864 protein-coding genes, 13 tRNA genes, 6 other RNA genes, 17 pseudogenes and 1 other annotated feature (2 of these 901 running past the window's edge) are annotated in these 907,586 nt (G+C 55.6%); of the genes and pseudogenes, 469 read left to right on the forward strand and 431 right to left on the reverse strand.

From position 1 onward, the window contains the following. Positions 1 to 54, forward strand: partial view of an APC family permease gene (locus EGY08_RS25625; RefSeq protein WP_004122426.1) — the 3' end only. Its footprint begins 1,305 nt before the window's first position; only the last 54 of its 1,359 coding nucleotides appear in the window; its start codon lies beyond the left edge, outside the window; the stop codon is at positions 52 to 54. Between the two features lie 73 nt (positions 55 to 127). Here EGY08_RS25625 and EGY08_RS25630 read toward each other — a convergent pair whose 3' ends face one another. From EGY08_RS25630 to nifL, 4 genes are all read right to left on the reverse strand, one after another. Next, a complete protein-coding gene (locus tag EGY08_RS25630; RefSeq protein WP_004122425.1) occupies positions 128 to 631 on the reverse strand; it encodes a nitrogen fixation protein NifQ in 504 nt (167 codons plus the stop codon). After that, on the reverse strand, positions 631 to 2,037 hold the full coding sequence (gene nifB, locus EGY08_RS25635) for a nitrogenase cofactor biosynthesis protein NifB (protein ID WP_004122424.1): 1,407 nt from the start codon (positions 2,035 to 2,037) through the stop codon (positions 631 to 633). Before nifB ends, EGY08_RS25630 begins: the two co-directional genes overlap by 1 nt. Before the next feature lie 164 nt (positions 2,038 to 2,201). Further along, positions 2,202 to 3,776: a nif-specific transcriptional activator NifA gene (gene nifA / locus EGY08_RS25640; protein WP_004122422.1), complete on the reverse strand. Its 1,575-nt coding sequence runs from the start codon at positions 3,774 to 3,776 to the stop codon at positions 2,202 to 2,204. Further along, complete coding sequence (nifL, locus tag EGY08_RS25645; protein ID WP_123829122.1) at positions 3,773 to 5,260, reverse strand: nitrogen fixation negative regulator NifL; 1,488 nt, start codon at positions 5,258 to 5,260, stop codon at positions 3,773 to 3,775. The genes nifA and nifL overlap by 4 nt, the downstream gene beginning before the upstream one ends. 321 nt (positions 5,261 to 5,581) lie before the next feature. Here nifL and EGY08_RS25650 point away from each other — a divergent pair, with 321 nt between their 5' ends. Next, a complete protein-coding gene (locus EGY08_RS25650) occupies positions 5,582 to 6,112 on the forward strand; it encodes a flavodoxin (protein ID WP_112167177.1) in 531 nt (176 codons plus the stop codon). Positions 6,113 to 6,135: 23 nt separating this feature from the next. Here EGY08_RS25650 and nifM read toward each other — a convergent pair whose 3' ends face one another. The 14 genes from nifM to nifH all read right to left on the reverse strand — a co-directional run bounded on the left by nifM (position 6,136) and on the right by nifH (position 19,407). Then, positions 6,136 to 6,936 carry a nitrogen fixation protein NifM gene (gene nifM, locus EGY08_RS25655; RefSeq protein ID WP_004122413.1) on the reverse strand — a complete coding sequence of 267 codons (801 nt, stop codon included), beginning with the start codon at positions 6,934 to 6,936 and terminating at the stop codon, positions 6,136 to 6,138. Then, positions 6,933 to 7,379 (reverse strand): nitrogen fixation protein NifZ, encoded by a 447-nt coding sequence (locus tag EGY08_RS25660; protein WP_087828818.1) that lies wholly within the window; start codon positions 7,377 to 7,379, stop codon positions 6,933 to 6,935. The genes nifM and EGY08_RS25660 overlap by 4 nt, the downstream gene beginning before the upstream one ends. Continuing rightward, positions 7,376 to 7,636, reverse strand: a complete 261-nt coding sequence (locus EGY08_RS25665; RefSeq protein ID WP_004122407.1) for a nitrogenase-stabilizing/protective protein NifW — start codon at positions 7,634 to 7,636, stop codon at positions 7,376 to 7,378. The genes EGY08_RS25660 and EGY08_RS25665 overlap by 4 nt, the downstream gene beginning before the upstream one ends. Further along, positions 7,636 to 8,778 (reverse strand): homocitrate synthase, encoded by a 1,143-nt coding sequence (nifV, locus tag EGY08_RS25670; RefSeq protein WP_123829123.1) that lies wholly within the window; start codon positions 8,776 to 8,778, stop codon positions 7,636 to 7,638. Before nifV ends, EGY08_RS25665 begins: the two co-directional genes overlap by 1 nt. A gap of 14 nt (positions 8,779 to 8,792) precedes the next feature. Next, entirely contained in the window at positions 8,793 to 9,995 is a 1,203-nt protein-coding gene (gene nifS, locus EGY08_RS25675; protein WP_004122403.1) for a cysteine desulfurase NifS, read from the reverse strand. Positions 9,996 to 10,025: 30 nt separating this feature from the next. Then, complete coding sequence (nifU, locus tag EGY08_RS25680; protein WP_004122401.1) at positions 10,026 to 10,850, reverse strand: Fe-S cluster assembly protein NifU; 825 nt, start codon at positions 10,848 to 10,850, stop codon at positions 10,026 to 10,028. A gap of 195 nt (positions 10,851 to 11,045) precedes the next feature. Then, positions 11,046 to 11,516, reverse strand: a complete 471-nt coding sequence (locus EGY08_RS25685) for a NifB/NifX family molybdenum-iron cluster-binding protein (protein ID WP_004122400.1) — start codon at positions 11,514 to 11,516, stop codon at positions 11,046 to 11,048. Next, positions 11,503 to 12,888, reverse strand: a complete 1,386-nt coding sequence (gene nifN, locus EGY08_RS25690) for a nitrogenase iron-molybdenum cofactor biosynthesis protein NifN (protein WP_087828815.1) — start codon at positions 12,886 to 12,888, stop codon at positions 11,503 to 11,505. Before nifN ends, EGY08_RS25685 begins: the two co-directional genes overlap by 14 nt. Positions 12,889 to 12,898: 10 nt before the next feature. Beyond that, positions 12,899 to 14,272, reverse strand: a complete 1,374-nt coding sequence (gene nifE / locus EGY08_RS25695) for a nitrogenase iron-molybdenum cofactor biosynthesis protein NifE (protein ID WP_123829124.1) — start codon at positions 14,270 to 14,272, stop codon at positions 12,899 to 12,901. A 239-nt stretch (positions 14,273 to 14,511) separates the two neighbouring features. Then, positions 14,512 to 15,174: a NifB/NifX family molybdenum-iron cluster-binding protein gene (locus EGY08_RS25700; protein WP_123829125.1), complete on the reverse strand. Its 663-nt coding sequence runs from the start codon at positions 15,172 to 15,174 to the stop codon at positions 14,512 to 14,514. A 10-nt stretch (positions 15,175 to 15,184) separates the two neighbouring features. Then, complete coding sequence (gene nifT / locus EGY08_RS25705) at positions 15,185 to 15,403, reverse strand: putative nitrogen fixation protein NifT (protein ID WP_004122392.1); 219 nt, start codon at positions 15,401 to 15,403, stop codon at positions 15,185 to 15,187. Between the two features lie 39 nt (positions 15,404 to 15,442). Further along, entirely contained in the window at positions 15,443 to 17,005 is a 1,563-nt protein-coding gene (gene nifK / locus EGY08_RS25710) for a nitrogenase molybdenum-iron protein subunit beta (RefSeq protein WP_004122390.1), read from the reverse strand. 55 nt (positions 17,006 to 17,060) lie between these two features. Then, the gene (gene nifD / locus EGY08_RS25715; protein WP_032741895.1) at positions 17,061 to 18,509 is read right to left on the reverse strand and encodes a nitrogenase molybdenum-iron protein alpha chain; all 1,449 of its coding nucleotides are present in this window, start codon (positions 18,507 to 18,509) and stop codon (positions 17,061 to 17,063) included. 16 nt (positions 18,510 to 18,525) lie between these two features. Next, positions 18,526 to 19,407: a nitrogenase iron protein gene (gene nifH / locus EGY08_RS25720; protein WP_004122384.1), complete on the reverse strand. Its 882-nt coding sequence runs from the start codon at positions 19,405 to 19,407 to the stop codon at positions 18,526 to 18,528. 404 nt (positions 19,408 to 19,811) lie between these two features. On the opposite strand from nifH, the gene nifJ reads away from it, so the two are divergent. Next, entirely contained in the window at positions 19,812 to 23,327 is a 3,516-nt protein-coding gene (gene nifJ, locus EGY08_RS25725) for a pyruvate:ferredoxin (flavodoxin) oxidoreductase (protein WP_004122378.1), read from the forward strand. Positions 23,328 to 23,334: 7 nt separating this feature from the next. On the opposite strand, the gene EGY08_RS25730 is transcribed toward nifJ, so the two are convergent. Continuing rightward, complete coding sequence (locus EGY08_RS25730) at positions 23,335 to 23,646, reverse strand: ArsR/SmtB family transcription factor (protein WP_004122375.1); 312 nt, start codon at positions 23,644 to 23,646, stop codon at positions 23,335 to 23,337. Positions 23,647 to 23,884: 238 nt separating this feature from the next. Between EGY08_RS25730 and fusA the strand changes: the two genes are divergently transcribed. Then, complete coding sequence (gene fusA / locus EGY08_RS25735) at positions 23,885 to 25,987, forward strand: elongation factor G (RefSeq protein WP_049112948.1); 2,103 nt, start codon at positions 23,885 to 23,887, stop codon at positions 25,985 to 25,987. A 105-nt stretch (positions 25,988 to 26,092) separates the two neighbouring features. On the opposite strand, the gene sbcB is transcribed toward fusA, so the two are convergent. Beyond that, positions 26,093 to 27,517, reverse strand: a complete 1,425-nt coding sequence (sbcB, locus tag EGY08_RS25740; protein ID WP_123829126.1) for an exodeoxyribonuclease I — start codon at positions 27,515 to 27,517, stop codon at positions 26,093 to 26,095. A gap of 180 nt (positions 27,518 to 27,697) precedes the next feature. Between sbcB and dacD the strand changes: the two genes are divergently transcribed. The 7 genes from dacD (at position 27,698) to cobS (ending at position 33,926) form a co-directional block, all read left to right on the forward strand. Then, entirely contained in the window at positions 27,698 to 28,864 is a 1,167-nt protein-coding gene (gene dacD, locus EGY08_RS25745) for a serine-type D-Ala-D-Ala carboxypeptidase DacD (RefSeq protein ID WP_004122363.1), read from the forward strand. Positions 28,865 to 29,017: 153 nt separating this feature from the next. Beyond that, entirely contained in the window at positions 29,018 to 30,454 is a 1,437-nt protein-coding gene (locus EGY08_RS25750) for a capsule assembly Wzi family protein (RefSeq protein WP_123829127.1), read from the forward strand. Positions 30,455 to 30,580: 126 nt separating this feature from the next. After that, positions 30,581 to 31,054, forward strand: a complete 474-nt coding sequence (gene sbmC / locus EGY08_RS25755; protein ID WP_123829128.1) for a DNA gyrase inhibitor SbmC — start codon at positions 30,581 to 30,583, stop codon at positions 31,052 to 31,054. A 102-nt stretch (positions 31,055 to 31,156) separates the two neighbouring features. After that, on the forward strand, positions 31,157 to 32,215 hold the full coding sequence (locus EGY08_RS25760; protein ID WP_004122357.1) for an FUSC family protein: 1,059 nt from the start codon (positions 31,157 to 31,159) through the stop codon (positions 32,213 to 32,215). Positions 32,216 to 32,383: 168 nt separating this feature from the next. Next, positions 32,384 to 32,719 (forward strand): DUF496 family protein, encoded by a 336-nt coding sequence (locus EGY08_RS25765; protein ID WP_004103624.1) that lies wholly within the window; start codon positions 32,384 to 32,386, stop codon positions 32,717 to 32,719. A 193-nt stretch (positions 32,720 to 32,912) separates the two neighbouring features. Continuing rightward, a complete protein-coding gene (locus EGY08_RS25770; RefSeq protein ID WP_123829129.1) occupies positions 32,913 to 33,146 on the forward strand; it encodes a bifunctional adenosylcobinamide kinase/adenosylcobinamide-phosphate guanylyltransferase in 234 nt (77 codons plus the stop codon). Positions 33,147 to 33,185: 39 nt separating this feature from the next. Further along, complete coding sequence (cobS, locus tag EGY08_RS25775) at positions 33,186 to 33,926, forward strand: adenosylcobinamide-GDP ribazoletransferase (RefSeq protein WP_004122352.1); 741 nt, start codon at positions 33,186 to 33,188, stop codon at positions 33,924 to 33,926. Positions 33,927 to 34,181: 255 nt separating this feature from the next. On the opposite strand, the gene EGY08_RS25780 is transcribed toward cobS, so the two are convergent. Continuing rightward, positions 34,182 to 35,291 (reverse strand): adenosylhomocysteinase, encoded by a 1,110-nt coding sequence (locus EGY08_RS25780; protein ID WP_087829196.1) that lies wholly within the window; start codon positions 35,289 to 35,291, stop codon positions 34,182 to 34,184. A gap of 185 nt (positions 35,292 to 35,476) precedes the next feature. Between EGY08_RS25780 and EGY08_RS25785 the strand changes: the two genes are divergently transcribed. Further along, positions 35,477 to 36,208: an HPP family protein gene (locus tag EGY08_RS25785; RefSeq protein ID WP_004122344.1), complete on the forward strand. Its 732-nt coding sequence runs from the start codon at positions 35,477 to 35,479 to the stop codon at positions 36,206 to 36,208. Between the two features lie 49 nt (positions 36,209 to 36,257). On the opposite strand, the gene EGY08_RS25790 is transcribed toward EGY08_RS25785, so the two are convergent. After that, positions 36,258 to 36,647 (reverse strand): tautomerase family protein, encoded by a 390-nt coding sequence (locus EGY08_RS25790; protein ID WP_123829130.1) that lies wholly within the window; start codon positions 36,645 to 36,647, stop codon positions 36,258 to 36,260. 114 nt (positions 36,648 to 36,761) lie between these two features. Between EGY08_RS25790 and EGY08_RS25795 the strand changes: the two genes are divergently transcribed. Then, the gene (locus tag EGY08_RS25795; RefSeq protein WP_004122339.1) at positions 36,762 to 37,679 is read left to right on the forward strand and encodes a LysR family transcriptional regulator; all 918 of its coding nucleotides are present in this window, start codon (positions 36,762 to 36,764) and stop codon (positions 37,677 to 37,679) included. On the opposite strand, the gene EGY08_RS25800 is transcribed toward EGY08_RS25795, so the two are convergent. After that, complete coding sequence (locus tag EGY08_RS25800; RefSeq protein WP_123829453.1) at positions 37,672 to 38,403, reverse strand: lipoyl protein ligase domain-containing protein; 732 nt, start codon at positions 38,401 to 38,403, stop codon at positions 37,672 to 37,674. The genes EGY08_RS25795 and EGY08_RS25800 overlap by 8 nt on opposite strands. Before the next feature lie 9 nt (positions 38,404 to 38,412). Continuing rightward, a complete protein-coding gene (gene shiA, locus EGY08_RS25805; protein ID WP_004122334.1) occupies positions 38,413 to 39,747 on the reverse strand; it encodes a shikimate transporter in 1,335 nt (444 codons plus the stop codon). 303 nt (positions 39,748 to 40,050) lie between these two features. Between shiA and EGY08_RS25810 the strand changes: the two genes are divergently transcribed. The 4 genes from EGY08_RS25810 (at position 40,051) to EGY08_RS25825 (ending at position 43,369) form a co-directional block, all read left to right on the forward strand. Continuing rightward, positions 40,051 to 40,548, forward strand: a complete 498-nt coding sequence (locus tag EGY08_RS25810; RefSeq protein ID WP_004122319.1) for a molybdopterin-dependent oxidoreductase — start codon at positions 40,051 to 40,053, stop codon at positions 40,546 to 40,548. 10 nt (positions 40,549 to 40,558) lie between these two features. Then, positions 40,559 to 42,484, forward strand: coding sequence for a putative bifunctional diguanylate cyclase/phosphodiesterase (locus EGY08_RS25815; RefSeq protein ID WP_004122317.1), 1,926 nt, complete (start codon positions 40,559 to 40,561; stop codon positions 42,482 to 42,484). A 205-nt stretch (positions 42,485 to 42,689) separates the two neighbouring features. Then, complete coding sequence (locus EGY08_RS25820) at positions 42,690 to 43,022, forward strand: DUF1971 domain-containing protein (protein WP_004122313.1); 333 nt, start codon at positions 42,690 to 42,692, stop codon at positions 43,020 to 43,022. 8 nt (positions 43,023 to 43,030) lie between these two features. Further along, entirely contained in the window at positions 43,031 to 43,369 is a 339-nt protein-coding gene (locus tag EGY08_RS25825; RefSeq protein WP_117076140.1) for a DUF1869 domain-containing protein, read from the forward strand. An 85-nt stretch (positions 43,370 to 43,454) separates the two neighbouring features. Here the strand turns inward: EGY08_RS25825 and EGY08_RS25830 are convergent, their stop codons facing one another. Then, positions 43,455 to 44,153: a GntR family transcriptional regulator gene (locus EGY08_RS25830; RefSeq protein ID WP_123829131.1), complete on the reverse strand. Its 699-nt coding sequence runs from the start codon at positions 44,151 to 44,153 to the stop codon at positions 43,455 to 43,457. Between the two features lie 257 nt (positions 44,154 to 44,410). On the opposite strand from EGY08_RS25830, the gene EGY08_RS25835 reads away from it, so the two are divergent. Both EGY08_RS25835 and EGY08_RS25840 read left to right on the forward strand, forming a co-directional pair. Beyond that, complete coding sequence (locus tag EGY08_RS25835) at positions 44,411 to 45,946, forward strand: PTS transporter subunit EIIC (protein ID WP_123829132.1); 1,536 nt, start codon at positions 44,411 to 44,413, stop codon at positions 45,944 to 45,946. 11 nt (positions 45,947 to 45,957) lie between these two features. Further along, positions 45,958 to 47,286, forward strand: coding sequence for a 6-phospho-alpha-glucosidase (locus tag EGY08_RS25840; protein WP_004122302.1), 1,329 nt, complete (start codon positions 45,958 to 45,960; stop codon positions 47,284 to 47,286). Between the two features lie 38 nt (positions 47,287 to 47,324). Here EGY08_RS25840 and EGY08_RS25845 read toward each other — a convergent pair whose 3' ends face one another. The 10 genes from EGY08_RS25845 to EGY08_RS25890 form a co-directional block, all read right to left on the reverse strand. Beyond that, complete coding sequence (locus EGY08_RS25845; protein WP_228712761.1) at positions 47,325 to 48,800, reverse strand: EAL domain-containing protein; 1,476 nt, start codon at positions 48,798 to 48,800, stop codon at positions 47,325 to 47,327. Next, complete coding sequence (locus tag EGY08_RS25850) at positions 48,787 to 49,692, reverse strand: fimbrial protein (RefSeq protein WP_004122295.1); 906 nt, start codon at positions 49,690 to 49,692, stop codon at positions 48,787 to 48,789. Before EGY08_RS25850 ends, EGY08_RS25845 begins: the two co-directional genes overlap by 14 nt. Before the next feature lie 17 nt (positions 49,693 to 49,709). Continuing rightward, positions 49,710 to 50,213, reverse strand: coding sequence for a fimbrial protein (locus tag EGY08_RS25855; protein WP_123829133.1), 504 nt, complete (start codon positions 50,211 to 50,213; stop codon positions 49,710 to 49,712). 12 nt (positions 50,214 to 50,225) lie between these two features. Further along, positions 50,226 to 50,753 carry a fimbrial protein gene (locus EGY08_RS25860; protein WP_004122289.1) on the reverse strand — a complete coding sequence of 176 codons (528 nt, stop codon included), beginning with the start codon at positions 50,751 to 50,753 and terminating at the stop codon, positions 50,226 to 50,228. A 10-nt stretch (positions 50,754 to 50,763) separates the two neighbouring features. After that, positions 50,764 to 53,391, reverse strand: a complete 2,628-nt coding sequence (locus EGY08_RS25865; protein ID WP_123829134.1) for a fimbrial biogenesis usher protein — start codon at positions 53,389 to 53,391, stop codon at positions 50,764 to 50,766. Positions 53,392 to 53,466: 75 nt separating this feature from the next. Next, a complete protein-coding gene (locus EGY08_RS25870) occupies positions 53,467 to 54,177 on the reverse strand; it encodes a fimbria/pilus periplasmic chaperone (RefSeq protein ID WP_004122277.1) in 711 nt (236 codons plus the stop codon). 46 nt (positions 54,178 to 54,223) lie between these two features. Next, entirely contained in the window at positions 54,224 to 54,760 is a 537-nt protein-coding gene (locus EGY08_RS25875; protein WP_004122275.1) for a fimbrial protein, read from the reverse strand. A 72-nt stretch (positions 54,761 to 54,832) separates the two neighbouring features. Beyond that, entirely contained in the window at positions 54,833 to 55,378 is a 546-nt protein-coding gene (gene fimA, locus EGY08_RS25880) for a type 1 fimbrial major subunit FimA (protein ID WP_004122273.1), read from the reverse strand. A 39-nt stretch (positions 55,379 to 55,417) separates the two neighbouring features. Next, complete coding sequence (locus tag EGY08_RS25885; protein ID WP_032741891.1) at positions 55,418 to 55,918, reverse strand: helix-turn-helix domain-containing protein; 501 nt, start codon at positions 55,916 to 55,918, stop codon at positions 55,418 to 55,420. A 1,056-nt stretch (positions 55,919 to 56,974) separates the two neighbouring features. Continuing rightward, positions 56,975 to 57,050 (reverse strand) — tRNA-Asn (locus tag EGY08_RS25890). A gap of 330 nt (positions 57,051 to 57,380) precedes the next feature. On the opposite strand from EGY08_RS25890, the gene nac reads away from it, so the two are divergent. The 3 genes from nac (at position 57,381) to ldtA (ending at position 60,375) form a co-directional block, all read left to right on the forward strand. Next, positions 57,381 to 58,298, forward strand: a complete 918-nt coding sequence (gene nac / locus EGY08_RS25895; RefSeq protein ID WP_004122265.1) for a nitrogen assimilation transcriptional regulator NAC — start codon at positions 57,381 to 57,383, stop codon at positions 58,296 to 58,298. Positions 58,299 to 58,404: 106 nt separating this feature from the next. Then, the gene (cbl, locus tag EGY08_RS25900) at positions 58,405 to 59,355 is read left to right on the forward strand and encodes an HTH-type transcriptional regulator Cbl (RefSeq protein WP_004122262.1); all 951 of its coding nucleotides are present in this window, start codon (positions 58,405 to 58,407) and stop codon (positions 59,353 to 59,355) included. A gap of 111 nt (positions 59,356 to 59,466) precedes the next feature. Further along, complete coding sequence (gene ldtA, locus EGY08_RS25905) at positions 59,467 to 60,375, forward strand: L,D-transpeptidase (RefSeq protein WP_211172156.1); 909 nt, start codon at positions 59,467 to 59,469, stop codon at positions 60,373 to 60,375. A gap of 120 nt (positions 60,376 to 60,495) precedes the next feature. Here the strand turns inward: ldtA and EGY08_RS25910 are convergent, their stop codons facing one another. After that, entirely contained in the window at positions 60,496 to 61,101 is a 606-nt protein-coding gene (locus EGY08_RS25910) for a glutathione S-transferase family protein (RefSeq protein WP_224325809.1), read from the reverse strand. Between the two features lie 216 nt (positions 61,102 to 61,317). Here EGY08_RS25910 and EGY08_RS25915 point away from each other — a divergent pair, with 216 nt between their 5' ends. Further along, a complete protein-coding gene (locus tag EGY08_RS25915) occupies positions 61,318 to 62,265 on the forward strand; it encodes a LysR substrate-binding domain-containing protein (protein WP_123829135.1) in 948 nt (315 codons plus the stop codon). 14 nt (positions 62,266 to 62,279) lie between these two features. Here EGY08_RS25915 and EGY08_RS25920 read toward each other — a convergent pair whose 3' ends face one another. Next, positions 62,280 to 63,278: an aldo/keto reductase gene (locus tag EGY08_RS25920; RefSeq protein ID WP_004122254.1), complete on the reverse strand. Its 999-nt coding sequence runs from the start codon at positions 63,276 to 63,278 to the stop codon at positions 62,280 to 62,282. Positions 63,279 to 63,378: 100 nt separating this feature from the next. Between EGY08_RS25920 and EGY08_RS25925 the strand changes: the two genes are divergently transcribed. Next, on the forward strand, positions 63,379 to 64,293 hold the full coding sequence (locus EGY08_RS25925; protein ID WP_004122253.1) for a LysR family transcriptional regulator: 915 nt from the start codon (positions 63,379 to 63,381) through the stop codon (positions 64,291 to 64,293). A 156-nt stretch (positions 64,294 to 64,449) separates the two neighbouring features. Here the strand turns inward: EGY08_RS25925 and EGY08_RS25930 are convergent, their stop codons facing one another. The 3 genes from EGY08_RS25930 to EGY08_RS25940 are packed head-to-tail and all read right to left on the reverse strand — an operon-like array spanning position 64,450 to position 66,456. After that, positions 64,450 to 65,217, reverse strand: a complete 768-nt coding sequence (locus tag EGY08_RS25930; RefSeq protein ID WP_004122251.1) for a molybdopterin-dependent oxidoreductase — start codon at positions 65,215 to 65,217, stop codon at positions 64,450 to 64,452. After that, positions 65,207 to 65,815 (reverse strand): cytochrome b/b6 domain-containing protein, encoded by a 609-nt coding sequence (locus tag EGY08_RS25935; RefSeq protein WP_049114669.1) that lies wholly within the window; start codon positions 65,813 to 65,815, stop codon positions 65,207 to 65,209. The genes EGY08_RS25930 and EGY08_RS25935 overlap by 11 nt, the downstream gene beginning before the upstream one ends. 14 nt (positions 65,816 to 65,829) lie before the next feature. Next, positions 65,830 to 66,456, reverse strand: a complete 627-nt coding sequence (locus EGY08_RS25940) for a hypothetical protein (protein ID WP_112166276.1) — start codon at positions 66,454 to 66,456, stop codon at positions 65,830 to 65,832. Between the two features lie 139 nt (positions 66,457 to 66,595). Between EGY08_RS25940 and EGY08_RS25945 the strand changes: the two genes are divergently transcribed. Both EGY08_RS25945 and EGY08_RS25950 read left to right on the forward strand, forming a co-directional pair. After that, positions 66,596 to 67,267, forward strand: a complete 672-nt coding sequence (locus tag EGY08_RS25945) for a heavy metal response regulator transcription factor (RefSeq protein WP_004122240.1) — start codon at positions 66,596 to 66,598, stop codon at positions 67,265 to 67,267. Beyond that, positions 67,264 to 68,682, forward strand: coding sequence for a heavy metal sensor histidine kinase (locus tag EGY08_RS25950; RefSeq protein WP_004122238.1), 1,419 nt, complete (start codon positions 67,264 to 67,266; stop codon positions 68,680 to 68,682). The genes EGY08_RS25945 and EGY08_RS25950 overlap by 4 nt, the downstream gene beginning before the upstream one ends. A 49-nt stretch (positions 68,683 to 68,731) precedes the next feature. On the opposite strand, the gene EGY08_RS25955 is transcribed toward EGY08_RS25950, so the two are convergent. Next, a tRNA-Asn gene (locus EGY08_RS25955) sits at positions 68,732 to 68,807 on the reverse strand. Positions 68,808 to 68,813: 6 nt separating this feature from the next. Here EGY08_RS25955 and EGY08_RS31460 point away from each other — a divergent pair. The 3 genes from EGY08_RS31460 (at position 68,814) to EGY08_RS25965 (ending at position 70,659) form a co-directional block, all read left to right on the forward strand. Beyond that, on the forward strand, positions 68,814 to 68,993 hold the full coding sequence (locus EGY08_RS31460) for a DUF5951 family protein (protein ID WP_220676329.1): 180 nt from the start codon (positions 68,814 to 68,816) through the stop codon (positions 68,991 to 68,993). An 8-nt stretch (positions 68,994 to 69,001) separates the two neighbouring features. Beyond that, the gene (locus EGY08_RS25960) at positions 69,002 to 70,459 is read left to right on the forward strand and encodes an EmmdR/YeeO family multidrug/toxin efflux MATE transporter (protein ID WP_123829136.1); all 1,458 of its coding nucleotides are present in this window, start codon (positions 69,002 to 69,004) and stop codon (positions 70,457 to 70,459) included. Between the two features lie 124 nt (positions 70,460 to 70,583). Further along, positions 70,584 to 70,659: transfer RNA gene (locus EGY08_RS25965), tRNA-Asn, on the forward strand. 824 nt (positions 70,660 to 71,483) lie between these two features. Here the strand turns inward: EGY08_RS25965 and EGY08_RS25975 are convergent. Continuing rightward, a complete protein-coding gene (locus EGY08_RS25975) occupies positions 71,484 to 72,938 on the reverse strand; it encodes an AMP nucleosidase (RefSeq protein WP_004122234.1) in 1,455 nt (484 codons plus the stop codon). A gap of 131 nt (positions 72,939 to 73,069) precedes the next feature. Further along, positions 73,070 to 73,327 carry a histidine kinase gene (locus EGY08_RS25980; RefSeq protein WP_004122231.1) on the reverse strand — a complete coding sequence of 86 codons (258 nt, stop codon included), beginning with the start codon at positions 73,325 to 73,327 and terminating at the stop codon, positions 73,070 to 73,072. A gap of 177 nt (positions 73,328 to 73,504) precedes the next feature. On the opposite strand from EGY08_RS25980, the gene EGY08_RS25985 reads away from it, so the two are divergent. Next, positions 73,505 to 75,040 carry an alpha/beta hydrolase gene (locus EGY08_RS25985; RefSeq protein ID WP_369893779.1) on the forward strand — a complete coding sequence of 512 codons (1,536 nt, stop codon included), beginning with the start codon at positions 73,505 to 73,507 and terminating at the stop codon, positions 75,038 to 75,040. Here the strand turns inward: EGY08_RS25985 and EGY08_RS25990 are convergent. Continuing rightward, the gene (locus tag EGY08_RS25990; protein ID WP_004122226.1) at positions 75,032 to 75,964 is read right to left on the reverse strand and encodes a nucleoside recognition domain-containing protein; all 933 of its coding nucleotides are present in this window, start codon (positions 75,962 to 75,964) and stop codon (positions 75,032 to 75,034) included. The genes EGY08_RS25985 and EGY08_RS25990 overlap by 9 nt on opposite strands. A 227-nt stretch (positions 75,965 to 76,191) precedes the next feature. Here EGY08_RS25990 and pagP point away from each other — a divergent pair, with 227 nt between their 5' ends. Beyond that, a complete protein-coding gene (gene pagP / locus EGY08_RS25995; RefSeq protein WP_004122223.1) occupies positions 76,192 to 76,767 on the forward strand; it encodes a lipid IV(A) palmitoyltransferase PagP in 576 nt (191 codons plus the stop codon). A gap of 166 nt (positions 76,768 to 76,933) precedes the next feature. On the opposite strand, the gene EGY08_RS26000 is transcribed toward pagP, so the two are convergent. The 3 genes from EGY08_RS26000 to EGY08_RS26010 are packed head-to-tail and all read right to left on the reverse strand — an operon-like array spanning position 76,934 to position 82,043. Beyond that, positions 76,934 to 77,857 (reverse strand): acyltransferase, encoded by a 924-nt coding sequence (locus EGY08_RS26000; RefSeq protein ID WP_162626068.1) that lies wholly within the window; start codon positions 77,855 to 77,857, stop codon positions 76,934 to 76,936. 38 nt (positions 77,858 to 77,895) lie between these two features. Further along, positions 77,896 to 80,958, reverse strand: coding sequence for an efflux RND transporter permease subunit (locus EGY08_RS26005; protein ID WP_004122215.1), 3,063 nt, complete (start codon positions 80,956 to 80,958; stop codon positions 77,896 to 77,898). Further along, positions 80,958 to 82,043 (reverse strand): efflux RND transporter periplasmic adaptor subunit, encoded by a 1,086-nt coding sequence (locus EGY08_RS26010; protein ID WP_004122212.1) that lies wholly within the window; start codon positions 82,041 to 82,043, stop codon positions 80,958 to 80,960. The genes EGY08_RS26005 and EGY08_RS26010 overlap by 1 nt, the downstream gene beginning before the upstream one ends. Before the next feature lie 532 nt (positions 82,044 to 82,575). On the opposite strand from EGY08_RS26010, the gene EGY08_RS26015 reads away from it, so the two are divergent. The 4 genes from EGY08_RS26015 (at position 82,576) to EGY08_RS26030 (ending at position 88,540) form a co-directional block, all read left to right on the forward strand. After that, a complete protein-coding gene (locus tag EGY08_RS26015; RefSeq protein WP_004122209.1) occupies positions 82,576 to 83,007 on the forward strand; it encodes a universal stress protein in 432 nt (143 codons plus the stop codon). A gap of 50 nt (positions 83,008 to 83,057) precedes the next feature. Continuing rightward, positions 83,058 to 85,745 carry a cation-transporting P-type ATPase gene (locus EGY08_RS26020; RefSeq protein WP_049123287.1) on the forward strand — a complete coding sequence of 896 codons (2,688 nt, stop codon included), beginning with the start codon at positions 83,058 to 83,060 and terminating at the stop codon, positions 85,743 to 85,745. A 168-nt stretch (positions 85,746 to 85,913) separates the two neighbouring features. After that, the gene (locus tag EGY08_RS26025; protein WP_123829138.1) at positions 85,914 to 86,843 is read left to right on the forward strand and encodes an alpha/beta hydrolase; all 930 of its coding nucleotides are present in this window, start codon (positions 85,914 to 85,916) and stop codon (positions 86,841 to 86,843) included. Positions 86,844 to 87,352: 509 nt separating this feature from the next. Continuing rightward, positions 87,353 to 88,540, forward strand: a complete 1,188-nt coding sequence (locus EGY08_RS26030; protein WP_004122201.1) for an OmpP1/FadL family transporter — start codon at positions 87,353 to 87,355, stop codon at positions 88,538 to 88,540. A 980-nt stretch (positions 88,541 to 89,520) separates the two neighbouring features. On the opposite strand, the gene EGY08_RS26040 is transcribed toward EGY08_RS26030, so the two are convergent. Further along, positions 89,521 to 90,618, reverse strand: a complete 1,098-nt coding sequence (locus EGY08_RS26040; protein ID WP_004122194.1) for a GGDEF domain-containing protein — start codon at positions 90,616 to 90,618, stop codon at positions 89,521 to 89,523. 813 nt (positions 90,619 to 91,431) lie between these two features. Here EGY08_RS26040 and EGY08_RS26045 point away from each other — a divergent pair. Next, on the forward strand, positions 91,432 to 93,063 hold the full coding sequence (locus EGY08_RS26045) for a mechanosensitive ion channel family protein (protein ID WP_123829139.1): 1,632 nt from the start codon (positions 91,432 to 91,434) through the stop codon (positions 93,061 to 93,063). 10 nt (positions 93,064 to 93,073) lie between these two features. On the opposite strand, the gene EGY08_RS26050 is transcribed toward EGY08_RS26045, so the two are convergent. From EGY08_RS26050 to mtfA, 11 genes are all read right to left on the reverse strand, one after another. Further along, complete coding sequence (locus EGY08_RS26050) at positions 93,074 to 94,075, reverse strand: HAD family hydrolase (protein WP_123829140.1); 1,002 nt, start codon at positions 94,073 to 94,075, stop codon at positions 93,074 to 93,076. Continuing rightward, positions 94,072 to 95,085, reverse strand: a complete 1,014-nt coding sequence (locus tag EGY08_RS26055; protein WP_123829141.1) for a BatD family protein — start codon at positions 95,083 to 95,085, stop codon at positions 94,072 to 94,074. The genes EGY08_RS26050 and EGY08_RS26055 overlap by 4 nt, the downstream gene beginning before the upstream one ends. After that, the gene (locus tag EGY08_RS26060; RefSeq protein ID WP_123829142.1) at positions 95,082 to 96,599 is read right to left on the reverse strand and encodes a VWA domain-containing protein; all 1,518 of its coding nucleotides are present in this window, start codon (positions 96,597 to 96,599) and stop codon (positions 95,082 to 95,084) included. Before EGY08_RS26060 ends, EGY08_RS26055 begins: the two co-directional genes overlap by 4 nt. Further along, entirely contained in the window at positions 96,596 to 97,573 is a 978-nt protein-coding gene (locus EGY08_RS26065; protein WP_004122177.1) for a VWA domain-containing protein, read from the reverse strand. Before EGY08_RS26065 ends, EGY08_RS26060 begins: the two co-directional genes overlap by 4 nt. Next, on the reverse strand, positions 97,566 to 98,006 hold the full coding sequence (locus EGY08_RS26070; RefSeq protein WP_049114544.1) for a DUF4381 domain-containing protein: 441 nt from the start codon (positions 98,004 to 98,006) through the stop codon (positions 97,566 to 97,568). Before EGY08_RS26070 ends, EGY08_RS26065 begins: the two co-directional genes overlap by 8 nt. Then, positions 98,007 to 98,912: a DUF58 domain-containing protein gene (locus tag EGY08_RS26075; RefSeq protein ID WP_123829143.1), complete on the reverse strand. Its 906-nt coding sequence runs from the start codon at positions 98,910 to 98,912 to the stop codon at positions 98,007 to 98,009. It abuts the gene before it with no gap. Continuing rightward, complete coding sequence (locus EGY08_RS26080; protein WP_123829144.1) at positions 98,912 to 99,910, reverse strand: AAA family ATPase; 999 nt, start codon at positions 99,908 to 99,910, stop codon at positions 98,912 to 98,914. Before EGY08_RS26080 ends, EGY08_RS26075 begins: the two co-directional genes overlap by 1 nt. Further along, positions 99,907 to 101,202, reverse strand: coding sequence for an anaerobic sulfatase maturase (locus tag EGY08_RS26085; protein WP_123829145.1), 1,296 nt, complete (start codon positions 101,200 to 101,202; stop codon positions 99,907 to 99,909). Before EGY08_RS26085 ends, EGY08_RS26080 begins: the two co-directional genes overlap by 4 nt. Positions 101,203 to 101,293: 91 nt before the next feature. Then, positions 101,294 to 102,886, reverse strand: coding sequence for an arylsulfatase (locus tag EGY08_RS26090; RefSeq protein ID WP_004122160.1), 1,593 nt, complete (start codon positions 102,884 to 102,886; stop codon positions 101,294 to 101,296). A gap of 784 nt (positions 102,887 to 103,670) precedes the next feature. Beyond that, positions 103,671 to 103,746 (reverse strand) — tRNA-Asn (locus EGY08_RS26095). 100 nt (positions 103,747 to 103,846) lie between these two features. Beyond that, positions 103,847 to 104,647, reverse strand: coding sequence for a DgsA anti-repressor MtfA (mtfA, locus tag EGY08_RS26100; protein ID WP_004122158.1), 801 nt, complete (start codon positions 104,645 to 104,647; stop codon positions 103,847 to 103,849). Positions 104,648 to 104,737: 90 nt separating this feature from the next. Between mtfA and EGY08_RS26105 the strand changes: the two genes are divergently transcribed. Further along, positions 104,738 to 104,827: transfer RNA gene (locus EGY08_RS26105), tRNA-Ser, on the forward strand. A gap of 442 nt (positions 104,828 to 105,269) precedes the next feature. Here EGY08_RS26105 and EGY08_RS26110 read toward each other — a convergent pair. From EGY08_RS26110 to EGY08_RS26125, 4 genes are all read right to left on the reverse strand, one after another. Then, entirely contained in the window at positions 105,270 to 106,727 is a 1,458-nt protein-coding gene (locus tag EGY08_RS26110; RefSeq protein WP_004122156.1) for a glucosyltransferase domain-containing protein, read from the reverse strand. After that, positions 106,724 to 107,716 (reverse strand): glycosyltransferase family 2 protein, encoded by a 993-nt coding sequence (locus EGY08_RS26115; protein WP_112166245.1) that lies wholly within the window; start codon positions 107,714 to 107,716, stop codon positions 106,724 to 106,726. The genes EGY08_RS26110 and EGY08_RS26115 overlap by 4 nt, the downstream gene beginning before the upstream one ends. Next, complete coding sequence (locus tag EGY08_RS26120) at positions 107,713 to 108,102, reverse strand: GtrA family protein (RefSeq protein ID WP_032741888.1); 390 nt, start codon at positions 108,100 to 108,102, stop codon at positions 107,713 to 107,715. Before EGY08_RS26120 ends, EGY08_RS26115 begins: the two co-directional genes overlap by 4 nt. Positions 108,103 to 108,710: 608 nt before the next feature. Then, positions 108,711 to 109,781: a porin gene (locus tag EGY08_RS26125; RefSeq protein ID WP_004122148.1), complete on the reverse strand. Its 1,071-nt coding sequence runs from the start codon at positions 109,779 to 109,781 to the stop codon at positions 108,711 to 108,713. Positions 109,782 to 110,406: 625 nt separating this feature from the next. Between EGY08_RS26125 and drpB the strand changes: the two genes are divergently transcribed. From drpB to EGY08_RS26145, 4 genes are read left to right on the forward strand one after another with little or no spacing between them, the layout of a single operon-like run. Then, positions 110,407 to 110,688, forward strand: a complete 282-nt coding sequence (drpB, locus tag EGY08_RS26130) for a cell division protein DrpB (RefSeq protein WP_123829146.1) — start codon at positions 110,407 to 110,409, stop codon at positions 110,686 to 110,688. A 42-nt stretch (positions 110,689 to 110,730) separates the two neighbouring features. Then, complete coding sequence (locus EGY08_RS26135) at positions 110,731 to 111,426, forward strand: phosphohydrolase (protein ID WP_123829147.1); 696 nt, start codon at positions 110,731 to 110,733, stop codon at positions 111,424 to 111,426. Between the two features lie 56 nt (positions 111,427 to 111,482). Next, on the forward strand, positions 111,483 to 112,916 hold the full coding sequence (locus EGY08_RS26140) for a DNA cytosine methyltransferase (protein WP_177447593.1): 1,434 nt from the start codon (positions 111,483 to 111,485) through the stop codon (positions 112,914 to 112,916). Next, entirely contained in the window at positions 112,897 to 113,391 is a 495-nt protein-coding gene (locus EGY08_RS26145; protein ID WP_004122141.1) for a very short patch repair endonuclease, read from the forward strand. The genes EGY08_RS26140 and EGY08_RS26145 overlap by 20 nt, the downstream gene beginning before the upstream one ends. Here EGY08_RS26145 and yedA read toward each other — a convergent pair. Further along, a complete protein-coding gene (yedA, locus tag EGY08_RS26150) occupies positions 113,366 to 114,277 on the reverse strand; it encodes a drug/metabolite exporter YedA (protein ID WP_004122140.1) in 912 nt (303 codons plus the stop codon). The genes EGY08_RS26145 and yedA overlap by 26 nt on opposite strands. Positions 114,278 to 114,461: 184 nt before the next feature. Between yedA and EGY08_RS26155 the strand changes: the two genes are divergently transcribed. The 3 genes from EGY08_RS26155 to dgcQ all read left to right on the forward strand — a co-directional run bounded on the left by EGY08_RS26155 (position 114,462) and on the right by dgcQ (position 117,403). Then, positions 114,462 to 115,373 (forward strand): DUF808 domain-containing protein, encoded by a 912-nt coding sequence (locus EGY08_RS26155; protein WP_123829149.1) that lies wholly within the window; start codon positions 114,462 to 114,464, stop codon positions 115,371 to 115,373. A 75-nt stretch (positions 115,374 to 115,448) separates the two neighbouring features. Continuing rightward, complete coding sequence (locus tag EGY08_RS26160; protein WP_004122136.1) at positions 115,449 to 115,628, forward strand: YodC family protein; 180 nt, start codon at positions 115,449 to 115,451, stop codon at positions 115,626 to 115,628. A gap of 107 nt (positions 115,629 to 115,735) precedes the next feature. Further along, positions 115,736 to 117,403, forward strand: a complete 1,668-nt coding sequence (gene dgcQ / locus EGY08_RS26165) for a cellulose biosynthesis regulator diguanylate cyclase DgcQ (protein WP_004122134.1) — start codon at positions 115,736 to 115,738, stop codon at positions 117,401 to 117,403. A gap of 329 nt (positions 117,404 to 117,732) precedes the next feature. On the opposite strand, the gene yodD is transcribed toward dgcQ, so the two are convergent. After that, on the reverse strand, positions 117,733 to 117,948 hold the full coding sequence (yodD, locus tag EGY08_RS26170; protein ID WP_004122130.1) for a YodD family peroxide/acid resistance protein: 216 nt from the start codon (positions 117,946 to 117,948) through the stop codon (positions 117,733 to 117,735). Positions 117,949 to 118,080: 132 nt separating this feature from the next. Between yodD and dsrB the strand changes: the two genes are divergently transcribed. Beyond that, complete coding sequence (gene dsrB, locus EGY08_RS26175) at positions 118,081 to 118,269, forward strand: protein DsrB (protein WP_004122127.1); 189 nt, start codon at positions 118,081 to 118,083, stop codon at positions 118,267 to 118,269. A gap of 41 nt (positions 118,270 to 118,310) precedes the next feature. On the opposite strand, the gene rcsA is transcribed toward dsrB, so the two are convergent. Beyond that, positions 118,311 to 118,934 (reverse strand): transcriptional regulator RcsA, encoded by a 624-nt coding sequence (gene rcsA, locus EGY08_RS26180; RefSeq protein ID WP_004122124.1) that lies wholly within the window; start codon positions 118,932 to 118,934, stop codon positions 118,311 to 118,313. Between the two features lie 456 nt (positions 118,935 to 119,390). Here rcsA and yedD point away from each other — a divergent pair, with 456 nt between their 5' ends. Next, entirely contained in the window at positions 119,391 to 119,804 is a 414-nt protein-coding gene (gene yedD, locus EGY08_RS26185; protein ID WP_123829455.1) for a lipoprotein YedD, read from the forward strand. Between the two features lie 51 nt (positions 119,805 to 119,855). On the opposite strand, the gene amyA is transcribed toward yedD, so the two are convergent. Next, on the reverse strand, positions 119,856 to 121,343 hold the full coding sequence (gene amyA / locus EGY08_RS26190; protein ID WP_049114928.1) for an alpha-amylase: 1,488 nt from the start codon (positions 121,341 to 121,343) through the stop codon (positions 119,856 to 119,858). 201 nt (positions 121,344 to 121,544) lie between these two features. Between amyA and tcyJ the strand changes: the two genes are divergently transcribed. The 5 genes from tcyJ to sdiA all read left to right on the forward strand — a co-directional run bounded on the left by tcyJ (position 121,545) and on the right by sdiA (position 125,871). Then, positions 121,545 to 122,345, forward strand: a complete 801-nt coding sequence (gene tcyJ, locus EGY08_RS26195) for a cystine ABC transporter substrate-binding protein (RefSeq protein WP_004122115.1) — start codon at positions 121,545 to 121,547, stop codon at positions 122,343 to 122,345. Between the two features lie 95 nt (positions 122,346 to 122,440). Continuing rightward, positions 122,441 to 123,427 carry a D-cysteine desulfhydrase gene (gene dcyD, locus EGY08_RS26200; RefSeq protein WP_123829150.1) on the forward strand — a complete coding sequence of 329 codons (987 nt, stop codon included), beginning with the start codon at positions 122,441 to 122,443 and terminating at the stop codon, positions 123,425 to 123,427. 15 nt (positions 123,428 to 123,442) lie between these two features. Then, complete coding sequence (gene tcyL, locus EGY08_RS26205; RefSeq protein WP_004103458.1) at positions 123,443 to 124,111, forward strand: cystine ABC transporter permease; 669 nt, start codon at positions 123,443 to 123,445, stop codon at positions 124,109 to 124,111. Further along, positions 124,108 to 124,860, forward strand: coding sequence for an L-cystine ABC transporter ATP-binding protein TcyN (gene tcyN, locus EGY08_RS26210; protein ID WP_004122108.1), 753 nt, complete (start codon positions 124,108 to 124,110; stop codon positions 124,858 to 124,860). The genes tcyL and tcyN overlap by 4 nt, the downstream gene beginning before the upstream one ends. Positions 124,861 to 125,148: 288 nt before the next feature. Next, positions 125,149 to 125,871, forward strand: coding sequence for a transcriptional regulator SdiA (sdiA, locus tag EGY08_RS26215; RefSeq protein WP_004122106.1), 723 nt, complete (start codon positions 125,149 to 125,151; stop codon positions 125,869 to 125,871). A 66-nt stretch (positions 125,872 to 125,937) separates the two neighbouring features. Here the strand turns inward: sdiA and EGY08_RS26220 are convergent, their stop codons facing one another. After that, positions 125,938 to 126,162 (reverse strand): DUF2594 family protein, encoded by a 225-nt coding sequence (locus EGY08_RS26220; RefSeq protein ID WP_004122104.1) that lies wholly within the window; start codon positions 126,160 to 126,162, stop codon positions 125,938 to 125,940. A gap of 462 nt (positions 126,163 to 126,624) precedes the next feature. Between EGY08_RS26220 and uvrY the strand changes: the two genes are divergently transcribed. The 8 genes from uvrY to EGY08_RS26265 all read left to right on the forward strand — a co-directional run bounded on the left by uvrY (position 126,625) and on the right by EGY08_RS26265 (position 131,968). Next, positions 126,625 to 127,281 carry a UvrY/SirA/GacA family response regulator transcription factor gene (uvrY, locus tag EGY08_RS26230; protein ID WP_004122102.1) on the forward strand — a complete coding sequence of 219 codons (657 nt, stop codon included), beginning with the start codon at positions 126,625 to 126,627 and terminating at the stop codon, positions 127,279 to 127,281. Continuing rightward, the gene (uvrC, locus tag EGY08_RS26235; protein WP_004122101.1) at positions 127,278 to 129,110 is read left to right on the forward strand and encodes an excinuclease ABC subunit UvrC; all 1,833 of its coding nucleotides are present in this window, start codon (positions 127,278 to 127,280) and stop codon (positions 129,108 to 129,110) included. The genes uvrY and uvrC overlap by 4 nt, the downstream gene beginning before the upstream one ends. A 57-nt stretch (positions 129,111 to 129,167) precedes the next feature. Then, on the forward strand, positions 129,168 to 129,716 hold the full coding sequence (pgsA, locus tag EGY08_RS26240; RefSeq protein ID WP_004122100.1) for a CDP-diacylglycerol--glycerol-3-phosphate 3-phosphatidyltransferase: 549 nt from the start codon (positions 129,168 to 129,170) through the stop codon (positions 129,714 to 129,716). 151 nt (positions 129,717 to 129,867) lie between these two features. Then, a tRNA-Gly gene (locus tag EGY08_RS26245) sits at positions 129,868 to 129,943 on the forward strand. A 38-nt stretch (positions 129,944 to 129,981) separates the two neighbouring features. Further along, positions 129,982 to 130,055 (forward strand) — tRNA-Cys (locus tag EGY08_RS26250). Between the two features lie 13 nt (positions 130,056 to 130,068). Then, positions 130,069 to 130,155 (forward strand) — tRNA-Leu (locus tag EGY08_RS26255). A 190-nt stretch (positions 130,156 to 130,345) separates the two neighbouring features. Then, a complete protein-coding gene (locus EGY08_RS26260) occupies positions 130,346 to 131,233 on the forward strand; it encodes a dihydrodipicolinate synthase family protein (RefSeq protein WP_004122098.1) in 888 nt (295 codons plus the stop codon). A gap of 66 nt (positions 131,234 to 131,299) precedes the next feature. After that, positions 131,300 to 131,968, forward strand: coding sequence for a YecA family protein (locus EGY08_RS26265; protein WP_004122096.1), 669 nt, complete (start codon positions 131,300 to 131,302; stop codon positions 131,966 to 131,968). 32 nt (positions 131,969 to 132,000) lie between these two features. Here EGY08_RS26265 and tyrP read toward each other — a convergent pair whose 3' ends face one another. Beyond that, a complete protein-coding gene (gene tyrP / locus EGY08_RS26270; RefSeq protein ID WP_123829151.1) occupies positions 132,001 to 133,212 on the reverse strand; it encodes a tyrosine transporter TyrP in 1,212 nt (403 codons plus the stop codon). 195 nt (positions 133,213 to 133,407) lie between these two features. Between tyrP and EGY08_RS26275 the strand changes: the two genes are divergently transcribed. Further along, positions 133,408 to 133,647, forward strand: a complete 240-nt coding sequence (locus tag EGY08_RS26275) for a YecH family metal-binding protein (RefSeq protein ID WP_004122091.1) — start codon at positions 133,408 to 133,410, stop codon at positions 133,645 to 133,647. Between the two features lie 36 nt (positions 133,648 to 133,683). Here EGY08_RS26275 and ftnA read toward each other — a convergent pair whose 3' ends face one another. Beyond that, a complete protein-coding gene (gene ftnA / locus EGY08_RS26280) occupies positions 133,684 to 134,181 on the reverse strand; it encodes a non-heme ferritin (protein ID WP_004122089.1) in 498 nt (165 codons plus the stop codon). A 422-nt stretch (positions 134,182 to 134,603) separates the two neighbouring features. Between ftnA and EGY08_RS26285 the strand changes: the two genes are divergently transcribed. After that, entirely contained in the window at positions 134,604 to 135,242 is a 639-nt protein-coding gene (locus EGY08_RS26285; RefSeq protein ID WP_123829152.1) for an RpiB/LacA/LacB family sugar-phosphate isomerase, read from the forward strand. A gap of 52 nt (positions 135,243 to 135,294) precedes the next feature. Here the strand turns inward: EGY08_RS26285 and EGY08_RS26290 are convergent, their stop codons facing one another. Continuing rightward, positions 135,295 to 136,716, reverse strand: a complete 1,422-nt coding sequence (locus EGY08_RS26290) for an MFS transporter (protein ID WP_123829153.1) — start codon at positions 136,714 to 136,716, stop codon at positions 135,295 to 135,297. A 209-nt stretch (positions 136,717 to 136,925) separates the two neighbouring features. Here EGY08_RS26290 and azuC point away from each other — a divergent pair, with 209 nt between their 5' ends. Together azuC and EGY08_RS26300 are read left to right on the forward strand one after the other, a co-directional pair. Continuing rightward, positions 136,926 to 137,009 (forward strand): stress response protein AzuC, encoded by an 84-nt coding sequence (gene azuC, locus EGY08_RS26295; protein WP_004136622.1) that lies wholly within the window; start codon positions 136,926 to 136,928, stop codon positions 137,007 to 137,009. 78 nt (positions 137,010 to 137,087) lie between these two features. Beyond that, entirely contained in the window at positions 137,088 to 137,339 is a 252-nt protein-coding gene (locus EGY08_RS26300; protein ID WP_004103438.1) for a DUF2766 family protein, read from the forward strand. 46 nt (positions 137,340 to 137,385) lie between these two features. On the opposite strand, the gene EGY08_RS26305 is transcribed toward EGY08_RS26300, so the two are convergent. Next, positions 137,386 to 138,897 (reverse strand): MFS transporter, encoded by a 1,512-nt coding sequence (locus tag EGY08_RS26305; RefSeq protein ID WP_177447596.1) that lies wholly within the window; start codon positions 138,895 to 138,897, stop codon positions 137,386 to 137,388. A gap of 303 nt (positions 138,898 to 139,200) precedes the next feature. Then, on the reverse strand, positions 139,201 to 139,704 hold the full coding sequence (locus tag EGY08_RS26310; protein ID WP_049115023.1) for a non-heme ferritin-like protein: 504 nt from the start codon (positions 139,702 to 139,704) through the stop codon (positions 139,201 to 139,203). A gap of 537 nt (positions 139,705 to 140,241) precedes the next feature. Between EGY08_RS26310 and EGY08_RS26315 the strand changes: the two genes are divergently transcribed. From EGY08_RS26315 to otsA, 6 genes are all read left to right on the forward strand, one after another. Beyond that, on the forward strand, positions 140,242 to 140,814 hold the full coding sequence (locus tag EGY08_RS26315) for a DJ-1/PfpI family protein (RefSeq protein ID WP_004122083.1): 573 nt from the start codon (positions 140,242 to 140,244) through the stop codon (positions 140,812 to 140,814). 273 nt (positions 140,815 to 141,087) lie between these two features. Beyond that, on the forward strand, positions 141,088 to 142,068 hold the full coding sequence (locus EGY08_RS26320) for an arabinose ABC transporter substrate-binding protein (protein ID WP_024359886.1): 981 nt from the start codon (positions 141,088 to 141,090) through the stop codon (positions 142,066 to 142,068). 61 nt (positions 142,069 to 142,129) lie between these two features. Beyond that, the gene (gene araG / locus EGY08_RS26325) at positions 142,130 to 143,644 is read left to right on the forward strand and encodes an L-arabinose ABC transporter ATP-binding protein AraG (RefSeq protein ID WP_004122081.1); all 1,515 of its coding nucleotides are present in this window, start codon (positions 142,130 to 142,132) and stop codon (positions 143,642 to 143,644) included. 14 nt (positions 143,645 to 143,658) lie between these two features. Continuing rightward, positions 143,659 to 144,639, forward strand: a complete 981-nt coding sequence (gene araH / locus EGY08_RS26330) for an L-arabinose ABC transporter permease AraH (RefSeq protein ID WP_123829456.1) — start codon at positions 143,659 to 143,661, stop codon at positions 144,637 to 144,639. 158 nt (positions 144,640 to 144,797) lie between these two features. Beyond that, on the forward strand, positions 144,798 to 145,601 hold the full coding sequence (otsB, locus tag EGY08_RS26335; RefSeq protein ID WP_004122079.1) for a trehalose-phosphatase: 804 nt from the start codon (positions 144,798 to 144,800) through the stop codon (positions 145,599 to 145,601). Then, positions 145,576 to 147,000: an alpha,alpha-trehalose-phosphate synthase gene (otsA, locus tag EGY08_RS26340; protein WP_004122078.1), complete on the forward strand. Its 1,425-nt coding sequence runs from the start codon at positions 145,576 to 145,578 to the stop codon at positions 146,998 to 147,000. The genes otsB and otsA overlap by 26 nt, the downstream gene beginning before the upstream one ends. A 28-nt stretch (positions 147,001 to 147,028) precedes the next feature. Here the strand turns inward: otsA and uspC are convergent, their stop codons facing one another. Both uspC and EGY08_RS30825 read right to left on the reverse strand, forming a co-directional pair. Beyond that, positions 147,029 to 147,457, reverse strand: a complete 429-nt coding sequence (gene uspC, locus EGY08_RS26345; RefSeq protein ID WP_004122077.1) for a universal stress protein UspC — start codon at positions 147,455 to 147,457, stop codon at positions 147,029 to 147,031. A 129-nt stretch (positions 147,458 to 147,586) separates the two neighbouring features. Further along, positions 147,587 to 147,745: a hypothetical protein gene (locus tag EGY08_RS30825; RefSeq protein WP_157261974.1), complete on the reverse strand. Its 159-nt coding sequence runs from the start codon at positions 147,743 to 147,745 to the stop codon at positions 147,587 to 147,589. 76 nt (positions 147,746 to 147,821) lie between these two features. Between EGY08_RS30825 and EGY08_RS26350 the strand changes: the two genes are divergently transcribed. Then, the gene (locus EGY08_RS26350) at positions 147,822 to 149,393 is read left to right on the forward strand and encodes an MFS transporter (RefSeq protein WP_123829154.1); all 1,572 of its coding nucleotides are present in this window, start codon (positions 147,822 to 147,824) and stop codon (positions 149,391 to 149,393) included. A 16-nt stretch (positions 149,394 to 149,409) separates the two neighbouring features. After that, a complete protein-coding gene (locus EGY08_RS26355; RefSeq protein ID WP_123829155.1) occupies positions 149,410 to 150,549 on the forward strand; it encodes a glycoside hydrolase family 88/105 protein in 1,140 nt (379 codons plus the stop codon). A gap of 118 nt (positions 150,550 to 150,667) precedes the next feature. On the opposite strand, the gene argS is transcribed toward EGY08_RS26355, so the two are convergent. Continuing rightward, positions 150,668 to 152,401 (reverse strand): arginine--tRNA ligase, encoded by a 1,734-nt coding sequence (gene argS / locus EGY08_RS26360; protein ID WP_004122074.1) that lies wholly within the window; start codon positions 152,399 to 152,401, stop codon positions 150,668 to 150,670. Between the two features lie 230 nt (positions 152,402 to 152,631). Between argS and EGY08_RS26365 the strand changes: the two genes are divergently transcribed. Further along, positions 152,632 to 153,201 carry a VOC family protein gene (locus EGY08_RS26365; protein ID WP_123829156.1) on the forward strand — a complete coding sequence of 190 codons (570 nt, stop codon included), beginning with the start codon at positions 152,632 to 152,634 and terminating at the stop codon, positions 153,199 to 153,201. 76 nt (positions 153,202 to 153,277) lie between these two features. Continuing rightward, positions 153,278 to 154,021 carry a copper homeostasis protein CutC gene (cutC, locus tag EGY08_RS26370; protein ID WP_004122072.1) on the forward strand — a complete coding sequence of 248 codons (744 nt, stop codon included), beginning with the start codon at positions 153,278 to 153,280 and terminating at the stop codon, positions 154,019 to 154,021. 222 nt (positions 154,022 to 154,243) lie between these two features. On the opposite strand, the gene cmoB is transcribed toward cutC, so the two are convergent. The 5 genes from cmoB to EGY08_RS26400 are packed head-to-tail and all read right to left on the reverse strand — an operon-like array spanning position 154,244 to position 157,864. Continuing rightward, positions 154,244 to 155,254, reverse strand: a complete 1,011-nt coding sequence (gene cmoB / locus EGY08_RS26380; RefSeq protein WP_123829157.1) for a tRNA 5-methoxyuridine(34)/uridine 5-oxyacetic acid(34) synthase CmoB — start codon at positions 155,252 to 155,254, stop codon at positions 154,244 to 154,246. Further along, a complete protein-coding gene (gene cmoA, locus EGY08_RS26385) occupies positions 155,251 to 155,994 on the reverse strand; it encodes a carboxy-S-adenosyl-L-methionine synthase CmoA (RefSeq protein WP_004122069.1) in 744 nt (247 codons plus the stop codon). The genes cmoB and cmoA overlap by 4 nt, the downstream gene beginning before the upstream one ends. Positions 155,995 to 156,033: 39 nt before the next feature. Next, positions 156,034 to 156,429: an MAPEG family protein gene (locus EGY08_RS26390; RefSeq protein WP_004122068.1), complete on the reverse strand. Its 396-nt coding sequence runs from the start codon at positions 156,427 to 156,429 to the stop codon at positions 156,034 to 156,036. A gap of 53 nt (positions 156,430 to 156,482) precedes the next feature. Continuing rightward, positions 156,483 to 157,301, reverse strand: a complete 819-nt coding sequence (locus EGY08_RS26395) for a DUF72 domain-containing protein (RefSeq protein WP_004122067.1) — start codon at positions 157,299 to 157,301, stop codon at positions 156,483 to 156,485. Continuing rightward, positions 157,298 to 157,864: a hydrolase gene (locus EGY08_RS26400; protein ID WP_004122066.1), complete on the reverse strand. Its 567-nt coding sequence runs from the start codon at positions 157,862 to 157,864 to the stop codon at positions 157,298 to 157,300. The genes EGY08_RS26395 and EGY08_RS26400 overlap by 4 nt, the downstream gene beginning before the upstream one ends. Before the next feature lie 268 nt (positions 157,865 to 158,132). Between EGY08_RS26400 and aspS the strand changes: the two genes are divergently transcribed. The 6 genes from aspS (at position 158,133) to ruvB (ending at position 163,522) form a co-directional block, all read left to right on the forward strand. Next, positions 158,133 to 159,920 (forward strand): aspartate--tRNA ligase, encoded by a 1,788-nt coding sequence (aspS, locus tag EGY08_RS26405; RefSeq protein WP_087829004.1) that lies wholly within the window; start codon positions 158,133 to 158,135, stop codon positions 159,918 to 159,920. Between the two features lies 1 nt (position 159,921). Next, entirely contained in the window at positions 159,922 to 160,365 is a 444-nt protein-coding gene (gene nudB, locus EGY08_RS26410) for a dihydroneopterin triphosphate diphosphatase (RefSeq protein ID WP_123829158.1), read from the forward strand. Between the two features lie 28 nt (positions 160,366 to 160,393). Beyond that, positions 160,394 to 161,134 (forward strand): YebC/PmpR family DNA-binding transcriptional regulator, encoded by a 741-nt coding sequence (locus EGY08_RS26415; protein WP_004122063.1) that lies wholly within the window; start codon positions 160,394 to 160,396, stop codon positions 161,132 to 161,134. Positions 161,135 to 161,288: 154 nt separating this feature from the next. Then, positions 161,289 to 161,810: a crossover junction endodeoxyribonuclease RuvC gene (gene ruvC / locus EGY08_RS26420; RefSeq protein ID WP_004113791.1), complete on the forward strand. Its 522-nt coding sequence runs from the start codon at positions 161,289 to 161,291 to the stop codon at positions 161,808 to 161,810. Positions 161,811 to 161,891: 81 nt separating this feature from the next. Continuing rightward, the gene (gene ruvA / locus EGY08_RS26425; protein WP_004103390.1) at positions 161,892 to 162,503 is read left to right on the forward strand and encodes a Holliday junction branch migration protein RuvA; all 612 of its coding nucleotides are present in this window, start codon (positions 161,892 to 161,894) and stop codon (positions 162,501 to 162,503) included. A gap of 8 nt (positions 162,504 to 162,511) precedes the next feature. Beyond that, on the forward strand, positions 162,512 to 163,522 hold the full coding sequence (gene ruvB, locus EGY08_RS26430) for a Holliday junction branch migration DNA helicase RuvB (RefSeq protein ID WP_024359878.1): 1,011 nt from the start codon (positions 162,512 to 162,514) through the stop codon (positions 163,520 to 163,522). A gap of 145 nt (positions 163,523 to 163,667) precedes the next feature. Here the strand turns inward: ruvB and znuB are convergent, their stop codons facing one another. Next, positions 163,668 to 164,453 (reverse strand): zinc ABC transporter permease subunit ZnuB, encoded by a 786-nt coding sequence (gene znuB, locus EGY08_RS26435; protein WP_004122061.1) that lies wholly within the window; start codon positions 164,451 to 164,453, stop codon positions 163,668 to 163,670. After that, a complete protein-coding gene (znuC, locus tag EGY08_RS26440) occupies positions 164,453 to 165,205 on the reverse strand; it encodes a zinc ABC transporter ATP-binding protein ZnuC (protein WP_004122060.1) in 753 nt (250 codons plus the stop codon). The genes znuB and znuC overlap by 1 nt, the downstream gene beginning before the upstream one ends. 78 nt (positions 165,206 to 165,283) lie before the next feature. On the opposite strand from znuC, the gene znuA reads away from it, so the two are divergent. The 3 genes from znuA to lpxM all read left to right on the forward strand — a co-directional run bounded on the left by znuA (position 165,284) and on the right by lpxM (position 168,670). Further along, positions 165,284 to 166,228 carry a zinc ABC transporter substrate-binding protein ZnuA gene (znuA, locus tag EGY08_RS26445; protein WP_004122058.1) on the forward strand — a complete coding sequence of 315 codons (945 nt, stop codon included), beginning with the start codon at positions 165,284 to 165,286 and terminating at the stop codon, positions 166,226 to 166,228. Between the two features lie 15 nt (positions 166,229 to 166,243). Then, entirely contained in the window at positions 166,244 to 167,566 is a 1,323-nt protein-coding gene (gene mepM, locus EGY08_RS26450; RefSeq protein WP_004122057.1) for a murein DD-endopeptidase MepM, read from the forward strand. A 117-nt stretch (positions 167,567 to 167,683) separates the two neighbouring features. After that, positions 167,684 to 168,670 carry a lauroyl-Kdo(2)-lipid IV(A) myristoyltransferase gene (gene lpxM, locus EGY08_RS26455; protein WP_123829159.1) on the forward strand — a complete coding sequence of 329 codons (987 nt, stop codon included), beginning with the start codon at positions 167,684 to 167,686 and terminating at the stop codon, positions 168,668 to 168,670. 26 nt (positions 168,671 to 168,696) lie between these two features. Here lpxM and dcuR (EGY08_RS26460) read toward each other — a convergent pair whose 3' ends face one another. The 3 genes from dcuR (EGY08_RS26460) to EGY08_RS26470 all read right to left on the reverse strand — a co-directional run bounded on the left by dcuR (EGY08_RS26460) (position 168,697) and on the right by EGY08_RS26470 (position 172,173). Further along, positions 168,697 to 169,413, reverse strand: coding sequence for a two-component system response regulator DcuR (dcuR, locus tag EGY08_RS26460; protein ID WP_112166229.1), 717 nt, complete (start codon positions 169,411 to 169,413; stop codon positions 168,697 to 168,699). 64 nt (positions 169,414 to 169,477) lie between these two features. Continuing rightward, positions 169,478 to 171,163 (reverse strand): NAD-dependent malic enzyme, encoded by a 1,686-nt coding sequence (locus tag EGY08_RS26465; protein ID WP_123829160.1) that lies wholly within the window; start codon positions 171,161 to 171,163, stop codon positions 169,478 to 169,480. A gap of 62 nt (positions 171,164 to 171,225) precedes the next feature. Continuing rightward, a complete protein-coding gene (locus tag EGY08_RS26470; protein ID WP_004122045.1) occupies positions 171,226 to 172,173 on the reverse strand; it encodes an AEC family transporter in 948 nt (315 codons plus the stop codon). A 412-nt stretch (positions 172,174 to 172,585) separates the two neighbouring features. Here EGY08_RS26470 and EGY08_RS26475 point away from each other — a divergent pair, with 412 nt between their 5' ends. Continuing rightward, entirely contained in the window at positions 172,586 to 173,920 is a 1,335-nt protein-coding gene (locus EGY08_RS26475; RefSeq protein WP_123829161.1) for a 2-hydroxycarboxylate transporter family protein, read from the forward strand. A gap of 50 nt (positions 173,921 to 173,970) precedes the next feature. On the opposite strand, the gene pyk is transcribed toward EGY08_RS26475, so the two are convergent. Together pyk and EGY08_RS26485 are read right to left on the reverse strand one after the other, a co-directional pair. Continuing rightward, positions 173,971 to 175,413, reverse strand: a complete 1,443-nt coding sequence (gene pyk / locus EGY08_RS26480; protein WP_004122043.1) for a pyruvate kinase — start codon at positions 175,411 to 175,413, stop codon at positions 173,971 to 173,973. Between the two features lie 125 nt (positions 175,414 to 175,538). Continuing rightward, the gene (locus EGY08_RS26485; RefSeq protein ID WP_162626063.1) at positions 175,539 to 176,444 is read right to left on the reverse strand and encodes a MurR/RpiR family transcriptional regulator; all 906 of its coding nucleotides are present in this window, start codon (positions 176,442 to 176,444) and stop codon (positions 175,539 to 175,541) included. 319 nt (positions 176,445 to 176,763) lie between these two features. Here EGY08_RS26485 and zwf point away from each other — a divergent pair, with 319 nt between their 5' ends. The 3 genes from zwf (at position 176,764) to EGY08_RS26500 (ending at position 180,950) form a co-directional block, all read left to right on the forward strand. Further along, positions 176,764 to 178,239, forward strand: coding sequence for a glucose-6-phosphate dehydrogenase (zwf, locus tag EGY08_RS26490; RefSeq protein WP_004122041.1), 1,476 nt, complete (start codon positions 176,764 to 176,766; stop codon positions 178,237 to 178,239). Between the two features lie 220 nt (positions 178,240 to 178,459). Further along, positions 178,460 to 180,271, forward strand: coding sequence for a phosphogluconate dehydratase (edd, locus tag EGY08_RS26495; RefSeq protein WP_123829162.1), 1,812 nt, complete (start codon positions 178,460 to 178,462; stop codon positions 180,269 to 180,271). 37 nt (positions 180,272 to 180,308) lie between these two features. Continuing rightward, positions 180,309 to 180,950, forward strand: coding sequence for a bifunctional 4-hydroxy-2-oxoglutarate aldolase/2-dehydro-3-deoxy-phosphogluconate aldolase (locus EGY08_RS26500; protein WP_123829163.1), 642 nt, complete (start codon positions 180,309 to 180,311; stop codon positions 180,948 to 180,950). Between the two features lie 45 nt (positions 180,951 to 180,995). On the opposite strand, the gene purT is transcribed toward EGY08_RS26500, so the two are convergent. Further along, positions 180,996 to 182,174, reverse strand: coding sequence for a formate-dependent phosphoribosylglycinamide formyltransferase (purT, locus tag EGY08_RS26505; RefSeq protein ID WP_123829164.1), 1,179 nt, complete (start codon positions 182,172 to 182,174; stop codon positions 180,996 to 180,998). Positions 182,175 to 182,309: 135 nt separating this feature from the next. On the opposite strand from purT, the gene EGY08_RS26510 reads away from it, so the two are divergent. From EGY08_RS26510 to ptrB, 3 genes are all read left to right on the forward strand, one after another. Continuing rightward, positions 182,310 to 182,669: a YebG family protein gene (locus EGY08_RS26510; RefSeq protein WP_004122033.1), complete on the forward strand. Its 360-nt coding sequence runs from the start codon at positions 182,310 to 182,312 to the stop codon at positions 182,667 to 182,669. A 151-nt stretch (positions 182,670 to 182,820) separates the two neighbouring features. Then, entirely contained in the window at positions 182,821 to 183,501 is a 681-nt protein-coding gene (locus EGY08_RS26515; RefSeq protein ID WP_123829165.1) for a tellurite resistance TerB family protein, read from the forward strand. A 133-nt stretch (positions 183,502 to 183,634) separates the two neighbouring features. Further along, entirely contained in the window at positions 183,635 to 185,695 is a 2,061-nt protein-coding gene (ptrB, locus tag EGY08_RS26520; protein WP_032741886.1) for an oligopeptidase B, read from the forward strand. Positions 185,696 to 185,701: 6 nt separating this feature from the next. Here the strand turns inward: ptrB and exoX are convergent, their stop codons facing one another. Both exoX and EGY08_RS26530 read right to left on the reverse strand, forming a co-directional pair. Next, positions 185,702 to 186,361 carry an exodeoxyribonuclease X gene (gene exoX / locus EGY08_RS26525; protein ID WP_004122030.1) on the reverse strand — a complete coding sequence of 220 codons (660 nt, stop codon included), beginning with the start codon at positions 186,359 to 186,361 and terminating at the stop codon, positions 185,702 to 185,704. 78 nt (positions 186,362 to 186,439) lie between these two features. Beyond that, positions 186,440 to 186,670: a DNA polymerase III subunit theta gene (locus EGY08_RS26530; RefSeq protein WP_004122029.1), complete on the reverse strand. Its 231-nt coding sequence runs from the start codon at positions 186,668 to 186,670 to the stop codon at positions 186,440 to 186,442. Positions 186,671 to 186,805: 135 nt separating this feature from the next. On the opposite strand from EGY08_RS26530, the gene yobA reads away from it, so the two are divergent. Genes yobA through EGY08_RS26545 form a run of 3 tightly spaced genes read left to right on the forward strand, consistent with a single transcriptional unit; the run spans position 186,806 to position 188,409 of the window. Beyond that, positions 186,806 to 187,180 (forward strand): CopC domain-containing protein YobA, encoded by a 375-nt coding sequence (gene yobA / locus EGY08_RS26535; RefSeq protein ID WP_123829166.1) that lies wholly within the window; start codon positions 186,806 to 186,808, stop codon positions 187,178 to 187,180. Between the two features lie 4 nt (positions 187,181 to 187,184). Further along, the gene (gene copD, locus EGY08_RS26540) at positions 187,185 to 188,054 is read left to right on the forward strand and encodes a copper homeostasis membrane protein CopD (protein ID WP_087828997.1); all 870 of its coding nucleotides are present in this window, start codon (positions 187,185 to 187,187) and stop codon (positions 188,052 to 188,054) included. A 16-nt stretch (positions 188,055 to 188,070) separates the two neighbouring features. Beyond that, on the forward strand, positions 188,071 to 188,409 hold the full coding sequence (locus EGY08_RS26545) for a YebY family protein (RefSeq protein ID WP_004122026.1): 339 nt from the start codon (positions 188,071 to 188,073) through the stop codon (positions 188,407 to 188,409). Positions 188,410 to 188,794: 385 nt separating this feature from the next. Here EGY08_RS26545 and EGY08_RS26550 read toward each other — a convergent pair whose 3' ends face one another. The 7 genes from EGY08_RS26550 to EGY08_RS26575 all read right to left on the reverse strand — a co-directional run bounded on the left by EGY08_RS26550 (position 188,795) and on the right by EGY08_RS26575 (position 195,754). Continuing rightward, positions 188,795 to 189,754 (reverse strand): spore coat U domain-containing protein, encoded by a 960-nt coding sequence (locus EGY08_RS26550; RefSeq protein WP_123829167.1) that lies wholly within the window; start codon positions 189,752 to 189,754, stop codon positions 188,795 to 188,797. 14 nt (positions 189,755 to 189,768) lie between these two features. Beyond that, positions 189,769 to 192,099, reverse strand: coding sequence for a fimbria/pilus outer membrane usher protein (locus EGY08_RS26555; protein ID WP_123829168.1), 2,331 nt, complete (start codon positions 192,097 to 192,099; stop codon positions 189,769 to 189,771). Positions 192,100 to 192,101: 2 nt separating this feature from the next. After that, positions 192,102 to 192,866: a molecular chaperone gene (locus EGY08_RS26560; protein WP_123829169.1), complete on the reverse strand. Its 765-nt coding sequence runs from the start codon at positions 192,864 to 192,866 to the stop codon at positions 192,102 to 192,104. Positions 192,867 to 192,884: 18 nt separating this feature from the next. After that, the gene (locus tag EGY08_RS26565) at positions 192,885 to 193,403 is read right to left on the reverse strand and encodes a spore coat U domain-containing protein (RefSeq protein WP_004122022.1); all 519 of its coding nucleotides are present in this window, start codon (positions 193,401 to 193,403) and stop codon (positions 192,885 to 192,887) included. A 22-nt stretch (positions 193,404 to 193,425) separates the two neighbouring features. Beyond that, on the reverse strand, positions 193,426 to 193,977 hold the full coding sequence (locus EGY08_RS26570) for a spore coat U domain-containing protein (RefSeq protein ID WP_123829170.1): 552 nt from the start codon (positions 193,975 to 193,977) through the stop codon (positions 193,426 to 193,428). 577 nt (positions 193,978 to 194,554) lie between these two features. Further along, positions 194,555 to 194,698 carry an Ecr family regulatory small membrane protein gene (locus EGY08_RS30665; protein ID WP_142445585.1) on the reverse strand — a complete coding sequence of 48 codons (144 nt, stop codon included), beginning with the start codon at positions 194,696 to 194,698 and terminating at the stop codon, positions 194,555 to 194,557. 111 nt (positions 194,699 to 194,809) lie between these two features. Beyond that, a complete protein-coding gene (locus EGY08_RS26575) occupies positions 194,810 to 195,754 on the reverse strand; it encodes a VirK/YbjX family protein (protein WP_004122018.1) in 945 nt (314 codons plus the stop codon). A gap of 165 nt (positions 195,755 to 195,919) precedes the next feature. On the opposite strand from EGY08_RS26575, the gene pphA reads away from it, so the two are divergent. Beyond that, complete coding sequence (gene pphA, locus EGY08_RS26580) at positions 195,920 to 196,573, forward strand: protein-serine/threonine phosphatase (protein ID WP_123829171.1); 654 nt, start codon at positions 195,920 to 195,922, stop codon at positions 196,571 to 196,573. On the opposite strand, the gene EGY08_RS26585 is transcribed toward pphA, so the two are convergent. The 5 genes from EGY08_RS26585 to yebS form a co-directional block, all read right to left on the reverse strand. Further along, positions 196,570 to 196,761: a YebW family protein gene (locus EGY08_RS26585; RefSeq protein WP_004122014.1), complete on the reverse strand. Its 192-nt coding sequence runs from the start codon at positions 196,759 to 196,761 to the stop codon at positions 196,570 to 196,572. The two genes, pphA and EGY08_RS26585, sit on opposite strands and share 4 nt — an antisense overlap. Before the next feature lie 97 nt (positions 196,762 to 196,858). Further along, positions 196,859 to 197,098, reverse strand: a complete 240-nt coding sequence (locus EGY08_RS26590) for a YebV family protein (RefSeq protein WP_004103329.1) — start codon at positions 197,096 to 197,098, stop codon at positions 196,859 to 196,861. A 115-nt stretch (positions 197,099 to 197,213) separates the two neighbouring features. Continuing rightward, positions 197,214 to 198,647, reverse strand: a complete 1,434-nt coding sequence (rsmF, locus tag EGY08_RS26595; RefSeq protein WP_123829172.1) for a 16S rRNA (cytosine(1407)-C(5))-methyltransferase RsmF — start codon at positions 198,645 to 198,647, stop codon at positions 197,214 to 197,216. Positions 198,648 to 198,725: 78 nt separating this feature from the next. After that, a complete protein-coding gene (locus EGY08_RS26600) occupies positions 198,726 to 201,359 on the reverse strand; it encodes a PqiB family protein (protein WP_004122010.1) in 2,634 nt (877 codons plus the stop codon). After that, positions 201,328 to 202,611 carry a membrane integrity lipid transport subunit YebS gene (gene yebS / locus EGY08_RS26605; RefSeq protein ID WP_032741884.1) on the reverse strand — a complete coding sequence of 428 codons (1,284 nt, stop codon included), beginning with the start codon at positions 202,609 to 202,611 and terminating at the stop codon, positions 201,328 to 201,330. Before yebS ends, EGY08_RS26600 begins: the two co-directional genes overlap by 32 nt. Positions 202,612 to 202,743: 132 nt before the next feature. Here yebS and EGY08_RS26610 point away from each other — a divergent pair. The 4 genes and pseudogenes from EGY08_RS26610 (at position 202,744) to htpX (ending at position 207,209) form a co-directional block, all read left to right on the forward strand. Then, positions 202,744 to 203,257: pseudogene (locus tag EGY08_RS26610) on the forward strand (GAF domain-containing protein). An 81-nt stretch (positions 203,258 to 203,338) separates the two neighbouring features. Continuing rightward, on the forward strand, positions 203,339 to 204,022 hold the full coding sequence (gene proQ / locus EGY08_RS26615; protein WP_004122005.1) for an RNA chaperone ProQ: 684 nt from the start codon (positions 203,339 to 203,341) through the stop codon (positions 204,020 to 204,022). A gap of 19 nt (positions 204,023 to 204,041) precedes the next feature. Beyond that, positions 204,042 to 206,090 (forward strand): carboxy terminal-processing peptidase, encoded by a 2,049-nt coding sequence (prc, locus tag EGY08_RS26620; protein WP_004122004.1) that lies wholly within the window; start codon positions 204,042 to 204,044, stop codon positions 206,088 to 206,090. Positions 206,091 to 206,327: 237 nt separating this feature from the next. Continuing rightward, positions 206,328 to 207,209 carry a protease HtpX gene (gene htpX, locus EGY08_RS26625; protein WP_004122003.1) on the forward strand — a complete coding sequence of 294 codons (882 nt, stop codon included), beginning with the start codon at positions 206,328 to 206,330 and terminating at the stop codon, positions 207,207 to 207,209. A gap of 74 nt (positions 207,210 to 207,283) precedes the next feature. Here htpX and EGY08_RS26630 read toward each other — a convergent pair whose 3' ends face one another. Beyond that, positions 207,284 to 208,657, reverse strand: a complete 1,374-nt coding sequence (locus EGY08_RS26630; RefSeq protein ID WP_123829173.1) for an MFS transporter — start codon at positions 208,655 to 208,657, stop codon at positions 207,284 to 207,286. Between the two features lie 177 nt (positions 208,658 to 208,834). Between EGY08_RS26630 and kdgR the strand changes: the two genes are divergently transcribed. Further along, complete coding sequence (gene kdgR / locus EGY08_RS26640; RefSeq protein ID WP_004122001.1) at positions 208,835 to 209,626, forward strand: DNA-binding transcriptional regulator KdgR; 792 nt, start codon at positions 208,835 to 208,837, stop codon at positions 209,624 to 209,626. Positions 209,627 to 209,670: 44 nt separating this feature from the next. Here kdgR and EGY08_RS26645 read toward each other — a convergent pair whose 3' ends face one another. Then, on the reverse strand, positions 209,671 to 209,910 hold the full coding sequence (locus EGY08_RS26645) for a YobH family protein (protein WP_004122000.1): 240 nt from the start codon (positions 209,908 to 209,910) through the stop codon (positions 209,671 to 209,673). A gap of 159 nt (positions 209,911 to 210,069) precedes the next feature. Between EGY08_RS26645 and mgrB the strand changes: the two genes are divergently transcribed. From mgrB to rlmA, 6 genes and pseudogenes are all read left to right on the forward strand, one after another. Next, entirely contained in the window at positions 210,070 to 210,213 is a 144-nt protein-coding gene (mgrB, locus tag EGY08_RS26650) for a PhoP/PhoQ regulator MgrB (RefSeq protein WP_002911375.1), read from the forward strand. 74 nt (positions 210,214 to 210,287) lie between these two features. After that, positions 210,288 to 210,578, forward strand: a complete 291-nt coding sequence (locus EGY08_RS26655) for a YebO family protein (protein WP_004121996.1) — start codon at positions 210,288 to 210,290, stop codon at positions 210,576 to 210,578. Positions 210,579 to 211,194: 616 nt separating this feature from the next. Then, positions 211,195 to 211,340, forward strand: a pseudogene (locus EGY08_RS26660) (DUF2627 domain-containing protein). Between the two features lie 12 nt (positions 211,341 to 211,352). Further along, positions 211,353 to 211,562, forward strand: coding sequence for a transcription antiterminator/RNA stability regulator CspE (cspE, locus tag EGY08_RS26665; protein WP_001062678.1), 210 nt, complete (start codon positions 211,353 to 211,355; stop codon positions 211,560 to 211,562). Positions 211,563 to 211,752: 190 nt separating this feature from the next. After that, positions 211,753 to 213,498 (forward strand): peptidoglycan glycosyltransferase FtsI, encoded by a 1,746-nt coding sequence (gene ftsI, locus EGY08_RS26670; protein WP_004121995.1) that lies wholly within the window; start codon positions 211,753 to 211,755, stop codon positions 213,496 to 213,498. Between the two features lie 60 nt (positions 213,499 to 213,558). Next, positions 213,559 to 214,353, forward strand: a complete 795-nt coding sequence (rlmA, locus tag EGY08_RS26675; RefSeq protein WP_123829174.1) for a 23S rRNA (guanine(745)-N(1))-methyltransferase — start codon at positions 213,559 to 213,561, stop codon at positions 214,351 to 214,353. 3 nt (positions 214,354 to 214,356) lie between these two features. Here the strand turns inward: rlmA and mntP are convergent, their stop codons facing one another. The 5 genes from mntP to manX all read right to left on the reverse strand — a co-directional run bounded on the left by mntP (position 214,357) and on the right by manX (position 218,552). Continuing rightward, positions 214,357 to 214,923 (reverse strand): manganese efflux pump MntP, encoded by a 567-nt coding sequence (gene mntP, locus EGY08_RS26680; RefSeq protein ID WP_087828993.1) that lies wholly within the window; start codon positions 214,921 to 214,923, stop codon positions 214,357 to 214,359. Positions 214,924 to 215,346: 423 nt separating this feature from the next. Then, a complete protein-coding gene (locus EGY08_RS26685) occupies positions 215,347 to 215,805 on the reverse strand; it encodes a DUF986 family protein (RefSeq protein WP_123829175.1) in 459 nt (152 codons plus the stop codon). A gap of 53 nt (positions 215,806 to 215,858) precedes the next feature. Then, complete coding sequence (locus tag EGY08_RS26690) at positions 215,859 to 216,710, reverse strand: PTS mannose transporter subunit IID (protein ID WP_004103307.1); 852 nt, start codon at positions 216,708 to 216,710, stop codon at positions 215,859 to 215,861. 12 nt (positions 216,711 to 216,722) lie between these two features. Continuing rightward, positions 216,723 to 217,523 carry a PTS mannose transporter subunit IIC gene (manY, locus tag EGY08_RS26695; RefSeq protein ID WP_004121991.1) on the reverse strand — a complete coding sequence of 267 codons (801 nt, stop codon included), beginning with the start codon at positions 217,521 to 217,523 and terminating at the stop codon, positions 216,723 to 216,725. 60 nt (positions 217,524 to 217,583) lie between these two features. After that, positions 217,584 to 218,552, reverse strand: coding sequence for a PTS mannose transporter subunit IIAB (manX, locus tag EGY08_RS26700; RefSeq protein WP_004138485.1), 969 nt, complete (start codon positions 218,550 to 218,552; stop codon positions 217,584 to 217,586). Positions 218,553 to 218,998: 446 nt separating this feature from the next. Between manX and yoaE the strand changes: the two genes are divergently transcribed. Then, entirely contained in the window at positions 218,999 to 220,558 is a 1,560-nt protein-coding gene (gene yoaE / locus EGY08_RS26705; protein WP_004121989.1) for a CNNM family cation transport protein YoaE, read from the forward strand. A 36-nt stretch (positions 220,559 to 220,594) separates the two neighbouring features. Here yoaE and EGY08_RS26710 read toward each other — a convergent pair whose 3' ends face one another. The 4 genes from EGY08_RS26710 to pabB form a co-directional block, all read right to left on the reverse strand. Continuing rightward, a complete protein-coding gene (locus tag EGY08_RS26710; protein ID WP_004121988.1) occupies positions 220,595 to 222,160 on the reverse strand; it encodes an EAL domain-containing protein in 1,566 nt (521 codons plus the stop codon). Positions 222,161 to 222,291: 131 nt separating this feature from the next. After that, positions 222,292 to 223,656: an L-serine ammonia-lyase gene (gene sdaA / locus EGY08_RS26715; protein WP_004121987.1), complete on the reverse strand. Its 1,365-nt coding sequence runs from the start codon at positions 223,654 to 223,656 to the stop codon at positions 222,292 to 222,294. A gap of 162 nt (positions 223,657 to 223,818) precedes the next feature. Then, entirely contained in the window at positions 223,819 to 224,397 is a 579-nt protein-coding gene (locus tag EGY08_RS26720) for a CoA pyrophosphatase (RefSeq protein WP_123829176.1), read from the reverse strand. 3 nt (positions 224,398 to 224,400) lie between these two features. Beyond that, positions 224,401 to 225,756, reverse strand: coding sequence for an aminodeoxychorismate synthase component 1 (pabB, locus tag EGY08_RS26725; protein WP_049114351.1), 1,356 nt, complete (start codon positions 225,754 to 225,756; stop codon positions 224,401 to 224,403). A gap of 90 nt (positions 225,757 to 225,846) precedes the next feature. Here pabB and EGY08_RS26730 point away from each other — a divergent pair, with 90 nt between their 5' ends. After that, complete coding sequence (locus EGY08_RS26730; RefSeq protein WP_004103292.1) at positions 225,847 to 226,026, forward strand: YoaH family protein; 180 nt, start codon at positions 225,847 to 225,849, stop codon at positions 226,024 to 226,026. Position 226,027: 1 nt separating this feature from the next. On the opposite strand, the gene EGY08_RS26735 is transcribed toward EGY08_RS26730, so the two are convergent. Continuing rightward, entirely contained in the window at positions 226,028 to 228,058 is a 2,031-nt protein-coding gene (locus EGY08_RS26735; protein WP_112166200.1) for a heparinase II/III domain-containing protein, read from the reverse strand. Beyond that, positions 228,058 to 229,296, reverse strand: a complete 1,239-nt coding sequence (locus tag EGY08_RS26740; protein ID WP_123829177.1) for an alginate lyase family protein — start codon at positions 229,294 to 229,296, stop codon at positions 228,058 to 228,060. Before EGY08_RS26740 ends, EGY08_RS26735 begins: the two co-directional genes overlap by 1 nt. 525 nt (positions 229,297 to 229,821) lie before the next feature. Here EGY08_RS26740 and EGY08_RS26745 point away from each other — a divergent pair. From EGY08_RS26745 to EGY08_RS26765, 5 genes are read left to right on the forward strand one after another with little or no spacing between them, the layout of a single operon-like run. Continuing rightward, the gene (locus EGY08_RS26745) at positions 229,822 to 231,111 is read left to right on the forward strand and encodes an ABC transporter substrate-binding protein (protein ID WP_049114342.1); all 1,290 of its coding nucleotides are present in this window, start codon (positions 229,822 to 229,824) and stop codon (positions 231,109 to 231,111) included. A gap of 11 nt (positions 231,112 to 231,122) precedes the next feature. Next, positions 231,123 to 232,064 carry a carbohydrate ABC transporter permease gene (locus EGY08_RS26750; RefSeq protein WP_004121980.1) on the forward strand — a complete coding sequence of 314 codons (942 nt, stop codon included), beginning with the start codon at positions 231,123 to 231,125 and terminating at the stop codon, positions 232,062 to 232,064. 9 nt (positions 232,065 to 232,073) lie between these two features. Continuing rightward, positions 232,074 to 232,913, forward strand: a complete 840-nt coding sequence (locus EGY08_RS26755) for a carbohydrate ABC transporter permease (RefSeq protein WP_004121979.1) — start codon at positions 232,074 to 232,076, stop codon at positions 232,911 to 232,913. A 10-nt stretch (positions 232,914 to 232,923) separates the two neighbouring features. Next, complete coding sequence (locus EGY08_RS26760; RefSeq protein ID WP_004121978.1) at positions 232,924 to 234,018, forward strand: ABC transporter ATP-binding protein; 1,095 nt, start codon at positions 232,924 to 232,926, stop codon at positions 234,016 to 234,018. Positions 234,019 to 234,025: 7 nt separating this feature from the next. Continuing rightward, positions 234,026 to 235,165, forward strand: a complete 1,140-nt coding sequence (locus EGY08_RS26765; protein ID WP_123829178.1) for an alginate lyase family protein — start codon at positions 234,026 to 234,028, stop codon at positions 235,163 to 235,165. Between the two features lie 171 nt (positions 235,166 to 235,336). Here the strand turns inward: EGY08_RS26765 and EGY08_RS26770 are convergent, their stop codons facing one another. Continuing rightward, positions 235,337 to 235,681, reverse strand: a complete 345-nt coding sequence (locus EGY08_RS26770; RefSeq protein ID WP_004113724.1) for a RidA family protein — start codon at positions 235,679 to 235,681, stop codon at positions 235,337 to 235,339. Between the two features lie 132 nt (positions 235,682 to 235,813). Here EGY08_RS26770 and EGY08_RS26775 point away from each other — a divergent pair, with 132 nt between their 5' ends. The 5 genes from EGY08_RS26775 (at position 235,814) to rnd (ending at position 242,206) form a co-directional block, all read left to right on the forward strand. Beyond that, positions 235,814 to 237,724: an ATP-dependent DNA helicase gene (locus EGY08_RS26775; RefSeq protein WP_049114344.1), complete on the forward strand. Its 1,911-nt coding sequence runs from the start codon at positions 235,814 to 235,816 to the stop codon at positions 237,722 to 237,724. A gap of 67 nt (positions 237,725 to 237,791) precedes the next feature. Further along, complete coding sequence (tsaB, locus tag EGY08_RS26780; protein ID WP_004121974.1) at positions 237,792 to 238,487, forward strand: tRNA (adenosine(37)-N6)-threonylcarbamoyltransferase complex dimerization subunit type 1 TsaB; 696 nt, start codon at positions 237,792 to 237,794, stop codon at positions 238,485 to 238,487. A gap of 43 nt (positions 238,488 to 238,530) precedes the next feature. After that, the gene (locus EGY08_RS26785) at positions 238,531 to 239,115 is read left to right on the forward strand and encodes a Slp family lipoprotein (protein WP_004121973.1); all 585 of its coding nucleotides are present in this window, start codon (positions 238,531 to 238,533) and stop codon (positions 239,113 to 239,115) included. Positions 239,116 to 239,323: 208 nt separating this feature from the next. After that, complete coding sequence (gene fadD, locus EGY08_RS26790) at positions 239,324 to 241,009, forward strand: long-chain-fatty-acid--CoA ligase FadD (protein ID WP_087828987.1); 1,686 nt, start codon at positions 239,324 to 239,326, stop codon at positions 241,007 to 241,009. 81 nt (positions 241,010 to 241,090) lie between these two features. Next, complete coding sequence (gene rnd / locus EGY08_RS26795; RefSeq protein ID WP_177447598.1) at positions 241,091 to 242,206, forward strand: ribonuclease D; 1,116 nt, start codon at positions 241,091 to 241,093, stop codon at positions 242,204 to 242,206. Between the two features lie 66 nt (positions 242,207 to 242,272). Here rnd and minE read toward each other — a convergent pair whose 3' ends face one another. Genes minE through minC form a run of 3 tightly spaced genes read right to left on the reverse strand, consistent with a single transcriptional unit; the run spans position 242,273 to position 244,080 of the window. After that, positions 242,273 to 242,542 carry a cell division topological specificity factor MinE gene (gene minE, locus EGY08_RS26800; protein WP_002910902.1) on the reverse strand — a complete coding sequence of 90 codons (270 nt, stop codon included), beginning with the start codon at positions 242,540 to 242,542 and terminating at the stop codon, positions 242,273 to 242,275. Between the two features lie 3 nt (positions 242,543 to 242,545). After that, positions 242,546 to 243,358 (reverse strand): septum site-determining protein MinD, encoded by an 813-nt coding sequence (minD, locus tag EGY08_RS26805; RefSeq protein ID WP_123829180.1) that lies wholly within the window; start codon positions 243,356 to 243,358, stop codon positions 242,546 to 242,548. Positions 243,359 to 243,381: 23 nt separating this feature from the next. Next, complete coding sequence (gene minC, locus EGY08_RS26810) at positions 243,382 to 244,080, reverse strand: septum site-determining protein MinC (RefSeq protein WP_004121969.1); 699 nt, start codon at positions 244,078 to 244,080, stop codon at positions 243,382 to 243,384. A 126-nt stretch (positions 244,081 to 244,206) separates the two neighbouring features. On the opposite strand from minC, the gene EGY08_RS26815 reads away from it, so the two are divergent. The 3 genes from EGY08_RS26815 (at position 244,207) to EGY08_RS26825 (ending at position 245,705) form a co-directional block, all read left to right on the forward strand. Beyond that, complete coding sequence (locus EGY08_RS26815; protein ID WP_004121968.1) at positions 244,207 to 244,488, forward strand: YcgL domain-containing protein; 282 nt, start codon at positions 244,207 to 244,209, stop codon at positions 244,486 to 244,488. 16 nt (positions 244,489 to 244,504) lie between these two features. Further along, positions 244,505 to 245,164, forward strand: coding sequence for a fumarylacetoacetate hydrolase family protein (locus EGY08_RS26820; protein ID WP_004121967.1), 660 nt, complete (start codon positions 244,505 to 244,507; stop codon positions 245,162 to 245,164). A gap of 94 nt (positions 245,165 to 245,258) precedes the next feature. Then, complete coding sequence (locus tag EGY08_RS26825) at positions 245,259 to 245,705, forward strand: YcgN family cysteine cluster protein (protein ID WP_004121966.1); 447 nt, start codon at positions 245,259 to 245,261, stop codon at positions 245,703 to 245,705. 8 nt (positions 245,706 to 245,713) lie between these two features. On the opposite strand, the gene EGY08_RS26830 is transcribed toward EGY08_RS26825, so the two are convergent. The 3 genes from EGY08_RS26830 to nhaB all read right to left on the reverse strand — a co-directional run bounded on the left by EGY08_RS26830 (position 245,714) and on the right by nhaB (position 248,388). Further along, positions 245,714 to 246,058, reverse strand: coding sequence for a DUF1971 domain-containing protein (locus EGY08_RS26830; RefSeq protein WP_123829181.1), 345 nt, complete (start codon positions 246,056 to 246,058; stop codon positions 245,714 to 245,716). 116 nt (positions 246,059 to 246,174) lie between these two features. Continuing rightward, a complete protein-coding gene (gene dsbB, locus EGY08_RS26835) occupies positions 246,175 to 246,705 on the reverse strand; it encodes a disulfide bond formation protein DsbB (protein WP_004121964.1) in 531 nt (176 codons plus the stop codon). Positions 246,706 to 246,834: 129 nt separating this feature from the next. Beyond that, the gene (nhaB, locus tag EGY08_RS26840; RefSeq protein WP_032742139.1) at positions 246,835 to 248,388 is read right to left on the reverse strand and encodes a sodium/proton antiporter NhaB; all 1,554 of its coding nucleotides are present in this window, start codon (positions 248,386 to 248,388) and stop codon (positions 246,835 to 246,837) included. A 245-nt stretch (positions 248,389 to 248,633) separates the two neighbouring features. Between nhaB and fadR the strand changes: the two genes are divergently transcribed. Then, a complete protein-coding gene (fadR, locus tag EGY08_RS26845) occupies positions 248,634 to 249,353 on the forward strand; it encodes a fatty acid metabolism transcriptional regulator FadR (RefSeq protein ID WP_004121962.1) in 720 nt (239 codons plus the stop codon). A 58-nt stretch (positions 249,354 to 249,411) separates the two neighbouring features. On the opposite strand, the gene EGY08_RS26850 is transcribed toward fadR, so the two are convergent. Then, on the reverse strand, positions 249,412 to 250,944 hold the full coding sequence (locus tag EGY08_RS26850) for a SpoVR family protein (protein WP_004121961.1): 1,533 nt from the start codon (positions 250,942 to 250,944) through the stop codon (positions 249,412 to 249,414). Positions 250,945 to 251,265: 321 nt separating this feature from the next. Here EGY08_RS26850 and EGY08_RS26855 point away from each other — a divergent pair, with 321 nt between their 5' ends. Beyond that, positions 251,266 to 252,564: a D-amino acid dehydrogenase gene (locus EGY08_RS26855; protein WP_004121958.1), complete on the forward strand. Its 1,299-nt coding sequence runs from the start codon at positions 251,266 to 251,268 to the stop codon at positions 252,562 to 252,564. A 12-nt stretch (positions 252,565 to 252,576) separates the two neighbouring features. Then, complete coding sequence (gene dadX, locus EGY08_RS26860; protein ID WP_123829182.1) at positions 252,577 to 253,647, forward strand: catabolic alanine racemase DadX; 1,071 nt, start codon at positions 252,577 to 252,579, stop codon at positions 253,645 to 253,647. Positions 253,648 to 253,663: 16 nt separating this feature from the next. On the opposite strand, the gene EGY08_RS26865 is transcribed toward dadX, so the two are convergent. Beyond that, positions 253,664 to 255,397, reverse strand: coding sequence for a potassium/proton antiporter (locus EGY08_RS26865; protein WP_123829183.1), 1,734 nt, complete (start codon positions 255,395 to 255,397; stop codon positions 253,664 to 253,666). A 92-nt stretch (positions 255,398 to 255,489) separates the two neighbouring features. Next, positions 255,490 to 256,404, reverse strand: coding sequence for a muramoyltetrapeptide carboxypeptidase (gene ldcA / locus EGY08_RS26870; protein WP_004121949.1), 915 nt, complete (start codon positions 256,402 to 256,404; stop codon positions 255,490 to 255,492). A gap of 95 nt (positions 256,405 to 256,499) precedes the next feature. Here ldcA and emtA point away from each other — a divergent pair, with 95 nt between their 5' ends. Then, a complete protein-coding gene (emtA, locus tag EGY08_RS26875; RefSeq protein ID WP_009651970.1) occupies positions 256,500 to 257,111 on the forward strand; it encodes a membrane-bound lytic murein transglycosylase EmtA in 612 nt (203 codons plus the stop codon). Between the two features lie 93 nt (positions 257,112 to 257,204). Here the strand turns inward: emtA and EGY08_RS26880 are convergent, their stop codons facing one another. After that, positions 257,205 to 258,953: an alpha,alpha-trehalase gene (locus EGY08_RS26880; RefSeq protein WP_123829184.1), complete on the reverse strand. Its 1,749-nt coding sequence runs from the start codon at positions 258,951 to 258,953 to the stop codon at positions 257,205 to 257,207. Between the two features lie 515 nt (positions 258,954 to 259,468). Between EGY08_RS26880 and EGY08_RS26890 the strand changes: the two genes are divergently transcribed. The 7 genes from EGY08_RS26890 to EGY08_RS26920 all read left to right on the forward strand — a co-directional run bounded on the left by EGY08_RS26890 (position 259,469) and on the right by EGY08_RS26920 (position 269,425). Next, positions 259,469 to 260,827, forward strand: coding sequence for a glycoside-pentoside-hexuronide (GPH):cation symporter (locus EGY08_RS26890; RefSeq protein ID WP_004121943.1), 1,359 nt, complete (start codon positions 259,469 to 259,471; stop codon positions 260,825 to 260,827). A gap of 102 nt (positions 260,828 to 260,929) precedes the next feature. After that, positions 260,930 to 262,321 (forward strand): carbohydrate porin, encoded by a 1,392-nt coding sequence (locus EGY08_RS26895; protein WP_123829186.1) that lies wholly within the window; start codon positions 260,930 to 260,932, stop codon positions 262,319 to 262,321. A gap of 83 nt (positions 262,322 to 262,404) precedes the next feature. Continuing rightward, positions 262,405 to 265,185, forward strand: a complete 2,781-nt coding sequence (locus EGY08_RS26900; protein WP_123829187.1) for a beta-glucosidase — start codon at positions 262,405 to 262,407, stop codon at positions 265,183 to 265,185. Positions 265,186 to 265,479: 294 nt separating this feature from the next. Then, positions 265,480 to 266,919, forward strand: a complete 1,440-nt coding sequence (locus EGY08_RS26905) for a circularly permuted type 2 ATP-grasp protein (protein WP_004121936.1) — start codon at positions 265,480 to 265,482, stop codon at positions 266,917 to 266,919. Continuing rightward, positions 266,913 to 267,842: an alpha-E domain-containing protein gene (locus EGY08_RS26910; RefSeq protein WP_004121935.1), complete on the forward strand. Its 930-nt coding sequence runs from the start codon at positions 266,913 to 266,915 to the stop codon at positions 267,840 to 267,842. The genes EGY08_RS26905 and EGY08_RS26910 overlap by 7 nt, the downstream gene beginning before the upstream one ends. After that, complete coding sequence (locus EGY08_RS26915) at positions 267,839 to 268,654, forward strand: transglutaminase family protein (protein ID WP_004121934.1); 816 nt, start codon at positions 267,839 to 267,841, stop codon at positions 268,652 to 268,654. The genes EGY08_RS26910 and EGY08_RS26915 overlap by 4 nt, the downstream gene beginning before the upstream one ends. An 18-nt stretch (positions 268,655 to 268,672) precedes the next feature. Continuing rightward, positions 268,673 to 269,425 carry a proteasome-type protease gene (locus EGY08_RS26920; RefSeq protein ID WP_004121932.1) on the forward strand — a complete coding sequence of 251 codons (753 nt, stop codon included), beginning with the start codon at positions 268,673 to 268,675 and terminating at the stop codon, positions 269,423 to 269,425. Here EGY08_RS26920 and EGY08_RS26925 read toward each other — a convergent pair. Continuing rightward, positions 269,410 to 270,177: an AraC family transcriptional regulator gene (locus tag EGY08_RS26925; protein ID WP_087828981.1), complete on the reverse strand. Its 768-nt coding sequence runs from the start codon at positions 270,175 to 270,177 to the stop codon at positions 269,410 to 269,412. The two genes, EGY08_RS26920 and EGY08_RS26925, sit on opposite strands and share 16 nt — an antisense overlap. 94 nt (positions 270,178 to 270,271) lie before the next feature. On the opposite strand from EGY08_RS26925, the gene EGY08_RS26930 reads away from it, so the two are divergent. Next, entirely contained in the window at positions 270,272 to 271,411 is a 1,140-nt protein-coding gene (locus EGY08_RS26930; protein WP_123829188.1) for a Bcr/CflA family efflux MFS transporter, read from the forward strand. Between the two features lie 121 nt (positions 271,412 to 271,532). Here EGY08_RS26930 and EGY08_RS26935 read toward each other — a convergent pair whose 3' ends face one another. Both EGY08_RS26935 and EGY08_RS26940 read right to left on the reverse strand, forming a co-directional pair. After that, positions 271,533 to 271,853 (reverse strand): AzlD domain-containing protein, encoded by a 321-nt coding sequence (locus EGY08_RS26935; protein ID WP_049113028.1) that lies wholly within the window; start codon positions 271,851 to 271,853, stop codon positions 271,533 to 271,535. 1 nt (position 271,854) lies between these two features. Beyond that, positions 271,855 to 272,598 carry an AzlC family ABC transporter permease gene (locus EGY08_RS26940; protein WP_004121919.1) on the reverse strand — a complete coding sequence of 248 codons (744 nt, stop codon included), beginning with the start codon at positions 272,596 to 272,598 and terminating at the stop codon, positions 271,855 to 271,857. Between the two features lie 129 nt (positions 272,599 to 272,727). On the opposite strand from EGY08_RS26940, the gene EGY08_RS26945 reads away from it, so the two are divergent. Continuing rightward, positions 272,728 to 273,552 (forward strand): AraC family transcriptional regulator, encoded by an 825-nt coding sequence (locus EGY08_RS26945; RefSeq protein WP_123829189.1) that lies wholly within the window; start codon positions 272,728 to 272,730, stop codon positions 273,550 to 273,552. Here EGY08_RS26945 and EGY08_RS26950 read toward each other — a convergent pair. Both EGY08_RS26950 and EGY08_RS26955 read right to left on the reverse strand, forming a co-directional pair. Continuing rightward, on the reverse strand, positions 273,549 to 274,235 hold the full coding sequence (locus tag EGY08_RS26950; protein ID WP_123829190.1) for an RluA family pseudouridine synthase: 687 nt from the start codon (positions 274,233 to 274,235) through the stop codon (positions 273,549 to 273,551). The genes EGY08_RS26945 and EGY08_RS26950 overlap by 4 nt on opposite strands. Positions 274,236 to 274,294: 59 nt before the next feature. Then, positions 274,295 to 275,188, reverse strand: a complete 894-nt coding sequence (locus EGY08_RS26955; RefSeq protein WP_004121910.1) for a LysR substrate-binding domain-containing protein — start codon at positions 275,186 to 275,188, stop codon at positions 274,295 to 274,297. Positions 275,189 to 275,503: 315 nt separating this feature from the next. On the opposite strand from EGY08_RS26955, the gene pckA reads away from it, so the two are divergent. Further along, a complete protein-coding gene (gene pckA / locus EGY08_RS26960) occupies positions 275,504 to 277,144 on the forward strand; it encodes a phosphoenolpyruvate carboxykinase (ATP) (RefSeq protein WP_123829191.1) in 1,641 nt (546 codons plus the stop codon). A 230-nt stretch (positions 277,145 to 277,374) separates the two neighbouring features. Continuing rightward, positions 277,375 to 277,860 (forward strand): hypothetical protein, encoded by a 486-nt coding sequence (locus EGY08_RS26965; RefSeq protein ID WP_004121904.1) that lies wholly within the window; start codon positions 277,375 to 277,377, stop codon positions 277,858 to 277,860. Between the two features lie 96 nt (positions 277,861 to 277,956). Here the strand turns inward: EGY08_RS26965 and EGY08_RS26970 are convergent, their stop codons facing one another. Next, the gene (locus EGY08_RS26970) at positions 277,957 to 278,484 is read right to left on the reverse strand and encodes a lipocalin family protein (RefSeq protein WP_004121901.1); all 528 of its coding nucleotides are present in this window, start codon (positions 278,482 to 278,484) and stop codon (positions 277,957 to 277,959) included. A gap of 238 nt (positions 278,485 to 278,722) precedes the next feature. Between EGY08_RS26970 and uraH the strand changes: the two genes are divergently transcribed. After that, complete coding sequence (gene uraH, locus EGY08_RS26975; RefSeq protein ID WP_004121899.1) at positions 278,723 to 279,133, forward strand: hydroxyisourate hydrolase; 411 nt, start codon at positions 278,723 to 278,725, stop codon at positions 279,131 to 279,133. Positions 279,134 to 279,212: 79 nt separating this feature from the next. Here the strand turns inward: uraH and EGY08_RS26980 are convergent, their stop codons facing one another. Both EGY08_RS26980 and EGY08_RS26985 read right to left on the reverse strand, forming a co-directional pair. Further along, the gene (locus EGY08_RS26980; RefSeq protein ID WP_004121893.1) at positions 279,213 to 279,647 is read right to left on the reverse strand and encodes a PTS sugar transporter subunit IIA; all 435 of its coding nucleotides are present in this window, start codon (positions 279,645 to 279,647) and stop codon (positions 279,213 to 279,215) included. Then, positions 279,644 to 281,083: a sugar porter family MFS transporter gene (locus EGY08_RS26985; RefSeq protein ID WP_123829192.1), complete on the reverse strand. Its 1,440-nt coding sequence runs from the start codon at positions 281,081 to 281,083 to the stop codon at positions 279,644 to 279,646. The genes EGY08_RS26980 and EGY08_RS26985 overlap by 4 nt, the downstream gene beginning before the upstream one ends. 1,005 nt (positions 281,084 to 282,088) lie before the next feature. Between EGY08_RS26985 and EGY08_RS26990 the strand changes: the two genes are divergently transcribed. From EGY08_RS26990 to EGY08_RS27000, 3 genes are all read left to right on the forward strand, one after another. Beyond that, entirely contained in the window at positions 282,089 to 285,301 is a 3,213-nt protein-coding gene (locus EGY08_RS26990) for a molybdopterin cofactor-binding domain-containing protein (RefSeq protein ID WP_123829193.1), read from the forward strand. Between the two features lie 12 nt (positions 285,302 to 285,313). Continuing rightward, a complete protein-coding gene (locus EGY08_RS26995; protein WP_004121880.1) occupies positions 285,314 to 285,772 on the forward strand; it encodes a (2Fe-2S)-binding protein in 459 nt (152 codons plus the stop codon). Between the two features lie 65 nt (positions 285,773 to 285,837). Then, complete coding sequence (locus EGY08_RS27000) at positions 285,838 to 286,443, forward strand: CTP--molybdopterin cytidylyltransferase (protein ID WP_049115019.1); 606 nt, start codon at positions 285,838 to 285,840, stop codon at positions 286,441 to 286,443. A gap of 64 nt (positions 286,444 to 286,507) precedes the next feature. Here EGY08_RS27000 and fdhF (EGY08_RS27005) read toward each other — a convergent pair whose 3' ends face one another. After that, positions 286,508 to 288,655, reverse strand: a complete 2,148-nt coding sequence (gene fdhF, locus EGY08_RS27005; protein ID WP_123829194.1) for a formate dehydrogenase subunit alpha — start codon at positions 288,653 to 288,655, stop codon at positions 286,508 to 286,510. Positions 288,656 to 288,791: 136 nt separating this feature from the next. Next, positions 288,792 to 290,264 carry a nucleobase:cation symporter-2 family protein gene (locus tag EGY08_RS27010; protein WP_004121868.1) on the reverse strand — a complete coding sequence of 491 codons (1,473 nt, stop codon included), beginning with the start codon at positions 290,262 to 290,264 and terminating at the stop codon, positions 288,792 to 288,794. Positions 290,265 to 290,899: 635 nt separating this feature from the next. Between EGY08_RS27010 and ygfT the strand changes: the two genes are divergently transcribed. After that, a complete protein-coding gene (gene ygfT, locus EGY08_RS27020; RefSeq protein ID WP_123829195.1) occupies positions 290,900 to 292,840 on the forward strand; it encodes a formate-dependent uric acid utilization protein YgfT in 1,941 nt (646 codons plus the stop codon). Next, positions 292,837 to 293,313: a 4Fe-4S dicluster domain-containing protein gene (locus EGY08_RS27025; protein WP_004121863.1), complete on the forward strand. Its 477-nt coding sequence runs from the start codon at positions 292,837 to 292,839 to the stop codon at positions 293,311 to 293,313. Before ygfT ends, EGY08_RS27025 begins: the two co-directional genes overlap by 4 nt. A gap of 100 nt (positions 293,314 to 293,413) precedes the next feature. Here EGY08_RS27025 and ssnA read toward each other — a convergent pair whose 3' ends face one another. Both ssnA and ygfK read right to left on the reverse strand, forming a co-directional pair. After that, entirely contained in the window at positions 293,414 to 294,751 is a 1,338-nt protein-coding gene (gene ssnA, locus EGY08_RS27030) for a putative aminohydrolase SsnA (protein ID WP_123829196.1), read from the reverse strand. Then, positions 294,748 to 297,852 carry a putative selenate reductase subunit YgfK gene (gene ygfK, locus EGY08_RS27035; RefSeq protein WP_004121859.1) on the reverse strand — a complete coding sequence of 1,035 codons (3,105 nt, stop codon included), beginning with the start codon at positions 297,850 to 297,852 and terminating at the stop codon, positions 294,748 to 294,750. The genes ssnA and ygfK overlap by 4 nt, the downstream gene beginning before the upstream one ends. A 533-nt stretch (positions 297,853 to 298,385) precedes the next feature. Between ygfK and EGY08_RS27045 the strand changes: the two are divergent. Beyond that, a pseudogene (locus EGY08_RS27045) lies at positions 298,386 to 299,162 on the forward strand (XdhC family protein); the annotation flags it as partial. Positions 299,163 to 299,274: 112 nt separating this feature from the next. On the opposite strand, the gene arcC reads toward EGY08_RS27045, so the two are convergent. The 5 genes from arcC to ygeW all read right to left on the reverse strand — a co-directional run bounded on the left by arcC (position 299,275) and on the right by ygeW (position 305,399). After that, positions 299,275 to 300,207: a carbamate kinase gene (gene arcC, locus EGY08_RS27050; RefSeq protein WP_004121856.1), complete on the reverse strand. Its 933-nt coding sequence runs from the start codon at positions 300,205 to 300,207 to the stop codon at positions 299,275 to 299,277. A 12-nt stretch (positions 300,208 to 300,219) separates the two neighbouring features. Next, a complete protein-coding gene (gene hydA, locus EGY08_RS27055) occupies positions 300,220 to 301,626 on the reverse strand; it encodes a dihydropyrimidinase (protein WP_004121850.1) in 1,407 nt (468 codons plus the stop codon). 50 nt (positions 301,627 to 301,676) lie between these two features. Further along, entirely contained in the window at positions 301,677 to 302,888 is a 1,212-nt protein-coding gene (locus EGY08_RS27060) for a YgeY family selenium metabolism-linked hydrolase (protein ID WP_004121846.1), read from the reverse strand. A gap of 63 nt (positions 302,889 to 302,951) precedes the next feature. Beyond that, on the reverse strand, positions 302,952 to 304,151 hold the full coding sequence (dpaL, locus tag EGY08_RS27065; protein WP_004121843.1) for a diaminopropionate ammonia-lyase: 1,200 nt from the start codon (positions 304,149 to 304,151) through the stop codon (positions 302,952 to 302,954). Between the two features lie 60 nt (positions 304,152 to 304,211). Beyond that, entirely contained in the window at positions 304,212 to 305,399 is a 1,188-nt protein-coding gene (gene ygeW / locus EGY08_RS27070; protein ID WP_004121840.1) for a knotted carbamoyltransferase YgeW, read from the reverse strand. A gap of 489 nt (positions 305,400 to 305,888) precedes the next feature. Here ygeW and EGY08_RS27080 point away from each other — a divergent pair, with 489 nt between their 5' ends. Further along, complete coding sequence (locus EGY08_RS27080) at positions 305,889 to 307,673, forward strand: sigma-54 interaction domain-containing protein (protein WP_123829198.1); 1,785 nt, start codon at positions 305,889 to 305,891, stop codon at positions 307,671 to 307,673. A gap of 72 nt (positions 307,674 to 307,745) precedes the next feature. Here EGY08_RS27080 and ychF read toward each other — a convergent pair whose 3' ends face one another. Together ychF and pth are read right to left on the reverse strand one after the other, a co-directional pair. Next, complete coding sequence (ychF, locus tag EGY08_RS27085) at positions 307,746 to 308,840, reverse strand: redox-regulated ATPase YchF (protein WP_049113556.1); 1,095 nt, start codon at positions 308,838 to 308,840, stop codon at positions 307,746 to 307,748. 117 nt (positions 308,841 to 308,957) lie between these two features. Then, the gene (gene pth, locus EGY08_RS27090) at positions 308,958 to 309,542 is read right to left on the reverse strand and encodes an aminoacyl-tRNA hydrolase (RefSeq protein WP_004121831.1); all 585 of its coding nucleotides are present in this window, start codon (positions 309,540 to 309,542) and stop codon (positions 308,958 to 308,960) included. Positions 309,543 to 309,813: 271 nt separating this feature from the next. Between pth and ychH the strand changes: the two genes are divergently transcribed. Both ychH and EGY08_RS27100 read left to right on the forward strand, forming a co-directional pair. Further along, positions 309,814 to 310,089, forward strand: a complete 276-nt coding sequence (gene ychH / locus EGY08_RS27095; RefSeq protein WP_004121828.1) for a stress-induced protein YchH — start codon at positions 309,814 to 309,816, stop codon at positions 310,087 to 310,089. A gap of 210 nt (positions 310,090 to 310,299) precedes the next feature. After that, on the forward strand, positions 310,300 to 311,346 hold the full coding sequence (locus tag EGY08_RS27100) for a MerR family transcriptional regulator (protein ID WP_123829199.1): 1,047 nt from the start codon (positions 310,300 to 310,302) through the stop codon (positions 311,344 to 311,346). On the opposite strand, the gene dauA is transcribed toward EGY08_RS27100, so the two are convergent. The 4 genes from dauA to lolB form a co-directional block, all read right to left on the reverse strand. Continuing rightward, positions 311,347 to 313,026 carry a C4-dicarboxylic acid transporter DauA gene (gene dauA / locus EGY08_RS27105; RefSeq protein WP_029669642.1) on the reverse strand — a complete coding sequence of 560 codons (1,680 nt, stop codon included), beginning with the start codon at positions 313,024 to 313,026 and terminating at the stop codon, positions 311,347 to 311,349. A gap of 249 nt (positions 313,027 to 313,275) precedes the next feature. Next, positions 313,276 to 314,223 (reverse strand): ribose-phosphate diphosphokinase, encoded by a 948-nt coding sequence (prs, locus tag EGY08_RS27110; protein ID WP_004103157.1) that lies wholly within the window; start codon positions 314,221 to 314,223, stop codon positions 313,276 to 313,278. A gap of 182 nt (positions 314,224 to 314,405) precedes the next feature. After that, complete coding sequence (gene ispE / locus EGY08_RS27115; RefSeq protein ID WP_162626066.1) at positions 314,406 to 315,254, reverse strand: 4-(cytidine 5'-diphospho)-2-C-methyl-D-erythritol kinase; 849 nt, start codon at positions 315,252 to 315,254, stop codon at positions 314,406 to 314,408. Then, on the reverse strand, positions 315,254 to 315,865 hold the full coding sequence (gene lolB / locus EGY08_RS27120) for a lipoprotein insertase outer membrane protein LolB (RefSeq protein WP_004103154.1): 612 nt from the start codon (positions 315,863 to 315,865) through the stop codon (positions 315,254 to 315,256). Before lolB ends, ispE begins: the two co-directional genes overlap by 1 nt. Before the next feature lie 273 nt (positions 315,866 to 316,138). On the opposite strand from lolB, the gene hemA reads away from it, so the two are divergent. The 6 genes from hemA to kdsA all read left to right on the forward strand — a co-directional run bounded on the left by hemA (position 316,139) and on the right by kdsA (position 321,667). Then, a complete protein-coding gene (hemA, locus tag EGY08_RS27125) occupies positions 316,139 to 317,395 on the forward strand; it encodes a glutamyl-tRNA reductase (RefSeq protein ID WP_004121817.1) in 1,257 nt (418 codons plus the stop codon). Between the two features lie 43 nt (positions 317,396 to 317,438). Next, complete coding sequence (gene prfA, locus EGY08_RS27130; RefSeq protein ID WP_123829200.1) at positions 317,439 to 318,521, forward strand: peptide chain release factor 1; 1,083 nt, start codon at positions 317,439 to 317,441, stop codon at positions 318,519 to 318,521. Continuing rightward, complete coding sequence (prmC, locus tag EGY08_RS27135; protein WP_087828966.1) at positions 318,521 to 319,360, forward strand: peptide chain release factor N(5)-glutamine methyltransferase; 840 nt, start codon at positions 318,521 to 318,523, stop codon at positions 319,358 to 319,360. Before prfA ends, prmC begins: the two co-directional genes overlap by 1 nt. Further along, positions 319,357 to 319,749, forward strand: a complete 393-nt coding sequence (sirB2, locus tag EGY08_RS27140) for an invasion regulator SirB2 (RefSeq protein WP_004121807.1) — start codon at positions 319,357 to 319,359, stop codon at positions 319,747 to 319,749. Before prmC ends, sirB2 begins: the two co-directional genes overlap by 4 nt. Positions 319,750 to 319,752: 3 nt before the next feature. Continuing rightward, positions 319,753 to 320,565: an invasion regulator SirB1 gene (gene sirB1 / locus EGY08_RS27145; RefSeq protein ID WP_004121806.1), complete on the forward strand. Its 813-nt coding sequence runs from the start codon at positions 319,753 to 319,755 to the stop codon at positions 320,563 to 320,565. Between the two features lie 247 nt (positions 320,566 to 320,812). Continuing rightward, on the forward strand, positions 320,813 to 321,667 hold the full coding sequence (gene kdsA, locus EGY08_RS27150; RefSeq protein WP_004851877.1) for a 3-deoxy-8-phosphooctulonate synthase: 855 nt from the start codon (positions 320,813 to 320,815) through the stop codon (positions 321,665 to 321,667). A 90-nt stretch (positions 321,668 to 321,757) separates the two neighbouring features. Here the strand turns inward: kdsA and chaA are convergent, their stop codons facing one another. Further along, the gene (gene chaA / locus EGY08_RS27155; RefSeq protein WP_004121802.1) at positions 321,758 to 322,858 is read right to left on the reverse strand and encodes a sodium-potassium/proton antiporter ChaA; all 1,101 of its coding nucleotides are present in this window, start codon (positions 322,856 to 322,858) and stop codon (positions 321,758 to 321,760) included. A 265-nt stretch (positions 322,859 to 323,123) separates the two neighbouring features. On the opposite strand from chaA, the gene chaB reads away from it, so the two are divergent. Next, on the forward strand, positions 323,124 to 323,354 hold the full coding sequence (chaB, locus tag EGY08_RS27160) for a putative cation transport regulator ChaB (protein ID WP_123829201.1): 231 nt from the start codon (positions 323,124 to 323,126) through the stop codon (positions 323,352 to 323,354). Positions 323,355 to 323,504: 150 nt separating this feature from the next. Then, positions 323,505 to 324,185, forward strand: coding sequence for a gamma-glutamylcyclotransferase (locus EGY08_RS27165; protein ID WP_004121796.1), 681 nt, complete (start codon positions 323,505 to 323,507; stop codon positions 324,183 to 324,185). Between the two features lie 35 nt (positions 324,186 to 324,220). On the opposite strand, the gene EGY08_RS27170 is transcribed toward EGY08_RS27165, so the two are convergent. Next, on the reverse strand, positions 324,221 to 324,463 hold the full coding sequence (locus EGY08_RS27170; RefSeq protein ID WP_002910387.1) for a DUF1883 domain-containing protein: 243 nt from the start codon (positions 324,461 to 324,463) through the stop codon (positions 324,221 to 324,223). Between the two features lie 238 nt (positions 324,464 to 324,701). Next, positions 324,702 to 325,055 carry a DsrE/DsrF/TusD sulfur relay family protein gene (locus EGY08_RS27175; RefSeq protein ID WP_123829202.1) on the reverse strand — a complete coding sequence of 118 codons (354 nt, stop codon included), beginning with the start codon at positions 325,053 to 325,055 and terminating at the stop codon, positions 324,702 to 324,704. Between the two features lie 68 nt (positions 325,056 to 325,123). On the opposite strand from EGY08_RS27175, the gene nasR reads away from it, so the two are divergent. The 7 genes from nasR to EGY08_RS27210 all read left to right on the forward strand — a co-directional run bounded on the left by nasR (position 325,124) and on the right by EGY08_RS27210 (position 337,666). Then, positions 325,124 to 326,314 carry a nitrate regulatory protein NasR gene (gene nasR, locus EGY08_RS27180; protein ID WP_123829203.1) on the forward strand — a complete coding sequence of 397 codons (1,191 nt, stop codon included), beginning with the start codon at positions 325,124 to 325,126 and terminating at the stop codon, positions 326,312 to 326,314. 248 nt (positions 326,315 to 326,562) lie between these two features. Continuing rightward, positions 326,563 to 327,819, forward strand: coding sequence for a CmpA/NrtA family ABC transporter substrate-binding protein (locus EGY08_RS27185; RefSeq protein ID WP_049122879.1), 1,257 nt, complete (start codon positions 326,563 to 326,565; stop codon positions 327,817 to 327,819). Between the two features lies 1 nt (position 327,820). Continuing rightward, entirely contained in the window at positions 327,821 to 328,705 is an 885-nt protein-coding gene (ntrB, locus tag EGY08_RS27190; protein WP_049111984.1) for a nitrate ABC transporter permease, read from the forward strand. Between the two features lie 10 nt (positions 328,706 to 328,715). Then, entirely contained in the window at positions 328,716 to 329,504 is a 789-nt protein-coding gene (locus EGY08_RS27195; RefSeq protein ID WP_004121766.1) for an ABC transporter ATP-binding protein, read from the forward strand. Between the two features lie 9 nt (positions 329,505 to 329,513). Further along, positions 329,514 to 333,584, forward strand: a complete 4,071-nt coding sequence (gene nirB, locus EGY08_RS27200) for a nitrite reductase large subunit NirB (protein ID WP_123829204.1) — start codon at positions 329,514 to 329,516, stop codon at positions 333,582 to 333,584. Next, positions 333,584 to 336,184, forward strand: a complete 2,601-nt coding sequence (locus tag EGY08_RS27205; RefSeq protein ID WP_123829205.1) for a nitrate reductase — start codon at positions 333,584 to 333,586, stop codon at positions 336,182 to 336,184. The genes nirB and EGY08_RS27205 overlap by 1 nt, the downstream gene beginning before the upstream one ends. Positions 336,185 to 336,346: 162 nt before the next feature. Continuing rightward, the gene (locus EGY08_RS27210) at positions 336,347 to 337,666 is read left to right on the forward strand and encodes a YchO/YchP family invasin (RefSeq protein ID WP_123829457.1); all 1,320 of its coding nucleotides are present in this window, start codon (positions 336,347 to 336,349) and stop codon (positions 337,664 to 337,666) included. On the opposite strand, the gene narL is transcribed toward EGY08_RS27210, so the two are convergent. Both narL and narX read right to left on the reverse strand, forming a co-directional pair. Further along, on the reverse strand, positions 337,663 to 338,313 hold the full coding sequence (gene narL, locus EGY08_RS27215) for a two-component system response regulator NarL (protein WP_004121757.1): 651 nt from the start codon (positions 338,311 to 338,313) through the stop codon (positions 337,663 to 337,665). The genes EGY08_RS27210 and narL overlap by 4 nt on opposite strands. Before the next feature lie 10 nt (positions 338,314 to 338,323). Further along, positions 338,324 to 340,102, reverse strand: coding sequence for a nitrate/nitrite two-component system sensor histidine kinase NarX (gene narX, locus EGY08_RS27220; RefSeq protein WP_004121755.1), 1,779 nt, complete (start codon positions 340,100 to 340,102; stop codon positions 338,324 to 338,326). A 311-nt stretch (positions 340,103 to 340,413) separates the two neighbouring features. On the opposite strand from narX, the gene EGY08_RS27225 reads away from it, so the two are divergent. The 5 genes from EGY08_RS27225 to narI all read left to right on the forward strand — a co-directional run bounded on the left by EGY08_RS27225 (position 340,414) and on the right by narI (position 348,858). Beyond that, a complete protein-coding gene (locus tag EGY08_RS27225; protein ID WP_123829206.1) occupies positions 340,414 to 341,802 on the forward strand; it encodes a NarK family nitrate/nitrite MFS transporter in 1,389 nt (462 codons plus the stop codon). A gap of 396 nt (positions 341,803 to 342,198) precedes the next feature. Further along, a complete protein-coding gene (locus EGY08_RS27230; RefSeq protein ID WP_004121749.1) occupies positions 342,199 to 345,942 on the forward strand; it encodes a nitrate reductase subunit alpha in 3,744 nt (1,247 codons plus the stop codon). After that, positions 345,939 to 347,474, forward strand: a complete 1,536-nt coding sequence (gene narH, locus EGY08_RS27235) for a nitrate reductase subunit beta (protein ID WP_112166095.1) — start codon at positions 345,939 to 345,941, stop codon at positions 347,472 to 347,474. The genes EGY08_RS27230 and narH overlap by 4 nt, the downstream gene beginning before the upstream one ends. Next, complete coding sequence (gene narJ / locus EGY08_RS27240) at positions 347,471 to 348,181, forward strand: nitrate reductase molybdenum cofactor assembly chaperone (protein WP_123829207.1); 711 nt, start codon at positions 347,471 to 347,473, stop codon at positions 348,179 to 348,181. Before narH ends, narJ begins: the two co-directional genes overlap by 4 nt. After that, a complete protein-coding gene (gene narI / locus EGY08_RS27245) occupies positions 348,181 to 348,858 on the forward strand; it encodes a respiratory nitrate reductase subunit gamma (RefSeq protein ID WP_123829208.1) in 678 nt (225 codons plus the stop codon). Before narJ ends, narI begins: the two co-directional genes overlap by 1 nt. On the opposite strand, the gene EGY08_RS27250 is transcribed toward narI, so the two are convergent. After that, entirely contained in the window at positions 348,855 to 349,751 is an 897-nt protein-coding gene (locus tag EGY08_RS27250) for a DMT family transporter (protein ID WP_087828933.1), read from the reverse strand. The genes narI and EGY08_RS27250 overlap by 4 nt on opposite strands. A 107-nt stretch (positions 349,752 to 349,858) precedes the next feature. On the opposite strand from EGY08_RS27250, the gene EGY08_RS27255 reads away from it, so the two are divergent. Further along, entirely contained in the window at positions 349,859 to 350,302 is a 444-nt protein-coding gene (locus EGY08_RS27255) for an Lrp/AsnC family transcriptional regulator (RefSeq protein WP_032721858.1), read from the forward strand. A gap of 104 nt (positions 350,303 to 350,406) precedes the next feature. Here EGY08_RS27255 and EGY08_RS27260 read toward each other — a convergent pair. The 9 genes from EGY08_RS27260 to EGY08_RS27300 all read right to left on the reverse strand — a co-directional run bounded on the left by EGY08_RS27260 (position 350,407) and on the right by EGY08_RS27300 (position 352,987). Beyond that, a non-coding RNA gene (locus tag EGY08_RS27260) (RtT sRNA) lies at positions 350,407 to 350,537 on the reverse strand. 44 nt (positions 350,538 to 350,581) lie between these two features. Further along, positions 350,582 to 350,712: non-coding RNA, RtT sRNA (locus EGY08_RS27265), on the reverse strand. A gap of 45 nt (positions 350,713 to 350,757) precedes the next feature. After that, positions 350,758 to 350,888, reverse strand: a non-coding RNA gene (locus EGY08_RS27270) — RtT sRNA. 44 nt (positions 350,889 to 350,932) lie between these two features. Continuing rightward, a non-coding RNA gene (locus tag EGY08_RS27275) (RtT sRNA) lies at positions 350,933 to 351,063 on the reverse strand. A 44-nt stretch (positions 351,064 to 351,107) separates the two neighbouring features. After that, positions 351,108 to 351,192: transfer RNA gene (locus EGY08_RS27280), tRNA-Tyr, on the reverse strand. 34 nt (positions 351,193 to 351,226) lie between these two features. After that, positions 351,227 to 351,358, reverse strand: a non-coding RNA gene (locus tag EGY08_RS27285) — RtT sRNA. Between the two features lie 43 nt (positions 351,359 to 351,401). Continuing rightward, positions 351,402 to 351,486 (reverse strand) — tRNA-Tyr (locus EGY08_RS27290). A gap of 157 nt (positions 351,487 to 351,643) precedes the next feature. Next, entirely contained in the window at positions 351,644 to 352,486 is an 843-nt protein-coding gene (gene purU, locus EGY08_RS27295) for a formyltetrahydrofolate deformylase (protein WP_004121732.1), read from the reverse strand. Positions 352,487 to 352,528: 42 nt separating this feature from the next. Further along, a complete protein-coding gene (locus EGY08_RS27300; protein WP_004121730.1) occupies positions 352,529 to 352,987 on the reverse strand; it encodes a YchJ family protein in 459 nt (152 codons plus the stop codon). A 112-nt stretch (positions 352,988 to 353,099) separates the two neighbouring features. On the opposite strand from EGY08_RS27300, the gene rssA reads away from it, so the two are divergent. From rssA to galU, 3 genes are all read left to right on the forward strand, one after another. Then, on the forward strand, positions 353,100 to 353,999 hold the full coding sequence (rssA, locus tag EGY08_RS27305; RefSeq protein WP_004121728.1) for a patatin-like phospholipase RssA: 900 nt from the start codon (positions 353,100 to 353,102) through the stop codon (positions 353,997 to 353,999). 89 nt (positions 354,000 to 354,088) lie between these two features. Then, a complete protein-coding gene (rssB, locus tag EGY08_RS27310) occupies positions 354,089 to 355,102 on the forward strand; it encodes a two-component system response regulator RssB (protein ID WP_004121725.1) in 1,014 nt (337 codons plus the stop codon). 197 nt (positions 355,103 to 355,299) lie between these two features. After that, positions 355,300 to 356,202, forward strand: a complete 903-nt coding sequence (gene galU / locus EGY08_RS27315) for a UTP--glucose-1-phosphate uridylyltransferase GalU (RefSeq protein WP_004121722.1) — start codon at positions 355,300 to 355,302, stop codon at positions 356,200 to 356,202. A gap of 134 nt (positions 356,203 to 356,336) precedes the next feature. Here galU and hns read toward each other — a convergent pair whose 3' ends face one another. Next, positions 356,337 to 356,744: a histone-like nucleoid-structuring protein H-NS gene (gene hns / locus EGY08_RS27320; RefSeq protein WP_004121719.1), complete on the reverse strand. Its 408-nt coding sequence runs from the start codon at positions 356,742 to 356,744 to the stop codon at positions 356,337 to 356,339. Between the two features lie 556 nt (positions 356,745 to 357,300). Between hns and tdk the strand changes: the two genes are divergently transcribed. Next, positions 357,301 to 357,918: a thymidine kinase gene (gene tdk, locus EGY08_RS27330; protein WP_123829209.1), complete on the forward strand. Its 618-nt coding sequence runs from the start codon at positions 357,301 to 357,303 to the stop codon at positions 357,916 to 357,918. A gap of 175 nt (positions 357,919 to 358,093) precedes the next feature. On the opposite strand, the gene adhE is transcribed toward tdk, so the two are convergent. Next, positions 358,094 to 360,769 (reverse strand): bifunctional acetaldehyde-CoA/alcohol dehydrogenase, encoded by a 2,676-nt coding sequence (gene adhE, locus EGY08_RS27335; protein WP_004121712.1) that lies wholly within the window; start codon positions 360,767 to 360,769, stop codon positions 358,094 to 358,096. Between the two features lie 478 nt (positions 360,770 to 361,247). On the opposite strand from adhE, the gene EGY08_RS27340 reads away from it, so the two are divergent. From EGY08_RS27340 to EGY08_RS27370, 7 genes are all read left to right on the forward strand, one after another. Further along, positions 361,248 to 361,895 (forward strand): YchE family NAAT transporter, encoded by a 648-nt coding sequence (locus EGY08_RS27340; RefSeq protein ID WP_004121708.1) that lies wholly within the window; start codon positions 361,248 to 361,250, stop codon positions 361,893 to 361,895. Between the two features lie 746 nt (positions 361,896 to 362,641). Beyond that, positions 362,642 to 364,273, forward strand: a complete 1,632-nt coding sequence (gene oppA, locus EGY08_RS27345; protein ID WP_004134042.1) for an oligopeptide ABC transporter substrate-binding protein OppA — start codon at positions 362,642 to 362,644, stop codon at positions 364,271 to 364,273. A gap of 88 nt (positions 364,274 to 364,361) precedes the next feature. Beyond that, the gene (oppB, locus tag EGY08_RS27350) at positions 364,362 to 365,282 is read left to right on the forward strand and encodes an oligopeptide ABC transporter permease OppB (RefSeq protein ID WP_004121700.1); all 921 of its coding nucleotides are present in this window, start codon (positions 364,362 to 364,364) and stop codon (positions 365,280 to 365,282) included. A 14-nt stretch (positions 365,283 to 365,296) separates the two neighbouring features. After that, positions 365,297 to 366,205, forward strand: a complete 909-nt coding sequence (gene oppC, locus EGY08_RS27355; protein ID WP_004121697.1) for an oligopeptide ABC transporter permease OppC — start codon at positions 365,297 to 365,299, stop codon at positions 366,203 to 366,205. An 11-nt stretch (positions 366,206 to 366,216) separates the two neighbouring features. Then, on the forward strand, positions 366,217 to 367,230 hold the full coding sequence (locus EGY08_RS27360; protein ID WP_004121695.1) for an ABC transporter ATP-binding protein: 1,014 nt from the start codon (positions 366,217 to 366,219) through the stop codon (positions 367,228 to 367,230). After that, complete coding sequence (gene oppF / locus EGY08_RS27365) at positions 367,227 to 368,231, forward strand: murein tripeptide/oligopeptide ABC transporter ATP-binding protein OppF (RefSeq protein WP_004121693.1); 1,005 nt, start codon at positions 367,227 to 367,229, stop codon at positions 368,229 to 368,231. Before EGY08_RS27360 ends, oppF begins: the two co-directional genes overlap by 4 nt. Before the next feature lie 44 nt (positions 368,232 to 368,275). Further along, positions 368,276 to 369,112, forward strand: a complete 837-nt coding sequence (locus EGY08_RS27370) for an ion transporter (protein WP_004121691.1) — start codon at positions 368,276 to 368,278, stop codon at positions 369,110 to 369,112. Positions 369,113 to 369,179: 67 nt separating this feature from the next. Here EGY08_RS27370 and EGY08_RS27375 read toward each other — a convergent pair whose 3' ends face one another. Together EGY08_RS27375 and cls are read right to left on the reverse strand one after the other, a co-directional pair. Next, positions 369,180 to 369,509, reverse strand: coding sequence for an HI1450 family dsDNA-mimic protein (locus EGY08_RS27375; RefSeq protein ID WP_004103097.1), 330 nt, complete (start codon positions 369,507 to 369,509; stop codon positions 369,180 to 369,182). 34 nt (positions 369,510 to 369,543) lie between these two features. After that, complete coding sequence (cls, locus tag EGY08_RS27380; protein ID WP_123829210.1) at positions 369,544 to 371,004, reverse strand: cardiolipin synthase; 1,461 nt, start codon at positions 371,002 to 371,004, stop codon at positions 369,544 to 369,546. Between the two features lie 143 nt (positions 371,005 to 371,147). On the opposite strand from cls, the gene EGY08_RS27385 reads away from it, so the two are divergent. Then, the gene (locus EGY08_RS27385; RefSeq protein ID WP_004121687.1) at positions 371,148 to 371,321 is read left to right on the forward strand and encodes a YciY family protein; all 174 of its coding nucleotides are present in this window, start codon (positions 371,148 to 371,150) and stop codon (positions 371,319 to 371,321) included. Between the two features lie 58 nt (positions 371,322 to 371,379). Here the strand turns inward: EGY08_RS27385 and EGY08_RS27390 are convergent, their stop codons facing one another. Continuing rightward, on the reverse strand, positions 371,380 to 371,676 hold the full coding sequence (locus EGY08_RS27390; RefSeq protein WP_004103089.1) for a YciI family protein: 297 nt from the start codon (positions 371,674 to 371,676) through the stop codon (positions 371,380 to 371,382). A gap of 220 nt (positions 371,677 to 371,896) precedes the next feature. On the opposite strand from EGY08_RS27390, the gene tonB reads away from it, so the two are divergent. Further along, on the forward strand, positions 371,897 to 372,625 hold the full coding sequence (tonB, locus tag EGY08_RS27395; RefSeq protein ID WP_200483169.1) for a TonB system transport protein TonB: 729 nt from the start codon (positions 371,897 to 371,899) through the stop codon (positions 372,623 to 372,625). A 19-nt stretch (positions 372,626 to 372,644) separates the two neighbouring features. Here the strand turns inward: tonB and EGY08_RS27400 are convergent, their stop codons facing one another. The 3 genes from EGY08_RS27400 to pfkB all read right to left on the reverse strand — a co-directional run bounded on the left by EGY08_RS27400 (position 372,645) and on the right by pfkB (position 374,933). Then, on the reverse strand, positions 372,645 to 373,517 hold the full coding sequence (locus EGY08_RS27400; protein ID WP_004121683.1) for a fructosamine kinase family protein: 873 nt from the start codon (positions 373,515 to 373,517) through the stop codon (positions 372,645 to 372,647). A gap of 106 nt (positions 373,518 to 373,623) precedes the next feature. Further along, positions 373,624 to 373,908, reverse strand: coding sequence for a type V toxin-antitoxin system endoribonuclease antitoxin GhoS (ghoS, locus tag EGY08_RS27405; RefSeq protein WP_117076020.1), 285 nt, complete (start codon positions 373,906 to 373,908; stop codon positions 373,624 to 373,626). A 92-nt stretch (positions 373,909 to 374,000) separates the two neighbouring features. After that, positions 374,001 to 374,933, reverse strand: coding sequence for a 6-phosphofructokinase II (gene pfkB, locus EGY08_RS27410; protein ID WP_004121677.1), 933 nt, complete (start codon positions 374,931 to 374,933; stop codon positions 374,001 to 374,003). 288 nt (positions 374,934 to 375,221) lie between these two features. Between pfkB and EGY08_RS27415 the strand changes: the two genes are divergently transcribed. From EGY08_RS27415 to btuC, 11 genes are all read left to right on the forward strand, one after another. Continuing rightward, positions 375,222 to 375,980, forward strand: coding sequence for a DUF481 domain-containing protein (locus EGY08_RS27415; RefSeq protein ID WP_004121674.1), 759 nt, complete (start codon positions 375,222 to 375,224; stop codon positions 375,978 to 375,980). Positions 375,981 to 376,250: 270 nt separating this feature from the next. Further along, positions 376,251 to 376,484 (forward strand): hypothetical protein, encoded by a 234-nt coding sequence (locus tag EGY08_RS27420; protein WP_004121671.1) that lies wholly within the window; start codon positions 376,251 to 376,253, stop codon positions 376,482 to 376,484. A gap of 449 nt (positions 376,485 to 376,933) precedes the next feature. Beyond that, positions 376,934 to 378,862, forward strand: a complete 1,929-nt coding sequence (gene thrS, locus EGY08_RS27430) for a threonine--tRNA ligase (RefSeq protein WP_004102966.1) — start codon at positions 376,934 to 376,936, stop codon at positions 378,860 to 378,862. A 3-nt stretch (positions 378,863 to 378,865) separates the two neighbouring features. Continuing rightward, positions 378,866 to 379,408: a translation initiation factor IF-3 gene (infC, locus tag EGY08_RS27435; protein ID WP_071830666.1), complete on the forward strand. Its 543-nt coding sequence runs from the start codon at positions 378,866 to 378,868 to the stop codon at positions 379,406 to 379,408. 96 nt (positions 379,409 to 379,504) lie between these two features. Next, a complete protein-coding gene (gene rpmI, locus EGY08_RS27440; RefSeq protein WP_001124225.1) occupies positions 379,505 to 379,702 on the forward strand; it encodes a 50S ribosomal protein L35 in 198 nt (65 codons plus the stop codon). A gap of 50 nt (positions 379,703 to 379,752) precedes the next feature. Beyond that, positions 379,753 to 380,109, forward strand: coding sequence for a 50S ribosomal protein L20 (gene rplT, locus EGY08_RS27445; protein WP_004102963.1), 357 nt, complete (start codon positions 379,753 to 379,755; stop codon positions 380,107 to 380,109). A 118-nt stretch (positions 380,110 to 380,227) separates the two neighbouring features. After that, positions 380,228 to 380,353, forward strand: a sequence feature (Phe leader region). After that, a complete protein-coding gene (gene pheM / locus EGY08_RS30830; RefSeq protein ID WP_001386830.1) occupies positions 380,233 to 380,277 on the forward strand; it encodes a pheST operon leader peptide PheM in 45 nt (14 codons plus the stop codon). It overlaps the preceding feature by 45 nt. A 154-nt stretch (positions 380,354 to 380,507) precedes the next feature. Beyond that, entirely contained in the window at positions 380,508 to 381,491 is a 984-nt protein-coding gene (gene pheS / locus EGY08_RS27460) for a phenylalanine--tRNA ligase subunit alpha (RefSeq protein ID WP_004119126.1), read from the forward strand. A 15-nt stretch (positions 381,492 to 381,506) separates the two neighbouring features. After that, positions 381,507 to 383,894: a phenylalanine--tRNA ligase subunit beta gene (pheT, locus tag EGY08_RS27465; RefSeq protein ID WP_004119127.1), complete on the forward strand. Its 2,388-nt coding sequence runs from the start codon at positions 381,507 to 381,509 to the stop codon at positions 383,892 to 383,894. Positions 383,895 to 383,898: 4 nt separating this feature from the next. Further along, on the forward strand, positions 383,899 to 384,198 hold the full coding sequence (gene ihfA, locus EGY08_RS27470) for an integration host factor subunit alpha (RefSeq protein ID WP_004102960.1): 300 nt from the start codon (positions 383,899 to 383,901) through the stop codon (positions 384,196 to 384,198). A gap of 96 nt (positions 384,199 to 384,294) precedes the next feature. Then, complete coding sequence (gene btuC, locus EGY08_RS27475; RefSeq protein ID WP_123829212.1) at positions 384,295 to 385,281, forward strand: vitamin B12 ABC transporter permease BtuC; 987 nt, start codon at positions 384,295 to 384,297, stop codon at positions 385,279 to 385,281. Positions 385,282 to 385,305: 24 nt separating this feature from the next. On the opposite strand, the gene EGY08_RS27480 is transcribed toward btuC, so the two are convergent. Then, a complete protein-coding gene (locus EGY08_RS27480) occupies positions 385,306 to 386,106 on the reverse strand; it encodes a MetQ/NlpA family ABC transporter substrate-binding protein (protein ID WP_004119129.1) in 801 nt (266 codons plus the stop codon). A 224-nt stretch (positions 386,107 to 386,330) separates the two neighbouring features. Here EGY08_RS27480 and EGY08_RS27485 point away from each other — a divergent pair, with 224 nt between their 5' ends. The 4 genes from EGY08_RS27485 to selO all read left to right on the forward strand — a co-directional run bounded on the left by EGY08_RS27485 (position 386,331) and on the right by selO (position 389,747). Continuing rightward, entirely contained in the window at positions 386,331 to 386,882 is a 552-nt protein-coding gene (locus EGY08_RS27485; RefSeq protein ID WP_123829213.1) for a glutathione peroxidase, read from the forward strand. Continuing rightward, on the forward strand, positions 386,882 to 387,631 hold the full coding sequence (gene btuD, locus EGY08_RS27490; RefSeq protein WP_049114189.1) for a vitamin B12 ABC transporter ATP-binding protein BtuD: 750 nt from the start codon (positions 386,882 to 386,884) through the stop codon (positions 387,629 to 387,631). Before EGY08_RS27485 ends, btuD begins: the two co-directional genes overlap by 1 nt. An 81-nt stretch (positions 387,632 to 387,712) precedes the next feature. Further along, positions 387,713 to 388,177 (forward strand): C40 family peptidase, encoded by a 465-nt coding sequence (locus EGY08_RS27495; protein WP_004119135.1) that lies wholly within the window; start codon positions 387,713 to 387,715, stop codon positions 388,175 to 388,177. Between the two features lie 127 nt (positions 388,178 to 388,304). Next, complete coding sequence (gene selO / locus EGY08_RS27500; protein ID WP_123829214.1) at positions 388,305 to 389,747, forward strand: protein adenylyltransferase SelO; 1,443 nt, start codon at positions 388,305 to 388,307, stop codon at positions 389,745 to 389,747. A 34-nt stretch (positions 389,748 to 389,781) separates the two neighbouring features. On the opposite strand, the gene hemP is transcribed toward selO, so the two are convergent. The 3 genes from hemP to EGY08_RS27515 all read right to left on the reverse strand — a co-directional run bounded on the left by hemP (position 389,782) and on the right by EGY08_RS27515 (position 392,161). Beyond that, on the reverse strand, positions 389,782 to 389,961 hold the full coding sequence (gene hemP / locus EGY08_RS27505; RefSeq protein ID WP_176690148.1) for a hemin uptake protein HemP: 180 nt from the start codon (positions 389,959 to 389,961) through the stop codon (positions 389,782 to 389,784). A 165-nt stretch (positions 389,962 to 390,126) separates the two neighbouring features. Beyond that, positions 390,127 to 391,173 carry a 3-deoxy-7-phosphoheptulonate synthase AroH gene (gene aroH, locus EGY08_RS27510; protein ID WP_004119140.1) on the reverse strand — a complete coding sequence of 349 codons (1,047 nt, stop codon included), beginning with the start codon at positions 391,171 to 391,173 and terminating at the stop codon, positions 390,127 to 390,129. 154 nt (positions 391,174 to 391,327) lie between these two features. Further along, positions 391,328 to 392,161 carry a pyruvate, water dikinase regulatory protein gene (locus tag EGY08_RS27515; protein WP_004119141.1) on the reverse strand — a complete coding sequence of 278 codons (834 nt, stop codon included), beginning with the start codon at positions 392,159 to 392,161 and terminating at the stop codon, positions 391,328 to 391,330. A gap of 342 nt (positions 392,162 to 392,503) precedes the next feature. On the opposite strand from EGY08_RS27515, the gene ppsA reads away from it, so the two are divergent. Next, on the forward strand, positions 392,504 to 394,882 hold the full coding sequence (gene ppsA / locus EGY08_RS27520) for a phosphoenolpyruvate synthase (protein WP_049114193.1): 2,379 nt from the start codon (positions 392,504 to 392,506) through the stop codon (positions 394,880 to 394,882). 81 nt (positions 394,883 to 394,963) lie between these two features. Here ppsA and rprA read toward each other — a convergent pair. Together rprA and ydiK are read right to left on the reverse strand one after the other, a co-directional pair. Then, positions 394,964 to 395,071: antisense sRNA RprA (rprA, locus tag EGY08_RS27525), an RNA gene on the reverse strand. 212 nt (positions 395,072 to 395,283) lie between these two features. Further along, complete coding sequence (gene ydiK / locus EGY08_RS27530; RefSeq protein ID WP_004119143.1) at positions 395,284 to 396,405, reverse strand: AI-2E family transporter YdiK; 1,122 nt, start codon at positions 396,403 to 396,405, stop codon at positions 395,284 to 395,286. A gap of 203 nt (positions 396,406 to 396,608) precedes the next feature. Between ydiK and EGY08_RS27535 the strand changes: the two genes are divergently transcribed. From EGY08_RS27535 to EGY08_RS27545, 3 genes are all read left to right on the forward strand, one after another. Beyond that, on the forward strand, positions 396,609 to 399,665 hold the full coding sequence (locus EGY08_RS27535; protein ID WP_087828235.1) for an FAD-binding and (Fe-S)-binding domain-containing protein: 3,057 nt from the start codon (positions 396,609 to 396,611) through the stop codon (positions 399,663 to 399,665). Further along, positions 399,662 to 400,072 (forward strand): 1,4-dihydroxy-2-naphthoyl-CoA hydrolase, encoded by a 411-nt coding sequence (gene menI / locus EGY08_RS27540; protein ID WP_049114196.1) that lies wholly within the window; start codon positions 399,662 to 399,664, stop codon positions 400,070 to 400,072. Before EGY08_RS27535 ends, menI begins: the two co-directional genes overlap by 4 nt. A gap of 337 nt (positions 400,073 to 400,409) precedes the next feature. After that, positions 400,410 to 400,658: a GlsB/YeaQ/YmgE family stress response membrane protein gene (locus EGY08_RS27545; protein WP_004102935.1), complete on the forward strand. Its 249-nt coding sequence runs from the start codon at positions 400,410 to 400,412 to the stop codon at positions 400,656 to 400,658. A gap of 531 nt (positions 400,659 to 401,189) precedes the next feature. On the opposite strand, the gene EGY08_RS27550 is transcribed toward EGY08_RS27545, so the two are convergent. Both EGY08_RS27550 and EGY08_RS27555 read right to left on the reverse strand, forming a co-directional pair. Beyond that, positions 401,190 to 401,819: a helix-turn-helix domain-containing protein gene (locus EGY08_RS27550; protein ID WP_004119146.1), complete on the reverse strand. Its 630-nt coding sequence runs from the start codon at positions 401,817 to 401,819 to the stop codon at positions 401,190 to 401,192. Positions 401,820 to 401,897: 78 nt separating this feature from the next. Then, on the reverse strand, positions 401,898 to 402,557 hold the full coding sequence (locus tag EGY08_RS27555) for a winged helix-turn-helix transcriptional regulator (RefSeq protein ID WP_004119148.1): 660 nt from the start codon (positions 402,555 to 402,557) through the stop codon (positions 401,898 to 401,900). Positions 402,558 to 402,989: 432 nt separating this feature from the next. Between EGY08_RS27555 and EGY08_RS27560 the strand changes: the two genes are divergently transcribed. The 12 genes and pseudogenes from EGY08_RS27560 to ldtE all read left to right on the forward strand — a co-directional run bounded on the left by EGY08_RS27560 (position 402,990) and on the right by ldtE (position 415,373). Further along, the gene (locus EGY08_RS27560; RefSeq protein WP_049114198.1) at positions 402,990 to 403,520 is read left to right on the forward strand and encodes a fimbrial protein; all 531 of its coding nucleotides are present in this window, start codon (positions 402,990 to 402,992) and stop codon (positions 403,518 to 403,520) included. Positions 403,521 to 403,578: 58 nt separating this feature from the next. Next, positions 403,579 to 404,256 carry a molecular chaperone gene (locus tag EGY08_RS27565; protein WP_112166907.1) on the forward strand — a complete coding sequence of 226 codons (678 nt, stop codon included), beginning with the start codon at positions 403,579 to 403,581 and terminating at the stop codon, positions 404,254 to 404,256. A gap of 44 nt (positions 404,257 to 404,300) precedes the next feature. Next, entirely contained in the window at positions 404,301 to 406,844 is a 2,544-nt protein-coding gene (locus EGY08_RS27570; RefSeq protein WP_123829215.1) for a fimbria/pilus outer membrane usher protein, read from the forward strand. 2 nt (positions 406,845 to 406,846) lie between these two features. Next, positions 406,847 to 407,794, forward strand: a pseudogene (locus EGY08_RS27575) (fimbrial protein). An 11-nt stretch (positions 407,795 to 407,805) separates the two neighbouring features. Then, entirely contained in the window at positions 407,806 to 408,318 is a 513-nt protein-coding gene (locus EGY08_RS27580) for a fimbrial protein (protein WP_123829216.1), read from the forward strand. A gap of 442 nt (positions 408,319 to 408,760) precedes the next feature. Next, positions 408,761 to 409,138, forward strand: coding sequence for a Fe-S cluster assembly scaffold SufA (gene sufA / locus EGY08_RS27585; RefSeq protein WP_004119171.1), 378 nt, complete (start codon positions 408,761 to 408,763; stop codon positions 409,136 to 409,138). 2 nt (positions 409,139 to 409,140) lie between these two features. Further along, positions 409,141 to 410,628, forward strand: a complete 1,488-nt coding sequence (gene sufB, locus EGY08_RS27590; RefSeq protein WP_004119173.1) for a Fe-S cluster assembly protein SufB — start codon at positions 409,141 to 409,143, stop codon at positions 410,626 to 410,628. Positions 410,629 to 410,644: 16 nt separating this feature from the next. After that, positions 410,645 to 411,391 carry a Fe-S cluster assembly ATPase SufC gene (gene sufC / locus EGY08_RS27595; protein ID WP_004119176.1) on the forward strand — a complete coding sequence of 249 codons (747 nt, stop codon included), beginning with the start codon at positions 410,645 to 410,647 and terminating at the stop codon, positions 411,389 to 411,391. Beyond that, positions 411,366 to 412,640 carry a Fe-S cluster assembly protein SufD gene (gene sufD, locus EGY08_RS27600; RefSeq protein ID WP_087828230.1) on the forward strand — a complete coding sequence of 425 codons (1,275 nt, stop codon included), beginning with the start codon at positions 411,366 to 411,368 and terminating at the stop codon, positions 412,638 to 412,640. Before sufC ends, sufD begins: the two co-directional genes overlap by 26 nt. Next, positions 412,637 to 413,857, forward strand: a complete 1,221-nt coding sequence (gene sufS / locus EGY08_RS27605; RefSeq protein WP_123829217.1) for a cysteine desulfurase SufS — start codon at positions 412,637 to 412,639, stop codon at positions 413,855 to 413,857. The genes sufD and sufS overlap by 4 nt, the downstream gene beginning before the upstream one ends. 11 nt (positions 413,858 to 413,868) lie before the next feature. Beyond that, entirely contained in the window at positions 413,869 to 414,285 is a 417-nt protein-coding gene (gene sufE / locus EGY08_RS27610; protein WP_004119181.1) for a cysteine desulfuration protein SufE, read from the forward strand. Positions 414,286 to 414,386: 101 nt separating this feature from the next. Then, a complete protein-coding gene (gene ldtE, locus EGY08_RS27615) occupies positions 414,387 to 415,373 on the forward strand; it encodes a L,D-transpeptidase LdtE (protein WP_004119182.1) in 987 nt (328 codons plus the stop codon). A 64-nt stretch (positions 415,374 to 415,437) separates the two neighbouring features. Here the strand turns inward: ldtE and lpp are convergent, their stop codons facing one another. Beyond that, the gene (gene lpp, locus EGY08_RS27620) at positions 415,438 to 415,674 is read right to left on the reverse strand and encodes a murein lipoprotein Lpp (RefSeq protein ID WP_003029373.1); all 237 of its coding nucleotides are present in this window, start codon (positions 415,672 to 415,674) and stop codon (positions 415,438 to 415,440) included. Positions 415,675 to 415,985: 311 nt separating this feature from the next. Further along, positions 415,986 to 417,398, reverse strand: a complete 1,413-nt coding sequence (gene pykF / locus EGY08_RS27625; protein ID WP_004119183.1) for a pyruvate kinase PykF — start codon at positions 417,396 to 417,398, stop codon at positions 415,986 to 415,988. A 509-nt stretch (positions 417,399 to 417,907) separates the two neighbouring features. Here pykF and fumD point away from each other — a divergent pair. Beyond that, positions 417,908 to 418,120, forward strand: coding sequence for a fumarate hydratase FumD (gene fumD / locus EGY08_RS27635; RefSeq protein ID WP_004119184.1), 213 nt, complete (start codon positions 417,908 to 417,910; stop codon positions 418,118 to 418,120). 26 nt (positions 418,121 to 418,146) lie between these two features. Here the strand turns inward: fumD and EGY08_RS27640 are convergent, their stop codons facing one another. After that, positions 418,147 to 418,785: a TetR family transcriptional regulator gene (locus EGY08_RS27640; RefSeq protein WP_123829219.1), complete on the reverse strand. Its 639-nt coding sequence runs from the start codon at positions 418,783 to 418,785 to the stop codon at positions 418,147 to 418,149. Between the two features lie 126 nt (positions 418,786 to 418,911). Here EGY08_RS27640 and EGY08_RS27645 point away from each other — a divergent pair, with 126 nt between their 5' ends. The 3 genes from EGY08_RS27645 to EGY08_RS27655 all read left to right on the forward strand — a co-directional run bounded on the left by EGY08_RS27645 (position 418,912) and on the right by EGY08_RS27655 (position 423,024). Beyond that, positions 418,912 to 420,765 (forward strand): bifunctional sugar phosphate isomerase/epimerase/4-hydroxyphenylpyruvate dioxygenase family protein, encoded by a 1,854-nt coding sequence (locus EGY08_RS27645; protein WP_123829220.1) that lies wholly within the window; start codon positions 418,912 to 418,914, stop codon positions 420,763 to 420,765. A gap of 79 nt (positions 420,766 to 420,844) precedes the next feature. After that, complete coding sequence (locus EGY08_RS27650; protein ID WP_004119189.1) at positions 420,845 to 422,164, forward strand: MFS transporter; 1,320 nt, start codon at positions 420,845 to 420,847, stop codon at positions 422,162 to 422,164. A gap of 23 nt (positions 422,165 to 422,187) precedes the next feature. Then, positions 422,188 to 423,024 carry a shikimate dehydrogenase family protein gene (locus EGY08_RS27655; protein WP_004119191.1) on the forward strand — a complete coding sequence of 279 codons (837 nt, stop codon included), beginning with the start codon at positions 422,188 to 422,190 and terminating at the stop codon, positions 423,022 to 423,024. 51 nt (positions 423,025 to 423,075) lie between these two features. Here the strand turns inward: EGY08_RS27655 and EGY08_RS31170 are convergent. Together EGY08_RS31170 and EGY08_RS27660 are read right to left on the reverse strand one after the other, a co-directional pair. Further along, a pseudogene (locus EGY08_RS31170) lies at positions 423,076 to 423,225 on the reverse strand (hypothetical protein); the annotation flags it as partial. Between the two features lie 96 nt (positions 423,226 to 423,321). Further along, complete coding sequence (locus EGY08_RS27660) at positions 423,322 to 424,128, reverse strand: DNA-binding transcriptional regulator (protein ID WP_087828227.1); 807 nt, start codon at positions 424,126 to 424,128, stop codon at positions 423,322 to 423,324. A gap of 191 nt (positions 424,129 to 424,319) precedes the next feature. On the opposite strand from EGY08_RS27660, the gene EGY08_RS27665 reads away from it, so the two are divergent. The 9 genes from EGY08_RS27665 (at position 424,320) to EGY08_RS27705 (ending at position 434,206) form a co-directional block, all read left to right on the forward strand. After that, positions 424,320 to 425,984, forward strand: a complete 1,665-nt coding sequence (locus tag EGY08_RS27665; protein WP_123829221.1) for a bifunctional 3-(3-hydroxy-phenyl)propionate/3-hydroxycinnamic acid hydroxylase — start codon at positions 424,320 to 424,322, stop codon at positions 425,982 to 425,984. Position 425,985: 1 nt separating this feature from the next. Further along, positions 425,986 to 426,930: a 2,3-dihydroxyphenylpropionate/2,3-dihydroxicinnamic acid 1,2-dioxygenase gene (gene mhpB, locus EGY08_RS27670; protein WP_123829222.1), complete on the forward strand. Its 945-nt coding sequence runs from the start codon at positions 425,986 to 425,988 to the stop codon at positions 426,928 to 426,930. 17 nt (positions 426,931 to 426,947) lie between these two features. Beyond that, on the forward strand, positions 426,948 to 427,814 hold the full coding sequence (mhpC, locus tag EGY08_RS27675) for a 2-hydroxy-6-oxonona-2,4-dienedioate hydrolase (protein ID WP_123829458.1): 867 nt from the start codon (positions 426,948 to 426,950) through the stop codon (positions 427,812 to 427,814). A gap of 9 nt (positions 427,815 to 427,823) precedes the next feature. After that, a complete protein-coding gene (gene mhpD / locus EGY08_RS27680) occupies positions 427,824 to 428,630 on the forward strand; it encodes a 2-keto-4-pentenoate hydratase (RefSeq protein WP_004119203.1) in 807 nt (268 codons plus the stop codon). Next, positions 428,623 to 429,573 carry an acetaldehyde dehydrogenase gene (gene mhpF / locus EGY08_RS27685; protein ID WP_004119206.1) on the forward strand — a complete coding sequence of 317 codons (951 nt, stop codon included), beginning with the start codon at positions 428,623 to 428,625 and terminating at the stop codon, positions 429,571 to 429,573. The genes mhpD and mhpF overlap by 8 nt, the downstream gene beginning before the upstream one ends. Continuing rightward, positions 429,570 to 430,586 carry a 4-hydroxy-2-oxovalerate aldolase gene (gene mhpE / locus EGY08_RS27690; RefSeq protein ID WP_123829223.1) on the forward strand — a complete coding sequence of 339 codons (1,017 nt, stop codon included), beginning with the start codon at positions 429,570 to 429,572 and terminating at the stop codon, positions 430,584 to 430,586. Before mhpF ends, mhpE begins: the two co-directional genes overlap by 4 nt. Before the next feature lie 74 nt (positions 430,587 to 430,660). Beyond that, a complete protein-coding gene (gene mhpT, locus EGY08_RS27695; protein WP_087828223.1) occupies positions 430,661 to 431,857 on the forward strand; it encodes a 3-(3-hydroxy-phenyl)propionate transporter MhpT in 1,197 nt (398 codons plus the stop codon). Positions 431,858 to 431,997: 140 nt separating this feature from the next. Beyond that, complete coding sequence (locus tag EGY08_RS27700) at positions 431,998 to 432,732, forward strand: polyphenol oxidase family protein (RefSeq protein WP_087828222.1); 735 nt, start codon at positions 431,998 to 432,000, stop codon at positions 432,730 to 432,732. A 70-nt stretch (positions 432,733 to 432,802) separates the two neighbouring features. Continuing rightward, positions 432,803 to 434,206, forward strand: coding sequence for a DUF7594 domain-containing protein (locus EGY08_RS27705; RefSeq protein WP_004119215.1), 1,404 nt, complete (start codon positions 432,803 to 432,805; stop codon positions 434,204 to 434,206). Between the two features lie 197 nt (positions 434,207 to 434,403). Here EGY08_RS27705 and EGY08_RS27710 read toward each other — a convergent pair whose 3' ends face one another. Then, positions 434,404 to 435,984, reverse strand: coding sequence for a rhodanese homology domain-containing protein (locus EGY08_RS27710; RefSeq protein ID WP_123829224.1), 1,581 nt, complete (start codon positions 435,982 to 435,984; stop codon positions 434,404 to 434,406). A gap of 1 nt (position 435,985) precedes the next feature. Next, the gene (locus EGY08_RS27715) at positions 435,986 to 436,582 is read right to left on the reverse strand and encodes a cysteine dioxygenase (RefSeq protein ID WP_004119221.1); all 597 of its coding nucleotides are present in this window, start codon (positions 436,580 to 436,582) and stop codon (positions 435,986 to 435,988) included. Between the two features lie 313 nt (positions 436,583 to 436,895). Here EGY08_RS27715 and EGY08_RS27720 point away from each other — a divergent pair, with 313 nt between their 5' ends. From EGY08_RS27720 to EGY08_RS27750, 7 genes and pseudogenes are all read left to right on the forward strand, one after another. Continuing rightward, on the forward strand, positions 436,896 to 437,789 hold the full coding sequence (locus EGY08_RS27720; protein WP_087828254.1) for a LysR family transcriptional regulator: 894 nt from the start codon (positions 436,896 to 436,898) through the stop codon (positions 437,787 to 437,789). Positions 437,790 to 437,934: 145 nt separating this feature from the next. After that, positions 437,935 to 439,036 (forward strand): annotated as a pseudogene (locus EGY08_RS27725) (LLM class flavin-dependent oxidoreductase). 37 nt (positions 439,037 to 439,073) lie between these two features. Next, positions 439,074 to 440,162, forward strand: coding sequence for an acyl-CoA dehydrogenase family protein (locus EGY08_RS27730; protein WP_123829459.1), 1,089 nt, complete (start codon positions 439,074 to 439,076; stop codon positions 440,160 to 440,162). An 11-nt stretch (positions 440,163 to 440,173) separates the two neighbouring features. Beyond that, entirely contained in the window at positions 440,174 to 441,148 is a 975-nt protein-coding gene (locus EGY08_RS27735) for an ABC transporter substrate-binding protein (protein ID WP_123829225.1), read from the forward strand. Further along, positions 441,145 to 442,182, forward strand: coding sequence for an ABC transporter substrate-binding protein (locus EGY08_RS27740; protein ID WP_004119236.1), 1,038 nt, complete (start codon positions 441,145 to 441,147; stop codon positions 442,180 to 442,182). Before EGY08_RS27735 ends, EGY08_RS27740 begins: the two co-directional genes overlap by 4 nt. After that, positions 442,163 to 443,158 (forward strand): ABC transporter permease, encoded by a 996-nt coding sequence (locus tag EGY08_RS27745; RefSeq protein WP_049115191.1) that lies wholly within the window; start codon positions 442,163 to 442,165, stop codon positions 443,156 to 443,158. The genes EGY08_RS27740 and EGY08_RS27745 overlap by 20 nt, the downstream gene beginning before the upstream one ends. Beyond that, positions 443,152 to 443,940 (forward strand): ABC transporter ATP-binding protein, encoded by a 789-nt coding sequence (locus EGY08_RS27750; protein ID WP_004119243.1) that lies wholly within the window; start codon positions 443,152 to 443,154, stop codon positions 443,938 to 443,940. Before EGY08_RS27745 ends, EGY08_RS27750 begins: the two co-directional genes overlap by 7 nt. 136 nt (positions 443,941 to 444,076) lie before the next feature. On the opposite strand, the gene EGY08_RS27755 is transcribed toward EGY08_RS27750, so the two are convergent. Next, a complete protein-coding gene (locus EGY08_RS27755) occupies positions 444,077 to 446,149 on the reverse strand; it encodes a TonB-dependent siderophore receptor (protein ID WP_123829226.1) in 2,073 nt (690 codons plus the stop codon). A 505-nt stretch (positions 446,150 to 446,654) separates the two neighbouring features. On the opposite strand from EGY08_RS27755, the gene EGY08_RS27760 reads away from it, so the two are divergent. The 8 genes and pseudogenes from EGY08_RS27760 (at position 446,655) to EGY08_RS27795 (ending at position 453,808) form a co-directional block, all read left to right on the forward strand. After that, entirely contained in the window at positions 446,655 to 447,476 is an 822-nt protein-coding gene (locus tag EGY08_RS27760) for an ABC transporter ATP-binding protein (RefSeq protein WP_004119255.1), read from the forward strand. Further along, entirely contained in the window at positions 447,473 to 448,498 is a 1,026-nt protein-coding gene (locus EGY08_RS27765; RefSeq protein WP_123829227.1) for a FecCD family ABC transporter permease, read from the forward strand. Before EGY08_RS27760 ends, EGY08_RS27765 begins: the two co-directional genes overlap by 4 nt. Next, positions 448,495 to 449,547: a FecCD family ABC transporter permease gene (locus tag EGY08_RS27770; RefSeq protein WP_112164807.1), complete on the forward strand. Its 1,053-nt coding sequence runs from the start codon at positions 448,495 to 448,497 to the stop codon at positions 449,545 to 449,547. The genes EGY08_RS27765 and EGY08_RS27770 overlap by 4 nt, the downstream gene beginning before the upstream one ends. Continuing rightward, positions 449,538 to 450,511: pseudogene (locus EGY08_RS27775) on the forward strand (ABC transporter substrate-binding protein); the annotation flags it as partial. The gene EGY08_RS27770 and the pseudogene EGY08_RS27775, both read left to right, overlap by 10 nt. Next, entirely contained in the window at positions 450,508 to 451,407 is a 900-nt protein-coding gene (locus EGY08_RS27780; protein WP_004119261.1) for a MurR/RpiR family transcriptional regulator, read from the forward strand. The pseudogene EGY08_RS27775 and the gene EGY08_RS27780, both read left to right, overlap by 4 nt. A gap of 95 nt (positions 451,408 to 451,502) precedes the next feature. Beyond that, on the forward strand, positions 451,503 to 452,270 hold the full coding sequence (locus EGY08_RS27785; RefSeq protein ID WP_004119265.1) for a basic amino acid ABC transporter substrate-binding protein: 768 nt from the start codon (positions 451,503 to 451,505) through the stop codon (positions 452,268 to 452,270). 64 nt (positions 452,271 to 452,334) lie between these two features. Further along, positions 452,335 to 453,102: an amino acid ABC transporter permease gene (locus EGY08_RS27790; protein ID WP_004102832.1), complete on the forward strand. Its 768-nt coding sequence runs from the start codon at positions 452,335 to 452,337 to the stop codon at positions 453,100 to 453,102. Next, complete coding sequence (locus tag EGY08_RS27795; protein WP_004119268.1) at positions 453,086 to 453,808, forward strand: amino acid ABC transporter ATP-binding protein; 723 nt, start codon at positions 453,086 to 453,088, stop codon at positions 453,806 to 453,808. Before EGY08_RS27790 ends, EGY08_RS27795 begins: the two co-directional genes overlap by 17 nt. Before the next feature lie 105 nt (positions 453,809 to 453,913). Here EGY08_RS27795 and EGY08_RS27800 read toward each other — a convergent pair whose 3' ends face one another. Beyond that, entirely contained in the window at positions 453,914 to 455,119 is a 1,206-nt protein-coding gene (locus EGY08_RS27800; protein WP_123829228.1) for an MFS transporter, read from the reverse strand. Positions 455,120 to 455,402: 283 nt separating this feature from the next. On the opposite strand from EGY08_RS27800, the gene EGY08_RS27805 reads away from it, so the two are divergent. Then, positions 455,403 to 456,554, forward strand: a complete 1,152-nt coding sequence (locus EGY08_RS27805; protein ID WP_004119279.1) for a M20 aminoacylase family protein — start codon at positions 455,403 to 455,405, stop codon at positions 456,552 to 456,554. Positions 456,555 to 456,729: 175 nt separating this feature from the next. On the opposite strand, the gene fdhF (EGY08_RS27810) is transcribed toward EGY08_RS27805, so the two are convergent. Continuing rightward, on the reverse strand, positions 456,730 to 458,880 hold the full coding sequence (gene fdhF / locus EGY08_RS27810; protein WP_004119282.1) for a formate dehydrogenase subunit alpha: 2,151 nt from the start codon (positions 458,878 to 458,880) through the stop codon (positions 456,730 to 456,732). 237 nt (positions 458,881 to 459,117) lie between these two features. Continuing rightward, the gene (locus EGY08_RS27815; RefSeq protein WP_049122887.1) at positions 459,118 to 460,200 is read right to left on the reverse strand and encodes a malate/lactate/ureidoglycolate dehydrogenase; all 1,083 of its coding nucleotides are present in this window, start codon (positions 460,198 to 460,200) and stop codon (positions 459,118 to 459,120) included. A 496-nt stretch (positions 460,201 to 460,696) separates the two neighbouring features. Between EGY08_RS27815 and EGY08_RS27820 the strand changes: the two genes are divergently transcribed. The 3 genes from EGY08_RS27820 (at position 460,697) to EGY08_RS27830 (ending at position 464,689) form a co-directional block, all read left to right on the forward strand. Further along, a complete protein-coding gene (locus tag EGY08_RS27820) occupies positions 460,697 to 461,785 on the forward strand; it encodes an ABC transporter substrate-binding protein (RefSeq protein WP_004119286.1) in 1,089 nt (362 codons plus the stop codon). A 71-nt stretch (positions 461,786 to 461,856) separates the two neighbouring features. Further along, positions 461,857 to 463,626: an ABC transporter permease gene (locus EGY08_RS27825; protein WP_049114481.1), complete on the forward strand. Its 1,770-nt coding sequence runs from the start codon at positions 461,857 to 461,859 to the stop codon at positions 463,624 to 463,626. Then, on the forward strand, positions 463,619 to 464,689 hold the full coding sequence (locus EGY08_RS27830) for an ABC transporter ATP-binding protein (RefSeq protein WP_004119295.1): 1,071 nt from the start codon (positions 463,619 to 463,621) through the stop codon (positions 464,687 to 464,689). The genes EGY08_RS27825 and EGY08_RS27830 overlap by 8 nt, the downstream gene beginning before the upstream one ends. 56 nt (positions 464,690 to 464,745) lie before the next feature. On the opposite strand, the gene EGY08_RS27835 is transcribed toward EGY08_RS27830, so the two are convergent. Genes EGY08_RS27835 through budA form a run of 3 tightly spaced genes read right to left on the reverse strand, consistent with a single transcriptional unit; the run spans position 464,746 to position 468,009 of the window. Next, a complete protein-coding gene (locus EGY08_RS27835) occupies positions 464,746 to 465,516 on the reverse strand; it encodes a (S)-acetoin forming diacetyl reductase (protein ID WP_004119299.1) in 771 nt (256 codons plus the stop codon). Positions 465,517 to 465,539: 23 nt separating this feature from the next. Continuing rightward, on the reverse strand, positions 465,540 to 467,219 hold the full coding sequence (gene alsS, locus EGY08_RS27840; protein ID WP_049122890.1) for an acetolactate synthase AlsS: 1,680 nt from the start codon (positions 467,217 to 467,219) through the stop codon (positions 465,540 to 465,542). A gap of 10 nt (positions 467,220 to 467,229) precedes the next feature. Further along, on the reverse strand, positions 467,230 to 468,009 hold the full coding sequence (gene budA / locus EGY08_RS27845; protein WP_123829229.1) for an acetolactate decarboxylase: 780 nt from the start codon (positions 468,007 to 468,009) through the stop codon (positions 467,230 to 467,232). 106 nt (positions 468,010 to 468,115) lie between these two features. Between budA and EGY08_RS27850 the strand changes: the two are divergent. Beyond that, positions 468,116 to 468,987, forward strand: a pseudogene (locus tag EGY08_RS27850) (LysR substrate-binding domain-containing protein). 48 nt (positions 468,988 to 469,035) lie between these two features. Here EGY08_RS27850 and cspF read toward each other — a convergent pair. Together cspF and EGY08_RS30910 are read right to left on the reverse strand one after the other, a co-directional pair. Continuing rightward, a complete protein-coding gene (gene cspF / locus EGY08_RS27855; protein WP_071988214.1) occupies positions 469,036 to 469,248 on the reverse strand; it encodes a cold shock-like protein CspF in 213 nt (70 codons plus the stop codon). Positions 469,249 to 469,424: 176 nt separating this feature from the next. Further along, complete coding sequence (locus EGY08_RS30910) at positions 469,425 to 469,595, reverse strand: YnfU family zinc-binding protein (protein WP_216356110.1); 171 nt, start codon at positions 469,593 to 469,595, stop codon at positions 469,425 to 469,427. A 447-nt stretch (positions 469,596 to 470,042) separates the two neighbouring features. Here EGY08_RS30910 and EGY08_RS27860 point away from each other — a divergent pair, with 447 nt between their 5' ends. Then, the gene (locus EGY08_RS27860) at positions 470,043 to 471,230 is read left to right on the forward strand and encodes a trans-sulfuration enzyme family protein (RefSeq protein WP_049114246.1); all 1,188 of its coding nucleotides are present in this window, start codon (positions 470,043 to 470,045) and stop codon (positions 471,228 to 471,230) included. Further along, entirely contained in the window at positions 471,223 to 472,641 is a 1,419-nt protein-coding gene (locus EGY08_RS27865; RefSeq protein ID WP_087828217.1) for a Na+/H+ antiporter NhaC family protein, read from the forward strand. The genes EGY08_RS27860 and EGY08_RS27865 overlap by 8 nt, the downstream gene beginning before the upstream one ends. 92 nt (positions 472,642 to 472,733) lie before the next feature. Here EGY08_RS27865 and EGY08_RS27870 read toward each other — a convergent pair whose 3' ends face one another. Both EGY08_RS27870 and EGY08_RS27875 read right to left on the reverse strand, forming a co-directional pair. Continuing rightward, positions 472,734 to 474,071 carry a serine dehydratase subunit alpha family protein gene (locus EGY08_RS27870; protein ID WP_087828216.1) on the reverse strand — a complete coding sequence of 446 codons (1,338 nt, stop codon included), beginning with the start codon at positions 474,069 to 474,071 and terminating at the stop codon, positions 472,734 to 472,736. Between the two features lie 277 nt (positions 474,072 to 474,348). After that, complete coding sequence (locus tag EGY08_RS27875; protein WP_004102786.1) at positions 474,349 to 474,489, reverse strand: hypothetical protein; 141 nt, start codon at positions 474,487 to 474,489, stop codon at positions 474,349 to 474,351. A 305-nt stretch (positions 474,490 to 474,794) separates the two neighbouring features. Between EGY08_RS27875 and EGY08_RS27880 the strand changes: the two genes are divergently transcribed. Further along, positions 474,795 to 475,703, forward strand: a complete 909-nt coding sequence (locus EGY08_RS27880) for a DUF535 family protein (RefSeq protein WP_004119326.1) — start codon at positions 474,795 to 474,797, stop codon at positions 475,701 to 475,703. Between the two features lie 86 nt (positions 475,704 to 475,789). Here the strand turns inward: EGY08_RS27880 and EGY08_RS27885 are convergent, their stop codons facing one another. Then, on the reverse strand, positions 475,790 to 476,461 hold the full coding sequence (locus tag EGY08_RS27885; protein WP_049114254.1) for a helix-turn-helix domain-containing protein: 672 nt from the start codon (positions 476,459 to 476,461) through the stop codon (positions 475,790 to 475,792). A 402-nt stretch (positions 476,462 to 476,863) separates the two neighbouring features. Here EGY08_RS27885 and EGY08_RS27890 point away from each other — a divergent pair, with 402 nt between their 5' ends. After that, positions 476,864 to 477,415, forward strand: a complete 552-nt coding sequence (locus EGY08_RS27890; RefSeq protein ID WP_004119335.1) for a tyrosine-type DNA invertase — start codon at positions 476,864 to 476,866, stop codon at positions 477,413 to 477,415. Between the two features lie 37 nt (positions 477,416 to 477,452). On the opposite strand, the gene EGY08_RS27895 is transcribed toward EGY08_RS27890, so the two are convergent. From EGY08_RS27895 to EGY08_RS27920, 6 genes are all read right to left on the reverse strand, one after another. Continuing rightward, a complete protein-coding gene (locus EGY08_RS27895; protein WP_004119337.1) occupies positions 477,453 to 477,980 on the reverse strand; it encodes a fimbrial protein in 528 nt (175 codons plus the stop codon). A 44-nt stretch (positions 477,981 to 478,024) separates the two neighbouring features. Further along, positions 478,025 to 479,029, reverse strand: a complete 1,005-nt coding sequence (locus EGY08_RS27900; protein WP_123829230.1) for a fimbrial protein — start codon at positions 479,027 to 479,029, stop codon at positions 478,025 to 478,027. A 15-nt stretch (positions 479,030 to 479,044) separates the two neighbouring features. Further along, complete coding sequence (locus tag EGY08_RS27905) at positions 479,045 to 481,615, reverse strand: fimbria/pilus outer membrane usher protein (protein ID WP_004119344.1); 2,571 nt, start codon at positions 481,613 to 481,615, stop codon at positions 479,045 to 479,047. Between the two features lie 60 nt (positions 481,616 to 481,675). Then, positions 481,676 to 482,365, reverse strand: a complete 690-nt coding sequence (locus EGY08_RS27910) for a molecular chaperone (RefSeq protein WP_004119345.1) — start codon at positions 482,363 to 482,365, stop codon at positions 481,676 to 481,678. 100 nt (positions 482,366 to 482,465) lie between these two features. Then, entirely contained in the window at positions 482,466 to 482,984 is a 519-nt protein-coding gene (locus tag EGY08_RS27915) for a fimbrial protein (protein WP_123829231.1), read from the reverse strand. 455 nt (positions 482,985 to 483,439) lie between these two features. Then, positions 483,440 to 483,988 carry a tyrosine-type DNA invertase gene (locus EGY08_RS27920; protein WP_004119352.1) on the reverse strand — a complete coding sequence of 183 codons (549 nt, stop codon included), beginning with the start codon at positions 483,986 to 483,988 and terminating at the stop codon, positions 483,440 to 483,442. Positions 483,989 to 484,381: 393 nt separating this feature from the next. Here EGY08_RS27920 and EGY08_RS27925 point away from each other — a divergent pair, with 393 nt between their 5' ends. Then, positions 484,382 to 486,787 (forward strand): membrane-bound PQQ-dependent dehydrogenase, glucose/quinate/shikimate family, encoded by a 2,406-nt coding sequence (locus tag EGY08_RS27925; RefSeq protein ID WP_123829232.1) that lies wholly within the window; start codon positions 484,382 to 484,384, stop codon positions 486,785 to 486,787. Between the two features lie 76 nt (positions 486,788 to 486,863). On the opposite strand, the gene EGY08_RS27930 is transcribed toward EGY08_RS27925, so the two are convergent. From EGY08_RS27930 to EGY08_RS27960, 7 genes are all read right to left on the reverse strand, one after another. Then, positions 486,864 to 487,829 (reverse strand): ABC transporter ATP-binding protein, encoded by a 966-nt coding sequence (locus tag EGY08_RS27930; protein ID WP_123829233.1) that lies wholly within the window; start codon positions 487,827 to 487,829, stop codon positions 486,864 to 486,866. Next, positions 487,826 to 488,806, reverse strand: coding sequence for an ABC transporter ATP-binding protein (locus EGY08_RS27935; RefSeq protein ID WP_004119358.1), 981 nt, complete (start codon positions 488,804 to 488,806; stop codon positions 487,826 to 487,828). The genes EGY08_RS27930 and EGY08_RS27935 overlap by 4 nt, the downstream gene beginning before the upstream one ends. Continuing rightward, a complete protein-coding gene (gene opp4C / locus EGY08_RS27940) occupies positions 488,803 to 489,750 on the reverse strand; it encodes an oligopeptide ABC transporter permease (RefSeq protein WP_004119359.1) in 948 nt (315 codons plus the stop codon). Before opp4C ends, EGY08_RS27935 begins: the two co-directional genes overlap by 4 nt. Further along, entirely contained in the window at positions 489,750 to 490,709 is a 960-nt protein-coding gene (locus EGY08_RS27945) for an ABC transporter permease (RefSeq protein ID WP_049114367.1), read from the reverse strand. The genes opp4C and EGY08_RS27945 overlap by 1 nt, the downstream gene beginning before the upstream one ends. Before the next feature lie 42 nt (positions 490,710 to 490,751). Next, positions 490,752 to 492,455, reverse strand: coding sequence for an ABC transporter substrate-binding protein (locus tag EGY08_RS27950; RefSeq protein ID WP_123829234.1), 1,704 nt, complete (start codon positions 492,453 to 492,455; stop codon positions 490,752 to 490,754). A 279-nt stretch (positions 492,456 to 492,734) separates the two neighbouring features. After that, positions 492,735 to 493,373, reverse strand: a complete 639-nt coding sequence (locus EGY08_RS27955; protein WP_049114371.1) for a CatA-like O-acetyltransferase, family 1 — start codon at positions 493,371 to 493,373, stop codon at positions 492,735 to 492,737. Between the two features lie 30 nt (positions 493,374 to 493,403). Further along, complete coding sequence (locus tag EGY08_RS27960; protein WP_004119372.1) at positions 493,404 to 493,787, reverse strand: VOC family protein; 384 nt, start codon at positions 493,785 to 493,787, stop codon at positions 493,404 to 493,406. 93 nt (positions 493,788 to 493,880) lie between these two features. Here EGY08_RS27960 and EGY08_RS27965 point away from each other — a divergent pair, with 93 nt between their 5' ends. Then, a complete protein-coding gene (locus EGY08_RS27965; protein WP_004119375.1) occupies positions 493,881 to 494,651 on the forward strand; it encodes a DeoR/GlpR family DNA-binding transcription regulator in 771 nt (256 codons plus the stop codon). 13 nt (positions 494,652 to 494,664) lie between these two features. Here EGY08_RS27965 and EGY08_RS27970 read toward each other — a convergent pair whose 3' ends face one another. Continuing rightward, positions 494,665 to 495,294 (reverse strand): LysE family translocator, encoded by a 630-nt coding sequence (locus tag EGY08_RS27970; RefSeq protein WP_004119378.1) that lies wholly within the window; start codon positions 495,292 to 495,294, stop codon positions 494,665 to 494,667. A gap of 226 nt (positions 495,295 to 495,520) precedes the next feature. On the opposite strand from EGY08_RS27970, the gene EGY08_RS27975 reads away from it, so the two are divergent. Then, positions 495,521 to 496,156 carry a carbonic anhydrase gene (locus EGY08_RS27975; RefSeq protein WP_004119381.1) on the forward strand — a complete coding sequence of 212 codons (636 nt, stop codon included), beginning with the start codon at positions 495,521 to 495,523 and terminating at the stop codon, positions 496,154 to 496,156. An 87-nt stretch (positions 496,157 to 496,243) separates the two neighbouring features. Then, positions 496,244 to 497,050 carry an MBL fold metallo-hydrolase gene (locus EGY08_RS27980; RefSeq protein WP_123829235.1) on the forward strand — a complete coding sequence of 269 codons (807 nt, stop codon included), beginning with the start codon at positions 496,244 to 496,246 and terminating at the stop codon, positions 497,048 to 497,050. Positions 497,051 to 497,068: 18 nt separating this feature from the next. Here EGY08_RS27980 and EGY08_RS27985 read toward each other — a convergent pair whose 3' ends face one another. Further along, the gene (locus tag EGY08_RS27985) at positions 497,069 to 497,953 is read right to left on the reverse strand and encodes an SDR family oxidoreductase (RefSeq protein WP_123829236.1); all 885 of its coding nucleotides are present in this window, start codon (positions 497,951 to 497,953) and stop codon (positions 497,069 to 497,071) included. A 372-nt stretch (positions 497,954 to 498,325) separates the two neighbouring features. Between EGY08_RS27985 and EGY08_RS27990 the strand changes: the two genes are divergently transcribed. Next, on the forward strand, positions 498,326 to 498,718 hold the full coding sequence (locus EGY08_RS27990; protein WP_004119392.1) for a YdeI family stress tolerance OB fold protein: 393 nt from the start codon (positions 498,326 to 498,328) through the stop codon (positions 498,716 to 498,718). A gap of 21 nt (positions 498,719 to 498,739) precedes the next feature. Continuing rightward, positions 498,740 to 498,889 carry a hypothetical protein gene (locus EGY08_RS30840; protein WP_004119395.1) on the forward strand — a complete coding sequence of 50 codons (150 nt, stop codon included), beginning with the start codon at positions 498,740 to 498,742 and terminating at the stop codon, positions 498,887 to 498,889. Positions 498,890 to 498,916: 27 nt separating this feature from the next. Here EGY08_RS30840 and EGY08_RS27995 read toward each other — a convergent pair whose 3' ends face one another. From EGY08_RS27995 to EGY08_RS28015, 5 genes are all read right to left on the reverse strand, one after another. After that, positions 498,917 to 500,527: an FAD-NAD(P)-binding protein gene (locus tag EGY08_RS27995; RefSeq protein WP_049113545.1), complete on the reverse strand. Its 1,611-nt coding sequence runs from the start codon at positions 500,525 to 500,527 to the stop codon at positions 498,917 to 498,919. 181 nt (positions 500,528 to 500,708) lie between these two features. Continuing rightward, positions 500,709 to 502,283, reverse strand: a complete 1,575-nt coding sequence (locus tag EGY08_RS28000; protein ID WP_123829237.1) for a carbohydrate porin — start codon at positions 502,281 to 502,283, stop codon at positions 500,709 to 500,711. Positions 502,284 to 502,401: 118 nt separating this feature from the next. Continuing rightward, the gene (locus EGY08_RS28005) at positions 502,402 to 503,799 is read right to left on the reverse strand and encodes a PTS transporter subunit EIIC (RefSeq protein WP_123829238.1); all 1,398 of its coding nucleotides are present in this window, start codon (positions 503,797 to 503,799) and stop codon (positions 502,402 to 502,404) included. A 7-nt stretch (positions 503,800 to 503,806) separates the two neighbouring features. Next, positions 503,807 to 505,471, reverse strand: coding sequence for a glycoside hydrolase family 13 protein (locus EGY08_RS28010; RefSeq protein ID WP_004119417.1), 1,665 nt, complete (start codon positions 505,469 to 505,471; stop codon positions 503,807 to 503,809). Positions 505,472 to 505,516: 45 nt separating this feature from the next. Beyond that, positions 505,517 to 506,515, reverse strand: coding sequence for a LacI family DNA-binding transcriptional regulator (locus EGY08_RS28015; RefSeq protein WP_004119421.1), 999 nt, complete (start codon positions 506,513 to 506,515; stop codon positions 505,517 to 505,519). Positions 506,516 to 506,873: 358 nt separating this feature from the next. Between EGY08_RS28015 and EGY08_RS28020 the strand changes: the two genes are divergently transcribed. The 4 genes from EGY08_RS28020 to EGY08_RS28035 are packed head-to-tail and all read left to right on the forward strand — an operon-like array spanning position 506,874 to position 509,378. Beyond that, complete coding sequence (locus EGY08_RS28020) at positions 506,874 to 507,377, forward strand: hypothetical protein (RefSeq protein WP_123829239.1); 504 nt, start codon at positions 506,874 to 506,876, stop codon at positions 507,375 to 507,377. A gap of 9 nt (positions 507,378 to 507,386) precedes the next feature. Then, positions 507,387 to 507,833: a DUF421 domain-containing protein gene (locus EGY08_RS28025; RefSeq protein WP_049113549.1), complete on the forward strand. Its 447-nt coding sequence runs from the start codon at positions 507,387 to 507,389 to the stop codon at positions 507,831 to 507,833. A gap of 12 nt (positions 507,834 to 507,845) precedes the next feature. Continuing rightward, entirely contained in the window at positions 507,846 to 508,364 is a 519-nt protein-coding gene (locus EGY08_RS28030; protein ID WP_004119430.1) for a 2-oxo-tetronate isomerase, read from the forward strand. Between the two features lie 24 nt (positions 508,365 to 508,388). Further along, positions 508,389 to 509,378, forward strand: a complete 990-nt coding sequence (locus EGY08_RS28035; protein WP_004119433.1) for an SDR family oxidoreductase — start codon at positions 508,389 to 508,391, stop codon at positions 509,376 to 509,378. On the opposite strand, the gene EGY08_RS28040 is transcribed toward EGY08_RS28035, so the two are convergent. The 12 genes and pseudogenes from EGY08_RS28040 to mdtK form a co-directional block, all read right to left on the reverse strand. After that, complete coding sequence (locus EGY08_RS28040) at positions 509,375 to 511,000, reverse strand: alpha-amylase family protein (RefSeq protein ID WP_112164840.1); 1,626 nt, start codon at positions 510,998 to 511,000, stop codon at positions 509,375 to 509,377. The genes EGY08_RS28035 and EGY08_RS28040 overlap by 4 nt on opposite strands. Positions 511,001 to 511,008: 8 nt before the next feature. Continuing rightward, positions 511,009 to 512,019 (reverse strand): cytochrome d ubiquinol oxidase subunit II, encoded by a 1,011-nt coding sequence (cydB, locus tag EGY08_RS28045; protein WP_123829240.1) that lies wholly within the window; start codon positions 512,017 to 512,019, stop codon positions 511,009 to 511,011. Continuing rightward, on the reverse strand, positions 512,019 to 513,422 hold the full coding sequence (locus EGY08_RS28050; protein ID WP_004119441.1) for a cytochrome ubiquinol oxidase subunit I: 1,404 nt from the start codon (positions 513,420 to 513,422) through the stop codon (positions 512,019 to 512,021). The genes cydB and EGY08_RS28050 overlap by 1 nt, the downstream gene beginning before the upstream one ends. Positions 513,423 to 513,494: 72 nt before the next feature. Beyond that, a pseudogene (locus tag EGY08_RS28055) lies at positions 513,495 to 513,776 on the reverse strand (manganese catalase family protein); the annotation flags it as partial. Continuing rightward, a complete protein-coding gene (locus EGY08_RS31465; protein ID WP_075208535.1) occupies positions 513,766 to 513,885 on the reverse strand; it encodes a manganese catalase family protein in 120 nt (39 codons plus the stop codon). The pseudogene EGY08_RS28055 and the gene EGY08_RS31465, both read right to left, overlap by 11 nt. Positions 513,886 to 513,904: 19 nt before the next feature. Continuing rightward, positions 513,905 to 514,411 carry a ferritin-like domain-containing protein gene (locus EGY08_RS28060; RefSeq protein ID WP_004119445.1) on the reverse strand — a complete coding sequence of 169 codons (507 nt, stop codon included), beginning with the start codon at positions 514,409 to 514,411 and terminating at the stop codon, positions 513,905 to 513,907. A 32-nt stretch (positions 514,412 to 514,443) separates the two neighbouring features. Next, on the reverse strand, positions 514,444 to 514,941 hold the full coding sequence (locus EGY08_RS28065; protein ID WP_123829241.1) for a ferritin-like domain-containing protein: 498 nt from the start codon (positions 514,939 to 514,941) through the stop codon (positions 514,444 to 514,446). A gap of 89 nt (positions 514,942 to 515,030) precedes the next feature. Further along, positions 515,031 to 515,216 (reverse strand): general stress protein, encoded by a 186-nt coding sequence (locus tag EGY08_RS28070; RefSeq protein WP_004136767.1) that lies wholly within the window; start codon positions 515,214 to 515,216, stop codon positions 515,031 to 515,033. Between the two features lie 442 nt (positions 515,217 to 515,658). Continuing rightward, positions 515,659 to 515,735, reverse strand: a tRNA-Val gene (locus EGY08_RS28075). Positions 515,736 to 515,739: 4 nt separating this feature from the next. Next, positions 515,740 to 515,816, reverse strand: a tRNA-Val gene (locus EGY08_RS28080). Positions 515,817 to 515,820: 4 nt separating this feature from the next. Then, positions 515,821 to 515,897, reverse strand: a tRNA-Val gene (locus EGY08_RS28085). 198 nt (positions 515,898 to 516,095) lie between these two features. Next, the gene (mdtK, locus tag EGY08_RS28090) at positions 516,096 to 517,469 is read right to left on the reverse strand and encodes an MdtK family multidrug efflux MATE transporter (protein ID WP_004119451.1); all 1,374 of its coding nucleotides are present in this window, start codon (positions 517,467 to 517,469) and stop codon (positions 516,096 to 516,098) included. A gap of 230 nt (positions 517,470 to 517,699) precedes the next feature. On the opposite strand from mdtK, the gene EGY08_RS28095 reads away from it, so the two are divergent. Beyond that, positions 517,700 to 518,341 carry a riboflavin synthase gene (locus tag EGY08_RS28095; protein ID WP_004119454.1) on the forward strand — a complete coding sequence of 214 codons (642 nt, stop codon included), beginning with the start codon at positions 517,700 to 517,702 and terminating at the stop codon, positions 518,339 to 518,341. A 30-nt stretch (positions 518,342 to 518,371) separates the two neighbouring features. Here EGY08_RS28095 and cfa read toward each other — a convergent pair whose 3' ends face one another. Further along, positions 518,372 to 519,523, reverse strand: coding sequence for a cyclopropane fatty acyl phospholipid synthase (gene cfa, locus EGY08_RS28100; RefSeq protein ID WP_004119456.1), 1,152 nt, complete (start codon positions 519,521 to 519,523; stop codon positions 518,372 to 518,374). Positions 519,524 to 519,821: 298 nt separating this feature from the next. After that, complete coding sequence (gene punC / locus EGY08_RS28105) at positions 519,822 to 521,006, reverse strand: purine nucleoside transporter PunC (protein ID WP_112164842.1); 1,185 nt, start codon at positions 521,004 to 521,006, stop codon at positions 519,822 to 519,824. A gap of 111 nt (positions 521,007 to 521,117) precedes the next feature. Between punC and punR the strand changes: the two genes are divergently transcribed. Beyond that, on the forward strand, positions 521,118 to 522,029 hold the full coding sequence (gene punR / locus EGY08_RS28110; RefSeq protein WP_004119464.1) for a DNA-binding transcriptional activator PunR: 912 nt from the start codon (positions 521,118 to 521,120) through the stop codon (positions 522,027 to 522,029). Between the two features lie 18 nt (positions 522,030 to 522,047). Here punR and purR read toward each other — a convergent pair whose 3' ends face one another. After that, positions 522,048 to 523,073, reverse strand: a complete 1,026-nt coding sequence (purR, locus tag EGY08_RS28115; RefSeq protein ID WP_004119465.1) for an HTH-type transcriptional repressor PurR — start codon at positions 523,071 to 523,073, stop codon at positions 522,048 to 522,050. A 296-nt stretch (positions 523,074 to 523,369) separates the two neighbouring features. On the opposite strand from purR, the gene EGY08_RS28120 reads away from it, so the two are divergent. Together EGY08_RS28120 and EGY08_RS28125 are read left to right on the forward strand one after the other, a co-directional pair. Then, positions 523,370 to 523,459 carry a YnhF family membrane protein gene (locus EGY08_RS28120; protein WP_049082851.1) on the forward strand — a complete coding sequence of 30 codons (90 nt, stop codon included), beginning with the start codon at positions 523,370 to 523,372 and terminating at the stop codon, positions 523,457 to 523,459. A gap of 164 nt (positions 523,460 to 523,623) precedes the next feature. Next, positions 523,624 to 524,790: an MFS transporter gene (locus EGY08_RS28125; RefSeq protein ID WP_004119466.1), complete on the forward strand. Its 1,167-nt coding sequence runs from the start codon at positions 523,624 to 523,626 to the stop codon at positions 524,788 to 524,790. Between the two features lie 56 nt (positions 524,791 to 524,846). Here the strand turns inward: EGY08_RS28125 and sodB are convergent, their stop codons facing one another. Together sodB and EGY08_RS28135 are read right to left on the reverse strand one after the other, a co-directional pair. Continuing rightward, positions 524,847 to 525,428, reverse strand: coding sequence for a superoxide dismutase [Fe] (gene sodB, locus EGY08_RS28130; RefSeq protein ID WP_004119467.1), 582 nt, complete (start codon positions 525,426 to 525,428; stop codon positions 524,847 to 524,849). A 121-nt stretch (positions 525,429 to 525,549) separates the two neighbouring features. Beyond that, a complete protein-coding gene (locus EGY08_RS28135) occupies positions 525,550 to 526,404 on the reverse strand; it encodes a C40 family peptidase (RefSeq protein WP_004119468.1) in 855 nt (284 codons plus the stop codon). A gap of 339 nt (positions 526,405 to 526,743) precedes the next feature. Between EGY08_RS28135 and grxD the strand changes: the two genes are divergently transcribed. Beyond that, the gene (gene grxD, locus EGY08_RS28140) at positions 526,744 to 527,091 is read left to right on the forward strand and encodes a monothiol glutaredoxin 4 (RefSeq protein WP_004119469.1); all 348 of its coding nucleotides are present in this window, start codon (positions 526,744 to 526,746) and stop codon (positions 527,089 to 527,091) included. A gap of 51 nt (positions 527,092 to 527,142) precedes the next feature. On the opposite strand, the gene rnt is transcribed toward grxD, so the two are convergent. The 4 genes from rnt to EGY08_RS28160 form a co-directional block, all read right to left on the reverse strand. Then, a complete protein-coding gene (gene rnt / locus EGY08_RS28145) occupies positions 527,143 to 527,787 on the reverse strand; it encodes a ribonuclease T (protein WP_004119470.1) in 645 nt (214 codons plus the stop codon). A 106-nt stretch (positions 527,788 to 527,893) separates the two neighbouring features. After that, positions 527,894 to 528,301 carry a lactoylglutathione lyase gene (gloA, locus tag EGY08_RS28150; RefSeq protein WP_004119471.1) on the reverse strand — a complete coding sequence of 136 codons (408 nt, stop codon included), beginning with the start codon at positions 528,299 to 528,301 and terminating at the stop codon, positions 527,894 to 527,896. 79 nt (positions 528,302 to 528,380) lie between these two features. Then, the gene (locus EGY08_RS28155; protein ID WP_087828204.1) at positions 528,381 to 529,478 is read right to left on the reverse strand and encodes an alkene reductase; all 1,098 of its coding nucleotides are present in this window, start codon (positions 529,476 to 529,478) and stop codon (positions 528,381 to 528,383) included. 53 nt (positions 529,479 to 529,531) lie between these two features. Continuing rightward, complete coding sequence (locus EGY08_RS28160; protein ID WP_004119473.1) at positions 529,532 to 530,131, reverse strand: TetR/AcrR family transcriptional regulator; 600 nt, start codon at positions 530,129 to 530,131, stop codon at positions 529,532 to 529,534. Positions 530,132 to 530,252: 121 nt separating this feature from the next. On the opposite strand from EGY08_RS28160, the gene EGY08_RS28165 reads away from it, so the two are divergent. The 3 genes from EGY08_RS28165 to sodC are packed head-to-tail and all read left to right on the forward strand — an operon-like array spanning position 530,253 to position 532,039. Further along, on the forward strand, positions 530,253 to 530,513 hold the full coding sequence (locus EGY08_RS28165) for a DUF1289 domain-containing protein (protein WP_162140793.1): 261 nt from the start codon (positions 530,253 to 530,255) through the stop codon (positions 530,511 to 530,513). 48 nt (positions 530,514 to 530,561) lie between these two features. Further along, positions 530,562 to 531,458 carry an aldo/keto reductase gene (locus tag EGY08_RS28170; protein WP_123829242.1) on the forward strand — a complete coding sequence of 299 codons (897 nt, stop codon included), beginning with the start codon at positions 530,562 to 530,564 and terminating at the stop codon, positions 531,456 to 531,458. Between the two features lie 59 nt (positions 531,459 to 531,517). Beyond that, the gene (gene sodC, locus EGY08_RS28175; RefSeq protein ID WP_123829243.1) at positions 531,518 to 532,039 is read left to right on the forward strand and encodes a superoxide dismutase [Cu-Zn] SodC; all 522 of its coding nucleotides are present in this window, start codon (positions 531,518 to 531,520) and stop codon (positions 532,037 to 532,039) included. Here the strand turns inward: sodC and EGY08_RS28180 are convergent. The 3 genes from EGY08_RS28180 to EGY08_RS28190 are packed head-to-tail and all read right to left on the reverse strand — an operon-like array spanning position 532,032 to position 535,199. Further along, positions 532,032 to 534,056 carry an FUSC family protein gene (locus tag EGY08_RS28180; RefSeq protein ID WP_049114145.1) on the reverse strand — a complete coding sequence of 675 codons (2,025 nt, stop codon included), beginning with the start codon at positions 534,054 to 534,056 and terminating at the stop codon, positions 532,032 to 532,034. The genes sodC and EGY08_RS28180 overlap by 8 nt on opposite strands. After that, complete coding sequence (locus EGY08_RS28185) at positions 534,056 to 534,952, reverse strand: HlyD family secretion protein (RefSeq protein WP_123829244.1); 897 nt, start codon at positions 534,950 to 534,952, stop codon at positions 534,056 to 534,058. Before EGY08_RS28185 ends, EGY08_RS28180 begins: the two co-directional genes overlap by 1 nt. 10 nt (positions 534,953 to 534,962) lie before the next feature. Continuing rightward, the gene (locus tag EGY08_RS28190) at positions 534,963 to 535,199 is read right to left on the reverse strand and encodes a DUF1656 domain-containing protein (protein ID WP_123829245.1); all 237 of its coding nucleotides are present in this window, start codon (positions 535,197 to 535,199) and stop codon (positions 534,963 to 534,965) included. A gap of 171 nt (positions 535,200 to 535,370) precedes the next feature. Here EGY08_RS28190 and slyA point away from each other — a divergent pair, with 171 nt between their 5' ends. After that, positions 535,371 to 535,811, forward strand: a complete 441-nt coding sequence (slyA, locus tag EGY08_RS28195) for a transcriptional regulator SlyA (protein ID WP_029669661.1) — start codon at positions 535,371 to 535,373, stop codon at positions 535,809 to 535,811. Positions 535,812 to 535,851: 40 nt separating this feature from the next. Here the strand turns inward: slyA and EGY08_RS28200 are convergent, their stop codons facing one another. Then, entirely contained in the window at positions 535,852 to 537,204 is a 1,353-nt protein-coding gene (locus EGY08_RS28200; protein ID WP_049114141.1) for a GGDEF domain-containing protein, read from the reverse strand. A 225-nt stretch (positions 537,205 to 537,429) separates the two neighbouring features. Continuing rightward, positions 537,430 to 537,897 (reverse strand): outer membrane lipoprotein SlyB, encoded by a 468-nt coding sequence (gene slyB / locus EGY08_RS28205; protein ID WP_002907749.1) that lies wholly within the window; start codon positions 537,895 to 537,897, stop codon positions 537,430 to 537,432. A 269-nt stretch (positions 537,898 to 538,166) separates the two neighbouring features. On the opposite strand from slyB, the gene anmK reads away from it, so the two are divergent. The 5 genes from anmK to pdxY all read left to right on the forward strand — a co-directional run bounded on the left by anmK (position 538,167) and on the right by pdxY (position 542,870). Further along, positions 538,167 to 539,291, forward strand: coding sequence for an anhydro-N-acetylmuramic acid kinase (gene anmK / locus EGY08_RS28210; protein WP_004119512.1), 1,125 nt, complete (start codon positions 538,167 to 538,169; stop codon positions 539,289 to 539,291). Between the two features lie 92 nt (positions 539,292 to 539,383). After that, positions 539,384 to 539,707 (forward strand): C-type lysozyme inhibitor, encoded by a 324-nt coding sequence (gene mliC, locus EGY08_RS28215; RefSeq protein WP_014229593.1) that lies wholly within the window; start codon positions 539,384 to 539,386, stop codon positions 539,705 to 539,707. 57 nt (positions 539,708 to 539,764) lie between these two features. Further along, positions 539,765 to 540,421, forward strand: coding sequence for a pyridoxamine 5'-phosphate oxidase (pdxH, locus tag EGY08_RS28220; protein WP_004119519.1), 657 nt, complete (start codon positions 539,765 to 539,767; stop codon positions 540,419 to 540,421). A gap of 252 nt (positions 540,422 to 540,673) precedes the next feature. Next, positions 540,674 to 541,948, forward strand: coding sequence for a tyrosine--tRNA ligase (tyrS, locus tag EGY08_RS28225; RefSeq protein WP_004119522.1), 1,275 nt, complete (start codon positions 540,674 to 540,676; stop codon positions 541,946 to 541,948). Positions 541,949 to 542,009: 61 nt separating this feature from the next. Continuing rightward, on the forward strand, positions 542,010 to 542,870 hold the full coding sequence (gene pdxY / locus EGY08_RS28230) for a pyridoxal kinase PdxY (RefSeq protein ID WP_049114137.1): 861 nt from the start codon (positions 542,010 to 542,012) through the stop codon (positions 542,868 to 542,870). A gap of 47 nt (positions 542,871 to 542,917) precedes the next feature. On the opposite strand, the gene gstA is transcribed toward pdxY, so the two are convergent. The 13 genes from gstA to blr all read right to left on the reverse strand — a co-directional run bounded on the left by gstA (position 542,918) and on the right by blr (position 554,755). Next, on the reverse strand, positions 542,918 to 543,523 hold the full coding sequence (gene gstA / locus EGY08_RS28235; RefSeq protein ID WP_049114135.1) for a glutathione transferase GstA: 606 nt from the start codon (positions 543,521 to 543,523) through the stop codon (positions 542,918 to 542,920). Between the two features lie 108 nt (positions 543,524 to 543,631). Further along, entirely contained in the window at positions 543,632 to 545,137 is a 1,506-nt protein-coding gene (dtpA, locus tag EGY08_RS28240) for a dipeptide/tripeptide permease DtpA (protein WP_049114134.1), read from the reverse strand. Positions 545,138 to 545,734: 597 nt separating this feature from the next. Next, the gene (gene nth / locus EGY08_RS28245) at positions 545,735 to 546,370 is read right to left on the reverse strand and encodes an endonuclease III (RefSeq protein ID WP_123829246.1); all 636 of its coding nucleotides are present in this window, start codon (positions 546,368 to 546,370) and stop codon (positions 545,735 to 545,737) included. Between the two features lies 1 nt (position 546,371). Continuing rightward, positions 546,372 to 547,070 (reverse strand): electron transport complex subunit E, encoded by a 699-nt coding sequence (locus EGY08_RS28250; RefSeq protein ID WP_004119536.1) that lies wholly within the window; start codon positions 547,068 to 547,070, stop codon positions 546,372 to 546,374. 3 nt (positions 547,071 to 547,073) lie between these two features. Beyond that, a complete protein-coding gene (gene rsxG / locus EGY08_RS28255) occupies positions 547,074 to 547,694 on the reverse strand; it encodes an electron transport complex subunit RsxG (protein ID WP_004119539.1) in 621 nt (206 codons plus the stop codon). A 10-nt stretch (positions 547,695 to 547,704) separates the two neighbouring features. Beyond that, positions 547,705 to 548,757 carry an electron transport complex subunit RsxD gene (gene rsxD / locus EGY08_RS28260; protein ID WP_123829247.1) on the reverse strand — a complete coding sequence of 351 codons (1,053 nt, stop codon included), beginning with the start codon at positions 548,755 to 548,757 and terminating at the stop codon, positions 547,705 to 547,707. Then, positions 548,758 to 550,947, reverse strand: a complete 2,190-nt coding sequence (gene rsxC / locus EGY08_RS28265) for an electron transport complex subunit RsxC (protein ID WP_123829248.1) — start codon at positions 550,945 to 550,947, stop codon at positions 548,758 to 548,760. Further along, positions 550,940 to 551,518 carry an electron transport complex subunit RsxB gene (gene rsxB, locus EGY08_RS28270; protein ID WP_004119550.1) on the reverse strand — a complete coding sequence of 193 codons (579 nt, stop codon included), beginning with the start codon at positions 551,516 to 551,518 and terminating at the stop codon, positions 550,940 to 550,942. Before rsxB ends, rsxC begins: the two co-directional genes overlap by 8 nt. Beyond that, positions 551,518 to 552,099, reverse strand: a complete 582-nt coding sequence (gene rsxA / locus EGY08_RS28275) for an electron transport complex subunit RsxA (RefSeq protein ID WP_004102633.1) — start codon at positions 552,097 to 552,099, stop codon at positions 551,518 to 551,520. The genes rsxB and rsxA overlap by 1 nt, the downstream gene beginning before the upstream one ends. 77 nt (positions 552,100 to 552,176) lie before the next feature. Beyond that, on the reverse strand, positions 552,177 to 552,617 hold the full coding sequence (locus tag EGY08_RS28280; protein ID WP_004119552.1) for a DUF2569 domain-containing protein: 441 nt from the start codon (positions 552,615 to 552,617) through the stop codon (positions 552,177 to 552,179). Positions 552,618 to 552,696: 79 nt separating this feature from the next. Further along, the gene (ydgT, locus tag EGY08_RS28285) at positions 552,697 to 552,912 is read right to left on the reverse strand and encodes a transcription modulator YdgT (RefSeq protein WP_004134363.1); all 216 of its coding nucleotides are present in this window, start codon (positions 552,910 to 552,912) and stop codon (positions 552,697 to 552,699) included. 219 nt (positions 552,913 to 553,131) lie between these two features. Next, positions 553,132 to 554,502: a GH1 family beta-glucosidase gene (locus tag EGY08_RS28290; protein ID WP_123829249.1), complete on the reverse strand. Its 1,371-nt coding sequence runs from the start codon at positions 554,500 to 554,502 to the stop codon at positions 553,132 to 553,134. A 103-nt stretch (positions 554,503 to 554,605) separates the two neighbouring features. Then, positions 554,606 to 554,755 (reverse strand): division septum protein Blr, encoded by a 150-nt coding sequence (gene blr, locus EGY08_RS28295; RefSeq protein ID WP_004119556.1) that lies wholly within the window; start codon positions 554,753 to 554,755, stop codon positions 554,606 to 554,608. Positions 554,756 to 554,932: 177 nt separating this feature from the next. On the opposite strand from blr, the gene EGY08_RS28300 reads away from it, so the two are divergent. Next, entirely contained in the window at positions 554,933 to 555,973 is a 1,041-nt protein-coding gene (locus EGY08_RS28300) for an oxidoreductase (RefSeq protein WP_123829250.1), read from the forward strand. A 69-nt stretch (positions 555,974 to 556,042) separates the two neighbouring features. Here EGY08_RS28300 and add read toward each other — a convergent pair whose 3' ends face one another. After that, positions 556,043 to 557,044 carry an adenosine deaminase gene (add, locus tag EGY08_RS28305; protein WP_004119571.1) on the reverse strand — a complete coding sequence of 334 codons (1,002 nt, stop codon included), beginning with the start codon at positions 557,042 to 557,044 and terminating at the stop codon, positions 556,043 to 556,045. A gap of 272 nt (positions 557,045 to 557,316) precedes the next feature. Between add and metQ the strand changes: the two genes are divergently transcribed. Beyond that, on the forward strand, positions 557,317 to 558,129 hold the full coding sequence (metQ, locus tag EGY08_RS28310) for a methionine ABC transporter substrate-binding lipoprotein MetQ (RefSeq protein ID WP_004119573.1): 813 nt from the start codon (positions 557,317 to 557,319) through the stop codon (positions 558,127 to 558,129). A gap of 76 nt (positions 558,130 to 558,205) precedes the next feature. Here metQ and yedF read toward each other — a convergent pair whose 3' ends face one another. From yedF to malX, 5 genes are all read right to left on the reverse strand, one after another. After that, positions 558,206 to 558,439, reverse strand: a complete 234-nt coding sequence (gene yedF / locus EGY08_RS28315; RefSeq protein WP_004134369.1) for a sulfurtransferase-like selenium metabolism protein YedF — start codon at positions 558,437 to 558,439, stop codon at positions 558,206 to 558,208. Further along, the gene (gene yedE, locus EGY08_RS28320; RefSeq protein ID WP_123829251.1) at positions 558,436 to 559,647 is read right to left on the reverse strand and encodes a selenium metabolism membrane protein YedE/FdhT; all 1,212 of its coding nucleotides are present in this window, start codon (positions 559,645 to 559,647) and stop codon (positions 558,436 to 558,438) included. Before yedE ends, yedF begins: the two co-directional genes overlap by 4 nt. 188 nt (positions 559,648 to 559,835) lie before the next feature. After that, positions 559,836 to 560,039: a putative selenium delivery protein YdfZ gene (ydfZ, locus tag EGY08_RS28325; protein WP_123829252.1), complete on the reverse strand. Its 204-nt coding sequence runs from the start codon at positions 560,037 to 560,039 to the stop codon at positions 559,836 to 559,838. A gap of 313 nt (positions 560,040 to 560,352) precedes the next feature. Then, positions 560,353 to 561,531, reverse strand: coding sequence for a MalY/PatB family protein (locus EGY08_RS28330; RefSeq protein ID WP_032741816.1), 1,179 nt, complete (start codon positions 561,529 to 561,531; stop codon positions 560,353 to 560,355). A 48-nt stretch (positions 561,532 to 561,579) separates the two neighbouring features. Beyond that, entirely contained in the window at positions 561,580 to 563,172 is a 1,593-nt protein-coding gene (gene malX, locus EGY08_RS28335) for a maltose/glucose-specific PTS transporter subunit IIBC (protein ID WP_004119586.1), read from the reverse strand. Positions 563,173 to 563,346: 174 nt separating this feature from the next. Here malX and EGY08_RS28340 point away from each other — a divergent pair, with 174 nt between their 5' ends. Further along, entirely contained in the window at positions 563,347 to 564,375 is a 1,029-nt protein-coding gene (locus tag EGY08_RS28340; RefSeq protein ID WP_024357992.1) for a Mal regulon transcriptional regulator MalI, read from the forward strand. Between the two features lie 26 nt (positions 564,376 to 564,401). Here the strand turns inward: EGY08_RS28340 and EGY08_RS28345 are convergent, their stop codons facing one another. Then, entirely contained in the window at positions 564,402 to 565,964 is a 1,563-nt protein-coding gene (locus EGY08_RS28345) for a YdgA family protein (RefSeq protein WP_049113699.1), read from the reverse strand. Between the two features lie 98 nt (positions 565,965 to 566,062). After that, positions 566,063 to 567,241: a mannose-6-phosphate isomerase gene (manA, locus tag EGY08_RS28350; protein WP_123829253.1), complete on the reverse strand. Its 1,179-nt coding sequence runs from the start codon at positions 567,239 to 567,241 to the stop codon at positions 566,063 to 566,065. Positions 567,242 to 567,438: 197 nt separating this feature from the next. On the opposite strand from manA, the gene fumA (EGY08_RS28355) reads away from it, so the two are divergent. Continuing rightward, positions 567,439 to 569,085: a class I fumarate hydratase FumA gene (gene fumA, locus EGY08_RS28355; RefSeq protein ID WP_004119598.1), complete on the forward strand. Its 1,647-nt coding sequence runs from the start codon at positions 567,439 to 567,441 to the stop codon at positions 569,083 to 569,085. 142 nt (positions 569,086 to 569,227) lie between these two features. Further along, complete coding sequence (gene fumC, locus EGY08_RS28360) at positions 569,228 to 570,628, forward strand: class II fumarate hydratase (protein ID WP_004119601.1); 1,401 nt, start codon at positions 569,228 to 569,230, stop codon at positions 570,626 to 570,628. Here fumC and tus read toward each other — a convergent pair. Together tus and rstB are read right to left on the reverse strand one after the other, a co-directional pair. Then, positions 570,618 to 571,550: a DNA replication terminus site-binding protein gene (gene tus, locus EGY08_RS28365; RefSeq protein WP_123829254.1), complete on the reverse strand. Its 933-nt coding sequence runs from the start codon at positions 571,548 to 571,550 to the stop codon at positions 570,618 to 570,620. The genes fumC and tus overlap by 11 nt on opposite strands. A gap of 73 nt (positions 571,551 to 571,623) precedes the next feature. Beyond that, positions 571,624 to 572,925, reverse strand: a complete 1,302-nt coding sequence (rstB, locus tag EGY08_RS28370) for a two-component system sensor histidine kinase RstB (RefSeq protein WP_024357998.1) — start codon at positions 572,923 to 572,925, stop codon at positions 571,624 to 571,626. 349 nt (positions 572,926 to 573,274) lie between these two features. Here rstB and EGY08_RS28375 point away from each other — a divergent pair, with 349 nt between their 5' ends. Next, positions 573,275 to 573,631, forward strand: a complete 357-nt coding sequence (locus tag EGY08_RS28375; protein WP_123829255.1) for a TOBE domain-containing protein — start codon at positions 573,275 to 573,277, stop codon at positions 573,629 to 573,631. Here EGY08_RS28375 and EGY08_RS28380 read toward each other — a convergent pair. From EGY08_RS28380 to iraM, 3 genes are all read right to left on the reverse strand, one after another. Next, a complete protein-coding gene (locus EGY08_RS28380) occupies positions 573,553 to 575,325 on the reverse strand; it encodes a GGDEF domain-containing phosphodiesterase (protein WP_004119614.1) in 1,773 nt (590 codons plus the stop codon). The genes EGY08_RS28375 and EGY08_RS28380 overlap by 79 nt on opposite strands. Positions 575,326 to 575,709: 384 nt before the next feature. Then, on the reverse strand, positions 575,710 to 576,426 hold the full coding sequence (rstA, locus tag EGY08_RS28385; protein ID WP_004119615.1) for a two-component system response regulator RstA: 717 nt from the start codon (positions 576,424 to 576,426) through the stop codon (positions 575,710 to 575,712). 350 nt (positions 576,427 to 576,776) lie between these two features. Next, the gene (gene iraM / locus EGY08_RS28395; RefSeq protein ID WP_004119619.1) at positions 576,777 to 577,124 is read right to left on the reverse strand and encodes an anti-adapter protein IraM; all 348 of its coding nucleotides are present in this window, start codon (positions 577,122 to 577,124) and stop codon (positions 576,777 to 576,779) included. Positions 577,125 to 578,112: 988 nt separating this feature from the next. Between iraM and EGY08_RS28400 the strand changes: the two genes are divergently transcribed. Then, positions 578,113 to 578,448 carry a GlpM family protein gene (locus EGY08_RS28400; RefSeq protein ID WP_004119621.1) on the forward strand — a complete coding sequence of 112 codons (336 nt, stop codon included), beginning with the start codon at positions 578,113 to 578,115 and terminating at the stop codon, positions 578,446 to 578,448. Here EGY08_RS28400 and folM read toward each other — a convergent pair. The 3 genes from folM to ydgH all read right to left on the reverse strand — a co-directional run bounded on the left by folM (position 578,445) and on the right by ydgH (position 581,719). Beyond that, entirely contained in the window at positions 578,445 to 579,170 is a 726-nt protein-coding gene (folM, locus tag EGY08_RS28405; protein ID WP_004119623.1) for a dihydromonapterin reductase, read from the reverse strand. The two genes, EGY08_RS28400 and folM, sit on opposite strands and share 4 nt — an antisense overlap. A gap of 36 nt (positions 579,171 to 579,206) precedes the next feature. Further along, on the reverse strand, positions 579,207 to 580,589 hold the full coding sequence (locus EGY08_RS28410) for an amino acid permease (RefSeq protein WP_004119624.1): 1,383 nt from the start codon (positions 580,587 to 580,589) through the stop codon (positions 579,207 to 579,209). 179 nt (positions 580,590 to 580,768) lie between these two features. Beyond that, complete coding sequence (gene ydgH / locus EGY08_RS28420; protein WP_004119625.1) at positions 580,769 to 581,719, reverse strand: DUF1471 family protein YdgH; 951 nt, start codon at positions 581,717 to 581,719, stop codon at positions 580,769 to 580,771. Positions 581,720 to 582,241: 522 nt separating this feature from the next. On the opposite strand from ydgH, the gene pntA reads away from it, so the two are divergent. From pntA to EGY08_RS28440, 3 genes are all read left to right on the forward strand, one after another. Next, on the forward strand, positions 582,242 to 583,771 hold the full coding sequence (pntA, locus tag EGY08_RS28430; protein ID WP_004119626.1) for a Re/Si-specific NAD(P)(+) transhydrogenase subunit alpha: 1,530 nt from the start codon (positions 582,242 to 582,244) through the stop codon (positions 583,769 to 583,771). 10 nt (positions 583,772 to 583,781) lie between these two features. Further along, the gene (gene pntB, locus EGY08_RS28435; protein WP_004119627.1) at positions 583,782 to 585,170 is read left to right on the forward strand and encodes a Re/Si-specific NAD(P)(+) transhydrogenase subunit beta; all 1,389 of its coding nucleotides are present in this window, start codon (positions 583,782 to 583,784) and stop codon (positions 585,168 to 585,170) included. Positions 585,171 to 585,315: 145 nt separating this feature from the next. Further along, positions 585,316 to 585,504, forward strand: a complete 189-nt coding sequence (locus EGY08_RS28440) for a YdiH family protein (protein ID WP_004102581.1) — start codon at positions 585,316 to 585,318, stop codon at positions 585,502 to 585,504. 127 nt (positions 585,505 to 585,631) lie between these two features. Here EGY08_RS28440 and uspE read toward each other — a convergent pair whose 3' ends face one another. The 25 genes and pseudogenes from uspE to EGY08_RS28555 form a co-directional block, all read right to left on the reverse strand. Then, positions 585,632 to 586,582, reverse strand: a complete 951-nt coding sequence (gene uspE, locus EGY08_RS28445; RefSeq protein WP_004119628.1) for a universal stress protein UspE — start codon at positions 586,580 to 586,582, stop codon at positions 585,632 to 585,634. A 138-nt stretch (positions 586,583 to 586,720) separates the two neighbouring features. After that, positions 586,721 to 587,473: a fumarate/nitrate reduction transcriptional regulator Fnr gene (gene fnr, locus EGY08_RS28450; protein WP_004102577.1), complete on the reverse strand. Its 753-nt coding sequence runs from the start codon at positions 587,471 to 587,473 to the stop codon at positions 586,721 to 586,723. A gap of 194 nt (positions 587,474 to 587,667) precedes the next feature. Continuing rightward, positions 587,668 to 588,183, reverse strand: a complete 516-nt coding sequence (gene ogt, locus EGY08_RS28455; RefSeq protein WP_004119629.1) for a methylated-DNA--[protein]-cysteine S-methyltransferase — start codon at positions 588,181 to 588,183, stop codon at positions 587,668 to 587,670. A 454-nt stretch (positions 588,184 to 588,637) separates the two neighbouring features. Beyond that, positions 588,638 to 589,090: pseudogene (locus EGY08_RS28460) on the reverse strand (AbgT family transporter); the annotation flags it as partial. Between the two features lie 123 nt (positions 589,091 to 589,213). After that, positions 589,214 to 589,477 carry a pyocin activator PrtN family protein gene (locus EGY08_RS28465; RefSeq protein WP_071057016.1) on the reverse strand — a complete coding sequence of 88 codons (264 nt, stop codon included), beginning with the start codon at positions 589,475 to 589,477 and terminating at the stop codon, positions 589,214 to 589,216. 7 nt (positions 589,478 to 589,484) lie between these two features. Further along, positions 589,485 to 589,631 (reverse strand): hypothetical protein, encoded by a 147-nt coding sequence (locus EGY08_RS30845; protein WP_185762658.1) that lies wholly within the window; start codon positions 589,629 to 589,631, stop codon positions 589,485 to 589,487. After that, positions 589,621 to 589,968 carry a phage protein NinX family protein gene (locus EGY08_RS28470; RefSeq protein WP_123829256.1) on the reverse strand — a complete coding sequence of 116 codons (348 nt, stop codon included), beginning with the start codon at positions 589,966 to 589,968 and terminating at the stop codon, positions 589,621 to 589,623. Before EGY08_RS28470 ends, EGY08_RS30845 begins: the two co-directional genes overlap by 11 nt. Continuing rightward, a complete protein-coding gene (locus tag EGY08_RS28475; protein WP_228712762.1) occupies positions 589,968 to 590,285 on the reverse strand; it encodes a ClpX C4-type zinc finger protein in 318 nt (105 codons plus the stop codon). Before EGY08_RS28475 ends, EGY08_RS28470 begins: the two co-directional genes overlap by 1 nt. Then, complete coding sequence (locus EGY08_RS30850) at positions 590,282 to 590,515, reverse strand: hypothetical protein (protein WP_185762665.1); 234 nt, start codon at positions 590,513 to 590,515, stop codon at positions 590,282 to 590,284. The genes EGY08_RS28475 and EGY08_RS30850 overlap by 4 nt, the downstream gene beginning before the upstream one ends. Positions 590,516 to 590,745: 230 nt before the next feature. Further along, positions 590,746 to 590,958: a hypothetical protein gene (locus tag EGY08_RS28485; RefSeq protein ID WP_123829258.1), complete on the reverse strand. Its 213-nt coding sequence runs from the start codon at positions 590,956 to 590,958 to the stop codon at positions 590,746 to 590,748. Continuing rightward, on the reverse strand, positions 590,955 to 591,179 hold the full coding sequence (locus tag EGY08_RS28490; protein WP_123829259.1) for a hypothetical protein: 225 nt from the start codon (positions 591,177 to 591,179) through the stop codon (positions 590,955 to 590,957). Before EGY08_RS28490 ends, EGY08_RS28485 begins: the two co-directional genes overlap by 4 nt. After that, positions 591,179 to 591,739 carry a hypothetical protein gene (locus EGY08_RS28495; protein WP_032425689.1) on the reverse strand — a complete coding sequence of 187 codons (561 nt, stop codon included), beginning with the start codon at positions 591,737 to 591,739 and terminating at the stop codon, positions 591,179 to 591,181. The genes EGY08_RS28490 and EGY08_RS28495 overlap by 1 nt, the downstream gene beginning before the upstream one ends. After that, on the reverse strand, positions 591,736 to 592,563 hold the full coding sequence (locus tag EGY08_RS28500; protein ID WP_228712763.1) for a Rha family transcriptional regulator: 828 nt from the start codon (positions 592,561 to 592,563) through the stop codon (positions 591,736 to 591,738). The genes EGY08_RS28495 and EGY08_RS28500 overlap by 4 nt, the downstream gene beginning before the upstream one ends. A 1-nt stretch (position 592,564) precedes the next feature. Further along, entirely contained in the window at positions 592,565 to 592,804 is a 240-nt protein-coding gene (locus EGY08_RS28505) for a hypothetical protein (protein WP_123829260.1), read from the reverse strand. 12 nt (positions 592,805 to 592,816) lie between these two features. After that, positions 592,817 to 593,335 carry a hypothetical protein gene (locus EGY08_RS28510; protein ID WP_123829462.1) on the reverse strand — a complete coding sequence of 173 codons (519 nt, stop codon included), beginning with the start codon at positions 593,333 to 593,335 and terminating at the stop codon, positions 592,817 to 592,819. Between the two features lie 43 nt (positions 593,336 to 593,378). Next, entirely contained in the window at positions 593,379 to 593,810 is a 432-nt protein-coding gene (locus EGY08_RS28515; RefSeq protein ID WP_117077245.1) for a hypothetical protein, read from the reverse strand. Continuing rightward, complete coding sequence (locus tag EGY08_RS31175) at positions 593,807 to 594,025, reverse strand: hypothetical protein (RefSeq protein WP_123829261.1); 219 nt, start codon at positions 594,023 to 594,025, stop codon at positions 593,807 to 593,809. Before EGY08_RS31175 ends, EGY08_RS28515 begins: the two co-directional genes overlap by 4 nt. Next, a complete protein-coding gene (locus EGY08_RS30855; RefSeq protein WP_020803898.1) occupies positions 593,997 to 594,161 on the reverse strand; it encodes a hypothetical protein in 165 nt (54 codons plus the stop codon). The genes EGY08_RS31175 and EGY08_RS30855 overlap by 29 nt, the downstream gene beginning before the upstream one ends. A gap of 48 nt (positions 594,162 to 594,209) precedes the next feature. Next, complete coding sequence (locus EGY08_RS28525) at positions 594,210 to 594,569, reverse strand: hypothetical protein (RefSeq protein WP_228712764.1); 360 nt, start codon at positions 594,567 to 594,569, stop codon at positions 594,210 to 594,212. Continuing rightward, on the reverse strand, positions 594,547 to 594,741 hold the full coding sequence (locus EGY08_RS28530) for a hypothetical protein (RefSeq protein ID WP_020803893.1): 195 nt from the start codon (positions 594,739 to 594,741) through the stop codon (positions 594,547 to 594,549). The genes EGY08_RS28525 and EGY08_RS28530 overlap by 23 nt, the downstream gene beginning before the upstream one ends. A 142-nt stretch (positions 594,742 to 594,883) precedes the next feature. Next, complete coding sequence (locus EGY08_RS28535; RefSeq protein ID WP_032425693.1) at positions 594,884 to 595,147, reverse strand: hypothetical protein; 264 nt, start codon at positions 595,145 to 595,147, stop codon at positions 594,884 to 594,886. Between the two features lie 62 nt (positions 595,148 to 595,209). Continuing rightward, positions 595,210 to 595,446, reverse strand: coding sequence for a hypothetical protein (locus EGY08_RS28540; protein WP_123829263.1), 237 nt, complete (start codon positions 595,444 to 595,446; stop codon positions 595,210 to 595,212). Continuing rightward, positions 595,400 to 595,624, reverse strand: a complete 225-nt coding sequence (locus tag EGY08_RS28545; protein ID WP_123829264.1) for a hypothetical protein — start codon at positions 595,622 to 595,624, stop codon at positions 595,400 to 595,402. The genes EGY08_RS28540 and EGY08_RS28545 overlap by 47 nt, the downstream gene beginning before the upstream one ends. Continuing rightward, complete coding sequence (locus tag EGY08_RS28550) at positions 595,621 to 595,833, reverse strand: hypothetical protein (RefSeq protein WP_228712765.1); 213 nt, start codon at positions 595,831 to 595,833, stop codon at positions 595,621 to 595,623. The genes EGY08_RS28545 and EGY08_RS28550 overlap by 4 nt, the downstream gene beginning before the upstream one ends. A gap of 219 nt (positions 595,834 to 596,052) precedes the next feature. Beyond that, positions 596,053 to 596,757 (reverse strand): LexA family protein, encoded by a 705-nt coding sequence (locus EGY08_RS28555; protein ID WP_123829265.1) that lies wholly within the window; start codon positions 596,755 to 596,757, stop codon positions 596,053 to 596,055. Positions 596,758 to 596,851: 94 nt separating this feature from the next. On the opposite strand from EGY08_RS28555, the gene EGY08_RS28560 reads away from it, so the two are divergent. The 6 genes from EGY08_RS28560 to EGY08_RS28585 all read left to right on the forward strand — a co-directional run bounded on the left by EGY08_RS28560 (position 596,852) and on the right by EGY08_RS28585 (position 602,028). Further along, complete coding sequence (locus EGY08_RS28560) at positions 596,852 to 597,100, forward strand: Cro/CI family transcriptional regulator (protein WP_123829266.1); 249 nt, start codon at positions 596,852 to 596,854, stop codon at positions 597,098 to 597,100. 124 nt (positions 597,101 to 597,224) lie between these two features. Next, positions 597,225 to 597,509, forward strand: coding sequence for a hypothetical protein (locus tag EGY08_RS31180; RefSeq protein WP_123829267.1), 285 nt, complete (start codon positions 597,225 to 597,227; stop codon positions 597,507 to 597,509). A 310-nt stretch (positions 597,510 to 597,819) separates the two neighbouring features. Continuing rightward, on the forward strand, positions 597,820 to 599,466 hold the full coding sequence (locus EGY08_RS28570; RefSeq protein WP_123829268.1) for a DEAD/DEAH box helicase: 1,647 nt from the start codon (positions 597,820 to 597,822) through the stop codon (positions 599,464 to 599,466). A 1-nt stretch (position 599,467) separates the two neighbouring features. Beyond that, positions 599,468 to 600,430 (forward strand): DUF7146 domain-containing protein, encoded by a 963-nt coding sequence (locus tag EGY08_RS28575; RefSeq protein WP_117085565.1) that lies wholly within the window; start codon positions 599,468 to 599,470, stop codon positions 600,428 to 600,430. Further along, positions 600,427 to 601,242 carry an antitermination protein gene (locus EGY08_RS28580; RefSeq protein ID WP_117077236.1) on the forward strand — a complete coding sequence of 272 codons (816 nt, stop codon included), beginning with the start codon at positions 600,427 to 600,429 and terminating at the stop codon, positions 601,240 to 601,242. Before EGY08_RS28575 ends, EGY08_RS28580 begins: the two co-directional genes overlap by 4 nt. A gap of 216 nt (positions 601,243 to 601,458) precedes the next feature. Then, positions 601,459 to 602,028, forward strand: coding sequence for a hypothetical protein (locus EGY08_RS28585; protein ID WP_064385971.1), 570 nt, complete (start codon positions 601,459 to 601,461; stop codon positions 602,026 to 602,028). Here the strand turns inward: EGY08_RS28585 and EGY08_RS30860 are convergent. Next, positions 602,009 to 602,158, reverse strand: coding sequence for a hypothetical protein (locus tag EGY08_RS30860; RefSeq protein WP_176394010.1), 150 nt, complete (start codon positions 602,156 to 602,158; stop codon positions 602,009 to 602,011). The genes EGY08_RS28585 and EGY08_RS30860 overlap by 20 nt on opposite strands. A gap of 331 nt (positions 602,159 to 602,489) precedes the next feature. Between EGY08_RS30860 and EGY08_RS28590 the strand changes: the two genes are divergently transcribed. The 4 genes from EGY08_RS28590 to EGY08_RS28605 all read left to right on the forward strand — a co-directional run bounded on the left by EGY08_RS28590 (position 602,490) and on the right by EGY08_RS28605 (position 604,484). Further along, positions 602,490 to 602,834: a phage holin, lambda family gene (locus EGY08_RS28590; RefSeq protein WP_064349622.1), complete on the forward strand. Its 345-nt coding sequence runs from the start codon at positions 602,490 to 602,492 to the stop codon at positions 602,832 to 602,834. Further along, a complete protein-coding gene (locus EGY08_RS28595) occupies positions 602,818 to 603,267 on the forward strand; it encodes a lysozyme (protein ID WP_123829269.1) in 450 nt (149 codons plus the stop codon). The genes EGY08_RS28590 and EGY08_RS28595 overlap by 17 nt, the downstream gene beginning before the upstream one ends. Then, positions 603,264 to 603,725, forward strand: a complete 462-nt coding sequence (locus EGY08_RS31270) for a lysis protein (RefSeq protein WP_123829270.1) — start codon at positions 603,264 to 603,266, stop codon at positions 603,723 to 603,725. Before EGY08_RS28595 ends, EGY08_RS31270 begins: the two co-directional genes overlap by 4 nt. Positions 603,726 to 603,863: 138 nt before the next feature. Further along, positions 603,864 to 604,484, forward strand: a complete 621-nt coding sequence (locus EGY08_RS28605) for a terminase small subunit (protein ID WP_123829271.1) — start codon at positions 603,864 to 603,866, stop codon at positions 604,482 to 604,484. Between the two features lie 260 nt (positions 604,485 to 604,744). Here EGY08_RS28605 and EGY08_RS28610 read toward each other — a convergent pair whose 3' ends face one another. Next, positions 604,745 to 604,936: a YegP family protein gene (locus EGY08_RS28610; RefSeq protein ID WP_123829272.1), complete on the reverse strand. Its 192-nt coding sequence runs from the start codon at positions 604,934 to 604,936 to the stop codon at positions 604,745 to 604,747. A gap of 94 nt (positions 604,937 to 605,030) precedes the next feature. Here EGY08_RS28610 and EGY08_RS28615 point away from each other — a divergent pair, with 94 nt between their 5' ends. The 27 genes and pseudogenes from EGY08_RS28615 to EGY08_RS30865 form a co-directional block, all read left to right on the forward strand. Further along, entirely contained in the window at positions 605,031 to 606,647 is a 1,617-nt protein-coding gene (locus tag EGY08_RS28615) for a TerL protein (protein ID WP_123829464.1), read from the forward strand. Between the two features lies 1 nt (position 606,648). Next, on the forward strand, positions 606,649 to 608,118 hold the full coding sequence (locus tag EGY08_RS28620; RefSeq protein WP_123829273.1) for a DUF1073 domain-containing protein: 1,470 nt from the start codon (positions 606,649 to 606,651) through the stop codon (positions 608,116 to 608,118). Between the two features lie 55 nt (positions 608,119 to 608,173). Next, entirely contained in the window at positions 608,174 to 608,722 is a 549-nt protein-coding gene (locus EGY08_RS28625) for a phage minor head protein (protein WP_123829465.1), read from the forward strand. Positions 608,723 to 608,977: 255 nt separating this feature from the next. Further along, positions 608,978 to 609,172, forward strand: coding sequence for a hypothetical protein (locus tag EGY08_RS28630; RefSeq protein WP_123829274.1), 195 nt, complete (start codon positions 608,978 to 608,980; stop codon positions 609,170 to 609,172). 9 nt (positions 609,173 to 609,181) lie between these two features. After that, the gene (locus tag EGY08_RS28635) at positions 609,182 to 610,456 is read left to right on the forward strand and encodes a DUF2213 domain-containing protein (RefSeq protein ID WP_104460114.1); all 1,275 of its coding nucleotides are present in this window, start codon (positions 609,182 to 609,184) and stop codon (positions 610,454 to 610,456) included. An 11-nt stretch (positions 610,457 to 610,467) separates the two neighbouring features. Beyond that, positions 610,468 to 610,971, forward strand: a complete 504-nt coding sequence (locus tag EGY08_RS28640) for a structural cement protein Gp24 (RefSeq protein WP_104460115.1) — start codon at positions 610,468 to 610,470, stop codon at positions 610,969 to 610,971. Between the two features lie 10 nt (positions 610,972 to 610,981). Next, a complete protein-coding gene (locus tag EGY08_RS28645; RefSeq protein WP_123829275.1) occupies positions 610,982 to 611,929 on the forward strand; it encodes a DUF2184 domain-containing protein in 948 nt (315 codons plus the stop codon). Positions 611,930 to 611,976: 47 nt separating this feature from the next. Further along, positions 611,977 to 612,333, forward strand: coding sequence for an STY1053 family phage-associated protein (locus tag EGY08_RS28650; protein ID WP_104460116.1), 357 nt, complete (start codon positions 611,977 to 611,979; stop codon positions 612,331 to 612,333). After that, complete coding sequence (locus EGY08_RS28655; RefSeq protein WP_104460117.1) at positions 612,302 to 612,712, forward strand: DUF4054 domain-containing protein; 411 nt, start codon at positions 612,302 to 612,304, stop codon at positions 612,710 to 612,712. Before EGY08_RS28650 ends, EGY08_RS28655 begins: the two co-directional genes overlap by 32 nt. Continuing rightward, positions 612,709 to 613,212, forward strand: coding sequence for a hypothetical protein (locus EGY08_RS28660; protein ID WP_104460118.1), 504 nt, complete (start codon positions 612,709 to 612,711; stop codon positions 613,210 to 613,212). Before EGY08_RS28655 ends, EGY08_RS28660 begins: the two co-directional genes overlap by 4 nt. Then, positions 613,212 to 613,598: a head-tail adaptor gene (locus tag EGY08_RS28665; RefSeq protein WP_123829276.1), complete on the forward strand. Its 387-nt coding sequence runs from the start codon at positions 613,212 to 613,214 to the stop codon at positions 613,596 to 613,598. Before EGY08_RS28660 ends, EGY08_RS28665 begins: the two co-directional genes overlap by 1 nt. Continuing rightward, positions 613,591 to 614,133, forward strand: coding sequence for a hypothetical protein (locus tag EGY08_RS28670; RefSeq protein WP_241866319.1), 543 nt, complete (start codon positions 613,591 to 613,593; stop codon positions 614,131 to 614,133). The genes EGY08_RS28665 and EGY08_RS28670 overlap by 8 nt, the downstream gene beginning before the upstream one ends. A 3-nt stretch (positions 614,134 to 614,136) precedes the next feature. Beyond that, on the forward strand, positions 614,137 to 615,282 hold the full coding sequence (locus EGY08_RS28675) for a DUF3383 family protein (protein WP_123829277.1): 1,146 nt from the start codon (positions 614,137 to 614,139) through the stop codon (positions 615,280 to 615,282). A gap of 9 nt (positions 615,283 to 615,291) precedes the next feature. Continuing rightward, positions 615,292 to 615,735, forward strand: coding sequence for a DUF3277 family protein (locus EGY08_RS28680; protein WP_123829278.1), 444 nt, complete (start codon positions 615,292 to 615,294; stop codon positions 615,733 to 615,735). A gap of 3 nt (positions 615,736 to 615,738) precedes the next feature. Beyond that, a complete protein-coding gene (locus tag EGY08_RS28685) occupies positions 615,739 to 616,164 on the forward strand; it encodes a phage tail assembly chaperone (protein WP_123829279.1) in 426 nt (141 codons plus the stop codon). Between the two features lie 35 nt (positions 616,165 to 616,199). Beyond that, entirely contained in the window at positions 616,200 to 616,352 is a 153-nt protein-coding gene (locus EGY08_RS28690) for a DUF6889 family protein (RefSeq protein ID WP_064364859.1), read from the forward strand. Continuing rightward, the gene (locus tag EGY08_RS28695) at positions 616,342 to 618,264 is read left to right on the forward strand and encodes a hypothetical protein (protein WP_123829280.1); all 1,923 of its coding nucleotides are present in this window, start codon (positions 616,342 to 616,344) and stop codon (positions 618,262 to 618,264) included. The genes EGY08_RS28690 and EGY08_RS28695 overlap by 11 nt, the downstream gene beginning before the upstream one ends. Further along, entirely contained in the window at positions 618,264 to 618,839 is a 576-nt protein-coding gene (locus EGY08_RS28700; protein WP_123829281.1) for a phage baseplate protein, read from the forward strand. The genes EGY08_RS28695 and EGY08_RS28700 overlap by 1 nt, the downstream gene beginning before the upstream one ends. Then, positions 618,840 to 619,142 carry a phage baseplate plug family protein gene (locus EGY08_RS28705; protein ID WP_123829282.1) on the forward strand — a complete coding sequence of 101 codons (303 nt, stop codon included), beginning with the start codon at positions 618,840 to 618,842 and terminating at the stop codon, positions 619,140 to 619,142. Positions 619,143 to 619,144: 2 nt separating this feature from the next. After that, positions 619,145 to 620,209 (forward strand): hypothetical protein, encoded by a 1,065-nt coding sequence (locus tag EGY08_RS28710; RefSeq protein WP_123829283.1) that lies wholly within the window; start codon positions 619,145 to 619,147, stop codon positions 620,207 to 620,209. Then, positions 620,209 to 620,541: a hypothetical protein gene (locus EGY08_RS28715; RefSeq protein ID WP_123829284.1), complete on the forward strand. Its 333-nt coding sequence runs from the start codon at positions 620,209 to 620,211 to the stop codon at positions 620,539 to 620,541. Before EGY08_RS28710 ends, EGY08_RS28715 begins: the two co-directional genes overlap by 1 nt. Positions 620,542 to 620,629: 88 nt before the next feature. Next, positions 620,630 to 621,859 carry a GIY-YIG nuclease family protein gene (locus EGY08_RS28720; RefSeq protein WP_032419941.1) on the forward strand — a complete coding sequence of 410 codons (1,230 nt, stop codon included), beginning with the start codon at positions 620,630 to 620,632 and terminating at the stop codon, positions 621,857 to 621,859. A gap of 61 nt (positions 621,860 to 621,920) precedes the next feature. Next, the gene (locus tag EGY08_RS28725; RefSeq protein WP_123829285.1) at positions 621,921 to 622,577 is read left to right on the forward strand and encodes a Gp138 family membrane-puncturing spike protein; all 657 of its coding nucleotides are present in this window, start codon (positions 621,921 to 621,923) and stop codon (positions 622,575 to 622,577) included. Beyond that, complete coding sequence (locus EGY08_RS28730; RefSeq protein ID WP_123829286.1) at positions 622,574 to 622,927, forward strand: hypothetical protein; 354 nt, start codon at positions 622,574 to 622,576, stop codon at positions 622,925 to 622,927. The genes EGY08_RS28725 and EGY08_RS28730 overlap by 4 nt, the downstream gene beginning before the upstream one ends. Further along, positions 622,927 to 624,126 (forward strand): baseplate J/gp47 family protein, encoded by a 1,200-nt coding sequence (locus EGY08_RS28735; RefSeq protein WP_049073642.1) that lies wholly within the window; start codon positions 622,927 to 622,929, stop codon positions 624,124 to 624,126. Before EGY08_RS28730 ends, EGY08_RS28735 begins: the two co-directional genes overlap by 1 nt. Further along, on the forward strand, positions 624,123 to 624,899 hold the full coding sequence (locus tag EGY08_RS28740) for a DUF2612 domain-containing protein (RefSeq protein WP_123829287.1): 777 nt from the start codon (positions 624,123 to 624,125) through the stop codon (positions 624,897 to 624,899). The genes EGY08_RS28735 and EGY08_RS28740 overlap by 4 nt, the downstream gene beginning before the upstream one ends. Continuing rightward, positions 624,899 to 625,156: pseudogene (locus EGY08_RS30865) on the forward strand (hypothetical protein); the annotation flags it as partial. The gene EGY08_RS28740 and the pseudogene EGY08_RS30865, both read left to right, overlap by 1 nt. A 47-nt stretch (positions 625,157 to 625,203) precedes the next feature. Here EGY08_RS30865 and EGY08_RS28750 read toward each other — a convergent pair. Further along, positions 625,204 to 626,405 (reverse strand): IS3 family transposase gene (locus EGY08_RS28750; protein WP_096913407.1). Its coding sequence is split into 2 segments (ribosomal slippage): positions 625,204 to 626,090 and positions 626,090 to 626,405, totalling 1,203 coding nucleotides; the frame shifts between segments, so codons are not numbered across the junction. 733 nt (positions 626,406 to 627,138) lie between these two features. On the opposite strand from EGY08_RS28750, the gene EGY08_RS28755 reads away from it, so the two are divergent. From EGY08_RS28755 to EGY08_RS28775, 5 genes are all read left to right on the forward strand, one after another. Continuing rightward, the gene (locus EGY08_RS28755) at positions 627,139 to 627,324 is read left to right on the forward strand and encodes a hypothetical protein (RefSeq protein ID WP_075209411.1); all 186 of its coding nucleotides are present in this window, start codon (positions 627,139 to 627,141) and stop codon (positions 627,322 to 627,324) included. Positions 627,325 to 627,352: 28 nt separating this feature from the next. Further along, the gene (locus tag EGY08_RS28760) at positions 627,353 to 629,341 is read left to right on the forward strand and encodes an SGNH/GDSL hydrolase family protein (protein WP_228712766.1); all 1,989 of its coding nucleotides are present in this window, start codon (positions 627,353 to 627,355) and stop codon (positions 629,339 to 629,341) included. Between the two features lie 5 nt (positions 629,342 to 629,346). Beyond that, on the forward strand, positions 629,347 to 630,147 hold the full coding sequence (locus EGY08_RS28765; protein WP_123829288.1) for a hypothetical protein: 801 nt from the start codon (positions 629,347 to 629,349) through the stop codon (positions 630,145 to 630,147). Between the two features lie 116 nt (positions 630,148 to 630,263). Further along, a complete protein-coding gene (locus EGY08_RS31345; protein WP_123829289.1) occupies positions 630,264 to 630,503 on the forward strand; it encodes a hypothetical protein in 240 nt (79 codons plus the stop codon). Continuing rightward, the gene (locus EGY08_RS28775) at positions 630,503 to 630,829 is read left to right on the forward strand and encodes a hypothetical protein (RefSeq protein WP_123829290.1); all 327 of its coding nucleotides are present in this window, start codon (positions 630,503 to 630,505) and stop codon (positions 630,827 to 630,829) included. Before EGY08_RS31345 ends, EGY08_RS28775 begins: the two co-directional genes overlap by 1 nt. Before the next feature lie 54 nt (positions 630,830 to 630,883). Here EGY08_RS28775 and EGY08_RS28780 read toward each other — a convergent pair whose 3' ends face one another. The 4 genes and pseudogenes from EGY08_RS28780 to EGY08_RS28795 form a co-directional block, all read right to left on the reverse strand. Then, positions 630,884 to 631,984 (reverse strand): tyrosine-type recombinase/integrase, encoded by a 1,101-nt coding sequence (locus EGY08_RS28780; RefSeq protein WP_094963460.1) that lies wholly within the window; start codon positions 631,982 to 631,984, stop codon positions 630,884 to 630,886. 163 nt (positions 631,985 to 632,147) lie between these two features. Beyond that, positions 632,148 to 633,239: pseudogene (locus tag EGY08_RS28785) on the reverse strand (AbgT family transporter); the annotation flags it as partial. Between the two features lie 110 nt (positions 633,240 to 633,349). Continuing rightward, positions 633,350 to 634,795 carry a M20 family metallopeptidase gene (locus EGY08_RS28790; RefSeq protein ID WP_004119635.1) on the reverse strand — a complete coding sequence of 482 codons (1,446 nt, stop codon included), beginning with the start codon at positions 634,793 to 634,795 and terminating at the stop codon, positions 633,350 to 633,352. Then, positions 634,795 to 636,105: a M20 family metallo-hydrolase gene (locus EGY08_RS28795; protein WP_087828188.1), complete on the reverse strand. Its 1,311-nt coding sequence runs from the start codon at positions 636,103 to 636,105 to the stop codon at positions 634,795 to 634,797. The genes EGY08_RS28790 and EGY08_RS28795 overlap by 1 nt, the downstream gene beginning before the upstream one ends. 166 nt (positions 636,106 to 636,271) lie before the next feature. Here EGY08_RS28795 and EGY08_RS28800 point away from each other — a divergent pair, with 166 nt between their 5' ends. Both EGY08_RS28800 and smrA read left to right on the forward strand, forming a co-directional pair. Beyond that, on the forward strand, positions 636,272 to 637,180 hold the full coding sequence (locus EGY08_RS28800; RefSeq protein ID WP_004119644.1) for a LysR family transcriptional regulator: 909 nt from the start codon (positions 636,272 to 636,274) through the stop codon (positions 637,178 to 637,180). An 82-nt stretch (positions 637,181 to 637,262) separates the two neighbouring features. Continuing rightward, positions 637,263 to 637,826, forward strand: coding sequence for a DNA endonuclease SmrA (gene smrA, locus EGY08_RS28805; protein ID WP_049112153.1), 564 nt, complete (start codon positions 637,263 to 637,265; stop codon positions 637,824 to 637,826). Here the strand turns inward: smrA and EGY08_RS28810 are convergent. Beyond that, positions 637,823 to 638,629 (reverse strand): IclR family transcriptional regulator domain-containing protein, encoded by an 807-nt coding sequence (locus tag EGY08_RS28810; RefSeq protein WP_004119646.1) that lies wholly within the window; start codon positions 638,627 to 638,629, stop codon positions 637,823 to 637,825. The genes smrA and EGY08_RS28810 overlap by 4 nt on opposite strands. Positions 638,630 to 638,796: 167 nt before the next feature. Between EGY08_RS28810 and EGY08_RS28815 the strand changes: the two genes are divergently transcribed. From EGY08_RS28815 to pcaC, 6 genes are read left to right on the forward strand one after another with little or no spacing between them, the layout of a single operon-like run. Further along, the gene (locus EGY08_RS28815; protein ID WP_087828187.1) at positions 638,797 to 639,483 is read left to right on the forward strand and encodes a 3-oxoacid CoA-transferase subunit A; all 687 of its coding nucleotides are present in this window, start codon (positions 638,797 to 638,799) and stop codon (positions 639,481 to 639,483) included. A gap of 10 nt (positions 639,484 to 639,493) precedes the next feature. Further along, positions 639,494 to 640,150 carry a 3-oxoacid CoA-transferase subunit B gene (locus tag EGY08_RS28820; RefSeq protein ID WP_004119648.1) on the forward strand — a complete coding sequence of 219 codons (657 nt, stop codon included), beginning with the start codon at positions 639,494 to 639,496 and terminating at the stop codon, positions 640,148 to 640,150. Positions 640,151 to 640,160: 10 nt separating this feature from the next. After that, on the forward strand, positions 640,161 to 641,363 hold the full coding sequence (pcaF, locus tag EGY08_RS28825) for a 3-oxoadipyl-CoA thiolase (RefSeq protein ID WP_049115851.1): 1,203 nt from the start codon (positions 640,161 to 640,163) through the stop codon (positions 641,361 to 641,363). 9 nt (positions 641,364 to 641,372) lie between these two features. Next, complete coding sequence (locus EGY08_RS28830) at positions 641,373 to 642,725, forward strand: 3-carboxy-cis,cis-muconate cycloisomerase (protein WP_049123315.1); 1,353 nt, start codon at positions 641,373 to 641,375, stop codon at positions 642,723 to 642,725. Further along, positions 642,715 to 643,482, forward strand: a complete 768-nt coding sequence (pcaD, locus tag EGY08_RS28835; protein ID WP_123829292.1) for a 3-oxoadipate enol-lactonase — start codon at positions 642,715 to 642,717, stop codon at positions 643,480 to 643,482. Before EGY08_RS28830 ends, pcaD begins: the two co-directional genes overlap by 11 nt. Further along, complete coding sequence (gene pcaC, locus EGY08_RS28840; protein WP_004119652.1) at positions 643,472 to 643,855, forward strand: 4-carboxymuconolactone decarboxylase; 384 nt, start codon at positions 643,472 to 643,474, stop codon at positions 643,853 to 643,855. The genes pcaD and pcaC overlap by 11 nt, the downstream gene beginning before the upstream one ends. An 83-nt stretch (positions 643,856 to 643,938) precedes the next feature. Here the strand turns inward: pcaC and fumA (EGY08_RS28845) are convergent, their stop codons facing one another. Beyond that, positions 643,939 to 645,594 carry a class I fumarate hydratase FumA gene (gene fumA / locus EGY08_RS28845; protein ID WP_123829293.1) on the reverse strand — a complete coding sequence of 552 codons (1,656 nt, stop codon included), beginning with the start codon at positions 645,592 to 645,594 and terminating at the stop codon, positions 643,939 to 643,941. 54 nt (positions 645,595 to 645,648) lie between these two features. Further along, positions 645,649 to 647,154, reverse strand: a complete 1,506-nt coding sequence (locus tag EGY08_RS28850) for an anion permease (protein ID WP_004119654.1) — start codon at positions 647,152 to 647,154, stop codon at positions 645,649 to 645,651. A 627-nt stretch (positions 647,155 to 647,781) separates the two neighbouring features. On the opposite strand from EGY08_RS28850, the gene EGY08_RS28855 reads away from it, so the two are divergent. Then, positions 647,782 to 650,559, forward strand: coding sequence for a flavocytochrome c (locus tag EGY08_RS28855; protein WP_123829466.1), 2,778 nt, complete (start codon positions 647,782 to 647,784; stop codon positions 650,557 to 650,559). Positions 650,560 to 650,626: 67 nt separating this feature from the next. Beyond that, complete coding sequence (locus tag EGY08_RS28860) at positions 650,627 to 651,577, forward strand: FAD:protein FMN transferase (protein WP_004119657.1); 951 nt, start codon at positions 650,627 to 650,629, stop codon at positions 651,575 to 651,577. On the opposite strand, the gene dcuR (EGY08_RS28865) is transcribed toward EGY08_RS28860, so the two are convergent. The 3 genes from dcuR (EGY08_RS28865) to EGY08_RS28875 all read right to left on the reverse strand — a co-directional run bounded on the left by dcuR (EGY08_RS28865) (position 651,558) and on the right by EGY08_RS28875 (position 654,896). Next, positions 651,558 to 652,277, reverse strand: a complete 720-nt coding sequence (gene dcuR, locus EGY08_RS28865) for a two-component system response regulator DcuR (RefSeq protein ID WP_123829294.1) — start codon at positions 652,275 to 652,277, stop codon at positions 651,558 to 651,560. The genes EGY08_RS28860 and dcuR (EGY08_RS28865) overlap by 20 nt on opposite strands. After that, positions 652,274 to 653,893 carry a sensor histidine kinase gene (locus EGY08_RS28870; protein WP_123829295.1) on the reverse strand — a complete coding sequence of 540 codons (1,620 nt, stop codon included), beginning with the start codon at positions 653,891 to 653,893 and terminating at the stop codon, positions 652,274 to 652,276. The genes dcuR (EGY08_RS28865) and EGY08_RS28870 overlap by 4 nt, the downstream gene beginning before the upstream one ends. 106 nt (positions 653,894 to 653,999) lie before the next feature. Continuing rightward, positions 654,000 to 654,896 (reverse strand): LysR family transcriptional regulator, encoded by an 897-nt coding sequence (locus EGY08_RS28875; protein ID WP_123829296.1) that lies wholly within the window; start codon positions 654,894 to 654,896, stop codon positions 654,000 to 654,002. 107 nt (positions 654,897 to 655,003) lie between these two features. Between EGY08_RS28875 and EGY08_RS28880 the strand changes: the two genes are divergently transcribed. The 4 genes from EGY08_RS28880 (at position 655,004) to EGY08_RS28895 (ending at position 659,956) form a co-directional block, all read left to right on the forward strand. Further along, entirely contained in the window at positions 655,004 to 655,744 is a 741-nt protein-coding gene (locus EGY08_RS28880) for an SDR family oxidoreductase (RefSeq protein ID WP_004119667.1), read from the forward strand. Between the two features lie 222 nt (positions 655,745 to 655,966). Then, positions 655,967 to 656,872 (forward strand): N-acetylmuramic acid 6-phosphate etherase, encoded by a 906-nt coding sequence (locus tag EGY08_RS28885; protein WP_112164881.1) that lies wholly within the window; start codon positions 655,967 to 655,969, stop codon positions 656,870 to 656,872. A gap of 331 nt (positions 656,873 to 657,203) precedes the next feature. Further along, positions 657,204 to 658,814, forward strand: a complete 1,611-nt coding sequence (mqo, locus tag EGY08_RS28890; protein ID WP_267285420.1) for a malate dehydrogenase (quinone) — start codon at positions 657,204 to 657,206, stop codon at positions 658,812 to 658,814. 215 nt (positions 658,815 to 659,029) lie between these two features. Next, a complete protein-coding gene (locus tag EGY08_RS28895) occupies positions 659,030 to 659,956 on the forward strand; it encodes a LysR substrate-binding domain-containing protein (RefSeq protein WP_004119671.1) in 927 nt (308 codons plus the stop codon). Here the strand turns inward: EGY08_RS28895 and mdcH are convergent. The 9 genes from mdcH to EGY08_RS28940 all read right to left on the reverse strand — a co-directional run bounded on the left by mdcH (position 659,946) and on the right by EGY08_RS28940 (position 668,350). Further along, positions 659,946 to 660,848, reverse strand: a complete 903-nt coding sequence (gene mdcH / locus EGY08_RS28900; protein ID WP_123829298.1) for a malonate decarboxylase subunit epsilon — start codon at positions 660,846 to 660,848, stop codon at positions 659,946 to 659,948. The two genes, EGY08_RS28895 and mdcH, sit on opposite strands and share 11 nt — an antisense overlap. Continuing rightward, positions 660,845 to 661,465 (reverse strand): malonate decarboxylase holo-ACP synthase, encoded by a 621-nt coding sequence (locus tag EGY08_RS28905; RefSeq protein WP_087828182.1) that lies wholly within the window; start codon positions 661,463 to 661,465, stop codon positions 660,845 to 660,847. Before EGY08_RS28905 ends, mdcH begins: the two co-directional genes overlap by 4 nt. Positions 661,466 to 661,467: 2 nt before the next feature. Beyond that, a complete protein-coding gene (locus EGY08_RS28910) occupies positions 661,468 to 662,427 on the reverse strand; it encodes an AEC family transporter (RefSeq protein ID WP_004119674.1) in 960 nt (319 codons plus the stop codon). Between the two features lie 130 nt (positions 662,428 to 662,557). Continuing rightward, a complete protein-coding gene (mdcE, locus tag EGY08_RS28915) occupies positions 662,558 to 663,358 on the reverse strand; it encodes a biotin-independent malonate decarboxylase subunit gamma (protein WP_004119676.1) in 801 nt (266 codons plus the stop codon). Further along, positions 663,358 to 664,191, reverse strand: coding sequence for a biotin-independent malonate decarboxylase subunit beta (locus EGY08_RS28920; protein ID WP_123829299.1), 834 nt, complete (start codon positions 664,189 to 664,191; stop codon positions 663,358 to 663,360). Before EGY08_RS28920 ends, mdcE begins: the two co-directional genes overlap by 1 nt. Beyond that, positions 664,184 to 664,483, reverse strand: coding sequence for a malonate decarboxylase acyl carrier protein (gene mdcC / locus EGY08_RS28925; protein WP_004119678.1), 300 nt, complete (start codon positions 664,481 to 664,483; stop codon positions 664,184 to 664,186). The genes EGY08_RS28920 and mdcC overlap by 8 nt, the downstream gene beginning before the upstream one ends. A 17-nt stretch (positions 664,484 to 664,500) precedes the next feature. Next, the gene (locus EGY08_RS28930; protein WP_123829300.1) at positions 664,501 to 665,343 is read right to left on the reverse strand and encodes a triphosphoribosyl-dephospho-CoA synthase; all 843 of its coding nucleotides are present in this window, start codon (positions 665,341 to 665,343) and stop codon (positions 664,501 to 664,503) included. Then, positions 665,343 to 666,998 carry a malonate decarboxylase subunit alpha gene (gene mdcA / locus EGY08_RS28935; protein ID WP_123829301.1) on the reverse strand — a complete coding sequence of 552 codons (1,656 nt, stop codon included), beginning with the start codon at positions 666,996 to 666,998 and terminating at the stop codon, positions 665,343 to 665,345. Before mdcA ends, EGY08_RS28930 begins: the two co-directional genes overlap by 1 nt. A 317-nt stretch (positions 666,999 to 667,315) precedes the next feature. Continuing rightward, a complete protein-coding gene (locus tag EGY08_RS28940; RefSeq protein WP_004119683.1) occupies positions 667,316 to 668,350 on the reverse strand; it encodes an AI-2E family transporter in 1,035 nt (344 codons plus the stop codon). 525 nt (positions 668,351 to 668,875) lie between these two features. Between EGY08_RS28940 and mdtJ the strand changes: the two genes are divergently transcribed. The 3 genes from mdtJ (at position 668,876) to EGY08_RS28960 (ending at position 671,816) form a co-directional block, all read left to right on the forward strand. Beyond that, a complete protein-coding gene (gene mdtJ / locus EGY08_RS28950; protein ID WP_004119684.1) occupies positions 668,876 to 669,238 on the forward strand; it encodes a multidrug/spermidine efflux SMR transporter subunit MdtJ in 363 nt (120 codons plus the stop codon). Next, positions 669,225 to 669,554 carry a multidrug/spermidine efflux SMR transporter subunit MdtI gene (gene mdtI / locus EGY08_RS28955; protein WP_004119685.1) on the forward strand — a complete coding sequence of 110 codons (330 nt, stop codon included), beginning with the start codon at positions 669,225 to 669,227 and terminating at the stop codon, positions 669,552 to 669,554. The genes mdtJ and mdtI overlap by 14 nt, the downstream gene beginning before the upstream one ends. Positions 669,555 to 669,659: 105 nt before the next feature. Then, positions 669,660 to 671,816, forward strand: coding sequence for a putative bifunctional diguanylate cyclase/phosphodiesterase (locus tag EGY08_RS28960; protein WP_123829302.1), 2,157 nt, complete (start codon positions 669,660 to 669,662; stop codon positions 671,814 to 671,816). Positions 671,817 to 671,820: 4 nt separating this feature from the next. Here the strand turns inward: EGY08_RS28960 and EGY08_RS28965 are convergent, their stop codons facing one another. Continuing rightward, complete coding sequence (locus EGY08_RS28965; RefSeq protein ID WP_004119687.1) at positions 671,821 to 672,633, reverse strand: trypsin-like serine peptidase; 813 nt, start codon at positions 672,631 to 672,633, stop codon at positions 671,821 to 671,823. A gap of 578 nt (positions 672,634 to 673,211) precedes the next feature. Beyond that, entirely contained in the window at positions 673,212 to 674,135 is a 924-nt protein-coding gene (locus EGY08_RS28970; protein ID WP_004119689.1) for a LysR substrate-binding domain-containing protein, read from the reverse strand. Positions 674,136 to 674,251: 116 nt separating this feature from the next. Between EGY08_RS28970 and EGY08_RS28975 the strand changes: the two genes are divergently transcribed. Further along, on the forward strand, positions 674,252 to 674,857 hold the full coding sequence (locus EGY08_RS28975) for a LysE family translocator (protein WP_004119690.1): 606 nt from the start codon (positions 674,252 to 674,254) through the stop codon (positions 674,855 to 674,857). Here EGY08_RS28975 and EGY08_RS31275 read toward each other — a convergent pair. From EGY08_RS31275 to EGY08_RS28990, 3 genes are all read right to left on the reverse strand, one after another. Then, a complete protein-coding gene (locus tag EGY08_RS31275; RefSeq protein ID WP_255256974.1) occupies positions 674,854 to 674,988 on the reverse strand; it encodes a hypothetical protein in 135 nt (44 codons plus the stop codon). The two genes, EGY08_RS28975 and EGY08_RS31275, sit on opposite strands and share 4 nt — an antisense overlap. Positions 674,989 to 675,006: 18 nt before the next feature. Continuing rightward, positions 675,007 to 675,432: an acid resistance repetitive basic protein Asr gene (gene asr, locus EGY08_RS28985; protein ID WP_004135622.1), complete on the reverse strand. Its 426-nt coding sequence runs from the start codon at positions 675,430 to 675,432 to the stop codon at positions 675,007 to 675,009. A gap of 174 nt (positions 675,433 to 675,606) precedes the next feature. Continuing rightward, positions 675,607 to 677,094, reverse strand: coding sequence for a carboxypeptidase M32 (locus tag EGY08_RS28990; RefSeq protein WP_004119693.1), 1,488 nt, complete (start codon positions 677,092 to 677,094; stop codon positions 675,607 to 675,609). Between the two features lie 292 nt (positions 677,095 to 677,386). On the opposite strand from EGY08_RS28990, the gene EGY08_RS30915 reads away from it, so the two are divergent. Further along, positions 677,387 to 677,479, forward strand: coding sequence for a KPN_01571 family protein (locus tag EGY08_RS30915; RefSeq protein ID WP_004119695.1), 93 nt, complete (start codon positions 677,387 to 677,389; stop codon positions 677,477 to 677,479). Between the two features lie 33 nt (positions 677,480 to 677,512). On the opposite strand, the gene EGY08_RS28995 is transcribed toward EGY08_RS30915, so the two are convergent. Beyond that, the gene (locus EGY08_RS28995; protein WP_049112564.1) at positions 677,513 to 678,763 is read right to left on the reverse strand and encodes an MFS transporter; all 1,251 of its coding nucleotides are present in this window, start codon (positions 678,761 to 678,763) and stop codon (positions 677,513 to 677,515) included. Between the two features lie 118 nt (positions 678,764 to 678,881). On the opposite strand from EGY08_RS28995, the gene EGY08_RS29000 reads away from it, so the two are divergent. The 3 genes from EGY08_RS29000 (at position 678,882) to bioD (ending at position 681,952) form a co-directional block, all read left to right on the forward strand. After that, entirely contained in the window at positions 678,882 to 679,775 is an 894-nt protein-coding gene (locus EGY08_RS29000; RefSeq protein WP_004119698.1) for a LysR family transcriptional regulator, read from the forward strand. Between the two features lie 133 nt (positions 679,776 to 679,908). Further along, the gene (mlc, locus tag EGY08_RS29005) at positions 679,909 to 681,129 is read left to right on the forward strand and encodes a sugar metabolism global transcriptional regulator Mlc (RefSeq protein WP_004119699.1); all 1,221 of its coding nucleotides are present in this window, start codon (positions 679,909 to 679,911) and stop codon (positions 681,127 to 681,129) included. Between the two features lie 127 nt (positions 681,130 to 681,256). Then, the gene (bioD, locus tag EGY08_RS29010; RefSeq protein ID WP_004119700.1) at positions 681,257 to 681,952 is read left to right on the forward strand and encodes a dethiobiotin synthase; all 696 of its coding nucleotides are present in this window, start codon (positions 681,257 to 681,259) and stop codon (positions 681,950 to 681,952) included. On the opposite strand, the gene clcB is transcribed toward bioD, so the two are convergent. The 6 genes from clcB to EGY08_RS29040 form a co-directional block, all read right to left on the reverse strand. Next, complete coding sequence (clcB, locus tag EGY08_RS29015) at positions 681,905 to 683,200, reverse strand: voltage-gated ClC-type chloride channel ClcB (protein WP_050545206.1); 1,296 nt, start codon at positions 683,198 to 683,200, stop codon at positions 681,905 to 681,907. The two genes, bioD and clcB, sit on opposite strands and share 48 nt — an antisense overlap. Before the next feature lie 136 nt (positions 683,201 to 683,336). Then, a complete protein-coding gene (dmsD, locus tag EGY08_RS29020; protein WP_004119702.1) occupies positions 683,337 to 683,945 on the reverse strand; it encodes a Tat proofreading chaperone DmsD in 609 nt (202 codons plus the stop codon). A 40-nt stretch (positions 683,946 to 683,985) separates the two neighbouring features. Next, a complete protein-coding gene (locus EGY08_RS29025) occupies positions 683,986 to 684,843 on the reverse strand; it encodes a DmsC/YnfH family molybdoenzyme membrane anchor subunit (protein WP_004119704.1) in 858 nt (285 codons plus the stop codon). 1 nt (position 684,844) lies between these two features. Continuing rightward, positions 684,845 to 685,462 (reverse strand): DMSO/selenate family reductase complex B subunit, encoded by a 618-nt coding sequence (locus EGY08_RS29030; RefSeq protein ID WP_123829303.1) that lies wholly within the window; start codon positions 685,460 to 685,462, stop codon positions 684,845 to 684,847. Between the two features lie 10 nt (positions 685,463 to 685,472). Further along, on the reverse strand, positions 685,473 to 687,908 hold the full coding sequence (gene ynfE, locus EGY08_RS29035; protein ID WP_123829304.1) for a selenate/tellurate reductase subunit YnfE: 2,436 nt from the start codon (positions 687,906 to 687,908) through the stop codon (positions 685,473 to 685,475). Positions 687,909 to 688,056: 148 nt separating this feature from the next. Next, positions 688,057 to 688,308, reverse strand: coding sequence for a DUF1161 domain-containing protein (locus EGY08_RS29040; RefSeq protein ID WP_004119709.1), 252 nt, complete (start codon positions 688,306 to 688,308; stop codon positions 688,057 to 688,059). 102 nt (positions 688,309 to 688,410) lie between these two features. Between EGY08_RS29040 and EGY08_RS29045 the strand changes: the two genes are divergently transcribed. Next, the gene (locus EGY08_RS29045) at positions 688,411 to 689,121 is read left to right on the forward strand and encodes a YnfC family lipoprotein (RefSeq protein WP_123829305.1); all 711 of its coding nucleotides are present in this window, start codon (positions 688,411 to 688,413) and stop codon (positions 689,119 to 689,121) included. Here EGY08_RS29045 and speG read toward each other — a convergent pair. Both speG and EGY08_RS29055 read right to left on the reverse strand, forming a co-directional pair. After that, positions 689,115 to 689,675 (reverse strand): spermidine N1-acetyltransferase, encoded by a 561-nt coding sequence (speG, locus tag EGY08_RS29050; RefSeq protein ID WP_004119712.1) that lies wholly within the window; start codon positions 689,673 to 689,675, stop codon positions 689,115 to 689,117. The genes EGY08_RS29045 and speG overlap by 7 nt on opposite strands. A gap of 60 nt (positions 689,676 to 689,735) precedes the next feature. Further along, positions 689,736 to 690,077, reverse strand: coding sequence for a DUF1283 family protein (locus tag EGY08_RS29055; RefSeq protein WP_004135642.1), 342 nt, complete (start codon positions 690,075 to 690,077; stop codon positions 689,736 to 689,738). Between the two features lie 136 nt (positions 690,078 to 690,213). Here EGY08_RS29055 and EGY08_RS29060 point away from each other — a divergent pair, with 136 nt between their 5' ends. The 6 genes from EGY08_RS29060 (at position 690,214) to EGY08_RS29085 (ending at position 696,810) form a co-directional block, all read left to right on the forward strand. Further along, positions 690,214 to 690,540, forward strand: a complete 327-nt coding sequence (locus EGY08_RS29060) for a YnfA family protein (RefSeq protein ID WP_123829306.1) — start codon at positions 690,214 to 690,216, stop codon at positions 690,538 to 690,540. A 207-nt stretch (positions 690,541 to 690,747) separates the two neighbouring features. After that, the gene (rspA, locus tag EGY08_RS29065; RefSeq protein WP_004119717.1) at positions 690,748 to 691,962 is read left to right on the forward strand and encodes a starvation-sensing protein RspA; all 1,215 of its coding nucleotides are present in this window, start codon (positions 690,748 to 690,750) and stop codon (positions 691,960 to 691,962) included. A 13-nt stretch (positions 691,963 to 691,975) separates the two neighbouring features. Continuing rightward, on the forward strand, positions 691,976 to 692,992 hold the full coding sequence (locus EGY08_RS29070) for a Zn-dependent oxidoreductase (RefSeq protein WP_004119718.1): 1,017 nt from the start codon (positions 691,976 to 691,978) through the stop codon (positions 692,990 to 692,992). Positions 692,993 to 693,038: 46 nt separating this feature from the next. Then, positions 693,039 to 694,415: an MFS transporter gene (locus EGY08_RS29075; protein WP_004119720.1), complete on the forward strand. Its 1,377-nt coding sequence runs from the start codon at positions 693,039 to 693,041 to the stop codon at positions 694,413 to 694,415. A gap of 224 nt (positions 694,416 to 694,639) precedes the next feature. Further along, positions 694,640 to 696,103: a mannitol dehydrogenase family protein gene (locus tag EGY08_RS29080; protein WP_123829307.1), complete on the forward strand. Its 1,464-nt coding sequence runs from the start codon at positions 694,640 to 694,642 to the stop codon at positions 696,101 to 696,103. Positions 696,104 to 696,378: 275 nt separating this feature from the next. Continuing rightward, complete coding sequence (locus EGY08_RS29085) at positions 696,379 to 696,810, forward strand: universal stress protein (RefSeq protein WP_004119728.1); 432 nt, start codon at positions 696,379 to 696,381, stop codon at positions 696,808 to 696,810. A gap of 51 nt (positions 696,811 to 696,861) precedes the next feature. On the opposite strand, the gene EGY08_RS29090 is transcribed toward EGY08_RS29085, so the two are convergent. Together EGY08_RS29090 and ydfG are read right to left on the reverse strand one after the other, a co-directional pair. Then, positions 696,862 to 697,548 (reverse strand): GntR family transcriptional regulator, encoded by a 687-nt coding sequence (locus EGY08_RS29090; protein WP_004119730.1) that lies wholly within the window; start codon positions 697,546 to 697,548, stop codon positions 696,862 to 696,864. 90 nt (positions 697,549 to 697,638) lie between these two features. Next, entirely contained in the window at positions 697,639 to 698,388 is a 750-nt protein-coding gene (gene ydfG, locus EGY08_RS29095; protein ID WP_004119732.1) for a bifunctional NADP-dependent 3-hydroxy acid dehydrogenase/3-hydroxypropionate dehydrogenase YdfG, read from the reverse strand. 172 nt (positions 698,389 to 698,560) lie between these two features. Between ydfG and dcp the strand changes: the two genes are divergently transcribed. From dcp to EGY08_RS29120, 5 genes and pseudogenes are all read left to right on the forward strand, one after another. Next, positions 698,561 to 700,603, forward strand: a complete 2,043-nt coding sequence (gene dcp, locus EGY08_RS29100) for a peptidyl-dipeptidase Dcp (RefSeq protein ID WP_004119735.1) — start codon at positions 698,561 to 698,563, stop codon at positions 700,601 to 700,603. Positions 700,604 to 700,756: 153 nt separating this feature from the next. Next, a pseudogene (locus tag EGY08_RS29105) lies at positions 700,757 to 701,704 on the forward strand (DNA cytosine methyltransferase); the annotation flags it as partial. 521 nt (positions 701,705 to 702,225) lie between these two features. Beyond that, positions 702,226 to 703,440 (forward strand): mechanosensitive ion channel family protein, encoded by a 1,215-nt coding sequence (locus EGY08_RS31470; protein WP_032742112.1) that lies wholly within the window; start codon positions 702,226 to 702,228, stop codon positions 703,438 to 703,440. A gap of 1,097 nt (positions 703,441 to 704,537) precedes the next feature. Next, entirely contained in the window at positions 704,538 to 704,831 is a 294-nt protein-coding gene (locus EGY08_RS29115; protein WP_049113092.1) for a hypothetical protein, read from the forward strand. Between the two features lie 418 nt (positions 704,832 to 705,249). Beyond that, positions 705,250 to 705,456, forward strand: a complete 207-nt coding sequence (locus tag EGY08_RS29120; RefSeq protein WP_032741822.1) for a DinI-like family protein — start codon at positions 705,250 to 705,252, stop codon at positions 705,454 to 705,456. Positions 705,457 to 705,973: 517 nt separating this feature from the next. On the opposite strand, the gene EGY08_RS29135 is transcribed toward EGY08_RS29120, so the two are convergent. Then, a complete protein-coding gene (locus EGY08_RS29135) occupies positions 705,974 to 706,360 on the reverse strand; it encodes a hypothetical protein (RefSeq protein WP_049113090.1) in 387 nt (128 codons plus the stop codon). A gap of 406 nt (positions 706,361 to 706,766) precedes the next feature. Between EGY08_RS29135 and EGY08_RS29140 the strand changes: the two are divergent. The 3 genes and pseudogenes from EGY08_RS29140 to EGY08_RS29150 form a co-directional block, all read left to right on the forward strand. After that, a pseudogene (locus EGY08_RS29140) lies at positions 706,767 to 707,096 on the forward strand (recombinase family protein); the annotation flags it as partial. A gap of 263 nt (positions 707,097 to 707,359) precedes the next feature. Beyond that, entirely contained in the window at positions 707,360 to 707,779 is a 420-nt protein-coding gene (locus EGY08_RS29145; protein ID WP_123829309.1) for a translesion error-prone DNA polymerase V autoproteolytic subunit, read from the forward strand. 1 nt (position 707,780) lies between these two features. Further along, positions 707,781 to 709,046 (forward strand): Y-family DNA polymerase, encoded by a 1,266-nt coding sequence (locus EGY08_RS29150; RefSeq protein ID WP_123829310.1) that lies wholly within the window; start codon positions 707,781 to 707,783, stop codon positions 709,044 to 709,046. 87 nt (positions 709,047 to 709,133) lie between these two features. On the opposite strand, the gene EGY08_RS29155 is transcribed toward EGY08_RS29150, so the two are convergent. Next, on the reverse strand, positions 709,134 to 709,883 hold the full coding sequence (locus tag EGY08_RS29155) for an SDR family oxidoreductase (protein WP_172880010.1): 750 nt from the start codon (positions 709,881 to 709,883) through the stop codon (positions 709,134 to 709,136). Between the two features lie 167 nt (positions 709,884 to 710,050). Beyond that, positions 710,051 to 710,728 (reverse strand): SOS response-associated peptidase, encoded by a 678-nt coding sequence (locus EGY08_RS29160; protein ID WP_123829311.1) that lies wholly within the window; start codon positions 710,726 to 710,728, stop codon positions 710,051 to 710,053. 277 nt (positions 710,729 to 711,005) lie between these two features. Between EGY08_RS29160 and EGY08_RS29165 the strand changes: the two are divergent. Beyond that, positions 711,006 to 711,251 (forward strand): annotated as a pseudogene (locus EGY08_RS29165) (M3 family metallopeptidase); the annotation flags it as partial. Positions 711,252 to 711,671: 420 nt separating this feature from the next. On the opposite strand, the gene EGY08_RS29170 reads toward EGY08_RS29165, so the two are convergent. The 3 genes from EGY08_RS29170 to EGY08_RS29180 all read right to left on the reverse strand — a co-directional run bounded on the left by EGY08_RS29170 (position 711,672) and on the right by EGY08_RS29180 (position 713,731). Further along, positions 711,672 to 712,283 (reverse strand): hypothetical protein, encoded by a 612-nt coding sequence (locus EGY08_RS29170; protein ID WP_004119758.1) that lies wholly within the window; start codon positions 712,281 to 712,283, stop codon positions 711,672 to 711,674. Positions 712,284 to 712,600: 317 nt separating this feature from the next. Then, a complete protein-coding gene (locus EGY08_RS29175) occupies positions 712,601 to 713,077 on the reverse strand; it encodes a cold-shock protein (RefSeq protein WP_004136265.1) in 477 nt (158 codons plus the stop codon). A gap of 114 nt (positions 713,078 to 713,191) precedes the next feature. After that, entirely contained in the window at positions 713,192 to 713,731 is a 540-nt protein-coding gene (locus EGY08_RS29180; RefSeq protein ID WP_004119762.1) for a DUF2058 domain-containing protein, read from the reverse strand. 163 nt (positions 713,732 to 713,894) lie between these two features. Here EGY08_RS29180 and EGY08_RS29185 point away from each other — a divergent pair, with 163 nt between their 5' ends. Further along, positions 713,895 to 714,206, forward strand: coding sequence for a hypothetical protein (locus EGY08_RS29185; RefSeq protein WP_123829312.1), 312 nt, complete (start codon positions 713,895 to 713,897; stop codon positions 714,204 to 714,206). 61 nt (positions 714,207 to 714,267) lie between these two features. Here the strand turns inward: EGY08_RS29185 and EGY08_RS29190 are convergent, their stop codons facing one another. Next, a complete protein-coding gene (locus EGY08_RS29190) occupies positions 714,268 to 714,540 on the reverse strand; it encodes a DUF883 family protein (RefSeq protein ID WP_004136268.1) in 273 nt (90 codons plus the stop codon). A 381-nt stretch (positions 714,541 to 714,921) separates the two neighbouring features. On the opposite strand from EGY08_RS29190, the gene EGY08_RS29195 reads away from it, so the two are divergent. The 3 genes from EGY08_RS29195 to EGY08_RS29205 all read left to right on the forward strand — a co-directional run bounded on the left by EGY08_RS29195 (position 714,922) and on the right by EGY08_RS29205 (position 716,656). Next, positions 714,922 to 715,176: a hypothetical protein gene (locus EGY08_RS29195; RefSeq protein WP_004119770.1), complete on the forward strand. Its 255-nt coding sequence runs from the start codon at positions 714,922 to 714,924 to the stop codon at positions 715,174 to 715,176. A gap of 28 nt (positions 715,177 to 715,204) precedes the next feature. Next, positions 715,205 to 715,465: a hypothetical protein gene (locus tag EGY08_RS29200; RefSeq protein WP_032742114.1), complete on the forward strand. Its 261-nt coding sequence runs from the start codon at positions 715,205 to 715,207 to the stop codon at positions 715,463 to 715,465. A 102-nt stretch (positions 715,466 to 715,567) separates the two neighbouring features. Further along, positions 715,568 to 716,656 carry an AAA family ATPase gene (locus tag EGY08_RS29205; protein ID WP_004119778.1) on the forward strand — a complete coding sequence of 363 codons (1,089 nt, stop codon included), beginning with the start codon at positions 715,568 to 715,570 and terminating at the stop codon, positions 716,654 to 716,656. Positions 716,657 to 716,718: 62 nt separating this feature from the next. On the opposite strand, the gene EGY08_RS29210 is transcribed toward EGY08_RS29205, so the two are convergent. Together EGY08_RS29210 and EGY08_RS29215 are read right to left on the reverse strand one after the other, a co-directional pair. After that, positions 716,719 to 717,969: an MFS transporter gene (locus EGY08_RS29210; RefSeq protein ID WP_004119781.1), complete on the reverse strand. Its 1,251-nt coding sequence runs from the start codon at positions 717,967 to 717,969 to the stop codon at positions 716,719 to 716,721. A 55-nt stretch (positions 717,970 to 718,024) separates the two neighbouring features. After that, a complete protein-coding gene (locus tag EGY08_RS29215; RefSeq protein ID WP_123829313.1) occupies positions 718,025 to 721,132 on the reverse strand; it encodes a beta-galactosidase in 3,108 nt (1,035 codons plus the stop codon). Between the two features lie 209 nt (positions 721,133 to 721,341). Between EGY08_RS29215 and EGY08_RS29220 the strand changes: the two genes are divergently transcribed. After that, the gene (locus tag EGY08_RS29220; RefSeq protein WP_004119785.1) at positions 721,342 to 722,412 is read left to right on the forward strand and encodes a LacI family DNA-binding transcriptional regulator; all 1,071 of its coding nucleotides are present in this window, start codon (positions 721,342 to 721,344) and stop codon (positions 722,410 to 722,412) included. Between the two features lie 178 nt (positions 722,413 to 722,590). Here EGY08_RS29220 and EGY08_RS30870 read toward each other — a convergent pair whose 3' ends face one another. Continuing rightward, complete coding sequence (locus EGY08_RS30870; protein WP_162625994.1) at positions 722,591 to 722,755, reverse strand: hypothetical protein; 165 nt, start codon at positions 722,753 to 722,755, stop codon at positions 722,591 to 722,593. 43 nt (positions 722,756 to 722,798) lie between these two features. Here EGY08_RS30870 and EGY08_RS29225 point away from each other — a divergent pair, with 43 nt between their 5' ends. Then, a complete protein-coding gene (locus tag EGY08_RS29225) occupies positions 722,799 to 723,233 on the forward strand; it encodes a GNAT family N-acetyltransferase (RefSeq protein WP_004119786.1) in 435 nt (144 codons plus the stop codon). 139 nt (positions 723,234 to 723,372) lie between these two features. Next, the gene (locus EGY08_RS29230) at positions 723,373 to 724,599 is read left to right on the forward strand and encodes a diguanylate phosphodiesterase (protein ID WP_004119787.1); all 1,227 of its coding nucleotides are present in this window, start codon (positions 723,373 to 723,375) and stop codon (positions 724,597 to 724,599) included. A gap of 171 nt (positions 724,600 to 724,770) precedes the next feature. Here the strand turns inward: EGY08_RS29230 and iraP are convergent, their stop codons facing one another. Next, positions 724,771 to 725,082 carry an anti-adapter protein IraP gene (gene iraP / locus EGY08_RS29235; protein ID WP_004119795.1) on the reverse strand — a complete coding sequence of 104 codons (312 nt, stop codon included), beginning with the start codon at positions 725,080 to 725,082 and terminating at the stop codon, positions 724,771 to 724,773. 593 nt (positions 725,083 to 725,675) lie between these two features. On the opposite strand from iraP, the gene EGY08_RS29240 reads away from it, so the two are divergent. Both EGY08_RS29240 and EGY08_RS29245 read left to right on the forward strand, forming a co-directional pair. Continuing rightward, positions 725,676 to 726,653, forward strand: a complete 978-nt coding sequence (locus EGY08_RS29240) for a DUF1852 domain-containing protein (protein WP_049115148.1) — start codon at positions 725,676 to 725,678, stop codon at positions 726,651 to 726,653. A 27-nt stretch (positions 726,654 to 726,680) separates the two neighbouring features. Continuing rightward, positions 726,681 to 727,712, forward strand: a complete 1,032-nt coding sequence (locus EGY08_RS29245; RefSeq protein ID WP_123829314.1) for a methionine synthase — start codon at positions 726,681 to 726,683, stop codon at positions 727,710 to 727,712. A 144-nt stretch (positions 727,713 to 727,856) separates the two neighbouring features. Here EGY08_RS29245 and EGY08_RS29250 read toward each other — a convergent pair whose 3' ends face one another. Then, the gene (locus tag EGY08_RS29250) at positions 727,857 to 728,135 is read right to left on the reverse strand and encodes a hypothetical protein (RefSeq protein ID WP_004119801.1); all 279 of its coding nucleotides are present in this window, start codon (positions 728,133 to 728,135) and stop codon (positions 727,857 to 727,859) included. A 335-nt stretch (positions 728,136 to 728,470) separates the two neighbouring features. Here EGY08_RS29250 and EGY08_RS29255 point away from each other — a divergent pair, with 335 nt between their 5' ends. Then, positions 728,471 to 729,274: a hypothetical protein gene (locus tag EGY08_RS29255; RefSeq protein WP_200483175.1), complete on the forward strand. Its 804-nt coding sequence runs from the start codon at positions 728,471 to 728,473 to the stop codon at positions 729,272 to 729,274. A gap of 78 nt (positions 729,275 to 729,352) precedes the next feature. Continuing rightward, positions 729,353 to 729,658 (forward strand): DUF596 domain-containing protein, encoded by a 306-nt coding sequence (locus tag EGY08_RS29260; protein WP_117077365.1) that lies wholly within the window; start codon positions 729,353 to 729,355, stop codon positions 729,656 to 729,658. A 276-nt stretch (positions 729,659 to 729,934) separates the two neighbouring features. On the opposite strand, the gene mgtS is transcribed toward EGY08_RS29260, so the two are convergent. Together mgtS and ftrA are read right to left on the reverse strand one after the other, a co-directional pair. Continuing rightward, complete coding sequence (mgtS, locus tag EGY08_RS29265) at positions 729,935 to 730,030, reverse strand: protein MgtS (RefSeq protein ID WP_049089018.1); 96 nt, start codon at positions 730,028 to 730,030, stop codon at positions 729,935 to 729,937. Between the two features lie 135 nt (positions 730,031 to 730,165). After that, positions 730,166 to 731,176 (reverse strand): transcriptional regulator FtrA, encoded by a 1,011-nt coding sequence (ftrA, locus tag EGY08_RS29270; protein WP_123829315.1) that lies wholly within the window; start codon positions 731,174 to 731,176, stop codon positions 730,166 to 730,168. Between the two features lie 67 nt (positions 731,177 to 731,243). Between ftrA and EGY08_RS29275 the strand changes: the two genes are divergently transcribed. From EGY08_RS29275 to urtE, 7 genes are all read left to right on the forward strand, one after another. Beyond that, the gene (locus tag EGY08_RS29275; protein WP_123829316.1) at positions 731,244 to 731,636 is read left to right on the forward strand and encodes a rhodanese-like domain-containing protein; all 393 of its coding nucleotides are present in this window, start codon (positions 731,244 to 731,246) and stop codon (positions 731,634 to 731,636) included. 148 nt (positions 731,637 to 731,784) lie between these two features. Next, the gene (locus EGY08_RS29280) at positions 731,785 to 732,888 is read left to right on the forward strand and encodes a cobalamin-independent methionine synthase II family protein (RefSeq protein WP_123829317.1); all 1,104 of its coding nucleotides are present in this window, start codon (positions 731,785 to 731,787) and stop codon (positions 732,886 to 732,888) included. A 176-nt stretch (positions 732,889 to 733,064) separates the two neighbouring features. After that, positions 733,065 to 734,336 (forward strand): urea ABC transporter substrate-binding protein, encoded by a 1,272-nt coding sequence (gene urtA, locus EGY08_RS29285; protein ID WP_004136305.1) that lies wholly within the window; start codon positions 733,065 to 733,067, stop codon positions 734,334 to 734,336. An 84-nt stretch (positions 734,337 to 734,420) separates the two neighbouring features. Further along, positions 734,421 to 735,995 carry an urea ABC transporter permease subunit UrtB gene (gene urtB / locus EGY08_RS29290; protein ID WP_123829318.1) on the forward strand — a complete coding sequence of 525 codons (1,575 nt, stop codon included), beginning with the start codon at positions 734,421 to 734,423 and terminating at the stop codon, positions 735,993 to 735,995. Beyond that, a complete protein-coding gene (urtC, locus tag EGY08_RS29295) occupies positions 735,995 to 737,068 on the forward strand; it encodes an urea ABC transporter permease subunit UrtC (protein WP_004119822.1) in 1,074 nt (357 codons plus the stop codon). The genes urtB and urtC overlap by 1 nt, the downstream gene beginning before the upstream one ends. Beyond that, the gene (gene urtD, locus EGY08_RS29300; protein WP_004119825.1) at positions 737,068 to 737,865 is read left to right on the forward strand and encodes an urea ABC transporter ATP-binding protein UrtD; all 798 of its coding nucleotides are present in this window, start codon (positions 737,068 to 737,070) and stop codon (positions 737,863 to 737,865) included. The genes urtC and urtD overlap by 1 nt, the downstream gene beginning before the upstream one ends. Positions 737,866 to 737,874: 9 nt before the next feature. Continuing rightward, positions 737,875 to 738,573 (forward strand): urea ABC transporter ATP-binding subunit UrtE, encoded by a 699-nt coding sequence (gene urtE, locus EGY08_RS29305; RefSeq protein ID WP_049115158.1) that lies wholly within the window; start codon positions 737,875 to 737,877, stop codon positions 738,571 to 738,573. Positions 738,574 to 738,705: 132 nt separating this feature from the next. On the opposite strand, the gene EGY08_RS29310 is transcribed toward urtE, so the two are convergent. Further along, complete coding sequence (locus tag EGY08_RS29310) at positions 738,706 to 739,176, reverse strand: helix-turn-helix domain-containing protein (RefSeq protein WP_004119829.1); 471 nt, start codon at positions 739,174 to 739,176, stop codon at positions 738,706 to 738,708. A 117-nt stretch (positions 739,177 to 739,293) separates the two neighbouring features. Then, positions 739,294 to 740,487 (reverse strand): efflux MFS transporter YdeE, encoded by a 1,194-nt coding sequence (gene ydeE, locus EGY08_RS29315; protein WP_004119832.1) that lies wholly within the window; start codon positions 740,485 to 740,487, stop codon positions 739,294 to 739,296. A gap of 192 nt (positions 740,488 to 740,679) precedes the next feature. Between ydeE and eamA the strand changes: the two genes are divergently transcribed. Continuing rightward, positions 740,680 to 741,579, forward strand: a complete 900-nt coding sequence (eamA, locus tag EGY08_RS29320; RefSeq protein WP_004119834.1) for an O-acetylserine/cysteine exporter — start codon at positions 740,680 to 740,682, stop codon at positions 741,577 to 741,579. Between the two features lie 31 nt (positions 741,580 to 741,610). Here eamA and marB read toward each other — a convergent pair whose 3' ends face one another. The 3 genes from marB to marR are packed head-to-tail and all read right to left on the reverse strand — an operon-like array spanning position 741,611 to position 742,692. After that, on the reverse strand, positions 741,611 to 741,829 hold the full coding sequence (gene marB, locus EGY08_RS29325) for a multiple antibiotic resistance protein MarB (RefSeq protein ID WP_004119836.1): 219 nt from the start codon (positions 741,827 to 741,829) through the stop codon (positions 741,611 to 741,613). A gap of 30 nt (positions 741,830 to 741,859) precedes the next feature. Then, the gene (marA, locus tag EGY08_RS29330) at positions 741,860 to 742,240 is read right to left on the reverse strand and encodes an MDR efflux pump AcrAB transcriptional activator MarA (protein ID WP_004102351.1); all 381 of its coding nucleotides are present in this window, start codon (positions 742,238 to 742,240) and stop codon (positions 741,860 to 741,862) included. Between the two features lie 17 nt (positions 742,241 to 742,257). Beyond that, complete coding sequence (gene marR / locus EGY08_RS29335) at positions 742,258 to 742,692, reverse strand: multiple antibiotic resistance transcriptional regulator MarR (RefSeq protein ID WP_004102349.1); 435 nt, start codon at positions 742,690 to 742,692, stop codon at positions 742,258 to 742,260. 260 nt (positions 742,693 to 742,952) lie between these two features. Here marR and EGY08_RS29340 point away from each other — a divergent pair, with 260 nt between their 5' ends. Further along, on the forward strand, positions 742,953 to 743,621 hold the full coding sequence (locus tag EGY08_RS29340) for a MarC family NAAT transporter (RefSeq protein ID WP_004119839.1): 669 nt from the start codon (positions 742,953 to 742,955) through the stop codon (positions 743,619 to 743,621). A 73-nt stretch (positions 743,622 to 743,694) separates the two neighbouring features. Here the strand turns inward: EGY08_RS29340 and EGY08_RS29345 are convergent, their stop codons facing one another. Continuing rightward, positions 743,695 to 744,894, reverse strand: a complete 1,200-nt coding sequence (locus EGY08_RS29345) for a sugar transporter (RefSeq protein WP_004119840.1) — start codon at positions 744,892 to 744,894, stop codon at positions 743,695 to 743,697. Between the two features lie 203 nt (positions 744,895 to 745,097). Between EGY08_RS29345 and EGY08_RS29350 the strand changes: the two genes are divergently transcribed. Then, a complete protein-coding gene (locus EGY08_RS29350) occupies positions 745,098 to 745,889 on the forward strand; it encodes a PhzF family phenazine biosynthesis protein (protein WP_123829319.1) in 792 nt (263 codons plus the stop codon). 9 nt (positions 745,890 to 745,898) lie between these two features. Further along, positions 745,899 to 746,687, forward strand: coding sequence for a PhzF family phenazine biosynthesis protein (locus EGY08_RS29355; RefSeq protein ID WP_123829320.1), 789 nt, complete (start codon positions 745,899 to 745,901; stop codon positions 746,685 to 746,687). Between the two features lie 142 nt (positions 746,688 to 746,829). Here EGY08_RS29355 and EGY08_RS29360 read toward each other — a convergent pair whose 3' ends face one another. From EGY08_RS29360 to EGY08_RS29385, 6 genes are all read right to left on the reverse strand, one after another. Continuing rightward, positions 746,830 to 748,110: an SLC13 family permease gene (locus EGY08_RS29360; RefSeq protein ID WP_004119848.1), complete on the reverse strand. Its 1,281-nt coding sequence runs from the start codon at positions 748,108 to 748,110 to the stop codon at positions 746,830 to 746,832. 19 nt (positions 748,111 to 748,129) lie between these two features. Further along, positions 748,130 to 748,600, reverse strand: coding sequence for a YhcH/YjgK/YiaL family protein (locus tag EGY08_RS29365; protein WP_004119856.1), 471 nt, complete (start codon positions 748,598 to 748,600; stop codon positions 748,130 to 748,132). Further along, on the reverse strand, positions 748,597 to 749,769 hold the full coding sequence (locus EGY08_RS29370) for a sialidase family protein (RefSeq protein ID WP_004119874.1): 1,173 nt from the start codon (positions 749,767 to 749,769) through the stop codon (positions 748,597 to 748,599). The genes EGY08_RS29365 and EGY08_RS29370 overlap by 4 nt, the downstream gene beginning before the upstream one ends. Before the next feature lie 28 nt (positions 749,770 to 749,797). Further along, entirely contained in the window at positions 749,798 to 750,559 is a 762-nt protein-coding gene (locus tag EGY08_RS29375; protein WP_004119877.1) for a TerC family protein, read from the reverse strand. Positions 750,560 to 750,670: 111 nt separating this feature from the next. Further along, positions 750,671 to 751,555 carry a dihydrodipicolinate synthase family protein gene (locus EGY08_RS29380; protein ID WP_123829321.1) on the reverse strand — a complete coding sequence of 295 codons (885 nt, stop codon included), beginning with the start codon at positions 751,553 to 751,555 and terminating at the stop codon, positions 750,671 to 750,673. A gap of 18 nt (positions 751,556 to 751,573) precedes the next feature. Then, on the reverse strand, positions 751,574 to 752,719 hold the full coding sequence (locus EGY08_RS29385; protein ID WP_049115654.1) for an iron-containing alcohol dehydrogenase: 1,146 nt from the start codon (positions 752,717 to 752,719) through the stop codon (positions 751,574 to 751,576). Between the two features lie 176 nt (positions 752,720 to 752,895). On the opposite strand from EGY08_RS29385, the gene dtnK reads away from it, so the two are divergent. The 3 genes from dtnK to EGY08_RS29400 are packed head-to-tail and all read left to right on the forward strand — an operon-like array spanning position 752,896 to position 755,876. Beyond that, complete coding sequence (dtnK, locus tag EGY08_RS29390; protein WP_123829322.1) at positions 752,896 to 754,134, forward strand: D-threonate kinase; 1,239 nt, start codon at positions 752,896 to 752,898, stop codon at positions 754,132 to 754,134. Continuing rightward, positions 754,127 to 755,113 (forward strand): D-threonate 4-phosphate dehydrogenase, encoded by a 987-nt coding sequence (locus EGY08_RS29395; RefSeq protein ID WP_049115657.1) that lies wholly within the window; start codon positions 754,127 to 754,129, stop codon positions 755,111 to 755,113. Before dtnK ends, EGY08_RS29395 begins: the two co-directional genes overlap by 8 nt. 1 nt (position 755,114) lies before the next feature. Further along, entirely contained in the window at positions 755,115 to 755,876 is a 762-nt protein-coding gene (locus EGY08_RS29400; RefSeq protein ID WP_004119899.1) for a DeoR/GlpR family DNA-binding transcription regulator, read from the forward strand. 13 nt (positions 755,877 to 755,889) lie between these two features. Here the strand turns inward: EGY08_RS29400 and EGY08_RS29405 are convergent, their stop codons facing one another. Beyond that, positions 755,890 to 756,834: an L-lactate dehydrogenase gene (locus EGY08_RS29405; protein ID WP_112164915.1), complete on the reverse strand. Its 945-nt coding sequence runs from the start codon at positions 756,832 to 756,834 to the stop codon at positions 755,890 to 755,892. Between the two features lie 145 nt (positions 756,835 to 756,979). Here EGY08_RS29405 and EGY08_RS29410 point away from each other — a divergent pair, with 145 nt between their 5' ends. Then, a complete protein-coding gene (locus tag EGY08_RS29410) occupies positions 756,980 to 757,462 on the forward strand; it encodes a GNAT family N-acetyltransferase (RefSeq protein WP_004119929.1) in 483 nt (160 codons plus the stop codon). Here EGY08_RS29410 and ptrR read toward each other — a convergent pair. Beyond that, positions 757,416 to 758,294, reverse strand: coding sequence for a putrescine utilization regulator PtrR (ptrR, locus tag EGY08_RS29415; protein ID WP_123829323.1), 879 nt, complete (start codon positions 758,292 to 758,294; stop codon positions 757,416 to 757,418). The two genes, EGY08_RS29410 and ptrR, sit on opposite strands and share 47 nt — an antisense overlap. Before the next feature lie 105 nt (positions 758,295 to 758,399). Between ptrR and sad the strand changes: the two genes are divergently transcribed. The 7 genes from sad (at position 758,400) to EGY08_RS29450 (ending at position 765,753) form a co-directional block, all read left to right on the forward strand. Then, a complete protein-coding gene (sad, locus tag EGY08_RS29420) occupies positions 758,400 to 759,785 on the forward strand; it encodes a succinate-semialdehyde dehydrogenase (protein WP_123829324.1) in 1,386 nt (461 codons plus the stop codon). A gap of 219 nt (positions 759,786 to 760,004) precedes the next feature. Then, on the forward strand, positions 760,005 to 760,931 hold the full coding sequence (gene glsB, locus EGY08_RS29425; protein ID WP_004119937.1) for a glutaminase B: 927 nt from the start codon (positions 760,005 to 760,007) through the stop codon (positions 760,929 to 760,931). After that, on the forward strand, positions 760,931 to 761,305 hold the full coding sequence (locus tag EGY08_RS29430; protein WP_004119940.1) for a DUF4186 domain-containing protein: 375 nt from the start codon (positions 760,931 to 760,933) through the stop codon (positions 761,303 to 761,305). Before glsB ends, EGY08_RS29430 begins: the two co-directional genes overlap by 1 nt. A gap of 106 nt (positions 761,306 to 761,411) precedes the next feature. Continuing rightward, positions 761,412 to 762,824: a GGDEF domain-containing protein gene (locus EGY08_RS29435; RefSeq protein WP_172879987.1), complete on the forward strand. Its 1,413-nt coding sequence runs from the start codon at positions 761,412 to 761,414 to the stop codon at positions 762,822 to 762,824. 90 nt (positions 762,825 to 762,914) lie between these two features. After that, complete coding sequence (locus EGY08_RS29440; RefSeq protein WP_004119951.1) at positions 762,915 to 763,445, forward strand: GNAT family N-acetyltransferase; 531 nt, start codon at positions 762,915 to 762,917, stop codon at positions 763,443 to 763,445. Positions 763,446 to 763,556: 111 nt separating this feature from the next. Beyond that, positions 763,557 to 765,008, forward strand: a complete 1,452-nt coding sequence (locus EGY08_RS29445) for a tagaturonate reductase (RefSeq protein ID WP_123829325.1) — start codon at positions 763,557 to 763,559, stop codon at positions 765,006 to 765,008. A 304-nt stretch (positions 765,009 to 765,312) separates the two neighbouring features. Beyond that, complete coding sequence (locus EGY08_RS29450; RefSeq protein WP_004119957.1) at positions 765,313 to 765,753, forward strand: GNAT family N-acetyltransferase; 441 nt, start codon at positions 765,313 to 765,315, stop codon at positions 765,751 to 765,753. Between the two features lie 245 nt (positions 765,754 to 765,998). Here the strand turns inward: EGY08_RS29450 and tam are convergent, their stop codons facing one another. Continuing rightward, a complete protein-coding gene (gene tam, locus EGY08_RS29460; RefSeq protein ID WP_004119963.1) occupies positions 765,999 to 766,751 on the reverse strand; it encodes a trans-aconitate 2-methyltransferase in 753 nt (250 codons plus the stop codon). Positions 766,752 to 766,935: 184 nt separating this feature from the next. On the opposite strand from tam, the gene EGY08_RS29465 reads away from it, so the two are divergent. From EGY08_RS29465 to EGY08_RS29490, 6 genes are all read left to right on the forward strand, one after another. Beyond that, positions 766,936 to 767,736: an MBL fold metallo-hydrolase gene (locus EGY08_RS29465; RefSeq protein ID WP_123829326.1), complete on the forward strand. Its 801-nt coding sequence runs from the start codon at positions 766,936 to 766,938 to the stop codon at positions 767,734 to 767,736. Between the two features lie 240 nt (positions 767,737 to 767,976). Then, positions 767,977 to 768,396: a hypothetical protein gene (locus EGY08_RS29470; protein ID WP_123829327.1), complete on the forward strand. Its 420-nt coding sequence runs from the start codon at positions 767,977 to 767,979 to the stop codon at positions 768,394 to 768,396. A gap of 72 nt (positions 768,397 to 768,468) precedes the next feature. Further along, positions 768,469 to 768,837 carry a copper-binding protein gene (locus EGY08_RS29475; protein WP_117085658.1) on the forward strand — a complete coding sequence of 123 codons (369 nt, stop codon included), beginning with the start codon at positions 768,469 to 768,471 and terminating at the stop codon, positions 768,835 to 768,837. A 13-nt stretch (positions 768,838 to 768,850) separates the two neighbouring features. Next, a complete protein-coding gene (locus tag EGY08_RS29480) occupies positions 768,851 to 770,098 on the forward strand; it encodes a TolC family protein (RefSeq protein WP_004119973.1) in 1,248 nt (415 codons plus the stop codon). Beyond that, the gene (locus EGY08_RS29485; RefSeq protein ID WP_123829328.1) at positions 770,098 to 771,567 is read left to right on the forward strand and encodes an efflux RND transporter periplasmic adaptor subunit; all 1,470 of its coding nucleotides are present in this window, start codon (positions 770,098 to 770,100) and stop codon (positions 771,565 to 771,567) included. The genes EGY08_RS29480 and EGY08_RS29485 overlap by 1 nt, the downstream gene beginning before the upstream one ends. Beyond that, on the forward strand, positions 771,564 to 774,677 hold the full coding sequence (locus tag EGY08_RS29490; RefSeq protein WP_123829329.1) for an efflux RND transporter permease subunit: 3,114 nt from the start codon (positions 771,564 to 771,566) through the stop codon (positions 774,675 to 774,677). The genes EGY08_RS29485 and EGY08_RS29490 overlap by 4 nt, the downstream gene beginning before the upstream one ends. A 35-nt stretch (positions 774,678 to 774,712) precedes the next feature. On the opposite strand, the gene EGY08_RS29495 is transcribed toward EGY08_RS29490, so the two are convergent. Further along, positions 774,713 to 775,003, reverse strand: coding sequence for a hypothetical protein (locus EGY08_RS29495; RefSeq protein ID WP_004119983.1), 291 nt, complete (start codon positions 775,001 to 775,003; stop codon positions 774,713 to 774,715). A gap of 300 nt (positions 775,004 to 775,303) precedes the next feature. Between EGY08_RS29495 and EGY08_RS29500 the strand changes: the two genes are divergently transcribed. Genes EGY08_RS29500 through EGY08_RS29510 form a run of 3 tightly spaced genes read left to right on the forward strand, consistent with a single transcriptional unit; the run spans position 775,304 to position 776,537 of the window. After that, on the forward strand, positions 775,304 to 775,750 hold the full coding sequence (locus EGY08_RS29500) for a VOC family protein (RefSeq protein WP_004119986.1): 447 nt from the start codon (positions 775,304 to 775,306) through the stop codon (positions 775,748 to 775,750). Further along, the gene (locus tag EGY08_RS29505) at positions 775,750 to 776,325 is read left to right on the forward strand and encodes a GNAT family N-acetyltransferase (RefSeq protein WP_004119988.1); all 576 of its coding nucleotides are present in this window, start codon (positions 775,750 to 775,752) and stop codon (positions 776,323 to 776,325) included. The genes EGY08_RS29500 and EGY08_RS29505 overlap by 1 nt, the downstream gene beginning before the upstream one ends. Continuing rightward, entirely contained in the window at positions 776,319 to 776,537 is a 219-nt protein-coding gene (locus EGY08_RS29510) for a DUF7661 family protein (protein WP_004119990.1), read from the forward strand. The genes EGY08_RS29505 and EGY08_RS29510 overlap by 7 nt, the downstream gene beginning before the upstream one ends. A 15-nt stretch (positions 776,538 to 776,552) precedes the next feature. Here the strand turns inward: EGY08_RS29510 and EGY08_RS31200 are convergent. After that, positions 776,553 to 776,657 (reverse strand): annotated as a pseudogene (locus EGY08_RS31200) (VOC family protein); the annotation flags it as partial. Between the two features lie 6 nt (positions 776,658 to 776,663). Further along, a complete protein-coding gene (locus tag EGY08_RS29520) occupies positions 776,664 to 777,005 on the reverse strand; it encodes a hypothetical protein (protein WP_123829330.1) in 342 nt (113 codons plus the stop codon). A 401-nt stretch (positions 777,006 to 777,406) separates the two neighbouring features. Between EGY08_RS29520 and EGY08_RS29525 the strand changes: the two genes are divergently transcribed. Both EGY08_RS29525 and EGY08_RS29530 read left to right on the forward strand, forming a co-directional pair. After that, a complete protein-coding gene (locus EGY08_RS29525; protein ID WP_049113836.1) occupies positions 777,407 to 778,639 on the forward strand; it encodes a multidrug effflux MFS transporter in 1,233 nt (410 codons plus the stop codon). 4 nt (positions 778,640 to 778,643) lie between these two features. Continuing rightward, entirely contained in the window at positions 778,644 to 780,905 is a 2,262-nt protein-coding gene (locus EGY08_RS29530) for an ATP-binding cassette domain-containing protein (protein ID WP_112164929.1), read from the forward strand. 87 nt (positions 780,906 to 780,992) lie between these two features. Here EGY08_RS29530 and EGY08_RS29535 read toward each other — a convergent pair whose 3' ends face one another. From EGY08_RS29535 to EGY08_RS29555, 5 genes are read right to left on the reverse strand one after another with little or no spacing between them, the layout of a single operon-like run. Next, positions 780,993 to 782,507: a 4-hydroxyphenylacetate 3-hydroxylase family protein gene (locus tag EGY08_RS29535; RefSeq protein ID WP_049080284.1), complete on the reverse strand. Its 1,515-nt coding sequence runs from the start codon at positions 782,505 to 782,507 to the stop codon at positions 780,993 to 780,995. Between the two features lie 38 nt (positions 782,508 to 782,545). After that, positions 782,546 to 784,501: an anthranilate synthase family protein gene (locus EGY08_RS29540; RefSeq protein ID WP_227627578.1), complete on the reverse strand. Its 1,956-nt coding sequence runs from the start codon at positions 784,499 to 784,501 to the stop codon at positions 782,546 to 782,548. Between the two features lie 23 nt (positions 784,502 to 784,524). After that, positions 784,525 to 785,157 carry an isochorismatase family protein gene (locus tag EGY08_RS29545; RefSeq protein WP_004120000.1) on the reverse strand — a complete coding sequence of 211 codons (633 nt, stop codon included), beginning with the start codon at positions 785,155 to 785,157 and terminating at the stop codon, positions 784,525 to 784,527. 18 nt (positions 785,158 to 785,175) lie between these two features. Then, on the reverse strand, positions 785,176 to 785,961 hold the full coding sequence (locus tag EGY08_RS29550; RefSeq protein ID WP_087828151.1) for a 2,3-dihydro-2,3-dihydroxybenzoate dehydrogenase: 786 nt from the start codon (positions 785,959 to 785,961) through the stop codon (positions 785,176 to 785,178). Next, entirely contained in the window at positions 785,951 to 787,120 is a 1,170-nt protein-coding gene (locus EGY08_RS29555; protein ID WP_071988216.1) for a 3-deoxy-7-phosphoheptulonate synthase, read from the reverse strand. The genes EGY08_RS29550 and EGY08_RS29555 overlap by 11 nt, the downstream gene beginning before the upstream one ends. A gap of 456 nt (positions 787,121 to 787,576) precedes the next feature. Here EGY08_RS29555 and EGY08_RS29560 point away from each other — a divergent pair, with 456 nt between their 5' ends. The 5 genes from EGY08_RS29560 (at position 787,577) to EGY08_RS29580 (ending at position 794,806) form a co-directional block, all read left to right on the forward strand. Next, a complete protein-coding gene (locus EGY08_RS29560) occupies positions 787,577 to 789,097 on the forward strand; it encodes an amino acid adenylation domain-containing protein (protein WP_004120003.1) in 1,521 nt (506 codons plus the stop codon). Between the two features lie 2 nt (positions 789,098 to 789,099). Further along, positions 789,100 to 789,330, forward strand: coding sequence for an acyl carrier protein (locus tag EGY08_RS29565; protein WP_004120004.1), 231 nt, complete (start codon positions 789,100 to 789,102; stop codon positions 789,328 to 789,330). Positions 789,331 to 789,395: 65 nt separating this feature from the next. Then, a complete protein-coding gene (locus EGY08_RS29570; protein ID WP_004120007.1) occupies positions 789,396 to 793,766 on the forward strand; it encodes a non-ribosomal peptide synthetase in 4,371 nt (1,456 codons plus the stop codon). Between the two features lie 35 nt (positions 793,767 to 793,801). Next, positions 793,802 to 794,197 (forward strand): nuclear transport factor 2 family protein, encoded by a 396-nt coding sequence (locus EGY08_RS29575; protein WP_004120009.1) that lies wholly within the window; start codon positions 793,802 to 793,804, stop codon positions 794,195 to 794,197. Positions 794,198 to 794,308: 111 nt separating this feature from the next. Further along, a complete protein-coding gene (locus EGY08_RS29580; RefSeq protein WP_004120012.1) occupies positions 794,309 to 794,806 on the forward strand; it encodes a MarR family winged helix-turn-helix transcriptional regulator in 498 nt (165 codons plus the stop codon). 578 nt (positions 794,807 to 795,384) lie between these two features. Here EGY08_RS29580 and EGY08_RS31475 read toward each other — a convergent pair. Continuing rightward, entirely contained in the window at positions 795,385 to 795,642 is a 258-nt protein-coding gene (locus EGY08_RS31475; protein ID WP_375167257.1) for a hypothetical protein, read from the reverse strand. A gap of 166 nt (positions 795,643 to 795,808) precedes the next feature. Between EGY08_RS31475 and EGY08_RS29590 the strand changes: the two genes are divergently transcribed. Together EGY08_RS29590 and EGY08_RS29595 are read left to right on the forward strand one after the other, a co-directional pair. After that, a complete protein-coding gene (locus EGY08_RS29590; RefSeq protein WP_004120018.1) occupies positions 795,809 to 796,429 on the forward strand; it encodes a LysE family translocator in 621 nt (206 codons plus the stop codon). A gap of 194 nt (positions 796,430 to 796,623) precedes the next feature. Continuing rightward, a complete protein-coding gene (locus EGY08_RS29595) occupies positions 796,624 to 797,811 on the forward strand; it encodes a YbfB/YjiJ family MFS transporter (RefSeq protein ID WP_004120021.1) in 1,188 nt (395 codons plus the stop codon). On the opposite strand, the gene EGY08_RS29600 is transcribed toward EGY08_RS29595, so the two are convergent. Next, positions 797,794 to 798,630 carry a LysR family transcriptional regulator gene (locus EGY08_RS29600; protein WP_004120023.1) on the reverse strand — a complete coding sequence of 279 codons (837 nt, stop codon included), beginning with the start codon at positions 798,628 to 798,630 and terminating at the stop codon, positions 797,794 to 797,796. The two genes, EGY08_RS29595 and EGY08_RS29600, sit on opposite strands and share 18 nt — an antisense overlap. Before the next feature lie 92 nt (positions 798,631 to 798,722). Between EGY08_RS29600 and EGY08_RS29605 the strand changes: the two genes are divergently transcribed. Continuing rightward, a complete protein-coding gene (locus EGY08_RS29605) occupies positions 798,723 to 799,769 on the forward strand; it encodes an NAD(P)H-dependent flavin oxidoreductase (protein WP_123829331.1) in 1,047 nt (348 codons plus the stop codon). A 31-nt stretch (positions 799,770 to 799,800) separates the two neighbouring features. On the opposite strand, the gene EGY08_RS29610 is transcribed toward EGY08_RS29605, so the two are convergent. The 4 genes from EGY08_RS29610 to EGY08_RS29625 all read right to left on the reverse strand — a co-directional run bounded on the left by EGY08_RS29610 (position 799,801) and on the right by EGY08_RS29625 (position 803,245). Next, the gene (locus tag EGY08_RS29610) at positions 799,801 to 800,460 is read right to left on the reverse strand and encodes a methionine ABC transporter permease (RefSeq protein WP_177447603.1); all 660 of its coding nucleotides are present in this window, start codon (positions 800,458 to 800,460) and stop codon (positions 799,801 to 799,803) included. Then, a complete protein-coding gene (locus tag EGY08_RS29615; RefSeq protein ID WP_123829333.1) occupies positions 800,457 to 801,248 on the reverse strand; it encodes a methionine ABC transporter ATP-binding protein in 792 nt (263 codons plus the stop codon). Before EGY08_RS29615 ends, EGY08_RS29610 begins: the two co-directional genes overlap by 4 nt. Beyond that, on the reverse strand, positions 801,245 to 802,051 hold the full coding sequence (locus EGY08_RS29620) for a MetQ/NlpA family ABC transporter substrate-binding protein (protein WP_004134110.1): 807 nt from the start codon (positions 802,049 to 802,051) through the stop codon (positions 801,245 to 801,247). Before EGY08_RS29620 ends, EGY08_RS29615 begins: the two co-directional genes overlap by 4 nt. Positions 802,052 to 802,216: 165 nt before the next feature. After that, positions 802,217 to 803,245 carry an isopenicillin N synthase family dioxygenase gene (locus EGY08_RS29625; RefSeq protein ID WP_123829334.1) on the reverse strand — a complete coding sequence of 343 codons (1,029 nt, stop codon included), beginning with the start codon at positions 803,243 to 803,245 and terminating at the stop codon, positions 802,217 to 802,219. 270 nt (positions 803,246 to 803,515) lie between these two features. On the opposite strand from EGY08_RS29625, the gene EGY08_RS29630 reads away from it, so the two are divergent. Beyond that, positions 803,516 to 803,791, forward strand: a complete 276-nt coding sequence (locus tag EGY08_RS29630; protein ID WP_004120037.1) for a VF530 family DNA-binding protein — start codon at positions 803,516 to 803,518, stop codon at positions 803,789 to 803,791. 41 nt (positions 803,792 to 803,832) lie between these two features. On the opposite strand, the gene EGY08_RS29635 is transcribed toward EGY08_RS29630, so the two are convergent. Together EGY08_RS29635 and EGY08_RS29640 are read right to left on the reverse strand one after the other, a co-directional pair. Continuing rightward, positions 803,833 to 804,021, reverse strand: coding sequence for a hypothetical protein (locus EGY08_RS29635; protein WP_123829335.1), 189 nt, complete (start codon positions 804,019 to 804,021; stop codon positions 803,833 to 803,835). A 203-nt stretch (positions 804,022 to 804,224) separates the two neighbouring features. Beyond that, positions 804,225 to 804,434: a YdgH/BhsA/McbA-like domain containing protein gene (locus EGY08_RS29640; RefSeq protein ID WP_004120044.1), complete on the reverse strand. Its 210-nt coding sequence runs from the start codon at positions 804,432 to 804,434 to the stop codon at positions 804,225 to 804,227. Between the two features lie 334 nt (positions 804,435 to 804,768). Between EGY08_RS29640 and EGY08_RS29645 the strand changes: the two genes are divergently transcribed. From EGY08_RS29645 to EGY08_RS29675, 7 genes are read left to right on the forward strand one after another with little or no spacing between them, the layout of a single operon-like run. Continuing rightward, positions 804,769 to 805,509 (forward strand): amino acid ABC transporter ATP-binding protein, encoded by a 741-nt coding sequence (locus EGY08_RS29645; protein WP_049115624.1) that lies wholly within the window; start codon positions 804,769 to 804,771, stop codon positions 805,507 to 805,509. A gap of 8 nt (positions 805,510 to 805,517) precedes the next feature. Beyond that, positions 805,518 to 806,216, forward strand: coding sequence for an amino acid ABC transporter permease (locus tag EGY08_RS29650; RefSeq protein ID WP_123829336.1), 699 nt, complete (start codon positions 805,518 to 805,520; stop codon positions 806,214 to 806,216). Positions 806,217 to 806,225: 9 nt separating this feature from the next. Next, the gene (locus tag EGY08_RS29655; protein ID WP_123829337.1) at positions 806,226 to 806,978 is read left to right on the forward strand and encodes an amino acid ABC transporter permease; all 753 of its coding nucleotides are present in this window, start codon (positions 806,226 to 806,228) and stop codon (positions 806,976 to 806,978) included. After that, positions 806,968 to 807,810: a transporter substrate-binding domain-containing protein gene (locus EGY08_RS29660; protein WP_032741830.1), complete on the forward strand. Its 843-nt coding sequence runs from the start codon at positions 806,968 to 806,970 to the stop codon at positions 807,808 to 807,810. The genes EGY08_RS29655 and EGY08_RS29660 overlap by 11 nt, the downstream gene beginning before the upstream one ends. A gap of 4 nt (positions 807,811 to 807,814) precedes the next feature. Next, positions 807,815 to 808,345, forward strand: a complete 531-nt coding sequence (locus EGY08_RS29665; RefSeq protein WP_123829338.1) for an L-2-amino-thiazoline-4-carboxylic acid hydrolase — start codon at positions 807,815 to 807,817, stop codon at positions 808,343 to 808,345. Further along, positions 808,342 to 809,097, forward strand: coding sequence for a VOC family protein (locus EGY08_RS29670; RefSeq protein ID WP_123829339.1), 756 nt, complete (start codon positions 808,342 to 808,344; stop codon positions 809,095 to 809,097). The genes EGY08_RS29665 and EGY08_RS29670 overlap by 4 nt, the downstream gene beginning before the upstream one ends. A gap of 12 nt (positions 809,098 to 809,109) precedes the next feature. Then, positions 809,110 to 809,898 carry a pyrroline-5-carboxylate reductase family protein gene (locus EGY08_RS29675; protein WP_123829340.1) on the forward strand — a complete coding sequence of 263 codons (789 nt, stop codon included), beginning with the start codon at positions 809,110 to 809,112 and terminating at the stop codon, positions 809,896 to 809,898. On the opposite strand, the gene EGY08_RS29680 is transcribed toward EGY08_RS29675, so the two are convergent. Then, positions 809,895 to 810,851, reverse strand: coding sequence for an AraC family transcriptional regulator (locus EGY08_RS29680; RefSeq protein ID WP_087828144.1), 957 nt, complete (start codon positions 810,849 to 810,851; stop codon positions 809,895 to 809,897). The genes EGY08_RS29675 and EGY08_RS29680 overlap by 4 nt on opposite strands. 108 nt (positions 810,852 to 810,959) lie before the next feature. Here EGY08_RS29680 and EGY08_RS29685 point away from each other — a divergent pair, with 108 nt between their 5' ends. Beyond that, complete coding sequence (locus EGY08_RS29685) at positions 810,960 to 812,159, forward strand: MFS transporter (RefSeq protein WP_112164959.1); 1,200 nt, start codon at positions 810,960 to 810,962, stop codon at positions 812,157 to 812,159. A gap of 198 nt (positions 812,160 to 812,357) precedes the next feature. Here EGY08_RS29685 and EGY08_RS29690 read toward each other — a convergent pair whose 3' ends face one another. From EGY08_RS29690 to celB, 3 genes are read right to left on the reverse strand one after another with little or no spacing between them, the layout of a single operon-like run. Next, positions 812,358 to 813,815, reverse strand: coding sequence for a leucyl aminopeptidase family protein (locus tag EGY08_RS29690; RefSeq protein WP_123829341.1), 1,458 nt, complete (start codon positions 813,813 to 813,815; stop codon positions 812,358 to 812,360). 3 nt (positions 813,816 to 813,818) lie between these two features. Beyond that, positions 813,819 to 814,772, reverse strand: coding sequence for a N(4)-(beta-N-acetylglucosaminyl)-L-asparaginase (locus EGY08_RS29695; RefSeq protein WP_123829342.1), 954 nt, complete (start codon positions 814,770 to 814,772; stop codon positions 813,819 to 813,821). Positions 814,773 to 814,776: 4 nt separating this feature from the next. After that, the gene (celB, locus tag EGY08_RS29700; protein WP_004120071.1) at positions 814,777 to 816,096 is read right to left on the reverse strand and encodes a PTS cellobiose transporter subunit IIC; all 1,320 of its coding nucleotides are present in this window, start codon (positions 816,094 to 816,096) and stop codon (positions 814,777 to 814,779) included. A gap of 154 nt (positions 816,097 to 816,250) precedes the next feature. Here celB and EGY08_RS29705 point away from each other — a divergent pair, with 154 nt between their 5' ends. Further along, on the forward strand, positions 816,251 to 817,072 hold the full coding sequence (locus EGY08_RS29705; protein ID WP_123829343.1) for an XRE family transcriptional regulator: 822 nt from the start codon (positions 816,251 to 816,253) through the stop codon (positions 817,070 to 817,072). Between the two features lie 110 nt (positions 817,073 to 817,182). Here EGY08_RS29705 and EGY08_RS29710 read toward each other — a convergent pair whose 3' ends face one another. After that, a complete protein-coding gene (locus tag EGY08_RS29710; RefSeq protein WP_004120075.1) occupies positions 817,183 to 817,512 on the reverse strand; it encodes an NIPSNAP family protein in 330 nt (109 codons plus the stop codon). Positions 817,513 to 817,800: 288 nt separating this feature from the next. Here EGY08_RS29710 and EGY08_RS29715 point away from each other — a divergent pair, with 288 nt between their 5' ends. The 6 genes from EGY08_RS29715 to ompC all read left to right on the forward strand — a co-directional run bounded on the left by EGY08_RS29715 (position 817,801) and on the right by ompC (position 824,120). Further along, positions 817,801 to 818,610, forward strand: coding sequence for an ABC transporter ATP-binding protein (locus EGY08_RS29715; RefSeq protein WP_123829344.1), 810 nt, complete (start codon positions 817,801 to 817,803; stop codon positions 818,608 to 818,610). Between the two features lie 24 nt (positions 818,611 to 818,634). Next, entirely contained in the window at positions 818,635 to 819,591 is a 957-nt protein-coding gene (locus tag EGY08_RS29720) for an ABC transporter substrate-binding protein (protein WP_123829345.1), read from the forward strand. Then, positions 819,588 to 820,595 carry a FecCD family ABC transporter permease gene (locus EGY08_RS29725; protein ID WP_004120081.1) on the forward strand — a complete coding sequence of 336 codons (1,008 nt, stop codon included), beginning with the start codon at positions 819,588 to 819,590 and terminating at the stop codon, positions 820,593 to 820,595. The genes EGY08_RS29720 and EGY08_RS29725 overlap by 4 nt, the downstream gene beginning before the upstream one ends. A gap of 431 nt (positions 820,596 to 821,026) precedes the next feature. Next, positions 821,027 to 821,533, forward strand: coding sequence for a hypothetical protein (locus EGY08_RS29730; protein WP_049115219.1), 507 nt, complete (start codon positions 821,027 to 821,029; stop codon positions 821,531 to 821,533). A 326-nt stretch (positions 821,534 to 821,859) separates the two neighbouring features. Further along, a complete protein-coding gene (locus EGY08_RS29735; RefSeq protein ID WP_004120085.1) occupies positions 821,860 to 822,336 on the forward strand; it encodes a WbuC family cupin fold metalloprotein in 477 nt (158 codons plus the stop codon). A 698-nt stretch (positions 822,337 to 823,034) separates the two neighbouring features. Next, positions 823,035 to 824,120 (forward strand): porin OmpC, encoded by a 1,086-nt coding sequence (ompC, locus tag EGY08_RS29740; RefSeq protein WP_004120086.1) that lies wholly within the window; start codon positions 823,035 to 823,037, stop codon positions 824,118 to 824,120. A 123-nt stretch (positions 824,121 to 824,243) separates the two neighbouring features. On the opposite strand, the gene EGY08_RS29745 is transcribed toward ompC, so the two are convergent. The 13 genes from EGY08_RS29745 to EGY08_RS29800 all read right to left on the reverse strand — a co-directional run bounded on the left by EGY08_RS29745 (position 824,244) and on the right by EGY08_RS29800 (position 838,218). After that, positions 824,244 to 825,506 (reverse strand): PTS galactitol transporter subunit IIC, encoded by a 1,263-nt coding sequence (locus EGY08_RS29745; protein ID WP_004113196.1) that lies wholly within the window; start codon positions 825,504 to 825,506, stop codon positions 824,244 to 824,246. A gap of 89 nt (positions 825,507 to 825,595) precedes the next feature. Then, positions 825,596 to 826,591 carry a 2-hydroxyacid dehydrogenase gene (locus EGY08_RS29750; RefSeq protein WP_004120090.1) on the reverse strand — a complete coding sequence of 332 codons (996 nt, stop codon included), beginning with the start codon at positions 826,589 to 826,591 and terminating at the stop codon, positions 825,596 to 825,598. A 16-nt stretch (positions 826,592 to 826,607) separates the two neighbouring features. Further along, a complete protein-coding gene (locus tag EGY08_RS29755; protein ID WP_004120092.1) occupies positions 826,608 to 827,369 on the reverse strand; it encodes an SDR family NAD(P)-dependent oxidoreductase in 762 nt (253 codons plus the stop codon). Positions 827,370 to 827,380: 11 nt separating this feature from the next. Next, positions 827,381 to 828,919, reverse strand: coding sequence for an FGGY-family carbohydrate kinase (locus EGY08_RS29760; RefSeq protein ID WP_004120097.1), 1,539 nt, complete (start codon positions 828,917 to 828,919; stop codon positions 827,381 to 827,383). A 20-nt stretch (positions 828,920 to 828,939) separates the two neighbouring features. After that, entirely contained in the window at positions 828,940 to 829,491 is a 552-nt protein-coding gene (locus EGY08_RS29765) for a glycerol-3-phosphate responsive antiterminator (protein WP_004120104.1), read from the reverse strand. Between the two features lie 14 nt (positions 829,492 to 829,505). Beyond that, on the reverse strand, positions 829,506 to 830,297 hold the full coding sequence (locus EGY08_RS29770) for a class I fructose-bisphosphate aldolase (protein WP_004120106.1): 792 nt from the start codon (positions 830,295 to 830,297) through the stop codon (positions 829,506 to 829,508). A 314-nt stretch (positions 830,298 to 830,611) separates the two neighbouring features. Then, positions 830,612 to 830,752, reverse strand: coding sequence for a hypothetical protein (locus EGY08_RS30875; RefSeq protein ID WP_004120108.1), 141 nt, complete (start codon positions 830,750 to 830,752; stop codon positions 830,612 to 830,614). Positions 830,753 to 830,994: 242 nt separating this feature from the next. Continuing rightward, positions 830,995 to 831,915 carry a carbohydrate kinase family protein gene (locus EGY08_RS29775; protein WP_049115222.1) on the reverse strand — a complete coding sequence of 307 codons (921 nt, stop codon included), beginning with the start codon at positions 831,913 to 831,915 and terminating at the stop codon, positions 830,995 to 830,997. Further along, a complete protein-coding gene (locus EGY08_RS29780; protein ID WP_049115224.1) occupies positions 831,915 to 833,282 on the reverse strand; it encodes a hypothetical protein in 1,368 nt (455 codons plus the stop codon). Before EGY08_RS29780 ends, EGY08_RS29775 begins: the two co-directional genes overlap by 1 nt. Before the next feature lie 76 nt (positions 833,283 to 833,358). Further along, positions 833,359 to 834,378 carry an ABC transporter permease subunit gene (locus EGY08_RS29785; protein ID WP_004120114.1) on the reverse strand — a complete coding sequence of 340 codons (1,020 nt, stop codon included), beginning with the start codon at positions 834,376 to 834,378 and terminating at the stop codon, positions 833,359 to 833,361. Next, the gene (locus EGY08_RS29790) at positions 834,365 to 835,897 is read right to left on the reverse strand and encodes a sugar ABC transporter ATP-binding protein (protein ID WP_123829346.1); all 1,533 of its coding nucleotides are present in this window, start codon (positions 835,895 to 835,897) and stop codon (positions 834,365 to 834,367) included. Before EGY08_RS29790 ends, EGY08_RS29785 begins: the two co-directional genes overlap by 14 nt. A gap of 66 nt (positions 835,898 to 835,963) precedes the next feature. Then, positions 835,964 to 836,917, reverse strand: coding sequence for an ABC transporter substrate-binding protein (locus EGY08_RS29795; protein WP_004120119.1), 954 nt, complete (start codon positions 836,915 to 836,917; stop codon positions 835,964 to 835,966). 281 nt (positions 836,918 to 837,198) lie between these two features. Continuing rightward, complete coding sequence (locus tag EGY08_RS29800; protein ID WP_004120121.1) at positions 837,199 to 838,218, reverse strand: LacI family DNA-binding transcriptional regulator; 1,020 nt, start codon at positions 838,216 to 838,218, stop codon at positions 837,199 to 837,201. A gap of 366 nt (positions 838,219 to 838,584) precedes the next feature. Between EGY08_RS29800 and EGY08_RS29805 the strand changes: the two genes are divergently transcribed. Both EGY08_RS29805 and EGY08_RS29810 read left to right on the forward strand, forming a co-directional pair. After that, positions 838,585 to 839,211 (forward strand): DUF1062 domain-containing protein, encoded by a 627-nt coding sequence (locus EGY08_RS29805; protein ID WP_004120131.1) that lies wholly within the window; start codon positions 838,585 to 838,587, stop codon positions 839,209 to 839,211. Positions 839,212 to 839,419: 208 nt separating this feature from the next. Beyond that, the gene (locus tag EGY08_RS29810) at positions 839,420 to 840,022 is read left to right on the forward strand and encodes a DJ-1/PfpI family protein (protein ID WP_004120134.1); all 603 of its coding nucleotides are present in this window, start codon (positions 839,420 to 839,422) and stop codon (positions 840,020 to 840,022) included. A 195-nt stretch (positions 840,023 to 840,217) separates the two neighbouring features. On the opposite strand, the gene EGY08_RS29815 is transcribed toward EGY08_RS29810, so the two are convergent. The 3 genes from EGY08_RS29815 to EGY08_RS29825 all read right to left on the reverse strand — a co-directional run bounded on the left by EGY08_RS29815 (position 840,218) and on the right by EGY08_RS29825 (position 841,916). After that, on the reverse strand, positions 840,218 to 840,610 hold the full coding sequence (locus EGY08_RS29815) for a VOC family protein (protein WP_004120137.1): 393 nt from the start codon (positions 840,608 to 840,610) through the stop codon (positions 840,218 to 840,220). 134 nt (positions 840,611 to 840,744) lie between these two features. Further along, positions 840,745 to 841,317: a DUF1349 domain-containing protein gene (locus EGY08_RS29820; RefSeq protein WP_123829347.1), complete on the reverse strand. Its 573-nt coding sequence runs from the start codon at positions 841,315 to 841,317 to the stop codon at positions 840,745 to 840,747. Positions 841,318 to 841,334: 17 nt separating this feature from the next. Then, the gene (locus EGY08_RS29825) at positions 841,335 to 841,916 is read right to left on the reverse strand and encodes a dienelactone hydrolase family protein (protein ID WP_123829348.1); all 582 of its coding nucleotides are present in this window, start codon (positions 841,914 to 841,916) and stop codon (positions 841,335 to 841,337) included. Positions 841,917 to 842,123: 207 nt separating this feature from the next. Between EGY08_RS29825 and EGY08_RS29830 the strand changes: the two genes are divergently transcribed. The 5 genes from EGY08_RS29830 (at position 842,124) to EGY08_RS29850 (ending at position 846,126) form a co-directional block, all read left to right on the forward strand. Further along, the gene (locus EGY08_RS29830; protein ID WP_004120145.1) at positions 842,124 to 843,032 is read left to right on the forward strand and encodes a LysR family transcriptional regulator; all 909 of its coding nucleotides are present in this window, start codon (positions 842,124 to 842,126) and stop codon (positions 843,030 to 843,032) included. Positions 843,033 to 843,130: 98 nt separating this feature from the next. Beyond that, positions 843,131 to 843,727 carry an NAD(P)H-dependent oxidoreductase gene (locus tag EGY08_RS29835; protein WP_004120149.1) on the forward strand — a complete coding sequence of 199 codons (597 nt, stop codon included), beginning with the start codon at positions 843,131 to 843,133 and terminating at the stop codon, positions 843,725 to 843,727. Between the two features lie 21 nt (positions 843,728 to 843,748). Further along, positions 843,749 to 844,549 (forward strand): carboxymuconolactone decarboxylase family protein, encoded by an 801-nt coding sequence (locus tag EGY08_RS29840; RefSeq protein WP_123829349.1) that lies wholly within the window; start codon positions 843,749 to 843,751, stop codon positions 844,547 to 844,549. A 4-nt stretch (positions 844,550 to 844,553) separates the two neighbouring features. After that, on the forward strand, positions 844,554 to 844,988 hold the full coding sequence (locus EGY08_RS29845; RefSeq protein ID WP_049115236.1) for a cyclophilin-like fold protein: 435 nt from the start codon (positions 844,554 to 844,556) through the stop codon (positions 844,986 to 844,988). Positions 844,989 to 845,289: 301 nt separating this feature from the next. Next, positions 845,290 to 846,126 (forward strand): alpha/beta fold hydrolase, encoded by an 837-nt coding sequence (locus tag EGY08_RS29850; protein ID WP_004120157.1) that lies wholly within the window; start codon positions 845,290 to 845,292, stop codon positions 846,124 to 846,126. Between the two features lie 44 nt (positions 846,127 to 846,170). Here the strand turns inward: EGY08_RS29850 and EGY08_RS29855 are convergent, their stop codons facing one another. After that, on the reverse strand, positions 846,171 to 846,395 hold the full coding sequence (locus EGY08_RS29855; protein ID WP_004120160.1) for a YdcH family protein: 225 nt from the start codon (positions 846,393 to 846,395) through the stop codon (positions 846,171 to 846,173). A gap of 146 nt (positions 846,396 to 846,541) precedes the next feature. Between EGY08_RS29855 and EGY08_RS29860 the strand changes: the two genes are divergently transcribed. Then, a complete protein-coding gene (locus EGY08_RS29860; protein WP_004120163.1) occupies positions 846,542 to 847,435 on the forward strand; it encodes an oxidoreductase in 894 nt (297 codons plus the stop codon). Between the two features lie 36 nt (positions 847,436 to 847,471). Here the strand turns inward: EGY08_RS29860 and EGY08_RS29865 are convergent, their stop codons facing one another. Beyond that, complete coding sequence (locus EGY08_RS29865) at positions 847,472 to 847,720, reverse strand: hypothetical protein (protein ID WP_004120166.1); 249 nt, start codon at positions 847,718 to 847,720, stop codon at positions 847,472 to 847,474. Between the two features lie 360 nt (positions 847,721 to 848,080). Between EGY08_RS29865 and EGY08_RS29870 the strand changes: the two genes are divergently transcribed. Genes EGY08_RS29870 through EGY08_RS29900 form a run of 7 tightly spaced genes read left to right on the forward strand, consistent with a single transcriptional unit; the run spans position 848,081 to position 853,385 of the window. Continuing rightward, entirely contained in the window at positions 848,081 to 849,052 is a 972-nt protein-coding gene (locus EGY08_RS29870) for a phosphotriesterase family protein (RefSeq protein ID WP_004120170.1), read from the forward strand. A gap of 9 nt (positions 849,053 to 849,061) precedes the next feature. Beyond that, a complete protein-coding gene (locus tag EGY08_RS29875; RefSeq protein ID WP_004120173.1) occupies positions 849,062 to 849,802 on the forward strand; it encodes a creatininase family protein in 741 nt (246 codons plus the stop codon). Further along, a complete protein-coding gene (locus EGY08_RS29880; protein ID WP_049115240.1) occupies positions 849,795 to 850,238 on the forward strand; it encodes a PTS sugar transporter subunit IIA in 444 nt (147 codons plus the stop codon). Before EGY08_RS29875 ends, EGY08_RS29880 begins: the two co-directional genes overlap by 8 nt. Before the next feature lie 25 nt (positions 850,239 to 850,263). Beyond that, positions 850,264 to 850,551 (forward strand): PTS sugar transporter subunit IIB, encoded by a 288-nt coding sequence (locus tag EGY08_RS29885; RefSeq protein ID WP_004120180.1) that lies wholly within the window; start codon positions 850,264 to 850,266, stop codon positions 850,549 to 850,551. Beyond that, positions 850,548 to 851,858 (forward strand): PTS ascorbate transporter subunit IIC, encoded by a 1,311-nt coding sequence (locus EGY08_RS29890; RefSeq protein ID WP_004120183.1) that lies wholly within the window; start codon positions 850,548 to 850,550, stop codon positions 851,856 to 851,858. The genes EGY08_RS29885 and EGY08_RS29890 overlap by 4 nt, the downstream gene beginning before the upstream one ends. Positions 851,859 to 851,874: 16 nt before the next feature. Next, positions 851,875 to 852,615, forward strand: coding sequence for a sugar isomerase domain-containing protein (locus tag EGY08_RS29895; protein WP_049115241.1), 741 nt, complete (start codon positions 851,875 to 851,877; stop codon positions 852,613 to 852,615). Positions 852,616 to 852,629: 14 nt separating this feature from the next. Continuing rightward, complete coding sequence (locus EGY08_RS29900; protein WP_004120189.1) at positions 852,630 to 853,385, forward strand: GntR family transcriptional regulator; 756 nt, start codon at positions 852,630 to 852,632, stop codon at positions 853,383 to 853,385. Here EGY08_RS29900 and EGY08_RS29905 read toward each other — a convergent pair. The 6 genes from EGY08_RS29905 to EGY08_RS29930 all read right to left on the reverse strand — a co-directional run bounded on the left by EGY08_RS29905 (position 853,382) and on the right by EGY08_RS29930 (position 857,666). Beyond that, a complete protein-coding gene (locus EGY08_RS29905) occupies positions 853,382 to 853,588 on the reverse strand; it encodes a helix-turn-helix domain-containing protein (RefSeq protein ID WP_004120193.1) in 207 nt (68 codons plus the stop codon). The genes EGY08_RS29900 and EGY08_RS29905 overlap by 4 nt on opposite strands. Before the next feature lie 2 nt (positions 853,589 to 853,590). Next, entirely contained in the window at positions 853,591 to 854,124 is a 534-nt protein-coding gene (locus tag EGY08_RS29910) for a DUF2975 domain-containing protein (protein WP_004120198.1), read from the reverse strand. Positions 854,125 to 854,151: 27 nt separating this feature from the next. Further along, on the reverse strand, positions 854,152 to 854,496 hold the full coding sequence (locus tag EGY08_RS29915) for a hypothetical protein (protein WP_004120199.1): 345 nt from the start codon (positions 854,494 to 854,496) through the stop codon (positions 854,152 to 854,154). Beyond that, positions 854,493 to 855,596 carry a serine hydrolase domain-containing protein gene (locus EGY08_RS29920; protein ID WP_123829350.1) on the reverse strand — a complete coding sequence of 368 codons (1,104 nt, stop codon included), beginning with the start codon at positions 855,594 to 855,596 and terminating at the stop codon, positions 854,493 to 854,495. Before EGY08_RS29920 ends, EGY08_RS29915 begins: the two co-directional genes overlap by 4 nt. Positions 855,597 to 855,605: 9 nt before the next feature. After that, positions 855,606 to 856,412, reverse strand: coding sequence for a MipA/OmpV family protein (locus EGY08_RS29925; RefSeq protein WP_112164986.1), 807 nt, complete (start codon positions 856,410 to 856,412; stop codon positions 855,606 to 855,608). 198 nt (positions 856,413 to 856,610) lie between these two features. Continuing rightward, positions 856,611 to 857,666, reverse strand: coding sequence for an SDR family oxidoreductase (locus EGY08_RS29930; protein WP_123829351.1), 1,056 nt, complete (start codon positions 857,664 to 857,666; stop codon positions 856,611 to 856,613). A 96-nt stretch (positions 857,667 to 857,762) separates the two neighbouring features. On the opposite strand from EGY08_RS29930, the gene EGY08_RS29935 reads away from it, so the two are divergent. Next, positions 857,763 to 858,650 carry a LysR family transcriptional regulator gene (locus tag EGY08_RS29935; RefSeq protein ID WP_004120203.1) on the forward strand — a complete coding sequence of 296 codons (888 nt, stop codon included), beginning with the start codon at positions 857,763 to 857,765 and terminating at the stop codon, positions 858,648 to 858,650. Between the two features lie 74 nt (positions 858,651 to 858,724). Beyond that, on the forward strand, positions 858,725 to 859,393 hold the full coding sequence (locus EGY08_RS29940; protein WP_004120206.1) for a class I SAM-dependent methyltransferase: 669 nt from the start codon (positions 858,725 to 858,727) through the stop codon (positions 859,391 to 859,393). A gap of 113 nt (positions 859,394 to 859,506) precedes the next feature. On the opposite strand, the gene EGY08_RS29945 is transcribed toward EGY08_RS29940, so the two are convergent. Continuing rightward, positions 859,507 to 859,743, reverse strand: a complete 237-nt coding sequence (locus EGY08_RS29945; RefSeq protein WP_004120210.1) for a tautomerase family protein — start codon at positions 859,741 to 859,743, stop codon at positions 859,507 to 859,509. Positions 859,744 to 859,804: 61 nt separating this feature from the next. Here EGY08_RS29945 and EGY08_RS29950 point away from each other — a divergent pair, with 61 nt between their 5' ends. The 3 genes from EGY08_RS29950 (at position 859,805) to map (ending at position 861,364) form a co-directional block, all read left to right on the forward strand. Next, positions 859,805 to 860,272: a winged helix-turn-helix transcriptional regulator gene (locus EGY08_RS29950; RefSeq protein ID WP_112164990.1), complete on the forward strand. Its 468-nt coding sequence runs from the start codon at positions 859,805 to 859,807 to the stop codon at positions 860,270 to 860,272. A 113-nt stretch (positions 860,273 to 860,385) separates the two neighbouring features. Beyond that, complete coding sequence (locus EGY08_RS29955; RefSeq protein ID WP_004102160.1) at positions 860,386 to 860,604, forward strand: ParD-like family protein; 219 nt, start codon at positions 860,386 to 860,388, stop codon at positions 860,602 to 860,604. Further along, entirely contained in the window at positions 860,585 to 861,364 is a 780-nt protein-coding gene (gene map / locus EGY08_RS29960) for a type I methionyl aminopeptidase (protein WP_112164992.1), read from the forward strand. The genes EGY08_RS29955 and map overlap by 20 nt, the downstream gene beginning before the upstream one ends. A gap of 56 nt (positions 861,365 to 861,420) precedes the next feature. Here the strand turns inward: map and EGY08_RS29965 are convergent, their stop codons facing one another. After that, complete coding sequence (locus EGY08_RS29965; RefSeq protein ID WP_123829352.1) at positions 861,421 to 862,743, reverse strand: NAD(P)/FAD-dependent oxidoreductase; 1,323 nt, start codon at positions 862,741 to 862,743, stop codon at positions 861,421 to 861,423. 309 nt (positions 862,744 to 863,052) lie between these two features. On the opposite strand from EGY08_RS29965, the gene EGY08_RS29970 reads away from it, so the two are divergent. The 12 genes from EGY08_RS29970 to EGY08_RS30025 all read left to right on the forward strand — a co-directional run bounded on the left by EGY08_RS29970 (position 863,053) and on the right by EGY08_RS30025 (position 874,993). Beyond that, on the forward strand, positions 863,053 to 863,952 hold the full coding sequence (locus EGY08_RS29970; protein WP_004120223.1) for a hypothetical protein: 900 nt from the start codon (positions 863,053 to 863,055) through the stop codon (positions 863,950 to 863,952). 68 nt (positions 863,953 to 864,020) lie between these two features. Continuing rightward, positions 864,021 to 864,425, forward strand: a complete 405-nt coding sequence (locus tag EGY08_RS29975) for a nuclear transport factor 2 family protein (RefSeq protein WP_004120225.1) — start codon at positions 864,021 to 864,023, stop codon at positions 864,423 to 864,425. Positions 864,426 to 864,489: 64 nt separating this feature from the next. Beyond that, positions 864,490 to 866,073 (forward strand): ABC transporter substrate-binding protein, encoded by a 1,584-nt coding sequence (locus EGY08_RS29980; RefSeq protein ID WP_049115281.1) that lies wholly within the window; start codon positions 864,490 to 864,492, stop codon positions 866,071 to 866,073. 120 nt (positions 866,074 to 866,193) lie between these two features. Continuing rightward, positions 866,194 to 867,156: an ABC transporter permease gene (locus tag EGY08_RS29985; protein ID WP_004120231.1), complete on the forward strand. Its 963-nt coding sequence runs from the start codon at positions 866,194 to 866,196 to the stop codon at positions 867,154 to 867,156. 9 nt (positions 867,157 to 867,165) lie between these two features. Next, complete coding sequence (locus tag EGY08_RS29990; protein WP_004120233.1) at positions 867,166 to 868,134, forward strand: ABC transporter permease; 969 nt, start codon at positions 867,166 to 867,168, stop codon at positions 868,132 to 868,134. A 12-nt stretch (positions 868,135 to 868,146) separates the two neighbouring features. Beyond that, on the forward strand, positions 868,147 to 869,130 hold the full coding sequence (locus EGY08_RS29995; RefSeq protein WP_049115251.1) for an ABC transporter ATP-binding protein: 984 nt from the start codon (positions 868,147 to 868,149) through the stop codon (positions 869,128 to 869,130). Next, the gene (locus tag EGY08_RS30000) at positions 869,127 to 870,161 is read left to right on the forward strand and encodes an ABC transporter ATP-binding protein (protein ID WP_004120237.1); all 1,035 of its coding nucleotides are present in this window, start codon (positions 869,127 to 869,129) and stop codon (positions 870,159 to 870,161) included. Before EGY08_RS29995 ends, EGY08_RS30000 begins: the two co-directional genes overlap by 4 nt. Next, the gene (locus EGY08_RS30005; protein ID WP_123829353.1) at positions 870,162 to 871,352 is read left to right on the forward strand and encodes an amidohydrolase family protein; all 1,191 of its coding nucleotides are present in this window, start codon (positions 870,162 to 870,164) and stop codon (positions 871,350 to 871,352) included. Next, positions 871,352 to 872,842 (forward strand): chlorohydrolase family protein, encoded by a 1,491-nt coding sequence (locus tag EGY08_RS30010; RefSeq protein ID WP_004120241.1) that lies wholly within the window; start codon positions 871,352 to 871,354, stop codon positions 872,840 to 872,842. Before EGY08_RS30005 ends, EGY08_RS30010 begins: the two co-directional genes overlap by 1 nt. After that, positions 872,835 to 874,061: an amidohydrolase gene (locus tag EGY08_RS30015; RefSeq protein ID WP_049115254.1), complete on the forward strand. Its 1,227-nt coding sequence runs from the start codon at positions 872,835 to 872,837 to the stop codon at positions 874,059 to 874,061. The genes EGY08_RS30010 and EGY08_RS30015 overlap by 8 nt, the downstream gene beginning before the upstream one ends. An 18-nt stretch (positions 874,062 to 874,079) precedes the next feature. Next, the gene (locus EGY08_RS30020; RefSeq protein WP_004120246.1) at positions 874,080 to 874,778 is read left to right on the forward strand and encodes a GntR family transcriptional regulator; all 699 of its coding nucleotides are present in this window, start codon (positions 874,080 to 874,082) and stop codon (positions 874,776 to 874,778) included. A gap of 113 nt (positions 874,779 to 874,891) precedes the next feature. Next, positions 874,892 to 874,993, forward strand: coding sequence for a hypothetical protein (locus EGY08_RS30025; RefSeq protein ID WP_232391415.1), 102 nt, complete (start codon positions 874,892 to 874,894; stop codon positions 874,991 to 874,993). 238 nt (positions 874,994 to 875,231) lie between these two features. Here EGY08_RS30025 and ttrA read toward each other — a convergent pair whose 3' ends face one another. From ttrA to ttrB, 3 genes are read right to left on the reverse strand one after another with little or no spacing between them, the layout of a single operon-like run. Further along, entirely contained in the window at positions 875,232 to 878,297 is a 3,066-nt protein-coding gene (ttrA, locus tag EGY08_RS30030) for a tetrathionate reductase subunit TtrA (RefSeq protein WP_123829354.1), read from the reverse strand. Continuing rightward, entirely contained in the window at positions 878,290 to 879,312 is a 1,023-nt protein-coding gene (ttrC, locus tag EGY08_RS30035) for a tetrathionate reductase subunit TtrC (protein WP_123829355.1), read from the reverse strand. The genes ttrA and ttrC overlap by 8 nt, the downstream gene beginning before the upstream one ends. After that, positions 879,313 to 880,041 carry a tetrathionate reductase subunit TtrB gene (gene ttrB, locus EGY08_RS30040; RefSeq protein ID WP_004120250.1) on the reverse strand — a complete coding sequence of 243 codons (729 nt, stop codon included), beginning with the start codon at positions 880,039 to 880,041 and terminating at the stop codon, positions 879,313 to 879,315. It abuts the gene before it with no gap. 177 nt (positions 880,042 to 880,218) lie between these two features. On the opposite strand from ttrB, the gene ttrS reads away from it, so the two are divergent. From ttrS to EGY08_RS30060, 4 genes are all read left to right on the forward strand, one after another. Next, on the forward strand, positions 880,219 to 881,991 hold the full coding sequence (gene ttrS / locus EGY08_RS30045; protein ID WP_123829356.1) for a tetrathionate respiration histidine kinase TtrS: 1,773 nt from the start codon (positions 880,219 to 880,221) through the stop codon (positions 881,989 to 881,991). After that, positions 881,966 to 882,553, forward strand: coding sequence for a tetrathionate respiration response regulator TtrR (gene ttrR, locus EGY08_RS30050; RefSeq protein WP_004120256.1), 588 nt, complete (start codon positions 881,966 to 881,968; stop codon positions 882,551 to 882,553). The genes ttrS and ttrR overlap by 26 nt, the downstream gene beginning before the upstream one ends. A gap of 168 nt (positions 882,554 to 882,721) precedes the next feature. Beyond that, positions 882,722 to 883,780 carry a YncE family protein gene (locus EGY08_RS30055; protein ID WP_049115258.1) on the forward strand — a complete coding sequence of 353 codons (1,059 nt, stop codon included), beginning with the start codon at positions 882,722 to 882,724 and terminating at the stop codon, positions 883,778 to 883,780. A 15-nt stretch (positions 883,781 to 883,795) separates the two neighbouring features. Next, on the forward strand, positions 883,796 to 885,784 hold the full coding sequence (locus tag EGY08_RS30060) for a TonB-dependent receptor domain-containing protein (protein ID WP_004120262.1): 1,989 nt from the start codon (positions 883,796 to 883,798) through the stop codon (positions 885,782 to 885,784). A 51-nt stretch (positions 885,785 to 885,835) separates the two neighbouring features. Here the strand turns inward: EGY08_RS30060 and tolA are convergent, their stop codons facing one another. The 7 genes and pseudogenes from tolA to EGY08_RS30095 all read right to left on the reverse strand — a co-directional run bounded on the left by tolA (position 885,836) and on the right by EGY08_RS30095 (position 892,569). Then, positions 885,836 to 886,258 (reverse strand): cell envelope integrity protein TolA, encoded by a 423-nt coding sequence (tolA, locus tag EGY08_RS30065; protein WP_004120265.1) that lies wholly within the window; start codon positions 886,256 to 886,258, stop codon positions 885,836 to 885,838. 146 nt (positions 886,259 to 886,404) lie between these two features. Beyond that, positions 886,405 to 887,548: pseudogene (locus EGY08_RS30070) on the reverse strand (M20 family metallopeptidase). Next, entirely contained in the window at positions 887,548 to 888,303 is a 756-nt protein-coding gene (locus EGY08_RS30075; protein ID WP_123829357.1) for a glutamine amidotransferase, read from the reverse strand. Before EGY08_RS30075 ends, EGY08_RS30070 begins: the two are co-directional and overlap by 1 nt. Before the next feature lie 13 nt (positions 888,304 to 888,316). Further along, positions 888,317 to 889,396, reverse strand: coding sequence for a phosphotriesterase family protein (locus EGY08_RS30080; RefSeq protein ID WP_004120289.1), 1,080 nt, complete (start codon positions 889,394 to 889,396; stop codon positions 888,317 to 888,319). A gap of 3 nt (positions 889,397 to 889,399) precedes the next feature. Then, the gene (locus EGY08_RS30085; RefSeq protein WP_162625997.1) at positions 889,400 to 890,401 is read right to left on the reverse strand and encodes an ABC transporter permease; all 1,002 of its coding nucleotides are present in this window, start codon (positions 890,399 to 890,401) and stop codon (positions 889,400 to 889,402) included. 18 nt (positions 890,402 to 890,419) lie between these two features. Further along, on the reverse strand, positions 890,420 to 891,166 hold the full coding sequence (locus tag EGY08_RS30090) for an ATP-binding cassette domain-containing protein (protein ID WP_177447605.1): 747 nt from the start codon (positions 891,164 to 891,166) through the stop codon (positions 890,420 to 890,422). A gap of 380 nt (positions 891,167 to 891,546) precedes the next feature. Next, the gene (locus EGY08_RS30095; protein WP_004120296.1) at positions 891,547 to 892,569 is read right to left on the reverse strand and encodes a LacI family DNA-binding transcriptional regulator; all 1,023 of its coding nucleotides are present in this window, start codon (positions 892,567 to 892,569) and stop codon (positions 891,547 to 891,549) included. Between the two features lie 345 nt (positions 892,570 to 892,914). Here EGY08_RS30095 and EGY08_RS30100 point away from each other — a divergent pair, with 345 nt between their 5' ends. Beyond that, a complete protein-coding gene (locus tag EGY08_RS30100) occupies positions 892,915 to 893,868 on the forward strand; it encodes a substrate-binding domain-containing protein (protein WP_049115270.1) in 954 nt (317 codons plus the stop codon). A 1-nt stretch (position 893,869) separates the two neighbouring features. On the opposite strand, the gene EGY08_RS30105 is transcribed toward EGY08_RS30100, so the two are convergent. Then, the gene (locus tag EGY08_RS30105; RefSeq protein WP_123829359.1) at positions 893,870 to 894,742 is read right to left on the reverse strand and encodes a PfkB family carbohydrate kinase; all 873 of its coding nucleotides are present in this window, start codon (positions 894,740 to 894,742) and stop codon (positions 893,870 to 893,872) included. Positions 894,743 to 894,768: 26 nt separating this feature from the next. Between EGY08_RS30105 and EGY08_RS30110 the strand changes: the two genes are divergently transcribed. The 3 genes from EGY08_RS30110 to EGY08_RS30120 all read left to right on the forward strand — a co-directional run bounded on the left by EGY08_RS30110 (position 894,769) and on the right by EGY08_RS30120 (position 896,907). After that, positions 894,769 to 895,614 carry a BtpA/SgcQ family protein gene (locus tag EGY08_RS30110; protein ID WP_049115273.1) on the forward strand — a complete coding sequence of 282 codons (846 nt, stop codon included), beginning with the start codon at positions 894,769 to 894,771 and terminating at the stop codon, positions 895,612 to 895,614. Further along, positions 895,614 to 896,258, forward strand: a complete 645-nt coding sequence (locus EGY08_RS30115) for a TenA family protein (RefSeq protein ID WP_123829360.1) — start codon at positions 895,614 to 895,616, stop codon at positions 896,256 to 896,258. Before EGY08_RS30110 ends, EGY08_RS30115 begins: the two co-directional genes overlap by 1 nt. A gap of 88 nt (positions 896,259 to 896,346) precedes the next feature. Next, positions 896,347 to 896,907: a nucleotidyltransferase family protein gene (locus EGY08_RS30120; protein ID WP_123829361.1), complete on the forward strand. Its 561-nt coding sequence runs from the start codon at positions 896,347 to 896,349 to the stop codon at positions 896,905 to 896,907. A 28-nt stretch (positions 896,908 to 896,935) separates the two neighbouring features. Here EGY08_RS30120 and EGY08_RS30125 read toward each other — a convergent pair whose 3' ends face one another. Further along, positions 896,936 to 897,469 (reverse strand): cysteine hydrolase family protein, encoded by a 534-nt coding sequence (locus EGY08_RS30125; RefSeq protein ID WP_123829362.1) that lies wholly within the window; start codon positions 897,467 to 897,469, stop codon positions 896,936 to 896,938. Between the two features lie 455 nt (positions 897,470 to 897,924). On the opposite strand from EGY08_RS30125, the gene lysM reads away from it, so the two are divergent. Next, on the forward strand, positions 897,925 to 898,374 hold the full coding sequence (lysM, locus tag EGY08_RS30130) for a peptidoglycan-binding protein LysM (RefSeq protein WP_004120310.1): 450 nt from the start codon (positions 897,925 to 897,927) through the stop codon (positions 898,372 to 898,374). Positions 898,375 to 898,535: 161 nt separating this feature from the next. On the opposite strand, the gene fyuA is transcribed toward lysM, so the two are convergent. The 5 genes from fyuA to irp1 form a co-directional block, all read right to left on the reverse strand. Continuing rightward, on the reverse strand, positions 898,536 to 900,557 hold the full coding sequence (gene fyuA, locus EGY08_RS30135) for a siderophore yersiniabactin receptor FyuA (RefSeq protein ID WP_112165036.1): 2,022 nt from the start codon (positions 900,555 to 900,557) through the stop codon (positions 898,536 to 898,538). 129 nt (positions 900,558 to 900,686) lie between these two features. Further along, complete coding sequence (ybtE, locus tag EGY08_RS30140) at positions 900,687 to 902,264, reverse strand: yersiniabactin biosynthesis salycil-AMP ligase YbtE (RefSeq protein ID WP_123829363.1); 1,578 nt, start codon at positions 902,262 to 902,264, stop codon at positions 900,687 to 900,689. A gap of 3 nt (positions 902,265 to 902,267) precedes the next feature. Further along, on the reverse strand, positions 902,268 to 903,071 hold the full coding sequence (locus EGY08_RS30145; protein WP_049114802.1) for a thioesterase II family protein: 804 nt from the start codon (positions 903,069 to 903,071) through the stop codon (positions 902,268 to 902,270). Further along, positions 903,068 to 904,165, reverse strand: a complete 1,098-nt coding sequence (locus EGY08_RS30150; RefSeq protein WP_123829364.1) for a Gfo/Idh/MocA family oxidoreductase — start codon at positions 904,163 to 904,165, stop codon at positions 903,068 to 903,070. The genes EGY08_RS30145 and EGY08_RS30150 overlap by 4 nt, the downstream gene beginning before the upstream one ends. After that, a protein-coding gene (gene irp1 / locus EGY08_RS30155) for a yersiniabactin polyketide synthase HMWP1 (RefSeq protein ID WP_123829365.1) crosses the window boundary here: on the reverse strand, positions 904,162 to 907,586 show its 3' portion. Its footprint extends 6,052 nt past the window's final position; the window shows 3,425 of its 9,477 coding nt (coding positions 6,053–9,477); its start codon lies off the right edge, out of view; the stop codon is at positions 904,162 to 904,164. The genes EGY08_RS30150 and irp1 overlap by 4 nt, the downstream gene beginning before the upstream one ends.

Below are 907,586 nucleotides of genomic sequence, written 5' to 3' on the forward strand. Positions count from 1 at the left end.
TGCGTGACTAAAAGCTTCCGCAACCCGGTACCGCAGTACGAAGACGTCGCGTAATCACGTTTGATGATGTGAAAAGCCGGAGGGAAACCTCCGGCTTTTTTGTTTGCAGTCTCCCTTCGGGAAACGGCTACTCAAAACAGGCGCTGCGTTCCCAGCACTCGTCGCAGCTTGGCGAACGGCAGATAACTTCTCCCTGCTGCAGCAAACAGCGCTGACGATAAAAGAACTTTTTCCAGCGCATATTGTGTTCGTTCATCACCACCAGCTGCGGAAAGCAGTCGCTCATCAGCAGGCGTAATTCGGCGCGCGACGCCAGACCAAGATCCTGCCAGAGATGGTTAAACGCCAGCGAAACCTCGGCGATAATCTGCGCCATCGGCCCGGCATCCTGCTGCATCCAGCCCGCCAGCCACGCGCCCAACTGCTGGCGCTCCTCTTCGCGGGTGGCGTTGAGCTCCGCCATCAGGCGGCGGCGGGTGAGCGTCTCGCCGTCGAGCGGCGTCTCAGCCTCGCCCAACCGCCGGCGCAGCGCCTGCCAGTCGCGCGGGCTAAGACCCATGCGCAGAGGAAAGCTGCCTTGACCCGCGTGATACAGCAGCCATAAGCGCCTCAACCAGTCGAGCGGCGGCATCAGGCGACCCCCTTATGCGGTAACGCGGCAGGCCAGCTCCCCCGACGCTGTTGCCACCACGCGGGCAGCACTTCGGAGACCGGCCGCCACGCGCCGTCAATGCACGGTTCAATGCCTTCCTGTTCCAGCTGTTGCCACGGCGTATGGCCGATACGTACGCAGAATACGGCTTTAACGTCCGCCAGCAGTTCGAGGATCGCCGCAAACCGGGCTGCGTTATCCTGCGGCTCGCAGTCATCGCGCCCCTGACAATATTTGGGCGTAAAGCGCTCGTTGACCAGCACCATGCCGGCGGCCGAGAGGCTGTAAATGTAGAACCGGTCGGCGTGGCCAAAGTGACAATCAATGACGTCCCCGCGGCTTGACGCCACGGCGACCAGGCAGGCGTCATCGGCTTCAGATTCGCCGCGGGTCGCAATGCTGGCGTGCAGCTGCGCGCGCTGGTGGAGGATCGGCAGCCAGGCCGGGAGGCTCTCTGGCGCCGGCAGCTGGGTAAACTGCTGGCTGCGGTCTTCGCCGAGCATCCCGATGGCGTCGGCGCGACACTGGTGGCAGTGGGTCATCTGCGGCATCACTTCGCCGCACCGGCTGCGGGTGGCGGCGAGCGTCTCGGCGTCCGGCTCCGGCTGGCCGTTGAGGCCAAATACCGTGCCGTGCTCCGGCCTGGCGATCAGCGGCATAATATTATGGATAAACGCGCCGCTGGCCCGCAGCGCGCGGCTCACGTCGGCCATGCCGCTATCGTTGATGCCGGGGATCAGCACTGAATTTATTTTCACCAGCACGCCTTTGGCGGTCAGCCTGCGTACGCCCTCAAGCTGACGGGCAATCAGGATCTCTCCCGCTTCGCGCCCGCTGTACCGTTCGCCGTCCAGCCATAGCCAGGCGTAGATTTGCGCGGCAATCTCCGCGTCGAGGGTGTTAATGGTGACCGTGACGTGGTCAACGCCGACATCCAGCAGGCGGTCCACCGCGTCAGGCAGCATCAGTCCGTTGGTCGACAGGCATAATTTCAGGTCCGGCAGCTGTTCGCGGATCAGCTCCAGGGTACGAAAGGTGCGGGCGATATTGGCGAGCGGATCGCCGGGCCCGGCGATGCCCACCACCGAAAGCTGCGGGATCGCCTGCGCGACCTGACGCACTTTCACGACCGCCTGTTCAGGCGTCAGCAGCGTTGACGATACCCCGGGGCGGGACTCGTTGCTGCAATCGAATTTGCGGTTACAGTAGTTGCACTGCAAATTGCAGGCAGGCGCAACGGGCAGATGCATCCGCGCGAAACGGTGATGCCCATTGCGAGAGTAGCAGGGGTGCGCGGCAGCTTTATCGGCCACAAGCGGCGTCAATGCGCTGTCATCCGCCGGGCGGCAGGCTTTGCCGCCAGAAAAAGAGGAGCAGGAAGTCATGGTCGTACCTTCGTGGTTGGGCGATACCTTCCTGCTGCAAATGCTGTACCAGAGGTCAATTTCGCAACCGCATGAAAAATAGACTCTTTAACCGGCAACCCGCGTCCCTGAATTGTCGCAATTCCGCCGCGCTGGCGACAATGTCCTGAATCTCACATAAGGCTTCACAGTCGCGGCATGGTGATATCCATAATCTGAATGCGATACGCCACCTGGCGCGGGGTCATGCCGAGCAGCCGCGCCGCTTTGGCCTGCACCCAGCCCGCTTTTTCCAGGGCGGCAATCAGCCGCTGGCGCTCGTCGAGGCTGTTATCAAGCCAGCCGTCCTCCGCCGGACCGCTGCTGGCGAGCGCTTTCGGCGGGTTATCGCGATGGTTGAACAGAATCACGTCCCGGTCAATCAGGCCGCTTTCCGACAGCACCGCCGAACGTTCGAGACAGTTTTCCAGTTCGCGCACGTTCCCCGGCCAGCTGTACTCCATCAGCAGGCGAATCGCCCCATCGCTGATGCGCAGCGTTCGCCCCTGGCTGTGGGCGATTTTTCGCACCAGAAAGTGCGCCAGCTCGGCGATATCCTCCTGGCGTTCGCGCAGCGGCGGCAGCGCGATAGGCATTACGTTCAGGCGGTAGTATAGATCCTCGCGAAAATGACCCAGCCGCACTTCCTCTTCCAGATGGCGGTTGGTCGCCGCAATAATGCGCACGTTGACGCGCAGGGTTTCGTCGCCGCCGACGCGCTCCATCTCCCCCTCTTGCAGAATACGCAGCAGCTTAGCCTGAAACGAGGCGCTGCTTTCGCCGATCTCATCGAGGAATAATGTGCCGCCGTCCGCCAGCTCAAAGCGGCCTTTCCGCTGGCGCACCGCGCCGGTAAATGCGCCTTTCTCATGACCAAACAGCTCGCTCTCCAGCAGGTTGTCCGGCAGCGCCGCGCAGTTAAATTTGACGAACGCCGCGGCGGCGCGCGGAGAATTATGGTGGATGGCGTTGGCGATGAGCTCTTTCCCGGTGCCGCTCTCGCCGCGTACCAGCACCGTGGTATCCCAGCGGGAAACCTGACGAATAATATCCATAATTTGCCGCATCGCCGGGCTTTTACCGACCATATTCTCCAGGCCGAAACCGCGCGAAGAGGTACACGCCCGCGGGCGCTCTACTCTAGGGCTCTGCTGCGGCGGCTGCGCGGCGGAGGTCGGCAGGATCATCAGGCGAATCGTCTGGGCGATCAGATTGGCGACGGTTTCGAGAAAGCGCGTGCAGGCGGGCAGCCGCTCTTCCTGACGCGCCATCGGCTGCGCCGCCAGTACGCCGATGGGCCGGGAGTGGGGGCCCATCAGCGGAACGGCGATAAACGGCAGGTCATAGTCGTACAGGCTCAGCCGATCGAGAAAACGCTGGTCGTCGGCGACGCGTGGCAGCACCAGCGACTGGCCCTGCGCCAGTACGGTACCGACTAATCCTTCCCCCGGCCGGTAGCGAATTTGCGTACTGCCGGGCAGCGTCTGGTTTTCCGTTTGCTGCAGCGCTTCGATGCTCAGGATCTCCTGCTGGCTGTCGTACAGGCAAATCATCCCGTGCTGCATAAACGCATCGTTATGTAGCACGCTCAGGACCTCCTGCAGGGTTTTGCTCGCTTCGGTGGCGCGGCTCAGCACCACGCTTATCCGCTGCATGGCGGTAAACTGCTGGGAGAGATCGAAACGTCTGACGGTGGTGTCCGAATCGGATTTATGGATCATTGCTCACCTCCGGTCAGGGTATTAAACAGCGGGAAACGCAGAACCAGGCTGGTGCCTCCCTGGGGTCGCGAAGCCAGTTCAATCGCGCCGCTGTGGTAGGCGACCAGCGTTTGGATCAGCCGCAGCTCCATCCCTTTGCCGGGAGAGTTTAAGGCATCCGGGGAGTGGGCGTAGCGCACCTGCAGCAGCGGGACATTGTCGTTGAGATAAAAAGAGAGCCAACCCTCGTCCTCTTCGGCGTAAAGTTCGATCTCCAGCGGTACAGAGGGCAGCTCGGCGGCGAGGGCCAGCGTCCGGTCGAGCCATAAACTCAAGCAGGCCAGCAGTTGGGTACGCTGGCCGAAGCCGACCAGATGCGGCGATGCCATGTCCACCTGCAGCCGCGCGCGATCGTCAAAGCGGGTGCGGTAAAGGGCGTACAGGTCGTCAAAAAAGGGCTGAAGCGGCCAGACGGCATTGCTTTCCAGCTCAAGCGAAGGACGGCAGCGCTGCAGGCGCGCCATGGCCTCTTCACCTTCGCGCCACGCCGCATCCAGCGCCACGTTGCCGCTGCCTTCGCCGTTCAGCCGGCGGGCCGCCGCCAGCATGTTGATTGGGCAATTAAGCTGAATCAGCGCCGCGTCCAGCGACTCGCGAATCGCGGCCAACAGCTTACCGGCGGTCATCTGCTGTTTCAGACGGTCGAGCCGGCCCTGTTCCTGCTGCTGGCGCTGCTGGGTGCAGTCGGCGATCACCACCAGCGTGCGCGCCGGGGCGCTGTCGACGAAGTAGCGGCTGGCTTCTTCACTCACGCCGGGCAGCGCCCAGCAGGTCACCGATAGCCAGCGGACCGCGCCGCGAACCACCACCGGCAGGATTTGCTCCGCGCCGGGCCCCATTTTGCGCGGTGAAACCTGGAGCTCGACCAGCAGCTCTTTCCCACCGCAGTCCGCGCAGAACGTTTTGTAGGCGAGATTATCCATCACCACCCGATCCTGCTCATCCACCACGACCACGGCGGCGGGGATGTTATTGAGCACCGCTTCCATTAGCGTCATATGATTGCGCAGCCGCTGTTCCAGGGTATAGCTGACGCTAATATCCCGCTGCATCGCCAGATAATGCTCCAGCTCGCCCTGCGGATTCAGCACCGGCGTGATATCGATATCCACCAGATACAGGCCGCCGTCGCGGCGCTGATTAATCAGCTGACCGCGCCACGGCTGGCGCTGGAGCAGGGTTTGCCACATCTCCTGGTAGATCTCGCGCGGCGTCTGGCTGCTGGCCAGCAGACGCGGATTTTGATTGAGCAATTGCGCCAGCGAGTATCCAGTCTGGCGGCAAAACGCCGGGTTGGCGTAGATGATATTCGCCCGGGCATCGGTGAGGGAAATCGCTACCGAAGCCTGTTCGACCATTGTAAAAAACAGCCCCGGATGTTGTTGAGTCAGCGCACCGGCAATCGCCTCGGGTACGGCGTTATCGAGCATCATATTCAGGGTCATCGCAAACTCCTGTGTCGCAGTTATGACAATTTGTCCGACACCGTGACAGGGACGCCGCGGTGTTTTCCGAACGGTGATAACCATGCAAACCGTGCGCCCTTATCGGCGTAATAAGCAGAAACATTGATCCGGTAGGGGAAAAGCAGGCGCTTTTTGCATTTCAAGCGCCCCGCCAGCCCCGCTGCGTGCGGCGGGAGGGGGCTAAAGCGATCGTTTTGGGGCAAGGATGGGCCGCGGTAGTGCAAAGAAACCTGGCACAGCCTTCGCAATACCCCTGTGAGAACGCGTGTTTTCAACCCCCTTTTCTGACAGGAGCGCAACATGGCGAACATTGGTATTTTCTTTGGCACCGATACCGGTAAAACCCGCAAAATCGCGAAAATGATCCACAAGCAGCTGGGCGAGCTGGCTGATGCCCCGGTCAACATTAACCGCACGACGCTGGACGACTTTATGGCCTATCCGGTGCTGCTGCTGGGCACGCCGACGCTCGGCGACGGCCAGCTGCCGGGGCTGGAGGCCGGATGCGAAAGCGAATCATGGAGCGAATTTATCAGCGGCCTCGACGACGCCAGCCTGAAAGGAAAAACCGTGGCGCTGTTCGGCCTCGGCGATCAGAGAGGCTATCCGGACAACTTCGTCAGCGGGATGCGCCCGCTGTTCGACGCCCTGAGCGCGCGGGGAGCGCAGATGATTGGCAGCTGGCCAAATGAGGGTTATGAATTCAGCGCGTCCTCGGCGCTGGAAGGCGACCGTTTTGTTGGGCTGGTGCTGGATCAGGATAACCAGTTCGACCAGACCGAAGCGCGTCTGGCGAACTGGCTTGAGGATATTAAACGCACCGTGCTGTAGGCGTTAACGGGTAGCCGCTGAGGCTACCCGCACAGTCCCGGCTGACGGGAGATCATCTGTTCCAGCCACTGGCGCTGATGGCGCTGCTGGCTCTGCTGCCAAAGATAATCGCGCGCGCTCTCCAGCGCCTGCTGCGGCTCCATGGGCGCGGCGGGGCGAATCGCTTCGCACCATAAAAGATGCCACCCCAGCTCGCTGGCGATGGGAAGGCTTAGCGCGTTTTCCGCCAGTGAAAACAGCGCGGTCTCGAGCTGCGGATAGAGCAGGCCGCGGCTAATCCAGCCTAAACGACCCTCTTCCAGGGCGCTTGGGCAGTGGGAATGGCGGTGGGCCAGCGGAGCGAAAGCGTCCCGCGAGGCGTTGATTTGCCGGTACAGACCGAGGATCCGCTGGTGCACGGCTTCGCGGTCGCCATCGACCGTCAGCAGCAGGTGGCGGGTCAGACGCTGTTCCGGGCGCATAAACTGCGTCTGGTGGCGCAGATACCACGCCTGTACCGTGGAGAGGTCCGGCTGCGGCGCCTGGCGGGCAATATCGGCGAAGGCGAGTTCCAGCCGGGCGTGATGGCGCACGATGGCAGCGCGTTCGGGCTGAGTAAAATCCCCCTCGTCGAGCCAGATGGTAAGGGAGGCGGCGATATTCTCCAGCAACGCCTCCGGAACATCGCCTTCAGGGACCCGCGCGACGATCGCTTGCTCCATATGGCACTGGCGTTGCCAGGCCTGTTCAAAAGCCGGCGTATCGGCTGGATCCAGGGCCGCCGGATCGCGATTCCAGCGGCTGCGCGCCAGCCGCTGCCGGGCAAAACGTTGCCATGGGTTCATTCTTCTCTCTCCTCTGCAAGGGCGATGGCCTGCGCCGGGACTCTGAACCAGCGGCCGCTAAAATCGACGGTGTAGCTATCGCCGAGCTCTCCCCGATCGGTAGCCTCAATGCGTCCCCGCTGGCCGGCGCTCACGACCACATCACCGTTGACCGCGAGCGCCATCTGGCAGGTCACGCTATCCCCGTATTGCAAGTTTCCTGCCAGCCACGGCTGGGTGATGGGGATCAGCTCCTGTTCGCGGCAGCCGATGATCCGATCGGTTTCCGGAAAGTGGATCTGGTAGATAATCTGATCCTGCAAAAAAACGCCCCAGTCGCGGACAAAGCCGGTGCTGCCGCGCCTGACCAGCAGCGCGCCGGGCGCGAAGCCCGCCACGGTGCCGTCGTTACGAATAGCGCGTACGACGCGGACCTCTTCGCTAAAGGTGAATTTTGGTCTCATGTTCCGCTCTCCTGAAACTGTTGCTGATAGCTCTCCGCGAGCAGTCTTCGCGCCAGCAGCCAGGGCGCGCGGTCGTTATCCTCGAGCCGGTTTTGCAGCGGCACCTCCGCGCGGAGTTTGCGATGAAACGTTGCCAGCACCGGCAGGCTGCAGCGGCCAAGCAACTCGGGCTGATAGGGGACGGCGAAAAACTGAAAAAAAGATTCGGCGGAGCGAAGTTCGTCCACGCCGGGAATTTGATAAAACCACTCCATCATTACCCCCTCGCCCGCAGGGCGGATTCACCGCACAGCTCATCGTAGATAGCCACCAGCTCGTAATCTTTCGGGCTGCGCTTCCAGTTCTCGGCGAAGCGGCGGATGGCGGGCAGCAGCTGGTTAATCTGCGCGGCGTTGAGGTGATAGCCCATCTGGTCAAAAACGCCGTTGACCGCCTGACGCCCTGAGTGTTTGCCCAGCACCAGCCGGTAGCTGCGGCCCATCAGGGAAGGGGCGATGGACTGGTAGCTCTCGCTGTCGCGCAGCAGCGCCGCCACGTGGACACCTGACTCATGGGTAAACACCAGCTCGCCGACCAGCGGCTGCTGCGGATCGATGGCGCGCTGGGCGGCTTCCGCGACCCTCTGACAGAGCGCGGGCAGCGCCGAAAAATGCACGCCGGTCTCCACGCCCAGACAGCGTTCAAGGCCCAGCGCGACGGTTTCCAGCGCCGCGTTGCCCGCCCGCTCGCCGAGACCGAGTACCGTCGTATTCACGCTGGTGGCCCCGGCGCTTACCGCCGCCAGCGTATTGGCGGTCGCCATGCCCAGATCGTTATGGGCATGCATTTCGATCTCGCCGGACCAGACTTCGCGCAGGGCCGAGATTTGCGCCGCGGTGGTAAAAGGGTCGAGCAGGCCGACCGTATCGGCATAGCGCAGGCGGGCGGCGGCGCATTGCTGCGCGACCCCGGCGATAGCGCGCAGGGTCTGGCCGCTGGCCCGCGAGGCGTCCTCGCAGCCGATGCATACCTTCAGGCCGAGGCTATGCGCAAGATGGATAAACATCGCCAGCCGTTCCAGCAGCACCGCCAGCGGCTCGCGCAGTTTGTACTGCCGCAGCTTATCCGAAGCCGGAATCGAGATATCCACCCAGTCGATGCCGAGATCGGCGCTCTGGCGGATTTCCAGCGCGTTCATCCGACACCAGGTCATCAGGGTTGCGTCGGGCAACTGGCGACGCACCAGCTGGATCCGCGCGATCTCCTCGTCGCCCATCGCCGGGGTGCCGACCTCCATCGCCGTTATTCCTGCGGCGTAAAGCGCCTCGGCAATGGCGACCTTTTCGCTGGTGCGAAAGGCGACGCCGGGGCTCTGCTCGCCGTCGCGCAGGGTGGTATCGTTAATCAGCACGCGTTCCATCAGCCACCTCCGCCTTAGCCGTAAACCGGCGCGAATACGGCGTCCGCCGGGCGCGGCTTACCGTTCTGCCAGTAGGGCGACAGCGCGCGCAGCCGGTCGATAATCGGCGGCAGCGTGGCGACGACGTAATCGATCTCTTTCTCCCGGGTGTAGCGCGAGAGAGAAAAGCGGATGGTGCCGTGGGCGGCGGTATAGGGAATATTCATCGCCCGCATCACGTGGGAGGGTTCCAGCGAGCCTGAGGTGCAGGCGCTGCCGCTGGAGGCGGCGATCCCGGCCTGGTTTAACAGCAGCAGAATGGCTTCACCTTCAATAAACTCAAAGGCCAGATTCACCGTGCCGGGCACCCGCGGCTGGCCGCCGCCCATCACCATGACCGACGGTACGCTGGTCAGCAGGCGATGCTCCAGCCTGTCGCGCAATTGGCCGATATGCGTCATTCCCGGCAGATGGATATTCGCCAGCTCGCAGGCCGCGCCCATGCCGACGATTCCGCAGATATTTTCCGTTCCGGCTCGCCGGCCGTACTCCTGGTGACCGCCGCGCAGCAGCGGGCGAAAGCGCGTTCCCCGCCGCAGATAAAGACAGCCTACGCCTTTTGGTCCGTGGAACTTATGCGCCGAGCAGGAGAGCATATCGATGCGGGTCTGGCCCACGGCGATCGGTATTTTCCCGACCACCTGCACCGCATCGCAGTGAAACAGCGCCCCTTGTTCATGGGCCAGCTCCGCCATTTCGCCGATCGGGAAAAGCACCCCGGTTTCGTTATTCGCCCACATCACGCTGACGAGCGCCACGCGCGGGCTGAGCGCCGCGCGGAACTGCGCCATGTCCAGCGCCCCCTCGCTATCCACCGCGATGCGATGAATCCGGTAGCCCTGGCGCTCCAGGTGCTCGCAGGCCGCCAGCGTCGCCGGATGTTCGACCGCGCTGGTGATGATTTCGCGACGCTCAGGCAGCAGGGCGATCGCCGAGGCGATGGCGGTGGCGGTGGCTTCGGTGGCGCAGGAGGTAAAGATGATCTCGCTGGGATACTCCGCGCCCAGCAGCGCCGCAGCCTGCTGATGCGCGCGTTCCAGAGCCGCCTGGGCCGGAATGCCAAAATCGTGTATCGACGAGGGGTTGCCGTAAAAATCGGTCAAAAAGGGCATCATCGCTTCCAGGACCATCGGGTCCAGACGGGTGGTGGCGTTGTTATCGAGATAAACCTGTTTCATCTTGTCCCCCTTGGGTCAGTTAACCGCGGCTCAGGCCGCCACCACTTCCATATAACAGCCGGTACGTTCCATCAGTTTTTGCTGCAGCCAGGCCAGGGTCATATCGGTCATCATGCAGCCGCTACAGCTGCCGGAGAGGCTGACGGTCACCTGGTGGTTGGCGACGCTGAGTAGCGCCATGTCGCCGCCGTCGGCCTGAATATGCGGGCGCAGTTCGGCGATGGTATCGACGACGCTCTGCCAGTGCGGATCTTTGCCGCTGGCCACGGCTGGCGTCGTCTGCGGCTGCTGGGCGAGGATCTCCGCCAGCGCCAGCTCAATTTTTTCGTGGCAAGAGGTGCAGCCGCCGCCCGCTTTGGTGTAGTTGATCACCTCGGCAAGGGTGGTCAGCCCGTTGTTCTGTACTGCGCGGCGAATATGCCCTTCATCGACGCCGAAGCATTTGCAGATCAGCTTGCCTTCGTCGTGCTCCTCCTCAAGGCTTTCGCCGCGGAAGTTGGCGATGGCCGCGCGCAGGGCCTCCTGGCCCATCACCGAGCAGTGCATTTTCTCCGGCGGCAGTCCGTCGAGATAATCGGCAATCTGCTGATTGGTTATCTGCCCGGCTTCGGCGAGGGTATGGCCGATAATCAGCTCCGTCAGCGCGGAGGAGGAGGCGATGGCGCTGCCGCAGCCGAAGGTCTGGAAGCCCGCCTCCTCAATGATTTCGCTTTGCGGGTCGACGCGCAGCATCAGGCGCAGCGCGTCGCCGCAGCTTAACGAACCGACGTCGCCTACCGCGTTGGCGTTGTCCACCACGCGCGCGTTGCGGGGGTTAAAAAAATGGTCTTTCACTTTCTCGGAGTAATTCCACATGCTGTCAGCTCCAGGGATGAGGACGGAAAACGCCGGGGCGCGGTTCACCGCGAAAGCGCGGTGGCGATAACGAACTAGCAATTGCGATACCAGAGAATAAAATTAATATTTTTCAAATTGTTGTGTATTTTTCCTGACAAGGTTGGTCCGACAGTGTCGCGATGTTTTGTGGGCTTTGTCACAGAAACGACACGGCTAGCGGCGCGGGTCCGGATCCCCATGCCACTCCTGTTCCTGCAGCAGACGGGTAAAGCGCTCCGGGTCGCGCTGGCGCGTATTTTTGCGCTGCCCTTTATCGTACCAGTAGAGCTGGATCTCCTGCAGTAAGCCGACGATGGTGGTGTCGGCGGGAACGCGTTCGGCGCGCACGCCAACCTGCAACAGCTGGCGAAAAACCGCGTCGCCAATCGCCACGCAGAACAGCGTGACGCAATCCTCCAGAGCGTGGATCCGCCTGGCGATCTTCTCCGTCTGGTGGCCGTTCTCGACCGAGAAATCAACCACCCGGATTAGAGTGACCCGGTCCGCCTTGACGCCGTACACCACCAGCCGCGGGGTGGCGCCGAAGTGCTGATCGACGTGACGATAGTCAGAGCTGGCGAAGGCGACCTTCATAGACCACTCATCGGAGTGGACCATATCAAACTGACGGTTAATCGGCGGCATAAGCGCCTCCTGTGGAGAGTGACGATTCGGGGTTCTGGCGAAGCGGCGATCGGTAGTGGGCGAGGTGGTGGTGACGCTCGCGCATCAGGTTTGCCAGCTCAAACAGCGTATCGCGCATTCCGCTATATCCCTGGCGCACCCGGCGGAATTCGCCGAGTTTGTCAAAGAGCGGAAAACCCGCGCGCACCAGCGGCAGCGCAAACTGCTCCGCCAGGTCGCGGGCGTGCGAGTTCGCCACCAGCAGGTCGGCGGGATGCGCGCACAGCAGGGTTTGCAGATCCTCCAGATCCCCCGGCACCACCTGTTCTACCGGCAGCTGGCGCAGGCTGGGATGACCGGTAGGGGCCACCAGCGGGCCGGGCTGCATCCCCTGGCTGTTGGCGAAGTCACACCACGCCGCCAGCAGATCGCCTTCCGCCGCTATCGCCATGCGCTGGCCCTGGAGCCACATATGGCAGTCGATCATCGCATCCTGTAGCTGTCCGCGCTGGCGTTCCAGCCACTCGGGAACGGCGCGTCCGGAAATTTTCGCCAGTTGATGAATAAAGGCGTCGCAGCGTTCGAGGGTCATCAGGTGCGGCAGGGCGATAACCTCGCCGCGGCAGCGCGGGGCCAGCAGCGATGAGGCGCGATGAAGGGAGACGCCAATGGCGAAGCTACACAGGCTTTGCCCCATCTGCTCTATCTGGCGCAGCGGCGTCCCGCCCTGGGTTAACGGTGAGAAATCGCCCTGCGCCAGGTGGCCGTCCATCGACTGCGCCAGGTCCGGCAGGATTACCGGCTGCAGGCTGAACGCTTCGACGCATCGGCGCAGCCACTCGATATCGCCCGGCGAACAGAGGTGGCTGACCAGCAGATTGACCCGGCGATTGCGCTGAGCCGGTCGCGGCGCCGGCGGCACCCACTGCTCAATGACGCTCTCTAGCACCGCGCTGAAGCCGTTCTCCATGGAGCCATAAAAATCCGGCGTGTTAACCGTCAATATCGCCACGCCCTTATGCCGGGGATACTCTTCGCGAAACTGGCGAACCACGCGGGAAATATCGCTGCCCTGGGCCTCTGACAGCCCGGTGCTGAGCAGTACGATAGCCTGCGGATTGTTGCGCTGGCAGAGGGTATCCAGGGCGGTAAAAATATTGCCGTCCGCGCCCATAATCGTCGACGTGGGGTCCATCGCCGTCGACTGCAGGGGAACCGGGTCGTGGAAATGTTGAATAAAAAAGACTTTGGCGAAGGCGCTGCACCCCTGCGCGCCGTGGACCAGCGGGATGCTGTGTTCGATCCCAAGGCTCGCGAGGATCGCGCCGAGCGGCTGGCCGGTTTTGATAGGGCTGACCGCCAGCGGTTTATCGGTGCGGAAAATGTCTGCCATGATGAGCTCCTTAGCGCCACGGGGCGCGAGAATGGGTTTGCGGCCAGATGGGGCTATTGATGGTCTGACACAGCTGGCGGGCGAGGGTGACGATCCCCTGATAGCCAGCGAAGGCGTGTTCGCGCTCCTGATTGATATCGAGAAACGGCAGCCTGGCTTTATAGGCGGTATACATATTGCGTCCGCCGGCAATCATCAGGTCGGCCTGATAGCGATAGACCACATCCAGCAGCGTGCGGGCGTTGCCCTCTTCCAGCATTACCGCTTCTTCGCCCATCAGCTCGCGGATCCGCTGTTTATCCTCTTCGGTGGATTTACGCGTGCCGGTTGCCACCACGGTCATGCCCAAATCCTGAAGCGCCGATACCACCGACCAGGATTTCACCCCGCCGGTATAGAGCAGCGCTTTGCGGCCGCGCAGCTGTTCGCGCCACGGCTGTAGCGCCAGTTCCGCCACCTGTTCCTCCCGCGCAATCAGCGCTTCGGTGCGCTGACGAAGGTCGTCGTCGCCCAGCAGCGCCGCCAGCTGGCGCAGGGCGTCAGAGGTGGCGCGGATCCCGTAAAAGCTGCCTTCGAACCACGGCGTGCCGTAGCGCTGCTCCAGGGCTCGGGCGACGTTGATTAACGCCCGCGAGCAGACCAGCATATTGGCCTGCGCCCGGTGCATGGTCTGGATCTCGGCGAAGCGGCCATCGCCGGAGAGGCTGCCGAGCACGCGGATCCCCAGTTCGTCGAGCAGCGGCTGAATATGCCAGAACTCACCGGCAATATTGAATTCGCCAATCAGGCCAATATCGTGACGCTGCTCCGGGGCAAAGGGCGTGCTCTCCGGCCAGGGCGCGGGCTCGCGCTGGCCGATAACCCGTTTGACCATGACGTCGCCCGCCAGCCGGTTACCGAGATTTTTACTGCCGTAGAAACCGGCGGCGTCAATGGCGATAACCGGTACGCCGGTGGCGGTCTGCGCGGCCTCGCATACCGCTTCGAGGTCATCGCCCTCCATGGCCGGTACGCAGGTGTTATAGATAAAGACCGCCGCCGGGTGATAGCGGGTGACGATATGGCGCACGGCGTGAAACAGGCGGCGTTCGCCGCGGCCCATAATCACGTCCTGTTCGTTGAGATCGGTGGTGAACCCGAGCCGATTAAGGGTGGGGCCGGAGCTGGCGCTGCCGCGGTTATCCCATGAGCTTCCGGCGCAGCCGATAGGACCGTGGACCAGATGCGCCACGTCGGCGATGGGCAGCAGGGTTATCTGCGCGCCGTCGAACGCGCAGCCGCCGGCGGTGGCGCCGGGTTTGGGCGCGCTGCAGCCGGATTTTTGTTTATGGTTGTGTTCACAAGCCGGTTCATCCAGCAGCGCCAGAATTTCATTTCCCTTCATAGTGACCTCGTTGACGGTGGGGGATGAGGGGGAAGATGCAATTCGCGCTCCATAAGCGGTGCCTTGATATTTAAAGAAAAAGGGTTGTTGGCTTTGCGACAAAGCCAACAATCAGACAAGGGGATGGCGGGGCGTGTCTTGTTTTGGCGAATAATCTTCCCCTGACCGTAACGTGGGGAATGCGTCCATACGCGAAAAAAAGCCCGCGGGGTCAGCGGGCAACAAGCACAAAACAGGGATTAAAAAACGCGTTCTTCCAGAGGATTATCCCTGTTAAGCCGCTTCGCCAGCCACGGCGGCAAACGGCCGGCCAGCAGCGTATTGATCGCCTCGCACTGCGCCTGAATCGTCGTCCCGGGCTGCGCTTTCATCGGGTGGATGCGATGGCGGATCAGCCGCGCGGCGGCGGGCCCGCCGATCTCCTGGCAAAACAGCAGCTGACAGTCCTCAATAAGTCGGGCGCGCACTTCGTTGGCCTCCTGCTGGTGGGGCGCGGAGGGGTAGCGGCGCAGATCGTACAGCCAGCCGCCTTGCTCATCGAACGCGTAGATAAAAAACAGTCGTCCCTGGCCGAAATGGCCGTTAATCATCAGCCCATCCTGAGAGCAAAATGCCGCCAGCAGCTGCGGCGTGCGCTGGGCAGGGCGAACGATGCGTAAATGGGCGGGCAGCTCGCCCTGCAGGCTCGCCATCACCCGCGACCAGCGAGCGGGGGACATCACCGCCGTCGCGGAGGGAAAGCTGGCGGCCAGCTGCGGCTGGGTCAGGGTCGCCAGACGCGCTGGCGTCAGCGTCTCGCCGCTCTCCTGCGCCAGCCAGTCGACGATTTGCGCCGGCTGTAGGTCCGGCAGGGACTGAAACAGCGCCAGCATACGCCAGAATAGGGTATCGTTGTCGGACATCACCAGCTCCTTATATCAAGGTATTGCGCGTCGCGCGCAGGCTTATCGGGAAGACGGGACGCCCCGGCTGCGGATGTACGTAGTAGCGGCGTCCCCCCTCCAGCGAAATCGCGCCGCCCCAGCGTTCAGCGTCGTTATGCTCAATCTGGATCACTCGCGCTTCCAGATCCTGTTTCGCGATATAGGCGTACAGGTCCGCGCCGCGCTCACGGAAAATCACGATGGGCATACTTCCTCCTGGCCCCGCATGACGCGGGGCACCTGATGGTTAACGGACGAGATCGAAGCTGTAATCGGTTTTGCCCAGCTGGCTGGTATCGCTATCCAGTTTCTCCAGCACGGCGTTCACCAGCGTCGTCACAATGTTCATCGCGCCTTCATAGCCCCAGGTTGTCTGGCGGTGCAGATGGTGGCGGTCGAACAGCGGAAAGCCGAGGCGGATAAGCGGCACTTCAAAGGCTTTGCCCTTCGCCAGGGTATCGCGCTGGATAAACTTGCCGTAGGAGTTGCCGATCATAAAGTCCGGCTGACGGGTGAACATCAGCGAACGGAAGTGCCACAAATCGCAGTTGATAAACACTTCGCTATCTCGCCCGTACGGCGAGGCATCGAGCATTTTCTTCATCGCTTTTTGCCAGCGTTTGTTGGCGTTATGGCTCAGGATCACCGTCGGCTCGCAGCCCAGCTCCAGCAGGAAGCGGGTGAGGCCCATCACGAAGTCCGGATCGCCGTACAGGCCAAACTTCTTGCCGTGCAGCCAGGTGTGGGAGTCGAGCATCATGTCAACCAGCCTGCCGCGCTCAATGGTGAGGGCGTCGGCAATTGGCTTGCCGCTAAGCTGGCTGACGGTCATCAGCAGTTCATCGGTGGCGGCCAGTCCCAGCGGAATGGCGACCTCGGTGGCGGGCTGGTTCCACATCTCCTGCACCACTTTTTTGCTCTTCAGCAGCTGCCACGGCTGCAGGAGTAGCGTATCGATGGCGTCAGGGGCTTCTTTCATCTCCTGCTGCGTGGTGCCGCCGGAATACATCCGGTAGTGGCCGTCGGCGGGCGTGTCGAGAACTTCCGACGGATCGGAGAGCAGGCTGCACGGTACCGCCATCTGTTCCATCATCCGCTTTAATACGCGGAAGTTGCCGAGATAGGTTTCAAAGCCGGTCACCAGATTGAGCTTCGGCAGTTTGCCCGGCTGCCCCTGGTAGTCCGCGGTGAAGGTTTTGGCGAAGCCTTCAAACATGTTATCCCAGCCGGTGACGTGGCTGCCGATAAAGCTTGGCGTATGGGCATGGGGCACGGCGATGCTGCTGTCGACGAAGCCATCTTTTTTGGCGTTGGCGATAAACGCCTGCAGGTCATCGCCGATAACTTCCGCCATGCAGGTGGTGGACACCGCAATGATCTCCGGTTTGTACAGTGCGCTGGCGTTCTGCAGGCCCAGGTTCATATTGTTGTTGCCGCCGAAGACTGCCGCGTCTTCGGTCATCGAGTCGGAGACGCAGGCGATCGGCTCTTTGAAATGGCGGTTAAAATAGGTGCGAAAGTAGGCCACGCACCCCTGAGAGCCGTGCACATACGGCAGGGTGTTGGCAAATCCCAGCGAGCAAAGCACCGCGCCAAGCGGCTGGCAGGCTTTCGCCGGGTCAACGGTCAGCGCCTCGCGCTGGAAGTTCAGCGCTTCATACTCGGCGGTGGTGGTCCAGTCAAAGACCTCCTGCACGCGCTGCGCATCGTGCGCCTCTTCCAGCTGCCGCTTATTGCGAAACAGCTCCTGGTATTCATCCTGTTCGAATAGCGGATAACAGCTATTAATTTTATCAATCGTTTGGCTCATGGTGTTCTCCTCCCGCGCCACAAATCGGTGAACAGACGGGACAGTGAGTGGGCAATCACGCAGACTTCAGCCACGGGGCGGTCAGTTCGTTCCACGCCGGGTTGTTCAGGGTCATATCCATATCGCGGGCGAAAATGGCGAAACCATCGTAGCCGTGGTACGGGCCGGAATAGTCCCACGAGTGCATCTGGCGGAACGGTACACCCATTTTCTGGAAGATATATTTTTCCTTGATGCCGGAGCCGATAAGGTCGGGCTTCAGCGCCTTGACGAACGCTTCCAGCTCGTAGCTGCTGGCGTCATCGAACAGCAGTGTGCCCTCTTTGAGATCCGGCAGGGTGCGGTCGTAGTCATCGTTATGGGCAAACTCGTACCCGGCGGCGATGATCTCCATGCCGAGATCCTCATAGGCGCCGATGACGTGGCGTGGTCGCAGGCCGCCCATATAGAGCAGCACCTTACGCCCCTCCAGGCGCGGGCGATATTTGGCGATAATCGCCGCCATCTGCCCCTCATATCTGGCGATCACCGCTTCGGCGTTCGCGCGAATGGTATCGTCGAACTGGTCGGCGATTTTGCGCAGCGATTCGGCGATTTTGGTCGGCCCGAAGAAGTTGTACTCCATCCACGGAATCTGATGTTTCTCCTCCATATGGCGGGCGATATAGTTCATCGAACGGTAGCAGTGAACCAGGTTCAGCTTGACGAATGGGGTGTTCTCCATCTCCACCAGCGTGCCGTCGCCGGACCACTGCGCGACCACCCGTAGCCCCATCTCTTCCAGCAGAATGCGTGAGGCCCAGGCGTCGCCGCCGATGTTGTAGTCGCCGATGATCGCCACATCGTAAGGGGTGGTTTCAAACGGCTGCCCTTCGCGATTGTTAAGGATCCAGTCGCGCACCACGTCGTTGGCGATATGGTGCCCCAGCGACTGCGACACGCCGCGAAAGCCTTCGCAGCGTACCGGGATCACCGGTTTATCCAGCGCTTTGCTGCTGGTGTTGGCCACCGCGCTAATATCATCGCCGATCAGCCCCACAGGACATTCCGATTGAATGGTGATCCCTTTGGTGAGCGGGAACAGCAGCTCCATCTCTTCAATCAGCTTGCTGAGTTTTTTATCGCCGCCGAAGACAATGTCGCGCTCCTGAAAATCAGAGGTGAAGTTCAGCGTGCCGAAGCTATCGACGCCGCTGACCCCGGTGTAGTAATTGCGTCGTCCGGCGCGGGAATACTGGCCGCAGCCGACCGGTCCGTGCGAAATGTGGGCCATATCCTTGATCGGCCCAAATACCACCCCTTTGGAACCGGCGTAGGCGCAGCCGCGTACGGTCATCACGCCGGGTTGTGACTTGCGGTTAGAGATAATGCACTTGCCGACGCTCTCCATTTCCGGATCGCTGACCATCATGTGCTTTCTGCGCTCTTTTCGCGCGGTTTCCGGGAACACTTCCAGGACTTCCTGGATGAGCGCCAGATTACGTTCGCCCGTTGCGTTGGTCATCATAATTGTCCTGTGCTCAGGCCGCGTTTTCTTCGGCGGCGGTTTTACCAATGATGCTGGTGTCTTCCTCTTCCATGATGCCGAACTCCATCAGCAGCGACTCCAGCTCATCCATGGTGCAGGGCGTCGGCACCACTTTCATGGTGTTGTTGACGATCTTCTGCGCCAGGGTGCGGTATTCGTTGGCCTGTTTGCAGGCGGGGTCGTACTCGATAACCGTCATGCGGCGGATCTCCGCGCGCTGCACGATGTTGTCGCGGGGCACAAAGTGGATCATCTGGGTACCGAGCTTTTCCGCCAGGGCAATAATCAGTTCGTCTTCACGGTCGGTCTGACGGGAGTTACAGATCAGGCCGCCGAGGCGCACCTTGCCGGATTTGGCGTATTTAACGATCCCTTTGGAGATATTGTTGGCGGCGTACATCGCCATCATTTCACCGGAGCAGACGATGTAGATCTCCTGGGCTTTGTTTTCGCGGATCGGCATGGCGAAGCCGCCGCAGACCACGTCGCCGAGCACGTCATAGAACACGAAATCGAGATCGTCCTCGTAGGCGCCTTCTTCTTCAAGAAAGTTGATCGCCGTGATCACGCCGCGTCCCGCACAGCCGACGCCTGGCTCCGGGCCGCCGGATTCCGCGCAGCGCACGTCGCCGTAGCCAATTTGCAGAACGTCTTCGAGTTCGAGGTCCTCGACCGAGCCGACTTCCGCGGCCATCTCCATAATGGTGTTCTGTGCTTTGGCGTGCAGGATCAGACGGGTGGAGTCCGCCTTCGGATCGCAGCCGACGATCATCACTTTCTTACCCATCTCCGCCAGCGCGGCGACGAGGTTCTGCGTGGTGGTGGATTTACCGATACCGCCTTTACCGTAAATAGCGCATTGACGCATGGTCATGGTGACTTCTCCTGTTGTTGAGTGTTTGCCAGCAGAGAAGTGCAGGGAACATACCAGCCGTGCCTGTTTATGTATTTGTTTGATTTTTATGCATTTATTAATTCATTGTCGCGCAGGGCGTAAAACAAAACGGCACAATAAGGCGACCAAATGTGGGAAACAGAACAATTCCGTCTGCCGGGGCCATTGTGGCGGTTTGTCGCCTGTTCAACAGCTTGTCGCCCCCTGTGTCTTATTCCACGCAATCTCTTTGCGCGCTGCGCGACGACGCTCTTCATAACGCGTTGAATTCGCGCCAACTATTCTGTCATCCGCGAGCTGGCACAGGCTGTGCTTGAGGCAACAACTGGGTTTGCCGCTTATTTGAGGCGGCGAAGATGCCTCTCACCTTCGAGGATTGAACAATGTCCGGAAAAATGAAAACAATGGATGGCAACGCCGCGGCGGCCTGGATCTCTTATGCCTTTACCGAGGTCGCGGCGATTTACCCCATTACCCCCTCCACGCCGATGGCGGAAAACGTCGACGAGTGGGCGGCGCAGGGGAAAAAGAACCTCTTTGGCCAGCCGGTGCGCTTAATGGAGATGCAGTCGGAAGCCGGCGCGGCAGGCGCGGTACACGGCGCGCTGCAGGCCGGGGCGCTCACCACCACCTATACGGCCTCCCAGGGGCTGCTGCTGATGATCCCCAACATGTACAAAATCGCCGGTGAACTGCTGCCGGGCGTTTTTCACGTCAGCGCCCGGGCGCTGGCGACCAACTCGCTGAATATTTTTGGCGATCACCAGGACGTGATGGCGGTTCGCCAGACCGGCTGCGCGATGCTGGCGGAGAACAACGTGCAGCAGGTGATGGATTTGTCGGCGGTGGCGCATCTGGCGGCGATTAAGGGACGCATCCCATTTGTTAACTTCTTCGACGGTTTTCGCACTTCGCACGAAATTCAAAAAATCGAGGTGCTGGAATATGAGCAGCTGGCGACGCTGCTGGACCGGCCTGCGCTCGACAGCTTCCGCCGTAACGCGCTGCATCCGGATCATCCTGTCATCCGCGGAACGGCGCAGAACCCGGATATCTACTTTCAGGAACGGGAGGCGGGCAACCGTTTTTATCAGGCGCTGCCCGACATTGTCGAAAACTATATGGCGCAAATCAGCGCGCTCACCGGCCGGGAGTACCATCTGTTTAACTATACCGGCGCGGCGGACGCCGAACGGGTGATTATCGCGATGGGATCGGTCTGCGATACCGTTCAGGAAGTGGTGGATACGCTGAACGCGGCGGGAGAGAAGGTCGGGCTGCTCAGCGTGCATCTGTTTCGCCCTTTTTCGCTGGCCCACTTCTTCGCCCAGCTGCCGAAAACCGTGCAGCGTATTGCCGTCCTGGACCGCACCAAAGAGCCCGGCGCTCAGGCTGAACCGCTGTGCCTGGATGTGAAAAACGCCTTCTATCATCACGACGATGCGCCGTTAATCGTCGGCGGCCGCTATGCGCTTGGCGGTAAGGATGTTCTGCCCAACGATATCGCGGCCGTCTTTGATAACCTCAATAAACCGCTGCCGATGGACGGGTTTACCCTCGGGATTGTCGATGATGTGACCTTTACTTCGTTGCCCCCGCGCCAGCAGACGCTGGCGGTCTCGCATGCCGGCATCACCGCCTGTAAATTTTGGGGCATGGGCTCGGACGGCACCGTGGGGGCCAATAAAAGCGCGATCAAAATTATCGGCGATAAAACACCGCTCTACGCGCAGGCCTACTTTTCCTATGACTCGAAAAAATCCGGCGGCATTACCGTTTCACATTTGCGCTTCGGCGACCGGCCGATCAATTCGCCCTACCTGATCCATCGGGCCGATTTTATCTCCTGTTCGCAGCAGTCCTACGTTGAGCGCTACGATCTGCTGGACGGATTAAAGCCGGGCGGGACCTTTTTACTCAACTGCAGCTGGTCCGATGCGGAGCTGGAGCAGCATCTGCCGGTTAGCTTCAAACGCTATCTGGCGCGGGAAAATATCCATTTTTATACCCTGAACGCCGTGGATATCGCCCGCGAGCTCGGACTGGGCGGGCGCTTTAATATGCTGATGCAGGCGGCGTTCTTTAAGCTGGCCGCGATTATCGACCCGCAGACCGCGGCGGATTACCTCAAGCAGGCGGTTGAAAAAAGCTACGGCAGCAAAGGGGCGGCGGTGATTGAGATGAACCAGCGGGCAATCGAGCTGGGCATGGCCTCGCTGCATCAGGTGACGATTCCGGCGCACTGGGCGACGCTGGATGAACCCGTGGCGCAGGCTTCAGCTATGATGCCGGATTTCATCCGCGATATTCTGCAGCCGATGAACCGCCAGTGCGGCGACCAGCTACCGGTGAGCGCGTTTGTCGGTATGGAGGACGGGACGTTTCCTTCGGGCACCGCCGCCTGGGAAAAACGCGGGATCGCGCTGGAAGTGCCGGTCTGGCAGCCGGAGGGCTGCACGCAGTGTAATCAGTGCGCCTTTATCTGCCCACATGCGGCGATCCGCCCGGCGCTGCTCAACGGCGAAGAGCATGACGCCGCGCCGGTTGGGCTGCTGAGCAAACCCGCGCAGGGAGCGAAGGAGTATCACTACCATCTGGCTATCTCGCCGCTGGATTGTTCCGGCTGCGGCAACTGCGTGGACATCTGTCCCGCGCGCGGCAAGGCGTTAAAAATGCAGTCTCTCGATAGCCAGCGTCAGATGGCGCCGGTCTGGGACTATGCGCTGGCGCTGACGCCGAAGAGCAATCCGTTTCGTAAGACGACGGTCAAAGGCAGCCAGTTTGAAACCCCGTTGCTGGAGTTTTCCGGCGCCTGCGCGGGGTGCGGAGAAACGCCTTATGCCCGCCTGATAACCCAGCTGTTTGGCGACCGGATGTTGATCGCTAACGCCACCGGCTGCTCTTCTATCTGGGGGGCCAGCGCGCCGTCGATTCCCTATACCACCAACCACCGCGGCCACGGCCCGGCATGGGCGAACTCGCTATTTGAGGATAACGCGGAGTTTGGCCTCGGCATGATGCTCGGCGGTCAGGCGGTGCGTCAACAAATCGCCGATGATATGACCGCCGCGCTGGCGCTACCGGTCAGCGACGAACTTAGCGACGCAATGCGCCAGTGGCTGGCGAAGCAGGATGAAGGCGAGGGCACCCGCGAGCGCGCGGACCGGCTCAGCGAACGGCTGGCGGCGGAAAAAGAGGGGGTGCCGCTGCTGGAGCAGCTGTGGCAGAACCGCGACTATTTTGTTCGTCGTTCGCAGTGGATTTTCGGCGGCGACGGCTGGGCCTACGATATCGGCTTCGGCGGCCTCGACCACGTGCTGGCGAGCGGGGAAGATGTCAATATTTTGGTGTTTGACACCGAGGTTTACTCCAATACCGGCGGCCAGTCGTCTAAATCGACCCCGGTGGCGGCCATCGCGAAGTTTGCCGCGCAGGGTAAACGCACGCGGAAAAAAGATCTCGGCATGATGGCGATGAGCTACGGCAATGTGTACGTGGCCCAGGTCGCGATGGGCGCTGATAAAGATCAGACCCTACGGGCGATCGCCGAAGCCGAAGCCTGGCCGGGACCGTCGCTGGTGATTGCCTACGCCGCCTGCATTAACCACGGGCTGAAAGCTGGTATGCGCTGCAGCCAGCGCGAGGCGAAACGGGCGGTTGAGGCGGGATATTGGCACCTGTGGCGCTATCATCCGCAGCGGGAAGCGGAAGGCAAGACGCCGTTTATTCTCGATTCCGAAGAGCCGGAGGAGAGTTTCCGCGACTTTTTGCTTGGCGAAGTGCGCTACGCCTCGCTGCACAAAACAACGCCGCATCTGGCGGATGCGCTCTTTAGCCGAACCGAGGAGGACGCTCGGGCCCGCTTTGCCCAGTATCGGCGGCTGGCCGGCGAGGAGTAGCAGGCCTTTAGTTCTCCAGCTGCATGACCTTAAGCAGCGTCTCCAGCAGGCCGGGAAAGCGCGCGTCTAAATCTTCCCGGCGCAGCGAAATCAAGTTCTCCCGCCCCTGTGGCCGCTGCCAGATCACACCGCTGTCGCGCAGGACGCGCCAGTGGTGGGTCATAGTCGACTTTGCCACATCTTCATGACGCAGGGCGTTACAGCTCTGCTCGCTGCCGTCGGCAAGGATGCGGATAATCTCAAGCCGTAGCGGGTTACCGAGGGCGAAAAGGACATTTTCGAGGCGAATTTGTTCACGTTCGGGGTGATTGGCGATCATACTATTCCTGTGTCGGCGGTTGCGCTGCCTTACGAGCAGCGGCCCGTATCGGCGGCTGGCCGGTAATATACCCAAACTGCTTTTCTAAAGCCACGCGCGTCGTCGCAGCTTCACCAATAGTAACGATAGCAAAAATAGTTCGAATATACTCGTACAGTTGTACTATAATAGATGCCGTTATATGAACGGCGGCCAATTCCGGCCGCCTGCTGACAGTCAAAATGACTAAGGACGCATCATGCCCCGACCCATCCCCCTCGAACGTTATCGCAACATCGGTATCTCCGCGCATATCGATGCCGGCAAAACCACCACCACCGAGCGCATCCTGTTTTATACCGGGATGAGCCACAAGCTGGGGGAAGTACACGATGGCGCGGCAACCACCGACTGGATGGCGCAGGAACAGGAGCGCGGGATCACCATTACCTCTGCGGCGGTGAGCTGCTTCTGGCCCGGCATGGACCGCAGCTTTGAGCCGCACCGGATAAACATCATCGATACCCCCGGGCACGTGGATTTCACCATCGAAGTGGAACGTTCTATGCGCGTACTGGACGGCGCGGTGATGGTTTACGACTCCGTCGGCGGCGTGCAGCCGCAGTCGGAAACCGTCTGGCGGCAGGCGAATAAATACCACGTTCCGCGGCTGGCCTTCGTCAACAAGATGGACCGCCCCGGCGCGGATTTTTTCCGCGTGGTGCAGATGATGACCGATCGCCTGAAGGCCAATCCGGTACCGATTGTGATCCCGGTTGGCGCCGAAGAGCACTTTACCGGGGTGGTGGATCTCATCAAAATGCGCGCTATTTTGTGGGACGACGCCACCCAGGGGATGACCTTCAGCTATGCCCCTGTGCCTGACGATCTCATGGAAACCGCCCGGCTGTGGCGGGAGAAAATGGTCTCGGCGGCGGCCGAAGCCAGCGACGAACTGATGGATAAGTATCTCGAAACCAGCGAGTTGAGCGAGGCGGAAATCGTTGCCGGACTGCGCCAGCGCACGGTGAAGGGCGAAATCCAGGCGGTGCTGTGCGGTAGCGCGTTTAAAAACAAAGGCGTGCAGCGGATGCTTGATGCGGTGGTTGAGCTGATGCCGTCGCCGCTGGATATCCCGGCTATTCAGGGCGTGGATGAGAAAGGGCAGTCCGCGGAACGTCACCCGAGCGACGACGAACCGTTCTCGGCGCTGGCCTTCAAGCTGATGACCGACCCCTATGTCGGACAGTTAACCTTTATCCGCGTCTATTCCGGGACGTTGAAAAAAGGCGATGCGGTGTGGAATCCGGTGAAAGGTAAGAAAGAACGCATCGGACGCATCGTGCTGATGCAGGCCAACGATCGCCATGAGGTGGACGAACTGCACGCCGGGGATATTGCCGCCTGCGTCGGCCTGAAGGATGTCACTACCGGCGACACGCTGTGCGACCCGGATGCGGTGATTACCCTCGAACGGATGGAGTTTCCGGAGCCGGTGATTTCACTGGCGATTGAACCGAAAACCAAAGCCGATCAGGAGAAAATGGGTATCGCTCTGCAGCGGCTGGCGGCGGAAGATCCGTCGTTTCGTCTGCATACTGACGAGGAGTCCGGCCAGACGATCATTTCCGGGATGGGCGAGCTGCATCTGGAGATTATCGTCGACCGCATGAAGCGCGAGTTTGGCGTTGAGGCGAATATCGGGCGTCCGCAGGTGACCTATCGCGAGACGATCCGCAAAACGGTCAAAGAGGTGGAAGGCAAGTTTGTCCGCCAGTCCGGCGGGAAAGGGCAGTACGGCCATGTGGTGTTGACCCTTGAACCGCTGGAGCCTGGAAGCGGTTTCGTGTTTGAAGACGCGACCAAAGGCGGCGTGGTGCCGCGCGAGTACATCCCTTCAGTGGAAAAAGGGCTGCGCGAAGCGATGGGCGCTGGCGTGCTGGCGGGCTATCCGGTAGTGGATATCAAGGCGACACTGACGTTTGGTTCGTATCATGACGTCGACTCCTCGGAGATGGCTTTCCGCATGGCGGCGATATTTGGCTTCAAGGAAGGGGCGCGCAGGGCCGACCCGGTAATTCTTGAACCGGTGATGCACGTGGAAGTGGAGACCCCGGAAGAGTATGCCGGGAATATTATGGGCGATCTCTCCTCCCGTCGCGGAATGGTGCAGGGGATGGAAGAGCGCTTCGGCAGCCAGATTATTCGCGCCGACGTGCCGCTGGCTGAGATGTTTGGCTATTCCACCACGCTGCGTTCAATGTCCCAGGGCCGGGCGACCTACAGCATGGAGTTCCACCACTACGCGGAAGCCCCGCGCAACGTGGCTGAGGCGATTATCGCCAGCCGCGCCAAAGGCTAAGCAACGTTCCCGGGTGCGACGCGAGCTGTCTTACCCGGGCTACGAGCCCTGCCATCGTTTGTAGCCCGGGTAAGGCGTTAGCCGCAACCCGGGAATTTCCTCCCATCAAACAATATCCTGCGCGTACTGCCACAGCGCCTTCAGCTGCGCCAGCTTCTCTTTATCATCCGCATGCTGCTGATACAGCATCTGCAGCTCATCGGCGTAGGCCTGTAAAAACTCTGGCGTAAACACCTCACGACGGTGTTCTAACCAGCGCTGCTGCTCGGCTTCATCGAGCGTACCGGGATAGTTGCGCGCGCGATAGTTGAAAAGCAGACGCTCAATACGCTTATCGGCAAAGGTAATATCCAGCGCCGGCAGGTTATGCGGCTCGGTCTCAAGCACGATTTTCATTGCCGCGCGGTCGGCATCGCTGAAAAAGCCGTTATACAGCTGGGCATCGACGTTATCGGAAGGCACAAACGGCTCCGCTTCGGCAAAAATCGCCACCACTTTTTCGCGCACCTGCGGATTGGCCCGCAGCAGCTGGGCGTTATCCAGACAGCGCTGGATATTGATGCCCAGCCGGTCGGCATCCTGCGGACGCAGAGTGTTTTGCTGCGCCAGCACCGGGCATTTATTGAGGTGAACCAGCTTAATCGGCACCGCGGGCAGGTCGCCCAGCTCGCTTTTCGGCGTATACAGCCGCTCGCGCAGGGTGTCGGCATCCAGATCCAGCAGGGGAGCGATATCCCCGGCCAGGTCGACCATAATCACCGCGTTACGGTTGTCAGGGTGCCACGCCAGCGGGGCCACCAGGCTGGTGTTGCCGCGCGCCGCGCCAAACATGCCGGAAACATGCACCAGCGGTTTGATTTGCGGCACATCGATCAGCGTCGCCAGCTTGCGTTTGTTGCGATAGGTATATAGATAGTCAAACAGGCGCGGCTGCTGGGTTTTCACCAGTTTTGCCATCGCGATGGTGGCGTAAACGTCGGCCATCGCGTCGTGGGCGTTGCTGTGCTCAATGCCGTTGGCGACGGTCAGATGCTCGAGGCGGAAGCTCGGTAAGCCCTCTTCGTTTTCCGGCCAGTTGATCCCTTCCGGGCGCAGCGCGTAGCAGGCGCGCATCACATCCAGCAGATCCCAACGGGAGTTGTCGTGTTGCCAGCTCCAGGCGTAAGGATCGTAAAAATTGCGATAAAAGATATTGCGCGTCACTTCGTCATCGAAGCGCACGTTGTTGTAGCCGACGATGCAGGTTTTTGGCACCGTGAACAGATCGTGAACGCGACGGGCAAAGGCGGCTTCGCTGTCGCCCTTGGCGTTCGCCTCCTGCGGCGTTATCCCGGTGACCATGACCGCCTGCGGCTGCGGCAGATAGTCATCGGCGATCCTGCAGTAGAACACTTCAGGTTCACCGACGATATTGAGGTCTTCATCGGTACGGATGGCGGCAAACTGCGACGGTCGGTCGAGCGAAGGGCTGGTGCCGAAGGTCTCGTAATCGTGAAACAAAAATCCGGGCTGGTTGGCGCGATCTTGCATAATCTGTTCATTATCCCTGGTGGCGAGCAGCCATCATGGTAAACGATTTGCCGGGCCATCAGAAGGGTATCCCCTTTGTCCTGCGTCGGCGATGTCATATTTTCTTGCAATTAAACCCTGATTTGAAACGAGAAGTTCCGTAAAAAGGACGGCGAATCTGTCAATTTAGAGGATATGCCGTTGAAAGGCCGTTTGTTTATTGCTGTATCTTTGCTCGCTGCGAGCGTTTCCTGCGCATTTGCCGCCAATGATTTTCCCGTCAACGTGACGCCTCCTTCTATTCAGGCCGGTTCCTGGGTGCTGATGGATTACACCACCGGTCAGATCCTGACCGCCGGTAACGAGCATCAGCAGCGCAATCCCGCCAGCCTGACCAAACTGATGACCGGCTACGTGGTCGATCGCGCCATCGACAGCCACCGCATCACCTTTGATGACATCGTCACCGTCGGTAAAGACGCCTGGGCGCAGGGTAACCCGGTCTTTAAGGGTTCTTCGCTGATGTTCCTTAAGCCCGGCGATCGGGTCAGCGTACGCGACTTAAGCCGCGGACTAATCGTTGACTCCGGCAACGATGCCTGCGTGGCGCTGGCGGACTACGTCGCCGGCGGCCAGCCCCAGTTCGTCGCGCTGATGAACAGCTACGTGGAAAAACTGCATTTGCAGGATACCCATTTTGAAACCGTCCACGGTCTGGATGCGCCGGGTCAGCACAGTTCGGCCTACGATCTCGCCGTGCTCTCGCGGGCGATTATTCACGGCGAACCGGACGTCTACCATATGTACAGCCAGAAGAGCCTGACCTGGAATGGCATTACCCAGCAGAACCGCAACGGTCTACTGTGGGATAAGACCATGAACGTCGATGGTCTGAAGACCGGCCACACCTCGGGCGCCGGCTTCAACCTGATTGCCTCCGCGGTGGACGGCCAGCGCCGGCTGATTGCGGTGGTGATGGGCGCCGACAGCCCGAAAGGGCGTGAACAGCAGGCGGCGAAGCTGCTGCACTGGGGGCAGCAAAACTTCGATACCGTCCAGGTCCTGCAGGACGGCAAGCAGGTCGGCGTTGAGCGAATCTGGTATGGCGATAAAGAGCAGATTAAGCTGGGGACCGATCAGGACTTCTGGCTAGCGCTGCCGAAGCCGGAAGTCGCGCGCATTAAGGCCAAATACGTGCTGGATAACAAAGTGCTGGAAGCGCCGATTGCCGCCCACCAGCGGGTGGGCGAAATCTCCCTTTACGATGGTGATAAAGTGGTGGCCCACTGGCCGCTGGTGACGCTGGAAAGCGTTGGCAAGGGCGGCATGCTGTCGCGCTTTAGCGATTACCTGCATCAAAAACTGTAACTGTCCCGCCGCTCCGCCCGGAGCGGCATTTCGTAGCTGTTTGATTATTATGCCGCTTCGGTTGGCGCTTCGTTTACTTTCACTCCATTACCTTACCCGGTCACCCTTCAGGAAAAAGCCTGGCGTTTCTGCGCCATAAATGGAGCTGGGAAGATGAAATATTTTGCGCGTAGTGCGCTTTCTCTGGGACTTATCGCCGTTTTTAGCACCTCCAGTTTTGCCTCTGGCCTCGTTCTGGCCGATAACGAATTTCGCAATGATTTAGCCTGGTTATCCGACCGTGGAACCCTCGCGTTAAGCCTGTCGACCTGGCCTCTGAGCGAAGAGGAGATTAACCGCGCGCTGGCCAATGCCCATCCGACAACCTCAGCAGAGCGGGTCGTGTTGAACCGGGTGAATCAGCGATTAAGCGCGCTGAAAGCCGATGTGCGCATCACTGGCTACAGCGCAACCGACAAGCCGGGCACGCCGCAGGGGTTTGCGCAGTCCTATCCCGCCGACCAGTCGCTTTCTCTCGCCCTGAACAACAGCGGCGAATGGTGGGATCTGCACCTACAGGGCAATGTTGAAGGCGACAAGCGTATCAGTAACGGTTCGAACGTGAACGCCAACGGGGCATACGGCGCGGTAAAGCTGTGGAACCAGTGGCTGGCGTTCGGGCAAATTCCGCAGTGGTGGGGGCCGGGCTACGAGGGCAGCCTGATTCGCTCCGATGCCGCGCGACCGATGACCGGTTTTCTGCTGCAGCGTGCCGAACAGCGCGCGCCGGAAACCTCCTGGCTGAGCTGGATTGGCCCCTGGCAGTATCAGCTTTCCGCCAGCCAGATGAGCCAGTATGCCGCCGTACCGCATACCAAAATCTTCGGCGGTCGCCTGACTTTTTCGCCAATCTCCTCGCTGGAACTGGGGGCCTCGCGCATCATGCAGTGGGGCGGCGAAGGGCGACCTTCATCATTCAGCAGCTTCTGGGATGGTCTGACAGGTAATGACAACACCGGCGAATCGGCCGACGATCCCGGCAACCAGCTGGCCGGTTTTGATTTTAAGCTGAAGCTGGCGCCCACACTCGGCTGGCCGGTGAGCATTTACGGCCAGATGATCGGCGAGGACGAAGCCGGATATTTACCCTCGGCGCATCTCTATCTTGGCGGCGTGGAAGGGCATCACCAGTGGAACAGCAATGCGGTTAACTGGTATCTGGAAGCCCACGATACTCGTTCGAACATGGGGCGCACCAACTACATCTATAACCACTTCATCTATAAAGACGGCTACTACCAGCAGGGCTATCCGCTGGGCGACGCGATGGGCGGCGATGGGCGTCTGTATGCCGGTAAGGTGGAGCTGGTAACCGAAGAGAATCAGCGCTGGAGTGCGCGTCTGGTCTACGCTGAGGTCAATCCGAAGAACCAGCGAATCAATAAAGCCTTCCCGCGCGCCGATACGCTGAAGGGCGTACAGCTGGGCTGGAGCGGCGATGTCATGCCGACGGTACGCCTGAATACCTCCGTGTGGTACACCGACGCTAACCACAGCGCCAGCGACGATGTCGGGGCCAGCATCGGCGTTGAGCTGCCGTTCAGTTTATAACCGGACGGCGGTGGTTTTTTACTCTTCTTGCCGCGCGGATTTGTGAATTGCCGCACATACTATGGCTGATAGTACTGCTAATTTATGTGTATATATATACAGTATTTTATCAACGGTGGAGGCAGCATGGAATATAACGTTAAGTCCGTGGGCAAGAAGAAAATTGCCGGGTTTCATCTGGTCGGGCCCTGGGAGCAGACGGTTAAACAGGGGTTTGAACAGCTAATGATGTGGGTTGATAACTGCCAGGTTCCGGCGCAGGAGTGGGTGGCCGTTTACTACGACAATCCTGATGAGGTCCCGGCGGAAAAGCTGCGCTGCGCGACCGCCGTCACGGTGGCGGAAGACTACTCAATCCCCGCCAACAGCGAAGGCGTGATGATGACCGATATCGCCGGCGGAGAGTACGCGGTTGCTCGTGCCAGAGTCGAGAATTATGACTTTGCAACGCCGTGGTATCAGTTCTTCGAGAGCCTGACGCAAAGCAAAACGCACCAGATGGCGATGAAACCCTGCTTTGAAGTCTATCTTAACGATGGTAACCAGGACGGCTACTGGGATATTGATATGTATATCGCGGTTGAGCCTGCGGTGAAGTAAATCGAACATTGTCCCTTCGCTGGACAAGGTTTATTACATTCGCGTGATGCTTGCGGCGAAAAAGCAGTTACAATTGGCCTTTTCGTTGTGTCGGAGTAGGTTGTGCGCGCGGATAAATCACTTAAGCCATTTGAAATTCGGCTGTATCGCCATTACCGCATCGTCCATGGCGTGCGAATAGCATTGGCCTTTGTGCTCACCTTTGTGCTGGTGCGCCTGCTTAACGTTCCTGAAGGCACCTGGCCTCTTATCACCCTGGTTGTGGTGATGGGGCCAATCTCCTTCTGGGGAAACGTCGTACCGCGCGCGTTTGAACGCATCGGCGGCACGATCCTCGGCTCGGCGCTCGGGCTGGTGGCGCTTAAGCTGGAGCTCATCTCGCTGCCTATCATGCTGCTGTGGTGCGCGGTGGCGATGTTCCTGTGCGGCTGGCTGGCGCTGGGCAAAAAGCCTTACCAGGCGCTGCTGATTGGTATCACCCTGGCGGTGGTTGTCGGCGCGCCGCCGGGCGATATGACGACCGCGCTGTGGCGAAGCGGCGATGTTATCTTCGGTTCCCTGCTGGCGATGCTGTTCACCGGTATCTGGCCGCAGCGAGCCTTTCTGCACTGGCGCATCCAGATGGCCAACTACGTCACCGCCTTCAATCGGCTTTATCAGGCCGGCTTCTCGCCGAACCTGGTCGAGCGTCCGCGTCTGGAAAAGCACCTGCAAAAGGTCCTCAACGACGTGGTGAAAATGCGCGGATTGATTACGCCCGCCAGCAAAGAGACGCATATCCAGAAAGCCATCTTTGAGGCGATCCAGACCGTTAGCCGTAACCTGGTGTGCATGCTGGAGCTGCAAATCAACGCTTACTGGGCGTCGCGTCCCGGCCACTTCGTGATGCTTAATGCCCATACGCTGCGCGAAACCCAGCAGATGACTCAGCAAACGCTGCTGACTATCGCCCACGCCCTGTATGAGGGCAACCCGCAGCCGATCCTGGCCAACAATGAAAAGCTCAACGAAATCGTTGCCGAACTGCGCCAGCTCATCAAAGAGCAGCAGGACGACAATTTCTCCGAAACGCCTATTCATGGTTATGTGTGGTTAACTATCGAGCTGGCGCGCCAGCTTGAACTGCTGTCGCATTTAATCTGCCGGGCATTGCGTAAATAAAGACCAGACTCGCGTGGTTTTTCCATCGCTTGCTTCGATTCAGCAGCGTTTAGGGTTATGATAACGGCAAAGGAAAAAACATTGTCATCAGCGGCTGCTAACAGTTATGTTAGCCCTATGTAGCAGTCGCTTTAGCGAATCCGAATCTCAAATATTAGGGGTATAAAAATGGAAACAACTAAGCCTTCTTTCCAGGACGTACTGGAGTTTGTTCGCCTGTACCGTCGTAAGAACAAACTGCAGCGTGAAATTCAGGACGTTGAGAAAAAGATCCGTGATAACCAGAAGCGCGTCCTGCTGCTGGACAACCTGAGCGACTACATTAAGCCGGGCATGAGCGTTGAAGCTATTCAGGGCATCATTGCCAGCATGAAGAGCGATTACGAAGATCGCGTTGACGATTACATCATCAAAAACGCCGAGATCTCCAAAGAACGTCGCGACATCTCTAAAAAGCTGAAAGCAATGGGCGAAGCGAAAGTAGAAGATAAATCTGCCGAGTAATGCCCGTTTAAGCGCTCTGGCGGCGCTCGCTGCCGGAGCTCCTCTTCTTTCTCTTGCGCCATCTCGCAAATCCTTCGCAAAACAGCCTCTGCAACGCTGAATCTTTCCCCAGGAATTTGGTATACTTCCGCGGTAAACATATTGATATCGGAAGGGTTTATCTCATGCTGTCCCTGCAACAGGTGCCGCCGCGATGATACTGATGACCGGCGACGCGCTTAGCGGCCAACGCCGCGACGCCGAATCTTTACTCAACTCTTTCGTTTCGGCGATCTACATCGCTACCTCCCGGATATCCGACAATCAAATCGCTGCGCGCATTCAACACCACCGTGATACCCGGCTTGCCCACTGGCGGCTGGAAGAACGCGGCCGCGCTAAAGCCGCTCGTACAAGTCAGGTTACGGCCGACGGCGGAGGTGCATAACCGCTGGCCGCAGGGTTTATCGACAGGAGTCCTCTCTCAATGATTAAGTCTTTTTTTGCCGCATTATCGTTTATCAGCCGCCTGCCGGTCCCGGCGCGTTTATCCCAGGGGCTGGAAATTGAACAATATCAACGCAGTATTGTTACTTTTCCCTTTGTCGGCCTGCTGCTGGGGGCGATTGCCGGCGCCGTCGTGATGCTGCTCCAGCCGTGGTGCGGCGGCCCGCTTGCCGCGCTGCTCGGCGTGCTGGCGCTGGCGCTGTTGACCGGCGGTTTCCATCTTGATGGGCTGGCGGATACCTGTGATGGCATCTTCTCCGCCCGCCGCCGCGAACGGATGCTGGAAATTATGCGCGACAGTCGGCTGGGCACTCACGGCGGGCTGGCGCTGATTTTCGTGCTGATGGCTAAAGTGCTGGTGGTCAGCGAGGTGGCGCTGCGCGGTACGTCGGCGCTTGCCGCGCTGGCGGCCGCCTGCGCCATCGGTCGAGGTATGGCGGTGCTGCTGATGTATCGCCAGCGCTACGCCCGCGAAGAGGGGCTGGGCAATCTGTTTATCGGCAAAATAACGCTGCGTCAGTCGCTGATTACCATGGGGATCGCCCTGGCGCTGGCGACGCTGCTGCTCGGGGTCAACGGTCTGCGGGCGGCGCTTATCACGCTGGTACTGGTCTGGGCGTTAGGTCAGGCGCTGAAGCGTACCCTGGGCGGGCAAACCGGCGACACACTAGGCGCGGCGATTGAGCTGGGCGAAGTCATATTTCTGCTGGCTCTGCTGTAGGATTGGTTTTCATCCCGGCTCGCGCTGCGCTTAGCCGGGCTACGGGTTAGCAGCAGTCTGCGGGCCGGTAGCCCGGACAGGCGCATCGCGCCGCCTCCGGGGAATATGGCGGGGTAACGGATCGGCGTGGCTTCTCCCGGCTCGCGCTGCGCTTAGCCGGGCTACGGGTTAACAGCAGCCTGCGTGCCGGTAGCCCGGACAGGCGCATCGCGCCGCCTGCGGGAAATGTGCCGGGATATTATCCGGCACTTATGCCTATAGCGCTTTTTGCCATACGCTCTGCGGCAGGAGATAAACGTCCGCCGGTGCCGTCATGCCGTCGGTCACAATATGCTGAATGCCGCTGGCCATCACCGCCAGGGTGACGTCAAAGGCGTTCAGGCTATCGCCAAAGCCCGCGGTCAGGTTGAGCATCGAACCGTTCGCCATCAGATAAACGGTTTTATCGCCCATCCGGTAAGCGTTGATATAGGGCATGACCTCTTCATGACTGAACTGGCGCAGGTACTCGCAATCAATCTCTTCCGCCACGTGACCCACGTTGAGAATAAACACCCCATCTTTGGACTTATCCAGCGCCTGGCGGTTAACGACTTTTTTGCCGCCGGTCGCCGTGGCCACCACGTCCGCCGAGGCGATAGCCTCCTGTAATTCAACGACGTGCCAGCCGTCATAGGCCGCCTGTAATCTCCGTGCTGGGTCGATTTCCGCTACCATCACCTGGCCGCCGAAGGCCTTCGCCGCCGCCGCGACGCCCTGACCGACCAGACCATAGCCGATGACCAGCACTTTTTTCTCATGCAGGGTCAGGTGGGTCGTCTGGAAAAAGGTATGCCACGCGGTCAGGCCGACCATATGACGGTTGTGCAGGCCTTCCTTAACCGGCAAATCATCCCAGTTAAAAATCGGATAGCCAGGACGAATATCGCCCAGACGGCTCACGCCCGAACCCGTCGCTTCAAGCCCGGCGACAACGTTGCCAAACTCCCCGCGCTGATGCAGTAGGGTAGTAATGTCCGCGCCCATTTCGCACAGATGCGTCGGCTGCCAGGCAATCGCTTTTTCCCACGACTGCTGCCAGTCGGCGTCGCTCATATCGCGCCATGCGCAGGCCTCCGCGCCGCGTTCTACCAGCCAGGCGACAACCTCATCCTGTACCGTGGTTGGGTTACAGGTGGTGAGAAAAACCTTCGCGCCTTTCTCCAGGATCCCCTGCACCAGCGGGATCATTTTCATATCGAGATGCATACAGCAGGCCAGACGCACCTCGCTGAGATCGGGCAGGGCGGCGACCTGACGCAGGGTGCGCGGCATATTCTGACTGGCCCATGCGATTTCTTTCTCTAATTTTATTTTGTTATTCAACGTGTTTGACCTTCAATCCATAGAATGCTGATACCCAGAGGTGAGGGGATTTTAACGTAGCGCGCGCCGTTTTTATATTCACAAAATGAATGGCCAAAAGCCACGAAAAAGACATGGTTGTTAAAATAAGGTTAAAAAAAGAAAATGAAGCATAAGTTTTTACGATGACGTAAGCGAGCAGCAGGATGTTAAGCGTATTACCCGGATCGCTCTTTTCGCGGATCCGCATTTTTCTCGGTCGCCTGAAGCCACACGCTTTACCGGTCGCCAGAAAACATATTGTTCTGGCCTCGATCGGCGCCGGGACCGGCCTGGCGGTGACCAGTTTGTTCAGCCACTGGCTGTTAGGCGAGGTTAATATCTGGTTTATCGCCCCCATGGGCGCCTCGGCGGTACTGCTGTTTGGCGTCCCAAGTAGCCCGCTGGCCCAGCCGTGGTCGATAGTCGGCGGCAACGTGCTCTCGGCGCTGATCGGCGTGACCGTGGGCATAGCGATCCCGAACCTGGCGCTGGCCTGCGGCGTGGCGGCAGGGCTGGCGATCGCCGGTATGTACTTCCTGCGCTGCCTGCATCCGCCGGGCGGAGCGGTGGCGTTAACGGCGATCCTCGGCGGGGCGGGGGTACAGAGCGAGGGCTACCACTTTGTTCTGACCCCGGTATTACTCAATTCCCTGATGCTGGCGCTGCTGGCTATCGTCTTCAACAACCTGGTCGGACGACGCTACCCGCACCCGCTGGCCGCGGAAGAGGTGAAGGATAAAGCGGTACCGCTGGGCCTGTCGGTGACCCGCGATGATATTCACGCGGCCCTGCTGGACGGCCAGTTTCTCGACATCGATGAAGACGATGTGCAGGAGCTGCTGGAAAATATAGAACAACAGGCCAGACTGCGGATTGCCGGCGCCCGCCGATCCTGATTTTCCCACCACCCGCAGGGCGATGCGGCGAGCCGCATCGCCGCCAGGGCTAAAGTTCGCCGATAACGTACTGCGCCACGCCGCGGCCAAAACTCCAGTCCCCTTTGTGGTTGCTGATGAGCGAGATCATCAGGTCGTCGCCGCTCAGCCCGCACTGCTCCTCAAGCTCAGCCTGCAGGGTGGCATAAAAAAGCTGCTTCTGCGCTTCGCTGCGCGGGCTGGTATAAACCCTCACCACCACTACGTCCCGGCTTCGCGTCAGCCCCAACCCGGTATCTTCAATAATCATATGGTGAGCTTTGTTTTCGTGAACAATCTGGTAGCGGTCGCGCTCTGGCACCTTGAACGCCCGCACCACGGCGCGATGTGCCGCATCCAGCAGGGTTTTGATCTCGCTCTCGCTGCGTCCTTCAATGATATCAAACGTCAGTAATGGCATAGCAGATGATCCTTATTGTCGGGTTAGCGGTCTGTGAATGTGATGCTAACCAATGCTGATGACGGCAAAAACCGCTATATTTGAACGCATTGTTTTTCTCTGTGAACAATCGATATGCGCGAGTTACGCCCGGAAATTTACTGGACCCATCTGTACTGGCTTACGGTGCTGGAGGAGCAAAAAAGCTACACCCGCGCTGCGGAAAAGCTGGCGGTCAGCAAATCCGCCATCAGCCAGAAAATTAGTGAACTGGAGCGGGTCACCGGGAAAACGCTGGTGCACCGCACCACCCGCAACGTGACCCTAAGCGAAGATGGCCTGCGGCTGGTGGCGGAACTGAACGAGCCGTTTGGGCAGATCCGTGAGATCTTTACCGGCACCTGCGACGAAGAAGGCGGCCCGCTACGCGGCACCCTACGCCTGACCGCGCCGGTGGCATTCTCACGTCAGCAGCTGGTCCCGGCCATTACCCCTTTTCTGCATCAGCATCCGCAACTTCATCTCCAGCTGGAGGTGACCGATCGGCTGGTGTCACTCGCCAGCGAGGGGTTCGACCTCGCCATTCGCCACTGTCGTCGCGAGCTGCTGCCGGAGACCCACGTGGCCTGGCCGCTGTGCCGTACGACCACTCTGGTGGTCGCCTCGGCGGACTATATTCGCCGCTTTGGCCGTCCCGATTCGCCTGACGCGTTGCGTCAGCATCAATGCCTGACCTACCCGCGCGGGCCGCAAAGCCCGCACTGGACCTTTGAGCGCAACGATGAGCGGGTGAGCGTTAAGGTGCAGGGGCCGTTTGCCACCAATAACAGCGAATCCCTGCGCGACGCGGTGCTGGCGGGGCTGGGCATTGCCTTACTGCCGGATTTTAGCGCCAGGGAGGCGATTGGACGCGGGCTGGTACAGGAACTGCTGCCGGGATGGCGGTCGGTGGATGTGTTTGCGGAAAGTCTCTACGTCATTCGCCCCTACACGCCGCGCGTATCGCGGGCGGTAGAGACCTTTAGCCGCTATCTGAAGGCGACCTTCAGCTGATATTATCCAGCTGCTGCGCCAGCGCCTCGCGAAAGCGCGGCAGCAAATCGGCCCCGTCTGAAATCAGCTCCGCCAGGGTCACGGTTTTATCGGCGCGGTAAACCCGCCCGCTGCCGAGCCGGGCTTCAAAATCATTGGCTGCCCGGTGAGCCTCGGCCAGGTCGGCATCCAACAACACCACCGCGTGCGCGAGAACCACATGGCCTTGACCTTCGGCCATCGGTCGCCAGTACTGTGCCGTGCCGGCTATTTTTCGCGCACCCCCGCCCTCGCCGCAGGCCAGATTGTAGCGACCATCGCAAAATGAACCCTTGACCGCCTGAAAGTGGCTTGTCACCCCGAAAGCCGCCAGCGTGCGCTGCAGCAGCGCGCAGAGGGAAAGATAAATCGGCTCTGCGGCTTCGCCCAGCGACTGATAAACCGGCCAGGCCAGGCTGAGATTAACAATTCCCGGCCCCTGCGGCACCAGCCCGCCGCCGGAGCGGCGCAGCCAGACCGGCCATCCCCGTCTGGCGAACTGCTCGCTCGTCGCCGGGAGTTCAGCAAATTTCCGATAGCTTCCCGGCACCACAAACCCCTGCGGGGCCTCCCAGAGCTGAGCCACCGCTTCCCCGTCGCGAGCCTGATCAAACAGCGGCTGCTCGGCCAGCGTTGGGTCTGCGCAGTAACGAACCGGCAGCTGCTGGTGGTTAAAACGCAGCGGCCAGCAGGGATCCTGAGTCATCATTTCTCCTTACAGATGTTCTTCGTCATGGCGGCTGGGTTTCATCAGCATCGCCGTGAGGGCGGAGAGCAGGCAGCCCGCGGTCAAGTAGATAGCGACGCTATGCCAGGCGCCGCCCGATAAGGTGACCAGGGCGGCGGCGATAAACGGCGTAAAACCGCCGCCGACGACGCTGGCGACCTGATATCCCACTCCGGCACCGCTGTAGCGATAGCTGGCGCCGAACATTTCGGTAAACATCGGCTGCTGTACACAAACCACCATGTCGTGCGCGATATTCGCCAGCATGAGCGCGAAAAACAGGATCCAGAAGTAAGACTGGCTTTCGAGCGCCATAAAGAATGGGAAGCCGCTGAGGGTACCGATCAGGGCGCCGGTGATATAGACGCGGCGTCGGCCGAAGCGGTCCGCCAGCCAGGCGAAGCAGGGGATCGTCAGGCAGCTGATGGCGCCGACGAGCAAGCCAATATTCAGGAACAGCTCGCGCGGCAGACCGAGGTTTTGCGTCGAATAGTTGAGCGCAAAGGCGGTCACGATATACATGGTTAGCAGTTCGCACAGGCGCAGACCGATAATCATTAAGAACGCGCCCGGATGGCGGAGTAGCGCTTCCACGACCGGCAGACGCTTTTTCTTTGGCTGCTGCTGCTGTTCGCGCTGCTGCTGTTCAAATTCGGCGGATTCCGCCATACCGTTACGGATCCAGAGCGCCGCCAGCACCAGCACGACGCTAAACAGGAACGGCAGACGCCAGCCCCAACTGAGGAACTGTTCATCGGTGGTGCAGGAGCTTATCAGCGATACCAGCCCGGTAGAGAGCAGCAGCCCGACGCCGTAGCCCACCTGCACGCCGCTGCTGTAAAATGCTTTCTTATTTTTCGGCGCACTCTCTACCGCCAGCAGCGCCGCGCCGCCCCATTCACCGCCCACCGCAAACCCCTGGACGGCGCGCAGCAGGACCAGCAGAACCGGCGCCCACCAGCCAATCTGGCTGAAGGAGGGAAGCAGACCGATACAGGCGGTGGCGATCCCCATCATCCACACCGTCAGCATCAGCATGCGTTTGCGGCCGAGGCGATCGCCAAAATGGCCAAAGATAATGCCGCCGAGAGGGCGGAACAGGAAGCCGACGCCGAAGGTGGCAAACGCGGCGAGGGTCCCCATTGCCGGGCTGATTTGCGGGAAAAATTCCCGGTTAAATACCAGCGCGGCGGTGATACCGTAGAGAAGAAAGTCGTACCAGTCGACCACGGCCCCGGCGAAGCTGCCCCAGGCCGCTCTGCGGGCGCGGTTGAGTGAGCATGCCTCCTTGCCGGGGCGTTGAGAAATTAACGTTGAGTCCATACCTGTCCTGTCTGTTGCTGAGTTTCTAATTATTGGAATGAGACGCTTTTCGGATCCGCGCCAGACTTGAGACTACCGCGCGGACGGTTAAGAGAAAAGATTTTTACCTTCTCTGCGCGTTTAAAGGCATAAAGGGTTTGCTTAACCAGGCGCGGGACGTCCTTGCGACGCGTTCAGAATGTGAGCTTCGGAGTCCGCTTATTGTTTTAAATTTTAATTTTTGAACTCAATGGGGACACCTTTTAAGAAATGACTTAAATGGTTTACAATTAACAAGTCTCCAATTTCGGAAGGGTGAGTTAAATGCGTTTAATTTTTGCAGCTTTATTTTGTGTTATGGTTTCCCCTTTCGCTTTTGCAGAAAAACTGCCAGCGCCGGTGGGCAAACCCGTTTTAACTATTTCCGGCCTGATTAGTAATACGAATGAGGGTGATACCGCCGTTTTTGATGTCGCGGCATTAGAAAAACTGGGGATGGAAACGGTGATCACAACCACGCCGTGGTACTCGGGAAAGGTGCGCTTTGACGGCATTTCCCTCAGTAAACTCATGGATTTAGTTGGCGCCAAAGGTAAGTCGGCGCGGGTGCTGGCGCTGAACGATTACACTACCCTCGTCCCCATTGATGATTTTCATAAATTTCCGGTAATTTTGGCTTTAAAAATGAACGGCGAATATATGCGCATTCGCGATAAAGGGCCTTTATTTATTGTTTATCCCTACGACAGTAGCCCGGAATTGCAGAATCAGATTTATTATTCCCGTTCGGCATGGCAGGTTTCGAAGATTATAATTGAGTAAGGGTTTGATCTTGAATCGAATACTCACTGCCATTATTTTGTTGCTCTTCCTTGTGACCGGTTACATTACTTATCTGGTGCATGAGAGGCAAATTGAGCTGCAAAAATTAACGCGTTATACCGATTCGTGGTCAGTTTCCCAGATAGTCTCCGAGTATATGCGCCTCGAGGCGCGGCTAAGCGCGATGGGGCTGGAGGTGAAGGGAAGCGATCACGACGAGGTACGCCTGCGCCTGGAAATTATGATGAGCCAGATCGCGCTGCTGCAGCAGGGTGATTTGGGAAAGTTTATCGGCAAAGATCCTCACCGTAAGGCGATAGTAGACCGCCTGATCGATATTTTGGACCGGCTGGATAAGCAGTTGGATACCATGTCGACAGCGCAGCTGAAGCTGATGCTGCAGGAGATGAGCACCCTCGACGGGCCGTTGACCTCACTTGCGTCAACTTCGCTCGCCCAGGATTTTAATCTTGTTAATCTGACCCACGATAAAATACAGAACCTGTATTACATCTATTCGGCTATTTCTATTCTGCTGATTATCCTGTGTATCACTCTTGGGCTGTTGATGCTGAAGCAGAATAACACCCTGCGTCGCGCCCACGTGCGGATGAAATTACTGGCAACCGATCTGCAGGCTTCAAAAGAGAAGCTTCAGGTGCAGAACCGTCGGCTGCAGTACGATGCCTATCATGATTCGCTGACGGGTATGCCCAACCGGCTCTCTTTCTGGCAACGTCTGCAGGAGGTCGTCAATCAGGTTCGGCCCTATAACGGCTCGGCGGTCGTCATGCTGTTTGATCTGGATAATTTTAAGGACGTCAACGATACCCAGGGGCACGATGCCGGGGATAAGCTACTGCAGGATTTGGCCAGCCGTCTCTCCTTTTTTCGCAAATCGTCAGAAACGCTCTACCGGTTGGGAGGGGACGAGTTTGCCCTGGTTTCGCACGATCTCAACGAGGAAATGGCGCTGGAGCGGGCGGAGGCGATCCGGGAAAAGATCAGTCAGCCATATCAGATTTACGATACGCTGATCCAGATTGGCGCCTGTATCGGGATTGTGATCTCTGACGGGGAAAGTCGCACCGACTATTTATATAAATGCGCCGACCTGGCGCTGTATGAAGCGAAAAAAGAGGGGTCCGGTAAAGTCCAGGTATACCGCCCTGGGTTGCTTCAGCGCCAGCAGGAAAATAAATCCTTCGAAGATGATCTCATCCAGGCGCTGAACAAAGGTGAGTTCAGGGTTTACTACCAGCCGATAGCCGACACCATGAACGGTGAAATCTACGGCTACGAAGCGCTGGTGCGCTGGTTCCATCCGCTGCGCGGCAGCGTTCCGCCGACCGAATTTATCCCGGTCGCGGAGAAGATTGGGCTGATTAATCAATTGGGCGAATGGGTGTTGAGAACCGCCTGCGAAGCGGCCGCCAGCTGGTCGTCGCCGCTAAAAGTGTCGGTTAACGTATCGCCCATTCAGCTGATTAATAGCTCGCTGACCGATACCGTGGTGGCCATATTAAGAAGCACCGGGCTTGACCCGCATCGTCTGGATCTGGAGATCACCGAATCTGACGTCTTTAACGAAAATACCCGCTCTTTAGAGATCCTCAGCCAACTGCGCGAGCTCGGGGTACAGATCTCCATTGATGATTTTGGTACCGGCTATTCTTCGTTATCACGCTTAAGCTACTTCCCCTTTGATAAGATAAAAATCGACCGCTCTTTTGTCATTAATATTCCTGACCAGAAAGATGACCTCGATATCGTCAGGCTGATTATCAGCATGGGTAAAAGCCTGCATATGCGTATCGTGGCCGAAGGGGTCGAAACAGAAGCGCAGCTGCAGTCGTTACGAAAATTAGGCTGTGACCTGGTACAGGGTTATTTGATCGGTAAGCCGGGGCCGCTTAATTCACCCGAGAACAGGTAATTCATCTCTCAATACGGGCGATATTAATTTACCGGATATCGCCCGTATTTATTTTTAAATTGCTGTAATCCCTAATAGGTATAAATAGGGGTAGAGATTCGTGTCGTTAAAAAATAATACCCTTAGCGAACGAAAGGGGTATATCATATGCAACATATTTTCCTGGTTCCGACCGTATATGCGGTGCGTTAAGAGAGGCAAAATCATGCAGCGAATCATTATTCCTACCCACTATGTGCATACCCGGAGCACGCCGCTGTGGACCAAACAGACGGCGCCGGCCTCAATCTGGAAGCGGCACCTGGATGCCGGTACCCGCCAGGGCGTCTATCCGCGTCTGTCGGTAATGCGGGGGGCGATCCGCTATTTTGGATATGCTGATGAGACCAGTGCGGATCCGCTGGAAACCCTGACCATTGCCGAAGGCGAATTTGGCGTCTTTCCCCCTGAGAAATGGCACCGCATCGAGGCGTTAACGGAGGATACCGTTTTTAATGTCGATTTTTACGTTGACCCCAAAATTCTGATCGAAGGATAGACATTATGATGAACAGTGAAAATAAAGGTTATGCGTTAGCGGTTATCAACGGCAACAATAAAGAGAAAAAAGAAAAAGTCTATCTTAAGCCGATGGCTCTTTATGTACCTGATATCGCCGCCCAGGCCGTGTCTGAACTTATTTCTACGCTGTCGACGGATAACGCCGGAGAAAAAGGATTTATATTAACGGTGACCAATAATAATAACGGCGTGTCGGTCGATAGCGAATTTGCTACCCTGGCCGGGCTGCAGGATCCGCAGATGGCTGCCGACGCGGTAAAAGACCTGATTAATATTGTCCGCGGCTACGAGTCCGACGAAGAGACTAACGTCTGCGGCTGGTAGCCGTATGCCGAAGGAAAACCGTTAGCTGACGCTGGGCGCCTCGCGTTGACCCGCGCGCCGTTGGCGTCAGCGGTAGTCAGCGGTTTTAGCGGCGAGTGATGTGTTTGACATTGTATTTATTAGTATTTTGGTAAATATCGGATAAATCGACAATGGTATTGTTATGCGCATAGCTAATCGACTGCACCCGTAGCAAAAGGCTGTTTTGCGGAACCTGCAAAAGCTCCGCCTGTTCGCGGGTGGCGAGAACCGGGGTATAGCTGCGGTGGCTCTCCAGAATGGTGATATTGCACTCTTTCTTGAAATAGTTAAATTTCGATCTTTCCAAATTTCCGATGCTTAACCAGGGAAAAATCGCCACCGGTATATAGCTGTTCTCAATCAGAATAGGCGTGTCGTCAATCATCCGGATGCGTCTGACGTAATAGACCTTTTCACCCGGCTCAATTTTTAACTGTTGTGCTATCGCCAGAGGCGCATCGATCATCGTGAACTCAATGACCTTGTTACGATAGTTGGTGACGCCGCCGATGTGCATCTGGTAGTTGAACCCGTCAAGTTCCCCACCGTGATAATTGCTCTTACGCGCCACGTATGAACCGCTGCCGTGACGCTTGACGATCAGTTTCTCACTCTCCAGCAGCGCGAGCGCCTTACGGATGGTCATCACTGAGACCTGCAGCTCCCCGGCCAGCGCTTTTTCACTCGGGAGCGCATCTCCGACCGCAAACTCATCGCTATTGACGCGACTTTTTAGCCTGTCGGCAATTAATTTGTATATCACTTATAGATGTCTCCGGGCGGTGCTTTTTAGTGAATTTTGTTTATATATTATTGATTTTAAAAGTTTATTTATTTTTATTGGCTTTCTCATTATAGCTGTCATCTATTTATTTGATTTTATTTATATATCTATTACCTCAAGAGATATATGACTTTCATCACAGATGACGATTTAACTCCTCTGATTTATTTCCGTCGACGCATAGGCTGAATCGCATGTTTCGAGTGCTGATGGTCGATAAGCAGTACGGGGGGAGAATGATCGGGGTAAAAAAATTACAGGATTTTTCGAAGGCCATGATTGGGCCTGTGTTGTATTTGCCGGTGATTGGACTGTTGATTGCGTTGCTCAGTATGACAACCAATAAAATTTGGCTAGCGGAAGACAGCTCGCTTTATCTGCTGGGGAAATACGTTTCCAGCATGCTGTGGGCAGTCATGAACAACCTTGGCTTCTTTTTTTGCCTCGGGCTGGCGGGGGGGCTGGCTAAAACCCGCAAAGCGGAAGCGGCTTTTGTTGCCGCAATGACCTGGTTTATGTACCTGGCGGCGAATAATAGTTGGCTAACTTTGACCCAGCGCCTCGCCGCCGGCGCCAGTAATGCGCAGCTTTACGGCAGCGGACAAACCTATATTTTTGGTTTCCAGGTCATTGATATGGGTGTCTTTCTTGGCATCATTCTTGGCTGTGCGGTCGCTTTTGTTCATAACCGGTTTGTCGAGATTGAGTTCCGCGGCGCATTCTCTATTTATGGCAACAGCAAGCTGGTCCTGATTATCATGATCCCGCTGGTCGGCGTATTTGCCATCGCCACGGTGTATCTCTGGCCGATCGTGGAACACGGCATTTCGGCGCTGACCGGGGTGATGAAAACCTTCGGGGCCGCGGGCGTTTTTCTATATGGTTTTCTCAATCGTTTTCTTATTCCGACCGGATTACACCACCTGATTTGGTCGCCGTTTGTGTTTACCTCCATTGGCGGACAGCTGTTGATTGATGGCCAGACGGTGGTGGGGGCAAAACCCATTTTCCTCGCGGAAATCGCCAATAACACCGGGGAGGCGTTAAGCGACTCGGCGCGATTTCTCACCTACGGTATGGTGAAAATATTCGGTACCGCCGGAATGGCGCTGGCCTTTTATAAAACCGCCCGGCCCGAAAATAAGCAAAAGTTGAAAATCACGCTTATTCCTTTGATTGTGACCTCGTTCCTGGTGGGCATAACCGAACCTTTTGAGTTTTTATTTATCTTTACCGCACCGCTGCTGTGGCTGGTTTATTCGCTGTTGGACGGTTTTTTCCAGATGCTGGCGTGGCTGCTTGATGTACGGGTCTGCGCCACCAACGGCATTATCGACTTTATTGTTTACAACATTCCGGCGGGAGCGCATCTCACGCGCTGGCCTGTGTTTGTCGCGCTGGGGCTAATGGAAACAGCGGCGATGTACTATGTCGGTAAGTTTATGATTATCCATTTCAAAATGCGCACGCCCGGCCAGGAACAAGAGGCTGCCGTGGTTAATCAATCGGCAAGCGCAGGTTCGCCTGACGCGGCCTCAGGGGAGCAGGTCATCCTCGGTCTTGGCGGCAAAGAAAATGTCTGTTCTGTCGATAATTGTTTTACGCGACTTCGGGTTGACGTGCGGGACCCTGCATTGATTCAGGAACATATTCTGAAGACCAGCGGCGGTACCAGCGTCATTATTAAAGGTCATCACGTTCAGGTTATTTATGGTTTAGGGGTTAATAAAATCCGTAACGCCGTGAATCGCTATTTAGATGTGCATGAATAATGAGGTGGAAGATGAAAAATAAATTTGTTGTGACTATTGCAGGCGGCGGCAGTACCTATACGCCGGGAATTGTGATGATGCTGCTGGAAAATATGGACAGGTTTCCACTGAGCGAAATTCGTCTCTATGATAATCATCGCGATCGGCAAAGCGTTATCGGTGAAGCCTGTGCGATTCTGGTAGCTGAACGCTATCCGCAAGTCGCATTTAGCTTCACCACCGATCCGCAGGAAGCCTTTACCGGCGTCGATTTTGTGATGGCCCATATTCGCGTAGGCCTTTATGAGATGCGCGAAAAAGACGAGAAAATCCCGCTTAAGCATGGCGTGATTGGCCAGGAAACCTGCGGACCGGGCGGTATCGCTTATGGTATGCGCTCTATCGCCGGCGTCCTTGAACTGGTTGACTATATGGAAACGTACTCACCCGGTGCGTGGATGCTTAACTATTCTAATCCGGCGGCTATCGTTGCCGAGGCCACGCGTCGACTACGCCCAACGGCCAAAATTATCAATATTTGCGATATGCCGGTGGCCATCGAAGGGTTATTTGCCGATATTCTCGGACTTAAATCGCGTAAAGAGATGAACGTGCGTTATTTCGGCCTGAACCATTTCGGCTGGTGGACCAGCATTACCGACAAGGCCGGTAACGATCTCATGCCGGCCTTAAAAAATCACGTTGCCGAACTGGGCTATTGCAGTCCGAAAGAGGATTTTCAGCATAAAGCGCCGAGCTGGATTGAGACTTTCAAAAAGGTGAAGGACGTCTTTGCGCTGGATACCGACACGTTGCCCAACACCTATCTGAAATACTATTTTTATGCCGATTATGAGGTGGCCCATTCGGACCCTGACTTTACTCGCGCCAACGAGGTTATGGCGGGGAGAGAGAAGGAGGTGTTTGATATGGCCAGAGAAATCGTCGCCCAGCAGAGCGGCAAAGCGGCACATTTCCATGCCGGGGCGCATGCGACCTTTATCGTCGACCTCGCCTGCGCCATCGCCTTTAACACCCAGGAGAGAATGCTGCTGATTGTGGAAAACAACGGCGCTATCGCGAATTTTGACGATACCGCGATGGTCGAAGTGCCTTGCCTGGTGGGCGTTAATGGCCCCGAGCCGCTGGCGATGGGTAAGATCCCGCTGTTTCAAAAGGGGATGATGGAGCAGCAGGTGGCGGTTGAAAAACTGGTGGTTGATGCCTGGGTTGAAGGAAGCTATCAGAAGCTTTGGCAGGCGATGACCCTGTCCAAAACCGTACCGAGCGCTTCGGTGGCAAAAGCGATCCTTGATGAACTGATTGTGGCCAACCGCGGCTACTGGCCGGAACTGCGCTAAAGCGCCGTCAGCGCCCGATGTCTCCCGTCGGGCGCTGTCTATACCGCGACGCCGGACTGCGGCTCCGTTTCGCCTGAGAGCTCCGCTATCATCTCCGCCACGTTTTCCCTGCCTACCGGCGCAGCGATGGCGTCCCCCTGAAAAGAGTCGACGCCAAGCGCTTTTAGTTTGTTAAATTTATCCCGGCTGTCCACGCCTTCCGCCAGACAGCGGCAGTCGGTCAACTGGCAGTAGTGGATGAGGCTTTTAATCAGGGCGATCGCGTGCGGATCGCGCTGCATATCATTGACGATGCTCATATCCAGCTTATAGGCGTTGAATCTCACCGTACGTACCGGAAACATCACGCTGCTTTGCGAGAAGCAGCCATCGAGCATGATACGAAAGCCGCGCTTTTGCAGGCGGGCGATATTGTCGGCTATTTTGCCGTGGCGGTTGAGGTCGCTGTTTTCAGCGAACTCGAGCACCAGCCTCTGCGACAGCTGAGGCTGACGCAGCTGCTGGCGCGCGGTCTCCATCATGCGAAGCAGGTTATCATTACTGGCGACGGCGGCGGGAATATTCACGGCGAAATAGCATTCGCCAGAATGCCGGTTGATATTCTGTACCGCTTCCTGAAGCACAAAAGCGGTGAGCGCCAGCCAGGCATATTCCGCGCCTATTTGCGGTAAAAACTCATCGGCAAGCAGCACGCTGCCGTTTCGGTTCCAGCGGGAGAGGATCTCTATCCCCTTTATTTGCCGGCGTTCATCGGCAATGGCCTGGAAAACCGGGAAGATATGTCGGGTGTGGATCGCATGGACGAGTTCGCGCTCGAATGCGGAAAGGGCGGCGATGGGCCCGCTTTTCTGTTCTCGTATCTGGCTGCCGGGAAAGCCGGGGGCCATTTCTGGATGGTGTTCCACCATTTTTTTCAATCCTGTGGTTCTTTGATTGTAGAGCGTTTTGTGGCTGATGCCGCGGCGTTTCGCCTGAGCGCTGGCGCTGTAGCCGCAGAGTAAACCGAGGATGGCGTCCAGCTCCGGCCGGGTGAGCCCGGCGGGGCGCTTGCCGAAAGCTCGCATCTCTTCCTCTGCCAGCTGTTCAAGGGAAGGATACCCGTCGAGTATGGCGTCGCGCAGTAGCGCCGCCAGGCTGGGGACCGGCAGATCGGATGCGGCGGCCCGCACGGCTGAAAGCAGGCGACGGTCGGCGACCTGATGCAGTAGGGTGGGCCACAGCCAGCTCGCCGGGCTGCGGCTGAGAAACAGCATGGGAAGCGGCGTGGCGGACCGATCCAGCAGCGCGGCGGCCCGCTTCAGGGTGGCGAGAAGCCGGGCGGGAGCTTCAGGGAGAAAAACCACTACGCGGCGAACGCCAGCCGGTAGGGCCGACGACTCTGACGGTAGCACGACGGGCCGGGTTCCCCCTTCCTCTATTATCCGCATCAGCCCCTCGGCGGCCAGCGAACAGGGCGACAGGATGCAGTCGACCTGTCGCTTGCCGCCAGGGGGAAGGGGGTTATTCGTAAACAAAGGTTACTCCGATAATTGACTGCACGTTACCGGCGGTCACCTGGCCGCTGGTGCGCGCGTAGTTAGCGGTTAATCCGAGGCTGACAGCCGAGGTTCCGACGTTGCCTAACGACACCGTGGTGTTGGCGGGAACGACGCTGCCGTTACGGGTCAGCTGAATGCCCACCCCCCGGGCAGGGGAGGCCGAGGCGGTATTGGTAAATATCGAATTGGCGGCGTTCTCGGTGGTGCCGGAGAGGTAGTAGCCCAGATTCTGGTTTTGCGCGCAGTAAACCGTCAGCGGTATGGCGGCGGACGCGGGATATTCCGGCAGCGTCACCGTCACATCGCGAGCGGAAACGTCACAGCCGCCGGTTGGCACCACGACGCTGTTGTTGGCGTAAATGTTCCATATGAACTGGAAGTCGTCGTTATCCTTGTTGTTGGTCTGGCGCAGGATCAGGACCGCGATTAACGAACCGGCGGAAATCGCGACGCCGCCCGCGCTGCTCATGGGGGTCAAATAGAGGACGGTGGGCCAGGGTCTATCAACAATGGAATTGTAGGTCATGCGCGCCGTTTCGCTGGTGGTCGGGAACGGGTAGCTGACGCCGTTATACCTGACGGTGCCGGAAAAACTCGACAGTAAGCCGCCGTAGGCTGAACCGCGCTGTAGCGTCACATAGTCGATCATAGTTTCCGGGTAATCGTTATGGCAAAAAATCTGCGTCGAGAGATCCACCACCAGGTTCTGCCCGACGCTGACCGCCGGCGCGAGGTTCACGTAAACGTTCGCCGAGCCGCCGCCGATGGGGATTGTCACCCCGGCGGCGGTTTTACAGGCGAACGACCAGGCGTTGAGCGACCAGCCCGCCAGCAGCAGTGTTAACAACAGGGTGACTATTTTTTTCATTCCTCTTTTCTCCTGGCTCAGGCGTAGGTATAGGTGACGTTAATCACCGCCTGGATCGTTCCTTGCGTCGCGCCGCCGTTGACTGTTAGCGCCCTGACCTGGAGCGGGAAGCTGGCTGACTGGCTTGCGTCATCCACCTGCACCTCCTTTCTCGCACCGGTATTCAGCCTGGTACCCTCGGCATCCTGGAGCTCGAGCTGGATATTCCCGGCGGTACCCTGGTTTTTGTAATAGCCGGTGGCATCCGCCGTGCCGCTGAAGCTGGCGGTAACCCGCGACGTGCCGACCGGGCAGTTGCTCAGGTTGAGCGCCACGCTGTGCCAGGGCGACGAAGAGCCGGCGGACACCAGGCTAAAGGTATAGAGATCGCCGAGATCGACGGTGGCGTTAACGGTGGAAACCGTACAGGGTTTGGCCACCACTTTGCCGTTAACGGTAATGGTGACGTCGGCGGCCTGTAGCGTCGAGGAGGACGCCGCCAGCATCGCGGCCAGCAGCCATCCGAAATAGGTCGGGTTCATCAGCGCCTCCGGTTACTGAAATTCAAGCGTGAAGGTTGCGGTTGCATTAACGTGTCCGGCGGTCACCGGCACCTGGGTGGCCATCAGTCGGGCGTAAAAGTTCAGCGTGTTGGTCTGGCTGGGGGTCAGCGTGGTCCAGGCGATCGCTGACGACGCGGCGTTGAGCGGCAGCGCCGTTTGCCGCGCGTCAAGGATCTGCACGCCCATGCCTGCCGCCGCTGAAGCCCCGCCGTCGAGCTTTAACAGTTCGGTATTGCTGCTATCTGCAACGCCAACAAAGCCGACCTTGACGGCGGTGACCGAGCTGCCGCAGGGCGATAGCACAATGCGAAACGGCACCAGCGGCGTGGTCGCCCCAACCGCATGGAGTTGCCTGGCGGCGTTATTCATCAGGTCGACGGTAAAATCTTTCGATTCACCGGCCACGGCGCAGGCGTTATCGCGGACGTAGCCGCTGATGGTGATGGTGCTGTCCGCCGCGCTGGCGTTGTTGACCGCCAGTGACACGAGGGCGCTCAGCAGGTAGCGTTTTTTTCTCATCATGGTTTCCTTAGCGGCACTCGGCGGACAGCGAGATCAGCATCTGGCTCTGTTTTTCCGGCGGCAGGCTGTAGTTCGCCTCGCAGCTGGCATTCGGGCCTTCACCCCATTTCGCCTGTACTTTGCCGACCAGCGGCATCCCGCTCAGATAAACCTGGCCGTTATCGGCGACGATGCTGCTGCCCTGGCTACCGACAGAGGTGACCAGCGCGCCGAAGGGAACCGGCTTACCGTTATAGATGAGCGACATCAGCAGCTTGAGCCCTACGTGGGCCTTAAACTCCGCGCGAACTATCGCGCCGTGGGTCGGCACTACGCTGGCCACCGCGTCGTCCAGATCGACGTTATCGGCCAGGCTGTTGGTGTTCAGCGCCACCCGGTTTTCCCGGTATTCGGTGGCGTAGGGCAGAACGGCGTAGCCGCGCCAGTCGGTCTGGACCCCGGTCTGGTTTTCTACTTTTACATTGTCTGCGCCGGGGGCTTTGATCAGCACCACCGTGTCGTTCATCGGCTGGCTCAGGGTGATGCCGTCGGCGTGGGCCAGTACGCCGCCGCTCAGGCCGTAGTACAGCTGTTTGATGCCGTCGCTGCGGCTGTAGCCGACGTTGGCGTTGCCGTAGCCGCCGCGGTAGTTCAGCGCCGCGTAGCCGGTACCGCCGCTGTTGCCCTCACCGCCGCCGGCGTAGCCGGTCTGCATGCTGTAGCTCAGGTTGTTGTCCTCCAGCAGCGTGCCGTACAGCCCCGCCAGGCTGGTGGTCCTGCCGTTCAGATCGTTGGACATGCTGTAGCTGGCGCTGGCGTGTCGCCAGGCCGACTTGCTGTCGGAGCGCATCCAGTGGCTGAACGGAATATTGACGTTGACGGCCAGCATCTGGTCACGACCCTGCTGCCAGGCGTTTTTGGTCAGGCTGTAGCTCAGGGTCCAGTTGATATCGTCCACGGCGGCATTAAGCCCGGCCTGGAGCTGCCGGTCGGACTTGCTGGTCTCCCAATAGGTCTGGTGGCTGCCGCTCAGGTAAAGCGTGGCGGTGCGTCCCAGCTGCTGGGTGACGCTGAGCTGCACTTTGCCGCGCTTGTTGTACGCGAGGTTGTAGTAATCGGTGAACTTCGGCTTTACCTCAATCACCCCGTCCTGGGTCTCGACGTTGTAGCCGCTCATCCGGCTGTAGGTGGTGTCGGCGAAGCTGAAATAGCCGCGCGTCGAGTAGCGGTAGCCCACCAGCTGGATGTTGGTGCCGGTATCCGTCAGCGACTTGTTATAGAGGAAACGTACCGACTGGCCCTGACGATCGCTGTCATCGGGCAGGGTGGCGTTGGCCTGGGTGATATCCAGCGACAGCGCCCCCAGCTCCCCCATATTTTTGCCGACGCCGAGGTTAAAGGCGCGGTAGCGGTCCGCCAGCTGGGTGCCGCCGTACAGCGTCCAGCCCGCCGGGAGACCGCGCAGCAGAGTCCCCTGGAAGAACTTCGGTTTTTCCTGCTGATTGCTGCCGCTGCGGTACTCTCCGGCGGTGACGGCATAGCGGGTATGGCCCTCGCGCTGGAGCACCGGAACGGACGAGTAAGGGACGGTGAAGACCTGGCTGCTGCCGTCGGCCTCTTTGATGGTCACCTGCAGATCGCCGCCATTGCCGGCGGAGTAGAGATCGTTGATGGTGAACGGGCCGGGCGGTACCGTGCTCTGGTAAATCTCATAGCCGTTCTGTTTCACCGATACCTGAGCGGTGCCGCGGGCAATGCCGTGAATGACCGGGGCAAACCCTTTCTGGCTGTCCGGCAGCATATTGTCATCGGAGGCAAGCTGCGCGCCGCGGAAGTTGATGCCGTCGAAGACGTCGCCGTTGGTGTAGCTGTCGCCGAGGGTCAGGCGCGAGCGCAGCAGCGTAATATCACGTTCAAGCCAGGTATTGATGTGCTGCCACTTGTTTTCATTGGTCGACGAGCTGCCGCCGCTGCTGTAGCTCCAGGTGGTGTTGTCGCGCAGGCGCCAGGCGCCGAGGTTGAGCCCGCTCTGCAGGTTCAGGTACGCGTAATTGCTGCTGCCGCCAACGTCGTTGTGCACGTTGTTGCCGGTGAAGTTGTAGTTCAGCAGGCCGGCGTTAATCCCGTGGTCCCACAGTTCGGGGGGAATATAGCCGCGGGCGCGGTTGCCCATAAACGCCTGGGGTACGGTCAGATACAGCCGCTGCAAACCGACATCGAAGCGGGTAGTGGCGTCCTTGATGGTTTCGGTTAACGGTACGCAGGCATCGGATGCCAGAGCGCCGATCCCTTCAATGGATAACGTGTTGACACCCATCCCGGCCAGCTGCCCGCGCGTCAGGCAGGGGGCCAGACCGTGGCCTTTTTCACCGGCATTAAACGTGACATCGCGGGTGGTCATATATCCGTCATTCAGATAGATATCGGCGCGGTAGGTGCCCGGCGGCAGCTCCTGGCCCTTTTCAAAGCCGGACAGATCCGCCACTGCGGCGGGATCGTCCGCCAGAAAGCGTGGGTTGAAATAGAGCTCCGCCTGGGCGTAAAAAGCCGGCGAGGCGAGTAAAAGAGCTAAGGGGATCTGCGCGAATGCGCGCGCAGATCCTGGAGTCATACGCCGGGAGCTCACGTGGTCGAGTCCATATTTCAGATGTGACATAGTCCCTCCGGTCCAAAGTCGCCCGGCCATCGTTATTTTTTTAGTTCAGGGGGGAGAGCGCGGCTCCCCGATTCATTACTGCATGACGCCTTTCATTCGCGGGGTGAGTGCGCCGTAGTCGTTAATCGTCCGGTATGTAATCTCGCGACCTGCATCGGACGGTAAACTGACGCTGGTTTCGCCCATCGGCGGGACCAGCGCATTTTTCAGCACCCGGGTGCCGGCGTTGAGTTCGGTGACCGTCAGGTAATAAGGGGTTGGGTTAATCAGCGTGAGCGCATTTCCGCTGCGGCGAAACTTCAGCTTTTCCGCGGCCTGATCCGGCGGCAGCGCCAGTTTAGCCGGGCGGTAATAGAGCTTAATGCGGCTGATAATCGCCAGTTGGAGAGTGTTATCGCTGAGCTTTGATTTATCCATCGACGGGATCGCCTTGACGTTCATCCAGAACAGCGTTTCCCGATCCTGCGGCAGCTGGTTATTGGTGGCATCGAGGATGCGCAGGGTATTCTCTTTCTTCCCCTGCATAGCGAACAGCGGCGGGGTGATAACAAAGCTTCCGTCCTTCGCGCCGTCGGCATTCTCTACCCATGACTGGATCAGATAGGTGTTGTCATCGTTATTCGTTACCGCCAGCTGCGCCTGTTTCTGCCCCGCCGGATAAATTACGCGGGTGGCGCCCAGCGCCACGCCGGCCTGCGACTGAGTCGAAAAACCGGCGGTGGCGATCAGTAAAAGTCCCGCCAGTAAACCGCGCATCCCGCGCGTGGTAGCCAGTCTATTTTTCATCTTTATCTCTTTCTTTCTCACGGTGATTTCCTGTTACCGGCGCTGATTACTGGTAGGTCAGGGAGAACCAGGCCTGCGCATTCGCGGCTCCTCCGGTGACCTGACTCCCGGTGGAACGATATTTAGCGACAAAATGCAGCGTGGTTGGCCCGGTGTGCAGCTGCGCCCATGCCCCTGCTGGCGCGTTGAGTGGGATCTGGCTGCCGGTTTTATCAAACAGGGCAACGCCAATGCCGGTAGCGATCCCCGGTCCCTCGCCAACCGAGAGGACATCCGGGTTTTTACCATCGGCGACGCCGTGAAAGGCCACGCCAACGCGCTGGCTCACGGCGGTACTGCACTCCTGCAGATGAATATCGAAAGGGACGGGATTGGTGTCTTCCCCGGCCGAATGAAACCGATTGCTGCTGATTTGCCCCATCTTGACCGTCATTTGCTGGTCTCCCGCTTCAACGCGGCAGGACTCAGCAATCACTATCCCCTGGAAGCGCATGTTCCCGCCGGGCAACATCACCTCCCAGTTACCGGCCAGCGCCAGCGGTGGTAGCAAAAATATCAACAGACCCGACTTCATCTTTTGCATCGTTATCACCCTCAGTCTTATTCGGATAACGGGCCATCCTGGCCCGATGCGCCTCCTTGCCTGATGAAGAAATTACTCGTACTGCACTTTAAAGGTCGCGTCCGCGTTGGCCGTACCGGCCGTCGCGACACCGGTCGCAAAGTAGCGAGCCTGGAACGGAATAACGTTGGTACCATTGCTGAGGGTGGTTTGCGCGCCGAAAGTCGCGCCATCCAGCGCCAGCGGGGTACCGGTACGGTCAAGGATCTGTACGCCGACGTTAGTCGCGCCGCCCGCGGCAGAACCCTGCAGGGCCAGAACGGTTGGGTTAGTGCTGTTAATCGCCGTGCCAGCAAATGCAATCGCGGCCTTCTCGGAAACGGTGATATCGCAATCATTCAGCTGGATGTTGAAGCCCACGGGAGCACTGGTGTTGCCTGCGGCGGCGAGTTTCGCTGAACGAACCTGGCCTAACTGAACGGTCTGGTCGAGAGAACCGGCATCCACTGCGCAGGCCGCATTCACCACTTCACCTTTAAAATGTACCGTGCCGCCGTTCACCGTAACGGGATCGGCTGCCAGGGCTGCAGTAGCGCTCAGGGACAGTGCTGAAAAAACGATAACGGCTAATTTGTTCATGGTAAAACTCCTGTTTATGAATAATCCTGAAGCGATGCTTCACTTAAAAAGACATTTATTGTTGAAAAATAATTTTTGAAACGTAATCCTATTTTTACAGCCTAATTTATTCATCAGGTTGCGACGGTGGGTATAAATAGTCTTAAGTTTCACGCCAAACTCTTCTGCGATCTCCTGGTTGCTTTCCCCTCTGCTCAACATGCTTAACATCTGCTTTTCACGCAGACTCAGCTGGAACTTGGTATGATAATTTCCTGCGGTTTCTTTCTTTAAAAAGAAATTCAGAATACTTCTGGTGTTGCTCTTTTTGTCAAGTACCGTTACTTTGCCAAATAGCTCGGACTTATAGAACGCTAAGTCGCTGGATGCAAAGGCGACAATGTTCTTATTCGAAAAATAAATCCACTCCGAACCGGGAAGGTCGTTAGAGTCCAAATCTATAATCAAAAAGAAATTGTCAATAAACTCTTCTCCAAGCAATTCAATCAGGCCCAGAGTAAAATATTTATCCTTAGATAAAATATTAGTTGATTGATTCATATCTGAACGCGATCTCATCCTTGGGTTGACCTTTAACTCAGCGTTAATAAAACCATTCAGCGAATTGAGGGTAATCTAACATTGCCCACCTCAATGAGACATGTCGCTAACGCTCTAAAAGATATAACAGCCGCTAAGTTGTTTGTTCGTGGTTTTTTAATTTGTATTTTTATTTTTTATTGGTGTGAAATTTTGTGATTAAATTTATTCTTGGTTTTTTATAAAACAAAATTGATAGGGGAGGGTTATCATTAAAGCTTGAACAATAGCCCTGCTCTTTGTATTGGAATTTTCTTAGGGAATATTCCTTGTTAAAGGCGTTGGATTTTCTATCTTCAGCGCAGAAAAAATTTTTAAGGGCTTCTGAAGAGCCCTATAGAGGTGGCCCGAGTATACCTTTTCCGCTCGCATCAGAACGCTAATTCTGCGGGGGAAAATAGCATCGTATTTATTCAGAAGCGATGACGGAGGGCTATGGCTAGATGGTGAGTCGCCCGGGAGCATTGCTGTTTGTGTGGTCAGTACCTTCAACGCGATTGCGGTTGCTCCGCAAATTTGAGCATTGTATTAGCTCTTTTGGTCTTGATGCGCACCTTAAAATATTGTTACTGAGGCGGAGGACATAACCGCGGCTATTTTGCCATCTCCGGGAGATGATGGTTGATAACGTCAAGTACAACGGCAAAAGATCGTATCATTTCATCTGTGCAAAGGAAGCTAATAACATTTACCTCGGAACGCAAACTACCGCCCTGAAGAGAAGGCCGGCAGTATAATTGAGGAAATGATGCAAAAAGTCTTTCTTAACCTGGCTACGGATTCGGAGCGTGATATTAAGATACAAGGGCTGAAAAGCATGGGGGGTCTGTCGCAGCCTGTGCTCACCCTCGTTTGTCTGGGTAATGAATTGATATTAATGTGCTATGGCGTTTTTTGTCTACGATAGCCCGGGGGGACGCCGTTGCAAAACGCTTGCGGGGTTATCAAAGAAGGCGGTATAGCTGCCCGGAGAGAGTAAAAAGCAAAAAGCCTGCTCGAAAGCAGGCTTCTTAAATTTGGCTCCTCTGACTGGACTCGAACCAGTGACATACGGATTAACAGTCCGCCGTTCTACCGACTGAACTACAGAGGAATCGTGTGAACGGGGCGCATATTAACGATGACCATCCCCCTTGTCAAAGCCTGAATCACCTGCGCTTGTTCGTTTGCTGACAATTTCAACAGTGTGCCTGTTTTTCCGGCATTGACCGGCCTGGTGCACCGTTGCAGTGCATTTATACCTCTAATGGGGCATACCGCAATCCGCTTACCGGGCAACAAAATCGCAGTTTGCTATCAGTATCCCTTATTACGCGGCCTGCAGCGGCATTTGCGTCTCTAAAAAAAAGCTGGCAAGCAAATTGCAAAACCTTCTGCATCTAAACGGCCAGTGTTGGTACTGGTGTTCCTTACAGGAGGCAAAATGAACTTAAGACGACTGAAGTATTTTGTGAAAATCGTCGATATCGGCAGTCTGACCCAGGCCGCTGAAGTCTTGCACATCGCACAACCGGCGTTAAGCCAGCAGGTTGCGACCCTGGAAGGCGAGCTGGACCAGCAGCTGTTGATCCGCACCAAGCGCGGCGTCACGCCGACCGAAGCGGGCAAGATCCTTTACACCCACGCCCGCACTATCCTGCGCCAATGCGAGCAGGCGCAGCTGGCGGTCAACAACGTCGGTCAGACGCTAAGCGGCCAGGTATCAATCGGCCTGGCACCGGGAACGGCGGCTTCAGCCATTACCATGCCGCTGCTGCAAACGGTGCGTAATGAGCTGCCGGAAGTGATGGTCTATTTGCAGGAAAGCAGCGGAACGATCCTTAACGACAAGCTTATCGACGGTCAGCTGGATATGGCCGTGCTTTACGAACGCTCGCCGGTTGCCGGGATCGTCAGCCAGCCGCTGCTGAAAGAAGATCTCTACCTGGTCGGCACCCGGGATTGTCCGGGGCAGAGTGTGGATTTGACGGCGGTTGCGGAGATGAATTTGTTCCTGCCGCGCGATTATAGCGCCGTCCGCGCGCGGGTCACCGAAGCCTTCACCCTGCGTCGCCTGTCGGCAAAAATTATCGGCGAAATTGAATCCATCACCACCCTGACGGCGGCCATTGCCAGCGGCATGGGCGTCACCGTGCTCCCTGAATCCGCCGCCCGTTCGCTATGCAGCGCGGCTAATGGCTGGATGGCGCGCATCAGCACGCCGTCAATGAGCCTGTCGCTGTCGCTCAATATGTCGGCTCGCGGCAGCCTGTCACCGCAGGCGCAGGCGGTGAAGGAAATTTTGATGTCGCTGGTGAGTCGCCCGTCGCTGGAAAACCGTGAATTATTGTTAGTCAGTTAGGCTATATTCCTGGATGGAATAAGTTGCTGGTTTTTATTATTTGTTAGCAGGGACAACAGACTTTAACAATAGCGCCTATGTTATGTCTGATAGCCCGGAGGAAAGGGTGAACTTCCAGCAACTCAAAATTATTCGTGAAGCGGCCCGTCAGGATTACAACCTGACGGAAGTCGCCAATATGCTCTATACATCGCAATCGGGCGTCAGCCGTCATATTCGTGAACTGGAAGAAGAACTGGGGATCGAAATCTTTATCCGCCGTGGCAAACGTCTGCTGGGGATGACGGAGCCGGGCAAAGCGTTACTGCTGATTGCCGAGCGTATTCTTAATGAAGCCAGCAATGTTCGCCGCCTGGCTGACCTGTTTACCAACGATGCCTCCGGCGTCTTAACCATCGCCACTACCCATACTCAGGCGCGCTATAGCCTGCCGCCGGTGATTAAAGCCTTCCGTGAACTCTTTTCCGACGTGCGTCTTGAGTTAGTTCAGGGAACGCCGCAGGAAATTGAAGCGCTGCTGCACAACGGCGGCGCGGATATCGGTATCGCCAGCGAGCGCCTGAGCAACGATCCGACGCTGGTGGCTTTTCCCTGGTTCCGTTGGCACCACAGCCTGCTGGTCCCCAAAGATCATCCGCTGACCCAGGTGACGCCGTTAACCCTCGATGCCATCGCCCGCTGGCCGCTCATTACCTATCGTCAGGGAATTACCGGCCGCTCGCGTATTGACGAAGCTTTTAACCGTAAAGGACTGATGCCGGATATCGTATTAAGCGCTCAGGACTCCGACGTCATCAAAACGTATGTCGAACTGGGGCTGGGAGTTGGGCTGGTAGCGGAACAGTCAGGAGACGCGCGCGAGTCTGATACCTTTACGCGTCTCGATACCCGCCATCTGTTTGACGCCAATACCGTCTGGCTGGGCCTGAAGCGTGGGCAGCTGCAGCGAAACTACGTCTGGCGCTTTATTGAACTGTGCAACGCGGGGCTGTCGCTGGAGGAAATTAAACGCCAGGCGATGGAGCCGGAAGAGGCGGCGATTGATTATCAGATTTAGCAGGATGATAAATCAGATATGAGATAGCAAACGAAGCTATAATTTATCCACGATTATCGCCACAAAGGAAGGGAAATTGTGCGGCGTGTGAAACTGCTTTGTTCTCTTATTATGATCCTCACCAGCCAGAGCGCTCTGGCGGTGAGCTACCCGTTGCCGCCGGAAGGAAGCCGCCTGGTGGGCAGTCCGCTGACCATCACTATTCCGCAACAAAATACCCAGCCGCTGGAGGCCTTCGCCGCTCAGTACGGCCAGGGTCTGAGCAACATGCTTGAGGCCAACCCCGGCGTCGATGTGTACCTGCCGAAGTCGGGTTCCACGCTGGTGGTGCCGCAGCAGCTTATTCTGCCCGCCACGGTACGCCAGGGCATTGTGATTAACGTGGCTGAAATGCGTCTCTACTATTATCCACCTGAAGGCACAACCGTTGACGTTCTGCCAATTGGAATTGGTCAGGCAGGACGCGAAACTCCGCGTAACTGGGTCACCGCCGTGGAGCGTAAGCAGGAGGCGCCAACCTGGACGCCAACCGCCAATACCCGTCGTGAATACGCCAGCCGGGGCGAAAGCCTGCCCGCGTTTGTGCCCGCCGGGCCGGATAACCCAATGGGGTTGTACGCGATTTACATCGGCCGGCTCTACGCGATTCATGGCACCAACGCCAATTTCGGTATTGGCCTGCGCGTGAGCCAGGGCTGCATCCGCCTGCGTAACGACGATATCAAATACCTGTTTGATACCGTTCCGGTCGGGACGCGCGTGCAAATCATCGATCAGCCGGTGAAATATACCGTCGAGCCGGACGGCAGCCGCTGGGTTGAAGTCCACGAACCGTTATCGCGCAACCGCGCGGAGTATGAATCGGACCGTAAGGTGCCGCTCCCGGTCACGCCAGCGCTTCAGGCCTTTGTGAAGGGGGAGGGCGTGGATGTGAATCGCGCCGAGCAGGCGCTTGAGCGCCGCTCCGGTATGCCGGTGGACATTGGGCATTCAGCTATGCCGGCAGGTAGCGGATTTTAATCTTTTCCGCCACGCTGAAGGGTTTCTGCCATCGCGATAAGGCGCCCGCGGTTGCCGGGCGCTATTGGTCGTCGTGGAGAGTCATTTTGGGTATTTAGCTTCATCTCATTGAGTGATGCCTTAACCAAAGGGATGTTTTTTAAATGCTGCATGGGCTTCATATAATTCAGCAGCGGATTGAATATGAGTAAAGTCTCCCGCATGAACCACGTGGGGGATCATCGACTGAATAAAGGTCCAGATAACCGTACTCGTTACTGCCACCTGATCGGGGACCGCGGCCGCCGGACGGTTTTCCAGCAGGGTATTCCACTCCCTGCAGGCCGCCAGCAGCTGAATCGTGATGCGCTCTATCCACGGATTATGCTGCTTTTCCGCCGGGCGCAGTTTGTGTTCATACACGTTCTGCACCGCCTTTTCACCCGCGGCGAGAATAAAACCCAGCGTTTGCAGATCGCTTGCCTGCGCCAGTGGATCGGCCGGCAGCAGCTTGCGCGCCGGGGAGGCAAGGCCTTCAAAATAGGCCAGTATCAGCGACGAGTCCATCAGACGAATTCCGTTATCCAGCACCAGCGTCGGCGCTTTTACCGCGGGATTGATGCGGGAAAACGCGTCAAAGCTGCTGAATACCGACAGCGGGTGACTTTCAAACTCGACCCCGTAGAGTTCAAGAGAAATCGCCACACGCCTGACATAAGGCGAATCCATCATGCCGATAAGTTTAATCATGATTCCTGTTTTCCTGTCTCTGTGAAATGACGCATCTCAATTCATTGCTACGAATGGCGACTCAATAGCGGCTGGTTAACGCTTCATCACCGGTAGTGAACAGACATTACAATAAAATGTGCATAGCGAATATCATCGGTATCTAACGGATCGGGTTAGTATTACTGACAGGTTGTTGGTCACGTATATTGAGTTAATCTGCGGGAGTGAAGCATGTCGGATTTTCCACCTATTGCCAGTTTGCGTAGTTTTGAAGCCGTGGCCCGGCTTGGCAGCGTGACGTTGGCGGCGAAAGAACTTCACGTTACGCATTCAGCCATCAGCCAGCAGATTAAAGTGTTGGAGGAGATGGTCGGTTTAAAGCTGTTTATCCGTCACGGTCGCGGCGTGCAGATTAATGAAGACGGGCGGCTCTATGCCTTACAGGTCCGCGAGGCATTGCATCATATCGCTGATGCCACCCGGCTGGTGCAGGTCAAACCGCGAAGGCAGGAGCTGACGCTGGCGATGGTACCCTCCTTTGGTAGCCACTGGTTAGTGCCGCGACTGGAGCGGTTTCGGGCGACATATCCCCATATCTCGCTGCGCATACAGGCAAGCCTGGCGATCGCCAGCATGCAGCAGGAAGGGATTGATATGGCGATCCGTATGGGCAAAGGCGACTGGGAAGGAATGGAAAGCCATTATCTTTTCGCCGATGAGCTTATCGTCGTGGCCGCGCCATCCTATAACGACGGCGTGCTTCCCCAAACACCGTCAGAGATAGCGAAGAATAAAATTATCTTCTCGATGGAGTCGTGGAAAACATGGTGCATTAATGCGGGGCTTGAAAGAGAGATTGTGCCCGGCGGTTTGTGCATCAACGACTCGAACCTGGTTCTGGAGGCCGTCCGGCTGGGAAAAGGTATCGCGCTGGAACGCCGCTCTTTAGTTCAGGATGCGCTCTCCAGAGGCGAACTGGTACAGCTTACGCCTTTCACCGCCCCTTATCCCTGGCCTTACTGGCTGGTGTCGCCGCAGGCCGCTGAACAGAAAACCGAAGCCGTTCTGTTTAAGGCCTGGCTTGATGAGGAGGTTGCTGCATGGGGTCAACAAACTGGCGCGCTGGAAGAGAAACATGCGCGAGACGGAAACCGTAGCACCCGCCCGGAGGCGGGATAATTTAGAGTAGGATGTTACTTATCGATTAAATTAAAATCATCCTGGTTATATCTTAATCCGTGAACATGGTCAGGAGTAAAGATAAGATCAATGGCTTTAATATCAGCATCGGAAATGTCCAGGCTGACTGCGCCGGCATTATCCCGCATATGCGCTATTTTCCGCGCGCCGGGAATAGGGACGATATCATCGCCTTTACTCATCACCCATGCGAGTGCGAGTTGGGCCAGGGTACAGCCATATTTATCGGTTATCTCCCGCAGTTGACTGAGCAGCTGCTGGTTTTTTTGCAGGGCATCGTTCTGGAAGCGAGGGAGATTGCGACGAAAATCATCATCGGCGAAGCCGGACCGGTCGGTGATTTTTCCCGTTAAAAATCCGCGCCCCAGTGGGCTATAGGGCACAAATCCTACCCCTAATTCGCGGCAGGCTTTGAGAATGTTTTCTTCCGGTTCGCGAGTCCAGAGAGAATATTCAGTCTGAACGGCGGCGATCGGATGAACTTCACAGGCCCGGCGTAAAGTATCGGCAGAGACCTCGGAAAGTCCGATGTGGAGAACTTTCCCTTCCTTGACAAGTTCTGCCATTGTGCCCACCACGTCTTCAACGGGAACGGTGGGATCAACGCGGTGCTGATAAAGGAGATCAATCGTGTCGACGTTGAGACGTTTAAGCGAGCCTTCTACCGCTTCGCGGATATGTTCAGGGCGGCTGTCAACGCCGGCCATACGCTCAAGCCCGTGGCCGCCAGGAAGAATGTGGAAACCAAATTTGGTCGCGATTTGTACCTTGTCACGAATTCCTTTGATGGCTTTCCCGACCAGCACTTCATTATCAAATGGTCCATAAACTTCCGCCGTATCAAGGAAAGTAATCCCCAAATCAACCGCAGCATGAATGGTGTTAATTGCCTGCGACTCTTCGGCGCCACCATAGGCAAAACTCATCCCCATACAGCCCAGACCTAATGCCGACACCTGAAGTTTGTTCTTTCCCAGATAACGTGTTTTCACCTTATTTTCCTCATTTGCCAAGTGTGCTTAGATATATACTTCCAATTTACATTCACAACAATTAATCTCTCTCTAATGCAGTATTTTACGGATGTTAACAATGAAAAATATTCCCGAATTGCAACATGTAGAAATGCTTATTCTTATTGTGAAACATGGAAGTTTTCGTCAGGCAGCAAAAGAGTTGAATATTTCTCCACCAACGTTAACCATCGCCATAAATAATCTGGAAGAGAAACTGGGCGCGAGGCTTCTAAATCGTTCTACGCGCAGTCTTTCTCTGACCGCTATCGGCCAGGAATTTCTGAATGACGTTACTCCTGTGCTCAATGACTACAGGCGGGTGATTGATAACCTTAATGAGCACAGGGCAAAGCCGGAAGGGGTGGTGAGAGTAAATTTGCCGCGAGTCGTGCTGGATCTCTTCTTTCAACGCTATTTCGTGCAGTTCAAAAAAGATTATCCAGATATTAAACTTGAATTATTCACCACCGACAGGAAAATAAATATTATCGATTCAGGGTTTGATGCGGGGATTCGCTACACGCAAGATGTGCCGAAGGATATGATTGCAGTACCCTTTGGAGAAGAGCTCTCTCTTATTGCAGTGGCGAGTCCAGATTTTATAAAAAAGTCAGGGGTACCCTCCTCACCGAAGGACCTCGTGAATTTCAGATGCATCAATCGTTGCTTTCCTGGCGGGCAGCTTTATCGTTGGGAGTTTCTCAACGCTGAGGGCGATAAAACGGAAGTTGCTGTTAAAGGCGATCTTGTTATTGATTCCGATGCGGCAATGATACAGGCTGCGGAATCCGGATTAGGGATTGCTTTTGTGTATGAGAATCTGGTTAAGGTTCAAATTAAAGAAGGCAGTCTTATCCGCCTGCTTTCTGATTATTATTACCCCGCCGATCGTTTTACTATTTATTATCCGAGCCGCAAACATATCCCCGTGCCGCTGAGAACATTTATAACATGGGTGATGTCGATGAATAAAAATATTCTCCAGCAATAGAATGTGAAAAGGCGGGTGAAAATAACCTGGCTTAAAACCGATCCTATCACCCTCTTTTGTCTTGTCGTACTCCGGATGCCTCTTCGGTTTGTCGTCCGGTCGCGATCCCGCGCCATTAACGCTGCCCGATTCCGTTTTACCGGCGCAGCGCGGGCGCTAAATACCGCTAAACCAGTTATAGCCCTGATCCTCCCAGTAGCCTCCAGGGTTGGTATCGCTGACGAAAATGGCGGCGATATGCTTAGCGTTTTTGAACCCCAGCTTGGTCGGCACCCGCAGTCGTAGCGGAAAACCATACTCCGCCGGCAGCGGCTGACCTGCAAAATCCAGCGCCAGAATGGTTTGCGGGTGCAGCGCGGTGGCCATATCAATACTGGAATAATAGCGATCCGCGCACTTAAAGCCGACATAGCGCGCGTTGAGGTCGGCGCCGACGTGTTGCAGGAATAGCTTGAGCGGTACGCCGCCCCATTGACCAATCGCGCTCCAGCCTTCAATGCAGATCAGCCGGGTGATCTGGCTCTGTTGCGGCAGACGCTGTAGCTGTTCCAGCGTCCACGGCGCTTTTTTCTCCACTTTACCGGAGACTTCCAGACGATAGTCGAACAGATCGACTTCCGGCGCGTTATATTCCGGATAAAAAGCGTTAAACGGAAAGGGGTGGGTAATTTGGTCCGGACGGTAAGTCTGGGCCAGGCGCTGGCCGCTGAACAGCCAGGACTGGACCCGATCGTTCCAGCGCGACATAGCCCACAGCACTTTGTCGACTTGATCGCCATCCTGCATGTTGCATCCGGTCAGCATCGCCACGCCTCCCAGCGTCAGCCCGGATCGCAGAAGTAATCGGCGCTGCACATTTACCAGCTGTTTTTTCTGATCCGGCTCGAGCGCGGGCGCGCGGCGAGTTGGCGCTTTACCCTTCATGTTTACCTCCTGACAGCATGGCCCACAGGGTGGAAGGTACGATTAACACCATCAGCACATGGATAACGACGAACAGTCCGATACCTGCCATGGCGCAGAAGTGGACATAGCGCGCGACAGGAAAACCGCCGAACAGCGCCACCAGCCAGTAGAGCTGTACCGGTTTCCAGATAGCCAGCCCGGAGAGCACCAGCAGCAGGCCGAGCGCCATAACGCCGAGGTACATTAGCTTTTGAATCGCATTGTAATGGCCGAGGCGATGGTTCAGCCGCAGCGTTAAGGTCAGCCAGATATCCTGCCGGAGCGCGGACAGACGTAGCGGCAGCAGGTCGCGGCGTAGATGGCCGCTGAACAGACTCCACAGCAGGTAGCAAACAGCGTTAACGATCAGCAGCCACATGACCGCCAGGTGCCAGCCAATCGCGCCGCCCAGCCAGCCGCCCAGGGTGAGGGAGGGCGGAAAGCGGAAGTCGAACAGCGGCGAAGCGTTGTAGATTTCCCAGCCGCTCATGAACATTCCGATCATGGCGACCAGATTCACCCAGTGGGTGAGCCTGATCGGCCAGCGATGTACTGGCCGCGACGCGTTGGTTTTCATGCACGTCTCCTGGATTACATCGGCGGTACGGTACCGTCTTTTCCGGCGGAAATGCGGGTGGCGACGCGCTCGCCTTTATCGTTAGTGGCGGAGAACAGCACGATATGCGTACCGGGCTTCAGCAGGCCGCGATCGCCGGGATTGATGGTCACCACCGGCGTATCGTCAGGGACGATGACGTTTTTTTGCCGATCGCCGTATTTAACGGTTAGCGTGCGGCCGTTGGCGTTTACCAGCTTGCCGATGGTGCCGTTGGTCATGGTGTTGATTTTACCGTCGGCGGACTCCCACGGAGAGTGTCCTTCGCCCGTGCCGCGAAGGCTGGCGGCAAACACGTGTACTTCCAGCGCCTTCAGGCTACCGTCGGCCTGGGGGACCGCTGCGGTGCCGATAAAGCTGTCCGGCTTGATATCGTCGATCGAACCTTTGGCGACGCTAAAAACCTGCGTTTTGTCGTTGAGCTTTACGTCGACCTTTTCCCCTTGACGGTTGCTGATTTGCAGATCGGTATCCGAGACCTGGGCGATGGTGCCGCGCAGCGGCGCGATAGCTTTAGCCGGCGCCTGCTCTGCAGCGGCGATGCCGCTGCAGAGCATCAGGGTGGACAACAGTAAACCGGCAATACGATGGCGTGTATGCATGACATTCTCCTGTAATGGTTTGCCGGTTAAGCATGGCCAGGCGATCGGGACAACACCATGTCCGTTTGATGACATTAATGTCATCAAGACGCGGCGCAGAAACTGTTAATCTGTCCGCAGACGTGAAGAGGTGTTAAGCATGCGCATATTGGTGGTGGAAGATGATATCGGAACCGGTAATTACCTGAAGAAGGGGTTAACGGAGGCCGGATACGGCGTTGATTTGGCGCGCGACGGTACCGACGGCTTATTTCGGGCGCTGGAGTATGGTTACGATGCGATTGTGCTCGACGTCATGCTGCCCGGGCTTGACGGCTGGCAGATTATTGATGTTTTACGCAAGAAAAGCGATGTGCCGATACTGTTTCTTACCGCCCGCGACGAGGTGCAGGACCGTATTCATGGCCTGGAGCTGGGGGCGGACGATTACCTGGTCAAACCTTTCTCCTTTACCGAACTGGTGCTCAGGTTACGTACGCTGTTGCGCCGCGGAACCGTACGGGAATCCGATCGCTATGACATTGCCGACCTGCATATTGATGTGCTGCGGCGCAGAGCCACCCGTCAGGACACCGTAATACCGCTGACCAACAAAGAGTTTATGTTGTTGCATCTGCTGGTCCGGCGTGAAGGAGAGGTGCTGTCGCGCACCATGATCGCCTCGCAGGTATGGGATATGAATTTCGACAGCGACACCAACGTGGTGGATGTGGCGATCAAACGCCTGCGCGCCAAAATCGACCGGCCGTTCGATATCAAACTTATTCATACCGTACGCGGCATCGGCTACGTTTGCGAGGTCCGTTCATGAAGGTGCTGGCCCGGCGCTGGCAGGCGACATCGTTGACGCTGCGAAGCGCCGTTCTGTTTGCCCTGGTTGCAGCGCTGGTGGTCAGCGCCGCCGGGGGTTACTTATATCACGCCATGCGTCAGGAGATGATTCATCGTAGCGATCTGCAGGTGACCGGGCGCATAGAATATTACCGAAACGTCCTGAGTAAACGCTTTCCGCTGGAGCGGCTGGTGGCGAACACCGGGATGTTCGAAAACATGTTGGGTAACGAGCAGGACGTTTTAATCTTTCGTATTCCGGGACAGGCTCCGTTAATTAAGGTGAATCCTGCCAGGATTCAATTACCGTCGGTGACGCCGACGCCGGCGGATCGTCCGCAGCGCCTGAATGAGGTACAGGGCGGGATGACCGGGCAGGGGGTTCCGCTGCGTGTGGCGTCGGGGCTGGTGACGCTGGAAGATGGCAGGGTACTGCAAATTTCTGTCGCGCATGTGATGGTAAATGAACAGAAAATGCTGGCGCGCTACCTGTGGCGCGTCATCGCGGCGGTGGCGGCGGCTTTTTTGGTGATTGCGCTGCTGGGCTACTGGGTGATGCGTCGCGAGCTGCGGCCATTAAGGCGTATGGCCGCTGAGGCGGCGGTCATCACGCCCAGTACGCTGGCGACTCGCCTGAGCGAACAGGACGCGCCGCAGGAGCTGCAGCAGCTGATTGTCTCCTTCAACGCCATGCTCGACAGGCTCAACGAAGGCTATCAGCGCCTGACGCGGTTTTCCGCCGATCTGGCCCACGAGATCCGCACGCCGGTGGGGGCGCTAATGGGCCAGTGTCAGGTGGCGCTGTATCAGCCTCGCAGCGTGGAGGAGTATGAAACGTTGCTCTCCAGCAACATGGAGGAGCTGGAACGCATTTCACGCATGGTGGAAAATATTCTATTTCTGGCGCGCGCCAGCCATGCGCAGTCGGTGCTGAACTGCCGGGAACTGGATATTGCTCAGGAGCTACAGCGTGTCGCGGATTATTTCGAGGGGCTGGCGGAGGAGCGCGATATTCAGCTGATTTGCGAAGGTGAAGGGCAACTGCGGGCCGATGCGATGCTGTTTCAGAGGGCATTAAGCAACCTGGTGGCCAACGCGGTTCGCTATGCCGATGAAGCGAGCCAAATCATCTTACGAGCCGGCATGGAAGAAAACCGACAGATTATTCAGGTGATTAATCAAGGCCCGCCGATTGCGCAGGTACATCTGGAAAAGCTGTTTGAGCGTTTCTATCGTGCAGACGCCGCGCGCAGTAGCCACGCCAGCGGGCTGGGATTGTCGATCGTACGCGCAATTATGACTCTGCACGGCGGTGAGGCCCGCGCTCAGTGCCTGCCGCAGCAGCCGGGCGCGCAAATCGTTTTCAGCCTGATTTTCCCGAAACGCTCAACGTAGCGGTAAACAAAAAGCCCGCTTAAGTTTCCTTAAGCGGGCTTTTCAAATTTGGCTCCTCTGACTGGACTCGAACCAGTGACATACGGATTAACAGTCCGCCGTTCTACCGACTGAACTACAGAGGAATCGTTGTGGAGTCGTATCTTAGCGGCGAAAAAACTTTTGTCAAACATCTATTCGCCGTCTGTTGTTCAACTGGCGCATCCATCAACAAATTGTCGCCATTATCGACAATTTATCGGGAAAAATGCTTTGCAGGATTAGCTTTTCTCTATCATCATTTGAAATGTAGTTTCAACTTTTCTCACTAAGGTCTCCCTTGAACGTCACCGCCGCCTTACGCCAGTCCGTCGAACGCACGTCCTGGTTTAAAAAACGCAAGAGCTATCGCGTCCTCTACTGGCGTGAAATCAGCCCGCTTGCGGTCCCGATTTTGCTGGAAAACGCCTGCGTACTGCTGATGGGCGTGTTGAGTACTTTCCTGGTCAGTTGGCTCGGTAAAGAGGCCATGGCGGGCGTTGGCCTGGCCGATAGCTTCAACATGGTGATTATGTCCTTTTTTGCCGCCATCGACCTCGGTACGACCGTGGTGGTGGCGTTTAGCCTGGGAAAACGTGACCGGCGGCGGGCAAGGGCGGCAGCGCGCCAGTCGCTGGCGATAATGACCCTGTTTTCGATTATTCTCGCGGCCGTTATCCATGCTTTTGGCGCGGAAATTATTAATTTTGTCGCCGGAGATGCGACAGAAGAGGTGAAAGGTCTGGCGCTCACCTACCTTGAACTGACGGTATTGAGCTATCCGGCCGCAGCCATCGCCCTGATCGGCAGCGGCGCGCTACGCGGCGCTGGAACCACTAAAATTCCGCTGTTGATCAACGGCGGGATGAATATTCTCAATATTATCATCAGCAGCATCCTGATTTACGGCATTTTCTCGTGGCCCGGCATGGGATTCGTCGGCGCCGGTCTTGGATTGACGATTGCCCGCTATATTGGCGCGGTGGCCACCATTTGGGTGCTAATGATCGGTTTTAACCCAGCGCTGCGCATTTCGCTGAAGAGCTATTTTAAGCCGTTTAACTTCGCCATTATCTGGGAAGTGATGGGTATCGGTATTCCCGCCAGCATTGAATCGGTCTTGTTTAACGGCGGCAAGCTGCTGACGCAAATGTTTGTCGCCGGGATGGGGACCAACGTGATTGCCGGCAACTTTATCGCCTTCTCGGTTGCCGCGCTGATCAACCTGCCGGGGAATGCCCTCGGTTCGGCGTCGACCATTATTACCGGCCGACGTCTCGGAAAAGGGCAGATTGGCCAGGCGGAGCGTCAGGCGTGGCATGTCTTCTGGCTGTCGACCATCATTTTGACGGTGATTGCCTGGGGAACCGCGCCACTTGCCGGTCTGATTGCCTCGTTCTATACCAGCGAAGAAGATGTCAAAGTGGTGGTAAAAGAGCTGCTGTGGCTGAACGCCTTCTTTATGCCGATTTGGGCGATGGCATGGACGTTGCCGTGCGCCTTTAAAGGGGCGCGTGACGTGCGCTACACCATGTGGGTCTCCATGCTGGGTATGTGGGGATGTCGCGTGGTGGCGGGCTATACGCTGGGGATTGTACTGGGGATGGGTGTTATCGGCGTTTGGCTCGGGATGGTGCTTGACTGGGCGGTGCGCGGCGTTCTTTTTTACTGCCGAATGGTTAGCGGGCGCTGGCTGTGGAAGTATCCGCGAACGAAAGTGCGGGCCGATGAGACCCGCGCGCAGGTTGAAGAAACGTAACATGCGGTGGGCAAACGGGACTTTTTGCCCAAAGTGGAGAATTATTCGGCAAACGGTTTGAAATGTGAAAACAGCCTTTGACAAGGTGGGGCGCCATCGATAATATGCGCCCCGTTCACACGATTCCTCTGTAGTTCAGTCGGTAGAACGGCGGACTGTTAATCCGTATGTCACTGGTTCGAGTCCAGTCAGAGGAGCCAAATTTAAGAAGCCCGCTTAAGGAAACTTAAGCGGGCTTTTTGCTTTCTATTCCATAGACACGAGGGTGGCGACGACGGGGCACAGAAGAACATACCCTGCGTACCATCAGGTTTTTAAAACCAGGATACAATAAGGGAAATTAGCCCGATCGCGACCGTCCAGAAAAAAAGAGTTGCTAATATAATAAACAGGCGGATATTCCCTACGGTTAATTTCATAAAGCTGTCTTCCCTACTTTTACGAAAATAGTACATTGCCGATCGCGATTGATAAGCGTATCCATGGTTGCTTACAGTCGACATGCGCAATTTTATCTCTGGTAATGTCGTAACAAGATGTTTGTTGCAAGTAACCTGTCGCTATTAAAGGATAATTCCAGGGTAGAGTAGCGCCCATAGATAACTCTTTGATTATTTTGATCTCTCTTTGGTGCTGTCTATTTTGTATGGTTGTTTTATAACCTGTAAATTTCTGTAATCAATTTAAAGGGTTACGAGACTCCATACAAGTGTTAAGCAGGCCACGGCTGGGCGTTTTATGGCTACGGGAAAAATGATATCGAAGTGTTAATTGAATGTTTGTTTTTTTAATCAGCGTAGCGGGTTTTTAATTGCGGCAGTTTGGTAATAATATTTCGCGGGTAGGCAATATGGGCGTGTTCTGCGGAATTTTTACCACAAAAGAAAATAAATCCTTTATTTTATAACGGCAGGAGAGTGTCTATTGACCCTCTGCCGAATGACTCTTCTTGGCTAACGCTCAGTCCGGAAAGTGTAAATATTTCACGCCATCCGGACTGAGTTTATTCTGCGCGTATTAGCGCTTAGCGGAACGGCGGTTCGTTGAAGGTTCTCAGCTTGCGCGAATGCATGTGGTCACCTTCGGCACGCAGCAGGTCAATCGCCCGGATACCAATCTGCAAATGTTCGGAGATAGCCCCTTCATAGAAGCGGTTCGCCTGGCCCGGAAGCTTAATTTCGCCGTGCAGCGGTTTATCGGAGACGCACAGCAGGGTGCCGTAGGGGACACGGAAGCGATAGCCCTGGGCGGCAATAGTCGCGCTTTCCATATCGATAGCCACCGCGCGGCTGAGGTTAAAACGCAGCGCCGAGGCCGAGTAGCGCAGCTCCCAGTTACGATCGTCGGTGGTGACCACCGTTCCGGTACGCAGCCGCTGTTTAACTTCTTCACCGGGCATGCCGCTGACCTGCTTCGTGGCATCGTAGAGCGCGCGCTGAACTTCGGCAATGCTCGGAATCGGGATATCCGGTGGCAGCACCGCATCCAGCACATGGTCGTCGCGCAGATAGGCGTGGGCCAGCACGTAGTCGCCGATATTCTGGCTTTCACGCAGGCCGCCGCAGTGGCCAATCATCAGCCAGACGTCCGGACGCAGCACCGCCAGATGGTCGCAGATATTTTTGGCATTCGCCGGGCCGACGCCAATATTAATCAACGTGATCCCCTGGCCGTCTTTGGTGATCAGGTGCCAGGCGGGCATCTGGTGCTTTTTCCACGCCAGATCGGAAATCGCCTCTTCCGGCGCCTCCGTGTCCGCTGTTATCCAGATCCCCCCCGCGCAGGAGAGGGCGATATAGGGACTCTCGGGATCGAGAATTTGGCTACAGCCCCAGCGCACGAACTCATCGACGTAGCGGGTGTAGTTGGTAAACAGCATATACGGCTGGAAATGATCAACCGGCGTGCCGGTATAGTGACGCAGGCGCGCCAGCGAGAAATCGACTCGGCGGGCGTCGAAGTGCGAAAGCGGATAGTATTCCGTCGAATGAAACAGGCCATCGGCGGTTTCATCGCCAATTTGCGACAGTTCGGTGGTGGGGAAAAAACGCGTCAAGCCGGCGCTCATTGAACGGTCGAGCGTAAGCTCTGAGCCATCAATGACGTACGGATAGGGGATCTCATGCTGCGATAGCCCGACGGTAATCGCGGCATCGTAATCCTGATACAGCATGGTGAGCTGTTCCAGCAGATAGGCGCGAAACAGTTTAGGGTTAGTAATAGTGGTGGTATAGCAACCGCTATGGGTAAAACGACCCCAGGCCCGGGTTTTTAACGCTTTATGTTCCGCTCCGTCCCACGATACCGACAGCTGCGGGTAAACGAACAGCCCTTCCGCACGGGCGCTATTCTCGGGAAGGATATTGTGGTGGATATAGTCGCCGATGGCTTTACGCAGCGCATTGACCGATTTTTCATAGAGCGCTTCGAGTTGCGTAAGCGCCTGTTCTGGGGTCAGCCTGGCGGCTTGCTGGTTCATGACTTACTCCTTGTTTCTGCTCTGCTGACGTTTTGCTTAGTATGTCACAGGCTGAACCAGGCGTAGGACAATTTCACCCGCTGAGTTGAGAAAGTACTGAAATTAGAACCGGTTGAGGCTGAGTACGTTGCTTAATGCGCGGTGATATTCATGATGGCCCCCCAGCGTTCAGCGCTGAAATGCGTGGCGTTGAGCACTTTAATCGTGATCGATTTATCGCCATTGATGCAGTACAGCGCGTTAGCCAACGGCGTGAGCTTATCGCCTTCCTGTAAACGTCGGCCGCAGGGCGTGAGTTCGGCAATGATCGTTAACTGGCCGCTTTGCAGAACCGCGTGGGCATGTGTAGACGTCGAGGTCTCGCGTAGTTTCTTAATCCACCATTCCATTTGTTTATTCCTGACCTGTTACACTCCGGCGATAATTCATGTTTGCTCCTCATCTGACAATAAGAACAGGCGGTTGGTTTAGTCTATGTTTAATAAGTGAATCGCAGGATCGGATTCGCTCTGAGTAATACCACCCGCCCTGGCAGTTAAAGAGATAATTCGGACAGAAATATGGCAATGATGCGTTTTACCCGCCTGCTGAATAAGTCGGGCTTAAGAATGGTCTCAGTGGCGAAAAAAGCCATCATTGGGCTGCTGGTGGTCGTGATAGTCTTTTTTATTGGCCGTATTTACGAGTCGCAGCGCGGCCCGGCGCTGCACCGCTGGCATACCTGGACGGCGAATGAAATGACCGCCAGCGAGATTGACCACGCCACTTTTGCTGAATACCAGGCGCGGGAAGCGGCGATCTTCCGCGATATGAAAAGCAAAATTACCGATACGCTGAGCGACGATGAAAAAACGGCCATTAACCGCTTTTACGCGCAAAGCCTGGTCTATCCGGATAAGTTTCATCCCGACTGGAACCGCTCCTTTATTCTGCTGCCGCAGGGCAAACCGCGCGGCGCGGCGGTGCTGCTCCACGGCCTGACGGATTCGCCCTACAGCGTACATTATCTGGCGCAGCGCTATCAGCAGCTGGGATTTGTCGCCGTCGCGCCGCGTCTGCCTGGACACGGGACCGCCCCCGGCGCGCTCACCGCGGTGGACCGTGAAGAGTGGATAGCGACGACCCGGCTTGCGGTGCGCGAAGCGACGCGGCTGGCGGGGGATGACGCGCCGCTGCACGTGGTTGGCTACTCCAACGGCGGAGCGCTGGCGCTGAAGTACGCCCTCGATAGCCTTGAGGATAAATCGCTACGCCGGCCGCAGCAGGTCATCCTGCTGTCGCCAATGATTGGCGTGACCGCATTTGCCCGTTTCGCCGGGTTGGCCGGTTTACCCTCTGTGTTTCCGGCCTTCGCCCGCGCGGCATGGCTGAACATCGTGCCGGAATTTAACCCCTATAAATACAATTCGTTCCCGGTGAAGGCGGCAAGGCAGTCGTGGCTATTGTCGCAGGCGCTGCAGCAGCAAATCGTGCAGGAAGCGCAGAGTAAGCGGCTTTCTGAACTGGCGCCGGTATTAACTTTCCAGTCGGTGATGGATTCTACGGTCAGCACCCGGGCGGTGGTGGATTCGCTCTATCGCTATCTACCGGATAACGGTAGCGAACTGGTAATTTTCGATATTAACCAGGCGGCGAATTTGCGCGCGTTATTCCGTCCGTCGCTCTATTCGGCGGTGAATACGTTATTGCCGCCGGCGCCGCGGCCCTACGGCACCACGGTGATCACCAACGCCGCGCCCGACACCTACGAGACGGTGGCCCGCACCACGCTTGCCGGGACGCGAAGCGAAACCGTGACGCCGCTGCATATCGCCTGGCCGCAGGATATGTACTCCCTGTCGCATGTGGCGGTGCCGTTCCCGCTGAGCGATTCGCTCTATGGCCGCGAACCGGCGGAGAAAAATCGCTACGGGATCAGCATCGGGACGATCTCGTTGCGCGGAGAAACCGCCACGCTGAGCGTCGGGTTGGATACGCTGATGCGCGTCACGTCCAACCCCTTTTTCCCGTGGATGATGGTGAGAATTAACCATCATATCGCCTGTAGCGATCGGGCTGATATCGCTGCCTGTCTTCGCCCAGAGTCGGCAGCGTCAGAATAGCGTAAGATGCATCACGGTACGGATGGCGATCCCGGCGATTGCGCCGGTCGCGGCGAAGCGGAACAGGCGTACGAAGCGCGAGCTGACGCCCAGAAAGATGCCGATGCCGGGGAGGTCGAAGGTCTGCACCAACAGGCCCGCCGAGGCGTTGATCTGGCTTACGGTCACTTTACCCTGCTGAACGAGCTCGGAGACCACGCCAAAGTAGGCCGTACCGCCGGCCACGCATTTGACCAGCGCCGGCAGCACGAAGTTAACCGGAATATTCAGCCACAGCAGCAGCGGCATCAGCAGGCGCTGGAGCATCTCAATCAGGCCCGCCGCCTGCATGAAACCGACGATAGCCAGCGACAGGATCAGCATGGGCACCGCGCCGAGGGCCAGGCGAATGGCGTCGGCGCCGGCGCTGTTGATAACGGCGATAATCCCCTGGTTATTTTGCTCGGCCTCAGGCAGCGCTTCGGCCCGCGCGTTTTCAACCATTGACAGCCTGCGGCCGGTGATATGCCAGGTGACCGCGGCGGCGCACAGTCCGCCGACAATCGAGATGACGATAGAGGCCAGCCAGTGCAGGCCGAAGGGCGTTAACGGATAAAACACGTTGCCTTGGCCCATGGCGAAAAGCATCGCCAGCGTGGCGGCCATCTGCCGATCCGAAGCGCCGCGTTTATCCATAATCGCAAGAGTCGCCAGCGGGGCGGCGAAGCTGACAAAATTCATCTGAATCAGGGCAAACGCGCTCATCCCGGTTAAGCCGAACGGCTTAAGCAGCGGGGCGAGCCAGCGAACGATAACGTCCAGTACCCCGCGTACCTCGAGATATTTCATCACGATGAGCATGACGACCATGATTGGCAACAGCGTATAAAGCGCCACATCGACGGAGGTTTTCCCCGCCGACATAATAATGCTGATGAAGTCCATCTATTTCTCAATCACTACGGACAGAAAGGATAATTAGCGCCATCATAATCCCAGCGGCAAGGAATTGAAATCGCCGTGGCGGTTCTCACTGTCCTGAAATGGGCGCTTAACTGGACTTGCATTTAGCCCCTGGCCGGTGCAGAAAATTTCTTTGCCGATATTTGCAAAGCCTGTTTTTTGTTCCCAAACTGAATGAACACCGGGCGACTTTCTTTAAGGATAAAACTATGCAACGTTGTCTGCGGGTAGCGTGGGGAATTGTGTTTATTTTCGCCTTTTCAGTACAGGCTGAAACTAAAATATACGGCGAGCAGCGCGTCAGCGGCTGGTGGAACTGGCTAAAAAACGATGTCTCTCAGACCTGGAATGAGCCGCAAAACTACGATCTTTATCTGCCGTTTCTCAGCTGGCACAACCGCTTTATGTACGATAAAGAGAAGACCGATAACTATAATGAAATGCCGTGGGGCGGAGGATTTGGCGTGTCCAGATATAACCCGGAGGGGAACTGGAGTTCGCTCTACGCCATGATGTTCAAGGATTCGCACAACGAGTGGCAGCCGATTATCGGCTACGGCTGGGAGAAGGGCTGGTATCTTGATAGCCGCCGTGATTTTCGCCTTGGTCTTGGCGTCACTGCCGGCATCACCGCCCGTGATGACTTCGCCAACTACGTGCCGCTGCCGATTATTTTGCCGCTTTTCTCTGCCAGCTATCGCCGTCTGAGCGTGCAGTTCACCTATATTCCCGGCACCTATAACAACGGTAACGTGCTGTTCGCGTGGCTGCGCTACGGTTTTTAAATGCGTGGGCGGCGGTGGCCTGAACCTTTATCAGGCAGGGGTTTGGTTTTATGTCGGGGGGCGGATGCCGCCTTACCCGACCTACAAAGATCGGCTCCAACCTGAAGTTGAATCCTTCCCCTCGGTCCGGTAAGGCGGCGTCCGCGCGGCCAGAAATCAAAGATCGTCAAATCGTAATCACTTTTTTGACCACCGAATTGGAGAGCGCCAGCATCGAAATCAGCACCGAAGTAATAAACGTGAGGACAATCAGCATTAATTTTGTCCCCAGCGAGTTAATCGGGATAAACGCAGTGAGCAGGTGAAAAACGGAGTAGTGGAGAATATAAACGCCGGTCATCGTTTTGCTAATGGTAGCGAGAAGAGTCTCTTTAAACTCGCTGTTTTTACGAAAACGCACGCCGTTGGCCGCAATAACCAGTGCAACAACCAGAATATAAATTTGTGAACCAGTCAGAATGAACGCATTTCTGTCGGCCTTAAACAGGGCGAAAAAGAAATGCCGCTCGTAAAACCAGGTGAAAAGATAAATAAACGGAATGGCGATCATCGCACCTTTGACCACTTTTTCACGCCTGAGCCAGTCGGCGACCAGCGGGTCGCTGAACAGCTGACCGGTCAGATAAAATAGCAGCCAGGTCCACAGGCGGTACTGCGGCGCCAGGCTTAGCGGATGAATATCAGGGTACAACGCGGATAAAAGATCGTAACCATACGAGAACAGCAGCAGGGAGAACACCGTGGCAAAGAACGCTGCGCGTCTTTGGCTGAGCCACTCGATAACCGGGTGAAAGGTGTAAATGACGATAAACGCAAACACAAACCATGGCTGGATAAGATAGCCGCGCTGGTAGGGCTCCCAGAGATAGTACACCGTCATCCAGAACAGAAAGACGATCACCACGCTCTTGATTTTGCCCAACTGCCATTGTGAATCATGGCGAGACTGCGAATCCAGATAGCCCGCTACCACAAAAAACAGCGGCGTGGCGATAGTCGAAATAAACGTCAAAAACCCGAGGATCCAGTGATAGTCATAATCATAGCTATCCCAGGTGTTGTAAATGGTGAAGAAAGTCACCGCCGTCATGCATCCCAGCGTTTTAATAATATTTAAACCGGTACTATTCATGGTTGTCGCTTCATGTCCTTATTGTGGAAACAGGCGTAAATCACCGGCAGAACCAGCAGCGTCAGAATAGTAGCAAAACCCAGACCAAACATGATAACAACCGCCATGCTCTGGAAGAAAACGTCCAGTAATAGCGGCGCCAGGCCGAGCACGGTGGTAAACGCCGTCAGCAGGATCGGGCGCAGACGCGAAGTGGCGGCATAGATAATGGCCTCCTGTTGCCCTTTCTCCTGCTTCTGCTGTTCAATCTCTTCTACCAGCACGATGCCGTTACGGATCAGCATGCCGCTCAGGCTCAGCAAGCCGATTAACGCCATAAAGCCAAAGGGGATGCCGGTAAGCAAGAAGCCCGGCGTTACGCCAATCAGCGCCAGCGGTACGGTCAGCCAGATCGCCACCGCGTTTTTCAGTGAGCTGAACATCAGCACGGTAATCACAAACATCACCAGGTAACCCAGCGGCAGGGTAGTGAACAGACCCTGCTGCGCCTCGCTGGAGTTCTCCGCATCGCCGCCCCACTCAATGCTGTAGCCGTGCGGCAAAGCGATCGCATCAATCTGCGGCTTCACGCGGGACAGGATATCCCCCGACGTCTGGTTGCTAAGCGGATCGGGATCGGTCTGCACCGTCAGCACGCGGCTGCGGTCGCGGCGCAGGATAAGCGGATCTTCCCATTCGAGGTGAAAACCGCTAACCACGTTACTGAGCGGAATATACTGCTGGCGGCTCTGGCTCCAGACCAGCACGTTGTTCAGGTGATTCGCGTCCTGGCGCTCAGCGGCCGGGGGGCGGACGACCACTGGCAGCAGGTCGGCTCCCTCGCGGTACAAGCCCGCGCGGCTGCCGGAGAAGTTCATCTCCAGCGCGTTATCAATATCCTGTTTATCTACCCCCAGCTCGCGCCCAAGCGAGGTGGAGTACTGCGGGCGGATAACTTTGCTGCGGTTTTGCCAGTCATTCCGGACACCATCGGTAGCCGGATCTGCGGAGAGAATATCGCCAACCTGGCTGGCGAGCAGGCGCAGGCGGTCGGGGTCCGGACCTTTAATCCGCACCTCAATGGCGCTGTCGCCGGAAGGACCGAACATTACGCGTTTCGTGCTGGCGTTTACCTGCGGGTAGTTGCGCGCAATATAGCGATCAACATGTTGCGTCAGGGCGGCAATATTGCGCTGATCGTCCATGCGCACCATGATTTGCGCATAGTTGCTGTACTGCCGTTGTCCGCTATAGGTGAGGATAAACCGCATGCTGCCCTGGCCAACGGTGGCCACGGTGGTGACCACCCCGGGCTGGCCGTTAATGGTGGTCTCAATATCGCTGGTCATCTTTTCGGTGGTCGCGATATCGGTACCGTACGGGAGCCAGAGATCGACAAAGAAAATCGGCGTATTTGACGAGGGGAAAAAGTTTTGCCGCACCGATCCAAACCCCCAGATAGCGGCGGCCAACAGCGCCGCCATGACGGTCAGGGTGAGGGTTTTGCGCAGCAGAAGGGCTCGCAGAGCCTGCTGATACAGGCGGTAAAAGCGCCCGCCGTACGGGTTGGCGTTGGCCTGCGCTACCGGCTGCGATTGATTTTTAAACAGCCACCATTTGATTAGCACCGGCGTGATGGTCAGCGCCGAGAACCAGCTCAGCATGAGCGAAATCAGCAGCACCTGGAACAGCGATTTACAGTATTCCCCGGTCGAGTCCTGCGACAGGCCAATCGGCGCAAAGGCGAGAATGGCAATCACCGTGGCCCCCAGCAGCGGCAGCGCCGAACGGCGGATCACATAATTTATCGCCGTAAGCAGCGTAGACCCCTGCTGGCGGGCGATCAGCACCCCTTCAACGATGACGATGGCGTTATCAACCAGCATACTGAGGGCGATAATCAGCGCCCCCAGCGAAATGCGCTGCAGCTCGATGCCCCACAGATACATGATCAGCAGCGTGCCGAGCACGTTGAGCGCCAGCGACAGGGCGATAATAATGCCGCTGCGCACGCCCATAAAGATCAGCAGGACCCCAACTACAATCGCCAGCGCCATCAGGAAGTTAGTGATAAAACCGTTGACCGAGTGGGCGACTTCCGCCGCCTGATCGTAGAACAGGTCAATGCTGATCCCGGCCGGCTTTTCCGCCGACATTTGCTCCAGCTTGCTCTCCAGCGCGCGGCCAACATCAATCACGTTAACCCCGGGAATAAACGATACCCCCATGGTGACCGCCTGGCGGCCATTGGCATGGTAGATGCTGGCGGGCGTTTCGCTCAGCCCGCGCGATAGCGTGGCGATATCGCGCAGCCGCGTCGCCGTTCCCGAACCGTGCGGGCTGATTAACAGGTCGCCGAGCTCATCGAGATTGGCAAATTCCCCCGTCGGGTGCAGGCGGATCGACTCGCTGCCGGATTTAATCTCGCCGGCGTTAGAGACCACGTTCAACCGGCTGAGGATAGCCGCCAGCTGGTTGAGCGTGATGCCGCGGGCGGCCATTTTCGCCAGCGAGATATCGATGTTGATTTGCTGAGGGATCGCCCCGCCGATAGCGACTTTACCGACGCCGGGAACCAGCACCAGCTCGCGGCGCAGCTGCTCGGCGTAGCGAACCAGTTCAGGATTGGTAAAGCTCTCGCCGGAGATAGCAAAGAAGAAGCCAAAGACATCGCCAAAATCGTCATTGACAAATGGGGAGGAGACCCCGGGAGGAAACTGACGGGCGGCGTCGCCCACACGGCGGCGCAGTTCATCCCAGATTTGCGGCAGCTCGCTGGAGTGGTAGTGCGAGGCGATATTGACGGTGATTTGCGACAGGCCGTTGGAGGAAATTGAACTGACGTTGTCGAGATATGGCAGCTGCTGCAGCGCGTTCTCGAGCGGCAGGGTGACTTCTTCTTCAACCTGCTGCGCCGACGCGCCGGGATAATGGGTGATCACCACGGCGGTTTTAATAGTAAACGCCGGGTCTTCCAGGCGGCCAATATTCAGCAGGGCGAAGATCCCCCCGATGCCCAGCAGCAAAATAGTCAGCCAGACGCGGATCGGGTTGTTAATAAACTGGCGGGAGATATCCATTACAAACCTCGTTCACGCGTCCAGATACGAACCGGCTGTTGCGCATGCAATTCGCTGACGCCTGCCGCCACGACACGCTCGCCGACGCTGAGCCCTTCGGTGATCACCACGCCCTGAGAGGTGACCTGACCAACGCCGACTTTTCTCTCTTCCAGCTTAAGCTGGTCGCCGCTGCCCTGAACGACCCAGACGTGGGGGTCATTGCGCGGGCGATTATCCGGGTTAAACACCGCTTCGACCGGCACCACCACCGCATTTTTACCGGCGCTGGCGGGCAGGTTCGCCAGGTTGATTGTCACCGTTCCGCTCACGCCGCCCACCGCGGGAAAGTCGGCCGGTCGCGGCATGGTCAGGATGATTTGCCAGGTGAGCGTATTGCTGTCGCTGCTGCCGGTGTGCTCTTTATATTCAGCGGTAAACTGGCGGTCCGGCATGGCGTTAATTTTGACGACCGGACGATACTGCGCGTTGCGAATATCGAGCGCGGTAAAGAGATTTTCCGGAACGCTAAACACCACGTCGAGCAGATCGGTTCGCGTCAGGGTCACAATTGGCTGCCCGGCGGCAACCACCTGATGGTTACGTACCGGGACGTAAGCGGCAACGCCGCTGAAGGGGGCGGTCAACGCCATTTGCGACAGCTCTTCGCGGGCGATTTTCAGCGCGGCGTTGGCAGCGTCGCGGTTGGCCCGCTGGATATCCATTTCCGCCTTTGAAATCGCCTGGCGACCGGCCAGCGTCTGGAAACGATCGAACTGCCGCTGGGCGAGGGTAGCGGCGGTCTGCCGTTCATTCACGCGCTGCTGCGCTTCCCGTGCGCTGAGGCGGGCAAGGGTCTGCCCCTGAGTAATAGCGGCTCCCTGACGCACATCAAGCGATTCAATCTGCCCGCCGCGTTTAAAAGATAAATCGGTGGAGTCCCCGGACTCAATGCGGGCGGGGAATACGCGCTGCTGTGAATCACCGATGGCAACCACCTCGGCGACTTTAACCATCCGCGGTAGCGGGGTAATTTGAGGTGCTTTCCGATCGCAAGCCGTTGTTATTAAAATAACAAGCGGAATGAGAGAAAAATAACGGTTCACTGTATTCCCCTCGGAGTTAAAGGCTATGTTTTACATATTGTTCACAATCGCTGGTTTTATTCAGCGAGCGCCGAGACAACGAAATAGGTAATTAACCCGGTAGCCGTACAAGCGATTATTGCCAGGGCAATAAACAGGCTCAGGCGAAACAGACTGTAACCGAACATCGTTCCTCCTTTAGCTTAAATAGCTGGCTAAGTAAATTCTTATCTTAATAATTATTGTGGGGCGCCAGAAAACGAGCAAGCCACTGATAATGAGGATAGTCGTAGTAAAACGGAAATGTTAAAAAGAGCAAAAATTATGGCGATGTCGACGATTTTACCGGGTTTGTAGTCGAATTGTCTGGCGGTGCCAGGCTCTGTGATATTTTTCAATATATTAATTGGCTGCTTAATAATGTTAACTGTGGTGTGCTACGTTTAATTATAACCACGCATCTAACAGATCTTGTTCTTGAGATTGCTTCCTCAGCGCCATTGCCTGGGCTGTTGTCACCACCTTTTTTATAGGTAATAAAAGGATTGTCTCTATGTATAAAAATATCCTCGTGCCGGTTGATGTGTTTGAAATCGGTCTTGCCGACAAGGCCATATCTCACGCCCGATTCCTTGCGCAAAGCTCTGCTGGAAAGATTCATCTCCTGCACGTTATCCCCGCTTTTTCCCCGATACTGACGCGCGGTTTTATTTCCGATGCACGGAAAATGGAAGACTATCTGGTTAATACATCTAAAGAAAAGCTGGATGAGCTCAGTAAAAAACTCTCGCTGGCGGAAAACGATATCGAGATTCATATACGCAGCGGCAACATTCGCGATGAAGTGACCAAACTGGCCGATGAGCTGAAGGCGGATGTGGTGATCGTTGGTTCGCGCAATCCCAATATTCAGACCCATCTGCTGGGGTCAGAGGCGGCAGGTATCGTTCGTTATGCCCATGTTCCGGTTTTTGTGGTGCGTTGAGGACGGCCTGAGGCTGTCCTGATTTCCGTTACAGGAGTGAGGAGATAACTATGAATACAGAAAAACCGGGCGGCCCGTTTTATCAGCTCTCCGTAGAAGAAACGCTGACCAGCACCAACAGCACCCCGGAAGGCATCAGCGGTGCCGAGGCATCGGCGCGCTTGCAGCAGTATGGTGAAAATGCGTTGCCGCAAAAGGCCGGGAAGCCGGCGTGGCTGCGCTTTCTGGCGCATTTTAATGATGTGCTGATTTACGTCCTGCTGGCGGCGGCGCTGCTGACGGCGGTCATGGGCCACTGGGTAGATACCCTGGTGATTCTGGGCGTAGCGGTGATTAACGCGCTGATCGGCCATATCCAGGAGAGCAACGCGGAAAAATCGCTCCAGAGCATTCGCAACATGCTTTCCAGTGAGGCGGTGGTGATTCGTCAGGGTAATCATGAAACGATCCCGACTACCGCTCTGGTTCCCGGCGATATCGTGGTGATCCGCGCGGGCGATCGAATACCTGCCGACCTGCGGGTTATCGAAGCGCATAATCTGCGGGTGGAAGAGGCGATTCTGACCGGTGAATCGACGGTGGTGGAAAAAAGCACCGAGGCGCTTAGTGGCGAACTGCCGCTTGGCGATCGCACGAATTTGCTGTTTTCCGGCACCACGGTGAGTTCGGGCGGCGGAAAAGGTCTGGTGGTGGCGACCGGCGGCGATACCGAGCTGGGCCACATTAACCAGATGATGTCGGATATCGAAAAACACCGTACTCCGCTGCTGGTGCAGATGGATAAGCTCGGTAAAGCCATTTTTATCATCATTCTGGTGATGATGGCCGCGCTGTTTGTCTTCAGCCTGCTGTTCCGCGATATGCCGGTTTCCGAGCTGATGCTGTCATTGATTAGCCTCGCGGTGGCGTCGGTGCCGGAAGGGCTACCGGCGATTATCTCGATTATCCTCTCGCTTGGCGTACAAACCATGGCCCGGCAGAAGGCGATTATCCGCAAACTGCCGACCGTGGAAACCCTCGGCGCGATGACGGTGATCTGCTCGGATAAAACCGGGACGCTGACCATGAACGAGATGACGGTCAAAGCCGTTATCACCGCCGATAAGGTTTATCGGGTGGAAGGCGACAGCTACGAGCCGGTAGGGAATATTCATCCGATCGATGAACCCGCCCCGATAACCGTTGCTCCAGGCACGCTGCTGGAACGCTATCTGCGCACCATCGATCTGTGTAATGACAGCCAGCTTATCAAAGATGAAAGCGGGCTGTGGAAAATTACCGGCGGCCCGACCGAAGGGGCGCTGAAGGTGCTGGCGGCGAAAGTCCCGCTCCCGGCGGTCAACACCGAGCTGCGCAGTAAAATACCTTTCGATTCACAGTACAAATATATGTCGACGCTGTACCGCATTGGCGATGAAGAGATGATTTTGCTTACCGGCGCGCCCGATGTCCTGTTTCGCCTGTGTCAGCATCAGCAAACCGACCATGGTCTGGAGCCGCTCGACCAGCCTTACTGGGAAGCGAAAATCGAAGAGTACGCGCGGGAAGGGCTGCGGATGGTGGCGGCGGCGTGGAAACCGGCAGCCAACGGACAAACGGAGCTTGGCCATCAGGATTTACAGCAGGGCGTCATTCTGCTGGGGATCGCCGGGATGATGGATCCGCCGAGACCGGAGGCGATTACGGCGATCGGCGACTGCCTGCAGGCGGGGATCCGCGTGAAGATGATCACCGGCGACCACCCGCAAACCGCCATGAGTATCGGCAAGATGCTGGGGATCGGCAATGCGGAAAACGCCATTACCGGACGCGAGCTGGAGGTGATGGATGATATTCAGCTTAGTGAAGCGGCGCAGAAATTTGATATTTTCGCGCGTACCAGCCCGGAAGATAAATTCCGCCTGGTCCAGGCGCTGCAAAGCAGGAAAGAGGTGGTCGGGATGACCGGCGATGGCGTGAACGATGCCCCGGCGCTGAAGCAGGCCGATGTCGGGATCGCCATGGGGATTAAGGGCACCGAAGTGACTAAGGAGGCCGCTGATATGGTGCTCACCGATGATAACTTCGCCACCATCGCCAGCGCCGTCAGAGAAGGGCGTCGGGTATACGATAACCTGAAGAAAACCATTCTGTTTATCATGCCGACCAACCTGGCGCAGGGACTGTTAATTATTATCGCGCTGCTGGCGGGGAATTTAATACCGCTGACGCCGGTGCTGATCCTGTGGATGAACATGGCGACCTCCGCCACGCTGTCGTTTGGCCTGGCGTTTGAAGCCGGAGAGAAGAACATCATGCGGCGTCCGCCCCGCGATCCTAAGCTGCACGTAATGGACGGCTTTGCTATCTGGCGGGTAATTTTTGTCGGTTCGATGATTGCCGTTAGCGCCTTTGTGCTTGAGGCCTGGCTGCAGCCGCGCGGCTATTCGCCTGAGTTTATTCGCACGGTGCTGTTGCAGACGCTGGTCACCGCCCAGTGGTTCTATATGCTTAACTGCCGGGTTGCGGATGGCTTCTCATTGAGTAAAGGGCTGCTGGCGAATCGCGGGATCTGGATTGTCAGCGGGGTGCTGCTGGTGCTGCAGCTGCTGATTATCTACGCGCCGTTTATGCAGATGCTGTTTGGTACCGAAGCGCTGCCGTTCCGCTACTGGGTGATCACCTTTATTATCGGTTTTGTCATGTTCCTTATTGTAGAGGTTGAGAAACCGCTGACCCGGAGATGGCGCACCGCCTGATCCTTACCCTGAGGCGCTGCTGCGCACCTGTCCTGGCTACCCGTAAGATGATGATTGGATAGCCGGCCAGGTGCAAGGCGCCGCCCTGGGATACCCCCCTCAGCTTGCAATTGAGATTGATATTGGCAATCATTATCATTAATGATGGTGTGCTGGAAAAATCAATCGATGTTAATCCGTAAGTTTTGTTCTGCTTATCCGCCTAAAGGGCGAATTTTTATCGCCGCGCTGGTCTTCGCGTTTTACGGTATTAATGCTGACGCCAAACCGGATATGAGGCCATTAGGGCCGAATATCGCCGACCGCGGCTCCGCGTATTATCACTTCAACGTTGCTTATTTCGATTCCCTTGACGGCGAACGGCATTATAAGGTCTGGACCGCGATACCGAACGCGGCGCCGCCAGCAGAGGGGTATCCGATTCTCTACGCTCTGGATGGCAACGCGGTGATGGACCGGGTCTCCGACTCGCTGCTTGCGCAGCTTACGCAAAAAACGCCGCCCGTGATTGTGGCCGTGGGCTATCAAACGGCATTGCCCTTTGATCAGAACGCCAGAGCCTATGACTACCGGCCGGCCGTCAAGGAGGATCCTGCCGATAGCGGGTGGGACGCGCGCAAAAGCGGCGGTAGCGAGGCATTTCGCCTGCTATTACAGAATACAATCGTGGAAAACGTTGAGCGCGGGATGAAGATTGACCCGCAGCGACGGGCGATCTGGGGGCACTCCTACGGAGGATTATTTATTATTGATTCCTGGCTGGCATCATCCCGCTTCCGGATCTATTTTTCTGCCAGTCCTTCCCTGGGACGAGGCAATACCTCGTTGTTAGATAAAATGGCCGAGGCAAAAGCCGATGCGTTTAGCCGGAAGTCCCTGTACCTGATGGAAGGGGCGGTTGCGACGCAGCGGGTCTCTTCCGCAGAGGAAGAAGAGACCCGGGGCAACGTCCTGCAGACGGTTTCTCTGCTCAAGAAAAAGGGCGTGGCGGTCAACTGGTGGCCTTATCCCGGGCTGACTCACGGGGAGATGTTTAACGCGTCGTTGCAAAGCGCGCTGCTGACGATGAGCGGTTATCCGCGGGGAACGGGCAAGTAGCCGAGCGTTACTTTCGTATGCCGCCGAAAGCTAGCATGAAGGTAGTGAATGACGTTCAGATGATGTGGCCATCGTTTGCCGCATAGCCTGAGCGCATCGCGCAGGATTCATTCACCCGGGCCGACAGCATCTTCCGGCGGCGTTTACCCTGGTGGTCGACGCGCTGCGCTGGCGTCACAAAGGCTAAAATTGGCCTCCATGAATCTCTTCAACTTATTTGCTGTTTTTATTTTGTGTTGGCATGCTGTTCCTGAATTCCACAGAAGACGTATCCGCTTAAGCTGGGTATTTATTATCGTCCCTGTGGATATTCGGACGCCTGGTCGCAATATTTAATATTAGACAAAACTTACAGAGACCTGAGTAACGCGGTTGTTTATAATATTAGGTCATTTAATAGTCTGCTTATATGCAAAATAGATAGCAAGTTCTAAAATTATACAGGACAAGAAAATAGACTTTTTTGCAAAAAAATAGCTCATCGTTTTATTCAAGTGGTAGGTAACATAATGAGAAAAAGTATAATTATTATCTGTGGGTTATTTTTTTCCGCAGTAAGTCATGCGAGCGCGCTCTATTTTTACGAAGTGGGTACGGAAGATGCTGCGCTGGCCGGAGCGGGGCAGGCTGCACGCGCGCAGGATGCGTCAACGCTTTTAACTAATCCGGCAGGAATGACGCGATTACCCGATCATATGCTGACGGGGGGAGTACAGGCTATGGGAGGTGATATATCCTATAAACTGGATAATGAATCGAGCGGGCGTCAAAGTCCGGGCAATGTCATGAACCTGTTTCCTAATGCCAGCGTGTTCTATACGCAACGGCTGAATGATTCCGTGTCCGCGGGACTGGGCCTGTACGGTAACTATGGACTTGGTATTGATTTTGGCAACTGGGCAGGCGATCGACTCATCAAAAAAAGTACAATGGTAGCGATGACGCTCAGCCCGGCAATTGCCTGGAAACTCAGTGATAACGTTTCCGTCGGCGCCGCTGTAGGACTTAATTACGGCTACCTTTCTTTAACCCGGAATGTTGATAGCCGTGATGAACGACAAAATGACCACGATTGGGCAATGAACTACCGCCTGGGCATATTGATGGATCTCACCGACCAGACTCGAGCGGGAATAACCTGGACAAGTAAAACTGACTATCACTTTAGTATTGACGGCAAGGCACGTTTTCCGAACTTGCCAAACGTCGAGTACGATCTACCCGTGGCGGCTCAAGTCCGCGCACCTCAGCAGGTCATGCTGAGTCTGGTTCATGATGTAAATAAATATTGGTCGGTCATGGGCGATCTTGGTTGGCAGGACTGGAGCCAGTTTGGTAGCCCGGATATTACGATTAATGGCCAATCGGGCAATAGAAACAACCGGTTAAAAGATACCTGGCATACGGCATTAGGCGTTCAGTTCCGGCCTGACGAGCGATGGCGCCTTAACGCGGGTGTCGCTTTTGACAGCACGCCATACAACACCCAAAGCGATGTCGCTCTGACTCTACCTACCGGTGATGAGTGGCGTTTTGCGACCGGGGCGCAATATCAAATGACATCGGCGAGTAATATCGGATTTGCGGTTGAATATCTGCATATGCAATCATCTCAGGTGAATTCCGCAGCCTTCGCTGGAGAATATAATAAACCCTGGCTATGGTTCGCCAGCGTAAACTACAGCTATCAGTTCTGATCTGTAAACCAGGCGTTTAGTTTTGGCTAGCATGACGATAGGCCTGCAGTGGCAGTCGTGGCTGCAACCGGCTAAAAGAACGGCGCAGATGGTCACCGGCTATCGCTATCGTACCGGCGGCGCTGGAGATAGGTGACTAAAAAAGCCTCCTTAAATTCCCATAAGGAGGCTTTTTTTAGTCTTCAATAATGGTATTCAGTAATTCGCTCAGCGTACGCAGTCCCGAAATATTCTTCTCTTTCAGATAACGATTGTTTATGACGTTTATCTTGTAAAGCCTGACCAAAGAACAGTATGCCTGATAGGTCTGACTCTGGGTATCGACCAGTTCATCGATATGGCTTTTCTGCAGGTGTTCTTTTTTTAGCTGGCGATATATCTTTTTGAGCAGAGACTTATTTTTATCATGTAGTGAGGCATAGCTCGTTGAGTCTACCGGTGACCCCCGGTGCTTATTGTAGATGATAGGTATCTGTATTACATGTAGTTTGCGTAAAATACCCGGAGGTGATGTTTTGCAGGGGGCAACGACGCCCGAGAGTATAATTTGATGGAGCTTCCGCATTATTCTACCTGTGTTATGAGTGAGATGTATTAATTATCACGCTACGCATTGTGGGTGCAAATTCAATTAGTTTAAAATTAAATGTTTTGCGGGTTAATATTTAAAAGGCAATATTAATGTATTTTATTTTGCAATGTATGTTATGAGCATGTCATAAAGATAATAATGACTTCCTGTCAGGCATGCTGCGGGGACTGCGTTAATGCGCCACATCAGTTACCCCTTGTATATGACTTAGGTCATTGGTGTGCTCAATTTGAGAGAGGGGGGCTTATTCAATGGCAGTGATTAAATACTTAAAACCGCGCGTAGCGGTATTTTTTTGCGAACACTAAACGCGCCGTTGGTTGATATAGGGCGATGAATACTGGAATTATGTACTGGCGTCAGCAGGGCACTTTTTGCCGCGACATGATCATCTTTTTGCTGCGGAAACCTGGTTACGTCCGGCCTGTTTTGCTTTGTAGAGCTCCTTATCGGCTTTTTCTGCCAGTACGGCAAATGAATAACCCTTGACCCATTGAGCAACGCCAAAGCTGGCGCTGAGCCAGGGCGAAAGTTGAGAACCCCGATGTGGGATCTTCGCTTTTTGAATATTGGTACGAATGCGTTCTGCAATCATCACGGCTTCAGCCATTTCATTGCAATGAGTCAATATGACAAACTCTTCTCCGCCAAAGCGAAACGCAGTGTCAGATGTTTTACGTAATGACTGGTTGATGCATTTCGCAACGCTTAATAAACATTCATCACCGGCAATATGCCCATATAAATCGTTATATTGTTTGAAATAGTCGATATCCATTATGATCATGAATAAATTACCACCTGAGTGCGGCAGTCGTTGTGCCTGTTCCTCAAAATGGGTTAACAGGCTGCTTTTATTTAACAATCCCGTTAAGGCGTCACGATGAGCAAGGTGGGTGAGTTTTTTAATGAGTAGATTCTTTGCGTATTCACTTTGTTGGGTTCGGGTGTACCATTCAAGCAATATGTAGCGAGCGGTTATCACGACAATGAAAATAATGACAGAACCAGACAGTTGCAGAAAGTTAAATTTATCATAAGCGGTGATTTCGCTTAACAGCATGGCGATGCTGATCGGTACGCTAAATAATAGCAATACAGTGCCGGAGATATAAAAGGAGATGGTGGCGGGTAACAGCGTGCTGATGAGCAATGAAAGCGTTAATGAAGGGTTATTGTAATGTTTGACCATCATATAGAACATGGCGCCCCAGAGGATGCCTTGTAGTAGCGCGTATGTCGGTAGCAACCTGGCGAGATATTTTCTGGAGATCAACGCCTTTAACGTAAATCCCAGCGCTGAAAAAAGCGTGGTTGCTATACATAGCATATTCATCACCTCCCGATAAAAGTCATTCGGGGTATGTATAAAATTGTTCAAAATCAACCACAAGCAAAAAACGATGTTAAGGCTCAGGAACCAGACCAGGTTCCATGAGTTAACAATATCCAGGTTTTTATGGTTTTCATTCGTCGTATTAATCATGAACCGATCTCGGTGGCGCAGAAGAGAATAATGTCTATATCCGTCATATCTTCAAATTACCTGTGCGTTGGCTTTGTTACTCAGCTTATCCATGAGCCTCGGCCTTACGGGGCGCCATGACACAGCGTTCAAATCTGTTCCAGACAGATTTGTCATTCGCCCCAGCACGTAGTTATCTATGCTCCAGGTGACTAATGAGAGGCTCCTGCCTCTCACCGACTTCCAGCCTTCGCTGGTCAAATTTGTTGCCGACGAATTTGTCACTTCAATGCCGCCTTTAAGCAACGCGAATTATTTAGGGTATAAATATAACCAGTTATGGCCCGGATGGCGAATCTCGTTCGTTGTTGAAATCCAATAATAAACATATTTTTATTATAAAACTCACGCCATCCTGATTAACTGACGATGACGGCGTCAACTACCCTCACACAGGGGATTATTCTGCAACGCTTACCGTGAGTATCACTATGACTTTGGTGGAAATGAGTTAATACCTCTCATATTTAACGGAGTCCCTTGCCTTTAAAGCGAAAGAGGTCATCGTTAAACGGACAGAAGATCTGTACTTTATCAAACCAGGGCAATCACCGTCTGTCTGGCTGCTGACGGGACTTTTGGGTTAAGGTAAATCGTAAAGTACGGATAATGAATATTGGTAGAGATATATTATTTAATTTCCAGGTTGCGTATCTGAAACGCAAAAAAGTGACGTGTTCTTGAATTCACGCCGCACTGGTCTAAGCTCAAAAAGGCGAAAGCGTGTCGGGTTGTTGTAGCATAAAACAATAAATCTCTCTGTAGGTGAAGGTCATGAACAGGGCAATTTCCCGGGTAGTTCTGTGGTTTTTTGTTTTGATGGCTTATCCTCTACAGGCCGCGGAGCCACGTCAGGCACCTTCAGCGCAAGAACGGGCCCGAACGGTTTATGTTTTCCACCAGCCGATAGTGATGCTTCAGGCGAAGTTTGGCTTAACCACGCCGGAAGAGCGCGTACTGCGCATTCGCAATACCCTGCGCGGCTTTAGCCGTGAAGACGTGGCAAAGCCCCTGACTATTGTCCCGGTGACTCGATATAACCAGGCGGGACGCCTGATCGTGATGAACGGCAAACCGGTGATGCTGCTGGTGGAGGCGGATCTCGACGAAGGCGACGATCTCACCCTCGACCAGGCGGCATCTCGTGTCTTAACCCGGCTGGAAGCCCAGCGAAAGGCGCTAAGAGACCAGTACGATCACCGCAGTCTGGCGCTTTCCGCACTAAAAACCACCGTTGGCGTGGCGGCGTTACTGGCGCTCTGGTTCGTTCAGTACCGATCCTGGCGCTGGGTGCGCCGGGTTTATCGGCGCAAAATAATCGATAATAAAGGGCTTATTCCCCAAACCTGGCGACGCTTTTTAGGTGAGGTTGAAAGCCGTCTGTACGCGCTACTGATGCTAATGCTGGGTATCACCGCGATCTATGTTTTGCTCCGCTGGGCCTTCAGCCTGTTTCCCTGGACGCGCGTCTGGGGCGAGTCCCTGGGCGACTGGTCGATACGTATCGTCAGCCAAATCTCTTACTCCATCGTCTCAGCGCTGCCGGGACTGCTGGTGGTGCTTATTATCTTTGTGATGACCTCCGTCATCCTGAAAATCCTCAAAGTGGTGCTAAACCAGGTTGCCACGGGACGCCTGTATATTCCCGGCCTGCATCCGGAAACGGTGGGGGCCACGCGCAAGCTGATTGCGGTAATCGTCTGGCTGTTTGCGCTCTCCGCTGCGTATCCCTTCCTGCCGGGGGCCAACTCGCTGGCGTTTAAAGGCATTAGCGTCTTCTTCGGTCTGATGCTCACGCTGGGGTCCGCGGGGGTAATGAATCACGCTATGAGCGGGCTGGTGCTGATTTACTCCCGGGCGCTGCGCAAAGGCGATGTGATCCGCATTGCCGAAAACGAAGGGCGGGTGACCGAAGTCGGGATGCTGGCGACCAAAATTGTAACCCGGGAAAACTACGTTATTACGCTGCCCAATGCGGTAGTGGTCAGCGGCAAAATTACCAACCTTAGCGTGCAAAACCCCGACGGCAGCGTCAACCTGACGCTCAACGTGACGATTGGCTACGACACCCCGTGGCGGCAGGTGCACAGCATGCTGGAGCTGGCGGCGCGGCGGGCGAAGTGCGTCGATCAATCCATCGCGCCGCGGGTGCGCCAACTGGCCTTAATGGACTGGTACACCTCCTACGAGCTGCAGGTCAGGCTGCTGCCGGTTGAGCAGAACGGTCCGGGTGATGGCCTGATGGCTGGGGCGCGCACCGAGATGCACAGCCTGATTCAGGACGTATTTAACGAATTTAACGTGCAAATTATGTCGCCAAACTTTGTGCTGCAACCCAATGAACCGGTGATGGTGCCCAAAGAGAAATGGTTTACCGCTCCCGCACAGCCGCCTGGAGAGGGGTAAACCTGATGGATTACTGCGCGGTTTTCGCCGGGCACTGCGCCGGGTCGAATACCGTTTTCCAGTCTTTTTGCATATCGACCACCACCCAGCCTCTCTCTTTGGCCTCTTTTAAGCCTTCCACCAGTTTACCGCTGGCCGGTGGATGGCTGTCGTAGGCGTATTCGCGCGCCGCATCGGTATGGTGCACCAGCAGCCCGAAGGTTTTGTAATCCGGGTTGCTGGCGGTGTACTGCATCATCGCCAGGTCGCCATCGCTGTTGCCAAAAGCCGCTACCGGGCGCTGACCCATAAACAGATGGATCGCCACCGGTTTGTTCGCCGCATCGTCATTAAAGGCACCCTGCATAGTTTTGCGTATTTGCGAGCCATCTTTGGTCAACGAGAACTCGCCCAGGGCGAACGAACCGACGACCTGTTCCGGCGGAATGCCGTACATCTTCTCAGACAGCACGCGCATAAAATCGATGCCGCCGCCGGAGATAATCCACGTCTTAAAGCCATTTTCGCGCAGGTAGTCCAGCAGCTGACGCATAGGCTGATAGCCCAACTGGTTGTACTGACAGCCAAACCGCGGGTCTTTGTGCGCATCGACCCAGCTGGCGACGCGTTGAGTGAACTCGTCGGTGGTGATATCGCTGTGGGTCAAGGCCAGCAGCTTGAGCAAGCCTTTTTCGCCCGCGGCCGCCACCGTTTTCAGATCGTTTTTCAGCGCCGCGCTGACCAGCGGATCGTTTTGCCATTCAGGATGTTCAGGCGCAAGACGCTTAACCTCATCCAGCACGAACTGGATCTGGAAGGTCATCGGCGCTTCTGGCCACAGGGTGCCGTCGTTATCAAACACCACGTAGCGCTTTTCCGGCGGGATAAAAGAGTGGCTGTTGGCATCGGTGGCATTGTGCACCCAGGTTTCTATAGCCCGTTTAGCCGCCGTGTCGTTCCAGGCGGAAAGCGGAGCCGCCGCAGCGCCGCCGCACAGGCTCACTAATAACATACCGATCAACGTACGCTTCATCGAGAACTCCTTTTTTCAGGGACCAGATCCGGCAGCGATGTGGGATGCCAGAAACGGTGCCATTGGTGAAAAACATACCGGGCGCTCTGCGACAGCGTACGGCGAAACATAAACAGCAGCGCGACCGTCGCAGCCAGCACCGCGACCCACAATGACAGCAGACCCCACGAGGTTGGTGCCTGGCCTTTGAGCGCCGCTTCCGCACCCGCGTTCGGCGCCGGGGCAATCTTGTACTCACTGCCCGGCAGTTCGGCGGTTTGCCACTGCTGATGGGCGGTATCCCACCAGCGTAATTTTATCGGCGGAAGGGCAACGGTACCGGCTTCCACCGGCAGATAGCGCAGCGTTTCGACGCGTTGGGCGCCGTGGATATCGCCGCGACCTGCCGTCACCAGAGTATTTTGCGGCGATAAACGTTGGGTGTGCGTGCCGGGAATGGCGTACAGCAGCGGCGGGATCTGCGTTGCAACGGCGTCGTCGGCGACCACCGTTACCACACGCTCAATCACATCTCCGGCGCGCAATTGTCCATCATCGCCGCTGTGGAACAGGGTAATTTTTTGGCTCAGCGACAGGCTGGCGGCGGGCAGGAAATGGTCCGGCTGTTGTACATCGTCAGGCCAGCTTACCGCCTTATCTAACGCCGGCAGTTTTACCGTCACCGGCGCTTGTCCGGCTCCGGTAAGCGTCAGCTCAAAGGCAGGAATATGCAGCTGCCCCTGATCCCAGGCCGTTACCTGACGTTCCATACGAATACCGCTCCAGCTGGTGCCGCCCTCATGACGGGTGAGCAGCTGATTGGGTTCGGTGGTGGTCAACAATGCGCCATTTTCAACAGGGAAATCAGGCCACTGCGGCGGCGGGTTAAACCAGCTATCGGTCCAGAAGGTCACGGCGATGCGCACCGGCTGACCGGGAGCAACGTGCTCTGGCGCGATAAGCTCGCGCGAAACCGTCATGGCCGCCTGACTGGGCAGCGTGGCAATCAGTAATAACCACAGCAGCTTCATTGTTGATCTCCTGACTGGGTGCGATAGAGGTTTTCCAGCAGGCCGGAAGGCGAAACGCTGAGATTCTCATACCACTGGTTCACCTGCGGGTTGCCTCCGACCTGCGGCTGAATATCTTTTTGCTCAACGCCTTCCTCGGGTTTGAGATCGTGTTTGATCTCATCCGGTTTATAGTCCTGCTCCTCGCTCTGCGCCGACTGGCGGTCGCGCTCTTTTTGCCGCAGCTGCATGATGATGGCGGCAATCTTCGCCCGGTTGCCCTGCGCCAGCTGCCAGTCAGGCCGCAGGCTGAGCGCCCGGTCATAGCTGTTGAGCGCCTGCTGCCACAGCTTTTGCTGCGCGTAGCTGTTACCGGTCCACAGCAGCGCTTCTGGCGTTTGTTCCGCCTGATGGAAAGCGGCGGTGGCGGCGGGGTAGTTCTCCGCCCGATACCAGGCGATCCCCTGCCGCAGCGGGTCGGTAAAACGCTGCGCGGCGGTGGTGTAATCCCCGCGTGCGAACGCCTGTTGCCCTTGAATATCGGGGCTGATCCACGCATCCAGCCATGACGCGGCGTGCCCGGCGGGCTGCCACATCAACAGCGGCGCGATAAGCAGCCAGCAAAAAAGCTGGCGTCGCCACAGCAGTATGATGATCAGCATGGGAATGACCGCCAGCCAGCCGCTGTTGCGCCAGTGTAGATCGATGCGCGCGTTGTTTTGCGCGCTGACGGACTGCTGTATATGGCTGCGGATCGCCGAAAAATCGCTGTCGTCCGACGTCACCAGGGTGACCGGAATACCGCCATCGCGGATCTGCTCAAAGCGCGCGACGTTAAGCCGGGTATCGGTGCCGCGACTGGCATACTTCTCCGGCAGCGTCCCGCCGTGGGCGGTGCCGGGAACCCAGATTTGCAGCGGTAGCGACTGTTTTGTCAGCCAGCGCGCATCGCGCTCATCGATATTATCCGCCACCAGAATGATGCTGCGCGGCGGCGAGGGCATATTTTTCATCGCCAGGGTCAGGGCCGCCTGTAGCCCTGATCCTTCACCTGCCGGAAGCAGGGCCGGGGACTGGGCATGCAGGAACAGAGCGTAAAAATCCTGATCGACGGTCAGCGGCGTGGTGAGCCACGCGCCGGACTGATACACCACCAGGCCAAAGCGGGTGCCGGGCATCTGCGCCATCAGCGACAGGATTTTACTTTGCATCCGCTGGTGACGGCTTGGCGCCAAATCGCTTGCCAGCATGGCGTTATCCTGCTGCAACACCACCATCACATTACTTTGCGGGGTTAACGCCGCGGGAAGCTGACGCTGCCAGGCAGGACCGGCGAGGCCGATAATCCCTGCCATCATCAGCCACGGCAGCGCGCGGGTTATTTTTCGTGGCTGATTGACGATAAGCGCACGGGCAAGCGGCTTATCCATCATACGTACCCAGGCGCTGCGTCCGGCGGACGGCAGCCACCACAGCGCGAGGCACAGCGGTAACAGCACTAAAAACCAGGGGTGTAAAAAGTGGAAGTCGCTCATGCGCTTTCCTCCCTGAGGACGCGATAAAGGGCGAACGCCAGCAGCAGCAACAGCGCGGCGGCAAGCGGCCAGCCAAACAGCGGCTCGCGCCAGGACCAGCCGATACTTTTAACCTGCACCGGCGTGATAGCGTCAATTTCCTGCCATACGGCGTCCAGCGACGCGCCGCTGCTTTCGGCAGTCCACGCGCGTCCACCGGTCATCTGCGCGATTTCGGCGAGCAGCGGCAGGTCGACTTTATCGTCCCCGGTGCTGTTCACGTCGCCAAAAGCGATGGTGTGCACCTGTACGTGATGCGCGGCGGCCAGTTTGGCGGCAAGACGCGGCGTCAGCTGTGAAGCGGTATCATTGCCGTCGGTGAGAATAATCGCCAGCTTACTGGCGTCGGCGTTTTGCGCGGAATCGAACAGTTTCACCGTGACTCCCAGCGCGTCGCCGATCGCCGTCTGCTGCCCCACCATGCCCGGCGATAGCTGGTTGATTCGGGTTTCCAGCGCCTGTTTATCTTCGCTAATTGGCGCGAAGGGCCATGCGCCGTTAGCAAAAATCACCAGCCCAATTCGGTCGGACGGGCGGGCGGCGACAAATTTTTTCACCGAGGCCTGTACAGCTTCCAGACGGGTACTGCCTCCGGCGACATCGTTTTTCGCCATCGAACCAGAGACGTCTAAAATCAGCATGATGTTACGCATCGGTTTTTCAATATGCTGCGGCGGGGTGAGCCATTCCGGACGCGCCATGGCGCAAACCAGCAGCCCCCACACCAGCCAGAACACCACGGCGGCAAGCTTACCGCTGCGCACAGGCTGGCTGTTGGGCTGGATCTCGTGGATAAGCGCGGGTAAAAACGGCACGCGCACGTATTCCTTTAGCGGCCGCGCTTTAGCCATAAAAAAGCGGCCCACCAACGGCAGCAGCAGCAGCAGCCAAACCCAGGGCCAGACAAAGTCCACGCGTGAGAGATATTCAGACATAGGGTAATCGCTCTATCCATGCATGTAACTGCGCACGCAGACGCGCGTTATCGTCGTCATTCAACTGGTTTTCACGCTGGCAATAGCGCAGGCTAAGCTGTTCGCGCAGCGCGTCGTCCAGCGGCACCTGTTGCAGGCATTGCGTCGGGTTGGACGCGGCGCTTATCGCTTCGCGCGGGTGATGAACCAGCAAAATGCGTTTAATCAGCAGCAGCCAGCTATCGGCGGTATGCGGCTGCGACAGGGCGCTTAGCGCCTGGCGACGCCAGACATTCCGCCGCCAGCGGGCGTAGCGAAACAGGGCGACGGTCAGCCCGGCAAGCAGAACCAGGATGCCGAGCACAACCCAGCCCGGCGGCAGCGGAAACCAGGAGGGTGAACCGGGCAGCGCCGGCTCCGCCAGATGGGGGACGGTAAAACCTTTCTCCAGCATTCAGACACCTCGCTGTAGCTGTCGCAGGAGATCGCGGGTGACCACGATTTGATTGACCCGCACGCCAAGCCGGGCAAGACGCGTCTCCTGCTGCGCCAGCCGGGCGGTGACGCTATGCACGATCTCGTCGCGGCGGGAGGGGGAAAGGGAGAAGGTTGCCTCCTGGCCTTCGTAACGCGCGGCAAGCTGGCCGTGGGTCGGCAGCCGCAGATGGAGATCGTCGAGCGTCACAAAGGCGCTGATCTCCCCCCGGCGGCGCAGCGCGGCCAGCAGGGCATCGCACTGGCTATCCAGATCGTGAAAATCGCTTATCACCGCAACCCAGCTCCCGGTAGGGATCAGCGGCAGGCTGTGGCGCAGCATATCGGCCAGCGACAGCGGATTTGGCGCTTCATGAGGATAGGCCTCGGCGACGGCGTGGTTATACTCGACGATGTCGTCCAGAAAGTGGGGCAGGGTCGCGTTCGGTGGACGACAGGCGCGCAGCGCGTAGTCTTTGTCGCCAAACACCGCGCCGCCCAGACGGTCACCGTCGTGCCAGCTGCGCCATGCCAGCAGCGCGGCAATTTTTGCCGCCGCCACCGATTTGGTCTGCACGCGGGTGGAAAAAAACATATCCCGACGCTGATCGACAAGCAAAAAGACCGGCCGCTCTTTTTCTTCATTGTACAGGCGGATCCACGGCGTACGCATACGCGCGGTGGTCTGCCAGTCCATCAGACGAACGTCATCACCGGGCTGGTAGCGGCGCAGACTGTCAAAATTAAGCCCGCGACCTTGCTGGCGCGAAATGCGCTCTCCGGCCAGCGCGTTGGGCGGGATTTGCCCTGGCGGATTGATAATAGAACGCGCCTGCGCCGCCAGTTTTAGCAGGCTACCACGCGAGACGCGGACGGCATCGCTCATTACGCCACCACCGCGTCGAGCAGCATTTGCACCGCATCGTCCGGGGTGCAGTTGTCGGCATTGGCCTGGTAGCTCAGCATCAGACGGTGACGTAGCACCGCAGGGGCTATCTTTTTGATGTCTTCCGGCATAACGGCGTCCCGGCCTTCCAGCCACGCCTGGGCGCGGCCGCAGCGCTCCAGCGCCAGCGTCCCGCGTGGACTTATCCCAAAGGTCAGATAGCTTGCCAGGGTATCGCTGACGTTATCAGGGTGACGACTGAGATCCACCAGATTGACGATATAGTTTTCAATGGTTGGCGCGACGTGAACATGGGCAATCGCCTGCCAGCACTCGGCAATCTCCTGCTGCGTCAGCATCAGGGTTTCGGCGGCGGCGCTCGGCTGGTTTTGGCTCAACTGCTGGTATTTTTGCTGCTGCTCGGCGCGAACCAGCTGCATCACCTTCTGTTCATTCTCTTTCGAGGGATAGCTCACCAGTACTTTCATCAAAAAGCGGTCAAGCTGGGCCTCCGGCAGGGGCCAGGTGCCTTCCTGATCTACCGGGTTTTGCGTGGCGAGAACCATAAACACCCCCGGCAGCGGCCAGGTTTTGCCCGCCACGGTCACATGGCGTTCTTCCATCGCTTCCAGCAGGGCAGACTGAACGCGGGCGGAGGCGCGGTTGATTTCATCGGCCAGAATCAGGTTGCCAAACACCGGGCCGGGACGGAACGTAAACTGATCCTCCTCGCGGGTGGCATTTTGCTGATAAATCTCGCTGCCGGTGATATCAGAAGGGAGCAGATCGGGGGTGAACTGAATGCGCCGATACTCGCCCTCCACGCGGCGGGCGAGTTCGCGCACGGCGCGGGTCTTCGCCAGCCCCGGCAGCCCTTCCAGCAGAACGTGTCCATCGCAGAGCAGGGCGATTATCAACATGCGCACCAGCTCTTCCTGACCCAGCACCTGCTGGTTCATTTTCTGCTCAAGTTCTAATAGCTTCTCGCGCTGCATCATCGTTTTAATCCTGAATAGTCACGTTTGATTAAGGTGGCTAATCCCACCAGCATCGGCTCGGCGTAATTGAAGAAGGCTTTGATGCCCGGGCACAGATAGTTGAGACCCGTTTCGCCGTCCGGCGCGCGCACGATGCGGTTTTTCGGACACTCGCCCCAGCACATTTTTAAATACGGGCAGGCCTGGCAATATTTCGGCAGCGTATCGCGCTTGCCCATGCCAAAGGCTTTCTGCCGCTCGGAGAACGCCAGGTGTGACAGTTTCGTATTAGCGATATTGCCTATCTGGTATTCCGGGTAAACGTAGTGGTCGCAGGAGTAGATATCACCGTTTTTTTCAATCGCCAGCCCTTTGCCGCAGAATTCGGAGTGGGTGCAGATTTGCGCGGGCATGCCCAGCGTTTGCGCCACCGCCGTTTCAAACAGATTGACCTGAACGCGGCCTAAATCGTTGTTAACCCACTCCTCGAACACCGCAATCAGGAAGTGGCCCCAGTCATCCGGGTCAACCGACCAATCGGTCACGACAGAGTCGAGATCGCCGGGGCGAACGCGGCGGCTACCGGTCAGCGGAATGGTGTCATCGCGCCAGAACTGCGGGGCGGTCTGTTTAAAATCAACCGGTTCCACGCACGGGTTAAACTGTACGTAGGTCGCGCCCAGTTCCTGGGTCATAAAGCGATAGACTTCAAGCGGGTAGCGGGCATTGGTGCGGTTGACGGTTACCAGGGCATTAAACGGTACGCCGTGACGCTTAAGCGCCCCAACCCCGGCCATCACCTTATCAAAGGTCGGTTTGCCGCTACGCGTGACGCGGTAGCGGTCATGAAGTTCCCGTGGGCCATCAATCGACAGACCCACCAGAAAATGATGTTTTTTGAGAAATTCAGCCCATTTATCGTTCAGCAAAACACCATTTGTTTGTAAGTCGTTCTCGATGCGCTGGCCGGATTTTTGGTACTGCTTTTGAAACTTAACCACTTTTTCGAAAAATTCGAGCCCCATCAGGGTCGGTTCGCCGCCCTGCCAGGAGAAGACCACCTGCTCACCGTCTTGCCCTTCAATATACTGGCGAACGAACTGTTCAAGCGTCTCATCGCTCATGCCGGTATGCCTGTCCTGGTGCAGCAGATCTTCTTTGTGCAGATAGAAACAGTAGGAACAGTCAAGGTTACAGGTCGAGCCGGTAGGCTTGGCCATTACGTGGAAGCGACGCTTATATTCAGGGCCTTTGCCGTTATATTTCTCGGCAGACGGTAATGCGGTAACGGGTAGTGTTGTGCTGTACTTCATCGTATGCCCCTGAGAAGTGATAACAAAAAGGTGAACTGATTTTTATCATCCAAAGCGGACAGGCTGCTTTAGCAACCTGTCCGAGGTGGCGTTATTTATTAATACCGGAACCCTGCTCAAGCATGGCTGAAGCATCGGAAATGGTGAACGAACCTGGTTTCTGACGCGGTGGGAACTCTTTGAAGGTGGCCAGCATCTCTTTGGCATATTTCTGCGCACCGCCCATCAGGAACAGACGATCGTAGAACCATGAGTTGTAGCCCATACCGTCGCTGCCTTTCTCCAGCGGATCGATCTCCAGATCGAAGATCATTGGCGTACGCAGTTTGGTGAACGGATATTTCCACAGATCCAGACCGGTGTGCTCCTGAATCATAAAGTGCGCTTTCCAGCGGCCATAGCGCATCGCCAGCAGGTCGCCGTCATCACTCCAGTAGAAGAATTCTTTACGCTGGTTGTCGCCTTTACCCTGCAGGAAGTCGAGCTGGTTATAACCATCCAGATGTACCTTGTAGGTCATCGAGGTCGTCTTATAGCCTTTCAGCAGTTCATCTTTGATGTTAGCGTCCCCGGCGGCTGCGACCAGCGTTGGGAACCAGTCGTAGCTGGCGAACATGCCGTCAATGATGGTGCCCGGCTTAATATGCCCCGGCCAGCGAACCATGGCAGGTACGCGGAAGCCGCCTTCCCAGCCGGTGTTTTTCTCACCGCGGAACGGCGTCTCACCCGCATCAGGCCAGGTGGCGGTCATCGGGCCGTTATCGGTGGTGTAAACGAGAATGGTGTTATCTTCGATGCCGAGATCTTTAATTTTCTGCAGCACTTCACCGATCATGGCATCGTGTTCAACCATACCGTCGGCATAGGTCCCCAGACCGGTTTTACCGATGCTGCCGTCTTTCAGGTGGGTTTTGTTGTGCATACGGGTGGTGTTAAACCAGGTAAAGAATGGCTTACCGGCTTTTACCTGACGTTCCATAAAGTCGTTATTGGCAGCCAGCGTCTCTTCATCGACCGTGCCCATACGTTTCACGGTCAGCGGACCGGTATCTTCAATCTTGCCGTCTGCGGTGCTCTTAATTACGCCGCGCGGACCGAATTCTTTACGGAAGGCCGGGTCTTTTGGATAGTCCGGGTTCTCCGGTTCTTCTTCGGCGTTCAGGTGATAGAGGTTGCCGAGGAATTCATCAAAACCGTGCGCGGTAGGCAGGAATTCATCGCGGTCGCCGAGGTGGTTTTTACCAAACTGACCGGTGGCATAACCGAGCTGTTTAAGCGCCGTGGCAATCGTAATGTCTTCTTTTTGCAGACCCTGCGGCGCGCCAGGCATCCCAACTTTACTCATGCCGGTACGGAACGGCATCTGGCCGGTAATAAACGCAGAACGGCCGGCCGTTGAACTTTGCTCAGCATAATAGGAGGTAAACTTAGCGCCTTCTGCGGCAATGCTATCAATATTCGGCGTTTTATACCCCATGGTGCCCTGGTTATAAGTGCTCAGGTTCCAGTAACCAATATCATCACCAAAAATAACGACAATATTCGGTTTTGAGGTATTTTGTTTGGGGGCATTTTCTGGTGCGGTGGCTGTCGCTGGTGCCGCATAAGCGCTGGACACTGCGCCGGCTGCTAAGGTTAACAGGCTGGCGAGCATTGTCCTTTTGAAAGGCACTATATATTGCATTGGGTGAGCTCCGTTATTAGGAAAGCGATTTAAGTATAGACATGGCGGCGATTCTGCAATTTCAAATATCAATAAAAAGACCTGCTGCGGATGGGTTAGGCCAACGTCCTACGTTAGATATCTGAAGTCTTAGCTTAAATTGCTGAAGATTGTGTTTTTTGAGATTATGGGTTTTCGCAGATCAAAGCGACTGCTCATTTATTTATTAATAAATTTGATAATTTAATATTCCAGCAAAACGTTTGAGGGACGAAGATCGTGCGTCTTGTCGAAGCGGTAGCCCTTAGCATGTTTTATGTTGCTGGTGGGAAAGCCAGAACTGCTGATGTTGATAGTCCGGTTTATATGAGATCTGGTAAACCATAACGACTATTATGATGACGTATTGTTATAGCATGATGACTGTCGCTTTTGGCTTTATTTATCTCCAGCGTATATCGTGTTATGGCTTTAATATGCTTTTCTGTGGTGCGGCTAGTTTATTAATTTGTTAGTTGTTCAGTGTGATGACTTTTTGGAGAAAGGTTTTTATGTCCCGCAGGGACGTTGCGTACAGCGCTAGCGGGGAAAGATGCCTGGTGTTGTTATTTTTTGCTTAGAAGTGGGATACCGGTTGAAAAGTCGCTATCGTGCTGAATGGGCTGCAGAGGCTGTCACAGGTTGCGCTAAAGGCGGTGATGATGAGTTAATATTTTCATTGAGATATAAACAGTAGTGCATGCCCGAATCCCGGGACGGACAGCAAAAAGCCCGCTTAAGTATCCTTAAGCGGGCTTTTTAAATTTGGCTCCTCTGACTGGACTCGAACCAGTGACATACGGATTAACAGTCCGCCGTTCTACCGACTGAACTACAGAGGAATCGTGTGAACGAGGCGAATACTACTGGTCTCGGATTTTTGTGTCAACACTAAATTTAACTTGCTGATTCAAATGGCTAAATTTAGCGCAGGTCGTTGTTTTAGTGTACTACCGGGTTATCACTATCATCTGGCGGGCTATTCTCACGTAATCTCGCGAGCGGATCCTGACGATAAAAAAGGCAGAAACGCTGCCAAAGCGCGGGAAAGCGGGGAGCAAATAGCTCTGGTGCGCTGAAGAAGTATTCAGAGAGCACGGCGAAACATTCTGCAGGATCGGTGGCTGCATACGCATCGATACTCGCGGCGCTTTCACCGACCAGGTCTATCTCATCCTGAATATTGTTCATTGCAGCATGGAGATCGTGTTCCCAGCCCGCCACCTCGCGCAGGGGGATGAAGGGCACGCCGCTTGCGCGATCGCCATTGCGGGTATCCAGTTTATGCGCTACTTCATGGACTATCAGATTGAAACCGGACGCATCGAAGGAGTCCTGAATATCCAGCCAGTTGAGAACAATCGGCCCCTGCTGCCAGCTTTGACCTGATTGTACGATTCGCTGGTTATGCACCAGGCCGATTTCATCTTCCCATTCGTCGTCGACGACGAACGGGGCAGGGTAGATAAGCACTTCGTGAAAGCCATCTAACCATTCGATACCCAGTTCGAGAACCGGCAGGCAAAACAATAGCGCGATACGAGCGCTGTGCAGGGGAGTAAGCTCAAGCCCCTGTAAGGCAACCAGACGCTTTTGTTGCAAAAAGCGGGAAGCCATCTGCACCAGCTGCTGCTGCTCATGTTCGGAGAGGTTGGCTAATACAGGAATGGCAAGCGCCTTTTCCCAGGGGATTTCCGCGTTGCCGGACTCTTCATCTACTTTCCAGGGCCATTTAAATATCATATTGCTCGCAAAGTCGTCACTTGAACTGAATTAAAGAGACAGGAACTATTAAAATGCCAAAGAACCTGGCATTATAGCAACCTCAACAGCGGAGAGATGCCGGAGCGGCTGAACGGACCGGTCTCGAAAACCGGAGTAGGGGCAACTCTACCGGGGGTTCAAATCCCCCTCTCTCCGCCAATTATTTAGAAAAATCAATAAGTTGAATGTCGCTTTTAATTTTTCTCTGCAAAATCCCCGCATTAAAATTTCTTTCTATCGCTCTGTTTTCCCATCCCTAATGCTGTCTTTTTTACCATGTTGCCTCTTGTTGGGCATCCACTTTTATCTTCTTTAGTTCACAAGCTCACATTCTTAACAACAACATAGCCCGTCTTGCATCCCTGATAACAAAGCAGTCAACTGCCCTTGCTACACATAGATTCTGTAGAAGTATCTTAAAGAGAAGGGATGATGGATGGAAAGGAGCGAACTCAGGAAAGCACTGGAGCAGGGATTGTTGTCAAGTGAGCGCATGAGGTGATAGAGAAACTTATGACCCTGACCTGAGCTGCCGGGATAAAAAGATCCCGTGCGGATCTGGCGCGGGATCATCTTTCTGCATGCCGGGGGGCGAAAAGATTCAATAGTTGGAGGTTGAACTCCTCATGGCATCGCCCGTTTTTATAATGATGCAATCAGTGGTGCATTGCTCCTTTGCCGTCAGAATAACATTTTCTGGAAGCCTGAAATGCATGGACTTGCTGATTAAGATTTGCTCCGCCATCCCCTTGATAGCCCAGGGGGCCGCAAGTGAAATATTGCCAAACTCGTCATAACGTTGTGTTTTAGTAAAGGCATTATAGGCGGGATCTTGAATGTCAAAAAGAACATCCCCTGTAAATGTTTTTCCCACCTTGTAGGAAAGTGCGCTTGCTAATGCGTTTAACTCTGATTTTTGTGGGATAATGAAACCATTAAAGATATTGTATGAGGCAGCGATCATCGCGAATACCGTCAATATGGGGAGCGCTTTTTTTGCAATATTGAGTTTGCTAGTCAAGGCATCCACCCCAATAATGATAAGAGCGCACGTGAAAAATTCCAGTGCTATCAGTGACCTATATGCAGCCCAGTTTTCCTTGACTAATAAGTTTGGAGAGTAGGCGCCAATCCCCATGATAATAAACATGAGCACCTTAATAGGTCCTGATTTGCCTTTTATTATTGAAAATAAACCTATTGCGCAAATTATTAATGACAGCGTTGTGAATAAGGTGCCAGGGGTTATATTAAAGTTGTTGATGGCGTTAATCAATGGTTCTTTGACAAACCATCGTAATTTCTCAAGTGGATTATTCGTTAACTCGGCACGTGCAATTGAACTGCCATATAACCATACAGGTATAAATTTTGAAAATAGCAGACTAGCAAGCATGCCGATAAATAAAACTGCGCCACTGATTAAAACAATGCTGATGGAAAATGGTTTGTCTTTTTTCAGGCAGTTATCAAGCATGACGAAAAATAAAAATGCCATCGCCGTTGGTTGATATATGGCAAATGCAAACCATAAAATAATGACGGATGCTGCAAATCTTATAATTGTCGTTTTTTTATTGGTGGGCTTTAATGTCGCATAACTTATTCCGGCAAGGAGTATAGATAGTACAAAAGGGAAACATGTCGCCCAGGAGTTATATACTTGTATGGCGGGTGCCAAACATATTAATAAAGGGAAGGTGATCGTTGTTATGTTACGCTTGAATATGTTTCTTTTTTCTATAAATAAAAAGAGGAACAAACAAAATATAAAAACCGTTATTATGGTGAAAAATCTAAGATAGGCAAGGTCATCGATATTGTGAACTAGCGTAAAGGCAAGTCGTCTGGCAATGGCATACAAGGGCCTGCCGGATTGCATATCCCATTGAAATGGAGAACCTTTCCCTGAAAAAACATCAGAAAGTGTCGACCAATCATCTGAAAATGCGTAACTAAATATAATGGTTGGGCTGTAAACTAAGAAAATTGCCGCGAGGTAAAGCATTGCAATAACTCTTTTAGTGTAGGGCGTCATTCGTTCATCCATGGTGTTCATTGCTCGCCTCTCATTTCGTATTTTGCTACCTCTTCGATAAAATATTTTGGCCGGTTTTTGGATTCCATGTATATTTTTCCAACGTATTCACCAATTATCCCTAAAGAAAGCATCTGGACGCCGCCAAGGAAGAAAATCGCAATCATAACAGATGTCCAACCCGCAACGGTATTTCCCTGGATCTTCTCAATGAGGGCATAGATTGCAGCTATTGTAGATAGAAGGCATGTGGTAATCCCAGTGGCGGCGATCATCCGTAATGGGGTAATTGTCAGAGACGTTATTCCTTCTAACGCCAGTGCTACCATCTTTTTCAAGGGGTATTTTGACTCGCCTGCAACCCTTTCATCTCTGCTATAATAAACGCGGGTAGACTTATAACCCAACAAAGGGATTAGCCCCCTTAAGTATAAGTTTTGTTCTTTAAAATCCTTTAATGCTGTCAACGCTGTCCGGCTAAGAAGCCTGAAGTCCGCATGGTTAGGAACCTGATTGACACCCAGCCTTGACATCAGAGAATAGAATTTATTGGCTGTTGTCCTTTTGAATACTGAGTCGCTACTTCTGTTGTCGCGTACGCCATAAACAATCTCAAACCCTTCATTATATTTGTCTATCATTTTCTCAATGCAACTTATATCATCCTGTAAGTCTGCATCTATACTTACAGTAACGTCCGTATCCGCGTTTGCTAACCCCGCCAGCAGGGCTATCTGATGGCCCCGGTTCCGTGATAATTTCAAACCGCGAACGAACGACTTTTCCTGCGATGTGGATTTGATTTGTTCCCAGGTGTTGTCTTTACTGCCATCATCGACAAAGAGGATATAACTATTTCGAGCGATTTTTTCTTTTGCAAGGAGGTTTTTTAATACAGTGGCAAGCCCCTCCACGCAGTATGGAAAGGCGTCTTTTTCATTATAACAAGGAACAACGATTGCTAACGAAGGTATTTCACTCCTCGTGCGGTTTATATTTATTTCTTTCATTTCATTGACCAGTGTTTGTTTATAATAAAACCAGCTGTTGTGTAAATAATCATTCCTACAACTTGTGCTGTATAGATAGCATTAGGTATAACGATGAAAAAAACTTTCATTGCTATTATATTTAAAATATAACAAAAAACACATGTGGATACGAATTTGATAAATCTCAGGGGGTTTAAGGTCGTTGAGAAAGTGAACTTCGCATTCATTATAAAGCTGAAAATAATGCCAACGACATAACCTGCTGCATTTGAAGGGTAGACACCCGCACCGGCATGCATAAGGCCAAATATAACAACTGCGGTTATTGCTGTATTTGCCAGGCCAACGATAATGTACCTGACCGCTTCTCTGGATGTGTTTTTTTTCAAGGTATGATTAATCATTTATTGATTTACATCAATTTTATAAAAGGAAAATTAAGAGATTAAATGCGCGATCGATATAAGCAATAAGCTCCCGTATGATAAATATTTGACGCCAACTCGTGGTCTGTGTCAACCAGGGTTTTTATCACAGTAGACATATTCCTCGACGGATGTTGTTTACGCTTCTCCACCCGAGTTTGTTTGGACGTGATTATGCCGAATAGAGACTATAAAAGCGGGAAAGCTATCGGGGGCATGAGTTCTGGTGCGGTCATTACCAGGCAGTCCTGCGGGATTAACAGTGTCTACTGTAGCGGTAACGATATTTATGCGCGTAATTTGTTTGGCTTACGGAGAAAAACAGGTTAAATCTACCGGATAGGGCGGAAGGTAAAAGTATTGTGAATACCCTGTTTTTTATTGTTGATTTCATGGTTTAAATGATTAAGTTAAAATCTCGAAAACCGGAGTAGGCGCCACGCATCCGGGGGAAATCTCCTCTTCATAGTTTACTGCATATAGATCGCAACACTCTATTTTTCTGCCATGTAGCGATACAGGATGACTATCCGTTGGTAAAAACGAAAAAACCCGCACAAGGCGGGTTTTAGAGTAGCTATACAATCTTAAAACTGGTAGGTGATACCCACAGCGAACTGATCGTCGGTGGCTGCGCCACTTACCGCCGCGTCTTCATCATCCATCAGATTGAATTTGTATGCGGTGTAAACGTTGAAGTTTTTGTTGAAATAGTACCAGGTACCCAATTCAACGTAGTTCATGATATCCGCATTGGTGTCTTCTTTGGCGCCCAGGTCTTTACCTTTCGCGTAGACATAGCCCAGGGACGGACGCAGGCCGAAATCAAATTGATATTGCACAACGGCTTCGATGTTTTGCGTGTGATTGGCAAAACTGCCAAAAGTCGTTTTCTCCAGCGGAGTCATGTTACGGGATTCACCATACATGACTGATGCATACAGATTATTTGCATCGTATTTAGCCGCCAGGTTCCAGACTTCAGCTGTCTCGCCCCGCTTGTCCGCTGCTTGCTCATCAGTACGATCGGAGTTGCTGTAAGCGCCAACGAAACCGAAGCCGTCGATGTTGTAGTTAACGGAGAAACCGAAACCGTCGCCGTTTGATTTTTTCGCGGTGGTGTCGTTGTTTTTACCCTGATACTGCAGAGCAAAATTCAGACCATCCACCATGCCGAAGAAGTCGGTGTTACGATAGGTTGCTACGCCGTTGGTACGGCCGGTCATGAAGTTATCGGTGTAAACCAGACCGTCACCGCCCCACTCAACGAGCATATCGGTGTAACCCGCCGCGTCATAAACCACGCCGTAGTTACGACCATAATCGAATGAGCCGTAATCGCTGAATTTCAGACCAGCGAATGCTAAACGGGTAGCGCTGCCCTGCTGACCTTCCGGTTTGTCCGCTTTGATGTTGTATTCAAACTGGCCATAACCGGTCAGTTCGCTGCTAATCTGGGTTTCGCCTTTAACGCCGAAACGCGCATAGGAGGTATCGTCAGAATTGTTGTTGTCGCCATCATGGGTCATGATGTGTTCGCCAACCATTTTGCCGTAGAAATCCAGTTTGTTGCCGTTCTTATTATAGATTTCTGCTGCATTAGCCGCGCCAGCGACTAATAAAGCTGGAACCAGAATTGCCAATACTTTTCTTTTCATTATATATTCCCTTTTAATCATAATTAATATGAATTGTGTCATTCCTTCCGGGGTGACTATTTGATATTAGCGATTAAGTTCATTTTTCTTTAAATCAAATATGTAACTAAATTATATCTAACATTACAAAATGTTTCAGTTATATTCTTTATATTAAAATTGTATTGTTTTGTGATAAATTATTTTCCGTGTTTATAGCTTTTAATAACATGGGCTTATGGTTGTTCATCGATTGAATTTTGTCTTTGATGGGTTTCATGCGTTCTATGTGTCATTATTTAGTATTGATTTTATGAATAATTATTTGCACGTGTTTAAACGTGGAGTTTTCTTTCAGAGAGTGGTCTGAGTAAGAGTGGTTGATGGTGAAATGAGGGGCAGGGGAGGGGGAGTGGGAAATGGCCAGAAATTAAATGCCATTCATTAATTTGTATTATTTAAAAATGGAATAAATTCATTGAGTATATATAGCCGGTATTATGACAATGAAGCCGGTTGATGCACAGAAATGCATCGGGCAGAGAGAAATGCTGTCTTGCAAGAATTTTCGCTATATAATGTGATGGATATCACTATTTTTGACTGGCAAGTGATGTTGCTTGTTGAGTACATGGAGAGCAAATGAATGGAAGATAAAGCGAAAAGAAGTCCTGGTGGAAAACTGGCGCTGTGGGCATTTTATGCTTTTTGTGGTTATTTTCTGTGGGCGATGGCGCGGTACTGGTGGGTTGTCGGGCAGATTCAAAGCGTGCCCGGCGCAACGATTGACGGTGAACTTGGTTCAACGAGTGGGAAGTGGATTGGTGCCCTGTTGGGGTTTCTGGTGTTAGGTATCGTGGGGGCCATTCTTGGTGCAATTGCGTGGTACACGCGCCCCAATCCGCAGATCTATGAACATCACGAATAAAGTTGCTATGCTCGTTGCTGGCCTGACACCTAAGGAACATGCATGGACCTTTTTCACTGGCAGCAACGATTTGAAACCTGGCTAACCGAACATCACGCGCAAGGGGATGCGGCTCATGATATTTCGCATTTCCGCCGCGTTTGGGCCACTGCGCAGCGACTGGCCGAAGATACGGATGCTGACCGTCTGGTGATCCTGACTGCCTGCTACTTTCATGACATCGTCAGCCTGGCGAAAAACCATCCTGAGCGTAGCCGCTCTTCTGCGATGGCGGCGGAAAAAACGCTGGCTATCCTCCAGTCAGCTTTCCCTGATTTCCCCGTCGAACGCTACGCGGCGGTTTTACACGCTATTGAAGCGCACAGTTTTAGCGCGGCGATTGCTCCGCAAAGCGAAGAAGCGAAAATCGTCCAGGACGCCGATCGACTTGAGGCGTTGGGGGCGATTGGCCTGGCGCGCGTTTTTGCCGTGTCCGGCGCGTTGAACAATATCTTGTTTGATGCCAGCGATCCCTTTGCCGACCGGCGGGAATTAAATGATAAAACCTACGCGCTGGATCATTTCCAGTGCAAGCTGCTGCGTTTACCGCAAACGATGCAGACCGAAAAGGGCAGGGCAATGGCGATACACAATGCGCGCTTTCTGGTGCAGTTTATGGCCAAGCTCAGCGCGGAGCTTCGCGGAGACCCGATGGCTATTGATGACGAGGTTTTGCAGCGCTTTAACCCACTCGCGTAAAACTGGCTGCGCTATTTATGGTAACCTCTGCAAAAATAGTCGGGCTGGTTGAGGTTATGGCGCAAAATTTATCCAAGGAAAATCCCCCGTCTTTGAAGGTTGAACATACCGGAGAAGACGCGCAGGCGCTATTGCGCCAGCTGATGGCGATATACGATGTCAAAACGCTGGTCGCGCAGCTGGTCGCCGTCGGCGAGCAGCACTGGAGCCCGGCTATCCTCAAGCGCGTTGCGACGGTAGCGCGCGCGGCAGGTCGCATATCCCACCAGGAGCAGGCCCACCTGCGTACGCTCCTGCCGCAGCCGCCTGCGCATCATCCGCATTATGGATTCCGCTTCGTCGACCTGTTTGCCGGTATCGGCGGCATTCGCCACGGTTTTGAAGCGATTGGCGGGCAATGCGTGTTTACCAGCGAGTGGAATAAACATGCGGTGCGCACCTATAAAGCCAACTGGTACTGCGATCCTAAGCAGCATCGTTTCAATGAAGATATCCGCGATGTGACTTTAAGCCATCTCCCTGAGGTGAGCGATGAAGACGCGGCGCAGCATATACGCCAGACTATCCCGCAGCATGACGTACTGCTGGCCGGCTTTCCCTGCCAGCCGTTTTCACTCGCCGGCGTGTCGAAGAAGAATGCCCTTGGTCGCGCTCACGGCTTTGCCTGCGAAACGCAGGGGACGCTGTTTTTTGACGTGGTCAGGATTATCGCCGCCCGTCAGCCGCCGATTTTTGTTCTGGAGAACGTCAAAAACCTGAAGAGCCACGATAAGGGGCGGACGTTTCGTATCATTATGCAGACGCTGGATGAGTTGGGTTATGAGGTTGCTGATGCGGCTCATACTGGAGCGGATGATCCGAAAGTGATCGACGGGCGTCATTTTTTACCTCAGCACCGGGAACGCATTGTGCTGGTGGGTTTTCGGCGTGACCTCAAGCTGCATGAGGGATTCACCCTGCGTGATATCGCCACTCTCTATCCCTCCGTTCGCCCGACTTTCGGCGAGCTGCTGGAACCCGCCGTTGATGACAAATTTATCCTCACCAGAGTGCTGTGGAAATATCTCTATCGCTATGCGCGCAAGCATCAGGAGCGAGGGAACGGCTTTGGCTACGGGCTCGTTGACCCAACGAATCCGCACAGCGTGGCGCGTACGCTGTCTGCCCGCTACTACAAAGATGGTGCGGAGATCCTTATCGATCGCGGTTGGGATCGGCCTTTAGGCGAAAAGTCTTTTGACGATCCTGAAAACCAGCTTCGGCGGCCGCGTCGGTTGACTCCCCGCGAGTGTGCGCGTCTGATGGGATTTGAAGCGCCGCAGGGGTATCATTTTCGCATTCCGGTATCGGATACCCAGGCCTATCGCCAGTTTGGCAATTCGGTTGTTGTGCCGGTCTTTGCGGCGGTAGCGAAGCTGCTGGCGCCGCGTATTGCAAGAGCGGTGGCTTGCCGTGAGCAAAAGATTGACTATGGCCGACGTCCACGATAAAGCCACCCGCAGTAAAAACATGCGCGCGATCGGCACCCGCGATACGGCGATTGAAAAACGGCTGGCGGGACTGTTGGCGCGTGCGGGATTTTCCTTTACCGTGCAGGATGCCGCGCTGCCCGGCCGCCCGGATTTTGTGGTGGCCGAGTATCAGTGCGTTATCTTTACCCACGGTTGCTTCTGGCATCATCATAATTGCTACCTGTTTAAGGTCCCCGCGACGAGAACTGAGTTCTGGCTGGATAAAATAGCCAAAAATGTGGCGCGCGATCGTCGGGATATCGGCATCCTGGCGGAGCAGGGGTGGCGGGTGCTGGTGGTCTGGGAGTGCGCGCTGCGCGGGCGCCAGAAGCTTAGCGACGAAGCGCTGGGGGAACGGCTGGAAGAGTGGATCTGCGGCGGTGGGAACTGCGCGCAGATCGATACGCAAGGTATAGGTCTGTTAGACGTTACTTCTCCGCCTTACAGGAGGTGACATCGCGGCGAGCCGGGAGCAGGTACTTGCCGAGCGTGACCAGAACGACGGCGAAGATGATGATTCCCAGCGCCAGCCACTCTACGGCGGATAGGCTTTCGCCGGCAAAACCGGTGCCTAATAGCACGGCGACCACCGGGTTAACGTAGGCGTAGCTGGTCGCTACCGCCGGTGTTACGTTGCGAATCAGATACATATAGGCGTTGATGGCGATAAGCGAACCAAAGATCGCCAGATAGGCGACGGCAAAAATGCCGGACCACGACGGCATCTGGGTTAATTTTTCTCCAGTTAGCGAGGAGGCGATCATAAGTACGATGCCTGCCGCCAGCATCTCAATGGCGCCCGCCATCATCCCCGTCGGTAGCTCGATTCGCGAGCCGTAGACGGAACCAAACGCCCAGCTCATTGAACCGATAAGTATCAGCAGCGCGCCCCAGGGGTTACCGTTCAGGTTGCCGCCGCTGTTGAGCAGTACGATCCCCGCGAGACCAATAGCGATACCCAGCCATTCAAGTTTGCGGGTCGCAATACCAAAAAAGCGGCTAAAGCACAGGGTGAACAGCGGCACGGTTGCGACCATGACCGCCGCAATACCGGAGGGCACGTGCTGGTGCTCGGCGAGAGTGACAAAACCATTACCCACGGCCAGCAGTAACACGCCAATCAGCGCCGCGTTGAGCAGCGGCTTTCGCGCAGGGAGCTTATGGCCGGTTGCCAGTAGCCAGGCGGTCAGCAGTGCGCCTGCGGAAAGGAAGCGCACGCCAGCCATCATTAGCGGGGGCCAACTGGCGACGCCGACGGCGATAGCGAAATAGGTGGAACCCCAGATGATATACAGCGCAAACAACGCCCCGATGAGCGGTAACAGCTGACGGGTAGACATACTTCCTCACGACGGTACAGAGACAGAAAGGGGGAGATATAGTAAACGTGAAAACTCTCGTGCTGGCGAGCGCTTTAATTCGCCTGCTATGGTTAAATTTTTGTTGACTATGGACACTGGTGGGCGAAAAAGCGCTTTTGCTTCATACTTCAGGAGGAACAACCATAAATGAAGGAATGCAATTTTGGCGGGAAGTAGTCTATTAACCTTATTGGATGATATTGCCACGTTACTCGATGATATTTCGGTCATGGGGAAACTGGCAGCAAAAAAAACGGCAGGCGTATTGGGAGACGATTTATCGCTTAATGCTCAACAGGTCACCGGCGTGCGGGCCAACCGCGAATTGCCGGTCGTTTGGGGGGTAGCTAAAGGCTCATTGATCAATAAAGTGATCCTGGTGCCGCTGGCGTTGTTGATCAGCGCCTTTATCCCGTGGGCGATTACCCCGCTGCTGATGGTGGGGGGCGCGTTTCTCTGCTTCGAAGGCGTCGAGAAGGTGCTGCACAGTCTGCAGGCGCGGAAGCATAAAGAGGATCCGCAGGTTCGCCGGCAGCGGCTTGAGGCCCTGGCGAACCAGGACCCCATGGCTTTTGAACGGGATAAGGTGAAAGGGGCGATACGCACCGATTTTATTCTGTCAGCTGAAATTGTCGCGATTACGCTGGGGATTGTGGCTGAAGCGCCGTTATTAAATCAGATCCTGATTTTATCCGGCATTGCGCTGCTGGTGACGGTGGGGGTTTACGGTCTGGTGGGGATCATCGTCAAGCTTGATGATATGGGCTACTGGCTGGTGGAGAAAACCAGCTCGCTGGCGCAGTGGTCAGGTAAAGCTTTGTTGGCAATTGCGCCCCGCCTGATGAAAGTATTGTCCATCGTTGGCACGCTGGCGATGTTCCTGGTCGGCGGCGGTATTGTGGTCCACGGTATTACGCCGCTGCACCATGCCGTTGAAAATCTGGCCCATGGGCAGAATGCGGTGATTGCCTCGCTGTTGCCAACGGCCGCCAACCTGGTGCTGGGATTCATCATTGGCGCCATCGTGTTGGCTGGAGTGAAAGCGATTGCCGCTCTTCGTCGTCCGGCGAAGTAAATGTGCTCCTGCTCATGCAAAGTGGTTCAGCTTCGTCTAAGGTAAATCTGTTTCTTCCTGATACCGGAGGCAAAAATGGTCTTGTTGGTCAGTGATGAAGTGAGGCGAAAAAACGGCGGCCCTCGTATGGTCGTTACCGGGTTCGCCAGCGGCATGGTGGAGTGCCGCTGGTATGACGGTTACGGCGTTAAGCGCGAGGCGTTTCGTGAGGATGAACTTATTCGCGGAGGGGGAGGGAAGTCGAATCGCACCTGACCCTTTATCAGCGCCCGGCATTCGTCGGGCGTTTTCATAATAGTGATTATTTTACAAACAGGGAGCGTGGATGACGTTTGCTTCTTTAACCGTGCTGCGAGAAAACGATGGATAAGCTGATATGGGTGGAAAAATTGCGTCAGATTTTAAGCCCCGGATATGTGGTTAATCTCTGTTTTTTTATCGTCTTCTGCTTCTCCACGCTGCTGATATGGCGTGAGATCAAGGTCCTGGAAGAGGCCTACGTCGCAAACCAGCGCAATAATCTTGAAAACGTGGCCCATGAGTTCGACAGCCTGCTGCAGTTTAATATCGACAGAATGATTTTTTTTCGTAACGGTATGCAGTCGGCGCTGGGTACGCCGTTGGATTTTGCCGCGCTGCGTAAGGCCGAAGAGGATTACTTAACAAAGCGGCACGATCCCATATGGTCGGTTGAGATCCATAACCGCCGGACGCTGCCGATCTACGGCGTTGCGGATGCCTTTGTCGATGGCGACGCGCTTCTTTCCCGTGATAATCCCTTTTCCGGCAATGAGCTCATGGCCACACTGGAGTTGGGTTATATGTTGCGTCTGGCCAATAACAACCGTGGATTTGCGAAACGCATGCTGTACGTGTCGCGCAGCGGTTTTTTTACGACGACCGAGCTGCCGAAAAATTCAACGCAGGCGCTGGCCCTCTATTCGCGGGCAACAGGCGCTGCATGGTTTACCCGACAAACGCAGCGGAATAATCCTGCCCGCGGAATTGTGTGGCAAACGTTCCCCGATGATGAATCGCAGCGCGAAATGCAGGTGGTAACGGCATCTATTCCGCTTGATTTCCAGCGCCACTGGCTCGGCGTTCTGGCGATGGATTTCTCGGTTCAGGAGATGAAAACGTTTCTGGTCAATGCGATAAAAACGGGCGAGGAAGGCGAGTACCAGCTTTATGATAATCGACTCAATTTAATTGCCTCTTCTGCGCCGGGCAACGTGCTGACGCTGCTGTCGCCGCGTGAACAGGAGATGCTAAGCCGCGCGTCCTCCCATGAGAATCAGGGCGGGATTCGCCTGGTAACGCGTTATATTAGCTGGGAAAATTTACGCAATTTTGATGGAGTGCTGATCCGTATCCATACTATCCAGGAAGGGGTCCGCGGTGATTTTGGCAGCATCACCATTGCGTTGATGCTGATGTGGTTAATGTTTACTTTTATGCTGCTGATCTCCTGGCTGGTCATTCGTCGAATGGTGCGCAACATGAGCGTGCTGCAGACCTCGCTGGAATGGCAGGCCTGGCATGATGCGCTGACCCGTTTATTAAACCGCGGCGCGCTGTTTGAACGCGCTATTGCGGAAACTCGTCTGAGCGAGCGTCTGAAGCGACCTGTGGCGGTGATTCAGCTCGATCTGGATTATTTTAAAAGCGTTAACGATCGCTTCGGTCATCACGCGGGGGATCGCGTACTGTCGCTGGTGGCCAGCACTATCGCCAGCCATATTCGGCAAGGCGATCTGGCGGGGAGGGTTGGCGGGGAGGAGTTTTGCATTGTGCTGCCGAATACCCCATTAAAAGAAGCGAAGGTGATTGCTGAACGGATTCGTATCCGCATCAATAGTCGCGAGATTTTGCTGGGAAACAGCACCTCTTTGCGCATTACCGCTTCGCTAGGGGTGAGCGCCAGCGATGATACCGGCGAATATAACTTCGAAAATTTGCAGTCAGTTGCCGATCATCGCTTGTATCTGGCCAAGCAGGATGGGCGCGATCGGGTCTGCGCTGAAGGGTGAAAGAAATTTCTTTTGTGAATAAATTGAATTGAAATCATCCACTGTGGTTATTTTAGTGAGATTATTCTTAAAAATCGTTTGGCGGCAGTCGGACGTTCGTGGAAGAACGAAGTGTTGGAGTCCTTGCCTGGCGAGCTTTGCCAGCGTGACGATGAAGCTAAGTCACTTTTTTCAATAATTTGCCTCATGAATGTTTGTTGTCATGCAAAATAATTGAGGGTAATGTTTGTAGCGCATCGGATATCCTGATGTAACGAATTTTCAAGTGCTTCTTGCATTAGCAAGCTTCATCCCGACTCCTGCGAGTCGGGATTTTTTTCGCGCAGAATTCAGCGGTTGGCTTCGGTGACGCTGAAGTCATGGATATCGAGTTCAAAGGCCTCAGCCAGCTCGCGCCAGGTATGGTAATCCCGGCCATCAATACTGACGCGGTGGGGATCGTCTTGCGTACGCTGCACTTCACTTTCGCTGATTTCATTAATCGCCGCCAGCAGGGCGTCAACATCAACGCCGCCTGCGCCTTTATTTTCTTTGGCGGTTTTCATTTCGGCTACCTCGCTTAACTCAGATAGGGCCACTTAAGTATAGACGGTCTAGAAAAACAGCAGTTACCGGGCTGGACACTGCGCGATCGGCTGTTTTGTTCTACACTGGCTCAAAAATAGAGGAGATGAGTTATGCAGGTAAACGATCGTGTCACGGTGAAGACCGATGGTGGCCCACGTCGATCGGGTGTTGTGCTGGCGATAGAGTCGTTTAGCGAAGGGGTAATGTATCTGGTATCGCTGGAAGATTATCCGCTCGGCATATGGTTTTTTAACGAGCACGGGCATCCTGACGGTATTTTCGTTGAGCGGGACGAGTGACTTGCCGCAAGTGAACTGGCGGCAGCGGCCGCCAGCGTCTTTCAACGCAGGTTGACATGAATTCCGGACGTGATGTTTTCAGTCAGTCGTACTATGTGATAAATCACCTGTTTATTGTGGGTGTGAATTTTCTTTTTAATATTGCCCTTGTGCGATGAGACGGTCTTCGCCTTAATGTTCATCTGCGCTGATATGTGCGAGGTTCCGTGACCAGCCATCCACATCTGCAGCATATTTGACTCGGTCTGGCTTAAGGTCAGCGTGGGGATATTAAGCCGGGTAGCGCGATAGTTCTCATATTTTAGGCGGATGGCGAGAATGTCATCCAGGTCTTTTTCGGTGAGAGATTTAGAGCAAATAAGTAAGTTTTTACGTACCAGCAGGTAATGGTCGAAATGAATATTCGCCAGCGACATAAAGATCACAAATAGCGTTGCAGGATACTGGCTAATGATTTGCCGGATAAGCTGGTTGCTGTCTTCATGATGAATAAAGCAATCTTCGTTGATAAATACCACTGAAGGGCGGCTGGCCTCGCAGAGGGTTTTCAGGCTTTGAGCACTGTGAACTTCAGTGATATCTCGCTTCCTTACCCCCCTGCCAGTCAGGTACCCGGTTAATCCCAGCCGGGTGAAGCTGCACAAATCCATAATAATCGTTGACATGACCCATCCTCAATCAACACGTAACGATAATTTATTCCTCGCCGATAAGCGATGAAGTCCATTTTGTTAGCAATAAAAACGACTGCTGCCATGGAACCATTAGGCAGCCTGAACTATTTCGTAATAAGCCCCATAATTTGCCAGGAATATTCTCAAAGTAAAGGCTACAAATCGCTATGTGGAGGAAATAAAAACATTCAATACCCGTCATATACAGGATGGTCATTTTTGTGGTTTTTTAAAATAGGATTATCCTTATATTGAATGGTTAAAATAACATCTTCTCATTTATTGGTTTTATAAGATAAGTAAGAATAACTTAACATTCGAAGGCAAATTTTAGCCATATTGGTTGAGGACGGCGGCGTCTTGCTGCGCTGCTCCCCGATCCGGGAAGGGTGGCGAGCTTAACGCTTTAATGCCACAATGTTTTTTTATCGGTTTGTGGGATGGATGATGAAAAAGATAGTGTTTGCTGGTGCTCTGCTGACCCTCGCCGGGTGCGTTCAGGTTGATAGCTACAGCGATGTTGTTAAAGCGCCAGCGCCGACAGGGCTGGAAGGATACTGGCAATCGGCAGGCCCGCAGAGAGAAATGATGAGCCCGGAGGCGATCGCCAGCCTGATTGTGACCAAAGAGGGTGACACGCTTGACTGTCGTCAGTGGCAGCGGGTCATTGTCCTGCCGGGGAAATTAATGAAGCGTGATGACGCGGTTTATAACGTCACCTCCGCTTTGGATGTCTATCCGATTGAGCGCGAAGGTGATACCTTGAGCTACGATCGGATGACGCTTAAAAGGGTGAATCGTCTCACTCCGGAATGTGAACTGGCATGGAAAAAAGCGTCAGCGGATAAAAGCGGACAATAAGCTTTTTGCGGGCTGAAAACCTTCTCAGCCCGCGGCGTTTCCCCCCGTATTTTACAGCACCTCTTCAATAACCCACACGCTCACGCTGCCGCCGTTACAGGTAAAAATGCCGTTTCCTTCATCGTCGGTTTCAACGATTTCCTCGCGGTTGCCGAGAAAATCCCTCCAGCGTTTATTACGGTAGTTTTCGCCCAGAGGCAGCGTTTTTTCGCCGTCGTCGCCGTTGGAAAGCACGACCACGCAGCCCGGATCGTCCTCGGTGCCGCTTCGGCTGAAGGCGATACAGTTCGGGTGATCGAACCACAGCGTTTGTACGCCGTGAGCAAAACGCTGACGGGCATCGATCAGCTCATGTAATTGCTCAATCACCGGCATCTCAATGGCGTAGGTCTCGCCGTCGCCGCCGGTGTCCTCATAGCTTGCGCCGAACAGATCGGCATAAAAGACTGACGGAACGCCGTTCTCACGTAACAAAATCAGCGCATAGGCCAGCGGCTTGAACCAGGCCTCAACTGGCGCCTCCAGCGCCTGCAGCGGCTGGGTGTCGTGGTTAGTCACCAGAGTCACGGCGTGGAACGGGTCGGCTTCCACCAGCGTGCCGCTAAAAATCTGGCTCATGTCGTAGTCGCGACCCTGCCGCGAGGCTTCATGGAATTTCATCTGCAGGGGGGCGTCGAAGAGCATCGTCTTGCCGTCAACCATGGCGATATACTGCTGGAGTTTATCGACTTCGTGCGACCAGTATTCCGCGACGATAAACAGCGGTTTTGTCGCGACCTCCTGGACGTGGTCGATCCACTCTTTATAAAACCAGGCGGGGATATGCTTAACCGCATCGAGGCGAAAGCCGTCGCAGCCGGTTTGTTCCATCACCCAACGCGCCCAGTACTTAATCTCCTCGGTCACCGCCCGATTACGAAAGTCGATATTTTCGCCCATCAGGTAGTCGAAGTTACCCATTTCATCATCGACCTGATCGTTCCATCCCTCCCCGGTGTAGTCGTTGACGATTTTAAACACGCCATCTTCGTCGGGATTCTCGATATGATCGATGCCGCTGAAGCACTTATAATCCCAGATGAATTCAGAGTATTGACCGGCCCGTACCGGAAAGGTGTAGCGTGTCCAGGCTTCACACTCGATAATCTCATCGGCGATTTGCGTGCGGTCGTTTTGATCAACACGCTGAATGCGTACCGGCTCTTTCTCATCCGCCCCCATTTTGTGGTTGACCACCACGTCGAGCAGCACGGCGATATCGTGCTCGCGCAGCGCGGCGATGGCGGCCAGTAGCTGGGTTTTATCGCCGTATTTCGTGGCGACAGACCCCTTTTGATCGAACTCGCCGAGATCAAACAGATCGTAGCAGTCATAACCGACCGAATATCCTCCGGAAGCACCCTTATAAGCTGGGGGCAACCAAATCATATTGATACCGATTTCATTGAGGTTCGGCGCCAGGGCCTCGACTTCACGCCATAATTCGCCGCCGGTGGGGTAGTACCAGTGAAAGCACTGCAGTAACGTGGGGTTTTTCATCTTCCATGCTCCAGACGTCATCAAGCTGACTATTGCAGTATGAGAGATATCCAGCAAAATGCAGACGTTTCGCCTACGTTTTCCCTATGCCCTAAAAGGCATCATATATAATAATTTGGAATAAGATGTAGCGTATCGATGTTGGTGACCAGGGCTAAACGCCTTACACTATTGCAAAATATCACTCTGTTAGGGGTATCTATGAAATTAGCACTTCTGGGTCGTCAGGCGCTGATGGGCGCAATGGCTGTTGTATTAATGGCTGGCGTCAGCGCAAAAACCTTTGCGGCTGAAAATCTGCTCAATCAGGTTAAAGAGCGCGGCACGCTACGCGTTGGCCTGGAAGGGACTTATCCGCCATTCAGCTACCAGGGAGATGACGGTAAGCTGACCGGTTTCGAGGTGGAATTTGCTAACGAGCTGGCAAAACACCTTGGCGTGAAAGCTGACCTTAAACCTACCAAGTGGGACGGCATGTTGGCTTCGCTGGACTCAAAACGTATTGATGTGGTGATTAACCAGGTCACTATTTCCGATCAGCGTAAGAAAAAATATGACTTCTCAACGCCGTACACCATCTCCGGGATTCAGGCGCTGGTGAAGAAAGGTAACGAAGGCGTGATCAAAACCGCTGCTGACCTGAAAGGTAAGAAAGTTGGCGTTGGTCTGGGCACCAACTATGAAGAGTGGTTGCGCCAGAACGTACAGGGCGTCGACATTCGTACCTATGATGATGACCCGACGAAATATCAGGATCTGCGCGTAGGTCGTATCGACGCTATCCTGGTTGACCGCCTGGCGGCGCTGGATTTGGTGAAGAAAACCGGCAATACCCTGGCTGTGACCGGGGAGGCCTTCTCCCGTCAGGAGTCCGGCGTTGCGCTGCGTAAAGGTAATGAAGACCTGCTGAAAGCGGTTGATGGCGCCATTGCGGATATGCAAAAAGACGGCACCCTGAAGGCGCTGTCGGAAAAATGGTTTGGCGCTGACGTGACGAAGTAACGGCTGGCGATGAAAAAAGGCGCTCTTGATAGCGCCTTTTTTTATTTCGAGCGCCATAGCGTGCATAATCAAGGATAACTCAGTCAGGAGGTCTTATGTCACTGCAAAATTTAACCCTTTTCCCGCGTCTGGAACTGATTGGCGCGCCGACGCCGCTTGAATATCTGCCGCGCTTGTCCGATTACCTTGGCCGCGAAATCTTTATCAAGCGTGATGATGTGACCCCGCTTGCGATGGGGGGCAATAAACTGCGTAAGCTTGAGTTCCTGGTGGCTGATGCGCTGCGGGAGGGGGCGGATACGCTGATTACCGCAGGGGCTATCCAGTCCAACCACGTGCGCCAGACGGCGGCCGTGGCCGCAAAACTGGGCCTGCACTGCGTTGCGCTGCTGGAAAACCCAATCGGCACCCGGGCCGAGAACTACCTGACTAACGGTAACCGTCTGCTGCTTGACCTGTTTAATACTCAGGTCGAAATGTGCGACGCACTGACCGATCCGAATGCGCAGCTGGAAGAGCTGGCGACCCGTATCGAGGCTCAGGGCTACCGTCCGTACACGATCCCGGTTGGCGGTTCGAACGCGCTTGGCGCGCTGGGCTACGTGGAAAGCGCGCTGGAAATTGCTCAGCAGTGCGAAGGGGCGGTTGAGCTCTCCTCCGTGGTCGTCGCGTCCGGCAGCGCCGGTACGCATGCGGGTCTCGCCGTGGGGCTTGAGCAACTGATGCCCAATGCCGAACTTATCGGCGTGACTGTGTCGCGCAAGGTGGCCGACCAGCTGCCAAAAGTGGCTGCGTTGCAGCAGGCAGTGGCCAATAGCCTGGAGCTTGAGGCAAAGGCCGGGATTCAGCTGTGGGATGACTACTTTGCGCCGGGTTACGGGACGCCGAACGACGAAGGGATGGCCGCGGTGAAGCTACTGGCGCAGCTGGAAGGTATCCTGCTGGATCCGGTTTATACCGGGAAGGCGATGGCTGGACTGATTGATGGCATTAGCCAGAAACGCTTTAAGGATGAAGGCCCAATACTGTTTGTTCACACCGGTGGCGCCCCTGCGCTGTTCGCCTATCATCCTCATATCTAATGCAGAACACATAGAATGCAAGAAAGTATCCAACTGGTGATCGATTCTGCGCCTTTTCTGCTGAAAGGTGCGGTATTTACCCTACAGCTCAGCATCGGCGGCATGTTTTTTGGCCTGGTGCTGGGGTTTATTCTGGCGCTGATGCGCATGTCGCCCGTCTGGCCGATTAAGTGGCTGGCGCGGATGTATATTTCCATCTTTCGCGGAACGCCGCTGATAGCGCAGCTGTTTATGATCTATTACGGCTTACCGCAGTTTGGTATTGAGCTGGATCCCATTCCCGCGGCGATGATCGGCCTGTCGCTTAATACGGCGGCCTACGCGGCGGAAACGCTGCGCGCAGCGATTGCCTCGATTGATAAAGGGCAATGGGAGGCGGCAGCGAGTATCGGGATGACGCGCTGGCAGGCGATGCGCCGCGCTATTCTTCCCCAGGCCGCGCGCGTGGCGCTACCGCCGCTGTCCAACAGTTTCATCAGCCTGGTGAAAGATACGTCGCTTGCGGCTACGATCCAGGTGCCGGAACTGTTCCGCCAGGCCCAGTTGATCACTTCCCGAACGCTGGAGGTTTTCACCATGTACCTGGCCGCTTCGCTTATCTACTGGGTAATGGCGACGGTGCTTTCTACGCTGCAGAACTATTTTGAAAATCAGCTGAACCGCCAGGAGCGAGATCCAAAATGAGTGCGATTGAAGTCAAAAACCTGGTGAAAAAATTCCATGGACAAACGGTGCTCCACGGTATTGACCTTGAGGTTCAACAGGGTGAAGTGGTGGCGATCATCGGTCCCAGCGGTTCGGGGAAAACGACGCTGCTGCGCAGCATTAATCTCCTGGAGCAGCCGGAAAGCGGCACGATTCGCGTAGGCGACGTGACGATTGATGCCGCGCGCAGCATTAACCAGCAAAAAGCGGCGATTCGTCGTCTGCGTCAGCATGTGGGCTTTGTGTTTCAGAACTTTAATCTGTTTCCCCATCGTACGGTGTTGGAAAACATTATCGAAGGGCCGGTCATCGTCAAGGGGGAGGATAAAAATGAATCCATTGCCCGGGCGCGTGAACTGCTCACGAAAGTTGGGCTTACTGGTAAAGAGAATAGCTACCCGCGCCGTTTGTCCGGCGGGCAGCAGCAGCGCGTGGCGATTGCTCGCGCGCTGGCGATGCGTCCCGATGTTATTCTGTTTGATGAGCCAACGTCGGCGTTAGACCCGGAGCTGGTCGGTGAGGTTCTCAATACCATTCGTCAACTGGCGCAGGAGAGGCGCACGATGGTTATCGTGACCCATGAAATGAGTTTTGCCCGCGACGTAGCGGACCGCGCTATTTTTATGGATCAGGGGCGCATCGTTGAACAGGGAGAAGCGAAATCCCTGTTTGCTAATCCTCAGCAGGCGCGTACTCGACAGTTCCTCGAAAAATTCCTGATGCAATAATCTCCTTGCGCTGGCCGCATTCGCTCAGGCGGATGCGGCAGACCGCGAAGAATTTCCGGTTGTTCAGCAAAAAAGCCTCCCCAGATATTGGCGCTCATCAACGACGATACCTCTGTCAAGGTTTTGTGCCACATCAATTGGCATAATTTTTTAACGCGTCTGGCGCTTTTGCCAACCGCAGTCTAATAAATGCGGTGGCTACCATTTTTTATACATATAAGCAGGATTTATGTGTTAGCTTTATGTATTTATAATAATGATTATCACTCAGGAGTTATTTGGTCAGTTATGAGGGACAATGATTTTTTCAGCTGGCGGCGGGAAATGCTGCAACAATTTCAGTCAGTTTCTGTAGGTGAGGGGGTTTTTCATCTTCTCCAGCAGCAGGCAAAAGGGCTGGAATATGACTACTTCGCACTCTGCGTAAGGCATCCTGTGCCTTTTACTCGCCCCAGGGTCACGCTGCAATCAACTTATCCGCAGGCCTGGATGGCGCATTATCAAGCCGAGAATTATTTTGCGATCGACCCGGTACTGCGTAAGGAGAATTTTCTTCGTGGCCATTTGCCCTGGAACGATAAGCTATTCAACGATACGCCTGAATTATGGAACGGCGCGCGCGACCATGGATTACGCAAAGGCGTGACGCAGTGTCTGACCCTGCCTAACCATGCTCAGGGATTCCTGTCGGTTTCAGGCGCAAGCCATAGCCAGGGCCCCTTTGCGGAAGACGAACTGGAGATGCGCTTAAGAACCCTAACCGAATTGAGCCTGCTGACGCTCTTGCGTCTGGAGGACGAGATGGTTATGCCGCCGGAAATGAAATTTAGTCGACGTGAACTGGAAATTTTGAAATGGACAGCAGAAGGGAAAACCTCGGCTGAGGTCGCAATGATTCTGTCTATCTCAGAAAATACCGTCAATTTCCACCAGAAGAATATGCAGCGAAAATTCAATGCGCCAAACAAAACCCAAATTGCCTGCTATGCCGTGGCGACGGGCCTAATTTGATCTCATTGGTGTTCTGCGTGCCAGACGTAAGACCGGCTGTTAGTAATACCTTCAGCCGGTAAATGATTACTGACGATATGCCTGTTTAATTTGCTTAACGGTGCTGGAGAATACGGCAGCCTGAGCCTCATCTTCCATCTGCGCGATTTGCTTTTCCATTTTTATAATCACGCGGCCTGCATCAGCCTGACCCATGGCCTGCAGCATCAGCGTTATCATTGCTTTCAGACACGAAACTTCCTGTGCCAGTTCTTGATTATTTTCCGCAGTGGAAAAATCTGGTGTGCTCATCGATATCCTCGGTTGCTTTCTGCGCAAATGCGCATGACTAAAAGTGAAGGCGGCGCAGTATACCACAAGCAAAGGAAAAAAAAGGAGTGCTGGATTTCCGTTCTTTCATCCGAATGGTGAATGATTTAATTGACTGAATAATACGTATTCATGAGGGCTAAGCGGGTTAATTTTTTCATGGCGCTGTTTTCGTGTTAATAATTGTTACATATTCAGGCGTTTATTTATGGCCTACGCATTGTGTTGTGTTTTTACGTAATCTGTATGATGAATGTTAAAAAATAACTATTGCACAACTCTATGTTATGTATGGCTTTCCAGCAGGTGTGCAGACAAATTTCCATCGCTGCGTAAGAAATCTTTCCCAGAACATTTTTTGGCTTTTAAAATTAGGTTAAAACCCGGTAATATGTGGGAGATAAGCTATCAGTAGCGTTATCCCTAATTCTGGAGAATATTCCTTTGATCAACGTCCTTCTTGTTGATGACCACGAACTGGTGCGCGCAGGGATACGACGCATTCTGGAAGATATAAAAGGGATTAAAGTTGCCGGCGAGGCCTGCTGCGGTGAAGATGCCGTGAAATGGTGCCGCGCGAATCCCGTAGATGTAGTCCTGATGGATATGAACATGCCGGGTATCGGCGGCCTCGAGGCTACGCGAAAAATTGCCCGTTCCGTTGCTGATGCCAAAGTGATTATGCTTACCGTGCATACGGAAAACCCGCTGCCGGCAAAAGTGATGCAGGCCGGTGCTGCTGGCTACCTTAGTAAAGGCGCCGCGCCGCAGGAGGTCGTGAATGCAATTCGCTGCGTGGCATCGGGCCAGCGTTACATCGCCTCTGATATCGCCCAGCAGATGGCTCTCAGCCAGATCGAACCGGAAAAGGCGGAGTCGCCGTTTGCCAGTTTGTCTGAGCGAGAATTGCAGATTATGCTAATGATTACCAAAGGTCAGAAGGTCAACGAGATCTCAGAGCAGTTGAATCTGAGTCCGAAGACCGTGAACAGCTACCGTTACCGCATGTTCAGTAAATTGAATATTCATGGTGACGTGGAGCTGACGCACCTGGCAATTCGCCATGGCCTGTGCAATGCGGAGTCGTTAGCAAGTCAGTGAGTGATGTTTTTGACGCAAAAGCTTTCCTGAAAACAGTGACCAGCCAGCCGGGCGTCTATCGGATGTATGATGCTGGCGGTACTGTCATCTATGTAGGCAAAGCGAAAGACCTGAAAAAGCGGCTTAGCAGCTATTTCCGTAGCAACCTGGCTTCGCGTAAAACCGAAGCGCTGGTGGCGCTTATCGCCCAGATAGACGTCACGGTGACCCACACCGAGACGGAAGCGCTGCTGCTTGAGCACAACTACATCAAACTATACCAGCCGCGTTACAACGTGCTGCTGCGCGATGATAAATCCTATCCCTTTATTTTCCTTAGCGGCGATACGCATCCTCGCCTGGCGACGCATCGCGGGGCGAAGCACGCTAAAGGTGAATATTTTGGCCCATTCCCTAACGGTTACGCGGTTCGCGAAACGTTAGCGTTGCTGCAAAAAATCTTCCCCATCCGCCAATGCGAGAACAGCGTCTATCGCAACCGTTCTCGGCCGTGCCTGCAGTACCAAATTGGCCGCTGTCTGGGGCCGTGCGTCGCCGGACTGGTGAGCGAGGAAGAGTATGCCCAGCAGGTCGACTACGTGCGTCTGTTCCTTGCGGGTAAAGACGATCAGGTGCTGACCCAGCTGATTGCCCGTATGGAAAAAGCGAGTCAGGCGCTGGAGTTTGAAGAGGCGGCGCGGATCCGCGACCAGATTCAGGCCGTACGCCGGGTAACGGAGAAGCAGTTCGTCTCCAATACCGGGGACGATCTGGACGTTATCGGCGTGGCGTTTGATGCTGGAATGGCGTGCGTCCACGTGCTTTTTATACGCCAGGGGAAAGTTCTTGGTAGCCGCAGCTATTTCCCTAAAGTGCCCAATGGCACCGAGCTGGGTGAAGTGGTGGAAACGTTTGTCGGGCAGTTCTATTTACAGGGCAGCCAGATGCGTACGCTACCGGGCGAAATCCTGTTGGATTTTAACCTCGGCGACAAAACCCTGCTGGCGGATTCGCTCTCGGAACTGGCCGGGCGGCGGGTTAACGTACAGACTAAACCCCGCGGCGATCGCGCCCGCTACCTGAAGCTGGCGCGAACTAACGCCGCGACCGCGCTGACCACCAAACTTTCCCAGCATTCGACGATTACCCAACGCCTGCGGGCGCTGGCGACATTGCTCAAGCTTCCTGCCGTCAACCGGATGGAATGCTTTGATATCAGCCATACGATGGGTGAACAAACGGTTGCGTCATGCGTGGTTTTTGATAGCAACGGACCGCTACGAGCGGAGTATCGCCGCTACAATATCACCGGCATCACGCCGGGAGATGATTATGCGGCGATGAACCAGGTTCTGCGTCGTCGTTACGGCAAGGCAATAGAAGAGAATAAAATCCCCGATGTCATTCTGATCGACGGCGGTAAAGGCCAGCTTGGGCAGGCGAAAGCGGTTTTTGCCGAACTTGATGTGCCGTGGGATAAAAATCATCCTCTACTATTGGGCGTGGCAAAAGGCAGCGATCGTAAAGCAGGGCTGGAGACGTTATTCTTCGAACCAGAAGGCGAGGGTTTTAGCCTGCCGCCGGATTCTCCCGCGCTGCATGTGATTCAGCATATTCGCGACGAGTCGCACGATCATGCCATTACCGGCCACCGTAAGAAACGGGCAAAAGTAAAAAGCACCAGCACGCTGGAAACCATTGAGGGCGTCGGACCCAAACGCCGACAGATGCTGCTGAAATATATGGGCGGTCTGCAGGGGTTGCAGAAAGCCAGCGTCGAAGAAATTGCGCAAGTACCGGGTATATCTCACGGTCTGGCAGAAAAGATCTTCTACTCGTTGAAACATTAGGGGCTCTGTAGCAACATAGGGCTAATTTTTACTTACAACAGATAGTTACCCGTTACTATGCAATTTAATATCCCTACATTGCTTACCCTGTTTCGCGTCATTCTTATTCCTTTCTTTGTACTGGCGTTTTACCTGCCGTTTACCTGGGCGCCTTTTGCCTGCGCGCTGATTTTCTTTGTTGCCGCCGTGACCGACTGGTTCGATGGTTACCTGGCGCGTCGCTGGAATCAGAGCACCCGTTTCGGTGCCTTTCTCGATCCGGTTGCCGATAAAGTTATGGTTGCCATTGCGATGGTCCTGGTTGCCGAGCATTATCATACCTGGTGGGTGACGTTACCGGCCGCCACGATGATCGCTCGTGAAATTATTATCTCCGCACTGCGCGAGTGGATGGCTGAACTGGGCAAGCGCAGCAGCGTTGCGGTATCCTGGATAGGCAAAGTAAAGACCACCGCGCAAATGGCGGCGCTGGTGTGGATGCTGTGGCGGCCAAATATCTGGGTCGAGTGGGCGGGAATTGGTCTGTTTCTCGTGGCGGCAGTGCTGACGCTATGGTCTATGCTGCAATATTTGAACGCGGCGCGCGGCGATTTGCTTGATCAGTGATCGTTTCGGCGCAATTTTCAGCAAACAACACAAGGTTTTAAAAAATATCGTTGACTCATTGCGCCAGGTAAGTAGAATGCAACGCATCGAACGGCAGCACAGTCTGGCAGACGATAACAAAATCAAGTAATTAGCAAATTAGCTTGATGATGCGGGAATAGCTCAGTTGGTAGAGCACGACCTTGCCAAGGTCGGGGTCGCGAGTTCGAGTCTCGTTTCCCGCTCCAGTTTAGAACATCGGCAGTTGCGGGTGTTAAAGCATTAAGGCGCGTTAGCAAAGCGGTTATGTAGCGGATTGCAAATCCGTCTAGTCCGGTTCGACTCCGGAACGCGCCTCCAATTTCTATCCCGAGCCCGGATGGTGGAATCGGTAGACACAAGGGATTTAAAATCCCTCGGCGTTCGCGCTGTGCGGGTTCAAGTCCCGCTCCGGGTACCATTGGGATAAAGCAGAATAATCAAAGCAATAAGCAGTGTCGTGAAACCACCTACGGGTGGTTTTTTTGTTTTTCCACCATGTCCCTTTAGTCCCTCAACGTCACCTCACTCTATTTTGTCATAGGACAAAACAAATTTCTGTTGCTACTATTTGCCAGCACTCGATCATTATCTCAATAAGTGGGGATGAAATGTTTACTGGCCTTTGCGCTTTTCCTCTGACTCCGTTCAATCATCACGTCGTTGATGAAACCGCTTTTGCTCGCATTGTTACTCATCTCGTTGACGCTGCTGTCGATTCGCTCGGCGTGCTCGGCTCGACGGGAAGCTACGCATACCTCAGCCGTGAGCAGAGAATGCAGGTTGTCCGACAGGCAAAATCGCATGCCGGCTCGGTGCCGCTGATGGTAGGGATCGGGGCGGTGGGAACCGATCAGGTTCTTCGTCTGGCAGACGATGCCCAGCGGGCAGGTGCGAACGCGCTACTCCTGCCGGTGATGGCTTATCAGCCCCTGTCAGATGAGGAAATTTTAACTTTTTACCAGACCGTTTGTCGCCATGTCTCAGTACCCGTTTGCGTTTACGACAATCCAGTTACTACCCATATTTCTCTGTCCGATGAGCTCAAAAGCGCGATAGCCGCGCTGCCGGGAATTGCCTCAATTAAAATACCCGGACCTGCCAGCCATGAAGTCGCGCAACGTGTGCAGAGCCTGCGGCGACAGCTCCCGGACGGGGTGTCTATTGGGATTAGCGGAGACGCCTGTGCGGCCGATGGGCTGAACGCCGGCTGTGCAGTATGGTATTCCGTGTGCGGCGGACTTTTTCCGAACGTTGCCCAAGAGATAGTGGCAGCCGCGACGCGGGGCGAGGCCCAGCGGGCGATGGCGATAAGCGCCAGGCTGGAGCCGCTGTGGATGCTGTTCCGCAAGCATGGCGGAAGCCTGCGGGTCATTGCCGCCGCAGCGACGATCCTCGGTATTTGCGCTGAGGATTGCTTACCGCGCCCGCTGTTACCGCTCTCGCCGGAGGCCTTTAGCGAGATTGCTGAGACGCTGCGCAGCCTGAACCTTCAGTAGCCGGGTGGTTTTCTCTCGCTATTTCCGCTACTGTAAGCGCCATTTTTTACGACGATGAGCCTGTTTATGAAAACTGGACCCCTGAACGAAAGCGAAGTTGAATGGCTGGATGATATCCTGTCGAAATACGCGGTTGAAGGCACTATCATGGACGTTGCCGAGCTTGATGGGCTGCTGACGGCCATTCTCTCCGGGCCGACGGAGATTGAGCCTGCGCAGTGGCTGATGGCTATCTGGGGCGGAGCGGATAACGTGCCGCGCTGGGCCAACGATCGCGAACGGGATCGTTTTGTGAACCTGACGCTGCAGCAAATGAGCGATATTGCCGAGCGTTTAAGCGATTATCCCGATCAGTTCGAGCCGATGTTTGGCAGCCGGGAAGAGGAAGGGCAGGAGCTTACGATTGTTGAAGAGTGGTGCTTCGGCTATATGCGCGGAGTAGGATTGAGCGACTGGTCCGCGCTGCCGGCAGCGCTGCAGCCGGAGTTGGACGTCATCGCCCTGCACGGTACCGAGGAGCGATTCGAGGCGCTTGATGAATTATCCGCCGAAGCGTTTATTGCCAGCGTTGAGCGAATTCGTCCTGCGGCCCTGGCGCTATACAACTACTGGACTGAGCACGCGCAACCGGCGGAAGTTCAGCAGCCCATCAGAAATGAGGCGAAGATTGGGCGCAACGATCCTTGCCCGTGCGGTAGCGGTAAGAAATACAAGCAGTGCTGTTTAGTGAAATAAAAGAAGGGGGCTAAATCGGCCCCCTTCTTTTTTTACCCCACCGCGGGCAGCAGGCCTGCGACTATCGCAAACTGAATCGCGACAATACCGATTCCGCATAGTAGAACAAGCCATAGCGCGGGAGAACCGCCCGCCACTCGCCATGCGGCATTGGGGTGCTGCTGACGGCTCTTCATGACCAGCAGCGAAGGCAGCATGAGCGCGAGCACGGCCAGCGCGACGCCCGCGTAACCTAACGCCATCACGAAGCCGCGTGGATAAAATAGCGCGAAGGCCAGAGGAGGCAAAAAGGTAATCAGACCGCTCTGTATCCGTCCTGCGGCGCTGTTCTGGCGTTGAAACAGATCGGCCAGATAGTCGAACAACCCAAGTGCCACGCCGAGGAACGACGTCGCCAGCGCCAGATCGGCAAACAAATGTACCGCCAGTTCAACGTGCGCAGAGGCAACCACTTCACGGATCGCTTCCAGCAGGCCATTAAGCCCGGCATTTTTTGCCAGCAGCGCGGTAAATACCGGGGAGTCAATACTGCCAAGCGTCGCTAGCTGCCAGAAAATATAGGCGACCAGGGGAATAAAGCTCCCGATGACAAATACCCGGCGCAGCTTGCGAATATCTCCGCCCAGATAACTCACAATACTGGGTATGCTGCCGTGAAAACCAAAGGAAGTAAAAATCACCGGAATGGCCGATAGCGCCAGTCCTTGCTGTAGTGGCAGAGTCAGCAGATTTATCTGGTGAATATGCGGCAGGAGAAGAGCCAGCATAATGGCGAGAAAGATAATTTTTGCGCTGAATAAAAAGCGGTTAAAAAGATCGACCAGCGAGGTCCCGATGCACACTACCGTTCCGCCGATCCCGGTAAAAATCAGGACACCTGCCGCGGGAGGCAGGCGCCAGTCCAGCCACTGATTGAGGCTTGCAGCCAGCAGCTCGCCAGCGCCGCTGATATAGGCAGCGGTGAGCGCGTACAGCAGAAACAGCATGCAAAAACCGGTGGCCCACTGCCCGTAACGCCCCAGATAGCGAGCCGCCAGCGAACCCAGCCCCATATCCGCCGGCACGTGTTGATACACTTCCAGCAGCAGTAAAGCGGTGTAACACATCAGCGCCCACAGCGTTATCAGCAAACCTAACGTGACGCCGAAACCGACGCCCGCCGATGCCAACGGCATTGCTAACATCCCGGCGCCGATGGTGGTGCCGGCAACGATTAAAATACTACCCAGAGTGCGGTTCTTCACGCTTTTCTCTATCCATCACGGAATACACAATAAATTATGCCGCGCAGAGTATGTGAAATCAGTGAGTTCGTCAAATGAGGGTTACAGATGGTGTAATGATAAATTTACAATCTCAAAGGGGTTGCGCTAAAGCTGCGCTGGCGCAATAACCTGCCGCTGCGGCTGGTTTACTCTTCGGTGTTTACGGGAGGGGTTATGCCATCAATACATGGTCACGAAGTGCTGCAAATGATGATTTCATCAGGCGAGTCTTACACTGTTGCAACGCTGGAAGCGGCGATTATCGTCCGTTTCGGGAAAGAGGCTCGATTCCATACCTGCTCGGCGGAAAATCTGAGCGCGGCGGAGCTGGTGGCGTTTTTGCAGAAAAAAGGCAAGTTTATTGCCGCTGATGAAGGCTTTAATACGCACGAAAGTAAAATTTGCCGTCATTAATCTGGCAGCGAGCGCTGAGCCTCGCTGCCGTATTTATTAATTTTGCGTATCGAGCGTTGCCAACTCTTTATCAATAAAATACAGACCTTCGCCGCTTTTGCCGGCGAGGGACAGTTTATCAATAACGGATTTAAACAGTTTTTCTTCTTCGTGCTGTTCAGCAACGTACCACTGCAGGAAATTAAATGTTGGATAATCCTGACTGGTCATCGCCGCATGGGCCAGTTCGTTAATTTTCTGCGTAATCAACTGTTCATGTTCATAGGTCGCGCGAAACAGCTCATCCAGAGAGGTATATTCTGCAACCGGCGAAGCGATAGCGGTGATGCTGGGCAGGCTACCGGTATCGGTCAGGTAGTCGAACAGGCGCTGCATATGGGTCATCTCTTCCTGTGCGTGGCGGCGCAGAAACGCGGCGGCGCCTTCAAAACTGTGGTAGCTGCACCAGGCGCTCATTTGCTGATAAAGCAGAGAAGAATAAAGTTCAAGGTTCATCTGCGCATTCAGCTTATCGATCATTTCAGTTTTTAGCATCAGGCTGCTCCGGGAAAATAGAGTTAAGGATTATTGTGCGCTCACTATAATTTGTTATTAATTTATTTGCAAAAAGTAAATTAATAAAATTATTTATTAATAATGCAAATGGGAATAACACGCATTGGCGATTTAAAAATAATGAGAATGGTTTTAATTTAATATTTCATGTGAAAAAACGGCGAGCCAAATTTAGCGGTAAAAATAGACGCGCCCGGCGGCCGCGGCCGGATTCCTATGACGCGGATAAGTAAGGGGGGCGCCTTACCGCCAGGGGATGGAAGTCAAAAGTGTGAGGCGAAATGCAGTTTCTAAAACAACTTTTCATAAAATTTGAAAGTATGTTCGTAAGGTAGTATTGTTCTTAGCAACGCTAACGAACTATCGCGGGAGTATCCGCACAGCATTCAGGAGAGTAAAGCATGAAAATCGCACTGATGATGGAAAACAGCCAGGCAAACAAAAACGCCATCATCCTCAATGAATTAAAAGCCGTTGCTGACGAGAAAGGTTTCCCGGTTTACAACGTCGGGATGAGCGATGAAAACGACCATCACCTGACCTATATCCATCTGGGTATCATGGCCAGCATCTTGCTGAATTCGAAAGCGGTCGACTTTGTCGTGACCGGCTGCGGCACGGGCCAGGGCGCGCTGATGTCGCTGAATATTCACCCGGGCGTGGTTTGCGGCTACTGCATCGATCCTGCGGATGCTTTCCTGTTTGCGCAGATCAACAACGGTAACGCGCTTTCTCTGCCGTTTGCGAAAGGGTTTGGCTGGGGCGCAGAGCTGAACGTCCGCTTTATCTTTGAAAAAGCCTTCACCGGCCGTAATGGCGAAGGCTATCCGCCGGAGCGTAAAGAGCCTCAGGTGCGTAACGCCGGGATCCTGAACACGGTCAAAGCTGCGGTTGTTAAGGAGAACTACCTGGATACGCTGCGCGCCATCGATCCGGAGCTGGTAAAAACTGCCGTTTCTGGCCCTCGTTTCCAGCAGTGTTTCTTTGAGAACTGCCAGGATAAAGAGATCGAAGCGTTCGTTCGCCAGATCGTCGGTTAATATCCGGTCAGTATGAAATTTGCCAGGCCAGCGCTGCTGGCCTTTTCTTTCGTTATTTCTTTTTGTTCGACACGCTGCTACCCGCCTCTCTGTTCAGATGCAGGCTATCAATCATTCCTACCAGGCAAATCAGCGCAATAAAAATAAACGACAGGCGGAAGCTGATGCCCGGCAGATGAGAAAGCATAAACCAGTCGCTCAACGCTTCCCCAAGACGAATACCAATCGCGCCGAGCGTGATCCCAAGCCCAACGGCCAGCTGTGAAGCGGTGCTGAACAGGGTATTGGCATAGCTCATTTGCGTGGCAGGTACATCGGCAAACGCGAGCGTGCTGATGCCGGTAAACTGGATAGAACGGAAGACCCCGCCGAGATAGAGAATCACAACGATCAGCCAAACCGGCGTTTGCGGGGTTAAAAAGGCGCAGGCCAGCAGCGACAAAACGTTTAATGCGCCGTTAATCAGCAACAGTCGGCGAAAGCCCAACCAGCGGATCAGCGGCGTTGTGAGGGGCTTGATGGTTAAGTTGCCGACAAACACGGCCAGCACCAGCAGCCCCGAGTGGAAAGGGTCCATACCAAATCCGACCTGGAACAGCAGCGGCAGCAGAAACGGCACGGCGCTAATGGAAGCGCGGAACAGGGAACCGCCGTACATGGTGACCCTGAAGGTGGGGATCTGTAGGGCATCAAGGCGCACCATTGGCCACGTGGTTCGACGGAAATGCCGCAGCGAGAAGAGCATGCAGCCAAGGCCTAACGCCAGCAGCGCCAGGGTCTGCCAGCCCAGAGGCTGGCGCTCGCCGAGAAGCTCCATGGCGGCAACCAGGCTAACCATCGCCACCGAGGTGGCAAGAAAGCCCGACAGATCGAAAGGGCGTCGCTCATCTTCGCGAATATTGGGAATGATGCGCAACGACAGGGCGATAGCGATAAGCCCGAGCGGAACGTTAATAAAGAATATCCAGTGCCAGCTGGCGTAGCGGGTAATAAATCCGCCCAGCGGCGGGCCAATAATTGGCGCGACCAGCGCCGGCCAGGTCAGGGTAGCAATCGCCTTAATCAGCTGATGCTTCGGTGTGGTACGCAGCACCGCCAGCCGGCCAACGGGTACCATCAGCGCGCCGCCTACCCCTTGAAGAATGCGCATCGCGACGAACACATCAACATCGGTCGACAGCCCGCAAAACACCGAAGCCAGGGTAAATATCGCCAGCGCCAGAGTAAAGATTTTCCGCGCGCCGAAACGATCGGCGATCCAGCCGCTGGCCGGTATCAGGACCGCAAGGGTAATAAGATAGGCGCTAATCCCGATATTGAGGTCGACCGCTGTCACGCCAAAATCTTTCGCCATGTCGGGCAGGGCGGTGGCAATCACCGTGCCGTCAAGAAACTCCATAAAAAACGCGCCAGCCACCAGCAGCGCAGGTGCTGAAAAAGAACGTTCATCCCTGGAAGAGGTGTTTGTACTCATTATTGTGTCGCTGCCATAGCAAAGAGAGCGCAGACTTGTCCGGAGCGTTCAGTGCTTAACTCTCCGATTTCGCTCAGTGTTGTTTAATAATTAAATTATTTTTGTAAAAAATGGGTGATTTATCGCACGTTCTGATTGATTTTTGTGATGTGAGTCATATTATAGCCGTAAAGACATTAACACCTGCATAACAAAAAATGGAGTCAACCATGAAGCTGCGCAAAATCCTGAAAAGCATGTTTGAAAACTACTGTAAAACCTTCAAAGACGTACCGCCTGGCGGTATGTTCTGATAAAAAACCTGCTGCGGCAGGTTTTTTTATATTTCACGATTTAGGTTACTATTACGCTCCTGAAAAAAGGAGTGAAAAATGTCTCAACATCTTACCGAACACGACGAGCTGGTCTCTGACGTGGTTGCCTGCCAGTTAGTCATCAAACAGATCCTCGATGTCATTGATATTATCGCCCCTGTCGAGGTGCGCGAAAAAATGACCACCCAACTGAAAGCGATCGATTTTGCCAGCCACCCGGCGTCGGCTGACCCGGTGACCCTGCGGGCGGTACAAAAGGCCATCGCGCTGATTGAACTGAAATTCACCCCGCAGGAAGAAGCGCACTAGCTGCGTCAGCCCCGTCATCATTGTGATAGCGGGGCGTTATAACGGTTTAGTGGGATACTGCGGTTTGAATGGCGCCTTCCTGCGTGTCTTTAAACAGCTTGCTGTTGCCCCAGCACTCTTCGTAGCGATGGCCGACTAAATCTTCCACGATAAGGCGAACGTCCGGCGCGATATCGCCAATCTTACCACCTGCCTTAATGCGCGCGACTTCCTGCAATACCACCAGGTGCGCCTTGCGATCGAGTTTCATCTGCTTACTGAACACAATGGCTGCCAGCGCCAGCAGAATCACGCCCGCGCAGAACACCACCGCAATCGCAGTGACCGCGCTTTCAGGCTGCGTATGCGCCTTCGACTGGAATCCGTAGAAGCTGAGGATCGCCCCCATGGAAAAGACGATGATAGAGCGCAAAATTTTACCGGAGAAGGTCATGGCTCCCGCATAGATCCCTTCGCGGCGACGGCCGGTATAGATTTCATCGACATCCGCCAAAAAGGTGTAAACGGTCCAGGGAATATAGTATACGCCGCCGGTGCCCAGGCCGAAGAGTACGGTAATACCAAACATCAGGATGGTGGCCAGATGTGCCGGCAGATGGAAGAACCACAGCGAGGTGTAGAGCAGAACGGCAAAAATAACCACGCTCAGCGCCAGAATATACGGTTTACTGAAACCTTTCTTCACGCAAAGGCCAATAAACAGGGCGGTTGATACCAGCTGCAGGATGGAGTTCAGACTGTTGAGCCCGGCCACCATCGCCGGATCGTGCTGCAGCACGAAGATAACGAAGTAAGTGAAGATCGAGGCAAAAAGCCACTCGGCACCGAAGCCGCAGAGATACATGCCCAGGTGTTTGCGGAATACGCGCAGGTAAAATGTTGAGCGCATATCTTTCGCCAGCATGAGCAGAGTATTGAACAGCCCCTTTTTCTCTCCCTTGCTTATCTCCTCTTCGCGGGGACGCTCCCAGCTGCAGCACCACAGGCAGGAGATGGCCACGATAAGAATAACGCCGTAGGTCAGCCCGGTGAGAAAAAACGGGGTGGCGGATTCTTTACCATACAGGAGGATGAATTGTCCGGGGATAAATGCCGCGAGAAAGTTGGCCAGTTTGCCGAAAATCGCTTTGTAACCGGTCAGTTTCGAACGCAGTGAGAAATCGTCAGTCATTTCGGTCGCCAATGTTTCATAGGGGACCATAATCGATGTATATATGATTTCAAAGACGACGTAGGTGCACAGGTAGTACCAGAAACCGAGGCCTTCTACCCACAGCAGCGGGTAGAACATCATCAGCGGAATGCCAATCAATAAAAAGAAGCGGCGACGACCGAAGCGTTTACCCAGCCGCGTTTTGCCAAAGTTATCGGTGAGATAACCCATAAGCGGGTTACTAATCGCGTCAATAATACTGGCGACGGAAAAGATAAAGGAGGCTTCGATCAGCGTCAGCCCGCAGAAGGTTGTATAAAAATAGAGCAGCCATGCGCCGCTTATCGCCAGTGCGCCGCTTCCCAGTAAATTCCCGCCGCCGTAGGCTAACTGATGGCGTAACAAAATCGGTCTTCCCTGCAGCCCCTGCGGGGCTGAAGCCGTATATCTTGCCATTAAAATAAACTCCGTGTTTTAAATTTTTGAAACACTATTTTTATATTATTAACTCGTAGCTTTAAACGTGATCCAGATCACCAATGCCTTGCTAATTCCACCGGCTGAGCGGGAATGAGATCTGGTTAAAACTTTTTAATGCTTTTCAGGAATAAAAAGCGGCGCCGAAGCGCCGAAAAAGATGGTGAGCAGGGGAGGTAGGATAAAGCGAGTGCGGGTGTGAACAGGTGACATATCCCCGGCAGTATGGGGTTAACCTCGCTGGTTGCTGACCAGACCGAGCAGGTGACGATCGGTTTGTTGTTCGCTGGTCCCGACTTTTTGCGCATGGCGTACTTCGTCAAGAATCGTCTCCAGCAGCATGCCATCCTGATTCTGTTGTTCCGCAAGCAGGGTCAGAAAGCGCAGGGTTGGCGCATCGCTTTGTGTCTTCGCCTCCTCAGCCAGGCCGGAGAGTATGCTGCTGCGCTGCTGATAATCTTCGACGGTTTTGCTAAAGAGATCTTCCAGGGACGAACATTCAGTGCTGTAGGTTCCTTCCGCTTTCACAACGGGCCAGGCGCCTGATTTTTTCATAAAATCAAAGACCCGCATCATCTGCGTTATGCTGGCTTGCGCTCGGTTACGGAGAAAAGTGGCGGTACCGTTCAACCGGTGCTGAGTACACCATTCGCTCAAATGTAGATATAAATTTGAGGTATGGAACTCAAGATTCATCTGGTTATTCAGCTTTTGAACCATTCCTGGAACGACCATATAAATATCCTTATTCTCTTTGGAGGGGCTGGCGTCATGTCCTGACGCATCTGTATCAGGGCTGCGTAGAAATTATTGGACACATGAAGATAGCTCTGAATAATAATATTCAGTCTTCCTGCATATGCCTGTCTATTAAATTTCTTATCTCAAGGGATATAGAATAGCGCTATGTCTCAATTGAGAAAACTCTCAATGCCTGATATTTACATTAAGTTACAGCATCGGTAGATATCTTTATATAATGATTTTTTGTCAGGTAAAACGCTAAGGTTTTAGCAGCATATTTAAATTTATCTGGATGATTATATGTATTTTTATCTCGATCGATAATTAATTAATAGTAGAGCTAATTATGTTAATGAAATTGCGTTTTAAAAATAGTGATTAATAGTTCTTTTTTGTGATAGCCTGCGAGTAAGAAAATCAGCGGGGTCGTTTGGTCTCATGTAACAAAGAGCAGATGATGACGTTAATTTAAAAAACGCTGTGTTTGTAAACACATTATTGCTACCAGGCTATCAGAAGGAGACGGAAATGAAAAAAGTTGCGGTGCTGCTGGCGCCGGGTTTTGAGGAAGGCGAAGCGATTGTGGTCATTGATATTCTTCGTCGCTTGCACCTCGATGTTGAACTACTCGCCTGCGCCGAGTCGCGCGCGGTGGTGAGCTACCATAATATCCCCATGGTGGCGGACAGCACGCTAACGGAACGCGCCGGCACGCTATACGACGCGGTGGTTCTGCCTGGCGGTCCGCAGGGAAGCGTGAATCTGGCCGCCAGTCGGGACGTCGTGACGTTTATCTCGGCCCACGATAAAGCGGGAAAGCTGATCTGCCCAATCTGTTCGGCGGCCGCGAGAGTCCTCGGCGGCAACGGTCTGCTGAAGGGGCGTCGCTACGTCTGTTCGGGAGAGTTATGGCAAGACGTCTCCGACGGCGAGTACGTTGACCAGGCGGTGGTGGAAGACGGGAATTTGATCAGTGGTAAAGGGTTAGGGCACGTATTTGATTTTTCGTTCACCGTCGCCGCCCGTTTATTGGGGGACGAGGCGCCTGTTCGCCTTCATGCGGAGCACATTTATTGCCAATGGCGATCTCTCCAGGGATAACTCTGCTGATGATATAGAGAATATTGCTACGGCCTGCGCTAATTGTCTGACAATTAGCGCTTTTTTTATGTCTTTTTTCGCTGTTTATATGTACGCAATTACTGTAATTCCGCGATGTGATTGGGCTCTCGTATGGAGAAATAATTTCCGGTTAATACTATTTAAACAACGGCACTCATGGTTGACATTTTCCTAATGCCTTGTTTTTCGTCCGATAAAAATTTTAAGTCATATTTTTCCCTACATAAAAGCGAATTAAAGCTGGAGTTTACCATGCACAAATTTACTAAAGCGCTGGCGGCGATTGGTCTTGCCGCAGTTATGTCACAATCAGCTATGGCTGAGACGCTTAAGCTGGGTTTTCTGGTGAAACAGCCTGAAGAGCCATGGTTTCAAACAGAGTGGAAATTTGCCGATAAGGCCGGTAAAGATTTAGGTTTCGATGTGATTAAAATCGCGGTTCCCGACGGCGAAAAAACCCTTAACGCGATTGATAGCCTGGCAGCCAGCGGAGCCAAGGGCTTCGTCATTTGCACCCCGGACCCGAAACTCGGGGCGGCTATTGTCGCCAAAGCACGCGGCTATGATATGAAAGTAATTACCGTCGATGACCAGTTCGTCAACGCCAAAGGCAAACCGATGGACAGCGTACCGCTGGTAATGATGGCGGCCAGCGAAATCGGCGCGCGTCAGGGGCAGGAGCTCTATAAAGAGATGCAAAAACGCGGTTGGGATGTAAAAGACACAGCGGTTATGGCTATCACTGCCGATGAGTTGGATACCGCCCGCCGCCGTACCACCGGATCTATTGATGCGCTGAAAGCCGCCGGTTTCCCGGAGCAACAAATCTATCGCGTACCAACCAAATCTAACGACATCCCCGGCGCCTTTGACGCCGGTAACTCCATGCTGGTTCAACATCCTAATGTTAAGCACTGGCTTATCGTCGGCATGAACGACAATACCGTGCTGGGCGGCGTGCGCGCGACCGAAGGCCAGGGCTTTAAAGCCCCTGACGTTATCGGTATCGGTATTAACGGCGTTGATGCGGTGAACGAGCTTTCTAAAGCACAGGCCACCGGTTTCTACGGCTCTCTGCTACCAAGCCCGGATATTCACGGCTATAAAACCAGCGAGATGCTTTACAACTGGGTAACGAAAGACGTTGAACCGCCGAAATTCACCGCGGTAACCGACGTGGTGCTGATTACCCGCGACAACTTTAAAGAAGAGCTGGCGAAAAAAGGGCTGTAAGGCCGGTTGACCGGGCCTCTCGCAGTGCGCGAGGGGCTCCGTACAGAAAAGCGGAGTCGTTATGCAACAGTCTACCCCTTATCTCTCATTTCACGGCATTACCATGACCTTCCCGGGCGTTAAAGCGCTGTCCGACATTAGCTTTGGCTGCTATGCCGGACAGGTTCACGCCCTGATGGGAGAAAACGGCGCCGGGAAATCCACGCTGCTGAAAATTCTCAGCGGCAACTATATACCGACGGCCGGCAGCCTGCAGATCCGCGGTCAGCAGATGACGTTCAATCACACCACCGAGGCGCTGAACGCCGGGGTGGCGATTATCTATCAGGAGCTGCATCTGATTCCGGAAATGACCGTGGCGGAAAATATCTACCTCGGCCAGTTGCCGCATAAAGGCGGGATTGTGAATCGGTCGCTGCTGAATTATGAAGCAGGCCTGCAGCTTAAACATCTGGGGCTCGATATCGACCCGGAAACGCCGCTCAAATATCTCTCTATTGGCCAGTGGCAAATGGTGGAGATCGCCAAAGCGCTGGCGCGTAACGCCAAAATTATCGCCTTTGATGAGCCGACCAGCTCCCTTTCGGCGCGAGAAATTGAAAACCTGTTTCGGGTGATCCGCGAGCTGCGCCAGGAAGGACGGGTCATTATTTACGTTTCCCACCGCATGGAGGAGATCTTTGCGTTAAGCGACGCCATTACGGTATTCAAAGATGGCCGCTACGTACGCACCTTTGACAATATGCAGGAGGTTAACCACGACGCGCTGGTCCAGGCGATGGTGGGGCGCGAACTGGGCGATATCTACGGCTGGCAGCCGCGTGAATATGGCAAAGAGCGTTTGCGTCTTGAGCAGGTGAAGGCGCCCGGCGTGCGCCAGCCCGTCAGTCTGTCGGTGCGGAGCGGAGAAATCGTCGGTCTGTTTGGGCTGGTCGGCGCCGGGCGCAGCGAGCTGATGAAAGGCTTATTCGGCGGTAACAGAATAACCGGCGGTCAGGTTTATATCGACGGCGAGGCCATTGATATTCGTAAGCCGGCCCAGGCGATTCAGGCCGGGATGATGCTCTGCCCGGAAGACCGTAAAGCGGAGGGCATTATTCCGGTCCATTCGGTGCGCGACAACATCAATATCAGCGCTCGCCGCAAGCATATTCTCGCCGGCTGCGTTATCAACAACGCCTGGGAAGCGCAGAACGCCGACCAGCACATTAAATCGCTGAATATCAAAACGCCCGGCGCAGAACAGCTGATTATGAACCTCTCCGGCGGCAATCAGCAGAAGGCGATCCTTGGCCGCTGGCTGTCGGAAGAGATGAAAGTCATCCTGCTTGATGAGCCAACGCGCGGTATTGACGTAGGCGCTAAGCATGAAATCTACAACGTTATCTATGCATTAGCGGCATCTGGCGTCGCGGTGGTTTTTGCCTCCAGCGATTTACCGGAAGTTCTCGGCGTTGCCGATCGCATCGTGGTTATGCGCGAGGGTGAGATTGCCGGAGAACTGCTGCATGAACATGCGAATGAACAGCAGGCATTGAGCCTTGCGATGCCAAAAGTGAGCCAGGCGGTCGCCTGAGTAAGGAGTCTATGATGTCATCAGTTACTACTTCAGGTACTACCCGGTCAGCTTTTAGCTTCTCCCGCGTCTGGGATCAGTTCGGCATGCTGGTTGTTTTTGCGGTGCTGTTTATTGGCTGCGTGATTTTTGTGCCTAATTTTGCCTCATTTATCAATATGAAAGGCCTGGGGCTGGCTATTTCTATGTCCGGAATGGTGGCCTGCGGGATGCTGTTTTGCCTGGCATCCGGCGATTTTGACCTGTCGGTGGCCTCGGTTATCGCCTGCGCCGGGGTGACCACGGCGGTGGTGATTAACATGACAGAGAGCATGTGGATTGGCATCGGCGCCGGTCTACTGCTCGGGGCGCTAAGCGGTCTGGTAAACGGTTTTGTGATTGCACGCCTGAAGATTAACGCCCTGATCACCACCCTGGCGACCATGCAGATCTTTCGCGGTCTGGCTTATATTATCTCTGACGGTAAGGCGGTAGGGATTGAAGACGAGCGCTTCTTTACCCTCGGATATGCCAACTGGTTTGGTCTGCCTGCGCCTATCTGGCTGACCGTAGCCTGCCTGATTGTCTTCGGCCTGTTGCTTAATAAAACCACCTTTGGCCGGAATACCCTGGCGATTGGCGGCAACGAAGAAGCTGCGCGTCTGGCGGGCGTGCCGGTGGTGCGGACCAAGATCATTATTTTCGTCCTTTCCGGCCTGGTTTCTGCCGCGGCAGGCATTATCCTTGCTTCCCGTATGACCAGTGGTCAGCCGATGACCTCGATTGGCTATGAGCTGATTGTTATCTCGGCCTGCGTGCTGGGGGGCGTATCGCTGAAGGGCGGGATAGGTAAGATCTCCTACGTGGTGGCCGGGATCCTGATCCTGGGGACGGTGGAGAACGCGATGAACCTGCTGAACATTTCGCCGTTCTCGCAGTACGTCGTTCGCGGCGTGATTTTGCTGGCGGCGGTTATCTTTGACCGCTACAAACAGAAAGCGAAGCGCGTCGTTTAATCCGGCCAACTTTTCAGTTTAATCCTAATCCATTGCCAGCGCTCGTTCCGCTGGCAATGACTATCAAAAATGGCGAGGCTGGTCACACTGTCTATACTTACATGGCTACAATAAATTAACACCCAGCATGTTGCTGGCCATGATAAGGAGGAAACAGGGTGGCTGACCAGATTTATGTACCGCCTGCGTTAACCGGAAACTACGCTTTTTTCTTTGACCTCGACGGTACCCTTGCCGGTATCAAACCCCATCCCGATCAGGTGGTTATTCCTGCCGATGTTCTGCAGACGCTGCGCCAGCTCGTGCAGCAGCATAGCGGCGCGGTGGCATTGATTTCAGGGCGCTCAATGGTTGAGCTGGATGAGCTTACCCGTCCTTACCGGCTGCCGCTTGCCGGTGTACACGGGGCTGAACGCCGTGACATCAATGGTAAAACGCATATTGTCTCTTTACCTGATTCCCTCCTGAAGGCGCTGTCGGCGGAGCTGACCGCGGCGCTGGATGCGTTGCCGGGATGCGAACTGGAAAGTAAGGGGATGGCTTTTGCGCTGCACTACCGTCAGGCGCCTGAGCATCAGCACGCGGTGCTGGCGCTGGCGCAAGCTGTCGTGCAGCGCCATCCCATTCTGGCTTTACAGCCGGGTAAATGCGTGGTGGAGATCAAACCGCGCGGAGTGAATAAGGGTGAAGCGATAGCCGCTTTTATGCAGGAAGCTCCATTCAGAGGGCGCAAGCCGGTATTTGTCGGTGATGATTTAACCGATGAAGCGGGTTTTAGCGTTGTCAATCAACTGAGTGGCGTATCGGTCAAAGTGGGCGGCGGCGAGACTCAGGCGCACTGGCGCCTGCCGGATGTCGCCGCTGTTCATCTTTGGATTAGTAACATCGCGAATCATGGGCAACAACCAGATGCGCTAACCGACAGGAGAGATGGCTATGAGTCGCTTAGTCGTAGTATCTAATCGTATTGCCCCGCCGGACGATAAAAAGGCCAGCGCCGGTGGCCTTGCCGTGGGGATTATGGGGGCATTAAAAGCAGCCGGAGGATTGTGGTTCGGCTGGAGTGGTGAAATCGGTGATGACCAGCAGCCGCTAAAGAAAGTGACTCAGGGAAATATAACCTGGGCCTCTTTCAACCTTAGCGAGCAGGATCACGACGAATATTACAACCGCTTTTCCAACGCCGTGCTGTGGCCCGCATTCCATTATCGTCTTGACCTGGTCGATTTTCAGCGTGAAGCCTGGGAGGGCTATCAGCGGGTCAACGCGAAGCTGGCCGATAGGCTACTGCCGCTGATCGAACCTGACGATATTGTCTGGATCCACGATTACCACCTGCTGCCGTTGGCCAGCGAACTGCGCCAGCGCGGCGTCAATAACCGCATCGGCTTCTTTTTACATATTCCTTTCCCGACGCCGGAAGTCTTTAACGCGCTGCCGCCGCATGCGGAGCTGCTTGAACAGCTTTGCGATTACGATTTACTGGGCTTCCAGACCGAGAGCGACCGATTGGCGTTTCTTGACTGCGTATCGATGCAGACCCGCCTGACGACGCGCGGCGGAAAAAAACATGTGGCCTGGGGCAAACCTTTCCAGACCGAAGTCTACCCAATCGGTATCGATCCGGAAGAGATAGCGCGCAGCGCAAAAGGGCCGCTGCCGCCCAAGCTGGCGCAGCTGAAAAGCGAACTGAAAAGCGTGCAGAATATCTTTTCCGTCGAGCGACTGGATTATTCGAAGGGGCTGCCGGAGCGTTTTCTCGCCTACGAGGCGCTGCTTGAAAACTATCCCCATCATCACGGTAAGATTCGTTATACCCAGATTGCGCCGACGTCGCGCGGCGATGTTCAGGCCTATCAGGATATTCGTCACCAGCTCGAAACCGCAGCCGGACGCATTAACGGCCGGTATGGTCAGCTGGGCTGGACCCCGCTCTACTACCTGAACCAGCACTTTGAACGCAAGCTGCTGATGAAAATCTTCCGCTACTCGGACGTCGGGCTGGTTACGCCGCTGCGCGATGGGATGAATCTGGTGGCGAAAGAGTATGTTGCCGCGCAGGACCCGCAAAATCCGGGCGTGCTGGTGCTGTCGCAGTTTGCCGGCGCGGCGAACGAGCTCCCGACTGCCTTAATCGTCAATCCTTACGATCGCGACGAGGTCGCCGCAGCGCTGGACCAGGCGCTAACGATGCCGCTGGCCGAGCGTATAGCCCGTCATTCGGCCATGCTGGCGGTGATTAAGGATAACGATATCCATCGCTGGCAGGAGCGGTTTATTGCCGATCTAAAGGAGATTGAGCCGGGCAGTGAGGAGAGCCACTTAGCGCGTAAGGTCGCGACCTTCCCCAAACTCGCCTGATGCAATGATGGTTAGCGCTTCCTCGGCGCTAACCTTTTTCCAGACACACCAGCAGCACGTCAACGCCGCTGCTGCCAACGATATCTTTCGCCGAACAGGTCGCGCGAGAAAACAGGCTCTGGTTGTGGTTACCGCAAATCACCAGGTCAACGCGATGCTGCCGACAAAAATCCTTCACGTGATGAGCAATCCCGCCGCTGGCGATGGTCATTTTTTCGATAGGGTAGTCGGCGTGACGGGCGAGCTCGGCCAGAAAGCCGCGCGTCTCTTCCTGCATGACTTCGCGTAAATTTTCCATCATCGGCGCCGCAAACTGATTGTACAACTCCGGATCGGTTGCCAGCGTGATCAGGCTGACTTTCGCATTAACCGGACGGGCGATAGAGACGGCTTTCTGAATGAGAACCCGGCTTTCCGGGGTTGGCGCCACGGCGACCAGTAGATGTGAGTAGGGCATCAAGCCTCCTTGAGATACGCGAAATAACCCTTTTCTATTGTCTTTACTCCGATTCCTTAGCTTTCGCAAGGTTTATCCGCGGCGAAAAATAACGCGCAGGTTTTGCCCGTTGCAGGGCCTTTTTGATTGTCACTTCGCAACTTTTGGTCCGATCTTTTGTATTAAAAGAAACGCTGTTTTATAAATCAGTGAGGCGCGTTCATCGACTCTTTGTGTTTTTGCCAGTGAACGCTTTTGGCTGGCAAAAATGAAAAGGTAACGCCGTTCCCATGTTCTTAATGTAGCCATGTATCAACCCTCTTTTGGCTGAATGGGCCAAAAAGCGGTTCGGAGTTCTCTAAAAAAAGACACAGGATTTACGGCGATGAAAACACGTAAAATCGGTTTGGTTAACTACCTTGCCTATGGATCGGGCGATTTCCTTGGTGCGGGAACGACCGCACTCACAGCAGCATGGCTGCTCTACTTCTACACCACTTTTTGCGGTCTTTCCCCTATCGAAGCGACGCTTATTTTTGCCACCGCCAGGGTTCTGGATGCGGTAATCAGTCCGCTGATGGGCTTCCTGACGGATAACTTTGGCTCGACCTGGCTGGGGAAACGTTTTGGCAGACGCAAGTTCTTCATCCTGCTCGGTATCCCCTGCGTATTTAGCTACTCCATCATGTGGGTAGGGGATATGGGGTTTTGGTACTACCTGCTGACCTATCTGCTGTTTGATATTGTCTACACCATGATTCTGGTGCCGTATGAAACGCTGGTGCCGGAAATGACCGATGATTTTAAACAGAAAACAAAATTCTCCGGCGCGCGTATTTCAATGGCGCAGATGTCGGCGATTCTGGCTTCGTTCCTGCCGGGCGTGCTGCTGACTATCTTCGGTAAGGATAACGCGGTTTCTTTCTTTTACGCGAGCCTGGTGTTCTCGGTGCTGTGCGCGATGATGCTGACCTTCGTCTGGTTCTTTACCTGGGAACGCCCGCGTGAAGAGTGGACGGAGGCCGCGCTGCGCGCCGAAGAAGAGAAACAGAACCTGAGCCTGTCTCAGAGTCTTAACCGCCTGTTTATTGAGTTAAGTTCGACCCTGCGGATTAAAATATTCCGTCAGCATCTGGGTATGTATCTGGGCGGCTATATCGCCCAGGACGTGTTCAATGCGGTCTTTACCTACTACGTGGTATTTGTTCTGATGCAGGAAGCGTCGATGGCCTCCAACCTGCTCGGTACCATGGCAATCTTCCAGTTTATCGCGGTTATCGCCATGATCCCGCTGTGCATTCGCTTCGGGCCGGCGCCATCGTACCGCATGGTGGTGGTGCTGTTCGGCCTGAGTTCGCTCTCCTACGCGGTGTTGTACTACGCTGGCCTCAGCGATGTCTATTCGCTGCTGCTGCTGATATCCGCGGTGGCGGGCCTGGGGCGCGGCGGCATCAACTATGTTCCGTGGAACACCTACACCTATATTGCCGACGTGGACGAAGTGATCACCGGCCAGCGCCGCGAAGGCATCTTCGCCGGGATTATGACCCTGACGCGTAAGGCATCCCAGGCCGGCGCGGTGATGCTGGTGGGGATCATCATGCAGATGTCGGGCTTTGTCTCCGGGCAGAAAACGCAGCCCTATGAAGTGAGCCATACCATTCTGCTGATCCTCAGCGTCGGTACCTTACTGGTGCTGGCCTGCGGTTTCCTCGTGTCCCTGCGCTTTAAGCTCAATCTGCAAACCCACAGCGTCCTGCGTGCGGAAACGCTGAAAATGCGTGAATCAGGCCGCGCTCAGCCGGAACTGGCCAGCGCCGAGGATCGTGAAGTGGTGGAGATGCTGGCCGGGATGCCGTACGACGCCCTGTGGGGAAACAACAATATTGGTTATCTGAATCGGAATAAACCCGCCGCGCCAGCGCTGAAGCAGCGTTCAGCCATGAATTCGACATAGAACAGAGGTTAAGGATATGAAAGTTTGGCCTGTCAAACATAGCCCACTACTGCGCCAGCCGGAGCGTTTTATCGCCCGCAATGAACTGCAGGCGCTGATTCAGAAGGTGACGCACAATCTGGTCAACATTAAGGACGAAAGCGGGCAATTTTTACTGCGGCTGGACGACGGACGCGTTATCGACACCAAAGGATGGAACGGCTGGGAGTGGACTCACGGCGTCGGCCTGTACGGTATTTATCAGTATTATCAGCAGACCGGCGATACGGCAATGCGCGACATTATCGATAGCTGGTTTACCGACCGCTTTGCCGAGGGCGCGACCACCAAAAACGTCAACACCATGGCGCCGTTTCTCACCCTGGCATACCGCTACGAAGAGACGGGCAACTCCGCGTATCTGCCCTGGCTCGATAGCTGGGCGGAGTGGGCAATGAACGAAATGCCGCGCACTGAATCTGGCGGCATGCAGCACATCACCCTGGCGGAAGAGAATCATCAGCAGATGTGGGACGACACGTTGATGATGACGGTTCTGCCGCTGGCGAAAATCGGCAAGCTGCTTAATCGTCCGGAATACGTAGAGGAGGCGGTGTATCAGTTTCTGCTGCACGTGCAGAATCTGCTGGACCGCGAGACCGGCCTGTGGTTCCACGGCTGGAGCTACGAGGGGCGGCATAATTTCGCCCACGCTCGCTGGGCGCGTGGGAATAGCTGGCTGACTATCGTGATTCCGGATTTTCTGGAACTGGTGGATTTACCCGAGAGCAGCGCGGTACGTCGTTATCTGGTGCAGGTGCTGAATGCGCAGATTGCGGCGCTGGCCGGCTGTCAGGACGATAGCGGCCTGTGGCATACGCTGCTTGACGATCCCGGCTCCTATCTTGAAGCGTCGGCGACCGCCGGTTTTGCTTATGGGATCCTCAAAGCTGTGCGCAAGCGCTACGTGAGCCAGGCGTATGCGGAGGTTGCGGAAAAAGCGATTCGTGGCATCGTGCAGAATATCTCACCGCAAGGGGAGCTGCTGCAAACGTCGTTCGGTACCGGAATGGGTTCGAATCTTGATTTTTATCGCGACATTCCGCTGACGTCGATGCCGTATGGTCAGGCGATGGCGATCCTGTGCCTGACGGAGTATCTGCGGAAGTATTTCTGAGAAGGGGGAATTCCCCGGTGGCGCTTACGCTTACCGGGGCTACAATGATGTTGCAGGTCTGATGAGCGTGGCGCCATCAGGCGTTATAAAACAAACCCGGCTTTCGCCGGGTTTGTTTTTACATCCGTTCTACGGTTTCGATACCCAGGGTATCCAGACCCAGCTTCAGCGTTTTTGCGGTCAACAGTGCCAGCTTCAGGCGGCTGTTGCGCGTCTCTTCGCTTTCGGCGCTCAGGATCGGGCAGTGCTCGTAGAATCCGGAGAACAGGCCAGCCAGATCGTACAGATAAGAGCACATGACGTGCGGCGTGCCTTCACGGGCGACGACGGTCAGGGTTTCTTCAAACTGCAGCAGACGGGCTGCCAGCTGGGCTTCACGGTCTTCGGTGATGACCACCGGCGCCGCCGCCAGCGCGCTTTCATCGGTATCCGCTTTGCGGAACACGGAGAGCACGCGGGTATAGGCATACTGCATATAAGGCGCGGTATTGCCCTCAAAGGCCAGCATGTTGTCCCAGTCAAAGATGTAGTCGGTGGTGCGGTTTTTAGACAAATCGGCGTATTTCACCGCGCCAATTCCGACCGCGTTCGCCAGTTTCTCCAGCTCGTCGGCGGGCATATCCGGGTTTTTCTCCGCCACCAGACGACGGGCGCGTTCCAGCGCTTCGTCCAGCAGGTCGGCGAGCTTCACGGTGCCGCCGGCGCGGGTTTTAAATGGTTTGCCGTCCTTGCCGAGCATCATGCCGAACATGTGGTGCTCCAGCGGGACGGAATCCGGTACGTAGCCGGCTTTACGCACAATGGTCCACGCTTGCATCAGGTGCTGATGCTGGCGAGAGTCGATGTAGTAAAGGACGCGGTCTGCATGCAGGTTTTCGTAACGGTATTTTGCGCAGGCGATATCGGTAGTGGTGTAGAGATAGCCGCCATCCTTCTTCTGGATAATCACGCCCATCGGTTCGCCTTCCTTGTTTTTATACTCATCAAGGAACACCACGGTCGCGCCTTCGCTTTCTACCGCCAGACCTTTGGCTTTCAGATCGGCAACGATACCCGGCAGCATCGGGTTATAGAGGCTTTCACCCATTACGTCGTCGCGGGTCAGGGTGACGTTGAGGCGGTTATAGGTAAGCTGGTTTTGCGACATGGTAATGTCGACCAGCTTGCGCCACATTTCGCGGAAGTACTCGTCGCCGCCCTGCAGCTTAACGACGTAGCTGCGCGCGCGCTCGGCGAAGGCTTCATCTTCGTCGTAGTGTTTTTTCGCTTCGCGATAGAAACCTTCGAGGTCGGCCAGCGCCATCTCGCCGGCGTTTTCCTGCTGCTGCTTTTCCAGGTACGCGATCAGCATGCCGAACTGGGTGCCCCAGTCACCCACGTGGTTCGCGCGGATCACTTTATGCCCGAGAAACTCCAGCGTACGCACCGCGGCATCGCCAATAATGGTGGAGCGCAGGTGGCCTACGTGCATCTCTTTCGCCACGTTCGGCGCGGAGTAATCAACCACCACCGTCTGCGCCTGCGGCTGAGCCACGCCCAGACGTTCGGATTTCAGCGCGCTGCTGACGTTTTCCGCGAGGAAAGCCGGGTCGAGGAAAATATTAATAAAGCCGGGACCGGCGATTTCGACCTTACTGGCAATGCCGTTCAGGTCGAGATGAGTCAGGACCTGCTCTGCAAGTTGTCGCGGCGCCATGCCCAGTTTTTTGGCTACGGCCATCACGCCGTTGGCCTGATAGTCGCCGAACTGGACTTTTGCTGACTGGCGGACCTGAGGTTCGCAATCGGCAGACGCGCCTGCCGCGATCAGGGCCTGACTGACTTTTTCTGAGAGAAGAGCCTGAATATTCACCGAAATACCTTACGTTTAACACGCCGTCACCCAGAAGGGGCGGCGCAGGAATGTGGACAAATTAGGGCGGGAGTATACTGCATTTGCGCCCACGCGTCAGCACCGCGCAGAGGTTGCTAAGCCTCGCGCTCAACGAATAACCGTTCACTGGGGGCTGCCGACGATTGTCGGTTGGTAGGGCGCGGGAAACGCGATAAATTAACTCTTTTTAGCGAGTACCGAGGCTTACGATGGCGAACTGGCAGCAGATTGATGAACTGAACGATATTTCCGCGGACCTGCCGCGCTTTACCGAGGCGCTAAACGTGCTTGCTCACCGACTCGGTCTTGATATTACGCCCCATGACGCCGACCATATTTCCCTACGCTGTCACCAGAACGCCACGGCGGAGCGCTGGCGTCGCGGCTTTGAACAATGCGGTACTCTGCTGTCGGAAAATGTCATTAACGGTCGACCCATCTGCCTGTTCAGGCTGGATGAGCCGGTGGTCGTGGCGCATTGGCGTTTTCACATTGTTGAGCTACCGTGGCCGGGCGAAAAGCGCTATCCGCATGAGGGCTGGGAACATATTGAAATCGTACTGCCGGGCGAGCCTGAAACGCTCAATACCCGCGCGCTGGCGCTGCTGTCCGATGACGGGCTGAGCCAACCGGGCATTTTTGTGAAGACCAGCGCGCCGAAAGGCGAGCGTGAGCGTTTACCGAATCCGACCCTGGCGGTAACCGATGGCAAAGTGACGATTAAATTTCACCCGTGGTCGATTGAGCAAATTGTCGCCAGCGAACACGCTGAACGATGACAGTGTGACGTTACGCGGCGTCTGGCGGGAGAAATCGTGCCATTCTGGCGTGCCTGCTCAATCTACGGAGAGAAGAATGACCTTACTGGAAGTTTGCTGTTACAGCATGGAGTGCGCGCTGGAGGCCCAGCGCCGCGGCGCCGACCGCATCGAACTATGCGCCGCGCCGCAGGAGGGAGGGCTGACGCCTTCGCTGGGCGTACTGAAATCGGTACGTGGAGCGGTGACCATTCCCGTCCATCCGATTATTCGCCCGCGCGGCGGTGATTTTTGCTATACCGCGGGCGAGTTTGCCGCGATGCTGGATGATGTCGCCGCGGTGAAAGATCTCGGTTTTCCCGGCCTGGTAATCGGTATTCTGGACGCCGATGGGCGGGTGGATGGCGGGCGAATGAAAAAAATAATAGCGGCGGCGGGAACCTTGGCCGTCACCTTTCATCGGGCCTTTGATATGTGCGCCAACCCGCGCCAGGCCAGCGCTGAGCTGGCTGAACTCGGCGTTCAGCGTATCCTGACTTCGGGCCAGCAGGCGTCTGCCGAAAAAGGAATTTCATTAATCAGGGAACTTATTTCCCAAAGCGATACTCCTATTATTATGGCCGGTGCAGGAGTGCGCGCCGCCAACCTGCCGCTGTTTTTACAGGCGGGGGTAAAAGAGGTGCATACCTCGGCAGGCCAATGGTTACCGTCTCCGATGCGCTTTCGCAATCCCGGATTGTCGATGTCTACGGATGCAGAAGCAGATGAATACTTACGCTACGCCGTCAATGGCGAAGCGGTAGCGGAAATGAAGAAGATTATTTCCGCACAGAGAGATTAAAACCCTAAATAATTCGAGTTGCGAGAAGGCGGCGATGCAGGGAATCCCCTGGAGCTTACTCAAGTAGTGACTGGAGGGAGCGAGGAAAGCCAACGTACATGCAACTTGAAGTATGACGGGGATAAACCGTTTTTTGCTGCACATCATGTCGCCCAATATGATGATTGCCCGTACCAGGCCCCTGCCCATTAAACAGGGGCCTTTTTTTATCCAGAATTCGCTCTAGCCGCGGGCTTTTTTCGCCGCTAACGACTGCTGCGTTTCCGGTTTACTGGCAATAATCACCGCGCGTAGCGGGGCAGGATAGCCTTCGAGAGTTTTGCTGCTATCGTGCGGATCGAGGAAATCGGCCAGCGACTCGGTGGTCATCCACTCGGTGCGGCGCTGCTCGTCGGTCGAAGTGACGCACGCATCGACAATACGCACATCGACAAAGCCGCACTTCTCCAGCCACTGCTTCAGCGCGGCGGCGGACGGGATAAAGTAGACGTTGCGCATTTGGGCATAGCGGTCGCCCGGCACCAGCACGGTATTTTCGTCGCCTTCAACGACCAGCGTCTCCAGCACCAGCTCGCCGCCGGGAACCAGCTGATCTTTGAGCTGCCACAGGTGATCGAGCGGAGAGCGGCGATGATACAGTACGCCCATCGAAAAGACGGTATCAAAGGCGTTGAGCGCGGGAAGCTGCTCAATACCCAGCGGCAGCAGATGCGCGCGCTGATCGTTGCCCAACAGTTTTCGCACCGCTTCAAACTGGCACAGAAACAGCTGGGTAGGGTCGATGCCCACCGCCAGATGAGCGCCGGCGCCAATCATGCGCCACATGTGGTATCCGCTGCCGCAGCCGACATCAAGGATGGTACGCCCGGTCAGGTCGGAAAGGTGCGGCAGTACGCGCTCCCACTTCCAGTCGGAACGCCATTCGGTATCGATATTCACGCCGTAAAGGGAGAAGGGCCCTTTACGCCACGGCATCAGATTCTTCAGCAGGTTTTCAATCCGCAGGCGCTGGCCGTCACCGAGCGGCGTTTCGCTCTCGGCGGTGACGCTATGCAGCAGATCCAGACGGTAGGGCGCAAACTCGGGCAGAAACTCGACGGCCCGTTCCCATTCCCGGTATTTGCCGTGCAGCGCGTCGCGCTGCCATGCCGCCACCTGGGCTGGCAGCGTCTCCAGCCAGTGCGAAAGCGGGCTTTTGGCAATCAATTGATAAAAGTTGCTGAAATCAATCATGCCGGGTCCCCGGATTTTACGGCGATTAACGATCCGAAGTTAAAGCACTGGAACCACAGCTCGGCATGTTCGAAACCGGCCTTACGCAGGCGCGCTTTATGGGTTTCCACGGAATCGGTGAGCATTACGTTTTCCAGCATGCTGCGCTTTTGGCTGATTTCCAGCTCGCTGTAGCCGTTAGCGCGTTTGAAGTCGTGATGCATGTTGAACAGGAGTTCGCCGACGTTGTCATCTTCGAAACTGAATTTTTCCGACAGCACCAGCGCGCCGCCCGGGTTCAGCCCCTGATAGACCTTGTCCAGAATGGCCTGACGTTCGCCGGGTTCGAGAAACTGAATGGTGAAATTCAGCACCACCATCGAGGCGTTTTCTATCGTGATGTGGCGAATATCGCCTTCAATCACCTCGACCGGCGTCGGCGCCTTATAGGCGTCAATATGGCGACGGCAGCGTTCGACCATCGCCGGCGAGTTATCGATGGCGATGATTTTGCAGCCTGCATGCGCAATATTGCGGCGCACGGACAGCGTGGCTGCGCCAAGCGAGCAGCCGAGATCGTAAACCTGGGTATCCGGCTGAACGAAACGTTCCGCCAGCATGCCGATCATCGAAATGATATTGGAATAGCCGGGAACAGAGCGCTGGATCATATCCGGGAAGACTTCAGCAACCCGTTCATCAAAGGTCCAGTCGCCGAGACTGGCAATCGGCGCGGAAAAAAGCGTATCGCGGTGAGACATAACGTTAAACCCGAAAAATCGAAAACGGCGTATTGTGCGCTAACGGACGGAGAAAACCAACTCCCAGGGCATATACCAGAAGTTCGCCAGCACCATCAGCAACAATGAACACCACGTCGCGCTCATGCCGGAACGACGCCAGCGGTAGAGACGATGATGAAAGCCATACGAGTGCATCAGGCGCCCGGCAATCAGCAAAATACCGCAGACGTGGACCATCCAGGTCTGTGCGCCGTTCATCTCCATAAACAGCAGCAAGATCAGACCAATGGGAACATACTCCACCGCGTTCCCGTGCACGCGAATAGCAACCTGCAGCTCGCTAAAACCGCCATCGCCGTAGCCAACGCGATATTGCGTTCTCAGGCGTACGACGTCCCAGGAAAACTTAATAAGCAATAACGCACCTAAGACCGCATACAGCGCGCTGACCATACTCAAAACTCCCTTTTATCGCTTCCGGTGGCTCAATTGAGGATAGCAGGATATCAGAAAAGAGAGGTTTGCTGCGGAATTGACGGCGCATTCCCTATTTCCGGTAGGGCGGTACGCAGATCGCTCCAAAGGGTATCGACCAGTTCCGGCGCCTGGGCGATATCCGGCGTATGGAGAAACAGGTACGGCGTGGCGGTCTGCGTCCATTTTGGCAGCGTGCGAATCCACACGCTAAAAAGCTCGCGATTCTGCGTCATATCATCGCTGCCGATAAAACGCACCATCGGATTATGGGCCGTCACCAGTGCATGGACAGGGACTTTAGGCTTCTTCTTCTGCGCCTCGATCATCGCCGGGCTGCGGGCGACGGCGCTATGAACCGGACGGCTATCCAGGATCACGCGATTGACGTTACGCTGATGCAGGCCGCGATTGAGCTGCTGTTCCGCTTCCCCTTTGGCGAAAAATTCCGGATGCCTTACCTCAACGCCGTAGCGGAATTCGCGCGGCAGGCTGTCGAGGAACGGCCAGAGGGCGGTGAGGTCCCGAGGGCCGAACGTCGCCGGCAGCTGGAGCCAATACTGGCCGATGCGCGAAGACAGCGGCGCCAGACGGGTAAAAAACTCATGGCTTAAGTCGTCGCAGTTGCGCAGCGCCGCCTGGTGCGAAATGGTGGCCGGAAATTTGAAGCAGAAGCGAAAATCGTCGTGGGTTTGTTCATACCAGCGGCTGACAATCTCCGCTTTTGGTAAAGCGTACAGGGTGGTGTTGCCCTCCACGCAGTTGAAGTGGCGGGCATACTCTTCAAGGCTGGTGATACCCAGCCGCACCCACTTCGGGTGCGCCCACTGGGGAAGCCCTATATAAATCATAATGCGGCAAGCACCTCCTCGGTACTGCGCACGCGGGCAATCCGCGGGAAGATGTGCGTCATGCTGCTAAGATGCTGTTCCGCCGTCGCCGCGCTGCAGGCGTCTTCGACAAGAATGAGGTTAAAGCCCAGCTCCCAGGCGTTGCGCGCCGTCGATTCGACGCCGATATTCGTGGAGATACCGCACAGAATAATCGTATCGATACCGCGACGGCGAAGCTGCAGCTCCAGGTCGGTGCCGTAAAAGGCCCCCCACTGGCGTTTGGTGACTTCGATATCGCTCGCCTGTTTTTCCAGCGCCAGCGGATAGGACCACCAGTTTTCGGGTAGCGTTGGCGCGCCTGCCTGGGCATCGACCGGCTGTTTCAGCGCTTCGGCGAAATCCGCCGACCAGCCAACGCGAACCATGACCACCGGGGAACCCTGCTGGCGGCACTTTTTGGCCAGACTCGCGGCGCGCTCAACCACTTCGTCAGCGCGATGCGGGCCGCCGGCAAACGGTAAAATGCCTTCCTGCAGGTCAATAACCACCAGCGCGGTCTTTTTTGCATTGAGTTCTAACATGATATCCCCGTATCTTCTTTTGTTGTCAGGCCGCTACAATACCGTTGCCGATCTCGCCCGAGGGTAACAAATTTTGTTAATTTTTGTGAGTACAAGCAATAAGCGCGTAGCAAAGCAACGCAGCGCGCTGCGCCGGGCTTATCGTGCGCCATAATTTCCAGTATAATAGCCGCCTTTTTTCATTCAGTTGTGACATCAGCTAAAGCTGCGACCTCGTCGCCTGCAAGGCAGGCAACAATCCGCCTGCGGCTAAGTTAAGGGATATCTCATGCGTACAGAATATTGCGGGCAGCTTCGTCTGTCCCACGTAGGGCAGCAAGTGACTCTGTGTGGTTGGGTCAACCGTCGTCGTGATCTTGGTAGCCTTATCTTTATCGATATGCGTGACCGCGAAGGCATCGTGCAGGTGTTTTTCGATCCGGATCGCGCCGACGCATTAAAGCTGGCCTCTGAACTGCGTAATGAGTTCTGCATCCAGGTCACCGGCACCGTGCGTGCGCGTGACGAAAAAAACGTTAATAGCGATATGGCCACCGGCGCCATCGAAGTGCTGGCATCCGACCTGACCATTATCAACCGCGCGGAAGCGCTGCCGCTGGACTCCAACCACGTCAATACCGAAGAAGCGCGTCTGAAATACCGCTACCTGGATCTGCGTCGTCCGGAAATGGCGCAGCGCCTGAAAACGCGAGCGAAGATTACCAGCCTCGTTCGTCGGTTTATGGACGACCACGGTTTCCTCGATATTGAAACGCCGATGCTGACCAAAGCTACGCCGGAAGGCGCGCGCGACTACCTGGTGCCTTCACGCGTGCATAAAGGTAAATTCTACGCGCTGCCGCAGTCTCCACAGCTGTTCAAACAGCTGCTGATGATGTCCGGTTTTGACCGCTACTATCAGATTGTGAAATGTTTCCGCGACGAAGACCTGCGTGCCGACCGCCAGCCGGAATTCACCCAGATCGACGTCGAGACCTCCTTTATGACCGCCGAGCAGGTGCGTGAAGTCATGGAAGCGCTGGTGCGTAACCTGTGGCAGGAAGTGAAGGGCGTGGATCTGGGCGATTTCCCGATCATGACCTTCGCCGAAGCCGAGCGTCGCTACGGTTCCGATAAACCAGACCTGCGCAACCCGATGGAGCTGGTGGATGTCGCCGATCTGGTGAAAACGGTGGAATTCGCCGTCTTCGCAGGTCCGGCTAACGACGCCAAAGGCCGCGTTGCCGCCCTGCGCGTACCGGGCGGCGCTGCGCTGACCCGTAAGCAAATCGACGAGTACGGAAAGTTTGTCCAGATCTACGGCGCAAAAGGCCTGGCCTATATTAAAGTCACCGAGCGGGCGAAAGGCCTTGAAGGTATCAACAGCCCGGTAGCTAAATTCCTTAACGCCGATATCGTTGAAGCGATCCTTGAGCGCACCGGCGCGCAGGATGGCGACATGATCTTCTTCGGCGCGGATAACAAAAAAGTGGTCGCCGACGCGCTCGGCGCGCTGCGTCTGAAGCTGGGCAAAGACCTGAACCTCACCGACGAAGCCAAATGGGCGCCGCTGTGGGTTATCGACTTCCCGATGTTTGAAGACGACGGTGAAGGCGGTCTGACCGCGATGCACCATCCGTTCACCTCGCCGAAAGATATGTCCGCCGCCGAGCTGAAGGCCGCGCCGGAAGACGCGGTGGCCAACGCCTACGATATGGTCATCAACGGCTATGAAGTCGGCGGCGGTTCGGTGCGTATTCACAGCGGTGAAATGCAGCAGACCGTGTTCGGCATTCTCGGGATTAACGAACAAGAGCAGCGCGAGAAGTTTGGCTTCCTGCTGGACGCGCTGAAATACGGTACTCCGCCGCACGCGGGCCTGGCTTTCGGTCTTGACCGTTTGACCATGCTGCTGACCGGTACTGATAATATCCGTGACGTTATTGCTTTCCCGAAAACTACCGCCGCCGCTTGCCTGATGACCGAAGCGCCAAGCTTCGCTAACCCGGCATCGCTGAGCGAACTGGGCATTCAGGTGGTGGCGAAAGAGGCAAAAGAGTCTCTGGAGAATAAGTAAGATGTCATTCAAGCTCCCCGTTTCCGTACTGGTGGTGATTTACGCCAAAGATACGAAGCGGGTGCTGATGTTGCAGCGGCGCGACGATCCCGCGTTCTGGCAGTCGGTTACCGGCAGTCTGGAAGAGGGAGAGACCGCGCCGCAGGCTGCCGCGCGTGAAGTTATGGAAGAAGTCGCCATTGATGTCGCCAGCGAGCAGCTGGAGTTGGTTGACTGTCAGCGCACGGTAGAGTTCGAGATATTTTCTCATTTACGTCATCGCTATGCGCCGGGCGTTGAGCGTAATACGGAATTTTGGTTCCGTCTTGCGCTCCCCCATGAACGCCAGATTGTCTTTACGGAACATCTGGATTATCGCTGGGTTGATGCGGCGGAAGCCGCCACGTTGACCAAGTCCTGGAGCAACCGGCAGGCGATTGAAGAATTTGTAATTAACGCCGCCTGAAAGGGCGCGCTTTTTTGGAGAGTTTTTTATGGCAGGTCATAGTAAATGGGCCAACACCAAACACCGCAAAGCGGCACAGGATGCCAAGCGCGGTAAGATCTTTACGAAAATTATTCGCGAGCTGGTCACCGCCGCGCGTCTGGGCGGCGGCGACGCAGGCTCTAACCCGCGTTTGCGCGCGGCAATCGACAAAGCGCTGAGCAACAACATGACCCGCGACACCCTGAACCGTGCTATCGCGCGTGGCGTGGGCGGCGATGATGATGCGAACATGGAAACCATCATCTATGAAGGTTATGGTCCTGGCGGCACGGCGGTGATGGTTGAATGTCTGTCAGACAACCGTAACCGTACCGTTGCTGAAGTACGTCATGCCTTCACCAAAACCGGCGGTAACCTGGGGACCGACGGTTCCGTTTCCTACCTGTTCAGCAAAAAAGGCGTTATCTCCTTCGAGAAAGGCGACGAAGATGCGATCATGGAAGCGGCGCTGGAAGCGGGCGCGGAAGACGTTGTGACTTATGACGACGGCGCGATTGACGTTTATACCGCGTGGGAAGAGATGGGCGCGGTACGCGATGCGCTGGAAGCCGCCGGCCTGAAAGCGGACGCCGCTGAAGTCTCGATGATCCCGTCAACCAAAGCGGATATGGACGCGGAAACTGCGCCGAAACTGCTGCGTTTGATCGATATGCTGGAAGATTGCGACGACGTGCAGGAAGTTTATCACAACGGCGAGATCTCTGATGAGGTCGCCGCAACCCTGTGATACCCGTAATCTTTCAGCCCACAGCGGTGTTGGCTCTCCTCGCTTACCCCGGTCACGTAGTGAATCTACGCTCCCGGGGATGCGCTGCGTGGCCGCCTGGCTGTGAACTGAAATCTTTAGGGTCTCACGGGCTAGTTATGACCGGAGGCGCGTGATGGCCATTATTCTCGGCATTGACCCGGGGTCGCGCGTCACTGGTTATGGCGTTATCCGCCAGGTTGGACGCCAGCTCAGCTATCTGGGCAGCGGCTGTATTCGCACGAAAGTGGATGATTTACCGTCTCGCCTGAAGCTTATCTATGCGGGCGTCACGGAAATTATCACCCAGTTCCAGCCTGACTATTTCGCCATCGAACAAGTGTTTATGGCGAAGAACGCCGACTCGGCGCTGAAGCTCGGCCAGGCTCGCGGCGTGGCGATTGTCGCGGCGACGAATCAGGACCTGCCGGTCTTTGAGTACGCCGCCAGGCAGGTAAAGCAGACCGTTGTCGGGATCGGCAGCGCGGAAAAGAGTCAGGTGCAGCATATGGTGCGCACCTTGCTCAAGCTGCCGGCTAACCCGCAGGCGGATGCGGCGGATGCCTTAGCGATTGCCATTACCCACTGCCACGTCAGCCAGAACGCCGCCCAGATCAGCGAAAGCCGCCTGAATCTGGCGCGCGGACGCTTACGATAACCTGAAATCAGGCTGGATATCTATCCAGCCTTTTTTTATGATACCGCATTAGACTTTCAGCCCTTAATCCAGGAGCTCCACGTGATAGGCAGACTCAGAGGCATCATTCTCGAAAAACAACCCCCGCTGGTTTTACTCGAAACGGGAGGCGTAGGTTATGAGGTTCATCTGCCGATGACCTGTTTCTACGAGCTGCCGGACGTGGGCAAAGAGGCGATCATTTTTACCCACTTTATCGTGCGCGAAGATGCCCAACTGCTGTATGGCTTTAACAACAAGCAGGAGCGCACGCTGTTTAAAGAGCTGATTAAAACCAACGGCGTCGGTCCGAAGCTGGCGCTGGCGATCCTTTCCGGCATGTCGGCGCAGCAGTTTGTGAATGCCGTTGAGCGCGAGGAGCTGGCGGCGCTGGTGAAGCTGCCGGGAATCGGTAAGAAAACCGCGGAACGCCTGATTGTCGAAATGAAAGACCGCTTTAAAGGGCTGCACGGCGATCTGTTTACGCCGGCGGCAGATCTGGTGCTGACGTCTCCAGCCGGTCCTTCTGATGATGATGCTGAACAGGAAGCGGTTGCCGCGCTGGTGGCGCTGGGCTATAAACCTCAGGAGGCCAGCCGGATGGTCAGCAAAATCGTACGCCCGGATGCCAACAGTGAAACGCTAATTCGCGAAGCGCTCCGCGCCGCGTTGTGAGGTAAGGGATGATTGAAGCAGACAGGCTGGTATCGGCGGACAGCAGCGGTTTTGAAGAGGCGGCCGACCGCGCCATTCGCCCTAAATTGCTGCAAGAGTATGTGGGCCAGCCACACGTCCGTTCGCAAATGGAGATTTTTATCCAGGCGGCGAAGCTGCGCGGCGACGCGCTCGATCACCTGCTGATTTTTGGCCCGCCGGGGCTGGGGAAAACCACCCTGGCAAACATCGTCGCCAACGAGATGGGCGTGAACCTGCGCACCACCTCTGGCCCGGTGCTGGAAAAGGCGGGCGATCTGGCGGCGATGTTGACCAATCTTGAACCCCACGACGTTCTGTTTATCGACGAGATTCATCGCCTGTCACCGGTTGTTGAAGAAGTTCTCTATCCGGCAATGGAAGATTATCAGCTGGATATCATGATTGGCGAAGGGCCCGCGGCGCGTTCGATAAAAATCGATCTGCCGCCGTTTACCCTGATTGGCGCGACGACTCGCGCAGGTTCATTGACTTCGCCGCTGCGCGACCGTTTTGGCATCGTCCAGCGCCTGGAGTTCTACCAGATCCCGGACCTGCAGCATATTGTCAGCCGCAGCGCCCGCTATATGGGGCTGGAGATGAGCGAAGAGGGGGCTCTGGAGGTCGCGCGTCGCGCGCGCGGCACGCCGCGAATCGCCAACCGCCTGCTGCGCAGGGTGCGCGATTTTGCCGAGGTTCGCTACGACGGGCGTATCTCTGAGGATATTGCCGCGCAGGCGCTGGATATGCTCAACGTGGATGCGGAAGGCTTTGATTATATGGACCGTAAGCTGCTGCTGGCGGTCATCGATAAATTCTTTGGCGGGCCGGTCGGGCTGGATAACCTGGCGGCGGCCATTGGCGAAGAGCGGGAAACGATTGAAGATGTACTGGAGCCGTATCTGATCCAGCAGGGCTTTTTACAGCGTACCCCGCGCGGGCGAATGGCGACGGTGCGGGCCTGGACCCACTTCGGCATTACACCGCCGGAGATGCCTTAAACGTTGTCCGGCGATAAAACAGCAGACCGCAAGAACCAGTAGCCCGGCTAAGCGGAGCGCAAGCCGGGAAAATAGCTGAGCGGTGGATGTCCCGGCTTACGGCATGAACGCCTTAGCCGGGCTACAACGTACGCGGAGCATAGCGTCAGGCGGCCGATTTCTTGCTCATGCTGATGATAAACAGCAGCGCGGCGCATAGTACCACGGAAGGCCCCGCCGGCGTGTCGTAGAACGCCGAGAAGGTCAAACCGCCGGTCACGGCAATCATTCCCACTCCAACCGCTACCCCCGCCATTTGTTCAGGCGTACGGGCAAAGCGACGGGCCGTTGCGGCGGGAATAATCAGCAGCGATGTGATAATCAGCGCCCCGACGAACTTCATCGCCACGCCGATCGTCAGCGCGGTGACCAGCATCAGAAGCAGTTTCACCCGCTGGAGCTTAACGCCATCAACAAACGCCAGATCTGGGCTAATGGTCATCGACAGCAGGTTGCGCCACTGCCAAAGCAGGATCGCCAGCACGATAACCACGCCAATAGCGATAGCTATCAAGTCTTCCGGCGTCACCGCCAGCAGATCGCCGAACAGATAGGCCATCAGGTCGACGCGCACGTTTGACATCAGGCTGACCACCACCAGACCCAGCGACAGCGCGCTGTGCGCCATGATGCCGAGTAGCGTGTCCACCGCCAGGTGGGGACGTTTTTCCAGCCATACCAGCCCGCCCGCCAGCAACAGCGTCACCGCGATGACCGCATAAAACGGGTTAACGTTCAGCAGTAAACCAAAAGCGACGCCAAGCAGAGAGGCGTGGGCGAGGGTATCGCCGAAGTAGGACATTCGCCGCCAGACGACGAACGATCCCAGCGGACCCGCGGCACAGGCGAGCATCATTCCGGCCAGCCAGCCGGGGAGCAGTAATTCAATCATTAACGGTCATTTCCCCGACGCAGTACAATCCGCCCCTGCAGGTCATGGCGGTGATTATGATGATGGCGATAAATACCCAGCTGTTCCGCGCCGCGCTGGCCGAACATCGAGATAAATTCCGGGTGCATAGAAACCACTTCCGGCGCGCCGGAGCAGCAAATATGCTGATTGAGACACAGCACTTCGTCGGTTTTGGCCATCACCAGATGCAGGTCATGAGAAACCATCAGCACGGCGCAATCAAGCTCCTGGCGCAGTTGGTTAATCAGATCGTAAAGCGCCACCTGGCCGTTGACGTCAACGCCCTGCGTTGGCTCGTCGAGCACCAGCAGCTGCGGCTTATTGAGCAGCGCCCGCGCCAGCAGTACCCGCTGGGTCTCGCCGCCGGAAAGTTTCTGCATTGGGGCGTCGATCAGATGCCCGGCCTGTACGCGCTTCAGCGCCGGCAGAATATCGCGCTTGTGGGTTCCCGGACGTAAAAGCATAAAGCGGCTGACGGTCAGCGGCATCGTGGCATCAAGATGCAGCTTTTGCGGGACATAGCCGATCCGCAGATGTCCCTCGCGTTTGATAACCCCTTCCGAAGGTGCTACCAGTCCAAGAACTACCCTTACGAGGGTCGATTTACCGGCGCCGTTTGGCCCCAGTAAGGTTAAAATTTTGCCCGGCTTTAGCGTTAGCGAAATGTCAGACAGCACGCGCCTTTGGCCATAAACGACCGCGACGTTTTCCAGCGTTACAAGATTTGTCATATCAAATTAGAGGTTGCACAAGCCAGTGAATGTTATAATATCACATCTTTCTCATTCTATACGATGATTAGACGCATTATGTTACATAAAAATACGCTTCTTTGCGCTGGACTTAGCGCCGCTTTTTTGTTCGCCCATGCGCCGTTGGCTAGCGCCGCCGTTGTCACCTCCCTTAAACCGCTGGGCTTTATCGCTTCCGCTATCGCGGATGGGGTCACGGAGACCCAGGTACTGCTGCCAGACGGGGCGTCCGAGCACGATTATTCGCTACGGCCATCGGATGCAAAACGCTTACAGAACGCAGACTTAGTGGTCTGGATTGGACCCGAAATGGAAGCGTTTATGGATAAGTCAACGCAAAGCATTGCGCCAAACAAAAAGGTGACGATTGCCGAGCTTGACGGCGTGAAACCGTTACTCATGAAAGGCACCGACGACGACGATGACCATCATGGTCACGACCATGGCGCAGGGGAAAATAGTGACGACGATCACCATCACGGCATCTATAACATGCATCTGTGGCTTTCCCCAGAGATAGCGCGCCTTTCGGCGGTTGCAATCCACGATAAATTATTGGAACTTATGCCGCAGAGTCGAGCCAAACTTGACGCCAACCTGAAGGATTTTGAGGCAAAATTAGCCGCAACCGACAAGCAGGTTGGGACCGAGCTGGCACCGCTGAAAGGGAAGGGATATTTCGTTTTTCATGACGCCTATGGCTACTTTGAAAAACACTACGGTTTGACCTCACTGGGTCATTTTACTGTTAACCCTGAAATCCAGCCTGGTGCGCAGCGTTTACACGAAATCAGAACACAGCTGGTTGAGCAAAAAGCAACTTGCGTTTTTGCTGAGCCACAGTTCAGGCCAGCGGTCATAGAAGCTGTTGCCAGGGGAACGTCCGTGCGCATGGGAACCCTGGATCCACTTGGAATCGGAATTAAGCTGGGTAAAGAGAGTTATCCGCAATTCCTGAGCCAGATGGCGAATCAGTATTCAAGCTGCCTGAAAGGAGAATAACGAGGAAGTGAATACGTGCAACAGATAGCCCGCGCTGTCACTCAGGCATTTAACAATCTGCCACGACCTCACCGCGTTATGCTGGGGTCGCTTAGCGTTCTTACCTTAGCGGTCGCCGTCTGGCGACCTTACATTTACCACCATCCTGAAACGGCTCCCATCAGCAGAACCATCGAGCTTGAGCAAAGCGAAATTCGTTCTCTGCTGCCAGAAGCCTCGGAACCTATCGATCAGGCACCTCAGGAAGAGGAGGCCATCCCTCAGGATGAGCTGGATGATAAAGCGGATGGCGATTCCGGCGGCCACGAATATGTGGTGTCGACCGGCGATACGCTCAGCAGCATTCTCAATCAGTACGGCATCGATATGGGCGATATTGCCCGGCTCTCCTCGGTAGATAAAGAGCTGCGTAATCTGAAAATTGGTCAACAGCTCTCCTGGACCCTGACGGCGGACGGCGACCTGCAAAGCCTGACCTGGGAAATGTCGCGCCGCGAAACCCGCACCTACGATCGAGTCGCTAACGGTTTCAAAATGAGCAGCGAGCTGCAAAAAGGCGACTGGGTCAACAGCGTACTGAAAGGTACCGTTGGCGGCAGCTTTGTCGCCAGCGCTCGTGATGCCGGCCTGACCAGCACCGAAATCAGCGCGGTGATCAAGGCCATGCAGTGGCAGATGGACTTCCGTAAGCTGAAAAAAGGCGATGAATTCTCCGTGCTGATGTCGCGTGAAATGCTCGACGGTAAGCGCGAGCAGAGCCAACTGCTTGGCGTGCGCCTGCGCTCGGATGGTAAAGACTACTACGCGATCCGCGCTGAGGATGGCAAATTCTACGACCGCAACGGTACCGGCCTGGCGAAGGGGTTCCTGCGTTTCCCGACCGCACGTCAGTTCCGCGTCTCTTCGAACTTTAATCCACGTCGTTTGAACCCGGTGACCGGCCGCGTAGCGCCGCATCGCGGCGTCGATTTTGCAATGCCGCAGGGCACACCGGTGCTGTCGGTAGGGGATGGCGAAGTGGTGGTGGCTAAACGTAGCGGTGCGGCCGGTTATTACGTCGCCGTCCGCCATGGCCGCACCTATACCACCCGCTATATGCACCTGCGTAAGCTGCTGGTCAAACCCGGGCAGAAGGTCAAACGCGGCGATCGCATTGCGCTGTCGGGCAACACCGGCCGTTCTACCGGCCCGCATCTGCATTATGAAGTGTGGATTAACCAGCAGGCGGTCAACCCGCTGACGGCGAAACTGCCGCGTACGGAAGGGCTCAGCGGTTCCGACCGTACCGATTATCTGGCGCAGGCAAAACAGGTTATTCCGCAGCTGCGGTTTGACTAACCTTCCGTCAGTTAAAGCCGGCGCCAGCTGTGCGCCGGCTTTTTCTTTTGTACGTTACTCAACGTATCGCTAAACTAACTCATTATCTTTATTGAGCGGAACGTCTGCGGATTAGGCATGGAAACGAAAAAAAATAATATTGAATTTATTCCAAAATTTGAAAAATCCTTTTTACTGCCGCGCTACTGGGGCGCTTGGTTAGGGGTTTTTGCCTTCGCCGGTATCGCTCTGACGCCAGCGTCTTTCCGCGATCCGATTCTCGGCAAACTGGGGCGTTTTGTGGGTCGCCTGGCAAAGAGTTCGCGCCGTCGGGCGCAGATTAACCTGCTGTACTGTTTCCCGGAAAAGAGTGAGCAGGAACGAGAAGACATTATTGATGCAATGTACGCCTCCGCGCCGCAGGCGATGGTCATGATGGCGGAACTAGGCCTGCGCGACCCGCAGCGCATTCTTTCCCGCGTCGACTGGCAGGGCAAAGAGATCATCGATGAGATGCAGAGGAACAACGAGAAAGTGATCTTTCTGGTTCCTCATGCCTGGGGAGTGGACATTCCGGCGATGCTGATGGCGTCGGGCGGGCAAAAAATGGCGGCGATGTTCCATAATCAGGGCAACCCGGTCTTTGATTACGTCTGGAATACCGTCCGCCGACGTTTCGGCGGACGTATGCACGCGCGCAACGACGGGATCAAACCGTTTATTCAGTCGGTGCGTCAGGGCTACTGGGGCTACTATCTACCGGATCAGGATCACGGCGCCGAGCACAGCGAATTCGTTGATTTCTTTGCCACCTATAAAGCGACGCTGCCGGCGATTGGCCGTTTAATGAAAGTGTGCCGCGCCCGCGTCGTGCCGCTGTTCCCGGTCTATGATGGCGAAACGCATCGCCTGACGGTGCTGGTGCGCCTGCCGATGGACGATCTGCTGGAGGCGGACGATACCACTATCGCCCGGCGGATGAACGAAGAGGTGGAAGTGTTCGTGAAGCCGCATACCGAGCAGTACACCTGGATCCTCAAACTGCTGAAAACGCGCAAGCCGGGTGAAATCGAGCCGTATAAGCGTAAAGAGCTGTACCCGCGAAAGTCGTCGCGCCAGGGTTAATAATCGCAGCCAGTGGGCTTCCGGGTTCATTGGCTGTATTGTTTGAGTAGCGCCAAATGGTCGACAACGAGCCGGTAACGATATTCTGGACGACCGGTGATGCCGTAATGATTGGTGGTGTAGAGAATATGTAGCTGCTCAAGCCAAATCAGGTATTTACGGCATGAAACTCTGGATATCTGCAATGCCGCAGCCAGCTCATTGGTCGAAAAATCACGTTCCTGCCAGGCGTCAATCCACTGGCACACCAGACGAAGCGTCTGCGGCGTAAGTCCTTTTGGCAAGCGGCGCGCGCCCTCGTGTCGTTGAACCCCGCTGCGCAACAGGCTGTCGACATCGGCTTGAGCGTAGCAGGATTTCGCGTTTTTCAAATCGCGCTTTTTACGCCATGACAGCAGCGCCTCCTCAAAGCGCGGAAACTGAAACGGTTTTATCAGGTAATCGACCACGCCGTAATGCAGCGCCGTCTGAACCGTTACCCTATCGGCGGCGGAGGTAATCATAATGACATCAATATTGCGCGCATCGGCGCGTAGCGCAGGCAGCAGTTCCAGCCCATTATCCTGCTGCATATAGACATCCAGCAGCACCAGATCGATCTGCGGCAAATGGCTAAGCATCTCCCTGGCTTCGCGGACCGTCGGGGCTACGCCGCAGCAGTGAAAATCAGCCACCCGGCTGAGAAACAGCCGGTTCAGTTCGGCCACCATCGAATCATCATCGACAATCAGCACATTAATCATGCGTGGGTTCTCGCTTCGGCGGGAAGCAGGGCGCTTCCCGCAGTGTTCACCCGGCAGCGGGCGTTTAAAATGGCGAGCGTTTATACGCGGTGTAGCGCGCTCGCCAGAAGGTGCGATCGATATTCTCGGCCAACTGGGCTTCGCTGATAAGCGGCGCGACACCGTCCTGCTGAGCCGCGCGAGCGACATCTGCGGCAATCGCCCGGGAAATCATCTCAATCTCTTCGACCGGCGGCAGCAATCCGCCGGCTTCGCGGGTAGCTAAAGGCGAGTGGGCGGCGAGGGTTTTACTACAGGTGATAAGCATTGCCTCGGTAACGCGTTCCGCTTTACTGGCCAGAATTCCCAGCCCCAGGCCGGGGAAGATATAGGCGTTGTTGCACTGGGCGATATCGTAGGTCTTACCGTCATAGCAGACGGGAGCGAACGGACTACCGGTGGCAATCAGCGCGTTCCCCCGGGTCCATTCCAGCAAATCCTTCGGCTGGGCTTCAGCGCGGGACGTCGGGTTAGATAAGGGCATAATAATCGGGCGCGGGCAGTGCTGATGCATCTCTTTGATGATCTCTTCGCTGAACAGTCCCGGCTGGCCTGATACGCCGATCAGCACGGTGGGGTGGACGTTGCGTACAACATCCATCAGCGACAGGTGGGCCGCGTCGGTATCCCAGTGGGCAATATGTTTCTGCGGCGTCACGTGGCTGCGCTGAAAATCCAGCAAATTGGGCATCTCATCGGTTAACAGACCAAAGCGGTCAACCATAAAGATCCGATTGCGCGCTTCCTGCTCTGACAGCCCGTCATCAACCATCAGGGCCATGATTTTTTCCGCAATCCCACATCCGGCGGAACCGCTGCCGAGAAACACCACGCGCTGGTCGCGGATCCGCGTACCGGCCGCAGCGGCGGCGGCAATCAGCGTGCCAGAGGTCACGGCCGCCGTGCCCTGGATATCATCGTTGAAACAGCAAAGCTGGTCACGATAGCGGTTAAGTAACCGGGTAGCATTTTTTTGCGCAAAATCTTCGAACTGCAGTAACACTTGTGGCCAGCGCTGACTGATGGCATGCACAAACATGTCCATAAATTCCATGTACTGCTCGTCGCTAATACGTGGATGACGCCAGCCCATATACAGCGGGTCCTCCAGATGCTGGGCGTTGTTGGTGCCCACATCCAGCATAATGGGCAGCGTTGATGCCGGATGAATCCCCCCGCAGGCGGTATATAACGAGAGTTTGCCGATCGGGATCCCCATGCCGCCAATCCCCTGATCGCCGAGACCCAGGATGCGCTCGCCGTCGGTCACGACAATGACTTTGATATCGTTGCGGGAGAAGCCCTGCAGCATCTCGTCAATATTGTGGCGGTTAGGCCATGAAATAAACAGGCCGCGCCCCCGACGATAAATTTCTGAGAAGTGTTCACACGCTTCGCCTACCGTTGGGGTATAAATGATCGGCAGCGTTTCTTTCATATGGTTGCGCAGCAGATTATAGAATAGGGTCTCGTTAGTATCCTGTATATTTCGAAGATAAATATGCCGCGATATATCCCGTTTAAACTGGCAAAATTGCCCCCAGGCGCGCGCGGTTTGTTCTTCAATAGTTTCAACATTATGCGGCAGCAGCCCCTGAAGATTAAATGCGGACCGTTCACCTTGAGTAAAAGCGAGACCTTTATTTAATAACGGGTTTTCCAGCAGGACGGCACCGTTATAAGGCGTGTATAAGGTTTCTGTGGCTAACATTGGATGACTCCTGAATATGATATCAAATAATTGCCGGGATTCTTCCGGCTTTACTTCAGTGATTATGAGATTAAATAAATCATAATTCCTTCGGTAACGACGCCGATGGCGGTGCCCAGCAAAATAGAGGATGAGGCGGGCTCGATATAGGTATCGCTGCGCAGGGCAAACATCCCTGCCGCAATGGCGGAAGGCGTCGCGCCGATGATAATGACCTGCTGCATCAGGCTATGGCTGAGGCCAAAGGCTAAACCAGCCACGGCCATCATTGCCGGTTGGATCAGGTTTTTAATACTGATATTGGTACAGGTTTGAATATTGACCGTAGGACGCTCACCGTAAAAGAGCAGCCCAAGGGCGAACAGGGAGAGGCCGCCCGCCACTTTTCCCACCATCTCAATAGGCATACTGAGCATATGCGGCAGCTGTACCCCCGCGAGGCTGAGCAGCACGCCGGAAATCGGGATCCAGACTATTGGGTTTCTGACGGCTTTAAACAGGTTTTGCAGGATAAGCTGCAGCGCATCAGGCTGTTGTAGATCAGCGTAGGCGCGCTTATCTCCCATGCGAATCAGAATGATGGTCAAGGGGATCATCAATACGCTGGTCACCAGGTTGCCGATAAGCACCCCGAGAAAGCCCTCGGGGCCAATCAGCACCGCAAGCACGGGGGCGCCAAAGTAGGCCATATCGGGGAAAGCGCACACCAGGGACTGAATTGCGCTGGTTTTTATATCATGGCGAAAAACGTAGCGTGAGATCAGTAGCGTGAGGAAATACGATCCCATAAGACCGATGACCAATACCGCCATAAAGGTGAAGTTTTTAATCTTATCGGGATGGGTATTCAATGCGCCGATAAACAGATGGAAGGGAAGTGCAAAACGAATAACCACCGTGGCCAGCACGGACGCGTCCTCGCGGCGGCTGTAGCCCAACTTGCCGCTTAGCCATCCGAGCAGCATGATAAACACCAGGGGAAAAAGGGATTCTAAAAGCAGTGAAGGCATAGGATGTCCTGAAAATATATTATCGGCGACGTTGTATTTTTTTAATCTAACGATCCCTCGGTATTTAAAAGGTGATAGTCATCACAGTCGCCGGGCTTTAAATAATTTCGCCTTGACTACTTTACTTACAAATAGGGAAAAGAGGGTGGGATCATCAACTTATATCCCAGGCATTCAATTATTGCGACGACGCTAACTTTAGTTTCGTGGTGATAAATTAAATTACTTAAAATGAATTTTGTGGTTTAGTCACAAAGTAGAACAGCGAAATTTGGATCTCGTTTTTAATTTTAAATTCCTGTGCTAACGTTTTTTTGTTTTATTGGCATTGTGGCTGGTGCTCTTTTTTAATTTTATTACGCAGTTTTAATATTGCGTCGATACCCTACGTCATCATAATTCAGGTAAAAATATGGAAAATAATTCTCTGAACCACCCGATAGATAAAACGCTGCCGAGCAGGCCGTCGGTACGACTTTTATCCAATATTGAGGTCGGCGCCGTACCGTTGACGCTCTTTATCGGGATAGCGACGATTGTGGCTATCTCTGCAACCGCAGGTCTGCTGCCGAAGAATATGATTGGCGGCCTGGCGGTGATTATGACCCTGGGGTTCGCGTTGGCTAAAATTGGCCGAATGGTGCCGATCCTCAAGGATATAGGCGGCCCGGCCATTTTGTGCCTGATGGTGCCGTCGGTGCTGGTCTATTTCGGCATGTTTGAAGCGCATACCCTCGATACCGTGCATTTGCTGATGAAGGAGGCCAATCTCCTCTATTTCGTTATCGCCTGCCTGGTCGTCGGCAGCATACTGGGTATGAACAGAACTATCCTGATTCAGGGAATGGTCCGTATGTTTGTCCCGCTGGTCGTAGGGACCGGGGCGGCAATCTTAACCGGCCTGCTGGTGGGCAGTTTATTTGGCTACAGTTTCTACCACACCTTTTTCTTTATTATCGTGCCGATCATCGGCGGCGGCATCGGTGAAGGGATCCTGCCCCTGTCGCTGGCCTATTCAGCCATTCTCGGACAAACGCCCGATGTTTACGTTGCGCAACTGGCGCCGGCCGCCGTGGTGGGCAACATTTTCGCCATTATTTGCGCCGGTTTTCTGGCGCGCATGGGCGCGCGACGCCCTTCGCTTTCCGGCAACGGGATGCTGATCCGCAGCCATGAAGATAATAGCGTCTTTGCGCAAAATCAGAGCGCGCAACCCACGGATTTCCAACTGATGGGGGCCGGGCTTTTAATGATTTGCGCGTTTTTCATCGTCGGCGGTCTGTTGGAAAAGGTGGTGCATATTCCGGGGCCGGTACTGATGATCCTGGCTGCGGTGTTCTGTAAATACACTAAAGTTATCCCGGCGGCGATGGAGCTGGGGGCGCACAGCTGCTACAAGCTCGTGTCGGCTGCGCTGGTTTGGCCGCTGATGATTGGTCTGGGAATGCTGTATGTTCCGCTGGAAAGCGTGGTTGCGGTATTTTCGGTGGGCTACGTGGTGGTTTGCGGCTCCATCGTCATGGCAATGGCGCTGAGCGGCTTCCTTATCGCTTCACGTCTGAATATGTACCCTGTTGAAGCGGCTATCGTAACCAGTTGCCATAGCGGGCTGGGGGGGACGGGGGATGTGGCTATTCTCTCGGCGTCGAACAGAATGGGGTTGATGCCTTTTGCTCAGATTGCGACTCGTATCGGCGGCGCATCAACGGTAATTACCGCTACGCTATTGTTGAGCTGGCTTGTGTAGTTTATCGGATATACCTGCCAGCTGCGGCGCTGGCAGGTAGACGGAGAGGCTTACTCTACGGTCAGAATACGGGTGGTGTTGGTGCTACCGATGGTGCTCATGACATCGCCCTGAGTGACGATAACCAGGTCGCCGGTCACCAGATAGCCTTTGTCGCGCAGCAGCGTTACCGCATCGTGCGCAGCGGCTACGCCATCATTTACGCTATCGAAATGAACCGGCGTCACGCCGCGATACAGCGCAGTCAGGTTCAGCGTGCGCTCGTGGCGAGACAGGGCGAAAATCGGCAGGCCGGAGCTGATGCGTGAAGTCATCAGCGCGGTCCGACCGGATTCGGTCATGGTAATGATAGCGGTGACGCCCTTGAGGTGGTTCGCCGCATACATGGCGGACATCGCAATGGCTTCTTCCACGTTATCGAACTGAATGTCCAGACGGTGCTTGGAGACGTTGAGGCTCGGGATTTTTTCCGCGCCGAGGCAGACGCGCGCCATCGCGGCAACGGTCTCAGACGGATACTGGCCCGCGGCGGTTTCAGCCGACAGCATTACGGCATCGGTCCCATCCAGCACGGCGTTCGCCACGTCCATGACTTCGGCGCGGGTAGGCATCGGGTTGGTGATCATCGACTCCATCATCTGCGTCGCGGTAATGACCGAGCGGTTCAACTGACGGGCGCGGCGGATCAGCGCTTTCTGGATGCCGACCAGCTCCGGATCGCCGATTTCCACGCCGAGGTCACCGCGGGCCACCATAACAACGTCCGAGGCGAGGATCACGTCATCCATCGCGTCCTGATCGCATACCGCCTCGGCACGCTCGACCTTGGCGACGATTTTGGCGTCGCAGCCGGCATCGCGCGCCAGGCGACGGGCGTAGTTTAGATCTTCGCCGCAGCGCGGGAAGGAGACGGCCAGATAGTCGACGCCAATTTTGGCGGCGGTGACGATGTCCGCTTTGTCTTTTTCCGTCAGCGCTTCTGCAGAGAGGCCGCCGCCCAGTTTGTTGATGCCTTTGTTGTTAGACAACGGGCCGCCGACGGTGACTTCGGTGAACACCTTCATGCCCTGAACTTCGAGGACCTTCAGCTGCACGCGGCCGTCGTCCAGCAGCAGGATATCGCCCGGAACCACGTCAGCCGGGAGTCCTTTATAGTCGATGCCCACTTTCTCTTTGTCGCCTTCGCCTTTACCCAGGTTCGCGTCGAGGAGGAATTTGTCACCGATATTGAGGAAAATTTTCCCTTCTTTGAAGGTGGATACGCGGATTTTCGGCCCCTGTAGGTCACCGAGAATCGCGACATGACGGCCCAGTTTTGCCGCAATCTCACGGACTTTATCCGCACGGATCTGATGATCTTCCGCGGTACCGTGAGAGAAGTTCATACGTACCACGTTAGCGCCTGCGGCGATAACCTTCTCAAGGTTGTTATCGCGGTCGGTAGCCGGGCCTAAGGTGGTAACGATTTTGGTTCTGCGAAGCCTTCTGGACATGTAATACTCCGTTGACTGAAACATCTTTGGTGTTGCGTGAACATGGATTCGGTAGCGCCGATGAGCAAAGTCGCTATACCGGAACGATACCGACGGTGTAATAGGATAGTGCTTTGTTTCTACTTTTATTGGTCATTGCTGTGTACGATGAGCTCTTTATCAAACCGCGATTCCTTAAGCGCTTCCTTGACCCTCTTCAAGTTATCTCTGAATTTTGCGCCCCGCCGCAGGGTGAAGCCGGTCGCCAGTACATCAATCACCGTCAGCTGCGCTAAGCGGGAAACCATCGGCATATAGATATCGGTATCTTCCGGCACATCCAGGGTAATAGCCAGCGTTGCCTCTCGGCAAAGCGGCGTACCGGGTGAGGTAATGGCGATCACCATCGCATCGTTTTCACGTGCCAGCTGCGCCAGCTCCACCAGGCTTTTAGTCCTGCCGGTGTGCGAGATGATCACTACCACGTCATCGTCATTACAGTTCATACAGCTCATGCGTTGCAGGACGATGTCGTCGGAATAGATCACCGGTACATTAAAGCGGAAAAATTTGTTCATCGCGTCGTGGGCGACGGCGGCCGAAGAGCCAAGGCCAAAAAAGGCGATTTTCTTCGCCTGCGTGAGCAGGTCAACCGCGCGATTGATCGCCGACATGTCGAGAGAATGATGGACCTGATCTAAACTGGCCATGGCGGATTCAAATATCTTTCCCGTATAGGACTCGACGCTGTCGTCTTCATCGACGTTGCGGTTAACATAGAGGGTACCGTGCGCCAGGCTTTGCGCCAGATGCAGTTTAAAATCGGGGAAACCGCGGGTTTCCAGACTGCGGCAGAAACGGTTAACCGTGGGCTCGCTGACGCCGGCTTCCAGCGCCAGGGCGGCAATACTTGAATGGATGGCCTGCGCGGGGGTTGCAAGGATGACTTCCGCCACTTTGCGTTCAGATTTGCTAAGGTGTTCCAGCCGGGACTGGATTTTTTCCAGCATGTTCATGGGTAATCGGGCGCTCATCAATGGAAGCGATTTCATTAATGGGTGAAATCATCAGGCGTTTTAGCAAGAATATACCCCTCCGTTGTCGGAAACGGTGAGGAATGACCTTAAAATATGTTGTTTTTTTTCATTACATGATCAGAGTCGTATTTTACTAACTGAGAATCGGTCGAAACAACGAACAATATTAGCCGCATGCCCAAAATCTCAGCGCCTGTTTTCCACCCTGTGCGATTTAGCTGCGGGAACCGGCGCTGAGGGTTTCGGGAAATTCGTAAACACAGTACGATGCAGTGAAAGAAAATTACAAATATAGCCTGGCACAAGCACCAGTCTATCAACTAAGGAGAATGACATGGCGGTAACGCAAACGGCCCAGGCATGCGATCTGGTCATTTTCGGCGCGAAGGGTGACCTGGCGCGACGTAAATTGCTGCCTTCCCTGTATCAGCTCGAAAAAGCTGGTCAGATCCATCCTGACACCCGCATCATCGGCGTCGGCCGTGCCGACTGGGATAAAGACGCTTACACCAAAGTTGTGCGTGAAGCGATGGAAACCTTCATGAAGGAAAAAATCGATGAAGGTTTGTGGGAGACCCTGAGCGGGCGTCTGGATTTCTGTAACCTTGATGTCAACGATACCAAAGCGTTTACCCGCCTGGGCAAAATGCTCGATCAGAAAGAGCGGGTGACCATTAACTATTTCGCCATGCCGCCAAGCACCTTTGGCGCGATTTGCAAAGGTCTGGGCGAAGCGAAGCTGAACGCGAAACCGGCGCGCGTGGTGATGGAAAAACCGCTGGGGACTTCCCTGGAAACCTCCCGCGAGATCAACGATCGGGTAGGCGAGTTCTTTGAAGAGTGCCAGGTCTACCGTATCGACCACTATCTGGGTAAAGAGACGGTGCTGAACCTGCTGGCGCTGCGCTTTGCCAACTCGCTGTTCGTTAATAACTGGGACAGCCGTACCATCGATCACGTTGAGATCACCGTGGCGGAAGAGGTGGGCATTGAAGGCCGCTGGGGCTACTTCGATCAGGCCGGGCAGATGCGCGATATGATCCAGAACCACCTGCTGCAAATTCTGTGCATGATTGCCATGTCTCCGCCGTCAGATTTGACTGCCGATAGCATCCGCGATGAAAAAGTGAAGGTGCTGAAATCGCTGCGCCGCATTGACCGCACCAACGTGCGTGAAAAAACGGTGCGCGGCCAGTACACCGCCGGCTTCGCGCAGGGTAAAAAAGTGCCGGGCTACCTCGAAGAAGAGGGGGCCAACAAGTCCAGCCATACTGAAACCTTCGTGGCGATCCGCGTGGATATCGACAACTGGCGCTGGGCGGGCGTACCGTTCTACCTGCGTACCGGTAAGCGACTGCCGACCAAATGTTCCGAAGTCGTGGTTTACTTTAAGACACCGGAACTGAACCTGTTCAAAGAGACCTGGCAAGAGCTGCCGCAGAATAAGCTGACCATTCGTCTGCAGCCGGATGAAGGGGTGGATATCCAGGTGCTGAACAAAGTCCCGGGGCTAGACCACAAGCATAACCTGCAGATCACCAAGCTGGACCTGAGCTACTCGGAAACCTTTAATCAAACCCATCTGGCGGATGCCTACGAGCGTCTGCTGCTGGAAACGATGCGCGGTATTCAGGCGCTATTCGTGCGTCGCGACGAAGTGGAAGAGGCGTGGAAGTGGGTCGACTCCATCACGGAAGCCTGGGCCGCCGATCGCGATTCGCCGAAACCTTACCAGGCGGGCACCTGGGGGCCGGTTGCCTCCGTGGCGATGATCACCCGCGATGGTCGTTCGTGGAACGAGTTTGAGTAATCGCCATCTCCTCCGTCAGAGTTATTTTACCGGTAACATGATCTGACGCAGCAAGTCGTGTAATTTTTAATCTTTTAAGCCCCGGAGGATTCACCCCCGGGGCTTTTTTTATTACACTGCCTACAGATATTTTGCCCCTGAGCCCCAGTACAGGTGCCTTAAACACCGAAAAGTATCGTTAAAGCGCTGCGGCCGGACAGATAAAATTTGAGGAGCCTTTATGAATTCAGAAATGTTACGGGTAACAAATCGCATCATCGAACGCTCGCGCGATACCCGCGAAGCCTACCTCGCCCGGATTAACCAGGCCAAAACCGATACCGTGCATCGCGCCCAACTGGCGTGCGGTAACCTGGCCCACGGCTTCGCCGCCTGCCAGGCGGATGACAAAGCCTCACTGAAAAGCATGCTGCGCAATAACATCGCCATCATTACCTCCTACAACGATATGCTCTCCGCCCACCAGCCCTATGAGCGTTATCCGGACATTATCCGCAAAGCGCTGCACTCCGCGAACGCGGTGGGCCAGGTCGCCGGCGGCGTTCCGGCGATGTGCGATGGCGTGACGCAGGGGCAGGACGGGATGGAGCTGTCGCTGCTCAGCCGCGAAGTGATTGCCATGTCCGCCGCGATTGGCCTGTCGCACAACATGTTTGACGGCGCGCTCTATCTTGGCGTCTGCGATAAAATTGTCCCGGGCCTGGCGATGGCTGCGCTGTCGTTCGGCCATCTGCCGTCCATCTTTATTCCTTCCGGCCCGATGGCCAGCGGCCTGGCGAATAAAGAAAAAGTGCGCATTCGTCAGCTCTATGCGGAAGGAAAGGTGGATCGCATGGCGCTGCTGGAGTCCGAGGCCGCGTCTTACCATGCGCCCGGCACCTGTACCTTCTACGGTACCGCCAATACCAACCAGATGGTGGTTGAGTTTATGGGGATGCAGCTGCCCGGATCGTCATTCGTGCATCCGGATGCGCCGCTGCGCGAAGCGCTGACCGCCGCCGCCGCCCGCCAGGTGACCCGTCTGACCGGCAACGGTAACGAGTGGATGCCGCTGGGTAAAATGTTTGATGAAAAAGTAGTGGTCAACGGGATTGTCGCGCTGCTGGCAACCGGCGGGTCCACCAACCATACCATGCACCTGGTGGCCATGGCGCGGGCGGCAGGGATTATCATTAACTGGGATGATTTCTCCGATCTCTCTGACGTGGTGCCGCTGCTGGCGCGCCTCTACCCGAACGGCCCGGCGGATATTAACCACTTCCAGGCCGCGGGCGGCGTACCGGTGCTGGTGCGCGAGCTGCTGAAAGGCGGCCTGCTGCATGAAGATGTTCACACCGTTGCCGGTTTCGGCCTCTCTCGCTACACCATGGAACCCTGGCTTAATAACGGTGAGCTTGACTGGCGCGAAGGAGCGGCCGCTCCGCTTGATGAAGCGGTTATCGCCACGTTTGACAAGCCGTTCTCTCGCCACGGCGGCACCAAAGTGCTGAGCGGCAATCTCGGTCGCGCGGTGATGAAAACTTCCGCTGTGCCGGTTGAGAACCAGATTATCGAAGCGCCGGCGGTGGTTTTCGAGAGCCAGCATGACGTGCTGCCCGCCTTTGAAGCGGGGCTGCTCGATAAAGATTGCGTGGTGGTGGTCCGTCATCAGGGACCAAAAGCGAACGGCATGCCAGAATTACATAAACTTATGCCGCCACTTGGTGTATTATTGGACCACCGTTTCAAAATTGCGCTGGTGACCGATGGTCGACTCTCCGGCGCATCAGGCAAAGTGCCGTCGGCTATTCATGTGACGCCCGAAGCGTACGATGGTGGTCTGCTGGCGAAGGTACGCGATGGCGACATTATTCGCGTCAACGGCCAGACGGGCGAGCTGACGCTGCTGGTCGATGACGCCGAGCTGGCTGCCCGTCAGCCGCATATTCCTGACCTGAGCGGTTCGCGCGTGGGAACCGGCCGGGAGATGTTCGGTGCGCTGCGTGAGAAACTCTCCGGAGCAGAACAGGGCGCAACCTGCATCACTTTTTAAGACGATTCGATTTGTAGATCTGGCGAGAGAAAATCTAATGAAAAACTGGAAAACAACTGCAGAAGCAATCCTCACCTCCGGCCCGGTTGTACCGGTAATCGTGGTGAAAAAGCTGGAACACGCTGTGCCAATGGCGAAAGCGCTGGTTGCGGGCGGCGTACGCGTGCTGGAAGTGACTCTGCGTACCGAGTGCGCGAGGGACGCTATCCGCGCGATCGCCAAAGAGGTCCCGGAAGCGATTGTCGGTGCCGGTACCGTCACCAACGTTGAGCAGCTGAAAGAAGTGACCGAAGCGGGCGCGCAGTTTGCTATCAGCCCGGGCCTGACCGAATCCCTGCTGAAAGCGGCGACCGGCGAAGGCACCATTCCGCTGATCCCGGGGATCAGCACCGTATCCGAGCTGATGCTGGGTATGCAGTATGGTCTGAAAGAGTTCAAATTTTTCCCGGCAGAAGCTAACGGCGGCGTGAAAGCGCTGCAGGCGATTGGCGGCCCGTTCGCGCATATTCGCTTCTGCCCGACTGGCGGTATCTCTCCGGCGAACTATCGTGATTATCTGGCGCTGAACAGCGTGCTGTGCATCGGCGGCTCCTGGCTGGTTCCGGCGGATGCGCTGGAAGCCGGTGATTACGACCGTATCACCAAACTGGCTCGTGAAGCGGTAGAAGGCGCGAAGTAATTATCGCGCGCTCACCAGAGGCCCGGTCTGCGACCGGGCTTTTTTTTATCCCGCAACCATGACTGCCGAAGCCGCCGCTTTGGCGCGTGCAACCGCGTCCTCAACGTTATCGGCTATTGCCAGCGTGACGCCCAGGCGACGCGAACCGTCGATTTCCGGCTTGCCGAACAGACGCAGTTGCAGTCCCGCGCCGACCGCGGCCTGAATATTGCTGAAGGTGACGTTCTGGCTGGTCAGCTGCGGCAGGATCACCGCAGAGGCCGCCGGGCCGTACTGGCGGATCGCGCCAATCGGCAGTCCGAGGAAGGCGCGAACGTGCAGGGCGAACTCCGATAAATCCTGCGAAATCAGCGTGACCATACCGGTGTCGTGCGGGCGCGGCGAGACTTCGCTAAAAATCACCTCGTCGCCGCAGACGAACAGTTCGACGCCGAACAGGCCGTAGCCGCCCAGCGCCAGCACCACTTGGCGGGCGATCTCCTGCGCGCTTTCCAGCGCCAGCGCGCTCATTCGCTGCGGCTGCCAGGATTCACGATAGTCGCCATCCTCCTGGCGATGACCGACCGGCGCGCAGAAGTGTACGCCGTCCGCGGCGCTGACGGTGAGAAGGGTGATCTCGAAATCAAAATTCACCACGCCTTCAACGATAACGCGTCCGGCTCCGGCGCGGCCGCCCTGCTGCGCATATTGCCAGGCGTCAGCCAGCTGTTCGCTGGAACGAATAAAGCTCTGGCCTTTACCCGATGAACTCATTACCGGCTTGACGATGCACGGCAGGCCTATCTCGGCGACGGCTTCGCGGAAGGCGGGTTCACTGTCGGCAAAATGGTAGGCGGAGGTCGGCAGCTTCAGCTCTTCAGCGGCCAGGCGGCGGATCCCTTCACGATTCATGGTGAGCTTTGCCGCGCGGGCGGTGGGGACGACTTTCTGCCCGGCCTGCTCCAGGTCGACCAGGGTGTCGGTGGCGATGGCCTCGATTTCCGGCACGATAAAGTCAGGCTTTTCCTGCTCAATCAGCGCCTGCAGCGCTTCGCCATGCAGCATATTGATGACGTGCGAACGGTGTGCGACCTGCATGGCCGGGGCGTCAGGGTAACGATCGACGGCGATGGTCTCAATTCCCAGACGCTGGCATTCAATGGCCACCTCTTTACCCAGTTCGCCGGAACCTAACAGCATTACCTTTGTTGCCGCAGGGCGCAGCGCCGTACCTAATACAGTCATAACTCTCTTCCGCAGTAAAAAAACATGCGCCGCATTATAAACGAAAACGTTTGCGCATGTCTTTATGCGCGTCATTTGAGTTCGGGGAAGAAATTTGATATACTGTATAAAAATACAGTGCTGAGAGGCTGCATCATGGCGGTTGAAATTAAATATGTAGTGATTCGCGAAGGTGAGGAAAAAATGTCTTTTGCCAGCAAAAAAGAGGCCGATGCTTATGACAAAATGCTCGATCTGGCGGAAGTACTGAACGACTGGCTGGTTGAGTGCCCGCTAACGCTTGACGAAGAGCAGCGCGATAGTATGGCGATGTGGCTGGCCGAGCGCAAAGATACCCTCAACCATATTTTGCGTTCCGGTAAGCTGCCGGAAGCCGAGGGCGCCGCCGAGGCGTCAGCCGATAGCGCAGAAGCAGAAGAGGGCGATAAGACTGACGACGTCATCGAATCTGAAGCCCCGGCGCCGGCGAAGCCGCGCAAAGCGAAAGCGGCCTGAGTTACGCTTTACGCTGCCGCCGCCAGCAGTTCTGGCGGCAGGCTCCCGCGCTTCCCGGCGCGGAATTTGCGCATCTTTAGCTGTCGATAACGTTTCCTGACGTCGCGTCGGTTAGGCTGGTGGTATCGCTTATCGCGCAACGAGGAAATGTATGGCTAACTGGCTTAATCAACTGCAGTCTCTGCTGGGTCAGCAGGGGCGGTCTTCTTCATCTGACGATCAACCAAGCGGCAAAAATTTACTGCTGCCGGGCGCTCTCGGCGGGCTGGCAGGTCTGCTGGTGGCCAGCAAATCATCGCGCAAGCTGTTAGCCAAATACGGTACCGGTGCGCTGCTGGTGGGCGGCGGCGCGGTTGCGGGCAGCGTGTTGTGGAATAAATACCAGCAGAAAATGCGCGCCAGCGCGCAGCCGGCATCGGCAGAGGCTGTGCCCGTTCAGGCGCCATCTTCCGCACCGGCCGAACTCGACGCCCGCAGCGAACGGCTAATTATGGCGCTGGTCTTCGCCGCCAAAAGCGATGGACATATTGACGATCGCGAGCGGGCAAATATTGAAGAGCAACTACGTGCGGCAAATGTCGACGTCCAGGGCCGAGTGTTAATTGACCGGGCGCTGGCGCAGCCGCTTGACCCGCAGAGCCTGGCGCAGGGTATCAGCAGCGAGCAAGAGGCGCTTGAAGTTTACTATATCAGCTGCGCGGTCATCGATATTGACCACTTTATGGAACGTAGCTACCTCAATGCCCTCGGCGAAGCGCTGAAGCTCCCGCAGGAAGTGCGTGAAAATATCGAACGGGATATTCAGGCGCAAAAACAGGCCGTAACGGCTTAAATCCGCACGTTTCGCTTGCATCGCTGGCGACTTTTGCCACCCTTATATATTGTGTAGTCACGTTACCCTTCAGGCTGCTTTGAGGCAGCCTGAAAATTTTACTACCCAATACAAGCCGCAGAAGAATAAGCAGATGCCACCAAAAGCCAAACGGATCCCCCATGCCATGACCTTACATGGCGACACGCGAATCGATAATTACTATTGGCTGCGCGATGACGATCGCTCGCAGCCGGAAGTGCTGGATTATCTGCGCCAGGAAAATGAGTACGGCAAAAAAGTGATGTCTTCGCAAAGTAGCCTGCAGGATAGGGTGCTCAAGGAGATTATCGACCGTATTCCGCAGCGCGAAGTGTCGGCCCCCTACAGCAAAAATGGCTATCGTTACCGTCAGGTCTACGAGCCGGGCTGCGAGTACGCGATTTATCAACGCCAGCCGGTAGTCAAAGAGGAGTGGGACGAATGGGACGTCCTGCTTGACGGCAACCAGCGTGCGGCCGGTAGCGAATTTTATACCCTCGGCGGATTAGGCGTTTCGCCCGACAACAGCCTGATGGCGGTGGCGGAAGACTATCTCTCCCGACGCCAGTATAGCCTGCGCTTCTTTCCCTTAAACGACGACCGACAATTTGCGGAAGTGCTGGAGAACGTCTCACCTGATTTTGCCTGGAGTAACGATTCGCAGACTCTGTGGTACGTGCGTAAACACCCCACCACGCTGCTGCCGTATCAGGTCTGGCGCCACCGTCTGGGTACGCCGGCCAGTGCGGATGTTATGGTGTATGAAGAGCAGGACGACACTTTTTACGTCAGCGTACACAAGACAACATCCCAGCAGTTTGTGGTGATCTACCTGGCCAGCGCGACCACCAGCGAAGTACTGCTGCTCAATGCGGAAATGACCGACGCCGAACCGGTCTGTTTTCTACCCCGGCGTAAAGATCATGAATATAGCCTCGATCACTATCAGCACACTTTCTATCTGCGCTCTAATCGTGAGGGTAAGAACTTCGGCCTTTATCGCAGCACCCTGCGCGATGAGCAGGAATGGGAGACCCTGATAGCGCCGCGTCACGAAGTGATGCTGGAAGGTTTTACCCTGTTTACCGACTGGCTGGTTGTGGAAGAGCGCCAGCGCGGGCTAACCAGTCTGCGCCAGATCAACCGTAAGACAAGAGAATCGCAGGGGATCGCGTTTGACGATCCGGCCTACGTAACCTGGCTTGCCTATAATCCGGAGCCGGAAACCTCGCGCCTGCGCTATGGCTACTCCTCCATGACAACCCCGGATACGCTGTTCGAGCTGGATATGAATACCGGCGAGCGGCGGGTACTCAAACAGCAGGAAGTCAAAGGATTTGATGCCAGCCACTACCGCAGCGAGCATCTTTGGATCAACGCCCGCGACGGCGTGGAAGTCCCGGTCTCGCTGGTCTACCGTGATGAATATTTCCGCAAGGGCGCCAGCCCTCTGCTGGTGTACGGCTACGGCTCCTATGGCGCCAGCATGGATGCGGATTTCAGCGCCAGCCGACTGAGCCTGCTCGACCGCGGCTTTGTCTTCGCTATCGCCCATATTCGCGGCGGTGGCGAGCTGGGCCAGCAGTGGTACGAAGACGGTAAGTTTTTGTGCAAGAAAAATACCTTCAACGATTATCTCGACGTCTGCGATGCGCTACTGGCACAGGGTTACGGCAATCCGCGTTTTTGCTACGGCATGGGCGGCAGCGCCGGCGGTATGCTGATGGGCGTAGCGGTGAACCAGCGGCCGGAGCTCTTCCACGGCGTGGTGGCCCAGGTTCCATTTGTGGATGTCCTCACCACCATGCTCGATGAGTCGATCCCGCTGACCACCGGCGAGTTTGAAGAGTGGGGTAATCCTCAGGATGAAGAATACTATCGCTATATGAAAAGCTACAGCCCGTATGACGGCGTTGAGGCTCAGGCCTATCCGCATCTGCTGGTCACCACGGGCCTGCATGATTCGCAGGTACAATACTGGGAGCCAGCAAAATGGGTGGCGAAACTGCGCGAGCTGAAAACCGACGATAACCTGCTGCTGCTGTGTACCGATATGGATTCCGGCCACGGCGGTAAATCCGGCCGTTTTAAAAGCTATGAGGGCGTGGCGCTGGAGTTTGCGTTTCTGATTGGTCTGGCGCAGGGGACGCTGCCGGGCCAGGCGGAGGTATAGCGCCGATTACTCCCCGAGATAGTGCTTCAGCGTCAGGCGCAGCTCGGGGCTCATGCGATCCAGGTTATTGAACAGCCAGCGCAAATAGCCGGGATCGTTTTCCGCAACCTCGGAAACCGGCTTGCCGCGATATTTGCCGAAGGTAAAGGTGGAGAGCAGCGCCGGGCGGCCGGTAATGGTCGCCATCTCCTCAGGCGTCCAGCCGGAGGTGTTGATGATATCGAGCAGCAGGGCCGCGGTGATATAGCAATCGTACAGCGCCCGGTGATGATGCAGTCCCGGTGGCGTCGCGACGCTGAGCTTGCGCGATTTATACAGCCCCATATTGCTGTACTTGATGCCTGGCCACAGGCGGCGCGCCAGCTTCATCGTGCAGATCCACTCACCCTGCATTTCCGGTAACACCCGGCGGTCAAAGCTAGCGTTATGGGCGACATACCACGGACTGCCCATATACAGCGGCACAATCTCCTCGATCCATGGCTTATCGGCAACCATCTCTTCGGTGATGTGGTGAATCGCCATCGCCTGTGGGCTGATAGGACGATCGGGGCGAACCAGATGGCTCATGGGATTGGTGATTTGTCCGTCGATGATATCTACCGAGGCGATTTCAACAATGCCTCCCTGCAATCCGCAGGTTTCTGTATCGATTACGCGCAGCATGGCTCGCTCCAGGCCAAAGAAACCAGCGTAATGGAATGCGCAGGTCTTGCCAACTCGGATGTCCGCAGAGGACGGGAATTATTTCTGTTTCGGTTCATAGGGCAGGCGAGAGAGCGAAACGGAGGCCAGCCGATGGGCAATCAGACGCTCGCGAAACCAGCTGCGCAGATGCTCGGGCTGTTCTCTTTCGACTAAATCAGCCACCACCGGCATATTGTAGCGTTCTTTAAAGGCGACACCAGCCGCGGCGAGATCGACATTCACTTTGTCCATCTCCTCCTGGGATAGTTTAGCCAGGTTGTTTTCCATCGGTTTCTCCTCTGATAATGCCGCAAAAAGTACTAAGCACGCGGCAAAAAGGCAAGTCTCAGACGCTTAGCTCGACTGCGCCATTATACAGGGTTATTCTCTGTGCTACATACATAACAAAAAGGAATGACAACTATGCCAATCATCGCCGGACGCGCCCTGCGTCTGTCTCTGTTTCTCGCCGGTTGCCTGACCTCCGCAGGCGCATTTGCCCACGCCCATTTGCAACAACCGCTGCCGGCTGCCGGTAGTGAGGTGGAGGCGTCACCGCAGGCGCTGACCCTGAACTTCTCCGAAGGCATCGAAACGCAGTTTAGCGGCGTAACCCTCACCGGGCCGCAGCAGAAGCCCATCACCCTCGGTAAACCCGTCCGCAGCGACAGCAATAAGGCTCAACTGACGGTACCGGTTGAGCAGGCGTTGACGCCGGGCGAATATACCGTTGACTGGCACGTGGTCTCCGTAGATGGCCATAAGACCAAAGGGCAATACACCTTTACCGTGAAGTAAGCCGATGCTCAGTGCCGTCTATGTCAGCTTACGCTTTATCCATTTCATTTCGCTGATCGTCGCTTTCGGCTGCCTGCTTTACGGCGCGTGGTGGGCGCCAGCGGCCTTGCGCCGTCTGATGATGCAGCGTTTTTATCCGCTAATGCGTCATTTACTACTGGCTAGCGCGCTGTCGGCGCTGCTGATGCTGATGGCGCAGGGCGGCCTGATGGGCAACGGCTGGTCGGATGTCTGGCAGCCGGCTATCTGGCAGGCGGTGGCCGGGACGCAATTTGGCGGTGTGTGGGTATGGCAAATTTTACTCGCCTTTGTGGCGTTGGCAGTGGTTTGGCTGAAGCCCCGGCGACCGGGGCGTTTACTGCTGGTGCTGTTTTGCGCCCAGTTGCTGCTGCTGGCGGGCGTCGGACATGCCGCGATGAACGATGGCTTGCTGGGGATAGTGCAGCGAACCAATCATGCGCTTCATCTGTTTTGCGTGGCCAGCTGGTTTGGCGGTCTGCTGCCGTTTATCTACTGTCTTCGCCTGGCGCACGGTCGCTGGCGGCAGGCGGCGATTTTCACCATGATGCGGTTTTCGCGTTACGGACATCTGGCGGTTGCCGGCGCCATCGCCAGCGGGGTGGTAAATGCGCTGCTGATCCAGGGCGAACTTATCAGCGCCTCGCCCTGGGGGCGTATGCTGTTGTTGAAATGTGCGCTGGTAGCGGCAATGGTGGCAATTGCGCTGGTGAACCGGTATGTTCTGGTGCCACGCATGTCGGCAGGCGGAACGCGAGCGGAGCAGCTCATCGTGCGCACCACGCAGATAGAAATTGCGTTGGGAGCGCTGGCGCTGTTTGCCGTCAGCCTGTTTGCCACCTGGGAACCTTTCTGAATAAACTGGTTAAATCATGAAAAAAATCGTTCTGACAATGTTGTTATTGGCAAGTTCTGGCGCTGCGCTGGCGGCGCCGCAGGTGATTACCGTGAGCCGCTTTGAGGTGGGTAAAGAGAGCTGGGCGTTTAACCGTGAAGAGGTGATGCTGACCTGCCGTCCGGGCAATGCGCTGTTCGCCATTAATCCGAGTACCCTGGTGCAGTACCCGCTAAACGACATCGCCGAACAGCAGATGAAAGACGGTAAAACCAACGCGCAGCCGATTTCCGTGATCCAGATTGACGATCCGCAACGGCCGGGACAAAAAATGAGCCTGGCGCCCTTTATTGAGCGCGCGCAGAAACTCTGCTGATCGCCGCCTGCATCCCGCTGTATTTACATGAAAAAAAACCGCCATCCCCCAATACCGGGCATGGCGGTTTTTTGTTGATATCAGCAATTTTGAGACGAATTATTCGTCCACTTTTGTCACGGACTGGAAAACCTGACACGGTAAACTATTCTTATAAGGCAAGGCGACTTAGCCTGCATTAATGCCAACTTTTAGCGCACGGCTCTCTCCCAAGAGCCATTTCCCTGGACCGAATACAGGAATCGTGTTCGGTCTCTTTTTATCTATTTTTCACAAATCGCAGATTCCCTTGCAAAACCCCATTCACTTTTTTCGGGGCTTTTTTCTTATACCACAACAATAATTTCCCAAACATTTCTTTTACAAAAAATCGTCTGCTAACGTTTTAGTAGCTAACGGTCACCAGTACGGTATCGGTATAGGTTCCGGCAGGCTGGTTACTCTGGGTCGGGTTTATTTTTAGGGTGTAGTTTGCGGGCTGCGCGGCGCCGGATCCGGCCACGCTGAGATTGTTATTTTCCGTCCATGCGCTGCCGTTGGGCTGGTAAAATTGGTACTGCAGCCAGGCGGTAGGCTGGTTCGCGATGGGTTGGCTCATCTGCCGCCAGTCGCCGACGCTGGCGTTAGTGCTGGTGAGGTTGATGGTGTAGGCCGCGTTTTTCGTGCAGCGGATGGCAAGCTGGCCGCTGTAGTTGCTAAAACCGGACGGAAGGGCGGCAGAGGTAAATTCGACGTCTGGCGCGCTGTCGATATAGCAAACATTGATCACCTTCACCGACACATTGACCGTAGAGGTCAGCGTTCCGTTATTCGGAATACATATCTTAATGCCCAGCAGATCGAGCCCGACGTAGCAGAATCGGTACACCCAGGTGATGGTTAACACATCGGTATAGGTACCGGCGGGGACGTTGGCGCCCGGGGTGGTTCTGAAATAGAGCGGCATGGTGCCATCGCTTGAGTTAAATAAACCCAGCAGTTCGAGCAGCGTTGTTCTGGACCAGCTAATCACGCCGCCATCCAGATAGGCCGGCGAGCACGAAGCGTCAGAACAGACGCTGTAAGGGATGGCGTCGCCCGCGCCATTAAGCAGCCGCGGAATACCGTTGCTCTTGTTGGCCGACGACAGGGTGGCGCTTAATGTGTTGGTTGAGTTCAGCGCCACCAGCTCCGGGGTGCAGTAAAACCCCGCGCCGGCCATCACGCCCTGAGGCGCGCTGTTGAGAGCAAAGGAATCCACCGGGCCGATAACCGGCGCGCTGGTTTTGATGCTGCAGGCGGCCAGCGCGTTGCTTGTTAGCCCAAGGAGCAAGAGCAGCGCGCAGATCGGGAGGATACTTTTCAACTTGATCTCCACTGTTATGGGTGACAGCTAACCGGACCTATCCGTTGCGGAACCGGCGTTGTTTCCGGGAGCGCAAAGCGCACGCGGCATTGAAACTCCCCGGTGTTGACTATGACTTTATTGTCGCGCGTGAGATGCGAGAACCAGGCGACGCCGTCGTAGCCCACCAGACCGCGCTGTTTGCTGTTCACTTCCTCGACGGGCGTACCGACCGGCAGCGGCTGTCCCTGAGCATCGACGAAGACAATGGTTGCCGAACGCACGCGGTTAACCGGGAATTCAACCAGCGCGCCGCTGCCTTCGCGCACGGCGATGCGTTTCTCCACCATCAGCGCTTCGGTGTCCGTTGGCAATGGCAGCGTATCGAGGGTAATTTTTCCCGGATACCACGCCGTCGCCCACGGGATCAGCAAATGGCCGTTTTTATCCGTCACGCCGACTTTGCGGTTTTCATAGCTCACCGCAATGTTCGGGTAGTTACCGGTGGAGACAACGATAAACGCGTCGTTAATCTGCCGGGCGAAGAACAGACTGTTATCCATCAGCACCACCGATCCCGTGGCTTCAAACCAGCTGTGACGATCGTTGCGTGAGCCGTAGTAGCCTCCGCTCAACGTCGACACGCGGTTGATCCAGGTCAGATCCGCCTGGCTATAATTATCGCCGCCCACCGAATGGGCGAGGTTCCAGCCAAGCCCGCCTTCTGCCGGGGCGGAGCGGTTGAGGCTGATATTTTCGCCCCATTGACCGGAGCTGGCGCGCTGGCCGCTTAACTGCATAGAGCTTTGCGAATCGAAAGGGATGATTATCTGCAGCATGCTTGAGTAGCTACCTTCCTGCAGATCGCGGTTTACGCTCAGGTTGAGGCTGCTGCTAAGCCACAGGCTACGGCTCCAGGAGAGGTTCAACAGGCGGGTGCGCGAACGATCCTCGGCCTGGATATCAAAGTAGCCAATGCTAAAAGAACCGAGGGTTCTTCCCCACGGGCTCAGGCTCAGCGTGGCCTGGTCTGACTGACGGCTGAGCGTGGCGCTAGAGCCATAGGTGCTGAGGTTGTCGTAGCTGGCGCTGCGGCGGATATGCTGATAGTTCACTCCCCAGCTATTGCCATAGTAGGAGTAACCCGAGGTGAGCTGGTTTCCGTCTCCTTCGCCGCGGCTGGCGCTGCCCGACAGGCTGAGGGTGCCCAAATTTCCTACCCCAATATCGCCGCCTATCCCGGCATTAGCTAATCCCTGGCGGTCTTCGGTATGCGCCGAGAGCGCAAGCCAGTGGGTTAATCCATAGCGATAAATCGCGCTCACCGCCCCGGCGCCATAATCGGCATTCTTGATGCCGTAGTTGTTGCGCAGGGCGCCAAGGGTGAAATCAAAATCGCTCAGGCCTTCCCGCAGGAGGGTATTAGAGACATAAAAAGGAACGCTGGTAGAGACCTGGCGGCCAAGGGCGTCGGTAGTCACTACGGTCGCTTCGCCGGCGCCGCTGATCCACGGAACGTTGGTCAGCGTATAGGGGCCGCCATTAACCTGCGACGAGCTGGTTTTATAACCGTTAATAAACAGGTCGACGCTTGAAGGGACCGCCGCGCTGCCGGATAAGTTAAGCAGCGGATATGTCACCAGATCCGGGCGCACGCTGAAGTTACGGCTTACGCGTAGCCCACCCATGCGCACGGAACTGCTCCAGGTCAGAGCGTTACTGACCACGTCGCCGGCCTGGTAGCTTATCATCTGTTCGCTATCGCTGTATTTCCACAGGGTGTCGTAGCGCATATAGCCCTGTTGTTCATAGCCCGACGAAGACCAGTTTTGCCGGATCGCGGCGTTATTGGAAAGGACGCCCGGCGGGCCAAAAAGACGCGTTTCGGTGAAGGTGCTGGTGGTTTGCGTGCCGCCTGATGAAAAGAGGCTGTAAGCGTCGTAGTTAAATAAAATCCCCGGACTGCCGATCGCGGCCTGGTATTGTTGTCCCGTGGTTTCCCCGATGCGCTGTTCGGGGAGCCACTGGTCCGGAACCTGAAGCTTAAGCACTTGCCCCGGCTGGTCATATTCGACCTTAACCGAGGGGAGCGCCGTGACATCCACCAGCGCATCATGGGTTTGCAGGGGAATATGCGCTTGCCGTAGAACGCTGGCCGCAACCCAGTAGTGACCAGCATTGACCTTGACCGGAACGGCGCCGGCAAGAATATTGCCATTGACCGATAAGCTGAGGTACAGCTCATACTCCTGCCTTTCGCCGTAGGATGCCGCAGGCGCAGGCAGGGAATCATAGGTCGCGGCGCAGGCCGTCACCGACGCCACCGCCAGCAGCCCCCCGGACGCCGTTCTTTTCAGATCTCTCATTTTTAACGATTCGCCGGAATTTCCACCGCCTGACCGTTATCCGTTAACTTCGCGAACAGATGTATTCCTGATGGCGCGGAAGCGTTTCCGGCGTTCGGGAAACAGGCCTTTTTCTGCGCCAGAACGTAGCCGAGAAGGCCATTAGCCACGGGAATTTTGCCGTTGCCGCTCGCGTTCGCCCAGTAAACCGTACTGAGCCGCGCATGTTGATTGCCTCTATTATCGATGCATAGCGTCTGGCGGTTATTTTGCTGCGCGAGCGACCAGCGCAGCGTCGTCCTTACCGATTCGACTGAACCCGCGTTCTTTAACGGCGTGAGCCCCTGCCCATAGGTAAACAGCGGCAGGACATAGCGCATGCGCATTTTCAGCCCGGCGGAGTTCTGTTCCGTCTGCGTTACCGGCTGCGCGGCAGGGATCTCATCGATAACAATGCGGTAGGACTGCTCTTTGCCATTGGCGATAGGGGCAACGCGCATGAGCCTCACCAGTTGCCGCTGCCCCGGCGCTACCGTGGTAAAAGGGGGGCTGGCGACAACATCGCGCTGGTCGGCGTAGACGTCCGCTGACCCTTTTTGATCCCAGGCAAAAACGCGCAGCTGCAAATTAACCGGCGAACTGCCGCGATTCTCCAGCCACAGTTCAGAACCTTTTTCGTGGCTTTCGATAGTTTGAAAGATCGGCCATACCAGGACGGAGCTTGCGGCCAGAACCGATGAGGGAAGAGATAAAGCGAATATAAACGGCGCAAATCTACAGCGAATCATAGTTAACCTGTGGATTATCTAATAGGTCAGCGTGACGGTGACCGTGTCGGTATAGGAGCCCACCGCCGGGAAGCCATTCGTGGCAAAAAGGCGGCCATAAACCGTGTAGGTTTGCGTGGTGCTCGGAAATGATGCGACGCTCAAGGCCTGCGTACTGTTGCCCCAAACGTTAGCGCGGTTGGCGTCCTGATAAAGCTGATACGCCAGGGTGTTGTTGTTGCCGTTCGACATATAGCGCTGGCTGGCTGAGCCGCCGTTGACGCCATAGTCGAGGGCGATTGAAATAGCGGTGCCGGGCGTGCAGGTGACGATGATTGAGCCTGCGCCGGAGGTACTGGCGACATCAACGTTGTTGTAAAGCGATGACAGGGTGCCAAAACTCAGGGTACCGAAATCCGTCGTTTGGGAGCCATCTCCGGCGCCAAGCGCGCAGCCTGCTGCGATCTGCGCGGAGACTTTGAACGTCTTCTGGACAACGGCGGCATGGGCGCCTGAGGTAAAAAACAGAATTAATGTAAGCCACTCGGGTCGAAGCATGACGCCCATTTTCCTTATGCGATTACCAGGTTAACGTCGCAGTGACGATGTCGTCATACACATCGGCCGTCGGCGCATTGACGCTCTGGTCTTCGGGGCGGATTCGGGCAAAAACTGGAATAGCCTGGGGATTGCCGGTGCCAACGATAGATATCGTGCCGCCGGGCAAAATTTCATTACTGCGGCCGGCATCCGAATAGAGTCGATAGGCAATCTGCTGGGTGCCGGCGGCGTTTTTCATATAGCGCAGCGCTGCATCGCCAGACTGGCCGCCGTCCAGTGTCAGGGTCGAGTCAAGGTCCTCGGTGCAGGTCACTGTTAGCGCGCTTCCGCCGCCGCTGCCGGTGACTTCCGCATCAATGGAGTTGGCTAAATCGCCATAGGCGCCGAAATTAATGTTGCCCCAGCGGTTATTCTCGCCATTGCGGACGTTCGATACGCTGCACCCGCTGCCGAGCGTCACCTGGACGCCAATCTGGCCGCTTAAGGTTCCCGCTGCGAAAGCCGGTTGACTAATAACGATGGCGCTCAGTAAGCCGCCCAGCACACTGCGCGAGATGGTTTTGACGTTCATAGAGAACCTCTCAGTGGAAAGCCGCTGAAGATAAACAACAATGTAGCGATAGACGTTGGTCACCGAGTAACTGCCGCGGTTTTGTTGGTTAACGTATAACTACTCCTGCAGAATATGTGTAATTGTATATTTCTGACTGATTATTATCTTTTTATTGGATTTTTATTCGGTTTTCATGCTTTTTATTTGGAGTTAGATTCTTTATGTTAATTGATTGTTGGTTTTATGTTTTCTTTTTGCTTTTCAAAGGGGGCGTAAAAATAAGGGGATTTTTTTAAAATCACAATCTGGTGCAAACTTTGCAACAAAAAATCTGGACAAAAAGCCGGGTGTAGACACTGGGTGACTTTCAGAGAGGGAAAGGAGAAAACACCTGCACGAAATCAGGCCCATAGTGCAGGTGAAATGTACGGGCCAACATCGGAAGAGACTCAGTATACACATTTGTATGACAAATGAAATAATAGACAAGATACGGCTTTAAGTTTTTTAGCGGGTATTTATCTGACCGCCTGACGGGTTATTAGCGGATGAAAGGAAAACCGTAACTTGCGGGATAAAAATAATCGGTAAAGATTTATTCCGGCGCGACGAAGGAGGGATACAACCATGTTTCCAGAAAGCTCACCAGGAACCATATTTGTCCGCTAAAAATGAACCACAAAGCAGCGGCCAAAATAATCAGCAGGATAGCCAGCAGGAGTGTTTCAGTTTTGCTCATAACTTCATTAGCCGTCCGCAAGGAGTACAACGAAGTTATGATAGTAACTAAAGCGCCGCAGAAGATGCAAACGCCGTCGTGCTAAACGGCGTTGGCGAAGCGGCTGGAGAGCTACTCCATGAGTATCTCCATCTTAGCGGCCATATCATCCAGAAGCTGAAAGCGGCGACGATATTCAGCGCGCTTCTTGCTGGCGATGCTCTCAAGCGTCTTTCTTTCCAGCTGGAGCGGTAAGCGCCAGCGCCAGGCGCCGTCGGCGACGCCATCGATAGATTGCCAGAACTCATCATAGCTGGCGTGAAAATGACGTCCCTTGCTCAACCGATAGCGCAGCGCGCGGAAGACGTGGCCGTTGTCGCTGACCCCGTAAATGTGATTAATGTTGCTGCGCGCCGCCATTAACCAGATAAATTCCATCAGCAGGCGTTTCGGGAACAGGCCGTAACAGGCGCGGGTCGCTCGTTTAATCACTTCGTGCGGAACAGTGCTGCGCGGCCCCTGTAGACCGCCGATGGTCAACTGCCATTGCTCCTGCTGGCGGGTGACGCTAAAGGTCGCGCTGGCCAGTACAATCTCATCGCTATCGCGCAGCCACAGCGTCGTTTCTCCCTCGCGTTCGGCTTTGCCCGCCGAGGAGGCGGAGAGCGTAAACCGGCTGTCGTCTTTGCCCGTCAGCTCAAGCAGCGGTACATCTTTCGCTGCGGTCATGGCCCCGGCGAGGCACGAGCCTCCCAGAGAATCGACAAACTGGTAGTGGCTGATAATGGCCTGCGCGCGCTGGCTGGCGTTTAATCCGCGGGTCAAATACTGGCGATGAACTTTGCCCGGCAGCGTCACCTGAGCGGCCAGCAGCTGATTGAAGTCCGCACGCGCCGCCAGGCTTTCCAGCATGCTGCGCGTTGGCGCATAAAATAATGCTGTGCGCAGTAAAAACTTAAGCCGGTAATGACGTTGTTGCCAGATGGGGGCTGGGGTGAGCCGACCCATCACCAGATCGGCAATAAGATTTGGGCGTCGCTCAACTACGCTGGCTGAATGCAGGCTGTTATCCGTCACGATGAATACCTCGGAGTTATTTAGCCTCTATTCTATGGATATATCGTGGAGAGCTTAATGCCCCGCCGGACTATATTTGCCTTTCGTTTAAAGTCGATTGAGGTGTCCATATTACGGGCGTTGAAGTGGCGGATTTTTCCTATAATTGTGCGAGGAGGACATAATATGTATCAGCGCATTAACGGTTCCGCCTGGCGTAATATCTGGCTGGTGGGCGATCTGCACGGCTGTTTCGGACGCCTGATGGCGGCCCTTCGCGAGCACAGGTTTGACCCTTATCAGGACCTGCTTCTCTCGGTGGGCGATCTGATCGATCGTGGACCACAAAGCGCGCAATGCCTGGATTTACTGCGCTATCACTGGGTTTGCGCGGTACGTGGAAACCATGAGCAGATGGCGCTGGAGGCGCTTGCGGGCAGCGATATGCGGCTCTGGGAGATGAACGGAGGCGACTGGTATACGCAATCTCCGCAGAACCAGAGGCGGCGCCTTACGGAGCTTATCGCCCGCTGCCGCGACCTACCGCTGATTATCGAACTCCACAGCGGTGGGCAGGTGCACGTCATTGCCCATGCTGATTACCCCGCCGCGGTTTATTGCTGGCAGCGCGCTGTCGATGAGCATCAGGTGTTGTGGCGTCGGCAGCGGCTTGCCGACCATTTCGCCGGGCGTCACGGCGCGATTGCCGGCGCCGATCATTTCTGGTTCGGCCATACGCCGCTCAAACGGCGCTATGACAGCGATAACCAGCATTATATCGATACAGGGGCCGTATTTGGTGGAGCGCTAACCCTGGTGGCGCTACAGCTGGCGGGCTAAAAATCGCTGTATTCTCGGGCGGGGAGCCAGAAACTGTCGATAAAATCTTCTACCGGAAAGCAGCCGCCGTGGCGTATCCGCTGATCGTCCATGGCCGTTGTGCACTGCCGCTCGTTATCGTAAACATCGACAACGATATCTTCACAGCCGCCGTCCAGGTAACAAATAAACAGTACTAAGGCAAACATCCTGGCCTCATATCCTGAAAAACATATTGTTAAGTGTAGGAGATGTCAGAAAAGCGGGGAAATAAATAACCCGTCTCAGGCGACGGGTTCATTGGAATCAGGCGAGGCGCATGATCCAGGCATCGGACTGGCGATCGTAGTGCTTACGGTAGAGGACGGAATGTTCACCATCAAGTATGGCGGGCACGCTGGTGTCCGCGTCCCATGCATCAAGCTGCATGCATAAATCCGGATCGGATTTGCAGGGGATACTTAACGTTCGCTCTCCCTGCTGTTCGCCGTGCAGTTCGGCGTCGTCTATTTCAAACGCGCCGATACGTACGCTAGTTTTACTCATAAATTCACCCCGTTTGTCTGCTGATTTGTGGTACGACCAGTTGAGGCCGACATTTTTGAGCGTAGACAAACGGGCGTAAAGTGCCAGTGAAAAAGTGCTGTTTTTCGAGGCACCATCACGCTTTTTTGCTAAAAAGCTTACCGTCACGCACCAGTTCGCGGGGATAGCTGTTTTTTAAACGCGACCCGACTTTTTTCGCCAGCCCGAGCGGCGCGCCCTGATAGGTGACAATCGCATCATCCTTCTCCGGGAGCGTTTCCGGATAGACGTCGCGGCCGCGGTACCACTCTTCCGCTTCTGCCTGAGTCAGCGCAAAGGGCGCGGCCGGGGCGGCAAGCGCAATCACCGCTTCGTGCTGCCAGCGATAGCCTTTGTTGTGGGTTTCGGCGAGCCGGATCCCGATGCGTGAAAAACGCACTTTACCGAAGAGCGCTTCGAGCGCCTGTGGGAAGAGCCAAATTTCTTTATCACGCTGCCAGAGCGTATGGTCGGCGGTCCACTGCAAACCGACGGCGGCAGCGGCGGCAATAACGGCGGCGGATTCGCGGGTTTTAAGCGGCGTGAAGGGGAATTTCCCGACTTTATAGCCCGGCGCCGGGAGCGGCTTGATGGCGGCGGTTTTGCGTAAGCGGGCGACGAAGAACCCTTCGCAGTCAAAAATCTGCGGGAAGACGTGCAGGAAACCCTCGTCGGTCAGCGCTTCGCTGGCCTGGGGGAACAGCGAGCCGAGCGGCAGTACTTCCACCGCCTGCGGGTAGCGCGCTAGCAGCCCGTTGACCACCTCTTCGTTTTCTTGCCGGTTCAGGGTGCAGGTGGAGTAAACCAGCGTTCCGCCGGGGCGAAGGGCGTGAAACGCGCTGTCGATAAGTTCGCGCTGGGTAAGCGCGATCTCCGCGTTGCTTTCCGGCGACCAGTTTTTCAACGCATCGGGGTCTTTACGTACTACCCCTTCGCCAGAGCAGGGGGCGTCGAGCAGGATCGCGTCAAAGCATTCCGGTAGCGCGGCGCCGAATACCCGGCCATCGAAATGGGTTAACGCCACGTTGCTAATTCCGCAGCGGCTGATATTGGCGTGCAGGACTTTAACCCGGCTGGCGGAATATTCATTGGCCAGAATGCCGCCTTCATTGCCCATGCGCGTGGCGATTTGCGTGGTTTTAGATCCCGGCGCGGCGGCGACATCCATCACCCGCTGCGGCGTTTCACCGCCGGCAAACAGCGCGGCGACGGGCAGCATGGAGCTGGCTTCCTGAATGTAAAACAGCCCGCTAAGATGCTCGGCCGCGCTGCCCAGCGGCAGGTCGTCTTCGTCTTCACGCTCGATCCAGAAACCCTCTTCGCACCACGGAACCGGCGTGAGCTGCCAGCGATAGGGGGCGACCAGCTGCAAAAAATCAGCCACCGTGATTTTCAGCGTATTGACGCGAATGCTCCGCCGCAGCGGGCGCTGGCAGGCGGCGATAAAGTCGTCGAAAGAGAGATGCGTCGGCATTGCCGCACGCATTTGAGCGAGGAATTCTTCAGGAAGATAGACAGCGTTTTGAGCCATGGGGAGCGCACCACAACGAAAAAAGGGGGCGTAGTTTACCACAAAGGCTCCGGCGGCGGACACCGGAGCCTTTTACGCTTAGCGCGGCAGGGCGGTGCCCCATTCGCGCCACTCTTTCGGTTCGCTCTCCAGCAGCAGGAAGTGTTTGCCATCCTGCGCTTTCGGCGCCAGCGGCGTACCCGGAGGCGTCGCAAACGCGATGCCGCCGCGAATGAACTGATTAAAGGTACCGGTTTTCACCACCCCGCCAATCAGGCCAAAGTCGAGGCTATAGCCGGAAGCCAGCCAGAACACCGAGTTGTTGCGCACCAGATACTGATAACGCTTGCTGATACGCAGCTGTACCATCACGCGATCCGACATCGAACCGAGCATCAGACCGGTCACCGTGCCGACTTCGAGCCCGCGGAACAGCACCGGCGTGCCGATACCCAGCGAACCCGCTTCCGGTACTTCGACGATAATGCTCAGGCCGTCGATATAACGTGAATCGCTGATCGTGGTTTCCTGAATTTCGAAATCACGGCGCGGTGAACCGCGTCCCGGCTCGACGTTGATATAGGCCTGGAAAAGGGTATCCAGATGTTCAACGCCCGCCGCGGAAATCTGCGGCGTAATCACCGAGAAACGCGTCCCGGCGCGGGCAAAGGTATTGACGTATTCCGGGTAGAGCACCGCTTTCGCCTGCACTTCGTTTTTCGCGGTAATTAAATTCAGCGACTGGATCTGGCCAATATCAATCCCCAGGTAGCGAATCGGCATCCCTTCGGCGATTTTACCGGCGTCGAAGGCGTGGAGGGTTATCTGCCCACCCACCGCGCGGGCAGCGGTTTCCGAAGCATACAGCACGCGTTTATTATCGATCCGCGCGCTAGCGCTGGCGCCGCTGAGGTTATCAAAGCTAATCGCGCCCTTCAGCGCGCGGGAAAGCGGGGAAGCCTGCACCGTCAGACCGCTACCGTTAAGCTGCACTTTGGCGCCGCCTTCGGCCCAGAACACGCTGTTGCTGGTCAGCAGATGGCGATATTCCGGCTTGATATGAATATTGATTTCAAAGGCGTTTTTGCGCGGCTGCACGGTGATGATTTCCCCGACCGCAAATTTACGGTACAGCACCACGGAGCCGGCCTGCACGTCCGGCAGCGTCTCGGCTGAGAGCGTAAGCGTGGTGGTCGGCAGATCGCTCATGCTGTTTTCCAGCGCCTTTTCCTGGTTCGCATACAGCGGATAGCGGCTTTGCATCGCCCCCTTGTCGCCCGGAATAATGCGGATCCCGCCGTTGACCCATTCGCTGGCGCTGGCGCCGAGGAACTGCACGCCGTCGATGCCGACTTTGACGTCAATCCGGCTGTTGACCACGAATTTGCTATCGCCGCGAACCAGTGAACGGTACTCCGGCATAATCGCTACCTGGAACGTGACGCCATCGGCATTCAGCTTGCGCTCCAGAACCTGGCCAATCTGGACGCCGTGCAGAATTAGCGGCTGCCCGGCGTCGATACCGTAGCTCTCCGGCGCGGTGAGCGTGACGGTCGCCACATCCGGTTCTTCCAGAATGGATTTATCGGCAGGCAGCACCGCAAACTGGTTACGCGGCTCACCTTCACCGGGGACCAGTTCAAAGGTGGTGCCGGTCAGCAGGGCGCTGACGCTGGGGTTATCCAGAGAGATTTTCGGCTTCTTCATCTGAATCAGCGTCTTCTCACGCAGCAGGCTGACGACGCTCGGATCGACGGTCATTTCGCCGGTCACTTTCCCGTCGGAATTGAGATTCATCTTGCTGAGCTGGCCAACCTCGAGTCCCTGGTACATCAGCGGCGTAGAGCCGGCTTTTAAGCCCGCGCCGTCGGGAAGATCCAGTTTGACCACCACCCCACGCTGACTGTGCGCCAGGTCTTCATATAAGTGATAATCCGTGTTCTGCTGAGCCTGCGCAGAGTCATCGGGGGAATCAAAGGCAATAGCGCCGTTCACCAGCGCTGAGAGGCTATCGAGCTGGACCTTCGCGCCGCTCAGGCTGACATCCGCTTTTACGCCGGAGACGTTCCAGAAACGGCTCTCTTTTTTCACCAGGTTCGTGAAACGGCGCTCGATCAGTACGTCAATGGTGACGCCCTGATTGTTCGGATTAATTGCGTAGTCATACACCCGGCCGACCGGAATTTTGCGGAAATAGACCAGCGAGCCGCTGGTTAACGAGCCCAAATCCGCAGACTTGAGATGAATCATTAGCTCGCCGTTATTAATGTGATACTTCGGCTGGGTGTCGAGAGCGACAAAGTGATCTTCAGGCTCGCCCTGACCGGGCATCATGCCGATATAGTTGCCGCCAACCAGCGCATCGAGGCCCGACACGCCGGCGAGAGAAGCTTTCGGCGTCACCAGCCAGAACTGCGTCTCCTTGCGCAGCGCATCTTTCATATCGCCTTTGACGCTGGCTGAAACCTCAATTTTGCTCAGATCTTTACTCAGCGAGATATTCTCGACCGTACCGACTTCTACTCCCTGATAGCGGATGGGCGTGCGCCCAGGAACGATACCGTTGGCCGACTGGAAGTCGATAACGATCGTCGTACCGCGATCCTGATAGCTGGTCCATATCAGCCAACCGGCAATCAGTAGCGCAATGACCGGCAGCAGCCAGAAGGGCGAGATGCGGCGTTTAGTTTTAATTTTGGCTTCAGTCGGCGAAGCGGGCGTTTCCTGACTCATGTGCGTCCCAAAGTAAGCGGCTGTCCAGCCATTCAACAGCAAGGATAGTTAATATTACCGCGGCGCCAAAATAGACCGCGGCGGGCCCCATCGTAAACGCGAGGAGCTGATCGCGGTTGATCAGCGACATGGTTAATGCGATGACAAAAAGATCCAACATAGACCAGCGGCCGATCCAGGTAATCAGCCGCAGCAGCAGGATGCGGGTACGTAACCCCTGTTCACACTTGAATTGTATGCTGACCAGCAGGGTAAACAATACAATAACTTTGGTGAATGGGACCAGAATACTGGCGATGAACACCACTCCGGCGATGGCCACGTTGCTGCTGGCCAGCGACATAATGCCGGAAAGAATAGTGTCGTCCTGGCGCGCGCCGTTGACGTAAATAATCGAGATTGGCAGCAGGTTGGCAGGCAGCAGGAAAACCATCGACGCGATCAGCGCGGCCCAGCTCTTTTGCAGGCTTTGGCGACGTCTGTGGCGCAGAGGCGTGTGACAGCGGCGGCAGCGCCCGCGGGAATCACGATGTCCGGTATAATGACAGCCGAGACAAACCTGGAGATTATTATCCGGCCGCAGCGCCGGGCGCTGGGGATAAAAACGCTCCCACAGCTCCTCAACGTTCATATGGATAAGCGTCAGGATGCTGAGCAGGGTGAGCGCGATATAGGCAATAAGCCCGATGCCGGGCTGCAGAAAGGCGTAATCTTGTACTTTGATGGAGGCGACGCCGATACCGACCAGGTAAATATCCAGCATCACCCACTCTTTGAGCCGCTCCAGCATCAGCAGTATCGGGCGCAGATTCATGCCCAGCACGTTACCCAGCCACAGGTAGGCGATTGAGACGACCAGCAGCACTGGCGCGACGACCGCGCAAAACAGCACCATCGCCGCCGTGAGCGGATCGCCCTGGCCGGTCATTTGCCAGATGCCCTGAAGGACGTTAGCGTCGATGCGTACGCCTAAGAGATGTAAACGCAGAAGCGGTTCGCTCCAGGCAAAAGGCATCAGCAGCAGCATCGCGATCGCCATACTGCCCAGTCGGGTAAGCGACCAGTCACGGCCATCGCGCACTTTGGCATTGCAGCGAGGGCACCAGGCGCTCTGATTCTTTTTGAGGACCGGTAAACGAAACAGCAGATCGCACTGCGGGCAGCGCTGATAGTGAGCGTGCGCAACAGGCGCACTGACCGAGTAGACGATCATCTTTTTTGCTGGCGTAACCCTGGGTGTTTTTAGTGGCATTTATAGCTTACAGAAATGAGTGTATCTCTCTATCTTAACTCAGGAATGAATTCATCTTGAGCATGAATGCATTTAAAGCTTATTTTATTAGGCTGTAAGTGTAAGGTAGTAAGACAACTAAGCGAATAAATAATGAACAAACAAGAATTCTACGCGGATCTGAACCGCGATTTTCAGGCGTTAATGGCAGGCGAAACCAGTTTTCTGGCCATGATTTCAAATACCAGCGCGCTGCTGTTCGAGCGGCTGGCTGAAGTGAACTGGGCCGGTTTTTATCTCCTGGAAGGCGACACGCTGGTCCTTGGCCCGTTCCAGGGCAAGCTGGCCTGCGTGCGTATTCCGGTAGGGCGCGGCGTATGCGGCGCTGCCGTCGCGCAGAATCGCGTGCAGCGGGTAGAAGACGTTCACGCGTTTGATGGTCACATCGCCTGTGACGCCGCCAGTAATTCGGAAATTGTCTTCCCGTTGCGGGTGAACGATCGAACTATCGGCGTCCTGGATATCGATAGCACAGCCTATTCCCGCTTCACCGCTGAAGATGAGCAGGGGCTGGCAGAACTGGTCGCGCATCTGGAAAAACTCATTTCTGCGACTGATTATCAAAAAATATTCACCCGCGTCGCAGGATAATCAACGGATAACGTAGCATTTACCGATGACGTCATTATAATGACGCCTGTTCATGCCTGCGGCTTGTTGGCTACGTCCGTTGTAATCAGGAAATTTCATGGAAAATCAACCTAAGTTGAATAGCAGTAAAGAAGTCATTGCGTTTCTGGCCGAACGCTTCCCTCAGTGTTTTAGCGCTGAAGGCGAAGCTCGCCCCCTGAAAGTCGGTATTTTTCAGGATCTCGTTGAGCGCGTTGGCGGAGAGATGAATCTCAGCAAAACCCAACTTCGCGCTGCACTGCGTCTTTATACTTCGAGCTGGCGCTACCTGTACGGCGTTAAGCCTGGCGCAGTCCGCGTTGACCTCGACGGCAACCCGTGCGGCGAGCTGGAAGAGCAGCATGTTGCTCACGCCCGCCAGCAGCTTGAAGAAGCAAAAGCCCGCGTTCAGGCGCAGCGTGAAGCGCAGCAAGCGAAAAAACGCGAAGCCGCCGCCGCCGCTGGCCAGCCGGAAGAGGGGGCTCGTCGCGAGCGTAAACCTCGTCCTCAGGCTCAGGCGCGTCGTAAAGAAGGCGCTGAGCAGCGTAAACCGCGCCCGGCACCAGCAGCCAAAGCGCCGCGCGAAGAGCGTCATACCCCTGTATCAGATGTGTCTGTATTGACCGTTGGCCAGGCACTGAAGGTGAAAGCAGGTAATAATGCAATGGACGCCACTGTCCTGGAAATCACCAAAGATGGCGTTCGTGTACAGCTGACTTCTGGTATGTCAATGATTGTACGCGCAGAACACCTGGTGTTCTGAAACGGAGGCCGGGCCAGGCATGAACAAATTCTTTAAGCTCACCGCGTTGGCGGGTCTGCTGGTAATCGCAGGCCAGTCGTTCGCCGTGGACGATATAACCCGGATTGATCAAATCCCCGTGCTGAAAGAAGAGCCGCAGCACGCAACGGTGAGCGAGCGCGTGACATCGCGCTTTACCCGTTCCCACTACCGCCAGTTCGATCTCGACAATGCCTTTTCGGCAAAAATTTTCGATCGTTATCTGAACCTGCTGGATTACAGCCATAACGTGCTGTTGGCCAGCGACGTGGCGCAGTTTGCCGCGAAAAAGAATCAAATCGGCGATGAGCTGCGCAGCGGGAAGCTGGACGTTTTTTACGACCTGTATAATCTGGCGCAGAAACGTCGTTTCGAGCGTTATCAATATGCATTGAAAGTGCTGGAACGTCCGATGGACTTCACCGGCAATGACAACTTCAACCTTGACCGCAGCAAGTCGCCCTGGCCGAAAGATGAGGCCGAGCTGAATGCGCTGTGGGATGCCAAGGTGAAGTTCGATCAGCTCAGTCTCAAGCTGGCTGGCAAAGATGATAAAGAGATTCGCGAGACCTTAACCCGTCGTTACAAGTTTGCCATTCGCCGTCTGGCGCAAACCAACAGCGAAGATGTTTTCTCGCTGGCGATGACCGCCTTTGCGCGTGAAATCGACCCGCATACCAACTATCTCTCACCGCGCAATACTGAACAGTTCAATACCGAAATGAGCCTGTCTCTCGAAGGTATCGGCGCGGTATTGCAGATGGATGACGACTACACGGTGATCAATTCACTGGTGGCCGGTGGGCCTGCGGCGAAGAGCAAAGCCATCAGCGTGGGTGACCGTATCGTTGGCGTTGGCCAGCCGGGTAAGGCCATGGTCGATGTGATCGGCTGGCGTCTTGATGATGTGGTAGCGCTGATCAAAGGTCCAAAGGGCAGCAAGGTTCGCCTGGAGATACTCCCGGCGGGTAAAGGCGCGAAAACACGGATTGTGACCCTCACGCGCGAACGTATTCGTCTTGAAGACCGCGCGGTTAAGATGTCAGTCAAAACCGTCGGCAAAGAGAAGGTTGGCGTGCTGGATATTCCAGGTTTCTATGTTGGCCTGACGGATGACGTGAAGGTTCAACTGCAGAAACTGGAAAAACAGAACGTTAGCAGCATCGTTATCGATCTGCGCAGCAACGGCGGCGGGGCGCTGACCGAAGCGGTTTCGCTTTCTGGCTTGTTTATTCCATCCGGTCCGGTTGTTCAGGTGCGCGATAACAACGGTAAAGTGCGCGAAGACAGCGATACCGATGGCGTGGTGTACTACAAAGGCCCGCTGGTGGTGCTGGTCGACCGTTTCAGCGCGTCGGCTTCTGAAATTTTCGCCGCCGCGATGCAGGACTACGGTCGCGCGCTGATCGTCGGGGAGCCGACCTTTGGCAAGGGGACCGTCCAGCAGTACCGTTCGCTGAACCGTATCTACGATCAAATGCTGCGCCCTGACTGGCCGGCGCTGGGCTCCGTACAGTACACCATTCAGAAATTCTATCGCATCAACGGCGGTAGTACTCAGCGTAAGGGTGTGACGCCGGACATCATGATGCCGACCGGAACGGAACAGCGTGAGACCGGCGAGCAGTATGAAGATAACGCGCTACCGTGGGACAGCGTCAATGCGGCAACCTACGTGAAATACAGTGACCTGACGCCGTTTGGGCCTGAGCTGCTAAAACGCCACGATGCGCGTATCGCTAATGATCCTGAATTCCAGTACATCATGAAGGACATTGCTCGCTATAACGCGATGAAAGACAAACGCAACATCGTCTCCCTGAACTACGCGCAGCGTGAAAAGGAGAACGAAGAAGATGATGCGATTCGTCTGGCTCGCGTTAACGATCGCCTGAAACGCGAAGGCAAGCCGTTGCTGAAGAAACTGGAAGATCTGCCGAAGGATTACCAGGAGCCCGATCCGTATCTTGATGAAACGGTTCATATTGCGCTCGATCTGGCCCATGAGGAAAAGGATCGGCCAGCGGTAGAGCCCCCGGCCAGTAAATAAATCCCCAACGGGCACACTAATTTGTGCCCGTTTTCTTTTCTGTTCTTGCGCAACTTTGCCGGCCTGAATTCAACAAAATGTCAACGCTATTGCCCAGCGTCAGCAATATGCTACAAAATGTAAAGTTGTGTCTTTCTCGTGACTTAGCGGGGCCTGATGGTTGAAAATTGGCGCTCTACCCATACCATGTGGGTAATCGCATAGTGCGTTTTGTTAAATCGAGGTTAAAAGAAAATTATGATGCGAATCGCGCTTTTCCTGCTGACCAACCTGGCAGTGATGGTGGTGTTCGGGCTGGTGCTAAGCCTGACGGGAATTCAGTCAAGCAGCATGACCGGGCTGCTGATCATGGCGCTGTTGTTTGGTTTCGGCGGTTCAATCGTTTCGCTGCTGATGTCGAAATGGATGGCGCTGAAATCGGTGGGTGGGGAAGTCATTGAGCAGCCGCGTAATGAAACCGAGCGCTGGCTAATGAATACCGTCGCGCAGCAGGCGCGGCAGGCGGGCATTGGTATGCCGCAGGTGGCTATCTACCATGCGCCGGATATTAACGCCTTCGCGACCGGCGCGCGCCGCGATGCGTCGCTGGTGGCCGTCAGCACAGGGCTGTTGCAGAACATGAGCCGTGATGAAGCGGAAGCGGTCATTGCGCATGAGATTAGCCACATTGCCAACGGTGACATGGTTACCATGACGTTGATTCAGGGGGTGGTGAATACCTTCGTTATCTTTATCTCGCGCGTTATCGCGCAGATTGCGGCGGGCTTCCTCGGCGGCAATCGGGATGAAGGTGAAAACAGCAACGGCAACCCGCTGATCTATTTTGCGGTCGCTACGGTGCTGGAGCTGGTGTTTGGTATTCTGGCGAGCATTATCACCATGTGGTTCTCCCGCTACCGCGAGTTCCATGCCGACGCCGGTTCAGCAAAACTGGTCGGGCGTGAGAAAATGATCGCCGCGCTGCAGCGCCTGAAAACCAGCTATGAGCCGCAGGAAGCCAGCAGCATGATGGCGTTCTGTATTAACGGTAAAGCGAAATCCATGAGCGAGCTGTTTATGACTCACCCGCCTCTGGATAAGCGTATTGAAGCCCTGCGCAGCGGCGAATATCTGAAGTAACGCTCCGTTCCCGGCTGTAAAAAAATAAAAATCCGCAACCTTCGGGCTGCGGATTTTTTTATGTCGATTAAGGGCTACAGCCTGGCGCGCGGCTGCGTGACGCGCAGCCCGCTGACGGCCGCGGCGACAACGGCAAGGATCCCTGCCAGCATAAGAGCGGTGTGGGTTCCGCTATTCCCTGACAGATTAAACAGCAGCGCCACCAGCGCGGCGCCGGTACTCTGCCCAAGCAGGCGCGCGGTACCCAGCATGCCGCTTGCGCCGCCGCTACGATGAGCCGGCGCTGAAGAGACGATGGTGTGATTGTTGGGCGACTGGAACAGACCAAAGCCCGCGCCGCAGAGCGCCATTCGCCAGATAATATCCAGATCCGTGGGGGCGGAGGGCAGTAAAGCCAGGCCGAACAGGCCACAGGCCATGACGAGAAGGCCAATCGCGCCCAGCAGCCCGGCGTGAACTTTCTCAATCAAATAGCCTGCCAGCGGCGCCATCACCATTGTGGCCAGCGGCCACGGCGTCAGGAGCAGACCGGTTTCCACCTCGCTGCGTCCCATCATTGACTGCAGGAAGAACGGCAGCGAAACCATGGCCAGCATCTGGGCGCAGAAGGAGCATATGGAGGTACAAATTGAAAGAGAGAACAGCGGGATACGCAGCAGGTCAATCGGCAACAGGGGGACCGGCATCCTGAGCTGACGACGGACAAAAAAGAACCCGACGACCAGCATGGCAACGATCTCCGCCGCAACCAGTTCGCCGGACTGGCCCTGGGCGAAACCGCCGAGAGCGGTAATCAGTAAGCCAAAGGTTAAGGCATTCATGATGGCGCTCGGCAGGTCGAAGCGGGTGACCTTGCTGCGGCCCACGTTGGCGGGCAGATAGCGTAACGCGAGAAGCAGGGAAATAATGCCCAGCGGAACGTTAATCAGAAACAGCCATTGCCATGAAGCCATCGAGAGAATCGCGGCGGCGATGGTCGGACCCGCCGCGGAGGAGACCGCCACCACGAAAGAGTTGATCCCCATTCCGCGGCCGAGAAAACGCTGGGGATAAATCAGGCGAATAAGCGCGGTGTTAACGCTCATCAGTGCCGCGCCGCCGAGGCCCTGCGCCACGCGCGCCAGGGTCAGCATTTCCAGGCTTGTGGAGAGGGCGCAGGCCAGCGACGTGAAGGTAAAAAGCGCCAGGCCGATTTTATAAATACGCCGATAGCCGACCATATCGCCGAGGAAAGAGAGCGGCAGCAGGGCGATAACAATGGCGATTTGGTAGGCATTCACTATCCAGATAGAGGATGCCGGGGAGGCGTTTAAATCGCTGGCGATGGTCGGTAGGGCGACGTTGGCGATCGCGCCATCCAGCACCGCCATCGACAGGCCTAATACAATGGTCAGAATGGCGCCGTAACGCTGCGGCAAAGGTAACCCATCGGAGAGGTTTTTATCCATGTGAGGTCTGTATCTTATCGGGGACTATTAACTGGGTAATAATTTTAGCATTGATTATTCAGCGGCATGTCGCAGATTTGTAACGAATAGGCAGAAGAACGATTGCGGGTCGCGGGATGCGAATTTATAATAAAAACCGGTTCTAATTTTTATAAAACAGTTGCGATGAGGTGATAAATGGCAGTTGCAGATTTGGATAAACAGCCAGATTCTGTCTCTTCGGTATTGAAGGTTTTTGGCATTCTGCAGGCGCTTGGCGAAGAGCGTGAAATTGGCATTACCGAACTGTCCCAGCGCGTCATGATGTCAAAGAGCACCGTTTATCGCTTTTTGCAGACCATGAAATCGCTGGGGTACGTAGCTCAGGAAGGCGAATCCGAGAAATATTCTCTGACCCTCAAACTCTTCGAACTTGGCGCGCGGGCTTTGCAGAACGTTGATTTGGTACGCAGCGCTGATATTCAGATGCGCGAGCTTTCGCGTCTGACGAAAGAGACCGTCCACCTGGGGGCTTTGGATGAAGACAGCATCGTTTACATCCACAAAATCGACTCAATGTACAATTTGCGCATGTACTCGCGCATTGGGCGTCGTAACCCGCTGTACAGCACCGCGATCGGTAAAGTGCTGCTGGCCTGGCGCGATCGTTCCGAGGTTGAACAGATTCTGGAAGGCGTGGAGTACAAACGCAGCACCGACCGGACCATCACCAGCACCGAAGAGCTGCTGGCGGTTCTGGATCAGGTCCGCGAGCAGGGGTATGGCGAAGATAACGAAGAGCAGGAAGAAGGGCTGCGCTGCATTGGGGTGCCGGTTTTCGACCGCTTCGGCGTGGTTATCGCCGGACTGAGTATCTCTTTCCCGACGCTGCGTTTCTCGGAAGAACGCCTGAACGAGTATGTCGCGATGCTGCACACGGCGGCACGTAAAATTTCCGAGCAGATGGGCTATAACGATTATCCGTTCTGATCGGGTGCGTGAAGCGGGCTACAGAATCTGTAGCCCGCTCGTGACTAGCCGTTATCAACAACCGTGGCGCTTTTACGCAGAATAGGGCAATCGGTGATGCCGATAATACCGCTGCTGGAATGAACATATTGTGCGGTACTGATGCCGCGAGCCGTGAGATATTTACACTGCAATCCCAGCCCTCCTGCGTTCTCACTGCTGCCCATTAATACACCATAACCGCTTAATAACACGCCAATCCACAAGATAGCCAGCACCACAATGGTACGAATGATCAATCGCATTGTTGCCTCATTATTTGTATTATCCTTGCGTCCATTCTGGCATGAACACCAGTTGAAACAAGTCTATGATTCCTAAACTTGCCTTTCGTATTACAGTTAGCCGCGGTTTAAGAAGGTCATGTTATCCTGGCGACATCTGATACTGATGCGGAGTGTGGAGTGAAAAAATTACGGTGGGTTTTGCTGATAGTCATCATTGCAGGTTGCTTACTGCTATGGACTCAGATGCTTAACGTAATGTGCGATCAGGATGTACAGTTCTTCAGCGGCATCTGCACTATCAATAAATTTATTCCCTGGTAAGACATTTTTAATATGATTGATTTTCTTCTGCTGCGCGGGTGGTAGAATAAGCGCCTTCTCTTTGAGGTGGTGAAATGAGTGAGTTACTAAATCCTGGGATTGTAAGCCTGGCATCCGTGGCGCTATCTGTTGTGCTGCTGCTTGTCGGCCTGTTGTTATGGTTTTTTGTTAATCGCGCCAGTTCGCGCGCCAATGAGCAGATAGCGCTGCTGCAGGCGCTGCTGGATCAGCAAAAGCGGCAAACCGCGCTGCTGCGTCGTCTCTGTGAGGCCAATGCGCCTGAGAAGGAGAGCGCCGCTGAACCTTCAGTAGCCGAAAAGGGAAAAGGCGACGACGATTTTATCCGTCTTGTTGCAGAGCGCTGATCCGACCGACAGGTGTGCACGTTTGCGGTGTGCGCCTGTATCTCACCCGGCTGTATAACTTAATCTTATCTATAAACCTCTTCAGCTTTTTCCGCGCGCACGGGCCAGCGGAAGCGGCTTTACCACGCCGCCTTATATTGCTTTGTTTAATTAATCAAATAAAAGAATAGTTGGACTTAACTGTCATCAGCTCTTCATTATTGTCGTGGAATATCAGTATAGACAATATTTTAAGCTCTTCAATTTACGTGTTTTGATATTATGAAATGCCCGCATTAAAGCAATTTTTCGTCTATCGTTATGAGCTTTTATATGCATCTTTATGCAGTGGTTTTTGTCTCCCCCCTAAAATTGGCGGTTTCACTGCGGCCGTGGGTGGGAGCACTGAAGTTGTTGAGCTGTGACGGATAAGTGGCCGCCAGAGAGGATATCCTGGGGGGGCAAGCAGGGCGCGATAAGGATAAGCCAGAGCGAGCAAAGTCGCATAAATGTGCAGGCGATCAAATGATTCCCTTATAATCTGTGCGAGCGATCGAGACCCGTCTAAAAATGGCTTGCCATTATTTACGTAGTATGTGATAACACGTTTCGGGTTAAACGAGGTACAGTTCTGTTTATGTGTGGCATTTTCAGTAAAGAAGTCCTGAGTAAACACGTTGTCGTTGAATACCGCTTCTCTGCCGAACCTTATATTAGTGCCTCATGCAGTCATGTGTCAGTTTTATCTATGTAAGCGCCCTACGGGCGAAGAAAACAGTCTAAGGAATTTTGCAAATGGCAAAGATTAAAGGTCAAGTTAAGTGGTTCAACGAGTCTAAAGGTTTTGGCTTCATTACTCCGGCTGATGGCAGCAAAGATGTGTTTGTACACTTCTCCGCTATCCAGGGTAACGGTTTCAAAACTCTGGCTGAAGGCCAGAACGTTGAGTTCGAAATTCAGGACGGCCAGAAAGGTCCAGCTGCAGTTAACGTAACTGCTATCTGATTTAAGACCACTGAATCTTGTAAGAAAGCCTCGCAACTGCGGGGCTTTTTAGTATTTATTGCAAAACATGTCCATTTACCACCCTCCGTTGCGCTTTGTTGCAAATCAACACCATTATTAGCACTGTTTAGCAACCTGTTTTGTCTATTTCTGTTAAATCAGATGCTTGCAAAACAATGATGGAGCTAAGGTGCAAAAGAACAAACTCAAGTCAGCCGCCAACTTTACCCCGCTTAGGTTTGGGTTGTTGTGCGTGGCGATTCTTTGCTGTATGGGACTGCTGTTGGTCCGGGTCGGCTGGCTACAAATTGTCTCCCCTGACAATCTGGTTAAACAAGAGGACATGCGATCCCTGCGCGAGGAGCCTATTGATGTGCAGCGCGGCACGATTAGCGACCGCGAGGGCCGACCGCTGGCGGTCAGCGTGCCGGTGAGCGCCGTCTGGGTCGATCCGCAAACCACGCTCGAAAAGGGGGGCGTCGGCTACGGTCCGCGCTGGCAAGCAATGGCGCAAGCTTTACATCTCAACCTTAGCGAGCTGGCCCACCGCGTCGAAGCGCACCCTCACGCGCGGTTTCTCTACCTGGCGCGCCAGATCAATCCGGAGCAGGCGGAGTGGATTGATAAGCTTCATCTGCCGGGGATCAATCTGCGCGATGAGTCGCGCCGCTTTTATCCGGCGGGGCACGTTGCCGCTAACCTGCTGGGTTTTACCAATATCGATAACCAGGGTATTGAAGGCGTTGAGAAAAGCTTTAACGTTCAGTTGACCGGTCAGCCCGGGCGTCGCCTGGTGCGCAAAGACCGGCACGGCAACGTCATCGAAAATATCACCGAAGTCCCGGCGGTTCCGGCCCACAATTTACAGCTCAGTATCGATGAGCGCCTGCAAACGGTGACAGAGGACGCGCTGGATAACGCTGTTCGCTGGAACAAGGCGGAATCAGGAGCGGCGGTATTAATTAAAATCGATACCGGGGAGATTCTGTCGATGGCCAGCTACCCGGACTTCAACCCGAACAATCGCGATGATGCGAAGCTGGATGATTTTCGCAATCGCGCCATTAGCGATACTTTCGAGCCGGGGTCGACGGTTAAACCGCTGGTGCTGATGACCGCGCTCCAGCAGGGCATTGTTCAGCCGGATAGCGTGGTGGATACTCATCCGTTTGTCCTCGATGGCCACCGTATTCGCGACGTGGGTTACTATCCCGAGCTCTCCCTCACCGGTATTCTGCAGAAATCCAGCGATACCGGGGTTTCACATTTGTCGCTGGCGATGCCAATTCAGCATCTTATCGATACCTATAAAGCGTTCGGTTTTGGCGACTCTACTGGCCTGGGATTGACCGGGGAGAGCGCCGGGTTGATGCCGCAGCGCCGCTATTGGGGCCAGTTGGACCGGGCGACATTCGCCTTCGGCTACGGCCTGATGGTCACGCCGCTCCAGCTGGCGCACGTGTATGCCACTATCGGCAGCTACGGTATCGAGCGTCCGCTATCAATAACCCGTATTGATCCGCCGGTGATGGGTACTCGGGTAATGCCGGAGCAAATCGTGCATGAAGTCGAACATATGATGGAGAGCGTCGCCTTACCGGGCGGCGGCGGGACCAAAGCGGCGGTACGCGACTATCGGGTGGCGGTAAAAACCGGTACCGCCAAAAAAATTGGACCGGATGGTAAATATATCGATAAGTACGTTGCCTATACCGCCGGCGTTGCGCCCGCCAGTAACCCGAAATTCGCGCTGGTGGTAGTGATGAACGATCCCAGCAACGGTTCGTATTACGGCGGAGCGGTTTCGGCGCCGGTATTCAGCCAGATTATGGGCGATGTGCTGCGCCTGGAAAACGTCATGCCCGATGGGATGCCGCAGGGGGCGGAAAATCTTATCGTGATGCATCGTGACGGAGCCCCGTCGCCTGCGCTGTAACGGTGGCCTGGAGGGGCGAATAGCGTTACACTTTCGCCCTTTCAGCACACCGGAGTTGTCATGTCTTACAGTTGCCCCCTTTGCCACGCGCCGCTTGAGCGCCGCGATAATAGCTATATCTGCCCGCAGCGGCATCAGTTCGATCTGGCGAAGGAAGGGTACGTCAATTTGCTGCCTGTGCAGTTTAAGCGCTCCCGCGATCCGGGCGACAGCGCTGAAATGATGCAGGCCAGGCGCGCGTTCCTTGATGCGGGGCATTATCAGCCGCTTCGCGAAGCTATCTGCGCTTATCTGCAAACCTTCGCGCCGATGGATTTATTGGATATTGGCTGCGGAGAAGGCTACTACACGCACGCTTTTGCCGCCATCGCGGCCCATAGCTGGGGCCTGGATGTGTCGAAATCGGCTATCCGCGCGGCGGCAAAACGTTATCCGCAGGTCAGCTTTTGCGTCGCTTCCAGCCAGCGTCTGCCGTTTGAGAACGCGAGCCTGGATGCGATAGTACGTATTTATGCTCCCTGTAATGCCCTTGAACTGGCGCGCGTTGTCAGGCCCGGCGGCTGGGTTATCACCGCGACGCCGGGACCTCGCCACCTTATGGAGCTGAAAGGGTTGATCTACGACGACGTGCGCTTGCATGAGCAGAGCAGGGAAGAGATGGAAGGATTTACGTTACGTCACCAGCAGCAGTTGACCTATCCGATGCAGCTTAACGGCAGCGAGGCGGAAGCTTTACTGCAAATGACGCCGTTTGCGTGGCGGGCGAAGCCGCCGGTGAGGGAAGCGCTGCGCCAGCAGGCGCTGTTTGACTGCCAGACCGATTTTGCTATTCACTGCTGGCAGCGCGATGCCTGAGGATTAGCCAGCGAAATGGCTCCAGAGGATCTGGGCGCCAATGCCGATCAGCACGATACCGCCAAGGATTTCCGCCCGTTTGCCGAGCAGCGGGCCGATAAAACGTCCTACCATTATGCCCAGCGTCGACATCATCAACGTGGCGCAGCCGATAGCCAGCGCGGTGGCGATAATATTGACCTGCAGGAACGCCAGGCCAACGCCGACGGCCATCGCATCCAGGCTGGTGGCGAAAGCGGTGGTCACCAGTAGCCAAAAACCATGACGGCGTGGAGCTTCGCCCTCATCGCTATCGCCGCCGCGTAACCCTTCGATAACCATTCGACCGCCGAGAAAAACCAGCAGCACAAAGGCAATCCAGTGGTTCCATTCGAGTACGAACTGGCTGGCGAGCATCCCCAAACCCCAGCCGACAAGCGGGGTGAGCGTTTCGATAGCGCCAAAGATCAGACCCGTCCGCAGGGCTTCAGAAAATTTAGGTTTATGGAGGGTCGCGCCTTTTCCAATAGAGGCCGCAAAGGCGTCCATGGACATGCCGAAGGCAAGAAGAATTGTAGCGGATACATTCATGAGAGCGTCCTGACCGGGGATAATCCATATGACACATCGCTGCCCCCAGTAAAAATACGCAGCACACCTAATGATAAAGTGCTGCGTACAGCAGTGATGCGTCTATGGTCTCGCCTGATTGAATACGTTCTGCTTCAACCCGCACGTGCCACGTTTTGCAACGAGTATGTTGACACGGACATTTTCTGCCAGGCAGAAAATTGGCTACTCCCCAACGACGGGCGCAACCTTAACATAATTTTAGAATATAAAACAATAACAGGACGCGGTTATTTTTCCAATCAAATGATAACGATTTTCATTTCAATTTATAGGTAAATGATTAGTTAATAAATATCGTTGAAGTGAACATCTGGAATATAGCCGTGGCTATATTCCAGACGTGGGGGAAGGGGTAAATATAGCGTTGGCTATATTTTTAAGCTATTGATTGGAAACGAGAAGTTTGTATATCCTTTCCAGATCGTCGATATTTCGTACGCGAATAAGCAGGCGCCGTTGTTCTAATTGCATGACCAGTACGCCATCTTCCGATAAATTCATCTCTTTAATACGCTTATATTCGATCCAGATATTGGCGAAAAAAAAGCCCTGCTGCTTGAAAATGATTTTGGGTGAGCGGATCCAGAACAGATATAACCCCATTAAGGCCAGGGCAGATAATAACCAGGTGGTGATAAGTTCGCCGTGGTTGGCAATATTGTTATAAATCAGGATAGCTATGAGGCCGACGAAGATAATGCCATCGACGCGGTTGCGGCGGAGCAGGGGGATAGCCAGTAAAACTGGGCCATTACGGCGCGGCATGATGAACTGGTCGTAAACCGCAAACGCGAGCAAAACGAGAATAAACAGGATTAACACCAGGTCCGTGATTGTCATCCATCCTCCAAATAAAAAAGCCGGGGGCAAGCCCCCGGCGCACAACGTGTTGATTACTGACCCAGCAGTCCGACAGCGTAGCCGGCGATACCGATGACGAAGAAGCCCACGATGATCCACAGGGCGTTAACTTTCTTACGCAGCAGCCACATACAAGCGAAGGTCAGCAGCAGCGGTACCAGGCCCGGCATCAGCTGGTCAAGGATCGTCTGCACGGTAGTGACGCGAGTCTGGCCATCCTGACCGGTGATGGTGGAAACCACCAGCGGGATGTTCACGTGCGTCCACTTGTTAACCAGCGCCCCCATGACAAACAGGCCGAGAATTGACGCCCCCTCGGTCAGTTTCTGCAGGAAGCCGCCGCCCATATCTTTAACGATGTCGATACCTTTACGGTAACCGTAAGCGACGCCGTAATAGCGGGTCAGCAGACGCACCGCGTTAAACAGGATAAAGAACAGCAGAGGGCCGAGCAGGCTTCCGCTCATGGCGATACCTGCGCCCAGTGCGGCGAATACCGGACGAACGGTACCCCAGAAGATCGGGTCGCCTACGCCGGCCAGCGGGCCCATCAGACCAACTTTGATACCGTTGATGGCGCCATCGTCGATTTCTGCGCCGTTAGCACGCTGCTCTTCCATCGCCAGCGTTACGCCGAGAACCGGAGCCGCAACGTAGGGATGGGTGTTAAAGAACTCAAGGTGACGCTTAATCGCCTGTTTGCGCGCATCGTTGTTCTCCGGATACAGGCGACGAATAGCCGGTACCATGGAGAAGCAGAAGCCCAGCGCCTGCATACGTTCGAAGTTCCATGAACCCTGGAACAGGTTAGAACGAATGAACACGCCACGAATATCACTCTGAGTGAGTTTTTTCTCGGTGGTATTTTTAGTCATATCAACCATTTCGCTCACCTGTTAGTCCAGTTCGTTGTCGAGATCGTTATTACCAGCAGCCTGCGCAGGCGCACCCGCGACGCGGTTATATTTCGGGCTCAGCTGAATGTAGAGGACAGCCATTACCGTACCAATCACACCCAGAGCAACCAGGTTGAAATCGGTGAACGCGGCGGTAACAAAGCCAAGGTAGAAGAACGGCATCAGGTAGCCGGCGCGCATCATATTGATGACCATCGCATAACCCACTACCACGATCATGCCACCCGCGATGTTCAGACCGCCGGTAACCACTTCAGGAATGGCGTTCAGCAGACCTTGTACTTCGCTGGTACCGACGGAAATCGCCACGATAACCGCAGGAATAGCGATACGCATCGCCTGCAGGAACAGTGACGAAACGTGCAGCCAGGAGATGGCCGTCAGGTTGCCATTTTCCGCCGCTTTATCCGCAGCGTGCTGGAAAGCAACGGTAATGGTACGGACGATAATGGTCAGCACCTGGCCCGCTGCCGCCAGCGGAATTGCCAGCGCGATACCGGCACCGATGCTTTGGTGGCCCGCGATAACCAGAACGGTTGAGATGATGGATGCAAGCGCGGCATCAGGCGCAACGGCGGCGCCGATGTTCATCCACCCCAGGGCGATCATTTCCAGGGTACCACCGATGATAATACCGGTTTTCATATCCCCGAGAACGGCGCCAATCAGCGTACAGGCCACCAGAGGACGGTGGAACTGAAATTCATCAAGTACCGACTCCATACCCGCAATACACGCGACGATGAACACCAGCACAATCTGAAGAAGGGTAATCTCCATTGTACTTCTCCTGTTGATTAAGTCTTAAGTTGAAAATTGAGTTGCGATCCGCAGAGAGGCTTATTTCACCTTGCCGATCAGATCCATCATTTTCAGTTTCTGGTCGGTGGAAACTTTGCGGGCTTCCAGTTCGATACCGCGGGCGTTCAACTTCTTGAACGCTTCAATATCTTTCTCATCGACCGAAATGGCGTTATTCACCTGCGTTTTGCCCTGACGGAAAGCCATGCCGCCGATGTTGACGCTGGTGATTTTCACACCGCCTTCAACAACACGTTCAACGTCCGTTGGGTTAGTGAACAGCAGCATAATGCGCTCGCCTGCGTATTTGGGGTTGTTATAGACGCGAATCATCTTCGCCACGTCTACTACGTGGGCGGTAACGCCCGGAGGAGCAACCTGGGTCAGCAGCGTTTTACGCACGGTATCCGCCGCCACTTCGTCGCTGACGACGATAATGCGCGAAACATTGGTCTCTTTGGTCCAGCGAGTGGCGACCTGGCCGTGAATTAAACGGTCATCGATACGCGCCAGCCCAATAACCATGTAGTCGTTTGGACCCATTGGCTTCAATGGCGCTGCCGCTTTCGGTGCCGCAGCCTGAACCGGAGCAGGGGCGGCCTTTTCCACCGGCTTCGCTTTCAGTGCCTTCACGCCTTCACGACCGGTTTCCACCGCCAGGGCGACCAGTTCATCAAACGAGGGGTTGTCGTCGCGCGCCATCAGCGTTTCGACCAGCATCGGGATATTGACGCCCGCGATGACTTCATAATGTTCTTTATCGACGACAATACGGCTGGCCGCGTTAAACGGGCTGCCTCCCCATGTATCGACGAGAAATAACACGCCTTTAGCCGTATCCAGCTTTGCCAACTGAGCGTTGTACTTCTCGATTAACGTTTCTGCGTTTTCGCCAGGAACGAAATCGATCCAGCCAACGTTTTCCTGTTCGCCCAGCAGCATTTCTGCCGTTTTTAACAGCTGTTCTGCAGCCCAACCATGTGTGCCTATTACAATAGCAATCGTCACTTGCTACCTCCTTTATAATCGTGAATGCATCATCTGTTGTGATACATCCTGAATCACTCTTGCGAACAAAATCGATTCAGTAAGGGTGTAAGATATAAAGTAATTACTACAGCGAATTATTTTAGACAGTGAAAAAATAATTAATGTGATGAAGCTCCGCTAATTATGCATCGGGTGCTAATTATTTTGCAGCGCAAAAAATAGCCTTAACTATTGCAAAGACAGGTAAATTTTTTCCAATAATGCTCTATATTTTGCTATGTTTACGTTCCGTTTAATTACTCAGGAGTATAGGGCATAGCCCGCTATATGGACCGTCACCGACGTCATTTCACCTTCCGGCACGCGCGTGCCGCAGTCACCTGCTACGTCTTTTCACCAGCAACAAGTGTCTCGTCTGTGCATGACACAGCGATGACTATGCCTGTCGTTAACTGGAGCTGCTCATGGAATTCTTAATGGATCCCTCTATTTGGGCCGGTTTGCTGACGCTTGTCGTCCTTGAAATCGTACTGGGTATCGACAACCTGGTGTTTATCGCCATCCTTGCCGACAAGCTGCCGCCAAAGCAGCGCGATAAGGCGCGCCTGATCGGCCTTTCGCTGGCGCTGTTTATGCGTCTGGGGCTACTGTCGGTCATTTCGTGGATGGTGACCCTGACGAAACCGCTTTTCAGCGTTGCCGATTTCTCGTTCTCCGGGCGCGATCTTATTATGCTGCTCGGCGGGATATTCTTGCTGTTTAAGGCGACCACCGAACTGCATGAACGGCTGGAGAACCGCCAGCATGACTCCGGTCATGGTAAAGGATATGCCAGTTTCTGGGTGGTGGTACTGCAAATCGTCGTACTTGACGCCGTGTTCTCGCTGGATGCCGTGATTACTGCGGTCGGGATGGTTAACCACCTGCCGGTGATGATGGCGGCGGTTGTGATTGCGATGGCGGTGATGCTGCTGGCCTCGAAGCCGTTGACTAATTTTGTCAACCAGCATCCGACGGTGGTGGTGCTCTGCCTGAGCTTCCTGCTGATGATCGGCCTGAGCCTGGTGGCGGAAGGATTTGGTTTCCATATACCGAAAGGTTACCTGTACGCCGCGATTGGCTTCTCGATAACCATCGAGTTCTTTAACCAGGTTGCGCGCCGTAACTTTATTCGCCATCAATCGACCCTGCCTCTGCGCGCGCGTACTGCCGATGCGATCCTGCGCCTGATGGGCGGGCGGAAGCAGAGCGCCCCGGCGCACGATAGCGACAGCTCGTCCGTGGTGCCAATACCGGAAGGCGCGTTTGCGGAAGAAGAGCGCTATATGATTAATGGCGTACTGACCCTGGCCCAGCGTTCGTTGCGCAGTATTATGACCCCACGCGGGGAAATTAGCTGGGTGAACGCAGAGCAAAGCGAAGATGAAATTCGCCGCCAGCTGCTCTCTTCCCCGCACAGCCTGTTCCCGGTCTGTCGCGGCGAGCTGGATGAAATCATCGGTATCGTACGGGCAAAAGAGATGCTGGTGGCGCTGGAGGCGGGTGACAACGTTGCCGCGCTGGCTTCCGCCTCGCCGGCGATTGTGGTCCCGGAAACGTTGGACCCTATCAACCTGCTCGGCGTGCTGCGCCGCGCCCGCGGTAGCTTTGTCATCGTCACTAACGAGTTTGGCGTGGTGCAGGGGCTGGTTACGCCGCTGGACGTACTGGAGGCGATTGCCGGTGAGTTCCCGGACGCCGACGAAACGCCGGAAATTGTCATCGATGGCGATGGCTGGCTGGTGAAAGGTTCAACCGACGTGCATGCGTTGCAGCAGGCGTTGGGCGTAGACGATCTGGTCGATGAGGACGAAGATATCGCCACGGTTGCCGGCCTGGTGATTGCCGTCAACGGCCATATTCCTCGTCCGGGCGACGTGCTTGAACTGTCGCCTCTGCAGTTCACCATCATTGAAGCCAACGACTACCGTGTCGATCTGGTGCGCGTTGTCAAGCTGCGTCAGTACAACGACGAAGAAGAGTAACGTTGATGCCCGCCGGCCTCATGCCGGCGGGCATTTTTAGGCGTTCATTTCCCGCCGCTTTTCCGCCGCCAGCCACTGCGGAAAGTCCTCTACCGGCATCGGCCGGGCGTAATAAAACCCCTGCAATAAATCAACGCCGTTGCCGCGCAGATACTCTTCCTGATCCTGGGTCTCGACGCCTTCCGCGACGGTAACAATTTTCAGACGATGGGCGAGAGCAATGATCATGTCGGTCACCGTCGCATTAACGCTATCAATCCCAATTGCGCTGGTAAACGATTTATCAATTTTCAGGACATCAGGGCGCAGCTTTTCCAGCCACGAAAGGGAGCTGTTGCCGGTACCGAAATCATCGATAGCCAGCTGGACGCCTTTGAAATGAAGATGCTCGGCCATATGGTGGTCGCCATCCTGCAGTACGTCACGTTCGGTGAGCTCAACGATCAGTTGCTGTATGGGATGGGCGCTAAACCAGTAGTGATGCAGATCGCGCAGCAGCTCGCCGTTGGCAAAATGGCGGGCGGCGACGTTAATGCTGATGTGAAAATGTTTGTCCTGAGGGAAGAGGGATAATTTGTGCGCTGTTTGCGAAATGACATAGCGGGTCAGGGGGACAATCAAATTATATCTTTCCGCGATGGGTATAAAAACATCTGGTGAGATAGTCCCTCTGCGCGGATTATTCCATCGCAGCAAAATTTCCACGCCACAGCATTGTCGGGTGCGTAAGTTCTGCTGGGGCTGACACCAGAGGGCGAACTCGTGCGCGGCAATGCCGAGATTAATTTCGCGGGAAAAGCTCATTCTTCCGGCGGTCGCCAGCCAGGCGATGCCGGTCATTAACAGGCTGATTACCAGCGCCAGCGGAAGCTCGGCCGGTAGTTCATTAAGGGCGACCGCCGAGGCTCCTGGCCCGCTGACGCTAATGGTAAAGGGAAACTCGGTCGACGGCTGGCGGTAGATGATTTGCTCGCCCGGTAGGGCTTCCTGTTTACTCAGCCCTGAACCGCTAATAAAGCTTTTTTCGCCTACGCTAAGGCCAATTCCGCTGATTAGCGCTGATTTTGCGTTGAAAATTAACTCGCCCAGCAGCTCAATGTTGATCACCAGCAGCACGCCGTCAGCGCCGCTAAGCGACGCGGGATACCACTGGATAAGTACCGGCGTCCCTTTGAGCAGCGAGGAGTCGTAGCTGAAGGTGAGCAGGGGATGATGGGTTGGTAATGCCGGCTGTAGCTGGTGTATTGGAATATTGCGTTGGCCAAAAATACTCGAGCAGTACAGCAGGTTCGACTGGACCAGCGCAATTGAACGCACCGTTTGCAGCGATGCCGCCAGCTTACGTAACGTGAGGTGGACGTCCTGACAAGGCTGATTGACTAGATGCAGTAGCGCAACGTGCTGGGCCGCCAGAGGCCGCAGGATATTATCCATAGCGGCCACCATCTTGTTGGTGCTCATCTGAACGCGTTGCTGATTTAAGCTACGCTGCGAAATAAATCGTATTACTAAGGTTGTTGTCAGCGTCAGTAGTGCGACCAGCAGGCAAACCAGAATGCGTTTCCGGCGATAGGTTGTGATGACTTTTTGTGCAGTCTGCATGCGCGACGCCCTGTCGGCTAAAAGTGTTAATGAGAGTAACAGCCGTTATAGAGCAAGTGTAGAGGGCGCAGATAATAATATAGAGCGGAAAAAGGAGAATGCGCCCTTAGGCGCATTCTGTTGAGTAATGTTTAGTCGCACTGAACTTTGATAGCCAGGCCGCCGCGCGACGTTTCCCGGTATTTGGCGTTCATGTCTTTACCGGTTTCATACATGGTCTCAATAACCTTATCCAGTGAGACGCGCGGCTCGCTGGTGCGGCGCATTGCCATTCGGCTGGCGTTAATCGCTTTGACGGAGGCAATCGCGTTGCGTTCAATGCACGGAACCTGTACCTGTCCGGCCACCGGGTCGCAGGTCAGTCCCAGATTGTGTTCCATGCCGATTTCCGCCGCCACGCAGACCTGCTCCGGGCTGGCGCCAAGGATTTCAGCCAGGCCCGCGGCCGCCATTGAGCAGGCTACGCCCACTTCGCCCTGACAGCCCACTTCCGCGCCGGAAATGGAAGCGTTCATTTTGTACAGCGTGCCAATAGCCCCTGAAGCCAGGAAATAACGAATATAGATATCCGGACTGACGGGCTCGATAAAGTGGTCATAGTAGGCCAGCACCGCCGGAACGATGCCGCAGGCGCCGTTGGTGGGGGCCGTCACCACCCGGCCACCGGCGGCGTTTTCTTCGTTGACCGCCAGCGCAAACATATTGACCCAGTCCACCACGTTCATCGGGTCGTTAGAGAGCTTATCGCTGGCAACCAGCATCCGCCGCAGCGCCGAGGCGCGACGAGGAACGCGCAGCGGACCAGGCAGGACCCCTTCGGTATTCATCCCACGATCGATACAGGCGCGCATGGTCTGCCAGATATTGGCAAAATAGTCTTCAATCTCTTTTTTGCTGTGCAGCGCCAGCTCATTCTGCATCACCATGCCGGAGAGCGACATGCCGGTCTGTTTGCAGTAGCCCAGCATCTCCTGAGCGGATTTAAACGGATACGGAACGGCGAGTTCGCTGGCGCTCTCTTTGCCGAAATGTTCTTCATCGACGATAAAACCGCCGCCAATAGAATAATACGTTTTACTGTAGATCTCTTTCTCGCCAGCCCAGGCGTGAATGGTCATGCCGTTTTCATGCAGCGGCAGGTTGTCGCTACGAAAACGCATGCCGTCATTTTTCGGGAAGTCGACTTCATGTTGCCCTTGGGCCAGCAGCAGGCGTCCGCGCTCTTCAACGTCGCGGATAAACGCCGGAATCGCGTCGATATCGACCGTATCGGGCTGATTGCCCGCCAGCCCCATAATAATGGCGATATCCGTGTGGTGGCCTTTGCCGGTTAATGACAGTGAGCCGTAGACGTCAACCGCCAGGCGAGTCACTTCATTAAGCAATCCCTTTTCGACCAGGTCATCGACGAACTGTTTACCGGCCTTCATCGGGCCTACAGTATGGGAAGATGAGGGACCGATCCCCACCTTGAACATGTCGAATATACTAATCACGCTAACACTCCTGACAGGGTTGCCGCGGGTGCGGCAACGATGTAATAACTGCGCATAGTGTAAGAGGGAACCGGGCCATCAGCTTAAGTATTCACATGAATTAAACTAATGGGTAACCATGGATTTACTAATGCTGAGAACGCCGTCTCAGTTTTAGTATAGCTAAGGGCGGGAGCCTATCTGTAGCGCCAGTTCACGGATAATGCCGGCGGTCATTCCCCAGACAAAATAATGCTGATACCAGGATAGCCAGACGCGATGCGAATTGCCGCGGCGATGGATATCCAGCGGGTGGTAGCGTCCCAGGCGCAGCGCTTCGGCCAGCGGCATTTCGAAGACCGCGGCGACTTCATCCTGGCTGGCGTGATAGTGCAGGTCAGGCGGAATAATGCCCACTACCGGGGTGACCTGAAAACCGGTTACGCTATCGACCGGGGGCAGAACGCCGATCACCTCGACCGACTCCGGCGGGATCGCCACCTCTTCGTGGGCCTCGCGCAGCGCGGCGGCGATCAGGGTCGCATCGCTGTTATCCACCGCGCCGCCGGGGAAGGCGACCTGACCCGCGTGCTTGCGCATCAGCGGCGAACGCTGGGTCAGCAGCAGCCCCGGCTGCGGGCGGCGCACAATCGGTACCAGCACCGCCGCCTGACGCTGGTTGAGCGCGTGGCGCGTCGGCTGCGGGTGCAGGAGCTGAAAACGCGAAAGGAAATCGTCAAGTTCGAGGGCGCTGTCCGCCATGTGCTAGCTCTCCAGTTGATGCAGAATACGATTAACTTTATCAAAAGTTTCCTGATATTCCGCCGCCTCTTCGCTATCGGCCACAATTCCGCCGCCGGCGGAGCAGTAGATCCGCCCCTGGCAGGCCGTCAGCGTACGGATGGTAATGCTGGTATCCATATTGCCGCAGAAGCTGAGATATCCGATGCTGCCGCACCACGCATTGCGCCGCTGCGGCTCCAGTTCATCGATGATCTCCATCGCTCTGACCTTCGGCGCGCCGGTGATTGAGCCGCCGGGAAAGGCCGCGCGCAGCAGGTCGGCGGCGTGCAGATCAGCGGGCAATCGGGCGGCCACGGTGCTCACCAGATGATGCACGGCAGGGAAGGGCTCCACCACAAACAGCTCAGGAACGCGAACGCTACCGGGGACAGCAACCCGGCCAATATCGTTACGCATTAAATCGACGATCATCAGGTTTTCGGCGCGGTCTTTTGCTGAGTTCGCCAGCTTTTGCGCCTGCAACGCATCCTGCTCAGGATCGGCCAGCCTGGGCAACGTCCCCTTAATGGGCCGGGTTTGAATTTCGCCTTGCCGGAGCTGAATAAAACGCTCGGGCGACAGGCTTAATATGGCGCCCTCCTGGAGGCGAATAAAGGCGCTGAACGGTGCGCGATTGACGCGGTTTAGCTGACGGAAGGCCTGCCACTCATCCCCGCGATAGCTCGCCGTAAACCGCTGCGCCAGGTTAACCTGATAGCAGTCGCCGCTGTGCAGATAAGCCTGAACCTGGCGAAACTTCTTGCCATACTCCGCGCGGCTCATATTTGAGCGCCACCCTGAGGTGAGGGCAAAGGGAGCAGCGGCAGGCTCAGCCTGCGCTTCCAGCCACGTCAGCCGCGCCTGCGGGTCGTCATAGCTGAATAACGACACTTCCCGACGCTGATGATCGACGACTAACGCCCAATCATAAATGCCTACCGCCATATCCGGCAGATCGATATCCGCCTCGGCCTGCGTCGGCAGATTTTCAAAGCGGCGACCCAAATCGTAACCGAACAGCCCCAGCGCCCCGCCGAGAAACGGCAGCTGCGGATGAGCGTGCGGCTGCAGGTTAAAGCGCGCCAGCTGTTGATGCACGAGGGTGAGCGGATCGGCGGCAGAGGTTGAGAGGGTATCCCCTTCGTTTATGAAGGTCATATCGCCGCGAGTCACCAGCGTTGCGCGCGGCTGGGCGACAACAATGTCAAAACGATTATGCGGATGTTCGGCAAAACCGGAGTGCAGCAGCATCGCCCAGGGCTGTGAACTTAATGGGCTAAAATAGTATTCAGCGGCATCCGGACGCCAGGGCAGGGAAATCATAGCGGGGGACAACATGGTCTTCATTAATCCTGATCGTGACCGCCCGCTGGTATACGAGAGGACGGCGTGAAATAATTACGCCCCACAATGTAGCAGGAGTAAGTGATGTTTGCAGGTTTACCTTCGCTGAGCCACGAGCAACAGCAAAAAGCAGTTGAACGAATTCAGGAGCTGATGTCGCAGGGCATGAGCAGCGGCCAGGCCATCGCTTTGGTGGCAGATGAACTGCGCGCCTCACATACCGGCGATCGGATTGTGGCGCGCTTTGAGGATGAAGACGAGTAAATTACTCTGCGTACTGAGGTGAGACGCCGCTTTCCGCGAGCGGAAGGATCGCATCAGGTCGTTTTCCTGGCTCGTCGTATAGCGTCACGTGCGTCACGCGATCGCCGCGCCAGAAGGTAATTTGCGTACCGACTGGCGTATGATGCACGTTCACTTCCGTCAGCGGCGCGCTGTTTGCCAGATCCCACAGACACACAAAACGCGCCTGCGGCAGGTGATTACGTATTACCAGATAGCTAAGATTGCGAATCGCCGGGTTATCGGGCGCCAGCCCTTGCCAGAGTTCACCATCACCGGATAGCCAGAGCGCAACGGTATCGCCGCCGCGCGCAAAGTGGCGCGGCTGACAGCCGTTCAGCGGCGTCACGGTTGCTTCGGTCATTCGCCGCAGCGGCCCGCTGAGCGAAAAAGGTTGGGCCAAGCCGCTCTGGTCCAGCGCCTGTGCCGCCAGATGCAGCGTCCAGTCGAGCTGCTGGCGATGCGGGTTCTCCACGGAGGACAGATCGATCAGCACATCTTCAAGCCACAGCAGGCGACGGCGGAAGCGCACGTCCCGCCAGGCCGTATCGTCCCACTCGACGCGGCTATGGCTGTTGAGCTCCGGCGGCGGTTTGCCCCAATCAACCTCGCTATCCAGCCACAGAAAGTCGTCATCCATATGCCAGCCCAGCACCTGCGGGTTGGCCGGAGGCTGGTTGCTCTGATTAACGCAAAGCGTATTGTGGGTGGCGCTGTTTTTGTAATAGTCGTAGTGCATTTTCGCGCCGTATCCTGTGGTGCCCATATCCGTGAGCAGCCAGCCGTCGCGATGCCAGAGCATCAGCCCCAGCCGGTCGTAATGGTCGTGCTCGCCGCCCCAGGGACTGTGCTTAATCAGCAGCGCCTGCTGCGGCCGTCGCCATAGCGTCAGACCCGCGCCCGGCGCAAACAGCGACTGCCGTGGGATGAGCGGCAGGCGGGATTCCGGCAGAGGCCGTTCGCGCCATAGCAGGGTTTCACGCTCATCGGGTGCCGTTTCGGTAAACTGCAGGACCGCGGCGTACTGCGGGTCACGCCAGATAAACCAGGCGAACTCGTACAGATCCCGGTGATGGAGTTTCTCCTGCCCGGCGAGGCAGTCATTAAGCCGGGGGAAAGTGCCGTCCGGCAGCAGCAGCGACAGTGGGAACTTCAGCATCGCCTGATACCAGGGACCGTCCAGCAGGCTCCAGCGGCTGCCGCGCGCCAGCTTTTCGAAGGCAAAAAAACCCTGCAGCGCGTAATAGTGGTAGTGAATCGAACCTTCAAACCAGATCCCTTCCGCCAGCAGGCCGTTTTCCAGCTGCCAGCGCAGGCCATACGGCTGGTTAACGGCAAACTCCAGCAGGGTTTCATCTTCGAGGACGAAACCCAGTACGCCAAGCGCCGCGCTGATTTTGACCTCATGGTTATGGATCTGCGGACTACGATGGTCGCGCAAAAACGTGGCCGCACAGCGCAGCAGGTTTTCACTGATATGCCGCTGTTCGCCGGGCGTCAGGCTGTCGCGAATAAAGTCATAACCCAGCGCCATTTCCAGAATGCAGTTGGCTTCGCACAGCGTCTGGGCGTTCATCTTTCCCGGTCCGTTGTTGGGAATATCGCCGTGAATCTCATAGCCGGGATAGACATCCGCGTAACCCATCAGCAGCGTGCGAACTTTATCGCGATACGCTGTTTCGCCGGTCAGCCGCCAAAGCAGGCCAAGCTGCTGACAGGCGCTGGCGTTTCGGCCATTCATCTCGCGCCACCAGGCGCCGTCCCACGGTTCGCCGCTAAATAGTTCCCCATCGACCGGGCAGGCATGCTGGTGGGGCGTATCCGCCCGCCACGTCAGGCGTACGCCGTGGCGCGGACAAAAGTAGTAGAGATTCCAGCTGGCGATGCCTGACTGCGGAATGCGAACCGCTGCCTGAAGTACCGGCTGCGCATCTTTCACCAGCCGCTCAAGCAGTCCGCTATTCGCGGCTGCGCGTCCGACAATGTCGGGCCAGAGCCCAGAAAATTGTTTCATTAGCGGTTATCCCTGACCTCTGACGATGCGGAAAGCGGGGCGATGAGCGTCGTGATATCGTCGGGATACTTCGCCCGCAGCCACTGCGCTTTGTCACGGAACAGCGGATCTTCCGGCCAGGCGTGCGCGGCGGTGGCGATATTGCGCAGCGCTTTCTTGTCATCCATTTTCTCGAGATCTTTCCAGGGCCATGGCGTATCGCTGTTAATAAACCCGGCGATGTACTGATAGCCTTTGCGCAGGCTATGGTCGTCGAGGGTGAAGTTCCAGATATCGACGCCCGCTTTTTCGCCCAGTCGCCCGAGGCGGTTGTAGGCTTCGAGGTTGAAATTGCTGTAGTGCCACGGACGCGTGCGTTCCAGTTCGGCCATCTGGCGTCCTTCAATATCAAATTGTCCCGCAATACGCCGCAGCTGGGTGATGTACAGGCGCTTTTTCGCCTCGTCGATTTTACCGCTGAACAGGGCGAAGGCGGTAGCCTGCATATCAAAATAGCTGCCGTGATTGTTATGCCAGTTCTCTTCTTCAAAGCCGTTCTGGCTGGTGGTCATCCAGTGGTAATAGTCACCAAACCACTGCTTTAAAGCGCTAACGTCGTTATCGTTCAGCGCAGCTGAGGATTGCAGCAGGGCGATCGCGTCAACGACGTCAACCAGCGCGCGGCTATCAATAATGCCGATACCGCGTCCGGTATTAATACCGGGAATGGCCTGGGCATGCTGCAGGTTGGGGGTCATGCGCGTTTTGGGATCGAGAAACCAGCGCTTTAACTGCGCCGCCGCTTTTTGCGCGTAGCGATCGTCGTGAGAGAAGTACCACGCCAGCGCCAGCGTTGACACGTCGTTACTCATCTTCACCAGCCGGTTCTTATCGGTAGCGTCGCTATTGGCGTCAGGGTTGGTTTGCCCATCTTTGCGGATATAGGGAAGCCCGTCCTGGGTATCAGGGTTTGGCCACCAGTAAGGTGGAAAACTGTAGTAGTCGTGCTTGTTGCCGCTGGCGGCGACCAGCGTTTTATCCATCACCGAGAACAGCGGATGCTTGAGCGCCAGGTCGGCTTTTTTTAGCAGAGCCGCTTGCGCCTGAACAAATAGCGGGTCTTTCGCGGCAATCTGCTGGCGGCTGAAGGCTAAATCCTTTCCGTCTAGCGTGTACGGCTCAGCGGCATATGAGGAGGCGCTCAGGCCGGAACAAAACAGCGCAATGCCTAACAAACCTCGGCGAGGTATTGAGTTCATCGTGATAACCCTTCTGCAAATATGAGAAAAGATAACAAAAAAATTATACCTGACGCGTATTTAAAGGACGCGAAAAACAGGCGGTGTAATTAAAAGCAATATATTTAAATATTCGATGGCGAGCAGTGTAAAAGACAAAGTGATTTTTTTTGTGACCTCCTTCAAGTTTAACGCCCTGGATAAATAATGACGCTATTAATGCAGTGTGCATCACGTATTTTGCCATTTTTCTATACTTTTTGATTTTTTTAACAAAAACAGTAAATTTATAAGTTGTTGATTTTTGTTATTATTAATTTTTGGTCACTTTTATTGTCACTTTTTGGTGTGATCTGTCTCAATTTTCTGATTTTTGAAACGCAATTTCTTTTTTGCATGGTTGTATTGGGAAATACATTTCTATCTAATGAATGGAAATATTTCTTGCGTCAGCTGTATTAACGCCTGAGCGATATTCAAATTTCTTTTTATGTATTAATTGAGAATTTAATTACCTTTGTGCCCTACAATAAAGGATATGCCATCATGTCTGCCAATAAATTGCGTTCATTGTTACTTCTTACCGCGCTCGGGCTCGGCGTTAGCCAAAGCTACGCCGCGACTACGCTCAACGTCTGGATCCGCGCCAGCAATGACTCGAAGAATATCTACAAACAAGAGGCGGAAAAGTTTGAAGAAAAAACCGGTATCAAAATTGAGTATTTCAACGCCACTACCGACTTTGAACAGCGACTGGCGCGCGCTACGGCGGGAAACGCCTTACCCGATCTGATTTTTAACGATGCGGCGTCGCTGGGGCAGTTTATCCAGTTGGGTATTGCTGAAGAAATTGACCCGCAGGCGATCGCGGGCGGCGACCAGCTATTCCAGACGGCATGGAAGAGTACCCGCTATATCGACGGTAAATACTATGGCGTACCGACCTCCGCGCAAACTTTCGCCCTGTTTGTGCGCAAAGACTGGCGGGAAAAACTGGGGCTGCCGCAGCCGAAGAGCTGGGATGATATTCAGGCCCTGGCAAAAGCCTTCACCACCCAGGATCCCGATGGCAACGGTAAAAATGATACCTACGGATTTATCGTTCCCGCCTCCACGACGCGCGGCTACGCCAGCTGGTTTATGAGCAGCTTTATCTGGCAGGCGGGCGGTGATTTCGTGACGGAACGCAGCGGAAAATTCAGCGCCTCGCTCAATACGCCGGAAGTGGCTCAGGCGATGAACTTTATGCGCACTATGATGTGCGACAAAGTCACGCAGCCGGGTGCGATTAACGCCACTACCGCCGACGTTATTCCCTCCTTCCGCTCCGGGCAAAGCGGCATGTTCTTCAGCGGCCCGTACCATATCGCGCTGTTCGATAAAGACCCTGGTAAAGACAACTTTGAAGTGATTCCGGTGGTGGGGCCGAAAGGTGAGGCCACCCTCGCCGAGGGCACCACGGTCTTTATGATGAAGAGCAGTGTACAGAAAGAGGCGGCGCGTCAATTTATCGAATTTATGATCTCCCCGGAAGGTCAGGAAATCGGCATGGGTAAAGGCAGCCAGCATATACCGGTGGTGCGCCTGCCGGTGAATAAGAACGTCGACGTCAAAGCCGTTTATCAGGACGCGCGCTGGGAGACTTTCGCCCGACTTTACAATGAACAGGGGCGCTACGTACCGCAAATTCCCAACTGGACGCCGGTACGTCAGGTGGCAGCCGAAGGCTTTAACCGCATTTTTGCCGACTGCGGCAGCGATATTGCCGCTGAGCTGAAGACGCTCGACGGCAAGGTGAACGCTGAGCTGAAAAAACAAAATGTGCTGGCTAACTGAGGACATAGGTTATGACGCTGCATGAGACGAAGTCCTCGCCGATAAAGCAGGCCGCTTCGCCTGACTCGGCCGGATGGCTGAGCGCAAAGCGTAAGCGGGCGCTGATCCCGTGGCTGTTTTTAGCGCCTGCGCTAATTATTTTCAGCTGGTTTAAGTTTATCCCGATGATTCAGGGTCTGGTGATGAGCTTTTACAAAGTCAACTTTAATCAGCCGAACGAGTGGGTAGGGCTGGATAACTTCACCCGCGCTTTTGCCGACGCCGAGCTGCACGCGGCGGTGGTGAACACGCTGCTGTACGTTGTGGTAACGATGTTCGCCGCGGCTATCCTGGCCTTTTTTCTCGCCATGTTGCTGGAAGGCCCGGCGCGCCATCTGCGTTTTATTCGCACCGCCATCTTTTTACCCGCGGTCACCAGCGCAGCGATCGTCGCCGAAATGTGGCGAATTTTATTCAACCCAACGCCCAACGGCGTGGTTAACCACATCCTGAGCTGGTTTGGCGTCGCCGACCAGGGCTTTCTTGCTAGCTCCGATCAGGCGTTGGGGGTCATCATGCTGCTGCATATCTGGAAGGCGGTGCCTTACAACATGGTGATTTTTATTGCCGGCCTGGCGGGGATCAGCCGCGATTTATACGATGCGGCGAACGTCGACGGCGCCAGCTGGTGGAACCGCCTGCGCTACGTCACGCTGCCTGGCATGATCCCGGCGCTCTCGGTGGTGCTGATGCTCTCCTTTATTCGTGGTTTTCGCGTGTTTGCCGAGGTGTATGCCACCACCGGCGGGGGACCGTCTAACGCCACGGAAATGGTCATGACCCACATCTATAAATTGGGTTTTGAGCAGTTTGACTATGGCTACGCTTCGGCGGTGTCGTTTCTGCTGTTCACCTTCACGGTGTTGTTAACCATTTGTCATCTGACGCTGAAAAAACGTATCGCCCGTTACTAAGGAGCCGCGATGTTAAGTAAACGTTGGGATACCGCAGGACGCTGGTGCATCTACGCGCTGCTGCTGATTGTCTTTGTCGGTCCGTTCTGGGGCATCGTCGCCACGGCATTCAGCGGTGCGCCGGTGAAACCGGGCGAACTGCTGGCCTGGCCGAATCAGTTCTCATTTGAAAACTTCATCTTTGCGTGGATGGATATTGGCGTCTGGCAGTATCTGCTGAACTCCATTCTGGTGGTGTTCTTCGGCACCGTTCTGCAGGTGTCGGTCAGCGCGCTGGCGGCCTATGCGCTGGCGCGTAAGAAGTTTCGCGGCGTGGCGCTGGTGAGCCTGGTGATTTTGTCCACCATGATGCTGCCGGAAGAGGTTATCGCCATTCCGCTGTACATGATTATTAACTGGCGGCTGCCGTTCATCGACGCCTCGCTGTACAACAGCTACCTCGGGATGATTTTACCGGTTGTCGGCTGGGCGTTTTCTATCTTTGTCCTGACTGAATTTATGTCGGCGATTCCGAAAGAGCTGGAGGAGGCGGCGCGGATTGATGGCGCTAACGAGTGGCAGATTTTCTTCCACGTCATCCTGCCGCTGGTGAAACCGGCGCTCGGAACGGTGGTGACCTTCGGCTTTATTATGATTTGGGACCAGTACCTGCTGCCGCTGATCGTGGTCAACCAGGACAGCCTGAATACCATTCCGGTGATCCTTGGTACGCTGCGTACCGATGAGAGCATCACGCCGAACATTTTTATCGCTATAACGCTGCTGGCGATGCTGCCCAGCATCATCGTCTACCTGGGTCTGCAAAAACATTTCAATCGCGGGATTATGTCCGGCGCGGTCAAAGGATAAGGAGTTACCGATGGGATCTGTTGTACTGAATAGCGTCCGTAAATCGTATGGTGATGCGCACGTGATTAAAGACGTGTCGTTGACAATCCCGGACGGCGAGTTCTGTGTCCTTGTGGGGCCCAGCGGCTGCGGAAAGTCAACGCTACTGCGCATGATCGCCGGACTGGAGGAGATCTCCGGCGGGGACGTGCACATCAACGAGCGTAACGTCACGGAAGTGGAGCCGAAGCTACGCGACATTGCGATGGTGTTCCAGAGCTATGCGCTCTACCCGCAGATGACGGTGCGTGAAAATATGGGCTTTGCCCTGAAGATGGCTAAACTGCCAAAAGCGGAGATCAATCAGAAGGTTAATGAAGCGGCGGCGCTACTGGGGCTGGAGCCGCTACTGGAGCGCCTGCCCAAAGATCTCTCCGGCGGCCAGCGCCAGCGCGTGGCGATGGGGCGGGCGATCGTGCGTAAGCCGCAGGTGTTTTTATTCGATGAACCGCTCTCCAACCTGGACGCCAAGCTACGTACCCAGGTGCGCGGCGAGATCCGCGAACTGCATCGTCGACTGAAAACCACCTCGGTGTACGTTACCCACGATCAGATTGAGGCCATGACCATGGGACAGATGATCGTCGTCCTGCGCGATGGGCGAATTGAACAGGCGGGTACCCCGCTGGAGCTGTACGACCGGCCGGCGAATCTGTTCGTGGCCGGATTTATCGGTTCGCCGGAGATTAACCAGCTTCCCGGCGAGGTTGTGCTGAACGGCAACGCGACCAGCTTGCGTCTGAAAGATGGCTCGCTGCTGGCGTTGCCTGCGGGTTTACGGGTGATCGACGGCCAGCAGGTGGTGTACGCCATTCGCCCCGAGCAGGTCAACGTGGTCCATGAAGCGCGCGACGATGCGCTGGCGGCGACGGTGACGGCGGTGGAGAACACCGGTTCGGATATGCAGCTGTTCTGCGATACCGGCGGCGGGGCGTTTACCTCGGTGTTCAAACAGCGTCTGGCAGTAAAAGAGGGGGATAAGATCTGGCTACAGCCGAAACTCTCGGGCGTGCACCTGTTCGATGCGCAAAGCGGTCAACGCATAGCGTGCCGGGAGGTAAATTAAGGTGGCGATGAAGCTGTACACCCTTGATGAAACCTGCCTGGAAAACGCCCGGGCGGGCTTAAAACAGCCGTTTTCGCCGCTGCAGCTGGCGCTGAGCAAGCTGGTGTCGGAGGCTGACATTCTGCGCCGTGAAGCGCCGGAAAGCGTGGTGCACAAAAAACTGCGCCCGGCGAGCGGCGATGCGCACGATTACTACAGTCTGGGGACCTACTGGTGGCCAAACCCGCGGCGTCCCAACGGGTTACCCTATATTCGCCGCGACGGGCATATTAATCCGCAGTGTGAGAACAACGATACCGACACCTCGCGCATTATCCGCATGTGCGAACGGTGTCTGACCCTGGGACTGGCGTGGTACTTCACCGGCCAGCGCCAGTACGCGCAGGCGGCGGCCGCGCAGATCCGCTGCTGGTTCCTCGATGCCGACATGCGAATGAATCCGCATCTGAACTATGGCCAGGCTATCCCGGGGATTGTTTCCGGCCGCGGCACCGGGCTGATTGACACCCGCTTAATGTGGATGGTGGTGGACACCATCGGTTTGATTAACACGGCGAGTGTGCTTGATACCGACGATATAATCGGCCTGCACCAGTGGTTCCGCGATTTTAACCACTGGATGTACTACAGCGACATCGGCCACTCAGAGTACGTCTGGCACAACAACCACGGCACCTGGTACGACGCCCAGCGGACGGTTAACGCGCTTTTCTATGGCGATAAAGGGCTGGCGGCGCGGATCATCGAGCAGGGGATCACCCAGCGGATGGCGGCGCAGATTGATCAGGATGGCAAACAGACCATGGAGCTCGAACGTACCATCCCTTTCCACTACTCGTTGTTTAACCTGGAAGCGCATCTGCTGCTCAACCGCTATGCCGAGCACGTCGAGTTTGACCGTTGGAACGCCATCCGCGATGGGCGAGGCGTGAAGCAGGGGATCGATTACCTGGTGCCGTTTATTCGGGAACCGGATCTCTGGCCCTACAGCGACCTGCAGGGAATCGTGTGGGATAGCGCGCTGCGCGTGCTGCTGCAGTCAGTGAGGGGCTACGCAAAACAATCTGCCAGCTATCGTGAAGCGCTGAAATGTGTGCCGCAGGAGACGCTGCAGCTGAAGGAACAGCTCATGTGGTGTCCGGGCTGATAGAACAATGCTTCTTGCCTCCTGACGGCGCCGTGGCTGGTCGGCCTGGCTGGTATGTAGCCCGTAAAAGGCGTTTACGCCGCTATCCGGGGAATGCGCCGGATAGCGGCTTTGGCGCGGCTTCTTCCCGGGCGGCGCTACGCTTGCCCGGGCTACGGGGCCACGGCTGTCTTACACTGCGGCGATGATTTTAATCTCGACTTTGTACTTAGGATTCATCAGCTTCGCCTGTACCGTACAGCGCACCGGGGCATGACCGGCGACGACCCACGCATCCCACGCCTGGTTCATCGCCGCAAAGTCTGCGCCATCGGCAAGGAAAATCGTCGCATCAAGAATACGCGACTTGCTGCTGCCCTGTTTCTCCAGCACCGCGTCAATCTGCGCCAGGGTATCGGCGGTTTGCGCGCAGGCGTCGGCATCCAGGTTGGACGGCACGCCGGTGTAGTACAGCGTCTGGTTGTGGATCACCACATCAGACCAGCGGGCTTCGGCATCAATACGCGTAATGGTCATGTTTATTTCCTCTTTGTTCCGGTTCATTAAGCTGCGGCAAGACTGCCACAATGTTGCACCTGCGTCACTACCTGCACTGGCGAAAACCCCTCCACCCTGACATAATCACTGTCCAAATAACCAGGGGGTAATGTGATCGACGATTTTGCAGCAGACGGCCAGCTGGCCAGCGCGATTGCGGGATTTAAACCGCGCGAGCCGCAGCGCCAGATGGCTTTTGCCGTCGCCAGCGCGATTGAAGAAACCCGTCCGCTGGTGGTTGAAGCGGGCACTGGGACCGGGAAAACCTACGCCTACCTGGCGCCGGCGCTGCGCGCCAACAAGAAAGTCATTATCTCCACCGGCTCGAAAGCGCTACAGGATCAGCTCTACAGTCGCGATTTGCCGACCGTCGCCAAAGCGCTGAAGTACACCGGCAAGCTGGCCCTGCTGAAAGGGCGGTCGAACTACCTGTGCCTTGAGCGTCTGGAGCAGCAGGCCCTTGCCGGGGGAGACCTGCCGGTGCAAACCCTCAGCGACGTTATTCTGCTGCGTTCATGGTCTAACCAAACCGTCGATGGCGATATCAGCACCTGCGTTAGCGTCGCCGAAGATTCCCAGGCCTGGCCGCTGGTCACCAGCACCAACGACAACTGCCTCGGCAGCGACTGCCCGTTATATAAAGACTGTTTTGTAGTTAAGGCGCGGAAAAAGGCGATGGATGCCGACGTGGTCGTCGTCAACCATCATTTGTTCCTCGCCGATATGGTGGTCAAAGAGAGCGGCTTTGCCGAGCTGATTCCCGAAGCGGAAGTGATGATCTTCGACGAAGCGCATCAGCTACCGGATATCGCCAGCCAGTACTTTGGGCAATCGCTCTCCAGCCGCCAGCTGCTGGACCTGGCGAAAGATATCACGATTGCTTATCGTACCGAGCTCAAAGACACCCAGCAGCTGCAGAAGTGCGCCGACCGACTGGCCCAGAGCGCGCAGGATTTTCGCCTGCAGCTAGGGGAACCAGGCTATCGCGGCAATCTGCGCGAACTACTGGCTGACCACAACATTCAGCGCGCGCTGCTGCTGCTTGATGATGCGCTCGAACTCTGTTACGACGTGGCAAAGCTGTCGCTGGGCCGCTCGGCGCTGCTTGATGCCGCCTTTGAGCGGGCAACCCTTTATCGCGGCCGCCTGAAGCGGCTAAAAGAGATCAGCCAGCCGGGCTTTAGCTACTGGTATGAGTGTACTTCACGTACCTTCACCCTGGCGCTGACCCCGCTGACGGTGGCGGATAAATTTAAAGAGGTGATGGCGCAAAAATCGGGAAGCTGGATCTTTACCTCGGCGACGCTCTCGGTCAATGACGATTTACGTCATTTCACCGATCGCCTGGGCATCGGCGAAGCGCAAACGCTGCTGCTGCCCAGCCCCTTTGATTATGCCCATCAGGCGCTGCTGTGCGTGCCGCGAAATCTGCCGTTACCCAACCAACCTGGCGCGGCGCGGCATCTGGCAGCGATGCTCAAACCGCTGATTGAGGCCAACGACGGGCGCTGCTTTATGCTGTGCACTTCCCACGCCATGATGCGCGATCTGGCGGAGCAGTTTCGCGCCACCATGACCCTGCCGGTGCTGCTGCAGGGGGAAACCAGTAAAGGTCAGCTTTTACAGCAGTTCGTCAGCGCCGGAAATGCGCTGCTGGTGGCGACCAGCAGCTTCTGGGAAGGCGTGGACGTGCGCGGCGATGCCCTCTCGCTGGTGATTATCGACAAACTGCCGTTCACCTCACCGGACGATCCGCTACTCAAAGCGCGGATGGAGGATTGCCGTCTGCGCGGCGGCGATCCCTTTGATGAGGTGCAACTCCCGGACGCGGTGATTACTCTTAAACAGGGCGTGGGGCGTCTGATCCGCGATGTTACCGATCGTGGGGTACTGGTTATCTGCGACAATCGTCTGGTGATGCGTCCCTACGGTGCGACCTTCCTCGCCAGCCTGCCGCCCGCGCCGCGCACGCGCGACATCCGCCGGGCGGTACGCTTTCTTGCGGTGCCGCCGGCGAGGTAATCCGACGCAAAATGTGGTAAGCTGCGCGCCATTTTGTCAATCTGCTAGAGCGAGAGCGCGACAACCCATGCGAATTTTAGCTATCGATACCGCCACGGAGGCCTGCTCCGCGGCGCTGTGGAATGATGGCACCCTCAGTGCTCATTTTGAAATCTGCCCCCGTGAACATACCCAACGTATCCTGCCTCTGGTGCAGGAGGTCCTCAATGAAAGCGGCACGCAATTAACCGACCTTGACGCGCTGGCCTTTGGCCGCGGGCCGGGGAGCTTCACCGGCGTGCGTATCGGTATCGGTATCGCCCAGGGGCTGGCGCTGGGAGCCGAGCTGCCGATGATCGGCGTGTCCACGTTGGCAACCATGGCGCAGGGCGCGTGGCGCAAAACCGGCGCAACCCGCGTACTGGCGGCCATCGACGCCAGAATGGGCGAGGTCTACTGGGCGGAATATCAGCGCGATGAGCAGGGCGTCTGGCACGGCGAAGAGAGTGAAGCGGTGCTTAAGCCGGAAGCGGTTCGCGAGCGTCTGCAGCAGCTGGAAGGCGAGTGGGCCACCGTTGGCACCGGCTGGCAGGCGTGGCCGGATCTGGCTAACGGCTGCGGTTTAACGCTCGCCGATGGCGCTATTCAGCTGCCTGAAGCGCAGGATATGCTGCCGCTGGCCTGCCACCTGTTTACGGCGGGAAAAACCGTGGCCGTCGAACACGCTGAACCGGTTTATTTACGTAATGAAGTGGCGTGGAAGAAACTTCCTGGCCGCGAGTGAATCTCAGTAACTATAAGTCTGAGAAGAAGGAAGGGGTCGCGTCATGGCGGGGCAAAAAAGGGTAGTGCGTTGGTTAGTCGCGGCGGCAGTGGTCGCTGCGCTGAGCGGGTGTGCTTCGGTACCGGATGCCATAAAGGGCACCACTCCGACGCCGCAGCAGGATTTAGTCCGGGTGATGAACGCGCCGCAGCTGTATGTCGGTCAGGAAGCGCGTTTTGGCGGCAAGGTGGTTAGCGTGCAGAACCAGCAGGGTAAAACCCGCCTGGAAATTGCCACCGTTCCGCTCGACGGCGCCGCGCGCCCGGAGCTGGGCGAACCGTCGCGTGGGCGTATTTTTGCCGACGTGAACGGCTTTATCGACCCGGTGGATTTTCGTGGGCAACTGGTCACCGTGGTTGGCCCCATCGTCGGCGTCGTCGACGGCAAAGTGGGGAATACGCCGTATAAATTCATGCTGATGAATGCGACCGGCTACAAGCGCTGGAACGTTGTGCAGCAGGTGGTCATGCCCCCGCAGCCAATGATGGACCCGTGGATGTTCGGCCCGCGCCCTTGGGGCTACGGTTACGGCGGCTGGGGCTGGTATAACCCGGGCCCTGCCGAAGTCAGAAACGTCGTAACAGAATGATTTTGTAGATATTGTAAGCAAAAAGAAACAGCGGCTGGTCCGCTGTTTCTTCGTTTTCAGTCAAATAAGAAAAATAATTAGTGACGCGCTTCGCAACCTGTACAACGCCTAATTAATAAACTGGTACGCTGAGTTAATATAATGTTAACAAAATGTTTGTTGATCAGGGGCTGTGATGACGACGAATAACTATTTCAGAGGTGATGCAGTGAAAAAGGTTTGGCTAAACCGTTATCCCGCGGACGTTCCTGCGGAGATAAACCCTGACCGCTATCAATCCCTGGTTGAACTGTTTGAACACGCCGTGCGCCGCTATGCCGACCAACCGGCATTTATCAATATGGGCGAGGTGATGACCTACCGTAAGCTGGAGGAGCGCAGCCGGGCGTTTGCCGCTTACCTTCAGGAAGGGTTGGGCCTGCAAAAAGGCGACCGCGTCGCCCTCATGATGCCGAACCTGCTGCAATATCCGGTGGCGCTGTTTGGTATCCTGCGCGCGGGGATGATTGTGGTGAACGTCAATCCGCTCTACACCCCACGCGAACTGGAGCACCAGCTCAACGACAGCGGCGCCGCCGCCATCGTGATTGTCTCTAACTTCGCGCATACCCTGGAAAAGGTGGTCGATAAAACCCAGGTTAAGCACGTGATTTTAACCCGTATGGGCGATCAGCTTTCCCCGGCGAAAGGCACTCTGGTTAACTTTGTGGTGAAGTACATCAAACGGCTGGTGCCAAAATACCATCTGCCGGACGCCATTTCGTTTCGCAGCGCGCTGCAGCACGGCTACCGTATGCAGTACATCAAGCCGGAAATCGTCTCTCAGGATCTCGCCTTTCTCCAGTATACCGGCGGAACAACCGGCGTGGCGAAGGGGGCGATGCTGACGCATCGCAATATGCTGGCGAACCTTGAACAGGTCAACGGCACCTACGGACCGCTGCTGCATCGCGGCAAAGAGCTGGTCGTTACCGCGCTCCCGCTGTATCACATTTTTGCGCTGACCATGAACTGCCTGCTGTTTATCGAGCTGGGCGGGCAGAACCTGCTGATCACCAACCCGCGCGACATTCCGGGCCTGGTCAAAGAGCTGGCGAAATATCCCTTCACCGCGATGACCGGGGTCAACACCCTGTTTAACGCGCTGCTCAATAACAAAGAGTTTCAGCAGCTCGACTTCTCCTCCCTGCATCTCTCCGCCGGCGGCGGCATGCCGGTGCAGCAGGTGGTGGCCGAACGCTGGGTTAAGCTGACCGGGCAGTATCTGCTTGAAGGCTATGGCCTGACCGAGTGTGCGCCGCTGGTGAGCGTCAACCCGCACGATATTGACTATCACAGCGGCAGCATCGGTCTGCCGGTGCCCTCCACCGAAGCGAAGCTAGTGGATGACGACGATAATGAAGTGCCGCCGGGGGAGCCGGGGGAGCTGTGCGTGAAAGGGCCGCAGGTGATGCTGGGATACTGGCAGCGTCCTGATGCCACCGCGGAAATTATTAAGGACGGCTGGCTGCATACTGGCGACATCGCGGTGATGGATGAAGAGGGCTTCCTGCGCATCGTTGACCGCAAAAAAGATATGATTCTTGTCTCGGGCTTTAACGTCTATCCGAATGAAATCGAAGATGTGGTAATGCAGCACGCCGGGGTACAGGAAGTGGCCGCGGTAGGTGTGCCGTCCGGCAGTAGCGGTGAAGCAGTGAAAATTTTCGTGGTCAAGAAAGACCCGACGCTGACGGAAGAGATGCTGATTACCTTTTGCCGTCGGCAGCTAACCGGCTACAAGGTCCCGAAGCTGGTGGAGTTTCGCGATGAGCTGCCGAAATCTAACGTCGGGAAAATTTTACGTCGAGAACTGCGTGACGAAGCCCGCGCTAAAGTAGACAATAAAGCCTGAGCTAAGAGTGAATCGCCAGACGCCGGCTAAGCCGGCGTTTTTTATGGGCGCAAGTTAAGAGAGTATGATTTGAACTATCAGATGATCACCACCAACGATGGCCTTCGCGCCGTCTGTGACGCGGCAAGCGCGGTTTCCGCCATTGCGCTGGATACGGAGTTTGTCCGTACTCGCACCTACTACCCACAGCTCGGTCTGCTCCAGCTGTTCGACGGCAACCAGGTTTCGCTGATCGACCCGCTGGTCATCACCGACTGGGAACCGATGCGCGAACTGCTGCTGAATAAGGACGTGACCAAATTTCTGCACGCCGGTAGCGAGGATCTGGAAGTATTCCTTAATGCCTTTCATCTGATGCCGCAGCCGCTGATCGATACGCAAATTCTGGCCGCCTTTTGCGGTCGCCCGATGTCCTGGGGCTTTGCGTCGATGGTGGAAGAGTTTACCGGCGTGGCGCTGGATAAAAGTGAATCCCGTACCGACTGGCTGGCGCGTCCGCTAACCGAACGCCAGTGCATTTATGCCGCCGCCGATGTCTGGTACCTGCTGCCGATTGCCGGAAAGCTGATGGCCGAAACCGACAGCGCAGGCTGGCTCTCCGCCGCGCTGGATGAGTGTCAGCTGATGCAGCAGCGTCGCCAGGAGGTGCAGGATCCTGCCGAGGCGTGGCGCGATATCGGTAACGCCTGGCAGCTGCGGACTCGCCAGCTGGGCTGCCTGCAGCTGCTGGCGGACTGGCGTTTGCGTAAAGCGCGGGAGCGCGACCTGGCCGTCAACTTTGTCATTCGAGAAGAACATTTGTGGAACGTGGCGCGCTATATGCCTGGCAGTCTGGGGGAACTTGATAGCCTGGGACTGTCGGGCAGCGAAATTCGTTTCCACGGCAAGACGCTGATCGGCCTCGTCGAGAAAGCGCAGGCGCTGCCGGAAGAGGCGCTGCCTGAGCCGCTGCAGAACCTGATCGATATGCCGGGCTACCGCAAGCTGTTTAAAGATATTAAAGCGATTGTGCAGACCGTGAGCGCCGAGAAAGGCGTCAGCGCCGAGCTGCTGGCCTCAAGAAGGCAGATTAACCAGCTGCTGAACTGGCACTGGGGATTAAAAAGCGGCAACGGGCAGCCTGAGCTGGTTTCCGGCTGGCGCGGCGCATTAATGGCCGATCGCCTGAATGCGCTATTAAGCGAGTACCCGCGCTAGCGTGTAGTCTGCAAAGTAAAAAACCGGCTACGCATCGCGTTGCCGGTTTTTTTAACGCTTACAGGCTCAGGATTTCGACTCTTCAGTTTCCGGCAGGGTCACGTTCAGCTCCAGAATCGAAATATCACCGTCTCTCTGCTCAAGCTGCACGCTGACCATCTCCGGGTCGATTTGCACATATTTGCAAATCACTTCAAGAATGTCTTTACGCAGCTGCGGAAGATAGTGCGGTTCCGCGTCGCCGCGACGGCGCTCCGCGACGATGATTTGCAGGCGCTCTTTCGCAATGTTGGCCGTGTTCTTTTTCCGCGAGAGAAAAAAGTCGAGTAATGCCATAATTTATCCTCCGAACAGGCGTTTGAGGAAACCTTTCTTCTCTTCTTCTACGAAGCGGAAAGGACGTTCTTCTCCGAGCAGACGTTCAACGGTATCGGCATAGGTTTTGCCCGCGTCCGAGGTATCATCCAGAATAACCGGTTCGCCCTGGTTAGACGCGCGCAGGACGGACTGATCTTCCGGAATCACGCCCACCAGATTGATGCGCAGAATTTCCAGCACGTCTTCCATGCTCAGCATGTCGCCTTTGTTGACGCGGCCTGGGTTATAGCGGGTCAGCAGCAGATGCTCTTTAATCGGATCTTCACCTTTTTCCGCACGGCGGGATTTAGAGGCCAGGATGCCGAGGATACGGTCGGAGTCGCGAACGGAGGAGACTTCCGGGTTGGTGGTGATAATGGCTTCATCAGCGAAGTACAACGCCATCAGCGCACCGGTTTCGATGCCTGCAGGGGAGTCACAGACGATAAAATCAAAATCCATTTTTTTCAGTTCTTCGAGAACTTTGTCTACGCCTTCACGGGTCAGGGCGTCTTTGTCACGCGTCTGGGAGGCCGGGAGGATATAGAGGTTCTCCGTGCGCTTGTCTTTGATAAGCGCCTGGTTCAGCGTGGCATCGCCCTGGATGACGTTGACGAAGTCATAAACGACCCGGCGTTCACAGCCCATGATCAGGTCAAGGTTACGCAGGCCGATGTCGAAGTCGATAACGACCGTTTTCTTTCCCTTCTGGGCCAAACCAGTAGCGATGGCCGCGCTGGAGGTGGTCTTGCCAACGCCTCCTTTACCCGAAGTCACAACAATAATGCGTGCCATAGAAATTCCTTGTTAAAAAGGGATTAATTCAACGATTGAATCGTCAAAGCGCTATCGTCTAAACGTAGACGTGCCGCTTTGCCATAAAATTCGGCCGGAATGTTATCACTCAGCCAGTATTCCCCGGCGATGGAAACCAGTTCCGCCGAGAGGTTCGTACAAAATATTTGGGCTTCTCTGTCGCCGCCAGCGCCGGCAAGCGCTCGTCCCCGCATCATGCCATATACATGGATATTACCATCGGCAATAAGTTCAGCCCCGGCACTCACATGGTTTGTAACAATTAGATCACAGTGTGGCGCATAAATACGCTGACCGGAACGTACCGGCTGATCAATCAAACGCGTTTTTGTGATCTGATTAACAACTGGCGGCGGTGCGACAGGTTCTGGCGGGGCCTGACGGGTGGTTTTTTCTTTCCCTTCGGTTAATAACGGTATCCCGGCGCGGTCAATTTCGGTTTTCAACCGAGGAAGTTTACATCCGCTTACGCCCATAATACGCAGCCCGGTGGCCGCAATAGCTTCATGGAGAGGGCGCCAGTCGACGTCATCTTCAATGCTGCTGATATTCACTACCACGGGGGCATGACGTAAAAAGGCGGGAGCCTGGGCGATTTTGTCTTCTAACGCCTGACGAATAACCTCGGGATTTGCATCGTGCAAATGAACCACAGATAAGGTGAAGCTACTGCCCTTAAGTTCGATTGGCGTATTTGACATCCTGGCCTTACTCAATTTGCTGTTTATCACTCGCTGAAGTGCGGTGATATTCCGAAGACTAAAAGGCATGTTATAGTCACTCATATATAGAGGCAAGTGACCGCAGGTCTAATTCCGAGTAAAACTATGTTTTGTGTGATCTATCGAAGTACTAAACGTGAACAAACCTATTTATATGTCGAAAAAAAGGACGATTTCTCCCGCGTTCCTGACGAATTAATGTATAGCTTCGGTACGCCTAAACTGGCAATGATTCTGCCGCTTGATGGACGAAAAAAACTCATCCACGCCGATTTGGATAAAGTGAAGCAGGCGCTGACCGATCAGGGCTATTACCTTCAACTCCCTCCGCCATCTGAAAATTTACTCAAGAAACACCTGGCGGAACAGGGGAATAAATCTGATTAACCCACAGAGGTAAAAAATGTACCAACATCATAACTGGCAGGGTGCGCTACTGGATTATCCGGTAAGCAAAGTGGTTTGCGTGGGCAGCAACTATGCAAAACACATCAAGGAGATGGGCAGTGCGACGCCGGAAGAGCCGGTGCTGTTTATTAAACCTGAGACGGCGCTATGCGATATCCGCCAGCCGTTGGTGCTTCCTGAGGGCCTGGGTTCGGTGCACCATGAAGTTGAGCTGGCGGTGCTGATTGGCGGCACGCTGCGTCAGGCGACGGAAGATCACGTGCTCAAAGCCATTGCCGGCTATGGCGTGGCGCTGGACCTCACCCTGCGCGATCTGCAGGGTAAACTGAAAAAGGCCGGTCAGCCGTGGGAAAAGGCGAAAGGCTTTGATAACGCCTGTCCGATTTCCGGGTTTATTCCCGCCGCCGAATTTCATGGCGACGCGCAGAATACGCCGCTGAGCCTGAAGGTAAATGGCGAGGTGCGCCAGCAGGGCACCACGGCCGACATGATTCATAAAATTGTGCCGCTGATCGCCTATATGTCGCGCTTCTTCACCCTGAAAGCCGGTGATGTGGTGCTGACCGGTACCCCGGAAGGCGTGGGGCCGCTCGCCAGCGGCGACGAGTTGGAAGTGGGTTTTAACGGCTTATCGCTGACCACCCGCGTACTGTAACGACCCCTTGCCGCCATCTCCGGGCGGCAAAACTTGCAACGGCGTGCCAGACTGGTTATAAGGTGCACCCTGAATTGCAATGACGGACATCCCAATGAGCGAACAACCTTTCTGGCAACAAAAAACACTGGATGAAATGAGCGATGCGGAGTGGGAATCACTTTGCGACGGCTGCGGACAGTGCTGCCTGCATAAGCTGATGGATGAGGATACCGACGAAATCTATTTCACCAACGTCGCCTGCCGTCAGCTGAATATCAAAACCTGCCAGTGCCGTAACTATGAGCGCCGTTTCGAATATGAACCGGACTGCATTAAGCTAACCCGCGACAACCTGCCTACGTTTGAATGGCTGCCGCCGACCTGCGCCTATCGTCTGCTGGCGGAAGGTCAACCGCTGCCGCACTGGCACCCGCTGTTAACCGGTTCGAAGGCGGCGATGCATGGCGAACGCATCTCGGTGCGCCATATTGCGGTGAAAGAAGCCACCGTGGTTGACTGGCAGGATCATATTTTAAATAAACCAGACTGGGCGCAGTAGGCGCTCAGTTAGCCTTTCTTCGCGTGGAACAGCCCGCTCTCACCGTCGGTGTCGTCAGCAACCCAAAAGTTAATATTGAACTGCGCGTCGTCGCTGAGCTCAATGCGGTGCCAGTACTGCGGCGGGCTGGTTGCGAACTGCCCGGCGTTGATCACCACTTTTGCCTCCGGTTCTGTCGCCTGTTCATCGGCGAAACCATAGTAGGTTACCGTGCCTTCCATCACGCAAAGCTGGCCGAAAACACCCGCAGCGGTGTTGTGATGCGTCAATAGAGCGGCAGGGACAGTCTGTTTGGTAAAGAATGGCGTGGAGCGTTTTACTTTCCAGCTAGCGGGAATACGCAGATGAGACATGATTTGCTCCTTGGTTGATATCTATAATATGCATTTAATATGCATCTTTATCTAACTGACGTCAACGCGCGGGCAAAAAAAACGCTCCCGGAGGAGCGTTTTATCAGCAATCGTTTTTAGCGACCGAACAGATCGCGTTTTTTAGGTTTAAACGGCTGAGCGATAAGCACCAGCGCGCCGACAACCAGATAGGCGGCGAAGATGCCGACCAGCCACTGCGGCATTTCCAGCGTCAGGAATTCCCACTGGCGCACGGAGCAGTCGCCGGTCGCGACGAAGACCTGAGGCAGCCATTTATCCAGCGGCAGCCACGTTGGGAAACGGGCCGCGAAATCGCAGGTCTGGAAGGGGGAAGGGTGAAGCTGAATCATGGTGTGTTCCCATGCTAGCTGCAGTCCGCGCACGGCGCTGTAGAGCCAGATAATTATCGCCACATAGCGCAGAGGCGATTTCGGCGCGATGGCGCCAACAATGCCCGCCCCCATAATGCCAAATAGCGCACAGCGTTCGTAAATACACAGTACGCAGGGTTGCAGCAGCATGACGTGCTGGAACCACAAAGCAACCAATTCAAGAATAAACGCGGTTAGCGCCATCAGGAGCCAGGCACCGCGTCCCCTTGAGCACTGGTTTAAATATCGCAACATAATCATTTCCCTGGAACATGCTAAATCATGGCAGTGTAAACGAAAACCGAAGCGACGCCAGCAGCTAGTCTGAAAATATTACGTAAGCGAATATAGAATACCCGGGTTTTTGATCCGGGCATTGCTTTTTTATTTGAGCAACTGAGGCGTCACCAGCCAACCATGCTCCAGCATCCACTGGGTAGCCGGCATCAAGGTAAACTCGACGCATGCCAGTCCGACCAGGGTCAGAACGATGGTATACGGCAGCGCCATCCACACCATACGGCCGTAGGAGAGACGAATCAGCGGGGCCAGCGCGGAAGTCAGCAGGAACAGAAAAGCGGCCTGACCGTTCGGCGTGGCGACCGATGGCAGGTTGGTGCCGGTATTGATTGCGACTGCCAGCAGCTCGAACTGCGACAAACTGATGGTTCCCTGCTCCAGCGCGGACTTGACCTCGTTGATATAGACGGTGCCGACGAAGACGTTATCCGAAATCGACGACAGCAGGCCGTTAAACAGGTAAAACAGCGACAGCTGGGCGTGCGGCGAGGCCTGGAGAACAAATTCGATCACCGGCGCAAACAGGTGTTGATCGATAATCACCGCCACAACGGCGAAAAAGACCGTCAGCAGCGCGGTAAACGGTAGCGCTTCGGTAAACGCTTTGCCGATGGCGTGTTCATCGGTGACCCCGGAGAACGTGGTCGCCAGAATGATAACCGACAGGCCAATCAGGCCGACTTCCGCAAGGTGTAGCGCCAGGGCGATGATTAGCCAAACGCCGATAACCCCCTGGGCGATAAGACGCAGGCGATCCTGACGGCTGCGGCTCAGACGGCTACGATCGTCAAAATCCTGGAGGACTTTACGCACCGTTGGCGGCAGCGGTTCGCCGTAGCCAAACAGGCGGAATTTCTCAAGCATCATGCAGGTGAGCAGGCCACCGAGCAGCACCGGTAAGCTTATCGGCAGCATCCGCATGAAAAATTCGCCGAAGTGCCAGCCCGCGGCTTTGGCGATAATGAGATTCTGCGGTTCGCCGACCATCGTCATTACGCCGCCGAGCGCGGTGCCGACCCCGGCGTGCATCATCAGGCTGCGCAGGAAGCCGCGAAACTGCTCCAGGACATCGCGATAGTGCTGCTCAATATGGCTGTCGTCGAGCATATTGTCATCGTCCGGCCGCGCCGAAGCGACTTTGTGATAAATACCGTAGAAACCCACGGCAACGCTGATCACGACCGCGACAACGGTCAGCGCGTCGAGGAAGGCGGAGAGGAAAGCGGACGCGATGCAAAACGCCAGCGACAGCAGCATTTTGCTGCGGATGCCAAGCAGCAAACGGGTGAAGATGAACAGCAGCAGTTGCTTCATGAAGTAGATCCCCGCCACCATAAACATCAGCAGCAGCAGGACTTCAAGATTAGCGGCAACTTCTTCGCGAATATGCCCGGGCGTGGTCATCCCGATAAATACAGCTTCGATTGCCAGCAGGCCGCCCGGCAGCAGCGGATAACATTTGAGCGCCATCGCCAGGGTGAAAATAAACTCGATAACCAGCAGCCATCCGGCAAAAAACGGATGAAGATAAAAGACCAGCGGATTAACGATTAAGAAAATGATAAGAGTGAGTTTGTACCAGTCCGGGGACTGACCAAGAAAATTGCGCCACAGGGCGCGGCCATACGACATTTCCACGACAGACATCCTTTCTCCGCCAAATTCTGAAACATGATTTTATGCGTAACTATACGCAAGATTACCAGTTGCGCAAAACAGGGCGCAACTTTCTTCGCATCACATTCTTTAGCCGTAGATAGTGTGAAATGAAAAGTTGAAAATGAAACGGCGATCCCTTTTTAATTACTTTCTGGCGCTATCTGCCTTATGGCCGCTCTGGTATGATGAGTCGAATAGCAACGCTGTGTAATGGAAATCTTATTATGGTCATTAAGGCGCAAAGCCCTGCGGGTTTCGCTGAAGAGTACATCATTGAAAGTATCTGGAATAACCGCTTTCCTCCTGGTTCAATTCTTCCCGCTGAACGTGAACTTTCTGAACTGATTGGTGTTACCCGTACAACCTTACGTGAAGTGTTGCAGCGTCTGGCGCGCGATGGCTGGTTAACCATTCAGCACGGTAAGCCTACCAAGGTGAACAACTTCTGGGAAACTTCAGGCCTGAATATTCTCGAAACCCTGGCGCGTCTCGATCATGACAGCGTACCGCAGTTGATTGATAATCTGCTGTCCGTACGAACCAATATTTCGACGATTTTTATCCGTACCGCTTTCCGCCAGCATCCTGACAAGGCGCTGGAAGTTCTGGCGAGCGCGCGTGAAATTGAAGATCACGCCGACGCTTTTGCTGAACTCGATTATAACATTTTCCGCGGTCTGGCCTTTGCTTCAGGAAATCCCATTTACGGCCTTATCCTCAATGGAATGAAAGGCTTATACACTCGGATTGGCCGTCACTATTTTGCCAACCCGGAAGCGCGTAGCCTGGCGCTCGGCTTCTATCACCAGCTGGCGAAGGTATGTGAAGAAAAGCTTCATGAACAGGTTTATGAAATCGTGCGCCGCTACGGGCATGACAGCGGTGAGATCTGGCACCGTATGCAGAAGAATTTGCCGGGTGACCTGGCGATTAATATGCGCTAGACCCGCCAATGAATAAAAAACGCCCGGCGCTATCACCGGGCGTTTTGCTTGTCAGGCGCTACAGCGGATTGGGCCGCGGCGGCGTGCGTTCTAGCAGCTCAACGCTACCATCGGCGTTTTGCTGCTCAAGAAGAACGTCAAACCCCCACAGGCGGTGGACGTGTTTAAGCACCTCGCGACGACCTTTATCCAGCGGCACGCGGTTATGCGGCACATAGCGCAGGGTGAGCGAGCGGTCGCCGCGCAGGTCAACGTTCCATACCTGAATATTCGGCTCGAGGTTGCTCAGGTTGTACTGCGCTGAAAGCTTCGAACGAATCTCACGATATCCCTCTTCATTATGAATAGCGGATATTTCCAGATAGTTGTTGTGATCGTCATCGAGCACGGTAAAGAAGCGGAAATCACGCATGATTTTCGGCGACAGGAACTGGCTGATAAAGCTCTCATCTTTGAAGTCGCGCATCGCGAAGTGTAGGGTTTCAAGCCAGTCTGAACCGGCAATATCCGGGAACCAGTATCGGTCCTCTTCCGTCGGCGACTGACAAATACGTTTGATATCCTGGAACATGGCGAAACCCAGCGCGTAGGGGTTAATGCCGCTGTACCACTGGCTGTTATAGGGCGGCTGGAACACTACGTTGGTGTGACTGTGCAGAAACTCCAGCATAAAGCGCTCTGTCACTTTTCCTTCGTCATAGAGATGATTAAGGATGGTGTAATGCCAGAAGGTCGCCCAGCCTTCGTTCATGACCTGAGTCTGCTTCTGCGGATAAAAATACTGGCTGACCTTGCGCACGATGCGCAGGATTTCACGCTGCCAGGGTTCCAGCAGCGGCGCGTTTTTCTCCATAAAATAGAGCAGATTTTCCTGCGGCTCTGAAGGATAGCGGCGCGCCGCCTCAATCGTCCTTTCCTCTTCGCGCTTTGGTAGGGTGCGCCACAGCATATTCACCTGACTCTGGAGATACTCTTCCCGGCTTTTTTGCCGCGCCTTCTCCTCCTGCAGGGAGATTTTCTGCGGACGTTTATAGCGGTCAACGCCGTAATTCATCAGGGCGTGGCAGGAGTCGAGCAGCTTCTCGACTTCATCTACGCCATAGCGCTCTTCACATTCGGTGATGTATTTCCGCGCGAAGATGAGATAGTCGATGATTGAACTGGCGTCGGTCCAGCTGCGAAAGAGGTAGTTATTTTTGAAAAACGAGTTATGCCCGTAACAGGCGTGCGCCATGACCAGCGCTTGCATGGTGATGGTGTTCTCTTCCATCAAATAGGCGATACAGGGGTTGGAGTTAATGACGATTTCATAGGCCAGCCCCTGTTGACCGTGCTTATAGGCCTGTTCGGTCTCAATGAATTTTTTACCGAACGACCAGTGCGGATAGTTAATCGGCATCCCGACGCTGGAGTAGGCATCCATCATCTGTTCAGAAGTAATGACTTCGATTTGGTGCGGATAGGTGTCAAGACGATACAGCTTCGCCACCCGGTCGACTTCTGCCAGATAGGTCTCCAGCAGCTCAAAAGTCCAGTCGGGTCCATCGCTTAAACGGGTTGTGTCCTTGTTCATGGAATCAATCGTAGCCATTAGCGCGCCCTCGTTGTTGATGGTTCTCTCTGTACGGAAAACCTCTTAACAAGCATAGAACACGGCGTCGCAAACTGCGTCCATCCGCATTTTCTTTTCTTCGCGATTTCACCATCTGAAACGCGATATTCCACGATTTAAACAGAATTTTATTCTGTAGAAAAATGAGGCGCAGCAGGAGATGGTAAACCGACGGGGGCTGCGCTGGCGCAGAACCCTGTGAGATAAGTCACCATAAATAAAGCGTATGTTGAATAATATTTTCATCTGAGTTATCAATTTGTAATCAGATGATTGTTCTTTAACGATTACGGAGCCGCTATGCGCGTCGTCATACTGGGAAGTGGGGTAGTAGGAGTCGCTAGCGCCTGGTACTTAAGCCAGGCAGGACATAAAGTGACGGTTATCGATCGTCAGCCGGGGCCGGCCGAAGAGACCAGCGCCGCTAACGCCGGGCAGATCTCTCCCGGCTATGCCGCGCCGTGGGCGGCGCCGGGCGTACCTTTGAAGGCGATAAAGTGGATGTTCCAGCGCCACGCGCCGCTGGCCATCGGGCTGGATGGCACCCCGTTCCAGCTGAAATGGATGTGGCAGATGCTGCGCAACTGCGACACTCGCCACTATATGGAAAATAAAGGACGCATGGTGCGCCTGGCGGAGTACAGCCGCGACTGCCTGAAGGCGCTGCGCGAGAGTACCGGTATCCAGTATGAAGGCCGGCAGGGCGGCACGCTGCAGCTTTTTCGCACCAACAAGCAGTTCGAAAATGCCACACGCGATATCGCGGTGCTGCAGGATGCGGGCGTGCCTTATCAGCTGCTGGAGGCGAACCGCCTGCTGGAAGTTGAACCGGCGCTGGCTGAAGTGAGCCACAAGCTGACGGGCGGTTTACGCTTACCCAATGATGAAACCGGCGACTGCCAGCTCTTCACCACGCGTCTGGCCCGGATGGCGGAACAGGCGGGCGTGACCTTCCGTTTTAATACCCCCGTGGATGAACTGCTCTATGAAGGGGATCTCATCTCCGGTGTGAAGTGCGGCGCTGAAATCATTAAAGCCGACGCGTACGTGATGGCGTTCGGTTCATATTCGACGGCCATGCTGAAAGGGCTGGTGGACATTCCGGTTTATCCGCTAAAAGGCTATTCGCTGACCATACCGATCGCTGAAGAGGACGGCGCGCCGGTATCGACTATCCTTGATGAAACGTACAAAATCGCCATCACCCGTTTCGACAGGCGTATTCGGGTTGGCGGAATGGCGGAAATTGTCGGTTTTAATAAAGAACTGCTGCAGCCGCGGCGTGAAACCCTGGAGATGGTGGTGCGCGATCTGTTCCCGCGCGGCGGTCACGTTGAACAGGCGACCTTCTGGACCGGACTGCGTCCGATGACCCCGGACGGTACGCCGGTGGTGGGCCGCACGGCGTATAAAAATCTGTGGCTGAATACCGGCCACGGTACGCTGGGATGGACCATGGCCTGTGGTTCAGGGCAACTGATTAGCGACCTGATCTCCGGGCGTACGCCGGCGATCCCGTATGACGATCTTGCCGTCGCCCGCTACGGCCGCGGCTTTACGCCGGCCCGCGCTCAGCATCTGCATGGTGTCCACAATTAACAAGGAGCTTTCATGTCTCGTCCTGTAAAGGCCAGCATTGATATGTCAGCCTTACGCCAGAATCAGCACATTGTTCGTCGCGCGGCACCTGGTTCGCGCCTGTGGGCGGTGGTCAAAGCCAATGCTTATGGCCACGGTCTGGCGAGGGTCTGGAACGCGCTTAACGCCGCGGACGGTTTCGCGATGCTGAATCTTGAAGAGGCGATCCTGCTGCGCGAGCTGGGCTGGAAAGGGCCAATACTGATGCTGGAAGGCTTTTTCCACGCCGATGAGCTGGCCCTGTTTGATAAGTACCGTTTGACCACCAGCGTGCACAGTAACTGGCAAATCAAGGCGCTGCAGCAGGCGAAGCTGCACGCGCCGCTCGATATCTACGTCAAGGTGAATAGCGGGATGAATCGGCTGGGGTTTATGCCGGATCGTCTGCATGTCGTCTGGCAGCAGCTGCGAGCGCTGCATAACGTCAGTGAAATGACGTTAATGTCACATTTTGCCGAAGCGGAAAACCCGGACGGCATCGTGGAGCCGATGCGGCGTATTGAGCAGGCGGCGGAAGGACTGGATTGCCCGCGCTCGCTGGCGAATTCGGCGGCCACCCTGTGGCATCCGGAGTCGCATTTTAACTGGGTGAGGCCGGGGATCGTGCTGTACGGCGCTTCGCCTTCCGGCCTGTGGCAGGATGTGGCCAACACCGGGCTGAAGCCGGTGATGACGCTAAGCAGCGAAATTATTGCCGTACAGAACCTGAAAGCCGGTGAAGCGGTCGGCTACGGCGCAACCTGGCGTACGGCGGAGGAGCGGCGCATCGGCATCGTTGCCTGCGGCTACGCCGATGGCTACCCGCGTCTGGCGCCAAGCGGTACGCCGGTGCTGGTTGACGGCGTTCGCACCGCGACGGTAGGGCGCATCTCGATGGATATGCTGGCAGTGGATTTGACTCCCTGCCCGCAGGCAGGGATCGGTGCCCCGGTCGAGCTGTGGGGCAAAGAGATTAAAATCGACGATGTCGCATCCGCCTGCGGCACCGTCGGGTATGAGTTAATGTGCGCGCTGGCGCCGCGCGTACCGGTTGTGACGGTGTAACATGTGCTGAGGCGGATCACTCCGCCTCATCTCCCGCCATACGTACGCCCACCCTCAGGACATGATCCTCTTCTTTTTCCGCCACCGTCCACACCATGCCGGCAAATTCCACCTGGTCGCCGACGACCGGCGCGGCGCCCAGCAGCTGTTGCACGACATCACCCAGCGACTGCTGGCGATCGCGGAACTCCTCTCCGCCATCGATGCCGTAAATCTGCGCGACGTCGGCGAACTTGGCATTAGCGTCAAGGATAAAATCACCAAAGAAGCGCTGATCGAGCGCGACCGGCGGGGACTGGCTGAACAGTTTACCCAGCGCGGGTAAATCGCGCTCGCGGCCGATAACGCAGAGAATATCGCCCTCCAGCAGGCGGGTGCTGCCGGTAGGATGCAGGAGTACGTTGTCGCGGAACAACGCGGCAATCCGCGTTTCCGGCGGCATATGCAGGTCGCGCAGCGCTGCGCCGACGCACCATTTTTCGGCGCTAAGCTGGTAAATGAACTGCTCCCACGGGTTTTCCGGGTGAATATCCAGCCCGACGCGAGAGATGGGCGAGCCGACCGGCGGCACCACCACTTTGGCTTTCTTCGCCGCCCAGGAGAGCGAGGTCCCCTGTAAAAGCAGCGACACCAGCACCACGAAGAAAGCCACGTTAAAGAACAACCGCGCATTGTCCAGACCGGCCATCATCGGAAAAACGGCGAGAATAATCGGTACCGCGCCGCGCAGGCCCACCCAACTGATAAATATCCGTTCGCGCAGGTTAAAGCCGCGAAACGGCAGCAGGCCGGCAAATACCGACAGCGGACGGGCGATAAAGATCATCCACATCGACAGAATGAGCGCCGGGATAGCGATAGGCCACAGGTCGGACGGCGTCACCAGCAGCCCGAGCACAAGGAACATGGCGATCTGCGCCAGCCACGCCAGGCCGTCGAAGTTTTGCAGGATGCCGTGGCGGTTGCGAATCGGCCGGTTGCCGAGCAGGAAGCCGCACAGGTAGACCGCGAGAATACCGCTGCCGTCCAGCGAAGTGGTCGCGGCAAAAATCATGATCCCGCCGCTCAGCGCCAGCAGCGGGTAAAGCCCGGCCGGCAGCACAATGCGGTTAATCATCTGCAGCAGTAGATAGCCCCCGCCGAGGCCGATAGCGATACCCAGACCGAACTGCTGCACGATATGCACCGCGAACATCCAGCTCAGGCCGGTCTCATGCTGCTGAATCATCTCGATAAGGGTGATGGTCAGGAACACCGCCATCGGGTCATTGCTGCCGGATTCAATTTCCAGCGTTGAGCCGACGCGTTCATTCAGCCCTTTACCGCCGAGCAGGGAGAACACCGCCGCCGCATCGGTCGAGCCGACGATAGCGCCGATCAGCATTCCTTCGATCAGGTTGAGATGAAACAGCCAGGCCGCCATCAGTCCGGTCAGGGCGGAGGTGATCAGCACCCCGACCGTGGCGAGCGACAGCGCGGGCCATAGCGCTACGCGAAAGGAGCTGGCCTGAGTGCGCATCCCGCCGTCGAGCAGGATAACCGCCAGCGCCAGGTTACTCACCATATAAGCGAAAGGGTAGTTGTCGAACGGAATGCCGCCAATACCGTCAATGCCCGCCAGCATCCCGATCGCCAGGAAGATAACCAGAATCGGGATGCCGAGGCGTGAGGAAAAGGAACTTAATAAGATGCTACAGGTTACTAAAACAGAACCCAGGATAAACAGACTGATGACCGCAGCGGCGTCCAATGTTGACGTACTCCTTACCGGCGTGAAGATAAATTAAAAACTACACCATTTTAACAATCCGACGCCGATCGGGATATGCGTTAGAGGAATTTTTATTCTGCCAGAACCGGGTGGCCGCTGATGCTTAACGTGGTGATGGATGCGTTGTTGACCAGCAATGCTCTGGCGCCTAGCGGCAGGGTGACAGTACGCTGTTCGTGGCCAAAATCCAGGCCGCTGATGACCGGAATGTTAAGCTGCTGGCGAAGGTAGTCGTATACCATCGGCAGATCGTAACCGGCATCGTAATCGTTAGCATTGGCGCCGGTGAAACTGCCGAGGATAATCGCCCGCTGGCGCGCCAGAATACCGCTGCTAAGCAGCTGTAATAGCATTCTTTCCACGCGGAACGGGTGTTCGTTAATATCTTCCACCACCAGAATTCCGTCGCTAATTTGCGGCATCCACGGGGTGCCGATAAGCGAGGTCAACATCGCCAGGTTACCGCCCCACAGGGTGCCATCGGCGCGGCAGTCCGGGCCTTCGCCGTGCCATTCGAGGGTAAACGCCGGGTCGCGCAGCGCCTGCCAGAAATGGTGTTCAGTAAATTCGTTCAGCGTTTCGGCGCCGAAGTTTCCGGCCAGCATCGGCCCGCTAAAAGTGATTATGCTACCCTTTGCCAGCAGGCCCATCTGAACGGCGGTGAAATCGCTGTGGCCGCAAATAAGCAGCGGATCCTGCTGCTGGCGGGCGATCAGCGCCTGCCAGTCAATGTGCGGCAGCAGGCGAGTCGCGCCGTAGCCGCCGCGTACCGCCAGCACGATACGGTTTTTGCCGTCGAGGGCGGCGAGCTGGTTGATATCGTCAAGGCGTTCATTCTCAGTTCCGGCAAACCGCAGCGCCCGGCGGGGAATGACCTGCTGGTGCGCGACCTGATGCCCGGCCTCCTGCAGACGCTGCACGCCGCGGTACGCCGCCTCTTGGTTGATGCAGTAACCGGAAGGGGCGATGAGATAAAACTGAGACATGACAATTCCTTGCTAAGAATGAAAGGGTTATCATGCCGCCTGGAGCGTTTATTGTCATCTCCGTGCGGCAAACTTCAGCCAATAAGGATAGATGTGTGAAATTGAGATGGTGTGTTTTTTTATGTGTATTGTTGGCCGGTTGTAGTTCAAAACACGATTATCGTAACCCGCCGTGGAACCCGGAAGTCCCGGTTAAGCGGGCGATGCAGTGGATGCCAATCAGCGAAAAAGCCGGTGCGGCGTGGGGCGTTGACCCGCAGCTGATTACCGCGATCATCGCCATTGAGTCTGGCGGCAACCCGACGGTGGTCAGCAAATCCGGCGCGGTTGGCCTGATGCAGCTGAAGCCCTCGACCTCCGGTCGCGATGTTTACCGGCGGATGGGCTGGAGCGGGGATCCTTCGGTGAGCGAGCTGAAAAATCCCGAGCGTAATATATCCATGGGGGCCGCTTATTTAAGCATTCTCGAAAACGGTCCGCTGGCGGGAATTAAAGACCCGCAGGTGATGCGCTACGCGGTGGTCGTCTCCTATGCCAACGGCGCGGGCGCGCTGCTGCGGACGTTCTCGTCCAATCGCCAGGATGCGATCGAGGAGATTAACGATATGGACGCCGATGATTTTTTTGAGCATGTCGTGAAGAAACACCCGGCTCCGCAGGCGCCGCGCTATATCTGGAAGCTGCAAAAAGCGCTGGACGCGATGTAAGGGGGCTCTCACCCGGCATCGTTTGCCGGGGAGTCATCAGCTTACACGTATAAGATGAAGAAAGATGCGCGGCGGGGCCCGCCGCGCAAAGGTTTACCGGGTGGCTTTTTCATCCCCAGGCGCAACAGGATCGTTGGCCGCGGGCTGAGCCGCCTTATCTGTCGCCTTACTGGTATCGTCATTCGCTGCCGGGCGGGTGGCTGGAACCGAATCACAGGGGTTCTCTTTCGGGCACACCAGGTCCAGCATCTTCAGGGTGACGCCGTTGGTCCAGCCAAAGCCGTCCTGTAGCGGATACTCTCCGCCACCGCCGCCGGTTCCGGTCGAGCTGACATCATATTTTTCCACCAGCTTCTGTTCGCTGTTGTAGGTATGCTGAACGTTGCTGAGGAAACGCCAGCTCACCTCCATTGCGATCTTCTGCTGGCCATACTTTTGCAGGCCTTCAGCGGCGACCCACTGCAGCGGCGCCCAGCCGTTCGGCGCATCCCACTGCTGGCCGCTATTGACGGTCGTGGTGGTCAGGCCGCCGGGTTTGAGCAGGCGCGCTTCGGTGGCGGCGGCGACTTTAGCGGCGCGCTCGCTGGAGGAGGCGTTGACGTACAGCGGGAACAGCGCCGCGGCGGTTAGCTGATTGCGCACCTTATGACTTTTCAGATCGTAATCGGCGTACCAGCCCTCTTTATCGTTCCACAGGTATTTCTCCAGCGCTTTCTGTCGGGCGTTGGCCAACGCGTCGTACTGCGCGGCTTTCGCGTTATCGCCAGCTGCTTTACTGGCGCGGGCGATGGCTTTTTCCATATGGAACATCAGCGAGTTGAGGTCGACCGGTACAATCGAGGTGGTGCGGATGGTGCCGAGCTGCTGCGGATTATCCATCCAGCGGGAGCTGAAGTCCCAGCCGGATGCTGCGGCGGAGCGCAGATCGCGGTAGATTTCAGTGGCCGGGCGGTTGGGATTGTTTTTAGCGGTGGTGACATCGTCCAGCCAGGATTCCGGACGCGGCGTGTCGTTATCATCCCAGTAGCGGTTCAGCAGCGAACCATCGGCCATACGCACCACGCGCTTACTGGCGCCGCCGGGCTCAAGCGCTTCGGCGCCATCCATCCAGTACTGGTACTCTTTCTCCATCTGCGGCAGCCATTTTTTGAGCGCCTCATCGCCATCGTGCGTGGCCAGCAGTTCGACCATAAACGGGAAGAACGGCGGCTGCGAGCGGCTCAGATAGTAGGTACGGTTGCCGTTGGGAATATGGCCCCAGGCATCGATTTCCGCGGCAAAGTTAGTCACCATATCTTCAATTTTATCCCAGTGGCCGCTCTCCGCTAGTCCTAGCATCGTGAAGTAGCTATCCCAGTAATAGACTTCGCGAAAGCGTCCGCCGGGCACCACGTAGGGTTTTGGCAGCGGCAGCAGTGAATCCCACTTTTCCACCTCGACGGTGCTGCGGGTCAGCACCGGCCATAAACCGTTGATATGCTGGCGCAGCGTTTGTCCTTTTGGCGGAACGTACTGGTCGTTTTCGCGGGGCAGGGTAAAGTTGAGCTCGACGAAGTGCCGCAAATCAAAGCTGGTCTGACTTTTCTGCATACGATAATCGGCCAGGATCATCAGCGGGTCGCCGTTAGGGATGGCGTCGGCAAACGTCTTCTGGTCGGAAAAAAGTTTTGCGCTTTGCACATCGTTAAATAGCGGACCAAGCAGAATATCGGGTGATTGCGGGATTGGGCGGGTTTCTTCAGCCTGAGCCGTCAGCGTCGCCAGGGCGACAAACGCGCCCCCCAGCGCAAGACGAAGAGCATAGGGCAGGGTGGCTGGACGACGGGAAACGGGACTCGTCATAGGTTGTTCTCCTTATCATTGCAGACTATGTGCCACTGCATTCGGCCATCAGAAAACCTTAGACGAATATCCGCCGCTGCGCGTGTCGAAGCTAACATTTTGCAGTAAAACAGAGAAATTACCTGCCTCGGAAGACACCCGGGAGGCCATATCCTGAACAGTACAATATTATATTTTTAATTATATGAAATCAGGTGGTTTATATTTGCGGTGTGAATATTTTTGTATAAATAAAAAACGCCCTTTCTGCCTCAAGTGAAAAATAGAGAACGGGCTGGTGTTTATATATACGGGTGCTGTTTTCACTTGTCGCGTATTAAAAAATGCGCAAAGGAATAAAAGCTGTGATCTGTCAGGCAAAAAGCCTCGGGATAATACGGCTGAAGGTTGACCGGATCACATAAATTAAAAAACATAAATAATTAATAAAAAAACATAATGGCGCCAGCATAGCGGATAAGTAAAAAATGCAGACATGACCGAAACCGGTTTCATTTTACATAAAGGAGTGGTGTATGTCCGCTGGCGACAAAATTTCAGTCAGAGAAAAAGTAGGCTATAGCCTCGGGGACGCGGCAAGTCACATCGTGTTTGACTCGTCCGTGGCTATCCTCGCTTACTTTTATACCGATATTTATGGCCTGCCGCCCGCCGTAATGGGGACAATGTTTTTGCTGGTTCGTCTGCTGGATGCGATTACCGATCCGATCATGGGGGCGATTGCTGATGCCACCTCTACCCGCTGGGGACGCTTCCGTCCGTGGCTGCTGGCGATCTGCGTGCCCTTTGCGGTGAGCTGCGTGCTGGTGTATTCCATTCCGTCCTTTTCCGACTCGGGGAAAATTGTCTACGCCGTTGCGGCTTATATATTCATGACGTTGATGTATACGGCGATTAATATTCCTTATTGCTCGCTGGGGGCGGCCCTGACCTCCGATCCGCGCGAGAGCCTCTCTCTACAATCCTGGCGTTTTGCCATTACTCCGATTGGCGGCGCGCTCGGTACCGCGTTTATTTTGCCACTGGCTGATTTTCTCTATCCTGGCGACCGCGCTACCGGTATTCAGGTCTCCATGGCGTTATTCGGCGTGATTGGCTGCCTGATGTTTGTTACCTGCTTTGCCACCACCAAAGAACGCGTGCAGCCGATCAAAGAAGAGAACCTGAATATCGCTCGCGATGTGAAAATTCTTTTTCGTAACGATCAGTGGCGTATTCTTTCCGTTTACAACTTTATGATGCTGGTTGCCGTGGTCATTCGCGGCGGTGCGGTGGTGTATTACGTTAATAACGTGCTGAATAAAGGCTCGGACGTTATTACGATATTCATGCTCGGCGGCATGTTTGCCTCAATGCTGGGGTCGGTGCTGGCCAAACCATTCGGTACCCGTTTCTGTAAGGTCAGATTTTCGTTCTGGATTAATCTGCTCACCGCTGCGCTGGGCGTCGTATGCTTTATGCTGCCGGTGCAATACTGGATTGCGGTTCTCGGCGTGCATATTCTGATTTCCATCATTCAGGGCGGCAACGGCGCGCTGCAGTGGTCGATGATTACCGACGTCAATAACTATGGCGAATGGAAAACCCAGCGGCGTATAACCGGTATGAACGTCGCGGCAAATATCTTTGTCATTAAGCTGGGCGTGGCGGTCGGCGGGGCGATTCTTGGCTGGGTGCTGGCCTATTACCACTACGCCGCTAATACCGCGGCGCAGCCAGCCTCAGCCATCCAGGGCGTGGTGCTGTTATTCACGTTAGTCCCTTCCGCTTTTTATGTTCTTACCGCTATCTCTATTAAATTTTATGGCTTAACGGAAAATAGAATGAACGGCATCGTTGATGACTTGAAACACGGAACCTTCGCCGAATCCTGATAATTCAACGCTGTATTAAAAGGGCTATGCAGGTTATTTCCCTGGATAGCCCCGGTTATACCCAGGATGAAACAAATAATAATGTAATTAGGGATGTTAATCATGAAAGTAAAATATATAGCTCTGGTTATTAGTGGCGTATTCTCCTCTGGTCTTTTGGCAGCGACAAATTATCAATCTGCGGATATTGAAAATCGGTTAGCCCAACTGGAACAGCGTTTAATGAACGCTGAGCAACGGGCGGCCGATGCGGAAGCGAAAATCCAGACGTTAACCCGGCAGCAGGCCGTCGCGGCGAAAAGCGCGCCAACGGTGAAGGTGCAGTCCGCGGAGCCTGCCGCACCGGGCGCTGAGCCGACGAAACTGACGCTCTCCGGCTACGGCGATATCAAGTTTTATGGCGATGTCGAATTCAATATGGACGGCGCCAGCAGCAGCGGAAGCCTGACCTCGGTAAAAACCACGGCGAATAAAGACTGGGCGCCGGGCAATAACGAACGCTGGGATATTAACGGCCGACTGCTGTTAGGTTTTGACGGCATGCGCAAAATGGATAACGGCAATTTCGCCGGTTTTTCCGTCCAACCGCTGGCGGACCTGAACGGCAAAATGAACCTTGATGATGCGGTGTTCTTCTTTGGTCAGGAAAATGACTGGAAGGTGAAGGTTGGGCGCTTTGAGGCTTACGATATGTTCCCGCTGAACCAGGATACGTTCGTGGAATACTCCGGGAACACCGCCAACGATCTTTACAGTGACGGCTACGGCTATATCTACATGATGAAGGAAGGGCGCGGCCGTAGCAGCAGCGGCGGCAACTTCCTGGTCAGCAAAACCCTTGATAACTGGTATTTCGAACTCAATACCTTGTTGGAAGACGGCAGCACGCTGTTCCAGGATAAGCAGTATCACGGGACTGAGTTGGAAAATGAGAAAAATGTGGCCTATTTGCGCCCGGTCGTCGCGTGGAACAGCGGGCGCTTCTCCACCGCCATCGCGATGGAAAGCAACGTGGTCAATAACGCCTATGGCTATCACGATGCGAAAGGGCACTGGGTCGATCAGTCCAGCCGTACCGGCTATGGCTATACGATGACGTGGAACGGGCAAAAAACCGATCCGCTGGATGGCGTGGTGAGCAACCTTAACTTCGCCTGGATGGATGCCGAGGATGAAACCGACTTCACCGTGGGGGTGAATTCTCTGTGGCGCGGCTTCGAGCTTGGCTACATTTACGCGCATAACAAGATCGACAGCTTTAACACCGCTAATTTTATCGCTGACTGCGACGATAGCTGCTGGATCGCCGATCCGGGCAAATACAATATCCACACGATTCATGCGTCGTACCTGTTCCCGAACGTCATGAATATGAAGAACTTCAACATCTATCTTGGCGCCTACGCCTCGTGGATTGAATCCAATCCGACCAGCGGCGATGGTCAGGAAGACTCCCGCTACGGCGGTCGTCTACGCTTCAAATATTTCTTCTGATCAAAGCAGAGCCCGCATCGTGCGGGCTCTGTTCATTATGTGATTAAGCCTCCCGCAGAGGCATGAGTTAACAGGACAACACCATGTTTGACAGTAAAGCGGGGACCCCGCTGGAAGGGTTTGCCGAATTTGCCGCCGCCGCTGCCGCCGAAGGCGCGGTGCTGCTGAGAAACGATCGCCAAATGTTGCCGCTCGATCCCGAGCAGCCGGTTTCGTTGTTTGGCCGTACGCAGATTGACTACTATCGCAGCGGCACCGGGTCAGGCGGGGCGGTTAACGTGGTGAGCCGGACAACCCTGCTGCAGGCGATGCGCGCGCGAAACGGGAAGAGGCTGAATGAGCAACTGGCCGGGCTCTATGAACGCTGGATTGCGCAGCATCCTTTTGACAACGGCGGGGGAGCCTGGGCCGCCGAGCCCTGGCATCAGCAGGAGATGCCGCTTAGCGACCAGCAGATTCGCCAGGCGCGCGCCGTCTCCAGCCAGGCGGTGATTGTGCTTGGCCGTACCGCGGGGGAGGACCAGGACAACGCCGATGTAGAAGGCGGCTATCGGCTAACCGCAGACGAGATAACGCTGCTGCGCCAGGTCTGCCGCGAGTTTGATGACGTGGCGGTGGTGCTGAATACCGCCGGGCTAATCGATATCTCGTGGGCTGACGATCCTCTGTTGCGTAAACGCGTTCGTGCGCTGCTGTACGTCTGGCACGGCGGCGCCGACGGCGCCCGGGCGGCTGCATCGCTGCTGTACGGCGATGTAACGCCGTCCGGTAAGCTGGTGGGCAGCATTGTCGCCTCCCTGGACGACCACCCGGCATCGCCCTGCTGGGGAGCACAAGCGCAAAACCTCTATCAGGAAGATATTTACGTCGGCTATCGCTACTTCGAAACCTTTTGTCCCCAGCGCCTGCAGTATCCTTTCGGATTTGGTCTCTCATACACCCGCTTCACCCTGTCATCGGCGCGGGCGCAGGCCTTCGGCGATCGGATCAAGGCGACCGTTACCGTCACTAACCGCGGCGACCGCTTTGCCGGCAAAGAAGTGGTGCAAATCTACCTCCAGGCGCCGCAGGGAGCGCTCGGCAAACCGGCCCGGGCACTGATGGCCTTCGCTAAAACCTGCCTGCTGCAGCCGGGTGAAAGCGAAACCTTAACGCTATCGATCCCGCTGGAGCGTTTTGCATCCCTGGACGATAGCGGGGCGACAGGTCACCCGCATTGCTACGTGATGGAACCCGGCCTTTACCGTTTGCTGATCGGCAACAGCGTGCGCGAACTGCAGCCGTTACCGATTGACGGAGAGGCGGGGTATTCGCAAAAGACGCTGCGGGTGCTGTCCCGTCACCAGCAGGTGCTGGCCCCGACGGTGCCTTTTGTCCGTATTAAACCGGTTGCCGATGGTGACGATGGCCGCTATGAGATCGAATGGGAAGACGTGCCGCGCCGGGAGATTAATCTGCGCTCAAGGGTTGAGGCGCGCCTGCCGGAGACAATTTCCCTCACCGGCAACCAGGGGCTTACCCTCAGCGACGTTGCTGAAGGGCGCGCCACGATGAATGCCTTTATTGCTCAGCTGTCAGTGGAGGAGCTGGCCTGCCTGGTGCGCGGAGAAGGTATGTGCAGCCATAAAGTCACCCCCGGCGTCGCGTCGGCCTTTGGCAGAGTGGCCGATAGCCTGCTGGAAAAAGGGATCCCGCTGGCGTCCACCGCCGATGGGCCTTCCGGCATCCGTATGGATAACGGCGCGAAGGCCACACTGCTCCCCAGCGGGACGCTGCTGGCCTCCAGCTGGGATCCGATCCTCGTTGAGCGTTTATACGTGATGGAGGGAAAAGAGCTACTGCGCAACGGTATTGACCTGCTGCTGGGGCCGGGGATGAACATCCAGCGCCATCCGCTCAACGGGCGTAATTTCGAGTACTTTTCCGAAGACCCGCTGCTTACCGGAATGATGGCGGCGGCGGTGGTTCGCGGCATTCGCAGCGGCGGCGGGATAGCGACCCTTAAGCACTTCGCCTGTAATAATCAGGAATTCGCCAGAGCCAGGGCGGACTCGGTCGTATCGGAGCGCGCGCTGCGCGAAATCTATCTGAAAGGTTTCGAATACGCGGTGAAAACCGGCGGCGCCAGCGCGGTGATGACCGCCTATAACCCGCTCAACGGCTACCATGCCGCATCCAACTACGATCTCACCACCACCGTACTGCGCGAGGAGTGGGGCTTTCGCGGAGTCGTCATGACCGACTGGTGGGCTACGATGAACGACCCCATCGATGGCGGGGCGGCGAGTACCCACAACACCGCGGCGATGATACGCGCGCAGAACGATCTCTATATGGTGGTCAACAATAACGGCGCGGAGATTAACGCGGCCGGGGATAATACTCTTACGGCGCTGGCGAAAGGTGAACTGACGCTCGGCGAACTGCAGCGGTGCGCGGCAAACATCCTCAATTTTATGCTGCAGACCCAGGTGTTTAAGCGCGGGGAGAAGCCGCGCGCGGATATCATTCGTCTGGCGGCGGAACCGGGCTGCGTCGCAGACTGCGAGGGGGCGATAAAAATCGCCGAGCAATCGCGTCTGCGCTGCGACGAGGATCTGGTGCTAAGCGTTGAGCAGGCCGCGCGCTACGATGTTCTGGTCAATGTACACGCTAACGGCGCGCCGCTGGCGCAAACCGCCTGCAATCTGCTGCTCAATAACCAGTTTGTGGCGACCATTCAGACCAACGGCACTCTTGGCCGTGAGAGCGTGCAGAAGCTGTGTCGGATCGAGCTGCAGCCGGGGAAATATCGGGTGGGCTTTGATTTTATCAAACCGGGTCTGGTGGTGCATTGGCTGGAGCTAAGGCATGTTAACGACTGACCGCAGCTGATGTTTGGCCAGAGTAGCGCCTTTTGCCGGATGGCCCGACGGGTGGGGTACTCTCGGCGATGTGGGACGGGCGCAGGCGGCAAAGCCGAAACGGACGCCCCATATTGGTGCATTTCGGGCGTCCAACAAACCATAAATAAGCAAAGCATCTGGTTGTTTTTTATTCAATTCGGCGCGGCGGCGCGATAACGTTACGCCCCATCGCCGCGCTGCGCTACCTGGCATAATTAATGCTTATCTCTTACCGGGATTACCTCAAAGTGAGTACAACCGGAGGAGACGGCCATGATAAAAATAACGCTTCCTGACGGGCATTATTATGATGAGATGCTTACCGCACAGGGAGAGCAGCGTCAGCACTATAACGCCTGGTGGCAATGGTTTCGCAGCACCGATCAATTCTCTATCCGGCAGAAAAAAGAGCAGGCGGAGCTGCTCTTTCACCGTATCGGCATCACCTTTAACGTCTACGGTGAGGATGAGGGCACCGAACGACTGATCCCTTTCGACAGCGTGCCGCGCATTATTCCCGCCGGCGAGTGGCAGCGGATTGACCGCGGCATCCGCCAGCGGGTGAAAGCGCTCAACGCTTTCCTTTATGATATTTACCACGATCAAAACATCCTCCGCGCCGGGCTGATCCCGGCCGAGCAGGTGCTGGCTAACGAACAGTATCAGCCCTGTATGCAGGGGATAAATTTACCCAATAACACCTATGCCCATATCACCGGGGTCGATATGGTGCGCAACAGCGACGGCCAGTATTACGTGCTGGAGGATAATCTGCGCACGCCTTCCGGCGTCTCCTATATGCTGGAAAACCGCAAAATGATGATGCGGCTGTATCCTGAAATGTTTGAACAGCACCACATTGCGCCAGTCGAACGCTACCCCAGTTATCTGCTGCAAACGCTGCGTGAAAGCTCGCCGGTGGACGATCCGTGCGTGGTGGTGATGACGCCAGGACGATTTAACAGCGCCTATTTTGAACACAGCTTTTTGGCCCAGCAGATGGGCGTTGAGCTGGTGGAAAGCGCGGATCTGTTTATTAAAACCGGGGCGGTGTACATGCGTACCACCGAGGGGCCGCGGCGGGTGGACGTCATTTACCGGCGTATCGACGACGCGTATCTTGACCCGCTGGCCTTCAAGGCCGACTCCATGCTAGGCGTTCCGGGCCTGCTGTCGGTATATCGCGCTGGGGGCGTGGTGCTGGCCAACGCCATCGGCACCGGCGTCGCCGACGATAAATCGATCTACCCCTTCGTGCCGGAGATGATCCGCTTCTATCTGGGCGAACAGCCGATCCTGAGCAATATTCCCACCTGGCAGTGCCGTAAAGCGGAGGATCTCAGCTACGTGCTGAGCAATCTTGAACTGATGGTGGTGAAGGAGGTTCACGGCGCGGGCGGCTACGGCATGCTGGTCGGTCCGCGCTCGACTAAAGAGGAACGCGAAGCGTTCCGCCAGCGCCTGCTGGCGAATCCGGCCAACTATATTGCCCAGGACACCCTGGCGCTCTCGACCTGCCCAACCTTTGTCGACGAGGGGCTGGCGCCGCGCCATATCGATTTACGTCCCTTCGTGCTCTCCGGCCAGGAGATCCGCCTGGTTCCCGGCGGCCTGACCCGGGTGGCGCTAACCGAAGGCTCGCTGGTGGTGAACTCGTCGCAGGGCGGCGGCACCAAGGATACCTGGGTGATGGAGGATGATGAATCATGTTAAGCCGCACAGCGAGTGAACTCTTCTGGATGGCGCGCTACCTTGAGCGCGCGGAAAGCTATGCCCGGGTGCTGGACGTGACCTGGAAGCTGTCGATGATCCCCCGCCACAGCCAGCAGTCGCGGGATTTAGCCTTACCGCTCAATTTGTCGCTGACTCACGAGCTGTTTCAGGCGCGCCACGCGCGTTTCACTATGAGCAACCTGCTCAATTTTTTCGCCCTCGACGGCAACAACCCGTACAGCATTTTCAGCTGCGTCGAGATGGCGTGGAACAACGCCCACGCGGTGCGCGGCAGCCTGTCGGCGGAGGTGTGGGAAAGCATCAACGCCACGCGTATTGAGCTGCGGAAACTGCGCCAGCAGGGGATCGGCGAGCTGGGCAATGACGCTTTTTTTGAATGGGTCAAAGAGCGGGTGCATCTGTTTCGCGGGGCGATTCTCGGTACGCTGCTGCGCAATGACGCCCTGAGCTTTATCGGCATCGGGACGCTGATCGAACGGGCGTCCGCCACCGCGCAGCTGCTGTTGATTAAGGATCAGCAGTTGACCAGCGATCCTGACCCGGTACGCGAGTACTACCGGCTGGATACGCTGCTCAACGCGGTCAGCGCCCGCGAGGCCTATAACAGCATCTACCGCCAGCCGGTAAGCCGCGAGACGGTAATGGAACTGCTGATCCTGCGCGACGATGTACCGAGATCGCTAAGAGCGAGCATCTCCGACCTCGTCGGGCAGCTGGAGCAGATTGCCAACGATCGCTCGCACCTGCCGCTGCGCCTGGCGCACCAGCTGAACGTCGACCTGCGCTTCAGCACCCGTGACGATCTGGCGCAGGCCGATTTACAGATCACCCTTAATGCACTGCTGGCGCGGATTAACGCGCTTTCTGACAGCATCAGACAAACCTATCTGGAGGCGTTATGAAACTGGTTATCGATCACCTGACCCGCTACGGCTATGATGAAGAAGTGAAGTTTTCGACCCAGTATCTGCGCCTGACGCCGCGCAGCACCGGCCGCCAGAAGATCACCGCCTGGTCATTGACCTTGCCGGACGGTTCCGCCGTCGCTACCACCGACGCGTGGGGCAACGTGCTGCACGTGCTGACGCTGGATAATCCGCATAAAGAGATAACCATTCGCGCCAGCGGGATCGTCGATATCGCGGAAGAGGGGGACGATATCGGCGCGGAGCCGCAGGAGCTGCTTTCGCCGCTGGTTTTCTTGCGCTGTACGCCGCTTACGCGCGCTGACGGCCCGATCCGCGAATTCGCCCAGCGCTGGTATCAGCCCGAGGCGCAGGAAGAGAGCCTGAACCAGTTAATGGGCGAACTACTGTTGAGAATGCCCTATTCGCCGGGCGCCACGCAGGTGCAGGATTCCGCCGCCGATGCCTTTGCGCGCGCGAAGGGCGTTTGCCAGGATCACACCCATGTGTTTCTCGCCTGCTGCCGGGCGCTGGAGATCCCGGCGCGCTACGTCAGCGGCTACGTCTACAGCGATAATGCCGAGCACGTCGCCATGCACGCGTGGGCCGAAGTATGGCTCAACGAGCGCTGGCAGTCGTTTGATATCACCAATAACACGCGCAGCCTGAATCAACATTTGCGGCTGGCGACCGGGCTGGACTATCTTGATGCGTGCCCGGTTCGCGGCACCCGCCTCGGCGGCGGGGGAGAAATCATGTTAACTAACGCTGAAGTGCGCGAGCATTCGCAGCAGGCGCAGCAGCAATAACGGCAGGAACGAAAAACGATGACCTACTGTGTGGCCATGTGTTTGTCAGATGGACTGGTATTTGCCTCAGACTCCCGCACCAACGCGGGAGTGGACCATATTGCAACGTTTAAAAAACTGCACGTTTTCCATCAGGATGGCGAACGGGTCATGGTGCTGCAGTCGGCGGGAAACCTGGCCACCACGCAAAGCGTGATTAGCCTGCTCAGCGGCCGCATTCGTACCCAGCAGGAGCCCAATCTGATGCAGGTGACCTCGTTATACGACGCGGCGATGCTGATCGGTAAAACCTTGCAGGAGGTGATTCAGCGCGACAGCAGCAATCAGCAGAACTGCGGCAATACCAACTTCAACTGCAACCTGCTGCTCGGCGGGCAGATCGCCGGGGAAACGCACCGGCTGTTTCATATCTACCCGGAAGGCAACTTTATCGAAGCCACACGCGACACGCCCTATTTCCAGATTGGCGAGAGCAAATACGGCAAGCCGATCATCGATCGGGTGTTGACCATCGATACTCCGCTGGAGCAGGCGATGTGCTGCGCGCTGATTTCGATCGACTCCACCCTGCGCAGCAATCTTTCGGTGGGGCTGCCGCTGGACACGCTGCTGTACCGCAGCGGGAGCCTGAGCAGCGCCGAACAGCATCGGATCACCGAAAGCGATCCCTATTTCAATACCATTCGCAAAGCGTGGTCCGAGGGGCTGCAAAGCACCTTTCTCAAGCTGCCGCCGTTTACGCCGGGCGGCCAGAATCAGGCGGAAAAATAACGCCCCGGCGTCATGCCGGTCATGGTGCGGAAAAAGTAGATAAAAGCGCTATCGCTGGCGAAGTCGAGCGCCTGCGCCGTATCGGTGATGCGCTCCCCGGTTGCCAGCATCTCGACCGCTTTCATTAATCGCCACTGTTGTCGCCACTGCTGGTAGGTCATCCCGGTATCGCGGCGGAACAGGCGGCTGATGGTTTTTTCGCTGGCGCCGCAGCGGGCAGCGAGCGCCCCAAGCGCCGGCGGCAGCGCGTCGCCGCAAAGGCTTGCCAGCCGTTTATCCTGCGGCAGCGCGAGCATCATCGGCTCCTGGGCCGCGAGGCGAATTTCCGCCTGGCACAGGGCGGCAAGATGCCGCGCCGGTTCGGCTTCCCAGTCGGTATCCCAGGGGCTGGCGCTGATGCGTTCTAATAGTTCGCGCAGCAGCGGCACCACGTTGAGTATCGCCGACTGTGTTGGCAACTGAGGGTAACGCTGCGGCTGAAACCAGACGGAACGATAATCGACAATGTTTTTCATCTCCGCGCGATGGCTGACTTCAGCGGGGATCCAGGCCGCGCGTCCCGGCGGAAGCAGGCACAGAAGGGCGCCATCGTTGAGGGTCAAACGAACGCATCCCTGACGGGTAAACAGGATCTGCGCCATCTTATGCCGGTGGCTGCCGGAATCGTGATCCCCTAACGCCGACTGTACGCCAATCAGGCGAGTTTTTAAGGTATCCGGATCGAATGCGGCATCAGCGTCAAGCCAGGCCATAATGTCTGATTTCCGATATTTAAAGTCATTATGTTTATAATGTTCGAAAAACGGCCTGCCTACAATAGCGCCTCTTGTTTATCCGGAGGTGGATATGTTGGGACGTGCCGCGCTGGTGCTGGTGACCGCGCTACTGATGTTTCCGCAAATAGCGGAAACGATTTATAGCCCGGCGTTGACCGATATCAGCGCCCAATTTTCCGTGAGCGCGCCGCAGGCGGCGCAAACCCTCTCCGTCTACTTTATCGGTTTTGCCGTCGGCGTACTGCTGTGGGGCGGTTTCAGCGATCGCTACGGCCGGCGTCCGGCGCTGCTGGCCGGGCTGGGCGTTTATGCGATGGGATGCCTGATGGCGCTGTGGGCTGCGGATTTTTCGTTGCTGTTGGCGGCACGGATAGTGACGGCTATTGGCGCGGCAACCGGCTCCGTAGTGACGCAGACGGTCCTGCGGGACTGCTATAGCGGGCGGCAGCTGGCGGGGATTTTTTCGTTTATCGGCATGGCGCTGGCGGTGAGTCCGGCCGTCGGAGTCTATATCGGCGGCGCACTGACCGCCATCTGGGGGATGCGCGGCGTCTTCAGCGCGCTGGCGCTTCTGGCCGCCGCGCTCCTGCTGGGCTGCCTGCGGCTGATGCCGGAAACGCGTCCGCAAAATCGCGCTGGGGAACCGTTTCTTCGCGTGATGCGGCGGATGGCGGGGGATAAATATGTCGCGCTGGCGGCAATACTGGTGGCGGCATTTAACGTCAGCCTGTTCAGCTACTACAGCCTGGCCCCGTTTCTGTTCGCCCGATTCAATCTTGATGCCCTGGCCTTTGGCTACAGCGGCGTGGCGCTTGCCGCCGGTTCGCTGCTCGGCGCGCTGCTTAACCGCCTGCTGCTGCGTCAGCATGTCCCACTGGGCCGAATACTGTCGATTGCCTGCATTCTGCACTTCGTCGGCGGCGTCGCGGTGTACGTGCTGCGGGAATCGATCTGGTTTGTGGCGCCAGTGGTGCTGGTGACCCTTGCCTATGCCATGGCGATCCCGCTGGTGCTGGGGTCGGCGCTGAGCGCCTACGGCGACTGTCGGGGCACCGCTGGCGCCTTTTTCGGCCTGTTTTATTATGTGCTGATTGGCGCCGGTCTGCTGGCGGCCGGGTGGGGGCAATCGCTGGGAGCGTCGCTGCTGGTTTGCGCAGGCGTGAGCATTTTTGCCGGGTGGCGCTATATCACCGTGTTCGACAGAGAATAAGGTCAGTTTCTGGCAAAGCTAAGCGATTTAACTTCTTTGTTATTTAACGCGATATCTCACACTTCGGGGGAGTAAAACGGTTAACGCGAAAAGGCAGTGGCAGATGACCACTGCCCGGAGGCTAGAGCAGGAAATAGCTGAAGGATGAAAAGGCTACCATACCAACGATCACGGTGGCGAAAAGACTGCGCGTGATCAGCCCAACAAGCGTCGCGGCAAGAGCGGCCAGCGCTGAAATACTGATACCCGATGGGGTTAATACCGGCTTGCCAACCAGTTCTGCCGTCACAATAGCCGCCATAATGGCAGATGGAATAAAGCTAAGCCATTGCTGCTGAGCCGATGGCAGACGAAAGCGTGAAAGGAGAAGAATCGGCGCCGTACGCATGAGCGCCGTTACCAGCGCTGAAGCAAGAATGGCCAGGATAATATTGCGATCCATTTTATTTCTCCTCTTTGTTACTGAACAGATACAACCCAGCGGTAGCCAGCGTTGCCGCTACAGAGGCTGCGGCGATAACGACGAGACTCATATCGATATGTCCAGAGGTAAATAGCGTGATGAGGACCGCGATACTAATGCTGAACAGTTCCAGCATTTTACGTTGGCTGGCAAACCACAGGGCCAAAACCAGGCCGATGAACATCGACACCAGACTAAAGCTCAATCCTTCCATCAACGATGATGGAAGCGCTGAGGCTAATACGGCGCCTGACACGCAGGCGAGGATCCAGTTTAACCATGCAGTCAGATTGAGTCCGAGCATCCATGGGTAAGTGATACTGTTTTTCCCTCCACCATGTTGTACCGCTACGCCGAAGGTTTCATCCGTCAGCAGCAGTCCGCTGATGATTTTTTGCAGCACCGTGTAGGGACGAAAGAAGATGCTTATGGCTGAACTCATCAACAGATAGCGCAGGTTAACCAGCAGTATGCTTAACACAACGGATGCAATTTCTGCACCGGTCGCCCAAAGCGAATAAAACAGGAACTGCGCCGAACCTGCATACAGGGCGCTGGCCAGCAGCGCTGTTTGAAGAGTGGAAAAACCGGATAGTGTCCCGATAGCGCCGGCGGCGAAACCGATGCTCCAGTAACCGGGAATGGTGGGGAGACAAGCGATGACGCCCTCACGGAATTGCGCTGATGCCCCATTCTTTGCCGAAGTTTTGATTGTAATTAACATTGATGACTTCCATTTTATGCGTTGCTGAATGGTAATCTTAAGAATTGGCCAGGGGCGCGATAGTAAAATCCTGCGCATTTGCGCAACGATCACGATATATATGGGAAAGGTACAAACTGGGGAGATGAGATGCGTGACGATATCAAACTCTGGCGGGACAGCAAACTCCACGGTGGTATGGAGATCCTGCGAGCATCCTGCTATGAACATAGCTATCCGCCGCATTTCCATAATGAATATGTGATCGCTGCTTTTGCACGCGGCGCACAGCGTACCCGTATTTGCCGTGAACGAGGCGTTGCGGCTGCGGGTACGGTGATGGTCATCATGCCTGGCGAGGTGCATACCGGTGAAGCAGTGCAGCGCGATGAGGGGTGGGATTACTGCGCTTTTTATCCCTCCGCAAGCCTGATTGACGAAGTCGCGGAAACGGTGATGGGTGGAAAGGGAGAAGTCAATTTCGGTGGTGAAGGAATGCGATACGATCCGCTTATGGCACGGAGCGTACTTAAGGCTTCCGCCGTGCTAGGCGCCAGCCGCGATTCACTGGAAAAAGAGTGCACTCTCTATCAGGTGCTTAATCAACTAGTGGGGCGCTATGCCAAACGCAGCGTGCGCGGAGGGCGACGACCCGCTGTGAGGGCTGATATTCGTCGGGCGATAGATTTTTTGCACTGCGCATATCAGCAGTCGCTGTCGGTCAAAGAGATCGCAACGGTCGCCGGGCTGAGCGAGTTTTATTTTATGCGCACTTTTCAGGCGCAGACGGGGTTATCGGTGCATCAATATTTGACCCAACTGCGACTGGTCAGAGCAAAAGGATTATTAGCGAAAGGTGCAGGTGCTGCGCAGGTCGCAACGGAGGTCGGTTTTTATGACCAAAGTCATTTGATTAAGTACTTCCGCTTGCATTTTGGCACCACTCCGGGCCTCTTCGCCGCCGCGTCTATTTAAAACCCGCTGGAACTTATCGCATCGATCCGCTCTCCGCTAACCGGATGTACGAAATGCAGTTCGCTGGCGTGTAGCATCAGGCGCGGCGCCTGTTCTGTTCCCGGAAGTAGCAGACCGCCGTACAGGTCGCAGCCCAGAATAGGGTGGCCAAGCTGCTGGCAGTGAATACGCAGCTGGTGGGTGCGGCCGGTTTCCGGCGTCAGTTGGACCCGCGTCACCGGCACGCTATCTTGATAACGCAGGCGCTCAACCACCCGATAGCCGGAACGGGCTGGCTTGCCGCGGCGCGGGCAAATCGTCATCAGCGGAAACAGCGCCGGATCTTTGGCTATCGGGGTGTCAATGGTACCTTCATCGTCCACCAGATGCCCGCACAGCAGCGCGCTGTAAACTTTGCTCACCGTACGCTGGCTGAACTGCTGGCAGAGGGCGGCGTTGATGGCCTTGTTGCGCGCAATCACCATCAGCCCGGAGGTGCCGAAATCAAGACGATGCGCCAGAGTGCAGCCGGGAAACTGCTGTACCAGCCGATAATGTACCGAGTCGAGATTGCGCGGGTTTTTCCCTGACAGGCTGAGCAAGCCTGCGGGTTTATCGATCAGCAGCAGATGCTCATCCTGATAGAGAATGTCAATTTCAGCGTGGCACGGCGGGGCGATAAAGGTATCGATAATCGTAGACATCAGGCTGCGCGAATAGTAAGTGGAGGCGGATGATAGCGAATTTTCCACCGCCAGGCGAATTATGCGCTCACGGCGCTCGTAGACTTAATATGCTGCCAGAAACGCTCGGCGGACTGATTAAGCCGCGCGCCGGAGCGATAGATGTAGGCGCCGATGGGCAGCGAGAGGCTCTCATCCATGATCGCCAGGCGGCCTTCCTCAAGCTCACGTTTGATCGAGTACTGCGGCAGCCAACCCACCCCGTCGCCGTTGAGGATCATGCGTTTTAATAGCTCGCTCATGGAGGATACGAAGGTCAACGAGAAGGTAATCTCCGGCTTGCGGTCGATAACCTGGTTCACCTGGCGACCCATATAGCTGTCGTTGGCATATTTCATCAGCGGCAGCACCCCGCGGTGCAAATTAAAAAGCGGCCTGCCGTGTTTATCACAGGGGGAGACGAGATGCAGCGCCGAGTCGAATATTTTGTGATTGATAAACGGATAGTTCATCAGTTCTTCATTATAAAACGACAGGATAAAATCACTCTTGCCTTCTTTCAGATTGAACACGGCGTCGTTAACGTTAATCGATTCAACATGAAAAGTTTTATTCTTTCTGTCGGTATAACCGGCGATAATTTCGGGGAGCAATAAAACGGAAAGCGAAGGCGCCGCGTCGATTCTTATTTTCTGGGTCGTGTTGTTCAGCCCTTTAATTCGGCTGATCTGGAAATCCATATCATCGAGCATATTACGCGCATAGCCGACAAATATCTTCCCGCGGTTGGTGAGCTGGAGCGGGTTCGCCGAGCGGTCGAAGATGCTGAAGCCCAGCGAGGCCTCAAGCGCCTGAATCCGGCGGCTGAAGGAGGATTGTGAGATATTCCGGCTTTTTGCCGCCAGCGTAAAGCTTCTGGACTCCTCAAGGGCAATCACATCGTAAAGCCATTTTACTTCAAGATTCGCCAGCACAGACTCTTTCCCCACCCCTGCAATAATAGCTATGCAATTTTAGCATAACGCATAGAAACTATGCAATTAACATAATTATCTACAGGTGTTAACATTTTTTGCAGAGTTAGCTTATGACTTATTCGTGCAAGCGATATTTCTAAAGTACAGGCGACACCCTACACGAGCACGATTTTACATCGCCGGCTCTGGTCTTCTCATCCTGTTTATTTAATTTTACGATGGTTTTTTTATTAAAATAAATCCATCCGTTTCACTGACAGGTTGAAATAGCCTAATAGCATCTTATCCAGCCAATAGTTTGTCAGGAGTGCCATGTCACGTATTGAATCAGTAAAAGACGCTCTTCTTTCGCTCGGTATTCAGGAGAGCAGCGAGCTGTTTTATAACCCCGATTACGACTTGCTGATTACGCATGAAACCAGCCCGGAATTAACCGGCGCGGCGCGCGGCGTCATGACCGAGTCCGGGGCGGTTGCTGTGGATACCGGGATCTTTACCGGGCGCTCGCCGCGCGACAAATATATCGTCAGAGACGAGCTGACGCGTGATACCGTCTGGTGGGCCGATTCCGGTCTGGGTCGCAACGATAATAAGCCGCTGAGCCGCGAAATCTGGGCTGACCTGAAGGCGCTGGTCGCCGGGCAATTGAGCGGCAAGAAACTTTATGTTGTTGATGCCTGGTGCGGCGCCAGCCCGGCGACGCGGCTGGGCGTCCGCTTTGTCACCGAGGTGGCCTGGCAGGCGCACTTTGTGAAAAACATGTTTATTGCGCCGAGCGCAGAGGAACTGGCTGAATTTACGCCGGACTTCGTTGTCCTCAACGGCGCCGGCTGCACCAACGATAAATGGCAAGAGCAGGGGCTTAACTCCGAAAACTTTGTCGCGTTTAACCTGAGCGAAAAAATTCAGCTGATCGGCGGCACCTGGTACGGCGGCGAGATGAAGAAAGGCCTCTTCTCGGTGATGAACTATCTGCTCCCGCAGCAGGGAATCGCCTCGATGCACTGCTCGGCGAACCGCGGCGAAGCGGGCGACGTGGCGCTGTTCTTCGGCCTTTCCGGCACCGGTAAGACCACGCTTTCCACCGATCCGCTGCGTCAGCTGATCGGCGATGACGAGCACGGCTGGGATGATGATGGCGTGTTCAACTTCGAAGGCGGTTGCTATGCCAAGACCATTAATCTTGACCCGCAGGCCGAGCCGGAAATCTATCGCGCGATTCGCCGTAACGCGCTGCTGGAAAACGTGGTGGTCAGAGCCGATGGCAGCGTGGATTACGCCGACGGCAGTAAGACTGAGAATACCCGCGTCTCTTATCCGTTATCGCATATTGAAAACATCGTGAAACCGGTGTCGCGCGCTGGCCATCCGTCGAAGGTGATTTTCCTCGCCGCCGATGCGTTTGGCGTGCTGCCGCCGGTATCCCGCCTGACGACCGATCAGATGCAGTATCACTTCCTGTCCGGTTTCACCTCGAAGCTGGCCGGCACCGAGCGCGGCATTACTCAACCGACGCCGACGTTTTCCGCCTGCTACGGCGCGGCGTTCTTGCTGCTGCACCCGACGCAGTACGCCAGCGTTCTGGCGGCCAAAATGGCGGAGGCCGGCGCTGAAGCCTGGCTGGTTAACACCGGCTGGAACGGCGAAGGCAAGCGTCTTTCGCTGCGTGATACGCGCAATATCATCAGCGCGATTTTAAACGGTACCACCGGCAAGCTGCGTGAAGAAACCGTGCCGGTGTTCGGTCTCGCTATCCCGCAAAGCGTGCCTGGCGTCGACAGCACGCTGCTCGACCCGCGTAGCGGCTGGCCTTCTGCCGATAAATGGCAGGAGAAGGCCGAGAGCCTGGCGCAGTTGTTTATGGATAACTTTAAGCAATATAGCGATACCGACGCCGGGGCCCGGCTGGCGCTAGCCGGCCCGACGCTGGTCAAATCCGCCGTCTCCGCATAAGCTATTTTTTCCGCGTACAAGCCCGGGCAGCCGCCCGGGTTTTTTTATATCCGCAGCGTCCCTGGACCAGGAACTTGACTCTGCCTGGTTAGCGATTATAAATAAAGGGATGCGGGGTTAAGTATTGGGGGCTAAATAACTTCATGGCACAATTGTCATGAGAATTATCCTGGCAATCCTGCTGCAATGCTCTCCCCGCTACGGGGATACGGATAAATAAAGGAATGACTATGAAACTCTGGAGTAAAACGCTGATCGCTTCTGCCGTATGCTTATTTCTTGCAGGCTGTGATGATTCATCAAAAGTTGATGCCAATCTGGATAAAGCTAAAGATAATGCGCAACAAATTAAAGAGGCGGCGGCCGATAAAGCCGAGGCAATTAAGGATCAAGCCGATAAACACATCGACGCGATAAAAAAACAGGCGGCGGACGAGGCGAACAGTCTCAGCAGCCAGGCCTCCAGCATCAAGGCGGAAGCGGATAAAAAAGCGGAGGCTATAGCCCAGCAGGCGCAAGCTCAGGCTGATGCGGTTAAGCAGGATGCCCGACAGAAAAGCGACCAAATTGTCCAGGAAGCGGGAAAAATTAAAGACAACGCGATTGTTGACGCGAATAATCTTGCCAGCGACGCCGCGAATAAAACCAAAGAGATTAAAGAGAGTATCGCTCCCGCGAAAAGCGCTGACGATGCGACTGCAACTCCCCAACAATAACTCTGTCATTATCACCACCTTTTACGACATTATCTTCAGACCTCAGGTTGGCTGAAGATAATGTTCGTAAAAGAGGCCCGCGAACTATCCCCGGCGTTATCGATGATTCACCCAGACGAGCTTTTCGACCGGGAAACCGAGTTCCCGCGCAATGCTGAGATACTCCTGCTTCACGGATTCCGGGATGGTCGGCGTGCGCGACAGGATCCATAAATAGCCGCGATCGGGGCCGCTGACCAGCGCATATTGATACTGGCTATCCAGCGCAATCACGTTGTAGCCGCCGTAAAACGGACCAAAAAAGGAGACTTTCAGCGCGGCAGTGGTCGGCGCGCCGGTGAAATACGCTTTACCTTCGCTCTCGCTCCATTTCTGTTTCCGCGGATCGTAACCGCGGTTGAGAACGCTGATTCCGCCGTCATTCCGTTGACCGTAGGTTGCGGTTACCCGTTCCAGGCCCCGTTCAAAGCGGTTTTCAAGCCGGGCAATCTCATACCATTTCCCCAGATAACGGCTCGCGTCAAAGTTATTTATCGGCTGAACGCCCTTGGGCGGCGTAGGGGATTTACAGGCGACGAGCGTTAATGCAATAGCAACACCCGTCAGAACAGGCCATATCTTCATGAGAAGTCCTTTTGTGAACGCGGAGGAAAATAAGTATAGCGCAAACGAGCGGGCCTTTATTCACGCCCCGGGAATGCACATTATATTCAGATAATTCTATAACTTCGAATGGGCTGTTGCCCTGCTCGCTATTTTCCTCGTCCTGCTTTCGTTAAGGTGATTATCACAAAAAGTTGAATATATTTTAGCGGCCCAGGTGCTAACGTTTGAACGTTATTATTCACAACGGGAAAACATCGTGAAAAAATTATCCAGTTTGATTCTGTTATCTGCTATGTCTGTCGCTCCAGCCGCGTTTAGCGCCCCTGTCGGGACGCTCAGCGTGCATATTCTCAATCAGCAGACGGGGCTGCCTTCGTCGGGTGTGACCGTTACCCTCGAAAAACAGCAGGCGGATAAATGGACGGCGCTGGCGAGCGCCGTCACGGATAATGATGGACGTATTAAATCGCTGTATCCAGCAGAAGGGGATATGCAGCCGGGGATTTATAAAGTGACCTTTAAAACCGGCGATGATTTCAGCAAACAGAAGCTGGCGACGTTTTTCCCTGAGATCCCGGTACTGTTTACCGTGACGCGTACCAATGAAAAGCTGCATATTCCGCTGCTGCTCAGCCAGTACGGCTACTCCACCTACAAAGGCAGCTAATCGCTACGTCCATCCTGAATAAGCAAAAGCCTGCGCGAAAGCAGGCTTTTATCGGGCGACTATCGGGAGAGAGCCGTGCTTAGTGATTCTGCTGGAGGATCCTTAAAAAATCCTCTTTATTGGCAATCAACGACAGCGCTCTGGCGATGACTTCGTCGCTAAAGATCGACGCCACCTCTCGCAGCACATCAATATGCTCACTCTCTTTGGCGATCACGCCAATGGCAATAAACATAACGTTATTTCTGTCCCAGATCACACCGTCAGGGAACTGATAAATCTCCACTCCCGTTTTGACAATGATGCTGGTGGCTGATTTAGGCAGATGCGGTAGCGTAATGCCGTTACCTAAAAAGGTGGAGACCTGGCGCTCTCTTTCGGCAAGAAACGCCACGCAATCTTCGCTGACATACCCTCTGGCTTTGAAGTCCGCGCCGATCATGGCCAGCACTTCCGCTTTATTTTTCGCCCGGCACGACAGATGGAGATTATCCTGCGTAATAGTATCGATCATAATCCGCTTTCCTTGGTGGCCGTATTGAATCCTGCAGTAGATTTATTTGCCGACAGCTCCTCTTCCAGCTGCTCCAGCGATTTATTCGATGTTTCTGGCAGCGCCGTTATCACAAAAATAATCGCCAGGTAGTTGATCGCGGCAAAAATCAGGAAGACCGGACCTAAACCGAGCTTGGCCTGCAATAATGGGAACAGATAGCTGACGATGGCGTTCATCACCCACATGAAAAATACCGATATGCCCATCGACAGTCCGCGAAACTTCAGCGGGAAAAGTTCCGCCAGCACCACCCAGGTGATAAAGCCCATGGTGCCCTGCATCACGCCAACGAACATCGCGCCGAGCAGCCAGATTGCCGTTGCTTTGATGTCGCCGACCAGCGTGTAGTCTACACCGGCAATGATAAGGTGCAGGGTGGCCATCAGCGCGAAACCATAAATAATGATGGTTTTACGTTTAAAACGGTCAACGAGGAACAGCACCCCAAAGAGCATGCCGCCGACGGAGAACACGCCATTGAGTACGTTGCAGATTAAGGACGTTCTTTCTGAGAAGCCGGCGCTGCTGAGGATCTCAGTACCATAGTACATGATGACGTTGACCCCGGTAGTTTGCTGCAGCGCCGCCCAAATCACGCCGACCAGCAGGAGTTTCAAAATCCACGGCGTCTGGAGAATGGTGATAAAGGCGTTCTGGGAATGCAGCTTTTTGTCCGCTTCGGCCTTAATCAACGTGGTGATATCGTTGAACTCTTTGGTTGCACGTTCAAGCGGGCGGATTTGTTTTAATATTTCCAGCGCTTCTTCATGGCGGTTTTTACTGATTAGCCAGCGCGGGCTTTCCGGCGACCGCAGCATACCGATAAACAGGCAGATGGCGGGGATTGTCTGCACCATCAGCATATAGCGCCAGACGTCCGGTAGATGGCCCCAGAGAATGCCAATAATGGCGTTGATGGCAAAGGCGGCGAGCTGTCCGATAACAATGGCGACTTCGTTTAAGCCGGTCAGCTTACCGCGCATTTCGGTGGGCGCCACTTCAGAAATAAAGGTGCGGGCGGTGACCGAGGCTCCGCCAACGGCATAGCCGAGGATGAAGCGTGAAATCAGCAGTACGGTAATGTCCGGCGCCAGCGCGGACATTAAGGCGCCGATGAAAAAGATGAAAGATAAAAAGAGCAGGTACTTTCTTCTGCCAAAGAAATCCGCGAATTTTCCGCCGAAAACGCTACCTAGCGCGGCGCCGATCAGCAACACGCTCATGACCAGGCCTTCTGTGGTTGGGGTCAAGGCCATATATTGTTTCAGTGAAGAAAATGCGCCATTAATAACGCCGGTGTCATAACCGAATAACAGGCCACCGAATGTCGCTACTAAGGTTATTTGGTGTAGTCGCTTTCTCTGCTGTAGGTTCAGATTCATAATAAGAGACATTTTTATACCTTTTGTTTTGATTAACGGCACGAGATAAAAATGTGTCATCCCATCCCAACCACGCTCTGTCTTTTCGCTTTATGAAGCCTGGCTGACATAAAATGGTTTTTTGCCCTGAGTGCTCCTATCCAGCGCGATTGCAGCGCGCTAAATAAAACCGGTTAAAGAGGTTTCTTTTTGATGAATGAGGAATCATCGGTATACGCGGGGTTTTGTCCTCCGGGATGGGTGAGGTTCAACATGTCCCGGGCAGCGTTGTGGTATGAACGGATGGTATGGCATGGGCCAACATAAACGGTTCTGATAACTCCTGATCTCACTTCCTTCATTGCATCCTCCGGGGTTAGGATTTCTGCTGCACCATCAAGGTGGTCAGGGTGCGTTTAGTGAGAAGGTATTATTACCGCTGCAACTGAAACAAAAATACAAACAGATCACATTTTGAAAGTTTTATTTCGATTTGTCGTTGTGGCTTATCTGTAACATCTATGTGTCTATAATAGCTATTTTTATAATTAACTGATATATAAAGTAATTTTTAGGATTGATTATGGCCTTTAACGGCGATGGCAGGGAAGTGAATTGTTAAAATTATGATATATATCACATTTGTTAATATGCCTGGTTATGGAATTTAAATTTCATTATTGAGTTTATTTTATTTTTTATTCGAAATTTGAGAGGTGCAGCGGTAAGGGAAAATTTCAACGCATCGCGCCATCTGCGCGCTTTTTGACGCCGGTTGATGGGGTGAATAATACTTATGGTCAATATCTGGCGGTAGACCCCTCTGAGTAATACCATCGAGAAGCGCCAATTATCATTGTGATACGCACGCTCTCTTTTTGATAATCCCTCTGACGATATCATCCGCCTTCGATGGTTTAACCTGCCGCTATTTTTAGAGACGCCTCACATAACTCAGCCTGAAATAACCCTTTATTTATAGATGGCATAGCCATTGCTTGATTCCGTTATCTTTCTTTGTGAGTGGAGACTGAAAATATGGATACATTGCTAGTTGGCAGTGAGGTGCCCCGCGTCGATGGGCTCGCCAAGGTGACGGGTAAAGCGGTCTATGGCGATGACATTATTATGAACAATATGCTATATGGCGTATGCCGCTACGTGGATATACCCGCCGGGCGCATCGATGCGCTCGACCTGTCGGAGGCGGAAAAAGTGCCCGGTGTCGTGCGTATTGCCACCTGGAATGATATCCCCGGCCAGCGCAAACTGGGGGCGATCGTTCCCGATCATCCGCCGATTATCGACAAGGAGATCGCCTATCGCGGCGACGTGGTTGCCGTGGTGGCGGCGGAAACCTACGAGGCAGCCTGCATCGCGGTCGATAAAATCAAAATCACCTACACCCCGTGGGAGCCGATTACCTCCCCGGAAGAGGCGATGAAGCCCGGGGCGCGCCTTATTCACAGCGAACTCGATAGCAACATCATTAACCGCCACCATACGGCGAAGGGCGATATCGACGCCGGATTCGCCGCCTCCAGCCATATTTTCGAACGCGAGTATGAGGTGGGTTTCCAGGAGCACGGCTATATTGAGCCGGAATCGATCACCGCCTACCTGGATAATAATGAACAGATAATGACCATCGAGGGGTCGATTCAGAATGCTCACCGTACCCGGGCGGTGATTGCCAAAAACCTCGACCTGCCCCAGGCGAAGGTGAACATTAAGCGCTCCGTGCTGGGCGGTTCCTTCGGCGGCAAGGATGACATTATTGATAACGTCTCCTGCCGCGCGGCGCTGCTGGTGCACCTGACCGGGCGGCCGGTTAAGATCTCATATAACCGCGAACAGTCGATGCGCGAGAGCTACAAGCGCCACCCCTATAAAATGAAATACCGCATTGGCGTGGACGACGACGCGCACATTCAGGCGATTAAAATCGACATTATCGCCGATGGCGGCAGCTACTGCGGCCAGACGGTGTTTGTCACCTGGCGCAGTTCCGTGCAGGCCGCGGGCCCCTACAACATTCCTAACGTACGCGTCGATCTGGTGGGCGTTTACACCAACAACAACTACACCTCGGCCTACCGCGGCTACGGCGCGCCGCAGGTCATTTTCGCCAACGAATCGCTGATGGATGAGGTGGCGGGCGAACTGGGCCTGTCGCCCGTCGAATTCCGCCTGCGCAACATACTGAAGCAGGGCGATACCAGCATGGCCGGACAGGTCTTCAGCGAGCATACCGTCTCCGCGCAGGAGGTGCTGGAGAAAACGCTGCTCAAGGCCGAATACGAGGCCAAACGCGAGCACTACAAAAAGCTTAACGCGGAAGGCGGCCCGATCCGCTACGGGATTGGCTTCGCGCTGAGCCACCGCGGCTGCTCTCTGGGGGCCGAGGGGCTGGATGCGTCCTCGGCGCTGATTCAGGTGAATGCCGACGCCAGCGTCAACATCTCTACCTCGGTATCCGAGAACGGGCAGGGGCTGCAGACCACCATGTCGCTGCTGGCGGCGGAAGCGTTCGGTATTGCGCTCGATCGGGTAATGTTTAGCGAACCGGCCACGGCGATGATCGCTGACGGCGGCTCAACGGTCGCTTCGCGCGGTACCCTGATGGGTGGCCAGGCGATTCTGAGCGCGGCGAACAAAATTAAACAACGCATGGCGGACGCCGTGAGGGAAACGCTGAAAGCGCAGAGCCTCGACGATATCGCCTGGCAAAATGGCAAAGTGTTCAACCGTCACAGCCCGGCACTTAGCCTCAGCTTCCAGCAGGTGTGCGATATGACCCGGGCTACCGGGGCAAACCTCTCCGCCTACGGCTGGCACGTGGCGCCGAATATTCACTGGGATGAGGAGAAGGGTTGCGGCAGCCCCTATTTCACCTGGGTGTACGGCTGCCAGTTGGCCGACGTGGCGGTGGATACGCGCACCGGTAAAATCACCGTCAATAACGTCGTCGCCACCCACGATGTCGGTAAAGTCATTAACCCGGTTGGTTTTAGCGGCCAGGTTTACGGCGGCGTGCTGCAGGGGATGATCGGTTACGGCATGCTGGAGGATTTCAACACCGAGCACGGCGTGGTGAAATCGGAAAACTTCGATACCTATCTGCTGCCGACCATCAAGGATATGCCGCACATCGATATCATTGCGGTGGAAAACTACGATCAAGCGGGGCCAATGGGGGCGAAGGTTATCGGCGAACCGGTACTGGAACTCGGCGCCGCGGCCCTCAACAACGCGGTGAGTTTCGCCATCGGGCGGCCTAACCGGACCCTGCCGCTAACCCTCGAGCAGGTTCGCCTGGGTTACAACCTCAAAAAACCGGAGCGCCAGAGCGAGCAGATGCTGGAGTCGGGTGATAAGAAACAGGTTCATCGCCTCAATACCCTGTCGCTGAGCGTACCGCAAACCCTGAAACAGGCCCTGACGCTGATGGCCGAGAAGGGGGCGATGCCCATCGCCGGCGGCACCGATGTGCTGGTGCAGGCGCGGATGCTGTCCGGCGAGGTGCCGCTTGTCAATATCGCCGGGCTGGCGGAGCTGAAGGAGGTCTTTGACGTGGAGGGCGGCGTCTCGATTGGCTCCGGTGTCTGCTTTACCGACCTGGTTAAGCATCCGTTGATTCAGCAGCGCTATCCGCTGCTGGTTACCGCCTGTAAAACCGTCGGCTCCCTGCAGCTGCGCAACCGGGCGACAATCGGCGGCAATATCGTTAACGCCGCCCCGTGCGCGGACTCCATGCCGCCGTTGATTATTTACGAGGCGGAGGTGGAGCTGCGCAGCGCGCGCGGAACGCGCCGGATGCCGGTCAGCGAATTTGTCGTGGGCGGCTATCGCACCCTTCTTGAGCCCGATGAGCTGGTTGTCCGCTTTATCCTGCCGGCGCCGACGCAGCAGCCGCTGATCAATCGCTATCTGCAGCTTGGCCGGCGCAATGCGTTGAACATTACGCGCCAGAGCCTGACCGGGCAGTTTATGGTCGATAAAGGCGTGGTTCGCCTGTGCCGTCTGGTGGATGGCGCGCTGATGGCCAAACCGCAGCGCCTGCTCGAGGTTGAGCAGGCGCTCATCGGCCGGACGCTGGACGCCGCCACCATTGACTATGCGGCCGGGGTGCTTCACGACAAGGTAGAGAAAGCCATCGGGGGACGCTGGTCAGCGCCTTATAAGGTCCCGGTATTTATCGATATGTTCCGGCAGATGCTGCAGGAAGTTATGACAGAGCAGAAAAAATAAGGAGCCATGAACATGAACCATATTGAGCTAAAAGTGAATGGCATCCGCATTGCCCGCGATGTGAAAGACAATGTCCGCCTGATCGATTTTCTCCGTGAAGATCTCAAGTTAACCGGCACCAAAGAGGGCTGCTCGGTGGGCGAGTGCGGAGCCTGCACCGTCATTATGGACGGCAAATCCGTCTGCTCCTGCCTGCTGCTGGCCGCCCAGTGTAACGGGGCGGAGGTTACCACCGTCGAAGCGCTGCATCACGATCCGGTCGGTAAAAAATTGCAGAACGCCTTTATTCGTCACGGCGGCGTTCAGTGCGGCTTCTGCACGCCCGGCGTGTTGATGAGCGCCAAGGCGCTGCTGGATGCTAACCCTAATCCCAGCGACGATGAGTTGAAAGAGGCGCTGGAGGGGAATATCTGCCGCTGTACGGGATATCAGCCGATCATTACCTCGATTAAAGCGGTGCTGAAACCCTGATCGCCGCAAGCGCCGCCGTCGCCAGCCGACGGCGGCGCTTTTTCGGCTGCAGGAGGAGGATGACGATGAGCAAAAAAATGGATAAACAGTGCATTATGCTGGCCGCTGGGCTCTCCAGCCGGATGGGGAAATGGAAAATGATGCTGCCGTGGAGCGAAGGAACGATTCTGGATAGCGCCCTTGCCGGCGCCCTGGCATTCTGCGATCGGGTAGTGCTGGTGACGGGGTTTCGCGGCGATGAGTTGGCCGCATGCTATCAGGATCATCCGGGCGTAGAGGTGGTCTTTAACCCGCGATATCAGGACGGCATGTTCTCTTCGATTCAGTGCGGGGTGGGCCATATCAGCGCTTCGCGTTTCTTTCTGGCGCTGGGTGATATGCCGGAGGTGACGCCGGGCGTCTATCGCCGGCTGTGGGATAACGCCGACGCCGAGAGCTGTCTTATTCCGGCCTACGAGCGCGGCAAAGGCCACCCGGTTCTTCTGCCGAAGCGGGCGATCTCGCTGATTCGTCGCGCCCCGCAAGGGGCCACCCTGCGGGACGTTATCGGTCAGATGGCGGTGCGCGTTATTCCCGTGGCGAGCCAGGGGATTCACTGGGACGTTGATACTCCGCAGCAGTATCTTGAGGTCGCGCGACGCTGCCGTAAGGATCAGGTCGCTGTCGGTTAGCGTTGGAGAAGGGAATAAGAAGAGACAATATCGCCCCGGGGTGCGCGCCGCGGGGCGATATTTTTTACCCCGCGGCGCTTTCGCGCAGGCGGGTTTTCAGCTGGTTGTATTGATCAATAACGTACCGTTCGGCGGCTTGCCGATCGGCAATGCGCTCAACGTTAACCGCGCAGTACTTGTACTCGGGGGTTTTGGTTATCGGGCTGAGATTCTCGGTGACCAGCTCGTTGCAGGCGCCGATCCACCACTGATAGGTCATATAAACCGCCCCTTTATTCGGCCTGTCGCTGACCTTCGCCCGGGAAATCACCTTGCCTTTGCGCGAGTTAACCCACACCAGTTCTTCGTCCTCAATGCCGAGCCGTTTGGCGTCGGCGGTGTTGATCTGGATGTAGCCCGGTTCGTCCGCCAGTTTGGCCAGCGCCGCGCAGTTGCCGGTCATCGAGCGGCAGGAGTAATGGCCCACTTCGCGCACTGTGGAGAGCACCAGCGGATACTCGTCGCTCAGGGTATCGATCGGCGCCTGCCATTCGCAGGTGAAGAACTGCGCCAGTCCGTTTGGGGTGGAGAAGCGCTCCGCAAACAGATACGAAGTGCCCTGATCCGCCTCGGACTCGTCGCGGCACGGCCACTGCACGTAGCCCAGCTCTCCCATCTTCTCATAGGTCGCGCCGAAGAAGTTGGGGCACAGCTGGCGGAGCTCATCCCAAATCTGCTGCGTGTTGTCGTACTTCATCGGATAACCCATGCGGGTGGCGATCTCGCAGATGATCTGCCAGTCGGTCTTCAGATCCCACTTCGGCTCAACCGCCTTGAAAAAACGCTGGAAGCCGCGGTCCGCTGCGGTATAGACGCCCTCATGCTCGCCCCACGAGGTCGAGGGCAGAATCACATCGGCCGCCGCGGCGGTTTTGGTCATGAAAATATCCTGGACGATAACCAGTTCCAGATCCTCGAAGGCCTGACGCACGGCGGAAAGCTCGGCGTCGGTCTGCAGCGGATCTTCCCCCATGATATATGCCGCCCGCACTTCACCGTGCGCCACGCGGTGTGGCAGCTCGCTGATGCGGTAGCCGGGGTTCTCCGGTAGGCTCTCGACGCCCCAGGCGTTGGCGAACTTTTCCCGGTTTTCCGGGAATTTCACATACTGATAGCCCGGAAAGGTGTCCGGCAGCGCGCCCATGTCGCAGGCCCCCTGAACGTTGTTCTGACCGCGCACCGGGTTAACGCCGACGTGCGGTTTCCCCAGGTTGCCGGTAAGGATCGCCAGGCTGGTCAGGGAGCGTACCGTTTCGACGCCCTGCCAGAACTGTGTCACCCCCATTCCCCACAGAATCATGGCGTTTCCTGCGGTGGCGTACAGCCGCGCGCATTCGCGAATCTGCCCGGCGCTGATGCCGGTGATGGCTTCCACCGACTCCGGCGTATAGCCTTCGACGATGTTGCGATACGCTTCGAAGCCTTCGGAACGCCCGGCGACGAAGGGTTTATCGTACAGATCCTCTTCGATAATGACGTGCCCGAGGGCGTTGAGCAGCGCAATATTGGAACCGTTTTTCAGGGCAAGGTGCAGATCGGCAATGCGCGCGGTTTCGATTTTACGCGGATCGCAGACGATAATTTTCGCCCCGTTGCGTTTGGCGTTGAGGATATGATTCGCCACGATAGGGTGCGAATCCGCCGGGTTATAGCCGAAAATAAACACCAGATCGGTATCATCGATCTCGGTGATAGCATTACTCATCGCGCCGTTGCCGACCGACTGGTGCAGACCTGCAACCGAAGGGCCGTGTCAGACGCGTGCGCAGCAGTCGACGTTATTGGTACCAATAACGGCGCGCGCAAATTTTTGCATGATGTAGTTGGTTTCATTGCCGGTGGCGCGCGAAGAGCCGGTGGTCTGAATCGCGTCCGGGCCATACTTCTCTTTAATGGCGCTCAGACGGGTGGCGACGTAATCGAGCGCCTCATCCCAGGAGACGGATTCTAGCCTGCCGCCGCGCTGGCGGCGGATCATCGGGGTTTTCAGGCGCGGCGTGAGGATCTGGGTATCGTTAATAAAATCCCAGCCGTAGTAGCCCTTCAGGCACAGGGTACCCTGATTGTTTTTTCCCATAGCGGCATCGGCGCGGGTAATCTTTCCCTCTTCTACCGTGAGCTGCATTTTGCAGCCGGAGGCGCAGTAGGGGCAGACGGTCGTTACTTTCTTCATAGTAAGGGTCCTTAATCTTAGAACAGCAGGGCAAAACTAAAGCGGCCGTTCAGGCCCTGCGCGATCCCCTGCTGTACGACGGGGATCGCCAGCAGCAGAAGGGTTAGCAATGCGAACAGGAGTCTGGTGAGCATCGTTACCCCTCCTGGGCTTCTTCCGGCTGTTTCTCCTTTTGAACTTTGCGCAGCAGGAGCCACATTCTGACGGTTCTGACGGCCATGTTGCGTGCCGCCGAACTTGGCGGGGCCGGATCGGGGACCGGCGTTTCGTGGTTAACGCGCAAAGGCACGCTGCCGTTGAGGGTGAGGTTGGCGACAATAGCCGTCAGGGTACCGATCGTAATCCCGCTGTGCAGAAACAGCTGAACCATCGGCGGAAACTGGGTGAATAAGTTGGGCACCAGTACCGGCATCATGCCGAGGCCGAGCGTTAATGCCACCACCATACCGTTATTATTGTTGCGGTAGTTGACCTGTCCCAGGGTACGAATACCAGACACCGCCACCATACCGAACATGACAATGCCTGCGCCGCCGAGGATCGGTTTCGGTATCAGCACCACCAGCGCCGCCATCCTCGAGAACACGCCCATCAGAATCAGAATGATGCCGGAGACCGACACCACAAAACGGCTGCGCACCCCGGTTAAACCGATCAGGCCGACGTTCTGCGCGAACGCGGCGTAGGGAAACAGATTGAAGAAGCCGCAGATGGTGGTCGCGATACCGCAGGTGTTGAGGCCGTTGCGCAGCATCTTCGCGTCCACCTTTTTCCCGACGATATCCCCGGTCGCCATCATCGAGGACATGGTTTCCACCATCACCACTACCATCACCATCGACAGCAGGGCGACGGGGATAATATGAAACTCAGGTTTGGCGAAGGGCATCAGGGTCGGCAGATGGAGCCAGGGAGTGGCGTGGACCAGACTGAAGTCGAGAGGCTTAAAGCAGCTCCAGAGTACGGTGCCGATAATAAGACCGATCAGCACCGACGTGTTTTTCACGACGCCGGAGGCGAAGGTGTAAATATTGAGAATAATCACCAGCGTAATCGCCGCCATCAGCAGCGAGAAGGGGGCGCCAAAGCCGCTCATTTCGCTGCTGCCGCCACCAATCCACCCGCCTGCCACCGGCATAATTGACATGCCGATAAGCGTGACGATACTGCCCATCACCACCTTGGGAAAGAAGCGGATAAGCTTACTAATCCACGGCGCGCAGCAGAGGATGAATATACCGGACACGATCACCGCCCCGGAAATACCGCCGATCCCGTACTCCTTACCGATCAGCACCATCGGAATCAGCGCCGCGAAGGTACAACCCTGGATAAGCGGCAGCCGGCAGCCGAGCCATTTACCAACCCCCAGCGACTGCACGATGGTGGCCGCGCCGCAGATAAACAGGTCGGCGCTGATGAGTAAAATAATGTGTTCCGGCGGGAGCCCTACTGCGTTGCCCACTACCAGCGGAACCGCCACGGCGCCGGCGTACATCACCAGCACGTGCTGTAGCCCATAAAGAATCATTTGCGTAACGGGTAAAACTTCATCGACCGGCGCGGTCGAGCTCCCGTTTCGTGAGGCGGAATTGGCGATATCTTTCATGAAGTTGTTATCTCCTGTACGACTTCACTCCGTATATACCCTTCATACTTCAAGTTGCTTGTGCGTTGGCTTTCCTCGCTCACCCCAGTCACTTACTAGAGTAAGCTCCTGGGGATTCGCTGTGTCGCCGCCTTCCTGCAACTCGAATTATTTTGGGTATAAGCGTGAACAGAGCCGAAGTTACGATTCGAAGGCCGCTGCCTCCCTGAGCTGATGCGTTCACCAGCGTGTTGCGCGCACGTTGAGTGATATGCGTAAGCTGTGCCAAAAATAAACATCCGGAGAATCGAAGAGGAATTGTGTGAAATAACTCACGGGAAAAAGGGCGGAATATCTCTCTGAGGGCAATATCTTTAAATAAGACGCGTTGGCAAAAAATGTGCGCTATCACATTGAGATAGGGACAATCTCATTTTGGTATTACGCACGATACGTTGAATTATCAACATGATTAAATCCAGAACGCAGCGAATAATCTTCGCTCAGCGCGCGTGGATAATTATCTCGCCGTTACGCTGAGGGGCACTTTTTTTTGAGGTGGCTCGCAAAAATGAGCAGCATATGAATACCCTGAAAAAAATCGCCTGATTATTGCATCGCTTCCCGGTGAGTCCTGAAATAATAAAGGGAAGCAAATGAATAAATTTATCGTTGCCGATTCTGCAAACTGTATTGGCTGCCATGCCTGTGAAGTGGCCTGCGTCACCTCTCATCGCCAGGACCGCTGGCCCCAGCAGCGCAGCGACTTTCTTCCACGCATCCGCGTGTTCTTCAACCGTAAGGCCAGCAGCGCGACGACCTGCCGCCACTGCAACGACGCGCCCTGCGTCGGCTCCTGTCCGACCCAGGCGCTGCGCGTGGCGAACGACAGCGTTCAGTTTACAGAGGCGCTGTGCATCGGCTGTAAAAACTGCGTCATCGCCTGTCCCTTTGGGGCCATTGAGATGGTGGCCAACGATGACGACGCGCCGCAGCTGGCGCAGAAGTGCGATCTTTGCAGCCAGCATCCTTCCGGTCAGCAGGCGTGCGTGGCTAGCTGTCCAACCCAGGCGCTGCGCCTGATGGATGAGGCTGCCGTTAACCAACTGCGCAACGCGCGGCAGATCCGATCCGCGCTGGAAAGACCGCTGAAGGGCGTTCGCGGCGCGAGACGTAACGCGATACTCAATAAACCTCCGCGCGTTGGGGCGAAAAAAGTGCCCGCCGATGACCGCCTGCGGCATTTCGGCGAAATCTATCAACCGCTGGGCGAGCGTGACGCGGAATATGAGAGCGAACGCTGCCTCTACTGTGCACAGAAGGCGTGGTGCAACTGGACCTGTCCGCTGCATAACCACATTCCCGATTTCATCCGCCTGGTGAACGAAGGCAAGATTATCGAGGCGGCGGAACTGTGTCATCAGAGCAGCTCCCTGCCGGAGATTTGCGGCCGCGTCTGTCCGCAGGACCGGCTGTGCGAAGGGGCCTGTACCTTAAAGAACGAGGGCGGCTCGGTCGCCATTGGCAATCTTGAGCGCTATATCACCGATACCGCGCTGGCGATGGGCTGGCGACCGACAATCGACAACGTGGCCCCGCGCCGGAAGCGGGTGGCGGTGATTGGCGCCGGGCCCGCCGGACTGGGCTGCGCCGATATTCTCGTGCGCGCGGGCGTGCACGTTGACGTCTTTGATCGCCATCCGGAAATCGGCGGCCTGCTGACTTTCGGTATCCCGCCGTTCAAGCTGGATAAAAAGGTGCTTGAGATGCGCCGCGACATTTTTAGCGCCATGGGCGTCAATTTTCATCTCAACCAGGAGGTGGGTCGCGACGTGGCCTTTGCCGATCTGCTGAAAAACTATGACGCGGTTTTCCTCGGCGTGGGTACCTACGGTCTGATGGCCGCCGGTCTGGCGGGAGAGAACGCCCCCGGCGTGATTCAGGCGCTGCCGTTTCTGATTGCCAGCACCCGCGAGGTGATGGGGCTTGAAGAGAGCGCCGAGTATCCGCTGACCGACATTAAGGGGAAACGGGTGGTGGTGCTTGGCGGGGGAGATACGGCGATGGACTGTCTGCGTACCGCCGTTCGCCGCGGCGCAGCGAGCGTGACCTGCGCCTACCGTCGCGATGAGCTAAGCATGCCCGGGTCGAAAAAAGAGGTGGTGAACGCGCGGGAAGAGGGGGTGAAATTTGAGTTTAACGTGCAGCCGCAGCGCATTCAGCTCAACCGTAAGGGGCAGGTCTGCGCGGTAGAGATGATCCGCACGAAGATGGGCGAGCCGGGCCCGGACGGCCGCCGTCGGCCGCAGCCGATCCCGGATTCCGGGTTTGAACTTAAAGCCGATGTGCTCATTATGGCGTTTGGCTTTCAGGCTCACGAGATGCCGTGGCTGCGCGGCCACGGGATTAAGCTGGACCGCTGGGGGCAGATAGTGACCGGTGGCAAAGGGCGCGGAACGACGCAAACCAGCCATGACAAAATTTTTGCCGGCGGCGATGCCGTGACCGGGGCGGACCTGGTGGTCACCGCCATGGTTGCCGGGCGGCAGGCGGCCAGCGAGATGCTGACGCAATTCACGGCCCGGGAGGAGATATGACCCGTTTTATCGTTGCCAGTTCGCAGGCCTGCATCGGCTGCCGGACCTGTGAGGTAGCCTGTGCGCTGGAACACGTGGCGCCGGGGGCAGAGTTTCACCCCCGCCTGAAAGTGATGCGCCTCGACGATGTTAGCGTGCCGGTGATGTGTCATCAGTGCGAGAACGCGCCCTGCGTGGGCGCCTGTCCGACCGGGGCGCTAAGTATGGGGGCGGAGAAGGTGGAAGCTGACGGCGGGCGCTGCATTGGCTGCCAGAGCTGCGCGATCGCCTGCCCGTTTGGGGCGATTACCATCGAGGTGAAGGCCGGTCTGACGCCGGTTATCGTTAAGTGCGATCTTTGCGGTACCCGCGAGCGCGGCCCCGCCTGCGTTGACGTCTGCCCGACGGCGGCGCTGAGTATCATGACCGAAGAACAGCTTAACGCGCTGCAAAAGCAGCGCAATATCGCCACCGCCGCGCTGCTGTCGCTGTAAACGTTGCGCCCGGCGGCGCAGAAGCCGCCGGGCAATTTCACGCGCGTTCTGTCAGCAAAAAAAAACCGGCTTGCCAGCCGGTTTAGCATTTTTACGCGGGCTACGCGGGGAGCGCATCCATTCGCGCCCACATTTTTTTCGCCACTTTCTGCGCTTCGCGGAATATCGACTCGCAGTCAAAGCTGAACTGGCGATCCTCGTAGATCATCACGCCGTTCACCATGACGCTGCGCACGCTGTTTGCCCCAAGGCCGAAGGCGATATGTCCGGCGATGTTTTCCGCGATCAGCGGCGTCGGCGCCATATAGTCGCAAATAGTGAGGTCCGCTTTATAGCCCGCCTCAAGGCGGCCAAAGTGGGCGTTGAAGTTGCGATTCAGCAGTTCGTTGCCGTTGCTCAGCGCCTTCGCGAAGCTGTCCGGCCACAGCGGCCCGCCGGCGTCGCGGTGTTTAAAGAAGGCAAACTTCATCTCCTCGAACATGTCGGAACCGATGCCGTCGGTGCCGAGCGCCAGATTGCGCATCTGCGGCAGGCGGGGGTTGTAACCGACGTGGTTGTTCATGTTGGAGCGGGCGTTGTGCACCAGGAAGCCGTCCTGCGCGTTGAGCAGCTCGACGTCGGCATCGGAGATGTACAGGCCGTGGGCAATCAGCGTTTTACTGTTGATAAGGTCGAACTCCACCAGCCGCACCAGCAGGTCCTTGCCGTAAAGGTGATGGCTGTGAGAGACATCGTAGCGGTCTTCCGCCGCGTGAATATGCAGGCCGCGGCCGGTGGCTTTTAGCGCTTCGCGCAGCATCGCCAGACCTTCATCCGGCACGGTGAACGGGGCATGGGCGCCGATATGGGCCTCGACCAGATAAGGCTGGTCGCCCTTTTCACGCGCGGCGTCGATCTCTCTGGCGAAGCGAATGTTCTCCTCAACGCTGTCGCGCAGCTCGCGGCTGCCAAAGTTGCGGTCGGTGGTTTCGAAGCAGGTCATTCCGCGCAGCCCGATTTTGAGGAAGGCGTTGCGCAGCTGGCTCAAGGAGCCCGCAATATAGTGAGGCGACGCATGATGATCGATCACCGCCGTACAGCCGCTGCGCACGGCCTCCATGGCGCAGATCAGCCCGCTGTAGTAGAGCGACTCCTCGTCCAGCGCCCGGTCAAGGCGCCACCACAGGTTTTTCAGCGTGGAGATAAAGTCCGGGCTGGGGGCGATATTGGCCTGAATCCCCCGGGACAGGCCGGAATAAAAGTGATTGTGGGAGCAGACCATGCCGGGCATCACCAGCTGCCCGCGCATCTCTTTCACCTGCGCCTGCGGATAGCGCTGGCACAGGCCGGGGCCGACAGCGAGAATTTTATCATTCTCAATGGCGATATCGACGTTCTCCCACACTTTCGCCGGATAGATCTGCGCGGCGGTGGCATTTTTCAGGATCAGGACACTCATACTTCAACGCCTCCCAGAAGATAGCTTTGGTGCTGATGAATGTGGCTTATGATGCGGCACATGGCGTCCAACTGGGCCGGTACCTCGCTAAACTGGCCGCGGTCGTTTATTTCCAGCTGCCACGTCTGGTCGTCCTGACGCACTTTGACACTGGCGCCCGCGACGAAGAAGCCTGGATTGGTGCTGTTGACAAAATCCTGCTCCAGGCTGAACACGGTGATTTTGTCTTTATACGGTTTTCCCTGCCATGGGCAGAACTGAGCGCAGTTGCCGCATTCGTTGCAATAAGCGTCCAGATGCAGTGTCTGGAAGCGATTCTGGAAGCCCGGCACGGCCACGGAAATATTGGCGCGGTTCGGACAGACGTCGACGCACTTGCTGCACACGTAGTTACACTCCAGGCAGCGGCTGGCTTCCTGCTCGACAAAAGCCTCGCGCTGGTTTTTATCCACCAGGGTGACGGCGATAGCGCCTTTACGCTGGTACACCTTCGCCGGATCGACATTGTTCCAGACTTTGTTTCCGTAGCGGCTGGCGATATTTTCCCGGGCCAGGATCGCGTCCGTGGCCCGTCGCGCGTTGCCGATAGCGGAGACGATAGATGAGGGGCCGCGCTGAACGTCGCCGATCAGGAAGACGTTCGGCTTGCTGGTCTCGCCATCGGCGTTGACCACCGGCCAGCCCTGTGGGTCGAGCGGGATCCCCATTGCCGACAGCGCTTCGCCGTCCTGCTGCTCGCCGATGGCGGTAATCAGAGAGTCGACTTGCAGGGTGCGAATCTCATCGGTTTCCACCGGGCGGCGGCGGCCTTTCTCATCCGGCTCGCCGAGCTTCATGACGCGTACGACGAGCGTCCCGTCGGCGTTAAACTGTTCCGGGTTACATAGCCACTCGAAGTCGACGCCGTCGAGCAGCGCCTCATCGTACTCTTCGCGCCAGGCGGGCATCTCTTGCTGCGAGCGGCGATAGACGATGGTCGCGCTCTGCACGCCCGGTACGCGCAGCGCCGCGCGGGCGCAGTCCATCGCGGTATTGCCGGCGCCGACCACGGCCACATGTTTGCCCAGATTCAGCTCGGCGCCGCGGTTAAACTGGCGCAGGAACTGCAGCGATTTATGCACGTTCTGGTTGTCGCCGCCCAGCTTCACGCCGCTGTTTTTATCGGTACCGGTGCCGACCAGCACGTAACGAAAACCTTTCGCCTGCAGTTTTTCCACGCTCAGATGCGGATCGCAGCCGTACTCAATTTTGACGCCGTGGGCGACGACAAAATCGATATCGTGCTGAATAAGCTCGCCGGGAATGCGGAACTGCGGAATGATATTTTGCACCACGCCCCCGGCGTTGGCTTCGCGTTCAAATACCGTGACCGGATGCCCGGCGCGGGCGAGGAAGTAGCCGGCGGCGAGACCGGCAGGGCCTGCGCCGATCACCGCTACCGGGTGCCGGGAGCCGGATCCCGCGGGCTTATGCCAGCGGCTACGGTACTCGTCCCAGCCTTTCTCCAGCGCCACTTTTTTCAGTTCGCGGATGTTGAGCGCGCTGTCGTAATCCAGCCGCGTACAGTTGTACTGGCACTGGTGATCGCAGATATGGCCGGTGATGGCCGGTAAAGCGTTGCGCTGATAGATCAGCTCCAGCGCGTCGGCGTAGCGATGCTCGCCCAGCAGGCGGATATACTCCGGAATATCCTGCTTGATAGCGCAGGCCGTCACGCAGGGGGCGACGTAGCAGTCCAGCAGCGGCAGCGGCTCGCCGGTATCAATGCGCTCTTCCGGCTTCCACTGTTTCTGGGTGTAGTCCATGCTCACCGCTTTTTCCGCCAGCGCGTTGAGGCGCTCGACGTCGATCTGCGTCATGTTCCAGCCGTCGGCTTTCTCCAGCTCGCGCATGCACTCGCTCAGGCGCAGATATCCTCCCGGCTTCAGCAGGTCGGTGGCCATGGTGATAGGGCGAATGCCGGTGTCGAAAATCTCGCGAATGTTGAGCTGGCTGGCGCCGCCGGAGTAGGAGATCGGCAGCTTGCCGTCAAACGCCCGCGAGAGCAGGGCGGCCACGTTGATAGAGAGCGGGAACAGCGCGCGCCCGGACATATACATTTCCTCTCCCGGCAGCGCGCCTTTGTTGTTGATGGTGCCGAGGGTGTTGGTCAGCTTGACGCCAAAGCCGAGGCTGCGCGCTTTCGCCAGCGCCATCAGGCGCGTCAGCATCTCCAGCGCCCGGTCGATCTTAAGGTCGTGGTCAAACGACGCTTCGCTAAGGCCGATATAGCCGAAGCCGCAGGCGTCGAGGATCTCGCGCACGCGCGGATAGCCGAGCAGGGTTGGGTTGAGCTTCACAAAGGTATTGAGGTTTTTCTCCGTCAGCATATAGCGACAGATGGCTTCGATCTCGTCCGGCGGGCAGCCGTGCATCGTCGAGAGGGTGACGCCCTGGACCAGCCTGGCCGGTATGCGCTGCGCCAGGTTGTCCAGCCCGTCTTTGCGCGCGCAAGTTGGCAGGCTGTCAATAAAGGGTTTATTTTGCAGCCAGCGGTTCAGCGTGTCGCGGTACTGGGCGAATTTAGGATGGGCGGAGGCGTCCATCATGTTGTCGATAAATTCCTGCATTGGCGGCTGCTTAATACCATCAAGGTTGTAGCCGACGCTCATATTGAAAATAAACGACTTGCTCTCTTTATTCGTCGCCAGCGGAAAGATCTGCTCCAGCAGATGCAGAGCGAACCAGGCTTTCAGGTACTCATCCCAGGCTTTTTTCAGGGTAAATTCAGTGGACCACTCGGTATTGAAGCACTCATCTTCCGCGTCGATACAGGGCTTTTCCAGCTCCAGACGATCAAGGATCTGTACGGTTTTCAGCTCGATAAACCGCCCGCCGGTTAGCCAGGCGGTAATGATGTTTTGCGCCAGCTGGGTATGCGGCCCGGCAGCGGGGCCGAGAGGCGTGGCGCAGCTTTCGCCAAATACGCCGATCGAACGCTGCGCCTGCGGCGAATAAAACTGTTGTTCAGGAATGCCAAAAATAGATCCCTGACTCTGATACTCATCGAAAATGCGCGTTAACAGCTCCTCAAACGGCACGGGACGCATTATATCTCCCATAACCCTCTCCTTAGATATCATTGTAAGATCGACATTGCCGGTGGTAATAATCCCGACGGATAAAGAAAGAGGAGCAACAATCACACCAGTTATTCAAACGGCGGCGGCGGAATAATTAATTTGTGAACCAGGTCGAAACTCAACGCCGCGGCGTGAATAATTCCATAGCGGGTAAATGAGAACTCAAATCAATACGCTTTATCATTCGGCGAGATTTCTCAAAATCAGATCCGGAATATCAGAATGATAATTTATGTCGGCTATTCGGCGGTGATTTCAGCGGGCGGTGGGAATTTGGCCCGGTGGTTGACGAAATAATCGGCGCGATAGCCCAATTTCAACGTCGCCAGGGCTAACAAAATGACCTGATTCACAATTCGCGATAAAAAACGGCGGGGCAGTATAAATATTGCATAGCCATAATCGGTCGCTGCGACGGTATTTTCAACGGAGGGTGAGCTCTCAAACTGAGAAGCCGGTCGACATCGCAGACAATCCCCAAAACCGTAAAAGAAATTGCCTTTGAGGTTGGTATGAATATTTTCGCAGAAGCAGCACGGCTTGAAGAACAGAACTGCCCCTTTGCCCTCGCGCAGATTGTCGAAAGTCGGGGCTCCACCCCCCGACACGCCGCTCAGATGCTGATCCGTGAGGACGGTTCGATTGTGGGCACCATTGGCGGCGGGATGGTGGAACGTAAAGTTATTGATGCGGCGCAGGCGGCGCTGCGCGAGCGGGAATCGCGAATGTTTCACGGCCGCATGGCGCGCACCGGCAGCGACGCCGTGGGCTCCGACTGCGGCGGCGCGATGTCGGTATACATCAGCGTTCACGGCCTGCGCCCGCGCCTGCTGCTGGTCGGCGCCGGGCACGTTAACCGCGCGGTTGCCCACGCCGCGGCGCTGCTGGATTTTGATATCTGCGTCGGCGATACCTACGCCGCAAGCCTCTGTCCCGATGCTTTCCCCGCTTCGGCGCGGCTGGCGCATGCTGCCAGCTTCACGGATGTGGTGGACGCGATGGCGGTACGGCCGCAGGATTTCGTGCTGATTGCCACCAACAACCAGGATCGCGAGGCGCTGGACAGGCTGATAACCCAACCGGTGGCGTGGCTGGGGCTGCTGGCCAGCCGGCGAAAAGTGCAGGCCTTTGTACGTCAGATGCGGGAGAACGGCGTGCCGGAAGCGGATATCAGCCGCCTGCGGGCGCCGATTGGCTATGACATCGGCGCCGAGACGCCAAACGAGATCGCCATCAGCGTGCTGGCGGAGATCCTGCAGGTGAAAAACGGCGCGCCGGGGGGGCTGATGAACCAGGTTAAACAGGCGGGTCGGCAGGAATATGCCGTGGAGGCGGCGGAAATCTGAGGTTCTGCCAGGGGAAATGTTGCCGGGAGGTTCCCGGCAACCCGTGGCGTACAGCTTACTGGCTAATCATGGTGCCGGTTTTCCCTTCAATGCCCTCTTTGGCTTTGCTTAACATGGTGATCAGCGCCTGGCGTCCCGGCCGGGAGCGGGCGAAGGCGGCGGCGGCTTCCACTTTTGGCAGCATTGAGCCTTTGGCAAAGTGACCCTCTGCGATAAAGCGTTCGGCATCGCGCAGGGAGAGGTTATCCAGCCACTGCTCCTCAGGTTTACCGAAGTTGATCGCCACCTTTTCCACGGCGGTGAGAATGATCAGCAAGTCGGCGTCGATCATCTCCGCCAGCTTCGCGCTGGCCCAGTCCTTGTCGATAACCGCGCTGGCTCCGCGCAGATGGTTACCCTCGCGAATCACCGGAATGCCGCCGCCGCCGACGGTGATCACCACGTGGCAGTCATCCATCAGCGCTTTTACCGTTTGTTTCTCGATAATATCTACCGGCATGGGCGACGCGACGACGCGACGGTAGCCGCGCCCGGCGTCCTCTTTCATGATGTAGCCGTTTTGGCTCAGCTTTTCGGCCTCTTCTTTGCTGAAGAACGAGCCGATGGGCTTGGTCGGATTAAGAAATGCCTTATCGTTAGCGTCCACTTCCACCTGGGTTATCAGGGTCGCCACTGGAATATCCAGCTGGCGCGACAGCAGCTCTTCGCGAATCGCGTTCTGCAGGTCGTAGCCGATGTAGCCCTGGCTCAACGCCACGCAGACCGACATCGGCAGCATCGGCGTGTGGGCCTCGGTTTTGGCCGCGGCTTCAAAGGCCTGGTTGATCATGCCCACCTGCGGGCCGTTACCGTGAGTCACCACCACCTGATGGCCAAGGGCGATAAGATCGACGATCGTCCGCGCGGTGTGCCGTACGGCCTGCATCTGTCCGGCGAGATCGTCGCCCAGCGCATTCCCGCCGAGAGCGAGAACAATTTTTTTACTCATAGCATCCTCTCATTACGTTTCTGTTCCGCTGACGGCCAGGTGAGCGGTGGAAAAGGGTTGTCGGCGTAAAAAACGGCCCTGACCGGCGGTGCCAGTAAAAGTGCCGTTATCAAAAATCACCCTGCCGTGGGAGAGCGTCTGGCGAATCGCGCCCTGGCAGATAAAGCCCTCATAGGGTGAATAGTCAGCGTTGTCGTGCAGCATGTCGTGGCGAATGGTGGTGGTGCGTTTGGGGTCGATGATGACCACGTCGCCATCGGCACCGGGCGCCAGCAAGCCCTTCTGCGGCCATAGGCCAAACAGCTTCGCCGGATTGGTGCTGGTGAGCGCCACAAAGCGCTCGGGGGTGATGCGTCCGGTCATGACCCCATGCGAGAACAGCAGCAGCAGGCGGTTTTCCACTCCCGGCAGACCGTTCGGGCAGCGGCTAAAGTCGCCGCCGGAGATCTGCCTGCGCTGCTGCGCAGAGAACGCGCAGTGGTCGGTGGCGACCGTGTCAATGTCGCCATTGCTGATGCCGCTCCAGAGGGCGTCGTTGTTGCTGGCGTTGCGCAGAGGAGGGCTGAGCAGATAGTTAAGCGCGTCTTCGCGCTCGTAGCAGCGCTCGTCCAGCAGCAGATACTGCGGGCAGGTCTCCACCCACACCGGCTGGTGGCGTCTTCTGGCCAGGCGTAGATAGTCCAGACCCAGGGCGTTGGAAAGATGCACGATATACAGCGGCGCGTTCCCCGCCAGCTGCGCGAGATTGATGGTTCGGGCGATGGCTTCCGCCTCGCACTCCAGCGGGCGGCTCAGGGCGTGATAGCGCGGCGCGGTTTTACCGGCGTTGATAAATTCCGCCCGGCGCTGGGCGATGGCGGCATCGTTTTCGGGATGAACGGTGGTTAGCGCGCCGGCGCGCTGGAGGTGGCGCATCGCCTGCAATATCTCATCATCGCTGAGTTTGTACTGGTAGGTCAGATAGAGCTTAAAGCTGCTGATGCCGCTATCCACCATCATCGGAATCTCGTCGAGAATGCCGTGGTTAACGTGCTGGATAACGCCGTGAAAACTGTAGTCGATAACGGCTTTATAGGCGGCGTAGCCGCGATAGACCTCGAACTGGTGGCGCAAATGGCAGCCGACGGGCCCGAAGCCCATATGATCAACAATGGTGGTGGTACCGCCGCAGGCCGCGGCCCGGGTGCCGGTAAAGAAATCATCGCAGCTGCGGGCGAGACCCACGTCAATATTGAAATGGGTATGAACGTCGACGCCGCCGGGCATCACGTAGCAGCCCTCGGCGTCAATTACTTCGCAGGGTTGTTCGGCCTCAATTGAATCGGCAAGGCGCTTGACGAGGCCATCTTCGATAAGCAGGTCCTGCTTCACCTGGCCGTCGGCGTTGACGACGAGGCCATTTTTAATCAGTACGCGCATAGAAACCTCAATATGCCGCCGCAGGACGCAGCGGCAGACAGGACGAACGATTACTCCGTGGCCAGCCAGCTCAGCGGGATGGCGGCATACATCGCGGCGCAGGTCACCAGATGCGATTTCCAGGTTTTCTCATTCGGCGCATGCGCTTCCGGCTCTTTCCCTGGCCCAAAGCCGATAACCGGAATGCCGTGGCGGCCCATAATGGAGACGCCGTTGGTGGAGAAGGTCCACTTATCCACCACCGGCGCTTTGCCGAACAGCCCTTCATAGGCGTTGCTCAGGGCGCGGACGGTAAAGTGGTTCTCTTCCACTTTCCAGGTCGGGAAGTAGCATTCGGTCGGGTAGACCAGGCCAGTCCAGGAGGGACGCTCGTAGTTGTACATCGAGACCACCGCGGCGGCTTTTTTCACTGCCGGCAGCGCGCGGATCTCATCCAGCGCGCCTTCCCAGGTTTCGCCCCAGGTCAGACGGCGGTCAATGGAGACGGCGCAGCTATCCGCTACCGCGCAGCGGCTCGGCGAGGTGAAGAAAATCTCGGAAACGGTCAGGGTGCCTTTGCCGAGGAATTCGTCATCGCCCAGCTTGTGCGAAAGCTGTTCCAGCTCGGTGAGAACGGGCGCCATTTTGAAGATGGCGTTATCGCCGCGCTCCGGGGCGGAGCCGTGGCAGCTGACGCCCTGAACTTCCACGCGGATCTCCATACGCCCGCGCTGGCCGCGGTAAATCTGGCAGTCGGTGGGTTCGGTGCTGACGACAAATTCAGGACGAATGCCGGATTGTTCAATAATGTACTGCCAGCACAGGCCGTCGCAATCCTCCTCCTGAACGGTACCGGTCACCAGCAGGGTATATTCATCTTCCAGGCCCAGATCTTTAATGATTTTACCGGCGTAAACCATGGAGGCCATTCCGCCCTCCTGGTCAGACGCGCCGCGTCCGCCGATCAGCTCATCGGTCTCCATACCTTCGTACGGGTCAAAGTTCCAGTTTTTGATATTGCCAATACCGACGGTATCAATGTGCGCATCCATTGCCAGCAGACGCGGACCGTGGCCGATGTAGCCCAGCACGTTGCCCATCGGATCGATTTCAACTTTATCGAAGCCGACTTTTTCCATCTCTTCTTTAATGCGGTGTACCACGCGCTTCTCATCGCTGCTTTCGCTGGGGATAGCGATCATATCGCGCAGGAAACGGGTCATCTCTTTTTCGTACTGTTTTGATTTTGCCAGGATTGCGTTGAACGGAATTTGCTTAGCCATAACGATGTTCTCCAGTTCTGAATACGGACTTCCCGCGCGGCGGGAGGAATTTTGCTAAGTCGGCTATTGCGCCGCCGGATGCCTGCCTTCCCAGACGACTTCGCGATAGTGCTTAACGTCGGTGTCGCCTTCGGTGCTAATCACCAGCACCACGGAGCGGCTGTCCAGCTTGAGCTTGTGCATCAGGGCTTCGCGCTGCGGATGGAAATGAATCGCCGCCAGCAGGCCGAGACCGACGGCGCCGGATTCGCCGGAAATAATGCGCGGATCCTGGCCCGCCGGGTTTCCCAGCACCCGCATGCCGAGGGCGGCGACGGCGTCCTGACAGGAGACGAACTGCGTGGCGCAGTTGCGCAGCACTTCCCAGCCCAGCGGGTTAGGCTCACCGCAGGCAAGGCCGGCCATAATGGTGGCCATATCGCCGCTGACGTTGACCATCTGGCCCTTCAGCGCAGAGCGATAGAGGCAGTCGGCTAGCTCCGGCTCGACGATAATGGAATGGAGATGCTTTGCGCCGTAGACGTCGGCCAGATAGCCCAACACGCCGCCGGCCATCGCCCCCACGCCGCCCTGCAGGAGCACGTGCGTCGGACGAGCGATACCCATTGAGGAGAGCTGTTCTACCGCTTCATCAGCGAGGGTGGCGTAGCCCTGCATAATCCAGGTCGGAATTTTTGTGTAACCTTCCCAGGCGGTGTCCTGTACCACCTCCCAGCCGTTTTTCTGCGCGGTCTGCATGGTAAAGCGGACGGTGTCGTCGTAGTTCATGTCGGTGACGATGCATTCCGCGCCGAGGCGCAGAATGGCGTCAACCCGCTCTTGCGCGGAGCCTTTCGGCATATAGATCACCGCGTTCTGGCCTAACTGGCGGGCCGCCCACGCCACGCCGCGGCCGTGGTTGCCGTCGGTGGTGGTGGCGAAAGTCATCTTCTCTTTAATGCTGGATTTAAGCGTTTCGAAGGAGAGATCGTTGATATCTAAATGATATTTTTCACACAGCAGCCGGGCGATGGCGTAAGAGCCGCCGAGCATTTTGAAGGCGTTGAGGCCAAAGCGCCGGGATTCATCTTTAACGAGGATTTTTTGTACCCCAAACAGCGCGGAAAGTTCGTTCAGCGCCACCAGCGGCGTAGGCTTATAGCCGGTAATCTTTTGATGAAAGCGGCGAGCCTGCTGCGCCTGCTGGCGTGAAAACAGCGGTGAAGTCTCCGCGTTAAAAAAACGGTTTTCGGCAATATCCATTTTCAATGAGAAAGCAGACATACTCGATCCTTATCCTTTATTTCGACAGTCGTGGGGCTGGCCCGCGGGCCAGCCGGGAGATTATTTGATGCGTTTCTGCGCGTCCTTGAGCAGTTGCTCCAGCACCTTGCCTGGGTTCGCGTATTTGCGGCAGACGATCATCGCGGCGATGATGTACGGCTTCCAGCTTGCCTCTTTGTAGGTCGGGATCCGGTACTTCTCGAAGACGCCTTCGGTGACTTCGCCCGCCTCGCAGGAGACGCCGGTGATATCCGCCGGCAGACAGTGCATGTACAGCGCTTCGCCGTCACGGGTATGCTTCATCATCTCTTCCGTACAGTGCCAGTCTTTATGCCCGGCGTTCTGCGCCAGGCAGGCTTTCTCCAGCGCCTTCAGCCCTTCGTGGTCGTTAGCGCGCAGCAGTTCGGTGCGTTTTTCCATCACTTTGTACGGCGCCCAGGATTTCGGATAGACGATATCGGCGTCTTTAAAAGCTTCCTCCATGCTGTTGACCTGGCGGAAGCTGCCGCCGGAGGCCTGGGCGTTGTTTTTCGCCACTTCGATAACGTCCGGGATCAGGTCGTAGCCTTCCGGGTGGGCGAGGGTGACCTCCATACCGAAGCGGGTCATCAGGCCGATAATGCCCTGCGGCACCGAGAGGGGTTTGCCATAGCTCGGCGAATAGGCCCAGGTCATGGCGATCTTCTTGCCTTTCAGGTTCTCCAGCGAGCCGAAGTGCTCGCGCAGCCAGGCGAGGTCCGCCATGGACTGCGTTGGGTGGTCAATATCGCACTGTAAATTGATCAACGCCGGACGCTGCGGCAGAACACCCTGTTTGTGACCGTCATCCAGCGCTTCGCCGACTTCGCGCATATAGGCGTTGCCCGCGCCAAGGAACATGTCATCGCGAATGCCGATGGCGTCGGCGCAAAAGGAGATCATGTTGGCGGTTTCACGCACCGTTTCGCCGTGGGCAATCTGCGATTTCCCCTCATCCAGATCCTGCTGCGCCAGCCCTAACAGATTGAGGGCCGAGGCATAGGAGAAGCGGGTACGGGTTGAGTTATCGCGGAACACGGAAATGCCCAGGCCGCTGTTAAACACTTTGGTGGCAATATTTTCAGCGCGTAGCGTTTTCAGCGCGGCGGCGACGTCCAGCACCTGTTTCAACTCATCCGGCGATTGTTCCCAGGTCAGCAGAAAGTCTTTCTCACTGAGATGCGAGTTAAGTTTATTGATATCCTTAATCAGTTCGTTAACAGTTTTCATGTTTCAATCCTGGTCGTGAATGACGGCTTATTGATTGCTGTGCGGTCGGATATGCAGAGTTGCCGAATTAGCGACTGCCAGCGCTGTATTACCACTAACAATAAGCGTGCCAAATCCTCCGGGAGAGGCGGCGGAGAGGATTGAATAGTTAAGATTATGCCAGGTCTATCACGAATTCAGGCGAGTTATTACGAGAAAGGAAAGGTGAAATTTCTCCCCCGCCGTCCATTTCAACGAGACAGGCGCGGGTTGCCGCCGCAAATAATGCGATTATCATCTTCACATTGCGCCAATATGATAAAAATCGCTGCAAATTTATCATAATGATAAGAAATTGTGATAGCTCTTGCATATTTAAGATAAGGTGGGGGAATTGGCCCTATCTATATCAACGCGGGTAGCTAGAAGGAGTGTTATCATTCCCCGGAGATAAATAAAGCCGCTTCGCTTGACGCCGAACAGGTGAGCAATAATAGAAGGCCGATAGACATGATACCGTCCAAAGCACCCTCCATTTTAATGCAGATTCAGCCTACAATTCAAAAGTTTGCAAGGATGTTATCCAGCGTGCTGCAGCTGGAGGTCGAGATTGTTGATAACGAATTATACCGGGTCGCCGGAACCGGCGCCTATAGTAAACAGATTGGCTATAAATTAAATTCCAATTCGCGGCTTCTTCGTTACATTATTGAAACACAGACCGAGAAAGTCGTCACCCATTCCCGCTTCGACCCCCTCTGTAAAGACTGTAGCAATAAGGAGAAATGCGAGGAGAAAACGTTTCTTGGCACGCCGGTGATGTATCACGACCGCTGCGTCGGCGTTATTAGTCTGGTTGCGCTGACGCGCGAGCAGCAGGAACGTATAAATGCGAATATCCAGGAGTTTTCTGATTATGTTCGTCATGTCTCAACCATATTCGTTTCCCGCTTTTTGCAAGAGCGGGCGGTCGGCGACAATATCCATAAAATATTTTTAACCATGATCGAAAATATGGATCAGGGCGTGCTGGTGATGGGCAACGATCAAAGAGTCAAATTTGCCAACCAGGCCGCATTGAAAATAATGAACGTCACTCAGGGGCAGGTGATTGGTAAGTCAATCCAGTTTCAGCCGTTGACCTTCGAAGATAATTTCAAGCACGGACATATGCAGCACATTATCTCCTTTGACGATCGCAAGGAGCTCATTATCGGTCAGCTGCACGCGGTGCAGGATCAGTGGTTATTTTTAATGGCGTTCCATCAGTCGCACTCTTCGGCCGATTTCAGCTGCGGGCAGGAAGGGCCGCAGATTGAGGCGATGGTGGGAGAATGTCGACCTATGCGGCAGCTTAAAAAGCTGATCAGCCGCGTGGCCCCGAGCCCATCCAGCGTGATGATTGCCGGCGAGAGCGGCACCGGCAAGGAGGTTGTTGCCCGCGCAATCCACAAACTCAGCGACCGCCACGCAAAGCCCTTTATCGCGATTAACTGCGCCGCGATCCCCGAGCAGCTGTTAGAAAGCGAACTGTTTGGCTACGTGAAGGGGGCGTTTACCGGCGCATCGGCGAACGGCAAGACCGGCCTGATTCAGGCGGCCAATAGCGGCACGCTGTTTCTTGACGAAATTGGCGATATGCCGCTCACTCTGCAGGCCAAGCTGCTGCGGGCCATTGAGTCACGTGAGATTCAGCCGGTGGGCGCCAGCCATCCGGTCCAGGTCGATATTCGTATCATATCGGCGACTAATCAAAACCTGGAACAGTATATCGCGGAAGGGAAGTTCCGCGAAGATCTCTACTATCGTCTGAACGTGATTCCGCTGCGCCTGCCGCCGCTGCGCGAACGTCAGGACGACATTGAGCTGCTGATTCACTATTTCCTGCATCTGCATACCGGTCGCCTCAATCTGGTATATCCTGGCGTGGCGCAGGACGTGATCGATTTCCTTAAACGTTACCGCTGGCCGGGCAACATTCGCGAGCTCAGCAACCTGATGGAGTACCTGGTCAACGTGGTGCCGTCGGGAGAAATCATTGATATGTCGCTGCTGCCGCCCAATTTGCTGAGCAGCAGCGAGCTGGCGAGTCAGCCGCCGTCTTCTGCTTCCGCGGCAGCGCCCCTCGCTCAGGAGGAGAACGTGACGGCGCTAGAAGAGATGGAGCGGCAGATGATCCGCGATGCGCTCTCGCGCTACAGTAATAAAAAACAGGCGGCGGACGAGCTGGGGATTGGTATCGCCACGCTGTATCGCAAAATAAAGAAATATTCGCTGGCGGCGGGTCAGAACTGACGGCAATGGCGGGCAATAAAAAATCCACGCGAGTGCGTGGATTTTATGAATGATATTTCTGCGAAGGAGAGCTTAGACGTTAAACAGGAAGTTCATCACATCGCCATCTTTCACGATGTAGTCTTTACCTTCAGCACGCATTTTCCCGGCTTCTTTGGCACCCTGCTCACCTTTATAGGTAATAAAGTCTTCATAAGCGATGGTCTGCGCGCGGATAAAGCCTTTTTCGAAGTCGGTGTGGATTTTACCCGCGGCCTGCGGGGCAGTGGCGCCGACCGGGATGGTCCATGCACGGACTTCCTTAACCCCTGCGGTGAAGTAGGTCTGCAGGTTCAGCAGCTCGTAGCCGGCGCGGATAACGCGGTTCAGGCCCGGCTCTTCGAGACCCAGCTCGGCCATAAACTCATCGCGGTCGGCATCGTCCAGCTCGGCGATGTCGGACTCAACGGCGGCGCAAACGGCGACCACCACGGAACCTTCGGCGGCGGCGATTTCGCGAACTTTATCAAGATAAGGGTTGTTCTCAAAACCGTCTTCGTTGACGTTGGCGATATACATGGTCGGCTTCAGGGTCAGGAAGCTCAGGTATTTAATCGCTGCTTTGTCTTCGTCGGTCAGGTTTTTCAGCGCACGCAGCATACCGGCGTTTTCCAACTGCGGCAGGCATTTTTCCAGCGCCGCCAGTTCGGCTTTCGCGTCTTTATCGCCGCCTTTGGCTTTCTTCTGCACGCGGTGAATGGCGCGCTCGCAGGTATCCAGGTCAGAGAGCGCCAGCTCGGTGTTGATCACCTCGATATCGTCAGCCGGATCCACTTTATTGTTAACGTGAATGATGTTGTCGTTTTCGAAACAGCGTACCACGTGACCGATAGCTTCGGTTTCGCGGATGTTGGTCAGGAACTGGTTGCCCAGGCCTTCACCTTTCGACGCGCCTTTAACGAGGCCGGCGATATCAACGAATTCCATCGTGGTCGGCAGAATACGCTGTGGTTTGACGATTTCAGCCAGTTTGTCCAGACGCGGATCGGGCATCGGCACGACACCGGTGTTCGGCTCAATGGTACAGAAGGGGAAGTTGGCCGCTTCAATACCCGCTTTGGTGAGCGCATTGAACAGGGTGGATTTGCCGACGTTGGGCAAACCGACGATACCGCATTTGAATCCCATGATTTAAATCACCTTAATCTTTGGATAATCAACCTGTTACAGTGAACAGATTGCAGAAAAGTAAATAGCTTCGCCTATTATACACGGTGCGTGACAAAAATTCCGCACGCCAACCGGTTATTGCGCTTTAAAAGCGTGTAAACGGTTGGTCGCTTTCGTCAGGCCATCTTTCAGCCACACCTCAGTGCAGCGTGCCGCTTCGTCAACGGCCTCATCAATCAGCTTCTGTTCGCTGGCGGGCGGTTTACCCAAAACAAAACCGACAACTTTATTTTTATCGCCCGGATGGCCGATTCCCACGCGTAAGCGGTGAAAGTTCGGGTTATTGCCCAGCTTACTAATGATATCTTTCAGGCCATTATGGCCGCCGTGTCCGCCGCCCAGCTTGAACTTCGCCACGCCTGGCGGTAAGTCGAGCTCATCGTGGGCGACGAGGATTTCGTCCGGGTTAATACGAAAGAAGGTCGCCATCGCGCCGACGGCTTTGCCGCTCAGGTTCATAAAGGTGGTCGGCACCAGCAGGCGGACATCTTCGCCGGCAAGGTTTATCCGCGAGGTGTAGCCGAAGAATTTGCTCTCTTCGCGCAGCGGCGCACGGTGGCGTTCCGCCAGTAAATCCACGTACCAGGCGCCAGCGTTATGTCGGGTCGCTGCGTATTCAGCGCCGGGGTTCGCCAGGCCGACAATTAATTTTATGCTCACTTTTTTATCCTGCTTGGTCGTTCTCTGGCGCGTAGTGTACTGTCTGAGCGCGCGGTTGACAAAGTTCTGCCAGCGAAGCGCGGCTGACAGAGATAATAACAGGTTTGAATAATTAGAATTTGATGTTGTTCAGAGGGTTATTTGTAAACTTTTGTTGGCAAGATGTTCGCTTCTGTGATCCTTCACGCAATCGGTATATTGCTCATTGTCTATACTACACCTATAAGATTTGGGGATATTCCCATGCAACCCAAGGTTCCGGAGGTGACATATGAAACGCAGAAACGCTTCGTTACTCGGTAATGTGCTGATGGGGTTGGGGTTGGTCGTCATGGTTGTCGGCGTTGGTTATTCTATTTTAAACCAGCTTCCGCAGCTTGACCTGCCGCAGTTTTTCGCGCACGGCGCGATCCTGAGTATCTTTGTCGGCGCTGTGCTGTGGCTGGCAGGCGCTCGCGTCGGCGGTCATGAACAGGTTAGCGACAGATACTGGTGGGTTCGTCACTACGACAAACGCTGCCGCCGCGATCAGCATCGCCACAGCTGAGTGAATTCCATACCACCAGCCGTTGTGAACGGCTGGTGCGTTTTAATGCCGTCCGTTCAGGCCGCCCGCATGTTGTTGTCTCAAATCCTCCTTATCTCTCTTCATCTTTCATCGGCACAGTCTGCCTAATACAATTCGCGTACTGAGCGCTTGACCCTGACGTAACGTCAGGCTGCAGAGTGGCGCCACTGGTCGATGAAAGGAGCAATCATGTTAATTCAGGTGGGAGAACTGGCGAAGCGCGCCGGAATGACCGTCCGTACGCTACATCATTATGAACAAACGGGATTGCTGACGCCTTCGGCCAGAAGCGCGGCGGGTTACCGGTTATATAATCTGGCGGCCGTAAAGCGGCTGCATATGATCAAAGCGCTGGCACAGGCCGGGCTGGAACTCGCCACTATCAAGGACTATCTCGACCGGGACGCTTTCTCGCTGTCCGACCTGCTGGTTAAGCAGATAACCACCCTCGACCGGCAGCTACAAACTCTCTCAACGTTGCGCCAGCGCCTGGCGCTGCTGCGTGAAGAGCTGGACAGCGGAGGCGAACCCGACCTGGAGTCCTGGCTACAAACGCTGGAGTTAATGAAAATGTACGATCGCTGGTTTAGTCAACAGGAGTTACAGGTGCTGCCGTTCGCGGAGCAGGATGAGCAGCGCAATCAGACCTGGCTGGAGCTGGTTAGCGAAGCGCAGCAGCTCATGCGCCAACGCTGCCCGGCAGACGCGCCGCAGGCAATGGCGCTGGCAACCCGCTGGATGGAACAACTGGAGCAGGATACCGCCGGAAGGCCTGAGTTTCTGACCCGGCTGAATGAAATGCACGCCGCTGAGCCGCAGATGCGCGAGCAAACCGGAGTGACTGCGGAAACGATTGATTTTATTACCCATGCCTTTGCGGAAAGCAAGCTGGCCATCTGGGCGCGCTATCTGAATGCAGAAGAGCTGGCGTTTACGCGGCAGCACTATTTCGATCGCCTGATGGAATGGCCTGCGCTGGTGGCCGACCTGCATCGGGCCTGTCGTGAAAAGCAGGACCCGGCATCCGTGGAAGGTCAGCAGCTGGCGCAGCGCTGGCTGGGGCTATTCCAGTCATATGCGGGAACGGATCCTCATACGCAGCAGAAGTTTCGTTATGCCATGGAGCGGGAGCCGCATTTGATGAAGGGAACCTGGATGACGGCGGAGGTGCTTGGCTGGCTTCAGCAGGCGATTGGCGTGATGATGCGGCAGGCATCAGGGCCTGCCGCCGGGTAATTAAATATCCGCCAGCGCGGCGTTGCGGTCCGGGTAGAAGCTCAGACGGCCCGGAATCGGTTTAACGCCTGCCCGCGCCAGGGTGCGCAGCGGCTGAAATTCCAAGTTCGACACGCGCAGCTCACAGCCTTCCGGCAGCTTCTTCACGAAACGCTGGAAGGCATCCAGTCCGCCGGCGTCCAGCACCGGCACCGCATCCCATTTCAGCACCACAATACGCTTGCCTGCGACCCGCGTTTCCAGATCGGTAAACAACCCTTCCGCGGCGGCGAAAAACAGCGGACCAATGACGCGCAGCACCAGCACATCATCCGGAACCTCAACGTTGACCGGCGCCAGACGGGTCATCCGCGCGATCCGGCGCATAAACAGCAGGGAAGCCAGCACGATGCCGACACTAATCGCGATGACCATATCAAACAGTACGGTCAGCGACATGCACATCAGCATGACGATAATGTCGTCTTTCGGCGCATAGCGCAGCAGGTTAACGACCTTGTGCGCTTCGCTCATATTCCATGCCACCATCAGCAGCAGCGCCGCCATCGCGGAAAGCGGCAGCCAGGAGAGCAGAGGGGCAAGCACCAGCAGCGCCATAATCACCAGTAGCGCATGGATCACGGCGGAAACCGGCGAGGTCGCGCCAGCGCGGACGTTGGCCGCCGAGCGGGCGATGGCGGCGGTGGCAGTAATGCCGCCGAAGAACGGCGCCACGATATTGCCGAGCCCCTGGCCAATCAACTCGCTATTGGCCTTGTGTTTGGTGCCGGTCATGCCGTCCAGCACCACAGCGCACAGCAGGGACTCAATCGCCCCGAGCATGGCCATGGAAAACGCCGCCGGCAGCAGCGCCTGCAGCGAAGACCAGCTGAGGGTGAAGTCTGAACCCGGCATATCCCACGGCAGCACCAGCTGCGGCAGCAGCTGCGGAATACCGTTGCCCTGGCTGCCGTCGGCGAGAATATAGTGGAACTGAGAGCCAATAGTAGCGACGTGCCCGCCAAGCAGGTTGACCACGCCCATCACCGCGCAGCCCGCCAGCAGGGCCGGGAGGTGGCCCGGCAGACGAATCCCCAGACGCGGCCAGATAATCAGCGTGCCCAGCGTGACCACGCCGATGGCGGCATCGCCGGGATTAATGGTCGGCAGCGCCATCGCCAGCGCGCCGACTTTTTGCAGATAATGTTCAGGCACGTGCGCCATCTGCAGGCCGAGAAAATCTTTAATTTGCATGGTACCGATGGTGATACCGATCCCGGAGGTGAAGCCGAGAGTGACCGATAGCGGAATATACTCAATCAAGCGGCCAAAGCGCGCCAGGCCGAAAAGAATCAGGAAGATCCCCGACATCAAGGTGGCGACCAGCAGCCCGGCAAGTCCGAACTGCTGCGAGACTGGGTAGAGGATCACCACGAAAGCGGCGGTAGGCCCGGATACGCTGAAGCGTGACCCGCCGGTTAACGCAATGACGATCCCCGCCACCGCTGAGGTATAGAGACCGTACTGCGGCGCCACCCCGCTGCCAATTGCCAGCGCCATCGCCAGTGGGATAGCGATAATTCCGACGGTAATCCCGGCAATCACATCACGAGTAAACCGCGAAGCGGTATATTTTTCTTTCCAACAAGCGTCGATGAGGGCGCGGAAAGGCATCACATGTGAGGAAAATAATCTGTTCACAATAATGTTTCATCCATGAGCGCATCATCTGTCAACTAAATGGCAGGTGAAGGAGGCATCGGTCATTTCCACGTCATCCTTCGGGATGCCTCTGCGTTGGCTGCGTTCATTGACCCCGATCCTGTACTGCCTGTACGTTGCCGGAGATTCATTCACTTGCCGCCATGACGCATGCCGAATGATTTTGTGGAGAATAAAAGGTTTAGAGACAAAAAAACCCGCCGCAGCGGGTTTTTGTGCCGGGCTCGATTAATGTTCGAACATAGCAGAGATAGATTCTTCGTTGCTGATACGACGAATCGCTTCGGCCAGCATACCAGACAGCGTCAGGGTACGGACTTTTTCCAGCGCTTTGATTTCCGGCGTCAGCGGAATAGTATCGCAGACGACGAATTCGTCAATCACTGAGTTCTTGATGTTCTGGATAGCATTGCCGGAGAAGATCGGGTGCGTCGCGTAGGCGAATACGCGTTTAGCGCCGCGCTCTTTCAGCGCTTCAGCCGCTTTACACAGGGTGCCGCCGGTATCGATCATATCGTCAACCATTACGCAGTCGCGACCGGCGACGTCACCGATGATGTGCATCACCTGAGAAACGTTAGCGCGCGGACGGCGTTTGTCGATGATAGCCATATCGGTATCGTTCAGCAGCTTGGCGATAGCGCGAGCGCGAACTACGCCGCCGATGTCCGGAGAAACCACGATAGGGTTGTCCAGGTTCAGCTGCAGCATGTCTTCCAGCAGGATCGGGCTGCCGAATACGTTATCAACCGGAACGTCAAAGAAGCCCTGAATTTGTTCTGCGTGCAGGTCAACGGTCAGAACGCGGTCGACGCCGACGCTGGACAGGAAGTCAGCAACCACTTTCGCGGTGATAGGCACACGAGCAGAACGAACACGACGGTCCTGGCGAGCATAACCGAAGTAAGGGATAACAGCGGTGATACGACCTGCCGAAGCACGACGCAGAGCATCAACCATAACAACCAGTTCCATCAGGTTGTCGTTGGTGGGAGCACAAGTGGACTGGATGATGAAAATATCACCACCGCGTACGTTTTCATTGATTTGTACGCTGACTTCACCGTCGCTAAAACGACCTACGGCGGCGTCGCCAAGAGAAGTGTACAGGCGGTTGGCAATACGTTGTGCTAGTTCCGGGGTGGCGTTACCAGCAAAAAGCTTCATATCAGGCACGAGAAGAACCTCAGGCATGCGTCCAGTGGTGGATGAAATGGGCCAAAAACTGTGCGGGTGGGCACGATTTCATCCAGGCGGTGTATTAAAGAGCCCGATGCAACGTCTGGAACAGGGTGACGTTGTCACCGTAACTCAGTTTCCCCGGCGTTTTCGCCAAATTTGCTATAGTTTAGCAGAACTTAGCGCAGCGCCTGCTTGAGCGGAGAGATGTTAACACCTCGCGCCACGAAGCCATGCAGCCATGCCGGGGCTTTTTCAAGCACCTGACGAGCGGCGGATTCAGTGTCAAATTCAGCAAATACACATGCACCGGTGCCAGTCAGGCGCGACGGCGCATATTCTAACAGCCAGGAAAGCGCCGCATCAACCTCACGAAAACGTTTTCTTGCGATAACCTCGCAATCATTGCCGAATTTACATTTTAATAACGTATTAATTGACCTGACCGGGGTATCGCGCGGCAGTTGCGGATCGCGAAAAATGATCGGCGTTGGAATGCTGACTCCCGGATGCGCCACCAGATACCATTTTTCCTCCGGTTCGGCCGGGGTCAGAATTTCCCCAATACCTTCGGCAAAGGCCGCGTGCCCGCGAACGAACACCGGCACGTCGGCGCCCAGCTGCAGACCCAAAGCCGCCAGCTGATCTTCCGAGAGATGGCAGCCCCATAAGTGATTCAGCGCCACCAGAACGGTTGCGGCGTTGGACGAGCCGCCGCCGAGGCCGCCGCCCATCGGCAGCACCTTGTCGATGCTGATATCGGCGCCGCTGCCCGGGGGAAGCGTCCCGGCCTGCGCTGCGGCCTGCATTAATAGCCTGGCCGCGCGGATGATCAGGTTCTCTTCATCCGGCACGCCTTCAACCGGCGTCAGCAGACGCAGTTGACCGTCATCGCGCGGTTCAATCGTCAGCGTGTCGCCATAATCCAGAAATTGAAACAGCGTCTGCAGCGTGTGGTAACCGTCGACGCGCCGCCCGGTAATGTACAAAAACAGGTTCAGCTTTGCGGGAGAGGGCCAGCGGGTCATCATTTCACAATCCAGTTATCCATTTTCAGCTTGATGCGCTGGCTGCCGTCGTTAAGCTCCATATTGGCCGGCAGCGACGGTTTTGTGTCGGAGGTGTAACCGCCCCAGGTGACGTGCCAGGTCTTGCCGTTTTGCGTGTAATTCAGTTCGCGCAGGCGGTACTGGTCATCAAGCGAGTAGTCGGTGGCTTCGCCAGGCAGGCCAATAATCCACTGGCGCAGGCTATTGAGCGGAATCGGCATGCCGGTCAGCCGGCCAATCATCTCTTCGGCATCGGTCGCCGTGTAGGTCTGTCCTTTATTATCAATCAGCTGCACGTTGCCCGGCTGGGCGGTTAACGACAGCTCGGTGCTACCGAGCGGGTTAGTCAGCAGCAGGCGATAGCGGTCCTGGCCGGTTTGCTGCCAGAAGAAGCGGGCATACACCTTTTGCTCATCCGAAAGATAAGCGAAAGCGCCGCGCGTCTGAAACTGATTGAGATTGCGGACATCTTGCTGGTGCTGACGCCACTGTGGAGAATCCGGGCTTTTACCCGGCCCTTTCGGAGCATTAATCGCACAGGCGGTCAGGACGAGGCTTGCCAGCGGCAACAGGCGGAACAGTCGATTCATAATGATGACAAATCCTTGATGTCTACAGTGAAATGCGGCAAATGAGAGTAACAGCTGGCCGATTTGTGTAGCGGGTTACAATAATAACCATTAATGCTAGCGTTGCCGGGCGGTAGCGTCTACGTTCAAGTTGTCTGAAATCAAAAAATTACCGTTAATGGCTATTACAGATTAGCTATTACTCCAAAAGGGGAGCCTCTCTTTTATTGATTACGCGCATCCTGTATGATGCCTGCAGACTAACCTTAGCAACGCTGGTACTACTCCCTCACAATGACGCTTTTAGCTCTTGGCATTAACCACAAAACAGCTCCTGTAGCGCTGCGAGAACGCGTAACGTTTTCGCCGGACACGCTCGACCAGGCGCTGGAGAGCTTGCTGGCTCAGCCAATGGTGCAGGGCGGGGTGGTGCTGTCGACCTGTAACCGCACGGAACTCTACCTCAGCGTCGAAGAGCAGGATAACCTTCAGGAAGTTCTTATCCGCTGGCTGTGCGATTACCACGGCTTAAATGAAGACGACCTGCGCAAAAGCCTCTACTGGCATCAGGACAACGATGCGGTCAGCCATCTGATGCGCGTCGCCAGCGGTCTTGATTCGCTGGTGCTGGGCGAGCCGCAGATCCTCGGGCAGGTAAAAAAAGCCTTTGCTGATTCCAGCCGCGGGCATCTTAACGTCAGCGAGCTGGAGCGCATGTTCCAGAAGTCGTTCTCAGTGGCCAAACGCGTGCGTACCGAAACCGATATCGGCGCCAGCGCGGTCTCCGTGGCCTTTGCCGCCTGTACTCTGGCGCGGCAAATCTTTGAATCCCTCTCCAGCGTTACCGTGCTGCTGGTTGGCGCCGGTGAAACCATTGAGCTGGTGGCCCGCCATCTGCGCGAGCATAAGGTGCGCAAAATGGTGATTGCCAACCGCACCCGCGAGCGCGCTCAGGCGCTGGCCGATGAGGTTGGCGCGGAGGTGATCGCCCTGAGCGACATCGACGAGCGGCTTAAAGAAGCGGATATCATTATTAGTTCTACCGCCAGCCCGCTGCCGATTATCGGTAAAGGGATGGTGGAGCGTGCGCTGAAGGCGCGCCGCAACCAGCCGATGCTGCTGGTCGATATTGCCGTTCCGCGCGATGTCGAACCGGAGGTTGGCAAACTGGCGAACGCCTATCTCTACAGCGTTGACGATCTGCAAAACATCATTCAGCACAACCTGGCGCAGCGTAAAGCCGCGGCGGTGCAGGCAGAAACCATTGTTGAGCAGGAAGCCAGCGAATTTATGGCCTGGCTGCGCGCCCAGAGCGCCAGCGAGACTATCCGCGAATATCGCTCCCAGGCCGATCAGGTCCGCGAGGAGCTGACGGCTAAAGCGCTGGCGGCGCTCAATCAGGGCGGCGATGCGCAGGAAATTATGCAGGATCTGGCGCGCAAGCTGACTAACCGCCTGATCCACTCGCCAACCAAATCTCTTCAGCAGGCCGCCCGTGACGGGGATGATGAACGCCTGCATATTCTGCGCAACAGCCTCGGGCTGGAATAGCGCACCTTTCTCTCTTTTTTTAGGACAGGGTGAATTCACGCCTATGAAGCCTTCTATTGTTGCCAAACTGGAAGCCCTTTACGAACGCCATGAGGAAGTTCAGGCGCTACTCGGCGATGCCGCGACTATCGCCGATCAGGATAAGTTTCGCGCGTTATCCCGCGAATACGCGCAGCTGAGCGACGTCGCCCGCTGCTATACCGACTGGCGCCAGCTGCAGGATGATATCGAAGCCGCGCAGATGATGCTCGATGACCCGGAAATGTGCGAAATGGCGCAGGAAGAGCTGCGCGAAGCGAAAGAGAAGGGTGAACAGATGGAGCAGCAGCTGCAGGTTCTGCTGCTGCCTAAAGACCCGGACGACGAGCGTAACGCGTTTGTTGAAGTTCGCGCCGGTACCGGCGGCGATGAAGCGGCGCTGTTCGCGGGCGATCTGTTCCGTATGTACAGCCGTTACGCGGAATCGCGCCGTTGGCGCGTGGAAATCATGAGCGCCAACGAAGGCGAGCACGGCGGCTTTAAAGAAGTGATCGCCAAAATCAGCGGCGACGGCGTTTATGGTCGGCTGAAGTTCGAATCCGGCGGCCATCGCGTACAGCGCGTACCGGCCACCGAATCCCAGGGACGTATTCATACCTCCGCCTGCACCGTGGCGGTGATGCCAGAGTTGCCGGAAGCCGAAATGCCGGACATCAACCCGAGCGATCTGCGCATCGATACCTTCCGTTCCTCCGGCGCGGGCGGTCAGCACGTTAACACCACCGACTCGGCGATCCGTATTACTCACCTGCCGACCGGCATTGTCGTCGAGTGTCAGGACGAACGTTCTCAGCACAAAAACAAAGCGAAAGCGCTGTCGGTGCTTGGCGCGCGCATCCGCGCCGCCGAAGTCTCCAGGCGCCAGCAGGCGGAAGCTTCCGAGCGTCGTAACCTGCTGGGCAGCGGCGATCGCAGCGATCGTAACCGCACCTATAACTTTCCGCAGGGCCGCGTGACCGATCACCGCATCAACCTGACGCTCTACCGTCTGGACGAAGCGATGGAAGGCAAACTGGATATGCTGATTGAGCCGATCGTTCAGGAATATCAGGCCGATCAGCTGGCCGCCCTTTCCGAGCAGGAATGATGACTTTTCAGCAGTGGCTGATCCAGGCTATCGCCCGCCTGAGCCAAAGTGAAAGCCCGCGCCGGGATGCCGAAATCCTGCTGGGTCACGTGACCGGCAGAGCGCGAACCTATATTCTCGCCTTTGGCGAAACGGCGCTGACCGCGGCGCAGGCCGCAGAGCTGGAAACGCTACTCAGCCGTCGCGCCAGGGGCGAACCGGTAGCTCACCTGGTGGGCCAGCGCGAATTCTGGTCGCTGCCGCTGTTCGTCTCTCCCGCGACGCTGATTCCGCGTCCGGATACCGAGTGCCTGGTTGAACAGGCGCTGGCGCGCTTACCCGGTGAGCCGTGCCGCATTCTCGATCTCGGCACCGGCACCGGCGCGATCGCTCTGGCGCTGGCCAGCGAACGCCCGGACTGCCGCGTCACCGCCGTCGACGTGATGCCCGATGCGGTCGCGCTGGCCGCGCGCAACGTTGAACATCTCGCTATGCCTAACGTTAGCGTGCTGCAAAGCGACTGGTTTAGCGCGCTCGCCGGGCAGCAGTTCGACATCATCGTCAGCAATCCGCCCTATATCGACGAAACTGACCCGCATCTGGCGCAGGGCGATGTCCGCTTTGAGCCGAAAACGGCGCTGGTCGCCGCCGATGGTGGTCTGGCCGATCTGGCGCATATCATCCGCGAAGGCCGCCGCTATCTTGCTGCCGGCGGCGTGATGCTGCTGGAACATGGCTGGACGCAGGGCCTGGCGGTGCGGGAGCTCTTTCGCGAGGCGGGTTATGGTAATATTGCCACCTGCCGCGATTATGGAGACAACGAGCGCCTGACGCTCGGGCATTATCAGGGAGAGGTATGAATCTGTTTAACGCGGTACTGTATTTGCATATCGCCTGCGTAGTGGTCTCGGTCAGCCTGTTCGTGCTGCGCTACTGGTGGAGCTGGAGCGGGAACCGCCTGCTCGACCAGCGCTGGGTCCGCATTGCGCCGCACTGTAGCGATACGCTGCTGTTTCTCAGCGGCGCGGGATTAATGGCAATAACGCACTATCTGCCGTTTACCGAAGAGGGTACATGGCTGACTGAGAAGCTGTTTGGCGTTATCATTTATATCGCATTGGGATTTATCGCGCTGGGCCGTCGTCGCTCGCGCAGTCAGCAGAGCCGGTTTGTCGCCTTTCTGCTGGCCCTGGTGGTGTTGTTTATCATTATTCAACTCGCCATCACAAGAATACCGTTATTGGGGTAAGGCATGAGGTCGTTAGCTGATTTCGAATTTAATAAAGCGCCGTTATGTGACGGCATGGTCCTCATTTCTGAATTAATCCGCGACGATTTTCCGACGCACTATGTGCAGGATGAGCTGGAGCGGCTGCTGGCCCTGGCGCAGGAGGAGATTGCCTCTTCCTGGGACCAGGAACGTCAGATAGAGCGTCTGCTGGAGCTGTTCTATCACGACTGGGGCTTCAGCGATTCACGCGGCGTTTACCGTCTGTCCGATGTGCTCTGGCTTGATAAGGTCCTCAACAACCGTCAGGGTAGCGCGGTGTCGTTAGGCGCAATCCTGCTGTGGATCGCTCAGCGTCTGGCGCTGCCGGTGGTTCCGGTTATTTTCCCGACCCAGATGCTGCTGCGCGCCGATCCGCAAGAGAGCGAAGAGATGTGGCTCATTAATCCGTTTAACGGCGAAACGCTGAACGAGCATATGCTGGAAGTGTGGCTGAAGGGTAATATTAGCCCGGTCGCCGAGCTGTTTAACGAAGATCTCGACGAAGCCGATAACGCGGAAGTGATCCGTAAGCTGCTCGACACCCTGAAATCGGCGCTGATGGAAGAGCGGCAGATGGAGCTGGCGTTACGCACCAGCGAAGCGCTGCTGCAGTTCAACCCGGAAGATCCGTACGAAATTCGCGATCGCGGGCTGATATACGCCCAGCTCGATTGCGATCACGTGGCGTTGCAGGACCTCAGTTACTTCGTTGAACAGTGCCCGGAGGATCCCATTAGCGAGATGATCCGCGCGCAGATCAACACCATTTCGCACAAACAAATTACTTTGCATTAAAGCCAATCCCAGCAGGCGCTCCTGGCGCAGCCAGTTTGGACACGGACAGCGCTTCGATCCCGGAGCGTACACGTAGTACGTGAGGATTGACTCGCGACGCTCGCCCTCCGGGCCGCCCTGAAGGGCGTTCAAAATACTTTCGTATTTTGTCGAGCACTGCCCAGGTCCAAAATGGCAAGCAAAATAGTCCTGATTGGATAGGCTTTAGTCTGAAACCATTCCGGTTACACCCTGATAAGGCGAACTTATGAAACAAAAAGTGGTTAGCATTGGCGATATCAACGTAGCAAACGACCTGCCATTCGTGCTGTTTGGTGGCATGAACGTGCTCGAATCCCGCGACCTTGCGATGCGTATCTGCGAACACTACGTGACTGTCACGCAGAAGCTGGGTATTCCTTACGTGTTTAAAGCCTCTTTTGATAAAGCTAACCGTTCTTCCATCCACTCCTATCGCGGGCCGGGGCTGGAAGAAGGGATGAAGATTTTTCAGGAGCTGAAGCAGACTTTCGGCGTGAAAATCATCACCGACGTTCACGAAGCCAGCCAGGCTCAGCCGGTGGCTGACGTGGTTGACGTTATTCAGCTGCCAGCGTTCCTCGCCCGCCAGACCGACCTGGTTGAAGCGATGGCGAAAACTGGCGCGGTGATCAACGTGAAAAAACCGCAGTTCGTGAGCCCGGGCCAGATGGGCAATATCGTCGATAAGTTCATCGAAGGCGGCAATGACAAAGTCATTCTTTGCGATCGCGGCGCGAACTTCGGCTACGATAACCTGGTGGTCGACATGCTGGGCTTCGGGGTGATGAAAAAAGCCTCCAATAACTCACCGGTTATCTTCGACGTTACCCACGCTCTGCAGTGCCGCGACCCGTTTGGCGCCGCGTCCGGCGGACGCCGCGCGCAGGTTGCCGAGCTGGCGCGCGCCGGGATGGCGGTGGGTATCGCTGGCCTGTTTATTGAAGCGCACCCGGATCCGGAACACGCGAAATGCGACGGTCCGTCCGCGCTGCCGCTGGATAAACTGGAGCCGTTCCTCAAGCAGATGAAAGCCATCGACGATCTGGTCAAAGGTTTTGATGAGCTGGATACCAGCAAGTAACCGCGCCTGAAATGACAAAAGCCTGCCCGTTGCAAAACCGGCAGGCTTTTTTTATCTCCCCGGCAGAGGTATACGCCGCCGGGGGGAGGCTCAGGCAAAAATGGTCATCAGGTAGGCGGCGAACAGCGCCAGGTGCGCCGCGCCGTTCAGCACGTTGGTGCGCCCGGTAGAGAACGAAATCTGGCACAGCAGCAGGGAGGCAACCATCACCACCATTTCCGGCGCGCCAAGGCCAAAGCGCAGTTCATTGCCGGTGAGGAAGGCGATAAGCGTTACCACCGGCACCGTCAGAGAAATGGTGGCCAGCACGGAGCCGAAGAACAGGTTCATCGCCCGCTGGACCTGATTGTTCAATACCGCTTTCAGCGCGCCAAGGCCTTCCGGAGAGAGGATCAGCAGCGCGACCAGGAAACCGGTAAAGGCCACGGGGGCGTTCATGCTGGTCAGCAACGTCTCAAGCGGATTAGCGTTCATTTTGGTTACGGCGATTACCGCAACCAGGTGTACCAGCAGCCAGGCGGTATGCCACTTGCTGCTATGCGCCGACGGTTTTCCGTGGTGCGGGTCATCGTCGTCGCCGTCATCTTCATGCTCGTAAACAAACAGGCTCTGGTGTGTTTTAGTTTGAATTAGCAGGAACACGCCGTACATGGCGGCGGAAATCAGCGCAACCAGCAGCGCCTGGCCGGTGGTGAAGTTAGCCCCGGGCAGCGCCATCGGGAAGACCAGCACGATAATCGCCAGTGGAAAAAGGGCGATCAGGTACTGTTTAAGGCCGAACAGATTCATATACTGGGTGGCGAATTTGCGCCCGCCCAACAATAAAGAAAAACCTACCAACCCGCCGGTGACAATCATGATGATTGAATAAAGCGTATCTCGCATCAGGGTCGGCGCGGCGTCGCCGGTGGCCATTAATGCGGAAATCAGGCTGACTTCGAGTATAACCACTGAAAGGCTTAAAATTAATGAGCCGTAGGGTTCGCCAAGGCGGTGCGCCAGAACGTCGGCGTGGCGAACAACGCTGAACGCGCTGCTCAGAATCCCGACCAGCGCCAGGATATTAATGGCAACGACCACTGGCAGTGACTGGCTGCTTCCCCAGAAAAACAGCACCGCCAGCGCCAGAACCGGAAAGGCGAGGGTGGTCTCCTTGTGGCGGGTTTTCACCGCCTCATGTGCATCGGTCATGAATTATCTCCAGGTATGCAGGTGTTATAATTATAGATACTGTAAGTTAATAAAATAACAGACATTGCGGGGACTATTTTGTTTTTTTACTTAAATTTACTACTCTGGCTCTATAAAAGTGGTAGATTGCCATAAAATGCGGTTACTATTTTTTTGTATTTATTATTCAGATAATTACTAAAACATCTTTCTCATTTATCTGTCGCCTTGCCAGCCGATTGAACCTCTACCAGACTCACTATTCACCCTTAAACCGGAGGTTGCCATGCCCTATAGAAACAAAAGTGAATTGCCCGACAGCGTTCAGCACGTTCTCCCCGCGCATGCCCAGGAGATTTACAAGGAAGCCTTTAACAGCGCCTGGGAACAGTATAAGCATAAAGAAGACCGACGCGATGACGCCACCCGTGAAGAGACGGCGCACAAAGTCGCCTGGGCGGCGGTGAAAAATGAGTACCAAAAAGGCGATGATGATAAGTGGCATAAGAAGAAGTAATCGCTCATGATACGCTCTCTGCTGCCTGAACCCTTGCCCGCGGCTCGTTCATTGCTTATTGTCGAATAAAGCTGGATAATAATTCGGCAATACTTCACGGATGGCACCAGATCATCGCCGGGAAGCGGGCAGTGGCGGAGGTAGTAGAAAGTGTTAACTCGTGATTTCTTACTGAATGCGGATTGTAAAACAGCGTTTGGCGCTATTGAGGAATCGCTTCTTTGGTCGGCAGAGCAGCGGGCAGCCTCTTTAGCGGCGACCCTGGCCTGTCGTCCGGACGATGGCTCGGTGTGGATCTTTGGCTACGGTTCGCTGATGTGGAACCCGGCGCTGGAGTATCGTGAATCCTGTACCGGTACCCTACCGGGCTGGCACCGCGCGTTTTGCCTGAGGCTCACCGCCGGGCGCGGTAGCGCAACTCAGCCTGGCCGTATGCTGGCGTTAAAAGAGGGCGGGCGTACCACCGGCGTCGCCTATCGCTTGCCTGATGAAACCCTGGAAGAAGAGCTGACCCTGTTGTGGAAGCGGGAGATGATCACCGGCTGCTACCTGCCGACCTGGTGCAAGCTGGATCTGGACGATGGCCGCACCGTCAACGCATTAGTTTTTATTATGGACCCGCGCCATCCGCTGTTTGAAGCCGATACCAGCGCGCAGGTCATTGCGCCGCTAATTGCACGCGCCAGCGGGCCGCTTGGCACCAACGCTCAGTATCTGTTCTCGCTCGATCAAGAGCTGCGGAAGCTCGGTATGCATGATGCCTGCCTCGACGATTTAGTCGGCAAGGTGCGTCATCTGCTAGGGGAAAGCAGCCAGCCCGGGCTGGCTTAAGAGTAGATCGCCCGGGTTTCCCCGGGCGTTTGCTATCAGGCGGGAACGTAGCTTATCGAGTGCTCCAGCGACTGGCTGTGGCTGTCGATAAGAACGTTCCAGGTGCCGCTGTAAGGCACGGTCAGATACGCGCTATCTCTGTCCTGTACGCTCAGAATATCCGCATGACTATCGCCAGGCACTTTGGCGCTCATCAGGTGAATGTGGCAGCGTTCGGAACAACGTACCACCAACGTATCACCGCCAAACAACGTTAAACTTGCTTTTACCATTGCCATTTAATCTTAACCCCGTTTCTGTCTACAGCATCCTGCCAGCCCATTAATCCGCGTGATATTGTTCACACTTTGCTCTGTGCATAACACCAAAGGGGAGGGAGGCGGATGCTGATTTTGATCAAAAAAAAGAATAAAGATTAAACAAAAATGACGTTGTTCCTGAAAGCTTTCAGCTGGCATTGTTTTCGGTCGCTAAACGCCGCCAGTTTGATATTTAATCCCGTTGAACGGGACATATTTAGAAGGTCAGGACTTTATCTGCCGCCAGCGTCCACTGCGCCAGCTCGACGAGGGTACTAATCTCCACGCCGTCAATCAGCGGCAGCGCGCCGACTCCCCGGCCATCGGCGCAGGTTTTACACAGCTTCACCGGCACGTTTTGCGCGGTGAGGATCTCCAGCATCTGCTGAATGTTGTAGCCTTCCGCAGGCTTCTGGCCGCGCAGGCCGGCGGTCACCGCATCGGACATTAAAAACAGCTTCAGTTCGAGGTCTGCCTGCTGCTCGCGCAGGGCGATAGCCAGGCGCAGGCTATTAAACAGGGATTCACTGCCGTAGGCGGCACCGTTCGCGATAATCACAATACGTTGCATAAGGACTCCTTCTATAAGGCACGGTTATTGCTTGGCTGAAGTATAAAGCGTTAAGCCGGGAGAGGGGTATGAATAATATGGCGAGCAATCCGCCTGAGGTGGTCGACTGGTTTGCGCGCGCGCGTCGCTTACAGAAGCAGCAGCTGCACCAGCTGGCGCAGCAGGGGGCGCTGGCAGGACAGATAAGCGCGCTGGCGCATATGCTGCAGTGCGAGCGCGGCGCGTCAAATATCTGGCTGTGCTCGGGCGGTAGACTGTATGCGGCGGAGTGCCGGGCGGGCGCGGCGCTGGTCGATGAGCAGCTCACGCGGTTTTATGCGGCACTGGAGCCTGCACGCGATGCCGCCAGCAGCGCGCTATGTTGGCGCATTGCCTGCGCGGTGTGGTATCTGCCCCAGCTTGCGGCGCTGCGTAAACGCGTGCGTGACCGGGAGATTGCCGCCGAAGAGGCCACCGGGCAGTTTAGCCGCATTATCCGCCACCTGTTGAATATCATTCCGCAGCTCAACGACAGCATCGACGATCCGCAAATCGCCGGACGCATGGTTGCGCTTTATAGCTTTATGCAGGGAAAAGAGCTGGCCGGTCAGGAGCGCGCGCTGGGCGCGCTGGGCTTTGCCCGCGGGCAGTTCAGCGACGATCTGCGTCAGCAGCTGGTGGACCGCATCGACGGCCAGCAGCCCTGTTTCGACAGTTTTCAGGCCCTGGCCCAACCGCCGCAAACCGCCCTGTTCGCTGAACAGTGCCAGGCCAGCCTGGAGATTGAACAGCTACGGCGGATTGCCTGCACCCGTCAGCCGCCGGCGGACGAGGGAGAAACGGCGCTGCGCTGGTTTTGCGCTCAGACTCAGCGCCTCGAACAGCTGCGCGGCGTGGAAGAGCTGCTGATCGCTGATTTGCTTAATGCGGCGGACGCGCTGCTCGAGGGCGAAGCGCCGGAGGCTCAGCTGCCGCCCGCTGACTGGCAGGAGGAGAGTATTGCCCTGCGGCTGGATAAGCAGCTGTTGCCGCTGGTGCGCCAGCAGGCCCATGAGCTGCAGCAGCTCTCCGGCCAGCTTGCATCATTAAAAGATGCGCTTGAAGAGCGCAAGCTCATTGAAAAGGCCAAAAGCGTGCTGATGACCCACCAGGGAATGCAGGAGGAGCAGGCCTGGCAGGCGCTGCGTAAAATGGCGATGGACAAGAATCAGCGCATGGTTGAGATAGCCCGCGCGCTGCTGACGGTGAAGTCGCTATGGCGCGTAACCCCAAAGGAGTAGATGCACAATCAGCGGGCATTTATTGCCAGCCGACGGTGCATTTTTCGCTTTAAACGCGCCCGGGTAGTGAGCCAGGGCGCGTGAAATGGACTTCTGCAAAACTGGCATTAGCTTTGCATTAGATAAAATGAGTGAATAAAAGGTTTTGGGCAGCGCGCCAATGGCGGCGCGTATGTCCAGGGATAAAGGCGTCCAGCGGTGCGTAAGCACCGCCGGGCGCTTTTTTTTTGCGCGTTTCTGGAGTGGTTATGGGCGATAAGTTTTCGATTTCACGGCGGCGTTTATTACAGGCGGGGGCGGCGCTGGGCGGCGCGATGCTGCTCCCCGGCCTAATGCAGGCGGCGTGGGCGGCAGGGTCGGATAAACCAGAACAGACCACCGTGCGGGTGGGGTTTATTCCGCTAACCGACTGCGCTCCCTTAGCCATTGCCTCCCTGAAGGGGTTTGATAAAAAGCACGGTATTACCCTCGTGCCGAGCAAAGAGGCCAGCTGGGCGGCGGTGCGCGACAAGCTGGTCGCCGGAGAGCTCGATGCGGCGCACATTTTGTACGGCATGCTCTACGGCCTCGAGCTGGGTATCGCCAGTAAACCGCAGGCGATGGCCAACCTGATGACCCTTAACCGCAACGGCCAGGCGATTACGCTCTCCAGCGAGCTGCAGGAACAGGGTGTCACCGACCTGAGCGGACTAAAAAAACGGATCGGCCAGCAAGCGCCGGGCAGCTACACCTTCGCCCACACCTTTCCCACTGGTACCCACGCGATGTGGCTTTACTACTGGCTGGCGAGCGGCGGAATTAATCCCTTTGAGGATGTGCGCACCGTGGTAGTGCCGCCGCCGCAAATGGTGATGAACATGCGTATCGGCAATATGAGCGGCTTTTGCGTCGGCGAGCCGTGGAACGCGCGCGCCATTAACGATCGTATCGGCTTCACCGCCGCCACTTCTCAGGATATCTGGCCGGAGCACCCGGAAAAAATTCTCGGCACCCGCAGCGAATGGGTTACGCGTCATCCAAACACCGCGCGCGCGCTGGTGGCGGCGCTGATGGAGGCCCAGCGCTGGATTGAAGCCTCCGCCGACAACACCCGCGAAACGGCGCGTCTCCTTGCCAGACGCGCATGGCTGAACACCAAAGAGCAGTACCTCACCGGACGCATGCTCGGCGAATACGACAACGGTATCGGCCGCCGCTGGCAGGACGCGCACCCGATGCGCTTCTATGAACAGGGGGAAGTGAGTTTTCCGTGGCTCTCGGACGGCATGTGGTTTTTGACCCAGTTCCGCCGTTGGGGATTGCTGAAGTCGGCGCCGGATTATCTGGCGGTGGCCCAGCGCATTAACCGGATTGACGTCTGGAAAGAGGCCGCCCAGGCGGTCGGCGGCATCAGCGCGCCGACGCAGGCGATGCGCAGCAGTACGCTGATCGATGGCAAGGTCTGGAATGGGGTCGATCCGGAAGGTTACGCCCGCAGTTTCGCGATTCAACGTAAGGGGGCATGAGATGAAACACGCATATAAACCGCAACCGCCGGCCAGTGCCGATAAAGCGCCCGGCGAAATCATTACCCTGCCGCCGCTGCAGGTGCGCAAAACCACGCCTCCGCTCAGCCGCTGGCTGCGCGATGTTATCCAGCGTCTTCTGCCGCCGCTGCTCGGGCTGGGATTACTGCTGCTGGGCTGGCAGCTGGCGGCGATGAACAGCAAAGGTTTCCCGACCCCGCTTAGCACCCTGGATTCGGCGTTGACCATTTTTGCCGATCCGTTTTATCAGGACGGGCCCAACGATATGGGCATCGGCTGGAACGTGCTGGCGTCGTTGCAGCGGGTGGCGGTGGGATTTGGACTTGCCGCGCTGGCGGGAATTCCGCTCGGCTTCCTGATTGGCCGCTCACTGTTTTTCGCCCGGATGTTTAACCCGCTTATCGCACTGCTGCGCCCGGTGAGCCCGCTGGCCTGGCTGCCCATTGGTCTGCTGCTGTTCCAGAAAGCGGAACCGGCCTCCAGCTGGACCATTTTTATCTGCTCGATCTGGCCGATGGTGATTAACACCGCCGAGGGCGTGCGGCGTATTCCTGAGGATTACCTCAACGTCGCCCGGGTGCTGCAGCTTTCCGAATGGACGGTGATGCGCAAGATCCTCTTTCCGGCGGTATTGCCGGCGGTGCTGACCGGGGTTCGTCTCTCCATCGGTATCGCCTGGCTGGTGATTGTCGCCGCCGAAATGCTCACCGGCGGCTTAGGGATCGGCTTCTGGATCTGGAACGAGTGGAACAACCTCAACGTCGAAAACATCATCATCGCCATCGTCATTATCGGCGTGGTCGGGCTGCTGCTGGAACAGGGGCTAATGCTGCTCGCCCGTCGTTTTAGCTGGCAGGAAAAATAAGGAGTCGCAGATGAAACCATTAATTCAGGTCCAGGGCGTCAGCCAGCGTTTTAACACCGCCAGCGGCGAATTCCTGGCATTGCAGAACGTCTCCTTCGACATCTACGAAGGGGAAACCATCAGCCTGATCGGCCACTCCGGCTGCGGTAAATCAACCTTGCTGAATCTGATAGCCGGGATAGCCCTGCCGACGGAAGGCGGCCTGCTGTGCGACAACCGCGAAATCGCCGGGCCGGGGCCGGAACGCGCGGTGGTGTTTCAGAACCACTCCCTGCTGCCGTGGCTGACCTGCTTTGACAACGTGGCGCTGGCGGTGGACCAGGTCTTTCGCCGCAGCATGAGCAAAGGCGAGCGCCAGGAGTGGATTGAACACAACCTCGAGCGGGTACAGATGGGCCACGCCCTGCACAAGCGTCCGGGGGAGATCTCCGGTGGGATGAAGCAGCGCGTTGGCATTGCCAGGGCGCTGGCGATGAAACCGAAAGTGTTGCTGCTGGATGAACCCTTTGGCGCCCTTGATGCCCTGACGCGGGCGCATTTACAGGACGCGGTGATGCAGATCCAGCAATCATTGAATACCACCATCGTCATGATTACCCATGATGTGGATGAGGCGGTGCTGCTTTCCGACCGGGTGCTGATGATGACCAACGGACCGGCGGCGACGGTCGGGGAGATCCTCGACGTCAATCTGCCGCGACCGCGCAATCGCGTGCAGCTGGCGGACGACAGCCGCTATCACCATCTGCGCCAGCAGATCCTGCACTTCCTCTATGAAAAACAGCCGAAAGCGGCATAGGGGGCGGCGATGACGCGGCAACTGGTGATTATCGGCAATGGCATGGCGGCCACGCGTCTGGCGCAGGCGCTGGTGGAGCGGGATGCGCGGCGGTTTAGCATCACCATTATCGGCGATGAACCTTGCCAGGCCTATAACCGCATTCAGCTGTCGCCGGTGCTTGGCGCGGAGAAAACCGCAGGCGCGACGCGACTGCTGCCCGCAGAGTGGTATTCGCAACAGAACGTCACGGTACGTGCCGGTGAAACGGTTACGGCGGTGGATATGGCGGCGCGTACGCTGCAAACCAGCGCATGCGAACTTGGCTGGGATGAACTGGTGTTTGCCACAGGTTCGCTGCCGTTTCTGCCGCCGCTGCCGGGCATCACGCTGCCGCACGTTTTTGCTTTCCGCACCCTGGCGGACGTTGAGGGCATCCTGGCCATCGACGGCCCGGCGGTGGTTATCGGCGGCGGCATTCTCGGTGTGGAGGCCGCCGCGGCGCTACGCCGTCATGGTGACAGTGTCACTTTACTGCACCGCGGAAACTGGCTGATGGAGCAGCAGACTGATGCCTTTGCTGGCGAACAGCTGCAAATACTGCTCGCCGAGCGTGGGATCGGCTGCGTGATGGAGAGCCGTATCGCCGCCATTGATGAACGTCAGGTACTGCTGGAGGACGGGCGCGCGTTTGCCGCCTCGCGGGTGGTACTGGCGACCGGCGTGCAGCCGAACAAAGGGCTGGCCGAGCGCAGCGGGCTGGCGTGCGGTCGCGGAATTCTCGTCGATCGCCGGCTGGCAACCGCGCAGCCGGGGGTTAGCGCCCTCGGCGAGTGTTGTGAAATCGACGGTCAGACCTGGGGGCTGGTGGCGCCGTGCCTGCGTCAGGCGGAGGTGCTGGCGGATCGCCTGTGCGCGATCCCTGGCGAGGATTTCAGCTGGCAGGATAGCGGCACCCGCCTGAAGGTCACCGGCATTGAACTGTTCAGCGCCGGCGCGCTGCGGGCCGATGAGCAGGATGACGTATATACCAGTTGGGATCCGCTGGACCGCCACTACCGTCGCCTGCTGCTGCGCGACGGCAAGCTGCGCGGCGTACTGCTGCTCGGTGATTGCAGCAGCGCCGCGCCCCTGACCGCTCTGCTGGGGGCGCATGCGCCAGCGCCGGCAGAGTGGCTCTTCAATCCCTCTTCAACGATGCAGCCGCGCGCTGCGGGACAAACGACGATGACAAAACCTGTATTAGTGCTGGTCGGACACGGTATGGTCGGCCACCATTTTCTTGAGCAATGCGTCAGCCGTGACCTTCACCAACAGTACCGGATTGTGGTGTTCTGCGAGGAGCGCTATGCCGCCTACGACCGGGTTCATCTGACGGAATATTTCGCCGGACGCAGCGCGGAATCCCTGTCGCTGGTGGAAGGGGATTTTTTTACTCAGCACGGTATTGAGCTGCGCCTGAGCGAATCGGTCGCCAGCATCGACCGCGAAGCGCGGGTGGTGCGCGATGCCTTCGGCCACGAAACCCACTGGGATAAGCTGGTGCTGGCGACGGGCTCTTACCCGTTTGTTCCGCCGGTGCCGGGCCATAATCTTGAGGGCTGTTTTGTTTACCGTACGCTGGACGACCTCGACCAGATTGCCGCCCGCGCCGCAACCGCCCAACGGGGCGTGGTGATCGGCGGCGGCCTGCTCGGGCTGGAAGCGGCCAACGCGCTGAAGCAACTGGGGCTGGAAACTCACGTTGTCGAGTTTGCGCCGAACCTGATGGCGGTGCAGCTGGACAACGGCGGCGCGGCGATGCTGCGGGAAAAAATTAGCGAGCTGGGCGTCGGAGTGCATACCAGCAAGGCGACGACGGAAATTGTTCGCAATGAGCAGGGGCTGCAGCTGAACTTCGCCGACGGCAGCTCGCTGGCGACCGATATGCTGGTGTTCTCCGCCGGTATTCGCCCGCAGGACGCGCTGGCGCGCAGCGGCGGACTGAGCGTAGGCGAACGCGGCGGGATTTGCATCGACAACCAGTGCCGCACCTCCGACCCGGACGTGCTGGCGATCGGCGAATGCGCCTTGTGGGACAACAAAATTTATGGTCTGGTGGCGCCAGGCTATCAGATGGCGCGCGCCGCGGCGGCTACCCTGGCGGGCGAAGCGGGCAGCTTTAGCGGCGCGGATATGAGCACTAAGCTGAAGCTGCTTGGCGTTGATGTCGCCTCGTTCGGCGACGCCCAGGGGCGTACCCCGGGCTGTCAGAGCTATCAGTGGACTCACGGGCCGCAGCAGATCTACAAAAAAATCGTGGTCAGCGCGGATGGCAAAAACCTGCTAGGCGGAGTGCTGGTCGGGGATGCCAGCGACTACGCCACGCTGCTACAGATGATGCTTAACGGGATGGCTTTACCCAAACACCCGGAAAGCCTGATCCTTCCAGCGCTGGAGGGTGCCGCGCCGAAGGCGCTCGGAGTCGCGGCGCTGCCGGACGGCGCGCAGATTTGCTCCTGTCACAACGTCAGCAAAGGCGATATCTGCCAGGCGGTGAGCGGCGGCGCGGGCGACATGGCGGCGATAAAAAGCTGCACCAAAGCGGCGACCGGCTGCGGCGGCTGTAGCGCGCTGGTGAAACAGGTGATGGAGTACCAGCTTGCCGAGCAGGGCGTCGAAGTCAAAAAGGATATCTGCGAGCACTTTCCGTGGTCGCGCCAGGAGATCTATCACCTGGTACGCGTCAACCATATCCGCACCTTCGAACAGCTGATTGCCCGTTATGGACACGGCCACGGCTGTGAGGTCTGTAAACCTCTGGTGGCTTCGGTGCTGGCCTCCTGTTGGAATGAATATCTGCTGAAGCCGGCGCATCTGCCGCTTCAGGACACCAACGATCGCTACTTCGCCAATATACAGAAAGACGGCACCTATTCGGTGGTACCGCGCATGGCGGCAGGAGAGGTGACGCCCGACGGTCTGATTGCGATCGGCCAGATCGCCAAACGCTATCAGCTGTACAGTAAAGTGACCGGCGGTCAGCGTATCGACCTGTTCGGCGCGCGCCTGGAGCAGCTCCCGGCAATCTGGCGCGAGCTGGCCGAGGCGGGATTTGAAACCGGCCACGCCTACGGCAAATCCCTGCGGACGGTGAAATCCTGCGTCGGTTCGACCTGGTGCCGCTACGGCGTCCAGGATTCCACCGGCCTGGCGGTCACCCTCGAACATCGCTACAAGGGGCTGCGCGCGCCGCACAAAATTAAAATGGCCGTCTCCGGCTGTACCCGCGAATGCGCGGAAGCCCAGGGGAAAGATATTGGGGTTATCGCCACGGAGAAGGGATGGAACCTGTACGTTTGCGGCAACGGCGGCATGAAACCGCGCCATGCCGACCTGTTCGCCAGCGATCTTGATGAAGCCACGCTTATCCGCAGTATTGACCGGCTGCTGATGTTCTACATCCGTACCGCCGATCGCCTGCAGCGCACCAGTACCTGGATGGATAACCTTGAAGGCGGGGTCGACTATCTGCGCGAGGTGATCCTCGAAGACAGCCTTGGCATCGGCGAAGAGCTGGAGCAGGAGATGATGCGGGTGGTCGAGAGCTACCAGTGTGAATGGCAAACCACCCTTAACGATCCGCAGCGGCTGGCGCTGTTCCGCTCCTACGTGAACAGCGATGAGCCGGACGAAACCGTACAGCGGCAAACCCTGCGCGGCCAGCCGCAGCTGGCCCCCTTCGCGGCGCAGGGCGAACCGACGCTGCCGTCCCGCCCGTGGCAGGTTATTTGCGATCTCGACGCCATCCCGCAGCAGGCGGGGATTGGCGCGCGGCTCGGCGAGCGGCAGATTGCGTTGTTCCGCTTTGGCGATCAGGTGTATGCCCTTGATAACCTCGAGCCTGGGAGCGAGGCCAACGTTCTGTCGCGCGGTCTGCTTGGCGATGCGGGCGGCGAACCGATCGTGATTTCGCCTCTGTATAAGCAGCGTATCCGTCTGCGCGATGGCCGCCAGTGCGACGGCAGCGAACAGGCGGTGCGCGCCTGGCCGGTTAAAGTGGAGAACGGCAAGGTGTGGGTTGGCAACCAGCAGCTGCTGGCGCGCGCGGAGGCCTCTTGATGACGGAAACAAGAACCACATGCCCCTATTGCGGAGTTGGCTGCGGGGTTATCGCCAGTAGGGGACCTTACGGTCAGGTGACCGTGCGCGGCGATGAGCAGCACCCGGCAAACTTTGGCCGCCTGTGCGTTAAGGGAGCGGCGCTGGGCGAAACCATCGGCCTGGAGGGGCGAATGTTATTCCCGGAAGTCGACGGCGAACGCGCGACCTGGCCGCAGGCGCTGGCGGCGGCAGGTTCGCGCCTGCGGGAGATTCTCGATCGGCACGGGCCGCAGGCGGTGGCGTTTTACGCCTCCGGCCAGTTGCTGACCGAGGACTACTACGCGGCGAATAAGCTGATGAAGGGGTTTATCGGCGCGGCGAATATCGATACCAATTCGCGGCTGTGTATGTCTTCAGCGGTGACCGGCTACAAACGGGCGCTGGGCGCTGATGTGGTGCCGTGCAGCTATGAGGACGTGGAAAACAGCGATCTGGTGGTGCTGGTCGGGTCGAACGCCGCCTGGGCGCATCCGGTGCTTTATCAGCGACTGGCGCAGGCGAAGCGCGACAATCCGCAGATGCGGGTAGTGGTCATCGATCCGCGTCGGACCGCCACCTGCGATATCGCTGACCGACATCTGGCGCTGGCCCCCGGCAGCGACGGCGGGCTCTTTGTCGGCCTGCTGAACGCCATTGCCGCCAGCGGCGTCATCAGCGACGATTTTAGTGATGCCCAGCGGGCGCTGGCCATCGCCCAGGACTGGGACCTCGACAAAGTGGCGCAGTTCTGCGGCCTGCCGCGACAACAGATCGCCGATTTCTACCGCGAGTTTATCGCCGCCCCGCGCGCCATCACGCTCTATACCATGGGAATCAATCAATCCGCCAGCGGCAGCGATAAATGTAACGCTATCATCAACGTACACCTGGCCTGCGGTAAATACGGGCGTCCGGGCTGCGGACCGTTTTCGCTGACTGGTCAACCCAACGCCATGGGGGGGCGCGAAGTGGGCGGCCTGGCGACCATGCTGGCGGCGCATATGAACTTTGAACCCGATGATTTACGGCGCCTGGCGCGATTCTGGGGCAGCGAACGTCTGGCGCAAACGCCGGGGCTGACGGCGGTGGATCTGTTCGCCGCCATTGGCCGCGGCGAGGTAAAAGCGGTGTGGATTATGGGCACCAATCCGGTGGTGTCGCTGCCGGACAGCCACGCGGTAAGCGAAGCGCTGGCGCGGTGTCCGCTGGTCATCGTTTCCGACGTCGCCGCCGCTACCGATACCGGACGCTTCGCCCATATCCGTTTTCCCGCGCTGGCGTGGGGAGAGAAGAGCGGCACGGTGACCAACTCCGAACGGCGGATCTCCCGCCAGCGTGCTTTCATGCCGCCGCCGGGAGAGGCCAGGGCCGACTGGTGGATCGTCGCCCGCGTGGCCGAGGCGCTGGGCTTCGGTTCCGCCTTTGCCTGGCAGCATCCGCACGAGGTGTTCAGCGAACACGCCGCGCTTTCAGGATATGAAAACGATGGCCAGCGGGCGTTTGATATCGGCGGACTGGCGGATCTTAGCCGCGAAGCGTGGGATGCGCTGGAACCGGTGCGCTGGCCGGTGAGCCGCAGTGAAGCAGCCTGGAGTGTGCATAAGGGCTGGCATCGCGACGGTAAACTGCGGATGGTGCCGGTCGCACCGCAACCTACCCGAGCGACCACCGATGCGTTCTATCCGCTGATCCTCAACAGCGGGCGGATTCGCGATCAGTGGCACACCATGACCCGCACCGGCGCGGTGCCGCGTCTGATGCAGCATATTAACGAGCCGGTGGTGGAGGTCGCGCCGGCGGACGCGGAGCGCTATCACCTGCTGGAAGGCGAACTGGCGCGGGTCCGCTCACCGAATGGGGTGATGGTAGCAAAAGTGACGATCGGCGACGGTCAGCGGCCCGGATCGCTGTTTGTGCCGATGCACTGGAATAATCAGTTTGCTCGCCAGGGACGGGTGAATAACCTGCTGACGGCGGTCACCGACCCGCACTCCGGGCAGCCGGAAAGTAAACAGACGGCGGTGGCGATAGCCGCCTGGTTGCCGGCGTGGAAAGGCGAGTTTTTTTCACGCCAACCGGTTCCGCTCCCCGCTTCGCTGCACTGGCGGCGGCGGGCAGCGCAGGGCATTATCCATCTTTCGCTGGCGGGGGATATCTGCTCCCGCGACTGGCTGGTGGAGTGGTGCCAGCAGCAGGGATGGCAGATGCAGGTAGCCGAGGGCGGCAAGGTCTGGAACCTGTTGGCGTGGCGGAAGGGAGAGCTGATGCTCGGCTGGTGGAGCGACGCCAGCGAGCCGCCTATCGATGCCGAATGGATTTACGCTGCGTTTCACGTCCCGCCGCAGAACGCCGTCCAGCGCCACGCGTTATTAAGCGGCAGAAAGGGCGGCGATGAGATGCCGCGCGGGCGTATCATTTGTAGCTGCTTTAGCGTGGGCGAACGGGCGATAGGCGAAGCGATTGCCGGCGGCTGCCGTACGCCCGGCGCGCTGGGGGGGAAACTGAAATGCGGCACCAGCTGCGGCTCCTGCATCCCGGAACTGAAAGCGCTGCTGGCGGCGAAGCTGGCGCAGGCCTGAGATTCAGCATATTCCTGGAATCGTCCTCAGGGCTGCGGGGGAGCGCAAAAAACGATAAACTCATGTTTTGCCGCCACCACTTCGTGAGTAGACGTAACCGATTTGAGCTCTCTGCCGTTCCGCGTAACCCCGTTTTTACCGCTTCTCCTGCTGCTGACAGGCATGCCCGCCCGCGCGCTGCAGGATAACCAGGCATTCTCTAAGGGTCCTGAGACCTTACCCGACCTCGGCCTTGCGCCGCAGGTGGATGATGACGCAAAGCACTTTGCCGAGATGGCGAAAAAATTTGGCGAAGCCAGTATGAGCGATAACGGGCTGACAACCAGCGAACAGGCGCGAGTATTTGCCATCGGTAAGCTGGGGAACGAGGTCAGCCACCAGCTGGAGAATTGGCTTTCGCCATGGGGCAACGCCAACGTCGATCTGCTGGTCGATAAAGAGGGAAATTTTACCGGCAGTAAGGGGAGCTGGTTTGTCCCGTTGCAGGATAACGGCGACTACCTTACCTGGAATCAGTACTCGGTCACCCAGCGGGATACGGGGCTGGTCGGCAATATTGGTCTCGGGCAGCGCTGGCGGATGGGCTCCTGGCTGCTGGGCTACAACTCTTTCTACGATAAAGCCCTGGACGATCGCATGGCGCGCGGCAGCGTCGGGGCCGAAGCCTGGGGCGAGTCGCTGCGCCTGTCGGCAAACTACTACCAACCGCTCGGCGGCTGGCAGCAGGGGAGTAGCCTGACCCAGCAGCAGCGTATGGCGAGCGGCTACGATGTGACCGCCCAGGCGCGGCTGCCGTTTTATCAGCACATTAATACCAGCGTCAGCGTGGAGCAGTATTTTGGCGATAGCGTCGATCTGTTCCATTCGGGTACCGGCTACCACAACCCGGTCGCGGTGTCGGTGGGGCTGAATTACACTCCGGTTCCGCTGGTGACGGTGACGGCTAAGCATAAGCAGGGCGAGAGCGGCATCAGCCAAAATGATGTCGGGCTGAAGCTGAACTATCGCTTCGGCGTCCCGCTGAAGCAGCAGCTGGCGGCCGATGAAGTCGCCGTTAGCCGATCGCTTCGCGGCAGCCGCTACGACAGCCCGGAACGCGATAACCTACCGGTAGTTGAATATCGCCAGCGTAAAACGCTGTCGGTTTATCTGGCGACGCCGCCCTGGGATCTTCAGCCGGGGGAGACGGTGCAGCTGAAACTACAGATTCGTAGCCTGCACGGCATTAAGTCGCTGAGCTGGCAGGGGGATACCCAGGCGCTAAGCCTGACTTCACCGATTGAAGCCAACAGTACGGACGGCTGGACCGTGATTATGCCGCGCTGGAGCAGCGAAGCCGGGGCGAGCAACCGCTGGCATCTTTCGCTGGTGGTGGAGGATAAAACGGGTCAGCGCGTCTCATCCAATGAGATCGCACTGGCGCTGACGGAGCCGTTGGTACACGTACCGGCCGAGGGCGTTTCGTGGCCGCAACAGCCCTAGAATACCCGTTCCTGATGGACCCAAACCGCCGCTTCCACGCGCGATTTTAGCTTCATTTTCTTCAGCATATGCTTAACGTGCACTTTGACGGTGCTTTCGGTGATATCCAGACGGCGGGCGATCATTTTATTCGGCAGGCCCTGGGCAATCAGCTTGAGAATGTCGCGCTCGCGCGGGGTCAGCTGGCTGATGTCGCGGTCCGAGGTGGCGCGATTGGCGCGCAGGCTGGCCGCCAGTACCGGGGTTAACGCTTCGCTGAGCACCATTTCGCCCGCCGCCGCCTGCTGCAGCGCTTTCAGCAGATCTTCCGGTTCCATATCCTTCAGCAGATAGCCGTCGGCGCCGCGTTTCAGGGCGGTCACCACATCTTCTTCATGATTGGAAACGCTAAATACCACCACGCGGCCGGAAAGCGTCTTCTCGCGCAGCTTGTCGAGGGTTTCCAGACCGTTCATGCCCGGCATATTGAGATCCAGCAGAATTAAATCCGGATCTAAGGCTTCCGCCATCGCAATACCCTGCTCGCCGTTGCTGGCTTCACCGATCACCTGGATATCCGGCGCCATGCTGATCAGCTGTTTGACGCCGGTGCGCAGCATGGGGTGGTCGTCGATGAGAAGGATGGTTGCCCGTTCCTGTTGACTCATGGAGTTCTCCTTATTGAATTGAAAACGATTTTTCAGGGATAAAAGTGACCACCACTTCGGTTCCGCCGGTTTCCCGACGCCGGACCTGGCAGTCCCCGCGCAGGCTCTGCGCGCGATCGCGCATGATAATCAAGCCGTAGTGGTTGCTGCGTTCCGCGTGGTCCGGCACACCGCGGCCGTTATCGGCGACCACCAGGCGGACCTGATTGTCCCGCAGCGTCACGCTGACGCTGACCTCAGTGGCGCTTGCGTGCTTCAGCGCGTTGCTAAGCGCTTCCCGGGCGATTTGCAGCAGATGAATGGCCTGGTGTGACGGCACAAAACGCGGCGGCAGCTGGTAATCCAGGCGCACCGTAAAACCGAAGTGGGCGCTGTATTCCTGGCAACTGGCCTCCAGCGCCGGGCGCAGCCCCGGCTCGGTGAGCTGTAGCCGGAAGGTCGTCAGCAGTTCGCGCAGCTGGGCCCAGGAGGTATTGAGTTCATTTCGAATTTGCCCCAGCAGCTGGCGACTCGCTTCCGGCAGATCGTCGCCCTGCATCTGCAGGCAGCTGACCTGCATTTTCATACAGGAGAGCGACTGGGCGATGGAGTCGTGGAGTTCCCGGGCGATGGTGGCACGCTCCTCCATGACGATAAGCTGCTGCTGGCGCTCCTGATGCCGGTCAAGGGCGAGGGTGCCGGTGAGTTGCTCCACCAGCGTATCCACCAGCTGCTGCTGATCGTGGCTCAGATGCCGCCCGGCGGGCAGGGTGGCCAGCAGAATACCGTACTGATTATGGGCATCCGACAGCCGCCATTTTAAGGTGGTGCCGGTATCTGGCAGCGGCGGCAGGTCGCGCGGGCAGAGGTAGCAGCCTCTGTCGTCACACTGAATATCGGAGTGGCAGGAAAACTCCTGATGATTGTCTTCATCTTCGAGGTCGTAAACGCGAACTTCAATATCGCGCAGCAGGGTTAACCCCTGCAGCCCGTTCAGAACCGGAGAAATGCGCTCGCAGAGCGGCGCGTTCGAGTGCAGACGGCGGTTGGCTTGCCACAGGAAGGCGAGGATCTCGTTTTTCTGCTCCAGGCCCGCGGTTTTTTCCTGCACCCGGCGTTCCAGCACCGAATAGCTCTCTGCCAGCTCTTCAGACATATTGTTCAGCGCCATGCCGAGCGTCGCCATCTCGTTGCGCCCGCTAATCTGCGCGCGCTGGGTAAAATCGCGTCGGCTTACCGCGCGGGCCATACCCAGTAGCTGTTTCCACGGGCGCAACAGGCGCGCGCGCAGCCAGACGATGGTGAACACCAGCAGCAGCGCCATTCCTACGGCCATGATGCGCTGGATCCAGACAACGTGTTTAATTCGCTCTTCGGTGGTGTGATCGAAGGCGGTAACCAACTGGTCTATACGGTCGACAAACCCGGCGACATCGGTCGCTACCGAGGCCTGATTTTGCGCGTTGCGCATGCCCGGCGCCAGCTCCAACTGCCAGTAGTGCTGCAGCGCCTGGAGCTGCCGCTGCTGATCGTCATGGCGCGCGGCGTACTGCAGTTCCGGGCTAAAGACGGTTGTCGTCATTTCATCCAGCAGCTTTTCATCGTTTTCGCCCAGCGGCACAGCCGCCAGCAGGCGATAGCTCTGCATGCGCAGCGAACCGGCTTTGTTAATGGCGTGCGCGCTGCCCTGGACGCCGTGCACCAGGCGAGAAGAGATCGCCATTCCGGCGACGCCGATGATGGTAGCCAGCAGAACGATCAGCGCGAGTTGATTCACCAGCGTCAGCGGCGTAAAAAGACGTTTCAACATGGGGTACGGGGCTCCTGACCGGCAAATTATCCGGGAGTGGCGCTTATTCTCGGCCATCCCCCGGAGTATACCCATACCCCTAAAGGATTACCCCTTAATTGTCAGGATGGGGTGGGCTGGTGGGAGGCGTTCGGGTAATTCCAGCACTGGCGTGAAAAACCACACTTTTTTTCGCAGAAACAGCTACTCACTTCGGGTGATACGTTTTTTTTAGCCAAATCGACGCCAACTTTTCCTTTGATTTATATCAACTTACCGCCGCCTGTAACCCATAAGGTAGCCAGGGTTAATACGAATTATCAGAGGTGTCTATGAGTCACTCTTCAATCCCGGAGAAGACTACCAGCTCAGTCATTAGCGACTGGCGTCCCGAAGATCCTGAATTCTGGCAGCAGCGCGGTCATCGCGTCGCCAGCCGCAATCTGTGGATCTCCGTTCCATGTCTTTTGCTGGCATTCTGCGTCTGGATGTTGTTCAGCGCCGTTGCCGTCAACCTGAATAAAGTCGGCTTTCAGTTTACTACCGATCAGTTGTTTATGCTGACCGCGCTCCCGGCGCTCTCCGGCGCGCTGCTGCGCGTGCCTTACGCGTTTATGGTGCCGCTGTTCGGCGGCCGTCGCTGGACCGCATTCAGTACCGGGATCATGATCGTCCCCTGCGTCTGGTTGGGCTTCGCGGTGCAGGATACCGCTACGCCATTTAGCGTTTTCGTGATTATTTCTCTGCTGTGCGGCTTTGCGGGGGCGAACTTTGCTTCCAGTATGGCTAACATCAGCTTCTTCTTTCCGAAACAGAAGCAGGGCGGCGCGCTGGGTATCAACGGCGGCCTTGGGAATATGGGCGTCAGCGTAATGCAGCTGGTTGCCCCTCTGGTGGTATCGCTATCGATTTTCGCCGTCTTTGGCGGAACCGGCAGCGAGCAGCCGGATGGCTCCATGCTGTATCTGGAAAACGCGGCGTGGATCTGGGTGCCGTTCCTGATTATCTTCACCCTGGCGGCGTGGTTCTTTATGAACGACCTGTCGGCGTCGAAGGCCTCGCTGAGCGAGCAGCTACCGGTACTGAAACGCGCGCATCTGTGGATTATGGCGCTGCTCTATCTTGCCACCTTCGGCTCGTTTATCGGCTTCTCTGCGGGCTTCGCCATGCTGTCGAAAACCCAGTTTCCGGATGTGCAGATTCTGCACTATGCCTTCTTCGGGCCGTTTATCGGCGCCCTGGCGCGCTCAACCGGTGGGGCGATCTCCGACCGCCTGGGCGGGACGCGCGTGACGCTGGTGAACTTTGTGGTGATGGCTATCTTCTGTGGCCTGCTGTTCCTGACGCTGCCGACCCACGGCGAGGGCGGCAACTTTATTGCCTTCTTCGCGGTGTTTATGGTGCTGTTCCTGACAGCCGGTCTGGGCAGCGCGTCGACCTTCCAGATGATCTCGGTTATCTTCCGTAAAATGACCATGGATCGCGTTAGGGCGCAGGGCGGCAGCGAAGCGCAGGCCATGCGTGAAGCGGCGACCGATACGGCGGCGGCGCTGGGCTTTATTTCGGCAATTGGCGCGATTGGCGGGTTCTTTATTCCCAAGGCATTTGGTATTTCGCTGGATCTCACTGGGTCACCGGCCGGCGCCATGAAGGTCTTCCTGGTGTTCTATATCGCCTGCGTGGTGATTACCTGGGCGGTCTACGGACGTAAGCAGAAATAATATTTCTATTTGAATTTCTGCAAAGGGCGCAACGATATTTGCGCCCTTTTTATTGATTATTACTTAGTTACAACATACTAGTGATTCTGAGGAATATTAAAAGCCGCCTGAAGTCACAAAAATAATGACGTCAGGCGCGTCTACCCCTTAATACCGTGGGGAATAACAAAACCCAGGTTCCTGCAGCCTTTTTAATTAAATATCTTTATTTATCAATAAAATAATAAACAGAAATAAATACTACTTTGGTGGTAATAAGCGTTTTGCCTCGCGTTCATAAGCCCTATGCTCTTGATCGTTATCAATTCTCGCCCTCTTTCATAGCGTTACCTTCGCTGCAAATCCAGCAATGTCGATTTATCAGAGAGCCGTCAGGCTCCACACAGGAGAAACCCGATGAGTAAATTCCTGGACCGGTTTCGCTACTTCAAACAGAAGGGTGAAACCTTTGCCGATGGGCACGGCCAGCTTCTAAAAACCAACCGGGACTGGGAGGATGGATACCGTCAACGTTGGCAGCACGATAAAGTTGTGCGCTCCACCCACGGCGTCAACTGCACCGGCTCGTGCAGCTGGAAGATTTATGTCAAAAATGGTCTCGTCACCTGGGAAACCCAGCAGACCGACTATCCGCGCACCCGTCCGGATATGCCAAACCACGAGCCGCGCGGCTGCCCGCGCGGCGCCAGCTACTCCTGGTACCTCTACAGCGCCAACCGCCTTAAGTATCCGCTGATGCGCAAACGCCTGATGAAGATGTGGCGTGAAGCGAAGGCGCAGCACAGCGATCCGGTTGACGCCTGGGCCTCAATCATTGAAGACGCCGACAAAGCAAAAAGCTTTAAGCAGGCGCGCGGCCGCGGCGGCTTTGTGCGTTCCTCGTGGAAAGAGGTGAACGAGCTGATTGCCGCCTCTAACGTCTATACCGTCAAAACCTACGGCCCGGACCGCGTGGCAGGCTTCTCGCCCATTCCGGCGATGTCGATGGTCTCCTATGCCTCCGGCGCGCGCTATCTGTCGCTGATCGGCGGCACCTGCCTGAGCTTCTACGACTGGTACTGCGACCTGCCGCCTGCCTCTCCACAGACCTGGGGCGAGCAGACCGACGTGCCGGAATCGGCCGACTGGTACAACTCCAGCTACATCATCGCCTGGGGTTCCAACGTTCCGCAGACCCGTACTCCCGACGCGCACTTCTTTACCGAAGTGCGCTATAAAGGCACCAAAACCGTTGCCATCACCCCTGATTACGCCGAAATCGCCAAGCTTTGCGATCTGTGGCTGGCGCCGAAGCAGGGTACCGATGCGGCGATGGCGTTGGCGATGGGCCACGTGATGCTGCGCGAATTCCATCTCGATAAACCGAGCCAGTATTTCACCGATTACGTGCGCCGCTATACCGATATGCCGATGCTGGTGATGCTCGAAGAGCGCGACGGTTATTACGCGGCGGGGCGTATGCTGCGCGCGGCGGATCTGGTCGATGCGCTAGGTCAGGAAAAGAATCCGGAATGGAAAACCGTCGCTTTTGATGAGAAGGGCGAAATCACCGTACCCAACGGTTCTATCGGCTTCCGCTGGGGCGATAAAGGCAAATGGAACCTTGAACAGCGCGACGGTAAAACCGGCGAAGACCTTGAGCTGTGCCTGAGCCTGCTGGGTAGCCATGACGATATCGCCAACGTCGGCTTCCCGTATTTTGGCGGCGAAGGTACCGAGCACTTTAATAAAGTCGAGCTGGAAAACGTGCTGCTGCACAAACTGCCGGTCAAACGCCTGCAAAAAGCCGACGGCTCTAGCGTGCTGGTCGCCACCGTATACGATCTGACCATGGCCAACTACGGTCTGGATCGCGGTCTGGGCGATGAAAACTGCGCCAGCAGCTATGATGACGTGAAAGCGTATACCCCGGCATGGGCGGAGAAAATCACCGGCGTTTCCCGGGCGCACATTATCCGTACCGCGCGTGAGTTTGCCGATAACGCCGATAAGACCCACGGCCGTTCGATGATCATCGTCGGCGCCGGTCTGAACCACTGGTTCCACCTCGATATGAACTATCGCGGTCTTATCAATATGCTGATCTTCTGCGGCTGCGTCGGTCAGAGCGGTGGCGGCTGGGCGCACTACGTGGGCCAGGAAAAACTGCGTCCACAGACCGGCTGGCAGCCGCTGGCGTTTGCCCTCGACTGGCAGCGTCCGGCGCGTCATATGAACAGCACATCGTACTTTTATAACCACTCCAGCCAGTGGCGCTATGAAACCGTCACCGCGCAGGAGCTGCTGTCGCCGTTAGCGGATAAATCCCGCTACAGCGGCCACCTGATTGACTTCAACGTGCGCGCTGAACGTATGGGCTGGCTGCCGTCGGCGCCGCAGTTGGGCACCAACCCGCTGCGCATTGCGCAAGAGGCGAAAAAAGCGGGCATGACGCCGGTTGATTACACCGTCAAATCGCTGAAAGAGGGCTCCATTCGCTTTGCCGCTGAGCAACCGGAAAACGGTAAAAACCATCCGCGCAACCTGTTTATCTGGCGTTCTAACCTGCTGGGCTCTTCCGGTAAAGGCCACGAATACATGCTCAAGTACCTGCTGGGTACGGAAAATGGTATTCAGGGCAAAGATCTCGGCAAGCAGGGCGGCGTGAAGCCGGAAGAGGTGGAGTGGAAAGATAACGGTCTCGACGGCAAGCTGGATCTGGTGGTGACCCTCGACTTCCGTCTGTCGAGCACCTGCCTGTACTCCGACATCGTGCTGCCGACCGCCACCTGGTATGAAAAAGACGACATGAATACCTCGGATATGCATCCATTTATTCATCCGCTGTCTGCCGCCGTCGATCCCGCCTGGGAATCGAAAAGCGACTGGGATATCTACAAGGACATCGCGAAGAAATTCTCTGAAGTCTGCGTAGGGCACCTGGGCAAAGAGACCGACGTGGTCACGCTGCCCATCCAGCATGATTCCGCCGCCGAACTGGCGCAGCCGCTGGACGTTAAGGACTGGAAAAAGGGCGAATGCGATCTGATTCCGGGGAAAACCGCGCCGCATATTCTGACCGTCGAACGCGATTATCCGGCGACATACGAACGCTTTACCTCTATTGGCCCGCTGATGGAGAAAATTGGTAACGGCGGTAAAGGCATCGCCTGGAACACCCAGAGCGAGATGGATCTGCTGCGTAAGCTCAACTACACCAAAGCGGACGGTCCGGCGAAAGGTCAGCCTTGTCTCAATACGGCAATTGATGCGGCAGAGATGGTCCTGACCCTGGCGCCGGAAACCAACGGCCACGTCGCGGTGAAAGCCTGGGCGGCGCTCAGCGAGTTTACCGGTCGCGACCATACGCATCTGGCGAAGAATAAAGAGGAAGAGAAAATTCGCTTCCGCGATATTCAGGCCCAGCCGCGTAAAATTATCTCCAGCCCGACCTGGTCCGGACTCGAAGATGAGCACGTTTCCTACAACGCTGGCTACACCAACGTTCATGAGCTGATCCCGTGGCGCACGCTTTCCGGCCGCCAGCAGCTGTATCAGGATCACCAGTGGATGCGCGATTTCGGCGAAAGCCTGCTGGTCTATCGTCCGCCAATCGACACTCGTTCGGTGAAGGCGGTAATGGGCGCGAAATCCAACGGCAACCCGGAAAAAGCGCTCAACTTCCTGACGCCGCACCAGAAGTGGGGTATCCACTCCACCTACAGCGACAATCTGCTGATGCTGACGCTGTCCCGCGGCGGCCCGATTGTGTGGATGAGCGAAGCGGACGCTAAAGACCTGGGGATTGAGGATAACGACTGGATCGAAGTGTTCAACAGCAACGGCGCGCTGACCGCCCGCGCGGTCGTCAGCCAGCGCGTGCCGGCCGGGATGACCATGATGTATCACGCCCAGGAACGTATCGTAAACCTGCCGGGTTCCGAGATCACCGAGCAGCGCGGCGGGATTCATAACTCCGTGACCCGTATTACGCCGAAACCGACCCATATGATTGGCGGCTATGCGCAGCTGGCTTACGGTTTTAACTACTACGGCACGGTAGGGTCTAACCGCGATGAGTTCGTGGTGGTACGTAAGATGAAGAATATTAACTGGTTAGATGGCGAAGGTAACGACCAGGTACAGGAGAGCGTAAAATGAAAATTCGTTCACAAGTCGGCATGGTGCTGAATCTCGATAAGTGCATCGGCTGTCATACCTGCTCGGTCACCTGTAAAAACGTCTGGACCAGCCGTGAAGGTATGGAATACGCCTGGTTCAACAACGTGGAAAGCAAGCCGGGCACCGGCTTCCCGACCGACTGGGAAAACCAGGAGAAGTGGAAGGGCGGCTGGATCCGTAAGATCAACGGCAAGCTGCAGCCGCGGATGGGCAACCGCGCGATGCTGCTGGGTAAAATCTTTGCTAACCCGCATCTGCCGGGCATCGACGACTACTACGAGCCGTTTGACTACGACTACCAGAACCTGCACAACGCGCCGGAGGGCAAACATCAGCCGATCGCCCGCCCGCGCTCGCTGATCACCGGCCAACGGATGGATAAAATCACCAGCGGCCCGAACTGGGAAGAGATTCTGGGCGGCGAATTTGAAAAACGCGCCAAAGACCAGAACTTCGAAAACATGCAGAAGGCGATGTACGGCCAGTTCGAAAACACTTTTATGATGTATCTGCCGCGCCTGTGCGAGCACTGCCTGAACCCGGCGTGCGTCGCGACCTGCCCGAGCGGCGCGATCTATAAACGTGAAGAAGACGGCATCGTGCTGATCGACCAGGACAAGTGCCGCGGCTGGCGCATGTGCATCACCGGCTGTCCGTACAAGAAAATCTACTTCAACTGGAAGAGCGGGAAATCGGAGAAGTGCATCTTCTGCTACCCGCGTATCGAATCCGGGATGCCGACCGTTTGCTCGGAAACCTGCGTGGGGCGTATTCGCTACCTCGGCGTGCTGCTGTACGACGCGGACGCCATTGAAAATGCCGCCAGCGCGGAGAATGAGAAGGATCTCTATCAGCGCCAGCTGGACGTGTTCCTCAACCCGAACGACCCGAAAGTGATTGAGCAGGCGCTGAAGGACGGCGTGCCGCAGGGGGTTATCGAAGCCGCCCAGCAGTCGCCGGTGTACAAAATGGCGATGGACTGGAAGCTGGCGCTGCCGCTGCATCCGGAATATCGCACGCTGCCGATGGTCTGGTACGTGCCGCCGCTGTCGCCGATTCAGTCGGCCGCCGACGCGGGGGAACTGGGCAGCAACGGTATTCTGCCTGACGTGGAAAGCCTGCGTATTCCGGTTCAGTATCTGGCCAACCTGCTGACCGCGGGCGATACCCAGCCGGTGCTGCTGGCGCTGAAACGCATGCTGGCGATGCGCCACTTCAAGCGCGCGGAAACCGTGGACGGTGTCGTGGATACTCGGGCGCTGGAAGAGGTTGGACTTACTGAAGCCCAGGCGCAGGAGATGTATCGCTATCTGGCTATCGCTAACTACGAAGACCGTTTCGTGGTGCCGAGCAGCCACCGCGAGCAGGCCCGCGACGCCTTCCCGGAGAAAAGCGGTTGCGGTTTTACCTTCGGCGACGGCTGCCACGGTTCTGACAGCCAGTTCAATCTGTTCAACAGCCGCCGTATCGATGCTATCGACGTCACCAGCAAAACGGAGCCGCACCCATGATTGAACTCGTCATTGTGTCGCGTCTTCTCGAGTACCCTGACGCTGCCTTATGGCAGCATCAGCAGGAGCTGTTTGACGCTATCGCCGCTTCGGAAAAACTGGCGCCGGAGGATGCCCATAAGCTGAGCGTTTTCCTGCGCGACCTCACGGCCCAGGATGTACTGGACGCGCAGTCTCGCTACAGCGAACTGTTCGATCGCGGCCGCGCGACCTCGCTGCTGCTGTTTGAGCACGTGCACGGCGAATCCCGCGATCGCGGCCAGGCGATGGTCGACCTGATGGCGCAGTACGAGCGCCACGGTCTGCAGCTGGACAGCCGCGAACTGCCGGATCATCTCCCGCTGTACCTGGAGTATCTGGCGCAGTTGCCGGAAGCGGAAGCGCGCGGTGGATTGCAGGATATCGCGCCGATACTCGGCCTGCTCAGCGCTCGCCTGCAGCAGCGCGAAAGCGGCTACGCGGTGCTGTTTGAGCTGCTGCTCAAGCTGGCTAACGCGCAGGTCGATAGCCGGAAAGTGGCGGAAAAAATCGCCGATGAAGCCCGCGACGATACGCCGCAGGCGCTGGACGCCGTCTGGGAAGAAGAACAGGTGAAATTCTTTGCCGATCGGGGCTGCGATGATTCGGAGATCTCCGCTCACCAGCGTCGTTTTGCCGGAGCCGTTGCCCCGCAATATTTGAATATCTCTAACGGAGGACAGCAATAATGCACTTCCTTAATATGTTCTTCTTTGACATTTATCCGTTCATCGCCGGGACGGTGTTCCTCGTCGGCAGCTGGCTGCGCTACGACTATGGGCAGTACACCTGGCGCGCGGCCTCCAGCCAGATGCTGGACCGTAAAGGGATGAATCTGGCTTCGAACCTGTTTCATATCGGGATTCTGGGGATCTTTGCCGGCCACTTTCTCGGTATGCTGACGCCGCACTGGATGTACGAATCCTTCCTGCCGATCGACGTGAAGCAGAAGATGGCGATGATTGCGGGCGGCGCCTGCGGCGTAATGACGCTGGTGGGAGGGCTACTGCTGCTGAAACGCCGTCTGCTGAGCCCGCGCGTTCGCGCCACCACTACCGGAGCGGATATTTTGATCCTCTCCTTGCTGATGGTGCAGTGCGCCCTCGGCCTGCTGACCATTCCGTTCTCCGCTCAGCATATGGACGGTAGCGAAATGATGAAACTGGTGGGCTGGGCGCAGTCGGTGGTGACCTTCCACGGCGGCGCTTCACAGCATCTGGACGGCGTGGCGTTTATTTTCCGCGTGCACCTGGTCTTGGGGATGACATTGTTTGTGCTGTTCCCGTTCTCCCGTCTGGTGCATATCTGGAGCGCACCGGTCGAGTACCTGACGCGCAAATACCAGATTGTTCGCGCCCGTCGCTAATTCGCTGTTTTGATACCAACCCCGCATTGGCGGGGTTTTTTTTCGCCCCAGCCCAGATTGTTGCCTGCCGCGGCCAACAGGATCAGCGCGCCGCCGAACAACTGTACCAGGTTTAGCGAATGGCCAAATACCCGGTTATCGACAACGATCGCCACGACGGGATAGATAAATGACAGCGAGCCGATAATAGGGGTGGGAAGCTTCTGTATCGCGCTGTACAGCAGTTGATACATCACGCCGGTATGCACGATTCCCAGCGTGAATAGCATCACCCAAGGGAAGGGAGGCGTGAGCGACGGCATATGCGCCAGCGGTAAAAGCATCACCACGCCGGTGAGCACCTGAATAAAGGCGATATGCTGCGGCGCGAGGGATTTGAGCTTGCGGGTAATTAGCGCCGTGAGCGCGTAGAAGAAGGCCGCGGCCAGCGCCAGGCCGATACCGGCGAGCCAGTCGGCGCCACGTGCGCCGGTTAACTCGGTGGAGAGCAAAATGACCACGCCGCCAAAGGCGAGGAACAGCCACCCCCATTTTACCAGGCTGACGCGCTCACCGAAAAGCATCCCCATCAATACCAGCATAAACGGCTGGGTGTTATACACCACGGTAGAAAGACCAATAGAGATCCGTTCATAGGCTGCGAAGAGCAGCAGCCAGTTCACCACTAAAGCTATGCCGCCGAGGATAGCCAGCAGCAGCGTAATGCGGGTGAGAGGGCTAAACGGTTTTCGACTCATCCGAATAAAAATGAACAGCGCAATAGCCCCGATAAGACAGCGCCAGAACACGACTTCCGTCACCGGCAGGCCGGAAAGTAAAACAAACGCGCCAATCGATCCGGAAATTAGCATTGCCAGAATCATTTGCCAGACGCCTTTATGTAAATCACGCATCATCCACCTCCTGATTAATGACGCTATTGTCGAAAATTGTTGTCGGCTTTTACAGGGGTGATATAAGGGTGAAAGCGTAAATAGCTTTTTAAAATTAGGTGAAAATGATGGATAACCTTATTGATGATATCGACCGACAAATTTTAGCCTGTCTGGTGGAGGATGCGCGCGTATCGCTGAAGGTGCTGAGCGGCCGCATTGGCCTGACATCGCCCAGTACGGCGGAGCGTCTGAAAAGGCTTGAGGAGCGCGGGGTGATTCAGGGATATGGCGCGCGGGTGAATCTTGCGGCGTTAGGCTATACGCTGCAGGCGCTGGTGCGCGTACGGCCGTTGCCTGGGTTGTTACATAAAGTGGATAAGTATATTCAGGCGATGCCGGAGTGCATTGAAAGCGACAAAGTGACCGGCGAAGATTGCTTTGTCATCAGGCTGGTGGTGCGGTCGATAGAGCAGTTGGATACGCTGCTCGACGGCCTGGCGGAGCATGCCCAGTGCAATACCTCTATCGTGAAGAGTTCGCCGGTTAAGCGCCGGCTGCCGCCGATGTAGCCGTGCATCGCCGGGTGGCGGCTGCGCCTTACCCGGCCTACGACAAGGCAACGGCACAACGGGTGGCAACGTATTTTTCAGGGATAATTGAGCTACAGAAGAAGTGAGGGTGGGGGAAGGATTACTCGGCGCGTTGCGCCTCGCCCTTCGGGTCGTTGCCTGCGGCAACGCTTTCTCGCTTCGCTCGAATCGAACCTTAGTCGAAGCTTCTCATCCTTCCCGCATGGGATGAATATGGGGCAGTGAGCGGAGGGGGTATTCAAAACGATATGCAAGTGATGGTGGTGGGGGAAGGATTACTCGGCGCGTTGCGCCTCGCCCTTCGGGTCGTTGCCTGCGGCAACGCTTTCTCGCTTCGCTCGAATCGAACCTTAGTCGAAGCTTCTCATCCTTCCCGCATGGGATGAATATGGGGCAGTGAGCGAAGGGGGGTATTCAAAACGATATGCAAGTGATGGTGGTGGGGGAAGGATTACTCGGCGCGTTGCGCCTCGCCCTTCGGGTCGTTGCCTGCGGCAACGCTTTCTCGCTTCGCTCGAATCGAACCTTAGTCGAAGCTTCTCATCCTTCCCGCATGGGATGAATATGGGGCAATGAGCGAAGGGGGTATTCAAAACGATATGCAAGTGATGGTGGTGGGGGAAGGATTACTCGGCGCGTTGCGCCTCGCCCTTCGGGTCGTTGCCTGCGGCAACGCTTTCTCGCTTCGCTTGAATCGAACCTTAGTCGAAGCTTCTCATCCTTCCCGCATGGGATGAATATGGGGCAGTGAGCGGAGGGGGTATTCAAAACGATATGCAAGTGATGGTGGTGGGGGAAGGATTCGAACCTTCGAAGTCGATGACGGCAGATTTACAGTCTGCTCCCTTTGGCCGCTCGGGAACCCCACCAGGGGTAATTCAAATTTTGAAGTAAAGCTGAGAGATGGCGGGGGGGAAGGATTATTCGTCGCTTCGCTCCTCACCCTTCGGGCCGTTGCCTGCGGCAACGTTGTCTCGCTTTCGCTCGACTCGAACCTTGGTCGAAGATTCTCACCCTTCCCGATCAGTGCAAACATCGTTTACGTTCATCGGTATTACCACAACAACATGGTAAAGAATGGTGGTGGGGGAAGGATTCGAACCTTCGAAGTCGATGACGGCAGATTTACAGTCTGCTCCCTTTGGCCGCTCGGGAACCCCACCACGGGGTAATGCTATTTACTGGCCTGCTTCCTGCTGGAAGCGGGGCGCATCATATCAAATGACGCGCCACTGTAAAGTATTCCTTTGATAAAAATAAACTGGTTGCCTGATTTTTATGCGTAAAGACGCAAAGCTAACCAGCTAATTTCATTATCGATTAAAGAATAATCGTCCGGTTACCGTAAACAAATACCCGCTGAGCAAGAACCTGATACAGCGCGCGACTCAGAACGTTTTTCTCGACGTCGCGTCCTGCGCGCATCATATCTTCCGCGGTGTAGGTATGATCGACGTGAATGACATCCTGCATAATGATTGGACCTTCATCCAGATTATCGTTCACGTAGTGCGCGGTGGCGCCAATGATCTTCACCCCGCGGTCATAGGCCTGGTGATACGGACGCGCGCCGATAAAAGCAGGCAGGAATGAGTGGTGGATATTAATGATTTTATTCGGGAAACGAGAGACAAACTCGGGGGTCAATACCCGCATGTATTTCGCCAGCACGACGTAATCCGGCTCAAGGGCGGCGATAGCATCTCCCATCTGTTTATCATGCTCTTCGCGAGTTAATCCCTCATGGCTCACCAGCTGGAAAGGGATATCAAAACGTTCTACAAGCGAGCGCAGCGTTTCGTGATTGCCGATAACCGCGGCGATTTCTACATCCAGGCCGCCATAGTTGGCTTTCATCAGCAGATCGCCGAGGCAGTGCGCTTCTTTGGTGACCAGAATGACGACCCGGCGGCGTCCTGCCGGGTTGAGCTCACGAATTGAACCTTCCGGCAGCGCGCTGTCGAGATCAGCCAGTAGAATAGAATCATTGAAAATACCCTCGAGCTCGGTTCGCATAAAGAAGCGGCCGGTTCGGTGGTCAACAAACTCATTATTCTGCACGATATTCAGTTCGTGCTTATAGCAGATATTAGTGATACGCGCGATGAGGCCTTTCTGATCAGGGCAAATAGTGCGTAGTACTTTACGTTGTTGTGAATGCATCGCGGGGAAAATCCTGTAGTGTTTGCTATTTCTGCTGCTGGCTTACCGATCGCAGCATTTTTTAAATTTTTTACCTGAACCGCAGGGGCAGGGATCGTTACGACCGATTAGCGGTCGCGTGCCGTCAATATAATACCACTGTCCGTTTTCTTTTAAGAATCGGGATCGTTCAATAATGGCCCCGGAACGGTTATCGTCAGCGTAACGAGCGATAAAGCTGACGAAGCCTTCATCGGGGTTCTTGCCTTTATCGGCGGCAAAGACGGTGAGACCATGCCACTGCGTGCGGGTAAAACCGTTCTCAAGGTCAGCGCGAAACTGCTGCGCCTGGCAGGAGGGATGCCAGGTTTTAATCAGATAGTCGGCGTCTTTCATAACAAACGCGCTATAGCGGGAGCGCATCAGCTGTGACGGATCGGGCGCCAGCTGCGCGCCAGCCAGATAACGCTGACAACATGAGCTATACTCCAGAGCGCTGCCACAGGGGCATAATGGCGACAAAACGGCCTCCATGGGAAAAAGAGAGACGACGCTACGCCGCCAAAACGCATTATGTTAACTGAGGTATGGCGATGATGCCATGCCCGGAGTGGAAGGATATGTTTCGGCACTAATGAGAAAGCTTAAAATTGGACTGGCGCTAGGGGCTGGCGCCGCTCGCGGATGGTCTCATATCGGCGTGATTAATGCATTACAGCGGGCGGGTATCGATGTTGATGTTATCGCTGGGTGCTCCATTGGCTCACTGGTAGGGGCGGCGTACGCCTGCAACCGGCTTCCGGCGCTGGAGAAATGGGTATGCTCTTTCAGCAACTGGGACGTCCTGAAATTAATGGATCTCTCGTGGCAGCGGGGCGGCCTGTTGCGGGGTGAGCGCGTATTTAGCCAATACCGTAAGCTGATGCCCGTCAGCGAGATTGAGCGCTGCGAGCGCCGGTTTGCGGCGGTCACCACGAATTTAAGCACCGGTCGTGAACTGTGGTTTACGGAAGGGGATCTGCATCTGGCGATCCGCGCGTCCTGCAGTATGCCCGGCCTGATGGCGCCGGTGATGCATAATGGCTACTGGCTGGTGGATGGCGCGGTGGTCAATCCTGTGCCAGTATCGCTGGCCCGCGCAATGGGCGCAGATATCGTCATTGCCGTTGATTTGCAGCACGATGCGCATCTGATGCAGCAGGATTTGCTATCCATGGAGGTACCACGTCCGGAGAGCGAAGAAGATTTCTCGTGGCATTCACGGTTGCGCTCTCGCCTGGCGCGTATGACTTCACGACGGGTGACGAGAGCGCCAACGGCGATGGAAATTATGTCGACGTCTATTCAGGTTCTGGAGAATCGCCTCAAGCGAAACCGCATGGCGGGCGACCCGCCTGATATTCTGATTCAGCCCTTTTGCCCGCAAATCTCCACGCTTGATTTCCATCGGGCTGGCGAAGCTATCGCCGCCGGGCATCTGGCAGTGGAAAAGAGAATGGATGAACTATTACCTTTAGTGCGAACCTCCGTGTAGCACATTTGATGCATACTTAAGTAAATTCTGACAGGCGGTAGCGTGAATATCATGCCACTATTATATTATCGTCAGTCAGGGGAGAGATCATGACGCAGCCATTGGCGGGAAAACAGATTCTGATAGTTGAAGACGAACCCGTTTTCCGCTCTCTTATGCACGCCTGGTTGGCTTCACTTGGCGCGACCATCGTCCAGGCTGAAGATGGTTTGGATGCACTGCAAAAAATGGCCGAGTCAAAACCCGATTTGATGATTTGCGATATCTCAATGCCGCGAATGAACGGTCTGCAGCTGGTAGAACATGTGCGTAACCAGGGCGAGCAGTTGCCGATTCTGATGATTTCAGCGACGGAAAACATGGCGGACATCGCCAAAGCGTTGCGTCTGGGCGTTCAGGATATTCTGCTAAAACCGGTAAAAGATTTCGATCGCCTGCGAGAAACCGTTTATGCCTGCCTCTATCCCAATATGTTTAATTCACGTGTTGAAGAAGAAGAGCGCCTGTTTGAGGACTGGGATGCGCTGGTTAGCGATCCTACCGCGGCGTCAAGGCTGCTTCAGGAGCTCCAGCCGCCGGTGCAACAGGAGATGTCGCGTTGCCGGATTCACTATCGGCAGCTTGTCTCCGTCGATAAGCCTGGATTAGTACTCGATATTGCGCCGCTATCAGAAAACGATCTGGCGTTTTATTGTCTGGATGTCACACGAGCAGGCGATAATGGGGTCCTGGCGGCCTTATTGCTGCGCGCGCTGTTCAATGGGTTGCTGCAGGAGCAGCTTGCCCATCAGGGGCAGCGTTTGCCGGAGATGGGCAGCCTGCTAAAACAGGTTAACCAATTGCTGCGGCAAGCTAATCTGCCGGGGCAGTTTCCATTATTGGTAGGGTATTACCACAGTGGCTTGAAAAATTTAATTTTAGTCTCTGCGGGTTTGAATGGCACGCTGAATACGGGAGAGCACCAAATTCAGATTAGTAATGGCGTTCCGTTGGGAACATTAGGTAATGCATATCTCAACCAAATTAGTCAACGCTGCGCATCATGGCAGTGCCAAATTTGGGGGGCTGGTGGACGTTTACGCCTGATGTTGACTACGGAGTGAACAATTGTACTTATTTTTAGGCTCGCGGGATTACCACGCGATCTTTTGTGGTGGTACTATCGCCGGGTTTAATGCGTAAAATTCCTAATTCGAAGATATCTAATCCTTTTCGGAACAGGTTTGACTGAGCAGGCTGATATACTCGATACCATATTATTAACGAGAAGTTTAAAAAACGAACAGTCCAGGAGATTTCAATGGCTGCGCTTAATTCAAAAGTAAGAAAAGCTGTCATCCCGGTTGCGGGATTAGGCACCAGGATGTTGCCCGCTACTAAGGCTATTCCGAAAGAAATGCTGCCGCTGGTAGATAAGCCATTAATTCAATATGTTGTTAACGAATGTATTGCCGCCGGGATTACTGAAATTGTTCTGGTTACGCACTCTTCGAAAAACTCTATCGAAAACCATTTTGATACCAGTTTTGAACTGGAAGCGATGCTGGAAAAACGTGTAAAACGCCAGCTGCTGGAGGAAGTACAATCTATTTGTCCGCCGCACGTGACTATTATGCAGGTCCGTCAGGGGCTGGCTAAAGGTTTGGGGCACGCTGTGCTTTGCGCGCACCCGGTTGTGGGCGATGAGCCGGTTGCGGTTATTTTACCGGACGTTATTCTTGATGAATATGAATCCGATCTGTCTCGCGACAACCTGGCCGAAATGATGGCTCGTTTTGATGAGACCGGCGCAAGCCAGATCATGGTTGAACCGGTTGCTGACGTTACCGCATACGGCGTTGTCGATTGCAAGGGCCTGGCTCTGCAGCCGGGTGAGAGCGTGCCGATGGTTGGTGTCGTCGAGAAACCGAAAGCGGACGTGGCGCCATCTAATCTGGCGGTTGTCGGTCGCTACGTGCTGAGCGCGGATATTTGGCCGCTTTTGGCAAAAACGCCTCCGGGAGCCGGGGATGAGATTCAGCTGACCGATGCCATCGATATGCTTATCGAAAAAGAAACGGTAGAAGCCTATCATATGAAAGGCAAGAGCCACGACTGCGGTAATAAACTTGGCTATATGCAGGCTTTTGTTGAATATGGCGTACGCCACAAGTCGCTGGGCGAAGAATTTAAAGCCTGGCTGGAAAAAGCCGTAGCGAAGTAATCGTTCGCGACAGAATGCGAAACCGGGAGCGAGATTCGTTTCCCGGTTTTTTTATGCCCGACCGGGACCGATCTCGAATAACGGATAAAAAAAATCCCGCCGAAGCGGGATTTTTAAACGGATACGATAGCTTATTACAGCAGGAAATCGTCCAGAGATTTACCTTGCTCGTCCATCGCTTTCTTGATCACTGCCGGAGTACGGCCCTGACCAGTCCAGGTTTTAGTTTCGCCATTCTCGTCAACGTAGCTGTATTTAGCCGGACGTGCAGCGCGCTTGGTTTTCGTTCCTGCTTTAACTGCAGCCATGGTGCTCAGCAGTTCATTAGGATCAATACCGTCTGCAATCAGCATTTCACGGTATTGCTGCAGTTTACGAGTGCGTTCTTCAATTTCCGCAGCCGCAGCGCTTTCTTCTTCACGACGTTCGTTAACGACAACTTCTAATTTTTCCAGCATTTCTTCGAGCGTTTCAAGGGTGCATTCTCTTGCCTGCGCACGAAGAGTACGGATGTTGTTCAAAATTTTAAGTGCTTCGCTCATTGTAGTAATCTCAAACTTATATTGTGGGGTGGTTTGTTGGACTAATAATAGAGCGATAAATTCAGATGTGCAATAGGGGAGAATGTAAGGAAGTCAAAATAACTTGTTATTTGTCTCGGGAATTAATTCATTTAACTTAAATTTTATGTGCGGGTTCACATCTTTTTTGCTTATAGGGTGGCGGAAGGCATTAGCTAAAACCCTGAGATAGTATGATTTTTCCTATGCGCGGTGGGAAAAATTATACTGTGTGTGGATAAATATCTTTGTGGGTATTAGCGCAGCAGCGGCGATGATGTTTAATATAAAACACTTGTCCACAGCGGTTATAGCTATCAGAAAATGCCCGATAAGCACAAAAGGGCAATAGTGACGTCAGCGTGGCCGCTTGGGTCGTACGAATAACAGGCATTTCCATTCAATTAAAAGGCTTAATCTTTCGGGTATCCACACACTGAACATGGCCGGCAATACCCACACGGCGAGGGCTGATAGTGTGTGAATATATGATACAATTTTACGGCGAAAAAACACATTGATTGGGGTTACGCGGCCGATGGCACAACTTTATTTCTACTATTCAGCAATGAATGCAGGCAAGTCTACCGCTCTGTTGCAGTCTTCATACAATTACCAGGAGCGAGGGATGCGCACGCTGGTTTATACCGCGGAGATTGATGACCGCTTTGGGTCGGGGAAAGTGAGTTCAAGGATTGGCCTCTCATCGCCAGCGCGGTTGTATAATACCCAGACGGCGTTATTTGCAGACATTGCGGCCGAACATGAGCGTCAGCCGATTCACTGCGTATTAGTTGATGAGAGCCAGTTCCTGACCCGTGAGCAGGTACGTGACCTGTCTGAGGTGGTGGACCAGCTCGATATTCCGGTGTTGTGTTATGGGTTGCGAACAGATTTTCGCGGCGAACTTTTTACGGGCAGCCAATATTTGTTGGCGTGGTCCGATAAGCTGGTTGAATTAAAAACTATCTGTTTCTGCGGCCGTAAGGCGAGTATGGTTTTGCGCCTCGATCAGGAAGGGCGGCCGTACAATGAAGGGGAACAGGTCGTGATTGGCGGTAATGAACGTTATGTCTCGGTATGCCGTAAGCATTATAAAGCGGCGCTAAGCGAAGGTTCTCTGACCGCTGTACAGAACAAGCAGCACATTTGCTAATTCTCCCCGCTAAACCCTCTCAGGCGCTTTTACAGCGCCTTTCTTCCATCACTAAGCTTAGCGCCTTGATTATACGTTTCGGTTGTCTGAGGCGATTTGGCGGCTGCTGCAAGACGGATAAAAAAAGCCCCATCAAAAGATGGGGCTTTGCGACACTGATTTTACAGCTGTTGGATTAAGCGGATTTTTTCGCTTTCTTCTCAGCTTTAGCCGGCGCGGCTTCTTTTTTCTCTTCCACGCCGCCCTCTACGTAGTTACGTCCGTAGAAGGTATCCAGCAGAATCTGTTTCAGCTCGGCGATCAGCGGGTAGCGCGGGTTAGCGCCGGTGCACTGGTCGTCAAAAGCGTCTTCAGACAGCTTATCAACGTGGGCCAGGAAGTCAGCTTCCTGTACGCCAGCTTCGCGGATAGACTTAGGAATACCCAGTTCAGCTTTAATTTCGTCCAACCAACCAAGCAGTTTTTCGATTTTCGCTGCGGTACGGTCGCCCGGAGCAGTCAGACCCAGATGGTCAGCGATTTCAGCGTAGCGACGACGAGCCTGCGGACGGTCGTACTGGCTGAAAGCCGTCTGTTTGGTCGGGTTGTCGTTAGCGTTATAACGAATTACGTTGCTGATCAACAGGGCGTTCGCCAGACCATGAGGAATGTGGAACTGAGAGCCCAGTTTGTGCGCCATTGAGTGACATACGCCCAGGAAGGCGTTCGCAAACGCAATACCGGCGATGGTCGCAGCACTGTGAACACGCTCACGCGCTACCGGGTTTTTAGACCCTTCATGGTAGGATGCCGGCAGGTTTTCTTTCAGCAGCTTAAGCGCCTGCAGAGCCTGGCCGTCAGAGAACTCGGAAGCCAGTACGGAAACGTAAGCTTCCAGGGCATGCGTCACCGCATCCAGACCACCGAAAGCACACAGTGACTTCGGCATTTCCATAACCAGGTTGGCGTCAACAATCGCCATGTCCGGAGTCAGCGCGTAGTCTGCCAGCGGGTATTTCTGACCGGTTGTGTCATCGGTAACCACGGCGAACGGCGTAACTTCAGAACCGGTGCCGGAAGTCGTAGTGATCGCTACCATCTTCGCTTTGACGCCCATTTTCGGGAACTTGTAGATACGTTTACGGATATCCATAAAGCGCAGCGCCAGTTCTTCGAAGTGGGTTTCCGGATGTTCATACATGACCCACATAATTTTCGCCGCATCCATCGGGGAGCCGCCGCCCAGCGCGATAATCACGTCTGGTTTGAAGGAGTTGGCCAGCTCAGCGCCTTTACGTACGATGGTCAGGGTCGGGTCAGCTTCAACTTCAAAGAAAACTTCAGTTTCTACGCCAGCGGCTTTCAGCACAGAAGTGATCTGGTCCGCATAGCCGTTGTTGAACAGGAAGCGGTCGGTCACGATCAGCGCGCGTTTGTGACCATCAGTAATCACTTCATCCAGCGCGATTGGCAGTGAGCCACGACGGAAGTAGATAGATTTCGGAAGTTTGTGCCACAACATGTTTTCAGCTCGCTTAGCAACGGTTTTCTTGTTGATCAGGTGCTTAGGACCAACGTTTTCCGAGATGGAGTTACCACCCCATGAACCACAACCCAGAGTCAGGGAAGGTGCGAGTTTGAAGTTATACAGGTCACCGATACCACCCTGAGAAGCCGGGGTGTTGATCAGAATACGCGCGGTTTTCATCAACTGGCCGAAGTAAGCAACGCGTTCTGGCTGGTTGTCCTGGTCGGTATACAGGCAGGAGGTGTGGCCGATGCCGCCCATTGCCACCAGTTTTTCAGCTTTATCAACTGCGTCTTCGAAATTCTTCGCACGATACATCGCCAGCGTCGGAGACAGTTTTTCGTGGGCAAACGGTTCGCTTTCATCAACGTCGGTGACTTCACCAATCAGAATTTTGGTGGAAACAGGGACGGTGAAGCCAGCCAGCTCAGCGATTTTATAGGCTGGTTGACCAACGATCGCGGCGTTCAGCGCGCCGTTTTTCAGGATGATGTTCTGCACAGCCTTCAGTTCCTGGCCCTGCAGCAGGTAGCCGCCGTGGCTGGAGAAACGTTCGCGAACGGCATCGTATACGGAATCAACAACCACAACAGACTGCTCTGAAGCACAAATCACGCCGTTATCGAAGGTTTTTGACATCAGTACGGAAGCGACAGCACGCTTGATATCAGCCGTTTCGTCGATGACAACCGGGGTGTTACCCGCGCCAACGCCGATGGCAGGTTTACCGGAGCTGTACGCCGCTTTAACCATGCCTGGACCGCCGGTCGCGAGGATCAGGTTGATATCCGGGTGGTGCATCAGCGCGTTCGACAGTTCAACGGAAGGCTGATCAATCCAACCAATCAGATCTTTCGGCGCGCCGGCAGCGATCGCAGCCTGCAGGACGATGTCAGCTGCTTTGTTGGTTGCATCTTTAGCACGCGGATGCGGAGAGAAGATGATGGCGTTACGCGTCTTCAGGCTGATCAGAGATTTAAAGATCGCGGTTGAAGTCGGGTTAGTGGTTGGAACGATGCCGCAGATAATACCAATCGGTTCAGCGATGGTGATAGTACCGAAGGTGTCATCTTCAGACAGGACACCGCAGGTCTTTTCATCTTTATAGGCGTTATAGATGTATTCAGAAGCAAAGTGGTTTTTGATCACTTTATCTTCGACGATACCCATGCCGGATTCGGCAACGGCCATCTTAGCGAGAGGGATTCGAGCATCAGCAGCGGCCAGAGCGGCGGCGCGGAAGATTTTGTCGACTTGTTCTTGAGTGAAACTGGCATATTCACGCTGGGCTTTTTTTACGCGCTCTACGAGTGCGTTAAGTTCAGCGACATTAGTAACAGCCATAATGCTCTCCTGATAATGTTAAACTTTTTTAGTCAATCAGTAGCTCGATTCGACAGTATAGACATTGTGTTAACGGCTTGCATGTAAATGTTAACGTAAAGAATTTTGTGCTTCTGACTTCACCGATTGACTAAAAAAGCTTTGCTCTATTCGTTCAGGTACCGCTGTTTTGCCTCCTCGCTGGGTGTAAATAAGGTTACTCACTTCTGGGTACAATTTATGTGATCTAAATCAATAATCAGCCAAGCTGATACCTTTCAGCAGGTCGTTTTTTGACCTGTTTGATCAAGTGTAATGATTAGGTATGCTAATTAAAGGATTAAATAGCATTGCGGAAACAAATAAGTAACATCCGAGCGTAATTATGAGCTTATGCGTCAGTAGAGATGAATTATGCCATCAAACAGCGTATCTTCTCGCGAATATTTTATGCTGGTAACTATCAACAGCCATTTTTAATGATGCTGCGGAGCACCCTGTGATTCAGTCGATGTTTGATTTTTCAGCTTACTTTAAGTTTTTTATTGGATTATTTGCGCTGGTCAACCCGGTAGGCATCATCCCGGTCTTTATTAGTATGACCAGCTACCAGACGGCGGCGGTGCGTAACAAAACCAACCTGACAGCCAACCTGTCGGTGGCCATTATCCTACTCACGTCGCTATTTTTAGGCGACGCGATTCTCCAGGTCTTCGGGATTTCCATCGATTCATTCCGTATTGCTGGCGGAATCCTGGTCGTCACCATTGCCATGTCGATGATCAGCGGCAAGCTTGGGGAGGATAAACAGAACAAGCAAGAAAAATCAGAAACGGCCATCCGTGAAAGTATTGGCGTTGTTCCGCTGGCGCTGCCTCTGATGGCGGGACCCGGCGCCATCAGCTCAACCATTGTCTGGGGAACCCGCTACCATAGCATCGCTCATTTTGTGGGATTTTCAGTCGCGATTGCTCTTTTTGCGCTGTGCTGCTGGGGGATTTTCCGTATGGCTCCCTGGCTGGTTCGCTTGCTTGGCCAAACCGGCATTAACGTCATTACCCGTATCATGGGGCTGCTGCTGATGGCGCTGGGGATCGAGTTCATCGTTACCGGTATTAAGGCGCTCTTTCCTGGCCTCGTGAATTAACCTGCGTCCGACTCGCGGGACAATCTGTTCCGCGTTTGCTCATTATTAGCAAAACATATTAAAAAAAGTGATTTGCCGGCCTGCAATACGCTTTTCTAATCCTTTAGTATTATCGTTATTTATCAATTAGTTACTAATCCGTTTCATCACGCTCGCCGCTTTCTACCTACATTAATCACTGTTATTTTCCTCACATCATTCTCTGGTGCTTGCCGTCTGATAATCGAAATGATATTAGTAATTTTCCCGATGAAGCAGATGAATGTGCTAAATAATAAGCAATTGTTAAATTTTCGTACAAAAAAGAAGCTATTTGGCGCGGGATGACGCATAGCGTGAGATATTTATCACAATTCTTTGATAGTAATAGGATTAATGAACTACGCCGTGGGAAGAGGGGAATAAAACTCCGCCGCCAGCAGGCCACAAAAGAGAATTCGGTAACATATTTGCAAATTGCATTGGCGGACAATAAAGCGTTTTGGTACTTTCCGGCGTGATCTTTGGCGGAATACTTACGCAAATGAGAATTTTTATTATATAGCTCCTCGGGACTAAAATTGCCTCCGGACAGGGGGGAAGAATCGACGTCAAGGCTGCCGTTTGAGCGGTCGTAATAAATAAGTCGGTGATAGCAAGCAGTACTCTCTGACAGCAGCATAAACTCCTGCACTGTTCAGAATCCAGAAAAGAGAAAACAGGCTGGTTAAATAACCAGTAATTATAATGATTGGAGTAACAAACACATGACCATCATCACTAAAAAAAGCCTGGTAGCCGCAGGAGTACTCTCTGCGTTAATGACCATCAACGCCGCCGTTGCGGCAGATGTACCGGCAGGGGTACAGCTGGCGGACAAACAAACGCTGGTACGTAACAACGGCTCCGAAGTTCAGTCCCTCGATCCGCATAAAATTGAAGGCGTGCCGGAGTCCAATATTAACCGCGATTTGTTTGAAGGGCTGCTGGTAAGCGACCTCGACGGCCACCCGGTCGCGGGTGTTGCGGAAAAATGGGACAACAAAGATTTTAAAGTCTGGACCTTCCATCTACGTAAAGATGCAAAGTGGTCCGACGGCACGCCGGTTACGGCACAAGATTTCGTTTATAGCTGGCAGCGCCTGGCGGATCCGAAAACCGCTTCTCCTTATGCAAGCTATCTGCAGTATGGTCATTTAGCCAATATTGACGACATTATCGCCGGGAAAAAACCGGCGACCGATCTGGGCGTAAAAGCGCTTGACGATCATACCTTTGAAGTGACCCTTAGCGAACCGGTGCCGTACTTCTACAAACTGCTCGTTCACCCATCTGTTTCGCCGGTACCTAAATCCGCCATTGAGAAATTCGGTGACAAATGGACCCAGCCGGCCAATATCGTCAGCAATGGCGCATATAAATTAAAAGATTGGGTTGTTAACGAACGCATTGTTCTGGAGCGTAATACCAACTACTGGGATAACGCCAAAACCGTGATTAATCAGGTCACCTTCCTGCCGATTTCTTCAGAAGTCACCGACGTTAACCGCTACCGCAGCGGTGAAATCGATATGACCTATAACAACATGCCGATCGAGCTGTTCCAGAAACTGAAAAAAGAGATCCCGAAGGAAGTTCACGTCGATCCGTATCTGTGTACTTATTATTACGAAATCAATAACCAGAAAGCCCCGTTTACCGACGTTCGCGTGCGTACGGCCCTGAAGATGGCGCTGGATCGCGACATTATTGTTAATAAAGTGAAAAACCAGGGCGACCTACCAGCCTATAGCTACACGCCGCCTTATACCGATGGCATGAAGCTCATTGAGCCTGAGTGGTTTAAATGGTCGCAGGAAAAACGCAATGAAGAAGCAAAAAAATTGCTGGCCGAAGCTGGCTATAGCGCTGATAAGCCGCTGACCTTCAATCTGCTGTATAACACTTCCGATTTACACAAAAAACTGGCTATCGCAGTGGCGTCCATCTGGAAGAAAAACCTCGGCGTAAACGTGAAGCTGGAAAACCAGGAATGGAAAACCTTCCTCGATAACCGCCATCAGGGCACCTTTGATATTGCGCGCGCCGGCTGGTGTGCGGACTATAACGAACCGACCTCCTTCCTCAATACGATGCTGAGCGACAGCTCAAACAACACATCACACTATAAGAGCCCGGCTTTCGACAAGATTATCGCTGAAACGCTGAAAACCAGCGACGAAGGGAAACGCGCGGACCTCTATGCACAATCTGAGCAGCAGCTGGATAAAGACTCCGTCATCGTACCGGTCTTCTATTACGTCAACGCCCGTTTGGTTAAACCGTGGGTAGGGGGCTATACCGGCAAAGATCCGCTGGATAATACCTATACAAGAAATATGTACATTGTGAAGCACTAATGGCAATACGTGGGGCGGGCGTTAACGCTTGCCTCACGGTGTCTTATTTCATCGCACTATTAAAGGCACACGCCAGAAGGTACGGGCAATGTTAAAATTCATCTTTCGTCGCTGTCTGGAAGCGATTCCGACGCTATTTATTCTTATTACTATCTCTTTCTTCATGATGCGTCTTGCCCCGGGAAGCCCTTTTACCGGTGAACGTACGCTGCCGCCGGAAGTCATGGCGAATATTGAAGCAAAATACCATTTAAACGACCCCATCATGACTCAGTACTTCAATTACCTGAAGCAACTGGCGCACGGTGATTTCGGTCCTTCCTTTAAATATAAAGATTACTCGGTTAACGATCTGGTCGCTTCCAGCTTTCCGGTATCAGCCAAATTAGGCTTCGCCGCGTTTTTTCTGGCGGTTGTGCTTGGCGTGAGCGCCGGGGTTATTGCGGCTTTGAAGCAAAATACAAAATGGGATTTTGCCGTGATGGGGGTGGCAATGACCGGGGTCGTGATACCGAGTTTCGTGGTCGCGCCGTTACTGGTCATGATATTTGCTATCACCCTGCACTGGCTGCCGGGCGGCGGATGGAACGGCGGGGCGCTGCAATATATGATTTTGCCGATGGTCGCCCTGTCGTTGGCCTATATCGCCAGTATCGCGCGTATTACCCGTGGCTCTATGATCGAAGTTCTCCACTCTAACTTCATTCGTACCGCCCGGGCAAAAGGCTTACCGATGCGCCGCATTATTCTGCGCCACGCATTAAAGCCCGCGCTGCTGCCGGTGCTTTCCTATATGGGGCCCGCATTTGTCGGCATTATTACCGGCTCAATGGTTATCGAAACCATTTATGGCCTGCCGGGAATCGGTCAACTGTTCGTAAACGGCGCGCTGAACCGCGACTACTCGCTGGTCCTTAGTCTGACCATTCTGGTTGGCGCATTGACCATTCTGTTTAACGCGATTGTTGACGTGCTGTACGCCGTTATCGATCCGAAGATCCGTTACTAACGCTGGGGTTCGCCATGATGTTAAGTAAGAAAAACAACGAGGCGCTGGAAAACTTCAGTGAAAAGCTGGAAGTCGAGGGGCGCAGCCTCTGGCAGGACGCCCGCCGCCGCTTTATGCATAACCGCGCTGCCGTCGCCAGCCTGATTGTGCTGGTGATTATTGCGCTGTTTGTCACCATCGCGCCGATGGTATCGCAGTTTTCCTATTACGATACCGACTGGGGCATGATGTCCAGCGCGCCCGATATGGAGTCCGGGCACTACTTTGGTACCGACTCTTCCGGCCGCGACCTGCTGGTGCGGGTGGCGATTGGCGGGCGTATCTCATTAATGGTCGGCGTGGCTGCTGCGCTGGTGGCGGTGATTCTGGGGACGCTTTACGGGTCACTTTCCGGCTATCTGGGCGGCAAAGTGGATTCGGTAATGATGCGTCTGCTGGAAATCCTCAACTCCTTCCCGTTTATGTTCTTCGTCATCCTGCTGGTGACCTTTTTTGGTCAGAATATCCTGCTGATTTTCGTTGCCATCGGGATGGTCTCCTGGCTGGATATGGCGCGTATCGTTCGCGGCCAGACCCTGAGCCTGAAGCGTAAAGAGTTTATTGAAGCTGCGCAGGTTGGCGGTGTTTCAACGGGCAATATCGTTATCCGCCATATCGTGCCTAACGTGCTTGGCGTGGTTGTGGTGTATGCCTCACTGCTGGTGCCGAGCATGATTCTGTTCGAATCCTTCCTGAGCTTCCTCGGCCTGGGTACCCAGGAGCCGTTAAGCAGCTGGGGCGCGCTGCTCAGCGATGGCGCCAACTCTATGGAAGTTTCGCCGTGGCTACTGCTGTTTCCTGCCGGTTTCCTGGTGGTAACGCTGTTTTGTTTTAACTTTATCGGCGATGGCCTGCGTGATGCCCTCGACCCGAAAGACCGCTAAGGAGCGCCGACATGAGTACGATGGAAACGGCGAAAGCGCCGCAGGCAGCACAACAATCCGGACTGCTTCTGGATGTGAAAGATCTCCGCGTCACCTTTGGTACTCCCGATGGCGATGTGACTGCAGTCAACGATCTCAATTTTAATCTGCGGGCAGGGGAAACCTTAGGCATCGTGGGCGAGTCCGGTTCCGGTAAGTCGCAGACCGCGTTTGCGCTGATGGGCCTGCTGGCGGCGAACGGCCGCATCGGCGGTTCTGCGACCTTTAACGGTAAGCAGATCCTCAACCTTCCGGAGCGAGAACTGAATAAGCTACGCGCCGAGCAGATCTCAATGATTTTTCAGGACCCGATGACCTCGCTAAATCCGTATATGCGGGTAGGGGAGCAGCTTATGGAAGTCCTGATGCTGCATAAAGCGTTGGGCAAAGCCGAAGCCTTTGAAGAGTCGGTGAAAATGCTGGACGCGGTCAAAATGCCCGAAGCGCGCAAACGGATGAAAATGTATCCGCACGAATTTTCCGGCGGGATGCGCCAGCGCGTGATGATCGCGATGGCGCTGCTGTGCCGGCCTAAGCTGCTGATTGCCGATGAGCCGACAACGGCGCTGGACGTGACCGTACAGGCGCAAATCATGACGCTGCTTAATGAGCTCAAGCGCGAGTTCAATACGGCGATCATTATGATTACCCACGATCTCGGCGTCGTCGCCGGGATCTGCGATAAGGTGCTGGTGATGTACGCCGGGCGTACGATGGAATATGGCCAGGCGCGCGACGTCTTTTATCAACCATCGCACCCTTATTCTATCGGTCTGCTCAACGCGGTACCGCGGCTGGATGCGGAAGGCGATGCCCTGTTAACGATTCCAGGCAATCCGCCAAACCTGCTGCGTTTGCCGAAGGGGTGTCCATTCCAGCCGCGCTGCCCGCATGCGATGGAAATTTGCAATAGCGCTCCTCCTCTGGAGGAGTTTGCACCGGGCCGCCTGCGCGCCTGCTTTCAACCGGTGGGGGATTTGCTATGAACGCCGTAACGGAACAAAGAAAAGTCCTGCTCGAAATCGCCGATCTGAAAGTGCACTTTGATATTAAAGACGGTAAACAGTGGTTCTGGCAGCCTTCGAAAACGCTGAAAGCGGTGGATGGCGTAACGCTGCGTCTGTATGAAGGTGAAACTCTGGGCGTGGTCGGCGAGTCCGGATGCGGAAAATCGACCTTCGCGCGCGCGATCATTGGTCTGGTCAAAGCCACCGACGGTAAAGTCGCCTGGTTAGGTAAAGATTTGCTGGGAATGAAGGCCGACGAATGGCGTGACGTGCGCAGCGATATTCAGATGATCTTTCAGGATCCGCTGGCGTCGCTAAACCCGCGCATGACTATCGGGGAAATTATCGCCGAGCCGCTGCGTACCTATCATCCTAAAATGCCGCGTCAGGAAGTTCGCGATCGCGTTAAGGCGATGATGATGAAAGTGGGGCTGCTGCCGAACTTGATTAACCGCTACCCGCATGAATTTTCCGGCGGCCAGTGTCAGCGTATTGGTATTGCCCGCGCGCTAATTCTTGAGCCGAAGCTCATTATTTGCGATGAACCGGTTTCGGCGCTGGACGTGTCGATTCAGGCTCAGGTAGTGAATCTGCTGCAGCAGCTGCAGCGTGAAATGGGACTATCGCTGATTTTTATCGCCCACGATCTGGCGGTGGTGAAGCACATTTCTGATCGCGTACTGGTGATGTATCTCGGGCATGCCGTGGAACTGGGCACCTACGATGAGGTATACCATAATCCGCTGCATCCCTATACCAAAGCGCTGATGTCGGCGGTGCCGGTGCCGGACCCCGATAAAGAAAAGAATAAAACTATCCAGCTGCTGGAGGGGGAATTACCATCGCCGATTAACCCGCCGTCTGGATGCGTATTTCGCACGCGGTGCCCGATTGCCGGGCCGGAGTGCGCTAAGACGCGACCGGTGCTGGAGGGCAGTTTCCGACACGCGGTTTCCTGCCTGAAGGTAGACCCGTTATAATCTCTGGGGCTGACGTAAGTCAGCCCTTTTTTAGTGAGGTTAACGTGGCTTTTCATATTCATGCCGCTCGTCTGCGGCTGTATCATTTATTCTTTGATCAAAACCGACGCTCCGGCCGGCATTTTGAGGGATTTTGCGGTCTCTTCGCGCTGCTTAGCGTTCTGGTGATATTTATCGAGTCCGGATTGGGAACGCAATATCATCTGACGGTGGACGAATGGCATGTTTTTGTCTGGCTTGAGCTTATTGTTACTGTGGTTTTTACCTGTGAGTATATTCTGCGCATTATCAGCTGGCCGAATCCGCTAAAGTATATTTTTAGCTTTTGGGGAATTATTGACCTTGCCACTATATTACCGCTCTACGTAATGTGGCTATGGCCAGAGATCAGTATTGAGTACGTGTTCGCCTGGCGGGCCATGCGCGCGATACGCGCGCTGCGTATTCTTAAACTGCTGCGCTTTATGCCGTCGCTGAATATTTTCTGGACCGCCATCGTCAGCGCTCGCCACCAGCTGATTCTGTTCTACTCTTTTATTGCCATCGTGATGGTGATTTTTGGCGCCTTGATGTATCTGGTTGAGGGGCCGCGATATGGGTTTACTACGCTGAACGCGTCAGTTTATTGGGCGATTGTGACGATAACGACGGTGGGATATGGCGACATCACGCCGCATACGCCGCTCGGGCGAATTCTTGCGTCCATCCTTATCTTAATCGGCTACTCAATTATTGCGATTCCCACCGGCTTAATTACCACCCACATGACCACGGCCTTTCAGAATCGCCGTACTCAGCGCATATGTTCGAATTGTCAGCATACAAATCATGAAAAAGGCGCCCGCTACTGCAATGCCTGCGGCAGCGAACTGCCCGAATGAATAAAAAAGCCTGCCCTGGTTAAACCAGGCAGGCTTCTTCTGTATCGATATTTACTTGAGAAAGAACTTATTCACGCCACAGAATATGGCAGAGCTTATGGTCTTTTTCACGGCACAGCAGCACGCGCGCAAAAATATCGTTAATCTCGCCGCCATCTTCATCGGCCAGGCCAATGACCACTTCCGCGAAGAAGTCAGGGTTGAGGTCAAAATCGACGTGCTCTTCCCAGTCAGGCGCCGGGTCAAAGAGCTCGGCGCCGCCGCGTTCTTCAAACTGCAGATTGAACAGAATGACATCTGCCGGGTCGAGGTTGTCCACGGCCAGCTCGAGGAAAATGTCGTAAGCCTGTTCAAGCGTTTCGTCTTCGGTCAGGCGATTATTTAAATCCATATCCATGATTGCTACCCATTAAACATCTGATTGGCACGTTTTACAGCAACGGACTGAAGAAGTAAAACAGTCGCTCGGCGATCCGCTGCCACAGCGGACGTTTTAGCCATAGCCTGGCGTCCAACAGACGCGAGCGGGAGATATAATCATCCTGCACCGCGGCCAGATCGCTGCCAAATCCCGCATCGTCAATTACCAGCGTAATCTCGAAGTTCAGCCACAGGCTGCGCATGTCGAGGTTAACGGTGCCCACCAGGCTGAGCTCGCCGTCAACCAGCACGCTCTTGGTATGCAGCAGGCCGCCTTCAAACTGGTAGATCTTCACTCCGGCAGCCAGCAGCTCGGTAAAGAAGGCGCGGCTGGCCCAGCCCACCAGCAGAGAGTCGTTCTTGCGCGGCAGGATGATGCTGACATCGACGCCGCGCTGGGCGGCGGTGCAGATGGCATGCAGAAGATCGTCGCTGGGCACAAAGTAGGGGGTCGTCATGATCAAATGCTCTTTGGCCGCGTAGGCGGCAGTGAGCAGAGCCTGATGGATCAAATCTTCCGGAAAGCCCGGGCCCGAGGCGATAGTGTGAATCGTGTGCCCGCTGGCCTCTTCGAACGGCATAATGTTCGCGTCCGGCGGCGGAGGCAAAATACGTTTGCCGGTTTCAATCTCCCAGTCGCAGGAGTAGACAATGCCCATCGCTGTCGCTACCGGACCTTCCATTCGCGCCATCAGATCGATCCACTGGCCAACGCCGGAGTCCTGCTTAAAGAAACGCGGGTCGACCAGATTCATACTGCCGGTATAGGCAATATAGTTATCGATCATGACCATTTTACGATGCTGACGCAGGTCCATACGGCGCAGGAAGACGCGCATCAGGTTGACCTTCAGGGCTTCGACGACATCAATGCCAGCATTACGCATCATGGCGGCCCAAGGGCTACGGAAAAAGGCCACGCTCTCGGCGGAGTCGAGCATCAGCCGACAATGTACGCCGCGTCTGGCCGCCGCCATTAATGATTCTGCGACCTGGTCGGCCATGCCGCCGGGCTGCCAGATATAGAACACCATCTCAATATTGTGACGAGCGAGCTGGATATCGCGGATGAGCGCCTGCATGACGTCATCGGATTCAGTGAGCAGCTGCAGCTGATTGCCTTTGACGCCGCCAATGCCCTGCCGACGTTCGCAGAGCTTGAACAAGGATTCCGCGACCGGACTATTCTCCTCGGCAAAGATATGCTTGCAGGCTTTGAGGTCTTTTAACCACTTGGCCGTTGAGGGCCACATGGCCCGCGCACGCTCGGCGCGGCGTTTACCCAGATGCAGTTCGCCAAACGAAAGATAGGCGATAATTCCTACCAGCGGAAGAATATAAATGACAAGCAGCCAGGCCATCGCTGACGGTACCGCGCGTCTTTTCATTAATATCCGTAATGTTACACCGGCGATAAGTAGCCAGTAACCGAGTATAACCAGCCAGTTCACCACCGTGTAAAAGGTTGTCATAGATGAAAAATCCTTTTGAATGACTTGATGACATGAGTTTACGCATCAACATCCATCTGGCAAATAAAAACGCAGCGAAAGCGTTGGTTAGCCAGATTCATCGGTCTATAATGCAGGCTGTTTTCACTCGTAGAGTAGTTGTAATGAAGCGTAGTAGAACGGAAGTAGGGCGCTGGCGCATGCTTCGGCAGGTGAGCCGCCGTAAAGCACGCTGGCTGGAAGGACAGTCGCGTCGTAATATGCGCATCCTCGCCATCAGAAAAGAGCTGGTTAAGCGGCAACGACACTCTCTGCTGTTCACCTTCTCTGAGTTTTGAGGGTCAAAACAAAAGGCACCGCTCGCGGTGCCTCTGTTTTTTGCCAACATTTGGTGCTTTAGAATACTTTTTTATACGGTTTTACAGATACTTTCTGATAAACCCCTGCGGCAATATACGGATCGTCATTGGCCCATGATTGTGCCGCTTCCAGTGATTCAAATTCCGCAATGACCGTTGAGCCGGTGAAGCCCGCCGCGCCGGGTTCATTACTGTCGACTGCAGGCATTGGGCCGGCGGTCAGTAAACGACCTTCATCATGTAATAATTGCAAACGCGCCAGGTGGGCGGGACGTACCGACGTCCGTTTTTCCAGAGAGTCGGCGATATCTTCAGCGTAGATAACGTAAAGCACGGCATGGCTCCTTATCAATAAATTGGCGAATCACGTTAAGTGAAACCGTCGTTGACTGCAATGCAAAGATGCTCACGATCCCCAGAATGCCACGTCCCGTCGGCTTTTTGTCAGAAATCAGGGCAAATTTTGATACAAGCCAACAACCCTAGTTGAATATGATTGCTATTTGCATTTAAAATCGGGGCATCATTTTTCAACAGAAACGACTATGAGCGCAATGACCTTTGATTTACCTCGCCGCTTTCCGTGGCCCACGCTACTGTCTGTGGTCATCCACGGCGGTGTTGTCGCGGCGCTGCTCTATACTTCGGTACATCAGGTAATTGAACGGCCGTCACCCTCACAGCCCATTGAGATTACTATGGTGGCCCCGGAAGATCTGGAACCGCCTCAGGCGGCTCAGCCGGTCGTTGAACCCGTTGTTGAGCCGGAACCTGAGCCGGAACCGGAGGTGATTCCTGAACCGCCAAAAGAGGCGCCGGTCGTTATCCATAAACCGAAACCTAAACCGAAGCCAAAGCCTAAACCGAAGCCGGAAAAAAAGGTTGAGCAACCGAAGCGTGATGTGAAACCGGCGGAAACGCGCCCGGCCTCGCCGTTTGAAAATACGAATACGGCGCCAGCGCGCACCGCGCCGAGCACCTCAACCGCGAACGCTAAACCGACCGTCACGGCGCCGACCGGACCGCGAGCGCTAAGCCGTGGGGAGCCGAGCTATCCGGCTCGTGCGCAGGCGCTGCGCATTGAAGGGAATGTTCGGGTTAAGTTCGACGTCACGGCGGACGGGCGCGTGGATAACGTGCAGATCCTCTCCGCCCAACCAGCCAATATGTTTGAGCGTGAAGTGAAAAACGCTTTACGTAAATGGCGTTATGAACCGGGTAAACCGGGGAACGGCATTACCATGACCATTCAGTTCCGCCTGAAAGGCATACAAATCAGCTAATCTGCGTAAGCAAGGCCCCTTACGGGGCCTTATCCATGAACACGTCATCAAGCGCTTTCTGCGCCGTCACCAGATGTTGTCCGCCAAACAGAATCGCGCGATTCAGCAGCGTATAGAGCTGGTAGATGGGTTGCCGCTCGAGAAAGCCGGACGGCAGCGGCGAAACGGACTGATAGCCATCATAGATTTGCGGCGGCTGTTCCTGATGCAGTGGGAGCATTGCCAGATCGCATTCGCGATCGCCCCAGTAGCAGGCCGGGTCGAAAATATAGGGCCCGTTTGGACCGAGCGCGCAGTTACCGGACCATAAGTCACCGTGGAGCAGCGACGGCTGCGGCTGATGATTGCTCAATCGCTGCTGAATAATATCAACAAGACTATCGATATCGCCAAAATGCAGACCTTTCTCGGCGGCGAGCTCGAGCTGCCAGCCGATGCGCTGTTCGGCAAAGAACGTGGACCATCGACGCTGCCAGGCGTTCGGCTGGGGAGTGGTGGAAAGGTCATTGTCAAAATCCAGACCAAACTGCGGCTGATCGCTCCATTGATGCAAATGGGCGATTTGCTGGCCTAACAGGAAAGCGTTGTGCGCATCCAGCGGGCGAGGGGGGAGATATTCCATGACCAGAAAACTATAATCACGGTCGCTGCCTACGGCAAAAACCTGCGGTACGTTCACGGTTTTACTTCGTGACAGCAGCTCAAGCTGGTCTGCCTCGGCCGTGAAGATGGGTAAAAGCTCACGTTCATCGCATTTTACGAAGTAATCTCGCCCGCCAAAGCGTAAATGCCAGGCGGCGTGGATCTCTCCACCGGGTAGCTCGTTTCGCAGTTCGACTTCAGCTGCTTCGGTATGCAAATCGCTTAACAAATTGCTGATAGCTTGCCACATGCCGTCTCTCCCCATGTCTTCCAACATTTCATAAGGTTAGCGCATAACCCCGGCGTAAAATTCGAACTGACGCACAACTGAACGTTTTCCGTTGCGTCAATCGCACTTATTGAGCTTCTATCCACTCGCTGAATGTTGACACGGTGACGTCAACGGCTCGTCCCAGCGCGGTTTCGGCTAAACCCGCGCTTAACGCTTTAACTTCATCGGCATTCTGCATGGAAAGCAGGCCGAAGGTATTGGTGCCGAGCTCGTGGACGTTCCCTTCATCATCGTTTAAGACAAGGGTAAATCCGGCGCGGGTGAGATGATTACTGAGTTCGTTAATTTCCGTTAACGTCTCTTCGTGAAAACGAACCGTGACGACCCAGGCGTTAATTTCGCTACTCATTTTTCACCCCATTGTTATCCATGGCATTTTTAGCATAGACCATCATGCTGATTTGGCGACTCCCTCCGTTTTGCCAGAGGGAGCGAAGGAGATTATAAACCGCGCAGATAATCGTAGATTTTTTGCGTATTTTCCAGCGAGCAAAGGCGGGTGCCCTGATTGATGGTGGCCGCGCTGCCCGCAGCGACGCCAAAGCGAACCATATCTTCAAGCGAGGCATTTTCCGCCAGCCTTAAGGTCATCGCGCCAACCATGCTGTCACCGGCGCCGACAGTACTCTGGCTTTTCATCGGCGGCGGTACGACCTGAACACTACCATCGGCATCAACACCAAGCGCTCCCTGTGCTCCCAGGGAGACGACGACGCGCTGGACTTTACCGGAACGAATTAACTCTTGCGCGGCGAGCCGCACATCATCTGGCTGACTCAGATCCCGCTGGACCAGCGCACTTAACTCTTTCTGGTTCGGTTTAACCAGTTCAATATTGCCGACATCAAGCGCGGCGGCGAGGGCATCACCGGAACTATCGACAATACAGCGCAATCCATGCCGCTGCGCGTTTTTCACCAGCTGCGTCAGGTTCTCGACGCTGATGCCCGGCGGCAGGCTTCCGCTAATTACCAGCAGCGAGCCGGGGGCGATAGTGAGCACTTTTTCCTCAATGAGCCGGAGCTCATCCGCAGTTAATGCGGCGCCAGGCATCACGAAACGATATTGCTCGCCGCTGGCGTTCACATGAACGTGAAGATTCTGCCGCGTCCAGTCATGAGTCTCTACCGTATCGACGGGAACGTGTTCATCCGTCAGCAGCGCCGTCAGGTGTTCGCCGGTTGCCCCACCGACGGGAAAGATAGCCGTGGCGCTGCCGCCAAGAAAAGTGATGGCGCGCGCAACGTTAATTCCGCCCCCGCCGGGTTCAAACACGGGAGCGCTACAGCGTAGCTTGCCTTCCGGGTAAATTTGCGGGGTCTGCGTGGCGCTGTCGAGCGAGGGGGCTAACGTGAGCGTATAGATTTTGGTCATCCAGTTTCCTCCATAATACGAGTTTAGCGGCTCTGGTTTTAAGCATGGCACTTAAAGGAGGGAAGGGGAAGCGACGCGTAGCTTATGCACCGGTACCCCTTTTATCTTTATGAAATAAAAATTGTTTTGAGAAGCGTCTTATACAAAAAACGAAAGAGTAATTGATTGCTAAGTTAATCGTGCTTTTTTATAATTTACTCCCTTTCTTAGGACCGGCTATTAGCGATCCTCGCGAAAGCTCCCGGGACCCTCCTGGTCTCCTTATAGGTTGTACGGACTTAAAATTAAATGAAGCTTTTGAAGACAGTACCCGCAGCGGTGATGCTGGCGGGAGGGCTCTTTGCGTCTGCGTGCGCAATGGCCGATGATTCCGTTTTTACTGTCATGGATGACCCTTCTTCTGCAAAAAAACCTTTCGAAGGTACTGTTAACGCCGGTTATCTGGCGCAGTCCGGCAATACGAAAAGTTCCTCAATGACCGCCGACTCAACGTTGACCTGGTATGGCGATACCACCGCATGGTCGCTGTGGGGGAATGCCAGCAATACGTCGTCGAACGATCAGCGCTCTTCGGAAAAGTACGCGGTGGGCGGACGTAGCCGTTATAACCTGACCGACCAGAATTATCTTTTTGGTCAGGCGAGCTGGCTGACGGATCGTTACAATGGTTATCAGCAGCGTGATGTGTTCACCGCGGGTTATGGTCGTCAGATCATGAACGGCCCGGTACACAGCCTGCGTTTTGAATTTGGTCCTGGTGTACGCTATGACGAGTATACCGATGGTGATAATGATACTCAGCCACTGGGCTACGCTTCCGGCACCTACGCCTGGCAGATGACCGATAACGCCAAATTTACCCAAGGCGTCTCGGTATTCGGCGCCGAAGATACGACGCTGAACTCTGAAAGTGCGTTAAACGTTGCGATTAACGCGCACTTTGCCCTCAAAGTAGCCTATAACCTGACGTGGAACTCTGAACCGCCGTCATCGGCGCCGGAGCATACCGATCGCCGCACCACGCTATCGCTCGGTTATAAAATGTAATCTTTTCAGGCCGGATATTCCGGCCTGATTGTTTTAAATTTAGCAATAAGTGGCATTATTATTTTTGGTCTCTTGTTTTGTTTTTTATAAAAAGAAATGGTCTCCATAATTTCTTCATGATCGCTATTTTGCTGACAAATATGTAGTTAATTTGACACGAAAAGATAAATATTGGGTCGGACAAAAATGTGATCTGGATCTATACTGTTCACCACAGGCGGAGATAACGAATCCGTTCTATTATCTGAAACAAATAAGAGAATGACTATCATGAAAAATAGTAAAATCGCACTCGCGGCCGCGATGCTGTGCACGTTGTCTTTTGGCGCATTTGCCGCCGCTCCCGCACCGCAGCCGGGTAATCACGATCGTACGCAAGTGGGCATAGCCAAAGCGACCGATGTCGAAGCGGGCTCTAATATTGCACCGGGCTCCCAATCAACCGGACAGTCAATGAACGACGCGTTTGATGTTCATAAACTTGTCGCCGGCGAATGGTCCTGATATTTAAACGCCATTCATAATTTCTCTTTTATTATTTCGTCAAGCAGTAAACCGGGTAATGTTGTACCGGTTTCGCTTTACGCGTTTGGTGTAAAATCTTCATAATTTATGTGAAATCATAAATATTCTTTATGCGTCATATCGCGCTGTCGCCGTTTCTTCCGATCTATCGCTGAAGCAATTATGCAACGTTTGTTACACCTCCCCCTTTTTTTTCCATCAACAATAACCATTTAGTCTTATGTGACTTTTATCACGCACTAATGATGTGTAAACTAACCCTCGGTGTTATCAACAGGCGGCTGCAGGTGGGGACGTGTCGTTGAACGAGCGTGCACACATTTTCGCAGAGTGAAGCGGGAACTGGGTCTGAACTTGTTGATAATTATGATTATATTGTTTTGTATGTGCTCTTTCGTGTGGGGCACCACTGCAAATAAGGACATGAAATGCCTGTAATTACGCTTCCTGATGGCAGCCAACGCCATTTTGATCACGCTGTGAGCCCGATGGACGTCGCTCTGGATATTGGCCCCGGTCTGGCGAAAGCCACCATCGCTGGTCGTGTCAATGGCGAGCTGGTTGACGCCTGTGACTTAATTGAAAACGACGCAACGCTCTCTATCATCACCGCGAAAGATGAAGATGGACTTGAGATTATTCGTCACTCCTGTGCGCACCTTTTGGGACATGCGATTAAACAGCTGTGGCCAAATACCAAAATGGCGATCGGCCCGGTTGTCGACAATGGTTTCTACTATGATGTCGATCTGGACCATACCCTGACCCAGGAAGATATCGACGCGCTCGAAAAACGCATGCATGAGCTCGCCGAGAAAAACTACGACGTTATTAAGAAGAAAGTCAGCTGGCACGAAGCGCGTGAAACCTTTGTGAAGCGCGGCGAGAGCTATAAAGTCTCTATTCTTGATGAAAACATTGCTCATGATGATAAGCCCGGCTTGTATCATCACGAAGAATATGTCGACATGTGCCGTGGGCCGCATGTGCCGAATATGCGTTTCTGCCATCACTTCAAACTGATGAAGACCGCGGGCGCCTACTGGCGCGGCGATAGCAACAATAAAATGCTGCAGCGCATCTACGGTACCGCCTGGGCAGATAAAAAAGCGCTTAATGCCTATCTGCAGCGTCTGGAAGAAGCCGCTAAGCGCGATCACCGTAAAATCGGTAAGCAGCTCGATCTGTATCATATGCAGGAAGAGGCGCCGGGTATGGTGTTCTGGCATAACGACGGCTGGACTATCTTCCGCGAACTGGAAACTTTTGTGCGTTCTAAGCTGAAAGAGTACCAGTATCAGGAAGTTAAAGGCCCGTTTATGATGGACCGCGTGCTGTGGGAAAAAACCGGCCACTGGGACAACTATAAAGATGCGATGTTTACCACTTCTTCCGAGAACCGTGAATACTGCATCAAGCCGATGAACTGCCCGGGTCACGTGCAGATCTTCAACCAGGGCCTGAAATCCTACCGCGATCTGCCATTACGTATGGCTGAATTCGGTAGCTGCCATCGCAATGAGCCGTCAGGCGCGCTGCATGGCCTGATGCGCGTACGCGGATTTACTCAGGACGATGCCCACATTTTCTGTACTGAAGATCAGGTTCGTGATGAAGTTAACGCCTGTATTCGTATGGTCTACGATATGTACAGCACCTTCGGCTTCGAGAAAATCGTCGTCAAGCTGTCAACTCGCCCGGAAAAACGCATCGGTAGCGATGAGACATGGGATCGTGCTGAAGCGGATCTGGCGGTGGCGCTGGAAGAGAACAATATCCCGTTTGAATATCAACTGGGTGAAGGCGCCTTCTACGGTCCGAAAATTGAATTTACCCTGTATGACTGCCTCGATCGTGCATGGCAGTGCGGTACTGTACAGCTGGACTTCTCCTTGCCGCAGCGTTTAAGCGCCTCCTATGTTGGCGAAAATAATGAACGCCAGGTACCGGTAATGATTCACCGTGCTATTCTTGGTTCGCTGGAGCGCTTTATTGGCATCCTGACCGAAGAGTTTGCCGGCTTCTTCCCAAGCTGGCTTGCGCCAGTGCAGGTTGTGGTTATGAATATTACTGATTCTCAGGCTGAATACGTTAACGAATTGACGCGTAAACTACAAAATGCAGGCATTCGCGTAAAAGCAGACTTGAGAAATGAGAAGATAGGCTTTAAAATCCGCGAGCACACTTTACGTCGTGTCCCTTACATGTTGGTCTGTGGCGACAAAGAGGTAGAAGCTGGCAAAGTTGCCGTGCGTACCCGTCGTGGCAAAGACTTGGGCAGCCTGGACGTAAATGAAGTTATCGAGAAGCTGCAACAAGAGATTCGCAGCCGCAGTCTAAAACAACTGGAGGAATAAGGTATTAAAGGCGGAAAACGAGTTCAAACGGCACGTCCGAATCGTATCAATGGCGAGATTCGCGCCCTGGAAGTTCGCTTAACAGGTCTGGAAGGCGAAGCTTTGGGTATTGTGAGTCTGAGAGAAGCTATCGAAAAAGCTGAAGAAGCTGGAGTAGATTTAGTTGAGATCAGCCCTAACGCCGAACCGCCAGTTTGTCGTATCATGGACTACGGCAAGTTCCTTTATGAAAAGAGCAAGTCTTCTAAGGAACAGAAGAAAAAGCAAAAAGTTATTCAGGTCAAGGAAATCAAATTCCGACCTGGCACCGATGATGGCGACTACCAGGTAAAACTCCGCAGCCTGGTTCGCTTTCTGGAAGAGGGTGATAAAGCTAAGATCACGCTGCGTTTCCGCGGCCGTGAGATGGCTCACCAGCAGATCGGGATGGAAGTGCTTACCCGCGTCCGTGACGATCTGAGTGAACTGGCAGTAGTCGAATCCTTCCCAACGAAGATCGAAGGCCGTCAGATGATCATGGTGCTCGCTCCTAAGAAGAAACAGTAAGGCCTTCAAGTAGCAATGTCTGTGGAGCCTTTAGGTTCCGCAGCTGTTGCTCGCCTATGTTTCGTTTATTAACAATGCGAAGTGGAAGTTATTAAAATGCCAAAAATTAAGACCGTACGCGGTGCTGCTAAGCGCTTCAAAAAAACCGGTAAAGGTGGTTTTAAGCACAAGCACGCTAACCTGCGTCACATTCTGACCAAAAAAGCTACTAAGCGTAAACGTCACCTGCGTCCGAAAGCCATGGTTTCTAAAGGCGATCTGGGCCTGGTCATCGCGTGCCTGCCGTACGCATAAGTCGTTAACCCTTTTAACTTTTTAATTAGAATAGATACAGGAGAGCACATATGGCTCGCGTAAAACGTGGTGTAGTTGCCCGTGCACGTCACAAGAAAATTTTGAAACAAGCTAAAGGCTACTACGGTGCGCGTTCTCGCGTATACCGCGTTGCCTTCCAGGCTGTTATCAAAGCTGGTCAGTACGCTTATCGTGACCGTCGTCAGAAAAAGCGTCAGTTCCGTCAACTGTGGATTGCGCGTATCAACGCAGCAGCACGTCAGAACGGTATTTCTTACAGCAAATTCATCAACGGCCTGAAAAAAGCCTCTGTTGAAATCGACCGTAAGATCCTGGCTGACATCGCCGTATTCGACAAATTAGCGTTCACCGCGCTGGTCGAAAAAGCGAAAGCAGCTCTGGCATAAGCCAGTTGAAAGAGGGAGCTTGTCTCCCTCTTTTCGTTTCAAGGCTATCAATCCATTGACTTTTATTCGCGTAGGCTTTTCAATACCAGTCTTACGTTTTTTATCAGACAAGGTAATGCAAGCATGAATGCTGCTATTTTCCGCTTCTTTTTTTACTTTAGCACCTGAACTCAGGAGGCTAGCGCGTGAAAGAAGAAACGGAAAACAGCGCCAAAAAGCCTCCCCCTGTGGAGGCTTTTTTTGTATCTGAACTGGCTCGTTCTATTTCAAGCTCCAGACGCGTGGGTTGACCTGAATCATTCGGTCAAATGAAGGATTACCTACGGTCTGCGGCTCGAAATAGTGAGAGCAAAATAATAACCATAACCGGTGTCTGCACCGACATAATGAGGAAAACCATGTCACATCTCGCAGAGCTGGTTGCCAGTGCGAAGGCAGCCATTAACGAGGCATCAGATGTTGCTGCGCTGGACAACGTCCGCGTGGAATACCTGGGTAAAAAAGGGCTTTTGACCCTTCAGATGACGACCCTGCGCGAGCTGCCTGCTGAAGAGCGTCCGGCAGCCGGCGCGGTTATCAACGAAGCGAAAGAGCAGGTCCAGCAGGCGCTTAACGTGCGTAAGTCAGCGCTTGAAAGTGCTGCGCTTAACGCGCGCCTGGCCTCGGAAACCATCGATGTCTCTCTGCCGGGTCGTCGTATTGAGAACGGTGGCCTGCATCCGGTGACCCGTACTATCGACCGTATCGAAAGTTTCTTCGGTGAGCTCGGCTTTACCGTCGCGACTGGTCCGGAAATCGAAGATGACTACCACAACTTCGATGCGCTGAATATTCCTGGCCACCATCCGGCACGCGCTGACCACGACACTTTCTGGTTTGATGCGACGCGCCTGCTGCGTACGCAAACCTCAGGCGTACAGATCCGCACCATGGCTAACCAGCAGCCGCCGATCCGCATTATTGCGCCAGGTCGCGTCTATCGTAACGACTACGATCAGACCCACACCCCAATGTTCCATCAGATGGAAGGCCTGATTGTTGATACCAACATCAGCTTCACCAACCTGAAGGGAACACTGCACGATTTCCTGCGTAACTTCTTTGAAGAAGATCTACAGATTCGTTTTCGTCCGTCCTATTTCCCGTTCACCGAGCCCTCTGCGGAAGTTGACGTCATGGGCAAAAACGGCAAATGGCTGGAAGTGCTCGGCTGCGGTATGGTGCATCCAAACGTACTGCGCAACGTGGGTATCGATCCGGAAATCTATTCCGGCTTTGCCTTCGGCATGGGTATGGAGCGTCTGACCATGCTGCGCTACGGCGTGACCGACTTACGCGCGTTCTTCGAAAACGATCTGCGTTTCCTCAAACAGTTTAAATAAGGGCAGGACAGAACAATGAAATTCAGTGAACTGTGGTTACGCGAGTGGGTTAACCCAGCTATCGATAGCGAAGCGCTGTCGGACCAGATAACGATGGCCGGGCTTGAGGTTGACGGCGTTGAGCCGGTCGCGGGCAGTTTTAACGGCGTTGTTGTTGGCGAAGTGGTCGAGTGCGCTCAGCACCCTAATGCCGACAAGCTGCGCGTGACAAAAATCAACGTCGGCGGCGAACGTCTGCTGGATATCGTCTGCGGCGCGCCGAACTGCCGTCAGGGCCTTAAGGTTGCCGTTGCGACCATCGGCGCCGTACTGCCGGGCGATTTTAAAATTAAAGCGGCAAAGCTGCGCGGTGAGCCGTCGGAAGGTATGCTGTGCTCCTTCTCGGAACTGGGTATTTCCGACGATCACAGCGGTATTATTGAACTGCCCGCCGATGCGCCGCTGGGTACCGACATCCGTGAATATCTGAAGCTCGACGATAACACTATCGAAATCAGCGTCACGCCGAACCGTGCCGATTGTCTCGGTATTATCGGCGTGGCTCGCGATGTCGCCGTGCTCAACAAGGCGCCGTTGAATGTCCCGGAAATGCCCCCGGTAGCCGCCACCGTCAATGACGTTCTGCCAATCCAGGTCGATGCGCCGGAAGCATGTCCGCGCTATCTGGGGCGCGTGGTAAAAGGCATTAATGTCAAAGCACCGACCCCATTATGGATGAAAGAGAAGCTGCGCCGTTGCGGTATTCGCTCCATCGATGCGGTGGTTGATGTGACCAACTACGTATTGCTTGAGCTGGGTCAGCCGATGCACGCCTTCGATAAAGACCGCATTGAAGGCGGAATTATCGTGCGTATGGCGCATGAAGGGGAAACCCTGGTTCTGCTGGACGGCTCCGAGGCTAAGCTGGACACCGATACTCTGGTGATTGCTGACCATCAGAAAGCTCTGGCAATGGGGGGGATTTTCGGCGGCGAGCACTCCGGCGTAAACGATGAAACGCAAAACGTTCTGCTGGAATGCGCGTTCTTCAGCCCGCTGTCCATTACCGGTCGCGCCCGTCGCCATGGTCTGCATACCGATGCTTCCCACCGCTACGAGCGCGGCGTGGACTCCGCGTTGCAGTATCAGGCTATGGAGCGTGCGACCCGCCTGCTGATGGATATTTGCGGCGGCGAAGCTGGCCCGATTATTGACGTCACCAACGAAGCGACCCTGCCGAAGCCTGCGACCATCAGGCTTCGCCGCAGCAAGCTGGATCGTCTGATCGGTCACCACGTTGAGGATGCGCAGGTGAGCGATATTCTGCGACGTCTGGGCTGTGAAGTCACCGAAGGCCAGGACGAGTGGCATGCCGTCGCGCCGAGCTGGCGTTTCGATATTGCCATCGAAGAGGACCTGGTCGAAGAAGTCGCCCGCGTCTATGGCTATAACAATATTCCTGACGAACCGGTGCAAGCGGGCCTGATCATGGGCACCCACCGCGAAGCGGATCTGTCGCTTAAACGCGTGAAAACGCTGCTCAACGACAAAGGCTATCAGGAAGTGATTACCTACAGCTTCGTTGATCCGAAAGTACAGCAGTGGATCCACGCCGGGGAAGAAGCGCTGATTCTGCCGAGCCCGATCTCCAGCGAAATGTCGGCGATGCGCCTATCATTGTGGACCGGCCTGTTAGGGACGGTGGTCTACAACCAGAATCGTCAGCAGACTCGCGTGCGCATCTTTGAGAGCGGTTTACGCTTTGTTCCTGATACTCAGGCTCCGCTGGGCATTCGTCAGGATGTGATGCTGGCTGGCGTGATTTGCGGTAACCGTTATGAAGAACACTGGAACCTGGCAAAAGAAACCGTCGATTTCTATGATTTAAAAGGCGATCTGGAGTCGGTCCTCGACCTCACCGGTAAGCTGTCCGACATCGAATTCCGCATCGAAGCCAATAATGCGCTTCATCCGGGCCAGTCGGCGGCGATTTATCTGAAAGGTGAACGTATTGGTTTTATTGGGGTTGTTCATCCTGAGCTGGAACGTAAGCTGGATCTGAACGGTCGCACGTTGGTCTTTGAACTGGAGTGGAACAAGCTTGCAGACCGCGTGGTGCCTCAGGCGCATGAAGTTTCTCGCTTCCCGGCGAACCGTCGCGACATCGCCGTCGTTGTGGCAGAAAACGTTCCCGCTGCCGATGTTTTAGCCGAGTGTAAGAAAGTTGGCGTAAATCAGGTAGTTGGCGTAAACTTATTTGACGTGTACCGCGGCAAGGGCGTAGCAGAAGGTTTCAAGAGCCTCGCTATCAGCCTTATCCTCCAGGATACCAGCCGTACACTCGAAGAAGAGGAGATTGCCGCTACCGTCGCCAAATGTGTAGAGGCATTGAAAGAGCGATTCCAGGCATCATTGAGGGATTGAACCTATGGCGCTTACAAAAGCTGAAATGTCAGAATATCTGTTTGATAAGCTTGGGCTTAGCAAGCGGGATGCCAAAGAGCTGGTAGAGTTGTTTTTCGAAGAGGTCCGTCGCGCTCTGGAAAACGGAGAACAGGTAAAACTCTCCGGGTTCGGCAACTTCGATTTGCGAGATAAGAACCAACGCCCGGGCCGTAACCCGAAAACGGGAGAGGATATCCCTATTACAGCCCGGCGAGTGGTGACTTTCAGACCTGGCCAGAAGCTAAAAAGCCGTGTCGAAAATGCGTCACCCAGAGACAAATAATCTGAACTAACTAAAAAGGCCGCTATGCGGCCTTTTTTCTTTTCCTGGCCGAATACCGTAAAATCAATCACATCCTTTTTCTCGATTCAGAAAACTATGCAGACCTTTGCTCAAATTCAACGGCGCCGCAATCGGCGTTGGCTTGCGGTATTAACATTGCTGCTGTTGGTTACGTCGACCATCAGCCTGTGCGCGGGCGACCAGTGGATTGGCCCCGCCGAGTGGTTTAGCGCCAAAGGTGAGCTGTTTATCTGGCAGATCCGTCTGCCGCGCACTCTGGCCGTCCTATTAGTGGGGGCCGCGCTGGCGCTGTCCGGGGCGATTATGCAGGCGCTGTTTGAAAACCCGCTGGCGGAGCCCGGGCTGCTGGGGGTATCAAACGGCGCTGGGGTTGGCCTGATAGCCGCCGTCTTGCTGGGAAAAGGGCTGCTTCCGGGCTGGGCGCTGGGGCTGTGCGCCATCGCTGGCGCGCTGGTCATTACTTTTATTTTACTGCGTTTTGCCAGGCGGCATCTCTCGACCAGCCGCCTGCTGCTGGCGGGCGTGGCGCTCGGTATCATATGCAGCGCGCTGATGACCTGGGCGGTCTACTTCTCAACCTCTTTCGATCTCCGCCAGCTGATGTACTGGATGATGGGCGGCTTTGGCGGCGTGGACTGGCAGCAGCTGTGGCTGATGCTGGCTCTGCTGCCGGCGCTGGCCTGGGTGTGCCTGCAATCGCAGCCTCTTAATCTGTTAGCGCTGGGGGAGGTTTCCGCACGCCAGCTGGGGCTGCCGCTGTGGCTATGGCGTAAAGTGCTGGTGGTGGCGACCGGTTGGCTGGTGGGCGTCAGCGTGGCGCTGGCGGGCGCGATCGGCTTTATTGGTCTGGTTATTCCGCATATTCTGCGCTTATGTGGTTTAAGCGATCACCGCGCGCTGCTTCCGGCCTGTTTGTTAGCGGGGGCCAGCGCGCTGCTTGGGGCGGATATCGTCGCGCGTCTGGCGCTCTCGGCGGCGGAATTGCCGATTGGTGTGGTCACCGCCACCCTGGGTGCGCCGGTGTTCATCTGGTTATTGTTAAAATCAGGCCGCCCGCAGTAACGGGCGGCCGTAAGCGGTGGCTAATTACCAGCCCTTAATCGCATCGCCTTTGTAGACTTCCGCTGCCTTATCGGCAACTGCTTGAGTCTGGAAGGCCTCTTTCAGCTCCTGAACCTTTTTGCTGTCTTTATTCTCTTCGCGTGAAACGATGGCGTTGACGTACGGAGAGTCAGGACCTTCCATAAATAAGCCATCGCGGGCGGCCGACAGGCCGGCCTGGGCAGAGAAGTTGGTATTAATAATCGACAGGGCGACATTCGGGTCGTCAAGGGTACGGGTCAGCTGCGGCGTGTCGACTTCGACGATTTTTAGCTGTTTAGGATTGTCGATAATATCCAGCGTCGTAGGCAGGTAGCCTGTCCCTTCTTTTAGCTTGATTAAACCTTGCGCCTGCAGCAGCAGCAGGCTGCGGCCCAGGGTTGTGGTTTCGTTAGAAATGGAAATCGTCGCGCCGTCAGGCAGTTCGCTGATATTTTTGATTTTCTTCGAGTAGGCGGCGATCGGGAAGACGAAGGTTTTACCGACAATCGCAAACTTATAGCCGCGCTCTTTTGATTGCGCCTCAAGGTAAGGCAGCGTCTGGAAGGCGTTAGCATCGACGTCTTTATTGTTCAGCGCTTCGTTCGGCAGTACGTAATCATTAAATGAGATAACCTCCACGTCGAGGTTATATTTCTCTTTGGCCACTTGTTCTACGACTTTCCAGATAGCCTCATCCGGCCCGGTATTAATGGCGACTTTGATCTTATTATCTTCATCCGGTGAGCAGGCTGCCAGCAGCGCGACGGAGGCCGCAATTAACACCGTGCTAAACATCTTCTTCATCAATAAAACTCTCTTAAATTAACAATTAACGAAATGCTATTACATCCATTCATCACTGTACACTGAATTGCGCGGTCCCGGTGTTGAGATGAATTCATGTTGTGTGGCCTGTTACATCAAGAGACACTCCGGGGGGATTCAAAGTAGAATGACCCGGTCTGAATCCGCTACAGTAGATAGGGATCACCTGAAGCAGAAATCGGTTTATTCATTGAGGGAAGGCTATGCAACACGATATTCTCAATACTGAAGTCACCACCATCGATGGTGAAAAAACAACGCTTGCCCCATGGGCGGGTAAAGTGCTGTTGATCGTTAACGTTGCTTCAAAATGCGGCCTGACGCCGCAGTATGAGCAGCTGGAAGCGCTGCAAAAAGGGCTTGAAAGTGAAGGATTTAGCGTGCTGGGCTTCCCGTGCAACCAGTTCCTGGGGCAGGAGCCGGGCAGCGAAGAAGAGATAAAAACCTTCTGTAGCACCACCTACGGCGTGACTTTCCCGATGTTCAGCAAAATTGACGTTAACGGCGAGCATCGCGCGCCTCTGTATCAGAAGCTGGTTGATGCCGCCCCGCAGGCTGTCGCGCCGGAAGGCAGCGGTTTTTATGAGCGCATGGCCAGTAAAGGCAGGGCTCCGCTGTATGTAGATGATATTCTTTGGAACTTTGAAAAATTCCTGATTGGCCGGGACGGACAGGTTATCGGTCGTTTCTCACCGGATATGACGCCGGATGACCCGCAGCTGGTGGCCGTCATTAAAGGAGCTTTAGCGAAATAATGCCGTTTTTGATGCAGCTACAGGACGTAGAAGAGGCGGGGCGGCTGGCGCCGTTTTCAGCGGAAATCCGGCCGGGAGAGATTATTCACCTGGTGGGGCCAAACGGCGCGGGGAAAAGCACGCTGTTGGCGCGTATGGCGGGACTCTCTACAGGGCCGGGGCGGGTCAAACTGAATGAACGCCCTCTGAAGGATTGGCCTGCTCAGGAGCTGGCCCGTCATCGGGCCTATTTAAGCCAACACCAGATGCCGCCTTTCGCAATGCCGGTCTGGCATTATCTGTCGCTGCATCTGCACAACGACGCGCAAAACGCGCTGCTGACGGCTGTCGCGGAGAAACTGGGCTTAGGCGATAAGCTTGGGCGCCAGGTGAATCACATTTCTGGCGGGGAGTGGCAGCGCGTGCGGCTGGCGGCGGTAATACTGCAGATTCATCGGCAGGCTAATCCGGCCGGGCAATTGCTCTTGCTGGATGAACCAATGAACAGCCTGGACGTGGCGCAGCAGTCCGCGCTCGATCGCGTATTAAATGAGCTCTGTGCATCCGGGGTTGCTATCGTGATGAGCAGCCACGACCTTAATCATACCCTCCGACATGCCCATCGCGCCTGGCTGATCTGCCGGGGGAAAACCATTGCCTGCGGTAGTACCGCTGAAGTTCTTAACGAAGAAAACTTGACCGCCGCCTACGCCATGGACTTCCAGAGAGTTGAGGTGGCTGGTCATCTTATGCTCGTTCCGTCACAGTAGCACGCAGTCAGCTTGCCAGCGAATTGATAAACAAGCTAAATTATTCTGCTAACAGGATAAGGAACAGAGGATTCGTCTGAGATGCGTTTCTGGCTCGTTTTGTGTGTTGCGTTATTTCTGGCGGGTTGTAGCAGTCACCGGGCGCCGCCGCCAAATCCACGGCTTGCTGATTCGATTACCGTTGTGGCCAACCTGAATGAGCAGTTAAGGAACTGGCGGGGAGCGCCTTATCGCTACGGCGGGATGTCGCCGCGCGGCGTCGATTGCTCCGGGTTTGTGCTAATGACCTTTCGCGATAAGTTTGCGCTGCAGCTTCCACGCGAAACCCGTGAGCAGGCGGAGGTCGGCACCAAAATTGATAAGAGCGAACTGCTGCCCGGCGATCTGGTCTTTTTCAAGACCGGCTCCGGAGAGAGTGGTCTGCACGTCGGTATTTACGACACCGACAACCAGTTTATCCACGCCTCCACCAGCCAGGGCGTGACGCGCTCATCGCTGGATAATGTCTACTGGCATAAAAAATTCTGGCAGGCGCGAAGGATCTAACGCCAGCCGTCACCGGGCAAAGGCTGAAGCGCGGCCAATCCCCCGTGCGGCTTATTATTGCAATAACCCCGTACTTGCCCCGTGTTAATAATTTGTTGAAAGCACTACACTGAAGGCAGGAGGAACCATGACCCTGTCTTTTACTACCCACTGGCGTGATGAACTGCCGGATTTTTACACTGCTTTAGCCCCCACACCGCTGGAGAATGCGCGGCTTGTCTGGCACAACGCGCCGCTGGCGCGATCGCTGGGCGTCGCCGATTCGTTATTTAGCCCGGAGAAGGGCGCTGGCGTATGGGGCGGCGAAACGCTGCTGCCGGGAATGTCGCCGCTGGCGCAGGTATACAGCGGCCACCAGTTCGGCTCCTGGGCCGGGCAGCTCGGCGACGGGCGCGGCATTCTGCTCGGCGAACAGCAGCTCGCGGACGGTCGTCGCTTTGACTGGCACCTGAAAGGTGCCGGGCTCACTCCCTATTCACGGATGAGTGACGGACGGGCGGTACTGCGCTCAACGATCCGCGAGGGGCTGGCCTCGGAAGCAATGCATGCGCTGGGTATTCCCACCACCCGCGCGCTGGCGATAGTGGCCAGCGACACCCCGGTATACCGTGAAACCGCTGAACGCGGGGCGATGCTGATGCGGCTGGCGGAAAGTCACGTACGTTTTGGCCATTTTGAGCACTTTTACTACCGCCGCGAGCCGCTCAAAGTACAGCAACTGGCGGATTACGTGATTCGTCACCACTGGCCGCACCTGCAAAATGAAGCGGATAAGTACATTGTCTGGTTCAGCGACGTGGTCACTCGAACGGCTGAGATGATTGCCAGCTGGCAAACGGTCGGCTTTGCGCACGGGGTAATGAATACCGATAACATGTCGATCCTCGGCCTGACGATGGACTACGGTCCGTACGGTTTCCTTGACGATTTCCAGCCGGGATTTATTTGTAACCATTCCGATTATCAGGGGCGCTATAGCTTTGATAATCAGCCGGCGGTAGGGCTATGGAATCTGCAACGCCTGGCGCAGACGCTGTCGCCGTTTATCACCGCGGAGTTACTGAACGGCGCGCTGGATGGCTACCAGCACGCGCTGCTCACGGCATATGGCCGCCGCATGCGCGACAAGCTTGGCCTGTTTACCCAGCAAAAAGGAGATAACGAGTTGCTGGACGGTCTGTTTGCCTTAATGGCGCGCGAGGGCAGCGACTATACGCGGACCTTCCGGATGCTCAGCGCCAGCGAGCAGGCGAGCGCCGCCTCGCCGCTACGCGACGAATTTATCGACCGCGAGACCTTCGATAGCTGGTTTGCCGATTATCGCGCGCGCCTGCGCGATGAACTGGTTGACGATGAGCAAAGGCAGGTGAGGATGCGCAGCGTGAATCCGGCGCTGGTGCTGCGCAACTGGCTTGCGCAGAGGACAATTGAGCTGGCGGAGCAGGGAGATATGAGTGAACTGGAACGTCTGCATAATGCGCTATCCCAGCCCTTTATCGACAGGACGGATGATTATGTCAATCGTCCTCCTGACTGGGGAAGGCGTCTTGAAGTGAGCTGTTCCAGCTAGTCGTTATTATCCCTGCCTTAATCGGCGGGGATAATTATTTGGTCAGGATCAACTTACCCGAATGGGTCTGGCGCAGCAGATAGCGCTGACCGTCGTGTTCAATCACCACTCGTCCCTCGGTGCCTAATAATGTGCGACTGCTTATCTCTCTGTCGGTCGGAACAGGATGCAGGGCATTGTCTTTAGTTTTTTCTGCTGTGGCAGTGTTATCCATACGCGTCATAGCACTAAAAATAAAAATAAAGGTAACAATGATAATCATTATCAATAATGTTGTTTTTCACGGCAAGCATTATTTATCGAAATAGCCGATTTAGCCGGTGAGCGAGCGGACGAGGGAAGGAAATAACCCCGCCGCGGAGACGGCGGGGAAGGGGAACTACAGGCGGGTGGCGGTGGCGGCGGCTAATTCACCCAGCAGCCGTTCGCTATCGTCCCAGTTCAGGCAGGGATCGGTAATCGACTGCCCCCAGGCCAGCGGCTGGCCGGCGACCACCTTCTGCGTGCCTTCCTGAAGGAAGCTCTCGGCCATGATCCCGGCGATAGCGGTCGAGCCAGCGCGGATCTGCTGGCAGATATCGGCGCACACCTCCAGCTGACGGCGGTGCTGTTTCTGGCAATTGCCGTGGCTAAAATCCACCACCAGCTGTTCCGGTAGGTCGAACTCAGCCAGCGCTTGCCCTGCTGCGGCGATATCGGCAGCGTGGTAATTCGGTTTTTTGCCGCCGCGCATAATGATATGGCCGTAAGGATTACCGCTGGTCTGGTAGATCGTCATTTGCCCCTGCTTATCCGGTGACAGGAACATGTGGCTGGCGCGGGAAGCGCGGATAGCGTCTACGGCGATACGGGTATTGCCATCGGTACCGTTCTTAAAGCCTACCGGGCAAGAGAGCGCAGAGGCCATTTCGCGGTGGATTTGGCTCTCGGTCGTACGTGCGCCGATTGCGCCCCAGCTTATCAAGTCGGCAATAAACTGCCCGGTCACCATATCGAGAAACTCGGTGGCGGTCGGTACGCCCAGTTCATTGACCTGCAGCAGCAGGCTACGCGCCAGCTCGAGGCCGTGATTCACCCGATAGCTGCCGTTGAGGTCGGGGTCGGAGATCAGCCCCTTCCAGCCGACCACCGTGCGCGGCTTCTCAAAATAGGTGCGCATCACGATTTCCAGCTGCGGCTGGTAACGTTCGCGCATGCCCTGCAGGCGGCGCGCATACTCCATCGCCGCATCAATGTCGTGGATGGAGCACGGACCTATCACCACCAGCAGGCGGCGGTCCTCACCGTTGAGAATTCTCTCGATGCGGCGGCGCGAAGCGGAGACGTGAGCTGCAACTTCGGCAGACACAGGATGCCGCTGAGCCAGTTCCGCGGGCGTTACCAGGCTTTCAATGCGCGCGGTACGCAATTCGTCTGTTTTATTCATTGGGGTCTCAAAAATCTGTTTCTTCCGCGGCGAAAATGCCGGGAAGTGATGCGCATCACGATAAACCAATCCCCGCTTATTGCAAGAGCAGGGCATGATCCTGTATAGGCCACGGGTGATAGCATAAACAAATTTTTAATAATGTACTAGTGTGTTAGTACATTCTGCGGCTCAACCCCATAATATCCATGATTTTGGTGGCGATCTCTTCTACGGAATAGTTGGTACTGTTCAGGCAAGGTATCTTGTTTTTGCGGTAAAGCGCTTCAACTTCGGTCACTTCCATTCGGCACTGACGCATAGAAGCATAGCGGCTGTTTTCCCGTCGCTCTTCACGGATAGCCGCCAGGCGCTCCGGATTGATCGTTAAGCCGAAGAGCTTGTGCTGTAGCGGCTTGAGGGAGGCCGGAAGAATCAGATTGTCCATATCATCGGCGATAAACGGGTAGTTGGCGGCGCGGATACCGTACTGCATCGCCAGGTACAGACTGGTGGGGGTTTTCCCGCAGCGCGAAACGCCGAGTAGGATCACCTGAGCTTGATCGAGGTTGCGCAGCGAAATGCCGTCATCGTGGGCAAGGGTATAATCGATAGCGGCGATGCGCGCGTCGTATTTATTGAGGTTGCCCGGCGTCAGGCCGTGGGTTCGGTGAGCGATTGGCGTCGGGTCAAGGCGCAATTCCTGCTGCAGAGGGGCCACCAGCGCCTGAACGATATCCTGACAAAAGCCTTCACTTTGTATGATGATGTCGCGGATTTCCGGCAGCACGATGGAGTAGAACACCAGCGGTCGAATACCGGTCTGCTGGAAAATCGCGTCTATTTGCTCCTTCACGGCGCGCGCGCGGCTGATATTTTCGACAAACGGCAGGGTTACGCTGCTGGTGGCGACCGGGAATTGCGACATGACCGCATGACCCAGAACTTCCGCCGTAATAGCGGTACCGTCGGAAATATAAAAGACGTGGCGATCTACAGCACTTTCCATTTTGACCATCCGGTATAATGAGTTTAATTGTCTGAAAGCAGATATTAAATTTAAGCATAACGCTCCAGGCTTTGTCTCATATTTAAAAAATGAAACGCTATTTTTATTTTTAATGAAAAGGTGAGTTCATTTTTCGCAACTGCGTATCTTTTGTATCAAATTTCATCAGATTTCTGAAGAATCATTAGCTTAGCTATATCTGGCAAAGAATCCTAAAAACGAAAAAATAATTTGCTTGAACGATTCACCGTTTCTTTCAGCTGGATAAATATGTCAGGATAAATCTCGTAGTCGATCGTGAATTATTTATCACTGGTATTAAATCACAAAAGGATTGTCTCGATGTCCAACAATGGCTCGTCACCGCTGGTGCTTTGGTATAACCAACTCGGCATGAATGATGTAGACAGGGTTGGGGGCAAAAATGCCTCCCTTGGTGAAATGATTACAAATCTGTCTGGTATGGGCGTTTCCGTACCGAACGGGTTTGCCACCACCGCTGATGCCTTTAATCAGTTTTTGGACCAAAGCGGTGTTAACCAGCGCATTTATGAACTGCTGGATGAAACCGACATTGACGACGTTTCCGCATTAGCGAAAGCGGGCGCACAGATCCGTCAGTGGATCATCGATACGCCGTTCCAGAGCGAACTGGAAAATGCGATTCGTGATGCCTATACCCAGCTCTCCGCCGATGACGCTGAGGCCTCTTTTGCCGTTCGCTCCTCGGCGACGGCGGAAGATATGCCAGATGCCTCCTTCGCCGGTCAGCAAGAGACATTCCTTAACGTGCAGGGCTTTGACGCCGTGCTCGTCGCGGTGAAGCACGTATTTGCTTCGCTGTTTAACGATCGCGCCATTTCCTACCGTGTGCATCAGGGATACGATCATCGCGGGGTGGCGCTCTCCGCCGGGGTGCAAAGGATGGTCCGTTCCGATCTGGCCTCGTCCGGCGTGATGTTCTCTATCGATACCGAATCCGGTTTTGACCAGGTGGTGTTTATCACCTCCGCCTGGGGGCTCGGCGAAATGGTGGTGCAGGGGGCGGTGAACCCCGATGAGTTCTACGTCCATAAACCGACGCTGGAAGCGGGCCGTCCGGCCATTGTCCGCCGCACCATGGGGTCGAAAAAGATCCGCATGGTTTACGCCCCTACCCAGGAGCACGGTAAGCAGGTGCGTATCGAAGACGTGCCGCAGGCGCAGCGCGACGTTTTCTCGTTGACCGATGCGGAAGTGCAGGAGCTGGCGCAGCAGGCGCTACAAATCGAAAAACACTACAACCGCCCGATGGATATCGAGTGGGCGAAGGATGGTCACACCGGCAAGCTATTTATCGTGCAGGCCCGTCCGGAAACCGTTCGTTCGCGCGGCCAGGTCATGGAGCGTTATACCCTCCATGCACAAGGGCAGATTATTTCGGAAGGGCGCGCTATCGGCCATCGTATCGGCGCGGGTCCGGTAAAGGTCATTCACGATATCAGCGAAATGAACCGCATCGAGCCCGGCGACGTGCTGGTGACCGACATGACCGACCCGGACTGGGAACCGATCATGAAAAAAGCGGCGGCGATCGTCACCAACCGCGGCGGGCGTACCTGTCATGCGGCGATTATCGCGCGTGAGCTGGGGATCCCGGCGGTAGTTGGCTGCGGCAACGCCACCGATCGCATCCAGGAAAACCAGAACGTGACCGTCTCCTGCGCGGAAGGTGATACCGGCTACGTGTATGCCGAAATCCTCGACTTCAGCGTGAAGAGCTCCAGCGTTGGCGAGATGCCGGATCTGCCGCTGAAAATCATGATGAACGTCGGTAACCCGGACCGCGCCTTTGACTTTGCCTGCCTGCCAAACGAAGGCGTAGGCCTGGCGCGTCTGGAGTTCATCATCAACCGTATGATCGGCGTCCACCCGCGCGCGCTGCTGGAGTTCGACGATCAGGAGCCGGGTTTGCAGAACGAAATCCGCGAGCTGATGAAAGGCTACGACTCGCCGAGAGAGTTCTACGTCGGTCGCCTGACGGAAGGGATCTCGACGCTGGGCGCGGCATTCTTCCCGAAACGAGTGATTGTGCGTCTTTCCGATTTTAAATCTAACGAATACGCCAATCTGGTCGGTGGCGAACGTTATGAGCCGGAAGAAGAGAACCCGATGCTGGGCTTCCGCGGCGCCGGTCGCTATGTGTCCGAAAGCTTCCGCGACTGCTTCGCGCTGGAGTGTGAAGCGGTTAAACGGGTGCGTAACGACATGGGGCTGACCAACGTCGAAATCATGGTGCCGTTTGTCCGTACCGTCGCGCAGGCAAAAGCGGTGGTTGATGAGCTGGAACGCCAGGGCCTCAAGCGCGGCGAAAACGGCCTGAAGCTGATTATGATGTGTGAAATCCCATCGAATGCGCTGCTGGCTGAACAGTTCCTCGAATACTTCGACGGCTTCTCTATCGGTTCTAACGATATGACGCAGCTGGCGCTGGGCCTGGACCGTGACTCCGGCGTAGTCTCAGAACTGTTCGATGAGCGTAACGACGCGGTGAAAGCGCTGCTGTCGATGGCCATTCGCGCGGCGAAGAAACAGGGCAAATATGTCGGTATCTGTGGGCAGGGTCCGTCTGACCACGAAGATTTTGCCGCCTGGCTGATGGAAGAGGGGATCGATAGCCTGTCCCTGAACCCGGATACGGTCGTGCAAACCTGGCTCGGACTGGCGGAATTGAATAAGTAAGTTTGCGCCGGATTCTCGCTCAAAAGACCATCCCCGCCAGCAGTGGCGGGGATTTTTTGTTTTTAGCCGACAGGCTTACGGACAAAAAAAAGCCCATCGTGGGAGATGGGCAAAGACTACACACAGCAATTCGTTGTTTCACTCAGGGGATTTCCATGCTTATAAATCAATATGTTGATTTATAACCGTGAGCTAATACTAGGCACTGAGGCTTTTTGCGTCGATCGGATTCCTCTCAATAGTTAAATTACGGTAAAGAATCTGTACAGCAAATAGGGTTAGCAGGCAGAGAAATGCGGGATGTGGTGAGAGATAGATTAGTCTTTCTTAATATTTTAGATTGTCCCGCCCGACGGTAATCAGGGGCGTAATGGGGAAAGGCGGGTTTCCCCGCCTTTTGCTTACTTATCCTGCGAGGCTCGCGTATTCAGCTCGCTCAGTTCTTCAAGCACCAGATCGGGGTCTTTCGGCGGCGGCGGCGCTTCGTTAACCCACGCATCATACAGCCGCCAGGAGACCGCAAGCAGTACCGGACCGATAAACAGTCCTATCATGCCGAACGCCACCAGGCCGCCGATAACGCCGGAAAGGATCAGAATCATCGGCAGGTCGGCGCCCATGCGAATCAGCAGCGGACGAATAAAGTTATCCATGGTGCCGACGACGCAGCTCCAGACCAGCAGCACGGTGCCCCAGGTGGTATCGCCGCTCCAGTAAAGCCAGATAATTGACGGTACCAGGACCAGCAGGGGTCCCAGCTGGACGAGGCAGGTGAAGATCATCACCACGGTGAGCAGCGCGGCGTAGGGCACGCCGCTGACCGCAAGGCCAATACCGCCAAGCACCGCCTGGGCCAGCGCGGTAACGACCACCCCAAGCGCCACAGCGCGAATCGCCTGTCCGGCGAGGATCACCGCCGCGTCGCCGCGTTTGGACGCCAGGCGTGTGGCAAAGTGACGGAAGCCATAGGCGACCTGTTCGCCGCGCCAGTACAGCAGGGCGCTGAACAGCAACATCAGTCCGCAATAGACCAGCAGCTTGCCAATATGCGCCGCCTGGCCGACAAACCACGTGGTGGTGGTGCCAAGATAGGGGCGAATTTTGACCATAATCGCCGTTCCCCCCATCTCCAGTAAGTTATGCCAGCCGGTATACAGTTTATCGCCGATTAGCGGAACACTATTTAGCCACGCCAGATCCGGCGGCGTAAAGTTGCCGCTGGTAATCACTTTTATTAATGGCGTGCTGTTATCGACCAGGCTGTTGACCAGCAGCGCAATAGGGATAACGAACAGCAAAAAGAGCAGTAGCGTCATCACCAGCACCGCCAGGGCGCGCTTGCCGAAAAGCAGGCGCTGCAGGCGCAACAGTACCGGCCAGGTGGCGATAACCACGGTACCGGCCCAGGCGAATGACAGGATAAATGGCTGCACGACCCACAGACAGGAAATAATAATCAGGGACAAAAACAGCACCGACAGCAGAACTTGCGGTATGTCCCGGGGCTGATTGGGGTTAATCATAGTGAAGTTTTACCTTTGCAGTCGCGTCAAAAGGCTGACGCAGCGTAATTCCATGTACTGATAATAATATCAATATGTTCGCGCGCCTGATTTTGCCCTTAATTCTGGCGGGCGCATATGAAAAAAATGTGATAAAAAGTTGAGGGCACTACGCAAACGTTTAATCACTTACAACACAACATAGTCAGGCAGGGTCGAGCGTCATGATCCCACAGATTTCTCAAGCGCCAGGTGTCGTTCAACTGGTGCTGAATTTTTTGCAGGTACTGGAGCAACAAGGTTTTACCGGGGATACCGCCACCAGCTATGCCGACAGGCTAACGATGGCGACTGATAACAGTGTCTATCAACTGTTGCCGGATGCGATTATATTCCCTCGTTCCACGGCGGACGTGGCTCTGCTGGCCAGGCTGGCGGCGGAAGAACGTTTTAAATCACTGATCTTTACCCCGCGCGGGGGCGGTACCGGCACCAACGGCCAGGCGCTGAACGCCGGGATTATCGTCGATATGTCCCGCTATATGAACCGCATTATAGAAATCAACCCGGAAGAAGGGTGGGTGCGGGTGGAAGCCGGGGTCATTAAAGACCAGCTGAATCAATTCCTTAAGCCGTACGGCTACTTTTTTGCGCCGGAGTTGTCAACCAGCAACCGCGCCACGCTTGGCGGGATGATCAACACCGATGCTTCCGGGCAGGGCTCTCTGGTCTACGGCAAAACGTCCGACCACGTGCTGGGGGTGCGCTCGGTGCTGATCGGCGGCGATATTCTTGATACGCAGCCGATTCCGGTAGCGCTGGCGGAAACGCTAAGCGCCCAGCAGTCGGCAATCGGGCGTATTTACCGCACCGTCTATCAGCGCTGCAAAGCGCAGCGCCAACTGGTTATCGATAAATTCCCCAAACTTAACCGCTTCCTCACGGGCTACGATCTGCGCCACGTCTTTAATGACGAGATGAGCGAATTCGATCTCACCCGCATCCTGACCGGTTCCGAAGGGACGCTGGCGTTTATCACCGAAGCGCGGCTGGATATCACCCGTTTGCCGAAAGTGCGTCGACTGGTCAACGTGAAGTACGACTCCTTTAATTCCGCGCTGCGTAACGCGCCGTTTATGGTTGAAGCCAGGGCGCTCTCGGTCGAAACCGTCGACTCGAAAGTGCTTAATCTGGCGCGGGAAGATATCGTGTGGCATTCGGTCAGCGAGCTCATTACCGACGTGGCGGATAAAGAGATGCTGGGGCTGAATATCGTCGAATTCGCCGGTGACGACGTCGAGCTGATTGATAGCCAGGTGACGGGGCTATGCCAGCGTCTGGATGAGCTGATGTCGCGCAATGAAGCGGGCGTCATCGGCTGGCAGGTTTGTCACGATCTCGACGGCGTGGAGCGCATCTACGCGATGCGTAAAAAAGCGGTCGGCCTGCTGGGTAATGCCAAAGGGGCCGCCAAGCCGATACCGTTCGCCGAAGACACCTGCGTGCCGCCGGAGCATCTGGCTGACTATATTGCAGAATTTCGCGCGCTGCTCGACGGCCACGGGCTGAGCTACGGCATGTTTGGCCATGTGGATGCCGGCGTACTGCACGTGCGTCCGGCGCTGGATATGTGCGATCCGCAGCAGGAGATGCTGATGAAGCGCATTTCCGATGACGTTGTGGCGTTAACCGCTAAGTATGGCGGCCTGCTGTGGGGGGAACACGGGAAAGGCTTCCGCGCCGAATATAGTCCGGCGTTCTTTGGCGAAGCGTTATTTGGCGAGTTGCGCAAGATTAAAGCCGCCTTTGACCCGGATAACCGCCTGAACCCGGGTAAGATCTGCCCGCCTGAAGGCGTTGACGCGCCGATGATGAAGGTGGATGCGGTTAAGCGCGGTACATTCGATCGGCAGATCCCTATCGCCGTGCGCAGCTCATGGCGCGGGGCGATGGAGTGTAACGGCAACGGCCTGTGCTTCAACTTTGATGCTAAAAGCCCGATGTGTCCGTCGATGAAGGTTAGCAATCACCGTATTCACTCGCCGAAAGGCCGGGCTACGCTGGTGCGCGAATGGCTGCGGCTGCTGGCGGACCGCGGTATTGACCCCAATCAGCTGGAAAAAGATCTGCCGGAAAAGCGTGCCAGCCTGCGTACCCTGGTGGAACGTACCCGCAATAGCTGGCACGCTCGGAAAGGAGAGTACGATTTCTCGCATGAGGTTAAGGAGGCGATGTCCGGCTGTCTGGCTTGTAAAGCCTGCTCGACCCAATGCCCGATTAAAATTGACGTCCCGGAGTTCCGTTCGCGTTTCCTCCAGCTTTACCATAGCCGCTATTTGCGCCCGGTCCGCGACCATTTGGTGGCGACGGTTGAATCCTACGCGCCGCTGATGGCGCATGCGCCGAAGACCTTTAACTTCTTTATTAACCAACCGTGGATGCGCAAGCTGTCGGAAAAGCATATCGGTATGGTCGATCTCCCGCTGCTCTCCGTGCCGTCGCTGAAGCAGCAGATGGTCGGCCACCGTTCGGCGAACACCACGCTGGAGCAGCTGGAAGCGCTGAGCGCAGAGCAGAAAGGGAAAATGGTGCTGGTGGTTCAGGATCCGTTTACCAGCTATTACGATGCGCAGGTGGTTGCCGATTTTGTTCGCCTGGTTGAGAAGGTCGGCTACCAGCCGGTACTGCTGCCGTTTTCACCAAACGGTAAGGCGCAGCATATTAAGGGCTTCCTGACGCGATTCGCGCGCACCGCGCAGAAAACCGCCGATTTCCTTAACCGGGTGGCCGAGCTCGGCATGCCGATGGTGGGGGTCGATCCGGCGCTGGTGCTTTGCTACCGCGATGAATATAACCAGGTCCTCGGCGAGAAGCGCGGCGATTTCCGCGTCATGCTGGTGCACGAGTGGCTGCCGCAGGTGCTGTCGGAAACCGCAGCTCAAGATAAAGGCGGCGAATCGTGGTATCTGTTTGGCCACTGTACCGAGGTGACGGCGCTTCCCGCGGCCACCCGGCAGTGGGCGGATATCTTTGCCCGCTTTGGCGCGAAGCTGGAAAACGTTAACGTGGGCTGCTGCGGCATGGCCGGGACCTACGGTCATGAAGTGAAGAACCACGCCAACTCGCTGGCCATCTACGCGCTCTCGTGGCAGCAGGCGATGGAGCGCTTGCCGCGCAATCGCTGCCTGGTCACCGGTTACTCCTGTCGTAGCCAGGTGAAGCGTATTGAAGGCAGTGGCGTGCGCCATCCGCTGCAGGCGCTACTGGAGATTATGGGATGATTTGGAAACGTCACAGCACCCTGGAACAGCTGAACGCGATGGGCGAGGGGAATATGGTCGGTCTGCTGGATATCCGCTTCGAGGCGATAACCGACGACGCCATCATCGCCACGATGCCGGTAGATAGCCGCACCCATCAGCCGTTTGGCCTGCTACACGGCGGCGCGTCGGTGGTTTTAGCGGAAACGTTAGGTTCGGTCGCGGGCTATCTGTGCAGCGAAGGTGAGCAGAAGGTGGTGGGGCTGGAGGTGAACGCCAACCACATTCGTTCGGTGCGCAGCGGAAGGGTTCGCGGCGTGTGCCGGGCGCTGCACGTTGGCGCCCGTCACCAGGTGTGGCAAATCGAAATCTCTGATGAACAGGGGCGCCTTTGCTGTTCGTCACGGCTAACCACTGCCGTGATCTAAATTAACAAAGGGGGGATTCCCCCCTTACTGCTTTTGTATCGCCTGAACCACTATCATCGCAACACCCGGGCGTTTTTGCTAAGCCTCATTCCATTGCCACTTCACCCATTCATACGAAAATTCCTGGTATATCTCCGTTCCGCGCAAGTTTTAATTGCCCGCAGCGCGATGCTTACGCTTGCCGCTTATTAGGCAGCCACCCTCGCAAGGTGTAGACCATTATCTCTCGGGTGGCAAGTATATAAATATCAAATATAAATTTTTCAAACATCACTATTAATTATGCTAATCTTTTATATACCAGAGATTTACAAGTAACGAGAGGATGGAGTTAGCTATGGGTATCATTTCATGGATCATTTTTGGCCTTATTGCCGGTATTTTAGCCAAGTGGATTATGCCGGGGAAAGACGGCGGCGGATTTATCGTTACCGTAATTCTCGGTGTCATCGGTGCAGTTGTCGGGGGGTGGATTAGTACTTTCTTCGGCTTTGGTCGTGTAGATGGTTTTAATTTCGGCAGCTTTGTCGTAGCGGTGATTGGCGCGCTGGTGGTCCTGTTTATCTACAGGAAGATCAGGAGCTAATTCGCGCTACGTTTTAGCTATGCCATAAAGTGAAGAGGCTGCCGCCATTGTCGGCAGCCTTTTTTAATATCCTGGCAATGCCTGTCCGGGCAATATCGCCTCTCTGAATCTTTGACCCAATATGCGCTCGTCGGCCCGGACAGCGGGGCTGGCACGACGTCGGCAAGGGCCAGTTTCTTCATCAACATAAAGATCTGTCCGGCGACGGCGAGGCTCACGGATTTTTCGAGGGAAGAGGTTAATCGAGCAAAACGCTAATAATTAACAATACGACCATACACATCGACATGACATCTGTTTCTATTTCCATAATTCAGTACTACACAGGTTCCCGAACGGTCGCCGTTGCGACATTGCGTTAAAAGATGAAGGAAATTTAGCAGCGCATTCTACATGAGCCAGCCAGCAGTGAATAAATCTTTATTTCTGTGAAACGACAATACTTATAATGAAAACGAATAGAATTCGTTGCATGAATGTATTGGGTGTGGCGACCGGATTGAGAGAAGAGCGCAAGCTCAATCCTGTTAATCAGTATTTAGCAGGAAGCTTGTTGATTTTTATCAGTTTTCCCTCTTCCATTTCGATGAAGCCGCCGGTTTTCAGAGCGGCCAGAATGCGCATTACACCGCTGCGGGAAAGCCGGGTTTTCTCTCTGATATATTTTTCAGCCGTCACGCTGTAGCGATAACCCTCCTCTTCCTCCATTAACTTGATCAACTGCTGGCGAATCATTTCATACGCCGTTGGCACGCCCTGAGGCATGACGTTATGATAGAGGCGGTTATAGACAAACATCAGTTGTTTAGAAAGCAGTCCCCATAGCGCCTTCTCTTTAATGATTTCCTCGACGCGACGGGTCGTGAGTACGCCTATCAGGCACGGCGTGACGGTTTTAAAATAATCGTTGAAATAGATATCCGTCATGTTCGCAAGGCCGAAAATGGCCGGGCTGCGCGCGGTGGTAAGCATCATGCCGTCATTCCTCCTGTAGAACGCAATTGTCCCCTCCAGCAGGAGATAGCACATCCCCTGACCGTTAACCTGGAGGTCAAACTGCTCGCCACGTCCCGCTTTGTACGTCGTGCTGTAAGGCTGCAAATGAGAAATAAATTCCTGTGCATAAGGGGAGCCGCGGAAGGATTGATTTGCCGATGACATAGTCAGAACATCCTGAAGGAGATCGAACTTATTATAACCTCGCGCCTCTCTCTTGCCACCCCATAGATACATTAACCGTCAGTACTTTCGCGGCAGATGGTGGATGTCAATCAGCACTCCGCGCTCCATAGTAATGTATTTACCCGTTCGTAGCTCTGCCAGGATACGCATAACGCCGCTGCGGGAAAGATAGGTTCGACTTTTGATATAGGCCGCCGCGGTGATATTTTGCCGGATAGCTTCGGGCTCTTGCATTAATTCAACGAGTTGAAAACGGATGATATCATAGGCTGACATTTGCGATATCTGGGCGCAGTGTTCATAAACTCTTGATGCGGTATAGATCAGCAGCTTTGAAAAATGCTCCCATAAGTTCTTTTGTGCCACTACGTGATTGAATGTTTCCAGAGAAACTGCCGCTATTTCCGACGTTTCCAGTACCCTGACATACAGACGTTCAGAGGAAAACTGGCTACATACGCCGAGAAGAAATGGCGATGACTCTGAGTTTAAAACAATACCGTCTCCGCGACGATGCAGAGCCACGCTGCCCTGAATAAGTAAAAAACACTGCCGAACGTCATTATCATAATAATGGACGATATCGCCCTTTGATACAATTCGCCTCTCGGCATATGGCAGGGTATTATCGATTAATCTTTCAATATGCTTAAAGGGTTTTATACTCAACACCTCTGCAGGCTCATTGTAGAGTTCAGGAATAATTCGCGTATTCATAAGATACCTCACTAACTTATGCGATCGTTTTTTGATCGATGTTGGGAATTATCTTAAAAAACATCATTCCAGGGAACGTTCGCGCCAGGTCTATTAATAGACTTAACGTAATTTTCATTTTAAGTGATTGATTTTATTGTATTCATTTTTTAGTCCAAAAGTAGACCGGGACGTTTTAGATTAAGGAATTTCTGAATTTAATTGTTCTATTTTTGTTAATTTCGAGTCTACATTTAGACCACGAAATAGATTGTGTGCTGAAAAATAGTTGTATAAATTTTGTCTCGTCGGCAGGGGTAATCCGGTTTGAATAAAGCGTTTCAGTGGTGGCTTATTTACCATTGATTCCCGGCAACATATTAAAGCAATGGTAAAATACGGACATTAAGTGTTTTGCCTGAATGTCAATAAAGTAAAACAGGATATGGCGTTATGAAAAAGACAATTGTTATTGCTATGCTTGCAGCAGGTTCTGCATTATCTATGACTCATGCTTTCGCAGCAGCGGGTACCGTTAATTTTAATGGCAATATTTTGGATTCCGCTTGCGACGTCGATGTGGCGTCTCAGAACCAGGTGGTTGTTTTAGGCGATTATTATAAAACTGAATTTCCAGCGGCTGGTTCGCGAACCGCCGCGACGAAATTCGATATTATTCTGAAAAACTGTCCGGTAACCGTTGTGAATGCCAAAGTGCGTTTCGATGGAACTCCTGATTTAAGCAATTCCAACCTGCTGGCCATTGACTCGTCGGTCGCTGGCGCCGCCACCGGTGTCGCGATTAATCTGATGACGGCGGATAAAGCCGATCTGCCTCTGCACGGCAGCAACGGTTACTCCTACCCACTCAGCAGCACCGCTGATAATACGCTGAATTTCTATGCTCAGTATGTGTCGACCACTGCGACGGTGGTTGCCGGCCCAGCTAACTCGGTCGCGAATTTCTCCGTAGTTTACAACTAAGTCTTTTGCAGTAATCAGTAGGGGGCCGGCCCGGCCCCTTTGTTTTAAGAGGTATTAAATGCGTTTTATCAGAAGAATTGGCCTGGCGATAACAATGTTTACGCTGGTACAGGCAACCGCCACTGCCGGGGTAATTATTGGCGGCACGCGGATTATTTTCGATGGTGCGAAAAAAGAAGCCTCCATCAGCGTTAATAATCCCGACGCGACGCCTTATTTAATTCAATCATGGATAGATGAGCAAGAAGGAGGGGCTGGTAAAACGCCTTTTATTATTACGCCTCCGCTGTACCGCCTCGATAGCGGACAAAAGAATATTGAACGAATTGTCGCGACAGGTTCGCTGCCTCAAACGCAAGAAAGCTTATTCTGGATGAATATTAAAGCGATTCCCTCGGCATCAAAGCAGATGAACTCCCTGCAAATTGCCGTAAAAACGCGTATCAAACTGATTTACCGGCCCGTCACTCTTCGTGGATCAACGCCGGAAGAGCAGGCGAATAAGCTCACCTGGCAAAGAAGCGGCAATGAAATTCAGGTGAATAACCCGACGCCTTACGTCATTAACTTCAATGAAATTAGCGTGGGCGGGAAAACGCTGGCGCAGGTGTCGTATGTTTTGCCTGCTTCGACAGCCCGATTCCGCTTGCCGGACGGGGCCTCCGGCAATGCCCTGACATTTAAAATCATTAATGACTATGGTAGCCCCGGAGCATCACATCAAGCCAATTTGTAACCCCTGAACAAATGGCCCGTCCCGCGTTAAATAGGTTAATAGCGATGACAATAAAAAATAATAAATTGCGACCTGCGCGTTTGGCGACTCTTATCGCCTTAGCGTTTACCGGTATTCCACATGAGCTTTATGCAAGTGATTCGTTTAATACGGCGCTGGTAGAACTGGATAACCCGGGGGTGGGCAAAGCGGATTTATCTGCTTTCGAGTCTGGCTCCCAGGCGCCGGGAAAATACCACGTGGATATTATTCTTGATGACCAGCTAATGGACACCCGGGATATTTCTTTTGCGATGGCAAAGACCGCTGACGGTAATGAAGCATTACAACCCTGTCTGAGCATTGAACTCTTAAAACAATGGGGCGTGAAAACCGATCTTTTTCCGCAACTGGTGGTAGAAAAAAGTGATTGCGCCAATCTCCAGGCGATTCCGCAGGCCAGCGCCGATTTTCAGTTTGGCGCCCAGCGACTGGTTATCAGCATTCCCCAGGCAGCGATCGACCTGCCGGCAAGGGGCTATGTGCCGGCGGAAATGTGGGATGAGGGCATTACTGCGGCATTGCTCAATTACAGCCTGAGCGGGGCGAACGCTCGGGCGAAAACGGGCCAGGGCGCTAGCAGCGACAGCCAGTATGCGAACCTGCGTCCGGGAATCAATATCGGGCCGTGGCGTTTTCGCAACTATACCACCTGGTCACGGGAGTCCTCCGGCCAGGATAAATGGGATACCGTTTATACCTACGCGCAGCGCGCCATTATTCCGCTGAAAGGTCAGCTTACCGTTGGAGACAGCTCCGCGCCTGCCGATGTGTTTGACAGTATGCCGTTTCGCGGCGGCCAACTGGCGTCAGATGACGATATGTTACCGGATTCTCTTAAGGGCTATGCGCCCGTGGTGCGCGGCATCGCCCGAACCAATGCGCAGGTCGTGGTGCGCCAGAACGGCTATCAGATCTACCAAAGTTACGTTGCGCCGGGGGCGTTTGAGATTAGGGATATGTATCCCACCGGCGGCGCGGGCGACCTCGACGTGACGATTAAAGAAGCCGATGGCAGCGAACAGCACTTCACGCTGCCCTATGCCTCGCTGCCAGTATTGCAGCGGGAAGGCCGCTTAAAATACGCCATCACCGGTGGGCAATATCGCTCCTATAACAGCAGCGTGGATAAGACCCCTTTCGGGCAAGCCACCGCAATTTATGGTCTGCAGCACGGCATTACCCTCTATGGCGGCCTGCAAGAGTCAAGCAAATACCAGTCGCTTGCTTTTGGCGTAGGCAAAAATATGGGGGCGTTAGGCGCTATCTCCGCCGACGTTACCCAGGGTTGGTCAACGCCGGATAAAACGGAAAAATCACAGGGCCAATCCTGGCGAGCGCGTTACAGCAAAAACTTCGCCGAGACGGGGACTAACTTTTCCATTGCGGGCTACCGCTATTCGACCAGCGGCTATTACGGGATGCAGGAAGTCCTGGATTCCTATGGCGATAGCAGCGCGCTGCAGGACCGCAGGCGCAACCGCGCTGAGCTGACGATGAGCCAGACGCTGAGTCGTGAGTTGGGGTCGCTTACCCTCAGCGCGGCGCGGGAAGACTACTGGAATTCTGCCAGGTCGATGGCTTCCTGGAGCGTTGGATATAACAACTACTGGCACAATATTAGCTACGGTGTGACCTGGACATACAGCAAAAATGGCAGCGCTGCGTTATACGACGGCGGGCGCGCGACAAACAGCGACCATGACCAGCAACTGGCGTTTAACGTCAGCGTGCCGCTGGAGAAATTCCTCCCGCAAACGTGGGCAAGCTATGGCATGAACGCCAGCAAGAATAACGGAACGACGCACAATATCGGCATTAACGGCGTCGCGCTGGAAAATAACTCGCTGAACTGGAACGTCCAGCAGGGTCACGGTACGAATGGCGTGGGTTACATCGGCAATATGAATGGTGACTATAAAGCCACGTACGGTGAAGTGACGGCGGGCTATAGCTACGACAGAAATAGCGAGCGGCTTAATTATGGCCTGCAAGGAGGCGTTATCGCCCATGCCGACGGCATTACGCTTTCTCAACCGCTCGGTGAAACCAACGTCTTAATCAAAGCTCCGGGGGCGCACGGCGTGAATATTCGCAATCAACCCGGCTCGCGCACCGACTACAGGGGATATACGGTAGTCAGCAATATTTCCGTCTACCGAAAAAACGACCTGACGCTCGACCCGCAAAATATGCCTGATGATGTCGAGCTGGAGATCAACACCGATACGGTCATACCGACGCGAGGCGCGGTGGTGAGGGCCGATTACCTTGCAAAAGTGGGGCGCCGGGTACTCATGACCTTAACAGACAATAACCACTTTGTGCCGTTTGGCGCCGTGGTGACATTTGCAGATGGTAATAAAAGCAGCTTTATCGTCGGCGATCGTGGGCAGGTATTTTTAAGCGGAATGCCCGAGCAAGGGGCGATAGTCGCAACATGGGGCCGCCAGTCCAGCCAACAGTGCCGTGCTGATTTCAGCCTGCCGAAACAACCAACCTACGCTGGAATAACCGAGGTTAGCGCCAGTTGCCATCAGGAACGTTAAAAATGAGATTGATTTATTCTATTATTTTGCTCGGCTTAATGGCCGGTTGGAATAACGCGCGTGCCGGAACCTGCACGACAATTACCCCGCAGCTCTCCACGCTGTCTGTAGGAACGATTACCGTACCGCGTGATGCACCGGTCGGGACCGTTATTTATTCGGCAGGCGGGACATTTACGGGCTCTTACCTTTCAGGTTGTACTAACCCAATCATGCTGGGTTTCAGCATGAGATATAATAATGCGACGCTGAGCAGCTACGGTAATCACGTTTAAAACACTAATATTAGCGGTATTGGTATTCGTTTTTCATCAAACGCTTATTTTGAAAACCCGAGTAATACATTCTCCTATAACGCACAGACCTCATATGTCGACTGGTACGGGGGCAACATGCAGCTGGTGGTCACCGGCCGGGTATCATCGGGCGCATTAACGCCGGGAACGATCGGAGTTGTGATGCTACAGGGCAGCGACGGCGTCTACCGTGATGGCCTGACCGCAACGCTGACCGATGGGACAATCAACGCGCTGGCCTGCAGTATTACTACGCCTCAGCTGACCTTCCCGATTGGCGATATTTCAGCATCAACGTTCGGCTCGACGGTAGGCACCACGCCCGCAGGCGCGCAGAATACGCAAAATCTGGGGTTAAGCTGCAACGCCGATACCAATATCACCGTTTCGCTGAGCGGCGTACAAAATCCGGATAGCGCCAATACCAGCGTAATGGCATTAACGGGGCAGGGCAGTGCCGGTACCGCGAAAGGTGTCGGAGTCCAGCTTTTATATAACGGCGCGCCGTTGGCCATCAATAGCCCGCTGTTATTAAAACGGTCATCGGGCGGGCAAGAAACGCTGCCGTTGACGGCCCGTTATTATCAGACCTTAACGTCCGTTGAGTCGGGCTCGGCAAATGCAACCGCCACGCTTAATTTGACGTACCAGTAACAGGTGAAAAAATGAAAATACACCACAAAAAAATGCTTCTTCTGGCTTTTCTGTGCTGGAAAACTTTTGCTGCCGACAGCGTGAGCGTAGGCGTTACGGGAAATATTGTTGCATCGCCCTGTATATTTAATGGTGGAAATAGCAACCTCGATGTCAATCTTGGCGATATTCAGGCAAAAAATATGGTTACTCCGGGGTCATCATCCGACCCTGTGGCCTTTAATTTGCGGTTTACCAACTGCCCGGCGGGAACACGCAACGTAACGGCCTCCTTTAGCGGAATCCCGGATCCGGTTGCCGGCCCTGGCTATTATATGAATAGCGGTACCGCATCAAACGTGGCGGTCACGATGAGCGAAGCGGGCAGCGGCGCGCTTAAAGGGACGGGTTCAAGTATTATGGGCAACATCGCGGCAGACGGAACCGCTACCCTCGCCATGCAGGCCTCGGTAAAATCTATGTCAGGAGGAGCGACGCCCGGAAGCGTGAGTGCCGTTGTCGTCATGACACTACAGTACAATTAAATGGGCAACCGTTTCAGCGCGACGCCGGTTGCATATTTCTTTATGAAATCATGGTAACGCTGCGTCGTACTATTTCCGTCGTGAGTCAGGCCTTGTTTGCCTCATAGCCGGTAAAGATCCCTCTCTTTTACCCGTAATAGGCGTCGGTCAGTCTATTGCCTTCCGCGGCGGGTTATATGCAAGGCAAAAAATCTATCTCAAAAATAGGTATTTTCGATGCATATTTTAATTTTCCAGCAACATCTGCCTCCCAATCCATAAAATACATTATTAATCAATGTATTGAACAATTTGTCGCATCTCCGATATCTCTCCTGTCAGGGTCTATGCTTATAAAAAGAGCCTGATAGGGGAATACCCCTTCTCCGGATGGGTTGAAGTGATAATCATTATCACTAACATAGCGGTATGTCCCGATGGCGTCAACCTATGAGGTAGAGCGATGAATTCACATGCAGGAACTTTCAATCCCGAAGATTTTAGCTGGCGTGGACTGGTCATGACTCCAGCCGCCGCCGCCCATATTCGCGATCTGGTCCGCAAACAGCCGGATATGCAGGGGCTGCGCCTGGGGGTTAAAACCAGCGGCTGCGCGGGTTTTGGCTACGTTCTCGAATTAATCGCCGAACCGGCGAAAGACGACCTGCTCTTTGAGCGCGACGGCGCGAAGTTATGGGCGCCGCTACAGGCCATGCCGTTTATCGATGGCACCGAACTCGATTACGTTCGCGAAGGCTTAAATCAAATCTTCAAATTCCATAATCCCAAAGCCCAGCACGAATGCGGCTGCGGCGAAAGTTTTGGCGTTCAGGCGGAGTAACTATGTCTCGTAATACTGAAGCAACCGACGATGTCAAAACCTGGAGCGGCGGGCCACTCAACTATAAAGAAGGCTTTTTCACGCAGCTGCAGACCGATGAGCTGGCGAAAGGCATAAACGAAGAGGTGGTCAGGGCGATTTCCGCGCGCCGCAATGAGCCAGAATGGATGCTGGAATTTCGTCTGAACGCGTTTAAGGCCTGGCAGACGATGGAAGAGCCGCACTGGCTGAAGGCGCACTACGACAAGCTGAACTATCAGGATTACAGCTATTACTCGGCGCCCTCCTGCGGCAACTGCGATGACGCCTGCGCCTCTGAGCCTGGCGCTTTGCAGCAGACGGGCTCCAGCGCGTTTTTGACCAATGAAGTTGAAGAGGCGTTCAATCTCCTCGGCGTGCCGGTGCGCGAGGGGCGGGAAGTGGCCGTCGACGCCATTTTTGACTCGGTTTCCGTCGCCACGACCTATCGCGAAAAGCTGGCGGAGCAGGGGATTATCTTCTGTTCGTTCGGCGAAGCGATCCACGATCACCCGGAGCTGGTGCAGAAATACCTCGGTACCGTGGTGCCGGGTAACGACAACTTCTTCGCCGCCCTCAACGCGGCGGTGGCCTCAGACGGGACCTTCATCTATGTCCCCAAAGGCGTACGCTGCCCGATGGAACTGTCGACCTATTTCCGCATCAACGCGGAAAAAACCGGCCAGTTCGAGCGCACGATACTGATCGCCGATGAGGGCAGCTACGTGAGCTACATTGAAGGCTGTTCGGCGCCGGTACGCGATAGCTACCAGCTGCATGCGGCGGTGGTTGAAGTCATTATTCATAAGGACGCCGAGGTGAAGTACTCCACGGTGCAAAACTGGTTCCCCGGCGATAACAACACCGGCGGGATCCTTAACTTCGTCACTAAGCGCGCGCTGTGCGAGGGTGTGAACAGCAAAATGTCGTGGACCCAGTCGGAAACCGGCTCGGCGATCACCTGGAAATATCCAAGCTGTATTCTGCGCGGGGATAACTCCATCGGCGAGTTCTTCTCGGTGGCGCTGACCAGCGGTCATCAGCAGGCGGACACGGGGACCAAGATGATCCATATCGGTAAAAACACCCGCTCGACGATTATCTCGAAGGGGATTTCTGCCGGCCACAGCCAGAACAGCTATCGCGGGCTGGTCAAAATCATGCCCACAGCAACCAACGCGCGCAACTTCACCCAGTGTGATTCGATGCTGATTGGTCCGGACAGCGGGGCGCATACCTTCCCTTATGTGGAATGCCGTAACAACAGCGCGCAGCTGGAGCATGAAGCGACCACGTCGCGGATCGGCGAAGACCAACTGTTTTACTGCCTGCAGCGCGGCATCAGCGAGGATGATGCGATTTCGATGATCGTCAATGGTTTTTGTAAGGACGTTTTCTCAGAGCTGCCGCTGGAGTTTGCCGTGGAAGCGCAGAAATTACTGGCGATTAGTCTTGAACACAGCGTCGGCTGATAACAAAGGAAATAAGATGTTAAGTATTAAAAATTTGCAGGTCGCCGTCGAAGATAAAGAGATTCTGCGCGGACTGAATCTGGACGTTCGTCCCGGCGAAGTGCACGCCATTATGGGGCCGAACGGGTCCGGCAAAAGTACCCTGTCCGCCACCCTGGCCGGACGTGAAGACTATGAAGTGACCGGCGGTAGCGTGGAGTTTAAAGGCAAAGATCTGCTGGAGCTCGCCCCGGAGGATCGCGCCGGCGAAGGCATCTTCATGGCCTTCCAGTATCCGGTGGAAATTCCCGGGGTCAGCAATCAGTTTTTCCTGCAAACCGCGCTGAACGCCGTGCGCCGCTACCGCGGCCAGGAGCAGCTTGACCGCTTTGACTTTCAGGACCTGATGGAAGACAAAATTAAGCTGCTGAAAATGCCCGAGGATCTGCTGACCCGCTCGGTTAACGTCGGCTTCTCCGGCGGTGAGAAAAAGCGCAACGATATCCTGCAGATGGCGGTACTGGAACCGGAGCTGTGTATCCTCGACGAGTCCGACTCCGGGCTGGATATTGACGCGCTGAAGATTGTCTCTGACGGCGTTAACGCCCTGCGCGACGGTAAGCGCGCGTTTATCATCGTTACCCACTATCAGCGCATTCTCGACTATATCAAGCCGGATTACGTCCACGTGCTGTACCAGGGGCGGATCGTCAAATCCGGCGACTTTACGCTGGTCAAACAACTGGAGGAGCAGGGCTATGGCTGGCTTACCGAACAGCAGTAACGCGCTGCAACAGTGGCACCATCTGTTTGAGTCGCAAAGCGGGCAGCGCAGCCCGCAGGCGCATCAGCATCTGCAGCAGCTGCTGCGGCTGGGCCTGCCAACGCGTAAACATGAAAACTGGAAATATACTCCGCTGGACGCGTTACTGAATCAGACCTTTGTCGCTGCTCCTCCGCAGGCGCTGACGGCGGCCCAGCGTGACGCGCAGGCGCTAACAGTGGAGGCATGGCGCCTGGTGTTTGTCGACGGCCAGTTTAGCGACAGCCTGAGCGACGATCTGGCCGCCAGCGGCTATGACGTGCAGGTGGATAACGAGCGTCAACAACTGCCTGACGCCGTTCAGCCCGAAGTCTTTCTGCATTTGACCGAAAGCCTGGCGACCACCGTCACCCGCATTCGGGTCAGGCGCAACCAGCGCCCGCAAAAACCGCTGCTGATTATGCACCTGACGCGCGGGCTGGCGGGCGATGAAATGAATACCGCCCACTATCGCCATCATCTGGAACTGGAGAGCGGCGCGCAGGCGACCATCATCGAGCACTATCTGAGCCTCAACGACCAGCGCCACTTTACCGGCGCAAGGCTGACGATGGCCGTGGCGGATAACGCCCACCTGCAGCATATCAAGCTGGCGTTTGAGAATGCGCAAAGCTACCACTTTGCCCACAACGACCTGGCGATCGGGCGTGACAGCTCCGCCTTCAGCAGCAGTTTTCTCCTCGGGAGCTCGGTGCTCCGCCACCACACCAGCACGCGGCTGAATGGAGAAAACAGCAACCTGCGAATTAACTCGCTGGCGATGCCGGTCAACGGCGAAGTCTGCGACAGCCGCACCTGGCTCGATCATAAAGTCGGATACTGCAACAGCCGCCAGCTGCATAAAACCATCGTCAACGACAAAGGGCGGGCGGTGTTTAACGGCCTGATTAACGTCGCGCCGCATGCGATCAAAACCGATGGCCAGATGACCAACAACAACCTGCTGCTCGGCCGCTTATCGGAAGTGGATACCAAACCGCAGCTGGAGATTTACGCTGACGACGTGAAGTGCAGCCACGGCGCGACCATAGGGCGTATTGATGACGAACAGCTGTTTTATCTGCGCTCGCGCGGCATTACGCAGCAGGCGGCGCAGCAGATGATTCTTTACGCCTTTGCCGCCGAGCTCACCGAAGCGATCGGCGATGAGGCGCTCAGGCAGCAAATACTGGCGCGTATCGGCCAGCGTCTGCCGGGAGGTAACCTATGACATTTTCTGTGGAACGCGTGCGCGCCGATTTTCCGCTACTCCATCGCGAGGTGAACGGCCAGCCGCTGGCCTATCTCGACAGCGCCGCCAGCGCGCAGAAGCCGGAAGCGGTGATTAACGCCGAGGCGGAATTTTACCGCCACGGCTATGCGGCGGTGCATCGCGGCATTCATACCCTCAGCGCGGAAGCCACGGCGAGCATGGAGCAGGTGCGCCAGCAGGCGGCGACGTTCCTCAACGCCCGCTCGGCGGAAGAGATGGTGTTTGTTCGCGGCACCACGGAAGGCATTAACCTCGTGGCGAACAGCTGGGGAAACGCCAACGTCGGCGCGGGCGACAACATCATCGTCAGCGCGATGGAGCATCACGCCAATATCGTGCCGTGGCAGATGCTGTGCGCCAGAGTGGGGGCGCAGCTGCGGGTGATCCCGCTGAATCAGGACGGAACCCTGCAGCTGGATGCGATCCCCGGCCTGTTTGACGATCGCACCCGCCTGCTGGCCATCACCCAGGTGTCTAACGTGTTGGGCACCGAAAACCCAATCGCCGCCCTGGCGGCTTTAGCCCATCAGCACGGCGCGAAGGTACTGGTGGACGGTGCGCAGGCAGTTATGCACCATCCGGTGGATGTTCAGGCGCTGGACTGCGATTTTTACGCTTTCTCCGCGCACAAGCTGTATGGCCCTACCGGGATTGGCGTGCTCTACGTCAAACAGGACATTTTGCAGGCGATGCCGCCGTGGGAAGGGGGCGGGTCGATGATCGCCACCGTCAGCCTGACGGAAGGCACCACATGGGCAAAAGCGCCGTGGCGCTTCGAGGCGGGAACGCCGAATACCGGTGGTATTATTGGACTGGGCGCGGCGCTGGATTACGTCAGCGCGCTGGGGCTGACGCATATCGCGGAATATGAACAAACCCTGATGCGTTACGCGCTGCAGGCGCTGGAGAGCGTGGCGGATTTAACCCTTTACGGCCCGCCAAATCGTCTGGGGGTGATTGCCTTTAATCTCGGCAAACATCATGCCTACGATGTCGGCAGCTTCCTTGATAATTACGGTATCGCGGTGCGGACCGGGCACCACTGCGCCATGCCGCTAATGGCGTTCTACGGGGTTCCGTCCATGTGCCGGGCATCGCTGGCGATGTACAATACCACGGAAGAGGTGGACCGGCTGGCGGCGGGGCTACAGCGGATCCGCAAATTACTAAGCTAAAGGAAGCGACTATGGCGGCGTTACCGGACAGAGACAAACTGCTGCGCAACTTTAACCGTTGCGCGAACTGGGAAGAGAAATACCTCTATATTATTGAGCTGGGACAGCGCCTGGCGCCGCTGAGCCCGGAGGAACACACCGCCCAGAATATCATTCAGGGTTGCCAGAGTCAGGTGTGGATCGTGATGGCGCAGGAGCAGAGCGGGGCTATCGCGCTTCGCGGCGACAGCGACGCGGCTATCGTCAAAGGACTCATCGCGGTGGTATTTATCCTTTATGACCAGATGACGGCCAAAGATATCACCGCTTTTGACGTGCGTCCGTGGTTTGAAAAAATGGCCCTGACGCAGCATCTTACCCCCTCGCGGTCGCAAGGACTGGAAGCCATGATCCGCGCAATTCGCGCGAAAGCTGTAAATCTTAGCTAGAATAAAACAGTAGATTTCATTCTGTTATGCACGACGGGAGGCTAGCCTCCCGTCGTGCATAACAGGCCTGGCGTTTTATCAGCGAAAGAAGGAATCTCAGTATGAAACGCGCTTCTCTCATCACCATAGCTCTTCTGAGCGCCCTCAGCGCGTCACACGCAGCCTGGGCCGTTGATTATCCTCTTCCTCCAGCCAATAGTCGTCTGATTGGTGAGAACCAGTTCTGGACGGTACAAGAGGGCGACCGCAACCTGCAGGCGATTGCCCGTCGTTTTGATACGGCGGCAATGCTGATCCTCGAAGCGAACGATACCATTGCGCCGGTGCAGCCTAAACCGGGTACTCAGGTGCTGATACCTTCGCAGATGCTGCTGCCGGACGTGCCGCGTGAGGGCATCGTCGTCAACCTGGCGGAACTGCGCCTCTACTACTTCCCGCCGGGCGTCAATCAGGTGCAGGTCTATCCCCTGGGGATTGGTCAGCAGGGGCTGGAAACCCCGGAGATGACGACCCGTATCGGGCAGAAAATCCCGAACCCCACCTGGACGCCGACGGCGGGTATCCGCGCCCGTTCGCTGGAGAAGGGGATTAAACTGCCGCCGGTGGTGCCCGCAGGGCCGAATAACCCGCTAGGTCGCTATGCGCTCCGTCTGGCGTACGGCAACGGTGAATATCTTATTCATGGCACCAGCGCGCCGGACAGCGTCGGCCTGCGCGTAAGCTCCGGCTGCATGCGCATGAACGCAGCGGACATCCAGGCTTTATTCAATCAGGTGAAAAGCGGCACGCCGGTGCGGATAATCAACCAGCCGGTCAAATTCGCCGTGGAGCCGGACGGTAAGCGCTATGTTGAAGTTCATCGCCCGTTGACGCCTGATGAGACCAGCAACGCGCAGACTATGGCCTATACGCTTCCGGCGGAGTTTCATCAGTTTGCGGGGGATAACGCGGTTGATGAGGCGCAGCTTAAACGCGCGCTGACCCGGCGGGCAGGATATCCGGTGGTGGTATCCGCCAGCGGAAGCACTGCGTCGAGCCTGTCGGTGCAGAATAATACGCCGGTAGATGAAGCGAAAAGGGTGCAGTAGGCGGGAAAAGATAAGGCAAAAAAAATGGCGCACAGTGTGCGCCATTTTTATTACACAGATACTATTACTTACGGTATTTAGTAGCTGCGTTGTCCAGACGCTGGTTAGCGCGAGCTGCGTCATCTTTAGCAGCCTGAACGTCGGAACGCATTGCGTTCACGTCGTTGCTCAGCTGGTCAACTTTAGCGTTCAGAGTCTGAACGTCAGAAGACAGCTGATCGATTTTAGCATTGCTGGAGCAACCAGCCAGCAGAGTAGAACCCAGGATTACCGCGCCCAGTACCAGTTTAGTACGATTCATTATTAATACCCTCTAGATTGAGTTAATCTCCATGTAGCGTTACAAGTATTACACAAACTTTTTTGTGATGAGAATATTTTTTTACCTGAATACGCTTATTTTTGATCGTTCGCTCAAAGAAGCATCGAAATCATCACGTAACTTTAAAAAGGCGAGTGAAAACAGCGCGCTTCCATCGGATTCATCTTAGATAATCTCGCGTTAAATAGTAAATTCCGATTTGCATTTTTATTAATAGCGGCTAGTGCCGGAATAAAAAAAAGCGCCCCGAGAGGCGCTTTTAAAGGAAATACTAATTAACCTGTAAATTATTACAGCACGTGCACGGAAGCGGTATTGGTGGTTCCGCTCGGGACTAACGCGCCGGAAACCATAACAACCACGTCGCCTTTACGCGCCAGGCCGCTCTGCAGCGCCAGTTCTTTACCCTGGATGTAGAACGCATCGGTAGAGGAGATATCTTCAACCAGCTGCGCCACAACGCCTTTGCTCAGCACCAGCTGACGCGCGGTAGTTTCGTTGGTGGTCAGCGCCAGGATGGTGGCATCCGGGAAGTATTTACGTACGGCGCGCGCGGATTTACCGCCCTGGGTTGCCACAACGATCAGCGGCGCTTCCAGTTTCTCAGCCGTTTCTACCGCACCGCGGCACACCGCTTCGGTGATGCGCAGCTTACGGTTGTCGTTATTGTACTCAAGACGGCTGGTCATGACGCGGTCGGTACGTTCACAGATGGTCGCCATGATGGTGACCGCTTCCAGCGGGTATTTACCTTTCGCGGATTCGCCGGACAGCATAACTGCGTCGGTGCCGTCGAGGATGGCGTTGGCCACGTCGCCTGCTTCCGCACGGGTCGGACGCGGGTTTTTGATCATTGAATCCAGCATCTGAGTCGCGGTGATAACGACTTTACGCGCGCGGATACATTTTTCGATCATCATCTTCTGCGCGAAGATCACTTCTTCAACCGGGATTTCAACGCCCAGGTCGCCACGCGCAACCATGATGCCGTCAGAGGCTTCGAGGATTTCGTCGAAGTTGTTCAGGCCTTCCTGGTTTTCGATTTTGGAGATGATCTGGATCTTCTCGCCGCCGTGGGCTTTCAGGTGCTCACGGATTTCAACAACGTCAGAACGCTTACGGATAAAGGATGCCGCAACAAAGTCAACGCCCTGCTCGCAACCGAAGATCAGGTCCTGTTTATCTTTTTCAGCCAGCGCCGGCAGCGCGATAGATACGCCCGGCAGGTTAACGCCTTTGTTCTCGCCGAGGTCGCCGTTGTTCAGCACTTTACAAACAACTTTGTTGCCTTCGATAGCGGTCACTTCCATACCAATCAGACCATCGTCAACCAGTACCGTATTGCCAACGCTCAGGTCGCTGGTGAAGCCTTCATAGGTCACCGCAACGATTTCGTTATTACCGACAACGGATTTATCGGTGGTGAAGGTGAAGGTCTGGCCCGCTTTCAGGGAGACGTCGTTGCCGCCTTCCAGCTTAATGGTACGGATTTCCGGACCTTTGGTGTCCAGCAGGATTGCCGCTTTCTTACCGGTTTTACTCATCACATTGCGCAGGTTCTGGATGCGCTGACCGTGTTCCGCATAGTCACCGTGAGAGAAGTTCAGACGCATAACGTTCATGCCCGCGTCCAGCATTTTGGTCAACATCTCTTCGGATTCGGTTTTCGGACCGATGGTGCAAACAATTTTGGTCTTTTTCATGACAGTTTAATCTTTAAGTTGTGAAGGATAGGGATGGGGAATCTGACTCCGTGGGCGCACTGCCGCAGAGTTAAACCTGTATTACGAAAGTTGCTATGCCACGCTCTAAGGATAGGTGACAACAAAAGAGCGTGCAGAAGAATGTGTGCTGGCGGTTCAGCCCATGAAAAGAGGCAACGTGTTATGCGTTTAGTCATGCAATCCAATGCGCTGAAACCATTCAATAAGAATTTGCCGGGCATTATACGTTGCCAAATCCAAAAAAGAAAATGAAAACGATGTTTCATTTCTATAGTTACATACTTAACAAAATGCAAACTAATCCTATGCTTATGCGCAACACATTTTTTCATCATCTGACAAGATAAACAGAGTAGAAACGCGGGTTTATTCACAAGTTTGCCCGGGAAAAGCGGTCTCTGACGCGGAAACGGCACGCTGGTTTGCTTTAATCGGGAAATATATCAATAATGATTTGATTGATAATGAAAATTTGAGAGCGGAATACGATGGGAAACACAGCCAAAGATGAGGCGCTGTATCAGGAAATGTGCCGGGTGGTCGGTAAAGTCGTGCTGGAGATGCGCGACCTGGGCCAGGAGCCGAAGCATATCGTTATCGCCGGCGTGGTGCGTACCGCCCTCGCGAACCCAAAGATCAAGCGTTCCGCCCTGGCGCAGGAAGCGATGGAGAAAGTTGTCCACGCGCTTTCTGGAAACTAGCCGCCGCTGAGCACTACCCGCGTGCTTCAGGAAATCACAAAGCGAACCACCGCTTTCACCGCAATCTCGCAGTGGTGGGCAACCATCGCCTCATCATCAATCGCCGGCATCGGATCGTCCAGGTACAGGCTGCTAAAGGTGTAAAAGTTCGACACCTGATAGAAGCTAAAGCTGCTGATCAATCGATGCACATCGCGCGCTTCCAGCCCCGCCTGAAACACTCCCTGCCGCTGGCCGCGCTGCAGAATATCTTCCAGAATCGACAGGGCGGTGCGGTTTAGCGGTTTCAGCTGGCCCGAGCTTTTTAGCCACTTCCCGCGCTGCATGTTTTCCATACAGATGACCCGCATATAGTCGGCGTGAGTGGCGTGATAGCGCACGCTCCACTTCACCAGTTGCACCAGCGCCTCGACCGGCGGCACGTTTTCCAGCCCAAGCTGCTGCTCGGTTTCGCGGATCCTGGCGTAGACGTGCTGCAGCACGGCCTGATAAAGCTGCTCTTTCGTCTTGAAGTAATAGACCACCATGCGTTTGGTGGTCTGCGCTTCGGTGGCGATTTGCTCCATCCGCGCCCCCGACAGTCCAAGCTCGGCGAAAACGATAATGGCGGCGGCGAAGATCCGCTCTTTCAGAGACTGCGCTTCGTCATGAGCAACGACGGACATAACGGCTCCTTTTCTTGAGATGCAAAAAATACACATATTGATCACAATTTAGCAACCAACCATGGCGCGATTGAACCAAATGATACATATTCAGGTCATTACCTCAGCCAATGACCCGAGGACACTATGTTGCGCTCCATCGCCACCGTCTCGATCTCCGGTACCTTACCCGAAAAGCTCCATGCCATCGCAGCGGCGGGCTATCAGGGCGTCGAAATCTTCGAAAACGATCTGCTCTATTATACCGGTACGCCGGCCGATATCCGCCATCTGGCGGCAGATTTAGGGCTAAAAATCACGCTTTTTCAACCGTTTCGTGATTTTGAAGGCGTCAGCCGCAGCCAGTTCGCCGCCAATATGGAACGCGCCAGGCGCAAATTTGCGCTTATGCATGAGCTGGGCTGCGACACTATGCTGCTGTGCAGCAATGTTCAGCCGGACTGTTCCGCCGACGTCGAGCTGCAGATCGCGGATTTGCGCGCCCTGGCTGAACTGGCGGAGCAGGAACAAATCCGCATCGGCTACGAGGCGTTGGCCTGGGGTACCCACGTCAACCGCTGGCATCAGGCCTGGTCACGGGTCAATAGCGTCAACAGTCCGGCGCTGGGCATTGTGCTCGACAGCTTCCACGTACTGGCGCGCGGCGATACGCTGCAGCGACTGGGGGAAGTGCCGCCGGAAAAAATCACCTTTGTGCAGATGGCCGATGCGCCGCTGATGAAAATGGATATTCTGGAGTGGAGCCGGCACTTCCGCTGCTTTCCCGGTCAGGGGCAACTGCCGCTGGTGGATTTTGCCTGCGATCTTACCCGCTGCGGCTATCGCGGTCCCTGGTCGCTGGAAATTTTCAACGACAGCTTCCGGGCGTCGCCCAACGGCGCGACGGCGAAAGATGGCTATCGCTCGCTGCTGTGGCTGGAAGAGCAGGTCCGTCAGCGGCTGCCGGAAAGTCAGGTGCCGCTATTTTCGCCCGCTGAACTCCCCCTCTACGCCGGGCTGGAGTTTATCGAGTTTGCCGCTACGCCGGCGCAGGCGGACGAACTTGGACAAAGGTTGACGCAGCTCGGCTTTGCCGAGGAGGGGAGCCATCGCTCAAAACGGGTCTCCCTCTGGCGCAACGGCGGGGCGCGGGTGATAGTCAACGCACAGCCGCACAGCTGGGCCGACCATTTTCACCAGCGTCACGGGGTCTCCCTCTGCGCCATGGCGCTGCGCGTCAGCCAGAGCGCGGCGATCGTGGAACGCGCCCGCGCATACGGCTACGCCACCTGGCAGGGCGATGCCGGGCCGAATGAAAGCCCGATCCCGGCGGTTTGCGCGCCGGACGGCAGCCTCATTTATCTGATTGAGGTGGGGGACGACATCTATACCCGCGATTTTCATCTGCGCGCGAACCTCACGCCGCGCGACGATTATCGCGGTATCGATCATCTGGCTCTCGGCATGGAAGCGGACAGTCGCGATAACTGGATTATCTTTTTTCGCAGCGTATTCGGTTTTACGCTCGAACATGAGCAGACCCTGCCCGATCCTTACGGGCTGGTGCGCAGCCTGGCGGTGCGCAGTCCGCAGGGCGACATTCGCCTCGCGCTCAATATTTCGCAAAGCCGCGCCACGCAAATTGCCCGTTCGGTCGCCTGTTATCAGGGCGCCGGTTTACAGCACGCGGCGTTTGCCTGCCGCGATTTACCCGCCACCCTCGCCGGCCTGCCGCAGATTGCGGTCGACGCGCTGCCCATTCCGGCGAACTATTATGAAGATCTGCTGGCCCGTTTTGGCGAAGGTGCTCAGGTTAACCTTTTGAAGAATCATCAAATTCTTTATGACCGTGACGGCGACGGCGGGGAGTTCCTGCATCTTTATACCCGCCCATTTTCTGCCGGACGCTTTTTCTTTGAATTGACCGAGCGGCGCAACGGTTACGCACTTTATGGTGCTGTAAATGCAGCTGTACGCTTGTCAGCAATGCAGTACACCTAGTAATGTAGCAGATGGTTCACAACCCAATGTCGCAAACACAATAACAACATCCGGCTGTACCCTATGACAGGAAACGACTATGAACTCTTATAGCCACAATCAGACGACGGCCGCCGCCGCGTCCGACGTGCGGCCTTCCCGGCGGCGTATCGGTATTCTTGCGCTGCTGGCCGTCGGCACCATGATCAACTATCTCGACCGCACGGTGCTGGGTATCGCCGCGCCGCAGCTGACCGCTGAACTGGGGATTGATGCCGCAATGATGGGCATCGTGTTCTCCGCCTTTGCCTGGACCTACGCGCTGGCGCAGATCCCCGGCGGCATCTTCCTTGACCGCTTCGGTAATAAAGTCACCTATTTTCTGGCGCTGACCCTGTGGTCGCTATTCACCATGTTCCACGGCCTGGCGGTTGGCCTGAAGAGTCTGCTGCTGTGCCGCTTTGGCCTCGGCGTCAGCGAAGCGCCCTGTTTCCCGGTTAACAGCCGGGTAGTGAGCGCCTGGTTTCCGCAGCAGGAGCGCGCCAAGGCGACGGCGGTCTATACCGTCGGCGAATATCTCGGGCTGGCCTGTTTTGCGCCGCTGCTGTTCTGGATTATGGGCAGCTTCGGCTGGCGGGCATTGTTTATTAGCGTCGGCGCCGCCGGGGTGTTGTTTGCGCTGGTGTGGTGGCGTTGTTACCGCGAGCCGCATGAGGATAAGCATCTTAATCAGCTGGAGCGCGAGCACATCGTCAACGGTGGCGGAATGTCCACCGGCGCGGAGCAGCATACCGCCTTTAGCTGGCCGCTGGTTCGCCAACTGCTGGCTAAACGGCAGATTCTTGGCGCCAGCATCGGGCAGTTTGCCGGTAATACGGTGCTGGTCTTCTTCCTCACCTGGTTCCCGACCTATCTGGCCACCGAGCGCCATATGCCGTGGATCAAAGTCGGCTTCTTCGCCATCATGCCGTTTCTCGCGGCGGCGGGCGGCGTCATGTTCGGCGGCTGGGTTTCGGATAAGCTGCTGAAGGCCACCGGCTCGGCAAACCTCGGGCGTAAGCTGCCGATTATCACCGGTCTGCTGATGGCGAGTACCATTATTGCCGCCAACTGGCTGACCAGCGATCTGGCGGTGATCATGGTGATGTCGTTCGCCTTCTTTGGTCAGGGGATGGTCGGGCTGGGCTGGACATTAATCTCCGATATCGCGCCGAAGGGCCTTGGCGGTCTGACCGGCGGCCTGTTTAACTTCTGCGCTAACCTTGCCGGGATCCTTACGCCGCTGATTATCGGTTTTATCGTTGCGGCCTCCGGCAACTTCTTTTACGCGCTTATTTATATCGGCGGCGCCGCGCTGCTGGGCGTAGCGGCCTATCTGTTTATTCTCGGCGATGTTAAACGTATCGAACTTTCGCAGTAGCGCAGTAGCAAAAGGAGCAGCAAATGGTGATTAGTGGAAATACGCGGCTGATAGCGCATCTTGGCTACCCGACCGCGAAGTTTAAAGCGCCGATGATTTACAACCCGTGGTTGGTTCATCAGCAGGTTGACGCCAAAGTGGTGCCGATGGGCGTCAAGCCCGAGGATTATGCCGCCTTTGTGCCGATGCTGTTTAAGATGACTAATATTATTGGCGCGCTGGTCACCATGCCGCACAAAATCGCCACCTGCGGGTTGGTGCAGCGTCTGAGCCCAACGGCGGCGATAGCGGGGGCGTGCAACGCGATTCGTGCCGAAGCCGACGGTACGCTGAGCGGCGATATGTTTGACGGCGAAGGCTTTGTCCTCGGTATCAAACGTAAAGGATTCGCGACGCGCGGCGCCCGGGCGCTGGTGGTAGGCAGCGGCGGCGTCGGGTCGGCCATTGCCGCTTCGCTGGCGGCGGCAGGGGTTAGCGCCCTGACGTTGTACGACGTCCAGGCACAGACGGCTGAAGCGCTGGCCGGGCGTCTGCTTCAGCACTATCCTCGGCTGGATATTACGCTGATGCAGCGCGATCCGCAGGGGCACGATCTGGTGGTCAACGCCACGCCGCTGGGGATGAAAGAGGGCGATCCGCTGCCGTTAGATCCGCAGCGCCTGACGCCGGGAACCTTTGTCGGCGAAGTGGTCATGGCCCAGGAGTTCACCCCGTTACTGCAGGCGGCGCGGGCGGCGGGTTGTCCCATTCAGCGCGGCACCGACATGCTGTTTGAAATGATCCCTGCCTATCTGCGTTTTTTTAACCTGCCGGTAGCGACGCCGGAACAGTTGCGCGAGCTGGCGGAGATTTCCTACTAAACCGATCTGAACCTGCGTTACTCTATCGTTATATTTATAGTTATATAACGATTGGAACACCACGCCGCGGGTGACGTGGTCGGGGAGGGGCACTTTCCGGCCCAGTTGGTCGGTGAGGGTGCGGTCGGCAAAGGCCTGGCCGGCGAACAGGCTGGCGCTTTATAGCGTCAGGACGAAGAAAACGCGCGGATGTCTGGACATGATGGGCTCATTAGCAATGAATAATCGTTATATATTAAAGTACACAACAATGCCGAGCGCGATGGCTGACGGGCTATTTACCGCTAAAGAACAAGGTTATTGGTAAAAAACCTCTTCATCGGACATCCGTTCCTCTATTCGGCTGGCGACCTTTTGCAACGAGGCGAGGTACTTTTGCGCCGCCTGGTCGATAGTCATGGCCTGGGCCATATACACCAGGTTCAGGCAGCCGATGACCCGCTGCTGGCGGCGAATGGGGACGGCAATGGACGCGATTTTCTCCTCCTGCTGCCAGCCGCGAAAGTTTTCACCGTAGCCGTTTTGCCGGGTGCGTTCGAGGATGGCGACCAGCTTCTCCGGCTCGCGCGCCAGCTGATACTCCGCTTCCGGCCTGGCGGCCAGCATCTCAACGATCGGGCTTCGTTCATGTTCCGGGGCGAAGGCCAGCCAGGTCAATCCGGAGGCGGTCAGCAGCAGCGGCAGGCGGCGGCCGACCATCGCGCGGTGGAAGGAGAGGCGGCTGAAGCGGTGAGTAGTTTCGCGCACGACCATCGCATCGACGTCCAGAGTCGTGATATCGGTGGGCCATAAAACCTCCCGCAGCAGCTCGCCAAGCAGCGGCGTGGCGAGGGCAGAAATCCAATGTTCGTCACGAAATCCCTCACTTAACTGACGCACTTTAATCGTCAACCGGAAGCTGTCATCGGAGCGGCTGCGGCGCACGTAACCCTCGTTCTGTAGCGTTTCCAGTAGCCGCCTGACGGTGGTGCGGTGCAGGCCGCTAAACTCGGCCAGGGTGCCGACCGTCGCGCCTCCGTCGAATTTATTTAACAAATTTAATAACAATAACCCGCGGCTTAAACCGCGTACCGTTTTGTAATCCGCCGACGAATTTTGGTCCATGCTTCCTCTGTAAAAATCATATTAAACAATAATGTGCACCTGGTGCACGTTATGTGATGTTTTGATTGTAGCGCAAATCATCGCCCCTATACTGACCTCACTATAAAAATATATTCACATTTGGTTAACAAGTTGCCCGCATTGATTCTTCTGCAATGTTGGCAATGCGTTCGAAGCGTGAGGTTTTGAAAATGACAACATCTAATCCTGATATTCAACCGGCCGTACAGCACACCGCCCAGGTCGCGATTGTCGGCGCCGGTCCGGTTGGCCTGACCATCGCCAACTACCTCGGGCAGATGGGCGTGAGCGTCCTGCTGATTGAGAAGCTTGAGTCGCTGATCGACTATCCCCGCGCCATCGGTATTGACGATGAGTCGCTGCGGGCAATGCAGGCGGTGGGCCTGGTGGACAAGGTATTGCCGCATACCACGCCGTGGCACGCGATGCGCTTCATGACGCCGAAAGGGCGCTGCTTTGCCGATATTCAACCGATGACCGACGAGTTTGGCTGGTCGCGGCGCAACGCGTTTATTCAGCCGCAGGTTGATGGGGTGCTGTACGAAGGCCTTAGCCGCTTCCCCCACGTGCGTTGCCTGTTTTCCCGTGAAGTGGAGGCTTTTAGCCAAAATAGTGACACCGTCACGTTGAATCTCAAAGGCAGCGCCGGCGAACATGAAACCGTGCGCGCCGACTGGCTGGTGGCCTGCGACGGCGGAGCGAGCCTGATTCGCCGCACGCTCAATATCCCCTTCGAAGGTAAAACCGCGCCGAATCAGTGGATTGTTATCGATATTGCCAACGACCCGCTGGCGACGCCGCACGTCTATCTGTGCTGCGATCCGGTGCGTCCGTACGTGTCAGCCGCGCTGCCGCACGGGGTACGGCGCTTTGAATTTATGGTGATGCCCGGCGAAACCGAAGCCCAGCTCAGCGAGCCGCACAAGATGCGCCAGCTACTGAGCAAGGTGCTGCCGGACCCGGACAACGTCGAGCCGATCCGCCAGCGCGTCTACACCCATAACGCGCGCATCGCCGAACGCTTTCGCGTCGATCGCGTGCTGCTGGCGGGCGACGCCGCGCACATCATGCCGGTCTGGCAGGGGCAAGGCTATAACAGCGGCATGCGCGACGCCTTTAACCTGGGGTGGAAGCTGGCGCTGGTGGTGAGGGGCAAAGCTGGCGAGGCGCTGCTCGACAGCTACCAGCAGGAACGGCGCGATCATGCCAAAGCGATGATCGACCTGTCGGTGACCGCCGGCAACGTGCTGGTGCCGCCGAAACGCTGGCACGGCGCGGTGCGCGACGGTATTTCGTGGCTGCTCAACTATCTGCCGCCGGTTAAACGCTACTTCCTGGAAATGCGCTTCAAGCCGATGCCGCAGTATCGCGAAGGCGCGCTGCTGGCGGAAGGCGAAGGCAAAACGTCCCCGGTAGGCAAAATGTTTATCCAGCCGAAGGTCACGCTGGAGGGCGGTCAGGTGACGCTGCTGGATGAGGTGATGGGCGCGAACTTTGCCATCATCGCCTGGGGCAGCAACCCGCTGTGGGGGCTTAACGATGAGCAGATAGCCCGCTGGCGCGCCGTCGGCGTGCGGTTTATCCAGGTGGTGCCAGAAGTACAGATTCATTGCGATCAGGACAACGTGCCCGGCGTCATCCGCCTCGGTGATACGCAAAACCGCCTGAAAAGCTGGTTCGCGCAGCACGATACCGCCATCGCCGTGGTGCGTCCGGACCGCTTCGTCGCCACCGTGGCCATCCCGCAAACCCTGAGCAAAAAGCTCGACGCGCTGGCACGCAAGATGCAGCTGGCCGCCACGCAGGCAGCAACGACGATTGAACAGGTGGCCTGATATGAACGCGTATCTTCATTGCCTCTCGCATACCCCGCTAGTGGGCTACGTTGACCCGGAACAGGCGGTGCTGGACGAAGTGAACGGCACCATCGCCGACGCGCGGGCGCGCATTGCCGCCTTCGACCCGGAGCTGGTGGTGCTGTTTGCCCCCGATCACTACAACGGTTTTTTCTACGATGTGATGCCGCCGTTTTGTTTAGGCATCGGAGCGACCTCTATCGGCGACTTCAGCAGCGCCAGCGGCGTTTTGCCGGTGCCGACGGCGCTGGCGGAGGCCTGCGCCCACGCGGTGATCAAGGACGGTATCGATCTGGCGGTCTCCTACTGCATGCAGGTGGACCACGGCTTTGCGCAGCCGCTGGAGTTCCTGCTCGGCGGGCTCGACAGGCTGCCGGTTCTGCCGGTGTTTATTAACGGCGTCGCCTCGCCGCTGCCGGGCTTTCAGCGTACCCGCATGCTGGGCGAAGCCATTGGCCGCTTTCTAACCACCCTCAATAAGCGGGTATTAATTCTCGGCTCCGGCGGCCTGTCGCATCAGCCGCCGGTACCGGAGCTGGCGAAGGCCGATGCCCATATGCGCGACCGGCTGCTGGGCAGCGGCAGGCAGCTGCCACCGGACGAGCGTGAATTGCGCCAGCAGCGGGTCATTAGCGCGGCGAAGCAGTTTATCGATGACCAGAACTCGCTCTATCCGCTCAATCCGGTCTGGGATATCCGCTTTATGAGCCTGCTGGAGCAGGGGCGGCTGACGGAGCTGGACGCCGTCAGTAACGAAGAGCTGTCGGCGATGGCCGGGAAATCAACGCACGAAATTAAAACCTGGGTGGCCGCTTTTGCCGCGCTATCCGCATTTGGCCGCTGGCGCTGCGAAGGCCGCTATTACCGACCAATCCCCGAGTGGATTGCCGGGTTTGGCTCGCTGAGCGCCGCCGCGCAGAACTGAATTAACGGGAGAAGATGATGAGCTACCAACCGCAAACCGAAGCCGCCACCAGCCGTTTCCTCAACGTGGAAGAGGGCGGAGAAACATTACGCATCCATTTTAACGACTGCGGCCAGGGGGACGAAACGGTGGTCCTGCTGCACGGCTCCGGCCCTGGCGCCACCGGCTGGGCCAACTTTAGCCGCAATATCGACCCGCTGGTGGAGGCGGGCTACCGGGTCATTCTGCTGGACTGCCCCGGCTGGGGAAAAAGCGATTCTATCGTCAACCGCGGCTCGCGTTCCGACCTGAACGCCAGGGTGCTGAAAAGCGTGATTGACCAGCTGGATATCAGCAAGGTGCATCTGCTGGGCAACTCGATGGGCGGCCACAGCGCGGTGGCATTCACCCTGACCTGGCCGGAGCGCGTCGGCAAACTGGTGCTGATGGGCGGCGGAACCGGCGGCATGAGCCTGTTTACGCCGATGCCGACGGAAGGCATCAAGCTGCTGAACGGCCTCTACCGTGAGCCGACCATCGAAAACCTGAAAAAGATGATGAACATCTTTGTCTTCGATACTCGCGATCTGACCGAAGCCCTGTTCGACGCGCGCCTCAACAATATGCTGTCGCGCAGGGAACATCTGGATAACTTCGTCAAAAGCCTGGAAGCCAACCCGAAACAGTTCCCGGATTTTAGCCCGCGTCTTGGCGAAATCCGCGCGCAAACCCTGATCGTCTGGGGGCGTAACGATCGCTTCGTGCCGATGGACGCCGGGCTGCGCCTGCTGGCGGGCATTAACGGTTCCGAGCTGCATATCTATCGCGACTGCGGCCACTGGGCTCAGTGGGAGCACGCGGAGAGCTTTAACCAGCTGGTGCTCGACTTTCTGGCGCGTCCCTGAGGAATCCTGATGACAACTTTATCTCTTGAACAACTGGCGCAGCGGCTGCGCGATGCCGAAACGCGCGGTCAGGCCATTGAACCGCTGCGCGATACGCTTGGCGTTGACAACGCGGAAGCGGCCTACGCCATCCAGCGGATGAACGTGCAGCACCACGTGGCGAACGGCCGCCGGGTGGTGGGGCGCAAGGTGGGACTGACCCACCCGAAAGTGCAGCAGCAACTGGGCGTTGACCAGCCGGACTTCGGCACTCTATTTGCCGATATGTGCTATGGCGATAACGCCGAGGTCCCGTTCTCCCGGGTGCTGCAGCCGAAGGTGGAGGCCGAAATCGCCCTGCTGCTGAAACGCGATCTGCCGCATACCGATACTACCTTTGATGAGCTTTACGCCGCCATCGACTGGGTACTGCCGGCGCTGGAAGTGGTCGGCAGCCGTATCCGCGACTGGTCGATTGGCTTCGTCGACACGGTCGCCGATAACGCCTCCTGCGGCGTTTACGTGCTGGGCAGCCCGGCGCGGCGTCCGGACGGGCTGGACCTGAAAAATTGCGCGATGCGCATGACCCGTAATGAGGAGGAGGTCTCCAGCGGGCGGGGCAGCGAATGTCTTGGCCACCCGCTGAACGCGGCGGTATGGCTGGCGCGCAAAATGGCCAGCCTCGGCGAGCCGCTGCGGGCGGGCGATATCGTGCTGACCGGAGCGTTAGGCCCGATGGTGGCGATTAACGCCGGCGATCGTTTTGCCGCCCATATCGACGGTATAGGTTCAGTGGCGGCAACCTTTGTCGCCAAAGAGGAAGAGAGTGATGAGTAAACGTAAAGTCGCCATTATCGGCTCCGGTAATATCGGCACCGATTTAATGATCAAAATACTGCGCCACGGGCAGCATCTGGAGATGGCGGTAATGGTCGGCATTGACCCGGAATCAGACGGCCTTGCCCGCGCCCGGCGCATGGGCGTCGCCACCACGCACGAGGGCGTTGGCGGCCTGATGCGGATGGCCGAATTCGCCGATATCGATTTTGTTTTTGACGCCACCAGCGCCGGGGCGCACGTAAAAAACGATGCCGCGTTGCGCGAAGCTAAACCGGGGATCCGCGTTATTGACCTGACCCCGGCGGCCATCGGCCCGTACTGCGTGCCGGTGGTTAACCTCGAGGCCAACCTTGCCGAGGGCAACGTCAATATGGTCACCTGCGGCGGCCAGGCGACGATCCCGATGGTGGCGGCGGTCTCCCGGGTGGCGAAGGTCCACTATGCGGAGATCATCGCCTCGATTGCCAGCAAATCCGCCGGGCCGGGGACGCGCGCTAACATTGATGAGTTCACCGAGACCACCTCGCAGGCCATCGAGAAAGTCGGCGGGGCGGCGAAAGGTAAAGCGATTATCGTGCTGAACCCGGCGGAGCCGCCGCTGATGATGCGCGATACCGTGTATGTCCTGAGCGAAGCGGCGTCGCAGCAGGAAATTGCCGCGTCGATCGCCGAGATGGCGGCGGCGGTGCAGGCTTATGTGCCAGGGTATCGCCTGAAGCAGCAGGTGCAGTTTGAGGTCATCCCGGATGATAAACCGGTAAACCTGCCGGGGGTCGGCCGCTTCTCCGGCCTGAAAACGGCGGTTTACCTTGAGGTTGAAGGGGCGGCGCACTATTTGCCCGCCTACGCGGGCAACCTCGACATTATGACATCGGCGGCGCTGGCGACGGCGGAGAAAATGGCCCAGGCGATGAACGACACGGCGGGAGAAGCAGCATGAATGGTAAAAAACTCTTTATCTCAGACGTGACCCTGCGCGACGGGATGCACGCGATTCGCCATCAGTACTCGCTCGACAATGTGCGCCAGATTGCCCGGGCGCTGGACAGCGCGGGCGTCGATTCGATAGAAGTGGCCCACGGCGACGGGCTCCAGGGTTCCAGTTTTAACTACGGCTTCGGCGCGCACAGCGACCTGGAGTGGATTGAAGCGGCGGCGGAGTCGGTCAGCCAGGCGAAAATCGCCACTTTATTGTTGCCCGGCATCGGCACGCTGTACGATCTGAAAAACGCCTATCAGGCCGGAGCGCGGGTAGTGCGGGTGGCGACCCACTGCACCGAGGCGGATGTTTCCGCGCAGCATATCGCCTTTGCCCGCGAACTGGGCATGGACACCGTAGGCTTTCTGATGATGAGCCATATGACCACTCCGGAGCAGCTGGCGCAGCAGGCCTTGAAGATGGAGTCCTACGGCGCGACCTGTATTTACGTGGTCGATTCCGGCGGAGCGATGAATATGAACGATATCCGCGATCGTTTCCGCGCCCTCAAGGCGGTGCTGAAGCCGGAAACCGCCACCGGGATGCACGCGCACCATAACCTGAGCCTCGGCGTGGCCAACTCCATCGTCGCGGTGGAAGAGGGCTGCGACCGTATCGACGCCAGCCTGGCGGGGATGGGGGCCGGGGCGGGCAACGCGCCGCTGGAGGTGTTTATCGCCGCCGCCGACAAGCTCGGCTGGAATCACGGTACCGATCTGTACGCTCTGATGAATGCCGCCGATGAGCTGGTGCGCCCGCTGCAGGACCGCCCGGTGCGGGTTGACCGCGAAACGCTGGCGCTGGGCTATGCCGGGGTTTACTCCAGCTTTCTGCGCCACAGCGAAGTAGCAGCCGGGCGCTACGGCCTGAGCGCGGTGGATATTCTCGTCGAACTCGGCAAGCGACGGATGGTGGGCGGTCAGGAGGATATGATCGTCGACGTCGCGCTGGATCTGCTCAATCGTCATCAATAAAAGCAACGCGCGGCTGGCAACGTATCAGCCGCCATTCATCTGCTCCGCTTGTCCGGATATCGCAAAGGTACCCTATGACCCAAACAACGACTGCAAGCAATTCGCGCCTGATGTTAACCGTCGGGCTCTGTTTTATGGTGGCTCTGATGGAAGGGCTGGATCTGCAGGCGGCGGGGATCGCCGCCGTTGGCATGGCGCAGGCGTTCGCGCTGGATAAAATGCAGATGGGCTGGATCTTCAGCGCCGGGATCCTCGGCCTGCTGCCCGGCGCGCTGGTGGGCGGCATGCTGGCGGATCGCTATGGCCGCAAGCGAATTCTGCTGGGTTCGGTGCTGCTCTTCGGCCTGTTCTCAATCGCTACCGCGCTGGCGTGGAATTATCCGACGCTGCTGCTGGCGCGACTGCTGACCGGCGTCGGCCTGGGCGCGGCGCTGCCGAATCTGATTGCGCTCACCTCGGAAGCCGCCGGTCCGCGCTTTCGCGGCAGGGCGGTCAGCCTGATGTATTGCGGCGTGCCCATTGGCGCGGCGCTGGCGGCGGCGCTGGGCTTTTTCGGCCTCGCCGCCGCCTGGCAAACGGTGTTCTGGGTCGGCGGTATCGTTCCGCTGCTGCTGGTGCCGCTGCTGCTGCGCTGGCTGCCGGAATCGCCGGTGTTTCAGCGCAGCGCGCAGGGCGTGCCGCTGCGCACGCTCCTCGCGCCGGGCAATGCTACCGCCACGCTGCTGCTGTGGCTGTGCTATTTTTTCACGCTGCTGGTGGTCTATATGCTGATCAACTGGCTGCCGATGCTGCTAGTCGGCCAGGGGTTCAGCGCCAGCGAGGCGGCGGGAGTGATGTTTGTCCTGCAGTTTGGCGCCGCCTGCGGCACGCTGCTGCTAGGGGCGCTGATGGATAAGCTCAGCCCGCTGTGGATGTCGCTGCTGATCTATACCGGCATGCTGGCGTCGCTGCTGGCGCTGGGGACCGCGTCCTCGCTGACCGCAATGCTCTTCTCCGGCTTTGTCGCCGGACTGTTTGCCACTGGCGGACAGAGCGTGCTTTACGCGCTGGCTCCGCTGTTCTATCGCACCGAAATCCGCGCCACCGGCGTAGGAACGGCGGTGGCGATCGGCCGTCTTGGCGCGATGAGCGGCCCGCTGCTGGCGGGCAAAATGCTGGCGCTGGGCACCGGAACCGTGGGCGTGATGGCCGCGTCTGCTCCCGGTATTCTGCTGGCGGGGGCGGCGGTATTCTGGCTGATGAGCCGACAAAAGCGCGCGGCGCTGGCCTGAGCATTTTCGCTGATTCCCGGGGCGGCGCGATAAAGCCGCGCCTTGCCCGGGCTACCGGGCTGGTAGCCCGGGAATCCACCTTGCGCATCCATCCACTTTGGCATAGGTTAAATCATCATCCATTGATTCTTCCGAGCATCATGTCTTTTACATCCCGCTTACTAAGCGATATCCCCGGTATCCGCTACGCCTTTCTCGACGTTCATGAAACCGCCGCCTTTCCCTATAGCGAAATGGCGCCGGTTAAACTGGTTCACAGCAATATCGTGCATGAGTATCGGGCGCCGCAGGCGGAGCGACCCCACGCCGATGCGATGTTTACCGCCGTCAGCGGGCAGAAGATGGGCGTGGTGACCGCCGACTGTCTGCCGCTGCTGATGGCGTCGCGAGACGGGCGCTATGTCTGCAGCGTACACGCAGGCTGGCGCGGCGCGGCCAGCGGAATTATCGACAATAGCCTCGCGCTGTTTCAGCGTTATCACGTCGACCCGCAAGATCTGGTGGTGGTGAGCGGGCCGCATATTCATGCCTGCTGCTATGAAGTCACCGGCGACTTCTACCAGGCGCTGCTGGCGATGCCCGCCGGCGAACTGGCAAAACGCCATCGGCAGCAGCTTTTCCTGCCCCATCAGGCGGCGTCGGAGGGTGAACAGGCGAAAGCGACCGGTGACGACAATTTTTGGTTCGATCTGCGAGCCTTTGCGCGTCTCCTGCTGCGCGAGGCGGGCGTGCCGGATGAAAACATGGAGTGGCTGGGGAGCTGTACCTACTGTACGCCGCAACTGCTGGGGTCGTATCGCCGGCGTACGCATTTTCCGGCGCCGAAATCATTTCAGTATTCATGGATCATGCGCGAGCCTGGTGAGACGAAATGATGTTTGATGATGTGTAACATCGGCGGTCGTTTGCTATCTCTGCACTCCTTCAAACAAGGAGGATTGCAAAATGAAATTGAACCCGTTCGCTGTATGTTTCGCACCGCTGCTGGCCGCCAGCGCGTTTTCCGCTCATGCTGGCCCGCAGGCCCATGTGGTCTGCGCATATCACCACACGTTGGGCGATGACGCCATCATGATGTTCGGCAAACCGAATCAGGCCATGTGGCATGATTTTTTTGGTAATACCCATACCGATGCGGTTTCCACCTATCAAACCCTGCGCGACCAGCCGGAAACCACCTGCGATAACAAGGCCGACAGTTCCGCCTACTGGGTGCCGTCAATGAAGCTGCCGGATGGTCAGGTGGTGACGCCGGCGTATCAAAAAACCTACTATCAGACCAGCAAAGTGGAACAGTATCCGCTGCAACCGTTCCCGGCGGGTCTCGAACTGCTGGCGGGAGACCATCATGGCTCGGCCCCCAGCTCGCGGATTACGTTTTTGTGCGCCAACGGGAAAGGCTACAGCAACCAGGCAGGGGAGGTCTGTGGACTGCGTAAAGGCGGCGATGCGGTACAGTTTAATATCGGTATTCAGTTCCCCAACTGCTGGGATGGCGTCAACCTGAAGCCGGCTCACGGGCACAGTAACGCGGCATATGATGTCAACGGCGCCTGTCCGAGTGATTATCCGGTGAAAATCCCGACGGTAAATATGAACGTTGCCTACGTTCTGCCGCAGATAACCTCGCTGGATACCGCAAAAATTCAGCTTTCACTGGATCCGGTTATGGACGGCGATAAGCGCGAAGAGCGCTGGGGCAGTATCTATACGGCGCACGCGGATTTTATGAACGGCTGGACGGTGGAAGGGGCGCACTATATGACCGAGCGCTGCATGAACAAGGGGATCGACTGCGGCAGCGCGGTGCCGTATCGCTTCACGACGGCGAAGGAGAATGCGCTGGTGGACAGCACCGAGCCGACGGTTGCCCACGCCGCACCGGAAAACCTGGTGGTGAGCGATAACTGGCAAAACGGCGGGCGGACGCATAACCCGGAAACCATGACGCTGGTGAAATTTCCTATCCCGCCGCTGCCGCAGGACCAGGACGCCTCGCTGTTTAAATATCAGCTGCGGATCTACGGCGGTAAAGTGGAGACCAACGGCGCGGATCAGATCTTCTTCTATCCGGCGAACAATGACTGGAGCGCCAGCAGCGTGACCTGGAATCATCGTCCACCCTGCAACTACAGCTCACAGGCGTCGTTGTATCTCAATTCCAAACGCGAATACCGGATGGTGGATGTCGATAAAGCGGTGCGCAAGGCGCTGGCGGAAGGCAAAACCGAGATTTCGTGGTATATCGGCGGCGACCGCCAGGGCAATCGTTATCATTTCGACCCGGCGGGCGCGCAGCAGGAGCCGATGCTGATGCTGATGGGCTTTAAAAATACGCCGGAGATCTGATTGCGTCCCTTCCCCGAGCTACTGGACCGCAGATGGCTGTGGACCCGTAGCCCGGGCAGGCGCTTTGCGCCGCCCCCGGGATTAGAGCGCAGAGTGGCATAATTTCCCGGAGGCGATGCTGCGCATCTGTCCGGGCTACGGTATGGCCGACGGTGGTGAGCCCTTAGCCCCGCTAAGCGCAGCGCGAGCGGGGAAATTCACAACACCGTAAACCCGTGCGTGCCATCGCGCTTGAGCTGTTTAACCAGGCCGAACTCCCAGTCGAGGTAGGCCTGCATTGCCCCGGGGGAGTTATCGGTACCTTCATACGGGCGCTGATAGCGATCGCTGCGCGGCGTCGCCAGATGCGTCTCGCCGTGCTCGAGCGCAAGCCCGGCGTCAATCCACGCCAGAGTGCCGCCGCTCAGCAGTCGCACCGGTTTACCGGTTAACGCCGCCACCTCAGGCACTGCATAGCGGGCCAGCAGGCTGCTGCCGCAGGTGACAACGTAACGTTCGGCGGAAGGGATAACCTCCAGCGCCTGGCGCAGCTGCGAACGTATCAGCCAGTAAGCGCCGGGAATGTGCCGGGCGACATAGTTGGCGCTGGTGGTGAAATCCAGTACCACGGTGCCCGGTTCCCGCAGCTGTTCCGCCAGCTGCTGCGCAGAGATCTCCTCCGCCTGCGGACCAGGCGGTACGCGGCCTGCGGGGGTACCGCGCTCGCTAAAATCTTCCGCGCGCGCATCGTGTAAGACCGCCACCTCCCAGCCCATCTGCGCCAGCCAGGACGCCGTTATCGGCGCGCGTATCTCGTCATCGGCAACCAGCACAATGCGCGCCCCGCGCACGCTGGCGAAATGGTCGGTCTCCTGCACCAGCTGCCCGCCGGGCGCGCTGACGCTCTGCGGCAGATGGCCCGCGGCATACTCTTCCGGACTCCGGACGTCGAACAGATAGGTGGTGCGTGCGGGCTGCCGCAGCCAGCGCTGAAGGGTGGGGCTATCGATAAAGGTGACTCCGGCGCGCTCCGCCAGCTGTCTCACCGTCGCCGCGCGTTCGGCTGGGGCGCGAAAATCGGCGTCGTAGCGCCGCTGCTGGGCGCGCTCAAGGTCAAACCCGGCTAAGGTCCAGCCGATGGTGCCGTTGCGCAGCGCGTAGACCGGGTTGGGCAAACCGGCATTGCGCAGCGACTGCGTGCCGATAATGCTGCGCGTGCGCCCGGCGCAGTTGACGATCACCGTCGCCTGCGATGACGGAACCAACCCCTCAATGCGCAGCGCCAGCTCCCCGCCGGGCACGCTGATGCTGCCGGGAATATTCATGGTGTGATACTCATCGAAACGGCGCGCGTCGACCACCACTACCTCCTGTGGGCTATCGAGCAGCGCTTTCACTTCCCCGGCGCTCAGCGAGGGGGTATGCCGCTCGCTCTCCACCAGCTCGCCGAACGCTTTGCTCGGCGAATTGACGTCCTGAAACAGTTCCCCGCCGCTGCGCTGCCAGCCCGGCAGGCCGCCTTCCAGCAGGGCGACATTTTCGTAGCCCCAGCTCTGTAGACGCTCGACGGCTCGCTCTGCCAGGCCCTCGCCGCCGTCATAGACGGTAATCGGCGTCGTCAGGCGCGGTACGCGCCGAAAAATGTCCAGCTCCAGCTTGCTGAGCGGCAGATTGGCGGCAAACAGCGGATGGCTGCGGGCAAAGTCGGCCTCTTCGCGAACGTCGATCAGCGCCAGCTCGGCGCCGTCAAGCAGCGCCTGGCGCAGCTGTGCGGCCGGACGATAAGAGCAGGTGGGCATATTAATTATCCTTTGAGAGATCCCAGATATTGGGTAAGTGGCGGTTGGAGTAACCGGAGACAAATGGTTTGACGAGGCCTTCCGGGGTATAAACCGCGCGCCTGACGCCGCCGATATTGCCGCCGTAAACGTGAATACTGATCGAGACGCTATCCGCCAGGGCGTTGCTCACCCGGTGAATATCACCGTCGCGGGAAGAGACTTTTTCCACCTCGCCTGGGGAAAGGCGTTCAGCAACGCCGCTGACCACCGGCTGGCCGCGCTCGTCCAGGCGGTAGCGCTGATTCTCCTCCGCGCCGCGCAGCATGCCGATGGCGCCCCACACCCGATGGTCGTGAATCGGCGTCGATTGCCCCGGGCCCCAGACGAAGCTGACAATGGAGAAACGCTGTCCGGAGTCAACATGCAGCAGGTACTGCTGATAGTGGTGGGGATGCGGCAGGGTGTACTCTTCCGGCAGCCAGTCATCTTTTTTCACCAGCGCGGCCAGGCGCACGGCCACGGCGTCGAGCAGGGCCTTCTCGTCGGCGAACTCGCGATGCAGTGCATCAAGGTCTTGAATAAACTGGCGTAATTTTTCCACTCGCGGTGCGGTCATGGTCGCTTCCTGTTGTCGGGACTGGTCTTTACGCTAGCAAAGGCGTTAATATAATTAAAATGCAATTTCCGCATATATTAATATGCAAAAATCACATTGATAGCCTACCCATCAAGCGTCATTGGCGCAGACAGTTTGAACACGGCCAGCGCGGAAGAACCGGAGCGTACACGTAGTACGTGAGGATTATTCGCTACGCTCCCCCTTCGGGCCGCCCTGAAGGCGTTCAAAACTCTATGAGTTTTGTCTGAGCACTGCCCAGGTTCAAAATGGCAAGCAAAATAGCTCTGATGGGCCAGGCTTTAAGGACGCTATGCGCATCGACGACATTGACGCACTGCTGGCCACCGTGCAGTTTTCCTCGCTTAACCAGGCCGCAGAATATCTTGGTATTACCCAATCAGCGATAACCCGGCGTCTGCAGCGTCTGGAACAAACCCTCGACGTGACGCTGCTGGAGCGTCAGACCCGGCCGCTCACCCTGACCGCCGCCGGGCACCGGGTTTACGAGCAGTGTTTGAGCATCAAGCGGGAGACCAAAAAGCTGTACGGCCTGCTCGACCCCGAAGCGGAACCACACGGTATTCTGCGTCTCGGCGTGCCGCAGAGCGTGGCGGAAATTGCCCTGCAGCCGGCGCTGGCCGCGCTGCGCCAGCAGTTTCCCGCTCTCCAGCCGCAGGTGACCTGCGGCTGGAGCGGTCTGCTGCAAAAGCGCCTCGAGAGCGTCGAGCTGGACGGGGTGCTGGCGATGGGGCCTGAGCAGCAACGCTTTGCCGAAGGCTACAGCGGAAGGCTGCTGTGCCCGCTGGATATCGTGGTGATAGCGGCGAAAAGCTGGCGCCTGCACGCCGGAGCGCTGCGCGACTGCGCGGAAAAAGGCTGGGTGCTCAATCCCGACGGCTGTGGCCTGCGGGCGGGGCTGATCCGCGAGTTGCAGTCCCAGGGGCTGCGCTTAGCGCTGAATGTCGAGACCGCGGGCGCCCAGCTGCAAATCAGCCTCGTGGCGCAGGGGCTGGGGCTTGGCCTGGTGCCGCGCGCCGCGCTGGCCGCCAGCCCGTGGCGCGATGACGTCGCCGTGCTGACCCTCGCTGACTTCCAGCCCGCGGTGCATCTGTGGTTGGTTCACGCGCAGAATCTGGCTAATCTGAGCCAGCCGATGACTTTTTTCGCCGGCAAAGTCGTTCAGCAACTGAACGTATCTGACTGAAACCTAAATACAATTTTTATCAATGCTTATCTCGCATATTAAGATATGATAAAAATGCATTTTGTTCATTAAGAGCCCGTGTATAGGGTAATGAAAACGCGCCGCCGCAGCGGTCCACTCATTATCCTGCTACAAGGAGTTCTGCATGAGCATTCAGTTTCTCGGCATGATCGGCCACCGCCTGTCGTCGGAAACCATCGCCCCGGTCGGTCCGGTTTTTGACCGCGATTACATCGTGCGTTTCGCGCAAACCCACGAGGCTGCCGGGTTTGACCGCCTTCTGGTGGGGCACTGGTCCGATCAACCCGATGGCTTTCTGGTGACCGCGCTGGCGGGCCTGTCGACGCAAAAGATCGGCTTCCTGTTGGCCCATCGTCCCGGTTTTGTCTCGCCAACCCTCGCCGCGCGTAAGTTCGCTACCCTTGAACACCTGCTGGGCGGCCGTCTGGCGGTGCATATCATCAGCGGCGGCAATGACGCCGAGCAGCGCCGTGACGGCGATTACCTCGATCACGACCAGCGCTATGCGCGTACCGATGCCTTCCTTGAGACCGTCCGCAAGGTGTGGACCGCCGAACAGCCGGTGGATATCGCCAATGATTTTTATCAGGCTGAACAGGCGTGGTCGGCGATTCGCCCGCTGCAAAAGCCGCATATTCCCCTCTACTTCGGCGGCTCCTCGGAAGCGGCCATCGCCGTGGCCGGTAAACATGCCAACGTTTTCGCCCTGTGGGGAGAGTCGCTGGCGCAAACCGCGGAAACCATCCAGCGCGTGCGGGCCGAGGCGGCGAAACATCAGCGCGAAATCGACTTCAGCGTCTCGTTCCGGCCGATTATCGCCGCGACCGAAGCCGAGGCCTGGGAGAAAGCCGAGCATATCCTGCACGTCGCCACCGAGCGGGCGGCGCAGAGCGGAGGCGGTTTCAAAGCCAAGCCCGACAGCGTTGGGGCGCAGCGTCTGCGGGCGACGGCGGCGCAGGGCAAGGTGGTGGATAAACGCCTGTGGACCGGGATCGCGCAGCTGGTAGGCGGCGGCCACAACTCCACCGCGCTGGTGGGCACCCCGGAGCAGGTCGCCGACGCGCTGCTCGATTACTACGACCTCGGTGTGCGCAACTTCCTGATCCGCGGGTTTGATCCGCTCAACGATGCTCAGGAGTACGGTAAGGCCCTGCTGCCGATAACCCGCGAAAAAGCCGCCCTGCGCGCGGTGGCGGAGCGCGCATCGTGATCGATCAGGCCAATGATGGCTGGGCGCGGCGGTTAACGGAGGTGCGCCAGCTGATGGCGGAGCAGGCGACTAGCCTTGACGCCAACGGCGAATTTCCCCGCGACAATATCGACCGTCTGCGCCAGCGCGGTTTTTTAAGCCTCGCCGTGCCGCAGCAGTACGGCGGGGCAGGTGCCGATCTTCCCAGGCTTCAGCAGGCGGTCGCCGCCATCGCCTGGGGCGAACCGGCGACCGCGCTCATTGTTTGCATGCAGTATCTGCATCATCTGCGGCTGGCGGAAAACGCTGGCTGGGCCGAGCCGCTGCGTAAGCGGGTTTTTCACGATGCCGTCGAGCGGGGCGGTCTGATCAACAGCCTGCGGGTGGAGCCGGAACTCGGCTCTCCAGCGCGCGGCGGCCTGCCGCAAACCGTGGCGACCCGCCGCGCAGGGGGCTGGCAAATTAACGGTCACAAAATTTATACCACCGGTGTTGAGGGACTAAGCTGGCTGGCCGTCTGGGGACGGAGCGACGACGCTCGGCCACTGGTCGGCACCTGGCTGGTTCCAGCCGACAGCGAGGGCGTCAGCGTGGTGAAAAGCTGGGATCACGCCGGAATGCGGGCAACCGGCAGCCACGAAGTGGTGCTCAACAATGTGCGGGTGGCCGATGAGTATGCGGTGGACGTGTGGGCGGCCGATGCGCCTCCCGCGCCGGACGCCGAGCAGTTTCGTCTGTTTGCCAATCGCCATACGGCGCTACTGGCGGCGATCTACGACAGCGTGGCGCGCGCGGCCCGCGACTGGCTGGTGACGTGGCTGGGTACGCGTATTCCGGGCAGCCTTGGGCAACCGCTTTCCAGCCTGTCGCGCGTGCAGGAAAAAGTCGGCCAGATTGACGGATGGCTGCTGGTCAACCGCAGCCTGCTGGAAAAGGCCGCGCAGCTGGGCTTTTCCGCCATTGAGGCGAATCTGGCGAAAGTGACGATTACCGACAACGCCATTCAGGCGGTAAACCTGGCGCTGGAGCTGACTGGCAACCATGGCCTGAGTCGGCAAAATCCTCTGGAACGCCACTATCGCAACGTCCTGTGCGGTCGGGTACATACCCCGCAGAACGACAGCGCGTGGCTGGCGGCAGGCAAATACGCTTTTCAAAAATAAGGATAATTCATATGCGCAAACTTCATTTTACCCGTTTAGCCGGGGCGCTGATGCTGCTGGCGCTGAGCGGCTATGCGGCGGCTCAGGAGCGAATCACCCTGCGAATCGCCGATCAAAAGGGCGGCATGCGCTCGCAGCTGGAGGCCGCCAACGCCCTGCAGGATCTCCCCTACGAGATTAAATGGGCCGAGTTTCCGGCCGCCGCGCCGCTGGCGGAAGCGCTTAACGCCGGGGCGGTGGATGCGGGGATTATCGGCGATGCGCCGCTGCTGTTCGCGCTGGCTAACGGCGCGCCGGTCAAAGCTATCGCCGTCGATAAAAGCAACCCTGCCGGCACCGCGGTGCTGGTCTCGCCCGGCAGCGCGTTGAAGAGCGCCGCGGATTTAAAAGGCAAACGCATCGCCACCGGTAAAGGGTCGATTGGCCACTTTGTGGCGCTGAAAGCGCTGGAGCAGGCGGGGATTTCGCCGAAAGAGGTGCAGTGGGTGTTTCTCGGCCCGGTGGACGCCAAAGTGGCGCTGCTCAACGGATCGGTTGACGCCTGGGCGACCTGGGAACCCTATACCACGCAGTTGGTGAAGACCGCGGAAGGAAAGATTCTGGTCAGTGGTAAAGGGCTGCTGCCGGGCAACACCTTCCTGGCGGCAACCGATGATGCCCTGAAAGACCCGCAAAAACGCGCGGCCCTGCAGGATTACCTTACCCGCCTGGCCGGCGCCGAGCGCTGGGCCTACGCCAACCTTGATAGCTACGGTAAAACGCTGGGGGAGATTATTCGTTTCCCGGCGGATATCGCCCGCGTGCAGTTTGCCAATCGCCAGTCACAGTGGCAGCCTCTGGACGCACAGACGGTCGCTCAGCAGCAGTCGACGGCGAATTTTTACCTCGCCAACGGACTGATCCGCGCAAAGCTGGACGTGACGCCGACGTTTGATAACGGCTTTAGCGTGCCCGCCGCCCAGGCCCATGCGGAGGTGACGCCATGATGAAAGCCGCTTTTTCCCGCCGTCGTTTCTTACGCTTGACCGGCGGGCTCGCGCTCGCCGGGGCATCCCTGCCGCTTTGGGCTCACGATATGGCGGCCATGGCGAGCGGGGAAGAACATCCGGCGCTGCGCCTGGCGCAGCCGTATAAAATCAAGCTGGCGATTAACAAAAGCGCGGTGTGCCTGGCGCCGGTTGCCGTCGCCGAGCAGCAGAAGATCTTCAGTAAATACAATCTCGACGTGGAGTTCGTTAACTTCGGCAACTCGACGGACGTGTTGCTGGAGGCGATTGCCACCGGCAAGGCCGACGCCGGCGTCGGGATGGCGCTGCGCTGGCTGAAGGCGCTGGAGCAGGGCTTCGACGTGAAGCTCACCGCCGGAACCCACGGCGGCTGCCTGAACCTGCTGACGGCGAAAAACTCGCCGTTCGGCGGCCTGGAGAGCCTGAAAGGGCAAACCATCGGCGTCACCGATATGGCCGGGCCGGATAAAAACTTCTTCGCCATCTTGCTCAAGCGCCACGGCATCGACCCGATAAGCGATGTACAGTGGAAAGTCTATCCGGCGGATCTGCTCAGCGTGGCGCTGGATAAACGCGAAATAGCAGCCATCAGCGGCAGCGAGCCCTTTAGCTATCGCCTGCTGGCAACCGGCAAGTATCAGCTTATCGCCAGCAATATGACCGGCGATTACGCCAACCTGAGCTGCTGCGTACTGGGCGTCAGCGGTAGCCTGGCCCGCGATCATAAACCCGCCGCCGCCGCGCTCACTCAGGCGATTCTTGAGGCGCACAGCTATGCCGCCGCGCACCCGGAAAGCGTGGCGCAATCCTTCCTCGCCCATGCGCTGAATACCAATGAGGCGGAGGTCAGCGGCATTCTCCACGGCCAGGGGCACGGCCATCACGCGGTGGGCGAGGCGTTTGTCAAAGAGCTGACCCAGTACGCCGTAGATCTTCAGCGGGTGCAGGTCATTAAGCCGGGCACCGATCCCCATCAGTTTGCGGAGAGCATTTATGTCAACGTTTTCGCCTGAACGGGCGCTGGCGCGTGCGACAAGCGGCAGACCGCTGTGGACGGAAGGCCTGCTTGCCGCCGCGCTCTGGCTGCTGGGCGGCCTGTTTACCCTGGCCTGGCCCGATGCCGGGCGGCGCTGGCCGTTTAGCGAAGGGTGGGCGCTGGCGCAGTTCACTCTCGGCGGCGGGCTCTTGCTGCTGGCGCTGAGCTACCGCTACTGGCGGCAGCGCGGGGCTCGCCTGCAGCATGCTGGAAAGTGGCTGGCGCTGCTGCCGGTACTCTTTGCGCTGTGGGAGGGGCTGACGGCAAAGACGGCCTTTCTGCCGGTGCCGTTTTTCGCGCCGCCGCAAGCGCTGATTGAGGTACTGTACGATGACTGGCCGCGCCTGCTCGATAGCCTGCTGCATTCGCTGGGACTGCTTGGGCTCGGGGTGCTACTGGGTACCAGCTGCGGCTTTATCAGCGGGCTGGCGATCGGCTGGTCCCAGCGGATCGGCTATTGGGTGCATCCGGTGTTGCGTCTGCTGGGGCCGGTGCCGTCCACCGCGCTGCTGCCCCTGTGCCTGTTTATTTTCCCTTCCAGCTTCGGCGCCAGCGTATTCCTGATTGCGCTCAGCACCTGGTTCCCGGTGACCGTGCTGACCTGGTCCGGAGTGATCGGCATCGATAAGGCATGGTATGACGTCGCGCGGACCCTGGGCGCCAGCCAGCGCTTCCTGATCCTGCGCGTGGCGATCCCCGCCGCGCTGCCGAACGTCTTTGTCGGCCTGTTTATGGGGCTTGGCGCATCGTTTTCGGTGCTGATCGTCGCCGAAATGGTCGGGGTGAAATCGGGTATTGGCTTTTATCTGCAGTGGGCGCAGGGTTGGGCTGCCTATCCCAATATGTACGCGGCGCTGCTGGTGATGGCGCTGCTCTGCTCCGGCCTGATTAGCGGACTGTTTATGGTGCGCGACCGGCTGCTAAGCTGGCAGCGGGGAGGCATGCAATGGTAACCGTGAACGCAATACCTCAGGCGGCATCGGCCGGCGCGGCGGTGTCGATAAGCCATCTGCATCACGCTTTTAGCCTTGGTAAACAGACGGTGCCGGTGCTGGAGAACATCAGTCTGCAGCTGCGGCCCGGAGAGAGCGTCGCGCTGCTCGGCCCCTCGGGATGCGGTAAATCCACTCTGCTGCGGCTGCTGGCGGGACTGGAGCCGCAGCAGGCCGGGCAAATTCAGATTGATGAGGCGGCGATGGGCGGACCGGGGCCCGAACGGATACTGGTGTTTCAGGATCCGACCCTTTATCCGTGGCTGACGGTGCGGCAAAACGTGCTGCTGGGGCCGCAGGCGCAGGGGAAAAAGGGGCTTGAGCCAAAGGCCGATGCGCTGATTGCGCGAATGGGGCTGCAGGCGTTTAGCGAAGCGTGGCCGCGCCAGCTCTCCGGCGGCATGGCGCAGCGTGCGGCGCTGGCGCGCGCGCTGCTGAACGAACCGCGCCTGCTGCTGCTTGATGAGCCGCTGGGCAAGCTGGATTCGCTTACCCGCATCAGCATGCAGCGGGAGCTGATCGCTCTATGGCAGCAGCAGGGCTATACCAGCCTGCTGGTCACCCACGATATTGAAGAGGCGCTGCTGCTCTGCGATCGGGTGTTAATCATGTCACCGCGACCGGGACGGATTATCGCCGAGTTTGCGCTTCCGCTGGCGTATCCCCGCCATCGCGACAATCCGCTGCTGCTACAGCATCGGCAGGATATTTTGCGCATTCTTGGCCAGGGTGAGGACTGGTAAGGCAAGGCGTTATCCGGGGCGTGCTGATTCTGACCGTTTGGCGGGGATTCCCGGGGGCGGCGCTAGGGCCGCGCCTTGCCCGGGCTACAGTGTGCTAGCCCGGATAAGGCGCCGCGATCCGGGACAGGGATAAGGCTTAAAAATCCATCTTCACCGTAAACTGCACTTCCCGCGGGTCGCCGATCTGGTTACCGAGGTTGTTGGTGCCGATGGAGGAGGTGTAGTAGGTCTTATCAAACAGATTTTTCACGTTAACCTGTAGCGTCACCGGATATTGCAGCTTCATCTTATAGGCCGCAAACACATCCGCCACCGCATAGCCCTGCAGATAATAATCTGCGCCGTTGGTACCGGAACGTTTGCTTACCGCGCGACCGCCGCCGCCCACCGTCAGGGTATTGCTGTCGTAGACGTTGTGAATGTCGTAGCTCAGGAACAGCGAACCGGTGTGTTTCGGCACGTTCGGCAGCGGTTTGCCTTTGTAATCCGGATCGTCGGTGACTTTCGCATCGGTATAGCCGTAGCTGGCGATAACGCTCAGGTTATCGGTTAGCGACCCGGCCACGTCCACTTCGACGCCGCGGGAGCGTACCTTACCGGCGGTTTTTGCCACCGTCTCATCGCCCACGGATTCCGTGTAGAGGACGTTGCGCTTATCAATATCAAACAGCGCGATATTGGCGGTGATGCCATTGAACAGATCGAACTTCGCGCCCAGCTCGTACGCCGTGGACTCTTCCGGCGGCAGATTGCCAATATAGCTGGCGATGGAGGACTGCGGCATAAACGACTGCGCCACGTTACCAAACAGGGAGATGGACGGTGTCAGCTTATACACCAGGCCCGCTTTCGGCGTCCATTTCTGGTCGCTGCTGTCGGTATTGACGTTAAACGGGCGACCTTTCCCGGCGTACTGGGTGTAATACTGATAGCGCACTCCGGCAACGGCGATCCACTTATCGCTAAGATAGAGCGCGTCCTGGACGTAACCTGCATAACTCTCCTGCTGAATACGCTGATCGCTATCGGATGCCGAAACGCTGGAGCATTTGTCGAGCGTACCGTAGACCGGGTTGTAGATATTAAATCCCTTGACGTTCTTACAGCGGATCATATCGGTGCGCAGCAGATCGTAATTCTCATAGGCCAGGCCGGTGAGGATCTCGTTATAGAAGCCGCCAATGACCACGTTACCCTGTAAATCCGCCCGCGTAGCGTGCATCTTCTGGGTTGAACCGTGGGTGGCGTCGACGCGGCGGGTCAGGTTGCCGGTCGCCGAGTCGTAGGCCATGACCCGGGCCTGATCGTCGTTGTAATGATCCTGGCTGTAGCTGTAGTCGAAGCGGGCGGTCCAGGCGTCGCTGAGACGGTATTCGGCATTCAGCTGCGCGAGATCGGAATAACCGTCGGTAATATTAAACGGTTCATCAAAACGCGTTTTGCGATCGACGTTCACCGCATGGCCGGTGTTCAGATCGAAGATGGTGCCACGATCGAATGGGGTACTGTAGTTACGGTGAGAATATGAGACGTTCACCGTTGCGCGCTCGCCGAACCAGGTCAGGGAGGGGCTGATAAAGCTGCTCTTCTGTTTGCCGTAATTACGCCAGTAATCTTCATGCTGATATTCGCCAATCACCCGATACGCCAGCGGCGTCCCGTCGATGGGGCCGGTGACGTCGAACTGGCCGGTACCGCCGCCAAAGCTGGTGGAGGTGGCGGAGACGGATCCGCCGAAGCTACGCTCCGGGCGTTTGGTGACGACGTTGATCAATCCGCCAGGGTCGAGAATACCGTACAGCGTCGAGGCCGGGCCTTTGAGCACTTCGACGCGTTCGGTGGCGGCGGTGAAGCTGCGCGGCAGTACGGTGCGCAGGCCGTTGGTCATGATCGAGCCGTCGCGGTTGGCGCCGAAGCCGCGGCGGGTGAAGGCGTCCTGAGTCCCGCCGAGGGTATTGGTTTGTACCACGTTGGCGACGTTATACAGCGCTTCGTCGAGGTTGGTCGCATGCTGATCCTCGAGCACCTGCTCGCTGACGGTATTGACCACCTGCGGAATATCCAGCATCGGCATGGTAGTCAGCGTGGCGGTCGAGGTATTAACCGGCTGGTATCCCTGGGTAGCGCGTTGCTGGGTGCCTTCAGCCACGACCGTTATGGTCTCGTCAGCGGTTTTTTTTGTTTTATCGGCGCTATTTTCCGCGGCCACTAATCCCGGTGAGGTGAAAAAAATCAGTGAAAAAAGCGCACGCCCTTTTAATGCCGAAAAAGGGCCATTTAATGGAATCATTTTTGTGTCTCGTGAACGAACCTCGCCTTTGCGGAGAGGTAAAGCCAATAAAATCATTGCCCTGAAAAAGAAAGCTATCTGTTATTAACGCCAGAAGGCGCGCAGATATGTAATTGAGAATCATTCAATCACGAAGGAATGTAGTAGTAAACGTTATGTAAGATAAAAAAGCGCCGACGCAAATAATCACTCACTCAGCGCTGAATAAGCAGAGCGGATATAAAATAATTCGTTGTTTTTATTGTTGATTAATCCATGTGCTGCAGGTGCGGTTGTTGGTAGTAGACCGCCATTGCCGATGCGGTCGCGGGGTATTGACTACTACATTCATCCGCCGCATGATCAAAAGAGAATGAGATGTATTTTTGTTTGAGTGCGGAACGAGCGGGCCTGGCGCCACGCCGTTGCGGCGCGGGAGCGAGTTATGCCACAGCGGGTGTTGCCTGCAGAACAGGGAATCGTCCTCGATTCCCTGTCGGCCGGATATGGCCAGACGCTAATTGTCGATAATATTCATCTGACCATCCCCCACGGGAAAATGACGGTACTGGCCGGCGCTAACGGCTCGGGGAAATCGACGCTGCTGTCGACCATCGCCCGGATGCTCAAGCCGCTGGGCGGCTGCGTACGTCTGGACGGCGAGGTGATTCATCAGCTGCCGACCCGTGAGGTGTCCCGTAGGCTGGGCATTCTGCCGCAATCGCCGCTCACGCCGGAAGGGCTGACGGTGTTTGAACTGGTTTCCCGCGGGCGCTATCCCTGGCAGGGTCTGATGCGTCAATGGTCCGAGGCCGATGAACGGGCGGTAGAAGAGGCGCTGCGGCTCACCGGTACCGCCGAGTTTGCCCATTTAGCTGTTGATAGCCTCTCCGGCGGCCAGCGTCAGCGCTGCTGGATCGCGATGGCGCTTGCCCAGCAAACGGCGACGATTCTGCTGGATGAGCCCACCACCTGGCTTGACCTGCGCTATCAGGTCGACATTCTCGAACTACTGCAAACCTTAACCCGCGATCATGGCCGCACGGTGGTCACCGTCCTGCATGACCTGAACTTCGCGGTGAACTACGCCGACCTGCTGGTGTTTCTTAAAAAAGGGCAGATCGCCGGGGTGATTAATGAACAGGAAATCTGTACGCCGGAGCTGATCAAAATGGTCTTTGACGTGGACGTGCAGATGTCGCTCAATCCGCAGACCGGTAAGCCCTTTTTTATGCCGTTCCGCGCCCGTGAAGAGAAGGCGTTATGAGCGCCTCCGCGTTGTTCCTGCAGCGCCGGCAATCCCGGCCCCGGCTGGCGCTGGCGCTGCTGAGCCTGCTGCTGCTGGGCGGCTCGCTGGTGCATCTCGGGCTCGGCGCGCGCTGGATTGCGCCGCAAACGGTGCTGCAGGCGCTGCTCCATTACGATCCGCGCAACTTTGACCACCGCATCATCGTTGATTTACGTCTGGTACGTCTGGCGGCGGCGCTGCTTACCGGCGCGGCGCTCGGCGTGGCGGGGCTGCTGCTGCAAACCGTGATCCGCAACCCGCTAGGCGAGCCGCATATTCTCGGCCTTAACGCCGGCGCTTCGCTGGCGGTAGTGGCGACGTCGGCGCTGGGAGTCAGCCTCGGCGGCGTGGCGTTAACCAGGCCGCTCACCGCCGCCTGCGGCGCGGCGCTGCTGTTTGGCGGCGTGATGCTGCTGTCGTCGTCCGGGCGCGGCGGCGTTACGCCGCTGCGCATTACCCTGTGCGGGGTGGCGCTGTCGGCCTTTGCCTCGGCGGTCACCGCGGCGATTCTGATCCTCGATGAACAAACGCTGCTGGCGATGCGTACCTGGCTGGCGGGCGATCTTGCCGGGCTGAACTGGCAAACGCTGCGCGCTGCGCTGCTCCCGGCGCTGGCGGGAGTGACGATCGCGCTGGCCATCGCGCCGCGTCTGAACGTGTTGGCGCTGGGCGATAAGGTCGCGCTGGGGCTGGGGGTAAAGATTGTTCAGACCCGCCTGCTGGGGCTGGCCGCCATTGCGCTATTGTGCGGCTCGGCGGTGGCGGTGGCCGGACCGATCGGCTTTGTCGGTCTGGTGGTTCCGCACGTGGTGCGTCGGTTGATTAGCGAAGATATTCGCCTGGCGCTGCCGCTGGCCGCCCCGGTTGGCGCCCTGGTGCTGCTGCTGGCGGATATCGCCGCTCGTACGTTGGTCGCACCTCAGGAGCTGGCAACCGGCGCGATGACCGCGCTGGTGGGGGCGCCGGTATTTATTTTTATCGCCGCGAGGTTTTTTAAATGAAAAGCGCCGCCCGTCGCGCCGGTTTTCGGCCGCTTGTCTGCGGCGGCTGGTATCTTTTGCTGCGGCCAGCGGCGTTAAAAATCGCTGCCGGCATGCTGCTCGTTATCCTGCTGCTGGCGCTGTTTGGCCTGACCCGCGGCAGCTTCCCGATGCCTTCCGGTACCCTGTTTCGCGCACTGTTGGGTGCGGAAATCGTGGGCGAACAGCAGCGTTTTATCCTGTTTGATATTCGCCTGCCGAGGCTGTTTATGGCGCTGCTGTGCGGGGCGATGCTCGGCCTGGCCGGCGCGGCGATGCAGAGCATTACCCGCAACGGTCTGGCGGATCCCGGGCTTATCGGGGTGAAGGAGGGGGCCAGCATTGTGGTTCTGGCGCTGGTGCTGTTCTTTCCGGCGGTGGGCCTGGTCTGGCGGCCGCTGGCGGGGATGCTCGGCGGCGTGCTGGTGGCGCTGCTGGTTCTGGCGCTGGCCCGCGACTGTTCGCGCCCGCGCTTTATTCTCATCGGCATCGGCGTCTCCTGGACGCTGGCGGCGGCGGTCGGCATTTTTATGACTACCGCCGACGTGCGCGATGTACAGACGGCGATGATCTGGCTGGCGGGCAGCCTGCATGCGGCGACCTGGCCGCTGTTGGCCGTCGCTTTTTGCTGGGCGCTGCCCGGGGCGCTGATCCTTTTTTTGACCGCCAGGGCCGCCGATGCGGCGCTGCTCGGCGACCGCGCGGCCGTCGGACTCGGGGTACGCCTGCAGCAGCTCACCCTGCTGCGTTTCTTCGCGCCGGTGCTGCTGACCTCCGCCAGCGTCTCCTGCGTCGGGAGTCTCGGCTTCGTTGGCCTGATGGCGCCGCATATGGCGCGCTTTCTACTGCGCGGCGGCCAGGTGGCGCTGCTCTGCGGCAGCGCGCTGATCGGCGCGCTGCTGGTGCTAGCCACCGATACCATTGGCCGACTGGCGTTCGCGCCGCTGCAGATACCGGCAGGGATCGTGATTGCTCTGGTCGGCTGTCCGTTTTTTATCGTTCTGCTCTGGCGTCGCCGTGATGCCCTGTAAATCAAAAAGGATCGCTATGCGTTGGTTCGTTTCTCTGCTGGTGCTGTTGGCGGGCGTCGCCTCGGCCGCCGATACGCAAACCTTCACCGACGACTTAGGTCGCACGGTGACCGTTCCGCTGCACCCGCAGCGCATTGTGTCGATGCACGATCTGGATATCACCATTCCCCTGATTGAGCTTGGCGTCCCGCCGGTGGCCAGCCACGGGCGGACTCGTCCGGACGGCAGCCACTTTTTACGCGCCAGCGCGCAGCTGACCGGGATTGATTTCGATAACAGCGCGATTCAGTTTATCGGCACGGCGGATATCGACCTCGAAGCGGTGGCCGCCGCGAAACCGGACCTGATTATCACCGAACCGAGCCGCCACGTCTCGGTGGAGCAGCTGGAGAAGATTGCGCCAACGGTCAGCATCGATCATCTGCAGGGCAGCGCGCCGCGCATCTACCGTAAGCTGGCGCAGCTCACCGGTACCCAGCCGCGGCTCTTAATCCTCGAACGCCGCTATCAGGCGCAGATAGCCCAGCTAAAGGCGATGGTGGATACGCAAAACATTGTTGTCTCGGTGATTCAGGCCAACAACGGCAAGGTGACCGTGCATCACTCCTATCATGCGCTGGGCCGCGTGCTGCGCGATGCCGGATTCCGCTTCCCGCCGCTGATTGACAACATCCCTGAGGGCCAGCGCATTGACGTCAGCGCCGAGCAGCTACCGGAGCTGGATGCCGATTTTGTGTTTGCCACCTGGCGCTCCGATACCGGCGGTAAGCCGCAGGATGAGCTGCGGGCGATGGAGGGCGTGATGCCGGGCTGGTGCGACTTTATGCGCGCCTGTCGCACCGGGCGCTATATACTGCTGCCGCGTGAGGAGGTTATCTCTAACTCCTACGCCGCGCTGTCGCTGATGGTCGCCCAGGTGCAATCGCACATTGCCGGTCGTCCCTTACCCGAGGGGCTGAAATGAAAACGGCGGTCAAAAGAGAGAAGGGGCGGGTTGACCTGTTCGGCGAACGTTTTCGCGCCCGCGCGCATCAGCTGTCGCCGCGTCTGCTGGCGGTAGCGAGCTATATCAACGATAACCGGGAAGCGGTACTGGAGCGCACGGCCATGGAAATCGCGAGCGCGACCAACACCTCGGACGCCACGGTGGTGCGCGCCATCCAGGCGCTCGGCTTCGCCGGCCTGCGGGAACTGAAGCAGACCATGGAACGCTGGTTTGGCCCGTCGGCGACCTCGTCGGAAAAGATGATTTCAACGGTGAGCGCGCTCTCCAGCGATGTCCATTCGAGCATTGATTTTGTCCTTGAGGGGCATCAGCGGGCCTGCGAAGTGCTGTCGCGACCTGACAACCGCGCGGCGGTAGCTCAGGCGGTGGCGCTGCTGACCGGCGCGCGCCAGGTGGGCATTTTCGGGATCGGCGCCTCGGGCATACTGGCGGAATATACCGCCCGGCTGTTGAGCCGCATCGGCCTGCCTTCGTACGTGATGAACCGCACCGGCTTTAGCCTCGCCGAGCAACTGATCGGCCTGCAGCGCGGCGACGTGCTGATTATGATGGGGCAGAAGTCGCCGCACCGGGAGGGGATGACGACCCTGCGCGAAGCTCGCCGTCTGGGGATCCCGACGATTTTACTCACCCAGGCGCTGGACTCCCGCTTTAGCCAGCAGGCGCAGGTGGTGATTGAGGTGCCGCGCGGCGGCGATAACGGACGGGTGCCGCTGCACGGGACGGTGCTGGTATGTCTGGAGATGATCGTGCTGTCGGTGGCCTCCACCGCGCCGCAGAAGACGGTGAAATCGATGAAGCGGATCAATGAATTGCATCGGGCCATCGGGAAATCCGGCGGTAAACGAAGCTAAACGGCAGATAATTTACCGTCGGGAAGGTTTCCGGTTGCATGCCATGCTGACAGTGTGTATTTTTATGCAAAATTAATGCATAAAACGGAGTTGTCATGGTTAAGAAGTGGATGAAAGCATGCTGCCTGGCGGCGGCGATGATCGGCACCGCCCACGCGGCTCAGCAAACTTACGTGGTGGGTTCCGGCGGAACCTATCGCCCGTTTGAGTTTGAGAACAGCCAGAAACAGCTGGAAGGGTTTGATATCGATATCATTAAAGCGATCGCCAAAGCGGAAGGCTTTGATATCAAACTGGTCAATACACCGTGGGAAGGGATCTTCGCCACCCTGAGCACCGGCGATCGCGACATTATTATCTCCGGGATCACTATCACCGATAAGCGTAAGCAGATGGTGGATTTCTCCGCTCCTTATTTCCCGGCCGAGCAGTCCATCGTTGTGCCGGCGGATTCAAAAGTGACCTCCCTTGAGGCGCTGAAAAGCGAGAAAGTCGGGGTGGTGAACTCCAGCACTGGCGATATCGTGGTCTCCGACGTGCTGGGCAAGAACAGCACCGCGATCAAGCGCTTTGATAATACCCCGCTGATGCTGCAGGAGCTGTTTGAAGACGGCGTCAGCGCGGCGGTCGGTGACGTCGGCGTGGTGAAATACTACATCAAGCAGCACCCGGAGAAGCAGTTTAAGCTGGTGCCGGATGCCAAATTTGAGCGCCAGTACTTCGGCATCGCGGTAGCGAAAGGCAACAGCGAGCTGCAGGCGAAGATCAACGCTGGTTTACAGAAAATCATCGCTGACGGCACCTACGCTAAAATCTATAAAACCTGGTTCGACGACAACGTCCCGACGCTGCCAGCGCAATAATTCGCATTTTTGTTTCATCACGGCTATCGACTCTGGCGATAGCCGTATTTTTTAGGGAAGGATTATGACGGGATTCCGTTGGGAGATCATTGAGGAGTACGGTCCGCTGTTTATGGACGGTGCCCTGATGACCATTAAATGTACCATTATTTGCGTGATCCTCGGCACCCTGTGGGGGCTGACCCTTGGGCTGGGGCGGATGGCGAAAGCCGAGCACGGGGTATGGAAATACGTTCTGCGTTATCTGGTGCAGTTTCCGGTGCGCTTTTACGTCAGCGCGTTTCGCGGCACGCCGCTATTCGTGCAAATTATGGTGGTGCACTTCGCGCTGGTGCCGCTATTTATCAACCCGCGCGACGGACTGCTGGTGACCAGCGGCATGATGAGCGCCGATTTCGCCCGCGAGCTGCGCTCTAACTACGGCGCGTTTCTCTCCTGTATCGTGGCGATTACGCTAAACGCCGGGGCCTACGTCTCCGAAATATTCCGCGCCGGGATCCAGTCGATCGATAAGGGGCAGATGGAGGCCTCCCGCGCGCTGGGAATGCCGTGGTGGAAAACCATGCGTCAGGTGATTCTGCCGCAGGCGTTTCGCCGCATTCTGCCGCCGCTGGGCAACAACGCTATCGCCATCGTTAAGGACTCCTCGCTGGCGTCGGCCATCGGTCTGGCGGATCTGGCCTACGCCGCGCGCACCGTTTCCGGCGCCTACGCCACCTACTGGGAACCCTACCTGACCATCTCCCTGGTTTACTGGGTCATTACTTTCCTGCTGGCGCAGCTGGTTAACCGTCTGGAAAAGAGGTTTGGCAAAAGTGATTCACATTCGTAATTTACACAAGCGTTTCGGCGACAGCCACGTTCTGCGCGGTATCAGCTGCGATATCAAACCGCAGGAAGTGGTCTGTATTATCGGCCCGTCCGGTTCCGGAAAAAGCACCTTCCTGCGCTGCATGAACGCGCTGGAAACCGTCAGCCAAGGCGAGGTAGAGGTGAACGGCTTTGCCGCCCACGATCGCGCGACCGATCTGAATAAGATGCGGGAAAGCGTCGGCATGGTCTTTCAGCGCTTCAATCTGTTCCCGCACAAAACGGTGCTGGAAAACCTGATTATGGCCCCGATGAGCCTGCGCGGCATGGCGCGCGCGGAGGCGGTGCGTCTGGCGGAAGAGCTGCTGGCGAAGGTCGGGCTGAGCGACAAGCGCGACGCCTGGCCCTCCAGCCTCTCCGGCGGGCAGCAGCAGCGGGTGGCCATCGCCCGCGCGCTGGCGATGAAACCGTCGATTATGCTGTTCGATGAGCCTACCTCGGCGCTCGATCCTGAGCTGGTGGGCGATGTGCTGGAGGTGATGAAAAACCTCGCCAGCGAAGGGATGACAATGGTCATCGTGACCCACGAAATGGGCTTTGCCCGCGAAGTGGCTGACCGGGTTATCTTTATCGACCAGGGCATCATTCAGGAAGAGGGAAAACCGGCGCAGATCTTTAGCGCGCCGACTAACCCGCGCACCGCCGCGTTTTTAAGTAAAGTGCTGTAATCAATAACGCCCCCGGCGCGCGCCTGCGCCGCCGGGGAGAAGATCTTACGCGGAAGGTGAAAGCTCTTTCGTCCTCTCAACGCGTAACTGCCGAACGCTTAAGCGCTACTGCGCCGCCTCGCTAATATCATCCATCTCTTCTTCACGCTCGCGTTCGTCCGCCAGCAGCGCTTTTTCGCTTTTACCCAGGCACTGGATCAGCAGGAACAGCGCGCCGCTGACAAACAGCGTTATCAGCAGACCATCATAGCCCGCGACGCTGATCAGCAATCCGCTGACCACCGGCCCGGCCACGCTGCCCGCGGACCAAAAGAATCCCAGCAGGGCGTTGATCATAATCAGCTTCTGCCCGGAGAAGGTTTTCCCGGCGCGGACCAGCGACAGGGTATAGAGCGCCCCCGCCGCGGCGCCGAGAAGCAGGCAGCCGGCAATTAGCTGGATATGCGACGCCAGCAGAAACGGCAGGGCAAGCAGGGCGAGGCAGAAGACCACCGCGCAGGTCAGATGCACGCGGCGGATACCGAAGCGGTCGGCAATCCAGCCCAGCGGCGCCTGGAATACGGCATCGCCGGTTAATACCACGGTGACCAGCAGTACCGCCGTCACTTCACTCAGACCTTTATCCATACCGTAAAGCGGCAGCAGCGCCAGAATGCTGGCATCAAAAAAGGCAAAACAGAATACGCCGGAAGCCAGTACCGGTAAAAAAGCGCCGAGGCTGCGCCAGCTGGCGCGTTCCGCCAGCCGTTCGCGGCTGCCGGAGGGTAGATGGCGCAGCATCAGCAGGCAGGCGAGGGTCACCAGCCCGACCAGCAGCAGCGTCCATGATTGATACGCTTCTCCGGCGGAGATCAGCAGCGGCCCCGCCAGCTGACAGCCGGTAAAGGCGGAGGCATAAATGCCGGTCAGGGTTGCCCGGTTTTTCCCCGCCGCGCCGCCGGTGATCCAGCTTTCGCCAATGACGATAATCACCCCCGACGCCAGGCCGGTAACCAGCCGCGGCAGCAGGAGATGAACCATATCAAACGACAGGCAGGAGGCGATGGTTGACGCCGCCAGCGCCACCAGACTGACGGAGAGCAGAAGCCCCATCTCGAAGCGCCGGCACAGCGCGGGCGAGAGGAAGGAGGAGATCATCATCCCCGCTGGCGGTAGCGCGGCCAGCAGGCCGACGTAAACGGTATCAATCTGCTGCTGCGCCAGCTCCAGACTGATTAAGGGCACCGTGTATCCGGTGATAAATCCCACTAATGAAGCCGCCATGATCATCGCCAGCGTGGGGGCAAGACGATTCTGCTCTGGGTTGAACATTTTATTTCCGGTTAAGGAGGTCTGTAGAGTGAATTATTCGGCAAAACGCCAGTATAGCTGCATAATAATTAATCGCACGCCTTATGTCACCGTTGATATGACTACAAAAAAAACGCAGTGCAGGCGGGATGCCGCGTAAAGGCGCGCCGGCGCAGGGTTTGGCGGAAGTTGTCAGCGAGCAGGCGAAAGGATATAACCAATAGGCTGGCGGACTACCTGTAGCCCCAATTTATTGAATAACACACTCGTTCAGCGCTGATGCTGTGCAGGAAAGGAGTATGACATGGCAGTATCCTCTTCACTGATCGCCGAGGCCATTCGCTGGCGACGTGATTTTCATGCTTGCCCTGAGCTGGGGTATCAGGAACAGGAAACCTCGCGCCGGGTGGCTGAACTGCTCGCCTCGTTTGGCCTCCAGGTGCATCGCGGGCTGGCGGGTACCGGCGTGGTCGCGACCCTGGAGAACGGCCCCGGTCCGGTGATTGGCCTGCGGGCCGATATGGACGCGCTGCCGATCGCCGAGCAGAGCGATATCGATTACAAATCACGCAATCCTGGCGTGATGCACGCCTGCGGCCACGATGGCCATAGCGCGATGCTGCTGGCGACAGCCGCGCATCTGGCGCAGACCCGCCGCTTTCGCGGTACCGTGCACTTTGTTTTTCAGCCTGCTGAAGAGAACCTGGGCGGCGCGCGGAAAATGGTGGAGGAGGGGCTGTTTGAGCGCTTCCCGATGGATGCCATATACGCGCTGCACAACTGGCCGGGTATGCCGCTGGGCCAGGTGGCGATCGGTAGCGGGGCGATGATGGCCTCTCTCGACGCGTTTGAAATTACTCTGACCGGAAAAAGCTGCCATGCGGCGATGCCGGAGCGCGGAGCGGACCCGATTGTCGCCGCGGCGCAGTTGATTATGGCCCTGCAAACCATTCCTTCGCGCCGCCTGTCGCCGCAGGAGTCGACGGTGGTGAGCATTACCCAGATTGCCGGCGGGGAGGCGATCAACGTGCTGCCGGATAAAGTGGTGCTACGCGGAACCTTCCGCTGTCTGAATAACCAGGTGCGCGCGCGGGTCAGGGGGCTGATTGAAAGCTATGTCGCCGCCCAGCCGCAGGTATCAGATGTGGAAGGCAAAATCGCCTGGTATCCCGGTTATCCGGTGACCACTAACCATCCGGCCGAAGCGCAAAAGGTGCGCGAGGTAGCGACCGCGCTGCTGGGGGAGTCGGCGGTGAGCTGGAACGGTAATCCGTCCATGGCCTCGGAAGATTTTGCCTGCATGCTGGAGGCGTGCCCGGGCGCCTATTTTTGGATCGGCGCCGATGGCGAGACGGCGTCAAAGCCGCTGCATAACGCCGGATATGATTTTAACGATGAGCTGCTCCCTCACGGCGTGGCGCTGTGGACGGCGCTGGTGGAGAAACTGCTGGCGTAAGCGGGCGATCCCGGAGGCGGTGCTCCGCACCTGTCCGGGCTACACGACTTCAGCGGACTGCGGACCGGTAGCCCGGGTAAGCGCAGAATTTGTAGCCCGGGCAAGGCGCATTGAGCGCCGCCCCCGGGAGCAAAAGTGGATACGAAGGGAGACGCGCGCATCTCCCTGCGGGGTTTTACACGTTCACCGCCGCTTTCAGGCGGGCTTTCATCTCGCTATAGCTGGTCCAGGCATACTGTTCGGCCCAGCGCTGATCCGCAATAGCCTCCACCTTCACCGCGCAGTATTTGGTTTCCGGCGTTTTCGAGATCGGGTCGAGATTATCCTGCGTCAGCTCGTTACAGGCGCCGACCCACCACTGATAGGTCATATACACCGCGCCTTCATTAATGCGATCGCTGATGTCGGCGCGGGTAATCACCTTACCGCGCCGCGAGCTGACCCACACCAGCTGCTGGTCGGCGATTCCGAGGCGCTGCGCGTCGGCGCGGTTGATTTGCACCCGGCCCGGCTCATCGGCAAGCGATTGCAGGGCCGCGCAGTTGCCGGTCATCGAACGACACGAGTAGTGGCCGACTTCGCGCACGGTACAGAGCACCAGCGGATACGCTTCATCCGGCGTCTCGGCAGGCGCGCGCCACGGGGCGGCGAACAGCTGGCCTTTGCCGGTTGGCGTATCGAAGAGGTTATCTTTATACAGCCACGGCGTACCGGGGTGATCCAGCGTCGGGCACGGCCACTGGACGTGGTTCATATCACCCATTTTCTCGTAGGTGACGCCGTAGAACAGCGGGCAGAGTTCGCGCATTTCGTCCCAGATCTGCTGGTTATTATCGTAATGCATCGGATAGCCCATTTCGCTGGCCAGCAGGCTGATGATTTCCCAGTCGCGCTTAACGTTACCGGTAGCGATAATCGCCTGCTCAAAGCGCTGGAAGCCGCGGTCGGCGCAGGTAAAGACGCCGCCGTGTTCACCCCAGGAGGTGGCGGGCAGCAGTACATCGGCGATTTCGGCGGTTTTGGTCATAAAGATATCCTGCACCACCACGAAATCGAGCGCCTCAATCCCTTTACGCACCAGGCCCAAATCGGCTTCGGTTTGCAGCGGATCTTCACCCATGATGTAGTAGGCTTTGATCTCGCCGGTCAGCGCTTTGTGCGGCACTTCGGTGATCCGGGTGCCGACCTGGTCGTCCATACTCGCCGGATCAATCCCCCACGCGTTGGCGAATTTGGCGCGAACGCCGGGGTCGGTGACGTCCTGGTAGCCGGGGAACATATTCGGCAGGACGCCCATATCGCAGGCGCCCTGGACGTTGTTTTGCCCGCGTACCGGCCCCACGCCGACGTTGGCGCGTCCGAGGTTGCCGGTTAACAGCGCGAGGCTCGCCAGCCCTCTGACAACGTCCACCGCCTGGCCGAACTGGGTGACGCCCATGCCCCACATAATCGTGGCGGAAGGCGCGGCGGCAAACATGCGCATCGCCTGGCGAATTTCAGCGGCCGGGACGCCGACGATGCCTTCGACGGCTTCAGGGGAATAGTCTTTCACCATCTCACGATAGGCATCCAGCCCCTCGGTAAAGCGGTCGACGTAGTCGTGGTTATAGAGATCTTCTTCCAGCAGAACGTGAGCGAAGGCGTTGACCAGCGCCATGTTGCTGCCGTTATTGAGCTGCAGATGGCGATCGGCGATGCGGGCGGTTTCGATACGGCGCGGGTCGCAGACGATGATTTTCGCCCCGTTTTCGCGGGCCTTAATCACCCGGCGGGCGACGATTGGGTGGGAGTCGGCGCAGTTATAGCCAAAGACCAGCAGGCATTTTGAGTTCTCAATATCGCTAATCGAGTTGCTCATCGCGCCGTTGCCGAGCGCCAGCTGCAGGCCGGCTACCGACGGGCCGTGGCAGACGCGGGCGCAGCAGTCGACGTTATTGGTGTTGAGTACCCCGCGGGCGAACTTTTGCATCACGTAGTTGGTTTCATTGCCGGTACCGCGCGATGAACCGGTAGTCATAATGGCGCGCGGGCCATGCTTCTCCTTTATTTCACGCAGTTTTTTCGCCGTATAGCGGATAGCTTCATCCCAGCTTACCGGGGTGAACTTGCCGCCTTTCTGATAGCGAATCATCGGCTGCTGCAGACGCGGCGTCAGCAGCTGGGTGTCGTTGAGAAAATCCCAGCCGTAATAGCCTTTCAGGCACAGCTGATTTTGGTTAGTAACGCCATCAGCGGCTTCGGCTCGGATAATTTTATTGTTTTCGACGACCAGCTTAAGTTTGCAACCGGCCCCGCAATAAGGGCAAACGCTCGTGATTTTTTTCATCAGTAACAGACCTGTTAACAGAGAATAAACAACAATGGACAGGCCGGGCCCGGCCCGCCCTTGTCAGGGCGTCATGCGCCAGCGTACCGGCAGATGACGGGAGCGTTATGCATAGGCTGTGCCAAATTTTAACTTATTGAATTTAAATAGAATAGTCGGAAGGTGCAGGCGGGGCGGCGGTGATGTCGACACTAATGACGATGACATGACGCCCGTTCGGGCGTCATCGGGGAAAAATCAGGCCAGCTTCTGGCGCAGCTGCGCGAGGGTGTCGGCGGGTAAACCGACTTCTTTGGCGGCGGCACAAATCGCCTGCCAGCTGCCGGCGTCCAGCGGTATCCCCTGCGCCAAACGCTGCTGGCGGTTAGCCTCTTCCCACTCGCCTGGGGCCAGAATCGGCGCGTCCGGGTCGTGCGGCGACCGTTTACACCAGTCGATAAACGCTTCGGTCTCGCGCTGCATATCCGGCGCATCGAACGCTTCCGGGCTGAGAATAATGGTGGTCATGCAGTTGAAAATTGCGTCCACGCTGCCCTGCAGCGTCTCCTGATGCGAGGTTTTACCGCCGGATACCGCGCCGCCGATAATTTCGCACAGCGTCGCCAGCGCGTAGCCTTTATGTTCGGCAAAGGTCAGCAGCGCCCCCAGCGGCGACGTCTGCATCACCGCCGGGTCGGTGGTAGGGACGCCGCGAGCGTCGATCAGCGACCCCGCCGGTACCGGAACCCCTTTATGCCAGGCGACGCGGGTTTTACCGAAGGCGATGGCGCTGGTGGCGTAATCCAGCAGCAGCGGCGGATGGCCGGCGCGCGGGAACACCACGCACAGCGGGTTGGTGCCGAAGCGGCTGTCTTTCCCACGGAACGGGGCGACCATCACGTTGCCAACGACGTTAACGAAATGGATAGAGATCATTCCGGCGGCCGCGCACTGTTCCGCCCAGTAGCCGATGCGGCCAATATGGTGCGCATTACGCAGCGCCACGGCGGCCATACCGTGCTGTTTCGCCTTCTCAATACCGATCTGCATGGCTTCATGGGCCACCACCTGGCCGAAGCCGCCGTTGCCGTCCAGCGTGACCACCGCGCCCGCGTCTTTCATGACGCTGGCGTGGCGATTGAGCTGGAGATAACCCTGCGCGTGGGAGCGTACGTAGCTTGGGATCATGCCGACGCCGTGGGAATCGTGCCCGGCCAGGTTGGCGGCAATCAGGTGGTCGGCGATAAGCGACGCTTCGGTGGGGGAGCTTCCCATGTGGGTGAAAAGGGTTTTAACAAAGTGATGCAGATCCGTGGCCTGGAAGCGATGTCCTGTTTGCACTGATTCTCTCCTGTGATTGGGTTGCGAATTCTTGTTTTAGTGTGTTTGCATTTCCATGCTGCGCTGAGCCATGGAGAAGATCAAGGTTTTGAATTTTGTATTAAAGGCTTTTCGCTGGTGGTTATTGCTGCGGGGAGGAAGGAGACAAATCCTTGAACCTGGTGATATATAAAGCACGCCAGGGCGATCAAGCCCCTATGTTAGCGGCTGAGTGAGACGCGTTATACCGCCCTTGGCCGGTAAAATGGGGCGTCACTTTTATTATTGTAGTTAATCAAAGCCAATATCCGGCGAGCCATATATGTAAAAAACTTAATCTTTTCTTAATATTTCTATCGCAGACCGTAAATCGCTTTCGCTTTATCCGACGGATCTTCCTTTAAATTACGTCAGCGTCACAAAAGCCGTAAAAAAACAAAATCCGGCGTTGCAAGGCTCTGACGTCCCGCTATATGTTAAATTTACGTTTAATAATTGATGCCTAAAGGTTGATTTTATGTATATGAAAATTAGTGGATTAATGATTTCACTGTCGGCAATATTCTCCGGTCAGGTTCTTGCCGCAGTCCCTGAGGGCTACCCAGCGGATTATCAAAAAGTGGTGGATGCCGGGATTAAAGAAGGCAAAGTGGTTATCTATTCAACGACCGATACCAAGGCCGCAGGCCCGTTAATTAAAGGCTTTGAGGCGCAATATCCCGGCATTAAAGTTGAATATAACGATATGAACAGTACCGAATTGTACAACCGTTATATCAGCGAACAGGCGGCGGGCGGCGGCAGCGGCGATGTGGTCTGGAGCTCTTCCATGGATACGGCGCTGAAGCTTGCCACTGAATATGCCGAAGAGTACGCCTCGCCGGAGCGGGATAAGCTGCCAAAATGGGCGGTCTGGCAACAGAAAGCCTACGGCACGACCTACGAGCCGGTGGTCTTTATCTATAATAAACGGCTGATCCCGCAGGGGGATGTCCCGGACTCGCATACCGCGCTGGCGAAGCTTATCTCCGCTCAGGCCGATAAATTCAAAGGCAAGGTCACCACGTACGATATTGAAAAATCAGGGCTGGGTTTTATGCTGGCGGTGCAGGACAGCAAAGCCGATGCCAACTACTTTAACGATCTGGCGGGCATTGCGAAAGGCGGCCTGACCGTGCAATCGTCCACCGGTACGATGATGGAACGCGTCTCCTCCGGTGAAAACCTGATTGGCTACAATATTCTCGGTTCCTACGCGGAGGCGAGGGCGAAAACCGATCCTTCGCTTGGCATCTCATATCCGAAAGATTACGTGCTGGTGCTCTCCCGAGTCTCCTTTATTACCGCAGAAGCCGAGCATCTTAATGCGGCGAAGCTGTGGTTTGACTACGTGCTGTCGGAAAAGGGGCAAAGCATCCTCGCGAACCAGGCCGATATTCCCTCCCTGCGCAATGATATCGAAGGTAAAAATGATATTGACGGCATGACCAAAATGCTCGGCAGCGCGCTGAAGCCGATTCCGGTCGATGAAACGCTGCTGGCGTATCTTGAGCCGAAGCAACGTCTGGAATTTATCAAACAGTGGCGTACCGCCGCGGCGAAATAACCCTCCGGCGCTGCGTCTCTTTTCTGGATGCGCAGCCCGCTTAATGCCCGCCAGGTTTAAAGGGATCGCTTATGAATGTCTTACGTCGAAAATGGCAGGGTTTGCCGCGCGGTATCGTCGTCGTGATGACGGCGCTGGCGATTTATGTCCCGCTGTTGTTTATCGTGGTGCAGAGCTTTCTCTCGGCGCCTTTTTTTGCCCGCTCGAAGTCGTTCAGCCTCGAAGCTTTCGCGTTTATCTTTAGCGACCCGGATTTTTATCTGGCGCTAAAATCCGGTTTTATTCTCGCCTTCGGTCTGGTGGCGATCGCCATCCCCCTCGGCGGGATCCTCGCTTTTTTAATGGTACGCACCGATTTACCCGGGCGGCGGTTTATTGAGCCGCTGATCCTGGTGCCGATTTTCGTTTCGCCGATGGTGCTGGGCTTTGGTTACGTGGTGGCGGCCGGGCCGGTAGGTTTCTTTTCGCAATGGGCGGAACAGCTGATCGGTTTCGTACCGTGGAATATCTATTCGATGTTCAGCATCGTGGTGATTGCCGGACTGACGCACGTTCCGCATGCCTATCTCTATATCTCTTCCGCCCTGCGCAGCGTCGGGTCGGACGTGGAGGAGGCCGCGCGCACGGTTGGCGCATCGCCGCTGCAGGTGATGACGTCGGTGAGCCTGCCCATGGTGCGACCGTCGATCCTCTACGCCTGCGTGCTGCTGTTTTTCCTCGGTCTGGAAGTGTTTGGCCTGATGTTGGTGCTGGGGGACCCGGAAGGCAACATGGTGCTGGCGACCTATCTTTATAAGCTCACCAACAAGCTCGGCACCCCCTCGTATCATCTGATGGCGGCGGTAGCGGTGGTGCTGATCTGCATTACCATTCCGCTGGTAATGCTCCAGCGCCGCCTGATGCGCACCGCCAACCGCTTTGTCACCATGAAGGGGAAAGCGTCCCAGGCCCGCGCGCTGCCGCTGGGGAAATGGCGCTGGGTCGCCGGGATTGTGGTAGTTGCCTGGCTGACGGTCACCATCGGCGTGCCGCTGATCGGCGTGGCGCTGCGGGCCTTTATTTCAAACTGGGGCGTAGGCGTTTCGCTATGGGATGAGCTCTCGCTGGCGACGTTCCGTAGCATCTGGCAGCAGCCGAACCTGCTGCGCGCCATCGTTAACTCCATGGCGATTGGCGTGTTCGGCGGCGCGCTGGCGGTGGTCTGCTATCTGTTCGTGGGCATCGCTATGCACCGTAAACCGGATAACGTCACGCGCTTTCTTGACTACAGCGTACTGGTGCCGCGCGCCGTGCCGGGGCTGCTGGCCGGGCTGGCGTTTCTGTGGGTGTTTCTGTTTTTGCCGATGTGGCTCGATCAGTCGCTGAAAAACGGCTGGCTCTCAGCGCTGCCGGTGGCCGACTGGCTGCGCGAGCATCTGATCGTCCAACTGCGCGCGCTGCGTAATACTATTTTTAGCGTCTGGCTGGCCTATACCGTGGTGTGGATGGCTTACGGCCTGCGGCTGATCTCCTCGACGCTGCTGCAGGTAGCGCCGGAGTTGGAAGAGGCCGCGCGCAGTACCGGCGCATCGCGCGGGCAGATTACCCGTCACGTTACGGTGCCGCTGTCGCGCTACGGCTTAATCGGCTCCTGGCTGCTGATGTTTCTTATCTTCGAGCGCGAATACTCCACCGGGGTCTATCTGCTTTCGCCCGGAACCGAAACGATTGGTTCGATGCTGGTCTCGCTGTGGGCTGCGGGGGCTATCGATATCGTCGCCGCGCTCTCCTTTATTAATATCCTGCTGGTGGTCGTCGGTCTGGGTATCGCCCTGCGCTTTGGAGTGAAATTACATGATTGAATTATCGGTAGAAAACCTGCATCTGACCTATGGCGATAATCCGGTACTGAAGGGCGTGTCCATGGAACTGAAGCGGGGAGAGGTGGTGTCGCTGCTCGGGCCATCGGGCAGCGGAAAAACCACGCTGCTGCGGGCGGTCGCCGGGCTGGAGAAGCCGACCGGCGGCATTATTACCATTGGAAAATCCCGCGTCTATGACGGCAACCCGCGTAGCGAAATTCCGGCCGAGGAGCGTAACCTGGGTCTGGTGTTTCAGTCCTATGCGCTGTGGCCGCATAAAACGGTGTTTGAAAACGTCGCTTACCCGCTGAAGCTGCGTAAGGTTGCCGCCGCGGAGATCAAGCAACGGGTCCAGACCGTACTTGAACAGCTGGGGCTGGGGCATCTTGGCAGTCGCCATCCGCATCAGCTCTCCGGAGGACAGCAGCAGCGCGTGGCCATCGGCAGGGCGCTGGTTTACAACCCGCCGGTGATCCTGCTGGATGAACCGCTGTCGAATCTGGACGCCAAGCTGCGGGAAGAAGCGCGGGTCTTTTTGCGCGAGCTGATCGTCAAGCTGGGGCTCTCGGCGCTGATGGTCACCCACGATCAGAATGAGGCGATGGCGATTTCCGATCGCATTCTGCTGCTTAACAACGGCGTGATCGAGCAGCAGGGAACCCCGCAGGAGATGTACGGCAGCCCGAAAACGCTGTTTGCCGCCGAGTTTATGGGCAGTAATAATCGCCTGCATGGCACCGTTAGCGCGCTGGAGAACGGTCGGGCGCGCATTGAGGGGGCCAGCTGGGCGCTATGGGGAATGGCGGGGGAAGGGGTTAGCGTGGGGGAAGAGGCGACGGCGGTGATCCGCGTTGAGCGTTTGCGCATCGCTTCCGCGCCTGAAGAGAACATGCTGGCGCTGCCGCTGTTGACCAGCATGTACCTCGGCGACCGCTGGGAGTATCTGTTTCGCACCGAAGGCGATGATTTCGCCATACGCGCCTACGGCAGCGCGCTGCGCGATGCCGAGCGTTGCCATCTGACATTGCCCGTCAGCGACCTGTGGATCTTCCCTAAAGGTTGAAATAAAAAAGCCCCGGCGGTGACGCCGGGGCAAACCATGTCAGAGCTTATTTATTATTAGTTAAATACCATGCCGCCATCGATCAGCAGCGATTGGCCGGTCATATAATTGGAGTCCGGACCGGCGAGATAAGAGACGCAGGCCGCGACGTCTTCCGGCTCGGATAGCCGCCCAAGGGTAATGCGTTTGGCGAACTCCTGGGTTCCGTAGCCCAGCGGTTTACCCGCCGCTTCGGAAACCTGGCGGTCAATTTCCGCCCACATTGGGGTTTTGACGATCCCCGGGCAGTAGCCGTTTACGGTAATCCCCAGATGCGCCAGATCGCGGGCGGCGGTTTGCGTCAGGCCGCGCACGGCAAATTTACTGGAGCTATAGACCGCCAGCTCCGGGTTACCTACATGGCCCGCCTGGGAGCAGGCGTTGATAATTTTGCCGCCGTGGCCCTCTTTTTTAAACGCCTCTACCGCGGCCTGGATGCCCCAGATAACGCCTTTAACGTTGATATTGTAGACTTTATCGATCACCTCCTCGCGAATCTCTTCGATTGGCGTGGAGGGCGCAACCCCGGCGTTGTTGACGATCACGTCAAAACCGCCGAGACCCTTGCGCGCCTGTTCGACGGCGGCAAAAACCTGATCGCGTTGAGACACATCCACCTTCACCGCTAGCGCCCGGCCGCCGCTGCGGTTAATTTCATCAGCGACCGCCTGCGCGGTGGCGTCGTTATAATCGGCGATAGCCACGGCAAAACCATCTTTCACCAGACGAAGGGCGATAGCTTTACCGATACCCTGGCCCGCGCCGGTGACGAGTGCGACTTTTTTCATTGATAGATTCCTTCTGTAGTGACTCAAAGTAGTTGACTGAGATGGAGCTGGCCCATCAGCAGCGGGTTATCGCGGTAATCCACGGGGATGGCTACGACGGCGGGGCCGTCGACGTCCATCGCCGCCCGCAGCGTCGGCTCAAGGGCTTCGGCGCTCTCTACCGCAAACCCTTTGGCGCCGAAGGCTTCGGCGTAGACTTTAAAATCCACCGGGCCGAACTCAACGCCGGAGAGCCGCTGGTATTTTTTCTCCTCCTGAATCGCCACCATGTTGTAGCCGTTATCGACCCAGATGATATGCAGGACGTTCGCTTTCAGCCGTACAGCGGTCTCCAGCTCCATGCTGGACTGCAGGAAACCGCCGTCGCCGGAAACGGAAACCACTTTGCGCTGCGGATTGACCAGCCAGGCGCCAATCGCCCACGGCAGCGCCACGCCCATGGTCTGTTGACCGTTGGAAATCATGACCTGACGGGCGCGAAAGCTGTAGAGATAGCGGGCGATCCAGATATGAAAGCTCCCCATATCGACGGTCAGGGTGACATCGCTATTGACGATGTCCTGCATGGCGCGAACGATGCGCAGCGGATGAAGCGCGAACTGGTTCAGGTGCGCACCGCGGCGGTCGAGGAGCTCCCGCTGATGCTGGCGGTCGACAAGGATCTCGGCGGCCTGCGGCGAGAGCACCAGCTGGTGGTCGATGCGTTGAGACAGTTTGTTCAGGGTGGCGGCGATATTGCCGACCAGCTCGACGTCCGGGGTATAATTACGCTCTTCGTAAGCGGGCAGCACGTCGATATGTACCAGCGTGGCGTTACCGTTATTCCACATGGCCGGCTCGTACTCCACCGGACTATAGCCGATGCAGATGACCAGGTCGGCGAGATGCAGGAGTCGATCCCCTGCCTGGTTGTTGAACAGACCAACCCGTCCGGCGAAGCGGGTAAAGTGATCCTGATTGACTGCGCCGGCGGCCTGATAGGTGCTGGTCACCGGGATATGACTTTTTTTCAGCAATTCGCGCAGCGCCGCGCTGTTTTCCGTCTGGCTGGCCATCAGGCCGAGCAGAAATATCGGATTTTTCGCGCCGGCAATCATCTTCGCGACTCGCGCAATGGCGTCGTCCGGCGCCGCGCCGGTCTGCGGCGCATCGCCGGCGGGCAGAACCCTGGCGTGGACCGGCCCGTCGACCACGTCCTGCGGCAGGCTGACGAAGGCGCTGCCGGGGCGTCCCTGCTCGGCTGCACGAAACGCGTTGGAGACAACTTCCGCCAGCGCTTCCGGCGCGGTGACTTCCACCGAGTATTTGGTCACCGGGCTAAACATCGTCACCGTATCCATACTCTGGTGCACCTGTTTGGCCTTGTCGGCGCGTTTTACCGCGCCGCCCAGCGCCACCACCGGGTCGCCTTCGCTATTGGCCGTTGCCATCCCGGTAATCAGGTTAGAGCAGCCCGGTCCGGACGTGACCAGCGCGACGCCCGCTTTGCCGGTGATGCGGCCAACCGCGGCGGCCATAAAGGCGGCGTTGGCTTCGTGGCGCACCGGGATAATGCGAATGGAGGAGTCGAGCAGCGAATCGAAGACTTTATCGATTTTGGCCCCCGGAATGCCGAACACCTGGCGTACCCCCTGGGCCTCAAGCTGGCTGACGATGAGGTCGGCGCCGTGCGCCCACTGGCGCGGTTGATGTTGATTATCCACGAGAATCTCCTTAGTTTTCGACTGAGCGAATGGCGGCATCAAGATTGTCTGGATGCAGATCCGCCTGCAGGAAGGCGCTATCGGCAGGAAGGTCAATCATCAATTTGTGGATCTCGCCAAAGGTCAGAACGCCGTGGTCGAGCTGATAATCGAGCAGATGGCCGCCGCCCTGGCGGTCATCGGTGATGAAGTGTTCGTGGTAGCCGGCCACGTTAATGCCCTGCATATGCTGCGGCGTTCTGAACCCAACCAGGACACCCTCGCGCTGGTTGAAGCGAAAAACCGGCTGGTCGTCGAGTACGTCGGTCATCGCCCGGTATGGCGGCGTCTGGCGCGGTACCGTGCGGGTATGGGCGTGGCGAAAATGGCCGTTAATACGCAGGGCGCAGAACAGATTGTCCGACGGAATTTGCTGGTCGATGATGTCGTGCAGTTGTTCACGGCTGACCGGTTTATCGAACGTTTTGCGATACTGCGGCTGAAACCAGGTCATCACCGCGAACGGCGTACTCTGTTCCATACGGGCTTTGCGGGCGCTGCCGTCGGCGCGCAGCTGGTAAACTTCGCTGCTAAACGCGATCAGCTCGCCGTCCAGTTCATTAAAGGTCCCGAGGCCGAAATCGCCGTGGGTGAGCAAATCGGCGATGGTCGTATTACCTTCATAAACGCCGCTTAACAGCGCGCTCATTAGAGAGGTCTGGTAGATGACGCTATCGGGATGTTGCGCGGAAAATCCTCGTAGAGTTTCACACAGGCTCTCTTCACAAGAGCATTCAGCAGAATGGTTCATTACCCACTTCCTCGTTCAACGAATATCAGAAAGGTTAAATAAATGTTGACCCGATTCAGCTCACAGTTCCAATATAGAATCTATGATTGTTTGAGACGTTTTCGATATGGAACTTCGTTATCTGCGCTACTTCGTCGCCGTCGCCGAGGCGCGGCACTTCACTAAAGCGGCAAAAGAACTTGGTATCTCCCAGCCACCGCTAAGTCAGCAAATTCAACGGCTTGAAAGAGAAATTGGCACACCGCTTTTCCGCCGATTAACGCGGGGCGTCGAGCTGACGGAAGCGGGGGAGTCGTTTTATGAGGATGCTTGCCAGATTCTGGCGTTAAGCGACGCGCGCTGGAAAAAACCAAGGGAATTGCCCGCGGGCTGAACGGTCGGCTCTCGCTGGGCATTACCAGCTCTGATGCTTTTCATCCGCAAATCTTTAGCCTGTTACAGCAGTTTCAGCAGAGTTATCCGGGGGTGACGCTGCATCAGGTCGAAGGCAATATGGCGACGCTGATGGGGGCGCTTGGCGAAGCGGAGCTGGATATTGCTTTTGTACGCCTGCCCTGCGAGAGCAGTAAAGCGTTCAATCTGCGGATTATCGATCAAGAACCGATGGTGATTGCCCTGGCGCGTTCGCACCCGCTATCGTCCCACCGCGAGCTGACGCTGGAGCAACTGACGGACGTGGCGCCGATTCTTTTCCCGCGTGAAGTGGCCCCTGGCCTGTATGAGCTGGTGTTCAACAGCTATCTGCGCGCCGGTGTTGACGTGCAGCGAGCCTATCAGTCATCGCAAATATCATCGTCGCTCAGTATGGTGGAGGCTGGCTTCGGCTTTGCGCTGGTGCCGCAGTCGATGACCTGCATCACGCTCCCCAACGTGAGCTATCACCCGCTGATGGGTACGCCGCTGAAAACCGATATCGCTATCGCCTGGCGGCGCTACGAGCGCTCGCGCACGGTGAAGCGTTTTCTGGCCATGTTTTAACCGGTGGGGTGACGACGACAGGAAATAGTTAACGCTTTTTAAAACTGTTTAAGAAAGGTAGACGTTGGCGGCGGTTGGGCCTCGCAGTCCGTTGACTCGACGAAATTCGACGCGGGTTCCGGGGCTGATTATGGTTGGTTCGCCGGGCGATAATGCGGAAATATGGACCTGAACGTCTTTACGACCATCGGAGGGGATTATCAGGCCCTTGCCCGTTTTATTATCAAACGCTTTGACAATACCTGTCATTTTTTGGAACAAATAAATACCTTTTAAATATGAAAACCGGCACGACTATACAGTAAGCGCGCGGGAAGTCTATGCAAATCAAAATAAAACCCGCGCAGGCGGGTTTTTTTGCCAAATGAGTTCGGCGCTGGCTGATTATTGCGCAATCACGCGCGGCAATTGGCAATCGGCATCTGGCAAGGGAATAATTATGCAGCGGATCGTGATGAGGACTGAAAGAGTTTATGGCAGTAGGGGCAAATGAGTTGCGCACCTTTTTGGACTCGGCTGAAGCTGTGTTCTGAGTCCTGAGAGCAGTTAGGGCAGGAGCATTTAACGAGATAGTTACGGCGAGTTTTAGCGTCTTTGCGTTCTGACATATGATATTTCCTGATTTAAGAGCGTACGACCATACAGCATTTAGCGGCAAATAGCTCTAACTCATTCTGCGCAGCCGGCGGCGCGCGAACGCAGCCCTGGTCAGGCGCGTAAGAGAGTATTTTTCCCCTATTTTTTGTGATTAGCATCACCCTTTAAAATTAAAGTGTTTTATATCAACAGATTAAAAGATGCTGGCTTTGGTTGTCAGAGAACATTTTTCTCCATATTTAGCTGATTAGAGGGAAAATAGGCAAAATTTTCTTTTCCGCCTGATATATATTTTAACGGTGGTCAGAAAACGCCAATCACGCTGTTAATGATGCGCTAGCCATATTTTCCCAGGCTATTAAACGGATTTTTGGCGATTGTTTTATTTGCCAGCTTCGCTGATCGCAAAAATAAAGACTCATGACATTTTATATCTGATAATAATTTGAGTGTACCCTATGAAAACCAGAACTAAAGATATTGCTACCCTGGCGGTTCATGCTGGAAATCAGTCCGATCCAGTAACCCATGCTATATTTACACCGATCGTCACGGCCAGCTCATTTATTCAACCTAATCTGTATGAAGGTGGCGAATTTTGTTATTCACGGGTCTCTAATCCAACGCGTAAAGCTTATGAATCGGCTCTCGCCGAACTGGAAGGCGGCATTTACGCCACCGCTACCGCCTCGGGAATGGCGGCCACCAATATCGTTATGGAACTCTTACCTAAAGACGCCCATATTATCGCGATGAAAGGCGTCTACGGCGGAACCTGGCGGCTGTTTGAAAAATTAAAAACGCATACCACCGGCGTCACGATTTCCTATATCGATCTGAACGATGAGCAAAGCCTGATAAGCACTATTCAGGAAAACACGGCGTTAATCTGGATTGAAACGCCGACGAATCCCTTACTGGAACTGGTCGACATTGCCCGGGTTTGCCGTATCGCCCGGCAACGGGCCATTACCACCTGCGTCGATAATACCTTTGCCAGCGCCTGGAACCATAAGCCGCTTGAAATGGGGGCGGATATGGTCATGCTCTCTACCAGTAAATATGTCGGCGGGCATTCAGATTTAATTGGCGGCGCGGTGATAACCAATAACGAAGCGCTGGCGTCCCGGCTTGATTTCATTAAAACCACTCTCGGCTCTATTGCTTCGCCATTCGATGCCTATCTTGCCTTGCGCGGAATGAAAACGCTGGATCTGCGCATGGCGCGTCAGTGCGGCAATGCGCAGCGGGTGGCGGAATATCTGGAAAATCATCCGGCGATAGCCAGCGTCTACTACCCGGGCCTGCCATCTCACCCGCAGCATCAACTTTGTAGGCAGCAAATGCGTTCGGGCGGCGCGGTGGTGACCGCGACGCTGAAGGGGGATATCCAGAGCCTGAAACGCTTTATCGGCGGTCTGCACTATTTTGTGCTGGCGGAATCGTTGGGTGGGGTGGAGAGCATGATCAACCATTCGGCTTCCATGTCCCACGGGGCGATGTCAAAAGAGGAGCGGGAAGCCATCGGGGTTTACGACACGACGCTGCGTTTCTCCGTCGGCATCGAACATATCGATGATTTGCTGCAAGACCTGGAGTTTGCTTTCGCCGCTATGGACATCACACAGGATAATCATCATGCATGACTACGGTATCTGGACGATCATTACCCCGCTGGTCACGATTATTCTGGCGATCCTGACCCGCCAGGTGATCCTCTCGCTGCTGACCGGTATTTTTGTCGGCTACGCGGTGATTAACCACAGTATTATCCAGGGGGTTGGCGGCACCCTGAATGGGATTATCGAAACCTTCGCCTCCGCCGGTAACGCGCGAACGATTGTGTTTATGGTGATGATCGGCGGCATTATGCGGCTGATCGTGGTGACCGGCGGGGTGCGTAAGCTGGTGCAGTTTCTCTCGGAAAAAAACGATTTTGTCACCAATAAAAAATCGGTACAGCTGCTGGCGATGCTGGTGACCTCGTTGATTTTTATCGAGAGCTCGATAAACCAGCTGATCGCCGGCGCTTCGACAAAAAACCTGGCCCGGCGCTATAAAGTCTCGCCGGAAAAGATGTCCTATATTATTCAGACCTCCTGCGTGTCGGTCTGCTCGTCGGTGATGATCAACGGCTGGGGGGCGGCGATGATGGGCGTTATCGGAGTGCAGATTGCGCAGGGTTACCTGACCGGCGAGCCTTTTGAAGTCCTGGCAAGCTCAATGATCTGGAACACGATGGCCTGGTTTTCATTGGCCTCGGTGCTGTTTTATATTCTCTCCGGCTACGGTTGGGGGCCGATGAAAAAGGCGGAGCTAAAGTTTGAAACCGCGCTGATGGAAATCGAGCAAGAGCAGGGGGCTGACGAAGCGGACCCGGTTATCGATCACCCGGCCTGTCACTCGCTGCTCAACTTCTTTATTCCGATTCTTTCCACTGTCTTAATGGTCCCGGTGGTGCTGTATATTACCGGCGACGGACAGTTCTCCAAAGGCAGCGGTTCGATGTCGGTCTACTCCGGCGTCATGTTTGGTACTGTTGTTTCTTTTATCTGGTTCCGCGCGCGCGGTATTCTGAACGTTGAGAACTTTTTCAAAGAGCTGTACATCGGCTACGCCAGCATGGTGAAAATTAGCTCAATCATGATCCTGGCTTTCCTGATGGGGCATATTTCAGCGGAACTGAATACCGGGCAGTATATCGCCTCTATTACCTCCGGCGTGATCCCATCCGGATTCTCGATCGGCTTTATCTTCCTGATTGCCGCAGTCATGTCGCTGGCGACGGGCACCTCGTGGGGAACCTTCGCCATTATGATCCCGATCGGCGTTCAACTGGGGGTCTCGTTAGGCATCGACCCGCACTTTATGATCGGCGCGGCGATATCCGGCTCAATTTTTGGCGATATGACGTCGCCGATCTCCAGCGACGCCATCGTCGCCTCGATGGCGACCAACTGTGACCATATTGAGCATATTCGTACCCAAATGCCCTACGCCCTGGTGACGGGAAGTCTGGCGCTCATGGTCTATTTAATCGTCGGTTTTACTCTTTAGTTCATAAAGTTAACCACGGGTTGCGCCTAAAGTTATTGCTCCAGAAAATGCGCCGCGGTAAATAACGTCAGTGTAGAATTCTTCACCCCGCGTTATGCTTCGTTCCCGGCGCTTACCGCCTGATAACGCTTGTGCGCCATAATTTCGATGATTTGCCGGTCGGTGTGCTGCATGGCCCGCCCGGCAATGGCGCAAAGATTAGCAATCGAGTTTTCCACATCGCGATCGACGATGCCGTCGTTGCCGGAAACGACTGAATTATCCAGCGCCAGCAGAATCGCCTTCCAGGCGGAAGAGATGCTGGTGGAGACCTTCATGGCGCAGCTGCCGGAAGCGCCATCACAAATGATGCCGCTGACGTCGCCGATCATGTTGTTGATCGCCATGGCGATGGTGTCGAAGCTGCCGTTCATTAACCAGATAATCCCCGCCGCCGCGCCCATCCCGGCGGTGGTGGTGGCGCACAGGGCCGACAGGCGCGGGAGTTTACAATGGATATAGATGGCGACCAGGTGCGAGAGCGCCAGCGCACGGGCCAGCTGCTGCTGGCTGGCGTTAAGGCGTTCGGCGGCCACCACCACCGGCATGGTCGCCGTAATACCCTGGTTGCCGGAACCAGAGTTAGTCATCGCCGGCAGCGATGCGCCGCCCATTCGGGCATCCGACGCAGCGCTGGTCCGGTAGAGGAGCTCGGTAAACATATCGTCGGAAACCAGCCCGTTGTCGACCTGACGCTTCAGCGTCGGGCCGATATGCAAACCCCACTCCTTAACCAGGCCCTTCTTTGACAGAGCGTCGTTCATCGCACCCGCTTCGAGAATAAACGCGATCTCGTGCGGAGGAACCTCGCAAACGAAATCGTAGATATCGCGCAGCGAGCTGCGGGCAACCTGCGTCAGCGGGTCGATGCCACGATCGCTGGCCGCGCTTTCGTGCTTGATAAACAGGGAGTGGCCCATTTTTTCAATGGCCACGACGTTGGTGTGGTCGCCGATGATGGTCACCGTCGCGTGCTCATCCCCCGCGTAGACCTTAGCGCGAACGTACAGTATTTCATCGCAGGGTTCCTGCAGTACCACGCGCACGGCGCCGGCCTCAAGCAACGCCCTAGCGGCGTCCATTTCCCGCCGGGTGGCTCTCTTCAGCACCTCGAGATTCGCCTGCGGATCGCCGGCGATGGCGCCGAGGGCCGCGGCGATTGGCAGGCCGGTCATTCCCGTCCCCGGGATAGTCACGCCCATGCCATTCTTCATTAAATTCGGCGAAACCGCCGCTTCAATGCGCACCACCGCGCCGGAGAGCTGCCGCGCGGCCACGGCGCAGGCGAGGGCGACGGAGACCGGTTCGGTACACCCCAGCGCGGGTTTGACTTCCTGTTTCAGGGCGTGAATAAAGGCGTTCCATTGAGCATGATCTTCCCGGTTTGACATGACTGAGCCTCTGGGTCGGTACAGAAAAATGTCCGTCGAGCGAAAGCGTTCTTTCCCGACGTGGATTTACGCCTGTGGGCCGAGGGAGGGCAGTATGACCGACAGGGACGATAGCCAGAATATTACCCCACCCGGCAGAGAAAAAAGTTGCACGTTAAATTTGTAAAATGGCGTATCCGGAGAAAAATTTTCTTTGAAAGGCGCGCTGAAGGCGTTTTTATAGCCGCAGCGGGGGGCGAGGTGGGCAAAAAAACCGGCAGGATTGCCGGTTTAGCGGTTAGATCTTACAGGCGTCGCCGCAGTCATCGTCGGCAACAATGGCCTGCGCTTTTTTATCGGCATCTTCAAGACGTTCAGCGTTGCGCTCTTGCGCTTCTTCCAGTCCGCTAAAGACCAGGTTATCGAGATCAATTTCCATGCGTTACCCACTTAAGTTCAGTTTTGACCGTGAGCAAGTATAGGCAAAACGGCAGAGGGATGCACCTGGCCTGCGCGCCGGCAGCACATAGCGGTAAGTGCAGGTAGGTTCTGTTAAAGCAGGAATAGCCGATACCCTACCAATAATAATAGTTGAAAGACTATTTCAGAAACTGGCGGCGATTATTTTAGTGCTAAGCAAATTATTTATTAAACGAATCGACAACGAACGGTGGGTTAAGCATTGACTTGTGTAAACTATGCTAATATTGGCGGGCTTATGGATGTATCTATGGATTATGGTCAATGGCTTCGACAACCGCAGTAGCCGCTATCAAAGAATGGCGGAAAAATAATAAATTTATTTGTCACGTTAAACTCAACTATAAAAAGGCATTGCGTAAATGCCGCGAGATATCGCTAGTCGGAGGGAAATATAAGGAATATCAGACATTATGTGAAAACTACACTTGCGCGAAATTAACCGGCGCAACCGAGGGGCTGGTTAACTTTGAAGATAAACCCTTCAAGGCCTATTTAAATAAAAAGATGTCAAAAAGAGCGAAGCTCAATATTGCTCATGGCGCTTTGAATTTTATAGAGAAAACCTTCCGTCCCGAGGCGTTGCCGCAGTTGTACGATATGGCGGCGTTCGGTCGTTCTTTAATCGCTATTCCGCTGAAAAACGGTGCCTGTATTGATGTGAAGCTACTGGCATCCCCTTTTCAGGAGGAGGGGGAGCTGATGCTGTTAATGTTCCTCGGCGATAGGCGCGTCTACAGTATCTGTTTTTCCTGCACCGCAGATGGCCAGGCGTGGATTGGCGGTATCCAGGGGGGGAAAGACATTGATAATGAAGAAGTTAAGGCGCTGACCAAAGAGCTTTACGGCATTCGCCCGAAAAACTTAATTATCACGCTATTGTACGGCTTCTTGTCGCATTTCAATATCAAGGAAATCTATGCGATTGACAGCCATTACCATGTTAAAAGCGAGAGAGTAAAAACCAGTTATTCTGAGCTTTGGCTGGAAATTGGCGGCGAGAAGCATCGGCGCGGCTGGTACAAATTACCGCCGAGCGAGATAAAGAAAAGCCTGGAAGAGGTAAAAAGCAAGCACCGCAGCCAGTTTATCAAGCGAGAAGGCTTGAAAGAGCTGGCGCAGCTGGATCTTGCCGCCGCGCTACGCGATATTTGCGTGAACCGTAGCGGCTGATTACTCTTGCTGCGCATTTGCCGGTGGGCAGGGGGCTGCCCGCCGGCAATATCGGGGTAAACATGCGCTGAAGGCCACCGGCGAAATTATTCGCTAAGCTTGAGGCTGGGCGGCAGTTGCTTAATCGTGACCAGCACGCCGCGATAAAGCTCAATGGCCCCTAGCTGTTTTAATTTAGCGAGGGTTCGCATGACACCGCTGCGCGACAAAAAGGTTCGCGACAAAATATAATTGGCGGCGGTAGTTTTATTTTTGATGGCCACCGGTTCATTGTTTAATTCTATGAGCTGATGGACAATAATTTCATAACAGGAAAGCTTAGAAACCTTAAAGCAATGGGCGTAGACTTTAGCTGAAGAATATTCCAGAAGGCGGGTGACGTTTTCCCATAGCTGCTGTTCAGCGATGATATTATGGGCGTGATTAATAGAGATGAGGCCAATTGTCGAGGCCTCCTGGGTGCGCAGATAAATATGGCGAGAAAAACGCAGCTGACTATTTATGCCAAAGATGAAGGGGCCCGTTTCAGAGTTGATGACGAGTCCGTCGTTGTTGCGATATAAAGACATGGTGCCTCTGAATAAAACCAAACATTGATGCTGGTTTTCTTTCACAATGCCGATGTTTCTTCTTTTTTCCATTAACATTTTGTTACATTTTGGCGCCAGGAAGTGAATGATTTTTTCAATGTCATGCAGAGGTTTGGTGATGGTGCGCAGCAGGTCAGTATCGTGTTGTATACGGGGGATTGTTTCCATGCTAATGATTTCCTTATGAAAAAGATAACTCCCAAAAACAGCAAAGTGTTGCAACAGCATTATCAATGACGGCGAGGGGCGGATAAACCCTCAATGAGTCTACGCATAGACTTAAAAAAACTTGCCGCCTCATCAGACTTAAGATAAATATTAATAGCATAAGTTTATAAATCTCCTTATTTACGTAACCACTAAATCTATTGGGTTTTATTTTTATATAGATGATGTTTGGGCTATTCCTGATGTTTTATATTATTGGGCGATAGCGTTCATAACCATTAACCGCATGCAGGATATTCAGCAATAAAGGGTTGCTCAATAATGGACTGCCAGTCGCCATGAGCAGAGTCAATATAAGAGCCGGACCTTAAGGGCTCCATTGAAGAAACCGTCAGGTTGGCTATGAAAAAACGAAAATACTTAAGCAAAAAAGAAGTAGAAGCTTTAATTCATGCTTCGCAGCAGCAGGATGGCTCGCTGCGTGATTATTGCATGCTACTCATGTGTTTTATTCATGGACTGCGCGTAAGTGAATTACGTTTTTTAAAAGTGAGTGATATTGATTTATCCAGTCAGCGAATCGCCATTCGGCGTTTAAAAAATGGCTTTTCCACCATTCATCCTCTTCAGCCCCGTGAACAGCTGGCGTTAAGCCAGTGGCTGATTAAGCGTACGGGCTGTTTAAACGCCGATCTTCCGTGGCTGTTCCTGTCGCGAAAAGGCACGCCGTTTTCGCGACAGCAAATTCACGTCATGATGCGAAACTATGGCGTACAGGCCGGAATTGCCGTGCCGGTGCATCCGCATATGCTGCGTCACGCCTGCGGCTATGCGCTTGCGGAAGAGGGCGTGGATACCCGACTGATTCAGGATTATCTCGGTCATCGCAATATTCAACATACCGTACTGTATACGGCGAGCAATCCAGCGCGCTTTAACTCCATTACCCTCTGACGCCAGGGTATCTGGCCCGACAAGAGCCAGATACCCTTTAGTTGTAGGTAAAATTCATGACGACCATGGTGCTGATATTCCCCGCGGTGGCGCCGCCTGCGACGCTAAAGATGCGCGCCCGCATGTCGAATATAGCCTGACGGCGAGTATCAACATCGACGGCAATCGATTTTCCGCTGCCGGCATTAACCGAGCCGGTTATACGCTGGAGTTCTATCGCAACATTGCGTGAACTGTCAGGGCGGTTCACGTTGGCATAGAGACCAGGGTCGGTACCGTCGACAGGGCCGGTAAAGTGCGCGGTCACCCTTGATGTCCCGACAGGACAGTCGCTCAACGTCACGTAAAACGCTTTCCACGCTGAATAAGAGTTGGCCTCGCTGAGCCGACGGCTGGGAATATTATGTCCGAGGTCAATATTATAGATACCGTTGTTCTCGACGGTGCAGGAGGAAGCAACAATATCCCCGTTGATATACAGGGTAACATCCGCTGCATTAACGGGCGATGATGACGCAATCGCCGTAAATAACGTGATAGCGGCCGGGCTGGCGATAATTCTCATTATCGACTCCTTAGTAACCAATTAGAACCGGGAACGGGATAAATTCAGTTGTACATCATCGTTAAGGTTGCCACCGCGTTGGCGCGGCCGGGATGGATCGCCGGCGCGTTCTGGTAATAGCGAAAGGTGAGCGGCAGGGTTATCGATGCTCCAGCCTCAGGGATGGTGCCGACCGGGAAAAACCGATCAAACTGGACGGGTGAACCGTTATGGAGCACCTGGACGCCGATCCCTTCGGCCACGCCGGTTTCATTGCTTAAGGCCACTACGCCGAGCGTCGGCGAAAGGTAGCTCTGGCTGCTGATAGACGTATTCACGGCGACCTTATCATCGCACCGCACCGGGATCTGGAGGTTTTGTTCGCCGCTGGTGCTGCCGGGGCCGGAGAATTGGCTGACCGGGATCGCGCCCATGGTGACGGTGAGCGTCGAGGGCACGATGCAGCTTACCGCTTTATAAACAATATCTCCGGCATAACCTATAAAGTTTTGCTGGCCCTGACTACCGATGCCGAGGCCGGTATCGTAGGCACCCATACCGAATTTGGTTTGCGCGACGTCGAGCGTGCCGCTAATGGCGGTCTCTCCGGTTTTTACCAGCGCCAGTTTAACCGTATAGCCAAAGGTCAGATTGCCGTCGCTGGAGACATACCCCAGCGCATCCCCACGCGTATCGCAGTCGCTGCCGGCGCCTTTGATTCTCCGACCGGCGCTATTTTGTAGCGCAATCCCGATCCCCTCGACCCCGGTTTTATAGACCCCGGGGAAACCCGCCACTTCTTCGCCGCTGCCGTAATAGCAGGCGATAATGGGGTGGCCGGGGGTGACGGGAGCCCAACCGTGGCGATCTTTGCAGTTTCCGCTAAAGGTGAACACCCGCTGAGTGCCGGGAATATCGCTGCCAACCGGCAGCGCCCGCGATACCGCGATCTGCGCAAGCTGCTGGATATACGGCGTGGACGGGGAACTGGGGCAATAATAGCCGTTATCTGCATGGGCAGCGCTCGCGATAAGGATGGCCAGCATAAGGGGGACGTGGACTCGTTTCATATCGTCATGCTCCTGCTATAGACACTGTTCATTGAGGTTGATAATCCCGCCCGCGCTTGGCGTCAGGCGGTAATTCACCGTGCATCGGCCATCCGGCTCGCTGCTCCAGCTAACGTTCAACTGGCCGGCGTCTCTTAACCCTGTGAGATAGACCTGCCCGCCATCGCCTACGATGAAGCTTGCTGCCGTCGGGGAGGCGGGATCGATAACCGCTGCGCCGAACGGCACCGGCGCGCCGTTGCGTTTGCGCAGATTCATCAATACCCGTTTCCCGAGGCTGGTTTGATAACTGGCTTTCACCAGCGCGCCGCGCGTGGGGATAACCGTCTGGGTCGCTAGCGCCAGCTCCGCGTCATCGGCCAGGGTTTCGGTATTCAGCGTGAGATCGTTTTTGCGATAGGGGCTGAGGTAGGGGATGACGGTGTAGCCGAAGAGATCGGTTTTCACCCCTGATTGTCCGAGCACCGACACGTTTTGCGCTCCGGGAGCGGCGATCAGCGCCATCGTTTCGCCGAGGGGCTGGCTGAAGGTGATACCGTTGCGATGCGCGACGATCCCACCCTGCAAACCGTAGTTAAAGCGCTCGCTGTAGCGGTCGCGGGCGTAGCCGACGAGGGTCTCAGCGTAAGAGGCGCGCCAGTCGGCATTGAGCCCGCTATTACTCCCCTGGCCCTGAGAGCCATAGCCCTGCATGACGCTCCAGTTCAGGTTATTATCGGCAAGCAGGGTGCCGCCCAGGCTCACATTATTGGTGGTATTCCCCCGCTTACTGGTATTCAGCATGTAGCTGACGTAGGTCGAATGACCGCCGAATAATTTATCCAGAGGAATACTCATGGTGAGCGCAAACAGCCCATCGCGGTCGTAGGCGCGCCCGGAACGCTGGCCGTAGCGTTCCGCTGAATGAATGTTATAGCTGTAGCTCAGACTGAAACTGATGCCTTGATACGAACTGTTGTAGCTCGCGCTGTAGGACTCCATACGCTTGTTGGTGTCCCAGTAGTCTTCGAGGATCGCGCTAAGGGCGAGGTTGCCTGGAATCTGAAAGAGATCCTGGGTGACGGTGAGCTCCGCGCGGTTGCGTCTGCGTTCCGGCGCAGCGTAGCGTCGTCCATCGCGCCAGGTGTTGAGCACGTCCTGCATATCCCAAAAGCCGCTGGTGGCGTAACGATATCCCGCAAAGGTGAAATTGGTCCCGGTCTGCACCACGTTTTTACTGTAGCGAATACGCCATGACTGACCCTCTTCACGCGCGCGGTATTTTTGCCGTGACCATGCCTGGGTGACATCGGCGGATACGGCGCCAACGGGGCCGAGGTTTTTACCCACCCCTAGCGCCAACGCCTGGTACCTGTTGCTAAACTGTCCGCCGCCGTAAACGGTGTAGCCGGCAGGAAGACCGTAAATCGCGGTACCGGCAGCCAGCGGGGTTTTATCGATGCCGTTGTCATAGGCGCGGTAAACGCCCGCGGTCATGGCGTACTTTAAGCGACCTTCACGCTGCAGGACCGGGACCGAGGCGTAGGGCACCACGAGGATTTGCTCGCTGCCGTCAGACTCTTTGATGGTGACGTAGAGGTCGCCAGAACCGCCAGTGGGGTACATATCGCTGATTTCGAAGCTACCGGGCGAAACATAGGTCTGATAAATGATGTAGCCGTTTTGCCGGATCGTGACCTGGGCATGGGTGCGGGCGATCCCCCGCACCACCGGGGCATAGCCGCGTAGGCTCTCCGGCAGCATATCGTCGTCAGACGCCAGCTGGCCGCCGCGAAACGGAATACTGTCGAAAATATCGGAGGGCGTGGTGCTGTCGCCCAGCGTCAGGCGGCTCCTCAGGGCACGTATATCGCGCTGTGCGTAGGTATAGACGGTATCCCATTTTGTGGAGGTACCGCTTTTGCCGTCCTGGCTGCTGCGATTCCAGGTGGTGTAATTACGCAACCGCCAGGGACCGAGATTGAGTCCGGGGCGCAAATTAACGTACTGCGCGTTTCCGTTGTCGCCGCCGCCCTTTTTCTCCCGATTGTTAGCGCCGCTTACGCTGTAATTTATCAGCGCCGCCGGAATACCGTCATCCCAGCGCGCCGGATCGACCCAGCCGCGCGCGGCGTTGTTAAGCGAAGATTGCGGAAAACTCAACAACAGCTGCTGGCGTGAAAAACGAAAGTCGGCGCTGGCCTGGGGAAGCGCCGACAGCCTGGCGCAGCCATCGGCGGTCGGGCCTAATGCCGGGTAGCGCTGGGTCATGACGCCCCATGACGCCAGGTCGCTCAGGGACAGACAGGGCTGTAATGTACTCAGCCCCTGCGCGTTTTGCTGCATGCGGAACTCAACGTCGCGGGTATCCACTTTGCTGTTATTAACATAAATATCGACCCTGTAGCGGCCGGGCAGCTGCCCGCCATGCTCCTCAAAGGCGGAGAGATCGGTAGCGGCCTGGCCGCCGTCGCCGGTTTCCAGATGGGCGGCGTTGAACCGGTCGCGGGCGTTAGCAGAGGGGCATATCGCCGCAATCAGGGCAACCTGGGTGGCGATAAGGCAAGCTAAATTCAAGGGCGAGTCGCTTAACGTTCTTTTGTTCATCCTGAAGTGCTCCTTAGTTGGCGGCTGATAGCCGCAGCGCAAACCGTCGTCGGCGGCGGATTAGCGATCCTGACTGTGGCTTTCTCCAACGCCGCCAAAGTCGCTGATGATTTTCCATGACACCTGACCGACCACTTTGTCGGGGGTATCAAACGTGGCTGAGCTCATTGGCGCGACAAAAGTGGCTTTGGTAATAGGATGATTACCTATCGTTACCTCGTTGAAATTCATGTAAAAAGGCGTGGGATTCGTTACCGTGAGCCGACGGCCTGCCTGGCGCCATTTCAGCTTATGCGTCACCTGTTCCGGGGTGCCCTTGAGGGTTTTGGGGCGAAAAATGAGCTTAAGACGCGTTCTTACGGCGATTTGCAGCGTATTGGCGTTATCGGGGGCGGTGTTAGTCGGGATTGCCTTGACGTTTAGCCAGTAAAGCGATTCGCGATCGGCCGGCAGCAGGCCGCCAATATTGACGATCCGCAGCAGGTTTTGCTGGTTGCCGTCGAGGCGGAACAGCGGGGGCGTAATAATGAACGGCGGCTTACGCGGATTGTTATCGGCAGACTCAATCCACGACTGAATTAAATACGGAGCGCTATCGGAATTGCTGACGCTCAGCGAGGCCTCCTTTTTACCGCCGTCAAAGATCAGCCGCGTACCGCCAATAGTGACGCCGCCGCTTTCCGCCGCGGCCGCTAATCCGTTAGCCAGTAATATAAGCAAGAGGGGAAAGACTCTATATCCGTTATGCATGATAGCCATTTACTCCACAGATACGAAAAAGGGTTGGACCGGTTTTCGCCGGTCCGAGGAATAACGCCGACGAAATAGCAATGCGCCGGCGAAATATCCATTAGTTGTAATTAAGAGTAAAACTGCTGGTCGCGTTGGCGAATCCTGCGCTCACGGTATTAGCCGTCGCATAATAGCGGGCGACGAATGCGAGGTTATTATCGCCAGCCTGTAGTGGATACGCGGACGAGGCGGTATATAACGGCACCACGACATTCTTGTTATCCATTAATTGAATACCCACGCCCTTGGCGACGCCGGCTTCTTGCGTTAGCGCCAGAAGGGTGGCGACGTTGCTATCCGCCGTACCGTCGAATTTAACCGTGGCGGACTTCGCCGACTCAGGGCAATCTTTGAGGGCAATATTAAATTTAGTTGGCGAGGCCGTTGAGCCCGCGCCGGTGAAGGCACTGCTGGAGACGTTCCCCATCATGACCGACAGCGGGTTACTCATATTATTCATCACCGTGCAGGCGCTATCGGTGATGGAACCGTAAAAATTAATTCGGCCATCGTCGGCTAATACCGATGCGGAGAAGGCAGCCGCCGCCAGGCTAACGGCAATAAGACACTTTTTCATAAGGTTGTCCTTATAAGTAATGGGATAGGTAATACATTCGCGGAAAGAAGATATCCGTGAATATTTATTAATCCGATAGCCAGATGTCCGGAGAAAATAAGTTCAGTGATGCTGAAGCGTATTTCGGCAGAAGACATTTTGTATCAAAGTGTCTTGTTTAGTTTTATATATTTTGTTTGTTAACTTTGTCGTTATAAATGCCATGGATGGCGTTTTATGCGATACTTAAAACTGCTTCTTGCGTTTGATGTGGTAAAAAATCTGGTGGGCTGCGGCGCGCTGGCGGAGGTCAGGATTCGCTGCGAAAGTAAAGAATGTAGATAATCTATTGATTATTAATGTTTTTAATTATTACCGAACTGGAAAACCTTACGACTTGACAGGTTATTGGCGATTCTTTATGTTGGTGACAATCTGATACATTATGTCAAGTAAGAAATATATTCCTTGTTGCTTCACCATATATTTTTAAATCTTGCAGCATTGCTCGCAGTATAAAGCACCGTATGCTGAATATTTCGGTGACCGAGATAATCCTGAATCAATCGGGTATCCATGCCCTTATCGGCCAGCGAAAAACCGCAGGCGTGACGCAGCATATGGGGATGCGCCGCAATCCTCAAACCGGCGCTTCGGCTGTAATGGCTAATTAACACGTGGATCCGCTGACGCGATAGCGGTGTTCCTTTTTGCGACAGAAAGAGCCAGTCGCTGTCGCTATTGCGATAGTTTTTACGCACCATCAGCCATTCACGGATAAACCCCATCTCGCTGGAAAAGAGGGGATGGGTGGTGGAAAACCCATTCTTAAGCCGTTTGACGTAGATTGAGTGGTTATGCAGGTCAAGGTCCGATAGCCGCCAGTGGCGAATTTCGCTGACGCGGCAGCCATGAATGAAGCACATCCAGATTAAACAACGGTCCCTCTCCGGGTTCGCCCCCTTGCTCGCTTCGTAAATGATTTTTTTAATCTCCGCTTCGGTGAGATATTTTCGTTTATTCATGATTAACCTCCTGAATAGCCATCAAATAATTATCCCTTCAGGCGTATTTCGCCCTGGGTAACGCAGTCAGCTGAGTGCGCCGGGTATGATTAAACAGCGGGGAGAGGATAGCAAGACGGCTGGGCCTTACTCGCCCGCCGCCGCGCGGGTCCTGCGGCTGTCGTTATAACCTGACATTCCTTCAACTTACTTTTATAAATTAAAAAATTTTAAACATTTAATGCGTGATAGTTTTACATTAATTTTACAAATGAATATGATTCCTTACGTTCTTCGCTCTGTCCGGGAGCGTCCAACTAACATGATATGCGGTCTGTGCTCTTATCTATTCGATAAGGCGCTATTTATATTAGATGTTTTGGTTTTTTCGACTGAAGTCGTATGGAATGAACTATGGACGAACGACAAGGTAGCGGGAGAGGGATTTTCTTCACCGTTTACCGATTACTCTTTGTATTACTCAACTTTGGCATTGGACTCTTTTTCACTTTCTGGGGAGGCAAACTCCTCTCTCTCGGCGGCAGCGCCTGGTATCTGTTAGCCGGTCTCGCTTATCTACTTATCGCCGTCGGCTATCTCATCCGCAGCCGCTATGTCCTGCCTTTTGCCATTCTGACTTTCCTGTTGACCCTTTGCTGGGCGCTGTATGAAGTGCAGTTCAGCTACTGGGGCCTGATCCCGCGGCTGGTGGTTCCCGCGCTGATGCTGATGCTGGCCCTGTGGCTGGCGGCGACGCTGCCGATGCGGCCTGCGCGGCGGCGCTACGCCAACTGGAGCGCCTCGGCGATTTTCCTGCTGCTGCTGGCGACCCTGGTATCAGCGTTTTACCCGCACGGCGCTATTCATAACGGCGTAGTCAAAGCGAGCGGCAACGCAACGCCGACCCTCGCGTCGAAAAACGATAATTGGGCGTTTTTTGGTCGCGATGCCTCCGGTACCCGTTTTGCGCCGTACGAAGAGATTACGCCGCAAAACGTCAAAAATCTGAAAGTGGCCTGGACGTACCACACCGGCCGCCGTCTTACCGGCGCCGGCATTGGCGTCGATGAAAATACCCCGTTGCAAATTGGCGACACGCTCTACTCCTGTACGCCGCTGAACGTTGTCACCGCGCTGGATGCGGATACCGGGAAAGCGCGCTGGCGTTTTGACCCGCACGCAGGTACCGCCGAACACGTCACCTGCCGCGGCGTTGGCTATTACGATGTACAAAGCGATGATTCGCTGAGCGCGGAAGAGAAGGCCAGCCCGGCGCTGCAGCAGTGCCCGCAGCGTATCCTGGTGTCGACCGTCGACGCCCGGTTGATCGCCCTGAACGCCAAAACCGGCGAACCGTGCGATGACTTTGGCGAGCATGGTAGCGTCGACCTGAAGCAGGGGATGGACAATACCGAAAACAGCAAACGCTACCACCCGACCTCGACGCCGGTGATTATGGGGCATATTGCGGTACTCGGCGGCTGGGTGCGCGATATCGTGCATGGCGAACCCTCCGGCGTGGTACGGGCGTTTGACGTACGAAACGGAAAGGTGGTGTGGGCGTGGGACGTTGGTCAGCCGGAAAACGTTACCGACCCGGTAAAAGGTCGCGTCTATACCCTCGAAACGCCGAACGTCTGGACAGTGCCGGGCTTTGATAAAGAGCTGAACCTGATTTATTTGCCAACCGGTAACGGTCCGCCGGACTACTGGGGCGGCGATCGCAACGCGGCCAAAGAGAAATACGGTTCTTCCGTGGTGGCGGTGGACGCCAGCACCGGCGAGACGAAGTGGGTCTTCCAGACCGTACATCATGATATCTGGGACTATGACCTGCCGTCGCAGCCGGTGCTGTTCCATATGAAAAATGAGCGGGGCGAAGAGGTTCCGGTCCTGATCCAGACTACCAAAACCGGGCAGATCTACGTGCTTGACCGTCGCAGCGGTAAGCCAGTGACCCGGGTAGAAGAGCTGCCCGTCGCCCGCGACGGCGCGGAAGGCGAACATCTCTCCGCCACTCAGCCGTTTTCCACCGGCATGCCGCAGCTGGGCGTCGAGCCGCTCACCGAGAAATCGATGTGGGGCGTGACGCCGTTCGATCAGCTGATGTGCCGTATCGATTTCAAAGAATCGACGTATCTGGGGATGTATACGCCGCCGTCAGAGAAACCGTATATCGAATGGCCAAGCCTGCTGGGCGGCATGAACTGGGGCGGCATGACTATCGATGAGCGCACCGGAACGCTGTTCGTCAACGATATGCGTATGCCGCTGAGAATGTCGCTGGTGCGGAAAGAGGATATGGCGAAATATAAAGTCTCCACCGACGAGGTGCCGGGCTTTATGGGGACCGTGCGTCCGCAAATCGCCGGGCCATACGGCGGCGTGCGGATCGATATTTTGCAGTCGGCGCTGGGCGTCCCCTGTAATACCCCGCCGTTTGGCACCATGAGCGCCATCGATCTCAATACTCGTCAGCTGATGTGGCAGGTCCCGATGGGGTCGGTGGAGGATACCGGGCCGCTGGGGCTGAAAACGCATATGCATATCCCGCTGGGGATGCCGACGCTGGGCGGCCCGACGTCAACCGCATCCGGTCTGGTGTTCTTCGCCGGAACCCAGGATAACTACCTGCGCGCGCTGGATTCCGCCACCGGTAAAGAGCTGTGGCGCGCCCGTCTGCCAGTAGGCGCCGTGGCGGCGCCGCTGATCTATAAATCACCGAAAAGCGGTAAAGAGTACGTGGTGATCTCCGCCGGGGGCGCCAGCCACTCGCCGGACGTGGGCGATGATATTATCGCCTTCGCGCTGGAGGAGTAATTAACCCCGATTGGCGCTTATGCAGCAGCCGCCCCTTTGTGGGCGGCTTTTTTTATGGTCTGAAGCCTGGCCGGCGCTAAACCACATGGCAGGCGACGCGGTGGCCGTCGGCGACCTCCCTTAATCCCGGGATTTCGCGCCGGCAGCGGTCGCTGGCCTGCGGACAGCGGGAGGAAAAGCGGCAGCCGGCGGGCGGCCTCGACGGATCGGGTATTTCACCTTGCACTACCGCCAGCGGCTCGCTATTCGGATCGAGGGTCGGGACCGCCGCCAGCAGCGCCTGCGTATACGGATGCAAAGGCCGGCTGAATAGCGCATCGCGACTGGCGGTCTCCACCAACTGGCCGAGGTACATCACCGCCACGTCATCGCACAGATGCTCTACCACGCCGAGGTCATGGGAGATAAACAAAAACGTCACCCCATGGTCGTCGCGCAGATCGGAAAACAGATTAATAATCTGTGCCTGAATCGACACATCGAGGGCCGAAATGGGTTCATCGGCAATAATAAAATCCGGGTTTAGGATCAGCGCCCGGGCAATGCCGATGCGCTGGCGCTGGCCGCCGGAAAACTCGTGCGGAAAGCGATGGTAGTGCTGCGGCGCAAGACCGCAGATGCGCATGACGTCGAGGGTTTTGTCATACAGCTCCTCCCGGTGACAGAGCTTGTGCTCCAGCATCGCTTCACCGATGGCGTCACCGATGCGGATCCGCGGGTTTAATGAACTGTAGGGATCCTGAAACACCAGCTGGATTTTCGGGCGCAGCGCGCGCATTGCACGCGGCGACAGTTCGGAAAGCTCCTGACCGCGAAACTTGACGCTACCGGCGGTCTTCTCATACAGCCCCAGCAGCGTACGGCCAACGGTGGTTTTCCCGCTGCCGGATTCGCCCACCAGGCCAAAAATCGTTCCCCGGCGAATCTTAAAGCTCACGCCATCCACCGCCCGCAGTTCGCCGGTCTGCTGACCGAACAGCCCGTCGCGCAGCGGGAAGTACTTTTTCAGCCCATCCACTTCAATCACGTATTCATGACTCATATCACGGACTCCGCGAGTTCACTGTAAAAGCAGGCCGCCTGTTGGGTTTGCCCCACCAGCGGCGGAACGCCCTGGCGACAGCGCGCGGTCGCGTTGGCGCAGCGTTCGGCGAAGGCGCACCCGGCGGGCAGGGCGGCGAGGTCCGGCACCTGGCCGGGGATCGAGTAGAGGCGGCGGCGCCGTTCCCCCGGTACCGGACGGGAGGCAATCAGCCCCTGGGTATAGGGATGCTGCGGGTTGCGCAGAATATCGGCGGTCGCGCCCTGCTCGACGATCCGCCCGGCGTACATCACCACGACGTGCTCGGCCATCTGCGCGATGACCCCGAGATCGTGAGTAATCAGCATCATCGCCATCCGGTTGGCCCGCGCCTGGTCGCGCAGCAGGCGCAGAATTTGCGCCTGCACGGTCACATCCAGCGCGGTCGTCGGCTCATCGGCAATCAGCAGCTTCGGCTGACAGCTCAGCGCCATGGCGATCATCACCCGCTGCAGCATGCCGCCGGAGAGCTGATGTGGATAGCTGGCCATCAGGCTCTCCGCCCGCGCCAGCCCGACATGGGCGAGCAGCGCGGTAGCGTGCCGCCATGCGGCTTTCGGCGACTCGCCTCGGTGACGAATCAGCGGTTCGCACAGCTGCTCGCCAACGGTAAGTACCGGGTTCAGGGCGGTCATCGGCTCCTGAAAAATCATCGCCAGCTGATTGCCGCGCAGGTCGGACATGCGGGCCTTATTCAGCCGTAGCAGGTCCTGGCCCGCGAAAAGAATCTCTCCGCCGTCAATGCGAGCCGCCTGCGGCGGCAGCAGGCCCATTAACGACAGGGCGGTGACGCTTTTGCCGCAGCCGGATTCGCCGACCACGCCCACGGTCTGCCCAGCGTGGATAGAGAACGACACCTCCTGCACCGCGCGTACCCGGCTTTTGTCGGCGGCAAACGAGACCGAAAGCTGATTAAACGTCATTAACGGGCGACTCATTTCAGCCTCTGTTTCATTTTGGGATCCATCGCGTCGCGCAGGCCGTCGCCCAGCACGTTGATGGCAATAACGGTGATAAAAATGGCGATCCCCGGCGGCATCCACAACCAGGGACGGCGCTGAAAGTCGATCAGGCTGTTGGCGGCGTCCATCATATTGCCCCACGACGGCGTTGGCGGCACCACCCCAAGCCCGAGGTAGCTGAGCGCCGACTCGCTGAGAATGGCGTTAGCCACCGCCATGGTCGCCATCACCACCAGAATCGGTACCGTATTCGGCAGCAGATGACCAAACAGGCGGCGTCGTGCCGACAGCCCCAGCACCTGGGTCGCCAGCATAAAGTCGCGCTCGCGCAGGGAGAGGCACTGTCCGCGCACCAGCCGCGCCAGCTTCGGCCACTCCAGCAGGCTCAGCATAATCACCACCATATAGATACGTGAGTCCGGCGAGAAATCGAGTTCGGACAGCATCGCGCCCGCGACAATCAGCAGCGGCAGGCCGGGGATGGTCATCACCAGGTCGGCAAAACGCATAATGAGTTTATCGGTCAGGCCGCCGGCGTAGCCAGACAGCGCGCCGAGCAGATAGCCAAGGGCGACCGACAGCAGCATGGTCAGCAGGCCAATAATCAGCGAAATGCGCCCGGCCAGCAGCAGGCGGGTATAGATATCGCGACCGAGAAAGTCGGTGCCCAGCCAGTGCGCCGCGCCGGGCGGCTTGTTGATCATCAGGGCGTCGGTGGCGTCGTCTTGCCACGGCGACCACAGCGGCCCCAGGACGCACCACAGGGCCATGACCGCCAGCAGCAGCAGGCACAGCATCGCCAGCCGGTTGCGGCGCAGCGCCCGCCAGGCCTGACGCCAGGGGGACGGGGTCACCTGGGCCAGCGCCGGGATTTCCGCCTTACGCAGGCGTCGGCGGGAAGAGAACAGAGAGCTAAGCATCAGGACCTCACGCGAATGCGCGGGTCGGCCCACGCGTAGAGCACATCGGCAATCAGGTTGCCAAGAATAGTGAGCACCGCCAGAAACAGGGTGAAGCCCATTAACACCGGGTAGTCGCGGGCGGCCAGCGAATCGATATGAATATGCCCGGCCCCCGGCCAGTTAAACACTTTTTCGGTGATGATCGCCCCGGAGAAGAGTCCCGGAAGCTCGAAGCCGAGCAGGGTGATGATCGGCAGCAGGGCGTTACGCAGGGCGTGCTTGAGGATAACCGTGCGTTCGCGCAGCCCTTTGGCGCGGGCGGTGCGGATAAAATCCATTTTCACCACATCGAGCATGCTGGCGCGAAAATAGCGGGTCAGGCTGCCCGCCTGGAGCATCACCAGCGCCAGTACCGGCAGCGCCAGATGGGCGGCGACCTGCAGCACATACTCCCAGCCGCTGTCGTCGCTGCCGGTATTGGTCATGCCCCCCACCGGTAGCCAGTGCAGATCGACGGCGAACCATTTGATCAGCAGCAGGCAGAGGAAAAAGGTCGGGAACGACATGGCGGCGAACACCGCGACGCTCACCAGATGATCGAATGCAGAATTGGGCTTCAGCGCCGAGATCACGCCCACCGTCAGGCCAATTCCCCAGTAGAACACTAGCGCCACGCTGGCCAGCAGAAAGGAGTTCCAGATGTACTGGTTGAGCAGCTGACTGACCGGGATCTGGTACTGCAGCGAGAACCCCAGATCGCCGCGCAGCAGCTGGCCGAGCCAATGGAGATAGCGGGTGAGCAGCGGCTGATCCAGGCCGTAAATGGCTTTCAGTTCGGCGGCGCGAGCGGCGGTGAGGGTGATATTGCCATCGATAAAATCGCCCGGCGTTTTGGCAAACAGCATAAAAATGATAAAGGAGGCCAGCAGCAGCATCGGCAGCGTTTGCAGCAGCCGTCTCAGGATGAAATTTCTCATGACATTCTCACGTCAGCCGCCGGGAGGCCCGGCGGCTCAGGATTACTTAACGATTTTGACATCCGGCAGGCTGCCGGTCAGGCCGTTGTAGATATCCGGTTTGAAGACGCTAACCCGGGCGCTGCTCGCCGAGAGAATTTCGCGGTAGCCGAGCAGGATCACCGGCGGGTCCTGCGCCAGCACCTGATACAGCCGGTGGTAGATTGGCTTACGTTTTTCCACGTCGAGCACCGAGTTGCCTTCGGTTATCAGCTTGTCAACCTGCGGATTGTTATAGCCGGACTCTTTCGCTTCCGCGCTGTAAAAATCCCACACGCCATCGTGCGGGTCATTAAGGGTGCTGGTGCTGAACGATGCCAGGTCGTAATTACCCGATTTACGCTGCGCCATCAGGGCGTTGAAGTCGACCACCTGCGGTTTTAACAGCACGCCAATCTGCTGCCAGTTCTCTTTGGCGATGGGGATCAGCGCATCGTTGAGCACTTTCTTGCTGACCAGCAGGGTTAACTCGAGGCGTTTGCCATCTTTAACGCGGATACCGTCTGCGCCCGGTTTCCAGCCGGCTTCGTCAAGCAGCTTTTTCGCCTGCGCCGGGTCATAGTGATACGGGTTCACCCCATCGGCGTTCCAGGCCCAGGAGATCGGCGCGATAGGCTCAATCGCCACTTTACCGTAGCCCTGGTAGACCACATCAATCAGCTTCTGGCGGTCGAGGCCGTAAATCAGCGCCTGGCGTACCTTCACGTCCTTCAGCGCCGGGCGGCGGAGGTTAAATTCCACCTGGCTGTAGTCGCTGGAACCGTAGAGGTTGATATTGGCAAAACCGAGCATTTTCAGCTGTTCGATATCATCAGGACACGAGGTAAAGGCGTCGTAGTCGGTTTCGCCCGTCTGGAAGAGCTGGAAATTGGTCGACGGGTTGGTCACGCGATAAATAAAGCGCGGAGTCGGCGGGGTTCCGCGATAAAAGTGGCTGTTGGCGTGGAAACGAATCTCCTGGCCGGGGATGTATTTGTCGTAAACGTAGGGACCGTTGCCCAGCGGTTTGCCGTGCAGGGTGCGCAGATAATCGAGATTCCCGCGCTGGTAGCCTTTGCCGTAATAGGCTTTGGAGAGGACCGGGCCGCCAATTTTTGCCAGCGTCGTCGCGCCCGGTTGGGTGGTGGTTACCTGGAGCGTTAAGGGATCAATCACTTTCAGGCCGCTGACGCTATCGGCTTTCCCCGCCTTGTAGTCCGCGCCGCCGGCGATATTGGCGAGCGTAATATCGGTATCGCCATCGTATTTCGGGTCCAGCAGCACGGTGAGGGTAAAGGCGACATCCTCGGCGGTCAGCGGCGAACCGTCGCTAAAGGTCAGGTTGGGACGCAGCTTGATGGTGTAGACCTTGTTATCCGAACTGACCGTCCAGCTTTCGGCGAGGCCCGGCACCAGCTTGCCGTGGCTGTCCCAGTCGATCAGGCGCGAGAAGATGACGTTGGTGACGTTCTCATCCCAGCCGTTGACGAAGAAGTAGGGGTTAAATATACCCTGCGGCTCGGAGATGCCGGCCACGACGGTATCTTTGCGCAGCTTCGCCGCCGCGGGGATCTGGCTGGCATCGCTGGCCGGGGTGATCCCTTCTTTTAAAATGTCGTCGGCGATGGCGACAGAAGAAAATGCCACCGCGCCGCCGAGCAACGCTATTTTCAGAGCAAGCGCGAACCGCGTTTGTTTGGTTTTTAACCCGTGCAGTAGTCTGGACAAAAGTGCTCCCTCATCAATTGATTGCGTTGAGTATTTACAAATCATGACGAAAGATAAGAGGCGCATCGCAGCCTGTCTAACAACGAAAGGCTATGGCTTATAGCAATTTAGCATTAGCTATAATTCTGCATTAATCTGCCATTTTTGTGCTAAGCGCCAGCGTTCTCTGCTGTCTGCGGGGGAGAGAAAGGGGAAGGGCCGCCATCCGGCCGCAATGCTGCGGTAAGCAGTACGTAGCGTGCGGCGACCGCGGGCAGGCCCGGAACGTAAGCCGAAAGTTTATGGCGTCTGCCAGAGCGTATCCGGTTCGGAAAACCCCTCTTCGACCCGGGCGAAAAAGCGGCTGGCGTGCAGGCCGTCGACGAAGGCGTGATTGAATCTGCCCGCGACCGGGATAATGCCGTTTTTGAGCTTGCCCCAGGTGAGGGCGGGTACCGCTGCGCCGACGTAATACTCGGCGTGGGTCATGGCGCTGAAATGCAGCCATGGCAGGCAGCTGGCGCAGAAGAAGTTCTCGCCGTTGACGATAAGCGGCGCCGGCGCGGTCCGTTTCGCCGCGTCAATCTTCGGCGTAGCCGCAGCGCTAAAGGCGGCAAAGTCAGCGGCGTTATCGCACCAGACCTGGCGAAAACCTTCCTGCGCGGTCATCACCGGCGTCATCACAGCCAATTGATCATATTCGACAATCTCGTCGTCCAGCAGCCGCTGCTTAAGCTGTGGCACGTCGTTTGCCGCGCGCACCAGCCCGTAGAGCGCCAGCTGGAAAAAAGAGACGCCGCGATCTTTCGCGCATTCGTATAGCCGCTGCGCCTCGACGGGAACGCAGAGATTAAAGCTGGGGTTGGCAAAACCGCGATAAAAATCAAAATGATCTTTTCGCGGCCAGTGTTGTTTGTCGATTACGCGATAGTTGGCCACGGGCCTCTCCTGTTGGCTGACTTTCCTTCACTATGCGACGATTTCAATCAGGTTGCCATCGGGGTCTTTGATCACCGCTTCATAGTAGCCGTCACCGGTGGTTCGCGGTGGGGAAACCAGTATTCCCTGCGCGTCGGCGCGTTTCGCCAGCCTGTCGACATTTTCCGCGCCGCCAACGCTTATCGCCAGGTGCACCCAGCCGGTACGGTTATTATCCGCCGTCAGTGCGACCAGCCCCGGCTTGGTCATCAGCTCAATGGCAACGTTGTCGCCAATCTTGACAAAAAAGGACTCAAAACCGGGGTTGGTTTGGCTGCAGTACTTCTCATTGATCTCGCCGTCGAAAAACGACACCCAAAAATGGGCCTGTTGCTCAAGCTGGCGGGTCCATAGAGCGATGTGGGCAATTTTCATAGCAAACCTCTTGATAGGGTGAGTTGACAGTCAGGGCCGTAATGCACGATCATGCACTTTGTTGCTCGATGAAGATTTAATCAGGAGTTACTTGTGCTCGATTATGCTGCTTTCCCCAAACAACGACAAGCGCTTATTTGCCAGATTCTGCAGGAGAACGGCAGAGTGGTTTGCGCCGAGCTTGCCGACCGCCTTAACGTCTCCGAGCATACTATTCGCCGTGATTTACATGAACTTAGCCGGGAAGGGTACTGTAAAAAGGTCTACGGCGGCGCGGTGATGACCCTGCCGGAGGCGGGGGACTATAGCGAGCGCAAAGAGAAAAATACGGCGACAAAAAGCAGGATCGCGCAGAAGTGCGCAAAGCTGGTGAAGCCCGGCGGCTGCATTTTTATCGATACCGGCACCACCAATCTGGCGATGGCGGAAGCGTTACCAGCGGAGCTGGCGTTAACCGTGGTCACCAATTCTCCCGAGATCGCCGCCGTCCTGCTCAAGAAACCGCTGTACGATGTGGTCATGCTTGGCGGTCAGATCCAGCGGGCCAGCGGCGGCTGCGTGGGCGCCTCCGCGGTGGCGCAGATTCAGGGTATGCTTTTCGATCAGGGTTTTATCGGCGGCTGCGCTATGGCGCCCGAGTCTGGCCTGACGGGTTTTGACTACGCCGACTGCGAATTTAAAAAAGCGGTGATCAAGCAGTGCAGCGAAATCATAGTCGGCCTCACCTCCGATAAGATCCCGGCGGTGGCGCGCTTTATGGTGGTCGAAAGCAGCGCCATTGATGTGCTGGTGGTCGAGGAGAACATCAGTCGGGAATATCGCGACGCGTTCAGCGAACACGATATTCGTATTTACACCGTTTAAGCGCCGTATGGACTTACTTTGACAACGACGTGGCAATCAGGCGCAGGCCGAGGGCGCCCAGCACCGTGGCGGTGAGGATATCGATCTTACGCTTCATGCGCAGATAGACGCCGCGCGGTCGGGCGGAAGAGAGCACCAGGGCCACCAGCGAATACCAGCTGACGTCGATCAGAAAGCTCATCAGCGGCACGATATAGTAAAAGGCCAGCGGGATGCGCTCCGGCAGCAGGGCGGTAAAAATAGAGGCGAATACCAGCGCCGTTTTTGGGTTGCTGAGCTGGGTATACAGACCATCGCGGAAGGTTTTCAGCAGCGAATGTTCCGCCGCCATGCCACCTGCCGCAAAATCCATCGGCTGCGCCGCGCCGCGGTAAATTTTATACCCCAGCCAGAGCAGATAGAGGCCGCCTGCGACCTTCAGGCCAATAAACATTTCCGGCACTGCGGTCAGAACTTTTTGTAACCCCAGCATGGCCATAATCGAAAAGATGGCCGCTCCCGCGCCGGTGCCCAGCGCGGTGACCAGACCGTGCGTTCTTGAGCGCGCAACGGCGTTGCGGGCAACGTAAATGAAGCTCGGGCCGGGGCTAATCACGCCCATAATAAGGACGGCGGCAAGGGCCATCAGGCTGGATAAGAACATAAACGCTCCTGGTTGACGTTGAGCGCTAAAGTCGTATCTGGCTCCGGCTCATGATTGATTTCGCTCTCAAAAAAATAAACAATCTTTACCCCTCTGTCACCCAACTTTGCGAGGTGATGTTTAGTTGCCCGTTCGAATAACGATTCCCATTTCGCGCGTCGGTGATAAACTGACTAAATGTGATCTTTGTCATATCGTCATTAAAACAGAGAAAAGAGACACTGCTATGCAACATATCATTGAGGGCTTCCTCAACTTCCAGAAAGAGATCTTCCCGCAACGTAAAGAGCTCTTCCGCAGCCTGGCATCCAGCCAGAATCCTAAAGCGCTGTTTATCTCTTGTTCAGATAGCCGCCTGGTGCCGGAGCTGGTGACCCAGCAGGAGCCGGGGCAGCTGTTTGTGATCCGCAACGCCGGGAATATCGTGCCCTCTTTCGGTCCTGAGCCGGGCGGGGTTTCCGCCACCATCGAGTATGCCGTCGTCGCCCTGGGCGTGACCGATATCGTCATTTGCGGCCACTCCAACTGCGGCGCGATGAAAGCCATCGCCACCTGCCAGTGCCTGGACCCGATGCCTGCCGTCTCCCACTGGCTGCGCTACTCCGACGCGGCGAAAGCGGTCGTGGAGAAGAAAACCTGGGCCAACGAGACCGATAAAGTCAACGGAATGGTGCAGGAAAACGTCATCGCCCAGTTGAACAACATCAAAACCCACCCGTCGGTTGCCGTGGGCCTGCGCGATAGCACGCTGCGTCTGCACGGCTGGTTCTACGATATTGAAAGCGGCGATATTCGCGCGCTGGATAAAAACAGCAAGACCTTCGTGTCGCTGTCGGAAAACCCTGACGTCTATTTCGAATAAACCTCCCGCAGGGCACGGAAGCCCTCGTTCCCGCCTTATCTGCCATACTTATTACTCCTGAGTAGTCTGTTTTTTTAAGGGGAAGTAATGATCAAGCTGTGCGCAACCTGCGGCACTTCTTACGACGATGGCGGCAACAACCTGAGCCGGTGCCGTATCTGTGAGGATGAACGTCAGTACGTCCCGGCCAGCGGCCAGGCATGGATTGCATTAGAGACTCTGGTTCGCACTCATGTGAATAAGTGGCGGCAGCATAGCGGCGAGCTGTTGAGCATCAAGACGGTACCGAAATTTGCCATCGACCAGCGCGCGTTTCTGCTGCTCACCCCGCAGGGGAATATTCTGTGGGACTGCATCGCCAATCTGGACGCGGCGACAAAAACCCTGATCGCCGCGCTGGGCGGGATAAAAGCGATCGCCATTTCTCATCCTCATTACTACACCACGATGCAGACGTGGGCGGAAGCCTTCGACGCGCGAATCTACCTTCATGCCAGCGATCGCGAATGGATTATGCGCGATAGCCCGGCAATCACGCTGTGGGAAGGGGATGCGCTGGAGATCCTCCCTGCGGTGCGGTTGCTGCGTCTGGGCGGGCATTTCGCCGGTGGCACCGTTCTGCACTGGGCAAAAGATGATGGCATCATGCTGGCGGGCGATATCATCCAGGTGACGCCGGGGGCGCACGCCGTTTCGTTTATGTGGAGCTATCCCAATTTGCTGCCGCTCGCGGCAGCCAGCGTCGAGAAGATCGTTGAGCGTCTGGGCGATACGCCCTTTGAAGCGCTGTACGGCGCCTTCGAGGGACAGAACGTCACGAAAAATGCCCGGCAGATCGTTTTAGATTCAGCGCAGAAGTATCTCGCCTGCCTGAATACGACGGCGCACCGCTGAGGGCGCGCCGCCTGCGGCTTATACCACGCCGTCGCCGCCATCGGAGCACCACACCTGGCCGGAGGTGAAGGAGCAGGCGTCCGAAGCCAGGGTTACGTACAGCGGCGCAATCTCCACCGGTTGGCCGGGGCGGCCTAGCGGCGTATCGGCGCCGAACTGACGAACTTTCTCATCCGGCTGGCCGCCGCTTGACTGCAGTACCGTCCAGTAGGGGCCGGGGGCGACGGCGTTAACCCGAATGCCCTTCGGCCCCAGCTGTTTGGCCAGCGACTTGGTGAACGCCACCAGGCACGCTTTGGTTTGCGCATAGTCCAGTAGGATGGGGCTTGGCTTAAAGGCCTGGACTGATGAAGTATTAATAATCGCGCTGTGTTCTTTAAGATGACGCAGGGCGGCTTTAGTGATCCAGAAGGCCGCATAAACGTTGGTTTTGAAGGTGGCGTCAAAGTCGGCGGTGGTCAATTCTTCCAGCGATTCGCAGTATTGCTGGCGTCCGGCATTATTGATCAGAATATCCAGCCCGCCGAGTTCGCTGACGGCCTGTTCGACCAGGGTTTCGCAGAAGGATTCGTCGCGCACATCTCCCGGAATCGCGACGGCCTGACGTCCTTCGGCCTCAATGAGAGCAATCACGGTTTCCGCATCGGACTCCTCTTCCGGCAGATAGTTGATCGCCACATCGGCGCCCTCTCGGGCGAAGGCGATCGCGACCGCGCGACCAATCCCGGAATCGCCGCCGGTAATCAGGGCGCGTTTGCCGGCGAGTCGACCGGCGCCGACATAGCTCAGTTCGCCGTGATCCGGCTGCGGCTTCATCTCTTCGGCAAGACCTGGCGGCGATTGCGGTTGGTCAACAAACGGGGGACGGGGATACTTCGCGGTATTATTAGCGTAATCGCTCATACTGACCTCCTCGTGTTAAAAGATTAAGCGTAGTTGCCTGGTCAGCCAGTGGTGGAATATCGAGGAATATTTGAACAGCTTCGCTTTTAGAATTTTTGCGCTTTTATTCATCTCCGAACGGTAATTCACTGATTGCCGGGAAACTTTTAAAAATGAGAAGCGACGGCAGCGTTGGCCATTTTAGGATTATTCTATCGCAAGCCTGACGGTATATTTAGGCGGGGATTAATACTGCCTGGCGCTCATATTTACGCGGGCGCTGAAAACATTAAAAATATTTCCCGATGATTCATCAGGCACGGAACTTGTGAAAATGAATAGTAGCAACCAGACTTATTAAGACAAAAGAAAAATACGCTGGAGGTATTGCTGATGAAAAAATTACTGGCTGTTATTTTCTGTTCGCTGATGGCGCAAGGCGTCTACGCCGCGGATGAAGGTGGGTTTAAAAAAGAGGCTGCTCCACCTCCGCCGCATAAAATTGATGATGGTTATCGCGGGACTGAAGATGGTCGGATCATGACCGTGCGCCAGGCGCTGGATATGCACGATGGGGCAACCATTTCATTACGCGGCAATCTTATTGAGCAGCACGGCGACGATCGCTACAGCTTTCGCGATAAAACCGACACCATTGCGCTAATTATTCCCGCCGCGGTTTTTGATGGCCGCGAAGTGAAGCCCGATCAGATGATCAGCATCAACGGCAGCCTTGATAAAAAAATGACGCCGCCGGTGGTGCGGGTGGATCGGATCCAGAAATAATCGCTTAGTCAGGAGAAATGCATGTCCGTAAAAAATCCAGCCGACCCGGATAAGCGGGGCCGTCATCCGTCGAAAGAGGACCCGCGCGAACAGGGGGAAGTGCCGAGAAAAAGAGATGACAGCGAAGATCATAAAAAAGATCCCTGGCATCCGCAGTCCGGAAAGCGCTAGAACGGCCGCCCGTGAGGGCGGCTCGGGTTAAAAATCGATTGGCGACAAACGGCGGCGGGAGCGGCTAGCCGGCGTGGATATGGCCTTCGCTATCGCCGCGCCGATTTCCGCGCAGGCGGTGATCCCCTGAACAAAAGGCTGGTCGTGCATCAGCCAGGGGATGGCGGCAAAGGCGATGCGTCCGCGTACCTCAGAGGGCTCCAGTAACGTATAATCGTCTCCGACTTCCGGGATATCTTCGCCGGTCGCCAGCAGTTGCTCCCTTAGGTGCGGGAAGGGCAGATCTTTATTTTTCAGCGGTTTTTGCCCTCTGGCATCAATAAACACATCAAACGTATAGCGATTTTGTTCGCTGGTAAGCACCGTCTTTTCATGCTCTACCGCCATCTCATAGTTGTGCCCTAAGGCGAGAATACTGATGACGCCCGCTTCGCGCAGCGCCAGCAGTCGGCGGATAGACTCCGAAGGAATGGCTGCATAGCAGTCGATAAAGACCCGCGCAAGGCCATTTTTGAAACGCTCCCGGTCATGGTCATTAAGGTGAGGCACCATCGCCTGAACGGCTTCATGCAGCCGCAGGATCGCGTAGCGCCAGGGAACCGTATATCGCGCGCGCTTGTTGCGCTCAACTTCTTCGAGGTTATCCAGCGCCCAGTGGAACGGATTATGCTGCTGGCGCTTAGCGAACCACGCCTCGCTGAAGCTGTCTGCATTCAGGCTGTGAAGGGCGATATTTTCGCTCCATAGGGGGTCGGCAAGCGCGATCTCCTTCGCTACCAGCTCAAAGACGCGATCGAGCAGACCGTCGCTCCCCGCGGCGATGGCGTGTTCCATCGCGCTTTCGCTCACGATGCTGAGCGGCTCCCAGGGAATAGGACAGTAAAAATCCGCTTCGGGAAGAATGCCGGAGCGCGACATCAACACGATTTTTAGCGCTTCGCTTGCCTCGTCCAGCCTGAAAGAGAGGGCGTCATCGTCGGACCCAATAAAGCGGCCGTGCTGGACGGCGACGGCCATCGCGGCATCAATCCCGCTGAGCGAGGTGCCCATAATCCCCACCCGGCAGGGGGGAATGCTGGCCTCCATGAGGCCGGACCACGGGCTGGGAAACCAGGTGCGCGTCGACTCTTCTTCGTCGGGCCAGACGTGGCCGGTGGCGACCACCGCGAGGTCAAAGGCTTCGTCGACCGGCTCATCTTCGACCCACATCCTCACCCCTTCTGCGGTCGCCTGCAGGTCGCTGACCCGGCAGGACTCATTGACCCGGATGTGAAAGCCCTGTTCTCTGGCCTCGGCGACCAGGCCAAGGAACTGGTCGCGAAAGTATTCGCCCAGCAGGATGCGCGGCAAAAATTGACGATCGTGCAACCCCTCATAATCGACGCCATAGCGCGCAAGGTGCGTCCGGCTCTGGGCCTTCAGCCAGTCGAGATAGGTGTTCTGGAGAGGCGGGATTTCAATACTGGCGATATTGGCCAGCATCATGCGCGAGTTTTCTTCATCGCTATAGGGCATGCCCACGCCCGCTTCCTCAGCCTGTTCGTAAATGGACACGTCCAGCGGCTCACCGCATTTAAGGAGTGAAAAAAGGGTATAAATCCCGGTTGGACCGGCGCCGATAATGGCAATTTTCTTCATATAACTGACCCGCCGTTGTTGTTATCACATTTGTTGTCGGTGGCCTTCCGCCAGTTGAAAAGCTCCACGATAAATCATTTCCGGATAAGGGAAATCTGGCAGGATAATTGTGGTTCAAAATAAGGAAGAGGGCCAATCGCTGGCGTGCCTCTTCCTGGTGGTTAGTTACAGCGTTGCGGCTTCAGAACCAGGTTTCGAGCTGGGCGCCGAAGAATAGCGTACCCGCGCTGTGGTATCCGGCGCTGCCGAAGGTGTCCGTGGAGGAGTAGCCATCCAGCGCGTTGTCCCAGCGCATCCAGGTGGCAAAAAAGCGGATTTCCGGGCGCTCAAAGAAGTCCGTCACGTTCTGCAGCTTGAAGGTGGGGGCAAACGTCAGCTTGTAGTAGCTGCCGCTGGCGGGTCGGTTACCGTTAAAACCTTTCGGGTCGATATCCATATACTGATAACTGCTTTCGTACTGCAGGGCGAAGTTCTGATTGATCTGCTGGATGACCCGGGCGTTCAGCGTCACCCAGTTATAATGGTCAGCGTCGATATAGCGGCTATTACTACTCTGCGCGACGATCAGCGGTGCAATGCTCAGGCTGTCGGTAAGCGCGGTCATCCCATAGGTGGCAAACTTGATGGTCCAGGCCGGACTAATCAGATAGCCGTCGGAACCCGGGCCGCGTACTTCCGCCCCCAGCGCGCGGCCATACAGCAGCGCCGTTTTCGTGCTCCCCGGGCGCAGTCCGTAGAAGCTGTCGCCGTGCCAGGCCAGCATAGTGTTGAACCCTTGCGAGGCTGCTTTATCCGAAGCCAGCCCATCGTTTATCCGTTTATTATTGTCCTGCGAGTAGAGACCGTTGAGCATCCACTGTAATTTGCCCAGCCTGTTGTTAAGCGAGAAGGTGTAGTTTTGAATATAGGTGTTATCCGCTCCGGTCATATTGTTATATTCAACGTTGTCCATTGTCTCGATGTCATTGAAATTACGCCCGTATACCGCAAGATTGGTTTTTATATCCCCCGCGAAATTGACATCATAAATACCGGCGCCGGTACCGATTAAATTCATCATATCGGAATCAAGCCAGTGAATATCGAAATTATCCCGGTCTTCGCGCTTTCCGGCCCACAGCGTCGCCTGTTTAAACGCGCCGCTAAATGCGGGCATATCGCTCATCTCAACAAACGCCTGCCGGACGTTCATCTGGCCGTTGAAGGAACTATCCGTATTATAGGTTTTATCCCATTCGGCTATTTTCATGTAATAACGCAGCTGGCTATTATTATCATATTTTCGTCGGTAGTTGATATCGGCAGTAACATAGGTATCTGATTCATTACCCAGGCGCCCGACGCTGCCGCCGGTGCTGCCCGCAGGCGTCAGGGAAGGTCCCACGGTGGTGGTGGTACCTTTGCTGGTTAATATTCCGCTGCGCGCGTAGCCGCCGAATTTAATCTCTTGATTGTTATCTTGCGCGACCAGAGACTGCGGCGGCGTACTTTTTATTCGCGCTAAATCTTGCTCGGTTTTATGTTCTACGGCCTGTAATCTTTCTTGCGCGTGCGCCGCATTTTTTTCGGCGCTGGCCGCTCTTTTTTCCGCGCTATCTATTTTTCGCGTCGCATCCTGTAACTGGATGCGCGATTGTTTTAATTCGGTCTCGAGTCTTTCGAGCCGGGCGTTAATTTCACTCAGGGTCGTATCCGCAGCAGCGGCGGATGCTGGCAAAGCCAGCGCGCAAAGCGTAAGCATATAGGCTTTCATCATTAAGACCTGTATCGGGGTCGCTGTGCTCTGGACGTGCGGGTGCAGAGCACAGGTTACTGTGCCATTGAAATGGGTGGTTTAATCGGGTATTAAATTATTTTTCGGGCTGTATTAGTTTTTACGCCTCTTTGGTGGGTTTATTGATTTTGACAAAAATGAAAGTCATTATAAAGGCAAAGATAAAGACGGCGATCCCGACGGTGATATAGGTAATAAACTGATAGCGATCGTAGAGATACATCAGCGGCGACAGCAGCACTGCCAGGCCGTAAGAGTTGGCTTTAATCGATAGCAGCGACAGGACCATGCCGCCCAGTGCTGAACTGGCGAGCATCACCATAATTGCGCGGAGTCCGGACTGCATCACAATACCGAATAAAGCCGGTTCTGAAACGCCTAATAGCTGGGTCAGAGTGGCGGAAATACCGGCGGTTTTAAACGCGACATTTTTCGCTTTCACCGAAATAGCCAGACACACGGCGGCGTTGGCAAACCCATACATCGCGCACACCGTAATCAACGGGTTAAACCCGGTGCCGGCAATGAGCGAGGTTTCGATCATAATAAACATATGGTGCATCCCGGTCATCACGGCAATCGGATAGATAAAGCCGATTAACAAACCGCCGATACCCGCAGGTAGGGTCAGAAACTGCTGGATAGCCATCACCGCATAGTGTTCAAAACCATGTACCAGCGGCCCTAAAACCAGCAGCGCGATGGCCACCGCGATCAGGATGACGATAAACGGCGTGAAAATCAGATCCATTGAGTTCGGCATTACCCTGCGGAAGAAAATTTCCAGCTTTGCGCCAATAATGCCGGTGAGCAGGGCGGTTAAAATAGACCCCTGATAGCCCACCAGCGGAATAAAGCCAAACACATAAATCGGGCTGCTGTGGCCGTAGGCGACGTCGTAGGCGTTGGGCAGCGCAGGGGAGACCAGCATCAGGCCGATTAAAAAACCGATAATCGGCGTCCCGCCAAATTTCTTAAACGCCGACCAGCAAATAAACGCTGCCAGAAAAGCGAAAGCGGTGTCGCAGAGCACCGTGGTCAGCGTTTGCAGAGCTGCCGGGATCTCATGGACGCTGCCGCCAAACCACGCCTGGACGGTATCGTTAAAAATGACCCCCTTCAGGCCAAGAAACAGACCGGTGGCCCCGAGGACCGGGACAATCGGCACGAAGACATCCGATAAATTGCGAATTCCCCGCTGTAACCGGCCCGTACTCTGCTTCGTCATTTCGTCCTTGCTGATTTCGGCCACCTGGTATTCGTTGACAAATTCCTGATAAACTTTATTAACGATCCCGGTTCCAAGGATTATCTGATACTGGCCTGAATTAAAAAATACGCCTTTGACTTCGCTAATATTGCGGATTCTATCGTCATCAATTTTCTGCCGATCTTTAACCTGCAAACGTAATCGCGTGGCGCAGTGGGTTGCGGAGGCAATGTTTTCCTTGCCGATGGTATTTACGATCTCAATGGCGATATTTTTATATTTGTTCATATTTAACTCATTCCTTAACGAGAATGGTTTGATAGGGTTTCAGGGTTGCGCCAGCGTCGGCATAATTATTGAGGACAATCTCACCTGCCGGGAGCGTAAAAGGCAGAGGTTGCGCGCTCAAATTGGTTATCGAGATGAAACGCTCTGTCTCCGTTGTCCGTTCGTAAGCAACGATACGATCGTCAACCTCCTCAATGGCGGCGAATGAACCATAGATCAGCGCCTGCGGATAGTGCCTATTTCGCAAGGCAATGATGGTCCGGTAAAACGAGAATACCGATTGTGCATCGTTTATCTGGCTTTGCGCGTTGACGCTGAAGTCGGTTGAGGAAAACGCCAGCCAGGGTTGTGCACCCTGGTTAAATCCGCCGTTGGGGCTCTTCGACCACGGAAAAGGGGTTCGCGAATTGTCGCGGGAGCGCTGGTTGATAAAACCCAGCGCCTGCTCTTCTGAGAAACCTTCCGCCAGGGAGCGATAGTAATTATCAATACTGGAAATATCGTCAAACTCGTCGATCGATTGCCGGCGGAAATTTTTCATCCCCAGCTCCTGGCCCTGATAAATAAATGGCGTCCCCTGCATAAAAAAATACATCGCGGCCAGCGCCGTGGCGCCGACATCATTCTGATAATCAGCGTCGCGGATAAGCTTGGACAGCGCGCGTGGCTGGTCGTGGTTTTCAATAAACGTTGTTCCCCAGCCTGCCTGACAAAAGGCGCGCTGGCTGGCAAAGAGCGCTTCTCTGAATTCTCGAACGCTCCAGCTGCGCTGTTTAAACCATTCCGAACCGTTTTCGACGTCGATATCGGCAGCGTGAAAATCGAAAATCATATTGAAGTAGCCGTCGGGCCCAATATAGCTGGCGTACTCTTCCAGGGGGACGCCCGGCGCCTCGCCCACGGTTACGCAGCGGCGGCGATTGAAGGTGCGTGCTTTTAGCTCATTAAGGAACCGTTCAATACCCGGACGATTGCGCGATTTACTTTTAATAGATACCAGACCATCAATACCGTCTGCGGGCAGAGAGGCATAGTCCTGATCCTTTTTAATAAAGGTAATGGCGTCGATGCGAAAACCAGCGATGCCTTTATCCAGCCACCAGTTAATCATGGCGTAGATTTCCTCGCGCAGCTGCGGGTTTTCCCAGTTGAGGTCTGGCTGCTTTTTATGAAAAACGTGCAGATAGTAGTTCTCTTCGCCAGCCACTTTTTCCCATGCGCTGCCGCCAAAAATCGATCGCCAGTTATTTGGCGCACCTCCCGCCACGGCGGGTTTAAAGATGTAGTAATCACGATATTTCGATTGAGGGTCGGCCAGCGCGGCCTGAAACCAGCGGTGCTCATCGCTGGTATGGTTGACCACCAGATCGACCATCACCGCAATTCCCAGCTCGCCAGCCTGTGCTATCAGGTCGTCCACATCCTGCATCTGGCCTAAATCGGGATTCACCGCGTAGTAGTCCGCGATATCGTAGCCGTTATCCGCATCCGGCGAGCGGTAGAACGGCGAAACCCATATCATGGTGATACCAAGCGTTTTAAGATACGGCAGTTTGGCGATAATGCCCCGAATGTCGCCCACGCCGTCGTTATTGCTGTCATAGAAGCTTTTTGGGTACACCTGATAAATCACGGCTTCTTTCCACCATGCGCCTTTTTGTGATTGATTCATTATTTCTCCTGAGTATGAAATCGATACCATATTGAGTGAAAAAAATTATGCGGAGGCCCTGATAACCAGCTCTGATTTCAGGTCTTCCTCGTCATAGCGATATTGCGTGTGGTTAATCAGGGCCAGCAGGCGTTCCACGGATATGCGACCTAGTTGCTCGATAGGTTGGCTAACGGTGGTGAGCGGAGTAGGGACCATTTCGGCCACGGGGAGGTTATCAAAGCCCATTACCGCCAGTTCTCCGGGAATGCTCACCCCTTTCGCTGTCAGCGCGGAGATCACGCCGCAGGCAACCTCATCGCTACCGGCGAAAATCGCGTCAGGGCGCTCGCCTTTAGCCATTTGTAGAATTTGCTCGGCCAGACGCTGCCCGTCGCGCCAGGTATGGACGTGGCGGAAAATCAGCCGCTCGTCAATGGACTGCTGCCCTTGCTGCATGGCGGCAATAAAGCCGCGGTTTCTTCTGCTGCCGTGGCCCTTTTGCTGGAATGCACCGCCGGTAGAGTAGGCGATTCTTTTATAACCTTTGTGCAGCAGCCAGCTGACCGCGTTATAGGTCGCCAGTTCATCGTTCATTCTGACCACAGGCAGAGTGGTGTCATCGATGCTGGTGTTGCACAGCAGGATCGGGCCATATTTCTGATATTGCTCAATAACGTCTTTATCACTTTCGACGGCGCACAAGATAAGGCCGTCGATAATTTTTTTCTTCAGCAGGTCGAGACAATTTTCTTCTTCGCCCGCGCTATTGTGGTTCTGGACGATCAGCACTGAATAGCCGTTTTTTCGCGCCGTGACTTCAAGGGCGTCGACCAGGCTGGCAAAAAACGGGTTGGTTATCCTGGAGATAAGCACGCCAATGCGGTGGGTTTTCACGCCGCGCATCTGCTGTGCGACGGTGCTCGGCTCGTAATCCAGCTCTTTCATGGCTGCGAGGATTTTTTCCTTTTTATCTTCAGAGATATAAGGATGATTGTTCAGGAAGCGGGATACCGTCGTGACCGACAGACCGGCTTTTACAGCGACGTCTTTTATGGTTGCCATGGTAGTTATGAAATCGATATCACATGAGCATAAAATATTTTTGCTCAGGGTTCGGGTCAACCGCCTTTTTGTAAAACATGATCTGACTCACAAGAAAGTTAACGATACGCTCTCCGCGTCGCGCGCAAAGCGCTGTGGATGAGAGGGGTTAAGCTTGCGATTCGGATCCTTATTCCCGCTTCGCTAACGCGATATACCCCTCCGGTTGCAATCATGGCTGCCTGGTGACGTTCTATGAATAACAAGCGGGATGTCCCATGCTATTAATCCGGGTAACCGTGACGAACTTGACATATTAAGTGGGCTTGCTATTCCTTAAACTGGCGCCCCGATAATAAGCGCAACGGCGAGGTGAAGAATGGCAAGTGAAAAAGAGAGGTTGCCTGGGATAAAAGAGAGCGAATTTTTTCTTAACTTTGAATGTGCTGCCCGAAAATATGGTCTGGGAATATTATTAGGGATAATTCTGGCGGCGTTGTTGGGAATTTTTTCGGGCGGCTATTTCAGCACGGCTGAAAAAACAAACGCGCAGGGTAATTTAACGGTGACCTATGAGCGATTTGGTCGTTTACAAACCGAATTCAGACTAAAAATTACTGCTCGGCCCCGCGTCGCCGATAAATATATTTTTAGTCTCGGCGGTGATTTTAATGCTTCCTTTGAACCCGGCAGCATCTGGCCCCGGCCGGATCGGATGTATAGCCAGAACGATCGGCTGTTTCTTGTATATAATCATCTGAAAAGTATGAGTAATTTTTCTGTATGGCTTTACGTTACGCCGACCAGCCCGGGAAAGTCGAACCACTCTTTACAGCTAAACGGCGAACCCGAAATCCGCTTCTGGCAATTTATTTACCCTTAGGAGGACGCGATGGAGATGGTCTTGCGAGCGTTAGCGATGTATTTAATTTTGCTGGTGGTGTTTAAAATTGCCGGCCGCCGGGCGCTGTTACAAATGACCAGTTTTGACCTGATTCTGTTGCTTATTATCAGCGAGGCCACACAGCAGGCGCTGTTGGGAAACGATTTTTCGGTGACCGGCGCGATGCTGACGATAATGACGCTGGTGGTGGTGGATATGCTTTTCGGATTAATGAAAAAATATACGGTGGGCGCGGAATCAGCGCTCGATGGTTGCCCGGTTATATTGGTCGAAAATGGCGTTCCGTTAATTGATAAGCTGAAAAAAGTGGATGTTTCCTGCGATGATATTCTGGTCGCTGCCCGGCAGAATCAGGGGATTACGGAATTAAGTAAAATCAAATATGCCATACTGGAAAGGAATGGCCACATTTCTATTATTCCTGCAGAGAGTTAAAAAGGTCTTTTTATGTCAAATAACCCTTACAACCAGGCGAAAACCACCGGCGAGCTGACCAAACAGGTCGCCAGCGCGCTGATTGACCGTCGTTTACGCTTAACCACCGCGGAGTCATGCACCGGCGGTAGCCTGGCGGCAGCGCTGTGCGCGGAAGCGGATACAGCCGCATTTTACGATATTGGCTTAATCACCTTTAGCGATCGGGCGAAACAACAGCTTCTCGACGTCAACGCGTCGACGCTGGAAAAGTATAGCGCCGTCAGCCGTCAAACCGTTGAAGAGATGTCGACGGGAGCGCTAGCGCGTTCCGGGGCGGATATCAGCATCGCCATTAGCGGATACGCGGGGCCTGACGGCGGCGATGACGGGACGCCTGCGGGCACCGTGTGGTTCGCATGGAACTTTCGCGGCGAAATCGACGCGCATAAGACGCTGTTTTCCGGCGAGTGCCAGGACGTGGTGGAAAAAGCCGTGCGCTATTCGCTGGCGATGCTGATGGAAAAGCTGCCCGGCTGGCAGAGCGCATAACACACCCTTATTGCGGAGGTTTGTATGGCAGTCATGGCGATCACTGGTGGTACTGCGGGAGTTGGCAAAGCTACGGCCCTGCGCTTTGCGCAGGCAGGCTATGACGTCGGCATTATTGCCCGCGATGATCGGAGCCTTGAAGCGACGAAACGCGAGCTCCTTCGCTATGGCGTTCGGGTTCATACCGTCGAGGCTGATGTGGCCCATGCCGATGCGCTGCTGGCGGCCGCCGGCGAAATTGAAAATCGACTCGGGGCGATCGACGTGTGGGTCAATAACGCGATGTGCGCGGTGCTGGCGCCTTTCCGGGCGATGACCCACGACGAATTTGTGCGGGTCACCGAGGTCACCTATCTGGGCTACGTCAACGGGACTCGCGCCGCGCTGGCGCTCATGACGCCCCGCGATCGCGGGGTGATTATCCAGGTCGGCTCCGCGCTGGCCTATCGCTCTATTCCGCTACAATCCGCCTATTGCGGAGCGAAGGCCGCGATTCGCGGCTTTACCGATGCGGTTCGTACCGAACTGATGCATGAAAATAGCGGCGTGAGCATTGCCATGGTGCAGATGCCGGGGCTGAATACGCCGCAGTTTGAGTGGGCGCGCAATAAGTTCGCCTGGGCGATGCGCCCGGTGCCGCCGGTATTTCAGCCGGAAGTGGCCGCCCAGGCTATTTTCAACGTCGCGCGCAGGCCCGTACGTGAACTTTGGGTGGGGAGCAGCACTATTCAGTCGATTGTGGGGCAATTTCTTTTCCCCGGCTTGCTTGACAGGCTGATGGTCAAAAAAGCATGGGAAGGGCAAATGACACGCCATTTGAACGCTGACGACCGTCAGGACTACCTTGAACAACCGGTCAGGGGACTACATAAAACGCACGGCCGTTTTTCCTCCGAGGCGAAATATCGCGCCACTGCCATTACCTCCGGCGTGCCGGGAAAAGCGCTGCTGGGCGGCGCGGCGGCGGTCGGTTTGCTCCTGGCAAGATGGTTGACCTCGCGCAAACACCGCTAACGCAGCGCGCTGCTGTTGGTCCAGAACCAGCGGTAGCCATACGCGCTAATCTCCAGCTCAACGCGCTTGCCGGGGATAAGCGCGTCAACGTAGGTTTTGTCGGCCAGGCAGGGCGTCCAGACCGCTTCGTCGATCCCTTTCGCGGTAAAGCGCTGCGCTTTTTCACTGAAATTAAGCAAAGTGATGACGCTACGCTCGCGATCATCGTAGCAAATCGCCAGGATCGCCTGATTATCGGTGCTAATGATGCGGAAAGGGGCAACGGCGATTTCCGGGAACTCGGAACGCGTATTGGCGATATCAATTATGCGATGCAGGAGGGAATGGCGGTGCAGCAGGGAAGCAGCCACGTTGACTTTCTGATAGCGAAACGGGCCCCGGTCAATCATGGGGGCAACAAAGGTATCGGGGTCGGCTGCGGAGAAGCCGCCGCCGGCTGAACCGGCCCACTGCATCGGCGTACGTACCGCGTACCGCTCTTCCAGCGCCAGATCGTCACCCATGCCGATCTCATCCCCATAACGCATGATCGGTACGCCGGGCAGCGAAAACAGCACGGCGTGGCAGAACGCCAGCCGCTGCCGATTGCCGTTTAGCATTGGCGCGAGCCGACGGCGAATGCCGCGCTGATAAACGTTCATCTTTTCATCCGGCGCGAAGGCCTCCAGCACGGTCTGCTTGTTCTTGTTGCCGATACCCTCCAGATCCAGCTCATCATGATTACGCAACCAGTTGGCGAAGCAGCAGGCGTCGGGAGGGACGATGGTTTTCTTTATTGCGTTAATCAGCGGGCGCGCGTTCTGGCTGGCGAGACTGACGTAAAAGTATTTGTTCAACCAGAAGTTAAGCACCATGTTAAGCCGGTTATTGTCGCCGAAATAGTCGCGGTACTGTTCGACGTCAACGTCAACTTCGCCCAGCAGAATGGCCTGCGGGTTATGCCGTTCGATCAGTCGGCGCAGATGTTCCAGGATCCACAGCCCCCGTTTCTCCTCGCCGCGTCCGGCCTGCTTTGTGAGATGCGCAGCTGCATCCAGACGAAAGCCGGAAACCCCCAGCTTCAGCCAAAAGATAATGATATTTTCGACCTCTTTAATAACGGCAGGCGAGGCCAGATTGAGATCGGGTTCGTGACGATAAAACATATGGCGAAAATATTGCCCGGCTTCTTCATCCCACGTCCAGATGCTCTCTTCGACGCCGGGAAACATCGGTGGCGTATCGTCATCGTCGCTATCCGCCCACAGATAATAGTCGCGAAACGGCGAACTGCGGCTGCGGCGCGCCTGTTGAAACCACGGATGAACGTCCGAGGTGTGCTGAATCAGCAGTTCAATAATGACCTGCATCCCTAATTCGCGGGCCTGCTCGATAAAGGCGATGATATCCGCCAGTTGACCAAATCGCGGATCGACCTGCAGGTGGTCGCTGACATCGTAACCTTCATCCAGAAATGGCGTCAGGTAGAAGGGGGTTATCCAGATTACCGTCGCGCCCATCCGGCGAATATAGCGCAGCTTGGCCGTAATCCCGGCGATATCGCCGCAGCCATCGCCGTTGAAATCGTAAAAGAGGGCGGAATCAATCTGATAGATAATGGCCCGTGTATGCCAGTCAGCCATAGCGTACCTCAGTGATAGCCTTCATTTCCGGAAACTTTGCCGCGGAACACGTAGTAGCTCCATGCGGTGTAAACCAAAATCACCGGAATGATGAGCAGGGTGCCTACCAGCATAAAGAGCTGGCTGGCAGGCGGCGCGGAAGCCTCCCACAGCGTGATATGCGGTGGAATGATATTGGGCCATAAACTGATACCCAGACCGCTGAAGCCGAGAAAAATGAGCCCAAGCGTCAGGAGGAAAGGACGGGCATGACTGTCGGGGTTAGCGCTCAGGCGCCAGAGCCACAGGCTAAAGACGAGAACCAGAATGGGGACGGGCACAAACCAGTAGAAATTGGGCAGGGTAAACCAGCGTTCAGCAACGGAATGCCAGCCCAGCGGCGTCCAGACGCTGACCACGGCGATGACCGCCAGCAGAGCCAGTAGCGTATGGCGAGTCAGGTCGCGCATACGCTGCTGCAGCGCGCCTTCGCTTTTCATAATCAGCCAGGTCGTGCCAAGCAGCGTATAAGCCACCACCAGCCCTACACCGCAGAACAGGTTGAAGGGCGTCAACCAGTCCAGCGCGGAGCCGATGAACCTGCGGTCGGCAACGTCAAAGCCGCTAATGACCGCACCCACGACGATCCCCTGGCTAAAGGTGGCCAACAACGAGCCGCCGACAAAAGAGTAATCCCAGAACTTTTGATGAGAGGGGGGGGACTTAAAGCGAAACTCAAAGGCCACGCCGCGAAAGATCAGACCAATTAGCATAGCGGTAAGCGGAATCGTCAGCGCATCGGCGATCACGGCGTAGGCCAGCGGAAAGGCGCCGAATAGCCCCGCGCCGCCCAGCACCAGCCAGGTCTCATTACCGTCCCACACCGGGGCGACGCTGTTCATCATCACGTCGCGCTCGGAGGCGTTGGGGACAAAGCTGAATACCATGCCAATACCCAGATCGAAGCCGTCCATCACGATATACATCAGGGTGGCAAACACAATGATGACAAACCAGATCACGGGAATATCGATGCCCATTAGCTTTTCTCCTCTTCAGGCACGGCTTCTGCGGCGGAAAGGGGGCGCGCCGGCGTGCCGGAGGTTGACGACGTTAATTCGCTGACGGGCTGCGGCCCTTTTTTAATCAGCCGGATAATATAGTAATAACCGACGCCGAAGACCGAACAGTAAACAATGATAAAGACCAGCAGGCTGACGACCATTTGCGCTGTGCTATGCAGGGAGACTGCGTCCCGGGTGCGTAAAAAACCATAGATAACCCAGGGCTGGCGTCCCGCTTCGGTCGTGATCCAGCCGGCCAACAGCGCTAGCAGCCCCGCTGGACCCATCGCCAGCGCGGACCACTGAAAGGGGCGGGAGTGATAAAGACGCTGCCGATAGCGCAGCCAGAGGCTCCATACGCCAAGGGCTATCATCAACACGCCCATACCCACCATGATGCGAAACGACCAGAAGACGATAAGGGAATTTGGCCGATCCTCTTTCGGGAAATCTTTTAGGGCAGGGACCTGCTTATTCAGGCTATGGGTCAGGATCAGGCTGCCAAGCGCCGGGATCTCCAGGCCGTATTTGGTGCGCTCTTCCGCCATGTCCGGTACGCCAAACAGCAGCAGTGGGGTGGCTTCTCCGGGTTTGTTCTCCCAGTGGCCTTCTATGGCAGCGATTTTTGCCGGCTGATGTTCAAGCGTGTTGAGGCCGTGCATATCGCCGACGATGGCCTGGACCGGCGCGACCAGCAGGGCCATCCACATCGCCATTGAGAACATTTTGCGTATCGCCGGCGTATCGTTGCCGCGAAGAAGATGCCAGGCGGCGGAGGCGCCGACAAACATCGCGCTGCTGAGAAAAGCGGCGATCGCCATGTGCGACAGGCGATACGGGAAAGAGGGGTTGAAGATAATCGCCAGCCAGTCCTGCGGAATAATGTGACCGTTTTCAATGGTAAAACCCTGCGGCGTCTGCATCCAGCTATTGGACGCGAGGATCCAGAAGGTTGACATCAGCGTGCCCAGCGCCACCATGCAGGTGGTGAAGAAGTGCAGGCCAGGGGGAACTTTATTCCAGCCAAAGAGCATGACGCCTAAGAAACCCGCTTCAAGAAAAAAAGCGGTGAGGACTTCGTAAAGCAGCAGGGGACCGGTAATGCTACCGGCAAACTGCGAGAAGCCGCTCCAGTTGGTGCCGAATTGATAGGCCATGACCAGGCCTGAAACCACGCCCATTCCGAAATTAACGGCAAAAATTTTCAGCCAGAAATTATACAATGAGCGCCAGACGTCGTCTTTTGTCCTCAGCCACATCCCCTCCAGCACCACCAGATAGCTGGCAAGCCCGATGGTAATTGCCGGGAAAAGAATATGAAAAGAGACGGTAAATGCGAACTGCAGCCGTGCCAGATTAAACGCGTCGAGTTCAAACATGATCCGGACCCCATCACATAACAACCCCCAGAACCGAGCAGGGGGCAGTGATTAACAGCAGGTTATCGAGGATTAAGGCTTTTCCTTACCCTCGCCGAGCTCGGCGCCGGTAAGAGGATCGCCATCGGGGGCGGATTCGATCCGTTCCGCCATGGCTTTCACCAGAGCCTTCTGCTGGGCTGTTAGCCTGACGCTGACGCTCCCGTTTCCGCCGTCTACTGCAGGTGCAGGCTGCGGATCCGCGACATAATCGAAGTGCCGATCGCTATTCCAGCTCCCGCGTATGTCGTCTCCCTACGACATATTGTAGTAGGTGCTGGCGTATTCAGGGAGTGGCGGTAATTTACCCGGCGGCTAGCTCGCCCTGAGGGCCGCCGAATTGTTCCAGAAGGAGGTTCGCCAGTCCCGGATTTGGCTCCGCGACCCTTACGGTATACTGAAGTTGCTTAACGTGTCGGAACATGGGCTCTTATCCTTATTGCTTATTTCTTAGCTTCAACGCCTTCGGCTTCAGATCGCAGAAGGAACTCCTCCGTTGTTTGCGGGATATGCTTCAGCAGCCAGTCGGCCATTGCCCGCTCCTCTGCAAGAATTGATTCGATGGCCGGGATCGATGCGACGTCGCCGGCTTTATTAGCAGCGGCAAGCAGGGAGGTATAACAGGCAATTTCAAACTGCTCAAAGACATAACCGCTAATTGACCCTTTAACAATTTCATCGGAAGGGAACATGCCGCCAATGGATTGCCCGAAGGCGGCCATTTTGCTCATTGAATCCTTCAGTACCGAACGCGATATATTATTACGGTCGAGAATTTCCTCCAGTACGGTAATTTGGCGTTTGGTTTCAGTTACGTGCTGTTGAATTCGACTGCGTAGGTCCGGGTAGTTATCGATGCGGCCCGCCATGGATTCCAGCATGGATTCTGCTTGCTTTTCCATTGCATGTGCATCGCGTAGCCAGTCGTGATAATGTTCAAGGTGATTCATAATCAACTCCTTAATATCGGGTTATTATCTGGCTATTTATTTTGTGCATCTTTATTAATATTGCCGACCGCCAGGTCAGTTAATTTAAGGTCGGTTGATTTCTCTTCTTCTAACGTTTCCGCTAAAAGCTTAACCGCTTTTTTATAACCCAGTTGTTCTGCTAAGGTGGCAAGAGTACCGTAGCTGGCAATTTCATAATGCTCAACCTTTTGCGCAGCGGCAATTAATGCAGCATCCCGCACTTCATTTTTCTCTGTGCTCTCGATGACTTCGTTAGCTTCTTCAATAAGCCCCTCCATCGCCACGCATTTCATACGCTTAATTTTGATGGCAGGTTCTTGCTCGACAATTTGATCGATACGCTCAATCTGCCCCTGGGTCTCTTCAAGGTGGGCCTTGAAGGCGTCGCTGAGCTGTTCGCTTGACGCTGCCCTGGCCAATTTAGCCAGCCCGCGAGTTAATTGTTTTTCAGCGCTGTAAGTATCCGATAAAAGATGAATAAATACGTCTTCTATGCTTTTCATATTCATATGAAATACCTTTTACACAGGAGAATAACTGCGAGTCCGCAGACCCGCAGGATACTCTTTTATTTACAAGAGAACGAGGCGATTAATAATCAGGAATTATCAGATTTACGTCCGCCACCATGACTATTTTGTCCGCCTTTTTTACCGGCTTCAGATGCACGTTGCGGATCGTTTTTAAAGTTCCCACCGCTGTGCTGACCGCCTTTACGTCCAGCTTCAGATGCTTTATCACGGTCTTCAGCGAAATTACCGGAACCACCACGATGTTCTGCCATATTTTCATACCTCTGTTGATTTTATGTCAGGAAGATACGATTTGGATACGTATCCGTTGTCGTTCAGGAATTAAATTTAGCTGTTATTTACGAACAGTCAAACCGCTTGCTGGGGATATTTTTTTGAAATATTCTGAATTACATAACGGTAACCGTTTCGCTTGTTTTGAATGAATGTCAGCATAACGGGTTATGATCTAACGAAAGATTTTTATTAGCGAGAGGATATATCCAGAGCCGTTGCGTTAATAAACTCCTGACAGACCTGGCGCAGGACTTTACGTCACTTTACATAACCGTGGAGAATAACTTAACGGTTACTGAACGTTATTAGCAGATGAGTTGAGAAAAGTCAGAAAATAATGAGGTTACAGAAAGAGAGTGATTTTCGGATGTTTCAATGCGGGAGATAAAACAGGCACCATATCACGAGATTGTGAAATGGTGCGTCCGAGTGGACTCGAACCACCGACCCCCACCATGTCAAGGTGGTGCTCTAACCAACTGAGCTACGGACGCATTATGGTGCGTTTAATTGGACTCGAACCAACGACCCCCACCATGTCAAGGTGGTGCTCTAACCAACTGAGCTATAAACGCATTATGGTGCGTTCAATTGGACTCGAACCAACGACCCCCACCATGTCAAGGTGGTGCTCTAACCAACTGAGCTATGAACGCAATGTTGCAGCAGCAACGGGGACGCATATTAGCGGGAGGGAGGGGTTGTGGCAAGAGGCAAACGTCACTTTTCTTCCAGTTTTCTCGCGATCGCAGAAGTTTTATCCATATTGGTTATATTTTACTGATGCAAAAGAATATTTCTTCACCAGCACGAGAAAACGGCGCTGAATCAGCGCCGTGGGGTTTCGCCGCGGGCTAGCGCGCAGCGCGCTGTAAAATGATGCTGGAAGGCTGACGCTGCAGGAAACGCATACGCAACATCATCATCACGGCGGCGGAGGTAAGACCAATTATAAATCCGCACCAGAAACCGGCGGGGCCCATGCGCGGCACGATCAGATCGGTCAGGGCCAGCAGGTAGCCGCTCGGCAGACCCAATACCCAGTAGGCGGTAAAGGTAATAAAGAAGATGGAACGCGTGTCTTTATAGCCGCGCAGGATCCCGCTGCCGATCACCTGAACGGAGTCGGAAATCTGGTAGATGGCCGCGAGTAGCATTAGCTGGGACGCCAGGGCCACGACCTCGGGATTGTCGTTATACAGCAGCGCAATTTGCTTACGCATCAGAATGGTGAACACCGCCGTGAAAACGGCCATGCACACCCCAACGCCGACGCCGGTTCTGGCTGAGGTCTGAGCCTCCAGCGTTGAACCCTGCCCGAGACGGAAGCCTACGCGAATCGTCACCGCTGCCGCTAGCGAGAGCGGTAAGACGAACATCAGCGAGCTGAAGTTAAGGGCAATCTGATGCCCGGCCACGTCAACGATCCCCAACGGCGAGACCAGCAGCGCCACGACGGCAAACAGCGTGACTTCGAAAAACAGCGCCAGCGCAATCGGCAGGCCCAGCTGCACCAGACGCTGAATGACGGCGAAATCCGGTTTGCTGAATCGCTCCTGGAGATGAATATCACGCATCGAACGCGCGCGGCGTACCCAGAACAGCATGCTGAAAAACATCACCCAGTAAACCGATGCCGTCGCTACGCCACAGCCAATCCCGCCAAGTTCCGGCATACCGAAGTGACCGTAGATAAAAATGTAGTTCACCGGAATGTTGACCAGCAGGCCGATAAATCCCATGACCATACCCGGCTTGGTTTTCGCCAGCCCTTCACATTGGTTACGGGCAACCTGAAAGAACAGATAGCCGGGCGCGCCCCACAGCAGCGCGCGCAGGTAGCCGACCGCTTTGTCCGCCATCGCCGGGTCGATGTTATGCATTGAGCTGATAATGTAACCGGCATTCCACAGCACGACCATCACCAGGACGGAGACGAAGCCGGCCAGCCAGAATCCCTGGCGCACCTGGTGTGCGATACGATCACGACGGCCGGAACCATTCAACTGAGCAATAACGGGCGTCAGGGCCAGCAGCAGGCCGTGGCCAAAGAGGATCGCCGGTAGCCAGATGGAAGTGCCGATGGCAACGGCCGCCATATCGGTGGCGCTATAGCCGCCCGCCATCACGGTATCGACAAAGCCCATGGCGGTTTGGGCGACCTGAGCAAGAATAACGGGTATAGCCAGTGCTAATAACTGACGCGCTTCAATAAAATACTTCTGCACGTGAACACCTATATATTGTTGTTATTGGAGGACTAAAAAAGCCGCCATCAAGGGCAGCAAGAAGAAAAAGCAGAGGGATTTGCCAGACTATTGTAGCGAGGATTAGCCATTTAGCCAGTGAAAAAATTCCTCTGCACGTTGTGCGCTGGCAACCTGTTTTGCCAGCTGTTATTGTTCGTCATAGCCGAAAACGGTACTGATACCGTCACGAATTTATACAGGAGCAAAATATGTTTACCGGTATTGTGCAGGGGACCGCCAAAGTGGTGGCTATTGATGAAAAACCCAACTTTCGCACCCACGTTGTGGAGCTGCCTGAGCATATGCTCGCGGGGCTTGAAACAGGCGCTTCGGTAGCGCACAACGGCTGCTGCTTGACGGTCACCGATATCAATGGTCCGCGAGTAAGTTTTGATCTGATGAAAGAGACCTTGCGGATAACCAATCTGGGCGCGATCCGCGAGGGCGACAGCGTCAACGTTGAGCGCGCGGCCAAATTCAGCGATGAAATTGGCGGTCACCTGATGTCAGGTCATATTATGACCACCGCGGAGGTGGTGAAAATTCTGACCTCGGAAAATAATCGCCAGATTTGGTTTAAGGTTCAGGACCCGACGTTGATGAAATATATCCTCTACAAAGGATATATCGGCGTCGATGGGATTAGCCTCACCGTCGGTGAAGTGACGCCAACCCGGTTCTGCGTGCATTTAATTCCGGAAACGCTGCAGCGCACCACGCTTGGGGTGAAAAAGCTGGGCGATCGGGTGAATATTGAAATCGATCCGCAGACGCAGGCGGTCATTGATACTGTTGAGCGCGTGCTGGCGGCGAAAGAAGCAGAAGCGGCGCTGAAAACGGCGGCCGAATAATAAATTCCCCCGCCGAAGCGGGGGAAATTTTTAGCGGGCCACGCGCAGACCGTGTTCGGCTCCGCGAGAAAAAACCACCTGCCACAGCTGAATATCGCGCGCGCGGAAAGCGCCGGCGCAGGCATTCAGGTAATAGCTGAACATGCGTTTAAAGCGTTCTGAGTAGTTGTCGGCAATTTCCGGCCAGCTATTAAGGAAGCGCTCATACCAGGCCATAAGCGTGGTGTCGTAGTCGGCGCCGAAATTATGCCAGTCTTCCATAACAAAATGCGATTCGCTGGCTTCGGCAATATGGCGCACCGACGGCAAACAGCCGTTAGGGAAGATATATTTGTTGATCCAGGGGTCAACGCTATGGTCGGTTTTTTTCGAGCCGATGGTATGGAGCAGGAAACGACCTTCGGGCTTCAGATTACGATCGACCACATCAAAATAGGTGGCGTAATTTTTAGGCCCGACGTGTTCGAACATGCCGACTGAAACAATACGGTCAAAGCTCTCGTGCAGGTCGCGATAGTCCTGGAGGAGGATGGTGACGTCGAGGTCAGCGCAGCGCTGCTGCGCCATTTTCTGCTGCTCCGCCGAGATGGTAACGCCCACCACGCTAACCTGGTAATTTTTGGCCATGTAGTAGGCCAACCCGCCCCAGCCGCAGCCGATATCCAGCACCCGCATGCCGGGCTCAAGCTCAAGTTTACGGCAGATGAGATCTAATTTGGCCTGCTGTGCGTCATCAAGAGTTTCCGCGTCTTTCCAGTACGCGCAGGAATACTGCATATAAGGGTCAAGCATGCGGCTGAACAGATCGTTACCTAAATCGTAATGCTCCTTGCCGACAATCCAGGACCGTTTTTTACTTTGCAGATTGAATAAGCGTGCGCTGGCGATACGCAAGGTATCTTTGAAATGATGGGGAAGCTGATTTTCCAGTCCGGCGCGTAAAACTTTATGGAAAAATATATCCAGCCGTTCACAATCCCACCAGCCGTCCATATAGCTTTCGCCTAGCCCCAGCGACCCCTCCTGCAAAACACGCTTAAAAAAGAGCGGGTTTTTAATCCGTAGATCGGAAGGGGCAGGACCATTAATTTCGATGCCCGCACGGCCTAATAATTCAGCTGCAATTCGGTACCAATCATCATTTGGTACACTGACTACTTCTTCTATACACGATGAACTCATAGCTTCTCCATCACGCCCAAGTGATCAGAACCTTAAAACAGCGTAGACGCTTTTTTGGCTTTGTGAGAAATCTCACGGATAATCCGTGAGGCTGCTATCCGACGTAGAACAGAGGAAGGGAGGTAACCCTTGCCGAAAGGCCTTCCATGGGGAAACGGGATGCATCCTGCTCCCGTTTAATCAATTAATCTTTCTATTTATGTGATGCCGGATCCAGTATAGGCCGCTAAAAACAGGCTTTCAACAAAAATATCTTAGCAAGCTAACTACTGAATTCTATAACTATCAGCAGAATAGCTTACGCATGTGACGATTCTGTTGCAGGATGCGCGGCTTTATACTGCATGTGGTAGCCTATGCCGGCCAGCACGATGGAGACCAGCATCACGCTGGTGGTCGTTTGCAGCGGCGTGGCAATCAGCGTAGAAACCAGCAGGCTGGTCAGGAAACAGAGACCAAGCTGCAGAGTGTTTTGCAGCGCCGCAGCACGCCCGGTCGCCTGCGGGAATGGCTTCAGGGCCTGCGCGACGACGATCGGATAAATACCTCCGTTCACCACCGCCATGGCGCAGAACGGAATCATCAGCCCAATAAGCGTCGCATTCTCCCGCAGGCCAACCAGCCAGGTGGCGGCGACGCTGACGGCAAAAATCGCCAGCAGCCAGGGCAGAATTTGCTGCCCCTGCCATTTTTGCAGCGCCGCGCGGCAGCCGTAACCGCCCACCAGAAACGCGATAGTCTGTGGCACATAGCTCAGGCCAATAACGGTCGGGCCGTAGCCCATTTCATGGAGAATAAACGGCGAGCCCGTGAGCCAGGCGAAAAAGCTGGCGGAACAGGCGGCGTAGATCAGCACGTTACCGCTATATTCCCGCGAGCGCAGCAGGGCGAGGAAGGTGAGCTTCTTCTGGGCGCTGACGATCGGTTTATTCGCCGGCTTCAGGCGCAGGGCCGGCAGCATCAGCAGCAGGGTAATGGCGAACAGAACGGCAAAAATGGCCTGCCATTCGAAGTGAACCAGCAGCCAGCTGCCAAGCAGCGGCGCCAGCGCCGGCGATAAACCAACCAGCGGCATAATGGCGGCGAAAATGCGGTTGGTTCTTTGCGCGGGGTAATAATCGGTTACCATCGCCTGCCAGGTCACCGCGGCCGCGCAAACCCCCAGAGCCTGGATAAAGCGCAGCGCCAGCATCAGGCCGGCATCGCGCACCCACAGCATCCCCAGGCAGCCGACAGCAAAGATAGCCAGGCCGCTCAGCAGCACCGGCTTACGGCCGTAGCGATCGGAAATGGGGCCCCAGAAGAGCTGCCCAAGCGCAAAGCCCGCCAGGAACAGGCTCAGGCTGGCGCTGACCGAGGCGGCGGAAGTATTCAGATCCTGTTGCATGGCGGCGAAAGCCGGAAGATACATATCGGTGGCCAGAAAGCCCAGTACGCTGAGGCCAGCCAGCCAGACTAAAAATCCTTTCCCAGGTTGTTGCATAACGTTCTCTTTTTATTGTGCAGGTACGATGGCGCAGAGTGTAGGGAGTGCATTAAGGCTTGTGAAACGCTAATATTTGTCAGATGAGTTCAAAAATTTTGTAGGCAGAAAATGTGGTCTGAATACTCGCTTGAGGTTGTCGATGCTGTCGCCCGCAACGGCAGCTTTAGCGCCGCCGCCCAGGAACTGCACCGCGTACCCTCGGCCGTCAGCTATACCGTACGTCAGCTGGAGGAGTGGCTGGCGGTGCCGCTGTTCGAACGCCGCCATCGGGATGTGGAATTAACGCCGGCCGGCGTCTGGTTTTTACAGGAAGGGCGATCTGTTATCAAAAAAATGCAGATCACCCGCCAGCAGTGCCAGCAGATCGCCAACGGCTGGCGCGGGCAGCTCTCTATCGCGGTTGATAACATCGTTAAACCCACGCGTATGCGGCAGATGATCGTTGATTTTTATCGCCATTTTGATGACGTCGAGCTGATCGTCTTTCAGGAAGTGTTCAACGGCGTCTGGGATGCGCTCGCCGACGGTCGCGTGGAGTTAGCCATCGGCGCGACGCGCTCAATTCCGGTAGGGGGACGCTACGCCTTCCGCGATATGGGGATGCTGAGCTGGGACTGCGTCGTTGCGAGCCACCATCCGCTGGCAAAAATGGCGGGGCCTTTGAGCGATGACGTGTTGCGCAACTGGCCGTCGCTGGTCAGAGAGGATACGTCACGCTCGCTGCCAAAGAGGACCACGTGGCTGCTCGATAACCAGAAGAGGGTCGTCGTGCCGGACTGGGATGCTTCTGAAACCTGCCTCTCCGCCGGACTGTGCGTCGGTATGGTGCCCGGGCATTTAGCGCGTCCGTGGCTGGATAGCGGTGAATGGACGGCGCTGGAGCTGGAGAACCCCTTCCCGGATGCCGCATGCTGCCTGACGTGGCAGCAAAGCGACGCTTCGCCGGCGCTGCTCTGGTTACTGGATTATCTTGGCGATAGCGAAACGCTAAATCGGGAGTGGCTGCGGGCGCCGGAATAACCGACCCCGCAAGCAGGGCTAACGGCGGTAATCGACAAACGGACCGTCGGCCACGGAACGGCGCTCGACCAGGCGCGGATGGACTTCAATCGACTGCGAGACTTCACGCTTATTGACGATACGGTCCAGCAGCATATTAAAGGCCGCTTCGCCAAGAGAGTCTTTAGGCTGATGAATGGTGGTCAGCGCCGGGCTAAAGTAGCGAGCGTTGCGCACGTTATCATAACCGATCAGTGAAATATCCTGCGGCACGCGCAGGCCCATTTCATCCGCCGCGCAGATGGCGCCCATCGCCATAATATCCCCGCCGCAGAAGATGGCCGTTGGGCGAGGATGCTGGGCGAGAATTTGCTGCATGGCGCGGTAGCCGGATTCCGGCTCGAAATCACCCTGCACAATCCAGTTCTCCGGGACGTTAATCTGCGCCTCTTCCATCGCTTTCATAAAACCCGCCAGCCGGCCTGCGCCGGTGTTACGCTCCAGCGGGCCGGGGATCACGCCGATGTCGCGATGGCCGCGCTCAACCAGGTAGCGTCCGGCGATATAGCCGCCCTCGAAGGCGTTATCGACGACCGAGTCGGTGAAGTCGGCTTTTGCCTCGCCCCAGTCCATCACCACCATCGGGATATGGCGATACTCTTCCAGCATGCTTAACACCGATTCCGGATACTCAGAACACATCACCAGCAGGCCGTCTACGCGTTTCTGCGCCATCATTGACAGATAGGCGCGCTGTTTCTCCGGGTCGTTCCATGCGTTACCGAGGATCAGGGTGTAGCCCTTCTGGAAGCAGCTTTTCTCGACGGCTTCGATAATCTCAGCGAAATAGGCCGCTTCGCTGCTGGTCGCCAGCAGACCAATAGACTTGGTGTGATTGACCTTCAGGCTGCGGGCAACGGCGCTGGGGGAGTAATGCAGTTCTTTTATTGCCGCCCACACCGCATTGCGCGTCTCTTCCGCAACGAATCGGGTTTTGTTAATCACATGTGACACTGTTGTAGTGGAAACGTTTGCGCGCTTCGCTACATCTTTAATAGTTGCCATTACTTCTCACTCCAGACCTTGACCTGATCGTCTGTTTATCGGTACGTAAACGTTTGCCTGTACACACCCTGACGCCAAAATTGAGCATGGCATCACGTCGGGAAAACGACACAGAACGACAGGAAGGGGTCAATGGCCGATACGCTTTCAAATTAGCGTGGGATTTTGTCCGATCTTGGGGCAAAGGGGAAGAGCAAAAATGTGCATCACTCTAAATCTCGGAAGATTTTTACGCTATTCTGTGTAAAAATGAGCAAGCTCACTTTTCATGTGGGGATAATCAGGGGGAAAAATTGATGGATACAAATTTAAAGTTTTCGCTGACAACAACGATTATTGTTTTGGGTTTGATTGTTGCCGCAGGTTTGACTGCAGTACTGCACTAGTTCTGCGATAAGGGAGGGGCCGCTCTCCCTTTGCTCCACCTATTATTATCATTTTCGCAAAAATCTTTTGCCATTTCGTTCACTTTTGTTTTTCTGTGATTGATGTCATGCTTTTGACTTCTGATGAGATGCCGTCGCGGAAGGCGGCCTGATGGAGTCCCTGCATGAAAATCAACTTTCCCCTGCTCGCGCTGGCGATTGGTGCCTTTGGCATCGGCACGACCGAATTCTCCCCGATGGGGCTATTACCGGTAATCGCTAAAGGCGTGGACGTTTCGATTCCGGCGGCGGGAATGCTGATTAGCGCCTATGCCATCGGGGTAATGGTCGGCGCGCCGCTGATGACGCTGCTGCTCTCCCACCGCGCGCGCAGAAATGCGCTGATTTTCCTGATGGCGATTTTTACCCTTGGCAACGTGCTCTCTTCCATTGCGCCGGATTACACCACGCTGCTGCTGTCGCGGATCATTACCAGCCTTAACCACGGCGCTTTCTTTGGCCTGGGCTCGGTGGTGGCGGCAAGCGTAGTGCCAAAACATAAGCAGGCCAGCGCGGTGGCGACGATGTTTATGGGGCTGACGATCGCCAACATCGGCGGCGTACCCGCAGCAACCTGGCTGGGCGAAACCATCGGCTGGCGAATGTCATTCCTTGCAACGGCGGGGCTGGGCGTGGTGGCAATAATCGGCCTGTGGTTTTCCTTACCGAAGGGCAGCGTCGGCGAGCGCCCAAACGTGAAGCAGGAGCTTTCGGTGCTGATGCGTCCGCAGGTGCTGTCTGCGCTGCTGACTACCGTGCTGGGGGCGGGGGCGATGTTTACGCTCTATACCTATATTTCCCCGGTTCTGCATACCATTACCAACGCCTCTCCGCTGTTTGTCACCGCGATGCTGGTGCTGATCGGCGTGGGCTTTTCGCTGGGCAACTACCTTGGCGGTAAATTTGCTGACCGCTCCGTTTCCGGGACGCTGAAGGGGTTTCTGCTGCTGCTGATGGTTATCATGCTGGCGATTCCGCTGCTGGCGCAATCGCAGGTGGGCGCCGCTATCAGTATGGTTGTCTGGGGCGCGGCGACCTTTGCGGTGGTGCCGCCTTTGCAGATGCGAGTGATGCGCGTGGCTCACGAAGCGCCGGGGCTGTCGTCGTCGGTCAATATCGGGGCTTTCAACCTTGGAAACGCGTTGGGAGCGGCGGCGGGAGGCGCGGTCATTAGCGGCGGCCTGGGCTATACGTTTGTCCCGGTGATGGGGGCGATTATCGCGGGCGTTGCGCTGCTGCTGGTGCTGTTCAGCGGTCGGGCGCAGCCGGAAGAGGCGTTCGCTAACCGTTAAGATCGCGAGAAGTGAGATAAGAACCGCAGAAGCCGTATGGCTTCTGCGGTTTGCTTTTATGCTGCCAGGTTAGCGGCAACAAACTTCCAGTTTACCAGCGCCCAAAAGTGTTCCAGATAGTTCGGACGAGCGTTCCGGTAGTCGATGTAATAAGCGTGTTCCCAGACATCCACGGTCAGCAGCGGAGTGGCGTCGCTGGTCAGCGGCGTACCCGCGTTGCTGGTGGAGACAATGGCCAGGCTACCATCGGCGTTTTTCACCAGCCAGGTCCAGCCTGCGCCGAAGTTTTTTGCCGCCGCGTCGGTGAATTTGGCTTTGAAATCAGCGAAGCTGCCGAATGATTTAGCGATAGCCGCCGCCAGTTCGCCTTGCGGTTCGCCGCCAGCGTTTGGCGCGAGGCAGTTCCAGTAGAAGGTGTGGTTCCAGACCTGCGCGGCGTTGTTGAAGACGCCGCCATCGGAAGAACGCACGATCTCTTCCAGGGTTTTCCCTTCAAACGCGGTGCCTTTGATCAGGTTATTCAGGTTGGTGACGTAGGCCTGGTGGTGTTTACCGTAATGGTATTCCAGGGTTTCTGCGGAAATGTGCGGCGCCAGGGCGTCTTTTGCATATGGTAATGCAGGTAATTCGAACGACATTGCTACTCTCCTTTTTATAGTTTGTACGCGCAATAACCATGTATTACGCAGGGTAATAGTAGCAAATTAAAAGATGTGGCAAAAGAGAGCGTTACCCTGCCGCTAAAGCGGCAAGGCATATTTAGCGAATGGTTTTCGGCGTCATAACGCGACGCGCGCCGACGTAGTGACGTACCCAGTAATCGTCGCTTAATGAGGTGATCTGAATATCGCGGCCGGTGCGCGGAGACTGGATAAATTTGCCGTTGCCCACGTAAACGCCGACGTGATCGGCAGTCCCGCGCCCGCGGGTGCGGAAAAAGACGAGATCCCCGCTTTGTAGCTCGCCGCGATCCACCGGACGGGCGTCGCGCAGGTGATACATCTCATTGGCGGTGCGTGGAATATGGATTTTAACCAGGTCTTTATAGGCATAATAGACCAGACCGCTACAATCAAACCCGGTGCGCGGGGAAGTACCGCCCCAGCGATAGGGTTTACCAATCTGATCCATCAGCTTTGACATCGCGGTGCTTTGCGCTTTTTGTACCCGCGCCTTATGCGCATCGGCGATAGTCAGCTGCGGCTCATCGGCGATGGGTTTGCAGCGAGTTTTATAGCCTTTACGCACCACGCACTTTTTCTGCACGCTCGCCGTTGCCATCTTGCTTTCTGCTATCGACCTTGTCGAGCTGGCGCACAGTTTTTTATAGCCTTTGCGCAGGACGCATTTTTTGGTGACGCTGGCGGTCTGGCGTGACGCGGCTGATTTGCTACGGCTGGCGGTTGACGTTTTCTTGCTGGGGGTTTTGGCGGTAGTTTTACTTTTGGAATTGACTGCTTTTTTCTTACGCTCTGCGGTCGTGCCCTTGGCCGGATGCGCTTTTGGCGTGGCCGAAGCGTGCGTATGCCCGGAAGCATGCGCCAGCGGCGTCAGTGAAATAGATGTAAAAAGTAATGCACAGAGCGAAATCGCGATTTTGTTAAGACGCGCCACTGAGCACTCCCCTGATTAAATTACAGACATATACAGATGCCTGACGATGAATGACAAACCGCATCGATTCTAAAGCATAAAATCGTGGAGAGTTACTACTCTTTTGTATCTAAAGTCTCGTTTGGTTAACATTTGCAAAAAAATGCTTCCGTCAGCGCCTCCGGCGCATGAAAAGCACGCAACGCGTTGCCGCGTATAGCAATAAAATGATATTTTTGAGGCAACTTTGGCCTACAGAAGATAAAATGTGGCAAGTGAAAAAAATGTTATTATCGGTCCTGCGTTCAGGACGCTACAATGACAAATTACTGCCGTAGAGAAGTTTGAGGAAGCACGACAATGAGCACGACTTTAGAAAAAATCCAACATCAAATCGCTGAAAACCCGATCCTGCTGTACATGAAAGGGTCACCGAAACTGCCAAGCTGCGGTTTCTCCGCACAGGCCGTGCAGGCACTGTCCGCCTGTGGCGAACGTTTTGCCTACGTCGATATCCTGCAAAACCCGGACATCCGCGCAGAGCTGCCGAAATACGCTAACTGGCCAACCTTCCCGCAGCTGTGGGTGGACGGCGAACTGGTCGGCGGCTGTGACATCGTGATTGAAATGTATCAGCGCGGCGAACTGCAGCAGCTGATTAAAGAAACGGCCGCTAAGTACAAAACTGACGAGCCGAAAGCGGAGTAATTCTGCTGCTAATAAAAAAGCGACTTCCGATGAAGTCGCTTTTTTTATCGTTTATTCTTCGGCCATCGGCAATGGCCAACCGCCGAGCCGCTTCCAGCGGTTGACGATTTCGCAGAACAGCTGGGCGGTTTGTTCGGTATCGTATAGCGCGGAGTGCGCCTGGGTACCATCAAACGCCATTCCTGCGGCAATACAGGCTTTCGACAGCACCGTTTGACCCAGCGCCAGGCCGCTCAGGGCCGCGGTATCGAAGGTGACGAACGGGTGGAACGGATTACGTTTCAGCCCCGCGCGCTCTGCCGCCGCCATGGTAAAACCGTGATCGAACGTGGCGTTATGCGCAACCATGATCGCGCGGCTGCAGTCGCTATCTTTCATCCCTTTACGGACCATTTTGAAAATCGCGTGCAGCGCATCGTATTCGCTTACCGCGCCGCGCTCGGGGTCGTTGGGGTTAATACCGTTAAAAGCCAGGGCTTCGGGCTGCAGGTTGGCGCCCTCAAAAGGTTCAACATGAAAATGCAGCGTTTCGTCCGGCATCAGCCAGCCTTCCTCATCCATTTTCAACGTAATAGCGGCGATCTCCAGCAGGGCGTCGGTTTTGGCATTAAACCCAGCGGTTTCAACATCGATTACCACAGGATAAAAACCGCGAAAACGGTCGCACAGACCATTAAGTTGAACGTTCTCGGACATCAGATTCTCTTAGCTGGAAAAAAGTAGCGCGCATTATGGCAAATTTTGCCGCGCCTTGCAGCAGGCGGGGGGATAAAACAGCGGGCACCGCGGGTGCCCGAGCAGATTAATTGCCGAGACCCTTACCGGCGTCTTTCTCTTCGATCAGTTCGATTTTATAACCATCCGGATCTTCGACGAAGGCGATGACGGTGGTACCGCCTTTGACCGGGCCGGCTTCACGCGTCACGTTGCCGCCGTTCTGGCGAATACGCTCGCAGGCTTCGGCCGCGTTTTCAACACTCAGCGCGATATGGCCATAAGCGCTACCGAGATCGTACTTATCAACGCCCCAGTTGTAGGTCAGCTCAATCACGGCGGTATCGCTCTCTTCGCCGTAACCCACGAATGCCAGCGAGTATTTATACTCCGTGTTTTCGCTGGTGCGCAGCAGTTTCATGCCCAGTACGTTGGTGTAAAACTCAATCGAACGTTGCAGGTCGCCAACGCGCAGCATGGTGTGAAGTAAGCGCATAATGTCCCCTATGCAGTTTATGTTGATACAGCAGAGCGTTGAGTATAGCGGCGATAACCCGCCGCTATCAATGGAGGGATTACAGGGTCGGGTAATCGGTATAGCCTTCCGCGCCGCCGCCGTAGAAGCTTTCCGGACGCTGTGGATTCAGCGCGGCCTTTTTCTGCAGGCGCGCGACCAGATCCGGGTTGGCAATGTAGTCGCGACCAAAGGCCACGGCATCGATGAGGCCTTTACCGATCAGATCGTTTGCCTTTTCGACCGTGTAGGCGCCAGCGCCGATAATGGCGCCGGGAAAACGGTCGCGTACTTTCTGACGGAACTCATCGCTATACGGCTGACCGCCGGCCCAGTCCGGCTCGGACATGTGCAGGTAAGCGATACCGCGTTTGGCCAGCTCTTCAATCAGATAGAGCGCATCGGCCTCTTCATTTGGACCATTATCGACGTTCTGGAAGCTGCCAATAGGCGAAACGCGAATACCGATACGGTCGGCGCTCCACTCTTTACTCGCCGCATCAACTACTTCCAGCACCAGGCGCGCGCGGTTTTCCACGCTGCCGCCATACTGGTCAGTACGGTGGTTGGAAGACGGGGAAAGGAACTGGTGCAGCAGGTAGCCGTGCGCGGAGTGCAGTTCGACAAGGTCAAAACCGGCATCGCGGGCGTTGCCTACCGCCTGACGGAAATCATCAACAATCCCCGGGATCTCATCGGTGTTGAGCGCGCGCGGCATTGAGGTGTCGACGCGAATAGCATGGCCGTTTTCATCGCGCAGCGAGGTACGGGTACCCGCGCTTATGGCCGACGGTGCCACCGGGGCGGCGCCGCCAGGCTGGATGCTGCTGTGCGAAATACGCCCGGTGTGCCACAGCTGTACGGCAATACGCCCGTTTTCGGCGTGTACGCCGGCGGTGATTTTTTTCCACGCTGCAATCTGTTCTGGGCTGTGCAGACCCGGTGCGCCCGCGTAGCCTTTAGCCTGAGCGGAAATCTGGGTGGCTTCGGAAATAATCAGGCCAGAGCTTGCGCGCTGACGGTAATATTCGCCCATTAACGGGGTAGGGATATCGCCCGGTTCAATGCTGCGCAGACGCGTCAGCGGAGCCATAAATACGCGGTTGGGTACGGTTACCGCACCCACTTTCAACGGGGTAAACAACTTTGATTCTGACATAATGACTCCTGAGTAGACCGGTCGTCTTGAAACTGATGAAATAAAAACGCCTGTTAAACGCCAGGCGCAGCAATAATATTTTTAGCGTGGGCAAGGGCGCTTTCCAGCGGCGTTGCGCTACGCGTAATCTTGGCCTGCAGATTTGCCCCCAGCCACAGGGAGTAGAGCACCTGGGAAAGGGTGAACGCGTCGCCGTCAAACTCAAGGCTGCCTTCCTGACGGCCTTTCTCCAGCGCATCGCCCAGCAGAATAATGATTTGGCTGGCGCCTTTATCCATCGCGGCGCGCATATCTTCCGACAGATCGCAGACCTCAGCCGACAGCTTCACCGTCAGACAGCCGCTAATAATGCCCTGCTGGCAAAATTGCGTCAGCGTATGCTGATAATAGGCCAAAAGTCGGTCGCGGTAGTTTCCCTGACCGTGGTCAAAATGCTCCACCAGGCGCTGAAGGTATCCGGCGTAATGATGCTCGAGCAGCGCAACGCCAAAGGCTTCTTTTGAGCGAAAATAGTGATAGAAAGAGCCTTTTGGCACTTCCGCTGTTTTCAGTAGTTCACTCAGCCCCATGCCGGTAAATCCCCGATGCATGCAGAGCTGCTCGCCGGTGGCCAGGATATGTTCGCGTGTGTTGCATTCACTGTGCTTGTTCATAGCGCTTACTGTAATAGACCGATTGGTCTAATGCAAGTCATAATTAAAAATGCCGCCTGGCGCAGAGGGCGATGAACAAAATTTGCGTACGGCGAATGAAACGTCTTCAATAAAGAAAGAGATGAGCGGCAGGAGAGGCGAAGTGGCTGAACAACTGGAGTTCTTCCCGGTGCAAAGTCCGTGCCGGGGGATTTGTCAGTCTGATGAACGCGGCTACTGTCGGGGGTGTATGCGTAGCCGCGACGAGCGTTTCAACTGGCAGAAAATGAGCGATGCGCAAAAGCAGGATGTTTTGCGTTTGTGCCGACAGCGGCTACTGCGCAAATTACGCGCAGCTAAGCAGGATAGTGCGGAAGAACCGCAGCAACCCTCGCTGTTTTGAGCCTAAAATTGCGTATACTCAGGGCACATTTTTGTTGAGGAAGCTGTTATGGTTCAGCGTATTGCTATGGCTCCGCAGGGGCCGGAATTTTCTCGTTTTGTGATGGGTTACTGGCGTTTGATGGACTGGAATATGTCCGCTAAAGCGCTGGTGAGCTTTATTGAGCAACACCTGGATCTGGGCGTCAGCACTATCGATCACGCCGATATTTATGGCGACTATCGCTGCGAGGCGGCGTTTGGCGACGCGCTAAAGCTGGCCCCGCATCTGCGCAGCCGGATGGAAATCGTCACCAAATGCGGGATAGCCACTAAAGCGCGGGCGGAAAACACCATCGGCCACTATATTACCGACCGTGACCATATCGTTCTCAGCGCCGAACAGTCGCTGCGTAATCTGGCAACCGACCATCTTGATCTGCTGCTGATCCATCGTCCAGACCCGCTGATGGATGCGGATGAAGTGGCGGAAGCCTTCCTGGCCCTTCACCATAGCGGCAAAGTTCGTCACTTCGGCGTATCGAACTTTACCCCCGCCCAGTTTACCCTGCTGCAGTCGCGCCTGCCATTTACCCTGGCGACCAACCAGGTGGAAATTTCTCCGGTCCATCAGCCGCTGCTGCTTGACGGTACGCTGGATCAGCTTCAGCAACTGCGTATTCGCCCGATGGCATGGTCCTGCCTCGGCGGCGGTCGTTTGTTTAACGACGACAGCTTCCAGCCGCTGCGCGATGAGCTGGCGCGCGTTGCTCAGGAGCTGAATGCGGAGAGCATTGAGCAGGTGGTGTACGCCTGGATCCTGCGGCTGCCATCGCAGCCGTTACCGATCATCGGCTCAGGCAAAATCGAGCGCGTGGGATCCGCGGTGGTTGCTGAAAGGCTAAACATGAGCCGCCAGCAGTGGTTCCGCATTCGTAAAGCGGCGCTAGGCTACGACGTACCGTAAACACCGACACCTCAGCGATGGCCTACACTTAATAGCGATAGAGCCATTAAGGAGGTGTTATGCAACGATGTATTCTCGCCATACTTACCCTGGCCGCGTGCGCAGGCGCGCAGGCGGCCAGTGAAAGCGTCGATATCAATCTTGTTACCAGCCAAAGTGTCGGTCAGGCTATCGGTAGCGTTAAAATCAGCGAAACCGCGAAAGGACTGGAGTTTACGCCGGATCTGAAGGCGCTGCCTCCCGGCGAGCACGGCTTCCATATTCACGCCAACGGTAGCTGCCAGCCCGCGATTAAAGAGGGCAAAGCCGTCGCCGCTGGCGCAGCCGGTGGGCACTACGATCCGCAAAAAACAGGAAAGCATGAGGGGCCTGACGGCGCGGGGCATCTCGGCGATCTGCCATTCCTGGTGGTCAATAACGACGGTAAAGCCACCCAGCCGGTGGTGGCGCCGCGTTTAAAAACGCTGGATGAGGTGAAAGGCAAGGCGCTGATGATTCACGTGGGGGGCGATAATATGTCCGATAGCCCGCAGCCCCTTGGAGGCGGCGGCGTGCGGTTCGCCTGCGGCGTGATTAAGTAGTTCTTTCCGTTAGCGTTCCGGCAATAGGCGCCTGCTCCAGCTGGGAGAGCGCGCACCACAGCCGCCAGATTACCGCCGCCAGCTCTTTGGCCGCCGGCTGGTGGTGGTGGTTAAGCGCGTCGCAGATGCGCTGCAGCTCCTGGAGCGTAGAGGCGAGCGGACGCTGCTGTACCCCGCGCTCGCTCATCACATCCCGCAGCAGGCTGATACATAAATCACGCACCTGCGACAGCGGGTCGGAGCGGGTTTCCCATTCGCGTAGCTGCCACACCACGTGCGAACAGTTGAGCAACACCACGCCCCAGCGCAGCAGCCAGCGGCGCGCCAGCGCATCCTGGCTATTGCTGAGCTGGCTAATATGGTGGTAAACCAGCGATTCAAATTCGTGCTCGCTGTGCTGCGGGCGGCGGCTGAGCTGGTCGACAAAGTGACGCCGTAACGCACGGATATGGCGGCGGCTTTTACGCGCGTCCGAACCTGGGCTGATAATGGCAAAAGCCAGCCAGGCGAGGCCTACGCCAATGATTTTTCCCAGATTATCGTTAAGAAACGATGCGTAATCGTAGACCGGCGGGTTGGTGACCGAAATAAACGACCCCATAAAGACAATCAGCTGACCCCACAGTCCGGCGAGCTTAGGCATCTGTAGCTTCAGCAGTTGCATGGTCGTCAGCAGGGGAAACAGGAACAGCAGAAACTGCCATAAATCGGTGATCTGCACCATCAGGCCAAACTTTACCCCAAAGCTAAAGAGCGAAAGCAGGATCAGGGTGCGCATCAACAGCGTTAAGGACTTAAACGGTGAAGGAGAGACCGAATAGAGGACGCAGCAGATAGCCGCCAGGGTCAGGGCCGCGGCGCAGGCCTGCCACTGGGTGCTAATTCCCCATGCGCCGACCATTACCAGCGCGCAGAAAGTGCGAACGCCGTTCCACAAGGCTTCGGCCTGGTCGGTATGGCGGGCCAGCGCTGGCGCAGAAGGCACGTTAAATTCAGTCACCGCGGTGGCGTTTTCGATGCGCATGAGCCAGCGGCTGCTCACCAGGTAGAGACGACAAAAGTAGCGCAGACGCTTCCAGAAGGCGATATGCCGGTAATCAGCGTCCGCGGGCGGCGCCAGTGGGGCGATGATGCGGGCGACGCTCAAGGCATCGGCGTTTGTATGCGCTAATTCGTTAAGCAGTGACTCGAGGATATCGCGGGTGCGGGCGGGGGCGGTGGGCCAGTTAAGCAGCATCCGCCGCAGGCTCGAAATCACGCTGGTCATTCGCAGTTGCTGATGCAGCAGATAGTTCAGCAGCGGGTTTTGCCGGCGAAAGCGATAGTGGCTCCAGAAGGCCTGGATACGCAGCAAATTCATGGTCAGAATTTGCCCAATTACGCTCTCGTGAGCGGTGCGGATCGCATCGGTGGTTTCCGGCACCCACAGCAGGCTGGCGTGTTCCAGCAGGCGCGCGTGCATGTTTTTCAGCGCCGTCAGCAGCGTAGCGCCATCGGACGTGCTCGGTAGAATCATCATCATCAGCCCACCGCACAATATACCGACGATAACCTCACAGACGCGCGACTGGGCGATGGTCCACAGTTCGTTGGCGTCAGTGATATTGATAACCGGAAAAGCGATGATCGCGCAGGTATAGCCCGCGAGCTGGAAGGCGTAGGCGACATTATTGGTGAACATCGCGCAGGCCCAGGTACAGAGGGCTATCCACGCTGAAATGCTGAAGAGAAACAGCCACGGATCGTTGAGCGTGTGCCCGGCCAGCAGCAGCGCCGCGCAGGCGCCGAGCAGACTGCCGGCAATACGCCCGAAGCTTTTGCTAATCACGCCGCCGACGGTGGGAAAGCTGACTACCGCGGCGGAGGTCATTGCCCAGTAGGGCTCGTCAAGATTCAGCCAGTAGGCGATGCTCAGCGCCAGGCACATGGCAATCCCGTTGCGCAGGGCATAGCGCCACTGCGGACGGCTGGCCTTAATCCACGGGAGCGCGCGCCACGACAGGGCCTGTAGCTTCATTACTGCGCGCCGATGGCAACGGTACAAGTGGTACCGGAGACCAGAGTGGTATCCGGCGGCAAATGGTCAAACTCGATGCGTACCGGGACACGTTGGGCAAGGCGGACCCAGGGAATATTCGGTTTAATATTGGCCACCAGCCCGCCGCTGCTCTCCACGCTCTGGTCGACTATCGCGCGTCCAATGCTGCTTACGTGACCCTGTAACTTTTTCTTGCTGCTATAAAGAATAATCTGCGCGCTATCGCCGGGACGAATATGACGCAGTTTGGTTTCTTCAAAATAACCCACCACGTAGAAGGAGTGGCTGTCGACGAGGGCGAAAACCGGGTGGCCAACGGTGGCGTAGTCGCCAACGCGGGTCGAGAGATTGGTGACCCAACCGTCAACCGGCGCTTTGATTTCCGTCTGCGTGAGCTGCCATTGGGCGTGATCGAGCGTGGCCTGCGCCACGCCAACCACCGCCTTAGCGGCTTCGAGGTTGGTCGTCGCAGTATTCAGCGCGGTATTGGCGTTTTCTAAATCTTCTGCCGAGATGAAATTCTGGGAAAGATGACGCCGGCGGTTAGCATCGCTGGCGGCTTTTTTCTGTTCCGCCTGCGCGCGGGCGACTTCTGCTTTGGCTTTAGCGAGCTGCGCGCGGGCGTTGAGCAGGGCAATTTTATAGGGCGTGTCGTCGATTCTGAACAGCACGTCTCCGGCCTTCACCAGTTGGTTATCGCGCACGTTTAGCTGCAGGATACTGCCGGAAACCTGCGGCGTGACGCCAACCTGTTCGGCGCGCACCTTGCCGTCGCGGGTCCATGGGGATTGCGTGTAGTAATTCCAGACCAGCCAGGCGGCAATAATGGCCAGTGCGGCAACCAGCAGCGTGGATAAGTATTTTAGTTTTTTCATGGAATGAACATTACCAGATAGTCAGTAAAACCAGCGCCAGACAGACGGAGAGCGCAAAGAAGGAGAGGTCCATTAACAGGGGATGCCAGATCTCGCATGCGTACATCCAGTCCCGCAGCTGGCGATGGACTATCAGCCAGATAAAAAAGCCCAGCAGAACCGCTTTAAAGACAGGAGGGAAATAGACAGAAGCGCCGAACACCAGGTCCTGGAGCGACAATCCGGCAGTGTTAAGACTCAGTTTCACAAGCAAAAATCCTTTGCCGTTGCAGGAAGAATGTTCAGGTGATGCGATTATTCACATTGTAAATCATTGTTCTGATTCTAGTGAATCAGGTAATTCATTTGTTTTGGTAATTTAAATGCTGCACACTATTCTAAAATCAGTATAATAACTTAGCAAGCTAATTATAAGGAGATGAAATTGGAATCGCCACTTGGTTCTGATCTGGCACGTTTGGTACGCGTCTGGCGCGCGCTAATCGACCATCGCCTGAAACCTCTGGAGTTAACGCAGACGCACTGGGTCACGCTGCATAACATTCACCAGCTGCCGCCTGAACAGTCGCAGATTCAGCTGGCGAAGGCCATTGGTATTGAGCAGCCGTCGCTGGTTCGCACGCTCGACCAGCTGGAGGAAAAAGGGCTTATTTCTCGCCAGACCTGTGCAAACGATCGGCGGGCAAAACGTATCAAGCTTACGGAAAAGGCCGAGCCTCTGATCAATGAAATGGAAGAGGTTATTGGCAAAACGCGTGATGAGATTCTGGCTGGCGTTTCCAGGGAAGAAGTGGAAACGTTGCTTAATTTAATTCGTAAACTTGAACACAACATCCTCGATCTCCAGGCAAAAGATTGACTTTAACGGGGCCTTGAAAGACTCAAGGCCTCTTTTTTATCTATGCATGCCAGACCACTACGCGGTTACGCCCGCTGTTTTTCGCTTTGTACATCGCGGTATCCGCACGCTTAACGCACTCTTCTGCCGAAACACGCGTATCCAGCGCCGTGAAAACCCCCATACTGATAGTCATTCTTTCGGGTAATCCTTCCTGCTTCTCGCTGACGGAGAGGCGGATGCGTTCGGCGATAGCCAGTGCTTCCTTTGCGCCGATATTGACCAGCAGTAGGGCAAACTCTTCCCCGCCGATACGCGCGGCAGCGTCGTCCTGGCGCACGTTGTTCTGCAACACGCTGGCAGCAAATTGAATTACCTTATCGCCCTGCACGTGACCGTAGGTGTCGTTGATGCGCTTGAAGCGATCGAGGTCACAGACGATCACCGACAGCGGTTGTGAAGCGGAAACCTTCGACAATCGTTGATTCAGGGTTTCATAGAAATAGCTGCGGTTATACAGTCGGGTCAGGGGATCGCGAATCGAGCTTTGATAAGAGCGAATGTACCTGTCGTTTGATTGACGATAGAGCATAAAAACATCGCACAGCAGAACTAAAATCAGAAACAGGGTGCTAAGCGTTTCAAAGAATCGCGCCTGGCTCCAGGCGTGACTGCTGTCACCTGCCGTTGCGAGCAGAACCATTAACGTAAATATATAGGCGGTACAAAAAAAGGCCCCGCTGTACCAGAATATATTACGCAATTGGGTCAGGCTAATCAGTAAAATCAGCGTTACAGACCATATGATAATTAATAACCAGCCAATACGATTATGCCACAGTGGCGTAAAAGTGTAGGTCAGATTATCAAGGAATTCAATACTAAAAAGCGGGGAATTGCTGGAATGAATCCACGATAATATAAGCACTGCGGTAATAAAAATAAAGCAACCTGTCAGTACCGTACGGTTAATTTTACCTGAGCTAAGGGTGAGGTTGCGAAAACGGTATAATACAATCGATGTTATAAATAAAATGGCCATCATTACGTTGCGAAAAAAATAAAAAATCAGCGCGTCATTTTGGTTAATGGCGCGACCCTGTCCGCAAATCAACCAGTCGGGATAGCTGCCTATCGTTCCCAGCATCAGCATAGCCGAGCAGGCAAAGGCGAAGGTAATCGGAATCAGGTACAGTCGTTTTTTATCGCACAGATATTTCATTGCCATAAAACAGGCAATCATAATATGAAAAGTCATCAACGAAATCGTCAGCACAGGAAAAAGCATGGATGATGTTGTAGGTATACGATGAATTAACGAGTCGCTGAGATAATTAAGCGTGGTAAACGCAAGGGTACACGCGGCAGCGTAAAGAAATATCCGTTGGGGTAAGCTTTTTATATTAGCGTGCATAGTCAATATCCCTGAAAAATGCGAGGGTAAACGACGAAGGTATCGTAAATGATTTAAGTAAGACTCATTGAAGATTACTTGATGGCAGCAGGAAAAATATTGCGCGGGCGCAAAGAGTGGAGGCGCGGCAGGAACCTATAAATCTATTTATATCGTTTATTGATACTGGTAAATGATATATCTATTGTATTAATAAGCGGCCCGTCAGGGCCGCAGGGGTAAGATTTAGCGTGGGGATACCGTAACCTGGCTGCCGCTGCCGGCAATAGCTACGCGCTGGCCGACGGAGAACGGCGTGCTGCCTTGCTTTTGCACTACCATAATAGTGTTACCGTCATCTTTGCGGATTTCCAGCTCAACGCCCTGGGTTTTGTTCATCGCACCCTGTACGCCCTGACCGGCTACGCCGCCGGCGACAGCGCCCGCTGCTGTTGCCAGTGAGCGGCCCGTTCCGCCGCCAATGGTGTTACCCAGGAAGCCGCCGAGTACCGCGCCGCCGATGGCACCAATAGCATTGCTGTCATCTCCGCTCTGAATCTGCACCGCGCGGGTATGGACAATAGTGCCGTAGGTCACGCTCTGGACCTGTTTGGCTTCGGATGCGGAGTAAACATCGCCGGACAGACCGCTGCTGCTGACGCAGCCTGCAAGCGTAAAACCAATCATCGAGACAGCCAAAACACGTAAAATCATTTATGAATCTCCTGTTCACCAAGAAGCGTTCTGTTGAACTTCCTTGTAGCCAATTATATGGCATTTAAGCGTCTGCTGGCATAGCAGATGCAGTGACTATACAAAAAATAATAATCAGAGTCGTCTCAACCTAAACTAAACACAAGTTCTTTACCCTAAGAACGGCAGCGCTGCTTGTATTGTTAAAAAGTATTATAGCAGCATAGCATTGCCCCCTCGTTTATGGTGGAGTGTGGGGATATACGGAGTCATGGAATGAAGGAAAGCGTATGAAATCAGGCCGCTTTATCGGCGTAATGTCCGGCACCAGCCTTGATGGTGTTGATGTTGTCCTCGCAGCAATTAATGAAAATCTGGTCGCCCAGCAGGCCAGCCTGACCTATCCCATCCCCCTGGCTATTAAAGAAGACATTCTGGCCATCTGCCAGGGACAGCAGCTTACGCTGTCGCAGCTGGGACGGCTTGATACGCGTCTGGGACGGCTGTTCGCCGATGCGGTTCAGGCGTTGATGGCGCAGGAAAAGTTACAGGCGGCGGACATCATCGCCATCGGCTGCCATGGCCAAACGGTCTGGCATGAGCCTACGGGCGACGCGCCGCATACCTTACAGATTGGCGACAATAACCAGATTGCCGCGCGTACTGGCGTGACGGTCGTCGGCGACTTTCGTCGTCGCGATATGGCGCTCGGCGGGCAGGGCGCGCCGCTGGTTCCGGCGTTCCACCACGCGCTGCTGGCGCATCCGGTAGAGCGTCGAATGGTCCTTAATATTGGCGGTATCGCCAACCTCTCCCTGCTGGCGCCAGGGGTACCGGTGCGCGGCTACGACACCGGGCCCGGCAACATGCTGATGGATGCGTGGATCTGGCGTCAGTGTGGCAAACCCTTCGATAAGGACGCGCAGTGGGCCAGCGAGGGTAAAGTTGTGCTGCCGCTGCTGCAGGATATGCTAAGCGATCCGTGGTTTGCGCTACCGGCGCCGAAGAGTACCGGTCGCGAATACTTCAACTACGGCTGGCTATCGCAGCATCTGGCGCGTTATCCGGGGCTTCGCGCCCAGGACGTGCAGACCACCCTTGCGGAACTGACCGCCGTCAGCATCAGTGAACAGGTGCTGCTCAGCGGGGGATGTGAACGCCTGCTGGTCTGCGGCGGCGGCGCGCGCAATCCGCTGCTAATGGCGCGTCTGGCGGCGCTGCTGCCGGGAACGGAAGTGTCGACCACCGATGAGGCGGGGATCAGCGGGGATGATATGGAGGCGCTGGCATTCGCATGGCTGGCGTGGCGGACGCTTGCCGGATTACCCGGCAACCTCCCTTCGGTAACCGGCGCGTCGCAGGCTTCCGTGCTTGGCGCGATTTTCCCGGCAAATCCGCCGCAAAATCAGAGTTAACTGAAATCACCCGCGGCGGTTTCTTCGTAAACTGAACAGCGTTGAGGGAGGGCGTTATGCCTTCCCGGACCGGGAAAGTCGAAGGCAAATTAATGAAAAAAATACTTATTCTTGCGGTACCTTTTATGCTCGCGGGCTGTAGCTACTACAACCAGTTTGTCGAGCGGATGAATACGGACACGCTGGAGTACCAGTGCGACCAGAAGCCGTTAACCGTCCATCTTAATCATACTCGCCAGCAGGTCAGCTTTATCTACGATAACCAGCAGCTCAACTTGCAGCAGGGGCTATCCGCGTCCGGAGCGCGGTATACCGACGGCGTTTACGTCTTCTGGTCGAAGGGCGATAGCGCCACGGTCTATAAACGCGATCGCATTGTGCTGGAAAACTGTCAGCTGCAAACCGCCAAACGTTGAGATTTCGGTCATGGGGGCGCACAATGACGCTACCCTTTGATTATTTTCTCAATTGCCATGTCTGATAACGACGAATTGCAGCAAATCGCGCACCTGCGCCGTGAGTACACCCGTGGTGGCCTGCGTCGCCACGACCTTCCAGCCGAACCTCTGGCGCTATTTGAACGCTGGCTGCGTCAGGCCTGCGATGCGAAGCTCGCTGATCCAACGGCGATGGTCGTCGCCACCGTTGATGAAAACGCCCAGCCTTACCAGCGTATCGTTTTGCTTAAGCACTACGATGAAAAAGGTCTGGTGTTTTACACCAACCTTGGCAGCCGCAAAGCCCACCAGATTGAAAAAAATCCCCGCATTAGCCTGCTTTTCCCATGGCATATGCTGGAGCGCCAGGTGATGGTTATCGGTAAAGCGGAACGCCTTTCAACGCTGGAAGTGGTGAAATATTTCCACAGCCGTCCGCGCGATAGCCAGATTGGCGCCTGGGTGTCGCAGCAGTCCAGCCGTATCTCGGCGCGCGGCATCCTTGAGAGTAAGTTCCTTGAGCTTAAGCAAAAGTTCCAGCAGGGCGAAGTTCCGCTGCCGAGTTTCTGGGGCGGATTCCGCGTCAGCATCGAGCAGATGGAGTTCTGGCAGGGCGGCGAGCACCGTCTGCACGATCGTTTTCTCTACCAGCGGCAAAACGGCGGCTGGCAAATCGACCGACTGGCGCCATAAAGGACGCAAAAATGTTGTGTTAAGCGCTGGTGCATCGTGGCCCGGCGCTTTATTCTATACGCTTCATTTTTCAAGCTGCATCTTTGTTAGCCGCGCCTGTCTGGCTCTGTCGCTTACCTGAGTAAGTTCCCTGGGCTTTTACATGCTTGCCGCCGCGATGCAGCTTGAATAATTTTGCGTAGATGTTTTTTTCGCGTCTGGCGAAAAGTCGTGTACCGGCAGAGGTGCAGTCGTTTATAGATGGAGAATTTGATGGCAAGCAGTAACTTGATTAAACAATTGCAGGAGCGGGGGCTGGTAGCCCAGGTGACGGACGAGGAAGCGTTAGCAGAGCGACTGGCGCAAGGCCCGATCGCGCTCTATTGCGGCTTCGACCCTACCGCCGACAGCTTGCACTTGGGGCATCTTGTTCCATTGTTATGCCTGAAACGCTTCCAGCAGGCTGGCCACAAGCCGGTTGCGCTGGTGGGCGGCGCGACGGGGCTGATTGGCGACCCGAGCTTTAAAGCCGCTGAGCGTAAACTGAACACTGAAGATACCGTGCAGGAGTGGGTGGATAAAATCCGCAAACAGGTCGCGCCTTTCCTCGACTTTGATTGCGGGGATAACTCGGCCATTGCCGCGAATAACTACGACTGGTTTGGCGGCATGAATGTGCTGACCTTTCTGCGTGATATCGGCAAGCACTTCTCTGTAAACCAGATGATCAACAAAGAAGCGGTGAAGCAGCGTCTCAACCGCGACGACCAGGGCATCTCTTTTACCGAGTTCTCCTACAACCTGCTGCAGGGGTACGACTTTGCCTGCCTGAACAAGCTGCACGGCGTGGCGCTACAAATCGGCGGTTCAGACCAATGGGGCAACATTACCTCCGGTATCGACTTGACCCGTCGTCTGCATCAGAACCAGGTCTTTGGCCTGACCGTTCCGCTGATCACCAAAGCCGACGGCACGAAATTCGGTAAAACCGAAGGCGGCGCGGTGTGGCTGGATCCGAAGAAAACGAGTCCGTACAAGTTCTACCAGTTCTGGATCAACACCGCGGATGCCGATGTTTATCGCTTCCTGAAGTTCTTCACCTTTATGGACATGACCGAAATCAATGCCCTGGAAGAGGAAGACAAAAACAGCGGTAAAGCACCGCGCGCCCAGTATGTGCTGGCTGAGCAGGTGACCCGTCTGGTGCACGGCGAAGAAGGACTGGTGGCGGCAAAACGCATTACCGAGAGCCTGTTCAACGGTAACCTGAGCGATCTGAGCGAAGCCGATTTTGAGCAGCTGGCGCAGGATGGCGTGCCGATGATCGAAATGGAAAAGGGAGCCGATCTGATGCAGGCGCTGGTGGATTCTGACCTGCAGCCGTCCCGCGGCCAGGCGCGTAAAACCATTGCCTCCAACGCGGTGACCATTAACGGCGAAAAACAGTCCGACCCGGAATACGTATTTGTCGATGCCGACCGTCTCTTCGGGCGCTATACCTTACTGCGCCGCGGTAAGAAAAATTACTGTCTGGTCTGCTGGAAGTAATTGCGTAAAGGCAGGGGCGTGGGAAACCGCGCCCCTTATTTTTTGCTCTCAGGTAATCAAGATGAAGAATATCCTCGCCATCCAGTCCCACGTTGTGTTTGGCCATGCGGGCAACAGCGCCGCTGAATTTCCGATGCGCCGGCTTGGCGCCAACGTCTGGCCGCTTAACACCGTACAATTCTCCAACCATACCCAATACGGAAAGTGGACCGGCTGCGTCATGCCGCCGGCGCATTTAACGGAGATTGTTCAGGGGATTGCTGACATTAACCAGCTGCAGCGCTGCGACGCGGTATTAAGCGGATATCTGGGTTCGGCGGAGCAGGGCGAACATATTCTTGGCATCGTGCGCCAGGTGAAAAGCGCCAACCCGGCCGCGAAATTTTTCTGTGACCCGGTGATGGGCCACCCTGAAAAGGGCTGCATCGTGGCGCCTGGCGTCGCGGAGTTTCACGTGCGCTATGCGCTGCCGGCGAGCGATATTATTGCGCCAAACCTGGTTGAGCTGGAGATCCTCTGCGGGCACCCGGTGGCAAACGTTAAAGAAGCGGTTTTAGCCGCGCGCGAGTTGATTGCTCAGGGGCCGGAAGTGGTGCTGGTGAAGCATCTCTCACGCGCCGGGCTCAGTATGGATCGTTTTGAAATGCTGCTGGTCACCAGTCAAGAAGCCTGGCACATCAGCCGTCCGCTGGTGGATTTCGGCATGCGCCAGCCGGTGGGCGTCGGCGATGTCACCAGCGGGCTGCTGTTGGTTAAGCTGCTGCAGGGCGCGAGTTTGCGTGATGCGCTGGAGCACGTCACCGCCGCGGTGTATGAAATCATGCTGGCGACAAAAAATATGCAGGAGTATGAGCTACAGGTCGTGGCGGCTCAGGATCGCATTGCCCAGCCGGAGCACTACTTCAGCGCCACGCAGCTTTAAGGCGCGTGTAAACCACTTGCCCGACCGGCGTCGGGCAAGCATCAGCGTTACTTCAGCCCTTCAGCCTCAAGGGCGGCGGCAACAGCGGGACGCGCGGCAACGCGCTTCATCCAGACTGCAATATTGCTATAGCCTGCCATATCCAGCTTCACGGCGTACGCCCAGCGCAGCACGGTGAACAGGTAGCCATCGGCGATAGTGAAACGATGCCCGTTAATCCACTCTTTATCTTCCAGACATTCATTCACGTACTGCATTTTTTTATCCAGCAGCGCGCGGGCGACAGGTTTGTAGTCTTCCGGCGTATCGGGGCGAAACAGCGGGGTAAAGCCTTTATGCAGTTCCGTCGCCACGTAGTTTAGCCACTCCAGCGTTTGATAGCGGGCGATGCTTCCCACCGGTGCCAACAGCTGGCGGTCCGGCACGCGATCGGCGATATATTGCATAATGGCCACGCCTTCCGTCAGCAAAATATCATCGTCCAGCAGCAGCGCCGGCACCTGACCTTTCGGGTTTACCAGCAGATAATCATCCCCGTTTTCGAGACGTTTTTTCATTACGTCAACGCCCTGCAGGGTGAAGTCCAGGCCGCTCTCGCGTAGCGCGATATGCGAAGCAAGAGAACAAGCGCCGGATTTGTAGAACAGTTTCATCGGTAACTCCTCGTGGCTGCGGTTTTCTGTATGTTAGTCCGCCCAGGGGCAAAAAAAAACCGCTAACAGCGCGTTAGCGGTTTAAAGTTTTGGGTTTTCCCGGTGAGCTTAGGCCGTAGCGGTATCGCTGGCTTTTGCCGTTTTATCATCGTCCTGGGTCATGCGGTTCAGCTTCGGCGCCGTCAGCAGCATCAGGATGGCGATAATGCCGGTGGCGACACCGATGTGCAGGAATACGCGACCGTAAACTTCCAGCGACATCAGCGGGTCAGTTACGTTATCCGGCACCGCCATCATGTTGGCGACGTAGCCGCCGATCAGGTTGGCGCCAGCGGTAGTCAGGAACCAGCTGCCCATGATGAAGCCCATCAGACGCTGAGGAACCAACTGCGCAACCATCGCCAGACCCAGGCCGGAGATCATCAGTTCACCGATACTTTGCAGGCCGTAGCTCATAACCAGCCAACTGACGTTCACGATACCTGCGTCGGTGGCAAACTTAGCGCCCAGCGGCAGTACGAGGAAGGCGCCGGAACAGAGGACCATACCAATAGCAAACTTCATCGGCATCGGCAGGGTATCGCCCATTTTGTTGTAGATAGCGGCCAGAATCGGGCTACCGATAATGATCCAGAATGGGTTCAGCGCCTGGTACTGCTCAGGCTCGAAAGCGATGCCCAGCAGAGAGTGTTCAACGTTGCGAATCGCAAAGAAGTTAAGGGAGGTCGGCATCTGGCTGTACAGAACAAAGAAGATAATCGCCTGCAGCATCAGGATGAACGCGACGATCATTTTGCGCCGCGCGGCGCCCTGCATTGCGAAGGCTTCTTTAGCGAAAATAACGATAATACCCAGCGCAACCACGCCCAGCGCCATACGTGCAATACCCTGGTTGTGCAGCAGCCAGGTTGCAATTGCGATGAGAACAACCACGCCAACGATTGTCGCCAGCAGCTTGCCTACCTGCAGCGGGGCGAAGTCAGGCTTCGAGCCGTACTGTTTAACCCAGCGCTGGCAGAAAGTGAAGTTGACAATGGTGATTACCAGGCCGACAAAGCTCAGGGCGAAAGCGACGCTCCAGCCGAACTTTGCCGCCAGCCACGGCGTGGCCAGCATAGAGAAGAAGGAACCGATGTTGATGGACATGTAGTACATGGTAAATGCACCGTCCAGACGCGGGTCGTTCTTTTCATAGCAGGTTGAGAGCAGAGAAGAGGGGTTAGCCTTAAACAGGCCGTTACCGACGGCAATGGTCGCCATACCTATATAGACGATGCCCGCATCGTGCCCGGACCACGCTACCAGGCCATAGCCGATGGCCAGAACAATGGCACCGAGCATAATGACGCGCTTGGTGCCCAGCACCTTGTCGCCCAGCCAGCCGCCAATCGCCACCAGGCCGTAGACCAGGGCGCTAAAGGAGGAGAACAGGGTGATAGAATCCGCTTCTGACATACCCAGTTGTTTAACCAGGTAAACGGCCATGATCCCTTGCAGGCCGTAGAAACCAAAACGCTCCCATAGCTCAATCGAGAAGATGAGATAGAACGATCGTGGTTGTTTGAAAGCATTCAAGCTGACGCTTTCGGTTGGTTTATTGTTTGCAGTCGACACAAATACCTCTTTTTTTACATCCCATATTAACGGGGGGTGCTCGGGGCGCAATCTTCTCAGACCGCCGCCTTTATAGTTATTCTGGAGGGAAAACGGCAGGTAATGTTCACTATCCTGCCCCTTCAGGCAATAGCTTTGCAATAATCTGTTACACATATTTTGTGCGGAATAATACACCGCATACTCAAATGTTATTCAGAGTTAAATATCAAGGTTTAGTGAATGGAAGCGTTTTTATCTGCCATAGTGGAAAATTTTTCGTATAAAGGCGATATGTTCTGCTGACTGCGCTTGCATCCAGTGATATAGCCCATAATCCTAAAAATTGATGGGTTATTGTGTTGTTATTTAAGTTGAGGGTATTTGAATCAGCAGGTTTGGGTACAATTGAGTTAACAATTATTCAACAACAAAATGACCAAGTGATCCCGATCGCAAATGTATAGAAATTTTGACTCTAAAAAAAATGAATAACCTGGCTGATGATTATATAGCCGTATAATCGCCCGCAACCGGGGCGAAACCATGGCGTGAATGTCGATAAAGCCGGGGGGAGGCAGAGTCATCTCTCCGGTAGGACAATGACTCTGCGCGTCGTCAGGAATAGACCTTCTCTTTATACTCGCAAAGATCTTCTATCAGGCAGGAGCCGCAGCGGGGTTTGCGGGCAATACACGTATAACGACCGTGCAGGATTAACCAGTGGTGGCAGTCGACTTTAAATTCCGCCGGAACCACCTTTAACAGCTTTTCTTCCACCTGTTCCACGTTTTTACCGGGCGCAAATTGTGTCCGATTACAAACGCGGAAGATATGCGTATCGACGGCGATTGTCGGCCAGCCGAAGGCGGTATTCAGCACCACGTTTGCCGTTTTGCGTCCCACACCGGGAAGCGCCTCAAGGGCCGCCCGATCTTCCGGCACTTCGCCATTGTGTTGTTCAAGCAGGATCCGGCAGGTCTTGATAACGTTTTCGGCTTTACTGTTAAACAGGCCGATGGTTTTGATATACGTCTTCACTCCCTCAACGCCCAGCGCCAGCATGGCCGCTGGCGTATTGGCGACCGGATAGAGTTTTGCCGTAGCTTTGTTGACGCTGACGTCGGTGGCCTGCGCTGAGAGCAGGACGGCGATCAACAGTTCAAACGGCGAGTTAAAATGCAGCTCCGTGGTGGGGTGCGGGTCGTTATCCCTGAGCCTGATGAGGATCTCCAGGCGTTTACTCTTATTCATCCTATGCTTTTCCCGTCACATCAGACGGCGCAATGAGATCGGCTTGCGCCGCTTTGGTTTTGCGCTGTTTGCTACGTTCATCGATGAGGTATTTTACCGCCAACATCATGCCGAGGCCAATAAATGCGCCCGGCGGCAGCATCGCCAGCAGGAACGGCGTATCGGTATGGAATACTTCAATGCGCAGAACTTTAGCCCAGCCGCCGAGCAGGCTATCGGCACCGTCAAACAGGGTGCCGTTGCCGAGAATTTCGCGCATTGAACCGAGCACAAACATTGCGCATGTCGCCCCCATCCCGATGGAGAATCCGTCCAGCGCCGAGAGCGCCGGGCCTTTTTTCGCGGCAAAGGCTTCCGCGCGGCCAACCACGATACAGTTGGTGACGATCAGCGGGATAAAAATCCCCAGAGACTGATAAAGGCCGAACGCGTAGGCGTTAATCAGCATCTGCACGACGCTCACTACCGAAGCGATGATCATCACGTAAATAGGGATACGGATTTCCGCCGGCGTCCAGCGACGCAGGCTGGAAATGGTCAGGTTCGTCAGGGTCAAAACCAGCGTCGTCGCCAGCCCAAGGCCGAGAGCGTTGGTGGCGGTAGAAGTCACGGCGAGCAGGGGACACATCCCCAGCAGTTGAACAAGCGCGGAGTTGTTTTTCCACAACCCCTGAACAATAACGTCTTTAACTTCGCTCATGGTCTAGTCTCCACAGGGAGTGAATGCGGAAATCTGCGCGGGCAGCGTTTGGGCGTACAGGCCCGCGCGCCTGACGGCGTTGACCACCGCGCGAGGGGTAATAGTGGCCCCGGTGAACTGGTCGAAATCGCCGCCGTCTTTTTTCACGGCCCAGTGGCTGTCGTCTTGCCCATGGATCGTTTTACCAGCAAAGAAGGTGATCCAGTCGGAAATTCGGAGCTCGATTTTGTCGCCCAGGCCCGGTGTTTCATGGTGTTCGGTGACGCGGGTACCCAGCACGGTGCCTCTAAAATCGGCGGCTACCAGCAGCTGAATGGCGCCGGAATAGCCGTCCGGCGCGGTGGCTTCCATCACCGCAGCAACCGGCTTCTCGCCGTCCTGCGCGATCCATACCTTATGCTGGCCCTTGCCCAGCTCCGGCGCGCTAACCTGATAACAGCTTTTCAGCAAATCGTTATTGTAGAGAGCGGCTGGCATCACCTGGTCGAATAGGGCTTTTTGCTGCTGGGCGGCCTGGTCTTCAATGGTACTTTTGGTCAGCTCGTTAATCGCTGCCGTCAGCCCGGTAGAACCTGCGGCGAAGAGTGCCAGCGTGATACCGTGTTTGCGCATGCTTTGTAACATGTTCGGGTCCTCAGCGGTGGCCGTACGCGCGCGGGCGCGTGTAGTAATCGATCAACGGAACGGTGATATTGGCCAGCAGGACGGCAAAGGCCACGCCATCCGGGTAGCCGCCAAAGCTGCGAATCAACCATACCAGTACTCCCGCCAGCGCGCCAAAGATCAGGCGTCCGCGATTGGTGGTAGAGGCGGTCACCGGATCCGTCAGGATAAAGAAGGCGCCGAGCATGGTTGCGCCGGAAAGCAGATGTATCTGCGGCGAGGCGAGGCTTCCTGGGGAGAACAGCCATCCCAGGGTGGCGCAAAAGGCGAGGCTCAGCAGGAAGCTCAGCGGAATATGCCAGCGGATAGCCTTCTGCCACAGCAGGAACAGACCGCCCGCGAGCCAGGCCACGTTAACCCACTGCCAGCCGAGACCGGCGAGCTCGCCGCCGTAGATCGGATACTGGAGGATCTCGCCAACCGGATGGCCGGCGTGAAGCGACGTTTTAAAGGTATCCAGCGGCGTGGCCTGACTGATACCGTCAATGCCTGTTCGCAGGCTGTTCATATCCCCACCAGTCGCCGTATGGCCGGTGAAAATCATCCACAGCGCGTCGCTAAAACCTGGAACATGGGCGGCTATCTCATGCGGCGGAAGCCAGGAGGTCATCTGGACCGGGAAGGAGATGAGCAGTACGACATAGCCGATCATAGCCGGGTTAAAAGGGTTGTGGCCGAGGCCGCCGTACAGCTGCTTGGCGATGATGACCGCGAACGCGGTCCCCAGCACGACCATCCACCACGGGGCGAAAGGCGGGATACTGATGGCCAGCAGCAGGCCGGTCAGCAGCGCGGAGTTATCGGCGAGGATCGCGGGAATATTTTGTTTGCGCAGTTTAAGGATGGCCGCTTCGGCTCCCCACGCCGTAAGGGCGGCAAGGATAATCTGCAACACGGTACCCCAGCCGAAAAACCAGGTCTGCACCGCGATGCCGGGTATCGCGGCGAGCAGCACCAGCAGCATAATCCGCGAAGTCTGGCGCTGATTGTGGGTATAAGGGGAACTTGCGATTCTGAAAACCATTTAATCCTCGTTAACTGCCTGCCGGGATGCTTTCCGGGCCTGAACGCGGGCGATTGCTTCAGCGACTGCCGCTTTGCGGGCGTCGTCATTGGCTGCCGACGGGGGAACTGCTTGTTGCTGCTGTTCGGCTTTGCGCGCTTTCGCTCGGGCGATAGCGGCCTCGACGGCGGCTTTGCGCGGATCGGCGGCTGCCGGTTGTTCGGCGGCGGCATCTACCGCCGGAGCCGCCTGCTGTTCGGCTTTGCGCGCTTTCGCACGGGCGATAGCGGCCTCGACGGCGGCTTTGCGCGGATCGGCGGCCGTCGGTTGTTCGGCGGCGGCATCTACCGCCGGAGCCGTCTGCTGTTCGGCTTTGCGCGCTTTTGCTCGGGCGATAGCGGCCTCGACGGCGGCTTTGCGCGGATCGGCGGGCGTCGGTTGTTCGGCGGCGGCATCTACCGCCGGAGACGTCTGCTGTTCGGCTTTGCGCGCTTTCGCTCGGGCGATAGCGGCCTCGACGGCGGCTTTGCGCGGATCGGCGGCCGTCGGTTGTTCGGCGGCGGCATCTACCGTCGGAGCCGTCTGCTGTTCAGCTTTACGCGCCCGGGCCTCGGCCTTGCGGGCTTCGCGGGCGGCGATGGCTTCGCTGTTATCCGGTTTGGCGCCGGAGAGCACGATAATCGACTGCGCCGCGTCACGCTGTTTTTCACGCACCCGGGCAAGGGCGGCGTTAATTGCGTCCTGATCCTTCGCCGCAGGCTGGACCGCGGCCTGCTTATGACGTTCCAGACGCGCCGCTTTATCGCGCTCAAGGCGAGCCTGACGTGCCTCAAAGCGAACTTTGGCCTCTGCGGCGCGTTTCTCTTCTTGCGCGATCGCGGAGATCTCGGCCTTCTCCTGGCGGAAGTACTGCACCAGCGGAATATTGCTTGGGCAAACCCAGGCGCAGGCGCCGCACTCAATGCAATCTGCGAGATTATGGCTAGTGGCTTTGTCGTGCTGCTGGCCTTTGCTGAACCAATAAAGCTGCTGCGGCAGAAGATCGGCAGGGCAGGCGTCCGCGCAGGCGCTGCAGCGGATGCAGCCTTTTTCCTCTTCCGGCTCGCCCAGTTCGCTCGCCGACGGCGCCAGCAGGCAGTTGGTAATTTTCACTACCGGCACGTCGAGCCACGGCAGGGTGAAGCCCATCAGCGGGCCGCCCATAATCACCATCGGGTCAGCGCTCGGGCAGAAACCGGCATCCTTTAGCAAATGGCTGACCGGGGTGCCGAGACGCGCCCAGACGTTGCCCGGACGCGAGACCGCTTCGCCGGTTAGGGTAACGACGCGCTCCGTCAGCGGCTCGCCGTCAATTACCGCCCGTTTCACCGCGTAGGCGGTGCCGACGTTTTGCATCAACACGCCGATATCAGAGGATCGTCCGCCGTGGGGCACCTGCTTGCCGGTGAGGATTTGCGTGAGCTGTTTCGCGCCGCCGGAGGGATATTTGGTTGGGATCACCCGCAGCGACATTCCGTGCGTATCGGCTAATACCGCGCGCAGCATCGAAATCGCCTGCGGTTTATTATCCTCGATGCCGATCAGTACCTGACCAGGCTGCAGAATATGGGCAAGGATACGAATACCCTCAACGATTTGCGCCGCGCAATCCTGCATTAGACGGTCATCGGCGGTGATATAGGGCTCGCACTCGGCGGCGTTGATAATGAGTGTGTCGATTTTATCGCCGCCGCCGCGCAGCTTGGCGCCGGTCGGGAAACCCGCGCCGCCCAGTCCGGCCACGCCAAACTGGTGAATACGTTCAATCAGCGCTTCGCGGGATTTATTCTGATAATCGTTCCAGCCATCGCGCTCAATCCAGCGGTCTTCGCCATCGGCATCAATAATGACGCTCATTTCCGCCAGCGCGGAAGGGTGGGCGGTAGAGTGGGGGGCGATGGCCGCCACGATCCCGGACGTTGGGGCGTGCACCGGCAGCATTCTGCCCCAACCGCGGGTCAACGCCTGGCCGCGCAGGACGCGATCGCCCGGCTGCACGCACAGTTCACCTTCCGTGCCGATATGCTGTTTTAGCGGGATGACGAAACGCTGCGGCAGCGACACCTGACGCAGCGGGGTACCGTTGGACTGGGTTTTCATCTCTGGCGGATGGATGCCGCCGTTGAAGTCCCAGACTTTATCTTTGCGAAAAGCGGAAAATAACTTAAACATGTTGTTCCACGGGAATAATGCGTACCGGGATGGTCTGAAGATCCCATTTCCAGGTTTCTGTCGTCGCTGCTACCGGGTGCAGTTCAATACATTGCGTTGGACAAGGCGCGACGCAAAGATTACAGCCGGTACAGAGATCGCTCATCACCGTATGCATGGCGCGAGTGGCGCCGACGATGGCGTCGACCGGGCAGGCCTGGATGCATTTTGTGCAGCCGATGCAGTTCGCTTCGTCTATCGTCGCCAGCATGCGTACAGGTTCGGCTTCTTGCGCGTCGCCGTCTACCGGCTGCGGATCGACGTTCAACAGCTCGGCGATTTTAAGCATTACCGCTTCGCCGCCGGGGGCGCAGCAGTTGATTTTCTCACCCTGGGTCCCCACTGCTTCCGCGTAGGGGCGACAGCCGGGGTAGCCGCACTGGCCGCACTGGCTCTGCGGAAGCAGGGCATCAATTTTTTCCACCACCGGGTCATCTTCCACCGCAAAACGGCGGGAGGCGTATCCCAGAATTAAGCCGAAAATTAGCCCCAGTAGGCTAATGGCGACCACGGCTATCCAGACAGCGTTCATTACAACTTCACCAAACCGCTAAAGCCCATAAAGGCAAGAGACATTAAACCTGCGGTGACCAGCGCAATGGCGTTACCACGAAACGGCGCCGGCACATCCGCGACTACCAGGCGCTCGCGAATAGATGCGAAAAGCACCATCACCAGCGAAAAACCGACCGCGGCGGCAAAACCGTACAGTGCTGATTGCAGGAAATTATGCCCAAGGTTTATATTTAGCAGCGCCACGCCGAGCACCGCGCAGTTGGTGGTGATCAGCGGCAGGAAGATCCCCAGCAGGCGATACAGCGCCGGGCTGGTTTTACGCACGACCATCTCGGTAAACTGCACCACCACGGCGATGACCAGGATAAAGGCCAGCGTGCGCAAATAGACCAGATCCAGCGGGATAAGGATCCAGGTATCAATTAGCCAGGCGCAAATAGAGGCCAGCGTCATCACAAAGGTGGTGGCGAGCCCCATTCCCATAGCGGCTTCCAGCTTTTTGGAAACCCCCATAAACGGGCACAGTCCAAGAAACTTCACCAGCACGAAGTTGTTAACAAGAACAGTGCCAACAAAGAGCAGTAAATAATCAGCCATCATTCGACCTGAAATAGAAAAAGCCGTCTATTATCGAATAAATCGATACCGGCGACAACAGGTTAACTGTGTGGTTATTACGGATTCACAAAGGTCCGTTTAACCCGAGCAGAACGCCTGAAATAGGGTGCAAGCAGCGCAGCGGCGAGAAGGGGGAAAAGCAGCTGGCGCAGCGCGAGCGCGTCAGAAATCGGGGAAAAGGCAAAGGCTTTTACCGCCAGCAGCAGCGTGATCAGCAGCCAGATGATGTAGTGTTTCGGCACCCCTTTCCGCCGCTTAAAAAAGGCGATGGTCAACCACAGCGTGTAGTACCACATGGCGATGGCAAAAGCTAAGGAAGCAATCCACAGAGCGAGATGTTCGGCACTCATATTGCCCAGCAATGTATAAGTCTGGGAAGAGATCAGAGCCTTAGCAAAAAAAAGCAGCGACAATGAGGCGCTAAGCAGGGCTACCAGGAGCCATGCCAGCGGCGCCAAAAGCCATCCGCCAATACGTTCCACAGAGTCAGAGGACATTATTACTCCCAAATTCAACGCCAGTTATAAATAAAAGCAGGGCGGAAGTATAAGCAACTGGCGTGAATGATGACAGTCTTTATTGCACGTAGCGCCACACGGACTTGGGCACTTCGCCGATGTTGAACAATTTGCCGCCAGAAACCAGCTCCGCCCGGCGATGGTCGGCCGCGCGATACATGTTGACGATCTCTTCGTTATCGGTCAGGGAATAGTTAAGATGATCAAAAAGTTTTTCCAGACTTTCCAGCGAACTGATTTTACGAAATTTTAATAAGTAGTCCTGAACGGTCATTTGCGTATCCATTTTATAATCGGAATAAATTAAGTTGAATATACCCATATCGAGTAAACCTGTTCTCAACCGGCAGTTCCTTTTTAAGATAAACTGTATGGAATTATTTCGGTTGTAAATACCTGTGACAAGAACAGACGATGTTTCCGGCCTGGTAAAAATAAATTTAGGAGTATTCCAGAACTAAATCAGGCGCCGGAAGGCGCCTGGGAGAGAAGATTAACGCTGTTCGCCTCGGCTGGCAATAACGTTTTGGTACCAGAAAAAGCTCTTTTTCCGTTTACGCGCCAGATTTTGCTGGTGATCGACATAAACGAACCCGTACTGTTTTTTATAACCGTTCAGCCAGCTCAGCAGGTCAATAAAGGACCAGGGGTAGTAGCCGCGCACGTCGGCGCCAAGTTCCAGCGCTTTTTCCAGCGCCGTGATATGGCTGCTGAGGTAGTCAATCCGCGGGTCGTCGACGATTTCGCCATCGATAATGGGGTCTACCGCTCCTAGCCCGTTTTCGGTGATATAGATCGGAATATCACCGTAGCGCGCTTTAATCATCATGATCCCGTCGGTTAAGCCCTGAGGCCAAATTTCCCAGCCCCATTCGGTATAGGTGCTTTGCGGGTTGCGCACGAAGTAGAAGAGCCCGTCAACTCCCGGCTCGCCGCCGGTCGCGACTTCAGGAGGCTGTGCCGACACGGTTTCACGACGGTAGTAGTTCAGGCCGATAAAGTCACAGCGGTTGTCACGCAGTAGCGCGTCGTCTCCCGGTTCAAAGACCGGAACCCCCCACAGCGCCTGGGTCTGCTGCAGTAGATCTGCGGGATAGCCGCCTTTTAATACCGGATCGTAGAGCCAGTGGGTATGAATGGCGTCCGCCATCTCTGTCGCCCGCTTATCTTCCTCACTGTCGGTTAGGGCAGTGTGCGGCTGCAGCACGTTGACAAATCCTATCTCCCCCGCGACGGCCATTTCACGAAACGCTTTGACCGCCAGCGCATGGGCGATAAAGACATGGTGGCAGGCCTGAATGGCCCGAGCCAGGTCCCGCACCGCAGGGGGATGGATGCCGTTAATATAACCGTGGCCAATAAAAACGATCGTCTCGTTAAAGGTGGCCCACAGTTTGACGCGAGAGCCAAAACGTTGATAGCAAAGACGCGCGTACTCAGCGAAGGCTTGCGCCGTGCTGCGCGCCTCCCAGCCGCCTTCATCCTGAAGCGCCTGGGGAAGATCCCAGTGGTACAGGGTAATCATCGGCTCAATGTTATGCGCCAGCAGTTCGTCAATCAGGTCGCTGTAGAATTGCACACCCGCCTCATTCACCACGCCGCGGCCGGTGGGCAGCAGGCGGGGCCATGAAATAGAGAAGCGATAGCTTTGCAAACCCATTTCCGCCATCAGCGCCACGTCTTCGCGAAAACGATGGTAGTGGTCAACGGCGACGTCACCGGTCGTCCCCTGATACGTGGTGCCAGGAAGGTGGGAATAAGTATCCCAGATAGAAGGGCCTTTGCCGTCGGCATCGTGTCCGCCTTCAACCTGCCAGGCTGCGGTAGCGGCGCCCCATAAAAAGTGTTGCGGAAATCCGGACATGAAAAAACTCCTTATCGATTGATAAAGAGAGTGTAATCAATGCGTGTGCAACTATGCAACCGGTTTCAGAAACCGGTTGCATAGTTGCGAAGCGGGTCACTGTTTATTTCGACAGCGGCTTCGTCTGAACAACATCAACGGAAGGCGGGGACTGGTAGTTATCAATATGATGAGCGATAACTAAAAGCAGGGCCGAAACGCCCAAAACAATCCAGCCAATAAGTTCTACAATACGGTTAAAAACGTTTTCCATAACACTACTGCTAATTGTGAAACCAGACTGAAATGGTACTCAACGACTCAAGTAACGCAAGTGTTACATGATCTTAGCGGCGCAAATGGCGTAAAGCTGAGCACCGTTGCGGGTTAAAAGAGTGAGCAAGCCGCGGCATCAACGCGGCCACCATCTTCTTGTTAAGAGGGCAGAAAAATGAGCGACGCTATCCGGGTAGGATTAATCGGTTACGGCTATGCGAGCAAAACCTTTCATGCGCCGCTCATCAGCGGTACGCCGGGGATGACGCTGGCGGCGGTCTCGAGCAGCGATGAAAAGAAAGTGCTGGCCGACTGGCCTGCGGTGCAGGTGGTGGCTGCGCCGCAAGCGCTTTTTAGCGATCCCAATATCGATCTGGTGGTGATCCCCACGCCAAACGATACCCATTTCCCGTTGGCGAAAGCGGCGCTGGAAGCGGGTAAGCATGTGGTAGTGGATAAACCTTTTACCGTGACGCTGGCACAGGCGCGCGAGCTTGAAGCCATTGCCAAAAGCGAGGGGCTATTGCTTTCGGTGTTTCACAACCGCCGCTGGGACAGCGATTTTCTGACGGTGAAATCGCTGATTAATGAAGGGTTGCTGGGAGAAGTGGTCTATTTTGAGTCGCATTTCGACCGCTATCGACCGCAGGTGCGTCATCGCTGGCGCGAGCAGGGCGGGCCGGGCAGCGGTATCTGGTACGATCTTGCCCCGCATCTGCTTGACCAGGTGGTAAACCTCTTCGGGCTTCCGGTCAGCATGCAGGTCGATCTGGCGCAATTACGGCCTGGCTCGCAGTCCACCGACTATTTTCACGCGGTCTTAACCTGGCCGCAGCGCCGGGTGGTACTGCACGGTACGCTGGTGGCCGCCGCGGAAACGGCGCGCTTTATCATCCACGGTTCGCGCGGAAGCTATGTGAAATACGGTCTTGATCCGCAGGAAGAACGGCTGAAAAGCGGCGAGCGCCTGCCGCAGGAAGACTGGGGATACGATATGCGCGATGGGCTGCTGACGCGGGCCGAAGGCGAGGACATAACCGAAGCGTCGTGGCTGACGCTACCGGGCAACTATCCGGCCTATTATGCCGCCATTCGCGATGCGCTTAACGGGGTCGGCGTTAATCCGGTTCCGGCAAGCCAGGCGATTCAGATAATGGAACTGATTGAGCTGGGGCTGGAGTCGGCCAGACATCGGGCGACGCTGTCTCTAAATTAGGTCGCTTTGACGAAACGAGGCGGCCAGCCCCTGGCTTAGCAGAACCCCGCGTTGCCACGGGGGTAAACATCAAGCCTGCTGCACGCGCTGAATCAGCGCCGCTTTTTCCTGGGCGCTTAAAAAGGCGAGCTCCAGACCATTTCTCTGCGCCTGGCGAATTTGCTCGCGGCTTAAACCGGCAGCCGGGGCGGCGAAGGTGTATTCGTGGATAATATCGACGCCCTGAACGGCGGGGTCGTCGGTGTTAATGCAGGCCAGCACGCCGTGTTCGAGGAACGTTTTCAACGGATGCTCGGCCAGGGATGGCACGGTACTGGTCTGAATATTGGAGGTCAGGCAGGACTCAATACCGATTCGCTGCGCGGCGAGATAATCCATCAATGCCGGATCCTGCACTGCCTTCACGCCGTGGCCGATACGCTCGGCCCCCAGTTCGCGAATCGCCTGCCAGATGCTTTCCGGGCCAGCGGCCTCGCCCGCATGGACGGTGATGCGCCAGCCGGCATCGCGTGCGCGGCGGAAGTGATCCATAAACAGGTTTCCCGGGAAGCCCAGCTCATCCCCGGCGAGGTCGAGGGCGGTGATGCCATCGCGGTGGGCGAGCAGAGCCTCAAGCTCCTCCTCGCAGGCCGCCTCGCCGAAGGTGCGGCTCAGGATGCCGATCAGGCGGGCTTCAACGTTAAAGTCGCGGCTGCCTTCTTTCACTCCGGCGATCACTGCCTCGACAACGCCAGCAACGGGCAACTGGTGGGTCATCGCCATATAGCGTGGAGAGAAACGCAGTTCGACGTAGTGCAGGCCGTTTCGCGCGGCATCTTCGAGGTTTTCATAGGCGACGCGGCGGCAGGCTTCCAGCGAGGCCAACACTTTTACCCCCCAGTCGAGCTTAGCGAGGAAGCTGACGAGGTCTGGCTCATTGCTGGTGACCTGCACGTGAGGACGTAAAGTATCGAGGGTGTCTGCCGGAAGTGCGAGATTAAACTGGCGGCCAAGATCGAGAATAGTTTGGGCCCGGATATTACCATCGAGGTGGCGATGAATGTCGGTTAATGGCAAAGTTAAATCAATCATGGTCGCACTCTTTTTTTAGTTAAAGTGCGCGCCATTGTACATCAGAACGATAAATGGTTTAAAGGGGAGAAAAATACCGAACAATCCAGGGAAAAACGGTGAGAGGAGGGAAGATTACCCTGTCAAAAAGAGGAATGACCAAATCGCTCATAGCAAAACGCTATTAATCATAGTCAATCAGTATTTAATTTCGCCCGTGAGATTTTCTATAGTCTCAGGCGCTGGTTTTCCTGCAATGAATGGCAGGCAATTTTAAAAAGGACCCTGGGAATATGGTTTTCACGTTAAAAAAAATCGCGGTACCGCTGGTTGTCGCAAGTTCACTACTGCTGGCCGCCTGCAAACCTGGCGAGGACCCCAACCACATCAAGGTGGGCATTAGCGCGGGCGTCGATCAGGAAGTATGGGCGGTGGCGCAAAAAGTGGCGAAAGAGAAATATAACCTCGACGTAGAGGTGGTGACGTTTAATGATTTCGTTCTGCCCAACGAGGCGCTGAATAACGGCGATCTTGATGCCAATGCTTTCCAGCACAGGCCCTATCTGGACAAACAGATCCAGGAGCGCGGCTATAAGCTGGTTCAGGTTGGCACCACGTTCGTTTATCCGATAGCGGCCTATTCGAAGAAAATCACTTCGATCGATCAGCTGCCCGATGGCGCGCAGGTCGCGGTCCCCAACGACCCGACCAACCTCGGACGCTCTCTGCTGCTGTTACAAAAACAGGGCCTGATTACGCTCAAGGATGGCGTGGGTCTGCTGCCCACTTCGCTGGATATTATCAACAATCCGAAAAAGCTAAAAATCGTCGAAATCGAAGCGCCGCAGCTGACCCGCGCGCTGGACGACCAGCAGATAACTATGGCGATCATCAATACCACTTTCTCCAGCCAGGTTGGGCTGTCGCCGTCGCGTAACGGCCTGTTTGTGGAAAGCAAAGATTCGCCTTACGTTAATATCTTTGCCAGTCGTATCGAAAACAAAGACAGCGAAAAGGTGAAAAACCTGGTGAAGGCCTACCAGAGCGATGAGGTCGCCGCGGCGGCTGAACGGCTATACAAAGGCGATGCGGTGAAGGGCTGGTAAAGACACTCGGCCAACTCTGACCGCGTGCAGTCACGATTATTGCAGCCGGTAGCGACCCGCTACCGGCTTTTCCTGGCTACTTTTGAATCAAATAGCGGATGGTTGGCCCGTCCTGCTGGATGTCGAGCACGGTGTAGCCGTGGTTTTTGGCATCCAGCGGGATATTGTTAATCGACTGCGGACAGTCGCTGACCACTTCAAGTATCTCGCCTTTCTTCAGCGAAGGCATGGCTTCCAGCGTGGCGATGGCCGGATAGGGGCAGGGTTCGCCAACCATATCGAGGCGATAATCGGGAACGAAAGTTTTCATACGCTTTCCTTAACGGCCGAGGGGACGCGAGATTGGCGGCGGAAAAAACGTTTTTCCCAGCCAATCACCAGAATCAGCGCGATCAGCAGTAGAAGATAGGTCACCAGCAGGCCGCCGAAGGGTCCGAAGGTCGCCAGCAGGTTGATTTTATCCCAGCTTGTGGCCAGCGCCGGGGAGAGCCCGTCCCAGTAGTATGCGAGGATCGTTGAACCGATCACGTTGCCCAGCCCGACCCACCAGTAATGCACCTGACCCTCCACCGCGCGGTACATCCAGCCGGTTTCGCAGCCGCCCGCCAGGACGATGCCAAAGCCAAACAGCAGGCCGCCGATAACCGCATTAGGGCCCGCCCACATGATTTTCGGCTCCATACCCAGCTGCACGTAGCTGAAGATGCCAATAGCGCTGGCGGCCATACCGAAGATAATCGCCTTCGCCATATTGGTGCGCCCGGTGATCCACATATCGCGAAAGGCGGAGGTAAAGCAGATCTGCGCCCGTTCGATAAGCAGGCCAAACCCTACGCCAAACAGCAGCGCCAGGCCGAGCTTCGGCTGGTTCGCCGCGGTGAGCAGGCCCCAGGCGATCATGGCGAAAAAGACCACCATCCCGAGACGGAACCGGCGCCGCGCCTGGTCAGGTTTTTGCGTCAGCGGCGACGCCTGCGATACTTTCTGCATTTTTACCGGAATACGAAAGATGGGCAGTAAGGTAAAGCGCGCGCCGAACCAGGTGCCGATAGCGGTAGCGATGGCGAAGAACCAGGCGTGAAGAGAAAACTGCGGGATACCGGTAAAGAACGCGGCCAGATTGCAGCCCATCGCCAGGCGCGCGCCGAAACCGGCAATGATCCCCCCGGCGACGGCCTGCAGAATGCGGATCCGGCTGCGGGGGAAGCGCAGCTTCACGTTATTCGCCCACAGCGCGGCGGCGAAACAGCCGCCGAACATGCCGATGATCATCATGCCGTCGATACGGGTGAGCGGGGTGCCCTCAAGATGAATGAGTTTATAGTAGCCCCACTCTTCGCTGTGCACGCCGGCGAGCTGCAGCAATTGCCCGCCCCAGCGGGTGAATTCGCCGGTGACGGCCCAGAAAGTGCCGGTAATACCGAAGTAGTAGGTTGAGAGAATACCCGCGGCGATAACGGCAGGTACCGGCGACCAAAATTTAATCAGCCACGCCTGTTTGAACTGTTGCCATGTCATGAAGATGCCTCTGAACTCAGAAGGTATATTACCCGTAGCGGGTTAAAGAGCAGCGATAATACGCGGCTTATTAGCTGAAAACGCTCGATGGGATCAAATTGACCGATAAAGAAAATACAAAAGGCCACACCTGGGTGGCCTTTCACGCCCGCCGATCCGCGGTCAGATCTCGGTGACGGTTTTGGCGATTAGTTAAAGCCCAGGCGAATAAGATTCAATGGGCAATATAATTCCTGATGGCCGTCTATTTCAACGCAATCGGCGCGACGGATCTGCTCCGCCTTTTTACCCTCGGCGTGGATGGCTTTGATGACGCCCGTCGCGCCGCTGTCAGCCACCATAACCATGCTGCCGGTAGAGATAGCGTTACGGTTACGATCGTAGGTGTTCATATTTTATCCTCCTGATGAAAGCTTTGACGGGAATTAAAAACGGCATTTAAATACACCTTTGTGAAACGGTTTTTTTTGAGTCTCGTCAAAATATCGGCTAATTATGCGGGAGGACGGATGAGCGAGCGGGGAGACGGAAATTCAGCGAGAGCAGCGGCGGTAAATAATCCCGCGATGCTGCGCCGCCGTTTGATAAATAGATCGTGCACGCCGGCGGCGCGGTAAAATAGCGCGGGATGATGATATTTCCGGCTTAATTTTAAGCCGCGAAAAACCGGCTGCGATATTGACCTCTGAGCTAGCGGACAGGCCGCTAGCGCGTTGGCGGTCGGCGCAACGCGGCGATTAACCCCCGTACGCCTTTTTCCAGCTTCTCGCGCGGACAGCCGGCGTTCAGGCGGACAAAGCCCTTACCCTCTTCGCCATAGGTGTCGCCTGGCATAATGGCGACCTTTTGCTCCTCAATGAGCGCTTTTTGCAGGGCGCGATCGTCAACCCCCAGCGGCCGCAGATCAATCCACGCCAGGTAAGTTGCCTGCGGCGGCTGCCAGTTAAGCTCGGGAAACGCCTGGTTCAGCTCACCGGCGATGTAGCGCATATTGTCCTGCAGATATCCGCGTAGGGCATCCAGCCAGGCCGCCCCCTCGCGATAGGCGGCGATATGCGCCACCAGCGCCGGCACGGAAGGGGAAGAGAGGCCATCGCGGCTCTTCAGAGCGTGCAGATAGCTTTCGCGCGCGGCCGCGTCGTCAATCAGCCCGTATGCGCCGGTAAACGCCGGAATGTTGAAGCTTTTCGAACCGGAGGTAAAGAGCGCCCAGGGGCTGCGCGCCACCTCGCACCACGGGATGTGCTGATGCCCGTCCCACACCATGTCCATATGGATCTCATCGCTGATCACCTTCACGCCGTGTTTTTTACACAGCCGCGCCATGGTTTCCAGCTCTTCACGGGTCCAGACCTTGCCGGTGGGGTTATGCGGACTGCATAGCAGCAAAACGGTATTGCGCGGCTCGGCCAGTACCAGTTCAAGCTGCGCCATATCGCAGCGCCACTGGCCGTTGTCAAGGGTGAGCGGGACCGGGGCGACGCGCCGCTGATTGCCTTCGATAGTTTTATAAAAGGCGTCATAGGCCGGAGCGTGGACCACAATACCGTCTCCCGTTGCCGACCACTGGCGAATCATCTCCGCGACCATATAGATAACCGACGGGCCGTACACCAGCGCTTCGCGATCGATTGAGCTATGAAAACGGCTGGCGAACCAGTGGCTCACCGCGCCGAGGAACTCCTCGTTTTTCCAGCGGCTATAGCCAAAAACGCCGTGCGCCAGACGTTTGCTGACGGCATCAAGAATGCAGGGGGCGGTGGCGAAATCCATATCGGAGATAGTAAACGGCAGCAGGTCGGCTGCGCCAAAGCGATCGGCGACGTAATCCCACTGAGTACACCAAGTGCCATGACGGTCGACCGGCGTTGAAAAATCAAACATCTGCACTTCCTTCATTATGAACCCCCTCCCGTACGGAGGGGGCGGAGTTTATGCCTCGACGGTATTCATCAGGACAGCCATTTCATCTTTTACCGACTGCACCTGCGGGCCAATCACCACCTGCAGGTTATGCTGATTGAGCTGCACCACGCCGATGGCGCGATTCGCTTTCAGCGCGGCGCTGTCGACTTTGCTCATATCGTTAACCGACAGACGCAGGCGGGTGATGCAGTTATCGAGCGAAACGATATTTTCAGCGCCGCCGAGCGCGGCCAGAATCGCCGGAACGTTATAGCCTGATTTTCCGGTCACGCCGGTGACGGCCTTTTCGAAAGCGCTATTAGTTTCAATATCGCGTCCCGGGGTTTTCAGGTTAAAACGGGTGATAGCGAAACGGAAGATGCCATAGTAAACCGCGAACCAGATAGCCGCGACCACCGGCACCAGATACCACTTGGTGGACAGGCCGTGCAGAATGCCGAACACCACAAAGTCGATAACGTTGCCGTCGGTGTTGCCAATAGTCACGCCGAGGATAGCCATCATGGTGAAGCCCAGCCCGGTCAGCAGCGCGTGGATAACGTACAGCACCGGTGCGACGAACAGGAATAAAAACTCCAGCGGTTCTGTGGTACCGCCCACCACGCAGGCGATAACGCCGGAAATCAGCAGTCCCTTAATTTTATGCCGGTTTTCCGGACGCGCGCAGTGGTACATCGCCAGCGCCGCGCCCGGTAGGCCGCCGAGAAATGCCGGCATTTTCCCTTGCGAGAGGAAGCGGGTCGCGCTTTCGGAGAAGCCGTGGGTGGTCGGGCAACTGAGCTGGGCCTGGAAAATCGTCAGCGCGCCGCTGACGCTATGGCCGCAAACGTCCATGGTGCCGCCCGCCTCGGTAAAGCGGATCAGCGCCACCAGAATATGGTGCAGGCCGAACGGCAGCAGCAGGCGCTCTCCGGTGCCGAAGATCATCGGTCCGAAATCTCCCGCGCTATTGATGACGTGGCCGAGGGCGTTAATTCCCATGGCGAAAACAGGCCAGATCAATGGGATCACCAGGCCGACCAGGCCGAGAACCACGGTCGTGATAATCGGAACAAAGCGGGTGCCGCCAAAAAAGGCCAGCGCGTCGGGCAGGCGGATATTGTGAAAACGCTCATGCAGCATCCAGACGATGATCCCGGCGATCACCGCGCCAAGGATCCCGGTATCGATAGACTGAATACCGATAATATTCTGAATGTTATTCGCTTTGAGGACGGCGGCATCGGTGGTCGGCAGAATGCCTTTGGCCGTCAGCCAGAAGTTAACCGCCAGATTCATCACGGCGTAGCCGACAAAACCGGCAAACGCGGCGACGCCCTTGTTTTCACGAGCCAGGCCTAGCGGAATGGCGATACAAAACATCACCGGCAGAAAGCTGAAGGCAAAAGAGCCGACTTTGCCCATCCAGATGAATACAGCCTGCAGCAGCGGCACGTCCAGCCACGGCAGGAGCGTCAGGACGTCATGGCTGCTCAGAGAGCTGCCGATCCCCAGCATGATCCCGCAAAAGGAGAGCAACGCCACGGGTAACATGAAGGTTTTCCCTAACTGCTGGAAAAACTCCCATAAGGTAATTTTGGTTGCTGTTTTCGCCGTCATAACATGAATCCTGGTTCTTGAAGTTAGCTGTAGGATGAAGCGCAACGGAAAGATAAAACGTTTTACCTAATTTTAGTGCGATAAAAATCACATATTCCGGCGATAATAACGTTTATAAAGAGAGTATCTTGATAAAACGTTTTATCGACAGCCAAAGGGAGCCAGCCTGCAGTTATGGCTATCGCGAAAAAAATCACCATTAATGATGTCGCCCAGGCGGCGGGGGTATCGGTCAGTACGGTATCGCTGGTTCTGAGCGGCAAGGGGCGTATTTCCTCGGCCACCGGCGAGCGCGTCAATCACGCCATTGAGCAACTGGGTTTCGTGCGTAACCGCCAGGCGGCGTCTCTGCGCGGCGGGCAGAGCGGCGTTATCGGTCTGATCGTCAGCGACCTATCGAAGCCTTTCTACGCCGAGATGACCGCTGGATTGACCGACGCGCTTGAGTCGCAGGGGCGAATGGTGTTTCTCACTCAGGGGGGACACAGCGGTGAAAAAATGCTTCAGCGTTTTGATACCCTGGTGGCGCAAGGGGTCGACGGCGTAGTGATTGCCGGAGCGATCGATCAGGGAGCGGAGCTGCGCGACCGCGCGGCGCAGGCCGGGATGCCGCTGGTGTTTGCTTCCCGTGCCAGCTATCTCGACGATGTCGACCTGATCCGCCCGGATAATATGCAGGCGGCGCAGATTGTCACCGAGCACCTGATCCGCCGCGGCCATCAGCGCATTGCCTGGCTGGGAGGGCAGAGCTCATCCCTGACGCGCGCCGAACGGGTGGGCGGCTACTGCGCCACCTTACTGAAGTATGGCCTGCCGTTTCATAGCGAGTGGGTGCTCGAATGCGAGTCGAGCCAGAAGCAGGCGGCAGAGGCGATGGCGGCGCTGCTGCGGCAAAACCCGACGATTAGCGCCGTGCTGTGCTACAACAGCGTGATCGCCACCGGGGCGTGGTTTGGGCTGATGCGTGCCGGGCGGCAGAGCGGCGAAGCTGGCGTCGAAAGCTATTTTGAACAGCGGATAGCGCTGGCGGCATTTGCGGAATTGCCCGAGGATGCGCTGGACGACCTGCCGCTGACCTGGGTGACGACACCTGCCCGGGAGCTGGGGCAAAGCCTGGCGGAGTGCATTTTACGCCGAATGGAAGAGGGACAGGGCGCGGCGAGAAACCAGATCATTTCTCCCCGACTGATTACCCGAAAATAGCCCCTGGTAAAGGGGCTATTTGTCGTTTACTGCTGCGGCGCTGCGGGTGGAACTACGTCTTGCGGCGCGTCATCTTGCGGCTGAGTTTCCTGCGGCGCTGCGGGTTCAGCGACGGCGGGAAGCGCTAAACCGAACATGCCGGCAAACTCATCCAGCGGCATTTTCTGCCCGTTCAGCGTGACCTGGCCGTCAGCATATTGCAGGCTTGAGGTGATCGCGTTATCTTCCATGGTCGTGATGCGGAACATCTGGCCCATCGCCGCCAGGCCTTTTACCTGCTGATCCGCAAGCTTAGCGGCGTCGGCGGGCTGATAACCTTCCAGCCCGGCAATCTGGGTCATAAACGCCGTCGCCATATCGACCGGGATCACCAGCTTGCCGTCGAGAGATTTAACGCTACGATCCACTTCATCCGCCAGCGTCTGCGGCGGGGTAGTGGTCAGCGACGGGTCTTTCAGCAGAATCGACAGGTTGAGGGTGGTTTCGCCTTTCGCATTGCGCCAGCTCAGCGGCGAAATGGTCAGGGACGGGCTGCCTTTCAGCATCATCGGCAGCGCGCTAAAGAAGGTCTGCGTCAGCGCCTGCTGATAGAGCTCAGGATTCTGCGCCAGCTGCGGATCCGCCATCAGCGCCTGCGCTTCGGCGTTGTATTTTTGACTGAACTGATGGAAGGCTGCGCCGTCAATGTTATCCAGCTTCAGGGTCAGCCGGCCGCTACCGATATCCTGATTTTGCAGCTTCAGGCTGTTAACGGTGTAGTCCAGCTGGCTGTTAATGCCTTTACCGTCGGCGGTCAGCGAGGAGTTGCCGTCAATTTTCATCCCTTCGAACAGCGCCAGCTCTTTGCCTTCAACGCCAATTGCCAGTTTGTCCAGCGAGATAGCCTGTTTACCGATACGTTCGTTGAAGCTGGCCATTTCGGTGGAGCCATCGGTTTTCAGATTATTAAAGGTGAGCTGAACTTTCTGGTTGTACTCGTTGACGGCGTTAATCTGCCCGCTACCGGCTTCGCCGGTCAGGCTGAGGGTTTTCCCCTCGCGGTCGGCATTCAGCTGGAATTGCCCGCCGCTGAACGTCACTTTCTCATCGCCTTTCGCGTAATCAAGCGGGTTGAGCACGATAGCCGATTGGTTGTCGCCGCTATAAGCGATGCGGGTATCAATGGTGAACGGCGTTTCGCCTTTAGCGATGTCGAACAACGCCTTGCTGGCGTCGTTATTGGTCAGAGTAGTTTTGACCGACGCCATCGCCGGAGCGAGGTTAAAGGATTTCAGCGAAGCCAGCGGGAAAGGACCGTGATCGACGACCTCATCAAATACCAGAGATTGCCCGGCGGCAAGCCAGCGGGGCTCTTTGCCGGCAATGGGCTTCAGCACCAGCTGTAAGTGGCTGCTGAACAGACCGCGCTGATAGTCCTGATACGTCAGCTCTACGCCAGCCTGCGGCGCGCTGCTTTGCAGCTGGGCATTAGCCTGCTGCACCATATCGGCAATGCGGCTTTCCAGCTGCTTCCCTGTGTACCAGGCGCCGCCAGACCAGACGACGCCCAGCGCGATGATAACTCCTGCTGCGACCAGCGATTTTTTCATAGCATTTGTCCATAAATGAAACCAGGCGGATCGGGCCGCCTGGTTGTGTTGTCATGATGGGTGAAAGTCTAGCAACTGTGGCTAAAAAGTTCAGTAACTTACTGGAGCTTATTAAACACGCGCGCGACGCGGCCGCGCCCGCTTACCTGCACCGGAGATTCATTACAGCCGATAAACGCGGATTCACCCGGCTTCAGCGTCAGGCTCTGCTCGTCTTTGGCGATGACCGCTTCGCCCTCGACGCAGAACAGGATCGCTGCGCTATCCTGGGCGATGGTTGACGGCTGCGTCGACAGGTCGTGCAGAGAGAAGGCAAAATCATCAACCGGGATCGGGAAGTCCAGCTCCGCGCCGCGGCTGACCGGCTGGGTCAGCAGCTCGCCTGCGGGTTTGGGCGTAAATTTCACGTTCGCCACCAGTTCTGGAATATCGATATACTTCGGCGTCAGACCCGCGCGAAGCACGTTGTCCGAGTTGGCCATCACCTCCAGCGCCACGCCCTGCAGGTAGGCGTGCGGAGTTTCCGCAAACAGGAACATCGCCTCGCCGGGATTCAGTTTGACCACGTTGAGCAGCAGCGGAGAGAAGAGGCCGCTATCGTCCGGGTAGAACTCGGCTATCAGGCGGATAGTCTGCCAGGGCTCACCCTGCTCGCTGCCCAGCGCTGCCTGCAGCACGCGCAAGGCGTGCGCTTTTTCTTCACCCTTCATATTCAGCAGGCTGGCAAACAGCTGGCTCAGATGCTCGCCGTTCGGCTGCGCGAGGAATTGCGCAATTGCCGGATGGGCGTCGGAGACCGGCTGCAGCAGGTTGACGATATCGGAAAACTCGCGGAAGGCGTTCATGGCGAGGAACGGCGTTAAGGCGAAAACCAGCTCAGGCTTGTGGTTCGGATCTTTATAGTTACGTTCGGCGGCATCAAGCGGGATCCCGGCGGCGTTCTCTTTGGCAAAACCGATTTCCGAGGCCTGCTTATTCGGGTGCACCTGGATAGAGAGCGGCTGTGCGGCGCACAGGACTTTGAACAGGAACGGCAGTTCGCCGAAACGCCCGGCGACTTTCTCGCCAAGCAGGGTCGCTTTATCGCTGTCGATCGCGTCACGCAGAGAACGCGGAGTTCCGCTATTGTCCAGAATCTGCGAGCTGCTCTTCGGATGCGCGCCCATCCACAGCTCCGCCATCGGCAGGTTGTTCGGATTAGCAATCCCATAAAGTTCGGTTAAGGCGGTATGGCTTCCCCAGGCGTAGTTTTGCACTGAGTTAATGAGCTTTTGCATTCTCAATCCCTGTTTCCACTTAATAGTCATGGCACTATTAAACCAGCAATCGACCGATAAGCAACCGGCGCGAAGAAAAAGTCGTCCTTGTCTCAGTTTTTGTTAAAAAATTGTGTAAAATCGATCGACTCGCTTTTCCACGGGCAAATGGAGTGTCTGCCTGAAATATAATCAGCTAAGCAGTAAGTGAGAGCACAATGTCGAATAAACCGTTTGTATATCAGGATCCTTTTCCACTGAAAAAGGACGATACCGAGTATTACCTCCTCAGCAGTGATTACGTCTCCGTCGCCGAATTCGCCGGCCAGGAAGTTCTGAAAGTTGAACCTCAGGCGCTAACTTTACTGGCACAACACGCTTTCCACGACGCCTCCTTTATGCTTCGCCCGGCGCATCAGCAGCAGGTGGCCGATATTCTCAACGACCCGGAAGCCAGCGAAAACGATAAGTACGTGGCGCTACAGTTCCTGCGTAACTCGGATATTGCCGCTAAAGGCGTGCTGCCGACCTGCCAGGATACCGGCACGGCGATTATTACCGGCAAAAAAGGCCAGCGCGTGTGGACCGGAGGCGGCGATGAAGCCGCGCTGGCGCAGGGCGTTTATAACACCTATATCCAGGATAACCTGCGTTATTCCCAGAACGCGCCGCTGGATATGTATAAAGAGGTCAACACAGGGACTAACCTGCCTGCGCAGATCGACCTCTACGCTACCGACGGCGAGGAGTACAAATTCCTCTGCATCGCCAAGGGCGGCGGCTCGGCGAATAAAACCTATCTGTATCAGGAAACCAAAGCGTTAATCACTCCGGCGAAGCTGAAAAACTACCTCGTCGAGAAGATGCGCACCCTCGGCACCGCCGCCTGCCCGCCGTACCATATTGCGTTCGTCATTGGCGGCACTTCGGCGGAGTCCACCCTGAAAACCGTTAAGCTGGCCTCAACCAAGTATTACGACGGCCTGCCGACCGAAGGCAACGAGCACGGCCAGGCTTTTCGCGATATTCAGCTGGAGCAGGAACTACTGGTGGAGGCGCAAAACCTTGGTCTTGGGGCGCAGTTCGGCGGCAAATACTTCGCGCACGATATCCGCGTTATCCGCCTGCCGCGCCACGGCGCGTCGTGCCCGGTGGGCATGGGCGTCTCCTGCTCGGCGGATCGTAATATCAAAGCGAAGATCAACCGCGAAGGGATCTGGCTGGAGAAACTGGAGAGCAACCCAGGCAAGTATATTCCCGAGCATCTGCGTCAGGCCGGTGAGGGCGAGGCGGTCAAGGTCAACCTCAACCAGCCGATGAGCGATATTCTGGCGCTGCTGTCGCAGTACCCGGTGTCGACGCGTCTGTCGCTGAGCGGTACGATTATCGTCGCCCGCGATATTGCTCACGCGAAGCTGAAAGAGCTTATCGATAGCGGTGAAGAACTGCCGCAGTACGTCAAGGACCACCCGATCTACTACGCGGGTCCGGCGAAAACGCCTGACGGCTACGCTTCCGGCTCTCTTGGCCCCACCACCGCTGGCCGTATGGACTCCTACGTCGACCTGCTGCAGGCGCACGGGGCGAGTAAAATCATGTTAGCCAAAGGCAACCGCAGCCAGCAGGTCACCGACGCCTGCCACAAACATGGCGGTTTCTACCTCGGCAGCATCGGCGGCCCGGCGGCGGTACTGGCACAGCAGAGTATTCGTAGCCTGGAGTGCGTAGCGTATCCGGAGCTGGGGATGGAAGCTATCTGGAAAATCGAAGTGGAAGACTTCCCGGCGTTTATCCTCGTGGATGACAAGGGCAACGATTTCTTCCAGCAAATCCAAAGCTCGCAGTGCGCCCGCTGCGTGAAATAATCCCAGCCGCCCTTCGGGGCGGTTTTTTTATGCCGCTTAGCGGCACGAACGACTAAAACAACATATAAATCTGGCCAATACTTAACGCTTTAAGCAGGTGAGCTTTGTCGCGATTTCGCACTTTGAATCCAAGGAGACAGTCATGACAACGTATCGCAGTGAAAAAGACTCAATGGGCGCCATCGACGTGCCTGCCGACAAGCTATGGGGAGCGCAAACCCAGCGTTCGCTGGAACATTTCCGCATTTCGACGGAAAAAATGCCGGTCGAGCTTATCCACGCGCTGGCGCTGACCAAGCGCGCGGCGGCGAAAGTGAACAACGATCTCGGCCTGCTGGCCGCGGAGAAAGCGCAAGCGATTATTCAGGCCGCGGATGAAGTGCTGGCAGGCCAGCATCCGGACGCCTTTCCACTGGCTATCTGGCAAACCGGCTCCGGCACGCAAAGCAATATGAATATGAATGAGGTGCTGGCCAACCGCGCCAGCGAGCTGCTGGGCGGGGCGCGCGGGATGGAGCGTAAGGTTCATCCGAACGATGATGTCAACAAGAGCCAGAGCTCTAACGACGTTTTCCCGACGGCGATGCACGTGGCGGCGATAATTGCCCTGCGGGAGAAGCTGATCCCGCAGCTCAACGTGCTGAAGCAGACCCTGAACGATAAAGCCGTTGCCTTCAGCGACATCGTTAAAATCGGCCGCACCCACCTGCAGGACGCCACGCCGCTGACCCTCGGCCAGGAGATCTCCGGCTGGGTAGCGATGCTGGAGCATAATTTAAAACATATCGACCATAGCCTGCCGCATCTGGCGGAGCTGGCGCTGGGCGGGACGGCGGTGGGAACCGGGCTCAACACTCATCCACAATACGCGGTACGCGTCGCCGCCGAGCTCGCGGCCTTAAGCGGCCAGCCGTTTGTCACCGCGCCAAATAAATTTGAAGCGCTGGCGACCGTTGATGCCCTGGTGCACGCCCACGGCGCGCTGAAAGGCCTGGCCGCCTCGCTGATGAAAATCGCCAACGATGTGCGCTGGCTGGCTTCCGGGCCGCGCTGCGGGATTGGCGAAATTGCGATCCCGGAAAATGAACCGGGATCGTCGATTATGCCCGGCAAAGTCAACCCGACCCAGTGCGAAGCGCTGACTATGCTGTGCTGCCAGGTGATGGGTAACGATGTCGCGGTAAATATTGGCGGCGCATCGGGCAACTTTGAGCTTAACGTCTACCGCCCGCTGGTGATCCACAACTTCCTGCAATCGGTGCGGCTGCTGGCTGATGGGATGGAGAGCTTCAACCAACACTGCGCGGTGGGGATTGAACCGAATCGTGAACGCATCAGCCAGCTGCTCAATGAGTCGCTAATGCTGGTCACCGCGCTGAACACCCATATCGGCTATGACAAAGCGGCGGAAATTGCCAAAAAGGCGCACAAAGAGGGGTTAACCCTGAAGGCGTCCGCGCTCTCGCTCGGCTACCTGACGGAGGACGAGTTTGACCGGTGGGTTCGCCCGGAAGAGATGGTGGGCAGTCTGCCTACTCGCTAGCCAGCCACAGGTGCAGCCGCGGGATCAGGAGCCTGAGCGACTGCGCCTGCGGTTTATAGCGATACTGTACGTTCTCGGCGTCATAGTTTAGTAACTCACCGAGGTCCGGCACGCTGACCCCCTTCGTGCCGGATATCAGCGCAATCAACGGTCCTGGACAGGCGTATTGCACCTGTTTTTGTTCGCCGCTGTACCAGACCCGGGCGATGGGCTGCACCTTCACCGGCCGCTTTATCTTCAGCTTTGCCCGCTGCGGCAGGGCGGCAATATCCTGATACTCTCGCTCCAGCTTGCTTTGCCACTGCTCGCGCGTCCACGGCGGCACCGCCCGCGGCGACTGCAGGCTTTTTTCCAGCTGCATCAGCACCCCGTCACGGGTGAGATTTTTAATCACGTGCTTATTGGCCCAGCCGAAGCGAATGGTACTCGGATTGAGCAGCGGGGTCAGGGTGCGGTAGGCGCTAAGCGTGATAAGCCCTGGCAGGTGGCGATGGACCCACTCAAACCGCGCGGCGACAGGCAGGCCGGAATCGACGGTAATAATCTTTTCAAAGGTTGCTTTGAGGGCGTTGATATGGGCGATTTTGCCTGCCAACTCAGCCTGTTGGTTGGCGTCAGTTTGTAGGCAAATGGCGCCGGGTAAGCGTACGGCGGCCTTACTACTGCGGGTTTCCGACTGCTGCTGGATAAACAGATGGCTGTAGTGCCTGAGCGCCATCTCCAGCGCGGTTTTGCCGGTATGCTGAACCACATTGATGCTGTCGAGCGGCTGGTGTTCCGCATCCTTGCTTACCGGCGGCAGCGCAAAGACGCGGGCGGCCAGCAGGCGGCATTGGCTCAGGGACTGCTTCAGCTCTTGCAGTTCGCGTTCGAGCTGGCGAAAGGTGCCGTTCAGACGTTCAACGAGGTCATAGCTGGCCATATTTCCCACCTTAGTTACAACATACTTCACGTTTTTTAACTATAGCAGACCTCAGCATCCGCGCAAAGGCTCATCAGGCGGAGGTAAAACTCGGCAACTGATGATATACCGGCCAGCTAAAGCAAAAGCAGGCTCCGCCCAGCGCGCTCTCTTCGCAATGAACTTCCCCGGCCATAGCCTGGGCGATGCTGTGAACGATAGCTAAACCGAGGCCACAGCCGCCGGTGGCCCGATCGCGGCTGGGGTCGAGGCGTACGAAAGGCTCGAAAACTCTCTCCCGTTCAGCTGGCGCGATACCGGGACCATCATCTTCGACCCGTAGCGTCGCCCGCGAACCCTGTAGCGTCAGGCCGACCTGAATACGCCGGTTGCTGTAGCGCAGGGCGTTGTTCACCAGATTATCCAGCACCCGTTCCATCAGGCGCATATCCAGCGCGCCGTAATTGCCGGCCAAAATGTCGCCTGGCGCGACCTCGCGCTGGGGATTAACCGTTTGAATATCTTCCACATGATCGCGGATCCACGCCGGGAAATCGGGGGTCGTCAGCTTCAGTTCGTTCTGCGGGCGGTCAAGCCGCGCGTAGGTCAGCAGCTCTTCAATCAGCGCTTCCAACTGGCCGATATCGCGGTTCAACGCCAGGGATTCGGCCTCGGTGAGGTTCTCGCTCATCTCAAGACGATAGCGCAGACGCACCAGCGGGGTTCGCAGCTCGTGGGCGATACCATCGATCAGCTGTTTTTTGCTGGCGATAAGCGCGTTGATATTATCGGCCATCTGATTAAACGCCACGCCCAGCCGTTCGAAGCTGGACATGCTGTCGAAATGAATGCGTTCGCTAAGATGTCCATCGCCGAAGCGCTGGGCGGCGGTCTCAATACGCAGCATGTCCTGCCAGTGCGGACGCATCCAGATAAATACCGGGAAGGCCAGCGAGATGGCGATAAAAGCCATCAGGGCCAGATCGAGCAGGCGCATCTCGTGCAAAAAATAGAGATAGGGCACCGGGCCGACGGAAAGTACGTAGTGGCTGCGCGGGATGCGCTGGATAAAGGTGTACTGATCGTCGAGAGCGACGATATCCCCGGCGCGCAGATGCTGCATTGAGTTTTCCGACAGTTTGAATTTGCTGATGGGTTCGATATGCAGATCGAAAGAGAGATTGAGATCCAGCTCTTTGAGCGTTTTGCTCCAGTCGCGCGGCGGGATCTCCCGCAGCTCGCTGCGCATCAGATACAGCGAGCTTTTCATTAAATCGTCCAGAGACTGACGCCCGGCGCGTTCGGCGGTGAATTTGTACACCAGGCCAACCATCATGGTCATCACCAGGAAGCAGACGAACAGCAGCAGGTAAAACTGCACAAACAGTTTTTTCATTAAATCTCACTTAAAAACAGAAGGTTAAGTGCCTTTCCTTTACCCTCGGAAGCACCGTGAGGGCATTTTCCCCGGCAAAAACTGCGTGCAAACTCCTTTCTGCATTTTCATGCGCCGTTGGATTCGCTATGAAAGCAGGGTTCGCACCCGCTGACAACATCCGCTCTGCACAAGTTATGCGGCGCCGGTTGACACACCCGGTAATCTTGATTGCGCAAACTTGAGAAGTCCATAGCAAATCAATACTGAGGCGGTCGTGAGGCTTGTAAAAATCATTATAAGAAAGTGGTTATAGGTGAGGAGGGTTCAACTTGATATAACACCTTCTCTCATCTCGCCTGGAGGTTGTATGGCAATTTCAGCCAGAAACCAACTGGCTGGTACGATTAGCGTGACTGAACGCGGGGCAATTAACGATGAAGTTGAGTTAACCCTGAAGGATGGCGCAAAGCTAATTGCTCTCGTTACATCTGGTAGCCAACAAGCATTGGGCCTCGAACCGGGGAGAGAAGCCATCGCGCTGATTAATAACAGAGAACAATCTGCCTCGCCGTCGCAGAGCATTTGGGTCAGCATGCACCTTGCGCGGGTGCGTTCGATCAATTGCTACGAAAATGGCGAGGTCCTTCAGGGGTTCATTTCCGGCGCTTCGTTTCTGGCGCGGGACCATGCTGCAAAATCTGCAGATACCATTGGCCTGGCATAAAAATATCCTTGAACCTCATCGCAGCCCAGGCTTCGCAAAATCTCGACCGTTTTGCGATCCTCGACGCCTTCGGCCAGGACGATATAATCGAGCTCCTTGAGAAGCTTGATAACGTTACGCACAATTATGCGGCTGGCTTTTTCGTGGACAATATGACTGACGATAGACCGGTCGATTTTGATGATGTCCAGGGGCATTTGCCGCAGGTAATTAATGTTGCTGTATCCCGAACCAAAGTCATCCAGAGAAATTTTAAATCCGCGTTTTTTGAGCATGTTCAGCCCGTTAAGCGCGGCCGGACTCTCAAGCATCTTCTCTGTTTCCAGACACTCCAACCCCAGCAGCGCTGGGTCAAGAGACGCATTCCGCAGTTTCTCTTCAAGCTCCTCGGCGAAATCGGGCCGAGAAAAATCACTGGCGGCCAGATTAATTGACACCGGCAGAGTAAGTCCCTGGTCCCGCCACTCACTCAGCTGCGCAATAGTACGATCGATAACCCAGGCCGTGAGCTCACGCATCAGGCTGGTTTTTTCGACCAGCGGGATAAATTCGCCGGGCAGGACTTCGCCGTTTGTCGGATGCTTCCATCTGACCAGCGCTTCAGCACCCGTCACGCGCCCGGTCGCCAGTGAGATTTTTGGCTGATAGACCAGATATAAGCCCTGGTTTCCCTGCAACGTTTGTCTGAGTTCGGTCAGCAGGCTGAAATCTCTCTTTTTGCGGGTATCCAGGGCGTCATTATAGGTCGTAAAACGGTGCCCCTGGCTTATCGCCTCATGCAAGGCGCTTACCGCACGACGCAGAATTTCATTCGGCGTCAGGGTGCTGTCGCATAGCCCGGAGTCCCCCATGTGAATATTCAAATCCAGGGGAACTTCTGGGCCAATCCGGGCCTGGGTTCCCTGAAGGTTTTGTGCAATGCTTTCCAGTGACAGGGCCGTAGGTTCAGGCGTTAAAAAAGCAAATCGTCCGACCGCCACGGCGTAAAGCTGGCCCGCCAGGGGCAGACGTGCCTGCAGCTCAACGGTCATATCCCGAAGTAAGTTTTCTACGGCAATCATCCCCAATGAGCGGGCCATCTCGTAGGCAAAGGGCATATCAATGCAGTCAATGATGACCAGCCGGAAGGTACTCACCGCCGACACCTCAATGTCCTTTAGCAGGCGCTGACGATTGGGTAATAGCGTGACGACGTCGGTATAGCCTACCGAGTGCCAGGAGGCTAAGAAGTCCGATATCAGCTCGGCCAGCGTGTTAAAGATAGCGATCTGCTCGTCGGAAAGTTCCCTGGGTTGCGTATCCAGGATACTCAAGGTACCCACGGCCACCCCATCGCGGGTTGTCAGCGGACACCCCGCATAAAAGCGAATGAACGGCGCTTCTCTGACGGCGCGATCGCGCTGAAAGACCGGGTGCTGATGCGTATCACGACAAATGAACGTTTTACCCTGTTTCAAGGTCTGTTCGCAAAATGCGTCGCCCAGGCGGGTTTCCGTGGCGGCGATATTCTGTGCGGATTTGATGTATTGCTTTTCATCATCCAGCACCGAGACAAAACTCATCGGCATTTTCAGCAACTGGCAGACCAGATGCGTATATTTCCTTAACGCTTCGTCCCGCCCCTCGTCGGGATTTTTTAACAGGTCAATCGCCGCGCGTCTTTTACTTTCATCGTTGCTGAGATCGCTCAACATTTAAACACCCCCGTACAGTAGATATTTCGGTCATCCCAACCCACTGATGGTGTGAATCTCTATACTCACGGCTGGTATCGATACTGGCACAATCGCCAGGGTTATCACACCACATTAGAATGTTTTGCGCTGATTGTCTGCGAAGAATGGCGCTCGGTGGAACGCTGCTTTTGCGTGGAAAAAGCAATTTCACTGTTGCTGTACCGGTCGGCAAGAGGCTCAGTGTTGCGCAAAAGTCTTCGTGGATAATATCAAGTTATCGAACCGGTTCCGGATTCGCCAGTTCTTTATTAAGCGCAACGCCTGTTTTAAGGATAGCTAATCATTAACAGGAGGTTGCAGTGACTTTACCGGCTATATCCGCACTAACAGCTGACCCGTGAATTAATTGTCCCAGGCGTGGGGGGCGAACAGGTAGCCTTTATTGCGTACCGTTTTGATGCGATAGGGCTCGGTCGCATTGTCGAGAAGCTTCTTGCGCAGTCGCGAGATGGCAACGTCGACGCTGCGGTCCATGCCATCGTAGCTGACGCCGCGCAGATTTTTTAATAACGCGTCGCGATCCATAATTTGTCCGGCATGGGTCGCCAACTCCCACAGCAGATCGAAATCCGCGGTGGATAACGCGACGCTTTCGCCGCTGAGCATCACCTGGCGATTGACCGGGTCGATGCTCAGGGAGCCAAAGGTGATGGCTTTATGCGGGGTGAGGGAGGAGGGAACGCTACCGTCCGGCACGGCGACGTGCTGGCGCAAATGCAGGCGCAGGCGGGCTAACAGCACCGCGGGAGGCGTGGTTTTCAGGATATAATCGCTGGCGCCCATTTCGAGAGAGAGAATATGGTTCATATCGCTGTCCAGCGAAGTGAGCAGGACGATGGGACCCTGCCACTGGCCGCGCAAATCGCGGCACAGCGTCATACCGTCTTTACCCGGCAGCATGATATCCAGCAGCACCAGATCGGGCTTTTCGCGCGCGATAACCTCTTCCGCCCGGTCGCCGCGCGGTTCTACGACCACGTCCATATCGTGTTTGCCAAGGTAGGCGGCAATCAGTGCGCCGACCTCGGCATCGTCCTCAACAAAAACAATTTTATTCATATTGTGTATGCTTGCACTCATCTATCATCGTTAGAATCGCTTTGCCAGAATCGCGGCTGAGACGGTGCATGAGGCATCATTCGGTCAGCAGCCCATTCATTACTATCGCCATTGTAAACCATTCGGGCATTAATATGAGCTATGTATTAGTGATGAAATTCGCTATGCTTCCCGGACTTGTGGTTCAGAACTATGCTTTCACGAGGCCAGGCAATGATTGCGTTAATGACGGAAGCTCTGCGTATTATGGTCATGGGGGCGCGGCAGAAGGTGGGCGAGGTCTAACAGGACAGCCTCTGCCCGTAAAGAAAATAGGTACTGATACGTTGAGCTTGAGTCAGGGAAGAGCCTTATTGCGGCCTCTTTTGCCTCGTACCGTAGGGGCACAAGGCGAATTTGCAGACACTTCTTCGATTGCAGATGAGCAACATAGGATTCAGATTGCCTGGACAATCAATATATCGGGAAAACGTTGACCACAGGGTTTCCGTATAGGGGAAAGCGTGAATGACCTGTAAATCGCCGGGCTTGCCGTTAATGAGAACTTCATTTTTTGTGATGTTAATCACTGAACCAACGCGCAAAAAATAATCACCATTATACCATATGATTAATTTGAGATTTTTAGCACTTGCCGCAACTGAAAATCCTGTTCCGGTTACAGGACATACAAGGCTATTTTCAATATTCCACTGCATGCTTGATGCGCTCCAGTAATTTACGAGCATTTTCGCGTTGATGTATATAGTTTGATAAAGTTTAAGAGTATTTTTGTTGTGCCTGAAGCAGGTCCAAACATGGAGGTTCCTTTAGGTGATGCATACTTAGTTTAATATAGAATAATTGCAATTGCATGAGTGCCTAATACTAGTATTGATAATAGCAACAAGTAAAAGATTCGAAAAACCGACGGGAGATGAACTAATAAGCTACATTGTTGGTTATGAATAGAATAAAGTTCTGTATTGGATATCAAGATTAGATCGAAAGATCGTAAAATCATATAATTACGATCATATCTACTACGATGAATGTTATTAATGGCAAAGTATGCTTCTTTATGAAATCGGTTTTATTTTGATGTAAATCAAAATAATGTGCTTTATTGCGCTATTTTTCTAAAAAGTGTCTATGTGTGCTTATTTCAAATGAGTGCAGAAAGAATGATTTTAAGGTCATCAATTATGATAAAAACCGCCTATGTCAATTAACTGTTTTTAGGTTAGGTTATCACTATTGATTTGCATCACTTACTGCACATGAATGGCGATGGTAAACCGATAGGGTTATTGAGTTAACATCTGTAAAATATCATTGAGGTGTTCATGTTGTGCTTTAAAATAGGTGTGAATACTTAAGGGTGACGCGCAGGAGAAATATGCTATGGTGATAACTTCCAGAATAATGATATAAAACATGTTATACGTATAACCAAGTGATTAGAGCATACTGATGCGTTTCGCAGTAAAAACAAATGCGTTTGTGCGAAGGATGTTCAAAATAGTTTAAATTAAATTCAAACAGCGTTGACCTTGCCGAGGGGAGCATCATCTCCCGTACCGCCGTTATGGAGTCGTCAAATAGGTCTCCACCTGTTCAGTCTACTCGCCGCTTTTGCGCATTTATAAATTTCCGCGCTTCCGTTATGCTGCAAATACATGTTGTTTTAATGTTAAGGCAAAAGGAATGGGGCTGTTGATAAAAGCGCTGCTCGGGGCACTGGTTGTAGTCCTGATCGGCGTGCTGTCCAAAACGAAAAATTACTATATCGCCGGGTTAATTCCGCTCTTTCCCACCTTCGCCCTGATTGCGCACTACATCGTCGCCAGCGAGCGGGGTATCGAAGCGCTGCGCACCACCATTGTCTTTGGTATGTGGTCTATCATTCCGTACTTTATCTACTTGCTTTCGCTATGGTATTTCACCGGCGTCATGCGCCTGCCGTTTGCCCTGGCAGGCGCAGTGGTGTGCTGGAGCTTATGCGCGTGGCTACTCATTATTGGCTGGAGCCGTTTCCACTAGCGCAGATGGCGGCCGCCGTCGACGGCAAATGAGCGACCGGTCACGTAGCTACTGCTGAACAGGTATTCAATAAGGTCAATGATCTCTTTTTCGCCTGGGGCGATTTTCATCAGCGATTTATCGAGCGCCTGCCTGCGGTACTCCGCGTCATCCCCTTCATTAAATAAAATCAGCGAGGGGGCGATGGCGTTAACCTTAATTTCCGGCGCCAGCTTACGGGCGAACGAGCGGCTCATATTATCCAACGCCGCTTTGCTGGCGGCGTAGGCGATATGTTTGTCGCTGCCGCGCTCCACGACGTAGTCGGTGATGTGGATAATATCGCTGGCGGCATGACCGTGGCCGCGAAGCAGGCTCTCCAGGGCATGGTTGAGCAGGTAGGGGGCGTTGACGTGAATTTGCATCATGCTGGCGAGCACCGTGGTTAACGGAATACCTGGCTTTTCCGCCATCCAGCCGCTGGCGTTATGAATGATGGCGCGTAGACCGCTGCCGGCGTGCGCTTTCACCTCTGCGGCGAACGCCAGAATGCTTTCATCCGTGCTGAAATCCGCGTGCAGACAAACGGCTCCCGCTTCACGCAGCGCGTCGATGGCCGGATACCAGGTGCGATAGCTGATGATAACGGGCTGCTGGCGGGCCACAAAATGGCGGGCCAGGGCGAGGCCAATGCGACGGCCCCCGCCGGTAATCAGGATGGGGCGAGGCTGGATGTCAGCCATGGAGATCTCCTTTGAGTTCAGCGGCAGGGTAACCGCTTACCCTACCAACATCCACGTTGCCGGTACGGCGGCAACCAGCAAAAAACCAATTAATGCCAGGTCACGGCGTTTGAGCGGGCGATCGTGCTGGTGTGTACGACGGGCATACAGGAAAACCAGAAGACCCGGAGCGTAAAGTATCACCGACAACAATAAATGCACAGGGCCGGACGCATATAATAACCATAAGCCATAAATGCAGGCGCCGACACCAACCGCCTTATGCAAAGGGCGCCGGGCAATCTTCAGCAGAAAGGCGCCGACCAGAAAGTAGGGGACCAGGATCATCTCTGAGGCGATGGTCAGCAGCGTGCTGTAATCTGAGCCGGTAAGCCAAATCAACACCAGCGAAGCCTGCACGCTGATATTGGTGAGCCACAGCGAAGCCGACGGGGCGTTGTTTTTATTGGTCCGGGCAAACAGGCGCGGGAATGCTTTATGCGTTGCTGCCAGATAGGGCACCTCCGCCGCCATAATCGTCCAGCTCAGATACGCGCCGCAGACGGAGATAATCAGCCCGGCAGCGATCACAATTTCGCCCCAGGAGCCCATCATGTTGACCATCAGGCCGGCCATTGACGGGTTGCGGATTTCCGCCAGTTCGCTACGCGGCACAACGCCTAACGAGAGAAGCGTCACCAGCAAATAGACCGCCAGCGCGGAGAGTACCGCCAGCAGGGTCGCGCGGCCAACATCCTGTTTATTACGCGCGCGGGCGGAAACAACGACCGCGCCTTCGACGCCAATAAATACCCACAGGGTGATCAGCATGGTGTTTTTCACCTGCTCCCATACCGGTACGCCCAGCGCCAGGCCGCTGAAATCGAGGCGGAATGTCTCCATACGAAACGCGATGGCGGCCAGCGCGATAAACGCCCCGAGGGGCAGCAGTTTGGCCAGCGTCGCGGCCAGGTTGATACCGGCGGCCGTTTGAACGCCGCGTAGAACCAGGAAATGAACAATCCACAGCAGGACCGAGGCGCCGACGATGGATTGCCAGGTATTGCCATCGCCGAACAGGCGCAGTTCGGGAGTATCGGTAAAGAAACTGAGCGCCGAGAAGACGATAACCAGGTAGGAGACGTTGGCGACAACCGCGCACAGCCAGTAGCCCCAGGCGGAGCAGAAGCCAATCAGCTCGCCGAAACCTTCCCGGGCGTAGGTAAAAATACCGCCGTCGAGGTCGGGGCGGATCCGCGTGAGCAGCAGCATGGCAAAGGCCAGGAACAGGATCCCCACGCCGGTGATCCCCCAGCCGATAAGCAGCGCGGAAGGGCTGGCAACGGCTGCCATGTTCTGCGGCAGACTGAATACACCCGCCCCCAGCATCGAGCTAAGTACCAGCGCGGTCAGGGCGCTAAGGCCCAGTTTCTTTTCCATTGCATTCCCGAGGTGATAATCATCAAGCTAAGAATATTTATTTGGCGAAATCGCATAAAAATGGAGGATTGCGCTAAGGCGCGGGATTTTACGGAGTGTTTTGTATGCATGCAATGGAGAGAAATGAAAAAAAGAAAAAAGGCGACTAATCGCCGCCTTTTTGTTCAGCTCAGTTGCTGTTATTTATACAGATCGGCGCTGATGGTGATGTTGCCGCCGCGTTCCTGCCACTGACGGGTAATGTGGTAGTACTTCGCGCCTTTCTTCGCGGCGCGCTTAGCCGTCTGGTAGGAGATTTCCGTCATGTTACCGTAGTTACCGGTGAACTTGATGCTGTCGTAAGGAACCATCTGCGCGGCAGTGATTTTATTCACTTCCTCGACCTTGGTGCCGTCCGGCAGCGTGACGGTGTAACGCCCGCCTTTAGACGATTGCGTTTCAAAGAAACGGCCTACGCCGGTGCCGGAACCAACCGCTGCGGTCGTCGCCACGCCTGGGATTTCAACTTTCTTAGCGGCTTCGCCGCCTTCGGCCAGCGCTGCGCGACCGGCTTCTGAATCTGCCGGGATCGCATCCGGGCTTTGCAGAACGCGTTTCTTGGCATCCGCTTTGTAGATATAGGCGGTGATGCGCTGGTTGCCGCCCTGGTTGGCATCAACCTGGCGTACGATAAAGAAAGAGGCTGCGCCCTTGGCCTTTGCAGCTTTGGTGATGGCGTCGTTGACTTCCGGTTGGCTGCGGTAGAAGCCCTGTACGGTGACGGTATCAAATGGCTCCAGCTCAACGGCCTGGTCTTTCGGCAATTCCATTATGCCGTTGATAATGCGATTTTTCGGCGCGTCGGCCTGCGGGGCATTTTCTTTATAAAAATCGGCCGTTACGCGCAGATTGCCGCCGCTGCCAAAATCAGAGGTGTCGACAACATAAAAGGAAGCTGCGCCTTCTTTGTCCGCTTTACGGGAAACTGCCTGCACCGCATCGCCAATGGCGTTAAAACGACCGGTAACCTCAACGCGATCGTAGGGCTTCAGCGCTGCCGCCTGCTCCGGAGTCAGCTCGGTCGCTGCATGGGCAGACAACGCGGTGGTAGCCAGAAGAGCAGACGCCAGGAGTGAGTTCTTAAGCTTCATAAAAATAATCCTTTGCCTTGCGCAAACCATGTACGGGTATTGTTGTTGACTGAAAACATGTGATTATTGCATTTATCGTGAGTGACTGTCTGCGTCAATTTTCATTTGCCGCTCTAAACGTATACTGCAGAAATATAACCTTTTTCGATATGTTGAAAAAACAGCCGCTTGACCAGCAAAATCGATAATCGATATCACTTTCATAAGTTAACATAATGTTAATGCGATGATCCAGACGGCGATAAATGGTGAATTAACCCTTCTGCCAAGCGGATTATCAGGCGCTGGCATAAAAATAAGGTAAATATTGCTGCCTGACACGGTTAGCCGGGCGTTTTACCAATAAAATCAAAATTTCTGTTTTATTGCTGTAGATCACAATCGGTATTTTCAGTAGGTTATAAAAAGTTTGTTACTGTTTTATTTTTTCAGACATATGTTGGGGGGCGCGTTCATCCGCCTTTGCGACGGTAGCTTGTAAGAAAAGTAAACCATCATCAAAAACCGATGGAAGGGAAAACTATGCGTATTGGTGTACCAAAAGAGAGACTCGCCCAGGAAACCCGGGCCGCCGCCACGCCGAAAACGGTGGAGCAGCTGCTTAAGCTTGGGTTCAGCGTCGCGGTAGAAAGCGGTGCCGGTAAGTTGGCCAGTTTCGACGACGAAGCCTTCGTTCAGGCTGGAGCGGAGATCGTGAGCGGTGATGACGTATGGCAGTCTGACGTCATTCTGAAAGTTAACGCGCCCGATGACGATGAAATCCTGCTGCTTAATCCCGGCACGACGCTCATCAGCTTCATCTGGCCGGCGCAAAACCCGCAGCTGATGGAAAAACTGGCGGCGCGCAACATCAACGTGATGGCGATGGATTCGGTGCCGCGTATTTCGCGCGCGCAGTCGCTGGATGCGTTAAGTTCAATGGCTAACATCGCCGGCTACCGCGCGATCGTGGAAGCCGCCCACGAGTTTGGCCGCTTCTTCACCGGTCAGATCACCGCGGCAGGTAAGGTACCGCCCGCGAAGGTGATGGTGATTGGCGCCGGGGTTGCCGGTCTGGCGGCCATCGGCGCGGCCAACAGCCTTGGGGCAATCGTCCGCGCGTTTGATACCCGCCCGGAAGTGAAAGAACAGGTGCAGAGTATGGGCGCCGAGTTCCTTGAGCTGGATTTTAAAGAGGAAGCGGGCAGCGGCGACGGCTATGCCAAAGTCATGTCTGAAGCCTTTATTAAAGCCGAGATGGCGCTGTTTGCCGCGCAGGCCAAAGATGTCGACATTATTGTCACCACCGCCCTGATTCCGGGTAAACCGGCGCCGAAGCTGATTACCCGCGAAATGGTTGACTCCATGAAGCCGGGCAGCGTGGTGGTTGATCTGGCGTCGCAAAACGGCGGCAACTGTGAATACACCGTGCCGGGTCAGGTGGTCACCACCGCCAATGGCGTGAAGATTATCGGTTATACCGATCTCCCTGGCCGCCTGCCGACCCAGTCTTCGCAGCTGTATGGCACCAACCTGGTTAACCTGCTTAAGCTGCTGTGCAAAGAGAAAGACGGCAATGTCGTTATCGATTTTGATGATGTCGTTATCCGCGGCGTTACCGTGGTTCGCGAAGGTGAAATCACCTGGCCCGCGCCACCCATTCAGGTATCTGCTCAGCCGCAGGCGGCAGCGAAAAAGGTTGAAGCGCCAAAAGCTGAAGCGAAACCGAGCTCGCCGCTGCGCAAGTATGCGCTGATGGCGCTGGCGATTATTCTGTTTGGCTGGCTGGCCAGCGTGGCGCCGAAAGAGTTCCTCGGCCACTTTACCGTCTTCGCGCTCTCCTGCGTGGTCGGTTACTACGTCGTCTGGAACGTATCCCACGCGCTGCATACGCCGCTGATGTCGGTCACTAACGCCATTTCCGGCATTATTGTGGTCGGGGCATTGTTACAGATAGGCCACGGCGGCTGGGTCAGCTTCCTGAGCTTTATCGCGGTGCTGATCGCCAGCATTAATATTTTTGGTGGTTTCACCGTCACTCAGCGCATGCTGAAAATGTTCCGCAAAGGATAAGGGGTAACAAATGTCTGGTGGATTAGTTACAGCTGCATACATTGTTGCCGCGATTCTATTTATTTTTAGCCTGGCGGGGCTTTCCAAACACGAAACCTCCCAGCAGGGCAACTACTACGGTATTGCCGGGATGGCGATTGCCCTGGTGGCGACCATCCTGGGGCCGGACAGCAGCAACGTCGCGTGGATCCTGCTGGCGATGGTTATCGGCGGCGCTATCGGTATTCGTCTGGCGAAGAAAGTTGAAATGACCGAAATGCCGGAGCTGGTGGCGATTCTGCACAGCTTCGTGGGCCTGGCGGCGGTACTGGTAGGTTTCAACAGCTATCTGCAGCATGAAACCGGGATGGAGCAGATTCTGGTCAATATTCATTTGACCGAAGTGTTCCTCGGCATCTTCATCGGCGCGGTAACCTTCACAGGCTCCGTCGTGGCGTTTGGCAAACTGTGCGGCAAGATGTCTTCAAAGCCGCTGATGCTGCCGAACCGTCATAAATTGAACCTGGCGGCGCTGGTGGTTTCTTTCCTGCTGCTGATCGTTTTCGTACGTACCGACAGCATCGGTATGCAGGTTCTGTGCCTGCTGGTGATGACCGTTATTGCTCTGGCGTTTGGCTGGCACCTGGTGGCCTCCATCGGCGGCGCGGATATGCCGGTCGTGGTGTCAATGCTGAACTCCTACTCCGGCTGGGCGGCAGCGGCGGCGGGCTTTATGCTCAGCAACGACCTGCTGATCGTAACCGGCGCGCTGGTAGGCTCTTCCGGTGCGATTCTGTCCTACATTATGTGTAAGGCGATGAACCGTTCGTTCTTCAGCGTGATTGCCGGTGGCTTTGGTTCTGACGGCACGGCCTCTACGACGGATGAAGAAGTGGGCGAGCATCGCGAAATCAGCGCCGAAGAAACCGCTGAGATGCTGAAAAGCTCCCAGTCGGTGATCATCACCCCGGGCTACGGCATGGCAGTGGCTCAGGCCCAGTATCCGGTCGCGGAAATCACCGAGCGACTGCGCGCGCGCGGGATCAAGGTACGTTTCGGTATTCACCCGGTTGCCGGGCGTCTGCCGGGCCATATGAACGTACTGCTGGCGGAAGCGAAAGTCCCGTATGACATCGTGCTGGAGATGGATGAGATCAATGATGATTTCTCCGATACCGACACCGTACTGGTGATCGGCGCTAACGACACGGTTAACCCAGCCGCGCAGGACGATCCGGGCAGTCCGATCGCCGGTATGCCGGTGCTGGAAGTGTGGAAAGCGCAAAACGTAATTGTATTTAAGCGTTCGATGAACACCGGCTACGCCGGCGTACAAAACCCGCTGTTCTTTAAAGAAAATACCCACATGCTGTTTGGCGATGCCAAAGCCAGCGTCGATGCGATTCTGAAAGCACTGTAGAGCCTGGTCTTTTAAAACCTGTGCTTCTTAAGCCGTCTCCTGTGAGACGGCTTTTTTATATAGGTTACCAAGTGATTATTTGCTCATAAAATAATCAGGCGAGGGTGTTATAATAAGTCCGTTTTTCACCCAAACTGAGGATATTATGGATACCGAGTTAACCCCCACGCAACTGGCCATCGAATTTCTGCGCCGTGACCCCGCTGCTTTAACCCCCGCGCAGTATCTGAAAAAGCTGAAACTACTGGAACTTGAGTTTGCTGACTTAATGGCGCTTTCGTCCATGGAGCTGAAAGAAGAGATCGATCACGCCTGGCGTTTAGGTATCCACTAACGTTTTCGTTACCGATAAAGCGATTGAAGATAAGGGCCGGGTGGCCCTTTATTTCGTTTTACATTGCAAAAAAATCCCCCGCGCGGGCGGGGGACGAAGTTTTACTACTCTTACTGAAGGCGAGGGACTAGTCGTCTTCTTCGTCGTCCAGCTCAACCGGTGTCTGATATTGATCTGGCTTCAGCGCCAGCAGGTCGCAGCGCAGATGGTCAATCACCTGCTCGGCGGTATTGCCGAGGAAGGCCGCCGATAGGCCGGTACGACCCACGGTACCCAGCACCACGATGCCCGCCTGCAGATGTTCAGACAGATCGGGGATCACCTCTTCAGGAAGGCCTTTTTCAACGTGAGTGCGGCCTTCATCGATGCCGAATTTCTGCCGCAGTGCTTTCATGGCCAGCAAATGCTGACCGCGAATGGCGTCGTTATAAACGCTGGGGTCAAAATCAGGTAGCTCAATTGCGATATTGATGGGCGTGACGGGATAGGCGCCCACCAGGTGCACCTCGGTATGGTTGACCTGTTCCGCCAGCTCAATCGTTTCACGTACCAGCTTTTCATTGAGCGCGTTGTGGTAGTTTTCTTCGCTGGCGAGATTGACCGCCACCAGCGCTTTACCCCCTTCCGGCCACGGCTGATCTTTGACCATCCATACCGGACACGGGCATTTGCGCAGCAGGTGCCAGTCCGTCGGGGTGAAAATCACCGCTTCCAGCTTGTCGTGCTGGTGCGCCATCTTCAGCACTAAATCATGCTTGTCGCTGATGATTTCCTGGATAATGGCTTCGAAGGGACGATTGTGCCACACCACTTTAATATCAATGGGCACGCCGGACTCAATATAGAATTTTGCCTGCTCGCGGATCCAGGCGGTACGCTGGCCAATGACGCCCTGGCGCATGGCCGTGCGTTCGTCAGGAGACAGCAGAGTGGTCATTTCATAAGAAAAATCATAGATCGGCAAAAAGGCTTTGATGCGTCCACCAATCCGTTGGTGCAGATACACCGCGCGCCGCAATGCAGGCTGGTCGTCCTGATTGGGGTCGATTACTACCAGCATGTTCTGATACTTCGCCATACAGGGTCTCCTTACAACTGTAACTACAGTTTGTCCTTAAAAAGATAACCTATATGGATGAAATGAAACAGGGGAGGAGCCTGGCCAGATCAACAAATTAGAAAAAAATTCGCGATCCGGCCGGATACAGAGGGGCTATCAGGCGACGTTGCGGGCCTGGCCAGCAAGCTGCGCCAGCAGGTCGCTGTTTTCAATGGTGATATATTTACCTTTAACCGCCAGCATACCGCTTTTCTGGAAACGCCCCAGCAGGCGGCTGATAGTTTCCACCGTCAGGCCCAGATAGTTGCCGATATCGCCACGGGTCATGGTGAGGCGGAACTCACGCGGAGAGAAGCCGCGCTGTGCAAAACGGCGGGACAGGTTGTAAATAAAGGCCGCCAGGCGCTCCTCTGCGTTCTTTTTGGATAGCAGCAGGATCATATCCTGATCGCCTTTAATCTCGCCGCTCATCAGACGCATCATCTGCTGACGCAGATTCGGCATCTTACCGGAGAGATCGTCCAGCGTTTCAAAAGGGATTTCGCAAACCATTGAGGTTTCCAGCGCCTGGGCAAAGCTTGGGTGGTGGCCGGTGCCGATGGCGTCAAAGCCAACCAGATCGCCCGCCAGATGAAAACCGGTGATTTGCTCATCGCCCTGTTCGGTGATGGTGTAGCTTTTAATGGTGCCAGAACGAATTGCATACAGCGATTTCAGCTCATCACCGGCTTTGAACAAGGTCTGTCCTTTCTGGATAGGCTTTTTCCGCTCGATGATGTTATCAAGCTGATCAAGCTCATGCTCGTTCAGAGTAAAAGGGATGCAAAGCTGGCTAATGCTGCAATCCTGGCAATGGATTGCACAACCGCCAGACTGAATGCGTCGTATAATTCGCTTTTCCGGGATCATAAGTCTGCTCAGGCTTTAATTGATATTGGTCAATTTTAACATCTTTTTGATGAGCAGGTAAGTCTCGAACCCCTGAAACACGTAATATTAAAAGGGTAAATCAGCTACCTGATTTATCCAATTGATTAAAAAAGGTTTATTTGACGAGAGATGATTGTAAAATTACCGGAAGATTCCAAAAAAGGCACTTACGGTCAAAGGAGCAGATAGCCTTCGTGGCGCAATAGCCACTCTTTACGCTGCACGCCGCCGGCGTAACCGGTCATGGTGCCGTTACGCCCGATCACGCGATGGCAGGGCACCACAATACTGACCGGGTTTGAACCGTTGGCGGCACCCACGGCGCGCGCGGCGCCCGGTCGCCCCAGTGCCTCCGCGAGCTGACCGTAGTGCATGACCTGTCCGCAGGGGATGGTACGCAGCGCTTGCCAGACTTGCCGCTGAAACGGCGTGCCGCCGGTGGCGGTCGGTAAGGTGTTGATAATCGCGAGATCCCCGGCGAAGTAATCGCTAAGCTTACTGCTCAGGCCTCCCGGATTACGGAAATCAACGCGTTTGTAGCCTTTAACCCGATAATGAATATCCAGCAGTTGCTCCATGCGGTCGCGGTGCTGATCCCACTCAACGGCCCGCAGGTTGAACTGCTCATCACAAATCACCCACAGCGGCCCCAGCGGGGTGTCAATTTTATCCTGCAACAGCGTCAGCATCGGTAATCCTTCATCGAGGTTATATTGGCAGAGCATCACCATACCACGATGCGATGTGGGCAAACCATACTCCGAAAAGGTCAACAAACAGGGTCAGCATGGACTATTAATTATGAGGTGAGGAAAGCGATGTTTATTTTTACATTAACTCGCAGACGCGTTGGCAAGGCGATTTTGCTACCTTTATCCGGCGGCGAATTCACCGGTAATCAACTGACGCCGTAGATAAACAGACTGGCTTTTCTTAAGTCAATGATCTCCCGGCGTGTCTGTGCGGGTTTTTACCAACAAAGGTGGTGATATGCAATATATGATGACTGGCGTTGTAATCGTGATTATCAGTGGCTTAGTGATTCATCTGGTCTCTTTGGCGATTGAAGGGTTGTATAAAATGATCAGTAACCGAACAACATGGCGTTAACGGTTTCGTGGCCTTCCCTGGCCTGTGGCGACATTATGGCAATCGTGGGTAAATACCCGGCCCGATAGGCAGCCCCACCAGATACCAGCCCACCAGCAACAGTAGCCAGACGGCCAGGAATATTAACGGATAAGGCAAGACCAGCGAATAGTAGGTTCCCAGTTTAGCCTCGGGCCGGTAGCGCTGTAAGAAGCCGAGAAACAGCGGCACAAACGGCGATACCGGCGCCAGCGGCAGCACCGATGAATCGGCGATACGGAACAGAATCTGCGCAAATGCCGGGTGAAAGCCCAGCAGCATAAACATCGGCACGAAAATCGGCGCCAGGATCGACCAGATTGCCGAGCCGCTGGCGATAAACATGCACAAAAATGCGGATAGCAGCGCCAGGCCGACAAACGCCGGTACGCCGTTCATTCCCGCGCTTTCCAGCAGATCCGTCAAGCCGACGGCCATAAATTTCCCCATGTTGCTCCAGTTAAACATGGTGTGAATAAGCAATTAAAACAATTAGTTGTTTTATTATGGGGGTCTTTAGGGGTGCTGAGTGATGCAAAAATAAAGCCGGATGCTACACAATTGGCGGCATCCGGAGTAACGGTTACTTTGTCACTGATTACCGCATTTCATCTGTTCCAACAGGTCGCGGCCTTTCTTCAGCTGCGCATCGATATGGTTAGCAAGGTCCTGAATGTGGATCATGCGAGGGGCCTTTTGGCTCTCTGCTGCGCGGAAGGTTGGGATAGGGAGATCACCCATAGCAGCGCGTTTTTCAGCTGTTGCCGACTTCAGCCCAAAATATTTTTCGCACACCTGGCTGAGTGGTACGGTGGCAGACCCGTACTCAGCCATCAACAAAAACATCGTATTCATCTTCACCTCACACCACATCCAGGCCACGACAGTGGCACCATACTTCATACATCCGCTTAACCACTTCCCGGCAGTAGTAGCCGTGAGCGTCTCGCGTCAGATCGTACCGGCCGCCGTAGCGCAGCCGTACCCATATCTCAAATTCACGGTTCAATGTTTTGCGCCTCCATTGCATCCATCAGCATCAGAAAAGCAATGGCTGCTGCTCGTAGCGGGTTCCGGTTGTTAACCTGAATCCCTGATTCGTGCACTGCCTTCCAGACCGTTTTGCCATCCGGTATGATCCCTATCCGATATTTCCTTACTACAGAGAAAAGGTCCTCTGGCCGACTGAGAGGGAAGTATCCATAGCTACACTGCCGGCCATGTACGCCCCACAAAAGCTGCGCCCCTTTTGGGTTGCTTGGGTGAATAATCACCTGATAGGTGGGCTTGGTCCGCTTTCCGACCAACAGGCTAATTTCACCGTCTGATAATTTGCTGTAATTCATCAGACCTCCTCCTTGCGGTACCCGGCATCAAAGAGAGCGCTGGCAATAGCGCCGGCCCTGTTAACTGTCAGTGCTTGATCACCAACACAAATCATCGTCGCCATTTCCTCGATAGCCTTCTTGCGATACTCGGCCCGGCGGTCGGCGATAATCTCGTTGCACAGGTCGACGCATTCAGAACAGATATTTACGCCCGGGCCCGCGATAAGATCCTGCTCACCGACTACCTGCTTACAGAAGTTGCAAACAGTTTTCGGATCTGCTTCCCGCTGCGGCATCTGGCGCCACATGCTGATGTTGGAATGGTTCGCCATCATTTCACCTCTCCGATAACTTCAACGCCCGCGGTAACCAGTGCTGCGATACAACCCTCGCGCATACTCCCAGCTCCAGCAGCAAATCCCTGATACCACTCGGCATCCGAACCGAGTTGCGGCAGCGCCGGCAGGCTCACCTGAATAGACGTTTTTGCAGGCATACCAAAGCCCAATTTTTCCCGGAGTTCAGCGATAGCGGCGTCATGCTCTGCGCGAGCTTCTGGCCCCATCGCGTCCAGCTCGGCGTAACGTTCCGCACGGTTCTGAAGCGCACGCAGGACAAGGTGAGTGCTGACACCTTTACCGAACCGGAAGCCGGGCTCAAGGATAACCGGGCAGGGTAGCGTTGTTGGGTAGGTCGGCTCTGACCGTTCAAGTAGAACGCTGGCCATCGCTATAACTTCGCCCGGAAAGAAAGGGGCGCCATCGACGATTGCTCTGAGACGTTTTTCACTGATCGTCATTTTGTGGTCTCCTGCTCGGCTTCGATGATGGCATCGACCGCCATCGCCAGTGTGTGGGCGAGGTCGTCGTAATTCTGCCATGCATCGTTGCTGAAAAAATTCGTGAGCATTACCGGAGCCAGACTGGCAACCAGGTATTGCCGGTAAGTCATTCCCCCGGGCGTCGCATTGCTCGGGTTGGGGAAGGCGTAGTGCCGGCCGTTTTTCATCGTTTAGCCTCCCGCTGTACGGTTTTATAGGCCCGCAGCGCATCGCGGGTTTTTCCTGATATCTTCGTCTTCATGAAGAAGTTACCGCGCCGTTCACTGACTACGCCCGGAGTGCAAAGTAAGGCGGCATCAACCACCCGGTTATGCTTGCGTAACTCAAAAATGGTGCTGGTGATCGTCACCGCGGCCACGGCGCCATAATCTTTAAAGTCGATTTTCATCACTGGCTCCTCTCAACTTTGAAATAGTCATCACGGCAGGGCATAACAACGAACTCCGGGTTTCCGTAAGTTGAGTTGATAGCAGAATCGAACTGAACACGAACCGCTCCGCCTTCACCGGAAGGCCGCAGCTGTACCGGAACAAATAGGCGTTCGCGACCGAACATTTTTTCCGGATAGCTCAGGTAGTCCGCCTGAATCACAGGGTTTACACTGAGGTCCAGCTTTTTGGGTATGACTCGATCCAAATCAGGGAATCGACCATCCAGCAGTTTAATGCCGGTAATGGAAAGGCGGCGCTGGAACTGGTCGCGATGAATGGCGATTGGCTCCTTGTTGAAGATCAACTCAGTAGTTTCCGCTTTGGCCGGCACGTTACCTTCAAACTGGACGATGATGTTTTTCTTTGTACGGATGCCATGTTCCATGCGCAACGCTACATGCCCGTTAGTTGCCTCGATGTGCTTTGGAGTAATGTGAAGCCCGCACAGGTAATAGCGAACATCGTTCTTTGCAGCACACACCAGAGCAGCGCGGATTAGTTTTGACGGAATGATCATGCTTCGCCCTCCCCGAAGATCTCCGCCGGATCTTTGCGCAGCTCAAAGCCGCCGAACTCCGGATGGTGCCAGCGTTTGCGGCCTTTGGCTGGTGGCGTGGATTCCTTAATCAGGACCTCGACCGCAGCCATGAAAAATTCGCGATGCACACAAAGCCCGCGAACGCCATCGAGCTGACAGTTTGGCAAGTCATAAAAGGTGACCAGCCGGCGGCAGGTTGGATCAGATAATCCGGTAGCCCAGGAAACTTTGTGGACAGGCACATACTCCGGTTCTGCAGCATCTTCCTGGGTTACATGGCCGATATGATGTAGCGTCGGATCTTCAGGCAGGGCTGCTGGCAGGGCGGAAACAGTCGCGTTGATATGTACGACGGCCTGAATACCGGTGGCTTCCAGGATGCTTTTCATTACTCCTGCTGCGGTGGCTTCTGCGACTGTGCGGGTCAGTGCTGCAAAATCAGGGTTAATCCCGATCTCCGGCTGTACGGGCTGAGCAGCGATGCGCGGTTGAGATAATTCGCGCTTCATGTCCTGCCATTGCTCAATAAGAGCCAGCCGGCGCTTTGGGTCATAACCAGTAATGAGTGTCATCGAAAGGTCTTCGTTTAGCCAAATTTCATCGATAACGTTACGTCCGCAGTAATCCTTATATGAAATAAAAAAACCTTTAAAATCATCATGGTCCAGATTTGGACTATAGATTCCCAGTTGTTCCAGCATTGCTTTAATGTCCCGGACAACATGCTTGGGATCTTTTCCGGTAACCATTGCAATTTCACTGCTGCTCATCATCAGTACGCCGTTGACGGATTTCATATTCATGCTATTCAATCTCCTTCAATTCAATTCCGAGTTTTTTCGCCAGTCGGCGCTGATTGCGAGTTAGTTGCATGCGGGCCATGCCTTCAGGGGCTGGTTTTACGGCGTCGTGGAGGCTATGCCGAAGACTCGCATAATCACTGGCATTGCTTTTGTCTGGCCGGATGTGGCTGTGGAAAAACTGCGCCATCGTCATTCCTGCGTATCCTTGCGATGTACTGTTTCTGCGTGCTTTCTTTGCCATCTTTACTTCCCCTCAGTGCATAACCGGCATGCCAGGCATGCCTTCGGTATGAATTTGTTCGATAAAGCCGTCATGCAGAAGGTTGAAACCTTCCCGGCCCATAGCGGACAACCTGAACCCGCTTTCGTCGTCAGCAACAACCATGTCCTGATACATCCGCAGCGCCAGCTGCTGGCCAACGTCAGGCCCGTATTTCTCAATGGCACCAGCCTCAATATGGTTAGCGAGCGCAAAGCGCTCCGGCCCGGGGTAGACGCTGATAGCACCATGCTTGCCTGAATAGATAACGGCTTTATCGACGCCGCCATCCTCGTTCGGAACGTCAATGTCTCCGTTTTTCTCCCGCTCTTCGGTAATAAATACCGCGGCCAGCAACCAGCGCCAGACGATGATTTGCTTCTCGATGTTGAGCGTGATCCATCTGCTTTCGACCGCCTCCATGATGCAGGCCAGAATTTCCATACCTTCGGCGAGACGTTTGTCGTAGTGACCGTTATCCAGTTCACGAATAGCGGCGGAGTAACCAATGATCCCGCTTCCAGATAACCGGATGCCGGCAGACGTTGGTTCCGGGTTAAATGCTGTGTGATCCATTGCGTACCTCTGCTGGTTTGCTGGCTTGAAGTTCTTCACGCTCTTTCACGTAGCGGTCGTGCATGGCATCCCACCTTTCGCACCACTTCTGCATTTCACGCTTGCGGGAGAGGATTCGACGCAACCGGCGAACGGTGCGCTGGTGGGCGCGGTGGTATTCGTCGGTAGTTTCGCCACGGCGCCACATTTCGGCCCCTTCGTGCTCAACCAGAAAATCAGGGTGGCGCTGCTTAAACCCGGACAGAGCGAAAGCGTGCGACGTCAGAAAGTGGGCCAGCCAACTAATAGCGGTACCGCGGCTAAAGCAACGCTTCATGCGGCCGTGACGTATAGCGGCGTAAAGGTCGCCGACGGGCGTGCGGTGCTTCTGTAATGCCAGGTCAATGGCGCTGGCGGTGCGGTTGTCGATCATCTGTCTTTCTCCCGGTTATACGTTTCATGGCTCATTACCTCCCAGTTCCGGCCGTCGTCTTTTGATAACAGCCGCCAGCGTGGATTTACCTTCAGGCTGAGATATCCGGTGCGGTGCATGCGCCTTGCGTAGATGCGCTTCCGGCGGTATCGCAGCAGGACCTGCAACGCCTGCAGGTGGACCCGCTCAGGAATGCGAATTGCTGTTAGCGCCACTGGCTTCCTCCTGATTGGGGGCGATCACCTGATACCCGGCTTTCTTTGCCATCCAGAAGAAGGTATCCATGCTGGCAATCAGCTCGTTATCGCGAACTTTGCGGGTATCAATTACCTGGCCGTTTTCAATCGTCATAACGACCTGCACTTTTTCGTGTGTAATAGGGGGGGGGTAAATTAGCCATCAGTTAATTTCTCCGCTTATGTATTTCTCTTTTGCATGAGCGATTAATTCAGAAAAAATGTCATCGACAATCGCCTTACCGGTTTCGGTCAGGTATTCGGTATGCCCGTTAATATCCAGACTGTTCATATAAGTTTTTCGCAAAAAACCTTCAGACTCTGAACCGAATTCTGCTCGAACTTGTTTTTCGAATCGCTGCAAAAGTTTCAGCATCGATTCTTCGTTAATTTCGATAACCTGTATGTTGCTATCTGGCATATTCACAGAAAGGCAGTAACCGCCAGTTTTACGTTTCAGCCTATGTAGGGTCGCAATTGCTATTCGGCGGCGATATTTTTCAAGTACGTTTAGTCGTTCCACCGTTTCTTTCCTCCTCTGCATTCATCCAGCCATCAATATCAGATGAAATGCTGTAAGCGATCTGCATGAGACTAAAGCGCTGCGCATCTTCCAGTTGATAATAGTTTTCAGCTACAGTCTGAAGCAGGTGTAATAATTGCTCTGAAACAATACTTGCTTCCTGAAGCGTCATATTCCTGATTCTGCTGGAATGGGTGCTCACATTTACCTCCCGTATGCTTTACGAAGATAAAGACCCGCAATTAATTCCTGTCCGCATGATGCATAAAGCAGGGCGGTTTTATATGCGCTGCGGTCGATGATGAATGTCATATTTAGCGACCCTTTCTAATGTTATTCACTGTGGAGCCAGTCATAACGCAAAGCTCATTGAGCAGACTGGTAAAGCGACCAGCGACACGCTTATCCGTTCTGGCTATCGCAGCAAAGAGCAATGTATTGAACTCATCCCTGAGTTGGTTGGCGTAAGCATCTGCGTGCTGTGCTGTTCTGAGTGCTCCACTTGCTTCAGTGACCACGGGGAAATCAACACGCATTGTTATTCCACAATTATCTTTTTTACGGGATGCAATATTCATTGCGCTTTCCTCAAGGTGAGTGCGGTCCAGGAAATTAAGCCGTTGTTTAAATTAGGATTTTATTAACTTAGTTTTTCTTCGATATTTTTCAGTTCACTGCAAACCTTAATTGCATAGTCGAAAATTGCTGATGCCATATACATTGCGGGATTGCCGTTATCTTTATCGCTGAAATAAGCTTCGGTATAAACATGTGCAAGCTCTTCGAGTTTTCTTGCTGTAATAGTCGCGTGAAATACATCGTCAGCAATATCAGTCTCGCCCTTTTCCTGTTGGGGGGGGGGCAGACGCCTTGTCATAAGCCTTAATATATTCGTTCGTGATATCCAGCGTTTTTTGCATCGAACGAATTAAACAAGCCATTGCGCAATCTGTTTCCTGGTCCTCGTTGCTGTTTTTGTAAATAATTTCAAGAAGCACGGTATTCTCGATAATTTCTGCTGCAACAGTCTCAAGCATCTGAACGGGAGTTTTCATTGTTCGGCCCTCTCCTGCTGATAAATGACCTCATTCATGTAGACATAAGCATCACCAGTCAGCTTTTTAATGAGAGACGCTATCGCAGAAAGTTCAGAATCTGCTAATTGATGCGGATGATCCTCAAGAAGGGAGCAAATCAGTTCTGCTTGAAATACATTCTCTGCGGATTTTTTAAATTGATTGAGTTCTGGAACTGTCATTTTCATCACATTGGCTCCGTTGTTTGCCGATGAGATGAGTATTACCAATAGTATTATCAATATCAATACTAAAAATGCTATTTAATTAGCATTAAAGTGTTAGTATTTGATATTTAAGGGTATTTATTTTTATCGGTGCGGATTGTTGAAATGCAAAATTATTGAGGGGAGTGATGGCTGTAACAAAAAGGCCGCTCTTATGCGGCCCCTACACAATTGTGATAATTAGATAAGTCTGAGCTTTGTCTCAACAGCAACTCCGATAATCCGGCAGTTGCCATTGATCGGCACCAATGGCCACTGCGGGTTCAAGCCCTTCAGGTACTTCTGTCCACCATCGATGATTAGCTTTTTAAACGTAGCCTCGTTTGAGTCTGAAAGCTTAGCGATCACGAGGCTTCCATTCACAGCTTCCCGTTCCGTATCAAAAAGAACATAGGTTCCTTCAGGAATGCTTAGACCAACAGGAGCCGTCATAGAATCACCTTCCACTCGAAGCCAGAAAGCATCCCCTTGGATATGAGCGTCAGACTCAAGCCATAGGTCAATGTCTTTTGCCGTATAGGCTTCTACTGCTTCGCACCATGAGCCAGCCTGAACATTGCTGATCACAGGATAAGACCTCGAAGCCTTGTAAGGAGCAACAAATGTAACGTTGGATAATTGTGCTATCCGTGATGCCTCTTTTGATAATGTAGGGCTTATATCTGAAATGCTGACTTGCAATAACTCAGCAAATTTAGCCACCACGCTGAGGTTTAATGGATTCCTGCCGTGGAGGTAATGCCCTACCGCCCCTTGCGAAATATCAAGGGCATCTGCTATGTGCTGCTGGGTTAAGCCCAGCAATGTTTTTTTTGACTCATACAGGGATCTGAGGCGCTTCGCGTCATCAATCTGATCTGCGGTCTGCTTTTTCTTCTTTTCCATAAATTTATTTTAATACCTTTAGTTTGAAAATGTCTCCTACTGATAGTACTATTGATGATATTACTTTTAGTACTACTTTTTAGCGGGAAGAACTATGAGTGTCATGACATTACGTGAATTCACTGACAGATACGGTCAATCTCAGGCAGGGGCCGTTCTTGGTACGACGCAAATGGCTGTTAGTAAGGCCCTAGCTTCAGGCAGAAATATTTCCATAAAAATAAGCGAATCGGGAGATGTTGAAGCTTTTGAGATTCGCCCGTTTCCGTCCGCAAAGAGAACACGGAAAAAACTTAAACAAAAGCTACCCGACATCTTCCCGCACCCGGTAACGGAGGTGTGACATGTCACAGCAATCTACCGCAATGCCAGATCCGCGCTACTTCCAGCAACTGCTACCGCGCAACATCCGGTACGACCCGAAAAGCGGCGTGTATTACCTCATTGCGAAGCGGGCAGACTAAGCCATGCACCAGGAGTTCATCAGGGTTGAAATGCCGTCGCTTTACAGCCAGGCAGACGCTGAGTGGATTCAGGAGCTGCTGTTGCGACTGCCTCCGTCGCTTCGTCGGAAAGTCGCTCTGAAGTATTCAGAGGTTTACGAAATTGAATTTAACGCCGAGCCCGTCTCATTCCGTCAGGAGAACCGGGCAAGGCATGAGGCCAACGTCAGGCTTCGCAGGTTCGTGGATACACACGGACGCGCACTTCAGGGGTATACGACCCAGCCACCCCTGGCCGGATCACGCTAGCGATCTGAAGGTCGCCCGGCTTAAAGGTGCCGGGCGGTAGCAGGGTAACCATCTTGACTGTTTTTTGTTCTATGTACCAGTTCGCGAGTACATAGGACGGGGAAGAGGGAAGAGGGGGGTTTGGGGGGAGTTGGGAGTTAGGGCAGGAATAGAGTCCTTTTCCAACAGACAGGTACATGGGTTAGGTAGGTACCGATCTAAGAGACAGGGTTTACAAGCAGCATCGTACCAGACAGGTAGTACATGGTTGCTGGCTTCTCAGATCGGGAAAGGGTCCTTTCTGGAATAGTGAATTTTAAAGGTGGTGGTGATGCTCAATATCGAACCGAATTTTGCTCAGGATCGTGCGCTTAACTCGCTGCGCCGGGAGTGGAAGCAAAACCGCACGTTCATGGTCTATGCGCCGACCGGTAGCGGCAAAACCGGACTGGCCGCCTTCATCACCGCCGGTCACATCAGCCGCGGTAAACGGGTCATATTCATCGCACCCTATACCATTCTGGTGCGCCAGACTACGGCCCGCTTCGTTGAGTACGGTTTACCTGAAGATGAGATTGGCATTATCTGGCGCGACCACCCTGACTACGATCCAGAACGTCTGATTCAGATCGCCAGCGCCGACACGCTTATCCGCCGCGACTTCCCGGACAACATTGACCTGATTATTGTTGACGAGGCGCATATGAAGAAACGTGCGTTGCTGGAGGTTATCCGGGACTCCGGTATCAAAGTAGTAGGTCTGTCAGGTACGCCATTCTCTCCGTGGCTGGGGAAATATTATTCTTCCCTCATCAAACCCACCACGATTGGCGAGCTGATCCAGCGTGGCGATCTCAGCCCCTATGAGTTCTACGCGCCGACAAAGCCAGACCTGAAAGGTGTTAAGTCAGGCACCTCCGAAGAGTATGGAAGCGACTATAACGAAAAGCAGTTATCCGAGATTATGTGCGGATCTGACCTGGTGGGCGATATCGTTGATAACTGGCTTCGAAATGGTCGTGACCTGCCTACTGTAGCGTTCTGCGTCGATAAGGATCATGCCAACTTTGTCACCCTGCAGTTCAACCGCGCAGGCATTAACGCTGAGGTTATGGTTGCCGAGACACCATCCGATGAACGCCACCTCATCATTCACAGGTTCGAGACTGGCGCCACAAAAGTCATTGTCAGCGTTGGTGTGCTGGTGGCCGGCTTCGACAGCGATGTTCGTTGCATCATTTACGCCCGGCCGACAAAGAGCGAAATTCGCTGGCTGCAGGCGCTTGGTCGCGGATTGCGTACTGCGCCCGGGAAGGACGCCTGTCTGATCTTCGACCATAGCGGTACTGTTCACCGCCTCGGCTTCCCTGACGCCATCGAATACGACGAACTACCGTCTAAAAACGATGGCATGAAAGGGGCAGCAGCTCGGGCAGCCAAAGAACGCGAAGAGAAACTCCCGAAAGAATGCCCTGAATGCCACTTCATGAAACCTGCTGGCGTCTACGTCTGTCCGAAATGCGGATTTAAACCCCTGGTCGGTGAGGACGTCGAAACCGACAGCACCCGCAACCTCAAAAAAATGAGCAAAGGCGAGACGGTTTACACCAAAAGCCACAAACAGTCCTGGTGGAGTCAGATCAAGTTCTATCAGCGCCATCGTGCCGCGCAGGGAAAACCTGTCAGCGACGGCTGGTGTGCGCATACCTTCCAGGAAAAGTTTGGTGAATGGCCGAACGGCTTAAGCGACTTCCCGTTGGAGATCACGCCGGAGGTCAGCAACCACATTAAACACAAACTTATCAAATTCGCTAAAGGCCGCGAACGGGCGCAGCAGATTGCGAAAAAACCAGTAAATGATCTGCTCACACCTCAGGACTACAGCGCCCACTACGAGCCGCCTGAGGGAAGTGACGGGAAAATAATTATCGAAGCAAAACGAAAACTCCAGAAAAACGTAAATAGCGCGAGTCAGTGATATGAAAACGGCAGAAGCAGCAAAAGGTCGATGGTCTGAAATTTTTGAATATTACGGGCTACCCCCGATCACCGGGAAAAGCCATTACAAGGGGGAGTGTCCGGTATGTAAGGCCCGCGGTAAATATCGCGTTGATGATCGTGACGGCGACGGAACATGGATTTGTGTCTGTGGCAGTGGTGACGGGATGAAGCTGCTGACCCTGACCCAGCAGAAATCCTTTTCGGCAATCTGCGCTGAGGTGGATCAGCTCATTGGCAATGATTACCAACGCATCAATGTTCCTGTTAACAGTTCAGCGGCACGGCAGCGCCAGCGGGTCATTAGCAAGTTTTCAAAACTGCTTGATTTAAGAGGGACATCTGGAGCGGGGTATCTCAGTCAACGAGGGATCGTCAAGCTGCCAGCTGAGAGTATTCGCTTCTGTGACCGGCAGCGGCATGCCGGACGAGTTTTTCAGGCCCTCTACGCACTGGCAACCGATGACAAAGCTGAGCTTTGTTACCTGCATCAGACGCTTCTTGATGGCGATAAAAAGGCAAATATCGATAGCGCGAAACGTCTTAAATCACTCCAGGAAGAGAACTATCTTGATCATGCCCGGTCAGTGGCCATTCGCATGTTCCCGGTATCTACGACACTCGGCATTGCGGAGGGTATCGAGACGGCTCTCTCATGCCACCAGGTATACGGCATCAACACCTGGGCGGTTATCAACAGCGGCTTCATGAAGAAATTCCGTGTGCCGGCTGGAGTAAAGCACCTCGTTATTTTTGCCGATATGGATATGCATTCGGCAACCGGCCATGCCGCAGCGTTCGAGTGTGCTCATGCAAACCTGCTGGCGAAAAACGACCTGGTGAAAGTCAGCATCCGCTGGCCCGATTCCGGTGATTTTAATGACATGCTCATGAACGGCGATCAGGTTCGTGAGCAGGTATTTTTCAAAAAGGTGGCCGCATGAAGCTCGAATCTTCACTTAAGCATTTCAGCCCTCAGGGCATGCACATCAGCGACGACGTGAAAAGCACATCGCCGAATCGCCTGAACGGTACCGACGTTATGACCGGGATCGGGGTGACCAGCAGCCGGGCACGGTTCGGGCTGGCGGCATTCTTCGGTAAGGCCGGCATCAGTAAGTCCGATGAGCAACTGGCGGTTCAGGCGCTGGCTCGGTATGCCATAGATACAGCACCAAAGAACGTTCGTAAGGCCGCAGGTAAAGCGCTGGGGCGCTGCTGCCTGGTGCTGGCGCAGTTTGCCTTTGCTGAGTATTCCCGCTCGGCAGCAACAACGGGAGCCTGCAGGGTATGCAATGGCTCCGGAAAGATGCAGACGACCATCACAGAGCGCAAGGTCACATACCCCTGGGGCAAAGCGCCATACTGGGCGAAAAGGTCCCGTGCCGTTCGGCCGTCTGACTGGGAGAAATGGACCGAGGTAACAGCCATCGTCAGCACCAAATGTGAAGCCTGTGACGGGAAGGGGAAAGTAAACGCCCGCTGCCGCTGCGGTGGCTCCGGTCAGGTGCTGGACCGCAAAGCGACAAAAGAGCAGGGAGCGCCGGTATACAAAACCTGTGAGCGCTGTTCGGGGAATGGCTTTTCAGCGATGCCGTCTACAGCTGCGTACAAAGCGATTCTGACGCTCATTCCAGACCTGCACGTCAGAACATGGACCCGTAACTGGAAACCGTTCTGTGATGCGCTGGTGGACGTATGCTGTAAGGAAGAGCGCCATGCTGATAAGGAATTTCAACAAGCGACCGATTTTTAAAACAATGGCGACAATATTTTGCTTTTTCGGTGCATAAGACTTGATTTTGTCCGAAGTTGTCGTGTATGCTTCTAATCATGGATACGTACATCCAAATGAAACTGACTACTAACCCTGCCACCCGGCGGGGTTTTTGCTTTTCTGGGGACCGCGATATCTCATCGGTGGACATTCAGGTAAAATCAACAGCATTTCAGGATGTGAGGCACGGACGGAATGACAAATCTACCCGACGACTATTTTCTGGATGCTGATGACGAGCTTGTGGATTTCCTGGAAAAGCAGGGCGAAGAATCCATTAAGGAAACATATCAATCAAACACCACGAATATTGAGAATGGATATAAGTTACTCAACATTCAAATTGTAGGGATTGGATCTTCATTCCTGCTTTTGACGCAAAAGACAAGTTGGGACTATTTGACAGCAGGCTTGGCCGTTTTTATTTTTTTGTGGACGTGGAGTGCTATTTACCTGGTTCACGCAGGACTTTCCGCCAAAAATAGGGCCCTTATTCACTCCCCTCCCGAGTGTCTGTATACAAAAACATATAAAAATATTAATGAGCTAAATTATCAATATCTGCGCAGTAATGGTTATAACGGACCTAAAGAGGCTTTACCCGTTATGCGGAGGTATAGGCTTAAAAATTTAACGGATACAGCTGCGGAATTACGCGCATTAAACTCAATCATCAGGACGAGCCTTGATAGGGCGAGAATGGCTACGATCCTCGCCCCAGTAATCGCATTAATTGCTTCTGCTATTACTTTTTGTTTCTCCTGAACGGATCGGCAGAATCACCGACCAGGACACGTTTTGTTGTGAAGTCAGCAGAACCCTGTGACGGAGTTGGTTTTTGTTCCGCGGGCTGCTGAGGCTTGCTTTCACCCTGCGATTGTTTTGATTGAGACATGAAAATCCTCCATTTCTGAGTGGTTACTTCTGGCGATTTAACGATATCAGATGTGGTGATATGCCGCTACAAAGCAGCATCTGAAGACCTGCAAATGATTGCGAATCAGCAGGCCACACCCGGGAAGGGTGTGATGTCAAAAGCTACTCCTCCCGGAAGCTCCGTTAGGCGCATAACCCCGACCGGAGTAGCACTCATCTTTAAGGCTCGCTTCGGCGGGTCTTTTTCGTATTAAGGGCTCACCGACGACGGCTCATAACCCAATCGTCGGGCGCTTGCGCAGAGCCCACCCACTTCACACAGCACCCCGCGATAAACGGAGGTGGAGACTATGAAGATGCCTAACACACCGCATGGCTGGGCAGACATCAGCGAGATCCTTGCGTCTTGGTGGCGCGGTGACGTACCCATCGGTGGCGTCATTATGGCAATCGTGATGGCTGTCCTACGAATGGCCTACTCAGGCAGTAGCTGGAAAGAAACCCTTTTCGAAGGTTTGATGTGCGGTGCTCTGGCGCTGACAACTTACTCCGCGTTGGATTACTTTGACGTTCCAAAAGCTCTGACCGTGGGGATCGGCGGCTTCATTGGCTTTATTGGCGTGAAGAAGCTCAGTACATTCCTGTCCGGTTACGTCGGCAATCGTTTCGGAGGCGGCAATGCAGACAAGCAATAACGGTATAGCGCTGATTAAAAATTTCGAAGGTTGCCGGTTAACAGCCTATCCCGACCCGGGTACGGGCGGCGCACCCTGGACAATTGGCTATGGCTGGACGTATCCGGTTGACGGGAAGCCAATTAAGCCAGGAATGAAGATTGACCAGGCTACCGCTGACCGTCTACTGAAAACGGGGCTGGTTAGCTACGAAAACGACGTGCTAAAGCTCGTTAAAGTGAAGCTGACTCAGAATCAATTCGATGCCCTGGTATCATTCGCCTACAATGTCGGCTCCCGCGCGCTTTCAACTTCAACTCTGCTGAAAAAGCTCAATGCTGGTGACATCAAAGGCGCTGCCGATGAGTTCCTCCGCTGGAATAAATCTGGCAAGGAAGTTATGCCGGGGCTCACGAATCGCCGCAAGGCTGAACGCGAAGTGTTCCTGTCATGAGTCGCGCCGCAGAGATTGCATGTGCCGTGGTAATTGTCGCCCTGTCCACTATGGGATGGCTGGTGAATCACTACCACGGCAAGTACCTGCAGGAGCAGAAACGCGCTGATACCGCCGAGCAGAGTCTTAAGCTGGCGAACGCGACAATTACCGACATGCAGGTGCGCCAGCGCGACGTTGCTGCTCTGGATGCCAAATACACCGGAGAACTGGCTGATGCGAAAGAAACCATTGAGCGTCTGCATAGCGATGTCATTGCTGGCCGTAAGCGGCTGCAGCTCAACGCAAAATGTCCCGCGAACGGAGCGACCAGCGCCGGCGGCGTGGGCGATGCTTCCGGCCCCCGACTTACTGACTCCGCTGAACGGGATTATTTCACCCTCAGAGAGCGAATCAACACCATCACCGGGCAAGTGAGCTACCTGCAGGATTACGTCCGCACGCAGTGTCTGAAATAGCCTGACAAATATTTCTTTTACAAAGTTCTGCAAATGGTGCCCTCAAAGCGCCATTGGCAGAGTTTTATGTAAGTTTTTAGTGAGTATGGTCTCGGGATTCTCGAAGAAGTATCAACGTAACCCAGAGGAATGTTCTGTATGGCATCGAAAAAGCTCACGGCAGAGCAGCAGAAGCTTTTCGATGTGCTGACTCCGCTACAAAAAAGATTCGCTCTGGCCATCATTAAAGGTAAGAATCAGACGGACGCCTATAAGGCTGCGAAGGGGAAGGCTAAGACGCCAGAAGCTGTCCGCAATTCAGCGAGTCAGATCTTTACAAATCTTGGTGTGCAAGCCTTTCTCAAATCAGTGCAGGGCGAGATTGTCGACGAGGCAATCATGACCCGTGAGGAAGCCTTAAAGCGCTTGTCAAAGATGGGGCGCACCTCGATTGCCGACATTGCCGAGTTCAGCAACAGTATTGTTGGTGAAGATGAAGACGGGCAACCGGTCTTCCAGGCTGTCTGGAGCTTCAGGAATTCTTCATTGCAGGACCCTGACGCGATGAGCGCTATCGCCGAACTGACTACCGGCAAAGACGGCATCAAACTGAAGATGCACGATCCGAAAGCTGCGATTAAGCAGTTGGCAGAAATGCAGGACTGGGAAGCGCCGAAGAAATCAGAAGTTAGCGGGCCGGGTGGCGGGCCAGTTAAAACAGAGACCGTAGCAATGACCCCGCAGGAAGCAGCCGATGCGTACAAGAAGCTGATGGGGTAAAGTGCGAAAAACAAGCATTACGCAGGTTAAAAACTCTATGCATTTTCGACCCTGATTTATGCACGTTTTATTCACTGTATTTTTGCCACTTTTAACCAGCTAACCCGCATAAACCGGTGTTTCGAGCTGAATCGATGATGAGTGCCGATCCCGTGGTGCGGGTAACGGTCATTATGTTAAATGGGGCCGTTTTTTAACATATTTGTAATGTAGTAAGATAGGGAGGTGGGCGCCTCCCTTATTAATCTTAAATCAGTTCCTTATTCCCCAGTACGATCACGAACATCTGTCGAAGGGCCGTTTATCTGAACGGAGCGAATGCCGTTTTCCGCGCCTCCTTTGGTGTAATACATCTCACTTGTCGCAATAATCTCATGATTGCCAGCCTTGAGGACGAAGTAATAACGCTGTGAGTAATCTTTCTGAGTTTTATATATCTCGAAGTAACCCATTTTTTTCTCCTTAAACCATTCGAAATGAATGGTTACAAATTAAAGATATACTCGTTTTTTGCATTGGCAAAGAACAATGATGAGAGTGATCAAGATGCCGCTGCCCTTTACATTCGACTTCAAAAATCCTGACTACAACATGGTTTTTGAGTGGAGGATGGAACGCCTGCAGCGCATCAGGCAGAACCCTGGTGTTCTCCCCGCACTTACGCAGTTTTATCGTAACGACCCGGCGCAGTTCATTATCGACTGGGGCATGACCACGGACCCGCGAAACCTCGATTACGGCTTACCGGCAACAATTCCTTTTCTGCTATTCCCGAAACAGGAAGAGTGGATTAACTGGATAATGGATCGCCGGCGCCGGCTCGAGCACGGGCTTACGGAAAAGAGTCGCGAAATGGGCCTGAGCTGGACCTCGATAGGGCTTGCCTGTTCGCTGTGCCTCTTCAACAAAGAAATGGTGATTGGTTTCGGCTCCCGTAAAGAGGAGTACGTGGACAGCACAGGTGACCCGAAGGCACTTTTCTGGAAGGCTCGAAAGTTTGTTGAGATGCTGCCCGTTGAGTTCCGCGGCTCATGGACGGAAAAAAAGCACGCCCCTTACATGCGCGTTGAGTTCCCGGAGACGGGGGCTGTTATTAAGGGGGAGGCTGGCGATAACATCGGCCGCGGTGACCGTACGACCCTTTATTTTGTGGATGAGGCGGCTTTTCTTCAGCGTCCGCTACTGATAGATGCCGCTCTTTCTCAAACTACGCGCTGCCGTATCGATCTTTCGTCGGTCAACGGCATGAGTAACCCATTCGCGCAGAAGCGACACAGCGGAAAAATCCCTGTATTTACTTTTCACTGGCGCAGTGACCCGCGCAAGGATGATGAGTGGTACCGCAAGGAATGCGAGAAAATTGATAACCCGGTCATCGTCGCCCAGGAACTTGACCTGAACTATCAGGCGTCCGCTGAAGGCATCCTGATCCCCTCTGAGTGGGTGCAGGCTGCTGTCGATGCGCATATTAAGCTGGGCATTCAGCCCAGCGGCCAGCGACTCGGCGCGATGGATGTTGCGGACGAGGGTAAGGATAAAAACGGCTTCTCGGCGCGTTACGGCTTCCTGCTGCAGGACGTCAAAGAATGGTCTGGTGAAGGGAGCGATATTTACGCCTCTGTCGTTAAGGTCTTTGGCTATTGTGATGATTTCGGCCTCGATGAGTTCCGCTTCGATGAAGACGGACTCGGTGCCGGCGCCCGCGGTGATGCGCGGGTGATTAACGAACTTCGCCAAGCCGAACGGCTGGGTTACATCACTGCGACCCCATTCCGAGGTAGTGGCAGTGTCTTTGATCCAGAGGATGAAGCTGTGCCCGGCGATAACGGCAAACCTGCCCGCCTGAACAAAGATATGTTTGCGAATGCTAAAGCCCAAAGCTGGTGGCATCTCCGCAAGCTGTTCCGTAATACCTTTCGCGCGCTGCAGGGAATGGACTATAACCCCGATCATATTATTTCCATCAGTAGCACTATGGAAAATAAAGACCGGCTTCTGATGGAACTGTCGCAGCCCACATGGTCCAAAAACGCCGTCGGTAAGATCCTGGTGGACAAGCAGCCAGAAGGAACCAAGTCACCTAACCTGGCCGACTCCGTGATGATTAACTACGCGCCAATGGATTCATCCCTCGATATCTGGGCCAAACTGGCTGGAGCTTAATATGTCCCGTAAGAAACGCCATAACGGCGCACAACAGCCCGTTAGGACCGCTGACGGGTACAACAATTTCACAGCCAAACTTGGCACCAATACCCAGAACATCCAGACCGGCGGCACGTACGTTCCAGGTTATATCACGCGCAACCGTGTGATGCTGGAATTTGCCTACCGGTCATCGTTTCTGGTAGGCGCTGGCGTTGACTCTATGGCCGATGATATGACCCGAAAGGGGATCAGCATCAGCTCAAAGCTGGAGCCCGGCCAGAAGGGCAAAGTAGAAACCTTCTGGGATGACTTCGCTATCTGGGATGGGGTGAATGATGTCCTGAAGTGGTCCCGACTGTACGGTGGCGCGATTTTGGTCATGCTGATTGACGGGCAGGACATGTCCACTCCGTTAAATATTGACCGCATCAAAGAGGGCCAGTTTAAAGGCGTCATGGCGCTGGATCGCTGGATGGTCAATCCGACCTACAACAACCTGGTGACTGACTACGGGCCTGAGTTTGGAAAGCCGAAGTTTTACAAGGTTGTGGTTAACCAGCAGGGTATTCCCCCCTGGAAAATCCATCACAGCCGCCTTATCCGCATGGAGGGCGACTCATTGCCATTCCAGCAGGCGCAGACGGAAAACGGCTGGGGTATGTCTGTTGTCGAGCGCATCTTTGAACGCATTCAGGCATTCGATACGGCGACAGTTGGCACCACGCAGCTGATCCACAAAGCTCACCTCCGAACCTACAGCATTGAGAAATTGCGCACGATACTGGCTACGGGTGGCGACCTTGAAAAAGGACTGATGCGTCACCTGGCCATGATCCGAGAATTCCAGACCATCGAAGGCATGACCATCATGGATGCCTCGGACAAGTTCGAAACGCACAGCTATTCGTTCGCAGGCGTGGCCGATGTGCTTCTACGCTTTGCTGAGCAGGTTTCGGGCGCTACGGGTATCCCGCTGGTTCGCCTGTTCGGGCAATCCCCCGCGGGGTTTAATACCGGTGATGGTGACCTGGAGAACTACTACAGCCGCGTTAACTCGTTGCAGGAGCGCCGGCTACGTCGCCATGTACGCAAGTTGCTGGATGTCAGTTGGCGCTCTCTCTTTGGCCAGCCGCTGCCAGATGACTTCACCTTCGAGTTTAACAAGCTCTGGGAGATGTCCGACACCGACCGCTCAACGATGGCTAACAACGTCGCTACGGCGCTCACTGCGTTGGTAGACCGCCAGATCATGCCGGTACACGCAGCAATGAACGACCTGCGGAATATCTCCGATGTGATCGGCATCGGTGGTTCAATCACTGACAAGGATATTGAAGATGCGAAAGCCCAGTGGGAGGAGGCTGAATCTGAAACCGAACCTCCGCCGCCGGTCGGAGCGCCAGTATCAGAAAAGCCTGTTGGCGATAGTCGACCAGATAAACCAAATCGTCACGGGCTCTTACGATGGTTCACAGGCCAGCGCTGACAGCATCGCTTCCCGGCTTCTTGACTACTCGATGGTGATTGACGATTGGGCGGAAATGGTCGGCAAGAAAATGCTCGCCCAGGTCGAACAGGAGGAGTGGCAGCAGTGGCGGTCCGTATCCGAGGAAATTGGCGCAGGGCTTCGCGATGTGATGGGTAATACGCCCGTCGGCCAGGTGGCGCAGGATATCGTGTATCGCCAGATACAACTGATGAAATCTCTCCCCCTGGAATCTGCCGACCGGGTGCGCGATATCCAGACCCGAGCCATTGAGGCGATGGTCAACGGTGAGCGCCCGGATCAGCTCTACGAGATGATTATGCAGACTGGCGGTGTAGCGGCCAGCAGGGCACGCATGATAGCCCGCACGGAAATTGGGAGGGCTACCGGCGCACTGACCCAGGCGAGAGCGCTGGCGGTTGGTTCTGAGGGCTACTGGTGGCGTATTGAAGGCGCTGGCACCCGGCCATCGCATCGCAAGATGAAAGATAAGTTTGTGCGCTGGGATAACCCGCCAACACTCGATGGAATGACCGGGCACGCCGGGTGCCTGCCGAACTGCAAATGCTGGTCGGAAGTGCAGATCCCTGAGCCGAGAAAATGAAAAACGCAGCTTATCCCTGTCATTTTGGTTGAAACCTCGAACCCGCGAAATGTTATCAAAATGTTGTGGTGGAAAAGAGGCGGAAATAGCCTATTAAACCGGGCATTTTGCGACCTTAAGGGGACATTTTAATCCAGTCCATTTTTGGTGGTGCGGGTAAGAACCATTATGTTAAATAGCCCGCTATTTCGAACAATTATCCCTGTCCAGAAGGTCGCCACTGAGCGGCCTTTTTTGTTGCCCGAAGAGGTGAGAATGAAAAAGGTCCAGATCGAATCAAAGCGAGCCGGCGACCGCAGAGTTATCGAAATATCGATGGGCGGCATCACTGCACGTTACCGCGCTGTTGGCGAGCTCTCAGAGTTAAAAGCCACTGGTCGCGGCAACGTCCGCCAGGTTAAGGCGCTACTCCGTGAGTTCATTCGCAACTCTGACCCCGCGCTTATCTAGCGAGGCACCATGAAATATTACTTTACCGCCAGGCTGGGGGAGACGCGATACCTGCAGGCCGATGGCTCATTGCTTTGCAAAGACGTTCCCATCGCACGAACTGGCACGCAGATTTACCTGCCTGAAGAGGTGGACCTTGAGCCTGACCCATTAACCGGCACGGTGACGGTCTGGCGAACGGAGGATGAGGTTTTCTCCACTGAGACTATGGCGAGCTTTGAGGGCGTCGCCGTCACGCTGGAGCATCCAGAAGGGGCGAATGGCGAAATCGTCTTTGTTAACCCCTCCAACTACTCCGATCTGGCCCACGGACATATTCAGAATGTTCGCCGCGGCACTGGCAATAAATCAGACCTGCTGATAGCGGATGTGCTGGTTAAGAGGCAGGAGGCTATCGACGCCATTCAGGCTGGCTATACCGACGTCAGCTGCGGCTACGACGCCAAATATAAACAGCTCTCCCCGGGTAAGGGGAAGCAATACCAGATCACGGGTAACCACCTGGCCGTCGGCATTGACCGGGGGCGGGCTGGCGGCCGCTGTGCAATCGGGGATTCTGTCCCATCAACGTTAAGAAAGGAAAAGCCAATAATGTCATGGTTTAAAAACTTGGCTAAGGCCATTAAGACGAAAGATGAGGACGCTTTAGCGAAGCTCATCGACGAAGCACCGGACATGCCGTCTGATGGCATGGGCTCAATCCCCGGACCGACGATCAACATCAACGTGCCATCACAGGCTACTGCGCTGCCGACCGAAAACAGGACTACCACAGACGAAACGCCAGACGAACCGGAGAAAGAGAAGACCGGAGACGAAGGCGTGCCCGAGTGGGCGCAGGCGCTGATCGCCCGTATCGACGCACTGGAAGGCAAGACAACCGATTCCGACCCGGAAGACACACCGACCGGCGACGAAGACGCGGAAGAAGATAAGAAGGTGACCGGTGACGCTGCGTTCAAGCGCAATATCATCGCTGACGCTGAAATCATCTGCCCTGGCTTCCAGCCGAACGGCGACAAAGGTCTTAAGCGCCAGGTATTGAGTCACGCTATGCGCACCGGTGACAGCCTGAAAGCGTTTGGCGTGGAAGACTTCAGCAAGGCGCCAAAGTCCACTGTTGACGCTGTATTTAAGGCCGCTGTCGAAATCAACAAGGCTAAAAACCACCTGCTGCCGCTGAATAACGGCGTTCGTACAACCGACAGCAACCACAGCACCAAAAACATGTCACCGGCAGAGCTGAACAAGATCAACGCCGATTTCTGGAACAAGCGCAAATAAGGTAATTCAACATGGCTGGAAATGCATATTTAACCCGCATGCCCCTTGGGTTTGTCGGTGCAGTAACGCGTCCGCGTGATCTGACTATTGAGCCGGTTACTCTGGACCACACCAACTTATTTTCAACCTACGGCCTGCCGGGTAAGTACGTCAACGATCAATTCGTCCCCCTGGTGGATGGCGACACCATCGACAAAGTGAAAGGGATTTTCGTACGTCCATTCCCTATCACGTCGGCGCCAGACCTGGCCTATCTCGGCGTTACCGCCAACCAGGTTGGTGACAACCTCAAGCGCGGTTATATCTGCGTCAAAGCAACTGCAGGCAATGCCGCTACGGCGAAAAAAGGTGATCCGGTATACGTGCGCGTGACTGCGGGCACAACTGCAAGCCCTGTCGGTTCTTTTGTACTGACGCCGGACGCTACTGCAGAGAACACACCTCAGCTGACGAATGCAGAGGTAATGGGGCCAGGCGAAGCCGACGGTCGTATCGAAATCGCATTTAACATCTGAGGAAGAATGAATGTTTACAGTTGACAGAGCGACTATCGACTCTACCGGCGCCTTTGTAGTCGGTGAGCTGGAGCGCATGGATCAAACGCTGAACATGCCGCTGGTGTCCGTTAAGTGGACCCGTGATATGCCACTGCGTAGCGATATCTCCATTGCGGACGAAGTATCATCCTTCACCAACACTGATTTCTCCAGCGTTGGCGGCCCAAACCCGATGGGTAAAAACTGGATGGGTAAGAAGGGCACGGCAACGCCTGGCCCTGAGCTCAACATTGAACCTACTCGTAACAACCTGACGCCGTGGGCGACGGAAGTGTCATGGACCGTTCTTGAGCTGGCATCCGCTCAGAAGCTGGGACGTCCTATCGATGTCCAGAAGTACGAAGCGATGAAGCTAAAATGGAACATGGATACCGATGAGCAGGTGTATGTCGGTGACTCTGGTCTGGGCGTGGCCGGCATGCTTAACCTGCCAGATATCACGCCGCTTGCTGCCGCCGCAGCATGGACCGCTACAACCGATCCGGACGTCATCCTGCAGGATATTAACCTGCTGCTGACCGACGTGTGGATGCGTTCTGGTTATGCGGTATGCCCGGCAAAAATCGGCCTGGCGCCAGAGCTTTTTGGTCTGCTGACCATTAAAAAGGTTTCCTCTGCTGGCAACATCTCCGTTCTGGAGTACGTGAAAATCAACAGCATCGCATTTCAGGAGAATGGTGAACCGCTGGAGATCGTCTCCATCAAGTGGGCGTCAAAACGTGGTGCTGGTGGCTCTCACCGTATCGTCGCATACACTCAGGACGAAAAGTACATTCGCTTCCCGATGGTGCCGCTGCTGAACACGCCGCTGGAGTACCGCAGCATGCAGCAACTGACCGTGTACTACGGAAAACTGGGGCAGGTTGAAGTGCCGTATTCCAATACGCTCTCTTACCTGGACGTTCCGGCATCCTGATAACCAATGTGGGCGAGGGAAGCCTCGCCCTCTAACGGAGTAATCACATGAAGTATCTCGTAACTGCTGCCGCAACGTTAAGCCTCGCGGATGGTTCTAAGTTTGAAATCACCAAAGGCGTCCATAGCGGCGCTGACTTCCCGGATAGTGTTAAATCCCACTGGGCTTTTGAAGCTTATGCAAAGCAGATCGACGACGCAGAAGCAGAACAGCTTGAAGCGGCTAACGCTGATCTGAAGGTTTATGTCGCCTCTCTGGAAAGCGCTAACGCTGCGTTATTAATCCAGATAGCCGATAAAGATAAGGAAATCGCTGATCTGAAGGCTGCAGCTGAAAATCCTGTTACTGACGATGGAAAGCAGGAGGCTGGCAATGCCAAAAAACAGTCTTCTACCAACAAGTGATAAATTCCGCACCGACTTCCCCGAGTTCTCCGACACCACCCGCTATCCTGACCCCGCAGTGAGTTTCTATCTGGGGCAAGCCGACGTCATCCTCAATCAGGACGTGCTGGGCGATCAGTTCGTTTATCTGGCTGAGCTTTTCGTCGCGCACTATACCGAACTGCGCGGGCGGGCGATTGCGGCATCTGCTATCGGTGGCGGGGTCAACTCCGCCGGCGGTGGTGTTTTGACGTCTAAATCCGTCGATAAAGTCAGCGCCAGCTACGACGTGTCGGGGATTATCAACCCTGATGCAGGGTTCTGGAACAACACCGGATACGGCCGCGAGTTTTTCTGGTGGTGGTCGATGTTCGGCGCCGGCGGCAGGCAGTTGTTATGAAATCGGGGCTAACGGTTCGCGAGGACAATTACGCCAGTGTTCTGGATGCGTTGAAACAGCTATCCGGTACTGACGTGCTGGTGGGTATTCCGGCGGATAAGGCGCAACGTGAAGAAGGGCCGCTGAACAATGCAGAAATTGGTTACCTGCAATCAACTGGCGCCACGGTGGAGATAGACGGCGAAACCGTCACGCTTCCGCCCAGGCCTTTTCTCGACATGGGGATTGAGGATTCGCGGGATAAAACTACGGCCCGGTTAAAACTCGCTGCACAGGCGGCGCTTGAGGGGCAATCCGGGCTGGCGGAGCAGCATCTTGAAGCCGCCGGCCAGATTGCCCGAGACGCTGCAAAAGCGGTTATCGGTGACGGTGACCGCCTCACGCCTCTCTCGGAGAAAACGCTCCAGCGCCGGCGAGCGCAGGGATTACCTGGCGACAAGCCGCTTTATGCGCATGGCTTCCTGTTGCGGGCGATTAACTACGTCGTGAGGAAAAAATAATGCCGTTACTCGATGTAACTGAGGTCCTGTTAGACCCGGATTTTGTCGATATGACGCTGGTATGTCACCGGCAGGTGCAGACGGTTGATGAGGATAACTTCCCGGTTAACACCGCGCAGGATATCCCGTTCTCTGGCGTGGTGACTGTCGACCGTTCTCTGGAAGCGAAGCGCATGGCCGCCGGACAGAACATCGACGGGGCGATATTCATTGCTACGCAATTCCGCCTGACGCAGGGCCAGCCAGGGTTAGACGCTGACACTGTGACGTACAGGGGCAGAGAGTACCGCGTGACCTTTGTCGACCCGTACACGGCATACGGTGCCGGTTTCGTTCAGGCGCATTGCGAGCTGATGGAATTCGATGGGGGAACGCCAATTGAGTAATAACAGCACAACGGCGGGGTACCTGACACCAGTCGGGGATTCGCCGCCCTACGATGAAGATCTGGAGCGGCTAATCAGTCGCTGGATACGGGGCGTGACCGGATTGGATGCTACGCTGGTTTACCCGCGCTGGACCGACCCGCAAAAACAGATACCCAAAAACGGCACCACCTGGTGCGCGTTCGGTATTACCGGCATCCAGGAGGACTTCAACCCCGCGTACGTGCAGGGCGAAGAGAACACCGAGCAGTGGTCGCATGAAACCATCAGCTTGATCCTCTGTTTTTACGGCCCGCGAGGTCTGGCGATGGCCACGCGCTTTCGTGATGGCCTGCTGGTGGCTCAGAACAACGACGAACTGAACCGCGTCGGGCTGACGTTCCTGCAGCATGGGCGGCTTCTTAATCTGCCCGAACTCATCAATAACCAGTGGGTGCGCCGCTACGATATCAGCGTTGACCTGCGCCGCAAAATCATCCGCCAGTACGGCATTAAATCGCTGGTCGACGCGCCAGTGAAATTCTTTGGAGATTAAGACATGGCACAGGGCTTACCTGTTTCCAATGTCGTTAACGTTGACGTCATCATGTCACCGGTAGCGGCAACGGGGCGTAACTTCGGTGCGCTCCTCATTCTGGGTACCTCTACGGTTATCCCGGTCACTGAGCGTATTCGCCAGTATTCAGCCATTGAGGATATCGGCGATGATTTTGGTTTCGATTCTCCCGAGTACGAGGCGGCGACCATCTTCTTTTCACAGTCACCAAAACCCACTCTGGTCTATATCGGCCGCTGGGCGAAAACGCTGGCGGAGGGTGAAACCGGCACGGTAGAAACCCTGCTGCAGGCGGTTAATGCCTCACTGCAATACACCAACTGGTACGGCCTGGCGATTGCCGATAGCGCCGATCTGGTTGAAGCGGATGTGATTTCGGTGTCCGCGGCGATCGAGGCTTCCAGTCTGAGCCGTATTCTGGCGGTTACCACTGATGACGCGAATGTACTGGTATCCGGTAATACCGACAATATCGGCTACAAGCTGAAGGCGGCGGGCTACTCCCGTACGTTCTGGCAGTACAGTACCAGCAGCAAATATGCCGCTATCTCGGCCTTTGGTCGTGCGTTTACGGTCAATTTCACAGGCAACAACACCACTATCACCCTGAAGTTCAAAACCGAGCCTGGCGTGTTGTACGAGACGCTGACGACCGCGCAGGCAGCCGCCATTGATGCCATTAACGGTAACGTCTACGTCTACTACGCCAACGACACTGCGATTATCCAGCAGGGTGTAATGGCTAACGGTGACTTCTTCGACGAGCGCCACGGGCTGGACTGGCTGCAAAACTACGTTCAGACCAATCTCTTTAACCTGCTGTACACCTCGACCACTAAAATTCCGCAGACCGATGCCGGCGTTACCCGGTTAATGACCAACGTCGAAGCGTCGCTGGATCAGGCGGTGAATAACGGCCTGATTGCTCCGGGCGTCTGGAATGGTGGCCCGATTGGCCAGATTGAATCCGGTGACACGCTGACCAAGGGTTACTACGTCCACGCCGACGCGGTAGCCAACCAGGCACAATCTGACAGGGAAGCGCGTAAGTCGCCGGTGATTCAGGCGGCCATTAAACTGGCAGGGGCGATTCACTATGCCGACGTGCAGATTAACGTGGTGCGATAAGGAGCGACCATGAGCGGAACCTATAGTTTTATTGACGTCTCTGCATCCCTGACGGGCCCGACCGGTAGTATCGACCTGGGCTATGGCTCGGCGAACTCCGAAGAGGGGATCACCGTAGTCATGGCAGAGGCGAAAAACACCATGACCGTTGGCGCTGACGGGGAAGTGATGCACAGCCTTCACGCCGGTAAGAGCGGCACAATCACGGTAACGCTGCTTAAGATCTCCCCGGTCAACAAAAAGCTGTCTCTGATGTACAACGCACAGAGCCAGTCTTCAGCCACCTGGGGTAACAACGTCATCGTTGTGCGAAACAAGGTCTCTGGCGACATCTCTACAGCGCGTTCATGTGCCTTCCAGAAACAGCCGGATCACGCCAACGCAAAGGTTGGCAACACAGTGTCGTGGGTTTTTGACTGCGGCAAGATTGACCAGCTGCTGGGGGAGTTTTAACAGATGGAATTTGAAATCAAAGGCGTTAATTATCGCACCGCCAAACTCGACGTATTCCAGCAACTGAAGGTCAGCCGTAAGCTGCTGCCGGTGCTGGCTGGGCTCGTCAGCGAATTTTCCACGCTGAAAGCTCAGGCCGCTGCGGGTAACTCTGGTGCAGTGCTGGAAAGCATACTGCCGAAAATTGCTGACACGCTGGCAGCGCTGCCGGACGAGGACGTTAACGCGGTGATTCATCCGTGCCTGAGCGTCGTTTCCCGCCAGCACGAAAAGGGCTGGGCGAAGGTGTTCGATCAGGGCGTACTGATGTTCGACGATACGGACCTGTTTACCATGCTGCAGCTGGTGGCGCGGGTGGTCGCCGATAGTCTGGGAAATTTTTTGAAAGAACTCCCCGTCAGCGAGACGCCCACCCCGCCAGCGGTCTGACGCTGGAAACCCTGCCGGAAGGCGAAAGCTTCCTGATGCGCCCGGTGGATGCCGGGTACATCAAATACACCGCACTTAAAGACGGCTCGGTCGACCTGGCCGATGTTGCCCGCATGAATGACTGGCTTGACCTTAAAGCCGATAACGAATACCGCATAGCGAAATGGAGAGAGGACAATGAACGCTGAAACGCTCAAGGACTTTCTGATCTCGCTTGGGTTTAACGTTGACGAGGCCGGTGCTAAAAAGTTCGATGCTGTAGTGGCGGGTACGACGCTGAAAGCGATTGAGCTGGGCGTCAAGGTCGAAGCGGCAGCGCTTTCTGTTGTCGCGTTCACCGCGAAAATCGCCAGCAGCCTCGATAACCTTTATTGGGCCTCTCAGCGCACCGGGGCGACGGTAGAGGGCATCAAGCAAATCGGGTATGCAGTTAGCCAGGTAGGCGGCAGCGTGGACGCCGCCCGCGGCTCTCTGGAAAACCTGTCACGGTTCGTGCGTAATAATCCCGGCGCCGAAGGCTTCCTTAACCGCCTGAGTGTGCAGACCCGCGATGCTAAAGGCAATATGCGGGACATGGCGACGATCTTTACCGGCGTCGGCCAGCGCCTCAGCAGCATGCCTTACTACCGTGCAAACCAGTACGCGCAAATGCTGGGTATTGATGAAAATACCCTGATGGCTATGCGTCGCGGTATCGGCGAGTACATGGGGCAGTACAACGCCATGAAAAAGGCCATCGGGTTTAATCCCGAACAGGCCGCTGCTGCATCGAACCGATTTATGACTTCGCTTCGGTCCCTTGGTGAAATGGCCGGCATGGCCAGGGACAAAATCGGCTCCAGCCTGGCTGATGGCTTGACCGGGTCACTGGATCGACTGCGTCGCCAGATTCTGGATAACTTCCCGAAAATCGAAGGCGCAATCACTGCGACGGTTAAGGGTATTCTCTGGGCTGGCGAGATGGTGGGGCGGGTAATTTACCGCCTTATTCAGTTGGGCCAGAGTATCAGCAGCTGGTGGGATTCTCTCGATAAACAGTCGCAGGAGCTGATAGAGCTGCTGGGTGCGCTGACTGCCGCGTGGTGGCTGCTTAACCGCGCAATGCTGGCGTCGCCGATTACGTGGGTTCTCGGTCTTGCGGCCGCGATAGCGTTGCTTTGGGAGGATTACCAAACCTGGAAGGAAGGCGGTAAAAGCCTCATCGACTGGGGGAAATGGAAGCCTGAAGTTGATGCAGCAGTGAAGTTGGTAGGTGACCTGAAGAAAACGGTCACTGATCTGGGAATAGCGCTGGCGAAGCTGCTGAATATCGATCCTAAATCGTGGTCTCTGAAATGGGACTTCAGCAACTTTATTACCCAGATGGGCGAATTCAGCAAAATGCTGAGCCTGATTGGCGACCTGCTGAATGCCATCAAAGACGGCCGCTGGTCGGATGCCGCCAGCATCGGTAAAGCGCTACTGAAACAGGGGAGCGATCAGCCTGATGTTCTGCCTGGGGTAACCAGTAGCGCCGTTAACGCTCGGGGTAAGGTCCTTGGTTTCTGGGAAGAGGTTAAAACCCGCTTCAGTGATGGCGGCTGGTATGAGCATAACCAGAAAACTCTTGCCGATCGGAACAACAATCCGGGGAATATTCGACCTGTAGGCGGCGGAGGGTTCCGTAACTTTGGATCTGCGCTCGAAGGCTGGGCGGCAATGAAAAACCAGCTGATGCGCTACTTTACCGGTAAAACTACCGGCCGACGCCTGCAAACCATCATGGATATCGTCAGCACCTGGGCGCCCGCGGGCGACAATAACGACCCGCAGCAGTATGCCCGACAGGTCGCCGGGTGGATGGGGGTATCGCCTACGGCAGCGCTTAACCTGTCCGACCCGAATACGATGGGGGCTCTGATGCAGTCTATGGCCCGCAAGGAGGGCTATTCGAACTGGAATAGCCCACTGGCTCATCAGGCTGCTGGTGCGCAAGTTCAACAGCAGAACACCTATAACATCTATGGCGCAAACGCTCAGGAGGTCGGCCAGGAAGTCGGGCGGCGTCAACTTGAAGCAAACGCCAGGGTATTGCGGGTTAACCAAAGTGGGGCCGGCTGATGGATATTCTCTCAACGCTATTTCAGCAGCAGAGTCGGCGGATCGGGCTGATAGTTCCCAGTGTCGTCATTTCTGAAAAGCACAATGACACGCTGGAAATTACCGAACACCCTGTAGAGGTCGGTGCTGCAATTTCTGATCATGCCTACCGCCGGCCGTCTGAAGTGGTTATGCAGGTCGGTTTTGCCGGCGGTGGGTCACTGCTCGATTTCCTCGACACCACCTCTATCGGGTTGAGCGCAGGGCTTAGCCCGAAAGAAACGTATCAGGAGCTGTTGGACCTGCAAAGCAGCAGGGTTCCCTTTGATGTGGTTACTGGCAAGCGACTGTATACCAACATGCTGATCCGTGCGCTGGAAGTCACTACCGACAGAACGTCAGAAAATGTTCTTTCAGCAGTGCTGACACTTCGCGAGGTCATAGTCACCAGCACGACTACAACGCAGGTAGCGGCAAAGGCCGACATGAAACTGGGGGCTGATACCTCAGCGGTTCAGAACTCAGGGGTAAAAACGCCAACGCCCAAAAACGAATCACTTTTGAGTCGACTGGCTGGCTTTGCTTCCGGAGGGTAAATGGCCGTATCAGAAATCCCGCTCTCACCTGAAAACCAGGTGTTTTCTATATCACTGGCGGGTCAGAGTTTTCAGATGGCGATAACCTGGCGGGCGGCGTTCTGGTGCCTGGATATTATGGACAGCACCGGCGCCGACCTGATTAAGGGTATGCCGCTAATCACCGGCGCCGACCTGCTGGCGCAGTATCGCTATCTCGGCCTGGGGTTTTCGCTATATGTCGGCTGTGATAACCCGGCAAATGACAACCCCACCGAAAGCGACCTTGGAATTAACAGCCACCTTTACGCGGTAACGGAGTAATCATGTCTCAAAACTGGATGCGGCATTTCGAGTTGCAGCTTGTTGACTCGAAAGGCAATGTCACCGACTTCGGTAGTTTCAAAGTCACGTTTACCATTGACTGGTTTAACCTCAGTAGCGAAACCCGCGTAGGCACCTTCAAGGTTTATAACCTCGCCGCGGATACCGTTAACCGTATCGTCGGCGATGAATTTACCCGCATCAGGGTGATCGCCGGCTACGACGGGATAGCGGCCGATGTTTCGGAAAGTCAGGTTGGTGTAGCAAGGACGGTTAACCCTAATGAGATAGGGCAGATGGACGGCCGAAATTATGGGCTTATCTTTGATGGCGAGATCCGCTACACCATCACAGGAAAAGACAACCCCATCGACAGCTTTGTGCTTATCCAGGCTGCTGATTCTGACCGCGCATTTGCCACCTCTATTACGGCCCAGACACTGGCGGCCGGGTATACGGTTGCCGACGTCAATGCGGCGCTGATGAAGGACTTCAACGCCAAAGGAGCGAAGGAAGGGAATACGCCAGCCATGCCGGCTACGGTCTTCCCGCGCGGTCGGGTTCTGTTTGGCATGACGCGTCACCTCATGGATAACGTAGCCGATCAGTGCCAGGCTGACTGGATGTTTGTTGATGGCAAGCGGGAGATGGTGGCGAAAAACGAAGTGGTTCACGATGCTATTCAACTGAACAGCGCCACCGGTTTGATCGGCATGCCGCAGCAGACCATCGGTAGCGGTGTCAACGTTCGTTGCCTGATTAACCCTAACATTCGCGTCAATGGGCTGATCGAGCTGAATCAAGCTTCTGTGTTCCGTACCGTGCTGGGGAATAACGATATCGCCATGACGCAAGGGCGTATCACTGACCAGAACAACAACGGAAACATCACCATTGAAGGAACGACCGCACAGCCTGCCAGTATTGCGACTGACGGCGTTTATATTGTGCGTGGCATTATGTACACTGGCGACACAAGGGGCCAGGCGTGGTACATGGATATGATGTGTGAAGCGCGTGGCGCGATGGATCTTGTTTCCTCATCGGCGAGGGAAAGAGGGCTTTAATGAAAATTTTCTGTTTGGCGTTGTTCTCGGTGACTTCAACCCCAGTAATGGCTGCAATTCAGTGTGGAAATTATGTGATGACAGGTGATGGAATGACCGTTATCAACGGAGAAACAGTCACATCTCAGAAAATAAAGTTTTTGGGTAAGAGTGGCGACTACGCGAACATGAAAATGGACATGGGCCTTATGCCTGCGCGTGATGGCAACAACTATGGCTTTGAGTTTGTAAAGCGCGACGGAAAGGCATTCCTCAACGTCCAGCTACTGCAAAACAGCATGGATGCCCCGAAGATCATAGGTTCCTTCCCCTGCAAAAAGGTCTCTGGCTAAGCTATAAGGCCGCCTTGGTATGGCGCTCCAAAGGTTAGATCCTGTATATTCCAGATGATTCTAATTGTTAATTCTGGGGTAACTGTAAATGGAAGCGCTGTATCCAATATTGATAGTCTTAGGAGTGGGGGCTGCTATAGGTGCTTATATAACTTATAGGTATTTGATAAGCAAACATAAAAAGGTTGTTGAGTATCTTGAGCTAAGGAATCAAAAATCACTGGCGGCTGAAATTGAAGAAAAAGAAGAAGTAATTGAAAAGTATAAGAATAAAGATATTGCTCGTGAAGTTGAGCATAACAATCTGAAAAACGAGCTCAGGCAGATTATCGAGATAAATAGGATAAAAAGTAAGGAAATCCTCGGTAAGGCTGTCGATTTTGCGTTTGATTTTGAAACCATATTCCGTGAACAGCACCACTCAGCACAAGAAGAGATACAGAAGGTTCTTGATGATACCTACCGATACAAACGTAAGACCCTTCTCGCTTCTGTCACTCTGAGAAACTTCGAGAAAAAACTCGAAGATATCAGAAGAGAAAAAGCAATTTACCAGACGTTAATTGCTAAATATGATTTCTTCCAACTACGCGACCATTCTGACTGGAAGGTGGTAGAAAAAGAATTTAGGGATAAGGTCCTGGAACTGCAGGCTGCACAGGATGAGCGTGACGCCCAGAATGAAATTAAACGTCAAATGCGAGAGGAAAGGCAGCGTGCTGAAGAGTTGGAAAGGCAGCAACAAGAAGCTGAAGCCAAAGAGCAAGAGCTTGAAGCACGGCGCAAAGCAGTAGAAGAAGCGCTATTGGCTGCTGATGAAGAACACCGCCAGGAACTAGAAGAAACCCGCCGTCAGTTGGAGCAAGAGATTGAGGACGTTCACAAGCAGTATGAGCGAGCGAAATCAATGGCTCAGATGACTAAACAGGGCCATGTTTATATCATTTCAAATATCGGTTCATTTGGTGAAAATGTATTCAAAATAGGCATGACGCGCCGCCTTGAGCCACTCGACCGAGTAAGTGAGCTAAGCGGAGCAAGCGTGCCATTCGAATTCGATGTGCACGCAATGATTAGCTGTGACGATGCGCCAGCCCTTGAGTATGCATTGCATAACAAACTAAGCAGTGAGCGAATGAATAAGGTTAACCTTCGCAAAGAGTTCTTTAAAACGGACTTAAACAAAATAATTCAGTGCGTTGAGGAGCATCACGGTAAAGTTGAATACGTTGCAGATCCCGCTGCATTGCAATACTACCGCTCTCTTGAGATAGCAGAAGAAGCCCAAAATAATAAAGAACTATTAGTTGCGTCTTAGATTTTACTAATACATAAAACAGACCCGCTTCGGCGGGTTTTTTAATGCCCGGAGTAAAGTAATGGCGATATCCGATAAAACCCGAAGTGGCGCGCTGGCGGAGGTACTGGCGTCTGAGCGAAAGGTGCTCAGCGAGCAAATGCGTGTTGCAATGCCCGGTATCATCCAGTCTTTCGATCCTGATGCTGTGACGGCTCTTGTTCAGCCGGCGATCCGCTACATCGAGCGTGACAACGACGGCAATACGTCAACGCAGGATTACCCGCTGCTGGTGGATGTTCCTGTCGTATTCCCTCGCGGTGGTGGCTGCACGCTGACATTTCCCGTTAAAGAAGGCGACGAATGCCTGGTTATCTTTGCCGACCGCTGCATTGATTTCTGGTGGCAGAGCGGCGGCATACAGGAGCCGGTAGACGGGCGTATGCATGATTTGTCTGATGCGTTCTGTATCGTGGGCCCGCAGTCGCAGGCGAAGAAAATCAGCGGTATCAGCACCACGGCCGCGCAGCTGCGTACCGACGACGGCGCCGCATTCATTGAACTGGCCGCCGGCGGCGCAGTGACCATCACCAGCCCACAGATAACCATCAACGGACCCCTGCAGGTCAATGGCGAAATCACATCAACCGGCGATCAGGTCGCTGGTGGCATCAGCCAGATCGGTCATACCCACGGCGGCGTTGAGCCTGGCGGTGGTAGCACAGGGGTACCGCAATGAGATATCGACGAGAGGATGATGACGGTGATTACACATTCGGCCAGGGCGATGATACCTGGCTGGTGAACTCTCCGGAGGTCGTCGCGCAGGCCATAAAAACGCGATTCCTGCTCTGGTACGGTCAGTGGTTCCTCGACACAACTGAGGGAACGCCCTGGATTCAGTCAGTCCTCGGCAAACAACGACCGGATACCTATAACCTGGCTATCCGCCGGCGCATCCTGGAAACGCAGGGCGTTAGCGGCATCACCGAATTTAACACCGAAGTTGATGGCCGTACGCGGCGTGTAACGTTCACAGCAACGGTGGAAACCATCTACGGGACAACCACAGTAACCTCGGAGGCGTAATGTCTTTGGACCTCGACACACTCGGCTTATCGGCAACGGTAACCGCTGAGGGGATAAGTGCGCCCGATTATCAAACGGTACTGGATACCATAACGGGATATTTTCAGCAGATTTACGGCAGTGATTCCTATCTCGACCCCGACAGCAAAGACGGACAGATGGTGGCGCTGGTGGCTCTGGCCATTCACGATGCCAATAACACCGCCATAACAGTTTACCGCTCTTTTTCCCCGTCAACGGCACTGAATGACGCACTGACGAGCAACGTTAAAATTAACGGTATATCTCGCCGGGCTGCGACAAATTCTACAGTCGATGAATTGCTGGTGGGCGAGCCAGGAACGATCATCACAAACGGTTCTGTTAAAGATACTAACGGTATCATCTGGAACTTTCCTGCACAGGTAGTGATCGGTATTGATGGGACGGCGATTGCTACAGCTACGTGTACCACTCCGGGAGCGGTTGCTGCGTTGGCTGGTTCAGTTAATAAAATTAATACCCCGACACGAGGATGGGTGTCAGCGACTAACCCGCTAGCGGCCACTGTGGGTGTCGCTGCTGAAACTAATGCTGAACTACGTGTGCGACAATCTCAGAGCGTTGCGTTGCCGTCTGTCACGCCATTTGAAGCTGTTGACGGAGCGATAGCAAATATTGAGGGCGTAACGCGTCACAAGCTGTATGAGAACGATCAGGACACACCTGATGCTAATGGCCTCCCTCCACACTCGATAGCCGCCATTGTCGAAGGAGGTGACGCAACAGTCATTGCTAACACTCTTCGCGGAGTTAAAGGTCAGGGTTCCACACCATTTGGTAGTACGGTAATTATCGTTCCAGATAAGTACGGGAGCCCTCACCCTGTCGGATTCTCACGACCAGTTGATGTTCCTGTTTTTGTGAAAATTACCATCAGTCCACTGACGGGATACACCTCGCAGGTAGGGGACGAGATAAAAGCAGCCGTGGCTGCGTATATCAACTCGCTGGCCATTGGCGCCAGTGTCCTGCTGAGCCGCATTTACTCTCCGGCAAACCTGGGCGTAGTTAGCGGCGGAAATTCCAGATATTACGACATTACCGAATTGCTGATTGGTACCTCTTCGGCAGGAGTGGCAGCGACCAATATCGTAATAGATTTCGATCACTCCGCATCCTGCAGGGTTGCGGACATTAATCTGGAAGTGTCTGTATGAGTAAATACACTGACAGGATAACGAACTATCACGCAGGGAAACCTAAGTTTTTTGCACACATCGACCTCTCAACGCGACCGCTAATCGACGTTTCAGCTGCAATGACAAGCATGATTCATGATTTTGACATTGATACCGCCATCGGCCAGCAGCTGGATATTTTGGGTGAATGGATAGGCCGCAAGCGCAGGGTCAGGACGCCTATCTCTGGCGTGTATTTCTCGTGGGATACAGAAAAACTTGGCTGGGACCAGGGCGTCTGGCAGGGACCTTTCGATCCTGATGATGGGTTTCTTGACCTGAGTGACGAAGTTTATCGACTGGTGCTAAAAGTCAAAATTGCTATTAATAACTGGAACGGGCAGAACGACACATTGCCTAAGATTCTCGACAATGCCCTGACAGGATCGGGTATTCGTATGGCAATTGTCGATAATCAGGATATGTCCATTTCTATATGGATACTTCCTGACCCTACGGTTGTTATCAGTGAAATTGACAGGATGATTCTCGATAGCGCAGTTAATAAGGGGCCATTCATCGCATTACCTCCCGGTTACATTCCATCTCGCTATGACCTGAATCCCATCGATCAGGTTAATGCTGAACTATGGTGGGCTATCCAAAACGGATATATGACAGTTAAAGCTGCGGGTGTAAAAGTGAGAGAAATACAGATTCCGTCAAATGGTGGCTATTCTTTTTTTGGTTTTGATGTAGATAACGAATATATATCCGGATTTGACTCTGGAAACTGGGGAGAAGATTTATAATGCCTACCAATGATTTTAAAGCTTTTGCAACTGGAAACAGCGCAAACGTAATTTCTCAGGCTGATTATTTAGCCCTTGCTGCGTTAGTTAGCGGATTTTCATCTGGTAAGGCTTCTTCAGCACAGGTGAATAAAGCTCTCAGGCAGGCTACGGTAATGGCTAACGTCCTTGCTCAATTTATCGCAGACTCAGCAAATGTAGATGTGCTGGATAACGGTAATACAGCAGCAATTCTTTCTAACCTTAAAAATAGTATGCCAGGTCGCTGGATTGGCCCCTATATTTCCAGACACTTTTTATCGCTTTACCCATTACTGGTTCGCCGCCGCAGATATTCCCGTGGCGAACGATATCCCAGTGCACTGTGCGGATGCCATTCGTTGTAATGTTCGAAGGCCTCCGCAAGGTTCTTTGCCGCTGTTAACCCGTCAGGTTTTGGCATGATGCTGATGTAGTCGCGCTTCATCGTTTTCACGAAGCTCTCCGCCATTCCGTTGCTTTCTGGACTACGTACCGCCGTATGTTTTGGCTCCAGTCCTACCATTCTGGCGAACTGACGCGTCTGATGAGAACGGTAGGCTGAACCGTTGTCTGTCAGCCACTCAACGGGGGATGTCGGCAGCCTGTTACCGAAGCGACGCTCTACTGCACCCAGCATGACGTCCTGCACGGTTTCACTGTCATATCCACCGGTACTTGCCGCCCAGTGAAGTGCCTCGCGATCGCAACAGTCCAGTGCGAACGTGACCCGCAGTTTTTCACCGTTATCACAGCTGAACTCGAAGCCGTCGGAGCACCACCGCTGGTTACTTTCTCCAACGGCCACTTTCCCTCTATGCGCCCGCTTCGAGGGCGGTATTGCCGGTTTACGCTCAAGCAGCAGCGCATTCTGACGCATGATGCGGTATACGCGTTTGGCATTGATCACCGCCATGTCGTCAGTTTCTGATTGTCTGCGCAGCAGTGCCCATACACGACGATAACCATAGGTGGGCAGATCGTCGATAACGGTATGGATACGAGCCAGCGCTTCAGTATCATCAGGCTTGCGCTTGCACCGACGATCCTGCCAGCCCTTCGACCGACGGGCCATGGCATGCAGTTGCGCACGTGAGACCCGGAGGCAACGACTGACAAGGCTTATTCGCCATCCTCCGGCAACAAGGGCACGTGCGCTATCCACTTTTTTTGTCGGCCATATTCAACGGCTTCTTTCAGCAGCTCGTTTTCCATGGTTTTTTTGCCCAGCAGGCGCTGTAACTCTTTAATTTGCTTCATTGCAGATGCCAGCTCCGACGCGGGTACAACCTGTTCACCCGCGGCAACCGCAGTGAGACTGCCTTCCTGATATTGCTTACGCCACAGGAACAGCTGACTGGCAGCAACGCCATGCTGACGGGCGACCAGCGACACGGTCATTCCGGGCTCAAAGCTCTGCTGAACAATGGCGATTTTTTCCTGAACGCTGCGCCGTCTGCGCTTCTCTGGACCTAGAACATCAATCATTCGGACTCCAACGACTAGTCTAAAACTAGTATTAAGACTATCACTAATTTAAGTGATACCAACTGTCTGGAGATTCATGGGGCCAGTCTAGTCGCCTTCTGGGTGTGCAAGTTGTTACCAGTAGCGCGCTAATTACTAAATCAGCCGGTGCAAAAAGATGGCGCATCAGAGCTCTGGGAGCGGGGGCTGGAAGTTCTGCTGCTCCGGCTACCGCCGCTGGGCAGGTTTCGATAAGTAATGGCGGCGGGGCTGGCGCATATGCTGAGGGCATCTACGATGTATCCGCATTATCATCGGTCACGGTGACGATTGGCAGCGGTGGCGTGGGTGGCACAGCAATTTCACCAAACGGAGGGGATGGTGGGACAACATCCGTAGGTACTCTTATCTCAGCACCTGGAGGCAAGGCTGGATTGCCAGCAGGACCGGCCAACCCTCCATTCCAGCCTGTGGCAAATACAAACTCAAATAGCCCCACAGGGTGGAATATTATAGGTACTTCTGGATCTGGTTCTGAGGCAGCTGTGGCTGTATCCACCAGTTACGCCGCAGGATCTCGAGGTGCAAATAGCCAGTTAGGGGTTGGTGGTTCTGTTCCGGCGATTAATACGCCTGCAAATACCGGTGGCGGTTATGGCTCTGGTGCATCTGGCTGTTCTAATGGTGAATCCCAACCTTTAAATCCCGGCTCATCAGGCCGCGACGGGGTTGTTATTATTGAGGAGTATGCATAATGGATAATAATGCATGGGCAGTCATTGATAGTGATGGCATTGTCGTAAATATTATTGTATGGAATGGGGCGAAGGAATGGCTGCCGCCAGAGGGGATGACCGTTATTAATTGTGGTGATAAGCCATTTAGCATAGGAGGCTCATATAAAAATGGCATTTTCACGCCTCCAGCATTAAGTCAATAATTTATTATACTCCACCTTTGGTGAAACTATGACTCAATATAATACGGGTAATGCTGTCCCATCATCAGACATGCCTGATGCATGGGATAATAACGCGACAATTGATATTTTTGTTAACTCACCCGATTTTAGTGTAACAACGAGAACCGGAATTGAGCGCGACACTATGGCTGGTATAGAGCAAAAGTCTGCCGATCAGCGCGAGCAAATAGCAGCAGATGGTGCTGCTGTTGTAGAGGCAACACGGCAGAACCTGATCCCCCTCAGTCGTCAGTATATGACTCTGTCAGCCGCTCAGGCTGATATTGTAAATATCCCGGATGGATCGACGACCTATGTTCGCAGCGCTGATGACAGCGCGCTTGCTATTGAGGTCATAAATACTGCCGGGACACTGGTGCCGACCGGCAGGGTAATGCCGTCACAGGAAGCCATAAACGCAGTTTTAAATTTCATCAATCAATTTGTTGTGAGTGGTGACGTCAGTGATAACTATTTTCCGTTTTTCACTGATGGTGCTGATAATGTTCCTGTCTGGTGGGATGATGGTTTCGCGGTATCACGAATTTCATTAGCTCTCTATCAGATGATTTATGATGACGTTCATTCTCGGCTGGGTGATGCACTTAATTCTCAGATAGATGATGTATCAAACGCTTTCTTTCCTCTGTTTATTGATACCAATAATAACGTTCCGGTTTGGTGGGATAGTGGATTCGATGTATCTATTCTTTCCGAGAGTTTTAAAACAAAAATATGGAACTATATTAACTCCATTATTTCACCCGCCCTTAATAAAGCGGTCCCGCTTGTATCGGCGGGATTCGTTCCGGGCATGACTGATGGTGCTGATAACGTACTGTTCTGGTTTCAGGATGGAAAATTTGATGCTGGCGGGGTCGGCCCAAATATCAGCGCGTCACTGGCCAGCGCATACCAGCGCCGCATGTATACCGCCTATTACAACATGCCTTTGCATACCGACAGTCGCACGCTGTGGCGCTGGAAAGCGAAGAAAGCGCAGCTTAAGGCGGGTCTGGCTGTCCGCCCGCACTTCATGCTGACCGGCGACAGCTGGACGCAAAATAACGAACTGGCAACCGCTATTGCGGGACTACTGCACACTGATTACGGAGATGCCGGTCTCGGCTGGCGCACCGCAAACTATGGTGCTGCGCGGGACGGTTCGAACGTATACCGCTCTGCGGGATGGGATTTATATGATGCCACTCCAACAAGCGGAGCACCACTTTATGGATGCGGTATTGACGGCCAGTCAATTAATACCACGACAAACACTGCCTATTTCAACGTGACGAACGTTCGCTGCACGGATTGCAGTATTTACTACCAGGACCTTAACGGAAAATTCCAGTACGGATACGATGTGGGCGGTGTCACGCAGTGGACTGAGGTTGTCTGTGGGAATACCGGCACTACTAAATCTGTTTTGCTGACGGGACTGACGGATGATGTTAGGACGATTTACGTCAAAACTGACGGTAACGCTGGGCGTGTGGCCATCCACGGTTTTTATCTCTGGCGTAGCGGTGTTGCTGGTTGTGTGATGAGCAAAGCCGGAAACTCTGGGATTCTGGCGGATCAGTTCCTGCTGTTCTCCGACAAAATCGCGGAGTACCTGAGCACAATGCAGCCAGACGTTATTTGCATCGTCCTTGGTAACAACGACTACCGCATTTCAACCGGAACCCAGACATTTCGCACTGCGCTGCAAACCTATATGGCCGCCTGTCGCGCTGTACTGCCTGACGTGGGTTTCATCCTCATGGCTCCACCGAGAACCAACGGCACCGCGGTAACACCGCTCGTTGATTTCCGTGACGTAATGTACGACCTCTCTCAGACGCTGAACTGTGAGTTTTTCAGTATTTATGACCTGTTCGACACCTGGACGGAAATGAACGGGCTTGGCTGCTTCATTGATAACCTGCACCCGAGCACCGTTGGCGGAAACATGATCGCTTCATCCCTTAATAACGCGCTGATTAAAGGCTAAAAAATATGAGCACAATTTATATTCCAAAACTGGGCGACATTGTTATTCCAGGAAGCCACCCCAAAAAGGGGCATTTTATGCTGCCCGATTTGCCTGTCACTACCGGACTGAAGGGTATGCATGTCCAGGGCGGCAATGCCGCGCTGAGCATCAGGAATCTGGCTGACAGCGCCACTCCGCTGACCATGGTAGGCACACCGACAATTTCCCCGACCTTTGGCGCTGTGTGTAATTTCAGTAACTGTTTCGATACAGGCAGGGTGTCTACCAGGAACCAGACCCATATCGTGATCTGTAAGCCGGTAAAACCGACGGCGGCCACCGAGCAGCAACAGGCGTTCATGATGGGGAACTACAATTACTCGGGCTCACCGATCGTCTACCGGGGGGATGGCCTTGCTTTCATGTTTTCGTCGCAGAGTTTGTATGGTGCCTTTGTTGAAGACAACAATGCCACCCCGACTAACATGATTAATAATTTCACGACCAATTATGACGTGACGAAATGGGCGGCCTTTGTGTCACTGATTGACGGCGATAATAACATTGCCAGAATCGGTGGGCGGCAGGGAGGTGCGCTTGCATGGCAAGGTTCACGTACGCTAACCAACAGGACTGCATACACTGGCAGAACCATCAGGATAGGGTCGCATCATGCTGGTGCAGCGTATCCAGCCGGAGCGGATATCACTATGGGCATGGAGCTGATTTTTGAAGCAGCACTAACCCAGGCCGAAGTAGCATCTGTTATCGACAGCATCAGTGCGTATCTTAATGCGGCATGGGGCATTAACGATTTGGGTTAATACAGTGATTGTAGAAACTTGCAGCTGCCATGAAAATTGATAGCCGCAACCTCTCTTGATCTTCCCTTTAAACAAAATTACTGTATGCATAAACAGTATTTATGGGAGGGAAGATCATGCTTCGACAATCAGATATCAACCAGGCATTTCGGGAGGCAATTCTTCGTAACTCGAAAGGCTATCAGTATCTATACACGCGAGACTTCATCTCTTCTTTGATGCTGCGGGGCATTCACTTCTCAGAGTCAGAAGCTAACTGCTGGATTGAGCGTTATCAGAGTTGCTTCGCTGACAAAACTCCAGAGCACACAGAAAACCGGTTGTGGATTCTCCGCAACATGGGGAGGGTTATGTAATGACTGCCAGCTATTTTCCTTCACCGGCCGCCGACTACGTTGAGCAGAGACTGACTGTAACGGCTGCGTGCAACATTGGCGCGAACTCTCAGATTATAGAGACTGATCGCGGCTTCGTTGTTCTGGACGTATCGTTAAAAGTGACACAGGGAAGTGTTGTGCTTATCCGTTGTGCGGGCGAACTGCAGTTTGCAAAGCTGATGGGGCAGTCGTTCATCACAGTGGAAGGAGAGAGCATCGAAGGTGAGGCGCTGGAAGACGTGGAAGTACTCGGAGTCGCAACGCACGTGATCAACGATATGAGGCAGGATGATAGTCCTGTTTGATGGGCCCCACCAGACAGTCGCACGTCGAGTCTGTCTGAGTGAGGGGCTGGCGCTTTACTTAATACCTTTATTTTTCTGTAATTTGTCAAATTTATCGTGAAGCGTTTTCGGAAATAGCTCAGTGTAGACCTGCCACAAGATATTCAGCGACCGATGGCCGGTGACCTGCGCTACCTCCTCAATGCTGAACCCCGCCTCAAACAGCCGACTCGCCCCCTCGCGGCGTAGGTCGTGATATCTCAAATCCTCAATCCCCAGCTCATCGCGAACGCGCCGATACATAGCAGTTATGCTTTTCGGGTTGAAAGGAAACACCCGATCGTCAATATGAGGCTGCATCTTCAGTATTCGCCATGCATCCCCAAGTAAGGGGACTGACATGTGGTTTCCTGATTTTTTCCTGGGATCTTTGCGGTCTCTTACAATAACGGAATGTTGCTCCTCATCTACATCACTCCATTGAATACGGCAAACTTCACCTATACGCATGCACGTCAGGATTGAAAACATAAAAATCTGATGAAGCGGGGCGCCGGTGTAGGCGGTTTCCGCTTTTATTTTTAGTACGTTATATAACTTTTCAACTTCTGATGATTCAGGCCGCCGACTTCGTCTCTGTGAAGGTGAAGCGAGCCCCATATTTCTTATCCATACCTTTGCATCAACCAGTTCATTCAAGTCAGTCGTGACACCAAATAACGGACGCGCAGACTGTAAAACGACACTTAGATAGGATACATCCTGAGAAATGGTGGAGGGGGACAGGCCCTGCATTTTCCGCATCTGGCAGTGCTCGATAATGTCTTTAGACTTTAAATCGGATATTTTCAACTCCGCGATCGGGGAGCGGGATAGAACGCGAAGGGAACTTTTCTTTGATGAGCCGATTTTTATGTTTGGATGATTCTCATATCTGGACAGCAGGTCGCCAACAGTGATGATTGTCTTATCGAGGTGCTGCCCGGACTCTCCGGGGGTGCCATGTTCCTCGATGTGCGCAACACGTTTGGCGCCCCATGATTTAGCCAGGGTATTTTTCGAGAAGGTTTGATTTTCTCGATACACATACTTTCCGTTTTTCTTAACCGCTACTGTACAACGATAGCGGGCCGTGCCGTCACTACGCAGTCTTTTCTCTATGGTGAAGAAGGCCATACCCCTGCTCCTTACCTAAATTTCATGGGGTGCTGTGTGGGGTGCTGATGATAATAAAACGGAAGGAAATAGGCAAAAACAATCCATAATAATACTGGCGTTAAATACAGTATTTTAATGTAACAAATTGATTTTAAAGTATATATTATAATCTGTGTTTTTTGTGGCTTCGATTAAACATGGCGACGAACTGGGCCAGCGGGAAGACCATCACGATAAAGCCTGCCATCTCCTTCATCGGCTCAATCATCAACTGCGGCAGATCGGCCTGACGGCGAATTTTGCCAGTGGCAATGCCGTAAGCCAGTGAAACGACGAAGAAGAAAAAGATAATGAGCGGGACGATGCCTTTTATAAACGGCGAAGGCATCACGGTATGCTTGATGGGATCGCGCAGAATACCGTTTTCCGGCACGACCATCAGCGCGATAACCGCCACAAATAACAGCGCGGCCACGCCAGCCACGCGCAGGCCGAAGCGCTGTTCCGGCGTCAACGCCTGCAGCGTTTCATCGCTGTTGCCTTGCCATTGACCTAACCGCGGTTCCACCAGTTTATCGGTAATCAACCCGCCAACCAGCGTGAGAACGATCACTGAGGTTGCCATAAAATACCAGTTATCAATAACGCTGACGTGGAGCGAGGCGTCAAGGGTTTTTGCCGCTTCGGTGCTGATGCCAGAGAGCAGGACATCGGTAGTAACGATGAGCAGATTGGCCGTGAAGCCGCAGCCGACGCCGGCGATGGCCGCCAGCAGCCCGGCAACCGGATGGCGGCCGACGGCGAGGAACATCAGGGCGCCCAGCGGCGGCATAATCACCAGCGCGGCATCGGAGGAGATATGGCTAAAGAAAGCGATAAACAGCACCATATAGCTGGCGTAACGGGCGCTAACGTGCGATGACATTTTCACCATCAGCGAAGGCAGTAGGCCCACGCGTTCCGCAAAGCCGGCCCCCAGCACCAGCGCCAGAATAGCCCCTAGCGGCGCGAAACCGCTGAAGTTCTTAATGACGTTCGGCAAAAACCAGTGTAATCCCTCAACGCTGAGCAGGTTTTTCACCACGACTCGCGCGCCGTCGGTGGGGTTCTGTACCCCGATATTCAGCGCCGACAGGATGGCGGTGGCGACCATCAACGCCACAATCAGATAGATAAAAAGTAAAAACGGATGCGGGACCTTGTTACCTATTTTTTCAACCCAGCCATAAAGCTTACCGGTGGGGGAAGGCGACGGTATGGATGACATACTCATGGGCGTTCCTCAGTTGTCGTTGTTGTGTTGGTTGTCTCTTTACCCCAGGACGTGTCAGCCGTTGTTTTTTTGCGCTTAACGCGTTGCCGTACGCCATCCACGGGCTTTGATTATTTTAAAATCGAAGGCTTGACCTCCTGCGGAATGGGGCACCGGTAGGGCCTTTCGGCTAAGACTTGTTCCAGCTCCTGCTGGCTGGCTGTTAATAACGCCCTGTCACTGAACAGACGAATGGCCGTCGCGCCCAGCACTTTCCCCGCCAGCAGCATCCCTTTGTGGGCGATGGAGGATCTGCCCTGGCTCACCAATTGCCAGGAGTGTAGCGGCGTCCCGACGGCAAAGCAGGGGCTGAAGCACTGGGCCACCGGCGCTTTCCAGCTCACGTCGCCGACGTCGGTAGACCCCGCGAGGATGTTGTCCGTTGCCGCCCAGGGCGCCACTTCGTCAATCAGGATCGTCTCGCGGTGGCGGCGGGCGAACGCTTTCCCCCCTTCGCCACCGGTGTCGGCAATGTTTTTCAGGCTGTTATTGATATCGTTCGCGCTCAAGGTGGCGCGAATTTCAGCGGCGAATGCGCGCTCTTCCGCGCACCAGGGCGGCGTGCCGTAATGGCATATCGCCTGATACATCGCCGCTTCCAGCGTGCGGTTGGGGAGATAGCTGGAACAGGCTTTTTCGACGCGGCAACTGACGCTGGTCTCGGTCATCAGCGCGGCGCCCTGAGCAATTTTTTCGATCCGCGCGAAGATTTGCTGGGCGTCGGCCATTTCCGGGGCGCGAATGAGATACAGCACCTCCGCCTGCGCCTGAACAACGTTGGGGGAGACGCCGCCGGTATCGGTGATGGCGTAGTGCACCCGCGCCTTTTCGATAATGTGTTCGTTAAGGAAGTTGCTGCCGGTGGTCATCAGCGTCACGGCATCCAGCGCGCTGCGGCCAAGATGCGGTGAGTTTGCCGCATGCGCCGCGGTGCCGGTAAACCGCCACGCCGCCTGAATGTTGGCAAGGGTGCTGGTGCTGAACATCCCGGCCCAGGCTTCCGGGTGCCAGGTCAGGGCGGCATCAACGTCATCGAACAACCCCTCACGGACCATAAAGGTCTTTCCGGAACCGCCTTCCTCGCCGGGACAGCCATAGAAGCGTAGGGTACCGGTGCTGCCTTGCTGCTGTAGCCAGTTCCTGGCGGCGACCGCGGCGGCGAACGCCGCCGTACCGAGCAGATTATGCCCGCACCCGTGGCCGTTTTCTCCCGGCGTAATAGAGGTGGGTTCCGCGCAGCGGGCCTGTTGGCTGAGCCCCGCCAGAGCGTCAAATTCGCCGAGCAGGGCAATCACCGGCTGGCCTGCGCCAAAGCTGGCGATAAAGGCGTTGGGGATCCCACCCGCATTGCGGGTCAATTGAAAACCTTCCGCTTCCAGCGCATCGGCTAAACGCGCGGCGGACCAGAACTCCTGAAAGCGGGTTTCCGGATGATCCCAGATATCATCGGCTATGGCGCAAAAATCGTTGCGTCGTCCCTCAATAACGTCATCGACAAATCGGTAAACTTTTTCCATCACACGCCTCGCTGCCAGGGAAAGTAAAGGGCGACGCGGGCCAACGTTGCGACTGCCAGGGTCATCACGTTTTCGTCGAAATCGAATTTTTCATTGTGGTGGCCGGCGCTCAGTTCGGTGCCGAAAATCATGTATGAGGCGAGACCGCCGCGCTCCTGGACCCGGGCCATCATCAGGGTGGCATCCTCGGAACCCGCCGGGGCAGCGATACGATCGACGGCCTGTTTAACGCCGGGGACCTGGGCCGTCTGCTGGCGCAGATAGTCCACCCACGCCGGCGACGGAGCGCTGGAGGTGGCCGCACCCATCAGCTGCAGCTGGTAACGGGCTTCATACATTGTCGCCGCGCCGGCGATCGCCTGCTTGGCCCGCTCAAAGACGTACTGGTTAATGACATCGGTTTCGCCACGGGTTTCGACTTTTAATCGCGCGGAAGAAGGAATCACGTTACGCCCGGTACCGGCCTGCATGACCCCGACGTTAACCCTTGACGCCCCGGCGCTGTGGGGCGCGATGGCGTGCAGGGCAAGGGCGGCCTGAGCCGCCGCCAGTAACGCGTTACGGCCATCTTCCGGTTTACCGCCCGCGTGGGCGGCGACACCGCTGAACAGCACATCAAATTTGGTGGTGGCCATAAAGTTATCGCCGCCGCAGACGACGGTGCCGGAAGGGACGCCGGTACCGATATGAATGGCGGTGAAATAGTCCACGTCATCAAGCACGCCCGCCGCCACCATAGCGCGCGCGCCGCGGGTACCTTCTTCCGCCGGCTGGAAAATTAGCTTGATCGTCCCGTTGAGCTGCGCGGCATACTCCTTGAGCACGTGAGCCAGCCCCAGTCCGATCGCGGTATGGCCATCGTGGCCGCAGGCATGCATCATACCGTCGTTGCAGGAGGCAAAACGATCGCGATGCGGACGGTGACTATCGTCATGTAGCTCGTTGAGATCGAGCGCATCCATGTCGACGCGAAACGCCAGCGTAGGCCCCGGTCTCCCAGTGTCGAGGGTCGCCACCACCCCGGCGAAGCCGCCTTCAAACGCCGGCAGCCAGCGTTCCGGTGCACCCTGCGCGCGGGCGCGCTGGAACGCCTGCCTCAGGGTCTCTTCATCAGGTAGGCCCATACGGCTATCGGCATCGATAACGTCGCGACCCAGCGCCAACTGATAACCCAGATCGTCAAGTATCTCCGCCACCTTGCTGGCGGTGCGGAACTCCAACCAGCCGGATTCCGCATGCAGGTGAAAATCGCGACGCCATTCGGCCATTTTTGGCGCCAGCTGGTTGATGAAATCATAAAGTTGCGGCATAACCTTTCCCGTTATAAGCAAAAACTGTGATGGCGTTCACGAAGTGATAGCCTTTACTTATCGCTTATCACTTTCATGCACTCTCATCCTTAACCTGCCACAGCACGATCGATTACAGTAGATGTCATTTTCTTCTGTCTGATAAACACTGGTTATCACACACAACATGTCATTTCAGATTAAATTTCACCACATTCGCGCCTTCGTTGAGGTCGCGCGCGAAGGAAGTATTCGCGGCGCCAGCCGGGCGTTGGCGATTTCGCAGCCGGCGTTGACCAAAGCGATTAAAGAGCTGGAAGAGGGGCTCTCCGCGCAGCTGTTTGTGCGCCGTAGCCAGGGGGTGGCGCTGACCGAAAATGGCGAAAGCTTTTATCAACATGCGAGCCTGATCCTCGAAGAGCTGCGGGTGGCGCAGGATGAACTGCTGCAACGTCAGGGCGAGCAGGCCGGGCAGATTAATATTGGCCTTGGCGCCAGCGTAGCGCGTTCGCTGATGCCGTCGGTTATTTGCCGCTTTCATCAGCAGCATCCGCTGGTGAAGGTGCGGATTATGGAAGGACAACTGCTGGCGATGATTAATGAACTGCGCCAGGGTGAGCTGGATTTCACCATCAATACTTACTATCCCGGCCCGTACGATCATGAATTCAGTTTTGAAAAGCTATTTGAGAAACCCTTCGCGGTGTTCGCCCGCGCCGGTCACCCGGCGGCAAAAGCCACTTCACTGACGGCGTTGCTCGATCGCCACTGGACGATGCCGACGCCGCGCGGTAGCTACTTCAAACAGCTGCAGGAGATGTTTAACCAGGCCGGGCTGGCGCCAAAGGTGGATATTGTTTGCGAGACCTTCTCTTCGTGCATTAGCCTGGTGGTGAAAAGCGATTTTCTCAGTATTCTGCCGGTCGAACTTGGCAACGACCCGATGATGGCGGATAAGCTGGTGATGATCCCCATCCGTGAAGCGTTACCTAAAGCCACCTATTTTCTGATTCAGCGCCGCGATACGCGGCAGACGCCCTTAACCGCATCATTAATCACGCTGTTTCGTCGTCAGAGTCGACAACTGTTTCCATAATCGAGCAGGGGTGGTTAAACGCGTTGAGGAGGCGCCGCGAGGCGGCTATAGTAACAACCCGGCAGTAGCTGGAGGAACGCGCATGAACCTTGACGACAAATCCCTATTTCTTGGCGCCATGGAGGACGTTCAGCCTCTGAAACGTCATAACGATGTTCACTGGCATCCCGAGCGTAAGACCCGCCCCGTGCAGCGGGTTGACACCCTGCAGCTTGATAATTTCCTGACCACCGGTTATCTCGATATCGTGCCGCTGGCAACCGCCCTGGAATTCAAGCGCGAAGGCCTGCAAAGCGGCGTGCTGGAGAAGCTCCGCCGCGGCAAGTACGGCCAGCAGGCAAGCCTCAATCTGCTGCGCCAGCCGGTCGAAAAATGCCGACAAATGCTGTTTGCCTTTGTGGTTCAGGCGCAGAAGGAAGGGCTGCGAAATGTGCTGATCGTTCACGGCAAAGGGCGCGACGATAACGCCCACGCCAATATTATTCGCAGCTACCTGGCGCGCTGGCTGGTGGAGCTCCCGGAAGTCCAGGCGTTCTGCGCGGCGTTACCGCACCACGGAGGCAGCGGCGCCTGCTACGTGGCGTTGCGTAAATCGACGGAGGCTAAGCAGGAAAACTGGGAGCGCCACGCTAAACATAGCCGCTAGCGCATCAGCAGCGTCAGTTCCCGGGCTGCTTTTTGTAGCTCGGGTAACACCCGCGTAAGCATCTCTTGCGCGGAAACCTGCCCGGCGTGCACGCCGACGTTAAGCGCCGCCTGAATCTGCCCCTGGGGGTTAAACAGCGGCACCGCCAGCGAGCGCAGCCCCATCTCCAGCTCCTGATCGTTAAGCGCGTACCCCTGCTGATGGACGCGTTTAAGCTCGGCGCGCAGCTTGGCGACGGAATCGACGGTTTGCGGGGTATAGCGAATCATGGTGACCCGGCCCAGCATATCGTTCAGCTTCTCCTCCGGCTGAAAGCTCAGTAGTACGCGCCCCATCGAGGTCGCCCAGGCGGGCAGACGGCTACCGATATCGAGATCGATGGTCATAATGCGCGAGCTGGATGCGCGAGCGATATAAAGAATATCGTCGCCGTCGAGAGTGGCGATTGAGCAAGACTCATTGAGCATTTCGCTTAAATGCTTCAGCACCGGCTGCGCCGAGCGCGCCAGCGGCGTGGAGGCCAGCCAGGCGTGGCCCAGCGCCAGAATTTTAGGCCGCAGCTGGAAATTTTTACCATCTTCGGCGTACACAAAGCCCAGTTTGCTCAGCGTATACAGGCAGCGACGCACCGCCGCGCGCGGAATGCCGGTCTTCTGGCTGATTTGCGAAATAGAGAGCAGCGGGCGCTGCGGCGTAAACGCCTGGATCACCTCCAGCCCGCGCGCCAGCGAAGCCATAAAGTTCGGATCGCCCTTAAACGGGTCGCTATCGCCCGTTAGTAAATCGTCTGGATGTTTCTCCATTCTCTTCTCCATATTTGCCGCCGATCACATTCTTTCGCTAAACATACACGATGTTCGATTATCGCACCATATTTCGATTATCGCCCTTGACCGACATCGTTAAGCGGGTCACATTTTGTGCGAACAACGAATAAAGGTGCGATTACCGCACATACAGGAGCGACCTGATGATTGATAAAAGCGTGTCGACGCTACGTGATGCCATCGCTGGGATCCACGACGGAGCGACCATAATGATTGGCGGTTTTGGCCCCGCCGGGCAGCCGACGTACCTGATAGATGCTCTGATAGAACAGGGGGCCCGCGATTTAACCATTATCAACAACAATGCGGGCAACGGCGAAGTCGGCCTGGCGGCGCTGCTGAAGGCCGGTCGGGTGCGCAAAATGATCTGCTCGTTCCCGCGTCAGGTCGACTCGCAGATTTTCGACGATCTTTATCGTCGCGGCAAAGTTGAGCTGGAGCTGGTCCCGCAGGGCAACCTCGCCGCGCGTATCCAGGCGGCAGGTGCGGGCCTCGGCGCGGTATTTACCCCCACCGGCTACGGCACGCCGCTGGCGGAGGGGAAAGAGACCCGCGAGATTGATGGTCGTCATTACGTTCTCGAATATCCCATCAAGGCTGACTTCGCGTTGATCAAAGCCCACCAGGGCGACCGCTGGGGAAACCTGGTGTATCGCAAAGCGGCGCGCAATTTCGGTCCGATTATGGCGACCGCCGCCAAAACCACCATTGTGGAAGTTTCGCAGCTGGTGCCCCTCGGCGAGCTCGACCCGGAAAGCATCATTACCCCGGGAATTTTTGTTCAGCGCGTCTACTCCCTGGAAAACCTGACTGCCGCTAAAAGCGCCTGAGGAACCCGTAATGCAAAAACTGACTCGCGATGAAATGGCCCAGCGCGTAGCCCGCGATATTCCCGAAGGCGCTTACGTCAACCTGGGGATCGGCTTACCCACCCGTATCGCCAACTACCTTCCTGCCGATAAAGAAATCTTCCTGCACAGCGAAAACGGCCTGCTGGGAATGGGGCCAAAGCCGCGGCCTGGCGAAGAGGACCCGGAGCTGATTAACGCCGGAAAAGAGTATGTGACTCTGCTGCAGGGCGGCTGCTATTTCCACCACGGCGACTCCTTCGCCATGATGCGCGGCGGCCATCTCGATATCTGCGTGCTCGGCGCCTATCAGGTTTCCGCCAGCGGCGATCTGGCGAACTGGAGCACGGGCGCGCCCGACGCGATTCCGGCCGTCGGCGGGGCGATGGATCTGGCCATTGGCGCTCGTCAGGTCTTCGTGATGATGGATCACCTGACCCGCGACGGTGAATGCAAGCTGGTCGAGCACTGTACCTACCCGCTGACCGGCGTCGGCTGCGTCAGCCGGATTTACACCGACCTGGCGGTTATCGATATCAGCGAAAGCGGTCCGGTGGTGCGGGAAATCTTCAACGGCCTCTCTTTTGAGGAACTGCAGCGTATCACTCCGGTGGCGCTGACTTTTGCACAACTGGCGGAAAGCGCGTAAGGAACCTATGATGAATCAGGCATTTATCTGTGATGCGGTGCGGACGCCGTTCGGCCGCTTTGGCGGTACTCTGGCCACCCTGCGCGCCGACGATCTGGCGGCGCTGCCGCTGAAGGCGCTGCTGGAACGCAACCCGGGTCTCGATCCGGCGCGTATTGATGATGTGATTTACGGCTGCGCCAACCAGGCGGGAGAAGATAACCGCAACGTCGCGCGCATGGCGCTGCTGCTGGCCGGGCTGCCGGAAAGCGTACCGGGCAGTACCGTTAACCGCCTGTGCGGTTCGAGCCTTGATGCGATCGGCATCGCAGCGCGCGCGATTAAAAGCGGCGAAACTCAGCTGATGATTGCCGGCGGCGTAGAAAGCATGTCGCGTGCGCCGTTTGTGATGGGCAAGGCCGAAAGCGCCTATAGCCGCACGATGCGGATGGAAGATACCACCATCGGCTGGCGCTTCATTAACCCGCAAATGAAAGCGCTGTACGGCGTGGATTCGATGCCGGAAACGGCGGAAAACGTGGCGGACGATTTCGCCGTTTCGCGGGCAGATCAGGATGCGTTTGCGCTGCGTAGCCAGCTACGTACGGCGGCGGCGCAGGAGGCGGGGCGTTTTGCCGACGAGCTGATCGCCGTCTCGGTGCCGCAGCGCAAGGGCGAACCGCTGCTCTTTAGCCGCGATGAGCACCCGCGCAGCACCACGGCGGAGGCGCTGGCCAGGCTTCGCGGCGTGGTTCGTCCCGACGGTACGGTGACGGCGGGTAACGCCTCCGGCGTTAACGACGGCGCCTGCGCGCTGCTGCTCGCCAGCGAGCAGGCGCTGGCCGCCAATGATTTACGCCCGCTGGCCCGTGTGGTGGGCGTGGCGACGGCAGGAGTGGCGCCGCGTATTATGGGATTTGGCCCGGCGCCGGCGGTACGTAAGGTGCTGGCGCAAACCGGCCTGACGCTTGGGCAGATGGACGTCATTGAACTGAATGAGGCTTTTGCCGCTCAGGCGCTGGCGGTCACCCGCGATCTGGGCCTGCCCGACGATGCGGCGCACGTCAACCCTAACGGCGGCGCGATTGCCCTCGGGCACCCGCTGGGGGCTTCCGGCGGTCGTCTGGCAATGACCGCGGCGTATCAGCTGCGCCGTACCGGCGGGCGCTATGCGCTGTGCACCATGTGTATCGGCGTCGGTCAGGGGATCGCGCTGATTATTGAACGCGTTTAAGGAGCCATAATGAGTTTGTTGACCCCGATGATGCGCACCAGTCCGCTGACCGCCTGGTTCAGCGATGCGCAGCGGGTGCAGGGGATGCTGGATTTTGAAGCCGCGCTGGCGCGCGCCCAGGTCGAATGCGGCCTTGTGCCGCAGGCGGCGCTTAATACCATTATCGAGAGTTGCCGGCACGAAAACATCGACTTTGCCGCGCTGGGGCAGGCCGCCGCCAGCGCCGGAAATCTGGCGATCCCGCTGGTCAAACAGCTGACCGCGCGGGTTAAACAACGGGATGAAGCGGCGGGGCGCTACGTGCACTGGGGGGCGACCAGCCAGGATGCTATCGACACCGGCTTTATCCTGCAGCTGCGCGGCGCGCTGGCGGAAACGGAGTCCCTGCTGCAGCAACTGCTCGATGCGTTGGCCAGCCAGGCACAGCGATATCAGGATACGGTGATGCCGGGCCGGACCTGGATGCAGCACGCGCTACCGGTGACCTTTGGCCTTAAGCTCGCCGGGACGCTGGATGCGCTGCTGCGCTGGCAGACGCGCTTGCGGGAAATGCGTTCACGGGTGCTGGCGCTGCAGTTTGGCGGCGCGGCGGGCACCCTGGACTCCCTTAAAACCCATGCGCCGCAGGTCGCCGTCGCGCTGGCGAAAACCCTCGACCTGCAGCTGCCGGACACGCCCTGGCATAGCCAGCGCGACCGGCTGCTGGAGGTGGGGGCGTGGTACGCGGGCGTCTGCGGCACGCTGGGTAAATTCGCCAATGATTTTTCGCTGCTGATGCAAACCGAAGTGGCGGAAGTGGCGGAGCCGGTCGCTGAAGGGCGCGGCGGCTCATCCACCATGCCGCATAAACGCAATCCCATCTCCTGCGCCGCTATTTTGACCGCCGCTCAGCGTACGCCAGGACTGGTGGCAACGCTCTATGCCGGGCAGATTCAGCAGCACGAGCGGGCGCTGGGCGGCTGGCAGGCCGAATGGGAAACGCTGCCGGAGCTGATAACTCTCGTCGGCGGCGCGCTGGCGCAGAGCGAAGCGCTGGTGCGCGATATGCAGGTCTTCCCGTCTAAGATGCGCGCCGACCTCGATATCACCCATGGCCTGATTATGGCCGAAGCCGTCACCCTGGCACTGGCGGAGTTTGTCGGCAAAGCCGAGGCTCATCATCGGGTTGAGGCGCTGTGTCGCCAGGCGCTGGATGCGTCACGTTCGCTGTTGAGCGTGCTAGAAACCGATCCGCTGGTCAGCGAGCATCTCTCCGCCAGCCGTTTAACCCAACTGCTGGATCCGACCACGGCGACCGGCAGCTCAGCACTCTTCGTGCGCCAGGTTGTGGCGCGCTATAAGGAGCAACGTCATGAATGTTGATTATCAGATAGACGGGCCGCAAGACGCGCCGGTCATCGTTCTCTCTAACTCGCTGGGCACCACCCGGACGATGTGGCAGCCGCAGCTTGAGGCGTTAACGCAGCATTTTCGCGTCCTGCGCTACGATACCCACGGCCATGGCGCCACCCGTAAAAACGGTAAAGTGACGCTGGCGCAGCTCGGCGAAGATGTGATTGCGCTGCTCGATCATCTTAATATCGCTAAAGCCTGGTTCTGCGGGATTTCTATGGGCGGGCTAACCGGCCTGTGGCTGGGGCGCTTTGCGCCGGAACGCTTTCACGGCCTGGTCGTCGCCAACACCGCGGCGCGGATTGGCGATCAGGCGGGCTGGCTGTCACGCGCCCGCGCGGTGCGTCAGGAAGGGATGGAAGTGGTCGCCGCGGGCGCCGCGGATCGCTGGTTTAGCCACGCCTTTCGCAAGAAGACGCCGGAAGTGGTGGAAGCGCTCTGTCACCAGTTGACCCATATTGATGCTGAAGGCTATGCGGCCTGCTGCGAAGCGCTGGCTGCCGCCGATCTGCGCGCAGAAGTCGTACAGATCCCGATTCCGGTGCTGATCGTCGCCGGAGAAAGTGACCCTGTCACAACGGTGACGGATGCCGACTTCCTGCATCAGCAGATCCCGGTCTCCGAAGTGGTCGTGCTGGCGGCATCGCATTTATCGAATATCGAAGCGCCGAAAGCGTTCAGCTCGGCGCTGCTGGGTTTTATTCAGGGAGGAAAGCATGGACGATAAGCAGCGTTATCAGCGGGGAATGGAGGTACGGCGCAAGGTGCTCGGCGATGCTCATGTCGATAAGACGCTGGAAAAGCTGACGCCGCTTAACGAATCATTTCAGGATTTCATTACCCGCTACGCCTGGGGAGAGACCTGGACCCGGCCGGGGCTCGATCACCATACCCGCAGCATGATCACTATCGCCATGCTGATCGCCCTGAACCGCGAAGCTGAGCTGAAAATGCACCTGCGGGCGGCGTTTAACAACGGGGTTACCCGCGATGAGCTGAAAGAGCTGATTATGCACTCCGCGCTCTACTGCGGCCTGCCCGCCGCCAACGCCACGATGCATCTGGCACAGCAGGTATTTGACGAGATGGATGCCGTTTAGCCGCCACCCGGCAGGTTTGTCGCTCCTCGCAGGCCGTCATGCGACGGCCTGCGACAGTTACCCGCCCCTGGTGGCGGGTAATATCATTCTCTTTGCTGCGAACAGCCTGCGCACTGTTTATTCTGGATCTGCTGGAAGAAGTCATTGCCTTTGTCATCCACCAGAATAAACGCCGGGAAGTTTTCCACTTCGATTTTCCAGATAGCTTCCATCCCCAGTTCAGGATAGGCCACACACTCCAGGCTCTTGATACTCTGCTGCGCCAGCACCGCTGCCGGGCCGCCGATGCTGCCGAGGTAAAAACCGCCGTGCTTATGGCAGGCGTCGGTGACCTGCTGGCTGCGGTTGCCTTTGGCCAGCATCACCATGCTTGCGCCGTGGGATTGCAGCAAATCGACGTAAGAGTCCATGCGGCCAGCGGTGGTGGGGCCAAGGGAGCCGGACGCATAGCCTTCCGGGGTTTTCGCCGGACCCGCGTAGTAGATCGGGTGATCTTTGACGTACTGCGGCAGTTCTTCACCGTTATCGATAAGCTCTTTCAGCTTCGCGTGGGCGATATCGCGGGCCACAATAATGGTGCCGTTGAGCGTCAGACGCGTCGAGACCGGGTGGGCGGAAAGCTGGGTCAGAATCTCGCTCATCGGCTGATTAAGATCGATGCTGACGACCTTGCCTTCACCCTGCTGGCGCAAATGTTCGGGAATATACTGACCCGGGTTGCTCTCCAGTTTCTCAATCCAGATACCGTGGCGGTTGATTTTGGCTTTGATATTGCGATCCGCCGAGCAGGAGACGCCCATGCCCACCGGGCACGACGCGCCGTGGCGCGGCAGGCGGATGACGCGAATATCGTGCGCGAAGTATTTGCCGCCGAACTGCGCCCCGAGACCGAGGTTTTGCGCCTCAAGCTGCAGCGCCTGCTCCAGCTGAATATCGCGGAAGGCCTGACCGTGCTCGTTGCCTTCGGTCGGTAGTTCGTCGTAGTAGTGGGTAGAGGCCAGCTTAACCGTTTTTAACGTCGCTTCTGCCGAGGTACCGCCAATCACAAAGGCAATATGGTACGGCGGGCAGGCGGCGGTGCCGAGGGTACGCATTTTTTCAACGAGATAGTCTTTCAGCTTCGCCGGAGTGATTAACGCTTTGGTTTCCTGATACAGATAGGTTTTGTTAGCCGAGCCGCCGCCCTTGGCCATACAGAGGAATTTATATTCATCGCCGTCGACGCTGTAGAGGTCGATCTGCGCGGGGAGGTTAGTCCCGGTATTAACCTCTTTGTACATATCCAGCGCAGCGTTCTGCGAATAGCGCAGGTTATCCTCGGTATAGGTGTTATAGACGCCGCGGGCGAGGGCCGCTTCGTCGCCGCCGCCGGTCCACACGCGCTGGCCTTTCTTACCCATAATAATCGCCGTGCCGGTATCCTGGCAGGTCGGCAGCACGCCTTTGGCGGCGATTTCAGAGTTACGCAGGAACTGCAGCGCCACGTACTTATCGTTATCGCTGGCTTCAGGGTCGAGAAGGATCTGCGCGACCTGTTTTTGGTGGGACACGCGCAGCATAAACGCCGCATCGTGGAAAGCCTGTTGAGCCAGAAGGGTGAGGGCCTGAGGGGCTACTTTGAGGATCTCCTGGCCTTCGAATTCGGCCACGGAGACATGCTCTTTGCTCAGCAGATAGTATTCAGTCTTATCTTTTGCTAGCGGAAACGCTTCCTGATAGACAAACGGTTTAGTCGACATTGTTTTGCTCCCTAAGAGTAAAACCGCCGGGGTTTAACGCCCGACGGTTATGAATCAGAACATCATGGACATCCACGGATAGCCAATCAGCAGCAGGGCGGCCAGGAAGATGGCGCCGAAAATGGTGCCGAGACGCCAGTAGTCTTTGGTCGGCAGATAGCCGCTGCCGTAGTAAATTGGGCTGGGGCCGGTACCGTACGGGGTGATGATCCCCATCACGCCGAGGGAGGTCACCATCAGCAGCACGAACACCTGCATATTCATCCCCGGAATGGTGGAGGCGATAGTCAGCATCGCCGGCAGCAGCGCGGTGGTGTGCGCGGTGGTGCTGGCAAACAGATAGTGCAGCAGGTAGAACGCCAGCAGCAGGACGACGGTCGCGACGCCCGGGGAAATGCCGCTCATCAGCGCGCCGCCCTCTTTACCCAGCCAGGCGATAAAACCGGTAGAGGAGAGGCCGTCGGCCAGCGCAACCAGGGTGGCGAACCAGGCAAAGGTGTTCCATGCCGCTTTGTTGCTGGTGATATCATTCCACGAGAGCACGCCGGTCCACAGCATCAGGACGATAACCAACAGGGCGGCCAGCGCTGGTTCAATCCATTCGGCGGCGAAGATCCACATCATCAGCGCGAAGCAGACGAAGACCAGCAGCAGGATTTCATTGCGCGACAGGCGGCCCAGTTTTTCCAGCTCGCGGGCGGCCCACAGCGGCACTTCATCGTTGATTTTCACTTCCGGCGGGTAGAACCAGTAGGCCAGCAGCGGCATCGTCAGAATCAACAGGATACCCAGCGGCAGGAAGGCGATAAACCAGGTGCCCCAGGAGATATTAATGCCGACGATGCTTTTCACCAGCGCCAGCGCCAGCAGGTTCGGCGCGAGCGCGGAGAGAAACATCGAACTGGTGATGCAAGCGGCGGTGATCGCCACCCACATCAGGTAGGAGCCGATGCGGCGCGCGCTCGGGTCGTTAGGTTTAGAGCCGTACAGCGGCGGCAGGTTAGCGATAATCGGGTAGATGGTCCCGCCGCTGCGCGCGGTATTGGACGGCGTGAACGGCGCCAGCAGCAGGTCGGCGAAGGTGATGGCGTAGCCCAGCGTCAGGCTGCGGCGGCCGAGATATTTCACCAGAATCAGCGCCAGACGGCGGCCAAACTGGGTTTTATCGTAGCCGGCGGCAAACATGAAAGCACCGAAGATAAGCCACACGGTGGAGTTACCGAAACCACTCACCGCCCATTTAAAGGAGGCGCCGGCAAGCTTAAAGTTCGGCGCGGCCAGCTGTTCAGGGCTAAAGAGTAGCCACTGGCTGCACAGGGCGATGACCACGACGCCGGTAATACCAATCACCGCGCCGGGCAGTGGTTCGAAGATCAGACCGACGATCACGCCGACGAAAATGGCAAAGTAATGCCAGGCGTAAGGGGGGAGCCCTTCGGGCACCGGAACGAATAAGAGTAAGACGGCAACGATAATGGGCATCGCCATCATCAGCAGACGTTTATAAGCAGCATTTTTTGCTGCACCGGCAGGCGGTATGGTTGTCTTTTTCTCTTTCATAATGAGTATCTGCAAGTAGTTAAAAATAAGGTTTTGTCACCGGTTAACCGTTCGATTTCTTTAGTTTCGAAAGTTTCTTTAATTATTAATGGCCGTTTTTGGATATTCCGGTGACCGTTATTTAACGCGTTTTGTTGAGCGCTAAATTAAAATGCTTGGTTATTTATATATTGCGCTTTCATGCGCCGTTGCAATTGATTGAGATCAAGAAAAGCGGGTTGTCAGATACTTTTTTATTATTTCAGATAACCCTGTTTAGTGAGGTGTTAATTTGTGTGAAATATAGCTCAATGTTAAATTTTAATTGGTTTTTATAATGCAATTTTAATGTATTTATATGAATAATAAGGTTTTTTACGGTTATTTTTAAGGTTGCATATGTTAACAATGGTTTCCAGTTTGTTATCATTTATCTCTGTTGTGTGAATAAAATATTTTTAATTAATAATACAAAGGAGGTAGTGATGTTATTGCTGGTATTAAATAGTTTTTTAACTAACGTAATTACTTTGGTAACTAAAAATAGCGCTATATTATGGGCATGACTTAAGGGATTACCAAATACAAGTAAAAATAATTCCGTCACCCAATTCTGAATTTTCAATATTTAAAATCTGGAGCGTCATGATGACCAGTAACCAACGAATTTTAAACCCTTTTACTTTACCGAACGGCACCGAGCTAAAAAACCGCCTGTTAATGGCGCCGATGACCACCTGCGCCGGTTATTTTGACGGTACCGTGACCAGTGAACTGGTGGAGTACTACCGCGCTCGCGCCGGCAGCATCGGCGCTATTATCGTTGAATGCTGCTTTATCGATGATTACGGTCTGGCGTTCCCCGGCGCTATCGGTATCGATAATGACGAGAAAGTGGCCGGTCTGGCGAAAATCGCCGCGGCGATCAAGGCCGAAGGCTCAAAAGCGATTCTGCAGATCTACCACGGTGGCAGGATGGTCGACCCGCAGCTTATCGGCGGACGCCAGCCGGTGGCCCCGAGTGCGATTGCCGCGCCCCGCGAAGGCGCAGCCACGCCTCGCGCGCTGAGCGGGGCTGAAGTCGAGGGCATGATCGCGAAGTTTGGCGAAGGTGTACGCCGCGCCATTCAGGCTGGTTTCGACGGCGTCGAGATTCACGGCGCGAACACCTATCTGATCCAGCAGTTTTATTCGCCAAACTCTAACCAGCGCGACGACGAGTGGGGCGGCAGCCGCGATAATCGCGCCAGATTCCCGCTGGCGGTGCTCGACATCACCCACAAAATGGCCCGCCAGTACGCCGACGACGCCTTTATTATCGGCTACCGCTTCTCCCCGGAAGAGATGGAAGTCCCCGGCATCCGTTTTGCTGACACCATGTACCTGCTGGAAAAACTGGCCGCCCGCGGCGTGGACTATCTCCACTTCTCGGTTGGCGCCACGCTGCGCCCCTCTATCGTTGATACCAGCGATCCCACCCCGTTGATTGAAAAATACTGCGCCATGCGCTCTGAAACCCTGGCGCAGGTGCCGGTGATGGGCGTGGGCGGCGTGGTTAATGCGGCTGATGCCGAGCAGGGGCTGGATCACGGCTACGACCTGATGGCGGTCGGTCGCGCCTGTATCGCGTATCCTGACTGGACGGCGCGCATTGCCGCCGGCGAAGAGCTGGAGCTGTTTATTGACAGCACCCAGCGCGAAGCGCTGAACATCCCGGAACCGCTATGGCGCTTCTCGCTGGTGGAGGCGATGATCCGCGATATGAGCATGGGCGACGCCAAATTCAAACCGGGGATGTTCGTCGAAACCGTTCAGGACGACGCCAACGAGCTGGTTATCAACGTCAGCCTGGAAAATGACCGTATCGCCGATATCGCCCTGGCGGCAAGCCCGGTGCAGACCGTCGAGTTCACCACCAGCTTTGAAGAGATCCGTGAACGTATTCTCAGCGCTAACACCCCGCACGTGGATGCGATTTCCGGCGCAACCAGCCAGAGCGAAGCGGTAAAAAAAGCGGTGTCCAAAGCAATGCTGAAGTCCAGTAAAGCGCTGGCCGCCGAAGAGGGCGCGGGCGATGCGGCGCCGAAAAGCTACGATGTGGTGGTGGTCGGCAGCGGCGGAGCCGGTCTGGCGGCCGCGATTCAGGCGCACGATGAAGGCGCGAGCGTTCTGATCGTTGAAAAAATGCCGACCATCGGCGGCAACACCATCAAAGCCTCTGCCGGAATGAACGCCGCAGAAACCCGCTTCCAGCGCGTAAAAGGCATCGAGGACAGCAAAGAGTTGTTCTACCAGGAAACGCTGAAAGGCGGCAAAAATAAAAACGACCCGCAGCTGCTGCGCCGCTTCGTAGAAAACGCGCCGGAAGCCATTGAGTGGCTGGCGCGTCGCGGCATTATGCTTAACGATATCACTACCACCGGCGGGATGAGCATCGACCGTACCCACCGTCCGCGCGACGGGTCGGCGGTCGGCGGCTACCTGATCAGCGGCCTGGTGCGTAATATCACCAAACGCGGTATCGATGTGCTGCTGGATACGTCGGTGGAAGAGATCCTGATGAGCGGCGATGAGGTCAGCGGCGTGCGCCTGCTCACCGATGAAAACGAATCGGTTATGGTACAGACGAAGAGCATCGTGGTGGCCACCGGCGGCTTCAGCGCCAACAGCGCCATGGTGGTGAAATACCGCCCGGATCTGGCGGGTTTTGTGACCACCAACCATAAAGGGGCCACCGGCGGCGGTATCGCGCTGCTTGAACGCATCGGCGCGGGCACCGTGGATATGGGCGAAATCCAGATCCACCCGACCGTCGAGCAGCAAACCTCGTATCTGATTTCCGAATCGATTCGCGGCGGCGGGGCGATTCTGGTGAACCCGCAGGGTAGCCGCTTCTTCAACGAAATGGAAACCCGCGATAAGGTCTCCGCCGCGATTATCGCGCTGCCGGAGCACTTCGCTTATATCGTCTTCGACGAGCACGTCCGGGCGAAAAACAAAGCCGCCGATGAGTACATCGCTAAAGGTTTCGTCACCAGCGCCAGCTCGCCGCGCCAGCTGGCGGAGAAACTGGGGATGGATTACCATGCTTTTCTCAATACCCTGGAGCGCTACAACGGCTTTGTTGAAAAACAGCATGATGATGACTTTGGCCGTACCACCGCGCTGCGCGCGCCGATAAATGAAGGCCCTTACCATGCGATTCGTATCGCGCCGGGGGTTCACCACACCATGGGCGGCGTGACCGTTAACACCGATACCGCGGTGCTGAATGCCGGTCATCAGGTGATTGCGGGCGCTTTTGCCGCAGGCGAAGTGGTTGGCGGCATTCACGGTGGTAACCGCATCGGCGGTAACGCGGTGGCCGATATCATTATCTTCGGGACCCTCGCGGGCCATCAGGCCGCGAAACGCGCCAGAGGTTAAGCGTTAGCGACCCCCGCCGGGCTGGCAAACATACGGCCCGGCTTCTTATCTCTCTGAGGAGGGCGATATGTCCGACAACCGCGTCTACAGCTACTCCGCCGTGCTGATGGGTTCGCCCATTCTCCTCAAACTCTACGTTCACGATGAACCGCTCGCCTCACGTGTTTTTCAACTGATTAAGGGCTATGAAGATCTCTTCACCGTGAACCGCGCGTACTCCCAGGTGATGGATATCAACCAGGCCGCCGGGCGGCATCCGGTGACGGTAAGCCGTCCGGTTTACGCGCTGATTAAATGCGCCAAAGCCGCCAGCATGGTGCGCGACAGCGCGTTTAACCTGGCGATCGGTCCGCTGGTGAAGCTGTGGCGCATCGGTTTTCAAGGCCAGAGCGTGCCCGCTGCGCAGGACATTGCCGCTCGCCTGACGTTAACGCGTCCGCAGGATGTGATCCTCGATGACGCCGTCGGCAGCGTCTATCTTGCCCGCGCGGGAATGGAGATTGACCTTGGGGCCATCGCGAAAGGCTATATCGCTGACCGGGTGCGCGACTATTTGCAGCAGCAAGGCATAAACGCCGCGCTGATTAATCTCGGCGGCAATGTCCACACGCTGGGCGAATGGTCTATCGGGTTGAAAAAACCTTACTCAGCGGCGGATGCGCTGATTGGCAGCATTGCGGTGGCGGGGCAGTCGGTGGTGACCTCGGGCATTTACGAACGCTATTTCGAGCAGGATGGCAAACGCTGGCACCATATTCTCGACCCGCGCAGCGGCTATCCGCTGGATAACGAGCTGGAAAGCGTAACCATTATTTCCGCCGACTCGCTGGACGGCGATATCTGGACCACCCTGATTTACGGCCTCGGCGTAGAGAAGGGCTGCGCGGCGCTGCGCCAGCGCGAGGATATCGAAGCGATTTTCGTCACCAAAAACCGCGACGTTATCCTCTCTTCACAGCGCCGTTTCCGCTTCCAACTGTTGGATAATGGCTACCGGCTTACTGGCTGTACTGCTTAAGCAGGCCGTACTGCTCGGCTATCAAATGGTAGCGGTACACCGGGCGTCCGGTGGCGCCATAGTGAATGCTGGTATAAAGAATGTTAATTTGTGCCAGCCAAATCAGGTACTTACGGCACGAAACCCGAGATATATTTACCGCCGCCGCCAGCTCGTCGGTGGAGAACTCCACATCCGGATGGGCATCAATCCACTGACAGAGGGTACGCAGCGTCTGCGGCGTCAGGCCTTTTGGTAACTTGCGCGAATCGGCGGCTTCCGGCACGCCGCCGTGGAGCAACCGGTCGACGTCCGCTTGTTCATAATAGGGTTGACCGGTCATCAGCTTAAGCTTTTCGCGCCAGGCGGTGAGCGCCTCTTCAAACCGTGGAAACTGGAAGGGTTTGATCAGATAGTCCACCACGCCGTAGCGCATCGAGGCCTGAACCGTCGCGGCGTCGGCGGCAGAGGTAATCATTATCACGTCGATAGCCCGCCCGGACGCGCGTATGGCGGGCAGCAGATCGAGGCCGCTATCCTGCTGCATGTAGACATCCAGCAGCACCAGATCGATCTCCAGATCCTTGTCGTTAACCATCTCCCTGGCTTTACTCAGCGTCGACGCGGTGCCGCTGCAGCGGAAGCCGCTGACTCGCCCCACGTACAGGCGATTCAGTTCGGCAACCATGGCATCATCGTCAACAATTAATACATTTATCACGCACTTTTCCTTTTACTGTCCCACGGGAGATGAACGAAAAATTGGGTAAACACGCCGGGTTCGGATTCCACGGCCAGCGACCCGCCAAGTTCGCGAAGCTGCTGGCTGGCGAGAAACAGCCCGACGCCGCGGTTTTCGCCTTTAGTCGAGAAGCCCTTATTAAAAATATCATCGATAAACGCTTCCGGGATACCGGGACCATCATCGCTGACTTCGCCGCTTAACCAGCCGTTCTGATAGTGCAGCAGCAGGCCGACTTCGCCTTCGGCCTGGCCGCTCATGGCATCCAGCGCATTCTCGATTAAATTGCCCAGCACCGTAACCAACACGGTAATCTGTTTTTCATTCGGGCAGTCGGGTACCAGGCTCTCTTCGGCGAGGGTGAGGGTAAACCCCCGCTCTTTAGCGCGCTGAATTTTGCCGATCAAAAAGCCGGCCACCACCGGTGATTTAATTCGGTGCTGGATTTCGCCGATATCCGCCTGATAGGTGTGGGCGGTCTGCAGCACGTACTCCTCCAGCTTGTCGTAGCTTTTCATGTTCAACAGGCCGAGAATCACGTGCAGCTTATTCATAAATTCATGCGATGTAGTGCGCAGGGCATCGACATAGTTCACCATCCCGTCGAGCCGCTGCAGCAGCTGGCTGACTTCGGTTTTGTCACGAAAAGTGCTAATTGCGCCGACCACGTCATCCCCGTCGCGAACGGGGACCGTGTTGCTGATCAGCAGCAGACCGTTGCACCCCAGCTCGCGATCGTAAATCGGCTCGCCGGTTTGCAGAACCTCCTGCAAATCCGCCAGCAGCGGCGTTTGCGCGATGTCGCTATCGGGGCCGCTGAACAGGATATCCCGCGCGGCGGGGTTAATCAGCGTCACCTGGCCGTCGGCGTCCACCGCCACCACGCCCTCTTTTAAAGAATGCAGCATCGCCTGTCGCTGCTGGAACTGCGTCGAGATCTCCTGCGGCTCAAGGCCCAGAAGAACACGCTTCAGGCCGCGAACCAGGCTCCAGGTGCCGACGGCACATACAACCGCGCTGAACAGCACGGTCAGGATCACGTCCCAGCGGCTGGCGGCGATCTGCGTATCCACTTTGCTTAGCGAAATGCCAATCGCCACCACGCCGATTTGCCGACGGTTATCGTCAAATACCGGGGTGAATACCCGCAGCGCCGGAGCCAGCACGCCGTGGTTGACAGCGACGTTCTCCTTGCCCGCCAGCGTGGGCCGGATGTCATCGCCGATGAAGGGTTTGCCGATAATCTGGCTATTGGGATGCGAGTAGCGAATACCGTCCATATTGGTGACGACGGCAAACAGCAGGCCGTTGCGTCTGGCGACGGCCTGCGCCAGCGGCTGGATAATACCGCTCTCCGGCGGCAGCGTCAGGCCACGCTTGACTTCCGGGGTGTCGGCCAGCGTCCGCGCCACCGCCAGCGCCGTATCTTTCACGCCGTCACGGGTGGCGCCGCTAATCTGCATAAACCACAGGGCATAGACCAGAATCAGTACTGAACCGATCACGCTGCCGATCATTAAGGTCACGGCGGTGCTCAGCTTCATGCTCATTGCGCGTTTGCGCGCGGGCGACGCCGGCTGCGCGAATTCATTCATACCCACCCCTGGACAAAACGTTTAGACAGTATTATCGCTGAACGAGCGGCTTTCATAAAGCCGTGTAATAAAAGCAAAATCAGCCTGACAGCCAGTCTGGCGGTCGCTATCTGCCGCCGACAGCCAGCAGATAGTCGATAAATGCCCGCAGCGGCGATGCCATTTGCTTACGGCTGGGGTAGTAAACGTAAAAACCGGGGAAGGCCGGGGTCCACTCTTTCAATAGCTGGACTAGCTGGCCTGTCTCAAGCCCGGGATCGACCTGATGGGCAAATTGATAGGCAATACCTGTGCCCTTGAGGGCTAACGGCGTCAGCATGGCCGGCTCATCGACAATGATGGGTCCTTTGACCGCAATCTCGCAGCTTTCGCCGTCGCGCTGAAACTCCCAGCGATACACGCTGGCATCGCTTGGCCTACGATAGGTCAGGCAAGGATGCTGCAGCAAATCCTGCGGTTTATGGAGCTGCGGCGCCTGCGCCAGGTAGCGCGGAGAGGCGACGACTTTCATTTCGAGGTCGCCGCTCAGCCTGACGGCAACCATATCCTGATGGAGCTTTTCACCGAGACGAATTCCGGCATCAAAACCTGCCGAAACGATATCGACCAAAGCGTCATCAGTGACGATATCCAGCTCAATTTTGGGGTAGCGCTGCATAAAGCCGCCCAGCACCGGCGCCAGATAATGAATCGCGGCGATGCGCGAAACATTGAGGCGCAGGCGGCCCGCAGGCGCGCTGGCCGTCTGGGCATCGGTCACCGCATCCTGGAGAGCCGCCAGCGCAGGGGCCAGCCGCTGCATCATGCGTTTACCGGCCTCGCTCGGCGCGACGCTGCGCGTGGTCCGGTGTAATAAACGTACGCCGATGCGCTCCTCGAGACGACGGATGGTTGCGCTTAAGGTGGAGGTCGTGACGCCGAGATGCGCCGCCGCCCGGGTAAAACTGCCTTGCTCAACGACCATCGCGAAGGCTCTTAATTCCGCAAAATCACTTCCGCGCATTATGGCGATTTCCCCAAACAGTCTTGTTGATAATAGGCATATTATCAAACAGTCTCCCGCTGGTTACCATCCTGATGAATATCATTTAACCGACAGGGGAAACGACGATGGCGAGATTTAGCGCAAAAAGAGTTCTTATCACCGGTGCGACCAGCGGGATTGGGCTTGCCGGAGCAAAGCGTATCGATAGCGAAGGCGGTTGGGTGATTGCTACCGGACGCGATCCCCGACGGCTGGCGCTGCTACGCGGGCAGCTCTCGGATCGGGCCAGGGTCATCGACAACGATGCCAGCGATCCCCTGACCGGCGAGGCGCTGGCCGAGGAAATTCACGCCTCCGGCGGGCTTGATGGTCTGTGGCTCAATGCCGGATATGCCGCCGTTGGAGAGCTATCGCAGATTGATGCCGCGGCCTTTGACCAAATGATGGCGACCAACGTGCGCGGGCCGGTTCTCCAGATGGCGGCGCTCGCCGGGAAGCTTAATCCAGGGGCCTCGGTGGTGGTGACGGCATCCACCTCCGCTTATGAGGGGGCCGCGGCGGCGAGCCTCTATTCGGCGACAAAAGGGGCGCTGATTTCATTAACCCGCTGCTGGGCATCGGCGTTAGGCGAAAAAAATATTCGCGTTAACGCCCTGGTTCCCGGTCCGATCGATACCGATTTTCGTCATTTTATGCGCGATGAGGTGCGCCGGGAGTTTGAAGCCTCGGTTGTCAGCCGCCTGGCGCTTCACCGTCAGGGGACGGCGGCTGAAGCGGCTGAAGTGGCGCTGTTTCTGCTTTCCGATGCGGCGTCATTCGTCAGCGGAGGCCAGTATGCCGTTGATGGCGGGCTGACCCTGCGCTAATTCACCCTTGACGTCTTAGCTTAACCTCGTCGCGCCTGTGGTTGGATAACGACCAATCGGCAGCTGAATGGCTTCAGGGGAGCGAAAACTGTGACTCCGGTGGCGGTAACGCGCGTCGCTTAAGCTTTACACTGCCATTAATAGCCATGGTCAATGAAAGGGTTTGCCTCAGGCCTGCGCTTTCGTCCCGGAAGGTTCTTTCGCATTTAAATGGAGGTTTTTATGAGCAGTAAGCCAACCGCTTCAATGATGGAACGACGCCACCCTGAAACCACCCATATTGATAGTCTTGCTACCCTCGATATGCTGACGCTGCTGCACAAGGATGATAAGCAGATTGCCGATGCCATTGAGGTCTGTCTGCCGGCTATCGCGCGCCTGATTGATAACGCGACGGCGACGCTCAGTCGGGGAGGGCGGCTGATAATTGTGGGGGCCGGGGCATCGGGCCATGCCGCCGTGCAGGCGGTGAGTGAATTTACCCCGGAAGGAAAACACTCGCTGGTCGGGCTTAGCGCCGGCGGGCCGACCGCCACGCGGCAGGAGCAGGACGCCGCGGCGAATAACTACGACCTTGGGGCTTTTGAACTTCAGGCGCTGCAGTTCAGCAACCAGGATATGCTGCTGGCGCTGACGGTCAGCGGTAAAACGCCGTGGGTCTGGGGAGCGATGCGCCATGCCTGGTCGCTGGGCGCGCCGATTGCGGTTGTGACGCAGCAGGCCACGAGCGAAGCCGCGCAGCTGGCGGATATCATCATCGCCCCGCAAACCGGACCGGAGGCGGTGGCGGGCTTTGGTAATCCGAAAGCGCAAATCGCGCAGCGGCAGATCCTTAACATGCTGACCACCGGGCTGGCGATTCGCGCGGGAAGGGTATATCAAAATCTGCGGGTCGATCTGCAGGCCAGCACCCCGCACGAGGCCGAGCGGCAGATAGCCATCGTGATGGCGGCGACGGCGTGTTCGCGCAGCGAGGCCAAAGCCGCGCTGGCCAGCTGCAATCAGCACTGCCGGACGGCGATATTCATGTTACTCAGCGGGCTGGATGCCTGGCAGGCGCGCGAGCTGCTGGCAGAGCACAACGACCATCTGCGGATTGCGCTGCGCGCGGCCCATACGGTAGCCTGAATGAACGTACCCGGCGCGTATTCGCGCCGGGTGATAAATTTAATTCGTCTACAGCGCTGGCGTTATTCCCCACCTTTTATCCTTTTATTTTTTTATTCCTGCACGGGTAAATCACTATTGCTTTCCCTATTCTCCATGCTGGCGTTATTTTTACTTTTTTAAGTTAAAAAACCAGGTAAATAGTAATTAGCTATGTGTGCGAAAGTGTAAATGATATTTTAAAATAAAGTAAAAGTGCGTTAATATGCCCGCTCTTATTACACTTGTGCTATGTGATATTTCTATTATGCCTGCAATTAAAAATACGATTATATCTATGACCGCATTAGCGATGTTCGTCAGTACGGCGACTTTCGCAAATGACGATACCTCGAAAAAAACCGATTTCCTGCTGATTGGCGGCGGCATTATGAGCGCGTCGCTGGGGACCTGGCTGCATGAACTCCAGCCGGACTGGAAGCAGGTCATGGTTGAGAAGCTGGATGGCGTCGCGCTGGGGTCCTCTAACGGCTGGAACAACGCCGGTACCGGACACTCGGCGAATATGGAACTGAACTATACGCCGGAACGCCCGGACGGCACCATCGACGTCAGCAAAGCGCTGGATATTAACGAACAGTTTATGATCTCCCGCCAGTTCTGGACGGCGCAGGTTAAACGCGGCATTTTGCACGATCCGCACTCCTTTATTAACTCCACCCCGCACATGAGTTTCGTCTGGGGAGATAACGTCGATTATCTGCAAAAACGCTACGCCGCGCTGCAGCAGACTACGTTATTCCAGGGGATGAAATTCTCTACCGACCACGCGCAAATAAAAGAGTGGGCACCGCTGGTGATGGAAGGGCGCGATCCGCAGCAGCGCGTTGCGGCGACCTGGACTCCGGTGGGTACCGACGTTAACTATGGGGAAATAACTCGCCAGCTGATCGGTAGCCTGAAGAAAAATAACAACTTCACGCTGCAAACGTCTTCAGAAGTTACCGATTTTAAACGCAACGCCGATAATTCCTGGCACGTAACGATTAAAAATGTGAATAGCGGCGAGGAGCAGGCGATCGATGCGAAATACGTATTTATCGGCGCCGGCGGCGGCGCGCTGAAATTACTGCAAAAAACCGGTATTCCGGAAGCGGATAATTACGCCGGCTTCCCGGTAGGCGGCTCCTTCCTGATGACTGAAAACCCGGCGGTGACCAAAGCGCACCAGCAGAAAGTTTACGGTCAGGCCTCGGTGGGCGCGCCGCCGATGTCGGTCCCGCACCTTGATGCCCGTTTCCTCGACGGCAAGCGCGTGGTGTTGTTTGGGCCATTCGCCACCTTCTCGACAAAATTCCTGAAAAACGGTTCGTTCCTCGATCTGCTGAGCACCACCACCACTGATAACGTGCTGCCGATGACCCACGTGGGTCTGGACAACTTCGATCTGGTGAAATATCTCATTAGCCAGGTGATGCTGAGCGACGACGATCGTTTTGCGGCGCTGAAAGAGTATTACCCAGGCGCGCGTAAAGAGGACTGGAAGCTGATTCAGGCCGGTCAGCGCGTACAGATCATCAAAAAAGACGCAGAGAAGGGCGGCGTGCTGAAGCTGGGCACCGAAGTGGTGGTCGACGAGCAGAAAACCATCTCCGCGCTGCTGGGCGCTTCGCCGGGGGCTTCTACCGCCGCGCCGATTACCCTGAACGTAATTAAGCAGATGTTCCCTGAGCAGTTTAATTCGGCGGAATGGCAGCGCCGTATTCACGATATCGTACCGAGCTACGGCCAGAAGCTGAACGGCAACGTCGCGCTGACCCAGCAGGTTTGGGATGACACTGCGGCTACGCTACAGTTGACCAAACCGCCGGTGATTGAGATGAACGCCACCGCGCCGGTAATGACCGCCAAACCGGCGGAGCCGAAGGCGGAGACTTCACCGCAGCACGATATGGCGCTGTAAGCCCGCGCCGTTGACATTGCCCGGTGGCGGCTGATGCCTCACCGGGCCTACGGGCCTCTCTTCGCCGTCCCGGCGAAAACGATACATTGTCATTATCTCTCTCCTCGCGCTGATATCCCCCTTCCGGCTAATCCTTCATTGGTTAATTGCGGTTATACTGTCTTGAAATTACGAAAGAAAATGCGGATGAAGACAGAAATGCGGAGCGCAGGGCAATGAAAGACGACATTAATCAGGACATCACCTTCCGCAAGCTGTCGGTATTTATGATGTTTATGGCTAAGGGCAATATCGCCAGAACCGCTGAAGCTATGCAGCTGAGCGGCGTCAGCGTTCACCGGGCGCTGCATACCCTGGAAGAGGGCGTTGGCTGCCCGCTGTTTATTCATAAAGGGCGCAATTTGTTGCCGCTGCCGGCGGCGTGGACGCTGCTGGAGTACTGCCAGGACGTGATGAGCCTGATGACCCGCGGACTGGAGGCGACGCGCAAAGTAGCCGGCGTCGGGCAGGGGCGGCTGCGTATCGGTACGCTGTACTCGCTGACCCTGGAAACCGTGCCGCGCATTATTATGGGCATGAAGCTGCGTCGTCCGGAACTGGAGCTGGATCTCACCATGGGCTCCAATCAGATGCTGCTGGATATGCTCGAAGATGACGCGCTCGATGCGATCCTGATCGCCACCAATGAAGGTGAATTCAATAATTCGGCTTTTGATGTGGTCCCGCTGTTTGAGGATGATATCTTTCTCGCCGCTCCGGCGACGGAGCAGCTCGATACCACCGCCCCCGCCGAACTGCGCGATTACGCCGGGCGTAAGTTCGTTTCGCTGGCGGAAGGCTTCGCTACCTATGCCGGATTTCAGGACGCTTTTCAGGTGGCCGGATTTGAGCCTGAAATCGTCACCCGGGTCAATGATATCTTTTCGATGATTAGCCTGGTGCAGGCGGGCGTAGGTTTTGCCCTGCTGCCGGGCCGCATGAAAAAGGTTTATGAAAACGACGTCCAGCTGTTGAAGCTGGCGGAGCCGTATCAGATGCGCCAGCTGATCTCCATTGTCTACTCGCACCATCGCGAGCGCGACGCCGACCTGCTGGCGCTGGCTGCTGAAGGGCGGATGTACGCCCGTAGCCTCAGCCGTTAAGCCGGTTCGCCAGGTGACGGGCGACGTCGATACCGCTGCGCTCCAGCGAAATGCACTCTCCCTGCCAGCCCGCCTGGCGGGTGAGGCAGGTCAGCACGCCGCCGGGCGGCATCTCGATCGCCAGCCGCGCCTCCCGTTCATCAGCGGCAATCATCGCCTCCTGCCAGCGAACGGTTCGCGCCATATTCAGCGCCAGATCGTCGGCTATTCGCAACGGGTCCCATAACACACGCGCCGTGGAGCCGCTCAGATACGCGCAGCGCGGTCTTCTGAGGGTGACTTCAGCGAATGCTTTTGCCAGCTCCGCCGCCGGTTTATCCAACAGCGCGCAGTGCGAAGGGACACTGACCGTCAGCCGCTGTGCTTTACTGGCGCCAGCCGCCAGCGCCAGCCCGGCCACGCGCGCCATCTCATCGTCGCGTCCGGCAATCACAATCTGCGTTTCAGCGTTAAGGTTGGCGATATAGAGGTCGCTGTCGGCAATCAGCTGTTCCACGCGGTCGAGCGTCAGGCCCATAATGGCGGTGAGCCCGTAGCCGTGGGGATAAGCCTGCTCCATTAAATCGCCGCGTAGTGCCACCAGCCGCAGAGCGTCGCTAAACGCCAGCGCATCGGCAATCACCGCCGCCGGGAAAGCCCCAATCGACAGGCCGCTAACCATGTCCGGATTCACTCCATGACGCTGCAATTCTCGCGCCCAGGCGACGCCTGCGATCAGCAGGCACAGCTGAACCGCACGCGTGTGTTTTAACGCTGCGGCGCTATCTAAATGGTCTATTTCTTCGCCGAGCACGGTCCGCGCTTCGGCGAGAATATTCTGGCGGTCGGGAAGGCCGGCCAGCATATCCGGCCGCTGGTTTCCCTGACCGGGAAAGGTAAAGAGAATTTTCATGCTTCCTCCCTGTTCCAGGGTGCCGCGGTCAGGCGCGCGCCGCGGGACGTTTTCAGCAGGACGCGACCATCGCGCAGCCACTCGTTTAGCGCAAATGCCCCGGCGGGCGTTTCGACCTGGGTATCCGCCCGGCACGGCAGCTGCGCGACGCGGGACTGCCAGGCGAGCAGCGCCTCGCGGGGAAGCGGCAGCGGCGCGCGGATCAGCAGATCGAGATCGCTGGCGGCGTGCAGCACGGGAATTTCGGTGGCCAGCGCGTAGCCGGTACCGCCGGTAATGCCCCAGCGCCACGACCAGGGGTGCAAGGTCAGTGATATCGCCGCCTGAACCGGCGGCTGAGAGACAAACGGCGAGCGCAGAAGCCGTTGGCGATCGGCGAGGGCTTCCGGGCTGACGATACGGACGATATTTTCTCTCCGTACCCAGCCCGCGGCCCGCTGTTCGCGCTTCACGCCCCGTACGCCCACCGGAACGCGGGCGTCGGCATCAACGTCGCGTCGTACCACCACCGGCAGACTAATACGCCAGTGTTGTGCGACCCAGGGCTCCTCAATCGCCTCCAGCGCGGCGGTATTATTCAACCAGATTAAATCGTGAGGACGCGGCGTTGATGACATCGTTAGATCCCTGAAGTTAAAGTGATAAACAGCGGTAGCGACAGGATACACAGAACCGAGCTTAACAGCAGCACCGCTTCCGCATCCGGCGACTGCACGCCAAAGCGGTTGCCGAAGACCACGCCGAAGAAACCGGCCGCGAGGGCAATCATCAGAATCGCGGTAATGGCGATAGAACCGTGCAGCCCCAGCAGCATCACCAGACCCCAGGCGATAAACGGCTGCACCAGCAGTTTAACAACGGTAGAGGTGGCAATCAGCGTATTGAGCTGCAGCTTGCGCGCTGACAGAATCACCCCGGTGAGGAACAGCGCCGCGGCGGTCGCCGCCAGGCCCAGCGGTTTGATAGAGGCCAGCAGCAGATCCGGCATTTTGATACCGATCGCCGAGAGCACAACCCCCAGTAGCGGACCCCAGACAATCGGTTTTTTGACCGAACGCCACATCAGTACCGGCAGCATCGCCAGCGTTGAACCGCTGTTCTCTCCGGCGGCGAGCGCTTTTTCACGCTCCAGAATCAGCAGGCAGAACGGCGTCATCAGTACCGAGCCGCAGGCGATGGAAACGGCGACGGAGAGTGAGGTTGACGCGCCTTCGCCGAGCACGCTGCCCAGAATCGGCAGACCCAGGGCGGCGTAGTTCGGCAGCGCTACGGTCAGGGTGAGCACGGCGGCATCCTGCGGCGAGCGCTTAAAGACGCGGGTGGCGAGGAAGTAAATGGCCGCATAGGTAATCCACATCGCCCCGGTGAGCACCAGTACCAGCGGCGATTGCGCGACGATACCGTTCCAGGGGGTTTGCACCGTGGCGCTAAACAGCGTCGCGGGCAGGGCGAAATCCATTACGAAAATGTTGAGTAACGAGACGTTTTTGTTATCGACCATTTTGGCCTTACCGGCCCAGAAGCCCAGCAGCATGATGACAAAAATCGGCGCGAGGGCATGAATAATCACATAAGTCATAAATCACCTGTTAATAAAATAGAGTACTGGCGCGATTGTTATAATTTCTAAAAGCGGTCTCTTCCTGAGGCACGCTATCGGTGCCTCAGGCGGCCGCTTCCGGCAGGTTTTCTTCTACTTAGGGACTGGACTACCAGCTGGCGCGCATGCGATCGCGCACTCGTTGGGAACTACGGCGGTTCTCTGCGCCAAGGCGGCACTTCAGTGAGGCATCACGACGGGCGTCAGCGATGGCGTCGCGCAGGGTATCGGTGACCAGCGTCAGATCGCGGGTGTCCGGTGCGTCAGGATTGCTGATATCCAGTAGGGCGGAGAGCAGGCCAAGCGTCGCGTAGTTGCTGACGTCATAAGCCATCGGCGGGATGGTGGCCGCCAGTTTCTCCAGCGCCTCAACGCTACGTAGCGTGATACGCGCGGCGGATTCTTTGCCCATGGCGTGCACCAGTACGCCGGCGTCATTAAAGGCGATCAGGCGATTGGCCTGGTAACCGTGGGCCAGAAACGCCCCGGACATCGCTTTGCCGACAATCAGGCCAATCACCGGATGCCCGGCAAGACGCGCCTTCGCATACGCGCCCGCCGCGCCGGCCAGCGCCTGATGAATACCAAAGGCTTCTTCACGACGGCCGTAGGCCTGGCTGGGGACATCAATGACCGCAATAATCGGGCGCTTCACCGTTTTATCCGCATCGGCGTCGATAGTTTCGTTGACCACTTTCGCCAGCGTCCAGCCTTCAAGCAGGCCGACTTCGCCGTTGGCGGCGCGCGGGTAATGGTTATTGGCATCCGGCACCACGGCGATAAAACGGGCGGTTTCACCGTTACAATCGGCGTCGGCAACCTGCACCGAGGGGCACAGACCGGTCATTAGCGGGGCGTTCGGTGCCAGCTGGTTTAGCCACAGCGCGGCGCGATTTGTGAACTGGCTCATTATTTCTCCTCCCGGGCGAATAGCTGTTTGATCTGCGCGGTATCCGCCTGCTGGCGGGTATCGAAGCGGGTCAAACGGGTCAGGAAATCCTCATAATTGTCGCTGCGATGCCGGGCGGGAACGCCTTTGGCTATCGCCTCGTTCATTGCGGCTTTCACCGCGTTAACGCCGTCGCCGACCAGGGCATCCACCAGACCGCTGGCGTAGCGAATTTCGCCGCCGGTCATGCTCCAGATAAACGGACGGTCGCGGGAGTCGTACTCTTCAATCCCCGCTTCCTGTTCGATAACCTGCGGTCCGTTGAGCCCCAGACGCGCTTCACGGGTGACAATCAGGTAGCTGCACAGCGCCGCGGCGATGGACATCCCGCCGAAGCAGCCAACGGTTCCGGCGACAATACCGACCACCGGGGTATAGCGGCGCAGATCGACAATCGCGGCATGAATATCAGCGATGGCGGCAAGCCCCAGGTTGGCCTCCTGCAGGCGCACGCCGCCGGTTTCCAGGCACAGCACCGCCTGGGTAGGAATACCGTTGCGGTTATCTTCCGCCGCCAGCTCAAGGGCGGCAGCCATTTTCGCGCCGGAGACTTCGCCCATGCTGCCGCCCTGGAAGGTGCCTTCAATAGCGATAACCACCGCGGGCTGGCCGTTAATGGTACCTTTCGCGACCACCATACCGTCGTCGGACTGCGGGACGATGCCCTGTGCGCCCAGCCACGGCGACATGATGCCTTCGAACGGGTCCAGCAGTTCTCGATAGCTGCCGTCATCCAGCAGGAGACGGGCGCGTTCGCGGGCGCGGAGTTCAATAAAGCTGCGATCGTTACGCATGAGCCACCTCCTCAAATACCTGTTCAATGCGGATCCGCGCGACGCCGGGGGTGGCGCCAAAGTCGTGGATGACCAGCTCTCCACCGGGGAGACCGTTAATCAGGCTCAGCCGTTCGAACAGCGCGTTCCAGCGCGCCAGGCTGTTATCCACGGAGGTGGTGATCTCCACATTGAGCGTATTGCTCTGCCCGGCGGTGTAGAGCACTTCCATATCGCCGGAGCCAACTACGCCTGCCAGCGCTTTGCCGCTGAGGGCGCGGTTGGCAGGGAATGACAATTTAATCTGTTCCATAACATCCTCTGAATGCGTTAAGCGGAAACCCGGTCGAGAAACAGGGTGGCGGCAAGAAGGTCCGCCGCGCCACCCGGCGAGGCGTTCTGCGCCAGCATCTGCGCATCAAGACGCGCCAGCGCGGCTCGCCCCAGGACCGTTGCACATCCTCCGGCGGCCAGCACCTCGCCTGCGCCTTGCCGCATTGCCTCAAGACCCGCCATCCCCGCGCGGGAGAGCACGCAGGTATCGCTAAGCGAGGTCATAATCGCCATCAGCGCGTCGAGACGGGCCTGCTCCTCGCTGGCCCCTTCGGTCCGGCTGCGCAATAGCTGCGGCAGCGCCAGGGTGGTGATATGCGGGAAAGCGCGCTGCGCTTCTTCCCGTGCGCCCGGAACCTGCCAGCGGCGGCTGGCGAGCAGGCCTTTACTGAAGGTCTTTGGCGCGCCGGCGTCCGGCAGACGGGCGAGGGCGGCGGCGGTTTCCGTAATTCTTTGTGCATGACCCTCTCCCCCGAGCATCGCCGTCGCGCTCACCAGCAGGCCCATCGCCCAGATAGCGCCGCGGTGGGTATTGACTCCCGAGGTCGCCTGCATCATCTGCGCTTCGCCTTCGCGTCCCAGACGGCCGACGGTTTCGCGCAGGGCGATATCCGCCGGTCGCCGCCAGCTCTGCTGTGCCAGCGCATGAAACGTTGGCTGCAGGCTACGGGCGGAGCGCTCCATCAGCGCCAGGTTCAGGTCCTGATGCGCGCCGTTGCCGCGACTGTCGACCAGACCCGGTTTGGGGCTGAGTCTTGCTTCGTCAATCAGGCAGATGCTGGCAGTTTGGGCCAGCCAGCGGGCGCGGGTTTCGGCAATTTGGGAAGAGAGTTTTTTCATTACCAGCTCCGGAATTTTGCCGGCGGGTTGTAAAGCCCGTCGGACCACTCAACCAGGTCGGCTACGCTGCCGGCGGCGAGCAGGGAACGGGTGGCGTCGCTGCGGCGGATACCGATATCTTCCGGATAGACGACTTTGCCGCTTTGGCGCAGTTCGGCCACGCGTTTGGCGTCCACGCCGAGGCCGATGTCGGTGATCCCCGCTACCGCTGCGACCATTGCCCGGCGCTCTTCAAGGCTTTCCGCCCGATAGAGATAGGCAATGCCTTCCTCGGTCAGCACGTGGGTGACGTCATCGCCGTAAATCATTACCGGCGCCAGCGGCATCCCGGAGGTTTTGGCCACTTCAACGGCGTCGAGTTTTTCCACGAAGGTTGGCTTCACGCCCGCCTGGAAGGTTTCCACCATCTGAACGACCAGCTTTTTACCGCGCTGCATCGGGTCCGGTTCGGTAATCATGTTGAGCCACGCCGGGGTGGCGTGACGGCGGCCGTGCGGGTCGTGGCCCATATTCGGCGCGCCGCCGAAGCCGGAGAGGCGGCCGCGGGTTACCGTCGAGGAGTTGGCGTAGCCGTCAACCTGGAGGGTCGAGCCGATAAACATATCCACCGCATACTGTCCCGCCAGCTGGCAAAACGCGCGGTTGGAACGCATGGAGCCGTCGGCGCCGGTAAAGAAGATATCCGGGCGTGCGCGAATGTACTCTTCCATTCCCAACTCGCCGCCGAAGCAGTGCACGCTCTCGACCCAACCGCTTTCAATGGCCGGAATAAGGGTCGGGTGAGGGTTCAGCGTCCAGTGTTTACAGATTTTGCCCTTCAGGCCGAGCCGTTCGCCGTAGGTCGGCAGCAGCAGTTCGATAGCGGCGGTGTTAAAGCCGATCCCGTGGTTCAGGGATTGCACCTGATGCTCGGCGTAGATGGCTTTAATCGCCATCATCGCCATCAGGATATGCTCCTGCTTAATCAGACGCGGGTCGCGGGTAAACAGCGGCTCGATAAAAAATGGTTTATCGGCGACAACGATATAGTCAATCCACGAACCGGGGATGTCCACGCGCGGCAGATCGCACTCGTCATCAACCAGTTCGTTGACCTGCGCAATGACGATGCCGTCGTGGAACGCGGCGGCTTCCACCAGCGCCGGAGTGTCTTCGGTGCTTGGCCCGGTGTAGAGGTTGCCCTTGCGGTCAGCTTTATAACCGGCGATCAGCGCCACGTTCGGCGACAGATCCACGTACAGGCGGGAGTAAAGTTCGATATAGGTGTGAATCGCGCCGATTTCCAGCAGGCCATCTTCCAGCAGCTGCGAAATACGCAGGCTTTGGGTACCGGAAAAAGAGAAATCGAGCTTGCGGGCGATGCCTTTTTCGAAAAGGTCCAGGTGCTCGCTGCGCCCGACGCTCGGCATAATCATATGCAGGTCGTGAATTTTTTGCGGGTTAACCTCCGCCAGCATCCGCGAAAGGAAATCTGCCTGTTTCTGGTTATTGCCTTCCAGTACCACCCGGTCGCCGGGGGCCAGCAGATGTTCCAGTACGGCAACCAGCTGGTCATTGGGGATCACTTTGCCGGAGATCTTCGCCTCGGCCAGTCGCCGCTGTTTTTCCGTACGGCGACGGTTCCAGACTCTCCCCGTCGTTTGTTCGGCATTCATTATTAACCTCCTGATTCGACAAATCGTTTTGATTGTCCTGGTGTGGGTGTAAGTGTGCGTCCCGAGGTGGTGGGTATCAATTAAGGCCGATGGCGAATCGTTAGCGTAAGAGTAATGAATGGCGGGGCAGAGATGTGATGTCGATCAATAATGGCTGCGAATGATTGGTCTACGAGTGGGGGACGTACCGGGTTGAGGCATTGGCGCGGCTTCCCGGCTCGCACTGCGTTTAGCCGGCTACAGGTTAAGGGTCGTCTACGCGCCGGTAGCCCGGACAGATGCGCCAGCATCTGCCCGGGGAGCCGCGATCAATGTAGTTAGTTTTTACTTAAATCACTCAGCAGGAAAGCAATACTCTGCCCGGCCACCGTCTGTTCGAGAGCGATTTTGACAATAATCGTCAATGGTACCGAGAGGAGCATCCCCACCGGGCCCAGCAGCCAGCCCCAGAATATCAATGACAGGAAGACCACCAGCGTCGATAGCCCAAGCCCGCGGCCCATAATGCGCGGTTCAAGAATATTGCCGAACACCAGGTTAATCACCAGATAGCCCGCCAGGACCACCAGCGCTTCGTACAGACCGCCAAATACCAGTACCTGCAGGATCGGCGGGATAGCCGCGAGAACCGAACCGATATTGGGAATGTAGTTGAGCGCAAAAGCCAGCAGTCCCCACATAAAGGCAAAGCGGACGTCCAGCAGCACCAGCATTCCCCAGACCACCAGCCCGGTTACCAGGCTAATGGCGGTTTTAAGCACCAGATAGTGAGAGACGCTATCCAGCGCGCGCTGAATCGCGCCCATTCCCTCCACTGGCCGCGACATCAGCTGCTGCAGCTTCGCGGGAAGCTGCGGCACTTCCAGCAGCATAAACACCACCGTCAGCAGCAGCAGGAAGATAGAGGACATCGCGTTGGAAAGCTGGGTAAGCAGCCCGGTTACCAGGGTCATCACCGCGTTGGGGTCTATATATTTATTCAGTTCCACCACCGACACGGTAAAGCCGAAGCGCTGTAGCCACGGCGCGACGGTCTGCATCGGTTCATAGAGATAGTTGCGATACTGCGGCAGGGTGCGCGCAAGCTCGTTAAGCGAGGTGCCGAGCGAGGCCAGCAGCACCACGGCCAGCAGGACAATCACGCCGACCAGGAGCGAAATCGCCAGCACCCGCGGCACCCGGCAGCGCACCATCAGTTGAACCAGCGGGTTAATCACCACCGCCAGAAAGATAGCCAGCACAAAAGGCACGATAATATCCGCCGCGAAGCGGATGCCTGTAAGGATGATAACCAGCATGCCGAGCATGATGACTATTTTTAAGCCGTTAAGCGTGATGATGGGTTTGGCCATACCGCTCCCTGCGAGAGAAAAAATGGGGTCTAATATGAGTCATTGTAGACGTTGGCAAAGTCGGCGTCTCAACGCGTCGCCTCAGTTAAAATGAAAAAAAACGACCCATTAATAAATAATGGCTGGAACGATATCATAATGGCGTTTGCTATCGGAAAAAACTAATCCAAATCAAATAGCCGAGGTAAAGAACTGCAAAGACTTTGAGTTAAATGTGGCGTTATGGTACAAATCTGCGTGTGTATAACTACAGAGGACAATTTTCATCCGCAAATGATGAGAAGCAATACCGCGGATAATTGTAATTTTATGGACAATCAGTTCAGGATGTATATTTCGCTTCACCCTGCAGTCTCCCACTCTAACTCCCGCTTCCTCGGCGAGCAGCACTGGCGCTCGGCGCTTTAGTCTTCTTCTCTCTGCCTGAGCTGGCGCGCTGCGCACGGCTAAACTAACGTCAGAATTTTTCCGGTTTACTTCGCTGTAAGCCCTAATGGATTATATTCTCAAGCAGGAGAAGGGATCATGTTTTATTGGATATTATTAGCTTTAGCTATCGTTGCTGAAATTACCGGCACTTTGTCGATGAAATGGGCAAGCGTAAGCGGCGGCCATACTGGTTTTATTTTAATGCTGGTGATGATTGCGCTTTCCTATATTTTCCTGGCTTTCGCCGTGAAAAAAATCGCCCTCGGCGTGGCCTATGCCCTATGGGAAGGGATCGGCATTTTACTGATCACGATTTTCAGCGTTCTGCTGTTTGATGAAACGCTGTCGACGATAAAAATCGCCGGTCTGGTTACCCTGGTCGCCGGGATTGTATTGATTAAATCGGGAACGCAGAAAGCGGTGAAATCGGGCAAGGAGAAAACTCATGCAACAGTTTGAGTGGGTCCATGCCGCCTGGCTGGCGCTGGCTATCGCGCTGGAAATTATGGCCAACGTTTTTCTGAAGTTTTCCGACGGTTTTCGACGTAAGTTCTATGGCCTTATGTCGCTGGCGGCGGTTCTTGGCGCCTTTAGCGCGCTTTCGCAGGCGGTCAAAGGGATTGACCTGTCGGTGGCCTATGCCCTGTGGGGCGGTTTCGGTATCGCGGCGACCATTGCCGCCGGCTGGGTGCTGTTTGGCCAGCGCCTGAATCATAAAGGCTGGGCTGGCCTGCTCCTGCTGGTGGTCGGCATGGTGTTAATTAAACTCGCCTGATATGATGCCGCCTGTGGATGCGGGCGGCAAATTCTGCTCTCTGTATTACTCTTAAAAAAGAGCCAGTTCGGCGTATTTCGCTACCGGCCGATATGAGGGCAGAACATGATTCATTTGCCAGGCTGGCGCAATATTCCCTCCGCCAGAACGCTTACCATCATGATTGTCCTCGCCGGGATCGGCTTAATCGTGTCCATTATTTCGCTCCTCTACCTCAGCCAGCACCTGATCGGCCTGAAAGCAAACGAAATTGATAAGCATCGTTCCGTGCTATCGGTGGATGGCGCGGTGCAAACCTCGGTGAACCGCGTGCTGTCGCTGGTGATGGATAACGCTATCTGGGACGATGCGGTGCATCAGACTTATACCGACCGGCTCGATCCGCAATGGCTCTATAACTCCTGGGGTTCCGGCTTTAAGATCAATAACCTTTATGACGGCACTTTCGTGCTCGACCAGCACTATCGGGTGCTGTGGGGATCGTTTCGCAGTGAGAGCTTTACCGAGCAGGATACTCAATTTCTCGGCAACGGTTTTCGTTCGCTCATCTCGCAGCATGCCGCCGCCCTGCGCAGCGGCAAAAGCGCTTATGCCGGCATCACCCGAACCCGCGCCGGTATTGCCTTTATTGGCATTGGCCTGATTCGCCCGACAACAGGGCGGCTTCAGGTATATGATGATACGCGTCGCTATCTGGTGATCACCCGTCATATTAATCCGCAAATGCTTGAGCGTCTGGGCGATACGTTTCAGATCCGCAACCTCCACGTCACGCCAGGTAGCGGCGAATACAGTATCCCGCTCCGCACCCAGTCCGGGGAAATCGTTGGCTATCTGAGCTGGCAGCCGGGGCTTCCCGGCGCGGAAGCCTCGCGGGCGGCATCAAACAATATTCGGCTGATCGCCGTCGTGGCGGCGGGGCTGATCCTGCTGTTTATTCTCTTCAGCTGCCTCGGGCTTTACAAGCTGGCGCGCGGCGAAAAGCTGGCGCGCAATATTGCCATGACCGACTGGCTGAGCCGTTTACCAAACCGGCGGGCGCTGATCGAACGTCTTAATCAGGTATGCGAAAACGCGCAGCACCAGACGCAAAGCGTGGTGTTTATCGATCTCGACGGTTTTAAGGATGTTAACGACAACTACGGCCATGATGTTGGCGATGCGCTGATTATTCATATTGCTAAAGAGCTTCGGCAGCGCGTGCCTCCCGAAGGGATGCTGGCGCGAATGGGCGGCGATGAGTTTGCGATGACCGTAAGCGGCGAACAGGCGGTAAATCAGGCGTTGGCCTTTGCCTGGGCGGTGCTGGAACTGTTAAAAGCCCCCGTTATCCTCAACGAACGAAAAATTTATATCACCGCCAGCATCGGTATCGCCAGCGGTGTCCCGGCAAGCTGTTCCAGCACGGAGCTTTTTCGCCGCGCCGATATTGCCATGTACCACTCGAAAAAAACCGGTAAAGGGCGCACAACCTGGTACGACGAAGCGCTCAGCGACGCGCGGCAGTATCAGCTGAATATCGAAAATGGCATCCGCCAGGGGCTGGAGAACGAAGAGTTTGATGTCTGGTACCAGCCGATCGTCAACGCCGATACGCTGGTTATGGAGGGCGTGGAAGCGCTGTTGCGCTGGCCGCGACGTCCGCAAGGAGCGCTGCCGCCGGACACGTTTATCGGTATTGCCGAAAGTAGCGGTTTGATCTACGCGCTTGGTCAGTTTGTTCTGCAACGCGCCTGTAGCGAGCTGCAGCCTTTAGACGATTTGCTGCTGTCGGTGAATATCTCTCCGGCGCAGTTCCGCGACCCGGAGTTTGAGTCGCGGGTGGTGCAGGTGCTGGGCAGCTGCAATTTCCCGGCCCGTCGGTTGCAGCTAGAGGTTACGGAGAGCTACGTTCTGGAGAATCCCGAGCGTGCGCGGGCGGCGATTGAAAATTTAAGGTCGCTGGGGATCTCGGTGGCGCTCGATGATTTTGGCACCGGCTACTCCAGTATCGGCTATTTACGCAGCTTCAGCTTCGACAGTCTCAAAATTGATAAATCACTGGCCGGGCGGGTGGATGTGGATACCCAGGCGGCGGAGCTGGTGCGCGGTACCGTACGCATTGCCGGGGCGTTGGGCATTACGGTTGTGGCGGAAGGCGTTGAAAATCAGCAACAGCTGGCGCTGCTGCGACGGGCGGGATGCGTCAGATTGCAAGGTTTCTTCTTCAGCGAACCGATGCCCGTCGCATCGTTATTGCAGCTGCGTCAGCAGCAAGGTTGACCGCTTACTGGGCGGCCAGCGCCTCAAGCTTATCGCGAAAACCGGTCACCGAGATGGCGCGGTTGTCCGCCCGCCAGCGATCTTTTGCCCCCGGCGCCGAGCTCTGTACCGCGATCACCTGCCAGCCGTCGTCGGTTTTCAGCAGCAGCGGCGAGCCGCTATCGCCGGGTAGCGTATCGCATTGATGGGAGAGCACCGATGTTTGCGCCCAGCCGGTGACCACGCAATCTTCGTGGGTGTAGAGATTATCCAGATGATCTTCCGGATAGCCTGACTGAGTCACTTTTCGTTCTGCCGTTTTCAGTGCGGCGGTCAGATCGGCTTTGCTGCCGCTAAAAATCGGTACCGGCGTTATACCGGAAGGGGCATAGCGCAGGAGGATCAGGCCAAAATCCCACGGCGCTGCGGCGCTGGGAACTATCCAGCCATCGCCGTCGGCCTTAAGCCGTTTGCCCAGCGAAGGGTCCACGCGGCCTTCAATACCGTGAATTTCGTAAACCCAGCCGCCTTTGCGCGAAATAAAGCGCAGCGCGACGGGTTTATCCGGCTTGCCTTTGGGCGGCGTCAGCAGGCAGTGACCGGCGGTGAGCGCCAGGTTGGGGGCGATAAGCGTCGCGGTACAGAGATTACCGCTGGCGGTCTCCAGTTGCCCAATCGCATCCCAGGGTTCGTCCGTGGGATTGCTGACCGGTTTTCGGTCGTCATGACCAAAAAATAGCGTCTTAATATCTTTTGCACTCATGCCTTCATCATCGGCCTGGGCCAGCGCTGGAAACAGGTAAATGGAACACAGTAATAACAGGACGTCTCTACGCATATCACTCTCTGGGGAGATAATTATGTCTATTGAAAGTAGCAGCAGATTTAAGTTTATGAAAGTTAAGAATAATTTTAATTAAGCCAGACGGCAGGCGAAATCAGCGAAAATCGCCGGTCGCTCGCGGATGAATGGCGTAAATTCAATACGTTAACACCATTTTCCTGCGGCGCTATTTCCGCAGAAAAGGGCCGCGGAAGCAACAGAAATCGTGTATCCGAACGTACAACCGGCGGGGAGCGATAAAATGATCCCCACTTCAGCTTTTTCTCAAGTCCCTAATGACTAAACAGCGCCAATATTGCGGGGAAAAAAGAGATTTCTTTGCAGGATAAGCGGACTTCTTTACCTGTTTATCAATTACTTTCAAAGCGAAACATTTTCTCACCGTAAACGTTGCTATTGCTACCACCTTGTTGAGCAAACAGAGATGTTATCCCGGCGATGATATCTGCAATATCAAACACCCGATATACGGGAGGATTTATGTCTAAACAAGGTATTCGTGCATTAGTTTACGTTTCGCTGGTATCAGCAATGATCTGGGGCGCCACGGGCTATCTGCTGGTGACGGCGGTTCACGTACTGTAATCCGGGGCCGCGCCCTGGCGGATAACGTCTGCGGGGAGCGGGCCGGGAATATGCTGGTTTAAAAAACGCTGCAATAGGGCGATCGGCTGCGGGCTGAGCGTATTTTTCGGCCAGACAAAATAGTAGCCTTCGCCGGTGGCTATTGCGGTAGAGAAAGGCAAGGCCAGCAGTCCCGCGCGGATCGCGGGTAGATTAAGCAATAGATCGCCAATGCTCACGCCGTGGCCGCTCATCGCCGCCATCGTGCCTTGCTCAAGGGTATCAAAGACGATGCCCTGAGCAATATTTGGCGCGGGCCGCTCATCATGCTGCAGCCAGCGCCGCCAGTCCCGACGATCGGTTGAGGGATGAATCAGCGTACAGGCCGCCAAATTTTGTCTGGCCTGCGCTACCATACCCGGCGCGCAAAGCGGGATTAGCCATTCGGCAAACAGCAGGCTGCGGTTATTCTCTTCACCAAAATTTCCGTCCCCTAACAGTATCGCGCAGTCGAACGGCTCTTGGGTAAAATCGACGCTGTCGCGGTCCATCCACAGGCTGCTCATTTCTACTTCCGGGCGCTGGTGCTGCTGGCGAAACAGTTGCAGGACGTCCAGTAGCCAGCGCATCGTGAGCGTTGACGGCGCCTTAAGACGAAGTTTGCCGGCCTGACGGCGCAGTGCCCGGCAGGCCCGTTCAATCGACAAAAAACTCTCCTCCAGCGCTTTCGCCAGCTGAGTTCCGGAGTCGGTCAGGGTGACTTTTGGCCCATGGCGAAGGAAAAGGCGGCATTCAAACCATGACTCCAGGGTGCTGACGTGACGACTGACGGCACCTGGCGTCACGTTCAGGGCGGCGGCGGCCTTGCTAAATGATCCAAGGCGAGCGGCGGTTTCAAAAGCGCGCAGGGCGTAGAGCGGCGGCATGGTCATCGTTGATGAAGTTCTATATTGAGTAAAACTCACATTCAAGCTCACTATTAGTCGTTTTTCAACTTTGAAATCAAAGAAGAATATAGGCTTTTCATTTTGAATAGTGAGCTTAGCTGATGAATCTTTCCTTGCTGATGGCCTACTCCCTGGCGGTTCTGGCGCTGGTTGCTACGCCGGGACCGGTGGTGTTGTTAGTAACAGGCGCGGCGGCGCGTGAAGGCTATGCCAGCGCGGTGCGGACGATGATTGGCGGCAATCTGGCGTCGCTGTTGCTGCTCGCCGCTGCTGCCGCGATGCTGACCGGTGCGCTAGCGGTCGAACCCCGGGCGCTAACGCTGCTGGCGATGATCGGGTCGCTGTATATTATTTGGCTGGCGCTGGCAATGCTGCGTGAAGATGCCGTTACGCAGCAGGTAGCCAAAAAGCGTAGCGGGGTGATGGCTGGATTCGCGACCGCATTAAGCAATCCCAAAGATATTCTCTTTTTTGCCGCTTTTTTTCCGCAGTTTATTCATATCACCGACAGTTTCGGCTGCAGTCTGGGGGTATTGACGGCGGTGTGGGTGCTGATCGACCTGAGCGTGCTTTCGCTTTACATTCTGGCGGTTCGTCGTTGGTTAACGGCGCGTTGCGCCAAACGTTTGACGACGGTCTCGGCGCTTTTTCTGCTGCTTCTGGCGAGCTATGGGTTGGGATATAACGTGTGGCAGCTACATCTTTAGTAAAGGAAAAAACGGCTGGCGACCAGCGCGCAGATAATCAGCAGGATCAGGATGAGCTCAAAACGATAGCGCCGCAGCATGGTGCTCTCCAGAAAAAAACGGCGCTGAAGACAGCGCCGATATCGTATCACACAACTTAACCCGGGAGATTAAGCAGCCGGTTGTGCAGCTGGTTTAGCGGTATGATGTTTAGTGGTTTTGTGGTGTTTTTTAGCTGCCTGCGCTTTCTGAGCTACTGGTTTAGCAGCGGCTTTTTTGTGTTTCTTAGCGGCCTGGGCTTTCTGAGCTGCGGCCGGTTTAGCTTCCGCTTTTTTGTGCTTTTTAGCGGCCTGGGCTTTCTGAGTCACAGCCGGTTTAGCTGCGGCTTTTTTGTGCTTTTTAGCCGCCTGCGCTTTCTGCTCAGCAGCCGGTTTGGCAGCGGCGGTATGGTGTTTCTTATGGTGGGTCGCTTTAGCGGTGGTGCTGTGAGTTGCAGCAGCCGGCGCCGGAGTTGTGGTGGTGGCAGCATCGGCAGCGAAAGCAACAGAAGACAGACCCATAGCAGCGGCAACGACCAGAGCTAATACTTTTTTCATTCTGATATCCTCGAAAAGGTTTCTTGTTTCAACCCCACTGCGGGGCCGTTGAAAGAACTATATGCTTGTCTTATCGAGGTTTCCGTGAGTGTTTGGTATCGGCGTGTAACCGTATGTACAACGCGCTGCGACAGAGATGGAACACGGCGTCGGGAGCGGCCCGACGCCGGTGATTTACAGATAACGCGAGGTAAGGTGCTGGCGGAAATAGGCGCTATTAAGGTCTTCTCCGGTAGCGTGCTGAATCAGCTGCGAGGTGGTAAAACGGCTACCGTGCTGCCAGATATTTTGCCGCAGCCAGTCAAACAGCGCGCTGAAGTTACCGTTGGCGATATCGCTTTCCAGCTGCGGTAGCGCCCGTCTGGCGGAAGCCATCAGCTGAGCGGCATACATCGCGCCAAGCGTATAGGAAGGGAAATAGCCAAAACCGCCGTCGGTCCAGTGGATATCCTGCATACAGCCGTCGCGATAGTTGCCGGTGGTGGAAAGTCCCAGCCAGTGCTGCATTTTTTCGTCCCACAGCGCCGGAATATCATCGACCTCGATATCGCCATCTATTAGCGCGCGTTCAATTTCATAGCGCAGAATGACGTGTGCCGGATAGCTCACCTCATCCGCGTCGACGCGAATAAAGCCCGGCTTGACGCGCTGATTCCAGGCGATGAAGTTTTCGCGACTAAAGGCCGGCTGTTCGCCAAAGTACTGACGTACCGTTGGCAGCAGGCGCTGTAGAAAGGCGTCGCTGCGGCCAAGCTGCATTTCGAAAAACAGGCTTTGCGACTCATGGATCGCCGTAGAACGGGCGAGGGCGATGGGCTGATCGAGCCAGTTACGCGGCAGATTTTGTTCGTAGCGCGCGTGGCCGGTTTCGTGAATCACGCCAAACAGCGCGCTGAGCAGGTCGTTTTCGTTGTAGCGCGTGGTGATACGCACATCCTCGGGGACGCCGCCGCAGAACGGGTGGGCGCTGATATCCAGGCGTCCGCCGTCAAAATCAAATCCCAGCACGCGCATCGCCTCCAGCCCCAGCTCGCGCTGGTCGGCAATCGGAAACGGCCCCTGAGGTTCGATGAGGGGCGTCTGTGCCTGCTTCTCGACCGCTTTTTCCAGCAGCGAAGGAAGCCAGGATTTAAGGTCCGCGAACAGCACGTCCAGACGGGCGCTGGTCATATCCGGTTCAAAAATATCCAGCAGGGCGTCATAGCGGGAGCCGCCTTTCGCCGCCGCGCGAATCTGCGCCTCTTCGCGGCTCAGTTTGACGACTTCACGCAGGTTTTCGGCAAAACCCTGCCAGTCGTTCGCCGGACGCTGGCTGCGCCAGGCGTGCTCGCAGCGGCTACCCGCCAGCGATTTGGCTTCCACCAGGCTTTCCGGCAGCAGCGCCGCCTGTTGGTACTGGCGAGTCATTTCGCGCAGGTTGGCCTGTTCCACATCATTTAGCTCTTCCTGAAGCGCGTTCTGTAGCCATTCACCCACTTTCCTGTCGGTGAGGATCTGATGCTGCAAAACGCCGAGCTCGGCGAGCGCCGCGCCGCGGGCCGCGCTGCCGCCGGGCGGCATCATGGCGAACATATCCCAGCCGGCAATGGCCGAGAGATGCGAGAAGCGGGAGAGTCGCTGGAAGGTGCGGGTAAGTTGATGATAATTTTTATTTTCGGTCATGTTTACACTCTGACGGTGGCAAGTGAACAAAAGAGGTTTTCGTTGGCCTCTACACTATCGTGATACGCCGATGGGGTCGAGGGATGCGGGGCCTTCCACCACAAATCTCCCGAGACGATCTGCCCATCGCCGCCCGCATCGGCTCGCCGGCTATTAGCATAATGTAGGGATTAATCGATTGCGTATTTTATGTTTGGCTCGAAATAATCCGGATGTGCGTAAAGTAACAGACGCTTTCTCTAAACCGCGGCTAAACTTAATGCAGGCACAGCCCGCCTATGCGAGGTGGATTATGAATCCGTTTACCTGGCTGTTTATTGCTCTGCTTTCAATCGATGCCGTTAGAGAGGTGTTGGGAATGTCATCGGTACTGGGGATGTGGTGAAGCGTGGCCCGTGACAGGCCACGTTAACCCGCGTTATTTCAGCCGTTTATGCAAACACGCGCCGGTGAGCAGCGCTGCCAGCAGCATCAGCGCGATAAACCCGCCGACGCCGTTCCAGCCGTAGTTATGCCAGAACACCCCGCCTAACGTCCCCGCCATGCTGGAACCCAGATAGTAGCTAAACAAATAGAGCGATGACGCCTGGCCGCGGGCGCGACGGGCGCGCGGGCCGATCCAACTGCTGGCTACCGAGTGCGCCGCGAAGAAGCCCGCTGAGAACAGCAGCATGCCGATAAAAATTAGCCACAGGGACGAGAACAGGGTCAGCAGCAGGCCGCCGAGCATCACCGCCGTGGAGAATAGCAGTACCGGGCCGCGACCGTAGCGAACGGTCATCGCCCCGGCTTTCGGCGAACTCCAGGTTCCGGTCAAATAGGCCACCGACAGCAGGCCAACCACCGCCTGGCTGAGCGACCACGGCGAGAGCATCAGACGATAGCCGATATAGTTAAACAGCGTTACGAATGCCCCCATTAATAAGAAACCTTCAAGAAATAGCAGCGGTAGTCCGCGATCGCGCCAGTGCAGGCGGAAGTTGATCAGCAGCGATTTTGGCCGCAGCGACGTTGGACGAAAGTGGCGCGACTCCGGCAGGATGCGCCAGAACATCAGCGCGGCTGCGAGGGCGAAGCCGCTAATGACCGCCAGCGCGATACGCCAGCCGAAGAAATCGGTGAATACCCCGGTCAGCAGACGGCCGCTCATGCCGCCAATCGAGTTTCCGCTGATATACAGCCCCATTGAGAACGCCACGACGCTGGGGTGGATCTCTTCGCTCAGATAGGTCATGCCGACCGCCGCCACGCCGCTCAACGACAGGCCGATCAGGGCGCGCATAATCAGGATCCCATGCCAGCTGGACATCATCGTTGACAGTAGGGAGCAGCAGGAAGCCAGCACCAGTGCAGTCACCATCACCTGTTTGCGGCCAATGGCGTCGGATAACGGGCCGGTAAACAGCAGGCCGACTGCCAGCATAGCCGTGGAAATCGACAGCGAGATACTGCTGCTGGCCGGCGAGACGCCGAATTCGCTGGAGAGCACCGGCAGAATCGGCTGAACACAATAGAGCAGCGCGAAGGTCGCCAGTCCGGCGGAAAAGAGGGCGAGGGTGACGCGAATAAATTGCGGGGTACCACGTTTGATAAACTGGTTTGGCTGAGGAGCGATAATGTCGCTGACGTCGTTTGCCGGGACGGTGTCAGCGGTAGTTGTACGACTCACGGAAAAATCCTTGGTAATAAACAGAGAGTTGAGCGACCGAGTAAGTCACTTATTCAGAGTAGGAAAATGTAAATATTCTGTCTAATATATTAATAATCTCAAATAAGACGTTTTAGATATGAATATTGAACTTCGTCACCTCCGCTATTTTATTGCCGTGGCGGAAGAGCTCCATTTCGGCCATGCGGCGGCGCGGTTAAATATCTCTCAGCCGCCGCTTAGCCAGCAGATTCAAATCCTTGAGCAGCAAATTGGCGCACGTCTGTTTGCCCGGACGAACCGCAGCGTCAGCCTGACGGAGGCCGGGAGGCAGTTTCTCGCCGATAGCCGGCAGATCCTGACCCAAGTGGACGATGCCGCCGCGCGGGCAGCCCGTCTTCATCAGGGCGAAACCGGCGAACTGCGCATTGGTTTTACCTCCTCTGCCCCCTTTATTAAGGCGGTATCGGATACGCTATCGACCTTCCGACGCCGCTATCCCGATGTGCATATTCAAACGCGGGAAACCAACACGCGCGAGCAGATTGTGCCGCTGAACGAGGGGGCGCTGGATCTGGGGCTGATGCGTAATACCCAACTGCCGGAAACCCTGATCTGGGAAAGAGTGCTGCGCGAACCACTGCTGGCGATGGTGCCGCGCGATCATCCGCTGGCGAGCCAGCCGCGCGTCAGCCTGCGGGAACTGGCGCGGGAGCCGTTTGTGTTCTTCGATCCCCATGTCGGTACCGGGCTGTATGACGATATTCTCGGCCTGCTGCGGCGCTACGATCTGACGCCAACGATCGCCCAGGAAGTGGGGGAAGCGATGACGATTATCGGACTGGTTGCCGCCGGGCTTGGCGTGTCGATATTGCCGGCGTCATTCAGACGGGTTCAGCTATCGGAAATGTGCTGGCTGCCCATCGAAGAGCAGGATGCGGTATCGGAAATGTGGCTGGTGTGGTCGAAGCATCATGAACAGGGGCAGGCGGCCCGGCGTTTTCGCGAATCACTGCTTGCCAGCACCACGTGAGTTATTTAAGACAAATCACGGCTAAAAATGTGCGGTAAATCACAAGGCTAAGCAAAAATTTGACGATTACCATTGAAGTGCTTCACCATAGCCATCAGTTTATTTCGAAGCGCGAAAATAAAGGGAGTCAACGGTGGTAGCGGACAGTCAGCCAGGCCATATCGATCAAATTAAGCAGACCAACGCGGGCGCGGTTTATCGCCTCATTGATCAGCTTGGCCCGGTGTCGCGCATCGACCTTTCGCGCTTTGCGCAGCTGGCGCCTGCCAGCATCACCAAGATCGTCCGCGAAATGCTGGAAGCGCATCTGGTCCAGGAGACGGAAATCCAGGAGCCGGGTAGCCGGGGAAGGCCTGCCGTTGGCTTAATGGTGGAAACGGAAGCCTGGCACTACCTCTCTATCCGCATCAGCCGCGGCGAGCTCCACCTCGCGCTGCGGGATTTAAGCAGCGCGCTGGTGGTGGAAGAGCAGCTTGAACTGGCGTTACAGCACGCTCAGCCTTTTGCGACCCGGCTACTCGATCATGTTGACCAGTTCTTTATTCGTCACCAAAAGAAGCTGGAGCGTTTAACCGCCATCGCCGTTACCATGCCGGGGATCATCGACACCGAGCACGGTATCATCCACCGGATGCCTTTTTATGAAGACGTTAAGGATATGCCGCTGGGCGAGATCTTAGCCAACCATACCGGCGTATCGGTCTATATTCAGCACGATATCAGCGCCTGGACCATGGCCGAATCGCTGTTCGGCGCCTCCAGAGGCGCGCGGGATGTGATTCAGGTGGTGATAGACCATAACGTCGGCGCGGGGGTGATCACCGACGGCCGTCTATTGCACGCGGGCAGCAGCAGCCTGGTCGAGATCGGCCACACCCAGGTCGACCCGTATGGGAAACGCTGCTATTGCGGCAACCATGGCTGTCTGGAAACGATCGCCAGCGTGGAAAGCGTGCTGGAGCTGGCGCAGATCCGTATGGCGAAGTCGATGAGTTCGATGCTGCACCAGCAGCCGCTGAGCGTTGAATGGCTATGTCAGGCCGCTCTGCAGGGGGATTTGCTGGCGCGGGACATTATCAGCGGCGTCGGGAACCATGTCGGGCGGATTCTGGCGATTATGGTTAACCTCTTTAACCCGCAGAAAATTCTTATCGGCTCCCCCTTCAACCTGGCTGCGGATATTCTGTTTCCGGCAATATCTGATTGTATTCGACAACAATCGTTACCTGCCTATAGCCGACATATTGCCGTGGAAAGCACTCAGTTTTCTAACCGGGGAACGATGGCTGGCGCGGCCCTGGTTAAGGATGCCCTCTATAACGGATCGTTGCTGATACGACTGTTACAGGGTTAACATTTTTTCATATTCACACCAAAAATTGCGCTATCTCAAGCTGGCTTCCGGCGGCATCGCGTAGACTTTTTCCACAGTTGATTATTTCTCTCCCGTATATTTCATCAACATAACTGTGGGGTTAGTGATGTTTAAGCGTTTCTTCATAACAGGTACTGACACTGCCGTCGGCAAGACGGTGGTTTCCCGTGCGCTGTTGCAGGCACTGGCTGCCTGCGGCAAAAGCGTCGCCGGATACAAGCCTGTGGCGAAGGGCAGTAAAGAGACGCCGGACGGACTGCGGAACAAAGATGCGCTGGTCTTACAGAGCGTGTCATCGCTGGTGTTACCGTATGAAGCTGTCAATCCCATCGCGTTAAGCGAAGATGAAAGCAGCGTGGCGCACAGTTGCCCGATCAACTACGGCCTACTGTCGGATGGCCTCCAGCGCCTCAGCGGCCAGGTTGAGCATGTGGTGGTTGAAGGTACTGGCGGCTGGCGCAGCCTGATGAACGACCTGCGCCCGCTCTCGGAATGGGTAGTACAGGAACAGCTGCCGGTGCTCATGGTGGTGGGGATTCAGGAGGGCTGTATCAATCACGCCCTGCTGACCGCGCAGGCGATAGCAAACGACGGCCTGCCGCTTATAGGCTGGGTGGCCAACCGCATTAATCCGGGCCTGGCGCATTATGCTGAAATCATCGACGTACTGAGCAAAAAGCTGCCGGCGCCGCTAATCGGTGAACTGCCTTACTTGCCGCGCGCGGAACAGCGCGAATTAAGCCAGTATATCGACTTATCGATGCTCGGGGAGATGATGGCGGTAGATAGAATCTCGGCGTAGCGTCCGCGATAGCACCGATGCCAGCACGCTGGCAATCAGTAAACCGGGCAGTAAAACGTACTGTCCGGTCATTTCACAAATCATCAGCGTTGACATAATCGGCGCATGGGTGGTGGCCGCCAGAAACGCCGCCATCCCGGTTAAGCCAATCATTATCGCGATCGCCTGGCCATCAGGCAGCCACAGCCCGGTCAGGCTGGCGAACAGCATACCGATCCCCAGCCCAACAAATAGCGTTGGCGTAAATACGCCGCCCGGCGCCCCGGAGCCGCTGCTGGCGAGTACCGCAAGCAGCTTGCAGACAAACACCGTAAGTATTGCGCTCAACAGCGGCGGCGACAGGAGATAGCGCTGCACAACGCTATAGCCATTCCCCCAGACGGCCGGCGCGATCAGCGACAGCAGACCGACAACGAGGCCACCGAGCGCCAGCTGCAAGGGGGGCGACAGGCGCAGCCGGACAAAGCAGCCATGGCTATAGCCCATCAGCCAGATAAACAGCGGCCCGCAAAGCCCGGCCAGCAGAGCCGTCGCCAGCATCAGTGCATAGTGCGTCGCACGAAGGGTTTCGTGAAATTCAACGTGATACAGCGGAGCCGAACCGCCGTTCAGCAGATTGGTCAGCAGCAGGGCGACCACCGCGGCAATCACGACCGGGCCAAGCGAAGCCAGCATCAGGGTACCGAATAAAATCTCGGCGATAAACAGGCTGCCGGCCAGCGGAGCATGGTAGGCGCTGGCCATCCCGGCGGCGGCGCCGCAGGCTACCCACAGCTTCCACTCGTCTTTGGGCGTAAAGATGCGGGCGAACAGAGAAGCGGCCAGCGCGGCCAGCAGGATCATCGCCCCCTCGCGGCCAATGGCGCTGCCGGTGGTCACCACCAGCAGGGAAGCCAGCGATTTTACCAGGCTGGCGGGCGTATCAAACACGCCGTCGCCGGTCTCGAGGGCTTCCATATAGTCGGTTGGCGCATGGGGTCGTGCACTGGTGCGCCGCTGCCAGAGCCAGAGCAGGGTGCCAGCCGCAAAACCGCCTAGCGCGGGCGTCAATAACCGACGCCAGCCGGGCATCGACTCAGCGGCGTTGACCAGGCTTCCACTGTCATTGCTCAGAAACAGGCTTTCCAGACCGGCCATCGCGTGGCGAAACAGGGCAACCGCGAGCGCGGCGAAGACGCCGACCAGCATGGCAATCAGCAGGCGGCGAAACATAACCTGAATATCAGGATAAGCGTGAAGACGATGCATCAGCAAATACGATTAGCGCGGGACATGGCTTATTTTTACCGGGAATAAGCATAGACGCAAAAGCGATAAGTGCGAAAGGGAGAGAAAGTGACGTTGTCACCTGCGCTATGCCCGCCGGACGGGCATAGCGCAGGGGTTAACGGTAGAGCGGTTTATCGGCGACCGCGCAGGGCAGCTGCGCCTGCCAGTACGTCAGCGTCTCTTGCGTCAGCTGGCCCAGAGCCTGATAAAAAGGGTTTTCCGCCCCAGAGATAAACACGCTCAGAAAGCGCCCCGACCACGGGAGAAGATGCCAGGCCAGCAGCTGGTTAAATGCCTCATCCTGACCGGATTCACAAAGCCAGGCCGCCAGCAGCAGCAGCGTACCGAAGTGGTCTTCCGGCTCGGCGCGTCGCTCAGACAGACTGATACCGGTGGCCCGCATCCACTCGCGCAGCGCCAGCGTCGAGTCGCCGAACAGCACGCTTTCTTTGTCCAGCCAGACGGAGCCCCACGGCGGCGCGGGCAGCGCCCACGGGCCGATGAACAGCCTCTGCCAGGCTTCCGCCAGCGGTTCATCGTCTTCGATAGCGAACTGCGCCGCCAGGCCGTCCGCGACCGGCCAGGGCCACTGGCTCTGCCAACTGCCGTCGCGCAGGGCTGCGATCAGAGGAGCCACCTGCTCGCTATTCGGAGCAAAAGAAAACAGCGCGCCCAGCGTACGGGCGCTGAGTGCGACGGCGTCGCGGTCTTGCGCTTGCAGCATACCTTTTCCTTACAGCAGAGGGTGCCGCGGCACCCGTTGATTAACCGGCAATCGCCGTACCGACGGTCATATGTAGGCCATAAAACAGGCCGCGACCGATAAACTCGCCGAGTAATACCAGGATCAGTCCGAGCAGCAGGCTGGCGATGCGCGGGTTTTTCTTTCTTGCCAGCGGGCAGATCCAGCAGCCAAGGCCCAACGTCAAAAATGCTAAACGCAGGATTTGTAGCCAGCCATAGTTTGGCAGTAGGGCGCTGGCCTGCTGCACGGAGCTGCGGATCTCCGCCAGTTCGCTGTTCTGCAAAATGACCACCGCCAGGCTTGCCAGCAGCGCAAGGACGCTCATCGACGCGAAGACGGTGCCGTTAAAAGGCACGTTGGCTACCCGCAGCAGCAGGGCGGCGAAAAGCGGCCCGCACAGCACCATCGTCAGAAAGAAGGCGGCGGTGGTGTAGGCATTATACCAGGTCGGCACGGTATCAATTTGATAGACCAGGCTCATCTCAAGGACGAACAGGCAACCGAGCAGCATAGTGAGCAGGAGCCAGGCTTTGGCCAGCATTCTCGGCATTTTGCCGAGAATCGTCAGCAGCCACCAGAAACCCCCAACGGCGAAAAACAGCGCGCCGCTGGCAATTTCATTGCTTAATGCCGATGCTCCTAGCCGGTTAAGCGAGTTAAACGCCCGCAGCGGTGAGCCAAGGTGGATGATTGACGCCAGAAAGCCAATCCCCATCACCAGCCAGATAAAAAACATGCCGCGCACCAGGCGCTCCCGGGCTTCGGAATTGTTATTCAGCGAAAGCCAGCCTAGTCCGCTGACGATAATCGCCCCTGCAACGCTTTGCCCCAGCACCGTAAACAGCACCAGCGGCCATTCATGCCATCCATTTCCCACGTTACACCTCCTTCGGGTTGGCCAGATAGCCGATGGTATCACCCGTCGGACGGCTGTTGGCGTTAGGTTTAATCACAATGCTCGGCTTCGTGAAGTGCGCGGACGGTAGCGGCGCGACGGCGGCAAGCTGACCATGCTTTTCGCGCAGCTCTTCGATGGGGCCAAAGTCGAGCGCCCGCAGCGGGCAGGATTCGACGCAAATCGGTTTTTTACCGTTAGCAACCCGGTCGTAGCAGCCGTCGCATTTGGTCATGTGGCCCTTTGCCGCGTTGTACTGCGGCGCGCCGTACGGACAGGCCATATGGCAGTAGCGACAGCCGATGCATACCTCTTCGTTCACCACCACAAAGCCGTCATCGCGCTTGTGCATGGCGCCGCTGGGGCACACTTTAGTACAGGCCGGATCTTCGCAGTGGTTACAGGCGATGGAAAGGTAATAGGCAAAAACGTTTTGATTCCACACGCCGTTATCTTCCTGCCAGCCGCCGCCCGCGTATTCGTAAATGCGGCGAAAGCTGACGTCAGGCGTTAAGTTTTTATAATCCTTACAGGCCAGCTCGCAGGTCTTACAGCCTGTGCAGCGGGCGGAATCGATAAAAAATCCATACTGAGCGCTCATGGTTTACTCCTTAAACCTTCTCGATTTCGACCAGATTGGTGTGCTGGGGATTGCCTTTCGCCAGCGGCGAAGGACGATGCGTCGTCAGGGTATTAATACAGGAGCCGCGATCGACGCGATCGCCGTCCATATTGGCGTCATGCCAGGCGCCCTGGCCCATCGCCGATACGCCGGGCATGATGCGCGGGGTCACCTTAGCCGGAATGCGCAGTTCGCCGCGGGCGTTGAATACGCGCACCATATCGCCATTTTTAATCCCGCGCTTCTCGGCATCCAGCGGGTTAAGCCATACCTCCTGGCGGCAGGCGGCCTGTAACACATCAATGTTGCCGTAGCTGGAGTGGGTGCGCGCCTTGTAGTGGAAGCCGAACATTTGCAGCGGGAATTTCTCACGCAGTGGATCGTCCCACCCTTCGAAAGTAGACGCGTATACCGGTAATGGACTGATGGTTTCGTCCTTTTCCAACTGCCATTTGCCGGCGATATCCGCCAGACGGCTGGAGTAGATCTCGATTTTACCCGACGGGGTTTTTAGCGGATTGGCGACCGGGTCTTTGCGGAAGTCGCGGTAGGCCACAAAGTGACCGTTGGGGTCTTTACGCTTATAAATCCCCATCTTTTTCAGTTCATCGTAGCTCGGGAGCGCCGGGTCTTTCGCCAGCATTTTCGCGTACAAATGCTGCAGCCACTGCTCCTGGGTGCGGCCTTCGGTAAACTTCTGGTGGATATCCTCGCCAAGGCGCTTTGCGACTTCGCTGAGGATCCAGTAGATCGGTTTGCGCTCAAATTTAGCGGAGGTGACCGGCTGAATAAAGATGAGATAGCCCATATTGCCGGCGTAGTCATTGGGAATAATATCTTCCTGCTCGACGGTCATCAGGTCCGGCAGCAGAATATCGGCGTATTTGGCTGATGAGGTCATAAAGTTGTCGATAACCACGATCGTCTCGCACTTGCTTTCGTCCTGCAGGATATCGTGGGTTTTATTGATATCGGAGTGCTGGTTGATGATGGTGCTGCCGGCGTAGTTCCAGATGAATTTAATCGGCACATCCAGCTTCTCTTTGCCACGCACGCCGTCGCGGGTCGCGGTCATTTCCGCACCGCGATCGATGGCGTCGGTCCAGCTGAAGCAGGAGATCTGCGTTTTCACCGGATTTTCCGGCAGCGGCATGCGTTCGATAGTGATGGTGTAAGTTGATTCGCGCGCGCCGCTGTTGCCGCCGTTAATCCCCACGTTACCGGTCAAAATAGGCAGCATGGCGATTGCCCGGGAGGTCAGTTCGCCGTTAGCCTGGCGCTGCGGTCCCCACCCCTGGCAGATGTAGGCCGGTTTTGCGGCGCCAATCTCACGCGCAAGCTTAATGATGCGATCCGCCGGAATGCCGGTGACGCGCGACGCCCACTGGGGCGTTTTGGCGGTGGCATCGTCGCCCTGGCCGAGAATATACGCTTTGTAATGTCCGTTGGCCGGGGCTCCTTCCGGCAGCGTTTTTTCGTCGTAGCCGACGCAGTAGGTATCAAGGAACGGCTGGTCAACCAGGTTTTCGTCGATTAAAACCCAGGCGATTCCGGCCACCAGCGCCGCATCCGTACCCGGACGAATCGGGATCCATTCGTCCTCCCGCCCGGCGGCGGTGTCGGTATAGCGCGGGTCGATAATGATCATCCGCGCGTTAGAGCGCTCGCGCGCCTGTTCGAGATAGTAGGTGATCCCGCCGCCGCTCATGCGCGTTTCCGCTGGGTTATTGCCGAACATCACCACCAGTTTGCTGTTTTCAATATCGGAGGTGCTGTTGCCGTCGTTGCTGCCGTAGGTATAGGGCATCGCGCAGGAAATCTGCGCCGTACTGTAGGTACCGTAGTGGCTTAAAAAACCGCCATAGCAGTTCATCAGACGCGCCACCAGCGAGGCGTAAGGGGAGGAGCGGGTGATATTGCCGCCGACAATCCCGGAAGAGTAGTTAATGTAGACCGCTTCGTTGCCGTATTTTGCCACCACGCTTTTCAGGCTGGCGGCGATGGCGTCCAGCGCCTCGTCCCAACTGATACGTTCGAACTTGCCTTCCCCGCGTTTGCCGACGCGTTTCATCGGGTAGTTAAGGCGATCAGGATGGTTAATACGACGACGAATAGAACGTCCGCGCAGGCAGGCGCGCACCTGGTGATCGCCATAGTTGTCTGTGCCGGTGTTGTCGGTTTCGACCCAGACCACTTCGTCATCGCGAACGTGTGAACGCAGAGCGCAGCGGCTGCCGCAGTTGACCGAACAGGCGCCCCAGACGATCCGTTCCTCGCCGTGCGTCGCTTCTTGTACGGCGGCGGCGGCGCGGCGAAGGCTGAAAGGCAGGAATAAACCGCCGGCCGCGAGAGCCAGCGAGCCGAGGGCGGATGATTTAATTAGGGTTCGACGGCTAAGACCGCCGGTATGTTCCTGGTTAGACATTGCTCACTCCATGATTTTGTTATAATGGCGTAATGCCAACGCCTTCGTAAGGTCGGCGTGGAGAGTGAGGGATCATACTTAAAATGGAGTAGAGAGATCTTATCCCTGGTCAACCGAGGGATAAGACTTCTCCAGTCATGCGGCGAGGTTATTGTGCGCCGCTGTCGCGGGTGTAGATGATTTTAAAGGTGTCGTTGGCGCAGTGGCCGACAACCTGCGCGCCGGGCTGATCGGGCTGGTCGTTGGGGACAATGGTCAGGCTGAAGCCCGATTCCGGGACGCCGTTGTTGATGATTTTCTGCTGAATATCGCTTTTTACCCGCTCGCAGGAATCCGGCGCCGCGAAAGCAGCAGTCGAACCCAGCAGCAGAGCCGCACATAGCCAGGGTGATAGTTTCATCATAAACTCCTTATTAACGTTATCCAAAGTTAAGCATAGCAGAAGTGGTGTAAACAATTGTATTTGCTAATATGATTGCACTATGCACAAAAGGAATCGCGCGTGAAAAAACGGTTTTTGCTGCTGTTGGTGGTTGGGGCGCTTGGCGCCTGCGATGAAAAGGGCGCGCCGCAGGCCTTCACCCCGGAAATGGCCAGCTTTTCTAACGAATTTGAGTTCGATCCGCTGCGCGGGCCGGTAAAAGCGTTTAGCCAGACGCTGTATGACGAACATGACCAGGTGGTGAAGTGGGTCAAAGGGCGTTTGTCCAGTGAAGGGTGCTTCGACCTGCTGGCGTTTGAGGATCTGGAGAACAAAACCGGCGCGGCGCTGGTGCTGGACGCGAATTATTACCTGGATGCGCAAAGCCACGAAAAGCGCCTGCGTGTGCAGGGCAAATGCCAGCTGGCGGAAATGCCCTCGGCAGGCGTGTCGTGGGAAACCGATGAGCACGGGTTCGTCGTCACCGCTCGCGGCAAAGAGAGCACCGCGACATATCGTTACGACAATGAAGGTTACCCGCTGGGCAAAACGACGACGGCCAAAGGTGAACGCTTTACGGTGGCCTCAACGCCATCATCCGATCCGCGCAAAAAATTGGACTATACCGCAGTGAGCACCTTCAATGACCGTACGCTGGGCAACGTCAGCCAGACCTGCGATTACGACAGTCACGATAACCCGGTAAGCTGCGAGCTTAAGGTTGTCGACGACAGCGTGCAGCCTTCACTAACCCGCCACTACACCATCAAAAGCACCATTGACTATTACTGAGCAGTCGGTTTCAGTAGCGTCTGGCCCTGCGGTTTATGCTCGGCCAGATACTGGTGCTGGAACAGGCACATGCGGATGGTATTGCGGTATTCGCCGTTAATAAAGAATTCATGAATCAGCTCGCCTTCCACCATAAATCCGAGCTTGCGGTAGATGTGGATTGCCTTTTCATTTTCTTTATCGACGATAAGGTACAGCTTATAAAGGTTGAGCACCATAAAACCGTAGTCCATCGCGAGCTTCGCGGCGCGGGTGGCCAGGCCTTTACCCTGATAATCAGGCGAGATAATAATCTGAAACTCAGCGCGGCGGTGCACATGGTTGATTTCAACCAGTTCCACCAGTCCGGCCTTTTCGCCAGCGCATTCAATGACAAAGCGGCGTTCGCTCTGATCGTGAATGTGTTTGTCGTACAGGTCGGACAGTTCGACAAAGGCTTCATAGGGTTCTTCAAACCAGTAGCGCATAACGCTGGCATTGTTGTCGAGCTGGTGGACAAAGCGCAGGTCTTCGCGCTCAAGCGGACGGAGTTTGACGTGAGATGCGTCAGTCATGGAAATACCTGTGAGTGATTGTGGAGCTTTGTAGATTGTGGCGCCCGCAGGCGCCATACATTACGGAGTAATGGTGCGGCCGGTGCGACGATCAAGGCAGCGCAGGGTGTTAGGTTCCCAGTAGGCGTTGACGTTCGCGCTCTTCTGGCAGTTATCCTGGGCGTCAAAAGCCACGTCGGCTTTATCCCACTCTTTTTCGGCGCGGGTATTGACCTTCTGGCGTAAAGAGCGGGTGTCGTTCCACTGCTCTTTTTCCATAGCGGCCTGCTGGCGGCTCTGGGCGCTGTCGCCGGACTCAATCACCAGCTTGTCGGTTTTGGCGAATGACGAGGCGGTAAAGACCATCGCACTTAGCGCCAGCAGAGCGGTCAGGCACCAGCGTTTATTCAGTGTTGTGTTCATCACGATTTCCTTTAAGTGATTCCCTCGGATTAAGTTTACTACATCTCCTTTCGACGGCATACCCGACAAAACGGAGTAAACGACGGCCATTATTGCGTAGAATGCGTTAACGCTTGCTCAACCCACGATGCTTTACATGTTAAAAACCACGCTGCTTTTCTTTGCTACTGCCCTGTGCGAAATCATTGGCTGCTATTTACCCTGGCTTTGGTTAAAACGCGGGGCGACGCCCTGGCTGCTGATGCCGACGGCCCTGGCGCTGGCGCTTTTTGTCTGGCTTCTGACGCTGCACCCCGAGGCAAGCGGACGGGTTTATGCCGCTTACGGTGGGGTATATGTCTGTACCGCGCTGCTGTGGCTGCGCTTTGTTGATGGCGTCAAACTCAGCCACTATGATTGGGCCGGCGCGCTGGTTGCGCTATGCGGCATGCTGACTATCGTAGCCGGCTGGGGACGCGCATAGACCTTTTTTACTTCATGGCGTCGGGATAGGCGGCGCCAGCACCCCCTTTGCTGCAGGGCATTCGCATTCACGTTCGCGGTTTATTCCTCCTCTCTGTCCGGTGAGATAGTGTGATCCGTCGCGTCTTTTTCAATAGTCATACTTGTATGGTAGTAGGTCTGGTGATTTAATTTCACCCACTAACCGCATAGAAGTAAGGAATGAGAAATGAAGATCGTTGCCGCTGAAGTTTTCGTCACCTGTCCGGGGCGCAACTTCGTCACCCTTAAAGTCACCACCGATGACGGTATTGTCGGTCTGGGTGACGCGACGCTAAATGGTCGCGAGCTGTCCGTCGCATCCTATCTGCGGGATCACCTCTGTCCGCAACTGATTGGTCGCGATGCGCATCGCATTGAGGATATCTGGCAGTTTTTCTACAAGGGCGCTTACTGGCGTCGTGGTCCGGTAACGATGTCGGCGATTTCCGCCATCGATATGGCGCTCTGGGATATCAAGGCGAAAGCCGCAGGCATGCCGCTTTATCAGCTGCTGGGCGGGGCTTCGCGGGAAGGGGTGATGGTTTACTGCCACACTACGGGTCATTCCATCGATGAAGTACTGGACGACTACGCTCGCCATAAAGAGATGGGGTTTAAAGCGATTCGCGTTCAGTGCGGCGTGCCGGGGATGAAAACCACCTACGGGATGGCGAAAGGTAAGGGTCAGGCCTACGAGCCAGCAACCAAAGGCCAATGGCCGGAAGAACAACTGTGGTCTACCGAGAAGTATCTCGATTTTACGCCACAGCTTTTTGCCGCCGTACGCGAAAAATTCGGCTTTAACGAGCATCTGCTGCACGACATGCATCATCGCCTGACGCCGATTGAGGCGGCGCGTTTTGGCAAGAGTATCGAAGATTACCGCCTGTTCTGGATGGAGGATCCGACCCCGGCGGAGAATCAGGAGTGCTTCCGGTTAATTCGCCAGCATACCGTCACGCCGATTGCCGTCGGAGAAGTCTTCAACAGCATTTGGGACTGTAAACAGCTGATTGAAGAGCAGCTGATTGACTATATCCGCACCACCATTACCCACGCGGGCGGGATTACGGGGATGCGCCGGATCGCCGATTTTGCCTCGCTTTACCAGGTACGCACCGGCTCGCACGGGCCGTCCGATCTGTCTCCGGTCTGCATGGCGGCCGCGCTGCACTTCGACCTCTGGGTACCGAATTTTGGCGTCCAGGAATATATGGGCTATTCCGAACAGATGCTGGAAGTCTTCCCGCACAGCTGGACGTTTGATAACGGCTATATGCATCCAGGGGAAAAACCGGGGCTGGGCATTGAGTTCGATGAAAAACTGGCCGCGAAATACCCCTATGAACCGGCCTATTTGCCTGTAGCGCGTCTGGAAGACGGCACGTTGTGGAACTGGTAAGAAGGAAGCCAAAATGAAAAGTATTGTGATTCGTCAGCCCAATGAACTGGTGATTGAAGAGCGGCCGATTCCGCAACCTGCCGCGGGCGAAGTACGGGTAAAAATTAAGCTGGCGGGAATATGCGGTTCCGATAGCCATATTTATCGCGGCCATAATCCGTTTGCCAAATACCCGCGCGTCATTGGCCATGAATTTTTTGGCGTCATCGACGCCATCGGCGAAGGGGTGACCGACAAAGCCGTGGGCCAGCGGGTTAGCGTTGATCCGGTCATTAGCTGCGGTCATTGCTACCCTTGCTCGGTGGGCAAGCCGAACGTCTGTACCTCGCTGGTGGTGCTAGGCGTGCATCGCGACGGCGGCTTTAGCGAGTACGCGGTGGTGCCGGCGAAAAATGCCTGGCGGGTTCCGGACAACGTTTCGGATAGCCACGCGGTGATGATTGAGCCCTTTACCATCGCAGCTAACGTGACCGGCCACGTTTCGCCTACCGACAAGGATATCGCGCTGGTCTACGGCGCCGGACCGATGGGCCTGACGACGATTCAGGTGCTGAAGCGGGTGTATCGCGTTAAGCAGGTTATCGTTGTCGACCGCATTGATGAACGCCTGCAGATGGCGCAGCGTAACGGCGCGGACTGGGTGATTAACAACAGCGATGAGCCTCTGGCGGAAACGTTGAAGGCGAAGGGGATACTGCCGACGCTGATTATCGATGCCGCCTGTCATCCCGCTATTCTCCAGGAGGCGGTCAATCTGGCCTCTCCGGCCGCGAGAATTGTATTGATGGGATTCTCGACGGAGCCTTCCCAGGTTGCGCAGCAGGGGATTACCGGGAAAGAGCTCTCTATTTTCTCCTCGCGTCTTAACGCTAATAAATTCCCGGTCGTCATCAAATGGCTGGAACAAGGTTTAATTAATCCGGAGGAGCTGATTACTCACCAATTTGCGTATCAACAGGTTATCGATGCGCTGGAGCTTTTTGAAAATGACAGGAAACGGTGCTGTAAGGTTTTATTAACTTTCAGCTAATAACAACAGGTGCGGACTCTGTATTCTACAATTAGAGATAATCATTATGACTACCGTAAAAAATGAGAGAACCACTTCCGATCTCATTCGTGCAGCCGTATCTGGTTGGTTAGGCACTGCACTGGAGTTTATGGATTTCCAGCTCTATTCCCTCGGGGCAGCGCTGGTTTTTCATGAGATATTTTTCCCGGAACAATCCGCCGCGATGGCCTTGATTCTGGCAATGGGCACCTACGGCGCGGGATATATTGCGCGAATTGTCGGCGCCTTTATTTTTGGTAAAATGGGCGACAGTATTGGGCGCAAAAAGGTCCTGTTTATTACCATCACCATGATGGGGATCTGTACGACCCTCATTGGCGTACTGCCAACCTATGCTCAGGTCGGTATTTTAGCGCCGGTGTTGCTGGTAACCTTACGTATTATTCAGGGGCTAGGCGCAGGCGCAGAAATATCAGGTGCCGGTACCATGCTGGCGGAATATGCGCCAAAAGGGAAGCGCGGGATCATCTCTTCACTGGTGGCAATGGGCACCAACTGCGGCACCTTAAGCGCCACGGCTATCTGGGCGGTGATGTTCTTCGTGCTGGATCGCGAGCAGCTGGTCGCGTGGGGATGGCGAATCCCGTTCCTGGCCAGCGTAGTGGTGATGATTTTTGCCATCTGGCTGCGTCTTAATCTGAAAGAGAGCCCGGTCTTTGAGCAGGTTAGCGAAGACAGCGGCCTGCAGAAAGAGATGGCAACGCAGGAAGGCTCCTTTAGCGCCATGCTGAAAAGTAAGTCCTTCTGGCTGGCGACGGGTCTGCGCTTCGGACAGGCCGGAAATTCAGGGTTATTGCAAACGTTCCTCGCGGGCTATCTGGTGCAAACCTTACTCTTTGATAAGGCTATCCCTACTGATGCGTTAATGATCAGCTCTATTATTGGCTTTATTACTATTCCATTCCTCGGATGGCTGTCAGATAAGGTGGGGCGTCGCACACCATATATTATTGTCAATATTTCAGCCATTATTCTGGCCTGGCCGATGCTGTCGATTATTGTGGATAAAAGTTACAGCGCGAGCACTATTATGGCGTCATTGATCGTCATTCATAATATCGCGGTGTTAGGGCTGTTTGCGCTGGAAAATATTACCATGGCGGAAATGTTCGGTTCGCGTAACCGCTTTACCCGCATGGCAATTTCAAAAGAAGCGGGTGGCCTCGTGGCAGTAGGATTTGGTCCGGTGCTGGCCGGTATTTTCTGCAATATGACCGGTTCATGGATGCCGATTGTGATTATGCTGGTGTGCTATTCCATTATTGGCTTAATTTCCGCCCTCCTGATGCCTGAAGTCCGCGACCGCGATCTGAGCCTGCTGAATGATGCCGCAGACTGCGCGCCAAAGCCTAAAAGTGTCCGCAGCGGGCAATATATTTAAAACGCATCAAGTCCGCACCTTAAGATGATAGCCGTAAACAGGAAACTGCCGGGCTTTTAGCCCGGCAGTTTTACTTCTCTTGCCAGAGATTATTGCGAGAATCTAGCCCATCCAGCTTCTTGTATGGTAGTTGATGAATATCAAAGATGTCATACCAATTGCGTGAGATGGTTTATATCCATACCCACCGTGGGAATTGAAAAATCATAAATATGAGAGCCATCATGGAAAATATGCTTTTAACAGCTAACGCCACGTTGCCGGCATACGATCGCAACCGCCTTATTCCGCGCATCGTTCATTTGGGCTTTGGCGCATTTCATTGCGCTCACCAGGCGGTATATGCCGATATTCTGGCGACAGAACACGGCAGCGACTGGGGTTATACCGAAGTGAACCTGATCGGCGGCGAGCAGCAGATCGCCGATCTCCAGGAGCAGGATTTACTCTATACCGTCGCTGAAATGTCGGCGGATGCCTGGACCGCCCGCGTTGTTGGCGTGGTCAAGCAGGCGATGCACGCCCAGGTCGATGGTCTGGAGAGCGTGCTGGCAAAAATGTGCGAGCCGCAGGTCGCGATTGTGTCATTGACCATTACTGAAAAAGGCTACTGCCACTCTCCGGCCACCGGCGAGTTGCAGTTGGATCACCCGCTGATTGTGGCCGATTTACAAAATCCCCAGCAACCAAAATCTGCGCCGGGCGTAGTGGTAGAAGCCCTCGCTAGACGCAAAGCGGCAGGGCTACCTGGCTTCAGCGTGATGTCCTGCGACAATATGCCGGAAAATGGCCACGTCATGCGTAATGTCGTCTGCGCCTACGCTCGCGCCGTTGATGCCGATTTGGCCGAATGGATTACGCGCAACGTCACGTTTCCTTCGACGATGGTTGACCGCATCGTTCCGGCAGTCACTGCCGATACCCTGGAGAAAATTGAACAGCTTACCGGCGTTCGCGATCCGGCCGGCGTCGCCTGCGAACCGTTTCGTCAGTGGGTCATTGAAGACAACTTTGTTGCCGGTCGTCCGCAGTGGGAAAAAGCCGGCGCCGAGCTGGTGTCGGACGTGCTGCCGTTTGAAGAGATGAAGCTGCGCATGCTCAACGGCAGCCACTCTTTTCTGGCTTATTTGGGGTATCTGGCTGGCTATCAGCACATTAATGATTGCATGCAGGATGAAAACTATCGCCGCGCCGCGCATACGCTGATGCTGGCTGAACAGGCGCCGACGCTGAGCGTGAAGGGTGTGGATTTGGCACGCTATGCCGGGCTTCTGATCGAGCGCTATAGCAATTCGGCGCTGAAGCATCGTACCTGGCAGATCGCCATGGACGGCAGTCAGAAACTGCCGCAGCGCATGCTGGATTCGATTCGCTGGCACCTGGCGGATGGCGGCGACTTTCCTCTGTTGGCGATGGGCGTCGCAGGCTGGATGCGCTATGTGAGCGGGGTGGATGACCTGGGGCAGGCGATTGAAATCTCCGATCCTATGCTGCCGATGATTACGCAAACCGTTCAGAACAGCGAAGACGGCGAAGAACGCGTGCGGGCGCTATTGGGCATTGAGGCTATTTTTGGTTTGAGCCTGCCCAAGGAGAGCCGTTTCGTCAACGCGGTGGTTCGCGCTTATTTATCGCTGCAAGCGCACGGCGCAAAAGCTACCGTAGCGGCCTGGGCTAAGGCAAATTAATGTATTTCGCCCGCGTGCCGCCGATCCCGGCGGCACTGCCATCGCGCTTTATCAGTGAACGCTTTTCCCGCCTGAAAATATTGCCGTCTGGAATAAACCTTGATCCAGATCGTTGAATATACATAACTTTATTTAACAACAGTTAAGTATAAATAAGTGGAATTTATTTTAATCAATTAAATATTTATCTGGGTGATTATTCGTTCTCCTGCTGCAGTAAATATGGCATGATGAGTTAACTTACTAAGTTTCCTCAGAAAAAAGGAGAACGGACTATGTACAAAAAAATTTTGCTACCTGTAGACGTTTTTGAAATGGATTTAAGCGATAAGGCGGTCCGCCATGCCGAGTTTTTAGCATCAGCGGATGAAGGGGAAATTACGCTGCTCAACGTTCTGCCGAACAGCAGCAGCTCGATTTTACGCGGTTTTGCCGCCGATATCCGTAAGTTTGAAGCCTATATGCGCGAGGAGTCAGAGAAAAAGATGAAGACCTTATCCCGTCTGTTTTCGATACCCGCCGGGCGGATTCATTCCAGAGTGGTATTTGGCAACGTGCGCGATGAAATCCTGGCCATGAGCAGCAATGAGGAATTTGACGTTATTGTTATTGGTTCCCGCAAACCGGGTATATCAACTCATCTTCTTGGTTCAAACGCGGAGTCGATTTTACGTCACGCAAAAATACCAGTTCTGGTGGTCAGATAGTCCTCTTAATAAATCCAGAGCGGCAGACCGTATATTCTGCCGCGACGCATTTTATTCCTCGCTAAACCAGTCGCTATTTTCCTGACGTACCAGTAGCACTGATTCGCTAATTTCTTGCAGATGTAAGCTCATCGCTTTTTCCACCGCGTCCGGGTCACGGGCGACCAGCGGCTGGAAAATATCGTAATGCTGACGCAGCATCATATCGGGAGGCGTCACATGATCGAGGCTCATATAGCGCACCCGGTCGATGGTGGCTTTAATATTTTCGACGGTATCCCAGGCTAACTGGCAGTCGGCGATTTGCGAAAGCTTCTGGTGAAATTCGTCATCCAGCTGGAAAAAATCAGTTAACTGCTGGCGTTCAACCGCCATACGCTGCTGATTGAGATTTTGCTCAAGCTGGTAAAGCTGTTCATCGTTCACCATCCCGGCGGCGCGCCGCACCACGGCGCATTCGATGGCCTGGCGGACAAAACAGCCGTTGCGCACCTGCGAAAGAGAGATCTTATTCACGTAGCTCCCGCGCTGCGGGCGGATCTGGATCAAACCGTTTTCGGCCAGTTTAATAAAGGCTTCGCGAACCGGTTGACGAGAAACGTCAAAGCGCACGGAGACTTCCTTCTCCGAAAGTGGGGTGCCTGGTGGGATCAGACAGTGAACGATATCCCGACGAAGGATACGATAAATTTGCTGATTGACGGGCTGTGTCGGATTCAGTTGTGCTTCTGCGGCCATGGATAATTACTTTTATATGAGGTATTTGCGCTATTTTACGTTTTTTTTATCTTTCAGCCCAGACCCGGCCTGCTGGCCGGGTCACAGAGCTTAGCCCTGGCGATGAACGTTCAGCCCGGCAAAGGTTTGGCTGACCGGCATGAGTTCCAGGGTGTTGATGTTGACGTGTTTTGGCAGGGTCGCGACCCACCAGACCGCTTCGGTTACGTCCTCCGGCGTCAGGGCCTGGGTATTTTCGTAAGCTTTCTCGGCTTTAGCGTCATCGCCTTTAAAACGCACGTTGGAGAACTCGGTGCCGCCAACCAGGCCGGGTTCAATATCGGTCACGCGAAGGGCTGTGCCGTGAAGGTCGGTACGAAGATTGAGGCTGAACTGGCGCACAAAAGCTTTGGTCGCACCGTAGACGTTACCGCCGGCGTAAGGCCAGGCGCCGGCGACCGAACCAATATTGATAATATGGCCGCGGTTACGTTCAACCATCCCCGGCAGGACGGCGCGGGTCATATAAACCAGTCCTTTATTATTGGTATCAATCATGTCTTCCCAGTCTTCAAGACTGGCTTTATGCGCGGGCTCAAGACCCAGCGCCAGTCCGGCGTTATTGACCAGAATATCAATCGCCTGCCATTCGGCGGGCAGCCCGGCGATCGTCTCTTCAATGGCTGCGCGATTGCGTACGTCCAGTTGGGCGGTATAAAGGTTGTCGCCCAGCTCATCTTTCAACGTTTTCAGGCGCTCTTCGCGGCGCCCGGTGGCAATCACTTTGTGACCGTTAGCGATAAAACGGCGAGTAATACTTTCCCCAAAACCCGCTGTTGCTCCGGTAACCAGAATAATCATCTTACTGTTCCTCAACGCTTTTTGTGTCTTCATACCATAGCACGCGATCCCGGTGGCGGGTAATGGAAATCATCGGACAAAGGAGGTCGATCGCGGCGGTTAACAGAGTAATCATTGCGGTCAATCAATGAGTTGCCTAATCTTACAGAATAATCGTATTCAGGAGATGAAGATGTCGGAGAACAATCCTTTTTTCAGCGTCAGCCTGCTGCCTTATCAGGCGCCGCGCTTCGATGTGATTGACGTGAGTCATTACCGTCCGGCCTTCGACGAGGGCGTTCGCCGCCAGCGCGCGGAGATTGCCGCTATCGTTAATCATCCCCAGCCGGCTGATTTTGCCAATACGCTGGAGGCCCTGGAGCAGAGTGGTCAGCTGTTGGCTCGGGTGACGAACGTTTTTTTCGCGATGGCGGGAGCGGAGACCAACCCGACCATTCAGGCGCTTGATGAGCAGTTTTCCGCCGAGCTGGCGGAACTGGCGAATGATATCTGGCTTAACGATGCGCTTTTTCAGCGGGTGAAGCGAGTGTGGGAGCAGCGCGATTCGCTCTCTCTGGAGGCCGAATCCCGGCGTTTGCTGGAGGTGACCTGGCAACGTTTTACCCTTGCGGGCGCGATGCTTGAGGATGAGCAAAAAGCGGCGCTTCGCGCGCTGAATACCGAAGCGGCAGCGCTGCAAAGCCAGTTTCAGCAGCGCCTGCTGGCGGCGGTAAAATCTGGCGGTCTGGTGGTGGAGGATGTCCATCAGCTCGCGGGGCTTAGCGACGAGGAGATTAGCGCAGCGGCAGAGGCCGCGCAGGAGAAGGGATTAAGCGGTCGCTGGCTGCTGCCTTTACTCAATACCACCCAGCAGCCCGCGCTGCTTTCGCTGCAGGACAGACAGACGCGAGAAAATTTGTTTGCGGCCGGCTGGACGCGTAATCAGAAGGGCGATACGAATGACACCCGCGAGCTGGTGCTGCGACTGGCGGAAATTCGCGCGCGTAAAGCGCAGCTGCTGGGCGCTGACGACTTTGCCAGCTGGTCTATGGCCGATCAGATGGCGGGAGCGCCGGGGGAGGCGTTTACCTTTATGCGACGAATCGCCCCGGCGGCAAGGGCTCGGGCCGAGCAGGAGCTGGCGGATATTCAGCAGGTTATTGATAATGAAGGCGGAGATTTCCGTGCGGCAGCCTGGGACTGGCTCTATTACGCCGAGCAGGTGCGCAGGAAGAAATTTGCCATCGATGAAGCGCAGTTAAAACCCTATTTTGCCCTCGACCGCGTCCTGCGTGATGGCGTGTTCTGGACGGCGACACAGCTGTTCGGTATTCGCTTTATCGAACGATTCGATATTCCGGTTTATCACCCTGACGTACAGGTATGGGAAATTATCGACGCTAACGGTGAGGGGATCGCGCTGTTCTACGGCGACTACTTCTCGCGGGATAGCAAAAGCGGCGGGGCATGGATGGGCGTGTTTGTCGAACAATCGACCCTGCGAGCGCAACACCCGGTTATCTATAACGTCTGTAATTACCAGAAACCCAAAGCAGGACACAGCGCGCTGCTTTCCTGGGATGAGGTCATCACTTTATTCCACGAATTTGGTCATACCCTGCACGGCCTGTTCGCCAGCCAGAAGTATGCCAGCCTGTCAGGAACCAATACCCCGCGCGATTTTGTTGAGTTCCCTTCGCAGATTTATGAACACTGGGCCAGCGAGCCGCAGGTGTTTGCTCACTACGCGCGGCATCATCAAACTGGGGAAGCCATGCCGGAAGCGCTGCGCGACAGCATGTTCCGCGCGGCTAAGTTTAATAAAGGCTACGATATGAGCGAACTGCTCGCGGCAGCGCTGTTGGATATGCGCTGGCACAGCGTGACGGTAGATAAGCTACCCAAGGACGTGGATGCGTTTGAAGCCGCGTCCCTGCATGCGGAGGATATGGATCTTGCCGCGGTGCCGCCACGCTATCGCAGCAGCTACTTCTCGCATATTTTCGGCGGCGGCTACGCAGCAGGCTATTACGCTTATCTGTGGACGCAGATGCTGGCGGACGACGGCTACCAGTGGTTCGTTGAGCAGGGGGGGTTAACCCGCGAAAACGGCCAGCGCTTCCGGGAAGCGATTTTGTCTCGCGGCAATAGCACTGATTTAGCTGAACTTTATCGCCAGTGGCGTGGACACGATCCGCAGATTGAACCGATGCTGGAAAACCGCGGGCTGAGCTAGCCGAGCGTTTTGACGAGTATAAGAAGACCGGGCGCAGCGCCCGGTTTTTTATCCAATTTTTTCTTCTCCAAAATCTCTCCAAAACTTTTCCCCAAAATAAATCTTTAAATTTTGTTAAATTTGCATGAGGGTACGGCCCAATTTTTCACGTAGCTACCGACAGTGACCGTCGGCACGTCCAGGCGCCCGGGCGGGAATGGTCACGCTCTGGGTATTGTTGAGGCAGAGCTGGCGCCGTTCCTGGCTGGCAATGGCGGCAGCGAGTACCAGGCTAAACCGCGCCCGATCGATAAGCCCGCCCACACAATCCTGAAAGAGTCGCGCGCCTGTGTCGTCGCTCCGGTTATCGCCAGGCAGTTCGGCGCCAGCATCGGACACCGTGCCGACGAACCAAGCGCAACAATCACCGCGGGCGGTGGCGGTAAATCGCAGCGGGTTGTACCGACGCTCATTCAAATAGGATACGGAGAACGGCCAGGCCAGGCACCTCGCGTGCCAGGACTGGATAAGCCGCTGGGAACCGTTGTGGCTGGTGGCGGGAAACATGCCGTAGTTGGTGCGTTCCTGGCAAAACACTACGGAGGAAATTATCAGCGCGCCGGCGTGAGGCTGGATGAGCCAGCGCATTCAGTAACGACTGTCGATCACCACGCATTAGTCGCTTCTCATCTGGTTAAACTGCGCGGTACTTGCCGTGACGGCCAGCCTACTGACGAGCTGATGCCGACTATCACTGCCGGCGGCCAGCACGTAGGGGAGGTTAAAACGACTCTGGCGGTCGAGGACTACGACGAAGAGCGCGCGCAGCAGGTGCTGGCGTTCCTGCAGGAATACTGCGGGGAAGATAGCACCGGACTGGTGAAAATCGCCGGGGTGACATATCGCATTGTCGACATTGGAATGCGCATGCTACAGCCGCATGAGCTTTACCGGGCGCAGGGCTTCCCCGAGTGGTACATCATTGACCAGGATTGCCGCCGCGTGAAGTATGCGAAGGATAAGCAGGTCGCGCGCTGTGGTAACGCCGTCCCGCCTCCATTCACTGAGGCTTTGGAAAGGGCAAACTTGCCTGAGATGGGTCAGACGCAAGTAGCGGCTTAATTTTATGAGGTTAAACAAAGAACCAGACCTTTAACTGAATGGAAATAGTCTGGCTTGAGATTTCAAGCAAGAATCCAGTTTATGAAGTGATAATTAAACTTGTTAAAAAAGGCCCGTTTTATGGGCCTTTGGTAAAAACTAAACTTACGGGCGCTGATTTACGTACTTGATTATCGCTTTAATAATTACGATCATTGGCGGTACGATTTTGAAAAACAAGCTAACCATGTATAGGCCTCACTTAGTTTTCTCGTGCATCACTGCAAACACCCCCGGGCTTGCCTTTACATTTGCTGTATCAGTAGTCGCCAGATATGACCTATTCCCCATTGATTTGTAAACCATCAACGATGGCATAAGAGGGTTGGTTCTATTAAGCCTGCGAGTGTTTTATTCGCTTCAGAACCAGATTATGGACTTGCATGACTGGATTATGCGATGATAGAAATTGTTAAAGGGTTATTCCAACTTATTATTGGTTGTAGCCTGTACAGTTTAGCATGTGAAGCAGGTGATAAATGATGGCGTATTTGGATTATTTTTTGAAATTTATTGAGAGCAACCCAGCACTAGCCATAGGTTTTAACATTGTGCTTCTTATTATGTCTGGATTTTTTGCGCATATTATGTGTAAGTTCCTGTTAATAAAAGCTGTCAGGAAAGCATTTTTTTCCAGTCATAAACAAGATGTTCCTCTTGAAAAAGATCGCCGTATTGCTGAAAAGTTATCCAACTTCGTTCCTGTCATTATTGTATATTATGTTCTGCAATTCATGCCAAATATGCCAGTATCTTTAGTTACTGGCATAAATACAATATGTGGAATCTTGTTTTTCGTTTTTCTGTCTGTCTTTTTTAATGAAATGCTAGATATCGTTAATAGTTCTTATTTAAGAAAAACAAAGCGCAAAAATCATTCGATAAAAGGTTACATACAAATAGGTAAGATTTTAGTTCACATCATTGCGGCAATAATGATACTTGCCGTTATGTCAAACAAATCTCCTGCAATTATTATCTCGAGTCTAGGTGCTGTTGCTGCTGTACTGATGCTGGTATTTCAGCATACGCTGCTTTCGCTTGTAGCTAACGTCCAGTTGTCATCAAATGACGTACTTCAACTCGGTGATTGGATTGAAATGCCTGATAAGAATTTGAGCGGGGAGGTTACTGATATTGCATTACATACAATTACTATACGCAATTGGGATAATACGATTTCACGTATACCGACAAAAAATTTCCTAACAGAAACATATACTAACTGGCAGGCTATGTTCTCTTCTGGTGCCAGAAGGATAATGCGTAGTACTACAATAGATCAGCACTCGGTTACTTTTCTAACTCAAGAAATACTTGCACCAATACTTACGATTAGAGGTGTAAGTGAGCCTCTCTCTAAGTTAATCGATGGGCGTGATGCAATGGGGATTGCGGATAGCTGGTTTATAGATAATGGACTGACAAATTTAACGCTATTTCGTCATTACATTATGGCCTATTTGGCTGAACGATCTGATATTATAAAAGATATGTATGTCGTAGTGAGAACGTTAAAACCATCAGCTTCGGGGATTCCGCTGGAAATTTATTGCTTTACCAGTTCAACACTATGGGTGGATTACGAAAATACTCAATCAGAAATTTTTGAGTACATCACGGCTATCGTTGAAAAATTCTCCCTTCGTATATATCAATATCCGGCAGGGCATGATTTTTGGCATTCGTCACAATAATGCAGCGTTTGATTTATTTAAATAAATATTTATATTGAATGTAAGGCGGAGGTTATCTCCGCTTTTGAAAGTAAGGTAAACCTTTTAATATATATAGATAAATTAAAAGCAACCAAGTAAAAAAGTAATTTGTCAGAAATAAAAGAATATAGTAGATTAATAGAAAGCACTCATTGCTAGCAATAACTCTTTTGGTACGATATATACTATCAGACATATTTCCCACTCCTGTGTATGTTAAATAGTATGCTCCTGCCGTTAAAAGAAGCAGGCCAGGTAGAAGTTTAAACCATTGCTTCAAATGGAGTTTAATGGTTTTTATATCGAACTTATTTCAGCAAAATACATACATTAATATCACGAAAATTGGTGCAGCTTTAGTATATGTGGAAGCTATAGTGGTTACGACTAAATATTGTTCTGAGAAATCCTTTAGGTATCCATTTATTAATTCATAAAGATATGCAATGATGTTTGAATCTTTACTCATTAAATAAATGATGAATAAAATTACCATGAGTATTATCCCTAATAACAATGATATTAATGTATATTTTATAAGCCCTTTTTCCGTCATCTTATCGTTCATTTTGCATCCTGTGCCTGTCTGAACATTTGCATGTCATCTTAACTTTTTTAGAGTTATTCGCAAATGAGTGATGCATGAAATATTAAGCCTGGGGTTTCTCCGGGTGGTACATGATCGACTGTGACTATGACGGTGTGAAGTGTGCGACGGATAAACAGGTCGCGCGCTGTGACAATGTGGTCCCGCCGCCGTTTGCTGAGGCGCTGGTGAGGGCTAGTTTACCTGAATTATGTCAAAAGAAAGACCCAGCCACCTGAAATATTATAAAGCTGAGAATGCAACTGTGTTTGAAATTTGTTGAATGAAATTATTGAAGTGAATTTATGTAGCGCGCTTATCATTATATGGCTTTAGGTTAAATTATTTGGAAAACTCTCAATTTGAAAATAGTTAAATCTTTTCTCCATTAAAGCTGCTATTGTCTCTTATGAAAGGGACCCATCAGGTACCAGAGCCTTCTGGCACTTGATTTTTAAGTCTGTCGCTTAGGGAAGATTGAGGGTTTACCATGGCTAATGATTCACGAGGGAATGAAGTGATCTTCAATCGTGCATATCTAAACTTATGCTTTAAAAACAAGAAATTAAGCCCGTTGGTTATAGTGAAGAAAATTAAAGAACACAATATTGTTGAATGTTTTTCTTTTGGTCTTAAGGGGACGATAGATATTGAGTCAAGATGTCTTTTTTTGCGTTATAAATATCCGTGGCCAGATTTTGAAATTGAACTGGTTAGAAAAAAAGGAGGTGATTATGAGTTCATGCTCTTTCATAATGATTTTCTTAAGGGTATCGGCAATTAAGACATTTATAATATTTTTTTAATAAAAATGGATTTTCCTGGACTATATGACTTGGGTATCTTTTTTTCTTGAACTTGTCTATAAATAACATTCAAAGAGTATGGCGCACTTGTTCGACGCTTCTATCAAATACTTGTAGTATCACTACGCACTTACATTTGGCCTCCATGTAATTAAAAGAGTGTACTTCTAAATGACTCTTTTGAACTCACATGAGTTGGTTGAATTTTGTTCATCGCGACCTATGCTCCTGTCCATATATAAAGCTCTTATCTAAAAAAAACCATACAATCAACCCGCTACGGCGGGTTTTCTTTTCCCACCCTTGACAACAAATTATCAGTTTGTGCTCTTAAGATATTGCTCATTCAGTGAGCCAGGTGTGCTGTATGTTTATACAGTTTTTCGGGGTGATGCTATGAAAATCGAAGTAACCATCGACAAAACCAAAAAATTGCCTAACGGTGCTGAGCCAGCGTTAGAGGCCGAATTCCTGCGGCGATTAAATCAAAAATTTTATGACTGCAAATTATCTATTCGTCGCGCTGGCGCTGATGGGCTCAGTGTTTTCGGTGGCATATTAAGCAATGCCCTCACTGCACTGGCCGCGGTTATCCCAGATTAAAAGACGCGGAGGTATCCAAGGCTCCTGGAGTGACCGAACTACCTTGCGAAGACACTTTAAATTGTTCTTTGATCGTCTGGTGGAGTATTGCCACGTGAGGAATCCTTCGCAGAAAAGATGCTTGAGAAGGTAACGAGATGACTTTGCAGCAGGCTATCGCAAACGTGGCGGAAATTGGCTATCCTCGATCCAATGATGGGTTAATTCGCCCATGACGTTAAAAACATTAAGACCTCGCCTCGGCGGGGTCTTTTATCTTCGTAAGGGCTTTATGTCTCACTCATCATCAAGAAAAAAGGTGCTGGACTCGACTTTACCACTTACCTCCCGCGCTTCGCATGCACGAAGTTGTGTCAACCATGTTGCCAATCGAGTTGGCATGACGAGAGAAGCGCTGCTGAATAAAATCATGAGTGACACAGGGGTTAACTTAGACTGTCCCCTTTCGGAAGAAGAGTTACTAAAAGCGTATCATTACTTTGAGTCTCTCTAAGATAAACAGCTAACGGTATCATTTTTATTTACGATAGAGGCTTCCTTTACCTGTCCTTGCTCTCTCCCAAAGTTCCTCATCCGTCAGGGTTGTTTGAATCAGTTCGATTGGAACACCTGCGTCATTGATAACTGCTACGAAGTAATCATCTATGGGCTCATAGGGGCCGAGGATTATCTCTTCATCTCTGATGGCTGCTGATAAGTTATCAACTTTAAACGCAACATGAGGTACCGTTTTCAATAAAGGATGAAGTGGTGAGTCGTCAGTAAAGCGATGCCACTGGACTTTAAATTTCCCGGGATTGTCGGAAGTGAACATTCCAGCCTTCTCACTGAACGTTCCTTCACATCTTCCATCCTGTAATGGAATGCCAAAATGGTGAAACTCGTACTGTAAGTTTCTTTTCATGAGCAAACTCCTCAATTAAAAAGCTTTCATCATTCTATTGATCGTTTGCTCAATGCTGAGGCAACAGCAATGCACAATTATCGACGTGGTGAATCCCCCTATGCGGAGGGGCGCCCAACTAATAGAGCGAAAGCCCTGTGAATACCACGCGAGTGATGTCTGTTGGGGCATGCTCACCGGGAGGCACCCGGCACCACATCTAATCGCAAGTAAGTAAACCGAACATCTTGTTGGGTTTACTCATTCTCTTTGGCAGACTATGGTTAATTACAGTAACGACATAAAAGGAAATGCTTTTCTGGTAAATCGGTAGCTCGGACTATCAGGAACCGTTACTCCTCGAAAGCCAACTTTTTCAGCCCGCTCTCAAAGCGGGCTTTTTTTATTCCCCTCGTTCATGAGAGGACTCACAGCAATATCGGAGCTGCAGGTGCGCGGGGTTAATTTCCGCAGCCTGACTGACAGCATCGATACCAGCACAGCCGCCGGCCGCTTTTTCTTCCACGTAATGAGCGTTCTGGCGGAAATGGAAAGAGAGCTGATCGTCGAGCGTACCCGGGCAGGATTAGCCGCGGCGAGGGAGCAGGGGCGTATTGGCGGCCGCCGGCAGGTGATGACCCCGGAGGTTGTCGATCGTGCGCATCGAATGCTGGAGAACGGAGCTACACGCCAACAGATAGCTGATGTGATCGGCGTAGGGGTGAAGACTATTTATAAATATTTTCCTGCCGGCTAAGTTTGCTCACCTGCGAACCGTATGCAAGAGCCCGCAGGTGAGCAATTTGCTATGGAGGCAGCGCCATATCTGAAAAATTTTATCCGCGCATTGTTCGCAAAAGCATCAAACAGTTCAGCACTGAAAGCACTTTAAGACTTACCGTACTTATTACATCAATACGTTACGGCAATGACGGAAATTGATAGGCGTAACCTATATTGATATGTCGCCGAGTTAAATCTACTGTATATATAAACAGTATTTATGTGAGCGAGTCTATCATGCAGTTCTACACGCCCGTTGAGTTACGTAGGATTATCCTGATCCCATTGTACAGCGACCTTGTTCAGTGTGGTTTTCCAAGTCCCGCCCAGGATTATGTTGAGCAACGCATCGACCTGAACGAGTTATTAGTTAACCACCCCAGCGCGACGTATTTTGTCAAAGCTGCCGGCGATAGCATGAAAGATGCCGGGATCAGCGAGGGGGATCTTCTGGTTGTGGATAGTTCAAGGACCGCAGTCCATGGCGATATTGTGATTGCCGCAGTGGACGGGGGATTCACTGTTAAGAAGTTGCAACTACATCCACGCGTTCAGCTTAACCCAATGAATCCTGCATATTCGCCGATAGTTGTCGGAAGCGAGGATACTCTCGACGTGTTCGGGGTCGTTACTTACATCATTAAATCAGCGGGCTAAGATGTTTGCGCTTTGCGATGTGAATTCATTTTACGCATCGTGCGAGACGGTTTTTCGTCCTGACCTGAAAGGGCGGCCAGTAGTCGTCCTTTCCAATAACGACGGGTGTGTGATTGCTCGTTCCGCTGAGGCGAAGCCCTTCGTCAAAATGGGGGAGCCGTACTTCAAACAAAAGGACATGTTTCGCCGGCACGGCATTATCGCGTTTAGTAGCAACTATGAGCTCTATGCCGATATGTCCAATCGTGTGATGACCACGCTGGAAGAACTGTCTCCGCGCTGCGAAATTTACAGTATTGATGAGGCATTTTGCGATCTGACAGGAGTTCGTAACTGTCGCGACCTTACCGACTTTGGCCGGGAAATTCGCGAGACGGTTCTGCGCCGGACGCACCTCACGGTTGGTGTTGGCATAGCCCAGACAAAAACTCTGGCGAAGCTGGCCAATCACGCCGCGAAACAGTGGCAGCGGCAGACCGGGGGAGTGGTTGATTTGTCGAACCTGGAACGGCAGAGGAAGTTGATGTCTTTGCTGCCGGTGAATGAGGTTTGGGGAGTTGGGCGCCGTATCAGTAAAAAACTGGAGTCCATGGGGATAGACACGGTGCTTAAGTTAGCCGATACGGACATTCATTTTATCCGGAAACATTTTAACGTCGTGCTGGAAAGAACTGTGCGGGAGCTACGCGGCGAGCCATGTCTTGAGCTTGAGGAATTCGCGCCGGTAAAGCAGGAAATTGTGTGCAGCCGTTCTTTCGGTGGCCGCATCACTGAATATCATGAAATGCGACAGGCGATATGCAGCTATGCATCGCGCGCAGCCGAGAAACTTCGCGGCGAGCATCAGTATTGCCGGTTTATCTCCGCTTTTGTCAAAACCAGCCCCTTTGCGCTCAACGAGCCATATTACGGCAACAGCGCATCTGTAAAGCTGCTAACGCCAACCCAGGATAGCCGGGACATAATTACCGCGGCGACGACATGCCTCGATGCTATCTGGCGAGACGGGCACCGTTACCAGAAGGCCGGCGTGATGCTGGGCGATTTCTACAGCCAGGGCGTGGCACAGCTGAATCTTTTTGATGACAACGCACCGCGGCAGAACAGCGAAAAGTTAATGGAAGTCCTCGACCATCTCAATGCAAAGGATGGCAGGGGGACGCTCTATTTTGCGGGGCAGGGGATCCAGACTGCCTGGCAGATGAAGAGAGAAATGCTATCCCCGCGCTATACTACGAGGTTCTGTGACCTGCTCAAAGTTAGATGATTCGGCCATTAACGGTAATGGGGACGCTACTACAGTCCGCTTAGAGCGAGGAGCGGAAGTTGGCTACTCTGTTCAACGTCCCCAAATTCAGCCTTTATTTCCCAGCTTTTCGCGTGTAGGACCATCAAAATAGATGCTACTAATGTGGCAACTACGCGGTTGAGCCAACACAAAGCGAATTGTTTCCCAGACCGAGCGCCCATTCATTAAACGCTCCCCCATTTTGAATTGGTTATCGACAAACGTATCTAATCCTGTCAGTTCGAAATCTGGGGGATATAACCCAGTCACACGTATATTTTCTTCGGACAACTGGTGTGAGAGTTTAGTTGTAAACCCGCTAAGGCCGTGTTTACTGGCAAAAAATGCGGGATGCGCAATTGAATCTGTAAAATTCGGAATCCCACATGAAGATATAATTGATACTATATCCGCACTTTCTGAACGTCTTAAGCTGGGCAGCAATGCTTGAGTCAGTAGAATCGAACCTGTTAGTCCTGAGCTGACAGTATTGATAATTTCTGTGTCTGGTTGATCGTCTAACGTTCCGGATAACCACTGAGCAGCATTGAGGATTAAAATGTCTATGGGTTTATCTGAACTTAACAACTGTGAAGAAAACTGAGAAAGGGATTCAGGCTGGGTTAAATCACAGATATATCCTTTCGCAATTCCGCCTTCAGCCGAGATGATACTGCAAGTTTTTTGAATATCATTGGCACGCCTCGCGCAAAAATCGACCTCGACGCCTTCTCGTGCCAACCATACGCTCAGCGCCTGACCAAATCCCCCGCCACCACCGGTAATCACAGCCCTCTTACCTTTTAGCATCTTCATTCATCCTTTCTTAATGACTATGTGTGGATGTAGATATACATGAGGAGATGGATTGGTGTCTTTCAATTAGTGCCATTTTTAGATGACGGGTTGGATAAGCTGTACAGCAATCTTTTTAATAGCGTGCCAATCCGTCTGCTCCTGGCACATTTCGGCCGTTATCAAATCTATAGTCTTTTGATAGCCTCAATCAATTCAGGCCCCTGATTCTTCACGTTACCCACTGCGCGGGAAACCGGGTGCCATTTGAAATGATCTGCTGACAGAGCGCCATCAGCAATTATTTCCTCCGCCTCTTTCCCACCTACATCCTGCCGCATCCATTCTCGCGCAGCTTCCGGTACCAGGACGAGTGGCCGGCGGTCATGAATATCGACCAGACCCTGGTCGGCAGCTGCAGTCACTATCAAAAATCCTTCAGCTTCATCGCCGCGTTCAAAAGGTACGCTGCCGAGCGCCGCCATAAAAATGGGCTTGCCGTCTTTCCGGTAGATGAAGTAGGGCTGCTTCTTGTTGCCTTCCTTTTTCCATTCAAACCAACCATCAGCGAAACAGATAGCCCGGCCATGTTGCCATAGTGGCTTAAACATTCTGCTTGTCGCCGCGGTTTCTAAGCGAGCGTTAATGAGCGCTGGCTTATCCCACCACCCTGGTGCGTAACCCCAATGAACCGGATCGAGGTGCAGTTCTTCATTGCGTTCGCTCAGCAACAGAACTTTGGTTCCGGGGGCCACGTTGTAGCGTCCTATTGGCTCGGGATCAAAGGCGATATCCCGCTCGGCCTCTTCTGCAAGATAAGCCAGGTATTCTTCACGGGTTTGAGATTGAGCAAAGCGTCCGCACATGGCTACCTCCAGTCAGATGCCAGACTTAAAATTATAGGTCAGAAGCATAGAGTCATTACCTCATCCTTACAGGACACTATTTGATAGCTATCAGTATAAAAAATGAACTGATAAAGGTGCTAATCAGGCATTATTGAGAGAATGTCGTCCCCAAAACGATATGCAACTGACTGAATTGTATGAGATTCAATTTATGCTTAAATCAACGGAATTTTCATAATAAAAGGAAGTTAACTTTATGATTTTTATTGGTAAATGTACTCATTGAAAAGGATGCTTCTCGCATATTTTCGGCGGCGGCTATGCGGCAGGCTATTACGCCTATCTGTGGACGCAGATGCTGGCGGATGACGGCTACCAGTGGTTAGTTGAGCAGGGTGGTTTAACCGGTGCAAACGGCCAGCGCTTCCGCGAAGCGATTTTGTCTCGCGGCAATAGCACTGATTTAGCTGAACTTTATCGCCAGTGGCGCGGACACGATCCGCAGATTGAGCCGATGCTGGAAAACCGCGGGCTGAGTTAGTCGAGCGTTGTTTAGAGCAGAATAAGACCGGGCGCTGCGCCCGGTTTTTTGTACATTTTTTCCCGATAAGGAACGCTCAGATTCGTCAGGATTTGCGAGGTTATTCTGTAGAAGTGCCCGGGCACGCATTTGCATTTTTCGCTGCGGGTAAGGTTGCTCACCTGCGAACCGTATGCAAGAGCTGCAGATGAGCAATTTGCTATGGAGGCAGTACCATAGCAGCGAAATCTTATCCTCGCGCTGCGGGCATAACCATCAAACAGTTAAGCGCTGAGAATATTTAGGACTTACCTTACTCATGACATCAAGGCGTTACGTGGGCGATCAACATTGACAGAAGGAGCCTGGCGTAGGGAAGCGCTCGCCCCCTCAACTCGGCAAAACCTGTTTTTTGCGGGACAGTCATTAAGAGCGGATGGTTCAACATGATTTCTGCGCTAACGTTCCGCGAAAAGTGCAAAAATAGCCAATTGAGGCGATGAGACAAAGCATATAACCGAATGATTCGCAGCCTTCCTCTACGACGTTTTTTACCACCCGGACGTAGCCGTCACCGAGAATGGCCAGCCATAAGGTTTGCATGCCAAAGAGTCGGGAGAAGACCAGAATAGCCAACAGGCCGCTGATTAATAAGCCGTACCAGGGAGTACGGGTATATTGTGCCAGCTGGTGCAGGGTCTGACGATAATGAATGGCAGGATAAATTATGGCTAAAAGAGCTGCAATCAGCGCAAACCATACCCAGCTACCGTGAGCAATGAGATCAAAAAGGGCATCCAGTTCGCGAATTAGCATGGCAAGGAAAAACCCGCCAACAAGAATATTACAGTAGCGCATGGCTTTATACCGCTTCGCAAGCAGGAAATGAATAAAAACGATGACTGTTAAAACGGACTCTTGCACAATTTCGGTCAGTGATAGTTCTGAAATATTATAATCCCAAAAGTATATATCGACCCACAGGCTAAATACAACAAATGCGCTGGCGCAAGCCGCACCAAGAAAGGAGAGTAAGCTTTTAAATATAGTCATCAATATCACCAAATTTGTTTTTGGTTACGAGGATAAATGATGCAAATGTAAATGCTGTTCACTTTGTGCTGTATAATAACCTTGGTTTTAACACATGATGCGAATTAGCTTATTCTGGGATATTTCATTTACGGAGATAGCGCGCAGGGGGGGGTATCAATATTGCGCTTAGCTCAGCGCTGAAATTAATTTCGCCTCCTGGGTTTCTGCGTTACCTGTTAGCCATCGCCAGGCGGCGATACGGGGCAGGTGTTGAGAATAGGTTGGTCAAAAGCCCCAAACCGGGCGCAGAGCCCGGTTGGTTTCACTGAATGTTGTTACACTTTAAGCAGTTTTACCGTGGCTTCAATATCAATCTCATCTTCCGAGAAAATGAGGGTGCTCCCCTGGAAGGTGGTGATAGCCAGCTTTTTCACCGAGCGCATTTCGCCGGGCTTCGCGGCGGATTTTGGCCTGATATTTCCCATCAACAGGCCCACGGAGAGTACCGCATTCTCTTTATCAATGCGGGCATCGGCGGGCTCTTCCTCGCTGTATACCAGGAAAGATTTGATCGACGTAAGCTTAATTCGCTCGCCTGCAATATAAATATATTTGCTTTCCGGCAGGACTTTCACCGCGTAAGCTGATAGGCCCTTGTTGTTCGTGGTAGGTTCGAACGTGACAGCCGCATCTTTTTTAATCAGTTCAGGGTTGGCAACCTTAATCACATGAAAATAGCGATTATCGCCGTTTTCATCTTTGATAAATCCAAAACCTTTATCTTTAAACCATGTTGTGATCGTTCCGTTCATCGCCGTTACCGCCTGGTTAATCGTTTATCTACTCAATTTTTGCCGCGGGCAGTGTAAAGCACAATGCCCGCATAGACTACGCCTGAATCTCCGGTCTGCGGAGGCCCGGGTTGCTTACCACATTAAATCATCGGGAACTTTAAAATCAGCATACGGATCGTCTTCGTCCTGCTCTTCCGCACTCAGCGCGCTGTTTAAAACAATGCTGCTGGCGTCGCGCTGAGCGATTTTATCCGCTACGCTCGCCGGAATAATCGCGTATTGGCTCTCACCGCCATTATCACCAGCCAGACGGGCAATGGCGAGACGGCCGCTAATCAGCTGCGCCTGAGTCAGTTTATCCACGGCAATTTTTTTTATAAAATTGTTATCCGTGAAGTTAAAATCGATATTGCCTTTGGATATATCGATTTTATTCATTTCAATAAGCTGCTTAACCTGCGCTTTATATTCTCTCGATAGCGCCGCCTGCTTTTGCTGCTCGCTTAGCTGCTTATCACGCTCAAGCTGCGCTTTTTTATTCTCTTCCACCGCCTCTCTGGCTTCACGGGCCTGAACGCGGGATTTTTTCGCCGTTCTCTGGACTTTGGCCATTTTTTTGCTGGTCACGAGTCCGGCTTTTAGCATCTGCTCTTGTAAGGTGAGTTTTGTCATCTTGGTGTCTGAATCAGCTGAATAATGAGTGAGATTATACCTGCAAATGTCGGGTATGCACCATGCGGTATGATTTGCTTGTTATGAGGTGCATAAAAATTCACTTTTATTGGTGTTTATTTGCTATAAATGCACTTTGTTTAATTGATTATGGAGATTGGTGATGATTGTCAGAACCTGGCACGGCTGTGTTCCCGTGGCATTTGGCGATGCGTTTGCGCTTCATCTGCATGCGACAGGCGTGCAGCATTCCCGTGGCGTTCCTGGCAATGCGGGGGCGTTTGTCAGGCGGGAAACGCAGGGGGAGTGGGAACACTTTTTTCTGGCCACGTACTGGAACAATCTGGATGCCGTCATCGCCTTTGCCGGTGAAGACTATCATGTGGCGGTGACCTACGCGGATGATGAGCGGTTTCAGCTGCTTTCCGACCCGTACGTTTTTCAGTTTGAGGTTGCTGACGTTGTGGCGATTTGAGTTGGCTTACGCATTGGCGTGCTTGAGAGACAAAAATTAAGGCCCAAAGGGCCTTATAGGGTTATTTCCTTCCCGCCAGTAAACCAATCACCAACCCGATGGCGCCGGCCGCCAGTAGCCCGGTCAGGGGATTTTCCCTGACGCGTTCCGAGACTTCTGAAACGGCATCCGAAGCCTGAGCGGCATATTTCCGGGCCGCGCCTTTCAGCTGATGCTTAGGCGAATCAACCGCATCACCAAATTGCTGCTGGGCTTCACCGGCAAATTCATTCACTTTATTACCGACTTTGTCGGCCAGATTCTGCGCGTCGTTTTCATAATCTTGTGATGACATGGGAGTCTCCTTTCGTTTGACTTATTAAAGTCTAGTGGCTGACCGGCGAAGTACCAATGCTCAGCCTGCGGTGAAGGCCACTCCAGGAATTTTCTACAACGTCCGGGATATAAATCAGGCTGCTGTTTCGACCTCAAAAGCGCTAAGCAAATGGCGAAAAAGCCTGGCCAGAATGAGGAGGAACCCCATTATTTCAATTGATTAAGTTAATTCCTGGATATAAGATCCGCCAGGCGCCGTTGTGGGAAAGGTAGCGATTCATAAATAAGAACTATTGATGTTCACAATTCCTCTTTTTTCCTTCATCATTTGTCAGCTTTTGCTACTAATAATCAGCGCTTAGCGCAGCATAAGAAAGAAATTTTTTAACTCAAGGCCAGTATGAACTATAAGAATGTACTGAAGAACGCGTTATGGCTTGCCCCCCTGGCGATCCTGAGTCTGCAAACCCCTGCGTGGGCCGCAGATGTCAGCAAAACGGCGACCTGCCGGACGGCGCCGCCTGCGGTGGACAAAGACGGTGTGCCGTTACCACCCGTTGTGGGCAAAGAGGGCGCTCAGCCGGTCTCTGCTAAAGACAAGTCCGGCCACGGCGGCTCAACGGCCAACTGCCAGCCCAAGGCCATCGACAATTAATCATTGACCTCAACCCGGGAGGGACATGGTGCACCCGTTAATTAAGGTGATGCTGGTTGGAGGGAAGGGCGACGGCCTGATGGTTAGCGTTGCCGATAACGCGACGGAGATTTCCGTGACGCCTGCGCAGTACGGTGCGAAATCCGGCCAGCCGCTGAGCTACAGGATCGTGTCGCAAACCATTGATGATGAACGCTATTTTTTCGGCGTTTTCAACGAGAGCCATGAGGATACGGACAAACTTAAACGAGTGGCGCTAACCCGCGGTATGAAAAAATTCTTCAGTTGATCCAGTGCCGGGCGGCGATTCGTCGTCCGGTCGGGTCATATTTCGTTTTTCTTGTGCCTCCGATACCCTAGCGCAAAACGCTTTTCTCAGTTTCGGGAACCTATGATTAACCATATCCGGATAAAAAATTTCAGATCGGTCAGGGATATTGAGCTGGAACTCGGGGCGCTGAATATCGTCTTTGGCCCCAACGGCTGCGGTAAGTCCAATATCTATAAAGCCATCCACCTGTTAACCGCCTGCGCCGACGGGAAGTTTTCCGGCTATATCAGCGATGAAGGCGGTCTGGAAAATATCATGTGGTCTGGGCCGAGCGCGCCGACCGACCGCTTTCCGCGACGGTTGCAGATTGGCTGTCTGACCGATGAGTTTGACTACCAGCTGCAGGTGGGTTTTCCGGAAAAACTGCCTTATCCCACCCAGTTTCAGCTGGATCCGATCGTTAAAGAGGAGTCGATCTGGCTGGCGGGATTTTCCCGACGCCCGTCATCGCGTGTGCTGGAGCGTAAAAATCAGGCTGCGTTCCTGGTCGACGTCAACGGAGAGCGCAGCACCTTCACCGACGCAATTTACGAGAACGAATCGATTTTTGGCCAGCTGGGCGAGCCGCATCGCTTTCCGGAAGTCTCGCGGGTCAGGGAAACCATGCGCCGCTGGCGCTTTTATCACGAATTCAATATTGGCAGGCTCTCGCCGCTACGCCATCCGACGGTCGGCTATCGCTCGCCGGTGCTCGACAGCGATGGACACAACCTCGCCGCCGCCTTTCAAACCATCGTGGAAATCGGCGCGGAAGAGCTGCTGCACGAAATCCTCGGCGAAGCCTTTCCGGAGTGTACCTTCTACTGTGAAAACGAAAACTCGCGTTTCTCGGTAAAGATGCGCCGCAACGGCGTCTGGCGGCCTTTACTGGCGGCGGAGATGTCCGACGGCACCCTGCGCTTCCTGTGCCTGGCGGTGGCGTTGTTGAGCCCGCGTCCTCCGGCGTTTCTGGCCATTAACGAGCCGGAAAACAGCCTACATCGCCAGATGTTTCCCGCGCTGGCCCGGCTCATTGTTGAAGCTTCGCGCTATAGCCAAATCTGGTTAACCAGCCACTCCGCCGAGCTGGCGGAGCTAATTTCGTCCATGGCGCAAGCACGACTTTACGGCCTGGAAAATCGCGACGGGGAAACGCGGATCGCCGACTAGCGGCACGGGCCTAGTCCGGCCCGGAAACGAATCGCCGCCGGAGGCTCTCCAGCGGCCTGGTTTTATGCCGTGGCCGGCAGCAGCGTTTTGCTGCCTTTCAGGGTAAACAGCGAAATAACGGTAAAGCTCAGGGTAATACAGCCCAGGATCAGATAAGCCTGATGGAAGCCGACGGTATCATACATCCGTCCTACCCACGCTGAGAGCACCACGCCTGAAAGCTGTTTCGATAAATTAAAGCCGATCAGGAACAGCGTCGCCGAGAGTTTGGGGTTAAATGCCGAGGAGATATATTTAAAGGTGCCGACCAGCAGGAACGGGATCTCAAACATATGCAGCATTTTCAATATAATCACTTCCACTGCTGAGGTAGCGAAAGACGAGCCTAAAATGCGGACTGACATAATCAACCCGGCAATTAACAGGGCATTCTTGGCGCCAATTCGGTTAATAATCGCCGGCGCGCAGAACATGATCAGCGCATTGAGTAATTCCCCACCGGTGGTCACGAAGCCAAAGACTTCGGTTCCGCGCTGCGGGCTGGAGAAGAAACCTTTAAAAAAGTTGGCGAACTGCTGGTCGAAAACGTCATAGACGCTGGCGACGCCAACCACATAAATAATAAAGCCCCAGAAGCGCGGCATCCGCAAAAGCTCTGCGGCGGTACGCATTGAGAAGGCCTGACGGTTGGCGCCCAGGGCGTCAATAACCTCAGCGCTATTGCTGCTCTCCGGTTTTGAAACCCACAGCAGCACGCCGAGGATCAGCGCGAAACCTGAGGCGATCCAGAAGGTAATATTGGGGTCGATACTAAACAAAATACCGGTGATGGAGGCGCACAGCGCCCAGCCGACGCAGCCGGAGACGCGCACTTTACCATATTCAAAACGGTTGGCGCGGCTGACGCGTTCTATATAGGCTTCTACCGCTCCGGAGCCGCTGGAGAAAACGATCCCCAGATATACACCGCCCACCAGCGCGCCCGCGATGATATTCATTTGCAGCAACGGCGAGAAAACAAAAATAAAGAAGGGGGCAAACAGGATTAATAAAATCGTAATCGTCCACAGCAGATGCTTGCGCAGACCGAGCTTATCGGAAATCAGGCCAAATACCGGCTGAAAAATTATGGCGAATAGCGAAATGGAGGAGAAGACAATCCCCGTCTCGGTTTTGGTTAAATGGTTAACTTCCGCCAGCCACACCGGGAAAAAGGGAAAGTAGGCTGACATAATGAAATAGTAGAAGAAAAAGAACAGCATGAAATAAATAAAGTTATGCCGTTCTCGTGGCGCGAGTTCAGAGAGTTTCATTGTAAATATTCCATATTATTATGCCTGTAAGGTTGGGGGCTTTCGCCCCCGATTATTATTGGAAGTGAATCGTTAACTGATAGTGCCATTGTCTTTCAAGCAGCAGCCACTGTTGCAGCACGCTGGGTGTCCAGGAGTCGTCGCCGCCGATGCCCATGTGTTGAGCATCGAGCGCAATCCAGACGCCGTTTTCCGGCTTCATCCTGTGCCAATGATCGGTCTCCATTAACTGCGCGGTGCTATAGGGCTGTACGGAGAAGTGGAAATCGCCCGCGACGTGCCAGCGCCCCCAGTCCAGCGCTTTGTTATCGCAGCGCAGGCCGTTTTCCGTCGGGAAAATGTAAGGAGTCGTCATCTCTTCCAGCGGCAGCTGCCAGCGGGAGAAACAGGCGCTGGTGCGGCGATCCGGGTAGTTCTCGTGCGGGCCGTAGCCCAGCCAGCAGACCGGCTGCTGCTGGTCGGGAACCTGGAACGTCAGCCCGATGCGCGGTAGCGGCGGCAGGGTGCCCGCGCGTTCGCCATCGACCGCCAGGTGCAGCTTGCCTTCGCTATCAAACGTCATCCGCCAGTGGCTGACAATCACCACTTCATCGCCGCGCAGATAGTGCCAGCGGCAATCGATAACCACTTCATGGGCCAGACGCTGCGCGTCGCACGCCACACAGCGAGCGCAGAGGCCGTACAGCCCGGCGCTTTTCCAGCGTTCGACCCAGGCGTTGGGGTCGATGCGCTCCACTTCGCTGACGCCAATATCGTTATCCAGCGGCGCGCGCACAAACTGATCGCGCAGCGGCGTCAGCAGCTGTTCCACGCCGTCCACCTGCCAGCGGGTTAACAGACCGCTTTCCCGGTCGACCGTCCACTGCTGCGAACCGCTGCGCACCGTCCAGGCGGCGTCGCTGCCCTCCAGCGCTGGCGCCGTGCCGGTAGGGGCAGGGCTACGCAGCGCCAGCGGGGCGGCGAGCGGGAACTGCTGCCAGGCGACGCGATGCCCGGCGTCGGACCAGGCGGTGGCCTGCGGCTGGACGACCTCCAGGGTTAGCCACACTTCTTCGGCGCCGGCGGGCAGCGCCAGCGTATCGCACAGGGTCAGTTCGCACTGGCCTTCAGGGCTAAGCTCAAGCTTCACTTGACCCTCGGCAAAGGTTTCTCCGGCGGCCTGAACCTGCCAGCGCAGTTCTTCGTTATCGGTGGCGCGGAACAGATATTCGCTGCTGACGCCGATCCGCAGCGGGGATTGCGCGAGCAGGGTAAACTGGAAATACTGCTGCGCGTGTTTGGCCTCAATTAATGAAGGATGCGGGCGGCGGTCAGGGAAGACCAGGCCGTTCATACAGAACTGACGATCGTTCGGTTTATCGCCAAAATCACCGCCGTAGGCATAGCCAACGCTTCCGTCGTCGAAGGTTTTGCTGATGGCCTGATCCGCCCAGTCCCAGATAAAACCGCCCTGCAGGCGCGGATAGTCGCGAAAGGCCTGCCAGTAATCGGCAAAATTGCCGAGGCTGTTGCCCATCGCATGGGCGTATTCGCAGAGGATCAGCGGTCGCTGCTCGCCCGGCATACTGATCCACTTTTTGATCCCCCATTTTGGCACCGTTGGAATCAGCTGGTCGCGCTCAACGCGAGCGTACATCGGGCAGATAATATCGGTGGTGGTGCTGTCGGCGCCGCCGCCTTCATACTGCACCGGGCGGGAAGGGTCGTTGCGCTTCAGCCAGTGATACATCGCTTCATGGTTGCCGCCGCCGCCGGATTCATTTCCCAGCGACCAGATAATAATCGACGGGTGGTTGCGGTTGCTTTGCAGCATTCGGCTGACGCGGGCGCTGAAGGCCGGGAGCCAGGCCGGATCGTCGGAAAGACGATTCATCGGCACCATGCCGTGGGTTTCAATATTAGCTTCGTCAACGACGTACAGGCCATAGCGGTTGCACAGCTCATACCAGCGCGAAGCGTTTGGATAGTGCGAGCAGCGCACGGCGTTGAAGTTGTTCTGCTTCATCAGCAGAATGTCCTGCACCATGTCCTCTTCGGTCACCACCTGGCCGCGCTGGTGGTGATGCTCGTGGCGGTTGACGCCGCGGATCAGCAGCGGTTTACCGTTCAACAGCAGCAGGCCGTTTTTGATTTCAACGCGGCGAAAGCCGATATCCCAGGCTTCCACCTCGATCGTTTCATCGCCGCGCCACAGGGAGACGACCGCCCGATAGCAGTTTGGCGTTTCCGCGCTCCACAGCGCCGGTTTTTCTACCGGCAGACGAATCGCCGCGCGTTCGGCATAGTTTCCGCGCTCATCGATAATCGGCGAACCCGGCGACTGGCGGTGGCTGGCGACCAGACGATCCTCATCCCACAGCTCAACCTTCACCGTCAGCTCTTCCAGCTGCGTGACCGGCGCGGCAACGCTTAAGTTCACCAGCAGCTCGGCGTCGCGGTAAAGCGCATCGAGCTGCGGCGTGAGCTGAACGTCGCTGAGGTGCAGGGTCGGTTTGTTCAGCAGCCAGACCGAGCGAAAGATCCCGCTCATGCGCCACATATCCTGATCTTCAAGCCAGGTTCCCGCGCTCCAGCGCATTACCATCACGCAGATGCGGTTATCGCCGGACTGAAGGAATGGCGAGAGATCGAAGGCCGCGGGCAGGCGGCTGTCCTGCGAGTAGCCGACCCATTCGCCGTTGCACCACAGATGAAAAGCTGAATTAACGCCGTCGAAGATAATCTGCGTCTGGCCGTTGGCCTGCCAGCCCTCATCAACGCTGAACGTCAGCGAGTAGCAGCCGGTCGGGTTCTCCTCAGGCACGCGCGGCGGCGTAGTATCGATAGGGTAGCGAACGTTGGTGTAGATCGGGGCGTCGTAGCCTTCCATCTGCCAGTTTGATGGCACTGGCGTACTGCGGCTGTCCGGCAGCTCGTCTTCCAGCCAGCGGGCATCCACCGCAAACGGGCTGCGGGCAAGGGAAAACTGCCACTGGCCGTCAAGCCGGCGACGAGACGCCGAAGGCCGGTTGTCCCGCGCCGCGTCGGTATCGCGCCAGCTGGCGAACGTCGGGTGGGCCGGTAAACGGTTGAGATGGGTAATGGTCTGGTTTTGCCAGTCTTCGCGGGCGAGAACCTGATGAAACGTCGCTCCTGCGGCGGAGATTGAGTCGTGTTGTTGCATACGCATACCTGACGGATAAGTGAGAAAAATGTCATTCGCTAGACAATATAAATTTGTTATCAGTTATTTTCGTCAAGGCCGCAATATTGGCGAAAATGAAACCTACTGGCGATCACGAAAAGCTGGAAAAAGGGCTGATTTTTGTCGTCCTTTAAACATAAAATGTTAGCGGACGACATTGAGGGTTCAAAATAGGGAAGGAGCGCGCTATGCAGCGTCGATCGGCAACGCTAGAAGATGTGGCCCGCGAGGCTGGGGTATCCCAGCAGACGGTCTCCCGAGTGCTGAATAATCCGGACGTGGTGTCTGAAAGAACCCGCGATAAAGTGATCCGCGCAATGCAGGCGCTGCGCTATGTACCGAACCGTTCTGCGCAGCTGCTGGCGGGGAAATCCGCGCCGTCAATTGGCCTGATTACCGCCTCGCTAACGCTGCACGCGCCTTCGCAAATCGCCGCGGCGGTGAAAAGCTATGCGGGTTTGCATCAGCTTGAAGTTTCAATTGCGATGCCGGTGCAGATCGATTATCCGTCGCTTCAGGCCAGGCTCAATGAGTTTCGCGCCCAGCATATCCGCGGCGCGATTATCAGCCTGCCGCTGGAAAGCAGTCTCGCGGAGCGGCTGGTGGCGGAGAATCCCGACATTGCCTGCCTGTTTCTTGACGTCTCGCCGGAGGCCGACGTTTGCAGCGTGCGTTTCGATCACCGCGACGGCTGCGGCGCCTGCGTGCGTCATCTCTGGGACGCCGGGCACCGCGAGTTCGGCCTGCTTGCCGGGCCGGAAAGTTCGATTTCCGCGCGCATGCGCCTGAGCAGCTGGCGCGAGGCGCTGCACCGGCTGGGGGTCAGTAATGCGGTGACGGTGTTTGGCGACTGGAGCGCCGCCAGCGGCTGGCACAAAACTTTTGAGCTGCTGCATCACCACCCGCGCCTCAGCGCCATCGTGGTGGCTAACGATCAGATGGCGCTTGGGGTGCTGAGCGCGCTGGCGCAGCTTAACCGCACCGGCAGCCAGGCTATCTCGGTCACCGGCTATGACGATACGGCGGACAGTCTCTATTTCCAGCCGCCGCTGACCACCGTCGCTCAGGATTTTAATGTTCTCGGGAAACGGGCGGTCGAGCTGCTTATCAAGCTCATGGCCGCTCCGCAGATAAAAATTCGCGAGCTGCTGCCGACGCGTCTGATTATCCGCCATTCCACCTGGCCCTATGCGGGAGATGAGGAGAGGGAGAAAGGCGAGCTCATTGCGCAGCTTAAAGCGCTGGTGGAAAAGCTCTAAGCAACGGGCCGTTTAGCTTTCATTGATGTTGCGTGTGATAGTTTATGGAACAAACGTACTCAGGGGATTTATCCACTGAACGTAAAAATGCAAAACACAATCTATCCATGCAAGCATTTATTCACCGCCAGTCACATGGCGGTTTTTTTTGGCCTTTTTTTGCCAATGGGAAATGACATTATTTTATTTTATTCTGCTTATTGCGCGTTAAATCGGCTGAATAAAGCATAAACGCATTGTTTTTGCGGCCGTGTGTTAAAAGGTTTTCCGGGGCTATAGTTTCTGAACCAGCACAAAATACTGTAGAGCATGAGGCGACAGGACGCTCTTCTTTTAGCGCCATTCGGCTATGCTGAAAGCCAATAGCAGCGAGTAAAGGCAAGGTCATGATGATATTAAAAGGAAAAGAGCACGTTGACTCGGTTGACTGGCAGACGGTGGCGGAGACCATCGCCGCCGCAGGGCTTAATCAGCGGGACGTTGCGCTGGTTGAACGCGCGTTTCGTCATAGTACCTTTTGCTGGTTCGGCTATGAAAACGGTCAGCTCATTGCCGTTGCCCGGGCGATTAGCGACCTGACCTGGTGTAGCTATCTGGCGGATGTCGCGGTGCACCCGCGCTGCCAGGGTAAAGGATACGGCCAGCAGCTGATGCGGGCGGTCAGCGATGAGCTGCGGCCGTATGGCAAAACCTTTATCTACTCGGTAGTGGATAAAATAGATTTCTATCGCCGCTTCGGTTTTGAATTGCTGGCGACGGGCATGGTATGCGCCAGCGAAGAGACGATAGCGCGTATGCGCGAGCAGGGATTTGTTGGCTAGCAAACACCACCTAAAAAAATGCATTTACCAAACCTTAGTCGGCTATAGCGGGTCCAGTAAATTATGACAGATAGCCTGGGTTAAAAGGGTAAACTGTGTTACACAGTCTCATTCTCCTGGCAAAAATCTGGATGGGATTATGCTGACAACTCTGATTTACAGAAGTCAGATGCATTTAACACAAGAAACCGATCTCACACTGCTGGTTGAAAAAGCGAATGCTGAGAATGCAGCTCGCGGGATTACGGGCATACTTCTTTTAAAAGATAATGTTTACCTTCAGATACTTGAGGGGGATGAGTGCGTGCTTGAGCAGCTATTCAGCAAGATCAAGCAAGACGATCGCCACTATCAGGTTGTCGAGCTGATGCGTGATTACGCGCCGCGCCGGCGCTTTGAAAACGTAGGGATGATGTTTTTTGACCTGAATAAACGGCAAACCGCTGACGTCCTGACAAAGGTGCGCCAGCTTAGCCAACTGAAAGGTTATCTTTCCACCGAAGAGCGCGTTTATAAATTTATCCATACTTTTATCAGCCAAAGAAGGACTGCCGCGCCGTCACCCTTTTTACGGCCTGACAAATGGTCGCTTCATTCGCGTAAACATGCATTTCATGCGCCGCAAGAATCGTTTTTTGCCGGTCAATGCTGTCAGTTTGCTTTCCAGCCCATTATCGAACCGTTGGCAGGGAATATCACTTCGCTTGAAGCGCTTATTCGTGATAAAGAGGGCGGTAGTCCCGCCAATTTCTTTGCCTCGATTCCGCCAGAGAAACGTTATGAAGTTGATCTCAAAGCGAAATCAGTTGCCTTTGCCCTGGCGAAAGAAATCAATATTGGCGACCATAAAATATCCATTAATATCCTTCCGATGTCGCTGGTTGTTATTCCTGATGCCATTGAATACCTGTTGCAGGAAATAAAAAAACAGGGACTGGTACCCGAACAGGTGATCGTTGAGGTGACGGAAGATGAAATGATCTCCGGTTTTAGCCAGTTCAGCAGCGCGATAAAAAAACTGCGCGTCTCTGGTATGGGGCTGGCAATTGATGACTTTGGCGCCGGTTATGCTGGGCTCTCGTTGTTGACAAAAATTCAGCCTGATAAAGTTAAAATCGACCGCGAGATTATTTCCGACATCCATCAGAGCGGCCCTAAACAGGCGGTGGTCAGATCGATCATCAACTGCTGCCGTGAACTTGAGATTGCCGTGGTTGCTGAAGGCATAGAGCGGATAGAGGAGTGGTGCTGGCTCGAATCTGCGGGTATCAAACGTTTCCAGGGCTTTTTATTTGCCATGCCGAAAGTCAACGGCGTCGGTGATATACGCTGGCCTAAGGAAAAAGTGAAGCCTGATATGCCTTAATATACTGAGCGGTTTGCTTCCAGAAGCAGCGCAGGCGAGTAGAAATTGAGTATTCAGCCTTGATCGTCCCTATTTTCTGCAGCTGAACCGGCCAAGAGTTGATGATGGCCGGTAAGCTCATGAATAACTGCAAGCTCTGCCTATTCCCAATCTAAAACAAACTGACCTTTGTTAATCATCGATCCTGTCATGACTGATTTCATCTTCGTGGGTGTTTATCAACTGCGTAAGCGCTATTTGTTCCTGAAACTTGGTCAGAAGCAGTTCTGCGTCCGTCTTCAGAACGTCTTCAGATGATTCCAGTACCGAATTTATCGCTTTCGTTACGTTGCTAACTAATTCCGCGACGCCGCCTTCCTTGCCGATAGCAAGCATCAGAGCGCTAATGAGCAAAGACTGCGCCTCGACCTGGGCAGCAAGCTGCTTACTTTCGGCATCCATGGCGGAAATTTTAGCAATTATGCTGAGAATGACATTATTCATTGTATCCCTCAAATCGATCAGTTAGAGCGGGTTGTTGATGGCTATCTTCGATGTCGATAGTCCGAAATAACCATAGGACATCAATATGCCAGAAAAAATATCGGTAGCGATAGTCAGGTTTTAGACATCAGCAAAGTTAAGCATGAAAACGCGCCGGTCCCTCTTCCATTTTTCCTCCAGCGGTCGCGCCCGACAGCGCGTAAGGGAGCATGAAGAGAGCGGTGTTGAAAAGAAAGACGGCAGACTTGACGTCGTGTTAAGCCTGGCCGACCTCTGATGTTTCTTACTTCAGCATCAACTCATACCGGACGAACCGGAAAATTTTAGGATGTTTGGCCGTGAGGACAGACGCGTTTGCAAGAGCGGCTATCGCTTTGCATCGAGGTACAGCATGGTCTGACGCCCGACCATGAATATGGCTCATGTTGTAATGAAATTAACTCGCTTTTACTCATCTAATGACTCTGGCATAACATGCTGTATTCGATATAGATAATATGAAGATAAAGACTGCTTATGGAAGCATGCGGTAGCCTGCAACCATCAGAAAGGACAGCGGTTTTTTATCTCAGGACTTAGGATGCACATCTGCGATGAATCAACAATTTACATATACTATTAAACGCACTCTCTTTGATGAAAACTATAACCCCTCTGAAAATACGCGTATTACAACCAACTTTGCTAATTTAGCCAGAGGGGAAAATCGCCGGGAGAATCTGCGCAATACGTTAGCCATGATAAACAACCGTTTCAACAACCTGGCGCATTGGGATAACCCCAAAGGCGATCGCTACGCGGTTGAGCTGGAAATTATTTCAGCCGAAATGAAGTTCAACGCCACTGGCGATACTTTTCCGGTAATTGAAATATTGCAAACCAGCATTATTGACAAAAAAACGGATAAACGCATTGACGGTATTGTCGGCAACAATTTCTCCTCGTACGTTCGTGATTACGACTTTAGCGTAGTGCTGTTGGAACATAATAAAGGGCGCGCAGGTTTTAGCCTTCCCGAGGGGTTTGGCGATTTACACGGCAATATATTTAAACATTTCGTCAATTCAGCGCAGTTCAAGGCCAATTTCAAAAAAACACCGGTCATCTGCCTTAGTGTCTCCAGCAAAGACACCTATCACCAGACCGGAAATCAACACCCGGTGCTGGGCCTCGAATACCGGCCTGCCGCCTCATCGTTGACTGAGCAATATTTTGGCAAAATGGGCCTACAGGTTCGTTATTTTATGCCGAAAAACAGCGTCGCGCCTCTGGCATTTTATTTTTCGGGGGATTTGCTGAGCGATTATACGAGTCTTGAGCTGATTAGCACCATTAGCACGATGGAGACGTTCCAGAAAATATACCGCCCTGAGATCTACAATGCGAACTCTGCCGCAGGACTCTGCTACCAGCCCGATCTGCATCATCAGGACCATTCGCTAACAAAAATTGTTTACGATCGTGAAGAGCGCAGCCAGTTGGCTGTAGAGCAGGGGAAGTTTACCGAAGAGCACTTTATTAAACCGAACAAAAATATTCTGCAGCAATGGTCTGCTCATTACGCTCTTTAAGACATCGCATATATAAGGCTATCGATAATGACAAAATTATTACCCACTTCAACAGCCGGCAGCTTACCGAAACCCTCCTGGCTTGCTGAGCCGGAGAAACTGTGGTCTGCCTGGAAATTACACGATCAGGAATTAATCGACGGCAAAAAAGATGCGCTGAGTTTGTCCTTATTCGACCAACTGCGCGCCGGTATCGATATCGTCAGCGATGGCGAGCAAACGCGTCAGCATTTTGTCACCACGTTTATTGAGCATCTCAGCGGCGTTGATTTTGAAAAACGCGAAGTTGTTAAAATCCGCAATCGCTACGACGCGAGCGTACCAACCGTGGTAGGGGCCGTTGAGCGACAAAAACCGGTATTCGTTGAAGATGCGCGTTTTTTGCGTCAGTTGACCAAACAACCGATTAAATGGGCGCTGCCGGGGCCCATGACCATGATTGATACGCTTTATGACGCTCATTATAAAAGCCGCGAAAAACTGGCCTGGGAATTTGCGAAGATACTTAACCAGGAAGCCAAAGAGCTGGAGGCCGCCGGCGTCGACATTATTCAGTTTGATGAGCCAGCCTTTAATGTCTTTTTTGATGAGGTCAATGATTGGGGCATCGCGGCGTTAGAAAGGGCGATTGAAGGGCTTAAATGCGAAACCGCGGTCCATATCTGCTATGGATACGGCATCAAGGCCAATACCGACTGGAAAAAGACGTTGGGAACGGAGTGGCGCCAATATGAAGAAGCGTTCCCTAAGCTACAAACATCCAACATCGATATTATCTCACTGGAGTGCCATAACTCGCGGGTGCCTATGGATCTGCTTGAGCTGATTCGCGGTAAAAAAGTCATGGTTGGAGCCATAGATGTGGCAACCAATACAATTGAAACGCCGGAGGAGGTCGCCGCGACTTTGCGTAAAGCGCTGCAGTTTGTGGATGCAGACAAGCTCTATCCTTCAACCAACTGCGGCATGGCGCCATTATCGCGTCGGGTTGCGACAGGCAAGCTGCAGGCGTTAAGCGCCGGGGTGGAGATTATCCGCAGGGAGCTCCAGGGAAAATAGCCTCTGGCACAGGGCCGAAAAGCATCGCCGTTGCTGGTAGATGTCCAGCGAATGCTACAGCGGCAGCGGCGCTGCTTCTGGCTCTGGTTTAATGTCTCACGGAGTAGTTCTCTGCAGGGAAATACCCATACACAGCGTCGGTAGTTACTTAAAATATTTATCCAGTGGATCGTAATGGCGGTATTTTCTAAAGAAGAACAGCCAGTAGATAAAGCCCAGAATAGCGCCCAGCCCGGCAAACTGCAGATAAAGCATTTTACGCCGGACAAGCAGGTCGACAAATGAATACGCGCCTTTCCACATATCAATAATGCCACCGTTTATCACCAGATCTGTAAACAGCGCAATCGCCGGCAGGGCAACGGCGTACGCGGCCATAAGGTATAAAAGGGCCGCAATCCTCATTTTGGTATTGATATGCATGTGCCGTTCCTTGTCCGTGTTTTTTAAAGCATAACATAGCTCATCAAGAACCAGCCTGCGATCGGCATTAGCCGATGCGGACACGATCGTTGGCTCCGAAAGGACCATTTGGGTATGGAATCCAGATGGTCCTTACTGCCTGCTGCTAGTGACTATGAGCTCTGAGAAAGACGGTTAATACATCCTGTCGCCTCGTGTTTTCATTCAAACCCGCTATCAGCAAATATAGATAACCCAACCATATGCCCTGGCAGCGTGAAAAATCCGCTGCTTGTCGCATGCATAAGATCTATCGAACAATACTTTGTATTTAAGGTGAAGATTAATTTCACATCATGAAGGCTGAGTTTTCGGCGCAAATATCGAATAAATGTGAAAATCAAATGGACATCAGATTACAAATCATTACATTTGATTTCATAACATTTCAGAAAACGGAGTTTTTGATGTTGTGTATGTCATTTCCCAGGTATGGGCTTCTGCTGGCCAGTCTCACGGCCACAGCCCTCCCGGCAGCGCCCCTGAGTCCTGCGGACCAGAATGCCATTGAGCAACAACAAAAGGCATTGCTGGAACAGACGCAGCAGCAGCGCGACATGCTCCGCCAACTGGTGAACGTTTTCGATGAGTTTAACCAAACTAAAAGGTTCAATACCCAGCCTGTTGCCAGCTTTATCAAAGGTGAAACAGCCTCCGGGGCTAATCTTTCTACGAAAACGGCAGATTATGTCAAAAGCCTGCAAAGAGATAACACTGCCAAATTAGTAGGTGTTTTTAATAAACAAAATCCAAACGCTGAATTAAATGTTTTTGGGAAATATTCACAGCAAGTTTTGGGCCCCGGAGGGAGTGACACAAGGGGTAGGACTAAAGTTTTTGCTTCAGAAAAATTGACTGAGGATGAAATTATTAGTTTTGCTACATCTTTAACTAGTGGAATCTCATTTAAAGAGAGCGTTCTTTCTGAAGGGAGGCTGATGTATGCAAAAATAAACGATAATCAAACAATCAACATTCGAAATTTTTCAACTTCCTCAGAGATAACTGGAGCAAGATGGACAATTGAAATCATTGGGAATGCTGATATTAAATCTGTCTCTAAGACATCATTGAATAGATTTGAAGTGAATTTTAGATAGGGGAGAGGTACAGTGACATATTTAACCGAAGAACAATATCAGGATCGGAAAGAGTTACTGCGAGGGGCTTCTACGACTATGTTATGGAAAAATATCGACCCAGATAGTGTTGATGGCGCCTATAAGCTAACTTATCAAGAAGAAAAAGCGCTTTATATCTGGTTCATTTGGCGTTTATTGGAAGATGGTGAGATCAAACTTGCTCGCCACGGGAAGTTTCTCCCTGGAAGCATCGACAAGCAGATCGAGGTTTTTGAAAGGGCATTTCCTAAAACTGAGGATGATATGAATTGTGATGCATTTGAGGGATTTTGGTTTCTAAGTGAAAATTGTCCGGCTGGAATTGTCTGGATTCATGAAGACGACTATCAGGATTGGACTTAGTAAAGATATTTTAACATTCTACCTGCCCTTTAATACGGGAAGGATATCATGATCTTCCCATCGAAAACAGGGTAAGTAAAACCTGGAAAATAGGATTGATATATACCGTAATGATAACAATTAAGTTAGTACCCAACGCTGATGGAAAGATCGTCTTGAGTCAGGGTCTACAGGAAAACGACGGATATGAGTTTCGTAGAGAACTAGCCAAAAAAGGAACGCCCCCTGGAGCATCGGCAGCAGGGGGCGTTTACGGGTGAGGATTATCGTCGTTCATCAGTCATCCCATTTGTGGCTTAAATACGCGGCAAGAAATCCAAAGAACACGATGGTTCCCAGAACCGCCATAAATACATGCATATTTCCCAGCATGATTAACCTCCATTAGTTTTGCTATGCGCTATGTTGTCCTCATTGAGCGGGTTTACGGTTGTTGGATACATCTTAGCCCGACTAGTCTAAACAAATGCTTAACAAATTGCCCGGCGTGACTATTCTGGCGATAAATCACATTACGTTTTTGTCCACCATTATCTTCTTTCTGTACTGCAACGGGCTAAGATCAAACTGCTGGCGAAAGTGATGGCGTAGGGTGCTGGCGTTTGAGAAACCGCAAAGCTCGGCAATGTGTTCAACGCTCAGCCGGCTGTGGGTTAAATGCTGCGTGGCGCGCTGAAGGCGCTCGTCAAGCAGCCAGCGGGCAGGGGTTTTGCCGGTGGCGTCTTCGAAACGGCGCAAAAAAGTCCTGGGGCCCATGCCGGCTCTTGCCGCCAGCGATGCCACGGTGTGGCTTGCGGCGAGATTCTGATGCAGAAAATCAAATAATTGCCCCAGCCGCTGGCTCTCTCGCGCTTTAGCCACCGGGCGAACAATCTGCTGCGCCTGCCCGCCGTCGCGATGGGGGGAAACCACCAGACGTCGGGCGACAAGATTCGCCGCGTCGACGCCAAAGTCCTCGCGCACCAGATGCAAACATAAATCGATACCCGCAGCACTGCCGGCGGAGGTCATGACGCCTTCGGCGCCGACGTACAGCACGTCATCGACCACCTCAATCTGCGGAAACCGCGCCCGCAGCTGGTCGGTATAGCGCCAGTGGGTGGTCGCCTGGCGGCCGTTCAGCAGCCCGGCGGCGGCCAGAACGAAAACCCCGGAGCAGATAGAAATGATCCGGCAGCCTCGCGCATGGGCGGCGACCAGCGCTTCGCATAGCCGCGGCGGCACAGGGGAGTCGATACCGCGCCAGCCCGGCACCACGATGGTGTCCGCTTCGCCTAACAGCGCCATGCCGCCGTCGGTCATCAGCCGAATCCCGCCGGTCGCCCGCAGCACGCCTTCGTCGACGGCGGCCACGGCAAAACGATACCAGCGTTCGCCCATCTCAGGGCGCGGCAGGCCAAAGATCTCGACGGCGACGCCAAATTCAAAAGTACACAGGCCATCGTAGGCCAAGGCAACGACCCGATGTTGTGACAACGTCACGGGTGGAATTGTCATGATTTCAGCGTTTTCAGTCATAGTTCTCGGCAGATGTCGCGCAGGCGGTTAATTAAAGTAGTGGTATCACAGACAAGGAGAAGATGCCATGAGTGTTGTAACCGCTATTGCCCCCGCCAGTTCTACCGACGCTGCCGCCTGGTTTCGTCATAAGCTAAGCCTCGAGACCGACTGCGCCGATGTCTACAGCGCGATGCGCGAAGGAGAAGCGGATTTTGTTCTGCTACACGTCGTCGGCAGTGAGGAAACCTTTGCCCGTCGCCACCTCCCGGGTGCCCTGCATTTACCGCACCGGCAGATTGATGAAGCCAGAATGGCGCAATGGCCTCAGGAGACGCTGTTTGTGGTCTACTGCGCCGGGCCGCACTGCAACGGGGCGGACGTCGCCGCCATGAAGCTGGCGCTACTGGGGCGTCCGGTCAAAATGATGCTCGGCGGTTTGACCGGCTGGGAAGATGAAGGCTTGCCCTTCGCAAAATGAATTTATTTCATGTGCCATGAAATATTGTCGTTTGCCGATGAATCCTCCGCATGCCAGTATCTGGACATATAGACATCCAGAAGTCTAAAAATTCAAATAATGAACTATCACGGTGGGCAACTACCTTGCCCACCGCTAAGGAGACACCATGCAACGTCAGCAGGCCCCGTTCCGCGCAGATATCGTCGGCAGTTTTTTACGTCCGGACGCCATCAAACAGGCCCGCCAGCAGCTGGCCGCAGGCGCTATTGACGCACAGCAGCTGCGGCAGATAGAAAATGAGGCGATTCGCGATCTGGTGCAGCAGCAGTGCGAGTGCGGGCTGCACGTGGTGACCGACGGCGAGTTTCACCGCGCGTGGTGGCACTTTGATTTCTTTGACGGTTTACAGGGCGTTGAGCGCTACGATTCTGAAAAAGGTATCCAGTTCAACGGGGTACAGACCAAAGCGCACGGGGTTCGCGTCACCGGTAAACTGGCCTTCGGCGATCACCCGATGCTGGAAGATTTTCGCTATCTGAAGAGCGTCAGCGGCAGCGCGCAGCCGAAAATGACCATTCCCAGCCCGAGCGTGCTGCACTTCCGCGGCGGGCGCAAAGATATTGACGCGACGGTATATCCGGACCTCGCCGACTATTTCGATGACCTGGCGACCACCTGGCGCGACGCCATTCGCGCCTTCTACGATGAGGGCTGCCGCTATTTACAGCTCGATGACACCGTCTGGGCCTACCTGTGCTCCGATGAGCAGCGTCAGCAGGTTCGCGATCGCGGCGAAGACCCGGATGAACTGGCGCGCATCTATGCCCGCGTTCTGAATAAGGCCCTGGAAGGGAAGCCGGAGGATCTGACCGTTGGCCTGCACGTGTGTCGCGGTAACTTCCGCTCGACCTGGATCTCCGAGGGCGGCTACGAGCCGGTTGCGGAAGTGCTGTTCGGCGGCGTTAACATCGACGCGTTTTTCCTCGAATATGATAACGACCGCTCCGGCGACTTCGCGCCGCTGCGCTATATTCGTCCCGGCCATCAGCAGGTGGTGCTGGGGCTGATCACCACTAAAAACGGCGAGCTGGAAAACCCGGAAGGCGTGAAGGCTCGACTGCAGGAGGCGGCGCAGTACGTCCCGCTGGCGCAGATCTGCCTCAGCCCGCAGTGCGGCTTTGCCTCCACCGAAGAGGGGAATTCCCTGACGGAAGCCCAGCAGTGGGACAAAGTCCGTCTGGTTACCGGCATCGCCGCACAGGTCTGGTAATCTCTTCATAGCGCAGCGTTGCACTATTTTAAGGCAACGCGGCGCCCCCTCTTTTATTTCCCCCATATTCCGCCGCGCTTTCAGGGTATTCCGCAACCTGGCATTGTTTTTGCCTTATCACTTCCGGTTAGTCGTTAATTCATTTTTTGTCTTTGCGCTATTCAGGAGTGACACACATGCAGCGTCGTACATTATTAAAAGCTTTTGCTCTCTCCGCCTCTGTTATCAGCATGGGCTTCTCCCTGCAGGTTTATGCCGCCGACACCATTAAAGTCGGCATTATGCACTCGCTTTCCGGGACGATGGCGATTTCTGAAACCCCGCTGAAAGATGTCGCCCTGATGGCTATCGACGACATCAACGCCAAAGGCGGCGTACTGGGTAAAAAACTGGAACCGGTTGTGGTGGACCCGGCGTCAAACTGGCCGCTGTTCGCCGAAAAAGCGCGGCAGCTGCTGACCCAGGATAAGGTGGCGGCGGTGTTCGGCTGCTGGACCTCCGTATCGCGTAAATCGGTTCTGCCGGTATTCGAAGAGCTGAATGGTTTGCTCTTCTACCCGGTACAGTACGAAGGTGAAGAGATGTCGCCGAACGTGTTCTACACCGGCGCGGCGCCAAACCAGCAGGCGATTCCGGCGGTAGAATACCTGCTGAGCGAAGACGGCGGCGGGGCGAAACGCTTTTTCCTGCTGGGTACCGACTACGTCTATCCGCGCACCACCAACAAAATTCTCCGCGCTTTCCTGCACGCCAAAGGGATTCAGGATAAAGATATCGAAGAGGTCTATACCCCGTTCGGCTATAGCGACTATCAGACTATCGTCGCCAACATCAAGAAATTCTCCGCCGGCGGCAAAACGGCAGTGGTTTCTACCATCAACGGCGATTCCAACGTCCCGTTCTATAAAGAGCTGGCCAACCAGGGCCTGAAAGCGACAGACGTGCCGGTTGTGGCCTTCTCCGTGGGCGAGGAGGAGCTACGCGGCATTGATACCAAACCGCTGGTGGGCAACCTCGCGGCGTGGAACTACTTCGAATCCGTTGATAACCCTACCAACAAACAATTTGTCGCGGATTATCGTGCCTATGCCAAAGCCCATAAGCTGCCGAACGCCGATACCGTCGTAACCAATGATCCGATGGAAGCGACCTGGGTTGGCCTGCACATGTGGGCGCAGGCGGTGACCAAAGCGGGCACCACCGACGTAGACAAAGTGCGCGAAGCGATGGCCGGGCAAACCTTCAAGGCGCCGTCAGGCTTTACCCTGACCATGGATGCCACCAACCACCATCTGCATAAACCGGTGATGATCGGCGAAATCGAAAGCAACGGCCAGTTTAACGTGGTCTGGCAGACCGAAGAACCGGTACGCGCCCAGCCGTGGAGCCCGTGGATTGCCGGTAATGACAAAAAGCCTGATCACCCGGTGAAAACCGCCAGCAACTAAGCGCCAGACCCCGGCGCTGCGCTGGGGTGATTGACTCAGTCCTCCGGGCCCAAAGCCCGGATTTCCCCGAAAAGGAGAACGACCATGAACGCATTGCGCCTCATGTGTTACTTCGCGCTGCTCATGGTCTTGCTACCGTGGCGGGCGCAGGCAGCGGACGCCGACGATTTTGTGGCGGCCAATCGTAGCCAGCAGGCTCAGCTGCTTGAACGGTGGGCCGCCGCGCCCGAAGCCTCGCGTTTACCGCTGTTGCGGGCGCTGAAGAGCGAAACATTACAATCGGACAGCGACGGTCATGCCTTCAGCAAGCAGGGGGAAAAGCTGCTGGCGCTGGGCGAGGTTGCGGCTCCCGAGGGGGTGACAAAACCGGTACGCCTGACCAACCGCCTGCGTAACCTGGCGGCTGGCGCGCTGGCGACGCATCTACTGGTAAGTGACAACGTCACTGAAAGGGCTGCGGCGGTGAAAACCCTTCAGCGCGAGGCCACGCCAGAGATGGCGGGTCTGCTTCAGCAGCGTCTGACGGCGGAAAGCGACGGCGCGGTGAAATCGCAGCTGGAAATTGCGCTGGCCCGTTTACAGCTTGCCAGCCCGCAGCCCGCGCAGAGGCTGGCGGCCATCGCGCTGCTCGGCCACTCCGGCGACCCTGAAACCCAGGCGCTGCTGACGCCGTATACCGATGCGCAACATGAGCCAGACCCGGCGATTCGCGCGGCGGCCCAGGAGAGCCTGAGCAAAATCCAGCATCGCCTGCTGCTGGGCGATCTTCTCGGCCAGGCTTTTATGGGCCTCTCTCTCGGCTCCGTTCTGCTGCTCGCCGCGCTCGGCCTGGCCATCACCTACGGTCTGCTGGGGGTGATCAATATGGCCCACGGTGAGATGCTGATGATTGGCGCCTACAGCTGCTGGCTGGTGCAGCAGGCGCTGGCGCAGCTGGCTCCGCAGTGGCTGGCCTTCTATCCGTTAATTGCACTGCCGGTGGCGTTCCTGGTGACCGGCGGTATCGGCATGGCGCTGGAACGCACCGTGATCCGCCATCTCTACGGCCGCCCGCTAGAGACGCTGCTTGCTACATGGGGCATCAGCCTGATGCTCATCCAGCTGGTGCGGATGCTGTTCGGCGCGCAGAACGTTGAAGTGGCTAACCCGGCGTGGCTCTCCGGCGGCGTGCAGGTTCTGCCGAATCTCATTCTGCCGTGGAACCGTCTGGCGGTGCTGGCTTTTGTGCTGCTGGTGCTGCTCTTTACCTGGCTGACGCTGAACAAGACCCGGTTGGGGATGAACGTGCGGGCGGTGACGCAAAACCGCGCGATGGCGGCCTGCTGCGGCGTGCCGACCGGACGCGTCGATATGCTGGCGTTTGGCCTCGGCTCGGGTATTGCCGGGCTGGGCGGCGTCGCGCTGTCGCAGCTCGGCAACGTCGGGCCGGAGCTGGGCCAGGGCTATATTATCGACTCCTTCCTCGTGGTGGTGCTCGGCGGCGTTGGTCAGTTGGCCGGCAGCGTGGCGGCGGCGTTTGGTCTTGGGATCTTTAACAAAATCCTTGAACCGCAGATGGGGGCCGTGCTGGGCAAGATCCTGATCCTGGTACTGATTATCCTGTTTATCCAGAAACGTCCCCAGGGACTGTTCGCCCTCAAAGGGAGGGTTATTGACTAATGAGCCAACCTATTACCTTAACGCTGGCGCGTAAAGCGCCGCGCCCGCTACGCTGGCTCGGCGTTGTGCTGCTGCTGGGCCTGCTGAGTATGCCGTTTCTGGCGCTGCTGCCGGCCTCGCATCCGCTGGCGGTCTCCACCTGGCTGCTGACGCTGACCGGCAAGATCCTCTGCTACGCCATTGTCGCCGTGGCGCTGGATTTGGTCTGGGGCTATGCCGGGATGCTCTCGCTCGGCCACGGGATCTTTTTTGCCCTTGGCGGCTACGCCATGGGCATGTACCTGATGCGCCAGGCGGCGGGCGACGGATTACCGGCCTTTATGTCGTTTTTATCATGGAGCGAACTGCCGTGGTTCTGGTGGGGCACCCAGCATTTCGCCTGGGCTATGCTGCTGGTGGTGCTGGTGCCCGGTCTGCTGGCCCTGGTGTTCGGCTGGTTTGCCTTTCGCTCAAAAATCAAAGGCGTCTATTTTTCGATCATGACCCAGGCGCTGACCTACGCCGGGATGCTGCTGTTTTTCCGTAACGAAACCGGGTTTGGCGGGAACAACGGTTTTACCGGCTTTACCACGCTGCTCGGTTTCTCCGTCACCGCCATCAGCACCCGGGCGGCGCTGTTTATGGCGACGGTGCTGCTGCTGCTGCTCACCCTGTGGATCGGCTATCTGCTGGCGCAGAGTAAATTTGGCCGCGTGCTGACGGCGGTACGCGATGCGGAAAACCGCCTGATGTTCTGCGGCTACGATCCGCGCGGCTTTAAGCTGCTGGTATGGACCCTTTCAGCCGTACTGTGCGGCCTGGCGGGGGCGCTGTACGTGCCGCAGGTCGGGATCATCAACCCCAGCGAAATGTCGCCAACTAACTCTATTGAAGCGGCAATCTGGGTGGCGCTCGGGGGACGCGGAACCTTAATCGGTCCAGTGCTCGGCGCAGGCCTGGTCAATGGCGCGAAAAGCTATTTCACCATGGCGATGCCGGAGTACTGGCAGCTCTTTCTTGGGCTGATTTTTATTATCGTGACGCTATTTTTACCGCGTGGGGTCATTGGCCTGCTGCGTAGAGGAGATCGCTGATGCAACTGGATGAAGAGCTCTTCACCCGCCAGCTGCCGACGGACCGTTTTCGCGAGCAAACCGATCCGGTGCTACAGCTGGAAGAGATTAACGTCAACTTTGACGGTTTTCAGGCGCTGACCAACCTGTCGCTGCAGATTGGCGTCGGCGAGCTACGCTGCGTGATCGGGCCGAACGGCGCCGGGAAAACCACTCTGATGGACGTGATCACCGGTAAAACCCGGCCGCAGAGCGGCAGGGCGCTTTACGATCAGTCGGTGGACTTAACGACCCTCGATCCCATCGCGATCGCTCGCCAGGGCATCGGGCGCAAGTTTCAGAAACCGACGGTCTTTGAGGCGCTGACGGTAGCGGAAAACCTGGAGCTGGCAATGAAAGGCGACAAGTCGGTGTGGGCCAGTCTGCGGGCCCGTCTGAACAGCGAGCAGGCTGACCGAATCAGCGATACCCTGCGCCTGCTGCGGCTTGAGGGCGAACGCTATCGACCGGCGGGATTGCTGTCGCACGGGCAAAAGCAGTTCCTTGAAATCGGCATGCTGCTGGTGCAGGAGCCGCATTTGCTGCTGCTGGACGAACCCGCCGCCGGGATGACCGATGCGGAGACGGAATATACTGCCGAGCTGTTCCGCACCCTGGCCGGGCAGCATTCGCTGATGGTGGTCGAGCATGATATGGGCTTTGTCGAGACCATCGCCGACAGGGTGACGGTGCTGCATCAGGGGCAGGTGCTGGCGGAAGGATCGCTGAGGGAAGTGCAGGCCAACGAACAGGTGATTGAAGTTTATCTCGGACGTTAAGGAGCGCGGATGCTACAGGTTAATCAACTACACCAATACTATGGCGGCAGCCACATTCTGCGCGGGGTGGATTTTGCCGCCCGCCAGGGCGAAATCACCTGTCTGCTCGGACGCAACGGGGTGGGGAAAACCACCTTGCTGAAGTGTCTGATGGGGCTGATCCCGGCGCGCAGCGGCGAGGTGCGGTGGCAGGAGAAGAATATCACCCACCGCAAACCGCATCAGCGGGTACAGTCAGGGATCGCCTACGTGCCGCAGGGGCGGGAGATTTTTCCACGCCTGACGGTCGAGGAGAATCTGCTGATGGGGCTGTCCCGCTTTCCCGCCCGCGACGCGCGGGCGGTGCCGGAAGAGATTTATCAGCTGTTTCCGGTGCTCAAAACCATGAAGCAGCGGCGCGGGGGCGACCTCTCCGGCGGCCAACAGCAGCAGCTGGCGATTGGTCGGGCGCTGGCCAGCCGTCCGCAGCTGTTGATTCTTGATGAACCGACGGAGGGCATTCAGCCGTCGGTGATTAAGGAGATTGGCGAGGTTATTCGCCAGCTGGCGAACCGCGGGGATATGGCGATTCTGCTGGTGGAGCAGTTCTATGATTTCGCCGCAGGTTTAGCGGATCGCTATCTGGTGATGTCGCGCGGCGCGATTATTCAACAAGGTAACGGCCGCGATATGGAAGCCGAAGGCGTCCGCGGGATGGTCACCATTTAACCCTTCCCGGATGGCGGCCTCCCTCCGGCTCGCGCTGCGCTTAGCCGGGCTACAGGTATACAGCAGTCTGCTGGCCCGTAGCCCGGGCAAGGCGCGTCGAGCGCCGCCCCCCGGGAAAAAGCGCGCAGAGGGTTATTTGCGCAGCAGCCGCTGCAGACGCGCCTGACGCCAGCTATTGATCCATTCGCCAAAGACAAACAGGCGTAACCCTTTAACCACCAGCAGCGTCCCCCAGATGATGGCCACCCATGCGGACCAGTAGCTGTCTGCGCCGGTCAGCCAGTTTAGCAGCGCCAGCAGAACGCAGACGACGACAGCTACCGTCAGAGAACGGAAAAAACGGCTCTCGCATTCGACGCGCGCTTTGGCTTCCTCAATGCGTAAATCCAGCGACTCCTCATGCCCCTCCGGCGACTCGCCGCTAATCTCGGCGACGTTGACTTCAAACACCGCCGCAAGCGCGCTGAGCGTCTCCAGGCCGGGGCGGTCGCCGTTCTCGATGCGTTGAATGGTGCGCACGCTCACGCCGGCCAGTTCGGCAAGCTGCTCCTGTGACCAGGCGCGCTGCAAACGTAATTGTTTAACCTGATTGCTATTGTTCATTGTTTCTATCTCCGGGTGAAAACCTGAGATGGAGTATTATCGAGCGGGCTGTCGGTCACCACGATCGGAACCCGACAGGGACGCGACAGCAACCTGACAACCGCACGGCGCCTGACCTCAGGCGCTGGCGACCGCGCTGCCGTTCCACGGACGAACGTTCATCCCACGGAAAATCATCAGCCATGCGGCGATAATAGCCAGCATCAATATCGCAAACAGCGACCAGTGCGGTAAGTGAGTCAAAATCGTCCCGGTCAGCATCGGGTTAAACGCCGCTCCCAGCCAGCCCAGCGACTGGGCGGAAAAGTAGCTGGCTTTCATGCCCGGCGGCGCAATGTTATCGATCAGCATATATTCACCCGGCGCGTAAATAACCTCCCCGAGGGTAAAAATGGCGGCGGAGACGCCCCACAGCAGCAGGCTATTATCGGAAATGACAAATCCGCCCAGTCCGATCACAAAACAGGCCGTCCCAAAGGTCATTAGCGGGCGAATATTACGAGCGGTCAGGCGCCGGCCGACGGCATACTGCAACGCCACCACCACGGCGGCGTTGACCGGCAGCACCACGGCAACCACTTTTTCGGCAAAGTCGCTATCGGCAACCACCAGCACATACTGGGAAATACAGGAGGCGAACGAACCGCCGACAAAAGAGGCCAGCAGGCCGGAGAGGGTAAACCACAGCAGAGCGCGATCGCGCAGCAGCACCGACGGCGACCACTGAACCGCGTTATCCTGAGCAACCGCGGCGCTGGCGCGCTGAACAAACAGCTGAATAAATACCAGCGGCAGGGCGGCGCAGCCGGCCGCCAGCCAGAACGGCAGGTTAATGCTGTGCATGACCAGCAGGGTGCCGATCGGCGGCCCGACGGTCCAGCCAATGTTGAGGAAGGTGTAGTTGAGGGAAAATATCTGCGCTTTCTTCGCCGGCGAGAGTACGTCGGCGAACCACGCTTTCAGCACGGTTGAGAATACGGAGTAGGCGCAGTTAATCAGCGCGAAGAAAAAGACCACCAGCGCGACGCTGTTAACCAACGGAATCGCGATAAAACCGCCAATAAACGCCAGCACGGCGAGCGTCATATAGCGCTTTTTATCGAACTTATCGGCGAGAATGCCAAAACCCATGCTGAACAGCACCCCAACGATCAGCGCGCTCGACAGCGCATAGCCGATTTTATCCACCTCCAGCTGATACTGACGGGTGAGGTAGATCGTCATAAAAGGTAACGTTGCGCCACGGCCAATGGTTAACAGCAACGACGAAGCCAGCAGCGCTGCGGTTGAGCGCCTGAGAGTCGGTATCATTTTTTCCTTGCCTGATATGATGTTATTTTTGTTGTCACGATCACAAATAGCACGCTAACCGAGGCTTGTATAGTTCCCATCGGTAATGAAAAGCACGTCAGCGCCCTACCGAAAATAATGATCTATGCGGCGGGCGAATTATTCGTTACTTTGATTTTGTTCACAAAAATTCCAATAACAACCGAGGCGGGTATGACGCGTAAAGACGGACTGCTGGCATTGCTAGTGGTGGTGGTATGGGGGCTGAATTTCGTTGTGATCAAAATGGGACTGCATAATATGCCGCCGCTGATGCTTGCCGGGCTGCGCTTTTTGCTGGTGGCTTTCCCGGCGCTGTTCTTCGTCGCGCGACCAAAAATTCCGTTAACCCTGCTGCTGGGCTACGGCCTGACGGTTAGCTTCGGTCAGTTTGCGTTTCTGTTCTGCGCGATCAGTCTTGGCATGCCAGCCGGGCTGGCATCGCTGGTGCTGCAGGCCCAGGCCTTTTTCACCATCATTCTCGGGGCGTTTATTTTCGGCGAACGTTTGCAGGGGAAACAGCTGGCGGGGATCGCGCTGGCGATTTTCGGCGTGCTGGTGCTGGTCGAAGCCAGCCTCGGCGGCCAGCACGTGCCGCTGGTGGGCTTTATGCTAACGCTGGCCGCGGCGTTGAGCTGGGCCTGCGGCAATATCTTCAACAAGAAAATTATGTCGCATGCGAGCCGGCCGCCGATTATGTCTTTGGTGGTGTGGAGCGCGTTGATTCCGGTGCTGCCGTTTATGCTGGCGTCGTGGATCCTCGACGGTCCGCAGGTCATGGCGGCAAGCCTGCTGCATATCGACCTGCTGACGATCCTGTCGCTGCTATACCTGGCGTTTATTGCCACTATCATCGGCTACGGGATCTGGGGGGCGCTGCTCGGCCGCTATGAGACCTGGCGCGTGGCGCCGCTGTCGCTGCTGGTGCCGGTTGTCGGGATGGCCAGCGCCGCCTTATTGCTCGGCGAGACGCTGAACAGCCTGCAGCTGCTGGGGGCGGTACTGATTCTGGCCGGGCTGTATATCAACGTGTTTGGCCTGCGGATCGCGCGTCCGGGCGTGGCGCGGGGGTAAAAAAAAGCCCCGGTAACGGGGCTAAAGGGATTTACAGGCCTTGCTGGTTGTAATAGGGCACGCCCAGTTCATCTGATTTATCACTGCCTGAAGCCATGTGATTGAAATCAAAAGGCGAATCGTTATGTTCGGAAGGAATAATCATCGCATCCCGGTTGTTGTGACGAACAGGAGTGCTGGTTTGCTCCGCGTAACTTTGGCCTGAGGCCAGCGCCAGTAGCACGATGGCGGCGGAAGCGAATAGTTTCATTATTTCCTCAATACGTCTTTTTGCAGGCGGTTAACAACAGTTGTTCAGTGGGAGCAGATAGCGCGACTCGCCCGGTACATTGGTAATACGGTACTGGTGCGGCGGAACATCGAAATAGTTTTTAAAAGTTCGCGTCAGCGTTTGCTGCGATTCAAAACCGTAGCGCTCGGCCAGGTATAAGATAGGCTCGTTGCTCTGCTTCAGCTTCTGCGCGATCTCGGTCAGCTTACGGCTGCGGATATACTGTCCCAGCGAGTGACCGGTCTCTTTCTTAAACATTCTTTGCAGGTGCCACTTGGAGTAACCTGAGCGCTCTGAAACCTTCTCCAGCGACAGGGGCGATTCCAGGTTATCCTCGATCCACGACAAAATACTATGGATAGTGATGGCGTCGTTATTGCGTCTGGACATCATCTTACCTCTTCTTATTACGACAGAACTTTTTTGAGTAAACACTCAAGAGTGGCCACTTCATCCGTCGACAGATTTTTTGTTAGTTCCTGGTGCAATTTCTGACCCACAACCTGATGACATTGCTCACAAAGGGCTGCGCCGTCTGGCGTTAACTGTACCAGCACGCCGCGCTTGTCAGTCGGGTTGGGTAACCGTTCAATCCAGCCTTTACAGACCAGGCGGTCGAGCATGCGCGTCATTGCGCCTGGGTCGACCGAAAGCACGGTTTTCAGCTCAACGGGGGTAATACACACTTCGCAACGAATGGAACAGAGCACCCGGAACTGGGTGGAAGTAATATCCATCGGCGAGAGATAGTCGTTGAGCAGGCGATCTTTTTTCTGGTTAACCATTTGGATCAAGCGACCAAGGGGGATCATTTCGTTAAACAGGTCGCTTGTACTTTTCACAATGGTTGCCCAGGCAATGACTTAGTTGCGGGAGATATTATTGCCTAGGCAAATATAAGTCAACCTGATGAATTGCCCGATGCCACGATTTGCTAAAACGAATTGATGTGATGCAGGTCACTCTATTTCGCGTTGTTGTCTTATGATTTGATGGAGTGGTGAATGCGTTCTGCGGAGAACGGGTACAATCTGACCCCAGACGATATACTCAGTACGCCTCATTTTTTGCTAATCCAATATTTACAGGACCTTAATTCTCTATGATGGATCTTTTTAAAGCGATAGGCCTGGGGCTGGTGGTGATTCTACCGCTGGCGAACCCGCTGACTACCGTAGCGCTGTTCCTGGGCCTGGCCGGGAATATGAACAACGCCGAGCGTAACCGTCAGTCGCTGATGGCCTCGGTTTATGTGTTCGCCATCCTGATGGTCGCCTGGTATGCCGGACAGGTGGTGATGAACACCTTCGGAATATCGATTCCTGGTCTGCGTATTGCCGGCGGCCTGATTGTCGCCTTTATCGGCTTCCGCATGCTGTTTCCACAGCAAAAAGCCCACGATTCGATGGAAGCCAAGCTGAAATCGGAAGAGCTCGAGGATGAACCGACCGCCAATATCGCCTTCGTTCCGCTGGCGATGCCAAGCACCGCCGGGCCGGGGACAATCGCGATGATTATCAGCTCAGCGTCGACGGTAAAGCACGGGGCGAGCTTCCCGGACTGGGTTGTGTTGGTGGCGCCGCCGATTATTTTTGCCCTGGTCGGGATTATCCTCTGGGGCTGCCTGCGCAGTTCTGGCGCGATTATGCGTCTGGTCGGGAAGGGCGGCATTGAGGCGATTTCGCGCCTGATGGGCTTCCTGCTGGTCTGCATGGGCGTGCAGTTTATTATTAACGGCGTGCTGGAGATTATTTCGACTTATCACGCCTGACGACTTTGCGTCGACGGAAAAATAAAAAAGCCTGCCGATTTTGCAACCGGCAGGCTTTTTTTACGCCGAACTATCAGGAGTGATGCGGCTGGTGATCTTCCAGCGATACCGGCCAGCGACGGAAAATCATCACCGCCCAGATTAACGCGATAACGGCTGGGATCGCGCCGACGTAGCCAATAGACGCCATCGACAGATGGCTGCTGACCTGGCTGCCGACCAGCGCGCCCGCGCCGATGCCGATATTAAATATCCCCGAGAACAACGACATCGCCACGTCGGTGGCGTCCGGCGCCAGCGCCAGCACTTTCACCTGCATACCGAGACCGATAATCATGATCGCCACGCCCCAGAAGACGCTCAGCAGCATCAGGTGATTGGCGTTGTGCGAGGCGGGCAGCAGCAGCAGCAAACACGCCAGCAGCAGGCCAATCGCGGCGTTAATCAACCCGGAAGCATGCAGGTTGCCGAGTTTACCAAACAGGATGCTGCCGACGATCCCCGCACCGCCCAGGGTCAGCAGCAGCAGAGTGGCGAAGTTGCCGCTCAGCCCGGCCACCGTCTGGACGAACGGTTCAATATAGCTGTAGGCGGTATAGTGCGCGGTCACCACGATGACCGTCAGCAAATAGATGCTCAATAGCGCAGGGCGGCGGAACAGCACCGGCAGGCTTTTCAGCGACCCTGAGTGCTCGCTCGGCAGCTTAGGTAGCAGCTTGATCAGGCAAACCATGGTGACCAGCGCCCCCAGGCCGATGACCAGGAAAGTGGTGCGCCAGCCAAAATACTGCCCGACAATACGGCCGATTGGGATGCCGAAGACCATCGCCAGTGCGGTACCGGTGGCAATCAGGCTAAGCGCCTGTGCCCGTTTACCCGGCGGGGCCATACGAATAGCCAGCGCGGAGGTGATCGACCAGAACACCGCGTGGGCGAAGGCGATGCCGATACGGCTGATCACCAGCACGTTGAAGTTCCAGGCCAGGAACGACAGCACGTGGCTGGCGATAAACAGGATAAACAGGCCAACCAGCAGGCGACGGCGTTCCATCTTGCTGGTCAGCAGCATAAAAGGCAGCGACATCAGGGCGACAACCCAGGCGTAGATCGTCAGCATGATCCCCACCTGCGCCGTTTCCATGCCAAAGCTGTCGGCGATGTCCGACAGCAGGCCCACGGGTGCAAATTCGGTGGTATTAAAGATAAATGCCGCAATCGCAAGCGTGACTACGCGAAGCCACGCGACCTTGCGTGAAACCGTATTTGTCATCATAAGTTCAGGGCTGGTTACAAAGAGGAAAGAAGTGGGACGATCTTAAAACGATTGCTGCTGAAAATACAATCATTTTGTGATCTGCATCTCATTTTTGTTGAGGCGAGGTTTCTGCGACTAACGGATTAATTTTTCTATTAAACGTGTGGATTTCTCCCGTTTATGTCATGTTATCGATAAGTAAAAAAAAGAGGGACAGAACAATGCAGGAAATTAGCTTTTATCTGGTTGATGCCTTCAGCGATCGTAACTTTGGCGGTAACGCGGCGGCGGTTTGCCCGCTCACCGAATGGCTGCCGGACGAAACGCTGCTGAAAATGGCCCAGCAGCATAATCAGTCGGAGACCGCGTTTTTTGTGCGTACGGATGAGGGGTATGAGCTGCGTTGGTTTACGACGCTGTACGAAATCAACCTCTGCGGCCACGCGACCCTGGCGGCCTCGCACGTCATTTTTGAATATTTCGACCACCCCTCGTCGACAATCGTGTTTAGCACCCGCTTAGTCGGCGAGCTTCGCGTCACCCGCAGCGGTGACTGGCTGACGCTGGATTTCCCGGCCTGGGCGACGACGGTCGTTGAACAGCCGCCAGCTGAACTTTTGACGGGGCTCGGGGTGAGCGACGCGGTGGAAGTTCGCGTGGCGCGCGATTATCTGGTGATTTTAGCCGACCGCCAGCAGGTCGAGGCCGTGCGTCCGGACATGCATATGCTCCAGCGCCTTGGCAAAATGATCTGTATCAGTGCCGCGGATGAAGAGTATGACTTTGTCAGCCGTTTCTTCTGCCCGGGCGAGTCGGTGGCGGAAGACCCGGTCACCGGGTCCGCGCACAGCATGCTGATTCCCTACTGGGGCGAGAAGCTCGGCAAAACGGAGATGCAGGCACGGCAGGTGTCGGCCCGCGGCGGCGACCTGCGCTGCCAGTGGCGGGGCGATCGGGTTCTGATCGGCGGTCAGGCGACGACCTACCTCATCGGCACCATAACTTTACGCTAAGGAGGCCCGGTGATTGACGTTCCTGTCTATCTGGTGGCGGCGTTCAGCGAGCAGCCTTTTGCCGGTAATCCGGCGGCGGTATGTCTGCTCAAGGAGTGGCTGCCGGATGAGCTGCTGCTCAAAATGGCCCAACAGCACAACCAGTCGGAAACCGCGTTTGTGGTGCCTGAGAGCGATGGTTTTGCGCTGCGCTGGTTTACCACCCGCAACGAGGTTAATCTTTGCGGCCACGCCACGCTTGCCAGCGCGCACGTGATATTTCATCACCTGGATTATCCTGATGCGGTGATTCACTTCGCGACCGCTTCCGGTCGGCTGACCGTGAGCCGCGAAGGCGATTGGCTGACCCTAGATTTCCCGGCGGGGCAAACCGAAGAGCGCGAGCCGCCCGCGGCGATGCTCTCCGCGCTGGGGATTGACAGCTATCTCCACGCCCGCAAGGGGCGCGCATGGCTCATCGAACTTGCCTCTCGTGACCGGGTCGAAGCCCTGCGGCCCAACATTGCGGCGATGACGCCCGGTGAACATAAAGTGACCGTGACGGCGGCAGGCAGCGGCGAATATGACTTCGTTAGCCGCTTTTTCTCACCCGGCGAAGCGGTGTGGGAAGATCCGGTAACCGGTTCGGCGCATACCATGCTGATCCCATACTGGAGTGCGAAGCTGGGCAAAACCCATCTGCTGGCGCGTCAGGTTTCCGCGCGCGGCGGAGATATTCGCTGTCAGCTGAAGGGCGAAAGAGTCTTGATGAGCGGCCAGGCGGTGACCTATTTAAACGGCGTCATCACGCTGCGCTAGCCAGGCCGTAATAATAAGATAGGATCGGCGAGAGGTCAGCCGATCCTGAGCCTGAGTGGGTGACCAGGCGGAAGTATCCTGCGTACGCGACGAAAATCCAACGCCACGAGCGGGTAAAACGACGATGGGGCTTATCCGTTAATTACATCGGAAATATAACGATCGCGCCGACGCATAATGCCAGAATTCGAATTAAGTACATGGGTACCGAAAATAGCCAGAATTCCGGCAATTTATATTTACCCATTCCCAGAATCATTGCCGGCATGCCGTCAATCGGCATATAGCCGCCGTTCCAGCCTGAAATGACCACGGCAATAGCGGCCGCGGTTGGGTTAAGGCCGAGGCTGGTGCAGGCGGCGATAGCAATCGGCGCGAAGATATAGACCGACCCCATGTTCGAACCGGTAAAGGTGGCGCAGGTACTGGTCAGCAGCGCAAAGATAAAAATAAAGACGAACGGAGAGACGCTGGAGCCGAGCACGCCCGCAACCGCATCGCCCACCATTGCCGTAAACCCGGTGCCCGCCAGCGCGTCGGCGACGCCGATAACCCCAGCCATCATCAGGATAACCGGCGCGCCCATATGATCGCGCACCTCCTTGAAGTCGACGACGTTAATCATCATGACGAACGCGGCGGCAAGGCCCGGCACCACGTAGGCGATATTGCCTAACTGATTCATCAGCATCATGCCGACCACGCTGACGGCGAATGCCCCGACGGTGCAGTACTCTTTCCACGCGGGCAGGGTGACGGCTTCCTCTTCGCGCACCGCCATGGCCTCTTCAGAAGCATCGGCTATTGGGTGATCGGGTAAAAAGCGCCAGGCAAGCAGGCACCATGCCAGGAACGCCAGCGACATCACCAGATTCACCAGCGCGAATTTCACCATCGAAATTTCTTCGTTAAATCCGGCGGTTTGCAGCACCGTCGCGGTGACGCCGAACAGCAGCGCGACGTTAACCGGAAACAGCGGATGGTTGGTGGCGAATCCCAGCGGCATCATCAGCTTCGAGGTCGGCAGCTTCTTGCTGTAGGGGATCGTCGAGACCAGCGACAGGATCAGCACGTAGTAGCCGGTTGAGCCAGTACCCGCCAGGCTGGCGCCGAGCATCACAATCAATAGCAGTAGAGCATAGCTTTTGTAGCTGCCTCTGTTCACCAGATTCACCATCGCGGACTTGACGTTGCCTATCAGCCGCGTTTTCTGCAGCGCCGCCATGACCACCATAAACCCGGCGATCATGATGACGCTGGAGTTTACAAACCCGGCAAAAGCCTGCTGGACGTTGGCGAGCCCGGTCACAACCAATAGCAGACAGGCCAGCAGCGGCGGTGCGCCAAAGGCCATTTTGTCCGACATGATAAGCACGATCATCAGCACCAGAATGCCCAGCGCCAGAATCATTTCCATTGTCATCGTTATTGCTCCTTATTATTTACCCTTCCAGCATGTCGCCCGGCACTTTAAATACGGCTTTGCGTACCGTTACCGGCGCGTCTACCGCGCACAGCGCCTGGTGGGGTTCGCCGGGCAGAAATAGCGCAAAATCACCGGCATGCAGGGTGATGGATACCGGTAGAGGGCAATCGCGGGCGATAAACAGATCCGGTTTGCGCTCTTCATCGCTATCCTGCGCGACGCGGAGCGTTCCGGCGTTAATCACCTCGCAGCCTGCCAGCATCACCTGAATATCGGCCCATTGATGGTGATATTCGGTGTGACGCCGCGCGGCGGGCTGGGTGGACGCTTCGCCGATATCGCAATACCAGCGACAGTTTTCCGGCTGCCAGCGCCCGTCTTTCCTGGCGCTCAGCGCCGCTAGCGTGGCCTGCGGATGGGCGAGAATTTGCCGCAGCGCCGGGGGAAGCCCTGCCAGCGGCAGAGCGTTAAGGTTGCCGACGATCATCGCGCGGACTCCTTCACCCATTCGGGCGTGATATGCACGTATTTAATCGCCTGGCGGAACCAGGTGTAGGCAATGTGTAGCGTGCCGTCCGCCCCTTGTTTAATGCTCGGGTAGGAGAACTCGCGATTGCGCTTATCCAGCGAATTGTTAGTCATGCAGTAGCCGTCGCCTTCATCGAGATTGCGCCGCCATGGCCAGGTTTTACCGCCATCGGCAGAGAGGGCGACAGTCATCGGCGCGCGCGGCGCGCCCCAGAACGCCGAGCGACCGCCGTTAGCTTCTGGCTCTTTACGGCTGCTGTCGCCGTCGTCGATTTCATCGTAAAGCGACGCGCGACGTTCCAGCGCGCCGGCGGCGCTCATGGGGTTAAACACCAGCGCCAGTTCGCCGCTGGCAAGGGTAGTGACCTGAATAGACGAGTTATTATTGGGCAGCACCGTCGGCTCCGGCGCTGACCAGCTTTCCCCGTTGTCCACCGACTGGCTGTAGTAGATATTGTCTGCCCAGCGGCTGCGAAAGAGGGCCACCAGCACGCCGCCCGGCAGCGGGGTGATATTCATATGCACGCAGCCGAGACTGTGCGGGACTTCGACGTCACGCCAGGTTTTGCCCTTATCGGCGGAGATTTTGACGGCGCTGATATCATCGTTGCCGACCCACTTTTCGCCCGGCCGCGTGCGGCAGTAGAAGACCGGTAGCAGCCAGTTGCCGTTGTCCAGAACGGTCATCGGTTGGCGAATAAAGGTGCCGGGCTTGTCGAGCAGGGTGGCAATGTCGCCCCAGGTCTGCCCCAGATCCGTTGACTGGCGGTAGCGCACGATGGCGGTATCCTGATTACCGGAGATCTGCGCGGTCCACAGCAGCCACAGCACGTTATCCGGGTCGAGAAAAAGCAGCGGATTTTGCTCTGAGCGGCTGGGGTCGTCGGACAATTTGACCGCATCGCACCATTGGCGACGGCCGGGGAGCAGGCGCGACCCCCAGACGGAGATATCGGCGACGCCTTCCTGAGTGCCGCCAAACCACACGCACATCAGCGAGCCGTCCGGCAGCGGCAGCAGGTTAGCCGCGTGATTTTGCGGGCAGGATGAGGGGAGCATGGCGGTTTCCACGCGCTCATCCTGCGGGTGCTGAGAAATAATACCGTCACGAACTGCGGTTACAGACATATTCACTCTCCGTTATTTTAGTAGGGTTTTATTTATTGATCGGTAATGAGACGTAAGCGTCTTGCTGCTGTGAAGCTTTAATGATTTTTCTGCTGCGAATAATATTTAGCGTTTCTACCGCCAGCGAAAAGAAAATAGCAAAATAGAGGTAGCCTTTCGCAATGTGTATTTCCAGACTATCGGCCACCAGTAATATCCCTACCAGCAGCAGGAACGTTAATGCGAGCATTTTCATGGTTGGTGTATTATTCACAAAATCGCCGATGGTTTTCGCCGCCAACATCATTACGCCGACGGCGATAATGACCGCTGTAATCATAATAAAAATATGCTGCGATAGACCGACTGCGGTAATAACAGAATCAAGGCTGAAGACGATATCCAGCAGCATAATCTGGATGATGGCCCCGGCCAGCGAGAGCTGGCGCAGGCCGTCGCTGTGCGACTCTACTTCCGGCTGAAGCTCGCCGCGTATTTCCTGCAGTGATTTGTAAATAAGAAAACAACCGCCAACAAATAAAATAATCGTGCGCACAGAAACGACAAAATGGGCAATGGTAAATAGCGGCAGCGTAATGTGCGCCAGCCAGGCAATCGACACCAGCAATAACACGCGCATGATCATTGCGCCACTGAGCCCTAACTTGCGGGCAAGATTTTGCTGATGGGGCGGGAGTTTCGCCACCACCAGTGAAAGAAATATAATATTATCGACCCCGAGAATAATCTCCAGGAAGGTCAGCGTGATTAGCGTCAACCCTATTTCAGGGTCCAGCATCCAGATAAACATGGCAACATCCCTTACACAGCGTAAGACGTGTTATAAATAATCGTCAAGATTGTCGGTGCTGTTTATTCCTGTAACCGGCACCGACGATCGAACCCGGTATTCCTGGTGTGTTCAGGAAATATACCTTGCGATAATGTCTTTGATTTTTTCGCACTGGGCTGGCGTAAAGCTGACCGCATAGCGGCTGTCGCCGACGGCAAAACCCATCAGCTGCAGCGCTTTTTTTACTGCCGCCGGCGAGAACGCCACTTTATACAGATCGGTACGCAGCCCGGTCACGCTCTCCTGAGCATGGCGGGAGCCATCAATATCGCCGGCGTTAAAGCGCGCCCAGATGGCGTTGATCTCTTTCGGCGCGACGTTGGCCAGCCCGGAAATACAGGCGGAACAACCGTCAATAAATCCCTGATGAATCAGCGAATCGGGGCCATTCAGCACGTCGAAATTGGCAATGCCTCGCGCCGCATCGAGAAATCCCGTCAGGCTTTCGTAACTTCCGGCGCTGTCTTTGACGCCGATGATGTTGGCGTGCCGCGCCAGAACGCGCGCGGTCTGAGGTTCGATGGTATTGCCGGTACGCGCCGGGATGTTGTACAGGAATATCGGTACGCTCAGAGCGTCAGCGATGGCCGTATAGTGGCTGATAAGCTCATCCTGCGTCAGCGGGACAAACCACGGGGTGATGACCGAGACCGCATCGACGCCCAGTTTTTCGATCTGCTGACCCAAACGGATGGTTTCCCGAGTCGACACTTCGCCAATATGCGCCACCACTGGCGCACGACCGGCGACCTCTTCCACGCAGGCTTTAGCGACAGCGACTTTTTCCGCTTCATTGAGCACAAAAAACTCGCCGTTGGTCCCGCCGCAGAAAATACCGTTGCCGGCGGCGAGCTGACGCTGAATCTGCTGCTTCAGCGACGGAATATTTACCGCGCCCTCGGCGGTAAAGGGCGTCACGATGGCGGTCAGTACGCCGGTAATTGCATTGCTCATATTCATCTTTCCCGAGTGTTATGGCTGTGGAAATAGGGTGCGGTAGATCGCTTCGACCTGCTGCTGGTTAACGCTGCACGGCGCGTTATTGAGTAAACGTTTGACGTTTAGCGCCGCTTCGCTCAGCTCGCCGATGCTTTCCGGCGGCACGCCCAGCGCGGCGAGGTTGTCTGGCAGCTGTAGGCGTTTCACCAGCGCGGCCAGCCAGGCGACCAACGCATGAGATTTTTCTTCTTCGCTGAGCGTCAGATCGGCCTCAGGGATCAGATCCCAGACCTGGGCAAATTTCGCCACCGCATGCGGGCGCACTGCTTTCATACAGGGCGCCAGCAAAATCGCGTTCGCCACGCCGTGCGGCAGATGGTATTTGCCGCCCAACGGATAGGAGAGGGCATGAACCAGATGGGTACCCGCATGGTTGATCGCCACGCCGCCATAATAAGAGGCCCACAGCATCTCCAGCTTCGCGCTCAGGTTCTGCGGCTCGGTCACCGAGAGCTCGATATTGCGTACCAGCTTGCGCAGGCCAATCAGCGCCGCGTTATCGCTCACCGGATTGGCAACGGTGGCGGTAAAGCACTCAATCAGGTGGCACAGCGCGTCGATGCCGGTAGAGGAGGCGATGTGTGCGGGCATGCTGGTGGTCAATTCCGGCAGCAGGGCAACGTAATCCGGCAGCAGAACCGGGGAGATAATGCCCACTTTGGTACTCTGCTCCGGGATAGCCAGTATTGCGTTCGGCGTGGCCTCTGAGCCGGTCCCGGCGGTGGCGGGAATTAACAGAGAGGTTACTTTTTGCTGCGGTTTTTCGCCTGCCAGCAGCGCGTCAAGCCCCGGTGAGCAGGGATGCAGCAGGACCGAGAGCAGCTTGGTCACATCCAGAACGCTACCGCCGCCAATCCCCACGATAAGCTGCGGCTCGCTGGCGCTGACGAGGCGCTGAATCTGCGCCATATCGTGCTGGCTCGGCTCGGCGGGCACCGTATCCACGATCTGCACCTGACGCCCCTCATCCTGCAGAAGCGCGCGGATCTGCTGCGCGGCATGGAGTTTGCCCACGTTGCCGTCAGTGACCAGCAAAATGCGCCGTTTGCCCGCCAGCAGCGGCAGCAGGGCGGTAAAGGCGCCCGCGCCGCTAATCAGAGTGCTGTTAATGGTTGCCACTTTTTTCTCCTCTTTTATGAATGATTAAATTTAATCATCCGTTCTGCGTGCCATTCACATTGTGGGGTGAAGTTATAATTTATACGGCGATTTAATAACTTGAGCTTGCTCACATTTAATCAATTGTGATTGAATATAATCATTATCAATGTCGAACAGTGATAAAAGGGAAAGCGATGGGCAGCGGGGATAATAAGGTGTTGGTTCTGGCGGACGACTTCACCGGCGCTAATGACGCCGGCGTCAGCCTGGCGGAGACGGGAATGCGGGCGGAAGTGGCGTTTTCCGATCGCTATCGGGGAGAGGCGCAGGCGCTGATCCTCAATAGCGACAGCCGCGCGCAGCCCGCCGCAGAAGCGGCACGGCGTATTACGTATCTCTTGCAGGCTATCTTGCCGCGTTTTCAGCCGCGCTGGACGGTGAAGAAAATCGACTCCACCCTGCGCGGCAACCTCGGCGCCGAACTGGAGGCGACGATGCGCGCTCTGGCGTGCTCCGTGGCGGTCCTGGCCCTGGCTTTCCCGGCGGCAGGCCGGGTGACGCGAGATGGGCTGTGCTATGTGCGCGGCCTGCCGGTCAATGAAACCGAGTTCGCCACCGACCCGAAAACGCCGGTCGGCAGCGCGGATATCGCCGCCGTGGTGGCGCAGCAAAGCGAGCTGCGCTGCCTTAGGGCGACGGTCGATACCCTGGCGACCGCGCTGGCGCAGACGGGCGATGTACCGCGAGTATTGATCGTGGACGCCGAAGAGGATCGGCAACTGGACGCCATTATCGAGGCAGTCGCGGCCTGCGATCGGAAAGTGCTGCTGGCGGGGTCGGCAGGATTGTGTGACGCCCTGGCGCGTCGGCTGGCTGCCGTACCGCGCGGACCGCTGCTGGCGATTGTCGGTTCAATGAGCGAGATCGCGCAACAGCAGGTCGCCCGGCTTGAGGCGCATCCGCGCGTTGTTCGCGTAGAAATTGATGTCGCGATGGCCTTTGGCGGCGATGTCGACGCTGACGCCCGACGCATCGCCGCGGTATTGAGTGAAAATAATCATTGCGTCGTCACCACGCGTCCCGATAGCGAGGCGCGAAAGGGCATTGATGCCCTGTGCCGTCAGCACGGCGTCGATCGCACCGCGCTTGGCGAACGTATCTGCGCGTATCTGGCGCAGGTCAGCGAACGGGCCATCGCCCAGCGCCAGCCGGGGGCGCTATATCTGTCCGGCGGCGACGTGGCCATCGCCGTCGCGCAGGCGCTGGGGGCCAGCGGATTTCATATTACGGGTCGGGTGGCGCAGTGCGTGCCGTACGGCAATTTTCTGGGTAGCAGCTGGCAGCGGCCGGTAATGACTAAGGCAGGCGGATTCGGAACGGAAACCACCCTGCTGGAGGTCGTGAACTTTATTGAGGAGAAAATGAGTGACTAACATCATAGCGGTAACGATGGGAGATCCGGCAGGCATTGGCCCGGAAATTATTATTAAATCCCTGGCGGAGGGGAAACTGAACGGTGCGCCGGTGGTGGTGGTGGGCTGCGCGCGGACGCTGCGGCGGATCCTGGCGATGGAGATCACCCCTCGCGCCGAGCTACGAATCATTGATAATCCGGGGCAGGCGCGGTTTAGTCCTGGCGTCATCAACGTTATCGACGAACCGCTGACCGATCCGCAGGGACTGCGCCCGGGCGAGGTACAGGCACAGGCAGGTGATTTAGCGTACCGCTGCATCAAGCGGGCGACCAACCTGGCGATGGCCGGAGAAGTGTTCGCGCTCGCCACCGCGCCGTTAAATAAAGAGGCGCTGCATCTGGCCGGGCACCATTTCCCAGGGCATACCGAAATGCTGGCTCATCTGACGCAGACCAAAGATTTCGCGATGGTGCTGTATACCGATAAGCTCAAGGTTATCCATATCTCCACCCATGTGGCGCTGCGTAAATTCCTCGATAACCTGAACCAGCCGCGGGTGGAGACGGTGATTGGTATTGCCGATAGCTTCTTGCGCCGGGTGGGTTATAGCCAGCCGCGTATCGCCGTCGCCGGGGTTAATCCTCACGCCGGGGAAAACGGCCTGTTTGGCGATGAAGAGATCCGCATCGTCGGGCCGGCGGTTGACGCAATGAAAGCTAAAGGGCTCAACGTGACCGGACCGTGCCCGCCGGATACGGTGTTTATGCAGTGCCACGAAGGGCTGTTTGATATGGTGGTCGCGATGTATCACGATCAGGGACATATTCCGCTAAAATTGCTTGGGTTTTATGATGGGGTGAATATTACCGCCGGACTGCCGTTTATTCGCACTTCCGCCGACCACGGCACGGCGTTTGATATTGCCTGGACAGGTAAAGCTAAGTCTGACAGCATGACTACCTCTATTGAGCTCGCCATGCAAATCGCACAGGAATAACATGAAGGGATATAACCGGTTAGAGCAGATTATGGATTATCTCAAGAGCCATAATCTGGTGACAGTGGACCAGCTGGTGGCGGTGACCGACGCCTCGCCCGCGACCATTCGCCGAGACCTGATTAAGCTCGATCAGGAAGGAGTGATCAGCCGAACGCACGGCGGCGTGACCCTCAACCGGTTTATTCCAGCACAACCGACCACGCAGGAGAAATCCCAGCGTAGCCTGCAGGAAAAATACGCCATCGCCAGCGCGGCGGCGGCGTTGGTTAAGGCCGGGGACGCCATTGTCCTCGATGCCGGGACCACCATGATTGAACTGGCCCGGCAAATTACCCATCTGCCGCTGCGGGTGATCACCAGCGACCTGCATATCGCCCTGTTCCTGTCAGAGTTTAAGCAAATTGAAGTGACGATCATCGGCGGGCGCATCGATGACAGCAGCCAGTCCTGCATCGGCGATCACGGGCGCCGCCTGCTGCAGAATATCTGGCCCGATCTGGCATTCGTCAGCTGCAACGGCTGGGACCTGGAGAAGGGCGTCACCTCGCCAACGGAAGAGAAAGCGGCGCTGAAGCGCGACTTAATCGCCAACGCCCGGCGGCGCATACTGCTGGCGGACAGCTCCAAATACGGCGCCTGGTCGCTGTTTAATATCACGCATCTCGACTCACTCACCGATATCATTACCGATAGTCATCTGCCGGAAGCGACGCGCGAAGCGTTAACGCATATTCATCCCCGGCTGATCGTGGCCGGCTAGCCGGGGAAGCGGCTTACGGCAGACGGGTGATATTGGCTTTAATCACCTCGATAGCGTGGTGGAACTTCTCCGCTTCATCATCTGCCAGCTGTAGCTCAATGATTTGCTGCACGCCGCTTTGCGTGAGCACCGCGGGAACGCCAGCCGCCGCGCCGCTTACGCCGTACTCTCCATCAAGAATGCACGATACCGCCAGCGCGCGATGGCTGCCGGTGAAAATATTGCGACAGATTTCGGCGATGGTCCCGGCGACGCCGTACTCCGTGCAGCCTTTGCCGGCGTAAATCTCAAACCCCAGCTTACGCACCTTGTCGGCAATCAGCTCCCGGTCGAGGGCTTTACCGGTATGTTTCTGGTAAACATCGGCAATGGCGGAGCCGTATACCGCCGAGTGCGACCACACCGGAAACTGGGCATCGCCATGCTCTCCGAGAATAAAGGCGTCGATGCTTTGCGCGCCGATATCCAGCGCCTGGGCCAGCACCCTGCGTAAGCGGGTGGTATCTAACCAGACGCCAGTCCCCAGTACCTGGCTGCGCGGCAGGCCGGAAAGCTGCCATACCTGCCAGGTGATGATGTCGCAGGGATTGGTGGCAACCAAAAAGATGCCGTTGAAACCGCCGCTCATCATCTGCGGGACGAGGCTTTTGACGATTTTCGCCGTGTTGGTCAATTCGTCCAACCGGGTCTGGCCCGGTTTGAGCGCGCCGCCGGAAACGGTGATCACCGCAATATCGACATCGGCGCAGTCGCTGGCTTCCCGGGTGGAAATCGTCATCATTCCCGGCATATAGGCGGCCGCGTCGCTCAGATCCTGAGCGTGCGCTTCGGCGCGTGGTTTATTGAGATCGACAAGGATCAGCTCCTCGCAAATCGACTGGTTTAACAGGGCGTAGGCCGCAGAGGCGCCGACGTTTCCGGCCCCGATAATCATCACCTTGCGTGCTTTGGTATTCATCGTTTTATCCTGATAAAAGACGTCATGCGGCAAAATTACTGCCTCCCAAGGGGTGAGAGCAAGTGGGGCCGGAAGCTATAAGTTAATGCTATGGCGGCGCTGCGGACGCCGCGCGTTACAGTACGCTCAAAAAAGGAGCTTATTTATGTACACTATCGCCGCGACCCCGCTAAACCACCCGGACCTCACCGCTTTAATTGCCGAACTGGATGCTTACCAGCAGACGCTCTACCCGGCGGAAAGCAACCATCTGATCGACCTGAGCGCGCTCCCGGCGGAGTCGGTGATCGCACTAATTATCCGCGATGCCCGGCAGCAGGCCGTTGGCTGCGGGGCGATCGTGCTCGGCGAAGAGGGGTTTGGCGAGATGAAACGGGTGTTCATTAACCCGGCCCATCGCGGCCAGCAGCTGGGAGAAAAACTGCTGGCGGCGCTGGAGAAAGAGGCGATAAAGCGTGAATGCCATACCGTACGCCTGGAAACCGGCATTCATCAGCACGCCGCCGTTGCGCTATATACGCGCAATGGGTATCAGACGCGCAGCGCCTTCACGCCGTATCAGCCGGATCCGTTAAGCATCTTTATGGAGAAACTGCTGCTTGTCGATCTTCGTTCAGCAGCGCTATAAACGCCTCGAGCTGGCGAGTTTTCGCCCCGCGCCGCCAGACCAGCCATGTCGTTAGCCAGCGCCACTCTTCGGCCAGCGGCCAGGCGGAAACCTGCTGGTGGCCCGGCATACTCTCCAGCATGCTGCGCGGCATCAGCGCCAGTCCGGCGCCGGCAATGACGCAGGCCAGCATGCCGTGATAGGACTCCATCTCATGGATCCGCCCCGGGGTGGCGCGATCGGCGTGGAACCAGCTCTCAAAATGACGGCGGTAGGAGCAGTTGGCGCGAAACGCGTAGACGCTGGCGCCGTTTACTTCGCTGGCGCGAGCGATGGGCGGATGGCCAAATGGCGCGACGATCATCATCTCTTCCGGGAACACCGGTAACCCTTCAAGCCCCGGATGCACCAGCGGGCCGTCGACAAACGCCGCGCTCAGGTTGCCCTCGAGTACGCCGTCGATCATGGTGCCGGATGGGCCGGTGGAGAGGGCCAGATGGATCTTTGGATAGCGCTGGTTAAAGTGCGCCAGGGTCGGGGAAATACGCACGGCGGCGGTACTCTCCAGCGAGCCGAGCGAAAACAGCCGCTGAGGCTCGTCTCCGGCGACCACCATCCGCGCCTCATCAACCAGCGCCAGGATCTGCTGGCTATAGCGTAAAAAGCTATGTCCGGCGGGCGACAGACGCAGGCGCTGGTTTTCGCGAATAAACAGTTCGACGCCGAGATCCGCCTCCAGCTGGCGAATGCGCGTGGTCAAGTTTGACGGCACGCGATGCACCTTCTGCGCGGCCTGGGTAATGCTGCCAGTGCTGGCGACGGCGTTAAACATCTCAAGCTGGGTCAGATCCATAGCGTTCTTCTTTTGTGAAAAGGTTGCTTAATATTATTCATTTTTAATGAAGGGAAGGGTAAGCCAGAATAAGGTCACTTCGCAATCAACACAGAGAGAAAAACGATGAAATTATCTGCCACTCAGGCGGTTTCCGTGAACCCAACCACAGGTGAAACGCTGTCGTCTCTGCCCTGGGCCAGCGAACAACAAGTCGATTCAGCCATTGCCCTTGCGGAACGGGGTTATCGTCAATGGCGCAACGTCAGCGTGGCGGCGCGCGCGGCGGCGCTGCGTAAGGTCGGCAGCGTGATGCGCGACCGTGGCGAAGCGCTGGCGCAAATGATTAGCCTTGAGATGGGTAAACCGATTGCCCAGGCGCGCGGCGAAGTCGCTAAATCCGCCAATCTCTGTGACTGGTATGCCGAACACGGCCCGGCGATGCTGAATACCGAAGCGACGCTGGTTGAAGACAATAAAGCGGTGATTGAGTATCGTCCGATGGGCGCGATCCTCGCGATCATGCCATGGAACTTCCCGGTGTGGCAGGTGCTGCGCGGCGCGGTGCCGATTCTGCTGGCGGGCAACAGCTATCTGCTTAAGCATGCGCCAAACGTGCTGGGCAGCGCGGCGATGATTGGCGAAATTTTTGCCGCAGCGGGCGTGCCGGAAGGCGTGTTTGGCTGGGTTAATGCCACCAACGACGGCGTTTCGCAAATGATTAACGATCCGCGCATCGCCGCGGTGACCGTCACCGGCAGCGTGCGCGCCGGGAAGGCTATTGGCGCCCAGGCCGGCGCGGCGTTGAAAAAATGCGTGCTGGAGCTGGGCGGCTCCGATCCCTTTATCGTCCTTAACGACGCCGACCTCGATGAGGCCGTGAAGGCGGCGGTGATTGGCCGCTACCAGAATACCGGGCAGGTCTGCGCCGCCGCGAAGCGTTTCATCGTCGAAGCGGGTATTGCTGCAGCCTTTACGCAGAAATTTGTCGCCGCCGTCGCCGCGCTGAAAATAGGCGATCCGCGCGACGAGCAGAACTATATTGGACCGATGGCGCGTTTCGACCTACGCGATGAGCTGCACGAGCAGGTGCGGGCGACCCTAAAAGAGGGGGCGACCCTGCTGCTGGGCGCGGAAAAAATCGAAGGCGCGGGTAACTACTATGCGCCGACGGTGCTGGGGAACGTCACCGCTGAGATGACCGGCTTTCGTGAAGAACTGTTTGGGCCGGTGGCGACGATTACCGAAGCCCGCGATGCCGATCATGCGCTGGCGCTGGCTAACGATAGCGAATTTGGCCTTTCAGCAACGGTTTATACCGCCAGTGAAACGCAGGCCCGGCGCTTTGCCGATGAGCTGGAGTGCGGCGGGGTGTTTATCAACGGCTACTGCGCCAGCGATGCCCGCGTGGCGTTCGGCGGCGTGAAGAAAAGCGGTTTTGGCCGCGAGCTTTCCCATTTTGGCCTGCATGAATTCTGCAACGTCCAGACCGTCTGGAGAGATCGCCGCTAACCCTACAAACTGCCTCCGGGGGCGGCGCAATGCACCTGACCGGGCTACGGGACGCAGCCATCTGCGATCGCGTAGCCCGGAAAAGCCGCTTGCGGGAACATACCCCCGATATTATTAAGCTATTTACTTAGCGGCACCGAAGCGAGAAAGAAGCTGTTTCTTCGCGCCGCGTGCGCCTATAATTACCGCCCGAATTTTGTTGTTGGCAAGGAGCCTCGCGTGGCGACGGTAATGAATAACGCAATGCTCGATGCCATTTTGGCTGAAGTCAGGCCGCTGATTGGGCGCGGTAAAGTGGCGGACTATATTCCGGCGTTGGCCCGCGTTAGCGGCGAGAAGCTCGGCGTAGCCATCTGTACGGTCGACGGTCAGCACTACAGCGCCGGCGACGCGCACGAGCGTTTCTCTATTCAATCGATCTCGAAAGTCCTGAGCCTGGTGGTGGCGATGAACCACTATCAGGAAGAGGAGATCTGGCAGCGGGTGGGGAAAGATCCCTCCGGCCAGCCCTTTAATTCACTATTACAGCTGGAAATTGAACAAGGCAAACCGCGTAATCCGTTTATCAATGCCGGGGCGCTGGTGGTCTGCGATATGCTGCAAAGTCGCCTTAGCGCGCCTCGCCAGCGAATGCTGGAAATCGTTCGTCGTCTGAGCGGGGTGGGCGATATCGCCTACGATCCGGTGGTTGCCCGCTCGGAGTTCGATCATTCGGCGCGCAATGCCGCTATCGCCTGGCTAATGAAATCCTTCGGCAATTTCCATAACGATGTCGCCACGGTACTGCAAAACTATTTCCACTACTGTTCACTGGAGATGAGCTGCGTGGAGCTGGCGCGCACCTTTCTGTTTCTTGCCGATAGAGGCATCGCCCCGCACCTTGAGACGCCGGTGATTGCGCCGATTCAGTCGCGGCAGGTCAACGCCCTGATGATGACCAGCGGCATGTATCAGAACGCAGGTGAATTTGCGTGGCGCGTCGGTTTGCCGGCGAAATCCGGCGTCGGCGGCGGGATTGTGGCTATCGTCCCGCAGGAGATGGCGATTGCGGTGTGGAGCCCGGAACTCGATGAGGCGGGGAACTCGCTGGCCGGAATTGCTTTACTGGAAAAACTCACTCAAAAACTGGGAAGGTCGGTATTCTGATGGTACCCATAGAAAACCTGTTTGCCCGCCTGCAGCGTTCCACTTTCCGCTCCCGTTTTCGCCTCGGCGTGAAAGAACGGCAGTATTGTTATGATAAGGGCGCGGAAGTTATCGACCAGCACGCGGCGGACTTTATCGCCAGTCGGCTGGCCCCTGCGCAAATTCCTAACGACGGTAAGCAGACCCCGATGCGCGGACATCCGGTGTTTATCGCCCAGCATGCCACCGCGACCTGCTGTCGCGGTTGTCTGGAAAAGTGGCACGCGATCCCGCGGGGCCGCGGGCTCAGCGACGAAGAGCAGCGCTACGTGGTGCAGGTTATCCATCACTGGCTGGTGATCCAGATGAATTCGCCGGATCGCGGCAGACCGTAATTCATCGGCGGCGGTATATGCCTGATAATTATTCTCATGATATGATGAACCGCTTACTAATTATTAACATAATAATTGCCTGAAACAATTAGACGGATAATCATGAATGTCTCCACTGTCGATTCGGTCATTCACGCTGTTTCGTGAGGAACAGCCCGTGCGTGATGCGCTGGTGTTGTTCACTTTAACGCTACTGCTGCATTTCTTTGGCGCGATGCTGCGTCTTGTACAAGAATTGTCGTTCTTCTGGCCGCTGAATGCGGTAATGGCGGGGATTTTTGCGCGTTATATCTGGCTAAATCGCAGCTATTTTTACGCCGTTTGTTTTGCCGCCATGCTGGTATATGACGGTTTAACATCTCGTTGGGGAATGGGGTTCGCTTCCTTTCTGATTAATTTCTCCAATATCGTTTTTATCGTCACCCTGGCGCAGCTCATTTTGTGGGATAAGCGGCGGGCGGATTCGATGCCGGGACCGATCAACGCGCTAAGCCTGTTTTGCTACTGCCTGCTGGCGGCGCTGCTCTGCGCTGCTGTTGGGGCGCTGGGTTCGGTAGATGTGGAACGCGCCACGTTTATTCCCCAACTGGCGGACTGGTTTAGTGAACAGTTTTCCACCGCCGTACTGATCCTGCCGTTCATTTTGACCCTCACGCTCCCTTCGGCGTTCGGACGTTTTCGCCTGCGTCAGCTGTTACCGGCGATCGCGCTGGTGCTGTCGATTGCGCTCGGCGTGGCGGTGGGCGGGGCCGGGAGCATAACCTTCCCGTTACCCGCGCTGATTTGGTGCGCGATTCGCTATCCGCTGCCGTTGACCTGTCTGTTGACCTTTATTACCGGGATTAGCGAAATTCTGCTGGTGGCGAACTCGCTGATTCACCTCACGCCCGACACCCGGATGCAGCCGTGGCAGCTGTTTTCGACGCGTCTGGGTATCGCGGCGATGCTGATTAGCCCGATTATCGTCGCTTCCAGCGTCGAGGCGATTAATAACCTTGTCAAACAGCTGGCCCTGCGTGCTGACTTTGACTTCCAGACCCGGGTCTATTCTCGCTCGGGGTTAAGCGAAGCGCTGAAACGCCAACCGCTGTCGGAAGATAAGCGGTTAACGGTCATGGTGCTGGATATCGACGGCTTCAAGCAGGTCAACGATCGCTGGGGCCATGAGTGCGGCGACTGCGTGCTGGCCCAGTTTGCGCAGCAGGTGCGGCTACTGGTAGGTGAAGAGGGCATGGTGGCGCGCATTGGCGGTGAAGAGTTTGCCGTCGCGACGCTGACCTCATCAGAGCGGGACGGACAGGCGTTGGCGGAAAAAATTCGTCAGGGTATCGCATCGCAGACCTTCACCTGGGGGCAAAACAAAATCCAGCTGACCGTCAGCATGGGGCTGGAGAGCCAACTGCTCGCTACCGCCAGGGTTACGGATCTGTTCAACCAGTTGCTGATGGAAGCCGATGATTCGTTGATTCGGGCGAAACGTGCCGGGCGCAACCGGATTTTTACGCACGAAATGGCCTGAATTATCCCATAAGAAAACGCGATGATAATTCTGCTTGTGTTAAATATAAGTTAAAAACATAGTGATGTGGTCAATTTCAAGGAGTTACCTATGACCACATCCTTCACTCTGCGCACCCTGTCGCATGACGATATTCTCAAACACCTTTCTGAATTAACCGATATCCTTGTCAGCTGCGTCAACGGCGGGGCCTCGGTGAGCTTTATGCTGCCTTTCGCCCCGGAAACCGCGACGGCGTTCTGGCTGCGAATGGCGCAAAGCGTCGCTGCCGGGGAGCGCGTTGTCCTCGCCGCGGCAGATGCAGAGCAGCGGCTCGTTGGCACGGTACAGCTCATTACCGACCAACCGGAAAACCAACCGCACCGCGCCGATGTCGCCAAGCTCCTGGTTCACCAAAATGCGCGTCGTCAAGGGCTGGCGAATGCGCTAATGGCCCGACTGGAAGCGATCGCACGCGAGCAGGGCAAGAGTGTTCTGGTGCTGGATACCGCAACCGGCAGCGGGGCAGAAAACTTTTACGTGCAGTGCGGCTGGGAAAAAGCCGGGGAAATCCCGCGCTATGCGCTAATGCCGGACGGCGAGCTGACGGCAACATCGCTGTTCTATAAATTTCTGTCTTAAATTTGATATTGCATACAGCTTTGATCAAAACAGGGTTTCACTTGCCTAAAAACCTGATAACTTATTGGACCAATTACTCAGGTTGTATGACTACTCTATGAGGGAACCCTTGTGAAAACACTAAACCGTCGCGATTTCCCGGGCGCGCAGTACCCTGAACGTATCATTCAGTTTGGCGAAGGCAACTTCCTGCGTGCGTTTATCGACTGGCAGATCGATCTGTTAAACGAGCATACCGACCTGAATGCCGGGGTGGTGATTGTACGTCCGATTGAGAGTGCGTTCCCGCCGTCGCTCAGCGTGCAGGACGGTCTCTATACCACGATCATTCGCGGCCTGAATGAGAAGGGTGAAGCGGTCAGCGATGCGCGCCTGATTCGCTCGGTCAATCGCGAAATCAGCGCCTATGCGGATTATGATGAACTGCTGCGGCTGGCGCATAACCCGGATATGCGTTTTGTGTTTTCCAATACCACCGAAGCGGGAATTAGCTACCACGCGGGCGACCGATTCGACGATGCGCCCGCGGTTAGCTATCCGGCTAAACTGACCCGTCTGCTATTTGAACGCTACAGCCATTTCTCCGGCGCGGCGGATAAAGGCTGGGTCATCGTTCCCTGCGAGCTGATTGACTATAACGGCGAAGCGTTGCGTGAACTGGTGCTGCGCTATGCGCAGGAGTGGGCGCTGCCGGAAGCCTTTGTGGCATGGCTGGATGAAGCCAACGCTTTCTGTTCTACGCTGGTAGACCGCATTGTGACCGGCTATCCACGTGATGAAGCCGCGCAGATTGAAGAGCAACTGGGCTATAAAGACGCTTTCCTCGATACCGCCGAACACTTCTATCTGTTTGTCATTCAGGGGCCGAAATCTCTGGCCGCCGAGCTGCGACTCGATAAACTGCCGCTTAACGTGCTGATCGTGGACGATATTAAGCCGTACAAAGAGCGTAAAGTGGCCATTCTTAACGGTGCACACACTGCGCTGGTGCCGGTCGCCTTCCAGGCAGGGCTGGATACCGTGGGCGAAGCGATGAACGATGCGGAAATTTGCGCTTTTGTCGAGAAGGCGATTTACCAGGAGATCATTCCGGTTCTCGATCTGCCGCGCGATGAGCTGGAGTCTTTTGCCAGCGCGGTAACCGGCCGCTTCCGTAACCCGTATATCAAGCATCAGCTGCTGTCTATCGCGCTTAACGGGATGACAAAATATCGTACCCGTATTCTGCCGCAGCTGCTGGCGGGACAGAAGAAAGCGGGGAAACTCCCGGCGCGTCTGACCTTTGCGCTGGCGGCGCTGATCGCATTTTATCGCGGCGAGCGTCACGGTGAGAACTATCCGGTACAGGACGACGCAGAATGGATGGAGAGCTATCAGGCGCTGTGGGCCCAGCATCGGGATCGTCAAATCAGCACCCGCGAGCTGGTAAACGCGGTGCTTTGCTTTGAGTCCCACTGGGAGCAGGACCTGACGAAAGTCTCTGGTCTGGTCGAGCAGGTGACGCAGGATCTGGATGCTATTCTGCGCGACGGTATGCGCGCCGCCGTTAAGCCGCTGTGCTGATACCCTGAAACGAACGGATTACGGCCGGGTAAGACGCCAGCCGCTTTCCGGCAAGAATCCCGGCATCGTGCTGGACGCGATTCGTTATCGAACGCAACCTGGCCGCTGCCGGGATATTTTTGCCCTTTCATTAGTTACAACATTCTTTTGTATTTTGAACTGGCGCAGGTCTGTAAGATCGCGCCAGTTTCGTCCGCCAGCGGTCAACAGGGCAAATAAGAGAAAAGGATGAATTGTGCCCCTGCCGCTTGATCAAATTATTCGACAGGAAAATAATGCCTTATCCAAACGAGAGGTTAGACCAATGGTCATCGAAATTCGTGAAGTGGGCCAGCAGGATAAAGCGCAGTGGTTACGGCTATGGGAAGGCTATACCTGTTTCTACGGTAGCCCGCAGCCGCCGGACGTCACGGAATACACCTGGCAGCGCATGCTTGATTCCGCTTCTTCCATGTTAGGCCGCGTTGCCCTGGCGGATGGCAACGTCGCTGGATTTGCGATTTGTGTCCTTCACGAAGGGACATGGGTAAAGACGCCCGTTTGCTATCTGGAAGATCTGTTCGTTGCCGCGTCAATGCGCGGAAAAGGTATCGCCAGGGCGTTGATGCAGGCGCTGCAAGCGGAAGGAAAAGAGAAAGGGTGGTCGCGTCTGTACTGGCACACGCGTACTGATAATCCGGCCCGGCGTCTGTATGAAGAATTTACGCCAGCCGATGACTATGTTCGTTACCGCATGACGCTCTGAAAATCTGAGATTAAGAAGTTATTAAGATTTCCCCTGTAAAACAGGGGAAACGACTCAGGAGTAACAAAATGGAAAAACGCATAGAGACGGTTGTGAACCTCATCATGTTTCTTTCGCTGCTGGCCACCGCATGGGATCTCTCCCTGGTCCATCACCTGTCCTGGTAAACCTGAACGTTTCGGCGCCAGAGTCTGGTGCCGAAACGTTAAATTACTATTTAAAATCAATGTGTTACATCAGAAATGCTAGCGGCGCGCGACGATAAACAGGCGCGGAAATCGCAGCAGCACCTTTCCGTTACACTGTAACGGATAGTGCTTTTTCAGCTGCGCCAGATAGCGTTCGAGGAACGCCTGGCGCTGCGGTTCATCAAGCGGTTGTAAAAACGGGCGCAGGCCCGTTGACTGCAGCCATTCGATAATGGCCTGATGCGATGCCAGCGGGTGGTAGTAGGTCGTGCGCCAGATATCCACCTCGCAGCCGCAGGCGGTCAGCATATCGTAATACTCCGGCACATCCGGCAGCGGCTGTCGCCCGCTGGCTGGATATCCCAGCTCTTCCGCGACCTCACGCATCAGCGCGTGCGAGGGCTCTTGCCAGTTAACCGGCATTTGCACCGCCAGTATGCCGTTTGGTGCAAGATTGCTGACCAGATGGGGAAAAAGCCGCTGATGATCCGTTAGCCACTGCAGCGAAGCATTGGCGTAAATAACGTCCGCCGGGCGCTCGGGGCGAAACCCGGCGATATCTCCTTCGACAAAGCAGCAGTCCGGGAGCCTCTGAGAGGCTTCTTCCAGCATGGCCGGTGAATTATCGACGCCAATAATTGTTGCTTCAGGCCAGGCATGCCGTAGCAGAGCGGTACTGTTGCCTGGTCCGCAGCCCAAATCAACGGCCAGCGCGACGGGGTGGTGGGCGATGCGGGCGAGAAGCTCAGCGGCGGGGCGCGTGCGCTCCGTGCCGAATTGCAAATAAAGTGAAGGATTCCAGTCAGCCATAGTGCGCTCCGGTTAAGAGAAACTCGTTCATCAGCATAGACGGCAATACTTAACTGGCAAATAAACAATAGCTCTATGCTAATGAAACGTGACAGCGTCACTTAACTTATGCCGGGTTCGTCACGGTAGACCCGTTGGAGGTTGGCTAGAGTAGACGTCGCAAAAAAGAGGTAATGAAAATTAAATGGCGTTAATCATTAAAGTGTTACTTGAAAACCGACTCGGCAAGGGGCAGGACATCCTGCTGCAGGCGAAACCCGGATTAAGCCTGCTTGTGGAAGATGAAACCAGCCGGGTGCTGTTTGATACCGGGCCAGACGGCACGTTTCTTAATAATGCGCAGCGGATGGGGGTCTCTTTATCTGACTTGACCGCCACGGTGCTCTCCCACGGTCATTACGACCACTGCGGCGGCGTGCCGTGGCTACCGGATAACAGCCGTATCATTTGCCATCCGCTGATCGCGCAACAGCGCTACTCGGCGTTATCCCTTGCCGGACGTCGCTGGAAAGTCAAAAAACTGTCGCGAGAAATTGACTACTCCCGCCACCGCATGGAGTACAGTCGCGAGCCTATGGCGATTGGCGAACGACTAATCTGGTCCGGCGAGATTGCGGTCGCGCGCCCGCGAGCCTATGGCATCCTCGCGGGTCAAGCGGCGGGGGAAGATTATATTGCCGACGAAGGTGTGCTGATCTACCGCTCGACTCGGGGGTTAGTCATTATTTGCGGCTGCGGGCATCGCGGATTGATCGATACGATTCGCCACTGTCAGAAGATCACCGGCGTCCAGCAGATACGCGCCATCATCGGTGGCCTTCACCTGCGCAGCGCGCCGCCGTGGGGGATACGTCGGCTAAAGCAGTTCTTGCGCCAGCAGAAGGTCGAGGAGGTGATGGCCTGCCACTGTACCGGTTCATGGGGGCGCTGGTGGCTAGCGGAGAGTAGCGCGCCGGCAACCGGTGATACGTTGGTGCTGGAATAATAATCGCGTTCACTTTTGCTAATTACATATAAATAACATTTTTGCTATTTATTAAATACATTATCCGCCGGCTATACACCTTCCCCCTAGGGGAAGGTCAAATACTGATATCCCTTTTGGGTGTAAATATTTATAGAGAAACTTCATTCTATTTAACCTGGAGTTTTCTCTTTGAAATATCATTTAATTCTGCCGGTGAGTGTGATTTAATTCAGCGGTCTTCTTATTGCGAATATCTCTATGATTGCGTCACTGCAGGCATTATTAAAACAAGTAACCCGGCGTCGGCTTCGTATCCGCGTGGGGCTTGTTTGTGCCTGTTGGCTACTGCTCAACCTTCAGTTGACCATCGCGGCGCACCACGGCGGCCAGCAGCAGCCGGTGGCGCCGCAGGCGCAGATTCACCATATTGTCGATGGCGTGATGAGCCTGCCCGGCATGGAAAACGTCGGTCAGAAAGCCATCTGCGAGAAGCACTGCGACCCCGATACCGCGCAGCCAAACTCATTAACCTCTTTACAGCTGAACGCGCTTCCCTCCGAAACCGCGCTATTAGTGGTTTCCCCGCAGCAGGAGACCAGCGCTGAACGTATGGACTGGCGGACGCCGCCGGTCACCGGTCCGCCGACTGAAATACGTTTCTGCCGTTTCAGGGAATAAAAAGCCGTTAAAAACATCTATCAGATCTGCCCGGTCTGCGGGCGACTTTATGTTTTTTTCGGAGATTTTATTATGCGTTCGACTTCTATTTTTCTGCTTATTACCAGCGTTCTGACCTTTTCCTTCACTTCATTGTCCGCCAGCGCGGAAGACGGCGCGATGCATCACCATAATATGTCCGCGATGGCGCAGATGACGGGGATGGATAAGCCGGATGATTCCGCCACCCTTTATTCGGCGAGCGGGGTCATTAAAGCCTGGCGTGACAATGCCGTGGTGATTGCCCACGCTCCGGTTGCCGAGCTGAACTGGCCGGCGATGACCATGAGTTTTGCGCTCGGCGCTAACCACGATAAAAGGCTGGCGGTGGGGCAAAAGGTTGATTTCACCTTCCGCCAGACGGACTCCGGCTACGCGCTCGTTTCGATGACCGCGCACTAATTCCGGAGTCATTATGTCCATTTTAAATAAGGCGGCCTGCGGGCTGCCGCTTCTACTGTCGCTGATTTCCGCCAACGGCTGGGCGACGACGCTGGCTGAGGCCCTGTCGGCGGCGGAAAGCTACTCCGCCGAGCTCTCCGCCAACGATCATCAGGTGAATGCGTTAAAAAACAGGGCGGATTCCGCCATGCAGCTTCCTGACCCGAAGCTGAAATTCGGCATTGAAAACGTTCCGCTGGGCGGCAATAACGCCAGCCGACTGACCCGCGAGGGGATGACCATGCAAAGGGTCGGCGTGATGCAGGACTACGTCAGCAGCACTAAGCGCGAACGGAAGGCCGACTCGATCACCGCCGAAGCGCGCCAGGCAGCCGCCAATGCCGATGTGATCCGTGCCCGGCTACAGCGGGAAACCGCTCAGGCGTGGCTGGCGTTGGCGGTGGCGCAGAAGTCGCTGCGATCGGTTCAGGCGTTGATCAGCGAAACCTCCCGGCAAATCAACGTACAAAAGGCCGGTGTCAGCAGCGCCAGCGCCAGTCCCGGCAGCGTGCTCGACGTTCAGCTGGCGCTGAATGCCATGAAAAATGAGCAGGATAATGCCCGCCGTGATGTGCAGATTGCCCAGGCGCGCCTGTTGCAGCTTACCGGCAAAGAGGTCCGCGATATCTCCGGCCCGCTGCCGCGCATTGAACGTTTACCGGCCGATGAAGCCGCGTTAATGGCGGGGATTAAGCTACATCCTGAGGTGATTCAGGCCGCGCGTGAGGCCGATCTGGCGAAAGCGAAATCAGGTCAGTCGGAAGTCGCGGCGATCCCTGACGTTGGCGTCGAGGTCTATTACGCCAGGCGCGGGGATGATTACGACGATATGGTGGGCGTCATGTTTACCGTCGATATGCCTATTTTTCAGGGCAAACGACAGGACAAAGATCACGCCGCCGACGTCTCCCGTACCTATGAAGCCAACGATCGGCTGACGTTATTGATGCGCGAGCATCAGGCCCAGCAGTATCAGCTGATCTCGCAATATAACGCCGCGAAAGCCATTTACGATCGCCAGCAAAGCGAGGTGCTGCCGCTGCTGCGCAAGAAAGTGAGTCTCGTCAATGCCCAGTATCGGGCCGGCAGCTCGGCGCTGGCGGAACTGCTCGCCGCTCGTCGCGATCTGCTGAGCGGCGAAATCGCCAGCAACGACGCGGAGAAAGCGCTCGCTGATGCGTGGACCGCCATTCGCTACCTTATTCCACAGGATGTTAAATAATGAAGCCAAAATCTGCTATTACCCTTGTAGCGCTGGCCATCGCCCTGGCCGCCGCGAGCGGATACTGGCTCGGTTCGCGAAACGCGCCGACGTCATCCGCTGACGGGGCCCAGACCGAAACGGGCCGCAAAGTACTGTACTGGTACGATCCGATGGCCCCCGGTACCCGCTTCGATAAACCGGGAAAATCACCGTTTATGGATATGGATCTGGTGCCGCGTTACGCCGATGAAGGGGCGGGAGAGGAGGCCGGGGGGGTGCAGATTAGCGCCCGCCAGCAGCAAAACCTCGGCGTACACACGGCTGATGTTGCCCGGCGGACGCTGGCGCAGAAGCTCAGCGCTTTCGGTACCGTCGCGATTGACGAGCGCAGCGTTGAAACGGTTCCGGCGCTGGCCAGCGGTCTGATCGAGAAACTCTACGTCAACGCCTCCCAGCAGTTTGTGAAAAAGAACGAGGCGCTGGCCGAGCTATGGATCCCGCAGTGGGCGGCGGCGCAGCAGGAGTATCTGGCGGTGAGGCAACTGGGCGATAGCGGTTTAACCGCCGCCGCACGCGGCCGTTTGCAGCTGCAGTTTATGCCGGATGCGATTATCCGCAGCGTTGAGCGCAGCGGTAAACCGCAAACCCGTATAACGGTGCGCGCGCCGCACGATGGCTACGTCAGCAAGCTGGACGTGCGCACCGGCGCGCAGGTCACGGCAACCCAGCCGCTGTTCGAGCTGGCCAGCCTCGACCCGGTCTGGATCGTGATTGATTATCCGCAAAGCCAGGCCAGCCTGCTGCGCGTAGGCAGCCAGGTGACGGCCGCCACCAGCAGTTGGCCCGGCACAACGTTTCAGGGAACCGTCAGCGAGCTGCTTCCCGACCTCGAAGCGACCACCCGTACTCTGAAAGCCCGCGTAGTGCTAAATAATCCGCAGCATCAGCTCAAACCGGGCATGTATTTGAACGTTGAGCTGGCTGAGGCGCAGCAGGGGCGCGAGGTGCTGACTATCCCGGAAGAGGCATTAATCGCAACAGGCACCAGCAACCGGGTGCTGATCGCTGACGGCGAGGGGCATTTCCGTCCAGTCGAGGTGACGGCGGGACGAACGCAGGATGGTCTGGTCGAGGTGACTTCCGGCCTTGAAGAGGGGCAAAAGGTGGTCACCTCAGGTCAGTTCCTGATTGACTCCGAAGCCAGCCTGCGCAGCGCACTGCCGCAAATGGCCGGACAGAATGAAGAGATACAAAGCTACTCGGCGCAGGGCATCATCAAGGCGGTGAGCGATGAGGCGGTGACGATCGCGCACCAGCCGGTCCCGGCGCTGAAGTGGCCGGCGATGATCATGGACTTTGCTATTACGCCGCAGCTACGGGAACAGGTGCGTCCCGGCGAGTCGGTGATGTTTCATTTTGTGCTGACCGATGAAGGGGCGCGGGTGACCTCAATAATGCCGATGAGCGGCGCTAAGGAGCAGCCATGATTGCCGCCGTTATCCGCTGGTCGTTGCGCAACCGCCTGCTGGTACTGCTGGCGACGCTGATTATGGCCGCCTGGGGCGTCTGGTCGATACAGCAGGCGCCGCTGGACGCGCTGCCGGATCTTTCCGATACCCAGGTGATCATTCGCGTCAGCTATCCGGGCAAAGCGCCGCAAATTGTCGAAGACCAGGTGACCTATCCGCTGACCACCACCATGCTGTCGGTGCCGGGGGCGAAAACCGTGCGCGGCTTTTCCATGTTTGGCGATGCTTACGTTTACGTACTGTTTGAGGACGGTACCGACCCGTACTGGGCGCGCTCCCGCGTGCTGGAGTACCTGAGCCAAATCCAGAGCAGCCTGCCGCCGGAAACCAAAGCGTCGCTCGGGCCGGATGCCACCGGCGTCGGCTGGGTATTTGAATATGTGCTCACCGACAAAAGCGGCCAGCATAGCCTCGGAGACCTGCGGGCGATTCAGGACTGGATCCTTAAATATGAACTGAAAACCGTACCGGATGTTTCAGAGGTGGCCAGCGTCGGCGGGATGGTGAAAGAGTATCAGGTGGTTCTTAACCCCGACCGGCTGCGGGCGCTGAACGTGACTCACGAGCAGGTGATTAGCGCGATCCAAAGCGCCAACCAGGAAGGGGGCGGCTCGGTGCTGGAGCTGGGTGAAGCGGAATATATGGTACGCACTACCGGCTACCTGAAGTCCATCGACGATTTTAACCAGGTCGTTATCGCCGCGCGCGGCGGCGTGCCGGTGCTGCTCTCAGACGTCGCCAGCGTGCGCCGCGGTCCGGCGATTCGGCGCGGCGTCGCCGAGCTCAACGGCGAAGGCGAGGTCGCGGGCGGCATTATCATCATGCGTTCGGGCAAAAAAGCGCTGACCACCATTAACGCGGTGAAAGCCAAACTGGCGGAAGTGCAAAAAAGCCTGCCTGCCGGGGTGGAGATTGTCCCGGTGTACGACCGCTCGCAGTTGATAAAAAACTCGGTCGAAACCCTGACCCATAAGCTTATCGAAGAGTTTATCGTTGTGGCGGTGGTCTGCTCGCTGTTTCTGTTCCACTTCCGCAGCGCGCTGGTGGCGATGATCACGCTGCCGCTGGGGATCCTCGGCGCGTTTATCGTGATGCACTATCAGGGCGTCAGCGCCAATATGATGTCGCTCGGCGGAATTGCGATCGCTATCGGGGCCATGGTCGATGCGGCAATCGTGATGATTGAAAATATGCATAAGGTGCTGGAGCAGTGGCGGCACGAGCATCCCGAACGCCAGCCGTCTTCTGCTGACTACTGGCAGATTGCCCAGCACGCGGCGTCGGAAGTGGGGCCTGCGCTGTTTTGCAGCCTGCTGATTATCACCCTGTCGTTTATTCCGGTATTCACCCTCGAGGCGCAGGAAGGCAAGATGTTCTCGCCGCTGGCTTTCACTAAAACCTGGTCGATGGCGGTGGCCGCCGGGCTGGGGATCACCCTGGTGCCGGTGCTGATGGGCTACTTTATCCGTGGCAAAATCCCTGATGAAACCGCCAATCCTCTCAACCGCTGGCTGATCCGCGCCTATGAACCGCTGCTGGATAAAGTTTTGCAGTGGCCGAAGGGGACGCTGGCGGCGGCGGGGCTGCTGCTGGTTGCCACGCTCTGGCCGCTGGCGCAGCTCGGCAGCGAATTCTTGCCGCAGATTGACGAGGGCGACCTGCTGTATATGCCCTCCACGCTGCCGGGGATCTCCAGCCGCGAAGCCGGACGTCTGCTGCAGCAAACCGACCGCCTGATCAAGACCATTCCTGAAGTGCAAAGCGTATTCGGCAAGGCCGGACGGGCGGATAGCGCCACCGACCCGGCGCCGCTGACCATGCTGGAAACCACCATTCAGTTCAAACCGAAAAGCGAATGGCGGCCCGGCATGACTATGGATAAGCTCATCAGCGAGCTGGACAATACGGTGAAGGTGCCGGGCATCGCCAACGTCTGGGTCCCGCCGATTCGTAACCGCCTGGATATGCTGGCGACCGGTATTAAAAGCCCGGTCGGTATTAAAGTGAACGGCAACAATCTGGCGGAGATCGAAAAAACCGCCGAAGAGATTGAGCGTATCGTGCGTAACGTACCGGGAGTGACCTCGGCGCTGGCGGAGCGCCTCGACGGCGGTCGCTATATCGATATCACTATCGACCGGGTGAAAGCCGCCCGCTACGGCGTGTCGGTGAAGGAGCTGCAGTCGGTCGTCGCCAGCGTTGTCGGCGGCGATAACATCGGCGAAACCATCGAGGGGCGAGAACGTTACCCGATCAGCGTTCGCTATCCGCGCGAAATGCGCGACTCGCTGCAGAAGCTGCGCGATCTGCCGGTGGTGACCAGCGGCGGGGCGCAGGTGGCGCTTTCCGAACTGGCGGATATCGCCATCACCGACGGCCCGCCGATGCTGAAAAGCGAAAACGCCCGACTATCGGACTGGATCTACGTTGATATTCGCGGACGTGACCTGAAATCCGCCGTGGACCAGATGCAGCGTGAGGTCAGCGAACAGGTCAAGCTGCCGGAAGGTATTTCGTTGACCTGGTCCGGGCAGTATGAGTATCTGGAGCGCGCGACGGCAAAGCTGAAAATCGTGCTGCCGTTTACCCTGATGATTATCTTTATTCTGCTTTACGTCACCTTCGGTCAGGTTAAAGACGCCCTGCTGATCATGGGTACCTTACCGTTTTCGCTGGTAGGCGGCATCTGGCTACTTTGGCTGCTGGGCTATAACCTGTCGGTGGCTGCCGCCGTGGGCTTTATCGCGCTGGCCGGCGTGGCGGCGGAGTTCGGGGTGATTATGGTGCTCTATTTAAACCAGTCGATCGCCAGGCGCCGCGGACGGCTTGATGACCAGACACTCAACCAGGCAATTCATGAAGGGGCGGTGCTGCGCGTGCGCCCGAAAGTGATGACCGTGGCGACGATTATGGCCGGGCTGCTGCCGATTATGTGGGGAGGCGGTACCGGATCGGAGGTGATGCAGCGTATAGCCGCGCCGATGATCGGCGGGATGATCACCGCGCCGCTGCTGTCGATGCTGGTGATCCCGGCGGTCTATCTTCTGACGCACCGTAACAAACGCTAAAGTTCAGCGCCCGAGCCAGGCGGCTCGGGCGTGAATCAGTCGGCGTTCTTAAGATCTTCCGCACGTTTGGCGGTGGCGTAGACAAAATCGAGCATTGGTTCAAGGTCGGTATCGTAGCCGGCCTGAATGATTTTGCCGCGCAGCCATTCGATCTCGCTGGTGATATCCGGGTGGAATATATTATTGTCCTGCGCTTTGCGCAGCCATTTAAGCAGGAAATTATTTTTCCCGCGAACTCCGCCCGATTTCTTTGATTTTGCGTGCATTTTCAGCGCCACCAGAATGCAATAATAGAAATGAACGCGCTGATTAAAACTTTGGTGCATGTCTTTATTTCCCGCCAGAATCAGGTTGCGGACGGGTATGGACCTTAAGCATGCGGTCTCTGATATTCACCCGTACCACCTTCGCGCCGCTTGCCGGGCGCCGAGGCGATGGTGGCACGGAAGCCGAATTACAGTCAAATATTGATTAGTTTTATAGCAATATTTATTTGCGTCGATCGCCGCCTGGCGGCCAGATTAACGTCCCAATGTGTAGCCGTAGTGAACACAGAAGGCTGGGCAAGTCGCGCGCGGCAGAGTATAAAATTTGTTAACGCATCACGGACCATGACGGGAGAGGATATGGAATACGATTTAGACGGAATGGATGTACTTTTTGTCGCCGGCTTTGGGCCGATAACGCAGTCTGCCGCAGCCAGCCGTGACTTTTATGTCGCCGCGCTTGGGCTGCCGCTCAAACCGATGCCCGGTAACGAAGAGTATCTGCTGACCGAACATGATGCTCTCGGCGGGGTCAAACATTTCGCCCTCTGGCCGCTGGCGCAGGCGGCGCGTTCCTGTTTTGATGCCGATAGCTGGCCAGACTATCTGCCGGTGCCGCAGGCGTGGATTGAGTTTGAAGTCCGCGATATCGGCTCGGCAACCGATGCGCTAAAAGCCAGAGGCTATAGGCTGCTGGTGGACAACCGCATTGAGCCGTGGGGGCAAACCGTTACGCGCCTGCTTAGCCCGGAAGGGCTACTGGCGGGCATCACCGTGACGCCGTGGTTGCGCGAGGAACAAGCGTGATGGCAGCGGAATTGATGACTGAAAGACTGCTGCTGATCCCCTTGACCGCAGACGATGCGCCGCAAATTCAGGTTATCTTTCCACAGTGGGAAATCGTGCGTTATCTTGCCGCCGGTTTTCCATGGCCTTTTCCGGAGGATGGCGCGTCGCGCTTTGTCAATAATGTGGCTTTACCTGCCGCAGCTAACGGTACCGGCTGGTTTTGGACCCTCCGCCTTAAAACGGCGCCGGAGAGGGTCATTGGCCTGATTACGCTCTCTGATGAAGTGGATAACAACCGCGGGTTCTGGCTGGATCCGCGCTGGCATCGCCAGGGATTGATGACCGAAGCCTGCCGCCGGGTGACCGATTTTTGGTTTAATACGCTTAACCGGGAGGTGCTGCGCGCGCCGAAGGCCTGCGACAATAGCGGGTCGAAAAAGATTTCGCACCGTAGCGGTATGCGCCTGGTTGGTGTCGAGAAAAAGCAGTTCATCTCCGGCCTGCTGGACGCCGAACTGTGGGAAATAACCAAAGCGGAATGGAATGCATTGGCTGCACAAGCTCCCGCGTCATATAGGGAGACAGGATGCTGATATATAACGTATTCGGGCGTCATATTGGCGTCCAGCGTCAGGGCGAACGCTGGCGGGTTTTCCGCGTCGATATTAACGAGCGGAAATTTTCGCCGCTAGCCGGGGTTATCATCCCGGACGATCTTACGGAGGCGGAAATTCCTGGCTGGTTGGGGGATATTTTTCATGAAGCGGCAAGCCCGCGCCATCCTGACGTCCATCTCGTGGAGTAGCGTCGCCGGCAGTGCTTATGACCAGCTTCGGTTTTGCAGCACCATGCGATAACCATCGTGGTCGTCAAAGGTTTTACCGTTCACATTCCAGTACGGATTAAACGCGCTGACCGGCACAAATTGCGGTCAGCACGCTTTTACATCGTTCTCGCCATTCGGCAGGGAGATACTACCATTCCAACCTACTGGCCATTCAGGACTTCGGTCGCTACAAAGTGCGACTTTTTTATCAATACCTTCTTTTATGCGTAAGATTTGTACCGAAATTATTCCGGCAAGATATTCGACTCGTCGTTTTAGGACTGTTAAGGAGAGTGATTCAGAAAATCCGAGGGTAAATGTTGAAAACAAAGCATCATTATATTCTGCAATGTCAAATTCAGATTTACAATCACGTATTAATGATTCTTGTATTACATCACCCGTTTTGCAAGGGCGGATGAATATCCCCGCAAATATTTTAGTCAAACATTAACATTATACATCCCTTCAAAAACACCTTCTTCTAGCTCCAGGACATATACTCAATAAACTTCAAGTTGCATGTCTGAGCAACAGGGCAGCCCAACTTTTATGGGCATGAAGCAGCACCCGCAACATGCAACTCCAGGTATCGCGAGTATTGAGGTTTCTGGCATAGATTATTGATATTACAACTCTATTTAGTATATCCATGGAAGTGGATTATCAGTTTTGTGATACCATTAAGGCAATCAAAAACCAATAATGCTTTAGTTTTATTTTTGTATGTTATTGATATTTATTAATTTATCATTTAGTTGTTTTTTTAATTGATTTCGTTTTTGCAATTACTTTAGCTGGTGGTATAGTTATGACAGACCACAGAAGGTAAAGGGATTACACTGATCATGCGACCAAAAGAAGTTCAGGCACCGGCGGCCAGTACGATGTACAGAGATGAAAGTAGAGGTTTGCTTTCCAGTAAAGTCGTTATTGTTCTGGGTTTGCTTAGCGCCGTTGCTGCATTATCTACTGATATGTACTTGCCTTTATTTCCAGCTATCGCCAGTGATTTGCATACGACGCCTGACAAAGTTCAGCTTAGTATCACCGCTTTTATGGTGGGTTTAGGAATTGGGCAGTTGTTCATTGGCCCGTTGTCCGATCATTACGGCAGGCGTAGATTATTGCTAGGCGGGATGACACTATTAACCATCGCTTCATTAGCTGGCGCTATATCCGCGAACATTCAGCTGCTCATTGTTACACGGTTCTTTCAGGGACTGGGAGGAGCAGCTGGTATCGTTCTTTCCCGGGCAATTATTTCTGATCTGTGCCCGGGGACTAAAGCCGCTCGATATTTTAATCTGGTGTTAGCGATACAGGGGATCGCCCCTGTTATTGCACCACTACTTGGAGGAGTGGCTGCATGGTTTATCTGGCCGGTAGTTTTTGTTTTTATGGCCGCAATATCATTAGTCTCCACCTTGCTCAGCAGTCATTTTATTCGCGAAACTTTACCCCGTCATCAGCGATTACCTTTCAACTTCAACGAGTTTATCAGTCAGTTTATCGAGCTGCTTAGTCATAAGAAATATATAGGTTATACTTTAATTTTTTCCATCCAGTTCGGGGCGCTATTTGCTTATATATCAGCATCGCCGTTTATCTATCAATCGGCGTTTAATTTATCCTCGGGGGAATTCGCTGTAATATTCTCTATCAACGCTGGAGCAATGATGTTTGGTAGTATTGTCAGCGCTCGTTATGTTACGAAATTTGGCGAAGATAACCTCATAAAACTGGGGGTGATAGGCACACTGGTGATATCAATATTACTTTGCATCGTTGACTATATTTCTCATTTCCAGTTTGAGATTGTGGCGGTATTACTGTTAATTATGATGTTTACTATGGCTTTGACCTTTGGCAATGCCGCGAGTATGGCCATGGCGGCATCTTCACATTTAAAAGGAACGGGTTCTGCTATTTTAGGAGTTTTTCAGTTTGGTATCGCTGCGATAACTCCATCACTGCTTGGATTTGGAGACCCGTTGTCATTACTACCGATGTCGCTAATCATAGCGGGATGCTGTTTAATAGCCATCATGGCATTATTATTGACAGGTAAAAAAGGATAGTGTGATGAATACACATGACGCTATAAAAATTATTGGTGCAAGACAAAACAATCTGCAAGATATTGATTTAGAGGTCCCTAAAAATAAAATAACAGTTTTTACCGGCGTTTCCGGGTCGGGGAAAAGTTCTCTGGTATTCGGAACTATTGCGGCAGAATCTCAGCGTCAGCTAAATGACACCTTTCCACCTTTTATTCGACACCGTTTACCGCATTATGGTAATCCTGAAGTTGATGACATTGAAAACCTGTCGGTGGCCATTATTATTGACCAAAAACGTATTGGTGGCAACGCACGTTCGACGGTGGGTACCGCCTCAGATATTTATACTCTGCTGCGACTACTATTTTCTCGTGTTGGCGAACCTTTTGTTGGTTATTCTAATGTTTTTTCATTTAATCATCCTGCCGGGATGTGTGCGACATGCGACGGGTTGGGTATTGCCAGCACCATTGATATCGACCAACTGATTGATTCAAATCTGTCGTTAAATGAAGGCGCTATTCGTTATCCTTCTTTTGCACCGGGTTCATGGCGCTGGAAACGTTATGTTTATTCAGGGCTTTTTGATGCTGATAAAAAAATCATGGATTATTCAAAAGCGGAACGAGAGTTATTACTGTATGCGGATAATCTCATTCCTGAAGCGCCGTTAGCCGGTTGGCCTAAGAGTGCAAAGTTTGAAGGCGTCATTACGCGCTTTACGCGAAGTTATTTGAAACAAGAAACTAAAGATACTAAAGCTGAGGAATTTCAGCGAGTCGTTAGTTTACAGGTTTGCCCTTCTTGTCAGGGTATGAGGCTCAACGACAAAATACTTTCCTGCAGGATAAGAGGGAAAAATATTGGCGAATGTGCAACACTGCCTGTCACAGAGTTAAAGCTGTTTGTAGAAAAGCTCGATTATCCTGAAGTCAGGCCGCTGCTCGAAGCATTGCTGGAAAGGTTAGATGCAATGTGTGCGGTAGGCTTGGGGTATCTGGATTTGAACCGGACGACCCCCAGCTTATCGGGCGGTGAATCCCAGCGGTTAAAAATGGTCCGGCATCTGGGAAGTAGTCTTACCGGGATCGTTTATATAATTGATGAGCCAAGTACCGGGCTTCATCCAGCAGATATTGTTAAATTGAATATATTAATTGGTAAACTACGCGACAAAGGCAATACCATTCTGATGGTAGAGCACGATCCTGACATGATAGCGATAGCCGAGCATGTTATTGATTTAGGGCCGGGAGCGGGCAAGCAAGGTGGAAATATTGTATTTGAGGGTGACCTGTCGGCACTTAAGCAATCCCAAACCTTGACGGGAAGATATTTCTCTTCACGGGCAGAGATAAATAAAAGACCGAGATGTGCTAAAGGTTATATTTCGGTAAGAAACGCCACATTGCATAATCTGCATAACTTATCGGTAGACGTACCTTTGAGCGTTATGGTCGCTGTGACCGGGGTCGCGGGATCGGGCAAAAGTTCATTCGTCATGGGAGCCCTGGCGCCACAATGTCCGGACGCGATCGTTATCGATCAAAAACCGATACATACTTCGATTCGATCGCATATTGCTTCCTGGTGCGGCGCATTTGATACGATCCGTTCGCTGTTTGCCGAAAAAAACCATGTGTCAGCGTCGTGGTTCAGCGCCAATGCTAAAGGCGCCTGCCCGGAATGTCATGGGCTAGGGGTAATACAAACCGATCTGGCATTTATGGATACGGTTACGTTGCCATGTGAGGCCTGTCAGGGGCAGCGCTATAACCCACAGGCGCTAAAATATCATTATCAGGGAAAAAATATTGCGGAGGTATTATCTCTGTCGATTAACGATGCTGGCGATTTTTTCCTGAATGAGCCACAGCTCAGGCCAATTTTTCGTAGTCTGGTCGACGTCGGGTTGGGATATTTGCGCTTGGGGGAATCGTTAAATCATCTTTCAGGCGGTGAATGCCAGCGGCTGAAGTTAGCGTCACAATTAAATCATGATAGTGACATGTATATTTTCGATGAGCCAACCACCGGACTTCATCCCAGTGATGTTGCCTCGCTGCTGAAACTCTTTAACCGACTGGTAGAGCGCGGAAACACCGTCATTATTATTGAACATAATATGGAGTTGATCGCTCAGGCTGACTGGATTATTGATATTGGACCTTATGCCGGGCAAGAAGGGGGAAAATTACTGTTTAGCGGTACACCTGAATCGATGCTGACCTGTCGCCATTCTTTAACCGCGGAGTGGTTGCGCATACATTGCCGGGTAGAGTGAGAGATAGTGGTCGGGACAGCCAGAAGAGACTGGCAATAATGTGATGCATGCCCATTATTATACTGATGTATTGTCCCGTTAATCTTATTAGTCTACAGGCCAGTGGTAATCGCGATCCAACCAGCCATCCAGGTCATAATCCATCATACATTGTTCGGCGAAACCTTTATATTCTTGTATCTGCCCCGACATTTGTGCGGCGAGCAACAGTTCGATACGAACATTTTCATGACTGCCGGTATAATTTCGTTCATAGAGTTCGTGTCTGCTGGCGAATTCTGTTCCTACAGAGTCCCAGATTAGTTTCATAAGCTTTACCCTTTCAACGGCATCCATACCGTTGGAACCGCGCATATATTTTTTTAGATAAGGCTCCAGTTCCGGCGCGGCAAAATCTTTGGCATGCGAATTAATATAAATAAGCGCGCTGCCAAGATCTTGTTCAATAATTTCTTTGATCCGTGGATAGCCGAGACTCATAAACCAACGGTAGGCTAAACCATAATCCAGGTTAGGCAGGAGGGCGCCGTTGTGCCAGGGATTCGGCGATTTAGCCATAGCATCGCTTATGGCCCAGAAGAGGTTACGCCAGGCCAGCATTTCCCCGACGCGGGTCTGTATACCGCGGAAATCGGCTACGCCGGTGGCTTCCACGCCTTTAATGAATAAACCACAGATAAAATCGATTTTTACCGCCAGACGCGTCACACCGTGGAACGTAGAGCGGTGCAGAAAGCCAGAACTGGGTAAAAACGTGGCCGCTTTAGCCGTATCGCCGTAAATAAAAATGTTTTCCCAGGGAATCTTCACCTTATCCAGAATGAAGATCATGTCATTCTCGTCGTAGCGGGAGGACAGTGGATAGTCAAAGGGACTGCCGACCTTTTCGGCTGCTAAGGAGTAAGAGGGGCGGCAAACCAGTTTCAGCCCTGGGGCATTCATGGGTAAGGTGCATACCAGGGCAAATTCTCTTTTTTTGACAGGTAAACCGTAATGCGCGATGAAATTGTAATGCGTCAAGGCAGAGCCGGTAGCAACCACCTTGGCACCGCTAACAATCACGCCATCATCACACTCTTTTTCGACGTGAATGCAGATATCTTCAATCTGGTCGGGCGGGAGATTGCGGTCGATAGGGGGGTTGATGATGGCATGATTCCAGTAAAGTAGCTCCTCTTGTGAACGTTTGTACCAGTGTCTGGCGTTATCCGCATATTCTCCGTAGGCCTCGGGATTGGCGCCGAGAGTCGTAAGAAACGAGGCTTTGAAATCAGGGCTCCTTCCTAACCAGCCGTAGCTAAGCCTCGCCCACTGGGCGATTGCGTCGCGATCGCGTATCAGGTCGTCAACAGAATGAGGAACGCGGAAGAACGGATGGGTGACACCACCGCTGCCGGTATCACACGGCGTGGTTAATATAGCCTGATACTTTTCGTCATGGAGCGCGTCGTATAATTTAGCTATAGACAGTGCTGAATTGCGAAACGCTGGATGTGTAATAACATTGTCGACCTTTTCACCATAAGCCCATATTTCTCGCCCATCATTCAGACCCGCCAAAAAGTCATTACCGGTAGGTAACGATACTGATTTATTTCCCATGTCAGCTCTCTCCGAATATCAGTTTTCAACACTTCCTTTTAAACGGCATCTTGTTGACTAAGAGTTACCGTTGTTGTTAAGGCGTTCTGTATCAGCCATTGATAAATAGAAAATGCGTCTTGCGTCAGGAATGACTCGTTATGAAATTGTATGGAGGCAACGTTACCTGACGATAATGCAACAATTTCACCGGAAGGGAGTCGTTCCAGCTGGACTGTTTTGTCATGCTCCGGGCTGTACCAGCATGGCCGCTGATGGAGTGCGGAGAAACTGTTATAGAAACCAACGGTATGAGGTTTTCCCTGGATGGATATCTGATGTTGGCTACCCTGGCGATTATTGACCAGCCGCTCGATCGGAATGCCTAATTCGGCGCAAATTAACTGATGCCCCAGACAAGTCCCGATTAACGGACGCTGCTCCCGCAGCCGTTGTGCAATAATTTTTCGGCCCACGCGTATTTTGTCGAGTCGTACATTGGTTGGATCGCCAGGCCCGGGCCCAATGAATACGATGTCGCGATCGGTGAGCTGCGTTAGCTTGCTCAGGGAGTCATACCAGGGAATGAGGGTAACGGCGCAACCCGCGCTGCGTAACTGATAGGCAATCATGGCGGTGAAGTTGTCCTCCATGTCGATCAGTGTGATGGCATGTTGAGAGAGTAGAGCGCACGGGCCCAATTGCGAGTTATTCAGCCAAAAGGCGGAGGCGCGTGCATTCCGTTTTGCCAGTATCTGGTCAGCCCGATGGCGAAGTTCTGCAGACAATCCTGTTCGGTTTGGTGTCCCGGCGCTTGTTCCAGAGAAGAACGAATGCATCAGCCCTTGTAATTTGGCGCGTGTTTCTCCAGCTTCATTTTGTGCGATGGAACTTCTGACGATGGTTGAACCCGCCGTAAGCCGAAAATGTCCCTGAGCGGTAATATCGGCCGTGCGGATCATTATGGCCGAGTCCAGATAACGTTTACCTTCTTGCGTGCCCGTTATAGCAACGATGCCGCTGTAATAGCCGCGTCCGCGGCGTTCTCGCCGGGCGATAACTTTACAGGCGCTTTCTATTGGGCTGCCGGTCACTGTTGGCGCAAATAGCGATTGCCTGATGATTTCTTTCAGGCTGCGATCTGAGTTGCCATGGATAAAATATTCGGTATGCGCGATGTGCGACATAGCTTTGAGCTTCGGTCCGGATACCTGAATATCATGCTGACAGATGCTACTCATCATTTTGAGTTCTTCATCCACCACCATAAATAGTTCGTCGCGCTCTTTTGTATCCTGCAGAAAATCATCCAGCACGTGCGTCATATTCCCGGAGTCGGGGTATTTAAACGTGCCGCTGATAGGATTCATCGCCACATTCTGCTCATCAACCTGGATATGCTGTTCAGGCGTACTTCCCATGAAATAGCGGCTGCCGGTGAAGATCATCCATGTCCAGTAAGACCCGCATTCAGATTGCAGTAGCCGTTTGTACAGCGTCAACGCATGGCGGATACTGAAGTTGGTTATATCGCCCTCCAGACTGCGTGAAATCACAAAGTTGCTGCCTTCTCCGGAGCTGATTTCCTGATCAATGACGGTATCAACAATGTCGCCATACGTTTGGTCATCAAGATCGAATTGCAGGTTTCGTGGCTTGATATCATGGTCATTAATGGCTGCGATAAACGAATCTATGGGGTAATAATTTTGCCGCTCAATGTGCATGACGATCGTCTGTTCACCATCGTCAATGCAGGCATAACCTTTTTCTTTTACCTGATTAAATGGCAATAAGATCAATTTGTTAAATGAGCTTTTACCCTTCCCGTCCAGGGGCGGATCCAGCGCTAATTCTGAAAGGGATTGGTTTAGCTCAATATCCCCTTCAAGAAATAATACTGCGTTGATAGGTTCGCATTGGGGGCGGTAAATACAGGCAAAGGGTCTATCAAGATTGACCAGATGAGCCGAAAGCTCGTCGGGCTGTGCTGTGCCTTTAGATAACATCATCATCTCCTGGAGTGCCGTGAGGATCTTTAATGTTCCAATGCGTCGATAGCTTGTCGGGTTGACAGCACGACTGAACTGGTTTCCGCAGCTAGCTCAAGCGCCAGACGATGCTTTTCTTCGGAGAAATCGGCTAACGCATCGGCAATAAAAAATGTCTCGATATCATTGGAGTACGCCTCTTGCGCTGTGCACAAACAACCGATATGGGCGTAAACGCCACAGACGATCAGCTGATCGCATTTGAGTTCGTGCAAAGTACTCAGAAGGGGAGAGTTAAAGAAGGCGCTGTAACGCCACTTCGTTAATACCCATTCATTTTCCAGAGGCGTCAACGGAGGAACAATCTGTTTATGCTCCTGGCTGCCGTTCATACCTGAACCCCATAGACTGTGCAGCAAGCCACGCTGCTGCGGCGTCATGTCGCCGGGTTGGGCTGTATAAAATACGGGTACATGCAGACGTCGGGCGACGCTAAGCAAGCGGTAAATATTGTCGATCACCTGCGCTATCGGCGAGGCGTCAGCAGTGTAAAAATCGAGGAAATAACGCTGCATATCATGTATGAGTAGCGCCGCTCTTGAACTGTTGGGTTGCCAGTCTGCAATTGATTTGGGTAATTGGCGTTCTGTCGGCAGTGGATAGGGCTGTATCTTTTCCATGTTATTCTCCTTGTACGCTTAGCAGCTGCCGAGTGCGGCGCCGCCGTCGACCAATAACGTTGATAGCGTGGTTTGCCCTGATTCTTCGCACAGGTAAAAGCAGACCGCGGCAGCAATTTCTTCCGCCGTGGCGACTTTATTGAGTGGAATACCGATGCGAAATTGTTTTGGATTACCGTTAAGCGTGTTTTGCCGGTCACTTTCGCTATGCCACATGCCGCGCAGCATCGGCGTATCGGTTGAGCCGGGAGCGACAACATTACACCGGATCCCATACGGAGCGACCTCCAGCCCCAGAGCATAAGTAAATGCCTGGGCAGCGGCTTTTGAGGCGCAGTAGGCGGCCATCGTCGCCCGCGGCACGCGCGCTGCGTTTGAGGCGATAGTGACGATGCTGCCTTTACGCTGAGCCATCATCAGATTGGCTGCATGGCGGCTGGTGTTAAATACGCCAGTCGCGTTGACGGCAAAAGTTTTCGTCCAATCTTGAGGCTGAGTTTCGGCCACGCTGGCGTGGCACAGTACGCCGGCGCCGTTGACCAGATAACCCACCGGACCCAGTTGGCGACCGATTGCGGTAAAGGCTTCTGCTACGCAGCGGTCGTCGGCAACGTCCACCGTAAAACCTGCAATGGGCTGCGGATGGTTATTTTGTAGTGTGGCTACAAGGGTTGCCAGCTGAGTGGCGTTATTATCAAGAAGTGCCAGTGAAACTCCTTCTTTCGCCAGCGCGTGGGCAACGGATTCGCCAATGCCACCGCAGGCGCCAGTAATAACGGCAATGTAGTCTTTATCAAAGGTCATTTTGTCTCTCTTTCCAGTGAGTTAATAACATCTGCGTTTGCGCTACGTTCAGGCGTGGGTCGCAGAGAATTTGCTTAAGTTGATGTTCTTCAGGATGATTATTTTCACAGAAGCATTCGATGACCGGGTTCGGCGTTGCTTCCAGGTGGAGTCCAGCGGCGCAGGCATTATGTGATTTCACCTGCCTCAGGAAACCGGAGATTTCAGCCATCATGTCGCTAAGCTCGCGGCGTTTATTGCCTGCCCGCGTTTTCCCGGTATTCCCATGCATTGGATCGCACATCCATAACACCGGCGTTTCGGTTGCCTGTGCGGCCTGAATCAACGCGCCTAAACGATGAATATGTGAACGGCCAAAACGCGAAATAAAAGTCAGACGTCCAGGAATACGCTGAGGATTAAGCTGTCGGCAAAGTGTCGCGATGAACGATGGCGTTACGGTGGCGTCAATCTTGCAGGCAACAGGGTTGGCGATATTCGCCAGCATGGCGATATGTGGGCTGTCAGGCGCAAGAGTACGAATGCCGATCCAGGGCCAATGGGTACTGGCTAAATAGGATTCTCCCTGGGGATTAGTGCGGATTTGAGTCGTTTCATAGTCCAGCAACAGCGCTTCATGGCTGGTCCAGATGGGATGAACATCGCGAGGATATTCCCGTTCGTAACGTTTAATTTCGGCCAGCGTTTCCGCCGCAGCATGGTAGCTCAGCAACATCCTTTGCGGATCGTTACGCCTGGCTTCTGGCGTCGCTTCGGGCCTGTTGACTGAATCACCGCGCCACACGGGAAGTACCCTGTCGCCATTGACTTCGTTGTGTTGTGAGCGTGGTTTAGCATATTGACCGGCAATTCTGCCTACCGTCAATATTGGCAGTCCCGTCAGAGTTGAGAGTTCGCGGGACATTTGCTCGAGGAAGGTCAATTTTTTCCGCACATGTAACGCGCCAGATTCGCAAATTCTTTCAGCGCAGTCGCCAGCCTGAAATATCATTGCTTTACCTGCATAAACGGCGGCTAATGCTTTATTAAATTCGCTTATTTCTTCAAAGTTTAATAATTCTGGAAGAGTGTCTAATTCACGTATGACCAGGGCAAGCATGTCCTTATCGCTCCAGAACGGCTGTTGCCAATTGGACTTATTGCCAGGAAATGATGTCATTTCTAATCTCTCACTCGAAATTTAACAGGTTTTCCGTTTGTTTTTTAACAAAAAAGCGATGAGAAGGTACTATTCCTTGTCTGTTTAATGGGCATGAAAGACGATACGTTTTGCACAAAGATTGCACGCCAATGGGTTCCTTATGTCAATCAAAAAAGATGATTTTTTATTGTTGTTTTTTTAAGTATTTGAATTTATTGATTATTATTTTTTAGTGTTTTGGATTTTTTCCTATATGATTTTTTTTTGGAAATCAAATTGACTGAGGGCAAGGTTCGAAGATAGACTATTGAAAACAACGCTTGGTTATGCTTGTGTTGCTTATATGTTGCCTGTCCTGCTGCGCTTTTTTAAGGCGTATCACGGTAAACTGGCGGCATTTCTTTAGGTCTTTAAATTCTTCTTCAAGAGAAGATTTTATGCGTGTGAACATTCCTAATTCTCCAGGAGAGAGTGATGACGCATTCAGCATATGCCAATCAGTTAAAGGCTGTTCCTGATATATTTGATGAGATTTCGCAACGTTTTCCGGACAGGATTGCGTTAATTTTCGAACAAAGAAAAATAACCTATCGAGAACTTGCTGAGCAATGTTCAGCGCTGGCTGCGGTATTGCAAAAGAATTGCCTGATAAAAGGCGATGTTGTTGCAATAAAAATAGAACGTAGCCCGCAGTTATATATTTTTATGCTGGCGTTGATGAAAATAGGCGCTGTTATGGTTCCCGTGAACTCGAATAGTCCTGAGCGCTATATGGGTGAAATTTTACGTGCGGCAGGAGCCAAATACCTCATTAGCGATGATGTAACAAGCGTGCCCGGCGGGGCATGGCAGGTGTTGTCGAGCAGGACGCTGATACAAAACAGCGCTCAACAAAGAAGCGGGAATTATCCAGTATTAAGCGCTGATGATCCGGCGCTTATATTGATGACCTCTGGATCAACAGGAAAACCGAAGAGCGTGCTCATAGCTCATCGCGGGATTGCCAGACTGAGTCTGCCGGTACCGGCGTTGGGGAATAGCGAGCGGGACTGCTATTTGCAAATTGCAGATGTTTCATTCGCTGCCTCAGCGAATGAAATCTGGATGGCTCTATTGACCGGCGCGTGTCTGACGATTGCGCCGCCTGGCTTGCCAGATTTGATGGCCCTGGTACGGCAGATCGAATCGGATAACGTGACGATGCTATTCCTCTCTGGCGGACTGTTCCGGCTATTTGTCGAGGTTTCGGTTGAAACACTGCATATACCTGACTGTGTGGTGGTGTCGGGCGATTTTGTCAACCCTCGCCTATTTAGCGTGGCGGCGCAGGCCGGTAAAGCAAAAATATTCAATGGATTAGGATGCACGGAAAATTCAGCGATCTCGTCTCTCTATCATGTTCAGCCCGAGGGGCAATTAACCAGTGAATCTCCTGTACCGGTTGGTACTCCACTCCCTTTGGTTGAGATGGCGGTGTTCAATGAACGTTTGCAACCCTGTACCTGCGGTGAATATGGGGAATTGTTTATCGCAGGGGCTGGAGTTGCACTGGGGTATTCCGATCCGCAACTGACGGCGGAAAGGTTTATCTCCATCCCGTATCAAGGCGCAGACGTACTTTTTTATCGTACCGACGATCGGGCAACGTGCGACCAGGATCGCAATATCGTCCTGGTCGGACGAGGCAACCATATTTGTAAAATACGTGGCTTCCGCATCAATCTCGCCGGTATTGAGCACCTGTTGCGTTTACATCACGCTGTGGAGGATGTGCTGATTGTAGTAGAGGAGACGCCGGACGAACCACGATTACATGCCTGTTATGTCACGCAGGATGATGCGCTATCCGTAGCGGATTTAAAGAATCACCTCGCTATGCATGCTCCTGCCTGGATGATACCTGAAAAATTTAGCCGTGTGCCGGTCCTGCCAATGACCGCTAACGGCAAAAAAGATCGTTTACGCTTAAAAAATTCTTTACTGGAGCAGGTGTAAATATGGACAACGTTGAGCAACAGCTACTCTCGATTTGGCAGGAGATTATTCATTCAGCGGTGATCAACCCGCAAGAAAATTTATTAGACCAGGGTGGTAACTCATTACATTTCATAAAGTTAGCATCAATGGTAAGCAAGGCATTCAATTTGGCTGTCTCGCCGGCTGACATTTTCACAGCGGGAACTATTGCCGCGCTGGCTCAGACCATTCGGCAACGGCAGCAGGTCTAATACCTGGAGTTGGGACTGCCAACAATCAGGAAGGATTTTACAGGGAATTTTAAGAGGGGGATAAAATGCCATCATTTAATAGCGGCGAGTCAAATAAGAGCTGTTTGAATAAGGCGTGTGGAGAAATTGCGGTAACGTATCTGGCAGCGACACCCGGGCAGCAGGCAATGTGGTGGCTGGATAATACGCTGGATCAGCCCCAATGCTATAACGTGCCAGTGCTGCTGACCGTTAATGCGACACTGGACGCTGATATTATGCAGCGCGCTGTGGCTGAGTTGACCTCGCGCCATGAAATATTCAGAACGCGTTTTGTTTACCTTGACGGTACACTACAGCAGCGTATCGGCGCTGATGGCTATCTCTCTTTTTCCCATCGAAAATCCGGACAGAATGAAACGCCTGAATCGGTGACTGCACAACTGGCGGCTAGCCGTTTATCACTAGCTGAGGGTCCGTTGAGTATCATTAATATGCTCAGTTCAGACTCGGGTACAACCTGGCTAGCATGCTGCTTCCACCACATCATTATTGATGCCCCCTCAGTACGTATTGTCTTGCATGATTTGCTGCAAATCTATTGTGCGCTTGACGAGAAACGCGCTCTGCCAGCGTTTAACGGCACGGGAAGCTATCAGGAATTTACTCGTTGGCAGGCAGCGTCCCTTGCGGCGGCAGAGTGCGAAGACATGCGGGATTACTGGCGGCAGGCACTGCATCCGGCTCCGCCACTATCAGACCTCCCGGTCGATTTTCCCCGTCGTCTGCGGGAAGATACCAAAGCCGCCTATACCATGCAGGCCCTCAACGAACATGAAGCGGACTCACTACAGCGGCACGCAAGATCGTTGTCAATGACACCCTTTATGTATATGTCCATGTGCTGGCAATTTTTCCTTAGCCGCATGAGTGGGCAGAAAGATATTACCGTTGGCGTACCTTTTACTCTGCGGGATCGTAGCGAGTTCGCCGAAACGCCGGGATATATGATCAATACTCTGCCGGTTCGCGTGCAGGTCAATGAAGATGACACAGTCAGGACGCTGGCTGCAAAGGTGCGTCAATCTTTTATTGGTGCACATTTCAATAAGCTGATCCCTTTCAATGAAATTGTCGCACTGTCGCGTGAAAACGCGGGGCAGGACAGCCCACTATTCAGAACGTTGCTGGTTATGCCCGATACCCGGGCCGATATTTTCAACGACTTACCGTTTAAGGTCATGCTGGATGACTATTTTAGCCAGATGGCAAAATACGATCTGACGTTGTTCTTTGAAGCACAACCGCAATGGAAGCTGACGCTGGAGTATAAGACGGCGTTGTATCATCCGCAGACCATTGACTACTGGCTGAAAATATTTCGCCATTTATTGAGCGCGATGGGCGAGGACGGCGAGGTATTACTGTCATCCCTGAGGCTGTTGGATGCACCGTTAAGTCGTGAACTGGTTGTTCGATCCAGCCTTAAGCCTTGCGCGGAGGCCTGGCGATTTGACGCCCTGGCGGCTTTCAATCAGCATGCTGTAAGCCACTCTGCGGATACTGCGTTAATTACCGCTAATGGCACACGATCGTATGGTTGGTTAGCGGAACGTTCAGGGCAGATTGCCGCCTACCTGCAGCAGCAGTTAAATATCGCTCCTGGCAAACGTGTTGCGTTATTACTGGAAAGGAATGCCGAGGCGATTGCCACTCTGTTTGGCGTGTTAAAAACCGGCGCGGCCTACATTCCGATCGACCCACAATACCCGCAAGAGCGCATTGGTTATATGTTGCAGGACGCCAGCGTGGACTGCATCGCCACGACGCGATCGCTGGTAGCAAAATTCCCAGTGTCTGGCTCCGTGCCTCTGTTGTTAATCGATGACATTCCCCCGGAGTACCCTGGGGAATGGTCTTATATCAAAAGAATGCCCGACGATGAGCTGTATATCATTTATACATCCGGTTCAACCGGGCAGCCCAAGGGAGTACGGTTATTAAATAAAACGCTCAATAACCTGATTAAGTGGCAACGAGATGTATCTGAGTGCGGTCAGGGAGATTGTACTCTGCATTTTATGTCACTTTCTTTTGATGTATCGGTTCAGGAGATCTTCGGCACGTTAGCCTGCGGTGGGCGCTTATATATTGCCAGTGAAGAAGAGCGGAGAGATCTGGATCATCTGCAAGAGGTTATCCAGGAGCAGGGAATTAATCGGCTCTATTTTCCCTACGTTGCTTTGCAGCAGTTCGCGCATTTGAGCGCATTGGCCAACAGGCAATTCCCGAGTTTAAAAGAGGTCTACTCCACCGGGGAACAGCTCGTACTCACCGCCGATATTAAACATTTTTTCAGGCAACCCGTTCGCCTGATTAATCTCTATGGTCCCTCAGAAAGCCACGTTTGTTCCGCGTATGTGCTGCCGCCGGAAAGCGATAAATGGGGAGATGCAGCGTCCATTGGTTACCCTCTACCCGGATTCAGTCTGTTGGTGGTGGATGAGCGTCTGCAGCTGGTTCCCGCCGGTGTCGCTGGTGAACTACTTATCGCTAGCGATTTTCTGTCTCCCGGCTATCACAATAAAAGTGAAGAAAGCGCTCGACGTTTTATCTCTGCTGAGAGCTTTGCAGCACAAAGTTGCCACGCGTATCGTACCGGTGATCTGGTGAGGCTGGAGCATGACGATCGGTTCAGCTACCTTGGCAGGATAGACAATCAGTTAAAAATTCGCGGTTTTAGGATCGAACCGTCAGAAGTAGAGGCGGCCATCAATGCCCTGGAGGGCGTGCAGGTTTCAGCGGTAGTTGGCAGGGCAGATCATTCAGGAAGCCAGCAGCTCATCGCCTTTATTGCTGGTTTATTGGATGATAAAGGCAATCAAAAGGATAAGATCAAACGCGGCCTTCGCCTGGTGCTGCCGGAGTATATGGTTCCCACAGAGTTGGTCTTTGTGGATAAGCTGCCTACCACGCCTAGCGGGAAAATCGATCGTAAAGCGTTACTTAAGGTGGATATTATTGTTGAATCATCAACGCAGATGCCAGAGCGGTCTCTGACGAAAACTCAGGAACAGGTCAGGGCGCTATGGGAAACATTATTTCCGGGACGTCAGATCGCACTGCACGATGATTTTTTCGCCATTGGTGGACATTCTTTGTTGGCCACACAGCTGGTTTTTCTGCTTCGTAAGGCGTTCGATTGCGATATTCCTCTACGTTTGTTATTTAATCACCCAACCTTGTCGGCTATGGCTGAGTCCATCGACGGCTATATTGCCAGTGAAAAGGGGCGCGTCGATGCCGTCGATCGTTCCTTTGTTCAGGATGGATATGAACGCATACATTGGCAGGGAGGAGTGTGTTCAACCCCTGGGCTGACGCTGCTTACCGGGGCGACAGGATTTTTGGGCATCTACCTGCTGCGTTCATTGCTATTGGCCGGGACCCAATCCGTGCTATGCATGGTAAGAGCCAGGACGCATGAGCACGCATTGGCTCGTTTGCGTGAAAATGCGATGCGTTATGGCATCGCCGATGAGATTGATTTTTCCCGGGTTGAAGTTTGCCTCGGCGATGTTGGCCAGCGCAATTTAGGATTAAGCTCTGAAGCGTACAGCCGTTTGGCAGAGCGAGTGGACACGGTATTCCATGCGGCCGCACAGATTAATTTTTTGCTCTCTTATTCTTCGGTAAAACAGTCAAATGTGCAGGGTACGCTGAATATTTTAGCTTTCTGCGGTTGTGGCGGACGAAAAACGCTGCACTATTTATCCACTATCGCCGTATTTTCTCCACGCTATCCTGAATCGCCTATCGTTGAACATTGTGTACCGGGTCATCCGGAAGCACTGTCGATAGGTTACACGCAAAGTAAGTGGGTGGCTGAACGCTATGTTCTACAGGCCAGAGAACAAGGACTTGACGCTAACGTATTTCGCATAGGACGTATTGGCGGAGATAGCCGAAGTGGGGCCTGCCAGAGCGATGATTTTTTATGGCGACAGATAAAAAGCTTTATCCAGATGGGATTGGCGCCGGATCCGTCTTCACTATCAACGGACCTGCTGCCTGTCGACTTTGTCGCTGAAGCGATAGTTGCCTTAGCGCGTTCAGAGGCTACGCGACAGGAAAACTTCCATATTTTCCATCCTCAGAGCACCCGGTTTGATCCGGTGTATCGGGCGATTCGTTCTCTGGGTTATCCGTTGGAAACGACTTCTGACGGCGAGTGGTTGCAACAACTTGAACAGTGTGTCACCCAGGGGCGCGAGGTTGCGCTGGGGCCGGTCATTCATCTCTTTAAAGAGAATTTGTTGGATACTGGCGACAACGCCTATGGTAATCCAGAGACGACTAAGCGTATTGCGCAATTGGGTTTGCGCTTTCCTGAGCTGTCGGAGGAGACATTCAAACGTATGATCGTTTATTTCCAGCGGCAGAAAGAAATCGTCTAACAATACTTTTATCAATTTCATCAAGAGGATATAAAATGGTTCCGGCATTATTTGATAAATATATTTCGGCAGTGATGGAGAAGTCATCGGATAAGCTGGCATCCCTTTTCTCTGTTAATGGACGTTTGTCGTTGCCTTTTCGTCGCAACAGGGAGGTGATTATTGGGCGTGATAATATTCGCTTACACTATGCTAATGGCTTTGGCGTTGCGCCCTTACGCTTTACCTCCATAGAGGATGAGCGATTCCACTATACGAATAATCCCGATGTCGTCATTGTTGAATATAAACTGCATGGGAATACTCTGCCGGATGGAAAACAGTTCTCTTTGTTGTATATTAATGTGATTAAAATGAATAATGGCGAGATAACAGAGTTAATAGATTATGAGGATGTGTTGAATAGAGAATATATCTTTCAGGATGAGTAGGATAGCTCTTGTGTTATTAATAGGGGCGAAAGTTATGATGACTTTTCATTCCTTGAAGGGATGTGGTAAAATGGTAAGCTTAACTTATTGTAAACGGCATCAGGAGAATGTATGGAAATGAATAAAAAAGTGGCTAGTGGTTCCGAGCGCGAAATATCATTGAATCGTCAATTTGAAGATGCTTTAGGAAATTTGCAATGTGTACTTGTTGCACGTCGCTCGTTGATTAATCCAGATGGCATTAACTGGCCACAGTACGATACATTGTATATTTTGCGTCAGTTCCAGCCGATGACGCCAAGCGCAATTGGTGAAAAGCTCGGATTTGCGCGTAGTAAAATGTCCAAAATTCTGAGGATGTTGAAAGATAAGCACTTTGTTGAACAAGAATCGGCAGAAAGTGACAAACGAGAAATGCTGACGCGGATTACGGAAAAAGGTATTGAGTTCCTGAATTCTGCAGAGTCCAGCAGGCGCATCATGGCTGAGCAGGTGGCATCCTGCATGTCTCAGGGCGAAATTGCTATTTTCGCTGAGCTCTGTGCAAGGGCTGCAAATATATTGCATGAGAATATTAAAGGTAAACTCGAAGACACCAGCGAAAATTAATAAGGTTTATGGTGATAAAACGCTAAACTGGTCGCTGGCGCGAAGTTCTCTTTGCCTAATGCGCAATCGAATATATGGCATAGGGATTGTGCTAAAATATTACTATGGGATGGTGTTGAACGCGAACTATATATATCAATGATGGTGAAGTTTTTTAACCTCAGAACATAAATAAAGTCAGGCTTGACCTGATAGTTTCCTCTTCGTATAAAGCCAGTTTTGCGATAAGGGAGCGTTTTTGTAGCGTAACAGTATTTGTTCAAGTCTGAGTCAATACGTTTTCTTGCAGTGAAAGATGGTATTTAATTGGAAGTGATTTAATCTTTTGTGCTGTTTTTGTGCAGATTTACAGTCTATTCAGATAACGGAATTATTTTACACCGCCGCGCATATATGTCAGGTGTAACATACTCTTCTGTGCATTCTTCAAAAAAAGTGACCACCACTGCATCATTTCGATTCTGCTTCCAGATGCTCCGCTTTATGCACGTAACTGAATGATCGGCAATCTGACTCAACATTCTCCGGATACGAAGGGATAAATCAAAACATAGCAGAAAGACTTTTACCCCAACCCGTCAAATCAAAAATATATAGGAATTCACAGGAAGGCATAAAAATAACAGAGGTGCCCGGAAAGGGCGCCACTGAATGATGATGGCAGTGGGTGAATTTAAGATGCAGCTAAGATCGCGGCGTCCGATCATTACCTCGCTAAAGCCATCACGATCGGCAAACTGTGCGATTTGCTCGAGCCCAAGGCCGTAGCAGTACATGTTGCTACAGAGTAAGAGATCGGAGACCGGTCTGGCGATGCGTATTTGGTTAAGCGTCATAAAAACCTGTGCTGATAAACGCGCCGTCAAATGACTTTACCGGCTTTGGCGCCAGAGATTTGTCGCGAAAAGCTTTATGCAAAGCGGGACGCGCCCGGCGAAGAAAATATCAATGATTGCGTCTTCAACGCGGTATATCTAAAATCTTCGCTTTCGGAGATAGAAAATGTCCGTCGCAGATTCCCTTCTTGCTTATTCCTTTGCCGCGCTGCTGCTCACGCTGACCCCGGGTCTTGATACCGCGCTCATTTTGCGCACCTCCACCGTTGAGGGCGGAAAAAAGGCCTTTCAGGCGGCATTGGGCATTGATACGGGGTGTTTTATCTGGGGCGCGGTGGTGGCCTTCGGCCTCGGGGCGCTGCTGGCGGCGTCGGCGCTGGCGTATGACCTGCTAAAGTGGTGCGGTGCCGTCTATCTATGCTGGCTCGGCATTCAGTTAATTCTCAAACCGCGCAGCCACTTTAACAGTCAGGAAATAGCCGCACCGTCGGCCAGCAACTGGTTTTTAAAAGGGATGCTGGGCAATGTGCTGAATCCGAAAATGGGGATATTTTATGTCTCTTTCCTGCCGCAGTTTATTCCGGCGGGCCACTCGCCAACGATCTGGACATTTCTGCTGGTCGCTATACATGTTGTGATTGGTACGCTCTGGTCGTTAACGCTAATTCTGGCCAGCCGTTACGCCGCTGGTCTCCTGAAAACGCCGACCTTTATTCGCTGGATGGATCGGGCAACCGGCGGCGTCTTTATGCTGTTTGCCGCCAAACTGGCCCTCAGCCACCGCTAAAACGTGCTGGACATGGACGTCCAGCCCTCACGCCATACTTCGTCGCCCGGCGAAGCGTTTCCCGACACTCCCCGTAAAGTCATCGGCAGACAGGCCCATGCGTCGCTTGCGCGTTGGGTTGACTGTCATCATAATAAAAAGAGAATTATATGTGATTTTAATTCTCTTTTTGAGAATAACAGTGGGGGTGGCGGGTGAACGTTTTTGAACTCAGGCCGGGGTTAAAGGCCTTTCTGCTGGCGCTGGCCGGTTCGGCGGTGCTGATGATTGGCATGGGCTACGGGCGCTTCGCCTATACCGGGATCCTGCCGCTGATGCTGAACGAGCAGGTGCTCTCGCTGCGCGAAGGCAACCTTGCCGCTTCGGCCAACTACGCGGGTTACCTGGCCGGCGCGCTGTTGCTGGCGAAAGCCAGGCCCGCGGATGCCAGAGTGCTAAATCTGCTTTCCGTATTGCTCACACTGCTGTGCCTGGCGTTACTCGGCTGGCTGGTTTCGCCGCTGGCCATTATCGCGGTACGCGGAATAGCCGGGCTGTTAAGCGCGGTGACGCTGATTGCCGCCTCTCTGTGGCTGCTGCAGCATATGAAGCACCATAACGGCGCACCGGTACTGTATTCCGGTGTCGGAATGGGGATATTTTTATCGGCGGAATTTATCTCGCTGGGCAAGACCCTGGCGCTCTCCAGCCAGCAAATATGGCTGCTGTGCGCGATAAGCGCCGGCACGCTTTTCATTCTGGCGCTGCGTCTGTTGCTGAGCCCGGCAGACTATCTTATTGCCTATCAACCTCCTGCAGGCGTACAGGACCCACAGGCGCAAGGCCGCGCGCGTGAAGCGTGGAAACTACTGTTGGTTTACGGCCTGGCCGGCTTCGGCTACATCATCACCGCCACCTACCTGCCGCTGTTTCTCAGCGGCTCGCTGAACGCTATCGATCCGGTGCAGATCTGGGCCATTTTCGGTCTTGCCGCCGTGCCCTCGTGCTTTATCTGGCATCGGTTGGTCATCAGGCTTGGCTACCGCCGCGCGTTCACCCTTAATTTGCTGATTCAGGCCGTCGGCGTCACTCTCCCGGCGTGGAGCCACGCATTGCCATTTTGTCTGCTGAGCGCGCTACTGGTCGGTTTCACCTTTATGGGAACGGTGACTATTGCGCTGCCGCAGGGAAGGCGTCTTAACCATCTGGTCTCGTTCAATATGATTGCCGCCATGACCGCGACCTACGGCGTCGGGCAAATTGTCGGCCCGCTGGTTGCCGGCGCGCTGTATGAGCGCAGCGGGTCGTTTAATCCTTCACTCTGCGCGGCAGCAGGGGCGCTGGTGGTTGCCGCCGCGCTGGTTGTCGCCGGGGGGCGGCGCGGGTCAAAGGTCGGAGGCTGAAATTAGAAGCTGGCGCATCTTCTCCAGGGCCGGGGAGGCGTAGCCTTTACGCCAGATAAGCTGGGTGATCGCCTGACCAACCGGCCGCTGTAGGCTTGCTTCGGGCAGCGTCAGGGTGTCGAGCACGCTCTGCGGCAGTATGCCGGCATAGCCGCCGGAGGCGATACAGGCGATCATCGCGTGATAGGAGCCGACGTCCTGGATCTCGCTCTCCGCCTCCTCGGATTGCGCCAGATACGCTTCGCCCATTGCCCGGTAGGTACAGCCCTCCGCGAAGGCAGCAAAGCGAAAGCATTGTCTATCCGCGGGAAGCACCAGTACCAGCTGTTCTTGAAAGAGCGGCAGATATTCCAGGTCTTCGGCGGGGGAAGCGCCCTGCGGCAGGCATACCAGCGCGCAATCAAGCGCGGCGTCCAGCACCTGCTGCGTCAACTGGCGGCTGGGCTGGGTTTTAAGCGTCAGTATCACCTCCGGGCACTGGGCATGAAACTGGCTAAGCAGCGGCGGCAGGCGGCTGGCGGCGGTGGCGTCCATCGCCCCCATGCGTAAATTGCCGCCCGGCGTGGCGGGGTGCAGAGCCTGCCGGGCCTCCTCGGCAAGGCTGAGGATTTTCAGCGCATAGGCCAAAAAACGTTCCCCGGCGGGCGACAGCAGCATCTTCTTGTTACCGCGGGCAAACAGCTCGACGCCCAGTTCTTCTTCCAACTGGTGAATACGGGTAGTAATGTTGGACTGCGCCCGACCCAGCAGCTTTGCCGCGCGGGTGACGCTCTGTTCTTCCGCCACCGTTTTGAAAATCTGTAATGTGGTGTGGTTCATACTTTTATTCTTAATTTGAAAATAATATTGATCTTATCATCTCTAAAAGAGATTTTAATTACCTCAACGCACAAATTTCATCAGGGCACACCATGAGCAACCGGCTTACGCAGCAGCTTGATATTGATTATCCCATTATTCAGGCGCCGATGGCCGGCGTGTCGACGCCGGAGCTGGCGGCCGCGGTTAGCGATGCCGGCGCGCTCGGCTCGCTGGGGCTGGGATCGTCCACGGTGGAGCAGGCCGAGGCGCTCATCAACCAGACCCGGCGCTTAACCACCCGTCCGTTTAACGTCAACGTTTTTTGCCACGCTCCGGCGATAAGGGACCCGCAGCGTGAAGCGCAGTGGCTGGCGCGACTGTGCCCTGAGTTTGCGCGCTTTGGCAGCCTTCCGCCGGAGACGCTGGCGGAAATCTACCTGAGTTTTCAGCAGCAGCCCCGGATGGCCGAGCTTTTGCTCGATCTGACTCCGGCGGTGGTCAGCTTCCATTTTGGTGTTCCGGAGCGAGCGGTCGTTGACCGGCTGCGTGAAAAAGGCATCGTTACCCTGGCGAGCGCCACCAGCGTGGCAGAGGCGCAGCTGGCCGTAGAGCTGGGAATCGATATGGTGGTGGCGCAGGGCTACGAGGCCGGCGGCCATCGTGGCATCTTTGATCCCCAGGCGCCCGACGGGCAGATGAGTACCTTTACCCTGGTTCAGGCGCTTAAACGGCGCATTGATATTCCGCTTATCGCCGCAGGCGGCGTCATGGACGGCGCGGGAGTGAACAGCGTGATGAACCTCGGCGCAGACGGGGCGCAGCTGGGGACGGCGTTTCTGCTGTGCCCTGAATCGTCCACGGATAGCGGATACCGTGAGGCCCTTAAAAGCGCGTCTGACGGGCAAACGGTTTTAACCTCAGCCATTTCCGGACGCCCGGCGAGATGTCTGGTTAACGGCTGGCGTGAAATAAACGATCCGCTTCTGATTCCGGCTTATCCCGTGGCTTACGCCGCCGGGAAGGCGCTGGCATCGGCGGCGAAAGCGCAGGGGGACCGTCAGTACGGCGCGCACTGGGCCGGGCAGGGAGTGAGCCTGATTCGCGAGCTGCCGGCGGCGGAGCTGATTCGGACTCTGGTCAACGAATGCGGGTTTTAATCGCGGATGGCGCGCTGCCATCCGCTTAGCGTTAACGCCGATGGGTGAGGCCGCGTACCAGACGGTCGCCGGCCATCTGCACGCCCTGCACCAGCGCGACCAGAATAAGCACTGTGCCGACCATCACCTCGTTATTAAAACGCTGATAGCCGTAGCGAATGGCCAGATCGCCCAGCCCGCCGCCGCCAATCACGCCCGCCATCGAAGAGAAGCCGATCAGCATGACGATGGTCAGCGTGATGCCTGCCAGCAGGGTCGGCAGCGCTTCCGGCAGCAGCGATTTAAAGATCACGTGCCAGATGTTGCCGCCCATCGATAAAATCGCCTCGATACGCCCGTAATCCACTTCATCCAGCGCATTCTCCGTCAGCCGCGCAAAGAACGGAAAGGCGCCAATGGTGACGGGAACCACCGCGGCGGTACTGCCGAGGGTGGTGCCAATAATCAGCCGGGTGAACGGGATCAGGGCGATCAGCAGCACGATAAACGGCAGCGAACGACCAAAGTTGATAATCGCGCCCAGCACCGCGTTGAGCTTCGGCATCGGCGCCAGGCCATTGCGGCGCGAAACAAACAGCAGCACCCCGGTCGGCAGCCCGAGCAGCATGGTGAACAGCGCCGCCAGGCCGACCATATAAACGGTATCTACCGTGCCCTGAAACAGCAGCGGCCAGAGATCTTCCCAACTCATGCTACTCCGCATAATGGCCTCCCGTGAAAACCGTGGCGGGCAAGGAAATCCCGCTCCGCCTGAGGATCGTGTAGCAGCGACTGCCGTAGCCGCGACCATGGCGCCACCAGCAAATCGGCGATTCTGCCGCTTTCAATAATCTCCCCATGTTCCAGCAGCGCCGCGTGGTCGCAGAGGTTTTTCACCACGTCCAGCTCATGGGTGATCAGCACGATGGTGAGGTTCAGCTGTTGATTGATATCCGCCAGCAGGCTGAGTACCGAGGCCGTGGTCTCGGGATCGAGGGCGCTGGTGGCCTCATCGCACAGCAGCACATCCGGCCGCGCGGCCAGCGCGCGGGCGATCCCCACGCGCTGTTTTTGGCCGCCGGAAAGCTGTGACGGAAAGGCGGCGGCTTTATCCGCCAGCCCGACCAGTTCCAGCAGCTCCGCCACCCGCGCCTTCCGCGCCGCTTTCGGCACTTTGGCTATCTCCAGCGGCACCGCGACGTTGTCGGCGACGCTGCGGGCGTGCAGTAAATTAAAGTGCTGGAAGATCATCCCGGTGCGCAGCCGGTACTCGCGCAGCGCGGTTTTATCCATCCGGGTAATATCGTTCCCGTTCACAATAATGCGGCCCGACGTGGGCCGCTCCAGCAGATTCAGGCAGCGTATCAGCGTACTTTTGCCTGCGCCGCTGCGCCCAAGGATGCCGTAAACGGCTCCTTTCGGCACTTGCAGAGAGACATCGTTTAGCGCCGGTCGGCCTGTTCCGGCATAGGTTTTACTCAGCCCGACAATCTCAATCATGACTGAGGGGCAACCGGGATCACCGAGCCGTTATACTGCTTACGAATAAATTCGGCGACCTGCGGCGAGGTGAGGTCTTTGGCCAGCGCCTTGATGCGCGGATCGTTCGCCAGCGCCGGCGTTGTCACCAGAATGTTGGCGTACGGGTTGTTGGTCGCGCTCTCAAGACCCAGCGCATCTTTGGCAGGCACCAGGCCCGCTTCCAGCGCGTAGTTGCCGTTAATCACCGCCAGGTCGACATCGTCCAGCGACCGCGGGATTTGCGGTGATTCAATCTCAAGGATTTTCAGGTGTTTCGGGTTTTCCACAATATCTTTCGGCGTCGCCAGGGTGGTCGCTGGGTCGGTGAATTTTGCCGCCAGCTTAATCAGCCCCTGATTTTGCAGAAGGAACAGCGCGCGGCTCAGGTTGGTGGTGTTGTTCGGTACCGCCACGGTGGCGTTCTCGGGCAGCGATTTAAAATCTTTATGTTTGCGCGAATAGATCCCCAGCGGCTCAATATGCACGGTCGCCGCGACGGCGAAGGTTTTGCCCAGCGCTTTCTCCTGATCTTTCAGATAGGGCACGTGCTGGAAGTAGTTGGCATCGACGTCGCCGTTGGCCAGCAGTTCGTTGGCGTTAACGCCGCTGGTGAGTTCGACGATTTTCAGGTCGAGGCTGGGATCGATCTTTTTAATGTAGTTAAGGATTTCGGCGTGCGGCACCGGGTCCGCGGCGACGCGCAGCGCGGCGGCCTGGGCGGAAGTCCATGCCAGAGAGAGAGACAGTGCAACCCCTGCCAGTTTAAATGCGGCATATTTCATCATCTTATTCCTTGTGTCTGTTGTTATGTTTATACCCGTCATACTTCAAGTTGCATGTGCGTTGGCTTTGTTACTCGGCTCATCCATGAGCCTCGCCCCTGCGGGGCCAGCGCAAGCGCTGTTCAAGGCATGAGTGCCTTGTCCTGCAACCCGAATTATTAGGGTCTACACGATCAATTGCTCGGCGCGTTCGCGAAAAACATCCTGGTAGTAGCGCTCGGCGACATCAGGATGCGAACGCAGACGCCCTTTCAGGTAGTTCCAGCCCACCTCGCGCAGCAGTGGGTTTTGCGGGTCGCTATCCGGTCCGAGGGCTTCGCGGGCCAGCTCGTCAGGCAGCGTGTAGACGGGGACTACGGCATCCAACTGGGCGCCGAGGAAAAAGGCGATCGACAGCCGCTGCTGGTTGGCGGGCGGCGAAACGACCCGGTGCACCGTTGCGCGCAGATAGCCGTTGGTCGCCAGCTCCAGCAGTTCACCGATATTCACCACAAAGCTGCCCGTCAGCGGGGTGGCGTCAATCCAGCGGTCGGGGGAGACTTCGACCTGCAATCCTTTCTGCTCATCCTGCAACAAGAAGCTGAGGAAACCGGAGTCCTTATGCGCGCCAACGCCCTGGGCGCTCTGGGTTTCCTGCTGGCCGGGATAACGGATTAGCTTGATATGTTCGTTGGGTTTTTCGCCGTACAGGCCATCAAAGGCATCCAGCGGCAGGCGCAGCGCTTCGGCGAAGGCGCGCAGCAGGGTGATCCCCACCTCGGTCATTTCCCGTTGCCAGGTTAATAGCGTTGGTTTGAGCGAGGGCAACGCCTCTGGCCAGAGATTCGGCCCCTGCAGGCGCTGCCAGCGGGGAGCGCGTTCGTCAAGCCGAAGCGCCGGACGCTCGGCACCGATATCAAACTGCTCGCGCCAGTCGGGCTGACCGCGGGTTAATTCCGACGCGGCGCGGTTGTAGCCGCGAAAATGCGGGGAGTGAATCATCGCCACGCTCTGCTTTTGAGCGTCGGGAAGGGCAAAAAAAGCGCGGGACTGCTGCTGTACGGCCTGCTGCAGCGACTCATCAACGCCGTGGTTGATCAGATAAAAGAAGCCGATATCGCGGGCGGCGTGGCGCAGGTCGGCGAGAAACGCCGCTTTTTCAGCGGGATCCGCGTAGCGGGCCAGATCCAGTATCGGTAAAGTTGTCGCGTTCATTGTGTTCTCCGAAGGCGGTATTCAGATGTTTTCGTCGGTACAGGTCCAGGGTTCGGGGACAACAACAGCGCATGATCGATTCCTCAGTCGGGTGGTTGAAGCTAGCTTGCCTTAAGCGAAAATATTCAACCAATAACGTTCTTTTCTAATTTATGACCGGGGAGGGTTCTGTGCTTTTGCGAATTTTGGATAAGGGAGAGGCGGGGCGGTTGCGATTGGCGTCGGGAGCCAGTATGGTGAGCAAAATTTTTAATTCAGGTAAAAGACGCAATGCAGCACCCAAACGATCCTCTGCACGGCATCACGCTTGAGGCGCTATTAAACGCGCTGGTCGCGCAATATGGCTGGGCCGAACTGGCGAAACGCATCAACATTAACTGCTTTAAAAGCGATCCGAGCATTAAATCGAGTCTGAAGTTTTTACGCCGCACGCCGTGGGCGCGTAAAGAGGTGGAAGCGCTGTATATCGATTCGCTGTCCACTGCCGAGACGGCAAAAGAGGACGCTCCGGCGGATAATCCGTGGGCTCACTGGCAGAAAAAGTAAGGCGCGCAGCGGATAATTGCGCGCGCGCCTTGCGCTGTGTGTTACTGAAGATTGCCTGCGGTCAGGCTCTCTTTATCAAAGGCATGGCTGACATCAATATGATTCTGATGCGCAGACGTATCAATATTTGAACCTGCCTCCGGGCGCGCAAAGCTATTCTCTGCGGCCATCACGCCGGACGAGAGTGTAGCGGCCAGAAGCAGTGCGGTGACTACGCCGATATTTTTCATGTTGTGTTCCTTATTTCATCGTGTTGTCGCTGTCGCCTGTTTCTTGCGGCGGCCCGGCAATGTTGTTATATACCCTAAATAATTCGGGTTGCAGGACAAGGCACTCATGCCTTGAACAGCGCTTGCGCTGGCCCCGGAGGGGCGAGGCCGAAGGCCGAGTAACAAAGCCAACGCACATGCAACTTGAAGTATGACGGGTGAGTTTATTTCGTCAGCTCAGCGGTCATATGTACGCGGTTATTGAACTGCGCGCTGGTGATTTTGTAGGACGCGCCTTGTTCTGCGGCCTGTGCGGCAATTTTGGCTTCGGCGCGGTCCAGAGTGGACGCGCTGGCGCTGATGCTTTGGGCAAAAGAGCCGAAAGAGATCAGGGAAAGAGCGGCAACTGCAACGAAAGTTTTGATGGATTTCATGGTCGTATTCCTTAAGTGTTTTATCAGTGTTGGAGCGTTGTTGCCCCGATGTGATAAATGATAGGCCGACATGGTGATGATGAAAATCGAAACAATTTGCTCTCATTGTTCAGTAAATTTGAAAGATTAGTGGCGGTTTACGCCATCCTGTTTTGCTAAGAAAATCTGATTACAATCCCGCCTCATTGTCATAACAAATATATAAAAAGTTATTTTTTAACTTTCCATAGACTATTTTCTTGTTTGCTATCGTCTGAACCCCGGCAATATAGTTTTTACACAGCAATCAACGCCGATAAGCGGCGGTTTTTAAATCATTCACGACTATCACATTATGATGACTCTCAATAAGATTAGTAAAAGTTTCTCCGGGGAAAGAGTACTAAAAGAGGTATCGCTTAGCGTTAATTCCGGTGAGATTATTTGCATTATTGGCCCCAGCGGCTCAGGAAAAACCACGTTATTGCGTACGCTTAATTTCTTAGAGCCCGCCGATAGCGGGCAAATAAAAATCGATGATGTGGTGCTGGATTGCGCAACGGCGGGGAAAAAAGAAATTGAAAAGCTACGCGGTAAAACCGCCATGGTTTTTCAGTCATGGAATCTGTTTCACAATCTCACCGCAGCGCAAAATATTACCGAAGGATTGATTTACGCTAAAAAACGTCCGCGTCAGGAGGCGCTCAATATTGCTGAGCGGCTTTTAAAGCAGGTGGGTTTGCTGCATAAAAAAGACCACTATCCCCACAGTCTTTCCGGCGGCCAAAAGCAGCGTATCGGAATTGCGCGCGCGCTGGCGATGAGCCCCGCCGTGCTGCTGCTGGATGAGCCGACCTCGGCGCTGGATCCTGAAAAAGTGGGTGAGGTGCTTGAGCTTATTCAGACCATTGCCGCCGCGGGCCAGACAATGATCATCGTCACCCACGAAATGGCGTTCGCCCGCCAGGTTGCTTCCCGGGTGGTATTTATGGAAAACGGCGAGATTGTCGAACAGGGCCCGGCGGAACAGATATTTGGCGCAGCCCAGCAGGGCCGCACCCGGGCCTTCCTTGCGCAACTGCACTATCACGCCTGAGGCTGAAGATGAACAATCACCCGCTGTTTAGCTGGCAGGATATTGCCGGGATATTGCCGAAGCTGCTGGAAAACCTACCCGTGACCCTCGGGATAGCGCTGGCGTCGCTGCTCCTTGGTTTGACGATCGCGCTGCCGATCGTGTTGCTGCAATTTAGCCGCTTTAAACCGTTCAGAGCGGCGGCAAACGCCTATACTGACATTCTGCGCGGCGCGCCCCTGGCGCTGCTGATCCTGCTGTTTTTCTTCGGCGGCAAATTAATACTCACTGCGCTGGCGCTGCCGCCGCTGCTGATTAGCGATACCACCTTTGCGGTTTTGTCTATTTCGGTCAGCATTAGCCCTTATTTTGCTGAAATGATGCGTTCAGCGTGGGGCGCGGTGGATAGCGGCCAGAAAGAGGCCATTACCAGCCTGAATATCCCCTGGCATACTGGGCTGCTGCGAATCATATTCCCTCAGGGATTCATTATTGCCGTCCCGGTGTTTGGTAATCTTTTAATTAACCTGGTGAAAATGACATCACTGGTCAATATTATTGGCATTGTTGATATTTTTGGTCGCGCGCAAAAGATTTCGCAAAATAGCTATGGGGCTAAACAGGGAGCGGCCTTTATTAGCGTTATTATCGTCTACTGGGTGCTGAATAGTTTTATTCTCTATTTGACTACTCGTATTGAAAAGAAATATCAGTTCCTGCTGGAGTGATAGATAAACATGTTTAGCCTGGCGTTCATTCGGGATAATTTTACTTTTATATTAAGCGCGTTGCCGGTCACGCTGACGATAACATTATTATCATTGCTGTTTTCCACGCTGCTGGGCGCGGCGCTGGCGTGGGCGATTATTCGTCAGATTCCGGGCGTTCAGGTTGTGGCGAAGGTATTCCTCTCCTTTGGCCGTTCGGTCCCGGTGCTGGTGATGCTGTATTTCTTCTTTTACGTCTGGCCGTGGGTGGCCGTCGGGCTGTTTGGCGGCCCGCAGGACACTATGTTCGGCTATAAACTCTCGCCGCTGGCGGCGGCGGTCACCGCGCTATCGTTGATTTTCAGCGCTTATTTCGCTGAAACCTTTCGCGCCGGGTGGAACGCGGTTGATAAAGGGCAGCGGGAGGCCGCATGGTCAATTGGGCTAAGCGGGTTCACGCAGTTCCGACGCATTATTTTGCCGCAGGCGGCGGTATCCGCGCTGCCGAACTTTACCAGCGTGCTGATCGATCTGATTAAAGACACCTCGCTGGTTTACACCATCACCGTTATTGATCTGATGGCGAAAGCCAATATCGCCGCCGCGCGCGGGTTTCATTTTGTCGAAGCCTATTGCGTCGTGCTGGTGATTTATATCCTGCTGTGCCTGGCGATTGCCAGAGCATTGCGCAGTGCAGAAACGTTTCTGAGCGCCCGCTGGCAAGGAAACGGACAAAAGAGTGGTCCACGGTTATCATTTTGGGGAAAGTATTTTGAAAAATAACATATTACTGGTGAGTTCGCTCGCGTTAGCAATGGGAATTAACGGCGCGCAGGCGGTTGAGAAAAGCGCAAATGCCAAAACGGTTGAGGTGGTCGTCAATGCTAACGGTTTTCCCTTTAGCTTTGTTGACGATAACAACAATATTACCGGTTACGATGGTGACCTGTTAAAGGTGCTGGACCAGCGGTTAACCGACTATACGTTTCATTTTAATGCGGTCTCGCGCGACGCGATGATCGTCGGCCTATCAACCGGCGCTTATACCCTCGCGGCGGATCACTTTTATCTCACCAAAGAGCGGGCAGAAAAATATGACCACTCCGGCGAACCGACCGGGATCAGCGATTTGCGTCTGATCGTGCGTAACGATGAGAGCGATATTCATAACCTTGGCGATCTCGCCAGCGGTAAGAAAAAGCTAGTGCCGATCCACACCTCCGACGCCCGGTATACGGTGATTGAAAACTACAATAAAAAACATCCGGGCCAACAAATTAACCTCCAGCCCAACGGCGAACAGTCCGCCGCCGATATTTTCAAAGCCGTGGCCTCCGGAGAATACGATGCGGCGATTTATCCCATCGGCGCGCTGCTGGCGCTAAATAAGGCGCTAAATCTTAATCTGAAAGCTTCGGATTCCGTCGGCCTGTTTCCTAACGTCTATTTGTATAAAAAGAATACCGACCCGCAGCTGATCAAAGCGATTGACGCGCAGCTGGTTGCCCTGAAAAAGGACGGCACGCTCGCTGAGCTCTCGCGGAAATGGTACGCCGAAGATGTGTACGCCCTGCCGGGCGCCAGCGATGTGAAAGTGAATACCGACTGGGAATAAGCGCATGACGCCAATAAGTTCGGAACCGGCGCATAACGCCGCCACCTTAAACGATGAGGTGACCCTGGCGCTGCGCGCCATTACTGAAAAACGCGCGGCAACAATCGGTTATCTGTTGGACGAAAGCCGACAGCGCCAGATCGCCGATGATTTTGCTCGCGAGGCAATACGCCATTATGGCCGCGATCTCGGGCATAAGATCCGCGCACAAATGGAGAATGAACGGGATTTGCAGGAGTTTGCCGGGCTGTTTACCCGCGGTCTGGAATCTCAGGTTTATGAGATGGAACCCGTCAGCATCGGCCGGGCCGAGTTTATCGTGCTGTTTCACTACTGTCCTTATGTCAACTGCTGGCAGCAGCAGGGGCGAGGCGCCAGCGAAATTGCGATGCTGTGCGATATCTGCATGGAAGGCGATCATGCATTAACCGATGCGTTTTCGGGGCTGCATTTAGAGGTGCTGACCGCGCTGGCCCGCGGTGATGCCGCCTGTCGGCTGCGTTTTTATCAGGCAGAGGAGCGGGAGGGAGAATGACAACCTTAACGTGGGACCACGCGGTCCAGTTCGTTAATCAGCCTGAAGCGGCGATAGAGGCGCTGAGCGGACAAAAGCTCAACGCGGTGGCCGGTGGGCGCCATCCAGGCTGGGGGACCCGGAATGCGCTGAGCTATTTCGGCCTGACCTATATCGAATTTCTGGCGATTGCCGATGGCGCAGAGCTGCTTTGCGCCGCAGAGACGTTTTTACTCTCCCGGGATGCCTCACGGCTGCTGCCGGAAAATGAAGCGCTGTATCGGGTGGCGCTGCGTAGCGACGATATTGCGCACACGCATGCGGAGCTACATCAACAGGGACTGCGGGTTTCGCCGATCGTCGACGGCCAGCGCAACGATCCGCAGGGCAACGTTATCAGCTGGCGGATCTTCACCATTGACGGCGACTTTGAGGGTCTGGTCTATCCGTTCGTTCTGCAATGGGGGGAAGAGGATGACGTCCGGTTGAGCCGCCTGCAGGCCCAGGGTCTCGCTGCGCCGCATCCGCTGGGGGAGATAGAGCTGCAGCGCGCGGTTTTTGCGGTTCACAACCCCCGGACGGTACGCGACCGTTGGCAGCGGCTGTTTGGTTTTTCCCCGCATGGCGAACTCGGGCTAGAGGTGGGCGGCCGTGAGTTTATCTTCCGCCACGGCGCGGCGAACCAGCTGACTGAACTGGTGTTTCGCGTTGCCGACCCGGCGCTGAAAGGCCGGCGCTTTCGCGTTGGCAACGGCGAATATCTCTTTGAATAAGGAGCTGGAACCATGGCAAAGGTCCATTTTATCGGCGCCGGACAGATGGCGGAGGCAATTATTCGCGCGTCATTAAGCAACGGCGCGCTGCATGCGGACGCGATCTCGCTGGAGGATATCGACAGCGCGCGCGTCGAGCATCTGTATGCCCATTATCGGTTGTCGAGCAACGGGGACGCGAGCGAGGCTTCTTTGCTGGTGCTGGGGATCCGCCCGCAGGACGATCTGGCGGCGGTGGCGAGCCGCGTACGCGCGCAGCTTAACGGCTCGACGACGGTGGTCTCTCTGATTGCGGGAGTGAACCTGCAAAAGCTGGCCTCCCTGTTTGGCGAGGCCACGCCGATTGCCAGGGTGATCCCCAATACCCTGACCGATACCGGATTTGGCTATAGCGGCGTGACCTTAAACGCGCACGCCAGCGCGGCGGAAATCGAACCGTTTCTGTGCGGCTTCGGTAAGGTACTGTATCTGCCTGAACGGCTGATCGATATCTTTACCGGTTTTGCCGTCGCGGGCCCCAACTATATCTACTATTTTATCGAGTCCTTTACCGACGCCGGCGTGCTGGCGGGGCTGTCGCGACCCCAGGCAACGGAGGCGGTGCTGGAAAATCTGCTCGGCGCGGTCGAGATGCTGCGCCGAAGCCAGAAGCATCCGCGCCAGCTGTTGGATATCAATAATTCCCCGGCAGGAGTCGGGATCCACGGTCTGTACGAACTGAACAACAGCGATTTTGCCGCCGGGCTTCAGCGTAGCGTACTGGCGGCGGTCAGACGGACCCGTGAACTGGGACAGCGCTAAGCCTCTTGCTCCCGCGCCGGGTCGCGCAGCGCGCCCGGTGCTTTTCCGATAATGCGTTTAAAGGCGCGGCTGAAGGCGGCATGCGAACTGTAGCCCAGCCGGAAGGCCACTTTTTCCAGCGCCTGACCCTCATGGGAAATGTACTGTACCGCGAGGCGCATACGCAGCTCGGTCAGATAGCGGGCGGGCGTGGTGCCGGTGGCGGAGAGGAAGCGTTCAGCAAATACCGAACGCGAGATTCCCGCCTCGCGGGCCAGATCCTCGACTTTCCAGTTAATGCCGGGCTGCTGATGCATCACGTAAATGGCCTTGGCCAGCTTAGGATCGCGCAGCACCTGCACCCAGCCGGTGGCGTTGCCGCAGCCGCACTCCACCCAGCCGCGGACAATCAGCGCGGCGACCACATCCGCCAGCCGCGCCAGAATGCCGGCGTAGCCCGCCTGTCGAGTGAGGCTTTCTCGTTCCATCGCCGCCAGCATCGGCGGAATCTCCGGGCGGCTGGTCAGCAGGCTACTAACCAGCATCACCTCGGGCATCGCTTTGACCAGCGGTTGCATGCCGCCCAGTTCAAAGTCCATACAGGCGCTGAAGATAATGGCGCTGTCGTTTTTCGCGTCGTCGCACGCGTTTTTGACGCAGCTTACAGAGTCGCAGACCGGTTCGCTGGGCAGTCTGGACACGTTCACCACCGCCGCCTGGTCATCGGAGAGCAGCACGTGACCATCGCCGTTGGGAATAAACAACGCATCGCCGCTCTGCAGCATCAGGCGCTGGCCGCTGACCATACGCAGCAGTACCGGCCCCCGGCTGATAAAGTGGAACTGCGCTTTACCGGGCACGAAGCCGAACTCGACGCCGAACGGGCGGGAGGTTTCGATGCGCCGGTAGTTGACGCCGGACAGGCGCATGCCGCGCAGGAGTTCGCTGGTGAGATCGAGGGCGTGCTGAGTCATAACATCATTCCCGGACGAATTATCAATAATCAAGGAGTATGCATCATAGATCGTCCGAACAGAAGCGCTTAACCTTAACGAAATGTTAATTGTTCTGGAGAGATGTTTATGAGTTCCTGCATTGCAGCTGAAGAGAGCCAGGCTAACGCCAGGCCCGCGTGGCGCGCCGTCTATGCGCTGGCGCTGGGGGTGTTTGGCCTGATTGTCGCCGAGTTTCTTCCTGCCAGTTTGTTAACGCCGATGGCGGCAAGCCTGGGCGTTAGCGAAGGTATGGCGGGGCAGGCGGTGACCGCGACGGCGCTGGTGGCGTTAGTGACCGGGCTACTGATCACTACCGCGACGCGAAATATTGACCGCCGCTGGGTGCTGATGTTCTTCTCGGTTTTGCAAATTATCTCCAGCATGATGGTGGCCTTCGCCGGTTCGCTGGAGTTTTTGCTGCTGGGGCGTCTGCTGCTGGGAATCGCCATCGGCGGCTTCTGGTCGATGTCGACCGCGACCACCATGCGCCTGGTCCCGGCGGCGATGGTGCCGAAAGCGCTGGCGATTATTTTTTCCGCCGTTTCAATTGCGACGGTGGTTGCCGCGCCGCTGGGTAGCTATTTCGGCGCGCTGATCGGCTGGCGCAACGTATTTCTTATCTGTGCGCTGCCGAGCGTGGTTGCGCTGCTCTGGCAACTGTGGGTTCTGCCCTCCATGCGCCCGGAGAGCGCCGGCAGCTTCGCTACGCTGTTTAAGGTACTGCGCCGTCCCGGAATGATTGGCGGCATGCTCGCGACCATCCTGATTTTCAGCGGCCACTTCGCCTTCTTTACCTATCTGCGTCCGTTCCTCGAAACCGTGGCTCAGGCCAGCGTCGAAGGGGTTTCCCTGATCCTGCTCGGTTTTGGGGTAGCGAACTTTATCGGAACGTCGATTGCCGGACATCTGTTAGCCCGAAGCCTGCGCCTGACGCTGGCGCTGGTGCCGCTGGCAATGAGCGTGCTGGCGCTGATGATGGTGGCGTTCGGTCACGTGGAGCTGCTGGATGGTCTGCTGGTGGCGATGTGGGGCTTTGCTTTTGGCCTGGTGCCGGTGGGCTGGTCGACCTGGCTTGCCACCACGGTGCCGGATGAAGCTGAAAGCGCCGGCGGTCTGCTGGTGGCGTCTATTCAGCTGGCGATTAGCGCCGGTGCGGCAGGCGGCGGGGCGGTGTTCGATCTCAACGGCGCGAGCGGCGTTTTTGTCGGCAGCGGCGTGCTGCTGGTCAGCGCCATGGTGATTGTGCTGTTTGCGGTAAGAGTCAAACCGGTAGTCAGCGAGGAGTAGGACATTTTCCGGGTTACGGATCCTGCTGATTTTGTAGCCCGGACAGGTGCGCGAGCACCGCCTCCGGGGAATATGCTGTGACGTGGCATTGCTGCGGCCTCTTCCCGGCTTGCGCTGCGCTTAGCCGGGCTACAGGGTTGCAGATTGCTGGTAACCCGTAGCCCGGACAGATGCGCAGCATCGCCTCCGGGGAGGGTGTTAACTCTCTTCAATATCATCGAGCAGATGCTGAATCAGCAGCGGAATCGGCCGGCCGGAAGCGACGCTTTTACCGCTTTCGCGCCACAGCGCCGTGCCGCTGACGTCGAGATGGGCCCAGGGGATTTCCGGCGGGCAGAAATGCTGTAAAAGCCAGGCGGCGGAAGCGCTGATCGCCGCATTATTGCCCGGCGTATTGCACAGGTCGGCGATGGCGCTTTCAGTCTGTTTCTTCAGCCTGCTATCCAGCGGCAGCGACCAGACTTCATCTCCGCTCTTTATCCCTGCCTGAGTCAATGCCGCCCGTAGCGTTTCGTTTTGCGTCATCAAACCGCTTAACTCGTAACCCAGCGCTTTAACCACCGCGCCGGTCAGGGTTGCCATGTCGATAATATAGCGCGCCTGCGGATGCCGCTGGCTGGCCCAGGCAATGGCGTCGGAAAGCACCAGCCGACCTTCGGCGTCGGTATTATTGATCTCTACCGTCAGACCGTTGCAGGCCCGGGCGACGCTGCCCGGCTGCATGGCGTCGGGACCAATCGCGTTTTCCGCCAGCGCGAGAACGCCCATCGCCCGCACCGGTAGCCCCAGTTCGGCAATGCTCAGCATCAGGCCGAGGACGTTGGCTGCGCCGCACATATCGTACTTCATGGTGTACATCCCGGCGCCTTCCTTCAGCCACAGTCCGCCGGTATCAAAGGTGACGCCTTTACCGACGTAGCAGCGAACTGGGTCATCGCCGCCGCCATCATAATGTATCGCCAGCAGGCGCGGCGGACGCGTGGACCCTTTCCCCACCGCGTGCAGCAGGCCAAGACCCTGATCAACAATCGCTTTTTCATCCAGAACTTCGCAGCGCAGAGCAGGAATATCGGCGCACAGACGCCGGGCCTCTTCCACTACGTACTGCGGGGTACACTGTTCTGAAGGCAGATCTGCCAGCCGTCGTGCGGCAATCATGCCGTGCGCGATCGCCTGTTGTTGACGCACGAGGGTTTCCAGCGCCGGCCGCTGTTCGGGCAGGGCGTAGAGGGCGAGCTGGCGAAGGCGTGGCCTGACGGCTTTCACCTGATGCAGGCCTAAATCATCAAGCTGCCAGTCGAGGTTAAACAGTTCGCGCAGCGCTTTGGTTAACGCGCCGCTGCTCTGTTCCCGCGAACAGTCGAGGATAAGCGCTTCGCTCACCGGCTTTTTGCATAGCGGCCGCAGCGCCTCGCCCAGGCCATCGTTCAGCGTATCCTGCCACAGCGGTCGCGGAATAAGGGTGATACGGGCGAAGGGGGAACAGCCGAAGCGGGTATCCGCCACCTCGCCGCGGGCGGCCTGTTCCACCATTTCCGCGAGCAGGGAGCTTGAATTAAGGGGGGCTAGGGTTAACAGCGTACTGCCGGGCCAGGTCACCAGATGCGCGCCATGGCTGGCGCTATCCAGTCGGTTGATAAAACGGTAATCCAGCATGGCTTACTCCTCGATGGGGGCGCGAATGCGTGCGGCGTAGGCCTGCATCCATTCGTCGTCCACCGGACGGTAGTGGGTTTTCTCCTGTACGCGCTCGGCGGAAAATACGGTGAGCGGCTGGGTCGCGCTGGCGACGACAAAGGAGAAGGTTTTGATATTGGTGGCGGCGCCGAATTCGCCGCGGCGGTTCATGCACACCACCGAAAGATCGCCCGCGCGGCCAAAGCGTGACATCAGTTTGTCTTCCAGCTCGCAGACCATTGAGTCCGCCGCCTGCTGTGGCGTCATCCCCTGGGCCATGCGCCGGACGATTTCGTAGCTGGCGCAGCCTTTCATCAGATCTTCACCGACGCCGGTAGCCGTGGCGGCGCCGGTCTCGCTATCGCAGTAGAAGCCTGAGCCGATAATCGGCGAATCGCCCAGCCGCCCGCGCTTTTTCATAAACAGGCCGCTGGTGGAGGTGGCGACGCTCATGGAGCCCTGTTTGTCGAGACCGATAATACCCACGGTATCGTGGCCGTCGTAGGGGCTGAGGCCTTTATCCAGCGTTTCGCGGCAGCGTTTGCGGTAGTGCTGCATGGCCCGCTCGGTCAGCATCGATTTGGTGGCGAAGCCCTGGCTTATGGCCCACTCACGGGCGCCCTGGCCAACCAGCAGGCTGTTATAGCGCTGGCGGCTGAGGGCGTGGGCGACTTTCACCGGGTTGGCGATATCCACCAGGTTGCCGACTGCCCCGAAAGCCAGGGTATCGCCATGCATAAAGGCCGCATCCAGTTCGACCTCGCCGTTTTCCGTTGGCAAACCACCGTAGCCTACCGATTTGTACAGCGGAAAATCTTCTACCGCCGCCACCGCATTGACCACGGCGCTGGCGGTGTCAGCGCCAGAGGCCAGCGCCGTCGCGGCTTCGGTTACGCCTTCCAGCGCCATTCGCCAGGTGGCAATCATTCCCCACATTGGTTTACTCCTGTTTAGCAAGCGTGTTGTCCGTTTCGGCTCGGGCGGTGATTTCTGCCGCGCGATACTGCTTATCGACGATACGCATGAAGGGCAGGTACAGCATGGCGCCAATCAGCAAATTGAGGATCTGCATCACGCTACCGCTAAGATGCCCGGTGACGATAAACCCGCTGATCACCGGCGGCAGCGTCCAGGGAATAAAGACCCCGGTGGTGACGGCCACCGCGCCAATTTTCATCGCCGCGTACTGTACCGTCACCAGCACCAGCGGCACGAGATTAAACGGGATCAGCATGATCGGGTTCATGATCACCGGCAGGCCGAAGAGGATCGGTTCGTTGATATTAAAGATAGAAGCGCCAGCGCCGAGGCGGGCGACCTCGCGCATATTTTTGCTGCGGGCGAAAATCAGCATCGCGATCACCAGCGACAGGGTCGCGCCCGCGCCGCCCATCCAGATCATATCGAAGAACTGCTCGGTAATAATGTGCGGCGGAGTGACGCCAGCCTGAATAGCCGCGATGTTATCGGTCTGATTTTCCATCCACAGCGGACGAATAATGCCGTTAATCATCGAACCGGAGTTGATGCCAACCGACCATAGAATGGTAATGCTGAAAACGGTCATCAGCGCGCCGAAGTAGGAGGTACCGTAATGGCGTACCGGCGAGGCGACGACTTCATAAATAAACTGGTGGATGGTGGCGTAGTGGGTGTGCTCAAACCCGATACGAATCGCCAGGATCAGAATCATTACCAGCAGCGCCGGGATTAGCGCGGCGAACGACTCCTGCACCGCGGGCGGCACCCCGTCCGGCATCTTAATCACCAGCTTCTTGCGCTTAAGCCAGCAGAACAGTTCGGTCCACAGCAGCGAACCGATCATGGCGACGAATAATCCTTTAGTGCCGATCCATTCCACGGGGATCACCGTGATGCCGCCGTTTTCAGCGACCTTAATGAACGGCGTGAGGATCAGAAACCCCACCAGCGAAAGGATTCCGCAGGAGATGCGGTCATCGCCGTAGTGCTCCGCAAGACGATAGGCCACCAGGAAGCTGATAAACAGCGACATCGTGGAAAATACCGCGTTGAACGGAATTTCGATAATCGCGCTCCAGCTGGCGCCGAAGGTGCTGGCCATAAACTGCTGATAGCTCTGGTTGGGGAACGACGAGATCACCAGCAGAATGGAACCGACAATAATAAAAGGCATGAATGAAACATAGGCGCCGCGAATAGCGCCGAGGTGACGCTGCTGAGCGGTTTTCGCCGCCAGCGGCATCAGTTTGGCTTCAAGAAATCCCAGAACATTGTTCATTGTGAACTCCGTACAAGATCGACAGGGGCTGTGTGTGCTATCTATGGCGGATTATGCGAGAAAGCGGTGGGCTGAAAGGTGAAGCGGTTCACATTGTATTCTCTGCAATAATATATATCTCATATGATTGGTTATATTTTCTTTAGAGGATCGTATGGAAATTAAGCTGCACGCTAATGCTACCACCACCCCCAGAACGCGAAAATATCTCCAGGAGTCGACCAAAAGCGACCGGGAACTGGCGCAGGAACTGGGGATTTCCATTACTACGGTACGCCGCTGGCGCAACCGCAGCCAGATTTCCGATAACCACACTACGCCGCATTTGATACACAAGGTATTGAGACAAGAGCAGGAGATCCTGATAAACGCCCTGCGCGATGCGCTGCGCGCGCCGCTGGATGAGCTGCTGTTTATGGTGAATGAGGGGCTGGGCATCGCCATCTCCCGGGCCACCCTGAACCGCTATCTACGCCCGGCCCATGAAGGGCGGAAAAACGCCGCGCCGCAGGGAAAGAAAGCGTTAAAGGCAGGGATGCGCGCTGATACCCTGACGCTGCACTACCGCCAACTGGCGCTGTCGATGGATGATGGTGGTGAACATCATCTGCTGTGGGCGCAGGAGCCGATTAGCGGCTGGTGCTTTGGCCGCATCTATAGCGGGATCTCTCCCGCGCTGGTGGATAGCTGGCTCACCGAGGCGCTGAACGCCTGTCCGGCGCAGATACAATGTCTTGAGACTTATGCTCATAAGGGCTTCGAGCCGATACGCGCGGATTTGTCATGCGTAACGGTGATGACGGAGGAGTGCGGGGCGGTACAGCTTAGCGAACGATTAGCCGATATTATCCCGGCGCTGGATGAGCCTGACGCCACGCTGCAGCGGCTGTGTACGCTGTGGAACCAGGGGCGGGCGCAAAAGAAACTGGGTGACAATACGCCGCAGGGTTTTCTTGAGTCGATGAATCAGAACTAATGGTGGCGGCGGGGGCTGGCACGGCAGCCGCATTTTGCCCAGGTCCCAGAATATCTGCGACAGCAAAAGAGACCGCGTTTTTTGTTGGGCCACGCCAGCGACCCTGGAGGTCAGCCGTTTCGCAGGCCATCAATCGCGCTGTCGCTCAGCACCATCACCGTTTTTACGCTGACGCTGATCCTATCAATAATGGCCTGTCGCGGGCCTTCGCGCCAGGCGGGGCTACTATAAAAGCGCGCCTGGGAAGCGTTTAAATGCGCCAGGTCGTCATAGGCCCGTATCAGATAATAAGCGTCGTTATCATCAACTGAATTACCGAAGGAGACGATATCCATGCCGGCGGCACGGTGGCAGGGCGCGCTTTGTTCTTTCATTATCCGGTGAAAATCGTTCCCGGAACCCGGTTTAAGGGTATAAAGCAAAAACTCTACCGTTTTCATCCTGACATTTCCTGTGCAAATCCGTTGAAGGCTGCAGCAATACACCACAGCGCCGCGTTGAACACAACTCCCAATGTTTTGGCACTTCGCTCTGGCCAGCCCCGAAGAGCAGTTGCAAATCACTGCTTATAATTGTTATGTTATAACATAATAAATAAAACATTATAAAATCTGTGACTATTCACCTTTCTTTTTAAATGATAATGATTATCATCTATTTTCTGCGGTGAAAATGAACAAGAGAACGCGTTTCACTAATCCGTACCCAGGAGCGAGGGAGAACGGCTAATGGAGGAGAGTTTGACAAAGGGTGTTACGACCAATGATCCGGTACTTAGCGTCAGTATCGCATCGTTGCCGCGTCCCGGCGGCGGGGAAATTCTCGCCGACATTCATTTTAGTGCCGGTAAAGGAGAGTGTCTGGCGGTCATTGGCCCGAACGGCAGCGGAAAAACTTCTTTATTGCGCGCGATAGATCATGAACTGACGGTGCGGGAGGGCGACGTTCGCTTATATGGCCGATCCGTCGCCGCCTTAACCCGGCAGCAGCGGGCCCGGCAGATAGCCGTACTGGCGCAGAACGACGCCCCCGATATGCGTCTGGCGCTTGAGGATTATGTCGCTCTTGGACGTATTCCCCACGTCCGGGATATGTCACGGCGCGAACATGAAAGCATCGTAACCCGGGCGATTAACGATACGGGATTGCAGAAGCTGCGCACGCGCTCGCTCTCCGCGTTATCCGGCGGCGAGCGACAGCGGGCGGCGCTGGCGCGCGTGCTGGCCCAGTCGCCAAAACTGGTGCTGCTGGATGAACCGACCAACCACCTTGATCCGCATGCCAGGGTTGAACTGCTGGCATTAGTGAAAAGCCAGGGGATCACGGTCGTTGCGGTACTGCACGATCTTTCCCTGATTGAGTCCTTTGCCGACCGGGTTTTGCTTTTATCACAAGGGCGCGCCCTGGCCTGGGACGTGCCGGAGCGCGTGTTGGTTTCAGAACGGCTTTACCCGGTCTTTGGTTTGACCAGCTTTACCGTACCGCATCCCGAAACGGGGAAAGCGCTGCGGATTTTCGAGGTTCCAGGCTATGCGTAATACATTATTGAAGGATAACGAAGCATGAAAAAAGGGTTTGCAGGCATTATGGCGGTTCTTTCCATTTCAGCGGCAAGCGCGGCTGATTTCCCCGTCACTATTGAGAGCTGCGGAACGCCGGTGACATTCACCCAGGCGCCGAAAAGGGCGGTTGTACACGACCTTAATATGTCTGAAATGGCTTTTGCTCTCGGGTTGCAGGACCGCATCGTGGGCTTAACCGGCATTACCGGGTGGTACAAAATGACCCCGGAATTTAAACACCAGATGGGAGCAATTCCCGAGCTGGCGCCAAAATATCCCTCGCTGGAAACGCTGCTGGCGGTGAATCCTGATTTCTTTTTCGCAGGCTGGAATTACGGCATGAAGGTCGGCGGCGAGATCACGCCTTCCGTACTCGATAAATACGGCATCAAAACCTTTGTGCTGAGTGAGAGCTGCGTCCTTACCGCGGAGCATAAACGTAAAGCGAGTATGGACCTGCTGTACAACGATGAGCTGACGTTGGGCAAGATCTTTGGCAAGCGGCATGAGGCCCAGACGCTGGTTGACGGCTGGAAGAAAGCGCTGAACGCGTTGCCTAAACCGCCGCGGGGCGTACAGCCTTTGAAAGTGTTTGTCTATGACTCTGGCGAAGATAAGCCCTTTACCAGCGGGCGGTATGCCATGCCGACCGCGATTATTGAAGCGGCCGGAGGGAAAAACGTGATGGAAAGCCTGGAGATGAGCTGGGGAACCACCTCCTGGGAGAGCGTGGCGACGGCGGAGCCCGACTTTATTATTCTTCTCGATTATCAGACCGGCAGCGGCGCTGATTCGCTGCGCCGTTTCCTCGAAAATCATCCGTTAATGAAGCAGACACCGGCGGTGAAGCAGCAGCGCTACCTGAAGCTGCAATATGCTGAATTGACGCCCGGTCCGGCGAATATCAATGCGGCGGAAAAGCTGGCTCATGCGCTGTATCCAGCGGCTAACCAATGAAGGGCACTCCATATCGTTACTGCTGGGCAATGTGGGGCGCGCTGCCGCTGTTAGCCGGTTTGATGTTGCTCAGTGTTGCCAAAGGGAGCGTACCGCTATCGCTGGCCCAGGTTCTTGGAGCCTTGCGGCTGCTGGATGTGCCGGTATCGGAGATGATTGGGCGTATTGTCATTGATTTACGCGTGCCAAGAACGCTGCTCTCAGTGCTGGCGGGCGCCGTGCTGGCCATCGTGGGCGGCCTTTTACAGACCACCACCCGCAACGATCTGGCCGATCCTTTTTTATTTGGTCTCTCCTCCGGCGCATCGGCGGGCGCGGTGCTGGTGATCACCCGATTTGGCGAACGGCTTGGCGCGCTGACGCTGCCGGTGTCGGCATTTGTTGGCGGCCTCTGCTCGGCGGTGGCGGTGATGCTGCTGTTTCATTTTAAAAAGCAGCGCGGCGCCGAGCACTTAGTGATTTGCGGGTTGGCGATCTCCTTTTTATTCGGCGCGCTGACCAGCTATCTGATTTTCTCCGGCGATCAGCGGGCCGCCAGTTCGGTACTGTTCTGGTCGCTGGGAGGGCTCGGTCTGGCGCGCTGGGATAATTTACCGTATGCCGTATTCAGTCTGCTGTTTCTCGGCGGGTTCGTACTGTTACGCTGGCGCTCGCTGGATGGTTTACTGGCCGGCGAGCAGACCGCGCGGTCGCTGGGCATCAACGTCAGCCGCCTGCGAATGGAGGTTTTTTTCTGCTGCGCCTTGGCGACATCGCTGCTGGTGGCCTTGACCGGAGTGATCGGTTTTATCGGCCTAATGGTGCCGCATATGTGCCGCTATTTTTCTGGCGTAAAACATCTGCTGCTGCTTCCTTTATGCGGCCTGTGGGGCGCAGTGCTACTGTGCGGCGGCGATATTGTCAGCAGGACGCTGCTGGCTCCGCAGGAGCTGCCTATAGGGATCATTACGGCCGGCATCGGCGGACTGTTTATTATTATTTTGCTGGCCAGAAACCGGTCATAAACTGAGTCGCGCCGGGTCGCTTCCTGGCGCAGATTTAAACGAAGGGCAAACCACTGCCCGGAAGTCAGTGCGCGCATGCGCTTCGGTTCATGCGCAATCTCCTCCGTTGATAGTTTTATATTTTGATAAATTAAATATTTCAACGTTACTTGTTAAGTATCGTCTTTATCACAGAGTGATATGCTGCTACTTTCTCTTTAACCGACGCCTGGTAAGAAAAATCCTAAAGTAAGCGTGGGTATAAGTGCTGTCTCCGGGCCTGTGAAAATCCCATGGTTTACATTTCGCAGGGATTTTTCTGAAATTCACTCGTCTGGACAATAAATATTAAACAAACTTATAATTCACCCACTTCACTCATGGGTATATCCCCATGGCGCCTATTATACGCATTTCTATAAAGGATGATTGCACTTTCATGAGGGAAAGGAATGTTAACTATTTTCAGCCATAATCATTTTTTTAAAAGAGCCATGCGTCTGAAAATAAACGACATAAAATCGGTCAGAAAAGCGAATCTGGTCGATTTGTGCTTAACAAAGTACGCATCCAGCAGCTGCGCGCAGTTTCATTTTTTGATAAACAGCTTTGAAATGAAAAAGAGTTTTGTTTGTTTCCGGGTTGAAGGTAATATCATTTGTTTGATAAACAAAAGACGCACCGCACATATCGCCAGTATTATCGCCAGAGTGACTGATGGCATCCCCGTGGGAGAGGACATCACGTTAACAGAGAGAGAATTTCAGTATATTTTTATTATGAAATTTACCGTACTGGCAAAAGATTACCCAGAGCTGCTCGGCATTTCGCCCAAGGCCTACAGCAGCTATAAAAGAAGATTAATTGAGAAGTTTGGTTTTAACTCATTTCATGCGCTACTGGCGCTGTCTAATTATTTACACGCTTTTTCGCTGCTCGATAAATTCACGCCGGATTAATTGCTTCATCTGCATGCGCGACCATACCCTTATCTTCGCACTTTCATCTTATTTTTCCGCCTGCCGCGATTGTTAAGGAGCGTACTCACAAAGTCACTCTTTTTCATGTCATCTATTCTAAGCCTTATATCGAGGGCAGGGGGAAAACGGATCCCCACGACAATCTGTTCTGCCATCTCTGGCGCTTTGGGACCGCGGCATCAGCGTCTATAATCCGCACAGCGATGTGTTCCGCGAGCGGCGAGGCTAATCGTCTGTTGAAAATGGCATCAAGTCTTACGACGAGCTGATTGTCGTAAGCTGCCCAAATACAAAAAAAGGCTTATATGAAACAAATGACGTTGAGTGACCTCCAGCAACAAAGCGAACAGGCTGCAGCTTCGCCTCGTTTACGTGCCCATCGTAATTTCCACCCTGATTTAAGCGATCCGGTGCAACGCCTGGCCGTCGCTATGGAGCCGGGTACCTATGTTCGGCCTCACCGTCACCCGCACACTTTTGAACTGCTGACATCCCTTAGCGGACGCTTTGTGGTGTTGACCTTTGATGATGCTGGCAACGTAATCGAGCGCGTGGTGTTAGGCGAAGAGTGTAAGGTGCTGGAGATGGCGGCGGGTACCTGGCATGCCGTGTTGTCGATGGATAAGGGCGGCGTAATTTTTGAGGTTAAATACGGTGGTTACCAGCCTGTTACTGAGCAAGACGCGGCACCGTGGGCGCCAGCTGAAAACGCGCCGGGAACTGCCGAGCTAATGAAGTGGTACGCCCGGGCGCAAGTGGGTGACGGCGGTTTTACCCTGTAATCGAGGCATTGCGCGGGGGCAGCTCCGCGCCAGCTTTTTTTATCCCTGATATAGATTAAGACGTTCCCGGCGCGTCAGCGGCTTATCAAACGGGTGACAATCTCCATGCGCTATTTATTGATAGTATTTATTCATAGTTAAACTTATCCCCTGAAATAGGGCCTCTGATATCCCTTTCACAGAAGTGTTAAACATATCTTAAACCACCACGTTATAATTTTTACGGTTTTTGTAAAGAATTTTCAATAACGCAATATGGTAATCTCAGTACTATAATTTATCTGCTGGGAAGGATCGGAATATACTCATTAAGAGCTGTTCAGGTGAATCAATGCATTTATGAATAAACATTAATGCGTGATTGGTTAAATTTTAACTTACTGATTTTTGTAGATTTTAACAAATTGCAATCTTTAATTTATCTAATCATTAGAATTTCCTTATGATAATTTATATATTTTGGTTAAACCTTCTGTATCTCTGGGTTACGTAAGACGTTATTCAGAATATTTGCCAATGGAAGCGGGGAGTAATTGATGCACATCAATTAACAACCACCGTTTTCGTCACAATTATGGTATTTGGTATAAAAATTCGGAACTTTTAATTTCAAGTCTCTTTGCGAATTATCGCATAATGGTCTCGCTCAGAAGGTATCTGAGATTTGATATTCTATTAATAGTTAGGGACGAAATAATATGAAATTAAAATTACTAACAGTGGCCGTCTCTACACTTCTTGCTGCAGGAACCGTGCAGGCAGCTGAGGTGTATAACAAGGACGGAAACAAACTCGACCTCTATGGGAAAGTGACCGGCCTGCATTATTTCTCCAGCGATAAGTCAGAAGATGGCGATCAGACCTATGCTCGTCTGGGCTTCAAAGGTGAAACGCAGATCAACGACCAGCTGATCGGCTACGGCCAGTGGGAATATAACTTCAGCGCCAATAACGTTGAAGGCGACAACTCCGGCGACAAAACGCGTCTGGCGTTTGCCGGCCTGAAGTTTGGCGAATTTGGTTCTCTGGACTACGGTCGTAACTATGGCGTTGCCTATGATATCGGTGCCTGGACCGATATGCTGCCGGAGTTCGGCGGTGATACCTGGACCCAGACCGACGTCTTCGCCACCGCACGTACCACCGGCGTTGCTACCTACCGTAACAACGGTTTCTTCGGGCTGGTTGATGGTCTGAATATCGCCGTACAGTATCAGGGTAAAGAAGAGGGCAACGGTCGCGATTTGGCTAAGCAGCATGGCGATGGCTGGGGTCTGGCCTCTACCTATGAGTACGAAGGTTTTGCCGCAGGCGCAGCCTACGCGGCATCCGATCGTACCGATGCGCAGGTTAAAGCGGGTCGCGACAATCCGAACGCATACGCCCGCGGCGAGAAAGCAGAAGTATGGGCGGCCGGTCTGAAGTATGACGCCAACAACCTCTACCTGGCGACCACCTATGCTGAAACCCGCAATATGACGAAGTTCGGTAGCGGCTATATTGCTAATACCGCGCAGAACTTTGAAGTGGTTGCTCAGTATCAGTTTGATTTCGGTCTGCGTCCGTCCATTGCCTACCTGAAATCAAAAGGCAAAGATCTGGGCCGCTATGGCGACCAGGATCTGGTTGAATACGTTGATGTAGGCGCGACTTACTACTTCAACAAGAACATGTCTACCTACGTGGACTATAAAATCAACCTGCTGGATGACACGAAATTCACCAACGATGCCAAAATCAGTACCGACAACATCGTTGCCGTGGGTATGACCTACCAGTTCTAAGCACAGACGTCTATTGTGCCATGCCTGCCAGCTTACCCTCCTGGCAGGCATTTTTAATGGCGGGCGCGGCGAAAAAAGCCCGACGCCGTTTCCCGCGCCGGGCAGAGTGAGAAGAGAGAGAATTTACGGCGCGGTAGTGAAAAACTCGCCAAACTTCACCGCCAGCCAGCCCACCGGCGTGGTGGCTCCGCCAACGATATTGGTAATTTCTGCCATCCCCTCCGGCACAGGAATATTAGAGTTGACCGCCGCCTGGGTGTATTCCCGCGAAATATCCGTTCCGACGTACAAAATACAGGTGACCACCAGCGTGCCGGTGATAAACATGCGGAACATATTACGTTTACAAAAAGGCGTTACCATCGCCAGCAGGAACATCAGGGAGGCCAGATCGACAAACGGCAGCACGCGGTTGCCTGGCAGAATAATCGCCAGCACCACCGCCATAGGGATCAGCAGCAGCCCGGTTGCCAGCACCGAAGGTTCGCCAATAAGCAGTGCGGTATCCATGCCGATATAGAAATCGCGGTTGGGAAATTTCGCTTTCAGCTTCGCTTCCGCGGCATCGCGCACGATCAGCAGGCCCTGCACTAAAATTTCGATCATTTTCGGTAGCAGCAGCATGGCGGCGGAAACTTTAATCGCCAGCGATACCGCAGCCGAGACATCGTACCCGGCCAGGAAGGCCAGCAGCAGCCCCAGCACGAAGCCCAGAGTGAGTGGCTCCCCGAAGACGCCGAATTTTTTATTAATACTTTCCGGGTCGAAATTAATTTTATTGATCAGTGGGATCTTATCAATAATATAGTTACAGGCAATACCAAACGGTACGTAGGTTATACAGGTAAGATGGGGGAATGATATCCCTTGCAGATTATAGTTTTTTTGCAAATACGGTGCGGTTAAATCCGCCGCCAGCAGGGTTAAGATAAATATGCCGAAGGTAATGCCTACGGAGAGCCAGTAGTTACCGGTGCCGGCATACACAACCGACCCCATAATCAGGAAAATCCAGTAGTTGAATATATCGATATTTACCGTCTTGGTTAATTTAAGCAGCAGCATGGCAATATTAATAACAATAAATCCCACGACTACCGGCAGCATTAGCGGCGAGCCCCAGCCGATAGTGGAGGCGGTCGGCCAGCCGGTATCGACCACCGTCAGGTGCAGGCCGATGCGTTCAACCATGGCCTGCGACGCCGGCCCGAGGTTGGTTAAGAGCAGGCCGATCACCAGTCCCACCCCTTCAAAGCCGATACCGACCAGCATCCCGGCTTTAAATGCGGTGCCGATTTTAACCCCAAAGCACAGTGCGATAATAAAGAATATTACTGGCATCATCACTGATGCCCCCAGACTAATAATGCTGTTGATAATATCCATAATATTTCCTTAAAAGGCGACCGAATTGGGCGCGAGCGAACCCGTGCCCAATGGGCCGTAGAAAAAACCTTAAGCGGCTCTTTTAATATTTAACCGAGTTGCTTCAGCAATATCTCAGAAAAAATCTTCGGCGAATTGCTGAAGGCATCAATAGTACTGCCGGCAATATGCGGCGTTATCGTGACGTTATTCAGCGAATAAAACGCGCTATTGTCCGGCAGCGGTTCATCATCAAACGTGTCGAGGGCGGCGCCCATGATTTTACCGTCCCGCAGCGCGGCGATCAGATCGCTTTCATTAATTAATCCGGAACGCGCTGTGTTGACGATAATGGCGCTCTCCTTCATTAATTCAAAATGATGGGCGTTGATCAGGTTTTCCGTTTCCGGAGTCATGCGGGCATGCAGCGAAATCACGTCCGCACGGCGAACCAGCTCGTCGAGAGTATCCACCTTTTCATAGCTGTCATGGCCGGGGACGTACTTATCGTAAAAGATAATCTCGCTGCCGAAACCGCGCAGGAAGCCGGCCACCAGCTGCGCGATATGCCCTAGCCCGACCAGACCTACCACTTTGCCGCCCAGTTCAGGAATGGCCCGGTGGTTAGGGCTCTCTTTACGCCAGAACTTATCGCGCAGCGCATCGTGCGAGCGGGCGATATTGCGCATTTCCGCCAGAATCATGCCGACGGTAAACTCCGCCACGCTGCGGGCGTTACGCCCCGGCGTGTTCATCACCTCAATTCCGCGCGCTTTTGCCTCCGCCTGATTAACGTTTTCAATGCCGCCGCGCAGCACGCCAACGTATTTAAGTTTTGGCAGCTTGTCGAATACCGCCACGTTAACCGGGGCGAACTGGACTATCAGGATCTCCGTCTCCTCAGCACCCTGAAGCAGAGCGGCAGGCAGCGCCAGCGCCTCAGAACCTTGCTGTTCAACCAGTAAATTATCCTCTTGCAGTTTTTCAATCGACTCATGCGACCATTCGCGCACTTCCACTGTAATACCTTTATCTTTCAGCGCTTTCAGACCCGTGTCCATCATCGCTGCATTGATAAACAGATCGGCAATTGCCAGACATTTCATAATCATTCTCCATAAATTAACGCATCAACATACCGCCGGTGACATCCAGAGTCGCTCCCGTCATATAGCTGGTTTTCGGTGAGACCATGAAGACGCCGATGTCGGCAATTTCGTGCGGTTGGGCCACCCGGCCCACCGGTATACGGCTGACGTAATAGTCAGGATTCTGCTCAATGTTTTTACGGATCATCGCGGTATCCATAATGCCGACGGCGATGTTGTTGACATTGATTTTCTGTTTCGCCACCTCGCGTGCCAACGAGATAGAAAATGCCACCAGGCCCGCTTTACTGGCCGCGTAATGTGCATGACCGGTGGTCGAACCGTGGAAGGCCGCCTGAGACGTGATATTCAGAATGCTGCCGGCCTGATCTTTCGCCAGGCAGTGGTTGACAAACAGCTGGCTCAGGTGGAACACCGCCTTCAGGTTGATGTTCATCACGCTGTCCCACTCCTGCTGGGTGATTTCAGTGACGTAGCCGCTTAGCCAGATCCCGGCGTTGTTGACCAGAATATCGGCGTTCCCCAGCCGCTCAATGCAGGTCGCGAACAGATTCTCCCGGCTTTGCTCATCGGAAAGATCGGTTTTCACCGCAATAATTTCGACGCTGGCGCTACTTTTTACCGTAGCAATCAGCTGTTCCGGGCGCTCCTCATCACGCATATAGGTGAAGCAGATGTTGACCCCTTCTCGGGCGAGTGAAAGGACAAACTCTTTGCCGAGGCCCGTAGCGCCTCCGGTAACGATAGCCGTGCGGTGGTGTAAATTCAGATCCATACTTTCCTCGCTTAATGCGTGATGTAGTTACTGCAGCTTTTCCACGGAGACTGCATTTCCGATAGTAGATTTTTGTAGAGCTGATACTTATCCTGATAGACCTTGTTATTGTCCGGGTTCGGCGTGACCGTTCGCGAAACGTGAACCATCTCATTTGAGGCGGCAAAGACGTCATCAAACCAGCCAACCATCACCGCGGCGGTCATCGCGGTGCCCAGGGTGCCGTGCTCTTTCACGTCGACAATCTCCAGAGTGGACTGGAAAATGTCGGCGAATATCTGCAGCCAGACCGCAGAGTTAGTGACGCCGCCCGCAATCCGAATGGTGCGACTGAGAGCAGGGTTGATGTTGCGTAACCGTTCGGTGTGATACAGATGGCTGAAAGCGACCCCTTCATAAATTGCGCGCAGAAAATGCGCTTTTTTATGGAAACTATTCAGGCCGATAAACCCCGCAGAGGCGTCCGGGATGGTGTTGGAACCGAAGACAAACGGGAAGAACAGCAGGTGGCTCTCGGCGGGCGTTGTCGTGGAGACCAGATCATTGCATAGATCGTAGACTGACGATCCCCGTGCGGCGGCGGCGGTGCGATCGCCTTCCATAAAGTTATTGATAAACCACTCCAGATTACTGGCGGAAGTGGGACTGGCCTCGGTAATTAACCATTTGCCCTCAATCGGATAAATCGAGGTCATAAAGAGATCCTGGTCGATAACCGGATGGTCGGTCACGTATTCATTGATGCTCCATGTTCCGGTAATAATCGCCAGCTTATCCAGGGTATTGATGCCGGAAGCGACGGATGACGCCGAGATATCAAACACCCCGCCCGAGACCGGCGTTCCGGCACACAAACCGGTGAGCTGCGCGACGTCGTCGGTAATGTAGCCGCAGCAATCGGTGGAGAGCCTGATGGGCGGAAGTTTATCGCGCAGATCGCCGAGTCCCCACCAGGCCAGCAGCGAGGCGTCATAGTCGCGGTCGCGAACGTTGATCAGGTTAGTCCCTGAGATATCGGTAAGTTCGAGAAAGGCTTCGCCAGTCAGATAAAAACGAATCAGATCTTTGACCATGAAAATGTAGCGCGCTTTACACAGCGTTTCCGGCTCGTTCTCTTTCAGCCAGGCGAGGAGGGCGACGGGCTGACCTGCCCAGATAGACTGCATAGTTTTGGGCAAAATATCGCTAACAAACGTCGGGTCGCGGTACCACTTTTCTACCCAGGCCTTAGCCCGGCTATCGGTGGAGATAATTCCGTTGCGCACCGGGGCACCGGTTTCATCCACCATATACAGCCCGTTGCCGTGACCGGTTACCGCTACGCCTTTGATTTGGCCGGCGTCGATACCCGACTGCGCGATGGCTTTTTTAATGACTTCGACGTTAGCCGCCCAGAGTTCGTTGATATCTCGCTCGGTGTGAAATTCCTTCGGGGTCAGCATCTGCGTTGACTTCGACGCGCTGGCCACCACGTTGCCGGCGCGATCGTAAATCGCCGCTTTTGTAACGGTGCCGCCGTTATCAATGCCCATGACATAGTGTTGTTTCATTCGCGTGGACTCCTTATGCGTTACCATAAACCGGGTTCGCTGGTGGTAATGCCTTTAAATCCGGCATGGAAAATTTTATCTACAAGGTATTTCCGCTTAACAAAGCCTCCGGCGATGAATATCACATCAAAGCCTTTTAAATTCCGGCTAATCAATTCCAGACACTGGCAGGCATATTCAGCAGGTAAGATTTCAATAGCATCTGGCGGGTTATGCTTAACAATATCGATGGAGTAATCCAGCGAACGTGAGTCGATGAGCAATACCCGAAAGATAGTTAACAATCCCTCTTTTTTGGCATAGCGTAGGGCCGAGAGATTGGACGAAATAACACCATCAACCTTGTAGTAATTTTTGAGCAAACTAATTCCCGCCTGGTCAGGTTTAAAACCACCCAAGAGCTCGAGGTGAATAAGCACTTTCTTGCCACTCTGATGACATTTACCGATCAACGATTGCAGGTTGCCGATATTCGCTTCGGATAGCAGTACGTATTCTGATGCGCAGGCCAGCGCCTGTTCAAAATGTTTATATTTTCTGATTGAAGGAATGATGGTGTTATTTAAGAGCATATTAATATCCGATGTTATTTAGCCATGTAGAGGCTGTAGGCATCTTCCGCTGTCGCATTTTCATGGATGATGGCATTCAGACCTGCTACTACTTTTGCCGGCTGTGGGTCCTGAGTGATATTGCGACCCACCGCTACGCCTTTTGCACCCACCTGCATGCAGTGCTGCACAAATTTAAAATAACCGTCGATGCCGGTTTTCGGGCCGCCCAGCGCCAGCACCGGCACGCCGGCCGCTTCGACGATAAGGCGGTCGTCCTCGGTGCCGGTGAAGCGGGTTTTGATCACGTCAGCACCCAGCTCAACGGCGATGCGGGCCGAGGCGGCGATAACGGACGGGTTGTTGGAGTCGTCGCTGGTCACGGGATAGCCGTACGGCAGGGATTCCACGATCAGCGGCACGTTCCAGCGATCGGCGGCCTGCGCCAGCTGCATCGCCATGATGTGCGTTTTCTCTTCATTAAATGCGCCGGGGAAGGTCATGCACACCACGCCTTCCGCAGCCACTTTCAGCGCATCCTCAATGGAAAAGACGGGTGTGGTATCGGGAACGGTATTATCAAAAATATTCACTGTGCTATCGACGCGTAATACAACGGGAACGCAATTGAAAACTTCGCGGAAATTTTTCAACATGCCATAAGTGACCAGCGCGCAGTCCAGGCCGCTTTCAACAAGGGCCGGAAGCTGATTTATCGTATTATCAATACCATTTGTTTTGCTTGAAAAATAGTAGCCATCCAGCGCCAGCGTGACGGATTTACCATCTTTTGCGAAAATACGAGAGAGACGACGTTCTTTAGACATTTTTTGACTCCTGAGATAGAAAAAAAACAAAAAGGCCCTCAGAGACTTTCGTCTCTGAGGGCCTTCGATTCACTTACCCTTTTGATAATCGTTCAGTAATCCAAACCATTATCAATTAATTTTTCAGCCTTATGGGTAGGGTTTAAATGGCATTTAATTTAAATCCGTTCCCTTGCTTGAATTAATTACTAGCATGCCAGAGTTCTTTCTGTCTAGCCGTTGTTGATAAACTGAGATGTTTATCACGAATTAAATTTGAGTTTTATCTTATCGATGCTGGCGAGTTTTGATATTAACGCCCATTTTGATTGTGCTTATACTGAGAGCAAAGACTCTACCGCCAGCTGCGCCAGCAGTAGCAGAAAGGCGAGCAGCGTCAGCCATTTCGCCGGATGCAGCTTGCGCTGCGGAATGGGAGTATTACGCAAACGTACAAACCATTGATTCATTTTCATGATTGACCTCCTGTCCCTGATGTCCATTAGCGAGAAGGGCAAAAATTGAGTGCCGATCTAATTGCCTGATACTAATGGATTAGTCGGCAATAACCTATGAATAAATGAAGCTGGTTTAGCTTTCATTCAATAATTGGGATAGAAATCATATCCATAAATACTAATGATAAGGGTCCGTTGATACGCGCGGTTACAGACCCTCATCCGGCTTTCCCTTGTTTACAGTCCTGGTCTCTGCCGCTTCAGAGTTCATGGTCCCAGGGCGGGTTAGCTCCTGGCCTCGAAACCGTCACCGCGGCGGCGCGCATACCGAGATCGACCGCGCGGCGCACCTGATCACGTGACAGTGTCACTAGTTTCTCCTTCTCCAGGAGCCCGGCCTGCGAGAGGCTGGCGAGAATACCGGCATTCACCGTATCACCCGCGCCGACGGTATCGGCCACCGCTACGCGTATAGCGGGCACATGCAGATGAAAATCAGCGGTCCAGGCATCAGCGCCGTCAGCCCCGCGGGTGACCACGATAAGCTTCGGCCCCAGCGCCAGCCAACGGCGTATTACCTCGTGTTCTTCGCCGGGTTCGGCAAACCACGCGAGATCCTCATCGGAAAGCTTGACGATATCCGCCAGCGCGATCATCCGCATCATGCGCGCCAGGTGTTTCTGCCGGTCCGGGATGAAAATTTCACGAATATTAGGGTCGAGGAACATCACCCGACGCGGTGCTTCCCTTACCATCAGCGCTTCATAAATGCTGCCGCACGGTTCGGCGATCAGGCTGATGCAGCCGAACAGAACGGCGGAGACGTCATCCCCGAGCGTCGGCAGGTCGTTTTCGGTCAGCATTCGACCGGCGCTATTCTCATCGTAAAAGGTATAGCGGGCCTGACCGCCTACCAGCCTGACGAAGGCGAGAGTGGTAGGCAGCGGCGCGCGGGTTGAGGGCGAATAATCCACGCCGGAGGCGTCAAGCGTGTGGCGTAGCATGTCACCCATAAAATCGTCCGATAAACCGGAAAACAGACTGACCGCCACCCCCTGGCGCCCGAGGGCAATGGCGGTATTGAACGCCGCGCCGCCGACGCAGGGCGTAAAGGCGGGAGCATTTTCACGGCTCCGGCAGGGCAGCATGTCGATGAGGGCTTCTCCGCAGCAGAGGATCATCAGTTATCTCCTTTACGAACCGTGACTACCGGCGGGGTTTCCAGCCGATCGGCTATCTGCATCCAGTTGTCGGCGAAGATCCCGCAGGCGGTCTTGATCTCGACGCCGACGGGGAGCTCCGGACACTCATTTTCGCCGTTGCTGCCCCAGTTAACCCATCCGGACTGACGGCGCTGGACTATCTGAAACGCGCCGGAGGGGCGGGAGGTCCACCAGATCATCGCCCGGCCGCTCGCCGAATCGTACTCGACGGTTTTACTGGCCGGCCCGGGGAAGATGGTTTCATCCGCGACAGCGGAAACGTTAACGGGCGAGTTGGTCAGCAGCCATTCCCGCTCGGTCAGATCGGCCCGAAGATGCGCGCGGGCGCGCACCTGACTCAGCCGCTGGCGAATCTCCGCTTCATCCAGCACGTGCTCCCAGCGGCAGAACATCCGCCAGTAGAGATCCCAGTGGGCAGAAGCCATATCGGCGAGCTGTTCGCGGAATTCGGCAAATTTCGGGCTTTGATTTTCCGACGTGGCGACGGTATTGGCCACCATGGCGACCAGCTCTTCGGCGTAGGGGTCGCCCGCACGATAGCGGGTGCCCCCGTACGCCGCGAAGCGATCGAACAGCAGTTTTCCCGGGCCGCTCTCAAATTCGTCGCCGACGGTGATCTTGTTGGTCACTGAACGGCCGTTGATGATCGTCGAAAAATCATCTACACAGTAGCGCCGCTGAAACCAGGGCGTGTTCCAGCTAAATTTCCAGTCGATGGCGAAGCGCTTACCGCGCAGCTCCGGTAATAATCCGTCGGGGATCGCGCCGCGCATGCGGTAGTGATGATAGACTGGACCCTGTTCAACGATCTCAATATCAACGACGGTATGCTCCGGCGGGTTAATCAGCCCGTTCTCCGGGGTAAAGAACGGACCGTAAAAACCGCCGATGGCATTATTCCCCGAAGGAAGCAGTTCGACGCCGTCCTGCAGAGCGCGGAAATGGCGCAGCCCCCATTTTGATGAACCGACGCCCTGAGCGGTTCCCCGACACATTTCCAGATCGAAACAGCCGGTATTGAGGCGCACAAAACAGTCGCTCTCCCGGCCGGGCAGCGTTTGGATACCGGATATTTCATCGACTTCAGCTGCCGTGAGCGGCCGCTCAAGCCGCATCTTAAAGGTACCGCTGAAGCTGACCGTCGCGATAAAAGCGGTACTGCTTGTCGACGATTCATGTTCGAGACGCTGGCAAAGGATCCGCTCGTCTTCACCGGTAATGGCCCACCACAGGGGTTCCGCTAGCCTCTCAGGGAGGGTAAACGTAATCGGTTCGCGATCCCGGGGGCCATTCATCGGATCCGTCAGGGTAATGTGGTATGTCATGGGGTGTACTCCATCAGATTTTAAGCAAACGAAAACCCGCCGCCGATGCGGCGGATAGACAAAGCGTCAGGGAAAGCTAGCGGGGACGGGCGATCTCTTTTTTCCGCCAGAAGGTAAACAGTTCCGGATGCTGCTTCAGTCCGTCAATCGCCACGGCGAGTATGATGACGATGCCTTTGATTAAGAGTTGGGTGAAAAAGGGCACGCTGAGCAGAATCAGACCGGTACTGAGTACGCCAAGTATTATCGAGCCAATCAGAGTGCCGATAATTCGCCCGCGCCCACCGGCGAGGCTGGTACCTCCCAGGACAACGGCCGCAATGGCGTCCAGCTCATATCCCGTTCCGGCAGTAGGCTGGGCGGAAATCACCCTGGCGGCGAAGATAATGCCCGCCAGGCCCGCGCAGACGCCAGCAATCATATACACCGCCGCAAGCACGCGTTTGACCCGTACGCCGGCCAGGCGCGCGGCCTGGGCATTGCCGCCGACGGCGTAAATGTGACGGCCAAAGCGGGTGCGTTCGAGAATGAACCACGCCAGCAGGTAAACCACCAGCATGATAATGACCGGGATGGGAATCCCGATAAGATAGCCGTTGCCCAGCTCGCGGAAGCTAAGGCTACTCGACACAATAGGCTGCCCTTCAGTAATGGTGTAGGCCATACCGCGCAGGAAGGTCATTGTCCCGAGGGTGACGATAAACGGCGCGAGGGCGAGATAGGCGGTGAGCACGCCGTTAAGCAGACCGCAGAGCGCGCCAACGCCAACCCCGGCCAGAATCGCCAGCGGCGCGGGGATCCCGGCCATCGCCGCAACCACCGAGACCACGCCGGAAACGGCGACGATCGACCCGACGGATAAATCGATACCGCTGGTTAAAATGACGAAGGTCATGCCCGCCGCCAGAATGGCGTTGACGGAGATCGAGCGGGCGATATTCAGCAGATTATCGACGCGGTTAAAGTTTGGCGCGAAGGTCGACATGAGGATCAGCAAAACCAGCAGGACGATTAAGATCCCCACCCGGTCCCACCATTTGGCAAAATCAAACGGCGCTTTGACCGGCAGTTCCGTCACAGGTTTATTGTTGTCCATGGCATTCTCCGGATTGACTGGTAAAGGTTCCTGTTGCGTGCAGCATTACTTCTTCTTCCGTGGCTGTACATGAGGGGATCTGGTGGACGATTCGCCCGCCGCGCATGACCAGCACGCGGTCGCTGATGCCGATGGCCTCCGGCAAATCGGAAGAGATCACCAGGATGGCTTTGCCGGCGCGAGCGAGTCTGTCTATCAGCTCGTAAATTTCCCTTTTGGCGCCAATGTCCACGCCGCGGGTTGGTTCATCGAGGATAAGCAACCTCGAGTCGCGCAGCAGCCAGCGCGCCAGCGCCGCTTTCTGCTGATTTCCGCCGGACAGGGCGCTGACGGGCAGTTCAACGGCGTTTTCCCGCAGCCGCAGCCTGCGCATCTGCTCCAGGACGGCAGCGCGGATGGTTTTGCGTTTAACCACGCCGCCGGCGACAAAGTGATCCAGCGAGCTGATATCAATGTTGTGCTCAACCGAATGACCGAGAAACAGTCCCTGGGTTTTACGGTCTTCGGTCACCATTCCAATACCGTCGGCAATAGCGGCGGTGGGGTCTGACGGCTGGCTCTCCCTGCCGGCAAGGCGCACGCTTCCCTGGCTGCGCGGATCGGCGCCGAAGAGCAGGCGGGCAACTTCGGTTCGCCCGGAGCCCACCAGACCGGACATGCTCACTACTTCGCCCGCGCTGACCTCAAAGGAGACCGGGCCGGTCGCACTGCCTGCCAGATCCCTGACTTCCAGCAGGACGTCGCCGGGCGTACGCGGCTCGTGCTGATAGAGAGCGACGATTTGCCGGCCGACCATCATGCGCACGATATCGGTGGTTGAGACGTTGCCGAGGTTTTCCGTGCCGATCCACGTACCGTCCCTGAAGACCGTGACCCGGTTTGCCAGCTGCCATACCTCTTCCATGCGGTGCGAGATGTAGACCATGCCGACGCCGTCCTGGCGCATCTGCGCGATCAATCGATAGAGCTGGAGCGTCTCCGCCCGCGACAGGGCGGCGGTCGGCTCATCAAGCACCAGCACTTTGGCGTTTTCACTGACGGCGCGGGCGATCTCAACCATTTGCTGACGCCCGATGCTCAATGATCCGAGCGGCGCCTGCGGGTCGATATCCGCGTTAATCCGATTCAGCTTCTCTCTGGCCTCCCGGTGCATCCGTTTGCGATCGAGAATCCCGGCGAAAGAGGTTGGCTCCTGGCCGAGAAACAGGTTTTCCGCCACCGTCATATCCGGCACCGTGTTCAGCTCCTGGTGGATAATGGCGATACCATATTTGCGCGCGTCCCGGGGCGTGCGAATATCAATCTCTTGTCCATCGATAAAAATAACGCCGCTATCGCGCTGCTCGTTTCCGGAGAGGATTTTCATCAGCGTGGATTTACCCGCGCCGTTTTCCCCCATCAGGGCATGGACCTCTCCGGCAAATAAATCAAAGCGTACGTTGTTCAGCGCGAGCGTCGCGCCGTAGCGTTTTGAAATCCCTTCCAGCCTGAGTAAGGGAGGTGATGATATGTCGGCCATTGTCTTTGCCCTCAGGGATGAACCTGAGGGTCATCCCGTTTGTTGCTTCTTAGAGTGACGATGTGATTACCAACCCGGATAGCTACCTACGTTATCGCGGGTGACCAGTACGCTTGGGATTAAAACGGTACGGGAAGCGATCGGTTTGCCGTCGACCATATCCTGAGCCAGCGTGATGGCCTGGCGCACCATTTCTCCCGGGTTTTGCGTCGCGGTGCCGATGAACGGCGAGCCGCTGCGCTTGAGTTCTTCAACCGCTTCCGGGCTACCGTCGACGCCGGTAACTTTGATCGCGCCGGCTTTGCCCGCCTGTTCAACGGCCAGCACCGCGCCGAGCGCGGAAGGATCGTTCATGCCGAAAATACCGGCGACGTCAGGATTGGCCGTGAGCATGTCGGTTGTCACCATCAGGCCGGAAGCGCGGTCGTTGCGCGATGCCTGCTGGCCGACAATTTTGATATCCGGGTATTTTTGTGCGACGTTTTTACAGCCTTTGATGCGGTCGATAATGGTCTGAATCGGCGTGCCATCCACCAGCAGCACTTTGCCTTTGCCGCCCATCTGGCTGAACAGGTATTCGCAGGAGGTTTCCCCGGCCTGGATGGCGTTGGTCATGATCGCCGCGTCTGCGCCTTTAGCGGGCGTATCGACCGCAATAACGATAATTCCGGCGGCTTTTGCGCGCTGAATGGCCGGCTCGATCCCGGACTCATCGACGGCGGAAATAATGATGAGATCCACTTTCTGCTGAATAAACGCGTCAATCTGCGTGTTCTGGTTTGCCAGATCCACCTGCGCATCCTGGACGTTAAGGGTGGCGCCGATTTTCGCCGCGGCCTGCTTAGCGTTCCTTTCCATCGCGGAGAAGAAGGGGTTGGACATGTCCTGCACCATTAAGCCGATGCGGGAGATTTTTTTGCCATCCTGCGGCGCGGCGCTGGCTGCGGGAATAAACCCTGTCATGGTGGTGATTACCGCGGTAACCGCGACAGCCAGCCATGCTTTGCGAAGTTTGGTCATATTCTGCTCCTTTCATTTTCTTGTGGTATGACGTACGGCCAGGTGTGGGGATGCCTCAGAAATAATCCCCTGATGTTGTTTTTTTAATTGCGACTGATGACTTCAGCCGTTATTTACATCGCTAAAATGATGAGAGAGTGGCGGCAAAATTGTTTCGCACCGGGTAGCCCGCTTTTTGGCCGGGAGGGACAGAACCGCAAGAGCAACGTCTGTCGGCCCGTACAATGCCGTTGGGCCTACCGGTTGTCAGCCATCTCAATCATCTCTTTTTTAATGGTTATTCATTTTCTACAGCCGCAGGACTGGCGAATAACCAGCTCGGCGGGAACTTTACGCTGGGTATTAATTTCTCCTTTTGCTTCCGGATTAATTAACTGGATAAGCATTTCAGCCGACTGTCTGCCAATCTCTTCGCTGTTTTCATTGAGCACCGTGAGCGGAGGATTCAATAGCGGCGCCCAGTCGAATTCGTCATAGGCAATAAGGGCCATATCGCCGGGAATGGCTATCTGGCGCTGCTGAAGCTGTTTAAGTGAACCCAGCAGTATAGGGTTGTTACCGGCAATTAGCGCGTCCGGCAGCGATGTCTGCCGGTCCAGGTACCGGCTCAGGGTGTCCGCAGCCGACTGCGCATCGTTCTCCGTTTCGACAACCTCAAGCGTGGCGCCGCACTGCTCAGCGGCCTCGCGGATCCCGCGCTCACGTTCAAAACGCGTGGTCCAGCGGTCCGGGTAGATCAGCAACAGCCAGTTTTTATAGCCGTGCTGCGCCAGATGGTTCCCCACCAGCAGGCTGGCATGGTAATTGTCGGTTGTGACGCTGGGAAAGTTGTGCTCGCCGCGAGGAGGAGAGTCAACGAAGACCACCGGAATATCCCATTTCGCCAGCAGGCTCAGGCTCTCCGGCTGGAGCGTCACCGTCGAAATGATCCCGGCCATCCGCGATTCGATCAGGCGGTTAATCATGCGATCTTCCTGCGCCCGGTCGTAGATCCCGTTTACCGCGATATCGCCAAGCACCACGGTCCACTGCGAAGGCTGCAGCATCTGCTGAATCCCGGACATCAGGTTGAGATAGTAAGAGTTCGACGCATGGGCGGTAATCACCGCTACCGAATCTCTGCTCGAACGTCGTAGCGCCTGTGCCGCACGGTTAGGGACATAGCCGAGTTCGCGCGCCACTTTTAAGATCAGCTCCCGGCTATCATCAGCGACACCATCGCCACCGTTTAGCGCGCGTGAGACGGTGAACATTGAAAACCCCGTCGCCTCACTCACATCCCGCATCGTCGCTTTTCGCATTTTTCGCTCTCTGCATTTATAAAAATTACCCGTGATATAAACGGTTATTTCCTTAACCTAAACGTTTATGAGACAAAACATAAACGTTTAGGTTTGTTTGATCAGTGAGCCGCTTCTCGTTTTGTGAACAGAAGATAAACAATGCTGTTTATGAATGAATTCCAAGTGTTTATTGATTTAATGCATACTTTTACCCTGAGCCGCTTTGTTACGCTTCGGCCCATCCATTGGCGGTAAGACAGGGTAGTCGTGTTGGAAATCTTTTTTTAACCCACTGAAAAGTATTAATTAAATATTTTTCACATCGCAAAAATCACGGTCCGTTATCGGCGGATCCGCTTTTGTATGGGTTAAAAAAGGTTCACCATGAAAGTCACATGGAACGTCAGCCCTGTGGGCTACCAGCTGATTAGCAAGCGCTGTCCCGCCTGTCATGGGCAGCAGGATTTCACCCCATCCGGCGCCTTCCGGGTCAATTCACAAAAAAAAATGCTCGATGTCTGGAGTATCTATCAGTGCGTCCGCTGCGCGTATACCTGGAACATCAGCCTGTTCTCTCGTTTACCGGTCAGCAAAATCAATCCGCAGCTCTACGAGCGATTTAGCGCTAACGATAAATCTGCCGTTGAGGCCTATTCTCACGATCTGCTGGTGCTGCGGCGTAATCGCGCGTCACCATCGGGATCGCCTGAATTCGTGGTCAAGGAGCGCTGGCGAATCAACCTTGTTCGCGCTTCTCAGGTGAGAGTGGAGGTCATCGTTGCGCGGGCCTTTCAGACCAGCCTGCTGTCGGTGCTACGAAGTCAGCTGCGCCTTAGCGGTAGCGCGGTCCGTAAACGCCTTGCGTCGGGAGATATCAGCGGCATCACGCTGAAGGCGTTGCGATCGCCCAGACTGAGGCCGGAAGGATATACGCTGTACATCACGAGGGAGGTTCTTCTCGCTCACAGGCGTATTCCGTTGTCTGCAGACCCGGATCGCAGAAGACGATAGCCAATGCCCCCGGGTAGTGTTTCTATCCGGGGAGCAGGCTCGCAAAAATCACTGCGAATTGCCATAAGGGGAAAATTAACCTTGCCTTCATTACTGTGCATTTATACAGTTTATAGCGGCGGCACGGCGAGAGTAACGATCGCGACAGCGAAGAGCTGGCCGGATGCTGCGACGGCTGATTCTGTTGACCAGGGTGAGAATGAGATTTATGGATACGCGTAAAGAAGTGCTGTTTGTGCTCATCGAGGAGTATGCCGACTGGGAGTTTGCCCTGCTGGCGCCAGGGCTGCGACGGGGATTTGGCATATGGGAGCCGCAGTATGATGTCAGGACCGTTGCCGCGGATGCGGGGCCGGTGATGTCTATTGGCGGGGTCCGTTGCCTGCCGGATTATACCTTCGAGACGATACCCGATGATTACGCCGCGCTGGTGCTGGTGGGCGGTATGAACTGGTGGGGGGAGGAGGCCCGGCGGGTGGTGCCGCTGGTAGAGCAAGCGCTGGCCCGGCAGATCGTGGTTGGCGCGATATGCGACGCTTCGGCATTCCTCGGCGCGCACGGCTTTCTCAATGATGTCGACCACACCTCGAACGGGCTGGCCTACCTGCAGAACAGAGCAGGCTCCGTCTACAGCGGCGCTGCGCGCTACCGAAACGTGCCTTCGGTTCGCGATGGCAACCTGGTGACCGCCAATGGGGTTGGTTTTGTGGATTTTACCTGCAATATGCTGGCGGCATTAAACGCGACGCAGGCGGGCGAGATCGAAGCGATGCGGGCGGCGTTTACGTCGGGCATGTTTACTGAAGGCTGAGTCAGAGACGACCGCAGCTGTACGGCAACGGGCTGAAAAATGCTTTTCTCGTGGGCGCGCCGTGAATGACTGATGAGCGCCGAAGGCGAAACAGGCGGAACCTGGCGGCTCGGGCCCGGCGCGATATTCAGCAACGCGCAGGGTTTCGCCATGCGCTCATGCGCTAACCCTGCCTTTACTTGCCGGTCTGCGGGCTTAGCCTGCGTTTGCGTAATACACAAACGCCAGCTTATTGCCGTCCGGATCTCTGACATAGGCGCTGTGGAAACCTTCACCGTACTGCGGGCGGTGGCCAGGGGCGCCTTCATCTGTTCCCCCGAGATTCAGCGCCAGCTGATGCAACTGCTGAATATGCTCAACCGAACGAGCGTTCAGGGCCACCATCACGCCGTTACCCGTCGTCGCTCGCTGTTGGTTGAACGGTTTGCCAACGCACAGCCCGATGGTGCGGTTTCCGCTGAATGTCCCCCACGATGCGCCTTCATCGCTCCGACCGCTCTGCGGATGCCCCAGCATCTCCATCAACGGATCGTAAAAACGAATCGCGCGTGGCAGATCGTTAGTGCCGAGCATGATGTAAGAAAACATGGCTCCTCCTCATTGTTGGTTTGAAGGTCGATGCCAATCTAGCAGCAAGGAGAAGGTCATGCAGGCCCGAGAGCTAAAAATCATACCCTCATCGCGATTATTCCGCGATTTTGCCTTGCGCGTGGGGCGGCGACTCAGCTCAGATCGTGCAGATCTTTCTCGTTTGGCGGCAGCAGCGCTATATCGTGGAAATTAACCCGTAGTCCGCTACGCTGCGGCGTGCAGCACATGACGCCGATCTTTACCGTTCCGCGGGGAAAGGGACACAGCCGCAGCAGCGGCCACTGACGGCCATCAGTAGAGTACTGCAGGCGCAGCGCTTCCCCCCGACGGGTCAGGCGCAGCCAGAACTCTCCGGGGTCGCCCGGAAAAACACCGGTCGCCCAGTCTGATTTTCCCTGTGTCAGTACGCTGCCGATAGCGGGCGCGCCGTCGTTGTACTCTATACCGGCCTTGAGCCAGCTTTGTGCGTCCTGCATAAGTATGAGCCCCGCCTGGTCATACAGGGTGCTGAAGTTGGCGCGGACCCGCACCTGAAAGGTGAAATCCGCTACGGCCTCCGTTGCGTAGATATGGCCGGAGAAGCGTTCAAATCCGTACCAGGTTTCGCGCCAGAAGTCGGTTTGCGCATCGGTGACTACGCTGAGTACGCCTTCGTCTTCCGACCATGTCGCGGGTTCGTTAATCCAGTGAAATACCTGATGCATCAGGCCTCCTGTCTTTGCTAAATAAGCGTTAAAAACCGCAGCGTGTCCTCGTCAGCCTGCTGCGCAAGGCGCGCATCCCACGCTGAACTGTCGGCATCGCAAAAGCCGTGCTGCGCATTGAACATCCGGCAGGTCACGGAGGGATTTTTCTCCAGCTCGTTTTGCATAACGCAGGGATCGAATGCCGGTTCATCGCGGGCGATGATGACAAACGTCGGGCAGGGGGGCGCAACGTCGCTGTAAAGGCGGATCCGCGATCCATAATGGCATACCGCGGCGTCGCAGAGTCCGCTCCTCGCGGCGAGCCAGGCTAAGGTGGCGCCCACGCTGTAGCCGATAAGGATTAGCGTGCCGTATTTCGCTCTAAGCTCGGCCAGCAGTGACACAATGGCGGCGGTATCAAATCCGACGTTATCAGAAAAGTGGCGCCAGGCCTGCTCCTGCTGCTCATAGGCGAACGGCGCAGAGTGAGAAAAAAGCGCTGGCGTGTACGTATCGAAGCCGCGGCTGCGCCAGGTCGCGGCGGTTCGCTGAATATGCGCATTGATGCCGTAGATTTCATGCAGCAGGACGATGGCTTTATCGCAATCAGGTAACATAAATGCGCCTCTGGCGGATAAATTGGGTTTATCTCCGGTCGGATGGACAGTTTATCAGGGCTGAAGCCTGTAGTATAAACCTACCTGCCCGGCAGGTTACTCGTGCATCCTGGTCTGTGATTTTCCTTCGCGGACGATCGCCGCGATGCGGCATCACATTAAGGTACCGTTTTTTTAGCTTATCTTTTACCACGTTAGCGAGGCCGTATGAATTTGAACCGTGCCGATATGGCCGACCTTATCTATTTTTGCGCCATCGCACGCCATCAGAATTTTAGTAAAGCTGCCGTTGAACTTGGGGTGAGCGCATCGACGCTGAGCCACGCTATCAAGGGATTTGAGGCGCGACTGGGCGTGCGTCTGCTGAACCGCACGACCAAAAGCGTTTCTCTGACGGCGGCCGGCGAAAGCCTGGTCAACGCGGTAAGCGAGCCGCTCGCTTCAATCGATGTCGCGATTGAACAGCTCAACCCCTTCCGCGATTCGCCGGCGGGTCATATTCGTCTCAACGTCGCCGTTGAGGCGGCCACGCTGCTGCTGGCCCCGATCCTGCCTGTTTTTGCTGAACGTTACCCCGATATTGAGCTGGATATCGTGGCCAGCAACCGCATTGTTGACGTGACGGAAGCGCGGTTTGACGCAGGGATCCGCTATGGCGGAACCGTGCCGGAAGATATGGTGGCGCAGCGTCTGTCCGCCGATGTACGCTGGGTGGTCGCGGCATCCCCGGAATATCTTGCCCGCTTTGGCGAGCCCCTGCATCCCAACGATCTTCACCAGCACCGCTGCGTCAGCAATCGTCTGGGAAATAACCGGATTTATAAATGGGAGTTTGAGCGTGGCGAAGAGCAGCTCACCGTCAAAGTGCCGCCGCTGTTAACGGTCGATCTGGCGGAGACGGGCGTGGTGGCCATTCTGCAGGGGTTCGGCCTGATGTACTTGCCAGAACCGCTGATAGCAGAGCACGTCAGCGCAGGGCGCCTGCGTCTGGTGCTGACTGACTGGGCCTCATACGGACCGGGATTCTATATCTATTACTCCAGCCGTCATCAGGTGCCCACCGGGCTGCGCCTGTTAATCTCCCTTGTGCGGGAAATGAAACCGCTGGGTCTGTAGCCCGATTGATGAAAATAACTCACAGCCCCATTCGATAGCGAGGGCTGGCTCCTTCTTATTCCGCGCCTTACCCTGTGGCAAAAGAGAAGGAGAGTTTGATGAACTATTCTTACCGCTGTATTCCCGGTCTGTTCTGGCTTTTGGCCGTCACCGCGTTTCTGTTTAGCTTTACCCCTGCCAGCCGTGCCGCAGAGGCTCACACGCTGGTTATTGTCTCTCATCCTTATCCTGGCCAATCGGTCATGACCAACGGTCTGGAGGACGCTGCGCGAAGCGTGCCCGGCGTGACCGTACGCAATCTCGAAGCGCTTTACGGCTTTGACAGCCGAAACATCAATGCCGATGAAGAGCGACGGCTTATGCGGGAACACGCGCGCGTCGTTTTTATTTTCCCGACCCACTGGTTCAACATCACGCCGATGATGAAGGCCTGGCTGAACGATACCTGGGGCAGCGTAGGGCCGGGAATATGGCAGGGCAAAGAGATGATGATCGTCACGACGGCCGCGGGAGGCGAATCCACCTACGGCGAGTCCGGGCGGATCGGCGTTAGCCTGGCCGACGTCTTTACGCCGATGAAGGCCAGCGCGTTGCACGCGGGCATGACCTGGCTTCCCCCGCTGGCTTTTGAGAATGCCAGCCGCAGCCGGCTTCCTGAGTACCAGCGCCAGCTGGTGGAAAGGCTGACGAATTAATATGCCGATGAGGAATTTATCGTGAAAGCTTTTATTGCCGCTGCCGCCATGTCGTTGATGCTGGGCGCTCCCGCCCTGGCTGAAGAAAAAAGAGGTAAAAAAATGGCGCCATTTAGCCCAACCCTGTTGTCCGTTGAAGATGTTCAATCCGTCGCGCCGGCGCTTGCCCGTTTCGGTAGCGAGGTGTTGACAGAGGATCTTTGGGCGCGAAACGAACTCTCGCGCCGCGATCGCAGCATCGTGACCGTCGCGATCCTTATCGCCCGTCACCAGCCCGCGGAGCTAAAACATTACGTTGATGTTGCCCTGAATAACGGGGTCACAGCGGCTGAAATCTCTGAGATCGTCACTCATCTGGCTTTTTATTCCGGCTGGCCCAGCGCGATGTCCGCCGTTGCGGTGATGAAAGATATTTTTCTTGCGCGCGGTATTGGACGCGAGCAGTTGGCTGCTGCCTCCCCGGAGCTACTCCCTCTTAATCAGGCGGTGGAAAACCAGCGTTCAACAACCGTAGAACAGAACTTCGGCGCGATTTCCCCTGGACTGGTGAAGTTTACGACGCAACCGCTGTTTCTTGACCTGTGGCAGCGACCGGGGCTGAAGCCGCGCGACCGCAGCCTGGTGACGGTCAGCGCGCTGATTGCCGCCGGGCAAAGCGCGCAAATTGGCTACCACCTTAACCGGGCGATGGATAACGGCCTCACCGCGGAAGAGGCGGGAGAGGTCGTTGCGCATGCCGCTTTCTACGCCGGCTGGCCAAACGCCTTTTCAGCAGTAGCGGTGGTCAGTGAAGTCCTGCGCGCTCGCGGCCTGGTAGGGTGAGCGGATGCTGAAAACGCTCGGTGCGGTGCTATCCATTTTGATCATGATGACGGGCGCGGCATCCGCCGCCGGCAGGGAGAACGCGGTGAAGATTGAGTTTGTATTTAAAGGCGTCACGGTCGTCGGCTTGCTGGATGAGAGCGCTGCGGCTAATGCGTTCCTGGCGCAGCTGCCGATGACGGTGAAGCTTGAGGATTATGGTTCAACGGAAAAGATCGCCTGGCTGCCGACGAAACTGCGCCGTGCGGATTCTGGTGCTTCAATGACCCCACGGCGCGGCGACATCGCTTATTACGCGCCGTGGGGCAATCTGGCCATTTTTCGCGAGGATTTTCGCCACTCGCCGGGGCTGGTAAAGCTTGGCCGGGTGGTCGAGGGGCTTAAATCGCTTGACCAGCCGGGCGCTGCGATGGTGACTATCCGCCGGTCTGCTGAGTAGGCGCAGCGCGTAAATTAAACCGATCGTTATTTCACTTCAGTATGATGAATGAAGCTGTCCAGGATATGGACAGCTTCATTGCGTCGCGATATCCCATTCTGCCGCAGCTATTGCTGTCCGCTGAGGATTATCTGTCAACCGGCCTCCCGTATCGGCGAAAATCATCTACACTTTTCCAGCCAGGTCATTTTCAAACCTAACGAGACACTATCGTCACCGGACAGAACATCCAGCCTTTACCCCCGACCAACTGCAGGCGTCAGGCCCGCAGCCTTGTTTTCTCTATAGAGGAGTTTGTAACATGGCATTTGTGACAACCAAAGACGGCGTCAATATCTTCTTTAAAGACTGGGGCCCGAAGGAGGCGCAGCCAATCGTATTTCATCATGGCTGGCCCTTAAGCGCCGATGATTGGGATAACCAGATGCTGTTTTTCCTGGCAGAAGGCTTCCGGGTGATTGCGATTGACCGACGCGGTCACGGTCGTTCCGATCAGGTCAGTGAAGGTCATGATATGGACCATTATGCCGCCGATGCGTCAGCGGTGGCGGAGCATCTGGATCTGCATAATGCCGTGCATATCGGGCATTCCACCGGCGGCGGGCAGGTCGCGCGCTACGTTGCGCAGTATGGTCAGCCGCAGGGACGAGTGGCTAAAGCAGTGCTTATCAGCGCGGTTCCGCCGCTGATGGTAAAAACGGAGAGCAATCCTGGCGGTACGCCAATCGAGGTATTTGATGGTTTTCGCAAAGCGCTGGCCGCCAACCGCTCGCAGTTTTATCTCGACGTGGCGTCCGGGCCGTTCTATGGCTTTAACCGCGATGGCGCGGAGGTGTCCCAGGGCACTATTCAGAACTGGTGGCGGCAGGGCATGACCGGCAGCGCGAAGGCGCATTATGATGGAATTAAGGCGTTTTCTGAAACCGACCAGACCGAGGATTTAAAAGCCATTACGCTGCCGGTACTGGTGCTGCAGGGCGATGACGATCAGGTTGTGCCTTATCAAAACGCCGCCATACTGCAGGATAAGCTGCTGCCGAACAGCCAGCTAAAAATTTACCCCGGCTTTCCGCACGGTATGCATACCTCGCACGCCGATGTCATTAACGCCGATCTGCTGGCGTTTATCCGCGCGTAGCTGCGGGATAAAAAAGGCCGCCACCCGGCGGCCTTGCACACATATCAGACCTGATTCAGGCTTTCATGCTGGAGGATTTTCAGCATTTCATCCTTCAACAGAAGTTTTTCTTTCTTCATATGTACGAGCTCGAGACTGTATCCTTTACCGTCGACGCCTTCTATGCGGGAAATGTCGTGATCGAGTGCATTATGTTTTTCGAATAGCGACTGAAAGCGCGGGTGCGTGGTTTTCAATCGAGAAATTAGCTCTCTGTATTCTGGAAACATGTACCTTCCTTGTTGATGGTGATAAGTGTGTACGCTGACACACACATTCAGATTACCCATATGAAAAAAATGGTAATGCGAACGAAGTCGCGTTTATGTTACGTACCCATGAAATCTTAGGGGCCGGAAGCGGCCTGGAGGCATAGATGACAGTTGAAGAACCTACCATTGCGCTGATAGGCCCGGGCGCAATTGGTACCACCATCGCCGCTGCGCTGCACGAGGTAGGCCGTACGCCTCTGGTATGCGGCCGCCGTGCGCACCCGCAGCTGTCGCTGCGTTTCGATGGCGGGAAGATTGTGGTGCCGGGCCCCGTCGTGACGGAACCAGCATCGGTCGCCGCGCCGGTAGACCTGGTCTTTGTGGCGGTAAAAGCAACGCAAATTGCGGCGATTGCGCCGTGGCTGAAAGCGCTCTGCCACGATCGCACGGTTGTATGCGTGCTCCAGAACGGCGTTGAACAAAAGACGCAGTTCGCGCCTTACGTCGCGGAAGCGACCGTGCTGCCATCGGTCGTCTGGTTCCCGGCACAGCGTGAACCGGAAGCGTCAGTCTGGCTGCGGGCGAAACCGCGGCTGACGCTGCCCGATGTTCAGGGGGCTGAACGGGTGAAGCATGCGCTACGGGACACCCGCTGTGAAGTGGACGTCAGCGCTGATTTCCTCTCCGTTGCGTGGCGCAAACTGCTGCAGAATGCGGTCGCTGGTCTGATGGTGCTGACGGGGAGGCGGGCAGGGATGTTTGCCCGCGATGATATCACGGCGCTGGCTTTAGCCTATCTGCAGGAAGGACTGACGGTGGCGCGCGCCGCAGGCGCCAGCCTGGACGATGGCGTAGTGCAGGAAATTCTCGCTGGTTTCCATCGCGCGCCTCCGGACTTAAGTACCTCAATCCTCACCGACCGCGAGGCCGGGCTGCCGCTAGAGTGGGATATTCGCAACGGAGTCGTGCAGCGGTATGGTCGTATTTACCATATTCCCACGCCGCTCAGCGATGTGATTGTGCCGCTGCTGGCCGCCGCCAGCGACGGGCCGGGCTAAAGGCGCGGAACACAGGCGTGATAACGATTCCCGGGATCAGATTGATTCCGCCAGCCGGTCGACAACCACTTTGCCGCTATTATCAAACTGGGTGATGCGGTAATTCACGCAATAGGAACGACGGGTGGTAAATTGATTGAATAACGCCACCCGGCCTTTTTTATCACCATTTTTATTTACAATAATCCACTCGGTGACATCGGTTGAATTCGCTTTACCGCTACTAGCGTCCTGCTGTTCCACCAGACGATCCTCTTTTTCTACCTTCAAAAAATCTCGTAACATTTATTTATCTCCGCTCATCATTGTTTTTAACAATACTCTTTTTGTCGATTCATTCAATTAAACATTTTAATCAAAGCCATGGATTATTAGTCAGGAATGCATTGGCTTTGTGAGTGTGTATCCCATTGAATTTAAGTAACATAAATTTAATTACCTCAACCGGAATACGTATGTTTTTCCATGAGTAACGGTTTTTTTAGCCCGAATCTATTTATGTGACAACGTCACATAAATGTTAATGTCGACCTGCCTCACAGATAAGAATTTAATATGATTGATGCGAACTTGATCACTTGACTGGTCAAGTGGGGTGGGCCTATGTTGAAAGCACCTTCTTATCCGTTCCTGGGAGCAAGTAACATGGGCATCATTCGAACGTTAAACGGGGATATTTCCGCTCATCAGCTGGGCGTCACCTACAGCCACGACCATATCTACTGTATTCCGCCCTATTGGGCCGAGCGTCAGGATGACGATCTGTTACTCGACGATCCGCAGGCATCAGAGCGTGAATTAAGCGACTTTCGTGAGGCGGGAGGCAGCGCCATCTATGACGCCACCGCGCCGGACTATGGTCGTCAGGCTGCAGCCGTCGCCGCCATGGCGCAGCGCCAGCAGCTGCATATCATCGCCACCGCCGGTTTCAACAAAGGTTTTCTCTGGAGCAGCAAGCGGCCGGGCTCAGCGCAGACTTTTGCCGAATGGATTGAACATTCAGAGGTTGATGAACTGGTTGAACACGTCTGTCGCGAGGTCACTGAGGGGATAGAGGGCACCGAACATCGGGCCGGCGTGGTGAAATGCGGCACCGGCTATAACGCCATTTCCCCGCTGGAAGAAAAAACCATGGAGGTTATCGTTCGCGCCCAGCAGCGCACCGGCGCGCCGATGCACAGCCATACGGAAATGGGGACGATGGGACTCGAGCAGGCGCGGATCTTCAAAAAATGGGGGCTGGATTTATCCCGCTTATGTTTTGCCCATATGGATCGCAACCCTGATCCATGGCTGCACCGTCAGATCGCCAACACCGGGGCGTTTCTCTCTTTCGACGGTATCAGCCGCATCAAATATCACCCTGAGCATATCCGCACCCAGGCCATCCTGGCCCTGTGCCAGCGGGGTTATCAAAAACAGATCTTAATCGGCGGTGATTTTGCCCGTAAATCAATGAGCGCCCACTACGGCAAGGGGGGACTAGGGCTGAAGTTTATCCTTAGCGACTGGCGACCAAGATTCCTTGAAGAGGCGCGGGAAGCTGGATTTGACGGCGAAGCGCTGCTGCACGATTTCTTCGTCGACAACCCGGCTCGTTACCTCGCTTTTGCCTGAGGAGGCGTGATGAAGCTGCATCATTTAAACGAACGCGAGGCCCGGCGGGCGCTACAAAAGGCGCGGATAGCCTTATTGCCGCTCGGCGCCGTCGAACCGCACGGCGACCACCTGCCGCTGGACACCGATAACCTGCTCGCCGAGCGATTCTGCGCACTGATTGATGAACAGTTGGGCGAGTGCGCCCTGAGCCTGCCGGTTGTTTCCTACAGCCAGGTCTGGTCCCTGCGCGGTCACGCGGGCGCGATTGATATCGGTAATGGACGGCTGACCTCGCTGCTGGTGTCGCTGGCGGAAAACATGGCCAGCTACGGTATCACCACCACGGCGGTGATTAACGCGCATTACGGTAATTTCGACGCCATTAAAGCCGCTTCCCGCCAGCTTAAGGAGCAGGGCATCACGCTGCTTGGCTACAGCTGGGCGGGGATGGATGAGGAGGTAAAAAAGCGGCAAACCTCGGCGGTGGCTTATCCCGGCTATATGCATGCCGACGAAATCGAGACTTCATTGATGCTGGCGCTGGCGCCGGAATTCGTAAACATGACAGAAGCTCGCCAACACTATCCTGATTTTCCGCAGAATTTTCGCTATCAGCCGATACCCTGGACCGCGTTCTCTGATTATGCGGTGCTGGGCGATCCGACTGCCGCCAGTGAAGATAAAGGGCGCGCGTTTGTCCAGCGTGCGCTGGAAACCACGCTGGTTTCCATCCGCCAGCATTTAGCGCAAGGAGCCTCTTATGATTGATCGTCAGGCAATAAACGTCGACTGTGCGGCCAACTGCCCGGAAGAGGCCATCCGCGAGGCGGGGGAGGCGCTGTGTCGCGCGGGAGCCTGCAGCCCGCAGTACGTCCAGGCAATGGTCGATAGCTACCGCGAGCTGGGCCCCTATTTTGTCATTGCCCCCGGACTGGCGTTGCCGCATGCCCGCCCGGAGCAGGGGGCGAGGAAAGCGCAGATCAGCGCGATCAGGCTGCACGAACCGCTGGCGTTTGGTCATGCGGAAAACGATCCGGTACAGGTGGTGCTGGGGTTGTCGGCAACCAGCAGCGATGCGCATATCCACCTTATCCAGCATATCGTGACCGTACTCAGCGATGAAAATAACCTGCATACCCTGATGCATTCTCGCGACCCAGAACAACTTTATCAGTTGCTAGCCAGCGGCTCGCAGCGTTTGTAGCGTGATTAACACGGAGTGAATAGCGATGAAAATTCTGACAGTCTGTGGTTTAGGTATGGGCTCCAGCCTGATTTTAAAAATGAACGTTGAGGCGGTGTTAAAACAGCACGGGATTCAGGCCTCCGTGGAACATATGGATGTCTCTTCCGCCGCGTCGGCCAACGCCGATGTAGTGATAACCAACGCGGAACTGATAGATAACCTTAAGCATCTGTCCTGTCCGGTGGTGGTGGTGAACAACTATATCGATAACGCCGAAATTACTGCGGCGCTGACCCAGGCGAACATTCTGCCCGCGGGAGAGCCGTCATGAGCGAGTTTCTTGGCGTGCTACGCTGGATCACCATCAATATATTTGGTGAAGCGTCGATCTTAATTGGCCTGATTGTGCTGCTGGGCCTGGTGCTGCAAAAGAAATCGCTGGCGGACATTGTGTCCGGCACACTGAAGGGCATTCTGGGCTTTCTGATCATCGGCGCGGGGGCCGGGATTATCGTCTCCGCGCTGCTGATATTTCAACCGATCTGGACCGAAGTCTTCGGGCTTAGCTCGATGAACCTGACCAATATTATTGGCCAGGCGCGCTTCAGCGAACGCTACGGCAGCAGCGTGACCATCGCCATTGCCGGCGGATTCGCCATTAATTTGCTGCTGGCCCGGCTGACGCGCTTTAAATACATCTACCTGACAGGACATATGATGTTCTGGACGACGATGATCTTTGCCGGGGTGATGGTGAACACCGAGCCCGCTATTTCAGCGGTGCAGCTGACGCTGATGCTAACGGTGATTATGGGGCTCTACTGGACCCTACAGCCCGCGCTGGTTCAGCCCTGGGTGCGGAAAATCACCGGTAACGACAACGTGGCGCTGGGGCATACTTCCGCCTCGGTCGCGCTGCTGGGGGCGATTTTCGGCCAGATATTTGCCCGCAACAAAATCAGCTCCGAGGATATTAAAGTTCCTAAAAAACTTGGTTTTCTGCGCGATTCCAACGTGGTGACCGCGTTAACCATGGCGCTGTTGTTCTTTATTGGCACCTTTATTCTGCAGATAAAAGGCACGCCGAAAGCGGCGGAGATCCTGGCGCAATCGGGCGACCTGAGTTTCTACATTTATGCCCTCAAACAATCGCTGATGTTTACCGGCGGCATCGCCGTGGTGCTGCTTGGCGTACGGATGTTTATTGGCGAAATGGTGCCGGCGTTTAACGGCATCGGCTCGCGGCTGGTCCCCGGCGCAAAACCGGCGCTGGATTGCCCGATACTGTTTAACTTTGCGCCAAACGCGGTGGTGCTGGGGTTTGTCGGCGCTTTTGTCGGCTCGCTGCTGTGGCTGACCCTGATCGGCCGCTATACCGGCTACGTCTTTATTCCCAGCATGATCGTGATTTTCTTTCACGCCGGGACGGCGGGGGTCTTCGGCAATATTACCGGAGGCTATAAAGGCGCGCTGCTGGCGGGGTTTATCACCTCCACCGTGGTCGCCTGGGGGCAGTATTTCTGCGTCACCGGCTTTATCGACCATACGATCCCGGATACCGCGCTATGGGCAGGCGACAGCGATATGTTTGTCCTCGCGCCGGTCATTCATCTTTTAACCCGCCTGCTGGCGTTCTGATATCGGGAGGAAGTCTATGAGTCAGGCACTGAAACAGTACTACAGTCAGATCCGCCAGAAGCTGGCTTTTCTTGAGCAGCGCCCCGATGAACTCACCCGGGCGGCGGAAATCATGTCCCACAGCATTATGGGGCAGCGCAACATCTTCGTCTTTGGCGCCAGCCACGCCGGGATTCTGGCGGAGGAGATGAGCTATCGCGCGGGCGGTCTGGCCATCATCAATCCGCTTTTTACCCCTGCGCTAATGCTTAACGTCAGGCCGTTAACCCTCACCAGCGCGGTGGAAAATGTGGAAAACCTCGGCCGGGTACTGGTGGAGCAGTCGCCGCTAAGGGCTGAAGATACGCTGCTGATCCACTCGGTTTCCGGGCGGAATGCCATTACCATTGACGTCGCGCTGGCGGCGAAAGCCTGCGGCGCAAAGGTTATCGCGATTACCAGTCTGGCGACGGCGGCGCGCGTGACCTCTCGCCACTCCAGCGGCAAACTGCTGGTGGATGTGGCCGATATCACCATTGATAACCACTGCGAGTATGGCGATGCGGCGGTGAGCCTGCCGGGGATGGCGCAAAAAGCCGCACCGCTCTCTACCATCATGGGCGCTGCCATCGCCAACAGCCTGGTATTACGGATATGCGAAATCATGCTGGAAAATGAGCATATACCGCCCATTCTCGCCAGCGCAAACATAGACGGTAATCAGGCGATAAATCAGGATATACTTAGCGCTTACAGGAGCCAGATACACTACCTCTGAGTTGGAGCACAAGTATGTTTGAGTCGGATGGACTCCCTCTCTATTTAAGGATAAAAGACGTTATCCTGCAGCGGATCCTCTCTTTTACCTATGACGATAAGCTCCCGGGCGAACTGCTGCTCGCCGGGGAGTTTAAGGTGGCGCGCGGCACCATTAAACAGGCGATAGATTCGCTGGCCAGTATTGGCATGGTGTACCGCGAGCAGGGTAAAGGGACGTTTATCAACCGCGATGCGCTGCAGAAATACTACACCGACCTCCCGGATGTACTGACGACCTTTGCCCCGCCGGGCGAGATAGCCGTGGAAGTTCTGTCGCTGATTTCGACCATGGCCGACCGCCAGGTGGCGGAGCAAATGGGGCTGGATTTAGGCTGCCAGCTGATGCGCCTGGAACGGTTGTTAGTGCAGGGAGATCGGCCGGTTGGCCATGTGCTGACGTGGCTCAATGGCCGTATCTATAACGATCTTAGCCACGTGGACGGCAGCCGATCGCTGTATAAGCAGCTGCGGGAAACGTTCGGTTACTCACCGGCCAACGCCACGGAGCGCTATACGCCGGTGTGCTGCGATAGCCGCACGGCAGGATTGTTAAATATTAAACCGGGTGTGCCGCTGTTTCGAATTGAACGGGTGGCCCGCGATCTGGATGATGTGGTGCTTGAATACAGCGTCACGCATACCCTTGACGCCAGCCTGTCGCTGCAAATCGCCACCAGCCAGAGCAGTATGAGCCCGCAGTGGACCTGCACGATCGAAAAAGGACGTTAATCCGCCTCCCAGGCGAGAATATCGCCTGGCTGGCACTCCAGCGCCTGGCAGATTTTTGCCAGCGTATCGAAGCGGATGCCTTTCACCTTTCCGGATTTGAGCAAAGACAGGTTCTGCTCGGTAATTCCTACGTAGGCCGCCAGCGCTCTGGACGTCATTTTTCTCTCCACCAGCAATTTGTCCAGGTTAACCACTACCGCCATAGTCAGATGAACTCCTTATTCTCATTTTCCGCTCTGATCCCTTCGAGCATGGAGTGAAACGTCACAAATAACAAGCCGCCCGTCAGCAGCAGAACAAAATCGCTCAGCAAAAGAACGATCTGGGTGTAGGGGTGCGGCCAGTAAAAAACCAGCGGCACCAGGAAGCGAAACAGCGGCAGCAGGATCCCCATCCCCAGCATCGCCAGCGCTATTTTGCGTACCCTCAGCGCCAGGTCGAGGCTCAGAATGGTGCGCTTTCTGACGTATTGAGTGACGCGGATCCCCTGCCAGATTGCCCACGCGAACAACCCTGCGGGTAAATAGAGAAGCACCAGCAGCGCCAGCAGTTTAAAAGTTGGTGCCGTCAGACCGCTTTCATTACCGAGCGGAACCTCGGCAAATTGCAGCATATTCGCGAGGAAATACGATTCGCCGGTAAAATAGATCCACGCAGGCGTAATAAGGGCCAGAATAAAAAATAGCCGTAATATTCCAGCCAGTAAGAACAGACTAAGTTTGTTGCGAGTGTTTTTCACCTTTAACCTTCCTGAACAATGGCGCGATTACAGAAACAGCACGCCTAAGCATGACATAAGTATCAGAGATAAGACAACGTGCAGACCGGCCGCCCGGCGGGTCGGGACGTGAAACCACGGACGCTGCCAGACATCGAACAGACTGATGGCGATAAACGACGCCTGTATTGTCCAGGTCAACATCCGCATCAGATAGCCTGGCTTGCTGAGGTTATCGATCGTTTGTAATGACTCGGCAATATAAATAACGATGAACGTAAAGAGAACATAATTAATAAAGCGTATTTTGCGCTGCGCGAACCCGCTTCCGGAAATAAAGACCACCACTGACAGTAGCGTCAATATCGCCCACAGCATATTAATCCAGTTCATTGGTTTTCCTTAACGGCGGATGGCGTGGAGAGCAGGAGTTTGATGGCTGGCGCAATTACAGACCAGGCGGTATCCGAGAGGATTACGACGGCGATTTTACGCTCGGGGTCGAAGACCATGACGGCGGCATAGCCCGCTGACTGACCGTCGTGCCAGATGATATCCCGCCCCTTGATTTGGGTGGTGAACCATGAATAGCCTACCCGTGAGTCGGGATCGTCGGTCGCAAACCGCGGCGTCATGCCCTGGCTTCCGGCCAGTTTTCCCGCCAAAAGCGCCTGGGCGTATTTCGTCATATCGGCAATGGTGGAACGTACCCCGGCCGCGGGCGAGAAAGCGTTTGAAATCCACGGTGCTTCGCGTAAACCGGAAGCTGACCAGCCCGGAGCAAACGCTGCATCCGGCGGCGTCGTCTCTTGCGCCACGAGTGAATGACTCATCGCGATCGGCGCAAAGAGGCGCTGTTCCAGCAATTGTGCGAAGGGCCGGTGCGAGGCGCGTTCCAGCGCCAACCCCAGCAGTGCAAACCCCGAATTGGAATAATCGAAAATTTTAACCGTCGGTATCCGCGCCAGATTAATCATTTTCGGCAGGTCCTCACGGTCGTAGCGCCACGGATTTTCTCGCCTAACGATGGCGGTCAGCATGGCGATTTTTTGCTTAAGCGAAGCGGCGAACGGCGGCAAACCGGATCGATGCGATACCAGCTCCTCGAGGGTGATGTCCCTCGCCGGACCGACAAGTTCCGGCACCAGCTCGCCGACCCGCGTCGTTGGCGTGACTTCTCCGCGCTGGATGGCATCGATCAGCAGGCTGGCGGTCATGGTTTTGGTCAGGCTGCCAATCTCATATTGCCTGGCGTAATCAGCGCCCCAGAGGCCATAGCGAACGCCATCTGGGGTGATGAGCGCGGCGGCGACGTGACCGTGCGCGCCTTTAAGCAGCGGCGTTAAAAAGGCAACCAGCGCTTTGTCCCCGGAAACCTCCGCGGTCAATGGGCGGAAACCGGGTTGCAAGTAAATGCCTGTCGCAATCATGGCGATAAAGGCCAGGGCTGAACACAGAATTTGCCGGTCTCTGCGATAACGATACCCGATCATATTTTCTCCTTAAAATGAATATAACAGCAGTGAAGACAGGGTGTACTGGACCCGACTGCGCACCAGCGGGCTTCTACCCGGCTCGCTAAATAAGTACTCGACGCGGCCGTTAAAACCGGCAGAGAGAAGGTCGGTCAGATGCCAGGTGAGTTCGCTATAAACGCCGCCGTTTTGCCATCCGGCAGAGGGTGAATAGGGAGGAAACCCGGTTTGTGCTGCCTGACGCGCGCTGATGCCATAGTGCCCCTGTAGATACCCGCGACTGGCCCAGGTGATATCACCACCGACCGCGAGCGCGCCGTCACGCCAGCGCAACAGGGTCATTTCAGCCCCACTTGAAGCGGTTACAGGGTTGCCGAGCGCTTCACCGCCGTAATGCCGTTTTTGCGTTGCGGTTAGAGCGTTGGCCCACGCGGACCAGCCGTCCTGCCGGTAGCGCAGTCGCACTCCGGCCATTACGGTGGCAGGAAGATCGCCCATTCCACGTAGGTCATGATTTTTCCTGGCGGAAAAAGGGGAGTTAATGGTCTCTTTGCGCCCGCCGTCGCTGGTCACCTGCAGGCTCATGGAAAAGGGGGAATTCGGCGCCGGATCCCAGTTGAAGTCATTGCTGGTGAGCGCAAACGTACCAAAGTCCTGACTCCGCCATGTCACTCCAGCCGTCAGCAGCGGTCCGGGGGCGTAGCGGCTGGATCCCGAATAGAGTGGCGCAACCGACGCTCCCAGCCCGGCAAATCCGGAGATCTCGGCTGACATCGCCCGTGTGCACAACAGCACCCCTGCGAGTAAACCCCCGCGCAGCATTCTTCTGTCCATGACTTGCCTCTCCTGGCAATTGTGTCGGTGAAAGTGCGCGCAGATTATCCTGGTGTTTATTGTTTTACAATAAACTTTTATCGTTTTATGATTAATCGTAAGCGGGGGGTAAGTCAGCGGTCGAAGCGCGAGGAAGGGACGAAAAACTGAATCGTAGATTGCTCGCGCGACGATGGCTGACGGTTAAAGCATGCTGTTTCAGGGGATAAGGCGTGCGGCTCTCAGCTGAGCGAACAGGCGGAAAAACATGTCGTCGGTGGCCTGCATTTCCGTGAAGCCCGCCCGGCGTAGTTTGCTGCCATCGCCAAACATGTCGTAGTTCCAGCTAAAGACGAAATCGGCAAACGTACCGTCGTTGAGCCGTAAAATATCCGCCTCTACCAGATCCTGCCTGGCCAGTTCGCGCCACTGCGCGCGGTAATCAACAAACAGCTGATGAAAGGAGAGCCTGACCGGCGGCGCGGAGGGCAGTTCAAACCAGTCGGCGATGCGCGGCCACAGCTCGCACCAGCGCCAGAGATCGCCGTTATTGACGTTGAACGCCTGATTTTCCGCCTGCGGCGAGGTGGCGGCCCACAGCGTGGCATCCGCCAGCAATCCGCCATCAGTATGATCGACGATACTGTGCCAGGTTTGTTCCGAACCGGGGAAGCGCAGCGGTAAATTCTGCGCCCGACACAGCGAGGCGTAGAGCGCGATGCTCAGCGCGAGATTCATGGCATTGCCGGGCATCGTACTGCCGACCACGCCAGGCCTGAGCGCATTCCAGCGCCACGTTTTTCCGCGCTGGAACTGGCTGAGCCATGTGAGCTGAGCGGCATTAAATTCGGCCCCGGGTACGCCGGGATCGCTTTCTCGCGCCGGGGTTTTGAACGGACCAAGATGCGCGCCATAGACTTTGTATCCCTGCATCAGGCTTACCGTCCGCAGCGGTGAGGTTTTCTCAATGTTACTGACCAGATGGCGCAGCATGGCGACGTTCGGCTCAACCATTTCCGTCCAGTTCGCGGCGTTCACCCATGCGCTGTAAAAAATGTGGGTGATCCCGTTGAGCGATTGCAGTTTCTGCGCGCTGTGCCGCGCATCGAGTAAATCGACGTTGATGACGGGAATGTTATCCGGGTGGGGCGATGCATGGCGGCTGAGGCCAATAACCTCCCACCGATGGCGCAACAGCGTTTTGACCAGCTGTCTGCCTACAATGCCGCTGGCGCCGGCGACCAGCGCGATCCTGGGTTGCGGTTTCTTATTCACGTTGCTTCTCCAGATGGGGGACGGAGGCAGTGTGATATATTATTTATTTCACGAATACCCCATAAAATCGATGGTACTTATAAGAAGAATCATTAAATGAATAATAAGCTCAACGCCATTGCCACCTTCCTGCGCGTCGTCGAAGCGGGTTCTTTTTCGGCGGCGGCCCGCCAGTGCGGGATGAAACAATCCGCAGTCAGCCAGCAGATCGCGGCGCTGGAGGAGGAGCTCGGGGTGGTCTTGCTGCATCGAACGACGCGGGCGATGGCGTTGACCGAGCAGGGGGAAAGCTACCGGCGCGATATGCAGCTTTTGCTGGAAGCGATGCGCGACGCTGAAAGGCGCTTAAACCCCAGCGATAGTCAGCGGCAAGGCAGGGTACATGTGCAGCTACCGAGCGGTCTGGGACAGATCTTTTTGCCGCATCTGCTGGCGCTGCAGAAAATGACCCCCGGGCTGCATCTGACGCTTTCGCTTGATGACCGTATTGCCGATCTGGTTACGGAAGGGGTGGATGTCGCGCTGCGGTTAAGCAGTGAACCGCCTCAAGGGCATGCGGCGCGCGTGCTGGCGCGTATTGAAACCGCGCTATTTGCCGCCCCGGGTTTTAAAGAACTGCATTGCGTGAGCGAACTGGCTGCCCATCCGCACGTACGTTTCAGCGGCATCGCGCAGGACGCGCCGCTGCGGCTGGTCTCGGGTGATAAAACGGTCGATGTGAAAGTCAATACCGTGTTTCGGGCTAACACCAGCGAAGCGCTGTTGCAGGCGCTGGAGTCCGGTATTGGCATTGGTGGCATGCAGTTGCCCCTCGCAGCCAACGCTTTGCAATCCGCGAGGCTGGTGCCGGTGTTACCCGCCTGGCGATTACCCGATCGCTTCCTCTATGCGGTTTACCCTGACGCCCGCTTTATTCCGCAGCGGGTCAGAAGCATCATCAGCGTGATTGAGCAATTACTGCCCAAGGTAACGGGGAGTCGCTAAAAACGGGGGGATCTCTTCTTGCGCGATAGAGAGTAGAGTGGCGTGCGTTGTGGCTAAAAAAAGGCGTCTTTACGATGAATCCCTATGAAAAAAAGTATCGGCAGCTGCTGGAAAATGGCGCCATCGCCTGGGCTGGCGAGGGTTATTTAAGGGCCAAGACACAACAGGAGCGGGTGTTTAGCTGGCTTGATTTACAGCAGTACTTTCCCCAGGCAGGAACGCCAGTCCTTGAACTGGGGTGCGGGAATGGCGCTATGGCAGCGCAGTATTTTGCTGAACGAGGCTATTCCGTGTGGGGGATAGATTTGTCTGCAACCGCGATCCGCTGGGCAGAAAATCGTTTTCAGCAAGCGGGGCTCGCGGCTCAATTTTTTGTCGGGGATGTCTGCCATATTCATCAGTGCCAGGATGCGACCTTTGAGCTCATTATCGATGGCAGCTGTACGCATTGCCTGATTGACGAAGCCCGGCATCTTTGCTTTGCGGAAGTCAGAAGATTGCTCAGGCCGGGAGGACGGTTTGTCATCGGTTCCATGTGCGGAACTCCGCGTCACCCCGAAGACATGGCCGCTTATGATCCCGTTCGCCATCATTTGCTCAAAGAGGGTCAACCCTGGCGTACGCTGCGGCCGCTCCAGGCTCTGCTGGACGAGATCCGCAATGAACATTTTGATGTGCTTGAGGTGAACGTCAATGAGAACCCATGGTGGGATCATGCGACCGTGGTGTGTTCCGTAAAATAAGCCCCGGAGCGTCGGTTTATGGCCGTTTTTGAGCGTGCGTCGGGCGGCGTAAAAGCGGACATAAAAGTTGTCCGCAATTTCCCGCAGGGATGACGCGTTAAAACGCCATCAGGTTATGACGCCTTAGGCGATGAAAATTTTGCCGCGATCGCTTCAGCCGTGGGCTGCATGCCGCCCAGACTCCACTGTTCCGGCTCATGCTCATCAATGCGAACCCAGACTGAACGACGGAATTCGGGATCGCCTTTCCCTTCAATTTCGACAATCAGATCGGTCATGCGGCGTAAGAGCTCTTTTTTTTGCTCCGGATTCATCATTCCTTTAATGGTTTGTACATTGACGAAGGGCATTGTATTCTCCTTAGTAATCTAGGTCTAAAATTCATACTCAGGTTAGAGAGCGAAAACGAACATGTCAAAAAATAATTCAGTTCCGTACCTGTTACCGGAGCTTTGCGGACTTTCTGCGGCAGCGGAAATCCTGGGAGATCAATGGGTTTTATTGATTTTAAGAGAGGCTTTATACGGCGTGACCCGCTTTGAAACGATCCGCTCGCATACAAAAATGCCAAAACAGACGCTGGCAAACCGGTTAAAGAAAATGACGGAACTGGGTTTACTGAGCAAAACGCCCTATCAGGAAGAAGGGGCGCGCGAACGTTATGAGTACATCCTTACGCCAAAAAGCCGCAGCCTGGCGCCGATCCTGTTTTCCCTGATGGCGTGGGGGCATAAAAATATCCTGCATGATGAACCTCATATTGCGCTGATGGATAAAGAGAGCGGGGACGTCGTCCACAATGCATTTGTGACGACGAAAGGCACCGTTGTTGAACCTCGGAACATCCAGATAGTGGCTGTGAACGTTAACCAGCCTTAGCGCAGGTGATAAAAACCGCAACCCCGTTTTCTGCTTTCTGACGGCAAACGTTGTCAGCTTGATCGCGGTGGCGTAATATACGAAACATATATAAAACGTTACGGTACGTATAAATGGGCATTGTAAAAATTTCCGACCTGCTGCACGACGATATTCGTGACGCCAGTAAGGCGATGTCGCGTTCGGTCAACGCCCAGGCGGAGTACTGGATCCGTCTGGGTATGATGAGCGAACTCTATCCCGAACTTAACCATCAGCAAATCAAGCTGATGATGCTCAAGTCCGGCTCTGACCGGTTGCTGGAGGTGATCAATGCTATCAATTCCCATTAAGACCGCGGACGAACTGGCCAGACAGCGCCGAGCAGGTGAGCTGTTGGCTTCGGTTTTCGACATGCTGGATACCTTTATTCAGCCCGGGATCTCCACCATGGCCATCAACAACCGGGTGGAGGATTTTATCGTCAACGATCTGCATTCACGCCCCGCCAGCAAAGGGCAGTATGATTTCCCCTATGTGCTGAATACGTCGATTAATGAAGTGGTTTGTCACGGTATGCCAAAGGAGAGCGAACATCTGAAATCCGGCATGATTGTGAACGTGGATATTACGCTGGAAAAAGAGGGGCTGATTGCCGATTCCAGCAAAATGTATCTGATTGGCGACGTTGCACCGCTGGCCCGTCGGCTGGTGCAGAAAACCTACGAAGCGATGTGGAAAGGGATCAAGGTTGTCAGGCCGGGCGCGACGCTGGGCGATATCGGCCATGCGATCCAGACTTATGTCGAAAGTAACGGTTATAGCGTGGTCAGAGAGTATTGCGGCCACGGCGTCGGGAGAGAGATGCATGAAGATCCCCAGGTGCTGCACTATGGCGCGCCGGGGACCGGGGCCGTGCTTAAAGAGGGGATGGTATTTACCATTGAACCGATGGTGAATCAGGGCGACAGCCGAATTAAAACCAAAAAAGATGGCTGGACGGTGGTCACCCGCGATAAAAAGCTGTCCGCGCAGTGGGAGCATACCGTTGCGGTTACAGCCGATGGATTTGAAGTCCTGACCCTGCGTAAAGGGGAAACCATCCCTGACTAACCGACCAACAGGTTTCAGCTATGCTGCTGAAACCTGTGTGTCCCCCTCCCGGGAGACTACATGGCCGTTTCTTTACGGCCCATATAGCGCTCTTTCAATAACGCCCCGGCTACGCCGACATCCAGGAATGGGGATGGCGGCATAAAGTTTGCCTGGCCGAGCGACTGCATGGCGGCGATCAGCGGGTTGTCCTGCCCCATCGCCAGATCGGCAAGAAGCGTCCCGGCGATGGTTTGTTTGGATACCCCGGCGCCGTTACAGCCTCCGGCTGTCCATACCTTCGGCGCAAGCTCTCCCCAGACCGGCGCGCCGTTGCGGGTCACGCTGATAGTCCCGGACCAGGTCCGCTCCAGCGGCACATCCTGCAGCTGCGGGTACGCATTGCGAAATAGCGCCAGATGCTGCCGCGCCGCCCTGGCGGTTTGTCCGGCGGTAATCATGCCGCGCAGCGCAGGATCGACATGCTGGCGGATCAGAAAACGATGATCGTGGGTATAGCGCAGCGTAGCGCCAGCGATCGCGTTCACCGGCGTTAGTCCCCAGCTTTGCATCGCCGGCAGACGCTGACGCTGCTCGGGGCTAAGCGGAGCGGTGATGCTGGCATAGGTCGCCATCGACGCCTGGCGAGTCATTGTTGGAGAGAGTTCGCGGGAGAGTGCATTGGTGGCCAGCATGATCTGACCTGCGCGGATCGTGCCCTGCAGGGTGGTGACACGGATGCCACCATTTTCGCTATTTATCGCCAGCGCCGGGGTCTGGTGGTAAACCGTCACATTATCCGGCAAATGGCGCGCGAGTCCGGCAATTAACTTTGCCGGGTTCACCAGAATACAGCCGGGAGTATAGATACCTTTACTGTAAATCCGTGTACCTAACTTCTGAAACAGCTCTTCGCTGTTTAGCATGCTGTAAGGTTCTTGCATGAGCTGCAGATTATCCACGTACTCCTGCATGATGGTTTCGCTGGTGGGATCTATCTGACAGTGATATTTCCCGACGTTTTCCCACTCACACTCAATCTGGTGCTCGGTCACCGTTTCATCGAGCAGGCGGATCCCCTCCTGGAGCAGGGCGCGGTAGTCCTGCGCTTTTTTCAGCTCGGCGGTAGAGCTGCCGATATTATGCGGCAGACCAATGATAAAGCCCGAATTGCGGGCCGAGGAGCTGGTCGCGGCGCATTCGGCGTCGATGAGCACGATGTTCAGCTGCGGATTGAGGTTGGCTAGCCTGCGGGCAAAGCTTACGCCGGCATAGCCGGAGCCGATAACCACCCAGTCGGCTTTAATGTCGCCGCTCAGCTGCGGTTGTATTTGACGGTCAATCTCATTCAGGGGCCAACCCACCTGATTCTGATTAAAAGGGACTGATGCAAATCTCACGGTCATTCTCCCTGTGAAAAAACACCTGCATGGCAGGCGTAAATAAGTTTGCCGTTCTCCGTTTTTACTAACTGGATAATGAATCGGCAACAACAGTGTCGCGATCAGGCCAGCCTCTGGATAATCAGTACGCTGAATAATAGTCGCCTGGGCAACAATTCCGCAGAATAACAAGGAACAAGACAAATAACACCACTTCCTCTGCGGGTATGAAATCTTCTCATTTTGCATTCATTGCTAGCAATAATGCTATCTTGGTACAGATGTTGCTGTTAACCCACTATCACCCCCTGAACAAGAGATATCGCTATGCCGACACCTGACATCCTCTGGGAGCTTAACTATCACCAGCGTTTCCCGTGGCGTTCTGCCGCGGATACTCCGGCAGTCAGCTGGCCGGGAGGGAAACGGCTCGCACTGTATGTGGCTATCAACCTCGAACACTTCGCGTTTGGCTGTCAGGAGGGGGCGAAGCTCTCACAGGCGGCAAATCAACTCGATATTCTCAACTATAGCTGGCGAGATTACGGGAACCGGGTTGGCGCCTGGTATTTGGCCGATCTGTTTGCTGAACTGACGATTCCACCTGCGGTTATCAGTAACACGGCCATTCTGGATTACTGCCCGGACCTTTTGTATCGATGGCTTTCGCTGCCCGGAAGCGAACTGATCGCTCATGGGCACACCAACTCTCAGCGCCAGGGCGATCTGGCCCCGGCGGATGAAGAACATCTGATTAGCTACTGCCAGCAGCGGTTGAGTGAATTTCAGGGTAAACCGGTTGCGGGGTGGCTCTCTCCGTGGATTTCTGAAAGCCACCAGACTCCTGATTTTCTTCACCGCCACGGGTTCAGCTATAACCTGAACTGGGCGCACGACGATATGCCGACCCCCATGCAAACCGCCAGCGGAACGTTACTGTCGGTACCTTATCCGCAGGAAATCAACGATATTCCGACCATCATTCCCAACGGCGTCTCCATCGAGACCTTTTGCCGGATGGTTGAGGATCAGTTCAGCGAGCTCCACCAGCGTAGCCGCCAGCAGCCGCAAATAATGGGCATTGCGCTGCACCCCTATATCGTTGGCCAACCTTTCCGTTTTTATCACTTAAAGCAAACCCTGACGCGACTGGTCGCCCAGTGCGATGACGTCTGGCTAACCACTCCGGGTGACATCGCCGCGCGCTATCTGTCAGAGGCTTCATAACGAAGCAAGGTTTGCACCGTAAACGCACCAATTGAACCTTAGCAGTGCATTTCATTGAGGAGAGAAGAATGACAAGCGTACATGAGCAGGCCGTTGAGATTGTAAAAAACTTCCTGGAGGCGTCAATGGCGCCGGACCCCGATCGCGCCGCTGCGCTGATGGCGGAAAACGTGCAGATCACCTTTACCGGTAAGCGGCGGATGGCTCGTGTCCATGAGGTCACCGCGTTTAATGCTGACCGTTACCGCTGGGTTAAGAAACAGCCCGGCGAATTCGAATGGATGGCGAAAGGTGACGATCACACGGTGATCTACTGCACCGGCACCCTCTATGGTTGCTGGCCGGACGGACGTGAGTTTGAAGGAAACCGCTATCTTGACCGCTATGAAGTGAAGGGCGGGGAGATAACCATGATGGACGTCTGGAATGACAGCGCCGAATGGATCCTTGCGCATCAATTGCAGCAAAAATAAACGACCTGGCATCGTTATTGCAATTGCTAGCAATGTTATTAGCAAACAACTCGAGTGGTGCATGATGAAAAAAATAGTGTTATCGCTGCTGGCTGTAAGCGTTATCGGACTGATGAGTCAGCAGGCGAGCGCGGAGAATGTGGTTCGCTGGGCGACCGATGCCGACATCCCAACGCTGGATCCGGATGCCTACGCCTCTACCAAGGCATTAACCTTTCAGAACCATATCTATGAAGCGCTGGTGCAGCGCGATGATAATTTGCAAATTCAACCGTGGCTGGCAACCAGCTGGCAGCAGACCGACGATACGACAATTCGTTTTAAGCTGCGTGAAGGCGTCAAATTTCATAACGGCAATGACTTTACCGCCGATGATGTTGTCGCTTCGGTTGCCCGGGTGACCGACCCTGCATCAGGGATCCGTGCTAACGCTTCGACGATTAAGGATGCCGTGGCCGTCGACAAATATACCGTCGATATCCATCTGGTGAAGAAAACCGGTATCGCGCTGAATGAACTGACCGGCGTGATGATCATGGATAAAGAGTGGCTGGCGGAGCACAACGCACTCAAGCCAACCGATATCAGCCAGGGAACGGAGGGGTACGCTACCAATAACACTAACGGCACCGGGCCATTTATTCTGCAAAGCCGCCAGCGGGACACCCAGATGGTGCTGGTGCGTAACCCGAACTGGTGGAACGCGGCCCACGGCGGCAACATCGATAAAATTATTTTCAAACCGGTGACCTCCGACGCTACGCGCCTGTCAGGGCTGCTGGCGGGAGAGTACGACCTGGTGACGTCGGTCCCGCTACAGGATATTCCGCGCCTGCAGAGCAATTCCCGGATCAATATGCAGATCAGCCCTTCGCTGCGGGTGGACTATTTAAGCCTCAATATGCGCGATAAGCTCAATGCTAAGAATGACAAAGCCGAGAACCCGCTGAAAGATTTGCGTGTCCGCCAGGCTTTACTGATGGCGATTAATCGCGAGGCGATTACCCAGAAGGTTATGCGTGGGCTGACAAAGCCCACCAATAACTATCTGGCGCCGGATATTCCGGGTTACAACGCCGCCAGCAGTCCGGATATCCCGTTTGATCCGCAAAAAGCCAGGGCATTACTGGCCGATGCGGGGTATCCAAACGGGTTTAATCTGGCCTTTGATTGCCCTGAGGGCACCTATATTAATGCGGCACAATGGTGCCAGGCGGTACAAAGCTTCTGGGCAAAGATTGGCGTGAAAACCAACCTCAACGTCCATCCAGCCAGCGTCTACGATCCGATTCTGGTCAATGGCCGTACCGACGTGGGGGTGTTAGGATGGGCAAACCTGCCGATTATGGACCCCTATAGCGTCGCAGTTCAGCTATTGCATACTAACGATGGCAAAAATATGGGAACCTTTAATATTCCGCGCTACAGCAATAGCGAAGCCGACAAGCTTATCGATCAATCGGTCGGTGAGCTGGATAATAAAAAACGTATTGCGCTACTTAGCCAGGCGGTGGCAATTGCTAATAAAGATTTGCCTTTTTTACCGATGCATTTCGAACCTGTGGTATGGGCACTGAGTAAAAATCTACAATTAAAACAGACGCCAGATAATGTACAGCGCCTGTGGTACGCTAACGTTACACCATAATTAATTTTTCTTGCTCGTTTATTCATTGGGGATAAACATCTTCGGGTTGCCTGCTGGGTAATTCGATGGCGTCGGTCCCCGTTTATCAGCGCAGACATTAATTTTTATCCGGAGGCAATAATGTTCTTTTTATTGCGTAAGCTGTTTCAGGCTGCGATGTTACTGGCCGGCGTAGCGCTGATCTCGTTTATTCTGTTTCAGTATCTTGGTGACCCGGTGGCAAATATGCTGCCGGAAAGCGCCACGGAAGTAGAACGAATGCAACTACGCGCCAGCCTGGGATTAAATGATCCGGTTTTTGTGCAGTTCTTACATTATCTTTCCCGTTTACTTCACGGTAATTTCGGCATTTCATATTACAACCAGGTATCTGTCTTTCAACTGATTATGGAGCGACTGCCGGCCACGCTGGAACTGGTGTTTGTCGCGGTCATAATATCGCTGGCAGTCGGCTTTCCGCTTGGCGTTTGGGTCGCCATTACGCGCAATAAACTATTGCGTGAGGGGGTGCAAATTCTCTCGTTGATTGGGGTTTCGCTGCCGTGGTTTCTTATTGGTATTATGCTGATTATCGTGTTTTCAGTATGGCTGGGTTGGTTTCCCTCCAGCGGCCGCGGTGAAACCGTTAAAATAGGTTTCTGGTCGACCGGTTTGCTGACCGCATCAGGCTGGCGCTCGATTGTGCTTCCGGCGCTTTCCCTGGCGCTGTCGATGATTACCATCATTATGCGTCTGGTACGAACAGAAATGCTGGAAGTGATGAAGGCTGATTATATTAAATTTGCGCGCGCACGCGGCATTGAGAATTACCGTATCTGGTTTCGCCATGCGCTGCGTAATGCCTTATTGCCGGTTGTCACGGTAATTGGTTTGCAAATTGGTGGGCTAATCGCCTTTGCAATAGTGATTGAGACCGTTTTTCAATGGCCGGGTATGGGACTATTACTTATTCAGTCGATCAACTATGTCGATGTCCCGGTGCTATCCGGCTACCTATTATTCATCGCTCTGATATTTATTATGATAAATACCATCGTCGATCTGCTTTATTATCTGATTGATCCCCGTATGCGTGCGCAATAAGGAACCGTGATGCAAACTCGTCATTATTCAAATACGACGGCCGGGCAAAAACTGGCTCCCCGAATCGCAGCGCGCTGGCGCGCCTTTATTGATAGCGATTTTTTATGGCTATTCTGGAAAAGTAAAAGCGCGGTCATCGCTTTCACCTGCTGTATGTTGATTTTACTTTGCTCATTATTCAGCCACTGGATTGCGCCGCATAATGTTTTTGATACCGCTGGTTTTGACTTAATGGATTCAGAACTACCGCCCGCATGGATGAGTGGCGGCGATCCGCGCTTCTGGTTGGGCACCGATGTTCAGGGGCGAGATATACTCTCCCTGATGCTTTATGGGCTGAATATTTCGCTGATTATCGGTGGCCTGAGCGTTCTGGCTTCGGTGGCTATTGGCGTGGGGTTGGGGGTACTGAGCGGGTATTTCGGCGGCATCGTGGATACGCTGATCATGCGGTTTGCTGACGCTATGCTCAGTATTCCTACCATCATGTTCACGCTACTGGTCAGCGGGGTGGCTCGCGTGGCAATTCCGAAAGAGTATATCGGCCATTTTGCCCCGGCTATCCTGATTGGCGCTATCGCTCTGACCGGATGGATGCAGTACGCCCGCACGGTACGCGGCCTGACCTTACTGGAGAAAGGGCGGGAATATGTTATGGCCTCTCAAATTAGCGGCGGCAGCCATCTGCATATCATGCTGGCGCACATTGTGCCCAACGTCATGCGCCCGGTGTTGGTGATGGCGACCCTACATCTGGGTGTCGCGATTCTCACCGAAGCCACCATGTCATTTCTCGGCGTCGGAATGCCTCCAGACCAGCCTTCGCTGGGAACACTTATTAATGAAGGCAATCAGTACCTCTTTTCCGGGCAATGGTGGATCGTTCTGTTCCCGGCCACGCTGTTGGTCATACTTTCGCTGGCGTTTAACGTTCTCGGCGACTGGTTGCTCAACGCGCTCAACCCTAAGCTGCGCTAAAGAGGAAAGATAATGACGGCTTCTCCACAGGCGTTACTGGAAGTGAAAAATTTGAGCATTGAATTCCTGCATCGCAAAGGCAACCTCCAGGCGATTCATGAGTTGACGCTATCGATGCAGCCAGGAGAGATCCTCGGTATGGTCGGCGAGTCGGGCGCGGGGAAATCCCTGACTGGTGCGGCGATTGCCGGATTGCTGCAAAGTCCCGGACGCATTCGGGCGGGTGAAATCTGGTTTGCCAATCGACGCATCGATAACCTTGACGAAGAAGCCAGGCGCCTGCTGCGTGGTAAGGCAATAGGCTGTATTTTTCAGGATCCGCTCACCAGCCTGAACCCGGTTTTGACCATCGGGCAGCAGCTGATAGAAACCATTCGTACCCATCTTCCTTTATCGGCAAACGAGGCGCGGGAGCGCGCGGTTTCCCTGCTTACTGAAGTGGGAATTAATAGCCCACGTCAGCGTATCGATCAATATCCACACCAGCTCTCGGGTGGAATGCGTCAGCGCGTGGTCATTGCGCTGGCGCTGTGCGTTGACCCGCAACTGGTGATTGCCGATGAACCGACCACCGCGCTGGATGTATCGGTGCAGGCTCAGGTTCTGGGCGTACTGCGTCGTTTGTGCGAACAGCACGGCACCGCCGTGATGCTCATTACCCATGATATGGGCGTGGTGGCGGAGGTGTGCACAAGAGTGGCGGTGATGTACGCCGGGCGGATTGTTGAAACCGGACCGATCGCGCAGGTGGTTCGTCATCCTCAACACCCCTACACCCGGGGACTGATTCAGTCCATTCCATCAATGAGCGAGCGTCGCGAATACCTGACGCAAATTGATGGCGCGATGCCGCGTCTGAATGCGCTGCCGCAGGGCTGCGCTTTCCATTCACGCTGTCTGCATGCCAGCGCGCAATGCCGCGACCACCAGCCAAAGATGCAGCAGCGACACCAGGCTGAGTTGGCCTGTTTTCATCCGCAAGGAGAACCGCTATGAACGAACCGTCGGGCCTGGCCCCGGAAGTTGTGACCATTCGCGACCTGCATATTCGCTTCAATCTGGGGCGGGAGAAAAAAACGTCGCTGTTTCGTCCGGCAGCGAAAAAAACGCTGCATGCGGTACGCGGTATCAGTCTCTCTATCCGTCAGGGAGAGACGTTCAGCATCGTGGGCGAGTCGGGGTGCGGAAAATCGACAGTCGCCCGTGCGCTGGCCGGACTCTATCAACCTGCCTCCGGTGAAATAAACTATGCCTGGCGCAGCCCGCAAATGGCTGGAACTGTGGGGCAAAATGGCACCCAGATGATCTTTCAGGATCCCTATGCCAGCCTGAATCCGCGCTGGCGCATCGGCCGCTCGCTGGCGGAACCGCTGGTGCTGGCGAAAAAGGTCGGTACCACGCGCCAGGCTCGGGAATACTGCGGCGACCTGCTGACCCAGGTTGGTCTTTCCGCCGGCGATCTGGATAAATTTCCCCATGAATTCTCCGGCGGCCAGCGCCAGAGGATTTCCATTGCCCGCGCGCTGGCGACACAGCCAGGTTTTCTGATTTGCGACGAACCGACATCGGCTCTGGATGTGTCGGTTCAGGCCCAGGTGCTCAACCTGATGCGCAAACTGCAACGGGAAAACGGCCTGACCTACTTTTTTATCAGCCATAATATGGCGGTGATCTCCCATATCTCCGACAGGGTCGGCGTGATGTATCTCGGCAGATTGGTTGAGCAGGGCAGCGTAGAGGAGATCTTCACCCATCCGGCGCACCCTTATACGCGCATGTTGATGGCAGCTATCCCACAGTTTGATGCGCCATCCAGCGCGCGCGAACCGATACGCGGAGAAGCGCCCAGCCCGCTGGCGCCACCGCCAGGCTGCGCGTTCGCACCGCGTTGCCCCTATGCTAAACCGCTGTGCCACCAGGCCATGCCGCCCGCGCACAGCCTTAGCGATAATCATCAACTGGAATGCCATTTCCCGATCGAAGTGATGGCCGGTTCCGCCTCTATTCCACTTGCGAAGGTATCGTAGATGACCACCATTTTGCTTAAAGGCGTCACGCCTTTTGACTGCTCTTCACCCGTTGATCTGCTGCTTGAGGAGGGAAAGATTGCCGCCCGAGCGGCAGAGCTGGAACCTCCTGAAGAGGCGACTGTGGTTGACGGCCGCGGTTATCAGGTCTTTCCCGGTCTGGTGGATGGTCATGCGCATCTGGATAAAACGCTGCTGGGACGTGAGTGGTACGTCAACGACGTTCCGCGCGATCTTGCGGCAATCATTGCCAACGAACGCGCCTATCGGCATGAACGAATGCCCGATGCTCAGATCCAGTCCGAGCGTATCGCCCGGCGAGGTATTGCCGCGGGCACCTCGTTTATCCGTACCCATGTGGATATTGATAATGAAATTGGCCTGGCCAATCTTGAAGGGGTGCTTGAGACTCGCAGAATTCTGGCGCAGCAGGTCGATATCGAGATTGTTGCTTTTCCGCAAAGCGGTATTTTGCAAAACCCTGGCAGTGAAGCCCTTCTGGATCGGGCGCTGGAAATGGGGGCGGATCTGATCGGCGGTCTGGACCCGTGCGCTTTTGACCGCGACCCGCAGCGCCATCTGGATATCATTTTTAGACTGGCCTGCCAGCATAATAAAAAAATCGATATTCATCTGCACGAACGCGGTGAACTCGGCGCATTTAGCCTTGAGCTGATCCTGGCGTTTATTCGCCGTTATCAGAAGCAGAATGCGGTCACCATCAGCCACGGTTTTTGTCTGGGGATGCTGGAACCCGCTCGTCAGCAGCGATTTGCCGAAGAGATGGCAGAGCTGGGCGTCAGCGTTGCAACAACCGCGCCTGCCGATATTGCCGTGCCGCCGTGGGAACTGCTCGATAGCGTAGGGGTTGCGATATGCGCCGGGAATGATGGCGTACGCGATACCTGGAGCCCTTACGGTAACGGCGATATGATTCAGCGGGCAGTGACTATGGGTCTGCGTTACCGCTGGCGTAAAGATAGTGAAATCTCGCGCGCCGCCCGTAGCGTGACCCACGGCGGCGCGCGGGTCATGGCGTTGGAACATTACGGACTTGAGCCTGGCTGTCGCGCGGACCTGGTACTGATCCCCGGTCGCAGTATGGTGGAAGCGCTGGTGGAAGCTCCGCGCGAGCGGAAAGTGTTTAAAGGCGGCGTGCTGGTAGCGGAAAACGGGGAGTGCCTGTTTTGATGAGTGAGAAAATAACGCGTATTTGCGCCGCCTGGGTGGTGGGTTACCGCGAGGGCGATCACTGCCTGTATGCCGACGGTGAAGTGGTCTATCAGGGAGATAAAATCCTCTTTGTTGGCCACGATTATCCGGGCCCTGTTGATGAAGAGATTCACGTTGGCAACAGTCTGGTTGGCCCTGGTTTTATAGACCTGGACGCGCTGGGCGATTTAGATACCACCGTACTGGCGTTTGATAATCAGCCTGGCTGGCAAAAAGGACGGATCGTTGCGGATGACTGGCGACGCCGCGACCTGTATACCCGCGAACAGCTCGATTTCGCCAAACGTTATGCTTACAGCCAGCTACTGCGCAACGGGATTACCAGCTTTGCGCCAATAACGTCAATTCTCTATCGCCAGTGGGCGGAAGATTTCGACGAATATCTTTATGCGGCGGACGTCGCCGAGTCTCTCGGCGCGCGCGCCTGGCTCGGCCCGGCGTTTATGTCCGGATATTATGTCACCGATGCTGCAGGGCACTTCAGCCGTCGGGAAGACCGCGAGCAGGCCAGACGCGGCCTTGATGACGCACAACGCTTTTTCCTGCGTTTGCAGCAGCGTGACGTTCCGACCATCAGCGGAATGCTGGCACCGGACAGAATAGAAGGTGGCGATCCGCAGTGGCTCAGCGAACTGGCCGGGTTGGTGCATGAGTTAGGCTGCCCGACGCGTCTGCACTGCTGTCAGAGTGAGCTGGAAATCAACGAAATTGCTCGCCGCTATAATGGCAAGAGTTCGCTGGAGGTACTGGAAGACGCCGGGCTGTTAAACCGACATATGCTGTTACCACACGGCCAGTATCTGGGCGGTGCTGAGCCCAGCGCGCCACGAATAGCGCAGGACATTGAGCGTCTGGCGCGCTCCGGGGCGACGGTGGTTTCCTGTCCGCTGGTATCCGGGCGTCATGCAAAATATCTTGAACAGTATCCGCAGCTTAAGGCCGCTGGGGTCAATATGGCGCTCGGCACCGATACATTCCCGCCGGATATGTTCAGCAATATGCATCTGGGTACGATCCTGACGCGAATCGTGACCGGCGACATGTCAGCTGCCAGCAGCGCCGATTACTACCGCATGGCCACCCTTGGCGGAGCGCAGGCGCTGGGGCGTGACGACCTGGGGCGGCTCGCAGCTGGCTGCCAGGCGGATATGATCGTGGTGGATTTGACGCAGCCCGCATTAGGTCAGATATTCGACCCTATCGCCGCGCTGGTGCTCAGCGGCAACGGGCGCGATGTTAGCGGAACAATCGTTGCCGGGCGTAAGGTATATTGGGAGGGCCGTCTGGTTCAGGCGGGTTATGACTTCGCGGAACTGCATGCTGAATCGCAGCGCGTTTTTGCCCATCTCCTGGACAGCTACCCGGAACGTACGGTTAACCACCCGCCGCTTACCGAAATTGTCCCGTCTACCTTTCCTCTCTGCCTGCGGAGGCACGCCGATGAGTGAGCGCTATTTATTGACTAACGTGCGCCTTGAGCAGGGCTTTATTCGTCGTCAGGGCGTTGTGCAGGGAACCGAATGCGCAGAGTTTACCCTCGATATTATCGACGGCAGAATTAACGCGCTTTACGCCGGTACGCAGCGCTTGCCAGGCGTTGCGGCGCAGGATGGCAGAGGATATCTGATGCTGCCGGTTACCCGCGATGAGCATATCCATCTGGATAAAACCTTTTATGGCGGTCCATGGCGAGCGGCGCGGGAGAACGGGGCGCAGGACATCTTTGAGATGATCGCTCTTGAGCAGGAGATACTGCCCGAGCTGCTACCGACCTCGGTACAGCGCACCCACGCGCTTCTTCAGTTATTACAGCAGCAGGGAACAACTTATGTTCGCAGTCATTGCAATATCGAGCCGGTAAGCGGCCTGCAAAGCTTGCGGCATTTGCTGGAGGCGTTGGCACCCTGGCGGGAGCAGTTACAGTGTGAGATTGTGGCGTTCCCGCAGCACGGGCTATTGCGTTCAGGCTCGCTGTCGCTGATGCGCAAAGCGCTGGCGATGGGGTGTGAGTGGGTCGGTGGCCTGGATCCGTCAAAAGTCGATGGCGATATGGTCCGTTCGCTGGAGGCGACCCTGGAACTGGCCGTCGAAGCGGGAAAGGGTATTGATTACCATCTGCATGAGGATAAATCCACCGGCATTGCCTGTATCCGCTATTTACTGGATGCTCTGGAGCAGGAGCCGGTGCTGCGAGGGAAGCTGACGCTGAGCCACGCTTATTGCCTGGCGCAAATTGATCGCGAGGAGCTTAGCGAACTGGCAGGCAGGATGGCGGCGCTTGGCGTATCGCTGGCGACCTGTCTGCCGATAGGCAAGGATGTCATGCCGCTGCCGTTTTTGCGCGAGCGCGGCGTACGGTTGTTAAGTGGTACTGATAGCGTTATCGATCACTGGTCGCCGTTTGGTTCGGCCAGTATGCTGGAAAAAGCGCATGACTGGGCGCGGCTTTATACTCGCGGTACGGAGTTTGAGCTGAGCCGGGCGCTGGCTATCGCCACCGGCAATTGTTTACCTTTAGCCGACAGTGGCGAGAGGGTATGGCCGAAACTCAACGATGAGGCCAGTTTTATCTTGTTGAATGCTGCCTGTTCGGCGCAAGTTGTTGCGCGCTTGCCTGCCGTTGAGGCAGTCTACTTTCGTGGGAAAAGAGTCTGGATCAGAGAGTAAACCAAGGTAGAGAACGAAATGAGTGAAAAATTGACGCCGAAGCAGCGTGAAGTGAATCGGGTGGTGGAAGCGCTCACCCAGGCTATTGGGCAGCATAAGCTGCGTCCAGGGACGCGTTTGATTGAAGCGCAAATTGTTGAGGCGCTACAGGCTAACCGTAATCATGTGCAGACCGCGCTTCAGCGGATGGCTGGCCAGGGGATTGTGACGATTGAACCGAATTACGGGGCAATGGTTGCGCGGCCAACGGCAAAACAGGCCCGCGAGGTTTTTATTGCCCGTAACGCCATCGAGTGCGCGATTATGTCCTGCATCACGCCGGAGAAAATGGCGCTTTTCGCCGAAGAGATCGCCTGTCAACAGCACAACGAGCACCAGTCGCTGCACGCGCAGGATCGGCGGCGTATTGTTTATGAGCTGGGTGCATTCCACGAGCTGATGGCAAGAATCGCGGATAATGACGTGCTGCGCGATATCCTGAATAATTTAATGGTGCTGAGTTCGTTGATTGTAATGCTCTATCAGCAGGATGTGACGACGCATTGTCAGTGCGATGAACACAGCAATATCATTGCCGCGCTGAAGGCCGGGGATTCGCTTCGCGCCCAGGATCTGATGCGAGAGCATCTTAACGACCTACTGCAGCAGCTCAACCTGGACGAAACCCCGCAGAATTTTATGACGCTGTCGCAGGCGCTGGAGATGGGGGAAGGGTAATTCGAGAGAAATGCATGTCCCCATTGAGGTGATGATGTGGCGTCATGAGTGAGGAATTTGACTAGTTAACGACGCGTGAGATTGCAAATGAAATGGATACGAGTATTTACAGCATGCGCTACTTGCTATGCCAAATGGAAATGACGGGAGTCGTGATAAGTATTAAAACGGGCAAAGGCCGGAGTCATACACTGCGTTGGAAATTAGCTAGCTAGTTCTTAAAATGAATATTCAAAATGCTGTGTCATGCTAAATTGATAATAACGTCAATGTGTTATTCAACCTTCCTCTAAAATGATCGGCTAACTTCAATAATTTCAACGCCAGCCCTGGCCGGGAAAGGTTTTAACTGAGAATGACCGGTAGGTTTGCTGTTTACCTGATTCGTTTTGTTTCAGGAGGCTAACCGCAAACCTAACGGTCTCAGTTGTTCGGACAGTGAAGCGATGGGGGCTATACCCGCTCAATCCTTGCCGGCAACCCCTGACGCACCGCCGCGCCGGAGACCCAGTCAAGCCAGGTGTTGCTCACCTCTCGCGTGGGGTCCGCGAATCCCAGATCGTTAAGGTTAATACCTGATTTGACCTGCTCTGCGACAGGCATAGCCTTGCCGTCGAGGATGTGCCGCGCCGCGCCCATTTCGCGATGCCCGTAGCCGTGTTCAATCGCGATAACGCCGGGCATCACCCCACTTAACAGGCTAATGACAGCTTCAACCTGGCCGCCGGGCGTGGATATGCGCACTCTGTCGCCATGCGCCACACCGAAACGGCGGCCGTCCTGTGGGTTCAGCGCCACCAGGTTGGTCGGCTTGAGGTGATGGAGGCGCGGGATCACCGTTGAGGCGCTGCCCATGGTGTTGGATTTAAATGAGATCAGCTTCAGCGGCCACTGCTGTCGCGGGAAAAGCGCTTCGACAGCGCGTCCGTCGGACAATCTGGCCGGATACCATGCCGGGCAGCCGCTGTAGCGCTCGCCGGTGATGGCATGGCGATGGGCGGCAACCTCCGCGTTCCAGATTTGCAGCGGTTTTTCCCACAATTGACCGACGCTATTCTCCGCTCGACCGCTTTTGTCCGGCGCGAAGCGCCCGCCGCGGGAATAGATAAAGGCTACCCGGCTCACTTCTTCCGCTTTCAGGGTCTGGCTAATAACCGGCAGAATACGCTGCACCCCGGTCAGCGTCAGATCCTCGCTGCTGGCCTCGGCAACCGGCGCTTTACCCATAAACGCAATATTGGCGGCCATGCGCAGGTAATAGTCCTCAGCCCGGTTGAGTGGATAGCGGTTACCCTGAGCATCGGTAATGGCGTTTTCGCCAAATCCGGGCAGATCAAGACGCTTCGCCACCGCGATGCAAAATTCCTCCATTGACACTGGCTCACCGTCAGCGGTTTTTGCGGTGGCGGCAGGGACGACCGGCCAGCGGGCGGTGGTGGCTTTACTGGCGACGCCAGCCCACGGCGCGCTGAACCCCCAGCTTTCGAAATTATGGGTATCGGGAACGATATAGTCGGCCAGGGCGGTGGTTTCGTTCATAAAGGCGTCGATAGCGATAAACAGAGGTAGGCGCCGCGGATCTTTTAACTTCTCTTCAGCGACGGTCCGTAACCCGGGCACGCCATACAGCGGGTTGGTCATATTGGAGATCCACGCCTTCAGTGGATAAGGGTAACCTTCGAGCGCCGAGGTCAGTAGCTCGGTCAACTGCCCGGCGACGAATGGATACCATGGAGCTTTGGCCGGGTAGGGGGAGACGCCCGCCGCCGCCTTGCGGTGATACTCTTCAGAGGATTCATACGCTGTTTTGCTGCGTGCGATGCTGAGCCCTTTCGGCTTCACTTTACCGACAAAGCTCTCCAGGTTGTAACGCGGGCCGTCTGTCGCGCCGTTGAATTTGCCGCCGCCGACAAACACGCCGCCTTCCAGGCTGAGATTCCCGATTAACGCATTAAGCATCATGACCGCCCAGGCGTTGTAGAATCCGTTGCCGGCCATCATGCCGCCGTGGGTAATGACCGCGGCTTTACGGCCATGACGGGTAAAGGCATCCGCCAGCGCCGCGATCTTATCTTCCGCGACGCCGCACTGCTGGCTGTACTCCGCCAGGGTGAGCTTTTCAGCGGACTCTTTCAGCAGCTGGAAGCCGCTTTTGACCGTCACGCTGCGCCCGTCCTGCAGGGTTAGCTGGCGCGTTACAAAGAGCGCGCCGCGCCGGCAGCCGCTGGCGGCGACAGCATCACCGCTTTCGTTAACCACCACCGGTTCGCTGGCTCCCTCCGCATTCAGGTGAGCAAGGGTTAGATGCTGCCCGGCCAGCCCGTGCTTATCATCGGCGATCACCAGGTGTGTCGCATTGGTCCAGCTCTTTTCACCGACCAGCTTCATTGCCTGTGCGCCCGGTATTGCCAGATAGTCGGCGTTGTAGCGCTGGTTTTCGATAATCCAGCGGATCATTGCCATCGCCAGCGCCGAATCGCTCCCGGGGATGACCGGCAGCCAGTGCCCCCGATCGTCTGCCATCACCGTGGTGAGCGGCAGCGCGGGGGCGACAACGACATACTGAAAGTCATCGCGCAGGCGGGCGCTGGCCAGCTGTCTGGCCTGGCGTTTAAACGGATTGCCGGACTGGGCGGGTGAAGTACCCATAAACAAGGCAAACTCGACGTTGTCCCAGTCAGGCTTCACGTGCGGATTTTTATCCAGATCGCCCATTAATGCGCCGGAACCCGCACGATAGGCCAGCCCGCAGTAGGAGCCGTGAGCGCCGAAGTTTTTGCTGCCGAAGCTGTTCAGCGCAAAACGGCGTAAAAAGGTATCGCGCCCGTCGTCGCTGGTATTGGTGACCAGTAGCTGGTTGGTTTTTGGGCCGAATCCCGGATGCTTTGGATCGATGGGCGTTGTCGGCGCATAAATGGCGCGCAGGCCATCAACATGCCCCTCGCCAAACAGATCGCCGCCTTCCACCACCTCTTTTACCAGTTGATCGAAGCTGATGCGCTGCCATTTCCCTTCGCCGCGCTTACCGACGCGCTTCATAGGTTCAAGAATACGCAATGGACTGTACAACCCCTCCAGCAGCGTCGCACCGCGCGCGCAGGCGGTAGAGCGGGCGTCTAGTCCGCTTTCGCCCGCCAGCTGCGCCATCGCGATTGAAAAAGGAACGGAGGCGTCAATGTGGTGTTCATGAGAGAGCGGATGATACGGGTTGCCGGCAATGCGCAGCGCTTTACCTTCTTTGCTATCAACCCTGACGCGCACGCCACACTGGGTCCAGCAGCCAAAGCACTGGGTCATCGAAATCACCTGTTGCGGATTTGGCTGCCAGCCGGAACTGACCTGAGCTTCCGGGATCAGCGCGTTGCCGAAGATACGATCGCGGGTCACTTTCCCGGAGGTGCCGTTGAGCAGGCCGTCAAGGGCGCGCTTTGCCACCTCCCGATAGCTGAGGGCGAAAGATGCCATTCCGCCTGCGGCCAGGCCCACTTTAAGCCACTGACGACGGGTTAAATTAGTCATGTTGCCTTCTCCTGGCGAGTCCGTTCACGGTTTCACTTACAATAATCAGCAGCGCAATCCACAGGCCGAAGGTGCCAAGGATTGCGAGCCAGCCGTCGGTACCGACCGGCAGGGTATAGGGATTAAACTCGGCATTAAATTTGGGGATGGTTTGCCCCTGAATCAGCAGCGTCCAGCGCATCAGCCAGCACAAGGCCATGGCGCTACTGGCCTGTAAAGCGCGAAGGGGGAGGTTGAGCGAATAGCGCAGCGCATGAATAGCAAAGCCCAATGACATCAACCAGAAGGCAAACCAGCCGAAGGCGTAATGACGGGCTGAAGACGAGATAGCCAGCCATTGCCGTATCGCGGTGCCGGACAGGGTATCGCCGCTGACCCACATCGCCACCACCACGGCCAGCAGGATCAGCGCCGAGAGCTGCCACCGCGCCAGGCGCCGCTGAAGGGGAAAATCATCGCGTGTTGCCACAATCAGTAGGGCGAAAAAAGTTTGCAGCGCGCTAAAGAACATCGCCAGTGGGAAGGCGTAGCTGAACCAGACCGGTCGGGCCAGAACAACTGAAACTTCACGTCCGGTATAGACCAGCAGGCCAACCGCCGTGAGGGCACTGGCAAGCGCAACCCATTTGGTGACGCCGTAACTTTTATTGAAAAGCTGTTTGATCCACTGCGCCACAAACCACCAGCCTAAAAACAACGTGAACAGCGGCAGAAACAGCGCCCCCCATGGCATCCACGACCAGGGCGTGGGGTAGGCGTAAAAGTGCCAGAAGCGGGCGGTCTGATGCAGATCCGCCGTTAGCGCCAGCGGCGCGGTAATCGCGCAGGTCAGCGCAATCAGCAGCGTTAGCCTTTCCAGCGTTTCATCGTGTCTTTTGCGCCAGTGAAGCAGGCAGGCAAACAGCACCGCGCAGGCGGCAATGCCAATAAAAAAGAAATACTGCACCGCCCACGGTAGCCAGCTCACCTCTTGCGGACGCGCCAGCACCTCTTCGATCATCAACGTATGCGTCATTCAAACCTCCTGCCAGAGCGCGGGTTGGGCATGTCCCATCAACGGGGTAACAAACGCCTCGTCGAGTCCGAGATAGAAAACGTGGGGGACGGTAGCGTTTTCCGGCTTCAACACCTTGATGGCGTCATGGTGCAAAGCGAGCATCTGCGAGATGCGGCTTTGAGGATCCTGGATATCACCGATGATCCGCGCGCCGCCGACGCAGGACTCGACGCAGGCGGGGAGCAACCCGGCCTCCAGGCGATGAACGCAGAAGGTGCACTTATCGGCGGTTTGCGTCTCATGGTTGATAAAACGCGCGTCATAGGGGCAGGCCTGGACGCAATAGGCGCAGCCGACGCAGCGGGTGTTATCCACCACTACAATGCCATCCTGACGCTGAAAGGTGGCCTGCACCGGGCAGACCGGCACGCAGGGCGGGTTATCACAATGGTTGCACAGCCGCGGTAGCAGGACGTTGGTGATCCGATCGTCCAGCTGCACCTGATATTGATTAACGTGAGTGCGAAACGCCCCCAGCGGCGTCTGATTCTCAATTGCGCAGCTGACGGTGCAGGCCTGGCAGCCGATGCAGCGCCGCAGGTCAACCAGCATGGCATAGCGGTGTCGGGAGGCGCCTTCGCGGCGGGCTGGCGAAAAGGGAAATTTCGCCTCCGCCAGCGGCACCAGAGACGCGCCGGCGGTCAATACGCCCAACTGCGCCAGAAACTGTCGTTTACTGCTGTCCATTTTTTCCCCTCGGGTGGCAATAACGAAACATTTGTCACGTCATTGTTTTGCATGTGATGAATAAACAATGTTGATGATTTACAGTGTAAAAATCGCGGCGAGGTCAGCTCTATTGTGGTTAACCACATACCCGGCGGGTTGTTGATCTAAAACAACATAATGAACAGGGACAATCGAGTGAGAGCGAAAACGGTGCAGCATCTGACGCTGCTGGTGACGGCGCTCCTGCTGAACAGCAGCGGGTGGGCGGCGTCGTGGAATATCGGCGTTCTGGCCATGCGCGGCGAGGTCTTAACCCGCAGCCACTGGCAGCCGCTGGAGGTGGCGCTCAATCAGCAGCTAACGGATCAGCAGTTCCATATTCAGCCACTCGATCTGCAGCAGATGCAGGAGGCGGTCAATAACGGCGCGGTGCAGTTCGTGGTGACCAATCCGGCGCAGTTTGTCCAGTTGAATAGTCATTCTTCCCTGCGCTGGCTGGCCTCTTTGCGCTCTTCGCAAGGGACAGGCAACGTGATCGGCAGCGTTATTTTGACTCGTCGCGACAGCGGTATTGCGTCGCCGGCCGATCTGATCGGCAAAACGGTAGGGGCCATCGATCCTCAGGCGTTCGGCGGCTATTTATTGGGATATAAGGCGCTGATCGATGCCGGGCTGCGGCCGGAACGCGATCTGCACCTGCGCTTTAGCGGGTTTCCCGCCGACGCGCTGATCTACCTGCTGCGTGAACAGGCGCTGCAGGCGGCGATTGTGCCGGTGTGCCTGCTGGAAAAAATGGCTAATGAGGGGCTGGTGGATAAAGGTGATTTTACCGCGGTCATCGAGCGGCCAGCGGCGATGCCTTGTTTAACCAGCACCCCGCTGTATCCCGACTGGTCGTTTGCCGCGCTTCCGGCGGTGAGCGACGCGCTGGCGGATCGGGTGACCCGCGCCTTGCTCAATGCCCCGGCTAACGCCGCCTTTCACTGGGGAGCGCCCGCGTCGACCCGCCAGGTTGAAGCATTGCTGAGCGAAGTTCAACAGCACCCCCAGCAGCGACGGCTGTGGCTTGAGGTAAAAAGCTGGCTTATCCAGCACCGGTTAATCATGGGCGGCATCGGGCTGGCGCTGCTGTTGCTGACGTTGAATTATATCTGGGTGATGCTGCTGGTGCGGCGACGCGGGCGACAGCTTGAACGCAACGCCATCCGTCTGCGCGAGCAGGAGCAGGCGCTGCAAACGGCGAGGCAGATGAGCGTATTGGGTGAAATGACTTCGGGATTCGCTCACGAATTAAATCAGCCGCTGTCGGCTATCCGCCACTATGCGCAGGGCTGCACGATCCGTTTGCAGAAACAGGATCCGCAGCATCCCTTACTGCCCGCGCTGGGCCATATCGATCAACAGGCTCAGCGCGGGGCGGAAACGCTGCGCAACCTGCGCCATTGGGTTAGCCAGGCGCACGGGAAGCCGGGACGCACGGAGACCTGGGAACGCATCAGCGTTCGTCAGGCCATTGACCATGTCTGGCAGTGGCTGCGAATGCCGCAGCAGTTTCCCGGGCTGTTGCTCAACAGCGATGTCGATCGCCCGTTAACGCTCGTCTTACCGCCGGTGCTGCTTGAACAGGTGCTGGCGAATCTGATCCTCAATGCGGCGCAGGCCGGGGCGAAGATGCTGTGGATTGACGCCGTTCGCGATGCCGGAGGCGTGAAGATCGTCCTGCAGGATAACGGCGGCGGTATCGCCGAAGCGCAGCTTGCACAGGCGTTTCAGCCGTTTGTGACCAGTCGTCAAGAGGGGATGGGGCTTGGGCTGGTTATCTGTCAGCGGCTGGTCCGCTATGGACGGGGGGAGATAAGCCTGACAAATCAAGCGGCGCCCGATGGGCAACCCGGTGTCACCGTGGTACTGACATTCATGCAACAAGAAGCGCGGAGCGGCAATGGCGATAATTTATCTACTGGATGACGACCTGGCGGTGACTCAGGCATGTGCTTTTTTACTGGAAAGCCTGGGCTACGAGGTAATGTGCTGGGCAGAGGGGGACGCCTTCCTCGCGCAGGCCGATCTCTACCGGACCGGCGTTGTCCTGCTGGATATGCGGATGCCGACGCTGGATGGTCAGGAAGTACATGAGGCGCTGCGCCAGTGCGGCAGTACCCTGGCGGTGGTCTTTCTGACCGGACATGGCGACGTCCCGATGGCGGTAGAGCAGATGAAACGCGGCGCGGTGGATTTTCTGCAAAAGCCGGTTTCGCTAATGCCGCTGCAGGCGGCGCTGGAACATGGGCTCGCGGTCTCCGGCGAGCGCTTTGCACAGAAAAAAGTCGTCGATTGCTATCAGCGGCTTACGCCCAAAGAGCGGGAGCTTGCGCTGCTGGTGGTGAAAGGGCTCATGAACAGGGAAATTGCGCAGGCGATGAACATTGCCGTACGCACGGTGGAGGTCCATCGGGCGAGGGTGATGGAAAAGATGCAGGCCGGGAGTCTGGCGGAATTAGTCAGCATCTTACAGCCGGTTATCTCGTGATTTTATTGATTACGCTGAATGCAGAGTGGCGGGTTCCCGGCGTCAACAAAGCGGCGGTTGATATCAGAACACAAAAATTGGTAGGGAAGATGCAGGTAAACGTAATTGCAAATGATATTTATTTTCATTAATGTTTGCATTCCGTAAACTACTGTAAAGAAAAATTACATGTCAACCGCATCTCTGAAGCAGGTCGCGCGCCGCGCGCTGGTCATTTCGTTTTGTCTGCATGCTCTCTCCGCCTCGGCTAAGGATTTCAGCGAGCGGGAATTCCTCACTCAGTCTCTCGGCCACGGCGTTTATGAGCTGGCTTATGATAACGGTCAGAAGGCGCTGTATGCCGCTTCCGCACCCTCGTTTGATAAAGATAAAACTGTGGGGCTGGTCTTTCGACTGACGGCGGATTCTCTGCGGATTGATGAGAAAATCGCCACCGAACGCCGCGCCTTTGCGCTCTCTCTGGATGAAGAAAACCATATCCTGTATTTGGGCAATGCGCTGGATGGTTCGCTGACGCTGCTGGATACGCTGACCAATAGGGTGATTAACACTATTCAGCTAAGCGATGATTCAGATCCGGAGAAACAGGCTCACGTCCGTGAAGTCGTACTGGATAAGCTAAACCAGCGTCTGTATGTGTCAGGGATAGGGCGCAAGGGCCAGGGCCTGCTCTGGGTGGTCGATACCCGCAAGCAGCAGCTGATTGACACGTTGAAGAACATTGATCCGGTGGGGTTTGCCGTTGATACCTCGGGTGAAAAGGTTTATGCGGTGACCGGCAACGGGGAGTTGGTTACCCTCAATGGCAAAACGTCGAAACTGCTTTCCCGGGTGAAGGTTGACCCGGCTGAATCTGACCACTACTTCCTCAATATCGCCCTGAACACCGTCGCCGGAGTCGGATATATCGCCGATACCAATACCCGCGATGTGCTGGTGGTGCAGCTGGACTCCGGCAAGCTGGTCGATCGTATCGCTTCGCCAAACTCCATCGCCGTGCTCTATCACGCCGGGCGCGATGAAATCTATGTGACCCATCGTAACGATCGCTCGATAAGCATCATCGACGCGAAAACCAACCATCTTAAACACACCATCAAAACGGCGGCCATGCCCAACAGCCTGGCGCTTTCAGCGGATGGCGGAACGCTCTATGCCAGCGTCAAACAGGACGAAAAAAGCAACCTGGCTGACTACGTTCTCAAGATTGATCTAACTAAATTTTAAGGATTTTTTGTGACGATGAAAACACGCCTGGACGTGGCGGTGGCGCTCGCCTTGAATCTACCCGCGGCAGCCTTCGCCGCAGATGGCGCTGTAGTAAATGAAGAACAGATGGTAGTGACCGCCACGGGATTCAGCCAGGAGAGGCGCGAGGCGCCGGCGACGATCTCGGTGCTCGATGAGAAGGCGCTGAATACCCGCTCAAATCAAAACATCACCGAAGCGTTGCGCGAGATGCCTGGCGTGCTGGTGGGCAACGGTCACGGCAGCCTGGCGACCGGCGATGTACAGATGCGCGGTATGGATTCGACCTATACCTCGTATATGGTGAACGGCATCAAGCAATCTACCCGCGAATCTCGTCCCTACGGGCATCATATTGGGACGGAAGCGGCGTTTATGCCGCCGCTGGCCGCTATTGAACGAATCGAGGTCATTCGCGGGCCGATGTCTTCGTTGTACGGCTCTGACGCTATTGGCGGTGTGGTCAACGTCATCACCAAAAAGGCGTATAACCTCGACACATGGACGGGGGTGCTGGAGGATAATTACTTCCTGCAGGAGAAAAGCGAATACGGCAATACTAACCAGACAAACGCCTTCTTTATGGGGCCGGTCGTGCCGGGTAAACTCGGGGTCAGCGTGGGCGCAGATTATCTTGACCGTCGCGACGATGACAGCCCGACCCAAGAACGTTTTGTTAAACATCAGTCCGGAAATCTGGATGCCACGATTTCTCTGTCGCCAACCGATACCCAGCTCTGGGATCTGAACGCCACCAAAGGTAATCAGGAGAAAACCCATAATGATAAAGAGTGGTACTGGGGTTTTGACCGCGATGCGGCATCGCTGTCACAGCATGCCTGGTACGGTGATGACCTGCTGGAGGTGAAGAACTTTATCAGCTACGAAAAGGCCCGCACGGAGTACCGCGTGCCCGGCATGGACCCGCAGTTTATTAAGCAGAATAATTTTGAGGCCAATAGCGCGAACACCTTTACGCTGGGCGATCACAAGCTGACGTTAGGCGTCAACTTTACGCGCAACGAGCTGAATGACACCTTCGGTATCGCCGACAAACAGGCGCCTGGCGTCACCCCGGTCAGTAAAATTACCCGCCACGGCTGGGCGGTATTCGCGGAAGACGCGTGGATGATCGTCCCGGACTTTACCCTGACGACCTCGGCGCGCCTCGATCATGATAGCTATTTCGGTTATCACGTTACGCCTAAGCTGTACGGTAACTGGACCATTGACGAAACCTGGGCGCTGAAAGGGGGCGTGTCCGCCGGCTATAAAAAACCGGATTTACGCCAGAATAATGCCGGTTTTACCAGCGTCTACGGGGCTTATCCTTATTCTGAAATCGGTATTGGCAACGACGATCTCAAGCCGGAACAAAGCATCAATACCGAGCTGGGCGTGTACTGGCAGCGGGATGCCCTGGCGCTCGACGCCACCCTTTTTTACACCAAATTTAAAGATAAAATCAGCGACCATACCATCTGTACTTCATCGGCTACCCAGAAGTGCCAATACAATGGCTATACCGCCGATAGCGTGTCGCAATATATTAACGTCGGTGATGCGCAGATCTACGGTGTGGAGCTGAACGGCGACTGGCAGGTGACCGCAGCGCTGAAGGCAAACGCCAACTATACCTACACCCACAGCGAACAGAAAAGCGGTGAGTATAAAGGCTATGCGCTAAACGATTTCCCCAGCAGTATGGCCAACGTTTCGCTGACGTGGAACACCACTTCCGATCTGGAACTATGGACCAAGGCCAGCTGGCGCAGCAGATCGCCGGATATCGGCAAGTCCAGCTCAACGGACGCCTACGCGCTGGTGGATTTAGGCGCGCGTTACCACCTGACTAAGCGCATCACCCTGATGAGCGGGATCTACAATCTGTTTGATGTAAATCCGGTTTACACCACCGCCTACAGGCAGACGGCGATGCTGGAAGGGCGGCGCTATAATTTCGGCGGGCGCATTGAGTTCTGACAATAATGCAGGGGCCGAATGGCCCCTGCGAAATGATTTCACAAAGAGCTGTCAGGGCCTGAAGTCCAGAACGGGATGACTGAATGTTTGATAGGTTTTTTCGTCTGGCGCAGGCGGGATTTTGGCTTGTTTCAGCGCGGACATCACCTGCGCGCATAGTGCCGGATCGCCGTTCTCGACCGTTGGATTCTGCACTGTCCCGTCACGCTGTAGCGTTAAGCGCACCGAGCATGTTTGCCCTTGCCAGGACGCCGTCTGGTCTATGTTAGCGAAGACAGCCGCCTGGATCCGCGCCAGATAGCGTGAGGCATTGGCCTGCGGTGAAGTATCTGAACCCGTTTGATAATCGCGAAGTATTTTATCCGCTTCTGCCGATATTTTAGCGTCTTCGGTGCTGTCCGGCGCAGAAGCACTACCCGAGCAGGCGGAAAGGAGTAAAGAGAGGGTGCAAATGAGCAGCGGGCTGATTTTCATGAACAGGGTAATGCCTCCTTGCTGGCGACGAGATATTCCGGATACGAGGCGGTTATCCTCTGTTATTCCGCGATATTATTCAAACCCTAATCGCTGATTTTTCATGCGGCGGATCGAACGCGCGACAGCGACGTTAAGTGACGCTGTCACGTATCTTCTGCCTTCGCCGCGGGCGGTTTACGCCATCCAGTCGCGAATCAGGTTCCCGTACAGCTGCTCAGCCTCCTCCAGCCGGCTGACCAGGCAGTATTCGTCGGTTTGATGAGCCATAGAGGGTTCGCCGGGGCCAAGAATGATACAGGGCGGGTTGCCCATCGCAGGCAGCAGCAGCGAGGCGTCGGTAAAGTAGGGCACCACCCGCGGCTCAAGCGGCCGATCGTGCAGCGGCTGGCAGCGCTGATATACTTGTTTTATCCATGCGTGATCCTGTTCGCTGAGTACCGCGGGCAGATCGACCAGCGTCGACACCGTGACGCTCTCGCCAAGCAGCGTGAGCAACCGCTGGCGGATGGTGGCGTGCTGTAAATTGGGCGCGCTGCGGATATCGACATCGAAACGCGTGCGGTCCGGCACGGAATTAATATTTAGCCCGCCTTCAATACGTCCGACGTTTACCGTGGGCTGCTTCATCAACGGATGCGGCGCCCCCGGCGAAAAATGTTGGATTTTAGTCAGCGCATCCGCCGCCAGATAGATAGCATTAATCCCCAGTTCCGGCATCGCGCCGTGGGCTGTTTTTCCCCGCGTTTCGCAGCGTAGCCAGAGCGCGCCTTTATGGCCGATCACCGGATAGTTGGCGGTGGGCTCGCCGACGATCAGCGCGCCCACTTCCGGCAACGGCGCAGAGGCGATCAGCGCCCGCGCGCCGTCGCAGCCGGTCTCTTCCCCGCCGGTAATCAGCAATACCGCGCCGCGCCCGGCGCGGATCGTTTCCCGCTGTTGAACGCAGGCGACGGCAAACGCCGCTATCGCCGCTTTCATATCGCTGGAGCCACGGCCATAAAGACGCCCGTCTTCCACCTGCGAGCCGAAAGGGTCGTACTGCCACCGGGCATTTCCCAGCGGCACGGTATCCAGATGCCCGGTAAAGGCCAGCGGTTTACCAGGCGTTGCCCCGGGGAGCCTGGCGATCAGATTGCAGCGTTCCTCGCCGAATGACGACAGCGAAACCGCAAAACCGTTAGCGTTAAGCCAGTCGGCAAAGTACCGCATGCAGTCTGCTTCGCTGCCCGGCGGGTTGATGGTGTTAAAGCCCAGCAGCTGCCGGGCGAGCTCAAGGGTGGTGGTCATCAGCGACGTTCCGTCAGCCAGTCAAGGCAGTTAATCCACAGCTGGCGATAGCCGGGCCATTTGGCAAACTCTTCCGGCAGCCAGTGTGCCGACATATCGCTGGTCCACACCAGCGAGCGACCCTGTTGATATTCGCGAATAGCCAGCAGCGGATGACCGGTACCGGCCACGGTCGCCAGCAGTTTGCCTTCCGGATGCATTTCTACTTCGTTATAGCCCAGCAGCCACGGCCATTCGCCCGGAATATCGTTGAACAGGGCGTGGGATTCCGTCACCTCGGCATAACAACCTTCCGGCGTTTCAATGCGATCGTCCCATGCCAGGCAGCGGACCGGCAGCACTTTCTCCACCGCGGTATGGCGATAACGCGCGCCGCCGTTGATTCCCTGGAAACTGTAATAGCCGCCGATCATCATCAGCGACCCGCCGCCGGCCACATAGTCATGCAAAAGCGTCAGACGGTTGGCGGTTCGGCGGCTTCTCAGCCAGGTGTCCGGATGCAGCAGCAGCGTATTGGCGCCGATATCTGACAAAATAATCGCATCCCACTGCCGCAGCGCGTCCAGCGTCAGCGGAAAGTCTGTCGCCGCCGCGTGGGCGGGCATGTAGGTAATGGCGTAGGCACTGTCCGCGAGCGCCGCCAGAAAATCCGTCGCGCCGGTATGCCAGGTGGCGGTAGCGAACTGATCGAAGCCTTTAACGTGTGTTGAAGTGCTGGTCCAGGATTCCCCAACCAGTAAGATTTTTTTCTGCATTATGACTTTCCTTTTATCCGCCAAAGACCCGTTGGGGATTTCCAATCATCAAGGTTTCAAGCTGTTCGCCGCTGACGCCGTGGCGCCGCAGGCGGGGAACAAAATGCTTGAGTATGTAGCCGTAACCGTGGCCGCCGTAGCGGGTGAGCATGGTTTTCAGAAAGACGTCCTGCGACAGCAAAATTTGCTGGATATAGCCGTCGTCAATCAGCTCGCGAATCGCGCGGGCGTTTTCCTCATCGGAGGGCGACTGCGCCGACTCGTCGGCGTAGTAATAGCTCATGCCGATCATGTCGTATTCGAGAAACGCCCCGCGCTGCGCCAGTTCCCGCTGGTAGCGCTTATCGGCAAAGCTGGGATTCATGTGGCACAGCACCGTATGGCGCAGATCGGCGCCTTCCTGCTCGAGAATGTCCAGTACACGGTGACCCAGCCGTTCCCAGCCGGGCAGGTGGACCTCGATCGGTACCCCGGTCACGGCGCTGGCCCGGCCCGCAGCGCGCAGGGATTTCTCCTCATCCGGGGTAAAACGGCTTGAGATACCGATTTCGCCGATGAGCCCGGCGAGCACCTCCGGTTTCTCCTCTGCGCCGCCGAGATCGTAGATTAGCCGCTCGGTCAGCTGTTCAACGCTGCTGGTTCTTACCCACTCGGGGTGCGAGGGTTCCAGATAGAGGCCGGTGCCCATAATAATGTTCAGGCCGGTCAGACGGGCGATACGCGCCAGCGCTTTGGGATCGCGGCCAATACCGATATTGGTCGGATCGACCACCGTTTCCCCGCCGAGGGCGCGATATTTCGTCAGCTCTTCAATCGCGACGTCGACGTCAAACAGTTGACAATTATCGCGGCTCATCAGCGGGTTCAGCGACAGTTCGCCGAGGTTTTCCATTTTCACCGGCATTTCGGCAAGATGGCGATCGCTGCAGCAGCAGGGCGGCACCCATTTGCCGGAGGCATCCAGCAGAATATGCTCATGCATCAGCGTAACGCCCATTTCACTTATCGGCAGCGGGCCGACCACCGTCATCACGTAACCGCTGCTGACGCCGACCGGCAGCGGGTCGGGATGGCGAAAAATTGATCCTTTCATCTGCTATCCTTTTGCCGCGGAGCGCGCCGGGTTGAGAATGCGGGTGTTCAGCCAGATAGCCAGCAGGATAATAGTGCCGGTGGCAATCTGGGTGTAGAACGGAGAAATATGCGACAGGATCAGCCCGTTCTGGATCACCGCAATCGACAGCGCGCCCAGCAGCGTGCCGATAATAGTGCCGAAGCCGCCAAACAGACTGGTACTGCCGAGCACCACGGCGGCGATGACCTGCAGTTCAAAACCTTCGCCCTGGTTGGAGGAGCCGCTGCCGAGGCGCGCGGTGATAATCATCCCCGCCAGCGCGGCGGCCATGCCGCTGATGATATAGACCTTCATGGTGACCGCTTTGGTGTTAATCCCGCTGCGTCGCGCGCCTTCGGCGTTGGCGCCGATAGCCGTCACGTAGCGGCCAAAACGCATATGGTTGAGAACGATGTGCCCGATAACCAAAATCATAATGCCGATCAGCGCAGGCATAGGGATTCCTACAACCCACGCGCGGCCTATAAAGGTAAACAGGCTGTCAGCCGGAACCGGGATCGAGTAGCCCTGGGTGACCAATAGCGCGATGCCGCGAACCACGGCCAGGGTGGCGAGGGTGACGATAAACGCCGGTATGCCCTCATAGGCGATAAAGAAGCCGTTGATGGCGCCAACGACGCCGCCGAGCAACAAGCCGCCGAGCAAAACCACCGGCCACGGCAGTCCCCAGTTGTTAAGGGCGATAGCGGAAAGCGCGCCGACCAGCGCGAGGGTGGAACCCACCGACAGATCGATGCCGCCGGTGGTAATGACCAGGGTCATTGCCGTCGCGACGATCAGCAGCGGGGCGCTCTGACGGATAATGTTGAGCCAGTTGGTGCCGGTGAGAAAGTTGCTGGTGATCAGCGAGAACACCACGCAGCAGAAAACGAAAAAGAGCGCGATGCTGACCACGCCGGAGTGGTTATGCAGCAGGCGGCGCGGCAGCGAATGCTGGATCATGCGGGAACTGCTTAAGTTCATGATACTCATCCTGTTACCTCAATGTGCGGCCGCAGAGCGGGCGGTGAATTTTTCGCCCACAATCAGGTTAACGATATCGCTCAGGCTAGTGTCGGCCACTCGTCTGTCGGCGACGTTGGTACCTTCGTACATCACCATGATCCGGTCGCAGACCAGAAACAGGTCCTGCAGGCGGTGGGTAATCAGAATCACGCTCACGCCGCGAGCGGAAACGCGGCGAATCAACTCCAGCACCGCTTCAACTTCCGCGACGGCCAGCGCGGCGGTGGGTTCATCCATAATCAACACTTTCGGGTCAAAGGCCGCCGCGCGGGCGATGGCAATGGCCTGACGCTGGCCGCCGGAGAGATTTCGCACCAGCAGGCGGGTATCCGGAATGGAGATCCCGAGACCTTTAAGCATCTCCCGGGCGTCGGCGTGCATTTTGGCCTCGTCGAGAAACGGGATGCCGAGGACCGATTTCATTGGCTCGCGGCCCATAAACAGATTGCCCGCGACGTCGACCGTGTCGCACAGCGACAGATCCTGGTAGACCATCTCGATATGGCAGCGGCGCGAATCGGCCGGATTAGCGAACTGCTGCTGTTCGCCATCGATGCGAATCGTGCCGCTGGAGGGGATCACCGCCCCCGAGAGTACTTTGGTCAGGGTGGATTTCCCCGCGCCGTTATCGCCCACCAAGCCCAGCACCTCGCCCGGAGCCAGCTCGAGGTTGACTCCGCGCAATGAACGTATCGACCCGTAGGTCTTGGTGATGTTGATCATCTCCACCCTTGGCGGGGTAGTTTGTGGCTGCTGCATCTGATAACTCCCATCGCTGTTGCCGGGAAAATGTTCGCCATCCTGCGGGAGAGATGCTATCCGACACGGTTTACATGCTAGTAAACCGGTTTACCTGCGGAATAGAGCACTCGCCAACACAGTCAGGACAAACGCTACGTAAGATATTTGTTCGCCAGTAAGAACGTTGCAGCATCCGTGCCAGGGCAGGAACTACACAGCAGCCCTGTAACTTAACCATATGTAATCAATAGATTTTATTGGTTACATTCCGGTAAACCGGTTTACTGATTATAGTGAACAGATTGTGAATTGATCGTTTTTTGCGCCAAAACTGGGCGCTTTTGCGCCATTTTGGGACGCGCTTAACAAATCTTGATTGAGTCGCGACCGATCCATTCTACCGGTAGGCGGGTTTCTGCCGGGATATCCTGGTCATTGTTCAGCAGGCGCATCATGATATTCACCGCGGTGCGGCCCAGTTCACGGGCGGGCTGGCGGATAGTTGAGATACGCGGCTGGGTGAAATCGGCATAGTTGGCGTCGTCGAAGCCGACCAGCGACAGCGCCTCCGGCGCCTGAAGCCCGCTGGCGCGCAGCCCGTCAAGCAGGCCAAGCACCAGGTAGTCGCTGGCGGCGAAGACGGCGGTCGGGCGAAGCGGCTGGCTAAACAGGTAGCGCAGCGCCTGTTGGCCGAACTCGCGCTGGTAGTCGCCGTACATCACCCATTCGGGCGGCCAGCTCAGACCGGCCTGCTCCATCGCGGTGCAGAAGCCCTGATAGCGCTCGCGGACGCTCATCAGCTTGTCAGGACCGCCGACGAAGGCGATATGGCGGTGTCCGGCGGCGATCAACATTTCGGTGGCGATCCGCCCGCCCTGAACGTTATCGGCAAACACCTTCGGCACCGTACTGCCGGGTATATCTTCATCCAGCAGGACAATGCGTTCGTGACGCTGGACCTCTTTGCGCAGCAGGCCGTTATCGGGGCGGTTAGTGGTGAACAGCAGGCCATCGACCTGACAGGTATCCAGCCAGCGGATGAACTGACACTCCTTTTCAGGATTATTGCGGGTGATGCACAGCACCAGGCTATAACCGCTGGCGGAGGCGGCCTCTTCGGCGGCGTCGGCCAACTCGGCAAAAAAGGGGTTGGTAATATCGGGGAGCACCAGGCCGAGCGTCTCGCTGCCGCCTTTGCTCAGACGACGCGCCAGGCTATTACCGCGATAGTCCAGTTCGCGAATCGCCGTTTCGATACGGTCGATGGTGTCCTGCGGCAGCACAATACTGTTGTTCATATAGCGCGACAGGGTGGCTTTCGACAGTCCCGCCAGCTTTGCGACATCGGATAACAATACGCGTTTTATACTCATTTCCTGCGCCATTTCTGCCAGAATCGGCTATCTGTAACATAGTTAAGCGCGGTGGATACAGCAATTTCTCCGCTCATAATCGCCATAAATAAATGCTTGACAAATTTTAATCTGCGGAGAATTGTATAGGCAGTTTACCGCATCATCCGGGAAGTCATTCCCAAACCCGTTTAAGTCATTCCAGTCGCGCACCGACACGGACCGGTTGCCGGAATGAAGTTAAGCAGGTATTCGCCGAACGATCGATGATGGTTCTGGCCACATAGACGATATTTGCCCGCCAAAAAAATAATCCTTCTGCGTTCGCATGCGGCGCGGAACTCTGCTGGTTATCACTTATTCCCGACGAGGATACTGATGATGTTATTTAACACCGGAAAACTGCGTTTACTTGCTGTCGCCACGACGATGCTGGCATCAATGAGTTTTATTTCTACCGCCGGCGCGGCCGCTCCGACTTATGCGCTGGTCCAAATCAATCAGCAGGCGCTGTTCTTTAATCTGATGAATAAAGGCGCGCAGGATGCGGCAAAAGCCAGCGGCAAAGATTTAGTGATATTTAACTCTAACGATAATCCCGTGGCGCAAAATGACGCGATTGAAAACTATATTCAGCAAGGCGTTAAAGGCATTCTGGTTGCCGCTATCGATGTTAACGGAATTATGCCCGCGGTAAAAGAAGCCGCCGCCGCTAACATTCCGGTGATTGCGATTGATGCCGTATTACCGGCCGGGCCACAGGCAGCCCAGGTCGGCGTTGATAATATTGAAGGCGGCAGAATTATTGGTCAATACTTCGTGGACTACGTGCAGAAAGAGATGGGCGGCCAGGCGCGGCTGGGTATCGTCGGCGCGCTGAACTCGGCTATTCAGAACCAGCGGCAGAAAGGGTTCGAAGAGACGCTGAAAAGCAATCCGAAGATCACCATCGCTAACGTTGTTGATGGGCAGAATGTGCAGGATAAAGCAATGACCGCGGCGGAAAACCTGATCACCGGTAATCCGGACCTGACGGCGATATATGCCACCGGCGAACCCGCGCTGCTCGGCGCGATTGCCGCCGTGGAAAACCAGGGGCGCCAGAAGGACATTAAAGTGTTTGGCTGGGATCTGACAGCGAAGGCGATTTCCGGTATTGACGGCGGCTACGTGACCGCTGTACTGCAGCAGGACCCGGAAAAGATGGGCGCCGAAGCCCTGAAGGCGCTGAACAGCATCACTTCGGGTAAAACCGTGCCGAAAACCATTCTGGTTCCGGCCACGGTGGTAACCAAAGCGAACGTCGATACCTACCGTTCGCTGTTTAAGTAGGTCAGCGCGCGCCGCCCGTGGTTAACAGGGCGGCGAGCTCATGGCTGCCGGGAAACGCGCTGAGCGTCCCCCGGCGGCTAACGGTAATGGCGGCAGCCCGGCTGGCATGCGCCAGCGCCAGCGCATCCGGTGCGACGTCGCGCAGCAGGGCGGAAGCCAGCATCACGGCGAGGAAGGTGTCGCCCGCGCCGGTTGTATCAAGCGCCTCGGCGGGCACGGCGGGGCAAAACTGGCGCTGGCCCTGCTGGACCAGCCAGGCACCTGCGGCCCCCTGGGTAATCACTAAAGTTTTCACCCCGTATGGCTGGAGCAGCTCGGCCTCAGATTCATTGACCACCGCGATGTCGATGAGCGGCCACAGATGGCAAAAGTCAGGATTGACGGGCGAGGGGTTGAATACCGTCGTCATACCGCGGCTTTTGGCGTACTGGAACAGCGCCCGCGTTTTGTCCAGGGAGAAATTGCCCTGCTGCAGCAGAATATCGCCGGCGACGGCATCCGCGATATGCGGAATGATGTCATCCAGGCGGAATGTATCCGCGGCGGCGGTAGTGGTAATAATGGCATTGTCGCCATCAGCGCTATTTAAAATAATCGAGGTATCGCTATGTTGATTGAAATGACCGTCGGGTAGCAAGGTCAGTGGTTCATTTTTTATCTGCTGACGGATCCACACGCCGTTGCTGTCATTTCCCGTGGCGGCAATTAAGCGTGTTTCTATTCCGCAGCGGGCTAATATAATCGCCTGGTTCGCGCCTTTACCGCCGATATCCTGCGAAACTTTAACGCCGTGAATTGAAGCGCCTTTTTTCGGTATATCCGGAATTGACCAGGTTTCATCTACGGTAATATTACCGGTAACGTAAACACGCATAGTGTTCCCTTAACAGGATGGATAAGATGGTTGCTATCTCAGCAGAAAAAACGAATGCAATACAAGCTATTTTTTCACGTAGCAAAGCGGTTATTGGAGTTATTCATTGCGATCCTTTTCCTGGTGCGCCTAAATATCGAGGGAAATCAGTCCGTGATATTATTGAGCGCGCGCTTCGCGATGCTGAAAATTATGTTTCAGGCGGCGTTCACGGCCTGATTATTGAAAATCACGGGGATATTCCTTTTTCCAAACCTGAGGATATTGGTCACGAAACTTCCGCGCTGATGGCGGTGATTACTGAGAAAGTGCGCGAGCGTTTTGCTGTGCCACTGGGCATTAACGTCCTGGCGAACGCGGCGATCCCGGCGATGGCTATCGCCCTGGCGGGCGGAGCCGATTTCGTTCGCGTAAACCAGTGGGCCAACGCCTATATCGCCAATGAAGGGTTTATTGAAGGGGCAGCGGCTAAGGCGCTGCGCTACCGCAGTATGCTGCGCGCTGAGCATATTCGCGTTTTTGCCGATAGCCACGTCAAGCACGGTAGCCATGCCATCGTTGCCGATCGTTCGATTCAGGAGCTGACGCGCGACGTCGATTTCTTCGAGGCTGACGCGGTGATCGCCACCGGCCAGCGTACGGGCGATAGCGCCACGATGGCGGAAATTGACGAGATCCGCGCGGCGACGGAACTACCGCTGTTGGTAGGCTCCGGGGTGACGCCGGCCAACGTGCGCCAGATCCTCGAGCGGACTCAGGGGGTCATCGTGGCCAGTACGATGAAGGTCGATGGCGTGTGGTGGAACGATGTTGAACTGGCCCGGGTGAAGCATTTCATGTCGATCGCGCAGGCCGCGCTGGAGGAGGCATAATGGAAGCGTTTAGCGAACGCCTGCTGCGCGAGCATCAGCCGGTGTGGCAGGCAATGCAGCGGCACCGTTTTGTGACGGATATCGAAGAGGATCGTCTGCCGCCTGCCGTCTTCAACCGCTATCTGGTGTTTGAGGGCAACTTCGTCGCGACGGCAATCGCGATTTTTGCCCTCGGAGTCAGCAAGGCGCCAGGTATTCATCAGCAGCGCTGGCTGATTGGCGTGCTGAATGCTCTGGTTGACACGCAGATTGCATGGTTTGAACAGGTTTTATCAGAACGGCGGATAACTCCTGCTGATTATCCGGACGATCTGCCCGGCGTGCGGCGCTTTCGCGACGGTATGCTGCGAACCGCCCGGGAGGGCAGCTACGAGCAGATCGTGACGATGATGTTCGGCGCGGAGTGGATGTATTATTTCTGGTGCCGACGGGCGAGCGAACATCGGCAGAGCGATGCTGACGTGCGCTGCTGGGTGGAAATGCACGCCGAGGACGCATTCTATCAGCAGGCTCTCTGGCTGAAGAACGAACTCGACCGCTGCGCCATGACGCTGAGTGAAAGCGAAAAGCAGGCGCTGTCGGCGCTTTACGGCGATGTACTGCAGTGGGAAATTGATTTCCATCACGCCGCGTACGAAGCGTAGCCGCGAGGTGAATAACAGGGGGCGCCTGAAGCGGCGCCTCCTGAACGCTGATACACTTAGCGGACCGATCGCCGTTTACAGGGAAACCATGAAATATCAGGACCTCTTGCAAAGCGTGTTGTTAAACGACCCGATAAGAATGAACGCGCTGTACGCCGTGCAGGCGCTGGAACTCAACGATGGCTGGATTGGCGCCGGCTTTGTCAGAGATGCTGTCTGGGATCATCTGCACGGCTACGGGCTAAGGACAGTTTCGGGTGATGTGGATGTTGTCTGGTTCGACGCGAAAAGCGCGACTTCCGCCTGCGATAGCGCGCTGGAAGAGAGGCTGAGCCAGCAAAATTCCGCCTTTAACTGGTCGGTGAAAAATCAGGCAAGAATGCATCAACGCAACGGACATCAACCTTATCACTCAACGGAGAATGCGCTGCTGTACTGGCCTGAAACCGCGACGGCTATGGCGGTCAGAATGGGAGGAACAGACCATATTGAGATTATCGCGCCCTACGGGCTGGACGATCTCTTTGAGCTCCGTCTGCGGCCAACGCCGGTATTTGCGCAGCATAAGCTGGCTATTTTCCGCCAGCGCGTCGTGGAAAAACGCTGGCTACAGCGTTATCCCGGCCTGCGGCTTCTCGTCCCGACATAACGCAAAGCCGCTGTTCGCCTGGTGTTCGTCAAAAGCGCCAGTCGGCCGCAGTTGAAAGTGCGACAAACGGACCCGCCAGCGTTCGGTTGTGATGGCCAATGATTTCATGAGCGGATAAATGGGGATTATCGATTGTGGTATGCGCATCAGAAATCAGCACAGTCGTGAATCCCAGCTCCGGCGCTGCCCGGCAGGTGGTATCGACGCAAAACTCTGTTTTCATCCCGGCAATCACCAGCTGCTTCACGCCTCTCAGCATAAGCTGGCGCTGTAATTCGGTGTCGCGAAAGCAGCTGGGATACTTTTTGGTCAAGAGGATATCCCGTTCAACGTCCACATCCAGCTCAGCTATCAGCCTGGTTAACGGGCTGCTCGCAGAGAATGGGGAGCCGTCAGGCCCGACGTGGCGAATAAAAAAGATCGGTACCTGTGACTGCCTGGCTTTAGCGATCAGCAGAAGAATATTTGTCAGAACGGCATCAGCGCAATGAGGAGAAGCAGGGCCGCGGAAAAGTCCCTCCTGCATATCAATAATCACTAGCGCATGTTCAGATGAAATCATGGGGCGTGTCTCCATTCAGTGTGTGATGAACGGAGAGCTGTTTGTCCCCGTCCGGTTTAACGGGGAGTGTGGTTCTGTTTTATCAGGTTCCAGCCACAGATACGCACACGCCGCCGCAGGTTGCGGTGGTACGTGTCGTTGTTGAACGGGCTGGATGAATCATTTTCTGACCTTATTATTCGTTGAAGATAAATAACCAGAAACTAACGGAACCGCTTAAAACTACACGCCTTATACGATGCGGGTCAACTACAGATTTCATGTCATGTCGCCCGGTCAGAATACAGACTTTCCTGCCATTGCCGGGCAAATATCCTGCACGTTGACGCTTATTGATTATACTTTGATGGCAGGTTGTGCTGGCCGCTATGGGGTAGCACAACCGACATCCTGGAAATGGGCTTAACCGTTCCGATGAATATTTGATCGTGAAACAGTAATGGAGGTATGGAACGATGGGATTATTAAATTTTGTCAAAGAAGCGGGCGAGAAAATATGGGACGCCGTCTCCGGCGGCAGCAAGGAAGATAAGGCCGACAAGCTGAAAAAACATATTGATGGTCTTAATCTTCCCGGCGCCGAAAAGGTCAATATCGATGTTGCGGACGACGGCACCGCGACGGTTACCGGCGATGTCGGTTCGCAAGAAGATAAGGAAAAAATTCTGGTGGCGGTAGGGAATGTCACCGGCGTTGGTCAGGTTAATGACAGCGTGAAGGTGACGCAAAGCGGGGCGGAAAGTCGTTATTACACGGTCAAATCCGGCGACACCCTGAGCGCCATCTCTAAAGCGATGTATGGCTCCGCCAATGAGTATCAACGTATTTTTGAAGCCAACAAACCAATGCTGACGCATCCCGATAAAATCTATCCGGGCCAGGTGCTAATTATTCCGACGAAGTAAGCGGTGAATTCCTTGGGCTGCAGGCAGATGGAATTATCTTCAAGGCCGGCCAGTGACAATATAGATTTTGTTGCTGGCTGGGGTTCGGGCATTCTCCTGACGTCAACGCGTTAAATTCCGTGATGGCAGGGATGCGATTATTGCATCCCTGTATCGTTGGATCAGAAGAAATCAATTCGCGTATTGATACCGACAGTGCGGCCCATATTAACCTGCGCGACGGCGCTGCTGCCATTCATATATCCATAGGTACGGTAACGACGGTCGAACAGGTTATCGACATAGACGGAAATATTCATCCGTTCCGTCGCCTGCCAGCCAATGCTGCTGTCCAGGGTGGCGTAGGTGCCTTGCCGCAGCTGGTTGTCGCCATCGAAATAATGCGGCCCCACCAGATTAACCGCCAGCCGGGGCATCAGTGCGCCATAGCGCGTATCAATCACGCCATTCACACTGCTTCCCGCGCCGTAACGCGGTACGAACGGCACCCGGTTGCCGTGGTACAGCTCGCTGTCGTTGGTGAATTCGGAATGGATCATGTTGCCATTGATATCCCATGACCAGCCTTGGGCAAACCGCCATTTCGCTTCCAGCTCAACGCCGGTGGCGTTGGCTCTCCCCGCATTGCTTAAGGTCTGCATTCCGACCGGGCCAGAGTAGAGCTGCATATCTTTGGTGTGGGTATAAAAGGTGGCGGCTTGCAGCGTGACGTCGGCGGTTTCGTAACGGGTGCCAATTTCATAGTTGATGGATTTTTCCGCGTTGAACGGTTTGGCATCAAGACCTGCGGTTGGCACGATATTGTATCCGGAAGGTTTATATCCCTGGGCGACGCGGGTATATACTCGCCAGTCGTCGGTCAGCAGATAGCCTGCGGAGAGCTGTCCGAGCACCCGGTCGTCATTGCTTTTACCCTGGTCGCCAAATGGGTTTCCCAGCATGCTGCCGTGATACTGCGTGCTGGCTTTATCATGCGAGAAACGCACGCCGCCGCCGATGTCAAAACGCTCGGTTAAATGCCAGGTCAGATCGCTGTAGGCGGCAAGGGTTTCAGCGGTGGTATAGCCGGTGCTGCTTAAATAGGGCATCGTCGGCATATCATAGGCGGAATTTAGCTTTTCGCGGGTGTTCTGCCGGTACAACCCAAATACCATATCCACGGTACGCGTATCGCCGAGGGTGGCGGCGCGTAGCTCCTGCACATCCTGGTTCCAGCGCTGGGGCATATTGACGATCAACGAGCCGGAAGGGAAGGTCCGGGAATAATTCTGCTGCTGCCAGGCGCCGATCAGATTGAAAACCCAGTCATCGGTAGCGTATTTACCGCTTAGCGTCTGGCTGTCAGTACAGCGCCGTAGGTACGGGTCCGGTGAACCCTCGCTAAGAGACAGCGTACGGCTCTTGAGATCATTCCATGCCACATAGGCATCCTGTGTAGCGCGAGTGCATTCGCGCGAGGCGGAAAACCCCATTTCCCAGGGCTGGTCGTCCGGCGCCAGACGCAATTTCACATTCCCGATACTGGCACGGGTACCGCCTAAATCATCGCTACCGGTCGAGGGGTTAATCATCTCGCCGTCATCAACCTGGCGTAAAAGAGTCACGCTGCCGTATAACAGGCCATCCTGAATCGGGCCGCTCAGGTTGAGTTTGCTTCGATAACTGTCACGACTGCTGACGCCACCCTCAATATAGCCGCGCGGTGTGCTGTCCGGCTGCTGGGTGACGATGTTAATGATCCCGCCCTGGGCGCTTTTGCCATACAAGGTTCCCTGCGGTCCGCGCAGCAGCTCTACGCTCTGCACATCGGTCAGTGCCTGGATGGTGTTGGTAGACAGCTGGGGAACCCCGTCGACATACAGGGTAACGGCGGGGTTATAAAAGTCCTGGGCCGAAGAGATGCCGCGTAGCGAGATCGTTGAAAAAAGCATGTTGCCGCTATTTTCAATATTCAGCCCTGGCAACACTCTGGGGAGTTTGTCACTGGCGGTAACGCCCGCGTCGCTTAACTCCGTCGCGCTGATAACGGTAGAAGAAACATTATTGGCTGATGCCGAGCGGGAAGACTGTTTACTGGCGGTGACCACCAACGTGCTTTCGTCTTGCTGTGAGGTTTGGCTATGAGCAGCGGCCGGGAGTAAAAATCCCCCCAGAACCAGAGGATAAAATTGTGTCATTTTCATTGTGATGAATCCCTGAAAAACGGCGAGACGCCAAAATACCGACAATGGTGAATCGAAAATGATAACTATTTCTAATTGCACTGCTACCCGAAACGGGTTTATTTCCACCTGTTTCGGGTAGCGGGGCGCTTATTGGGCTGAATGGCGATAACGATCAATGGCGAGCGCCGTCAGGCGCTTTTTATCTACCTTGCCGACGGCGGTGAGCGGCCAGTGGGTCAGAAACTCAATTTGATCGGGAATCTTCCACGCGCTGATCCCCATTTGGACCAGCTTTTGACGCAGCTGTTGATAGTCAGAGGGAGTGCGTTGCGCGATGATAAACGCGCATATCCGCTCGCCAAGCAGCGTGTCCGGCGCGGCGACCACGGCGCAATCCTTTACGTCTTCCAGACGCATCAGTACCGATTCCACTTCCGCAGCGGCTATTTTCTCTCCGGCGCGGTTGATCTGCTCTTTTATACGCCCCTCAACGTACAGATTTCCCGCCTCATCGAGCCTGACATTGTCGCCAGTACGGTAAAATCCTTGCGCGGTAAAGGCCCGCGCATTGTGCTCGGGAGCGCGATAATAGCCCGTAATAGTATAAGGACCGCGCGTTAATAACTGTCCCGTTTCGCCAGGCGCAACGTCGTTTTCCTCTTCGTCAACGACGTGAATTTCATCCAGGGGAGACATAGGGCGCCCTTGGCTGTGAAGAACGGTGACCAGAGGATCGTCCAACCGGGTAAAGCAGAGCAGGCCTTCCGCCATACCGAATACCTGTTGCAGGGGACAATCAAACGTCGAGATAACCTGCTCAGCAAGCGTTGGGTCAAGCCGGGCGCCGCCCACCTGAATGACGCGTAGCGAAGAGAGATCGCTGTCTTCCCACTCTCTGGCCTGCACCCAGAGCTGCGCCAGCGCCGGTACCAGGGCGACGTGGGTCACACCTTGTTCCGCGATTAAAGGCATCACCTCATCGCAGCTGGCGCTGTCGGTTAATACCACCTTTCCGCCGCAGGCAAGCGTTCCCAGAATACCGGGACAGGCCAGCGGAAAGTTATGCGCCACGGGGAGGACGGCGAGATACACGCTCTGTGGATTAAGGCCGCACAGTTCGGCAGAGGCGCTGAAGTTATAGCTATAGTCAGCGTGCCGTCGCGGGATTAGCTTTGGCGTCCCGGTGGTGCCGCCTGAGAGCAGCAGCAGCGCAGTGGCGCCAGCATCGGGCTGCGGCCACGTCTGCCGTTCGCCGCGCAGCGAGAAGAGCGGCGTAAAATCGCCGCCTTCGGTCTCACTTGCGACCAGAACTTGCCGCAGGCAGGCGTGTTTGCGCGCCATCTGGCGGGCCAGGTCCGCGTGGTTTTCTCCGTGAATCACATAAGCGGCCGGTTGCGCCAGCGCAATCAGCGCGTCGATATCCAGCGCCCGCTGCGAGGGCATCGCCAGAACAGGGATAACGCCCAGTCTTAACAGCGCGAACAGCAGGATCACAAATGCGTTGCCGTTGGGGAGCTGGATAAGCACATGTTCTCTCGGACGCAAACCCAGCGAGTATAACCCTGCAGCAAGCTCATCGACCCGAAGATCGAGCGCGCTGTAGGTCAGCGAGCCTTTGGCATCAACGACAGCAATTCGTGAGGGATAGCGAGCCGCCCAGTGGCGCAGCTGTTCAGCAATGGGGAAGGGATACTGTTTTATCAGAGAATCAAAGGAAGAGTGCATGCGTCACCTTTCTGAAGTGCAGGACCGATTTTGCAAAGCGGTCGTCGCAGAAAATACGTGGGGAAAATGGTGAATAATCTGCTTAAAAAAGGCCCTGGATTGTTGCAGCAGATAAAAATGGTCGCCGTCAATCACCACCTCGCCTGCGATGTGGTTCAGCCACGGACGCCAGGCCTCCATCTCCGGCCAGGAGGCTTCACGATCGCGGCTGCCGCATACCAGCAGCGCAGGCGTGCGCAGCGGCGTGAAATCGTCGAGCGAATCGTAGTGATAGTGCTCAGTAGCGTAAAAATCAGCGCGAAGAAGAGGAAGAAATAGCGACAGTAGCTCCTTGTTTTCCTGTAGTTCAGGCGAACATCCGCCGATATCAATCAGTTCAGCGATAAAGTCGGCATCCTCGCGGTCGCTGAGCCTGCGCCGGGAATGCAGATGAGGGGCATGGCATCCGGAAATAATCAGCCCTTGTGGGGGAAGACCCCGTTGTTCCAGAAGCCGGCAGGTTTCAAACGCCACCTGCGCGCCCATGCTGTGCCCGGCAAGTAAAAGCGGGGCGTCAGGCAATACGCTCTCTTCCAGTTCGTCCGCCAGCAGCGACGCCAGTTGCGTAATGCTGCTGAGCGGCGCCAGATGGCGCAGGCGATCGCGTCCCGGCCAGGTCACCAGGGAAAGCGCGATCTCCGCCATGGGGTGGTCTCGCCAGCGGCGAAACGCGCTGCTGCTGCCGCCCGCGAAGGGGCACATTACCAGATGCGCCGTACTGGCGTTGCGGGCGGGCCATAACGGAATACACATCGCAGATTGCATCACCGTGACTCCTCATCGTGGCGGTAGAAAGCCGGTAACCGGTCGTGACGCGGCGGCGTCAGATGTCGGATCTCCGCATGGCCGGTCTTACGTAAAATCTGCTGCCATAAATGTGATAACGCGAGCTGATGAGCGGAGTGGCAGGCCGCCGGCAGATTTCCGCCCGCCAGATGGCAGCGCAGCTGCTGTAGCAACCTGCCGACCCCCTCCGGTCCGGCGGTTTCGCAGCAATCACGCCAGCTCAGGGGAGCCGCGCTGCGCGTCTGACCAGGCGGGTCGCGCAGGATCTCCGGCCTGCGGTAGAGACTACGACCATTCGCCTGATGTTCTGCGACAAACAGGCTGGATGACCAGACCACGGGGCCGTAGCTTGCCTCCAGCGAAAGATGACCTTCCGGCCAGCCCAGCAGCAAACGGTGCATAATCAGGCTGTGCATATCAGGATCGTCAGGATCGAGATAGCGCTGAAGCAGCAGACAGGCTTCTCCCGCCGGCCAGAAAAGTCTCAGACAGTGAAAGTCGCGAAAGCTACCGACGACTTCACACTCCACGCTGGCGGCATCAACCTCTAACGCCAGCAACAACAAATCCAGCGTGGAGTAGAGCAACTGTCGGCTGGTGGTAGCGTGAGCAACCGACGGCGCCTGATCCAGTCTGCGACGTAACCGCTGCGCATCCCCGAGCCAGGCGCGACCCGCACGCGCGTGCGGATAAAACGTGTTGACCCAATAGCAGCGGCCCCGTTCCTGCGCCAGCGCTTGTAAAGATCGGACGTCATCCGGGTGGAGGGGATGCTCCTGAATCACGTGCACGCCGCGGGTCAAAAAGTGCCGGGCAAGCTGGGTTCCGCTCCCGCCGGCGACGGTTGAGCGCACGACGATACAGGCGATATCCGGCATCTCGGCGATCTGTTCCGGCGAGGTATACAGGGGGATTCCAAACGCATAGGCCAGCTCTCTCGATCGCGCGCTTCCCTGGGACAGAAGACCAACCAGTTCCAGCCCCTCCTGGGGCTGCATAAAGGCGTTGAGGTACATTTCGCCAAATTTAGCGCCCACAATCAGTACGCGTTGCTTAGGGGCGGCGGACGGCATCATAACGTGTTCTCCGGTTGCGTTGAGGTTGCGCCGAACCAGCGCTTGATATGCTGCGCGCAGGTCTGAACGTGGGGGGGCTCCAGCATAATTTGCCAATGGCTGGCTTTAATCGCATAGCTGTCGGCGCGGTCTATCCAGGTTTGCCATTCGGTTTCCGCTGGCGTCCAGCGCGCGGGTCTCATCGCGGCATGCACGATGAGACAGGGGAGCGGAACGGTTTCGTCCGGCGTATGCTCGGTCAGTAAGCGCAGCAGATGCGCGATGTTGTCGATCCACGCTTCCGCCGCCTGCAGCGTCAGGTTTTGCGCCATTATTCCCGCCGTTCTGGCAAGGTCGATGAAGACGGCAAGCTGGCGGTCGGGCGTCAGCCGATCGAAATGTTCCGGCAGCGCCAGCGGCGTATCGCCTTCGGCTAACAGCCGCAGCAGGGCCGTCCGGTTTGCGCAACGAAAATCCTGTCGACACACGGGATCGATTAACGCCAGCCGTACCTGCTCGCCTTTGGCATCCAGGCGCTGCGCGGCGCCCGCCGCAAGAAAAGCGCCATACGACCAACCCGCCAGCGCATAAGGGCCGTGCGGCTGCTGGCGGCGGATACTCGCAACATACTCATCGATCATTCGATCAAGCGTGGCAAAACGCTGCGGCGATTTTGCCTGCAGGCCGAAAACGGGCATATTCAGTGCGCTGGCGAGCGGCAGCCAGGCGCTGATACCGCCGTCTGAAGCATGGAAAACAAACAACGTTTCGTCGCCACCTCCCTGGCAAATGGGCACAGGATTCTCCTCTCCTGACGAACAGGCCTGCAGATGGGCGCAGAAGTCGCTGAGCGTTGAATGGGTGAACAGATCCTGAAGGCTGGCGCTGGCAATCCCTCTGCGGTTCAACTGCGCGACCATCCTTGTCGCCATCAGGCTGTCGCCGCCCAGCGCGAAAAAGTCGTGATGTCTGGCCACGGGGCGAGACAGCAGCGTTTGCCAGAGTTCAGCGACCTGTTTTTCCAGCGCCGGATCGCCTACGGAGCTCGGTGTCGATTCGGCTGGCGCAATCTGTGCGTCAGGCGGGGCCGATAGCGGAGTAAATAACGTTTCTCGCTGCCGGATCTGCAACGCGGGCAGGGTGGCGCCAAAACGCTGCTGCAGATAGCGGCTCATGGCTGCTGTATCCGGGCGATTCACCCCAGGCGAACGTGCGACCAGCAGATGCTGGCGCAGCGGCGACGATTCCTGCGGCGGCCAGGCCAGTTCGTTGGCAAAACCGGCCTGCACAAGCACTTCCTGCCACGCCGAACGGGTGAGCATAGGTTTTTCATCCCGGCGGCGGAAATCGCGGTATCCGCTTAACCCTTCGATAAAGCCGACGCTCGCCAGCTGGAATACGCTGTTTCGTTCCGTCGCTTCAACGATCAGCAAGCGTCCGCCGGCTTTCAGCAACCGCTTTAATCGGCGCAACGACTGTACGACATGGCTGGCGTCGTGAAGCACGTTGACGGCAATAATCAGGTCGTAACCCGTCTCGGGGTGGGCGGTAAAATCCAGCGGCTGGTTGATATCGAATAAAGCGTAAGACACCCGCGATTCATCGTTGAAACGGGTTCGGGCGTCGTTGAGGAACTGCGCGGAGACATCCGTGAAATGGTATGACAGCCGCGTGTTTCGCGTGGCCTTCAGCACCGGTTCCGCGGTGGCCGCGGTTCCGGCGCCCACCTCGAGGATCCGTTCTGCGCCGCAAAGGGCGGCAATCTGCGCGGTATAGCGATTCAGACAAGCGCTGGCGGGGTTTTCGCGATACAGCGCGTCGGTTACGCGCAACGACTCGTTGAACAGCAGTTCCAGCGGCGAACACTGCCCGGAGAAGAGGTCGTCGTGCCGGGCGATGCAGGCGCCCAGATACTGCGCCAGCGCCTGGCTCCAGTGGGCTTGCGGGCACGCCTCGTGAGGCTCGGGAATGTCGCTGAGCGGAATGCGGCAGCGCCAGCTATCCCCCTCGCGCACTAACCATTCCCTTTCCGCCAGACACTGCAGCCACTGGCGTAGCAGGCGCCGGTGTGACGCTTGCGCGCCCAGCGCCTGTACTATTTCGCCAAATGGGTGGGCAACCTCCGGGGTGGTGAACAGACGGTGGCGATGTAGCGTGGCGGCGATCCCCTGCAGCGCGCGCGCCTCCAGCCAGCGCCAGGTCGCTTCCAGCTCGTCAAGTTGCGTCTGTTCAGGCAACGGCAGCGCCAGAGAGGCGAGATCGTGCTCATCATATAACGGCGCTGAGGACGGCGGATCCTCGGTCATAACGATATCCAGGGTTAACGCGCCATTTTCGCTAAATTCCGCTCTGGCCTGTTGGATGCCGGGGTATTCCTGCGCCGCTTGCTCAATATCCCGCAGATCGTAGTCCGTCTGCGCGTTCAGCGGCCAGCGGCGGCGGGGAATGTGTTCGGCAATGCCGCTGTCAATGGTCTTCAGGCCTTCAGGGTTGGTAATGGCGGCCTGCAGGATGGTGCAGTAGTCATTAAACATCGCTTCAGCTGCGCCCGGTTCCAGCACGTTGTCCATGCAGTACCAGCTAAACGTCAACGCGCCATCGCTCTCCATCACCTGATGATCCAGCCAGACCTGCGGCGTTTGCGTAAAGACATAGCAGGGTTCGCCGAACAGATGACTCATTGCCCGGTCGATAGCCATTCCTTCCAGCGTAATCCCCAGCATGCTGGTAAACACCACCGGCATCAACGGTTGACGCTGGGATCCGCGCTGGCGCCCCAACTCGCGGATCGCCTCAACGCCGTTCACTTCGCTGTGCGCCATGTTTTGCCAGAGGCGCTGCTGGGTCCGTTGCATCTGCTCCTGCAGCGTTAGCGGCGTTGAGAAGTTAAAATCAACCAGCGTGACGGAGGTAAAATCCCCGATCAACTGATTGATTTGCGGGTGGATCGGCTGGCGATTAAAGAACGTCAGGTTCAGCGTAAATGCCGTGGTACGACTCCAGCGCTCAAGGGTGGCGGCAAACAGCGTGAGCAGCGCGGCGGAGGGGGTGAGGCCCTGCTGCTGCCAGCGTTGTTTCACCGCCTGCCACTCTTGCTTATCAAGCGTCGAAGTAAACGTGGTGAAGTGCGGGGTTTCCGGCGGTGTCTCCACCACCGGCAGTTCCGGCGCTGAAGGCAGTTGCGGTATTTTTTCCTGCCAGTAATCCCAGGCATCGTGCCATGCTGTTGTTTGTCGGCGCGCCTGTTCAGCCATCACGTAATCGCGGAAAGTGATATCGAGCGGTGGCAGCGTTTCTCCGCGCCAGACCTGGGCTAAATCGTCCATCATGACTTTAAAGCTCTGCACATCGAACTGCAGAAGATCGAGGTTCATGTGCAGGCGGTAGCGGCAATCATCGATTTCGCTGACCACCAGCTCAAAGAGCGGCCACTGGTCGGCAG

Source organism: Klebsiella sp. FDAARGOS_511, assembly GCF_003812845.1.
GTDB classification, from domain to species: Bacteria; Pseudomonadota; Gammaproteobacteria; order Enterobacterales; family Enterobacteriaceae; genus Klebsiella; species Klebsiella grimontii.

Excerpts from the sequence above, each read along its gene's own strand:
- otsA (WP_004122078.1), top strand. The coding sequence starts at position 145,576 with ATGAGTCGCTTAGTCGTAGTATCTAATCGTATTGCCCCGCCGGACGAT.
- tcyN (WP_004122108.1), top strand. The coding sequence starts at position 124,108 with ATGAGTGCGATTGAAGTCAAAAACCTGGTGAAAAAATTCCATGGACAA.
- yedE (WP_123829251.1), bottom strand. The coding sequence starts at position 559,647 with ATGACATGGCAACAGTTCAAACAGGCGTGGCTGATTAAATTTTGGTCG.
- EGY08_RS26815 (WP_004121968.1), top strand. The coding sequence starts at position 244,207 with ATGTTTTGTGTGATCTATCGAAGTACTAAACGTGAACAAACCTATTTA.
- nifV (WP_123829123.1), bottom strand. The coding sequence starts at position 8,778 with ATGGAACGCGTGCTGATTAACGATACCACCCTGCGCGACGGCGAGCAG.
- EGY08_RS25940 (WP_112166276.1), bottom strand. The coding sequence starts at position 66,456 with ATGCATACACGCCATCGTATTGCCGGTTTACTGTTGTCCACCCTGATG.
- nifB (WP_004122424.1), bottom strand. The coding sequence starts at position 2,037 with ATGACTTCCTGCTCCTCTTTTTCTGGCGGCAAAGCCTGCCGCCCGGCG.
- EGY08_RS30150 (WP_123829364.1), bottom strand. The coding sequence starts at position 904,165 with ATGATGCCGTCCGCCGCCCCTAAGCAACGCGTACTGATTGTGGGCGCT.
- EGY08_RS29375 (WP_004119877.1), bottom strand. The coding sequence starts at position 750,559 with ATGTTTATCTGGATGCTGGACCCTGAAATAGGGTTGACGCTAATCACG.
- EGY08_RS28640 (WP_104460115.1), top strand. The coding sequence starts at position 610,468 with ATGGCTGGAAATGCATATTTAACCCGCATGCCCCTTGGGTTTGTCGGT.
- EGY08_RS27730 (WP_123829459.1), top strand. The coding sequence starts at position 439,074 with ATGGCGGAGCAGGCGACTAGCCTTGACGCCAACGGCGAATTTCCCCGC.
- EGY08_RS27025 (WP_004121863.1), top strand. The coding sequence starts at position 292,837 with ATGACCCGTTTTATCGTTGCCAGTTCGCAGGCCTGCATCGGCTGCCGG.
- EGY08_RS25935 (WP_049114669.1), bottom strand. The coding sequence starts at position 65,815 with ATGAAAACCAACGCGTCGCGGCCAGTACATCGCTGGCCGATCAGGCTC.
- EGY08_RS30075 (WP_123829357.1), bottom strand. The coding sequence starts at position 888,303 with ATGCAGAAAAAAATCTTACTGGTTGGGGAATCCTGGACCAGCACTTCA.
- EGY08_RS31345 (WP_123829289.1), top strand. The coding sequence starts at position 630,264 with ATGCTTCGACAATCAGATATCAACCAGGCATTTCGGGAGGCAATTCTT.
- anmK (WP_004119512.1), top strand. The coding sequence starts at position 538,167 with ATGAAATCAGGCCGCTTTATCGGCGTAATGTCCGGCACCAGCCTTGAT.
- EGY08_RS26825 (WP_004121966.1), top strand. The coding sequence starts at position 245,259 with ATGAGCGAACAACCTTTCTGGCAACAAAAAACACTGGATGAAATGAGC.
- ruvC (WP_004113791.1), top strand. The coding sequence starts at position 161,289 with ATGGCCATTATTCTCGGCATTGACCCGGGGTCGCGCGTCACTGGTTAT.
- EGY08_RS26020 (WP_049123287.1), top strand. The coding sequence starts at position 83,058 with ATGAATACAGAAAAACCGGGCGGCCCGTTTTATCAGCTCTCCGTAGAA.
- adhE (WP_004121712.1), bottom strand. The coding sequence starts at position 360,769 with ATGGCTGTTACTAATGTCGCTGAACTTAACGCACTCGTAGAGCGCGTA.
- mhpE (WP_123829223.1), top strand. The coding sequence starts at position 429,570 with ATGAATGGTAAAAAACTCTTTATCTCAGACGTGACCCTGCGCGACGGG.
- purU (WP_004121732.1), bottom strand. The coding sequence starts at position 352,486 with ATGCATTCACAACAACGTAAAGTACTACGCACTATTTGCCCTGATCAG.
- fumC (WP_004119601.1), top strand. The coding sequence starts at position 569,228 with ATGACAACGTATCGCAGTGAAAAAGACTCAATGGGCGCCATCGACGTG.
- nifE (WP_123829124.1), bottom strand. The coding sequence starts at position 14,272 with ATGAAGGGAAATGAAATTCTGGCGCTGCTGGATGAACCGGCTTGTGAA.
- EGY08_RS28020 (WP_123829239.1), top strand. The coding sequence starts at position 506,874 with ATGGCAAGTGAAAAAGAGAGGTTGCCTGGGATAAAAGAGAGCGAATTT.
- yedA (WP_004122140.1), bottom strand. The coding sequence starts at position 114,277 with ATGTCTACCCGTCAGCTGTTACCGCTCATCGGGGCGTTGTTTGCGCTG.
- EGY08_RS26980 (WP_004121893.1), bottom strand. The coding sequence starts at position 279,647 with ATGATCGATACTATTACGCAGGATAATCTCCATCTGTCGTGCCGGGCG.
- EGY08_RS26260 (WP_004122098.1), top strand. The coding sequence starts at position 130,346 with ATGTTTACTGGCCTTTGCGCTTTTCCTCTGACTCCGTTCAATCATCAC.
- EGY08_RS29070 (WP_004119718.1), top strand. The coding sequence starts at position 691,976 with ATGAAAAGTATTGTGATTCGTCAGCCCAATGAACTGGTGATTGAAGAG.
- sbcB (WP_123829126.1), bottom strand. The coding sequence starts at position 27,517 with ATGCAAGATCGCGCCAACCAGCCCGGATTTTTGTTTCACGATTACGAG.
- ydgT (WP_004134363.1), bottom strand. The coding sequence starts at position 552,912 with ATGACCGTTCAGGACTACTTATTAAAATTTCGTAAAATCAGTTCGCTG.
- EGY08_RS29340 (WP_004119839.1), top strand. The coding sequence starts at position 742,953 with ATGATGGATCTTTTTAAAGCGATAGGCCTGGGGCTGGTGGTGATTCTA.
- EGY08_RS28440 (WP_004102581.1), top strand. The coding sequence starts at position 585,316 with ATGGATACCGAGTTAACCCCCACGCAACTGGCCATCGAATTTCTGCGC.
- dmsD (WP_004119702.1), bottom strand. The coding sequence starts at position 683,945 with ATGCTGCAAGCGCAAGACCGCGACGCCGTCGCACTCAGCGCCCGTACG.
- EGY08_RS26880 (WP_123829184.1), bottom strand. The coding sequence starts at position 258,953 with ATGACGAGTCCCGTTTCCCGTCGTCCAGCCACCCTGCCCTATGCTCTT.
- EGY08_RS28340 (WP_024357992.1), top strand. The coding sequence starts at position 563,347 with ATGGCTATCGCGAAAAAAATCACCATTAATGATGTCGCCCAGGCGGCG.
- bioD (WP_004119700.1), top strand. The coding sequence starts at position 681,257 with ATGTTTAAGCGTTTCTTCATAACAGGTACTGACACTGCCGTCGGCAAG.
- pheT (WP_004119127.1), top strand. The coding sequence starts at position 381,507 with ATGAAATTCAGTGAACTGTGGTTACGCGAGTGGGTTAACCCAGCTATC.
- EGY08_RS29510 (WP_004119990.1), top strand. The coding sequence starts at position 776,319 with ATGCTGATATATAACGTATTCGGGCGTCATATTGGCGTCCAGCGTCAG.
- EGY08_RS28475 (WP_228712762.1), bottom strand. The coding sequence starts at position 590,285 with ATGATGGCGAACCATTCCAACATCAGCATGTGGCGCCAGATGCCGCAG.
- EGY08_RS25795 (WP_004122339.1), top strand. The coding sequence starts at position 36,762 with ATGCGCGAGTTACGCCCGGAAATTTACTGGACCCATCTGTACTGGCTT.
- EGY08_RS26995 (WP_004121880.1), top strand. The coding sequence starts at position 285,314 with ATGAACCATATTGAGCTAAAAGTGAATGGCATCCGCATTGCCCGCGAT.
- ttrB (WP_004120250.1), bottom strand. The coding sequence starts at position 880,041 with ATGGACAGCAGTAAACGACAGTTTCTGGCGCAGTTGGGCGTATTGACC.
- hemP (WP_176690148.1), bottom strand. The coding sequence starts at position 389,961 with ATGGATAACACTGCCACAGCAGAAAAAACTAAAGACAATGCCCTGCAT.
- EGY08_RS30090 (WP_177447605.1), bottom strand. The coding sequence starts at position 891,166 with ATGATCAACATCACCAAGACCTACGGGTCGATACGTTCATTGCGCGGA.
- pfkB (WP_004121677.1), bottom strand. The coding sequence starts at position 374,933 with ATGACCAAAATCTATACGCTCACGTTAGCCCCCTCGCTCGACAGCGCC.
- EGY08_RS29230 (WP_004119787.1), top strand. The coding sequence starts at position 723,373 with ATGCTGACAACTCTGATTTACAGAAGTCAGATGCATTTAACACAAGAA.
- nasR (WP_123829203.1), top strand. The coding sequence starts at position 325,124 with ATGAATAATATGGCGAGCAATCCGCCTGAGGTGGTCGACTGGTTTGCG.
- EGY08_RS30860 (WP_176394010.1), bottom strand. The coding sequence starts at position 602,158 with ATGTCTCAATCAAAACAATCGCAGGGTGAAAGCAAGCCTCAGCAGCCC.
- EGY08_RS27930 (WP_123829233.1), bottom strand. The coding sequence starts at position 487,829 with ATGAGTCATGAATACGTGATTGAAGTGGATGGGCTGAAAAAGTACTTC.
- azuC (WP_004136622.1), top strand. The coding sequence starts at position 136,926 with ATGAAGCTGCGCAAAATCCTGAAAAGCATGTTTGAAAACTACTGTAAA.
- EGY08_RS25650 (WP_112167177.1), top strand. The coding sequence starts at position 5,582 with ATGGCGAACATTGGTATTTTCTTTGGCACCGATACCGGTAAAACCCGC.
- EGY08_RS27420 (WP_004121671.1), top strand. The coding sequence starts at position 376,251 with ATGAAAAATAGTAAAATCGCACTCGCGGCCGCGATGCTGTGCACGTTG.
- EGY08_RS29735 (WP_004120085.1), top strand. The coding sequence starts at position 821,860 with ATGAAACAAATGACGTTGAGTGACCTCCAGCAACAAAGCGAACAGGCT.
- mhpF (WP_004119206.1), top strand. The coding sequence starts at position 428,623 with ATGAGTAAACGTAAAGTCGCCATTATCGGCTCCGGTAATATCGGCACC.
- EGY08_RS26145 (WP_004122141.1), top strand. The coding sequence starts at position 112,897 with ATGGCCGACGTCCACGATAAAGCCACCCGCAGTAAAAACATGCGCGCG.
- eamA (WP_004119834.1), top strand. The coding sequence starts at position 740,680 with ATGACGCGTAAAGACGGACTGCTGGCATTGCTAGTGGTGGTGGTATGG.
- mliC (WP_014229593.1), top strand. The coding sequence starts at position 539,384 with ATGAAAAAAATACTTATTCTTGCGGTACCTTTTATGCTCGCGGGCTGT.
- ydfZ (WP_123829252.1), bottom strand. The coding sequence starts at position 560,039 with ATGAACACCTACGATCGTAACCGTAACGCTATCTCTACCGGCAGCATG.
- EGY08_RS28120 (WP_049082851.1), top strand. The coding sequence starts at position 523,370 with ATGGATACAAATTTAAAGTTTTCGCTGACAACAACGATTATTGTTTTG.
- EGY08_RS25855 (WP_123829133.1), bottom strand. The coding sequence starts at position 50,213 with ATGAACCCGACCTATTTCGGATGGCTGCTGGCCGCGATGCTGGCGGCG.
- EGY08_RS26470 (WP_004122045.1), bottom strand. The coding sequence starts at position 172,173 with ATGCCTTCACTGCTTTTAGAATCCCTTTTTCCCCTGGTGTTTATCATG.
- EGY08_RS26735 (WP_112166200.1), bottom strand. The coding sequence starts at position 228,058 with ATGAAACAATTTTCTGGGCTCTGGCCCGACATTGTCGGACGCGCAGCC.
- EGY08_RS25860 (WP_004122289.1), bottom strand. The coding sequence starts at position 50,753 with ATGAGAAAAAAACGCTACCTGCTGAGCGCCCTCGTGTCACTGGCGGTC.
- EGY08_RS30825 (WP_157261974.1), bottom strand. The coding sequence starts at position 147,745 with ATGGCTACATTAAGAACATGGGAACGGCGTTACCTTTTCATTTTTGCC.
- lysM (WP_004120310.1), top strand. The coding sequence starts at position 897,925 with ATGGGATTATTAAATTTTGTCAAAGAAGCGGGCGAGAAAATATGGGAC.
- EGY08_RS29805 (WP_004120131.1), top strand. The coding sequence starts at position 838,585 with ATGAAAGTCACATGGAACGTCAGCCCTGTGGGCTACCAGCTGATTAGC.
- EGY08_RS28645 (WP_123829275.1), top strand. The coding sequence starts at position 610,982 with ATGTTTACAGTTGACAGAGCGACTATCGACTCTACCGGCGCCTTTGTA.
- EGY08_RS26500 (WP_123829163.1), top strand. The coding sequence starts at position 180,309 with ATGAAAAACTGGAAAACAACTGCAGAAGCAATCCTCACCTCCGGCCCG.
- EGY08_RS29360 (WP_004119848.1), bottom strand. The coding sequence starts at position 748,110 with ATGACAATGGAAATGATTCTGGCGCTGGGCATTCTGGTGCTGATGATC.
- EGY08_RS26065 (WP_004122177.1), bottom strand. The coding sequence starts at position 97,573 with ATGTCTGAATATCTCTCACGCGTGGACTTTGTCTGGCCCTGGGTTTGG.
- btuD (WP_049114189.1), top strand. The coding sequence starts at position 386,882 with ATGCCGTTTTTGATGCAGCTACAGGACGTAGAAGAGGCGGGGCGGCTG.
- EGY08_RS26600 (WP_004122010.1), bottom strand. The coding sequence starts at position 201,359 with ATGAGTCAGGAAACGCCCGCTTCGCCGACTGAAGCCAAAATTAAAACT.
- EGY08_RS26090 (WP_004122160.1), bottom strand. The coding sequence starts at position 102,886 with ATGCAATATATAGTGCCTTTCAAAAGGACAATGCTCGCCAGCCTGTTA.
- EGY08_RS27925 (WP_123829232.1), top strand. The coding sequence starts at position 484,382 with ATGGACGAACGACAAGGTAGCGGGAGAGGGATTTTCTTCACCGTTTAC.
- EGY08_RS27920 (WP_004119352.1), bottom strand. The coding sequence starts at position 483,988 with ATGAATAAACGAAAATATCTCACCGAAGCGGAGATTAAAAAAATCATT.
- EGY08_RS30110 (WP_049115273.1), top strand. The coding sequence starts at position 894,769 with ATGGTTGCTATCTCAGCAGAAAAAACGAATGCAATACAAGCTATTTTT.
- EGY08_RS30000 (WP_004120237.1), top strand. The coding sequence starts at position 869,127 with ATGAACGAACCGTCGGGCCTGGCCCCGGAAGTTGTGACCATTCGCGAC.
- tdk (WP_123829209.1), top strand. The coding sequence starts at position 357,301 with ATGGCACAACTTTATTTCTACTATTCAGCAATGAATGCAGGCAAGTCT.
- lpp (WP_003029373.1), bottom strand. The coding sequence starts at position 415,674 with ATGAATCGTACTAAACTGGTACTGGGCGCGGTAATCCTGGGTTCTACT.
- drpB (WP_123829146.1), top strand. The coding sequence starts at position 110,407 with ATGGAAGATAAAGCGAAAAGAAGTCCTGGTGGAAAACTGGCGCTGTGG.
- chaB (WP_123829201.1), top strand. The coding sequence starts at position 323,124 with ATGCCCTATAGAAACAAAAGTGAATTGCCCGACAGCGTTCAGCACGTT.
- EGY08_RS28795 (WP_087828188.1), bottom strand. The coding sequence starts at position 636,105 with ATGCCGCAACTTTATGATTTCATCAACCAGCTGGCGCCAAAAATGGCC.
- minC (WP_004121969.1), bottom strand. The coding sequence starts at position 244,080 with ATGTCAAATACGCCAATCGAACTTAAGGGCAGTAGCTTCACCTTATCT.
- EGY08_RS28960 (WP_123829302.1), top strand. The coding sequence starts at position 669,660 with ATGATTCATTTGCCAGGCTGGCGCAATATTCCCTCCGCCAGAACGCTT.
- amyA (WP_049114928.1), bottom strand. The coding sequence starts at position 121,343 with ATGAAAAACCCCACGTTACTGCAGTGCTTTCACTGGTACTACCCCACC.
- EGY08_RS29800 (WP_004120121.1), bottom strand. The coding sequence starts at position 838,218 with ATGCGAAAAGCGACGATGCGGGATGTGAGTGAGGCGACGGGGTTTTCA.
- EGY08_RS26585 (WP_004122014.1), bottom strand. The coding sequence starts at position 196,761 with ATGTTTGCCTTAGTACTGTTTATTTGTTACCTGGACGGCGGCTGTGAA.
- mdtI (WP_004119685.1), top strand. The coding sequence starts at position 669,225 with ATGCAACAGTTTGAGTGGGTCCATGCCGCCTGGCTGGCGCTGGCTATC.
- EGY08_RS29830 (WP_004120145.1), top strand. The coding sequence starts at position 842,124 with ATGAATTTGAACCGTGCCGATATGGCCGACCTTATCTATTTTTGCGCC.
- EGY08_RS29565 (WP_004120004.1), top strand. The coding sequence starts at position 789,100 with ATGGACAACGTTGAGCAACAGCTACTCTCGATTTGGCAGGAGATTATT.
- EGY08_RS27250 (WP_087828933.1), bottom strand. The coding sequence starts at position 349,751 with ATGCGTGATTTACATAAAGGCGTCTGGCAAATGATTCTGGCAATGCTA.
- EGY08_RS28050 (WP_004119441.1), bottom strand. The coding sequence starts at position 513,422 with ATGTTTGAACTCGACGCGTTTAATCTGGCACGGCTGCAGTTCGCATTT.
- EGY08_RS26590 (WP_004103329.1), bottom strand. The coding sequence starts at position 197,098 with ATGAGTAAAACTAGCGTACGTATCGGCGCGTTTGAAATAGACGACGCC.
- EGY08_RS28885 (WP_112164881.1), top strand. The coding sequence starts at position 655,967 with ATGAGCAGTAAGCCAACCGCTTCAATGATGGAACGACGCCACCCTGAA.
- EGY08_RS29665 (WP_123829338.1), top strand. The coding sequence starts at position 807,815 with ATGACGCCAATAAGTTCGGAACCGGCGCATAACGCCGCCACCTTAAAC.
- EGY08_RS26300 (WP_004103438.1), top strand. The coding sequence starts at position 137,088 with ATGTCTCAACATCTTACCGAACACGACGAGCTGGTCTCTGACGTGGTT.
- EGY08_RS28155 (WP_087828204.1), bottom strand. The coding sequence starts at position 529,478 with ATGTCAGAATCAAAGTTGTTTACCCCGTTGAAAGTGGGTGCGGTAACC.
- rnd (WP_177447598.1), top strand. The coding sequence starts at position 241,091 with ATGATCACCACCAACGATGGCCTTCGCGCCGTCTGTGACGCGGCAAGC.
- EGY08_RS29150 (WP_123829310.1), top strand. The coding sequence starts at position 707,781 with ATGTTTGCGCTTTGCGATGTGAATTCATTTTACGCATCGTGCGAGACG.
- EGY08_RS27665 (WP_123829221.1), top strand. The coding sequence starts at position 424,320 with ATGACAACATCTAATCCTGATATTCAACCGGCCGTACAGCACACCGCC.
- EGY08_RS28800 (WP_004119644.1), top strand. The coding sequence starts at position 636,272 with ATGTCATTTCAGATTAAATTTCACCACATTCGCGCCTTCGTTGAGGTC.
- EGY08_RS27990 (WP_004119392.1), top strand. The coding sequence starts at position 498,326 with ATGAAAAAATTACTGGCTGTTATTTTCTGTTCGCTGATGGCGCAAGGC.
- grxD (WP_004119469.1), top strand. The coding sequence starts at position 526,744 with ATGAGCACGACTTTAGAAAAAATCCAACATCAAATCGCTGAAAACCCG.
- EGY08_RS26685 (WP_123829175.1), bottom strand. The coding sequence starts at position 215,805 with ATGACAATCACGGACCTGGTGTTAATCCTGTTTATTCTCGTTTTGCTC.
- EGY08_RS29495 (WP_004119983.1), bottom strand. The coding sequence starts at position 775,003 with ATGCACCAAAGTTTTAATCAGCGCGTTCATTTCTATTATTGCATTCTG.
- EGY08_RS27360 (WP_004121695.1), top strand. The coding sequence starts at position 366,217 with ATGAGTACGATGGAAACGGCGAAAGCGCCGCAGGCAGCACAACAATCC.
- EGY08_RS28680 (WP_123829278.1), top strand. The coding sequence starts at position 615,292 with ATGAGCGGAACCTATAGTTTTATTGACGTCTCTGCATCCCTGACGGGC.
- EGY08_RS27835 (WP_004119299.1), bottom strand. The coding sequence starts at position 465,516 with ATGAAAAAAGTCGCACTCGTCACCGGCGCGGGCCAGGGTATCGGTAAA.
- yoaE (WP_004121989.1), top strand. The coding sequence starts at position 218,999 with ATGGAATTCTTAATGGATCCCTCTATTTGGGCCGGTTTGCTGACGCTT.
- EGY08_RS29400 (WP_004119899.1), top strand. The coding sequence starts at position 755,115 with ATGAAGGGATATAACCGGTTAGAGCAGATTATGGATTATCTCAAGAGC.
- EGY08_RS28500 (WP_228712763.1), bottom strand. The coding sequence starts at position 592,563 with ATGAATATGAAATCCGTCAACGGCGTACTGATGATGAGCAGCAGTGAA.
- yebS (WP_032741884.1), bottom strand. The coding sequence starts at position 202,611 with ATGCCACTAAAAACACCCAGGGTTACGCCAGCAAAAAAGATGATCGTC.
- EGY08_RS29610 (WP_177447603.1), bottom strand. The coding sequence starts at position 800,460 with ATGAGTTGGGAAGATCTCTGGCCGCTGCTGTTTCAGGGCACGGTAGAT.
- EGY08_RS26920 (WP_004121932.1), top strand. The coding sequence starts at position 268,673 with ATGACCTACTGTGTGGCCATGTGTTTGTCAGATGGACTGGTATTTGCC.
- mdcE (WP_004119676.1), bottom strand. The coding sequence starts at position 663,358 with ATGAGCCAGTTCACAAATCGCGCCGCGCTGTGGCTAAACCAGCTGGCA.
- EGY08_RS29620 (WP_004134110.1), bottom strand. The coding sequence starts at position 802,051 with ATGAAATATGCCGCATTTAAACTGGCAGGGGTTGCACTGTCTCTCTCT.
- EGY08_RS28875 (WP_123829296.1), bottom strand. The coding sequence starts at position 654,896 with ATGCGCGGAAGTGATTTTGCGGAATTAAGAGCCTTCGCGATGGTCGTT.
- EGY08_RS29210 (WP_004119781.1), bottom strand. The coding sequence starts at position 717,969 with ATGAAACTCTCTGAACTCGCGCCACGAGAACGGCATAACTTTATTTAT.
- EGY08_RS29120 (WP_032741822.1), top strand. The coding sequence starts at position 705,250 with ATGAAAATCGAAGTAACCATCGACAAAACCAAAAAATTGCCTAACGGT.
- EGY08_RS27960 (WP_004119372.1), bottom strand. The coding sequence starts at position 493,787 with ATGAAAATTGCCCACATCGCTCTATGGACCCGCCAGCTTGAGCAACAG.
- dcp (WP_004119735.1), top strand. The coding sequence starts at position 698,561 with ATGTCGGAGAACAATCCTTTTTTCAGCGTCAGCCTGCTGCCTTATCAG.
- EGY08_RS29750 (WP_004120090.1), bottom strand. The coding sequence starts at position 826,591 with ATGAAATGTCTGGCAATTGCCGATCTGTTTATCAATGCAGCGATGATG.
- EGY08_RS27535 (WP_087828235.1), top strand. The coding sequence starts at position 396,609 with ATGATCCCACAGATTTCTCAAGCGCCAGGTGTCGTTCAACTGGTGCTG.
- EGY08_RS27750 (WP_004119243.1), top strand. The coding sequence starts at position 443,152 with ATGGTAACCGTGAACGCAATACCTCAGGCGGCATCGGCCGGCGCGGCG.
- EGY08_RS26935 (WP_049113028.1), bottom strand. The coding sequence starts at position 271,853 with ATGGATCGCAATATTATCCTGGCCATTCTTGCTTCAGCGCTGGTAACG.
- sad (WP_123829324.1), top strand. The coding sequence starts at position 758,400 with ATGAAATTATCTGCCACTCAGGCGGTTTCCGTGAACCCAACCACAGGT.
- EGY08_RS26475 (WP_123829161.1), top strand. The coding sequence starts at position 172,586 with ATGGAAAATAATTCTCTGAACCACCCGATAGATAAAACGCTGCCGAGC.
- EGY08_RS27060 (WP_004121846.1), bottom strand. The coding sequence starts at position 302,888 with ATGGCTAAGCAAATTCCGTTCAACGCAATCCTGGCAAAATCAAAACAG.
- sbmC (WP_123829128.1), top strand. The coding sequence starts at position 30,581 with ATGGAATATAACGTTAAGTCCGTGGGCAAGAAGAAAATTGCCGGGTTT.
- EGY08_RS28720 (WP_032419941.1), top strand. The coding sequence starts at position 620,630 with ATGGAAGCGCTGTATCCAATATTGATAGTCTTAGGAGTGGGGGCTGCT.
- rsmF (WP_123829172.1), bottom strand. The coding sequence starts at position 198,647 with ATGGCTCAAAACGCTGTCTATCTTCCTGAAGAATTCCTCGCTCAAATG.
- dsbB (WP_004121964.1), bottom strand. The coding sequence starts at position 246,705 with ATGTTGCGATATTTAAACCAGTGCTCAAGGGGACGCGGTGCCTGGCTC.
- hydA (WP_004121850.1), bottom strand. The coding sequence starts at position 301,626 with ATGCGCGTACTGATTAAAAATGGCCTCGTCGTCAACGCCGACGGCCAG.
- kdsA (WP_004851877.1), top strand. The coding sequence starts at position 320,813 with ATGAAACAAAAAGTGGTTAGCATTGGCGATATCAACGTAGCAAACGAC.
- yedF (WP_004134369.1), bottom strand. The coding sequence starts at position 558,439 with ATGAAAACTTTCGTTCCCGATTATCGCCTCGATATGGTTGGCGAACCC.
- EGY08_RS26760 (WP_004121978.1), top strand. The coding sequence starts at position 232,924 with ATGGGATCTGTTGTACTGAATAGCGTCCGTAAATCGTATGGTGATGCG.
- EGY08_RS29470 (WP_123829327.1), top strand. The coding sequence starts at position 767,977 with ATGATTGCGTCACTGCAGGCATTATTAAAACAAGTAACCCGGCGTCGG.
- EGY08_RS26565 (WP_004122022.1), bottom strand. The coding sequence starts at position 193,403 with ATGCTTCGACCCGAGTGGCTTACATTAATTCTGTTTTTTACCTCAGGC.
- EGY08_RS29560 (WP_004120003.1), top strand. The coding sequence starts at position 787,577 with ATGACGCATTCAGCATATGCCAATCAGTTAAAGGCTGTTCCTGATATA.
- cobS (WP_004122352.1), top strand. The coding sequence starts at position 33,186 with ATGATTAAGTCTTTTTTTGCCGCATTATCGTTTATCAGCCGCCTGCCG.
- EGY08_RS29440 (WP_004119951.1), top strand. The coding sequence starts at position 762,915 with ATGACCACATCCTTCACTCTGCGCACCCTGTCGCATGACGATATTCTC.
- EGY08_RS28625 (WP_123829465.1), top strand. The coding sequence starts at position 608,174 with ATGGTCGGCAAGAAAATGCTCGCCCAGGTCGAACAGGAGGAGTGGCAG.
- budA (WP_123829229.1), bottom strand. The coding sequence starts at position 468,009 with ATGAACCATTCTGCTGAATGCTCTTGTGAAGAGAGCCTGTGTGAAACT.
- znuB (WP_004122061.1), bottom strand. The coding sequence starts at position 164,453 with ATGATTGAATTACTGCTCCCCGGCTGGCTGGCCGGAATGATGCTCGCC.
- nifL (WP_123829122.1), bottom strand. The coding sequence starts at position 5,260 with ATGACCCTGAATATGATGCTCGATAACGCCGTACCCGAGGCGATTGCC.
- EGY08_RS26110 (WP_004122156.1), bottom strand. The coding sequence starts at position 106,727 with ATGAACACCATGGATGAACGAATGACGCCCTACACTAAAAGAGTTATT.
- EGY08_RS28535 (WP_032425693.1), bottom strand. The coding sequence starts at position 595,147 with ATGAATATTGCATCCCGTAAAAAAGATAATTGTGGAATAACAATGCGT.
- pyk (WP_004122043.1), bottom strand. The coding sequence starts at position 175,413 with ATGTCCAGAAGGCTTCGCAGAACCAAAATCGTTACCACCTTAGGCCCG.
- EGY08_RS27515 (WP_004119141.1), bottom strand. The coding sequence starts at position 392,161 with ATGGAAAGTGCTGTAGATCGCCACGTCTTTTATATTTCCGACGGTACC.
- EGY08_RS27080 (WP_123829198.1), top strand. The coding sequence starts at position 305,889 with ATGATACCGTCCAAAGCACCCTCCATTTTAATGCAGATTCAGCCTACA.
- EGY08_RS28000 (WP_123829237.1), bottom strand. The coding sequence starts at position 502,283 with ATGATGAAAGCCTATATGCTTACGCTTTGCGCGCTGGCTTTGCCAGCA.
- EGY08_RS28760 (WP_228712766.1), top strand. The coding sequence starts at position 627,353 with ATGACTCAATATAATACGGGTAATGCTGTCCCATCATCAGACATGCCT.
- EGY08_RS29835 (WP_004120149.1), top strand. The coding sequence starts at position 843,131 with ATGAACTATTCTTACCGCTGTATTCCCGGTCTGTTCTGGCTTTTGGCC.
- urtC (WP_004119822.1), top strand. The coding sequence starts at position 735,995 with ATGAGCCAACCTATTACCTTAACGCTGGCGCGTAAAGCGCCGCGCCCG.
- EGY08_RS27865 (WP_087828217.1), top strand. The coding sequence starts at position 471,223 with ATGCATGACTACGGTATCTGGACGATCATTACCCCGCTGGTCACGATT.
- EGY08_RS29625 (WP_123829334.1), bottom strand. The coding sequence starts at position 803,245 with ATGAACGCGACAACTTTACCGATACTGGATCTGGCCCGCTACGCGGAT.
- EGY08_RS26025 (WP_123829138.1), top strand. The coding sequence starts at position 85,914 with ATGTTAATCCGTAAGTTTTGTTCTGCTTATCCGCCTAAAGGGCGAATT.
- EGY08_RS27255 (WP_032721858.1), top strand. The coding sequence starts at position 349,859 with ATGGATAACCTTATTGATGATATCGACCGACAAATTTTAGCCTGTCTG.
- EGY08_RS26070 (WP_049114544.1), bottom strand. The coding sequence starts at position 98,006 with ATGCTGGAGAAAGGTTTTACCGTCCCCCATCTGGCGGAGCCGGCGCTG.
- ldcA (WP_004121949.1), bottom strand. The coding sequence starts at position 256,404 with ATGTCTCAGTTTTATCTCATCGCCCCTTCCGGTTACTGCATCAACCAA.
- EGY08_RS27495 (WP_004119135.1), top strand. The coding sequence starts at position 387,713 with ATGCGTTTCTGGCTCGTTTTGTGTGTTGCGTTATTTCTGGCGGGTTGT.
- EGY08_RS25750 (WP_123829127.1), top strand. The coding sequence starts at position 29,018 with ATGAAATATTTTGCGCGTAGTGCGCTTTCTCTGGGACTTATCGCCGTT.
- EGY08_RS29505 (WP_004119988.1), top strand. The coding sequence starts at position 775,750 with ATGGCAGCGGAATTGATGACTGAAAGACTGCTGCTGATCCCCTTGACC.
- EGY08_RS25700 (WP_123829125.1), bottom strand. The coding sequence starts at position 15,174 with ATGTCCGACAACGATACCCTATTCTGGCGTATGCTGGCGCTGTTTCAG.
- EGY08_RS26750 (WP_004121980.1), top strand. The coding sequence starts at position 231,123 with ATGACGCTGCATGAGACGAAGTCCTCGCCGATAAAGCAGGCCGCTTCG.
- EGY08_RS29895 (WP_049115241.1), top strand. The coding sequence starts at position 851,875 with ATGAGTCAGGCACTGAAACAGTACTACAGTCAGATCCGCCAGAAGCTG.
- mhpC (WP_123829458.1), top strand. The coding sequence starts at position 426,948 with ATGAGCTACCAACCGCAAACCGAAGCCGCCACCAGCCGTTTCCTCAAC.
- EGY08_RS28505 (WP_123829260.1), bottom strand. The coding sequence starts at position 592,804 with ATGGCAAAGAAAGCACGCAGAAACAGTACATCGCAAGGATACGCAGGA.
- araH (WP_123829456.1), top strand. The coding sequence starts at position 143,659 with ATGTCATCAGTTACTACTTCAGGTACTACCCGGTCAGCTTTTAGCTTC.
- EGY08_RS30080 (WP_004120289.1), bottom strand. The coding sequence starts at position 889,396 with ATGAAAGGATCAATTTTTCGCCATCCCGACCCGCTGCCGGTCGGCGTC.
- EGY08_RS25835 (WP_123829132.1), top strand. The coding sequence starts at position 44,411 with ATGATCGGGGTAAAAAAATTACAGGATTTTTCGAAGGCCATGATTGGG.
- EGY08_RS29985 (WP_004120231.1), top strand. The coding sequence starts at position 866,194 with ATGTTCTTTTTATTGCGTAAGCTGTTTCAGGCTGCGATGTTACTGGCC.
- ydiK (WP_004119143.1), bottom strand. The coding sequence starts at position 396,405 with ATGATTAACCCCAATCAGCCCCGGGACATACCGCAAGTTCTGCTGTCG.
- pdxH (WP_004119519.1), top strand. The coding sequence starts at position 539,765 with ATGTCTGATAACGACGAATTGCAGCAAATCGCGCACCTGCGCCGTGAG.
- EGY08_RS26085 (WP_123829145.1), bottom strand. The coding sequence starts at position 101,202 with ATGAAGTACAGCACAACACTACCCGTTACCGCATTACCGTCTGCCGAG.
- EGY08_RS27860 (WP_049114246.1), top strand. The coding sequence starts at position 470,043 with ATGAAAACCAGAACTAAAGATATTGCTACCCTGGCGGTTCATGCTGGA.
- EGY08_RS25850 (WP_004122295.1), bottom strand. The coding sequence starts at position 49,692 with ATGAAAAAAATAGTCACCCTGTTGTTAACACTGCTGCTGGCGGGCTGG.
- nirB (WP_123829204.1), top strand. The coding sequence starts at position 329,514 with ATGACGCGGCAACTGGTGATTATCGGCAATGGCATGGCGGCCACGCGT.
- ttrC (WP_123829355.1), bottom strand. The coding sequence starts at position 879,312 with ATGACGCATACGTTGATGATCGAAGAGGTGCTGGCGCGTCCGCAAGAG.
- EGY08_RS29715 (WP_123829344.1), top strand. The coding sequence starts at position 817,801 with ATGGAGGAGAGTTTGACAAAGGGTGTTACGACCAATGATCCGGTACTT.
- fyuA (WP_112165036.1), bottom strand. The coding sequence starts at position 900,557 with ATGAAAATGACACAATTTTATCCTCTGGTTCTGGGGGGATTTTTACTC.
- EGY08_RS28250 (WP_004119536.1), bottom strand. The coding sequence starts at position 547,070 with ATGAGCGAAGTTAAAGACGTTATTGTTCAGGGGTTGTGGAAAAACAAC.
- EGY08_RS26265 (WP_004122096.1), top strand. The coding sequence starts at position 131,300 with ATGAAAACTGGACCCCTGAACGAAAGCGAAGTTGAATGGCTGGATGAT.
- EGY08_RS28730 (WP_123829286.1), top strand. The coding sequence starts at position 622,574 with ATGAGATATCGACGAGAGGATGATGACGGTGATTACACATTCGGCCAG.
- iraM (WP_004119619.1), bottom strand. The coding sequence starts at position 577,124 with ATGCAGTGGAATATTGAAAATAGCCTTGTATGTCCTGTAACCGGAACA.
- EGY08_RS29905 (WP_004120193.1), bottom strand. The coding sequence starts at position 853,588 with ATGGCGGTAGTGGTTAACCTGGACAAATTGCTGGTGGAGAGAAAAATG.
- EGY08_RS29890 (WP_004120183.1), top strand. The coding sequence starts at position 850,548 with ATGAGCGAGTTTCTTGGCGTGCTACGCTGGATCACCATCAATATATTT.
- EGY08_RS29685 (WP_112164959.1), top strand. The coding sequence starts at position 810,960 with ATGAGTTCCTGCATTGCAGCTGAAGAGAGCCAGGCTAACGCCAGGCCC.
- EGY08_RS29240 (WP_049115148.1), top strand. The coding sequence starts at position 725,676 with ATGAATCAACAATTTACATATACTATTAAACGCACTCTCTTTGATGAA.
- EGY08_RS28555 (WP_123829265.1), bottom strand. The coding sequence starts at position 596,757 with ATGGAAAAGAAGAAAAAGCAGACCGCAGATCAGATTGATGACGCGAAG.
- EGY08_RS29205 (WP_004119778.1), top strand. The coding sequence starts at position 715,568 with ATGATTAACCATATCCGGATAAAAAATTTCAGATCGGTCAGGGATATT.
- EGY08_RS28695 (WP_123829280.1), top strand. The coding sequence starts at position 616,342 with ATGAACGCTGAAACGCTCAAGGACTTTCTGATCTCGCTTGGGTTTAAC.
- minD (WP_123829180.1), bottom strand. The coding sequence starts at position 243,358 with ATGGCACGCATTATTGTTGTGACTTCGGGTAAAGGAGGCGTTGGCAAG.
- znuA (WP_004122058.1), top strand. The coding sequence starts at position 165,284 with ATGTTACATAAAAATACGCTTCTTTGCGCTGGACTTAGCGCCGCTTTT.
- ttrR (WP_004120256.1), top strand. The coding sequence starts at position 881,966 with ATGGCGATAATTTATCTACTGGATGACGACCTGGCGGTGACTCAGGCA.
- add (WP_004119571.1), bottom strand. The coding sequence starts at position 557,044 with ATGATTGATTTAACTTTGCCATTAACCGACATTCATCGCCACCTCGAT.
- EGY08_RS27945 (WP_049114367.1), bottom strand. The coding sequence starts at position 490,709 with ATGAGAAATTTCATCCTGAGACGGCTGCTGCAAACGCTGCCGATGCTG.
- narL (WP_004121757.1), bottom strand. The coding sequence starts at position 338,313 with ATGAGTCAACAGGAACGGGCAACCATCCTTCTCATCGACGACCACCCC.
- EGY08_RS26120 (WP_032741888.1), bottom strand. The coding sequence starts at position 108,102 with ATGATTAATCATACCTTGAAAAAAAACACATCCAGAGAAGCGGTCAGG.
- pntA (WP_004119626.1), top strand. The coding sequence starts at position 582,242 with ATGCGTATTGGTGTACCAAAAGAGAGACTCGCCCAGGAAACCCGGGCC.
- EGY08_RS29695 (WP_123829342.1), bottom strand. The coding sequence starts at position 814,772 with ATGTGGGGAATGATTGCCACCTGGCGAATGGCGCTGGAAGGCGTAACC.
- EGY08_RS28690 (WP_064364859.1), top strand. The coding sequence starts at position 616,200 with ATGCGCCCGGTGGATGCCGGGTACATCAAATACACCGCACTTAAAGAC.
- EGY08_RS28550 (WP_228712765.1), bottom strand. The coding sequence starts at position 595,833 with ATGAAAATGACAGTTCCAGAACTCAATCAATTTAAAAAATCCGCAGAG.
- tonB (WP_200483169.1), top strand. The coding sequence starts at position 371,897 with ATGACCTTTGATTTACCTCGCCGCTTTCCGTGGCCCACGCTACTGTCT.
- EGY08_RS28990 (WP_004119693.1), bottom strand. The coding sequence starts at position 677,094 with ATGACCGAAAATAAAAATTATCATCAACTTACCCGCACCTTCCAGCGA.
- EGY08_RS25930 (WP_004122251.1), bottom strand. The coding sequence starts at position 65,217 with ATGAAGGGTAAAGCGCCAACTCGCCGCGCGCCCGCGCTCGAGCCGGAT.
- EGY08_RS29190 (WP_004136268.1), bottom strand. The coding sequence starts at position 714,540 with ATGTCATCACAAGATTATGAAAACGACGCGCAGAATCTGGCCGACAAA.
- EGY08_RS29900 (WP_004120189.1), top strand. The coding sequence starts at position 852,630 with ATGTTTGAGTCGGATGGACTCCCTCTCTATTTAAGGATAAAAGACGTT.
- EGY08_RS29845 (WP_049115236.1), top strand. The coding sequence starts at position 844,554 with ATGCTGAAAACGCTCGGTGCGGTGCTATCCATTTTGATCATGATGACG.
- EGY08_RS25945 (WP_004122240.1), top strand. The coding sequence starts at position 66,596 with ATGCGCATATTGGTGGTGGAAGATGATATCGGAACCGGTAATTACCTG.
- ompC (WP_004120086.1), top strand. The coding sequence starts at position 823,035 with ATGAAATTAAAATTACTAACAGTGGCCGTCTCTACACTTCTTGCTGCA.
- EGY08_RS28775 (WP_123829290.1), top strand. The coding sequence starts at position 630,503 with ATGACTGCCAGCTATTTTCCTTCACCGGCCGCCGACTACGTTGAGCAG.
- EGY08_RS27705 (WP_004119215.1), top strand. The coding sequence starts at position 432,803 with ATGAAATTGAACCCGTTCGCTGTATGTTTCGCACCGCTGCTGGCCGCC.
- EGY08_RS29450 (WP_004119957.1), top strand. The coding sequence starts at position 765,313 with ATGGTCATCGAAATTCGTGAAGTGGGCCAGCAGGATAAAGCGCAGTGG.
- EGY08_RS27805 (WP_004119279.1), top strand. The coding sequence starts at position 455,403 with ATGGCAGTATCCTCTTCACTGATCGCCGAGGCCATTCGCTGGCGACGT.
- EGY08_RS29865 (WP_004120166.1), bottom strand. The coding sequence starts at position 847,720 with ATGTTACGAGATTTTTTGAAGGTAGAAAAAGAGGATCGTCTGGTGGAA.
- nifM (WP_004122413.1), bottom strand. The coding sequence starts at position 6,936 with ATGAACCCATGGCAACGTTTTGCCCGGCAGCGGCTGGCGCGCAGCCGC.
- pheS (WP_004119126.1), top strand. The coding sequence starts at position 380,508 with ATGTCACATCTCGCAGAGCTGGTTGCCAGTGCGAAGGCAGCCATTAAC.
- yobA (WP_123829166.1), top strand. The coding sequence starts at position 186,806 with ATGCCAATCATCGCCGGACGCGCCCTGCGTCTGTCTCTGTTTCTCGCC.
- EGY08_RS27000 (WP_049115019.1), top strand. The coding sequence starts at position 285,838 with ATGAGCAAAAAAATGGATAAACAGTGCATTATGCTGGCCGCTGGGCTC.
- smrA (WP_049112153.1), top strand. The coding sequence starts at position 637,263 with ATGAACCTTGACGACAAATCCCTATTTCTTGGCGCCATGGAGGACGTT.
- EGY08_RS30855 (WP_020803898.1), bottom strand. The coding sequence starts at position 594,161 with ATGACGATTGAAAACGGCCAGGTAATTGATACCCGCAAAGTTCGCGAT.
- EGY08_RS29490 (WP_123829329.1), top strand. The coding sequence starts at position 771,564 with ATGATTGCCGCCGTTATCCGCTGGTCGTTGCGCAACCGCCTGCTGGTA.
- EGY08_RS27765 (WP_123829227.1), top strand. The coding sequence starts at position 447,473 with ATGAGCGCCTCCGCGTTGTTCCTGCAGCGCCGGCAATCCCGGCCCCGG.
- EGY08_RS26950 (WP_123829190.1), bottom strand. The coding sequence starts at position 274,235 with ATGTCTACGATTATCGATACCTTTATCGCCCCGCCGTGCCACGCTGAA.
- EGY08_RS27910 (WP_004119345.1), bottom strand. The coding sequence starts at position 482,365 with ATGCATAACGGATATAGAGTCTTTCCCCTCTTGCTTATATTACTGGCT.
- EGY08_RS27995 (WP_049113545.1), bottom strand. The coding sequence starts at position 500,527 with ATGAAGAAAATTGCCATTATCGGCGCCGGTCCAACCGGGATTTATACC.
- tus (WP_123829254.1), bottom strand. The coding sequence starts at position 571,550 with ATGGCCAGCTATGACCTCGTTGAACGTCTGAACGGCACCTTTCGCCAG.
- cydB (WP_123829240.1), bottom strand. The coding sequence starts at position 512,019 with ATGGGCATCGATATTCCCGTGATCTGGTTTGTCATCATTGTGTTTGCC.
- EGY08_RS29940 (WP_004120206.1), top strand. The coding sequence starts at position 858,725 with ATGAATCCCTATGAAAAAAAGTATCGGCAGCTGCTGGAAAATGGCGCC.
- rsxC (WP_123829248.1), bottom strand. The coding sequence starts at position 550,947 with ATGTTTAAGTTATTTTCCGCTTTTCGCAAAGATAAAGTCTGGGACTTC.
- EGY08_RS26745 (WP_049114342.1), top strand. The coding sequence starts at position 229,822 with ATGTCTGCCAATAAATTGCGTTCATTGTTACTTCTTACCGCGCTCGGG.
- uspE (WP_004119628.1), bottom strand. The coding sequence starts at position 586,582 with ATGGCGAAGTATCAGAACATGCTGGTAGTAATCGACCCCAATCAGGAC.
- EGY08_RS28790 (WP_004119635.1), bottom strand. The coding sequence starts at position 634,795 with ATGGAAAAAGTTTACCGATTTGTCGATGACGTTATTGAGGGACGACGC.
- EGY08_RS29545 (WP_004120000.1), bottom strand. The coding sequence starts at position 785,157 with ATGGAAAAGATACAGCCCTATCCACTGCCGACAGAACGCCAATTACCC.
- rcsA (WP_004122124.1), bottom strand. The coding sequence starts at position 118,934 with ATGTCAACGATTATTATGGATTTGTGCAGCTTCACCCGGCTGGGATTA.
- EGY08_RS29345 (WP_004119840.1), bottom strand. The coding sequence starts at position 744,894 with ATGATGACAAATACGGTTTCACGCAAGGTCGCGTGGCTTCGCGTAGTC.
- EGY08_RS29570 (WP_004120007.1), top strand. The coding sequence starts at position 789,396 with ATGCCATCATTTAATAGCGGCGAGTCAAATAAGAGCTGTTTGAATAAG.
- mhpT (WP_087828223.1), top strand. The coding sequence starts at position 430,661 with ATGACCCAAACAACGACTGCAAGCAATTCGCGCCTGATGTTAACCGTC.
- pphA (WP_123829171.1), top strand. The coding sequence starts at position 195,920 with ATGTATCAGCGCATTAACGGTTCCGCCTGGCGTAATATCTGGCTGGTG.
- EGY08_RS27830 (WP_004119295.1), top strand. The coding sequence starts at position 463,619 with ATGATTGAATTATCGGTAGAAAACCTGCATCTGACCTATGGCGATAAT.
- EGY08_RS28060 (WP_004119445.1), bottom strand. The coding sequence starts at position 514,411 with ATGAATCACCTTGAACATTATCACGACTGGCTACGCGATGCACATGCA.
- EGY08_RS29925 (WP_112164986.1), bottom strand. The coding sequence starts at position 856,412 with ATGGACAGAAGAATGCTGCGCGGGGGTTTACTCGCAGGGGTGCTGTTG.
- EGY08_RS28940 (WP_004119683.1), bottom strand. The coding sequence starts at position 668,350 with ATGGCCAAACCCATCATCACGCTTAACGGCTTAAAAATAGTCATCATG.
- map (WP_112164992.1), top strand. The coding sequence starts at position 860,585 with ATGCTATCAATTCCCATTAAGACCGCGGACGAACTGGCCAGACAGCGC.
- EGY08_RS28185 (WP_123829244.1), bottom strand. The coding sequence starts at position 534,952 with ATGAAAAAACTAAAATACTTATCCACGCTGCTGGTTGCCGCACTGGCC.
- EGY08_RS26220 (WP_004122104.1), bottom strand. The coding sequence starts at position 126,162 with ATGAGCACACCAGATTTTTCCACTGCGGAAAATAATCAAGAACTGGCA.
- opp4C (WP_004119359.1), bottom strand. The coding sequence starts at position 489,750 with ATGCTTAGCTCTCTGTTCTCTTCCCGCCGACGCCTGCGTAAGGCGGAA.
- mntP (WP_087828993.1), bottom strand. The coding sequence starts at position 214,923 with ATGAATGTATCCGCTACAATTCTTCTTGCCTTCGGCATGTCCATGGAC.
- dsrB (WP_004122127.1), top strand. The coding sequence starts at position 118,081 with ATGCAGGTAAACGATCGTGTCACGGTGAAGACCGATGGTGGCCCACGT.
- EGY08_RS28755 (WP_075209411.1), top strand. The coding sequence starts at position 627,139 with ATGGATAATAATGCATGGGCAGTCATTGATAGTGATGGCATTGTCGTA.
- metQ (WP_004119573.1), top strand. The coding sequence starts at position 557,317 with ATGGTTTTCACGTTAAAAAAAATCGCGGTACCGCTGGTTGTCGCAAGT.
- EGY08_RS25925 (WP_004122253.1), top strand. The coding sequence starts at position 63,379 with ATGAAAAATATTCCCGAATTGCAACATGTAGAAATGCTTATTCTTATT.
- EGY08_RS27875 (WP_004102786.1), bottom strand. The coding sequence starts at position 474,489 with ATGGAAATTGATCTCGATAACCTGGTCTTTAGCGGACTGGAAGAAGCG.
- EGY08_RS27975 (WP_004119381.1), top strand. The coding sequence starts at position 495,521 with ATGCAACATATCATTGAGGGCTTCCTCAACTTCCAGAAAGAGATCTTC.
- EGY08_RS26160 (WP_004122136.1), top strand. The coding sequence starts at position 115,449 with ATGGTCTTGTTGGTCAGTGATGAAGTGAGGCGAAAAAACGGCGGCCCT.
- EGY08_RS27870 (WP_087828216.1), bottom strand. The coding sequence starts at position 474,071 with ATGTCAAACCGGGAAGATCATGCTCAATGGAACGCCTTTATTCACGCC.
- EGY08_RS28635 (WP_104460114.1), top strand. The coding sequence starts at position 609,182 with ATGAAATATTACTTTACCGCCAGGCTGGGGGAGACGCGATACCTGCAG.
- EGY08_RS29850 (WP_004120157.1), top strand. The coding sequence starts at position 845,290 with ATGGCATTTGTGACAACCAAAGACGGCGTCAATATCTTCTTTAAAGAC.
- EGY08_RS29765 (WP_004120104.1), bottom strand. The coding sequence starts at position 829,491 with ATGCTCTTAAATAACACCATCATTCCTTCAATCAGAAAATATAAACAT.
- ftnA (WP_004122089.1), bottom strand. The coding sequence starts at position 134,181 with ATGCTAAAAACTGAAATGATCGATAAGCTGAATGCGCAGATGAACCTT.
- EGY08_RS28650 (WP_104460116.1), top strand. The coding sequence starts at position 611,977 with ATGAAGTATCTCGTAACTGCTGCCGCAACGTTAAGCCTCGCGGATGGT.
- EGY08_RS27185 (WP_049122879.1), top strand. The coding sequence starts at position 326,563 with ATGGGCGATAAGTTTTCGATTTCACGGCGGCGTTTATTACAGGCGGGG.
- fimA (WP_004122273.1), bottom strand. The coding sequence starts at position 55,378 with ATGAACAAATTAGCCGTTATCGTTTTTTCAGCACTGTCCCTGAGCGCT.
- EGY08_RS28895 (WP_004119671.1), top strand. The coding sequence starts at position 659,030 with ATGAAAGACGACATTAATCAGGACATCACCTTCCGCAAGCTGTCGGTA.
- dgcQ (WP_004122134.1), top strand. The coding sequence starts at position 115,736 with ATGGATAAGCTGATATGGGTGGAAAAATTGCGTCAGATTTTAAGCCCC.
- rnt (WP_004119470.1), bottom strand. The coding sequence starts at position 527,787 with ATGTCCGAGAACGTTCAACTTAATGGTCTGTGCGACCGTTTTCGCGGT.
- EGY08_RS30015 (WP_049115254.1), top strand. The coding sequence starts at position 872,835 with ATGAGTGAGCGCTATTTATTGACTAACGTGCGCCTTGAGCAGGGCTTT.
- narJ (WP_123829207.1), top strand. The coding sequence starts at position 347,471 with ATGATTGAACTCGTCATTGTGTCGCGTCTTCTCGAGTACCCTGACGCT.
- EGY08_RS28375 (WP_123829255.1), top strand. The coding sequence starts at position 573,275 with ATGGCAATTTCAGCCAGAAACCAACTGGCTGGTACGATTAGCGTGACT.
- EGY08_RS29365 (WP_004119856.1), bottom strand. The coding sequence starts at position 748,600 with ATGATCGTCGGCAACCTTAACGCTCTGCCGCTGGCAGGGCTTCCCCCG.
- EGY08_RS28345 (WP_049113699.1), bottom strand. The coding sequence starts at position 565,964 with ATGAAAAAATCGCTGGTCGCAGCAGGAGTTATCATCGCGCTGGGCGTC.
- EGY08_RS29430 (WP_004119940.1), top strand. The coding sequence starts at position 760,931 with ATGGTACCCATAGAAAACCTGTTTGCCCGCCTGCAGCGTTCCACTTTC.
- cmoA (WP_004122069.1), bottom strand. The coding sequence starts at position 155,994 with ATGTCTCACCGCGATACGCTTTTTTCCGCGCCGATTGCCAGTCTCGGC.
- EGY08_RS29500 (WP_004119986.1), top strand. The coding sequence starts at position 775,304 with ATGGAATACGATTTAGACGGAATGGATGTACTTTTTGTCGCCGGCTTT.
- pntB (WP_004119627.1), top strand. The coding sequence starts at position 583,782 with ATGTCTGGTGGATTAGTTACAGCTGCATACATTGTTGCCGCGATTCTA.
- hns (WP_004121719.1), bottom strand. The coding sequence starts at position 356,744 with ATGAGCGAAGCACTTAAAATTTTGAACAACATCCGTACTCTTCGTGCG.
- EGY08_RS28810 (WP_004119646.1), bottom strand. The coding sequence starts at position 638,629 with ATGGAGAAACATCCAGACGATTTACTAACGGGCGATAGCGACCCGTTT.
- EGY08_RS26315 (WP_004122083.1), top strand. The coding sequence starts at position 140,242 with ATGAAAAAAGTTGCGGTGCTGCTGGCGCCGGGTTTTGAGGAAGGCGAA.
- EGY08_RS27555 (WP_004119148.1), bottom strand. The coding sequence starts at position 402,557 with ATGAATACGCGAATTATTCCTGAACTCTACAATGAGCCTGCAGAGGTG.
- EGY08_RS28545 (WP_123829264.1), bottom strand. The coding sequence starts at position 595,624 with ATGAAAACTCCCGTTCAGATGCTTGAGACTGTTGCAGCAGAAATTATC.
- EGY08_RS29215 (WP_123829313.1), bottom strand. The coding sequence starts at position 721,132 with ATGCAACAACACGACTCAATCTCCGCCGCAGGAGCGACGTTTCATCAG.
- EGY08_RS28700 (WP_123829281.1), top strand. The coding sequence starts at position 618,264 with ATGGATATTCTCTCAACGCTATTTCAGCAGCAGAGTCGGCGGATCGGG.
- EGY08_RS28860 (WP_004119657.1), top strand. The coding sequence starts at position 650,627 with ATGTCCGACAACCGCGTCTACAGCTACTCCGCCGTGCTGATGGGTTCG.
- EGY08_RS26545 (WP_004122026.1), top strand. The coding sequence starts at position 188,071 with ATGAAAAAAATCGTTCTGACAATGTTGTTATTGGCAAGTTCTGGCGCT.
- proQ (WP_004122005.1), top strand. The coding sequence starts at position 203,339 with ATGGAAAATCAACCTAAGTTGAATAGCAGTAAAGAAGTCATTGCGTTT.
- EGY08_RS28025 (WP_049113549.1), top strand. The coding sequence starts at position 507,387 with ATGGAGATGGTCTTGCGAGCGTTAGCGATGTATTTAATTTTGCTGGTG.
- EGY08_RS26785 (WP_004121973.1), top strand. The coding sequence starts at position 238,531 with ATGGCGGGGCAAAAAAGGGTAGTGCGTTGGTTAGTCGCGGCGGCAGTG.
- EGY08_RS27545 (WP_004102935.1), top strand. The coding sequence starts at position 400,410 with ATGGGTATCATTTCATGGATCATTTTTGGCCTTATTGCCGGTATTTTA.
- araG (WP_004122081.1), top strand. The coding sequence starts at position 142,130 with ATGCAACAGTCTACCCCTTATCTCTCATTTCACGGCATTACCATGACC.
- galU (WP_004121722.1), top strand. The coding sequence starts at position 355,300 with ATGGCTGCGCTTAATTCAAAAGTAAGAAAAGCTGTCATCCCGGTTGCG.
- rpmI (WP_001124225.1), top strand. The coding sequence starts at position 379,505 with ATGCCAAAAATTAAGACCGTACGCGGTGCTGCTAAGCGCTTCAAAAAA.
- EGY08_RS26710 (WP_004121988.1), bottom strand. The coding sequence starts at position 222,160 with ATGCAGACTGCACAAAAAGTCATCACAACCTATCGCCGGAAACGCATT.
- purT (WP_123829164.1), bottom strand. The coding sequence starts at position 182,174 with ATGACTGTATTAGGTACGGCGCTGCGCCCTGCGGCAACAAAGGTAATG.
- EGY08_RS28485 (WP_123829258.1), bottom strand. The coding sequence starts at position 590,958 with ATGAAAAACGGCCGGCACTACGCCTTCCCCAACCCGAGCAATGCGACG.
- cutC (WP_004122072.1), top strand. The coding sequence starts at position 153,278 with ATGACCTTACTGGAAGTTTGCTGTTACAGCATGGAGTGCGCGCTGGAG.
- fumD (WP_004119184.1), top strand. The coding sequence starts at position 417,908 with ATGGGAAACACAGCCAAAGATGAGGCGCTGTATCAGGAAATGTGCCGG.
- EGY08_RS28010 (WP_004119417.1), bottom strand. The coding sequence starts at position 505,471 with ATGAATCAATCACAAAAAGGCGCATGGTGGAAAGAAGCCGTGATTTAT.
- EGY08_RS27640 (WP_123829219.1), bottom strand. The coding sequence starts at position 418,785 with ATGTCCGTCGTTGCTCATGACGAAGCGCAGTCTCTGAAAGAGCGGATC.
- malX (WP_004119586.1), bottom strand. The coding sequence starts at position 563,172 with ATGACGGCGAAAACAGCAACCAAAATTACCTTATGGGAGTTTTTCCAG.
- EGY08_RS27010 (WP_004121868.1), bottom strand. The coding sequence starts at position 290,264 with ATGAAAGATATCGCCAATTCCGCCTCACGAAACGGGAGCTCGACCGCG.
- EGY08_RS26890 (WP_004121943.1), top strand. The coding sequence starts at position 259,469 with ATGTCCGCTGGCGACAAAATTTCAGTCAGAGAAAAAGTAGGCTATAGC.
- EGY08_RS29350 (WP_123829319.1), top strand. The coding sequence starts at position 745,098 with ATGCAGGAAATTAGCTTTTATCTGGTTGATGCCTTCAGCGATCGTAAC.
- EGY08_RS27660 (WP_087828227.1), bottom strand. The coding sequence starts at position 424,128 with ATGGACCAAAATTCGTCGGCGGATTACAAAACGGTACGCGGTTTAAGC.
- EGY08_RS29080 (WP_123829307.1), top strand. The coding sequence starts at position 694,640 with ATGGAAAATATGCTTTTAACAGCTAACGCCACGTTGCCGGCATACGAT.
- EGY08_RS29605 (WP_123829331.1), top strand. The coding sequence starts at position 798,723 with ATGAGCAACCGGCTTACGCAGCAGCTTGATATTGATTATCCCATTATT.
- EGY08_RS29970 (WP_004120223.1), top strand. The coding sequence starts at position 863,053 with ATGCCGACACCTGACATCCTCTGGGAGCTTAACTATCACCAGCGTTTC.
- oppC (WP_004121697.1), top strand. The coding sequence starts at position 365,297 with ATGATGTTAAGTAAGAAAAACAACGAGGCGCTGGAAAACTTCAGTGAA.
- EGY08_RS29680 (WP_087828144.1), bottom strand. The coding sequence starts at position 810,851 with ATGACTCAGCACGCCCTCGATCTCACCAGCGAACTCCTGCGCGGCATG.
- EGY08_RS27485 (WP_123829213.1), top strand. The coding sequence starts at position 386,331 with ATGCAACACGATATTCTCAATACTGAAGTCACCACCATCGATGGTGAA.
- sirB1 (WP_004121806.1), top strand. The coding sequence starts at position 319,753 with ATGAGGTCGTTAGCTGATTTCGAATTTAATAAAGCGCCGTTATGTGAC.
- rplT (WP_004102963.1), top strand. The coding sequence starts at position 379,753 with ATGGCTCGCGTAAAACGTGGTGTAGTTGCCCGTGCACGTCACAAGAAA.
- EGY08_RS29635 (WP_123829335.1), bottom strand. The coding sequence starts at position 804,021 with ATGAAAAATATCGGCGTAGTCACCGCACTGCTTCTGGCCGCTACACTC.
- yodD (WP_004122130.1), bottom strand. The coding sequence starts at position 117,948 with ATGAAAACCGCCAAAGAAAATAAAGGCGCAGGCGGCGTTGATGTTGAC.
- EGY08_RS28330 (WP_032741816.1), bottom strand. The coding sequence starts at position 561,531 with ATGTTTGATTTTTCAACGCCGGTCGACCGTCATGGCACTTGGTGTACT.
- EGY08_RS28965 (WP_004119687.1), bottom strand. The coding sequence starts at position 672,633 with ATGCGTAGAGACGTCCTGTTATTACTGTGTTCCATTTACCTGTTTCCA.
- gloA (WP_004119471.1), bottom strand. The coding sequence starts at position 528,301 with ATGCGCTTACTTCACACCATGCTGCGCGTTGGCGACCTGCAACGTTCG.
- celB (WP_004120071.1), bottom strand. The coding sequence starts at position 816,096 with ATGAACAATGTTCTGGGATTTCTTGAAGCCAAACTGATGCCGCTGGCG.
- EGY08_RS27970 (WP_004119378.1), bottom strand. The coding sequence starts at position 495,294 with ATGTTCTTATCCAGCCTGATGGCCCTTGCCGCCGTCCTTATTATGGGC.
- EGY08_RS27700 (WP_087828222.1), top strand. The coding sequence starts at position 431,998 with ATGTCTTTTACATCCCGCTTACTAAGCGATATCCCCGGTATCCGCTAC.
- EGY08_RS31270 (WP_123829270.1), top strand. The coding sequence starts at position 603,264 with ATGAGTCGCGCCGCAGAGATTGCATGTGCCGTGGTAATTGTCGCCCTG.
- EGY08_RS26830 (WP_123829181.1), bottom strand. The coding sequence starts at position 246,058 with ATGTCTCATCTGCGTATTCCCGCTAGCTGGAAAGTAAAACGCTCCACG.
- ppsA (WP_049114193.1), top strand. The coding sequence starts at position 392,504 with ATGTCCAACAATGGCTCGTCACCGCTGGTGCTTTGGTATAACCAACTC.
- EGY08_RS29220 (WP_004119785.1), top strand. The coding sequence starts at position 721,342 with ATGCAGCGTCGATCGGCAACGCTAGAAGATGTGGCCCGCGAGGCTGGG.
- marB (WP_004119836.1), bottom strand. The coding sequence starts at position 741,829 with ATGAAACTATTCGCTTCCGCCGCCATCGTGCTACTGGCGCTGGCCTCA.
- EGY08_RS29535 (WP_049080284.1), bottom strand. The coding sequence starts at position 782,507 with ATGGGAAATAAATCAGTATCGTTACCTACCGGTAATGACTTTTTGGCG.
- EGY08_RS28380 (WP_004119614.1), bottom strand. The coding sequence starts at position 575,325 with ATGTTGAGCGATCTCAGCAACGATGAAAGTAAAAGACGCGCGGCGATT.
- EGY08_RS28490 (WP_123829259.1), bottom strand. The coding sequence starts at position 591,179 with ATGAAAATCGACTTTAAAGATTATGGCGCCGTGGCCGCGGTGACGATC.
- EGY08_RS28830 (WP_049123315.1), top strand. The coding sequence starts at position 641,373 with ATGAGTTTGTTGACCCCGATGATGCGCACCAGTCCGCTGACCGCCTGG.
- EGY08_RS29955 (WP_004102160.1), top strand. The coding sequence starts at position 860,386 with ATGGGCATTGTAAAAATTTCCGACCTGCTGCACGACGATATTCGTGAC.
- EGY08_RS29160 (WP_123829311.1), bottom strand. The coding sequence starts at position 710,728 with ATGTGCGGACGCTTTGCTCAATCTCAAACCCGTGAAGAATACCTGGCT.
- rstA (WP_004119615.1), bottom strand. The coding sequence starts at position 576,426 with ATGAATAAAATTGTTTTTGTTGAGGACGATGCCGAGGTCGGCGCACTG.
- pagP (WP_004122223.1), top strand. The coding sequence starts at position 76,192 with ATGCAACGTTGTCTGCGGGTAGCGTGGGGAATTGTGTTTATTTTCGCC.
- EGY08_RS26915 (WP_004121934.1), top strand. The coding sequence starts at position 267,839 with ATGAAACTGGTTATCGATCACCTGACCCGCTACGGCTATGATGAAGAA.
- marA (WP_004102351.1), bottom strand. The coding sequence starts at position 742,240 with ATGTCCAGACGCAATAACGACGCCATCACTATCCATAGTATTTTGTCG.
- EGY08_RS29990 (WP_004120233.1), top strand. The coding sequence starts at position 867,166 with ATGCAAACTCGTCATTATTCAAATACGACGGCCGGGCAAAAACTGGCT.
- EGY08_RS25765 (WP_004103624.1), top strand. The coding sequence starts at position 32,384 with ATGGAAACAACTAAGCCTTCTTTCCAGGACGTACTGGAGTTTGTTCGC.
- EGY08_RS29795 (WP_004120119.1), bottom strand. The coding sequence starts at position 836,917 with ATGACCAAACTTCGCAAAGCATGGCTGGCTGTCGCGGTTACCGCGGTA.
- htpX (WP_004122003.1), top strand. The coding sequence starts at position 206,328 with ATGATGCGAATCGCGCTTTTCCTGCTGACCAACCTGGCAGTGATGGTG.
- EGY08_RS30025 (WP_232391415.1), top strand. The coding sequence starts at position 874,892 with ATGCGCTACTTGCTATGCCAAATGGAAATGACGGGAGTCGTGATAAGT.
- EGY08_RS27740 (WP_004119236.1), top strand. The coding sequence starts at position 441,145 with ATGATGAAAGCCGCTTTTTCCCGCCGTCGTTTCTTACGCTTGACCGGC.
- pcaD (WP_123829292.1), top strand. The coding sequence starts at position 642,715 with ATGAATGTTGATTATCAGATAGACGGGCCGCAAGACGCGCCGGTCATC.
- EGY08_RS28815 (WP_087828187.1), top strand. The coding sequence starts at position 638,797 with ATGATTGATAAAAGCGTGTCGACGCTACGTGATGCCATCGCTGGGATC.
- EGY08_RS28685 (WP_123829279.1), top strand. The coding sequence starts at position 615,739 with ATGGAATTTGAAATCAAAGGCGTTAATTATCGCACCGCCAAACTCGAC.
- EGY08_RS29170 (WP_004119758.1), bottom strand. The coding sequence starts at position 712,283 with ATGACTATATTTAAAAGCTTACTCTCCTTTCTTGGTGCGGCTTGCGCC.
- EGY08_RS28735 (WP_049073642.1), top strand. The coding sequence starts at position 622,927 with ATGTCTTTGGACCTCGACACACTCGGCTTATCGGCAACGGTAACCGCT.
- EGY08_RS30840 (WP_004119395.1), top strand. The coding sequence starts at position 498,740 with ATGTCCGTAAAAAATCCAGCCGACCCGGATAAGCGGGGCCGTCATCCG.
- EGY08_RS28660 (WP_104460118.1), top strand. The coding sequence starts at position 612,709 with ATGAAATCGGGGCTAACGGTTCGCGAGGACAATTACGCCAGTGTTCTG.
- EGY08_RS29755 (WP_004120092.1), bottom strand. The coding sequence starts at position 827,369 with ATGGATCTGAATTTACACCACCGCACGGCTATCGTTACCGGAGGCGCT.
- EGY08_RS29725 (WP_004120081.1), top strand. The coding sequence starts at position 819,588 with ATGAAGGGCACTCCATATCGTTACTGCTGGGCAATGTGGGGCGCGCTG.
- EGY08_RS26510 (WP_004122033.1), top strand. The coding sequence starts at position 182,310 with ATGGCGGTTGAAATTAAATATGTAGTGATTCGCGAAGGTGAGGAAAAA.
- ygeW (WP_004121840.1), bottom strand. The coding sequence starts at position 305,399 with ATGAAAACTGTTAACGAACTGATTAAGGATATCAATAAACTTAACTCG.
- EGY08_RS30850 (WP_185762665.1), bottom strand. The coding sequence starts at position 590,515 with ATGGGGCCAGAAGCTCGCGCAGAGCATGACGCCGCTATCGCTGAACTC.
- chaA (WP_004121802.1), bottom strand. The coding sequence starts at position 322,858 with ATGACCGATGCACATGAGGCGGTGAAAACCCGCCACAAGGAGACCACC.
- EGY08_RS26630 (WP_123829173.1), bottom strand. The coding sequence starts at position 208,657 with ATGGATAAAAACCTCTCCGATGGGTTACCTTTGCCGCAGCGTTACGGC.
- EGY08_RS29775 (WP_049115222.1), bottom strand. The coding sequence starts at position 831,915 with ATGATCCTCTGCTGCGGAGAAGCCCTCATCGACATGCTGCCCTGCCGG.
- EGY08_RS31180 (WP_123829267.1), top strand. The coding sequence starts at position 597,225 with ATGCACCAGGAGTTCATCAGGGTTGAAATGCCGTCGCTTTACAGCCAG.
- EGY08_RS29995 (WP_049115251.1), top strand. The coding sequence starts at position 868,147 with ATGACGGCTTCTCCACAGGCGTTACTGGAAGTGAAAAATTTGAGCATT.
- EGY08_RS28910 (WP_004119674.1), bottom strand. The coding sequence starts at position 662,427 with ATGACTTATGTGATTATTCATGCCCTCGCGCCGATTTTTGTCATCATG.
- ygfK (WP_004121859.1), bottom strand. The coding sequence starts at position 297,852 with ATGGGAGATATAATGCGTCCCGTGCCGTTTGAGGAGCTGTTAACGCGC.
- rsxG (WP_004119539.1), bottom strand. The coding sequence starts at position 547,694 with ATGTTACAAAGCATGCGCAAACACGGTATCACGCTGGCACTCTTCGCC.
- EGY08_RS28170 (WP_123829242.1), top strand. The coding sequence starts at position 530,562 with ATGGTTCAGCGTATTGCTATGGCTCCGCAGGGGCCGGAATTTTCTCGT.
- fdhF (WP_004119282.1), bottom strand. The coding sequence starts at position 458,880 with ATGAAAAAAATCACGAGCGTTTGCCCTTATTGCGGGGCCGGTTGCAAA.
- sufA (WP_004119171.1), top strand. The coding sequence starts at position 408,761 with ATGAATTCACATGCAGGAACTTTCAATCCCGAAGATTTTAGCTGGCGT.
- urtD (WP_004119825.1), top strand. The coding sequence starts at position 737,068 with ATGCAACTGGATGAAGAGCTCTTCACCCGCCAGCTGCCGACGGACCGT.
- EGY08_RS29615 (WP_123829333.1), bottom strand. The coding sequence starts at position 801,248 with ATGATTGAGATTGTCGGGCTGAGTAAAACCTATGCCGGAACAGGCCGA.
- EGY08_RS26080 (WP_123829144.1), bottom strand. The coding sequence starts at position 99,910 with ATGATGCAGCGCGAGAAGCTATTAGAACTTGAGCAGAAAATGAACCAG.
- EGY08_RS28850 (WP_004119654.1), bottom strand. The coding sequence starts at position 647,154 with ATGAAAGAGAAAAAGACAACCATACCGCCTGCCGGTGCAGCAAAAAAT.
- EGY08_RS28725 (WP_123829285.1), top strand. The coding sequence starts at position 621,921 with ATGGCGATATCCGATAAAACCCGAAGTGGCGCGCTGGCGGAGGTACTG.
- EGY08_RS28930 (WP_123829300.1), bottom strand. The coding sequence starts at position 665,343 with ATGAAAAAACTCTCTTCCCAAATTGCCGAAACCCGCGCCCGCTGGCTG.
- mdtJ (WP_004119684.1), top strand. The coding sequence starts at position 668,876 with ATGTTTTATTGGATATTATTAGCTTTAGCTATCGTTGCTGAAATTACC.
- EGY08_RS26930 (WP_123829188.1), top strand. The coding sequence starts at position 270,272 with ATGTTGGGACGTGCCGCGCTGGTGCTGGTGACCGCGCTACTGATGTTT.
- ptrR (WP_123829323.1), bottom strand. The coding sequence starts at position 758,294 with ATGGATCTGACCCAGCTTGAGATGTTTAACGCCGTCGCCAGCACTGGC.
- EGY08_RS26895 (WP_123829186.1), top strand. The coding sequence starts at position 260,930 with ATGAAAGTAAAATATATAGCTCTGGTTATTAGTGGCGTATTCTCCTCT.
- EGY08_RS29310 (WP_004119829.1), bottom strand. The coding sequence starts at position 739,176 with ATGAACAATAGCAATCAGGTTAAACAATTACGTTTGCAGCGCGCCTGG.
- EGY08_RS26350 (WP_123829154.1), top strand. The coding sequence starts at position 147,822 with ATGAAAACACGTAAAATCGGTTTGGTTAACTACCTTGCCTATGGATCG.
- EGY08_RS27205 (WP_123829205.1), top strand. The coding sequence starts at position 333,584 with ATGACGGAAACAAGAACCACATGCCCCTATTGCGGAGTTGGCTGCGGG.
- mqo (WP_267285420.1), top strand. The coding sequence starts at position 657,204 with ATGTTCGTCAGTACGGCGACTTTCGCAAATGACGATACCTCGAAAAAA.
- EGY08_RS25915 (WP_123829135.1), top strand. The coding sequence starts at position 61,318 with ATGTCGGATTTTCCACCTATTGCCAGTTTGCGTAGTTTTGAAGCCGTG.
- EGY08_RS29590 (WP_004120018.1), top strand. The coding sequence starts at position 795,809 with ATGTCCGTCGCAGATTCCCTTCTTGCTTATTCCTTTGCCGCGCTGCTG.
- EGY08_RS29540 (WP_227627578.1), bottom strand. The coding sequence starts at position 784,501 with ATGATGATGTTATCTAAAGGCACAGCACAGCCCGACGAGCTTTCGGCT.
- EGY08_RS28780 (WP_094963460.1), bottom strand. The coding sequence starts at position 631,984 with ATGGCCTTCTTCACCATAGAGAAAAGACTGCGTAGTGACGGCACGGCC.
- narI (WP_123829208.1), top strand. The coding sequence starts at position 348,181 with ATGCACTTCCTTAATATGTTCTTCTTTGACATTTATCCGTTCATCGCC.
- EGY08_RS27790 (WP_004102832.1), top strand. The coding sequence starts at position 452,335 with ATGACGGGATTCCGTTGGGAGATCATTGAGGAGTACGGTCCGCTGTTT.
- EGY08_RS29640 (WP_004120044.1), bottom strand. The coding sequence starts at position 804,434 with ATGAAATCCATCAAAACTTTCGTTGCAGTTGCCGCTCTTTCCCTGATC.
- EGY08_RS29030 (WP_123829303.1), bottom strand. The coding sequence starts at position 685,462 with ATGAGCGCTCAGTATGGATTTTTTATCGATTCCGCCCGCTGCACAGGC.
- sufE (WP_004119181.1), top strand. The coding sequence starts at position 413,869 with ATGGCGGCGTTACCGGACAGAGACAAACTGCTGCGCAACTTTAACCGT.
- EGY08_RS26910 (WP_004121935.1), top strand. The coding sequence starts at position 266,913 with ATGTTAAGCCGCACAGCGAGTGAACTCTTCTGGATGGCGCGCTACCTT.
- EGY08_RS27580 (WP_123829216.1), top strand. The coding sequence starts at position 407,806 with ATGAAAATACACCACAAAAAAATGCTTCTTCTGGCTTTTCTGTGCTGG.
- EGY08_RS28880 (WP_004119667.1), top strand. The coding sequence starts at position 655,004 with ATGGCGAGATTTAGCGCAAAAAGAGTTCTTATCACCGGTGCGACCAGC.
- EGY08_RS29480 (WP_004119973.1), top strand. The coding sequence starts at position 768,851 with ATGTCCATTTTAAATAAGGCGGCCTGCGGGCTGCCGCTTCTACTGTCG.
- EGY08_RS26015 (WP_004122209.1), top strand. The coding sequence starts at position 82,576 with ATGTATAAAAATATCCTCGTGCCGGTTGATGTGTTTGAAATCGGTCTT.
- EGY08_RS26290 (WP_123829153.1), bottom strand. The coding sequence starts at position 136,716 with ATGAGTACAAACACCTCTTCCAGGGATGAACGTTCTTTTTCAGCACCT.
- kdgR (WP_004122001.1), top strand. The coding sequence starts at position 208,835 with ATGGCAGTTGCAGATTTGGATAAACAGCCAGATTCTGTCTCTTCGGTA.
- dadX (WP_123829182.1), top strand. The coding sequence starts at position 252,577 with ATGTCTCGTCCTGTAAAGGCCAGCATTGATATGTCAGCCTTACGCCAG.
- tyrS (WP_004119522.1), top strand. The coding sequence starts at position 540,674 with ATGGCAAGCAGTAACTTGATTAAACAATTGCAGGAGCGGGGGCTGGTA.
- EGY08_RS27890 (WP_004119335.1), top strand. The coding sequence starts at position 476,864 with ATGAAAAAACGAAAATACTTAAGCAAAAAAGAAGTAGAAGCTTTAATT.
- EGY08_RS27570 (WP_123829215.1), top strand. The coding sequence starts at position 404,301 with ATGACAATAAAAAATAATAAATTGCGACCTGCGCGTTTGGCGACTCTT.
- EGY08_RS30875 (WP_004120108.1), bottom strand. The coding sequence starts at position 830,752 with ATGAAAATGAATCAATGGTTTGTACGTTTGCGTAATACTCCCATTCCG.
- ihfA (WP_004102960.1), top strand. The coding sequence starts at position 383,899 with ATGGCGCTTACAAAAGCTGAAATGTCAGAATATCTGTTTGATAAGCTT.
- edd (WP_123829162.1), top strand. The coding sequence starts at position 178,460 with ATGAATTCAGAAATGTTACGGGTAACAAATCGCATCATCGAACGCTCG.
- nifN (WP_087828815.1), bottom strand. The coding sequence starts at position 12,888 with ATGGCAGACATTTTCCGCACCGATAAACCGCTGGCGGTCAGCCCTATC.
- EGY08_RS29885 (WP_004120180.1), top strand. The coding sequence starts at position 850,264 with ATGAAAATTCTGACAGTCTGTGGTTTAGGTATGGGCTCCAGCCTGATT.
- punR (WP_004119464.1), top strand. The coding sequence starts at position 521,118 with ATGTGGTCTGAATACTCGCTTGAGGTTGTCGATGCTGTCGCCCGCAAC.
- mhpD (WP_004119203.1), top strand. The coding sequence starts at position 427,824 with ATGACAACTTTATCTCTTGAACAACTGGCGCAGCGGCTGCGCGATGCC.
- pgsA (WP_004122100.1), top strand. The coding sequence starts at position 129,168 with ATGCAATTTAATATCCCTACATTGCTTACCCTGTTTCGCGTCATTCTT.
- rsxB (WP_004119550.1), bottom strand. The coding sequence starts at position 551,518 with ATGAACGCTGTCTGGATAGCCGTGGTCGCCATTAGCCTACTGGGGCTA.
- tsaB (WP_004121974.1), top strand. The coding sequence starts at position 237,792 with ATGCGAATTTTAGCTATCGATACCGCCACGGAGGCCTGCTCCGCGGCG.
- EGY08_RS30095 (WP_004120296.1), bottom strand. The coding sequence starts at position 892,569 with ATGGCGCAGGAAATGAGTATAAAACGCGTATTGTTATCCGATGTCGCA.
- EGY08_RS29705 (WP_123829343.1), top strand. The coding sequence starts at position 816,251 with ATGGAAATTAAGCTGCACGCTAATGCTACCACCACCCCCAGAACGCGA.
- ychF (WP_049113556.1), bottom strand. The coding sequence starts at position 308,840 with ATGGGATTCAAATGCGGTATCGTCGGTTTGCCCAACGTCGGCAAATCC.
- EGY08_RS27720 (WP_087828254.1), top strand. The coding sequence starts at position 436,896 with ATGCGCATCGACGACATTGACGCACTGCTGGCCACCGTGCAGTTTTCC.
- EGY08_RS26050 (WP_123829140.1), bottom strand. The coding sequence starts at position 94,075 with ATGAAGCGTACGTTGATCGGTATGTTATTAGTGAGCCTGTGCGGCGGC.
- EGY08_RS26940 (WP_004121919.1), bottom strand. The coding sequence starts at position 272,598 with ATGTTAATTACAATCAAAACTTCGGCAAAGAATGGGGCATCAGCGCAA.
- rlmA (WP_123829174.1), top strand. The coding sequence starts at position 213,559 with ATGTCTTACAGTTGCCCCCTTTGCCACGCGCCGCTTGAGCGCCGCGAT.
- EGY08_RS25885 (WP_032741891.1), bottom strand. The coding sequence starts at position 55,918 with ATGAATCAATCAACTAATATTTTATCTAAGGATAAATATTTTACTCTG.
- EGY08_RS29185 (WP_123829312.1), top strand. The coding sequence starts at position 713,895 with ATGATTGTCAGAACCTGGCACGGCTGTGTTCCCGTGGCATTTGGCGAT.
- EGY08_RS29655 (WP_123829337.1), top strand. The coding sequence starts at position 806,226 with ATGTTTAGCCTGGCGTTCATTCGGGATAATTTTACTTTTATATTAAGC.
- EGY08_RS29870 (WP_004120170.1), top strand. The coding sequence starts at position 848,081 with ATGGGCATCATTCGAACGTTAAACGGGGATATTTCCGCTCATCAGCTG.
- EGY08_RS28855 (WP_123829466.1), top strand. The coding sequence starts at position 647,782 with ATGACCAGTAACCAACGAATTTTAAACCCTTTTACTTTACCGAACGGC.
- EGY08_RS29550 (WP_087828151.1), bottom strand. The coding sequence starts at position 785,961 with ATGACCTTTGATAAAGACTACATTGCCGTTATTACTGGCGCCTGCGGT.
- EGY08_RS30060 (WP_004120262.1), top strand. The coding sequence starts at position 883,796 with ATGAAAACACGCCTGGACGTGGCGGTGGCGCTCGCCTTGAATCTACCC.
- sodC (WP_123829243.1), top strand. The coding sequence starts at position 531,518 with ATGCAACGATGTATTCTCGCCATACTTACCCTGGCCGCGTGCGCAGGC.
- EGY08_RS28605 (WP_123829271.1), top strand. The coding sequence starts at position 603,864 with ATGGCATCGAAAAAGCTCACGGCAGAGCAGCAGAAGCTTTTCGATGTG.
- EGY08_RS28975 (WP_004119690.1), top strand. The coding sequence starts at position 674,252 with ATGAATCTTTCCTTGCTGATGGCCTACTCCCTGGCGGTTCTGGCGCTG.
- EGY08_RS29380 (WP_123829321.1), bottom strand. The coding sequence starts at position 751,555 with ATGAGCAATGCAATTACCGGCGTACTGACCGCCATCGTGACGCCCTTT.
- clcB (WP_050545206.1), bottom strand. The coding sequence starts at position 683,200 with ATGCATCGTCTTCACGCTTATCCTGATATTCAGGTTATGTTTCGCCGC.
- tcyL (WP_004103458.1), top strand. The coding sequence starts at position 123,443 with ATGCAAGAAAGTATCCAACTGGTGATCGATTCTGCGCCTTTTCTGCTG.
- ghoS (WP_117076020.1), bottom strand. The coding sequence starts at position 373,908 with ATGAGTAGCGAAATTAACGCCTGGGTCGTCACGGTTCGTTTTCACGAA.
- selO (WP_123829214.1), top strand. The coding sequence starts at position 388,305 with ATGACCCTGTCTTTTACTACCCACTGGCGTGATGAACTGCCGGATTTT.
- EGY08_RS29090 (WP_004119730.1), bottom strand. The coding sequence starts at position 697,548 with ATGGCCGCAGAAGCACAACTGAATCCGACACAGCCCGTCAATCAGCAA.
- thrS (WP_004102966.1), top strand. The coding sequence starts at position 376,934 with ATGCCTGTAATTACGCTTCCTGATGGCAGCCAACGCCATTTTGATCAC.
- EGY08_RS29875 (WP_004120173.1), top strand. The coding sequence starts at position 849,062 with ATGAAGCTGCATCATTTAAACGAACGCGAGGCCCGGCGGGCGCTACAA.
- EGY08_RS25820 (WP_004122313.1), top strand. The coding sequence starts at position 42,690 with ATGCAGCGAATCATTATTCCTACCCACTATGTGCATACCCGGAGCACG.
- EGY08_RS30020 (WP_004120246.1), top strand. The coding sequence starts at position 874,080 with ATGAGTGAAAAATTGACGCCGAAGCAGCGTGAAGTGAATCGGGTGGTG.
- EGY08_RS26390 (WP_004122068.1), bottom strand. The coding sequence starts at position 156,429 with ATGGTCAGCGCGCTGTATGCGGTCTTAGGTGCGTTATTGCTTATTAAG.
- EGY08_RS29575 (WP_004120009.1), top strand. The coding sequence starts at position 793,802 with ATGGTTCCGGCATTATTTGATAAATATATTTCGGCAGTGATGGAGAAG.
- EGY08_RS27210 (WP_123829457.1), top strand. The coding sequence starts at position 336,347 with ATGCCCGCCCGCGCGCTGCAGGATAACCAGGCATTCTCTAAGGGTCCT.
- gstA (WP_049114135.1), bottom strand. The coding sequence starts at position 543,523 with ATGAAACTGTTCTACAAATCCGGCGCTTGTTCTCTTGCTTCGCATATC.
- EGY08_RS30870 (WP_162625994.1), bottom strand. The coding sequence starts at position 722,755 with ATGGCGCTAAAAGAAGAGCGTCCTGTCGCCTCATGCTCTACAGTATTT.
- EGY08_RS26970 (WP_004121901.1), bottom strand. The coding sequence starts at position 278,484 with ATGAAGATATGGCCTGTTCTGACGGGTGTTGCTATTGCATTAACGCTC.
- EGY08_RS29000 (WP_004119698.1), top strand. The coding sequence starts at position 678,882 with ATGAATATTGAACTTCGTCACCTCCGCTATTTTATTGCCGTGGCGGAA.
- EGY08_RS27715 (WP_004119221.1), bottom strand. The coding sequence starts at position 436,582 with ATGACCGCACCGCGAGTGGAAAAATTACGCCAGTTTATTCAAGACCTT.
- ydeE (WP_004119832.1), bottom strand. The coding sequence starts at position 740,487 with ATGATACCGACTCTCAGGCGCTCAACCGCAGCGCTGCTGGCTTCGTCG.
- EGY08_RS28035 (WP_004119433.1), top strand. The coding sequence starts at position 508,389 with ATGGCAGTCATGGCGATCACTGGTGGTACTGCGGGAGTTGGCAAAGCT.
- ychH (WP_004121828.1), top strand. The coding sequence starts at position 309,814 with ATGAAACGCAGAAACGCTTCGTTACTCGGTAATGTGCTGATGGGGTTG.
- EGY08_RS27915 (WP_123829231.1), bottom strand. The coding sequence starts at position 482,984 with ATGAAAAAGTGTCTTATTGCCGTTAGCCTGGCGGCGGCTGCCTTCTCC.
- EGY08_RS29180 (WP_004119762.1), bottom strand. The coding sequence starts at position 713,731 with ATGACAAAACTCACCTTACAAGAGCAGATGCTAAAAGCCGGACTCGTG.
- EGY08_RS27175 (WP_123829202.1), bottom strand. The coding sequence starts at position 325,055 with ATGCAACGTATTGTGATTATCGCGAACGGTGCCGCCTACGGCAGTGAA.
- pcaF (WP_049115851.1), top strand. The coding sequence starts at position 640,161 with ATGAATCAGGCATTTATCTGTGATGCGGTGCGGACGCCGTTCGGCCGC.
- nifK (WP_004122390.1), bottom strand. The coding sequence starts at position 17,005 with ATGAGCCAAACGATTGATAAAATTAATAGCTGTTATCCGCTATTCGAA.
- EGY08_RS27710 (WP_123829224.1), bottom strand. The coding sequence starts at position 435,984 with ATGCCCACCTGCTCTTATCGTCCGGCCGCACAGCTGCGCCAGGCGCTG.
- slyA (WP_029669661.1), top strand. The coding sequence starts at position 535,371 with ATGAAATTGGAATCGCCACTTGGTTCTGATCTGGCACGTTTGGTACGC.
- sufS (WP_123829217.1), top strand. The coding sequence starts at position 412,637 with ATGACATTTTCTGTGGAACGCGTGCGCGCCGATTTTCCGCTACTCCAT.
- blr (WP_004119556.1), bottom strand. The coding sequence starts at position 554,755 with ATGGAAAACGTTTTTAACCGTATTGTAGAACTTATTGGCTGGATTGTT.
- EGY08_RS29670 (WP_123829339.1), top strand. The coding sequence starts at position 808,342 with ATGACAACCTTAACGTGGGACCACGCGGTCCAGTTCGTTAATCAGCCT.
- ldtA (WP_211172156.1), top strand. The coding sequence starts at position 59,467 with ATGATCCTCACCAGCCAGAGCGCTCTGGCGGTGAGCTACCCGTTGCCG.
- EGY08_RS26765 (WP_123829178.1), top strand. The coding sequence starts at position 234,026 with ATGAAGCTGTACACCCTTGATGAAACCTGCCTGGAAAACGCCCGGGCG.
- EGY08_RS26985 (WP_123829192.1), bottom strand. The coding sequence starts at position 281,083 with ATGTCTCTTATTATGAATCTGAACCTACAGCAGAGAAAGCGACTACAC.
- EGY08_RS29630 (WP_004120037.1), top strand. The coding sequence starts at position 803,516 with ATGCAGCACCCAAACGATCCTCTGCACGGCATCACGCTTGAGGCGCTA.
- EGY08_RS26045 (WP_123829139.1), top strand. The coding sequence starts at position 91,432 with ATGAACAGGGCAATTTCCCGGGTAGTTCTGTGGTTTTTTGTTTTGATG.
- tam (WP_004119963.1), bottom strand. The coding sequence starts at position 766,751 with ATGGCTGACTGGAATCCTTCACTTTATTTGCAATTCGGCACGGAGCGC.
- EGY08_RS25825 (WP_117076140.1), top strand. The coding sequence starts at position 43,031 with ATGAACAGTGAAAATAAAGGTTATGCGTTAGCGGTTATCAACGGCAAC.
- ruvB (WP_024359878.1), top strand. The coding sequence starts at position 162,512 with ATGATTGAAGCAGACAGGCTGGTATCGGCGGACAGCAGCGGTTTTGAA.
- EGY08_RS28740 (WP_123829287.1), top strand. The coding sequence starts at position 624,123 with ATGAGTAAATACACTGACAGGATAACGAACTATCACGCAGGGAAACCT.
- shiA (WP_004122334.1), bottom strand. The coding sequence starts at position 39,747 with ATGGACTCAACGTTAATTTCTCAACGCCCCGGCAAGGAGGCATGCTCA.
- EGY08_RS26415 (WP_004122063.1), top strand. The coding sequence starts at position 160,394 with ATGGCAGGTCATAGTAAATGGGCCAACACCAAACACCGCAAAGCGGCA.
- mhpB (WP_123829222.1), top strand. The coding sequence starts at position 425,986 with ATGAACGCGTATCTTCATTGCCTCTCGCATACCCCGCTAGTGGGCTAC.
- pykF (WP_004119183.1), bottom strand. The coding sequence starts at position 417,398 with ATGAAAAAGACCAAAATTGTTTGCACCATCGGTCCGAAAACCGAATCC.
- sodB (WP_004119467.1), bottom strand. The coding sequence starts at position 525,428 with ATGTCGTTCGAATTACCTGCATTACCATATGCAAAAGACGCCCTGGCG.
- EGY08_RS27895 (WP_004119337.1), bottom strand. The coding sequence starts at position 477,980 with ATGAGAATTATCGCCAGCCCGGCCGCTATCACGTTATTTACGGCGATT.
- EGY08_RS27195 (WP_004121766.1), top strand. The coding sequence starts at position 328,716 with ATGAAACCATTAATTCAGGTCCAGGGCGTCAGCCAGCGTTTTAACACC.
- EGY08_RS26820 (WP_004121967.1), top strand. The coding sequence starts at position 244,505 with ATGTACCAACATCATAACTGGCAGGGTGCGCTACTGGATTATCCGGTA.
- speG (WP_004119712.1), bottom strand. The coding sequence starts at position 689,675 with ATGACTGACGCATCTCACGTCAAACTCCGTCCGCTTGAGCGCGAAGAC.
- EGY08_RS27400 (WP_004121683.1), bottom strand. The coding sequence starts at position 373,517 with ATGTGGCAAGCTATCAGCAATTTGTTAAGCGATTTGCATACCGAAGCA.
- EGY08_RS28465 (WP_071057016.1), bottom strand. The coding sequence starts at position 589,477 with ATGAATACGATGTTTTTGTTGATGGCTGAGTACGGGTCTGCCACCGTA.
- EGY08_RS29675 (WP_123829340.1), top strand. The coding sequence starts at position 809,110 with ATGGCAAAGGTCCATTTTATCGGCGCCGGACAGATGGCGGAGGCAATT.
- nifA (WP_004122422.1), bottom strand. The coding sequence starts at position 3,776 with ATGATCCATAAATCCGATTCGGACACCACCGTCAGACGTTTCGATCTC.
- pdxY (WP_049114137.1), top strand. The coding sequence starts at position 542,010 with ATGAAGAATATCCTCGCCATCCAGTCCCACGTTGTGTTTGGCCATGCG.
- EGY08_RS29860 (WP_004120163.1), top strand. The coding sequence starts at position 846,542 with ATGACAGTTGAAGAACCTACCATTGCGCTGATAGGCCCGGGCGCAATT.
- EGY08_RS26555 (WP_123829168.1), bottom strand. The coding sequence starts at position 192,099 with ATGAGAGATCTGAAAAGAACGGCGTCCGGGGGGCTGCTGGCGGTGGCG.
- EGY08_RS26720 (WP_123829176.1), bottom strand. The coding sequence starts at position 224,397 with ATGGCGGACAGCGCCCTCGAACTTGACGATTTCCTTTCGCGTTTTCAG.
- EGY08_RS27780 (WP_004119261.1), top strand. The coding sequence starts at position 450,508 with ATGAAAACGGCGGTCAAAAGAGAGAAGGGGCGGGTTGACCTGTTCGGC.
- EGY08_RS29785 (WP_004120114.1), bottom strand. The coding sequence starts at position 834,378 with ATGGACAACAATAAACCTGTGACGGAACTGCCGGTCAAAGCGCCGTTT.
- EGY08_RS28665 (WP_123829276.1), top strand. The coding sequence starts at position 613,212 with ATGCCGTTACTCGATGTAACTGAGGTCCTGTTAGACCCGGATTTTGTC.
- fnr (WP_004102577.1), bottom strand. The coding sequence starts at position 587,473 with ATGATCCCGGAAAAGCGAATTATACGACGCATTCAGTCTGGCGGTTGT.
- EGY08_RS26515 (WP_123829165.1), top strand. The coding sequence starts at position 182,821 with ATGGCTAACTGGCTTAATCAACTGCAGTCTCTGCTGGGTCAGCAGGGG.
- EGY08_RS29710 (WP_004120075.1), bottom strand. The coding sequence starts at position 817,512 with ATGAAAACGGTAGAGTTTTTGCTTTATACCCTTAAACCGGGTTCCGGG.
- nifS (WP_004122403.1), bottom strand. The coding sequence starts at position 9,995 with ATGAAACAGGTTTATCTCGATAACAACGCCACCACCCGTCTGGACCCG.
- EGY08_RS29465 (WP_123829326.1), top strand. The coding sequence starts at position 766,936 with ATGGCGTTAATCATTAAAGTGTTACTTGAAAACCGACTCGGCAAGGGG.
- EGY08_RS29730 (WP_049115219.1), top strand. The coding sequence starts at position 821,027 with ATGTTAACTATTTTCAGCCATAATCATTTTTTTAAAAGAGCCATGCGT.
- dtnK (WP_123829322.1), top strand. The coding sequence starts at position 752,896 with ATGGGCAGCGGGGATAATAAGGTGTTGGTTCTGGCGGACGACTTCACC.
- EGY08_RS25875 (WP_004122275.1), bottom strand. The coding sequence starts at position 54,760 with ATGCAAAAGATGAAGTCGGGTCTGTTGATATTTTTGCTACCACCGCTG.
- EGY08_RS28470 (WP_123829256.1), bottom strand. The coding sequence starts at position 589,968 with ATGAATTACAGCAAATTATCAGACGGTGAAATTAGCCTGTTGGTCGGA.
- EGY08_RS30120 (WP_123829361.1), top strand. The coding sequence starts at position 896,347 with ATGAAATATCAGGACCTCTTGCAAAGCGTGTTGTTAAACGACCCGATA.
- EGY08_RS27800 (WP_123829228.1), bottom strand. The coding sequence starts at position 455,119 with ATGTTCAACCCAGAGCAGAATCGTCTTGCCCCCACGCTGGCGATGATC.
- EGY08_RS28590 (WP_064349622.1), top strand. The coding sequence starts at position 602,490 with ATGAAGATGCCTAACACACCGCATGGCTGGGCAGACATCAGCGAGATC.
- narH (WP_112166095.1), top strand. The coding sequence starts at position 345,939 with ATGAAAATTCGTTCACAAGTCGGCATGGTGCTGAATCTCGATAAGTGC.
- EGY08_RS27980 (WP_123829235.1), top strand. The coding sequence starts at position 496,244 with ATGATCAAGCTGTGCGCAACCTGCGGCACTTCTTACGACGATGGCGGC.
- EGY08_RS29915 (WP_004120199.1), bottom strand. The coding sequence starts at position 854,496 with ATGAACTGGATTAATATGCTGTGGGCGATATTGACGCTACTGTCAGTG.
- mgtS (WP_049089018.1), bottom strand. The coding sequence starts at position 730,030 with ATGCTGGGAAATATGCATGTATTTATGGCGGTTCTGGGAACCATCGTG.
- EGY08_RS29945 (WP_004120210.1), bottom strand. The coding sequence starts at position 859,743 with ATGCCCTTCGTCAATGTACAAACCATTAAAGGAATGATGAATCCGGAG.
- prc (WP_004122004.1), top strand. The coding sequence starts at position 204,042 with ATGAACAAATTCTTTAAGCTCACCGCGTTGGCGGGTCTGCTGGTAATC.
- iraP (WP_004119795.1), bottom strand. The coding sequence starts at position 725,082 with ATGAATAATGTCATTCTCAGCATAATTGCTAAAATTTCCGCCATGGAT.
- znuC (WP_004122060.1), bottom strand. The coding sequence starts at position 165,205 with ATGACAAATCTTGTAACGCTGGAAAACGTCGCGGTCGTTTATGGCCAA.
- EGY08_RS29040 (WP_004119709.1), bottom strand. The coding sequence starts at position 688,308 with ATGAAACTATCACCCTGGCTATGTGCGGCTCTGCTGCTGGGTTCGACT.
- EGY08_RS28970 (WP_004119689.1), bottom strand. The coding sequence starts at position 674,135 with ATGACCATGCCGCCGCTCTACGCCCTGCGCGCTTTTGAAACCGCCGCT.
- EGY08_RS29475 (WP_117085658.1), top strand. The coding sequence starts at position 768,469 with ATGCGTTCGACTTCTATTTTTCTGCTTATTACCAGCGTTCTGACCTTT.
- pckA (WP_123829191.1), top strand. The coding sequence starts at position 275,504 with ATGTCACGTATTGAATCAGTAAAAGACGCTCTTCTTTCGCTCGGTATT.
- EGY08_RS29195 (WP_004119770.1), top strand. The coding sequence starts at position 714,922 with ATGAACTATAAGAATGTACTGAAGAACGCGTTATGGCTTGCCCCCCTG.
- EGY08_RS29530 (WP_112164929.1), top strand. The coding sequence starts at position 778,644 with ATGAATACACATGACGCTATAAAAATTATTGGTGCAAGACAAAACAAT.
- ybtE (WP_123829363.1), bottom strand. The coding sequence starts at position 902,264 with ATGCACTCTTCCTTTGATTCTCTGATAAAACAGTATCCCTTCCCCATT.
- nifH (WP_004122384.1), bottom strand. The coding sequence starts at position 19,407 with ATGACCATGCGTCAATGCGCTATTTACGGTAAAGGCGGTATCGGTAAA.
- minE (WP_002910902.1), bottom strand. The coding sequence starts at position 242,542 with ATGGCATTACTCGACTTTTTTCTCTCGCGGAAAAAGAACACGGCCAAC.
- EGY08_RS29410 (WP_004119929.1), top strand. The coding sequence starts at position 756,980 with ATGTACACTATCGCCGCGACCCCGCTAAACCACCCGGACCTCACCGCT.
- EGY08_RS29135 (WP_049113090.1), bottom strand. The coding sequence starts at position 706,360 with ATGAAAAGAAACTTACAGTACGAGTTTCACCATTTTGGCATTCCATTA.
- EGY08_RS26060 (WP_123829142.1), bottom strand. The coding sequence starts at position 96,599 with ATGAGCGACTTCCACTTTTTACACCCCTGGTTTTTAGTGCTGTTACCG.
- nifT (WP_004122392.1), bottom strand. The coding sequence starts at position 15,403 with ATGCCCATCGTGATTTTCCGTGAGCGCGGCGCGGACCTGTACGCCTAT.
- EGY08_RS26055 (WP_123829141.1), bottom strand. The coding sequence starts at position 95,085 with ATGAAGCTGCTGTGGTTATTACTGATTGCCACGCTGCCCAGTCAGGCG.
- EGY08_RS28095 (WP_004119454.1), top strand. The coding sequence starts at position 517,700 with ATGTTTACCGGTATTGTGCAGGGGACCGCCAAAGTGGTGGCTATTGAT.
- EGY08_RS29060 (WP_123829306.1), top strand. The coding sequence starts at position 690,214 with ATGTTAAAAACCACGCTGCTTTTCTTTGCTACTGCCCTGTGCGAAATC.
- EGY08_RS26530 (WP_004122029.1), bottom strand. The coding sequence starts at position 186,670 with ATGGAAAACAACCTGGCTAAACTATCCCAGGAGGAGATGGACAAAGTG.
- exoX (WP_004122030.1), bottom strand. The coding sequence starts at position 186,361 with ATGCTGCGCGTAATCGATACAGAAACCTGCGGATTGCAGGGAGGCATT.
- EGY08_RS25865 (WP_123829134.1), bottom strand. The coding sequence starts at position 53,391 with ATGTCACATCTGAAATATGGACTCGACCACGTGAGCTCCCGGCGTATG.
- EGY08_RS27900 (WP_123829230.1), bottom strand. The coding sequence starts at position 479,029 with ATGAAACGAGTCCACGTCCCCCTTATGCTGGCCATCCTTATCGCGAGC.
- EGY08_RS27170 (WP_002910387.1), bottom strand. The coding sequence starts at position 324,463 with ATGGCAATGGTAAAAGCAAGTTTAACGTTGTTTGGCGGTGATACGTTG.
- EGY08_RS29075 (WP_004119720.1), top strand. The coding sequence starts at position 693,039 with ATGACTACCGTAAAAAATGAGAGAACCACTTCCGATCTCATTCGTGCA.
- EGY08_RS30105 (WP_123829359.1), bottom strand. The coding sequence starts at position 894,742 with ATGCGTGTTTACGTTACCGGTAATATTACCGTAGATGAAACCTGGTCA.
- asr (WP_004135622.1), bottom strand. The coding sequence starts at position 675,432 with ATGAAAAAAGTATTAGCTCTGGTCGTTGCCGCTGCTATGGGTCTGTCT.
- EGY08_RS28410 (WP_004119624.1), bottom strand. The coding sequence starts at position 580,589 with ATGGAAAAGAAACTGGGCCTTAGCGCCCTGACCGCGCTGGTACTTAGC.
- EGY08_RS28165 (WP_162140793.1), top strand. The coding sequence starts at position 530,253 with ATGAGCGGCAGGAGAGGCGAAGTGGCTGAACAACTGGAGTTCTTCCCG.
- EGY08_RS29115 (WP_049113092.1), top strand. The coding sequence starts at position 704,538 with ATGGCTAATGATTCACGAGGGAATGAAGTGATCTTCAATCGTGCATAT.
- EGY08_RS26000 (WP_162626068.1), bottom strand. The coding sequence starts at position 77,857 with ATGACGGCGGTGACTTTCTTCACCATTTACAACACCTGGGATAGCTAT.
- EGY08_RS26570 (WP_123829170.1), bottom strand. The coding sequence starts at position 193,977 with ATGAACGTCAAAACCATCTCGCGCAGTGTGCTGGGCGGCTTACTGAGC.
- EGY08_RS28200 (WP_049114141.1), bottom strand. The coding sequence starts at position 537,204 with ATGCACGCTAATATAAAAAGCTTACCCCAACGGATATTTCTTTACGCT.
- sufB (WP_004119173.1), top strand. The coding sequence starts at position 409,141 with ATGTCTCGTAATACTGAAGCAACCGACGATGTCAAAACCTGGAGCGGC.
- rstB (WP_024357998.1), bottom strand. The coding sequence starts at position 572,925 with ATGAAAAAACTGTTTGTGCAGTTTTACCTGCTGCTGTTCGTCTGCTTC.
- slyB (WP_002907749.1), bottom strand. The coding sequence starts at position 537,897 with ATGATTTTACGTGTTTTGGCTGTCTCGATGATTGGTTTTACGCTTGCA.
- ttrA (WP_123829354.1), bottom strand. The coding sequence starts at position 878,297 with ATGACTAATTTAACCCGTCGTCAGTGGCTTAAAGTGGGCCTGGCCGCA.
- EGY08_RS27650 (WP_004119189.1), top strand. The coding sequence starts at position 420,845 with ATGAACTCTTATAGCCACAATCAGACGACGGCCGCCGCCGCGTCCGAC.
- EGY08_RS28580 (WP_117077236.1), top strand. The coding sequence starts at position 600,427 with ATGAAGCTCGAATCTTCACTTAAGCATTTCAGCCCTCAGGGCATGCAC.
- EGY08_RS28030 (WP_004119430.1), top strand. The coding sequence starts at position 507,846 with ATGTCAAATAACCCTTACAACCAGGCGAAAACCACCGGCGAGCTGACC.
- EGY08_RS30665 (WP_142445585.1), bottom strand. The coding sequence starts at position 194,698 with ATGAGCAAAACTGAAACACTCCTGCTGGCTATCCTGCTGATTATTTTG.
- EGY08_RS26115 (WP_112166245.1), bottom strand. The coding sequence starts at position 107,716 with ATGAAAGAAATAAATATAAACCGCACGAGGAGTGAAATACCTTCGTTA.
- sufD (WP_087828230.1), top strand. The coding sequence starts at position 411,366 with ATGGCTGGCTTACCGAACAGCAGTAACGCGCTGCAACAGTGGCACCAT.
- sdiA (WP_004122106.1), top strand. The coding sequence starts at position 125,149 with ATGAGGGACAATGATTTTTTCAGCTGGCGGCGGGAAATGCTGCAACAA.
- tcyJ (WP_004122115.1), top strand. The coding sequence starts at position 121,545 with ATGAAATTAGCACTTCTGGGTCGTCAGGCGCTGATGGGCGCAATGGCT.
- EGY08_RS27905 (WP_004119344.1), bottom strand. The coding sequence starts at position 481,615 with ATGAACAAAAGAACGTTAAGCGACTCGCCCTTGAATTTAGCTTGCCTT.
- EGY08_RS26655 (WP_004121996.1), top strand. The coding sequence starts at position 210,288 with ATGAGTGAGTTACTAAATCCTGGGATTGTAAGCCTGGCATCCGTGGCG.
- ydfG (WP_004119732.1), bottom strand. The coding sequence starts at position 698,388 with ATGATTATTCTGGTTACCGGAGCAACAGCGGGTTTTGGGGAAAGTATT.
- EGY08_RS28560 (WP_123829266.1), top strand. The coding sequence starts at position 596,852 with ATGAGTGTCATGACATTACGTGAATTCACTGACAGATACGGTCAATCT.
- ptrB (WP_032741886.1), top strand. The coding sequence starts at position 183,635 with ATGCCACCAAAAGCCAAACGGATCCCCCATGCCATGACCTTACATGGC.
- EGY08_RS29650 (WP_123829336.1), top strand. The coding sequence starts at position 805,518 with ATGAACAATCACCCGCTGTTTAGCTGGCAGGATATTGCCGGGATATTG.
- EGY08_RS27230 (WP_004121749.1), top strand. The coding sequence starts at position 342,199 with ATGAGTAAATTCCTGGACCGGTTTCGCTACTTCAAACAGAAGGGTGAA.
- EGY08_RS25770 (WP_123829129.1), top strand. The coding sequence starts at position 32,913 with ATGATACTGATGACCGGCGACGCGCTTAGCGGCCAACGCCGCGACGCC.
- EGY08_RS26905 (WP_004121936.1), top strand. The coding sequence starts at position 265,480 with ATGATAAAAATAACGCTTCCTGACGGGCATTATTATGATGAGATGCTT.
- EGY08_RS29225 (WP_004119786.1), top strand. The coding sequence starts at position 722,799 with ATGATGATATTAAAAGGAAAAGAGCACGTTGACTCGGTTGACTGGCAG.
- EGY08_RS28610 (WP_123829272.1), bottom strand. The coding sequence starts at position 604,936 with ATGGGTTACTTCGAGATATATAAAACTCAGAAAGATTACTCACAGCGT.
- EGY08_RS28125 (WP_004119466.1), top strand. The coding sequence starts at position 523,624 with ATGAAAATCAACTTTCCCCTGCTCGCGCTGGCGATTGGTGCCTTTGGC.
- EGY08_RS29280 (WP_123829317.1), top strand. The coding sequence starts at position 731,785 with ATGCAACGTCAGCAGGCCCCGTTCCGCGCAGATATCGTCGGCAGTTTT.
- narX (WP_004121755.1), bottom strand. The coding sequence starts at position 340,102 with ATGTTGAAACGTCTTTTTACGCCGCTGACGCTGGTGAATCAACTCGCG.
- cfa (WP_004119456.1), bottom strand. The coding sequence starts at position 519,523 with ATGAGTTCATCGTGTATAGAAGAAGTAGTCAGTGTACCAAATGATGAT.
- rssB (WP_004121725.1), top strand. The coding sequence starts at position 354,089 with ATGACGCAGCCATTGGCGGGAAAACAGATTCTGATAGTTGAAGACGAA.
- EGY08_RS31470 (WP_032742112.1), top strand. The coding sequence starts at position 702,226 with ATGGCGTATTTGGATTATTTTTTGAAATTTATTGAGAGCAACCCAGCA.
- EGY08_RS26395 (WP_004122067.1), bottom strand. The coding sequence starts at position 157,301 with ATGATTTATATAGGGCTTCCCCAGTGGGCGCACCCGAAGTGGGTGCGG.
- EGY08_RS27415 (WP_004121674.1), top strand. The coding sequence starts at position 375,222 with ATGAAGCTTTTGAAGACAGTACCCGCAGCGGTGATGCTGGCGGGAGGG.
- EGY08_RS26355 (WP_123829155.1), top strand. The coding sequence starts at position 149,410 with ATGAAAGTTTGGCCTGTCAAACATAGCCCACTACTGCGCCAGCCGGAG.
- EGY08_RS30005 (WP_123829353.1), top strand. The coding sequence starts at position 870,162 with ATGACCACCATTTTGCTTAAAGGCGTCACGCCTTTTGACTGCTCTTCA.
- EGY08_RS28675 (WP_123829277.1), top strand. The coding sequence starts at position 614,137 with ATGGCACAGGGCTTACCTGTTTCCAATGTCGTTAACGTTGACGTCATC.
- EGY08_RS29260 (WP_117077365.1), top strand. The coding sequence starts at position 729,353 with ATGTTATGGAAAAATATCGACCCAGATAGTGTTGATGGCGCCTATAAG.
- EGY08_RS27225 (WP_123829206.1), top strand. The coding sequence starts at position 340,414 with ATGAGTCACTCTTCAATCCCGGAGAAGACTACCAGCTCAGTCATTAGC.
- ogt (WP_004119629.1), bottom strand. The coding sequence starts at position 588,183 with ATGCTGACGCTGTTGCAGGATAAAATTGACACCCCGCTGGGGCCGCTG.
- EGY08_RS26285 (WP_123829152.1), top strand. The coding sequence starts at position 134,604 with ATGAAAATCGCACTGATGATGGAAAACAGCCAGGCAAACAAAAACGCC.
- EGY08_RS29820 (WP_123829347.1), bottom strand. The coding sequence starts at position 841,317 with ATGCATCAGGTATTTCACTGGATTAACGAACCCGCGACATGGTCGGAA.
- prfA (WP_123829200.1), top strand. The coding sequence starts at position 317,439 with ATGAAGCCTTCTATTGTTGCCAAACTGGAAGCCCTTTACGAACGCCAT.
- EGY08_RS25785 (WP_004122344.1), top strand. The coding sequence starts at position 35,477 with ATGTTAAGCGTATTACCCGGATCGCTCTTTTCGCGGATCCGCATTTTT.
- EGY08_RS28280 (WP_004119552.1), bottom strand. The coding sequence starts at position 552,617 with ATGTCCTCTGACTCTGTGGAACGTATTGGCGGATGGCTTTTGGCGCCG.
- EGY08_RS28495 (WP_032425689.1), bottom strand. The coding sequence starts at position 591,739 with ATGATCATTCCGTCAAAACTAATCCGCGCTGCTCTGGTGTGTGCTGCA.
- EGY08_RS26400 (WP_004122066.1), bottom strand. The coding sequence starts at position 157,864 with ATGTTAGAACTCAATGCAAAAAAGACCGCGCTGGTGGTTATTGACCTG.
- dcuR (WP_112166229.1), bottom strand. The coding sequence starts at position 169,413 with ATGATTAATGTGCTGATTGTCGATGATGATTCGATGGTGGCCGAACTG.
- yedD (WP_123829455.1), top strand. The coding sequence starts at position 119,391 with ATGAAAAAGATAGTGTTTGCTGGTGCTCTGCTGACCCTCGCCGGGTGC.
- EGY08_RS26075 (WP_123829143.1), bottom strand. The coding sequence starts at position 98,912 with ATGAGCGATGCCGTCCGCGTCTCGCGTGGTAGCCTGCTAAAACTGGCG.
- punC (WP_112164842.1), bottom strand. The coding sequence starts at position 521,006 with ATGCAACAACCTGGGAAAGGATTTTTAGTCTGGCTGGCTGGCCTCAGC.
- EGY08_RS29255 (WP_200483175.1), top strand. The coding sequence starts at position 728,471 with ATGAAGGCTGAGTTTTCGGCGCAAATATCGAATAAATGTGAAAATCAA.
- EGY08_RS27825 (WP_049114481.1), top strand. The coding sequence starts at position 461,857 with ATGAATGTCTTACGTCGAAAATGGCAGGGTTTGCCGCGCGGTATCGTC.
- mdcA (WP_123829301.1), bottom strand. The coding sequence starts at position 666,998 with ATGAATGCCGAACAAACGACGGGGAGAGTCTGGAACCGTCGCCGTACG.
- EGY08_RS25950 (WP_004122238.1), top strand. The coding sequence starts at position 67,264 with ATGAAGGTGCTGGCCCGGCGCTGGCAGGCGACATCGTTGACGCTGCGA.
- EGY08_RS29745 (WP_004113196.1), bottom strand. The coding sequence starts at position 825,506 with ATGGATATTATCAACAGCATTATTAGTCTGGGGGCATCAGTGATGATG.
- EGY08_RS29055 (WP_004135642.1), bottom strand. The coding sequence starts at position 690,077 with ATGAACACAACACTGAATAAACGCTGGTGCCTGACCGCTCTGCTGGCG.
- ldtE (WP_004119182.1), top strand. The coding sequence starts at position 414,387 with ATGAAACGCGCTTCTCTCATCACCATAGCTCTTCTGAGCGCCCTCAGC.
- EGY08_RS29155 (WP_172880010.1), bottom strand. The coding sequence starts at position 709,883 with ATGAAGATGCTAAAAGGTAAGAGGGCTGTGATTACCGGTGGTGGCGGG.
- EGY08_RS29790 (WP_123829346.1), bottom strand. The coding sequence starts at position 835,897 with ATGGCCGACATATCATCACCTCCCTTACTCAGGCTGGAAGGGATTTCA.
- EGY08_RS26925 (WP_087828981.1), bottom strand. The coding sequence starts at position 270,177 with ATGGCCTGGCTTGACGCTGATGCCGCATTCGATCCGGATACCTTAAAA.
- EGY08_RS30010 (WP_004120241.1), top strand. The coding sequence starts at position 871,352 with ATGAGTGAGAAAATAACGCGTATTTGCGCCGCCTGGGTGGTGGGTTAC.
- EGY08_RS28070 (WP_004136767.1), bottom strand. The coding sequence starts at position 515,216 with ATGGCAGAACATCGTGGTGGTTCCGGTAATTTCGCTGAAGACCGTGAT.
- ygfT (WP_123829195.1), top strand. The coding sequence starts at position 290,900 with ATGAATAAATTTATCGTTGCCGATTCTGCAAACTGTATTGGCTGCCAT.
- EGY08_RS29245 (WP_123829314.1), top strand. The coding sequence starts at position 726,681 with ATGACAAAATTATTACCCACTTCAACAGCCGGCAGCTTACCGAAACCC.
- ftrA (WP_123829315.1), bottom strand. The coding sequence starts at position 731,176 with ATGACTGAAAACGCTGAAATCATGACAATTCCACCCGTGACGTTGTCA.
- EGY08_RS28530 (WP_020803893.1), bottom strand. The coding sequence starts at position 594,741 with ATGACGCTTCAGGAAGCAAGTATTGTTTCAGAGCAATTATTACACCTG.
- EGY08_RS27770 (WP_112164807.1), top strand. The coding sequence starts at position 448,495 with ATGAAAAGCGCCGCCCGTCGCGCCGGTTTTCGGCCGCTTGTCTGCGGC.
- urtA (WP_004136305.1), top strand. The coding sequence starts at position 733,065 with ATGCAGCGTCGTACATTATTAAAAGCTTTTGCTCTCTCCGCCTCTGTT.
- nth (WP_123829246.1), bottom strand. The coding sequence starts at position 546,370 with ATGAATAAGAGTAAACGCCTGGAGATCCTCATCAGGCTCAGGGATAAC.
- EGY08_RS29770 (WP_004120106.1), bottom strand. The coding sequence starts at position 830,297 with ATGTCTAAAGAACGTCGTCTCTCTCGTATTTTCGCAAAAGATGGTAAA.
- ynfE (WP_123829304.1), bottom strand. The coding sequence starts at position 687,908 with ATGTCTAACCAGGAACATACCGGCGGTCTTAGCCGTCGAACCCTAATT.
- EGY08_RS28870 (WP_123829295.1), bottom strand. The coding sequence starts at position 653,893 with ATGAATGAATTCGCGCAGCCGGCGTCGCCCGCGCGCAAACGCGCAATG.
- rssA (WP_004121728.1), top strand. The coding sequence starts at position 353,100 with ATGAGAAAGCTTAAAATTGGACTGGCGCTAGGGGCTGGCGCCGCTCGC.
- EGY08_RS26465 (WP_123829160.1), bottom strand. The coding sequence starts at position 171,163 with ATGTTAGCCACAGAAACCTTATACACGCCTTATAACGGTGCCGTCCTG.
- EGY08_RS28065 (WP_123829241.1), bottom strand. The coding sequence starts at position 514,941 with ATGAATATGAAAAGCATAGAAGACGTATTTATTCATCTTTTATCGGAT.
- nifD (WP_032741895.1), bottom strand. The coding sequence starts at position 18,509 with ATGACCAACGCAACGGGCGAACGTAATCTGGCGCTCATCCAGGAAGTC.
- EGY08_RS30915 (WP_004119695.1), top strand. The coding sequence starts at position 677,387 with ATGAATCCGTTTACCTGGCTGTTTATTGCTCTGCTTTCAATCGATGCC.
- EGY08_RS29920 (WP_123829350.1), bottom strand. The coding sequence starts at position 855,596 with ATGATCGGGTATCGTTATCGCAGAGACCGGCAAATTCTGTGTTCAGCC.
- EGY08_RS26365 (WP_123829156.1), top strand. The coding sequence starts at position 152,632 with ATGGCGAACTGGCAGCAGATTGATGAACTGAACGATATTTCCGCGGAC.
- EGY08_RS27760 (WP_004119255.1), top strand. The coding sequence starts at position 446,655 with ATGCCACAGCGGGTGTTGCCTGCAGAACAGGGAATCGTCCTCGATTCC.
- EGY08_RS27480 (WP_004119129.1), bottom strand. The coding sequence starts at position 386,106 with ATGAAGAAGATGTTTAGCACGGTGTTAATTGCGGCCTCCGTCGCGCTG.
- EGY08_RS28820 (WP_004119648.1), top strand. The coding sequence starts at position 639,494 with ATGCAAAAACTGACTCGCGATGAAATGGCCCAGCGCGTAGCCCGCGAT.
- EGY08_RS29935 (WP_004120203.1), top strand. The coding sequence starts at position 857,763 with ATGAATAATAAGCTCAACGCCATTGCCACCTTCCTGCGCGTCGTCGAA.
- EGY08_RS26005 (WP_004122215.1), bottom strand. The coding sequence starts at position 80,958 with ATGGATATCTCCCGCCAGTTTATTAACAACCCGATCCGCGTCTGGCTG.
- cmoB (WP_123829157.1), bottom strand. The coding sequence starts at position 155,254 with ATGATTGATTTCAGCAACTTTTATCAATTGATTGCCAAAAGCCCGCTT.
- EGY08_RS27735 (WP_123829225.1), top strand. The coding sequence starts at position 440,174 with ATGCGCAAACTTCATTTTACCCGTTTAGCCGGGGCGCTGATGCTGCTG.
- EGY08_RS27655 (WP_004119191.1), top strand. The coding sequence starts at position 422,188 with ATGGTGATTAGTGGAAATACGCGGCTGATAGCGCATCTTGGCTACCCG.
- EGY08_RS28715 (WP_123829284.1), top strand. The coding sequence starts at position 620,209 with ATGAAAATTTTCTGTTTGGCGTTGTTCTCGGTGACTTCAACCCCAGTA.
- copD (WP_087828997.1), top strand. The coding sequence starts at position 187,185 with ATGCTCAGTGCCGTCTATGTCAGCTTACGCTTTATCCATTTCATTTCG.
- EGY08_RS27785 (WP_004119265.1), top strand. The coding sequence starts at position 451,503 with ATGGTTAAGAAGTGGATGAAAGCATGCTGCCTGGCGGCGGCGATGATC.
- EGY08_RS25870 (WP_004122277.1), bottom strand. The coding sequence starts at position 54,177 with ATGAAAAATAGACTGGCTACCACGCGCGGGATGCGCGGTTTACTGGCG.
- EGY08_RS25800 (WP_123829453.1), bottom strand. The coding sequence starts at position 38,403 with ATGACTCAGGATCCCTGCTGGCCGCTGCGTTTTAACCACCAGCAGCTG.
- mdcH (WP_123829298.1), bottom strand. The coding sequence starts at position 660,848 with ATGAAAATTCTCTTTACCTTTCCCGGTCAGGGAAACCAGCGGCCGGAT.
- EGY08_RS28585 (WP_064385971.1), top strand. The coding sequence starts at position 601,459 with ATGACAAATCTACCCGACGACTATTTTCTGGATGCTGATGACGAGCTT.
- EGY08_RS26965 (WP_004121904.1), top strand. The coding sequence starts at position 277,375 with ATGAAACTCTGGAGTAAAACGCTGATCGCTTCTGCCGTATGCTTATTT.
- EGY08_RS26900 (WP_123829187.1), top strand. The coding sequence starts at position 262,405 with ATGTTTGACAGTAAAGCGGGGACCCCGCTGGAAGGGTTTGCCGAATTT.
- EGY08_RS26485 (WP_162626063.1), bottom strand. The coding sequence starts at position 176,444 with ATGAAATCGCTTCCATTGATGAGCGCCCGATTACCCATGAACATGCTG.
- fadR (WP_004121962.1), top strand. The coding sequence starts at position 248,634 with ATGGTCATTAAGGCGCAAAGCCCTGCGGGTTTCGCTGAAGAGTACATC.
- prmC (WP_087828966.1), top strand. The coding sequence starts at position 318,521 with ATGACTTTTCAGCAGTGGCTGATCCAGGCTATCGCCCGCCTGAGCCAA.
- EGY08_RS26945 (WP_123829189.1), top strand. The coding sequence starts at position 272,728 with ATGCGTGACGATATCAAACTCTGGCGGGACAGCAAACTCCACGGTGGT.
- lpxM (WP_123829159.1), top strand. The coding sequence starts at position 167,684 with ATGGAAACGAAAAAAAATAATATTGAATTTATTCCAAAATTTGAAAAA.
- EGY08_RS28515 (WP_117077245.1), bottom strand. The coding sequence starts at position 593,810 with ATGATCGACAACCGCACCGCCAGCGCCATTGACCTGGCATTACAGAAG.
- EGY08_RS27645 (WP_123829220.1), top strand. The coding sequence starts at position 418,912 with ATGTTGCGCTCCATCGCCACCGTCTCGATCTCCGGTACCTTACCCGAA.
- EGY08_RS26275 (WP_004122091.1), top strand. The coding sequence starts at position 133,408 with ATGCCATCAATACATGGTCACGAAGTGCTGCAAATGATGATTTCATCA.
- EGY08_RS28765 (WP_123829288.1), top strand. The coding sequence starts at position 629,347 with ATGAGCACAATTTATATTCCAAAACTGGGCGACATTGTTATTCCAGGA.
- EGY08_RS25630 (WP_004122425.1), bottom strand. The coding sequence starts at position 631 with ATGCCGCCGCTCGACTGGTTGAGGCGCTTATGGCTGCTGTATCACGCG.
- cspE (WP_001062678.1), top strand. The coding sequence starts at position 211,353 with ATGGCAAAGATTAAAGGTCAAGTTAAGTGGTTCAACGAGTCTAAAGGT.
- nac (WP_004122265.1), top strand. The coding sequence starts at position 57,381 with ATGAACTTAAGACGACTGAAGTATTTTGTGAAAATCGTCGATATCGGC.
- EGY08_RS29760 (WP_004120097.1), bottom strand. The coding sequence starts at position 828,919 with ATGAAACAACACTATGTCATGGGCATTGATAACGGCGGCACCGTTACA.
- EGY08_RS28615 (WP_123829464.1), top strand. The coding sequence starts at position 605,031 with ATGCCGCTGCCCTTTACATTCGACTTCAAAAATCCTGACTACAACATG.
- rspA (WP_004119717.1), top strand. The coding sequence starts at position 690,748 with ATGAAGATCGTTGCCGCTGAAGTTTTCGTCACCTGTCCGGGGCGCAAC.
- fumA (WP_123829293.1), bottom strand. The coding sequence starts at position 645,594 with ATGTCGACTAAACCGTTTGTCTATCAGGAAGCGTTTCCGCTAGCAAAA.
- EGY08_RS28160 (WP_004119473.1), bottom strand. The coding sequence starts at position 530,131 with ATGAACAAGCACAGTGAATGCAACACACGCGAACATATCCTGGCCACC.
- EGY08_RS28400 (WP_004119621.1), top strand. The coding sequence starts at position 578,113 with ATGGGGCTGTTGATAAAAGCGCTGCTCGGGGCACTGGTTGTAGTCCTG.
- mtfA (WP_004122158.1), bottom strand. The coding sequence starts at position 104,647 with ATGATATTTAAATGGCCCTGGAAAGTAGATGAAGAGTCCGGCAACGCG.
- EGY08_RS28630 (WP_123829274.1), top strand. The coding sequence starts at position 608,978 with ATGAAAAAGGTCCAGATCGAATCAAAGCGAGCCGGCGACCGCAGAGTT.
- EGY08_RS25980 (WP_004122231.1), bottom strand. The coding sequence starts at position 73,327 with ATGGAATGGTGGATTAAGAAACTACGCGAGACCTCGACGTCTACACAT.
- EGY08_RS29825 (WP_123829348.1), bottom strand. The coding sequence starts at position 841,916 with ATGTTACCTGATTGCGATAAAGCCATCGTCCTGCTGCATGAAATCTAC.
- EGY08_RS26740 (WP_123829177.1), bottom strand. The coding sequence starts at position 229,296 with ATGAACTCAATACCTCGCCGAGGTTTGTTAGGCATTGCGCTGTTTTGT.
- EGY08_RS27385 (WP_004121687.1), top strand. The coding sequence starts at position 371,148 with ATGAAGCGTAGTAGAACGGAAGTAGGGCGCTGGCGCATGCTTCGGCAG.
- tolA (WP_004120265.1), bottom strand. The coding sequence starts at position 886,258 with ATGAAAATCAGCCCGCTGCTCATTTGCACCCTCTCTTTACTCCTTTCC.
- EGY08_RS30125 (WP_123829362.1), bottom strand. The coding sequence starts at position 897,469 with ATGATTTCATCTGAACATGCGCTAGTGATTATTGATATGCAGGAGGGA.
- EGY08_RS28570 (WP_123829268.1), top strand. The coding sequence starts at position 597,820 with ATGCTCAATATCGAACCGAATTTTGCTCAGGATCGTGCGCTTAACTCG.
- EGY08_RS29810 (WP_004120134.1), top strand. The coding sequence starts at position 839,420 with ATGGATACGCGTAAAGAAGTGCTGTTTGTGCTCATCGAGGAGTATGCC.
- EGY08_RS29855 (WP_004120160.1), bottom strand. The coding sequence starts at position 846,395 with ATGTTTCCAGAATACAGAGAGCTAATTTCTCGATTGAAAACCACGCAC.
- arcC (WP_004121856.1), bottom strand. The coding sequence starts at position 300,207 with ATGAGTAAAAAAATTGTTCTCGCTCTCGGCGGGAATGCGCTGGGCGAC.
- EGY08_RS29980 (WP_049115281.1), top strand. The coding sequence starts at position 864,490 with ATGAAAAAAATAGTGTTATCGCTGCTGGCTGTAAGCGTTATCGGACTG.
- EGY08_RS27745 (WP_049115191.1), top strand. The coding sequence starts at position 442,163 with ATGTCAACGTTTTCGCCTGAACGGGCGCTGGCGCGTGCGACAAGCGGC.
- pcaC (WP_004119652.1), top strand. The coding sequence starts at position 643,472 with ATGGACGATAAGCAGCGTTATCAGCGGGGAATGGAGGTACGGCGCAAG.
- menI (WP_049114196.1), top strand. The coding sequence starts at position 399,662 with ATGATTTGGAAACGTCACAGCACCCTGGAACAGCTGAACGCGATGGGC.
- EGY08_RS25985 (WP_369893779.1), top strand. The coding sequence starts at position 73,505 with ATGATGCGTTTTACCCGCCTGCTGAATAAGTCGGGCTTAAGAATGGTC.
- purR (WP_004119465.1), bottom strand. The coding sequence starts at position 523,073 with ATGGCAACTATTAAAGATGTAGCGAAGCGCGCAAACGTTTCCACTACA.
- EGY08_RS26690 (WP_004103307.1), bottom strand. The coding sequence starts at position 216,710 with ATGGTTGATATGACTAAAAATACCACCGAGAAAAAACTCACTCAGAGT.
- EGY08_RS27880 (WP_004119326.1), top strand. The coding sequence starts at position 474,795 with ATGGCTTCGACAACCGCAGTAGCCGCTATCAAAGAATGGCGGAAAAAT.
- EGY08_RS26755 (WP_004121979.1), top strand. The coding sequence starts at position 232,074 with ATGTTAAGTAAACGTTGGGATACCGCAGGACGCTGGTGCATCTACGCG.
- lolB (WP_004103154.1), bottom strand. The coding sequence starts at position 315,865 with ATGAATCGACTGTTCCGCCTGTTGCCGCTGGCAAGCCTCGTCCTGACC.
- EGY08_RS30910 (WP_216356110.1), bottom strand. The coding sequence starts at position 469,595 with ATGTCAGAACGCAAAGACGCTAAAACTCGCCGTAACTATCTCGTTAAA.
- EGY08_RS29525 (WP_049113836.1), top strand. The coding sequence starts at position 777,407 with ATGCGACCAAAAGAAGTTCAGGCACCGGCGGCCAGTACGATGTACAGA.
- mdcC (WP_004119678.1), bottom strand. The coding sequence starts at position 664,483 with ATGGAACAGATTAAATTGTCATTCCCTGCCAACCGCGCCCTCAGCGGC.
- uspC (WP_004122077.1), bottom strand. The coding sequence starts at position 147,457 with ATGCCCTACTCACATCTACTGGTCGCCGTGGCGCCAACCCCGGAAAGC.
- EGY08_RS25840 (WP_004122302.1), top strand. The coding sequence starts at position 45,958 with ATGAAAAATAAATTTGTTGTGACTATTGCAGGCGGCGGCAGTACCTAT.
- folM (WP_004119623.1), bottom strand. The coding sequence starts at position 579,170 with ATGGCTGACATCCAGCCTCGCCCCATCCTGATTACCGGCGGGGGCCGT.
- EGY08_RS29405 (WP_112164915.1), bottom strand. The coding sequence starts at position 756,834 with ATGAATACCAAAGCACGCAAGGTGATGATTATCGGGGCCGGAAACGTC.
- EGY08_RS29690 (WP_123829341.1), bottom strand. The coding sequence starts at position 813,815 with ATGCTGGATTACCGTTTTATCAACCGACTGGATAGCGCCAGCCATGGC.
- EGY08_RS29175 (WP_004136265.1), bottom strand. The coding sequence starts at position 713,077 with ATGAACGGAACGATCACAACATGGTTTAAAGATAAAGGTTTTGGATTT.
- EGY08_RS27935 (WP_004119358.1), bottom strand. The coding sequence starts at position 488,806 with ATGAGTCGCCCGTTAATGACGTTTAATCAGCTTTCGGTCTCGTTTGCC.
- EGY08_RS29145 (WP_123829309.1), top strand. The coding sequence starts at position 707,360 with ATGCAGTTCTACACGCCCGTTGAGTTACGTAGGATTATCCTGATCCCA.
- EGY08_RS28595 (WP_123829269.1), top strand. The coding sequence starts at position 602,818 with ATGCAGACAAGCAATAACGGTATAGCGCTGATTAAAAATTTCGAAGGT.
- EGY08_RS27560 (WP_049114198.1), top strand. The coding sequence starts at position 402,990 with ATGAAAAAGACAATTGTTATTGCTATGCTTGCAGCAGGTTCTGCATTA.
- EGY08_RS25975 (WP_004122234.1), bottom strand. The coding sequence starts at position 72,938 with ATGAACCAGCAAGCCGCCAGGCTGACCCCAGAACAGGCGCTTACGCAA.
- EGY08_RS26770 (WP_004113724.1), bottom strand. The coding sequence starts at position 235,681 with ATGACCATTACGCGTATTGATGCCGAAGCCCGCTGGTCTGATGTGGTG.
- EGY08_RS25990 (WP_004122226.1), bottom strand. The coding sequence starts at position 75,964 with ATGGACTTCATCAGCATTATTATGTCGGCGGGGAAAACCTCCGTCGAT.
- sufC (WP_004119176.1), top strand. The coding sequence starts at position 410,645 with ATGTTAAGTATTAAAAATTTGCAGGTCGCCGTCGAAGATAAAGAGATT.
- EGY08_RS29580 (WP_004120012.1), top strand. The coding sequence starts at position 794,309 with ATGGAAATGAATAAAAAAGTGGCTAGTGGTTCCGAGCGCGAAATATCA.
- EGY08_RS28290 (WP_123829249.1), bottom strand. The coding sequence starts at position 554,502 with ATGTCCGGATTTCCGCAACACTTTTTATGGGGCGCCGCTACCGCAGCC.
- fusA (WP_049112948.1), top strand. The coding sequence starts at position 23,885 with ATGCCCCGACCCATCCCCCTCGAACGTTATCGCAACATCGGTATCTCC.
- EGY08_RS26320 (WP_024359886.1), top strand. The coding sequence starts at position 141,088 with ATGCACAAATTTACTAAAGCGCTGGCGGCGATTGGTCTTGCCGCAGTT.
- EGY08_RS29085 (WP_004119728.1), top strand. The coding sequence starts at position 696,379 with ATGTACAAAAAAATTTTGCTACCTGTAGACGTTTTTGAAATGGATTTA.
- EGY08_RS26855 (WP_004121958.1), top strand. The coding sequence starts at position 251,266 with ATGCGCGTCGTCATACTGGGAAGTGGGGTAGTAGGAGTCGCTAGCGCC.
- urtE (WP_049115158.1), top strand. The coding sequence starts at position 737,875 with ATGCTACAGGTTAATCAACTACACCAATACTATGGCGGCAGCCACATT.
- EGY08_RS27550 (WP_004119146.1), bottom strand. The coding sequence starts at position 401,819 with ATGTCATCGGCAAATCAATCCTTCCGCGGCTCCCCTTATGCACAGGAA.
- EGY08_RS29275 (WP_123829316.1), top strand. The coding sequence starts at position 731,244 with ATGAGTGTTGTAACCGCTATTGCCCCCGCCAGTTCTACCGACGCTGCC.
- EGY08_RS26730 (WP_004103292.1), top strand. The coding sequence starts at position 225,847 with ATGTTTGCAGGTTTACCTTCGCTGAGCCACGAGCAACAGCAAAAAGCA.
- EGY08_RS25790 (WP_123829130.1), bottom strand. The coding sequence starts at position 36,647 with ATGCCATTACTGACGTTTGATATCATTGAAGGACGCAGCGAGAGCGAG.
- btuC (WP_123829212.1), top strand. The coding sequence starts at position 384,295 with ATGCAGACCTTTGCTCAAATTCAACGGCGCCGCAATCGGCGTTGGCTT.
- manA (WP_123829253.1), bottom strand. The coding sequence starts at position 567,241 with ATGCAAAAGCTCATTAACTCAGTGCAAAACTACGCCTGGGGAAGCCAT.
- EGY08_RS26040 (WP_004122194.1), bottom strand. The coding sequence starts at position 90,618 with ATGATTAATACGACGAATGAAAACCATAAAAACCTGGATATTGTTAAC.
- oppB (WP_004121700.1), top strand. The coding sequence starts at position 364,362 with ATGTTAAAATTCATCTTTCGTCGCTGTCTGGAAGCGATTCCGACGCTA.
- EGY08_RS29370 (WP_004119874.1), bottom strand. The coding sequence starts at position 749,769 with ATGTCTGTAACCGCAGTTCGTGACGGTATTATTTCTCAGCACCCGCAG.
- hemA (WP_004121817.1), top strand. The coding sequence starts at position 316,139 with ATGACGCTTTTAGCTCTTGGCATTAACCACAAAACAGCTCCTGTAGCG.
- EGY08_RS28905 (WP_087828182.1), bottom strand. The coding sequence starts at position 661,465 with ATGTCATCAACGCCGCGTCCTCACGATTTAATCTGGTTGAATAATACC.
- EGY08_RS29720 (WP_123829345.1), top strand. The coding sequence starts at position 818,635 with ATGAAAAAAGGGTTTGCAGGCATTATGGCGGTTCTTTCCATTTCAGCG.
- urtB (WP_123829318.1), top strand. The coding sequence starts at position 734,421 with ATGAACGCATTGCGCCTCATGTGTTACTTCGCGCTGCTCATGGTCTTG.
- dcyD (WP_123829150.1), top strand. The coding sequence starts at position 122,441 with ATGTCACTGCAAAATTTAACCCTTTTCCCGCGTCTGGAACTGATTGGC.
- EGY08_RS31465 (WP_075208535.1), bottom strand. The coding sequence starts at position 513,885 with ATGTTCCGACACGTTAAGCAACTTCAGTATACCGTAAGGGTCGCGGAG.
- EGY08_RS29555 (WP_071988216.1), bottom strand. The coding sequence starts at position 787,120 with ATGACATCATTTCCTGGCAATAAGTCCAATTGGCAACAGCCGTTCTGG.
- EGY08_RS27100 (WP_123829199.1), top strand. The coding sequence starts at position 310,300 with ATGTTAATTCAGGTGGGAGAACTGGCGAAGCGCGCCGGAATGACCGTC.
- EGY08_RS29645 (WP_049115624.1), top strand. The coding sequence starts at position 804,769 with ATGATGACTCTCAATAAGATTAGTAAAAGTTTCTCCGGGGAAAGAGTA.
- EGY08_RS28575 (WP_117085565.1), top strand. The coding sequence starts at position 599,468 with ATGAAAACGGCAGAAGCAGCAAAAGGTCGATGGTCTGAAATTTTTGAA.
- EGY08_RS26645 (WP_004122000.1), bottom strand. The coding sequence starts at position 209,910 with ATGCGATTGATCATTCGTACCATTGTGGTGCTGGCTATCTTGTGGATT.
- EGY08_RS30085 (WP_162625997.1), bottom strand. The coding sequence starts at position 890,401 with ATGAACTTAAGCAGTTCCCGCATGATCCAGCATTCGCTGCCGCGCCGC.
- EGY08_RS29600 (WP_004120023.1), bottom strand. The coding sequence starts at position 798,630 with ATGAACCACACCACATTACAGATTTTCAAAACGGTGGCGGAAGAACAG.
- EGY08_RS30100 (WP_049115270.1), top strand. The coding sequence starts at position 892,915 with ATGATGTTATTTAACACCGGAAAACTGCGTTTACTTGCTGTCGCCACG.
- dpaL (WP_004121843.1), bottom strand. The coding sequence starts at position 304,151 with ATGTCTGCTTTCTCATTGAAAATGGATATTGCCGAAAACCGTTTTTTT.
- EGY08_RS28705 (WP_123829282.1), top strand. The coding sequence starts at position 618,840 with ATGGCCGTATCAGAAATCCCGCTCTCACCTGAAAACCAGGTGTTTTCT.
- EGY08_RS25810 (WP_004122319.1), top strand. The coding sequence starts at position 40,051 with ATGCGTTTAATTTTTGCAGCTTTATTTTGTGTTATGGTTTCCCCTTTC.
- EGY08_RS27985 (WP_123829236.1), bottom strand. The coding sequence starts at position 497,953 with ATGAGCGATTACGCTAATAATACCGCGAAGTATCCCCGTCCCCCGTTT.
- EGY08_RS28540 (WP_123829263.1), bottom strand. The coding sequence starts at position 595,446 with ATGACAAGGCGTCTGCCCCCCCCCCAACAGGAAAAGGGCGAGACTGAT.
- ispE (WP_162626066.1), bottom strand. The coding sequence starts at position 315,254 with ATGACCCGCTGGCCCTCTCCCGCAAAGCTGAACCTGTTTTTGTACATT.
- EGY08_RS28300 (WP_123829250.1), top strand. The coding sequence starts at position 554,933 with ATGAGCGACGCTATCCGGGTAGGATTAATCGGTTACGGCTATGCGAGC.
- EGY08_RS29485 (WP_123829328.1), top strand. The coding sequence starts at position 770,098 with ATGAAGCCAAAATCTGCTATTACCCTTGTAGCGCTGGCCATCGCCCTG.
- EGY08_RS27565 (WP_112166907.1), top strand. The coding sequence starts at position 403,579 with ATGCGTTTTATCAGAAGAATTGGCCTGGCGATAACAATGTTTACGCTG.
- EGY08_RS25660 (WP_087828818.1), bottom strand. The coding sequence starts at position 7,379 with ATGAGACCAAAATTCACCTTTAGCGAAGAGGTCCGCGTCGTACGCGCT.
- nifJ (WP_004122378.1), top strand. The coding sequence starts at position 19,812 with ATGTCCGGAAAAATGAAAACAATGGATGGCAACGCCGCGGCGGCCTGG.
- EGY08_RS28655 (WP_104460117.1), top strand. The coding sequence starts at position 612,302 with ATGCCAAAAAACAGTCTTCTACCAACAAGTGATAAATTCCGCACCGAC.
- EGY08_RS28620 (WP_123829273.1), top strand. The coding sequence starts at position 606,649 with ATGTCCCGTAAGAAACGCCATAACGGCGCACAACAGCCCGTTAGGACC.
- EGY08_RS29975 (WP_004120225.1), top strand. The coding sequence starts at position 864,021 with ATGACAAGCGTACATGAGCAGGCCGTTGAGATTGTAAAAAACTTCCTG.
- nudB (WP_123829158.1), top strand. The coding sequence starts at position 159,922 with ATGTCATTCAAGCTCCCCGTTTCCGTACTGGTGGTGATTTACGCCAAA.
- EGY08_RS29435 (WP_172879987.1), top strand. The coding sequence starts at position 761,412 with ATGTCTCCACTGTCGATTCGGTCATTCACGCTGTTTCGTGAGGAACAG.
- cls (WP_123829210.1), bottom strand. The coding sequence starts at position 371,004 with ATGACAACCTTTTACACGGTGGTGAACTGGCTGGTTATACTCGGTTAC.
- EGY08_RS28005 (WP_123829238.1), bottom strand. The coding sequence starts at position 503,799 with ATGAACAAATATAAAAATATCGCCATTGAGATCGTAAATACCATCGGC.
- EGY08_RS25665 (WP_004122407.1), bottom strand. The coding sequence starts at position 7,636 with ATGATGGAGTGGTTTTATCAAATTCCCGGCGTGGACGAACTTCGCTCC.
- EGY08_RS25730 (WP_004122375.1), bottom strand. The coding sequence starts at position 23,646 with ATGATCGCCAATCACCCCGAACGTGAACAAATTCGCCTCGAAAATGTC.
- pabB (WP_049114351.1), bottom strand. The coding sequence starts at position 225,756 with ATGTTGTCCCCCGCTATGATTTCCCTGCCCTGGCGTCCGGATGCCGCT.
- EGY08_RS28710 (WP_123829283.1), top strand. The coding sequence starts at position 619,145 with ATGTCTCAAAACTGGATGCGGCATTTCGAGTTGCAGCTTGTTGACTCG.
- EGY08_RS26560 (WP_123829169.1), bottom strand. The coding sequence starts at position 192,866 with ATGATTCGCTGTAGATTTGCGCCGTTTATATTCGCTTTATCTCTTCCC.
- aspS (WP_087829004.1), top strand. The coding sequence starts at position 158,133 with ATGCGTACAGAATATTGCGGGCAGCTTCGTCTGTCCCACGTAGGGCAG.
- fumA (WP_004119598.1), top strand. The coding sequence starts at position 567,439 with ATGTCGAATAAACCGTTTGTATATCAGGATCCTTTTCCACTGAAAAAG.
- EGY08_RS26030 (WP_004122201.1), top strand. The coding sequence starts at position 87,353 with ATGAGAAAAAGTATAATTATTATCTGTGGGTTATTTTTTTCCGCAGTA.
- EGY08_RS27375 (WP_004103097.1), bottom strand. The coding sequence starts at position 369,509 with ATGGATATGGATTTAAATAATCGCCTGACCGAAGACGAAACGCTTGAA.
- oppA (WP_004134042.1), top strand. The coding sequence starts at position 362,642 with ATGACCATCATCACTAAAAAAAGCCTGGTAGCCGCAGGAGTACTCTCT.
- ntrB (WP_049111984.1), top strand. The coding sequence starts at position 327,821 with ATGAAACACGCATATAAACCGCAACCGCCGGCCAGTGCCGATAAAGCG.
- EGY08_RS27820 (WP_004119286.1), top strand. The coding sequence starts at position 460,697 with ATGTATATGAAAATTAGTGGATTAATGATTTCACTGTCGGCAATATTC.
- EGY08_RS26135 (WP_123829147.1), top strand. The coding sequence starts at position 110,731 with ATGGACCTTTTTCACTGGCAGCAACGATTTGAAACCTGGCTAACCGAA.
- EGY08_RS30115 (WP_123829360.1), top strand. The coding sequence starts at position 895,614 with ATGGAAGCGTTTAGCGAACGCCTGCTGCGCGAGCATCAGCCGGTGTGG.
- EGY08_RS26140 (WP_177447593.1), top strand. The coding sequence starts at position 111,483 with ATGGCGCAAAATTTATCCAAGGAAAATCCCCCGTCTTTGAAGGTTGAA.
- EGY08_RS30055 (WP_049115258.1), top strand. The coding sequence starts at position 882,722 with ATGTCAACCGCATCTCTGAAGCAGGTCGCGCGCCGCGCGCTGGTCATT.
- EGY08_RS27885 (WP_049114254.1), bottom strand. The coding sequence starts at position 476,461 with ATGGAAACAATCCCCCGTATACAACACGATACTGACCTGCTGCGCACC.
- EGY08_RS28040 (WP_112164840.1), bottom strand. The coding sequence starts at position 511,000 with ATGGCTGACTGGCATACACGGGCCATTATCTATCAGATTGATTCCGCC.
- oppF (WP_004121693.1), top strand. The coding sequence starts at position 367,227 with ATGAACGCCGTAACGGAACAAAGAAAAGTCCTGCTCGAAATCGCCGAT.
- EGY08_RS26310 (WP_049115023.1), bottom strand. The coding sequence starts at position 139,704 with ATGGTCGTTCCAGGAATGGTTCAAAAGCTGAATAACCAGATGAATCTT.
- EGY08_RS31475 (WP_375167257.1), bottom strand. The coding sequence starts at position 795,642 with ATGACGCTTAACCAAATACGCATCGCCAGACCGGTCTCCGATCTCTTA.
- EGY08_RS29780 (WP_049115224.1), bottom strand. The coding sequence starts at position 833,282 with ATGACATACCACATTACCCTGACGGATCCGATGAATGGCCCCCGGGAT.
- EGY08_RS26990 (WP_123829193.1), top strand. The coding sequence starts at position 282,089 with ATGGATACATTGCTAGTTGGCAGTGAGGTGCCCCGCGTCGATGGGCTC.
- rsxA (WP_004102633.1), bottom strand. The coding sequence starts at position 552,099 with ATGGCTGATTATTTACTGCTCTTTGTTGGCACTGTTCTTGTTAACAAC.
- EGY08_RS25685 (WP_004122400.1), bottom strand. The coding sequence starts at position 11,516 with ATGCCGCCGATTAACCGTCAGTTTGATATGGTCCACTCCGATGAGTGG.
- zwf (WP_004122041.1), top strand. The coding sequence starts at position 176,764 with ATGGCGGTAACGCAAACGGCCCAGGCATGCGATCTGGTCATTTTCGGC.
- ssnA (WP_123829196.1), bottom strand. The coding sequence starts at position 294,751 with ATGAGTGTCCTGATCCTGAAAAATGCCACCGCCGCGCAGATCTATCCG.
- rsxD (WP_123829247.1), bottom strand. The coding sequence starts at position 548,757 with ATGGTTTTCAGAATCGCAAGTTCCCCTTATACCCACAATCAGCGCCAG.
- EGY08_RS29815 (WP_004120137.1), bottom strand. The coding sequence starts at position 840,610 with ATGTTTTCTTACATCATGCTCGGCACTAACGATCTGCCACGCGCGATT.
- EGY08_RS29880 (WP_049115240.1), top strand. The coding sequence starts at position 849,795 with ATGATTGATCGTCAGGCAATAAACGTCGACTGTGCGGCCAACTGCCCG.
- ydgH (WP_004119625.1), bottom strand. The coding sequence starts at position 581,719 with ATGAAGCTTAAGAACTCACTCCTGGCGTCTGCTCTTCTGGCTACCACC.
- nifU (WP_004122401.1), bottom strand. The coding sequence starts at position 10,850 with ATGTGGAATTACTCCGAGAAAGTGAAAGACCATTTTTTTAACCCCCGC.
- sirB2 (WP_004121807.1), top strand. The coding sequence starts at position 319,357 with ATGAATCTGTTTAACGCGGTACTGTATTTGCATATCGCCTGCGTAGTG.
- EGY08_RS26850 (WP_004121961.1), bottom strand. The coding sequence starts at position 250,944 with ATGGCTACGATTGATTCCATGAACAAGGACACAACCCGTTTAAGCGAT.
- EGY08_RS28180 (WP_049114145.1), bottom strand. The coding sequence starts at position 534,056 with ATGAAGCTACAGGCCCTGTCGTGGCGCGCGCTCCCGTGGATTAAGGCC.
- EGY08_RS29950 (WP_112164990.1), top strand. The coding sequence starts at position 859,805 with ATGTCAAAAAATAATTCAGTTCCGTACCTGTTACCGGAGCTTTGCGGA.
- manY (WP_004121991.1), bottom strand. The coding sequence starts at position 217,523 with ATGGAGATTACCCTTCTTCAGATTGTGCTGGTGTTCATCGTCGCGTGT.
- aroH (WP_004119140.1), bottom strand. The coding sequence starts at position 391,173 with ATGAATAAAACAGACGAATTGCGTACCGCGCGCATTGAAAGCCTGGTA.
- EGY08_RS26125 (WP_004122148.1), bottom strand. The coding sequence starts at position 109,781 with ATGAAAAGAAAAGTATTGGCAATTCTGGTTCCAGCTTTATTAGTCGCT.
- EGY08_RS28920 (WP_123829299.1), bottom strand. The coding sequence starts at position 664,191 with ATGCGTAACGATCGCAGCTTTATTGAACTCCGCGCCCGCGAACGCGCC.
- EGY08_RS29250 (WP_004119801.1), bottom strand. The coding sequence starts at position 728,135 with ATGCATATCAATACCAAAATGAGGATTGCGGCCCTTTTATACCTTATG.
- EGY08_RS28015 (WP_004119421.1), bottom strand. The coding sequence starts at position 506,515 with ATGGCAACCATAAAAGACGTCGCTGTAAAAGCCGGTCTGTCGGTCACG.